Raw genomic sequence first — 922,746 nt, forward strand, 5'->3', positions numbered from 1 at the left:
GACTTCCCCCTCTATCTTCAAACATATGGGCATGGCAAGTCTAATTGTAATAATTTCGAAATAATGGCGGAATTTGTCGCTTTCTTGAGAAAAAACCTGTCCGTTTACCCAACTTCGAAACGGTCAAAAAGCACATAAATTGAACTATTTTTCAACGCCTCGGACCTTGCCCCATTGGCGTGCCACCGTATAGCCCAGATATCCGGTGCCAAACAGGGCATAGAGCGGTTCGGGAATGCCAGCCAGATAGCTGTTCATGCCCCTGGCAATATCTGCCGCGGCCTCTGGTCGAAATGCTGCGAGCAATCCCATTGGAATTGACCAGAGCAACAAAATGTACATCACATATAGAAATGAGGGCCGCGCTCTGCTCGTCCACGGGTCTGCAGACTGTGCTTCTGCCAGAACTGCGGACATCTGGAGTCGAATTTCATCCAGCTCGCGAGACCCTTCCAGTTTAATGAGTTCGAGCTTGGCCCGATCCCGGGCGGTTTTGTCAGGGATGATCTTGTCGATTATTTTTGCGAGAGGTTCGATCAGAGTTGCAAGAATGGGCATGGGGGCGGTCCTTTTAATGGGTTTGTGTTTGAAAATTGGAGCAGGTTTCAATTTCGCAACCTGTCGCTGAGAGGGAGATCGGAGTTCAGCCGATCCGGTTGGCAAGCCAGCCGTAAAGGAAGGCTTCATTGGCAGGGCGTTTCTCGGCGAGGTGGATATAGCGTTCACCTTGCAGCGCTTCGACTGCTTTTAGCAGCACGGCTTCTCCTGATTTTCCGCGTTTGCCCAGAAACCGGGACAATGCGTCGATAGTCTTCTTGCCGATTATGCGATCTGCAGAAATGTCATCATAGTCTCCGCCATTTCGGTTGAGCGCATTCAAGGCTCGTTGAAGAAAACCGGCGGCAATGGCTGGTCCCATATTGATGCCCGTATCAAAAAGTTCTGCAGCCAGGCGCGGCGCAAATTCACCCACTCTGTCGAAACCGGGGCGATGCCAATATCGACGCGTGTAAATCGCAACTGCTTCGGACCTCGGAAAATGGCGCATATCGCCGGTATAACCATGCTTGCGTGCCGTATCTTCAGTCACACCCCAGCGGGTTGGCCCGCCGCGATCGGCGGGGTGGTTGGAATAACCCCCCTCAACCTCGATGACTTTGTCAATAATCTGATCGATATTCATCTTCTTCTCCATCTTCTTTTGCAGAATTTGGAGAAAATAACCTATTTGGTTATTTGTAGGAAAGGACGCTTTGCATAAACTGCCGCTCCAGCGAGTACGGCACGTAATCCTGGCGCGAATTTGAATGGTTTGAAAATTGGTCGGGACGAGAGGATTCGAACCTCCGACCCCCACACCCCCAGTGTGATGCGCTACCAGGCTGCGCTACGTCCCGACCGTTTGGTTGGCTCTTGGCCATCCGAGAAGCGGCATATATGGTGGCGGGCAAAACTTGGCAAGCGGTTTGGAACAATGTTGTCACTGGCGCGACGGGACAGTCTTGATCTGCAGGCTTCGTGCCACCATCTAGACTGGACAGCAGCCAGGCTGCCTAATGGATTGCTTTCCTTCGGGCTGCATGATAGGCGCGCGCAGCATGAACCCGGTGTCAGGCAATGCCTTGCAAACGGGCGTTTGATCGGGAAATTCGAGACCGTATTTTTGGGGATATTTGAATGACTATACTTCTTGTTTCAGCATCGGCCGCAACTGGCGGGGCGGGTGGCTTTCTGATTTCGGTTATGCCGCTGGTGCTGATTTTTGCCGTATTCTATTTTCTGCTGATACGTCCGCAGCAAAAAAGAATGAAAGAGCATCAGGCCAAAATTACTGCCGTACAAAAAAACGATGAAGTCATCACAGGTGGTGGTCTGGTTGGAAAAGCCATGAAGGTCGATGATGAATTTGTTGAAGTCGAGCTTGCCAAGGGACTTCGCGTTAAAGCAGTCAAGTCAACTCTTTCGGATGTTGTCCCCCGGGGCAGCGGCAAACCGGCTAACGATTAAGTTCCGGAAATCAAAGGACGACCGGACCAGGCCCGCAATTTTGGGATTATAGTTTTACCATGTTAGATTTCCCGCGCTGGAAAGTTTTTTCCATCTCCTTGCTACTGGCTTTTGGCGTGATGATGTCACTGCCAAGCCTGTTCTTTGGTGAGAATCATAAATACTGGCCGACCTTTCTGCCGGACGAGACGATAAATCTCGGACTGGACCTTTCCGGCGGAAGTCACATTCTGCTGGAAGCAGATCCCGCTGATGTCGCCAGCACACGGCTGGAAACCATGGAAGAATCTGTGCGGGCCGTGATGCGCCGCGCCGACCCGCGCATTAACATTGGTGATATATCGCGCAAAGACGGCGTATTGTCGTTCATGGTACGGGATTCAACGCAGGTAGATGCCGCGCGCGAAGAATTGCTGCCATTGACAACCGGTGCAAATCTGACCGGTCAGCGCGACTGGGATATTGAAGTGCGCGACGATACCCGCTTTGTGTTGACGCCGACATCGGCTGGACTGGAGACCGCTGTCGATAATGCCATGGACACGGCGACAGACGTGATCCGCCGCCGGATCGACGAAATGGGAACGCGAGAACCCACCATTATTCGTCAGGGAGACGAGCGAATTGTGGTTCAGGTACCGGGCCTTGAAGATCCGGAAGCGCTAAAAGAGTTGTTGGGCAAGACCGCCAAGCTGGAATTCAAGCTCGTCGATTTTGAAGCTGATCCTAATGCAGTGGCAGCTGGCCGTGCTCCGGTTGGCAGTCAGATTTTCCCCTATCCTGACAACCCCAATGGTATTCCCAACATTGCGGTCAAACGTCTTGGCGGCATCTCGGGTGATAAACTGACCGATGCCGGGCAAGGCTTTGATCAGGATTCCAATGCACCGGTTGTGAACATTACCTTTGATACCGAAGGCGGCGGAAAATTTGCACGACTGACCCAGAATAATGTCGGCCGTCCTTTTGCAATCATTCTCGATGGCGAGGTCCTTTCAGCACCGAATATCAATGAACCGATCCTTGGCGGGTCTGCTCAGATTTCCGGTAACTTCACTGTGGACAGCGCCAACCAGTTGTCCATTGCCTTGCGCTCCGGTGCGCTTCCCGTGGAACTCAAGGTGGTCGAGGAACGAACCGTCGGTCCCGATCTTGGCAAGGATTCTATTGAAAAGGGCATGCTTGCAGCGATTATCGGAACCGCAGCGGTGCTGACGTTCATGATTGTTACTTATGGCCGCTTTGGTTTTTACGCCAACATGGCACTGACACTGAACCTGTTCCTTATTCTAGGGGTCATGGCTATCTTCAATGCGACGCTGACCTTACCGGGGATTGCCGGATTTATTCTTACGGTTGGTTCTGCGGTGGATGCCAATGTGCTGATAAACGAGCGCATCCGAGAAGAGCGACGACGTGGGCGCCGAATTATTCAGGCCGTTGAAGTGGGATATAAAGAAGCATCGCGGGCAATTTTCGATGCGAATATTACGAACGTTATCGCCGGTCTGTTGCTCTTTATATTCGGTTCCGGACCTGTGCGGGGTTTCGCAGTGGTTTTGATAATCGGTATTTGTACATCAGTCTTTACGGCAGTTGTAGTGACCCGCATGTGGGTTGCGCTTTGGCTTCGCAGGAAGCGTCCGCAAGAGCTGGTGATATAGGAGGGAATGGCTATGAAACTTCTCAAACTCGTTCCCGACGACACAAATATTGCATTTCTGAAGTGGCGGAATATTGCTGTCGGTATCAGTGTTCTCATGATCATTGGATCATTTGCCCTTGTCGCGATGAAGGGCCTGAATTTCGGTGTGGACTTCGTCGGTGGACAGATGATCCAGGTGACTTTTGAAGATCGCACGGAAGCACCGGTTCAGGAGCTGCGTGAGAGCATTGGCGGCCTGGGCTATGGCGACGCGACCATTCAGCGCTTTGGTGAACCCAATCAGGTATCGATCCGGATGCGACTGCCGGATGAGGCCGTCGAACGTCCGGAAGCGGCCAATGAAATGACCGCCGAAATCGTGCAGTTGTTGAAGAGCGAATATAATATCGAGAAGCCGGACTCGGTGGATTCTGTATCCGGCAAGGTCTCTGAAGAGCTGCTGTCCAAAGGGGTGTGGTCGTTGGTCGGCGCGATGGTCGCTATTTCGCTTTATATCTGGATCCGCTTTGAGTGGCAGTTCGGGGTTGGCGCGTTGTTTGCCCTGTTCCACGATGTCGCACTGACATTCGGATTTTTTGCGCTCACACAGCTGGAATTCAACCTCAATATCGTAGCGGCTTTGCTGACCATTATCGGTTATTCGCTGAACGACACGATCGTGGTCTATGACCGGATTCGGGAGAATCTCAAAAAATATCGCAAGATGGATATCATTGCCTTGCTCGATCTCTCGGTCAACGAGACGCTTGCACGGACGGTGATGACCAGCTTGACCATGCTGATTGCGCTGCTTGCTCTGATCATTTGGGGGCCGGATGTGATTTTCGGTTTCTCGATTGCGATGTTCCTTGGCGTCTTCATTGGTACCTACTCCTCGGTCTACATGGCTGCGCCGGTATTGATCTGGCTGAAAGTCGGACCGGACAGCTTCATTCCTGCTGAAGATTCAGGAAACAAGACGGAAAAGGTTGGCGGTCCTGAACAGGTAGGATGATCAGGGTTAGCGATCAGATCTGAGATGGTTGAACTTCGCAAAGATGTGGATTTCGAGGGGCCGGTTGTTACCGGCCTCACGCCAGACGGATTCAAGGTCGGCACTCAGCGGTTCGATCAAGGGCTGCTTCTGTCACCTTTTCAGGTATTGGCATGGAATGCACCTCAGAGGGAAAACCTCAGCCTTGTCGGAATATTGAAACCATTGGATCTGGATCCAGGGCCTGAGTTTCTGCTGTTCGGATCGGGTCCGGTGATGTTGCAGCCACCCGCTGCATTTCGCCGGGAAGCGGAATCCCTCAATATGGGAATCGAAGTAATGGACAGCCGTGCAGCGGCCCGTGTCTGGGGTGTTCTGCGTGCCGAAGAGCGCTGGATTGTCGGCGCATTTATGCCCCTTGGCGTTTAAAAACCGGCGTTTTATTTCGCCAGATTTGTGAACAACCGGATCAGCTGATCGCCGTTGGTTTGCCAGCTAAAGCCGGCCACAGCCGAGCGTACGGTTTCCTGCGCTGGAGGATTGGCGAGAATGGACATGATTGCTTCGGAGATTTCTTCCGGGCTTTCTCCAACAATTCTCCCGGCCGCAGGCGAGCGCAGCAATTCCCGGGCTCCTCCTGCTTCGCTGATTATGATTGGCGTCCCGCATGACAAGGCTTCCACCCAGGCATTGGCCAAGCCTTCGGATTTGGAAACCAATATCGAGATATCAGCTGCAGCGACCAGTCCGGCCAGCGCGTCATGCGACAAACTGCCCAGGAAACGTATGCGTTCGGCCACTCCCAGTCTGGCAGCAAGCTTGCGATAGCTGGCTTCTTTTTCACCATGTCCGGCAAGCAGCAAAGTTGCCTCCGGAAATGACGTCATGGCTTCAATCACCAAAGCCTGATTTTTGCGCGCAATAAGAGCGCCGGTTGTGATGAACAGAGGCCCCGAAACGCCGATTTTCGATTTGACGGCCGCCCGATCGACGGGTCGAAACTTGTTCTGATCAAGGCCGGTATAATGCACCTCGATTCTGCTGCGATCCATGCCGAGTTTGACCATGTCATCCCGCAAAGCTTCGGAAACGGCAAGCAGGCCAGCAGCTTGTTCAGCAGCCTTGGTTATTTGCTCTTTGCACCCTGACTGGGCACCCCAATAGTGAATGTCCGCACCGCGCGCTTTCACTGTGAAAGGGATGTCCAACATTTCGGAAATGCGCATTGCGACCGGTCCGTCGGGATAAAAAAACTCCGCGTCAACAAGATCAAATCCGCTTTCTGCGTGCAATTGCCGGACCAGGGGGAGGATCGCGTGAAAGATTCGATCAGGATTTCGAGATCCGCCCAGACCCGGTATCAGGGAGAATTGAGGTCGAAAAACCTTCAGACCATTCCAGATTTCGTGGCTGGGCAGGACCTTGAGCTGGCGATATCGGGGCAAAAGGTTGAGTGGCCAGGGTGGCAGGCCAACGGGATTGATCACCGTAACATTGGCTTCCGGACGGCCATTTAATTCCGCAGTCTGGCGTTCCACAAATATCCCAAATCCGGGTGTCTGGGCATTGGGAAACAATGTTGATAGCGTCAGGATGTTAAGCGGGCGTGTCATTATATTATCCGGAGTACCGAGCCTAAAGTGCCCGGACCAATCGCACAGCTACCCCGATCCATTCCGGATCCTTGACGATTTGCTGCCGGGCGCCGGCCTCGAGCGGCAGGATTTGCAGTTTGTCACCTTCCCGACCGATCAGCCGCCCGAACAGAAATCGGCCCGCGGGGCGCGGCACCAGGATGTCGCGATTCAGCGCTGCGACATAGTCATCTGGTGTGCGACGGGACAGCCAGATATCATCACCCGCGCGATAGTCGCCAACACTGCTTTTGATGCGCAGCGCAACCATGCCGAGTTCAATCGTAGGCTGCAGGATGGTCTGGGTTTTTTCAAGGGCGTGCGCGCCCCTGTGGTCGAGCATCGCCGCGACAGGAAGTTCGTCCTGGTCGGGAAGAGCAAGAAGTGCTGCACTGTCTACGGCTAGAGCATCGGCGATTTTGTTTAGCCAACCCAGCGACAACGTCCGGGTTCCCGTTTCAAGTCGTCCAATAGTCTGTGCAGTGGTCACTGGCTCGCAACGTTTTGCTACGTCTTCCAATGTCAGGCCCATGGCTTTCCGGACGTCACGGATGTGGTTAATCATCGAATTCTCCAACCTATATGGTTTTAACTTTCCTACAATATTACCAAAATGGCAAGGCAATTGTCACACTCAATTGAATGGGAGAGAAAAGATGACGCTTCGCAACGTCCAGACGGCAGATCCGCGAATACTTGTTGAAAAGCCTGTGCCGCAAGATGGCAGAGACCGTGCAGGATCAAATCGTGACTCCCGTCCGGCGCGCAGCGTTACCGTAAACCTTGCCGAATCTCCGCTCGGCTGGCTGCATGCCCGAGGTCACTTGTCCGATCGCCAGCTTGACGGTGGAGAAAAATTGCGCAGTGACTGGGATCGCGCCAATCTTGAGCCCAGCATTACGATGAGCTGGAACTTGACGCCGATGAGCGGGGGCAAGCGATCGGCTTCCGATCATCTCAATCAAACTGAAGCGCGATTGGCAGCCAAGCAACGCTTTGATGATGCAATCTTCTGTTTGGGCAAGGATCTGTCAGACATTGCCTGGCGTGTCATCTGCGCAGGAGAGGGGGTTCCTGTGGCGGAGAAGAGTCTCGGATGGCCGGCGCGATCCGGAAAAATCGTATTGAGAATTGCACTTGATCGGTTGGCCGATCATTATCGATTACCCGGCTAGATCAGCTCTTAGCATTCTCCAATGCTTCTACTTGCTCCGCCAGATCCAGCCAGCGCATTTCCGCTCTGTCTTTCTCTTCGATCATTTCGGTATTTTCTGCGGTAAGCTTTTCGAACTTTTCAAAATCACGACTGTACAGATCCGGATCCGAGAGCGCATTGCTCAATTCGCCCATGCGCCGTTCGATCGCCTCGATGCGCCCAGGGAGCATATCATAGTCTCGCTGATCCTTGTAACTCAGCTTTTTTGCGGGACTGCTGCCAGAGGATTTTTTGCCAGGTTTTGCGGTCGCGGAGTTTTTTGTGCCACTATTTCCCGATTTCCCGGAAATTCCATCCTTTCGCTTGGCTTCCCATTCCGCGTAGCCGCCTGCGACAATGTCAACCTTGCCGCTGCCATCCAGTCCAAGGGTGACCGTGACTGTGCGATCCAGAAAATCCCGATCATGACTGACGAGCAATACAGTACCTTCATAGTCCGCGATCACTTCCTGCAACAGGTCCAGAGTTTCCAGATCGAGGTCATTGGTGGGTTCGTCCAGCACTAGCAAGTTTGACATGCGTGCAAATTCCCGGGCGAGCAACAGGCGTGATTGTTCGCCTCCGGACAATGTACCGATTTTTGCATCGATCAGGCTCGGCGCAAACAGAAATTCTTTCAAATAACCTTGCACGTGCTTCTTGTTCCCGCGCACGTCTATCCAGTCGCTTCCATCTGCGAGAACTTCACGCACTGATTTGTTGTTTTCCAGTAATTTGCGTTGTTGATCGATAAAGACACCGTTGAGCGTCTTGGCGAGGGTGACAGTGCCGGTGTCCGGGCTCAACTCACCCGTCAGCATTTTCAGCAAAGTGGTTTTTCCTGCACCATTGGCACCCACAAGCCCGATGCGATCTCCCCGCTGAATGCGAAGTGAAAAGTTGCGGATGATATGGCGAGTTTCTTCACCTTCGCCGAACGATTTGGAGATGTTTTCGGCGGTGATGACAGATTTGGTTCGAGTGTCATCACTTTGCACCTTGAGATTGGCAGTGCCGGCGGGGCCAATCATGGAGGCACGTTGGGCACGCATTTCATAAAGTTTGTGCAGCCGGCCCTGATTGCGCTTGCGGCGCGCGGTGACACCTCGCTCAAGCCAGTGGGCCTCCAGTTTCAAACGCGCATCAAGCTTGTTGGCTGCCTGTGCTTCGTCGGCATGAATTTTCTCCATCCATGCATCATAGCCGCCAAAGCCGACTTCCTGTCGTCGCAAGGCACCCCGATCGAGCCAGATTGTCTGTTTGGTTAAGCGGGTAAGGAAGGTTCGATCATGGGAAATCGTGATAGAGGCTCCCTTGTAACGGCCCAGCCACTGTTCAAGCCAGTCAATGGCGCCGAGATCGAGATGGTTGGTTGGCTCGTCGAGCAAAAGCAGATCCGGTTGTGATGCGAGCGCCCGGCAAATCGCAGCTCTGCGTTTTTCACCGCCACTTGCCTTGTCCGCGCGGATCGAAAGATCGGTAGATAGCTGGTCGGCAATCGCTTCAACTTCATGTCCATCGGGACCGTGCTCGCCGGCAACAGCGAAATCGAACAGGGTTTCAAAGGGATCGAAATCAGGCTCCTGCTCCAACATGACGACATTGGTGCCCGGCTGGATCATGCGTTCGCCTTTGTCCGATTCAATCTGATCGACGATGAGGCGAAGCAATGTCGTTTTGCCGGCTCCGTTGCGCCCAATCAAGGCAAGCCGATCGCGCGGTCCCACATGCAAGTCCAGATCCTTGAACAGCCATCCTTCGCCCTGATGGAGCGACAGATTCTCATAAGACAGGATCGGTGGTTGGGACATAATAGTGGCGGTTAGGGGCAAGAACGCCGAGGCTCAAGCTTTGTCTTGCGAAAATGATCATTGAGGGTGTTTAAATGCCCATGTCCATTTAGCTCTGGTTCAGATGTCCATGGGTAGCTAAACCTGATTGAAAGGGAGGTTGCCGAAATGAGATACCGGATTTTGATGAACGCTGGCCTGGCATTTTTTGGATCGCTGGCATTGATATCGTCTGCCAGTGCCGCAGATGTTCAAATTGTCGCTCAAAACCCCGTAGTTGAACTAAGCGTGACCGAGACGGTAGAAACTGTCCCGGATACGGCGGCTTTCAGTACGGGCGTGGAAACAAAGGCCGCCACCGCAACCCAGGCGCTGCGCGAGAATTCCCGGCAGACCAGAATCCTGATCGACAAGTTGAAATCGGCAGGCATCGCGGAAAAGGATATCCAGACAACCGGGATCAGTCTGAATGCTGACTATGAATATGACCGGGAAAACAAAGGAAACCGTTTTGTCGGATACCGTGTATCCAATCAGGTACGCGCGAAAGTGCGCAAGCTGAACAAGTTGGGCTCGATTCTTGATATGCTGGTGAGCGAAGGCGGTGCAACAAACTTGAATGGTCCCTATTTCAGTGTTTCGAATGACGCACCATTAAAGAAGCTGGCTCGGGAAAGAGCGTTATCCAACGCCAGAGCCCAGGCTGAAGAATATGCGCGGGCTTCGGGATATGGAGGGGTAAAAGTGCTGTCCGTTTCAGAGGTATTGCGCAGCGTTTCTCCTGCTCAAATGCCGGTCATGCGATCTATGGCCAGTGCCGCCGCGGAAAGCGTGCCGGTTTCAGTTGGGCAGGTTGGGACTGGTGTAACGCTGAATATCAGTTATGAAATGATTCCTTAATAAATATCGCTATGCTCTGAACCATCCATTCACCTGTTGTTAAAAGCGGTTCACCTAAACAAAAGGCACGATGATGAGCGGAAACTATCTTTTGCCCCTGATGGCGGTTTGCGGACTAGCCGTTGCTGCAGTGCCCGCTGACGCTGCTCAGCGGCGGGACGAGCAGAATGACGCTCGCGCGCAGATGATGGCAGGAAAAGTGAAATCTCTGCGTTCGATCGAGAACCGGATATTGCCAAAAATGGCGGGCAGTCAGTATCTTGGCCCCGAATTTGATCCGTCAGCTCAGGTTTACCGGCTGAAGTTTATTCGTGATGGCCGCGTGATTTTTGTCGATGTTGATGGCAGAACGGGAGCCATACTTCGCCGAGGACGCTAGATCACTCTGTCACACGACATCCTTTCCCTCAGTCCATTTGATCATTGTGAGTTTCTATCATGATGATATACCGTTTTTGAAATAAAACAGGTTTTCCGGAGATAATGCATGCGCGTCTTGATCGTCGAAGATGAGCCCACTTTAGGCCAGCAGCTGAAAGCAACACTTGAAGCCAACGGCTATGCGATTGATTTGTCCACAGATGGCGAAGATGGACATTTCATGGGATCTACGGAAGATTATGATGCCGTAATCCTGGATCTTGGCCTCCCCGAGATAGATGGCCTGACGGTTCTTGACCGCTGGCGCAAAGAAGAGCGGAATTTTCCGGTACTGGTCCTGACCGCGCGCGACAGCTGGTCGGACAAGGTTGCCGGTCTCGATGCCGGTGCAGATGATTATCTGGCAAAACCATTTCAGACAGAAGAACTGATTGCACGTCTTCGGGCGCTTATCCGCCGTGCATCTGGTAATGCTTCTTCCGAACTCACCGCCGGTGATGTTCGTCTGGACACGCGTTCCGGCAAGGTGACACTGGACGGCGGTCCGGTCAAACTGACTGCGCAAGAATATAAATTGCTGTCCTATCTGATGCATCACAAGGGGAAAGTGGTGTCTCGTACGGAACTGATCGAACATATTTATGATCAGGATTTTGATCGTGATTCCAATACGATCGAAGTTTTTGTCACCCGTATCCGAAAGAAACTGGGTGCGGATGTTATTTCGACTATCAGGGGGCTGGGCTATAGTCTGGAGGATCCCGAGGCCTGAATGAAACGAGCAAAATAGATCTGCCGGCGGACGAGGCAGCACCAAAACGCTCCCGTCACCTGGGCACCCAAACCACCGGCTCGCTAAGCCGCCGGATGATCGGCATTGCCGCAGCATGGATCGTGATCCTGTTGCTGGGCGGCGGCGTAGCCCTTGATCGCGTTCTGGTTACCGCTGTTACGCGCAATTTTGACAACCAGCTGGAATATGTTCTGACGGCGATGATTGCGTCCGCCGAAATCGGTCCGGATGGCGAGATATTCCTGAATCGACCGCTTGGTGACCAACGTTTCCTCGAACCCAATAGTGGCCTTTACTGGCAAATCAGCGGTGAAGGGCATGCTGATTTCCCGTCGCGATCATTATGGGATCGCACACTGGAAGGCATCCAGACTCATCGGGATACGGAAACACATATTTACGACAGCGAACAATTCCGTGATGAACCGCTGCGGATATTGGAGCGGACAATCATCCTGCCGGATTCAGAAGTCGACTGGCTGTTCCAGGTTGCCCAAAGCCGCGATGGTCTCGATGCCCAAACGTCGGAAATCAGGTCGATACTGGTGAACAGTTTTCTTCTGCTTGCGCTTGGGCTGATAGGAATGGCGGCGTTACAGACATTATATGGTCTTTGGCCACTGCGCAAAATTCGCAAGGCAATCGCTGAAATGCGCACTGGGCAGCAAACGCGGGTGAGCGAGCCCATGCCGAATGAAGTCACACCAATGGTGGACGAACTGAACCAGCTGCTCGATCATAACGAGAAGCAGGCTGAAGAAGCTCGGCGCCATGCCGGAAATCTTGCCCATGCTTTGAAGACCCCGTTGACGGTGATCATGAATAGCGCAACGGCAAAAGCGGAGGACCTGGCCGACACCGTCATCCGCGAATCAGGCGTCATGCGCCGGCAAGTCGATCATCACCTTGCTCGCGCCAGGGCTGTCGGACGGCGCGGGAATGCGCATAGCCGGACCCGCGTCTGGCCCAGCCTGCAGGCTGTGGAACGCGCGGTTGGCCGATTGTACAAGCATGTTCGGATCGACATTGATGGTGACAATGAAGCTGTTGTTTCAGTGGAGCGGCAGGATCTTGATGAAATGATCGGCAATCTGGTTGAGAATGCCGCGAAATACGGTGGTGGCAGCGTGTTTGTCACTGTGGAAACGGGCGATATCTTTGTTGATCTGCTCATTGAAGATGACGGGCGCGGCATTCCGGAAGAAGAGCGTCAAAGGATATTCGATCGCGGCGTGCGCCTGGACACGGGCAAACCTGGCACCGGGCTCGGTCTAGCGATTGTCCGCGATGTCGCGGAAATTTATCAGGGATCCGTTTCACTCGAAAGCAGTGAGGATCTGGGCGGTTTGTTGGTGCGGCTCCGTCTACCCAGATCTCTGACCGTACCCCAGGCATAAAAAAACCTCCGCGAAATGGATCGCAGAGGTCTTTTTTTGTCCAGGAATGCCCTGAAACTATTATGCCATGCTGGCGCTAAGTTTCGCTTTCCGACGGCGGCTGCGCATCGCGCCGCCTACCAGGCCAAATCCGCCAATCATCATCGCCCAGGTGCTGGGCTCAGGAACGGCTGGTGGTGGGGTTGTGAAGGAAGCCTTGATCAAACCCAGTTTGAAGGAGTCATTTGAACTGCCGAATTTCGGACCGACCAGCCAGAAATTACCGGAGTTATCAGCATCATTGATCGAACGTACCGAGCTTCGGTCACCGCCGCCATTGCCGCCGTTATAATCAATCAACGAAGGGAGCAGTGCATTAAGTGCAGAAACATTCTGACCATTCAGATTAGGTACCGCTGCATCCCAATCGAAATCAACATTGCCAAATCCGGCAACGATATCGCTGTCGTCGCCAATGAAATTCAGGCGCACCCGGTTGAGATCAACAGACTGATCAAACTGAAAGAGAATAAAATCCTTGCTGCCGCCATTGTCCGCGACATGTCCGCTACTTCCTTCATTGCGGTTGGTGACGCCCAGTCCGCTACCATAGTGGCCCAGATAGCCATTGCGAACCGTATCACCCTGCAGCGACCATGCCGAAGCACGGACCTGGATGGTCATGCCATCGTCGGTTGCGGAGAAAACGCGGCTATTGCCGTTGGACCCGGTCAACGAACTGTTGCCGGACTCGAAGTTGAAAACAAACGCCGCTTGAGCAGGTGCAACGGTGGCAACAGCCATCGTGCCAGCCAAAGCAATTTTCAGAATACTATTCATTTGTAGCCCCTTAGAACATTGCTGGCCAATACTCGCCAGATGTTCCGTAATAACGTTACGCGCCCTGTTTCGACGAAACTATTCGAATCATCGAGGTTAATTTATAGTAAATTTTTCCTGTTTGCACAACCTGTTTGTCCAGCTTGTCAATATAGCAACTGTCTCAAATTGGGCCAGTTTTTTGTGTGTTGCCAGAGAGCTTGAAAAAATCTTCAACCTTTTGATTTATCGCGTATTTTCTCGTGGTGCCGAATGACTTCATCGATAATGAACCGCAAAAACTTCTCCGAAAATTCGGGGTCGAGATTGGCATCGCTAGCCAGCTGTCGCAAACGCTCGATTTGCTCCTGTTCGCGACTTGGGTCGGCAGGAGGCAACTTGTTTAGGGCTTTATATTCTCCCACAGCCTGAGTGACCTTGAACCGTTCGGCCAACATAAAGACCAGCGCGGCATCAATATTGTTGATGCTTTCGCGATATTGTCTGAGGGTATCATCCATGGATCATTGCCTGACTGAGTTGACTGAAATTGTTGTTCCGGATTCTTTCCATAAACCGGCCTGCGAGTTTTGCAAACCACACCTTGGATTGCATCGAATTGACTTGCGTTCTTTGCGATCCCTTGCCACATCCGGCGGAACATGACTGCAACAATTCATCATCTTGAGCGAGAACGCGCACCATCGCTGGAACCCCTTATGGCGCTGGTGGCCAGCGACATGAATCAGGTCAACAGCGTCATTCTTGACCGCATGCAATCCGAGATACCCTTGATCCCGGAACTGGCTGGTCATCTGATTGCTGGCGGCGGCAAACGCATGCGTCCGATGCTGACTTTGGCATCGGCCAAACTGATCGGATATGAAGGCGAACGCCATTTCAAGCTCGCCGCGGCAGTCGAGTTTATTCACACCGCGACATTGCTCCATGATGACGTCGTTGACGGTTCCGATCTGCGGCGCGGCAAAACTGCTGCCAATCTCGTTTTCGGTAACCCGGCTACAGTGCTTGTGGGTGATTTTCTGTTTAGCCGGGCTTTCGAGTTAATGGTGGAAGACGGATCACTCAAAGTGCTTAAAATTCTCTCCAGTGCTTCTGCGATCATCGCCGAAGGAGAGGTGAACCAGCTTACCGCTCAGCGGAAAATAGATACCAGTGAAGATCGATATCTCGACATTATCGGTTCAAAAACAGCTGCCTTGTTCGCGGCGGCCAGCCGCATATCTGCCGTTGTTGCCGAGCGCGATGAAGAAACCGAACTGGCTCTCGATGCCTTCGGCCGCAACCTGGGGATTGCGTTTCAGCTGGTCGATGACGTGATTGATTATTCTTCCAACAGCGCAACTATGGGGAAAGACACCGGCGATGATTTTCGGGAAGGTAAAGTCACTCTGCCAGTGATCCTCGCTTATGCGCGCGGCAGTGACGAAGAGCGGGCGTTCTGGAAAGATGCCATAATCGGTCACAAGACTTCCGCAGAGGATCTCGAGCACGCAACTGCATTGCTTCGTAGCACCGGTGCCATTGACGACACGATCACTAGAGCCAGACACTATGGGCAACGTGCTGTTGATGCATTGGGCACATTCCCGTCCGGGACTGCCAGGGCGGCGATGACAGAAGCCGTTGAATTTGCAATTTCTCGCGCCTATTGACGTGGTTGTCGGACAAGGAATCCAATAATGCCTGCCAGAATTTTTCAAAACCCCATGAACGCGATGCAATCAGGGCGCGCGCTCACCAGCAAATGGATATTGCAGTTCGAACCTGCCGAGGCCCGCAAAGCGGATCCACTGACGGGTTGGGCAGGATCAGGTGATACACAGCGCCAGGTTGAACTGGAGTTTTCGGACATGGAGTCTGCAAAGGCTTATGCCGACAAACATGGAATCCGCTACTCCGTGACGGAGACACCCCACAAGACATTGAAAATTCAGGCTTACGCGGACAATTTTCACTAATCTCTCGATACCGTTCCAAATTTTGACAATTCAGGCAATCGCATGATTTATGCGGGTGCTTCAGCTATGGAATCATCTCTGTCAATTGGAACGAGCATATCTCAATGAATCAAATCACTGTCGTCGATCATCCACTGGTTCAGCATAAACTGAGTCACCTGCGTGACAACAAAACCCCGTCTCATCTGTTTCGTCAATTGCTGCGCGAGATCAGCCAGCTGCTGGCATATGAAGTGACCCGCGATTTGCCCATTGAAACACGGTCCATAGAAACGCCCATGCAGGCCATGGAAGCACCGGTTCTGGCCGGCAAGAAACTGGCGCTGATCTCGGTTTTGCGCGCTGGCAACGGTTTTCTGGATGGTTTTCTGGATCTGCTGCCCCTGGCCCGTGTCGGTTTTGTCGGACTGTACCGGGACGAAGAAACTCTGAAGCCGGTGCAATATTATTTCAAGGTGCCTCAGCATTTGGACAAGCGCCAGACCATTGTGCTGGATCCCATGCTGGCGACGGGAAACACGGCCATTGCGGCGATATCGCTGCTTAAAAAGGCCGGTGCACGGAATATTCGTTTCCTGTGCCTTGTTGCAGCGCCGGAAGGTGTGGCGTCAATGAACGCGGCCCACCCGGATGTGGCGATCGTGACGGCTGCGCTCGACGAAGGTTTGAATAAAAACGGATATATCTATCCAGGGTTAGGAGATGCGGGTGACCGGATTTTCGGAACAGATTGAACTCAGCGCGGTTGCAGAAGGAGCAATAGCCTCACATCAATGCCCGCATCTTGCGCACGTTTTTCTTCGATGAACTTGTCCAGTTTGTCGAGCGCAACACGGTGGACCGCGATATCTTCTCCATCCACGCCGCCACCTTCGCCGGTTTTGGTCAGCCCATCCGCCTTGAATAGCGAAAAGCTCTCGGAGACCATGCCGGGGGATGAATAAAACTCTCCGCAATCTTCCATGTGATCGGCATGATATCCGGTTTCCTCTTCCAACTCCCGGATCGCGGCCGTCGCTGCGTCCTCATCGGCGCTGGCGTCATGATCACCAACCAGGCCTGCAGGCAATTCTATGCAGTTTTTGCCCAGGGGTACACGAAACTGTTCGACCAATATGACATGCTGACCATCGTCGGGATCGTCATCAATCGCAAGAATGACAGCGGCCCTGATGCCTCGGCTACGGGAAACATATTCCCATTTTCCCTTGCGCTTTGCCGTTACGAAACGGCCTTCCCACATGGTTTCTACGGGGGAGTCGTCATCATAATGGCTCAAAGTTCGATCAACCGATCAGGCAGCTCGTTGGGATTATTGTCAGTCTTGGGAAAATGTTCGGACAAGACAACACCCATTTGCTTCACTGCTTCTGCCATTCCTTCACCCGGCCTGCCGCTGCGCACCAGATCAATCAGCGCAACCATGGCATCGCCCCAAACAGCGGGTTCCACTTTCTCGACGATCGCATCATCGGCAACGATTTCAGCGCGATGTTCGCGCATCGAAAGATACAGCAATATACCCGTCCGGCCGACGGTTCTGTGATCTGTAGAAACTGTGAACAGGGAAACGGCTCTTTTGCGGACGCGCGCATTCTTGATGGGCGGAGGAATGAGCAGGAACAGTAACGGCTTCCAGATCAGTATCAGTCTCGTCCCGAAGAACTTCAGTGCCGCAAAAGCAAACAGCATCCAGTAAGGCAGGGCGGTCATTCCGCTCCATCCGCCCGACATCCAGTCGAGTATATTCAGATAGATTTCAGGGAACAGGCTGATCACAAGCAGTGCGGTCAGCGCGACCAGTCCTGAAATTGCCCAGGCCACGTCGCCATAGTGATCCGATTGCTCCGTGACGATCGTGACGATTTCACCATTGGTCTCTTTTTCCGCTTCGGAGACAGCAGAGGTTACGACGTTGTGATCATCGGCAGTGAACTGACTGACTTTTCTCATCACCAGCCTCCCGAGGCGCCGCCGCCACCGAAGCTTCCTCCGCCGCCACTGAATCCGCCTCCCCCAAAGCCGCCTCCGCCGCCCCAGCTGGAACCACTGCTGCCGCTGCTACCCCAGCCGGAACCGCCGCCGCCCCAGATGACAACTGGACCAGCTCCGCGGCGATATCGCTTTCCCTTTCTGTTCGAGAACATCGGAATAATGACAAAGAAGATGAGCACAAAGGCCCAGAAAACCATCAGACCGACATTTTCCCGGTCGCCGCTATTCGACCGTTGTCCGGCCTGTTGCGCCAGCAGACGGGCCTCTTCTTCGGGCAAGGCAAGCTGGACTGAAATTCGGTCCACACCGGCGATGATGCCGGCTGGCATGTTCCCATCCCGGAACCGCGGAAGGATGTCGTTCTGGATGATGATGCTGGACAGGGCATCAGTCATGATACCTTCCAGCCCATAGCCGACCTCTATTCGAACTTTCCGCTCGTTGGGCGCAACCAGCAAGATGATACCATTGTCTTTTTCCGTCTCGCCATCGCCATCCTGACCAATCGCCCAGGCCCGGCCCAGTTGATAGCCATAGTCGGCAATGTCATAGCCTTCGAGACTATTGACCGTCGCAACCACAAACTGGCGATTGGATTGCGCCTCTACATCCGCCAATCGGGTAGTCAGATCGGCTTCCTGCGCAGGATCCAGCAAGTCTGCCTGATCCACGACACGGCCGGTAAGCTCGGGAAAGTTTTGGGCTGCGGCGGGTAAGGAAAAAATGGTGAAGGCAATCGCAATTGATGCCAAGAGCGCCTTCACCGATTGAGTCAATCTATGCTGCATCAGCTACCGAAACTTACGTTTGGAGCTTCTTCGGCACCTTCGCTGACAGCTTCGAACGGTGCCATCGGTTCAGCACCGTGGATGATCTTGGCACCAATAATATCTGGAAAGGTCCGGATGGTGGTATTATACTGCCGGACCGCTTCATTGTAGTCACGCCTAGCGATCGCAATACGATTCTCCGCACCTTCGATCTGACTTTGTAGCGCTATGTAATTCTGATTGGATTTGATATCCGGATACGCTTCGACGGTGGCAAGTAACCTGCCGATATTTTGACTTAGGGCACCTTGAGCTGCCGCATATTCAGCCATCTTTGAGACATCTCCCAGCTCACTGGCGTTCACTTGGATAGAAGTTGCTTTCGCTCGCGCTTCAACCACGCCAGTCAAAATCGCCTGTTCACTTGCTGCGGCTCCTTTGACGGTTTCCACCAGATTAGGGATCAAGTCAGCGCGGCGTTGATAATATGTTTGCACATCCGCCCATTTGGCTTTTGCCTGTTCTTCAGCAGTCGGAACACTGTTGATTCCGCAAGCACTCAGCGCGAGGGCCATTACTGGTACCGCAATAAATTTGGTTAGTTTGCCAAGCATTTTAAAATCTCCCACTTTTCGGCACAGCAAGTTCCTGCACCCCATCCACTGTAAAAATAGGTATTTTGAGACGCAAATGCAATGACTTCACTCGACAAGTGCCATGTTATCGGGCAATAAATCCGGTGTCTCAGGGGAAGAGGAGAATATTATGTTGGAAGAATTCAAGGCGTTTATATTGAAGGGGAATGTGCTGGATCTGGCCGTCGCCGTTATCATCGGAGCCGCGTTTGCCACGATCACCACATCATTGACGGAAGATGTGATCATGCCGGTTGTCAGTGCGGTTTTCGGCACACCGGATTTTACAACCATGTTCATATTGCTGGGTTCACCACCTGCAGACTATGCCGGTGCGATGAATGACTATGCCGCTCTTAAAGAAGCAGGCGTTCCCATGCTCGGCTGGGGCCAGTTTTTGACTGTTGTCATTAACTTCATCATTCTGGCGTTCATCATCTTCATGATTGTTCGCTATGCAAACAAGGTGATGAAAAAGGCAGAAGACGAGGCTCCGGATCCGGGTCCAAGCGAAATTGACCTGTTGACGGAAATTCGCGACAATTTGAAAAAATAATCGCAGAATCAAACGTTTGTCAGTAACAGTTATGGGCGTGGATAGTGATATCCACGCCCATTTTCGTTCCGTTATCCCCGGCATTCTCTTTTCATTCAGATTTAAGCGCCTATATAGGCCCTGTCGGCTTCGGCTGACTATGGTGATAAATTGTGATGTGCAATAGGCACAGCGGACCCGGGGGCAGTACCCGGCGGCTCCACCATTTGCAGCGATTTCTGTTTTGCGGAAATCGCTTTGATTGACGGGGCCGAACCAGGATCGACGTGTGTTGAAAAGCATTATTTTTACCCGGCCTGAGTATGCCGTGATTGCTCATAACTATAAGTGCAAACGATAACGAAGCACTCGCAGTAGCGGCTTAAGCCAACGACCTCACGGTTGTAACTTAAGAAGTTAAAGCGCGGTTGAACCCACCGGGCAACAGAAGGGAATTCAGCGGTTTGGTGAGCACCGGGCAACAGAAGCTCACCACCTTCTTCCAGACAGATCACCGGGCAACACCGATCCTCGCCATGTTCTCACTGACATTGGGTTGACCGGACTAGTAGTCCTCGCCGTAAGCCTTGTGCAATTCAATGGCTTCGAGCATCTTCGCACCCGCCAAAAATACAGCGCCGGTTGTGGCCAGAAAAAGCAGTTTTCCCCCAAAGCCCGGATATTCAATCAGGTAAGCCTGACCGCGTGCGACGGCACCTGTAGCAAGGGCATATGTGATCAGGAACGCCTCAAATTTCGTCTTGATAACAAAGAGACGTTTGAATTTTTTCCACATGCCTATTTCTTAGCAAGTGCTGTGCCACCTGCAGAATACTGCCGTTTTTTGAGTATCCGACTAGTTAACTGTAAATTAATTCGACAGTTGAAGGACAATTATCCCCTGTCCAGTTGAGCCAGTCCGCAAGATTTCAGCAACGCACTGCGCGCCGTCCGGATTTTATCCTTCAATCCCGTTTCAGCCAGTTGGGCCGGGACAATATTCTCCGGCCAATATTGTTCAACTACAGCAGCGATCTGGTCGAGTTTTTCAGGGGAAGCGATGAACCGCTGATCGACGGTTTCGGGGTCGGCGACAACGCGCAAGCGCAGACATGCTGGTCCGCCGCCATTGGCCATCGACTGTCGAACGTCGACCGGACAAAGTTTTCTGATCGGTCCGTTGCCCGCAATCAGCTCTTCCAGATAGCTCCAGACTGCCAGATTTTCCCTGGCTTCCGTAGGCAGAATCAAAGCCATGCCCGCATTGCCGGGCAGCGTCACCAATTGTGCGTTGAACAGATAGGACTTGATGGCGTCATTCAGACTGACCTTGTCGGCCGGAACGGTCACGATTTCGACTTCGGGAAATTTCTGCTCCAGTTCGGCATAAAATTGATCGCGATGTTCGAAGGCCTGCTCATGTGCGAACAACACCGGACCATTTGCGACCGCGACGACGTCATTGTGGAACGCGCCCGCAGCAATGGCCTCGTTCGATTGTTGTGTGAAAAGCACCTTGTCATCAGACAAGTCATGGGTGCGCGAAATTGCCTTGCCAGCTTCAATATGCTGACGCGCCGGGTAGGGACCGCCACTTTCTCCGTAGACGAAAACTTCCACTCCCGGACTGTCATGTGAAACACATAGCCGCATATGATTGGCGGCGCCTTCATCACCAAAGGCCGGCGGAACCGGATTATGAACCGCGAAGCAGGACTTATCGCCAAAAGCGATTTGCAACTGCGCCAGCGTTCCTGGCCATTCATGACTGCGATGCGGCATCGTTCGAAGATTGGCGACAGTCAGATGGCATCTACTATCATTGCTGTCCGGGGCAGGGGAGATTGTGGCCGCATTGGCAGCCCACATCGCGGAGGCAGAATAGCTGGCTGCCCTGATATGAGGTTCGGCATTGTCGCTGTCGGTCCCCAGAGAATCGAGCCAATCGTCATTGGGTCGGTCAAGCGGCATGAAAAAGCCTTGCGTCAGACCAAGGTCCAGATTGTGTCGCATCTTCGCGAGGCCCTGCAATGCCGCCTGGCGCGGATAGGACATTTCACCAGCATTGGATGACGAGGCGATGTTTCCAAGACTCAGCCCAGCATAATTGTGACTTGGTCCGATAATTCCGTCGAAATTGATTTCCTGTATCCTGTTCATGACTCACTCATCGGGGGATGTGGCGGACCTGATCGCCCACGGAAAGGCCCAATATGTCAGCCCCTTCCTGATCGATAGTGACGCCGTCACCGTCCTGATGGACCAGTGCATAAGTCGCCTGAAAATCATGAAGTCTGCCGCGGGAGACTATTGATTTTGTGCCCCGTTCACTAATTGCCGTGATGGTCGACTTCCTGGAATTTCTGATGCTGGTAACATCATCGGTTTTGGCAATCATCGTTGGGCCGCCATCGAAAATATCGACATAGCCGTCATAGGAGAAATTTTCGTTCTCCAGCATCCGCATTGCTGCGCGCCCATTGGGATGAGGTATGCCAATCGCCGCCCGCGCTGTCTCGCTGAGCATCGCAGTATAGATGGGATGTTTGGGCATCAGATCGGCGATAAACTGGTTGCCGTGAATGGCGTTGAAATAATCCGCCTCCTGAAAATTCATCCCGAAAAACCGACCCGCCAGACCATCCCAGAACGGCGAGCCGCCAGCCTCGTCGATGACGCCCCTTAACTCGGCAAACAAACGATCACCAAAACGGCTGCGATGCTCCTTGATGAAAAGATAGCGGCTGCGTGCCAGAAGCATGCCCAAACCGCCGGCGCGTTCGCCGGGATGCAGAAAAAGCCCGCCCACTTCGCTCGATCCTTCCAGATCGGTAACCAGACTGAGCATCTGCGCCGTAAATGTGCGGTCTAGCTCTTTGCTGGTCTGAGAGAGATTGCTGAGCCGGTAGGAATAGAACGGCCAGCTTTGACCGACCATTGTGAACAGTTGTGAGGTCCCCCGCACGACACCGGTCTCGACATTTTCGAGAACCATGACAAACAGATCGTTGCCATGCTCGTCATCCGCTCGGTCATAGGCATTGGCAGAGCGTTCGAGCTTTGCGGTCAGGCTGTCCTTGTCAGCTGGCAGGTTGGTAAAACCGCCACCAGTCAATTTTGCCATTTCATAGAGATGCTGCAGATCATCCATCTGCGCGGCACGTATCCGAAAACTCATAAGCCTCCCTTTTCGGCAATCCGCATGATTGTCAGTGCCGATAACTGTGTGCGTTCGACCAGACTGTCGGTGATCAAAAACTCATCCGAACTATGTATGGCCCCGCCCCGTACGCCCATAGTATCGACCACCGGTATGCCGCAAGCGGCGATATTGTTTCCGTCGCAAACGCCTCCGGTTGCGCGCCAGGCAATATCCAGTCCGAGATCCGATCCGCATCGTTTGACCAGATCGAACAGCTTCTGCGCTTGCCCATCAATTGGTTTCGGGGGGCGTCCGAAACCGCCATGACAATGCACATCAAGGTCATGTTCCGTAGCAATGGATTGCACCAACCTGTCCAGTGCGGCTTGAGCATCAGCCTGATCTTCAAGCGATTTCGGACGGAAGTTGACGCGCAATATGGCATGTTCAGGAACTGCGTTGTTCGGGCCGCCACCATCGATTTTCGCGGGATTCACGCTTAGGCCTTCGCGGTGCAACGCCTTTAGCTTTAGCGCCATATCTGCCGCGGCAATCAGCGCATTGCGACCTTCATCCGGATTGCGTCCGGCATGTGCACTTTTGCCGGTGAAAATGATCGAGAAATTGCCGCTGCCACCGCGCTCTCCGGCGAGCGTGCCGTCGGGCAGGGCCGGTTCGTAGGTGAGCGCTGCGAGTTTGCCTTCCGCACATTGTGTAATCAGTTTGGCAGAGGATGCGGATCCCGTTTCTTCATCGCTGTTGATCATGATGTCATAACCGATTTTGCTGGCCACGTCGCTTTGTTCGAGCAATTGCAGGGCGCCGAGCATCACGGACAGCCCGCCCTTCATGTCCGCCACACCGGGGCCTCCGAGCACGCCGTCTTCCAGCCATGTCAGCTTTTGAAAGCTGTGATCGGCGGGGAACACAGTATCCATATGACCGGTCAAAAGAATGCGGTGCGCGGCATCGGGGCGGATTTTGGCGACGAGATGCTGGCCGCGCTGAACCTGATCTATGGTGCCATCTTGTCGAACCGCATCTACAGGCGCTGGATCTACGAGTTCCACAGTTCCGGGCAGTACTGAAAACGCGTCAGCAAGCAGCCCGCTTACCGTTTTTAATCCTTCCAGATTAGTTGATCCACTGTTGATTTTGGCCCAGTTTTCCGTCCGTTCAAGCAATGGCAAGCCATTTGCATTTTCGAGACAGCGGCGTTCCGGGAGAGATTCAATCGTCATCCCAAACTGATAGCAATTGCAATCAGTTGTGACCACCTGATTCCGGCGACAAGGCCAGATTGGCTCTGTTCAGTTTTGCGCGTCCCGGATCAACTCTGTCAGTTCGCCATGGATGCCGGTCCAGAGATCACGCTCGTCAAGCCTGGACTCGGGGATGGTTTCCATGATGATTTGAACCGCGGCGTCGACCAGTCCGCCAAACCAGTCAATATGCACATGCAAGGTTTCTTCGTGATGGGGGACGGTACTGCCGAACATGATTCTGATCTCTTCGGGTCGGTCAACCCAGTTCATCAAACAATAGAGTACCGAATCCACCATTTCCGTTTCGAGCTGCACAGCATTGCCCAGCCCATGTTCGTTAAATGATGCCCGGGCATCAGGATGCAATGCGTAATAACGTTCGATTACGGGTTTGGTGATATCGCCGAGCTGATCAGCTGTGCGTTCCAGGCTGGTTTCAACCAGTGCCAGTTTCTGTGTGCGGTCCATTATCGTGATGTGTGAACGATCCTCCGAAGGTCGGCAATGATTCAATATGATTTTCGATTTCCGTCATTTACAAAAACCTCGCTGCCCGGCATAGGTTCCAGCCGATTCCTCCCCGGGCTTAAATCATCAGTGTGCCTTCGCGGATATTCGCGAAAGTCTCGCGGAACGTTATATTAAAGGGAATCAACAATGTCCGAATATGTCAAACAGAATGGCGTGCAGATCGCTACGGAACTGTTTCGTTTTGTGAACGAAAGGGCATTGCCCGGAACCGGCGTCGATCAGGAAAAATTCTGGGCAGGTTTTGCCGATCTGCTTGGCCGTTTTGCGCCCGTAAACGCGGAACTGCTGGCGAAACGGGAGACGATTCAGGCGCAGATTGATCAGTGGCATCGTGATCAGCAAGGCCAGCCGGTTGATCAGGACCAGTACCAGGCTTTTCTGCAGGAGATTGGCTATCTGGTCGATGAACCGGCCCCATTTTCAATCACGACTGAAAATGTTGACCCTGAAATTGCTACAATGGCCGGCCCGCAATTGGTGGTGCCGTCGCTGAATGACAGGTTTGTTCTGAACGCAGCCAATGCGCGCTGGGGCAGTCTTTACGACGCCTTTTACGGGACGGATGCTCTCGATGCCGCGCCGGCACAGCCGGGCGGCTATGATCCCGTACGCGGCGCGGCGGTGATCAAGGCGGCAAAGGCGTTTCTGGATGAAACCTTCCCGCTAAGCTCGGGGTCCTGGACGGAATATACCGGCGGTGAACCTGCTTTGGCAGACGCGACTCAATTGGTTGGTCGCAATGGCGATTCACTGTTGCTCAAGCATAACGGACTGCACGTTGAAATTGCGATTAATGCCAATCACCCCATCGGCAAAGACGATCCGGCTCATATTGCCGATGTCCTTATGGAAGCAGCGCTGACCACGATTATCGATATGGAAGATTCGGTCGCTGCGGTGGATGCAGAAGACAAGGTGCTTGCCTATACCAACTGGCTGGGCCTGATGCGCGGTGATCTTGCCGCGAAATTCATGAAAGGCGGCCAAGAAGCGGAGCGCCGGGCAAATCCGGATCGCGAATATGTCGATCAGGAAGGTAACGCCATTGCGCTCGCAGGTCGCAGCCTGATGTTCGTCCGCAACGTCGGCCATCTGATGACCAATCCGGCCGTGTTGCTGGCGGATGGTTCAGAAGCTCCGGAAGGATTGCTCGACGGTGTGTTTACCAGCCTGATTTCCATGCATGATCTGAAGGCGCTTGGCACCTATCGCAACAGCAAAGCCGGCTCGATCTATATCGTGAAACCAAAAATGCACGGGCCGGAAGAATGTGCATTCACCAACGATCAGTTTGATGCGGTTGAAGATCTGCTTGGACTGGTGCGCAACACGATCAAAGTTGGCGTGATGGACGAAGAACGCCGGACATCTGCCAATCTTGCGGCCTGTATTCATGCTGTGAAAGACCGGATCGTGTTTATCAACACCGGTTTTCTGGATCGCACCGGCGATGAAATTCACACCAGCATGCAGGGCGGTGCGATGGTTGCCAAAGCGGATATGAAATCCAGTGACTGGATCCAGTCCTATGAAGATCGCAACGTGGCCATTGGCCTGGCTTGCGGCATGTCCGGCAAGGCGCAGATTGGCAAAGGCATGTGGGCCGCTCCGGATATGATGGCGGACATGATGGAGCAAAAAATCGGCCACCCTATGACGGGTGCAAATACCGCCTGGGTGCCCAGCCCGACTGCGGCCACATTGCATGCGATCCACTATCACAGACTGGATGTGTTTGCGCGCCAACAAGAAATCACCGGTCAGGAAATACCTGCATTGGGCAAATTGCTGACCATTCCTTTGGCAGATGGCCACAATTGGTCTGATGATGAAATTGAACGCGAACTGGACAATAACGCACAGGGCATATTGGGATATGTGGTGCGCTGGGTTGATCAAGGCATCGGCTGTTCAAAGGTTCCGGATATCAATGATGTCGGGCTGATGGAAGATCGCGCAACCTTGCGGATATCATCGCAGCATATGGCCAACTGGATGCTGCACGGGGTTTGCAGCGCCGAACAGGTTGACGCCGCATTGTTGCGGATGGCAGCGAAGGTCGATGGACAGAATGCGGGTGATCCGCTCTATCGTCCGATGGCGGACAATCCCGATAGCAGCCTGGCGTTTCAGGCGGCGCGCGATCTGGTCTTCAAGGGCGTGGAACAGCCAAGCGGATATACCGAACCGCTGCTGCATGCCTATCGCCGCAAGTTAAAGGGTAGCTAGACCTTTTGTGAAAGCTGGCGAGCAAGCGCCGTAAATTCAGCAACGCTGACGGTATCTGGTCGGCGCGTGCCCTCAATGCTGACCGCTTCCAGAGCCTCGAGGCCGCCGCGCAGTCCTTTCAGACTTTGTCGAAGCATCTTGCGGCGCTGGCTGAACGCCGCCTGCGTCAGATTCTCAAGGACGCTCGGGATCACGCCATCGGGTTGCGCCTTGGGAGTCAGGTGCACGACAGCTGACATGACTTTTGGCGGCGGGGTGAAAGCTGATCGATGCACCGGCATGGCCAGTCTGGCCTCGCTTCTCCACTGCGCCAATATCGATAGACGCCCATATGTTGATGAGCCTTCACGCGCGACGATACGTTCGGCCACTTCGCGTTGAAACATGAGTGTCAGCGATTTCCACGCCGGCGGCCAGTCGCCCCGGGATAGCCAGTTCACCAGCAATGCAGAACCAATATTGTACGGTAGGTTCGAAATGATGTGAAAGGGTTGCCGGAACAGTTCCGACGCATCAATCTTCATCGCATCATCGCTGATGACATTCAGCTGATTGGGGAACACATCGCCCAGTTCATCAAGCGCGGGGAGACACCGTTCGTCTCGCTCCACCGCGGTGACTACAGCACCTGCCTGAAGCAATGCCCGGGTCAATCCGCCCGGTCCGGGGCCGACTTCAAACACCGACTCCCCGTCCAGATCGCCCGGAATAGCGGCGATGCGGGCAAGCAATTGGGAATCCAACAGGAAATTCTGACCCAGCGATTTGCTGGCAATCAACCCGTGTTTCCGGATGACATCGCGGAGGGGAGGGAGATTGTCTTTTGGGTTCGGGCTATCGTTCAATGGTCATATTTCTGACGATTGGACACGGCCATCGCAGCCATTTCAATGGCGGCAATCATCGAGCGCGGGTCTGCCATGTTCTTGCCGGCAATCTCGAATGCCGTTCCGTGGTCGGGAGAAGTTCGGACAATGGGCAGGCCCAGCGTCATGTTCACGCCGTCAAAAAAGTGAAGCGTCTTCAAGGGAACCAGCGCCTGGTCGTGATAGGGGCATAGCGCGACATCATATTTTGCCCGAGCGTCGTCGTGAAACATCGTGTCGGCTGGCAGGGGGCCGATAACATTCATGCCCGCGGAACGCAGTTCCTCGATCGCTGGAATCATGATTGTTTTCTCCTCGGTTCCCAGACTGCCGTCTTCGCCGGCATGCGGGTTCAGACCAGCCACGGCGATGCGTGGCTGGAGAATACCGAAATTGCGGATCATGGCTTTTACTGCAGCTTCTGCACGCGCAACAATCAGCTGCCGAGTGAGCTGCGCGGGAACCTCCTTCAATGCAATATGCGTCGTCATCGGAATAACCCGCAGGGAGGGGCCAGCGAGCATCATGACCGCATTTTCTCTGGCAATTCCGCATCTTTCCGACACGAATTCCGTTTGCCCGGGATATCGAAAGCCGACCTTGTAAAGCTGAGATTTTGACACAGGAGCGGTAATGATCGCCCCCGCATCTCCCGAGCGGGCGAGGCCGCAGGCAATTTCGAGCGCATGGGATGCACATTGCGCACCGTCCAGCGTGGGGGTGCCGGGCGTAGCGGCATCTCCGTCGTGAATATGAAAAACCGGCAAGGCATGAACGAACGCGTCTCTGGCCTGCGCGGGTTCTCCGATTTTCACGATGGGAATATCAACCTGCTTTTCGAAATCGGCAACATTTCCGATTGCAAAAAATGGCTCCAGACTGTGCTCCTGGCGCAACGACCAGCTTTTACCGATAATTTCAATGCCGATACCGGAGGGGTCGCCGCAGGAAATGGCGAAGGGTTTGCTCACCCCATCGGCTCTCAGTTATATTCGATGATGGCGTCACGTCTCAAGTCGCGCAGATAGATTTGAGCGCGCTTGTTTACCCGTTCATTTTCGAGCTGCGACATGATCTGGTCAAAAGAAGGTGCAGATGCACTTTGGGGATCATCACGACCGCACAGGATCAAAACCCGCACGCCTTCTTCAACAGAACCGAATGGCGGACTGGCCTGGCCAATTTGCAGTTGGGCAATTGTGCCTTGCAGCGGTCCCGGCAGATCTCTCAGCCGGACCTGATCATTGTCGACGATCGAAGCACCGATCTGGTTGGCCATTTCATTGGCAGCGCCGCAGCCCTTGATGTTCTGTGTTGCCTCGGCAAAAGCTGCTGCATTGGCAGTCGCCTCCGCCTCAGAGACACCTTCCGGGAAGGAAATCGCGAGCTGTTTCAGGCTCAAAAGTGCATTGCGCGGATCGGCGGTCAAAATCTGGCGTTGATCAATCAGGTACAGGATAGAAAAGCCTCCGGGAACCTGTACCGGGCCTACAACTTGCCCGATCTGCATCTGAACCGCTGTTTCGGCTAGTGATTGCGGTAGCTGTGCGGGGCGAACCCAGCCCAGGTCTCCCCCAGTTGCTGCCGTCGATGCTTCTGAAAACTGACGAGCATAGGCAACAAAGGAACCGCCGCCGCGAATTTGTTCCAGAATTTTGCGCATATTGACTGCGACCTGTTCAGCGGTCTCCTGATTAGCAGACATGTATATTTCGCCGATGCGATATTCGGTGGTGCCTTTTGATGCATTAAGACGTTCGATAATCGTGTTGACCTCTTCATCGCCAACATTGATGAACGGCTGGATGTTGCGACGCAGCAGTCTGCTCCACGCCAGCTCTCCCTTGATCTGCCGTTTCAGCGTATCACTGGAGGAACCGCGTGATCGCAAATATTGGTCAAATGCATCAAGGTCCTGCTTGAAATTCTGTCGTGCCACCTGATCGAAGGTCGAATTGATTTCTTCCGATGCAATGACGATCTCGTTGGCTTCGGCTTCCTGAATCTGCAGCGTTTCATCTATCAGATTCCGAAGGACCTGCAGGCGCAGTCGGTTGCGTTCTTCATCTGACACTTCACCGCCATTTGCAGCCACGATCAACGCCAGACGATGGCCAACATCCGTCCCCGTGATGATGTCGCCATTCACAACCGCAGTAGCACGTCGGACATTGGGATCGTTTTCGCCAAAAATTGTCAGCTTTTCAGGAATATTCAGGCCGGCTTGTGGCACGCTCTCATCTGCGACGGTCTGGCCGGACAAGCTTGAAGCACCAAAAAGCAAGGCGCCGGTAAGTATCGCCATTTTCGATGCATTTTTCATTTTCAACTTCGACGTAAAAATCATTTCTGTTTCTTTTCAATAATTCAAAGCAATATTAGCGCAGGTTATACCAAGAGGGCGCTGAACCCAATATGACCGTGAGCCGTCTTTGGTTAAGGCTTTACACACCAAGGTTGCGCAAGGCCAGTCGGAATAGGAAAGTGCTGCCTCGTGCGGCATCACCGGTATCCTCATAGTCATATCTCCACGTCACACCGAGCGACAGGCAGCCGTCATCATAGGCTACGCCCAGCCGATGACGAACGGGTTCAAAACCATCTGCAGATGATGTGGGATCTTCTCTCTGATCGGTAAGGTCGACAATGGCGGACCCAAATACCGACCAGTATTTGTCGACCTGAAATCTGCCACCAATCCGGACTTCCTCGCGATCCCGAAGGTCTTCCACTTGAGGGCCTATATCCCGGTTCAGACGGAGATAGCCAATTTGTGCATAGGTGCTTTTGGACCCCACAGTTGCATCAATTTCATTTCGCCGAACTGCAAAGCTATCTTTGTCGAGCCGGAAACGATGGGTGAATTTTACGATATCCTTGAACCGGACGTTGGTTCGTCCCACCACATCAGAAAACCGCTCTGACAGCCCTGTTCCGTTTGGAACAATGTCCGTATTATTCTCCAGCCGATAGCTCTGACCCAAAATTGTGTTGACGCTCAAATTAGGCCGGATGAGGTTCCATTCTATTCCATAGCTGGCTCTGACATTATCTTCATATCGGTCATATCCGGGAAAGCGGTTCAGCGAGAAGAGATTGGTGTCTTCCAGATCAACGGCGCGCGAATCTTCGTTTGGCAGAGTGGGATTGGAAATATTGGGGGTCGCCACGATTTGAAAGCGCGGTGTGATCGTTTGCGTGCCGCCAAAAGCCTTGCCGATAAAGGGCCATTTGACATCGAGAGCAGCACTGACAATGCCTCGGCCCTGCCAACCGCCATTGCCCCGGTAAACGGCAACAGTGTTCAAATCATTGTCATCGCTGTGATAGACATCGCCACGCGCAAACCCGGTCAATGTGATTTCCTGACCCATTTTGGTCAGCTTACGCAAATCCCATCGGGCGGAGGCAAACGCTCTTTGTGTGTCTTGTCCGGCTGTGCGCTCGATTGCGAGGCTGTTTATCTGGATCTGGGTTTGACCGCCCAAAATAGGATCACTCAGGCGTTTGCGATAATCCAGCATGGGCAGCGCGATGGGAACCTGACTTTGCGGATCGTTTGTCCGCAATGTCTGAAAAGCCCATCCTGCGAGTGAAAAATAGCTGCTGTCATCAATGCGTTCCAGATTGATCGTCGATCGCAGGCTGTCATCATCACTAATGTCGTAGCGGCGCAGAAATGTGCGATCAGACACGATCCGGGCCGATTGGGTCACCGTCCAGTTCTCGTTCAGTTTAAATCGGCCGCTGGTTTCAAAATAGCCGCGGAAATCCTTCTGGGCATTCGGTACCGGGCCGGTTGCCGCAGTCGGAATTCGCGATCCGTAGGTCGCGTAGCCAGTGATCTGGAATGCACCCTTGTCATCCAGATGACGAAAATTCCCGCTGATCAATGGCGCGACCTCGGTGAACACCTGTGTTGTAACCGTTGCATCCTGATTGGGCGCGATGTTGAAATAATAGGGGACAGATATCGCGACGCCGTTGGTTGAATCGATTCTCAGATTGGGAACCAGCAGGCCGCTGCGATGTTCGTTGCTGATCGGATGCGACAATCCCGGCAACGGGATAACAGGCAGCCCGAATATTTCAATTCGCGCTCCTTCATAGCTTACCCTTTTATTGTCCGGATCATAGCGGACCCGGACGGCTTTGATCTGCCAGCTTGGCTGTTTTGGGCATCCTTCTTCAGTTGTCACCGCACACGCGGTATATGCTGCAACATCCAGGGCCATGGACCCATCTGCAAATCGTTCGCCCTTGCGCGCTGCGAGACGCCCCCCGTCATCCAGCACGAGCAGCAGATTTTCGACCATTCCGTCACGAAGCGTATCGGTCAGGACAATTTTTTCGCTGTAAACGATATCGCCGTCCGGGCTGGTGGAGCGCACATCACCATCAGCCGTGACCAGACCTGTCTTGCGATTCCAGACCACACGTTCCGCCAGAACGCGGTATCCGTCCCTGTTCAGTATGACATTGCCTTTGGCGCTTACAACGTCGTTCTCGAAATCATATTCCAGAGTATCAGCGCTAAATTCGATTTCTTCTGAATTCTGCTTTTCCGCTTGCACATTCCCGGCCGGAACCTGCGCGGTGGCATGTACCGGGATAGCGCAGAAAGCAGCCAAAGCAACAAGTGCAATTGAAGATTTCATCGACTGGCTCAACTCACCTTGGGTTCCGAAACAAACTCGCAAAATACGAAATTTTGTTGGGCATTTAGCTCATAATCAGCTTTGTTCAACGCCTATTGCACCTGATTGCGCGCGCTGCAAATATTTTGGGTTCAAATGTCATCATTCCGCTATCCAGTTCCCTTCCGGTTGCAATATCAGGTGACAATCTGATTTTGCAGCCGATCTTCTCAAATGATCGTTGCATTGACTGACCCAATCTTTCATTGATTGTCCCTGAACGGAGCATGAGGACTCCGCAAATGACCAGAATGATACGACATATAAGGAAGCCCGTTTGATGAAATTTACCTTTGCTGCCCGCCCCGACGGAACACCAGACGCAATGGCATTTGCGGTTGGCAAGGATGGACTGAGTGCCCTGCAATTGCCGCTGGAACAATCTGTATTGATCACGACAGCAGCGGCCGCTGCGCGGTTTGAGGGAAAGACCGGACAGACGTTCCAGACGTTCGTCAGCGAGGGCGACGATGTTGTCCAGATCATCCTCACGGGTATCGGTAGCGGCAAACGGCAGGACATGGAAACTGCCGGAGGAGCGATTATCGCCAAACTGATGACGTCGGGTGCCAGGCATCTGGCCATTTCGGGACAGGGTCTGAAGGCAGATCAGACTGCGCGCCTGGCATTCGGCGCAAAATTGCGCACCTGGCGAATCGACAAATACCGCACGACAATGCCCGAGAATCAAAAGCCTACTCTCGAAGCGATAACGGTGCTTGATGATGATCTCGGTTCTTCCAAGGGCTGGCAGGATCTCTCGGCCGTTGCTGACGGCGTGTCGCTGACGCGGGAACTCGTGTCCGAACCGGCTAATGTCATCTATCCAGAGAGCTTTGTTGCGCGCTGCGAGGAACTAAAGGATCTGGGCGTCGAGATTTCGGTACTGGGTCAGGACGAGATGGAAAAGCTCGGCATGGGCGCATTGCTGGGTGTTTCACAGGGATCTGTGAGGCCTCCGCGGATGCTCGCCATGCGCTGGGACGGCACGGGCGGTGCTCAGAAAAAACCGCTGGCTCTGGTTGGCAAAGGTGTCACATTTGATACCGGCGGCATTTCCCTGAAACCGCCCGGCGGCATGGAAGACATGAAATGGGACATGGGCGGAGCCGGTGCGGTCGCCGGAACCATGAAAGCTTTGGCCGGACGCAAGGCCAAGGCGCATGTCGTGGGTATTTGCGGACTGGTCGAGAACATGCCGGACGGTAACGCGCAACGACCAGGTGACGTGGTGACCAGCATGAGCGGTCAGACCATTGAAGTTATCAACACCGATGCTGAAGGGCGTCTGGTCCTGTGTGACGCACTGCACTGGACGCAGGAAACCTTCGAACCGGAAGTGGTGATCAACCTCGCGACATTGACCGGTGCGATCATCGTTTCGTTGGGGAACGAGCATGCGGGTTGTTTCAGCAATGATGACAGCTTGTCCGAGAAATTGCTTGATGCCGGTAAAAATGCAGGCGACCCGTTGTGGCGTTTTCCGTTGACCGCGGCTTATGACAAGCAGATCAACTCACCGATTGCCGATATGAAAAATGTGGGCGGAAAAGGTGCCGGTTCAATCACCGCTGCACAGTTCCTCCAGCGTTACATTCAGGATGGTGTCAAATGGGCTCATCTGGATATTGCCGGAATGGTCTGGGCGGATAAACCCGGTCCGGTCTGGGACAAGGGGGCAACCGGCTTTGGCGTGCGGCTTCTGGATCAATATGTAGCGGACAATTTCGAATAGCAGGATATGCTGATCCGTGTCATCTGAGCAGAAACAGGTTGATTTCTATTATCTGACCCGTGATCCGGTGGAAAAACTGGTGGCTGTTCTGGCGCAAAAGACGCTGGATGGCGGCGATAAACTGTTGCTGGTTTCCAGTGATTTTGAACAGATTGAAAAAATGTCCGCAGCGCTATGGGATTCAGGTCCTGCCAGTTTTCTGGCGCACGGAATTGTCGGATGCCCGGAGGACAAACTGCAGCCTGTTCTCATTTCGGATGAGTGTGATCCGGTCAATCAGGCCAGGTTCGTTGCACTGTCAGACGGACAATGGCGTGATGAAGCACTGGATTTTGACCGGACATTCTACCTGTTCACACAAAAGGAAGTTGATGCCGCCCGTCAGGCCTGGCGCGATCTGTCGACACGAGAGAATGTGACACCGCGCTATTGGAAACAGGATGGTGGTCGCTGGGTTCAGGGACCCTGACAGAATCAAAGTTTGCGCTTTTTTGTCTTTGCGCATAATTTCGTCCGTGGTCGTGCCATATTGAATGATGGAGCTTTTCGCATGAACAAAATTCTGATTCTTCCCGCCATATTTCTGGTTTCCGCCTGTGGCGGCAATGATGAAGTTGCGTCGGGAACATTTGACGATGGTGAAGGCGGTAAAGGAAGCTACTCAATTAGCGGTGACGACGACGCCAGCGAGACGGTGATCAAGTCGGAAGACGGAGAGATACGGATCGCCACAGGCTCGAAAGCGGCCAAAGACCTTCCCATGGGGATTGAGCTCTATCCGGGAGCGACGGTCGAAAGCAGCATGACCGGCATGGGGGATGGCAAATCTGGCGCGATGATTGTGTTTTCCACGACGGATGATCAGGATGATGTCGTCGAGTTCTACAAGGATCAGCTGAAGGCCAAGGGGATCAAGATAGGCACAGAGGTGAAGGCCGGAGACATGCAGATGATCGGCGGCGAGCGGGATGATGGCGAAGGTGTCAATATTTCGATCACCAAAGATGGCAAGGGCGGCGTTACAGGAACTCTGATTGCCGGTGGCAATAACTGAGGATTGAGACGGGCCTGATCTGATTGACAGGGCCTTATCGCTAAAGCTTGCCTTGCCTGCCGTCAGCGGCTAGGGGCTGCGCAACTTTACAGATATTCCCAAAAATATGGAGCATAACATGGCCGGCACACGGACATTTTCGATCATCAAACCAGATGCAACCCGCCGCAATCTTACAGGCGCAGTTACAAAAATGCTTGAAGAAGCCGGGTTGCGCGTGGTTGCTTCCAAGCGCATTCACATGACCCAGGCCCAGGCGGAAGGCTTTTACGCCGTTCACAAGGAACGCCCGTTTTTCGGCGAACTGGTGGCATTCATGACCAGTGGTCCTTGCGTTGTGCAGGTTCTTGAAGGTGAAAATGCCATGCAGCGCAACCGCGACATCATGGGTGCGACCAATCCTGCAGATGCCGCGCCCGGCACTATTCGCGCGGAACATGCCGAAAGCATCGAAGCCAATAGCGTTCACGGATCAGACAGCGACGAGAATGCTGCGATCGAGATCGCCTATTTCTTCAACGACGACGAAATCGTCGGATAAGCAAATCACGAAATTGCGATAGATTGGCCCGGCGAAAGCCGGGCTAATTGATTCTGAGCCATTTGAATTTGAGCCATTTGAATTTGGGCCTGACCAGCCCTAACTGCCCTGCGGTTCATTTGCCTCATCATAGCGTTCCCAGTCATGAAACGCTTCGCGCCGGACAATGATCCAGCTGCCATCCCGTTTTTCAAGGTGATCGCAATAGCGGCCCGCCACAATCCAGTCGGTAGTCTTGCCGCCGGTTGGCACCGGTCCAAATTCTGGCACTCCGGCTTCGATATAGTGATAGGCCACAAAATTGGCTTCGGTTGTCGCTTTTGTTCCATCATCCGACAGATCGATATGCACGTTCGAAATACTGTGATGTGTTGCGGGAACCTTTTTCAGGATCTCACTGGCGAAACCGATAAATTCATCGGCCGGACCTTCAAATTCACCGTGCTTGTGGACGTGGTCATCGGCAAAGCACGCGCGCACGAGGTCCCAATCACGGCGATCAATACCTTTGCAGTAGCGATGTAAAATGTCCCGAATTTCTTCGCGTGCCCATAGTTTGTCGGCAATGTCCATTCTGAACCTCTCTCATTTTATCAGTGCCCAATCGGCGCGGTGCCAACTAGGAATGGCTGAACGATTGGGAGATTAGACATGGGCAGGCTTCAAGGAAAAGTGGCAATAATAACAGGAGCGGCAAAAGGGCTCGGAGAAGCGGATGCACGCATGTTCGCTCGGGAAGGCGCTACGGTGGTGCTGACGGACATGGATACCGAAAATGGAAAGCGGGTTGCCGACGAGATTGGTGCCGAAGCCGAGTTTCACGTGCATGACGTCCGCGACGAAGCTCAGTGGGAAAATTTGATCGCGGATGTTGTGTCGCGGCACGGCAAGCTGGATATTCTGGTCAACAATGCCGGCGTTGTTGAGCCCGGTACCATAGAAACCCAAACCACCGACGAATATCGGTTCGTCATGGCGGTGAGTGCAGACGGGACGTTTTTCGGTTGCAAACATGCCGTACCGGCCATGAAAAATTCCGGTGGCGGTTCAATCATCAACATGTGTTCGATTGCTTCTGTTCAGGGCGAACCGATCGTAGTCGCATATGCCGCTGCCAAGGGTGCCGTCGAGAGCCTGACCCGCAGTGTCGCCGTACATTGTGCGAATAATCAGTATGATATCCGCTGCAACAGCGTGCATCCGGCCGGTATTCTGACCCCGATGGTGGAAGAGATTGGTCCGAAAGTGATGGGACGGGATGATTTGCGCCCCGCCAGTGAAGGTCCGGCTCCAAGTGCGCTGGGTGAACCGGATGATATTGCACATACCGTCCTGTTTCTGGCTTCTGACGAATCCAAATTTATCAACGGTGCTGCAATTCGTGTCGACAATGCCAAATCTGTCGTGGAAGGGGTCGTCCCGTAGAGAATATGGGGCACCATGATGATTGCATGACCTGATCATGTTCCCAAGCATTGCGCTTGCTATGCCCGGTGCGGATGGACTAAACTCACCGCCATGACCAAGGAGGGAAAAAAGGAAGCTGTTGAACCACAGCCGGTTCAGAAAGTGCCGGCTCCTCCGGCATCCATAAGTTCGCTTATCGATCGCAGCCCGATTGCTTCGGTGATCAGTAATCCCCGGTTGCCCGACAATCCGATCGTGGCATCCAATCAGGCGTTTACCGACCTCACAGGCTATGATTCGAACTATATTATCGGCAGAAACTGCCGCTTTCTCGCGGGACCTGCTACTGAACCCTGGCTGTCTGAGGAAATTCGACGGGGTGTTCGGGATAACAAGTCGGTTCTCGTTGAAATACTAAACTACAAGAGAGACGGAACACCTTTTCAGAATGCCGTACTGGTTGCACCGTTATTTGATGAACATGGCGAACTGGAATATTTTCTGGGATCGCAGGTCGAGATTGAAAGCAACGAACCCAGTCTGTCCAAGGCGCGAAAGATGCGGGCAATTGAAATCGTGAAAGATCTGTCCAAGCGTCAACGGGAGGTGCTGGGATATATTGCCAAGGGCCTTCTGAACAAGCAGATCGCGCACGAGCTGAGTTTGAGTGAGCGCACGATTAAAATGCACCGCGCCATTCTCATGAAGCGACTGGAAGCACCGAGCGCAGCGGACATGGTCAGGCTGGCGGTTGAGGCAGGAATGTAGGTCAAAAGCCTCTACGTCCCAATTACCGTATCGATCGAATCCGATCGGACAGCCATAAGCAACAAGCATCGTGGACGGAGACGATCTCCCAAAGTTCTCGATATCCGGTCGACACTCCTCCCTCCTCCGTGTCGCCAAAATATCTCTCCGGTCTACGATGCAATTACCTTGAAAATATTTTAAAACTCGTCAGCAATCTGTTGGAGTTTAACCAATTTTTTGGGCGCGACCATGCGCCAGCTTTTGGCCAGCCAGTCTGCAATATGGTCCCAGTCGGTGCGGCCGGTATCAAGGCGAACTGCAATCCAGCCGCTTTTTCCGTAAAATTTCGGCAGGTAGTAAAGCTCGGGATCGGCTTCGAGCAATGCCGATTGTTCATCTAAGCCAGTGGTTTTGACCAGCAGTCCAATGCCAGCTTCTCCATGCAGCCGATGTGTAAAATAGGCAAAATATTTGCCGGTCTTTTCACTTCCAACCCGCCAGCCTGGCGAACCGAAGCTGGCCCGTTCGTGCGTTTCGTCCAGTTCCAATGCGTGTTGCCTTACCTGTGCGAGTATCCACTCCGGGTCGGCTTCGCGCGTGACGTAACGGGAGAGGCTGTCGGGATATAACTGATGTTCGGCAATCAAAATCCGCTCGGCAAGACTGTCGGCGGTGTCATCCGGTAATATCGCGACTTCGGTCTGCGCGAGGACAGGGCCGTCATCCAGTTCCGGAGTGACCAGATGGACGCTGCATCCGCTATGGCTGTCTCCGGCATCGATCGCGCGCTGGTAAGTGTTCAGTCCCTTGTATTTGGGGAGCAGGCTGGGATGGATGTTCAGCATCCGCTCTGCCCATTTCCTGACAAAGCTATCGGACAATATCCGCATATATCCGGCCAGGACGATATAGTCAGCGCCTGCATCGACGACCGCTTCGTGCATGATCTGGTCATGTTCTTCTCGCGAACGGCCTTTGTGCGGTTCTGCGAAGGTCGGAATATTCTCCGCTTTGGCGAGTTTCAATCCGGCTGCATCAGGATCGTTGGAAGCCACAAGCATGATTTCATAAGGGCAGTCGTCAGATTTCGCGGCATAGATGAGGGCCCCCATATTGGACCCCCGTCCCGAGATCAAAATAGCGATTCGCGCCTTTTCAGCCATGGTAGGTTGCCGACCAGTCCTTCATCGCTGACCAGGTATCGGACGTGCCGGATACCGTGCAGCCTTTTTTGCCTTCCCGCACGGTTCCGACTCGGCGCACATTTTCACCGGCCGATTCCAGATCGGAAGTTACAGATTCCACGTCACCCGGCGCCACAGCGAGGATCATGCCAAGGCCGCAATTGAACGTGCGCGCCATTTCCTCGGGTTCGATATTCCCCTGGGCCTGAAGAAAAGCCATCAACCTGGGTTGTTCCCAACTTGTTGCATCGACATCGGCATGCAGTCCATCCGGCAGCACACGCGGGATATTTTCAAGCAATCCGCCCCCGGTAATGTGAGCCAGAGCCCGGATTCTACCGGACTGCATCACGGGAAGCAGGGATCGGACATAGATTCGCGTCGGAGCAATCAGCGCTTCAATCAAGAGGATTTCCGGATCAAACAGGGCAGGGCGGTCCAACTTCCAGCCCTTGTCGGCGGCGAGGCGGCGCACAAGCGAAAAACCGTTTGAATGGACGCCGGATGATTCGAGTCCCAGCAGAACGTCACCCGGTTCGATTTGTGCCCCCGTCACGGCCTTTTCACGCTCGACCGCGCCGACGCAGAATCCGGCCAGGTCATAGTCGCCATCGGCATACATGCCCGGCATTTCAGCCGTTTCTCCGCCGATCAACGCACAGCCTGACATTTTGCACCCGTCAGCAATGCCCGCAACAACACGTTCGGCCACGCCGTTTTCCAATTTTCCTGTTGCGAAATAATCCAGAAAGAAAAGCGGTTCGGCTCCCTGGACGATCAGGTCATTCACACACATGGCCACCAGATCAATACCGACCTTGTCGTGCCGATCATAATCGATAGCAAGCTTCAGTTTGGTGCCGACTCCATCATTGGCTGCTACCAGCAGAGGGTCATCGTAACCCGCTGCTTTCAAATCAAAAAATCCGCCAAATCCGCCGAGTTCGGCATTGGCTCCCGGTCGGGCAGTTGCTTTCGCGAGCGGTGCGATGGCCTTGACCAGAGCATTACCTGCCGCAATTGATACACCTGCTTTCGCATAGGTATAGGATTCCGACTCGTTTCGTTGCTGATCAGGCGTCATGTTTTGTTTGTCACTCATGCAATAGGCGATTAGACAACTCCCCGCTGGATTTCCATGTCATAATCGTCAAAAGAGCGGAAATGAGATTTTTGACTGACTTTAAGTTCAAAATTGCGGCCGCAGTCGCAGTGCTTGCCTTTCTGGCAACGGGAATTGTCTATGCCCAGCTCGAGGGCACGGAACGCGGCGTTGCGCCACTGGCCAGTACCGGCGATTTTGAAGTCATGGGTGTCGAAGTCGATGTCCGCGGGAAAAATGCTTTCGAGGCCCGCCAAAAGGGCTGGGAAGAGGCGCAGCGGAAAGCCTGGAAATTACTCTACAAGCGCACACAAGGCAGCGATACGACCGGTTTGTCGGATGGTTCACTCAACAATATCGTGTCAGCGATCATTGTGCAGGAAGAGAATATCGGTCCCCGGAGATATATTGCGACTCTGGGCGTGATGTTTGACCGGGCCAGAGCCGGGCAGATTTTGGGCGTCCGGGGAAAACGATTGCGATCACCGCCATTGCTGGTCCTGCCGATCATGTGGAGCGGCGGATCACCGCAAGTATTCGAAAACCGCACGGAATGGCAAAAAGCCTGGGCGCGCTATCGTTCTGGCGACAGCGCAATTGATTATGTCCGGCCTTTTGGATCAGACAGCGAATCGCTGGTGCTCACCGCCGGGCAGGCCGATCGTCGCAACCGGGTCTGGTGGCGCACAATATTGGATCAGTTCGGGGCCGCGGATGTGATCATCCCGATCGCGCGAATTCAACATGACTATCCCGGCGGGCCGGTGACCGGCCAGTTTACGGCACGTTACGGGCCCGACAATAAATTCATTGAAACCTTCACCCTGAAATCGAGAAACAGCGAAGGTGTTGCTGGGATGATGGATCAGGCGATCACGCGCCTTGATTCGATCTACTCCAGTGCACTGTCCCGCGGCATTTTGAAAACCGACCAGTCGCTGAAAATCGAAGATCCGTTTGATCTCGATGCACTGGAAGCGGCACTGGAAGCAGAATTGGGGGCTGAAAGCGCGACTGATTCCGTCGATTCCGTGGAAAGCGGAACCTCTTCTGCTGCAAATGAAGGCAGCGGCACCAGCGTCGAGGTTGAACCAGCCAGCACGGCAATCAATGTATCAATCCAGTTTGATACGCCAGATGTCGGCGCGGTCGGACAGGGAGAATCTTCTTTGCGATCCGTTCCGGGCGTGTCTTCTGCTGCCACCTCCAGTCTCGCTCTGGGCGGTGTATCGGTGATGCGTGTGACTTATTCTGGCGAACTGTCAGCACTGGCAAGCGCGCTCCGTTCACGGGGCTGGCAAGTGCAACAGGGCTCTGGCGCATTGCGGATCAGTCGGGGATCTGCCGGAGGAAACGGGTCGGAACAGTGAGCCAGTTTGCGCTTCCTCTGGAGACCACTCCATCACGCGGCAATGACGGCTATATTGTAACCGATGCAAATGCGAATGTGGACGCGCAATTGCTCGACTGGGAAAACTGGCCGAATAATGTTGGGATATTGATCGGACCGGCTGCGTCCGGCAAAACTGCCATGGCTGAACAGTTTCTCAGAATGAGTGGCGGGCGCTGTTTTGAAGTTTCGGAACGCGAAGTCGGTGAAGAGCTGTTCCACCTTTGGAATCTGGTGCAAGAGGATCAAAAGCCTCTTCTGATCGTATCAAGTCTTCCGGTATCCGCGTGGAATGTGGAATTGCCTGATTTGAGATCGAGGCTGGCTGCGTCCCTTCTCATCGAAATCGGACCACCTGATGAGGCTATGTTGAAAGGCCTGTTTCACAAGTTTTTTGCAGCGCGCGGTCTGGCGATTTCGGAAGATGCGTCATCCTATCTCGCCAGAAGAATGGACCGCAATTATCTGGATGTTCAGATTTTGGCGCAAAAGATGGATAATCTCGCGACCGAACAGAAGAAATCGATTACCAGAAGAGTGGCACAAGATATTCTCTTTGCCTTTCAAAACCACCGACAGAGTGATGACGCGCAAGGAATAGCAGGCAGTTAAATGGACAATCTGATGCCAGAAGACGCCAATATTGACGACCTTGGCCAGATGCTGCCGGAATTAACCGGTGACGACGGCGGTGCGCGCTATTTCAATCGCGAATTGAGCTGGCTGGGATTTAACGAGCGGGTCATTGAAGAAGCGCAGAACAATTCTCATCCGCTGCTGGAGCGCGTCAGGTTTCTATCGATATCGGGAAGCAATCTCGATGAATTCTTCATGGTGCGCTTCGCAGGTCTCGTCGGTCAATATCGCCAGAATATCGAAGAACGGTCAGCTGATGGCTTGACAGCATCGCAGCAGTTAAACGCTATCGCCAAACATGCCGACCGCATAATGCAGCATCAGCAGGAGGTCTGGAACCAGTTGCTGAATAAATTGAGCTGCGAAGATATTTCCGTCTTGCCGGTCGAGGAGCTGGATGAAGCTGGAAAAGCATGGCTCGAGCAGCATTTTCTCGATCAGATTTTTCCGGTGCTGACACCGCAGGCGCTGGATCCTGCGCATCCGTTTCCATTCATTCCCAACAAGGGGATGAGCCTGGTTTTTGACCTCGTGCGAAAGTCCGACCAGCAGCGCATCCGGGAACTGGTGATGATTCCTTCGGGGCTGCCCCGATTCATTCGGATACCGCGCGAGAACGCGGTTTACGTATCTGTTGAATCTGCCATCCGCTATTATTCCTCACTGCTGTTTCCGGGTTATGACGTGACCAATAGCGGCCTGTTCCGGATCATCCGCGACAGCGACATTGAAGTGGAAGAAGAAGCGGAAGATCTGGTGCGTTATTTCCGCAGCGCCATAAAACGACGCCGCCGCGGGGATGTGATCCGGCTGGAAATGGGCCCCGGCCTGTCCGATTCAGTGGTTGCGATGTTGCGCGAAAATCTGTTGACGGACGGAGCAACGGAAAGCCGTATCGAAGGCCTGATAGGTCTGAACGATCTTGATTTGCTGGTCGACGAAGATCGCCCCGATCTCAAGTTTTCACCATATAGCCCGCGCTTTCCGGAACGGATCAGGGAACATGGCGGGGATTGCTTTGCAGCAATCCGGGACAAGGACATACTGGTTCATCATCCTTATGAGTCATTTGAAGTGGTCATCGAATTTCTGCGTCAGGCCGCTGCTGATCCGGAAGTCGTGGCGATCAAGCAGACGCTATACCGTGCTGGGAAGCAATCTGCTGTTATTCGTGCGCTGATCGATGCCGCTGAAGCCGGAAAATCGGTAACTGCTGTTGTCGAACTCAAGGCCAGATTTGATGAAGAGCAAAACCTGCTGTGGGCCAGTGCTCTGGAACGCGCCGGCGTCCAGGTTGTCTATGGGTTTATCGAGTGGAAGACCCATGCGAAAATATCAATGGTCGTTCGCAAGGAACAGGAAGGGTATCGCACCTATTGCCACTTCGGCACCGGAAACTACCACCCGGTGACGGCAAAGATTTACACGGATCTGAGCTTTTTCACAGCCGACCCAAAGGCTGCGCGAGATGCGGCCCAGCTGTTCAACTATATTACCGGCTATGTCGAACCCGAAAAGCTTGAACTCATATCCATGTCACCGCGCTATATGCGTGATGATCTGATGGCGTTGATCGACCGAGAAATTGCCAATGAACGGGCCGGCATACCTGGCATGATCTGGGCCAAAATGAATTCCCTAGTTGATCCCGCGCTGATTGAAAAACTCTATGCGGCAAGCAATGCTGGCGTCGAAATTGACCTGGTCATTCGCGGGATATGCTGCCTGCGTCCCGGTGTTCCGGGAATGTCAGACCATATCCGCGTCAAATCTGTAGTCGGACGCTTTCTGGAACATAGCCGGATATGGGCCTTTGGAAACGGTGATGATTTGCCGAACGACAAGGCAAAATTATATATCAGCTCGGCGGACTGGATGCCCCGGAATCTTGATCGGCGGGTGGAATATATGATTCCGATCACCAACAAGACCGTCCACGACCAGATCCTCGACCAGGTCATGGTGGCCAATCTGATTGATGACGAACAAAGCTGGGAATTGAATTCGGATGGCAGTTACGAACGGATTGCGCAGTCGTCAAAACCGTTTAATCTCCATCGCTATTTCATGACCAACCCTTCATTGTCAGGGCGAGGCAAGGCACTCAAGAAAAGCAACGCCGTGCCGAGGCTGTCCTTGCGCCGCCGCAAAAACAAAGCGTGATTGCGGAGATATGAAGGTCGGGGCCCTGCAAATCACGAGAGCGAAAAAGCCATCACGGAAAAACCGTCGCACGGCAATTATCGACATTGGATCCAATTCCATTCGGCTCGTTGTGTATCAAGGTCCTGCCCGCGTTCCGGCGATACTTTTTAATGAAAAAATGATGGCCGGTCTGGGCAGGGAATTGTCGGCAACCGGCGCCATATCCGACGATTCCTTCAAATTGGGAATCGGTGCATTGAAACGCTTCCACCGTCTGTGTGTGCAGATGGAGGTCGATGCGATTGAAAGTTTCGCAACGGCGGCCGTTCGGGATGCTTCCAACGGGCAGGATTTTCTGGCCGCCGCACTTAAAATCGGAATTGATACGAAGATATTGCAGGGTGAAGAAGAAGCAGAGCTTGCCGGACTTGGCGTTATTTCAGCGATACCGGAAGCGAATGGCATCGTCGGTGATCTGGGCGGTGGTAGCCTGGAGCTGGCCCGCGTTGAAAACGGGCAGGTCACGGATAGATACTCCTTCCCGCTTGGGGTCCTTCGAATTGCCGAGTTGCGAGCCAAGGGGAAAGACAAGCTGAAACGGCAGGTTCGCAAGATGCTGAAAACGACGGGTTGGCCGAAAGGTGTGGAAGATCTGCCATTTTATCTGGTTGGCGGTTCGTGGCGCTCGCTTGCCCGGCTGGATATGCATGACAGCGGTTATCCACTGCCGGTTATCCATCATTATCAAATGGAACCAAGTCGGGCGCGGAGGTTGGTGAGCCGGCTTGCCAGACTCGACAAAGCCAAGCTGAAGGCTGTCCCGGGACTTTCGACGTCTCGTATTCCCACGCTCGATGATGCGGCCTGGCTGCTTTCGTTTATCGTGCGCTATCTGGGCAGTAGTCGCATGATTGTCTCAGCCTACGGGGTTCGCGAAGGCATGCTGTACCAGGGCATTGGCAAGCAGGAGAGCAAACGCGATCCGTTGCTGATGGCGACAGAAGATTCCGGAGCTTCACAAGCTCGTTTCCCGGCAAACAGCAAGTTGCTGGGCAAATGGATTGCAGAAATTTTCTCGAATGATCCGGTCGAATGGCAACGGATCAGACAGGCCGCATGCAATCTGGGAGACGTGGCTTGGCGCGCCAACCCGAATTTTCGCGCCGAACGCGGATTGGTCATGGGGCTGCACGGAAACTGGATCGGGATAATGGGGCCAGAGCGAGAAATGCTCGGCCAGACCCTGTTCACAAGTTTTGGTGGGGGCGCCAAGGTGTTTCCGGGCGGCGGCAAGCTTGCTGACGAAAAGGCTACGGAAAGAGCAATCTGCTGGGGCCTTGCCATGCGACTGGCGCAACGGCTGAGCGGAGGGACACGCAATCCTCTGGAGCAAACGAAACTTCGGAAAGTGGACGGCCGCCTGGAACTTTCGATGGCCGCAGACCTGCAGGATTTATATGGTGAAGCGGTGGCCAAGCGACATGAGCAATTGGCAAACATGATGAACCTCGAAGCGGTTCTGGTTACGGTATAGTAATTTCCGAGACAGGTCTCCCGGGTGACGGCGAGGAGTTCAGGCTTCGCTCGATTCTTCTTCTTGCTGATGGGTCATTTTCAATCGGCCATCCTTGACAGTGAAGCTCATCCTGCCTTCGATCAAATCCAGGGCATCCTTGCCGAATTCTTCGTAACGCCAGCCTTCCAGCAGCGCTACTCCTTCTCGTTCCCCGCCGACGATCTTCTCGAGATCATCCGCTCGCGCCAGCAATTTGGATGCGACATTCATTTCTGCAGATCGTATCTTGAGCAGCAGCTTGAGCAAATCCGCAACAAGGGCGTTTTCTTTTCCGAACTTTGGGCGACGTCCTTTTCGATCGGGTAATTCTTCTTGCGGCAGCGGCTCGGCATTGGAGAGCACATCCATCAGACGTTCGCCAATATCATTGTTTTTCCAGCCGTTCGAAAGTCCGCGAACCTGACCGAGTCTGGATTGATCCTTTGGCGGATGGCCGGCAATGTCCGCGAGAGTTTCATCGCGCATGATTCTGCCTCTCGGCAGGTCTTTCGACTGGGCTTCCTTTTCACGCCAGCCAGCCAGCGCTTTGAGCCGTCCCAGCGATTCCAGATTTCGGCCTTGAAACTTGACCCGCCGCCAGGCGGCATCCGGATCATTTACATAATTGTCAGGATCGGCGAGCTTTTCCATTTCGCCATTTATCCATATGCCGCGACCACTTTCCTTGAGTTTCTCCAGCATCATCGGGAATATTTCGGAAAGATGTGTGACGTCGCCAATCGCATATTCAATTTGCCGATTGTTGAGCGGACGCCGCGACCAGTCCGTAAAACGGGCGCCCTTGTCCAATGTGATACCGAGCCAGCTGTCGACCAGATTGGCATAGCCAATTTGTTCGCTCGGCCCCAACGCCATGGCTGCAACCTGCGTGTCGAAAATGGGGTGAGGGGTCTTGCCGGTCATGTTGTGAATAATCTCGACATCCTGCCCGCCGGCGTGGAATATTTTCAGAACCTCTTCGTTATTCACCAGCAGATCGAGCAACGGCTCCAGATCCACATTCTCGGCCAGAGGATCAATGGCGGCCGCTTCCTTGCCATCCGAGATCTGAATGAGGCACAGGATAGGCCAATATGTGTTTTCCCGCATGAACTCGGTGTCCACTGCGACAAAGTCGGCGGTCGAAAAGCGTTGGCAAATATCGGCAATATCCTGACTGTCCGTCAGCAGAGGATGAATTTTCATGGATGTTCTATACAAGCTGAACCGAGAGCCGCAAACATTTCCGATAGAGATTGTCTATTATCAATTACTCCCGTCCGTGCTTTGCTACAGGCAGTTTATGGCCCTCAATTGCACCTTCTTCCTTGACAAACAGGGTCCCGGCCTGTGTTACGCGCAGTCATATAAAAACTAGCAACTGAATTTTTCTGCTGAACTTCTGATAGGGCTCATCATGCACGCATTTCGCTCCCACAACTGCTCCCAGCTTCGTACCGCCAATGTTGGCGAAGAAGTCCGCCTGTCGGGCTGGATTCACAACGTCCGTGATCATGGCAATTTGATGTTTGTCGATCTGCGCGATCATTTCGGTCTGACCCAGATCGTCAGTGAAGAAGGCAGCGAAGCGTTCAAGATGCTGGATGCCGCACGCAAGGAGTCTGTGATTACGGTTACCGGCAAGGTTGCGGCGCGCTCTGATGAAACAGTGAACCCGAACTTGCCAACCGGTGAAGTCGAGCTGGTCGCTGAAGCCGTGGAAATGCAGGGGCCAGCGGAAGAGCTGCCGATGCCAGTCTTTGGCGAACAGGAATATCCGGAAGATATTCGCCTGCGCTATCGATTCCTCGATTTGCGGCGCGAGAAAGTCCACGCCAACATGATGCTGCGCTCGCAGGTGATCACTTCTTTGCGCAATCGCATGACAGAGCAAGGGTTTACCGAGTTCCAGACACCGATCCTGACGGCGTCGTCACCCGAAGGCGCGCGCGATTATCTGGTGCCAAGCCGGGTCCATCCCGGGAAATTCTATGCATTGCCGCAGGCGCCGCAAATGTTCAAACAGATGCTGATGGTGGCGGGTTTTGACCGCTATTTCCAGATCGCACCCTGTTTCCGCGACGAAGATGCTCGGGCAGACCGTTCTCCCGGCGAATTTTACCAGCTCGATCTCGAGATGAGCTTTGTCACGCAGGAAGATGTGTTTCAGGCACTGGAACCTGTCCTCGCAGGCGTGTTTGAAGAATTTGCCAATGGCAAAAGCGTCACACCTGCGGGCGAGTTTCCACGTATTCCATACAAGGAAGCGATGCTGAAATATGGGTCTGACAAACCCGATCTGCGCAATCCGATCATCATTCAGGATGTCAGCGAGCATTTCAAAGGTTCCGGGTTCGGACTGTTTGACAAGATTACATCCGGTGGCGGCACCGTACGTGCGTTTGTCGCGCCGGAAGCCGGCAAGAACAGCCGCAAGTTTTTTGACGACATGAATAACTGGGCGCGCGGCGAAGGTTTTGCCGGTCTCGGCTACATCAATATGAAAGAGGGTGCCGCGGGCGGTCCGATTGCCAAAAATCATGGCGAAGAGGGTACCGCAAAATTGCTCGCCGATCTCGGTTGCGGCCCCGATGACGGTGTGTTCTTTGCGGCTGGCAAGGAAGCGGAAGCGGCACGACTGGCCGGTGTCGCGCGTACCCGCGCTGCTGAAAAACTGGACCTGATCAACGAAAATGAATTCAAATTCTGCTGGGTCGTTGACTATCCGATGTACGAATATGACGAAGAACTGAAAAAGCTCGATTTCTCGCATAACCCGTTCTCCATGCCGCAAGGTGAAATGGAAGCACTGGAGAACAAGGACCCGCTCGATATCCTCGCCTGGCAATATGACATTGTCTGTAACGGCATTGAGCTGTCTTCTGGCGCGATTCGAAACCATCGTCCGGACATCATGTACAAGGCGTTCGAGATTGCCGGCTATGACAAGGCCGCAGTCGACAGCGAGTTTTCCGGCATGATCAATGCGCTCAAATATGGCGCACCGCCACATGGTGGGTCTGCGCCGGGCGTGGACCGGATTGTCATGCTGCTGGCCGACGAACCGAATATCCGTGAAGTTGTTCTGTTCCCGATGAACCAGAAAGCGGAAGACCTAATGATGAGCGCGCCAAGCGGCGTGTCGCAAAAGCAGTTGCGCGAATTGCATATCCGCGTTGTCGAGCCTCCAAAGGAATAATTGCAAGGTATGGCAGGCAGGCAAGTGACGACTGAACCGATCGAGAATTACTTCAAATCGAGTCATGGTGACATATGCTGGTTCGAGTGGGGGCAACCCGGAGCGGGCACGTCGATCCTGCTGCTGCATGCAACCGGATTTCATGCGCGGTGCTGGGACAAGGTTATTGCTGCTTTTCCGGCTGGCACCCATGTCGTTGCCGTGGACCAGCTCGGTCATGGTCGCAGTGCCCGCCCTGAAATCTCCGATTGGGCGATGATCGCTGATGCCACGGCTGAACTGACAGAATCGCTGAATATCAATTTCGATATTGGTGTCGGACACAGCATGGGTGGCCATTGTCTGGTGCAAGTCACCGCCCGGAATACTGGACGCATTGGACGGTTGATACTGGTAGATCCGGTGATCATGGAGCGTGAAGTCTATCTCGATCCGCCAGACTATAGCGCCACCAATCACATGGTTGCCAAGCGGCGCAACAGCTGGTCTGGGCCCGATGAAATGTTCGAACGATTCAAGGATCGTCACCCCTATCGGTTATGGGATCCGGACGTGCTGAAGGACTATTGTGTTCATGGCATGCTGACAGATGGTCAGGGCGGTTTTGAACTGGCTTGCCCGCCACAGTCGGAAGCATCGGTCTATGCGACCAGTGCATCGGTTGACCCCTGGCCGCTCATGGATCGCATTGCTCAACCGGTCACGATATTGCGGGCCCCCCAGATCAAACAGGAAGGCATGTTTGATTTCGCATCATCTCCTACACCGCCTGAGCTTGCCAGTAATTTCCTAAACGGAACAGATGTTTATCTTTCGGACCTTACACATTTTATGGCCATGCAGGATCCGGAGCGCATCGCAGACCTCATTCTGGAAATTCACAGTTAACCCATTGGCTTTGGGATGGAATGTCGTTTAGTCTGGTGCGATGGCTATAAAATTATCTGACTATGAATCCGGCGACAAGTTTGATGGCGATTATTCTGACGCACTGAAGGAAGTGCAGGAGCGGCTCGCTGATGTGCATTTCAAACACATCATTCACGGCAATCGGACTATCCTGGTCTTTGAAGGCTGGGACGCGGCCGGCAAGGGCGGTTGTATCCGCCGGATGACCGCGGAATGGGATCCACGCTATTTTGAAGTTTATCCCGTCGGCGCTCCGACAAAGGAAGCAAAAGACCGCCATTTCCTGTGGCGCTTTTGGCAGAAACTGCCGGGATCTCGGGAAATCGCGGTTTTCGACCGCAGCTGGTATGGCCGGGTGCTCGTTGAACGGGTGGAAGGCTTTTGCAGCGAGGCCGACTGGACGCGCGGCTATGACGAGATAAACGAGTTTGAAGCCCAGCAAATCGATGGTGGCACCCATATGATCAAACTGTTTTTTCACACAACGCAGGACAAGCAGGACGAACGTTTTGCCCGCCGACTGGACACGCCCCACAAGCGCTGGAAAATCACCGAAGAAGATTTTCGCAACCGGTCAAAGCGGGATGCGTATCTCGACGCCATGCACGATATGTTCAAACATACCGATACCCGCTGGGCTCCGTGGAAAGTCATTGACGGCAATGACAAGAAAGCAGCCCGCATTGCAGCGATGACCCATGTTGTGGAAACACTGGAAGCGGCGCTACCGGATGATTTGCCGGAAGCCGATCCGGAGCTGGTGAAGATGGCTGCGGAAGCCTTTGGGTATGAAGCTGAAGATTAGGCTATTATCGGGACAGCCTGTTTCGACCAGAGGTTTGCGCGTCAGCGACTTTTAATCACCCTGTTAAACTTGACGGTTTCCGGTGTTTTCTGAATAACATAGAGACAGAGCGTCACAGAGACGACGGGAGAGACAATTTGATCGAAGCTATCGCTTGACCGCCGCGACCGGAAAACCGTCCTTCTGGACGAAGACAGCATATGGTTTTGGCTCCGTGGCTTATGGCGCCAAAGATGCGGGGCTGAAATATTTTCTGCTGCTATTCTATGCCCAGGTCATTGGCCTCGACGCGCGTCTGGTCAGTCTCGCTATTTTCATCGCACTGATTTTTGATGCGATCAGCGATCCGATTGTCGGATATTGGTCAGACAATTTCCGCTCCAAATGGGGGCGCCGGCATCCCTTCATGTATGCCGCAGCAATCCCGGTGGCTGTCAGCTACTATTTTATCTGGAATCCGCCAGAAGGGTGGAGTGATCAGGCGCTGTTCTGGTATATCGTTATTCTGGCAATCACGATCAGGACGTTCATTACCATCTACGAAACGCCCAGCACTGCGCTCGCGCCGGAACTCACCAGCGATTATGATGAACGCAGCAGCATTTTGAGCTTTCGCTATTTCTTTGGCTGGACCGGCGGAAACGCGATGTCGGTTATCGCTTTTGTGTTGATTTTTCCTGCTTTTGCGACAGCAGCCATTGCCAATGGTCAATTTAATCGGGATGCATATTCTTTTTACGGCATGGTCGGTTCGCTGGTCATGTTTGCCGCAATCATGATCTCGGCGCTGGGAACGCATCACTACATACCCAGGCTGCGCCAGGCGCCGCCCAAGCGCGACTTGACGTTAAAGAAAATATTCAAGGACATTTATCTGACGGTTGCAAGCCCATCATTTTTTGCGCTGTTTGCGGCATCGCTGATCGCGTTTTCGGCCAGCGGCCTGGCTGCGGGTCTGGTATTTTACTTCACAACCTATTTTTGGGGATTCTCACCCGAACAAATCGGCGCGATTACAATCGGTGTGTTTTTCTCGGCCTTTATCGGGGGGGCATTGGCGCCATTTGTCACGAAAAAACTGGGCAAGAAACGCGGTGCGCTGATCGTCGGGCTGATTGCATTTGTCGGAATGCCGTTGCCGATATTTTTGCGGTTGATTGACGTGCTTCCGGAAAATGGAACGCCCGAAATCTTCTGGCTGGTGCTGATCACCAATACAATCGATACCGCGCTGATCGTCTGTTATCAGATTCTGGCTGCTTCGATGATGGCAGATCTCGTCGAGCAGGGCGAAGTCAAAACCGGTCGTCGGTCTGAAGGCCTGTTCTTTGCCGCTGCCACGTTCATGCGGAAATTCGGCGAGGGTTTTGGCATCGTGATTGCCGGCCTTGTTCTGTCGATCGCCGGGGTAGCTGCCGGATCGACGCAGGGCGAACTATCTGAAGATACATTATGGCGACTGGGCGCGATCTACGTCCCAGTAATATTGGGCCTTTTCCTGACCGTAATCACGATAATCAGTTTTTACAAAATTGACCGTAACAAGCATGAACAAGCCCTGAGAGAACTGGCAACGCGCAAAACCAACTGATCATCGCGCGTGCGGAAGCGCAGAGATGTCGTGTCCGCCATGGACGCAAAAAACAGATTTTGGAACTGTGCCATATTGGAACACATTGTTTTTCGCCAAAAACGCGATGAGTTGCAAATTGCCTAACAGATTGTTAATTCTTTGCGCGGGTCAGCAAAATTTAGCGCGCATATAGTGCGCCCGGCCACTTTGGGTCGGCTAGACTACGGGGTATCATATGAAAAAGTTTCTTCTCACCGCTGCGGCTGCGATCGGCACCACAACAATGGCGATGCCCGCGCAGGCCGTCGTCATCGATTTCGAGGGCACTGGGGCATCATGTTGCTTCGGAGCTGCTCCCCTGACCGATCTCTATTCCGGTCTGGGTGTGACTTTTGACGGTGTCGGCGGCGACCCTGGCACAATACTCAATCAAACCGGCAATTTCGGCGTCGACGCGCGGAGCGGCACTGACTTTCTGGCGTATAATGACGGTGTAGGCACGAATGACGGGCGGCTGATTTTTTCGAGCGCCGTATCTGATTTCAGCATCTATGCTGGCGGCGGTCGTGGCGACGGTGTGTTCTCGGCAGACTTTTTTGACAGTGCCAACAACCTGCTTGGCAGTCAGACGGTGAATGTTACGCTCGGCAACTATGGTCTTCTGTCCTATGCCGGTCCGGTTTCCTTCGTGAACATCTCATCCGACCAGGCTTTCTGGGTTCTCGATGATCTCTCGTTTAATGCAGCTGCAGTTCCAGAACCAGCGACATGGGCATTCATGATCTTTGGCTTTGGTGCCATCGGCGGAGCGATGCGTCGTCAGCGCAAAGCGAATGTGAAAGTCAGCTACGCTTAAACGCGAGAAACAAGTTATATCAAAGCCCCGTCAAAGCAATTTGGCGGGGCTTTTTTGCGTCGGTGGTCAATGTCCGCTTTGGGCGCAAAAGCAGACACCGGGACTGTACCAAAACGGTACATAAGATGATGTAGCAGAAGTCCAATTGCGCGGGATACGGATATCTGTTAATTTCCTGTTAGGGTTTGCATATTTTTGACCGATTGACTGTCAACGGCAGGCAATTGGAAATTGGGGGAAATCATGAAAAAACTTCTAGTTGCTTCAGCGGCGTTGTCATTTGCGTTTGTTGCTACACCAGCGTCTGCGGCCGCTCTTCTCACTTCCGATGCAGGCTATGCGGGTCCAAGCCTCAACATCGGTAGCTTTGCGGATATGGGATTTAACTTTACCGATGGGCCTTTGGCTCTTCCCGGCGGCATTACCTACTCATCCACGTCAACCAGTTCAGTAATTGGCAATGGTAGCTATGGCCTTCAGGAAAATGGCGAATCGACGACCAATATCATAGGTACGAATAGCCCGACTGCAACTGTCACGCTAACCTTTGACGACGCTGTGTCATCGTTCGGAGCGTTCATGAATTACAGCGTTCAGTTTTCTGATGGTTTGCCAGATGGTGATAATCCCGTCATTTCAGCATTCGACATTAATGATAATCTTATCGGTTCATATGACCTTTTTGCACTAGCACCGATTGTCACGCCAGGCGGTGTCGATGCGTTTGAGTTTCGCGGTATTGATGGTGAAGGCGTTGGTATCAAGTCATTCACACTGGCTGGTGGATTTCTGATCGCGCGTTCTGAAGCTGCGATGGGCGCAATTCCAGAGCCTGCTACATGGGCATTCATGATCTTTGGCTTTGGTGCCATCGGCGGAGCGATGCGTCGTCAGCGCAAAGCGAATGTGAAAGTCAGCTACGCTTAAACGCAAAAAACAAGTTATACCAAAGCCCCGTCAAAGCAATTTGGCGGGGCTTTTGTTTGTTCGGTGAAATGTGGGCTTTCGGGATGAAGCCGCCGCTAACCTTGGGGCCGCCATGGGCGCAAAGAGACCAGTGGCATATTCGAGAAGGTTGATGAGATTGCGCATCCAAAATCACAGTCCCTGTTTGGAACAATCTTATCAAATGTCGCAATTTCTGCCCAAAATGCTTGTCAGCTCGCCGAGATTCCTTTAAATTCCTGTTAACTACTCGCTGAGGAGTGTCTTTGGACATTGCGAGCAGCGAAAGTCATTTGCATCTTCCATGGTTGAATACGGGTCGACTATTGAGGGACTATCATGAAAAAACTGATTCTGGCGGCGGCACTGTGCACAACAGGATTGTCTGCGACTTCCGCCTCTGCGGCATTGTTCGTATCGGGCGATAGCAACATCCTGAATGTGATCGGCAGCAATTCGGCCAATCAAGCCTTTTTTAGCAACATTGTCGAAGGTACGAATGTTGTTGTTCAAAACAGCACGCGCACGTTTTTGAACACTCAGGCGACGAACACCGTAAACTTTTACAATGGCAATGGTTTCGCCGCGTCACTATTCGGTGCCAATGACGAGATTACCGCTGGTGATCTGGCAGGTGTTGATCTGTACATCGCTTTTGCAAGGAACAATGCGTTTACAACCGACGAAACAACGGTACTTGCAAACTATCTTGCGGGTGGAGGCAATGTTCTTCTGACCGGAGAAAACTCGGATCCGGATTTCAACGACCTCAACGCATTGTTAAACGTCGTATTGACCGATTTGGGCAGCGGTATGCAGATTGCTCCCGCCACGCTTGATGGCGGTGGTTTTGCGACTGCAAACTTGCTTGGACCCAGCCTGTTTCTGACCGGTACGACCGGATTTGAATATGCGGCGACATCCGGAGTAACCGGCGGCACGGCGCTGTTTGGAACAGAGAGCTCCAACACTGCATTCCTTTCATTTGAAGGCATGTTGAACAGCGCAGTTCCAGAGCCTGCGACATGGGCATTCATGATATTTGGCTTTGGTGCCATTGGCAGCGCGATGCGGAAGCAGAAAAAAGCGAATGTGAAAGTCAGCTACGCTTAAGCGCCAAACAGAGAAATTACACAAAGGCCCCGCCAGAATATTCTGGCGGGGCCTTTTTTTGCAAGCCAATGCGTGCGGGATCAAGCCGACCGTGCAGCTCTCAGCCTTTATAATTCTTTCCGATGTAGCGAGTGAGCGGTGTATCGCTCTTCAACTTTGGTCCGCGTGGGTTTTTGGTGTCGTAGACAACCGCATTTTCCAGCACGCGTTTCACGTAATTGCGGGTTTCAGAAATGGGTATCTCTTCGATCCAGATCAGCCAGTCAATTCCGCCCATGCGGGGATCGCCGTTGCGGCGGAGCCATTTGTTCACATTGCCCGGGCCGGCGTTATAGGCCGCGACAGCCAGCGGATAGGATCCGCCATAATAAGACAGCATCCGCTCGAAATAGCCGCTGCCCAGCCGCACATTATACTGCGGATCGGTGGTCAGCGCCGACATGTTGTAGCGCAGACCGGATTTGCCGGACTGCTCGCGGGCGGTGCCAGGCATGAGCTGCATCAGGCCCCGTGCTCCTGCATGACTGATCGCGCCAAGGGCGAACTGGCTTTCCTGACGGGTAATGGCATGAATGCTGGTCCAGCTATTTTCATAACCAAAGGGCACTTTCAGGGTCGGGAAGAAGGTGTTGTCGGTCACACCGGCATTTTCGCCAACGCTGCTGATGCCTGCAATCACGCCAAGATCTTTCTGGCCGATCCGTGTGGAGAGGTCGCTTAGCAACGCATAGTCTTTGGCGGTTTCCGCCTTGTAGGCCAGCGCCCGGTAAAAGCGGATCTGTTCGCGCCAGGGGCCGGTGCGCGCAGATGAAATGGCAGCTTGCACAAGCGTTTCCTGGCTAAAGGCCGCGCGGTCTTCGGGCAGAATATTAGCCGCATGGGTGCGGTTAAAGGCGGGCAGGGCGCGGCCGAGCCGTTCATGGGCCAGCTGCCCATAGAAATAGGCCGGATATTGCGCCGCTTTCTCGAAATAGGCGATTGCCTTGTCCGTTTGTCCTGCTTCACCGGCCGCCCGGCCCGCCCAGTAATAGCCTTTTGAACGGATGTTCGGCGAGTTATAGGAACGCGCATAGCGATCGAACATCGCAACCGCCTTGGCGGGTTGGCGCTGTTTTTGCAGTGCGACCGTGCCGGCCAGCCACGTCAGGTCGGAATATTTGTCGCGGATGCGGCTGCTCTGTTCGGCAATATTGACCGGACCGGTCCACGCGTCATCCACATTGGAGGCGATGTCATAAGCCAGCTTCCATTGCCGGTCATTGGCCGCCGCCCGGGCGTTAATCAGATTGGACTCATACCAGGTATCAACATTGGCCGGTTTAACCCGCAAGGGTGGACGGGATGCCAGTAACTGGCGCGATGCAAAGCTCTGGCCCCTGTTTCGCAAATAGCGCGATCGGTCTGCCAGATATCCGGCATCATCGCGCGCCATGGCGCCAACGGCAGTGGCCTGGCTGTTGGCATTCGCCGCTTCGGTCAACTGGGCCAGTCTGGCTGCGAAAACCGGGCGCAAACCAGCGGAAGTAAAACCGAGTTGCCTTCGGGCCGCTTTGGTTGCCCGCGCCCAAAGCAGGGCGTTCATCCGGGCATCATGATCTGCCGGTGTAAATATCGAACTGAAACGACGGAGCAATACGGTTTCGTCTGCTTCCGCCATCGTGCCGCCGCGCCACGCCTGACGTGCCTTTGCGTTTGCCTTGTCCCGTTGCCCCGTGCTTTGCAAGGCAACTGCATGTTTTGCCGCTCCGCCATTGGTGACGGACGCCACGCTGTCAAAATATTGCAGGACAGGGCGGGGAGAGAAGCTTTCAATGTTGATCGCCTGTTCGGCATTGCGCTTCATGCGTTCGCCATCGGGCCAGTCCGGATAGGTGATGACAAAACCCGCATAGTCCTCGAACGAATAATTGTCTGACTGGGTCAGCACGCGCCAACGCTGCAACGCCAGCACGGCATTTCCCCTGGTTGGATCAGAAAGTGTCTGATCACCGCCACTTTGCCACGCGGATTGTTCAGCCGCCATGCACGTGGCGGGGGTCAAAAGAAGGGCGGACAGAATAATTCTTGATACCATACTGGACATTTTGGGGGTAGGCTCCTTATCAGGCGCTGAACGGCAAACTATATCATTGTTAAGCTTGTATTAGCTGTGGCAATTTCTAAGCCAAATTTAAAGGAGTAATTCCATGTTTTCCGGCTCAATTCCGGCTCTGGTGACTCCCTTTCGCGACGGATCGTTTGCGGAAGAGGAATTTCGGGCTCTGGTAGACTGGCAGATCGAACAAGGCAGCAGTGGTCTGGTTCCCTGCGGAACCACTGGTGAATCCTCGACTTTGTCAAATGCAGAACATCATCGGGTCATCGAAGTCTGCATCGAACAGGCGGCGGGACGCGTGCCAGTCATTGCAGGCTGCGGATCAAATGATACGACCAATGCGCTTTTGCATCTGAACTTTTCGAAAAAATGCGGGGCGGCGGCCGGACTTGTTGTGGCGCCCTATTATAATCGCCCCAACCAGCAGGGAATATATGCCCATTTCGAAACGCTGACCAAAGAAAACGATTTGCCACTGGTGCTGTACAATGTTCCGGCGCGAACCGTGACCGACATTTTGCCGGACACGGTTGCGGAACTTTCCAAACTCCCCACTGTGGCGGCCATAAAGGATGCCAGCGGCGAGATTGACCGGGTGACCGATCACCGGCTTGCCTGTGCGAAAGATTTCTGCCTTTTGTCTGGTGTGGACGAATTGTCACTTGCCTTTAACGCATCCGGAGGTGCGGGCTGCATTTCCGTGACGGCAAATGTTGCCCCGAAACTATGTGCAGAATTTCAGGCTGCCTGCCAGGCGGGCGACTATGAAAAGGCACGTGAATTGAACGATATTCTGTATCCGGTCCACAAGGCGATGTTCTCGGATGCGTCTCCCGGTCCGATTAAATATGCTTTGTCCCGGGTCATCGCTGACTTTCCGACCGAGCTTCGGCTTCCTATGACGCCACCGTCGGAATCCAGCAAAAAAGCAGTGGATGCCGCGCTCGAAGGAGCCGGGTTGATCTGATGGCCAAGCCGCGTCCTCTGGAATTTGACAAGCAGAAGGTTGTCGCCGAGAATCGGCGCGCGCGTTATGACTATCATCTGGATGACAAGTTTGAAGCCGGCATCATGCTCACCGGAACCGAAGTGAAGTCGCTGCGGTTCGGAGCGGGAACGATTGCGGAAAGCTATGCCGAGGTGAAGGATGATGAAGTCTGGCTGATCAACGCCAATATTCCGGAATGGAGTCACGGCAACCGGCATAACCACGAACCCAAGCGGCCCAGAAAGCTGCTGCTCAATCGCAGGGAAATCAACAAATTCTATGGTGCTGTCATGCGCAAGGGCATGACGATCGTACCGTTGTCCATCTATTTTAACAGCAAGGGCAAGGCAAAGATCGAACTTGCTCTCGCCAAAGGCAAAAAAGCTCCCGACAAACGCGCGACCGAAAAAGATCGCGACTGGAAACGGCAACAGGGCCGCTTGTTGCGTGAACATGGCTGATCAGGACAAGGATTGGGGTGCGCGCACGATCCGGCGGTTCACTGCGTGGCTTGAACGCAATATGCCAACCCGGGACGGGATGGAGAAAAACAAATATCTCAAACCCATCGCCCACCGTTTTTTGAGATCTGATCTTTGGCGGTTTAACCGGCGATCGGTTCCGCGCGGCGTTGCGCTTGGCATGTTGACCGGGTTCATCGTGCCTCTGGGCGGTCAGACATTTGTTGCGTTATTCCTTGCGCTGCCGATCAGAGCAAACGTCCCGATTGCAGCGATCACGACGTTTATCACGAACCCGTTTACCTATCCGTTCTGGCTCGCTATCGCGAATCAGTTCGGCCGATTTGTCTTGCGCATGGATGCCATAACCGGGGGTGCCGGGGGCGGTGAGCGTAACGGGATTGGTGAATGGTTGACGTGGATCGTCCGGGAAGTGGGCGTCACCTTTTTCGGCTTTGTATTGCTCGGCATTGTTTTTGGCTCGATTGGTTATCTGGTCAGTTCGTTTGGCTGGCGCTGGTGGATTGGCAAAAAACGCCGCAAACGGTTGAATGAGCTGACTGCTGAGAAACGGCCCAATGATTCGGAAAGCAGCTATGGCGAGTGAAGCAAAAGACAGTATTGGACTGCTCAATCCGAGCACCCGGCAGACGACAATGGACGCCCGGCTAAGGTTTGGCATTCTTGTCGTGGTGGTTCTGGCCTCAGTGGGATTGCTCTACTGGCAGGTCCCCAATACCGCGCTTATTCTCGCGTTTCTGGCATTGACCTCAAGTGCCGCAGCGATGTTTTACTTTGTCAGGCCGCAAACAAGTCCGGTGGATGAGGGTCTGGCGGAATCGGCCGATTGGGTTGTCACCCGACTGATCGCCGATCAGTCGGATATGGGGCTGGCGGTTACCGATCGGGCCGGGCGGCTGGTCTGCGCAAATGAGCTGTTTACAAAATGGTTTAACGGTCCGGCTGTTCCGCCGGACTTGCCGTTGCAATCGGGCGGCAATGAACTGCTGGCCACAGCAGGGCGCAATGCCTGGCGCGATGGCCGGGGCTATGCCGAAGGATTGAAGCGCGGCGTCGCAGAATATGCGGCCAAGGTTTTGCGAACCGGGCAGGGCGATGAATATTTGATGTGGCAGTTCAAGCCGGAGATTCGGGCGGACATTCTGGATGATACTGTTCGCATGGTCGGCGGGGCAGTCGGCCGTGCGCTGTCAGAAGCCGGCGTGCTGGCAACTGTTATTGGCGGGGAAGGGCGGATCCGGGCATCCAACCCTGTATTTGCGCTGCGTGCAACAGGTAGCAGCGATGCCAATATTTCTGGCCGGAATTTCATCAATTTCCTGCGCGCAGATGACAAGGGCACAATTTTCTTTGAACGTGAAGGTCGCCACGGCACGCCGGTTCGCATGTTTCATGTTCCACTGGACCGGGAGCAGGAGAAAGGCCCGGCGTTGATCCTGCTGATTGACGATGATGGCGGCATGTTTGAGCGCGGCAAGGCCCTCGAGCAGGTCGAATCAATGTTGTCGCTGCTACCGCTGGGTCTCGCATTGACCGACCGGGATGGACGCTTCCTGTTTCTCAACAAGGCATTCACGCGAACCGCGGGCATTCCTGAGGGTGAGAAACCGCTTTATCCCGGTGATCTGATGATCCGCGATGACAAGTCTGCCGTGGCTGATGCGGTGCGTCGATACGCCAGCGGTCCGCCGATGTCAGGAGATCTTGCCGTCCGTCTGCGTTCCGGTGGCGACGATCCGGTCGCTTTGGGAATGGCCGGTGTGCGCGGGCTGGGTGATGCCGCCGTGCTGCTGTCGATCAAGGACAATAGCGAGGAAACAAAGCTGAAAAGTCAGGTTGCCCAGGCAACCAAGATGCAGGCCGTCGGGCAACTGGCGGGCGGTGTCGCCCATGACTTCAACAATATCCTGACCGCGATTATCGGTCATTGTGACCTGATGCTGCTCCGTCACGCGCCGGGTGACAGTGATTATGATGATATCCAGCAAGTCCGCAATAACAGCAACCGGGCAGCCGGACTGACGCGCCAGCTACTGGCCTTTTCACGGCAACAGACCTTGCGTCCGCAAGTTCTGCAATTGCCCGATGTGGTGGCTGATGTGTCCAATCTGCTGAAACGCCTGCTTGATGACAATATCGAGCTGGAGGTCAAGCATGGCCGCAATCTGGGGCTCGTCCGTGCAGACCCCGGTCAGCTCGAGCAGGTCATTATCAATCTCGGCGTCAATGCCCGGGACGCGATCAACGCCCGCGGGAATGGCAGCGGCAAGATTTCGGTGACAACGCGAATGGTCTCGCCATCAGATGTGCGGGCGCTGAAGAGCGAGATTTTACCGGTTGGTGATTACACAGCGCTGATAGTGGAAGACACGGGCAACGGAATTCCACCACAGCTTATCGGCAAGATTTTCGAACCGTTTTTCACGACCAAGGACGTCGGCAAGGGCACTGGACTGGGGCTTTCGACCGTGTACGGCATCGTCAAGCAGTCGGGCGGCTATATATTTGCCGATTCCGAACCGGGGAAAGGCGCGACGTTCTCGATCTATTTTCCGGTTCACAAAATGTCTGAAGAAGAACAGGCGCAGTCCAGCGAGCCGCTCAAGGCCGCTGCCAAAAAGGAACTGTGGGGAAGCGGACACATATTGCTGGTCGAAGACGAAGACATGGTCCGCGCCGTGGCGGAACGGGCGCTGACGCGTCAGGGCTATACGGTGGTGACGGCAAGCGACGGAGAGGAGGGACTTGCCCATCTTTCCGCGCAAAGCGATTCAGGGGAGGGCATTTTCGATATGATCGTATCGGACGTGGTCATGCCCAACATGGATGGTCCGGCCATGGCTCGGGAAGTGCGGGTCCTGCATCCTGACATGCCAATCCTGTTCATGTCAGGCTATGCCGAAGAACAGCTGCGCAAATCCATTGATCTCGACAATGTCGCCTTTCTGCCCAAGCCGTTTTCGGTTGCCCAAATTGCAGAAGCGGTTGGAGAAATATTGACCGAAGATGACAAAAACAAACCAAAAAACTAATATTGTTCTTATTTAACAAAGGCTTTGTCCAAATATAAAAAATATATGTTCCCCTCTTGTTCTGGTAGAACAAATACGGTACATCATATCCATCATTGATTGATATCGTACAAGCATTTAGCGAAGGGGACAGGCAAATGGCCGGCAATTTAAAAGTCGTAGAATCGGAAAATCAATTGAATTCATCAGACAGGCAAAAGGCGCTCGACGCCGCACTGGCACAGATTGATCGTGCCTTTGGTAAAGGTTCGGCAATGAAGCTGGGCTCTCGCGAAGCACTGGAGGTGGAAGCCATCTCTACTGGTTCGCTGGGACTGGATATCGCCCTTGGTATTGGCGGTTTGCCAAAAGGCCGGGTGATCGAAGTTTACGGGCCCGAAAGCTCAGGCAAAACAACGCTGGCTCTGCATGTCATCGCCGAAGCACAAAAGGCGGGCGGTACTGCTGCTTTTGTTGACGCGGAGCACGCGCTCGATCCGGTCTATGCCAAGGCGCTGGGCGTGAATACGGATGAACTGATTATCTCGCAGCCTGATACCGGAGAACAGGCACTGGAGATTACAGATACGCTGGTGCGCTCCAACGCAATTGACATATTGGTTGTCGATTCAGTTGCGGCTTTGGTCCCGCGGGCTGAAATTGAGGGCGAGATGGGCGATACCCATGTCGGACTGCAGGCTCGTCTGATGAGTCAGGCCCTGCGCAAGCTGACCGGTTCGATCAGCCGATCCAAATGCATGGTGATTTTCATCAACCAGATCCGCATGAAAATTGGCGTGATGTACGGCAGCCCGGAAACCACGTCGGGCGGTAATGCGCTTAAATTCTATGCGTCGGTACGTCTTGATATCCGCCGGACCGGTCAGATCAAGGAACGTGATGACATTGTCGGAAACTCGACGCGGGTCAAAGTGGTCAAGAACAAGGTCGCGCCGCCGTTCAAACAAGTCGAGTTCGACATCATGTATGGTCTCGGCATTTCCAAGGTCGGAGAGATTATCGATCTGGGCGTGAAAGCCGGTGTCGTGGAAAAATCCGGTTCATGGTTCTCCTATGACTCGATCCGCATCGGACAGGGCCGGGAGAACTCCAAGCGCTACCTGCTTGAAAATCCCGAAATCATGGCCAAGCTCGAAAAGCAGATCCGCGGTGAACAGGAAGCCGTTGCCGAAGAAATGATGGATGGCCCGATTGGCAAGGCGGATGACGCTGGTGACGATGCCAATAGCTGAATGATAACCGGGCAATAAAAAGGGCGGAACGGTTTCGGTCCACCCCGAGCCCATCAGAAAATTGTAATACTGTCGGCCTGATCTTCTCCGAGATCGCGTCTGGCATGCGGGCCGTCCTTCTGTCCCCCGACATTGAGGACGGCCCTTTTTTTGTCCGGGATTGTGGGCATCAGGCGACGGGATGTCAGAAAAAGTGACACGTCAGCCCATGCTGGCATGAGAACGCACAGGCCGGGCACAAAAGCAGCCGTCAGTGATCGTGCGGGATTGTAAACTACAATCGCCTCGCCTAAGTCCGGATTATGAACACAACCAATGACATAAGACGATCTTTTCTCGAATATTTTGGCGAACAGGGACATGAGATTGTGCCGTCGTCACCGCTCATTCCGCACAATGATCCGACGTTGATGTTCGTTAATGCCGGGATGGTGCCGTTCAAGAATATTTTTACCGGTACCGAGAAGAGCAAATTTTCAACCGCGACGTCCAGCCAGAAATGCGTCCGTGCCGGGGGCAAGCATAATGACCTCGACAATGTCGGCTATACCGCACGTCATCACACGTTTTTTGAAATGCTCGGCAATTTTTCATTCGGTGATTATTTCAAGGAGCAGGCCATTCACAATGCCTGGGATTTGATCACGCGAGTCTGGGGCATAGCTGCTGACCGGCTGACCGTGACCGTCTATCACACCGATGATGAAGCCTTTGATCTGTGGCGCAAAATATCCGGTCTGCCGGAAGAGCGTATCATTCGTATCGCGACCAATGATAATTTCTGGTCGATGGGCGACACCGGACCCTGCGGCCCGTGCAGCGAGATTTTCTATGATCATGGCGACCATATCGCGGGCGGTCCGCCCGGCAGTCCGGATGAAGACGGCGATCGCTTTGTAGAGATCTGGAACCTGGTGTTCATGCAATATGACCAGCATGCAGGCGGTGATCGTGTGGATTTGCCGCACCCTTCGATCGATACGGGAATGGGACTGGAACGCGTTGCGGCAGTTATGCAGGGTACCCACGACAATTATGATATCGACCTGTTCAAGGCATTGATAGCTGAATCCGGCTCGTTGACTGGAACCAGCACAACTGGCGAGAATCAGGCCAGTCACCGAGTCATTGCGGATCACCTTCGTGCAGCAAGTTTTCTGGTTGCCGATGGTGTGCTTCCGGCCAATGAAGGTCGCGGCTATGTGCTCCGCCGGATCATGCGCCGGGCCATGCGCCACGCACATATTCTGGGTGCAAAGGACCCGTTGATGCACCGCATGGTGGGCTCGCTGACCGGAGAAATGGGAAATGCGTTTCCCGAACTCATTCGGGCCAAGCCTCTGATCGAAGAAACGCTCCTGCGTGAGGAGACCAGTTTCAGAAGGACGCTGGCAAATGGTCTGAAGCTCCTCGACGCAGAAATCGCGGATATGTCCGAGGGCGACACGCTGTCTGGCGAGACCGCGTTCAAGCTCTACGACACCTATGGTTTCCCCTATGATTTGACCGAAGACGCATTGCGTAACCGATCGCTCAACGTCGACCGTGCCGGTTTCGACACCGCCATGGAACAACAGAAAGCGGCTGCCCGCGCCGCGTGGAAGGGGTCTGGCGATCAGGCATCTGACACCGTGTGGTTTGATATTGCAGAACAGCATGGCAGCACGGAATTCACCGGCTATTCTTCGGAAGAAGGTGAAGGCGTCGTCATCGCCATGGTGAAGGATGGTGCGGAAATCACGCAGGCCAAGGCGGGCGAAGACGTCCTTATCCTGACAAACCAGACTCCGTTTTACGGAGAAAGCGGCGGCCAGATGGGGGATGCGGGAACGGCAGCGGGATCTGATGATTTTCGGGCCACCATAACCGATACGTCCAAGCCATTGGGCCGCTTGCATGCGCAACATGCCAGGATTGACTCTGGAACGCTTTCAACCGGTGATTCCATCCATTTGGTGGTTGATGGCACCCGGCGGACAGAATTGCGCGCCAATCACAGTGCAACCCATCTGCTCCACAAGGCCCTCCGCCATCATCTCGGTGATCATGTCACCCAGAAAGGCAGCCTTGTTGCACCTGACCGTCTGCGATTCGACTTCTCGCATGTCGCTGCATTGACCGATGAGGAGATCGCGAAAGTCGAAGCGGATGTGAACGCCCAGATACGCGGGAACAGTGACGTCGTTACCAGATTGATGAGTCCTGACGATGCGGTTGCTGCGGGTGCTCTTGCACTATTTGGCGAAAAATATGGCGATGAAGTGCGCGTCCTGTCGATGGGAACCGAAGATGATACAGATTATTCCGTTGAGCTATGTGGCGGCACCCATGTGCGCGCATTGGGTGATATTGGTTTGATGGTGATCGTGTCTGAATCCGCCGTATCGAGCGGTGTACGAAGGATTGAGGCGTTGACGGGAGAAGCGGCCCGCTTGTGGCTGGCGGAACGGGATCGCAAATTGAAGTCTATTGCATCTGTTTTGAAATCATCTCCGGAAGAAGCGGCTGACCGCGTGTCCACTCTGGTGGAAGAACGCAAGAAACTTGACCGTGAGTTGACCGAAGCCAAAAAGGCGCTCGCGCTCGCAGGTGATGGCGGTAGCAACAGTGCAGCTGAAGTGGAAACGATCGGAGACGTTGCATTCAGCGGTCAGGTCATCAACGGACTCAATCCCAAAGAATTGCGCGGTTTGATCGATGAAGCGAAGAAAAGCCTGTCGAGCGGTATAGCCGCGCTGATCGCCGTTAATGACGGCCGTGCTACTGTTGCGGTCGGGGTTACCGAAGATTTGACGGATCGCCATAATGCCGTGGAGCTGGTTCAGGCCGGCGTTGCCGCCGTGGGCGGTAAAGGCGGGGGCGGTCGACCGGATATGGCGCAAGGCGGCGGTCCGGATGGTGCGACTGCTGATCAGGCGATTGCGGCTATCAAGGCTATGATTGCGGGCTGAGTTTTTCGCTCGACGCTTCGTCGTCCTGATCTGCCCGTGATTTAAGTACCGGCTCTTCCTCCAGATTGCCATCGGCTTTGATCTGTTGCCGCAACTGATCGCGCTTTTCATGAATGGATGCAATGACCGGCCCCATGGCCACGCCATTGCCAACCAAAATGGCTTCGGAAAGTTGCAGGGATCCCTCCAGTGCCTCCGGAACGGCGTCGGTTGCACCGGCTTGATAGAGTTCCGCTGCATGTTCCGTGTCGCGTGCGCGCGCAATGATTGGTAAATCAGGCACCCAGGCTCTGACTTTTTTGACAATCTGCACCGACAAGACCGGTTCGTCCATTGTCAGAACCAGCGCCTGTGCATGGCCCAACCGGAGCTTGTCGAGCATTTCATTGCGAGAGACATTGCCAAAGATAATAGGGTAACCCTCGCGGCGTGCAGATGCGACAACGTCGATATTGGATTCGATTAGCAGGAATGCCTGGTCATGCGTTTTTAACATGTCAGCAACGAGCTTCCCGACCCGGCCAAAGCCAATGATGATCGTTTGCTGGGCTTCGATCGTCTTTTCTTCATCCAGACTGACATTGTCGCCGCGCAGTTCGATGCGCCGGGCCATGTCGTGCCCGAAACGCGCGAGCAGAGGGGTTATCGTCAGTCCGATGGCGGTGACGATCTGCCAGAAAGCCGCAGTTTGTGGCTGGATCAGCTGGGCGGTCGAGGCTGCAGCCAGAACGATCAATGTCGTTTCGGACGGACTTGCCATCAGCACACCGGCTTCGGTTGCTGTTCCGATTCGTGCGCCGGCAAAGCGCAACAAACTGCCGGTGACGATTGCTTTCACAACGACTACGCCAACTACTGCGAGAACCAGACTTGCCCAGTTTTCGAGGATGACAAGAATGTCGATCTGCATGCCGACGGTGATCAGGAAAACACCCAGGGCCAGCCCTTTGAAAGGCTGTGTTATGACTTCAACTTCACCATGATACTCGGTTTCGGCAATCAGGAGGCCCGCCAGCAATGCGCCGACGATGGGAGACAGGCCGGTCGCCGCGGTCGCCAGACTTGCCAGAATAATTACCAACAAGCTGACAGCGAGGAAAAGTTCCGGGCTTTTGGTCCGGGCCGCTTGTGCGAAGATGCGCGGGAGCAGCAACCGGCCGAGTACCAGCATGCCAAAGATGACGGCACCGCTGATCAATAATGTGCGGCCAAGATCACCCCATCCGGAACCGGCCGCCATAGCAGGTGAAATGGCGCCGAGCAGGAAAATGATCGGGACAATCGCGACATCCTCAAACAGCAACATGGCCAGTGCAGCCTTCCCAACTGGGCTCTTCGTACCGGACATCGGCAATACCAGTGCGGTCGAGGACAGGGCGAGTGCCAGCCCCAGTCCCACTGCACCTTCCCAGCTTTGCGCGGGGAATCCATAAAGAAACAGTGCGCCACCTATGAGGGTTGCCGAGATCGTCAATTCCGCAGCACCTACACCGAAAACAAGGCGCCTTAGAGACCAGAGGCGTTTGAAGGACAGTTCCAGTCCAATGGAAAACAGCAACAGGATGATGCCAAATTCGGCAAACGGTTCTATGGCCTCGCGGTCATTTATCGTGAGATATTGCAGCCAGTCATATTGCCCCTGAAGGGAGCCCAGTCCGGAAGGGCCCAATAAAATGCCCACCAGAATGAAGCCGATGATCGGCGTGATGCGAAAGCGCGCGAAAGCGGGAATAACAATCCCCGCCGCGCCCAATATGACAATTGCATCAACAAAGGCCGGGCTATCAAGGGGTGAGCTCATGGCTAACTCCTATACGCGAACCAGTTTGTTTGTCAGCACATCAAAGTGCCTCGGCCTTATTTCCAGCTTGCCATCTCGGTTTCGAGATTGGAGCGAATGGCTTCGAAAAACTGTTCCGTTGTCATCCACGCCTGATCCGGACCGATCAGAATTGCAAGATCCTTGGTCATGTTGCCGTTCTCGACTGTCTGAATGCAAACCCGCTCCAGCGTTTCCGCAAATTTCGTAACTTCCGGTGTGTTGTCGAATTTGCCGCGATAGATCAGACCGCGCGTCCATGCGAAGATCGAGGCAATCGGGTTGGTCGAAGTCGCCTTGCCTTGCTGATGCTGGCGATAATGCCGGGTCACGGTACCATGTGCCGCTTCTGCTTCAACGCAATCACCGCTTGGCGTCATCAGGACTGATGTCATCAAGCCCAGGGAACCAAAGCCCTGAGCGACGGTATCGGACTGCACGTCGCCATCATAGTTTTTGCATGCCCAGACAAATTTTCCGGACCATTTCATCGCTGCTGCAACCATGTCGTCGATCAGGCGGTGCTCATAGCTGATGCCCGCTTTGTCAAAATCAGCTTTGAATTCGGCTTCAAACACTTCTTCAAACAGGTCTTTGAAACGCCCGTCATATTTTTTCATGATGGTGTTCTTGGTCGAGAGATAGACCGGCCAGGCGCGTTGCAGGCCATAGTTCATGCTGGCACGAGCGAAATCACGGATCGAATCGTCCAGATTGTACATCGACATCGCCACACCGGCTGACGGGAACTGAAAAACTTCCTCATCCTGCACGCTGCCATCATCCCCTTCGAAAATCATGCGGAGTTTGCCAGGGCCGGGGATCAGCATGTCAGTCGCGCGATACTGGTCGCCAAAAGCGTGACGTCCGATCACAATCGGATCGGTCCAGCCGGGTACGAGGCGAGGTACATTGTCAATCACAATAGGTTCCCGAAAGACAACGCCGCCCAGAATGTTGCGAATGGTGCCATTGGGCGATTTCCACATCCGCTTCAGGTCAAATTCTTCAACACGTGCTTCGTCGGGTGTAATGGTTGCACATTTTACACCGACGCCATGTTTCTTGATCGCATTGGCAGCATCAACCGTAATCTTGTCGTTCGTTGCATCACGCTTTTCGACAGACAGATCATAATAGTGCAGATCAATATCGAGATAAGGTTCAATCAGCTTTTCGCGAATCCATTGCCAGATGATGCGTGTCATTTCGTCACCATCAAGTTCGACGACCGGGTTTTTGACCTTAATTTTCGACATATTAGAGAGCTCTTTCCTGAATTGGACTAGGCGGGAGGAATGTTGTTGGCCAATCTCTTAGCAAAGATCGCCATATGTTCAACCATCTGTTCCCGCAGGCCGATGAATATGCACAGCAAATCAACGGAAAAGTTCAAAGCGGAGGTCAGGAGTGTTGTCAGAACAGGTCACTCTCCCTAAGTAGCGGTTATGGCGATAGAGAAATATTCCAACAAGGGTCTTGGTGAAGCCAAGTGGTCCTTTCCCCCCGTTCACCCCGAAGGCCGCAAATTTGCAGTGATCTCCGGTCTGATTACGGCCGCTTTTGCGTTTCTGGCATGGGAAACACTTGCCTGGCCAATGGCCGGCGTCACCATCTGGGTTCTCGCATTTTTCCGCGATCCCAAGCGGGTTACTCCGCTGGATGACAAATATATTGTCGCACCTGCCGATGGCCTGGTGAATTTGATCATGCCGGTTGTACCTCCGGTTGAATTACAGGGCGAAGGCGGCCTTGGTGATGAGGAGCTGTTGCGGGTTTCCATTTTCATGAGCGTGTTTGATGTCCACATCAACCGGACGCCGATTGAGGGTACGGTCAAGCGTCAGGCCTATATATCCGGCAAGTTTCTGAATGCCGATCTCGACAAGGCGAGCGAAGAGAATGAACGCCAGCACTTCATGGTCGAGCGCAATGATGGTCTGAAAATCGGTTTTACGCAGATTGCCGGACTGGTCGCGCGGCGGATCATGTCCTTTGTCAAGGAAGGTGATTTTGTCGCTGCGGGTCAGCGGATCGGATTGATTCGGTTTGGCAGCCGGGTAGATGTGTATCTGCCCAAGGGAACGACGCCAAATGTCGTGCTCGGGCAAAGAACAATCGCCGGTGAGACAGTGATCGCCGAAGTCGGTGCCATGAAAGAGATTGAAGGCGTCGGCCAGTGAAAACCGATATTGGCCTTCTGATTATCTGGTCCAGCCTGTGACGGGATCGAACGGAAACAGTCGGCCAGAGCGCGGTATCTCTCTGCGGCAGTTTATTCCGAATGCTGTAACAGCTCTCGCACTCAGCATTGGTTTGAGCGGGGTTCGCTTTGCTTATCTGGAAAACTGGGTGCTGGCCGCCGGGGCGATTGTTCTGGCTGGCATATTGGACGGACTGGACGGCCGGATCGCGCGGCTACTTAATGCACAGAGTCGTTTTGGTGCGGAGCTGGATTCGTTGTCGGACGTTATTGCTTTCGGTGTTGCTCCGGCGCTGATCATGTTTTTATGGTCCACTCAGCACATGCCGCAATTTGGCTGGGTACTGACACTGACCATGGCCGTGGGATGTGCATTGCGTCTGGCTCGCTTCAATGCGCAAATTGATGACGAAGACCAGCCGCATAAATCAGCCGGGTTTCTGACCGGCATTCCGGCTCCGGTCGCGGCAGGGCTCGCAATGCTTCCTCTTTATCTGTGGATGATCACGGGACAGGAAATCTTCCGTCACTATGCGATCGTGGCGCCGTGGATTGTCATCATTGCCTTCCTGATGATTTCCAACACCGCAACATATAGCTGGTCATCATTGCGGCTGAGAAAGAATATCAGGCTGGAAGCTCTGGCTCTGTTCGCGTTGGTCGGGGTGGCGCTGCTCAACAATCCGTGGATCACACTTTGCGCGATCAGTATCGGATATGTCGTGCTGATCCCGTTCAGCGTCCGAAGCTATGCCAAAGTCAAGCGGCAACGGCGAATGGAGCAGACCGAACCGGCTGACGACATATTGCGGTCGGACGCACCGGAGTAATCCGGCGAACCCGCGTCTTGCAGGATGTGATCGCAGGCGTACCATTGTCTTCCAACTGATAGCGAATCACTGCTTCGATTTTCTCGCGATAAGACACGAACATATAGGCAATCACGGAAATAGCCCCGAAGAAGGCGAAGGCAAAAATGGCGGTTGTTACGATTGTCAGCATTGAAAATTCCCACATGTTCTTTGTATGAACGCATAATGTTCTATTAATGTTCTCATTGTCAAGATTTATTTGTTCTGCCCTTAAATTACGCTGAGAATGCAAAAAGGTTACATGATGCGGTGCTTAGGGCTTGCAAAATGCTCCGCACCGCTTTAACGGCACGCTCATTCCACATGGAAAGCACTCATACCGGTGCCAAAGCCGTCCTTTCAGGGCGACCGAGGTTCTCAGCTTTCCAGAGGCATAACCGGATAAGGAGAAATATTATGGCGGCCCCTGTCGTCACCCTACAGCAATTGATTGAAGCCGGATCTCATTTCGGCCACCAGACCCACCGCTGGAACCCGAAGATGAAACCATATATCTTCGGTGCCCGTAATGGCGTTCATATTCTTGATCTCTCGCAGAGTGTTCCATTGTTCGCTCGCGCACTTGATTTTATCGCCAATGCGGTTTCATCAGGCGGCAAGGTATTGTTCGTTGGTACGAAGCGTCAGGCACAAGAGCCGATCGCAGAAGCCGCCCGTGCAAGTGGCCAGCATTTCGTAAACCATCGCTGGCTCGGCGGAATGCTGACCAACTGGAAAACCATTTCCAATTCCATCCGCCGGATGAAGACGCTCGAAGAGCAGCTTTCCGGTGACATGGCAGGCTTCACCAAGAAAGAAGCCCTTCAGATGACCCGCGAACGCGACAAGCTGGAACTGTCTCTTGGTGGTATTCGCGACATGGGCGGTATCCCCGACGTAATGTTCGTGATCGACGCCAACAAGGAAGAGCTCGCAATCAAGGAAGCCAATGTTCTGGGTATTCCGGTTGTGGCGATCCTCGATTCGAACGTTGATCCCAGCAACATCGCATTCCCGGTTCCGGGCAATGACGATGCGGCGCGTGCCATTCGTCTATATTGTGAATCTGTCGCTGCTGCCGCAACCAAGGGCGGCCAGGAAGCGGCTGCCGCATCCGGTAAGGATCTGGGAGCAGAAATTGCACCACCTGTTGAACAGATTGTTTCCAGCGAAGCCAATGCCAGTGCAATGGCAACCGGCGAAAAAGCCGCTGCGGCTGATATTGCTGAAATAGCTGCCGAGGCCCCGAAAGCGGAAGCTGCTCCGGCAGAAGAAGCAAAAACGGAAGCGGTTGCTGAAGAAGTGAAAGCTGAAGAAGCTGCTCCTGCAGAAGAAGCGCCGGCCGAAAAGGAACCTGCAAAAAAGGCTCCAGCCAAAAAAGCTGCCGCGAAAAAAGCTCCTGCAAAGAAGCCTGCAGCCAAAAAGCCAGCAGCAAAAAAGGCTCCGGCTAAAAAGGCTCCTGCAAAAAAAGCAGCAGCCAAAAAAGATGACGACAAGAAAGCCGACGAAAAGGCATAAGCTTGAAGCGTCCCCGTTCAGTAATATATTGAACGCACAAGAACAGGAAGGGGCGGCACGGTTGCCGCCCTTTCGTTTTCATCCCCAAACCGAAATTGAGGAAACATAGACATGGCTATTACAGCAGCAGCAGTGAAAGAACTGCGTGAGCGCACCGGCGCAGGCATGATGGATTGCAAAAAGGCATTGAGCGAAACCAACGGCGACGTTGAGGCCGCTGTTGATTTGCTGCGCACCAAAGGGCTGGCCGCCGCACAGAAGAAATCAAGCCGTACTGCAGCAGAAGGCCTGGTTGGCGTTGCTGTTGCCGGTACGAAGGGTGTCGCAGTTGAAGTGAACAGCGAAACCGACTTTGTTGCCAAGAACGAACAGTTCCAGGGTTTTGTCAGCGCTGTAACCGATGTCGCTCTGGAACTCGGGAGTGACGATGTTGAAGCTTTGGCAGCTGCCGGTTATCCGGATGGCGGCACGGTCCAGGAAAAACTGACCAATAACATTGCAACCATCGGTGAGAACCAGGCGATTCGCCGGATGAAAACCGTTGCCGTGAGCAGCGGTCTGGTTGTGCCATACATTCACAATGCCGTAACGCCCACCATGGGCAAGATTGGCGTTCTGGTCGCGCTCGAAAGCACCGCAGGCGCAGATGTTCTGGAGCCTTTGGGCAAGCAGATCGCGATGCATATTGCTGCGGCATTCCCGCTGGCGCTGAATGCAGATGGTCTTGATCAGGACATGCTGGAGCGTGAACGCACCATCGCAACCGAGAAAGCGGCTGAATCTGGCAAGCCGGAAAACATCGTCGAAAAAATGGTTGATGGCGCGATGGCAAAATTTGCCAAGGAAAACGCTTTGCTCAGCCAGATTTTCGTCATGGACAACAAAACGCCCATCGCTCAGGTTGTTGAGCAGGCTGGCAAAGACGCCGGTGCGGAAATCAAGCTGACCGAATATGTTCGGTATCAGCTGGGCGAAGGCATTGAGAAGAAAGAAGAAGATTTCGCTGCAGAAGTTGCAGCCGTTGCCGGAAACTGATTGTTTCCCGGTTAAAATAAATTCGGGCGGTAACGCTTGGCACAGTGGCGCGGACTAACTATGGTCTGCGCCATTGTCATATTTGGGATTGGCGGATCGTGCCAACGGGATGGAAGCCTGTATGAATAAACCGGTGAAACGGCCAGCGTTCAAGCGCATTTTGCTGAAGCTTTCGGGCGAAGCTCTGATGGGATCGGGGGAGTTCGGAATCGATCCTGAAACGGTCAGCCGTGTTGCAGCGGAAGTGAAAGCTGCAAAGGAAGCCGGCTTTGAACTCTGTCTGGTCATCGGCGGCGGAAATATTTTTCGCGGTGTGGCCGGCGCAGCGGGCGGCATGGACCGGGCGCAGGCAGACTATATGGGTATGCTCGCAACCGTGATGAACGCGCTGGCGATGCAGAACGCGCTTGAGCAACTGGGTGTTACAACCCGGGTACAGTCGGCGATTGAAATGGATCAGGTTTGCGAGCCGGTCATCCGGCGCCGGGCTCTGCGCCATCTGGAAAAGGGCAGGGTGGTGATATTTGCTGCCGGCGTGGGCAGTCCTTATTTTACCACGGATAGCGGCGCAGCCTTGCGCGCAGCGGAAATGCAGTGCGATGCGTTGCTCAAGGGGACCAGCGTAGACGGCGTTTACGACAGCGATCCCAAGAGCAACACGGATGCCGTGCGCTATGAGCAGGTGAGCTATGATACCGTTCTCAGTGACAATCTGAAAGTCATGGATGCCAGCGCAATCGCTTTGTGCCGGGACAATGATATTCCGATCGTGGTATTTTCTATCCGCGAACAAGGCAATCTGGCAGATGTGCTTGGCGGAGGCGGAACAGCAACAATCGTAAATGCGGGCAAATAACCGTTGGACAATTGAATTTTAGAGGAAATCAGAATGGCGAAATATAACAAGGCCGAATTGAGCAAGCGCATGAGTGCATCGCTCGAAGCATTGAAGCATGACTTGAGCGGATTGCGGACAGGTCGGGCCAATACAGCGCTTCTGGATTCGATAACCGTCGAGGTTTATGGATCAAAAATGCCGCTCAATCAGGTGGCAACGGTTTCTGTGCCGGAGCCGCGCATGCTGTCGATCCAGGTCTGGGACAAGGGTAATATTCAACCGGTAGAAAAAGCAGTGCGATCGGCCGGACTTGGCCTCAACCCGATGATCGATGGTCCCAATATTCGCCTGCCAATTCCGGACCTGACCGAAGAACGCCGGAAAGAACTTGCAAAAATGACCGGTCAGTTTGCCGAGAAAGCCAGAATTGCCATCCGCAATGTGCGGCGGGATGGCATGGATGACATCAAGGCGGATGAAAGCAAAAAAGAAATTGGCGAAGACGACAAAAAACGCCTCGAAACGGAAGTCCAGAAACTGACGGACGAGATGATCGCAGAGGCCGACACACTTGCGGATGCGAAAGAGAAAGAAATCCTGACACAGTGAACCTGCGACCTGCCAGAAAGGAATCGCAAGATTCATCAGCAGCAGCCAGCGCTGTGAAAGATTCGACTTTCGGTGCGCGCCACGTTGCGATCATCATGGATGGCAATGGTCGCTGGGCCAAGAAGAAGCATCTGCCGCGCGCGCTTGGTCACAAAAAAGGTGTTGAGGCGGTGCGCAACATTGTGCGGGTGGCGGGCGAGACTGGTATCGAGGTGCTGACGCTTTACGCATTTTCTTCCGAGAACTGGAACCGGCCACGGGATGAAATTAGCGACCTCATGGGGCTTTTGCGCCAATATATCCAATCGGATATCGAAGAGTTTGTCGAAAATGGCATCAAGCTGAAAGTTATTGGTAATTACAAGGGCTTGGAACCCGATATTGTAAGGCTTATTGAAGGCGCGCTCGATCGAACCGCGGGCAATGACAGGATGACTTTGGCGATTGCGCTCAACTACGGCGCACAGGATGAAATCATCCGGGCGGTGCAGACGATCGCGGGAGCCGTTCAACAAGGTGATGTCGAGCCGGACAAGATCAATGCCGGTCATATTGCCGATGCTCTCGACACCGCAGACTTGCCGCCGCTGGATCTCTTGATCCGTACATCTGGAGAGTTACGACTGTCCAATTTTCTGCTCTGGCAGGCTGCATATTCGGAACTCTATTTCACCGATGTGCTCTGGCCGGACTTTGACAAGCGAGAGCTGCAAAAGGCTTTGCGATCCTTTGGTGATCGCCAGCGCCGGTTTGGCGGCAGATAGCAAATGAACAATTCTGAAACGCCGGCTGTGCAAAACGAGTTGCGAACGCGGGTTGTCGTCGGCGTCGCGCTGGTTGCCGTTACCGTGTTCACCCTTGTTGTGGGAAACCATCCGATTGGCCAGCATGCACTCTGGTTGTTGGTGACTCTCATGGCGATGGGAATTTTGTCCGAATGGTCGGCACTTGTCGGGCGCCAGGAAAATAAAAAACTGGCTATCTACGCGCTGTTCATCCCACTGGCGTTGATGTCACCGCTGGCGGCGGGACCGTCCTTTCTGGCACTGGGCATGATCTTTGGAGCCGCGCTTTTCGTCTCGGTCTTCGATAAGTCATTACGTCTGGCATATGGCGTGATCTACGCCGGTCTTCCCGCGCTTGCGGTGTTGTATTTGCGAGGCATAGACAATGGACTTCTGATTCTGTTCTGGACCCTGGCACTGGTCTGGGCGACCGATATTGGTGCCTATTTTGCGGGACGGGCCATCGGCGGACCGAAGCTGGCGCCGAAATTCAGTCCGAACAAAACATGGGCAGGGCTTGTTGGCGGCGTTTTGGTCACTGCGTTGTTCAGCTTTGTATTGCATGCCTACTGGCAACTTCCGTTCCGTCTGGTTCTGCTCAGCATGCCTCTGGCTGTGGTTGCGCAAATGGGCGATCTGTTTGAAAGCTGGCTGAAACGCCAGGCTGGTGCAAAGGATAGCGGGACGATCTTTCCGGGTCATGGCGGGGTAATGGATCGGCTTGATGGACTCATTCCGGTTGCCCCTCTGGTGGCTGTATTCATGTTGGTAACCAATAGTTGATGGCCGGGTCTGTCCGAACCGTATCGATATTCGGGGCTACCGGATCCGTTGGCACTTCGACGCTGGATCTGATCAGGCTCGAGCCGGAAAAATATCGCGTTATCGCACTGACCGCGAATGGAAATGCGCTGGAACTGGCCAGACTCGCAAAGGAGTTTGATGCCGAAATCGCAGTCATTGCAGATGCTGCGCAATATCAGATTTTGAAGGAAGCCCTTGGCGGGAGTTCGGTTGAAGCGGCCTGCGGTGCCGAAAGCCTCGTCGAAGCAGCAGCCCGCGGTGCGGATTGGACAATGGCGGCAATCGTTGGTTGCGCCGGACTTCCCCCGACTCTGGCTGCTCTTGCGTGCGGGAAGACCGTAGCCCTGGCCAACAAGGAAGCTTTGGTGTCAGCTGGCGAATTGATGATCGCAGAAGCCACGCGGAGCGGTGCGACTCTTCTCCCGGTGGACTCAGAACATAATGCAATTTTCCAGTGCCTGCAGGGTGGGCATATTGACCAGGTCCGCAAGATCACATTGACCGCAAGTGGCGGACCTTTCCGGACATGGTCTCTTGATCGGATGGCTGCAGTCACTCCGGAACAGGCCGTTGCCCATCCCAACTGGGATATGGGAGCGAAGATATCCGTCGACAGCGCGACATTGATGAACAAGGGGCTGGAGTTGATCGAAGCCTTCCACCTTTTTCCGGTTGGGTTGGCGAATATCGACATATTGGTGCATCCCCAATCGGTCATTCATTCCATGGTGGAATATCGTGATCGCTCGACTCTGGCACAGCTGGGTTCTCCTGACATGCGCATTCCCATCGCCAGTAGTCTTGCATGGCCGGACCGGATGGAAACCGAGTGCAAACCTCTTGATTTAGCCGAAATTGGCAATCTCGATTTTGAAGCGCCGGACTATGACCGTTTTCCGGCATTGCAGCTTGCGCGTTCGGCGATTGAGGACGGAGGTGTCAAGCCGGCGATACTCAATGCCGCAAACGAAGTTGCTGTGGCTGCGTTTCTCAAAGGCGCCGTTCAGTTTCTGGACATAACGGAGATTGTATCGCGGGTGCTTAGTAGTTATAGCCCGCCGCAACCTGTCAGTCTTGCGGATATTTTCGCAGCCGACGAAGAAGCGCGCTGCAGGGCTGATTTGGTAGTTGAGGAAATGAAAGTTTGACTGAAAACCCTGGATTATTGCTGACTTTGTTCGCATTTCTGATCACCATCGGATTGCTGGTGTTCGTGCATGAAATGGGCCATTATCTCGTGGGCCGCTGGTGCGGGGTCAAGGCTGAAACTTTTGCGATTGGATTTGGCAAGGAAATTACCGGCTGGACCGACAAGCGCGGGACACGCTGGAAAGTGTGCATGCTGCCACTGGGCGGTTATGTCCAGTTTGCAGGCGACATGGACCCGGCGAGCACGCCGAGTGATGAATGGCTGGCTCTCCCGCCGGAAGAACGCAACCGAACTTTTCAATCCAAATCTCTCTGGAAACGGGCAGCGATTGTGTTCGCCGGCCCTGCCATAAATTTCCTGTTTGCGGCTTTGATTCTTGCCGGATTTGCACTGGCTTATGGCGAGCCCTATCGCCCGCCGGTTGTCATGGACGTTGCTGCCGATTCTGCCGCAGAAAAAATGGGTCTCCAAAAAGGAGATATCATCACCTCCTTCGCCGATCGCGATATTGGAACCTTTGAACAATTTGCGCAGCAGGTAGCCATACGTCCGGACGAAAAGGTGACGGTAGAAATCGAGCGCAATAATCAAGAAATGACTGTTTCGGGCGTTGTCGGTTTTCGGATCGAAGAAGACAGATTCGGCAACCAGTACAAGGTTGGCCTGATGGGGTTGCCCTTTCCGGCCAAAAACATCCGGGACGTGTCACTGGCCGAAGCACCGGTTGTTGCCGTTCGGCAAACCGGTGAGATTGTTGATCTGATTGTGACAACCCTCGGGCAGGTTATCAGCGGGCGGCGTTCAATTGCCGAACTTGGCGGGCCATTGAAAATTGCTCAGGTTTCAGGCGAGCAATTTGCTGCCGGGCTCAACCAGTTCATATTCTTCATTGCCCTGATCTCAATTAACTTGGGGTTCATCAACCTGCTGCCAATCCCCATGCTCGATGGGGGGCATTTGATGCTCTACGCGATTGAAGCAGTGAGGAGGAAACCTGCTAATCCGAAGGTACAGGAATGGGCATTCCGTTCGGGCTTTGCGCTCGTAATGATGTTCATGCTGGTCGTGACATTTAATGATTTGTCGTCGTTTGGACTGTTCCGGGCATTTGGCGGTTAGCCGGTCTGGTTATTGCCTATTGATTGCCCATTGATTGATGGGCCTGGTTGGGGCAGGGGGTTCGCAAAGTTAATGCAGTTTTTGCCATTAACTGGAAATTTTGAATTTAAGGCGTGAAAGCGAGTTAGTCTGTGAAGCAAAAGAAACGGCTCCTGCCCATCCTGATGTGCGGTACGATTTTGACAGGAATTGCAGCACCGGCAACGGCGCAGGAAACAGTTGCAACGCCAGAAGTGACGCCACCCGAGGTGGCACCCATAGACAATTCGATTCGGTCTATCGTGGTCAATGGCTCCCAGCGGCTCGAACCCAGTACCGTACTTTCGTACATGCAGCTTCGTATCGGCCAGACATATACCCAGGAAAATGCCGATCAGGCGCTGAAGGATCTGTTTGAGACCGAATTGTTCAAGGATGTGAGCATCCGGAATAACGGCGGCGCTGTGGTGATCGAAGTGGTTGAAAACCCGGTGATCAACCGGATTTTGCTCGAGGGCAATAAACGGATCAAGGAAGACAAGATATATCCTGAAATTCGCCTTGCACCCCGGCAGATTTTCACCCGGTCCAAAGTGCGGGCAGATGTTGCGCGCATCGTTGAACTCTACAAACGCAAAGGTCGCTTTGCGGCGAGCGTCGAACCGAAAATGGTCCAGCTTGACCAAAACAGGGTCGATATTGTCTTCGAAATCAACGAGGGTCCGAAATCCAAGGTCCAGCAGATAAACATTATCGGCAACCAGAAATTCTCTGACGGCAAGCTGCGCGGCGAAATGGCGACGAAGCAGGCACGCTTTTACAGATTCTTCAGTTCCAGCGATACTTATGATCCGGATCGTCTCGCATTTGACCAGCAGAAATTGCGGCAATTTTATCTGACCGAAGGCTATGCCGATTTTCGGGTCATTTCCGCTGTAGCTGAACTGACGCCTGACAAAAAAGACTTCATCATCACCTATGTGGTGGAAGAGGGCGAACAGTATAAGTTCGGTGAAGTGTCGGTAGAAAGTGAAATCCGGGATTTTACGGCTGATACACTGACCCCCCTTCTGCCGATGAAAACCGGTGATGAATATAATGCCAAGCAAGTTGAGGACACGGTTGAATCGCTGTCTGAAACCGCGGGTCTATTTGGATATGCTTTCGCCGACGTCCGACCACAGTTCGATCGGAATAAAGAAGACCTGACGATGAGTATCGTCTTCCGGGTGGCCGAAACTCCCCGTGTATATGTCGAGCGGATTGACATTAACGGGAATACGCTGACCGTGGACAAGGTTGTTCGCCGTGAATTCCGGTTGAATGAAGGCGATGCGTTTAACAGCTTCCAGGTCAAACGCTCTGCTAACCGGATCAAGTCTCTGGGTTTTTTCCAGGAAGAACTGGAAATTGAACAAAAACAGGGAAGTGCGCCTGACCGCATTATTCTGGAGGCGAATGTTGAAGAACGGGCGACCGGCGAGTTGCAGCTTTCGGCCGGCTTCTCCAGCGTCGAGAATTTTATTCTCCAGGCTTCTGTCCGTCAGCGAAATTTCCGCGGCAAAGGACAGGAATTGCGGGCAAGTGTCAGCTATTCCAGTTTTTCTCAGGCCATCGAGCTTGGATTTACCGAACCCTATCTGTTTGACCGCAACATCGCGGTCGGGGTGGACTTGTTCCGCCGTGATTTGAACAGTTTCGGTTTCGGCAGTACTGGCGATCGGCGAACCACATTTGAACAGCTGACGACAGGTTTCCAGATACGTGCAGGTGTTCCGATCACTGAATATCTCTCCGCGTCACTGCGATACGGCCTGAGTTTTGACGATGTTACTCTGGACGAGGACCTGTTCTTCTCGCAAAATGCGAATGGCGTTTTGGCCTGCGATCCCATTCGGGCTGGACGTTTTCTGTGCGATGCCATCGGCAAGCGAACGACCTCGTCGCTTGGTACCTCGTTGATTTATGATGATCGTGACAGTCGCGTTCGACCAACCCGTGGTCAGACAATTGTTGGAAGCCTCGACTTTGCAGGCCTTGGCGGTAGCGTCAAATATCTTCGCGGTGTCGTAAATGCATCCAAGCACTGGCGCGTATTGGGAGATTTCATCTTCACGGTAAGCGGTGAGGGTGGTTATATCCACCCCCTGGAAAACCGCGGCAGCGCTCTCGATGGCATTGATGATGTCCGACTGACGGACCGGTTTTTCCTCGGTGAACCGCAAATTCGCGGATTTGATATTCGCGGCGTCGGCCCCCGAGTGGTTCGCAGTGGAACGGTTCCAGCCATTGATGACAATGGGAACCTGGTGAACATGCCCATCATCGAAAATAACCAGGGCCAGCAATCAGACGATGCGATCGGTGGACGGGCTTATTATCTCGGCCGGGCCGAACTGGAAATTCCTCTCGGTTCCGGCGCGCGTGAACTGGGCCTGCGTCCGTCGATCTTTGTGGATGTTGGCGCGGTATTTAACGTGACCCAGCCATTGCTGCTCACCGACGCGCAGACGCAGACCACGGGAACAGTTGCCGTCAGGGATGCGACCGGTGCAATTGTGACAATGGATGATGGCACAGGTACTCAAGTGGCGGTAACCGCGACTGGACCGCTATTCCTCGCTCGAGATGACATGGGAGCTGTCGTTCGGGTCATCGATGCAGTCGACGCCAATGGCGTTGCAAACCCGATCGCCACTAATTTTGTAGAGCAATTCTTTGGTGATAGTCCAAAGCCTCGACTATCAGTCGGTATCGGGGTAAACTGGAATTCACCATTTGGTCCATTCCGGATCGATGTCGCCAAAGCGCTTCTCAAGGAACCGGGCGATGACACCAAATTATTTACATTTAACGTAGGAACACAATTCTGATGACCAATTTTTCCAAAACCCTTTTGAAATCTGCGGCTCTCGCGATGACCGCTATTGCGGTTCCGGCAATTGTTGCAGCGCCCGCCTCGGCACAGTCGCGCACAGGTATCGCTACGGCCAATTACGAAGCCGCCGTTGTGCGATCGCAGGCGTATCAGACTGCCGTGACCCAGATGAAAACAACCTACAAAGCTGATATTGACGCGACCAACGCGCGTGCCGCGGCGTTGCAGACTGAAATTCAGCCACTGGTCGCAGCTTATAATGCTGCTGTTCAGCAGCCGGGTGCCAATGCGCAGACGGTGCAGCCTCAGGCACAGGCATTGCAAGCGAAGCGGACGTCCGGACAGCAAGAACTGGCGCGTTTGCAGCAGCGTGTCACGCTCGCCACATCTTATGTACAAGAACAGGTTAGCCTGCAATTGACCGCTGCCATCCAGACAGCAATGAAAGCCAAGAATGTTGATTTGGTGATTTCGCCGCAAGCGACTGTCGCGCGTGAGCCATATGTGGATATCACCGACGATATCGTAGCTGAATTGAACAAACTTGTTCCTTCGGCTTCGATCACACCGCCTGCAGGCTGGCAACCAGGCCAATCGCAGCAAAACGCACAGCAGCAGCCAGCTGCCGCTCAGCCAACCGGACGGTAATCGCGGCGATGGCTGAACTGTTGGACTATGACGTCACCAAGGTGATGGCGGTGCTTCCACACCGTTACCCCATGTTGCTCGTCGACCGGGTTGAAGAACTGGTCAAGGATGAATCCATTCGCGCGGTGAAAGCCGTGACAATGAACGAAGGGTTTTTCCAGGGACATTTCCCGGGTCGTCCAATCATGCCGGGCGTTATGATCGTGGAAGCGCTGGCGCAGGCCGCTGGCGTTCTGGCGATGGAAAGTTTTGATTTGGTTGGGTCCGGAAAATTGGTCTATTTCATGGCCATTGACGGCGCCAAGTTCCGTCAGCCCGTCGAGCCAGGCTGTCTGCTTTCACTCAACGTTGAATTTGTGCAGAAGCGGCCGAGAGTTTGTAAATTCGCCGGAAAAGCAATGATTGGCGACAAACTGGCCGCAGAGGCGAGTTTTACGGCGATGATTGCCGATCCGCCTGCGGCCTGACCGGAACAAAAGAATCTTGCACTTTGTAGCGGCGGCGGTTAATGCGCCGCTTCTCAACAAATTATTCGCTTGGGGATCTGGTCGGAAACCAGCCCGCTATGGAGCAGAAAATGAAAAAAGATACACATCCCGATTATCACATGATCAAGGTTCAAATGACGGACGGAACCGTGTTTGAAACGCGCTCGACCTGGGGCAAAGAAGGCGAGACGCTGCAGCTGGATATCGATCCAACATCACACCCTGCATGGACCGGCGGAAACCAGCGTTTGCTGGATGCTGGCGGACAAGTTGCACGCTTCAACAAGCGCTTCGGCGGATTGTCGCTCAAGAAAAGCTAATATTGGTCCTGTGCCGGGCGCCGCGGGCGCTTACCACAGGCTGATATCGCCAAGCCACGGCTTCAGGAGCACTAGCTTCTGACGATAGATCTGTGCGGCTTGCTCTGTCGTGATGAGCAAAAGCTGTACTTCTGCATTTGAACGTAGCTGGCCGATGAGATGTCGGTCTGCACGGATCACTTGTGCAATTCTGGGATATCCGCCGGTTGTCTGCGCGTCAGATCCCAGCAAAATCGGCTCTCCATTAGGTGGGCACTGGATCGTGCCAGGGAACACCGCGGCGCTGGCCATGGAAGACATTTCCTCGGTGTGAAGGTTCACGCCTGTGAGTCCCAGACCCATACGATTGGCACGCATGCTGACGCGATGCCTGACATGTTCCAGAGATTGTCGGGATTGTTCGTTCAAAACCGAATATTCTGGTCCCGCAATGATCCGAAGCAGATATTTGTCGCCGTGAACCGGTCGCAGGTTCTCGGGTGTCCGAACAATCGGGACAGATTGATCTGAATTTGAACAATCCAGACGATCACCTGCTTTTAATGCACGGCCCTGAAAGCCGCCAAGCCTTGCACCCAGATATGTGGACTGGCTGCCCAGTACGGCTTCAGATTGAAGTTTTCCCGAAACCGCCAGATAGGACCGGCAACCGCTCCGTGCGGCATCGATGACAAGCCTATCTCCTTTCCGGATTGGTGTGGTTTGATGCAGAGCCGCCGGTTTGTCGTTGATCCGCAATTGGCTGGCGGCCCCCGTGACTGCGATTGCACATGGCTCGTCCGCAACAAATTCGGCCCTGTCCAGCGTGACTTCGACCGCGGCTTCTGAACGATCCTTGCCAACCAGGCGATTGGCCAGCGCGAATGACAGACAGTCCGCAGCCCCCGCCGCTGGCATGCCGAGATGGCGATAGCCCGTAAACGGCATGGCTTGCAGCGTGGTCTGCATTCCCGGTCGGATAACAGTAAAGGTCATGAATTATGATCCTTGGCGATCCGATCAAACTGGTGGTGGTCAATCCGGGTAAACCGGATCGCCTGATCAGGTTGCAGGATATTCGGCGGGCTTTTTCCGGGCTCAAACAGAGAAAGCGGCGTTCGGCCAACAATGGGCCAGCCACCCGGGCTGTCAAACGGGTAAATGCAGCCCTGAACTCCGATCATGCCAATGGAACCGGCCGCGACTTTTTGGCGCGGACTGTCGAGCCGCCCTATGTCAGGAATCGTCTGGTTGCAGGCCAGATAAGCAAAGCCGGGCATGAACCCCAACATTGTCACTGTGAACGAGAGGCTGCTGTGCCATGCCATAAACTCGTCGGACGAGCGTTTCAGTAGCTCCGAAACTCTCTCAATATCATAGCCAAATTCCTCGTCATAGCAGATTGGAATTTCGATCAAAGATGGTGGCGGCGGTGCACTTTTTGGTGATTGTTGCAGCAAATTTGCAAAAAGGTTCCGAGCCTCTTCCGGCGTATATCTGGCGGGATCAAACTGTACGGCAATGCTGTCCAGACCGGGTATGATATCCTGCCAGCATCCCGATTCCTGCAATATCCTGCCAAACGCATGAATATCTGACCGATTGCGGACTTCACAGTTAACCCAGTCATCGCAGACATAAATTTCCGGGTTCGCTTCCATCACGACTGCGGGCTGGCAATCTCGACGCCACTGCGCTCTATTCCCCGGCGAATGACACGCGCTGTTTCCAGCGCACCCTTGCTATCGGAATGCAGACACAATGTTTCGGTGGGGACGGTGATGAGGCCTCCGGATGCGGTCGTGATATGGGCCGCATTTGTCAGCGCCAGAGCCTGTTCCAGTCTTGGCTCTTCACCGGCAATCACGGCTCCCTCGATATTGCGCGAAACGAGACGGGCGTGGTCATCATAGCGACGATCGACAAAGGCTTCTGCAATGAACCGTATTCCGCTGCGTCTGGCGGTGTCTGCCAGCACCGTATCCGCCATGCCGACCAGGGCTAGTTGCTCCTTTTTGGCGAGAGCAACAAGAAGATCACTGAGCTGCGGATCATCCTGAGCGTCATTATAGAGTGCACCGTGCGGCTTGAGATGAAAAAGCTTCACAGCAGTCTGTTGGGCAATGGCAGTAATATCTCTCAACTGGCCCTGCAAACTGACGGTCAGGTCTTCCGCAGAAATTTCCATGGTTGACCGGCCAAAATTGTCTCGATCCGGATAGGATGGATGCGCTCCGGCAGATACATTGTGCCGCTTTGCCGCCCGCAGCATCGTTTCCATGCTGCGCGCTGAACCGGCATGCCCTCCACAGGCAATATTGCAGCTGGAAATCACTTGCATGATGGTGAGGTCCCGGGCGATTCCATCCGGGCTCTCGTCTTCACCCAGATCTGCATTGAGGTCGATTGTCTTGATCATGGCCAGTAGCCCAGTGCCCGTGCGATCAGGCGAATGCCTAACAGACTGGTCACGATCAGAACCGTGCCTCCGGCGATATTCGCCTTCCAGCTGTTCACATGTTCGCCAAGTATCGCCTTGTTGTTTGCCAGCTTCAGAAGAAATGCAGCGATAACAGGCAATAACAGGCCATTGGCGATTTGCGCGATGAAGATGATCTCGACCGGACTATAGCTCAACAGCGCTCCAAAAGTGCCCGATAAAATCACCAGAAGTGCCGCCAGATTAAACGGTAAACGCGAACCGTCTTCTGCCGATTTTCCAAATATTTCCTGCACGATATAGCCCGTGGCCAGAGGCGCCGTTATGGCGGATGTCAGGCCGGCAGCAAACAGTCCGATTCCCAGCATGACAGATGCAAAATTGCCGAAGACCGGGCTGAGCTGTGCTGCCATATCCGCAGCATTGGCAATTTCACGGTCTGTTCCGAACATGCTGGCGGCGGCGGTTGCCAATATGGTGATCGAAATCAATCCGCCCAATCCGATGGATATGACATTGTCTGCCTGTGCTTCCGGCAATCCCGTCGGGGATTCCCACCGATTTCTGGCACTGGCGGCGTGGAGGAACAGATTATACGGCACGATGGTTGTCCCGATCAACGCGATCGCTGTCAGCAAACCGTCCTCCGGAACATGCGGGATAAAGCCTGCGAGAATTGCGCCAATATCCGGTTTGGTAAGAACGAATGTCACCAGGAACGCTGCGCTCATCAGGAGTACCAGGGATATCAGCACCCGTTCGACCCATTTGGGCTTGGAGAATAGCAGCAGCGCACCGGCGAGCAATGCTATGGCGATGATGACCAGCGGGCGAGCATCTCCGATATCGGCACCTGAAAGGGCCTCGACACCCAGTACGGCGCCAGAGATATTCCCCGCTTCATATGCCGCATTCCCCAAAACCAGCGCCGCAATCAGCAACAGCGCCGCAAGAAGGCGAAAAATGGGCGTGCTGACGGATTGCATCATGGCTTCCGCCAGTCCCATACGGGATACCAGTGCTATCCGAACCGCAAAACCCTGCAGCAGGATGGTGGTCGCAGTTGCAAATACCAGTGCCCAGATGAGGGCAAATCCAAAATTCGCACCTGCCAGTGTGCAGGCAGTAACCGTTCCTGGACCGATAAACGCAGCAGATACCATCATGCCCGGTCCAGGGCGGTAAGCGGATAGTTTCATTGGCTATTCCCTGGTTTATTCCGGCGACCATGGCCATGGGCGCTCGCGATACCATTTGGTGATGACATATTTGGTCCCGCTGCGCACCTTCATTCCGTGATGCATGGTTCGGTCATTGACTGTGCCATCCGCTCGCATGTTATTCCAGCAGAGAAGAGTTCCGGTTTTTGGAACAAATTTCTTGTTCAAATGCGTGAAGCTGGTAGCGCCGCCCGCGCCGGGTTCGTTGAGGTAGATCATGAAGGTCCAGGTCCGCTGCCCGGATATCGTACAGAATTTTTTGAAATCGAGGCCGTCGGGGTCAAAATAGTCGGTATGGGCCTTGAACTCCTGACCAACTGCATATCGCTGTCCCTGGAGCGGTTCACCATATTTTGGATGAATGTCCGCAAAATTACAGATTTTCTGGTCGATTTCAGTCACGAACGGATCGTGATGATCGAGATCACAGGTTTCGCTGGTCCGAAAATAATCATCACCATTTGCATCTGCAATTGTCGATGGTCGGCGTTTTTCGTCGATGAGCTGGATCAGACTTTCACATTCTACCGGTCTGAGGAAGTTCTTGATGATGCACAATTCTATATCTTTGTGGGGATAGCGCTGCACTCCGCCCAGAGCGACCAGAAATTCTGCAGATGTCGTGCTGGTTTCGAGCATCGGGCTATCCAGAAATATTGCTTGTCGTGCTGCGCAGACTAAATGAATTCGGTGCCATCGCAACTGCTGTTTGCGCATGGGATGGATGCGGTTATAGAAATATTTGATATGACAACCGAAAATCTCTTTGATAGTCGGCGCTCCGGCTTCACGCTGGTGGAGATGATGGTCGCGCTGCTGATCTTCTCTCTGCTCGCGGTGGCGGGCGTTGGACTGCTGCGTTCCGCGGTTGATTCCAATGAAGTCACGGATCAGAATTTGCGCGGCATGGCGGAAATGCAAAGACTGGTCTCGCTCATGGAAGCGGATCTCAGTCAGGCGATAGCGCGCACATACCGGGATGAGGAGGGTAACAGAAACCCTGCCTTTGCCGCCGATGAGAGAGCTTCGGATGATGATATATTGACGTTTACCCGGAGCGGTCAGAGCAATGTCAACGATGAGCCCCGGTCCAATTTGCAGCGCGTATCCTATCGATTGATAGATGGAAGTCTGCAGCGCTATCAATATGCGATGACGGACGGGGGTGCGATAAGTGATCCCGCTATATTGATCGACAGTCTGGAAAATGTGCAGATGCGCTATCGTGACAAACGCGGCCGTTGGCTCGACCAATGGCAATCCGAACGGATGAATGACATGCCTCGAGCGTTGGAGATACAGTTTGAACAATCCGGTCGAACCTATCGGCACCTGTTCCTGATCGGCACAGGCTATTTATGAGCAAGACCAGTTTTACTTCCCCAAAAAGGGAGCGCGGAGCGGCCTTGCTTACGGTTTTGTTGCTGGTTGCGGTGCTGGCGATACTGGCGGCCCACGGTATCGATCGATTGGCTGGCGCGGCCAAGCTGACGTCGAACTCGCGCGAGTTGAGTCAGGCCAAAGCCTATGTGGTGGCGGCGGAATCCATGGGTATGGAAACGGCACGTCAGATCGTATCCATCTCTCCCGACCGGACCACGAATTTCGGAGGCTGGAATGGCGAGGAAAATATAGTGCCGGTTCCTGGCGGTGTCATAACCGCTGTTATCTCGGACGGAGGGAACTGCTTCAATATCAACAGCCTCGTGGAACAGCGAGGCGCTGTTCTTGCTGCGCGGCAAACCGGATTTGACCAGTTTGTCCGGTTGATGATCCGGCTGGATGTGCCGGATGGGGATGCCAGTGATATCGCCGAGTCAGTTACCGACTGGCTGGACAGCAACAATGTAGCAACGCCGCGCGGGGCCGAAGATGATTATTATCTGCAACTCGACAATCCTTATCGGACGGCCAACGGTCTGCTTGTCGACATCAGTGAATTGCGCGCTATCAAAGGGTTCGATGCCGCGATTTATGCCCGTCTTGCGCCCTGGATATGCGCCTTGCCGGTCACGGACCTGTCTCCCATAAACGTCAATACATTGCGCCCGGAACGCTCCCTGCTTCTTGAAATCCTCTCGAGTTCTCCGACCAACAGCGTCCAGGTTCGGCAGTTTCTGGGCAACCGTCCCGAGGTTGGTTTTGCCAGTGCTGCCGAATTCTGGTCTCAATCGGTACCGGCAAGCTTTAATGTAACGTCAGACACAGAATCTCAGGTCAGGGTCACGACGCGCTGGTTCCGGCTGGCGCTTGCGGTCGAGATGCAAAGTGCTTTGGTCGAGGAAGATGCATTGGTCGATGCTGCGCGGCAACCTGCACGTCTTGTTCACCGGCGGCGAGGCGATGCATTGTAAGGTGATAAATTTGCATTGTGCAGCGCTGTAAATACTTGACCTTCCCCCCTCGGCATCCCTATGCAGCGTCGCGCATCAGACGGATCTGTATGCAGCAAGGTTGTGGCGATCGTAGCTCAGTTGGTTAGAGCGCCGGTTTGTGGTACCGGAGGTCGGGGGTTCGAGACCCCTCGATCGCCCCAGTTTTGGAAACAGCATTTTCGAAATATTGTTATAGCTTGCTTCCACCGGAAACTCTTTTGGTGACAAGTGAAGTTTGTAATATTATTATACCACGTTCAAATATTATTGCGTTCTAACCAAAGGTTTTTTGAAATGTCGGTGATGTGGGATTTGCCTGATTTTGATGGACATGAAGCTGTCCACTTTTTTCATGATCACGAAACTGGCCTGAGCGCGATTATTGCGCTGCATTCAACCCATCTTGGGCCGGGTGCAGGGGGAACGCGCTTCTGGCACTATGAAAACCGGGAAACTGCGGTGACCGACGCGCTGCGACTGTCACGCGGAATGAGTTTCAAAAATGCCTTGGCTGGCCTGCCGCTGGGCGGCGGAAAAGCTGTCATTCTGGCTGATCAAAATCGCACGAAAACTCCCGACATGATGGCTGCGTTTGGCCGGATGATTGATTCTCTGGCGGGCCGCTATGTCACCGCGGAGGATGTTGGAATCAGTACCGCAGACATGGTCGAAGTTGCCAAACAAACCGCCTTTGTATCGGGCCTCCCGGTCAGCAACAGCGGTCATGCCGGCGGCGATCCGGGACCATTTACGGCCAAAGGTGTGTATCTGGGCGTAAAAGCCGCTGTGGCCCACAAACTGGGACGCAAAGACATGGACGGCGTTCACGTCGCCATCCAGGGTGTCGGCAGTGTTGGCGGCGGTCTGGCTCGACTGCTCGCGAAAGATGGTGCAAAGCTTAGCATAGCAGATATCAACAAGGATCATGCCCAGACGCTTGCCGATGAAATTGGCGCGGAGGTTGTCGGGCTTGACGATGTCATGCGTCTCGAAGCTGATGTGTTCAGTCCCAATGCACTCGGAGCCATTCTGGACACAGTTTCGATTGCGCATCTGAATGTGCCTATCGTCGCAGGCGGTGCCAATAACCAGCTCGCCACGCCCGAAGATGGCCAGCGACTTTTCGACCGTGAAATTTTGTTTGCGCCGGATTATGTCATCAACTCTGGCGGGATTATCAGTGTCGGACTGGAGTATCTGGGGGACAGCGATGTGACCGAGGTTAACAGCCGGGTCGATCGTATCCCCGATCGATTGACCGAAATCTGGGATCAGAGTGCGAGCTTGAAACTGCCTTCCGCAGTTGTCGCGGACAAAATGGCTCGAAGCCTGATCGGTCGCCCGTAAACCTGTAGAAACTATATAAAAATATGTAGGTCCGACCGTGTTTTGTCACGTGATTGGCCGCGTTCGTTGGTCAAGACCGCCCGCAGAACAATTTTGAACCTGGTTTCATGGTAAACATTATTTTGTCCAATCCGTTATTGGACTCATGTTTGCAATCCTCGAATTCCCATGCGTTACGTGATCGAAACCGATGCGTGAACAAGGAATATTGATCCTGTTGATTCTCGGCTTGACCCTGCCGATATTCTTGCTCGTCTTGAAACGGAAGGATGGGCAATCACAATTGTCACGCAGTCTGTCCACCCAGAGTGCCATGGCTCAATCGTTCAGCCCCGCTGCATTGGAACGGTCGCATCAACCCGGCGGCGAAATCGAAATCACAAATGACACGGGCTTGGTCAAGATGGACAGTGTCTTGCTGGCAGATGGCATCCGCAAGCCGGAAGATGATCAGAAATTTCAAACGCTGGCTGATATGTCTCCGGCCGGAATATTTCTTACCGACAGCAATGGCGACTGCATTTACGTCAATCAGTCTTGGTTGAATTTAAGTGGTCTGCAATGGGAACAGGCAATCGGACCAGGCTGGGCGGATGCCATCCATCCGGATGATCGCGAACAGGTTTGGGCAGAATGGGATTTGGCGGTCACACATGAACGCATGTTCAAAATGGATTTCCGTTTTCAACAGCCCTCGGGAAAAACCATCTGGATTGCAGTGCTTTGCAGCCCGTATCGAGATCAGAATGGCGAAATTGCCGGCTATGTTGGAGTGAATTTTGACATTACCGAACAAAAGGCCCTGCAAATGAAACTGGACATGGCGAACCGCCAGTTTCGTCATGCGGAAAATATTGCTAAAATTGGGTCATGGCGCCTGACTTTGGAAAATTTCAAACTGGAGTGGTCGGAACAGATATTCAAAATGCATCAACTTCCAATCGGCGCTGTTCCGGACTTTGACAGAATATTGAGCTATTATCCCGGCGAGGCCGCGACAGAACTCTACAGCGCGCTTCAACTGGCGATCGGGGAATGCGAGCTATTTGATATTGAAACCGACTTTATAACTGAGAATGGCGTGCGCAAACGTGTCCGAAATATCGGGGAACCGGAATTTAAAAATGGAGAGATTATTGGATTGGTCGGTGTGGTGCAAGACGTGACTGATCAGTCACGGCTGCGCGAGAAGTTGCGAAACGTCGCACGGCTGGATGAACTGACAGAAATCGCAAACAGAAAAGAACATAATGAAACGCTCGAGACTCTTTTGGGTCAGGAATCATGCCCGGTCGACCCTGTCGCCCTGTTTCTGATCGACCTCGATAACTTCAAAACCATAAATGACAATCTCGGTCATCCGGCCGGGGACGAATTGCTGATCCAGGTGGCGCAGAGACTTGCAAATATTCCGGATATCAACCTGGTATCCAGAATCGGTGGTGACGAGTTTGCGATTATCAAACAGCAACGTCTCAACGACCCCGATTTTCAGAAAACGGCACGACAGCTGGAAGGCTGCTTTGACGACGATTTCCTGATCGAAGGTCAAAGGATTGATGCCAGTGCAAGTTTCGGTGCTGCCATATCGTCGGACCAGGCGCCTTGCTCGGAGACGCTGGTAAAAAGTGCGGACATTGCCCTGTACGTGGCAAAGGACAGTGGTTCGAAAGACTGTCGTTTCTATGATCAGAAACTCGGCGAACTTTATCACAGATCGGGAAAATTGCGGCTCGATTTGAAAACGGCGCTGAAGAATGATCAGTTGCGCCTGTGCTATCAGCCAATCGTCAGTCTCGAACGCCAGAAGGTTGTTTCATTTGAAGCTTTGCTCCGCTGGAATCATCCCGAGTTGGGCGAAATTGCGCCGGATGAATTTATCCCGCTCATGGAACAGGCAAATCTGATCGTTTCGATTGGGGACTGGGTGATATTGGAGGCTTGTCGTCAGGCATCCAAATGGCCCGAGGATATCCGGATCGCAGTCAATGTTTCTGCCATTCAACTCAAGGATTCTGCATTCAGCACTAAAATACTCCGCGCCCTGGCTGCCTATCAGCTGAAGCCAAGCCGCCTCGAACTGGAGATCACCGAAACGGTGTTGATCGACAATGTTCAAGAAGCACGTAAAACGCTGACAACACTGCAGAAAATGGGAGTCCGTATCGCACTTGATGACTTTGGTACTGGTTATTCTTCGCTGAGCTATTTGCGGTCTTTCGCATTTAACGATGTCAAAATCGATCAAAGCTTTATTCGGGATGCCGGGAGTTCCGAAGGCACGGGGTCGATTATTTCGGCTGTTATCAATCTTGGGCACGCGTTGAATTTTCAAACCGTTGCCGAAGGTATTGAAAATGTTGATCAGCTTGAATTCCTGAAAGCAGAAGGATGTGATCAGGTGCAGGGGTATTTCCTCAGCAAACCTGTGCCGCCCGAGGAAATATATACCGTCATCGCAGGATTGACGAACGATCTCGCGCGGGTTGAGGCAGCCTAAACATCTATCCGAGTCTGGATCAGCGAGAAAAACACTTGTCGCTTAGCGGGTCTTCTGCCATCGAATTGCTCGATTATGCTTGCCACACAGCAGACAAAGGCAATGACCGGTTTCCAAATGCACGCTTATGCAAATCCTGCCCGTTTCCTGTCGATCGCCAGACCGCTGACGCCATGGCTTTTGGTTGCCGGCGTGATCCTGATCGCGATTGGTTCCGGATATGGCCTGTTCTATGCACCGGCAGATCGCTTGATGGGCGACAGCGTGCGTATTCTGTATATTCATGTTCCTACGGTTTGGCTGGCCATGGGCGGATGGACCGCCATCGCGATTGCCAGCATTGTACAGATTGCCTGGCGACATCCGCTGGCATCGGTCGCAGCCCGGGCTGTTGCAGTTCCCGGCGCGCTGTTTACTGCTCTCGGGCTGATTACCGGTGCGATCTGGGCCAAACCAACCTGGGGGGCATGGTGGGTCTGGGATGGCCGGGTAACATCGGTTCTGGTCCTGTTTTTCCTCTATCTCGCCTATATCGCACTGGCGAGCGCCAGTAGCGAAAAGGGCGGTGTCTCTAAAGTGACTGCCATTTTCGGGATCGTCGGCGCGATCAATATTCCCATTATCAACCGTTCGGTCGTCTGGTGGAATACGCTGCATCAAAAAGCCAGTATCACAACGTCAGGTTCGACAATCGATAGTGCTTTTCTATGGCCGCTGGCTGTAAATGTAATTGGATTCAGCCTCTTATTCGGTGCAATCGTTCTGATGCGCATGCGCGGAATACTGGCGGAAACCAAAGTGGAAGCGCGACTGAAAAGGATGGCTGCAGAATGAATCACTGGCCTTTCGTCATTGCATCTTATGTGATCGTGATATTCGGCACCGCCATTGTGGTTGCGATGAGCTATGCGGCAATGCGCAAGTCGGAACAGCAAGTTCAAGCCATGACGACTGCGGCAAGAGAAAAGAAGACCGGAACATGAAAGCAAAACATCAGCGACTGACACTGGCGGTCATGGCCGTGCTGGCTCTTGTTGGTGCAGGATTGTTGGCGGCCTTTGCACTGCGTGATCAGGCCAGTTATTTCTATACGCCTTCCGATCTTGCTGCGAAGAAGCCAGCGGCCGGCCAAGCCATTCGGCTCGGAGGCATGGTGGAGACCGGATCAATACAACGTGAAACAGATGGTGTGACTGTCAATTTCATCGTTCATGATGGCGATGCCAGGCAAGCGGTCACCTATACCGGGATCACGCCCGACCTGTTCGTCGAAGGATCCGGTGTCGTGGCAGATGGAAAGCTGTTGGCTGACGGGAGTTTTGAAGCGGAAACTCTCCTTGCAAAACATGATGAGAATTACATTCCGCGGGAACTGGATGGCATTGACATGACCGGTACACCCACAGCTACGGGAACATTGGTGGAATGATTGCGGAGGCAGGTCTGATCGCATTGTGGCTGGCGGCGGGTCTCGCACTGTTGCAATTTGCACTGGGTGCGGTCGGCCTGAGGACTGACCGTGCCGATTTCAGCGCTGCCATTCGTCCGGTCGCGGTGGCCCAGGGCGTTCTTGTGGCACTGTCTTTTGTGCTGCTGATATGGCTGTTCCTGAGGTCTGATCTGTCGGTCTCACTGGTTGCCAAAAACAGCGCCTCGGTAAAGCCGTTCCTCTATAAATTCGCCGGAACCTGGGGCAATCATGAAGGCTCGATGCTCCTTTGGGTGACCGTCATGGGGCTGGCCGGCGCGCTTATCGCCCTGTTCGAGCGCAATCTGAAAACAGCCACGCTGATCACCACGCTGGCCGCTCAGGCATTCATTAGCCTGGGTTTCTATGCGTTTTTGCTCGTTTCCTCCAATCCGTTCGAGCGACTGAGTCCGGTGCCGGCTGAAGGGCAGGGGTTGAACCCGCTGCTGCAGGATCCGGGCCTCGCCTTTCACCCTCCCACGCTTTATTTCGGATATGTCGGGCTTTCGGTCGCCTTTTCCTTTGCCGTCGGAGCCATGATAACGCGAGATGTCGGTCCGGCCTTTGCAAAGGCAATGCGTCCCTGGGTTTTGGGCGCCTGGATTTTCCTGACTCTGGGAATAACCGCTGGCAGCTACTGGGCCTATTATGAACTGGGTTGGGGCGGCTGGTGGTTCTGGGATCCGGTTGAAAACGCTTCACTGATGCCCTGGCTCGCTGCGACGGCATTGCTGCATTCCGTGACCGTGCTTGCAACACGTGACGGACTGCGTGCCTGGACAGTCATGCTGGCGGTTGTGGCTTTCTCGATGTCGATGATCGGGACATTTCTGGTACGGTCCGGGATTTTGACCAGCGTCCATGCGTTTGCTGTTGATCCGGAGCGAGGAAGTTTCATTCTGGCCTTGCTGGCAATATATATTGGCGGGGCCATGGCGCTGTTTGCGCTGCGCATCGGAACGGTCAAGGAAGGTTCGAAATTCGAGCTCGTCAGCCGGGAAGGTTCGCTGGTCGCAAACAATCTTTTGCTGTCGGTCATTCTGGCACTGGTGTTTATCGGTACGCTCTATCCGCTGGTTACGGAGGCTTTTGGAACGCAGGTTTCGATTGGACCACCCTATTTCAATCTCGTCACCGGACCCTTCGCGTTGCTGCTTGTGGCGATCATGGCCGCAGGACCATTGATGAAATGGCGTCGGGACAATGCAGCGACTTTGCTTAACCGGGTTGCCGTGCCAATCCTGATTGCTGCTGGCATGCTCTTCATTCTTGTCCTGATGACCACTTCGATGTCGATATTGTCGCTTCTCGGGCTCGCTTTGGCGGCGGGTGTCGGTGTTGCCAGTTTTGCGCCGCTGTGGAAGCGCAATTTGCGCAGGACGCCGCTTCACACATATGGGATGGTTATCGCGCATTTTGGCATTGCCGTCGCGTTGGTCGGCATGGCGTCGGAGAGCAGTTTCACGCAGGAAAAACTGGTTGCGGCGAAACCGGGTGACGAGACCCAGCTCGACAAATGGAAAATGAAGTTTGAAGCGATTGAACCTTTGGCAGGCCCAAACTGGACCGCGCTCGAAGCTCGCATAACTGTACAATATGATGATGGCGAGAAAGTAGAGATCGCACCGCAAAACCGGATGTTTGCTGCAGCACAGACGCAAACCAGCGAAGCTGCTCTGCTGACGCGCTGGAATGGCCAGCTTTATGTCGTGCTAGGTGATGGTGACAGCACCGGGCGCTGGCAGATCAGAACATGGTGGAAGCCGTTTGTGACCCTGATCTGGTTTGGAGGGTTGCTGGTCGCGTTTGGCGGATTGCTGGCAGTAGTCGGCAGGCTGTTGCGCAGCCGCAGGCAGCGTCTTCAGAAAGAACATGCGGAACTGGTGCTATGAAACGTGGACTGCTCTGGCTGCCGCTCGCCCTGTTCGGACTTTTCTTCATCGCCGTCGCAACCGGATTGATGATGCCGAAGGACAATATCATAGAGTCCCGGATGGTGGGCAAAAAGATGCCCGACTTTTCTCTTCCGGCGGCTATCGATCAGCGACCGGCTCTGGCAAGCAAGGATCTCGCAACCGGCAAACCGCAATTGCTGAATATATTCGCGAGCTGGTGTCTGCCCTGCATCGCCGAGGCACCGCAGCTCCTGGAACTGCAAAGCGCTGGCGTCGAGATCAACGCCATTGCCATTCGCGACCGACCCGAAGATATTGCCAATTTTCTGGGCCGCTGGGGCAATCCCTATAACCGCATTGGATCCGACGAAACCAGTTCTGTGCAGCTGGAACTGGGGTCATCCGGTGTCCCGGAGACTTTTGTGATCGATGGAAATGGTGTCATCGTGCATCAGCATATCGGCGACATACGCAAAGAACATGTTGCGGAACTGATCAAAATATTGCGAGATGCGGAATGAGATTTTTGCTCGTCCTCTTGAGCGTCCTGATCACGATGCCCCTGTCTGCCCAGACTGGTCTGCCGCCCGCACCTTATGCAGATCGTCAACTGGAAAATCCCGAACAGGAAGCCAAGGCACGCGACCTGATGGATGAATTGCGCTGCCTGAAATGCCAGAGCCAGTCGATTGCCGACAGTAACGCACCGATGGCCGGAGACATGCGCAGTCAGGTCCGCGAGCGTATTGCGGCTGGCGAAACACCGGATCAGGTGCGCAACTGGCTGGTCGATCGCTATGGTAGCTGGGTGACATATGATCCGCCGGTAACGGCTGTAACCTGGCCGCTGTGGGTCGCACCGATCTTTCTGTTCCTGGCAGCAGTCTGGCTGGCGCGCGGACGATTCCGCAAGACAAAGGACAAGGAATGATGGGGTGGCTGATTCTCCTGGGTTTTTTGGTGTTGTTGTTTGGCAGCCTGTTGGTCATCGGCAAATTGCCAAGGGCAGCTTATGAACTAACAGGTGCCGCGCTGCTGCTCAGCGTCGCCGGATATGCATGGCAGGGACATCCGGGAATGGCGGGCGTTTCGGTTGAGCCCGCAGAAAAACCCAATAGTTTTGATGATTCCAGCATTGATGCCCGCAATGAAATGGGCGAACGTTTTGGAAGCGCCAAGGAATGGCTGGTCTTCTCCGACGCGCTCAATCGCGGGGGCAAACACGGAGCCGCAGCCAATTATCTGCGCAATGGCGTCAAGGAGCATCCGAATGATCCTGACCTCTGGGTCGGGCTGGGCAATGCGCTGGTCGTGCATGCCGATGGCATTATCACACCGGCAGCCCAGTTTGCGTTTCAACGCGCCTCCGAAATCTCTCCGGAGCACCCTGGTCCGCCATTTTTTCTGGGTCTGGCATATGCACAGTCAGGCAATATTGATCAGGCCAAAGCGATATGGACCGAATTGCTGGCGCGCAGTACGGACGATGCCCCCTGGCGAAAGGATCTCGAGTCGCGCCTGGCTGCCATGGAGCGCGCGCAACCATCCTTGCCGGTGGAACCAAAGCCAGCCAACTAAATTCAGAAAAGCCAATCTTTCCAGTATTTTGGTTAACGCATTCAGAGCTTTGTTGCGCGCCTGCATGGCCCATGGTAATCGCGCCCGCTCGCTGAAACCCGCCAGCTATGTTAGCAAACGGGTTTCAAATCACACAGGGGAACACCGCACCGGTCTGTTCAATGTCAGAAACTCCCGCACCATCGGGCCGTAAACCCGGCCGCGGCATTCGACCGCATGGTTCCCGTCAGGAGGGAAGCGCTGTTGCCAAGCTGGCCGCAGGTGCGATCGGCATTGTATTTGGTGATATCGGAACGAGCCCGCTTTACGCGTTTCGCGAAACATTCGTCGGTGCACATCCGCTGGCGCTCGACAAGATCCATGTTTTTGGTGTTGTCAGCCTGATTTTCTGGTCGATGACGCTGGTGGTCGCCATTCAATATGTCACCATATTGATGCGGGCGGACAATAAAGGGCAGGGCGGAAGCCTCGCCGTGGTTGCGCTTTTGTCCGGAGCCTTGCGACGATCGAAATTCGGCTGGGTGGCAATCCTGCTGGGCGTATTTGCGACTTCGCTCTTCTACGGGGACAGCATGATTACCCCGGCAATATCGGTTTTGTCTGCGGTTGAAGGTCTTACGGTTGTAGAGGCCGGACTTCAGCCGGTCGTGATCCCGATCGCGGTTGGTCTGCTGGTATTTCTCTTCATGATCCAATCGCGGGGAACGGCGAAAATCGGCGCTTTGTTTGCGCCGATCATGTTCATTTACTTTACGGTCATAGCCATATTGGGGCTGAGTCAAATCGTCCAGAACCCCGAAATTCTGTTGGCATTAAATCCCTATTACGCACTGCAATTTTTTCTGATTGACGGATTTCAGGCGTTTCTTGCCCTGGGCTCGGTCGTGCTGGCGGTCACTGGTTCTGCGGCTTTGTTTGCCGATATGGGGCATTTCGGGCGCCGTCCGATGCGGATTGCGTGGTTCGGGTTTGTCATGCCCGCCTTGCTTTGCAATTATTTTGGACAGGGCGCGATGATTATCGGGCTGGATCAGGCCGGAGCGCAGGAAGCCATCCAGAATCCCTTCTTCCTGCTCGCACCGGAGATGCTGCGACTGCCCCTGGTGATACTGGCAACCATGGCTACTTTCATTGCCAGTCAGGCCGTGATTTCCGGGGCGTTCTCGGTCACTCATCAGGCGATACAGCTGGGCTTTATTCCGCGATTGACGGTCAAACATACCAGCGCATCGGAAGCCGGGCAGATATATATTCCTGTGATCAACTGGACGATCATGATTGCCGTTTTGATCCTTGTACTGACGTTCCAGAGTTCCAGTGCCCTCGCATCCGCATATGGTATTGCCGTCACCGGCGCGATGCTGATCGATACCTGTCTGCTCGCGGTTCTGGTCTTCACCATGTGGAAATGGAAATGGTGGTATGCCGCGCCGTTGATCATTCTGTTCTTCGTTGTCGACGGGGCTTATTTTGCAGCGAACCTGACCAAGGTTCCGCAAGGTGGCTGGTTCCCGCTGATGGTTGGCGGTTTTGCGTTCATGCTGCTTACGACCTGGGCAAAGGGTCGCAAAATCATGCGCGAGCATATGGCTGAAGCTGCCATGCCGATCGAGATTTTCACCAAGTCCGCCAAAAACAGTGCGACCCGGGTTCCCGGGACGGCGATCTTTATGGCGTCTGCTTCCGTCGGCGTGCCTTCGGCCCTGCTGCACAATATCAAGCATAACAAGGTTGTGCACGAGCGTGTGGTTATCCTGACGGTGAACATCCAGGATGTACCCTATGTTGAGGCGGACAAGCGCGTGAAGGTTAACGATCTTGGCGACGGGTTCTACAGATTGATTTTGAATTACGGCTTCATGCAGGAGACCGACGTTCCGGCTGCTCTGAAAAAGGTCAAGGAATGCGGCATGGAATTCAACATGATGCAGACCAGCTTCTTCCTGTCGCGTCAGACGTTGTTGCCATCTGAAAAGCCGCAAATGATGATCTGGCGAGAGAAGATATTCGCCTGGATGCTCCGTAACGCAGCGACCGCGATGGAGTTTTTCAAGCTTCCCAGCAACCGGGTTGTGGAACTTGGTAGCCAGATGGAAATCTGATTCCGCCGCCCAGACGGACAAAAGTGAATTTCTTGATCAAATCCGCAATATTTTGTGGCCTATCCAATTTCTCTCTACTACATAGCGGGCATTGATTCCCTTGCGCGAGACAAGGTGAACCACCGGGCCGAAACGGGATAAACAGCCTATGCATATCGCCATTGCTTCAGATCACGCCGCACTCGAATTGAAAGCCGCGCTTGTCGCCTGGCTGGAAGAAAACGGACATGATGTAAATGATCTTGGTCCGGCTACTGCAGATAGCGTCGACTATCCGGATTATGGATACAAGCTTGCCGATGCCGTGGCTTCCGGTTCTGCCGAACGCGGGATCGCATTATGTGGTTCCGGAATTGGCATTTCCATAGCGGTCAATCGCAATCCGGCCTGCCGCTGTGCACTTGTGTCTGAAGGTCTTTCGGCCCGACTGTCGCGCGAACATAATGATGCCAATGTCATCGCTATGGGCGCCCGGCTGGTAGGTATCGAGATCGCAAAAGATTGCATCACCCAGTTTCTGAACACCGAATTTGGCGGTGACCGGCATCAACGTCGTGTCGACAAGCTGTCCGCCCCGAACACCGAAGGAGTAGCATGATGAGCAATGTGGCAGATATTCAAGATGTCCGGCCGACCGGTTTTTTCGATTTTTCGGTTGATGAGAGCGATCCTGCGGTTGCCGGGGCGATCAATGCCGAAATGTCTCGCCAGCAGAACCAGATTGAGCTGATTGCATCGGAAAATATTGTGTCCAGAGCGGTCCTGCAGGCACAGGGCTCGGTTTTCACCAACAAATATGCCGAAGGTTATCCCGGTCGCCGCTATTATCAGGGTTGCGCACCATCGGATGATGTCGAAACGCTGGCGATTGACCGCGCCAAACAACTGTTCAATTGCGGTTTTGCAAATGTGCAGCCGCATAGCGGAGCGCAAGCCAATGGCGCAGTGATGCTGGCGCTGACCAAACCCGGCGATACGATTTTGGGAATGTCACTGGATGCAGGTGGTCACCTGACTCATGGTGCCAAACCCGCGCAGTCCGGCAAATGGTTTAACGCGGTACAATATGGCGTCAACGAAGACGATCATCTGATCAATTATGACGAAGTCGAAGCGCTGGCCAAAGAGCATCAACCAAAGCTGATCATCGCCGGTGGTTCCGCTTATCCCCGCCAGATTGATTTTGCGAAATTCCGGGCGATCGCTGATGAAGTCGGAGCGATCTTCATGGTCGACATGGCGCATTTCGCCGGCCTGGTAGCGGCCGGCTACCATCCCAGCCCGCTGGAATTTGCCGATGTTGTAACGACCACGACCCATAAAACGTTACGCGGTCCGCGAGGCGGCATGGTGCTGACCAATGATGAAGCGATTGCCAAGAAGATCAATTCTGCGGTGTTCCCCGGATTGCAAGGTGGCCCGTTGATGCACGTCATTGCTGCCAAGGCTGTTGCTTTTGGCGAGGCGCTGCGCCCCGAGTTCGCGAGCTATAGCGCAGCAGTCATCGAAAATGCCAAGATACTGGCCGCGCGATTGAAGGAACGCGGCGCTGATCTTGTCGCGGGCGGGACTGATACGCATCTTGCACTGGTCGATCTGTCTCCGCTCGGGATTACCGGACGCGATGCAGATGAAGCTCTCGAGCGGGCAGGCATTACATGCAACAAAAACAGTGTGCCCAACGATCCGCAACCGCCGATGAAAACCAGCGGGATACGAGTGGGATCACCCGCTGGTACGACCCGCGGATTTGGGCCAGCCGAATTTCAGATGATTGGCGACATGGTTGCTGATGTTCTTGACGGTTTGCGAGACAAAGGAGAAGCCGGTGATCCGGCTGTAGAAGCCGATGTGAAGGCACGCGTCGAAGAATTATGTGCCCGTTTTCCGATCTATCCCGAGTAAGCGAGTAGATATCCGATGCGTTGCCCGTTTTGTGCATATGATGACAGTCAGGTGAAGGACAGCCGTCCGACCGAGGATGGGACAACCATTCGGCGGAGACGGCAATGTGAGGGATGCGGCGCACGTTTTACGACGTTCGAGCGGATTCAGCTGCGCGAGATTACGGTCGTCAAAAGCGAAGACCGCAAGGAACCGTTTGACCGATCCAAGATTGATCTGTCCGTTTCTCTGGCCTGCCGCAAGCGCGGGATTGCACAGGAACAGATGGATCAGTTGGTTTCGGGAATTCAACGGCAACTGGAAACCAGCGGCGAGAATGAGATTCCTTCGAAGCGCATTGGTGAAATGGTTATGGATGGCCTCAAAGGGCTGGACAGCGTGGCCTATATCCGGTTTGCATCGGTCTACAAGGATTTCACGGAAGCCCGGGATTTTGAAGAATTTGCGGGTAGTGTGAAAGATATTGGCGCAACCGATTTGAACGATAAGTGAGTAATCGCGCGCCGGTTTTCGTGCTGGTCAAGCCGCAGCTTGGAGAAAATATCGGCAAGGCCGCGCGGGCCATGCTCAATTTCGGATTTAGCGAGATGCGGATTGTTGATCCGCGCGATGGTTGGCCCAATCCTTCCGCTGGACCAACTGCAGCCGGGGCAGATATCGTGCTCGAAAAGGCAGAGGTTTTCGCAACGACCGCCGAAGCCGTAGCCGATTGTTCGCATATTTATGCGACGACGGTGCGCAAACGCGGGATGACAAAGGAAGTGCTAGCACCCGCTGCTGCGGCGCAAGATATGCAGGCATCCAACGGAAAATGCGCCATTCTTTTTGGCCCGGAACGTTCGGGACTTGAGGTCATGGATGTCGAACTGGCACGCAAAATCATCACGGTTCCGATCAATCAGGAATTCGGCTCGCTGAATTTGGCGCAGGCGGTGATTCTTGTGGCTTATGAATTGTCCAAAATGGACGAACGGAACGTTCAGCCGACGCTGGAAAAACAACCTTCACAGCCGGCGCCCCAGATCGAGCTGGACCGGCTCTACGCGCATATGGAAGCTGCTCTGGAGAAAACCGGGTATTTCTATCCGCCGGATCGCGCCGCGGCGACGAAAATCACGTTGCGCAACATGCTGACCAAACCTGGCTGGACCGAAGAGGAAGTGAAGACCTGGCGCGGGGTACTCAGTTCGTTTGAAAATCCGCACCCCAAATAAAACGGCGTCAGACGTCTCTGATCTGGTCCCATTTTTCAAATTCATAACCGATCGAGGTTTCAACCAGCATTTCCCAGATCGCTGCCATGGTGGGAACCGGAATAGCTGCTTCGGCCGCGAGCTGCTTCACATGCTCCAGAACCTGGGCTTTGCGAACTTCGTCACGCACGGCGGCGCGATCCTGTTTGATCCTTGCAGCCGCGTCCATGCACGCGAAGCGCTGGGCGAATAATGCAATTAATTCGGCATCGATCCGGTCCACTTGCTGGCGGACATCGGTCATAGTTTCCATGGGGGGGAGCGAAGTGCTGTTTGTCATGCGAGCGCGTTTAGTCACTGGCGATCGTGAAGTCGAGCATTCATGGCGATTTCCATGCGTTTTCTGAGAGCAAATGCTGTTGACAATATTCGGATTGATCGTCATAGGCCGCGTCTTGCAATTGGCTCCGCACCCCGGTGAAGCGGTAGCCGCGGTTTTCCTGTTGGAATTCCGGTGCATTCCGGGACGAATTGAAACAGCAAATTAGGAGTCATCTGATGACCAAACGTACCAGCTCGAAATATAAACTTGATCGCCGCATGGGCGAAAATATCTGGGGTCGTCCCAAATCACCCGTCAACCGGCGTGATTACGGACCTGGCCAGCACGGACAACGTCGCAAAGGCAAATTGTCCGACTATGGTCTGCAGCTACGCGCCAAGCAAAAGCTGAAAGGCTATTATGGCGACGTGACCGAAAAACAGTTCAAGCGTGCGTATAGCGAAGCTGCTGCGATGAAAGGCGATACCAGCCAGAATCTGATCGGCCTGCTTGAGCAACGCCTCGATATGGTTGTGTATCGCGCAAAATTCACACCCACGATTTTTGCTGCCCGTCAGCTGGTCAGCCACGGACATATTCGTGTGAATGGTGTGAAATGTAACGTTGCTTCGCGCAAAGTGCAGCCAGGTGACGAAGTGTCCCTGAGCGACAAGGCAAAAGAAATGCTGCTGGTGATCGAAGCGCAGAGCCTTCCAGAGCGTGAAATTCCGGAATATGTCACACCGGACGGAACCGACAAGGTCACCTATGTTCGCGTACCTACGCTGGACGAAGTACCTTATCCCGTGACCATGGAACCCAATCTGGTCGTCGAATTTTATTCACGCTGATTGTTTCCAGACCTGACAAAAAAAGGGCGGCCCTTTGGAGCCGCCCTTTTTTTTGTCCGGAATCCCCTCTTACTTTGGCAGGAATTCAATCGATTTTTGAAGCATGTCTGCTCGAATAGAAGAATTCCGGAGGCTATGTTCCCACTTGTCGTAGCGAACAAAGGTCACCGGTTTCCCCGCTGCTTTGAGTTTGTTTTCCATTAATTTGGAATGTTGAATTCTCACATTCTGGTCATAGTCACCATGAAACAGCAGCACAGGTGCTTTGATTGCATCCACATTCTGTGCTGGAGAGCCTTGTTTGACGTGCGGACCGCTGCCTACATATTCGCGCGTCACCGCGCCGCTGTAATAGCGCCTGGAATTCTGTTTCAGTGTCTGCAGATCCGTCACTGGTGCTATAGCCACAACGGATTTGAAGAGATCAGGTGCAATCACAGCCGACTGCAGGGCAGCATAACCGCCATAAGACCAGCCAACGATCGAAAGGGCTGATGGTTTGGCTATGCCTTCCGAAATCAACCACTTTCCGCCATCGCTTACGTCCCCGACAGATGTACGCCACGATTGAAACCCGTTTTTCTTGTACCACTCGTCGCCATAGCCGGACGAGCCTCTGAAATTGGGTTGTAGTACCGCAAACCCCTGACTCACAAAGAACTGGGAAAGCCAGTCGAAACCCCATTCGTCGCGGCTTTCCGGGCCTCCATGAGGCATGACAATTGCGGGCAGGTTTTTACCTGATGACCCTACCGGAAGTGTAAGATATGCAGGTATCATCGTGCCGTCGGCAGCAGGATAGGATACCGGTTTCACAGTCGCCAATGTGTTGTTTTCAACATTTGGACGGACACCCAAAAGTGGGCGCAACTGCTTGCTGGTTTTATCAAACAGAAAATATTGCCCCGGATCAACATCTGATCCAGCCCAGATCAGCAGTTTTGTTTCGTCCAGACTGGCATCGGCAAAATGGATGGAATAACCTGCTCCCAGGGCTTTCCCCAACGCGGACGCCAATTTTGACAGTTCGGGGTCGAAATAGACCGCCCGGCGTTTCTCTGTGGCATAGCTGGCGCCCACGATCCGCTGGTTTTTGCCGATCCTAATAAGACCATCAACGTCCACTTCATCATGTGAATAAATAACGTCCTGATCCATGGTTCCATCCAGAGCTATCGAAACCAGTGCTTTCCTTCCTTGATAAGGAGCAAATCCGAAGGCCCGATTGGATTTGGAATCCACCGCGTAGGGATTGAAACCGGTACGGTTTGCGTAATCCAGTTCACCCAGGGGCAGCCAGTCTTTGCCAGACGAATAATAGTATTTTATTTGTCCGCTATCGAGTTCGGTACTTCCTCTTTCGACCCGCATTCCCTTGATTCGGACATTGCCCTGACCATCAGTGATATATTCGACCGCTTCATCTTCGGGTCTTTCGACCATTTTGGATCTGCCGGTCAATGTATCGATTCGTTCAACCGCCAGCCCTTTTTTCGTCTTGCGTATACGGGTTCTGGCGGCCCCTTCTTTCACATGATACCGCGTCATGAGTACCGCGCTTTCTTCGCTGGGCAACCAATCGATGATTGAACCCCCACCCAGACTGACACCGATTGCATTGGGTGGTTGCCGCTTGCTCAGTAACTTGGGATTACTGCCGTCTGAATTTATCGCAAACACGCTGGTTGAGGTGTAAATATCACCAGCATAGTCTTCCATGGCTCCGATTTTGCAAGCCAATCGCTCATTCGATACCCAGCGGCACCACCAGAAATCCTCGGGGTCGCCCGAGGAGCTTGTAAGGCGTTGGGGTGTATTCCCTTTCGTCAGATCGATTGAATATAGATCGGTTTGATTGCCCGGTCCGGGAGACAGGAACGCGATCTTCGTACCATCTGGAGAAAGGCTGATATCCTCTATTGACGGCATTGCTCCAAAAATCTTTGCCTGGTCATTTGCCAGCGCAGGTTGACTGGCTACCATCGATGCCAGCAAAGTAATCAACACAGTTGATCCAGCTAAATTTTGCACTTTTACGCCCCCTATTCAATCAGAATACTTTTCAAGCTAACTCGGGGAAGGCTATGGTATTTGTGCGTTGATAACAAGAGCGCTGTCGCAGGTTTCTGCACGGCCCCTTGTCATCGAGCAAAACCTTGCAACGCCCCTGCTGCTCTGCCAAATGGGAACGATTGAAACCGGATTGGTAGAGGATCTCCGAATGAACATGAAAATGGTGGCAGCTTTAACGCTGCCTGTGCTGCTTGTTTCTGCTTGCAAGGACATGAGTGAGGGCGAGAGCTCCATTCCTCTTCCGGAAGTTTCCGCACCGGAACTGTCTGTTGATACGATGACCTCGATCACCGAAGAACTGTCTTCGGACGCTTATGAAGGGCGCGCGCCCGGAACGGCTGGCGAAGAAAAAACAATCAAGCTGATTTCGGAACGATTTGCCGCGGCCGGTCTCGAGCCGGGCAATGGTGACAGCTGGTATCAGGACGTCCCGCTCGTTTCTATCGAAGCGGAAAAAGTGACGCCTCTGGCCATTACAGGCGGCTCAGAAGACATGAGCTTCGCCTATGGTCCGGAAATGGTTGTCACTTCCTATCAGGAGCAGGACAGCATCGAGATTGCTGACAGCGAAATGGTCTTTGTCGGTTATGGCATCAACGCGCCAGAGCGCGGCTGGAATGATTATGACGGTGTTGACGTAAAAGGCAAAACCGTCGTCATACTGGTCAATGATCCGGATTTCGGCACCGAAAGCCTCGAAGGCGAATTTGGTGGTCGCGCCATGACTTATTATGGACGCTGGACATATAAGTATGAGGAAGCGGCTCGTCAGGGAGCCGCAGCCGCATTGATCATTCACGACACCGCACCAGCAGCTTATGGCTGGAACGTGGTCGAATCGAGCTGGAGCGGGCCTCAATTCTATGCGCAAACAGCCAATGGCGGTTCTGACCAGACGAAAGCAAATGGCTGGATCCAGAAATCGGTAGCTGAGAAAATATTTGCCAGCGCCGGTCAGGATCTGGCGGAGCAGATGGCAGCGGCCCGGGAGAAAGGGTTCAAAGCCGTTCCGCTGAACACAAAGGCATCGGTTTCTTTCGACAATGCGATCGGAAAGATGGACAGCAAGAATGTTATCGGTCTGCTGAAAGGCAAGACACGCCCGGATGAATATGTTGTCTATACCGCACACTGGGATCACCTCGGACGCTGCAAGCCGGCCCCCGATGGAGATGATATCTGCAATGGCGCAGTTGATAATGCGACGGGCACTGCGGCGCTGGTTGCTCTTGCCGAAGCCCATGCCAAAGCGGGTGCCGCGGATCGCAGCATCATATTCCTGGCGGTGACCGCCGAGGAATCTGGCCTGCTCGGATCCGAATATTATGCCGCCAATCCAATCTATCCGCTCAGCCAGACCGTTGGCGGGGTGAACATGGATGCGTTCGGTATGGCGGGGCCTGCGAAGAACGTGGTTGTTGTTGGTAAAGGCAAGTCGCAGCTGGATCGTTATCTTGAAGGTGCTCTCACGGTAGATGGCCGTGTTGCCGAAGCGGAACCCACACCGGAAAAGGGGTTCTATTATCGGTCTGACCATTTCAGCTTTGCGAAGCTGGGTGTGCCCATGATTTATTTCGAAGGCGGTGAAGATTTGATCGAAGGCGGCCGCGAAGCTGGCGAGGCGCTGAGCAAGGATTATACCGAGAATCGCTATCATGGTCCCAAGGATGAATATGATCCGAACTGGAACTGGGACGGTGTAATGGGGGACCTGAAAGTCTATTATACGGTTGCCCGGATGCTGGCGATGACGGAAGACTGGCCCAACTGGAATGAAGGTGATGAATTCCGGGAAGCCCGCGACAAAAGCCGCGCCGGAAACTAGCTCGGCACTATCCTGTGCGCTGGCCCGCTGAATGGGAGCCGCATCAAGCGGTCTGGATCGGCTTCCCCGGTGACGTTACCGAATGGCCCGATCGCCTGCTCGATGCCCAGCGCGAAGTAGCTGCATTTGCCAATGCCGTTTTTGACCAGGGCAGGGGCGAGCATGTCATTCTCACATGCCGAACCGCTGCCGACGGGGGCATTGCCAAAACGCTCGTCGATGAACGGATCTCGATCATTGTCGAACCATTTGGTGATATCTGGTTGCGGGATACCGGACCGATTATCACATGCGAGAACGGGACTGTTTTCGGCAATGATTTTGGTTTTAATGGCTGGGGCGGAAAGTTTGATATGCCCGGGGATCAGGATATTGGCCGCCGTCTCGCGGAAAGCCGCAATATTGAAACCAGGCAATGGGATATTGTTCTGGAAGGGGGAGCGATCGACGGTGACGGCACCGGCAGGTTGATCACAACCCGGCAATGTCTGCTGAACTGCAACAGGAACAATGACTTCACCGTGGGTGCGGCGGAAGCATTGCTGCAATCCGCATTGGGAGCCGAAACGCTCTGCTGGCTGGAGGATGGCTTGGCGGCGGATCATACCGATGGTCATGTCGATAATCTGGCGCGTTTCGTGGGGAACGCAAAGGTCGCAATACCGCAAGCTTCGGAAGCCGACGATCCCAATGCCGCGGTGTTTGAGGATGCCGCCGGGCGAGCCGCAGGATCGGGGCTGACTGTTGTCCGGCTTCCATCGGTTGGCCGATACCTGATTGATCAAGAAATTGCCCCGGCGAGCTATATGAATTTTTATGTCGGCAACAGTGTTGTTGCCGTCCCTCAATATGGGATGAAAAATGATCAGCGGGCGGTGGAGCAAATCGGAGCACTGTTTCCGGATCGCCGGGCAGTTGGTGTGTCGAGCGAGGCGTTACTGCGCGGCGGTGGAAGCTTTCACTGTATTTCCCAGCAGATACCCGCATAGCCTGCCAGGACGAAACAGTGCCGGAGTAACTTATGCAAAAGCTGCGACGAACCTTTGTGAGAGGCATTGCATGATGCTAGTCTCACTTTGCCTGGACAGGGGATCATGATGGCCGACGGAATTCTCAATATACTCAGCACACTGACCTATATCTTCATTTTTACACTCGGGCTCGGACTGGCCGGGGTGATCATCTTGTTTTTCGTGGACATCACGCAAAAGCAGGATGCCGTCCGGCGCAACTATCCGGTGATCGGACGTTTCCGGCATCTGTTCAGCTCGTTGGGTGAATTTTTCCGGCAATATTTCTTTGCGATGGATCGCGAAGAAATGCCTTTCAATCGGGCGGAAAGAGAATGGGTTCTCCGCGCCGCAAAGGGCAAGGGCAACACCATTGCTTTTGGCTCGACCAAGAATCTCGATCCTGCGGGCACCCCGATCTTTGTTAATTGTCCGTTCCCGACGCTGGAGAGGGATGCCGCTGAGACTGCAACTTGCGTGATAGGCCCGAATTGTGAAAAGCCCTATGAAGCCCATTCGCTGTTCAATGTTTCGGCTATGAGTTTTGGTGCATTGTCTGTCCCGGCAGTTCGCGCCTTGTCGCACGGGGCGAAGACTGCCGGCTGCTGGATGAATACCGGGGAAGGGGGATTGTCACCCTATCATCTCGAAGGCGGCTGTGACATTGTGTTCCAGATCGGCACCGCCAAATATGGCGTGCGGAATGAAGATGGCAGCCTGAACGATGACAAGCTGAAGGAGATTGCGGACCATGAGCAGGTCCGTATGTTCGAAATCAAGTTATCGCAGGGCGCCAAGCCTGGAAAAGGCGGAATCCTGCCGGGTGAGAAAGTCACAGATACCATATCGAAAGTGCGCGGGATTCCCGCGGGTCAGGCATCAATCTCCCCCAATCGTCATCCCGAGATCAATAGTGTCGAGGACATGCTAGATTTCATCAACCACGTCCGAAATGTCACCGGCAAGCCGACCGGGATCAAGGCCGTGGTCGGCGCCTATGGCTGGCTGGAACAACTATGTCAGGAAATTCACCGGCGCGGGATCGAGAGCGCCCCTGATTTCTTTACGCTCGACGGTGGTGATGGCGGAACGGGCGCGGCACCGATGCCATTGATGGACAATGTTGGTCTGCAACTGGACGAAAGCCTGCCGATGCTTTCCGACATATTCCACAAATACGGATTGCGCCAACGCATCCGGATCATTGCTGCGGGGAAACGGGTCACCCCGATTGATGTGGCCTGGGCGCTTTGTGCGGGCGCAGATTTCGTCAACAGTGCGCGCGGGTTCATGTTCTCGCTCGGCTGCATTCAGGCGATGAAGTGCAACAAGAACACCTGCCCGACCGGAATAACCACGCACGATCCGCGCCTGCAACGCGGGCTCGATCCTTCCGACAAAAAGGTGAAGGTGGCGAATTACTGCAAGAACCTCGTGCATGAAGTGGAAGTAATCGCGCATAGTTGCGGCGTCGATGAACCAAGGCAGCTCGGCCGCAAGCATGTCAGGATCGTACAGGCCGATGGAAAGTCTGTGCCACTGGATGAACTTTATCCGCGACCGGAAGCGATCGATCCGGTTTCGTCATCGACATGATCAATCGGGAAAGCGCTTTAATTGTGCAGGTCGCTGAATTATAGAGAATAACAGAGAGGTAGTCCCTCGAAACGAAAGGCAAGAATGTGAAAAACAAATTGTTTCTGATCGGTATGGCCGGCGCAATACTGACAACTCCAACAATGTCCGCGATGGCCAAACATCACGAAGATGGTGGCGCAGAAAGTCATCAACGTGATCTGAAGTCGGTATTGGCGGATGATCGGCGCGCGGGCGACAATGCACGGGACAAATACAGAAAGCCGATTGAAACGCTGAAGTTTTTCCAGATTAAGCCGTCACAGACTGTTGCAGAATATGGTCCCGGCGGAGGTTGGTATACCCGGATTTTGCTGCCCTATGTCAGCGGATCGGGAAAATATGTCGCGATTAATGGCGATAGCAGCATTATCAAATTCAGCACGCGTGCGCGGGAAGCCCGCTTCAAAAGCTGGCCCGAGCGTTTCCCTGAGACTGCTTCGGGATGGACCGGTGTTGACGCGGATAAAATTTCGGCATTTGAATCCGACGAGTTGCCTGATGAAATGAAGGGCAAGATTGATCGGATCGTGATTTTCCGTTCGCTGCACGGACTGCTGAATGGCAACCGTGCGGATGCGGAATTGCGTTCGATGCGTGAAATGCTTGCCGACGATGGCATGATAGGCGTTGTACAGCATCGTGCCAAAGCCGATGCCTCTTATGCCATGTCGAACGGCACCAAAGGTTATTTGAAACAGTCTTCTGTCGTCGCATTGTTTGAATTGAACGGATTTGAGCTGGTCGGGTCATCCGAGATCAATGCCAATCCCAAAGACACTGCCAACTATGAAGGTGGCGTGTGGACTTTGCCTCCGATTTTGCGCAAGGGCGACGAAGACAAGGCAAAATATCAGGCTATCGGGGAATCCGACCGCATGACATTGTTGTTCAGGAAGCGCGCCTAAAGACCCTCAAGGAAAGTTTTCGGAACAGGAGTGAAGACGATGAAGAACATTTTGATGACCACAGGCCTGGCAACTGCAATTGCCATGGTCTCAGCAACGCCTGTTTTGGCAAAGCATCACGCAAAGGATGGCATGAGCCACGATGACGCTGGTCTGGCTGCGATTGTCGCACATGAGCGGCGCGGAGAAGACAAGGCCCGGGATAAATACCGGAATCCGTCGGAAACGCTTTCATTCTTCGGACTGAAACCGGATCACACGGTTGTGGAATATGTTCCTGGCGGTGGATGGTATTCGAAAATCATTGCGCCCTATGTTGCCGAAAAGGGCAAGTTTATCGGTCTGACCTTTGCACCCGATTCCGTGCCATTTGGAGATGAAGCCAAACAACGCTTGCGTGGCTTCCCGGCAAAATTTCCCAACGACGTCGCCGGATGGACCGGCATGCCGGCCGACACCTTTTCGGCCTATACCGCCGATGCTGTGCCGGACGAAGTTAATGGGACGGCAGATTTCGTCATAATTCCGCGGATGATGCACAATTTGCTGCGCTGGAACATAGCTGACAGTGAAATAAAAGCGATGCGCAATATGCTCAAAGCCGGCGGGATGGTGGGTATTATTCAGCACCGGGCCAAAGATGGTACGCCGTTCAGCTATGCCGACGGCAACAAAGGCTATCTGCGCACCGATACGGTTATCAAATTTATGGAAGTGAACGGTTTCGAACTGGTCAAACAATCAGAGATCAACGCAAATCCCAAAGACACAGCTGACTATCCCGGCGGGGTCTGGACTTTGCCTCCGCGCTATGGAGCCGGCGAAACGGACAAGGCGCGCTACACGGCAATCGGCGAATCTGACCGGATGACATTGCTGTTCAGAAAACTTCCTTAGGAACAAGGCAGGGCGGCCATGTCAGATCTTGCCGTAGCGGCCCTGCAGCTGTCTCTGGATGGCGACGAAGCGAGTAATATCGCAGCGGTCAGTGACAAGGTGAATGAAGCAGCAAAACAGGGCGCGCAGATCATATTGCCGCCCGAATTGTTTGCCGGACCCTATTTTTGCAAGATCGAGGATGAAGCACTTTTCGCACTGGCAAGTGCAGTGGATGAAAGTGCGCCGGTTGCCGCGATGCAAAAGCTGGCGAAACAACTGGGCGTTGCGATTCCTGCCAGTTTTTTTGAACGCGATGGACAGCATTTCTACAATAGCGTGGCGATGATCGGACCGGACGGCGATATTCTGGGTGTCTATCGCAAATCCCATATTCCCGATGGCCCCGGATACGAGGAAAAATTCTATTTTCGACCGGGTAACAGCGGGTTTAAAGTGTGGAAGGTTTTTGGCGCAACAATTGGTGTCGGCATCTGTTGGGACCAGTGGTATCCCGAAACCGCGCGGGCGATGGCGTTGATGGGAGCAGAGATATTACTCTATCCCACTGCGATCGGATCAGAACCATATGATGCTGATCTCGACACCAGCCGGATGTGGCGACGCGCAATGCAAGGTCACGCGGTATCGAATTGCATGCCGGTGGTTGCGAGCAATCGTATCGGTCAGGAAGGCGATCAGAGCTTCTACGGCCATAGCTTCATCGCCAATGAATGGGGTGATCTGGTGCTGGAATACGGCGCGGAAGACAGCGGCGTACTCGTCGCCACGTTCGATCTTGAACAGGCCCGCAAACATCGCGCCGGAATGGGGTTTTTCAGAGACCGCAGACCCGAGCTTTACGGGCGACTGGTTGAGGATATCTAATCGGTCGCGATGACTTGCCGGAACACCAGTTCAAACATTTCCGCCGTGAGCCTTTTGGTGTTCACATTATACCGGCTGCAATGATAGCTGTCGACCAGCAGGACACCATCAGGCAATTGATGCTCTGCACCATGGGCAAACTTGTGGTCGGCCAGTTTGCCACCGGTCATGCGAATGATGCTGTCATGCGCGATCTTTCCCAATGCCAACATGACCCGAAGATTGGGCAGGGCGTTCAGGCTTTTCTTCAAATATGACCGACAGTTGTTGATCTCGGCTCCGTTAGGCTTGTTCTCTGGCGGCAGGCATTTGACTGCATTCAGAATCATCACACCGTTCAGTGTCACACCGTCATCGGCTCGCGATTGAAACTGACCATTGCTCAGGCCGACTTTGTCGAGCGTGGCAAAGAGCAAATCGCCCGACGCATCGCCGGTAAAAGCTCTACCGGTGCGATTGGCACCCTCTCTTCCGGGCGCAAGTCCGACAATCGCCAGCCACGCATCCGGATCGCCGAAGGCAGGCACAGGTGCGTTCCACCAGTCCGGTTCGATTTTTTGCAGCTGTTTGCGAAGTCCGACCAGGCGCGGACAACGGCGACAGCCTTTCGGGGCTTCGGCAAAAGGAAGGGGACCATGATCGCTCATGGCCCCCGCCTAGATATATTCGGACTTTACGTCCACAAAGGACTGAAAAATCAGTCTTTCAATTCTGCCGGTACGATACCGCCGTTGGCCGCGATCTCGCTCATCACGCGCTTGTGCAACGCGATATTGTCTTCCGCGGATCCACTATAATCAGCATTGCCCAGTTCCCCGGCCAGCTCCTTGCGATTGGCATAGCTGGCATCGATCTGCACCAGCTTCATCAGGTCAACAATTGATGTCCGCCAGTTAAGCTTGTCCGATCCGGGAATGCTGTCGAGCCGCGCCGTGACGTCGACTTCGCTAATCGCTGCGCGTTCCGGCGCCGCTTCTTCCATCGGAATGGCTGTTGGTTCAGCTGCTTTTGCTTCTCCGCCGAAAATGGCGCTTTTGATTTTTCCAAAAATGCTCATGATTTTGCTCCTCTATCAGTTTGTTCGGGTTATCAGTCTTTGCCCTTATGCTCTTTTTCGGTGGAATGGGCTTTGGAGTCAAACGCCGTCTCATCATTGCACCGCTTCGTCCCGCGTTTGCGTGTGTAAACATATGTAAAGCCTGTGAGATGGCGGTTTTTGAGCTAAAAATATGCTAGAGAGATCGAGATAAGAGAATCAAAATCAACGGTTTAGCGGGTAAGGAGACCAGAAATGAATATCATGGACGTGCTACAGCAATCAGGCGGCATCGGAACAATGGCCAAGGAACTTGGTATCAACGAGAGCGTTGCGCAAGCCGGGGCGGCTGCCCTGCTGCCGGCGATTTTAGGCGGATTCAAGAAAACCACACAGGCACAGCCATCGGGTCTTGACGGTCTGGGTGGACTTCTCGGTCAAATGGGCGGCGGCGGACTGCTCGACAGCGTGTTGGGCACGCAGCCAACCCCGGTTAACCAGGGCAATGAAGTTCTTGGGCAGATTTTCGGATCAAAGGAAGTCAGTCGGACCGTGGCGGCCGGAGCTGAACAACAGACCGGCATCAGCAGCGACTTGCTGAAGAAGATGTTGCCTGTCGTTGCGATGATGGTCGCGGGCTATATGGCCAAGCAAGGCGGCGATAATTCCGGTAGCGGCGGCGGACTGGGCGGCTTGATTGGCGGCCTGCTCGGCGGTGGATCACAAAACGCATCAGGTGGACTGGGCGGACTGGGCTCGCTTCTCGATCTGGATGGCGATGGAAATCCGCTGGATGATATTATCGGAATGGCCGGAAAACTGGTCCGCTGAACCTATTGATCAATCAAGGAGACGGAATATGGCATTGCTCGACAACATAATTGATATGCTCCCCGACAATGTAAATCTGGATACGCTTTCAGAAAAAGTTGGCATGACAACCGACGAGCTTAAAAATGGTGGTGAAGCACTGTTCACAAAGTTGCGTGAAGACGGTGTCGATAAAATGACGGCGATCAAGGAAGCGGCTGCAGAATCAGGCGTGGATGCCGAAAAGCTCAAGGGATTGCTTCCTGCCATGGCGGAAAAAGCAGGGCTTGATGGCGAAGGCGGTCTGATGGACAAGCTGACCGGCGAAGACGGCCTGCTCGGCAAGATGGGTGGTTTTCTGGATCGTGATGGTGACGGCAATCCGCTGAATGACATCAGCGACATGGCCAAGGGTTTCTTCAAGAAGTAACTCCCGCATCGCCGGAAATTGACTGACTTATTCTTTCAGCATCTCCAGCTGGAGGACGCCGCCATTGACGGCAGTGACCCGTGCAACAGACCCCTTTTTCATGTCGGGGCCCTGTGCGGGCCATTCGCCATCGGCAACTTTCACGCGCCCGCTTGTCGCACTTACTGCCTCGACCACCGTCACGGTCTGACCGACCAGTCGCGCGGAACGATCATTGAGTAGCGGATCTTCGCTTTCGATCACGTTCGACAGATACCAGCGGCGTCCGAAAAACACCGATGCGAGGGCCAGTATCCCGAACAAGGTGAACTGCCCGGCGACGGTAATGTCGATAAACATGGCGACAAAGCCGGTGACGGCAGCAGCTGCCGCGAGCCAGATCAGAAATACTCCGGGGACGAATATTTCTGCGATACCCAATATCAAGGCGATAATCAGCCAGTGATAATGGGGCTCAAGTGACATCACTTGTTCCAGCATATCCATGATCAGTCTTCCTTCTGGTCAAACGGATTGCGGCGGCGGGGTGGCGGTGTAATTGCGCCGCCGGCTTCACCCAGAGCTTCCTTGGCCAGCTCGCCAATTCCGCCGAGGGTTCCAATAAGCTGAGTTGCTTCTACTGGGAACAATATGGTTTTGGCATTGGGTGAAGTTGCAAATTTCTCTACAGCTTTGACGTAATCCTGAGCGATGAAATAGTTGATCGCCTGGGCATTGCCTCCGGAAATAGCCTGGGAAACGGCCTGGGTCGCACTGGCTTCTGCTTCGGCTTCCCGTTCCCGCGCTTCGGCATCGCGAAATGCAGCTTCCTTGCGGCCTTCCGCCTGGAGAATCTGGCCCTGCTTCTCACCTTCGGCCCGCAAAATTTCGGAAGCCCGCGCGCCTTCTGCATCCAGGATGTTGGCACGTTTTTCGCGCTCCGCCTTCATTTGCCGGGCCATGGCGTTGATGATGTCCTGTGGCGGACGGATATCCTTGATTTCCACCCGTGTGATCTTGATCCCCCACGGTGTGGTTGCATCGTCAATAACCGTAAGCAAACGGCCGTTAATCTCGTCCCGTTTGGACAAGGTTTCATCGAGGTCCATCGAACCCATCACCGTACGCAGGTTGGTGGTTACCAGATTGAGGATCGCGTTATAAAGATCATTGACTTCATAGGCCGCTTTGGGTGCGTCGAGCACCTGAAAAAATACCACGCCATCGGTTGAGATCATCGCGTTGTCTTTGGTAATAATTTCCTGACCGGGAATATCGAGAACCTGCTCCATCATGTTGACCTTGCGACCTACCCGATAGAAAAATGCCGGGAAAAAATTGAACCCGGGCTTTGCTATGCTTGTAAAGCGGCCAAAATATTCGATCGTGTATTGATAGCCCTGGCGAACAATCTTGATGCTTGCTCCCAGATAGACGATGATCAAAATGAAGAAGAAAAATGCTGCGGTGAATTCCATGGGTGAAGCCCTCCTGCGTTATACGCGTTTATCTTTGATGATTTGCGGTATAATGCCAAGAAAAAAGCGAAGATTTCCCTCAACAACAAGGTTATCACCCCATATGCGTTTCGTTCTCGTTCCCATCGTCATCCTGTTTTGGTCAATATCTCCTGCGCAGGCAGAGGATATTACCGAGAAGGATCTTCTCGAACATATCGACATTCTTGCCAGTGACGCGTTCGGTGGCCGTAAACCCGGGACAACCGGGGAAAACAAAACGGTCAACTATATCGCAACCAGCTGGGCAAAGGCAGGATTGACCCCCGGCGTGGACAACAAGAACTGGTACATGCCGGTGACATTGGTCGAGCGCACACCACTGACACAAGACATCCGCTTCAGCCGAGCCGCTGGCAACAAACGGAAAAACATTTCCATCGGGGATGACCAGATTGTCTTGCGGGGCGCTGAAAAAGATATTCGGTTTGAACAGGTTGAACTTGTCCATGCCGGTTATGGCCTCGGGGATCCCGAAAGCTTGCGCGCGCGTGTATCCGGTAAAATGGCGTTTCTGTATTTGTCCGGCCGCCCGGCGGTTCCGGATTTTCCGAGCTATCAGAAGCGGAAAAAGAATCTCCTGGCAGCCGGTGCCCGAGGGGTCATTGCCATCGTGAAAGGCGAGGCACGGTGGTCTCGTTTTGCACGGAGATATAAACGGACCGGAACAAATCTTGATCAAGCCGGTTTGCATGCAGAAATCGAAGGATTGATTTCCGCCAAAGCGATCCGGAAAATCATGCGGAAAGCCGGTCTCGATGCAGACATGATAGCGGCTGGTTCTGCGGAAAAGGATTATCTGCCCGCAATAATGAATGCCGCTGTCACACTTTCGGTCAACACGCGGGTCCACAAATTCAAATCCCACAATGTCATAGGGAAGATAGCGGGCAAGGAACCCAAAAGCGGTGTGCTTTTGTTTCTGGGGCACTGGGATCATTTTGGTACCTGTCTGCCCAAAACTGCAGAAGACCGAATTTGCAACGGGGCGGTCGACAATGCCAGCGGGATATCGTTGCTGATCGAAACAGCCGAACGGCTCGCTTTGGCAAAGCTTGATCGCGACATTTATTTTCTGGCAACCACTGCCGAGGAAAGCGGACTGCTGGGAGCACGTGCATTTGCGTCAGATCCAGCCTTTCCTCTGGATAGACTGGTTGTGGCGTTCAATGCAGATTCCGTTGCACTGACGCCCGATGGCAAGAAAATCGCCGTGATCGGCCTGGGGCAGACTGCACTAGACCCGCAGATTGAGAAAGTTGCCGAAATGCAAGGGCGGGAAATTGATATGTCCGGCAAGCCTGACGTTTTTCTGGCCCGCCAGGACGGCTATGTTTTTACCGACAAAGGCTATCCGGCCTTCATGATAACCAGTGCTTTCGCTGATGAAGAACGCCTCAACGCCTTTCTGGCGGGCCGCTATCATGATGTCAGTGATGAATCAGACAGCGGTCTGGAGCTTGGCGGGGCCAGGGATGATGCCAATTTCCATGTCGCTTTGGGGCAATATTTTGGTTCGTTGGCCACTTATCCGAAAAAGCCTACTAGCGGAGCGACGCAGAACTGATTACATGGGCCGCCACAGAATCAAATTTAGACATTGGAAAGTGGCCGACCATGAGCAGCAGAGATATTCGCACCGGACTCACTTTTGATGACGTTCTGCTGCAGCCTGCAGCTTCCGATATCGTGCCCAGCCAGGCGAATACGCAAACCCGCATAACCCGCGATATCGGATTGAATATCCCGATTCTGTCTTCGGCCATGGATACGGTTACCGAAGCCGATATGGCCATTGTCATGGCGCAGCTCGGCGGGATTGGTGTCCTGCACCGCAATCTGACGCTTGAACAGCAGATCGCTGCGGTCCGACAGGTCAAACGGTTTGAATCGGGGATGGTTGTCAATCCAATCACGATCGCCCCTGATGCGACTCTGGCCGATGCCGAAGCAACCATGGCGCAGAACAAGATATCCGGTATCCCGGTTGTGGAAGCGAGCGGCAAGCTGGTCGGCATATTGACCAACCGGGATGTGCGTTTTGCCGAAAATCCCCGGCAGCCGGTTTCCGAATTGATGACAAAAGATAATCTGGTGACCGTACCGATCGGTGTCAGCCAGGAAGAAGCCCGCCGGATGCTGCATCAGCGCCGGATTGAAAAACTGCTGGTTGTGGACAATAACTTTCATTGTGTCGGCCTGATTACCGTTAAAGACATTGAAAAAGCAGTGAATTACCCCAGCGCGACCAAGGATGACAGCGGTCGTCTCAGGGTTGCAGCAGCGTCTACGGTTGGAGATTCCGGTCTGGAACGTACGGAAGCGTTGATTGATGCCGAATGTGATCTGGTTGTCGTGGATACCGCGCATGGTCACAGCGCGATGGTGAGCAAGGCCGTTTCCGAGATCAAAAAGCGGTCCAATAAAACCCAGATCGTGGCCGGGAATGTCGCAACAGCAGCAGCCACAAAAGCCCTGATTGATGCCGGTGCCGACGGTATCAAAGTGGGGATTGGCCCCGGATCCATATGTACCACACGCGTTGTGGCAGGTGTCGGTGTGCCGCAATTGACCGCGATTATGGATTGTGCGGAAGAAGCCGAAAAAGCTGGTGTACCGGTAATTGCCGATGGCGGACTGCGCACATCAGGCGATGTTGCGAAAGCACTCGCCGCAGGTGCATCGTCAGTCATGATCGGCTCGCTACTGGCCGGTACAGGCGAAGCGCCGGGCGAAACGTTTCTTTATCAGGGACGGGCATATAAGAGTTATCGCGGCATGGGATCGGTCGGCGCCATGGCGCGCGGTTCGGCGGATCGCTATTTTCAGCAGGATATCTCGGATCAGATGAAGCTGGTTCCAGAGGGTATTGAGGGACAGGTCCCGTTCAAGGGACCGGCTGGTGACGTGATTCACCAACTTGTTGGCGGCGTGAAAGCGGCCATGGGCTATACCGGCTCGGCAACTCTGAAAGATCTGCGTGAACGCGCTGAATTTGTGCGTATTACCAATGCGGGGCTGCAGGAAAGTCACGTGCATGACGTCTCGATCACGCGCGAAGCCCCCAATTACCCAACGCGGTAACTGGGACTCAGGTGGATATAGACAAACATGGTTGAGATATTCACCCCTTATCTGCTGATCATTCTGGGCTGGAACGATTTGTCACCGGACAGCACCATGGCGATGTCGCATGAACTCCACATCAGTGAAGAAATTTGCATGGAGGCAGGCGCCGAGCGGTTGGCCCAGATTGAAGCAGATCGCGCCAAAAACCTAGAAAAGTTCAAGGTTGAGCGTCTGAAAACAGAGACAGCGAAGTTTTTTTGTGTACCGCAGCCTCGAGCAATCCAGAAATATCGTCCCTTGCAGGATGATCAGTGACTCCATCCGCCCGTCTGCAGGCAGCCATAGAGTTGCTGGATGAGATAATAGTGGCCGCTCGGGACAATGGCGCGTCGGCAGACAATCTCATCAAGAAGTTCTTCAAAGCGCGGCGATATGCCGGTTCCAAGGATCGCCGGGCCGTGCGCGAGCTGGTTTATGCCGTGATCCGCCGTTTTGGCGAGCGGCCGCAAAATGGCAGGGCTGCAATGGCAGGGCTGGCCGAAGAGCAGCCGGAATTGCAGGAGTTGTTTGACGGTACAACTTATGGGCCTGCAGCCCTGACGGAAAATGAAGCCAGGACTGACGGCGGATCACTGCCCACTTGGCTGGAAAGCCGGTTCGCGACACCCATTGATGCACCGGAACGCGAAGCTTTGCTGAACAGGGCATCACTGGATGTACGGTTGAACCCGCGGGCGGGGTCTGCCGCAGACATTGTTAATTTCTGGCCCGAAGCGGAAAAATTGCCGTTGCCCGGCGCCTTTCGACTGGAATCGGGCACGAATGTGGATGCCAGTGACCCGGGCCGCAAAGGCCTTGTCGAAATTCAGGATATGGGCAGTCAGGCGATTGTCGCCGCATGTTTGCCGACCAGACCCAAACTGATGCTGGACATGTGTGCCGGTGCAGGCGGCAAAACACTGGGGCTTGCTGCGCAATTGCCCGATGATACGCGAATTATCGCCTCAGACACGGATCGGGGACGTCTCAGCCGGATCGAACCCCGTTTGCGGCGTTCCGGAAATCAAAACGTTGAAACAATATTGCTGTCTCCCAAATTCGAAATGGAAGCTCTTGCGGCTCTTGAAGGTCAGTGTGATCTGGTTTTGATCGATGCACCGTGTTCCGGCACTGGTACCTGGCGGCGCAATCCGGAGCTGCGCTGGCGCATGACGCCGGAACGACTCTCCCGAACGACAGAGTTGCAAGCCCGGTTACTGGAAATCGCGAGCGATATTGTCAAGCCGGGCGGGAGGCTGGTTTACGCTGTTTGCTCGTTACTCGACGAAGAAGGTGGCGACCAAACCGACAGATTCCTTGAAAAACAGCCAAATTGGCGGATTATTGAGGTTGATTTGCCGATTGGGCGGTCATATCGTAAAGGAATTCTTCTCTCACCGTATCAAGACGGAACGGATGGCTTTTATTTCACCTGTCTCGAAAAATTGTGATAGCAAATCATGTTAAGCGCTGGTGCAGGTGATTCTGCTAAACAGCGGGAAACTCTATTGGAGCTGATTATGCGTTTTTCACCTGCTGTTCTGGCCGTTTCTCTGGTTTTTGCGACCGTTTCAAGTGCCAGCTTTGGCCAGTCGGCCGATATCGAGATCAAACCGCGCTCGGTCCAGTTGCTTCAGCAGGGTGAAGCTGCGCAGAACAAGGGTAATCTGCAGCTTGCAACAGATCTCTATGAAACTGCGCTGGTTGTGGATCCGCGCAATGGTTCCGCTTTCGTCGCTCTGGCACAAATTGCGAGGGTCCAGAAATTACCGGGCAAGGCCATTCGCCTTTATCGTGAAGCACTGATCCTTGATCCCAATAATCTGGACGCACTTTCGGGGCAGGGCGAAGCTCTCGTCCAGAGAGGTGCTGTTGAAAAAGCGAAGCTTAATCTCTCCCGGCTGGAAACCGTATGTCGCGGGAGATGTGACCAATCGCAGAAACTTGCGACGGTCATCAAGGCCTCGGAGAAAAAGCCGGTAATGTCGGCGCAGGCCGTCAAGCCGGTACCTCAGGTTGGTGATGATGTTCCAGAGACGGAAACGCCGTAAACCGTCAGAAATCGTAAATGAGGGTGGCGCGGCTTTGGGTGCTCGTTTTCACGCGTCCATCCGGAGGGTCGGTTTCATGCTCGATGGTATAAGCAAAACGGGCTGACAATTTTCCGTTCAGTTTCGCGGTCAAGCCGGTTGTTCCGGTAAAACTGTTTGTAGCCGAAGAGAAAATGGCGGTGGCGGCTGTAAAGCCATCTGCGTCAGCCAGCACCGTCGCTCCGGCATCCTGCGTTAGTTTCAAATTTTTCGAGATCCGCCAGTCAAAGTCAATTCCAAGTAAGCCAGCCAGGCTGCTGTCGGAACCACCATCGGTGAATTCCGTGAATCGCCAGGCCGGACCGGCCTTGATGTTCAACGTGACGTCCTTGTTTTTGATGACAGAATAGCCGAGCCCGCCCGAAATCGTATACCGGCTGTCAAAACCCTGAATCTGATCACGCTCGAACAATCCCAGTCCATAAGCATAAAAACGATCATCAAATTTATACTCGGGTTCGAGGCTGGCTTGAAACCGTTCTCGAGTGGTTACGCCGTTACTCCGTTGATAATCGGCTTTGGCCCGAAATTTGAGCCGCCAGTTCACGGCATCCTTGTCCAGTTTCAAGCCGCCACTGACACCCGTATTGCTGGTGTTGCCGGTTGTCCGAAATCCCCCGATTTCACCTTCGCCATCCCAGTTTTCGAAAAAGCCGGCTTGCTTCTTCTTCATTTGGGCTGCTGCAGCCAATTCCTGACGCGCCTTGCGGTGTTCCGCAACCATTGCATCGATTTCCGCAACATCATCCGGGTTCGTTGCTTTCGCTAGTTTCGCTATGGCTTGGACATCGGAATCAATACCGGATTTGATCGCTGTCTCGATCATGATACGGACAGGTTCGGGCAATGCTGCCTGGGCAGGAGCGGCCAGTGCCGCCGTGCCGATCGCGGATATCAGGTAATATTTGGGGGACATGCCAGCAGGTTTCAGCCTTTCATATTATTGGAGCACTGTTGCCTAAATCAGAGCCTCAAATTCTTTGATAACTGCGCGATAAAGGTCCTTTTTGAATGGTACGATCATGTCTGCAAGATCATCTGGCCTTGCCCATTTCCAATCCGAAAACTCGGCATGAGCGGTCGCAATATTGACGTCATTATCTACACCGTTAAATCGCATCAGATACCAGGTTTGCCGCTGACCACGATATCTGCCCTTCCAGATTTTCCCCATAAGTTGATCTGGCAGGTCATAAAAATGTTCATCGGCGCTACGTGCGATAATCTGGACATTTTGTTGTTTTATGCCGGTCTCCTCTTCCAGCTCCCGCAACGCTGCTGTCTGGGAATTCTCTCCATCATCAATGCCGCCCTGGGGCATTTGCCAGGCATCGGGGAAGTCGCTGCCTTTCGCATCCAGTCGCTGACCGACGAAGATCATTCCTTCCCGGTTGGCAAGCATAATCCCGGCGCACGGGCGATATGGCAATTTGTCAAAGCTCATTATTCTATTGCCTGTCACAGGCTGGCGAGAAGCGACTTGAGAGCGTTGCAGATATTGTCGACATCCTGCTGTGCCGACGGGATTCCCTTGCGGAGGCAAATCAGACCGTGGATATTACCCGCAGCTTCAAAAAAAGTCACCGCGACACCTGCTTCGATGAGTTTGCCCGCATATAGACGCCCCTGATCTCGCAGTGGATCGAGACTCGCAGTCATCAGCACCGTGGGCGGGCTTTGTGCAAGGTCACCATGTATGGGATCGCAGCGGGGGTCTTCCGCTGTTCCGGCATAATGGCCTTGAAAATAGTCCATACTGGCTTTGGTCAGCAAAAACCCGTCCGCAAACTCCTGCATCGAACCACTGGCGGCGGTGCTGTCGACGACGGGATAAAGCGGAACTTGAGCGATCACGGGAACAGAGGCAGGCTTTTTGATCAGGTCCTGTGCAACGACAATTGCGAGATTGCCGCCGGCGCTGTCACCGCAGGTGATAATGCCATCAATCTCCAGGCCCAGTGTATCCATATTCTCGACGACCCAGCGGGTCGCCGCTTCACAATCGTCCGGGGCTGCAGGAAAGGGAGCCTCTGGTGCCAGGCGATAATCAACGGCAATTACGGGCAGGTCCATTTGTGCAGCCATTTCGGTGCAATAGGGATGATGGCTTTCCAGATCGCCAATGACAAAACCACCGCCATGATAAAACATGATCACCGGCCCTTTCTCGCGATTTTCTCGGGAATCATAGTAGCGCAGCTTTATATCACCTGCCGGACCGGGGCAGGTGAGGTCTTTGACCATCGCCAGCTCGGTTGGTTCGGCATCAACCAGAAACCGCATGGCCACATAGGCTTCCCGTGCCTCGGCAGGTTCCATTTCGTTCATCGGCACGGCCATGGCGGTCTCCAGCATTGCCAGCAATGCCTCGGTATCGGGTCGAACAAATGCAGTCGTCATCCAGAATCTCCGTTGGTTTTTATGCCGACTAGATCAGTCAGGGTTCCGTAGGCAAGCGCTATCGGGTTTCTGCTGGTTCAAACAAATACTTTATCCCTAGTAGTTTTTATGGTTTGAAGCAGACAGGAGAAGTGCTTTACCACGCACATCCCAGACTTATGAGTACGGAAAAATTTTATGGCGACTGCGGTGAAGCAAGACGATAACGGCAATAGCCCTGACGAAAATGCAGAAAATGTAGTCGTCAGGTTCGCTGGTGACAGCGGGGATGGCATGCAATTGACCGGGGGGCAGTTCACCTTGTCGACCGCTCTTGCCGGCAATGATCTCGCCACATTCCCTGATTTTCCGGCGGAAATCAGGGCTCCGCAGGGTACGCTTTTCGGTGTGTCCGCGTTCCAGATTAATTTCGGCAGTCGGACTATCCAGACCGCTGGTGATCAGCCTGATGTTCTGGTTGCGATGAACCCGGCGGCCCTGAAAACCAATGTCGAGGCAGTGCGTCCCGGCGGACTGGTTATTGCCGATGAAGGCGAGTTCGGAAAACGTAATCTCGACAAGGCCCATTATGACAGCAACCCGCTCGAAGACGGGTCATTAGCCAAGTGGAGATTGCTCAAGCTGAATATCTCCCAGTTGACGCTTGATGCGGTGAAGCCCTTTGGACTCGGGAACAAGGAAGCTTTGCGCTGCAAGAATATGTGGACGCTGGGTCTTTCGCTCTGGATGTTCGAGCGGGATCGCGAACCGATTATTGACTGGCTGAAGCAAAAATTTGCCAAATTGCCGGATGTTGCCAACGCCAATATCGCTGCGCTGAATGCGGGCCATGCTTACGGAGAAACTGCAGAGATTTCCGGAGACGGGCTCGGCGGAGGACATTTGCCGCACCACCGGATCAAGGCGGCACCCGCGACACCAGGTGTTTATCGCACGGTCACCGGGGCAGAGGCGATTTCTCATGGTCTTGTTGCCGGTGCGCAGCTCGCAGGCCTACCGATGTTCTTCGGTGGTTATCCGATCACACCAGCATCGGCTATTTTGCATCATCTGTCCCGGCTGAAAGAATTTGGCGTCACCACTTTTCAGGCTGAAGACGAAATAGCGGCAATCACCGCTGCCATAGGGGCCAGCTATGCAGGTAACCTGGGGATTACATCGTCATCCGGTCCCGGCATCGCATTGAAGGGCGAAGCGATGGGCCTCGCGATCATGACTGAATTGCCTCTGGTAATCGTCAATTCCCAGCGTGGAGGACCCTCGACCGGACTGCCAACCAAGACCGAGCAATCTGATCTTTATCAGGCCGTGTTCGGACGCAATGGCGATGCACCGATGCCGGTTATCTCGGCGCGATCACCCGGTGATGCGTTTGATTGTGCGATCGAAGCCGTGCGCATAGCGGTTCAGTACATGACACCGGTGATGCTGTTGACGGACGGCTATATTGCCAATGCAGCGGAGCCATGGAAAATTCCCGATGTCAGTACACTGGAGCCATTTCCGGTTCAGTTTCTGGAAAAAATGCCAGAAGGTGGCCTGATGCCTTATAGCCGCGATGACAAACTTGCGCGGCCCTGGATCAAACCAGGCACACCCGAATTGATGCACAGGATTGGCGGGATCGAAAAAGGTCTGAACACCGGCCATATCGATTATGGACCGGCCAATCACCAGACCATGACCGAAATCCGCAGGGACAAAGTGCTGGGTGTGGCTGACAGCATCCCGGATCAGGACATCGCGCACGGCAAGGCAGGCGGGAAGCTTGCGGTTGTCGGCTGGGGATCAACTTTTGGTCCCATTCATCAGGGGGTCTTGCGCGCCAGTACGGCAGGCAAAGACGTCAGTCATATTCACATTCGAAATATCTGGCCGCTGCCCAAAAATCTCGGCGAGTTGCTGAAGAGCTATGATCGGGTGATTGTTCCGGAAATGAATACCGGGCAGCTCAAGACCATTTTGCGCGATCAGTATCTGATTGATGCGCAGCCGGTGAACAAGGTGTCCGGCCAGCCATTCACCATTACCGAAATTGAAGTCGCGATTGAGGAGGCCTTGTCATGACCGAGATGACCAAAGTGGAAACAACCCTGAAAGACTGGGAAACCGATCAGGAAGTACGCTGGTGCCCGGGTTGTGGGGATTATGCCATTCTCAAGGCCGTGCAGCGCACAATGCCGCAACTGGGTGCAGACCCTTCAAATACCGCGTTCATCAGTGGTATCGGCTGTTCATCCCGCTTTCCCTATTATATGGAAACCTATGGCTTTCACACGATCCACGGCCGTGCGCCAGCGGTTGCAACCGGCGTAAAACTGGCCAATCCCGACCTGGATGTCTGGATCATTACCGGTGACGGCGACGCACTTTCGATCGGCGGAAACCACACCATGCACTTGTTGCGCCGTAATCTGGATGTGCAGTTCATGCTGTTCAACAACGAGATTTACGGTCTGACCAAAGGGCAATATTCACCGACCAGCCGGCAGGGCACACACAGCCCGTCGACGCCTTATGGATCGGTCGACCGTCCTGCATCACCGTGCGCATTTGCTCTGGGTGCCGGTGCCCGGTTTGTGGCGCGCGGTATCGACGTTCACAAAGGGCTGCCCGACGTTCTCAAAGCGGCTCATGCCCACAAAGGCACGTCGTTTATCGAGATTTTCCAGAATTGTATCGTCTACAACAAGGATGTGTTCGACGAATTCGCCGCCAAGAAAACGGCTGCGGACACGCAATTGCATCTGGTTGATGGAGAACCCATGCTGTTTGCCAAAGGCGAGAAGGGTATTATCCTCGATCACAAGACGCTTGAGCTTGGGGTGGTTGACGTTGTCGACGGCGATTGGGAAGCGGCTGGCGTCATCGTCCATGACGTGAAGAACCGATCCGTCGCACATATGCTGGTCGAAATGCAGTTCGGAGAATTCCCGATGGCACTGGGTGTCCTTTATGATGATCCCCGTCCCACCTTCGAAGCAGCCGTTGTTGCGCAGAACGAGGCCTCCTCGATGGGTAAAAAACCGGATTTGCAGGCGCTTCTCAACAAAGGACAAACCTGGACAGTGGAAGAAGGCGGGCCGGACCTATAGTCCTCCATGGATAATCTGACACACAGCCTGGCAGGCGCTGTTCTCGGGCAGCTGGGCCTCAAGAAAAAGACTGGTCTGGGCATGGCGACCCTGATCATTGCAGCCAATATTCCCGATATCGATGCTTTTGCCACCCTGCTCGGGGGGCAACAGCATCTGGCCCTTCGTCGCGGTATTACGCACGGCCCGATTGCGATGCTGGTACTGCCAATCCTGCTGACCGGTCTGATGATCTGGTTTGATCGCTGGCAAAGTCGGCGCGGCAAACGGCCGGATGATCGCTTGCCCATACACCGGGGCTGGCTGCTTGCGCTGGCGTTTATCGGAACGCTGAGTCATCCGGCTCTCGACTGGCTTAATAGTTATGGCGTCCGGTTGCTCGAACCGTTCTCGAGCCAGTGGTATTATGGCGACAGCATTTTTATCATCGACATCTGGATCTGGGCCGCGCTGATTGCCGGGGTCTGGATATCACGGAGGCGCGAGAAAAAGGGCAGGACAGATTGGCAACGACCCGCCTGGGTAAGCTTTGCTGTGATCTGTGCTTATATTTTTGCCAATGGCCTGATTACCGGAAAGGCGGAGGCAGATACTGCGCTGGCGGTAGAGGAGAGAACGGGTATTGCGCCCGAACTGGTGGTTGCGAATCCTGTGCCGGTGACATTCTGGCGACGAGAAATGATCTGGCAAATGGTTGGGGATACCGGTGCCAGTTATGGTGAGACTGATTTTGATTTGTTCAGCATCGAACCTTTCAACTGGAAGGGCGAGGTGATTCAGAATGATGCGTCGCCAGAACTGGTAAGGGCTGCGCGCAAAATCGATGTGAATGCCGATGCCTTCCTGTTCTGGTCACGCATGCCGGTTTTGCAAAATGAAAGTGAAGCCGATGGTGGCAATATCCTCAAGATGGGCGATATGCGTTTTCGCGATCCGCTTGTTCAGGGTCGTTTCGGGGTCCTGACCAAAATACCGCCAACCGCGATACAATATCCGGATGCCCCGAAGGACAGGTTTGAAACTGCGGAAGATTCCGCAAATTAGCAACCATGACTGAACCCAAAATCGTCTGGTTTCGCCGGGACCTTCGCCTTTCTGACCAGGCAGCTTTAACCGCAGCTGCGCAAGTCGGACCGATTATTCCCGTTTATATTCTCGATGATGAAACGCCTAAACATCGCAAAATGGGCGCAGCTTCGCGCTGGTGGTTGCATCAATCGCTGGACAGGCTGGACGCTCAACTGCGGCAGAAAGGCGCGCGTTTGGTTTTGCGAAGGGGCGAGATCGCGACGGTACTGACCGAAATTGTCAAATCTACCGGCGCGCGAGAAATTCATGCGCTGCATCATTATGAACCGTGGTGGCGCAATGCTGAAAAGGGCGTGCGCAAAGCCATTGGACAGGACGCGGATCTGATACTGCACGACGGCAACTACCTGTTGCCGCCGGGCACGTTGAAAACCGGTAGTGGCGGCGAATACAAGATATACACGCCGTTCTGGAAATCCCTACGTGAGCGGATGCCGCCTGCTGCATCTGTCCCCGCGCCCGAGTTACTCGAGCCACCGACCGACTGGCCAGAAAGCGATGAACTGGATGGCTGGAACCTGCTTCCGGCGCAACCAAACTGGGCGACAGGTTTTGAAACAGACTGGACGCCGGGAGAACAGGGCGCTCACGACAATCTCGATGATTTCATCAGCAAGGCGACCCAATATGATGAAGGCCGCAATTTGCCGTCAGAAGAGCTCGTGTCTCGTCTGTCGCCACATCTGCATTTTGGCGAGATCAGCCCGGCCGCCATCTGGAACCGTCTTGCAGGAGAGGGGAGTAAAGTCGAAATCTACCTGAAGGAACTGGTCTGGCGGGATTATGCGCAAAATGTCATTCACCAGTTCCCGCAATATGGCAGCGAGAGTTACCGCGAGAAGTTCCGTCAATTTCCCTGGCGGGAGATCGCATCGGATGAAGTGCGAAGGGACTTTGACGCCTGGTGCCACGGCAGAACCGGTTATCCGATTGTAGATGCGGGCATGCGCGAGCTTTGGGCGACGGGCTGGATGCACAATCGGGTGCGGATGATTGCGGCGAGTTTTCTGATCAAGCATCTGCTGATCGACTGGCGTGAAGGTGAGCAGTGGTTCTGGGATACGCTGGTCGATGCTGATTACGCATCCAACACGGTCAACTGGCAGTGGGTTTCCGGCACGGGAGTGGACTCCAACATGTTTGTGCGAATCATGGCGCCGCTTACCCAGTCCGAGAAGTTCAACGCAGGTGACTATATCCGCAAATGGGTTCCGGAACTGGCTGAACTCGATGACCCCTATGTTCACGATCCGGAGGAACATGGCTGCAAACCAGCAAATTATCCTTCCAAAATTATCGGTCACAAAGCGGCGCGCGCACGGGCGCTGGACGCTTATGCTGTAGTAAAGTGAGTGGCCTGTTTGCGGCGCTGCCCAAATTGAGATATCAGCATCTGAGTTCGACAGAAGGAACAGGACCGATGAACAAGTAAACCGCCAAATGGCCAACTCAATTGTGTCACGTGCGGGCCGCAGCCTGCGGGGTTCCAACTTACGTATCTGAGGTTTACATGCAGAGATTATCCAACAAGAAATGCGTCATTACAGGCGCCGCACGAGGTATTGGCAAAGCCATTGCCAAGGCCTTTGCCGATGAAGGCGGAACGGTGCTTCTGACCGATTGCGATACCACGACACTGGCAAAGACAGGCGAGGAACTTTGTGCCGAAACTTTCCCGCTGGATGTCCGCCGGGAAGGCGATTGGGAACGGCTGGCCGCGCATTGGCCAAGCGTCGATGTGGTTGTCAACAATGCTGGCATCACGGGCTTTGAAGACAGCACAGCGCCGCAAGATCCGGAAAATGCTTCTCTGGATAGCTGGCGTTCAGTTCATGAGGTCAATCTCGATGGAACATTTCTGGGTTGCCGATATTCGATCCAGGCGATGAAGGCGCAGGGGACAGGCTCGATCATCAATATCTCGTCGCGATCCGGCATGGTCGGTATCCCGGGTGCAGCAGCTTATGCGTCTTCCAAGGCAGCAATCCGCAATCACAGCAAGTCGGTTGCATTGTACTGCGCACAGCAAGGGTGGAAAATCCGCTGCAATTCGATCCATCCCGCTGCGGTGATGACGCCAATGTGGGAGCCGATGCTGGGCGAAGGAGCCGCGCGCGAAACGGCTATGGCGGCGCTGGTCAGGGATACACCCCTCCAGCGTTTTGGAGAAGCTTCGGAGGTTGCCGCCATGGCATTACTCCTGGCATCCGACGAAGCCACTTATATAACCGGAACTGAAATGACGATTGATGGTGGAATATTGGCGGGATCCGCTGCTGCGCCGGGTTCATGAACTTATCACCCTGATTACGGATAGTTCCGCATTGCCAACTGGTTACAGCTCGTCCATATTTAAGCGATGAATGCAGAGGCACCAAAGCGTGGGCAACATTTGCTGGAATCGCGCAAACGTTTCGGGACAGGCGGCGGCTTGTTCTCTCGCCTCACCGCGCCTGGATTCCACCGGATTATTGACCGTATTGATGCCGGCATGGATCACGGTACATTTGAAGGTAAATTGCCGGATGGGACAACGCGGATCACGGGCGGTCGCGGCGAAGGCCCGATGGCCGAGATCACGATCCACAGCTGGAATGCCTTGCTGCGCCTCGTAAACAGCGGTTCGGTGGGCTGGTATCGGGCCTGGGAACTGGGCGAGTGGGAAAGCCCCGACCTGGTGTCGGTATTTGATCTGTTCACTCGCAATCGTGCGGGGTTGCAGAATACCGGGCGTGCCTCTGGACTGTTCCGCCTGATCGCAAAGCTGCGTCACTCCCTGCGGAATAATGACAAGGTTCGGGCGCGTCAGAATATTCAATATCACTATGATCTCGGCAATGATTTCTATGCGCTGTGGCTGGATGAAAGCATGAGCTACTCCAGCGCTATTTTCGAAGATGCGGCTGGAAAGGCGAGCTCGCTGGAAGAGGCGCAGGTCAAGAAAGTTGCCGCCATTGCGCAGCGACTAAACGCGCAGCCCGGTCAGGATGTGCTGGAGATTGGTGCGGGTTGGGGGTTTCTGTCTGGCACCCTCGTACGGGACCATGGTCTCAATCTCACTGGAATTTCTCTTTCCGATGAGCAGACAGAATGGGCTCGAGCACATCATCCCCAAGCTGAATTTCGTATTCAGGATTATCGGGATGTGGACGAACAATATGACGCCATTGCCAGTGTGGAAATGGTCGAGGCAGTGGGGCAAAAATATTGGCCCGAGTTTCTGGACTGCATCGCGCGCAACTTGAAGCAGGGCGGACGTGCAGCGCTGCAATATATCACGATTGCCGACGATATTTTCGAACAATATGCCGCCAGCGCAGATTTCATACAGACATATATTTTTCCCGGTGGAATGCTGCTCTCCGAAAGCCGTTTCCGGGCGCTTGCCGAGGAGCGCGGTCTGAAATGGCATGATCAACAGAATTTCGGACCGGACTATGCACATACGCTGCAGCTGTGGCGCGAGCGCTTTGATGCGGTTGTAGAGGCTGGCCAGCTTCCGCAGGGGTTTGACGAACATTTTGTTCGGCTCTGGCGTTACTATTTCGCCTATTGTGAAGGGGGCTTCCGTGGCGGCGGCATCAATGTTGCACAAGTCACTCTGATAAAAGAATAAAATTCGGGAGATGGAAATGGGTTTAGGTAAGAAAATGACGTTGGCGATGACCGGAATCGGACTGTGTCTCGCCTTGCCGGCATGTCAGAAAGCCAAGGAAGTGGCGGCCGATGCGGCGGGCCTGCCTACCGACAACAATATCTTGTTCTGGACCGATGAACAGCGCAACAAGGCGTTCCGCATGATGGACACGCTGGTTCCTTCCAACACGATCAGCGCAGGTGAGAATATCAAGTCGCTTGAAACCGGCGCTCCGTTGCCGATGGAATATGAAATGGGCGGCAATGTGATCAGCGTTGATGACTATATGGCCCAGCAGCGCGCTGCCGGTATTGTCATCTTGCAGGATGGTAAAATCCGTCTGGAAGAATATCGCATGGATTTCGAGGCGGATGATCGCTGGACTTCTTTCTCGGTTGCGAAGTCCCTTGTTTCGACTTTGGTTGGTGCTGCCATCAAGGACGGTTCCATCAAGTCCATCGACGACCCATTGACGGACTATATTCCTGAACTTGCGGGCAGCGGATATGATGGTGTGACTGTCCAGCAGCTGCTGACGATGACATCAGGTGTTCGATGGAACGAGGATTATGGTGATCCGGAATCGGATGTTGCGCAATTCAACAACACCAAGCCGGTGGATGGCATGGATCCCATCATCGTTTATATGAAAACACTGGAGAACGAAGCCGAACCGGGAACGCGCTGGCAATATAATACGGGCGAAACCAACCTGATCGGCGTGCTGGTCGCAAAGGCTACCGGCAAAACAATCTCCGACTATCTGTCTGAAAAAGTCTGGGCGCCTTATGGCATGTCACAGGATGCCGAATGGCTGTTGAACGAGGGTGGCAAGGAAATCGGCGGTTGCTGTATCTCCGCCACGATCCGTGATTATGCCTTGTTCGGCCAGTTTGCCATGAATGGCGGCAAAATCGGGGAAGAGAGCATCGTCCCCGATGGCTGGTTTGAAAAAGCCGGAACGAAGCAGGCAGATATCGACATGCCTGGTCGCGGTTATGGCTATCAGTGGTGGACCTTTGATGATGGCAGCTATGCCGGGCAGGGGATTTTTGGTCAGGGTATCTTCATCGATCCCGCGCGCAAGCTGGTGATTGCCAGCAATGGCAACTGGCCAAGCGCAACGCCGGATGCACAGAAAGATCAGCGGATTGAATTTTATCGTGCGGTGCAGGCAGCCGTCGACACAGAAAGCGCGAACTAACCCAGATCGAAACGTTTGCCGGTCTCGAAATCACTGGCAAGAATTTCAATCATCCGGTCTGCGACTACCTGTGGTTGCTTGACGCTGGCAGGATCTTCGCCGGGATAGGCGCGGGCGCGCATGTCGGTGCGGGTCTTGCCGGGATTGATAATGGCCGTCCGGAACTTTCCGATGTTGCGCATTTCCTCGCCATAGCTCAGCACCAGCGTTTCAAGCGCTGCTTTGGAGGCGCCATAAGCACCCCAGAATGCACGCGGTGATGCACCAACACTGCTGGTGATCGCGAGCAAGCGTGCATCGTCACTTTTGCGCATCATCCCGTCAAAAGCTGCGATCAAGGCCTGTTGTGCGATGAAGTTCAACGTCATCACATTGTTCAGTTCCTTGCCATCAATGGCGGGAACGGGGCCAAGCGTACCCAGCATCGCAGCGTTGAGTATCATGATGTCGAGACTGTCCCACCGGTCGGATATCGCTTTGGCCAGGCGGCCAATGCTGTCGCCGTCGGTCAGATCGAGAGGGGCGATGGTTGCGCTGCCGCCATCGGCATGGATCTGCTCTTCTACTTCTTCGAGAGCCGCAGAATCTCTGGCAGTCAAAATGACATGCGCGCCTTGTTTGGCCAGTGCGAGCGCGGTGGCCGCACCAATGCCGCGACTGGCTCCGGTTACCAGTGCCAGTTGATCCTTGAACTGCATATTAGCCGACATTCTCTGCCAGGACTGAAACGTCCCGCGGCGCGACCTGTTCATTGAGCATGCTCAACTGGTCAGGCGGTTCCTGTCCCTCCTGATCAGTCAGGGCTGTCGGATAGGCACCTGTGAAACAGGCATCGCAATATTGCGGTTTGATATCTTGCCGGGCTTCTTCGCCAACCGCCCGATACAGACCATCAATGGAAATGAACGCCAGACTGTCGGCCTGGATATATTCACACATCTGTTCGACCGACTTCATGGCGGCCAGCAGTTTTTCGCGTTTCGGTGTGTTTACTCCATAAAAACAGCTGTGCATCGTGGGCGGGCTGGCAATCCGCATATGGACTTCTGCAGCGCCCGCTTCGCGCATCATCTGGACGATTTTCAGGCTGGTGGTACCGCGAACGATACTGTCGTCGATGAGGACAATCTTCTTGCCATTAACCAGTGGTCGGTTGGCATTATGTTTCAGCTTCACCCCCAGATGGCGAACACCGTCACCGGGCTGAATGAAGGTTCTGCCGACATAATGCGACCGTATTATGCCCAGTTCGAACGGGATGCCGGATTTTTCGGCATAGCCGATTGCTGCCGGTGTTCCGCTGTCCGGAACCGGAATGACATAGTCGCAATCCACCGGATTCTCGATGGCCAGCTGCGCACCAATTTCCTTGCGTACGCTGTAGACAGACGATCCATCGACAATCGAATCCGGACGGGAAAAATAGACATGTTCAAATATGCACGGCCTTGCGCTTGTCTCTCCGAACGGACGGTGCGAACGCAATTCACCATTCGAGACAATGACCAGTTCACCGGCATCGACGCTGCGGACATATTCGGCCCCGACCAGGTCAAGTGCCACGGTTTCGGAAGCGAATACATAGGCTTCACCGACTTTTCCGATGACCAGCGGCCTTATTCCCAGCGGATCACGACAGGCAATCATGCCATCCGGGGTCATGCATATCAGTGAATAGGCGCCTTCCACCTTGCGCAGGGCATCGATAAATTTATCGAGCAATGTGCGATATTGTGATGTGGCGACGAGATGGATGATCACTTCCGTGTCACTGGTAGACTGGAAGATCGAACCGCTGCGCACCAGTTCAGCACGCAATTTCAGGGCATTGGAAATATTGCCGTTGTGGGCAATAGCAAAACCGCCAGAGGCAAGATCTGCTTCCAGCGGTTGAATATTCCGTAATGTACCGGCTCCGGTCGTCGAATAGCGGACATGCCCGCAGGCATAGTCACCGCGCATTTTGTCCATGACTTCGACACTGTCGAAATTTCCGGCGACCGGCCCAAGTGCGCGATGGCTGTAGAATTCGCGGCCATCACGTGCAGTAATGCCTGCCGCTTCTTGTCCGCGATGCTGCAGGGCGTGAAGTCCCAGCGCAACCATGGCCGCTGCATCATCTGCACCAGCCACACCAAATACGCCGCATTCTTCTCTTAATTTGTCATCGTCAAACGGGTGGGTTGTAAGCATATCTCACCTTGTTTGCTGCCCAAATAATTGACGCTGTCATCACGCCGCGCAGGGGATGGCTGGCATATAGATTTGATTCAAGCGTTTGTCTTCCCCCTTTGGTCATAAAAACATCATATTCTTTTCCTTTTTCGGGATTGACCGGAACAACCGCAGGTTTTGCGTTGCGCTGGGACGATCTCAGCCCTAATTTGCCGCCATGACGGATGAAAATGAAATGGATCGCGAGACCGGATCGCAATTAAACCCTAAATTTGATTCGGCTGGTCTGGTGACGGCAGTGGTTACGGATGATTCGTCGGGTGCAGTGCTGATGGTCGCGCATATGAATGGGGAAGCACTGGAAAAAACAATAGAGACGGATGTTGTGCATTTCTATTCTCGCAGCCGGCAGGCGCTGTGGAAGAAGGGCGAAACATCCGGCAACATCTTGACGCTGACCGAAATGCGGCTCGATTGTGATCAGGATGCGGTCTGGATCAAGGCCCGCCCCGCCGGACCTGTCTGCCATACCGGGGAAACCAGCTGTTTCTATCGGACGTATAAAGACGGAAAACTGGAACGTATCGCGTGAAACCCGCTTCTGTTTTGCTTCTGGGCCTGTTTCTGAGCGGCTGCGGCCAGGGCCCCGGTGCGTCTGCAGAGCAAAATGAGCCGGAACCCGCTCCGACATCCAGACTCGAACAGGCTGCGATAGAGGCAGGGGTCATTCCCGATATAAGAAACGTGACACTGTCAGGTGCGTTTGAAAGACAGAGTGAACTGGGTATCGATCGGTTTTGCGCTGTCGGCAACGATGAGCGCGGTTATCAGGTGGGCATGCTCGCCGTATTCGGCCCGGAGAGCAAATGTGAAGGTCTGGGGGAAGCGCAACGCACGGGAGAAACCATCAGCATCACATTGGACAGCAAGGAAACTTGCCGCTTCGACGCAAGCTTTGATGGAGTTGAACTTCAGCTGCCGGGTGATCTTCCCGAAGCCTGTTTGAGCTATTGCTCCCCGCGCGCCACGCTCAACGGGGTAAGTTTTTTTCTGGTCGGAGAAGGGGACGCCGTTGCGCGTTCGACCCAGGGTCGGGAAATCGAGAGCCTTTGTCCGGGTGGATGACCTTGACGTTTACGTTAGCGTAAGATATATGGTGGCCATGTCGAAGTCGCCAAATCATGCAGAAATTGACACGCCGGATGTTCAGAATCGCGAAACTTTCTCGATTTCGGATTTGTCGGGCGAGTTTGGGGTCACGGCCCGGGCGCTGCGATTCTATGAAGACGAAGGTCTGATTGCACCGCAGCGCAAAGGTCTGTCCCGGATTTACGGGAAACGGGATCGCGCACGTCTGGCGTGGATCATGCGCGCCAAAAATGTCGGTTTCTCACTGTCCGAAATTCGCGAGATGATCGATCTCTATGATATTGGCGATGGCCGAGCGACGCAAAAGCAGGTCACGCTGGAAAAATGTCAGGCGAAAGTGGACCTGCTGAAGAAACAACGCAATGACATCGACAGTTCAATCAAGGAACTGACAGAATTTATCAAGGTTGTGCGAGATACGGTCATCGAAGCCAAAGCACAGCAGTAACCAAAAGTTAAGGCCAGCATTTTTGGCCCTTCATTGAAAATATAGAGAGAATTTAACATGCCTAGTTATACCGCCCCCATCGGTGAAGTCCGTTTCATACTGAATGAAGTATTGAACCTCGAAAAATATTCCAATGTGTCGGGATTTGAAAATGCGACCCCCGATATGGTCGATGCGATCCTGACCGAAGCCGGCAAATTTTCCAGCGAAATATTGCATCCGCTGAATCTGAGCGGTGATGAAGAAGGCTGCACCCGGCACGAAGACGGATCTGTCACCACACCGGAAGGGTTTAAAGATGCCTATACCCAGCTGATCGAAGCGGGCTGGACAACCTTGTCCGCGCCAGAAGAAGTGGGCGGGCAAGGCCTGCCAAGGGTAGTCGGCAATGCCGTGATGGAATTCATGATCTCCGCCAATCAGGCGCTGGAAATGTACACCGGCCTGACGCAGGGCGCGATTGCGTCCATTCTGGTTGAAGGCAGTGAAGAGCAGAAACAGAAGTATGTTCCCAACATGGTCTCCGGCAAATGGACCGGCACCATGAACCTGACCGAAGCCCATTGCGGCACGGATCTGGGTTTGATCCGCACCAAGGCGGAACCGCAGCCGGGCGGGAGCTATGGCATTACCGGCCAGAAAATCTTTATTTCGGCTGGCGAACATGATCTGACCGAAAATATTATCCATCTCGTCCTGGCAAAAACACCGGATGCACCAGATAGTTCCAAAGGTATCTCGCTGTTCATCGTACCCAAATTTCTGGTCAATGATGATGGCACGCTGGGCGAGCGCAATTCGGTTAGCTGCGGTTCTATCGAGGAAAAAATGGGCATTCACGGCAACGCGACTTGCGTGATGAACTATGATGGCGCCACCGGCTATCTGGTTGGTGAAGAAAACAAGGGCCTGCGCGCTATGTTCATCATGATGAACGCAGCGCGTCTCGGTGTTGGATTGCAAGGTCTTGCTCAAGGTGAAATCGCTTATCAGAACGCGGTTATCTATGCAGGTGATCGGCGGCAGGGACGGGCGTTAACCGGCGCTCAGGACCCCAATGAAAAAGCTGACACATTATTTGTGCACCCCGATGTCCGCCGGATGTTGATGGATGGCAAAGCCTTTACCGAATCGATGCGGGCGCTTGTTTTGTGGGGCGCGCTGCAAGTTGACCTGGCGGCGAAGGCGGAAACTGAAGAAGATCGCCAGGCTGCGGATGACCTGATCAGCCTTCTGACACCTGTTATCAAAGGATATGGCACTGCCAAGGGCTATGACATCTGCACGGAATCCCAGCAGGTTTACGGCGGTCACGGCTATATTACCGAATGGGGCATGGAACAATTTGTCCGCGATGCTCGGATTGCGATGATCTACGAAGGCACAAACGGTATTCAGGCAATGGATCTGGTTGGCCGCAAGCTGGGACAAAATGGTGGCCGCGCGGTACAGGCGCTATTCAAGCTTATTTCCGATGAAGTCGCCGGAGCAAAGGAAAATGATCGTCTGAAAGCTTTTGCCGAGGCGCTCGAAAAGGCCAATGGCGAGCTTCAGAAAGCGACCATGTGGTTCATGCAAAATGCGATGGCCAATCCCAATAATGCCGGTGCCGGCGCCTATCACTATATGCACATCATGGGCATTGTATCGCTTGGCCTGATGTGGCTGAGAATGGCCAGTGCCGCATCGGATGCACTGGATGCCGGTTCGGACAATGCAAAATATTACGAAGCCAAACTCGTGACCGCACAGTATTTTGCGGAGCGCTTCTTCCCGGACACAGGTTCCCTGCGCCGCAAGATTGAAGGCGGCAGTGATGCGATCATGGGTCTGGACCCGGAAATGTTTGCCGTTGCCTGAATCGAAGCTCAGGCAGCCTGATTATTCTCGGCTTGCTTGAACGCTTCTTCCCAATGATCCAGATTTCGCCGGGCACTCTGTACAAAGGGTGACTGGCGAATTCCCCACAGGGCCAGGTCATTGGCGACTTTGCCGAGCAGCCGCATCGGGCGTTTTACCTGTACGAGCAGGATTACCCGGGTCTGATCGGTTTCGTTGGCTACTTCGTGGAAATAACTGTCATCGAATATCAGCCATTTGCCGTTTTCCCAGTGTACCGTGTCTTCGTTGACCTGCATCCAGCAGTTTTCCCGGGGTGTGGGAATATCAAGGCCGAGATGGCAAGTCACAAGTCCCCGTGTGACACCGCGATGTCGCGGGATCACTGCACCTGGTTCCAGAATGGAGAAAAAGGCGGAATTGAGATCCGGGATAGTTTTGACCAAAGCAGCGGTCTTCGGCGCGCGGGCACAATTACCGGGCACGTCATATCCGTATCCGACCAGAAAGAAGGATTTCCAGTTGCCGTCTCCGGCAATACGGGCATGATCCGGGGAGATATCTTTGAGCGGGGGAACGGCATCACGATGGTCCAATATCTCTGAAGCTTCCCGAGCTATATCTGCCCAGGAATCTTTCAGTCGATCGGTCCAGTCGAAAATATCCGGCTGTTGTAGCGGTGTCGTTGGTATGAGGGATTGAGATGAGCTGATCCGGTTTGCGCTGTTGCGGAGTTTTTTGCCGATCTTGATGATCAAGGGCTGGGAAACTCTATCTTTTGCGCTTGTAGCTCCTGTCATCTGCGATTTCTGTGCCATGGTTGAACTTTCCGAAGATATTTGACCCCCCAACCCGTTGATAGTCTTTTGCAGGCCGAATGTGACCAAAGTTCGACGAATTTGAGCCATTTATCGGCCAATGGCATTGGCGCGATATTTCGGGAAGATCCTGTGACCAAAGTGAAATCCCGGGTTTTGACCGTATCGCGAACGATCGGAAATGCGGCGAAGGCGGCGAGGCGTTACAAATAACGGATGGAAAACCGACCGGTTCCTGTCCGCCGCCGATTCAACCCGCAACATCGCCTTTGGCTGGATTTTTCGGGGCCATTTTGCGACACAAAATCTGACAGGGGAATGATCTGCATAAGGAGTATGCAAAATGCATTCCACCAAACGCTCAAAGCCCGAAAAGTCTGGATTGAGACTCACACCCTACATGATCACGGTTGGGTTCGGTATCTCGATGGCAACCGGCGCTCTTGCCGCTTCGCCGGAAATGGAAAAAACCGCTCAGGAAGCACCGGAAGAATCGGAAGTGCCTGCACCCACGATTGATACGGATGGCGATGGAACAGCCGACGCCTGGGATCGCAGCGGTGATGGAAAGCCGGATGCCTGGGATACGGATGGCGATGGCAAACCTGATCTGCTCGATGACGACGGTGATGGAAAGCCGGACTAGCTCCAAACTGTCGTCCGGGTCGCAATGCAAGGGACCGGGTTCGGGTTTGAGATTGTTACCCGAATCCGGGACTTGCTAGAAAAGTTCTTCAAACATGCTGAGCATGGCCGCTTTGCTTTGCCGGTCGGCGGATTCGTTATATTTGACGACGTCCATCGGGCTGGTGTCACTGCCGGGATCGGTGAACCCGTGAACCACGCCTGAGTAGATGTGCATGTGGCAATCAGCGCCGGCAATATCCATTTCTTCCAGAAATGCCCGAACCTGCTTTGGTGAAACCAACGGATCCGCTCTTCCATGGCACACCAGTATCCGTGATTTTATCGTGCCCCTTTTGGCAGGTAACGGTGTCGCCAGCAATCCGTGAAAGCTTACCACAAGGGCGATGTCTTCCCCGCTTCGTGCCATTTCCAGGACAATTTCGCCGCCCATACAATATCCGATGGCTGCGATCCGTTCGTTGGCAAGCTTTGATCTTGTCCGCAGCTCATCCAGTGCGCAACGAAAACGATCGCGATAATATTCTGCATCTTCCCGTAGAGCGCTCGCCATCTGGCGGGCGACTTGGGTGTCATCGATCTGACCCTGGCCATAAATATCACAGACCATTGCGGCATAACCGAGTGAAGCCAACCAGCGTGCACGATCATACATGATCTTGGTTGGCCCGGCGATTGTAGGGACAATCAAAATACCTGCACGGGGATAACGGCTGGGTTGCGCCATATATCCCTGCAGCTCCACCTCATCATGATGATAGGTGAAATTATTGATCTCGATCGAACTCATTCTTCGGGCAAAAACTCGGGAACGGAGAGATATCGTTCTCCGGTATCATAATTGAATCCAAGAACCTTGGCGCCAGCACCAAGTTCGGGCAATTTCTGCGCGATAGCAGCGAGTGTTGCGCCCGAACTGATTCCAACCAGCATCCCTTCTTCCTTGGCCGCACGCAAGGCCATTGCCTTTGCATCGGCCGGATCCACCTGAATCGCTCCATCGATGCTTTGCGTATGAAGATTGCCGGGAATGAAACCCGCGCCAATGCCCTGGATCGGATGCGGACCGGGTTGTCCGCCGCCAATAACTGGTGACAGGGTGGGTTCGACGGCAAAGACCTTCAGACCGCTCCATTCCTTTTTCAAAACTTCCGCGACACCCGTAATATGTCCGCCCGTACCAACGCCTGTAATAATCGCGTCGAGCGGGTTGTCCCGGAAGTCCGCCAGAATTTCCTGAGCGGTCGTCCGGACGTGGGCATCGACATTGGCAGGGTTATCAAATTGCTGGGGCATCCACGCACCCGGGTTTTGATCTACCAGTTCAGTCGCACGTTCAATTGCGCCTTTCATCCCCTTTTCCTTGGGAGTCAAATCGAAGCTGGCGCCATAGGCCAGCATCAGGCGGCGCCGTTCAATCGACATGGACTCGGGCATCACCAAAATCAGTTTATAGCCTTTGACCGCAGCCACCATTGCCAGACCCACACCGGTGTTTCCGGACGTTGGCTCAATGATTGTCCCGCCAGATTTGAGGGCGCCGGATTTTTCAGCATCTTCGATCATCGCCAATGCAATGCGATCCTTGATCGAGCCGCCGGGGTTGGAACGCTCGGACTTCACCCACACATTTGCGCCGCTAAACAGGCGTTGAACCCTGATATGCGGTGTATTGCCGATCGTTTCTAGGATGTTGCTGGCAATCATTATGTAATTCTCCTGTCAAATTTCATGGCACATCAGATCGGGTTTTTTGTTCCGCTTTCAAATCCGTTTCCAGATCTTTTGGTGGATCAAAAGTTTTCGCCGCTCCCAGCTGAGGAAACAGACGTGACCATATTCCTGTTACCGCTATAGCACCTGCACCGCCCGCGACAATGGCCACAATAGGTCCGAACAAAACCGCCAGACCGCCAGACAAGGCGTCTCCCAGCTCGTTCGATGCGCTGATCGTCATTTGACTGACCGCATTCACCCTTCCGCGCTTTTCGTCTGGTGTATGTAGTTGAATAAGTGAGCTTCTGACATATACTCCGAACATATCCGCTGCACCGCAGAGCGCAAGAAAGAACATCGAAAGAGGCAAGGAACGGCTCAACCCGAAGCCGATTGTACCAATTCCAAAAACCAACATGGCAATGAGCATCATGTTGCCGACATTCCGGGACAGCGGTGCGAACGAGAAAATTCCGGCGACAATCACGGCACCAACTGCCGGGGATGCAGCCAAAAGGGACAGTCCGATTTCGCCCGAATTCAAAATATCCTTTGCGAATACCGGAATCATTGCTGTTGCACCGGCCAGAAACATGACCAGCAAATCCAGGGTTATCGCGCCAAGAACCAGCTTGTTGGTCCAGACATATGACATGCCATCCATGATCTGACGCAACGGGCCCTTGGTCCGGTCGATAGCGCTTCGTGTCACTGGCCCGATCATGAAAACCGATAAGGTTGCCAGTCCATAGAGGGCCGCGCAGACAAAATAGGGCAGGGCCGGATCGATTTTGTACAGCGGACCTGCCATGCCCGGTCCGGCGATGACACCAACTTGCCATGCAATGGTCGACAGGGCGATTGCGCGCGGAAGCGATCCCTTGGGTACGAGATTGGGTGCCAATGAAGTAATCGCCGGTCCCAGGAATGCCCGGCATATTCCGAGCAGCACGGAGATGATGTAGATCGACCAGAGCGTGATCTGGCCACTGGATGTCAGCAAAGCCAGGAACAGGGCAATGGCGGCCTGCGCGCTAAGCACTGCACGGGCAATCCAGCGGCGATCGAGATGATCTGCAACCCACCCGACCAGCGGCGTGAGAATGAACAGGGGTACAAACTGGAGCAGTCCCAACAGCCCCAATATTCCGGCAGATGCCCCCACGCCCATATCTTCACGGGCCAGATTATAGGCCTGCCAGCCCAAAATCAGCATCATCGCATAAAGAGCAAACATCGACGTCAGTCGAGAAAGCCAGAGGAATCGATAATTGGGTATCGTAAAGGGATGCGGTGCAGGACTGTTCACGCCTGATCTGCTAACGGTTGGAAGGACTTGCTGCAATCTCTTCGTAAGATAGGGGCATATCGGGTGGACATGCTTTGTCCGCAAGTGACAGAACAACAGCCCTTCCAAAGCACCAAGCAGCGCATATTTTTGCGAGTTAACGGTTCTCTTTAAGATGTTTCATCGAGCCGTACCGCAACGGGACGCGCCAAACGAAGTGCTGGTTTTGCGAGTCTGATTGGTAAATATTCCATTAACAGCCTGGGAGTTTACCATTGTGAAGCAGATATCGGCCAAAGAGATTGCGATGCGTATCAGTGCAGGGATCATGATTCTTGCAGCGCTATGTATAGTGGGGCTTCTGGTCCTGGGGTTGACCCGTGCCATTGCATCCTCAACGTCTGAGAGTGCTGACGGGGTTTCTGCGAATATTGCTGCCATCAATGCAGCAAATACAACCGAAACAGTGATCAAACCAAAACCGACAGAACCCAAAGCGCTCTCCGCCAATCCTGTTGAACAACCTGCGAATTCGGTATTTTCCATGATTCCCGATAACTCGCCTTTTGTCGTTCGCCGTGTGCTGCAGATTGATGAGCCATTTGTGCATGGTTTCTATGCCTGGGATGATGAAGGCGTGCCGGACGGTCCATTGATAATTACCGTGGACCTCAAGGCCGAGTCTCTCTCTGTTTTTCGCGGTGGATATGAAATCGGAGCTGCGGCCATTTTGTTCGGTGCGGATGAAAAGCCGACGCCGACAGGCGTTTTTCCGATCACGCAGAAGAGCAAGGATCACGTGTCCAACCTCTATGGATCGCCAATGCCGTACATGTTGCGGATGACCAATGACGGGATTTCAATTCACGGCAGTGAAGTGGAATGGGGCTATGCTACCCATGGGTGCATCGGGATCCCAACGGCTTTTGCCAAACTGCTGTTCGCACAAGTGAAGCTTGGTGATCGTGTGATCGTCACAGACGGCAAGATGCTGCAACTGGGACAGACCATCGCGCCACCAGAAGGCAAATTGCCCAAAAGCTAGATATCGATGGGCTTCTGATATTCATTAATGGCTTCGAATATCGTTGTCAGAGCGGTTTGTTCATCGCTGGAAATTTCCGGCCGCCAGACTTCGAACAACAGGATCACGCGCCGCAAAGCACTGCGGTTCCAGGCTTCATGCTCGAAGGAATCATCAAATATAAGCGCTTCGCCATTTTTCCATGGCCGCGTTTCGCTGCCCACTCGCAGGGCGCAGTCGGAGGGAATGACCAGCGGTATGTGACAGATAAGACGCGTGTTGAGCAGGCCGAAATGCGGGGCAATATGCGTACCGGGTTCCAGCACCGAATAGAGCGCCATGGGTGATCTTTCACGAATGACCGGGATTGGCGCGGCTTCCAGAGCCGCAACAGTTTTCGGACATTGTGCGATATTCTCTGAAATAGCCTCTCCGCTCTTCCAGAAATAGAAGGCGCCCCAGCTGGAATCATCAAGAAGCGGGTTGTTGGGGCGCGGCCGGTCAGGATGGGATTCCACATAAGGTGAAAATTGCTGGTGCTGTGCCATTACGCCCTGCAATTCTTCCTGCATGTCGGAAATGCCGGCTTCAACCTGTTCCAGCCAGGGAAATTCATGCCGCTCGTAAAATTCGCGCTGCGGCATGCCGGGATAATAGAACATGGACGGTTTCTGGTAGAAAATTTCTTTCCGGCCCATCAGCAATTCAATCGCATTGCGCACGGGCAAGGGCGTGTCGCTGCCTTCCAGCCCGGTTTCTTTCAGTTTTTGCAGCAAATAGCTTTCAAACCGACCATGAGCACCAGACAGAAACTGCTCTGCCTGTTGCAATTTTGATTTCAGATCTTCGGGGACGTTTGCGCCAGCACCAACCATGTTCAGCGCCGCTTTGTAAAAGGCATTTGCGCCGCGATCATCATTGTGACGTTCTTTGAGGTCACCCATCAAAAGCAGGGCGGCGAGATGTCTTTTGTCGATCGCCAGCAGCTTTTGCAGCGCAGCCTCTTCAGCGACATCGTCTCCTTGCATCCGGCAGGCATGCGCCAGCAGCAGCCATTGGGGTTCGATGTCGCCGCCAGCCGTACACAGCTCTTCCAGTTTTACCCGCGCTTCACCGGGCTTGTTCGCGCGCAGATCAGCTACGCCGTCGTTGAGCAAATATCGCGCCTGTTCGGGAGTCAATGTCATCCCGCGCCTATATCCGATCTGCCCCGCCACGCAAACAGGGTGGCGTTTTGGCATCGTGAATGCCATGGTTTTGGAATTCTTGGGAGAGTTGAAGCAAGATGCTTGGAATTCAAAAGCACTTTTGGTGTCAGCACAAATCTAAAAGGAAATCTGATAATGCAAGTCCTCCGCACGCCCGATAGCCGTTTCGAAAAATTGTCCGACTATGATTTTGAACCGCATTATGCTGAGGTCGATGGGGCTGATGGTACGGCAATGCGCCTTCATTATCTCGACGAAGGTCCGCGCGATGGCGCAGTCATTTTGTGTATGCATGGTCAGCCGTCATGGTCCTATCTCTACCGTAAAATGATTCCCATCCTGGTGAACGCCGGATTCCGGGTCATTGCGCCGGATCTCATCGGTTTCGGCAAGTCGGACAAGCCATCGCACATTGATGACTATAGCTATCAAAGCCATGTCGACTGGATGAACCAGTGGTTCCGGGCGCTGGATATTTCGGATGTAACGTTAATGTGCCAGGATTGGGGCGGCCTTATCGGCCTTCGGGTTGTGGCCGATAATGTGGATCGTTTTGCGCGGCTGGTCATCGCCAATACGGGCTTGCCTTCTTCGAAAACCATCACACCTGAAATGTCCGAGATGCTGGGCAATCTTTATCCGACAATCCCGGTTCCCAACGCTGCAATGGTGCAAGAACAGTTTGCGAGCGGTTCTCCCGGCGCGTTTCTGTTCTGGGTCAAATATGCGGCGGAGAGTCCCGACTTTTCCGTTGGTGAAGTTTTCGGAATCCTGTCGGGCATAAAGGATCAGGCGGTGCTCGATGGCTATACCGCCCCGCATCCGGATGACACATTTATAGCGGGCGCGCGCAAATTTCCTTCTCTGGTACCGATCCTGCCGCAACACCAACCCGATCGGGATGCGAATGACAAAGCCTGGGAAGTTCTCGAAAAGTTCGAGAAACCGGTGCTCACTGCATTCAGCGACAGCGATCCGGTAACCAAAGGCGGTGAAACCGCTTTTCAGGAGCGCATCCCCGGTGCGAAAGGCGTGGATCATGTGACAATCAAGGGCGGTGGTCATTTTCTGCAGGAAGACTGTCCCGAGCAACTGTCCGAAGCCATCATCAACTTTGTCAACGCATAGGAAAAATGCTCATGCAGGTCATCAATCAAGTTCATCCTGACCCAAAAACGGCCGAGGAATTTTTTACCGACGAGGAAGACGGGCCGTTTGTCATGGTCAATCTGTTGAAGTTTAAAGAAAAAGCGGAATATCCGGATGGATCGGACGCAAGTCTCAGCGGTATTGAAGCTTATGCGCGATACGGAGCGGCGGTTACAAAATGCATCGCAGATGTCGGTGCCAAATCGGTCTATTCCGGATCTGTAACAGGCTTGATGCTGGGTGAGATCGAAGAAAATTGGGACATGGTCGCATTGGTCGAATATCCCTCGCTCGAAGCGTTCCGCAATATGGTGACTTCACCGGAATATCAGAAAATTACCATTCACCGGACCGCCGGGCTGGCAGGACAGTTGAATATCAAGACCAAGCCGAATTTTTCTTAGCCACAGGCTGCTACTATTTGGGGGGGGCAGCGACAGGACCAGCATCGTGAACCGGATCCCCAAAACATTGAAGTCATTGCGATACTCCGTGCACTTCAATCTTCGAGAATATAATGCCGGATCCGCCAGGGCGCGATGGTCTGGCCCGGAAAATCGTTGCCGAAGGCGGCGATAAATCATCTATCAACCATCGTAAAACTAAAGATCCGAGATTTGTGTGAAAGCAGATTTCAATGACATCAAGTCAGGCTGGAGCACGGACTGTTCAACGACTTGATCATGACGCGTATCTGGATGGTACAAAAGCTTAATATTCGGCCGAACTGACCGTTAATAATGGAGAGAACAACGAATAACTCGGCAATCCACTTCGTAACGGTTTAATATTATGAGAACGGGTACCAGATATTTGCACAGATTTTGGCCGAACCTGGCCTCGCTTCTTTTACTGCTGGTTTGGACGGCAGGAAGTGTGAATTCAGCCGCGGCTGCTGGCCTTGTCGTGAATGAAGCGTCGAATGGAACCTCTGGTGCCAAAGAATTCTACGAGTTTATTGTTGTTGGAGATGCTGGCAACCCGACGGCCAACGTGGATCTGGATGGCTGGATACTGGATGACAATAACGGAGATTGGGAGGGCAGCAGCAGCGGCGTAGGCATCGCTCCTGGTTATGCCCGATTCGATGCTACTACGAGCCCCGGGACATGCTCCGCTCTCTCCTCTGTTGCTCCCGGATCAATTGTCGTTGTCTATAATGATGGTGATCCCAATTCCAATATGCCACCCGATGATGTCAGTGATGCGAACGGTGACGGAGTCTATATTTTGCAAGCGCGCGGCGCGTGCATAAAAACCTGTGCAGGCCCGCCCACAACCTCAAGTGCAGCATATTCTGTGTGCAACTCAGCGGCGACACCGTCCTATTCCCCGCTGGCTCTTCGCAACGCAGGAGATGTGGCACAATCCCGTGATTCCGGTGGGTCACTATTTCACGGTTTTACGTACGGAGATGTAACAACACCTTATCCCTCGGGATCGTTCCGGATCGGTTCGTCCAGCGGGTCTGCAACGAGCTTTGTATTCTCTTGTGGCAACTGGCAAGATGTTGGTAATTTTTCAAGAGTTTCGGCAAGTGTTGATACCCCTGGTCAGACAAACAACGCGGCAAATGAAGTATTTAGGCAACGGATATCAGCAGGCAACTTCAACTATCTGGATTTGGAAGATAGTGCCAATTGCATGTCACTGCCAATTTTGACCGTTCAGAAGTTATCCACCGCATTGAACGACCCAGTAAATGGAGGAAGCAACTCAAAAGCAATTCCCGGCTCCACCATGAGATATTGTATTCTCGTGTCCAATATTGGGGCCACTTCTGCAGAATCACTTGTAGCAACTGACATATTGCCGTTGAACCTGACTTATTTTGCCGAAACGATGTTTTCAGGAGCAGATTGCAGTTCTGCCGCCACTCCGGAAGATGACAACAGCAGCGGGGCGGACGAGAGTGATCCCTGGGGCGCTTCGATCAGCGGGTCAACCATTACAATAATCGCTTCATCATTGGCGCCAACCAGCTCCTTTGCCCTGACATTCCAGGCATCAATTGACTAGCAACCAATTCCGGTGCGTCCAGGCAACTTTAAGCCCTGGTCGGCGTGCTCAAGGTCCGGTTTGTGGTGAGGATTCCGGGAGCGGTCGGTCCGACAGGTCGAGCCAGTCAATCAACGGCTCGTCGGTTGGGGGCAGGCCATAAAAACTGTCCAGTGCTGCAAAGGGTATCCGGAATGGCAATCCCCAGCCGCTATTCCACATTGCGACCACTCCGGTACGGGCCGCCGGGTCGAATATAATCGTTGCCCGGTACCCGTCGACTGCACCGCTATGCCCAACCAATCGGCGATCGCGATAGCTGAAATTGCGCCATCCAAGCCCATAGGATGGATCGGTTAGCGCACGGGCAAGATCACCGCCATATACGCGCCCTGTATCCACTAATGGGGTGTGGGAGGTTGATAGCATTTCACTGGAAAGCGCATTTCCGTCCCTGCGCATTTGTGCTTGAAGCCAGCGAGCAAGGTCCTCGATATTGCTGCTGACACCAGCGGCAGCGGGCAAAAGCCAATAGGATTCTACCAGTGTACGCACTTCTTCACCGCGATGTGGCCGGGCCCAGCTGTCGGCGCCGGTCAGGCCAATCATGCCAAATTTTGCACTTTCCATTTCGAGTGGTTCAAATAGCTGTTTGCGCGCGGCGTCTTCATACAAGGTGCCCGCAACCTGTCCCAAAATCTCGCTGACCGCATCAAAGGCAATATTCTGATAACTATGACAGCTGCCAGGTTCGCATTGCAGTGGCGCGTTTTCCAGCTGTTTGCGCAGCAGGTCCGGGCGTTCTCCGGCCTCGAGTTTGCGGTCATAGGCATTTTTTGTGAGGCCGGTCTGGTGTGACAGGAGTTGGGCCACCGTGATTTGCGACAGTCCGTCTTCCGGAAGGATGAGAGAAGTTGGCCAGCGGTTCAATCGCGCATCTAGATCAATTTGCCCTTCAGCCGATAATTTTGAAGCAAGTGACCCGGCGACGCTTTTTGACAATGAAGCCCATCGGAAAACCGTCTTTGGAGTTACCGGCTCGCCGCTGCGCTTGTCCGTCACACCATAGCTGTTCAAAAACCGAATCTCGCCATCTTCGATGATCGCGACAGCCAGGCCGGCCATTTCAGGGCGTGCAGCAATTTCGGAGATTTGGCGATCAAGACCGAGATAATCAATCTTGCCTTTCCAGTCATCGGGCTCAGTTGGTAACCGACCTTCCGTCATGGCTTCAGCGGTCTCGGTGAACGGAAGTCCGGGCTTGTCCAGAACAAATGCGCGGTAGCCGTAAAGGCCGACGAGCAGCAACGCTGCGATTGCAAACAGAGGCGTGAGGTACTTACTCATGAGATTGCCCGTTAGGCGATCTCGACAAAGCTGTCCAACACGCGCTTGCTGCCGCTTTTCTCAAACTCGATTTCCAGTTTGTTACCTTCGATTTCCATGACTTCGCCATAGCCGAATTTAGTATGGAAGATGCGCTGCCCGATGGCAATATCGTCGCGACCCTTATTGCCCATCGATACCGCACTGCGCCGGGCTTCCTTGATCTTTTGCGGCTTTGTGGAAAAGCTTCCGCTGGCGCTGGCCCGTTTCCAGCCGGGTCCACGCTGACCGGCGCGAGTGGCATTGGCCGCTGCGAGATGGGCGAACGGATCGCTGTTTTCGGTCCAGTTCGCGCGCCACAGGCTTTCCCCGCCACTCATGCTGCTTTCCTGTTCAATATGATCTTCGGGAAGCTCGCCAATGAAACGAGAGGGAATCGAACTGTTCCACTGGCCATAAATACGCCGATTTGCGGCGTGAAAAATCGTACATTTCTTTTTCGCACGGGTGATCGCGACATAGGCGAGGCGGCGCTCTTCCTCAAGGCTGGCAATCCCGCCCTCGTCCAGCGATCTCTGCGACGGGAACACGCCTTCTTCCCACCCGACGCAGAAGACGTGATCATATTCCAGACCCTTCGCGCCGTGCATTGTCATGATGGTGACTTTTTCGGCATCATCTGACGCATCATTGTCCATCACCAGCGAAACATGCTCCAGAAAATCGCCGAGCGTTTCATAGTCTTCCATCGCACGCGTGAGTTCGGTCAGGTTTTCCAGACGCCCGGCTGCTTCTGTGGATCGATCAGCCTGCAACATGGTCGTATAGCCGCATTCATCCAGCACGATGCGCGCCAGTTCGGCATGGGACAGCTCGTCAGCGTTTGTGCGCCAGCGCCCGAAGTTCCGCATTAATTCACTCAAAGTGGACCGCGCTCTGGCGGCCAGCTCATCCGTGTCGCAGATGGCTAGTGCGGCCGCGGCCAGAGGAATACCTTGCGAACGGGCCAATCGATGGACTTTTTCCACAGTTTTATCCCCAAGGCCGCGCTTGGGAACATTGATGATCCGCTCAAATGCCAGATCATCGGATGGCTGGGCAATGACGCGTAAATAGGCGAGGGCGTCGCGAATTTCAGCGCGTTCGTAAAAGCGGAAGCCACCGATAATCTTGTACGGCATGCCGATGGAGATAAATCTGTCTTCAAATTCCCGGGTCTGGAACTGCGCCCGCACCAATATCGCAACATCGTTGAGAGAGACCTGTTTGATCTGCTGCAGTGCCTCAATTTCATCGCCGGTGCGGCGAGCTTCCTCGGGACCATCCCAGACGCCGACAATCTGAACCTTGTCGCCGTCTTCCTCTTCGGTCCACAATGTTTTGCCCAGACGGCCGCTGTTGTGATTGATCAGGCCCGATGCGGCCGCCAATATATGCGGCGTGGAGCGATAATTTTGTTCCAGCTTGACCACCTTGGCGTCAGGAAAATCCTTTTCAAACCGCAAGATATTGGCAACTTCTGCCCCGCGCCATGAATAAATCGACTGATCGTCATCACCGACACAGCAGATATTCTTCCGCTCTTGTGCAAGCAGACGCAGCCAGAGATACTGGCTGCTGTTGGTATCCTGATACTCGTCGACGAGGATGTATTTGAACCGATCCTGATAGTGCTTCAATATGCCACGGTCATTCTTCAGCAGGTTGAGAATGTGCAGCAGCAAGTCCCCAAAATCGCAGGCATTGAGCGCCTTTAGTCGCGCCTGATATTGTGCGTAAAATTCTTGCCCGCGACCATTGGCATAGCGTTCATTCTCGCTGGTATCGAGATCTCCGGGGTTCAGGCCGCGGTTTTTCCACTGGTCAATCAATCCGGCGAGCATGCGCGGCGGCCAACGTTTTTCATCCAGCTCAGCGGCCTGAACAAGCTGTTTGAGCAGGCGTAACTGGTCATCCGTGTCGAGAATGGTGAAATTGCTTTGCAACCCTACCAGTTCGGCATGGCGGCGCAGCATTTTCGCACCGATGCTGTGAAACGTACCCAGCCAAGGCATGCCTTCAAAAGCTTCGCCAACAATTGTAGCGATCCGCTCTTTCATCTCGCGTGCGGCCTTGTTGGTGAACGTGACGGCGAGAATTTCGCTCGGCCAGGCCTGTTTGGAATAGACAATATGTGCCAGTCGGCGGGTGAGCGCGGCGGTCTTGCCGGTACCCGCACCAGCCAAAACCAAAACCGGACCATCAGTCGTCAGCACGGCATCCCGCTGCGGTGTATTGAGGCCCCTTACATAAGGCGGATCTTCTTCTGATGGAACGTTGACAGGTTCGGACATGGGTGAACAGTTAGGGAACATGGCAGCGTGCGGCAAGACCAATATCGCGTTGATATGTCCTAAAGGGCAGGTTGTTTTTCGTGTTGCAACGCACCATTTGTTAATCAACGGGCGTCAAAGAGATCCCAACGGAGTAGAAAATGAGCAAGAGACTGGCAACCAGCGCGATCATCGCAACGTTTTTGATGGCATCAACAGCCGCCTATAGCGCGATCCAGAGCAATCACATCGAGACTGCCGCGATTATGACCATGATGGGCGGTTGAAAAAACGGCTTCGCGGCTTAACTGTCCTGATGAGGACGCAATAACGTAATTCGCGCCTTGCCGCTATCTCGCACGCAATCAATATCAAATCCTTTGACATCAATATTTTCGCGGCGCGATGTTTCGATCGCAATCCAGCTTGATGGCGCGAACCATCCCAGCCTGCCCAGTTTGGACAAGGCAACAGAGCCCGCCCCTGTTTCATAGGGCGGATCCATCAATATAAGATCATAGGTCCGGCGGGCGGGACCCAGACCCAGTACTGATCCGATCCGGACATCGGCATCAGCGGTCAGTGTGGTGATGTTTTTCTCGAGCGCGACAATGGCATCGCGATCCTGCTCGACAAATGTGCAATGGGCCGCCCCCCGGGAAAGCGCCTCCAGTCCCAGAGCCCCCGAACCGGAAAACAGATCCAGTACCTGCAGCTCTGCAAAATCTCCCAGCCGGCTGGTCAGCATCGAAAACAGACGCTCGCGCGTACGGTCTGCTGTCGGCCGGGTCGTATCCCCCTTGGGCGCAACAATTTTTCGTCCCCGCCACTCTCCTGCGATTATCCGCATTATTTCAGCGACTTTCGAAATTTCACAAGATCATGTCGGCGCACGGCTTCAATCTCGCCCTTGGCAAGGTCGCCCAAAGCAAACGGACCGTAACTGATCCGGATCAGGCGAGACACCTCGAGGCCAAAATGCTCCAGAACACGTCGAACTTCGCGGTTTTTTCCTTCCGTCAGCGTCATCTCGATCCACTGATTGCGTCCGGTCCGGCGCTCCAGATTGGCGGTAATCGGTCCGTAATGCATCCCTTCGATGGTGATGCCCTTGTATAATTCTTCGAGCTGGTTTTGCGAAACCTCGCCAAATGTGCGCGCCCGATAGGTGCGTTCTATGCCGTTTTTCGGCAACTCCATCTCGCGTTTGAATTCGCCATCCGTGGTCATCAGCAGCAGACCTTCGGTATTCATGTCGAGCCGGCCAATCGGCATCACCCGTTCCATCGGCGGCAGCACATCATAAATGGTTCTCTTGCCGGATGCGTCCCGTTCTGCCGTGATCACACCATTGGGTTTGTGAAACCGGAACAGCTTGGCAGGGGATGGTTCCGCAACCGGCTTGCCATCGACGGTAATTCCCGTCAGGTTTTTCAACAGCAGTGACGGATGTTCAACCAGATCGCCGTTAAGGGAAATACGGCCCGCTTCGATCATCCTTTCAATTTCGCGACGCGAGGCGACCCCGGCGCGGGCCAGCAATTTGGCAATACGCTGCCCTTCACGCACTGCTGGTTCCTTGGCGCGTGCTGGCGCTTTCGAAGGATCCGTTCCGGGGGTTGGCTTTGCGCTATATTTCTTGTCTGGTATCTTGTCGGTCATGATGTGCGCATGGCGCAATTTTTTTTACACCGCAATCGTAACCTTTCTCCGCGAAGGCGCGAATGCCTTGATAGTTACCCCCGTTGGAGACCATGAATGCGTGAACTCATATTGCCCATATTGATAGCAGGCACTGCATTTGCAGGCTTTGCCGGATTTCAGGCGAGTCAATCTGCCGCTCAGGTAGAACGCAGCGTTTCTGCGGATGTAACGACACCCGCGAACCCGTCCGACACAACGTTCCAATCCCCCAATCCCGTTGTTGTCGAACTTTTCACCAGTCAGGGATGCTCGTCCTGTCCCCCTGCAGATATGCTGGCTTCCCGCCTTGCTAAAGACAGCTCCCTGCTGGTGATCTCGCGGCCCGTAACCTATTGGGATCGCCTCGGCTGGAAAGACACGCTCGCGAGCGAAGACAATACGCGGTTGCAGCGGGCTTATGCTGCCAAAGGCAATGCCGGGTCCGGCGTATATACGCCCCAGATCGTCATCAATGGCGGTGGCGGGGCAGTAGGATCACGCGAAAGCGATGTGCGCTCGCTGGTGCGGTTGGCCAAAGGGCGTCCCGGACCGATTATTGAAACAGAGATTGGCGAGACCGGCGGTATTACCGTCACCATTGATGGTCAGTCGCAATATATGGCGCGCGTATCTCTGCTTGCGCTGAGTTCATCGGAAACCGTGCAGATCGGCCGCGGTGAAAATGGTGGCCGCAAACTGCATTATACAAATGTTGTCAAGGATGAATGGAGCCTCGGTAGCTGGACCGGACGACCGGTCAGCTTCTCCATTCCCGCAGAAAATCTGAGCATTGCGGGTGCCGACAAATATGCGATTATCGTCCAGCGTCCGGGTGCTGGTACAATCGTTGGCGCGCAGCTGCTCGATATTTGAGCCGGTTCGCGGCCGCTGGCCAAAATCCCGCTGGCTTTCAGGATTTTTAGCGCTAGAGTTTCTTTCGTGAGTTCGGGAGGAATTTTGTGTGAGTGAAGCAGCAGAAAATGCAGGAAAACCTGGTTGGCGCAAAGTTATTGCCGCCCTGGGTCAACGGAAAACACTCTACATGGCGATCTTTGGTTTTGCGGCCGGGCTGCCTTACGCGCTGTTGCTCGGAACGCTTTACGCTTGGTTATCTGATGCCGAAGTTGATCTCGAAACCATGGGCGTATTTTCGCTTATAGGCTTGGCTTACGCGTTTAAGTTTCTTTGGTCGCCGGCACTGGATCGCCTTGATGTACCTATCCTGCGAAAATTGGGCAAACGAAAGCAGTGGATCGTTACTGCACAACTGATGTTGGGCGCGATACTGGTTGTGCTGTCGATGCTGGATCCCGTCAGTTCCCTTGGTTGGTTTTCTTTGCTTGCGGGCATTGGAGCCTTTGCATCTGCTACTCAAGACGTGGTCATAGATGCGTGGCGTGTTGATGTGGCGGATGAAGTCGCAACTATTGATATGCTTTCAACGGTTTATCAAATGGGCTACCGGATCGCGGCGCTGGTAGGCGGGGCGCTCGCTTTGTTTCTCGCTGAACGAACGGATTGGCCAACTGTTTATCTCACGATGGGCGGTATCATGCTTTTTGTGGGCTTCTGTGGTCTGTGGGCGCCAGATGCTGAAGTATCGAATTTGACGGAAGCCGAGGCGGCTGATGAGCACGGCCTCCGAAAAGCAGGGCAAATTCATCCCAGGATTCGCGCATGGGCCTTGGGCGTGGTTGGAGTCTTGTGGGGTTGGGCGCTGATTACCGTTGGTGTATTTATGGTGCGTTCGCTCGGTAGCGACCCGGAAACCAGGCCGGATTCTGTCGAGTTTATCTCCACAATGGGGCCGTTGGTTGTGATCGCGACAGTTGTCATTCCGTCGCTAATTGCAGCGTGGCTAGTTCGCCAGGAACGATCAGGAAAACATTTGCTAGCCGAAGACTTGCCAGCAGAAAGTTCAGCTGGGCGTTTGTTAGATCACGGGTATCGAGCCCTGGTGTTGCCACTAACGGATTTTGTAGGTCGTCTTGGTTGGGCATTGATCATAATTTTAGGCCTGGTTTTGACTTATCGCATTACCGATTCAATCTGGGGTAGCTTTGCTTATCCATTTTATCTGGGAGAGCTTGAATATACCAAAGATGAAGTAGCTGTGGCTTCAAAGTTCTTTGGGGTGGGAGCGCTGATGATTGGTCTCGCAGTTGGCGGTTATATGCTGACCACTTTGGGTCGAATGTTGACGCTAACTTTGGGAGGTGTGCTGGCAGCTGCCACCAATCTGCTTTATGCTGATCTGGCGCGTGGTGGTGATATCGTGCAGGCCGTGAGCAATAACACCGGGTTTACCTGGTTGGTTGCCAATCTTGGCGGCGATGATCGTTTGGCTAAATTGATGATGGCGATTGCCGGAGAGAATATTGCGGTCGGCATCGCCGGAGCTGCTTTTGTCGCATATCTTTCGTCGATTGTTGCCAAGGGATATAGTGCGGTTCAATATGCCTTATTATCATCTTTGACCTTACTCGTTGGAACTTTGGGGCGCGGAGCGCTGGGACAGATGATAGAAGAACAGGGATATTTTACAGTTTTCCTGCTGACAACCGCGATGGGCGGGGTTGCTGTTATCTTGTGCGTGATTGAGTGGATCCGGATTTCTCGTCAAGGTCGAGAATCGGGCGTTGATCAGACGGCGTTGGAAGGCGCCTGAAAAACATGAGATTCTAACCCCATGCCCTATTTCATTCTGACAATATTGGTGCAGATCCTGTGCGTTGTTCACCTGATGAAGTCCGGGCGCAACAAGCTGTGGCTGACTGCGATTGTTTTTCTGCCGATCGCTGGCAGCGCAGCTTATTTTCTGCTGGAAATCCTGCCTGATCTGACCGGCAATCGGCATATGCGATACGCGAAGAAAAAAGCGGTCCGGAAAATCGATCCGGAGCGGGGGATCAGACTGGCGAAGGAACAGCTGGAACTTACCCATAGCCTGACCAATCGCGTGCGGTTGGCGGATGCTTATGCCGAGAGCGGCCAGCATGCAGAAGCGGTGCAGCAATATGCGGAGATTATTGCGGAACCCCATGGCAACGATGCGCGCACCCTCGTCAAATATGCACGCGCACTTTTTGAAACGGGAGACGCTGCCGGGGCTCTTGAAATTATCAAGCCGATTGAACCGGTCGCCGTCGCTTCCGAACATGGTCAGCGGGAAATCTTGAAGGCACGGATCTATGCAGAGCTCGATCAATATGACGAAGCTGACCGCATATTTGCAGAAGTGATCGACAAGGTTTCAGGGGTTGAAGCGAGAGGCCACTATGCAGCGCTGCTGCTGGAAATGAATGAACCCACCCGGGCCCGCGAACAACTGGAAGAGCTGTGCAGCCTCGCCAAGCGGATGTCGCATGCGCAGCTCGATGAAAATCGCGTGATTTATGACTGGGCCAAAAAAGAGCTGCAAAAGCTATAGAAGCCTAGTCAGGTAGTTGTTCGTTCGCTTCAAGCACCGATCCAGCCAGATAGAGCGAGCCGCTGATCAATATTGTTTGCGGCCTGTCAGAGACCAGTTTGGCCAAGGCTTCGCTGACATTAGTGGCACTGGATATCGCTCGACTCTCCAAAGAAAAACTGTCCATCCCATGCGCTTCATGTCCTTCGACCGGCACAACGGTAACTGTCGCGATCTTGCTGCTGAGCGGGCCGATTATTGCCGCAGGATCCTTGTTGGACAGCATGCCGATAATCAAATGAATCGAATTATCAGCCTCGCCGGAAAAATGTGCGGCCAGCGCTTCTCCGGCATTGAGATTATGTCCGCCATCCAGCCAGATATCGCCATCGGGGTGAAGGGAAGTTAGTGGCCCGGGTGCGAGCAATTGCAGGCGACCCGGCCATTTGACCCAGCCCATGGCGGCGCGATAGGCGCTTTCGGAAATCGTGATCTTGTCTTGATGCCGCAACATGGCGATGGCCAGCGCCGCATTGTCGGCCTGATGCGGGCCGGGCAGGGCGTGCAGGGGCAAAGCCAGCTTCCCGGAGACGTCGCGATAGTGCAATTGATTGTCATATATCGCCATGTCCCAGGTTTCTCCGCGCGGGAGATGCACGGCACCGGCCTTGTCCGCATGATCTGCAATCACCTGTGCCATATCGTCCGCATATTTCTGGGTGAGCAATGGAGCATCCGGTTTGGCGATCCCCGCTTTTTCCCAGGCAATGCGCACCAGCGGATTATCGGGCGTACCTGGTTCCGGAGACAGCAGAAAGGCCTCATGATCAATTCCCAAAGCTGCGATTCCGGTCGCGGCGGGGTGCGTAACAATGTTTGTCGCATCAAGCCGCCCGCCCAGACCGACTTCCAGAATACAGGCATCCGCCGGTGTTTCAGCAAAGGCGAGCATCGCGGCGGCGGTTGTCGCTTCAAAAAAGCTTGGGTTGATGTCTTCGCTATTGTCCAGAACCCGGGCAAGCATGTCCGCCAGCGGTGCGTCTTCAATCAGCGTTCCGGCGAGGCGTATCCGTTCGTTGAACCGCACCAGATGGGGGCTGGAATAGACATGGGCCGTGAGACCATTGGCTTCCATCGCCGCGCGCAAGAAGGCGCAGGTGGAGCCTTTACCATTGGTACCCGCCACATGAAATACCGGCGGCAGCTTGTCCTGCGGATTGCCGAGACGGTCCATGACGGCCCGGATGCGATCCAGGCCAAGCACATCGCGGCCCGGAGACAACAGGGAGAGCCGATCGAGCTGTTTCTGGACTGCCGGATGATCCGATCGTGCACCGTCTGCCATCAGGCTGTTACCCCGGTTTTCACTGCTTTTGGTCTGCGCTCAGGCAGCCGTTTTCCACGCCATCAGATAAGTCATGACCCTGGCCAGTTCGCTCCGCAATTCCTTGCGATGAACAACCATGTCGATCATGCCGTGCTCCAGCAGATATTCTGCTGTCTGGAAATTGTCGGGTAATTTCTCGCGGATGGTATTTTCAATGACACGCTGTCCTGCGAAACCGATCAAGGCTCCGGGCTCGGATATCTGGACGTCACCCAGCATCGCATAGCTTGCTGTTACGCCGCCGGTTGTGGGGTCGGTCAACACCACTATGAACGGCAAGCCCGCTTCGCGCAGCATCGAAATTGCGACGGTGGTTTTTGGCATTTGCATCAGGGACAGTATCCCTTCCTGCATCCGTGCGCCGCCAGCTGCGGTAAAAATCACATAAGGGCATTGCTGTTCCAGCGCGCGATTGGCGCCATCGACAAATGCCTGGCCCACGGCCAAACCCATGGACCCACCCATGAAGGCGAAATCTTGCACACCCACAACACAAGGCTGCTCTTCGATCGTGCCAAAAGCGGTAATCAGCGCGTCCTGTTCTTCGGTTTTGGCGCGTGCGGCTTTCAGGCGGTCGGTATACTTCTTTTGATCCTTAAATTTGAGCGGATCTTCCTTGACCGCGGTAAACGGAATAATCTTCCAGCTATTCTCGTCCATGATCTGTTCGAACCGCAGCATAGGTCCAATCCGCCCGTGATGGTCACATTTCGGGCAGATATGCATGTTCTCTTCATATTCTTTGAGGAATACCATCGATTCACATTTCTTGCACTTGTGCCAGAGATTGTCCGGGGTTTCTTTCTTGGTGATCGAAGCGATCTTGTTGCGGACATTGCTTAGCCAGGACATGGTTTAGTTCCCCAAAATTTCAGCGTGCTGCTTTGATAGCATCAGAAAGTGATTTGACATAGTCCCGCACATAAGGCGCGGCGTCTTTGCCATGCTTGCCGACTATCTCGACAATCGCAGAACCGACGACGACGCCATCGGCCACTTTGGCAATATCGGCGGCCTGTTCGGGTGTGCGGACGCCAAAACCAACGGCGACTGGCAAATCGGTGCCGGCTTTTAATCGCGTCACGGCTTCCTCGATGCTTGCCTGTGCCGCTTGCTGAAGGCCGGTAATGCCAGCGACCGACACATAGTAGAGAAAGCCGGAGGCATTGTTGAGGATGGACGGGAGCCGCTCTGCATCCGTTGTCGGCGTGGCAAGGCGAACCACCGCGACATCCTTCGCGCGCAGGGCATCGCCGAGACTGTCGTCTTCCTCGACAGGAATATCGACACAGATCACACCATCGATGCCGTTATCGACACACGCGTCGGCAAACCAGTCACTGCCGCGGATCGTCATCGGATTGGCATAGCCCATCAGGATAAGCGGCGTATCGGGATGGCGTGCGCGGAACTCTTTGGCGATGTTCAGGATGTCTGCCGTTTTGGTGCCCGCACTAAGGCTGCGGATATTGGCTTCCTGAATCGAGGGGCCATCCGCCATCGGATCGGTAAACGGCATGCCAAGCTCGATAATATCCGCTCCGCCTTCGACGAGAGCATCGAGAATGGAGCCGGTGTCCGCAGGCGAGGGATCACCACCGGTGACAAAGGCGACCAGCGCTGCGCGATCTTGCGGGAAGGATTGGGAGAGGCGGGTCATGTTAGTTTGGCATCCTTCCGAGAAAAATACACTCGAATTCCGAAGCTAAAAATTGGAAGCAAGACGAGAACGATACCGGCTGTATTCTCTGCATAATATGCCCTTTCGCACGCCCAAGATATATCAAACTCCAGCCTTCTGGGCTCACCACTTCGGCAGAATATGCTTTCGTTCAAATAGTCCTGATTAATTTTCTCGAATGTCATAAAAAGAAATCCGGCGAAAAAGAACAAAAGGGCGGTGTTCGCTTGTCGGATTTTCAAAAAACCATCTCGACAAAATAATGTAGCCAGAAACCAATAAACTACAAAAGAAAGGGAAAGAACTACACCAAAATCAATCATTCCCTGGTTGCTAATAAAGAACATGGGTATGGGCACCAGGTCAGGTAATCCGTTCGCATATTCTGTGCGATAATGACCGATAACAGGATGCATTATCAATATGATAGCCCAAATTACCGCTATTGAACATCCAAGGCCAATGGAACCAGATTTCCACCGGCCAGCATTCATATCTCCGTCCCCAACGCCTCAGCCACGGTGAAAATATCTTTGTCACCGCGCCCGCACAGGTTTGCCAATATGATCTGATCGCGATCCATCTTCACCGCTTCTCGCGTTACGGCGGCGATGGCGTGGCTGGGTTCCAGCGCGGGGATAATGCCTTCGGTGCGGCAGAGCAGCTGGAATGAGTTCAGCGCTTCAGTGTCCGTTGCACTGTGATAATCGACGCGGCCGGATTCTTTCAGCCAGCTATGTTCCGGACCGATGCCGGGATAATCGAGGCCTGCACTGATCGAATGGGCTTCGTCAATCTGGCCGTCTTCGTCCTGCAGCAAATAGGTCTTGTTGCCATGCAAGATGCCGGGTTCTCCGCCCGCGAGGCTGGCCGCATGTTCCTTGTCGAGACCGCGCCCGGCCGCTTCCACGCCCAGCATCTTTACGTCCGGATCGTCGAGAAACGGGTGGAACAGGCCAATCGCATTGGATCCGCCCCCAATCGCCGCGACCAGCAAGTCAGGTAGTTTCCCTGTGCGATCGAGCAATTGCGCACGCGCTTCCTTGCCGATCACGCTCTGAAAATCGCGCACCAGTTCGGGATAGGGATGGGGACCGGCAGCTGTGCCGATAATGTAAAACGTGTCATGCACATTGGCGACCCAATGGCGCAGCGCTTCGTTCATCGCGTCTTTTAGCGTCGCGGAGCCACTCGTCACGGGCACGACTTCCGCACCGAGCAATTTCATCCGGAACAGATTGGGTTTCTGGCGTTCGACGTCCGTGGCACCCATGAAAATGGTGCAGGGCAGGCCAAAACGCGCGCAGACGGTGGCTGTTGCGACACCATGTTGTCCGGCGCCAGTCTCAGCGATAATCCGGGTCTTGCCCATGCGCATCGCCAGCAATATCTGACCAATGCAATTATTGATCTTGTGCGCGCCGGTATGGTTGAGTTCATCGCGCTTGAACCAGATTTGCGCGCCTTTTCCTTCCGGCGCGTCCTTGCGGACTTCTTCCGTCAGGCGCTCTGCATAATAGAGCGGGCTGGGCCGTCCGACATAATGTTCGAGCAGGTCATCAAATTGGTCCTGAAATGCAGGATCAGCTTGCGCGGCGCGATAATGCTTCTCCAAATCGAGGATCAGCGGCATCAGCGTTTCGGCGACATAGCGTCCGCCAAACTCGCCAAAATGGCCGCGGTCATCAGGCTGGTTGCGGAAGCTGTTCGGTTGGTCGTTCATGGTTTTATATCACATCCGCTCGTGCTGAGCTTGTCGAAGCATTTTTCCAGAACGCAACCTGTTCATCCTTCGACAGGCTCAGGACAAGCGGGAGGCGTCATATTCCCGAACCGCTTGGCAAAAGCGTGCGATTCTGTCCACATCTTTGACGCCCGGCGCGGATTCCACACCCGAGGACACATCGGTCAGCGGTGCGCCGGTGGCTTCCAGTGCGTCGATGACATTGTCGGGATCAAGCCCGCCGGCCAGACCCCAGGGTAGCTGATGATCATGATCGGCCAGCAACGACCAGTCAAAGCTGGTACCGGTTCCGCCGGGCAGCGATGGTTCCTTTTTTTGGGCAGGCGCATCAAACAGCAAGCGATCCGCCGCACCGACGTAACGCGCCGATTTCGCCAGCGTCGGCTTGTCCCGCACGCCTAGCGCGCGCCAGATTTCGAGCCCGCTATTGTCACCCACAATCGTCAGCCAGTCCGGCGTTTCACTGCCATGAAACTGAATGATATCGGGGCGTATCCTGTCGATTGCCTGACCGGTTAGCTTGGGATCCGCATTGACGAGCAGCAATACCGCCTTGATCCTGTCACCTGCATAAGCGCGCAATTCCGCCGCACGTTCCAGCGTGACATGGCGCGGACTCTTCCCGAAATGGACGAGCCCGAAATAGTCCGCACCTGCGTCTATCGCAGCGTCAATGGTCGTTTCGGTGGACAGTCCGCATATTTTGATTTGGGTTTTTTGCATTGTCAAAAAAATCTCGCTCTTTGGACCGGCGGCGTTATACCCACTTTGTAAACTCGCTGAAGGGCGTCCACAATGTATAAGTCTGTTATAGTCGGAATTTTTCTGATTTTCTTTTCGAGCTGTTCCGGTGTTGCGGAATCAACCGAGAAAGCAGAGCTGGTCGTCGAGCGATTACACAAAGATTACAATCTCGAGAGGTTCGATCGAATATATAAGACCAGTGCCTCGGACTACAAAAAGGTAGTTAAGCCCGAAATGAACAGGCGCTTGTTTAAGACGATCCGAAGAAAATTGGGAAAGGTCAAAGAGGCTAAACGCGTTGGCTGGAATGTGAATGCAACCACCGGTGGAACATTTGTAACATTAAACTATGAAACAGAATTTGAGTTGGACAAAGGTGTGGAAACATTCACCATTGTAGTGAGTGATGGCAAAGCAGCAATGTTAAACTTTAATGTCAATTCACCGGCGCTGATGGTTGAACTCGACGAATAATACTAAAGCGTCGCCTCAATCGCCCTTGCTGCCGTGTTTGGATCATCCGCACCGGTGATCGGGCGCCCAATCACCAGCACACTTGCGCCATTGTCGCGCGCTTGCCGGGGGGTAACCGCCCGTTTTTGGTCGCCCATCGCGCCGCCTTTGGGGCGCAGTCCCGGGACTACGAAAAAACCGTCTTTCCAGGCTTTGTGCGCTGCGCCGACTTCGTTGCCGGAACAGACAATGCCATCTAGTCCTGCTTCCTGTGCAAGACCGGCAAGCCGTTCGACCTGGTCGTGCGGAGAGCCGCTATAGCCGATCTGGCTCATGTCGCGGTCGTCGAGGGACGTCAGCAATGTCACGCCGACGACCTTGGTGTGACTGCCGGCGGCGGCTTTGGCATCTTCCATCATCGCTCGGCCACCAGAGGCATGGATGGTGACAATTGCCGGTTCCAGCACATTGATCGCCTGCATCGCCTTGGCCACGGTATTCGGAATATCGTGCAGTTTGAGATCGAGAAAGATCGGCAATCCGATTTTCTGGATTTCATGCACACCGTGATGGCCATTTGCACAGAAGAATTCGAGACCCAGTTTCAGGCCGCCGACATGTCCTTTGACTGCCTTGGCGATACGGGTTGCCCGATCCAGATCGGGTGTGTCGAGCGCGACATAGACAGGATTGGTCATGCGTCGGTTGCTTTCTTGCCTGTTGCTGGATTGTTTTCCACCGGAGAAACAGCGGGCGTTGCTTTGGAAATCTGATCCTTGCTCAGATCAAGCGGGGCGGCAGCGGGCTCGGCTTTTGGCGTGGCTGCTGCGGTAGGAGCAGGCGCAGGAGACGGCGATGGAGCGGGGCGTGCTGCCGCTTCCAATGTCTTGATGCGCCGGGTCATGCGCCAGCGCGCGGTGCGGTGGACGATCCACAGCGGGAAAAACCCCAGCAGAAAAGCGCCGATGACCAACACCGGCAATTTCGTGTCAATCCGCACATCCTGCCAGATCAGAACGGATGTCGGCGACCAGTTGTTGACGGCGAAGACAACCAGAATGACGGCCAATATCACCCAGAAAAGTGTTTTTATAAATTGCATGTGCACCCTTGCATGATCGTCGATTGCGCTATCCTAGGCGCAAATTCGGTCAGTGACCAGACCTCTGTCAGGCGGCTGCCGATCAAAGCAGGCAGGTAGTCTCCTATTCCCCGAAGACCCGCGCAAAGATCGTGTCGACATGCTTGAAATGATAGTCGAGGTTGAACCGTTCTTCGAGTTCTTCGTCGGACATTTTCGCAGACACATCGGGATCTGCTTTCAGCAGGTCCAGCAATGCAATCTCCCCGTCCGATTCCCAGACCTTCATCGCGTTGCGCTGGACAATCCGGTAGCTGTCTTCGCGGCTGATGCCGGACTGGGTCAGCGCCAGCAATACGCGCTGCGAGTGGACGAGACCGCCCATGCGATCGAGATTTTTCTGCATGCGTTCCGGATAGACCAGCAGCTTCTCGACCACGCCCGTCAGTCTTGCGAGAGCAAAATCCAGCGTAATTGTTGCATCGGGACCAATCATCCGTTCAACCGAGCTGTGTGAAATATCCCGTTCGTGCCAAAGCGCCACATTTTCCATGGCGGGCAGGGCATAGCTGCGAACCATGCGGGCCAGGCCGGTCAGATTTTCTGTCAAGATCGGGTTGCGTTTGTGCGGCATCGCGCTGGAGCCTTTCTGGCCCGGCGAGAAATATTCTTCCGCCTCCAGCACTTCGGTGCGTTGCAAATGGCGAACCTCGACTGCAAGCCGTTCCACCGATGAAGCGATGACCGCAAGAGTTGCAAAATATTGTGCATGGCGGTCGCGCGGTATCACCTGGGTCGAAACCGGTTCAATTTCCAGCCCCATTTTCTCTGCGACATGCGCTTCGACTTTGGGATCGATATTGGCGAAGGTGCCAACCGCACCGGAAATCGCGCAGGTTGCGATTTCCTTGCGCGCCAGAACCAGACGCTCGCGGTTACGCTCAAACTCGGCATAGGCTTGGGCCAGCTTCAGTCCGAAAGTCACCGGCTCGCCGTGAATGCCGTGGCTGCGGCCAATGGTCGGGGTCAGCTTGTGCTCATATGCACGGGTCTTGATGGCCGCGAGTAGCTTGTCCATGTCGTCGAGCAGGATATCGGTTGCGCGGGTCAGCTGGACGGCCACGCAGGTATCAAGGACATCGCTTGATGTCATGCCCTGGTGCATGAACCGTGCTTCATCGCCGACATTTTCGGCAACATTGGTCAGAAATGCGATGACGTCATGTTTCACTTCACGCTCGATTTCATCGATCCGCGCTACGTCAAACTTGCCGCGTGCCCAGATTGCTTCTGCCGCTTCTTTGGGCACAACGCCCAGTTCAGCCAATGCATCCGTTGCATGAGCCTCGATTTCGAACCAGATCTGGAATTTGGATTCAGGCTCCCAGATGGCAACCATGTCAGGACGGGAATAGCGCGGGATCATTTTTTCTTTCCTTGAACTTGGAAAAACTGGTTTAACCGGTTTTGTCTGCGGATCTGATTTGCGGCTCCGCTAGCAGCAAGATGATGAGTCGGCAATGCATCCGATCATGGTGGTTGCAGGAAATGTAAGGGAGAATGAAATGCGTCTGGCAGTTTTAACCGGCGGCGGCGATGTCCCGGGGCTAAATCCCTGCATCAGGTCGATCACCATGTCGGCCTGGCAGCGGGGGTGGGACGTGATCGGACTGCGGCGCGGTTGGGAAGGGGTGTTGGCGGTCGATATCAATGACCCCTGGTCCCTCGAAAATTCTGCGATGGTGCTGGACAAGGAACGGGTGCGCGGCATTGACCGTCAGGGCGGGACGATATTGCACAGTTCGCGCTGTGACCCGCGCAACACAGACGAAGGCGATCAGACACAGAAAGTACTCGATACCCTCGATGCCCTGAAAGTCGACGCCCTGATCACCATGGGCGGCGATGGGACATTGCGGTTTTCGGCGTATCTTGCGAGCCTCGGTCGCAATGTCATTTCGATCCCCAAAACGATGGACAATGATGTGTACGGGACTGATTATTGTATCGGTTTCTCGACCGCCGTGACCCGGTCGGTTGAAGCAATAAACGCGCTGCGTACAACCGCAGCAAGCCATGAACGAATTGCGGTGATTGAGCTCTTCGGGCGTCGCTCCGGCGAAACTGCTTTGCTTTCGGGTTTTCTCTCGCAGGCGGATCGTACGGTCATTGCTGAAGTCCCCGCAGATATGGACAAGCTGTTGCCGCTGTTGCTGGCGGACAAGGAAAATAATCCTGAATCCTATGCGCTGTGTATTGTTTCGGAGGGTGCAAAACTGGCCAATGACGCTGTGCAGGAAGACGAGATCAGCAAATCCAATACGCACCGTGATAATGTCAATATCGGGACGCGGCTTGCGCGCGAAATTGAAACACGTTCGCCAGAGCGCACCATTGTTCAGGAACTGGCGTATTTGATGCGGGCAGGGGAGCCCGACGCGATGGACCGGATGGTTGGTTTTGCCTTTGGTGCGCTGGCGGTTCAGCTGATTGAGGAAAAGCGTACGTCCAACATGGTTTGCCTGACTGATGGGAATTACGGCGCGGTGCCAATCGGGACGTTGCTGGAGGATACAAAGGGCGTCAACGTCTCTGGACTCTATGACGCCCGGCAATATCGGGCCAATCTGCTGCAGGTCGAGAATATGCCGATGTTTCTCTATTAACAGAACTGCCAACTGTAACTTGCGGGCATTTTCTGCGAACAAGGGTTGAGGGGAATGCGATATGACCAACGACACGCCGGTTTTGCAGGAAGAGAAACTTTCACCATTTGTCCGGGTGACCCTGCGTATCTGGGTCAAGACCTATCGGTCGATATTGTCGCTGATCAGTCCGTTTTTCGATTTGCTGGTGCGATTTCTGGTGGCGCAGGCGATTTTTCGTTCCGGGATCGTCAAGTTGTCCGATTGGGATACCGCGCTCAGTCTTTCCCGGTTTGAATATCCCGTTTCATGGATGGCTCCGGATACCGCTGCTGTTGTCGGTGTACTGGTCGAAGTCCTCGCACCTATTTTGCTTCTGTTTGGTCTGTTCACGCGCGCCGCGGCGCTGGCGATTTTACTGCTGCTGGCGATCAGCCAGACTGTTTACATCCCGATCGACCTCAACCTCTGGCTGATCGCCATTCTGGGCTGGTATATTTTTCGTGGAGCCGGAGGGTTTTCATTTGATCGTGCACTGGCTGGTGGATTGGGGCAAAGCGCCTTGCCGCTGGCACAGCCAATCATGCGGACATGCAATTTTCTGACAGAAAAACTGGCACCGGTCTGGCTGCTGTTTGTCCGCCTTTGGCTGGCCGTCACCTTGTTCGTTGTTGCGGAACTGGTCCAAGCTGAAGCAAGCGCAATCTGGTTGCCCCTTGCGAGTTTTGAAGGTGTCGGATCGGCACTTGCAATCGGGCTGGGCGTTTTTCTTCTGATCGGCCTGGTGATGCCGCTGGTGAGCCTTGCCCTTATTTTGGTGCTCAGCACGCTGGCGGTTATGGGGCTGCATCCCGATCTTACGCTTTATCCGATGCTGCTTTTCGGGCTGCTGATCATCTTTGGTGCCGGGCTTCTTTCTATCGACAGGGCAGTGTCTGGCTGGCTGGAAGCCAATATCCTCTTTGACCGCAAATATGAGGACGTTCCGGAACACTGGCCGCATATCGTTGTGGTTGGTGCCGGATTTGGAGGATTGGCCTGTGTCAGCAAACTCAAGAACCTGCCGGTTCGGATAACCCTGATCGACCGTCACAATTACCACCTGTTCCAGCCTTTGCTGTATCAAATTGCCACGGCTGCCTTGTCGCCAGCTGACGTCGCGACGCCGATCCGGGGCTTGTTCCGCAGTGATGGCAATGTGCGCGTTTTGCTGGGCGAAGTTTCGGGAATTGACAGCAATGCCAAGCGGCTGACCTACGGGGACAGCCAGCTCGAATATGACCATCTCGTGCTCGCGACCGGTGCATCTCACAGCTATTTCGGCAAGGATGAATGGGCACCATTTGCACCGGGGTTAAAAACGATTGAAGACGGGGTGTCCGTTCGCGGCCATGTCTTGCGCGCCTTTGAAAGAGCGGAGGCATCCAGTGATCCGGTTCGCATCGATCGCTTGCTGACATTTGTGATTGTCGGCGCCGGGCCAACGGGTGTGGAACTCGCCGGAGCCATTGCCGAACTGGCGCATCAGGGATTGAAAGATGAGTATCGCCGGATCGATCCGGCCAAAGCCCGAATCATTTTGGTGCAATCGGGTGAACGAATCTTGCCGGCATTTCCGGAAGATCTGTCGGCTCATGCCGCAGCTTCACTGGAAAATCTGGGGGTTGAGATCCGGTTGAAGTCGCGCGTGACCAATATCGAAGCGGAGCGCGTGCAGATTGGGGAAGATACCGGGATTGCAACCGAAACCGTGTTGTGGGCTGCCGGAGTTGTCGCCTCTCCGGCCGGGAAGTGGCTGGGGTCGGAAACTGATCGCGCGGGCCGGGTGATTGTCGATCAACATTTACGCGTGACCGGACATGACAATGTTTATGCAATTGGAGACACCGCAGGCAGTAACGGCTGGGATGGAAACCCTGTGCCGGGTCTGGCGCCCGCTGCCAAGCAAGCCGGTGCCTATGTCGCATCCAGCATCCAGAAACAGCTGCTCGATGATCGGCAGATTGCTCCATTTGCCTACAAGCATCAGGGAAGTCTTGCGACGATCGGGCGGAAAAGCGCTGTCGCGGATTTTGGATTTGTGAAACTGCACGGTGCTCTCGCCTGGTGGTTGTGGGGCGCGGTTCACGTCGGATTCCTGTCGGGAATGCGCAATCGTATTTCGGTGCTGGTGAACTGGATTTGGTCTTATTTCACTCTGCAACAGGGTATCCGGTTGATTACCGGCAACAATAGCGGGGAATGATCGCAGCCTAGATCAATCCTTTCGTTCGAAGGGATATATGCCCGTCCCGGCCGATGATGATATGATCGTGGACTGACAGGCCCAATTTGCTGCCGACATCGATAATGTCCCGGGTGGTGGCTATGTCCTGACGGCTGGGCGAGGGGTCGCCGCTGGGGTGATTATGGACCAGGATGATGGCAGTTGATCCCAGTGCAAGCGCGCGTTTTATGACTTCACGGGGATAGATTGCAACCTCGTCGATGGAACCTTCGCTCATGATCTCGTCCCGGATCAATCGGTTCTTGCTGTTCAGATGGAGAATTCGGACACGCTCCACGGTCAAATGCACCATGTCCGCCCGGAGATAGTCCAGCAAAGCTTGCCAGCTCGACAACACAGGTTCGTTCACCAGTGGGTCTGCCAGCAACCGAACGGCGGCGATGCGGGCGAATTTGAGAACCGCCACGCTCGAGCGTCCCATTCCGGACATTTTCTGCAAAAGTGCGCTGTCCGCATTGGCGAGAGCTGCAAAACTACCGAACTCGGCCAGCAATCTGCGCGCCAAGGGGGCGGTGTTCCGGCGGGGCGTGACCAATGCCAGCACATATTCCACCAGTTGCTGATCTGACAGCGCGTCGCCATTGTTTTCCGCCAGCAATTTCCGCAGATACCCGCGATTGGTATTGCTGTCTTCCGACTGGTGACTGTCGTTGCTATCTGATGAGAACATAAAAGGAACATATATTTTTTGGAAGCAGTTGGAAAAACTAACTGCAAAATATCAGGTGAAAGTCCGAATCTGTCCAATCCCGATTATCTGTCTGATCGCATCATTGTACATTGCAACTTAAGGAAGACTTCTGCATTTCAGAGGGGATGGACGAAGAAACCGAAAACCTTCCGATCGGGCGGCGACTGAGGCTCAGGCTTTTCCTGTTCCTGATCGCTTTTCTGCTGGTTGTCGGCTTTCTCGTCATCTGGTTCAGCCGGATTGATCTGGCCAATAATCTGGTTCGTTCCGAGCTGGATCAACTGGATGTTCAGGCAAGTTACGAAATTTCCGATATCGGATTCAACAAACAGGTTATCCGCAATCTGGTGTTGGGCGACCCCGCGAGTCCGGATTTGACGGCTGAATTGGTCGAGGTAGGCAGCAGTGTCTCGTCCAGCGGTGCCGGGATAAACTGGGTGCGAGCCAAAGGAGTCAAACTGTTTGCCAGTTACCGGGGCGGCAAACTGTCGCTGGGCGAGCTTGATAAATTTCTGGACCCGAATGATGAAAGCCCCCTGGCTTTGCCGGATATCTGGCTCGGTGTGGATCGCGGACAGATGCGTATCGACAGCGATTATGGCATTATTGGTATCTCGTTAAATGGGGAAGGTAATCTTCAGGATGGGTTCGACGGAGAAATCGCTGCGATCAGCGAACGATTGACATTCGGTGATTGCAGGACCTCTGATCCGACGTTTTTTGGCAATGTGTCCATCAGCCTTGGCGAGCCTCGCATAAGAGGCCCATTGCGGCTTCCCGCCAGTTCTTGCGAGAATCTGTCTGTGTCAGCGGAAGATATGGCGGCGCAGACCAGTCTTCGACTGACAAAAGATCTTGCGAGCTGGGAAGGCAGTATCGGAGTTGTCGGAGGGCCGCTGCGATACCCAGATTTTGATACCAGCGAGATTAAATCATCAATCAGTTTTTCCGGAAATGCCGAAGAAAGCAAGGGTGTGATCAGCCTGACGGCCAGTGAACTGGAAGCGCCCTTTGCTACGGCCACCGTCGCACAAGTGGAAGGGCCGTTCGCCATTGGATATGGTGCTGAACAGGTCACCGCCAGTTTTCGCGGAGACCCTGCCTTTGAATCGGTGCGAATAGGGCGCAGGTTTCTGACGCAGATTAATTCAGCGGCGCAAAGTGCTTCGGGTACTCCGATTGGACCTGTTCTCAAACGATTTGCAATTGCCACTGCAGCTGCTGGTCAGTCTATCGATGTTGAAAGCAGCGTGCGTTTTACGATGGGCGATCGTGGTTCACGTGTCGCGCTCAATAGTCTTGATATGAAATCACGATCGGGTGCGAGCATCGCGCTGGATGATCCGCTTTTGCTCACATTTGCCCAGGACGGGCTGGCGATACTGGCTGATAGCCATATTGTGTTGAACGGTGGCGGGATGCCAGACATGCGCGTCACCATCAACGATGGAAGTGTATCGCAAGGGTTTTCGGGGCAGATTGAAATGGCCGCCTATGATGCCGGAACAGCCAAGCTGAATATTCCGGCCTTGTTGTTTTCGCCATCCCGAAACGGCGGGACGGATATCGATGGACGGGTCATTCTGAGCGGGCCATTACCGGATGGCCAGTTGACCGGTCTGCAAGTGCCGGTCCGCGGGAATGTTTCGTCCAGCGGCCGAATCTCGCTGTTTCGCGAATGTGTCGAGGTAAAATGGACGAGTGTGCAGGCGTCAACCCTGGTGGCAGGCCCAGCTGGTGCGACAATCTGTCCGGAATCGCGTAGTGCGATTGTGTCGGGCAACGGTTCAAACCTGACCATCACAGGGCGGACGTCGGGGATTGAGCTGGTTGCCGCCGTCGATGGAACCCCTCTGACGCTGTCGACCGGAAATCTCAGCTACTCTTCAACGGCCGGCGTGACCGGTCAGAATCTTGCGTTTCGCTATGGCGAGACCGACAGCCTGACAAGTTTTGCGATTGAAAATTTTTCGGTCGCTCTGGGTCAGATTATTTCCGGGCAGATATCCGGAGCCAGCGGGCAGATTGCCAGCATACCGCTGTTGATGAAAGATGTGCAGGGCGACTGGCGGCTGGACGACGGAATGCTTCTGGCAGAAGCTGCTCTGCGGGTGCGGGACGAGCAGCAGGTAGAGCGATTTTGGCCGATGATCAGCAAGAACATGAAGCTTGCGTTCGTCGATGGTAAAATTACGGCAGAAGGCACATTGCTTGAACCCACAACGGAAAGACAGGTCGCCTCGGTAGATCTCAACCACACACTGGAAAACAACGCCGGGGAGGCCATTCTGGACGTTGGCTGGCTCACTTTTGACGAGCAGTTGCAGCCCGGAATGCTAACCCCGCTGACGCTTGGTGTGATCGCAAATGTAAATGGGACCGTAACGGGTAGCGGACGTATTAACTGGGATAATAGTGGTGATGGCGTGGTCAGCGTCGGCAAGTTCAAGACCGAAGGCATAAACCTAGCGGCCGCGTTTGGGCCAGTTACCGGACTAACCGGCGAAATTGAATTTTCCGATCTGCTCGGACTGGAAACCGCACCGGGGCAGTGGGTGCGCATGGCGGAAGTCAATCCCGGGGTTCCCGCGTTTAACGGTATGCTCAGCTATCGATTGCTCCCGGACTATAAAATGCAGGTAGAAGGCGGCCAGTGGCCATTTTCAGGCGGCATGTTATATCTGGAGCCCACGGTTCTGGACCTCGGAGAAGATGCTGAACGCAGGCTCGAATTTTCGGTGGTCGGTGTCGATGCCGCACAGTTTTTGACCAAATTTGAATTTGAGAATTTGAGCGCGACCGGCATTTTCGATGGCAAGCTCCCCATGGTGTTCGATCAGGACGGGGGCAGGATCGCCGGTGGTTATCTGGTTGCCCGAAAAGGCGGCGGATCGCTCGCCTATATCGGCGAATTGACTTATGAGGACATGGGAACATTCGCCAATTTTGCGTTCAACGCCTTGAAGTCTCTGAAATATCAGGAGCTGACCATTGGCATGGATGGTGCGATCGACGGCGAAATCATCACGGAGGTAAAATTTGCCGGTCTCCAGCAAGGCGACACAGCGAGCAAAAACTTTGTCACGAAACAACTGGCCAGAATACCTCTGGAATTCAACGTGCGCATACAGGCACCCTTCATGCAGCTGATGAGCAGCGCAAAGTCCTTTTATGAACCCGAATTGCTGGTTGGACAAAATTTGCCGGCACTTTTGCGGGCACGAGAAGAACGCGCAGAAGAAGCGACCAAAATATTGAAAGAACAAGATGAATAGTCCGTTCAGGGAGGGGCAAGCGATGTCCGGCTATGACCGACAGCAAGATAGAAGCAGATTGACGGATCGTCTCAACAATGCGATTCGTCAGTGCATGAAGAGTTATTCGAAGGCTGGCCTGATACTGGGCGTTTTGGGGCTGAATGCGGTTTTGGCAGGATGTGTGCAGGTTTCTGCACCGGACAAACCGATCGTGATCAATCTCAACATCAATATCAAGCAGGAAGTGGTGTATCGCCTTAACGACGATGCACAGGAGTTGATCAATAGTGACGCGGAGATTTTCTGATGTTTGAGTTTATACGGAAAAACAGCAAACTGACGGCTTTGGCCGGCGGTGTGACACTGGCTGCAATTGTCGCCACACCCGTTCTCGCACAGCGAGATCCTGCTTATTCAGCGGCGCGTTCTTCGGGCGCAATTGGTGAAAAACCCGATGGGTATCTGGGGTTTGTTTCCTCCCCCTCTGCGCGGACAAAAGCGCTGGTTGAGGATCTGAACATCAAGCGCAAGGCGGCCTATACCCGCAAGGCGCAGGAAACCAATTCCACGGTTGAGCAGTTTGCATTTACGTCAGGCTGCAATCTGATCATGCGAACCGTGGCAGGCGAGAAATATCAGGCTCCGGATGGCAGCTGGCAAACCAGGACATCCGCCGATCCGGTTCGCGATTCACGCTGCCCCTGATCGACAGGTAACAGGAATATTCTGAAAGGCGCTCCGTTAGTTCGGGGCGCCTTTTTTCGTGGGCGGTTGCGGGCGCTTCAATCCGCGGGGCGCGGTATGCGTTTGCCTTTGGTCCGACTGGTCAAATGAAACTTCCGGCACCGGTCGCAAAAATAGGGCCGAAGAGGGAGATCGGCACGCTGAGCCGCCACCAGCGCGTCTTGCTCGGACAGGTAACGCACTTTCCGCCTGCAAATGCTCTGCCGTGTACGCATTTGTTTCTGGTTCTCCGCATTGCCGGTTTCGACGCATGGACTGCCTTAACCTTGTGGAAAAAGCTGGATCACCATTACCAAGGCTATCCACTAGGTCTATTGTTCATAAGCATTTTGTTCGTCTGATTCTGCAAGACTTATTTCGGTTTTGGTGGTGGTGCTGACCACGATTTTAACTCTGTCCTTGACCAAGCCATTGGGCATGTTTTTTCCAAATTTCCATTTGGCTTGTTCGCATAGTGCCTTCCCTTGTTCTTCGGTTACGAAATGTTCAAATTTGCACGAAGAAATTGAACCATCTTTCTCTCTCACCAATGTGATTTTACTGGTGGTTGAGACTCCGTGGGGCAAAGGCAGGCTAAACGCTTGACGAGTCAAGCTCAGGTTGGGCGCTTGAGCAGGAATTTGCCACCGAACCGCGCTTTTCCAACTCCCTTTAGCCAGATGCGTCCAACGCGGGATGAAAGCGTGCGCGTTGTGTGACCCCGGTGCAGGTTGTGTAATCCAATGCGGCTGACCCGCTCGAAGATGTGATTTCATAAATTTGCGGCGCTAATACAAATGTGCATCGTCAATATGATCTTGTACTTTTTGGAGGAGAGCTAAGGCAAAATTCAAACCTCACTTCTCTTCTTTTTTTTCTTCTTCTTCTTCGGGTGTCGTTGCCTCAATTTTTAGATCGTCGGCTTGCGGATCACTATTGATTGCGGAAGGGTTGTGTTTAGCGAGAAACTGTAGCGACTTTTTCAAGAAGTTTGTTGAATCGGCACTGTTGGCAAAGTCATGACCAGATTTGGGAAAGTATATTTTTTCAAGCTTATCGAAACCAACTTTGTTTAGTGCTTTTACGAAATCATAAGCCTGTTCTTTGGGTACATTTGTGTCTCGCAGTCCCTGCGCCACAAGCACGGGCACCTCCATTCTGGCGGCCTGTTGAACCGGAGATATGGCTTCGAGGTCTTTCTTTTCTTCACCCGCGACTTTTTCTTCCCATTTTCGGGCATAGCGTCGTGCCGCAAACTGCTTTCTGTCATATTTCAGCATCGCCCGAACATCAGTCACGCCATTCAGACTGATAGCACATTTATATTTTTCAGGCTGCCGGATCGAGCTCCAAAGCGCGGCATAACCGCCATAGCTGGCACCCATTATGCAAACCTTGTTCTTGTCGGTAATACCTTGTGCGATCAACCATTCCGTTCCGTCATCAATGTCATCAATCATACCTGTGCCCCATTGGTCATAGCCTTTTTCGACATAGTCCCGACCATAGCCAGTCGAGCCCCTGAAATTGGGTTGAAGTACAACATATCCGCGATTGGCTAGCAACTGCGCCCAAGGGTCAAATCTCCAACTGGTGCGCATGAACGGACCGCCATGCGGCAGGATCACCGTCGGTAGATTTTTCTTTTTCGATCCGTTTGGCATTGTCAAATATCCAGGGACCATATGGCCATCGCGTGATTGGTATTTGACGGGTTCCATTGCCACCATTTTTTCAGGATCAATCTTGTTATACGGGATCAGGACTTGCTCAATTTTTTTTAACTGGGGATAGTAGAGATAATATGAGCCCGGATCTGATCCTGATCCCGACCAAAATAAAGTCACCGTGCGATCGTCACTGGTTCCCAATATCTTGTTCTGCTTGGTTTTGAAAACCCGGCCAATCCGCTGGTAAAGGTCTTCCAGTTCTGGAACCAGCCACTTTTGCCCCGGTTTGTCTGCATCATATTCTACGCCGATCAGATTTTTGGCGGAGTCCATCACTAGATTGGTTACGTCGGCGGTCGGATGTTCGTAGATAGCTTCACCAATAATATCCTCACGAATATTGTAATTATAGGCACCGAACCGTCCGTTTTTTCCGTTTGTCAATATGATCGCCTGACCGGTTTCCGGCAAAAACTGTAGATCTTCTACGACACCATCTTCAAAAGAATCATAGCGCCGGTTTTCGATCTTCACCAATTCGCCACCGGGTTGCTCACGATAATATAGCCGCCATCGCTTCTTGCTATAGTTTATGCCAGCGCGGATATTTCCTTTGTTGTCAGAGATCCATTGATCAATCTGGTGACGGGGTTTTTCCAAGACCACTTCACTAGCATCCGATAGATCGATGCGAACAGCATAGGGCTTCCCACGCCGATATTGGTACGCAATGATGTAACGCCCATAGGGGTCTCGAAAAATGATATTGTCTTTGATAAACTCTGATTTTTCATTCAGCGAAGTAATCTTGGACGTTTCCAAATCAATGGTTTTGAGGGTATTGGTCGAATAGACGAAAAAAATTAGATTTCGTGCACTGCCGAAACTAACAAGCAGTTGTTTGTTCCCAGCCCAATGGAACCAGTTGAGTTTGGTATCGCCAATGGAATAATATTTGGGTCCGCTTTCCTTTGGAGCAGATAGATCAATTATTCCAACATGCTTTGCGTCTCCTTTGGTGACCAATACGGCCAGTTTCGTTCCGTCTGGAGACAGGGATGGCGAATGCAAAAAGGGTAGGGCAGCATAACTCTCAACTGGAACGGGTTCTGGACTAAGTTGGTCCTTGCCTTCAACGGATTGCGGTACAACCAAAAGGTTCGTCAACAGTATCAGGATCAAAACCTGAACCAGCTTTTCTTTCTTGTTAAGAACCGGCGTTTGTAGACTGGAGATAGTACACCTCGATATAAAAGAGACCAATCATCTCAATGAAACGAAATTCATTCAATAGGAAATTTGCCAACTAGCGTTCAACACTATCTTTTTACTCACAATTTGTAATTGTGATTGTGACCGCTTCATCCCGAACGCAGACATTGGGAATTCTGTTCTCCGACAGGCTTTTAGATTGAACCAACTGCCGATACTCCGCGGCGGGGAAAGATTCGCATTCATGATTGCCTGTCTTTTCGATCGATAAACTGTCGGGATTGCAAACCTATGTAAAACAATACTAATGCTAGATCATCCAACCGGTCAAAGTTGGGAATTCGAGAAACAGCAAATCCAGATGACCTACGGTTTCTGCATTTTCGATTTGACCGGTTCATATTTTGGATCGAGGCTTACATTATGCAGGAATTGTTTGTCCCTTTGGCTTTGTCGGCAGTGCTGATCGGGGTGTGCCTGTATCTGCACTTCAAGGTTTTGCGAAGCGTTGGCAGTCAAATGACGGCAATAAACGAGAGATTCCGCTATCCCATGCTGGTCGTGATGATGGTGATATTCTTGACTCATTTGGCGGAGATCATAATTTTCACCGTCGCGTTTTGGGTGATGACGATGACAGGGATTGGCAGCTTGGCAGGTGCGCATTCTTCGACCCCGGCAGATTTCTTTTACTTTTCGATAGCATCCTATACCACATTGGGGATGGGAGATATTGCTCCAGAAGGAGCCGTCAGGATTGTTGCCGGGCTTGAAGCGCTAACCGGGCTTTTGCTGATTGCATGGAGCGCGTCATTCACTTATTTGACGATGGAAAGTGTTTGGGCACCGGAAAAGGACTAAGGTCATGGTAAAGCGGGGATTCAAGCCATTTCATACATAAGAATATATTCCGATCATGAAGGTTGAAGCGCCGCCCTCACCAAAGGTTCGGGTGAGCGTCGGTGTGACCGGTCATCGTCAGTCGCATCCCGGCTATGCCGCCAATGCAGATCGCATCGAAACGGTGATAGGCGCTATCATGACGGCGATCGATACGACGGCCAAAAATGCACCCTTGCTGCTCGGCCCGGACTCGTTGGCGCCAATCCGGTTGCATACGCTGCTCGTCGACGGAACGGACCAGGTCGCCGCCAATCTGGCGAATGATCGGGAATGGGAAGTTATCAGTCCGCTGCCCTTTGGAGAGAATCTCAACCTAGCGATCAATGCGGAGCCTGGAAATGCGGGTGATGCAAGAGCGTTGCTTGCCGGTCGGCCAGCTGAAGACGACACGGTCAATCGCCGGGTTGAAGCCATCAGGGCGATATCAGATCAGGCTCATGTGTTTGAATTGGCTGATCAGGATACGAAGATTACTGACCTGTATCTGGCAATGCTGGATCAGCCCGACAGTTTTTCGCGGGCACAGGATTTCGCGCATGAAAGTGCGCAACGGGCCTTTTTGGCGGGACGGATACTGATAGAGCAATCCGACCTCCTGATCGCAATATGGGATGGGAAAAGTACCGCCAATATCGGTGGAGCGGGTCATCTTGTCGCTGCCGCCCTCGAACTCGGTTCACCGGTTATCTGGATCAACCCGGAAAGTCCCGATGACTGGAAATTGTTGCGCGTACCGGAATCGCTCGCCAATATCTCGAACGTAGACGGCATCGAAGATCGCGATACCGGGCTGAATCAGATCATCGCGACGGTAATTTGTCCTGACCGCGAGGAAGGATTGGACCAGGCCAGCAAACATCAAGGGCTGGGGACCCTTCTTTCGGCAAAATGGCATGATCGCAGCGCGCGGCTGACCCATGGATACCGCAGAATCGAAGCGCTTTTCGACAATGAAAAAAAGCCGTTGAGAAGCCTGGTGCAGCACTATGAAACACCAACAGACATTGCCCAGGGAAGCGGAGCAAAATTGCTTGCAGAAGCACGAAATCTCAAAAACGCAGATCCGGAAATTACTGACAAAATCGAAACCGTGGCGATGCGGAATTTCGGGTGGGCTGATGGAATATCCGACCGATTGTCAGATCACTATCGTGGCGGGATGATTATCAACTTCCTGCTATCATCTTTCGCCATCGTGGGCGGTATATTATATCTGCCGTTGGTTCCAGCCGAACAGAAATGGATATTTGCACTCTTTGAATTTGTCCTGCTGATCGGGATTGTTGTCATCACATTTCGGGGCCGGAAATATCGCTGGCATGGCCGGTGGTTTGAAACGAGACGGGTTGCCGAATATTTTCGGCATAGCCCGGTGTTATTGATGTTGGGCATAGCGCGCGCGCCCGGAAGGTGGCCGTGCGGAACCGAAACGTCTTGGCCAGAATGGTATGTCAGGCAGGCTTTGCGGGGCATTGGACTGCCTCGCACGAAAGTCACGGCAGATTATTTGCGATCAACCCTTTGTGCGTTGCTGGATCATCATGTCGTTCCGCAACGAGACTATCATCACAAAAAGGCACGGCGATTGAAGCATGTTCATCATCGTCTCGATCGGTTCTCAGAATTTCTGTTCGGCTTGGCAATCTTGTCAGTCGCGACCTATTTGATGTTGAAAGGTCTTTCTGAGGTTAACCTGATCAACGCCGATGGTGTCGGCAAACTTTCGAAGACATTCACGGTATTGGGCGTCTTGTTTCCGACTTTTGGTGCAGCGATAGCCGGTATCCGCTATTTCGGTGATTTTGAGAGATTTGCAGCCATCTCGGAAGTGACTGCTGAAAAACTCGATGCGATCAACGACCGCTCAAAACTTTTGCTGGAGGCCCCGGATAGCGAAATCGATTATAGCCGCGTTGCTGCGTTAGCCCAGGCCACCGATGATATCGTGGTTTCCGAAATTGAAAACTGGCAAGCCGTATTTGGTGGCAAGAACATCACCGTTCCCGTTTGACTTAATGGCTAGCGGCGTTCCTGCAATCAACCGTTGTGGCCGCTAAAGGAAGCGCGTTGATTGCGTTTTGAACGATATTTTATCTTGCGATGCCCGCGTGATGAAAATGCAAATGAAAAAAGGCCTCAAAGATGAGGCCTTTTTCACATGCATTTTGGACTGGCTACTGGTCCGTTGATCCCTGATCCGTCGAACCCTGGTCCGTTGATCCCTGATCCGTCGATCCTTGATCTGTTGACCCCTGATCTGTCGATCCTCCATCGGTCGCTCCGCCATCATCAGAAGGCAGCTCCTCAGATGCCATTGCACCATCATCGGGCGCGGCTTCGTCAACAGTAGCCGCGTCGTCTGATGTCCCGCTACAGGCGGCAGTGCCGGCGATTAACAGCGCCGCGGACGATGCCAATAGAATTTTACGCATTTTTTTCTCTCCCTCTTGAGCCCAAAAACTATATGAAATTCAGCTTTGATAGCAAGGTCTTATATTTTTCCTCTGATCTCAGTGTCTCCAGGAACGGGTCATTGAGAAGATAAACCAGTCCGGAGTCTCCTTCCGCTCGAGCGCGATCCAATGTGGCAAACGCAGCATCCTTCTCGCCCCACTGAGCCAATATCTGCGCCTGCTGATAAAGACCATTATCCCCATATTCCCGAACCAGTTCGTCAAACAGTATCTGAGCTTCTTTGTCTTGTCTTTCGCGTCGCGCAATCATGGCGCGACCCGGCAAGGAGATGAGGTTGTTTTTCTCCTTTGCATAGGCGATTTTGGCATCATCCAGACGGTTCTGCACTAAATAGGCGTTGCCAATATCGCCGTTTACGCTGTTGCGTTCGGGATTTATCTCGAGGGCCTTAAGCGCATATTCTATGGCTTCATCATATCGTGTTTCGGCGTATTTTATCACGCCTGCAGATTTGAATATCGACGCATTAAGTGGATCCAGTTGAGACGCCCGTTCGATAGCCGCGTTCGCTTTATCAAACTCCCCGACCCTTGCCCAATAAATGGCACAGCTACTGAACACGTCGACATTATCTTGTGCCAGCTCGTAAGCTCTTTCAAACGGTGCGCGGGCGCCACCGACATCCAGGCGACCATAAAATAGCGCATATCCGAGTGCCGAGAACCCCGCCGCAAATTCCGGGGCGATCCTGGTTGCTTGTGTCGCCTCTTCAACCGCTTCGCCATATAATCTTTCTCGTTCTTCACGATCCGCATATTGATTGGCTATGACCGCCAGGGATCGCGAACGGCCGGCTCGGGCTGCGGCATAACTCGAATCAATAGCAATAGCCCGTTCAAACATCGCAAGCGCCTTGCGTTCGCTGACTTCATCAATATGGCTCGCAAAAATATCCTGACCACGCAGGAACACATCAAAAGCGACAACACTTTCGGTGCCACCAACGTGCATCTTTTCATTGTCAACGGAATCGCCATCGATCTGAAGAGACAGGGCCGACGCGACCGCTGTTGCAATTTCTGTCTGAAGGGCGAAAATATCGACTATCGGACGCTCAAATGTCTCGGCCCACTGGCTGAGCCCGGTTTCTCCATTCGTCAAATCAATTGCGATTTTGACACGATCACGGGACCGTTGCACATTGCCATCCAGCAGAAATGTTACGCCCAGCCTCGCCGCGATACTGCGCACATCGCCTTCATGGTTGCGGAAACTGTTGGATGATGCTTGTCCCATGACCTGCAATAGCGGATTCCGCGAAAGCTCAGATCGAATTTCCGAAGCCATCCCGTCTGAAAAATAGGTCTGTTCCGGATCACCCGTCAGATTGACGAAAGGCAAAACCGCGATGCGCCGTTCCGTTGACATGTCGGAAAAAATACCGCTGCCCCAAAGGGCTACACCACCGCCGACAGCGACAAGCGCCGCCCCGCCGGCCAGCAGGTGACGACGATCAATTTGCCGCCGAACTGAAACGCCTGTTTCCGGCAAAATAGCAGGTTTGTGTACAAGCGCGCCTATGGCTTGAAGCATTTTCTGCATTTCGGGCGAACCGGGTTTGGCTCCCGCACGCGATAGGTCGATAAACTGAAACTGCCGGAAACCGAGCGGTGGCTCGCTACCGTCGATCGACAAAGGCACAAGGCAGCGGCGATCGCGGCCGCGCGTAGCTTCGTCATGAACCCAATGAGAGGCCACGGATGTTTTTGACCACAGCACCACGACGGCACTCGCATTTTCAAGTGCTTCTTCGGTGACGCGATTAAATCGGACGCCTCCCTCCAGCAACTCATCCCACCAAACGTCGAATCCCGCATTCTTGATCGCGTCGATAATCGGCCTGACGGCTTTGATGTCGTCGCGCGAATAGCTGATAAAAACTTCGGGGCCGAAATTTTCTTGAGCCACCATGTCTTCCGGTTCAGACATTGATAATTTACCCCCCAAATTATAGCGGAATGACCCGGCCAGATTTAAATTTCGTTTTGGCAACCGCAATCCATCTCAGATATGGATAGACATAAGCTGATACCGATGGATTGTCATTTGCGCCGCATCCGACAGCCCAGGAGATTATGCCGACTTGTACCTTTTTTCCACCCTCGTAGCCGATAATCGGTCCGCCGCTATCGCCCAGACAAGTAAAAATCCGCCGTCCCTCTCTGGCTGCGCTCGAGTTTTTCGGTGTTACTGCGCACAACATGTATTTTGTTACTTTTCTGCCATAGCCGGGTCGTTTCTGGCACAGCCTGCGGGTGAGGATATCCATTTCTCCAAACCGCAGCGCGGCGGGGTTTCGCTGTGCTCCTCCAGCGCTTGTCAAGCGGGTGTTCGAACCGGTAACTTCCTCCATCACACCCCATCCGTACCAGCTCACCCTGCTGTTACTTCGAACCCGTTCAGTCGGCAATCCAATCGACTTTGCTTTTTTCATGATTTTCGAGACAGTGCTGTGATCCGGTTTGATCCTGATCAGCGCGATGTCATTGGTGTGTCCGCCCGGCTTGTAGTTTTTATGCACAACAATCGAATCGATCGCCATTGTCGTTCCGCCATATTTCAAATTCTGGGTTCCCAGTTTTATTCGACGAAATTTGAGGACACTCTGCCGTGCTGCAGTCGATCCCGAAAACGGTTTGTTGGCAATACAATGTGCGGCCGTCAGTACCACATTTTTGGCGATCAACGTTCCTCCGCAACGGTGGGTTTTTTCATATAGCTTCCAATCGGTTCTGCTTAAGATTGTATTGGCACGCAGCGATCCGGGGGTCTGATTAATCGTTGAATAGAGTTGGACTTGCCAGGGCGCTGTCAGTGGCGGGGCGACGTACCCGCCACCGCCACTTTCAACAGACAAACCAGGAGAATGCGCCGATACTCTCCAGTTGTCAGGAATTCGTGGCATTATTCCATCTGTCGGAACCAACATATCGGGATCAATGGGCCGGTCGGATGATATGGTGATGTACACATAGGTTTTGGATGGGTCCGGCCTCAGATCGGTGCCCGTCGCACTGCTGATCCCATCACGAATTTCGATTGCACCCGGGCGCAGTGCGCGCTGTTGGTTCCGGTTGAGAGGCCGCAATATGCTGCTGCCATTCTCGTTATCAAAGCGGACAATGGCTACATATCGCTCGCTATCTCCTGTGTTTTCTGCCGCAAGTGAATAGCGGCCCCAACAATCATGGCCAGCATCGGGAGAGCAGATCTGGCCCAAATTGCTTATCGAGGTCTTGATCTTTGGCAATGGATTCTGGTTGGCTTTTTCCAGCAACTGCCGCAGCCACAGAATCTTCTGCGCCTCTGTTTGCAAACTCTTTTCAAAACTGCCGTCGTCGAGATTGCCGACAATAAGCGGCACTTGCGAGACCCATGGCGTCGGAAATGTCAATGCATACTGATAATATAACTCGGCAATATATTCTTCCGCACGGTCAAACCGTTGAGGAGATCCGGTATCGGGAAAATGGAAATCTATATCAACCAAAAGCAAGGTGTCGGGAAAATCGGGATAGCGTGCGAGCAAATATTTCGCGTCGCTTTTCGATGTCGCAATGCGAATATTGGGGTTGCGGTCGAGAGCGGTCTCGATCTTCGGCTTAACTTCGATCAGCGAATCTGCCAGCGCGATGGTGACAAATTCAGATGACAATTTCGAACGCATGGTAGCAATGTCTTTGCATTCCGAAGAAATACAATTTTCAAGATTGATCGACTTTGGCTCCTGGGCACTTGCAGCCATTGGCACAGCCAATGCGGACAGTGCCGCCAGGAAAAAAGTCCAAAATCCAGACATCATCGCCCCCCTCTTTGCTTGGCAAAAACGTCTTATCTTTGCGGCCCCTTTTCAGACAGCTTATCCTTTTTCGGAAAAATGTAAAATCCTACGTTCCAATTCGGTCAAGCCGCGGTTTTTGGTGAACCTGTTAGCCGGTTTTTGTTCTGCTAAATGGGCTTTCTGCAGTTTTCTGTACAGCGGCGGCACCGGAAATTGTCCCTCAGACCACGGCGTTCATCATTTTCTTACTTATCGTCGGTATGGTGCGGGAGAAGGCAGCAACAAGAAGTCGAAATGAAGCAAGATCATTCCCAGTTTGAAAATTTGGACGGGACGGAGTCATCCGTTGATGATCCGAAGAATTTTTTCGAGCGGATGACTTCCCGGCTAACTAAACAGACCGATGTGGAAACTCCGGCTCCGCCCAGCATCAAAACCAAGGAAGCCCTGCTTTTACTGCAGAATTACGAGGAAACACGGCAAGGCTGGTTCTGGTCAACTGACCCGGATGGAAATCTGACCTATCTGACCGAATCCGTTGCGCAGGTTCTGGACAAGACCGCCAAGGAGCTGGTCGGCACGCCATTTACCCAGCTTTTTGTGGGTGTTGAGCAAAATGCGGATAATCAGAGGACATTGCCGTTCCTGCTGACCAAACAGACAAAATTCATGGAGCTGCAATTGCAGGCAGCGACAAAGAAAGACGAAAAATGCTGGTGGGCTGTTTCAGGTAGTCCCCAGTTTGACAAGGCCGGTGAGTTTACGGGTTTTCGCGGCAGCGGCACCAACGTAACGGCTCAGCGTCAGTCCGTGGAAGACACAGCGCGCATGGCGATGTTCGATTCATTGACCGGACTTTCGAACCGGGCGTCCATGTCGAAGAAGCTGGAGTCAACTCTGACAGCCTTTACCCAGCAAAAGCGGACATGTTCGGTCATGCTGCTGGACCTGGACCGGTTCAAGATCGTCAACGATACTCTCGGACATCCCGCCGGCGATCAGTTACTTAAACATGTCGCCAAGCGTCTGACACGGGCAGTTGGCGAATTTGGTGAAGTAAGCCGCCTAGGGGGAGATGAATTCCAGATCTTGTTGCCGGACTGGGAAGATCGCGGAAATCTGGGCGAGCTCGCCAATACGATTATTTCTTCCCTTTCCCAGCCTTACACCATTGAAGGCAGTCGGTGCATTATTGGCGCATCGGTGGGTGTTGCAATTGCCCCGTTCGATGGCATGAATTCAGAGGAACTGGTCCGGAGCGCAGATCTTGCACTTTATGCTGCAAAAGGGGCCGGACGTGGCCGATTCCAGTTTTTCTCACAAGACCTTCAGCAGGCTGCAGAAGACCGCAGAATGCTGGAAGAGGATCTTCGGGATGCCTTGTCGAAAGACGAGTTGACCTTGTTCTACCAACCAATCGTAAACGCGAAAAATAACACGGTCACGGGCTTTGAAGCCCTGATGCGATGGAATCACGGGGAGCGCGGTCCGATTTCGCCAGGGCTGTTTATTCCGATAGCAGAGGATGCAAATCTCATCGGTCCGCTGGGAGAATGGGCTCTTCGAAAAGCGTGTGATGATGCGGCGCAATGGCCAGGTGATATTCGTGTTGCAGTTAATGTGTCGCCGATACAGTTTGCGGATGATCAGCTACCAAATCTGGTGAAGCAGGCATTGAAAACATCGGGGCTTCGTCCAGACCGTCTGGAGCTCGAGATTACGGAAAGTGTATTTCTGGGCGAATCTCAGGAAACCGAAGAAATGTTCTGCGCGCTGAAGGAAATCGGCGTCAGATTGGCACTCGACGATTTTGGCACGGGCTATTCATCGCTCAGCTATTTGCAAACCGCCCCATTTGACAAGATCAAGATCGACCAAAGTTTCGTCCGGGGCGCAACCGAACCCGGTTCTCGTAACGGCGCGATTATTGCCGCGATCGTAGCGCTGGCCGAGGCGCTGGATATGGAAACCACCGCAGAAGGAATTGAAGCGCTGGACGAACTGGACTGGATCCGCGAATTGAAGGTCAGCCATGTTCAGGGCTATGTTTACAGCATGCCTGTGCAAAATGAAGATCTGTGCGAACGGATTCAGGCTGGTGACTGGGTGCTTGTGCCAACCGGACCTGCCAAGCACCGGAGCGACAGGCATTCGATGTTCCGCAAGGTCAATATCGTGCACGAGAATAGTTGTTATCCAGCCATGGTTCGCAATATTTCGAAAACCGGAGCCCTGATCGAAGGAATTGTTGATGTTCCGGTGGGGACGCGATTTGTGGTCGACTTTGGTGATGGCCAGATTGCCGTTTCCACGGTCCGGCGATCAATGGGGCAGCAGCAAGGGCTCGAGTTTGACCAGCGGTTGGTTGATGACGGAAACGGCGGCTTATGCACCAGAACGCGTGTATCGCCCTATTTGGTCGCAGCCGCGGGAATGCCTGTTCCCAATTTGCCGAATGATTTCTATCCGGAAAACAACCAGACTCAGGCAATTGCTGCAGTCCCGGCCTTTTACACCACGGATTCCTGGAAGGCCGCCTAGCTTCGGACTTACGATCCGTTGTTGTTCATTCCGACCTGCAGATCTTCAACCATCTCTCTTGAACGCTTGCTGCCTTCACGGTTTGCGACTTTCCATTCCTGATTTGTCATGCAAACACGCGTCTTTTTCGCCAAGGACCCAATGACAGGTCTCGAGCGGCATCTCACATAGTCGGGATGCCTTTTGTCGGTTATCTTTTTCTTTTCCTTGACTTTGAATTCAACGACAACAGGGACTGCAATTTCCTGTTCGGCTGCGGGTCGGGTGTTTTCTGGAGATGTTTCGGGCTGAATTATTGCGGTCGAAGCTAGCAGGACAAGGGAAAAATGCATCAATATCTCCAGTGGTCATTTCTTTGCCGACGCGGACGGCCAGCATGTTTCATTTCTGTTTTATATCGGTTTTTCGTCGATTTGCAACAAACAGGCTCGGGCAAATTTATGCGCAGGAAACCGATATCGACGAATATCGTCGGGTTTCTCCGCAACTCTGTGGAAAAGCTCCTGTTTGTGATGAGACGGGTCCCTGAAAATGTCCCGCCGTTGAACCGCCCGTGCGGCGTTCATTTGGCTTGAATGTCCTGCTCAAAAACCATGGTTTTTCTGCAATGCAGCATGACTGTTGACTTGACGCGCGCGCTTTCCTAAACGGACCGCGCCTTGGCGGGTCGGCCTGCTGTGATTTATGGCTCTTTCTTGCACTCTACGGGGATTTGAAAGGTTGAAAATGGCAGCAAGCGAATCTGATCAGGATCCACTCGAAGAAGATGTGCGAGTTTCGTCGCTGGAAGAGCGGTTGGAAAAAGCACAAAACAGAGAGCGGATTAAAGCTAAGCAACGCAGTCGCAGCCCTGATGAAAATCAGCAGCTCGGATTGCGGGTGCTAAGTTATTTGATCGGAGGTGTGGTCGTCGGTTTTGGAATAGGTTGGATTTTAGACAATCTGTTTGGAACATCGCCATTGTTCCTCTTGTCGTTCTTTTTCCTGGGGATTGGAACGGCGTTCTGGAGGATCTACAAGATTTCGAGCCTGCCGGTAAAAGATATCGGTACGGCAATAACCGATGAAGATGATTGAAGATCAGGGGTTATATCAGTGGCTGAAGAAGGCAAAATTGATCCAATGAGCCAATTTGAAATCGAGCCGATTATCGGCGGTTTCGAATTGTTTGGGCAACAGATCAGTTTCACCAATAGCGCGCTTTGGATGTTTATTGTCCTTGGCTTGATCTATCTTTTCATGATGGGCGGAATGAAGCGCGAGCTTGTTCCCGGTCGCTGGCAGATAATGGTCGAAGGTGTTGTCGGTTTTGTTGATAATATCATCGCGACAAGCATTGGCCCTGCGGGCAAAAAATATACACCCTGGGTGTTCACGCTGTTTATGTTCATCCTGTTCGCGAACCTGCTCGGTATGATGCCACTGGGAATTATTCCCGGAATTCACCCGTTTACGGTGACCAGCCAGTTTACGGTGACCGGACTGCTGGCGGTAATCAGCTTCTCGATCGTTCTGATTGTTGGTTTCTGGAAGCATAAACTCAAGTTTTTCAGCCTCTTCATCCCGCACGGTACGCCGTTGCCGATGATCCCCTTGATCTTCATGGTCGAACTGCTTTCCTTCATGGTGCGCCCGTTCAGCCTTGCGCTACGTTTGTTCGTTGCGATGATCGCCGGTCACATCCTGATCAAGGTGTTCGCCAATTTCGTTATTCAGGCGATTGATGCTGGCGGGGCCAGTATATTGGTCGCCATTCTCAGCATCGTTTTCATCGCTTTTGTCAGCGCGCTGGAATTGCTGGTTTGCGCCATTCAGGCCTATGTTTTCGCTCTTCTCACATCGCTGTACATCAACGATGCGGAAAACCTTCACTAAGTCACTTTCAATAACTATATTTACAATACGGAGTTAAAAAATGGATCTCTCTTCTGCACAAGTAATCGGCGCTGGCCTTGCTGCAATCGGTGTTGGAGCCGCTGCAACCGGTGTTGGTAATGTTTTCGGTTCCTTCCTTGAAGGCGCTTTGCGTAATCCATCTGCGGCAGACGGCCAGCAGGGACGTCTCTTCATCGGCTTCGCGGCTGCTGAATTGCTCGGTCTGATCGCTTTTGCTGTTGCGATGATCATTCTTTACGCACCACCAGCTGCCTGAATCTAGATTTTGTCCGGGGCGGTGCCACCACCATGGTGGCCGCCTCGACAAACTGCCGGTTTCGCGTTTTGAACTAACGGGTGAATAATGCCTCAAATTGCTCAACTTATGGAAGTTTATGGTAGCCAGTTTTTCTGGCTGCTGATCGTTATCGGAATCATCTATTTCTTCATTGCGAAGAATATGGTGCCCAAGATCAGCAAGACCGTGGATGATCGCCAAAAGCGTATTACGGACGATCTGGCTGCGGCGCAGTCTGCGCAGGATCGTGCCGAGCAAATTGAGGAAGATTATCGCACGTCGATCAACAATGCGAAATCGGATGCTGTAAGCAAAGTCAACGAGGCGAAGGCCGGGGCCGCGAAGAAGAACGAAGCTGCGGTCAAGCGCGCGGACACTTCAATCGCGAAGAAAGCCGAAGAGGCAGACGCGGCGTTGAAGGCTGCGACGGCGACGGCATTGACGGAAATTGAATCGGTTGCAGCCGAAGCGGCGAAAGATATCGTCGCAACGGTTTCGGGCACCAAGGTGACTGCAGCTCAGGCTAAAAAGGCGGTCAAGGCCGCTTTCTAGGCGCCTGCTGAAGGAGATAGACCATGCTATTATCGATCCTGGCAGAAGGCACAGAAGCTACCGCTCTGGGTTTGAATGCGACCGCCTGGGTAGCCGTGGGCATGCTGATCGTGTTCGGTATCCTGCTCTGGGCAAAAGTGCCGTCTATCGTTGGCGGCATGCTCGACAAGCAGATTGCCGAAATCAAGAAGACGCTGGATGAGGCTGCGAACCTTCGCAAGGAAGCGGAAGCGCTCAAAGCTGAATATGAAGCAAAAACCGCCGGAGCACAGGCGGAAGCAGAAGCTTTGATGGCAAGCGCAGAAAAAGAAGCTGAAGCGCTCGTTGAACAGGCAACCGTCGATACCAAGGCACTTGTTGCCCGGCGCAAGAAAATGGCTGAAGAAAAAATTGCCGCAGCGGAGCGCTCGGCAATTGCATCTGTCCGTGCGAAAGCCGCCAGCGCAGCGACGATCGCAGCTGAGGCGCTGATCGTGGCGCAACATGATGCCGCAGCCGACAAGGAACAGGTCGACAAGGCCATTGGCGATATCGGCAACGCGCTGAACTGAACCTGATTTCATCCGTTTTATCGAAGGCGCTGGTCAAACCCGGCGCCTTTTTTTATGACCAACAGCATGTCCAAAGCCGACCGCCCCGATCAGCCCAATGCGGCCTCTCGCTTTAACGAGGAAAAAGCGACGCATGTCGTGCGCGGCGATGGAGAAACGCCGGACCTGGAAGCCGGTATGGCCGCAATTAGCGAGACACTGAAAACACTGCCCAATCGACCCGGCGTATACCGCATGCAGGACAAGCGCGGCGATGTGCTTTACGTCGGCAAGGCAAAATCCCTGAAGAACCGCGTTGGCAGCTATGTCCAGATGGCACGCCTGCCGCAACGTCTGCTCCGGATGGTCGCTCAAACCCGCTCAATGACGATCGTCACGACGGGCAGTGAGGCAGAGGCGCTGTTGCTGGAGGCACAGCTGATCAAGAAATTCCGGCCAGCCTATAATGTGCTGCTGCGCGACGATAAGAGTTTCCCGTTCATCCTGTTACGCGAAGACCATGATTTTCCGCGGATAATGAAGCATCGCGGTGCGCAACGCTTCAAGGGAAAATATTTCGGTCCCTTTGCCAGTGCCGGATCGGTGAATGAAACTCTCAATGCGTTGCAAAAACTGTTTCTTTTGCGGTCCTGCACTGACAGTTTCTTCAACAATCGTTCGCGGCCCTGTTTATTGTATCAAATCAAGCGTTGCTCGGCCCCTTGTGTCAATCGGATCAGTAAGGATGATTATGCCGAATTGGTCGAGGACAGCCGCAACTTTCTCTCCGGAAAGTCCACTGAAGTGCAGGGCAAGCTTGGCGAACAGATGCAAAAGGCATCCGACGGCATGGATTTCGAGATGGCCGCCGTTTACCGCGATCGTTTGAAAGCGCTGACCTTCATACAAGGTAATCAGGCAGTAAATGCGGCAGGGTTGCCGGATGCAGATATCTTTGCGTTGGCGTCGAAAGGATCCACGGTTTGCATTCAGGCTTTCTTTATCAGAGGCGGCCAAAATTGGGGCCATCGCAGCTTCTTTCCAGCCCATACGAGCAATGTGGAAATTGAAGAGGTTTTCTCCAGCTTTCTGATGCAATTTTATGATCGCATGCCACCACCCAAACTGGTGCTGCTTGACCGTGAACTGCCCGATGACGCGTTGCTGGCCGAAGCGCTGAGCACAAAGGCGGAATATAAAGTTGGCGTGTCGAGACCCCAGCGCGGTGACCGCCGCAAACTGCTGGAACAGGCGAGCAGGAATGCCACCGAGGCGCTGGATCGCAGGCTTGCTGAATCATCGACCCAAGCCAAAATCATGCGGGAAATGGTTGATTTGCTGGAATTGGACGGGGTTCCGGATCGTATTGAAATATACGATAACAGCCATATTCAGGGCACCAATATGGTCGGGGGTATGGTGGTTGCGGGACCAGAAGGTTTCCGCAAAAATGCCTATCGAAAATTCAACATCAAAAACCCGGATATCGAACCAGGCGATGACTTTGCCATGATGCGCGAAGTGCTGGAGCGGCGCTTTTCGCGCGCTCAGAAAGAAGACCCGGGGCGTGAAAAAGGCGAATGGCCAGATCTGGTGCTGATCGATGGCGGCAAGGGGCAGATGACTGCGGCCAAACAAGCCCTGGCAGAAATCGGTGTTGAGGATGTGGTGATGATCGGGGTCTCAAAAGGCCCGGATCGCAATGCCGGACGTGAAACTTTCCACTTGCCCGATGGGCGTGAAATCAATCTGCCCTTGAATAGCCCGGTGCTGTTCTATCTCCAACGCCTCCGCGATGAGGCGCACAGATTTGCCATCGGCGCCCACAGAACCCGCCGTGCGAAAGCGATAGGGCATAGTTCGCTCGACGATGTACCGGGGATAGGGCCGGCACGTAAGCGCGCAATGCTGCTGCATTTCGGTACCGCATCCGCGGTGAAAAGTGCATCACTGGATGATTTGCAAAATGCTCCGGGTGTATCTGCAACGGTTGCACAAAAAGTCTACGACTATTTTCATGGGTGAAGGCCTTGGTTATCCTCCCTGTTTGCGGGGAGGTGGCCGGCGCAGCCGGTCGGAGAGGCGGGCGCGCAGCGCTCGTTGCACTCACGTCCCCACCGTCACGCCTGCGGCGTGCCACCTCTCCATGAAATGGGGAGAATGAAGTAACATGCCCAACCTGCGTACCACCGCCATCATCTGTTCCGTCCGCACGCACGGAGAACATGGTGCGGTCGTGCGTTCTCTGACTCCTGAAAACGGGTTGATGGCGGGATATGTGCGCGGCGCACGTTCGCGGACAATGCGGCCCGTGTTGATCCCTTCCAACCTCGTGCAGGCTGACTATCGCGCGCGCACCGAGGATCAGCTGGCATCGATGACGGCGGAGTTGCTGCAAAGCCGGGGGGCGTATCTTGGCGAACCCTTGCCCAGCGCGGGTCTCGATTGGGCAACCGCGCTGACCGCAGCAGTCCTGCCCGAGGAACAGAGTTATCCGCAGTTATATGCGGCATTGTCAGCTTTGCTGCAGGCAATTGGCAGCGCGCCGTCTGCCAAGGGGTGGGCCGTTGCTCTGGCGCGATATGAGTTGCTGCTGCTGTCTGAACTGGGTTTTGGACTAGATCTGGATAAATGCACGGTCACTGGTTCCGAGGATGATCTGATCTATGTCAGTCCCCGAAGTGCGACTGCGGTCAGCGCTGCTGCCGGGCAAATCTACAAGGACCGCTTGCTGCCGCTTCCGGAATTTCTCCGAAGAGCAGATCAGCCGGACTGGCCCGATATTTTCAATGGGTTGAAAGTCACCGGCTTCTTTCTGAAACGACATTTTTTCGACGATCGCAGAAATGACGTCATGGCGGCGCGTTCGGTTTTGATCGACCGGCTGAAAAGGGTGGTTGCCTAAACGGTTTTCTCACGGCAGGACGTGGCCGAAGAATCGAGGTAGTTTCATGCATATTGCGGTATTGGCCGGGGACGGCATTGGTCAGGAAATTATGACGGAAGCACTCCGGGCTCTGGATGCGCTTGGACTTGGTGATGTGCGCTATGATCATGCGGATGTCGGCGGCATCGCATACAAGAACCATAGCCACCCCTTGCCCGGCACCACGCTGGAGCTGGTGAAATCGGCAGATGCCATCTTGTTTGGCGCGGTTGGTGATCCGGACTGTGACAATCTGGATGCTCATTTGCGACCCGAACAGGCGGTATTGGGTCTGCGCAAGGAATTGGAATTATTCGCTAATCTGCGTCCTGCGAAAGCTTTTGCCGGCCTGGAGCATATTTCCGGTCTCAAGCCTGAAATAGCCGGTGCAATCGATCTGCTGATCCTGCGCGAACTGACCGGTGACGTTTATTTTGGTGAAAAGGGCCAACGCACCAATGATGCCGGGCGCCGAGAAGGTTATGACATCATGGCCTATGATGAAGATGAAATCAGCCGGATCGCGCATGTCGCTTTCAAGGCGGCCCAGGGGCGTAAGGGCAGGCTCTGTTCGGTCGACAAGGCGAATGTCCTGCAAACATCGGTGCTCTGGCGACAGGTGGTCAATGAAGTGGCGGCGGATTATCCGGACGTGGAACTGAGTCACATGTATGTCGACAATGCTGCGATGCAGCTGGTGCGCGAACCTGGGCAGTTTGATGTCATGCTGACCGGTAATATTTTCGGCGACATCCTGTCTGATCAGGCCAGCATGTGTGTCGGTTCCATTGGCTTGCTGGCATCGGCGTCTCTCGGCACCGGAACACGGGGCTTGTACGAACCGATCCATGGCAGCGCTCCGGACATTGCAGGGCAGGGGATTGCAAACCCGTCGGCGATGATATTGTCTGCGGCCATGATGCTGCGGCACAGCTTTGGAATGGAGCAGGAAGCACTGCGCCTTGAGCAGGCGGTCGCGGCGGTTTTGGCGCAGGGAGTCCTCGGATTTGATCTGGGCGGTCAAGCGACCACAACGGAAATTGGTGACGCGGTTGTTGCGCAGCTTGCCAGCTAAGCCCCAAAGGCATTAGGAATACAGACATGAAACGAGATACCGGGCGCAATCGCGACATTTCAAAAAACTGGAGATCCGCTACCCAGGCCGTGCGCAGCGGAACCATGCGGACTGAATTTGGCGAGACATCGGAGGCCTTGTTCCTGACTTCGGGCTATACTTATGATTGTGCCGAAGATGCAGCGGCGCGTTTTGCGGGCGAACAGGACGGGATGACCTATAGCCGTTTGCAGAATCCGACGGTGCAAATGCTCGAAGAACGGATCGCCGTCATGGAGGGATCAGAGGCCTGCCGGGCGACAGCTTCCGGCATGGCAGCCATGACCGCAGCCTTGCTGTGCCAGCTTGAAGCCGGGGATCATGTTGTAGCCAGCCGTGCGCTGTTCGGATCATGTCGCTGGCTGACAGATACGTTGCTCCCGAAATTCGGTATTGAAACCACCGTTGTTGACGGGCGCGAAATTGAGTTGTGGGAACAGGCGATTACGCCGAAAACCAAAGTGTTCTTTTTTGAAACGCCGGCCAATCCGACAATGGATGTTATTGACCTGCGTGCTGTTTGTGATCTCGCCAAAAGCAAAGGCATCACAACGGTTGTCGACAATGCATTCGCCACGAACGTGCTGCAGCGGCCAATCGAATTTGGAGCCGATGTTGTGGCATATAGCGCCACTAAAATGATGGACGGCCAGGGAAGGGTTCTGGCCGGCGCGGTGTGCGGGACCGAAGAATTTATCGAAGAAACCCTGCTGGCGTTTACCCGCAACACCGGGCCGACGTTGAGTGCGTTCAATGCATGGGTGGTACTCAAGGGGCTTGAGACACTCGACCTTAGAATTCGCCGACAGACATTGAATGCGCTTGAAGTCGGAAAATTCCTGGAACAACGCGTTGCCAAAATCATGTATCCGGGATTGCCGAGCCATCCGCAGCACAATCTGGCGATGAGCCAGATGGAAGCAGCAGGTCCGATATTTTCTCTCTATGTCGGCGGTGGTCGCAAGGAAGCTCATGGACTACTTAACGGATTGAAACTTATAGATATTTCGAACAATATCGGCGATAGTAGGTCACTAATGTGCCACCCGGCATCGACCACACATTACGGCCTGGCAGAGGAAGCGAGATTGGAAGTTGGCATCACGGAAGACATGTTGAGGATCAATGTCGGGCTGGAAGACCCGACCGATTTGATTGATGACCTTGATCAGGCTCTTTCGTCGATCGGACTTTGACGCTATCGTCCGATCATGGAGTCTTTTTTTCCTTTTGCAGAAACTACCGACGGCATTACCGTTCGCGTGTCCGTTACCTTTCTTCCCGAGCAGTCCGACATTGATGGATTGCGCTGGTTCTGGGCCTATCACATCCGTATCGAAAATCACCAGGACACGGCCGTGCAATTGCTAACCCGGCACTGGCGGATCAGCGATGCGCGCGGTGGCTTGCACAAGGTTGACGGCGAAGGCGTGATCGGAGAACAGCCGATTATTCAGCCCGGAAAATCGCATGATTATGTATCCGGTTGTCCGCTCAATACGCCCAGCGGCGCAATGGAAGGACATTTCATGTTCGTGGGGGCCGACCCGGAAGCATTTGAAGTACGTATTCCCCAATTTCCGTTGGTTACGCCAACGGTAGAGTCGTGATTTCGATCCGATGAAACGGACACATCTACCTTTGAACGGGCTTCGCGTGCTCGATGCCGCGGCGCGCCATCTCAGCTTCACCCGTGCAGCAGACGAACTGGCTGTGACACCCGCAGCGGTCGGACAACAGATTCGCGCGCTGGAAGATATGCTGGGTGTGGTGATGTTCCGGCGGACACCCAAGGGACTGGAACTGACGGACGAAGCGGCGGCCGGTCTTGACGCCTTGCGGTCCGGTTTCCTGCAATTTGAAGAAGCTGTCCGGGCGATGCAGGCAGGGCAGTCGTCACATATGCTGACCATCGCGGCTTCGCGCGATTTTACCCAGAAGTGGCTGAATGAAAGGCTTTCGGGCTTCGCAGCTGCCAATCCGGATACCAGCTTTGCGCTGGTTGCGGCGGACAACGAGATTGATTTTACGGAAGCCAATCTGGATGTCGCGATCTGGCTGGGGGATGGCCCGGGTGACCATGAAGGCAAGATGCTGGGTGATACGGTGTTCGTCAAAGTGGCAGCCCCGGGAAATGGTGAAGGCAAGAAAATTGACTGGCCGGGCTGTCCGATTTCGGAAGGCGAAGAAACGTTGATGCGCGTCGCCGATGGTGGCCTTGCTATCGAAGCCGCGGCAAATGGATTTGGCTACGCCTGGGTTCCCAAAATGCTGGTTCAACGCGATTTGTCACAGGGCAGGGTCGAGATTACCGGCGAAGACAGTGTTTCTTCCCGCGGCTACTGGCTGATGGCTCCAACCCCGCAATGGCGCCAGAAAAAGGTCAAGGCGCTGGTGGAGTATCTGGAATCTGCTGACTAACGCGTTGCCAGCAAATTCACCACTCGCGTCATCAAGGCAACAAACCGGGCTTCATTGAGCGGGTCTGCGCTATTATTCCAGTGAGAAGAAACAGCATAATCATCGCCGCTGCGCGATTTGATCAGGAAATTCATTGACATAACGCCGGCTTCGGACCCGCCTTTGTAACCCAGATAGCTGTGCAAACCGGCAATCGCCGGATCGATGCCGGGGTTTATCGCCAGAATTGCGCGGGTTTCGGGGCTGGCGTTCAAGCGAATCCAATCCAGCAGATTGACGATGTCCGCCGGACTGGCAAACCAACCGATAGTGTCGATGTAACCGGGCTTGCTCGTCAGTCTTACCGGATCAATATCTGACAGTTTCAGCTCGCTGTCTTTCTGGCGTAGCAGGTCAGCTCGTGCGGAGGCACCGCTCGTCTCGAAACTCTCCCGCGCGGCGCGATGTTGCGGCATTTTCAGCGCCGACGACTGGCGTGTCATAAGCATCGGAGAAATCCAGTCAGGCTGCCTGTGTCCGGTTGCTCGCACAATGTCGGCAAGTTTTTCCTGTCCGATAACCCGGATCAACGTGTCGGTTGCGCTGTTATCGCTGCGCGAGATCATCAACGTGGCCAGCGTATGCAAAGTGACAGGCGACGCGTCCGGCCAATCTTGACTGATGCCGGACGGATGCGATTTTGGGCCGAGCGCAACAACATCGGTCCATTTGCGTTCACCAGACCGGACAGATTTGTCCAATTCTGCCAGAATGTAGAGTTTGAACGTCGATGCGATCGAGAACCGGTCATCGGCGTTCAACTCGACAAGTGTTTCGGCATCGCCATTCAGTCTTTTGATTAGCAGGCCCTGCTGACCCGGCAATGCTGCAATCTGCGACGAAGTTTCGGTTAGTGAACCGCCGCGCGACTGAAATCCGGTAATCCGCAACCCGGCGACAAAATGGGGCGGTGCCGGTTCCACATCGATCAGTCCGGATGCAATGCTGTCCCGAAAAACAATGCGCAAGCGCGCTGCATGAGGGGACAGAAGCTGCTCAATTTCCACTTTCTCAACCGGACCGTGCTGTTCGCGCATCTGCCGGGTAAAACCCCGAAACTGAGCCGGTGGCACGGCGTTCAGGAAATTCGCGTTGAAAACGTCATTCTCGATTGTGTCCCCATCCAGTAGAGACCGGATATCACCAATGCGGGTTTTGACCGGGGTGTAGTCCTGCGCAAAGGATTGGGCTGGAGAATTTTCCTGGGCGACAGCGACCGTCGAAAAGACAAGCGCCAGAAATGCGCCAAGAGCTGCTTTAAGCGTCAATGGCTTCCTCATCCAGTGATGCGGCATTGGCTTGAATAAAGTTGAATCTGTGTTCGGGTTGCTTGCCCATCAGGCGGTTGACCAGATCTTTTACACCAGCGCGGTCTTCATATTCCTGCGGCAGTGTAACCCGGAACAAGGAGCGCGTCTCGGGATCCATTGTCGTTTCTTTCAACTGACCGGGGTTCATTTCGCCCAGACCCTTGAATCGACTGACTTCGACTTTCTTGCCTTTGAAGGGGCCGGACTCAATCTTGGCGCGCGCTTCGTCGTCTTGCGCATAGAGGTTCTTTCCGCCTGCACCCAGTCGATAGAGTGGGGGGCGGGCCAAGTATAAATGACCCTGGCGTACCAGCTCAGGCATTTCCTGAAAAAAGAAAGTCATCAGCAGTGTCGCGATATGCGCACCATCGACATCGGCATCGGTCATGATGATCACCCGCTCGTAGCGCAGATTGTCCGGATCACAGTCTTTGCGTGTTCCGCAACCCAGCGCGAGAATGAGATCCGCGATTTCCGAATTGGCGAAAATCTTGGCGCTATTGGCTGAGGCGACGTTGAGAATCTTTCCCCGGATCGGTAGAATTGCTTGTGTTTTCCGGTTGCGCGCCTGTTTGGCTGATCCGCCGGCGCTGTCGCCTTCGACGATGAAAATCTCTGTACCCTCGGGGTCATTTCCGGAACAGTCGGTCAGCTTGCCGGGCAGGCGGACCTTGCGCCCGGAAGTCGCGGTCTTGCGCTTTACTTCGCGTTCGGCCTTGCGCTTTAGCCGTTCTTCCATCCGGTCCATGACAAAACCAAGCAGCGCCTTGCCGCGATCCATATTGTCCGTGAGGAAGTGATCAAAATGATCGCGTACTGCACTTTCAACCAGTTTTGCTGCTTCCGGAGACGTCAGTCGATCCTTCGTCTGACTCTGGAATTGCGGTTCCCGGATAAACACGGACAACATCATTTCGCCGCCGGAAATAATATCATCCGCCGTCAGTTGCGAAGCTTTCTTCAGCTGGACAAGCTCGCCAAATGCACGCATCCCTTTAACGAGAGCATTGCGAAGCCCGGTTTCATGCGTGCCGCCATTGGGAGTCGGGATGGTGTTGCAATACCAGCTATAGCTGCCTTCGCTCCAGATCGGCCAGGTAATTGCCCATTCCACGCGACCTGCACTGTCGGGGAAATCCTGATTGCCGGAGAAAAAGTCGGTGGTGACACATTCACGGCCACTCAGTTGTTCGCGAAGATGGTCAGACAGGCCGCCGGGAAACTGGAACACGGCTTCGGCGGGTACGTCTTCGCTCGCCTGTTCCGCATCACATTTCCAGCGAATCTCTACACCGGCGTACAGATAGGCTTTTGAACGGGCGAGCTTGAACAGCCGCGCGGGTTTGAACTTATTGCCGGCCCCAAAAATCTCTGTGTCCGGTATGAACGAGATCGTGGTTCCGCGGCGATTGGGTGTACTACCGACTTCTTCCAGTTTTCCGGTTGCGTTGCCCTGCGAAAAAGCCTGACGATAGATCGTCTTGTTGCGTGCCACTTCCACGATGGTGCTGGATGACAATGCGTTCACCACCGACACACCAACACCATGCAAGCCGCCCGATGTCGCATAGGCCTTGTCAGAAAATTTACCGCCCGAGTGGAGGGTGGTCATGATTACTTCCAGTGCCGACTTTTCCGGAAATTTTGGATGCGGATCGACCGGTATGCCGCGTCCGTTGTCGGTCACGGTCAGGCGATTTTCGCGGTCGAGCGTAATTTCTATGCGACTGGCATGTCCGGCGACGGCCTCATCCATGCTGTTGTCAATGACTTCGGCGGCAAGATGGTGCAGGGCGCGCTCATCGATTCCGCCAATATACATGCCGGGTCGTTTGCGGACCGGTTCCAGTCCCTCCAGCACCTCAATGGCAGAGGCGTCGTAATCGCCGGATTTGGATTGTTTTGGCGGCTCGTCACCGAAAAGATCATCGCTCATGAATGATCCTATAAGAGGGTGCGAGTCACGCTGGCAAGAGGCTTGTTGGGCCTCTTGCCAAACTGTTTGAAAAAACGGCTTCTTTGACCGATTCTAGCGGACGCGCGGGCCGCCAAATGGCAGTGGCGGAGGCGGACGCCGGGTGCCCCGTGGCAATTGCGCCTGGAATGCCCGGCCGCAATGTTCCACGCAATATGGGAAGCCTGGATTGACTTCTTCACCGCAGAAATGAAAGTCCGGTTCGCCGGGGTGATTCATCGGCCAGCGGCAAATCTTGTCGTTCAGATCCAGCAGGCTCGTCTTGTCTGCAATGTCATCACTCGGCTTGGCTGGAACCAGACGCCGGGGCGGTGCGGGCGGAATCGGAGCCTGCTGATCGCCAGGACCCTGACGCAGGAAGCCACCAGGACCGACCGACACGATTTTCGGGCCATCGGTTTTGGGTACTTTGGATTGCTGTGCCGCGTGGGTACGGGCAGCCGGGGTTGGCGGCGGCATCGCACGGCGCGCAACATGTTCAACTTTGGGCTTGCCGGTCTTCTTCGACTTGGCCGGCGGTTTTTTGGGCTTGGTCGCGGGCTTTGCTGTTTTGGACGTTTTGGCTTTTGCTTTCACTGGCGAAGGACGGGATTTCAGGCCCAGACGATGCGCTTTTCCGATCACAGCGTTGCGGCTGACGCCGCCAAGTTCTTCGGCGATCTGACTGGCGGTCAGACCTTTTTCCCACATTCTTTTCAGATGATCGATACGTTCGTCGGTCCAAGCCATAAATTTCCTGCTCTCGTTCTCTAATCCGTCCAATATAAGCGCAATTGGACGCAGATCAATGCCGCACAAATCCGCTCTGTCTGAATTTTGACCTGATCAATTCGGGTCTGTTCATTCGGGCCGGTTCATTAGGGCTTGTGCTGGTTCGCCAGAGCCGATAGGCGAAAAGCCTATGTTAGACCAGCCCAAAAATGAAAAATCGCCCTCTGCAGAATTTGCCGCGCAGACGTTCTCGGAGCCCGGCGTCGCGGTCATTCGCGGTGTCAACTGGGGCGGGTTTCTGGCACTGTACTGGAAAGAAGTCCGGCGGTTCTTCAAAGTCCAGCTGCAAACCGTATGGGCGCCTTCCATCACGACATTGCTGTTTCTGGTCATATTCACCGTGGCATTGGGGCGTGGCGATCGCACCGTTCTGGGCGTACCCTTTGCGGACTTTATTGCACCGGGGCTTATCTGCATGGGCATGATCCAGAACGCGTTTGCAAACAGCAGTTTTTCGCTGTTGGTCGGTAAAATTCAAGGCACGATTGTCGATTATCTGATGCCACCACTCTCAGTCGGCGAGTTGCTGGCCGGACTGGTTTCTGCCGCAGTCACGCGGGCTGCTCTGGTGGGCTTTGCCGTGTGGCTCGCCATGTCGCTATGGCCCGGGGTTAGCGTATCAGTTGTGCATTGGTGGGCCGTAATCTGGTTTGGTCTGATGGGATCGGCAATGCTGGCATTGCTCGGCGTGCTCACATCAATCTGGGCAGAAAAATTTGATCATGCTGCTGCTGTGACCAACTTTGTGGTGGCACCTCTGGCGCTCTTGTCCGGGACATTTTACTCGATTGACCGATTGTCTCCCACTTTTCAGGCCTTCAGCCATGCCAATCCGTTCTTTTATGCGATTTCAGGATTTCGCTATGGTTTCCTGGGAGAATCCGATTCTCCCGTCCTCATCGGATCAGTGGTTTTGCTGGCAATCAATATATTGCTGGCGGCAATTTGCTATATGCTGTTGAAATCCGGCTGGAAAATCAAAAGCTGATCAATCGGGCAGTTGCGCCTGTCAGTGGCGATGAATGCTGTGCAATTTATATTTGCCGTCGGCATCAGACCGGAACATTTTTCCAACTTCAGGGTGCATGACCGGTTCACCGCTATCATCCTCGAGCAAGTTCTGCTGGCTGACATAAGCGACATAGCTGCTGTCTGCATTCTCGGCCAAAAGGTGATAAAAAGGCTGGTCTCGGGCCGGTTGCAAGTCCTTCGGGATGGCCTCGTACCATTCTTCACTATTGGCGAATACCGGATCAATATCGTAAATCACGCCGCGAAAATCAAACAGGCGATGACGTACAACATCCCCAATTGCAAATCGTGCATCGAGAACCGCAGGGGTGCCTTTGGGAAGGGGATTTGTCGAAACCATGTGTTTTGTGGTGTTCATGTTATCAATCTAAGCAGATAATGAATAGATGCAAGCGCCGGGATGTATCAGGGTGCCGGAAACTGTCCGGGACGGGCCGCTGTTAGATGGAGGTGCGTGAGGGATTCGAACCCTCGGTACGCGTGAACGTACTTCGCATTTCGAGTGCGACGCCTTCGACCAACTCAGCCAACGCACCTCACTAACAGCGCGACCCATTACCGGGCGCACGGCAGTTCTGCAAGCCGTAATCATGGGCCTGTTTTTCTCGTCAATGCCATTGGGCCGGCGGTTGAAGCAGCCCGGTCTTTTTTGGAATCCGGAACAAGTTGGAAAACGGTCCGTTCAATTATCGAAAAATTTCTTCTTTTCTGAGGTTTTTTCATCAAAACTGAACCATTTCCGGACAGATGGGCTGTTCTGACCCTTTAATCGGCCGCTAACCGAATAAAGGGTGGGAAAAGCGGCATTTTTTTGCCAAACAGGTAACAGGCCTGATAGGCTAGAGAGACCAAAGGACAATTATGGCTGATCGCGAATCTCATCTGGACGACGTGCTGAATGCACCCGAGGGTCCGCATATTGGCGCTTTGTTTGATTTCGACGGTACGATAATCGCCGGATATTCGGCTACAGCGATGCTTTGGGAAAAAATCAAGCGACGTGAAATGTCTGCGGAGGAACTTGTCGAAACTGCCAATGTGATGGCGCAATATTCGATGGGCAATATGGGATTTTCCGGGCTGATGTCGTCAGCATCCCGACTCATGAAGGGTGTAACCGAAGAAAGCTATTTTGAATTTGGCGAAGAGCTTTACGAAAAACATATCGCGCGGAAAGTATATCCTGAATCGCGTGCTTTGATCGAAGCCCATATTGCCAAGGGTCACACGGTCGCGATTGTTTCGTCCGCCACCATCTATCAAATAGAACCGACCGCCCGCGATCTAAACATCGAACATGTGCTCTGTTCGCAATATGAGGTCGAAAATGGCGAGTTTACAGGCGAAATCGTCCGACCGCTTTGTTTCGGTGAAGGCAAGGTGATGGCCGCCGAAAAACTGGCCAGGGAAAAGAATCTCGATCTCGACAAGAGCTATTTCTATTCAGATAGCTATGATGATATCGAGCTTCTGGAACATGTCGGCAAGCCGCGACCGCTGAATCCCAACAGCAAATTGACGGCAGTTGCCAAAGAGCGCGGCTGGCCACTGCAGAAATTTGACAGTCGCGGGCAGGGCAAGCCGGTTGATTATTTGCGCACGATATATGCAACCGGTTCGCTGATCGGATCGGCTGTGGCCTCGCTGCCAATATGGGCGCTGACCGGATCGCAGCGCGAAGCAATGAACTTTTCAACCGGGTTGTTCGGTGATTTTGCAACGGCACTGACGGGTTGCGAGCTGGAAGTGCATGGCGAAGGCAATCTCTGGAATGCGCGGCCCTGTATTTTTGTGTTCAATCACCAGAGCAAGGCAGATGTCATGATCCTTGCGAAGCTGATCCGCAAGGATATGGGCGGCGTCGGCAAGAAGGAGATCAGGGATACCCCGATTATCGGCAAATTGATGGAACTGGCAGGCACGGTATTCATTGATCGCGCCAACGCCAAAAGCGCCATCAAGGCTATGGAGCCTCTGATTGAGGCAATCGAGGTCGACGGGAAATCTATTGTCATTTCACCGGAAGGTACCAGGACTTTGTCGCCAAAACTTGGACCCTTTAAAAAGGGTGCATTTCACATGGCGATGCAGGCCGGAGTGCCTATTGTCCCCATCGTCATCCACAATGCCGGTGACGTTGCACCGAAAAATGAATTTGTAATGCGTCCCGCGAAAGTGCGCGTGGATGTTCTGCCCGCAGTGGACACCAGCAAGTGGTCGGTAAGAACCATTAACAGTCATGTCGCCGAAGTGAGGGGCATGTTCCTTGAAGCTCTCGGGCAAGATGATGAAGAAGCCGCACTGGAGGAATTGACGAGTAAAGCTGCCAAAAAATCCCGACCCGCGAAGGCGGTCAAGGAAACCAATCCCGCGACCAGGGCTGGTGCGACCACTCGTATGGCGAAGAAGAAACCCGCCACGCGGAAAAAGCCCGCAACAGGCCGGAAAAAAGCGGCAGCAAAGTCGGCAGCTACGAAAAAGCCGGTGAAGAAACCGGCTGCAAAACGAGTGACAGCAAGCAGAACGACCAAGAAAAAAGCGGTGAAAAAGACTGCGACGCGGAAGACAGGAGCTGCAAAAGCCTAGTGAAACACAATGGATGAAGCAGCGGTAATAGCCAAGACCTTGCCTCTCGTGAAGCCGGGGCTCAAGCTGTTTGTCATTGATGCACGCAATCGCGTCGAACGCCGCTATTTGCTGGATTGGTTACACACATCGCTGGCCGAGGGCGGTCCGGACCAAGAAATAAACTGGGTAAGCCTGCCTATTTCCGATGAACGGGCAAAATTGCGGCTAAAAGAGCTGCAGGAGAAGCTCGACGGGGATCCGGGCACCATGGTCATTCCGGTACGTATCGCCTGGCGGATTCCGAATTTTGAGAAAAATCGCGCGCTCAAAAAGCGGCATATCATCTTTGGTGATCCCCGTTCTCCTGGCAGCTTTCGCGCGCGTACGATCTTGCTGCGCAACAAGCGGCGGGCCCACTGCCTGACCGGCCAGCCGGCGACGATTGCAGAACTCAGGCAACGTTTCGAAGAGCTCAACGAGAACGCAAAACCCGGTGATGCGGAAGAATTTGCGGGATTTGTTGTGCGTCAGGCCGGTCTGGTTCTCGATATCGAAGAACGTGGCCTGCGGGGCAGGCGGTACAAGGTCCCCAAATTTGTTGCCGATGGTTTGCGGGCCAGCCCGAAATTCCGAACCGCGATGACAGAACTGTCTTCTGACCTGGGCAAATCCGAAACCGCGCTTTACGAAGAAGCAGCCAAATATATGAAAGAACTGATTGCGCGTCCCAGCGCTCTGTTCATTGACATGAAGGCGCGGCTGGACCGGTTCATGCTGTCGCAGGGCTATGAAGACGAAGTGGTTTTCAACAAGAATGAACTGGCGCGTCTGCGTCGGACAATGCGTGATCATCCGACGTTGCTGCTATTTACCCACAAGACATATATTGACGGCGTGACGCCGACCGATCTGGCCTACCAGAATGATCTTCCCATGGTTCACGTTTTTGGCGGAATTAACTTGGATTTTTTCGGACTGGGATTTGTCCTGCGGCGTGCCGGGACGATCTTCATTCGGCGCAGTTTTGAGAATAACCCGGTCTACAAGCTCGTGTTGCGCCACTATGTCAGCTATTTACTGGAAAAACGTTTTCCGATGACATGGGCGTTTGAAGGTACACGCTCGCGGCTCGGCAAACTGATGCCGCCGCGCTATGGGCTGCTGAAATATGTGATGGACAGCGCCAATGCGAATGACATCAAGAATGTCCATATCATTCCAGTAGTTACCAGCTTTGACCTGATCCGCGATGTCGAAGAATATGCCAGCGAACAGACCGGACGAGTCAAAAAGGCTGAGTCTTTGAGCTGGTTTTTTGGTTATCTGCGCAGCCTCCGGGAGCCGATGGGCAAAGTCTATGTCGATTTTGGGGCGCCTGTGGTTGTGGGTGATGCGCCCGAACCTGATGACCGGCTGGGTCTGTCAAAAATCGCGTTTGAAGTCGCGGTCGAGGCCAATCGCGCAACGCCGCTTACGCTGACCTCTCTGATGTGTCTGTGCTTGCTGGGCACAGCGCCAAGAGCAATGACGGCTGAAGAATTGCGTGCAGCCATTTCCTTCTTTGTCAATTGGGCCCAGAAACGAGACATCCGGATCAGTGATGACCTGAAACCGGATAATCTGAAAACCGTTCAGGGCGTGGTGGATACGCTGGTCAATAGCGGCCTGTTTGTAAGGTATGACAAGGGATCGACGACCGTCTATACCATTGAACCGGAGAAGCATCCGCTTGCCAGCTATTACCGCAATTCGATCATTCACCATTTTCTCGACAAGGCGATCATCGAGCTTTCGTTGCTGAAAGCGCGGGAAGATCGTGAAAATGTGGCTGCAGATGTGTTCTGGGCTGAAACGGATCGTTTGCGGGATTTGTTCAAGTTTGAGTTTTTCTATCCTTCGAAGGAAGAGTTTCGTGAAAATCTGAAAGCGGAACTGACCCGTGCGTGCCCGGACTGGGAAGAGAAACTGAACACGGGTGGCGTCATGCTGAAAAGCCTGACCAACCGTTTTCAGCCTCTGATCGGACATGCTGTTTTTATGCCGTTTGTAGAATCCTACACGGTCGTGCTGGACATCCTGTCCCGGCTCGACCGCGGCCAGGTGATCGACAAGAAGTCCTGTGTGGAAGAGGCGCTGAGCGAGGGTCGGCAGGCCTATTTGCTGCGCCGGATCACCAGCGAAGCTTCGATCGGCAAAATCCTGTTTGAGAACGGTTTCAAAATGGCCGCTAGCCAGGGTTTGACGGGCGAAACAACAGAAGAGACCATAGTCGCGCGCAAGGCACTGCTCCGAAAATTCCGGGCGCTGTCAAGGCGCATGGAAAAATCCCGGCTCGAAGTCCTGCAACTTGCTGATAAAGTTTTTGACTGATGCACCCCCGCGAGAGGAAATATTGATGACCGAGACAAGCGACGACCGGAATATCAATCAACTGAGTGCCCAGGATGCTCAGTTCTTGTATATTCAGTCCGCGACAAACCTGACCCACGTCATGGCGGTTTATATATATGATCCTTCCACTGCACCTGGGGGGAAAGTGCGGTTCAAGGATATTATCGAACATATGCGCAAACGCATGGCCGTCTCACCCATGTTCAAGCGGAAACTCTATCGTCTGCCGATGGATATCGATCATCCCTACTGGGTGGAAGACGAGCATTTTGATCTGGAAGCCCATATTTCGCACAGTCGGTTGCCGGAGCCGGGTGACTGGCGGCAATTTTGTATTCAGGTGGCGCGGCATCACAGCAAGCCGCTGGATATGAATCGGCCGCTCTGGGACATGTACGTTGTTGAAGGTCTGGACAATATTCCGGGCTATGCAAAAGGCAGCTATGCCATTTTGACCCGCATTCACCACTCTACGATTGATGGCGTATCCGGTGCCCATTTCTTCGCCGCAATCTCTGACAAGGACAACAAGGGCACGCCGGCAATTCCACTGCCAAAAGGCGAACCGGAAGCAAGCAGCCTGCCGACTGCAACCGAAATCCTGAACCGTGCCGTCAACAGTACCGTTACTTCGCCGGTGAAATTGGCGCAGGCGCTGATGAAATTTGCTCCTGCAATGCTGTCATCGGCACAGAAGAACATAACCAGTCGTTCGGACGAGAAGACCAGCGGCGTTCCCGAGACACGTTTCAATGGGCCGGTCACCCCGCACAAGATGTTTGATGCCGTGACTTTTGATCTGAATGAACTCAAGAAAATGCGGTTGAAGGTCGCGGATGCGACGATCAATGATGTCGTCCTTGCCATTTGCAGCGGCGCGTTGCGTCTCTATCTGACCAAACACAAGGAACTTCCAGCAGAGTCTCTGGTTGCGGTTGCACCGGTCAACGCGCGCAGCCGATCCGGCGAAGAATCGCAGCCCGGCAACAATATTTCCGCAATGACGATCAAGATATGGTCCGACATCGCCGATCCGATCGATCGACTGGAGGCGATAAGGGATACGACAAGAGATACAAAGGCTGCAAAATCGGGCCTGAGCGCGCGAATTATGACAGATCTCACCAAACATATTCCAGGTGTGACAATGGCTGGCGTCGCACGAATTCTGACCGATGAACGTTTCGCGCCCAAAATGAGCAACCTCATGGTTTCCAATGTGCCGGGGCCGCAAATTCCCTTGTTCATGAATGGTGCCAAGCTGACGCATCAATATGGTCTCGCGCCGCTCGCGCATGGAATGGGGCTGTTTATTGCGACCCCCAGCTATAATGGAACGATATCGTTCAGCATCATTTCTGACCGAAAGATCATGCCGGATATTGAGTTTTTCCGGGAATGTCTGCAAAAGAGTTTCGAAGAGCTACGTAACACGAAGCCGAAAAAGGGGGCAAAGGCGGCTAAGCCATTAAAACCGAAGGCCAAAAAGGCCGCGGAATCAGGCGATGCGGGAATAATGTACCGGCGTGTATCGAAAACACGGCGGACACCGAAACCGGGCAAAGCGAAATAAGGAGCGGAATAGTAACTGGTATCCCTCTTGCGGGTACTGCAGCAGGTCGCGTTTTGTCGACCGCAGATTGAGTGAGTAAAACATGATTTTGAACACAAGCCTGAAAATGGAAAAAGCAATGGGTCAGGCCCAGAGCTATTCCGAATGGTCTGATGCCGCAAAGGCTCATGATCGTTCAACTGGCGTTGATATTTGGCAAAAGTCAGATGAGAGCAAGCATTTCGACCATAAATCAATTCGTCGGCGATTGAAGCGACTTTCAAAATTATGGAAATCCCAGGATAATGCTGGCCTGCTTTATGCTCTGAACGAAGGCATACACGGCAATATGGATGGCATGGGTAATGTCCGTCTTCATCAAAAGGCCAAATTCGGTACCAAGCAGCTCATTCAGGACTATGTCGACGCGATTGTAAATTCGCTCGAATATCTGGCGAGCGACAAGGTCACTGACATCCCGTTTGAAGAGAAACTGGATTTCTTCCGCAGAGCGCAGCATTGTTATGGGCGCTCCGCTTTTTTGATGAGTGGTTCTGGCGCATTTCTCTATTTTCACATGGGTGTCGCCAAGGCGCTGTGGTCTGAAGGACTCCTGCCGCACATCATGTCGGGCTCAAGCGGTGGATCCGTGGTTGGCGCGTTGATCAGCACACATGTTGACGAAGATATCGAACCCTATTTTGAACCGGAAAATCTGGTTCTGGCAGAAGATCCTCCCGAAGCGGACGAGGGCGGCTTTGATCTGTTTGGCAGTTCCGGACGAATGAAAGCCTCGGAAATTGAAGCTCGGTTATCGGAAATGCTGCCCGATCTGACTTTCCAGGAAGCCTATGAGCTGACCGGTCGTCATCTCAACGTCTCCGTTGCACCGGCTGAAAAACATCAAACCTCGAGATTGCTCAATGCCATTGCGTCTCCGAATGTCTATATCCGGGAAGCGGTTATGGCATCCTGTGCGGTGCCGGGCGTTTATCCGCCCGTGACGCTGGCAGCGAAAGATCATACCGGCGCACGCGTTCCCTATTTGCCAAACCGCAAGTGGGTTGATGGCTCGGTGACCCATGATCTGCCGGCCAAGCGATTGGCGCGGCTTTACGGGGTCAATCATCATATTGTGAGTCAGGCTAACCCGCTGGTGACGCCCTTTGCGAGTGATGTCAGCCAGCAAAAGACCCCGATTGCGGCCATTCGCAATGCTTCAACGGCAACGATGAAGGCCTGGTTGAACGCCAATGTGTCGATCATGCAGAAACCATTGTCCTATTTCCCACGGTTGAACAGTCTCGCCAACATGACCTTGTCAGTGATCAACCAGGATTATACCGGTGATATCAATATCATTCGCCCGACAATGTTCTGGAGTCCCGCAAAATTACTGAGCAATTTGCCGATTGAGGACATCAGCGAGTTGATCGATCTCGGCGAACGGACGACCTGGCCAAAACTCGAAATGGTGCGGACACAGACGAAGATCAGCCAGACGCTCGATCGCATTTTGTTCGAGTATGAAACGGAACTGGCACATGACCACAATACGGCGATGAAGAGGAAGATCGCTTGATTCACAATGAAGGGACGCTGACTTTAACGGCGCCGTCCAAGGTCGCCGGGGCTCAGTTATACCGGCAGGACTGGCGACCCGAGGAGACGCCCAAAGCGGTCATATTGCTGGTCCATGGCTATGATGAGCATAGCGGCCGCTATCAGTATTTTGCCGAACATTGCGTGAAGCAAGGATTTGCAGTCTTTGCGCTGGACCATTGGGGGCACGGACAATCGGCTGGAACCAATGGCTTTGTTCCAAAATTCTCGGTCTATCACGACGGCCTCGAAACTCTTTTGCAGAGCATGCCGGATGATCTGGCCAGACTCCCGTTGTTTCTGGTTGGGCATAGCCTTGGTGGGTTGATCGCAAGCAGCTATCTCCTGAACAATCAGTCCCGGTTTGCTGGAGCGATATTGTCCGGACCTGCCATAAAGGCAGTCGAAGAACCTTCGGCTGTTTTGGTGGCGCTGAGCAAGACTCTTTCCGTGATCACGCCGAAAATGGGCGTCATCGGTCTTGATGCCAATGCCGTCAGCCGTGATCCTGAAGTGGTGGCAGACTATTTGGCAGATCCGCTGGTTTCCGGAAAAAAGATCAGCGCGCGTCTTGGTCTGGAAATGATGAAGACGATGGATATGGTACAACAAAATGCTGCGAAAATCAGTATTCCGATGTTGTTGCTGCATGGCGGTAAAGACAGTCTGGCGGCGCCCGAGGGATCTGTTTTTCTGGAACAGAATATTTCGTCCACCGAGAAACAATTGAAGATTTATCCAGAGCTTTTTCACGAGATTTTCAATGAACCGGAAAAAGACGCCGTGCTTTCGGACATGACAATCTGGATGGACAAGATATTGAAGCTGTAAATCAAGCAGCCGCGAATAGGGGAATTTCGAAATGATGACAGTGCTTTATCTGTTGGTGGCAGTGATCGCTGCTTTGATGATTTTCTATTTCGCGTTTCCGCAGGTGCTATACGATTTCTTGCGCAATCAATTGCGTCGTCGCGGCGGCATGGTGCAAAAATCTGTGCAGGTCGGCGAGCATGTCTGGCCTTATCTCGAGGGCGGGCCAGCGGATGGTGTTCCTGTGGTCCTATTGCACGGCTTTGGCGGTGACAAGGATAACTGGTCGATCTATGCGCCGCAGATTACCAGGAAGCACCGGCTGATCTCACCGGATTTACCCGGTTTTGGTGAAAATGACCGGTCGCTTGATCGCGACTATGACGTTGCAACACAGTCCCATCGCCTCGCACAGTTTCTGGAGGCGCTGGGCATTACGAAATGTCATTTGGGCGGGAACAGCATGGGCGGCTTTATTGCGTTGCAATTTGCCCTTGAATATCCCGATATGCTGGCATCCATGACCCTGTTCAACAATGCCGGTGTCGTCGGGGATGACAAGAGCGAGTTGCAGGTTGCTGCTGAAAAAGGCGAGAATGTTCTGGCTTTGCAGACACTGGACGATGCCGAACGCCTTATGAAGTTTGTCGCCTACAAGCCGGTCGTGATGCCGGGGCAGTTCCGCAAAATATTCTTTGAAGAAGCGAATGCACACAAGGAATTGCTCGACAAGATATTCTGGCAGATTGCAGGGTCTGGAATTGAACATCCGCTCAACGACCGCTTGAACGAGGTTCAGGCACCGACATTGATCATATGGGGGCGTCATGACAGGCTCATTGATGTTAGCTGTGTCGCGGTTATGGAGAATGGCATTGGCAACAGTGAAGCGGTGATATTTGAAGAAACCGGCCACATTCCCATGATCGAAAAGCCCAAAGAATCTGCCGCCGTGCATCTGGCTTTTCTTGCCAAACACTGAAAACCTCTTCAGTCTGAAGTCTTGAAGTTCCGCAAAGGAACCAGATTGAGGGGAATTCAAGATGAAACTGCGCGTGGGATTACTGGGTGGAGGTTCCTGGGGGACGACTGTTGCTTCGCTCGTTTCGCGAAATGCGCCGATCAAAATATGGGCCCGCGATGCGGAAACTGTTGCCGATATCAACGACAATCACCGCAACAGCAAATATCTGCCGGACAGTGAATTGCCGGAAGCATTGCAGGCGACCTCCGATCTCGGCGAGGCGGTTGCTGATGCAGATGTGCTGGTCATGGGTATTCCGTCCAGCAATTTCCGGTCTGTTCTCGAAGATGCCCGGCAATATTTGCGCCCGTGGGTTCCGGTGATCAGCCTGACAAAAGGCCTGGAACTCTCCACCGGAAAGCGGATGACCGAAGTTATTGAAGATGTCCTTCCGGGACACCCGGTCGGTGTCCTGACCGGCCCCAATCTCGCACGGGAAATCATGGCGGGGCAGGCTGCTGCCAGTGTAATTTCCATGGAAGATGAGATTATCGTCAAGCAGTTGCAGCAACTTTTCCATTCGGGATTGTTCCGGGTTTATACCAATACGGATCTGCTCGGTTGCGAGCTTGGCGGGGTGCTGAAGAACATCATCGCAATTGCGGTTGGCATGGGCGATGGACTGGGAGCGGGTGACAATACCCGGTCAGCGCTGATTACCCGCGGCCTTGCCGAAATCACGCGTCTGGGTGTCGCCATTGGCGGCAAGCCAGAGACCTTTGCCGGTTTGACCGGGATGGGCGATATGATCGCAACCTGCACTAGTCCGCTCAGCCGGAACCGGCATGTGGGTGTCGAACTCGGCAAGGGTCGGAAGATTGATGATATTATCGATGAAATGCTGATGGTCGCCGAAGGCGTCAAAAGTGCGCCGACAGTGATGGCGCTGGCGAAAAAATACGATGTCGCCATGCCCATCGCAGAGGATGTATTTGAAGTGACCAAAGGCAACAGATCGGCCGTTCGCGCCTATCGCGGATTGATCAGCGCATCTGCCGGCGCCGAATCCGAAGCGGGATAAAAACTGGAAACATCTGATACCGGTTGCTCCCTATGTGACCGCTAAAGCCAAGATCAATGGCGCAAAGCAATGGCCCATTCTGGGCTTTTTAACCTTTTTGAGCGGGTATTTTTTTGCCTAACTGACGAAAAGATAAGAATATTATCGAGTCAATTAAGCACATTAGTTAAAACTTGCGGTTTTCCTTGCTTCTTTACGGGGCACTCCATAAAATTCTCTTCCAAGCATACCGGGAAATGTTACGCCGAAGTACAGGTAAACATCCCATCATGTGGAGAGTTAGTATGGAATTTCGTAGTCGGGCGGCGAATGATGCAGAACGGGACCTGGTTCTCGGTGCAGCGGATCCATTGATCCAGTCAGATCCCGTTTACGGTTCCGATATTCTCGACAAAAAATTCAAGGAAATCGAACTGCGTTTTGATCGCTCGGATCAAATCTTCTGGTGTTTCATGAACCAGAAATCACGTCCGAGCTACACCTATGAACTCGGCGACGAGATCCAGTCGGTTCAAGACTGGATCAATACAAATTACGGTTTTGATGTCACCAACCGGCACGACCCGTTGCGGTATTTTGTCTGTGGTTCGCGCACACCGGGAATTTATAACCTGGGCGGAGACCTGAAACATTTCGCCGATTGTATCCGTCGTCGCGATCTGGGTGCATTAAAAAAATATGCGCGAACCTGCGTGCACATGCAACATGCCAACAGCACCGGTTTTGGTGCACCGATTATCACCATGGCGCTGGTTCAGGGCGATGCGCTCGGCGGCGGTTTCGAACACGCCTTGGCTTTTGATATTATCGTTGCCGAAAAAAGCGCACGTCTCGGATTGCCCGAGATTTTGTTTAATCTGTTCCCCGGCATGGGTGCCTATAGTTTCTTGAGACAGCGGCTTGGACGGCAGGACACGGAACGCTTTATTCTGGAAGGCAAGCTGTTTTCCGCAGAAGAACTGCATGAGATGGGTGTAGTCGATATTCTCACCGAAGACGGGATGGGTGAAGCTGCGATAATCGATTACACCAGACAGAATCAGAAACGTTTCCACGCGGAGCGAGCGGTGTATCGTGCCCGCAAAATTTCAGACCCGGTCAGCCTCGATGAACTTCTGGAAGTGACGGATATGTGGGCTGAAACAGCTTTGTATCTCGAAGAGGCGGATGTCAGAAAGATGGAGCGCCTCGCGCTCGCTCAGGAACGTCGGATTCAGCGGTCACTCAAGCTCGTTTAGTTTGGATTTCACCCGAACTGTTGGCTGAAGGCTGGTCAGTTCCCGACTTGATATTTGACGCATTTGCAAAATAAGCGGTGATCTGATCCACTTCCGTTTTTACGCGATCAAGATGTTCCACAGCATATCCAGCAAAATCAGGTTCGGAAATAACTTCCAGTCGTCCGCAGATTTTGGACAATGCGACGGCTCCGACATTATTTGCGCCGCTCTTGAATGCATGGGCGTGGAACCGGAATTCCTCAATATTGCGGGTCGTCACCGACTGTTCCAGTGCTGCCATGATCGACGCTGCATCTTCCAGATATGCATCGATAATGGATTGTACGAAATCATCATCACCGATCGACCGCAGATATTCCAGCTGGGTGGGATCAATCGATGATTCCGCCATCTTGTTCGAAATGCCGCTGATGTTGGTGACCGTGCTGAATGGATCGATACCCTGTTCGGCCACGGGAACCGGCATGTTGCTTTTTGTCAGTTTGGATATTGTATCGAGCAACGGACCGGCTTCAACCGGTTTCGTCAGACGCAGATCCATTCCGGCGTCGAGACATTTTTTCTCGGTTTCATCGGTCGAATCCGCGGTCAAGCCGATCATCGGCAGATGCGCGCGCGATCCTTCTATCTGACGCCAAAGCTTGCAGCATTCGATACCGCCGATTTTCGGCATGTTGACATCAAGGAACACGATATCAAAGCTGCCGTTTTCAAGTTCCTCGAGCGCCCGTTCGCCATCAGGGACGACCGACACGATATGTCCTGCATTGGTCAGAATGGTTTCCAGAACCATCTGGTTGGTGCGATTGTCGTCAGCCACAAGAATGCGCTGCGGGGGAGACTCAACAAACGGACTGTCGGGAACGCCTTCGTTTTTCAGGCTCTTGTTGAACGAACAGCCGATTTGGATGACACTTCTGATGGCATCGAAATCAGGGCTCGACGGCAGAGCTGATGCAAATGCCGCCCGTAACTCCAGTTCTCCCAGGCTCTTCGCGTCATTGCCGGACAGAAGGACCGGCGGAAGTTTTGCCTGTTGAAACACGGACCAGAGCGGAGAATCTTCTTCATTCTGCTCTGCGAGCTGGTCATCGATGATGGCCAGATCATAGACCGAGAGATCCTGAGCGCTCGCCAATTGGTCGACCTTGTCTTCGGATGTGCACCGGATGTGATCGATTGATATGTCTGTGTTCTGAGTATCACTGATAACCGGAGGCTGGTCTGCAAAGCCCAATGACAAAATCCTGACGTGATCATCGCCGGTTTCCTGTGCAGTATCTTCTTCCGCAAAGTCAATCGGGCAGGAGAGGGTGAAGGTGCTGCCCGCGCCCAATTCGCTCGCCAGGGTGACATCGCCGCCCATTTGCTGGGCAAGCTGGCGACAAATTGCCAGTCCCAGTCCCGTTCCTCCAAATTTACTGACAACAGAATCGTCGGCTTGCTGGAAGACTCCAAAAATCTTTTCCTGCGATTCCTTGGCAATACCAGGTCCGGTGTCAGTGACCGAGCACCACAAGTTCGTGCCTTCCCTGTCATCTTCATATCCGCATTTCAGCAGGATATGACCGCTTTCCGTAAACTTCACTGCATTGCTGGTGAGGTTGATCAATATGTTGCGGATATGGTCGACCTGGCCTGATGCGATACGGTCGCTCATGGCTTCGGCCTGCAGATGAATTTTGAGATCTTTTTCTTCCGCCGCGATTTGCATGATATCCCGGACATCACTCATCACATTGACGATCGAGAAATCGACCGGTTCAGGCATTTCCTCTTGTGATTCCGATTTGGCAAAGCTCAGCAGCTGGTTGATCAGGTGCAGCAGATGCCGTCCAGCGGAGACGCTGGTTCCGATCATTTGTTGCTGATTTTCAGGCATTTTCATGCCGAGCAAGTGCGTTCCGTAGCCAATGATGGCGTTAAGCGGCGTCCGCAACTCGTGACTTATGCTGGCCAGGAACAGGCTTTTGGCCTTGTTCGCCGCTTCAGCTTCTTCCTTGGCCTGAGACAGTTTTGTAATCAGCGTCGAGCAATAAGACGGGATGACCGCGAGGCCGATGAGCAAGCCAATCGCAAGGGAACTGTTTTCCTGCCAGTAAGTGACATTATATATGGTCCAGCCAAAGGAGACGGTGGCGAGAGCGGTTGCGACAAAAAGCCAGCGGATACCGAACCGGAAACCATAGCCGAGAATGACCCAAAGATAGATGGGATAGAGCGCGGCCACACTGGCGCCGCCAATGTGAAACAGATAGGTGCCCGCGCCGAAATCATTGACAATGCCCGCCAGGCGCCGGACGGTGCTGGGACGCCGGTCAAACCGATAGGCAATTGCAATCATCAAACTGACCATGAAATGCATTTGCAACGCAAACATGATTTGCGGGCCGCCCTCCATATACCAGGCAATGGCCGAGGTGATAATGATCAGAACGATCCGGTTGAGAATCATCTCATGCTCGCGATCCTGGGCATGTCCGATCGCGCCGTGATGATGGCCATGACCCTTGTGGCCCTTATGACCCTTGTGGCGATGTGAATGATGTTTGCCGCTTTTCCCCGAACCGGCATGTTTGTTGGTCAACATGATGATCAGCTTCCAGCTGTCCGTGTCGAGCCAATGGCCTTGTTCTGGAAAAGCTTTGGCAAGTCTTCAGCGCGCTGAGGGCGTGCGATTTTGAAGCCCTGGATTTCATCGCAACCGGAAACACGCAGAAGATCGAGCTGGGCGTCATTTTCAACACCTTCCGCAATAACCCGCATATCCAATGCGTGGGCAAGGTGGGCAATGGTTCCGATTATCGCGCGGTCGGCAGCAGAATGCTCAATGCGGGAAATAAAAGTCCGGTCAATTTTCAGGCAATTGGCCGGCAAGTCTCTCAAATATTGCAAGGAAGAATAGCCGGTGCCGAAATCGTCAATTGAAATTCCAACGCCCGCTTTCCGCAATCTGTTGAGCGTCCGGCTGACGCGCGCGTTATTGTCGAGCAGCAGTTCTTCCGTGATCTCGACAACGATTTTGGAAGGATCAATGCCGTTTGCTTTGATATTCTTGAGCAATTCCTCGCAGACATTCTGGTTCTGGAACTGGCGTGGTGATACGTTAATGGCCACACGCGGCAAGATCACGCCTTGCTCGGCAGAGGTTCTGATTTGGCGACATACTTCTGCAATGACCCATTTGCCCAAAATGTCCATCAGCCCGGTGTCATCCGCAACCTGAATGAAATCTGCGGGAAGCAGCCGTCCCTTGGTGGGATGATCCCACCTGATCAATGCTTCGAGACCGGCATAATCCAGTGTTTTGGCATCGACAATTGGCTGATATTCCAAAGCAAATTGTTTTTGGCTGATCGCGTCGCGCAGTTCATTTTCCAGTGCGGCATTGGCCTGGGCGATCTGATTCATGCCTTCAGAGAAGAAGCGATGACAGTTGCGACCATTTGCCTTGGCGTCATACATGGCAAGATCAGCCATTCTCAGCAATTCTTCATATTCATCGCCGTCGCCTGGTATCAGGCTGACACCAATAGATGCCCCGATGACCTGATCGACACCGCTGATTGAATAGGGTTCGTTGATCGCTGTCAGAATTTTGGTGCAACGCGAGTTAATCGATTCTGCACCGCTGATATTGTTGAGGATGATGGCAAATTCGTCACCGCCAATGCGCGCGGCAAAATCATTCGGACCGATGATCTGGGTGAGGCGCTCGGCGACTTCCCGCAACAGCGTATCTCCGGTATGATGGCCGCGTGTGTCGTTAATGACCTTGAACCGATCCAGATCGAGCAGAAGCAGAGCGGCTTCTTCTTCACCGCTGCTGCAGGTTTTGACCGCCTTTCGCACTTTTTCTGCGAGCAGGACACGATTGGGCAGGCCGGTCAGCATGTCATGCAGTGCAAGATGCGTGCGATGTTCTTCTGCGAATTTGCGGGCCGTAATATCAACGGCTGTCGTCAAAACGCCTATCGTCTCGCCGTTATGATTGAGAAGGGGAGACTTGTTGCAATGGAAGATCAGATCGACCCCGTCGCTGGTAAATTTTTCTTCGTAATGCGGAATGGCCTGACTGGATTTCAGAACTATCCCGTTGCGACGATCTGAATTCCGCTTGAGTTGCGGTTCCAGAAACGCGCTGAATTCGCGGCCAACCATTTCGTCCGGTGTCTTGTCGAACAGGGCAGACTGATAAGCGTTGGTAAACAGACATTTTCCCGAACGATCAGTCGCGTTGATCATGATGGGGATCGTATCAATAATCTGTTCCAGCATGCTTTTGCCCGCAACCGGATCCTGGCTCTGTTCTTCGGATACTGCGGCATGCTTGCGTTCGATCTGTGAGGCACGTTGTCTCAGATTGACGCTTTTTTCGCTCTTGGAGAGCAAGGACATGGCGCGATTGCAAAATTCGACATGTGAAACCGGGCTTTGCAGAAAGTCGGTTGCTCCGGCGTCAAGCGCCGAAAGGCGGCATTCCCGGTCCTGATGTGCGGTGATCACGATCGCCGGAACGTCGCCGCCCGTGGCCATGGACCTCACTTTTTTAATGAATTCCGCACCGTTCATTTGCGGCATGCGATAGTCGACAATCAGCAGATCTGCACTGTTGTGATGCAGCCATTCCAGCGCCTCCACAGGGTTCGCAAACGTAACGGCAGAGTATTTCTCTCCCATTATCGTCACAAACTGGGCATAAATCCGCAGATTTGTAGGCCGGTCATCGACAATCAGAACGCGCGTGGTCATATATCCGCACTACAAGCTGATAATCAAAATAAGGTTAACATCATCTTGGCAATATTCGGCATCGTTTTTGGCAGTTTACCAACGATTTCGAGACTTTTGGAAAATTGTCATGCATTCAGCAGGGTCACATCTCCACCCGCGGCAGCGATATTGTCGGTGATCGTTTTCTCGTGAACATACCGATCCCAGGAGGCGGTGGAGCTAAGTATCGGGATGATCGCGCCCGCCCTTTTTGCCAAAATGTTTCCCGCTTCGGGAAGCGTGATATCATCCTCATCCATGACGACTGCGCTTGCTTCCGGCAAGTTGAGGACATCGGATAACTGCTGGTTTTTCGGGATTTTCATGGCCTGTACCAGATTGGAAACACCCGTGATCCTGGTCAGTGTCGCATTGATGCGCGCGACATCCAGCATTTGATCATCGCGTGAGAGCTGAATGACGCTGTTTCCGGTAATGACTGCACGAACACAGGCGCGCAGCGCGGTTTCAGAATTGCCGAGCAACAACAGAATGATTCCGCGCCCCTCAAGCGTATATGCGTTGGTTTCGCCGGCTGGAGAGGGAAGCGCGCATTCTGTCGCAATAAAAGCTTGAAATGGTTCCAGCTCTTCCCGGATGATCGCGGCCAGTTGTGTGTCAGGATCCGCAGCCGCAGCCGTGAGCATCTTGCGGACTGAAAATGACTGTTTCAGCTTTTTTTGCGCCTTTTCAGCGATGATCAGGTCGGGCGACCCAGGTTGGGAAGCCTTAGCCGGCGCGCTGTCTGCCTGATCAGGGGGTTCCAGAGAGTCAGTCTGTTTGGGCAGATTTAATTTGCTGAGCCGGTTGAGATAAAGCGGTCCGCCTGCTTTTGGCCCGGTGCCCGACAATCCGTTTCCACCAAAAGGCTGTACACCGACAACAGCGCCAATTTGATTGCGGTTGATATAGATGTTCCCGACATTTGCTTCATGGGCCATGGTGTTACAACTATTGTCGATACGACTTTGTATTCCCATCGTCAGCCCATAGCCGCTGGCATTGATCTGTTCGACCAACATGTCCCTGTCGCGCGCCTTGAACCGGACAACATGCAAGACGGGCCCAAAAATTTCCCGATCGAGGTCGCTGAATTCGTTCAACTCGAACGCTGCAGGTGCAACGTAAAATCCGTCGGGAATATTGCCGGACGGGGTCGATCCGATCCGTTTTGCTATCTGGTCCAGTCGATCCACGTGATCTTGAATATTCTGACGCGCAGTCTGATCAATAACTGGGCCGACATCAATATCAAGACGATTGGGGTCCCCCATCGTCAGCGCATCCATCGCCCCGCTCAGCAGGTCGATCATGTTATCCGCAATATCGTCCTGCACGCATAATATGCGCAACGCCGAACATCGCTGACCTGCGCTTTGGAAAGCAGATGAAATCACCGCATCAACCGTCTGTTCCAGCAGAGCGGACGAATCAACTATCATGGCATTAATGCCGCCGGTCTCGGCGATTAACGGTGCCATCGAACGGCCGGTCTCGGCCAGTCTGGACGCAATTCGCTTTGCGGTGGCTGTGGACCCGGTGAAGCAAACAGAAGCAGTCAACGGATCAGCAACCAGCGTTTCGCCGATTGATTTTCCATCTCCGGGTACGAACGCAATAGCCCCGCCATCTACTCCGGCATCAAGCAGAAGTCTGATCGCTTCCGCCGCGATCAACGGCGTCTGCTCGGCAGGTTTGGCCACGACGCTGTTCCCGGCAGCCAAAGCCGCAACCACCTGGCCGAGGAATATCGCCAGCGGAAAATTCCACGGAGAAATACAGGCAACCACACCGAGGCCGGTTCGATCCGAAAAACTGTCAGTCAGGATCCGGCCGGCATAGTAACGACAGAAATCGACTGCCTCACGTACTTCGTCTACCGCGTCGCTCCAGGTTTTTCCGGCTTCCTTAATCGCGAGAAAGTGAAAAATGGCCGCGCGTTCTTCGAGCAGGTCGGCAGCATGATTGAGAATGTCAGCGCGTTCCTTGACTGATCTTCCGGACCAGACCGGAAATGTATGATGCGCAACTCTTATCGCCTTTTGTGCGGTCGCGACATCTGCGGGCACAATTTGTCCGATGATTTGTGACAATTCTGCCGGATTGCAAATATTGCTTGCGATTCCATCCTGATCAATCCCGTCGATAATCGGACCGGCGCGATGCTGTTTGCCTGCAGCTTTCGCGAGGCCACGTTCAAAACTGCGGCATTTTAACGGGTTGGATAAGTCCCAGCCTTCAGCACCAGACCGTTTTTTGCCAAGATAGTCCCGAGGTGCGGGGATATTGGCATTCTGTTTTGCGGGCAGCCGGGCAAGCGTCGAGACCGGACCCTGGGACAGGGTTGACGCTTGATAAGCGGGATCCGCCAGTTTGTTCACAAAAGAACTGTTCGCGCCATTTTCCAGCAGCCTGCGGATCAAATAGGACAACAAGTCCTTTTGTGTGCCGACCGGGGCATATATCCGGCTGGTTGTTTCCGGATCAGACAATATCGTATCGTGCAGCTGCTGGCCCATGCCGAACAATCGTTGAAATTCCATCGGTCGATCATCGCCGACCAATTCCCGAATTGCGGAGACGCTATGGGCGTTATGGGTCGCAAATTGCGGGCTGAACCGGTCGGGATGGGCAAGCAATTTTCTCGCGCATGCCAGGTAGCTCAGGTCGGTCATTTCCTTGCGTGTGTAAACGGGATAGCTTTCCAGTCCCAATTCTTGGGCCCGTTTGATTTCGCTGTCCCAATAGGCGCCTTTGACCAGCCTGACAAACAGCGGGGCGCCGAGCCTCGCAGCCTGATGCTCCAGCCAGTTCAGCAAGGGCAGGGCGCGGCGTTGATAAGCCTGCACAACAAAGCCCAGTCCATGCCAGCCTTGCAACTCCGGTTGTGCAATCAGGGAGGCAAGCACGTCCATCGAGATGTCCAGTCGTTCGCATTCTTCAGCGTCAATTGTGATCTGGACATTGGCTTGCCGCGCTTTGACCGCGAGCGGCACAAGCATCTCGACAATCTTCGTTACAACATGGCTTGCCTGGGCGAATTCATAGCGAGGATGAAGGGCGGAAAGCTTGATCGAGATACCGTGATTTTGGCGCGGATTTTCTGATCGGGCATTGACAGCAACTTTGTCGAGCGCAGCCACATAAGCGGCATAATAGGCTTGTGCATCGGATTGCGTTCGCGCAGCTTCTCCAAGCATGTCGAACGAAAACAGATAACCATTCTTTCCGTATTGTTCTGCACGTTTCAGCGCCTGATTAAGGCTTTCTGCAAATACAAACTGGGAAGATAATGCGCGCACAGCAATCCGGGTGCCGATGCGTATGGCGCTGTTTCCCAGTCGGGCAATCCCGCGTGTGAGGGGTGATCTGGCCTGGTGTGACCAGCGCAGCCATTTGTCTGTCGCATGCAATGCACGACCGGCCAGGCTCATTGTCAGGGAGTGTCCTGCACCGCTGTGTGACAACCAGTCGCGCCCCGAAATCTTGTCCCGAATCAAATCATCTGCAGTGTCTGAATCGATTGTTCGGGACAGCGCTTCTGCCAGTCGCATCAACTGGACGCCTTCTTCGTTGGACAACCCGTATTCAGTCAAAAACTGATCGATCAGCAACCGGCCATGATCCGCCCGTAGTTTTTCAATCAACACGGTGCTCTTGTCGGAGATTCGGCTCCAGCCAATGTCGCTCAAAGCAAGAGTATCGGAGAGGATTTCGAACAACTCGTTTTCTGCGCGCCAGGTTGCTGCGGCAACAAGGTCTCTGAGTTTCGCGTCTTGCGAATCTATGTTGCGATGCTCGTTCATTGTCCAAAATTATCAGAAACAATCGGGCTGATCATATCATATACTGGTAATTTACAGGAAAATGTCCTAATTGATGAGTATAAAATGGCTTTAATGGACTATATTATGACAGAAGACAGGATTTTGGACAAGTTTGACTGGCGCATACTGGATGCGGTGCAGGCCAATGGCAAAATGTCGCTGGCGGAGCTTTCCGAGCATATCGGCCTGTCGAAAACCCCGTGCCAGATCCGGCTTAAACGATTGGAAGAAGAAGGGTATATTACCGGTTATCATGCGCGCTTGAACATGCGGTTGATCCGCAAAAACTATGTCGTGTTCATTCAGGTGAAGCTCGAGGCGACGAGCCGCCATCACCTTGACAAGTTCAATCAGGCCGTCCGGAAAATGGATGCCATTCAGGCCTGCCACATGATGGCTGGCGGGTTTGACTATCTGCTCAAAGTACGGTGCCGAAACATGGAGGAATATCGGGTCATACTGACCGATGATATCAATGATCTGCCCGGCGTGTATCAGACCACCACGTTTCCCGTGATGGAAGAAGTGAAGCGGGCAGTGGGGGTCGACTTGTCTGCCCAGGTTTGAGGATATTAGATCACAGCGAACAACATTGCGAGCATGAAGGCAGTCAGCGTCGTCGCGACTATCGGTCCAAAACAACGCCAGCCATGCGCCAGCAGGCCGCTCATGTTCGATTTTACGGCAGCCGCCACGACAGCGAACAACAGGCACGCCTGAGCCGCAGTCGAACCAATGGATGTGACAGGTTCCGGAATTTGAACAAAGGTGTTCACACCGACAAGGATCAGGAAGCCGACAATGAACCAGGGGATGGCTTGACGAAAGGTGATGCCGCTGCCTTGTGAACCGGCATCCCGAACATTGGACCTCGACAGGACGATCGACACGATGATGAGAATGGGTGCGAGCATCGCCACCCGCGACAGTTTGACGATCGTCGCAACTTCACCCGCATCGTTCGAATAGGAGAAACCTCCGCCAATGGCCTGTGCGACATCATGGATGGATGCGCCGATCAGAAATCCGGCTTGAACGTCAGTAAACCCGAGAAACGCAGCAATGGTTGGATAGAACGACATTGCGAAAGCACTGGCCAGGGTAATACCCAGCAAAACGATGGTGAATTGCGACTGATCCAGCCGGCGCGTGCCGATAATGCTCCACAGCGCAAGGGCGGCGGATGCGCCGCAAATGGCGGTGGCGCCGCCGGCCAGCAGTCCGAACATGACATCCTGCCGGAACAGTTTTGCAGAAACCACGCCGACCAGAATGACAGCGGCCATTATCACGATCAGCGAGATAAAGGGCGTGATGCCGAGGCCGGCAATCTGCGAGAATGTGATGCGCAGCCCGATCAGGACAATCCCGCATCGCAGCAATGTCTGTGAAGCAAAATCCAGTCCCGGCAACAGTTTCTCGTTGGCATTGACGAAATTGAGGGCGAGCCCGATCAGCAATCCCATCAGGATAACCGGCGGGCCATAATGTTCGCTGAGCCAGAGCGCGGCCAGAGCAATGACGCCGACCAGAGCCAGTCCGGGCACAATCGAGAATAATCCTCGCTTGGGATCAGGTTCGGAAAGCTGCAGCTCGCCATATAGGTCGGCTGCCATTGGTAACTTGCGTTGTGGCTCAGTCAATTTCCATCACTTTCCCCATCGCAATGGAATTGTGCTTGAGCGACCTTATCTTTTGAATCATGCTTTTCCAATAGCATAAAGCTGCAAATATGGTCGGGAAGAGAGGATTCGAACCTCCGGCCCCTGACTCCCGAAGGCAGTACTCTACCAGGCTGAGCTACTTCCCGAATATGTTCCGGTGTAAAATGCGTGGCAACAGTAATTGGCTGGGCTTTTGCGATCAAGTGCAAGAAAATTGAATTGCCCGGTTGAGGATCAGCAGGCGGCGGTATAGCGTTGCCCGAATTGAACCGGAGACTGCATTTTGATTCCCCAACCGCATTATGAGCAGCAATATCTCGATTTGATGCGTCATATCTGGACGCATGGAGACGAACGGGTTGATCGAACCGGTGTCGGTACGCGGGCCGTGTTCGGGGCGACGATGCGCTTTGATCTGGCGAACAATGCGATTCCTCTGCTGACGACCAAGCGCGTGTACTGGAAAACCGCGACACGGGAAATGCTGTGGTTTTTGACCGGCGATACCAATATTCGCGAATTGGTGAAGCAGAAGGTCCATATCTGGACCGACTGGCCGCTCGACAAATATCGCCGGGAAACCGGAGAGGACATCGACCGGGATGTTTTTGAGCAACGGATTATCGACGATGAAGTCTTCGCCCGGAAATGGGGTGATCTCGGGCCGGTCTATGGAAAACAATGGGTGGACTGGCCGCGTTATACTCCCGTCGACAATGGCACGGGTGAGGGGCTCTATCGTCGGGAAGAGCAGGGGATTAATCAGATCAAGCTGCTGATCGACGGCTTGAAAAACAACCCCGGATCCCGGCGTCATATTTTCACGGGCTGGAACGTTGCCGAACTGGATCAGATGGCGTTGCCGCCCTGTCACAAGACGTATCAGTTTTACGTTTCGAACGGCAAGCTTTCGGGATGTCTCTATCAGCGCAGTTGTGATCTGGGTCTGGGCTTTGCGTTCAATGTCTATTCGGCTGCGCTGTTGATCCGCATGATTGCGCAACAATGCGATCTTGAACCGGGCGAACTGGTCTGGAATGGCGGGGATGTTCATCTGTATTTAAATCATGAGGAACTTGTTGAAGCACAGCTGGAACGGACACCGTCAGGTGCACCGACATTGAATATCAATCGCAAGCCGGATTCGGTTTTTGGCTACGATATCAGTGATTTCGAAGTGCGCGACTATGCTCCGCAATCCCATATTTCTGCGCCTGTGGCCGTGTAAGCAAAACCCAAAAGCACCTGTTTTTGTGCTTTACAAAATGTCGGGTTTTGGACGTAAATACCCATTGTGGAGCAATTTTCTGTCGCGAGTGGATGTAAATTTGCGTTGAAAAGTGGTATCTGGAGTAACCAGAGCGAGTCGCTCTAATTCTTAGTAGCAGTAAATGTGGGGCAACCAATCCAACCTCCGGGAGGGGTCTGATGTCGTTCACCCATATCAATCGTTTTCTGTTTCTCACTGTTTCATCCACCGCATGCGTTGCCGCGCTCGCTGCGCCGGCTTGGGCGCAAGCCATGCCGGACATTTCCGATCAACCAGCTGCCACGACAGTCACCGCCGGGCCGCCGCGTCAGGCCTCAGCACCCATCATGGTGGAAGACATTTCGCAGATTGTCGTTCGGGACGATCTGTCGCCGGATGAATCCCCGCCTACTGGCGTTCTGGATGATGCCGTCGATATTACCGGAGTGGGTCAAATGGCTACACGGCCGGACCAGGACAGTTTCGGTCTGGGTCTGTGCACGGGCAGTCTGATCAATCCGCGGACGGTCATTTTTGCAGCGCATTGCGTAAATGGCCAGGCTGCCGAAAGTTACGGGTTTGACGCAGGCGGAACGGCCATCAGCTTTGGTTTCGGCACTGACAATCGGCCCGGTGTACGACGCTGGGTCGGCCTGGACGGCGGGACAGCCAATGCGACCGATGAAGCCTTTGCAATCTATAATGTCGAACAGGTCTGGTATGACGCGCGTTCGATACCAAATGGTTTTCTGGAAGCTGATGTGGCGCTGGCTACCCTCGACACACATGCTGGCGGAATCCCAACCTGGACATTGCTGTTTACGCCGTTGTCTGGCGAAACGCATGGCGTTGTGAATGGCTATGGTTCGCGCGGTATTGGCTCGGAAGGGCCGATCGGGATAGATTTCCGCCGACGCGTTGCCGAAAACATGATTTCCTCGCTCAGTTCGCTCAACGACCGGAACAACTTTCTGTTCGGCCCGGATGACTATGGCTTGCCGCAAACTCTGTACAATCTGGATTTTGACAGTCCGGCAGGCGAGGCGGTGTTCGATTCTGACAATGGCTTGTTTGATTTTGACCTGTTTGACGGTGCTGCTCTTCCGCGTGAAGGAAGCACGGCCGGCGGAGATTCAGGCGGGCCGTTGATTGCCGACGAGGCGTTTGACACGCCGGTCGTGGTCGGAGTGCTGTCCGGGGGATCACGATTTTTTGGCAATGATCCTGATGATCCGATTACCTTTCAGCCGTTTTCTTCCTATGGAACCCAGAGCTTTTATCAGCCGCTGTTTCTGTATTGGGAACAGATCGTCGCGAACAACAGCTACGTCTATAGTTCGGCCAAGGCGGGTATTCGCAATTGGGAGAATCCGAACCACTGGGAACAGGACATGGACCCGGCCTATGCGATTGAAGTGGACGGTGAACTGGTCAACGCACTGCCCGGTTTCGCGGAGCCGGGACTAACGGGTGACACGCCGAAATTCGGCAATGTCTGTTTCCTCGACGATTGTCTGGATCTGTCCGGCGCCAGTGTGGCGCTGCCCGAAGGGGACCCGAACAGCGTCTTCGTGCCAGGTGGTCCGGGCAGCACCAATTTCGTACCGAACAATGTTATCGCTGATCCATCTGCCGGAATTCGTGCACGCTATTTTGAAGTGACCCTCGATGCCATCGGACAGACCCGGCTAAACAGTGATGTGACGATAGACAGGTTGAATGTCGAAGGCCTGGCGAGCCTTAAAGTCCGTGCCGGCGGTGCGCTGAATGTCTGGGGAGACTATACCCAGACAGGCGGCTGGGTGGATGTTGATGGTTCCCTGACCACCGGCGAGGCGTTTTTGGGCGCCGGACTTTTGTCGGGATCAGGCCTTTTCGATCCCACTTTCCTGACATCGGTGCAAGGTGCCATTGCGCCGGGCGGCCTGTTCGGTGAGGTTGGAACGCTGACAGTTGCTGGCGATGTGATACTGGCCTCCGGATCCATCACCTATTTCGATGTCGGACGTCGGGGCGGTGATCTGCTCTCTGTGATCGCGGATGATGACAATTCCGGCATTATCTCGCTGGGCGGAACGGCAGCTGTGATCAACAAATTCGGTCGAAGAGGGGCCAGATTTGGACAGACATTCGAGATTGTCACGGCCGAGGGTGGTGTCGAAAACGTCTTTGACGATGTCGTTGGCCGCATTGGTGTGCTTTATCCGGAGCTGGAATATGACCCCAATGTAGTTGTGGCACGGATGCGGGCGATACGCTTTTCCGATTTCTTCAGCCGGAACGGTGTGACCAACCCGTTCTCGCTCGCGTTCGGAAGCGCACTGGATGCCGCACGGATCAGTTCCTACACCGATCTTGCCAATGTTTATGGTCTGATCGACGTCATGGAGGCGAGTGAACTAGATGCCACATTCCAGGGCCTGTCCGCCGCACGGGCCGGTCGGACGACGACGCTCGACGAACGCCAGAATTCGGCCATGCGAACGCTGATCGCCGATCGCCTGTCGTTTATGGGGACGCGTCAGGGTGGTGCCGGAAAAATCAGGATCATTGGTTCTGCCAGAACTATTGGGGGAGGCAGGGGACTGACGGAAACTGCAGCCTCGCAGATCAGTTTTGCAGCGAATTACAGATCATCAGACTGGAGTGCCGTGCAGTTGCCGGAATATATGTCCGGTTTCATGTCCTCGGGATATGACAGATCTTCACTGGCCTTTTCCGATCCTGGGAGCGGAGCGGATCAGGGAAGCTGGCATATGGCGATGGGATTGGAATTCGCGCTTGATGACCGGGCGACGTTGGGAACGGCCTTTGGCTATGCCAACGGAATCCAGGAGATCAGCGGCACCCGGGCCAGTGTCGAAACCAATCAGGCATCGGTTTATGGCAACTATCGGCTTGGCGGTAACTTCTATGTCGGCGGACAGGCGAACATGGCCCATTCCCGGATCAATTCCGAGAGTCGTGTGACGGATATTGTTTCAGTTAGCAATCTCGATACCAGCTCTCTGGGGTTTTCGGGTGAGATTGAGGCAGGATATAATGTCGATGTGGACGGTCTGCTGCTGACTCCTCGTGCCAGTATCGGTTACTCTTCATACCGGGTGAACGGATTCCGAAGCACGGGCGGAAATCTTGCAATGGTGGTTGACGAGATCAGGCGGGCGGGCGTTGATGCGCGGATAGGCCTGAAGCTGTCAGGGGCCAGTCCGGTGCGCTTTGCTTCCGTCTGGTCGTTCCGACCGGAAATGAAGCTCGATTATGTCAGTCGCCTGTCGGGCAATGATACCAACTTTCTGGTTCGGTTTCTGGATGCGGCAGACCTGCCCTTTGCGCTGCCCATCGGATTGCAGGATTCGTCTTATGGAGAAATGAAAGGCGGATTCAGTTTTACCAACGGCAAACTCAGTTTCGGGGCGGTGGTCGAAACCCGTCTGGGCGCACAGCTGTATCGCGATGATCGAGCTGTTGTGAACATGTCCGTGCTGTTTTGAGATATCGCAGGGAATAGAAGTAAAAAGGGGAGCGTGGTATCGCTCCCTTTTTTACATGTCGATTTTTAGGACAGCTATATTGACCTTTCATTCGTTCTAGAATAATATTATAACGCATTGAAATAATAATTGCCGTGGTGAAGAGCGGTCCAACGGGAGAAGTCAGATGGCTGACGGAAAATCGAAGAGCAATTTGCCGCCATTGTCCCTGCACGTTCCCGAACCGAAATTCCGCCCCGGCGATGAGGTGGATTACAGCGATATTGAAATACAGAAAGCCGGCGAGCAGGCGCGACCGGACATTTCTGCCAAACCCGCCGAGATGCATGATCTGGCCTATGATCTGATCCGTGTGCTGGATGATGATCACAAGGCAGTCGGCCCGTGGAACCCGAATCTGGACGATGACACGTTGCTTCGCATGTTGAAAACCATGGCGCAGGTCCGCGCTTTTGATGATCGTCTTCATCGGCAGCAACGTCAGGGTAAAACCAGCTTTTACATGAAGTCGACCGGCGAAGAAGCGACATCGGTTGCTGCCGCCATGGCTCTCGACAAGGAAGACATGTGTTTCCCCAGCTATCGCCAGCAGGGCATATTATTTGCCCGCGGCTATCCTATGGTGGAGATGGTCAACCAGATATTCTCCAATCGCGAGGACAAGCTGAAGGGACGTCAGCTGCCAATCATGTACAGCTCACGGGAACTGAACTTCTTCACGGTATCCGGCAATCTGACAACACAATATCCGCAGGCGGTGGGTTGGGCCATGGCTAGTGCTTCCAAAGGTGACAGCCGGATTGCAGCGGTCTGGTGCGGTGAAGGATCCACCGCAGAAGGTGACTTTCACGCAGCAATGACATTTGCGACCGTCTATAATGCGCCGGTGATCATGAATATTGTCAACAATCAGTGGGCAATCTCTTCTTTTTCCGGTTTCGCCGGTGCCGAACGGACGACTTTTGCGGCGCGCGGAGTAGGATATGGCATTGCTTCGCTACGCGTGGATGGCAATGATCCGCTGGCCGTTTATGCCGCGACCCAGTGGGCGGCGGAACGAGCGCGGACCAATCAGGGCCCGACCGTGATCGAACATTTCACCTATCGTGCTGACGCGCATAGTACGTCGGATGATCCGACCGCCTATCGCAGTGCGCAGGAACGCGAGGAATGGCCATTGGGCGACCCTATCATGCGGTTGAAGCGCCATCTCATTCAGCGCGGTGTCTGGAGCATCGAGCAACAGGAAGAGATGGATCAGCAATGTCTGGAAGCGGTAAAAGTTGCGGTCAAGGAAGCCGCCAAAAATGGCATATTGGGCCACGGGCTGCATCAGCCTTTTGAAACGATGTTCCAGGATGTGTTTGAAGAAATGCCCTGGCATCTCAGAGAACAGGCGGATCAGGCCAATAAAGAGCGGGAAATCAAATGGCCCGATGCGGAGGCACCCAAATAGTGACTGTCATGAACATGATAGAGGCGATTAACTCCGGCCTCGACAATATGATGGAACGCGACGAAAATGTCGTGATCATGGGCGAAGATGTCGGGTTTTTCGGCGGCGTTTTTCGTGCGACTGCGGGATTGCAGGAAAAATATGGCAAGACGCGGTGTTTTGATTCGCCTATCAGCGAATGCGGGATTATTGGCGCAGCGGTCGGCATGGGGGCATATGGCTTGCGTCCGGTCCCCGAAATACAGTTTGCTGACTATATTTATCCCGGCATGGACCAGCTGATCTCGGAAGCAGCGCGTTTGCGTTATCGGTCGGCGGGCGAATTTATCGCCCCGCTGACTGTGCGCTCTCCTTTTGGTGGCGGCATTTTTGGTGGCCAGACCCACAGTCAGTCGCCGGAAGCCATGTTTACGCATGTCTCCGGTCTGAAAACGGTTATCCCTTCGACGCCTTACGATGCCAAAGGCCTGCTCATTGCGTCGATTGAAGATAATGACCCTGTCCTGTTTTTTGAACCCAAGCGTATCTATAACGGGCCGTTCACGGGCTATTATGACAAACCGGTGGAGCCCTGGTCCAAATTTGAAGAGGCCGAGGTGCCGGACGGCCATTATCGGGTCGAGCTGGGCAAGGCGAATATTGTCCGTGCGGGAACAGAAGTCACGGTGCTGGCTTATGGTACAATGGTGCACGTTGCGAAGGCGGTTGTTGAAGAACATGATATCGATGCCGAAGTGATCGATTTGCGCACATTGGTGCCGCTGGATATTGAAACGATCGAGGCTTCGGTCCAAAAAACCGGCCGATGCCTGATCGTCCACGAGGCAACACGGACCAGTGGATTTGGTGCCGAGCTCTCGGCACTGGTACAGGAACGTTGCTTCTATCATCTCGAAGCACCAATCGAGCGCGTCACCGGATTTGACACGCCTTATCCACATAGTCTCGAATGGGCGTATTTCCCGGGACCGGTCCGGATTGGGGAAGCGCTGGAGAAAATTGTCGGGGAACTGAAATCATGAGCACCTACACTTTCAACCTGCCTGACATAGGCGAGGGCATTGCCGAAGCAGAGATTGTCGCGTGGCACGTCAAGATCGGCGATATGGTCGAAGAAGATGATCAGCTGGCAGACGTCATGACCGACAAGGCAACGGTCGAAATGGAAGCCCCTGTATCCGGAAAAGTTACAGCCGTGGCAGGTGAAGCAGGCGACATTATTGCGATTGGTTCGATGCTCGTCGAAATCGAAGTCGAAGGCGACGTGGATCTGGAAGAAATTGCCACAAAAGTTGAAGAACAAGGCGAATCCGAACCTGAGTCTGCTGCCATGGCGTCAGTAGAGGGCGTTGAAAAAGAAGCGAAAAACCTCGAAACATCCAAATCTTCATCAGTTAAGACAAAGTCTGAGGAGAAGGTTGTAAATGTACAGCCCACTGATCCGATAACGGACGGTATCGCGTCTACTTCCAAACCTTCAGCCAAGGTCCTGGCAACGCCAGCGGTGCGTAAACGGGCGGCTGATCTCGGTGTAGATCTGACACAGGTGAAAGCGCAGGGTGAGCACATCCGTCACAGCGATCTGGATAGCTATCTGAGCTATGGTGCGGGGCAGGGCTATCAACCCGCCGGTGCGTCACGAAAGCGCGATGACGAAACGATCAAGGTCATCGGGATGCGCCGCAAGATTGCGCAAAACATGGCGGAATCGAAACGCAATATCCCGCATTTTTCCTATGTGGATGAATTTGACATGACGGCGCTGGAGGACATGCGCGCGGATCTAAACACCAATCGCGGCGATCGGCCAAAGCTGACCATGTTGCCGCTGATGATCGTGGCGATATGCAAGGCATTGCCTGAATTTCCGATGCTGAACGCGATATATGACGATGAGGCGGGTCTGGTGACCCGTCATGGCGCGGTGCATCTGGGAATGGCCACACAGACGGCTCAGGGGCTTATGGTGCCCGTGATCCGCAATGCCCAGGACAAGAATATCTGGCAATTGGCGACAGAAATTGGCCGGTTGGCCGCTGCCGCACGCGATGGGACAGCGAAAGCTGATGAATTGTCCGGTTCCACGCTGACATTGACGTCTCTGGGACCTTTGGGCGGTATTGCAACGACGCCCGTGATCAATCGCCCTGAAGTGGCTATTATCGGTCCCAACAAGATCGTCGAACGCCCCATGATCATTGACGGCGAGATTCAGGCGCGCAAGCTTATGAATCTGTCGATCTCGTGTGATCACAGGGTCGTGGACGGCTATGATGCCGCCAGTTATGTGCAAGCGCTCAAGCATTTGCTCGAGACGCCCGTTTTGCTCTTCGCCGACTGAAAGTCAGCGAAGATTTGACCGAATATCCTGCTACAGCCCCAAACTGCTGAAGGTTTCCTGGTCGAATTTCAGGCGGAAGGTGATGAACGGACCATTTCTGGTGTAGCGACTTTCTTCAAAGTCCCGATCTTCAAATCCCACCACATTATAGCCAAGCGAGATATAGCCATTTTTAAATGGTGTAATCCCGACACTTGGTCCCCCGCTATAGGCAACACTGTCAAAGTTGTTGCCAATACGCGCGGTCGCCTGGGCGCCGATATCAATGGTATCGGATAGATCGAACTTGACGTCCGCCCCGATCACATTGCTCCAGCCTTTGACATCGTCTTCACCGAAACGATCGAAAACATAGCGGCTTCCCCAAAAGAAACTATATTCCCCCGCCTCGGTAAAAATTCCGTCATCTTCGTCAATCGGCGTGTAATTGACGCTTAAACTGTTGATAATTCTGCGCGATGTCACGTCGCCGTTGACGAGCAGAGGTGCGCCGCCAATCGGTCCGGACTGGCCGGCTGTCGCACCGCGAACCTTGTCTTCGCGGAATTCCAGCTTTTCAAGCCAGGACCACTGACTGTCCGCCGGGCGATGCGCCCAGCTGGCTTCTGCTTCGATCACTTGCGTGCTCGTGCCATTATTGTCGCTGGCATGGAAAATACTGCCGACGGCACCAAGCGCGCTGCCTTCGCCAATCTGCTTGAGAGCAGCTGTCGTGAATCCATAGCGTTCGGTTGTATCTCCATCCCGATATTCTGCGCGACTGACCCAGCTCCAGTCGTCCGACCGGAACGTAGTGCCAGCCGTAACCGCTACGAAATCTTCGGTGAGCGAGCCATCGCTGCCCAGAAAGCCGCCCGATGCCACGGGTTGTGCTGGGTTGATCACGTCGCTGCGATCAAATCCGCCAATTGTCTCATTACCATCCAGCGAGAAGTCGACGGTCCATTTTTCGTCCAGAGGAATGCTCTGGGTCAATCCATAAGCCGCAAAAGTCCTCGGCCCGAATTCGGTGATCTCCTGCTGATTGGCACTCGCTACAACGCGGGCTCCATCCCAGGGAGAGACATCCACGCCAATTCTGGCTGTTCGGGCATCGATATTCTCGCCATCAGCGATTTCATATGTGCCGACCAGCTTGATATTGTCGGTAATTGCGTAACGCGCCGTAAAGCTGTGCCGGGCCGGGAAATCGACGCTTTCGTCTTGTCCGCCGAGCGCAAACTCTGTCTGCGCATCGAGTTCAAGCTTGCCATCCATCAACTTTTGGGTGGCTCCGAGCCGTGCCAGTGTCGAGCGATTGACAGAGCCATCGGCCAACCGGTCTTCCGCGTGGGTCAAACCTGCCCGGAATGCAGTTTTGTTGCTGCGATACTCGACCTCGGCCGTACCGGCGCGTCTCCGTGCCCCGCTGGTCAGGAAGTTTTCCTGGTAGCCGGTTGTGGCAACTGAAAGATCATCAGTGATCCGCACGCGCGTGTCGATTCCGAATTTGCGGGTCCCGCTCTCAGCTGAATTCAGCTGTCCGAGGCCAAATCCGTTGGATTGACGCCGGACATAAGCCAGAACGTCAAAATTGGACCCGTGATGTTCCGCTTCAACCAGCCAAGCCATGGCGGAATCGCCGGCACTGGGCGTGCCGTCGAGTGCGCCGAGTGTTTTCGCCTGATTGTCGGTCGCTGCCAATTCTGCGCGGAATTCCGTTTTCAGGTTTGGTCGATAGCGCGCATCAATACCCAACAGGTCGGTTTTAACCGATTCATTCTCGTCATGCACAAAGGTTGCGCCCAGTTTGAATTTCTTGTCTTCGCTCTGATAGGTTGCGCGGCCGCCGGCGTTCAGATCCCGGCCACCCACGCCCAGAACTTCATATTCGGCTATGATGAATTGCGGATCAAAGCCACTGCCGCGACTGAGAATAGGCTGGCTGAAACGCAGGGTTCCGGCCAGATAATCGATATCATAGTCTATATGGCGCGTCAGTTCACGGCGTTCGATAATCCGGTCCGAACGCAAGCGATCCCGGGTTTCCAGGGTAATCCGCTCGCTGTTCGACAATATGTCGCGGCTTGCCAGCGCATAAGGACCCGACAGGCCGTTACCCTGGATCTCTTCGCGCCGGAAGCGGTTGGCAGCATCTGCACCAAAGGCGAGGGCGCTGATCTGCTCATTGCGATATTCCGCCTTGATGCCGTTGAATGTCCGCTGATAGCGTGCCAGTTCGGGCTCATTGATACCGGTTTCATAGTCACCGAACAGCGCATAAAACTGCGGACGCTCGAGTTTCAGATATAAACGGCGAACCGACGCCGCATCGTAGCGCTGTTCCGCGCGATCCGCATAAACTGTGTAATATTGGCGGGGATCGATGATGCCGGTGAAATCGGTTTCATCCTCTTCCTTGTCGGTATCATAGGCGAGTGTCATCAGCCATTTGCCGGTCACACGTCCCTTGGCATATAGCGCAACACGGCCGTCGACGTTGATATTGTCATCGTCATCGACCAGGTCTTCCAGACGCTCGTCGAGAGTGTTGAAACCCACGGTTCCTGCGGCAAAGCCGACGACCGTCCATGGCCGATCACCGGGATCGAGCCAGGTTTCAATACGCTGTTCGCGCGTCACTTCGCCATCCCTGAGCGGAAATGTGATGCTGAGAGATCCGGAGGCCGTGGTTGGCGCCAGTTCGATATATGCAATGCCTTCATCGCCCTCGACGCGCCATACCGGGCGACCACGCTCGAGGCCTGACAACTGGTTGGCTTGCTGTGCATCGACTTCAATAGCCGGCAAATAGGGCGAAGGAACGCTGAAATCGCCTACTGCACCGTGATGTGCCGGACGACCGTCGCGATCTGTCATGCGGACCGCGATAACCGGCCGTGTCACGCCATCAGCGACGAGCACGGACTTGTCTTTCAGCAGCTCTGCGTTGAGCGGGCTGGCCGAATAATGGACTTCGCGGCGCAATTCCTTGATGAACTTGCCGGATTTGTCCGAAACCCGCGCAACAAGCGTGTTTTTCCGCATGCCGATATCCAGCCCGCGCCAGACGCTGACTTGAATTTTGCCATCCGCGCTCTTGTCCTTGCCATCAAAATTCAGCGGATTGACCGCTTCTCCGTTGACGGTCAGCTCGACACTCTGGTCGGGACCGTGTTTCACGGCCACACGCAGCGATCTGACGCGCGGATTATAGTTTTCAGCCGGGAATACCCAGTCAATACCTGCAGACTGGCCTGCAAGCCACTCGGTTTCGGCTCCTGCGGCCTGTGGGTCAGTCAGAATCTTGGGTTTTTGATAGACCATCTTCTTGTGTTCTTCGCGCGCTTCGACCTTGTGAGCACGGAAATCGGCACGTTTCAGCGCTCCGCCGCGGCCTTCGACAAAGCGGGAAATCTCGCTGCCGGCAGAACGGGTGTTCCGGGCGCAATCAATCGGTGCCATATCGGCAGGGAATGTCGAAGGATCAACCTGGACCACGTGCAATCCAGGACGAATGCCCTCAAAATGATAGCGCCCATCGGGATCGGTAACCGTGTAGGTCCCATCCTGCAGCATTACGCGAATTCCACCTATTCCTGCGGCTTTGCGAGGGTCAACTTCGCATCCGCCGTCGGTAATCCGGCCGATTATCGTGAAGCGTTCCGAGATTCCGTCTCGTTCGATACGCACGGCAGCATCGGTAACCGGACTGACAGCGCCGCGATTATCGCGCGCCTGAGCGGTATTTATGGCATCTCCGGGCTGCGCATCCTGGCGGACTTCTGCCAGATATGTCAGAAGTCCGCTGCTGGCAGGGGCCAGCGCGGGCACGGCGACTGAAAAGTCTTGTCCATTGGCTTGCACGACGGGCGTCACAAGCGCGCCATTGTAGCGCATCGTGTCTACCTGCAAGCGCATCGCGCGGGGTAACTGGTCTTCGATCGTGATTGTGCCGGTGTTACGCGCCGGATCCGTATTCTGCACGGTAATGCGATATTGCACCGCATCGCCCGGGACCGATACAGCGCTTGATGCGTTCTTGGTGATCAGTAACGGCACACCCGGTCGATCCAGCGGGACGTCCACACGCACAGGAGCCGGGTCATCAAGCGTGATAATCCCGCCATAGGATCCGTCTACGATGGTGAACGGTTCTCCGTCGGTCCTTCTGAATGCCTCCAGCTGCGCCGGAGTGGCCGCAGACGGCGCCGTATAAGGCGCTGGAGGCTCGATGATCAGACGATATTGTCCGGGACGTGCAAACGGAAAGCGATAGAAGCCTTCCGAGAAATCGTACACGTTTCCGCCACTATCCGTGACGGTTCCGCCGGATATGACCGTGCTGGGGAACACAGACACTCCGTCATCACCGAACACGTCGGCAGGCAATCCCGTGGATATGTCGATCAGTGTGACACGGGTACCGGAAACGGGCGCACCGTCTCCGCTGTCAAAGGTTTCACCAAAGGGATCGATGAGAATCCCCAGTTCTACCGTACCGAGCGGGTTGCCGCCGATCTCGTCAATCCCGACATTCAGCGTATCCCCCGGGCGCACCGACAGGATACAATCACCCTGTACAGGCGCAGGCGGGATCGCTGCGGTATTGATCATGCCGACGAAACGCGCGCTATTGACCTCGGTTTCAACGATATTGATGGTCTCACTGTCACCGGCAGGCGTGGTGAGCAAAATATCGAAATTATCGATAGCGGCGGAGCTCAGATTTTCGTTTGGGGCAAAAATCGAGATAATAAGGGGCTCTCCGGCCCGAATGCTTGAGGTTGGAGCCAGCGAAGCCGGGTCGGTGCTTGTACCGGCAAATACGCCTGCGAGCTCAACGGGGACGCTGCCACCGGAGCCTCGACAGATTGTACCTGGCAGACGGAGCTGTTCGGCGCCTGGCGGATCATCAAAATGGTAAATGGTAATCTCGGGCGGTACGACAGGGGGCGGCAAGACCTGAATATCCACGCGATTTGAGGGTGTTTGCAGACGCTGGCTGCCGACATCCCATTCCGCCTGAGCGATGTTGCTGATGACGGGCAAAGCGCCGGTTTGCGCGGAAACCATAGAGGCAGGAGCGAAAAGTGCCCCTGCAGCAAGTGTCAGACTGACTGACTTAAGGAATTTGGTTAACCGCTTCATCGAAAAAGGGGGTGCGGCGGCTGTCCGGTCGCCCGGACAGCCGCCGCAATCCTCTATTCTAGTCTACAGTTACGCGGAAAAGCAGTGTTTCGGTGCTGCTGGCAGCAACATCACCAAGGCTACCACTTATGGTTCCGCCGGATTCACCGAGACCGGATGCATCAGCATTCGTTCCCGTTCCATCACAGGCTGTAGCCGATACAACGCCATTTGCTGTCGGGATCGTTGCCGGTCCTGAAGGAATGGTTGTGCTGTAAAAGGTTACATCCAGAGCAGAAATATCATCCGTAATTCCGACATTGGTAGCAGCAGTTGTCGTAGAGCTGTTGGTCACAGCGATACAATATTCAACCACGGCGCCAGGAATGGATTTCGGATTGGTGCTTCCGTTAATGGGGTCCCAGAGGACTGTGCTGGTTTTCGCAACAGCAATACTCGCGGAATCAATCACGAAGTTATCAGTCGCAGAACCACTGATGTTGACAAACACGTTGTCGATATTTGCAACGTTCACGGTACCGTCTTCAGTGTTCGCGCTGCCGCTGTCGTCGGAATATGCACCGCCGATGGCGCCACCGGTTGTACCGTTGTTACCCTGACGAATGGCGGCTGTCAGCGTGATACCGGCTGCATCGCCGTTGACGGGTGTCGTTGGAATATCACCTACGATAAAGACCGCAACGGAAGCGTCTTCGCCGAGCTCATCGATGAAGGTCGCCGTATCAACACCGGCGTCATAAGTGCCGTTGCCATTGCTATCCACAAAGATCTGCAACGAAGATACATCAAAGTCATCTGTTCCGCTGAATGGCGTTGCTGCACCGGTTGTCAGCTGCGTAGCGGACAAGGCAAAGTCAACTTCATCATTGGAATCGTTGGTGACGGTGAATGTCAGATAAGCCGGGGGGTTGCCCGCGGTATCTGCTGCGGTCTGACCCGGGAAGACGTCGCGTGCGGCACCATCGGCCTCAACGATTGTCATGTCGAGCTTACGGTCAACCGTAAATGTGTCTGAATCGGTTTCAGCCGTCTGGCTGACGCCACCGACCTGGTAAGCAACGCTTACATTATTCGTAATCGTGTCACCGGCACTGGTCCCTGCTGCAAAAGCCGGGTTTGCACCCAGCATAACTGCAGAAACTGTACCTGTGGCGACGAGAAGTTTCAGTTTACTGGTCATAACTGTTCTCCTGTTTCCTCAAAAATTGAACTGCCAATACCCGCGGCAGTTCGTTACGGTTTGTGGTCACTTTACAGTGCCACGGAAAACCAACTTCCCTTCAGATCCCACCGAAAGTGATTGATTAAATTTCCATTTTACATGGGTGACGTCACTCATGAGGGCTGGCCGAATTTCGCCATTCTCACGGGTGTATTTCAGGGCCGATAGCGGGCCCCAGTTTCTGCCTCCGTCAACGGAGACAATTTCGGTGCCATCGGACGTTCCATTAAACGCCACCGCTTTGGGGAGCGGATTGGTGACAGAGAAATCGGTGGCCGGCGTAGTGCCGACATTCTTGTATTTGACGACGAATACCAACTTGTCGCCCGGGACGACTGTGGTTGGCTGCTCAAGCACGACGGCGGTCTTGCCATCAGCTTTTTCAACGCTGCGTTCAACAAACACATCGCTGGACAATGCAACGTTATTTGCAGCGATCGCCATCGCTGGCATGGCCAGCGCAATACAAAAGGAAATATGCTTCAAGATATTGAATTTCATGAATAATTCCTAGTCTATGGTCACTTGAAAGGTTATCGTGCGGGTCTGCCCGCTGGCGATGGTGCCGAGGGCAACCGCGATTTGCGTTCCGTCAAAAGATCCTTCGTCGGCATCGGCATTGCTATCGGTAAGCGCCGCGCTTTCGAGGGTGATGCTTTCGTTGACATAAGTTGTGTCGCCCGGGACATCATCGGCGATCGTCAGGTTGACGAGGCTGCCTGATCCAGATGTCGTGGCGACAATCTGATAGGTTATAGTCGCGCCAGGAACGGCTTCAGTCCCGCCGAATGGATCGACAATGGTTGCACTTTTGACGAGAGCAACATCAGCGACCTGAACGACAAAAAATCCGCTATCTGCGCCGTCGGCACCGGTAGAGCCGACCACAGCATCGCCGCCGCCATCACCCTGACCGGCGAAAGTTGTGCCCGGCGTTCCGCTTCCGGTCACGGCGGTTGCCGAGAGCTCGACTTCCGCCCGTTCAGCGTCATTTGCGGTTGCAGGGATGGTCGACAGGATGAAAACCGTTACGCTTTCATCCGCAGCAAGCACCGGATCATTTGTGCCAGCGGCATAAACTGTATCTACACCGACGTCATAAACACCGTTATTATTGGTATCGAGAACGATTTGTTCGAAAGTGGTGTCAAAGTCATCACCGGTTTTGGCAGTATCTGCGGCGAGTGTGAACGCTTCCGAGCCGTTGCCGGTATTGGTTACCTGATAGGTGGTTACCTGTGCTGAAACACCGGGCGTTGTTGCGACGTCACCCGGGTCTCCCGAAACGACGGTCACATCCAGAAGCTCGTCTACTGTGATGGTTACAGGATTAGAGTCGACTGTAACCGTGCCGCTTGGACCATCATAAGAGGCCTGGGCGATGTTCACGATGTCCGTGCCAGCCAGTGTACCCGCAGCATGCGCGCTCGACGCACCCATGAAGAGTGCGGAAGCCGCAGCGAGATACGCCATGTTCCGGCGTGCAAAAAAATGTTTTGCGCGCAGGATTCGTCCTTTGGTCACAGATGCCTCCATCAAATTCATGACCGATCTATGGCCGATAAAGGCAAATATTTAGTAAAGATGACGTCACTAAAATGCCGGTTGCAGTCCGGCAGAAATCCGCGGAAAACAGCGGCTTTATTCTCAAAATGGGTATGATTTTCGCGTTTTGCTTAACGTTATTTTAACTGTAACTATAAGTAACGCATGCAAACTTGTGCAAAAAGTGACGTCTCCTGCGCGCGCGGTCGCCGGTCCGATGCAGGTACGCGCAAAAAACCGGATTCTGACGTCATAATATCAGCTTCACCCGGCACTATTCGGTCATGAACCCATTTTTCTTGCGATCTTGGCAAGAGTGTTGTTGACAGTCAGGCAGCGCTCTTATACTTGCGCTGCTCTAATGCATATCCCGGCGGTCACGCCGGTGCATACGCGGGTGTAGCTCAGTTGGTTAGAGCGCCGGCCTGTCACGCCGGAGGTCGCGAGTTCAAGTCTCGTCACTCGCGCCATTTTCTGAAATCGGGAAATGGCGCCTCAGGACCGAAATTTTCCGGTATTCATCCACAAAAGCAGCGGTTTTACTGGAAATATCCAGACGATTCCGGCGAACACGTATATGGGCAGCTGCGCCCAGAAGTTCAGCGTATCAATCCAGTCCATCAGGCTGACAACGATCCCGCACCAGATCAAGATGATTAACAATATCAGAATCATGCCCACCGGTTTGCGCCAACTGGGCGGTTCGGGCGGATTATGCGGGGGAGGAATGTCAGGTTTTGCTGTCATGACGTCATGTTAACGCTTTGAATTATTTCATATTCTGTAATAATCATGTCCAGGGGCACGTCATGCTCTTCGATCGGGATGGAATCCAGCTCCTGTACCGACCAGGCCAGTCCAATGCGCTTGGCATGGGTGTATTTTTCAAAGGTGCGATCATAATGGCCCTGACCCTGGCCCAGTCTTCCGAGCCTTCTGTCAAAGGCGATCAACGGGGCGATAATCAGGTCGGGGGTTACGACCGGGCAGCTTTCGCTGGGTTCGGGAATATTTTGATATCCGGCCTCCAGCAGCTCGATATCTGAGACGGCCCGGAATTCAAGCGGTGCCTGGCCAGTTACAACCGGAAAAGCGACGGTTTTGCCGATTTCGGAAAGATATTCCATCAACCGCATGGTCGGGGCTTCGGATCCCACTGCCTGATATAGGGCGATGACTTCGGTTTGTTCGAAAAGCTGGTTGAGCGGGGTAGGGGGGCGACGAAAGGCGAGGGTTCTGGTGGCCGTGTCCAGCTGGCTGACAAACGCGTCGCGCCGCCGCCGGTATTCTTCACGTAAATTCTTCTTATTCTCTACTAAATCACTCAAAAACATATCTTTCTAGAGTAGTGACGGGACCATCAGAGTCGTTTGCCGGAAAATCCTCTGACGCCTATTACGTCAGGTGGGCGCCATATGCTTCGAACCCGATTTCCGAAGAAATCCGCAATTCGGGCAGGGACAGCTCCCTATGTTGTTATATCGCCTCAGGGATGTTCGCTTTCTAGCTCGTACAAGACAGTACCCGTCACCGCCTATCTAGGCATGATTGGCAGCTTGCTCAAGGTTATTTGCAAAGGATTCTGCACGGTCTGCGAGTTTCTCAAGCGCGGTCACGGTTTTTTCATCAGCCAGTCCGGATGCCGCCGCAGCCTCTTCTGACGCTTCGGATTGGGCGGATTCGGCTGCATTGCGATTGGCATGCAGCTCATCTGCCAGCAACAGCGAGGTGAAAAGCAGCATGCGGCTTTCCGTCAAACCTGCAGGATCTCCAGCTTCTCCGGCTTTTTCGCTGACCATGGCGGCCAGTTTTCCGAGATGAGATTCCTCGCCATCCTGGCAGGTTACCATGAACGACCGGCCGCCTATCTCAAGTTTGACCTGACCCATTTCAATTCTCCTGCCGGGCAATCAGCCCATCGATCGTACGAATTGCTTCCTGCATCTCGCCGCGAAGTGCCGCATGTCGCTGCTCAAGGGCTTCGTCCTGGCGAACCGCAGGTGAATTGTTCCGCGCCGTTTCAATCCGGGTAAGTGCCCGTTCAATACGGCCAATGGCAAGGATCACACGTTCATTTTCCATGACTTGTTTCCGACTTATCAGTTGATCTGTATCATCCGTAACAAGGGAATGTCCCGGCGTAAACAGAAGATCGGCAGAGCCCTCCTGTGGTCCGTCAAATCACGCATGATATGTCCCGCTACTTGACGCCGCGAGGATAGGCCATCAAAGGAGGTGGCAAATTGGCGAATCGAAGGAAAATTTTTAGCGCTCGCCATGGTTTTTGCTGTCAGGGGACCCAAGAAATTATGACCGTTTCCGAAAAAATGATGGCAAACGCCATTCGTGCGTTGTCCATGGACGCGGTACAAGCAGCCAATAGCGGGCATCCCGGTATGCCAATGGGTATGGCGGATGTTGCGACGGTCCTGTTCAGCGATTTCCTGAAATTTGATCCAAAGGCGCCAAAATGGGCGGATCGCGACCGGTTTGTCCTGTCTGCCGGCCACGGCTCGATGCTGATTTATTCGCTGTTGCACCTGACCGGTTATGATCGGCCAACGATGCAGGACATCAAGGATTTCCGGCAGTTATCCTCACCTTGTGCGGGGCATCCCGAAAATTTCAAGCTGGACGGCGTAGAGGCGACCACCGGTCCGCTGGGGCAGGGTTTTGCGATGGCGGTGGGCATGGCGATCGCAGAACGGCATTTGAACGCGCATTTCGGCAATGATCTGGTGGACCACAAGACCTGGGTCATAGCCGGTGATGGCTGCCTGATGGAAGCAATCAACCATGAAGCGGTCGGTTTGGCCGGTCATCTCCAGCTCGGACGCCTGAACGTCCTTTGGGATGACAATGACATTACCATCGATGGCGGTACGGACTTGTCCACAAGCGAGGATATTCCTGCAAGATACCGGGCTTCGGGCTGGCACGTGGTGTCTTGTGACGGGCATGATTTCGATGATATTCGCCGGGCGCTGAAAGAAGCCGAAGCTGATCCGCGGCCCTCGCTGGTCGCCTGTAAAACCATTATTGGCTACGGTGCACCGACCAAACAGGGCACATCCGCTACGCACGGCGCGCCTCTTGGCGACGAAGAAATCGCCGGAACCCGCGGCGCACTGGGCTGGGATCATGCACCATTTGTCGTTCCTGATGATGTCAGCGCGGCATGGCGGGCATTGGGCGACAAAGGCGGTGAGGCGCATGCTGACTGGGCCGGGCGACTGGCTGGTCACAGCGACAAGGCTGAGTTTGAACGGCGCATGGCCGGGGCATTGCCGGATGGCAACGCGATGCAGGACTATCTGGAAAAACTCGCAAAAGACCCGCCGAAGGTCGCAACCCGCAAAGCTTCCGAGATGGCATTGGGCGCGATTACCGCAGCCTTGCCCGACATGATCGGTGGCAGTGCGGATCTGACAGGTTCAAACAATACCAAAACTCCTTCCACTAAACCACTGACAAAAGACGATTATTCAGGTCGCTATATCTATTATGGCATCCGCGAATTCGGTATGGCGGCGGCGATGAACGGCATGGCGCTGCACGGCGGGATCATCCCCTATGGCGGGACTTTCCTGGTCTTTACCGACTATTGCCGCGGAGCCATGCGGCTTTCCGCCATTCAGAACACGCGATCCATATATGTCATGACACATGACAGCATCGGATTGGGCGAAGACGGCCCGACCCACCAGCCAATCGAGCATATCCAGAGCTTGCGTGCGATGCCCAACATGCACGTGTTCCGACCTGCAGATGCGATCGAGACAGCCGAGTGCTGGGCGCTGGCGATCAAGCGGGCAAACGGGCCATCGACACTGGCACTCACCCGTCAGGGCCTCCCCCCGATCCGTCATGACGTCAGTGTAAATCATTGTGAAAAAGGCGCTTATCGTGTGAAAGCCGCGGAAGCGGAAAAACGGGTGGTCATCGTTGCCACCGGTTCTGAAGTGTCGCTGGCGATGGACGTTGCCGCGCAACTGGAGGCTGCCGGACATGGCGCAGACGTTGTTTCCATGCCTTGCACTGAGCTGTTTGATGAGCAGTCTGAAGACTACAGGAATGATCTGTTAGGCTCCGCGGGACTTTTGCGAATATCCATTGAAGCGGGCACAACATTCGGTTGGGAGCGGTATACAGGTCTCGACGGCTTGCGTTTCGGGATCGACAGTTTCGGGGCATCTGCACCGATTGACGACTTGTTCGCGCATTTCGGCTTGACCGCAGATGCCATAACGCCACAGATTATCGAAAAGATTGGCTAACAGCCCAAATATACTGATCAAAGGAGCACTATTTCCATGACAAAAGTAGCAATTAACGGATTTGGCCGCATCGGCCGCCTCGTCGCTCGCGCCATTCTCGAGCGCAATGACGATAACCTGGAACTGGTCGCGATCAACGATCTGGCAGATGCCGACGCCAATGCGCTGCTGTTTGCCTATGACAGTGTCCATGGCCGTTTTCCCGGCGAAGTGAGCGCACATGGTGATCACATCATGGTAGATGGCAAGAAAATCGCTGTGACTTCCGAACGCAATCCTGGCGATCTCCCGCATGGTGAAATGGGTGTGGACATCGTTTTGGAATGTACCGGCTTCTTCCAGTCCAAAGAAGCATCGCAGCCTCATATTGATGCGGGCGCGAAACGTGTTCTCATCTCCGCTCCGGCGAAAAATGTCGATCAAACGGTGGTCTATGGCGTTAATCACGATGTCTTGACGTCATCGGATGTCATTGTTTCCAATGCATCTTGTACGACAAACTGCCTTGCACCGGTTGCCAAGGTCATGAACGACACGGTCGGCATTGAACGCGGTTTTATGACCACGATTCACAGCTACACCAACGACCAGCGGATGCTGGATCAGATGCACAGCGACATGCGCCGTGCGCGCGCTGGTGCGGTTAACATGATCCCGACAACAACCGGCGCTGCCCGGGCGGTTGGTCTGGTCCTGCCGGAATTGAACGGCAAACTCGATGGTTCGTCCGTTCGCGTGCCAACTCCAAATGTCAGTCTGGTTGACCTGGTGTTCACGCCGGGCCGCGATACGACGGCTGAAGAACTTAACGCGGCGCTGAAAGCGGCGGCAGAAGGTCCGATGAAGGGCGTACTGGTATTTGAAGACAAGCCGCTGGTTTCCAGTGACTTCAACCATCAACCTGCAAGTAGCTCGGTAGACAGCCTTGAAACCTCGGTGATGGACGGAAAACTGGCCCGTGTTGTCAGCTGGTATGACAATGAATGGGGTTTCTCCAACCGCATGATCGATACTGCAAAGGTAATGGCTGGATTGCTTTAGGTCGGAAGGATTCAAGCAATGGCCGGCAATCAGTTTCACACTCTGGACGACATCAAGGATATTGAAGGCAAGGCGGGCCTCGTTCGCGTTGACCTCAATGTCCCGATGGCCGATGGGCAAGTCACTGATGACACCCGTCTGCAGGCGATTGTCCCTACGGTAACAGAATTGGCGGACAAAGGCGCAAAAGTGCTACTTCTGGCGCATTTTGGTCGACCGAAAGGTGAGTATAAGCCTGAGTTTTCACTGGAACCCGTAGTTGCGCCACTCGCAAAGGTTTTGGAGCGGGAAGTCAGCTTCATGCAGCGACCCGGTGCAGATGCGATCGCAGAGCTTGCCAATGGCAGCATTGTTGTTGTGGAAAACAGCCGGTTTGCCGCGGGAGAAGAGAAAAACGATCCGGGTATGGCAAAAATGATTGCGTCATTTGGCGACTTTTACGTCAATGACGCTTTTTCAGCCGCGCATAGAGCCCATGTGACTACCGCCGGAATCGCGGAACATCTGCCATCCTATGCAGGCCGTTCGATGGAACGTGAACTAAATGCCCTCGACAAGGCGCTGGGCGATCCGGAACACCCGGTCGCTGCTGTTGTCGGAGGTGCTAAAGTTTCCAGCAAATTGGACGTATTGCGGCAAATGGTCGAGAAAGTGGATCACCTGATCATCGGCGGCGGAATGGCGAATACTTTCCTCGCCGCGCGCGGTGTCGATGTCGGGAAATCGCTATGCGAGCATGATCTTGCCGATACTGCCAACGAAATATTGGAAGCTGCCGACAGGGCCGATTGCACAGTGCATCTGCCCTATGATGTCGTCGTGGCGAAAGAATTTGCGCCCAATCCGCCAACACGGACGGTAAATGTCCACGAAGTCGCAAATGATGAAATGATACTCGACGTCGGACCAGCCGCTGTTGAAGCCCTGTCCGACGTTCTGAAAACCTGTCGAACGCTGGTCTGGAACGGGCCGATGGGCGCTTTTGAAACCCCACCATTCGATGCAGCCACCGTGGCATTGGCTCAGACTGCTGCCGCGCTGACCAAAGAAGGCTCGCTGCTTTCCGTTGCCGGCGGCGGAGATACCGTAGCCGCGCTCAATCATGCCGGCGTTGCGGACAATTTCAGTTTCGTGTCCACCGCAGGTGGCGCTTTTCTCGAATGGATGGAAGGCAAGACGCTGCCTGGTGTTGCAGCCCTCCAGAAACCCTGAACCCAGATTTTGAACTCATTCAACCAAGGATCAAACTCATGCCCAACCCGGAAATGATGGAAAAAATTGAAAATGGCGCAGGCTTTATTGCTGCGCTCGACCAAAGCGGCGGGTCCACGCCCAAGGCACTGGCCGGTTATGGAATTGGCGAAGACGCATTTTCCAACGATGACGAGATGTTCGGTCTCATTCATCAGATGCGCAGCCGGATTATTACGGCTCCGTCCTTCGGCAATGGCAAGGTTGTTGGTGCGATTTTGTTTGAAAAGACCATGAACGGCGAAGCCGATGGCAAACCGGTGCCGACTTTGTTGTGGGAACGCGGAGTGGTGCCTTTCCTCAAGGTCGACAAGGGGCTGGCGGATGAAGAGAATGGCGTACAGTTGATGAAGCCGATTCCCGATCTCGATGATCAGTGCCAGAAAGCCGTTGCCAAGGGCATGTTCGGCACAAAAATGCGTTCGGTTATCAACAAGGCCAATGTCGCGGGTATTGCCGCAAATGTCGCGCAACAATTTGAATTCGGCAAACAGATACTGGGTCACGGTCTGGTTCCCATGATCGAACCTGAAGTGAATATCAAAAGTGACGAGCGCGCGGATTGCGATCAAATTCTTCTGGGCGAGTTGTTGAAACAGTTGGATGCGCTATCTGATGACCAGCGGGTAATGCTCAAACTTTCAATCCCGGTTGAAGCCAATTTGTACGCGCCGCTGATCAATCATCCAAAAGTCATTCGCCTGGTCGCCTTGTCCGGTGGTTATTCGACCGATGACGCCTGCGAACAGCTAGCCAAAAACAGCGGCATGATCGCAAGTTTCAGCCGCGGACTGCTGCAGGATTTGCGGCACGGGCAATCTGATGAAGAATTTGACAGCGTTCTTGGCGGAGCGATTGACCAGATCTGTCAGGCATCGATCGCCTGAGGGGGACGCGTGGACGATACGCCTTCCTGTCAGCTCTATCTGATTTCTCCACCAGATGTTGGCGGATCATTTCCCGGTCAACTGCAGTCTGCGCTTGACGCGGGACCGGTCGCCGCGTTCCAGTTCCGGGTAAAAGATCTGGAAACGGACCAGGCCATATCACTGGCTGAACCGCTAAAAGCGATTTGCGATGCACATGATGTCGCATTTGTCGTGAATGACAATGTTGTCCTGGCCAAAGAGCTTGGTGCCAGTGGATTGCACCTGGGACAGGGGGATATGCCGTTAAAGCAGGCGCGCGCCGAACTGGGTGATGACGTCCAGATTGGCATTACCTGTCATGACAGCCGCCACCTGGCGATGGAAGCTGGCGAAGGCGGCGCCAATTATGTGGCTTTTGGAGCTTTTTTTGCGACCCAGACCAAGGAAACGTTATATCGGCCTGATCCCGATATTCTCAAGTGGTGGTCGACCATGATGGAAATTCCTTGTGTGGCAATTGGCGGTATTACCCCGGAAAACTGCCCGCCGCTGGTCAAGTCAGGAGCAGATTTTCTGGCGGTAAGCAGTGCGGTCTGGAATGACCCAAGGGGACCGGGACGTGCTGTCAGAGATTTTTACGAGCAATTGAACAAGGCCTGATTCTCAGGTGCTCAGGATTCGAGAAGCAGCGCGTTGGATTGTAAATAGTTGCGCATAAATTTTTCGATAGTCGGAAACGCAAAATTTGGCATTTGCTCAAGTTCCCTGATGTAACCGTTTGTCGGATTAAAAGCCCGTATTCGCCGGCTCAGTGCTGCCCGTCCAAAAAGACCGGCTGCCAACGTTCCATGATAACCTGTGCTTCCAGGACTGATTATTTCAGCCGGAACGCCCCACACTATTTCTTCCATGTTTGGTTAATCGGGGAATATGCACAAGCGGTATTGTATAAAAATGACACACGCGTTCAGAACGCGGTGTCGGAGAAGCTGTCAGCGCTTGTCGATATTGGATTCGATATATTGGGCGACGAACCGGTTGCTGGGTGGTGGTGAGAAATGGCGAAACTGCTCGATTTCCCTTAAATAGCCCGCTGCCGGCTTGAACGAGCATCTCTCACCCTTTTGGATGGAATAGCCGAACAGCCCGGCCGCGATGCTGCTGATTTCACCAGCGTCATCGCTGTCTTCGGCTGCGTGCCTGTTTGACGGCGCTGGTCTTGAAAGTTCTGCCTGATCCATACCCTCTGAATATGCTGTGGTATTCGCGGCGTATTGTACGGATCGGACTCAGGGGAGGGGATATGTGAGTTTTTCGCTTTCTCTTTGTCTCGCCTATTGTCTTGCCTATTTCGGGGCATCGTTATACAGCGCCGCTCAATCAACCATTCGTTCAAGAGAGACAGCTCATGAAAATTAGCGGTGTGGATATTCGTCCCGGCAACATTCTGGATTATGAAAACGGTCTCTGGAAGGTCGCCAAGATTCAGCATACGCAGCCCGGTAAAGGCGGAGCGTACATGCAGGTCGAGATGAAGAATCTCGTCGATGGACGTAAAACCAATGTTCGGTTCCGTTCCGCTGACACCGTTGAAAAAGTGCGCCTCGACACAAAGACATTTCAATATCTTTTTGCCGACGATGACATGCTGACCTTCATGGACAAAGAAAATTACGAACAGATCACATTACCGGCCGACTTGCTGGGTGAAGCTGTCGAATTTCTGCAAGACGGCATGGATGTTCAGCTGGAGCTATATGAAGAAAAGCCGATTTCGGTGCAGTTGCCCGATCAGATCGAAGCTGAAATTGTGGAAGCAGACGGCGTCGTCAAAGGCCAGACAGCATCTTCAAGTTACAAGCCTGCGGTTCTCGACAATGGCGTGCGGGTGATGGTGCCTCCGTTTATTTCGGCAGGAACACGGATCATTGTTGATGTGTATGCCCGGGAATATGTTGGCAAGGTATAGTTGAATCCCCCTCCCGCGAGTGGGAGGTACAGGGCTGGAGAGTTGTTGTTTCTCCCACCCGCTCTTTGAAATTTTATAGACCCACCCCCGGCCCCTCCCGTAAACAGGAGGGGGGAGACAAGAAAAAATGCCAGCACATTCCGCATTGATCACAGTTATGGAGCGCGCCGCTCGCAAGGCCGGTGCCCGATTGCGCCGGGATTTTGGCGAGGTCGAGCATTTGCAGGTTTCGAAAAAGGGACCCGCCGATTTTGTTTTCAAAGCGGATATGCGATCCGAGCGCATTCTCTATGATGAGCTGCTGAAAGTTCGTCCGGGGTGGGGGTTCGTGCTCGAAGAAGGTGGCATGATCGAAGGCGAGGAAGGTAAGCCCCGCTGGATCGTCGATCCGCTCGATGGCACTACCAATTTTTTGCACGGCATGCCGCATTTTGCGATTTCCATCGCGGTACAGGAGCGGGCTCTGGATGGCATTGGCTGGGGCAAGATTACCAGCGGTTTGATTTATGAACCGGTGTCGGATCAAACTTGGTGGGCAGAAATGGACAAAGGCGCCTGGTTGGGCGAAAAGCGCTTGCGTGTCTCGGCCCGTCGCGATCTTTCGGAAGCGATCATTGCTACTGGCATACCCTTTCATGGACATGGTGATCTCGCAGAATGGTCGCGTATCTTTGGTGCACTGGCTCCCAAAGTTGCCGGTGTCCGCCGTTTCGGTGCCGCTTCGCTCGATCTCGCCTGGTTGGCTGCCGGACGTTATGACGGCTTTTTCGAAGCAGATCTGCAGGTTTGGGATGTCGCAGCCGGCATATTGATGGTGCGGGAAGCCGGCGGTTTCGTGACCGATTATACCGGCGGAAACGAGCCCATCGGACAGCGCGAAATCCTGGCATCCAATGATGCCCTGCACAGCAAATTGCACAAGATTTTGGCCAAGTCCCTGCTCTGATTCCGCAACGGCCTCAAAATGGCTCGAAAATAGGCCATTTCATCCTTGCGGCATGACCAGCCTGTCCCTAAAAGCGGCGCATATTCCTAGCGAAGCGAGTCTGTTTTGGTCGATCTATCCGAATATGCGCCGATACTGCTTTTTCTGGCGGTTGCCCTTGTTCTTTCCTGTGTCTTCGTTTTTCTGCCGATGGGTGTTTCGCGGCTCACGGGAACACACAACCCCAATGCAGAAAAACTGTCCGAATATGAATGTGGTTTTCCGGCGTTCGAAGATTCAAGAAGCCAGTTTGACGTACGCTTTTATCTCGTAGCGATCCTATTTATCATTTTTGATCTGGAAGCTGCCTATCTCTTTCCTTGGGCCGTTTCGCTGGATCAAACCGGATGGACCGGCTGGATCAGCATGATGGTCTTCCTGTTCATCCTGACGGTTGGTTTCATCTACGAATGGAAAATGGGAGCGCTGGAATGGGAATAGAGGCAAACACGCCCGGTTCGGCAATTCTCAATGCGGATGGTACGCCCATGCGCGGCGATACGCCTCCGGATGAGGGCTTTTTCAAGGACCTGAACAGTGAAGTAAATGACAAGGGTTTCCTCGTCACGTCGACGGAAGAATTGTTCCAGTGGGCTCGCACTGGCTCATTGTGGTGGATGACATTCGGCCTGGCTTGCTGCGCTGTTGAAATGATTCACGTCAACATGCCGCGCTATGACATGGAGCGTTTTGGTGCCGCACCGCGGGCCAGTCCGCGTCAGTCGGACGTGATGATCGTGGCAGGAACATTGTGCAACAAAATGGCGCCGGCCTTGCGCAAGGTTTATGACCAGATGTCTGATCCGAAATATGTGATCTCGATGGGCAGCTGTGCCAATGGTGGCGGTTATTATCATTACAGCTATTCCGTTGTGCGCGGATGTGATCGCATCGTGCCGGTGGACATTTATGTTCCCGGATGCCCTCCCACCGCCGAAGCCTTGCTTTACGGTGTTATGCAGTTGCAGCGGAAAATCCGCCGCATCGGGACGTTAGAGCGCTAGGATGGGACACGGAGCACCTGCTATTTCCAGCAACGAAGGCGTTGCTGATGCGCTGGCCAAATCGATTGGCGCAGCTGTACTGGACACGGTCGAAGCTTTTGACGAAATCAGTTTTACAGTTGATCGCAAAAAATTGCCGGCCGTGCTGACCAAATTGCGCGACAAGCATGAATATCAGCAGCTGGTTGAAATTGCCGGCGTGGACTATCCGGAGCGACCAGAGCGGTTCGAGGTTTGTTATCATCTGCTGAGCCTGACCAAAAATCACCGCATTCGCGTCAAGGTTACAACGAACGAAGACACGCCGCTGCCGACGGTCACTCATATCTGGGAAGTGGCAGGCTGGCTCGAGCGCGAAGTGTTCGACATGTACGGCGTGCTGTTCGATGGCAATACCGACTTGCGCCGCATATTGACCGACTATGGTTTCCAGGGGCATCCGTTCCGCAAGGATTTTCCGCTCACCGGCTATGTCGAGATGCGCTATTCCGAGGAAGCCAAACGGGTTGTCTATGAGCCGGTCAAGCTGGCGCAGGACTTTCGGAGCTTTGATTTCATGTCACCCTGGGAAGGGGCGGATTACATTCTTCCTGGTGACGAGAAGAGTGAAGAGTCCGAAGATAAGCCCGATGCAAAGGGGGCCAAATAATGGCTGATTATCTTGACGAAGTCGCGGGTATTACGGACGCCGCCGATCCCACGGTGGGCGATACCGCGATTGAGAATTTCACGATTAACTTTGGCCCCCAGCATCCTGCGGCGCACGGCGTCTTGCGGATGGTCATGGAGCTCGATGGTGAGATTGTCGAACGCGTTGATCCGCATGTCGGCTTGTTGCACCGCGGCACCGAAAAGCTGATTGAGCACAAGACTTATTTGCAGGCTTTGCCCTATTTCGACCGGCTGGATTACTGTTCGCCGCTGGCAATGGAATATAGCTATGTGCTGGCAATCGAGAAGCTGCTCGATCTGGAAGTGCCACTTCGCGGGCAATATCTGCGGGTATTGTTTGCCGAGCTGACGCGCATCTGCAATCATATGCTCAATATCGGCGCGCACGTCATGGATGTTGGTGCGATGACACCCAATATCTGGGTATTTGAAATTCGCGAACAATGTCTGGAATTTTTTGAGCGGGCGAGCGGCGCCCGGATGCACAGCGCGTGGTTCCGACCCGGCGGCGTCCATCAGGATGTGCCGCTCAAGTTGCTGACCGATATTGCAGACTGGCTGGATGAGTTTCCGAAGCTGTTTAACGATGCCATGAGCCTCGTGATCGACAACCGGATTTTCAAGCAACGCAATGTCGATATCGCGACAGTGTCGAAAGACGATGCTGTGCGCTGGGGCTTTTCCGGCCCGGTATTGCGCGGCAGCGGTGTTGCCTGGGATCTCCGGAAATCTCAACCCTATGATGTTTATGACCGGATGGAATTTGATGTTCCGGTTGGTACGCGGGGTGATTGCTATGACCGGTTCATGGTGCGGGTTGAGGAAGTGCGTCAAAGCGCGCGGATCATGCGGCAATGTCTGAATGAAATGCCCGATGGTCCTGTCGCCAGCACCGACCGCAAAATCGTTCCGCCCAAGCGCGGCGAGATGAAGCAGTCGATGGAAGCGCTGATCCATCACTTCAAGCTCTACACCGAAGGCTTCCACGTGCCCGCCGGTGAAGTCTATGTCGCGACCGAAAGTCCCAAGGGCGAATTTGGCGTTTTTCTGGTGAGTGATGGTTCGAACAAACCCTATCGCTGCAAAATCCGGCCCACGGCCTTTAGCCACCTTCAGGCCATGGATTTCATGACCAAAGGCCACATGCTGCCCGATGCCACAGCTATTTTGGGCGCGATCGACATTGTGTTCGGGGAGTGCGATAGATAATGGCTGATACTCCAACCCCACCAGACGAAACCGAAACGCGCGCCAAATGGGGTGATTTCAAATTCACGCCTGCGAACGAAAAGCTCGCCAAGTGGCAGATTGCGAAATATCCTGATGGTCGCCAGAAATCGGCGGTGATGGCATTGCTTGATCTGGCGCAGCGACAGGTCGGTGCGGACACGAAAACCCAAGGCTGGCTGCCGGTTCCGGTGATCGAATATGTCGCAGCCTATCTCGATATGCCCTATATGCGGGCTTACGAAGTGGCGACATTCTACACCATGTATAATCTGGTGCCGGTTGGCCGCTATCATGTGCAGGTTTGCGGTACGACGCCCTGTATGCTGCGCGGTTCGGATGACGTCATGGCGGCGTGCAAGAACAAGGGCATGGCCAAGGGCAAAACCACGCCGGATGGGCTGTTCACGCTGACTGAGGTCGAATGCATGGGCAATTGCTCCAACGCGCCGATGGTTCAGATCAACGACGATAATTACGAAGATCTCGATTACGATATCATGACCCGCATTCTGGAAGACCTTGCGGCAGACAAAACTGTTCCGGTCGGTTCGCAAATTGGCCGCAAGACCAGCGAAGCAGAGGGCGGTCCGACCAACCTCAAGGAAATGGTCGACGCCAATCACGATTACCGGAAGGAGTGGTGATGCCATGTTTCTTGACGGATATGCAGGTTGGGTTGCTGTCGCCGTGGTCGCCATTGGTGTCATTGGCGGTATCTGGGGCCGCGGGAGGAAAAAGTAATGGGCTTTGATTTCCTGCAGGACAAAGATCGCATCTTCACCAATGTCTATGGTTTTCAGTCTTATGACCTGAAGGCGTCGCAACAGCGCGGCGACTGGGACAAGACCGCTGATATTCTCAAGCTGGGCAATGACAAGATTATCGAAGAGATAAAGGCGTCTGGTTTGCGCGGTCGCGGCGGTGCAGGATTTCCAACCGGCCTGAAATGGTCGTTCATGCCCAAAGAATCTCCCGATGGTCGTCCGAGTTTTCTGGTGATCAATGCCGATGAATCCGAGCCGGGTAGCTGCAAAGACCGTGAAATCCTGCGTAATGACCCGCACAAGCTGATCGAAGGCGCGCTGATTGCCGGTTTTGCGATGAGAGCCCGCGCGGCTTACATTTACATACGCGGCGAATATATCATGGAAGCCAAGGTCATGGAGGCTGCCGTTGCAGAAGCCTATGACGCAGGACTTATTGGCAAGAACGCAGCCAAATCCGGATATGATTTCGACGTCTTCGTCCACCGCGGTGCGGGCGCTTATATTTGCGGCGAAGAAACCGCGATGATTGAAAGTCTCGAAGGCAAGAAGGGTCAGCCGCGTCTGAAACCACCATTTCCTGCCGGTGCGGGCCTCTATGGCTGTCCGACGACAGTGAATAATGTCGAGTCAATTGCAGTGATTCCAACCATCATGCGACGCGGTGCGAGCTGGTTTGCCGGTTTTGGACGCGAAGGCAATCACGGTACGAAGCTGTTTCAGGTTTCCGGCCATGTCGACAAGCCAGCGGTGTTTGAAGAAGCGATGTCGATCCCGTTCAAAGATATGATCGAAAAGCATTGCGGCGGGATAACCGGTGGCTGGGATAATCTGCTGGCGGTTATTCCTGGCGGGTCTTCGGTTCCGCTGGTGCCGGCCGAGCAGATCATGGATGCGCCGATGGACTTTGACGGTCTGAAGGATCTGGGCTCTGGTCTTGGAACCGCAGCCGTGATCGTGATGGATAAATCCACCGACATTGTCCGCGCGATTTCAAGACTCGCCTATTTCTACAAACATGAAAGCTGCGGCCAGTGTACACCTTGCCGTGAAGGCACGGGCTGGATGTGGCGTGTCATGGAAAAAATGCGTGATGGCAATGCTGAAATTGCAGATATTGATACGCTCTACGAAGTCACCAAGCAGGTGGAAGGTCACACCATCTGCGCGCTCGGCGATGCCGCTGCCTGGCCAATCCAGGGCCTGATCCGCCATTTCCGTCCCGAGATGGAGCGGCGGATTAATGAGAATAAAGGCGCGGAAGTGCTGGAGGCTGCGGAATGAAAATTTTTGATGCATTGATTGTTTCTTTGGCGGTGCTTGTGTTTGCATCGTCATCCGCGGCTTTTGCGCAGCCGGAAATCGGATCTCGTATTGATCGATCGCGCGAAGGCATGACTGGTTTCCATGACCCTTTGCGTCAAAAATCCGCTCGCGCCGGATTGAATGCGATGATGCGGTGTAAAGCTGAAAGTCATCGCGCGCGCGCGATGAAGACGCTTGAGCTCCGGTACATGAGTGCCGAACAAACAAAGTCACTCGATAAAATCTTCAATAAAGTCGAATATGATGATCGATGCAGTCTGGCTAAGGATATTGAGTATCGTATTTCCACCGGCCCGACCGTTGGTGCATTCGCAGAATTTTTTCTGCTCAGAAAATATAATGAAAAGAATGTTGCGGCTTTGTCCAAATTGACTGAACTTGATTGGCAACAAGACGTAATGAAGCCGCGCAATGCTAATGAAATGTTCGGAAGGTGTCTCTCTCAGTCAGGACGCAATGAAGTATATAATCTTGTGAAGACTGTGCCTGATACTTCCGCTGAATCTGACGCGATAAAGTCAATTGTGCGGCTATTGGGTCCGTGTGTTACGGATGGGCTCGAGGTCAAATTTGACAAGACCTCATTGCGCGCCATTCTGGCCTATGGCTTGTTCCGCTCGATCCATCAGCATCAAGAAATGTTGGAGGCGCGAAACTAATGCCTAAAGTCACCGTAGATGGCGTTGAACTCGAAGTTCCACAGGGCGCAACCGTGCTGCAGGCCGCCGAGCTTGCGGGCAAGGAAATCCCGCGTTTTTGTTATCACGAACGCCTGAGTATCGCCGGCAATTGCCGGATGTGTCTTGTCGAGGTCAAGCCCGGCCCGCCCAAGCCACAGGCGAGCTGTGCGCTACCCGCTGCCGAGGGTCAGGAAATTCGTACCGATAGCGAAATGGTCAAAAAGGCCCGTGAAGGGGTGATGGAGTTTCTCCTCATCAACCATCCGCTGGATTGTCCGATTTGTGATCAGGGCGGCGAATGCGACTTGCAGGATCAGGCGATGGCCTATGGCAAAGGTGGTTCGCGCTACGAAGAAAACAAGCGTGCGGTCACCGAAAAATATATGGGACCTGTGGTCAAGACACAGATGACCCGCTGTATTCACTGCACACGCTGCGTTCGCTTTTCCGAAGAAGTGGCTGGTGTCGAGGAAATTGGCGCGATTGGTCGGGGCGAGGGGATGCAGATCACATCCTATCTCGAACAGGCGGTGCACAGTGAGCTTTCCGGGAATGTTGTCGATCTGTGTCCCGTCGGTGCACTGACCAGCAAGCCTTATGCGTTTGAAGCGCGGCCATGGGAACTGACCAAGACGCTGGGCATTGACGTAATGGACGGTGTCGGCACCAATATCCGCATCGACAGCCGTGGCCGTGAAGTGCTGCGCGCTTTGCCACGGGTCAATGATGACGTGAATGAAGAATGGGCAACGGACAAGACCCGTCATGCAGTGGATGGCCTGATGAAGCGCCGCCTCGACAAGCCATATATTCGCCGGAACGGCAAGCTCGAAGCGGTGGGTTGGAACGAAGCATTCGAAGCCATCGCAGCCGTCAAGGCCGGTAGCTCGGTAGCGGCGATCGCCGGAGACCTGGTCGATTGCGAAACCATGTATGCCACCAAGAAGCTGCTGAAAACGATGAAATCGGAAATGCTGGAAGGACGTCAGACCGGACTGTCCTACGATGTTTCCAGTCTGGCTGCAGTGAATTTCAACTCCACGATTGCCGGCATTGAAGATGCGGATGTGATCCTGCTGGTGTCGACCAACCCGCGCTGGGAAGCATCACTGGTCAATACCCGGATCCGCAAGGCGGTGCGCAAGGGCGGCGCAAAAGTGTTCGGCATTGGTCCGGAAGCAGACCAAACATATCCGGTCGAGTGGCTGGGTAATGACATGAGCCTGCTCAACGATTTGCCGAATGCAGTGAAAGACGCACTGGAGCAGGCGAAAAAGCCTGCGCTTGTTCTGGGTGGTGGAGCGCTAAGCGTCGAAGGCGCACATGGCGCAGCACTGAAACTGGCCAAGCAATTCAAGCTGGTGCGCGATGACTGGAATGGCTTCAACGTGCTGCATATTGGTGCGTCGCGAACGGGCGGTCTGATGCTCGGCTATGCCTATGACGGCGGTATCAAGGCGATTGCGGCGAAAAAACCCAAACTGCTCTTTGCGCTGGGTGCGGACGAAATGGATTATTCTGCATTCGAAAACAGCTTCAAGGTTTATGTCGGTCATCATGGTGATGCCGGGGCCCATGCAGCCGATGTGATCCTTCCCGCAGCGGCCTATACCGAAAAAGACGGGACTTACGTGAACCTGGAAGGCCGCGTTCAGCGTTCGAACAAGGCAATTTTTGCACCGGGTGATGCACGTGAAGACTGGAGCATCTTTCGGGCGCTTTCCGAAGTTGTGGGCAAGAAGCTGCCATTTGACAGTTTTGCCGACCTGCGCGCGAAAATGGGCAAGGATCATCCGGAACTTGCCAATGAAGGTCTGGTTGCGTTTGATTGGGCGCCGCCAACCGGTTTGCCAGACAAACCCAAGGGGCAGGGCGTTCATCCGGTTAAGGATTTCTACCTGACCAACAGCATCGCCCGCGCGAGCGCGACAATGCAGCGCTGTTCCGCGGAACTGTTGCATGCCGATGATGAAGTGATGGAGGCTGCGGAATGACCGAATGGTTCCAGTCACTTATCGGGTTTGAAGCGGGCTGGCTTGTCGCCACGCTTGCTCTCATCCTGCTTATCGCGCTGCCGCTATTACTCGCAGTGGCGATGATTATTTATTTTGATCGCAAGGTTATCGCTGCCGTTGCGCTGCGTCGTGGTCCCAATGTCGTGGGTCCGTTTGGATTGCTGCAGAGCTTTGCGGATGGACTGAAAGTATTCCTGCAGGAAACCATCATTCCTTCAAGCGCCAACAAGGGATTGTTCCTGCTTGCGCCCATCATCACGTTCACGGCGGCGTTGCTGGCCTGGGCGGTATTCCCGTTTGACGAAAATATGGTGCTGGCGAACATCAACGTCGGGCTTCTGTATATTCTCGGCATCAGTTCGCTGGGCATTTACGGTGTGATTATCTCTGGCTGGGCCAGTAACTCCAAATATCCGTTTTTCTCGGCGATGCGCGCAGCGGCACAAATGATCAGCTACGAAGTCTCGATCGGCTTCATCCTGATTTGCGTCGTTCTGATGGCCGGTACGTTTAATTTGCAGGATATCATCACCAGTCAGCAGGGGCATATTTTCGGCGTTGTGAACGCCTATGGCCTGAACCCGCTGCTGTTCCCGATGGCCGTCATGTTCCTGATCAGCACAATGGCAGAAACCGCACGTGCGCCGTTCGATTTGACCGAAGCAGAAAGCGAACTGGTTGCCGGTTACCAGACAGAATATTCGTCGATGAGCTTCGCGCTTTTCTGGCTGGGCGAATATGCGAACATTCTTTTGATGTGCGGTCTGAACGTCGTGCTGTTCTGGGGTGGCTGGTTGCCGCCGCTGGACGTCGACTGGATCCCGTGGTTCGATATTCCGGGTATCGTCTGGATGTTCGGCAAGATGTTCCTGTTCTTCTTTATCTTCAGCCTCGCCTGGGCCACCGTGCCGCGTTACCGCTATGACCAACTGATGCGTCTGGGTTGGAAAATATTCCTGCCGATCAGCCTGCTGTGGGTCGTTCTGGTGAGCGGATATGTCATGATCGAAAAATTTGGACTTCCACTATGACCGTAACTCAAGTCATAAAAGCCTTCACCTTGTGGGAGATATTGAAAGCGCATGCGTTGACGCTGAAATATTTTTTCAAGGCGAAGAAGACGATCAACTATCCCTACGAGAAAAACCCGATTTCGCCGCGTTTCCGAGGTGAGCATGCGCTGCGCCGCTATCCCAATGGCGAAGAGCGCTGCATCGCCTGCAAGCTGTGTGAAGCGGTTTGTCCGGCGCAAGCGATTACGATTGAAGCCGAACCGCGCGATGATGGCTCACGCCGCACCACGCGCTACGATATCGATATGACAAAATGCATTTACTGCGGTTTCTGTCAGGAAGCCTGCCCGGTAGATGCGATCGTGGAAGGGCCGAATTTCGAATATTCGACCGAAACACGGGAAGAACTGATTTACGACAAATCGAAGCTGTTGGAAAATGGCGACAAATGGGAGAGGGCGATCGCAGCAAATCTTGCTGCTGATGCGCCTTATCGCTAGAGCGCTGACCGGATCAATCGGGGGTTAAAACGAAACAGATGCAGATTTTTGCTTTCTATCTCTTCGCATCGATTGTGATCGCCAGTGCTGCGTTTTGCATCTTTGCGCGCAACCCTGTGCACAGCGTCTTGTGGCTTATCCTCGCGTTTTTCAATGCTGCGGGTTTGATGTTGCTGGTCGGCGCAGAGTTTATCGCGGCCTTGCTGATCATCGTCTATGTCGGCGCTGTCGCCGTACTGTTCCTGTTTGTAGTGATGATGCTCGATATCGATTTTGCCGAGTTACGTGCGGGTTTCATGAAAAACTTGCCACTTGGTTTGTTGCTGGCCCTGGTGTTGCTGGCAGAAATCATCTTCGGCGTAGGAGCATGGAGCTCAGCGGGAACCGGCGACGCCAATGCTGTTATCGGCCTGCCCGCAGGCGGCCCTTCGAATATCGAAGCGCTCGGGACACTGCTCTATACCAAATATGTATTTTTGTTTGAAGCAGCCGGGCTTGTCCTGCTGGTTGCCATGGTGGGGGCCATTGTCCTCACCCATCGTCAGCGAGGCGGCGTACGGAAACAGGTTATCAGCGCCCAGGTGAACCGTCGCCCGGAAGATGCCACGCGGAATACACAGCCTGAAATCGGCAAGGGGGTCGAGCTATGATCGGCATAGAACATTATCTGGTGGTCAGTTCCATCCTGTTCGTCATGGGCATGCTGGGCATTTTCCTGAACCGGAAAAACATCATCATCATTCTGATGGCGATTGAGTTGATCCTGCTTGCGGTGAACCTCAATCTGGTGGCGTTCAGTGCCTTTCTGGGTGACATGACCGGCCAGGTTTTTGCCATGTTCGTGCTGACCGTAGCCGCTGGAGAGGCGGCAATCGGTCTGGCCATTCTCGTTATATATTTCCGTCAGCGCGGCACGATTGCCGTTGATGACGTCAACCAGATGAAGGGTTAGGGACTTGACGATCCAGCTTATCGTTTTCCTGCCTTTGCTGGCAGCAATTGTTGCAGGTTTTGGCAACCGGATTATCGGCAATGTGCCAGCGAAACTGGTCACAACCGGCGCGCTTTTCCTTTCCTGTGCGCTCAGCTGGCCGATATTCATCAGCTATGTCGCAGGAACCGCCACGCCGGAAGTTGTTCCCGTGTTGCAATGGATACAGTCGGGAGATCTGACTTTCGATTGGGCATTGCGGGTAGATACGCTAACCGCAGTCATGCTGGTTGTGGTGACGACAGTATCGGCTCTGGTCCATCTCTATAGCTGGGGCTATATGGATGAAGACCCCGATCAACCGCGCTTTTTCGCCTATTTGTCGCTGTTTACCTTTGCGATGTTGATGCTCGTCACGGCGGACAATCTGGTCCAGATGTTCTTTGGCTGGGAAGGGGTGGGGCTGGCGTCCTATCTGCTCATCGGCTTCTGGTTCAAGAAACCATCAGCCAATGCCGCCGCGATCAAAGCCTTTGTCGTCAACCGGGTGGGTGATCTCGGCTTCATGCTCGGCATTTTCGGTACGTATCTGGTGTTTGGCACTGTTTCCATCAACGAGATTCTGGAAGCAGCGCCAGCCATGGCCGGGTCAACAATCACCTTTGCCGGCATGCGCTGGGACACAATGACGATCCTTTGCCTGCTGCTCTTCATTGGTGCGATGGGCAAGTCTGCGCAACTGGGCCTGCACACCTGGCTGCCAGACGCGATGGAAGGCCCGACGCCGGTTTCTGCACTTATTCACGCCGCGACGATGGTCACCGCAGGCGTATTCATGGTCTGCCGTTTGTCTCCCATGTTTGAGACCAGTGATGTTGCCCTGACGGTTGTCACGGTTGTTGGAGCCTGTACCGCTATATTTGCTGCGACAGTTGGTCTGGTTCAGACCGATATCAAGCGCGTGATTGCCTATTCTACCTGTTCACAACTCGGCTACATGTTCTTTGCTGCAGGGGTCGGCGCCTATAACGTTGCTATGTTCCACCTGTTCACGCACGCCTTCTTCAAGGCGTTGTTGTTCCTCGGTGCCGGTTCGGTCATCCACGCAATGCACCATGAACAGGACATGCGTTATTATGGCGGCCTGCGAAAAGAAATTCCGATTACATTCTGGGCCATGATGGCGGGAACGCTGGCGATTACCGGGGTAGGGATTTACTGGCTCCATGCAGGTTTTGCCGGTTTCCATTCCAAGGATGCTATTATCGAGGCGGCATTTGCGTCAGGCAGCCAGGTCGGGCAGTTTGCCTTCTTCATTGGCGTGCTCGCGGCGCTGCTGACCAGCTTTTACAGCTGGCGGCTTATGTTTCTCACGTTCTGGGGCAAGCCGCGCTGGATCGAGAGCGAGCATATTCAGCACAGCGTTCACAAAACACCCGAACAGGCTGGTGAAGATACAACCGGTGGTTATCACCCCCATGAAAGTCCGTATTCGATGCTGATTCCACTCGGACTATTGTCCATCGGCGCAGTTTTTGCAGGCTTTGTGTTCAGTCACGCGTTCATTGATGACGGCAATTTCTGGAATGGCGCGATCGCCTATGATGCCGGATTGATGCACGCGATGCACGAAGTGCCGCTTTGGGTGAAACTCTCTGCGACTGCTGCGATGCTGACAGGCCTCGCCACAGCTTATTTCATGTACTTCCGCGGAACCGAACGCCCCGCACGTCTGGCCGCGACATTCCAGCCATTATATCAGTTCTTCTTCAACAAATGGTATTTTGACGAGCTTTATGATCTGATCTTTGTTCGGCCCGCATTCTGGTTCGGACGGCTGTTCTGGAAAAAAGGCGATGAAGGCACGATTGACCGCTTTGGACCCAATGGCATTGCCGGACTGGTCGCAAGCGGGGCCGGCGTCGCCAAACGCTTCCAGAGCGGTTTCCTATATACCTATGCGCTCGTCATGCTGCTGGGACTGGCCGCTGCGGCGACCTGGGTTATCGTGAAGGGAGCCGGCGCATGAATCAGCTAGATTTCCCGATCCTGTCTCTGATGATGGGACTGCCCATGATGGCAGCGATTATCTGTCTGTTCCTGAACGCCCAGGCCGCGCGGTTGCTGGCTTTGGCTACAACGTTGGTGTTGTTCGTGTTGGGCGCATTGCTGTGGATCAATTACGACATTGGCGGCCCGCAATGGCAATATGTCGAACGTGCCGAGTTGTTTGGCAATTTCGCCTGGGCGCTTGGCATTGATGGCATTTCGATGATGCTGATCATGCTCACGGTCTTCCTGATGCCCATCTGTATTGGCGCAAGCTGGGAAGCGATACAGGAGCGTGTCGGCGAATATATGGCGGCTTTCCTGTTCATGGAAGTGCTGATGATCGGCGTGTTTGCCGCTCAGGATCTGTTCCTGTTCTACATTTTGTTCGAGGCAGGCCTGATCCCGATGTATCTGATTATCGGTATCTGGGGCGGGGCCAACCGGATTTACGCGAGTTACAAGTTCTTCCTCTATACGTTGCTGGGTTCGGTTGTGATGCTGATTGCCATGCTGTGGATGGTCCAGGAAGCAGGAACTTCGGACATTCCGACGTTGCTCAACTATGACTTCGATCCTTCCGCGCAAACATGGTTGTGGCTCGCCTTCTTTGCCAGCTTTGCCGTCAAGATGCCGATGTGGCCGGTTCACACTTGGCTGCCCGATGCGCACGTTCAGGCGCCGACCGCCGGATCTGTGATCCTCGCCGGTGTTCTATTGAAAATGGGTGGCTACGGCTTCCTGCGTTTCTCGTTACCCATGTTCCCGGAAGCCTCGGAACAGTTTATCTGGCTGATCTTCGGCTTGTCGATGGTCGCGGTGGTGTATACCTCGCTGGTGGCACTGGTGCAGCAGGACATGAAAAAGCTGATCGCCTATTCGTCAGTCGCCCATATGGCGATTGTGACCCTCGGCTTGTTTGCGTTCAATCGGCAAGGGATTGAAGGCGCGATTATCGTTATGCTGAGCCATGGGCTGGTATCGGGTGCATTGTTCCTGTGTGTCGGCGTGATTTATGACCGGCTGCATACACGGGAAATCTCGCGATATGGCGGTCTTTCGATAAACATGCCGAAATATGCGCTCCTGTTCATGCTGTTCACCATGGCTTCTGTCGGATTGCCCGGCACAAGCGGATTTGTGGGTGAATTCCTGTCGCTGGTCGGACTTTACAAGGTCAACAGCTGGGTCACCCTGGTGGCGACGACCGGGATTATTTTGGGTGCCGGTTACATGCTGTATCTCTATCGCCGGGTCGCTTTTGGTGAACTTGTGCATGAAGATGTCAAGGCCATGCCCGATCTGTCGAAACGCGAAATGGCGTTGTTGGCTCCAATTGCTGCCGCAGTGTTGTGGATGGGCGTGTATCCGGAAAGTTTCCTTGCTCCCATTCGCGGCGACGTCGGAACACTGGTGGCCAGGATTGATCGCGCTGCACCGGAAGGCGACGCGCATCTGAAGATGACCGCAGAGAAAGCAGCAACGGGACAACAAGAAACCGGTCACGGGGAAGCACACTGATGGACTATAAACTTTCCCTGATATTCACTTTGCCCGAGATTATTCTATCGGTCAGCAGCATGATTTTGCTTTTGATCGCAGCATGGGGCGGCAACAAATCTGCACGTTTGATCACTATATTGGCCGTTTCGGCTCTGGTCGGCTCTTCTTTGGTAGCTCTGAATTTCCTGCTCAATCCTTCGTATGAATTTGGCGCAGACGCATTTGAAGGCCTGTACCGGATGGATGCCTTTGGCAGTTTTGCGAAACTTCTCATCTATTTTTCAGCGATTGTTTCGCTGATGGTTGCGCCGCGCTTTTTCAAGGCAGGCGGGGAATATCGCCCGGAATATCCGGTACTGATCCTGTTTGCAGCCATTGGCATGGGCATCATGGTCTCTGCTGTGGATATGCTCACGCTGTATATTGGCCTGGAGCTTAACAGTCTGGCGGCTTATGTATTGGCCAGTTTCATTCGCACCGAGGTGCGCTCGGCAGAAGCCGGACTGAAATATTTTGCACTTGGCGCACTGGCCAGCGGGATGTTGTTGTTCGGGATTTCTCTGGTCTACGGTTTCGCAGGATCGACGAGCTTCTCGGTTATCAGCGACACCCTCACCGGCGACCTGGCTACTGGCCCGCTGATTGGTGTGGTTCTGGTACTCGCCGGACTCGCGTTCAAGATCAGTGCGGTACCCTTCCACATGTGGACGCCCGATGTTTATGAAGGCGCGCCGACACCGGTTACCGCGTTCTTTGCCAGCGCGCCTAAAGTTGCCGCAATCGCTTTGACCGTCCGCGTGATTATCGATGCATTTGGTGGACAGACTTCGACTTGGCAGCAGATCATCGTGTTCGTTGCACTGGCCTCGATCGTGCTTGGGGCAGTTGCGGCCATCGGCCAACAGAATATCAAGCGACTTCTCGCGTACAGTTCGATCAACAATGTTGGTTTTCTGCTGATTGGTCTGGCGGCGGGAACCGCACAGGGCATCTCCGCGATGCTCTTTTACCTCGTGATCTACGTGCTGATGACATTGGGCAGCTTTATCTGCGTAATGGAAATGCGTGATGCAGATGGCAAGCCTCTGGAAAGTCTCTCCAGTCTGGCCGGCCTTTCCCGAACGCGCCCCGGACTGGCTGCAGCCTTTGCCGTCTTCATGTTTTCTTTGGCAGGCATTCCGCCGCTGTTCGGCTTCTGGGGCAAGTTTCTGGTATTTGATGCAGCGGTCGCCGCCGGCATGCTGCCGCTGGCGGTCATTGGTATTGCCGCTTCGGTCATCGGCGCCTTTTATTACATCAAAGTGGTCAAGATCATCTATTTCGATGATCCGGCCAACGAGATTGCGCAAACCGGACACAAGACCGAGAATGGTCTTATCGCTTTTATGGCTGTGGCTGTTTCACCGCTGGGCTATCTTGCGATACCGGCTCTGGCTCCTGTGACGGCTGCTGCGGCGCAGGCCTTATTCTGACCACCCGGATCGAAACAGTCGCTGAAACCGCATCGACCAATGCGGACCTGAAAGCACGCGTTTTAAACGGCGACGGACAGGCAGGTCTGTGGCTGCGCGCGGAAAAACAGAGTGGCGGTGTGGGGCGTCTGGGACGCAAATGGGAAAGCCCGAAAGGCAATCTCTATTGCAGTACCATGATTGAAATCGCACCAGATGATCCGCCTCCGCACACATTGAGTTTCGTGGTCTCGCTGGCAGTGCATGAAATGCTGAAATCACAATTGATGGGGGATACTCCAATCCTCCTGAAATGGCCCAATGATGTGCTGGTCGAAAACGCCAAAATCTGTGGAATTTTACTGGAGCGTGTGGGAAATTTCATTGTGGTGGGAATAGGAGTAAATGTCGTGTTTGCTCCGAACATTGGTGAACGCGCAACCATTTCGATCCAGGATGTGAACGATCAGAACGCCAATGATGCGGCGGCGGTGCTTGGGTTTCTGGTGGAACCGATGGAAAACTGGTTGCAGCAATGGCGGTCAAAAGGACTAGCCCATATTCTGGAGCAGTGGACAAAGCGCGCTCATCCCGTTGGAAGCATCGTCACAACATCAACTGCCGACGGATCAAAACTGTCTGGCCAGTTTAGCGGTTTGAAAGACGACGGTGCGCTATGCTTGAGAAAGCCTGACGGAGCGCTTATCGAGATACATGCCGGTGATATCGAGATCGGTTAGAGGAAAGGTGCAAGCATGTTGCTAGCGATAGATGCCGGGAATACCAATGTCGTGTTCGCATTGTTTGAAGGCGATACGATAAAAGCGCGCTGGCGCATTGCGACGGATGCCCGGCGGACTGCCGATGAATATGTCGTCTGGCTGCGACAGCTGCTGGAACTTGAAGGACTGGCTCTGTCCGCGATTGACGCTGTGATTATTGGAACGGTTGTCCCGCGGGCGCTGCATAATCTGACGGTATTGTCTGAAAAATATTTTGGTGTTTCGCCGATGGTGGCGGGGCGTGGTGATGCTTCGTGGGGCGTAGCGCTCGATGTTGCACAGCCTGATACCGTTGGCGCTGATCGCGTGCTTAACGTGATTGCCGCCCACGAAAAATACAAGCAGGACATTGTGATTATTGATTTCGGGACTGCAACCACTTTTGACGTCGCAGACTATGACGGAGCCTATAAAGGCGGTGTCATCGCTCCCGGGATCAATCTTTCACTTGATGCTCTGGTCGGAAAAACCGCACAACTCCCGCGCATTGCGCTGGAAGCGCCAGAAGATAACAGTGTCATTGGCACGACAACCGAAAGCCAGATGCTGATCGGCATATTCTGGGGCTATGTAGCGATGATAGAAGGCTTGGTGGAGCGCACGAAAAAGCAGATTGGCCGCCCAACAAAGGTTGTCGCTACCGGCGGGCTTTCGATATTATTTGACGAACATACGGACGCTTTTGACATTCTAGAGTCCGATTTGACACTCCAGGGTCTTTTGATCCTCTACCAGCGAGCAACTCACGCTTCATGACAAAATCAAAGAACGAACTTCTCTTCCTGGCCCTTGGCGGGTCGGCGGAGATAGGAATGAACGTCAACCTTTATGGCTGTGATGGCAAATGGGTAATGGTCGATCTCGGCATGACCTTTGCCGATTCCGGCTATCCCGGAATCGACCTTATCTTACCCGATCTCGAATTTATCGAAAAGCGCAGCGATGATCTGCTGGGCATCGTTCTTACTCATGGCCATGAAGACCATATCGGCGCGATTCCGTATCTTGCCAATGATCTGGATGTTCCGCTTTATGCTACTCCTTTCACGGCAGGCCTGATCCGGCGCAAGCTCGAAGAGGCGGGACTGGAACATGATGTAAAACTGAACATCATCCCCAATGAAGGCAGTTTCGAACTGGGGCCATTTGGTTTCCGCTATTTGCCGATCGCGCACAGTATTGCGGAAGGAAACGCACTGCTTATCGAAACGCCGCACGGTGACATATTTCATACCGGTGACTGGAAGCTGGATGACGAACCATTGCTGGGCACACCGGCTACTCCTGCCGAATTAACGGCAGTCGGAGATGCTGGTGTGTTGGCGATGGTTTGCGATTCCACCAATGTATTCAACAACGAAGCTTCCGGATCGGAAGGGGACGTCTTGCGCAATCTTGTGCGGGTTGTGAAAGGCATAGACACGCGCGTCCTGGTCACGACCTTCGCATCCAATGCCGCGCGATTGCAGACTTTGGGCGAGGTGGCGAAGCAGGCAGGTCGCACATTATGTGTCGCCGGTCGTTCACTGGACCGGATCATCGAAAACTCTCGAGAAACCGGCTATCTCAAAGACTTCCCGCCGGTTGTCGATTTCGAAGAGGCGATGAATATGCCGCGCGATCAGATTATGATTGTCGCAACGGGCGGGCAGGGGGAATCGCGCGCGGCGCTTGGCCGGATTGCGGGTGATACGCACAAGATCAAGCTGACGGCAGGGGACCATGTCCTTTTCTCCTCCAAGCAGATCCCTGGCAATGAAATCGCAATTGGCCGTATTCAAAACCAACTGGCTGCCAAGGGCATTGTGATGGTGACTGATCGTCAGGAGCATATTCATGTATCCGGCCATCCAGGTCGTCCCGAGCTGGCGCAAATGTATGACTGGATCCGTCCCGAAATACTGGTGCCGGTTCACGGAGAAATCCGGCATATGAAGGAACAGGCGCGCTTTGGCGAAGCGCATGGAATTCCGCATAATGTGTTTCAACAAAATGGTGATGTCGTGAGGCTTGCGCCGGGCAAACCTGAAGTCATCGGCCAGGAACGGACAGGCCGTCTGGTGGTTGATGGTGACGTGATTGTAACCGCAGACGGCAAAACGCTGAACGAACGCCGGAAAATCGCTTATAATGGCACCATATCGATCGCGGTGGCGTTGAATGAAAAAGGAAAACTGTCCGGGCAGCCGGTCATGCGCCTTATAGGTGTTCCGCTCGAAGAGGATGAAGAAGATTTCCTGGATGAGATTTATGATGAAATCTCGAAGAAATTTTCAAAGCCGGTCGGGGATATAAATCGCTTTTCAGAAGAATTGCGGTTGCTTGTGCGTCGTACAGCGACCGAATGGACCGGGAAAAAGCCGATAGTTTCGGTATTGGTTCTGGAGGCATAGTCAGATGCAGCTGACTTCCATTATCGCGATTTATGTCCTGTTCTGGGTAATTTCGGCATTCATTATTTTGCCTATCGGGATACGCAATCATCACGAGACAGATACCGCGATGGTCAAAGGCCAGTCAGACGGTGCGCCAGTCAATTTTCGACCGGGCAGGGTCATCATGTTGACCACATTGCTGGCGACCGCGGCATTTGGGCTATTTTATCTGAATTATGCCAATCAATGGATAACCATGGACGACATCGACCTGTTCAACAGTGAAGAGCGTTTGCAGCAGGAATGAAGTCAGCGACCTGTTAGCCGCGAAGGCGTTCTATTGCCTGCGCCAGCGCGACATAGAGCTTGCCGATATCAGATGAGAGAAGTGTGACACTGATCGCACTGCCGTCTCTCGTAGCGAGGACACCGCGAAGCATCGCTTCGAAGTCGTGAATATAACGATTTACATGCTCTCTGAATTCGGTGTTACCTTCATATTCAGCCAGAATCTCGCGAACTTCACCGGAATCGAGCAATCGAACTGCACGCCGTGCGAAAATTCCACGATCCCCTTTTAGGTAGGCTGCCCATTCGGTATCGGTGACTTCGTTGGACAATAATTTGGTTACATCAATGGCTGTCGAATTCAGGGATTCCGTCAGCAAGGCCACTCGTCTGGTGAAATTCTCATCACTGCTCTGTTCGGCTTTTTCTTTCGCAAACAGAATGCGCTGCTCCAGATTGGTGGTCATGTCTTCGATTGCTTTGAGCTGATCGGTCAGATGACCTGCCGTGGACTGGGTGGTTTCAACGGCGCTGGATACTGCGGTTTCGAGCTTGGGCGCGATCGAGGCAATCTTCTCGTCAATGATCCGATTAAGTGCTTCTTCGCTGACCTTCTCGAAGGAATCTGTTGAACCAGCGATCGAATTTTCCAACGCGTTGCGTGAAAATTCGGATGCCTGATTGGCTGTTTCCTTAACTCGCAACAGCGCGCTGATCAGTTTTTCACCGGCGCTTTCGGCCAGCGCTTCATTCTGTTCGCGTACCTCCCGGAGCGAGGCAGACATGGCGTCGATGCGCGACAGAACTTCTTCGGTCGATTCGTTGCTGGTATCGCGCAAGGCTTTGAGTTTGTCGCTTTGCGCCTCAATTGCGATATCCGCGCGTTCAATCTTCGACGTTATGGCTTCCGCCTGCTGACCAATTTTTCCAGCCTCTTCCGTCATTTTTCCAAAGAGGAATATGCTATTGTCAGATTTTTGGTTCATCCGATCGAAGGCAGCGGGCAGCGTTTCGTCCAGTTCGCGGGCTCCGCTGTCCAGAGCGATCAAGAGTTTTTCAACCCGTTCGATCATACCATCAGCGACTCCATAACCGCCTTCCAAAGATTGTTTCAGAGCGTCGTTATTCTGTTGCAGAGCGGTCATTGCAAACGCCAGCTTGGCCGTTTTGTCACCGCCAGTATTGTCAAGCTGAGCCACATTTTCTGATATCTCAACGACATTGCGATTCAGTTCTGCGATGAGCTGTTTTAAACGGATATCTTCATCATCGGCCGCAGATCGCACAGTCTCAAGCGTGGCTCCCAGCTCTTCCAGATCAGACCGAATGGCCTGTGACGATTGAGACGTTTCGGTTGCCAGCTCGCTTCTGGTCTTGTGCAGAGCCCCGATGACTTCTTCCGATGTCTCCTTCAAAATCGAAGCAATTCGGGTAGAGCCGGTTTCTGTTTGTTCCAGTTGATGGACAAAATTTGTCTTGATGTCTTCGGCTGTTTTGGAAAGACCTGCCAGTGAAGCGGCCGATTTTTCATTGAGCTCGTCAAGGCTTTGCTTGGAAGCAGACCCGACTTCACCCACTCTTTTCAAAGTGTTGATCATCGCAGCCATTTCGTTCTGGGCTGAGCGTCCTGTGTTGCCGATCTGATTTGTGACATCCTTGGCTGTGTTGATCACAACCGGCAGATGCTCCCGCAATTGTTCCAGATTCTGGTAAGCAGCAGCACCGACCTTATCGAGTTTTGTCATTTTTTCGAGGCCGTCGCTCAATGCTGATTTGATGCTGCTGGCCGCAGTCGTCAGCTTTTCAGTCGACTGGGTGCCGAGCGTTTCCAGTTCTCTCGTTTCGCCGGCCAGGAATTCACGCGCCATGGACAGCTCGTTGTTCACAGTCTTGAGGCGGGTTTGCAGTTGCTCGGACTCGCTGCGCAACGATGAGGCTACATCGGAAAAACGATTGGCCTCCCTGCTGCTGTTCCGCATGTAAAGCAGATAGGCGAGAGTGAAGATGATGACTGGGAGGCTCCAGTCCGAAACAAGATCAATTCCCGCCTTGGGTGTCGGAATTGAAACAAAAATCTCGCGATTCGCCCAGGCAAAAAAAGCTGTCCATCCCGCTATTGCCGCGACCAGAAGAACTGGTGGCCAGATAGCAGGACCTGATAGTGCTATTGCTTCGTCATCGGCATAATGAGACCAGGTTTCTTCGTCATCTCTGATCGCATCATCTTCGTTTTCCAGAGAAAAATCAGATGGATCTTCCGAAGCGTCAGTCGGTGCGTCGGCTTCTGCCCCTGTATCTGTATCTTCAAACTCGACATGATCGTGAGGATCCTGATCCCGATCACGCCGTATCCCCACTATTTTCGATCCATTTGTCATGCTTCCTGTTTACCATAAATCTCGCCGAGAGAAACCTTAAGTTAACCACCACAACCTAAACGTGGGGCATGTCATTTGATTATGGAGCTTTGGACGCCGCTTTGGCAGCAGCAGTTGGTGATGATCAGTCACTGATTGAAGAACTGCGTGGTGCGTTTCTGGAGAGTGCAAATCGCCAGGTCGATTTGCTGGGTCGGGCCCGCTGTGATGCCAATTGGCAATATGCAGCATGGCGCCTGAAAGGTCTCGCCGCCAGCTTCGGTGCATCGCAGGTTATCGAACTGGCGGATGAAGCTGCCAATTCGGCGCCTGGAGACCCCGTGATCTTGCGCAAACTGGAAAAGGCTGTCTCCACAATTGGCGATGATCGCGACTGATTTTGCGTCGGGGCTAACCCGAGTTTCAACGGATAACGCCCCCATTCTTTGACTATACCGGAATATCGCTTTGCATGCCCGTAGGTTGCATCCTATGAGTTTAGCAGAATGACCAATTGTCCCATCGGAAAAAGATCGTGAAACTGGCGCTTATTTCGTTACTCGATGACGGGCAGGATAACAGTGGTCCGCCCGGTCTTCAGAATATTTTTGATGGAAGTGTGCTCGAACAACAAGTGCAATTTGTTCGGGAATTGGGCGCAGAAACAATCTTGTTGATAAGCGCGGCTATTCCCGGAGCGTTGATGCAACGGGTCGATGCTTTCAGACAGCAGGATATTGATGTCAAAATTTTGCGAAACGGCGCAGATCTCGCCAAATATGGCTCGGAGGAGGGCCAGTTCCTGTTTTTGGGAGATGGTGTGCTTCCGGGCAATGAAGTGAGAAATGCACTTTGTGGTGATGGTCCTGAATCAGTTTTTGTGGTCGACAACGCCGAACAATATAGCGACTATGAACGTGTCGATCTGACGCATCGCTGGCTGGGCGTAGCGGTATTAGATACTTCTCGATTGCAGGAACTGGAAGCCATCCCCGAAGATTGGGATGTTGGCTCGGCTTTGCTGCGGACTGCAGTTCAGTCAGGGTGTCAACGGGAAGTGATGACCGATGATCAGATCGAGAGCGGCGCAATATACGCATTGCGCAATTCCGATGCCATTTCCGAATATGTCCAGCATAAACTGCACGATCATGATCGACTGCGCGGCAATTTTCTGGAACGCTTCGTAACATGGCCTCTCGCACGGATCGGCGTCCGCACGCTCGGTGCGATGAAAAATGCAGGACAATATCTGGGTGTGGCAACCACGATATTGGGCGTATTTGCTTGTGTCACGGCCTGGTTTGCCTGGCCGGTGCCAACGCTCGTTCTGCTCATAATTGCTCAATTGGTGCGCAAACAACGGGAAGCATTCGACATTTTTTCCACAGATGTGGACCGGCATCAAAGCTTCAGCAGCGTGGCTGTCTCCATCTGGTCGGCAGCGTTGTTGATCTTGACTGTAAAGATTTCAATACCGACTGTTGTCATACCCAATGCTGTCATCATGGCCGGTTTGCTGCTCAATATCCTGGCAGCCAATAAACTTAGTAACAACAATAAGTTAGAGATGTTCCGGCCAGATTTAATGCTGGTTCTCCTGCTTGCATTGACGGGCGGGTTTTTTGGGCAGGTTTTCACCGGTTTTTACGCTGGATTTTTGATTTCGGCCCTATATCTCGGCTTGGACACGTATTTCGCAAAGCCAAAAAGTTGAACAATTGTAACATTTCGGATGAAGTCGCTTTTTCGCGCTTAGCGGGATATTAACCACATTAACCTATGGCCAATCCTATGGCGGAACAGGATTTTTCCAACGATCGCGGCGCGAATCAAAGCCTCTTGCAACGTGCAACCCACGCGGCGGGAACCAGTGCATTTGCAGCAGATGATCTGGCAGCAGCATTATTCCCTAAATCGGATGTCCGGTTTTCAGACCGTATGCTGTCTTTCAGCCGTCAATATCTCAAGTCTCTCGTCTTCAAAATCGAAAAACAACTCTGTCTTGTCGCAACTCAGAGATTTGACGTCGCGGATGAGACAATAGCTGCCGTTGCAGCGAGCGACCAGGGGCATAGCCTTCCGTTGCTTGAGCAGGCCGGCATTATCAATTCGAGCGAAATCCTCGGTCATGTTTTTGTTCAGGCTCAGAAAGCGGAGCTGTCTTTGCGACTTGTTCAGAAAATATCTCAGGCAGAGCTGGAGCGGATTTTGACCAGGCATCTGGATCACGCTGATCCGGCCATTGCTGAAGCAGCGATGGGATTGCTGGTGGCGCAAAGCAGGGAAGGCGGCAATTCCGACAACAGCAATGCACCGATATCCGGGCTACCCGCCGAAATTATGCACGCACTCGTCTGGCCAATAACAGCAGCAGTTGCAAAGCTCGCCGGATCTACCGGTTCCGAACTTGTTGCTGCGGCCGAGTCAGTCTTGTCCGAACATGATGAAAGCGATTCTGCGCAGAGCCGCGCAGATCGTTTGGCCAGATTGATCGATGGGTCCGCCGACAGCGCTGCGCAAAACTTGCACCCGTTGCGCGATGGCCTGGAGTTGTTTGTCGCGCGCCTGTCGCTGCGCACTCATTTACCGGCCAGCCAGATTTACGCCTTCACTGCTGATCGGAACATGGCCCGTCTGGTCGTCCTGCTGAAATCCATGAACCTGCCTGCCGAAGAGGCACTTTCCATTCACGCGTCTCTTGACGGCAATGGCGAGAGCATGACCGCCGCGTCCTATCATGAAATTGATATTCATCTGGCTTCGAGGCTTGTTTCGACCTGGTCTGCAAACCGGGATTATCAAGCGGCTGTCCGGATGCTCGATGCCCAAGATGCCGGTGCCCTACGCAGATGACTGACTCGCGCAGCCTCGCGGAACCCGTGCGCGCCGAACTGGATGCGGATGGATTGCTGGTATCTGCTGACCCTCCGTTGATGCGATTGCACCGACAATCTGGCGGCGTCGACGGTGGGCCGCTGGCAGTACCACAATTGGCGGATTTATGCCGGCTCAGCAAACGTTTGGGAATGAATCTGTCGCGTTCGGTGACCGCTGCAAATGAAGATTCCATCGTGAGCATGTGGGTTGAAACCCAGATTGGTCGGGATAAAAATTATGGCAGGTTGGCTATTGCCATAACCGAATGGCGTGAGAGCGAAGCACCGGTAGTGGATGCCGATTCCGTTCAGCGTCAGAGAGATTTTGACCGGTTAAACGGAAGAGGTTCAATCCGGACCGACGCGTCGCTTCGGATCATGTCGATTTTCCTGCCCGGCGAACCGGGGATCGCGGCGGATACTGTAGGGCGTCTGTTTTGGGACAGTTTTGAACTTTTGGGTAGAACGACCAGTTCAAGCATGTCGGAACTGATTGCCGAACGCCAGCCCATTCGCAGTCAAAAGGTCAGGCATGTGGCCGGTTCTCGGGCGACTTACATGATCACGGGACAGCCACTTATCGATGGCTCCGGTCTCTATTCCGGATATCAGTTTACGCTGGAACGCGAGGTTGCAGCAGTTAGTGACCCAGCTTCCATCCCGTCTTCATCTACATCTTCTTCGCCGGCAAAAACGGGCTCCGGTCTTATCGGTGATTCCCTTTTTGGATCGCAACTCGGTCCTGCCTTGCGTCAGCCACTGGACAAGATAATTGCCAATGCGGAAACGATCAGCAATCAGCTGGTCGGGCCCTTGCGCGGAAATTATTCGGACTATGCGAATGATATTGCCGCAGCAGGGCGACATCTCCTTTCGCTGGTAGACGATCTTTCAGACCTGGAAGCAATTGAGCGATCGAACTTTTCAGTTGCTTCTGACGATATAGACCTCGTGGATCTAGCGCACCGGACAGCTGGTCTGCTGGCGGTCAAATCGGCAGATCATCAGATCCGGATTGATTTGCCGTCTGAAGACAAGACCGCTCCTGCAAAAGGAGAATTCCGGCGCGTTTTACAGATTTTGGTGAATCTTGTCGGCAATGCCATTCGCTATTCTCCGGATGGATCGGTTATTAAAATACAGGTCAAAGCCGAAAGCGATGAAGTCGCGATCACTGTCTCGGATCAGGGGGATGGAATTGCGATTGAAGATCAGTCCAAGATATTCGAGAAATTTGAAAGACTTGGCCGGTCTGGCGATGGCGGGAGCGGGCTGGGCCTGTTTATCTCCCGGCGCCTTGCCGAAGCGATGGATGGCAGTCTTTCCGTTGAGAGCAGTCCCGGCAAGGGAACAGCTTTCACTTTGAAACTGCCCGCGCGCGACGCATAAAAAAGGGAGCGAATTTCGCTCCCTTTTTCAATATATCCAGTTGATCTGACTATAGTCTAGCGATCACCAATCGCGACAAAGTCGCGTTGCTTTGGTCCCGTGTAAAGCTGGCGCGGACGGCCAATGCGCTGACCGGGATCAGAAATCATTTCATTCCATTGTGCAACCCAGCCAACGGTACGGGCAAGTGCGAACAGGGCGGTAAACATGGATGTCGGGAACCCGATCGCCGACAGGATTATGCCGGAATAGAAATCCACGTTCGGGAACAGTTTCTTGTCGATGAAATACGGATCGTTCAGTGCCATTTCTTCCAGCTGCAATGCAACGTCGAACACGGGATCGCTGACTTTCAGTGCATCAAAGACTTCACGAACGGTTTTTTGCATGACCGAAGCGCGCGGATCATAGTTTTTGTAAACGCGGTGACCGAAGCCCATCAGGCGGAACGGATCATCCTTGTCTTTCGCACGCGCAATATACTCGGGAATACGGTCGGGATGACCGATTTCGTGGAGCATGTTGAGCGCCGCTTCATTGGCGCCGCCATGCGCAGGGCCCCAAAGACAGGCAATGCCGGCTGCGATGCAGGCAAATGGGTTTGCGCCCGATGAACCGGCCAGTCGCACGGTTGAAGTGGAAGCATTTTGCTCATGATCGGCATGAAGAATAAAAATCCGGTCCATCGCTTTTTCGATAACCGGGTTGACTTCATATTCTTCCGCAGGAACCCCGAAGGTCATGCGCAGGAAATTGCCGGTATAGCTGAGATTATTGTCCGGATACATCGGCGGTTGTCCGACAGCATATTTATACGCCATCGCAGCAATTGTCGGCATTTTTGCAATCAGTCGGTGACTTGCAATCATCCGTTGCTGCGGATCATTAATATCCGTGCTGTCGTGATAAAATGCAGAGAGAGCACCAACAACACCGCACATGATCGCCATTGGGTGGGCGTCGCGGCGGAAGCCATGATAGAAGCCGCTCAATTGATCATGGAGCATCGTGTGACGCGTGATCGTATTGGTGAACTCCGAATATTCATCGGTCGTCGGCAATTCACCGCGGAGCAAGAGATGAGCGACTTCCATAAAGTTGCTGTGTTCGGCCAGTTGTTCGATGGAATAGCCGCGATGCAACAATATGCCTTCGCCGCCATCAATGAACGTCAAGTCAGACTCGCAGCTCGCGGTTGAGGTGAAGCCGGGATCGTAGGTAAATGCACCTGTTTGCGCATAAAGCTTGCGGATATCGATAACATCCGGTCCTTCGCTACCCTGCATGACTTCGAAGTCATAGTTATTGCCGTTAAGGCCGAATGATGCGCTATTATTGCCCACAATAGTGTCCTTTCTGCTCCTGAAATTTTCAGGCTATTTTATTTGATCTTCGAGACGCGCCAGTGACTCTTCCTTGCCCAAGAGTATCAGTACGTCAAAAATTCCGGGTGAACTGGTACTTCCCGTCAAAGCGGCGCGCATGGGTTGTGCGAGCTTCCCTAACCCCAATTCGGCAGCTTCTGCTATCGCTTTCACACAGTCTTCAGTCGCCTCGATCGTCCAGTCTTCGAGTTTGGCCAAAGCAGCATGAATCGATTCAAGCAAATGCCTTGCGTCGGCGTCTAGCAGAGTTTGTGCCTTCTCGTCGAGGCCAAGTGGTCGATTTTTATAGAGAAAAACGCTACTTTCTGCCAATTCCAGCAGGTTTTTCGCACGGCTTTTCAAAACCGGCATCGCCTGCGCCAGCAAATCGATATTTGCGAGCGTCAACTTGCCGTCCAGCAAGCGCTCAATTCCGGGTGTAATCAAGCTGACCAGTTCGGTGTTAGCGGCCTCGCGAATATATTGCCCGTTCAGATTCTGCAGTTTCTTGGCATCGAAACGTGATGGTGATTTTCCAACACCGGACAATTCAAACCACTCCGTCGCCTGGTCCCGCGAAATAATCTCGTCATCGCCATGGCCCCAACCGAGGCGGAGAAGATAGTTGAACATGGCATCCGCCATGATCCCCATATCGCGATAAGCTTCCACACCCAGCGCGCCATGGCGCTTTGACAGCTTGGCACCATCATTGCCGTGGATCAGAGGAATATGCGCGTAGACCGGTTCTTTCCAATCCATGGCACGAACAAGTTCCAGCTGCCGAAACGCGTTGTTCAGGTGATCATCGCCGCGGATTAGATGGGTGACGCCCATGTCATGGTCATCAACCACGACCGCCAGCATATAAGTTGGTGTCCCGTCCGACCGCAGAAGAATGAAATCATCGATTTCGCTGTTCTGTACGGATACCTCGCCCTGAACAGCGTCGGTGATTGTGGTTTTGCCGCGCTGTTCGGTTTTCAGTCGGATCGCATAAGGTGCACCTTCTGATGCCTCTGCAGGATCGCGATCACGCCAGCGGCCATCATAGCGCATTGGCTTTTTCTCAGCCCGTTGCTGTTCACGCATTGCCGCCAATTCATCTGGCGTGGCGAAACATTTATATGCCTTGCCCGAAGCGAGCAATTCTTGAGCCACCTCAGCGTGGCGTTCGGCGCGCTGTGACTGGAACACGGGCTCTTCATCCCAGTCCAGTCCGAGCCAGTCCAGTCCTTCCATTATGGCATCAATCGCCTCCTGAGTGGACCGCGCCTTGTCGGTATCCTCAATACGGAGGAGGGCTTTGCCGCCATGATGGCGAGCGTAAAGCCAGTTGAACATGGCCGTTCTGGCTCCGCCAATATGAAGGAATCCGGTCGGGGAGGGCGCAAAGCGCGTTACGACCTGGTCACTGCTAATATCATTCACGCTTGTCGTTCCCCTGTGATAATCCATCGCGATGCACAGCGATGCATATTCATCCGGCTCTGCCGCGATTGGCGGAAATCCCGAAGAAGAGACGCCGCAATCCATCATTGCCGGTTCGAATTCCAGCGCCCTTAGCATGGTGTTTAGCTGCCGACAATTGCCAGAATTTGTTGCACGATCCAATGTAGTTCGATGGGTTGAAAAACAATTGGAAAAAGAGCGGGATCAATTGCCGCTATGGAGCCCGGTCGCCTTTGGATCAGGGATCGCATTCTGGTTTTTGCTGGCCGATCCGCTTGCATGGCTGGCGTTGATTCTTCTCTGCGTGGCGACAATGCTTATTGTCGCCAGAACGGCCCGAAAACGCCGACTGGCGGGCGTGATATTCTGGATTGCCTTGCTGACAGCAGCAGGATGTCTGACAATCTGGCTGCGATCCTGGGCTGTTGCCACTCCCGTGCTGGAACGACCGGTCGTCACCACCTTCTATGCAGAAATTGAAAGGTCGGAATTCATTTTGTCGCGGGATCAAGTCAGACTGGTTCTCGATACCAGAGGCAAGGCGGGCCTGCCTCCTCGTGTTCGGGTCAATGTTCCGGCAAACGCTGCATTGGACGGGCTTCAGCCCGGTGCTATCATAGAATTGCGCGCACGGCTGATGCCTCCTGCCATTTCTTCTTTGCCAGGCGCCTATAACTTCGCCGAACGCGCCTGGTTTCAAGGACTGGGAGCAACCGGACAACTTCTTGGTGAAGCGAGAATAGTCGAGTCAGCTTCCGGTTCGTTTGATATTTCCAACTACCGGCAACGACTATCCGAACATGTGCAGTCCCGAATGTCCGGCGGCGCGGCAGCGATTGGCGCTACTCTGGCAACCGGTGATCGTGGCGCAATAACCGATGAGGATGCCGAAGCCATGCGGAACAGCGGGTTGGCACATCTGCTGTCAATCAGCGGTCTGCATGTGACGGCCATTGTCGGGGCAGTCTATCTGATTGTGCTCAAGTTTCTGGCAGCGTTTCCACCCCTGGCCCTGCGCTGGCGCCTGCCTTTGTTTGCAGCGGGTTGTGCGGCCATTGCTGCGCTCGCATACACGCTGATGACAGGTGCCCAGGTTCCGACTGTTCGCGCGTGTATCGCGGCGTTGCTGGTCCTGGCAGCTCTCATGCTGGGACGGAGTGCGCTGACATTACGCATGGTAGCAGCGGGCGCGCTTTTCGTTCTGATAATCTGGCCTGAAGTGCTGATTGGCCCGAGTTTCCAGCTGAGTTTTGCCGCGGTAACATCGATAATTGCATTGCATGAACATCCCCGCATGCGCGCGCTGCTTGCGCCGCGGGAGGAGGGATACTTTCGTCGGATTCGTCGGGTAATCATCTCGTTATTCCTGACCGGACTGGCAGTGGAAATCGCGTTGATGCCGATCGCCCTGTATCATTTTCACAAGGCGGGACTTTATGGAGCATTTGCCAATATTATCGCCATTCCGCTGACGACTTTTGTCATCATGCCGATGGAAGCTTTGGCGCTGTTTCTTGATAGTTTCGGCCTTGGGGCCCCGGCATGGTGGATTTGCGAAAAAGCCTTGCAAGGGTTGATCGCTCTGGCGCATTTCGTTTCGTCCAGCCCGGGCGCTGTAACCTTGTTTCCGACAATGCCGATCGTCAGCTTTGGCCTGATCCTCGCGGGTGGACTCTGGATATTTTTGTGGAAGGACAAATGGCGGTTATGGGGCGGAGTTCCTTTGACGCTGGGATTGCTGATCATGGCTCTCACACGTCCGGCGGATATTCTTGTCACCGGAGATGGCCGCCATGTCGGTATTCGCAACGCCGACAATGAATTCGCGATGTTGCGCACGCGCAGTGGTGATTTTATCCGAAGCATGCTTTTGGAAAGCGCAGGAGTGAAAGGCGAACCCGCGAATCTGGACGATTGGCCTGGTGCAAACTGCAACAGGGATAGTTGCACGGTGGTTTTGTTTGATGAGGGGCCCAAAGGCGGCAGAAAATGGACGTTACTGGCGATGCGCAGCACATATTATTTGCCTGCACTTGCCCTGTCCGCCGCGTGTCAGCGTGCCGATATCGTTGTGAGTGAGCGCCGTTTGCCTGAAAGTTGCAAGCCCCGCTGGATCAAGGCTGACCGGACGCTATTGCGACAGACCGGTGGACTGACTATCCATCTTGCCAGCGGCAAAATAGAGACCGTTCGTGAACGATCAGGCGATCATATATGGATGCGCTTCAAATCGGTCATGGATCAACGGTTCCAGACGGACTAGCCTGGTTAGCTTAGCCATAGTGGCCTAGTTATAACGCCTCAGCAATCCGGCCATTTTACCCTGAATGCGTACTTCACCGGGGCCGTATAATTGCGGTTCATAGGCCGAATTGGCAGGATCCAGCCGAACATTGCCATCTTCCTTGAACACATATTTCAAAGTGGCTTCCTCTTCATGCACCAGCGCAACGACAATCTCTCCGTTACGCGCGGTTTCGGTCCTCTGGATCAATGCGTAGTCGCCATCGAGAATGCCCGCATCAATCATCGAATCGCCCGAAACTTCCAGGGCATAATGTTCGCCGGAACCGAGGAGCGCCGCTGGAACACTGAGCGAAGATTGCCCCTCCAGCGCTTCAATCGGAACGCCTGCAGCGATGCGACCGTGGAGCGGAATTTCAATAATGTCATTCGCGGCAATCGGTAATTCTCTTGTTGGCGCAGCGGCAGGAGCCGGTCTTGCTTCAGCCATGCTGACCACCGTTGAAGGTGCTGATGCGACGATTCCGCCTTCCGGCAGTTTGAGCACTTCCAGTGCGCGCGCACGATTGGGAAGCCGCCGAATAAAGTCGCGTTCTTCCAGAGCGCTGATCAAACGGTGAATGCCAGATTTGGACTTCAGTCCCAAAGCCTCTTTCATTTCTTCAAACGATGGAGAAACGCCGGTTTCCTTCAGCCTCTCATCGACAAAACACAAAAGCTCATGTTGTTTGGTAGTCAGCATAATCGCGGTCCCATATCAAGAACGAATAAAGAACAATTATGAAACAAAAGAGGTTAAGTCAAGCCTTAAGTGATTATCCCCGGCGCCTCAAATCGTGATGTAGGGAACACTGGTGCCTGCTTTTTGCTCCGGTGAATGGGCCGGGCGGCAGAGCAGGGCGTTGGCTGCGGTCAGAACGGACAGTTTGGCGCTGTCCTGACTGTCATAGGCGGTTATTCCGCTGGCATCGACCTTCGCGCGGAGGAACTGGGCGCGTCTGGTCGTTGCCGGCAGGCTGGTGGTTGTGAAGGCTTGCTGCTGTCGAGGCATATAGTCGGTCGCTCCGGCACAAAATCTGATCAGAGGAAGCAGAAACAAAGTGGCGGTTACAAAAGCAGAGCCAGGATTGCCGGGGAGCGCCAACACTATGGAATCTCCAAGTTTTCCAGCCATTAAAGGCTTGCCCGGTTTCATGGCTATCTTCCAGAAATCGATATTTCCGCCGAGTTTTTCGAAGGCCGGACCGACAAGATCATGATCGCCAACCGATGCGCCGCCAATTGTCACGATGATATCGCAATCCCTTGCGCTGTCGAGCGCATTACACAGCATGTCCATATTATCCGCAATGCGGCTGATATTGCGAGCCTCTGCAGGAAAAGCGGACAACATCGCAGAGATCATCACGTCGTTGCTGGCGGGAATTTGGTGTAGCGCCGTTTTCTGGCCGGGTTCGACCAGTTCATCGCCAGTGGACAAAATCGCGATTTTGGGCAAGCTGAACACCGGAAGTTCGCCATGACCGGCGATAACGGCCTGTCCCAGCGCGCGTGCGTCCAGACAGGTGCCTGTGGTCAGGACAATGTCCCCAACATCAAAGTCGCCGCCTTTGTGGCGGACGTGACGCCCTTTGACCGGTGATGCTTCGGTCATCAGGTGGACGGTTTCGCCTTCAGCGTTCACATTTTCCTGCATCACCACAGTGTCTGCGCCCTCGGGTAGCAATGCGCCGGTAAAAATTCTCGCAGTTTCTCCGGGCTTTAGGGGCGGGCAGGGCGGGCTACCGGCCTTGCATTCACCAACCCGGGTCCATGGGCCCTCCCGATCTTCAAAACATATCGCATATCCGTCCATCGCAGACATGTCGCCTGCGGGTTGGCTGCGTTTGGCAGGAAGATCTTCGGCCAGATATCGACCGGTTGCCTTAGCGATTGGAAGTGTCTCGGGCGGGAGCCGCTGTGCCAGATGAATAACCCGCTTCTGGGCTTCTTCCAGAGGCATGAGCGCACCCATCAAGCGCTCCAGTCTCCGGATTTTCCGCCCGATTTTGCCAGCAGTCTGATATCGCTGATGATCATGTCCTTTTGCATTGCTTTTGACATGTCATAGATTGTAAGCAATGTCACAGAAGTAGCCGTTAATGCTTCCATTTCTACGCCCGTCTTACCCGTCAGTCGAGCCATGGATTCAACCCGTATTCCATCCTCCAGAAAGGTAAAATCTACGGCGACCTTGCTCAAGGCCAGCGGATGACAAAGCGGGATCAGATCGCTGGTCTTTTTTGCCGCCATGATCCCGGCAATACGGGCAGTGGCCAGCACATCACCTTTCTTCATTGCATTGGCCTTTATAGCGTCCAATGTGTCCAATTCCATGTGGATTTCACCCTCGGCGCGTGCCTCCCGGACGGTATCGGATTTGTGGGCAATATCGACCATGTGCGCCGCGCCATCGCCATCAATATGGGTGAGTTTGCTCATGTGACTTCCTCTGTGCCGGTCAGCAGCAATCGTGTGGCTGTTTCGACATTGTCCTGCCGCATCAGGGATTCGCCCACGAGGAATGACCGCGCCCCGCATTCGGACAGGCGCAAACAGTCCGCATGAGAGAATATACCGCTTTCGGACACCATGATCCGATCATCCGGGACGTTTCGTGACAATGTTTCCGTTTGGGTGAGACTGGTCTCGAACGTCTTGAGATTGCGGTTGTTTATGCCCAGCAGAGGGGATTGCAATTTGAGCGCGCGTTCCAGCTCTTCGGTGTCATGGACCTCGATGAGCGCATCCATGCCGAGTTCCTTCGCCGCGTCCTCAATTTCGGCTGCCAGACTGTCTTCAAGCGCCGCCATGATGATCAGGATAGCATCTGCGCCCAATGCCCGGGACTCCATGACCTGCCAGGGATCAACCATGAAGTCCTTGCGCAGACAAGGCAGAGACGCTGCCGTCCGCGCAGCGACCAGATATTCGTCAGCCCCCTGAAAATAAGGAATGTCCGTCAGAACCGAAAGGCAGGCTGCTCCCGCTGCTTCATAGGCCCGCGCATGGGCCGGCGGGTCAAAATCCTCCCGGATCAGGCCTTTGGATGGACTGGCTTTTTTTATTTCCGCAATCAATGCAAATCCGGCTTTTGATTTCTCTTCAATCGCGCTGATAAATCCTCTGGGCGCGGTTTGCTGCCGAATCTGATCGTGCAATGCAGCCGCGGAGATCTGGGCTTTGCGTTCCGCGACATGTCGGCCTTTGGTCTGGCAGATTTCGGTAAGCTTATTCATGGCTGCGCTTCATAGATCGCCCGGTCACTGGTTTGCAATCCAGCATTTGAGCAGGGCGTTGGCGAGCCCTTTGTCAATTGCCTCGGCGGCTTCTTCGACACCAGCTTCCCAGCTTTCAACTTCGCCAGCGACCAGCAAGCCGGCGGCGCTGTTAAGCAGCACGGCATCACGATAAGCAGAAGCTTCGCCGAGCAACAGCTTCTCAAGCGCGGCCGCATTATAGGCGGGGTCTCCGCCTTTTATGGCATCGGCAGGATGGGAGGGCAGGCCGACGTCTTTCGGACAAATGCGGCTCTCGGTTATTTGTCCACGTTCGACTATTGCGACCTTGGAGGGGCCGGAAATACTCAGTTCGTCAAGCCCTTCTTCCCCCGAAACAATCATCGCCTTTTCATAGCCGAGCTGGAGAGCGGCATCAGCATAGGTGCGAACAAGATCCGGCGTTGCGACTCCGATAAGCTGGCGTTTGACCCGCGCCGGATTGCATAACGGGCCCAGCAGATTGAAGATCGTACGTCGTCCGATTGCTTTGCGAACGGGGACAAGCGGCCCAAGAGCCGGATGATGATTGGGCGCAAAAAAGAAACCGATGCCAACATCCCGAAGAGATTCTTCTCCGCCAGTTGCCGCTTTTGCAAGATCGAGACCCAGCGCTTCCAAAGTATCAGCAGCGCCGGATTTGCTCGATGCGGCACGGTTACCATGTTTGGCCATCGGGACATCGCAAGCTGCAACAACCAGGGCAGCAGCTGTAGATATATTCAAACTATGGCTGCCATCTCCACCAGTTCCGCAGACATCAATCGCGTTTTCCGGCGCATCAGCGGTAACCATGCGTTTGCGCATCTCACTTGCGGCCACTGCGATTTCCGTGGCCGTTTCGCCGCGGTCTGCGAGCGCTACAAGAAATGCAGACACCTCATCTGCAGGACATTCACCATCCAGAATCTTCGAAAAGGCGCTTTGCGCCTGCTGTGTATTCAATGGATGTGAAGGGTCAGCTAATGTCATGATGTACCTTGTTGGGCAGTCTCGGTTCCAGTCCGGCAATCGTCATGAAATTGGCGAGTAGCTGGTGGCCGTGCTCGGTTGCAATGCTTTCGGGGTGAAACTGAACGCCGTGCATGGGAAGGCTGTCGTGGCGGAATCCCATTACTGATCCGTCATCTGCAGTGGCGTTGATCACCAGATAGTCTGGAATATCTTCAACGATGAGGGAATGATATCGCGTAGCGGTGTAGGGTGTGGGGATATCCGCAAACACGCCGCTATTGTCATGAACGACCGGGGATGTTTTTCCGTGCATCAGTCCTCCCCGGACGACCTTGCCCCCAAAATGCTGCCCGATGCTTTGATGGCCCAGGCACACGCCTAACAACGGCCGTTCTGCATCTGCACAAGCCGCGACCAGATCAAGTGAAATGCCCGCTTCATTTGGCGTGCAGGGCCCCGGCGATATCAGAAAAGCATCGGCGCCGGTGGCGAGCGCTTCACGAGCGTTTAAGGCGTCATTGCGCTCAACCCGCACTTCTGCGCCCAGTTCCATCAGATAGTGGACCAGATTGAAGGTGAAGCTGTCATAATTGTCGATAACCAGGATCATGTCGCCGTGCCTAATCGCAAATTCCGCTCACGCCAAGTAATTCCGGGGAGAATTGACCTTCACTCACAGCGTGTTAGGGAAGTGCGACAGGGAGACACAGTTATGGGCGTACCGGTTACCGTCAATATTCCGCACAAACTGGGGGTGGCAGATGCCAAGACCCGAATGGGTAATGGCGTTCACACGCTAAGTGAATCCGTTCCCGGTGCGACGGTGTCGGATCACCACTGGGAGGGCGATACGCTGCATTGCACCCTTGAAGCCATGGGCCAGAAAATCGATAGCGAGATGCAGGTGCGTGATGACGAAGTCTACGCGATTTTCGATCTGCCGCCCTTGCTCGGTATGTTCGCCAACAAGATCAAGGAAAAGCTTCAAAAGGAAGCTCCGAAAATGCTGGAGTAGCAATTTGGAACGGATTGCTGGTTTGATTTGGATCAGCTGATCGGAACCAGTTGCACTGGCATTGACGTAAATCCGTGAAGGAACGGACTAGCCAGTCGTTCCGGCTGCTCTACTTCCTTGACCCGGACATTGAGAGCCAGAATTTCCTCAAACAGTATCGCCAGCTGAATTTCCGCAAGTCGCGCCCCTACGCAGCGATGCACGCCGTGTCCGAATGCCACGTGACGCCGCGCATTTTCTCTGGTCACATCAAAAGCATCTGGATTTTCAAAGATGGTCTCATCGCGATTGCCTGAAATATACCAGAGGATGACTTTGTCGCCTTTTGACAGATGCTGGCCGTTCAGCTCCGTGTCTTCCGTGCAGGTTCGGCGCATGTGCGTGACCGGAGATTGCCAGCGGATAATTTCCTGCGCTGCATTGGGGATGAGGGAAGGATCGGCTCTCAAAAGCTCAAACTGATCGGGATACTGCTGGCAAGCGTGGATAAAGCCGCTCATCGAATTGCGAGTGGTGTCGTTGCCGCCGACTATCAGCAATGCGATGTTCGCAAGGCGCTCCAGTTCAGGCATGTTGCCCATGGCTTCACTGTGCACGATTCGGGAAAACAGATCATCCGCCGGAGGCGCGCTGCGCCGGGCTTCGAATAGCTGATCAAATCGGGAAAGCATCTGAAACATCTGTTCAAAGAATAATTGTCTGCGTTCTTCGCTTTGATCAGGTGTGACTTCGCTGGCCCAGTCCGACCAGCGCTTCATGTCGTGGCGTTCTGCCCATGGAAAATCGAACAATATGCACAGCATGCCGATCGTTAACTTGATCGAGACTTCCTCTACCCAGTCAAATGTTTCACCAACGGGCAATTCATGGAGCAGTTGCCGCGTTCGATCGCGGATTTCTTTTTCTCTGCGGGCCATTTCGCTGGGGTTGAAAGCGGGCTGTACAACCTTGCGCTGTGCCGTATGCTTGGGTTTGTCCATCGCAATGAAATTGGGAAACTCAGCTTCACCGATACCTTCCGTGATCGTGATTCCGCCCAGATGTGACGCAGATGAAAAAACATCCGGATCGAGTTCGACTTTTTGAATCAAGTCGAGAGTGACCACTGACCAATAAGGGCCATAAGGACTTTCCGGACAATAGCTGACCGGCATGTCCCGCCTCAACGCGGCAAACGGAGCCTGCCATCGATCTTCCACATATAGATCCGCTTCGCTGACATCTGCTGAGCTGATCATGCGTTCTTTTCCGGCCGCACTGGTCGCCATGGCTGATTTCCTCTCCTGATGGCAGGTGGGCTTACTGGCCAAATCCCACATCTTGCGCGCGTCTTATGGCCTCTCTTGCGGCTGCGAGCAACGCACCTGCTTTTGCCTCGCATTCAGCCTGTTCGTAAGCAGGGTCGCTGTCAGCAACGATGCCCGCACCGGCCTGCACATGAAGCGTTCCGTCCTTGACGATACCCGTGCGCAAAACAATACAGCTATCCATGCTGCCATCGGGAGAAAAGTATCCGACGCCGCCGGCGTAAGCACCTCGTGTTTCAGGCTCGAGTTCAGCGATAATTTCACATGCCCGGACTTTGGGTGCGCCGCTGACCGTTCCGGCCGGAAAACCGGCGAACAAGGCATCGATCGCATCCTTGTCCGGGGCAAGGTTGCCGACAACATTTGAAACGATGTGCATCACGTGACTGTAATATTCGACATTGTAGCTGTCCGTGACTTCGACACTGTTGGCGGTACTTACGCGGCCGATATCATTTCGGCCAAGATCGAGAAGCATAAGATGTTCGGCTCGTTCTTTTGGGTCGGCCAGCAGACTGTCCCGGTTTGCCTTGTCTTCCGTCACGTTGCTTCCACGCGGCCTTGTTCCGGCAATAGGTCTTATTGTCACTTCGCCTTCCCGAGCGCGAACAAGTATTTCCGGGCTAGACCCGATCAGAGAAAATCCCGGAAGATCAAGAAAGAACAGAAATGGCGAGGGGTTAACCCTCCGAAGGGCGCGGTAAAGCTCGATGGGTGGCAAGGCAAATGGTGTTGTGAAGCGTTGCGCCAGCACGACCTGAAAGATATCACCCGCCTCGATATAGTCTTTGGCGCGCAGCACCATGTCCTGATAGTCTGCAGGTTTGCACTGGTGTTGATAGGCAAGACTTTCCGGATCCACATCATGCCGCGTATCCGACAAATCGCTGTCAATCGAACTGGCAATTTGTCGCTCGGTTTCGTCCAGTCGTTCTTCGGCCTGTTTTATTTTTTCTTCCGGCGAAACTTCACCTTCAGGCCAAACCGGGGATACCAGGTACATCTCGTCTGCAAGTCGGTCGAAAATCACGATAACAGTCGGGCGTACAAACAGCATGTCAGCCAATTCGAGTTCGGATTGCGGGGCACGGGGCATTTTTTCGACCAGGCCAATTGTCTCGTAGCCAAAATAGCCGACCAGACATGCCAACGCGCCGGGTAGTCCCTCAGGGACATCCATCTGACACCGTTCAACAAGAGCCCGCAAGGCATCCAGGCTGTTTGATGTTTCAGGACGGAAAGCGGATTTGTCTGCAAGCCAGTTTGCATTGATTTCCGCATCGGTTCCGTTGGCACGGAACACGAGGTCGGGAGCCAGGCCGATCAGACTGTGTCGCCCGCGCGTTTCGCCTCCTTCAACAGATTCGAGGAGGAAGTCGCCGCGGTCCGGAGACATGAGTTTTAGCGCGGCGGATACCGGTGTTTCTGTATCTGCCACTTGCTTTCGCCAGATAAGAGCTGGCTTACCCGCATCAAGAGAAGTGAGTGCAGTGCTGGTTCCGAGGCTGCCAGACATCACTCGCCCGGATATCTTTGTTTGGGCATGTTAATTGCGTCCGGAGAGCTGGCTCTTCAGCGCAGAGATTGCGCCTTGATTACGCTCGACGCCAATATCCGCTTTCATCGCGTTGATAAACTGCTCGGTATATTCATTTCCGAACACTTGTTTGAATTGCTGTTTTGTGGCTTCGAGAAGATCGGTGCGAGCGGCGGCATCCCCAGGGATTATCTTGTCCAACTGAACAATGAACCAACCCCGGTTTTGGGGAGCTCTCAGAGTTTTTGCGGTGCCTTCCGCCATGCTGAACATCAAAGTGAGTGGCGGTGGAACCTGACCCTGCTGACTTTGGCGAGCGAGGTCTGCGCGCGTTGAACTTACCGTTTCGGCGGCCGGCAACTGCGCGTTTGCCTCTGACATCGCTTTTGACAGCGCCATGCCGTCCGCAACTTTCTTTGCGATGGTATCTGCAACGGCTTTGGCCTTTTTGGAACCTTCATCGAGCATATAGTCTCGTCCAACTCGCTCTTCTATGGATTTGAGCGGAGGAGGCGCTGCAGCGTTGATTTCGGTTACATGGAGAATCGCATATTGTTGCCCGGGAAGAATTTCGATTACTTGCGGATCGGAATCTTCATCCATCGAAAACGCAACCGGCAATATGCGCTGCATTTCAGCTATCGGACGAAAGTCTGGATCATCTGGATTTTGTCCATTGGCCAGCAATTTCGGTGTAGCCTCGATATTCAGTTCTTCAGCAGCTGCAACGTCAGCCAGTGATGATCCAGCGGCGAATTCGTCTTCCATCTTGACCGTAAGTTCAGCGAGTGCCTCATCTATTTGTTCGGCTTTCAGAACCGCAACGATCTCCGCTCGGGCTTCCTCAAGCGAACGGCCCGCGATCTGGTCAACGCTGTTCACCTTTACGATGTGCCAGCCCAGTGCGCTTTGTGAAGGGGGTGAAAGTCCCCCGGCATCGGTCCGGAATGCTGCATCAGCGACAGCTTGCGATGCCATTCCCACAAAATCGACTTTGCTGACCGATCCGACTTCAGCAGCAGAAAGGCCTACTGACTGTGCGGCAGCAGCAAGTGTCATGCCCCCAGTGATCTTGTCCGCCATTGCCTGGGCGGCTTCTTTTGTCGGAAGAACAACCTGTTCCAGATTGCGTGTCTGGCTCGCTGAATAGCGCGCCTTGTTGAGATTATAATATCCCTGAATTTCCTCTGCAGTCGGATTGATTTTGTCGTTGAACCGATCTTTGGAAAAAAGAGCGTAGCTGACGGTTCGGCGCTCGGGAATTGTATAATTTGAGCTGTTTTCACTGTAAAATGCGGCCAAAGCAGCATCTGCGGGCTTGCTGGTATCAACAAATATCGCCGACGGGATAACCGCGACTTTGCCTTCACGTGCTTCCAATAACAATGAGGTATATGGCACGACCAGTTTTTGCGGCACTGCAGTTCCGAATCCGGAAACGGGGAGCAATTGTTCTGCAAGCAAGTTGCGACTGAAGTCTGCGCGCAACTGTTTCTCATTGAGGCCCTGTTGCTGCAGTGCGCGGCGGAAATTTTCTTCGTTAAACTGGCCGTCGGCACCCTGGAATGCCTGAATGCCTGCAATCTCGCTATCAACGAGCCGTTTCCCGGCAATAATGCCGTGCTGGTTTCCAAAATCGGCAATGGCGAAACTGTTGATCATGCGTTCCAGCACACTGTCGAAACCGCCGCCATCAATATATGTCTTCAAGTCGAGGCTCGTGTTTTCTCGTTGTTCACTCCGAAACGCATTGTTCACTGAGCTGCCGAGCTCTGCCGTTGTCAATTCTGTCTTTCCGACCTGCGCTGCGGTGCCAGAGCCGGTCACGCCACCAAATGCGCCCGATCCCGAAACATCAGCGGTCGCAAACGCAATTGCGATCAACCCTACAAAGCAAAAGGTAAGGAAGAGACCGATTTTGGAAGAAAAAATTCTGCGAAAGAAACTGATCATGAAATATTGCAACTCTATTGGCTGAAACGGATATCGTGATGCTTTAGGCCGCTTGCGTGACCGGTTCAAGCAAAAGGAAAACAATCAACATCGCAGGCTCGGGTAAAGCAAATTGGCACATCGTCCAGAATTTGTTAGCAGCGATCAAAACCGCAATCACAGAGGGAAAAATTAATGGCCAATCGCAAATATATCGTTGGGAACTGGAAAATGAACGGCCTGCGCTCGGAATTGGCCGATATTAGCGCAATTGCTGCGGCCTCGGCGTCGCATCCGGGGGTTGATGCCGGGATATGTCCTCCTGTCACCCTGATTGCTGAAGCTGCTAAATCCAATCCGGGCTTTGGAATCGGAGCCCAAGATTGTCATTTCAATGCCAAAGGCGCTCACACCGGATGTGTTTCAGCTGCGATGATAAAAGAGGCTGGTGCTGGTTTTTCCATATTGGGCCATAGCGAACGGCGAGCGGATCAGCACGAGACCGATGCAGAAATCAAAGCCAAGGCGGAAGCTGTTCATGCTGCCGGTCTGGGAGCGATAATCTGTGTGGGCGAAACCGAGGAAGAGCGTGATGCAGGCAAAGCGATTGCAATTGTGTGTGGTCAGCTATCCGGATCATTCCCGGATGGTGCAGATGCGAGCTGGCTGACCATTGCTTATGAACCGGTCTGGGCAATTGGCACCGGAAGGGTGCCAGAAGCCTCGGATGTTGAAGAAATGCACGCTGCCATTCGTCACAAACTGGCGGAATTGATGGGGCAGGGTAGCGATGCCATTCGGATCCTCTATGGCGGCTCAATGAACGGCAGTAACGCCGCAGAATTGCTCGCTGTGCCCAATGTTGATGGCGGGCTGGTCGGCGGGGCGAGTCTGACTGCCGAGAAATTCGGACCAATTATCGAAGCTGCTGCAAAAGCTTAGGGATATCCTCGCCGGTCTGCGCATTTGCTTTGTGCAGATTGCGTGGATGTATTTTGCAGGATTTGAGACCATAACCTTAATCAGGTGACTGGCTTTCCCTTCTTGAATCTCGCAGACTCAGTCGCTATGTGCGCTGCACAAACAGTTCACTCATTGATCAGGTTCGGAAAATCCATGTTTCTATTTCTCACCGTTGTTCAGGCCATAATCGCCGCCATGCTGGTTGGCGTGATCTTGATGCAGAAATCCGAGGGTGGTGGATTGGGTGTTGGCGGATCGCCATCCGGCATGATGTCTGCACGCGGCGCAGCTGACCTCCTTACGCGATCGACGACCGTTCTCGCGGTTCTTTTCGTCAGCCTGTCTGTCGCGCTCGCGGTTCTGGCCGCTGCCGAAGGCAAACCGGCGACGATTGATCAGACATTACAGCGCGACAACGGGGCATTAAATGCTCCTGCACAACCTGCGGATGCTGTTCCTCTCGCCGGAGATGATCCACTTGCAGCTGCAGCTGCTGGCGTGAGCGAATCTGGTGAAGATGCTGCTACCGACGATGCCGGTGTTCCTCTCGATCAGTAGTCGGTTGGGAAATATTTTCGAATGCCGACGCTAATCTGCGGCTTTTGGAAATCATTTCAAAAATATTTTGTTTTTTCGGATTCGCACGCTTGTCATTTGGGCGAGATAGGTCTTAAGCCTCTCCTCCCATGGCGCGATATATTTTTATTACCGGCGGTGTGGTCTCCTCACTAGGCAAAGGTCTGATGGCAGCGAGCCTTGGCGCGCTCTTGCAAGCTCGTGGATATTCAGTTCGAATCCGCAAATTGGATCCCTATTTAAATGTCGATCCAGGCACCATGTCGCCCTATCAACATGGTGAAGTCTATGTGACTGACGATGGAGCGGAAACCGATCTCGATCTGGGTCATTATGAACGGTTTACCGGCGTTCCGTCACTGCAATCTGACAATGTGACCTCTGGGCGAATCTATCAGTCGATTATCACCAAGGAGCGTCGAGGAGACTATCTGGGTGCCACCGTGCAGGTCATACCGCATGTCACCGACGCCATTCAGGAATTTGCCGAAGACAAGCTCGATGGCATCGACTTTGTTCTTTGTGAAATTGGCGGAACAGTCGGCGATATTGAAAGTCTGCCGTTCATTGAAGCGATTCGGCAATTGCGCAATAAAGTGGGCCGCGAAAATGCGATTTCGGTGCACGTCACGCTCGTACCCTATATTGCGGCCGCCGGAGAATTGAAAACCAAACCGACGCAACATAGCGTAAGGGAATTGACATCGCTGGGTATTCAGCCGGATATCCTGCTGTGTCGCTGTGAGCATGATTTGCCGGATGGTGAAAGAGCGAAAATTGCACAGTTCTGCAATGTTCGCAAAGAAGCTGTGATTCCGGCTCTGGACGCCAGCAGTATCTACAACGTTCCTCTGCAATATCATGAAGAAGGGCTCGATGCCGAGGTTTTGCATGCCTTTGGGATAGATGATGCACCAGAACCGGATTTGGCGCGCTGGAATGACGTGATGGAGCGCATCGAAAATCCGGAAGGCGAAGTCATTGTTGGCGTGGTTGGAAAATATGTGGGCTTGCAGGATGCTTATAAATCTCTTCAGGAAGCGCTTTTCCATGGCGGGCTAGCGAATCGGGTAAAGGTTCAAGTGCGATGGCTGGATGCGGAACTTTTTGAAGATGACACGGCGCTTGCGGCCAAGTTAGAGCCCTTGCACGCCATTCTGGTGCCGGGTGGTTTCGGCGAACGTGGCAGTGAAGGCAAAATCGGATCCGTCAAATTTGCGCGCGAACATGATGTACCGTTTTTCGGTATCTGCCTTGGCATGCAGATGGCGTGTGTCGAAGCTGCCCGCAATATGGCCGGGATCGACGCTGCTTCGACTACTGAATTTGGCGAAACCAAGGATCCCGTTGTGGGACTGATTACAGAGTGGATGACCGAAGAAGGCCTGCAAAAGCGTGAAGCGGGCGGCGATCTTGGCGGCACGATGCGGTTGGGCGCGTATGATGCGCGCCTGCAACAGGGGTCGAAAATCAGCGAGATATATGGATCGTCAGAAATCAGCGAACGTCATCGGCACCGCTATGAAGTCAACAAGACCTATGTCGAGCAACTGGAAGAAACCGGCTTGATCTTCGCCGGTATGTCTCCGGACGGTGAGTTGCCGGAAACAGTTGAGCGCCCCGATCACAGCTGGTTTGTCGGCGTACAATATCACCCTGAACTCAAAAGCAAGCCATTTGAGCCCCATCCGCTCTTCGCTTCGTTTATTGCTGCAGCGGTAAAACAAAGCCGACTTGTCTAATTTGTCCAATCTATTTTACCTGAAGTGACTATTGTCACATTCAAGTAGTGAGAAATGGTTATCCGTTTATTTACTGATTGCAGGAACCAGGGTTGGAGCAGAAAACGTGAAAGCCGAAGAACTTGCGAACATATTGGCGGAGCACAGCTTGTTCGCCGATTGTGATGAAGCGGAATTGGCCGATATCATATTGCGCGGACATTTTGTGCAATATGAACGGGGAGATGAAATGATCATGCAGGGAGATCCGGGTAACTCGCTACTGATATTGCTATCAGGCAATGCGCGTACCAGCATGATCGCCAGCAATGGCCATGAAATCGTACTGGATTATGCCGAACCCGGCCAGGTTCTGGGTGAAATTGCGCTTTTAGACGGGGGAGAAAGAACCGCCAGCGTAACCGCAATTGAACCAACAACCGCTTTGACCATCACGCGAGCAGCTTTTGAAGAAATTTTGAAAAAGCACAAAAATATGGCATTACGGTTACTTAAGGTCATGGCGACACGCATAAGAACTGCCAATACCATGATCGAGGGAGATCGTGCCTACACGTCTGGTCCTAGATTGGCGCGGTATCTCCTGAGGCTTTCAGTGGTTGGTGCGGAAGAGGGGCGCCTTAAACTGGATTTGAGTCAGAGCGAACTCGGCAACTTTGCCGGAATGTCGCGGGAACATATTAATCGGCAACTTTCAGCCTGGTCGGAAGACGGCATTGTATCGGTTGAAAGCGGGAAAGTGCGGATTTTGAATCACGCGACACTTTCCAACATTGCCAATGCGGATTCTTGATTGAAGTTGGCCATTTGCGACCCGGGCTAATTTCGTCAAGAGTGACACCAAGCGGGTGTCAGGGGCAGTCAGATCCTCATCTGGCTGCCCCATTTTTTTGCATGATCCTCAAAAAAGGCAACCTGAGTAAACGGCTGCCTTTTCCAGATAATTTTGGCGGTGCCTAAGCCGCTTTGCCTTCGGATTCAGCGCGCTTGTCGACGATTTTTGTGACGTTGCTTTCCTGGTTAATCGCGATTTTTTGCGGCTTCATGGCATCAGGAATTTCTCGTACCAGGTCGATGACAAGCAAGCCATCTGCCAGTGCCGCGTTGTCGACGCGGACAAAATCAGCAAGTTCAAAACGGCGTTCGAAATTGCGGTTGGCTATCCCCATGTGAAGGAATTGCTTCGCTTCGCCATCTTCGACGTTCTTGTTGCCGGCAACCAGCAGCAAATTTTGCTGGGCGGTTATCTCAATTTCGGCATCCTTGAATCCAGCGACGGCAAGCGTAATCCGATAGTGATCTTCACCGCTGCGTTCGATGTTGAACGGCGGGTAGTTTTCAGATTGCTGCGCGCGGGCATTATTCTCAAGAAGATCGAAAAGCCGGTCAAAGCCTACGGTTGAGCGGCGATAGGGGGTAAAATCAAAACGGTTCATATCTTTATCCTCATGTTGAGCAATTAAAGTGATGGATCCGATAATCGGCATCCGGGACAATTCACGACACCCAAATGGCGTGTCGCCCAACCAAGATATGATTAAGTTCAAAAATTTCAAGACCGACGGGAATGCAGGCAGCGTGACAACAAAAACGCCCGGAATCATTACTGATCCCGGGCGGTAATGGTGACGAAAAATCGTCCCCCTGTTTTCCTTTCCTATTCGCTTCTGCTTGTCCCCCAACATGCAGTGGAACCAGAAAGGATCCCTGAACCATGACCTTTTGACGGCATTTGATTCTCGACGTGTTTGGTCATGATTGTTCGTCTTGTCATGCGAATTTTCATATATTTGAAATATTCGTTCAGGCTTGTGTCATATCAGCAACAGCATTTTAACCAGTTACATACTTGTTTGTATCGCTTTGCGACCCTAAAGCCACATAAGATTTCCTGAGGAAGAACACACCAACATGCTCCTTTCCCGATATGAATGGGTTATCGCGAAACGCTACCTTTTGCCCGGAAAAGGCGAGGGGTTCATATTTCTGGTTGCGAGTATCAGTCTGGTGGCCGTGATGCTGGGCGTAGCTGCCCTGATCGTTGTCATGAGCGTGATGAACGGGTTTCGTGCAGAGCTTTTTGATAAAATTGTCGGGTTGAACGGTCACGCTGTTGTGCAGGGCTATGGCGGGCGCTTGCCTGATTGGCGCGATTTGCTGGAAGATACGCGAAACACGGAGGGTGTGGTTTCGGCATCCCCGCTGATTGAACAGCCTTTATTGACCACATTTAACGGCCGGGTTGAGGCGGTTCTGGTTCGCGGAATGCTTGTACCGGATATCATCGACAACGATACGCTCGACGGAAAGACGATTGCCGGAGATCTCGGCGCTCTTGAGCCAGGTGCAGGGCGGGTCGGAATTGGCAGCAGGCTGGCAACCACTTTGGGAGCACAGGTCGGTAGCAGGATAACAGTCATAAACCCGCAAGGGCGTTCCACACCCTTCGGTACTGTTCCGAGAGAGATATCCTACGAAGTGGCAGCGATATTTGAAGTGGGTGTCTATGATTATGACAAGGCTTTTGTCATCATGCCCATGGAGGATGCGCAGACGTTGCTCCTGCTCGGCGATCAGATAGGCATGATAGAAATCAAGACGGTAGATGCAGACAATGTTGGTGAAATTTTGAGCCCATTGCTTCCGAAAGTAGCGGATCGCGGGGTCGTAACGGACTGGCAATCGATGAACGCATCATTGTTTGAAACGTTGCAAGTCGAACGTGTGGTGATGTTTGTGATTCTGTCCATCATCATATTGGTGGCGGTGTTCAATATTCTCTCTTCCCTGATCATGCTGGTACGAGCAAAAACCAGAGATATCGCAATTTTACGCACGATGGGTGCAACGCGAAGTTCGCTGACGAGAATTTTTGTTGTTGTCGGAACGACGATCGGCACGCTCGGCATTGCGGCAGGAATCGTCCTCGGACTGATCGCGATATATTTTCGTCAGAGCGTGATCAATTTTGTGCAGATGATCACCGGCCAGAATTTGTGGGATCCCTCGATCCGGTTTCTGACAGAGTTGCCGGCAAAAACAGATCCGATGGAAGTTTTCGGGATCGCTATGCTGGCTCTGCTGTTCAGTTTTCTGGCAACGCTCTATCCGGCCTATAAGGCGGCGAGTACCGATCCAGTGCAGGTGCTTCGCTATGAGTGAGAACAGCAACGACAAAGTAGTTAAATTGCGCGATGTCAGACGCAGTTTTTCGCAAGGAGATGTTCAAATCGACGTTCTGAAAGGCGTTGACCTGGACATCCGGCCGAACGAAATTGTGGCGCTGCTGGGTCCTTCGGGGTCGGGAAAGTCTACACTGCTTCAGGCAGTTGGATTACTGGAAGGTGGCTTCGAAGGGTCGATCAAACTCGCCGGTGAAGAAACGGCACAGATGTCCGCGAATGGCCACACAAGGATTAGGCGGGAGTTACTGGGTTTTGTGTATCAATTCCATCATCTGCTTCCGGATTTTAGCGCCAAGGAGAATGTGGTGATGCCGCAACTCATTGCCGGAGTATCGCAAGAACAGGCCGATGAGCGCGCCGATATATTGCTATCGAGTCTGGGACTGGAAAAGCGTCTTGATCACAAGCCAAGCAAATTGTCTGGCGGTGAGCAGCAGCGCGTTGCAGTGGCGCGGGCGTTGGCCAATGCTCCAAAGCTCGTTCTCGCTGATGAACCTACCGGCAATCTCGATGAAGCGACTGCAGATATTGTTCTGATGGAGTTGATGGCGCTTGTCCGGGACGAAGGCAGCGCGGCGTTGATTGCGACGCACAATGAGCGTTTGGCCGCAAAAATGGACCGCGTGGTTCGCCTGCATGATGGAGTTTTAGCTTAGCGTTTTCAACGCGCAAGTCAGATTGTCTTTGACTTTTGGCTGGTGAATATCGATCTGGTTACCAGAGAAAGCAAATTAATTGCAAAAAATGGGGCGCATTGATGCAAATTACAGAGTTTGAAGTGAAGCAGGCCGATGGATCGGATATCGATCTTGCCAAATACAAGGGCAAGGTTCTGTTGATCGTGAACACAGCTTCAAAATGCGGATTCACGCCGCAATATGAAGGACTGGAAAAATTGCATCAGGAATATGCAGGCAAGGGCCTCGAGATACTGGCGTTTCCATGCAATCAGTTCGGCAATCAGGAGCCAGGCGATGCAGAAGAGATCAAGAATTTCTGTAGCCTCAACTATGACGTCAGCTTCCCTCTCATGGCGAAGATTGATGTAAATGGCGGCGATGCGGATCCACTTTGGAAATTTCTGAAGTCAGAGAAATCAGGCCTGCTGGGCTCCCGGATCAAATGGAATTTCACAAAATTTCTGGTCGACCGGGATGGAAATGTCGTGGCGCGGCATGGACCGGCGGTGAAGCCCGAGCAGTTAAAAAGCGAAATTGAAGCACTACTTTAGCAAATTACCAAACTTGCTGTGGAAAACTGGTCGATAGTTCTCGATCGTCGCTCAATAAATTGGCAATATTCCAGAGTTCGTCTTAGGCTGGGCCTATGTCACAGATTCCGTTCGTCCATCTACGCGCTTTTTCAGCCTACACGATCCTTGATGGCGCGATGGAGCCAAAAGCTATTGGCGCGATTGCAAAGGAGCGGGAGTTTCCGGCAGTAGCGCTGACCGACAGAATCGGGTTGTTCGCATCCATGGCATTTGATGATGGCTGTCGTGCCAATGGCGTGCAGCCGATAACCGGCTGTATGCTGCGCGTGTCGCGGCCAAATCAATCCGGAAGTGACAAGCCTGTGCTGGATTGGCTCGCTCTCTTTGCACAAAACGAGCAGGGTTATCAGAATCTCTGCCGGCTGGTCTCTGCCTCTCATCTCGAGCGACCTGTTGAGCTGGATGCACATATTCCCCTGGAAATGCTGGAGACCCATAATGCAGGGTTACTCGCGCTGACTGCTGGAGGAGAAGGCGCCGTGGCCCGTCTGGTTGCCGAAGAACAGCAATCGGAGGCCGAAAGCTATCTTTCCATCTTGCAGGATTACTTTCCTGACCGTCTCTACATCGAACTTTCGCGCCGAGAAGACCCGGTTGAAATGGCCGCGGAGGCGGGCCTTATACGTCTTGCTTTGGATAGGGACATCCCGATGGTCGCAACCAATCCAAGCTGTTTCGCAGACCCCGGATTTCATGAAGCACATGATGCAATGACTTGTATTGCCGGATCTGCCTATGTCGAGAATGATGATCGGGACAAGCCTTCGCCCCATCTCTGGATGAAAAGTGCCCTCGTCATGGAGGAGCTTTTTGCTGACATTCCAGAGGCGCTCGAAAATACGGTCACAATCGCGCGGCGATGCGCATTTTCACCGCCACGCCGCGACCCCATTTTACCCAGTCTGGCCGGTGACTTGTCTGGTGAAGCCGCGCAACTGCGAACCGATGCAATCGCCGGTCTCGAGGCAAGACTGAAGCATGCCGAAATCCTCGATGACGACGAAAGAAAAGCCTATTTTGACCGACTGGATTTCGAGTTGGACGTGATTATCAACATGGGATTTCCGGGTTATTTTCTGATTGTTGCAGATTTCATTAAATGGGCCAAGGATCAGGACATTCCAGTGGGTCCGGGCCGTGGATCAGGGGCTGGTTCAGTTGTCGCCTGGTCGCTTACTATTACCGATCTCGATCCGATCAAACTCGGCCTGCTGTTCGAACGCTTTTTGAACCCGGAACGTGTTTCCATGCCGGATTTTGATATCGATTTTTGTGAAACCCGTCGTGGTGAAGTGATCCGGTATGTTCAGGACAAATACGGAAAAGGCCAGGTTGCCCAGATAATTACGTTCGGAAAACTCAAGGCTCGCGCGGTTTTGCGGGACGTGGGGCGCGTGCTGCAGATGCCATATGGTCAGGTTGACCGGCTCACAAAACTTGTCCCCAACCATCCGACAGATCCCTGGGATTTGCAACGTGCATTGAATGGCATTTCCGAGTTGGCACAAGATTACAAACAGGCAGATGTAAAGCGTCTGTTTGATCTTGCGATGAAGCTTGAAGGGCTGCCGCGACATAGTTCCACCCATGCCGCCGGCGTGGTAATCGGCGATCGGCCGCTGGACGAGCTGGTGCCGCTTTACCGTGATCCGCGATCTGATCTTCCGGTCACGCAATTTGACATGAAGTTTGTTGAGCAAGCAGGGCTTGTGAAGTTCGACTTTCTCGGACTCAAAACCCTGTCTGTTCTGAAAAAGGCCATAGAATTACTGGCAGAACGCGACATCGAAGTCGATCTCGAGACTCTGGATTGGGATGATCCCAAAGTGTTCGAGTTACTTCAGCGCGGCGACACTGTTGGGGTTTTTCAGCTTGAGTCGGAAGGTATGCGGCGCACTCTGGCGGCAGTTAAACCGACAAACTTTGGCGACATTATCGCACTCGTTTCCTTGTATCGACCGGGGCCGATGGACAATATCCCGCTGTTTGGGGACCGCAAGAACGGACGGGCAGAAATTGCTTATCCCCACCCGCTTCTCGAGGATATTCTCAAGGAAACCTATGGAATCATTGTCTACCAGGAGCAGGTGATGCAGGCCGCTCAGGTGATCGCCGGATACTCCCTAGGTGAAGCGGATCTGTTGCGTCGGGCAATGGGCAAAAAGATTCAGGCGGAGATGGATGCACAGCGCACCCGGTTTGTGGAGGGGGCAGCCGCCAATGATGTCGGTCCTCAGCAAGCCAATGAATTATTTGATCTGATTGATAAATTTGCTGGATATGGCTTCAATAAAAGCCACGCAGCTGCTTATGCATTGCTCGCCTATCAGACCGCCTGGCTCAAAGCGCACTATCCCCATGAATTCTATGCGGCCTCGATGTGTTTTGATATGCACCAGAGCGAAAAGCTCAGTATATTTGTCGATGACATGAAGCGACTGGAGGTAACTATTCTTCCACCTTCAATCAACCGGAGCCGGCCGTATTTTGCTGTGGAAGAGCAGGAAGGCTCTTTGCTCGCCGTTCGATATGCGCTGGCCGGCCTCAAGAATGTTGGTGAAAAGGCCATGCAAGGTCTGGTTGCAGAGCGATCGGAAAATGGAATTTTCCAATCGATTGATGATTTTGCCAATCGCATAGATCCGGCGGGCATGAACAAACGCCAGATAGAAAGCCTAGCCGCAGCCGGAGCGTTTGACGATATGGAACCTGATCGAGCCATAGTGCACGGTGGTGCGGACATGATATTATCGGTTGCGAACAGTGCCGCAGAATCCCGAACCAGCGGGCAGGGAGGGCTGTTTGGTGACGGTGGTGCCGGGGATATGCAGGCAATCCGATTGCCCGAGACTGATAGCTGGAACCTGAATGATATCATGGTCCGGGAACGCGATGCTTTCGGGTTCTATTTTGCATCACACCCTGTTTCGCAATATGCTGCGGTGACATCCTCTCACGGGGCGTTGACTTTTGCAGCGCTATGCGATGAGGGGCCGATCACCGAAGGCCAGCGTAAACCTGCAGTAATGGCGGCATTGATAGAGGGTGTACGTTGGCGAGAAAGCAAAAGGGGGAAGCGTTTTTTGCTGGCTGATCTCTCCGATAGCAGCGGGCAGTTTTCGGCCAGTTGTTTTGAAGAAGACCAATGTGAACTGTTAGCTGATCTCGCCAAAGAAGGCGGCTGCGGGCTGCTGAATGTCGAACTGGATCAACGTTCGGAAGATGAAGATCCCCGGGTGGCCATTCGACGCGTGCAAGCACTTAATCTTCTTGAAAAAACCACGCGCACGAGAATGGATCTCGATATTGTTGATCTGGACGGTTTGCATGAACTGGCCAATTTGCTGGCGCCGTTTGAGGGTGGTAAAAGTGAATTGGTCGTCCGTGTACCGGGAAACAATGGCAACGCCATTGCGGTGAGTCTGGGCAGGTCTTTCCATCTCGATGCCAAGGTCGAAGAGATGCTGGGTCATGTCGAGGGTCTGGAAAATATCCGATTGGGGCCCGCCGGACTTTCAAGACAAACGACAAGAACCAGAGCGAATTTAAGACTTGTAAGCTGAACAAAATCCGGCAAACATTCAAAAAAACAAGTTTATGGAGAATCCTATGGCCGGTGCAATGCAAGCCAGTGCGCTCAAAATCACCAATTTGATAGATCATGCGGCGCGCGAACATGGCACGCGCGAAATTGTCAGCTACTGGGCGGACGGATCAATCGGCCGGACAGACTGGGCTGGAATAGGTCTGGAGGCGCGGAAATTTGCACAGGCTTTGAAACGATTGGGAATAACCAAAGGTGACCGGATCGCGACGATTGCAATGAACCATGCCCATCATCTGATCAGCTGGTATGGTTCCGCCGGCATAGGCGGCATTTTGCACACCGTGAATCCACGCCTGTTTGAAGAACAGCTTGTCTACATCATCAATCATGCAGAAGACCGCGTGCTGCTGTTTGACAAGATGTTCACCCCGATTATCGAAATGTTGAAGCCTCAATTGAAGACGGTTGAACATTATATTCAGTTTGACGGAGAAAAAGGAAACTATCCAACCTTCCGTGAACTGGTCGATGCCGAAGATGGAAAGTTTGACTGGGTGGATGTGGATGAAAACGACCCTTGCGGGCTTTGTTACACCAGCGGCACAACCGGCAATCCGAAAGGGGTGTTGTACGAACATCGTTCCAACGTGATTCATGCCATAACCGAGGTTCAGCCCGACATCATGAATCTTGCGACGCGGTCGGTTATGCTACCGGTGGTCCCCATGTTTCACGCCAACGCCTGGGGATTGCCCTTCGCCTGTGCAGCTGTGGGCGCAAAAATGGTCTTTTCAGCGAGCAATGAAGCGCCTGTCCTTTGGAAACTGATCCGCGAAGAGGGCGTGACGCACAGCGCTGGTGTACCAACTGTCTGGCTATCCATGTTTGCGGACATGGACGAGAATGGCGGCGATTATGGCGATCTGCAAGTCATTACAATAGGTGGCTCTGCCTGTCCGCGGTCGATGATCGAGCGTTTCATGAAGAATGGCATGCGCGTGGCCCATGCATGGGGAATGACTGAAACATCTCCGATCGGAACCGCCGGTTCTCTTCCCGCCAATTGGGATGAACTGGATTTCGATGCGCAAGTTGATGTGATCTGTAAGCAGGGACGTCCGCCATTTGGAGTGGAATTGCGGGTTGTCGATGACGAGGGCAATATATTGCCCCGCGACGGCGAATCCAGCGGGACTCTGGAGATCCGCGGGCCATGGATAATCCAGCGCTACTATCGCGCCGATGAAGATGCCGTGGAAGATGATTTGTGGTTCGATACCGGAGATGTTGCAGTGCTCCATCCCGATGGCACGATGCAGATTACCGATCGCGCAAAGGACGTGATCAAATCTGGAGGCGAATGGATCAGTTCGATCGAACTGGAGAATGCGGCGGTAGGCTGCCCGGGAGTTGCAGAAGCGGCGGCCGTAGGAGTTTATCATCCGAAATGGGATGAACGGCCCATGCTTCTTATTGTGAAAAAACCAAATGCTGAAGTCACTCAGGATGACGTGATAGCCTATCTGACAGACAAGGTAGCAAAATGGTGGTTGCCCGATGAAGTCAAATTCATCGACGAACTACCGCATACGGCAACCGGCAAGATCTTGAAACGCGAGCTCCGCCTGGAATACAAGGATTATAAACTAGCTAGTCTGGCGGATGCTTAGGCTAGAATAGTTCCATTTGACTGCCTGGCATGACGGGCCTGATGAAAAGGTCTGTTCGCAGTTTGAATTTGCCTTTTGAGAGCCCGTTTTTGCGCGCAGCCAACGCAGTACGTTTGTGAAGCAATGCGGCCCAAGGTCCTGACCCTTTCATGCGGCTATGGAAATTCGGGTCGTTTTTCCTGCCATTGCGCATTGAAGCGACAATGTTCATCACCTTTGCTTTCCGGTCGGCAAAATGTGCATCCAGCCACTCTTCGAACAGGGGCGCCACTTCATGTGGCAATCGTAGTGGTATGGTCGAGATGCTTGTCGCTCCGTTCCGGGCAGTGGCCGCTGCAATAGCCTCAATTTCGTGATCGGTCAGACCGGGAATGACCGGGGCGATGTTCACATGGACATAAATGCCGGCATCGCTCAACATTTTGACGGCAGCCAATCGTTTGAAAGGAGACGGCGCGCGTGGTTCCAGTGATCGCGCGATTCTCTTGTCCAGGGTTGTGATTGACAATGCGACAGCGACCAGTTGTTGACTGGCGAGCTCGGCCAAAAAGTCGATATCATCCAATATTCTGTCAGACTTGGTTGTGATGCCAATGGGATGACTGGTCTCCAGCATGACTTCCAGTATTGATCGCGTGATGAGATAGCGTTTTTCGACGGGCTGATACGGATCCGTATTGGTTCCGATTGCTATCGGTGCGGGCCGATATTTAGGTTTTGCCAGTGTTCTCCTCAACAACATGGCCGCATCTGGTTTGGCAAACAATTGCGTCTCAAAATCCTGTCCGGGGGAAAGATCATGATAGGCGTGGGTAGGGCGGGCATAACAATAGACGCATCCATGCTCACAACCTCTGTAAGCATTTATCGAGCGGTCGAACGGCAAGTCGGGCGAATTGTTAAAACTCAGAATCGATTTGGGATACTCGATAGTGACTTCGGTTCGAAGCTTTTGAAGCTTTCCATCGATTGCTTCTCGCGCGTCGAGCCAATCTCCATCCGGCGTTCTGCCCGGTACGTTGAATCTGGCGCTGTCATCGTTACTAACGGCGCCGCGTCCCTTGGTTGCAGGGCGCGACGGAGAGGGGGAAGGCTCGGTCATTCCCCTCTTGTATCAGAAGAACATTAAGAGAACAAACAATCTGTTTTGGCTTGAGAGGTTTACTTCTCCAGCAAACGCGGCATCAGTTCGACAAAGTTGCAAGGTCGGTGCCTGCTATCCAGTTGCGTATCCAATATTCCATCCCACCCATCCTTGACGGCGCCGTTTGATCCCGGCAGGGCAAAAATATAGGTGCCCCGTGAAACAACCGCGCAAGCGCGGGACTGAACAGTCGAAGTCCCGATGCTCTTCATGCTGAGCCAGCGGAACAGCTCACCAAATCCGGGAATATCCTTTTCTTTCACGGCATCCAGAGCTTCGGGAGTGATATCGCGCCCGGTAAGACCTGTCCCGCCAGTGGTGATTACTGCATCAACTTGCGGATCATTAATCCATTGATCCAGTTGTTCGACTATTTTGCTTTTCTCATCACGGATCAACGCGCGGTGGGAGAGTTGATGGCCTTTGGCTGCAATGCGATCGGCAAGAATATCACCGGATGTATCTTCTTTGAGCGACCGTGTGTCTGACACTGTCAGAAGAGCAATATTTATGGGCTTGAACGTCCGGCTTTCGTCGATTGGCATGGAAGGGCTCCGTTTTTTAAGCTGTCTCTATAACGCATATTGGCCAAGTTTTTGAAACCATAAAGAATAGGGGCTTTTCGCAGGCGAAGTTACAGTCTAGTCGCTTTGGTTAATGACGAATGTGCCCGATCTTACCGCTGTCATTCTGGGACTAATTCTGGCCGCTTGGTTGGCTGCTGCCGCATGGGCGGTCTGGACCGGATTGTCGATGAAGAACAAGGCGCAGGCAACAATGCGCCAATCTGGCCGGCTGGGGCGGCTTCTCGAGACATCACCTGCCTTGCCATTGCTGGTGCGATCGGACGGAAAGCTTGAAGCATCGCAGCGGCTGATGCATTGGCTGGGGATTGATCACCTGCCGGCCCATATATCCGAATTGAGTGCACCAGATGCCGGGATGAGCCGGGAAGATCTTGAAGCCTTGTCTCAAGACGTAAATCTTGCCCAGAAATCAGGTAAAAGTTTTGTTCGGGCCATCAAGGTAGCTGGGTCAGACAAGGCGCTGCTTGTCAAAGGAGGGTTGGCCGATCAGAAAATTGCTCCCAATGGGAGCGCCTTGCTGTGGATTTTTGACGCGACAGACAGCGAAGGTCAGATTGAAACTCTCCGTATCGAGAACGAAACGGCACGAGCAGCTTTTGATGCGCTGTCGGCGCTGATTGAATCCGCACCGGTGCCGATGTGGCACAGGGACAAGGAATATAAACTTACGCTGGTAAATAGCGCATATGTGTCGGCGGTTGATGCAAGAGACGGTGCGGAAGTTGTTGCCGAAGGCATAGAGCTTATCGAAACAATTGACGGAATCAGTCCGACAGATGCTGCCGCGGAGGCAATGCAGCGGGGCGAACCCCATGAGCGGGTTGTGGCGACCACCGTTGGCGGCCAGAGACGAATGACGCATGTCGTCGATGTTCCGCTTGGCACTTCCGGGATTGCCGGTTACGCCATCGATATTCAAGAACTGGAGGATGCCCGAAAAGAACAGCTGCGATTCAGTGAATCCCAACGCGACATGCTCGACAAGATTTCAGCTGGTGTTGTCCAGTTCGATGCCGACAAATCTCTGAAATTCTGCAATCTGCCCTTTCAGCGCATCTTTTCCATGCGGCAACAATGGATATCCGAACGACCGGAATTTCCGCGCGTTCTCGACCGGATGCGAGAGATGAACCGGATCCCGGAAGTGCGCGACTTCCCCGAATGGCGGGAAGAAAGAACACACTGGTTCCAGTCCAAGGACTCGATTGAGGAAAACTGGCTGCTGGCCGATGGTACCCATCTGCGTGTGTTGGCAAACCCGACACCGGACCGGGGGCTGCTGGTTATTTTTGAAGATCGTACCGAACAGGCGCAACTGGCCAGTGCGCGAGATATTCTGCTGCGTGTCCGGACGGCAACTTTTGACAATCTCTTCGAATCGATTGCGGTTTTTGCAGCAGATGGAAAACTCAACATCTGGAACCATCAATTCGCGAATAACTGGCAACTGGAAGAGGAAGATCTGGCGAAACATCCGCGGGTCGATTCCCTGATGCAGAAAATGGCAGGACAATTGCGGCAACCCGCGCGTATTTCCGAAGTGCGTGAAATGGTGCGCACAGCGACTTCTGACAGGGTTCAACAAATTGGGCGAATTGCATTTGAGGACGGGCGAAAATTTCAGTTTGCCGCAATCCCCCTGCCTGATGGAAACGCCCTTTTTACAATGCTGGATATTTCGGACAGCAACAAAATCGAGCAAGCATTGCGCGAACGAAATGAAGCGCTGGTGGAAGCGGATTCGATCAAGGCCAGTTTCCTTGCCAACATGAGTTACGAATTCCGCACACCGCTTACTTCGATCGGAGGATTTGCGGAGCTTCTCGACAATGATGTTGCCGGACCCTTGACGGATCAAGGGCATGAATATGCACGGGCGATCCTCCAGTCAGTCAAGCGTCTGGGCATGCAGATCGACAATGTCCTGGACCTCAGCCAAAGCGAAGCAGGCGCCTTGCCGATCGCCAAAGAGAAGGTCAATCTGAACAAGCTGGTGGAACAAGCAACCGGGCAGTTCACCGATGAGTTTAATGCGATGAACATTGAAGTCGAACTTCAATTGGACGAAACACTCGGGTCGGCCCTGGCCGATAAAAAACGCCTCGGTCAGGCACTCTCGCAGATTATTGACAACGCCGTTCGCTACACCGGTGAGAACGGACGGATACTGATCAACGGCAGCGGCAACGTGAAACAAGCCGTCATTCATATTTCTGATGATGGTCCGGGGATGACCGCAGGACAGCAATCCAAAGCTTTTGACAGTTTTGCCCGCTCTCGCAAACAGAAGACCGAAGACAATCCCGGAGGGCTTGGTCTTCCATTGGCGCGTCAGCTGGTTTTGGCGCATGGCGGGGATCTGACTTTAACTTCCGAGCCCGATCAGGGCACACTGGTATCCATCTATCTTCCGAGGCAATAGCGTTCGCAGTGATTGAATTGACAGACACCGCAGCGACTATCGCTCTCGGACACAGCCTCGGCGAGATAATCGGGGTGGGTGACAAGGTTGCTCTGAGCGGAACTCTGGGTTCCGGGAAAACAACTTTTGCACGGGGAATTTTGCAAGGGCTCGGATTTCAGGAAGAAGTACCCAGTCCGAGTTTTCCTATCGTCCAGCAATATGATCCGCCGGAAACCCTGTTGCCGATCGCCCATGTTGATTTATATCGCATTGAGGACTGGACCGAAATTCAGGAGTTGGGACTGGAGGATGTTTTGACAGATGGAGCGATGGTGCTTGAATGGCCAGACCGCTTGCCAGCGTCCTATTGGGCAGATGCCCTTCAAATTGAACTGAAAATACAGCCTGATGATACTCGCCATTTGACTTGGCAGGCAGGCCCCTCATGGAAAGACAGATGGCCGATAACATGAAACCTCCTGCAACAGCGGATCAATTTCTCAGTGAAAATGGCTGGCCGGATTCAGAGCTTTCCGCCGTCGCGGGAGATGCATCTTTCCGCCGATATTTTCGCGTCAGCAACGATCGCGGAAAGGCCATTCTAATGGATGCGCCGCCGCCGCACGAGGACCCGCGACCGTTTATCGAAATCGCAAGACATCTCGTCGGTCAGGGATTTGCCGCGCCTGAAATACTGGCTCAGGACCTGAAACATGGTCTGGTACTGATCGAAGATTTTGGAGATCAACGCATGCGGGAGCATCTTGATCATTATCCCGAGGACGAACACAATATCTACCGACAAGTGATAGATCTTGCTGGAGATCTGCACCAGAAACCTGCTGCTGATCTGCCACCTTATGACTGGAATGAATATCTGCGCGAACTCAAACTGCTGACGGAATGGTATTGTCCGGCGCAGTCACTGACCGTGGATGAGGAAGGCTTTGAGCAAGTCTGGCTCGCAGCGCTAAAACCTGTTCTCGCCGCGCAAAACCAGCCGGTCACGGTCTTGAGAGATTATCATGCAGAGAATATCATGCTGCTGGACGATGGCCGTCTGGGATTGCTTGATTTTCAAGACGCGCTGGCCGGCCACAGGGCTTATGATCTGGTCTCCATGCTTCAGGATGCCCGCCGGGATGTGTCTGATGATCTCGAAGAGGCGATGCTTCAACATTATCTGAAAATTTCTGGCGAACCATCCGCTGACTCGTTTCGCAGTCACTATGCAATTCTAGGCGCACAAAGGAATACGAAAATCATAGGGATTTTTACCCGGCTGTTCGTGCGTGACGGCAAATCAAGATATCTTGATTTCTTGCCGAGGATGTGGCGGCTTCTGGAAAAAGATCTGCAGCACCCGGATTTGAAACCGGTTTCCGACTGGTTCGACAATAATATTCCGGCATCAGTTCGCAGCAGTCCGGTTCCCCAGGATGGAGCGGAGTCATGAGCAAAGTCGAAACTGCGATGATCATGGCAGCGGGCCTCGGGAAACGGATGCGGCCATTGACGGCAACCCGGCCCAAACCGCTGATCAAGGTGGCAGGCAAAGCAATGATTGATCATTGCCTCGACAAGCTCTGGGAAGCCGGCGTGATGAAGGTGGTGGTGAACGCCCACTATCTACCGGATGCACTGGAAGCGCATTTGGAAGGGGTCAATTTTCCCTTTGATATCAAAATTTCGGACGAACGGTCGCAACTGATGGAAACCGGCGGTGGACTGGTACAGGCTCAATCTTTGATCGACGAAGACACATTCTTTTGTATCAACAGTGACAATTTATGGTCCGACGGGCCGGCCAACAGCTTGAACCGTCTGGCAGCGCGCTGGGATGATAATGCGATGGATGCATTATTGCTTCTTGTACCCCAGACATCTGCACGCAATTACAAGGGTGCGGGTGATTTCCTGCTGGACGAGCATGGCAGAGTGACCCGGCGGCTGGCGAACCGACAAGCGCCGTTTATTTATACCGGCATTCAACTGGTATCCAAACGTTTGTTGCGTGACGCGCCAGAGGGCCCGTTCTCAACCAACATCCTATGGAACCGCGCAATCGAAGAGGAGCGGCTGTTCGGACTGGTCCATGAAGGCAACTGGTTTGAAGTGGGAACCCCGGAAGCGATTGCTCCAACCGAAGCTGCGTTGGCTGGTGGATAAATCCGCGCGCCCGAATATCTACAATATTGCCGCGCATGGCGGTTTTGCCGATGCGCTGGCGCAAGGCCTGATTGATCGGCATGCGAAAGATGAATTTGGACTGGCTCGCGGGCTGATCATTCTTCCGAACAACCGAGCTCGCAAAGCGGTTCACGACGCTTTTGTCCGGCTGAGCGAGAGTGGTTTGCTGTTACCGCAAATGGCGGTGATCGGAGACCTCGAACTCGATGAATCTGTCGGAGTGGCCCTGGATTCTGGCCAGTTAAATCTTGATGTCCTTCCAGCTGTTGATTCAATGGATCGCTTGTTGATGCTGGCTCAGCTTGTTCAGCAAGGCAGTCGCGACAGAGGCCAGCAGTTGCTGGCCAAGGATGCGTTGCGGCTTGCGCGAGAATTTGCACGCACTCTGGACCAATTGACCGTTGAAGAAATCGAACTGCGCCAATTGTTTGACATTGCCGTCGAACCCGAACTTTCGGAACACTGGCGAAACTCACTGGCGTTTTTCAGGAAAATTGCCGAACAGTGGCAAGTTAAACTGAACGAGCTGGGTCGGGTAGATCAAGCAACCCGGCGTAACACGCTGTTCAATGAAATCTCCCGCACCTGGCAAAAAAGCTCGTCGCAGCAGTTTATTGTCGCGGCCGGTATCACCACTTCCGCCCCGGCAATTGCCCGGTTTTTGCGCTCGGTTGCCTTTTTGCCGCATGGCATGGTTGTTCTGCCCGATCTCGACATGATAATGCCGGATGACGAATGGGCAATGCTGGGATCCTCCGGAACGGAGCGGGACGGGGCTCCGCGACGACGCGGACATGAAACCCACCCGCAATATCATATGAAGCTCCTGCTGGAACGCATGTCCATTGCACGGGGAGAAATATTGCGTTGGCCTCGCACGGGTGAAAGCGGAGCTGCGGCAAAACGAAGCCGGGCGTTAAGCCATGCTTTTGCTATTCCGGAACTGACATCCCGTTGGCAGAGCCTGCAAAGCGCAGAGCGGAGTCTGGCGGGCGTGCAGTTGATTGAAGCGCGCAATAGCGGAGAAGAAGCGCAGACGATTGCAACATTGGTCAGAGAGGCATTGGAACAACCAGAGCGCCGGGTCTCGATAATTACACCAGATCGCTCTCTGGCAGTACGTATTTCGGCACATCTGAAAAGATGGGAAATAAATGCAGATGATACTGCCGGGCAACCGCTGTCCAAGTTACCGGAAGGGATATTTTTTCTCCATTTGTTGTCGGTAATTGCAGATGACTTTCCCCCGGCAGAGTTTCTCGCGCTACTCAAGCATCCGTTGGTGCATGCCGGAGAAAACAGGCTGGATTGGCTTGAAAATGTGCGGAATCTGGACCTGCTGCTGCGTGGGCCTCGACCCGCGCCAGGTCTTTCCGGTATCGACACCTTGTTTGGTTCCGACAACAAACGCACGGCATCTTTGCGTGAGGCATTGCAGTCCTGGTGGAACGAAACGCGTCAGCAATTCAAGGCGATCACTAGCGCGCTGCACGGTGAAGTGGATTGGGCGGATCTGCTGGATGAAGTCAGAAGGCTCGCTGACGTGCTCACCCATGGCAGTATCTGGGTCGGTCCGGGGGGCAGGGGGCTAGCCGATTTCCTTTCGGATATGGAGATGCGTGAGGAGTTGGGGCCATCTCAAATTCAACGCACTGAGCTTGCTGGATATTTTGAAACTTTTTTATCGGATGTTCGCATACGTCCCGCGTACGGTGGTCATCCACGTGTTGCTATTTACGGCTTGTTGGAAGCGCGTCTCCAACAGGCCGATCTTGTGATTTGCTGTGGTTTGAATGAAGGAAGCTGGCCGCAGGCGATTACCCCCGATCCCTGGCTCGCTCCGATGGTTCGCAAATCACTTCATCTGCCGGAGCAGGAAAGACAAATTGGTCTTTCTGCGCATGATCTGGTCGGGGCAATGGGTGCCCACGATGTTATTTTGTCCCGAGCGCGACGCGACAGTTCAGGCCCCGCATTGGCATCGCGCTTTTTACTGCGATTGAAGGCGATGACCGGAGGGAGCTTGAAACCTCATCCTGATGCGTTGAAATGGGGGCAGTTTATCGACCAGCCTGCCGAAAGGATCGCGCATCCTCGTCCGGCTCCAGAGCCTGACGCTCAGCAAAGGGATGTCTCTTTATCTGTTACTCAGGTCGATCGTCTCAATGCCGATCCCTATGCATTTTACGCCAGCAAGATCATGAATCTATCCAGTCTTGAAATGATTGATGCCGAACCCGGTGCGGCGTGGCGGGGCACGATCATTCATGAAATACTGGAGAAATGGGCGAAGCAGGACGAATATGATTCCGAAAAGCTGGTTCAGCGGGCAGAGGCATTTTTGAATGACCGTTCATCCCATCCCTTGATGCGAAGCTTGTGGGCGCCGCGATTGATCGAAGGGCTCAAATGGATAGCGGAAACCGTCGCCCGAAATAGAGAAGCAGGCCGGGTCCCCATTTTGTCGGAACAATACGGAATTGCGGAGATTGCAGGCGTTCAGCTATCCGGTATTCCGGATCGTATTGACCGGATGCCGGATGGAAGCCTCGCCATTGTGGATTATAAAACCGGCGGTGCTCCCAGCAATCGTGCAGTCAAAGAAGGGTTTAATCTGCAACTTGGCTTGCTTGGTGCGCTCGCTGAATTGCAGGCCTTCAAGGGGGCTTCCGGACAAGCGACGGAATTTGAATACTGGTCGATGGCCAAAAAGAATGACAAATTTGGCCACGTGCAGTCTCCGACAAAAGGCAGAGGGGATAATTTTGTCGCCTCTGACGCCATGGTTGATCATGCCACCGCGCAGTTCAACGAAGCCGTGAATTTCTATATACGCGGAACAGAGCCGATGACAGCCAAACTGCATCCGGAACATTGCTATGATGATTATGATCAACTGATGCGTCTGGAAGAATGGTATGGACAGGCGGACATGGATGAGGAACCGGCTGAATGAGCGAGCTGCATGTCCTCGCCGAAGAGCAGGCCAGCGCGGTCGAGCCAGCTGACAACATATGGCTGAGTGCGTCAGCAGGGACGGGAAAGACGCAGGTCCTGACCGCCCGGGTTTTTCGCTTGTTACTCCGTGAAAATGTTGATCCCGAACATTTGCTCTGCCTGACTTTTACCAAGGCGGGTGCGGCCGAGATGGCGGAGCGCATCCATCGGCAGCTCGCCGCATGGGTGCGAATGCCGCAGAAGAATTTGCGTCAGGATCTCTATGCAATCGGCGCGAGCAATGATCCCGAAACCCAGGAACGCGCCCGGACGCTTTTTGCAAAAGTGCTTGATGCCCGCGGCGGTGGTTTGCGCATCATGACGATTCACAGTTTCTGTCAGACGCTGCTGGCGTCTTTTCCGGAAGAAGCCGGGATTTCTGCCATGTTCAAACCGATAGAGGAACGTGATCAGAAAATATTGGCCCGCGAAGCTTTGTCAGACTTGTTGCAGGAAGAAGAAAGGGCAGGGCGTCAGGACATAATCAAAGCTGTTCAATCGCTGAGTATCCGTATGGGAGAAGAGGCGGCCGAACAATATCTCATGACCTGTGCGTCAGAGGCGGAGGCCATGGAAGCGTTGCCTGCCGGAATTCTGCCCTTTGTGCGGCAGCTTCTCGAATTGCCAACCGATGGCGAGGCCGGAAGCTGGATAGCGGAACAATGTACGGATACTGCGTTTGATATCACCAAGCTCGACCAGATGGTTGCGGCTTTGCAGCAATGGTCGACGAAAACGGCTGACGGTCATATTTTGTCAATCCGGAACTGGATTGCTTCGGATCCGGAAACCCGCGCGCAAAACCTGCCAGATTTGCACAAGGTCTGGGCAAAGGTTGATGGAGACTGGCGTTCCGTACCGAAGGGCCTGGTCAAAGTTGCTCCAGAATATGAGCGGCTGTCCGTTGAGGTTTATGAACATTGCAAGGATATATTGGCAACGGCCAGTCTGTTTGATTATGCAGACATGTTCGCTGGCGCACTTGAAGCAGGACGGGCATTTTTTCACAAATATGATGCCGCCAAGAAGCTGCATGGTGTGGTGGACTTTGATGACATGATCCGCAAGACCGCCCAGTTGCTGCAACAAGGTGATATGGCTGCGTGGATCCGTTACAAGCTTGATCAGCGGACCGACCACATCCTGATCGACGAAGCGCAAGATACCAACATGGCGCAGTGGGATATCGTCCATGCGTTGGCTGATGAGTTTTTTGCGGGAATGGGCGCGCATCCCGACAGGCTGAGAACCGTGTTTACGGTCGGAGATTTCAAACAGGCAATTTTTGGATTTCAGGGGACAAGCCCGCATAACTATACAAAGGCGCGCGAGCGATTTTTTGATCTCGCGAAAGCTTCGGATCGGCCTTTTGTAGATCTGCCGCTTAATCGCAGTTTTCGGACCACACCCCCGGTTCTTCAAGTGGTGGATTCCACGTTGGACCAACTTCGTCATGATCAACTTGGCATGGATCAGTCGATCAAGCCGCACCGTAGTCATTTTCAGGGCAATGGCGGAAGCGTAAGCCTTTGGCGGCCTGTTGCAAACGGAGCAAATGGCGATCCAGACGATGAGGAAAGCTGGATAAATGATGAGAAACGGGTTTTTGCCCACCGACTGGCATTGCAGATCAAGGCGTGGCTGACCCCGGAAACCGGACTATGGCTGGATCGGGAAGGGCGCTGGCTGGAAGCTGGCGATGTCATGATCCTGGTGAGCAAGCGAGATGAGCTAAGTGCGCTGATCGTGGCTCGGTTGTTCGCCGAAAATGTTCCCGTTGCCGGAATCGACCGAATCAGATTGAATCAGCCTCTGGTCGTACAGGACATGCTTGCAGCCGTGCGGTTTGTGCTGCAGCCACATGATGATTTAAATCTGGCGAGTCTGCTAGTCTCACCGCTGATTGGCTGGTCGCAGGAAAAGCTGCTTGAACGCGCTTATCGCGACGATGACCATGTCCAGAAAAGCCTGTGGGATTTCCTGAAGCATCAAGATGATTCTGAAAAATCCCTTCAGCCATTGCAGGACCTCCTGAAAATGGCTGATTTCAATACTCCGTATCAATTCCTCGAAACGATATTGTCGGGAACGATGCAGGGGCGGATGAAACTGACCGCGCGATTGGGGCATGCAGCGCTGGATCCCATGGAAGAGCTTCTGACAACGGCACTTGCCTTCGAACAGGATCATGTTCCCGGTTTGCAGGGCTTTCTCGACTGGTTCGATCGCGGCGACGTCGAGATCAAACGCGAACAGGACGAGGGAGGCAATGAAGTCCGGTTGATGACGGTCCATGGCGCCAAAGGATTGCAGGCCCCTCTGGTCATTTTGGCGAATGCAACTTTTGATCCCGCAAGCAAGCAGAATAGAGGATTTGGTCTGAAAGATCCCATGCGCCCCGATGAAACTTTCGAATATCCGGTTGTACCGGTTCGCAAACAGGAGCGGACGGGATTGCTCGATGCCTACGCAACGGTTGCGGATGCCAAAGAGCTGCAAGAACATTGGCGGCTACTCTACGTGGCGATGACGCGTGCGGAAGAACATTTGGTTGTCGCTGGAACTTTGGGACCGCGTGCCAAGGGTGAAGTGCCCGAACTCAGCTGGCATTCTGCTGTAGAACGTGGCCTGATGGCTCTTGGATGCGACTGGGAAGCGAATGTCAGATGGGTCTCTGCCCGCACCTTCGGGACAACCGGGGTTGCACCGATCCAATCCCGAAACGCAATCGCGGGCAAAAAGGCAAATGAAGCGGCCATATTCAAACCACCCGGATGGCTTTTCGAAGCAGCTCCGGAAGAAGCGCGTCCGCCAAGACCATTGACGCCCTCGGATATGGGGCCCGATGACGCAGGCAGTCCGCCGGCTGGTAAATCAATGCGCGAGGCAGCAGAGCGCGGTAACCTTCTGCATAGTCTGTTTCAACGATTGCCCGATATTGGCGTTGAAAAGCGCAGAGAAGTTGCAGATCGCTGGCTGGAGAAACAAAAAGGCATTGCTGATCTGACCAGACGAACAGAGCTTGTCGATACTGTGCTCAATGTTCTGGCAACTTCGCAGTGGTCTGACCTTTTCTCCGATATAGCTCTGGCTGAAGCGCCGATTGCGGCTGTCTCCGATGGATTTGTGATATCGGGTACCGTAGACCGATTGCTTGTGACCGACGATTACATATTCGTGGTCGATTTCAAGACCGGTCGTCAGATTCCTGCTGATCCGCGAAAAGCCCCCAAGGCCTATTTGCGCCAGATGGCGGCATATGTTGCCGCTCTCGAACAGATATTTCCTGGCCGTCAGATACGCGCAGCGCTTCTTTATACACATGATCCGGTGATGCTGGAGCTTCCGCAAGAACTTGTTGATCGGCACAAGCCAGGCTTTGAGCCAGGATGAAAATCCTTTGCGAGGCAGAGCTTGAGCAATGGGATCACTGCGCCTAAATATAGATTAAACAAGCGAAGGAGATTCCGCATGGCGACGAAAGCAGTAAGTGATGAGAGTTTTGAACAGGATGTCTTGAAAGCCGATGGTCCGGTGCTCGTGGACTTTTGGGCAGAATGGTGTGGCCCTTGTAAAATGATCGGTCCTGCGCTGGAAGAAATCAGCGACGAGATGGGTGAACAGGTTACGATCGCAAAGCTCAATATCGACGACAGCCCTGACGCACCCGGCAAATATGGAGTCCGCGGGATTCCAACGATGATTTTGTTTAACAACGGTGAACCGGTTGAAACCAAAGTCGGTGCAGCTCCCAAGAGCCAGCTGAAATCCTGGCTGGAAGGTGCTTTGCCAGCTTAACCGACGAAAATATCCCCGAGAAGCTCGGCGGCTTCATCCCACAATTTGGGGGATGAGGCGCCGAGCAATCCGGTTTTCTGATCTGCTGGTCGATAGGGCGAGCCATCCCAACGCGCGGCTTTCCCGTCCGCTTCGTTCAGAAATAAAATTCCGGCAGCATGATCCCATGGCAGAGATCGCTCGAATATTGAGACATGATTGGTGCCAAGTGCCAGGCGCGGATATTGTTCTGCTGCACAGCGGGGTATATCGACTATCTGGTAATGTGCCTCGGCACGGGCATGCAGCGCATCCCGTTGCTCTTCAGTCATGAAGCTGGTCGCCAAAGCTGCAACCGGTTTGTCATCAGGATCATCGGTGCTGTCCAGCTTTTCTCCGTTTATGTGCGCTCCCCAGCCTTTTGCAGCAAAGCAAACACGATCGGTCAGCGGGTCATAGAGCCAGCCGGCAACGGTCTCATTGTCTTCACTCAGGGCAATGATGATTCCAAATGGTGATTTGCCCGCTGCGAAGTTTCCGGTGCCGTCGATGGGATCAATGATCCACGCCTGTTGGTCAGACAGCCTGGAAAGCACCGTTTGATCCGCAGCAGCAGCTTCTTCTCCGACGATGGCGGCATCCGGAAGCAGCTGGGCCAGTTCCTCGCTGAGCATTTCTTCGCTGCGTTTGTCAGCGATGGTAACCAGATCGCCGGGAGACTTTTCTTCGATATCGGATGAACGCAGGTTTTGAAAATGCGGCAAGATAATCCGTTCGGATACTTCCCGCAATATTGCTTGCACAGACAGGTTGAGTTGAACTCCGATCATGCCGGCATCAATATTTGGCCCAATCGCGGAAAATGTACGTGCACCTGGCCGGCGCGATCATCTTCCCGGGCGATGACTATCTTGCGATCGTCCAGTCCAACGAGCGTGCCGCTGACTGCTGCCGGATCCGGCGTCTCGGTTTTTACCGCCACGATGTCTCCTGCTGCGAAGCCGAAGCCTTCTGCGACCACATGCTGACCAGCAGGCTCGTTTTCTTGCGCATGGGCGATTGCCTGCGCACCGGTCCATTCTTCAAATTCTCCGTAGCCCAAGGCATCTACCCGTTCATACCAGGCCGCAACCTTGTTTCCGAAATCTGCAGGTTTCCGGCCGGCAAAGCCAACAAATCTAATGTTCATATAAAGCATGATGTCCGCGTGTCCCGGCTGTGATCCGCTGACAAAATCGCGTCCATCCTCCAAAGCCTCTGCCACCAATGCGGCACCAGCGGAAAATTGTCCGACCAGATGTGGCACGGCTGGCAAGAATTTTTGCCGATCCATGCCAAATCTTTTGGCGCGATCTTCCCAGAATTCTTCGCTGACAATAGTTGGGTCCGTACCAAGCGCGGTGCCCACTGCGGGCATGAACCAGGATGACCCAGACCACAGAGCGATCAGGCGTCCGGCAAAACCAAGGGGGTCGGGATAAAGGCTGGGCTCCGGTTTATGTGCCTCGAGCGTGTCTACGATGATCGCAGTATCGCAATATATATCCGATCCGATCTGCAGGACGGGTATTCTTTCATAGCCGCCGGTCAGAGCGCTCAGCTTCGGTTTCGGGGCGATGTCAGGTTGCAGCACGGATTTCCAGGCGATGCCTTTCAGTCCGAGAGCCAGCCTCATGGCTTGCCCGAAGGGAGAGTTTTCATAGTGATGCAAGATAATTTCGACCATGTTAACTCCTGTAATCGGCGTTGATACTGATATAGCCATGCGTCAGATCGCAGGTCCAGACCGTGGCATTACCGGCACCAATGCCCAGATCGACATCAATTTCAATTACCTCGCCTTTCAGATGATCGGTCACCGGCGCTTCATCATAATCCGGGACAACCAGACCGTCTTTCGCGACAGTGATTCCACCAAAGCCAATCGCCAATTTGTCCCGGTCTGCGGGTTCACCGGCTTTGCCAACTGCCATGACAATTCGGCCCCAATTGGCATCTTCGCCGGCAATGGCGGTCTTGACCAGCGGTGAATTGGCTATGCAAAGCGCAATCCGTTTCGCGCTGGCATCTGTGTCGGCGTTGCGGACTGCAATTTCGATAAATTTGCTCGCCCCTTCACCATCCCGCACAACAAGATGTGCCATTTGCATGCACAGGTCGCTCAAGGCTGCCTGGAACGCATCTGCACCCCCGTCATCAAAGCTACGCAGGGCAGGAGCTTCCGATTGTCCCGTAGCAAAGGCAAGGACGGTATCGCTTGTCGACGTGTCGCTGTCCACGGTGATGCAGTTAAAGCTCTTAGCTGTCGCCCTGTTCAGCATGTCTTGCAGGAACACGGCATCAATTGTTGCATCGGTGAAAATATATCCCAGCATTGTCGCCATATCGGGTGCGATCATGCCGGAACCTTTGATAATGCCGTTCAACATGACCCGTGTTCCACCGACAATTGCGCTGGTCGTTGCCATTTTGGGAAACGTATCCGTCGTCATGATCGTTGCCGCTGCATCTTCCCAGCTACAGGGGGCAGCTTTAAACGCCCCGTTCAATCCAGCCTCTGCGCGATCTTTTGGCAACGGTTCGCCAATAACACCGGTTGATGACACAAAAATTTCCTGTTCGCTGCAGCCAAGATGATCGCTTGCGAGTGCCAATATGCGTTGCACTGCTTCCATGCCTCGCGCTCCGGTAAATGCGTTGGCATTGCCTGCGTTGACCACAAGGCCGCGCGCCTTCCTGTTGGGCAGAGCCTTGCGGCACCATTCGACTTCCGTGGACGGACATTTGCTTTGGGTTAATACGCCAGCCACGGACGTGCCTTCTGCCAATTCCACAAAGGTCAGATCGCAGCGATCCCAGTCCTTATATTGCGCGCGGGCAATTCGGCAGGTTACCCCTCTGATCGGGGGCAATGATGGTTGTTCGGTCGGCGCGAGTGGAGATTTGGTCATAATAGCTCTGCGATAGCCGATCTTTGCGGTTCGTCAATTGACTATCGTGCCCTTCAACCCTACATCGCGTGCTAACGGTAACGGCTCATAAAATCTCCGGTCTGGAGCTTTGACGGGTTGAGCAAATACAGGACAACATCATGATCGGCGGCTTTGCCAAATCCTTATTCGGGTCTTCCAACGACCGCTATGTGAAAACGATGATGAAAGTAGTTGATCAAATCAACGCTTTCGAACCCGAAATCGAAGCATTGAGCGATGAAGATCTAAAGGCGAAAACGCCGTATTTCCGCGAGCGTGTCGCCAATGGTGAAACGCTTGATGACATCCTGCCCGAAGCGTTTGCAGTCGTGCGTGAAGCGGCAAAACGTACGCTGGGTCAACGACACTATGATGTCCAGATGGTCGGCGGAATTGTTTTGCATCGCGGAGAGATCTCCGAAATGCGGACCGGTGAAGGTAAAACCCTGGTTGCGACGCTTGCCTGCTATCTTAACGCGATCGAAGGCAAGGGCGTGCACGTTGTTACGGTCAATGACTATCTGGCACGCCGTGACGGCGAATGGATGAGCCAGGTCTATAGTTTCCTTGGCATGTCGCTTGGTGTCATCATTCCCAATCTGGGGGAAGAGCAGCGTCGTGAAGCTTATCAGGCCGATATTACCTACGGCACCAACAATGAATTTGGTTTCGATTATCTGCGCGACAATATGAAACATGACCGCAGGCAAATGGTCCAGCGACCTTTCAACTTTGCGATTGTCGATGAAGTTGACTCCATTCTTATCGATGAAGCCCGGACGCCACTGATCATTTCCGGCCCAACCGATGACAAGTCAGACCTTTATATTTCGGTCAACAAGATTGTTCAGTCCATCACTGAAGAAGATTACGAAAAAGACGAGAAAACAAGGAATATTTCTCTTACCGAAGAAGGTACAGAGAAAGCCGAGAGGCTGCTTGAAGAAGCCGGATTGCTGGAAGGCAGCAATCTGTATGACTATGAAAATACCCAGGTCGTGCACCATCTTAATCAGGCGTTGATGGCCAATGTCATGCGCAAGCGCGACACTGACTATATCGTCAAGGATGGCAAGGTCATCATCATCGATGAATTTACCGGTCGGATGATGGACGGTAGGCGCTGGTCCAACGGCTTGCATCAGGCTGTGGAAGCCAAAGAAGGCGTGCAGATCGAACCTGAGAACCAGACAATGGCTTCAATTACATTCCAGAATTACTTCCGGATGTATCCCAAATTGTCGGGGATGACCGGCACGGCGGAAACTGAAGCGGCCGAATTCTTCGAAATTTACAAAATGAATGTCGTCACCATTCCCACAAACAAGCCGGTTCTGCGGATTGACGAGAATGATGAATTCTACAAAAATACCCTGGATAAGTTTGCCGCGATTGCAAAGACGATCAAGGAGCATAGCGAAAAAGGGCAGCCGGTACTGGTCGGCACGGTTTCCATCGAGAAATCAGAGCTTTTGTCAGAGTTTCTCGAGAAGGAAGATGTCAAACATAGCGTCCTGAATGCCCGTTTCCATGAGCAGGAAGCCCATATTGTAGCCCAGGCCGGTAGTCCTGGCGCGGTGACCATTGCGACCAATATGGCAGGGCGCGGCACCGATATTCAGCTCGGTGGCAATATCGATTTCCGTATCGACGACGAATTGGGCGACATGGAAGACGGTCCGGAAAAAGAAAAGGCTATCGCCAAGATCAAAGACGAAGTCGGTGCTCTTCGTGAGGAAGTTCGTGCGGCCGGCGGTCTATTTGTGCTGGGAACCGAGCGTCACGAGAGCCGGCGCATTGATAATCAGTTGCGCGGCCGCTCCGGTCGTCAGGGTGACCCGGGTTTGAGCCGTTTCTATCTTTGCCTCGAGGATGATTTACTCCGCATTTTCGGTACGGAATCGATGTTCGCGAAAATGATGAACAAGAACCTCGAAGATGGCGAGGCAATTGGCGGAAAATGGCTGTCCAAGGCAATTGAAACGGCTCAGAAAAAGGTAGAAGCCCGCAATTACGAAGCGCGGAAACAGGTCGTTGAATATGATGACGTCATGAATGACCAACGGAAAGTCATTTATGAGCAACGCTCCGAGATCATGGATGCGGAGACTGTCGGTGATGTTGTGGAAGACATGCGGCACGAAACGGTCAACGCCATGGTCGCGGATAGCTGCCCGCCTGGAAGCTATCCCGAGCAATGGGACATCGAACTGCTGAAAACCCGGACAGAAGAGGTTCTGGGCCTCAAGCCCGATATCGACGCCTGGATGACAGAGGAAACTCTCGAGCCCGAGATTATTGAAACCCGCATCTCCGAATTGGCCGACGAGGACTTCAACAAGAAAGTGGATCAGATTGAACCAGAAGTCTGGGTTCAGATCGAAAAATCCATATTGCTGGAATCACTGGATCATCACTGGAAAGAGCATCTTGCGACGCTTGATGCCCTGCGTCAGGTGGTTTTCCTGCGCGCCTATGCCCAAAAGAAACCTCTCGATGAATATAAACAGGAAGCATTTGGTCTGTTCGAACGCATGCTGGAAGTTATTCGCGAAGGTGTCACGCGAACAATAGCAGTCAGCCAGTTCCATCGTCAGGATGAGATCGAAATACCCGAACTGCCTGAGTTGCCGGACTTTTTGACGACACATATCGATCCGTTGACCGGTGAGGATAACAGCGCGGATATTGACGGAGGGACACGCGGTACGGTGTCAAGTTCGCTGCCTCCGCGTCAATCAGGCGTGATTAATAATCCCAACCCGTCTGCCGGTGGCGAGAAAGTTAGCCGCAATGCACCTTGTCCCTGTGGTTCAGGTCGCAAATACAAGCATTGTCACGGCAAAAACTGATCATGACATTTGGCCGATAGGAATATGCTGAATTGACCCTTGGCATATCCGGGCTGACACTTTTCTTTCTGCTGACCGCGGGACTTTATGCGTCAGTAGGTTTTGGCGGTGGCTCGACCTATATCGCTTTGTTGGCGCTCGCTGATCTGGATTATCGTCTGATCCCGATCGTCGCGCTCCTTTGCAACATCATTGTTGTCACAGGGGGGACGTATCGCTTTCACATTCGCGGCTTGATTGAATGGCGACGTATTTGGCCGATACTGGTCCTGTCTCTGCCGGCGGCCTGGCTGGGCGGCATGGTACAGATCAACCGTGAACTGTTCTTGCTTCTCCTGGGTCTGTCGCTTGTTGTTGCTGCCGGGTTGATTCTGGTTGAACCGATGCTGCGCAAGGTGAATTTTGACCAGTCCGCAGAACGCGAACAGAACCGGTGGTTCATTCCTGTGACTGGAGCTGGTATCGGATTTCTGTCGGGCATGGTCGGCATTGGAGGCGGTATTTTCCTCGCACCGATCCTGCTGTTGAGCAATTGGATGGACAGCCGGCGTGTCGCCGCGACGGCAAGTTTATTCATTCTCGTCAACTCGCTGAGCGGCCTTGCAGGACAATTGTCCAAGTCCGGTTGGGATCAGGGGAGCGAGGCCATCATCTCGTATTGGCCGCTATTCGTTGCGGTTTTGATTGGCGGTCAGATGGGTAGTTTTCTGGCCAGTAAAACGCTGCCGGAAATCTGGATCAAACGCCTGACGGCGCTACTGATCCTCTACGTGGCCCTGCGCATTCTGGTGCAGCAACTCACGTAACAGGGTGCGCCTGAGCAAATTGCTCACCGGGCCAATTACACTTTTTAGAAAATGGCTCCCCGGGACGGATTCGAACCATCGGCCAATCGATTAACAGTCGATTGCTCTACCACTGAGCTACCGGGGAACAGCCATCATTTGCATGACAACGAGCGCGGCTATAGCAACGTGTTTCGCACCCGGCAAGCCATCAAACGACAAATTGTTCCATTGCTATGCGATCGTCCAGTGCATGCTCCGGATCAAACAGCATTGTCAGGGCCTGGTTGCGGTCGATAGCAACCGTAACCCGGCTGATATCGCGGATTTCTTGCTGATCTCCAACCGCGCTGACGGGGCGTTTTTCTGCATTCAGGACGCGAATGCCGATTTGCATTTTATCAGGCAGGATTGCCCCTTTCCAGCGGCGAGGCCGAAAAGGACTGATCGGAGTGAGGGCCAGCAAATTGCAGGCAAGCGGCAATATCGGACCGTTCGCGGACAGGTTATAGGCGGTTGAACCGGCAGGTGTTGCAATCAATACGCCGTCGCACACCAGCTCTTCCATCATGATCCGACCATTGACTTCTATCTCAAGCTTGGCGGTCTGGCGCGTCTCACGCAGCAACGATACCTCGTTGATCGCCGGCAATGAGAAGCTCGCACCGGAGATGGTTTCGACCTCCATTTTCAGCGGCTTGACCTTGAACGCCCGGGCTGCCGACAGGCGCTGGGCGAGATCGGTTTCATGCCAATTGTTCATCAGAAAACCGACGGTCCCCAGATTCATGCCGTAAACGGGCATAATCTTGCGCCGGTTCAGCATCTGGTGGAGGGTCTGCAACATAAAACCGTCACCGCCGAGAACAACCGCTTGTTCGGCGGTTTCCAAGGGTTCCCAGTCCATAACCGATTCCAGCTTCTTGCCCGCTTCCTGGGCTTGCGGGGTAGGGGACACGATCAGTGCCCATTTGGTTTCGCTCATCCGCCTGTGACGTTCATGTGACGCTCCAATTTTTCTGCGGACCCGTCCAGTTGTGCATTAAACTCATGTCGTAGCGGTTTTAACTTCAGAGCTTTCTGGAGCAACCGATCGACAGCCTCGATACCTTCATTACGTACCGCACCGCGTAAATCAACATGCGCATTATGCCCCAGGCACATGAATATCTTGCCATCTGTGGTCAGACGCAATCTGTTGCATCCATCGCAGAAATTGTTGCTTAGCGGTGTTATCATTCCAAGACGCAGGCCAAGGGGGTCAACCGCTGCATATTTGGCCGGGCCAGAGCTGCGATGCGCAATCGGTTTGATTTCATAATTGTTCGCCAGCGGCGCGATAAATTCTTCCGCAGAAATATGTTCCAGTTTCCGGTCGGACCCGGTGTCGCCCAATGGCATTGTTTCGATCACGGTCAGATCATGGCCTTGCTCAGCGCAATATTCCGCCATTGGCAGAAGATCTGCCTGGTTGAAATCTCGCAAGGCAACCATGTTGATCTTGACCTGAATACCAGCCTCTTTCGCCGCAGATATGCCATCCAGCACCTGCTCAACACGGGCACCGCGGGTGATTTCACTGAAGCGATCGGGATCGAGCGTATCCATGCTGACGTTGATCCGGGCCACGTGATGCTGTGCAAGATGATCCGCATATTCCCGCAGCAGGGAACCGTTCGTCGTCAAAGTCAATTCTTCCAGATCACCTGATTCCACTTTTCTGCCAAGACGTTGGATGACATCGCTCATATCCCGTCTTACCAATGGTTCTCCGCCTGTGAGTCGGATTTTCCTGATACCGTGACCGATGAAACGTTCTGCAATCAGTGTTATTTCTTCGAGTGTCAAAAGCTCTGATTTTGGCATGAATGTCATGTTCTCAGACATGCAATATTGGCAGCGAAAATTACATCGGTCGGTAACCGAAATACGAAGATAGTCGATTTTACGGCCAAACCCGTCCTGCATTTCGCAACTTTCATGATCAGAAGAGCAAAAATCTTAGCGATTTGTTGAGATGCAGGCAATGGTTGTGAAAGATTTGGATGCTATACAAAAGAATAGGCAAAATGTGCCCTGTGAAGCCCGGATTTCCAAGTTCGAAGGAATTTTCAAGTTATTCAATCGTCGCATATTTCTGATGGTGAACCCAAAGCGAAGCAGCTGTTTCTCTTGTCCTTTGGGGAGCGTGATCCCCTGGCGGCCGAAATATCGTCTTTTGGCTGGAGTGTCAGTTCGGCCCGGCGGGACGACAATTTGCGCAATCGATTGGCTTCTTCGCGTGCTTTGATCGCCGTAATTGATATCAGAGGTTCTGAACCGGACGGTTTGTCGGCAATCGAGGAGGTTTCCGGGTTCGATCCGCTTAGCGGTCTGGCAGTCCTGGCATTGATCAACTCGTCGGATGAGCCGGATATCGCAGAGAAGTGCTATCACGCGGGTGCCACGCACTTTCTGGATTATGCCAGTGCAAGCGCAAATTTGGCTCAGGCCCTGAAATTCGCATATCGCTATGCCGAGAACATGAGGGGCGGGACGGATGCAACCAATCATTTTCACGAGATGCTGGCCAAATCCGCAGAAGAATGGTCTTTTTCGAAATCTGATCTGACTGATTTCCAGATCAGCAATCAGTTGTCCCGGAATCGGGGAGAGACAGAGGTTTCGACTTATCCTGTCACAGGATTCTATCGGAACATGTCGCCCGAAGAACGGCTTCGGACGCGAGGGGCCATGGGGCGATTGCGATCCGGTTCAGCTCAGGCGGCGATACCTCATGAGCTTAATGGCGAGAAAGTGATTCATCACCTCCACGATTCCGGAGACCGCATTCAAGGCCGGGTGGAACGGATTTCCAAAGACCTGACCGTGGAAAGCTGGATCGAGCGCGATTTGTTGTCAGGTTTGCGCAACGGCGCTGCAGCCAGGACGTGGATGCGCAACGGCTTTGCCGAAGGGCAGGACCTGGGTTTCATTGCCATGGGATTGAAGAATTTCGGAACCATCAATGCAGCCTATGGCCGGGAGGTGGGAGACGAAGTCATGCGCCGGGTTGGCCAGCGCCTGATCAACGAGACTGCTGAATATTCCCACAAAGATTGTTTGATCGCGCGGATGGATGGTCAAAACTTTGTCGTTGCGATGAACATTAGCAAGGCGCCCGATGATTTTTCCGCTTTTGCTGATCAATTGCTGGCAGCTTTGTTCCAGCCAATCTCGATCGATGGCCGGAACATAAGGCTGGTCGCCCGCGCCGGTGTCGCATTGAGTCAAAACTCATCCGACGAATCGGTGCTGATCCGTCGCGGTGTTCTTGCGCTTGCAGAAGCAATGGCGTCGGATTCCGTGGTGACAAGAACAAGCGGGTCTTCTGACAAAAACTTCTTGCTGGAACAGCAGCTTGAAGGCGAGTTGGCCCACGCACTGGAACGCGGAGAAATCGCGATAGCCTTTCAGCCGCAGATCAAGATCGAAACCGGGCAGCTTGTTGGCGCGGAAGCCCTGGCACGGTGGAACCACCCAAAGTTTGGATTTTTGGGAGCAGCAACCCTGTTCGCTGTGGCGGAACGTGCCGGATTAATGAACGTGCTTTCGTCTCATATCCACGCGTTGGCACTGAATTTGGCAGCGCAATGGCCGAGCAGCCTCTCTTTTCTGAGGCTTTCGATAAATGTCACTGCAGGTGATCTGGCAGCCAGACAGTTTGTATCCAAGATTTCCGGTGCGATAGAAGAATCAGGATTTCCAGTGGACCGCGTCACGCTGGAAATCACGGAATCCGAACTTATCGATGACTTGAAAATCGCCTCCAGCCGGCTGACAAAATTGCGGGAACTGGGCATGCGGATTGCTATTGATGATTTTGGGACCGGTTACAGCAGCCTTGCCTATCTCAAAAATCTGCCATTGGATTATCTGAAAATGGACAGCGGACTGACAGGCGACATCAGCGGATCCGAGAAAGATCAGGTGGTTGTGAAATCCATTATCGATATGGCCCATAGCCTCGATCTGTCCGTTGTTGCAGAAGGCGTGGAAACCGAGGAGCAACTGGAACTGCTGACTGCGCAAGGCTGCAACTATTTTCAGGGATTCCTTCGCTCTGGCCCGTTGGTACCTGAGCAATTTGAGGTGTTCGCGCTGCGCAGCAACTGACCTGAAAGGCTCAGCCAGATATTTTCTGAGCCAGTTTCGACAACCCGGTGGTGAGCTGTGCCAGCCCGTGCAGCCGTGAGCGGGGATCGCGCCAGCGTCGCTCGATAAACAGCTTGTTGTCTGGCCGAATTTTCGCCGTACCTTTGAGCCGTTCTGCATAGGCCAGCAATCCGGGCACGTTTGGAAACTGATCATTGTGGAAGCTGACCAGAGCGCCGCGTGGACCCATTTCAATCTTGATTATATGCGCCGCAACACAGTTCATCTTGATTTCCATCAGTTTGAGCAGATTTTCAGTTTCGACCGGAAGATCGCCGAAGCGGTCGATCATCTCCGCTGCAAAGGCCTGAATCTCCTGATGGGTCTCAAGTCCGTTCATTCTGCGATACAGACCCATGCGCAAAGATAGATCGGGGACATAATTGTCGGGGATGAGAATGGGTGCGTCGACCGTAATTTGCGGCGAAAAGCTTTTTGCATCCCGTTCGAGGCCAGCGCCTTGGGCTTTGGCGTCGAGTATCGCATCTTCGAGCATCGACTGGTATAGCTCAAAGCCGACCTCGCGAATTTGACCCGATTGTTCGTCGCCCAGTAAGTTACCGGCTCCGCGAATATCCAGATCATGGCTGGCAAGCTCAAATCCCGCACCAAGGCTGTCGAGATCACCCAGGATTTTGAGTCGCTTTTCCGCCTTTTCGGAGATGATCCGGTCTTTCGGGGTTACCATGTAAGCATAGGCCCGGGTTTTCGAGCGTCCAACACGACCACGAAGCTGATAGAGTTGGGCAAGTCCAAAACGATCTGCCCGATGAATGATCAGCGTATTTGCACTCGGGATATCCAGGCCGCTTTCGACGATAGTCGTAGATAACAGAACGTCATATTTTCGATCATAGAAGGCCGACATCCGTTCTTCGACCTGTGCGGGAGGCATTTGGCCATGTGCGACGACATAGGTGATTTCTGGCGCATATTCCTTGAGAAAATCTTGAATTTCCGCCAGGTCTGCAATTCTGGGTACCACGAGAAATGACTGCCCTCCGCGAAAATGTTCACGCATGAGCGCTTCGCGCAGAGGGATGGGATCCCAAGGCATTACATATGTGCGAACTGCCAATCGGTCGACAGGTGGAGTCTGGATTACGGACAGTTCACGCAGGCCTGTCATCGCCATTTGCAATGTCCGCGGGATCGGCGTGGCGGTCAAAGTCAGAACATGGACATCGGCCTTGATCGATTTCAGACGTTCCTTGTGGGTGACACCAAATCTTTGTTCTTCATCAACGATGATCAGTCCCAGTCGCTGAAACTCAATTGATTTTGCCAGCAGCGCGTGGGTTCCGATGACAATATCGATCTTGCCATTGGTGAGGCCCTCTTTGGTTTTCTTGGCCTCTGCGGCGGGAACCAGCCGGGACAGCCGTCCGATGTTGATCGGAAACGGGCGAAACCGTTCTTCGAAATTTGAAAAATGCTGCCGTGCGAGCAGCGTAGTCGGCGCAATGATGGCTACTTGCATGCCCGCCATAGCTGCCGCGAATGCAGCCCGCATTGCGACTTCTGTTTTGCCAAAGCCCACATCACCGCAAACCAGCCTGTCCATCGCCTTGCCGGATGCCATGTCGCCAAGAACTTCTTCAATTGCCTGCTGTTGATCATCGGTTTCCTGATAGGGAAACCGGTCAACAAAACCGGCCATGTCACTGGCTTCAAATCGCGCGGGTGTCGCAGGTTGCAAGGCGCGAGCAGCCGCTGTTTTCAGCAGTTCATGTGCGATCGCTCTGATACGCTCCTTGAGCTTGGATTTGCGCCTCTGCCAGCCTTCTCCACCAAGCTTGTCCAGAACAACGCTGTCACCGCCTTCACCATAGCGGCTCAGGACATCAATATTTTCCACGGGAACAAAAAGCTTGTCGCCGCCAGCATATTTCAGCGCCACACAATCATGCGGGCTTTCGCCGACGGGGATGGAAACAATGCCTTCATACAGGCCGATTCCGTGCTCCAGATGGACCACCAGATCCCCCTGACCCAAAGCGGACAATTCCTCGATAAACGCATCGCCGCTTTTGCGCCGTTTGGATTTGCGAACGAGTCGGTCGCCGAATATGTCCTGCTCTGTAAGGACGGCGAGGTTATCTGTCCGAAAACCGGACGACATCGGAAGCACCGTCAAAGCTATGGAAACATCGTCTGAAACGCAGGCATTCCAGTCATCACAGAGCGTTGCCGCCTTGACGTCATTGTCAGACAGAAGATCGAAAAGCCGCGCGCGGGACCCTTTGCTATAACTCGCCAGAACAACTTTGGTGCCGGCGTTTTTCAGACTGTTCACATGGGTTGTCAGCGCCTTGTAGATATTCTCGTTGCGTGCCCGTTCCGGAGAAAAGTCGCGAGGTGACGAAACCGATAGCGATATGACATTTGCAGATTCAGGTTCGTCAAATTCACTGAGAACATGCAAGGGGCTGGCAAGCTGTTGCTCTGCCCATTCTGTCGGCTCGAGGTACAACGAGCCCGGTGTCAGCGGTCGATAGCTGGACAGGTTTGCCTTGTCTGCTTCCAGTCTGTTTTTGTAATAGTCCTGTATTGATGAAAAATGCGATTCTGCTGCGCTGTTCGATACGGCGTCCGCCAAGACAATCGCGTCATCATTCAGATACTCGAAGAAACTGACCAGCTTGTCTTCCAACAGCGGTAGCCAGTGTTCCATCCCGGACAATCGCCGTCCATCGGAAATAGACTGGTACAGCGGATCGCCGGTCGCAACGGCCCCGAATAAATCGCGGTAACGGGTACGAAAACGGGTGATACTCTCTTCGTCCAGCAGGAATTCCGAAACCGGAAGCAAGTCTATTCCGTCGATATTCCCGATGGTTCTTTGATCACTGGGATCAAATTCGCGGACGGTCTCGATTTCATCTCCGAAAAGATCAATACGAATAGGATTCTCGGCACCTGGCGGAAAAAGATCGATCAGACCACCTCTTGCCGCAAACTCGCCGCTGTCGGCCACTGTATCCACGCGAACAAAACCATTGGCGTATAAAAACGCAATCAGTTTTTCCTGTTCGATCACGGTTCCGGGAGCGAGCCGGGTGACCATTTGCCTGATTCGTTCGGGCTGGAGAACCTTTTGCAGAACAGCGTTGATGGTCGTTACAACAAGTTGTCCCGCAGTTGATGGGGCCGCCAAACGGGATAAAGCTGCCAGTCGATCTGCACTGGTGTGTAAAGCAGGAGATGCGCGATCATAAGGAAGACAATCCCAAGCAGGAAATTCCACGATCTCAAGTCCTGGCTCAAAAAACCGGGCGGCTTCGACAATTGCGCTCATGGCGGCATCGTCGGTAGCAATAAAAACCGTCTGCTGTTTGGATGTTGCGGCAATATGCGCAAGACAAAAGGGCTTGTACCCGCCTGCAACACCAGCCAGAGTCATGCCGCTATCAGCGGAGAAAACAGGTTTCAATGGAGTCATCAGGGTCTAGTTTTTAAGAAAAGTTATGAAGAAGGTCATTTTGCGAAATCAATAAAATCAAGTCTTTTGAAAGCCGTCATCTGGTCCCCCGCAAAAGATTCCGGAACCGGTAAAGTTCCAATCGCCCAGGCCATGACATCGACGTCTTCTTCCTCAAGCAATCGCTCGAACCAGTCCAGCTCCTTGTCGTTCCATTGCTCGCGATATTTGTCAAAGAACCCGCCGATCATGTTGTCGGCTTCGCGCGTACCGCGGTGCCAGGCGCGGAAATAGAGTCTTTTAAGTCTGATCTCCCGTTCCATATTTGCTCCTGAATTCCGATTGTTCGAGTGCATTTTTCAGCCGAGGCCATGGCTGGTATATTATTGCAGCACGCGTATAAAGCCGGATAGACATGCGACCCGAGATTCTCAATCCATTATTTGCGGAAACCCAATCCCTGAAGGGGATTGGCAAGGCACTGACCAAACCTCTTGAAAAACTAAGACTGACGCGGATCAAGGACCTGCTTTATCACGAGCCCAGCTACTGGATGCACCGGAAACGCGTCGAAACTCTCAACGAACTGGATGTCGACGAAACGATCATCGCCGAGGTTACACCGGTTGACTATCGGTCGGGAGGCCCGCGCAGTCCGTTTCGAGTGCATGCAACAGATGGGGAAGGCAATGCGGTCAGCCTGACATTTTTTGGACGCAATACCGGTTGGCCCAAAAAACTATTGCCTTTGAACGAAGCCAAAATCGTGTCGGGCAAGCTGGAACGTTACGGGGATGAACTGCAGATATTGCATCCCGACGTTCTTGAACTGGCGGAAGAAGATCAAATTTCATTGGTCGAACCCATCTACCCCTTGTCAGACGGTTTGGGGAATAAACGGATGTTCCAGTTGGTCGAACAGGCGATCGGCCTTGCACCCGAGCTGCCGGAATGGATCGAACCCAGCTTGCTGGAATCCAAGGGCTGGCAAAACTGGCATGACAGCGTTGTTGCTATCCATCAGCCTGCTGAAACCGCAAAAGAGGCAGCAGATCGATTGGCATATGACGAGATATTTGCGAATCAGCTGGCTTTCATGCTGGTCCGTAACAGCAATCGAAAGAAAAAGGGCTTCGCAATCGAAGGTGACCGCCATTTGCGAAACCGGATAAAACTTCCGTTTGAGCTAACCGGTGCGCAAAAAAGATGCATTCAGGAAATTGATGGAGATCTGGCACAATCGTCGCCCATGTTGCGCTTGCTCCAGGGGGATGTCGGGTCGGGTAAGACTCTGGTTGCGCTGATGGCGCTGCTCAATGCCGTCGAGGCGGGGTATCAGGCAGCTTTTCTGGCGCCAACTGAAATTCTGGCACGCCAGCATTTCGCCGGCTTGCAAGAATTGATGACCGGCCTTCCCGCCAATCTTGAAATCCTGACTGGCAGAGAAAAAGGAAAGGTTCGCGAATCAACTCTGATGGGGCTTGCGGACGGCTCGATTGATATATTGGTGGGCACACACGCGATATTTCAGGAGAAAGTGCAGTATAAAAACCTCGCGGTTGCGATAGTGGATGAGCAACATAAATTCGGGGTGTCGCAGCGATTGATGCTGTCGCAAAAAGCCGAACGAACGCCGCACCTGCTGGCGATGACTGCGACGCCTATCCCTCGTACTTTGACGCTTAGCCAATATGGCGAAATGGATGTCTCACGGATCGATGAATTGCCGCCCGGTCGACAGGCCATCGAGACGCGGGTCATTGCGGACAGCAGATTGAATGAAGTGGTAGATGGCCTTGCACGGCACCTGTCAGGAGGCGGTCAGGCCTATTGGGTTTGTCCACTGGTGGAAGAAAGCGAGAAAAGCGATCTCGCTGCTGCGGAAGAACGGGCTGCCATGTTGCGCCAGCGTTTCGGGGATCAAGTAGGCCTTGTGCATGGCCGGATGAAAGGTCCGGACAAGGACGCGGTCATGGAGCGTTTTCAACGGGCCGAGATCAAGTTACTGGTCGCTACGACCGTGATTGAAGTCGGGGTCGATGTTCCCAATGCCAGTCTGATGATTATCGATGCCGCGGACCGGTTCGGACTGGCACAACTCCATCAGCTTCGCGGAAGAGTGGGCCGGGGAGACGTAAAGTCAAATTGCCTGCTTTTGCGTGGGGACAATCTGAGTGAGACTGCCAGAGCGCGCCTCACATTGCTGAGAGAGACCAATGACGGTTTCAAGATTGCCGAAGAAGATTTGCGACTTCGCGGAGCCGGCGAGTTGATGGGGACGCGGCAATCAGGCGATGCCGGTTTCAATATTGCCAAGCCCGAACAGATTACGGAATTTATTGCTGCCGCCACAGATGATGCGCGATTGCTTCTCGATCGTGATGGCGGATTAGATAGCCGGCGCGGAGCAGCCGCTCGGGTGGCCTTGTATCTTTTTGAAAGAGACTGGGGCGTCAGCTTGCTCAGGAGCGGATAATCAGCTTCGCTGGCTATGTCCCATTTTGTCGAGCATCGCCATAAAATCAGATTCACGAATAACCCGTTCAAATTCAAATCCGGATCGTCCGCCATGTGTCCAGACCAGAAAGGCCTCAATGCGTCCCGCCACCGGCAAGCGAACGATGACCCGGTCGCCCTTGTTCAGGGTTACATCATGCACAATCTGACAACCATGCGCAGAAACATTGCTGATATTGGCTGAAACTTCACCGTCTTTACGGGTTTCGCAAATTGTCTTGAAATCGACCGGAAACCGCGTTGCACGGCGCATGTCTGGCACAGGTTCGTTCGGCATGCTTGGCATTGGAAGGCTCCGTCATTTCTTGGAAATATGTCTTAACAGAGCTTTCCCAATAAATGGTAAACCAGCGATGTATGGAGCAATCATGATGCGCGCTGGATAATCCCGTGTTTCTTTTTCCCGGCAGAAATCTTGATTTCTCCATCTGCGAGGGAAATCTGCGTTCCCGCATCCTTGATTTGTGCGTCATTAATGCGCGCGCCGCCGCCGCTCACCATCCGCTTCGCTTCGCCTTTGGACGCGCAAAACCCGATATCAACCAGTGCATTCAAGATGGATATTGTGTCGTCCGCCACTTCGAGTGTCGGCAAATCGCCGCCGGCGTTTCCCTGTTCGAATGTTTGCTGGGCTGTCTGAGCAGCATTGGTTGCCGCTGCTTCTCCGTGTGCAAGTGTCGTTGCTGCATCCGCCAGCACTTTTTTGGCGTCGTTGATTTCCGAACCCTCGAGAGTTTCCAGGCGCTTGATCTCATCCAGATCAATATCGGTGAACAGACGCATGAATTTTCCGACATCACGGTCGTCGGTGTTTCGCCAGAACTGCCAATAGTCATATGCGCTCAATCGATCCGCGTTCAACCAGATCGCACCATCGACAGACTTGCCCATTTTTGACCCATCAGCCTTGGTGATCAGAGGGGTCGTCAGACCGAAAAGCTCTGCGCCATCAATCCTGCGTCCGAGTTCAATGCCATTGACAATATTGCCCCATTGATCGGACCCGCCCAGTTGCAATTTGCACGCATGCAAACGTGAGAGTTCAAGAAAATCGTAAGCCTGCAGGATCATGTAGTTGAATTCGAGAAAGGTGAGGGGTTGCTCCCGGTCCAGCCGCAGCTTCACAGAATCAAAAGTCAGCATTCTGTTGATAGTGAAATGACGTCCCACATCGCGCAGAAACGGGATATATTCGAGGCTGTCCAGCCAATCAGCATTGTTGACCAATATTGCGTCTGTAGGTCCGTCACCAAATGTCAGGAAACGTTCGAAACAAGTTCGAATGGATGCAATATTGGCTTCGATACCCTCATTATCCAGCAGTTTGCGCACTTCGTCTTTGCCGGAAGGGTCTCCGACTTTGGTGGTACCACCACCCATAACCACGATCGGCTTGTGACCAGCCTGCTGCAGGCGCCGCAACAGCATGATGGAGACCAGATTGCCGACATGCAGAGAGTCAGCCGTTGCATCAAACCCGATATATCCGGGGATGACGGAGCGTGATGCCAAAGCATCAAGTCCCGCTTCGTCTGTTAACTGGTGGATATAGCCGCGATCATTCAGTAGACGCAGGAGATCGGATTGATATTGTGTCATGAAGTGCTCGTTACATGGGCTTAGGGAAACTCGCAATATGCGTTTGAATCTGCAATGTCATCCCGATACACCCAGCTCCGTTGCGCGAGCGATCGAAGTGCAGCTCTGCTTTCCTGAACCCCGGAAACTGCGTTTGAGTTATGAGGTTTATGGCGATCCTTGGGAACTGGTGATCCCATCGACCAAAGAAGCGGTTCGTACGGACAGTCTCTGGGAATCGACATGCTTCGAATTATTTGTGTTGCAGGGGGATGGTGATGCCTATTGTGAATATAACTTCTCGCCCTCTTCACAATGGGCGGCTTATACTTTTTTGGACTACAGATCGGGAATGGCCGAGCTGCCGTTGGGCAGGGGACCTGCCATTCAATTGCAAACGACGAAGGATGGGATCGCAATGGACGTGACCATTGATGCAGATAAAAACTGGATAGCCACTGGCAATTATTCTGGAATATCAGTTGTTGTTAAAGCGTTGGATGGGAGTACGTCCTATTGGGCGCTGGCACATCCCGAAGGATCTCCGGATTTTCATCATCGAGATTGTTTTGTTCACGAATTAAAGGCACGATAGACATATGAAATTTGGCATTGATCGTCTTTTGACCGAACCGGAGCTTCGCGCGCCGCTGCAAGGCAAACGAGTGGCCCTGCTCGCTCATCCTGCATCGGTAACCGAAAACCTGACCCATTCGCTGGATGCTCTGGCGCAATGTGATGACGTGAACCTGACTGCCGCATTTGGTCCCCAGCACGGCTTGCGGGGCGACAAGCAGGACAACATGATCGAAACCGCGGATTACAATGATCCAGTCCTCGGGATACCTGTGTTCAGCCTTTATGGCGAAGTGCGTAAACCAACTCCGGCCATGCTCGACAGCTTTGACGTGATCCTGATAGATCTGCAGGATCTGGGTTGCCGCATATATACTTTCATTACGACGCTCCTCTACATTCTCGAAGCCGCGGCAGCCAATGGCAAGACGGTCTGGGTTCTGGATCGCCCAAATCCCGCAGGCCGTCCGATCGAGGGTTCGATTCTGGAGCCAGGTTGGGAAAGTTTTGTGGGGGCAGGGCCTTTGCCCATGCGCCATGGCTTAACTTTGGGAGAGCTAGGTAACTGGTTCATTGCACAAGGGAATCTAAACTTGGATTACCAGGTCATTGGCATGCAAGGCTGGAATCCCGGACAAGGGCCGGGCTTTGGATGGCCTGCTGATCGTATCTGGGTCAATCCCAGTCCGAACGCACCAAATGTAGCAATGGCGCGAGCCTATGCCGGGACTGTTATGCTCGAAGGAACAACATTGTCGGAGGGACGCGGAACAACCCGCCCGCTGGAATTATTTGGTGCGCCGGATATTGATGCACGAGCTATCATCACCGAGATGCACAAGCGGGCGCCCCAGTGGCTGCAGGGTTGCGTTTTGCGTGAATGCTGGTTCGAGCCAACTTTTCACAAACACGCGGGGCTTTTGTGCCACGGTGTACAGATCCATGCCGAGGGTCCCGGCTATGATCATGTTGCGTTCCGGCCGTGGCGAATCCAGGCTTTGGCGTTCAAGGCCATTCGCAAGCTGTATTTCGGGTATGAACTCTGGCGCGATTTCGCTTATGAATATGAAGAAGGCAAGCTCGCCATCGATGTCATCAATGGCGGAACAATTCTCAAGGACTGGGTCGATAGTCCGTCGACAATAGCCAATGATCTCGACGGGATAGTAGCACCTGATGAGCGATCCTGGGCACAGGAGCGGGAAGAGTTTCTGTTGTACTAGGCGGGTTCCGGCAGGCAATCTTCCAATTATGCTGCAATGCAACATAATTCTTGCATCGATCAGAATATCTGATATTTTGGGGGCATGTTACCGAACAAGGAATTTTTCGAAGGTGTCGCGCTGAAAAAATGCGTGAAGGCAACCTATAACCGAACCAGCTTCAAACTGGCTCCGCATATTGTCTATACGCGCCATGATGAAATGTATGTGGATGCCGTTGCGATCGAGCATGAAGGTCAGCCGCCAAAGGAGGCCAAGCTCGGGACTTTCAAGCTTGCAGGGCTGAAGGAAGTCTCGGTCGAGGATCAATCCTTTGAATTGTTCGACATGTTTGATCCCGCAGCAGAAAAATATCAGGGGACAACGCTTCTGGCGGTCGAATCTTGATTTTCAGACGCGGGTTTCGCGAACCAGCTCATCCACCATGTTTCGCAGTCTCTGGTTTTCAGCCAACAGATCACCCATCATGTCGGTTGTCTGGATCAGCATGAAAGACTTTCCGGGTTGAGGAACTATCAACCCCGAACTTTTCCTGGGCTTTGGTTTCTGACTTTCGGTTGAAATTTGCCTCCTGGGAACTTTGAGCCAGTTGTTAACTGACTTCACCATTCGGTTTTGGTTCCAGTGCCGGATCGCGCCGGTTTTGATTTTGCCAAAAATAACAGATGGATGAGAAGCGTTATAAATGACCAATTGACGGTTGGTTTTCATTGGTCGCGGTATAGAAAAAGCCATATATGCCTCCGCATTGCAGTAACAACTACAACATCTGGTATATGCGGGATTTCATATTCGCCAAGGCTTATTAGGGCCGATTTGGGTCTAATCTGTCAGGTTAGCCGTGTTTACGGGTCAATTCCTTCATCGCGTCACCTAATCCTTCGAGCGTCAGCGGGTACATGCGGTCGTTCATCAATTCCTTGATAATCTTGACGCTTTGCGAATAGCCCCATTGCTTTTCCGGCACCGGATTGAGCCAGGCTGTCGCAGGATAGGTGTTGGTCATGCGCTGCAGCCAGGTCACGCCCGCTTCCTCGTTGAAATGTTCCACTGAACCGCCCGGATGTGTGATTTCATAAGGACTCATCGATGCATCACCTACGAATATCAGCTTATAATCATGCCCGTATTTGTGGAGAATGTCCCACATTTGCGTGCGTTCGGAAAAACGTCTGCGATTGTCCTTCCACACCCCTTCATAAGGGCAGTTGTGAAAATAGAAAAATTCCAGATTTTTGAATTCAGAGGTGGCCGCGCTGAACAGTTCCTCGCACAATTTTACAAACGGATCCATCGAGCCGCCGACGTCAAGGAACAGCAATAATTTTACCGCATTGTGCCTTTCGGCCCGCATGTGAATATCGAGCCAGCCCTTTTTGGCGGTGCCATCAATTGTGCTTTTGATATCGAGCTCATCTTGCGCGCCTTCACGCGCAAATTTGCGCAGACGGCGCAAAGCAACCTTGATGTTCCGTGTCCCGAGCATTTTGGTATTGTCGAGATTGGCAAATTCCCGCTTGTCCCAGACTTTCACCGCCTTTTTTTGACCGCCTTCACCACCAATGCGAACGCCTTCGGGATTATATCCGGAGTTTCCATAGGGTGAGGTGCCACCGGTTCCGATCCACTTGCTGCCGCCTTCGTGACGCTTTTCCTGCTCTTCAAGACGCTCTTTCAGAGTATCCATCAGTTCTTCCCAGGTTCCCAGCTTCTCGATTTCCGCCATTTCTTCTTCGGAAAGATATTTTTCGGCAACCGCCTTGAGCCACTCCAGCGGAATTTCTTCTTCCTGCATACCGTAGCTGGTTTCGATCCCCTTGAAGACTTTCGAGAAGACCTGATCAAAACGATCCAGCAATCCTTCATCCTTCACCACTGTGGCACGGGACAAGTAATAGAATTCCTCCGGGCTCCGACGAATAACTTCCTTGTCCAGTGCTTCCAGAAGCACCAGATGTTCCTTGAGCGAGGCGTTAATTCCTGCGGCTCTCAGTTCGTCCATGAAGTTAAAGAACATACTTGGGCCCCCGGTCTAACGTGCTTCCCGCTTGGCCATGAACGCGAGCCGTTCAAACAGCATCACGTCCTGCTCGTTTTTCAGCAACGCACCATGAAGCGGCGGAATCGCCTTGCTTGGGTCCTTGGACTGCAGAACTTCCAGTGGCATGTCTTCAGAAAGAAGCAGTTTCAGCCAGTCGAGCAATTCGCTGGTGCTGGGCTTCTTTTTCAGACCCGGAACGTCGCGGACATCGTAGAAAATATCCATGGCCTTTTTGACCAGAACGCCCTGAATGTCAGGAAAATGGACGTTGATGATTTCCTGCATCGTCTCGCGATCCGGGAATTTGATGTAGTGGAAGAAACAGCGGCGCAGGAAGGCATCCGGCAGTTCTTTTTCATTATTGGACGTGATGACCACAATCGGGCGGTCTGCCGCCTTGATTGTCTCTTTGGTCTCGTAAACATGAAACTCCATTCGATCGAGTTCCTGCAGCAGATCGTTTGGAAACTCGATATCCGCCTTGTCGATTTCGTCGATCAGCAGAACCGGCAATTCGGGTGACGTAAAGGCCTCCCACAATTTTCCCTTGCGGATGTAGTTGGAAATGTCGTGCACCCGCTCGTCACCGAGCTGGCCATCGCGCAGCCGTGCAACTGCATCATATTCGTACAGACCCTGATGGGCTTTGGTGGTTGATTTGACATTCCACTCGATCAGAGGGGCTCCGGTGGCCTTGGCAATTTCGTGGGCCAGAACGGTTTTACCGGTCCCGGGCTCTCCCTTTACCAATAGAGGGCGACGCAATGTTACCGCTGCGTTGACCGCAACTTTCAGGTCGTCAGTTGCAACATAGTCCTTGGTACCGTCAAAACGCATATTCCATTTTCCCTTGCCGTAAACGTCAATGGCATAGCGATAGGGAAAAGGCCGGATGCAGGCAAGTTAATCATTTAGTTAAGATGCCGGATTGCGGTGGATCGGTTCAGGATGCCTGACGGGATCTGCGACGAGCTTCAAGCAGTTGCCAGAGTCCGCGGTGTTGCGCCAGAATCTGGTCGGCTCCAAAATTTACTGCCCGTTCAATGCCAAGATTTTCATTCAAGGCGGTGCTGAGCTGCAGGGTGGAATCGACAGTGGGCATGTTTTGATCCCGTGGCTCGATTCCAAATTTGATCGCGGCATTCTCGAGGAGCGGTCTCACCGCATACCAATCCAGCACCAGCGCAAATGACGCACCCAGTGCACAGCCGTCGCGATCGGACTGCGACAGCATTTCGAGTGCCTTGCGTTGCGCCAGCACGGTTGCATTGCTCTGATCGCTGCCACCGACTCCTGAAATAGGACCGGCTGCAACCGTCAATTTGGTCAAAAACGCGCGTTCAGCAGAAAAAGCTTCCATCGCGTGAACAAGCCACTTTCTGGCGGAAACATCAGCGGTTTTCGTCGCGGCGTGATCGACCACACCTGGGTGTCGTCCATGCAAGATACATAGGTAATGGGCCAGATCCGCAATATCTGCGCCGCTCAATGAACCGAAATCATCCGTCATCGTGCGGACATAGGCGACTGAAAAGCTGCCATGCTCCCGGACATAGTCGACCAAATTATGTTGTATCGACGGAATTGGATTGATTTCTGGCATCTGACTCACATTATCCTAGAGGTTCTGGAACCGCATCGTTGCAATTCCGCTTTCCCCAGCATAATAGCCAGAATTCCTAAAGAGCCCGTTTATCTGTCGTTAGGAAACTGCAAACCATGATTAGGCGCGCAGATTACCGAAAATCCTACTGATCCAGGAAACTCCGCATCTTGCGACTGCGGCTTGGATGCTTGAGTTTACGTAGCGCCTTGGCTTCGATCTGACGGATACGTTCGCGCGTCACGCTGAACTGCTGGCCGACTTCTTCCAGCGTGTGATCCGTATTCATGCCAATCCCGAAACGCATCCGTAACACGCGTTCTTCGCGTGGTGTCAGACTCGCCAATACGCGGGTGACCGTTTCCTTCAGATTGGACTGAATGGCCGCATCGACCGGAATGATCGCGTTTTTGTCTTCAATAAAGTCACCGAGATGCGAATCTTCCTCGTCCCCAATCGGAGTTTCGAGGGAAATTGGCTCTTTGGCGATCTTCATCACCTTGCGCACTTTTTCAAGCGGCATGGAGAGGCGTTCCGCCATTTCTTCCGGTGTTGGTTCACGGCCCTGCTCGTGCAGGAACTGGCGAGATGTCCGGACCAGCTTGTTGATTGTTTCAATCATGTGCACCGGAATACGGATGGTTCGCGCCTGATCCGCAATCGAGCGGGTAATGGCCTGACGAATCCACCAGGTTGCATAAGTCGAGAATTTGTACCCGCGGCGATATTCAAATTTGTCGACCGCTTTCATCAGACCGATATTGCCTTCCTGAATCAGATCCAGAAACTGCAGGCCGCGGTTGGTATATTTTTTGGCGATGGAAATGACGAGGCGCAAATTGGCTTCAACCATCTCCTTTTTGGCAATACGCGCTTCCCGTTCGCCCTTTTGCACCATGTTCACGATACGGCGGAACTCGTCCAGAGATGTCCCGGTTGCGCCGGCGATATCTGAAATTTCAGACCGAATGCGTTCAACCGCATTGGCTTCTTTCTCTGCAAAAGCCGCCCATTTCTTGTCTGCTTTGGACATGCTGGCCAACCAGCCATCGTCCAGTTCATTGCCAATATAGCTTTCCAGAAATGCCCGGCGCGGAACCTTGTGGCGTTCGGCGAGACGCAGCATTTGACCACCCAGTGCCGTGAGGCGCCGGTTAAACGAATAGAGCTGATCGACGAGAAATTCGATCTTGTTGGCGTGGAACTGCACGCTTTCCACCAAAGCGGTGAGCTGTTCGCGCAGGCTGTGATATTTCTTTTCGGAATTGGCAGGAAAATCATCACCCACCGCAAAAGCTTCCATGCGGGTATTTTGCAGTTTCGAGAATTTCTTGAAAACAGAGGTTATTTCAGCAAATTTTTCAAGCGCTTCCGGTTTCAGCGCTTCTTCCATCTGGGCGAGAGAAAGCGTGTTGTCTTCCTCTTCTTCTTCGACAACGCGCTTGGTGCGGCGTTCGGTCAGTTGATCCTCATCGTCGCCTTCGCCTTCTTCAGCTTCCGGCTCGTCCTCGACTTCATCATCATCTTTGAACGAAGGTCCGGCGGTCTTTTCGCTGATTTCTCCATCGTCATCATCTTCCTCTTCCAGATTTTCCGGAACAGGATCTTTCGACAACATTGCATCGAGATCCAGAATCTCGCGCAATTGCATTTCGCCATCATTCAGCGCGGTGGACCATTCGATAATCGCGTTAAACGTGGTCGGACTTTCGCACAATCCCCAGATCATCGTATCGCGGCCAGCTTCAATACGCTTGGCAATCGCAATCTCGCCTTCACGGCTAAGCAACTCGACGGCGCCCATTTCGCGCAGATACATGCGAACCGGATCATCGGTACGATCTCCGGCAGCTTTTTTAACCGGCGCTGCAGCTGCTTTTTTGTCCTTGTCCTTGCCGTCGATGGATTCGACTTCATCGCCCGGCATTTCTTCAGCTGCTTCGTCATCATTCTCGACAACGCGCACACCCATTTCCGAGATGGAGGACATGATATCTTCAATTTGTTCGTTCTGGTCCTGGGGAAGCGCTTCGTTCAGCTCATCAATCGTGATGTAACCGCGCTTTTTGGCCTTGGTGATCAGTTTTTTTATCGCTGAGCCGTTCAGGTCGATAAGCGGCGCGTCATCTGCTGCCGTTGATTTCTTTGCTTTGCTTGCCAATGCTTGAAGTCCCTAACTTAAAAAACCAAACCCGATAATCAGGCCCAAATATCAAACAACATCGTCAATCTGGGTGAGTTCGACCAATCGTTCATGAAATTCCTGCTTTGCCTGTCGCAGCCTTTGCTGCTCTGCAAAACTGTCTTCATCAAGATTATCCTGCACCCGTCTTGTTGCTTCTGCCAAAGCTGCCTCCAGACCGGGACGCGCCGTTATTACTTTTATCGCTTCTCCCAAATCCGCATAGGCCCGTTCGATTGTTTCCGAAGGAGCAGGATCTGGCATTTTGCGGTTGAAAGTGAAATTCAGCGCATCGGCCCGTAACAGCCCTTTTGCGACATTATAACAATCTGTCTGTTCCAATATGGTAAGAAGGCCCTGCATATCAAGCGTTTCTTTGCGCATTGCCTGCCTTACCAGCTCCGAAAGCAGGTCCTGAAGCTGCGAATCGGCGAGTTTGAGCAATGTGAGTTCCTCAAAATGCTTGGAAATCTGCGACGGATGACGGATCAAGCCACCCAAAATGCCCTTCGCGATGCGCAAATCATATCCTGAAACTAAAACTGATTTTGTGTCCGGCATCGCGTTCAATGATCGATAATCTGATTTGAAACGTGCATTCTGCCGCTGATATTGCGGGCGTTGCGTCGTAGAATCATGTTTCGGGAAAAACGTCTGCTGATAACGCTCCTGAAAATCCTGGCGATAATGCTGGGCTATATCCTGATCGGCAATATCCCGAACATGGTCAGATAGCCGTTTTTTCAAACCCGCTTTGCTTTCGGGGCTGTTTAGCGGTTCTGCGGCATATTCATGGTCCCAGATGCGGTCTCCCAGCATTTGGGGTTTGTCGATCAACGCCCCAAAAGCCTGTGGACCTTCGGCCCGGATCAAATCATCAGGATCCTGTCCCGCTGGCAGTGATATGAAATTCAGGCTGTGTGACGGCTTTAACAGCGGCAGGGAGCGTACAGCCGCCCGCATGGCCGCTTTCTGGCCTGCATTGTCCCCGTCAAAACAGAGAATGGGGGCTTCCACCATTTTCCAGATTCGCTCGATCTGATGTTCGGTAAGCGCGGTGCCGAGCGGCGCTACAACGTCTTCAAAGCCTGCCTGGGCCAGTGCAATTGCATCCATATAACCCTCGACGACCAATATGCGCCCTGTCTGGCGGGAAGCAGGGGATGCCTTGTCGAGATTGTAAAGCGTCCGCCCCTTGTCAAATAGCGGTGTATCAGGGGAATTCAGGTATTTGGGTTCGCCGTCACCCAATATGCGTCCGCCAAAAGCGATGACCCGGCCACGCGGATCGCGGATCGGAATCATCAGCCGCCCCCGGAAGCGGTCATAGGGATCCCTGTCATCCACTTTGATCAGCAATCCCGCTTCGACCAGTCGATCGACGCCTTGAGACGATAGTGCTTCTTTCAACTGTCCCCGGGAATTGGGCGCAAAGCCAAAGCCGAACTCGCGGATCGTTTTCTCCGTAATGCCCCGGTTTTTCAGATATTCCCGGGCCTGGGCACCGGCGATCCCGTTAAACTGGGTCACGAACCAGTCCTGTGCCGCCGCCATGACGTCATGTAGTGTTGCGCGCTGTTCCTGACGCTGTGCGGCTCGGGGATCGGGGGCAGGGACTTCCATTTGCGCTTCGGCAGCGAGATCCTTGACCGCGTCCATAAATCCCAGCCCGCGCTGGTCTGTCATCCAGCGGATTGCATCCCCATGCGCACCGCAACCGAAGCAATGGTAGAAGCCCTTTTCGTCATTAATCGTGAAACTGGGCGTTTTTTCATTATGGAACGGGCAGCAAGCCTTATATTCCCGCCCCGCCTTCTGGACCTTCACCGTACGGCCGATCAACGTCGACAATGTCGTCCGGCTACGCAGTTCATCCAGCCATTGCGGGGAAAGGGTCATAGATCGTTGTTCAGCTGAGCGCTGCCTTTACCAGGCCGCTGGCCTTGCCCATGTCGATTTCGGTGCCGTGGCGCTTTTTCAGTTCACCCATGACCCGGCCCATGTCTTTCATGGAATCGGCGCCCAGTTCTGCCTTGATTCCATCGATCAGGGCAGCCGTGTCTGATTCGCTCAATTGGGCCGGCAGGAACTCCTCGATCACGCCGAGTTCCATTTTCTCGCCCTTGGCCAGTTCTTCGCGGCCGCCGCTTTCAAACATCTCTATCGATTCGCGACGTTGCTTGGCCATTTTTTGCAGGACATCCGTGATCATGGCATCGTCATCCGGCGCGCTGTCCTTGGTGCGCAGTTCGATGTCCTTGTCTTTGATCTTGGCCAAAATGGCGCGTGTGGCCGCTGTCCGATCCTTGTCGCCGGCTTTCATAGCGCTAATCTGCGCTGCTTTTACATCATCGCGAATCATAGCGCCCTCATGTTTTTTGGAATAAGCTACCAACATAGCGGCAAGATAATTTTTTTCATAGATTGCGACGCGAAAAAACTGCACCTAGTCACGGCGAAATTTGCCAAAGCGCGGTGAAATCGCAAAACCTCCGGAGTCGCCCGGAAATAAAGGGATAGAGACCATGACAGAACCCAGCATCCCCGCCGCACCTCAGGGCGCAACCGGGATATTGGTTCTGGCCGATGGCACAATCGTCTGGGGTAGGGGATTCGGCGCAACCGGGTCGGCGGTTGGCGAAGTCTGTTTCAACACCTCGATGACGGGTTATCAGGAAGTGATGACCGACCCGAGCTATGCCGGGCAGATTGTCACCTTTACTTTCCCCCATATCGGCAATGTCGGAACCAATGACGAGGATGTCGAGGCGGATAGCCCGCACGCGCTGGGCTGTATTGTCCGCGAGGATGTCACGGCGCCCAGCAATTTCCGGGATCAGAAACCTTTTGATCAGTGGATGGCGGAACAGGGCCGGATTGGCCTGTCTGGTGTCGATACAAGGGCGCTGACCCGGCGGATACGCGAAGCCGGCGCACCCAATGCCGTGATTGCGCATGATCCGGATGGCAATTTCGATATTGATGAGTTGCTCGCCAAGGCGCGCGACTGGGCCGGACTGGAAGGCATGGATCTGGCGATCGAGGTGACGGGCCATCAGACGAAAATCTGGGACGGCGACATCTGGCGTCTGGGTCATGGCTATGCGCCGCTGGACAATATGGACAGTCAAACGGGGGGGAATGGAAAACGCCCTCATGTCGTGGCGATCGACTTTGGCGCCAAGCGGAATATCTTCAGAAACCTTGTGAAAGCTGGCGCAAAAGTGACCGTAGTTCCTGCTGAAACCAGCTTTAGCGAGATTATGGAATTGCAGCCGGAAGGCGTGTTTTTGTCCAACGGGCCCGGCGATCCGGCAGCAACCGGGCAATATGCCGTGAAGGTTATCCAACAATTGTTGGAAACGGACATGCCATTATTCGGCATCTGCCTCGGCCATCAGATGCTGGCCCTGGCTGCAGGCGCGAAAACGGTCAAAATGCACCAGGGCCATCGCGGCGCCAATCACCCGGTCCAGCGCGTGGGTGGTGACTGGGATGCGAGTGAAGGATTGGTCGAGATAACCAGCATGAACCACGGCTTTGCAGTGGACGGCGATACATTGCCGGACACGGTGGTCGAAACCCATAAAAGCCTGTTCGACGGCAGCAATTGCGGTATCCGCATCACCGGCAAACGCGCCTTTGGCGTACAATATCACCCCGAAGCGAGCCCCGGCCCGCAGGACAGTTTCTATCTGTTCGAAAAATTTGTCAGCGGGCTTGGTTGATGAGCGCGATTGATCCTGCACATCTGGCCGAAGAATGGGCCACAGATGATGAAATCCTGCAAAACATGGCAGCAGGGGGCGATCTGGCACATGTGGTGCGCGAGATTAATGTGCAATTTGTCGGGGCGGTCTCTGATCTGAACAAACTCAAGAACGACGCCAGTAAATGGGGCTTCCGATCCGCCCTGGTCGCCAAGGAAGAGGGCGAGTGGGAAATCGAACTGCAAATTGATCTGGATACCAGGCGGGAGACGATCCACGAACTGACGCGCAAGTCTCTGGAGATTGAGTCGGAATATGACATCGATCACGAAGGCTGGGGCTGTTTTGCCTGTAACGAGAATGGCCCGATTTCTGATGAGAATCCGGCGTGATTGAGGTACGGCTTCATCTTGATAGGAGCCCTTGGGCTCAGAACAAACCTTACTTGTTTGAGAAGTTTTTAGGGGGATCGTGTTGAGAATTTCCGCAATCCTCGCGTTCCTGTTTCTGTATGCCTGCGATGCTCCAGACGGTATAATCGAGCAGCTTCCTTTGGCTGAAGAAGAGCATGCCAGAGTAGCGGCGAACGATTGCAGTATTGAGGAATGGGGATGGACGACTGCTTATGCACTTAGCGAGCCACCAATTCCTCCTCAAAAGAGTTTTTCATATGAACTTGAACCTACTCCTGATGAAGCAATCGAACCCCAACATCTTAACGGTCAAACTTGGGATATGACAGATCGAGTGAAGTTGTCTGAAGCATGTGTTCGTTCTTCTTTTGAAAGACAGGGAGTTTATTCGGACATCTCTCCTCCGGGTTTGGTTTTGACGATTGTAGAATGAAGTATGATTTTGGAAGAGATTGAAACTTAATGCCCAAAAGAACTGACATAGAATCCATCCTTATCATTGGCGCTGGCCCGATCATTATCGGTCAGGCTTGCGAATTTGACTATTCCGGCACCCAGGCGTGCAAGGCGTTGAAGGAAGAGGGATACCGGATCATTCTGGTCAACTCCAACCCGGCGACGATCATGACCGATCCGGAAATGGCGGATGCGACCTATATCGAACCGATTACGCCGGAAATTGTCGCGAAGATTATCGAGAAAGAACGCCCCGATGTGATCCTGCCGACCATGGGTGGGCAAACCGCGCTCAATACCGCGCTGACGCTCAACAAAATGGGTGTGCTTGAGAAATTTGGCGTGCAGATGATTGGCGCCGATGCCGAAGCCATCGACAAGGCCGAGGATCGCGAAAAGTTCAAGGCCGCGATGGACAAAATTGGCCTGGAAAGCCCGCGTTCCGCCGTCGCGCATAGCGAAGAGCAGGCGCTGGAGATATTGGAAGACATCGGACTGCCGGCGATCATGCGGCCCAGCTTCACCATGGGCGGCACCGGTGGCGGCGTGGCTTACAACCGCGAAGAGTTCATCCATTATGTCCGGACATCGCTGGAAGCTTCGCCGACCAATGAAGTGTTGATCGATGAATCGCTGATTGGCTGGAAAGAATATGAGATGGAAGTTGTTCGCGATAAGGCGGATAACTGTATCATCATCTGTTCGATCGAGAATGTCGACCCGATGGGCGTGCATACGGGTGATTCGATCACGGTCGCACCGGCGCTGACTTTGACGGACAAGGAATATCAGATCATGCGCAACGCCTCGCTGGCGGTGCTGCGTGAAATCGGAGTCGAAACAGGGGGTTCGAACGTACAGTTCGCAGTGAATCCCAAAGACGGTCGCCTCGTTGTCATCGAAATGAACCCGCGCGTCTCACGCTCTTCGGCTCTGGCGTCCAAGGCCACCGGCTTCCCGATTGCCAAGGTCGCGGCCAAGCTGGCAGTGGGCTATACGCTCGACGAAATCGACAACGACATTACCGGCGCAACACCGGCATCGTTTGAACCAACGATCGATTATGTCGTCACCAAAATCCCGCGCTTTGCGTTTGAGAAGTTCAAGGGCGCAGAACCCTTGCTCTCTACCGCCATGAAGTCGGTTGGCGAAGTGATGGCAATTGGCCGGAATATTCACGAATCCATGCAGAAAGCACTGCGCGGGCTGGAAACCGGGCTCGACGGTTTTAACCGGGTGGTCGAGCTGGAAGGTGCGGAACGCGATGACATTATTGCGGAATTGGCCAAGGCGACACCGGACCGGCTTTTGGTTGTGGCTCAGGCGATGCGCGAGGGTTTCACCAATCAGGAAATTTTCGATATCGCTTTTTATGATCCCTGGTTTCTCGATCGGATCCGTGAGATTATCGATGCAGAGCAGGATATTATCGACAATGGCCTGCCCAACGGCCCGGAAGCGCTGCGCAAGCTGAAATCCATGGGATTTTCGGACGAACGGCTCGCCAAGCTGGCGGTCGATGCGGTGCATGTCGCTGGCGGGGCAGGGCGTGCGGTTGCCGGTGGCGGTCTGATCGGCGAAGCCGTTCACGCCATGGCGGGCGCAACGACCGAGAAAGAAGTGCGCGAATTGCGGCACAAGCTCGGCGTACGACCCGTTTTCAAGCGGATTGATACCTGCGCGGCGGAGTTTGAGGCGAAGACACCCTATATGTATTCGACCTATGAGGCGCCTATTTTCGGGGAGCCGGAAAACGAGGCACAGCCTTCGGATCGCCGGAAAGTCGTGATTTTGGGCGGTGGACCGAACCGGATCGGGCAGGGGATCGAGTTTGATTATTGCTGCTGTCACGCCTGTTTCGCGCTGTCAGACGCGGGCTTCGAAACCATCATGGTCAATTGCAACCCGGAAACAGTGTCGACGGATTATGACACGTCCGACCGGCTGTATTTCGAACCACTGACTGCGGAAGATGTGCTGGAAATCCTGGCTGTCGAACAAAGCAAAGGCGATCTGGTCGGCGTGATCGTGCAATTTGGCGGACAAACACCGCTGAAACTGGCCGCAGCGCTGGAAGATGCCGGAATACCGATCCTCGGCACCACGCCGGACGCCATTGACCTCGCGGAAGATCGCGAACGCTTTGCCAAGCTGGTCAATGATCTCAAACTGAAGCAGCCTGAAAATGGCATGGCCCGGACCCGCGATGAAGCGGTAACCATTGCCGAACGTATCGGATATCCGGTTCTGATCCGTCCCAGTTTCGTTCTCGGCGGCCGCGCGATGGAGATTGTTGACGGACCGGCTCAGCTGGAAAATTACATCAATACGGCCGTGCAGGTTTCCGGCGATCAACCCGTGCTGGTTGACCAATATTTGCGCGACGCGATTGAGGTCGATGTCGATGCAATATGCGACGGCGATGATGTTGTGGTTTGCGGCGTGTTGCAGCATATTGAAGAGGCCGGTGTACACAGCGGCGATAGCGCCTGCACCATTCCGCCCTATAATCTCAGCGATGAAATTATAACCGAAATGGAACGGCAGGCAGAAGCACTGGCTTTCGGCCTCAAAGTCCGCGGTCTGATGAATATCCAGTTCGCGGTGAAAGATGGCGAAGTCTATCTGATCGAAGTCAATCCGCGCGCCAGCCGGACGGTACCCTTTGTGGCCAAGGCAATCGGAACGCCCATTGCCAAGATCGCATCTCGCGTAATGGCAGGTGAAAAGCTCAAAGACTTGCCAGTGATTGACAGGAATATTGAATATATTGCTGTGAAAGAAGCGGTCTTTCCGTTCAGCAGATTCCCTGGAATTGACCCGGTCTTGTCACCGGAGATGAAGTCGACCGGCGAAGTCATGGGTATTGATCAGAGCTTCGCCATTGCATTTGGCAAGGCGCAATTGGGGGCGAACAACCATCTGCCTGATGGTGGAACATTGTTTGTTTCGGTCAAGGAAACCGACAAGAAGGTGATCGAACCGGCGGCAAGACTTGCCGAAAAGCTCGGATTCAAAATTATTGCGACAAGCGGCACAGCCAATTATTTGACAGAAAAGGGCATCGCGGTTGAAAAGGTCAATAAAGTGGCGGAAGGCCGTCCGCATATTGTCGATCGGATCAAGGATGGCGAAGTTGCGCTGATTTTCAATACGACGGAAGGCTGGCAATCGCTGAAGGACTCCAAATCGATCCGTGCTTCGGCTCTGACCGGCAAGGTTCCTTACTATACAACGGCAACCGCGAGCGTAGCTGCAATGGAAGCGATTGGGGCCATGCGTGACGAGACTCTTGAAGTTCGGGCACTTCAGTCTTATTATAAGGCTTCGCAGACGTAATTCCCCGACAAATTGTACACTGCGGGCGAACTTCAGCAAAGAAGGGCGCCGGGAAACTGTTTTGACGCTGCGGCCTTGAAAACTGCGGCGACCAGGAAGAAGAAAGGCCAAAAATGGCTGTAGAAAAAGTACCGATGTTGCAGGAAGGCCATGACAAGCTGGAAGCAGAATTGAAAGAACTCAAAGAGGAACGCCCCCGGATCGTGGATGCGATCGAGGAAGCGCGCGCGCATGGCGATCTCTCTGAAAATGCGGAATATCACGCGGCGAAAGAGCGGCAAGGGCAGGTCGAAGCCACGATTGGCGATCTGGAAGACAAGTTGAGCCGTGCTCAGGTGATCGATCCCACGACATTGTCCGGAGACAAGGCCGTGTTCGGCGCAACTCTGACATTGCTCGACGAGGACGACAAACCACTGAAATATCAGTTGGTTGGCCAGGCCGAAGCCGATGCGAAAGTCGGCAAGATCAGCTATAACAGCCCGATCGGCCGCGCGTTTATTGGCCGCAGCGTCGGTGAGGAAATCGAAGTCACCGTGCCATCGGGCGACAAATATTACCTTCTCGAAAAGATCGAGTTTATCTGATCCAGCCATGAACCTGCCCCAGGGAAAATTCACAAACGGACTGGTCATCACAAATGTGGTGATTTTTCTGGTTATCTGGATTTTCGGACTGGACCAGCTCGCCGTTCTCAAAGGTGCGTTCTTCCCGATCCGTCTGAACGGAGAGGCGATTGTCGACGCGTCCTTTGGCTGGATGGTGCCGGCCTGGCTCACGCCGCTATCCTCCGCGTTTCTGCATGGCGGTGCGATGCACATTGGTTTCAACATGATCATGCTGATATTTTGTGGCCGATTTGTGGAACAGGCACTGGGCGCGCGGCTTATGGCACTGCTATATGTCGCGGGCGCCTATGGTGCAGCGTTGGCGGAATTTGCAATGAATTCGGAATCGACAATTCCGGTCGTCGGTGCAAGCGGCGCCATATCGGCAGTTATCGGCGCTTATGCGCTGTTGTTCGCGCGTAACAAGGTTGAGCCGGTCGGGCCAATACCCGGACATATTGTCCGTATAATCTGGCTAACACTGGCCTGGGTTGGAATCCAGTTGATGATCGGCATTGCCTCCAGGGGCGATATTAACGGCGTGGCGATCTACGCCCATATCGGAGGTTTTGTCACCGGGCTGCTGCTCACCCGGCCGCTGCTGGGCTGGCGCTTTCGGGACGCCTGAGCGGGTTCAGGTTTAGCCTTGAGCGGCTTTAGTCTTCTTCCGGTAACTCGGGTTCCAGCAATTTGTGCAGATGCACGACAACATATTTCATTTCTGCATCATCGACCGTGCGCTGGGCATAACCACGCCACACTTCTTCGGCCTCTTCATAGTCCTGATAAACGCCGACCAGGTCTACGTTCTCCAGATTCTCAAAATCGAGTCCGCGGGGGTCTTTTACCCGTCCGCCCATGACCAGATGGATTTTGCTGCGTTCACTCATTTGTTCGCCCCGTTCGTGGAATTTTATTTGGATCCGTCAGATTTTACTGCTTCAGTTGCAGCTTCGGCGGCGCTCTTAGCAGCCTCACCGGCTTTGCCAAGCAGATCTTTGATCTGGCCCTGTACGCTGTCCTTGCTGAGGCCGAGATTCTCGATCTGATCCTGACCGGCTTCCTTTGCCGCATCATAAGCCTTTTTGGCCGTATCATTGATCTTTTTGCCAGCACCGCCAACATATTTGGTTTCGGCTTTGCTTTTGGGCAGTAACGCGCCAATCAACGCCCCCAGTGCGATGCCGCCGGCCACGACGGCCAATGGGCTTTTCGTAATCGCTTCCTCTGACTTGTCTGCGGCTTTCCTTGCCGCATCCTTCGTCGCCGTTACGCTTTGAGCGGCCTTGGCTTTGCCTTCACCCAGCAAGGCGGCGGCGCGCTGTTTGCTTTCAGACATTTTTTCCAGTGCAATCTCGCGACCTTCGTCGGCCATGCCCTTGGCACTTTCTAGACGTTCGCGGGATGCGGTGCGGGCCTTCTCAATATTGTCGGACAATCTACTCATGGTCTATTCCTTGACGTCAATGTTCGGGGAATCTGTATTCTGGGCGGCCTTGAACTGGCCGGAAACAAGTCGAGTTAGCGGTTTGCGCAAGGCAACAAGAGCTGCGGCTGCCACGACCGATGCCGTGATGCCCGGGTTTGACTTTACTGTATCAACCGCGGTTTTTCCTGTCTTTTGCATCTGATCAACGGCTTTGCTCTTCGCATCCTGGACCAGGTTTCCGGGGCGAATTCGCTCTTTCGTTTCAACGATATTGCCTTTCAGATTCTCACGTGCCTGGTCCCGCTCAATGGCGAGTTCGCGCAAGTTGAAAATGTCATCATTATTTGCGGTCATTGCTCTTCTTCATCCAGTGGCAGTTTGCGCGCCCGTTTTATCGCCATTGCAATCAATATGGTAGTCAAAAGCAATGCGCCCCCGGTTACCAGCCCGGTTGCGGCGATAGGGCCATAATAATGGGCTGCAATCATTATGAGACCCAAAACCAGCGCAATCACCGTCATTAAACCGAACGCCGACCCAAGAGCGAACAGTGTCAGCACCGTTTTGGTCGCCGCCATGTTCACCGAGAGTTTCGTGCGATAATATTCCAGTTCGACATTGGCCAGTGTCCGCACGTCCTTGACCAGTTCTGAAAACTGGTCGCTCAGGGATTTGCGGTTCGCATTTTCACTGACCGATTCCGAGGACGCATCGGTACCACCGTCCTGTTCGACGGGCACCGATATTTCCTCAGCCGGGCTGGTATGACTGTCTTTCAACACGAAGTCCGATCTCGCAATATATTATATTATCCGTACAGGACTTAGCTGCGATCATCCATGCCTGATTTGATCAAGCGAGATACGAGAAATCCAACCACCGCAGCGGCTCCGATCGCGACAGCCGGGCTTTTGCGTACAAACTGACGCGCGTCTTCGACCATTTCATCGACGTCCTTCTCATCGATCTTTTCGGCAAATGTAGAAACCGCATCGGCCGCCGAACGCGCATAATCACCATATTTTTCACCGACATTTTCATCCAGTGTCTGGGCGCTGTCATCAATCAGCTTGCCAAGATTGCCAATGGCACCACCAGTGCGTTCCTTGCCTTGATTGGCTGCTGCACGGGCTTTTTCAATGGCCTTGTCTTTCAATCCATCCGTATCCACAATCTTGGACTTCGATGACGCGGCTCGCGTTGCGCCAGTCTTGAGCGGCGCTGATGGTTTGGCAGCTGCTTTTTTCCGTGTCGTGGTCTTCTTGGCGGCAGATGCTTTCCTCGCTGGCTTTTTTGCAGCGGTTTTGCGTGCTGCCGGTTTTTTCGCTGCTGGTTTTTTGTCCTGGTCTGTGGCCATCTGTATATTCCTCTTAAAATCCCTCGCCAATATCTTTCAATCGACATCTTTGTCTCTTGAACTTCCCTTATCAGGGAAATGGTGTCTAATCATTAGAATTCAAGGGTAAATGGCCCAGATCCGGTTGCCACGGAAGGAACTCGGCATTAAGGGCTGTGGTTCGATTACTTGTTCTGCAGGAGCCAGATTTATGACTGCCATTCTAGATATTCACGCACGCCAGATTCTGGACAGCCGGGGTAATCCAACGGTTGAGGTAGATATTTTGTTGGAAGACGGCAGCTTTGGTCGTGCAGCCGTTCCTTCCGGAGCGTCGACCGGTGCTTATGAAGCGGTCGAACTGCGGGATGGCGACAAGGACAAATATCTCGGCAAAGGGGTTTTGAAAGCCGTCGAGGCGGTCAACGGGGAAGTCGCAGACTTGCTTCGCGGTTTCGATGCGGAAGATCAGGAAGAGCTGGACGGTGCGATGATTGCGCTGGACGGGACTGAAAACAAGGCGCGCCTGGGTGCCAATGCGATTTTGGGTGTCAGTCTTGCTGCGGCAAAGGCGGCTGCCGACGCGCGGGGTTTGCCGCTGTATCGCTACGTCGGAGGCGTATCTGCCCGTGTACTCCCGGTGCCAATGATGAATATCATCAACGGCGGTGAGCATGCCGACAATCCTATCGACTTTCAGGAATTCATGGTCATGCCGGTCGGCGCTGACAGTCTTTCGGAAGCCGTGCGTTGGGGGTCCGAAATTTTCCACACATTGAAAAAGGGCCTGTCGGAAAAGGGACTGGCTACGGCGGTTGGCGATGAGGGTGGTTTCGCGCCCAATCTGGGATCAACGCGCGATGCGCTCGACTTTGTCATGGCATCGATTGAAAAAGCCGGCTTCAAGGTTGGCGACGAAGTTGTGCTGGCGCTGGACTGCGCGGCAACCGAGTTTTACCGGGACGGCCAATATCATATCTCCGGCGAAGGAAAGGTGCTGTCCCCGGCTCAGATGTCAGATTATCTCGCTGACCTGTGCAAGGATTATCCGATCAAATCTGTCGAAGACGGAATGGCGGAAGACGACTTTGAAGGCTGGAAACTTTTGACAGAAGCGGTCGGCGATTCTGTTCAGCTCGTTGGCGATGATCTGTTCGTCACCAATCCCGTACGATTGTCCCAGGGTATAACCGATGGGCTGGCCAACAGCTTGCTGGTCAAGGTCAACCAGATCGGAACTTTGTCTGAAACCATGGAAGCGGTGCGAATGGCGCATAACGCGTCCTATACTGCGGTCATGTCTCATCGTTCCGGGGAAACCGAGGATGCGACGATCGCTGATCTGGCGGTCGCCACGAATTGCGGTCAGATCAAGACCGGGAGTCTGGCGCGTTCCGATCGGCTCGCCAAATATAACCAGTTGATCAGGATCGAAGAGGAACTGGGCAGCGTCGCGCATTATGCGGGCCGCTCCATCTTTTCGTAAGTTCTGTTGCAAGGCAGAGCGCTCGTGCTGGACGACAAAAAAATAAAAGCGCTTGCCAGCGAATCAATAATCTGATTCAAGGATGTCCATGGCAAAAAAGGAAAAAATCGGCAGTTTGATAAAGGCGGCTCTCGGGCCTGGCTTTGCGCTGCTGACACTTCTGGCCATTGCCGGATATGCGGTTCTCGGACCCACTGGAATTTTGGCGTGGGGCGAATACCAGCGAACGCTGGACGACAGATCAGCGCAATTGACATCTTTGGAAATTGAGCGGGATAGCCTGATGAACCGCGTAAATCTTTTGGACCCCGAAGGTGCCGATCCTGATCTCACCGGAGAGCTTATTCGCAAGGAATTGAATGTGGCTCATCCCGACGAAGTTATCATTCCGCTCAAATAATCGGGTCCTTCCAGAATTTTCGTCGCATTGTTTTCCGGAATTCATTGTTTTGGCTGTCTAAAGACTTGGGAAATTCGATTGACCCGCTTATGGTAGCGCGAAACCAAAAACAGGAATTCGAACGCGTGGCAAAAACTCCCCGGAAAACCTCCCCAAAAACGAAACCACCTGCAAAATCAGCAGTAAAATCTCGACGCAAGCCTGCGGCGAAAACTGCAGCAAAGGCACCAGCAAAAGCGACCGCCAAAGCGACGGCCAAAGCTCCGGCAAAGAAAACGACTAAAGTCGCTCCGGCGAAACGCGCTCCTGCAAAGGCAAGTCCTGCGAAACAAGCGAGTAGGATTCCAGTTCTGAAGACACCGTCCTACAAGGCGACCAAGGCTGAATTGATGGCATTTTATGAGCAGATGCTGCTGATCCGCCGGTTTGAGGAAAAGGCAGGTCAGCTTTACGGCCTGGGTCTGATTGGCGGGTTCTGCCATCTTTACATCGGACAGGAAGCCGTTGTCACGGGTTTGCAGTCTGCGATTGAACCCGGCAAGGACAGCGTCATTACAGGTTATCGCGATCACGGTCACATGCTCGCTTGCGGTATCGATCCAAATATTGTGATGGCCGAGCTTACAGGCCGGGCATCCGGAATCTCCAAAGGCAAGGGCGGTTCAATGCACATGTTCTCCGTTGAACATGGCTTCTATGGCGGCCATGGCATTGTGGGCGCTCAAGTGTCGCTTGGCACAGGATTGGCATTTGGCCATAAATACAAGGAAGACGGCGGTGTCTGCCTTGCATATTTTGGCGATGGCGCGTCCAATCAGGGGCAAGTCTACGAGAGCTTCAACATGGCCGAGCTCTGGAAATTGCCGGTGATTTTCGTAATCGAGAATAACCAATATGCCATGGGTACAAGCGTCAATCGCTCGTCTTCCGAAGATCAGCTTTATCGGCGGGGCGAGAGCTTCCGGATCCCGGGAATGCAAGTCGATGGCATGGATGTGCTGGCCGTCCGCGGGGCAGTTGAAGAAGCTCTTGAATATGTTCGGGCAGGCAAGGGGCCGGTGCTGATGGAATTGAAAACCTATCGATATCGCGGTCACAGCATGTCCGATCCCGCCAAATATCGCAGTCGTGATGAAGTTCAGGGAGTCAGGGAAAAATCTGATCCAATTGAACGGCTTAAAGCGATGCTGATAAAGCAGGGCGTGAAGGAAGAAGATTTGAAAACTCTGGACAAGGCGGTACGCAAAACCGTGATGGAGGCAGCCGATTTTGCTGAAGAATCGCCCGAACCGGAGATGTCAGAACTATATACCGACATTCTGGTGGAGCAGTATTGATGACTATTTCACTCAAAATGCCCGCCCTGTCTCCAACGATGGAAGAAGGAACCCTGGCCAAATGGTTCGTCAAGGAAGGCGACGAAGTCACATCTGGTGACATTTTGGCAGAGATTGAAACCGACAAGGCAACCATGGAATTTGAAGCGGTCGACGAAGGAACCATTTCGAAAATTCTGGTGGCTGAAGGAACGGACAATGTGGCGGTGGGCGCGGTCATTGCGGAAATGGCCGGGGAGGATGAAGGCGAGGACGAAGGCGAGGTTTCTGCATCGCAAGCTCCCGAACCCAAGGCACAGCCAGTTGAAGTTGCTGCCGAAGAATCCGAACAAGAAGTTTTCGCCGCGCCGGTACCTGCTGTGCGCGCCAATGACCCGGATATTCCGGAGGGAACGAATATGGTTTCTATTACTGTGCGTGAAGCGCTTCGCGATGCGATGGCGGAAGAAATGCGGACAGATGAAACTGTTTTTGTCATGGGCGAAGAAGTCGCTGAATATCAAGGCGCATACAAGGTCACTCAAGGACTGCTGGATGAATTTGGCGGTAAACGTGTGATCGATACTCCGATTACCGAACACGGATTCGCCGGCATTGGCGCAGGCGCCGCGATGGGCGGATTAAAGCCGGTGGTTGAGTTTATGACCTTCAATTTCGCGATGCAGGCGATTGACCACATCATCAACTCGGCAGCCAAGACAAATTACATGTCAGGTGGCCAGATGCGTTGCCCGATCGTATTCCGTGGGCCCAATGGCGCGGCTTCTCGGGTGGGCGCTCAACACAGCCAGAACTATGGTCCCTGGTATGCTGGCGTGCCGGGCCTTATTGTGATTGCGCCTTATGATGCATCGGATGCGAAGGGGCTGCTCAAAGCCGCCATCCGCTGCCCGGATCCCGTAGTTTTCCTGGAAAACGAGCTGCTCTATGGCCGCTCTTTCGAAATTCCTGAACTGGAAGACCATGTTTTACCGATCGGCAAGGCGCGGATCATGCGGGAAGGGTCTGATGTTACTATCGTGAGCTATTCAATTGGAGTCGGACTGGCACTTGAAGCTGCTGACCAGCTTGCGGAAGAAGGCATCGATGCGGAAATTATCGATCTAAGAACGCTTCGGCCGCTGGATACGGAAACTGTCCTCAAAAGTCTTGCGAAGACAAACCGCCTGGTGGTGGCAGAAGAAGGATGGCCGACCTGTTCAATTTCCTCGGAAATTGTTGCTGTCTGCATGGAAGAGGGTTTTGACGATCTGGATGCACCGGTGGTGCGCGTAACCAACGAAGATGTGCCGCTGCCTTATGCGGCCAATCTCGAGAAAGCAGCGCTGATCGACAGCGCGCGGATCATCGATGCCGTGCGGAAAGTCTGTTATCGCTAGGTTGTTGCTGACCAGCCAGCGGTCTTTTAGATATCTGTGTATAGATTACAGGTCGCTGATGGATCACCGTCATCATCTACGCCAGCTGTCAGGTTCCGGTTGTCGCGGATATTAAACACGGCTTCGTGGCGAATAATCTTGTTCTGGTAGAACAGATCACCAAATAGCGGCTCATGTTCGTAGACAATTTCGACGTACATGACACCGGTTCCGGATGTTGCTGTAACTTCGTTTCCGGTTTCGCCCATGCCGGGGAATGCAGTCCCCGTGGCGCCGACCCCTTCGACACCATAGGCGGATTGATAGTTTGCAAGCCCCTTGCATCTTTGCCAGTGAATCCATTGTCCGTCATCGGCATTACGCTCAAGACTGGACAAGATTACACGGCCTCTTTGCAATATCCCAATATCGCCAGTCTGCAGGTTCAAACCAGTCATAACCTGATTGACATCACTTTCAAAAACCGTGCGAGATGTCGTATTTACAACAGCCTGACCCATGCGTGATGCGTTGTCTGACAGGTTCAAAGCTGCCTGACTCACCCGCAAGCTCGTCAATGTGAGATTGGCGGTCTCCAACCCGTACATTCCAAGTCCGGTAAAAATCGGCAAAGCATAAGCAAATTCGGTCAGAGCAAGCCCGGACTGGTTGCGCGCAAGCCGTGATAATATTCCGGCTTTCTTTTTGCCGGTCAGAGCATTTTTCAAGAACGCTGGGTGTGTCATGTACAAATAACCTCAACTGTAGCGCTAAATTGATCACCGTAAGGCTGGTTTTTCAAAACGGTTGTGGCCGATAGTGTCTGTCGTTTGTCGGCCCCGATCATGTTCCAGAACGGGAACAGTCGATCATAGCTGACGGTGACGGTGTAGAGGACAACATCATTGGGGCCGCCGATGCCGTCATCGCCGATATCGGCATCCCAGGAATCGTTGGCATTCATGTCTTCAAAACACTCGCCGCTATCATAGCTCCCGTTGCCATTCGTATCGGTATAGCTTTCCGGTTGACTGACATTATTGTAGTCAAAATAGCTAAGCCTCTCGAATTTGAGATCGTTCTCGTCGTCAGGATCGATTTCGGAATTGAGACTTATAATCTGGTCACTCACCGATTTGTCGATTGCCGTCAGAGCAGCCGGACCTGTCTCCAATGCCGAATCGCGAGCTGCATTCTGGATAACACCGGTTAATGCGGAGCGCATGTAGACCGAATAACCCAGATCAAACAGACCCATGAGCATTAGCAGGAAAGTGGGTGCCACAAATGCAAATTCAATTAGCGTGGCACCGCTTTCATCCTGCGAGAGGCGTTTTTTTCGAAACAGTCCGATCATTTTGACAACCTCAGGTCTGCAACTGAATTCGCGATCGTTTCAAACGCGTCTTCCAGCTGGGCAGCGTTGGTAGAGGTGAACGAGCTGTTGGCTGATGCACAGTCGATCATTTCCTGAGTGAGGGATGTCGCGAATGCGATAACCCACACGCGGATTCCCTTGGCCCTGGTGGCTTCGCAAATGGCGTTAAATCGCGTGGTATGATTCGTCGATGCCTGTGTTTCGTTGCCGGTACCAACAAACATATCGTGACGTTCAATGCCGTAGGCACTGTGATAGGTATCACCGATATCCAGAACGCCATCGGTCATGAAGATGAGGTGCCGATTCACAAAACCACTATTGGTTGGCGTGGCGGTGACATTGGCAGAAAACACACCTTCTGGAGAGCTGATCCGAGCGCCCCAAAGCATTCCGACATCATGATATGTCCCGCCGTCGGCTGCGAGCGCATCAACATAGTTGTCAAACTGCGTTTCGGTCAGCTCAGACAAGAGGTTTACTTCCTGAGGACAGGCTGTCTGCGATTTTCTTGTGGTATAGGTGTAGGTTTCACTTCCGGCCCCAATATTGTCCCTGTAATAAGTTACTTCTGGCCAGTAAGGACGCCAGCGCGTTGCATCACTAGTCGGAACAGAATCGATATCCAGATCGAATGCTCCGGAAGGCGTGATTGCATCGGTTACGCCGTCATAGGCAACTACGTCGCTGTCGACAGTATCCCGTTCCTGTATGCAACCTTCCCAGCGCGTCGTAGAACTGCTCGTGAGCGTTGGAATCGCAACAGCGGAATTGACATATGACCCGCCAGAGTCCTTGTCGACCGAACGGACGAAGTCATAGACTTCATGGCCAATTTGCGTGTGTTCCCAATAAGAGAATGTCGCGCCAGGAACTGTGGGATCAAGAGTATACTTGGTTACAGTCTGCGTTTCAGTGGTGTCGGTCGTTGTCGTGCGCGTGACTGCTCGTCTGCAGATATACGGACCGTAAAATGCATCTCTCGAAAACGTGTAAGTTGCACCGGAGTCGCCGCTCAGAGTAGCCGGTTCCCCATAGGAATAACCCCAGTCACTTGGTTCCCATTCATACCAGTAGTAATAACTACTGCCGCTCCTGTAATAGACGTCGACATCATCTTGGTTGTTGCCAAAACGCGTACAGTCTCCATCAGAGATATAATACTGGCTCTCATAGAAAGTGCTGGTCGTGCCGGCAGGAACGATAACTTCTTCACTTTCCTGGTATTCATACCACGCCTGTCGGGACTGATAATTATATACATCGCCCGAGGTTCCGCCAATCAAGTAGGTCGGATCCAGATCATAGAGTTGTTCACCTATGTTGACTGTCCCCGTGTAAGGCACGAGACCGTACCGGATACGAGAGCCCGATCCCTGAGATGCGGTATAAACTATGTCATAGAAGCTTTTGGTTGCGTTCTGCAGTGCCAAGAGACGGGTGATGGTTCCCCCGCTACCATCATCAATGGAATATGCCATTGAACCGGTGGTATCCAGAACCATGGTGATGTCACTATTTGCAATTTCCAAAATCGCAGTGCAGTCAACCTCGACGTCAATTTCGTCATTGCCGAACAACTTCATCACGATGGTGGGAAGTTCAACCGAAGCCGTAGCGTTTACTGAACTCGTACCGGATGGACTGACCGGAGTGAAAGTTCGATTGGTGCTGTCAAGATAACCAGTCGGGAAGTTCGCGTTAAAAAAGCTCTCTGTCTGAGCCCGTGCCTGGGTGTCATATGAACCATCGCCCATTGCTTTACGACCGGCAAGAACGCCGGCGTCACAAGCTTGCTGCAACCGTGTCTTGACCATATAGGCGCGGCTGAGGTCAACGCCGCTACCGATCATGCCTGCAAGAGGGACTAGACCGCCGGCAACCATTGCCAGCGTGTTACCTCTGACGTCGGAACGCAGTCTGCTAAAGAATGTTCTCGCAGTGTTTCTATCAGTCATTTGCCTTTGGCCCCTCGTGATGCGCATGCGAACGTCGCGCGGTTGGATTTCAATTCAACCTGTCAAATAAGGAGAAAAGGGTTAGCGGTCGGCCAAAGGACTTGGTTAAAGCGATCTTTACCTTGATTTTTCCCGGAAAACCGGCAACCGCAGCGCAATGAATTCTGTTCATTCCGAGCTTGACCCTTTGCGTAGACTGATATTGGCATATGCCCGATCAGAAGATCGCGATCATTACTCGCTGTCATTTGGCCTGGATTTCAGGCTGGCCGAGATTATCCGCTCGACCTCTGAACTTTTGATAGGGCAAATGCGGTTAACATGGTGGCGAGATAATTTAACCAAGGAAAATGTTGCAAAACCCGCCGGTGAACCGCTGATTGAATTGCTTCAGTCTTTGGAAAACGAAGATGACGTCTCCAGTGGACTGGTTAAACTGGTCGACGGATGGGAGATGTTGCTCGCAGATTTCCCATGGGATGATCGGCAGTTTGAACAATATTCAAGTCTTAGAGGGGGAGGGGCTTTTCGTTCTGCTCTGGGAGGTGTCACCGAACTCAGCCAGGATCAGCTGAGAGCTGCGCAAGGTTGGGCTTTATGGGATTTTGCGCGCCATTGTTCAGATGAAAACATGCGAACCGAAGCGTTCTCCAGATCCTGTGAAATCTTCGACAAGTTGAGTCAGCTGAAATTTGATAGAAACGGACGACCACTGTCTATTCTCTGTAAATTGGCCGCACGGGATGTCAAAAAGCGAGAACTGTCGGTTGATTTGTATCGACCCGCTGTGGCTGCTGTCATCATCTGGCACGGTCTGACGGGACTGTAACGGCCGAAGAATTTGGATTGATCAGGACGCAGAGGAGCGATGGACCATGAACAAATTCATGACCGGAGCTACTGCCATGATGCTGATCATGCTGGCTGGTTTGCTTCTCTGGTTTAGTGCTCAAGGGCAAGAAACCGTCATTCCTGATGCACCGCCTGCGCCAGAAACAGATGAACCGCTGATGTTGCCCGAGGCGCAACCTGACGAACCGCTCGAAGGTCCCGAACCCCCAGATCCACCCAAGGCATATAAAGCATCGCGGGAAGAATTGCGCTTCAATAGATATGATCGCGATCGCGATGAGGTGATCACCCGGCTGGAAATGATGAGCAGCAGGACCAAATCATTCCGGGAATTGGACAAGGACGGCAATAATCTGTTGTCCTTTGAAGAATGGGCAGCGGCAACGGCTACCCGGTTTGCGGGTGCTGACGCGGATAACAACAATCAATTGACCCGGGCGGAATTTCGAACAACACGACCAAAGCGCGCAGCAAAGCGGCGCTGTCGCTGTTAGGCTGTTGCGCTGTTGTTGAGTAATCTGCTCTGCCACCCGGCGAAATCTTCCCGCGCGCGGTTGGTATAGGCTTCTTTCCGGAACTTCTTTTTGACCCGAACTTCAGTGGGCGGGAACAGACCAAAATTGACGTTCATCGGTTGATAGTCGCTTGCATCCGCACCGCCGGTAATGTGGGATAAAAGTGCTCCGAAAGCCGTTGTTTGCGGAAGTTCGGGAAACGCCTCATCCCTGATTTCCGCAGCGACCATGCGTCCAACCATCAATCCGACAGCAGCGCTTTCGACATAGCCTTCGCAGCCCGTTATCTGACCGGCGAACCGGATATGGGGCGCCTTTTGCAGGCGCAACTGGCTATCCAGTAATTTGGGTGCGTTGATAAACGTATTGCGATGCAGGCCGCCCATCCGCGCAAATTCGGCCTTTTCCAGGCCGGGAATGGATCGCAACAGATCAGATTGTGCGCCATATTTCAGTTTGGTCTGAAACCCGACCATGTTCCACAGTGTACCGAGTGCATTGTCCTGGCGGAGCTGGACCACGGCATATGCGCTTTCGCCAGTATGTGCATTGGTCAGACCAACCGGCTTCATTGGCCCGAAACGCAAAGTCTCCGGACCACGTGACGCCATGACTTCAATAGGCATGCAGCCTTCGAAATAGGGCGTGTTTTTCTCCCATTCCTTGAAGTCGGTCTTCTCGCCGTCGAGTAATCCTTGAATGAATGCCTCATATTGCTCTTGGTCCATCGGGCAGTTGATATAATCTTTGCCGTCGCCTTCGGGACCGACCTTGTCCCAGCGCGATTGCATCCAGGCAATGTCCATGTCGATGCTGTCTTTATACACGATAGGCGCAATGGCATCGAAAAAGGCCAGCGAATCTTCTCCGGTTGCGGCGCCAATGCTTTCAGCCAGTGTCATTGCGGTGAGGGGACCGGTGGCGACGATGGTCAGCCCGCTTTCGGGGAGCCGATCAATCCGTTCCCGAACCAGCTCAATATTAGGGTGTTCGGACAGTGCCTTGGTCACTCCGTCCGAAAAATGATCGCGATCAACGGCCAGCGCGGATCCCGCAGGCAGGCGGTTCTTGTCGCCTTGTCCCATGATGATCGAATTCAGCGCGCGCATTTCCTGATGCAGCAGGCCAACTGCATTTTTTTCTGCGTCGTCAGACCGGAAACTGTTGGAACATACGAGCTCTGCCAGCCCATCTGTCTGATGAGCCGGTGTCATATCACCACTGCCGCGCATTTCTGAAAGACGCACCTTTATGCCCGCTTCGGCCAATTGCCATGCCGCTTCCGAACCGGCGAGCCCGCCTCCGATAATATGTACCTGTGTCATGCGGGTCTTAGTGTTGTGGTAATCAATCAATGTCAATCTGGCAGTTGAGCCGAGGGCATGTTATTTGCCAAATCGAAGCCAAAGGGTCCTGATCTGTCAGGGCTTTGATCTTATGGGGAATGACAAGTGAAACGAGCGATTATCGAATCCCGGCCTTATTTGTTGTTGAGTCTGGTTTTTGCGATCAGCTACTTCTTCGTCATGGACGGCAATGTGCCGGGCACGTTCCTCATTCTCTGGAAGGGTGCCGGGGTCGGCTTTCTGGCGGTCTATGCGTTGCGACGGGTTCGTGGATTTGACGGGAAACTGATCGCCGGTGTGATGGGCTTTGGATCCCTCGGCGACATGCTGATTGAACTTGATCTGATATTGGGTGCCGCGGCGTTTATCGGTGGGCACATCCTTGCGATTATCCTTTACGCCAGACATCGCCGCGCGGAAACGGCATTCAGTCAGAAGTTGCTCGCAATCCTGTTGATCCCAATCACCGTTTTCATTGCTTGGTCATTGCCGTTTGACCGGGCAGAAGCACCAGGAATTGCCGCCTATACCCTGATCCTTGCAGCAATGGCTGCGATGGCATGGACGAGCAGTTTTTCGCGCTATCGCGTGGGGATTGGCGCTATACTATTTGTGATCTCTGATCTGTTTATCTTTTCGCGCATGGGTTTTTTGCAGAATTCCACAATTCCGGACTGGACTGTCTGGCCGTTATATTATGTCGGGCAATTTATGATTGTCACCGGCGTTGTCCGGAACTTGCGCGAGCGGGCGCATATTCCCAACCCGTGAACGCAGTTTCTATGAAACGCCGTGCGCTGCGATAGTGGTGCGGTGGAGCAATCGATCGTGCCCTTCATAGCCCCCGGTGGCACAATGAAGTACTGATCGGTTGTCCCACATGACCAGCATATTTGGTTGCCATTTGTGCCGATAGACAAACTCGTCCTGGCTTTGCCAGGCATAGAGTTCGGTCAGCAAGGGCAGGGCGTCCTGCTGATCCACTCCTTCAAAACCAATAATATAACCCATGCAGCTGAACAGACCGGGCTGGCCGGTTTCGGGATGCGTTCTGACAAGAGGGTGGAGCTGCGTTTCCCGCGCGGACTCATCCGGGCGGATGGCCATGCTGCGTTCGACATCCTTGTCGCCATAGGCACCGTCAGGCGCATAGGCCATTTGCGCGCTATGGATGGCGGTCAGTTCTTCATATTTTGCACGCATGTCGGGTGGCATGGCATCCAGCGCGGCATGCTGATTTGCAAATAATGTGTCCCCACCCGTTGGCGGGATTGTGATACCCAACAGGCACGTGCCTGCAGGTGGATGTTTCTGAAAACTCCAGTCACTGTGCCAGTTTTCGGCAAAGAGCGGGGATTTTTCGTCTGCTTCGCGTTTGATCGCTGCAATATGTTGCCGGCCCGGAATCGGATCAAAGAACGGATCATGTCCGAATCCCCCGAAACAACCGGTGAACCGCTCCAGATCATCATCGGTCATATCCTGGTCCGGAAAGGAAAGAACATGATGTTCCAGCCACGCGCCACGAATTTCAGCCGATTGCGACGCGTCCAACGCCGCAGACAGATCGACTCCGGTGACTTCTGCACCGCAAGCCTGTCCTGATGGACGGACTCTAATCTGGGGATCCTTCAGATGGCGTTTCCGAAGATTCGTTGTCGCCAGCGGAACCTTCCGTTGCTTCCAATTCCGATTCTACGGCCTCTTCAGCTTCGTTTTCGGCTTCATCCTCTTCGTCAATTTTAGCCGCGCCGACGACGGTTTCACCATCAGCAACGTCAAACAGGCGAACACCGGAACTGTTCCGACCAATTACCCGCATGTCAGCGACTTTCATCCGGATCAGTTTCGCCTGATCCGTTACCAGCATGATCTGCTCTTCGTTTTTCGCCTCGAAGCTGGCGATAACCGTCCCATTGCGCTTGATATTGTCGATATTGAGAATGCCCTGGCCACCACGACCGGACTGGCGATATTCAAAGGCGCTCGAACGCTTGCCATAGCCATTGGCGCAAACCGTCAGAATGAAATCTTCGCTTTCCTCAAATTCAGCCATGCGTTCTGCGGAAAGTTCCGACGCATTTTCATTGTCTTTCCAGGGTGCAGCCTTGAGATACTGGTCCCGTTCTTCTGTCGAAGCGTCGAAACCACGCAGAACGGAAAGCGAGATTACCTCGTCATCGCCTTTCAATGCGATACCGCGAACACCCGTTGACGTCCGGCTCTGGAAGGAGCGCACGGCATCTCCGGCAAAGCGAATGGCTTTACCATTGCGGGTAGCGAGCAATACATCATCGCTATCGGTCAGCAATTCTACGCCGATAAGGTGATCATCACTGTCGTCGTCGAACTTCATGGCAAATTTGCCGTTGGACGGCACATTGGTGAAGCTGTCCATGCTGTTGCGCCGGACACCCCCTCTGGCTGTCGCAAACATCACGGATAATGCGCCCCACTCGTCTTCATCTTCGGGGAGGGGCAATACGGTGGAAATCGCTTCGCCTTCCGCGAGGGGAAGCAGGTTGACCATCGGGCGACCTTTGGTCTGCGGAGCGCCTTCCGGCAGTTTCCAGACTTTCAGGCGATAGACCTTGCCATGATTTGAGAAAAACAGAACCGGTGTGTGCGTGGACGTCACGAACAGTTCCGTAATCGCGTCCTCATCCTTCGTCGCCATGCCGGCCCGGCCCTTGCCGCCACGCCGCTGCGCACGGAATGTATCGAGCGGTGTCCGCTTGATATAGCCTCCGTGGGTCACAGTCACGACCATTTCTGATCGCTCCATCAGGTCTTCGTCTTCCAGGCCGTCCCAGGCGGCAGTTATCTCGCTGACTCGCGGTGTCGCAAATTCATCGCGCACCTGCTCCAGTTCTTCGCGCATAACCGCATAGAGTTTCGCCCGGTCGGCCAATATCGCGAGATATTCTTCGATTGCGACCGCGAGTTCCTTGAGTTCGTCGCCAATCTCTTCGCGTCCCAAAGCGGTCAGTTTTTGCAGGCGCAGATCCAGAATCGCTTTCACTTGCACAGCGGATAGCTTGTAGGTGTCGCCTTCCACGTCCGCATCGGTCGCTTCCACCAGTTTGATATAACCGGCAATCTCCGCGATCGGCCATTCACGGGCAAGCAACGATTCCCGCGCTTCCACAGGTGTCGATGACGCCCGGATGATGCGGACGACTTCATCCATGTTGGTGACGGCGACAACCAGGCCAAGCAAGATATGGGCGCGTTCACGGGCCTTGTTCAGCTCGAATTTCGTGCGCCGCGTGATGACTTCCTCGCGGAATTTCACAAATGCTTCGATAATATCGCGCAAGTTGAGAACTTCCGGACGACCACCACGAATGGCGAGCATATTGGCCGGGAAGCTCGATTGGGCAGGGGTAAACCGCCAAAGCTGGTTCAGAACAACTTCAGGCGTTGCATCGCGTTTAAGGTCAATTACAACCCGCACACCTTGGCGGCTTGATTCATCGCGAATGTCGGAAACACCTTCAATCCGCTTGTCTTTTGCTGCTTCCGCAATTTTTTCGACCAGACCGGATTTGCCGACCTGGAACGGAATGGACGTGAGAACGATAGAGCGTTTGTCACCGCGGCCTTCTTCAATCTCATGGCGAGACCGCATCATGATCGACCCGCGTCCCTCGCGGTAGGCCGCGCGCGCACCGGACTGGCCAAGAATAAGTGGAGCAGTCGGAAAATCAGGTCCCGGAACAATGTCGATGAGCTCATCCACTGTAATCGCGGAATTTTCCATATAGGCCAGGGAAGCATTGATCACCTCTCCGAGATTATGTGGCGGAATGTTGGTCGCCATACCCACCGCAATACCGCCAGCACCGTTGACCAGCAGGTTGGGAAAACGGGCAGGGAGAACATGGGGCTCCTGTCTGCTGCCATCATAATTGGGAACAAAATCGACGGTATCCTTGTCGAGATCATTGAGCAGAAAGTTGGAAACCTTGTTCAGGCGCGCTTCGGTATAGCGCATGGAAGCCGGCATATCAGGATCCATTGACCCGAAATTGCCTTGTCCGTCGATGAGCGGAACGCGCATCGACCAGTCTTGCGTCATCCGCGCCAGAGCCATGTAGATCGCACTGTCGCCATGCGGGTGATAATTGCCCATCACGTCGCCCACGATCTTGGCGCATTTGCGATACGGCCGACCCGCTACAAAACCGCCTTCCTGAGACGAGAATAATATGCGCCGATGAACTGGTTTCAGGCCGTCACGAACATCAGGCAACGCGCGGCTGACAATGACCGACATGGCATAATCCATGTAACTGGATTTCATCTCGTCAACGATATCAATCGGCTGGATATCAGACGGTTCTGGCGAAGTGGTTTGTTCGTTCACAAACGGACCTTTTTCTTATGTTTTTCTATTGTGATTCTTGTAGAGCACCGGGCAGTGAAAAGCCAGCATTTCACAGTCTGGAAAAGCGAATATATGCCGGGGTTTTCTAGGGCGCGATTTCTTCACCATCCCAGGCGAAAATTTTGCCGCTATCGGCCGGTTTCAGGCCGTCCAGAACATCAAGCAATTGGACGGCTGCCCGGCCCGGATCAAACAATTTCCCGGCTGGAACATTTGACTGAAATGGCAGGCTCAGGCCGGTATCGACGGTTCCCGGGTGCAAAGCCACGATAATTGATCTCTTGTCCTTCCGGCGCCACTCAATGGCGAGGTTCCGAATCATCATGTTCAAAGCCGCCTTGGCCGCCCGATACCCGTACCAGCCGCCCAACCGATTATCCGAAATGCTGCCCACGCGCGCAGAAAGGACCGCAAATATTGCGGCATTATCGCGGACCATCTTGGGCAGAAGGTGTTTGGCGATCAATGCGGGGCCAATGGTATTGATCCGATAATTTTCAGCCAGCCATTCGCTATCGAGGTCGTTCAAGTTTTTTTCGGGTCCGTTCATGCTGCTATGAAGAAGGCCAGTGGCAACGAAAATCAAATCAGGCTCGATCGCCTGCTCGCCTAACCAGTTTGCGGCCGCAACGATGCTGGCCTCCTGTTCGATATCAAGCATAACCGGGCTTTCGCTTGATCGCGAAAATCTGATGACCCGATCATAGATATCTTCTTCTTCAAGCGCATCTGCCATCGCACAGCCAATGCCGCCGCTGGCACCGATGATAACAGCTGTTTTTCCGGTCATGTGCGAACGAAGCGCAAACTGTCTTCCGTGCTGGACTCAGAATCAAATCGATAGCCGTCACTGTCAAAATCACGCAATCCGACGGCATCCTGAATGTGATGATCGCATATATAGCGCGCCATCATTCCGCGTGCGCGCTTGGCTTCGAAACTGATGAATTTGGGACCGTCGGGGCTGTCTTTCCGGAAATCGACTTCGATAACCCGCGCATCAAGTTTCGACATATGTGGCTTTATCGCCGCCCAGTATTCGTTGCTGGCAAGGTTTACGATGATGCGCTGCTGTTTGTCATCAAGATCGCTTGCGAGCGCCTTGGCAATGCGGTCCTGCCAGAAATCAGTCAGTTTTTTGTAACGCGGCGCCCATCTTGTTCCCATTTCCAGCCTGTGCGGCCGAATCGGATCGAACGGGCGAAGCAGGCCGTAAAGACCGGAAAGAATGCGGATATGGTTCTGGGTGAACCGCAATCCATCATCATCAAGACTATGTGCTTCAAACCCGCTGTAAACATCTCCGTTATAAGCAAAAATGGCAGGGCGTTCGGCCTGATCGAAAAATTGACTGTATCTGTTCCGATTCAGTTCGATCAGATTGTCAGAAACAGGCATGATCGCCTTGAGCTTCTTCTTTGTGAGATTGGAGATCGCTCCGGCCAGCCGTCTGGTCTCGTCAGGAAACCTGTTATCGGTGGGCTGAACGTCAGGAATGGAACTTTCAAAGTCGAGTGATTTTGCGGGGGAAATAACAGCGATCACGATATAGGTGCCTCAATTTTTTGTCTTTTACATCAATATACAAAATGCGGGAAAATTCGGTCGGTCGGGTTAATTTTGTTCAACCGTTATTCAGCGGATTTACCCTATAATTTGTTGTGAAGCTTGGTAATAAAGCCAAGACAGTTTATGGTGCAACCATATTCGGGCTGGTCGGGAATTCCCGCTTGTCCAGAAAGTTTTTATCTGGAGGAATTTTATGCGCTTTCTATCACATTTTTCTATGGGCATTGCCTTGGCCACAGCGGGGGCGTTGACGGTAACTGCCTTTCCCGCCGAAGTGCAGGCACAAAAGAAGAAGAAGCAAAAGAAGCAGAAGCCACCCAAAGTGAGCAAGGAATTCTCTGCACAGGCCGGTCCAGTTCAGAAGGCGATCGAAGGTGAGGATCTCGCTTCGGCAAAACCTATGGTAGAGTCATTGGTAGCCCAACCCTGGACGGGTTATGACAAGTTCGTGGCTGGCCAATTCGCCGTGAATCTTGGTGGAAAGCTAAAAGATACTTCCCTTCAAGAACTCGGCTTGGGCGCTATGGTCGACAGCGGCTTTACTCCTGCAGAACAACTTGGCCAGTTTAACTTCTACCTTGGCAATTTTGCATATGGTGCTGGTCGCTGGGCCGATGCGCAGCAGAAATTCCAGACCGCGTTTGATCTGGGTTATCGGAGCAACAATATCGGCGCGTTGATGGCGGAAGCGTTTTTCAAGGAGAATAAATTCCAACAGGGACTGTCGGCTCTTGATGCCGCGATTGCAGCGGCATCTGCGACAAATGGCCGCGCATCCGAAGACTGGTATCTCCGCGGTGCAGGCATAGCTATGAAAAGCAACGTGCCGGCTCTGGCAGCTGAGTGGACCTACAAGCTGGCAGAAGCATATCCAACCGGGAAAAACTGGCGGGCAGCCTTGTCTGTTTATCGGGACAGTGCAAAGCTGGATGATCAGCAAAATCTCGAACTGATGCGATTGATGCGCAAAGCCGACGCAATGGAAAGCGAGCGCGACTATTTTGAATATGCCGATGCAGCAGGACCGAGGAAACTTCCGGGCGAAGTTGTATCCGTGCTTGAAGAGGGTATCGCAAAAGGATCTGTCCGCGGAAATACGGCTTATACCAAGGAAACTCTGTCGCTGGCGCGCGGAGCCATCAGCGCCGACAAAGCCAGCCTTCCGGCTTCGGAACGGGATGCTGCGCGATCGGCCAATGGTAAAATTGCATTGGCGACGGCGGATGCCTATCTCGCTTATGCTGACTATCAAAAGGCGGCCACCATGTACCAGACCGCTGTCTCCAAGGGCGGTATTGATACGGCGCGCGCGCAAATGGGAGTAGGAATCGCACAGGCAGGCCAAGGAAATTGGGATGCAGCGAAACAGGCTTTTTCAGGTGTAACGGGAACACGCAAAAGCGTTGCTGACTTCTGGAACCTCTGGATCGCACAGCAAGCAGCGCCTGCTGCTGCAGCGGCTCCAGTTGCGCCTTCTGCCAGCTAGTCAGACCAGTCACACTATTTTGGAAAAGGGCGCCTTGTGCGCCCTTTTTTGTGTGCCCGGAGAATCAGGTCCGCTGAATCAGGGCAAGAGAATCAGGTGAGGTCGGAAATGGGAACGCCGGGCAGATTCTTTGCCGAACGAATCGTAAGTGATGTTTTGACGCTGGCCACATTGGGGGCAGAAGTCAGTTCGCTCGTCAGGAATGTCTGGAATTGTTGCAAATCTCGCGCCACGACTTTGAGCATGAAATCAATTTCGCCGTTCAGCATGTAACATTCGCGCACTTCAGGAAGCCTTTGAACATGATCTTCAAACGCTTGCAAATCGGACTCGGCCTGGCTTTTCAGGCTGACCATGGCAAAGACCGTAATTGTGTAGCCCATTTTGGATGGATCAACTGCCGCATGATAGTCGGTTATGACTCCGCTATCTTCCAGAGCACGCATTCGGCGCAGGCAGGGCGGGGCGGTCAGTCCGACGCTCTGAGCAAGCTCTACGTTGGTGATACGGCCGTCGTCCTGAAGCCGTTTTAGAATCTGGATATCGATTTCATCGAGACTAGTTTCAGTCATTCTGCGGTAATTTCCATTCACGAATCATATGACATCTATAATATAATTAGCGAACCAAGCAATGCTTGTTGGGCTGTCCCACATTGTGACGCGAGATATTCTTGACTACCGAAGCTTGTGCAAAGCGGTTATCGAAAGGTTAACAATTCAAACCCGCTAGATAATCGGAACTTCCATTTGCGCTTCGATGACCGTCTTGAAACCGTTCTAAAAGGAACGCTGCCCGATGGGGCGGCGGCCGCCGCGCAATGGCGTCAGGTTGTAGATTTGCTCGCCCAGAAACCTGGCCGACTGGTCAATGAAGATGTGCAGCTTGGCCTGACGCGGTTGCGCGACCTGCATGAGCGGGTTGATGAAGCTGATCGTGTCGTTGCGGTGAAGACTTTGGCCGGTCGTCTGCGGTCGGCTCCTCTTCTCGTTTATTTGTGTGCAGACAGCAGAGTTGTCGTAGAAGCTGCAATGGAAGCTGCGGACCTGCCGGAGGAAACCTGGTTGGACATCGCGCCGCAATTGCCCGATTTTGCCATCGGAAAACTGCGTGGCCGGATTAATATCGAATCCGTCGAGAGTCCGACAGAAACGGACGCACAAGCAGACCAGCCGTCAGATAGCTTGCCCGAGCCTCAAACGGAAACGGGGCATAATGACAATTCCCAGATCAGCAGTCTGGTTGAAAAAATAGAAAACTATCAGCGTCAGCGCGGCGAAGAACAACATGCCGTTCCGGTTTCGGAGGTTTCTGATCGCAGCTATTTCGTTGAGAATCTTGATAAACTCGAATTTGAAACAGACGATAGTGGAACGATTGTCTGGGCCAAGGGGCCACCCCGCGGTGCGATTGTTGGGGTCACGATTTCCGAACCCACATTTGATGATGGTCCAGGGCCGGATGCTTATGGAGCAGCTGCATTTCGGCAAAGGATGCCATTAGAAAATGCGCGGATGCGGCTCTGTGGAGCACCGGTTCTTGCTGGCGACTGGCGGATGACTGCAATTCCCTATTTTGCGTCTGAAACAGGCCGTTTCAAAGGGTATCGAGGCGTGATGCGACGCCCCAATGCAGCGGAAGAAGTCAGTACGCAGGCCAGTGTAGACATTGCGCGCAGGGAACAGCTGCAGCAGCTGATCCACGAGTTGCGGACGCCGCTAAACGCGATTATTGGTTTTAGCGAGATTATCGAACAGCAGCTATTTGGACCGGCTTCTTCGGAATATCGCAACCTGTCCCGGAATATCATGGATGAAGCGCAACGAATGCTTGCCGGGTTTGAAGATCTCGACATGGCGGCGAAAATCGATGCGGGGCAAATGGATGCTACTCCCGGTGAAACCCAGCCAGACTGGCTTCTCGAACGTCTTACGCAGCGGTTGCAGAGTCTGGCGCACAGCAAGTCGGTTGATCTGAGGATCAACAAGGCCGAACCGGTCCGCGCTTTCGCACTGGATGGTGATACGGTTGAGCGGATTTTCGCGCGACTGTTATCTGCTGCCATAATTGCATGCGAGGAGGGGGAAGAGCTGATCGCGGATCTTCGAACCCATATCGGACCGCAACCAGTCAACTATTTCAGCTTGTCACGACCAACACGAATTCGCGGTATTCCAGAGCAACAAATGCTTGATCCATCTCAGGGCATAGAGGGCGATGCAACGGATACACCCTTGCTTGGTCTTGGATTTTCCCTTCGGTTGGTGCGTAATTTGACCCATTCTGCTTCCGGAACGCTGAGTTTTGACGAAGACAAGATTGGCTTGACGCTTCCTGCGGTCGCGACTAGCCAAATCGGTGTTCGTGAAACGGAAAATGAATAGGGTCCATCATCGGGTCTGATTTCTTCGCAACCGTAATGAAAGCGGAACCGCAATGCTCTCAGATTCGAAATTGTCGATGGTTCGGGCCGCAACGGCGAACAGGCTGAAGCTTTCTCCCGAATTTGGTCGACGCTTTCTGGTGACGGTCGATACAGAAGAAGAATTTGACTGGAACGGTCCTTTCGAACGCCAAGGCCATACGACGGTTTCCGTACCCAAATTGAAACGTTTTCAAGAATTTTCCGGCAAACTTGGCATTAGGCCGGTCTATTTTGTCGATTACTCCATCGTCCAGAATGATGAAGCGAGGGCATTCCTGAAGTCGGTATGTGATGATGGTAGTGCGGCGGTTGGAGTTCATCTCCATCCGTGGGTAAACCCTCCGTTTGAAGAGGAAGTCGGTCCGGCAAACAGTTTTTCGGGAAATTTGCCCAAAGAACTGGAAGAGGCAAAAATTGTTCATTTGAGCGATGCGATCGAACAAGCCACCGGAAAGCGTCCGATATGCTACCGGGCCGGACGATATGGCATCGGTCCCAACACCTTCGAGATACTGACAAAGCTCGGTTTTGTACTGGATAGCAGCGTACGCTCGCATTTTGACTATAGCCAGGAGGGCGGGCCTGATTTCTCGGAGTTTGGACCCGAACCGTTCTGGTTGGGCGATAACCGCGAGATGGTTGAGTTGCCTCTGACTACCGTTTTATCGGGTATGTTGCGAAAACAGCATGGTTATCTGCTCAGGATGATGAATCGTTCGTCGTTGTCGGCGGCATTGCTTTCAAATCTGAAAGTTCTGGAACGTATCCCGCTGACTCCAGAGGGAATTACAGCACGTGAAGCGATGGAAGCAATTGATGTTGCTCTTGATGATGGCTTGAAATTACTGGTGTTCTCATTCCATTCGCCTTCTTTGTCTCCGGGCCATACTCCATATGTCCGTACTGATGACGATCTGGACCGATTCTACGACTGGTGGCGGGAAGTTTTTGAGCATCTTCGTGCACAGGATGTTGCGCCTGCCGGTATGGATGATCTGCTGCAAAATTCCGGATTGGCAGGAAAATGACTCCAGCCGATTATTGCCAGGATAATTTATTTGCATAGCCGCTTGCCAAATCGGCGTTGCTTCCGCTATCGGAGCGATCCTCGAACGGCGTATTTCCAACAAAAAGTGGATTTGGAGGCGCGTTGTTCCGGGGCCTGTAGCTCAGTTGGTTAGAGCTGGCCGCTCATAACGGCTAGGTCGGGGGTTCGAATCCCTCCGGGCCCACCATTTTTTCTTTGCTTTTCCCTAAATCACCGCTTAGGGGAAGCGCGCGTCGGGGAGTGGCGCAGGCTGGTAGCGCACCTGGTTTGGGACCAGGGGGTCGCAGGTTCGAATCCTGTCTCCCCGACCATTTTTCTGAAAATGGCGTATTTTTGGGCGGTTATGAACAGTGGAACTCTGTGGTTCTGCCTGAAATTCAGATATGTCACCCGCATTTGCCCCGTAAACCCGTTGCAGTAAAATTAATTTTTGAAGTGATACCTAGATCGAATAATGAATTTGCAACTCCATCTTGGCCGTGATCGGGCCTGTTTGACATGAATGATCCAATCGCAGCCTTGCCAGATTGTGAAACGCCGCGCGCGCTTTGGTCTCATTGTCTGCGGACAGTGAATGAATTTGGTTTTAGTGCTGCAATTTATGCAGCTCCACCACCCAATAAAAAGCCAACTCATCCAGATACTATAGTGCGACTGCATGGCATAAGCTTGGTAGATTTCAGCAGGTTCGCTTTGCAGGGGCTTATTGCCGAAGGGCATCTTACAACAACCAACAGCCTGTTCAGAGCGACGCCATTTCGATTTTCGGAAATCGGTGGCTTAACGGCCAATCTCAATGATTTTACCAACCTCAAGAAGGAGGCTGACGAACTTGGGCTGACCGATGGCTGGATTGTTCCCGTATTTGGGCCGAAAGGGCGCACCGGACTGGTATCTTATGCACTTCCGCGAGATCAGAAAATGATGGCGGAATCAGCCAAACATAAACTGCAACATTTTGCCCAACTCGCGCATATTCGGCTGTGCCAGATCACTCCGTATATGTATGAATTGAACAAGGCTCTGTCGAAGCGTGAAACGCAAATTGTTGCGTGGGCGGCGAAAGGCAAGTCGAATTCTGAAATTGCAACGATATTGGAGGTCTCCGAGGCCACCATAGACAGCTATCTGCGACGCGCTTTTGCAAAGCTGGGGGTTCATGATCGGACTTCCGCCGCCGTGAAAGCTATCAGCATGGATATCATACGTATCTGAAAAATTCGGATAGCTGCTGTTGTCCAGTCTACGCAAGTCGATGAAATGTAATGCCGAATATTGTCTTGTAACGGATGTTCGTGGCAATACAGTTGCGAAACTTCCAGTTACTGTTGCGTCATGACTTCTACTAATCTGGTTGAACGAGACAGAGCAGAATGAGCGTCAGGAACATACGTCCTGTTCATCCAGCAGATGTTGTGGCAGCCAATTCCGAAATTGAGAATGATCCGGGGAACAGAAAATCCAGTACCCTGAAATCAGCACAAGTGGCGACCTTGCTGTTGAGCATCCGGAATTTGAGAAGCATTGAACTGGGCGATATTCTGGGCGATGTAGATGAGATATCATGGAACATGATGCTGGATATCTATATTTCGGAAGAATTGGGGAGGCCGGTGGTAACATCCGATCTGGCAATAACCTATTCGATTCCCAAAACCACTCTGGCGAGATATTTCGATTTCCTATGTGATGCTGACTTGATTGTGAGAACCCGTGACCGGTCCAACCGGGTTCGTGTGTTGCTCAATCTTACAGAAAAAGCCCGCACGCTCGTTACGGGCACGCTTGAAAAAATTGCGGTGGAAATCAAAACGGTTCAGCGATTTTCGGAATAGCAGGTTCCGAAAGTTGGCAGCGGCATTCCGCCGCCAACTCCGGGGGCCAGAAACCAGGTCATTAGTGCCGCAAAGATCGACCTGGGTTACGGGCAGTGTGATTTGCGGGTCGGCCGGGCGCGATTGCAAAAATATGTTCGGTTGTCTTGCAAAAGGCACAAAGCCATCACACGTTTCCAAGGCTGTCATCAGCTGCCAGCGAAGTCAACGCCGGCCAGGCAATCAATAGGCCCAAAATGGGTCTATTCAGCTTTGTTCAGATCCACCGCAGGTCGCACAGGTGTCTCGTAGACGGCGGTATCGAGAACGTGATTCAACTTGCTGATTGCCGATTTTGTGAGCTGCACATGGCTTTTTTCTGCGCTGGCAGCATCGTCTTCCCGGTAGATAAATCCGTGCTTCATGAGGATATCAAAATATCTTAGCATGGTGGTTTCAGAGATATTGGTGGCCTGCCCGATAGCTGACATTGATAGTTTCTTGGAAGCCAGATGAGCCGCGTAGAGCTCAAGCAATATGTCCCACGCGTTGGTTGAAAATAACTGACTTGGAAAACTTGAATTTTTCACCTGTCTGAGATTGAGTGCAAAGCTCAGCATTTGCAATCGATCAACGGAAGGATTTCCGAGGTTGTTTTCAATACGATCCAGGCGTTGTTCAATTCTTTCGAGAATGACAAGCTGGTCTGTTGTCTGTGTAAGCAATTGACTGTCCTCATGCGGGTGGACCAATCCTGCAGGAATTTGTTCGGTCAAATTATTAGGGGAGGGCGCCAATAGCCGGATAAAAAGAAACGTACGTCACCAGATTGGGGGACAAGTTGAAAAAAAGTGCAAAATCTGCTTGATTGGGAACCGCATCGAAAAGTTGGGGGCAATGTGTCAGTTCCGACCGAAACCAATGTTGATATCGCCAGTGTGCTGGCAGATATTACCTTGCAGACTGATGTTGTTGCTGTCCTTCATCTGATTAGAGCCACTTGCATTGACCTGGGAGCTATTCGCACGAGCTATCACATCACACCGAAACTCCATTCGCAAACGGGTGGATCGATTCAGCTACTTGCGCACGGTTTTCCCAAGAAATGGATGGAGCTATACCAGGACCCTGAATTCAGAAAGCATGACCCCATTCCGGATATCGTGATGATGCAGGGGGAACCGATGCGGTGGAGAGATGCTCTGATGTTGCGGAAGCTGACGACGGATGAACGTCGTTTTGCAACGGAGCTCGAAGCTCATGGCTTGATAGACGGCATAGGGATTCCGCTATACGGACAGAATGTTCGCCACGCCTATTCATCCTTCGCATTTGAAAATCCTGAAATTCTGGATGATGCACGCCGGATATCGACTATCGCGGCACTTTCTCTCGCGGCACACACAAAAATATGCTCGCTTGTGGAAAAGAACAAGGCATCGAACCTGCAACTTTCGGAGCGTGAAGGACAAGTGATCCGGCGGATAGCTAACGGGCGATCAAACAAGGCGATAGCATATGATCTGGACATAAGTCCCTCGACGGCTGACACCTATGTGAAGCGGGTTTTTGCCAAGCTTGAAGTCAATGAACGTACTGGAGCGACGATCAAAGCGCTGGAATTGGGGATATTGAAGCTATAGCCTTGGTTTGATCAAAGCCGGATGCAACAAAACGGTGTTGCTTCTCAAACGGCCACGGCTCTTTTGCGATCGAGCCGTTCCATCATCGCTTTGATCACAGCCGGATGGAAAGTGTAATCAATTTGACATCCATATTCGTCCTTTTTCTTCCACAGAAGATTGGCTGTCAGGATATTCATGCCCGGGATTTTGAGCGTCAGTGACATGTCCGGATTCAATTGTGCATTACAATGAATTTTTATGATGGTATCGGAAATTGTCGTTACAACACAGGGAATTCCGACGGAATTGCTCTGTTTTACCTGCGCGTCAATCTGTAGCGAATCACCGTAAATCATTTCATGCTCCCCTGTTGACAATTTCAACCCGTTGCCAAGCTAACACTCACTATTTGATATCCGGGATATACGGGGTCACATCTAATCACGCATGGCCAGACAAGGTTAACAAAATTCACCAAATTTTAAGCATGGCACCGGATCTGACAGACTAGATTTGGGGATCAACTCCAGTCATTTCGATCGACGTCTCCCACAATTTCTGGGCCAAACCTTCGTCTCTTGCACGCAAGGAACGTGATACTTCTGTCACCGGCCCGGTCCACCCACCGAACCGGCTGGGTCCGAAATATTCACCGCCTTTTACACCCTTGCCGGTTGCGGCGGCCAGAGTTGCCCAAGCGCCTTCCGCCGGCGTACTTAAAAACAGCCGGGCGAGGGGGAGAATGGCTTGTGCAAATCCGGGCAGATGTCGCGCCAGCTCGGTATCGGCAACACCAGGATGACAACATAGTGCGATCGTGGATGAACCATTGGCCCGCAATCGGCGATCCAGTTCACCGGCATGCAGAATATTCGCGAGTTTGCTCATCGCATAACGTTCCATTGCACTATAGCGTTGCTCGGCATTGATATCTTCAAAGTTTATTCGCCCGCTGCGATGCGCAAGGCTGCTGGTGATAACGATCCGGGATTTTTTGGCCTGCTCCAGTTTTGGCAGTAACAGGCTTGTAAGCGCAAATGTCCCGAGATGATTAACCCCGAATTGGGATTCAAAGCCGTCTGACGTCAATTCATATGGAGGCATCATGATGCCTGCATTGTTGACCAGAACATCCAGTCGCTTTTCCTTGCCAACAATCTTTGCCGCCGCCCGGACGCTTTTCAAGTCTGACTGGTCCAGTGGAACGAAGGCCATATCTGCATCGGGAGTCTCGGACTGAATATTGTCCATCGCGGCTTTGGCTCGATCTTCGGAGCGGCAACCCAGCAAGACTCGCGCACCTTTCGCCGCGAGAACTTTACTCGCCTCAAAACCCAGTCCGGTATTCGCGCCGGTCACCAATATCGTCCGGCCGCTTTGATCAGGTACGGTTGCCGCGGTAAAATCCTTGATCATGTCAAACTTCCTTTGCCGGTTTCACCTTCCGGAGATGGGGCCTGGAGCGCTAGTTTTCAGGAATGGGCTCTGGCTGTTCTGTGGTAATTCCTTCTGCCGCAAGGTCATCGGCAATATCTTCTTCCAGGATTTTTACGGCTTCATCTGCTGCCTGTTCCAGTGAAAGTGCATCGCTCTCAATCTGTTTTTCCATTTCGGCAATGGCTTCCGGGCCTTGCTCTTCGATCGGTGTCTCCGAACAGGCCGTGATCGCTATAGCCAGCAGACAGACAGGAAAACGCCTCTGCATGTTATTTCTTTGGCGGCATTGTGAAGTCAGCATCGCTGTTTGCGATGATCGCGAGAACGGTGCTCCAGGCTGCAACGTTTTGACGAAGCTGTTCAGGATCGATTTTATCAAGCGTATCGTCCGGTGTGTGGTGCAGGTCGAAATAGCGAGTGCCGTTTTGTTGCAAATCAATCACCGCAAGATTGTTACTTGCGATGATATCCCGGATATCAGCGCCGCCACTGGCCGGCGGGCCCAATGTGCTGATGCCCAGAGGCAGGAGAGACTTGTTGATTTGCTGTTTGACGCTATTCGCTCCCTCCGGCAGTTTATGTTCTACACGCCAGACATTGTCCGCTCCGAAATCCGATTCCATTGCAATTGCGTGTTTTTCGCCAGAATGTGCCTTGGCATAGGCCTTCCCGCCCCAGATGCCGACTTCTTCCGCACCTGCCCAGAGAATGCGAATTGTCCGCAGCGGTTGTCCGTTGTCCATGACATATTTTGCCGCGGCGGAGATAATACCGCAGCCTGCGGCATCGTCAAAAGCGCCCGTTGCAAGATCCCAGCTGTCCAGGTGACAGGCGACCAGGATCATGCCTTTCGACGGGTCACGCCCCGGGACTTCGGCGATAACGTTGCCGGATTCCTGCTGACCGATATTCTGCGGCGTGAGGACCAGCTTCATACGTACGGGCTTTCCCAACTTGACCATTCGTTCCAGATTGTCCGCATCAGGCAGCGACAGGGCGGCGGCAGGTATTGGAGTTATCCCTTCGGGAAATCCCGTTCCCCCGGTGTGGGGGTTGCGGTGATAATCTGTGCCTATCGATTTGATCACATAGGCCGCAGCGCCCTTTTTGGAGGCTGTAGCCGGGCCAACCCAGCGAATAGGACCATAGGTTCCATATCCAGAACCGTCTTGTGTGCGATGCATGTTATGGGTCACAAATGCAATCTTGCCGGCAAGGCTGCCATCGGGAACCGCTTGCAATGCTGCAAGAGAGCTAAAATACACGATCTCTGCTTCGACGCCATCTGCGCCAGTGCTGGCACTATTACCAAGGGCAGTGATGTGCATTTTCTGTGGGTAAGGTGAAACAATTTCGGCCGTTTCCGCACCGCGCACCCATGTCGGCATCATAAAAGGTTCGTTCCGGACGTTTTTAAACCCGAGTGCCTTGAGTTTTTTGAGCGACCATGCACGCGCGCGCGCTTCCGCCTCTGTTCCTGCTTGTCGCGGGCCAATCTCGGTCGTCAGACCTTCGGTTATGTCATAAGCAATTTCGTCGTCCAGCGCCTTTGCCTGAATGGCTGCCGGATCATGTGATGCGGCGATGGCGGAAGAAGCGACGAAGAGGGCTGTTGCGCCAGCGAGCGTGTTGATCATTTTTTTCATGACACGCTGCCTAACCCGGCTTTACCGCTTTGCCAATGCTCTCTTGCGACTTGTCCACAGTTTCGCTAGTCGGAGCGCAAATCCTGCTACATCAAAATCGAGGAATCACGCCAAATGGCCGCACAATATAGTTTTGTCATGAAGGGTCTCAGCAAGACCTACCAGAACAAGCAAAAGCCGGTTCTTGAGAACATCAATTTGCAATTCTATCCCGACGCCAAAATTGGTATTGTCGGCCCCAATGGCGTGGGTAAATCTACGCTGATGAAAATTATGGCGGGCCGAGACACCGATTTTACCGGTGAAGCCTGGGCAGGTGAAAACATCACCGTGGGTTATCTTGAGCAAGAACCGGAGCTCGATAACAGCAAAACCGTCAAAGAAAACGTTATGGAAGGGGTTGGCGAGATTGCTGTGCATATCGCGCGTTTTAATGAAATCACCGAGCTCATGGGAGACCCGCCCGAAGATGCTGACTTTGATGCGCTGATGGAAGAAATGGGCGTATTGCAAGAGAAAATTGACGCGGTAGATGGCTGGACGCTTGATAACCAACTCGAAATTGCGATGGAAGCGCTGCGCTGTCCTCCCGGCGATAGCGGGGTGGAAAGTCTCTCAGGTGGTGAAAAGCGGCGCGTGGCACTCTGTCGGCTGTTGCTAGAGAAGCCCAGTATTTTGCTCCTCGATGAGCCTACCAACCACCTTGATGCGGAATCAGTTTCCTGGTTGGAAAATCACCTGCGGGAATATGCCGGAAACGTGATCATGGTGACCCATGATCGCTATTTCCTCGATAATGTTGTGAACTGGATGCTCGAACTCGATCGCGGGCGCTACTATGTCTATGAAGGCAACTACTCGCTCTATCTGGAAAAGAAAGCAAAGCGGCTTGAACAGGAAGCGCGCGAAGACAAGGGCAAGCAAAAGGCGATTACTGATGAACTCGCCTGGATGCGGCAAAACCCCAAGGGGCGTCAAACCAAGTCCAAGGCCCGTATCAAAAGCTTTGATCAATTGGTGGAAGCGCAGGAAAAGCGCGATCCCGGCAAAGCTCAGATTTTGATTCAGACACCGGAGCGGCTTGGCGGCAAGGTGATCGAAGTCGAAAATCTGTCCAAAGCCTATGGCGACAAACTGCTCTTCGAAGATTTAAGCTTCACACTTCCGCCTGGCGGGATTGTGGGCGTGATCGGACCCAATGGCGCGGGCAAGACGACGTTGTTCAAGATGCTGATTGGCAAGGAAGAACCCGATTCCGGCAAGGTTGAAATCGGAGATACGGTCAAACTTGGCTATGTCGACCAAAGCCGCGACGCGCTGGACCCGTCCAAAAACGTTTGGGAAGCAATTTCCGATGGCGCAGATTACATGACGCTGGGCAAACACGAATTGTCGACCAGAGCATATGTTGGCGCATTCAACTTCAAGGGCACGGATCAGCAGAAAAATGTTGGCCAGCTTTCCGGAGGCGAGCGCAACCGTGTCCATATGGCGCGGATGCTGAAAGAGGGCGGCAATGTTTTGCTGCTCGATGAGCCGACTAATGACCTCGACGTCGAAACCCTGTCTGCACTAGAAGAAGCGCTCGAAAGTTTTGCCGGCTGCGCAGTGGTGATTTCCCATGACCGCTTCTTCCTCGATCGCCTGGCGACGCATATTTTGGCTTTTGAAGGCGATAGCCATGTGGAATGGTTTGAAGGCAATTTCGAAAGCTATGAAGAGGACAAGCGCAGGAGATTGGGCGATGCAGCCGATCGACCGACTCGAGTGGCTTACAAGAAGCTGACGCGTTAAACCGGTTTTACCAATCCTGCCCCTGATACGCGTGACAATCGCGCTATCGGAGGTTGTGTATAGTGTGTATATTGAGTCGTACCGCTCGTCGGAACGTTCAGGGTTCGCACCAACTTGCAGGCTTTAAATGCTTGCCGAATATCGCATCACGTTGATGGGATAGCTATTGGGATGGGAACAAATTTCGAAACTGGATCCAGCTAACCGTTTTCAGGCAAGTAAAACCGGTTCTTCTATTGCAGAAATGCCAGAATCGCCGTTTGGCGTGGCGAGGATGCTGCTGCGATCCTCGAGGGCCATGGGCAGTATCACGTTCAACTATCACTTCGCACCCGCATATACTTCGTTGTCATCGAGCCCCGTCCATCTGTTTTTTCCTGATAAAGCCGCATTTACCGCGGCATTTGCGAATCAAGCTGTTGATATGGATTTGACCAAAGTAATCGGCAAAGCCCATGACTATGTGCTGTCGATAGGGCGACCCGCGACCTTAGGTGAAATTATTCAGGAACTTTCAGACAAATACCCGCGTGAAACCAAAATAATTGTCGACAACGTTCGAAAATTTGGACTCCGCGATGAGTATATGATCCCTGTTTACGGACCAAACAAGATTGAGGCGTGCATTTGCTATGGCTTTGACGTGCCGATTACGGATTTGCCAAAACCAATTTTGAATGAGCTGGAAGCCATTTCGATGATGGGACATCGCCGGTTGGTGCATTATTTCAACAAGCGTGGACAGCAAACGCCACTATCCAGAAGGGAATCAGAAGTTCTGCACTGGATGGCTCAAGGGAAAAGCTCTTCGGTGATAGCAACCATAATGGGCATTAGCCCGGCAACGGTTGATTCCTATACGCGACGTCTGTTCGGCAAGTTTGGAGTGCATGATCGCATTGCTGCTGTTCTCGCTGGAATGGCTGCGGGAATGGTGCGTCTGGACTGATACATTCTGCAGGAAGTTGGCGGCAACTTTTCTAGCGCAGACGTTTGACGAAGATTTGCCCGTTGTCATTCCGTTTCGTTTGAAAGTTCGGTACTTTTTCAAACATTTCCGAAAGCCGAGAAAAGCCGTAATTGCGGACATCAAAGCTTGACCGGTTTCCCGCAATTTTTCCGACTTCGCTCAGACTGGCGTAACCTTCGGCATCCCGCTTGCTCGCCTGATAGGCGTCCACTAGCAAGTGCAACAGATCGTCATCCATCTTGCCGCTTTCAACTGCAGGATCGTTACCTGATTCTGCTTTATCGCCTCGTTTGTGGGCTTTCATCAGTGCATCAACGTCGATAAAACGACTGCAAGCCTGTTTGAACGCTTCAGGTGTCTTGGCACTGCCAAATCCATATACCGGCATGCCTTCCTGACGAATTCGCATGGCCAGGGGCATGAAATCACTGTCGCTGCTCATGATGCCGAAACCGCTAACCTTGCCCCCGAAAAGCAAGTCCATGGCATCGATGGTCATCTTCATATCCGTCGCATTTTTACCGCGGGTCAGGTCAAATTGCTGCTGCGGTTCAATCCCGTATTTGTGCAAAATGTCGACCCAGCCCTTGAGCGCCTGCTTGCGCCAGTTACCATAGGCTCGTCTTATGTTGACCGTGCCCAGTTCAGCCAGGGCAGTCAGAACCGGATCTATCCCGTTGTGACTGGCATTGTCAGAGTCGATCAGGAGCGCAATATTGTTATTATGGTTGTTCATGTGTCTGTGATGGACCGAGGTGAGGAGCGGTACAAGCCGAAATCCTGTTTGCCTGCAACGCGAACAATTTTTCGTGTTCGAGAATTAGGGCACCAGCCATCCGGAATCCCAGTCTCGGGATTGCGAATTCCACCGAAATTCAGCTCGGCGATGACCGGTATGAGCCAGGTAGAGCCAATCTATCTGATTGATTTCGGCTATCAGGATTCCGAAATTTTTTCGAGCGGGCAACACTTCCTCTGCTTCCGGTTTGCGTCCCTCCATGAGAGGATCCAGGCCGGAAGTCGGCCTGCTTACCGGGCTGCCCGGAGCTGGCTGGGCAAGGTAACAACGCTTTCCATACAGAGAGGCCTGGTCCCATGCTGTGTCGGCGGCTTCGCTTGTGGTCTCGATCCTCGCCAAGCCGGAAAGCCGCATCTGGATTTTCATTTCCGGATGATAGGCCAGAACCGAAATGGGTTGCGATAGCGAAATGTCACTGACTTTTGACGTCCGCATGTCAGTATTGAAACGCAGAATACGTTTGTCTGGATTAACTTCGCGAAGAATCATTATCCTTTGGCTGGGCAATTTGCCGGAAATTGTAGCGACGCTGAGGGAATGGAAGGGAGACTTCCGGTTGAGTGCACCTTCAGCCAGCAAGGACCAGCCTTTGCCAAGCGACAAGATCAAATCGTCGAGGAAAGCTTCTTTTGTAGGTTGGTTCATTCGACCGTATTAAACTTGCCATGTTCTTCGTTCAGAACATGTAATTTTCCCTCGGAAATGGCAAACCACGCCCCGATCAACTTTATCGAACCATTGGCTTCCTTCTCTTGAATACATGGGAAGGTGCGTAAATTTGATAGACTCGTTTTCACACCTTCGTGCTCCATCGCCAACTGTGCCGCATCATGATCAAGGTCGCTATGGTCTTGAACCACTTTAGCTCTCGCATCGTCAAGCAATGTAATCCAGTCGGCGATAAAACCTCCCTCACCTGGGGGCATGTCCTTCATCTGTTGTGAGAGGGCAGCTGCACAACCTCCGCAACTGCCATGTCCCATAACTATGACTTCTTCGACTTTTAGGAACTGGACAGCAAATTCCAGTGCGGCAGAAACACCGTGTTGTCCCGGTGTTGTTTCAAATGGCGGTACCAAGGCAGCAACATTTCGAACAATGAACGTTTCACCGGGATTGGTGTCGAAAATTTGCGTCGGATCAACGCGACTATCGCTACAAGCAATAATCATCACTTTCGGACTCTGCCCTTCTTTTAGTTCAGTCCAGCGCTCGCGCTGATTTCTCCAATGATTGGAACGGAAGCGGCGATAACCATCTAGTAGGTCTGTAAACTTTGTCATACGCAAGTCATTAACACCCATGAAAGGGGTGGCAAGAGTGGTTATGCGTCGCTATTTGATAGAAATGAACGAAATCACGAAAATCACGTCTTCGGAATCCGGATCGCCAGACAAACCGGCGCGTCAGCGCAAGCCTGACTGGATCAGGGTCAAGGCCCCCATGGGCAAGGGTTTTGAAGAAACCCGCAAGTTGATGCGGGAGCACAAATTGAATACGGTGTGCGAGGAAGCGGCTTGTCCGAATATCGGTGAGTGCTGGACCAAGAAGCATGCAACGGTCATGATTCTGGGCGATGTCTGCACGAGAGCCTGCGCTTTTTGCAATGTCAAAACGGGCATGCCGATGAAAGTTGATGCTCTCGAACCTCAACATACAGCTGATGCAGCCGCCAAACTCGGGCTGGAACATATCGTTATTACATCTGTCGATCGCGATGATTTACCGGATGGCGGCGCGAGCCAGTTTGTGAAGGTGATCGAAGCATTGCGACGCACCACTCCAGATACCACAATTGAAATTCTGACACCGGATTTCAGGAACAAGGCAGATGCTGCGATTGAGGCGATCGTCGCGGCAAAGCCAGATGTCTATAATCACAATCTGGAAACAGTTCCGCGCCTATACCCGACAATCCGTCCCGGAGCCCGTTACTATGCGTCCATCCGCCTGCTCGAAAAAGTCAAGCGGCTGGATCCCGGGATTTTCACCAAATCCGGAATCATGCTGGGATTGAGTGAAGAACGGCTGGAAGTTCATCAGGTCATGGACGACATGCGATCCGCGGATATCGATTTCCTGACGATGGGGCAATATCTTCAACCAACGCCGAAACATGTGAAAGTCAGTGAGTTTGTGACGCCGCAAGCGTTTGATGCCTATGCTTCAATCGCACGTGCAAAAGGATTTCTGCTCGTTGCATCCAGTCCATTGACCCGTTCCAGCTATCATGCGGGTGATGATTTTGCGAAAATGCGGGTTGCGCGTGATGAAAAACTGGCAAAAGAAGAAAAGAATGCCGGCACATAAAGAGACTCGTGAACTGCCGCATAGTGCGGCCCAAATGTATGCGCTGGTCGCAGATGTTGGGCGTTATCAGGAGTTTCTGCCTTGGGTTGTCGGGACTCGGATTCGTTCAGATAGCGACACGGAAATGACTGCGGATGTCCTCGTTGGATTCAAGGGGTTACGCGAACAGTTTACTTCCAGGGTGCTCAAGAAGCCGCATCATTCCATCACCGTGGATTATCTCGATGGGCCGCTGAAAATGCTCCACAATGAATGGCATTTTCGACCACGCGCAGACGGTGGCAGTTATGTTGATTTTCACGTTGAGTTTACGTTCAAGAACCGAATGTTTGAAAAACTGGCCGGGCAGATGTTTTCGAAAGCCCTGCATAAAATGACCAGTGCATTTGTCGAACGCGCCGAAGAAATTTACGGAAAAAACTATTCCGACGTTTCTGGAAGCAGCAATTCCAGCGCGACCAGCGCGGCCTGAAGGCGGATTTCAGCCCGCGACTTGTCATCCCCGAAATTATGCCGGTCAGCGACGACGTCTTCGAGGCTTTTGTCTTTTTCCGCTTTGGCAAATACCACAGTTCCGACAGGCTTCTTCTCGGTTCCACCGCCGGGGCCAGCAACTCCGGTAATAGCTACTGCGACGTCACATTCCGAACGCTCAAGCGCACCTTGTGCCATGCCCCAGGCAACAGCAATGGACACGGCACCAAAAGTTTCAAGCAGATCATCACTAACGCCGAGCATCTTTTGCTTCGCCGAATTTGAATAGGTGTTGAAGCCACATTCAAAAACATCACTGCTGCCGGCAATTTCAGTGAGTGCTGCTGCCACTAGGCCGCCTGTGCAGCTTTCGGCGACAGAGACGCGTCGCCCAGCTGCACGATTGAGGGTTACGACTTTTTGCGCAAGGTCGACGAGCTGTGAAGGGAGAAGATTATCCATAAGAGCGCGGCGTTAGCTCATTCTTCCTTCATTTTGCAAATGTTCAATGGATCCTTGTCTTTTTTGTCGGTAGCCTGCTGAATTATCAATACGGTGAGGCTCGCCAGATTGGCTGAAGGCAGGGGCTCGAGCAATGTATAGAACTGATCGATTGTCTCGCAATCGCCCGGTTTTATTTCTTGGGCAATCATCGTCGGGATCATGGCATCGATCATCGGACGCACAGCATCAAGGTCCATGTCTTTTGGAAATTTGTCCCCGGCCAGAACGCCGATAACCAGTTTTGCGCCAGGCCAGGCTTGCTCTGCGGAATGCCGGTATTTGGCATATTGAGCAGAATCGGTTTGAAGCATGGCTGCGGACGGCGGCAGGTTGGTTGCACATTTTGTCCCTGCTGCGTCCAAAGCGGCAGGCAAAAGATAAGTCACAAGATCTTCCGCCTGCTCCGGCGGAATGCACGGTGCAGTCTCGGCAGCCTGAAGTGCGGTTCCGTTGATCAGCGCGGTCATCGCCAACGCCATTGCCAGTTTTTTCATGTCATCACTCCGTACTGATTGTTACGATTGCCTGTGCAGCAATTCCTTCGCCGCGTCCTGTGAAACCGAGCCCCTCCGTAGTCGTCGCCTTCAAACTGATGAGATCCACAGGAATTTCGAGTATCCCTGCGATATTTTTCCGCATTGCATCCCGATGCGGTTTGATTTTTGGTGCTTCGCAAATCAATGTCATGTCTGCACTATTGATGCGGGCACCTTTCTGTTTGATGAGCGAGACTGCGTGTTTCACGAATTTTGTCGAAGCTGCGCCTTGCCATTGCGGATCGGATGGCGGGAAATGATCGCCAATATCGCCTGCCGCAATCGCGCCGAGCAGAGCATCGGTCAAAGCGTGCAGCAACACATCGGCATCGCTGTGGCCTGCGAGTCCTTTTTCATGATCGATCTTCAGTCCGCCGAGCCACAGCTCTTCATCGGCCACAAGGCGATGGACGTCAAAGCCGCTGCCTGTTCTAACATCAATCATGCGTTGTCCCGCCGTTTCTGAAAAGTCCCGGGCTGTCGTAAATTTGCGCAAGATTTCATCGCCGGGAACGACTGCCACCTTGTGTCCGGCGGCCTGAAAAATCTGCGCATCATCGCTTGCATTATCGTTGCCGTCCAGTTCGACATGAGCCTCCAGCAAATCGCCGAAGCGAAATGCCTGCGGCGTTTGTACCCGCCAGATACTGTCGCGGTCGACCAGCTCACTCGCATGGTCATTTTCGACTCGAATGGTTGTATCGGTCGTCGGCAAAACCGGAATTGCGCCAGCGGCATGGTCCAATGCCTTTATCAGTTGGTCGATTTGCTCGTGTGGCAAAAAGGGCCGCGCGGCATCGTGTATCAGAACAATATCCGCACCACCGTTGTCAGCAATGGCAGAAAGGCCGTTGAACACGCTTTGCTGCCGCGTGGCCCCGCCGGTCACGAGCTTGTAACCCTGCAGGCCTTCAAGGGCAGCGTCGGCCATTTTTTCCTGATCTTCCCCGATCACAACCCAGATTTCGGAAACCCCGGGATGCGAAGAGAAACTCTCGACACTATGTCGTATCATTGGGCGGCCACGGATGGGTTGATATTGTTTCGGGCGGTCGAGACCGGAGCGCTCACCGCGACCGGCTGCGACAATAATTGCCTTTATCGTGGACGAATGGGGCGAAGAATCGGTCATCGGCGTTCATCTAGCGCAAGCATAACTTGCCTGCCAGTCGCTTTGACGGTAAGGGCTGCTTAAAATTTAGGCATATGAAATGACACTGACCCCGATTTCCATTGGTGATATCCAGATTGATAGCCCGGTGCTGCTTGCGCCGATGACAGGCGTGACGGACTTGCCGTTCCGCAAACTGGTGCGCCGATTTGGTTCCGGACTAAACGTAACCGAGATGATTGCCAGCCAGGCGATGATCCGGGAGACCCGTCAATCCTTGCAGAAATGCGCATGGGATCCGATCGAGGAACCGGTATCCATGCAACTAGCTGGCTGTTGTCCCGATGCCATGTCCGAAGCCGCCAGATTGAACGAAGATCGCGGCGCTCAGATTATCGACATCAACATGGGCTGTCCCGTGAAAAAAGTGGTCAATGGCGATGCCGGATCAGCGTTGATGCGCGATCTGCCGCTTGCCGCTTCGCTGATCGAGGCGACCGTCAAGGCGGTCAACGTGCCGGTTACCGTCAAAATGCGGATGGGCTGGGATCATGATAGTCTCAATGCTCCGGAACTGGCCCGGATTGCCGAAGATCTCGGCGCAAAAATGATCACCGTCCATGGCCGGACGCGCTGCCAGATGTACAAGGGAAGTGCTGACTGGACTTTTGTCCGTCAGGTCAAGGATGCAGTGTCTCTGCCCGTGATTGTGAACGGCGATATTTGCACGCTGGCAGATTGCGAGCAGGCCCTGGCGGAAAGCGGCGCAGATGGCCTGATGATCGGCCGCGGCGCCTACGGCAAGCCATGGCTGCTGGGACAGGTCATGCACTGGTTTGATAAAGGTGAAGCGCTTCCGGATCCGTCTTTGCTCACCCAGTTTACCGTTCTGGACGAACATTATCGCGATATGTTGACCCACTATGGCGAGGAAGTTGGCGTCAAAATCGCGCGAAAACATATTGGCTGGTATACCAAGGGAATGCCGGGATCGGCGGAATTCCGCAACCTCGCAAACAAGGAGATCGACGCAACCAAAGTGCTGACCATGCTCCGGGATTTTTATACACCCTGGCTCGACAAAGCAGCGGCTTGATGAACGATCTTCCGGCAACGGAACTGATTTTTTCGGGCTTGCCCGATGCGCTTATTCTGATTGATTCAAATCACCACATTGCAAAAGTAAATCCTGCTGCAGAGAATTTTCTTGGGACAAGTTCAAAACATCTGCTCGGACAGTCGGTCGATAAGCATATTCAATTTGGCGATAGACGTCTCGAACAGGCACTGATTGACAGTGATGCAAATCTGGCGGCGCGGCGAATGGCCGTAAAGGTACGCGGCAACCGAGCCGGTTTCGTTGATTTCAGCATTCAGGCCTTGCCGTCCAACGCGCTTTGGAGAATTATTTCGCTATCCCCGTTGCCCAGCGATGGTCCGGAATTGGCTGCGGAACAGAAGGGTGCGAACGAATTTTCTGTTCGTGCTCCTGATATTCTTGGTCATGAGATAAAAAACCCGCTTGCGGCGATCAAGGGTGCGGCCCAACTGCTCGAAAGATCGCTGGAAGACGAACAAAAAACGCTAACCAGCATGATCAAATCCGAAGTGCAGCGGATAGCCAGCTTGCTCGACCGGATGCAGAGTCTGTCCACCACTCAGCCGGCAAAACTTGAACCGGTCAATGTTCATACCCTGATTGACCAGGCACGCAAATCGGTCGAGACCGGCGCGCGCAGACAGCTTGCGGTTTCTGACGAGTTCGATCCGTCTTTGCCGGATGTACTTGTCGATCCAGATGCCATGATGCAGATATTGACTAACCTTCTGTCGAACGCGGTCGATGCTACTGACAAGCTTGAAAATCCCATGGTTCAAGTGATCACAAGATACAGTTTTGGAGCCTCTTTCACAGCACAAGGATCGGTTGAGCCGGTCCGGCTGCCGGTTGAAATTATCATCAGGGATAATGGCCCCGGCGTGCCCGATGACATGGAGCAGGATATATTCTCTCCATTTGTTTCCACCAAGGCTGAGGGGCAGGGGCTGGGCCTTGCCCTCGTTCGAAAGTTGATGAGCGATATGAACGGAAGGATCCGCTACGAAAGGCCGGAAGGCTCGAATTTAACGCAATTTGTTCTGTTTCTTCCAATTGCGCCGCGGGATTAGTTTTATGACAAAACAGACTGTATTGCTGGTTGAAGACGATAGTTCGGTCAGTCACATCATTGTTACCGCGCTGAAGGCAGAGGGCATGGCAGTGGAAAGTTGCAAGTCCGTCGCGGAGCGCGATGATCTTCTTGCGGGCGGCAAATATGATTTGCTGATTACCGATGTTGGTTTGGGCGAAGCAGATGGAATTTCGACACTTGATGCAGTCAGGGCCGAAGACCCTGATCTTCCCGTCATTGTAATCTCGGCGCAGAATACCCTGAACACGGCGGTCCGTGCTTCCGAAACCGGAGCTTTCGAGTATTTTCCAAAACCGTTCGATCTGGACGAACTGGTCGAAGTTGTACGTCAGGCGATGAAGCCGCGCAGCACCGAACTGACTGTCGAAAACCTGGATGACGAAAGTTTGCCGCTTGTCGGACGAAGCCCGGCGATGCAGGATGTTTACCGCATGATTGCGCGTTTGTTGCGCAACGACCTGTCTGTGCTGATCCTCGGAGAATCCGGGACGGGCAAGGAGCTTGTTGCCGAAGCAATTCATACCTTGGGTCATCGCAAAGCGGGGCCATTTATTGCCGTAAACATGGCTGCCATTCCAACAGATCTGATTGAAGCGGAATTGTTTGGGCATGAAAAAGGCGCATTTACCGGAGCCGTGAACAGTGCTGCCGGCAAGTTTGAACAGGCGAGGGGAGGGACGCTTTTCCTCGATGAAATCGGTGATATGCCGATGCATGCCCAAACGCGGCTTCTTCGCGCACTCCAGTCCGGTGAAATTAGCCGGGTTGGAGGAAAAGGGCTGGTCAAGCTTGATGTACGGATCATCGCGGCGACCAATCAGGATTTTGAAAAACTGATCGCAGCAGGCAAATTCAGGGAAGATCTTTATTACCGGATCAATGTTGTTCCCATTGAACTTCCTCCCCTGCGAGAACGATCCAGTGATATCCCGGGACTGGCCGTGCACTTTCTCAACCTCGCCGTGACCGAGGGTTTGCCGCGTAAAGTGATGACCGAAGCTGCAATGAAAATCCTGTCGCGGCATGTGTGGCGCGGAAATGTCAGAGAATTGAAAAACGTCATCTACCGCGCGGTTGTGACAGCTAGAGAAGAAGAATTGTCTGATGTTGTCATTCGTCAGATTTTGCAATCCCAGCAACAGGATGACCAGGACAAGGAATTTGCGGCGAATTTTGATCATCAGGTGCGATCAATCGTTTCCGAAATTATACTGGATCCCAATCAATCTGCTTCGGTCTATGTCCGCGCGCTTGAAAAATTCGAGCGGCCCTTGCTCGAAGAAATACTGGATCAGGCACAGGGCAATCAGATCAAGGCTGCCAAAATGCTGGGAATAAACCGCAACACGCTGCGCAAGAAACTGACAGAATATGAGATTGACCCCAGTCAGCGAAAGTGATTTTCGGAGACAAACCGACTTCTGACTCGGTCAAACCGTGACATATATGCCGAATAGTGCTTTTTTTACCACGATTCTGTTGTAATGATAGCACAATGAATGCGCAGCAGCCCCTTTCAGAAAAACGAGCTCCGGCGTGGGTCAGGCGGTTGTCGATCCTTGCCGAAAAAGATGCGGTGATGAAGCGCGTCGAGTGGTTTGTCATCATCGTATTCGGTGCGATGCTGATCAGCACGTATTTCATGCTCAGTGCCCAGTCTGACCGGGCGGAGCTCATCGCGCCTCCCATTGCGGCTTCCCTGCTGGTTGCCAATCTCGTTCCTGCCATTGTCTTGCTGGTTCTTTTTGGACGACGGATGGCCAAGGGGAGGGCAGCCAAGTCAGCCATTGGAAGCAACGGACGACTGCATGTCAGGCTCGTTGCCCTATTCTCGCTGGTCGCCAGCATCCCGATGTTACTGGTGGTCATTTTCGCGTCTTTTCTGTTCCAATATGGCGTCGAATTCTGGTTTTCCGACCGTGCGCGGGGAATGCTCGAAAATGCCAATGGCCTGGCTCAGGGCTATTATGAAGAAAACCAGCGGGATGTCGGTGAAGAAACCATCACCATGGCGAATGACCTGCGCGATTATCTGCGTCAGGCCCGCCTTGAGAGCCCTGAATTTGCAGAGGGCTATGTTTTCCAGGTCTTGTCGAGAAAGCTGAACGAGTCTGCGATCGTGGAATATGGCGCAGACGGAGTCATCCGGACCGCGGCTGCTGTTGACCCCGACAATCGGGAGACCAGCAACAAGATATCCGCCGATGTGATCCAAAAGCTGATCGAGGGCGAAACATATGTCGTCACCGCACGCGACAACAAGATTGAGGCGGTCACCGCACTGGATCTGGAATCGCGAATCTTTCTGTACGCGGCCCGAGATACCGATATGGATGCATTGAGCCAGTGGGAAAGAGCGCAAGCGGTTCTGAAGGATTATGACGATCTTTTCGTACGATCCCGCAGTCTGCAGCTTCAATTCAACATCGCGCTGTTTGTTGTTTCGCTGTTCATCGTCGGACTGGCATTGTGGATCGCTCTGGCACTGGCTGACCGGATGGTGCGCCCGGTGAGCGAACTCGTCCATGCGGCCAAACGGGTCACTGAGGGCGACCTGGCTTCCCGGGTTCCATCGCCGGTTGAAAAAGATGAAATTGGAACATTGGGCCGCGCTTTTAATCGGATGACCGAGCGGCTCGAAACGCAAACGACAGCTCTGCTCGCGGCCAATGACCAATTGGGGAGCCGTCGGGCATTTATTGAAACCGTACTGGAATCGGTGACCGCCGGAATTATGAGTTTGAATGAAGCCGGCCAGATCCGGCTTACAAATTCCCGTGCGCAAGCCTTGCTGGCGCAGAAGGGCGGCGATCTGCATGATCGGGATATTGCGGACGTTGCTCCGCAATTTGCAGAATTGATTGCTGACGGTGTTGAAAATACGATTATCCAGTTCTCATCTGGCGGGGAAGTCAAAACGCTTGAAGTGAAAATCGTCGCGGGAACCGCAGGCCACGTGATTACGTTTGAAGATATTACGCAGCGACTTCTCGACCAGCGTCGTGCTGCCTGGTCAGACGTTGCGCGCCGAATTGCGCATGAAATCAAAAATCCACTGACACCAATCCAGCTTGCTGCCGAGCGTCTGCAGCGGCGATTTGGCAAGAATATTGAAGATGGCGGGCCGATATTCTCTCAACTGACCGGGACTATCGTCCGTCAGGTCGGCGATCTGCGGAATATTGTAGATGAATTTTCTTCTTTTGCCCGCATGCCAAAGCCTGTTTTCAGGGAAGAAAACCTGGTTGATATTCTGAAGCAGGCGATGTTCCTGCAGGATGTTTCCAACCCCGATATTGAATTTGAATTTTTAACCGAAGCCAACGAAATCGAACTGGTTTGCGATCGCCGACAACTTGGACAGGCGCTCACCAATGTGATCAAAAACGCGGTTGAAGCGATCGAGCAGAAAAAGGATATCGATGGCGACGAGGCTGGATCCGCCGGTCAGATTTGCTTGCGTATTCTTGACGGTGACGATGGTGAAGAAGCGATTGTGGTGCAACTGGATGACAACGGCATCGGTTTACCGGCTGATCGCGAACGGATTGTCGAACCATATATGACGACGCGCGAAAAGGGCACCGGTCTGGGCCTCGCGATCGTCAAAAAGATCATTGAAGAACATTTCGGAGAGATTGCATTCGATGATGCGCCGGATGGAGGAACACGCGTGACGATCAGATTCAATCCCGCGAAATTACAGAGGCTGGGGCAAAATACGACAGTGGATGGGGACATTGTCGGTCAGGAAGTTGGTGCTGGAGTAGATCTGGCCCAAAATATTGAAGATCAGCGAAAGTAGAGGTTCAGCAAAATGGCGTTGGATATTTTAATTGTAGATGACGAACCGGACATTCGGGAATTGATTTCCGGAGTGCTGGAAGATGACGGTTACGAAACTCGGACCGCTGCAGACAGCGATGCCGCGATGGCAGCGGTTAACGAACGCAAGCCATCACTTGTCCTTTTGGACGTGTGGTTGCGGGGATCGCGGCTTGACGGTCTCGAACTTCTGACTGAAATCAAGAAGATCGATGCGAAACTTCCGGTGATTGTGATTTCCGGGCACGGCAATATCGATACGGCTGTTGCCGCGATTTCAGAAGGTGCTGTCGATTTTATTGAAAAACCGTTTGAAGCCGAACACCTCATGCATCTGGTTGCACGCGCGACGGAGACGGAAAGTTTGCGCCGGGAAAATGAAGACCTCAAGGCCAGGGTTGGCTTTGCAGATGAACTGACCGGAAATTCTGCAGCTGTGAATGCGGTCAGAGCCACGCTCAAGCGTGTGGCTGGGACAGGCAGCCGATTGCTGATATCGGGTCCTGCAGGCGTGGGCAAAGAAGTTGCGGCACGTTTAATGCACAACTGGAGTACCCGGACCAATGCCCCGTTTGTCACCATCAGTGCAGCGCGTCTGTCACCGGAAAGTGTCGAGGAAGAGCTGTTCGGAACGGAAAAGTCCGGCAAAGTTGACAAAACCGGCCTGCTGGAAGAGGCCCATGGCGGTACACTGTTCATCGATGAAGTTGCTGACATGCCGCTGGATACACAGGGTAAAATATTGCGAGTGCTGACCGAACAGAGTTTCACACGTCTCGGAGGCAAGCAACGCGTAAAGGTGGATGTTCGAGTCGTTTCCGCGACATCGCGCAATCTCGACGAAGAGATCCAGGAGAAGCGTTTTCGCGAGGATCTGTTCTATCGGCTAAATGTCGTGCCCGTGGAACTTCCACCGCTCAATCAACGTCGGGAAGATATTCCTTCACTGGTCGAGCATTATTCCGCGAGATTTGCTTCCGATCAACGGTTGAACCCGCCGGAGATTTCGGCAGAAGCCATGGCTGCACTGCAGGCATGCGACTGGCCTGGCAATGTCCGTCAGTTGCGAAATGTCATCGAGCGGACGATCATTCTGGCTCCCAAGGAGAATTTCAAGCGAATTGAGATCGAAATGCTGCCGGCTGAAGTTCTGGGTCATGATGATGATCTGGATCAGGGCGTGGCATCATTAATGGGCTCACCCTTGCGCGAGGCCCGCGAAAGTTTTGAGCGGGAATATCTCAAAGTGCAAATTCGCCGTTTCTCCGGAAACATCTCAAAAACCGCGAATTTCATCGGAATGGAGCGTTCTGCATTGCACCGGAAACTGAAAATGCTGGGTTTGGTGACACGGAAAAAGGCTGGAGCCGATCCCGCATCCGGTTAATTGAGGTTGTAGCGTCAACAGGAAACCCATATATTCTTCTGGACGATCCCCCGGAACAGATTCCGTCGTCAAAAGAAAAATATAACCTGTAGCTATAAATGCTGCCAAAAAGCGGATGTCAAAAATGACCGATAAATCAAATAACCTTCAGGATCTTTTCCTGAACTCCCTGAGAAAATCCAAAACGCCGGTCACCATGTTTCTGGTGAAAGGCGTGAAGCTGCAAGGCATCGTGACGTGGTTTGACAATTTTTCCGTCTTGCTGCGGCGAGATGGCCAGTCACAGCTCGTATACAAGCATGCGATATCCACGGTCATGCCATCTGACAGCATCGACATGCAGCCGTTTTCTGATCTGATGGAAAACACCAAGGCCCGTAACGGTGCGTTGCAGGAAGTCTTTCTGACCGCGGTACGTGACAGCAACGACTCGGTGACGATGTTTCTTGTCAACGGCGTGATGTTGCAAGGTGAAGTTGCGGCCTATGATCTGTTCTGCATCTTGCTGGAGCGGGATGGCATGTCGCAGCTGGTGTACAAGCACGCCATTTCAACCGTGCAGCCCGGTGGTCCGATCAATCTCGCAGACTATAACAATAGCGAAGACGCGTAGCATTGATTCCATTTGAAAAAGACGGTTTGGACAGCACGACGGATCGAGCGGTAATCGTTCATCCCGATCTGGGTTCGCTCGACCAGAATACACTGGAGTACCGATTGGAAGAGGCAGAAGGATTAGCCTTGGCGATCGGACTGGTTGCGGTTTCCAAGCGCTATTTTTCGGTTCGAGCGCCCAAGCCAGGGACCCTGTTCGGTTCCGGTCAGGTGGGACAGATCAAGACCATATTGGCTCAGAATGACGCGACCATTTTGATTGTGGACGGGACGCTCAGTGCGATTCAACAGCGCAATCTGGAGGAAGAGCTCAAGGTCAAAGTCATCGACCGGACGGGCTTGATTCTTGAAATTTTTGGCGCTCGGGCAGCGACTGCAGAGGGCCGACTTCAGGTTGAGCTGGCGCATTTGGACTATCAAGCCGGCCGCCTTGTGCGCAGCTGGACTCACCTTGAGCGGCAACGCGGTGGCTTCGGGTTTCTCGGTGGACCGGGTGAAACCCAGATCGAATCCGATCGCCGCATGATTCGTGACCGGATGGCGAAACTGCGAAAAGATCTTTCTCATCTCAGGAAAACACGCAGCCTGCATCGATCGCGCCGACAAAAAGCTCCTTGGCCGGTTGTCGCGCTTGTGGGTTATACCAACGCGGGCAAATCCACATTGTTCAATCGATTGACCGGGGCAGAGGTATTCGCGGAGGATTTACTGTTTGCAACGCTCGATCCAACGATGCGGGAATTCCCACTTTCGGGTTATGACAAGGCGATTATTTCAGACACGGTAGGCTTTGTGTCTGATCTTCCGACACAGCTGGTCGCAGCGTTTCGGGCTACTCTGGAAGAAGTGACGGCCGCCGACATCATTGTACATGTTCGGGATATTTCTCATGTGACGAGTGATTCCCAGGCGCGCGATGTCGAGCAGATATTGCGGGAACTGGGCGTTGACCTTGAAGGCGGGGAAGGTGCTCCAATCATTGAGGCATGGAACAAGATCGACCTCATCGACAAGGAGGGGGGCGAGCATGTACATATTCCCGAAGTCATTCCTGACAATGTTGTACCGATTTCGGCAGTTACAGGTGAGGGGATTGATGAGCTGCTTCAGATGATATCGACGAACCTTTCTTTAAATCACGATACAGACACGGTGACTTTATCTGTGTCTGATGGGAAGCGACTGGCATGGTTGCACGAGAATGGTCGCGTTCTGGAAACGGAGCAGGATCAAGATGATCTGGTTCTGGCTGTCAAAATGTCGAAACGAAACTGGGGACGTTTCCGGCAACTGCAAATGTGATTCAATCATTGGCGAGCTTTGCTTTGGCGCGCTGCCATTCTTCTTCAAGCACATCAATCGACATATCTTTCATGTCTTTCTCAACAGCTGACTCGACCTGATTGAAACGCTTCGAGAATTTCCGCGTCGCACGGCTGAGCGCCTGTTCGGCATCCACGCCATAATGCCGGGCCAGGTTCACAGCCGAGAATAGCAAGTCACCGATTTCTTCTTCGATTTCGTCCGCTCCATTCGCTTGCTCCACTTCTTCCAGTTCTTCGAGAAGCTTGGCTTTCACAGGTGCGATATCGGGCCAGTCAAAACCGACGCGGGCCGCACGTTTCTGGATCTTTTGGGCGCGGAGTAATGCGGGCAGCGCCAGCGCGACGCCGTCCAGTGCGCTGGTTTCTCCGGCCTGAGCACGTTCACCAGCCTTTATCTGCTCCCATCCCGGTGAATTGTTTGCCGTTCCAAAAATATGTGGGTGCCGCCGCTGCATCTTGTCGCAAATCGATTCTACAACATCCTGAAACCCAAAATGGCCTTCATCCGTGGCAATCTGGCTGTGAAAAACGACTTGCAACAACAAATCGCCCAACTCATCTTTCAGTGCCGCCATGTCGTCACGTTCAATGGCATCCGCCACTTCATAGGCTTCTTCCACGGTATAGGGCGCAATTGTCGAGAATGTTTGCACTTTGTCCCAATCACATCCGTCTGATGGGTCCCGGAGTTGACGCATTATATCGAGCAGGGGGCTGATCATTTTTTTCTCCAAAGGAAAATCAGTCAATTGGAATCGTAAACGGCGAATTCGACATTTTCGTATCGTGCCTTGAGCTGCAAAGCCAGATAGTGAGAATAAAACCGTGATTGCTGCAGATTGCCGCCATGAAACCAGAGACCGTCCTGAGCAGTTGGTTTCCACATATTCCGCAATTCGCCTTCCCAGGGTCCAGGATCGCCCGCAGCGCCGGAACCATATCCCCAACAGGGGCCAATTTTCTCCGCAACAGACAGGGATATCAGCCGTTTTACCCATTCTTCCATCGATCCAAAACCGGTGGCAAAGACGATCATATCGGCGGGTAATTCTTCCCCGTCGCTTAACAGAACACCATTTTCGGTTAGCTGTTCGATTTCAACCTGAGAACGCAATCCGATTCTGCCATCTGCGACCATTTCTGAAGCCCCTACATCGATGTAATAGCCTGATGCAGTCCGCAGATATTTCATGAATAAACCAGTGCCATCTTCACCGAAATCCAGCTGAAATCCTGCATCTGCAAGTTTTTGATAGAATTCCGCATCGGATATCGCGATTTGCGCCCAGGCTTCTTTCTGGGCGTGTTCCGCCATTCGCAGGGGCAGGGAGGCGTTGAGAAAATCAGCTCTCTCGGTCGTCAGGCCCTGTTCAACGGCTTCTTCCGAATATAGTGCTCGTGCCATTTTGCTATTGGTTTCACCCTTCAGAACCAATGTTGAAGAACGCTGTATCATCACTGGTTTTGCACCGTTTTCGACCAGATCTGCACAAATATCATGTGCACTGTTATTGGCACCTATAACAACGACCTGCTGGCCTTGCCGGCCTTCACCGCTGGTATATTCACTGGAATGGACTTGATCTCCCTGAAATATATCCTTTCCCGTGAAATTGGGTTTGCGGGGAAATCCGGCGTTGCCAACAGCCATAACGACGTGTGCCGGGTGCAAATGGATCGCCTTTCCATCGCGTTCGACGATTACGTCCCATTCCCCGGAATTTTCATCATGTGCCGCTGAAACAAATTCGGTGCTGTTCCAGATATTCAATTCCATGATCATCGCGTAAGCTTCGAGAAAGTCGCCTAACTTGTCTTTGGGCGTGTAGATCGGCCAGTTATCGGGGAAGGGGACATAGGGCATGTGATCATACCATACCGGATCATGCAAGGTGAGGGAGTTGTACCGGGAACGCCACTCGTCACCTGACTTGGCATGTCGATCCACGATCAGTGTCGGAACACCCTGCACCTTCAGACGCGCACCAAGCGCCAAGCCACCTTGTCCGCCACCGACAATCAGCACATAGGGTTGGCTGTCGGTTCCCAGACTGTTTTGTTCAGCCTGTTTGCGATCGAGCCAGGTGCCTTCATCCAAATCATCGTAAAGTCCCGTTGGACGCTGTTTGCCGGTTTTTGTCTGGTGCTCCTCAAGGTCCTGAAGCGCCGTGAAAACTGTTAACGCTTTTCCAGATCCATCGAGCCGGACATAGCCTTTGCAAGATCCTTGTTGCGTTTTGAACAGCAACCATCCTTCGCAAGCGCCTGGTTCGGCTTCGACTGCAAAGTCATGGGGCAACGTCGAACGCAATGTCGATTCCAGCATGGCCGCAATACCGCCACGGTTTTCGAAAGTTTTGATTGTCCAGGTCAACGCCAGCACATCACGCCACGCACCATGTTCGGCGAACATCTCGCAGACATTTACGATGTTGCCGGATGCGAGAGAATCTGAAAATTGCTGAACCCAAAGGTTAACGTCAGTAGATGCTGCTTCAATATCTGCCACAGTTTTGTTCCCGGTTTGCGATCACATCAATCAAGGAAGCTGGATATTACATATCCGTCTGATCGCGGAAACAATCAATTAGGGGAGCATCGGAACCACAACATAATAAGGTTGATAATATATATTATGTTAAATAAAATATCTTACTGTTCTGTAGGGGGCTCCAGCACCATTTCCTGTCCCTCTACTCTCCAGCTTTGCATTGCTGACAGAAAGTTCATTCCCAGCACGTTGGTATCACCGAATTCCTCGGCGACGATGACCGGGAAATCAGTTGTGGCCATTAGGTCCAGATCCAGTGACTGAATGCGACCACGGCGCACCTCAACCTCGCCATTTGCAGTGGACACATAGGACGGAAATCCATCTTCATCAACTTCCACACCGGTTGCCCGCGCGGTTTTCAGGTTCATCGCGGTCGTTGTCGCGCCACTGTCGATCAGAAACAGCACCGGATTGCCGTTGACCGATGCATTGACCCAGAAATGACCGTCAGCGGATTGTTTGATCCGTAATGTGCTGCCAACGATGGTTTGCTGGCTGGTTCCGGTTAGTTCGCCGGCGACACGATACCAGACGCCCAGCAGTTCATCCTTGTACGTAAACGCAACAATGAACACCGCAAATATGGCAACCCATGCCAGTGCAGATCGTACCTTTTCGCCAAGGCCAATGCGTCTCGAAAACAGCGCGCTGCCTACCAATACCAAGGCACCGATTGCAAATATCAGGTTTATGTTCTGATCTTCTGTCACACTATATCTCTACTACACATCCATCATGGGCTGGTGCCACACCAGTTGGAAGAATAGCCGAAAGCCGTTTATAATCCATCGATTTATCCATATGGGTGAGCAAGCTGATGCCAGGTTCAACGCTTTGGATGAAATCCAGCGTCATTTCCAGATGGGCATGTGTGGGGTGCGGTGTTTCGCGCAACGCATCGACAATAAACAGATCGCAGCCACTGAAAAGCTGCCGCATTTCATCCGTGACTTCCCCGAAATCAGTCGCATAGCAGACGGATTTGCCATTTAGTTCAAAGCGAAGGCCAGCTGACGTTATGCTGCCATGAGGCATGTCCACGCATTGCACTGCAACATCACCGATCATCTGATCGATGTCGAGCAGTCGGGGTTCGCATATTGAGGGATAATATTTGTGGCCGTCAAATGCGTAGGAAAAGCGCTGCTTCAAACTTTCAAGAGTGTCTGATCTGGCATAGCCTGGAATAGCTTCTCTCGATCTTTGAAATATCTGACGTAAATCATCAATACCGTGGCAATGATCCGCATGATCATGAGTCCAGATAACCTGATCCACACTCTCAATTTCACAATTCAGAAGCTGAGTCCGCAAGTCGGGCGATGTGTCGACCAACAGGCGATTATTCTCGCTTTCCACGGCAATCGACACCCTGCTCCGCCGGTTTTTCGGCTCGTCCGGATCGCAATCACCCCAATCATTGCCGATGCGCGGAACTCCCGAAGACGTGCCGCAGCCTAAAATGGTCACTTTCACGGTTTGGCTTTACTGAACAAACGATAGAAATTGTCAGCAGTTACGGCGCAAAGCTCGTCATAGTCCTGCCCCCGAAGTTCCGCCAGAAATCGCGCGGTATCTGCAACAAACGCCGGTTCGCCGGTCTTGCCGCGATGCGGTACTGGCGCCAGAAACGGAGCATCTGTTTCCACCAGCAAACGATCCAGAGGCAGCCTGACTGCTGTCGCTTGCAGATCTTTGGCATTTTTGAAAGTTACAATTCCGGATATCGAAATAAACAACCCCAGTTCCAAAGCCTTATGGGCAAAAGCTTCGCTGGCCGTGAAGCAGTGAATAACGCCGCTATACGCACCCTGCTCCATTTCCTCTGCCATGATGCTGGCCGTATCTTCTTCGGCATCCCTGGTGTGCACGATAATCGGCAATCCTGTTTCCCGGGCGGCGTGAATATGTGTGCGAAAGCTTTGTTTTTGGCGTTCCCGGTCGCTGTGATCATAATAATAATCCAGCCCCGTTTCACCGATCGCAATCACCCGTTCATGCCGGGATTCTTTCACCAGCTTGGCAAGATCAATATCGGGATGCGCATCGGCCTCGTGCGGATGAATGCCGATGCTGGACCAGACGTCGATTTCCCGTTCGGCGGTTGCGACAATATCGCGCCATTCGCTTTCGCGGGTAGAGATATTGAGCATGGCCGTTACGCCGCTGGCCCGGGCGCGGTCCAGAACCGCTCCCTGCTCCTCGATCAGGCCTTTATAATTCAGGTGACAATGGCTGTCGACGAGCATGACCTATGCTTCCCCTTCCCCGGCAGGCATTTCCAATCGCGGGAATATCGGGCTTGGGGGTGGAATTTCAAGGCCGGATTCGATCATGTTCTGGAGAGCACTGAAATCGCGCAATTCTGCTGGTTGATTAAGCAAATCCAGCATTTTGTCGCAGCTTTCCGGGATCACCCAGCGCAGCATGATCGCCAGTCTGCGAATGGCGTCTGCCGTATAATATAGCACCGTATCCGCGCGGGCCGGATCAGTTTTGCGCAGCGCCCAGGGCGCCTGATCCGCAAAATACTGATTGGTTGCACTCAATCGATCGCGGAGCAGGTCAATCGCTGCATGAATTGGAAAGTCACCGGAATTCATAAGTGTTTCGATTGATGCGAAGCAATCTTCAAGAGTTGCCATAAGCTGTTCTTCAGAATCGGTTTTTTCTCCCGCTGCCGGGATTTTTCCGTCGCAATTTTTGGCAATCATTGACAGGCTGCGTTGTGCGAGATTTCCGAAGTTATTGGCAAGATCCGCATTGGTTTTCGTGACGATCATTTCCGCGGAGTAGCTGCCATCTTTGCCGAAAACGACTTCGGACAAGAGGAAATAGCGCAACTGATCGACGCCGAAAATATCGGCCAGAGACAATGGATCAACGACATTACCAACCGATTTTGACATTTTCTGACCGCGGTTCAGCAGGAATCCGTGACCGAAAACCTGCTTCGGCAATGGTAATTTGGCGCTCATCAGAAAGGCCGGCCAGTAAATGCTGTGAAACCGGACAATATCCTTGCCGATAATATGGGCGATATCTCCGCCTTCGCTCCAGTATTTAGGAAAATTTTCGGTCGTTTCAGGATAGCCCAACCCGGTTAGATAGTTGGTCAGGGCATCGACCCAGACATACATCACGTGCTTGTCCGCGCCCGGCACTTTGACGCCCCAGTCAAAGCTGGTGCGTGATATGGACAGATCTTTCAGTCCGCCTTCGACGAATTTGATCATCTCGTTGCGGCGGCTGTCGGGTTTCAGAAATTCCGGGTTTTCCGAGAATAACCGCAGGAGCGGCTCCTGATATTTTGACAAGCGGAAGAACCAGCTTTCCTCTACCGTCCATTCGACCGGTGTGCCCTGGGGAGACAGTTTTTCAGCGGTACCCCCCTCTCCTTCAGCGGTGATCAGTTCACTTTCATCATAATAGGCCTCGTCGCGTACCGAGTACCAGCCTTCGTATTTGTCGAGATAGAGATCATCATTGGCTTCCATTGCCTGCCAGATTGCAGCACTGGCCTTGTGGTGATCTGCTTCCGTGGTGCGAATGAAACGATCATGCGAAATATTCAATTTTTCGGTCATCACGATGAAAAAATTGGCCATTTCATCGGCCAGTTCACCAGGAGATACGCCTTGGGCAGCGGCTGCCTGCGCCATTTTCAGACCATGTTCGTCGGTTCCGGTCTGAAACCGGACGTCGCGGCCCATCATGCGCTGAAAACGGGCAATTGCGTCTGTTGCAATCGCTTCATAGGCGTGGCCGATATGTGGCGGGCCATTGGGGTAACTGATTGCAGTCGTAATATAATATGGCTTGGACATGGATGGCTTTCTTGAATCCGGGCGCGAACGGCGATTTAGGGAACCTCTTTATGCTTGCTGCTGATGTAGGGCAAGCGATCCCATGAGGCTACCGAGCTGAAAGACCACGGCTTGATTGTCCAGCGCTTTCGGAACGGCCATGGCGGCGAGATCACTGGCCTTGCGCCATATCTCGATAGAACGGATATTCTTCGGTCCTTGCCGGTTTTTAACTTCATTTGCGATCAGACTGGGCACCCTGTCCAGAAAGGCATGATAGCGCGGCGTAGCTGCTTTGAGCGACAGTTTGCGGGCCAGACCATTTTTGATTTTGTTGTCGCGATCACCTGTCCGCATGATTTCCTGCGCGTCCTGTTCGAGTTCCGCCAGTCCTGCACTGACATATTGCAAGGCCCGTCCGGGAGACCCCTCGCCTGCCCGCACAAGTGCTTCCAGATCCGCTTCACCCAGCTTTGGATCAAAATTTGACAGTATCTGTCGCATCTCATCATCGTTCAGCGGATCAAATCGCAGAATCTGGCAACGTGACCTGATGGTTGGCAGCAGCCGCTCCGGTGCATGGCTGACCAGTAGAAAGATCGTGTTTTCAGGCGGTTCCTCGAGATTTTTCAGTAGCGCATTTGCGCCACCGCGTTCGAGATCATCAATCGCATCGATAATAACCAGACGAAAGGTCGAGATCGAAGACTGGGTATTGAACAGTGATTGCAGGCTGCGCACTTGTGCGATGCTGATATTGCGCTTCAGTTCATGCTCGTCCAGAGATTCCACCCCATTTTCCCGCGCTTTTTTCTCTTCTTTGTCCGATTTGCCGCCGCGTTGGAGCATGCGAAAATCAGGATGGGAGCGTGCAGCGAGCAGTTTTGCCGCCTGGCTCGACGGGTCGACTTCCAGATCAGGGCGAGTCAGTGGTGAGAGAGGGTCCGATTCAAGAAGATATTGCGCTGCCCGTTTGGCGAAACTGGCTTTCCCCAAACCCTTGGGGCCCGCCAAAACCCAAGCATGATGCAACGTTCCTCTGGCGCAGGATTGGGTAAATATCTGACTGGCTTGTTTATGTCCCAGCAGCATTGATGAGTGAGATGACGTCATGGCGTCAGCTTAGCCATTCAGACAGGTTTTGCATCAGTTTTGATGTAATTTCCTCTACCGACGAGGATGCGTCCACCAAGTGAACGCGCTCCGGTTCGTTAGTCGCGTAGCTGCGGAAACTGGCCATGACCTTCTGGTGATATTCGCTGTCGCGTCCGCCAATCCGGTCGCTGTCCCCGCGATCACGGGCGTTGGCGCGCTGAGCCGCGATTTTCTCCGGAATATCCAGTATGAAGGTGCGATCCGGCATGAGGCCGCCGCTACCGACCTGATGCAGGGACATGATCTGTACGTCATCAAGTTCGCCGCTTACACTCTGATAAGCTCGGCTGCTGTCAATGAAACGATCGCTGATAACCCATTCACCCCGTTCCAGTGCTGGCTTGATCAGTGATTGACAATGCTCGGACCGGGCCGCGGCAAACAGGAGTGCTTCGGTACGCATGTTCCATTTTTCATCATTCCCGGTGAGCAGCAGTTCGCGGATGGTTTCTGCGCCGGGAGTTCCGCCGGGTTCGCGCGTCAAATGGACTTTGAGCCCTTTTGTTTCCAGCAAACGCGAGAGTGCTTTGGCTTGTGTGGACTTGCCAGTCCCCTCCCCGCCCTCGAGGCTGATGAAACGGCCAGGCAGAATATCAGACATGATATGCCTCAGGCCAGTCCGAGCAGGGATTTCAATCCCGCCCAGACCCTGTCAAAAAAACCGGCTTCTTCTACCGCTTCTTCAGCGACCAAAGGCATGGATTGCGGGCTTGCACCATCGAAGCTGACGACCAAAGTCGCAATCTCCTGTCCAGCGGCAATTGGTGCCTTGATCGGACCGTTATATCTGACTTTCATGGTAAGCGACGCATCAGATCCCTTTGGCAAGGTCGCAAAAAGGTCTTTCGGTGCGATCAGGTTCACAGAACTGGCATCTCCCAACTGGACATCCGCAGATTGTACTTTGGCGCCTTTCTCAAACAGGGCCTTGGGTTCCCACGCGTTAAACCCCCAGTTCATGAATTTGACGGATTCTGATACCCGTCCGCCATAGCTGTTCAGTCCGGCCAGTACGGATACGATCCGCCGGCCTTTTTGCTGGGCAGATCCGGTGAATCCATAGCCAGCTTCTTCCGTATGACCGGTTTTCAGCCCATCTGCGCCAGCGATTTTTCCAAGCAACGGGTTGCGATTGGGCTGGGTGATCGGATCGCCACTATTTGTTTTGCCCCATGTAAACTCGGTGAGTCCGAAAAAATCGGTGTAAAGCTCTGGAAAATCGTTGGAAAGTCGCGCACCCAAAATCCCGAGATCTCGTGCGGTAACCAGGGTCTTTCCTTCGTCTGGCCAGCCGGTGCTATTGCCGAAACGGCTGTTCTTCATGCCGATTTTGGCCGCTGTTTTGGTCATCATCTCGGCGAAATTTTCTTCAGTGCCGCCAATCGCTTCCGCCAGCACTACGCTGGCATCGTTGCCGGACAGCGTGATAACCCCGTGGAGCAGGTCTTTGATGGTCGGTTTGTCATTCGCCGCCAGGAACATGGTTGATCCCTGCCCTTGCCATTTTTGCCAGGTTGCGCGCTGGATGGTGATTTCCTGATCCAGCGCGATTTTACCGTTTTTCAGCTGATCAAACGCAACATAGACCGTCATCATCTTGGCCATCGATGCCGGCGGGATTTGTCGGTCCGCATCTTTTTCGAACAATACGGCGCCGGATGACAGGTCGGTCATGTAGGCAATGGGAGCTTCAGTCTCATATTTCGGAGCGGCCAACAGCGTCGAATGCGTCAGGGCAAGGGGCAAAACGGCCCAGTAGATTTTGTTCATTATGTTTCCGGTTTCAGATCAAAATTATAATTTGCCGCCTATCGGCCTGCGCGAAGTATCCGCGCGTTGCCATAGCCGCGTTGTCGTGCCTGGGCCAGACCGGCGCCGGCATCACGTTCGTTTGCATATGGTCCGTAGCGTACGCGCCAGATATTACCTGCTGGGCTGCGCATGACCTTGGCACCAATTTTTCGGGCAAGCGCGTCTGCGCGACTTTTGCTGCTGAAAGCGGCAACTTGAACGACGAAACCGCCGGACGAGCTTACAGCAGGCCTGGTCGAAGCGCCGCTACGTGCCGGGTTCCGTGTGGGACGGCCCGATTCTTCGACGATAAACCTGCCGTTTCTGGCACCGGCCGCGGGTGTCGCGCTTCCGGATGGCGGAACGTAGGAGGCCCCGACACCGGTTGTGTTCACTGCTGGCTGTGCAGCGCGAGGAGCAGGCGCGGCCACGCGTCTTGCCGGTGCTGCTGGTTGCGGAAGTTTTCGAAGATTTTTGCGTAATATTGCCAATAATGAGTCCGGGGTCGCAATCCTTTCGGTCGCTGGCGCGCCGCTGCGCAGAACCGCGCGTTCCTGCTCATTTGGGTTGACCTTGCGAACCCGCACACCGGCAATGCCCTGCGCATCTATGCCCAATTGTTTCGCCGCGCCATGCGACAGGTCGATCAGACGATCGTTTGCAAATGGTCCGCGATCATTGATCCGGACCAATATCGTGCGCCCGGTGTCAAGTGCGGTGACTTCGACATAGGTGGGCAAAGGCAGTGTTTTGTGAGCAGCTGAAACTCCGTCCGGATTGAAGCGCTCGCCATTGGCAGTCGGATTGCCTGCCAGTTCGTCACCATACCAGCTGGCATAACCGACCTCGTCATAGCTAGCGACATCTTCGGGCGTGTAGGTTTTGCCGGCAATCTTGTAAGGCTCGCCTAACTTGGACGGATAGTCTGAAACCGCTCCGGCATAACTACCTGCAGACCCTTTTGGAGCGGGCGCATATCCGCCTTCTACATTGTCATTCACGCCGTCGATCGAACCGCAGCCCGCGAGTGCAGCGATCAGCGCACTTGCGCCGATAAGTCTAACTTTGGATAGCATCTGCCAGTAACCCCACTGATAATCCGTAAAAATTCGAACAGTTATAATCCAGTATCACCCGGTAATTTCCCGTCAGCAAATAGGCGGTTCTCCCCTGCCCGTCCGGTTCCAGCAATGTCGCGAGAGTGTTGTTGGGCAAGGTGCGTCCGGACGCCGGGCTTATTCCAAGCGCGCGCCATTCCGCCATTGTTTTCCACTGACTGTGACGCTCATGTACCCGCGGACATCGCGGTGCGGTTGTCCGGTTGCGAATGGCTACACGGTTCAAAGATGCCGGAATGCGAACCGCGATCCCCCATGGTTCACCGCGGCGCCAGCCTGAATTGACAAAATAATTGGCGATTGATGCCACGGCATCGGCTTCGCTCTTCCAGATATCGGCATAGCCGTCCCCATTTCCGTCTTTCGCCAGCCGGAGATATACGGACGGCAGAAACTGGGGTTTACCCATGGCTCCGGCCCAGCTGCCTTTCAATGCAGATTGCGGAACGCCGCCGTCAATGATTTTGAGAACAGCAATAAGTTCCGCTTCGAAAAGCGCACGGCGCCTTCCCTCATAAGCCAATGTTGCCAGAGACCGCGGAATGTCAAAATTGCCGGTATAGGAACCATAGTTGGTTTCCTTGCCATAGATCGACATGATGATATGTCCGGGAACGCCCGTTTCCCGTTCGACATCAACCAGATTGGTGACCAGCCGTTGATAGGCTTTTTTGCCATTGGCAATGCGCTGCGACGTTATATGCCGGCGCTGATAAGGAGCAAAAGGCGGAATGGCACTATTGGGCCGGCCGCCAGGTTGAGACTGGTCCAGCGAAATAACCCTGGGATTATAGGTCAGGCCCGATAACACCCGATTCACCGTTTGCCGACTGACCCCGTCGCGCACGGCCTTGTTCCCGACCTGTGTGAGATAGCCCCGGAAACCCGAGTTCTGGGTTGCCACCGAAGGCGCGCCGGTCTGTGCCAGCGCTGTGGGGCCGTGAGTTGAAGTGGGTAAATTTAATAGAGCAAGTGCACTGCCGGCAATTGCCAAGGATAAACGCATGTACAAAATCCCTTCCGGCAACGTTCTTGCACAAACTGAGTCGCAGGGGAATCCCTAATTATCGCACTCCAGCAACTATTCGACCGATATGTGTGAAATCGTCTGTTGCTGCCGTAAGTGATAAAAACTTTGCTCTTTCAAATAGAGGCCGCTAGGAGGCGTTCGATCAATGCGGACAGGTGGCAGAGTGGTCGAATGCACCGGTCTTGAAAACCGGCGTGGGTGCAAGCTCACCGTGGGTTCGAATCCCACCCTGTCCGCCAATATTGCCTAGCAATATACTGATATTGAACAATATTTATGAAAAGAATAAAATTTGTTCCCACAGTTATTACATATTTTTGACTAGTTTTTAGGGGAATAACTCAGTCCAATTTGAAAAGAAGGAAGATTTGAAGGGAGCCGCTCTGAGTTTTCCCTGCATTTCACGAATCTTAGTTTTAGAGATGCGGCGTCACGGGCATAGCGGTGGCATGGTTTGAGTGGCTAATGGATCAGTCTTGAGTTTTATTTGCTCAAACCTCACCATTGCGCTCGGCATTGGGTTCCCAAATTGCATAAATTGGTTAGAACAGGTAAACGAATGTGAGGAGAGGGCGCATGAGAACTGAGTTTACTGGCAAAGAGCTCGAGAAAAGCTTGAATGAGGGTGTTTTTTCGAATGACGCGAGTCAATCCATAGTTGCAATGGTCGCGCCATCCGGAAGGGCGAAATACATAAAATTATCGCTGTCAAATTGCAAATCGTGGGTCGAAACCCCCACTGCAATAATAAAGCAAGCTAAGATGATTCGCCGACAATCATGCGGTGACCACAACCACCCCATCATGGAAATAGAATTAGAAAAGCCCTCGGATGATATAGGTAAAACTGTAGTAGAGCTGCTGCGATCACTATCGATGAGAATGCCCGAAGCCGAACAAAAGATTCCAAATGAACAAAGCGACGATCTTCCGCCGCCCATTGCAGCAGCATTGTCGCCTGGATTGCATTCGTCCAGCCCATTTGACTCTTTTGGTCCGGGCGGAGGCGGTGTCAATATTGGTGATGGAATGCGTTGCTGGCAAGAGCAGAGAACTACAACGTGTTATACCGGAAACTGGTGGGACTATTTTCGACTACCCTATCCGTGTACGCAAACTCGCGTTTGTTGCCAAGGATTTATGGGGCTGACATTCTGTCATCCATGGAGATAGCTCAGGTTCCTCCTTCGCATATCTCATCTAAAGCTTTTTCAAATTTATCTTCAAAGCCGGCATCCAACACGTAGCTGATATATTGTTCTGGAATGTGCCCAAGGTCGGCTAGCATTTGAGGTGCGAGCGAGTCTGAAGACTGCAAATGTTGACGTAAATGGAGTCGATACGCTTTGGGAACCGCGCATGCCAACGCCAAGGTGAAGCCATTTCTGTCGGCAACGACGTTCGCCGGAGTTTCATCGTCGTTTGGTTGGTCGATTGCTCCCATGTCCAGCATGTCGCCAAGTTGTTGTTCATTGGTGGTAAGTGCCTGGTCACCGTCGAGTGCCTGAAGCATTTCCTTAGTCCACGTTATATTTTGCCATCCCATCGATTGATTGCCAGCAATAATACACCAGAAAATGTGCGGATCTTGTGCGGAATGAGCCCTAGTTGGAGGAATGCGAACCATATAACCCCTAATGTGCTCGGGATCCAATTCGAGGTCCACTTTGTACAAGCTCATCCAAGCGAATTGATGTCGGATTTTGTGGGATATTTCGTTAGGCCAAAGAGGTTTGTTTTCGTCTTGCAATTGCAAGATAAAGTCAGCTTTTATCTGAGACATATCGATACCAAACCGTTTGACCGGGTTAGTATATCACAATTAACCCCTTGAAATATATGGGTATTAACTGTTGTTGACGTCCAAAAGCTCACCATCTCTGGTAATCCCAACCCTCGCCATCGATTCTAATAGCTCTTTTGCCATCGATTCACGATTCGTGTCAGGGTGGAAACCGCCCAGAGTTTTGAAATCAGCAGCTTTAACGGTCCCGCCGAATAGCGTCTCGTTTAGCTTTTCAAAGTACTTCTCTGTAGACATTTTCGTTTTAATCCCGGTACTTGCCAGTGATTTGCACATGGCACCATGTACACCGAAATACGCATCAAAACGTTAACGCCCGCTTAAAGCAGTCTCAACGTTACTAACGAAATACCCCGATGACTTGACCCCTGTAGCACCAACCTAACCCACACACCATACGGAAAATCACCCAATTTTACGCAAAATCAGCGTTTTTTGACTCTTATTGACATCATTCTCGACGAACCGACGATATTTTACTTCCAATTCCATCTTTGACGAAACACCGACGACGGAACGAACAGTCCGACGTTGCGCCGTCTGGACCAACTCTCTCCGGCCCCCGGCTATCACCTATGTTCGATCCAATACTTCGGCCACTTCGCAGCATTTCCGTTTTTAACCATCACAGGACAAATCGACCGATTTTTGAGAATGCACCAAGGTGCGCTTGCCGTCAGCACCACCAACGGAAACACAGCACAGCTTTGCCCCTCGAACTAGCGCATGACCGTGCCCTCTCCTGCCAATCTGTTTGCCAACGAGTTGTACAGTTTATCTCCAGCCTGCTTTGCGCTGGCCTTCGGGCACGGATGGCCGGGAGAGTACGTTCCATCCATTTCACGCACAGCTATGCTAGACAGACGGACCCTTGGGCCTTTTCTGTGCACCAAATTGGCCCATCGTCATCCCACACTCTCTTTGGTGTGCAAGCAAATGTCTGGCCAGCGGTTACCCTGCATTGCTTTGGGATGGATCGGCTTGACCAACGGGCAATTGAGCTGAGATGCGCCCTAGCGCCCGGCCTATTTGTGACTATTCTTCAGAATCAGGGGCCATTTCAACAGGTAAGGCTGCGTCAGCTGGAATCGGCATAGGCGGTGCAGGAGCAGATATTTGCATTGGAACAGGTGTGCTCTGCGCTATAGCAAGCTCAACGTCCTCGTCGATAAACCCCTTTACAGGGCCGCCCATTGGCAAGACTGCACTCGTTCCCGTTGTGAAGAAGCCCGCAATAGGTATCACTGCGATAGCCCCAACAACGGCTGCTGTTCCCGTGACGCCCTTGTCGTCAAAAGTTCCAGTAAGACGAATTTGCCGTCCATTCACGCGAGCATAGAGAAGTTTGGCTTCCAATTTTCCAGACTTACCCCACATGCCTTTATTTCGAACGCTTACAAGCTCTCCCCAGGCAGGGGTGCCGGCCGGAATAACCACCACACCATTCACCTCTATAGGTGCGGAAACTTCGAGTTGGAAACGCTGGCCGACCTTAGCGGCCTTTTTCTTTGTCGTGATTTCCTCAGCCATGGTTAGCGAAATTGGCGTTCCTGCACGGAGTACAGCATTTGCTGTTACCGGTTGCGGTATTGGTAAAGGCTGAGAATCGGACGGCGCAGTAGGTACTGTAGTCGTTGTTTCTTGCGCGTACACACTTGTAGCTACCAGCGCCACACTGGCAGCAACCATTATTGGTCGTTTCATAAAACCCCCTCTTCTAAAGCCCAACCTTCCCACAGACCAGGCATGAAGAAACAATCCCCTCGCTTTCACTAGCAGAAGCACTGTGACAGAGTCGATGAGTATTACACCCAAAGCGGATTGATAATTTCGGCCAATTCTAAACGATACGCTACTTCTGCTGCGCCCCAAATATGAACATTGGGGTTAAGTAATATTGCTGCGATCTTTCCTTTTCCCGAGTTGGAACAATACTGGTTCGCAAACTATTCCCATTCAGGCGCCGGCAGAGAAATGCTACATCTTCCAGCGCATCGAGCATCATCAAAGGCCATCGGTTTCGGACAGTCAAAAGGATGTTCTACGAATCAGAACGTTCCCGACGATCCAATGAAATCGGAAAGATCAGATTGGGCAAAGGGCGTTTAGATAGTTCAGCGTTCCAAAGTCAAAACGGTCAAGTAGGATCAATGACCGTATCATTGATTACTGCTTGGATGAAATTGCCATGCGAGGCCTTAAAGTCTGGGCCATACATGATGTTCTTTTTGTTTGATCTGATGAAAGAGTTAACGCTGCCAATGAGCGGCGCGTAGAGTCTGGCTCCGCGAAGTCCCGGTAAAAGAACCTTGCCGATACGAGAGCTCGGCGCACTGTTATTGGATATCCAAGGCCCCCCGCTAGCTCCACCCGTCAGATCAGCGCGGCTCCATGCCACAAACCCATTTCTGAAATATAGATTTCTCGGATATTGAAAAGCGCGTTTGCTTTTTGGACCTCCGTCCACAATCATATCAACGCAGTTATTACATGTGGGCAAGCTTGCTGGATAGCCTACCGCCGTCCAACCGTGGTGGTTTTTGGCCTTTTCATATGGAGAATTGATTACAACACCGTGGAACCCATCGGTTGCGATCGGCTCATCCAAGTAAATCATGGCAAGATCAAAACTCAATTCACTCTTCTGAACCCATTTTGGCATCACGTAGATTCGGCTCGCATCAATCGCTTGGCGATTAAATGGATAGTTAGCGGTGAAGTCCACAGATACCGCTGCGCCGCCATCCTCTGATGAAAAGACTACATGCCCGGCAGTCAATACGATTCTTGGAGTTATAAGACACCCTGAGCCTCGGTAGTAACGACCGTTTCGAGCCTTCATTAGAACGTAGCCGTTGTTTGAGTACCAATATCTTCCCTGTCCAATAGGGGGCAGGCTGTTGTTGGTTACGGTGGTGTATTTTCCGTTGAACTGGCTCTGTTCGGGACGATACTGCCCGTTTTCATAACTGCTTTGTCCAATCGGGTCATGGATTGATTCATCTACAATTCTCAACTCATCTTTGGTCCGAATTATCCGTGCAGGTTTAACAGTTGCTCTGTCTGGGGATTGGCCGTTTCGCGGACCAAGATCATACCGAACGAACCGATTTGACATCCAAAACTCCTTTAACCAAACTTAAAAGCGCAGATTGCGCTTCACAAGATTTCAACATTTAGCCGGATTTTCATTCAAGCCTAGTCGAAGTACATCCAAGCCAACAGTAGATTTTTTGGATAAGCCCCCGCCACAATCGATAAAACCTACAAAACCTCAAGAAACGGCAGTTTTGCGTTAAAGGATCGCGGAAACGCCCCGTGTTGTTAGCACCAATAGTTTTAGTTTAACCGCGCACCTGCAGGAATGGGCGGCAGGTCATCCGGATCGTTCAACACAGCGTCCGGAGGTATTGCAAATAAACCGCCGCCCATCGCGCCCTTCGCTTCTTTGCGACTTTTCCGAATAATATCTTTGATGGCATCGTTTTTTTCTTCATCTGTCAAATCCCAATATGGGGCCGAATCCATCAAGTTGCTGATCCGCTCTTTTGCCAACGTACCAGCCCCTTCCTGAAATTCACCATATTCATGGCCCATCATATCTTTTTGATGTGGTGGACCAGAGCTAACACCGACCCGGATTAGTTCATTTGTGACCGCATCGTTTTGCCTAGTCGATTGCCAGATCGGCGAAATAAAGTCCGGACCTACGCTGCGGCCGAAGGATATCGAAGCCGAGGAGTTTAGGGTTCATCCAAAAACGCCGGAATATCGTTCCCTTGTTGAGTAATGGGAAAAAGAGAAAGCTTAGTCTGGAGCCATCCGAACAAACCGCCCGCTGCGTTAAATCGTGGCGGAGTTTTCCTTCCCAACGCCAAAGGTGACAAATCTTTCACAATGACTGTTTCAACCGGTCGTTGGCCTTCTTCCGCTTTATCACTTGCATAAACGGGCTTCGTGCTGGCACCCATGAGTTAGACCCGGCCCAGAGGGTTCGTTCTATCCAATACCTGCGAGAAATTTATGATGGTTTATCTCGACGGCTTCACAACCACCATTACCTTGATTTTCTCAGTGTTTTCCTCCGAAGGGTTTCGACCAGAATCATTTGGCTCAAGTATCACTGGAAGCTGTTCGATGGAAACATGATACGTCTGAGGCGCATCGAGTTTTAGTCCAAGCCATTGCAATCTTACTACTTGACTAACTCCAGTTGAAAGAACGCCCTGGGGTGGAAACACAAGAAAATCTTCATCAGCGGGGTTTATAGTTTCTTCGCCTTGATCATTCAATTCTATCCGGTAAACACGGGTTTCATAAAGTAGGTCTTTAGGGCCTATATTTTGCACCTCAAATCTAGCTGTGGCTCCCGATCCGGTCGATTCCAATTCCAGGGTCATCGGAGAAACTCGCATAGCAGAAGGCACTAGATAGAAAATGGCCCCAGGTGCGAGGGCGGACGCATCTTTGCCGTCTTCCGAGGACAACTCGGTAATTACACAATTGCCTAAGCTACCAGGGCTGTCATTGGCTGGTTCATTTGCGATCACACATCTACCAACACCATGTACAACTTGCGCACCAGATGTGCTTGGCATGGCAAGTGCAATGGTAGTCAATATTCCAACTGCGATACTCATCTTGTCACTCCCTCAAAGAAACTATCCATCAACGCTCGGTAATTGCCACCGCGTCTTTGTCTGATGAAAGTCTACACGAACCTATCTGAGGCGCAATCAGCTCTCTTGGGAGCGTCTCCTGAGGGTGCAAAAGCGGACACATGGAGTTTAATAGTAACCGATCTCCCAGGCACCCAATTATGAACGTTTAACGAGTCAAATAGGCACCAATCTGCGAGAGCACATATCTCGCTTCCGATTGGAGGTTTAGGACACGCGCATCATTCGACAAGACACCATCGAAGAAAGTCGCCATCGCTGCTATGTTCACATCAACGATATCGTTGACAATCTTTTCGGGTTTTTTGGCCATTTGCTTACCCTCACTAACCCAGTGTGAGAACAAAAGCGTTACGCATAAAGAATATCGGAAGGCGAACGTGTTCGTGGCTTCGGTGAAGGTTTTTGGCCAATACCGTTCTTCTACACCGCCATTCTGATAAGTTACTCTGGTTTGGTTGAACATCAGGTCCATCAGTTTGGATTGGGTAGAAATCGAACGCGGGGAACAGTCTCGTAATTCAACTAGCTCATCCCGTGTGAACAGCTTAGTGAGCATATTGAAAATATGAGGGAACTGCTTCGCATTCTCTAGCAGAAATTCCATATTTGTTTCGGCTTCTTTCTGGCTATTTTTTAAATATTTCCGTTCAATCCCATCTAATTTTGCATTGGTAAGGAATTTGCTGAAACTCTGAAAAGCAGTTGTCTGTTTTACGTCGATCATTCGTCGGCCCAGTCCGCTGGTTCGAAGGTTGACCCTTAGTATTTTGTCTGGCCGCTTCAAGATGATCGTTTGGCGCGAGTAGCGCCGAAGCGTCGCGGTAGCCATTTCCGCTGACCTTAACGCGTTCTTTTTGAATGTTTCCATCATCACAGCATCTGGGATGACAGCAATATTTTGATGATCTCGCGCTAGATAACGTGCAAGTTTATCGTCTTGGAGAGCGTTGGTGTCGATTACAGTGCGCATCGCCGGACGATATCGAGCGAACAGCAATTTGACCAGCGATACACCGCCTGAAGGATATTTATGCATGTGGGCAAATTTCTTTTAATAGAAGAATCTGCTACGCCACTTTGCACTAAGAACCTCATTGAGCACGGGCTCGCGAGGTAGCTTTTGATTGAACGGAGCATCAGAAGGTTAACCTGTACGCGTTACCTCCGCTTTTGCGATAAACCGGAAGCTCTCACTGCACACCTTTGCTTCGCTTCATCCCTGCACGATCAGACAATACCCCCATAATGGGTCTATCTCTCGCGCTCATGGTTTGACAGTTCCAGCCGCAGATGTTGTTCTAAACACATAATAAAATAGGGTCGCATCGAGTCCATTCTAAAATGGAGAGATGCAGATGAGGATTGTATGGAGGCTATTGAGCGGTGCAGCTCTGATAAGCCTCGCCAGCGTTTCACAGGCTCAAGAAACCCAAACATATAGTTATGATGCAAAAGGTCGGCTGATCAAGGTCGAGCGCACTGGCGGGCCGCAAGACGGTGCTGATAACGACTATGCATATGACGCGGCCAACAACCGCACCAGCGTCGCAACGGCAGGCGCAAAACCTATATCCAATGCTTATATTTTGCCGGTTGGCGGGAAGATTCTGGTTGTTCCGGAAGTGGAATGATCCGCGCCCGAATATGATTTTCAGCTTTTGATTGATGACAAGGGGATAGCAATATGAACAGTTTGATAGGTGTTGCCACAATGGTCTTGGCTTTGGGGTTTTCATCGACCGCGTTGGCACAGGATGCCGATCGAAACAGGTCAACGAAAGGGGCTGTGGTTGTTGAACTGGAAGCTCCCAAATTTGCCGATGTTGCACGGGGCAGAGCTGCTCAGGATTCGACCTACTATCAATCCGGAAACAGGCGCAATGGCGCTGAGCGGGGAGTAGATGCCACCAAGTTCTGCAACAGCATCAACTACACATATGGATCGGTGCTCGAATACAAAACCCTTCCGACCGAAACCGCAGAATATGACTATCTTAAGCGCGTCATTTGCTTCGAATGAATGCGCATTATGCCTGCGCTGGTGAGCGCGAAACAAACAACAGGGGAAATCACATGAAAAAGACGATAGCCACATTGATGCTGATAGGCGCGCTTTCAATATCCGGCCCTGCATTTGCAGCAGCCAGCTGTTTTGGTACCATCAGTCAGGTTAAAACCGAAGATGACGGAGCCGTGTTGATCTATTCAAGCTGGCGCACGGCATACACGCAGGTCTGTAATCTCAAGGATAACTGGAAAGGGATTGATCCGCAGACTTGCTGGGGATGGTTCGCGCATTCCAGCACTGCTCTGACCGAAAATCTGGCTGTTAGAGTATATTACGCGGCATTGGCCTCAGGTGACTGTCCGACATTAGATACAGGCTCCTTGTCGCCCGCCCCCACGTACATCATTTTGCATTGATCGCATCCGCTCATGGGCAATTACTATAACCTGCCGCGGCTTCTCAACAAGGGAAAGAACATGAGGCATTTGACCAGCCGTCTGGTTGTGCTGCTGACAAGCATTGGACTGGCTTCTACTGCCGCATCCGCCCAGCAGATCAAACCGCTTGAGATCGAGCCGGACGGCAACGGTGTTAATATGCTGTCAGGACAGGTGTCGCCGGAACTGCCGCCAGTCTCGGCCCCTGCTGCGGGAAGACTTAGCCTCAGTAAAATCTCCAACCTGCAACCGTTCATGGTCGGACAAGATCCGCCAGGCAATACGGCCAGTGTTCAAGTCAACAATGGCGGTGCAACTTCCGACAGCCTGACTTGCCTCGATGATGAGTGTACCGCATCACAGCGCAATGGTTCAGAAATGACCATTGGCATCGCCTCTCAAAATGCGACCTATATGCAAGGCGGTTCGGGCAAGAAAATCTTCTTCGACAAAGTGTCTGCCTGGGTTAATTCTGGAGGAACTCTTACCTACATACTCTATCCATCCTACGTGCAATATGCCGATGGCGAGCGGCATACGTTTACCTATCACAGCGAAACGCCCACTGGAGATCCGCGCACTTATTATCGCCCCACAACGATCACAAGCAACCTCGGCTATCAGCTCCAACTCACTTACCAGGCCGGTACTGTTTATCAGGCAGGCTGGTCCGAAGTTGCAACGGCAACGCTCAACGGTCCAAGCAGTCCCAATCCTGTCGCCAAGAACACTTATGTTACAACTACTGTCTCCCCCGGCTTAACCGAGACGACCGTTACAGATTTGGCAAGCCGCACATGGACCTGCAGAAACTGCGCTAATTCTCTCAACACACCGAACAATGTCACCAATACCACAATGGAACTGCCGACCGACACCAGCGACAGCTATGCGGTCGAAGCTGGCAGTTTCTCTAGTGCAACACAAACGTACAGCTTGTCCGACAAAGTCACCAAAGATGGCACTGAGTGGAATTATGATTATGTCGTAACCGGAGTCACTATTGGTGCTCCCAAGATTACCAAAGTTACAGTCACCGGTCCCGAAAGCTTCTCTCGCATCGTGAATATCACACAGCCGGTTTCGGGCTCTCCCACGATCAACTCCATCACCAATGGCCTTAATCAGACCACCAGCTATGTACATGACAATTTTGCGCGCCTGACCAAGATTACGATGCCGGAAGGCGATAGCGTTGAAATCACTTATGATACTTTTGGCAACATCACAGAGAAGCGTTCCAAGGCCAGCGGTCTTGCAGATATTGTGGAGACTGCGACCTATCTGCCCGGCACGACCTGCACTTTTGGCGTCAATGATAACATCAAATGTTTTCGGCCCGTCTCCACAACCGATCCGGCAGGTAACGTAACCGACTATACGTGGCACAGTAGCGGACAACTGCTCACCCAGCTCGAACCAGCGGACGCGAACGGCAATCGCCGTAAGACAATCAATGAATATTCGTCTGCCGGAGGTTTGGCGCGCAAGACCAAGGAAACCACCTGCTGGCAATCTTCCGGTGGCAGCGACAATTGCAGCTCGGTCACCGCGCTCGTCAAAACCTATACTTATTGGGGGAACACACTGCTTCCCGCCACAGAAACCATGACCAATGGCACGGCGTCTCTGTCGGCCACAACAACCTATGCCTATGACAATGCGGGTCGCTTGCTCTCAGCTGATGGCCCGCTCGCAGGCAATGGCGATGCGACCTATAACCGTTATGATGTGATTGGCCGCAAGACATGGGAAATAGGCGCACAGGGAGCCAATGGAACGCTCCGCACAGCCACGCGTACAACTTACCGTGCATCGGACAGCAAGCCGACGCTGGTGGAAACCGGCACGGTCACCAGTCCAACCGACACGGTGCTGGTCGTCTCACAATCCCTGACCAATGATTATGATGCAAACCGCAATCTGGCGCGCAGCGATGTCAATGAAGTCAACGGTGCAACAACCACCACGGAAACCGTATCACAATTTTCATATGACGGCCGCAATCAACTGGAATGCTCTGCAACCCGAATGAACAAGGCGGTGTTCGGCTCCCTTTCTTCCACCTCCGCCTGCGATCTTGGCACGACTGGCACGTTGGGAACCGACCGTATCAGCAAAAACAGCTATGATGTGCTGGGCCGGGTCACAAAGACCGTCTCTGGATATCGTGTTCTCGGAACCAGCGGCGCTGGGGAGATAGATATTGAGTTGGGCTACACCACCAATGGTCAAGTCGCATGGCGCAAAGATGGCAATGGCAACCAGACCAGCTACGCTTATGATGGTTTTGACCGACTCTTGACCACCACTTTCCCGGATAGCAGCACAGAAGTGGCAACCTATGACAATCGCAGCAATGTGATTACCTTTAAAAAACGCGCTGGTCAGACCATCACCAACAGCTATGACAACACGAGCCGCCTCACGCAAAGCAGCTATTCCAACAGCGATCCCACGGTAACCTATGTTTATGATGGCCTGGGACGTGAGACCAGTGTGACCCGCACCGGCATATCGACGCTCAGCTACACATATGACGGCCTCGGGAGGCAGAATAGCGAGAACCAGGACGGCAGAACGGTTTCTTACACCTACGACATTGCCGGACGCCGGACGCGGCTCGATCATCCCGACAGCTTTTATCTAACTTATGAGTACTCGCCTGCTGCTCAGGTCACTGCAATCAAGGAAAACGGTTCGCTCGCGCTGGTCACATATGCCTATGACGGTCTGGGCCGCGCGACATCGCTGACCCGAGCCAATGGCATCACCACCAGCCTGACCTATGACCCAATCTCGCGGCTGGCTTCTTATGACCACAGCACACTGGTCACCGGCAGCTTCACCTATAACCCGGCTTCGCAGCTAACCACGCGAGAAGTCTCGAACACCGCGTTCACCTACAAGGCGTTAGTAGATCGCAATCTCGGCTATGTGGTCAACAACCTGAACCAATATACCAGCGCCACTGGCACGACCCCTGCCACCTTCACCCATGATCTCAATGGCAATATGACCGGTGATGGCACGAACACCTATGCCTATGATGCACTCAATCGACTGACCAGCTCATCTGGAGGCGCAGCGGCAACGCTGGTCTATGGCCCCAAGGGGCGGCTGATCAGCACCACGGCAGGCGGAACGACCACAGAGTTCCTCTATGACGGGAGCGCCCTGATCGCAGAATATGTGAGCAGCGCGATCACCAATCGCTATGCCCATGGCGGCGGGGTCGATGATCCGATTGTGTGGTATGAAGGCAGCGGTACGGCCAGCAAAAACTATCTCACCACAGACGAGCGCGGCAGTATTATCGGCCTGACAGACAGCAGCGGGGCCAACACCCGGATCAACGCTTATGATGAATGGGGCGTGCCAGCAGCCAGCAATGTTGGACGGTTCCAGTACACCGGTCAGGTTTGGCTCTCCGAGATCGGCAAATATTACTACAAGGCACGGATCTATGATCCTGTGCTGGGCAGGTTCCTGCAGAGCGATCCTATTGGATACGACGATGGCATGAACATGTATGCCTATGTGGGCGGCGATCCGATCAATGGACGAGACTCGACTGGATTGTATGACTGTGAAACGGAAGCAGATTGCGAAGCAGCTGAAGAAGGGCGAAAAGAAATTGCAGAATCTGAGCAAAATATGAGGCGCGCGGCCAGAAGAGCAGTATCCACCAGAAGTTTCGGGCGGGCGAACGCACTCCGAAACGGCGCGAACCGATTGTCAGCTATCCAAGAGACTTTGGGTACAAAAAATGATGATAACGGTTTGAATGTTGGAACGGGAATTGTCACTGATAGTGAAGGACGAGAAGCGAATGCAAACTTCGATAAGACAACAAATACTATAACGTTAAACACAAAACGGATCAATCAAGAAGCAGGCAGTCACGTTTCATCAGTGTTGGCGCATGAAGTCCAACATGCTCGAGACTACAAAAAAAACAAGTTTCAGGGTTTTACGAATGAATGGAAGCTGGTCAGAGAGATAAGAGGCTTCACGGCCGCCGCAATTGTTGATAGTGGGTTGGGGCGAGCTGGCAGATTTGGCAACCCTGCAAGCACGGACCCTAGAGGTCTTCTGCAGCGCACCATGAGACGGGCTTTGCGTGCTTATTGTCCATCACGCATATGCGTTCCGCTTATAAATCGCCTGACAGAATAGGATTGCAATCGATGCGACTGATTTTTTTCTTTTTGTTTTGCATGATGCTAAGTGGATGTGACCAGCAGAGAGTCGACAATGAAGAAAAAATATTGGACTCATCAGGCCGGCCCAATCCGAATTCGACAGTTTTCGATATAAAGAGTTGCTGGGCAGCTCCGAACAAAAAAGACTCGAACATCATTGCCGGCTTGGTATCTTATTCCAAATCCATCGAGACCGGCTCAGATGAACCGGTTTTATATTCTTTTGGTTCATTGTATTCTGCTAGGTGTGAAATCGCCTTTGTTTCGGAGGTTGATAACAAATCTGACTTGTTTGTTTTCGGTCTAAATGATCCACAAAATCTTATCCCACCTGGGAACTGTTATTTTGAAGGCGATTGCAACTACAATCCTATGTCGTTTGAACATCAACCACAAATAGACAGTTCAAGCGGCATCTACATGCTAGATGCTGAAATAAGCGCAGAAAGAAACTTTGATGGTCCTGGTCCAGCAATGATATTTCATCTAAAGAAGTTAAATGGAATCAAGAAGTTGGATGTTGCCCCACAACGCTTTTTTGATTTATCACCGCAAGAAAGAATGAAACTTCTAGAAAAATCAATTGTAGATGTTGATGAATAGAAACCTAAAAATGTGAATATAGCGGTGACAGTTCACTAAGCCGGCAGAAGAGAGGCATTTTGGACCAATTGGTCGATTTATTCATAACTGAGTTGGAAACATGAAGTTGGTATTAATTCGAGCAATACCGGCTTTGTATGGGTTATGCTTATTGGTGCCTTTCGCACTATTTTTTGCAAGTCCCTTTCGCGAAATTGCGCTATCCGTTTGTTTGATTTCTGCAATTGCAGCGACTTTGTTGAGTTTGTCAAAACGGCCTTGCGGTCATTGGTTTGTTACGAAGGGTAGGTACTGGTTTTTTTATCCTTGGCCAATTCGTGATTGCCCGAAATGTGGCAAACCTCTTTGGTAACAAGTTGAACAAATTGCGGTTACCATCCTCTTTTCGGGACTTCTATGAACGATTCAGCGATACAATATCATAGCTCTGCAAAGATGACGCTACCACGAGTTTAAACCTAGTGTTGATCTATTGAATTGAGCAAGTGTTTGAACATATATTAACCTACCCAATCTGATCGGATTGAGCTATAATCCCCCCTGTTGTGGCGACAGAAACGGGACCAACCCCATGCCACAAAACTCGCAAGTCTTCCCCATCCACATCCGCGCCGAATATCGTGATGACCAGCAAGCCTTCACGAGGTTTCAGGCTGATGTTGGCAAGGCAACCACGCATGGAACAGGAGATTGAGCAGAGGTGCTCTGCAAATGTTTCCTATGTTCCGCATTTGAGGTATTTTGGTCATCGATCATGAAGCCTTTGCACAGGCTAATGCCATCAAATCCGTCAGATGGTCGAAGCGACCGGTAGACTCGGACCCAACAAATTACTCGGCAATGCTGAGAACTTCCGCTCCCTGCCCCAGTAGTTCTTCAATGGCTTTGATCCTGTCCTGCACATCTCGGCTGTAAAGGCCATGCCGAAGCGCGTTCTTATTTCCCTTTGGCGCGCCCGGACTTTTGCCTCCGTGGAGACGACACCTTTTCTTTCCTCGCATTGCCGGGGATTGGCATTCCGTTCCCTTCCGTGTTTTCGCTAAGCATCTTGGAGCATTGTATGCCGCCTTCATCACGTTGTTCATGGGGTTGACCCTTCATTTTTTCGTTTTGTCCCCCGTTATGGTGGAAATGATCGGCAACAATCGCTTGTCCGCCTTCGTTGACATGGACATGTCGCACCACTTGTTCTCCACCGCGATTTATCCGCTCAAGCGCTTCGATTGTGGTCCTGCATTGCGATTGTGCCTTCAGCGCCAGTTTGAAATATTTGTCTGTCGCGGTCATGTGCTGCCCCATGTTCATCATGCCCCGTCGGGACATTTCCACAAATACTGCATCGAGCGTCATAGCCTGAGCAACCAGCGTCTCTTTCATGTTTGACAAGTCGCCATTTTTCACGGCGTCACAATTGTCCCGCACAACCTGGACAGACTGGTCAAACTCCAAACCGTCCTTACCGCTACCGAAAGTTTCAGCGGCCAGGTCACGCGCAATGGAAGCGTTGCGGGGTATAGGAGAATGAACTGAATTTGCCGCCAGATATTCATCGGACACGCCTTCGACCTTCTTCAGGGTCAATGTGTTCTGAGTTGCTTTTGTCACTCGATTTGTCCCTTTCATCTAAGCCGCCAACTCAAATGGGTCCAAGCCTATCGCGAGCATCCGAACCTCGATCTGACTGCGACATCCGGTGGAGGTGGTAACAGCTGTATGTTGGGGCGATTCGCCCTGTACGATTTCGGCCACAAACGGCGGTTTCTCGTTGTGAGTTCCATTCGTATGAGGCGATTCGCTCTTTACGGTTCTGCATTTCACGATCGTATGGGGCGAATCACCCCCCGTGTTTTGTTTTTCCGCCAGCTCTTTTCTGTAGTCAGCCAGAGCTCGTAATCCTCGATCCATGCGCCGTGAAGATAGTTTATCTCGAGGCTCAAAATCTCTCCATTCATTTGATGCCGGTAACCGTTCGAAACAGTTGTACAAAAAGGTGAGCTGCCAACAGCGAGCTCGTCCTAATCCCGTCTTGACGTTAAAGTGCGAGTCCTTGGTCATTGCAACCAAACCAGCTTCGGTCAGTTCACTAAACGCTCTCCGCGCTATTTTTGTGCAAGAAACGCCCATCCTTCTCGCGGCATCTGCCTCAGACAGCCAAAACTCGCCATTGTTCTGACCGTTCTCCATCATCACCAATTCCAAAAGAAGAGATCGCGCATTGGGAGATAAGGATCGGTAAGCAGAGGAGCGCAACAAATCATGGCCTATTCGGGCAAACCGACCAACCTTGTTTTTGTTGCGCCCACGCTGATTAACTCTGGAACGGTTACGTGCCATCAAGCTGCATCATCCAGCGCTAAGGGCTTGATCACACTATAAACCGTTACTTTATGGCCCATCTGCCCCATTCGTTTTTCTGGCAGCGCATACAGCTTGCCAAGCTTTTCAAGTCCAGTGGCACGAGGACGGATTAGATAAGGTGGTAGGTTCAGATCCGGTGAAATGTCGTCACAAGTTGCTCCAGAGCGTCCGTGAGGGGCAAAAGCCTCCCGCACCTGCCTTATCCGCCCTGTGATGTCTTTGGCCACTGCTAAGGCTGCATTGCGCCCGGTAGACTTGTTGCCTTTCCATCCAGGCATGTTTGGATATTTATCTGTCATGTTTGTTCTCCTGAAGCTGCGGTAAGTCAGCTTTCTCAAGAAGCTTATTGAGCCAGTTAGATTGTCTTTCGGTCATCGGTGTTTCGGCGGCCACCAACTGGCCAAGGAATGAACCAGCTTTTCTGGTCAGTTTACCGCCGTCAGTTAGCAGCGCTATCGCAGCGTCTCTTTGTGTATGGAGTGGTTCAGTCACCTCATTTCTCCCAGATGAGTTGAGAGAACGGGAAAAGTTTGAGCATAGATTACGGATCGCACTTGCAGGCTTTCGACAAACCGAGCTGCGTAGTCCCCGTTTTCAAATTCGAGAGGTAATTGAATGTTGGTCAGAGCTCTGTCTATTCGGTGGTAATCGTAGTGCGTTGGAATTGTGAGTTTGTGATATTGCATGTTGAGATTCCTTTGACTGGAATCCATACAGCACAGACAGCAAGGCACACTTGATCGCTGAACACGGGTGCCTTATAATGGTGAAGTTTGTTGTAGCGCCTGTCACTGTAAAGAAATTTGGAGAGGTCGCGTTTTGCCACGCGCTCTTTTCGCTTTCGGGTATTGTGGGAATGGCGGAGGTCATCAGGCGGCTTCAAGCTGATCAATATCAAGCAGCGCGTCGATACTGGCAGTCACTATCAGTGTGCGTCGCCCTACTTTCCGTGTTTCAAGTCGTTGCGCGTTAATGAGGTTATAAATCATTGAGGAAGACAAACCTGTGTACTCACAAGCCATTTGTATCGTCATTGTAGCTGGTTTCATCATATGTTCTCCGTTAGTGGAGACACATGGATAACCGTGGAGCCTATTGCTTTGATACGGAAAGCTATTGCTCAATATTTCCGGAAAGATAGGCCCTAACTTTTCCGGATTTAACTCGCCTGTTTTCTCAGTTCTTTGTGATAAGCCGAAGCAGTTTTTTTGATCATTTCTTCAACGTCATCACCATTTTTGTAACTCACAAGAAGGATAGATTTTCCACTACTTGCGCGGGATAAAACGCTATCGACGAACTTCGTGCCAAGTAACACTTTTACCGGCGATTTCCACTTTCGGACTGCATCCCATGATGTGCCATAGTGACTGGCAACAGTTGACTGCACCTCACCTGCTTTATTGCCATAGAAAACAAGTAGTTTGGCCCATTCAAGAGCCTCGAGTTGGTATTTTGCAAGTCGGTAAGCGTTTGTTCTTTTGTTGCCTTCTCGATCAGCCGGAAACAAGAATTGTGGTCCGTCACCTTTAGACATTGCTACAATATCCTCGATCGCTCTTTTCACATCAGCGGGGATGTTCTGACCACACAGGGTGTCCAGCCGATTAGCTAGCTGTTCCAGTTTTTCGCTTTGCGGTGCATTGTCAGGGAGCGGCTCTCCCATAGCCAGATCAAGTAACTCTGGCCCCCAAAGGGAAGGGAAGGTTGAAACTATGTGGCTGTAAGTAAATCTATACGAGCGAGTGTCACGGCGATCATCGCCCATTTCAACAACACGCTTGGTTAGATCGAGTGCGTCAGCTAGTTGACTCGGTATGGGTTCCTCATAAATCACTAATGATTTCAATTTCGGATTATCAATCAAACTACCAACCTCACAATGTTATCGCAGCGCGATGTAGCGAATATTGCCCAATTGGCCATCAATTCCCGGCGCATTATTTCAAACTTCCCTCGGCTGTATGCCGCAATCACGGCGTCTGTTTGTTTGTGGGCTAGACTCAATTCCGCTACAGGTTCCGGAACGGTGGGGCACTGCTCCTGAACCCAAGTTCTAAACGTCGCACGATTGCCGTGAACCGTTGCCCTTCGCTCACTGTCTTTTCCATCATCAACCCGGAGTCCTTTTGAATGTGTGCGAAGTACTTTCGCCATCGTGGCATCTGAAAGCGGACTGCTTTTCTGTCCCACAAATATAAGATTATCCAGCGACCCAATTTTTAGAGTTTTGACAATTTCAAGAATCTCGAGAGCTGCATCTGAGAGATAGACAATATGTTCCATATCACCTTTCATCCGCTCCGCAGGAATAACCCACTTCGCACCATCAATTTCAGACCAGCGAGCGAAACGAACTTCCCCCGACCGGCCAGCGGTGAGGATCTGAAACATGAGCGAAAGACGCCCCATTGTAATCTCGCCAGCACGAAGGCGGCTAAAGCACTCCGGCAGGTCTTCATAGGCAAGTGATGGATGGTGGCCGTAGTTCTTTGCCTTGCGTGCCTGCGTCTGGCTTCCTAAAAGTTTGCCGATCTTGCGTACCGGTAGTTCTGTTGTGCGCTGTCGCTGCAAATGGGCCATATCCATTACATCGGCTATGCGTTGTTTCACTCTTGCGGCAGTTTCCGGCTTATCAAACCAAATTGGCCGCAGGGCATCCGCGACATGTTCTATCTCTATATCGCTAACCAACATATCGCCCAAGGACGGAAAGGCGTATGTTTGCAATGTCGATAACCATTGTGCCGCGTGCTTCGGATTGCGAAACGTGTCCTTTATCTGACCATGCCGAGCAATCGCAGCAGTTCTAAATGCTGGAACAGGGTTTTCTTTTAGTTTCGCCAATTCAACTTTGGGTGATTTGCCTTGGGCAATCCATTGTCGGTATCGCGTAGCGGTGTCTCTGACAGCAGACAGCCCAATTTTGTTGGCTGAACCAAGGCCAAAGTCTTGGCGCTTCCTTTCGTGTTGAATGCGAAGAACCCACGATTTGGAACCGGACGGTTTTACTAGCAGGTAAAGCCCTGCCCCATCAGCATGTCGGCCTGGCTTCGCCTTTTCTACGAAAGTATGGGTGAGCTTGTTGATTCCGGCCATAATATTCTCTGATTGAACGCCATTTATTCCCACACTTAACAGTGGTTTTGGGTGGCCGTCAATGGTGGGCGGTGGAAAAGTCTTCAATAAAATGCCGGTATCATGTGGTTATTGTGCTAAACTGTGGAAGCTTATGGAGTAAGGTTCGGCGGTCACCCTGTCCGCCAGATCATTTCCGGCTATCAAACCATAATCATATTGTTGCGGGCAATAATTCGCGCTGATTCACGACGACTGGCGATGAAGTTTGTTGTCCGGGGTGATGAAGCATATCATTTTCAAACCAGAACATTACTGTTTGAAGCGGCAATTTCGCTTTTTGAACAATGGCCTCACTGTCATCGAACAATAATCACATTGTTTCGCACGCGAAAAATCGGCGATATTCCAGATATTTTGTCGAACAATAACGTTCTTTTGTGCCCTCACCTCCTTTTTTGTGCGAAAAAGCTCAAAAGAATATCATTCCTGCCGTTCCCTAGATTGTGGTTAACGAAAAAGGGGTTTTGGAAAATGTTGCAGCAGCAAAAAGAACATCAGAGTTATGATGAATGCCGGTCGAGTGTCCGCGAACAGGTTCATGCTGAAATCCTGGTGCACCAGTCCGGCGGGAAATCCTTCCGCGGCATTTTGTCTGATCTGTCGACTACGGGTTTCAAAATGTCCAGCATTTCCGGCGTTGACGCGTCAAGACCGGTTTTTATCCGCATGCCGGGATTGCCTATTTTAAGCGCCAATGTGCGCTGGGAAGGCTTTAGCGACTATGGCTGTCAGTTTAATGTCCCGCTGGCACCACATGTGATGCAACACTTGCTCACCCGGCTACAAATCGCCGGATAAACAGTTAATTTCGAACAGCAATGATATTGTTACGCGGATCTATTCCTTGACCGGCCGCGTATTTGAGCTCGCATAACTCGCATATCCGTCCGAAAAAGCGAACGCAACGCCATCTGCTTCTTCCAGAGCGTAGTTGGAAGCTTCCTTTTGGGTGCTTCCAAACTCTAATTCATCTTTTGTCATCGCTGCGATCATCGCATTGCGCTCGGTTTCGCAAGCAGACTTGATCGCTTTCTTGAATGCCGAGGTCGAGGTTTTGAGATCGAGTTGCTCGACCGTGTAATCCGTCAGGCAGTTACTATAGGCTACCCGGGAAACTTCTGCGTCGGCAAGATTTGTGGTTGCAGTGGCTAGAAGCGCGATACTGAACATAGCAAACATGATGATTTCCTTTGATCAACTGGTCTGTCACTATCACAAAATGCCCGTGTAAATCAATATATTCCGAATCTGGTTGTACAGGATTTTACAGCTCTAAGTTTGAGTATTAGATCTTTTATATCAATAATTAGAAGGCTATATCTAATAGTTTATTATAATATGGTTTGCATTGTTCTGCGACAATCTGCTCTGCCTTGTTCAATTCTTGTCCCGATTTTTCGGGAATTCCAAAGCCAGTTGTTTTTATCACCCTGTTGTACCAGTGATTTCCCCATATGCCGTCCGTATTCCTTCGACCAGTCGGCCACGACAGCATGGCGGGATCCCAGCTTATGCCCAATGCCTTGCACAGCTTCTGCAGGCTTTGGTCCGGGTTTCGGGCGATATCTGCACTATCCATCACTATTGGCGGTTCTCCGGACATTTGTGCAGCCTGATCGACATATTCCAGTTGCCGCGCATAACCGAGATCATCCGGTGTGACCTTGACTCTCTTGGCGGCATAGCTGGCGACAACCCGAACCGGATCGCGAATGAGGAAAGCATGGCGATGATCGGGGAAATCACTGATCGATATTCCGCCCACCATATGGTGCGGCATGTGTTTTTGATACCAGATGGGTTTTTGATCCGGAACCGGACCGCGCATGGCATTTGCAACGGAATCCCATTCACAATCCATGTCTGCGATAACCTGACCTGCCATCGGTTGCGGTTCGCCTGTATCTTTCAGGTAGGCACCATAAAACGGCTCATCGGTGACCGCACAATCCCTGCGGCTCCCAAAGCTGCGCATCATGGCTGTGGAGATATTGCGCGGACCTGACCACATGGCGATGCGCACAGGTTCTTGGGAGGACGCTGACGTCATGACGTGGTGTCGCTCTCGATCATGTCTTTGTAGAGTTTTTGCAGGCGCTCGACCATCGGCCCCCTGCCCTTGGTCAATATTCGGCCATCGACCTCTGTCGCCGGGACAACTCCCGCAAATGTACCGGTTACAAAGGCTTCATCCGCTCCGTAAACGTCGGTCAGGGAGAAGTTTTTCTCACGTACCGGGATGTCATTCTCCCGGCACAAGGTGATGACATTGCTTCTCGTGATCCCGCCCAGGCAATAATCACCGGACGAAGTCCACACCTCGCCTTTGCGAACAATGAAGAAATGCGTGCTGTTGCACGTTGCCACAAAGCCATGCGGATCGAGCATCAGGGCCTCGTCGGCACCAGCCTGCGTTGCCTGAATACAGGCGGTGATGCAGTTGAGCTTGCTGTGGGAATTGAGTTTCTGATCCTGCACAGCCGGATCACCGCGCCGGACATGCACGGTGAACAGGCGGATACCATTTTCGACCGTGCTGGGCAGCGCTTCCTTATACTCGGGAATGATGACGATTGTCGCCGGTGAGATGACCACCCTCGGGTCTTGATAGGGGGTTGAACGAATGCCCCGTGTCACCATCAAGCGGATATGAACACCCTGCTCGCCAGCCATTTCATTAGCTGTGAGTGTTTCATAAAGGCGACTCGTAAGTGACTCTCTTGAAAGGCCTATATCCATCGCAATGGCTTTTGCGCCTTCAAACAATCGATCAAGATGGGCGTCGAGAAACGCGATTCTGCCCTTGTGGACCCTAAGGCCTTCCCAAACCCCGTCGCCGAGCATGAAGCCGCTGTCAAACACGGAAACCACTGCTTTTGCACGCGGGGTCATGACACCGTTGACGTTGATCAAGATATTCTGATTGCGCGGGTCCTCCGCATAGTCATGTGTGCCTTTGGCCATAATTCAGAATCCTCTTCGAATCGGATTTTTCCGATTTCATCCAAGAATCGCTTTAGAGGAAGAATTCCCAGAAACAAGCTTTGTGAAAAACGCGGCGAACGATCACATGTGCAAAACGCGGTCGTAAGCGTCGAGTACGCTTTCATGCATCATTTCGCTGAGCGTCGGATGCGGGAAGACCGTGTTCATCAATTCCGCTTCGGTGGTTTCCAGCGTTTTGCCGACCGTATATCCTTGGATGAGTTCTGTCACTTCCGCGCCAATCATGTGTGCACCCAGTAATTCTCCGCTTTTCGCGTCAAATATGGTTTTAATGAAACCTTCGGTTTCGCCCAGTGCAATCGCCTTGCCATTGCCGATAAACGGAAATTTGCCGACTTTCACGTCATGGCCCGCTTCCTTGGCCCTGGCTTCAGTCATGCCGACGCTGGCAATCTGGGGATGGCAGTAGGTGCAGCCGGGGATATTATTGGTGTCCATGGCGTGAGGATGCCCACCTGCGATGGTTTCCGCCGCGATAACGCCTTCGTGACTGGCCTTGTGCGCCAGCCATGGCCCGCCGGTGCAGTCGCCAATCGCATAGATGCCGTCGATGTTGGTCCGGCAATTGGCATCGGTCTTGATGTGGAAGCGCTCGTCGGGTTCGATACCCAGCTGATCCAGACCAATCGTCTCGACATTGGGCTGGATGCCGACGGCGACAATTACATGGGTAAAGTCGTGGCTTGCCTTCTTGCCCTTGCTGTCCTCGATCTCCGCTTTCACGCCCTTGGCACTCGCATCGATGCTCTTCACACCGGCACCGGTCATGATTGTCATGCCCTGCTTCTTCAGTGACTTGAGCAGGAAAGCCGAGATTTCTTCATCTTCAACCGGCACAATCCGGTCCATCATCTCGACAACCGTCACGTCTGCGCCCATGTCATTGTAGAAGCTTGCAAATTCTATCCCGATCGCACCCGATCCGATGACCAGCAATTTTTTCGGCATTTCCGGCGGTGTCATGGCGGTGCGATAGGTCCAGATGCGCTTGCCGTCTGCCTTGGCAAAAGGCAGATCGCGGGCGCGGGCACCGGTCGCGATGATGATGTTTTTCGCTTCCAGCTCTTCGTCGCCCTTGTCAGTTTTCACAGTCAGCTTGCCCGGCGCGGTAATCGTGCCGTCGCCCATGACCACGTCGATCTTGTTTTTCTTCATCAGGCCGGTGACGCCCTGATTGAGCTGCTTCGCCACCCCGCGCGAACGTTTGACCACCGCATCCAGATCGGCGCTGATCTTCTCCGCATGCAGACCATAGTCGGCAGCATGTTTCATATTGTGAAAGATTTCCGCCGACCGCAGCATCGCCTTTGTTGGAATACAACCCCAGTTGAGGCAGATCCCGCCCAGATTTTCGCGCTCGACAATCGCGGTTTTCAGGCCGAGTTGCGAGGCGCGGATAGCGGCCACATAGCCACCAGGGCCGGAACCGAGAACGATAAGGTCGTAGGATTTAGGCATTATTTTCCTTCGAGTAAGAATTAGTTGTTCTGAAATATCACAGCTATCGCTGTCACGAAAAAGAGCAATAGCCAGATTTTTCCGATCGCCATCCAAGGCTGAACCGCCGCCCGGCGAGTTTTGATCGCCAAAAAGATTGCAGCAATACCCCAGACCGTAATACCGATGGAGGTCAGCCAGAACTCTTTAAAAAAGGATTCTATCCCTAAGAATAAAAAGTTCGAAAGGAGCGCAATTCCACCGAGTATGAGCAATAAAAAACTCGTCTTGAAGTCCGCATTTTCTTCAAGTGGCACATTGAGAGTGTCGTATTTTTCCGTCAAGCTAGCATCCCCAGCGGGTTCTCCACCAGTTCCTTGAACACTTTCATAAATTGCGCGCCATCGGCTCCGTCAATTGCCCGGTGATCGAATGATCCTGTCGCGCTCATGATTGTGGCGATCTGCAAGCTGTCATCGATAACATGTGGCCGTTTCTGTCCAGCGCCAATCGCCAGGATCATCGCTTGCGGCGGGTTGATGACCGCATCGAAATTCTTGATGCCGAACATGCCCATATTGGAGATGCTGGCGGTCCCGCCCTGATATTCGTGCATTTTCAGCTTGCCAGCCTTGGCGCGCTCGGCAAGGTCTTTCATCTCTGTCGATATCGTGCTGAGCACCTTTGAATCTGCGCCGGTAATAATCGGCGTGATCAGGCCGCCTTCAATGCTGACAGCTACCGAAATATCGGCGCGTTCGAAGGTTTTGAGCTGGTCTCCATCAATCGAGACATTGCACTTGGGCACCTGCATCAGGGCGACCGCCTGTGCCTTGATCAGCAGGTCATTGACCGACAGCTTCACGCCGCGTGATTCCAGCGAAGCGTTCAGTTCACCGCGCAGTTTCAGCAGCTTGTCGAGCTCTATATCCACGGTGAGATAGATATGCGGAATGGTCTGCTTCGCTTCGGTCAGGCGGCGCGCGATGGTCTTGCGCATGCCGGAAAGTTTTGCAGACGTATGCGGGATATCGAAGTCATTGGCAGCAGGCGCGGGTGCGACAGCAGGAGTCGCGCCGGGCGCGGAAGCTGCAGCCGATTTGACCGGAGCCGTGCCGCCTTCTGCTGCGTCAATATCTGCCTTGATAATTCGGCCACCCGGACCCGATCCGCTCAGTGCGGATAGATCGACGCCTTTCTGTTCCGCCAGACGGCGAGCCAGCGGACTGGCTTTCACACGATCCGAACCGGATGAAGCCGGTGTCGGCGCGGGTGCAGGAGCCGGAGCAGGTTTGGCCGCCACTGGCGCTGTCTTGCGATTGTCATCGCCAATAGCATTGGAACCTTCATCCACAGCACGGCGCTCTTCTTTGGGCGCTGGTGCGGGATCGGCACTCGCTGCCGCCCCGGCGTCCTCGCCTTCTTCCGCCATAATCGCTATCACTTCGCCAACAGGCACATTGTCGGTACCCTCGGCAACGACGATCTTCGCAATCGTTCCTTCGTCGACAGCTTCGAATTCCATGGTCGCCTTGTCAGTTTCAATCTCCGCGAGCAAATCGCCCGATGCGACCTCGTCACCTTCCTTGACCAGCCATTTGGCGAGTGTCCCCTCTTCCATCGTCGGAGACAAGGCTGGCATCTGAAGATTGATCGGCATGGAGAGGAACCCTTGTAAATGATCTTGTATCTGAATCGGCGTTACATTGTATTTGCGCAATCGGCAGCAAAGAGCAAGCCGCCTAAATCTTGCATATCATAGGCTTTTATCGCAAGCAGGGCATTAGTAAATTAAATACGCGGATATATGGGGATAAATGATGCGTACTTACCTAGTGGTTATTGACGAGACGGACGAAGCCGGTGTGGCTTTGCGTTTCGCATCCCGGCGCGCCATGAAGACCAACGGTGCGCTGCACATATTGGCGCTGGTTGAAAGCGAAGGATTTGTCGCCTGGGGCGGTGTTCAGGCGACTTTGGAAGAAGAAGCCAAAAATCGCGCAGAAGCTCTGGTGTCCGGTGCCGCAGGAACATTATTCGATGAAACCGGCATTCGTCCGTCAATCACTGTCAAGGAAGGCAAAGGGCCAAAAGGCGTTCGCAAGGTCATGGACAAGATTGACGGCCTCGCCGCACTTGTGCTCGGAGCTGCAGCTAACGGCGCGCCCGGTCCGCTCGTCACGCATTTTGCCGCGAACGAAGCAGGGACGTTGCCCTGCCCCGTCATGGTTGTTCCCGGGTCCCTGACCAAGGAAGAGATTGATCGCCTCAGCTAGCGGGCGGCATCAATCCTGTTCGCCGCGCGCCGGATAGTCATTGGCCAGTGCATAATCGATACCCATCATCAGTTGATCGAGCGGCGGTCGCGTGAAAGGCATGCTCTGCACACTTGCGAAATAGAGCGTCTGATCCGGGCGAACGAGAAACAGCGCCGGTTCGGAAAACAGTTCTGGTTCGCTGCTGTCCGGTCGTCCGGCAGACAAATATAACCCAAGGTCCCGGGCGGTGGCTTCGGTCAGGCCGTAACCCAGCATCAATTCGTCAATGCCCCAATTGGATGCGGATTGCTCTGCACGTTTTTGATCGTCCATGCTGATCGCGACACATGTCACACCGCGTTCTGCAAAATCGTTCAATTTCTTCTGCAAGTCACGCAATTGTCCTTTACAGATGGGACAATGCAGACCGCGATAAAATAGCAGCAGAGTGAAATTGTCTCCGGCGCGCTGGCTCAGTTGAAACTGGCCGCCATCGGTCATCGGGACCGTAAAATCGGGTATGGACTGGGTTGGAATGAGTTTGCTCATGATGCGCCACCTTTTTGTTGTTTTACAGGGCGCTATTCAATCCCGATGAACAAAAGGTTACAATCGCAAATTAAGATGGGCACATATAAGGCAGGTCGCCCTTTTCTATCGGCTGCGGTGCTTGATATTGCCCGGGCGACCCCGTTTGCCGGTCGTGTGTTTTTTGCGCTTGCCGCCTTTACTGCCCTTCCCGCCTTTGGGCCCTTTTCGGGGTCCCGATCGCGGTGCATACCGGGATGGCATGTGGTTGGCACCTTCGGGTAGCTCGAACAGCAGACTGCCGGTTGCCGGATTGGCATCTACCAGACGCAATTCCAGTTTTTGACCGATGGAATAGCTGGTGCCACTATCCATCCCGGTCAGCACCTGCTTCTGTTCGTCATAATCAAATCGTTCGACGCCCAGCGTTCGAACCGGCACCAGGCCATCGCCGCCTAATTCTTCAACCGTGGCAAAGAATCCGAAATTCTGAACCCCCGTGATCCGGCATTTCAACACCTGCCCGACATGGCTGGACAGATGCGCGGAAATATAGCGATCCACGGTTTCCCGCTCGGCCATCATTGCGCGGCGTTCAAGCTGGCTGATTTTTTCCGAAATACGATCCAATCGGCCTGCGCTGTCCGGATCCAGGCCGCTAAGCGCCGGAATGCCATCATTGTCTGGCTTGGGCTGTTCCAGCTTGCATGCAGATACCAATGCCCGGTGCACAACAAGATCGGCATAACGGCGGATCGGGCTGGTAAAATGCGCATAACTGGCCAGTGACAGGCCAAAATGACCCATGTTCTGATGACCATAATAAGCCTGGGTCTGGCTGCGCAGGATCTGCTCCATCACCAGTGGTAACAGCTCCTCTTCACCGACCTGTGAAATCAGGCGGTTAAACACGGCAGGTTTCACAACCTGTCCCATCGCAAAGCTGATGTCGAAGCTCTTCAGATAGTCTTTCAGTGCGATCAGTTTTTCCCGTGAAGGTACTTCGTGGACGCGATATATCAGGGGTGATTTCTTCGATTCCAGCACTTTTGCTGCCGCGACATTGGCGGCGATCATGAAATCTTCAACCAGTCTGTGGGCTTCCAGACGTTCCCGTACTGCAATTTCAGCGATCCTGCCTTTTTCATCCAGCACGACACGTTTTTCGGGCAAATCGAGATTCAGCGGCTCCCGTGCATTGCGCGCTTTCGCCAGCAATTTCCAGCACGCCCAGAGCGGCTCCAGCGCGGTCGCGCCAAGTTCATGGCTGATGGTACCGTCGATCGCCGCTTGTGCGTCTTCATAAGCGATATTGCCGGCCAGTCGGACAATCGCACGGGTAAACCGCGAACGCGTCACATGGCCTTTGCCGTCGATTGTCAGATGACAAACCAGCGCAGCCCGATCAACATCCTGTTTCAGCGAGCAAACGTCTGTCGACAAGGCTTCGGGTAGCATCGGTACAACCCGGTCTGGAAAATAGACGCTGTTGCCGCGTTTGAACGCCTCGCGGTCCAGCTGACTGCCGGGACGTACGTAATATGAGACATCGGCTATCGCGACTATCGCTTTGAAACCGCCTGGATTGGACGCGTCCGTATCTGGTTCGGCCCAGATTGCGTCATCGTGATCCCGCGCATCTGCTGGATCAATGGCAACGATCGGCAGGTGACGGAGGTCTTCACGTTTCTCTTCATCAAGCGGCAGTCCCGTTGCCAGTTTGGCTTCATTTTTGACCCGCGCAGGAAAGGAATTGGGAATATCAAATTTGTGGATCGCAATCAGGCTGAACGATTTTGGGGCGAATGGATCTCCCAGAACATCCTTGACCTGCGCCTTGATATATTGGCCCCGACCGGTCGGCTCGGCCAACACGAGATTACCAGGCTCCGCATCTCCCAAATCCGAAATCAGCGTACTGCGTCTGATCTTGCGATCCACGGGTTTCAACCAAACGCGATCCCGTTCATCCTTTTCGACAATGCCCAGCAGCATATCGCTACTTTGGGCCAGCTTCTTCATCAGATAGCCAATATAGCCCTGCCCGCGTTCTTCGGTTCTTGCGAGGATGCGATCTCCCACCGCGAGCGCCGCTCGCCTGCCCTTTTCGCGGATACGAATTTTCGGTGCAGGCTTGCCTTCCGCCTGCCAGTTGTCGGGGATACCGACAGCTTCATTGCCATCGATTTCAACAATCTTCAGAACGGTGACTTTCGGCACGCCGCCCATTTTGTGAAATGCCCGCCCCGGACTGCTGTCGAGCAACCCTTCATCAGCCATATCTTTCAGCAAGGCCTTCAGCGCAATCTTGTCCGACCCACGCAATCCAAAGGCTTTTGCAATCTCGCGCTTGCCCGCAGGCTGCGACGATTGCTCGATAAATTCCAGTATCTGCTTGCGGGTGGGAACCTGACGCGGTTTGTGCGGTCTGGAAGACTTCGCCATTAATAGGCTTTGCCAATCAGGATCCGCTCGACCGCCGGTTTGCCGGTGAATATGCAGTCGCCGTCTACCGGCGCTGCGTCCTGCGGAACGTTACGGAATGTCAGTTTCAGTTTCTTGAGACGATCCTCAATCTGATCCAGTTCGTCTCCGGTTGCCTTGCACCATTGTACTTCCAGCCAGCCCGGATATTTCTTGTTTTCCTTGTAGAAAGTCTGAACTTCGGAATACTCCGCAAAACCGCGGGTAATGTTGGAATCGAGCCGAACCCTGGCTTCAGAGTGCAGGCCGCTTTGAATTTCTTCCAGCAGACTGGCTGCCTGTGCGACAAAATCACCTTTTGACTGAATGTGAGAATCCAGCTTGCCATTTTCCTTGTAAAGGGCGTCCCGACGGATCATTGATACATTGCCTTCTGCAACATCCCGCGGACCAATTTCCAGAATCAACGGCGCGCCCTTTTTCACCCAGGACCAGCGCTTGTTTGACGCCTTGGCGCCGGTTTTGTCGAATTTCACACGAACATTCTCACCAAATGCCTTCAGTTGTGAAAGGTCCTTTGTCAGGCTCTGGCAAAATTCCAGAACAGCCTCATCTTCGGGCTTGTCTCGCAGCATCGGAATGATCACGACCTGATAAGGTGCAATCAAGGGGGGGACGCGCAGTCCGTCATCGTCGCCATGGGTCATGATCACGCCGCCAATCAGACGCGTCGATGTGCCCCAACTGGTGGTATAAGCAAACTGGAACTGGCCTTCCTTGTCCTGAAAACGGATATTCTGTGCCTTGCTGAACGTCTGGCCCAGAAAATGTGATGTACCCGCCTGCAACGCTTTGCCATCCTGCATCATTGCTTCAATGGAATAGGTGGCATCCGCGCCGGGAAAACGTTCATTTTCCGGTTTTTCTCCAGCAACGACCGGCATCGCCAGTACTTCCTCGGAAAAGCTGCGATACAGCTCCAGAATGTCGAGGGTTTCTTCCATCGCCTCGTCCCGGGTGGCGTGAGCGGTGTGCCCTTCCTGCCAGAGAAACTCGCTCGTCCGCAGGAACATTCGTGTCCGCATTTCCCAGCGTACGACATTGGCCCACTGGTTGATCATCACCGGCAAATCGCGCCAGCTCTGTACCCACCGCGCAAAGGCGGTGCCAATGACCGTTTCGGAAGTTGGCCTGACAACAAGCGGTTCTTCCAGTTTGGCTTCGGGATCAACAACAAGTCCATCCTCGTCATTCTTCATCAGCCGGTGGTGGGTGACGACAGCCATTTCCTTGGCAAAGCCGTCAACATGTTCGGCTTCCTTGGCAAAATAGCTGAGCGGAATGAACAGCGGGAAATAGCAGTTTTCGTGCCCGGCCTGTTTGATCCTCTGATCCATCAGAAACTGGACCCGTTCCCAGATACCGTAACCCCATGGCCGCATCACCATACAGCCGCGTACACCGGATTCCTCAGCCAGATCGGCTTCCGAAATCAGTTGCTGATACCAGCCCGCAAAATCATCTTCGCGAGTCACCGAAAGGGCGTTTTTCTTCACTATTCCATTATCCTGCTGAAGCGTTTCGGACTAACTGTCCAGGGTATCGATTTTGGATTGAATGTCAGCCAGCTGCTGCTTCAGTTCCATGATTTCACGATCTTTTTCGGACATCTCTTCTTCTTCCGGTTCATCGTCATTTGACCCCGCTTTTAAGGGCGCGAGCGCTTTTTCCACAACTCCGGCCAGCGGACTTGATTTCAGGGCATTTTCGACGGCTTCCTGAAATTGCTTCTGGTTCTTCACTGCCATTTGACCCAACGGGTTTTTGTTAAGGGCACCTTCAACCGCTTCCTGAAACTGTTTCTGGTTCTTGCGGAAATTGTCCATTGATGCCTCAAGATAGGATGGCATCAGGGATTGCATGGAATTGCCATACATCGAAATCAATTGACGCAGAAAGGTCACCGGCAACATGTTCTGGCCGCTGCTTTCCTCGTCGACAATGATCTGGGTCAGCACGGTGTGGGTGATATCTTCACCGGATTTTGCGTCAACGACAACAAAATCTATATCGTCGCGGGTCATTTCCGCCAGAAAATCCAGTGTGATGTAATTGGATGTCTGGGTGTTGTACAATCGACGGTTTGCGTATTTCTTGATTGTAATGGGACCGTCTGCGTTCCCTTTTTTCGATTTGGCCATGAATTCTCCTGCCGAACTGGTCTGTGGATGGTCTTTGCCTCTCACATAAGTTCGAAACATTTCTATATTGTCTCTTCAATAGACAATATTGTGCATTGCCGCAACAAAAGCCGTTTTGGGTCAAAGTTGCCTCAATAAATCCTGGATTTCAGCCAGTTAATATTTGCGGTTGCAGCATAGCGTGTGCACAAAACTGCTGCTTTATATCCAGTTTTCATCAAAACGCTGACCGAGATTGGTCAGCAGTTCATATTGCGACAGACCGGTGTCTCGTGAAGCTTGCAGAAGATCATAAGAGCAATCGAGCCAGCCTCCTTCGCGCAGGCTGTCATCTGCTGAAAGATCGACAGCGATCAGGTCCATGGAAACCCGTCCGAGTACCGGTAGAGCATTGCCCTGATGAGAAAATTGCCCGTTATTCGAGAATGCTCTGAGATAACCATCTGCATAGCCCATCGCCAGAATGGCAATGCGATGAATCCGCTGCGCAGTATATTGCGCATTATAGCCGAGCTTGTCGCCGGGCTGGAGTTCCCGAACCTGCAATATCTGCGCTTGCGGGGTGGCGACCTGCTGGATCAGGCTTTCCAGTTCCGGCCTTGGCTTCCCGCCGTAAATGGACAATCCTGGCCGGGTGCAATCAAAGTGATAGTCGGAACCCAGCGCAATGGCTGCGCTATTTGCAAGGCTGACCCGTTGCCCGTTGATCGACTCAAGAGCGGATCTGAATTGTGCGAGTTGATCTGCATTTTGCGAAACATCTTCGTCCGCGGAGGCCATGTGACTCATCACCTGATCGATGGCAAGCGTACCCAAATCGGCCTGTTCGAGATCGTCGCGATTTATGCCGAGGCGGTTCATGCCGCTGTTGATCATAATATCACACGGACGTCCGGTCGGCGCCCAACGTCGGACTTGTTCGATGCTGTTGAGCACGGGCTTGGCGGACATGTTCAGGGCAAAGGCCATATCCTCGTCTCGAATTCCGTTCAGCACTGACAGGCACGCATTGTCGACCATGAGCTCGGAAATTTCTGCGGCCTCGCGCCAGTTTGCGACGTAGAAATCATGACACCCTGCTTCGATCAGAAACCGTGTGACGTTTCGCGCACCCAGGCCATAGGCATTGGCCTTGACGGCCGCGCCGGCGCTGGCAGTTCCGCTCAACCGGTCAAGTGTCTGCCAGTTTTGTACAAGGGCATCTTTGTCGAGACGCAAGCGAGCCGTTGCGGGAATGGATTCCATTTCCGCGCTCATGATGCGCCAATACTGGTGTTATGGAGCTTCATTGAGAGATGCTTCCGGGTCATCCGGTATACCCCACCAGGCGACGATCACACCAAAAGCAACGACCACCCAAGTATACCACAGCCCTGCGTAGATATCTCCTGACCGCGCGACGATATAGCCTGCGATAAGTGGCAGGAAGCCGCCGAGATAACCGGCGCCGATATGATACGGTATCGACATCGAGCTATACCGGATTTTGGGTGGAAACATTTCCGAAAGCAGCGCAGCGACGGAGCCATAGGTCAGCGCGCTGAGTACACCCAATATCAGTAAAATCGCGACAATTCCCAATATGCTTCCGACGCCGAGCTGCTGTTTGGAAAAGTCATATCCGTAATTGCCGAGCGCTTCGCGAACCCCGGTGCTGCGTGCGCCGCCATCTACCAGCCACTTCGGATCAACCGCGATCTCATTCTCGCCTGCCGAAAGTTTCAGTATGTTGCTATCAGTGATATCATAAGCCACGCCTGCCGAAGTCAGCGTTTCCAGTATCTTCCCGCAATCACTCTGTTCACGACTGAAGAGTTCAGCAAATGGATCGGTACTGCATTGGTTCCCCTCAACTCTGACGGGGTTGGCTTCGGCTGCCTGCGCAAGGCCGGGATTGGCGAAGTGGCCCAGTCCCCAAAAAGCCGGGAACAACAGGAGCAACGCAGCCAAGGCACCGACAATGATTGGTTTTTTGCGCCCCACCTTGTCGGACCATTTACCAACCATCAGATAAAATATCATCGAAATCATGCCTGAGAAGAACAGGATCAGCTCAACGGTCAGCGCATCGACATTCATCGGGCCGCGCAGAAATGACATTCCGGAGAAAAACGCAGTGTACCAGATCGTGGTCAGGACTCCTGTCACACCAAAGAGCACGACGAAAATCCGCTTCTTGTTACCGGGATAGGTGAAGCTCTCGACAAAGGGGTTTTTGGAAGTCTGTCCTTCAGCTTTCATCGCTTGAAACACGGGACTTTCATTGAGCTTGAGTCGCATCCAAAGCGATATAACAAGCAGGATAATCGAAAGCAGAAATGGCACACGCCATCCCCAGGCATTAAATTCTTCTTCCGGGATCAGGAATCGGCACGACAGTACGACCGCAATCGATAGTACAAATCCGCCGACGACGCTGGCCTGGATGAAACTGGTAAAGAAGCCGCGCTTTTCGGTGGGGGCATGTTCCGCGACATAGATTGCCGCGCCGCCATACTCACCGCCGAGCGCCAGGCCCTGCAATATGCGCAGCAATATCACGATTGCGGGAGCCCACAATCCAATAGACTGTGCACTTGGAATAAATCCTACACCCGCGGTCGCAATGCCCATGAGTGTCACAGTAGCGATAAACGTGTATTTCCGGCCCAACTGGTCGCCCAGATAGCCAAAAAGAATTGCGCCAAGGGGGCGGAAGCCAAAGCCGATTGCAAAACCTGCCCAGACCAGGAGGATTTGGAGCGTTTCATTCCCCGCCGGAAAAAAGGCTGCCCCGATCAAACCCGCAAGCGTTCCGTATATGAAGAAATCATACCATTCGAACACGGTCCCGGCCGATGATGCGCCGATGACCAGACGGATTTCCTTTTCCGTCGGTTCGCGTTGTCCTGCAATTGCTGCTTCACTCGCCATTTACGCCCTCCCCAAGGCTTTTCGTCATTCCAGTTCGAGAATGATTGCGTCAACCGCCAGACTGTCGCCCTGCGCGGCTTCTATCGATTTGACTACCCCGTTTTTCTCGGCGCGCAGGATGTTTTCCATTTTCATGGCTTCGACGACGGCGAGCGGTTGCCCTTCCTCGACGGTATCGCCCTCCCCGACATGCAATGCCACGAGCAATCCCGGCATTGGGCAAAGCAGATATTTGGACAGATCCGGCGGGATCTTCTCAATCATGTGTACCGCGTGTTGCGCGATGCTTTGCGGCAGGACGCGCACTTCGAACCTGGCCCCGCGCGTATTCATCGCAAAACCTGACGTTGTTTTCTTGATTTTCACGATCAAGGGTTCGTCGCCAATGGTCGCTTCTATCAGGCCATCGCCAGGCGTATATTCGGCGGAAAGTTCAACTTCCTTGCCATCGACCGAAATCGCTTCTTCTGACAATATGACCGACTGAATGCTGTCGCCAATCTTGACTTGCCATTCCGCTGGCGGATCGAGGCGATCACCGAGCTGATTGTCGATACGCCGTGCACGATCGGCATGGGCGGCGCCGGCAAAGGCACCAATTGCAGCCAGGTTCCTAAGCAATTCTTTCGAGGCTGGTGCGCCTTGAAAACCTTCCGGATATTCCTCTGCGATAAAGCCGGTTGTGATATCCCCGGAACGGAAGCGCTTGTGTTGCATCAGTGCCGACAGAAAGTCGATATTGTGACCCAGCCCTTCCAGTTCAAACCGGTCCAGCGCCTCTATCTGCTTGTCCGCAGCCTCATCCCGGGTCTTGCCCCAGGTGATCAGCTTGGCGATCATCGGATCATAATAGATGCTTACCTCGCCGCCATGATAAACGCCGTCGTCAACGCGCACGCCGTCAACACCGCGGCGACCGTTCGCCTGACCATCATCGGTCCAGCCCTCGAGCGGGGGATGATATTCCACCAGACGCCCCGTGGATGGCAGGAAGCCGCGATAGGGGTCTTCCGCATAGACACGATTCTCAATCGCCCAGCCATCAATGCCGATATCATCCTGCTTCATCGGCAGTTTTTCGCCAGCCGCGACGCGGATCATCTGTTCGACCAGATCAATGCCGGTAATGGCTTCTGTCACCGGATGCTCGACCTGCAGACGGGTGTTCATTTCAAGAAAATAGAAACTCTCGCCGGTCTTGTCCGCGCCGGAGACGATCAATTCCACCGTACCCGCGCTGTGATAGTCGACCGCTGCGGACAGGGCTACACATTGCTCGCCCATTGCCTTGCGCATTTTCGGGGTCACGAAGGGCGATGGCGCTTCTTCGACAACCTTCTGGTGGCGACGCTGGATCGAGCATTCGCGTTCATTCAGATACAGCACATTTCCATGCTTGTCGCCGAGGATCTGGATCTCGATATGGCGCGGGTCTTCGATAAATTTCTCGATAAACACGCGATCATCGCCGAAGGAGTTCAGGCCTTCGCGCTTGGTCGCTTCAAAGCCCTCGCGGACGTCTTTCTCGGAATAGGCCAGCCGCATGCCCTTGCCGCCGCCGCCCGCCGAGGCTTTCATCATCACCGGATAGCCAATGTCGTTGGAGATTTTTACGGCATGTTCGGTATCGTCAATCTCTCCGACAAAGCCCGGAACGACGTTGACGCCGGCTTCCATCGCAAGTTTTTTGGACTCGATCTTGTCACCCATGGCCGCGATGGCATTGGGTGGCGGCCCGATAAAGGCGATATTGTTCTTTTCCAGCTCCTCAACAAACGAGGCGCGCTCTGAAAGGAAACCATAGCCGGGGTGTACCGCTTCTGCGCCGGTTTCTTTGCAGGCAGCGATAATCTTGTCCGCAATCAGATAGGATTCCGCTGCGGGTGGCGGGCCGATGTGCACCGCTTCATCCGCCATCCGCACAAATGGCGCACGCGCATCGGCGTCTGAATAGACAGCGACGGTGGCGATGCCCATCTTTTTGGCGGTTTTGATAACACGACAGGCGATTTCACCACGGTTTGCGATTAGTATTTTTTTGAACATCAGTAGTTTTCACTCTCGAGATCTGGATAATATATGTTTTGATATTTACCGGATTTATGTCGTTTCAAAAAAAACGTGCCAGTATGCTTTTCTTTTTCCGGAATCCACAAGCCGTTTGGCGGACAAGAAATCATATTCTCTTTTTCCATCCATTCTCGGTACTGCTTTTCTTCCTCATAGGGAATGTAGATAGAAAGCTTGTTTGAACTGACATGGCGCAGGTGTTTTTGCTTTAGCGTTTTTGTAAATCTGATGTGACATTGCTGAATATTTGAATCACAATGCATATTGCCGTTCACGACCATATCGCTGTTTTTGAATTTCCAGTTTTCCGTAATTGTGCCGCACCCCATTGCTGGTGTTGCAAAAGCAGAAATTAGAATCGGTGGAAGCATTTTCAAATATGTTTTCACCCAACCGCCTCCAGCGCCTTTTCAGCCCGCAGTGGCTCTTCACCTTCCAGCGCCTTCAGCCCCAACCGCTCAAACAAGGCCGCATCGCTATCATCGCCGGCATTGGGGGCGGTCAGCAGCTTGTCTCCGGTAAAGATCGAATTCGCGCCTGCCATGAAGCACAGCGCCTGTGTAGCTTCGCTCATGCTCTCGCGGCCAGCGCTCAACCGCACCATCGATTTCGGCATCGTAATTCGCGATACCGCAACCGTGCGGACAAATTCGATATCGTCGATTTTCGCCATTGGGGTATCAGCGAGCATGTCGCCCAGGATCGTGCCTTTGACCGGCACCAGCGCATTTACGGGTACGCTTTCCGGATGTTTCTCCAGTGTCGCCAGCGTATGGACAAAGCCCACGCGATCTTCCCGCGTTTCGCCCATGCCGATAATCCCGCCGGAGCAGACATGGATGCCGCTATCGCGTACATTTTGCAGTGTATCTAGGCGATCTTCCATCTTGCGCGTGGAAATCGCCTTTTCGTAATATTCCGGACTGCTGTCGATATTGTGATTATAATAATCCAACCCTGCATCGGCGAGCATATCCGCCTGTTTTGGCGTCAGCATACCCAGCGTCATGCAGGTTTCCAGACCCATGTTGCGCACGCCTTTCACAATCTCGACAATCGCCGGCATGTCGCGGTCCTTGGGATTGCGCCAGGCCGCACCCATGCAGAAACGCTGTGATCCGGCGTCCTTGGCCTGCGCCGCTGATTGCAGCACTTGCCGAACGTCCATCAGTTTCGTCGCTTCGACACCGCTGTCGGCATGGACGGACTGGCTGCAATAGCCGCAATCTTCCGGGCATCCGCCGGTTTTGATCGATAGCAAGGTGCACAGCTGCACTTCATCCGGCTTGTGATAGGCCCGATGCGCCGTGGCCGCCTGAAACAGCAGTTCGGTGAAAGGCAGGTCGAACAGCGCGGCGATATCTTCGCGTTGCCAGTCGTTACGAATTACACTCATTCGGCAGCTTCCTCTTGTGGGGGCATATTGTGACCGAGCAGCCGCAATATGTCGGCTGCACATTCCACAATATTGCTGCCGGGTCCATAAATTCCGACGACACCGGAGTTTCTAAGAAATTCATAGTCCTGCGGCGGGATCACACCGCCGGCAAAAACCTTGATATCCCCGCGACCACTGTCTTTCAGCATGTTGATAAGTTCGGGGATAAGCGTCTTGTGTCCGGCTGCCAGACTGGATGCGCCCACCGCATCTACATCTTCGGACAGGGCAAGATCGCGGGTTTCGCCGGGTGTCTGGAACAATGGTCCGGAAATCACGTCAAATCCCATGTCGGTAAATGCGCTGGAGACGACATTGGCGCCGCGGTCATGACCATCCTGCCCCATTTTCGCCACAAGAATCTTCGGTTTGCGGCCAAGCCGCTGGGATACGGAATCGACGCCGTCGACAACCATCGCATATCGGGCATCGCCTTCATAAGCCGCTCCATATATGCCTTTGACTGGCGTCGGGCGTGTCTCATAGCGCCCAAAAACCTCTTCCATAGCGTCGGATATTTCACCCAATGAGGCACGCTGACGAGCCGCATCCACGGCGAGTGCCAGCATGTTGCCGTCACCCTCGGCACCGTCGGTAATCGCTTGCAAAGCCGCCTGACAGGCATCTTCGTCGCGTTCGGCCCGCATCTTGTCGAGGCGAGCTATCTGTCCCTGACGGACTTTCGCGTTGTCGATATCCAGCGTTTCCAGCTGATCTTCGTCTTCCAGCGTATATTTGTTGACGCCGACGATGACGTCCTCGCCCTTGTCCACGCGCGCCTGGCGGCCCGCTGCGGCTTCTTCGATCATGCCCTTGGGCCAGCCATCGGCCACCGCCTTGGCCATGCCGCCCTCTTTCTCCACGCGGGCGATGATTTCACTTGCTTTCTCAACAAGTTCGTCCGTCAGCGCTTCGATATAATAGCTACCACCCAAAGGATCGACGACCTTGGTAATGCCCGCTTCTTCCTGCAGCACAATCTGCGTGTTCCGGGCGATCCGGGCTGAAAAGTCCGTTGGCAGCGCAATCGCTTCGTCCAGCGCGTTGGTATGGAGGGATTGGGTCCCGCCGAGCGTCGCCGCCATGGCTTCAATGGTCGTACGGATCACATTATTGTAGGGATCCTGCTCGGTGAGCGAGACACCCGACGTCTGACAGTGGGTCCGGAGCATTTTCGAACGCTCCGCTTTCGCACCAAGATCGTCCATGACTTTGTACCAAAGTGTTCGTGCTGCGCGAAGCTTGGCAACTTCCATGAAAAAGTTCATGCCAATGCCGAAAAAGAAGCTCAAACGTCCGGCAAATGCGTCGATGTCCAGCCCTGTTGCCATGGCCTGCTTGGCATATTCGCGGCCATCTGCAATGGTGAAGGCCAGTTCCTGCACCGCGGTCGCTCCCGCTTCGTGCATGTGATAGCCGCTGATCGAAATACTGTTGAATTTCGGCATGTTTGCGGAAGTATATCCGATAATGTCTGAAATGATCCGCATGCTTGGTGCCGGCGGATAAATATAGGTATTGCGGACCATAAACTCTTTCAGAATGTCATTCTGGATGGTTCCGGCCAGCTTGTCCTGGGAAACCCCCTGCTCTTCCGCCGCGATAATATAAAAGGCCAGACACGGGATAACCGCGCCATTCATCGTCATCGATACCGACATCTGATCGAGCGGGATCTGGTCGAACAGGATTTTCATGTCTTCGACACTGTCAATCGCAACCCCGGCCTTGCCGACATCACCCACAACGCGCGGATGATCACTGTCATAGCCGCGGTGTGTCGCGAGATCGAAAGCTACTGACAGGCCTTTTTGACCAGCCGCCAGATTTCGACGGTAAAAGGCGTTGGATTCCTCCGCTGTTGAAAAACCTGCATATTGCCGGATCGTCCAGGGACGTCCTGCATACATGCTGGCCTTCACACCGCGTGTAAACGGTCCGAAGCCGGGCAGACCCGGGTCAATGCCCCTCTCGGCAGCATCTTCCGCTGTATAAAGCGGTTTTACAGCGATGCCTTCGGGTGTTTCCCAAGTCAGATCGCGCCCTTTGACTTCCTTGTCAGCCAGCGCTTTCCAGTCTTCGGTCGTCGGTTTGTCGGTCATTACTCGCCCTTAAATTCGGCTTTTCGCTTTTGCAGGAAGGCAATCGCGCCTTCGCGTGCATCGTTGCTGTCACCGGCTTTGCGCTGTCCCTCTGCCTCACGCAACAAAGCGGATGCATAGTCGCTGTCGAGCGCCGTTGTGATGTTCTGGCGCATGACACCCAGCGCTACCGTCGGACCATCGGCCAGTCGGCGTGCCAAGGCATTTGCCTCGCTGATCAGATCAGCGTCTTCCACGCATTTGTGTACTAAACCCCACTCTGCGGCTTTTTCGCCGTGAATCTTCTCACCGAGCATCATCATTTCGGTGGCTCGCGCCTTGCCGATCAGGCGTGGCAGCATCCAGCTGGCACCGCCATCCGGCACCAGGCCGATGTTCACAAATGCTTGCAGAAAATAGCCGGATTTGCCCGCAATGGCGAAATCGCTGGCCAATGCAATCGAGCAGCCAACGCCTGCCGCTGCGCCGTTGACGGCGGTAATTGTCGGTATTTCCAGTTTCGACAATTTCAGCATCAGCGGGTTGTAGCTCTTGTTGAGCGCCATGAACGATGCCCTGCCGCCGGAAACTGCGCTTTTGTTGGCGGACTGGAGATCAGCGCCAGCACAAAATGCCCGCCCTTCCCCGGTTATGACCACCGCGCGGGCGTCTTCGAGCAAGTCCAGAGCGGTAAACAGCTCATCCGCCATGTCCAGTGAACAGGCATTGAGCCGTTCAGGCTTGTTAAGCGTGATCGTTGCAATCTGATCCGCAATTTCCAGTTTGATATTTTCGAATTCCATTATGTGTCCCTCTATATGATGCAGTCCCGGACTGTCGCCGGGTGTGCGTTATCTGAAGATGATCGGATCAGTGATCCTTTGGTGTTTCCATAATCTCGGTTAGCATCCCGCCCATATCCTTGGGATGCACAAAAAAGATAAGCGTGCCATGCGCGCCAATGCGCGGTTCGCCCAGCACGCGCTTGCCCATGGCTTCGAATTCGGCTTTGGCGGCGTGTATATCGGGTACTTCAAAACAGATATGATGTTGTCCGCCCAGCGGGTTTTTAGACAGAAAACCGTGGATCGGGCTGTCTTCACCCAGCGGTTCGATCAATTCGATCTGCGTGCCATTGGTTGGTCCTTCTGCCGGTGTATCCACGAAGCACACTTTTACGCCTTGTGCAGGCAAGTCAAATGGCTCGCAGATCGATGTAGCCCCCATGACATCCCGCCAATGGGCAATACTGTCCGGAATGGAAGGCGTAACAACGCCGATATGGTTCAATCTGCCAAGCTTCAATGTGCTTCTCCGTGCGGTATGAATTTGTGAACCAATGGTGCGATTACGGCCCCGATGGCAACGCCCATAAGGCCGGATAGTACCGCAAAACTGATCCCGCCAGCAAATGTCTGGGCGGTTTCGGGAAACAGGCCGACCAACGGGTGCGAAACAACGTCAATCAGATGCTCCGGCCCATGCCAGCCCACCGCGGCGATATTGTGGACCAGCAAACCGCCGCCGACCCAGGCCATGGCCAGCGTCCCGATGATCGAGATGGTGGTCAGCAATTTTGGCATGAACGCAACCAGACCACGGCCAAAGGAAGCGACAAATCCTTCATTTTCGGTGGCGAGATGGAGCCCGACATCGTCCATCTTCACGATCAGGGCGACCACGCCATAGACTCCGACCGTGATCACGATTCCGATGAGGGCCAATATGATCCCCTGTTGCCACCAGACTTCCTCGGTGACTTCGGACAAGGCGATGGCCATGATTTCGGCGGAGAGAATAAAATCCGTGCGGATCGCTCCGGCGGTCATTTCTTCTTCGCGACCTTCGCCTTCGATGATCGCGGGTTGGTCATGTTTGGTGCTCTCGTCGACATGCAGCCACTCGAGCACCTTTTCCGCCGCTTCATAACAGAGGAACAAACCGCCCATAATGAGAATAAAGGGTATCAAAAACGGCGCAAACTGGCCAAGCAGAACGGCTGCGGGCAACAAGAACAGGAGCTTGTTCTTGATCGACCCCTTGGCGATCTTCCAGATCATCGGTAACTCGCGCGCCGGGCTGAAGCCGGTCACATATTGCGGAGTAACGGCGGCATCATCGATCACCACGCCGGCCGATTTGGTACCAGCCCGCGCTGCGGCGGCACCGATGTCGTCAATAGATGCGGCAGCAACTTTTGCAATCGCTGCGACGTCGTCGAGAAGGGCTACTATTCCTGTTGGCATTATTTAGATTTTGCGCTTTCTAACCTGAATCTTCATTTTCCATCTTTTCCAATTTGCGTACAATTTTTCTCTCTGCGTGTTGGTGTTTTCAAGAAATTGTCGATCAGGTCATCCGAGTTAAGTCTCCAATTGTAGTACTTCGAATATAAAAAGTATCCTGCTGTCCAGTGGAAACCACTCCAATCATAACCCTGTTCCCGAATGACTGAACTTGCGAAAACTCTTGCTAACCCACCTTTTGATGGCAGTTGTTCGCAAGACCAATAAGGAGTTTTCGTGGTCAAGTTTTGCGTCCGTTGGGATAAATCTCTTTCCATCACCCACAAAAGATAGCCAGCACCAACAGCAAATAGGACAATCAATAGAACTGTGGTCTTTTTGAGCATCCACTACAACGGAATATTATCATGCTTCTTCCACGGATTCTCCAGCTCCTTATTCCGCAGCTTTCGTAGTCCCAAAGCTACCCGACGCCGTGTGGAATGCGGCATGATCACTTCATCCACAAATCCCTTTTGCGCCGCGATAAACGGGTTGGCGAAGCGGTCCTCATATTCTTGGGTGTGCTCCGCAATTTCCTCCTCGGTCTTGCCGCGGAAGATGATCTCGACCGCCCCTTTCGCGCCCATGACCGCGATTTCTGCAGTCGGCCAGGCGTAATTCAGATCGCCGCGCAAATGCTTGGACGCCATGACGTCATAGGCCCCGCCATAGGCTTTGCGGGTGATGATCGTGATTTTGGGCACGGTCGCTTCGGCATAGGCAAAGAGCAGTTTTGCGCCATGTTTGATGATGCCATTATGCTCTTGCGAGGTGCCGGGCAGGAAGCCGGGAACGTCGACAAGTGTTACGATCGGAATGTTGAACGCATCGCAATAGCGGACAAAACGCGCTGCTTTCTTGGACGCGTTGATATCGAGGCAACCGGCCAGCACCATGGGCTGGTTGGCGACAACGCCGACTGTCGCGCCTTCCATCCGGCCAAACCCGCAGATGATATTCCCGGCATGGGCGGGCTGGATTTCAAAGAAATCGCCCTCATCGACCATTTTGCGGATGACTTCGTGCATGTCATAAGGCTGATTGGCATTGTCGGGAATCAGCGTATCGAGGCTCTCTTCGAGACGATCCCAGGGATCAGCGGTCGGGCGTTCCGGTACTTCTTCCCTGTTGCTCAGCGGCATGTAATCGATGAAATCGCGGGCAGCGAGCAAGGCTTCGATATCATTTTCATAAGCCACATCAGCCACACTGGTTTTTGTGCTGTGCGTAACTGCTCCACCCAGTTCTTCCTGCGTGACCACCTCGTTGGTGACGGTCTTGACCACATCGGGGCCGGTGACGAACATATAGCTGCTGTCTTTCACCATGAAAATGAAGTCCGTCATCGCCGGTGAATAGACCGCGCCGCCTGCACATGGTCCCATGATCAGGGAAAGCTGCGGGATGACACCGCTGGCAAGCACGTTCTTCTGGAAAACATCGGCATAGCCGCCAAGCGATGCCACACCTTCCTGAATACGGGCGCCGCCGCTGTCATTAATGCCGATTACCGGCGCGCCCACTTTCATGGCGTTGTCCAGCACCTTGCAAATCTTTTCGGCATGACGTTCGGACAAGGAGCCGCCGAATACCGTGAAATCCTGACTGAAGACATAGACCAATCGGCCATTGATCGTGCCTGATCCTGTGACCACACCGTCACCGGGGATTTTCGTCTTCTCCATTCCGAAGTCGACGCAATTATGTTCGACATACATGTCAATTTCTTCGAACGAACCTTCGTCGAGCAATATTTCGATACGCTCGCGCGCTGTCAGCTTGCCCTTGGCGTGCTGAGAATCAATTCGCTTTTGCCCGCCCCCAAGATGCGCCTCTGCGCGCTTGGCTTCCAGTCGATCAAGAATGTTCTGCATGAATGTCCCCAATATATGAACCGCGCTTTCAGCGATCCGGAATATTCAAAAGTCCATGCAATGCTCGATAGCCGGGGTCAATAGCCAGCGGCTAATCAATTTGGTATCTTTGGAAACAGCCATGCCGTTACGGCTTTCAGGGCGCTCAAGACCTATTTGAACAGAACCAGTTCTTCGGCCATGCTGGGATGGATCGCGACGACGTCATCAAATACCTGTTTTGGCATTTTTCCGACAATCGCAATGGCTGCCCCTTGCAAGATTTCCGAACTTTCCGGACCGATCATGTGGAGGCCGATAACAATCTCTTCGGGCCCCTGCGTGATCATCTTGTAAAGCCCGCGTTCTTCGCGGCCTGACAGGACGTTCTTCATCGGACGGAAGTCGCTTTTATAGACTTTGATATCGTCGCCATGTTGCGCGCGCGCTGCATCTTCGGTCAGGCCTACAGAAGCAATGGGCGGGGCCGAGAATACCGCTGACGGGATATTCTCATAAGAAATGGTCCGCGGATTGCCGCCGAATACCGAATCGGCAAACGCATGGCCTTCGCGGATTGCAACCGGCGTGAGCTGAACCCGGTTGGTGACATCACCCACAGCGTAAACGCTGTCGATGCTGGACTTGTTGTCATCTCCAACAACGACTGCACCCGATTTGTCGAGTTCTACCCCGATTTCCGCCAGACCCATATTGGCGCTGTTTGGAACGCGGCCCGTGGCCACCATCACGACATCTGCGGTTTGTGGTTCACCGCCGTCATCAAAATGAACGGTGACTGTCCCGTCATCATTCTTGTCGATCTTGGTGAGCGGAGCGCTCAGGCGGTATTTAATACCCTTGGCCTCGCCCATTTCCTGTAACTTGCCGACAATTTCCTGATCATAGGGGCGCAAGATTTTTTCGGACCGGTTGGCGACAGTTACATCGCTGCCAAAGGCATGGAATATGCCGGCAAATTCATTGGCGATATATCCGCCGCCGACAATGATGATGCTTTTCGGTTTCTCTTCCAGATGGAATATCTCGTTGGATGTGAGTGCATGTTCCTCACCTGGACAACCGGCATTGGCGGGCCATCCGCCCGTGGCGATCAGGATATATTTGGCGGTGATGACTTTGCCGCTGGCCAGTTTGATCTCATTTGGTCCGGTGAGGACAGCACGTTCCTTGTAAATTTCAACATCCGCATTGCCCAGAGTTCCAGCATAAAGACCTTCCAGCCGGGAAACATCGTCCTGAATGATGTCACGCAGACGTGTCCAGTTAAACTCGGCGCCTGATATGTCCCAGCCATAGCGGTCTGCTTCGTGCAGATCTTCGGCGAAATGCGCGCCATAGACGAGCATCTTTTTCGGCACGCATCCGCGGATTACGCAGGTACCGCCCATTCTATACTCTTCGGCGATCGCTACTTTTGCACCGTGGGTTGAGGAAATTCGGGCAGCACGGACGCCGCCGGAACCGCCGCCTATTACAAAGAGATCATAATCAAATTCTGACATGGTAATTCCTAAAATATCAGGCGGGGAACGCCCGTTTCCTCAATTGTTCGGTCGAGCTGTCCATTTCGTTACTTTCCCCCGACATCAATGCATTCGCCATTTGTTTGCCGAGCTCTACTCCGAACTGATCAAACGGGTTAATCCCGAGCAATGCCGCGTTCACGAACGTCCGGTGCTCGTAGAAAGCAATGAGCGCGCCCAGTGTTTTAGCGTCCAGCGTGTCCAGTAAAATGGTCACCGAGGGTCTGTCACCTGGATAATTTCGATTGGGGTCATCGGATTTCTGACCCGCCATCAACGCTGCGCTTTGTCCAAAGCAATTGAGAAGCAGGCCATGATGATGATCCGGTCCCAGTGAATGGCCGGGTTCGATCACTGCTAGAAACTCGACCGGTACAATATGGGTTCCCTGATGCAGAAGCTGGAACACCGCGTGCTGCGCATCCGTTCCGACCCCGCCCCAGACAATAGCACTGCTGTGTCGTCCAAGTGCACGGCCATCGGACGTTACGGACTTCCCGTTGCTTTCCATCTCCAGTTGCTGGAGATAGTCGGGCAACAGGGTCAAACGCTCGTCATAGGCGAATACCGCCCGGGTCTGGCACTGTCTGGCCTGCGCATAATATTGATCCGACCAGGCGGCGATGACCGGGATATTCTGATCCAACGGTGCGGTGGCGAAATGTGTATCCATTTCCGCAGCGCCGGCCAGCAGGTCTTCAAAAGACTGAAGTCCAAGCGTCAGGGCAACGCTGAACCCAATAGACGACCACAGAGAGTAACGCCCGCCAATTGTCTCCGAGAAAGGCAATATCCGGCTTTCGTCCACACCCCATTCAACGGCCTTGTCCGGGGCAGCGGTCAAGGCAACGATGCGGCCATAGGGGTCCGTTTCGCCCTGCTCACGCATCCAGTCGATGACCGATTGAGCATTGAGCAGAGTTTCCGAAGTGGTGAAGCTTTTGGAAGCGACAACCAGCAAGGTCTTGTCCGCTTCAAAACGTTCCAGGGCGGGTTCCAATGCGGTTCCGTCAATATTTGAAATGACGACTGTCTCATATTGTTCGTCGCCGATGGCGAGAGAATTCAACAGCAGTTCCGGCCCAAGCGCTGAGCCGCCAATTCCGAGATGAATGATGTGTTTGATGGTCCCAAGCGCGCCGGACTCGATCGCCAGTACCAGGCTTTCCATGCGTTTTCTGAGCATCGCTGCCAGCTCGACGCTTTGTTCATTGCCTCTGCCCCGTTCCGCAGAGTGCTCGGCCGCACGGCCTTCGCTGATGTTGATTGCCTCGCCCGCGAACAGCGCCTTGATCTTGTCAGCAACATGCAGCCCGCAGGAGAGCGTTTCAAATTTCCGTATCAGGTCATCATTCAGATGTGTTTTCGAAAAATCGAAATAAATACCCGATTGTTCCATCGTGAAACCAGAAACACGATCAGGATCATTTTCAAACAGTTCGGACAATGTGGATCGCGGATGCGTTTCTATGCTTTGCCAGTCTGCCAAAATCTTTCCTTCTTTTCCGGACCCTGAAGCATATTGTTTCCTTCGCACTATCCCGCAGACCGGGTTCTCACAAGTCCAAATTACATAGTCCTGTCGAGATCGTGGTTGCTTGACCAGACTTGACCGCGCGCATCATTATCAGCAAAGGGACGCGATGCAAAAAGCCACCAAAAACAGATCAGAAACCGGCGATTTTATTGCGTTTCTCATCAAGCTTGGACTGTTCGTACTGATTTTACGCAGTTTCATCGTATCTCCGTTTAACATTCCATCGGAATCGATGCAGCCTCGCTTGATGGTCGGAGACTTCCTGCTGGTGGCGAAATGGCCTTATGGATATTCGAAATACAGCATGCCGTTCAGCGCACCGGTCATTCCCGGTCGAATCCTTCCAAACCGCCCGGAGCCCGGCGATGTCGTGGTTTTTAAAGCGCCGCCAAGTGCCCGTGATGACTATATCAAGCGGGTGATCGGTCTGTCCGGAGACATTATCCAGGTTACGGATGGTCTGGTCACCATCAATGGCGTGTCGGTCAAACGTACCAAGGTCGATCCCCTGATCCACAAGGTTTCGCCAAACAGCCCATGCTACAAACCGGAATTTGAAACGATCAACGCGGACCAAGAGGCTGTGTGCCGCTATCCGCAATTTGAAGAAACCCTGCCCAATGGCAAGAGCTACAAAATTCTCGATCTTGAACCCAATTCCGCCGGAGACACCAGAGGGCCGTTTGTCGTGCCGGACGGACACATGTTCCTGATGGGCGATAATCGCGACCGGAGCGCCGACAGCCGCTGGCCGGCAGAAGATGGTCAGGCAATCGGGATGGTACCCCAGGAAAACCTGGTTGGCCGCGCGCTGGTATCGGTGTTTTCGACCGATGGTTCTGCTGAATGGATCAATCCGGTATCCTGGTTCACCGCCTCCCGGTGGGAACGGATTGGGGAAGGGTTTTGAACAAGGTCGAACTTGAAAAATGGCTGACCGGCCTCATCGGTCAGAAACCCGTTGATCTGGAGCTCTATGTCCGCGCGTTTACGCATGGCAGCTTTGGTGAAAAAGACTATCAGCGGCTCGAGTTTCTGGGTGACCGGGTGCTGGGTCTGACAATTTCTTCACAGCTTTACGAGCAGTTTCCGAATGAACCTGAGGGAAAGTTGTCGCAGCGGCTCAACGGCCTGGTGTCGGGAAAAGTGTGCGGCGAAGTCGCGCGTACGCTGGATGTATCGGTTCACTTGCGGCTCGGCAAGCAAGCACGAGATGACGGAGCCCGGCAAAGTATCAAGGTGCTTGGCGACGTTATGGAATCCCTGATCGGAGCGATTTATCTTGATCTGGGTATGGAAACAGCGGGCGCGTTCATTCTTCAGCACTGGAAAGATCGAATTTCGGGCATGGCCAAGAATATTCAGCATCCCAAATCAGCGCTGCAGGAATGGACCGCGTCCAGTAACCGGAAAATGCCCTTCTACGAGCTTGTAGAAAAATCCGGTCCGCATCATGATTTGAGATTTACCGTTCGGGTCAGCGTCAACAATGTCGGTGATGTCGAGGCGACAAGTTCCTCCATTCAAACTGCTGAAACTGCAGCTGCAAAACTGTTTCTGGAAACCTACACATGACCGAGAAATGCGGAGTTGTTGCTCTTATTGGCGCGCCGAACGCCGGGAAATCGACGATCATCAATGCGCTGATCGGGCAAAAGGTGGCGATTACCAGTTCCAAACCGCAAACAACGCGGACCCGTTTGCTGGGCATTGCGATTGAGGACAAGACACAATTGCTGCTGGTCGACACGCCGGGGATATTCGAACCGCGGCGCCGGCTGGACCGGGCGATGGTATCCGCAGCCTGGGAAGGCGCAGAAGATGCCGACGTGATTGTTCTGCTGGTCGATGCCCGCGCGGGTCTGGGCCCCAAGGTCACATCGATTGTCGACCGGATTCAGCACCGCAAGGAAAAGAAGATACTGGTGCTAAACAAGGTTGATATCGCGGCCAAGGACAAGCTGCTCAACCACGCATCCAAGCTCAACGAGCTTGCGGAATTTGATGAAACTTTTTTCGTCAGCGCCAAGACCGGCGATGGCCTGCCCGAATTGCTGGAATATCTGGTTGCTGCGATGCCTGAAGGGCCATGGCATTTCCCGGAAGACCAGGTTTCAGATGTCAGCGAACGGCTACTGGCGGCGGAAATTACGCGGGAGCAAGTGTTTCGCCAGCTGCATGCCGAGCTGCCCTATGCGATCGCGATTGCGATGGAGCAGTATAAAGACCGGCCGGACGGTTCGCTCGAAATTCATCAACAAATATTGGTTGAAAAGCCCACCCAGCGCGCGATTGTTCTTGGCAAGGGCGGACATCAGATCAAGGAAATCGGCGCCAAAGCCCGGGCCGAACTGTCAGAGATTCTGGGACGAAAGGTGCATCTCTACCTGCACGTCAAAGTCAGCGCCAACTGGGATGAGGACAAGAGCCTGTATCAGGATATGGGGCTGGATTGGGTGAAGTAGAGGCGGCGGCTGTCTCTAGTGTCTGCTTTATCCCGAAAGCGGACACTAACGTCCAGCATATCAGGTGTTCGCTTGCAACCGGCCCCGATGCAATTGAAAATATACAAAAATGAACAAAGCAAACCGACCAAACAACAAACATATGAAAACTGCTTCGCTATTGGACAATTCTATTTGAGGGACATAGATCAAGAAAAACAACGATGCCAATAAGTATAAAACGTAGTGAATATGGTAGATTGCCATCAGTAAAAATTTTTGCTGAAATTCGATTAAAAGGATCGCTATTCCAATTGAGCAGTACACTATGTCGAAGAAGTTTTGCTCAATTTGATACTTGTGTGCATCGAGAATCCCGTCGAAACAAAAATAGTCAATTACGCTGTATGTTGTAGAGATCAGAGCCACAGTCAGTAACAACAGATCGACAACGACTATTTTCTGTATTCTGCTCTTAAACATCGTAAGAAAATACACATCGATTCAGCTTTTTACAACGTCCGCTTTTGCGACCATAGCAGACATGAGTGTTATGTCTCCTTCATCCCGAAAGCGGACACTAGCCCGCAATCAATCCTTTATTCTTGCAGGAGTTTAGTTACTTGGAGCCAAGACCGCTCGCGAGCCAGTTCAATCAGTGTTTTTCCTTCTTCTGACTTGAGCGAAGTGTCGGCTCCTTGTTCAATTGCCAATTTTGCGATCACCTCATCTTCGGTGATGTAAAGGATGGAAGAACTCGTATTTTCGATATCGTTCAATGGGTCTATGCTTCCAGCGTTCACATCAGCTCCGGCGTCCAACAGCATCTTTACAATCTCAACTTTCTCATCATAAGCATGTTGAAGGGCAGTATATCCAATCCCGTTTTTAGCTTCTAAGTTCACGCCCGCAGCAAGCAGTATTCGAACTACTTCTTGCCGATCTTTGTCAGTGGATGTTTGGAAAAAGTCATTGTCCAATGCCGCAACCAACGGTGATGAATTATTGTAACCAAATCCAGCACCTCGATCTAGCAATTGTCGAACCAGATTAGGGTTGTTGGATTTTGCTGCCAACCACAACAGTTCATCCTTTTGGGCCTGATTGAGTTTTGTTGTCCAACCATCTTTATCGAGACGATGGAACAACCGTTCCCTATTACGATGAACTGCCGACTTTAAGGCCCTCGCATAGGTTTTTGGATTTGGTCCACACTCATCGCAATCGGGGTATTCCGCGTACTCAGTGTCCAACGGAACCTTTTGGTTCAGCAACTCCACCGCGATTTCTTCCGAGGAATATTCTATTGCTCCAATCACGGCTTTTTGGCTTTCCACGGAGCTGAAATCAAAACCGTTGGATTTAAGCGATGCAACAGTTTCGCGATTACCGCGTACCCATCGCGCCGTCTTCGAAACGGCATCAATTCGTTCCTGTAGCTCGCGAACAGCATATGGCATACCTACTGGTAAACCGACGTAATCAACTACAGTCTTACTGTAGCTTCCGGTTGTAAAAGAGATAACATACGTCGGATTGTCGGTGACCGTTTGGCGGTATTCATCTTCTAAATTCCAAAAGTTTGCTTGATCAAATTCATCAACTAGTCCTGCGATTGCATCCTTGGAAATTGTGTAATTTTGCGCCCCTTCAATAACAACAAAGCCATGTCCATGATAGTTGACATCACCTGTTCCGGTTATTTCCACCTCGTAGGCCGGACAAGTTCCAAAGCACCCACTTCTTGAGAGAGTAACAGAAAGATCATTCCAATCGATGGGTGGCTTTGTATTTGAGGTTTTGCTGGTTCGCTCCGGAGGATAGGCGTTTACATAAACTGAAGTTTGAAATTTTATGGGTTTTCCATTTCGAATAACCGGATCGAATATGGCCTGTTCAACTTTTAGATCGGTATATCGTTTCAAATGACTTCGGATCAAACTGTCTGGAAAATCGTAAATGTAATCGCGCATCTCGAATGAGATTACACGGCCTTCTTCATTGACGATCACTTCATACGCGATTTGTTCGCGCTGGCCGTTACTGATAAGCATTGACCTGATGTAATTTTCGCCAGAAATGGCTTCGGCATTTATGACAGGGTAATCATCGCCGAGAGTTTCTCGCCCTAAATTGCTCGAACAACCCGCAACAAATAGTGCAATTAACAGAACTTGGATTAGCTTGTCCATGCCGACTGGCTAGCAGACATTCCAGACCATCAAAAGCTATTCCAATTGATTTTGAGGGCACTCAACATGGCAATGTCCGCTTTTGCGCCCATAGCGGACGCTAGCGCTCTGACCGCTATATCCCGAAAGCGGACATTAGAGCTTACGGTTTGTCCGATCCAATATCGGTATGTTATCTAGGACATTCTCCAGATCCTGAATATATTGGAATGTCTTTCACCGCGCAGTTTGACTTATCGATGAATGCAGACTTAGGCTGCACCGGTCCATCAAACGGGGGAGATATATGTCAAGCAATCGAATTGTAACGGGCCATGATGCCGATGGAAAGTCGGTGTTTCTTGATGATCAGGCAGTTGAACCTGTCCAGATGAATGCGATGCCGGGCTTCAAAACGTTTGAACTCTGGTCAATGGGCAGTGACAAATCCGTTCCGCACAAAGGCGCGTTCCCGGGCGTGCCAACATACTTTCCCGGCGAAGACGGAACCGTGTTCCGAATGATCGATTTTCCGCCAACCGAAGAGGGCGAGTCCGGCATTGATCTGTCACCGGAGGGTGTTGAAGAAATATCAGGAAAAATGCCGGGCGCGCTTGCTCATTTTGAGCTGGATGCGCCGGGCATGCACACAACGGACTCCATCGATTTTGGCATATTGGTCAAAGGGGAGTTACTGCTTGAGCTAGACGACGGCGCGACGCGAACTTTGAAAGCGGGAGATTGCGTCGTCCAGAACGGAACCCGCCACGCTTGGCGCAACCATAGTGGCACAGTGGCGACCATGTTCTTCATTTTACAAGGAGCGAAACGCGATGGAAGCTGACACTCTTGGCCGCCAGACAGATGAAACGCCTGTAATGAATGACATAGTCGGTTATCGCTCTTTCCATGCCGATCCGAATTTCAATTATCAGTTCAACCGCTGGCTTCCTTATTTACCAGAAGATGAATTGATCGAGGCAGCGCGGCGCGTCAACAGCTTACCAACTTTCCAACAGGTGATGTTTGAACTGGCGCAAAAGGCAGAGGCCGAGAATCGCACGAGCAAGGCAGCCTTCTACTATCGAGGTGCAGAATTTTTCACTCACACTTCCGATCCGGAAAAACCAATAGCCTATCAGAAGTTTCAGGAACTCTTTGCTGCATCCACTGCCGGGGAGACCTATGAATCAGACCGCATTCCTTTTGACGACGGTTTTCTCCCGATGATCTCCATTCCGGCCAAGGGTGAGGAAATTGACACACTGGTCGTTCACGGCGGATTCGATTCCTTCATCGAGGAATTTTACTGGATGATGAAGGAGCATGCAGAAGCAGGTTATCGCGTCATCCTGTTCGAAGGTCCGGGACAAGGTGGCGCGTTGCACAAATACGGCTTGAAAATGACGCATGATTGGGCGCGGGTCGTTGGCGCGGTGCTCGACCATATGAAGGTAGAAAGCTGCACCCTGATGGGCATATCATTGGGCGGGTGTCTCGCAATGCGAGCGGCAGCAAAGGAAAAACGCATCGAGCGGGTTGTTGCTAATGACGCGATGGTCAGCTTCTATGGATGTCTCGCCAATCGGTTGGGTGAGAGCAAAGCAAAACTACTTGGCTTCCTGTTAAGAAATAATCTTGCCGCAATTGTCAATCGCGTGATGGGTAAAGCAGTCGCGGCAGATTCCACTACGGCATGGGCGGTGGCGCACGGCCTGAATGTCACCGGCACGAAAACGCCGTTCGAATATCTGAAATGGGCGCAAGCCATGACGACCGGGGAAATATCTGCCAAAGTCACGCAGGATGTCCTTCTGCTGGGCGCTAAAGATGATCATTTAGTGCCTCTGAATCAATTTTTCTCCCAGCAAGCAAGCTTGACCAACGCACGATCAGTCACAGCGCGACTGTTTACCGCTGAGGAAGAAGCAAGCTCCCATTGTCATGTTGGAAATCAAATTCTGGTACAAAAGTTGATAGCTAGCTGGATCATGGAGCGGTTGGAATCTTGAAGGAAAGCAAGTGCTGGTTCCTTCCTCACAGTTTCCTTGGGAAAAATAGTGTCCGCTTTTTGCGCCCATAGCGGACAGTAGATGCTTAATCGCTAACACCTTTCGAGTCTTTTTCCGTGGGTGTTTCAATCGGCAGAAGGATGCAAGTTACGGTCCAGAAATTGAACCAGCCTATCAATGACGGATACTTTGTCGAACTGCGATGATAAGCTCGGGGCCTCTTTCGGATAGAAATGGCCAAAGCCGGGTACCCATGCTTGTGAAGTTGGAACATTTCTAGAAACAAACAGTTTTGTGATACCGGCGCTGCCCTCTCTGATTCCGGCTAAATCCCATTGACCGGCAACAATCAGAAGCGGAGGTGCCTTGTCTGTAACGGTTTTGCCAAGATCATAACCCCAGCTCGTTCCTGACAAGGAAACCACAGCTTGAACATCGACCCCTTTGCCATAGGCCAGATTGATCGCCGTAATGGCACCCGCTGAAAACCCACCAACAGCAATACGATCAGGGTCAATCCCATAGCTATCAGCATTTTTGCGAATGAAATTGAGCGCGGTTTCCAAATCTTCAACTGCTGCAAAAGTGGCATTCCACAACTGTTCACGAGATCGGTCATCTAACGGGGGCAAACTCATCCGCTTGCGAACTATTTCTACCCGTCCGGTAACAATTGGACTGCTGAGAAGTTCCTTTGACATAAGATTGGCCTGTTCCAGTCCTTCCGGAAAGGCAGGGTCTTCCGGGGTCAATCGATAGTCAATGGAGAAACAGGCGATCCCGCGATCGGCTAGTGCCTGACAATAATCAGCCATTGATGAATCACTCGCCCCGTCTTCCGAAAATTGATAGTCTCCCTTTCCTCCGCGATGAAATGCACCACCAAAGGCAAGGATGATTGCGGGATGAGGCTTTTCGTTCGCGGCAGTTTGTTTTGGTAGGTAGGCGTCGAGAAGCAGAGGCCGCAAGCGACGTTCGGTCGAAACATCTACCGCACCTTGTCCATAAACAACTTGCTTTTGGACGTTAGCCACTGGCGTTTCTGCATTGGAAATACCCGACCAACCGATCAATGAGATCGCGAGCGCCCACAGCAGCTTAGGTATTTTGTATGAGACGGGCATAGCAATCTGTTCCTCCACCGATTGCCGCAAGTTAACGCACGGCCTTACGCCTGTCTAACCCGTATTCCTAATGTCTGCTTTTGCGCCCAAAGCGGACATTAGAACAGAGCCTTACTCGCCACACTCCGTAGACAGAACAATTCGTAACTACTCCGCCTTAGCCTTTGCCGGTGCCTTTTTGGCCGCCGGTTTCTTCTTCGCCGCAGGCTTTTTCTTGGCTGCGGGTTTTTTCTTTTTCGGAGCCGCTTTCTTTTTCCTGCGCTTCTTCGCTGGACCTTTGGCTGCGCGGTCGTCAATGAGCTGCGCTGCTTCTTCCAGCGTCAGTTCATCCTTGTCGACAGTTTTAGGCAGCGATGCGTTGGTTGTGCCATCGGTGACATAGGGGCCGTAGCGGCCATCCATCAGCTTGATTTCTTCTTCCGTCCGCGGATGCTTGCCCATGATTTTGAGCGGTTCCTGACGTCCCCTGCCCCGCCCCTTGCCATTTTTCGCGGCATCAGCGAGTTTGGCGACAGCGGCATTCATGCCGATTTCGAATACTTCGGCGGTGTTCTCAAGACTGGCGGATGAACCGTTATGGCTCAGATAGGGGCCGTAGCGGCCAATCTGTGCGTTGACGGCTTCACCTGACTCCGGATGTTTGCCGACTTCGCGCGGCAGAGAGAGAAGCTTCAGCGCCCATTCGAGCCCGAAATCCTCGGCAGGTACGTCTTTTGGAATGGAAGAACGTTTGGCTTCCTTGCCTTCGCCGCGCTGTACATAGGGGCCGAAACGACCGATCATCTTTGTGACTTTTTCGTCCGTATCCGGATCGATACCAAGATCCTGCGGGCCTTCATCTTCACCGGCATTGGCGCCGCCGCCCTGGGCAAAGCGTCTGGTAAACTTGCATTCTGGATAATTGGAACAGGCGACAAACGCTCCGAACCGACCGCCGCGCAAAGCTAGCTTGCCTTCGTTGCAACGGGGGCACAGCCGTGGATCGCTGCCATCTTCCTTTTCCGGGAACAGATAGTCACCGAGAAATTTGTCGAGTTCTGCCGTGACTTCTGACGGCAGTTTTTCCATGACTTCTGCCGTCTTGGGCTTGAAATCATGCCAGAAGGCTTCGAGAATTTTCTGCCATTCCGCTCGGCCACCACTGACGTCATCCAGCTCTTCTTCCAGGCCGGCGGTATATTCGTAAGCCACGTAGCGTTCGAAAAACCGTTCCAGAAATCCGGTCAACAGTCGTCCGCTCTCTTCTGCAAAGAACCGGTTGCCTTCCGTGCGAACATAAGCGCGGTCTTTGAGGGTCTTGATGATCGAAGCGTAGGTCGAAGGACGGCCAATGCCGAGCTCTTCCATTTTCTTGACGAGGCTCGCTTCACTGTACCGCGGCGGCGGCTGCGTGAAGTGTTGATTGGCTTCGACCGATTTCTTGGCCGGGCTGTCACCTTTGACCATAGCCGGCAACAAGCCGCCATCTTCGTCTTTGCTGTCGTCGCGGCCTTCTTCGTAAAGTGCCAGAAAGCCTGGGAATTTCACGACTTGACCATTGGCGCGCAAACCGGTTTGCCCGGTGCCATCGAGCATGTCGATTGTCGTGCGTTCGAGGCGTGCCGCTGCCATCTGGCTTGCCATGGCGCGTTTCAGGATCAGGCTGTAGAGTTTCGCGTGATCGCCGCTGCCCATTTTGTCACGGGTAAAACTGGTAGGCCGGATCGCCTCATGGGCTTCCTGCGCGTTTTTGGCTTTGGATTTGTAAATGCGCGGGCTGTCGGGAACATAGCTGGCGTCATACCGATCGGCGATCGCCTTGCGCGCAGCGGAAATGGCGCTGCCGTCCATCTGCACACCATCGGTACGCATGTAGGTAATCGCGCCATCTTCATAGAGTTGCTGCGCGATCCGCATCGTGTGACTGGCCGAATAGCCCAGTTTGCGCGCCGCTTCCTGTTGCAGGGTCGATGTTGTGAACGGCGGCGGCGGATTGCGGGTGAGAGGCTTGGTCTCCACCGCTTCAATCGTGAACAGGCCGTTTTCGACCCCGGTTTTCGCAGCTGTTGCTTCGGCTTCGTTGGATAAATCCCGCTTGCCGAGTTTTTTGCCTTGATGAACGGTGAGACGCGCTTCAAATGCCTGTCCGCCCTGCTCCATCTGAGCGATAACAGACCAATATTCCTGCGGATCAAAAACTTCAATTTCGCGCTCGCGTTCAACGATCAGACGCAGGGAAACAGATTGCACACGGCCAGCGGATTTTGCGCCGGGAAGTTTCCGCCACAGCACGGGCGACAGCGTAAAGCCAACCAGATAATCCAGCGCACGACGGGCCCGATAAGCATCGATCAGGTCATCATCGAGCGCCCGTGGTTGCGCCATGGCTTCGGTGACCGCCGCCTTTGTAATCGCATTGAACGTGACACGGTCGACCTTTTCGGGGAGCGCTTTCTTTTTCCGCAAGACTTCCTGCACGTGCCAGCTAATCGCTTCGCCTTCCCTATCAGGGTCGGTTGCAAGAACAAGGCGTGTGGCTTTTTTTGACAAGTCCGTAATTGCCTTGAGTTGCTTGGACTTGTCGGCATAGGGCTGCCAGATCATCGCAAAACCGTCATCAGGATCCACCGACCCGTCTTTCGGGGGCAAATCGCGAATATGGCCATAGGAAGCGAGAACCTTGAAATCCGATCCCAAGTATTTCTCGATTGTTTTGGCTTTGGCTGGTGATTCGACAATGACTAGTTGCATAGGATCCGTTTCGTTTCTCTCACGTATACGCGCGAGGCTGTGACAGGGAATTGGATTTCGTCAAGACATTCATGGTTTATCCGGCAAATTTTTTTCAAATTGTTCAGTTTAAGGGCGCCAGACTTACTCTCGCTCCGGCGCTTCGCGTGAGGCGTCCGGACAATTCGAGCTCTAGAAGAGCGAGTTGCAGGTCCGAAAGGGGCATGCGTGTTTGCCGCACGAGTTCATCGATCGCGACGGGTGTAGAACTCAGCAAGGCTTCAACGGTGTGTCGATCTCCCTTTGCAACTGCAGGAACCCGAACTGGTTCCCCTTTGTCATTAGAGCGGGCTGGGGTTTTTACATGGAGAGATTGGCGTGCTTCTTCGATCCGTTCATCAAACGGGCGAACGAGCTCCATTACATCTTCCGCGCACTGAATGAGTACCGCGCCATCGCGTATCAGGCTGTTACAGCCGCGGGAACGGGGATCGATAGGCGAACCAGGTATCGCCATCACCTGCCGTCCTGCCTCTCCGGCAAGTCGCGCCGTGATCAGTGAACCCGATTTCGGAGCTGCCTCAACCACCACCGTTCCGCGCGCCAACCCTGCAATAATCCTGTTCCGATAAGGGAAATGCCGTGCACGGGGTTCGGTTCCGGGAGGTTGCTCGCTCAGCAGCAAACCTCGATCTGCAATCGCTTCCTGAAGTTTTTGATTCTCAGGCGGGAAATAGATATCCGTCCCACCTGCAATCACGCCAATGGTTCCCTGATTGATCGACCCGTCATGCGCAGCCGTGTCGATACCGCGGGCCAATCCCGAAACGACAGCGACACCTTTCTGGCCGAGATCATTGGCCAGATCACGCGCAAACCGGCAAGATGCTGCGGAGGCGTTGCGCGCCCCCACAATCGCTACCGTTGGTCGTTCAAGCAGCGACAAGTCGCCGCGACAAATTAATACAGGCGGCGCATCGTCCAGCTCAGAAAGCAAAACGGGATAGGCCGGATCGTCCCGGAACAAATATTGGGCACCAAGCTTGGCCACCATCGCCATCTCGTCGAGCACAGATTGCCGATCGGCAATTCGGGGCGCTCTGGGTCCTCCCCGACGGGCCAGCTCCGGCAGAGCCTTCAGGGCGCTGCTCGCGCTGCCGTGACTTTTTAGCAGCCGTGCATAGCTGACCGGACCGATATTTGCCGAACGGATCAGCTGCAGTCGATCCACACGATCTGCATGTGCCGCATCATCCATTATCTTTTGATGCTCCCACTCGCGGTTCTTCGCCCGCAAGAAGTCGTTCGATATTGGAACGATGTTTCCAGAAGACCAGCAGGGTCAGGCCAACGAAAATCGGAATCCATTGATATTCACCCAGGACAAAGGCAGATACGGGAACCGAGGCTGATGCCAGCATTCCCCCGAGTGAAGAATATCTCCAGATCATCAGCGTTCCGATCCAGATTACGGCAAACACGGCCCCCAATATGGGCTGCAGTGCAGTGATGATCCCGAGCAGTGTAGCAACGCCTTTTCCACCGTTGAATCGAAGCCAGACCGGATAGAGATGTCCCAGAAATGCGCCCATTCCTGCCAGGATTTCAAAACCGGGGAATAGCTGGCCAACGACTATTACCGCGAGGGCGCCCTTTCCCATGTCGAGAAGCAGGGTCAGGGCTGCAACTGCCTTGTTACCCGTTCTCAGCACATTGGTTGCGCCGATATTGCCTGATCCGATGTCGCGAAGATCACCGCCGCCGGTCAAGCGGGTCAGCAACAACCCGAATGGAATGGAGCCCAGCGCATAACCCAGCAAAACAGCCAGAACAGGTTCCATCCACATGGGCAGCATTGCAACTCTTCCCCTTCTTTTGACCGGCGCTATCGATAACAGCTTGAACGGGCAAGTGTTTTGCTGTGTAAAAAAAGGTAAGATCGGTCGATGATCGGATGAACAGATTGAATAGACGATCCGGTTTTCAGCGCATAAGGGGTTTTAATGACATTCGATCGACCAACTGACACGCGACCGCTATTGTTTTTTGACACCGGTGTGGGCGGTTTGTCCGTGCTGGCCGAATCTCGGAAACTCCTACCCAATGCGCCGGTCGTTTATGCAGCGGACTATGCCGGTCTGCCTTACGGCGTAAAATCGGAACAGGAACTGGCATCACGGGTTCCCGCTTTGCTGGGTCGACTTGTAGAACGTTATCAACCGCAATTGGTTACAATTGCTTGCAATACAGCATCGACCATTACTCTGGATTATGTACGATCGGCCCTGGATGTTCCCGTTGTGGGGACGGTTCCGGCGATCAAACCGGCCAGTGAAATGACCAGGAGTGGCGTAATTGGTTTACTGGGAACCCAGGCGACAATCCGTCAGCCCTATGTTGATCGTTTGGCGCAGGAATTTGCCTCTGACAGAAAGCTGATCCGTTTTGCCGCACCGGAATTGGTCCACGCGGCCGAAGCAAAGCTGCGTAATGAACCAGTTGATCCGATGGTCATTAATCAGGCGCTGAAAGGCCTGATTGAGCAGGCGGATGGCGACAAGATTGATACCATCATTCTGGCGTGCACGCACTTTCCACTTGTCGTTGACGAGTTACGCAAATCTTCAACCAGAGATATTCAGTTTGTCGATGGTTCTTCCGGTATCGCGAGGCGGATTGCGTTTCTGACAAAATCTCGGCAATGGCCTGAAAGCTCCGGAAGCGGGGTTTTCGTCACTACCGGCGACCTGTCACTGATCGCGCCTTATCGACCGGCGCTAAAGGCTTATGGGTTGCATGATTTCGAGTCACTTTGATTTTACCGCTTATTGAGAACCGTTCTCGCTGGAAATTGGGGAAAAAGGTCGTTAAAGCATTTTTTCTGGAAGTCGCTGAACAGAAGAAACGACGCAGGGAATTGTTACACGTGGACTATGACAAGGTTTTTTCGCAGGCGATAGATCGCCTCCATACCGAAGGTCGTTACCGGGTCTTTATCGATATTTTGCGCAACAAGGGAACGTTCCCCAATGCGCGTTGTTTTGCCCACCACAATGGACCAAAGCCGGTCACCGTCTGGTGTTCGAATGACTATCTTGCAATGGGACAACATCCCGATGTGATAGCAGCGATGGAAGAAGCTCTGCATGATGTGGGTGCAGGGTCCGGCGGAACCCGGAACATTGGCGGCAATACCCATTATCACGTCGAGCTTGAGAATGAACTGGCTGACCTTCACGGCAAGTCGGGTGCTTTGCTGTTTACGTCCGGCTATGTTTCCAACGAAGCAACACTTTCGACTCTCACAAAGATTCTGCCTGGCTGCATTATTTTTTCGGATGAACTCAATCACGCATCAATGATTGCAGGTATCAAGAATAGCGGCTGTGAAAAGCGCGTGTTCAATCACAATGACCTTGACCATCTCGAGGAACTGCTTGCGGCAGAAGATCCCGACGTGCCCAAACTCATTGCCTTTGAAAGCATTTACTCGATGGATGGCGATGTCGCGCCGCTCCATGCAATTTGCGATCTGGCAGACAAATATAACGCGCTGACCTATTGCGACGAAGTCCACGCAGTGGGCATGTACGGCGAACATGGCGGTGGTATCTCGGAACGAGACGGAGCTGCCGACCGCATCACCATAATCGAAGGCACACTGGCAAAGGCCGTCGGTGTAATGGGCGGTTATATTACTGCTGACCAGAAAATCGTGGATGTGATCCGGTCCTACGCTCCGGGTTTCATATTCACGACAAGCCTATCTCCCGTTCTTGTTGCCGGAGCTTTGGCAAGCGTGCGCCATTTGAAGCAATCCGGCGCTGAACGCGAAGGACAGCAACGCGCTGCGCAGAAGCTGAAAACCTTGTTCGCGGATCACGGCCTACCGGTTATGGATAGCTCAACGCATATCGTTCCCCTGCAAGTCGGCGATCCGGTAAAAGCCAAGAAAGTCAGTGACATCTTGTTGGCGGAATATGGCGTTTACGTACAGCCAATAAACTATCCCACGGTCCCGCGCGGTACCGAACGGCTGCGATTCACACCGGGTCCAGTACATACGGAAGAGATGATGGTCGAATTGACCAAAGCTCTGGTCGAAATTTGGGATCGCATGGAACTCAGGCTGGCTGCTTGACAAGCTCCAGTGAGTTCTTGCTATCTGGCGAGAATCTCAGCGAATAGTTGACGGTCCACATTGCCTCCAGACAGTGTTACCGCAGTTTGCGAACTTGCTTTCGCCTTTCCTGAAATCACGGCAGCCAGCGCGACCGCACCACCCGGTTCGACACACAAATGTAGCTTTTCAAACGCCAGACGCATCGCCTGTTCCACTTCACCGGAAGTCACAGCTATGCCTTTGGCGCCGCGCTCTTTCAAAATTTCGAACGTGATCGGTGCAACTTTCAGAGTCTGAAGCGCATCACATTTTGTGGGTGGTGGATTGTCTTCTACCGGAACAATTCTCCCCAGTTCGAGAGATCGTCTCATATCGTCCCATCCTTCTGGTTCGGCGACAGTAATCCTGGCGTCCGGGTTTGACAGGGCAATTCCCGATGCCAGACCTCCGCCGCCGCAACAGGCCACAATATGATCCGCTTCCAGACCTGTTTGCGCGATAATCTGTTCGCGCAGTTCAAGGCCGCAGCTCCCTTGTCCTTCAACTACCCAAGGATCATCAAAACTCGGGACAACAGTCGCGCCGGTTTCGGCTGCCAGTTCTTGTGCAAGTTCCTCGCGAGAACCGTTCATGCGGTCATAGGTGACCAGTTTTGCGCCGAGTGCCCGGGTGTTTTCCATTTTGGATTGCGGAGCATCTTCGGGCATCACTATGGTCGCGTGCATGCCCAAACGCTTTGCTGCCCATGCAACACCCTGCGCGTGATTGCCGCTGGAAAAAGCGACTACACCCCGTTTGCGTTGTTCGTCATCCAGGTCGGAAAGCCGATGCCAACCACCGCGAATTTTAAATGCTCCGATCGGTTGCAGACATTCGGCCTTGCACCAGATCGTCACTCCATCCACTTCAAGAGGAAGCAGAGGTGTTCTGGGTAGTATCTCAGCAACTTTCGCTGCAGCTCGTTCGATGCCTGCGAGACTGGGCTCGCGTTTCGGGTTCAAAAGGGATTGCTCTGTCATGGGGTCTTTCTATATGCGGTCTGGACATTTCTCCAGCAGTTTGAGGAAATTTGATGAGCAAAGTTCTGGTTATTGGTGCGGGCGGTGTCAGCTCGGTGGCTGTGCATAAAATGGCTCAGTTGATTGCGAGTGGTCAGGGTCCTTTTTCAGAAATCCTGCTGGCGAGCCGAACGCTGGGAAAATGTGTCGCTATTGCAGAATCCGTGAAGCATCGCACCGGGATTGAAATCGCCACAGCCCGGATTGATGCAGATAATGTCCCGGCGACAATTGCGTTGCTGGAAAGTTGCACGCCTGATCTCGTCGTCAATCTGGCCCTGCCCTATCAGGATCTTCCCATAATGGATGCGTGCCTGGCTACAGGGGTGAATTACCTCGATACCGCCAATTACGAACCACGCGATGAGGCGAAGTTTGAATATAAGTGGCAGTGGGACTATCACGAGCGTTTCAAGGAAGCGGGCATTATGGCTTTGTTGGGATCAGGCTTTGATCCTGGCGTAACTTCCGTCTTTACATGCTGGCTAAAGCAACATCATTTTGACCGGATCGGCACGCTGGACATTCTGGATTGCAATGGGGGCGACCATGGCCAGCATTTTGCCACCAACTTTAATCCAGAAATCAATATTCGCGAGGTAACAGCACCTGCGCGACACTGGGAAAACGGAGACTGGGTCGAAACACCAGCCCTTTCCACCAAACAGACATTCGATTTCGAACAGGTTGGTTCGCGTAATATGTACTTGATGTATCATGAGGAGATTGAGTCGATTAAGACGCATATTCCCGAGATTGAGAGAGTGCGTTTCTGGATGACATTTGGGGATGCCTATCTGACACATCTGGAAGTGTTGCAAAATGTAGGAATGACCGCGATCGAACCGATTGAGTATGAGGGGCAGAAAATTGTACCGCTGCAATTCCTGAAAGCTGTATTGCCCGAACCGGCAAGCCTGGGAGAAACGACCAAGGGCAAGACCAATATCGGAGTAATCGCCACGGGGGAGAAAGACGGCGCCAAAAAAACGCTGTACGTCAAGAATATTTGCAGCCACGAGGCCGCTTTTGAAGAAACAGGCAATCAGGGTGTCAGCTACACCACCGGGGTACCTGCAATGATCGGTGCGGCGTTGATGCTGTCCGAGCAATGGGCTGGTGCGGGGGTGTTCAATATAGAACAATTTGATCCCGATCCGTTTATGGATATGCTTGGCGAGCATGGCTTGCCCTGGACAGTAGAAGAGCTTGATGGGCCTTTGGCGTTCTGAAATGGACACCAAAGCCGGAGATCCTGGAGCATTTTCTGACTTTGATCTGAGCCGGGTGCCCTCGCCTGCCTTTGTTATCGATGAAGTGGCTGTACGGAAAAATCTGGATATACTGGATGATGTTCGCAAGCGATCGGATGTCAAAATCCTCCTGGCGTTGAAAGCGTTCTCGATGTGGTCATTGGCGCCGGTGCTGATGGAACACCTTGATGGTTGCTGTGCTTCTGGCCTTTGGGAAGCCCGCCTTGCCAAGGAACAGTTTCCAGGATTAGTGAGCACCTATTCCCCTGCATTCAAAAAAACGGAATTGAAGCAAATCCTCGAGCTCTCGGATGACGTGATTTGCAATAACCCGGCACAGGCAGACATGCTTGCGAACGCGCTCGCTGGGGGATCGGACTCATTCAAAAGCAGGATCGGAATGCGCCTTAATCCCGAACTTCCGGTCGGAGAGGTTGGCAAATATGATCCGAGTAGTCCGCACAGTCGATTGGGATTTCCGGTCAGCCAGTTACAGCCAGAGCATTTTGACAAGATAACAGGAATTCACATTCACAACTTGTGCGAACAGGGTTTTGACGCTCTGGAAGCGACGTGGCACAAGATTGAACCGTTGATTAAACCGCATTTTGAGCAACTTAGCTGGATAAATCTGGGCGGTGGTCACCATATCACCCGAGAGGACTATGACCGCGACGCTCTAGTGGAATTCTTATCGTCTCTCAAAGCCGAATCGAATTGCGAAATCTATCTCGAGCCGGGTGAAGCCGTCGCGCTGGACGCGGGGATTCTTGTGGGTGAGATACTGGATGTTTTTGAAAATGGCATGCCAATCGGAATTACCGATATCTCGGCGACCTGTCACATGCCGGATGTGATTGAGGCTCCCTATCGCCCGGCCATGTTGCACGAAAAAGCGACTGGTCAACTGATAAGGCTGGGTGGCCCGAGTTGTCTGGCTGGCGATGTTATCGGAGATTATTGTCTGCCCGAACCGGCTTATGCTGGACAACGTGTCGCATTTCTGGACCAGGCGCATTATTCGATGGTGAAGACCAACAGCTTTAATGGAGTTCCACTGCCATCAATTTGGTTGTGGAACAGCGATGATGATGAATTGCGCTGTGTGAAGAGCTTCGATTGGACAGAATTCAAAAACCGGTTGAGCTGATATAAAATGACTGTCAGCCCCGGTAATTAGGGCTTTACAGAACAGAATGCCGGGCATATAGGCGCTTTCTGCTGCCCCATGGCATCGCCCGATGCAGGGCAAATCCGCAAGGCAGCTCAATCGATCTTAAATCCAGGGGGTCCCTTGAGTTGCACAATTTCCATGATGCGCAGGAGCTGACTGAGGCTCTTCGTCCAGATATCCCGGTGTTGCTAAACCGTCCGCATGCTGCGCGTCGCGCAGCCCGATATTTCGTGGATCAGTTCCCCGGAAAGTCTCTATATGCAGTCAAGGCGAATCCTTCTCCAGAGCTCTTGAAGTTGCTGTTCGAAGAAGGTGTGACGCATTATGATGTTGCATCTATCGAAGAAGTGCGACTGGTCCGCGAGATACTGCCCGAAGCAACGATCTGCTTCATGCATCCGATTAAATCTGAATCCGTAGTAGAGGAAGCCTATCATCAGCACGACGTGCGGATTTTCTCGCTCGACAGCATGGAAGAACTGGAAAAGATCGAACGCGCGACCAAGGGCGCGGAAGATCTGATCCTGTGTGTCCGGATAAAGGTCGCATCCGAATTTGCGCAAATCAGTCTCGCATCCAAATTCGGTATGGATGTTGATGACAGTGCACAGTTGTTGATGCGGACACGCCAAATTGCTGACCAGTTGGGCATCTGTTTCCATGTTGGAAGTCAAGCCATGACCCCCTTGGCCTATGTGTATGCGCTTGAAAAAGTGCGGACAGCGATTGTTGAAGCGTCGGTGACTGTGGATATTGTCAATGTAGGCGGTGGTTTTCCTTCAATTTATCCAGATATGAGCCCGCCTTCACTCAATCACTATTTCAGTGCAATCGACCGTACATTTGAAGATTTGCCGATCAGCTATTCGGCAGAACTCTGGTGTGAACCCGGCCGTGCGCTGTCAGCCGAATACAATTCTCTCGTCGTTAAAGTAGAACAACGGCGGGGCAATGAACTTTACATCAACGATGGTGCCTACGGGACTCTGTTTGATGCGGCGCATATTGGCTGGCGCTTTCCGGTAAAATTGCGGGAGCGAGACCGGGAACCGTCTGCGCTGCTCGATTACAGCTTCTATGGGCCGACTTGTGACGATATGGACTATATGGCCGGACCTTTCATGCTTCCTGATAATGTTCAGGCGGGCGACTATATTGAAATAGGAATGCTGGGCGCATATGGGTCAGCGATGCGGACGAGATTTAACGGTTATGGTTCAATTACGGATCATGACGTTAGCGATGAACCAATGGCCAGCCTGTATGTTGGCGAGAATCTGGATCGAACCGACCGCGAGAATGTTGTTTCTTTCCCCGCCGGTTAAGCCGTCAATTGAGTTGCGTTTGACAATTTACACGCAGTAACGCAGTCTTGCCGAGAAATCGGGGAGATCGTCATGAGCACAGCAATCCTGGCGCCAGCTGCACTGCTGGTTATCTGGTCATTGATCATGTTATTCTGGATGGCCGGAACACGTCTACCGGCGGCAAAGAGAATGGGCATCGATATCACCGAAAAGCCCGGCGGACGAGGGCCGGATATTGATCCGGACATGCCCGACAAGGTTGCCTGGAAGTCCCACAATTATACCCACTTGATGGAGCAACCGACGCTGTTTTATGCGACTGTTGTTATACTTGCGATCGCTGGGGCTGGAACGGGTCTCAATCTGTGGCTGGCCTGGGGCTATGTGGTGCTTCGGATCATTCACAGCATTTGGCAGGCAACAGTGAATCTGGTGAACGTCAGGTTCTTGCTGTTTCTGGCTTCAACAATCTGCTTGTTGATTATGGCCATGAACGCGTTTTTCACTACAGTAATCTGAATTTTTTGGGGGGAAAATAAAAATGGAAAATAGTCCTATATTACAGCCTGTTGTTGCACTGATATTGTGGACCATGCTGATGTGGCTATGGATGTACGTCACGCGGATTCCGGCAATGAACAAGGCCAAGGTTGATCCCGAAAAGCTCAGCCGGGAATCGACTGCCGGAGGCCTGGATGCCCTGTTACCGCCAGAGGTACAATGGAAGGCCCACAACTATAACCATCTGCTGACCGAACCAACCTTGTTTTATGCGGTATGTTTCGTGTTGGTGCTGACTGGACAAGGCGACGGATTGAACCTGAGCATCGCCTGGATTTATGTCGGATTGCGTGTCCTGCACAGCTTGATTCAGACTACCATCAACAAAATTATTTATCGCTTTTTGGTCTTTATACTGTCCAGCCTGTGCATTATCGCATTGGCCATTCATGCAGCGATTGCGGTATTTCATTAGGATCTGAATGACTAACAAACTCTTGGTTGCCATTGTTCAATCTGCACCTGTTCCGCTGGCCATTGATCACGGGATAAAGCAGGTCTGTGCCCTGATCGAAAAAGCGGCTGCTCGCGGTGCAGATGTGATTGCCTTTGGCGAAACCTTTCTGGGTGGCTATCCGATCTGGCTGGATGAGGCGCCGGGTGCTGCGCTTTGGGACCATCCGGGTTCAAAGGCCTTGCATGGCATATTGATGGAGCAGGCAATCACGGTTGGCGACAGTCGATTGGTTCCGTTGCAAAAACTGGTGGATCAAACCAAAGCCTGTGTTTCCATTGGGGCACATGAGCGTGTTCGCTCCAGTCTGTACAATAACCAGATTTTGTTTCGACCAAATTCAGAACCGCTGAACCATCGCAAGCTGGTACCAACGCATGGAGAGCGTTTGATCTGGAATCGCGGGGATGGATCGACCTTGAATGTCCATCAAGCGCAATGGGGCACCGTCGGCAATTTGATCTGTTGGGAGCACTGGATGCCACTGGCGCGTGCCGCGATGCATAATCTCGGGGAGGATGTTCATGTGTCGGCTTGGCCCACCGTGCGCGAGACATATGCGATTGCATCACGGCATTACGCTTTCGAAGGTGGCTGTCATGTTCTGGCCGCTGGGACGCTGTTGCACCGTGACGACTTGCTGGACGGGCTGGAGCTGGCCGGAGGAAATGCTGAGGCTCTGGCACTTTTTCACGAGATCCCGGATCAACAACTGCAGTTTGGTGGCAGCATGATAATTGCCCCGGATGGCGAGATACTTGCTGAAGCCAGTGATCGAGACGAGATATTGCTCGCCGAGATTGATCTTCAGGCGGGATTGGAGGCAAAAGCCGCGCTGGATACAGACGGGCATTATTCACGTGCAGACGTATTTGAACTGAACGTCAACACTTCTGAAAATCTCGGAGTTAACTGGCGAGACTAGTCGGGTCTGGAAAAGCTCGACACGAGTTCAACATGGGTTGACCACAGGAATTGTCCGACGGGCCAGACCTCATCGAGCTGATAGCCTGCTTCGGACAGCATCTTGGCATCGCGCGCAAAACTCGCGGGATTGCAACTGATGTAACAAATTTTGGGAACCTGCGATTGCGCCAGTTGCAAGACCTGGTCTCGTGCTCCTGCTCGCGGTGGATCAAGTATCACTGAATGGAAACGATTAAGCTCATCCGCGCTCAGAGGGCGCCGATAGAGATCACGATGCTCGGGAAATATCGCCCGCTTGTTCAAATTGGCTGCCGTTTTTAGTGCCATGATGGCATCGCGAGACCCCTCTGCAGCATAAATCTTTCGACCATTGGAAAGGGACAATGCAAATGTGCCGAGGCCAGAGAACAGATCTGCGACCAAAGTTGCTTTCCCGACAACCTTTTCGGCTGCAGCGACAAGAGCATCCCTGCCCTCATAAGTGGGCTGGAGAAAGCTGTTATGGGGGAGCGGGACCGCGACGCCTCCAAATGTTACCGTAACCGGTTCCGGCTCCCACTGCGTTTCGGGGCCGTAGCCGCCATCGACGGTCAATCGGGCCAATCCGCAGGATTGTGCGAATGCAGCCAGTTCTTCCCGTTGGGTCAGGTTTTCAGGTTCAAAATTTTTGATCGAGAGATCAACGCCCTGTTCTGCCAGCGCCAACTCTATGTTAAAGTCATGTTTTCGGCGTGCTACCGATTGCAAGTAAGTGCGCAGGGGGGTTAGCAATTCAAACAGTTCTGGGCGCAATATTTCGCATTGCTGCAAGTCGATTATTCTGTGACTTCCGGCCCCGCTGAAACCGAGTTTTAGGGTGTTCCCAATCTTGGAAGCACGCAAGCTCGCGCGAATCCTGCTCCTAGGATTAGAAATGTGCGGTTTGTGCAATTTGCCAGCCGTAAGCCCCTGCCCTTCTAGCGCGTAGTTTACGCGATCCGTGACAAACTGCTCATAACTTTGGGCGTCCAGATGCTGCAGGCTGCAGCCCCCGCATTCCCTGAAATGCCGGCACGGGGCGTCGACATGATGCGGTCCTTTGATCAATCCGCCTTCCGCGCCGATCCTGTCCATAGGGGCCGAAAAAGCAACATGGCGACCATCGCCGGTTACGCCATCGCCTTTCGCGGCAACTCGCACGATTTCGTCGGGATTGGCAGTTTCTGTCACAGGCACTCCTGAATCGCTGCGGGGATATGATCCACGAGTTGTTCCGGTGAGAATGCCGGGCCCGCAAGCTGTGCTGCACGGGTGTGAAGCCATTGCGCTTGTTCGGCTGCGTGAATTGGTTCCGTGCCTGCACTGAGACGCGTTCCAATGATACCGGAAAGAACGTCTCCTGTTCCGGCGGTCGAAAGCCATCGACAGTTTGCTGCTGCCAGACTGGCATGACCAACCGAATCCGCAACTACCGTGTCCGAGCCCTTGAGCAAAATTGTGGAATAGGATTCTCGAGCCAGAAGCCGAACCCGTTCAATTTTCGATTCCGCATCACTCGCAGACATTTCTGCGAACTCACCGGAATGAGGGGTCGCGACAGTAGGGCTCGCTCGCGCACTCACGGCCCGGGCCATGCCTTTACCGAGCAATACCAATGCATCTGCGTCCAGGAGCAGGGGTTTGGGAATATCGATAACTGTTTCCAGAATATGTTCTGCGGATTTATCCCGCCCGAGACCGGGCCCGAGAACGACCGCAGAAATTCTGCTGTCTGTCAGCAGATTTTTCAACTGTTCGGAATCTTCAAAAATTTCAACAACAATGCTGTTGTTCGGAGCAGTACAGCCGCCATTTGCAAATATCTTCACATAGCCAGCGCCTGATTTCTGAGCACCGAGCGCAGCCAGTTGCGCGGCTCCCTTCATTTTGCCGGCTACAATCACAACCAGCCCGCGCGTATATTTGTGACTAGTTGAAGCCGGTGCTTCTATCTCCGGTCTTGTTATCGACCTTGTTCTGGATTTTGAACGAATGCCGATATCCACAGCAATCAGATCACCCTGCAAGGACCTGGCTGGCTCAAGATAGTGCGCAGGCTTGTAAGCTCCCAGAGCAATGGTTTGATGGAACTGAGGAACATCGCTGAGTGTCAGGCCATTGTCACTGTGAATTCCGCTGGGCATGTCAACCGCAATATTTCTGGTCGCCGCTGCAGCAAGAGTTAAAAATTGTCGGGTGGTTTCGTTATCAATCGGCCGTGTGAGGCCGGTTCCGAAGAGACAATCAACAAGCTGTGGAGCCGGACTTGCTTCCGCAAACGGAACAATTGTGCCCTTCCATGCCAATTTCGCTTTTTGGGCAACTTCGGTAGTTGGTTCACCCATCGCGGCGACGACAGTTTCAACTCCCTTTTCCAGCAACCATTGCGCGATGACATAACCATCTCCGCCATTGTTCCCAGGTCCGCAAGCCACAATTGTGGGCATGCGTCCGGATATTCTCCAGATGTGCTGAGCGGCTCCCGAACCAGCTCGTTTCATCAGTTCCTCGATCGAAATGCCCGCGTCCATAACGTCTTGTTCTGCTCTACGCATCTCTTCGGCAGTCAGAATATGCCCGTTGTTGAGCATGATGATCTAATCTCCAGTTTGAACTGAAGGTTCTGCAGCGGGTTTCATACGTGCAGGCATGATGTATGTGTCAGGACCAATGCTGACCTGGATTTTATTGTCTTCGAGAATAGAAATATTTGCGGGTTCGGATCCATCGGCTGCTTCCAGTCCGCGGCCATCTGTAAGCACTCTGAACCGGCGAAAACCTCCATCCGGATGCCGGACGATCAGGGTCACTCCGTCTTCTCCTTCAAGCCGTTCGGTCTCGCAATTCCGCGAAAAACTGACGCTACCATTGATCGCGCATTCTATTCGGCCATCGTCCGGTTTTTGGGCAGCGGCGCGTTCCTCGGCCTCCGCCAGCACGTCATTGTCCGGACGACCGCAAGCTGAAACAGCCAGCATCAAAATGCAAATGCTAGATATCCGCATATACATGTTTTTCTGCCTTTGCGCCGGGATGAGTGACAGCGCCCTGAAAAGCCGGGCCGACATTTTGCGCATAGCGCCAAAGCGACCCAGAGCCATAATCGTTGACCTGGGGTTGAAAATTCGCTCTCCGGCTTTCCAGCACGGATTCGTCAACTTCCAGATCGATAATACCCGCTTCTGCGTCAATATTGACCATGTCGCCTTCTTCCATCAGTCCGATTGGTCCGCCGTCCGCCGCTTCCGGACCGACATGTCCGATGCAGAAACCGCGGGTTGCGCCGGAGAACCTTCCATCAGTGATCAGTGCGACTTTCTCGCCCATGCCTTGTCCGTAAAGAGCTGCGGTGGTGGCAAGCATTTCGCGCATGCCGGGGCCGCCCTTTGGACCTTCATTGCGAATGACAACAACAGAGCCTTCTTGAATTTTGCGTTGCTCGACCGCGGTGAAAGCATCTTCTTCACATTCGAAAATTTGAGCGGGCCCCCGAAACTGCAAACGCTCCATACCGGCAACTTTCACAATTGCACCTTCCGGAGCCAGTGATCCTTTCAGCCCCACAACTCCCCCGGTTTTGGTAATTGCATGCTCCACATCATAAATTACTTTTTGATCAGGATTCCATGTGATCTGTTCAATATTTTCGCCCAGTGTCTTGCCTGTGACGGTCATGCAATCGCCGTTCAACAAACCGTTTGCCATCATTGTTTTCATCAGCATGTAAACGCCGCCAGCGGCATGCATGTCTTTGGCAACATATTTCCCGCCAGGTTTCAAATCTGCCAGATATGGTGTGGTTTTAAATACTTCTGCGACATCAAAAAGATCAAATTCAATACCGGCTTCATTGGCCATGGCTGGCAAATGCAGTGCGGCGTTTGTCGATCCGCCTGTCGCCGCGACGACGCGGGCCGCGTTCATAAAAGCCTCGCGTGTACAAATATCACGGGGACGCAGATTCCATTCGATCAGGTCCATAACCTGACGACCCGCTGCCACGGCCATGTCATCGCGGCTTTCATAAGGTGCCGGCGCCATGTTGCTGTTAGGTAGTGACAAACCAATCGCTTCAGCGACGCACGCCATGGTGTTGGCCGTAAACTGACCGCCGCAGGCGCCATGTCCCGGGCAAGCCACTTTTTCAAGTTCAATCAATTCCTGAAGCGGACAATTTCCTGCACTGTGCTGCCCGACGGCTTCAAACACATCCACAACCGTTACATCTTCTTCATGGAAGCGGCCGGGCAATATGGATCCACCATATACAAAAATTGACGGAACGTTGAGCCGCAGCATGGCCATCATCATGCCGGGCAGGCTCTTGTCACATCCGGCATATCCAATCACGGCATCATAACAATGCCCCCGAACGCTTAACTCGACGGAATCGGCAATGACCTCGCGCGAAACGAGAGATGACTTCATGCCCTGATGCCCCATGGCGATTCCATCGGTGACCGTGATTGTATTGAACCGCCGGGGTGTTCCGCCAGCTTCGATAACACCTGCGCGCGCCATGTCCGCCTGACTGTCCAGCAACGTATTGCACGGCGCGCTGTCATTTCCCGCTGATGCAATGCCGACAAAAGGTTTCGCGATATCCTCTTCGGTCATCCCCATGGCATAGTAATAGCTGCGCTGCGGTGCGCGCTCCGGTCCAACGCTTACGTGACGGCTTGGCAGATTGGCTTTGTCAAATTTCCGGGTCATGATGTTTCCTGCTGGAGAGGGCCTGATTTCAGCCTCTCCTTCCAAAATCAGTCGCCGGACGCAAGCCCTGTTCGTATTTTGTCGCAAGTTCGCAATAAAATGTCGGCAAAATGCTTCTGACCCAACGCGTCGCCAATCAAATCCTGCCGGATCTCAACACCAGTGTAGGGCACGTTAAACGCTTCGGCCTGACGGTTCATTGTCGCATTGAGCTCTTTGCCCGAATAGGGTTTTTGATCGCCCGCTATCAAACCTTCTTGTTCGAAATATTGAACTGCGAGTTTTGCGGCTGTTTCAAAGTAATTATACATCACGCCGATCTCCCACGGGCGATCAATATTGCGGTTTGAACGCAGGGTTGGCGTGAAGCTATGCAGTGCCAGGATCAGCGCCGGTTTTAAATCGGAAACAAGTTTTTTGACTTCCGCGTGATAGGGATGAAAATACTCGTCCAGCCGTTTCTGACGCTCGATTTGGGATATCTGGTTACCGGTGATATGCACGCCATCGCTGATTGCCGGAATGACCTTTTCTTCATCCGGATACCGGTTAAGGTCGACAACCAAGCGCGACACACCTCCCAAAATGGCAATGTTGGAATTTCCCTGAGTCATCAGGGCGGCAATTTTTGCCACCCCGATGTCATAGGCAATGTGATCACCCAAAAAATCGTGTGAGATACCAAGATCAATTTTGTCAGGCACATGATTTGATGCGTGATCAACCACGATTAAAACCTGGCCCTCTTTGGGGGTTCCCAGTATCTCGAAAGCTTTGGTCATATAATTGATCCTGATGTGATCCATGCTGCCGGCAGTTGGTGTTGTACCATATCCCGAGCGGTCGCCAGCTGCTCTTCATTTTTATATAATGCGAAACATGTGGCTCCTGAGCCTGACATCCTGCTCAAAATGGAATTCGTGTCTTCCAGCGTATTCAAAGTTTCACGAATTGACGGCTCCAGTTTGATGGCAGGCAGCGTGAGATCATTGCGGCCAGACAATGCCATGTTCAACGCGGTATCGCCGTGCAGTGGGCCAAGATCATTCCCATCCCATGCAGCAAAAACACTTCCGGTCGAGACCGGGGCGAGCGGATTGACCAGCAGAAGATAATATCCGTTCAAAGATTGATCCTCGAGATGCGTCAGGTCCTGGCCAATGCCCCTGCCCATGCAGGTTTGACTGAGGACGCAAGCAGGGACGTCTGCTCCGAGCGGAGTGGATATCTCGACAAGTTCTTCCAACGGAATATCCAGCTCCCAGAACCGGTTCAGAAGTCTTAATGTGGCAGCAGCGTCGGCGGACCCGCCTCCAATTCCCGAGGCTACCGGCAATTTCTTGTCGAGGTTGATGACAGCACCCTTCTCGGTGCTGCTATGTTCTCTGAGCAATGTGGCTGCATCAAGAACCAGATTGTCCGAAGCATTTAGGGTGCTGCTGAACGGTCCCGAAAGGTTCAGCTTCAACGCTGTGTCACTTTCTACCGAAACATCATCGCCGCTATCAAGAAATGCAAAGATCGTTTCCAGCTCATGATATCCGTCTGAATTTCGTGTTCGTACATGCAATGCGAGATTAATCTTTGCATATGCAGTTTCAGTCCATTCAACACCGCTTTCTTGCTTGGACATCAAGGAGAAACAAGCTCGGATAGAAGGCCCAGGTCTATTTTTTTGGAAAGCCGGTCATGATCATCATCCTCGGCAAAAAGCTTTGCCGATTTCCAGGCGTAGCGGGCTTCATATTTTCGTCCCACAGTCCAGTAAGCGTCGCCAAGATGCTCGTTGATCGTCGGATCCTGCGGTTCTCCGGCCAGTGCCCGTTCGAGATATTGGACCGCTTTGTCATGCTGACCTGTCAAAAAATATGCCCAACCCAGAGAATCCGTAATCGCGGGCGATGTTGAGCGGAGCTCAAAAGCTTCCTTGATTGCCGCCACTGCTTCCTGGGTATTCTCACGGCGTTCCAGTTGCGCATAGCCCAGATAGTTTAAAATACTCGGCGATTGCGGGGAAAGTCGATTGGCAGTTTTGAGGGATTGAAGCCCTTCGGGCCAGATGCCGGCTTGCTCTTGTGCACCGCCCAATGACAGCCAGTAATTGGCCAGAACCCGGTCGGGAATGTCCTTTGCTTCGGCAAGCGATATCGCGTGTTTGAAGGCTTGAGCTGCTTCTCCGTGGAATGATTGAAGTTGCAGAACCTGACCTTTGAGCAAATAAAGCTGAGGAGAATCCGGCTCCGCTGTAATGACTGCTCCCAGTTGTTGTAGCGCACGGTCAAATTGATCTTTTTGGACCAGGTTGGCCAGCAAAGCATTTAACGCCACCAAGAGGTAGGGACTGCCGGTATCAACGCGCGTAAACTCCTTGAGTGCGGAATCCATGATGTCTGCGTCAGCGTAGCGGCGCGCCAGTATCAGGTGACCATAGCTCGATTTGGGTGCGATATGCGCTGACATTTGTGCGCTGACCAATGCTAGAAACGGCGCTTGTTGTGTGCCCAAATCAGCAGCGAGGCGCTGAAATACAAATGCCAGGCCTGTTTGTGCAGTAACTTTTTCAGACATCTTTTTAAAATCGCCAGTGTCAATGGTCTGAAGCAACCGGGCTTCCGGTGCGGTGCCTTTGTTCTTCAATGTGTTTTTGGCATCCTCCACTCTGCCCAGCGCCAGATAATGTCGCGCAACCATTATCCGTATCGGCGACATGCGTGCGTCATTCTGCTGCACAATCTTTTTGATCAGCGGGTTTGCCAATGCGGGTTTGCCGCGCGCCAACTGATAGAGGATTTCCTGTTCCTGATAGTAATAGCGCGCTGTCTTGTTCTCTTGAATCAAAGACAGGCTGAGATACCCGTTCTGTTTGGTCGCGACGTCCAACCACATTTGCAATATGGGCGAAAGGAAAGCGAAGTTTTTTCCGGTTTCGAGCTCGAGAACTGCATTGCTTGCGGCTCGCCAATCCCTTTTTGCAAAGGCATCAGTAAACAGAACCAACGGCATTTCGGCGTCCAGTTCGCCATTTTCTTTCAGCAGTCGCACAGCTGTGCGAGCAAGCTCGAAATCACCGATTTCCATGGCTTTTACGAAAGACTTTTGGGCTATCAGGGTGTTTTGGGGTTGAGCCTTGAGACGTTCCCGATAGATTTCCGCGGCAGCAACATGATCGTCAGACAATTCTGCCAGCCGCGCTTCTGCATATCGCGAAAGCGCGACCGCCCCGTCTGTGCGTTTTGCCTGCGCGGTTCCCGCAATACCGACAGCTAAAACTATACCTGCGAGAAATTTACATATTCGGGTAATTTGGACCTCCGCCGCCTTCAGGGACAACCCAGTTAATGTTCTGGGACGGATCCTTGATATCACAGGTCTTGCAATGCACACAATTTTGAGCGTTAATCTGAAATTTGGGATTACCGGCTTCATCCTCCACAAACTCATAAACTCCAGCCGGGCAATAACGCTGGGACGGTCCTGCGAACGTCGGTAAGTTGACATCAACCGGAATAGAAGCGTCTTTTAACTGCAAGTGGACAGGCTGATCTTCTTCATGGTTGGTATTTGACAAAAATACGGAAGACAGCCGGTCAAAGCTGATGACGCCATCCGGCTTCGGGTATTCGATCGGGCTACAGTGTTCTGCCCGTTTCAGGCGGCTATGATCCGTGTGGTGTTTCATGGTGAAAGGCATTTTGATTTTGAAATTCTCTGCCCACATGTTGATGCCCGCGATAATGGATCCCAGAAAATCACCATATTTTTCGGCCGCGGGCAGTACGTTGCGGACCACGCGCAATTCTTCCCGAACCCAACTGTTTTCATAGGCAGTGCCATAGCTGGCGAGTTCGTCGCTCGTGCGGTCAGCCACAATTGCCTCGAATGCAGATTCTGCCGCCATCATGCCAGTTTTCATGGCTGTATGCGTTCCTTTGATCCGCGGGACGTTCACAAATCCGGCAGAACAGCCGATGAGTGCGCCGCCCGGGAAATAGAGTTTGGGAACAGATTGGAAACCGCCATCGTTAATTGCACGGGCGCCGTATGAGATGCGTTTTCCACCTTCCAGAATCTTGCGGATTTCCGGATGTTGCTTCCAGCGCTGCATTTCTTCAAATGGAGACAAATAGGGATTTTCGTAATTCAGCCAGGTCACAAAGCCCAGTGCAACCTGATTGTCAGCTTGATGATACAGGAAGCCTCCGCCATTCGCACCTTCTCCAAGCGGCCAGCCCTGACTGTGTATCACACGGCCAGGCACATGTTTGTCTGGATCAATATCCCACAGTTCTTTGATACCCAGTCCGTATATCTGAGGTTCGCTGTCGGCATCGAGGGAAAATTTCTCCTTGAGGATTTTGGTAAGATGTCCCCGGACGCCTTCTGCGAAAAACGTGTATTTGGCATGCAGTTCCAGCCCGGGCTCGTAATCTGGCTTGTGACTTCCATCGCGGGCAATGCCCATATCTCCGGTAGCAACGCCTTTTACGGAACCGTCGTCGTTGTACAGTATTTCGGCGGCCGCAAATCCGGGAAATATCTCAACGCCCATATTTTCGGCTCGTTCACCCAACCAGCGGCACAGATTGCCCAGTGATCCGGTGTAGGTGCCCTTGTTGTGCATGAAGGACGGCGTCATGATATGAGGCAAGGAAAATTTCTTCTTTTTCGTCAGGACCCAATGATGGTTTTCGGTAACAGGAGTTGCTGCCATTGGGCAATCTTCCTCGCGCCAATTGGGAAGCAACTCATCCAGAGCTTTGGGATCGACAACTGCACCGGAAAGAATATGCGCTCCGATTTCTGATCCTTTTTCCAGGATGCAAACCGAAAGATCTTTGCCCGCTTCTTCGGCGAGCTGCTTGAACCGGATTGCTGCGCTCAATCCTGCTGGTCCGCCGCCAACAATGACGACATCATAGGGCATTGACTCACGTTCACTCATTTCAATCTTCCTGTATTCATTGTTCTAAAATCCGCTTACAGTCGCTCTACCGCAAACCGCAACCTTTTGGACACAAACATGCTTGCCCGCCAATTGACCAATTCGTCAACTCATGACTCTGTGTACTGATGATTTTATCTGGTTCCAATCCCTCTGATCAAGTTTCCCTGGAAATGATCGAAAGCCTCCAGCAATGGTGGAAAGACGCTGGTGTGGATCAGCACTTTGATGATGAACCACATGCGCTTTTGAACGACAGAGATGATAAAGAACCGACAAAGAAACCGGAAATCGAAAAAATCGTCGCTTCGAAAACAGTTGAGACACAAGAATCCGTAGGGGCACCCGTGCCGTCACCGGACATGCCCGTTGACTATGAAGATTTTCTGGTCTGGCTGTCAGAAAGATCCCATCTGGTAGAAAACGGGTGTCCGGGAAAGGTTGTGCTGCCATTCGGAAAACTCAATCCTGCCATGATGGTAGTAACCGCCATGCCGGACAGGGCAGAAAACGAAAATTCGACAATTTTCTCACATCAAAGTCAAATGTTGGTGAAAAATATGCTCGCAGCGATGGGTATCGATTCGGAAAATGCCTATTTCGCCACGATATCTGTAATGCGGCCGATGGATAGTCGCATCCCGTCTAAACTCATATCTCCCTTGAAAGCCCGGTTTGAGCATCTTTTGAAGCTTGTCCAGCCCGAGAAAATTATTCTGTTCGGGAATAGTTGTTCTCAGATATTTTTTGAGCAGGAACTGCTCTCGGCCCGCCAAAAGAAACTTTTTATTAACCATCACACATCAAAAACAGAAGCAATCGTAACGTTTCACCCGAGAACTCTGCTCGAACGACCGGAAATCAAGGCTGAAGCGTGGAATGACCTGCAATTGCTAATGGGAACCAACAAATCGTGAAAACAAAAATCATTCTTGCCGCGTCGCTTTGTTCAATTGTGACGGTACCGGCTTATGCCGATGATGGGGGAGCGGTGCTGTTGAACAGCTCGGCAATCGCGAAACACGTTCCTTCGCAGCTGAAAAAAAGTCAGTCTGAACATTTCCGTGCCGTATTCAAGGCAATGGATCAAAATCATTGGGACGCCGCACAAGCTCTCATTGAAAAGGCTCCCGACAGTCCTCTCAAATCCATCGCTCAGGCCGAATTTTTCCTCGCTGCGAACTCTCCAAGAGCAGAATTGGGTCCATTGCTGATACTGGTGAACGAGGCCCCACATATCCCCCAGGCGGCACAATTGGGGCGACTGGCCAAAAAGCGGGGCGCACAACTGCTCCCTGATTTGCCACAACGGCAACAACTATCTTACGTACCCGGTCCTCCTATTCGTTCAAAGCCAAGGACAGATAGTTCGGACCTGACGGCCAAGTCGGTTCGCGAAAAAATCCAGAATTTTATCAAGAAAGATGAACCTGCTGCTGCTGAAATTCTGCTTTCCGAAATACAGGAAAACCTGTCTGCAGAAGTGCAAACGGAAATGCGGCAGCGTATTGCCTGGTCATATTATATCGAGAATGATGATCGATCGGCTCTTCGCATGGCGCAGCTTGCCCAGAACGGCAGCGGCGCATGGGTCGTTCATGCCGATTGGGTAGCAGGACTGGCTGCCTGGAGACTGAATGATTGTGTTTCCGCCGGTTCCGCGTTCGACAAAGTCGGTGCTCGCGCTTCCAATGCAGACTTGAAGGCTGCGGGCCTATACTGGGGTTCCCGCGCCGATATGGCATGTGGCCATCCCGAAAAAGTACAGGCGAAGCTACAGTCTGCGGTTAAATATACGGACAGTTTTTATGGCTTGCTGGCGGCTCAGGCTTTGAACATGGATGTCGGAAAGATAAATTCTACTCATGATTTTGCGAAAAGTGACTGGAAGTCGCTAAGAAGCCACGAGAATGTCAAGGCAGCTATTGCGCTTGTGGAAATTGGTGAGGAAGCGCTGGCGGATGAAGTCATGCGTCATCAAGCACGTATCGGCAAGAAAGAAGACCATCAGGCCTTGTTGAAGCTGTCGCGTGAACTGAACCTGCCGCGCACGCAATTGTGGCTGGCTCACCACGCCCCCCGAGGAGTGAAGCCGGACAATCAAGCAAGATTTCCTGCTCCAAAGTGGAAACCAGATGGTGGCTGGCGCGTCGACCCGGCACTGGTCTACGCGCACACACTTCAGGAATCAGCATTTCGTACCAAAGCTGTAAGTCCTGCGAACGCAATTGGCCTGATGCAGGTTCGACCCGGAACAGCGGGTGACATTGCCCGTGCCAGAGGCGAAAGATTCGACAAGGCCGGTTTGTTCAAAGCGTCAACCAACCTGGAATATGGCCAATCTTATTTGGAATATCTCAGCGATTCTTCAATTACCGAAGGCAAGCTCCCCAAAATCGCGGCGGCCTATAATGCAGGGCCCGGTTCCATGCAGCGCTGGAATACCGAAATCAGGGACAATGATGATCCGTTGCTGTTTATGGAGAGCATTCCCTACGTGGAAACGCGCGGTTATGTATCAATAATTCTCAGGAATTACTGGATGTACGAGCAGCAAGCCGGACTTCAGTCTGCAAGCCGAAAAGCGATGGCGCAGAATCAATGGCCGAAATTTCCCAAAAAACCTGACAGTCGCAAGACCCAGTTTACACGGCGCTAACAAAAAAGCCGGACAAACCCACTCTGGATTATCCGGCTTCTTTGTTAGTTTCCCGAGATGGATCAGTAACGATAATGATCTGGCTTGAATGGCCCTTCGGTCGTTACACCAATATATTCAGCTTGCTCATCGGTTAACTTCGTGAGCGTTACACCCAGTTTTTCAAGGTGAAGTTCCGCGACTTTCTCATCGAGATGTTTGGGCAATACATAGACGTCGTTTTTATATTGCTCAGGGCGCAACCACAGTTCGATTTGCGCCATCACCTGATTGGTGAAGCTGGCTGACATCACAAAACTGGGATGTCCGGTTGCACAGCCGAGATTGACCAGGCGTCCCTGCGCCAGAATGATCAGTTTCTTGCCATCAGGAAATTCAACTTCATCGACCTGAGGTTTGATTTCGGTCCATTTCATGTTCTGCAGTCCGGCAATCTGAATTTCGCTGTCGAAATGACCGATGTTGCAGACAATCGCGCGATCTTTCATTTCACGCATGTGATCTACCGTAATAACATCTTTGTTGCCGGTGGTGGTTACGAAAATATCAGCACGTTTCGTTGCCTCTTCCATGGAAACGACCTCAAAGCCCTCCATTGAAGCTTGAAGAGCACAAATCGGATCTATTTCAGTGACAAGGACACGTGCACCCCCATTGCGGAGCGATTGGGCAGAGCCTTTGCCGACATCGCCAAAGCCAGCCACGCAAGCCACCTTCCCTGCGAGCATCACATCGGTTGCACGGCGAATGGCATCAACCAGTGATTCCTTGCAACCGTACAGATTGTCGAATTTCGACTTGGTAACGCTGTCATTCACGTTGATCGCCGGGAACGGCAATTTGCCTTTTTTCGCCAGCTCATACAGGCGATGAACACCCGTTGTCGTCTCTTCTGATACGCCTTTGATATTTTTGACTGTCTCAGTGAGATACCCCGGACGTTCTGCAAGAAACCGATTCAATGTCGCACAGAAGACTTCTTCTTCTTCGTTTTCAGGCGTGAACAATTCCTCACCAGCCTCGACCCGGGCCCCCCAGAGTGCAAACATCGTGGCATCGCCGCCGTCATCAAGAATGAGATTACAGGTTTGCTCCTGTCCCCAGTCAAAAATGCGTTCGACATAAGCCCAGTATTCTTCAAGTGTTTCGCCCTTGATTGCAAATACCGGAGTGCCGCCGGCCGCTATGGCCGCTGCAGCATGGTCCTGTGTCGAGAAGATATTGCAAGAGGCCCAGCGCACATCCGCGCCCAGTGCCAGCAATGTTTCAATTAATACCGCCGTCTGAATGGTCATATGGAGCGAGCCGGTGATCCGGGCGCCTTTCAATGGCTGTTCTGCACCAAATTCAGTACGAAGTGCCATAAGACCGGGCATTTCGGTTTCCGCGATTTCAATTTCCTTGCGACCAAAATCAGCAAGTGAAATGTCCTTGATCACGTAATCCTGAGTTGCGCTGTTCGCTGCTGTAGCCACATTAAATCTCCTTGAAATACGAATTGCCGCACTGTTTGACCAGTGCGGCAGTTTCGTTATTCCTTAGCGATCTGCGGCCTTGGAAGCAAATATAAAGATCTCTTTATATTTGCAATTATGTTACGGTTGACCTTTGGATGCCATAACAATCCCACAACGCCCACCGGGCAGTTCCGGTGACAAGGCATGTTGTTGCGCGATATCAACAAGTGAGGTCAGTCTGGAATCACTTTGTACCGCTGCAGTCACCAGCAGCTTCATGTGTTTGCATTCGGAAAGATCTCCGGAACCGGCGCCATAGCGATTGGCCAGCGAGACTGCATAGCGATCATAGGCTCGCAATGCCTGTTTTGCATTTCGGCCCTTGGCGAAATGGCTGCGCAGAACACCGTTGCCCAATTTCAGTACCGACCGTTTCTCGCGCACAAACTTGTTATATTCCGGCAACAAATCATGACCCGATTTCGCACAGCGGAGTGCTGCGACCATCATTCTTGATTGCAAATCCCGGACTTTTGCTGCGTCAACTTCCGCTGGTGTCCAGCATGCTGCTTGCGCAGTTCCGGATAGGGCGACGCTTCCTAATGCGGCAGACATAACCATTTTTCTAAACTTGTTCATTCCCCTGTATCCCCTTTGTATCGAGGATGACGACACTGTTCTTTTGGGATTAGTGAAACAATAATGACGCTGGTTAAGCGAAATTCAGCACGGAAGGTTCGAAAATTGCATGGAAATTAGCCAACCCGAATGCCGTCAGGCGCTTCCGAATTGTCCTGACAGTCGACCCGGATCAATTCCTTGTGCCTGCCAGGCCATTTCCCATTTGTCCCGCGCATCGGTTTCGAACAGCCAATCCGTCTCACCGGGTGTGATCGACCATCCGTTCTGGGTAAGCTCTTGTTCAAGCTGACCAGCCCCCCAGCCGGCATAGCCAATTGCGATGATCCAGGACTCTGGACCTCCATCCGTTGCTATGGCCGTCAAAATATCAAGCGAACTGCTCAATCCCCAGCGGTCTCCAACTTGCAATGTTTCAGATTGATTGAAATCAAGGCTGTGCAAGACGAACCCGCGATGAGCCTCAACCGGTCCTCCGACATAGACTTCCTTGTCGGCAGAGCCTTCTGCAGGAATATCAAATTGATCCAGAATTCCATGAAAGCTGATGTCGTCAGACGTTTGACCTATGTTGATTCCCAAAGCGCCATGCTCGTCATGAGAGCAAAGCGCGACGATGGAACGCGCGAATCTGGGATCGGCCATGCCCGGTGTTGCCAACAGAAACTGGCCAGAGAAATAGATTGGGCTTTCCATGGCTCGATAATAGGCACATTCACTTGATCTGCCCATGGCAAAATTTCCGAACGGCAAGAAACCATCTCACCGCTTGCTATTTCACAATCCAGTCACCACAATCATATATGGAAAACACAGATTTGAAACGAAAATGAAAAGGAAACTGAAATGATAAACAAGGGCGACAATATTCCCGAGGTCAATCTGGTCAAGGCTACCGAAAATGGTCCTGAACAAGTCAGCTCATCCGAATATTTTGCGGGCAAGAAAGTGGCATTGTTTTCGGTTCCCGGCGCTTACACGCCAACCTGTTCTGCCAAGCATCTTCCCGGATACGCGGAAAAAGCCGCAGATCTGAAAGCGAAGGGTGTGGATGAAATTGCCTGCACTGCCGTGAATGATGCGTTTGTCATGGGGGCGTGGAACAAGGATAGCGGTTCTGAAGACGTGACAATGCTTGCGGATGGCAATGGCGATTTTGCGAAAGCATGTGGCCTGGAAATGGATGGCTCCGGTTTCGGAATGGGTACCAGAGGCCAGCGCTTTTCCATGATCGTCAACAACGGCGTTGTCGAAGAGCTGAACGTCGAAGCTCCGGGCGATTTCAAGGTCAGCGCAGCTGAATATATGCTCGACCAGCTTTAATCCAAAAAAGAAATGGCTAGAGAATTAGCTCAAGAATTCTCTGGCCATTTTTTCTCTCAAAGCCTGATCTGGCACAGGCTTGTGCAGGACTGAGATATTCTCGCGCATATGATCGACCCTGCTTGTCGCCGGAATGGTTACCGTGACCGCGGGATGCGACGCTATATATTGCAGCATATATTGTGCCCAACTATCGCTTTCTATATCCTTGGCAGAGGATGGCATCGACCTGGTTCTGGTTTTCTCTATCAATCTGCCTTCCTGAAAAGGCCGATTTGCGATTACCGAAATTCCCCGTTCCAAAGCGAGAGGTAACAGACGGTTCTCTGCGCGGCGATCTGAAATGTTGTAACTAAGCTGCACAAAATCGATCGGATGCTCGGTCATAATTTTCTCGAGCATGTCATACTGCAAGCCGTCGTAGCTGGTTATCCCAACGTAGCGAAGCCGCCCTGATGCTTTAAGCTGAAACAATGTTTCCAATTGGGTTTCCCAATCAAGGAGGTTGTGGACCTGCAGCAGGTCCAGTTTTGGAATCTGCCAACGGGATGTGGTTTGCTCAATCTGCTCTCGGCCTTGTCTTTCCCCTGATGTCCAGACCTTGTCCGCGGCGAACAGGCTGGATGGGTTGCCAATCTTTTGCAGGGCTTCGCCAATGACAGCCTGAGACCGCCCATACATGGGAGAAGAGTCAATCATCCTGCCACCACAAGCAAAAAAGACACGCAGTATTTCTGCGCGCACTTTTCGGGCTTCCGGATCAGGACCTACGTCGAACGTCCGCCAGCTACCCATTCCAATGGGTGGAATGACTTTCTTCGAAGAACGAACCGATTTGGCAGGAGGAGAATTTGACGACAGGACAAACGCGCTGGCTGCAGTACCTGCAACAAACAGCCGTCTGCTCATCCTGACCATCTTGACTTATCTCCCGACCATGCGGTTTTCTACCATCCGCAGGATTTGCCCTCATTTTCTTTCTTCAACCAGTCCATTAACGGAGCAAAATAGCTGATCATCGCCGATCCATCCATTTCGCGGGTTCCGGTAAAGGCTTCCAGAGCATCCGGCCACGGTTTGCTCGCTCCCATTTCAAGCATCGCGTTCAAGTTCGCGCCAACTTCCTTGTTGCCGTAGAACGAACAACGATGAAGCGGGCCGTCCCAGCCGGCTTGATCGCAAGCAGCCTTGTAGAATTGAAACTGCAATATGCGTGCGAGGAAATAGCGCGAATAAGGAGTGTTCCCGGGAATATGATATTTGGCGCCGGGATCGAATGCTGCGTCAGACCGGTCCGAAGGAGGTGTAATCCCCTGATATTGCAACTTCAGGCCATGCCATGCGGCGGTATAGTTTTCTGGTTTAATATCGCCGGAGAACACTTGCCAGCGCCACTTGTCGACCAGCAAACCAAATGGCAGGAACGCAACCTTGTCCATGGCCTGACGCAACAGCAAGCCTACATCCTTGTCTGCGCTTGGAACCTTGTCGGCGTCAAGAAGCCCAACCTGGACCAGATAGTCCGGTGTGATAGATAGGGCTATTGCATCGCCAATCGCTTCGTGAAAACCGTCATTGGCGCCGTCCTGATGCAGGAAGCTCTGGTCCTTATATGCCCTTTGATAATAATTATGCCCAAGTTCATGATGGATAGTGGTGAAATCATCGCCATTTACCTTGATGCACATTTTGATGCGAATATCATCCTTGGCATCAATATCCCACGCACTGGCATGGCAAACAACTTCACGATCCGCTGGCTTGATAAATTGTGAGCGCTGATAAAATGTGTCGGGGAGCGGTTTCATACCAAGAGACGAAAAGAAATTCTCTCCGGTTTTCACCATCTTCAGTGCGTCATAGTTTTTCGATGTCAGCAGTTCGGTGGTATCAAAGCCCAAGTCCCCTGCCCCTTCCGGTGCGACGATTTCATAGATATTGCCCCATTCCTGTGCCCACATATTGCCCAGCAGGTCGGCGCGGATCGGGCCCGAAGCAGGTTGCACCTCATCGCCATATTTTTCGTTGAGCTTCTCTCGCGTATAGCAGTGGAGCTCGTCATAAAGCGGCTTCACCTGGCTCCACAATTTATCGGTCAACTTGGCGAAATCATCAGCCGGCATGTCATAACCGCTGCGCCACATCGCACCGACATCGGCAAAACCAAGCTCTTTCGCACCCTGATTGGCTATTGCAACCATGCGCGTATAGTCGTCCTTCATCGGACCGCCAACCCGGCTATGCCAACTCGTCCACATTTCCTCGAGTTCATCGGGATTGCGGTTGGTGCCCATTGCAGCTTCAATATCTGACCCGTTGATTTCATTGCCCTTCAGCGTGCCTTTGCCTTTGCCGTAGGATGAATTGAGTTTGGTCGCGATTGTATTCAGTTCCGTCGACGCTCCTTCGGTTGTTGGTGCCGGCAGTACAATCCCGCCTCGAAGTTTATCGAGCTTGCGCCGATCAACCGCCGACAGCCCGGTAACGTCATTATATTTTGCGGAGGCAATTGCTGCATCAACTGCCATCGTGGTGCCTTGCGCACCATATTTGGCCGCCAATGCATCGGTATCGTCATTGATATAGGTGGAGTTGATCCAGAAAATCCGTGCCGCATCGACGTTGAATTCAGCAGCTTCCTGTTCAGTTTTAGCTATAAATTTTCTCGCTTCTTCTGCGTCTGGTGCTTTGGTCCCATCCTCTTCATGGTTCTTGGCATGCGCGGGAAATGTCAGCGCCATTGAGGCCAGCGCAATAATTGAAACTGCAGTTTTCATCGGGTCATCCTCTGTTTTGATATTTGGTTTGAAATGAAACTTTATCCGCTGGCGGTCAAGAGTGACGTTCTGATCTTCGCCAGATCAGCGCAACAACCATGAGGAGTGTTCCGGCAATCCAGGTTACAATCTTGATCGGTCGCGCGGTGGCGGCTGTTCCCGCGAGCAAATCGCTGCCCGCATTCCGGATCAATTGCGTAATCTGACTGATTGTCTCGATATAGTCGGACAAGCCGAAAACAAAGTAGATCAGAATGATCGCCAGTCCCAGTTTCTTGAGCGATGGGGAGCGTGCTTCCTGCCAGATCAGCCGACCCCCGATAATACCGCCGCTCATATAGAGGCCGATAAAAACCAGATCGCCAATCATCGACCAACGCGCTTCATTCAGTAGCCCCAGGGATGTCCAACTTTGCTGGATTTCATTGACCCGATCTGCAGTTGCTGCGCTTTGATGATCCAGTATTCCGCTTGGCGCGACTTCGGTCATTAACGAGCTGCCGGTGGCGACCAGGATCGAAAAAACAATTAAACCGCCCAGCCAAAAAAACCAGAAACTGCGCCAGCTAAATATCCCCGTCATTGTCTGTTCCTTCATGAAGTCAAAAATCGCATCATCTCGGTGCCCAGTTCCGGCTTTGTCACGCTGCTCATATGCGTTCCCGGTATTTCCGCATACGTTCCGTCAGTGAGCAAGTCTGCCAGCTTTTCCGGATCGCCATTGTCCCGGTCTTCCGTCCCACACAAAACCTGAACGGGCGTATCAATGCCTGAAATTTGACCCTGTTCCAGATCTGAAAATGTCCGCAACAGATGAGCAGCGGCAACCGGATCAATCTTCTGACTTTTCATAAATTGAATTGCGAGCCAATGGGGGTCTCCGCGCTTGGCCGTGTCCTTTCTGGCGATCGCCTCGAGGAAAAAGTCCTGACGTCTGGCCCAGCCCGCAAGGCCTTCCAGTCCCATTCCCGCGAGAATGGCTTTGCTCGGCTTTGCGCCCTCGACAAGCAATTTCGCCGTCGTCCTGGCACCCAGCGAAAAGCCGCCGAGGTCATATGAACCCAGTTCCAGATGTTCGATCAGTGCGAAGGCGTCGCGCACCAGAACGTCATCGGGATAGGCCTCCGGCTCGTGCGGAGCTTCGCTTTCTCCATGCGCTCTTAAATCCGGCATGATGACGCGGAAATCCGCATCGACCAGCTTTTGAGCATGGCCGAACTTGATCCAGTTCATGTCGGCATTGGAGAACAGGCCGTGCAACAATATTATCGGGTTACCATCACCCATCTCATGAACTTTTAGATTTACGCCATCAAATGACGAGAAGGTCCAGCTATGTGTGGTCATGAATTCTGTCCCAGATTGCCTCGCCATTCGGTCACATCGTCCGGCTGTGTGTCAAATTGCTCGATTGCTTGATCAAGTTTGATTCCCGCCTGTTTCTTGGAAACCCAGAGATGTCCTTGCGGCGCAATTCCTGACGAGTCATCGAGACTGCCTACCTTCAAGGTGATGCTGTCGGGAGGAATGGACCCGGAGTGCCAGAGCCGTGTTCCGCAATTTGCGCAGAAAAAATTATGTTTGGCGCGGCCGCTAAACGCGGTTGTTGTGAAGCTGATTGGCGTTCCCTCCACCTGTAACTGGTCATAGTCCAATGGAATCGACATTGAAAATGCACTGGCTGACTGTTTTTTGCATTCACCGCAATGACATGCATAGGCAGGCGGTAACGGGCCTGCGAGGGAATATCGGATCGCGCCGCACTGGCATCCACCTGCAATCATGTCATCCATGCCGATCCTCGAAAGCCGTTTTGATGGACACATTGGACAGTGAAACGGGGGTATCGCTGAGCCGGTCCGGGGAACAGGAATGGAAAACTGCCATAGCCCTGAGCGTAGAAGCATTCTTTCCAGTAGGAAAGATGGAATTCCGAAGCGCCCTAACCTCTTGCGGTCAAACCCTTTTGCTTCATCCGCCAAACCGCAAGCTCGATACGGTCCTGACCGAAAAACGGTTCACCATCGAACACCAGTGTCGGCACACCCCAGTGGCCAGCGGCTTCGAGCGCTTCCTGATTTGCGGCGATTTCGGCATCGAGCGTTTCAGCGTCGCTTTCGACTTCCGCCTCCAGCTCCGCGAAATCCAGGCCAGCGCGTCGGGCAGCACCAGCCAGATGATCACCTTCGTGCCAATCATCGACCTCACCGGAGAAAATCAACTTCGAAGCCTCATATGCAAATGCCAATCCCTTGGCGCGCCGGGATGCCGCCTGCCCCAATCGGACAATCCGATAGATATAGGGTTGATCCTCAGCAATCGCGCGCGTCGACATATCCTGCACCACTGGATCCGGGCGCGGCCAACGGAACGGAATGTCCAACATTTGGGCGACACGGAAGGAATCCATAAAAATATAACGCGGAGCGGCAGGATTCCCGGTAAACAAAATGTCGGGATCACGAATGGCAATCGGCCATACGGTTCGAAGAGAAATATCGAGATCATAAGTCTCGACCATTTCCCGATAGCGCCCAATTGCCAGATAGGAATAGGGCGAACGAAAGGAGAAATAGAGGTCAGCTGTCAAGGTCATGAGGTGATATTGAACCAGCATGGCCCGAAAAGGCAAGTCGAATGTCCGCTATGGGGATAAAGACGGGCGTTACGGCAAGCCTCAGAACAAGCGATTTCGTTTGTTAAAGCCCAGCGTACTTATTCGTTGCAACTGCAAAAACCCGATCAATGAATGCCTTCATCAACTGCAGGACAGAAATCGACTGGCTTCGGAGCATCCATTGTTGTCGATGACGTTGTCCAGCATTTTTCAAACACCGAACAATAACAGATATTAAGCGAGGCATCGGCAAAGGCATCTTCGATAGTGACAGACTGAATCTTGGCGCTTTCAATATCGTTCCAAATCAACCCGAATGGTGTAACTCTATCACCGGGAGCAAGCGCACGGCTGCGAAGCGAAGCGCCGAAACTTTGACGAGCGCGCGGAATCGAAGCGGGAATGCGAGTTTGCAAAGCTTCCCAAGACTTCAATTTTTCTTTTCCATCGGTCAGCTGCGCGGAATGCAATATTGCTGGACCAACTCCGGAGTTTTTTACGGTAAATTCAAAAATAAAACTGCTATCTGTCGACCGCGTATTCTGATCAATCGTTAATATCGGCCAGACGGAAGCGTGCTGTTGCTTGCTAGTCGCATCTGCCTGAGAAAGCGCCGCATATAAAGCGATACCACCCATACTAACTCCGACGAACGACAATATCGCGTGCATGATCGAAATTCGGAACAGGGTGAGCTTGATCCAGCTTTTATCTTCTCCGCTCAATTGCAAGCCAGAGTCACTATCTTCCTCAAACTCCATATTATTCCTCGGCTTTCGTGCATGCAAAAAGCGTGGAATTCAAGAATACGGATGCATGGATTTTTTAGCAACCCTGTTGGTACCAACGTCCGCTTTCGGGATAAAGCAGTCACAAACCAGCTCACCCCTTCTGCAAATGCTTGCGTCCCAATAGTTCGGCAATCTGGACGGCGTTCAATGCCGCGCCTTTGCGCAGGTTATCACTGACACACCAGATGTTCAGGCCGTTTTCGACTGTCGGATCTTCGCGAACGCGGCTGATGTACGTGGCGCTGTCGCCGACGCATTCGACCGGCGTGACATAGCCCTCGTCTTCCCGTTTATCGACGAGCATGATGCCTGGTGCATCGCGCAAGAGTTTTTGAGCATCTTTGGCGGACAGTTCTTTTTCAAGCTCGACATTGATTGATTCACTGTGGCCAACAAATACCGGCACCCGGACACAGGTCGCGGTGACCTTGATCTTGGGGTCGAGGATCTTCTTGGTCTCGACGACCATTTTCCATTCTTCCTTGGTCGATCCATCGTCGAGGAAGACATCGATATGGGGAATGACGTTGAAGGCAATCTGCTTTGTGAAAACCTCGTTGTCTTTTGGATCACCGACAAAAATGGCGCGGGATTGTTCAAATAGCTCGTCCATTCCGCCTTTGCCGGCTCCGGAAACGGACTGATAGGTTGAAACCACCACACGTTTGATAACAGCCGCTTCATGAAGGGGCTTCAGGGCCACCATCATTTGCGCGGTCGAGCAATTGGGATTGGCGATGATATTGCGCGCGGTATAGCCGCTTATTGCTTCCGGGTTCACTTCCGGCACGATCAGAGGCACATCAGGGTCCATCCGGTACAGTGAACTATTGTCGATCACCACACAGCCGGCCGCGGCTGCTTTTGGGGCAAATTCCTTGGTTGGCCCGGAACCCGCAGCAAATAGTGCGATGTCCCAGCCTGCAAAATCGAAATGCTCGATATTCTGGACTTTGAGCATCTTGCCGGTGTCGCCCATTTCGATCTCGGTACCCTGCGACCTCGACGAGGCAACGGCAGCTATTTCATCAATTGGAAATTCGCGCTCGGCAAGGATGGTCAGCATCTCCCGACCGACATTGCCGGTAGCGCCTACAACTGCAACTTTGTAACCCATGAAACTTTTCCTGTACTGGATATGAAAACAGCCGGTTTTCCGTTTAAGGAGAACCGGCTGCCTGGAATTCTTAAGAAGCTTTATTTACTTTGCTTCGGTGCCCTTGGCTGGCTGGTTCAAGCGACGTTCCGCGATACGGGCCCGTTTACCTGTACGGCCGCGCAGATAGTAAAGTTTGGCGCGACGCACGATACCACGGCGAACCACGGTAATGCTTTCAATATTGGGTGAATATAGCGGGAATACGCGCTCAACACCTTCGCCGAAGGAGATTTTCCGTACGGTGAAGTTGGAGCCCATGCCGCGATTGGTACGTGCGATGCACACACCTTCAAAATTCTGTGTCCGGACGCGTTCGCCTTCAACAACGCGCACACCGATTTTCAGTGTATCGCCTGCGCGAAAATCCGGGATGTCTTTAGAGGCTGCAAATGCTTCTACAGCTTCTTTCTCAAGTGTCTGGATCAGGTTCATGACCGATCTTCCTTTTTCTGTCCTCGCGCACCAGAGGGCGACTGATCCGGAGCATCCCTGTGATGCTCCCATAAATCGGGCCGCCTTAGCCGTGTATCATCTTCAGCGCGTTGTTGCCGCCACGCATCGATTTTCGCATGATCCCCCGATCGCAAGACTTCAGGGATTACACGCCCTTCCCATTTCTGAGGTCGGGTAAACTGCGGATATTCAAGGAGTCCGGTTTCGAAACTCTCGTCATCTCCGCTAGAAGAGGCGCCCATTACCCCGGGAAGCAGCCGAATGCAAGCGTCTAAAAGCACCAAAGCGCCCATTTCTCCGCCGGACAGGATATAATCGCCGATCGAGACCTCCTCAATCGGACGCGCATCGAAAATGCGTTCGTCAAATCCTTCGAAACGCCCACAGAGAATTGTGGCACCTGGACCGGAAGAAATTTCGCGTACACGCGCCTGAGTTAAGGTTTTTCCGCGCGGTGTCATTGCCAGAACCGGCGCGTCAGGCTGCTGAGCGAGCGCATGATCAACCGCCGACGCCATGACGTCAGCCCGCAAAACCATGCCTGACCCCCCGCCTGCTGGAGTATCATCGACGGATTTATGTTTGTCTGTCGCGAAATCGCGCATCTGGATCGGATTACAGGACCATTTGCCCTCGTCCAATGCCCTGCCCGCCAGCGATATGCCCAGCGGTCCCGGGAACATTTCCGGGTAAAGGGTGAGGATTTGGGCCGTGAAGGTCATCCGAAGATATCGTCAATTGTTTTGGATGTTTTCCACTTGGTTTGCTTTAGGATAAACCAGCTTGTTGGAATTCCAATCAATCCACCCACAAAAGGAAGTGTAATCGCTAATACGATCACAGGAACGAAAAACTCGAAACCGCCCTCACCGTCCATGGCTCCCGAAAATAACAACACAGACGTCACGAGCAGCCAAATCCCAAATGGTGGCAGCATACTGGACCACAAAATATGTTTTCTACGGTTCCAATTGGGCCGCAGCGTTTGCATCAGGAAATTTGAACCCACCGTACCGATAAATAGCATAATCGCCGTGGTCAAAAATCCGCTTAAAAACTCCATCACTCCACAAACTCCGCCTTCACAATTGCCGGATCATTGCGCATATCAATTGCGCCCACCGGGACCATGAATTTCTTGCCGCTGGCGCGTTCTATTTCGATGACATCTCCTGCGCCAAATTCATAAATCGCGAAGATTTTGCCTAAATCCTCACCTGCATCCGAAACGCAGCGCAGGCCGATTATGTCGATATGATAAAACTCGTCCTCGTCCAAATCCGGCAACGCCGAGCGCGGGACGGTGAGTTCTGTGCCGCGGGCGGCTTCGGCGCCATTGCGGTCAGTAATTTCTGCAATCCGCGCAATCGCGCCCATCTTGTGGGGTTTGACGGATTTCAGGGTGAGCTTGCCATCAGCAAAGCTTTTGTGCGGCCTGAGACTGTCGAGGCTCTCGCAATAAAGTTTGAGCCGAACCTCGCCCGTCACCCCGTGCGCGCCAATGATGACGGCCAGGGGGACGGACAGGTCCGGATCAATATCAGCCAAGGATTAGCCCTCGGACTTTTCTTCAGCGGCCTTTTCTTCAGTAGGCGCTTCTTCAGCTTTTGCTTCTTCAGCAGGTGCTTCAGGTGCTGCTTCTTCAGCCGCAGGTGTTTCTTCTGCAGGTGTTTCCGCAGCAGCTTCCTCAGCAGGTGCTTCTTCTGCGGGAGCGGCAGCCGCTTCCTTCGCGGCTTCTTCAGCGGCAGCAGCTTTTTCAGCTTTTTCTTCGAGGCGTTCGTTGGCTTTCTCGCCCGGTTTCGCCTTGTTGGGGTTGTTCCGTGCTTCGCGCTTCATCAATCCGGCAGCGTCCAGAAAGCGGGCAACACGGTCAGAAGGCTTGGCACCAACGCTGAGCCAGTGCTTGGCACGATCAACGTCGAGCACAACACGCTTTTCGTCATCCTTGGCAAGCAGCGGGTTATAGCTGCCGATACGCTCGATAAACTTGCCATCACGTGGTGCACGGATATCGGCGATGACAATCTTGTAATATGGGCGTTTCTTGGAACCGCCGCGGGACATTCTCATTGCTACTGACATAATAAACCTTTCTCAAAATACGTAAAAACCTAAAACTCAAATCACTTTTTCTTGTTCAGTAAATCTGCCAAATCAGGAGGCAATCCTCCAGGTGTCATATCCGGTAGCCCGGGCATTCCGCCCATACCGCCCGCCTGGCCACCCATGCCGGCTTCCGCCGCACCGCCAGCACCGCCAAACATGGACATCAGTCCCTTCATGCCGCCCATCTTCTTGATACGCTTCATCGCCTTGGACATTTCCTGATGCATTTTCAGCAGCTTGTTGACGTCCTGAACAGTTGTTCCGGAGCCCATGGCAACCCGGCGTTTGCGTTTTGCATTGAGCAAGCCTGGACGGACACGTTCCTGTTTGGTCATCGAACCGATTATGGCATCCATGCGAAGCAGGATCTTGTCGTCCATCGCCCCGCCAGCCATCGCCGCCTTGGCTTTCTTCATGCCCGGCATCATGTTGGCCAGTGCACCCAGGCCGCCCATTTTCGTCATCTGACGCAATTGCGAGCGCAGATCGTTGAGGTCGAACTGACCTTTGGCCATTTTCTCGGCAAGCGCTTCAGACTCTTCCTTGTCGACAACCTGGGCTGCTTTTTCGACCAGGCTGACAACATCGCCCATGCCCAATATGCGGCCAGCGACACGTTCAGGATGGAATTCTTCCAGGGCATCGATTTTTTCGCCGACACCGACGAACTTGATCGGCTTGCCTGTAACCGATCGCATTGAAAGCGCTGCACCGCCGCGTGCATCACCGTCCATCCGGGTAAGAACCACACCGCTCAGATCAACCTGATCCGAGAAGTTTTGTGCGACGTTCACGGCATCCTGACCCGTCAGGGAGTCGACGACCAGCAGAATTTCCTGTGGTTCGGAGACATCGGCAACCGCTTTCATCTCGTCCATCAATTGCTGGTCAACGTGCAGACGGCCTGCCGTATCGAGCATGAGGACGTCGAAACCTTGCAGTTTGGAAGCCTGGAGGGCGCGTTTGGCGATCTCAACAGGCTGCTGGCCTTCCATGATCGGAAGCGTCGCGGCATCGATTTGTTCGCCCAGCACAGCCAGTTGTTCTTGTGCCGCCGGGCGATTGACATCAAGCGAGGCCATCAGGACCTTTTTATTCTCTTTGTCTTTCAGCCGTTTCGCAATTTTCGCGGTTGTTGTGGTTTTACCGGAACCCTGCAAGCCGACCATCATGATGATGGCGGGCGGTGCAACAGCCAGTTCGAGCTCGCTGACTTCGGAACCAAGCATCTCCGTCAGGCCGTCATTGACGATCTTGACGACTTGCTGACCCGGTGTGACGGACTTCAGTACCGACTGGCCAACTGCCTTTTCAGTTACCTTGCCAATAAACTCTTTCACAACCGGAAGGGCAACATCGGCTTCCAGAAGCGCTATGCGTACTTCCCGCATGGCTGCGCGGACATCTTCTTCCTTCAGCGCACCACGGCCGCGCAGCTTGTCAAAAACTCCGCCGAGGCGGTCACTTAACTTGTCAAACATTATACCGCCCTTTCCAACTCCAAATGTGATGCATAACCTGCAAAATAGTCCAACGCAAAAAACGCCGGTGGGCGAAACCTCGCTAACCGACGTGTGAGCTTCTCACTCAAAAACTGACTGTAAACCGCGAAAACGCGATTAATCTGCAGGGCCCTAGTCGAAGCGGCCTGTCTCTGCAACCCCAGAAATGCATGGCGTAATCTGTTCTTAACCAGAAATTGAGGAATATTGGCGCATAAAGAGTGCGCAATCACAGTGGGAATAATCACGTCATGGGTCAACAGATCTCAGCGTCGCCTAAGTCTACCCAATCCAGTAATCACGCGGCCAATGCGCGTCGTGATGTCGCGACTGGTGCAATTGTTATTATTGCGATCGTAATGTTTGTCGGAACCGGGGGAACCGTGCTCTCCGATGCGGTGTCATCGATTTTGGGCTATGGCGGTTCCAGCGACAAGATGTTGGTATCGGCATTTTTGCTGAATATCGCTCTGATCCTGTTTGGCTGGCGGCGATACCGTGACCTCACAACTGAGGTGTCCGAACGGAAAGCCGCAGAAGAACGCGCCCAATCGCTTGCTGCGACTGATCCCCTGACCGGTTTTCTCAATAGACGCAGTCTTTCAGACCGCTCGGTTCAACTGATCAGAACGGCACAGCGCAAAAACAAGAGCGTCGCATTTCTGATGCTTGATCTCGATAACTTCAAAACTGTCAACGATGTTCACGGCCACAGTGCCGGTGACCTGGTGTTGAAACAGGTTGCCCAGCGCGTGTCACAGAAACTGCCATCGAACAATCTGATGGCGAGGCTGGGCGGAGATGAATTTGCCTGCGCATTTCTGTTTGACCCCGATCAACCTGAAATGGTCGACCGCATTGCCGATGATCTGATTGAAAGCATTGCATCTCCGATCGTTGAAAACGGTAATCACCTTGTGGTGACCACATCTATCGGAATGTCGCGATTTGATTTCGAATGCGAAGATGTTGATGTTCTGATGCGCCGTGCGGATATCGCAATGTACAGCGCCAAAAAGCAGGGCCGGAACCGGTTCTGCTGGTTTGACAGCTCGATGGAACAGGAGCTGCAAACGCGCAACACGATAGAATCCGGTATGCGCAAAGGGATACCAGCGGGCGAGTTTGTCCCCTATTATGAACAGCAAGTTGACCTCGCGACGGGCAAGTTAACCGGTTTTGAGATGCTTGCGCGCTGGGAATCTCCCACGCAAGGTCTGGTATCACCGGAAATCTTCATTCCGATTGCGGAAGAAACCGGGATGATTGGTGAACTGTCTCTCAATATCATGAGAGAAGCCTTTGAAGACGCGAAGCTGTGGGACCCAAGTCTGACAATCTCGGTAAATATTTCGCCAGTCCAGTTGCTTGATCCATGGCTGGCGCAAAAAATCGTCAAATTGTTGGTTGAAACCGGGTTTCCGCCCAGCAGGCTGGAAATTGAAATCACCGAGAGCTCTCTATTCGAGAATCTCAGCCTGGCGCAATCGATCGTCGGCAGTCTGAAAAACCAGGGCATTCGCATTTCGCTGGATGATTTCGGTACGGGTTACAGTTCGCTGGCTCACCTTCGCGCCCTGCCCTTTGACCGGATCAAGATTGATCGCAGTTTTGTAACGTCCATTCTCGAGAATCCGGAAAGTGCAGCAATCGTCAAGGCGATAACGGGGCTGGGAGAAAGTCTTGGCATGCCAATTACTGCTGAAGGCATTGAAGACAAGCAGATCGAGAACGAACTGCGCAATATTGGCTGTGCCAAAGGGCAAGGCTGGTATTATGGCCGCCCATTGTCGATGCTGCAGACGCGCAAATTGCTGGCAGAGCGCAATCTGTTACCGGCGGATCCCGAACAGGCACCGACCGAAACACCGGAAGATGGGCAAACTCCTTCCCTGGATCAACGAAAAGCCGGATAAACTTCCACTTCGCGAGATACGGCTGATCCATTCTATGGCTGGACTTGCGGCGTTGACGTCCCTAAATCGCCATCCATGAACAATGGCCAGTTTCACAAAATGCACGGTTTGGGCAATGATTTTGTCATTGTTGATGCGCGTCACGAGGACTGGTCCGTTTCCACAGAAAAAGCGGCAGCTATCGCAAATCGTCGGTCGGGCATAGGCTGTGATCAGCTGATTGTTTTGCGACCATCCACGACAGCCGATGTCAGAATGCAGATTTTCAATGCGGATGGCGGTGAAGTAGAGGCATGCGGCAACGCGTCGCGCTGTGTTGCCAAGCTGCTCGGCGAGAATATCTCAATCGAGACTGATGGTGGTTTGCTATCAGGCGCCGCGACCAGTGATGGCGCCGTTGTCGATATGGGTCATCCTCGCTTTGACTGGAACGAAATTCCGCTTTCTTACGCAATGGACACACTCGCCATGCCTGTGGGATGGGAAGAGCTCGACGAGCCATCCGCGGTCAACGTGGGTAACCCTCATGTGATTTTCTTCGTTGAGAACACAGATAGTGTGGAGCTGGATCGGCTCGGAGCAATGATTGAGATTGATCCGTTGTTTCCCGATCGCGTGAACGTGAACGCTTCGCATATTGAAGGCAATGATCTGCATTTGCGGGTTTGGGAGCGCGGTGTCGGATTGACCCGGGCCTGCGGGACGGGTGCCTGCGCATCGGCAGTGGCTGCCATTCGGCGGGGTTTGGTCCAAAGCCCGGTATCCGTGCATTTGCCAGGTGGAAAACTGACGATTACATGGACCGAAGGCGAAACGATCAAGATGCAGGGGCCGGCAACCTATGTATATTCCGGGGAAACAGACTGGGATGCGTTTGAATGAGCGGGCCCGAACTTATCTCGATGGGCTGCCGGCTGAATATAGCTGAAAGCGAAACGATACGACAGAGCCTGAAGGCAGGACATGTTCCAGTCGATGATCTTGTCATTATCAACAGCTGCGCGGTTACTAACGAAGCCGTGCGCCAATCTCGCCAGGCTGTCAGGCGAGCGAAACGGGACAATCCTGACAAAAAAGTCATCGTAACCGGATGCGCCGCTCAGGTTGATCCTGACATGTTTGCAGAAATGCCAGAAACAGCAGGCGTCGTTGGCAATTTTGACAAATATGAGCCGGATAACTTCAAATTCGGACTGGAATCCAACCAGCCGGATATTCGGGTTTCTGATATCATGAAAGTCCGTGAAACTGCGCCTCACATGATCAGCGCATTCACAGAAAGATCTCGGGCCTTTGTGGAAATTCAAAATGGTTGTGATCATCGTTGCACGTTTTGCATCATCCCCTATGGTCGAGGAAACAGCCGTTCCGTGCCTGCGGGTCAGGTCGTTTCGCAGATACAGGCGCTCGTTGACCAGGGCTTTCAGGAAGTTGTCCTGACCGGCGTGGATGTTACGAGCTATGGTCCGGACCTTCCTGGCAAACCGACTCTGGGTCAGCTTGTAGAACGTATACTGACACATGTTCCGGACTTGCCGCGGTTGCGTCTGTCTTCGCTGGATGGTGTGGAAATTGACGAAAGGCTGTTCGACCTTCTCACAGGAGAAGCGCGCGTCATGCCACATGTTCATATTTCCTTGCAGTCCGGAGACAATCTGATCCTTAAGCGCATGAAAAGGAGGCATAGCCGGGAACAGGCTATTGAACTGGTCGCGGATTTGAAATCAGCACGGCCAGAAATCACAATTGGTGCAGATCTGATTGCCGGCTTCCCGACGGAAACGGATGCAGCATTTGCCAACAGCCTGGACATCATCGATCAATGCCAGGTGGTTCACGGTCATATCTTCCCCTATTCGCCTAAAAAGGGGACGCCTGCCGCCCTTATGCCGCAAGTGAACGGTAACATCATCAAGCAGCGCGCACAGCATTTGCGCGCGAAAATCTCCGAAAAACAGCGAATATTCAAAGCCGATTTGATAGGTTCTGCTCAAAAAATTCTGGCAGAGCGCGGGGGCAAGGCTGGATATGCAGAAAATTTCGCCCATATCGAGTTTGATAGAACTGTTCCGGAAGGTCAGATTATTCCGGTGATGGTCGCGGCAAATGAAGGCGGTACGATAATTGGGAAACCTCTCTGATGAATGATAAACCGGGCTGGAAAGATCGTCTGTTTGGCGGTTTCAGCAAGACATCGTCGCGCCTGAGCGAAAATCTTACTGGATTGGTGACCAAGGCGAAGCTTGATGAGGAGACGCTGGACGAAATCGAAGAGGCTTTGATTATATCCGATCTTGGCCCGGCAACCGCGGCAGCGATCCGCGAGAAACTCTCCCAGGAGCGATTTGAAAAAGGCTTGAGCGAACACGCCGTACGCGAAATTATCCAGAGCGAGATAGCCGGCATTCTCGAGCCGGTAGCGATTCCTCTCGAAATTGACGCCTTCCCTCGCCCGCAGGTCATTCTGGTGATCGGCGTTAATGGATCAGGCAAAACCACGACGATTGCCAAGCTCGCGCATCTGTTTCTGGAGCAGGACTATGGTGTCATGCTCGCTGCCGGCGATACGTTCAGGGCGGCTGCGATCGGGCAACTGAAAGTCTGGGCAGAACGTCTGGATGTACCGATTATCAGTGGCAAGGAAGGCGGCGACAGCGCCAGCATCGTTTATGAAGGTGTGAAGCAGGCAACGGCAACCGGCATTGATGTCCTGATCGTTGATACTGCCGGGCGTCTGCAAAATCGAACGGAATTGATGGACGAACTGGACAAAATTCGACGCGTGCTCGGTCGACTTAATCCAGAGGCGCCGCACGACGTGGTCCTGGTTCTCGACGCCACAACCGGCCAGAATGCCCTGTCTCAAATTGAAGTGTTCCAGGAAGTTGCGAAGGTAACAGGTCTTGTAATGACAAAACTCGACGGAACGGCCCGCGGCGGTGTGCTCGTGGCTGCGGCGGAACAGTTTAAAATGCCGATCCATGCCATTGGTGTGGGCGAAACAATTGAAGATTTGCGACCATTTGATGCGAATGATCTCGCGGCCGCTATTGCAGGAATTGAAAAATGAATCAGCCGGTACCCGAAAGTTCTGATGATCTTGAGAAGTCTGAAAACAAGGGATTGAGTTTCGCCCTGGATTTTGGGCCCTTGCTTGTTTTCTTTCTGGTCAACTGGTTCACGCCAGAACCCAAATTACTGAAAATCATGGCGGCTACGTCCGCGTTCATGGTCGCCATGATCGTTGCGATCATAATATCCTATGTGAAGCTCGGAAAAATTAGCCCGATGCTTTGGGTTTCGGGCGGGTTGGTTACATTTTTTGGGGCCGCAACCCTATGGTTTCAGGACGAGACGTTCATTCAGATCAAACCGACCATCGTCTATATGATATTCGCGACCGTGCTCATATTCGGAATGTGGACAGGCCGGTCACTGCTCAAGGCCTTGCTCGGCACGGCCTATCCCGGTTTGTCCGATGAGGGATATCGCAAACTCACAATCAGCTGGACGATGTTCTTCGTGGCTGCGGCGATCCTGAATGAACTTGTCTGGAGAAACCAATCCTGGGATTTCTGGGTCGGTTTCAAGCTTTGGGGCATGCTTCCCCTCACCTTTGCATTTGCCATTGCCAATGTACCCATGTTGATGCGCCATGGTCTCGACCTGGGGCAAGAAGAAGATGCGGCGGATCAAAGCGACAAGCAGAGCGATTCCGGCAAATAGAAAGCCGCGCCTGATCTTGGCACGGCTTCCCAAAGATTTTTGAGCACTTATCCCTGATCGGCGCGTGAGACACCTTCTCCGTCCAGATTGGATGCCACAAAGTCCCAGTCAATGGCATTGTCGAGCAAGGCTTTGACATAGTCTGGTCTGCCGTTTTGATAATCAATATAATAGGCATGTTCCCAGACATCGAGTGTCAGCAAGGGCTTTACGCCGTGGGCTACTGGTGAATCTGCATCATGATAAGATGTAATTTCCAGTTTGCCCTCATTGAGTACCAGCCAGGCCCAACCGCTTCCAAAATGACCATTGGCTTCCTGGGCAAACCGTGTCTTGAATTCTTCCACTGAATCAAATTCACTGACGATCATATTCTCAAGATCGGCGGGGATCGCTTTCTTTTCGGGGCTCAGGCAAAGCCAGTAGAAACTGTGATTCCAGATCTGTGCGGCATTGTTAAACAAACCGCCTTCTGCCGTTCGGATGAGTTTCGATAGCGTTTTTCCTTCATGCGCCGTACCTTTAATGGCTGCATTTGTCTTGGTGACATATGCATTGTGATGTTTGCCATGATGATAATCAAACGTTGCTTCTGAAAGCAGATTGCCAAATGCGGCTTTGGAATAGGGAAGCGAGGGAAGTTCGAAAGACATTTACTGTTACTCCGGAATTTGGGGGTGGATTTCTTGCTTGTGGCGGGCCTGGGATAGACCCTTCGTTGTCAGACCGTGCCGAGAATACGGCATTTTCGCGTGACATTCTCGTGCTGTGCGCATAATGTTACATCATTGTTACAAGCTGCATTCAGGGGGAAGAAATATGGCTAAGTTTTTTGGAAATTTACATTTGGTGATGATTGTCAGTTTGATTCTGACAGTTTTGGTCATGGTCGGGCTTCATCCCGGTGAGGTTACCGCGAATTCAGTTGCTCGCTGGGCTCATCTGTTCTTCGGGGTTCTCTGGATTGGTTTGCTCTACTATTTCAACTTCGTTCAGGTCCCGCAAATGCCGAATATTCCGGATGAAGCAAAACCCGCAGTATCCAAGCATATCGCGCCATCAGCTTTGTTCTACTTTCGCTGGGCAGCGCTGTTCACGGTAATCACCGGGCTGCTGGTTGCTTATCTTACGGGGTATTTGCATCAGTCGATGACATTGCAAGGACCATATATGATGATTGGTGTCGGTATGTGGATTGCGATCATCATGGCGGCCAATGTCTGGTTCATCATCTGGCCCAATCAGAAGAAAGTACTTGGCATTGTAGACGCTGATGCGGATGCCAAAGCCGCTGCCGGAAAAATGGCAATGATGGCGTCAAGGACCAACACGTTGCTGTCCCTGCCGATGTTCTACACAATGGTCAGCTTTAACGGCGGCTAATACGGTGCTTCGATAGATTGAAAGAAAAAGGGGCTTCGCGGCCCCTTTTTTTATGACCCCAAAAGGTCGTGGCGTTTGAGGGAGTGCCGCAACTGATCATAGGTCAGGTTCAGTGCCTTGGCTGTTTGTCGCTGGTTGTAGCGGGACTTGGCCAGCGCATTTTCCAGAATCCGTTTCTCAAATGCTTCGACAGCTTCTTTCATATCATCCACAGCCGCATAGGATGGTTGCGATACTTCCGGCTCCGCCGGTTTCTCATTGCTCGCTGCTGGCGTAGCGAAAGCAGCGGGCTCCGGGCTAACTTTGGGTTTTGCAGCTACCGGTTTCCAAGGCGATTCAAAAGGATCAAAGACAATGTGATCGACCGGCCGCTCAGAATCGTTCCACTGATATACTGCGCGCTCTATAACGTTACGGAGTTCCCGAACGTTGCCGGGCCAGCTGTGTCTCTCCAGAGCTTCAGATGCCAGTCGACCAAAGCCGGGCCAGGAATTCCATTCCAGTTCGGCAGCCATTCGGCGTCCGAAATAATCGGCGAGCACGGGAACGTCACCGTCCCTGTATCTCAGAGGTGGCAATGTCACGACTTCGAAAGACAGGCGATCGAGCAGATCTGCCCTGAATTTGCCCTCATCCGCCATCTGCGGCAAATCTGCGTTGGTTGCTGCAACAATCCGGACGTCCACCCGGGTGGGGCGGGATGATCCGATGCGGGTGATTTCACCATATTCTACGGCCCGCAGCAGTCGTTCCTGCGCAGCTGAGGACAGCGTACCCAATTCGTCCAGAAACAGAGTTCCGCCATCTGCTTCTTCAAACCGCCCTACCCGACTTTTTGTTGCTCCCGTAAACGCGCCCGCTTCATGACCGAATAATTCTGCTTCGATCAGGGTTTCAGGCATGGCGGCGCAGTTAAGTGTAATCAGCGGGCCGTCCCAACGAGAGCTAAGGCGATGCAGGCGTTCTGCGATAAGTTCCTTGCCGGTTCCACGTTCGCCAATTACAAGTACGGGTCGGTCCAGCGGGGCTGCCCGACTGGCCTTTTCAACGGAATCCAGAAATGCTCCAGATTCGCCAATAAACTGACTCTCGCGTTCCATGGCCAACATATAGTGTATAATCCTATTAAATAGCAATTGATACTATATTCAGATTCTTGCTTTTCTTATAATATCACTATTATTCAATAGGTTAAGTAAACTGGCACGGCTCCTGCAATGTTGTTTTCGAACCCGCAAGGGACACAGATTAAACCGAAAACGACTATTGGAGGACAATATGACCGCATTCTCGAAAATGAGTAAAACCGATGTTTCCGCAGTCATTTCAGTCCTGCTTTTCGGTATGACGATTTTGATCAGCGCCGTTGGGCCCGCCGAAGCGCAAGGCACCACGGTGATTGACGGTAACACGCCTTCCCCATCTGTCAGCTACAAAGCATGACAGGCGAAATGGCCGGGACCACTTCATTCCCCCTTGCCGAAGTGAAGTCCCGGCCACCTTTCCAAGTTGAGCCAGATATCGTAGAAGGATCAGGCGAATTCAGGCAAGAAACACCACGACCCTACCGGAGTAATTACATGGGCATTTTTTCAAGAACCCGCGATATCATCGCTGCCAACGTGACCGATATGCTCGACAAGGCAGAAGATCCGTCAAAGATGATCCGCATGATCATCCTGGAGATGGAAGAAACGCTGGTCGAGGTTCGCGCATCTGCTGCCCGGACGATTGCAGATCAGAAAGAAATGCAGCGCCACATCACGAAACTTAATCAGCTGACCGAAGACTGGAACGAGAAAGCCCAACTCGCACTGTCCAAGGATCGGGAAGATCTGGCAAAGGCAGCCCTGATGGAAAAACGCAAGGCCTCCGATATGGCCGAGCAACTGACTGTTGAAATTCAGGTTCTCGATGATGCGCTCCGCGCTTCGGAGGAAGATATCTCGAAACTGCAGAAGAAACTGCAGGAAGCCCGCTCTCGTCAGAGCAGTCTGGTCAATCGCCTTGAAAGTGCGGAAAACCGGGTCAAACTTCGCGAAATGTATAATGGCGACAAGGTTCAGGACGCGTTCTCGCGATTTGAATATCTCGAACGCCAGGTCGACTTTGCCGAAGGTCGCGCAGACTCACTCGCCATGGGCAACGAACCACAGACCCTCGAAAATCAGATCGCCGCACTGGAAAGCAGCGACAAGGTTGATGACGAACTGGAGGCCATGAAAGCGGCCTTGAACAAGCCAAGCCCGAAAGGTGATGAATAATGAATTCCAGCGATTTCATTCCGTTTTTTGCAATAATTGCCCTGTTCATTGCATTCCCATGGATCATTTTTCACTACGTCACTAAATGGAAAACGGCTGCCAGTATTACAAACGAAGATGAGCAATTGCTCGACGATCTTCACTCAATGGCCCGCCGGTTAGACGAACGGATGGAAACCATCGAACGGATTATGGCCGCGGACAATCCGGATTGGAAACAGTCGGCTGCGTTGCCAAAACCGCCGAGCGTTGGAAGTCCTACTCTCGAAAACATTGACAAAATCCTCAAAGAAAGGCGCTGATATGACCAGCACGCGAACCAGATTTTACCTCGATAAACAACGGTCAAAGTGGAGTGGCGTTTGTGCAGGTATAGCAGATTATACCGGAATCAACGTGATGTGGGTTCGTCTCGCTGCTGTGGTCTCTTTTCTGACCTGGGCCTTTCCTTGGGCATTGATCGCATACTGGGTTGCTGCGAAATTTGCAGACCCGAAACCAAATGAACTTTATCTAAGTGATCCGGATGACACAAAGTTTTGGCAGGGTGTCCGCCAATCTCCTCGCAGAACAGTCCGTGATGTCAAATCTCGATTTCGCGAAATGGATCGCCGCCTTGCTGACATGGAGCTGTACTACACCAGCAACAACACACAGCTTTCAAACGAAATCGAGAACCTCCGCTAAGCGCGGACTGAGGGAGAACAGACATGGATTGGGGAAGCCCGGAATCTATCATCGCCATTATCGCAGTCTGCGCAATTGGCACAGCTATCAACAACTGGATCAAGGCCCGTCACGGGTATCCCGTAGAAAATGAATGGGGCGGCACGGTTGAGAAGTCCGATCCGGAATCAGGGCGCAAAATCGAATTGCTTTCCAATGAAAACGCAGAGCTGATCGGCAAGATTGATCGCTTGCAGGAACGCCTTTCGGTGCTGGAGCGGATCGCGACGGACCCGGCCAAACGGACCGCTGAAGAAATCGAAGCCTTGAGAGACTGAGGGAAAACAATGGAACCGGATAAAATAGCATTTCTCGCAGACATCGCCCCTATGTTGGCGGTGGGTTGTATCGCGATTACCATTGGTTGGGTGGCGACAACCTGGATGCGGATCAAGAACGGTTATCCTTTGGAAAACCAGTGGGGAAAATCGGTCTATCCCAAGCATGATCAGGAAGCCGTGGAACGGGTCAAGTTACTCACCAACGAGAATGCTGAATTGCGGGCCGAGGTGGGATCGATGAAAGATCGCCTGGCCAATGTTGAACGCATCGTAACCGATGACAGTCATCGCCTGACCCAAGAAATTGATCAACTGCGCGATAGCCGCACGAACTGAGGAAGTAATAATGGATATTGCCTATATCGCTATGGTTCTCCCTTTTCTAGGAATCGGGATAGGGTTTTTCGCAATCTGGTCCAATCATCAACAAAAGATGATGAGGTACCAATCCAAGATTTCGGCAGAAAAAGCCGCTCAATATGCGAATAGTAACATGGAATTGGAACAACGTGTTCGTGTGCTGGAACGGATCATTACTGACAAGGGTTTTGACGTCTCGGTCCAGATTGACGATCTTCGCGACACCTCTGACATGAAGGAACTGAATTAATGGAAGGTATTATAGCTCTCCTCATCCCGTTTGGCGCCTTTGCCGTAGCCGGTTTTGCGATCTGGACACGCCATCAACGCAAACTGATCCAAATGCGCGGCGAATTTCCTGACACGGGAAGTCCTGACGCTGAACGCATGCGGGAAGAAATGAAATATCTGAAAGAACGTGTCGCGGTATTGGAGCAGATCACGACCGACGGCCATGGTGCCAAGCAACTGGAAAATGAAATTGAACAGTTACGGGACCGGTAGACTGGCTCCGAAGAAGAGAGGGAGATTGAAATGGGTTGGGAAGAAGTTGTCATCGTTGCCATTATCGCGATCACAATTGGACGAGTTTTGCGCAGCAGATATCGTGCACAGAACGGAATTCTGGAAGATCGCAAAGGCAATTCAATTGCGGTGACCCAGGCGCCCCATAACCCTGATTCAGATCGCCTTCGCGAAGAAGTTACATATTTGAAGGAACGGGTTGCCGTTCTGGAAAAGATCGCAACCGACGATCGCGGTGCCCGCGATCTGGACAATGAAATTGAGAAACTCCGGGACCGGTAGACGGCTCCGAAACCAACTTACGAAGAAGAAGGAAAAGCATCATGCCTGAACCGACTTTTTATCTGCTGACCGCCGCGTTTGCCGTTATTGGCGTGACCGCAGTATCGCTTGTTGTCTTGCGCGGATGGCGGGACTGGATCACCCTGAAAACCAGGGAGCTTGAGCAACGCCGCGATGAGTCTCCACCGAGCACAACGTCGCGAATTGAAGTGGCGGATCTTAAGGAACGTATCCGTAAACTGGAAGCCATTGCTGCTGGCGTGGAACTTTAGATTAATTGATGACGCGCTGTCCCTGCCCTGCTAGCGGGCGTGGATGAGCAAAATAGACGACCTGATTGAAGAATATGAATTTCTTGAAGCTGATGACAGATACCGGCTTCTGATTGATCTCGGCAAATCTCTCGAGGATATGCCGGATGCCCTGAAAACTGATGCAACACTGGTCCGCGGTTGTTCCGCGTCGGTATGGGTTTATCCCACCCAGGTTGAAGATGGAAGACTGCATTTTCTGGCGGACAGTAATGCCGCAATCACAAAGGGTATCATTGCGCTGGTGCTCGAAACTGTTCAGGATCAATCGGTGGAAGCAGTGCTGCAAACCAGCATTGCCGAGATATTGGAACCCTTTGATCTCAAAAACCAGCTGAGTTCCAATCGAACCCAAGGCATTCCCAACATGATTGCACTGATTGAGGAAACGGCGAAACGCTATCAGAACGCCTAAACGGGTTTCCAGACCCGTCGTTCTTCTGCAATTTTCAGCACATCAAAAGCGGCCTGTGCCGCCTGGAATTTTTTGGCTGCTTCTTCATCGCCTGGATTTACGTCCGGATGAAATTCCTTCGCCATGGCGCGCCAGGCTTTCTTGACGGCTTCAAAGTCGACGTCTGGCGTCAGATCAAAAATCTCCAACGCGGTCATCTCGTCGCGTGAGCGGCTTCCGTCACCCGAACCCATCCAGCTATAATGCTTGGCTTCCTGATAAGCGTTGGCATCACGCTGCTCATCCGCTTCACGCTTTTTCCGTTCTTCCTTGTCGAGACCTTCAAAATAGTCCCATCCCCGATTATACTCTGCCGCATGCTTCTCGCAGAACTGCCAGCGTTCGGGGCTATTGGGAGACTTTGGCGCCGGGCAAATACCGGCTTCGTCGCAACCATGGCGATCGCACACTTGCATCTTTTCCGTTTCGCGGGAGCTTTCATAGCTGCCCCAGCGAGGAAAACCCCAATTGTCTGATCGTTTTGCTTTTGGCATATTCGCGTCTCTATCAAAGGATTTACACCGGTTCCAGCGCAAATATAATACCAGAGGGCCTGTAAGCCGGGTTCTGTCCATCCGCTAATGCGGAATAGCCAGTCATTCATCTCGGCGATACATTACTGCATCACTCCAGCAACCAACCCGGGCAGCAAGCCGAAAAAGCCATATGCCGCCCCTATTTGGTTTTGCTCCAGGTGGGGTTTACCGTGCCAGATCTGTTGCCAGATCCGCGGTGCGCTCTTACCGCACCCTTTCATTGTCACGTGATCGAAACCGGCGCGACCTGCTTTCTGTTGCACTGTCCCTCAAGTTACCCTGGCCGGACGTTATCCGGCACCTTTTAATCGTGGAGCCCGGACTTTCCTCGCGAATATTTGCATATCCCCGCGACTGGCCGACCCTCTGGTGTGCCCTATTTAGTGATTCCGCGCTCTCTGTCCAACATTAAAGAGAGCAATATGGCTCGTGTCTCTCCATCAATGATACCGTCGATATTCTCCTGACGAAACCGCCTTTGAAACGCGACGACGGCATCTTTTTTGGCAGTTATGTCATATCCGAACCGTTCCAGAGCGAGCATGAAACCGCCATCGGTCCAGATTGGATCGAACAGGTTTTTGGTCGGACGTTCCAGAGCAAGGCCATGTCTGGCCAGTCGGCCCCAGTCAAACAGTTCACCGGGATCCTGTTTGCGGGCGGGTGCCAGGTCACTATGTCCGATAATGTTGGACTTGACGATATTGTGTCGCCCGACGATCTCCGATGCCAATCGGGTTACCGAATCCATCTGTTCTTCCGGGAATGGGACGTAACCCCATTCATGACCCGGGTTCACTATCTCGATCCCGATGCTTGCGCTGTTGACGTCTTCTATCCCGCGCCAATATCCTCTGCCGGCGTGCCAAGCCCGGTTTTCTTCGTTGACCATTTGAACGATCTGGCCATCTTCCGTAACGACATAATGCGCAGAAACCTTGGCGTCCGGATTGGCCAGCCAGTTAATCGCCGATGCCGCATCCTTCATTCCGGTATAGTGCATAACGAGTATCGTGACCGGCAGTTTGCGTTGGTCGAAATTCGGCGATGGCGTCCAGATCGTTTCCACTAGCGCATCCCCCTTTTTTTAACGGCTTAGCCGGTGACAATTGCACCCAGCAGCAGCTCGGTTTCTGAAGCCGGCGATATCCTGAGATCGCCATTATTATGCAATGTCAGTTCACGAGACATCCAGGCTGCTGCGGTTCTTGCACTCAGATCCGCTTCTGGCAATGTGCCTTCCAGAGCCGCCCGAATACCTTCATCCAGTGCGATCTTGGTACCTTCGGCGCGAACGACAACTTCAATTCCCTGATCGCCAGCTTCTGCGCCGATATCCAGGCGCCCGCCTCGAACCAGTGCTTCGCGCGCAATCAACGCCAGATTGAGCAATATCTTGATGGCTTTTTTTGGCAATGTTGCGGACTGAACGGCCCAGCCCAATGCGATCTTTTCCTGATTGCCGACCAGACTCTCCACCAGTTGTTTGGCTTCTGCCGGATCGACATCTTCACCAAACCCGCCGGCAGCGCCAAAAGCCAGCCGAAAATATTTCAGTTTGTTTGCCGAAGCCGCCGCGCTGTCGGCCAGCAATTCCATACAACGATCCTGCATTTCCGGATCGGTTTCGTCTTCTAGCAACTCAAGGCCATTGTTGATCGCACCCACCGGACTGAGCAAATCATGGCACAGTTTGGAGCAAAGTAGAGCGGCAATATCCAGGCCGGATTGTGTCATTCAGTTACACCTTATACGCTTGAAATCGGGTTCAGTCGCTATCTGGCCTGTTGTGCCCGATCAATCAAGTGGGCAATCCAGTTTGACCGGGTTAAAGCGGTTGAAAATCTCGCCGGAAGCTGTGGCCTGCCACGCTGCTACTTGTTCCCCGTTTAGAATGACCCAAATACGATCATCCGGGAACGCCATTTCCGCATCAGTAACTGAAGGTTCAATGTTTCCGCCCGGATGGGAGTGAAAATAACCGATTATATCCGCCCCGCTATCGCGCATGGATCGTTCTGCTGCAATGAGAGCTGCCGGATCAATTTCAAAGTGACGTTCCGGATTTTCGGCAACATTTCTGGTCCGCTGAGCTTGCGAAACATGACCGTTCCTGCCGAACAGCAGGCCACATATTTCCGATGGCGCCTCTTCTCGCGCAATCTCCTGCAATTCCTCGATTATCCGGCTTGATATGATAAGCTTCATGCCCCAAGTCTAGGCGATGAGCAGCGGCCAATCCATCAAAATCGGTATCATACCTGAAACAGTCGGGAAGCAGCGTCTGGACGCCGCACTGGCTTCGTTGCTGACCGATCTTTCCCGCGAGCGGATAAAATCGCTAATCTCAAGCGGCAATCTTCTGATCGATGGTGTGGCAGTAACCAACCCGTCGTCCAAAAAATGCGCGGGCATGGCATTCGCACTGACCGTTCCGGCGCCAATTGAGGGGCCGGCCCAACCTCAGGATATCAGCCTCGACGTGATATTTGAGGACGAGCACTTGATCGTCGTCAACAAACCTGCAGGATTGGTTGTGCATCCTGCCGCCGGACATGCGGATGGAACGCTGGTCAACGCGCTGTTGCACCACTGCAAGGGCGAATTGTCCGGAATTGGCGGAGTAACCCGCCCCGGAATAGTGCATCGGATCGACAAGGACACCTCTGGCTTGATGGTTGCGGCCAAATCCGACAAGGCGCACCAAGGGCTAAGCTCCCTGTTTGAAAAGCATGATATTGAAAGGCGGTATCTGGCCATTGTTCATGGCAGACCCAACCCGCCTTCCGGAACAATTGAAGGAAATATTGGCCGGAGCAATGCCAATCGCAAGAAAATGGCGGTTGTGGGCGATGACAAAGGCAAGACGGCCGTCACTCATTTTATCACCAAAGAACCCCTTCAGGGATCGACTTTGGTGGAATGCCAACTGGAGACAGGTCGGACCCACCAAGTCCGTGTTCACATGGCGCATATCGGCCATAGCCTTGTTGGCGATCCATTATATGGCGTTCGTCGAAAACGATTGCTTTCCAGTGGAAAAGATATTCGATTTTGTCGCCAGGCGCTGCATGCTGCTATTCTTGGATTTGTTCACCCCATAACGGCGGAAAAATTGATGTTTTCTATCGATTTTCCCGAAGATATGCAGGAACTATTCAGCAAGTTGCATATATAGGTAATACACCCTATATATGTAGGCGACCAAAGGGTGCTTGATGAGGCCCGGCGGCAAACAGAGAATGAAGGAACAAAAATGGCTAATAATAGCAATGTTCCGGCAAAAATCCCTGCCTTAGGGGGGGACGCGAGCCTGAACCGTTATCTTTCGGAAGTTCGTAAATTTCCGTTATTGAAACCCGAACAAGAATATATGCTGGCAAAACGCTATTCTGAACACAAGGATCAGGAAGCCGCAGCCCAGCTTGTGACCTCGCACCTGCGACTCGTGGCAAAAATCGCCATGGGCTTTCGCGGTTACGGTCTGCCTGTCTCGGATCTGATTTCCGAAGGCAATGTCGGCCTGATGCAAGGCGTAAAGAAATTTGAACCGGAAAGAGGGTTCCGCCTCGCAACCTATGCGATGTGGTGGATCCGCGCGTCTATTCAGGAATATATCCTGCGCAGCTGGAGCCTCGTAAAAATGGGCACAACCGCAGCGCAGAAGAAACTGTTCTTCAACCTGCGGCGTATGAAGAACAACCTTGAAGCCTTTGAAGACGGTGATCTCAAGCCGGAGGATGTGCAGAAAATATCAACCGACCTTGGTGTTGCTGAACATGAAGTGGTCAATATGAACCGCCGCATGTCGATGGGTGGTGATGCATCGCTGAACGTTCCATTGTCGGAAGACGGCGAGAGTGGTCAGTGGCAGGATACGCTGGAAGATGACGGCCCCCTGCATGATCAGCAGATTGCCGATGCGCAGGAAGCCGATTTTCGCCATGATATGCTGAACGAAGCGATGGGATCGCTGAATGACCGCGAAAAGCACATATTGGCCGAACGGCGCTTGTCCGAAGATCCGAAAACGCTGGAAGACCTGAGCAAGGTCTATTCTGTGAGCCGGGAACGGATCCGGCAAATTGAAGTTCGTGCATTTGAAAAGCTGCAAAAAGCGATGCTGCGCATTGCCGGCGAAAAGCAGCTTCTTACAGCTGGTTGATTCCGCAACTTCAAATCAAAACTGAATGACATGACGCCTTGAAACATCAATTGTTTTCAGGGCGTCACTTGTTTAACTATCGGACATGGCCAGGAAGAAGCAGAACCCTATTGCGCGTTTCATCAGGTGGCTATTCCGCATCATCGTTTACTTTTTGCTGATTACTGTCGCGTGGGTTGGGGTCACGGCATTCATACCCCCGCCGATAACTGCGACCATGCTTATGGACGAGAATAGCATTTCCAAGGATTGGGAGCCGCTGGAGTCGATCTCCCCCAACCTTGCCAGAGCCGTTATCGCGGCTGAAGATGGCAAATTCTGCAGTCATGACGGCTTTGATCGGGAAGCTATTCGCAAGGCGATGGAACGCAATCGCGAGGGCGGCCGAATTCGCGGTGGTTCCACCATATCCCAGCAAACCGCGAAGAACGTGTTCCTGTGGCAAGGAGGCGGGTATTTTCGCAAGGGACTAGAGGCTTATTTCACGTTCCTGATAGAGAAAATCTGGGGTAAAAAACGTATCATGGAGGTCTATCTCAATGTCGCGGAAACCGGCATAGGAACTTATGGTGCGCAAGCTGGTGCGCAGCGCTATTTCAAGAAAGATGCTTCCGATCTGACGAAAATGGAAGCGGCGCGAATGGCCGCAGCCCTGCCTTTGCCGAAGAAAAGAGCCGTGAACGGTGCGAGCGGCTTTACAGCGCGATATGGCAATACGATCGCGGCCAGGATTAACGTCGTGAAGCGCGAAGGCCTTGATAGTTGTATCTATGATTAGTTTAACGGTGACCGATATAGGCGCAAAAGCGGATTCAGAATCGCCTGTCATTACGAAATGACGCAGAGGTAGTCGTCGTTCAGTGAGCTACAATCACGCGGCCAGCTTCCCTGATACTTTCGAGAGCAACTTTCCTCATGGCTTGCACCCGCGAAGGTTCGAGACCCCACTCGCCCATATTCCGGTTTCCCGCTGCAGCCACATTTGCCTGCCATAGCGCAAACCTTAGAGGATCGACTTCGCATCGTACCGAATAGACATCCAGAAAGAGCTGTGCGCCTGAGTTCCCGTGGATGTACCGAAGTTCCAAACATGCACAGGCGACATCGGATAGCGGATCGCCTATTGCGGAATCCTCCCAATCGATTACGCCGACAATTGTGCCGTCTTCCCAAATGATGTTTGAAGGCCAGTAGTCACCGTGCAGCAAGACACTTTTCCCAGTGAACGCCGTCGAATTCATTCTCGACAGGCTTGATCGAAGCTCGTCCCACTCCGCTTCATCTGGAAGGAAGTCTAGCAATTCGGGGAGGGGATCAAATCTCTGCGGCAATTCTGGAAGCGAGTCCGTCGGAAGATCATGGATTGAGATCAGTTTGTCTGCCGCGGCGGTAATGCATGATTCTAATGCAGACGACGGCATATCCGTTGTTCCATCGATGTATTCCAGCAAAACATATGGGTGTTGCCCTGTTCCTTCATTGCTGTTGAAACCTAGAGGTTTTGGGACTTTCACGCCAAGCGAATATAGACATTCAAGCAGGCGGAATTCGAGCTCTGCCTCGTGTCCAAAATGGTTCTCGCCATGCTCCCTTAGAACGAGCTTGCGAGTACCATCACCAGGGAGTTGGATGTCAATTAGCATCGCATCGGCAGAAACACCCCCTATCATCGATTCAGCGTCTTTGATTACCGCACCCGGAATATGCGCCGACACCAACTTTCTAATTTTTTCACTAGGTTTCAAAAGGTATCCTCTGGAGTAGTTCGAAGAGAGCATTGCGGCGATAACAAATACCACGGGAACGGCAGGTTTGATAAAGCTCGTGCCAATTGCTGACATTCCGCTTCCCACTCCAGTTTCGGTAGTTCGACAGGGTGAAACCTAACATCCGCTTTCGGGATATTACGGAGGCAACAAGTACGCCGAAAAACGACGGGAAGCTAAATTTCAATATACGGAACGCTTAAGCAGCATCTTCTTTCTTGGTTTTGCTGCTCTTCGCAATCACCTTTACAGGGTCTTTCGTTCCAGCGACCACATCCTTGTCGATCACTATCTCGTCAACGCCTACCAGGTCGGGAAGGTCAAACATCGTGTCGAGCAGGATATTCTCGACAATGGAACGCAATCCACGCGCACCTGTTTTGCGTTCGATCGCCTTTTTGCCAATTGCTACCAATGCGTCATCGGTAAACGTCAGACCAACATCTTCCAGTTCAAACAGCTTGCGATATTGTTTGACCAAAGCGTTTTTCGGTTCCTGCAAAATCGTCACCAGCGCATCAATATCCAGATCTTCCAGAGTCGCGATAACAGGCAAACGACCAACAAATTCAGGTATCAGCCCGAATTTAAGCAGATCTTCCGGTTCGCCTTCTGCCAGCAATGCACCGACCTTGCGTTCTTCGGGGGCGGCAACATGTGCGCCAAAGCCGATAGACTTGGCTTCCAGACGATCCCCAATGATCTTTTCAAGACCGGCGAATGCTCCGCCGCAAATGAAAAGGATGTTCGTTGTGTCAACCTGCAGAAACTCCTGCTGGGGATGCTTGCGGCCGCCTTGAGGTGGCACACTGGCCGTTGTGCCCTCCATAAGCTTCAGCAGAGCCTGCTGAACGCCTTCACCCGAAACGTCGCGGGTGATGGAGGGATTTTCCGCCTTCCGGCTGATTTTGTCAATTTCATCGATGTAGACGATACCGCGCTGCGCTTTTTCGACATTATAGTCAGAAGATTGCAGCAGCTTGAGGATGATATTCTCTACATCTTCACCCACATAGCCCGCTTCGGTCAATGTCGTGGCATCCGCCATGGTGAATGGAACGTCGAATGTCTTGGCCAGCGTCTGGGCAAGCAGCGTCTTGCCGCAGCCGGTCGGTCCGACCAACAGAATATTTGATTTGGCGAGTTCTATATCGCCAGATTTTGCAGCGTGATTGAGGCGTTTATAGTGATTATGTACCGCAACCGACAGTACGCGCTTGGCACGATCCTGACCGATGACATAATCATTCAAAACGTCACAAATTTCTTGAGGTGTTGGAACTTCACCGTCTTTTTTGCCCGTCGCCGTTCCTTTGGTTTCTTCGCGAATGATGTCGTTGCAAAGTTCAACACATTCGTCACAAATGAAAACCGTTGGGCCGGCAATCAGTTTCCGGACTTCATGCTGGGATTTTCCACAAAAAGAGCAATAAAGCGTGCTCTTCGAATCGGATCCCGTCAATTTCGTCATAAAAAGTCCTCAAAAATAGGCTAGAAACAGTAATCTAACCGGCAAACTGCAAAATGCTACCGCTTTTTTTGTACGCGATAAGCGTGATGCGATAAGTCTATCAAATCCGGCTTAATTTTCGTTTAGTGCAGAGATAACGTCTTATTTATCATCTTCTGCCGGTTTCGGCCGTTTGTCATATACTTCGTCCACGATCCCGAAAGCCTTGGCTTCGTCGGCTTCGAGGAAGGTATCGCGGTCCATGGCTTTTTCAATGTCACCAATCGGCTTGCCGGTATATTTGGCGTAAAGCTCGTTCATTCGGCTACGAATCCGCAGGATTTCCTTTGCCTGGATCTCGATATCGCTGGCCATGCCCTGCGCTCCGCCAGAAGGTTGATGCACCATGATTCGGGCATTTGTGGTTGCCATCCGCATTCCAGGTTCACCCGATGCCAGCAGAAAGCTCCCCATGGATGCCGCCTGGCCAACACACACAGTGCCGACGCGCGGGCGAATATACTGCATTGTATCGTGGATCGCCATTCCCGCTGTCACTACGCCGCCTGGAGAGTTGATGTAGAGATAAATATCCTTTTTCGGGTTTTCCGATTCAAGGAACAGAAGCTGTGCCGTAATGATTGAAGCCATATTGTCTTCAACCTGGCCGGTTACAAATACAATCCGCTCCCGCAGCAGACGGGAGAAAATGTCAAAACTACGCTCACCGCGATTGGATTGTTCAATTACGACAGGAACTAGGGCATCAACGATCGGATCATGCATGGTGTAATTTAGCCTTCTGTGAAAAACAGGTTTGATAACAGATAATCCATATATGGATCATCCCTTCGCTCTTACATCGGAGCATCTGTTCCAATGTTCAAGTCGATTAAGGAAGTTTTTCCTTAGCCTTCATGCAGCAAATTGCATGCCAGCTTTGATGGCCTGGTTAGAAAAGGCGTGAGACCCCTGCCCCACGCCAAATACAATTCTATTTTTTTGCGGTGGGTTTCTTCGCGACCGCCTTTTTAGCCGGTGCCTTCTTCGCAGCGGATTTCTTGGCTGGAGCCTTCTTCGCCGGTGCTGCTTTGGCGGCGGGTTTCTTTGTTGCCGGTTTTGCGGCTGCCTTTTTCGCAGCAGGCTTTTTGGCTGCCGGCTTCTTTGCAGCCGTTTTTTTGGCTGGAGCTTTTTTGGCAGGCTTGGTTTCCGCTTCATCTTCGGCTTCAATTGCCGCTTCTAGCTCGTCGCGTGTAACCTTTTTGTCCGTTATCTCCGCTTTATCGAACAGGAAATCTACAACTTTGTCTTCGTACATTGGCGCGCGAAGCTGAGCCGCAGCCATGGCGTCCTGCTGGATATACTCAACGAAGCGATCCCGGTCTTCCGGACGATATTGCTGAGCTGCCTGCTGAACCAGCATCGACATTTCCTGCTGGCTGACTTCCACGCCATTGGCCTGACCAATTTCGGAGAGGAGCAGACCAAGACGCACCCGCCGGACAGCTATGTCGCGATATTCGTCTTTTTCATCTTCCATTTCTTTTTTGGCAGCTTCAGGATCTTCTTCCTGTGCAGCTTCCTGCTCCAGCTGCTGCCAGATTTGGTTGAATTCTGCTTCTACCATTGTTGGCGGAACATCGAAATCATGATCCGAGGCCAGTTGATCCAGCAATTTGCGCTTCATGTGCGTGCGGGTCAGACCGTTCAATTCCTGCTCGATTTGCCCCTTCAGCAATTCACGCAACTGATCCAGACCCTCGAGGCCCATGGATTTCGCCATTTCGTCGTCGGCTTTTGCGACCTTTGGTTTTTGTACTTCACCGACAACAACATCAAACGTCGCGTCTTTGCCCTTCAGATCCTCAACATTATAGTCATCCGGGAACGTCACTTTGACCAAAACTTCGTCATTGGCTTTTTTGCCGACAAGTTGATCTTCAAAACCTGGAATCAGACGACCTGATCCGAGCTCGATTGCCATGCCTTCGCCTTTGCCGCCGTCAAACGGAACACCATCCACTTTACCTTCAAAGTCGATCAGACATTGATCTCCCAATTTGGCTTTGTAGCTTTTAGCGGCGGTTTCGAACTGCTTTTGACTTTCGGCGAATTTTTCGAGCGACTCTGCAACCGTTTTCTCGTCGGCTTCGACCTGCAGGCGTTGCAGTTTGAGATTGTCGACCGAAGGTGTCGGTATCTCGGGCAAAATTTCGAGTTGGACTTTGACTTCTGCATCCTTGCCGGGCTCATAGCCCTCGGCAAGGTCTACGGTAGGCTGCATGGCCGGGCGCAGGCTGTTATCTGAAATCGCCTTATCAACGCATTCTTGAACGCTGCTGCTCAGTGCATCCTGCATCAGGGCATCATTGTGCATTTTGCGGACCAGATTAGCTGGTACCTTGCCTTTGCGAAAACCAGGCATGTTTACCTGTGGCGCGAGTTTTTTGACTTCATTGTCTACGCGCGATTCGATATCCTGCGCGGTGATTTTGATGTCATAAGCCCGTTTAAGACCTTCGTTCAGCGTTTCAACAATCTGCATGATTACCCTTCAATGCCTTCATAATTTCTATTTCGATCAGCTTTTCTGATGCTTTGGTGCGGGCGAAGGGACTCGAACCCCCACACCCGAAGATACCAGAACCTAAATCTGGCGCGTCTACCAATTCCGCCACGCCCGCACGATTAGCATCGTCAAATCCGTATCGAATTTTGATTGACGCGTGCGCCTAGCTGAAAGGCGCGGAAAGGGCAAGGGTCGCTTATGTGTTTTGCGAAAGCGACAATGATTTTGCGGAATCTATTTTCCCGAGAACCTGACACTCTCGACCAATTGAACAAAATCAGCCCGATTGTGGTCGAAGAAATGAATCTCCGGCGCCGCGTAGTTTATGAGATATAATTTGCCATCCACCATCGCTCCCATCGCTTCTCCTTTGCGAACCAGTTCGTCACCGGTTGCAACATAGTGATACGTGAAACGAAAGCCCTGGTGATCAGCAAATTGCACCGGCTCAATGGAATCGATTTCGAAAAGAGCAGTGTCCAGCACGATGCGGTTGTTCGCTTCGAACCATTGCACGATATCCGGTATCAACATGGTGGAATCAAATTTGGGCAGAGGTTTTGTTTTCTTGTTTCTGTCTTTTAACAAGGTGTCGCCGGTCTCAATTCCACCATAAAATGTAATTTCGTTGAGGTTCAGGCCATCAAGAGTCCAGGCCTCGGCCTTTTTCCCGGGACGCCTGGTCCAGCGGTTCCACTCCTTTTTTGGCGTAACGGTCATGCCGCTTTTCTTTAATCGCACTTCTTCGTTTGCCGGAATGAGTTTCCAACCCGCCTGGGCAGGAACCGTTAGAGACAAGGCAATTGCGCCAGTCATTATCGGACCAAAAAATCGTTTCATTGAGCAACTCCTGCAATCATTGAAATCATAAGTTTATCCTTCGCATCCGGAGCGAGTTCCAGATATTTCTTCAAATTGGTTTGTCCTGCTTCTATCGACCCGCTGCGCATTTGTGCCAGACCCAACCCGCGATATATTTCCGGATAATCGCCCCCGGCGTCGATGGACTGTTGAAAGAAATTTGATGCCTCTTCAAAATCGCCTGCTTTCCCGCGTGCGCGATGGAGTTCTCCTTTTGCGTAAAGTAAATCGGCGCTCCACCCTCCCACCGCCAGCTGATTGAGCAAAAAGTCTGTTGCGCCGAAATCGTTCAGTTTGATCTGATCATCAATCAGGCTCGGCCACCAGGGTGCGATTGCGGATCTGAAAGCTTCGACATTGTTGGTAGCAGTATCAGGCACGTTGGCGGCCAGCGCTTTGGCTTTCAGTGTTTCCATACGCTCTCCGGTATTGGGGTGCGTAGCGAACAATCCACCGGTCTTGTCTTTGCGGCTTTTCCGCTTGCGCTCTGCAGCCGTCGCATCCTGTTCATCGCGAAGCTGTTGCCAGATCTCGGAGGCAGAAATTGGCGTGTAGCCAGCTTTCACCAGATAATCGAGGGAAATGGAATCCGCTTCCCGCTCCATATCGCGCGTGAATGAAAAGATTGAGTCAATCATAAAGAGGCCAGCGAAGGGAATGACAAAGCTCAAAAAGAAGCCGGACCCGGTTTTACTCTTTATGTCGCGGAAAGACTGGAGGCTGTGCCGGCGTTCATAGTGGCCATATTCATGGGCGAGAACAGTAGCCAACTGGGCTTCGTCCTGGACCCGAAGCAGCAATCCCGACCAAACCTGCATCATGCCATTGGGGGCCATGGACGCGTTGAAATACGGCGTGCGTAACAAATATAACCGAATTTCACCGCACTCTGCTTCGCCTACAGCTTTGCAAAGCACAGACCGCACATATTCATTGAGAGCCGGGTCATCGATAATGAAATTGGAATTTTTGAGCTCTCGCTCCACTTCGTTCACCTGCATCCACAGGCCTTTTTCATCATCATCTATTGGTTGATAGCCGGGTTCGATGGATTCGCTGAAATCCTTTATCTGTTTCTCGTTTTTGGCCTGAGCTGAACTGAATACGAGCGAAGAGGCCAGAACCCCCGTTGCAACAATATCGAAAACGCCTCGTTTCATTTGATTACTCGGTCGGCTCAGCAGCTGGTTCCTTTGGATCAACTTCATCAACAGTGTCCGAAGGTTGATTTTCAATCAACTCTTCAGCCTTTTCGCTCACGTCAGCCTCTTGCGGCGTTCCTTCTTCAAGTGAAGATTCACTTTCCAAAACAGCTGTTTTGATCACCGCACCTCCGACAGTACCCTCTGCAGGAAGCGGAAATTCTTCAAGCAATTGCGAAACCCGTTTCTGGGCGCCCTCTTCTTCACGAACATCACCGCCCATAGATCCATCTGCATTGACCCAAACCAAATCACCGGTTTGCAGATCTACAAGTCCGGCATATCCAATATGAACACCGGAAGGTACAATCACGCAAGCGCCGATAATACAGCCCAGCATGCCTACCGCCTGAGCAGCCTTTCGCCCGGCGGAACCGTAACTGTCATATGTGTAGAAGAACAGTCCATATTGCCCCCCACCAAGGTCTGCCAGTTTTTGGGTCCCACTTCCCATATTATATTCCAGGGACTCAACCTGCTTTTTGGTCGGTAGTCGGTTGCCGACGAAGAGCTTGTGGGTCAGCACGGCATTAGTCACCGCCTTGAACAGATTTCGGTAGTCCGAGACCAGTTTGCCATCTTCGCCCTCATATTCCGGCAGAAAAACAAAACGATGCTGATTGGTAACGTCTGCTTTGGTCAACTCGTCGGTCAACAGCGTGCGCGCTGTTTCCGTCCACTCGACATTGGGTTCATTCAAACCACCCGTTGATTGTTCACCGACACTGATGTCCGGCCGAAAGACCAATATTGTTGCACTCCCGTCAGATGGAAACGCAAAGCTTTCCTTGACCGCTGATTTTTCCTGAGCAGAAACCGGACCAGTCAAAATGACGGAAAATACTATTGCGACAAGCGCAAATAATCGTTGCATGGTAAGACCCCCTCGAATTCCCCATGCACTATCAAATGGAAGTTCAGCTATTTATCAAGTATTTTCTTCAACAGTTCATTCACAACCTGAGGATTCGCTTTGCCTTGCATGGCTTTCATTGTCTGTCCGACAAAAAAGCCGAACAATTTTTCTTTGCCACCGCGATATTCGGCAACTTTATCTTCATTTGCCGTCATGACGTCAGAGATAACTTTCTCGATTGCTCCGGTGTCAGATTCCTGTTTCAACCCTTTCTCTTCTACGATTTTTGCAGCACCATCACCGGTATCGAGCATGATTTCGAATACCTGTTTGGCGATTTTGCCAGAAATTGTGCCATCTGCAATGAGACCAAGAAGTTCCGATGCCTGATCCGGCGAAACCGGACTCTCATTTATCGAAAGTCCCTTTTTGTTAAGTGCGCCAAACAGCTCTGATGTCATCCAGTTTGCAGCGGAACTGGCAATTTTTTCTGGTTCATCGGCAGTATCGAGCAGCTTCTCGAACCATAAAGCCGTTTCATGTTCAGCAGTGAGAACCGCTGCATTATACGCGCTCAGGCCCAGAACATTTTTGTATCGTGCGCGTTTTTCGTCGGGCAATTCCGGCAAACTGGCCTTGCAGTCGAAAATATAATCGTCTTCGAGTTCCAGCGGGAGCAAATCCGGGTCGGGGAAATAGCGATAGTCATGCGCGTCTTCCTTGGAGCGCATGGACCGCGTTTCATTCTTGTCCGGATCGAAAAGGCGCGTTTCCTGCACAACTTCTCCGCCACCTTCCAGAACATCAACCTGGCGCTGGGCTTCATATTCGATGACCATCTGGACGAAGCGGACACTGTTGACGTTTTTGGTTTCTGTCCGAATACCGAGCTCATCACCCGGTTTGCGAACGCTGACATTGACATCAGCCCGCATCGAGCCCTGTTCCATATTACCGTCGCAACTGCCGACATAGCGCAAAATTGATCTCAGTTTCTTGACATAGGCCCCTGCTTCCTTGGGCGAAGTCATGTCGGGCTTCGATACGATTTCCATCAAGGCAACGCCGCAACGGTTGAGATCGACATAGCTCATCGTCGGATGCTGATCATGCATCAACTTGCCGGCGTCCTGCTCGATATGGATGCGCTCAATACCAATGGTCTTGCCGTGGGCATCAGGATCTTTTTCATCTAGAGAAATTTCGATCTCTCCTTCGCCGACAATTGGGTGATAGAGTTGCGAAATCTGATATCCCTGCGGCAAATCGGCATAGAAATAGTTTTTGCGGTCAAAACGCGAATATTTGTTGATCTGCGCATTGATCGCAAGGCCGGTCCGGACCGCCTGACGAACACATTCGCCGTTCAAAACGGGAAGCATTCCCGGCATGGCAGCATCCACCAGACTGACCTGTGTATTGGGCTCTGCCCCAAATTCCGTCGCAGCACCGGAAAACAGCTTCGCATTTGATGAAATCTGGGCATGGACTTCAAGGCCGATAACGACCTCCCACTCGCCGGTAGCACCCTGGATACGATATGTTGATTCAGTCATGCTCACCACCATTGCTCCGGTTTGGCCACAAAGCCGGCACGTTCTTCCAATGCCAGTCCGGCGTTAAATACATTTTGTTCGTCCAGTGCCTTTCCGATAATCTGCAATCCCAGAGGAAGTCCCTTCCCATCCAGTCCCGCAGGAACTGACATGGCAGGCAATCCCGCCAGCGAGCTCGGCACGGTGAACACGTCGTTCAGGTACATGGCCAGCGGATCATCGCTTTTTTCGCCGAGGCCAAAGGCGGCACTAGGGGCCGTGGGCGTCAGCAACAGATCACAGCTGTTCCATGCTTTCTCAAAATCTTGCGAGATCAGCGTTCGCACCTTTTGTGCCTGAGTATAATAGGCATCGTAATAACCTGCGCTCAGAACATATGTTCCGATCATGATCCGCCGCTTTACTTCGGGTCCAAAGCCAGATTCGCGCGTGGCTGCATACATGTCCTGCAATCCAGCTCCGTCCGGAAGGTCGCGCATCCCGTAACGCACACCATCATAGCGCGCCAGATTCGAAGAGGCCTCCGCTGGAGCAATGATATAATAGGCTGGCAGTGCATATTTGGTGTGAGGCAGGGATATGTCGACAATGGTCGCACCCGCATCTTTCAGCCATTCCACGCCCTTTTGCCAAAGCGCATCAATCTCAGGTGGCATGTTGTCCACGCGATATTCTTTGGGAATTCCAATGCGTTTGCCAGCAAGATTGCTGTTTAACCCAGCCTCCCATTGCGGAACCGGCAGGTCCAGCGAGGTGGAGTCTTTGGGATCAAAGCCGGACATGGCTTCCAGCATGATCGCGCAATCCCGGACATCTTGTGCCATGGGTCCCGCCTGATCCAGCGAACTTGCAAAAGCAATCGTCCCCCAGCGGGAACATCGGCCGTAAGTCGGTTTGAATCCCGAAATGCCTACAAAAGCTGCAGGTTGGCGAATAGATCCGCCTGTATCGGTTCCTGTCGCTGCCGGCGCAATCCGTCCGGATACAACCGCGGCACTACCACCGGAAGACCCACCGGGAGCCAGATCCACATTGCCGCCATCCTGACGACGCCAGGGCGAAATTACATTGCCAAACGCGCTGGTTTCATTGGACGAACCCATGGCGAACTGATCCATGTTGAGTTTGCCCAGCATGCCGGCGCCGGCCTTGAACAAATTTGCCGATACAGTTGATTCATATTGCGGGGTAAAGCCCTTCAATATGTTGCTGCCAGCTGTGGTTTCCACGCCCTCGGTACAAAACAGATCCTTCATCCCGATCGGGACACCGGCCATAAGGCCGAGGGACTCTCCATCGGATCTGGCCTTGTCTGCCGCATCTGCCGCGGCAAATGCATGATCTGGGGTTTCGACAAGAAACGCATTTAATTGTTTGGCCGCACTGACGCGGGAAACAAATGTTTCAGCGACTTCTCGAGCAGAAAAATCTCCATTTGCAAATCCGGACCGGATTCCGGCAATGCCCAGTTCAAATATCTCGGTCACTATTCAATCACCTTCGGTACGCCGAAAAATCCGTGTTCTGCGGCAGGCGCATTTGCCAAAACCTTGTCGTGAATGTCACCATCCGTCACCTTGTCTTCCCGCAAACGCAATTTGTTGGGGATGACTGCGGTCATCGGTTCAACGCCTTTGCAATCGACTTCGGAGAGCTGTTCCACCCATCCTAAAATATTGTTGAGCTCCGGCACCAGAGCATCGGCTTCGGCCTCGCTTATCGCGATCCGCGAGAGGCTGGCGATCTTTTGAACGGTCTGTTTATCGACGGACATGTGGGAATTCCGGGTTGATTGGTTGTGACATTCTATTGTGGTTCATCTTTTTGCGGGTATTTCAATTCAGAATTGTGTACTCCGCGCCGCTAGCATCGGTGCGTTGCAGCATCAAGTTGAATGAGCCAATATCAGTCGAACAGGAGTAATTATTTGGCGCGCAAGTTTCTCTATCTGGTTGCCGGTATCACGGTTTTGATCATCGCAGGTGCGTTTGTGTTTCGCATCTATGGAGAAGATCTGGCCGACTTTGTCTTCGTTCCGGACAAGGAATTTCAAGAACAAGAACTGCTCGAGAGCAATGTTTATTCCAATGTTTCCATGTGGTTTGCAAGGCCAGAGATCGGAAAGGGAAATCCGGCTTTGTGGCTCCCCAAAGGTTTTGAAGAGGCCGAGGCAACCAGGTCGAAATCAAAAGCCGCTATTTTCTTCATTCATCCGACTTCATTCATGAAGAAAAATATGTGGAACGCGCCTCTGGATGACAAAGAATCACAAGCGCTTGCGAGAATATTCCTGCGCGGGCAGGCTAGCGCATTCAATGTCGCCGGCGATGTCTGGGCACCGAGATATCGACAGGCTACACTCGGAGCATTCCTCACGGAAAAGAAGGAAGGGCAGCAAGCCCTGGATGCGGCCTACCAGGATGTTCTGGTAGCCTTTGATCATTTTATGCGCGAGATTCGTGCGGATCAGCCCATCATATTGGCAGGTCACAGTCAGGGCAGCTTGCATCTCACAAACCTGCTTAAAGACCGGGTCGCGGGCACACCGCTGTCTAATCGCGTGGTTGCTGCTTATGTCGTTGGTTGGCCAGTGTCGGTCGATGCAGACGTCCCGGCGCTGGGACTGGCCATTTGCGAAGAGCCTGAGCAGTATAACTGCCTGTTGAGCTGGGAAAGTTTTGCAGAGCCGGCTGATTATGGTCGCATCGTCGAAGTCTATGACACCACGATCGGCTTCGCGGGCATTCCCCGAAAAGACACACAGTTATTGTGCACAAACCCGGTCAACGGAGACGTCAATACAGCGGCAGATGCGGCGGCCAATCTTGGAACCCTGGTTCCCAACGACGAGCTCAGCGATGCAACACTGGTCGCCGGGGCCGTTCCTGCGCGCTGCGATGACCGCGGGTTCCTTCTGATCGGTGATCCGCCTGATCTGGGTCCTTATGCCCTGCCCGGCAATAATTATCATGTTTATGATTATAGTCTGTTTTGGCAGAACATAAGAGATGACGTAGCGCGAAGGATGCAATCATTCCTGAATCGATAATGACAGACGAAGTCGCGACTTTCCGGGCGATGCTACCGGAGGGAGGGCGCCTCCTGGGTCTGGACGTTGGCTCCAAAACCATCGGCATGGCATATTGTGATGCCCAGTGGTCCATCGCGACAGGAGCAGAAACCATCAATCGGCGGAAATTTGCCAAGGATCTGGATCGAATCAGGACCGCCGTTTCCGGTCAGCAGATTGTCGGATTTGTCGTTGGTTTACCGCTCAATCTGGATGGCAGTCAAAGCAAACAAACGCAGGCTTCCCGGTCTTTTGCCCAGAATCTGCAGCAGCTCGATCTGCCGATTTTGCTCTGGGATGAGCGGTGGAGCACGCAGGCGGTCACACGTGATTTGATCGCTGTCGATGTCAGCAGAAAACGGCGCGCAGAGATTGTCGACAAGATGGCCGCCGCCTATATTCTGCAAGGGGCAATTGATGGGCTTGCCGCGATAGCCTGACCGCTCTATAGGGCTGGCTTTAATGACATCGGAACCCAAAAGCTCGACGCATCGTTTTCCTGACGGATCTGATGCCTTTCCTCATCAACATCTATTGGGCATCGCCGGCCTGCAACCGTGGGAGATATTGTTTCTCCTGCACGAAGCGGAGCAATGGGTGGATTTGAACCGCAAATCCAGCAAACATGCCAATCGACTAGATGGTTTGACTGTAATCAATGCCTTTTTCGAAAATAGCACCCGGACCTTGCTGTCGTTTGAAATCGCGGGAAAGCGGATGGGAGCAGATGTCGTCAACATGCATGCTGCGCAATCCAGCGTCAAAAAGGGTGAAACGCTGATTGACACCGCGGTGACGCTGAATGCCATGAGAGCCGACGCGATTGTAATTCGCCATGGCAGCTCTGGCGCGGTGCAATTGATCGCGGACAAGGTAGACTGCCCGGTGTTAAATGCGGGTGACGGTAGCCATGAGCACCCCACGCAAGCCTTGCTGGATGCGCTCACGATACAGCGGCGCAAAGGTGACATAAGCGGCCTGACGGTAACCATTTGCGGTGACATCATGCACAGCCGTGTTGCACGATCCAATATCTATTGTCTGACAACATTGGGCGCAAAAGTAAGGGTTTGCTCCCCTCCTGCCCTGTTGCCGGCAGCACTGGACAGGCTGAACGTGGAAACATTCACCGATTTTGACGCCGCCCTGCGGGGAGCGGATGTGGTTATGATGCTGCGACTCCAGAACGAACGGATGAGCGGAGATTATATTCCCAGTCCGCGCGAATATAACCATCTTTACGGGCTGACCCCGGCGCGATTGCGTGGTGCTGCGGATGATGCGCTGGTCATGCATCCAGGACCAATGAACCGCGGTATTGAAATCACCAGCGATGTTGCGGACGATACAGACCGGTCCGCGATAACCGAACAGGTAGAAATGGGTGTGGCTGTCCGCATGGCCTGTCTTGACGTTCTCACGCGCCGATCCCGCAATGTGGAGGGCTGGTCATGAGACAGGAATTCTCCAGCGCCCAGGTCATATTGCCTTCAGAGCAGAAGACGGTCGCCGCAAACATCATCACCGATGGTGACAAGATTGTCGAGCTTGGTGACAAAAGCGATTCGCAAGATGCACGATCTGTGGATTGCAGCGACTATGTTCTTGCACCGGGAATCATAGATCTTGGCGTATTCGCAATCGACAAACCGGCGTTTCATTTTGGCGGGATCACCCGCGCAGCCCTGATGCCCGATCAAACCCCCGTGCTCGATCTGCCAGCGATGGTCAAACATAATGCTGCCGAAGGAAAACCCGATCTTTGGTCTCATCCGCTTGCTTCGGCCACAAAGGGTCTTGATGGCCTGGAGCTGGCCGAAATCGGACTAATGAAGCAAGCTGGTGCGAGAGCCGTTGCAACCGGGCGTCACTGGATATCTGACAGTGGTGTCATGTTGAAGCTTCTGCAATATTGTGCCTCACTGGAATTGCCGGTCATTGTCCATAGCGAAGATAGCGGGCTGGCCGGGAATGCCGTCGCCACAGCAGGAGAAACGGCTACCAGACTTGGACTGTCCAGCGCGCCCGCTGCTGCCGAAGCACTATCGATTGCGCGAGATATCGCCCTGGTCCGCGAATGCAGCGCGCCGATTCACTTCAGGCAGGTCACTACCGCAAGCGGACTTGACCTGGTGCGCAAAGCCAAGGTCGAGGGATTACCGGTAACCTGCGGTATCACCCCGGCACACCTGTTTCTCTCTGACATTGCAATCAGTGATTTCCGCACATTTGCTCGGCTCTCGCCACCGTTGCGCTGTGAAGATGACCGTCAAGCCTGTCTCGCAGCGATCAAGGATGGAACGATTGACGTTATTTCATCCGGACATGATCCCAGAGGCGCAGAAGATAAACGGCTTCCGTTCGCGGAAGCCGAACCGGGAATGGCCGGAGCAGAATCCCTGCTGGCATTATCGTTGAACCTTGTGCGGGATGGTTTGATTACCCTGAACCGCCTGTTTGATTTGCTTTCCGCAAATCCCGGAAAGATACTTGGCGTATCCGCTGGTCAAATCAAGCCAGGCTATGATGCGGACTTTATCTGTATCGAACCGGATGCGGCTTGGCAGATAGATACGCGGAAAATGACTGCGGCCGCCGGAAACACGCCGTTCGACAAGTTGCCGGTTCAAGGCCGCGTGCGGGCAATATATAAGGGCGGAAAAGCACTTTAGCTTTCCCGCCCCAAAATATCATGGTTTGAACCTGGTTTAGCGCGATGCCAGTTTGCGTGGTTTCGTGCTTACCATTTGCCGCGGATTGACCGTTTCTGTTTCGCGAACGATGCACGCGCCGCCTTTGGCCTTGATACCGTCACACATGGCTTTGGCAGCTTCAGCAGTACCAAATCCAGTCGCTGCAAGACGATACAAGGTCCGCCCCTTGGCCTTCACTGGAGAGCTGGCGTGATCAAAATAGGAAAGTTCGCTGTTTCTGGCTGAAAGAATTTTCCAGGCGTTTTTCACGTTTTGCTCTGATGAGAACACACCAAGCTGTACCAGGTGCTTGCCTTCGGAGATCGCCCGCGAACGTGGTTTGAAAGCAATTTTCTGCAATACCGGTTTCACGGCTGCGATCGATTGTACGGCAGCAGTTTTCACTGGAACCGGCTCAACAGCAGGTGCAACCCGAACAGGCTCCGCGGCTGCTTTGATCAACGGAGCCACTTTTTCTTCGGTTTTCGCTTCAGCAACTTCGCTTGCCGGCAGCTCAATCTTTGCGATTTTGACGTCGACTTCTTTTGCAGCAACCAGCGGTTTTACTTCCGCCAGAGGTGCAGAACCTGTTGCCGGAAGAGGAACTTCGCTGTCAAAGCTGGCAACCTGCTGATCATAATCTTCTGCGGGAGTTGCGGTTGCAACAACGGTTGGTGCAGCATTCAGCGCCAGTCTGATAGGCTGACCAGGATCATTTTTGACCGGTGACACGTTAAGCAGGGACGCGACACGCGTTTCATAGGCACCTGGGCGGGCCATCTGAGCCCACTGCATGATCCGTTGATCAACCGCTGCAGGCTTGATGTCTTGCGAAGCCATAAGCTTGGCTTCTTTCCAGCGACCATCCAGCGCGTACGCCAGGCCAAGATTTTGACGGGTACGGCCATTTACATTGGCATCACGAATGGCTTGTTCCAGAACCGTAATCGCAGTTTTGGTGTCGCCGGCCAATGCCATTGCCAGACCATAGTCAGCCGTTGGCAAGGATTCGCGGTTGTTTTCGATCATGCGTTTTGCTTTGTCGACTTTTCCCTGGCCCAGTTGGGCGAGACTGAGGCTCAATACCGTGCGGGCATCGCTGGCACCGAGATCCATCGCGTCAAGAAAGCTGCGTTCTGCAGAACTGAAACGGCCTGCAGCAAGATAGGACTGACCAAGAAGAACACGCGTCTCCGGGTCGGTACCAATGCCGGCAACTGAACGTTCTGCATAGATTATGGCCTTGTCGACCTGACCTTTTGCAAGAGCTTTCTCAGCTTTCTTGGCATATTTTGCTCCGTCTTTGACAGTAGCGGGTTTGCTCGATGAGGAAGCAACCGATCCGCCAAAAGGTCCACAACCGGTCAGGGTGGTGCTGATGACCATGGTCGAAGCAGCTATTTTCAATATCAAATCGCGTTTCATTATAATGCCCTCGCAAATTAATCAGGTTATTCAGTTAAGCGGCGCCGCGTGATGGAATCTGCGCTGCCAAATCATCTAGTTCCGGGATATTCTTCAAATAATCGTCCACAGCTTTGGTTACCAATTGCTGCGCAGAAACGTTTTTGACCGCCGTAGCCAATCGCAGTTTCAGGTGACGATCTGCATCCAGACGCAGTGTAAATGCTGCCTTGGCTTTCTTTGTCCGTGAGCGTTTTGCAGCCGCCGGTGTCCGCGCTTTGCGTTTGTTCACACGCGCCGCTTCTACAACCGCTGAATGTTCTTCAAGTGGCGCAACTTCGCGGGAAATCGACAATGGGACAGGAGCAGGAGCTGGCTGTTCGGGTGCCGTTTCGGCTTCAGGCACAGGCAAAGAATCCTCGCTCAATTTTGCGGCGATTTCTTCCTGCTGTTTCTTTACCGCAGGTACTGCCTGCGGAATCGCACCGGCCAAAGGATTAAGGTTAAAATGTTCAGGAGATTCAGCACCGTTTTGCGGGTCAGAAGTATCTCCGTGATCGGGATCGACATCATAACCCATGTCGTTCCAGCCAAGATCTTCCTGCTGTTCATGTGTCTGATCCGGAAATGCCGCGCCTTGACGTCGCATTGCAGGTTTAGCGCCGCCTTTGCGGGCCAGCAGTCCGGAAGAAAGAGAAGCTAGTGGTTTCATTGTTCAAGCCTCCCTATTCAAGATCCAACAACCCGGCGGCCAAAATTGCCTCCGGAGCGTTGCAGTCCAGGAGTGGCTGCAGGTGCCATTGCTGGTGATGTAAAAACGGTACGACGGAAGTTCTTTTCCAGACGATCTGAAATGTAGTTCCACAATTGCACAACTTCCTGGGCCGAACGTCCTTTTGGATCAGTTTCCATGACAGTTCGCCCGTCGATCATTGATCCGGCAAAGTCCGTACGATGATGAACCGTAACCGGAGCGACGGTACCGTGCTGAGAGAGTGCAACAGCTGCTTCAGAAGTGATTTTTGCTTTCGGCGTCGCGCCGTTTACTACAAACAGCAGTGGTTTCCCTGCGCGTTCACACAAATCGACGGTGGCACCAACAGCGCGCAAATCATGCGGACTTGGACGAGTCGGTATTACAATTAGTTCCGCGACAGAAATGACACTCTGAATGGCCATGGTGATGGCAGGTGGTGTGTCGATTACAGCAAGCTTAAAGCCCTGCTGACGTAAAATCTGTAGGTCAGCTGCCAGACGCGATACGGTGGTTTGCGCGAATGCCGGTAAGTCGGCTTCCCGTTCATTCCACCAGTCAGCCAGGGATCCCTGGGGATCGATATCGATCAAAACCACAGGACCTGCGCCGGCCAGTTGCGCTTGAACAGCCAGATGTCCTGACAAGGTTGTTTTGCCAGACCCACCTTTTTGCGATGCCATTGCTAGAACTCGCACTCTAATTCCCTTCGACTGTCACAGGTCATTTCAATTGACCAAATAAAATTTCGTGAAGCCGGTTTGGCAGAACAGGGCTAAAATAGAGTTAACGAGACGGGGAAGTTTTTTATGCGCTCGCTCACTTCCGTTTCGGGTGGTCTGCATATTTTTCGATTTCAGTCGAATGACACCGAATAACCAAATATTTGCAAATTACTGTTAAGGGGTCATTAGTTATATATTCGTTTAGCTGTTTGACGATCAAAGGAACCTGCAATGAAATACCTCCCGACAATTAGTCGCGCTGTACTCACTCCCGCCATAATCGGTTCGGTGATTATGTTGTCAGCGCCAGCAATGGCTGATGTGAAGGATGGCGTCGATGCCTGGGGGCGGGGTGATTACAAGACCGCTGTCGCAGAATGGCAGGGGCCGGCAGCCGCTGGCGATGCGGATGCGCAGTTTAATCTGGCGCAAGCATATAAACTGGGCCGCGGTGTTCCAATGAGTCTTGCTGAAGCTGAAAGATGGTACAAGCGAGCCGCAGATCAGGGACATTTGCAGGCCAATGACAATTACGGGTTGATATTGTTTCAGGCGCAGCGGCGTTCCGAAGCCCTGCCCTATTTGCAGACATCGGCAAATCGCGGAGAACCGCGGGCGCAATATGTATTGGGTACCGGGCATTTTAACGGTGACTTTGTCGAGAAAGACTGGATCAAGGCTTATGCGTTGATGAACAGAGCATCGGCACAAGGACTGCCGCAGGCTACGTCCAACCTCGCTCAGATGGATAAATATATCCCGCTGGATGATCGCCGTCGTGCACTCGAGCTCGCCGGGCAGATGGAACAAAATGAAAAGCGCGTGCGGACCGCTCAGGTTGGAGGATTGCGGCCTGCCCCTACCACCGGTGCGGTGCAGACAGCGCAATTGCCTCCGTCGCGCGCCGTCACTCCGGTTCCACAGCCAGTTACCCCGGCGTCGGCCCCGGTGCGCGCACCTGCACCCGTTGCGGTTACGGCTCCCGCCCCAGTCGCTGTTGCCGCTCCAGTTCGCTCCGCTAAGGGCGATTGGCGCGTACAACTGGGAGCATTTAGTAACCAGAACAAGGCCAAAAACCTCTGGTCATCACTGGAAAACCGGATTTCCGCACTGCGTCAGTTGCAACCCTATCTCGTAACGAGTGGCAACATTACGCGCTTGCAGGCTGGTCCGTTCGCGACACGTCAGCAAGCTGACAGAATGTGCGGCACTGTGAAATCCACTGGGAACGCCTGCATCGTCAAAAAGCGCTGATTTAGCTAACCGCCCATTGATCGGTCGCAATGCCTTGCGCGTATAGCAAGGCGGTCAGATCATTGTGTCTGATTGCAGCGTCGGCAGCCTCTTCGGCTTTTGGTTTTGCGTGATAGGCAATACCCAATCCGGCTTTCTGGATCATCGGAATATCATTGGCGCCATCCCCGACAGCAATGCAATCTTGCATGGAAAGGTCAAACTCGGCTCCAGCCTTGCTCAATATTTCAGCTTTCCGCGCGGCATCCACGATTGCGCCGGTTAACCCACCCGTCATGACGCCGTCGGATTCTTCAAGAATATTGGCTTCCATCCGATCAAATCCGATCGCTTTGGCTACGGGATCCGCAAATCGGGTAAAGCCTCCGGAAACAAGTATTGTCCGGGCACCCTTTTTGGCCATTGTCTGGACCAGAGTTCGGGCCCCGGGCATGATTTCCACCTTCTCGTCCAGACAGCGCTGGATGGCAGATAGATCAAGATTTTTGAGAAGTTCCACCCTGCCCCGCAAGGCCTGTTCGAAATCAAGTTCGCCCTGCATTGCGCGTTCTGTAATTTCGGCAATCTGATCCTTGATCCCGGCATAGCTGGCCAGTTCATCAATACATTCAACTGTGATCATCGTGCTGTCCATGTCAGAAATAAGCAGCTTTTTCACCCTGTTCCCGCTGGATTGCACGATGACATCTATGGGTTGATTTTGATCTTCCAGCGCAGCTCGTGCGTCGGCGATGTCACCGGTAAAAAATATATCGGCGACCCTCTCGTCTGTGATTGTTCCAATCTCCGTTATCTGGCAACCCGCTGCTAACAATCTGTCAGCTGCAGAACTTAACTCTCCCTTTTCGAGTTGATCTGCTGCTATGAGCGTGGCGATGAGCATGGTTTCTCCGGATAATCACAATAAAAAGGTCGCGCTGATCAATGGTCCAACTGCCAGCGGCAAGTCGGCATTGGCACTGGAGCTGGCCAAAAAGCAACCCTCGATCATCATCAATGCCGACAGCGCGCAAGTCTATCGTGATTTGCAGATTCTGAGTGCACGCCCAACTGAGGCGGAAATGGGAGGCGTTCCGAATCGGCTATACGGTTATATTGATGGTGCTAAAGCCTGCTCTGCTGCGCGCTGGGCGCGCGATGCAAAAGCCGAGATCGAAGCTGCCCACGAGGCAAGCAAACTTCCGATACTGGTTGGAGGAACCGGCCTCTATGTTCGCGTGTTGCTGGATGGCATCGCTCCCATCCCCGAAATTGATCCGGATATCCGAAACGAAGTAAGGAAACTGGACACTCTGGACGCTCACACGGCCCTTTTAAACGAGGACCCTGCGTCGGCCCGGCGACTAAATGCGACCGATTCCAGTCGCGTAAAAAGGGCGCTTGAGGTTATCCGGTCGTCCGGCAAGCCGATGGAGCACTGGCACCAGAATATGCAGGGCGGGATCGCAGACGACATCTTGTTGAAACCGCTCCTGTTACTGCCGCCGCGAGAATGGCTTTATGCCAGGTGTGATCTCCGGTTTGAATTGATGATGCAGACCGGGGCAAAAGCTGAAGTGGAAGCACTATTAGAGCGAGGACTTCCTGATGATCGCCCGGTTATGAGAGCAATTGGTGTTCCTGATATCCGTGCGTTTCTTGAAGGAAAAATCGATGAAGCAACGGCGATAGAGCAGTCCCAGATGGCTACCAGGCGCTATGCCAAACGACAGTTTACCTGGTTCCGCAATCAGTCCCCGTCCGATTGGGCTCGCGCCGAAAGCAATATTGATAATGATAATATCAATGATATTGTAAGATTATTACAGTAATTGCTGTTGACATAACATTATAAGATATGTAGCGCCGCCGGGTTCGAACGGTTTTTAAGCCTCGAACGCGGTTGCGTTGCGATGCAGCATAGACTATCAAACGCCCGCCTTGCGGCGGGTTTGGCGAAGAATTGGAGCATGATGTGGCCGAGAAAAGCGGTGCAGATATACTGGTCGAGACATTGTTGGACCTCGGCGTAGATACCGTATTCGGATATCCTGGCGGCGCTGTCTTGCCGATTTACGATGCGCTTTATCAGCATTCCAAAATCAATCATGTGCTTGTTCGGCATGAGCAGGCTGCGACACACGCCGCTGAAGGCTATGCCCGTTCGACGGGGAAACCCGGCGTTGTTTTGGTTACATCGGGGCCTGGCGCCACCAATGCGGTAACAGGCATCACCGACGCCCTTATGGATTCAATCCCGATGGTTGTCATAACCGGTCAAGTGGCAACCAATCTGATCGGGACAGATGCTTTTCAGGAAGCAGACACTGTTGGAATCACCCGGCATTGTACCAAGCATAATTATCTGGTGAAAAAGCCATCTGAACTGGCTCAGGTGGTTCAGGAAGCTTTTCATATTGCGACTGAAGGACGTCCGGGCCCTGTTGTCATCGACATTCCCAAAAATGTTCAGGTTGCGGAAGCCGAGTTCCAGCGTCATGGCGGCACAAGAAACAACCGTTATCAACCCCAGACCGATGGGGATTTCAAGGCGATAAACGAAGCTGTTGAAATGATCATGAACGCGCGTTCGCCTATATTCTATACTGGCGGCGGCATTATCAACAGCGGACCAAAAGCCAGTGAAACTCTTGGAGAACTTGCAGAACTGACAGGCGCGCCAGTTACTTCAACCCTGATGGGTTTGGGTGCTTTTCCCGCATCGTCCGAGCAATGGCTTGGTATGTTGGGGATGCACGGTACATTTGAAGCCAATATGGCGATGAACCGGGCAGATCTGATCATCTGCCTCGGGGCACGGTTTGATGATCGTATCACCGGGCGAATTGACGCCTTTTCTCCCGACAGCAAGAAAATTCATGTCGATATTGACCGATCGTCGATCAACAAGACCATCCGCGTTGATTTGCCGGTTGTTGGCGATGTAGGCCGGGTCATGGAACAAATGCTGGCGGTCATGAAAGGGCGCAAATTTGCTGCCCCTGATTATGAGGAATGGTGGGCACGCATCAAGGGATGGCGGGCGCGCAATTGTCTGGAATATCCTGAAAACAAAACAGAAATCATGCCGCAACTGGCCATTCAGAAATTGTGGGAAGCGACGCATGAGCGCAATCCCATAATCACGACCGAGGTTGGTCAGCATCAGATGTGGGCTGCACAGCATTTTGATTTTGAGCAGCCCAATAAATGGCTGACAAGCGGCGGTCTTGGGACGATGGGCTATGGCCTGCCTGCTGCTATTGGCGCACAATTGGGTAATCCGGATGCCCTGGTCGTGGATATTGCCGGCGAGGCCTCCATCCAGATGAATATCCAGGAACTGGGTACTGCAACCCAATATAATTTGCCTGTGAAGATATTCATTCTGAACAACGAATATATGGGCATGGTTCGGCAGTGGCAGGAACTGACCTATGAAAGTCGCTATTCCAACAGCTATTCGGACAGTCTTCCTGATTTTGTGAAATTGGCCGAAAGCTATGACTGGACAGGTATCCTGATCGAAGATCAGGCTGATCTCGAAGCTGGCATAACCAAAATGATCGAAACCGATGGTCCGGTGCTGGTCGACTGTCGTGTCGCCAAGCTGGCAAATTGCTTCCCGATGATCCCGTCCGGTGCAGCGCATACGGATATGCTGCTTTCCGCAGAGGATATCAAAGGGACAATGGATGACAGCGCCAAAGCGCTGGTTTGATGGGAATAGTGTAATGCATATCGCAGAAGAAGCAGTTGAACGCCACGTTCTAGCGGTGATGGTTGACAACGAGGCCGGAATTCTGGCGCGCATTGCGGGCATGTTTACGGCTCGCGGCTATAATATCGAAAGTCTGACGGTTGCCGACATCAGTGAAGATCACGCGATCAGCCGGATTACCATTGCAACCAACGGTCCTCCGCATGTCATTGAACAGATTATTGCTCAGCTCGATCGTCTGGTACCAGTGCACAGTGTTCGGGATCTGACTGAATCCGGACCTCATGTTCAACGTGAACTTGCTCTGGTAAAAGTAGCAGGCAAAGGAGAAAACCGGATAGAGGCGATGCGGCTTGCGGATGTATATCGCGCGCGCGTCGTCGATGCTTCTACGGAAAGCTTCGTATTTGAAATTACCGGTGCGCCGGACAAAATTCAGACCTTTGTCGCCTTGATGCGAGAAGTCGGTCTGGTTGAAGTCGGTCGAACTGGCGTTGTCGCAATTGCGCGCGGTCCGGGCGCGTGAACGAAATTCTGTTATATATTGCTGCAGGCCTCGCGCTGGTCACGATCCTGGTGCACTCGATCGTTGGTGAAAAGCGTCTGATTACCCCTCTCGTGAATTCTGATCACGGCGTAATGGAAGCAGACCTTGCAAAACAGGTTGTCCGGTTCGCCTGGCATTTTACGAGCATCATTGGTCTGATTGCCGTTTATATTCTGTTCGATGCCGCTCGGGATTTTGCAGCGGCCGACACAGCGTTGCTGAGCATCACTGGCGGAGCATTTTTGATTGCAGGTATCTACGATGCCATTGCAACGCGCGGAAAACACATTGGATGGCCGCTGCTCGCCGCAGCCGGGTTTCTCACAATATTAACTCTATATATCTGAATATAAGGAAGAAAAATGAAAGTCTATTATGACGCCGATGCTGATCTGAACTTGATCACCGACAAGAAGATCGCGATTGTGGGCTATGGTAGCCAGGGGCATGCGCACGCGCAAAACCTGCGCGACAGTGGTGTAAAAGAAGTAGCGATTGCGCTTCGTGAAGGTTCTGCAACGGCTACGAAAGCAGAGTCCGCTGGCTTTAAAGTGCTCTCCAATGCTGATGCCGCTGCATGGGCCGATATTGTGATGATCCTCGCACCAGACGAACATCAGGCGGCTATCTACGCAGCGGACTATCATGAGAATATGAAATCCGGTGCCGCCCTCGCCTTCGCCCACGGATTGAACGTGCATTTCGGGCTCATCGAGCCGCGCGATGATCTCGACGTCATCATGATCGCGCCCAAAGGGCCCGGCCATACAGTGCGCAGTGAATATCAACGTGGCGGCGGAGTACCTTGCCTCGTAGCCATTCATGCTGACAAGAGCGGCAATGCGCTGGATGTTGCGCTTGCATATGCTTCTGGTGTTGGTGGCGGGCGCTCCGGCATCATTGAAACGAATTTCCGCGAAGAATGTGAAACCGATCTATTTGGTGAACAAGCCGTATTATGTGGCGGTATTACCCATCTTATCCAGGCTGGCTTCGAAACATTGACCGAAGCGGGATATGCTCCGGAAATGGCGTATTTTGAATGCCTGCACGAAACCAAATTGATCGTTGATCTGCTCTATGAAGGCGGAATTGCCAATATGCGCTATTCGATCTCCAACACGGCAGAATATGGCGATATCACAACCGGTCCGCGGATCATCACCGCCGAAACCAAGGCCGAAATGAAGCGCGTACTGGCGGATATCCAGTCTGGTCGCTTTGTCAAAGACTTTGTACTCGACAATCGTGCCGGCCAACCGGAACTGAAAGCCGCCCGCAAGGCTGCTGAAGCTCATCCGATCGAAGAAACCGGTGCCCAGCTTCGTGCGATGATGCCGTGGATCGGCGCAAATCAGCTGGTGGACAAAGAAAAGAACTAAGGCAAAATATTCGTGATCGCGTCCTTGCCAGCCAATTTGTCGGCTATGCGGCGCGGTCACGTGCCTTGGCGAAATCCAGCAACTCGATTGCGACGTCGTGATCGCAATTTTTCACCAGTTCAGCGACCGTGTTTTCAAGGCTGTTATTAATACCAACCAGCCTTGAAGCCATAGCCCAGTCCGGAAACTGCCTGCGACCGATCAAACCCATTTTCAACGGGATGATCGCCAAATGTCGATTGTCACATGAAATGCGTGCAAAGGTCGTTTCCACAGCGTCCTGCTCGCCTTCCAGATATTGCAGAAAGCGGCGGCTGTCCTGAACAAGAAGACCGGTAATTTCATTGCGGATATTATTCTTTCGACCCGTCTCCAGAATACCGGCGACATCTGCCGGACCGATATCCGGTTTTGGTGTGCTGATATAAACGATACGATACATGTTTCAGCCCTTGGATATGCGAGAAATCCAAGCCTAACCCATTTCTGTTAATTTCTGACTAGCTTGGACAAAAAAAGGGCGACGGATCATCTCCGCCGCCCCCCGTTTCGCCATACTTTAAATATGGACGCTTAGCTTGTGTAATGTTCGCTGGGATCATGCGTTGGATAATTTTCATCTCCGGTTTCGATAAAACCGGGAATATCCTTGTTCCAGCGTACGGCTACATCTTCACTGAAGTTCAGATATAATTTCCCGTCGACAATCTTGTAAACATTGGGGTTACCCGGTGCGAGCGCATTGTTGGCACCAATGGCCCATGCACAATATCCGCCATATTGAGGCGCATATTTCGCCGGGTCAGCCTGAAATGTGCTGGCATTTTCAGCGTTGGCAAACTGATAGTCAAAGCCTTGGTAACGAACACGAAATTCGTCACTGCCTTCAACTGGCGCATCGCCGCTGAAATAGCTGACGGCATCATAGCCGGAGAGCGCAAGGGTTTCGCCTTGGTTTTTGGTATAGACGGGGCCTTGCGGATCTCCGCCAAGATCAGCGAATACACCAGCGGCAGCGGGGGCTTCCGTAGATTCAGCATTGTCTGAAGAAGGTGCGGTGCAAGCGATTGGCAATGTGGCCATCATTATCGCTGCGAAAAAAGTCTTGTTCATTTTGAGTTCCTTGTTTTCGAAAATTAGCCGTCGGGGGAGCTTTTGTCTAACATGCCCTGGCTCCCCCGGGGCATATGTCTTTTATTAGGTAGGCGCACATGCCGCGGCACAAGCTCCGCAAGATGCGGCGCAAGCTCCAGCAGCACAGGAAGCGGCGGCACAGGCACCGGTTTCAGTAGCGGCACAGGCTCCCGCCGCGCAGGTCGCGGCACATTGTGCTGCGCAAGCTGCTGCTTTTTGTTTTTTGGCCTTGTACGTTTTGGTTGGTGCTGCGTAGCAGCGTGCCATCGCTGTCGTTGGTGCGGTGGCCAGGGTCAGTCCACCAGCGACGGCAAGCATTGCGGCAAGTTTGCGTTGAGTAGTCATAATAAATTCCTTTGGGTTAAAGTGGTTTGGTCCATGTGTGACGAACACGTGTCAGACAGTTAGCCGCCAAATTTGGCGTCATCCGGGAAATCAGGCCACTTGATATCAGCCTTGCTGATGAAACCGGCAATGTCACCGAGCCAGGTTGTCTGAACGTTTTTGTTGAAGTTCAGGTAGAGCTTGCCATCGACAACCTTGTAGATTGTCGGGTCACCCGGTGCGAGCGATCCACGCGACAATGCCCATGCACAATGTCCGCCATATTGGGGAGCGAATGCGGCAGGGTTCTTCTTGAATTTTGCTGCATTGGCTGCGTTGCTGAAGTGATAGTCGACGCCTTTATATTTGATGCGGTGCGCCTTGGTGCCTTTGACCGGAACGCCGGATCCGGTGAAGTAGGAAGTAACATCGTAACCGCTGACCGCGATATTCTGACCTTCAACACCAACAAAAGTCGGGCCGGCAATGGCCGCTGTCGGCACGAATGCAAAGCTGCCTGCAGTTGCTGCGAGAGCAAGAGCAAGAGGCATAACGAATGATTTCATTTTGTAATTCCTTGATTGATAAATCTGCTATTCGGTTGGGGGTAATTAAAATCCGTTTGAGACGATGTGCTCATCGACTGTTTCGCAAAGAGGATGAAAAAGGTTTCACCTGTTTGAAAATAAATGCACCGACCAGGTTGATTTTTGCACGGGCATGGATATTAGTTTGCTTATGGTTCAAGCCGGGAACAACCAGCTACTACGACTTATGCGCCCTTAGGCGTACCCATGCTGCTGCGCGAAGCAGTGGCTGGCGTCTAAGGGAAAATTTTCCAAAATTTATTTAGAAACAGCGATTTCCGCCTTGCGTGAAATGGCTCGCAGCATAAGAGTAAAGACCATGCATCCTGTACCATCCAATAAATATCGCGCATTTGGGCAAGTGGACTTGCCTGACCGCCAATGGCCCTCTCAAACCATCGACAAGGCTCCGCGCTGGCTGTCGACAGATTTGCGCGACGGCAATCAGGCGCTCATCGATCCCATGGACGCCCAAAAGAAGCAGCGCTTTTTTGACCTGCTGGTGAAAATGGGGATCAAGGAAATTGAAGTAGGATTCCCCTCAGCCGGGGCAACGGACTTTGATTTTATCAGCGGTCTGGTGAAATCCGGCAGCATTCCTGACGATGTTTTTGTGCAGGTTTTGACACAGTCGCGGCGAGACTTGATCGAAACCAGCTTTGCCAGCCTTGAAGGTGCAAAACAGGCGATTGTCCATCTGTACAATGCCGTGTCACCGGCCTGGCGAGATGTTGTGTTCAAGCTCGGCAAGGAAGGCGTCAAGGATATTGCCAAAGAAGGTGCAACTATCTTGCGCGAACAGGCTGAGAAATATCCCGACACAGACTGGCACTTCGAATATTCACCGGAAACATTCTCCACAGCTGAACTGGATTTCAGTCTGGAAGTTTGTGAAGTGGTGATGGATATTATCGAACCGACTGCAGACAAACCGCTTATCCTCAATCTGCCCGCTACAGTCGAAGCCGCAACTCCCAATATATATGCCGATCAAGTCGAATGGATGTGCCGAAACATCAGCAAGCGCGAGCATGTTGTGATTAGCCTGCATACTCACAATGATCGCGGATCCGGGATCGCTGCGTCTGAACTGGGCATGATGGCAGGGGCCGATCGGGTAGAAGGTTGTTTGTTCGGTAATGGGGAGCGTACCGGAAATGTTGATCTGGTGACACTTGGTTTGAACATGTACACCCAAGGTGTTGATCCCGGAATCGATTTTTCCAACATGGATGAAATCGTTAACACCGTGGAATATTGTAATCAATTGCCGGTTCCGGCTCGGCACCCTTATGCCGGGGAACTGGTATTCACTGCATTTTCGGGGTCACATCAAGATGCGATCAAGAAGGGCTTCGCCGCCCAGGAACAGCGCAATGACGAACTGTGGAACGTCCCCTATCTTCCGATTGATCCAAGGGATATCGGGCGCGACTACGAAGCGGTCATTCGGGTCAACAGTCAGTCCGGCAAGGGCGGAATTGCCTGGATACTCGAGCAGGATTATGGTCTGAAACTGCCAAAGCGCTTGCAAGCCAATTTTAGCCGGACCGTGCAGGAGCTGGCGGACGAAACCAGCCGCGAGCTATCTGGTACAGATATCTGGGGCGCCTTCCAGAAACGCTATCACCTTGATGGCAGCGGGCAATACAGCCTCAGCGACTATCAGGAAAGCAAGACAGGAAACGAACGGATTTTCGTTGGCAAGGTTGTCGGGCCGGACGGAGAGGTTTCCGTCAGTGGCCGGGGTAACGGATTGATATCTAGTGTTGTCGATGGTTTGTCTTCGGCTCTCAATGTTTCGCTTGAGATTATTGATTATCAGGAACATGCACTGGGATCCGGCAAGGATGCACAGGCAGCGGCCTATGTGGAATGCAGGACAAATGACGGTAAAGAATTCTATGGTGTCGGTATAAACAGCGATGTCGCCAGAGCCTCGGTGGAAGCTCTGCTCAGCGCCGTAAACCGGATTTAAGTGATCAATTAAAATAACAGTGGAATCCTGCAATACATAAGCTATTGCGGGTTATCACTATCATCCAACGGGGAATTTATGGCTTTACCAGCAATATTTGACAGTCTGCGCCTGCCGCTGATCGGTTCACCACTTTTCATTGTGTCCGGACCGGAACTGGTCATAGCCCAATGCAAGGCCGGAATCGTTGGTTCCTTCCCTGCCCTCAATGCGCGTCCACAGACAATGCTCGACGAGTGGATGCATCAGATTACCGAGGAACTTGCGGCCTGGAACCGTGACAATCCTGATAAGCCTGCGGCTCCGTTCGCCGTAAACCAGATTGTTCACAAATCCAACGACCGGCTCGATCAGGACATGGAAACCTGTGCGAAATGGAAAGTTCCCATCATCATTACGTCACTGGGCGCGATTGAAGACCTCAACAAGGCTGTTCATGGCTGGGGCGGAATAACGTTGCACGATATTATCAATAATCGCTTTGCACACAAGGCGATCGAAAAAGGCGCTGATGGCCTGATTCCGGTAGCTGCTGGTGCTGGCGGACACGCGGGGGTTCTCTCCCCATTCGCGCTGATGCAGGAAATTCGTCAATGGTTTGAAGGTCCGATTGCATTGTCTGGCTCCATCGGCAGCGGCGCTTCAATTTTGGCGGCACAGGCTCTCGGCGCAGATCTGGGCTATGCGGGCTCCGCGTTTATCGCGACCAAGGAAGCCAATGCGGATCAGGGCTACAAGGATGGCATAGTTGAGGGCAAGGCCGCTGACATTGTCTATTCTGACCTGTTTACCGGCGTGAAGGGCAATTATCTGCGCCAGTCTATCGAAAATGCAGGCCTTGATCCGGATGATCTTCCCGAAGGCGACTACAAGACCATGAACTTTGGTTCTGGTGGCAACACGGAGAAAAAGGCGTGGAAGGACATTTGGGGCTGCGGTCAGGGTGTCGGCCTGATCGATGAAGTGATGAGTGTTCAGGAAATGGTTGATCAGTTCACTGCCGAATATCGTGCAGCGCGCGACAGTCTCCAGACTCGGTTCAACTACTAAGATCTCCGCACATATCCGGGATGACCGCTTTGGATCGTTCCGAAACATGGGCTCGGTTCAGTAACTGCTTCCCGAGACCAGTTCAGGCTATTCGTCGATCCTTTTTCGGGTCGTTCATGGACCGTTGCGCTACCAGAAATTTCAACATTTCATCGGGCGACAGCGGATAGGAAAAATAATAACCCTGATACGTCGTGCAACCCAATTTGCTCATTTCTTCCAAAGCCTGCTCTGTTTCAATGCCTTCAGCCACCGTTTCCAGATTGAGATCTTTAGCCAGACTGACAATGCCGCGGACTATTTTTCGGCTGCGATCATTTTTGCTGACTTTTTGTACATAGGATTTGTCCAGCTTTAATCCGGTGATTGGAAGATGATCCAAATGGCTGATGGATGAAAAACCGGTTCCAAAATCATCGAGCACAATCTTTATCCCCATGTCCCGGATACCGTTCATGCTCTGCAAAAGAGCCTGATTGTCGACATTGAGTATCGAGTTTTCGGTAATCTCGAGACCAAAATATGCTGGAGACAGATCGCCGGATGTCGAACAGGTTAGCAGATTTGCCATGAATGCGGGATCCAGCAGATCGCTGGCTTCGATATTCAAATTTACGGTGGTGACCGGAAGATTCTGATTGAGCCATTCGGTCATCAGCGACGTCACCGACTTGAGCATGTGCTGACTCAATTTCAGACTATAGTCTCGATCTTTGAAGATTTTTTGAAACTCCATCGGAGTAAGCAGGCCGCGATCACTATGCTGCCATCGCACCAACGCTTCAATCGCTCTCAATTCACCCGACATAATGTCTATGATGGGTTGAAAATAAGGGATAATCTGGTGATTTCGAAGAGCATCCTCAAATTCTGTCATCAAGCTAAGCCGTTCAACATGCCGTCTGCCAAGATGTGAGTCGTAAAAATCAATCCTTCTGCCGGGACGCTTTTTGGAGCGAAGCAATGCAAGGTCAGCGCATTTCAACAAGTCTTTGTAGGTTTCGGAATCTGCAGGGAAACTGGCAGCACCGCAGCTGAATTCTATGCCGATCACCTGATCACCGACTTTGATTTCAAACTGGTTTTCATTAATCGCTTTCTCGAGGCGATGTCGTTCCCATCGGTCGGGTCCTTGATCACAGACAAATACGGCAAACTCGTCTCCACCCAATCTGGAAACGATGACAGACTGACCGAGCGACGATTTGATGTGCTCGGCGAATTCCATGATCACCTTGTCTCCAATGTCATGGCCATACACGTCATTGACCAGCTTGAACTTGTCGACATCGCACATCAGAAGCCAGAATGACCGTTGGTCATCTTCGTTGATCTTGATCTCAACGATTTCCTTGAAAGTTGATCGATTGGGAAGTGATGTCAATGAATCGTGAGCAGCCTTGAATTCTGCCAGTTCTCTGGCCTTGTGGACCTCCAGTTTTTTGGAATGAAGTTCGGTGATATCGACTCCAATCCCTGCGATGGCAATATCACCAATATGATGATGGGTTACCCTGCACAATCTGTTGCCTTCGCCATATAACTGGGTCGGTTCCTGGTGATCAAAGCCCTCCATCACAATATCAATGACCTTGTTGAGCTTATCATCCGAGAAATTGGGGTATAAGTCCTTGATCTGAAGTTTTGATGCTTCTTTGCGGGTCATGCCGTTTTCTATTGCAGCTATCGTGATCGGCCAGAAGGATCGGGCCGCAGCATTGGCATAGATAAGCGTTTCATTCTTTCCATAGAGCGTCAGTGGAGACTCGGCGAGATCGAGCGAAACGCCGAGCAGGCGCAATTCGGCGATGGATAAATCCTCGCTGGTTTTCGCCCTGGTTTTTCGACTTTTTTTGGTCATCCGCTTCATTGGAAGCCTGGCATTGGTTCACATGCTTTCAAGCATGCCGAAGATTTATCGTCTCCGCTTCCCAATTCCGGTTGTTCCAGAATATCTCCTTGATATCTAGAAACGGATATTATCGTACAGTTTTTACCGAACTATAAACCCATGGCCATGTAGTAAGGTGTTGCCGGATTATCTCCAGCATAAGGCAATGACTACATCTCACCACGTTCGCGCCGAATTGCGAACCATTTTTCAACGTTTTTTTCATGTTCGGCATAGGTGTTGGCAAAGATATGCCCGCCTTGGCCGTCGGCGACAAAGAACAGATAATCACTTTTTGCAGGGTTCAACACTGCTTCGATGGATGCCCTTCCCGGATTGGCAATCGGGCCCTTGGGCAAACCTACCATCGCGTAGGTATTATAGTCATTGACCGCAGCGATCTCGGATTGTCTGATACGCCTGCCCAACGGCTTGCCCTTTGTGATCGGATAGATAATTGTTGGATCCGCTTGCAACATCATATTGCGGTTCACGCGGTTGCTATACACTGCAGCTACGGTACGCCGCTCCCGCGCCAGCGCCGTCTCTTTTTCGACAATGGACGCAAGGATCACTGCTTCTTCAGGTGTTTTAACGACGCTTGCGGCAGTTTTCTGAGGCCAGAGTTCGGTCATCGTGTCCTGCATGGCCGACTGCATGCGTGCCAATACCGCACTACGCTTTTCACCGCGCTCAAAACTGTAACTGTCTGGCAAAACAGAGCCTTCCAGCGGAACCTGTATTTCACCGGTCAGCAGTGGCTCGGCCATTAGCTTCTCATGCACAATTATCGAAGGTGTGCCCTCTGGAATTGTCACCAGACGCTGTACCGTCTGACCGCCTTGCAAGATGTTCAATATTTGCGAATTGCTGGCGCCGGCAGGAATCATGAATTCCCCGGCCTTGATCGGTTCCGAGCCGCCGAAAATCTTGGCACGGTTTAAAAATGCATCTGCGGACTCCAGAACGCCTTTCTCTTCCAGGACCCGTGCCGCGGAAGCCAGGCTGGAATCGGACGTGATAATGACTTGTTGTTCCTGTTGATGCGGACCGCTGGAATTCCATCCATAGATGAAATTTCCAGCCAAAAGAGCAACGATAATTGCGGCCCCGACCAGAATGATGCAACCGAAACGCCGCATATCTACATCAGACCGATTTCATGATCAGACTGGCATTGGTACCACCAAATCCGAAACTGTTGCTGAGAACGGCATTAACTTTTCGTTTCTTCGCAACATGTGGAACGAGATCCATGCCTTCACACGTATCTTCAGGATCATCCAGATTGAGAGTTGGCGGGACTGTCTGATCGCGTAGTGCCAATATACAGAAAATTGCTTCCACGGCTCCAGCTCCTCCGAGCAAGTGGCCAATCGCTGATTTTGTCGAACTCATTGACATTGAGCTGGCATCGTCACCGAAAAGACGCCGGACAGCAGCCAATTCAAGGACATCGGCCATGGTCGACGTGCCATGCGCATTCACATAGTCGATATCCGCAGTTGTCAGCCCCGAACGTTTCAAAGCCATTTCCATGGAACGATAAGCCCCGACACCATCGGGATGCGGTGCGGTAACATGATGGGCATCACCGGACAGCCCATAGCCAACCACTTCTGCATAGATAGTCGCTCCACGCGCTTTCGCTTTTTCATATTCTTCAAGAACGACAACACCGGCGCCCTCGCCCATGACAAATCCGTCGCGATTCTTGTCATAGGGACGTGAAGCGGCTTGTGGATCGTCATTTCGGGTGGATAGCGCTTTTGCCTGGGCAAATCCGGCAATACCGATCGGGCATATCGTTGCCTCTGCACCGCCGGCCAACATGACGTCGGCATCATCCAGCGCGATCATCCGTGCAGCATCGCCAATACTGTGTGCGCCAGTTGAACAGGCCGTAACGACAGCATGATTGGGTCCCATCAAGCCATATTTGATAGAAACCTGTCCGGATATCAGATTGATCAACCGGCCGTGAACAAAATGCGGACTAACCCGGCCCGGGCCCCGTTCATTCAAAACCAGTGATTCTTTTTCGATCCCTGGCAAACCACCGATACCAGAGCCTATCGAGCAACCGGTGCGCAGTTTTTCTTCATCACTCATTTCGGTAAGACCAGCATCTTCCAAAGCCTGGCCTGCAGCATCAATGCCGTAAACAATGAAGGGATCAACTTGTCGTTGCACTTTGTGATCCACCCGCAGATTGGGATCGAACCCAAACTCATGGTCCACAGATTTGACTTCGCATGCGATATTGCATTTCTGATCCGATGCATCGAAGCGCGTGATCGTTCCGGCTCCGGACTTGGAAGCAAGAATATTGCTCCAGGTCGTTTCGACATCAGCGCCCAAAGGCGTTACCAAACCCAGTCCGGTCACTACAACACGACGCATGCTATGCTCCTTGCGATGGGCTCCCCAAAGCCCTCAAATTGAAAAGCGGCCACCGGTGCGGAATCAAAATTCCGGGCCGGTGAGCCGCTTTTGCGATATCTAGCGATCATTGGCCCCGGAATGCTTTCGCACTCCAAAATCAATTAGCCCTTGTTTTTGTCGATAAAATCGATTGCGTCTTTGACGGTTGCAATTTTTTCAGCCGCATCATCCGGAATCTCGACGCTGAATTCTTCTTCAAAAGCCATCACAAGCTCAACAATGTCTAGGCTGTCAGCGCCAAGATCATCGATGAACGCAGCTTCTTCAGTTACTTTGTCAGCTTCGACTCCAAGATGTTCAACAACAATCTTTTTTACGCGGTCTGCAGTCTCACTCATGGGAGTTCCTTCTTCGTTAGGAATGAATATCAATTTTTGTCCTAGAGACATGGTGCGCGGCTTGCAAGAGGGCAAGAGCGGGTTTGTGAAAGTGATTATGCTATTTCCGCAAACGTCCAGCCAGAAAGTCCTCTTCCACATCCATTAAGGTGTATCGCCATTCCCAATATGCGAACGCCAATTCCATCATTTGCGAGCTTTCAGGATATCCAAGTTTGGCCAAGTCGACGTTAAGTTTGCCCTCTGCGAGCCTTCGGTCCAGAATATGTCTGTCTCCGCCTCCGGCATGTTTATCGAAATAGACATCCAGCAACGGTCGGTAGTCACCATGTTGCTTTATTTGTTTGACGGTCTCAGCAATCCATCCGTTCAATATCGCAATACGAAAAGCATTTTTCGTCTGAAATTCGGTCCAAGCATGGCGCTTTTGACAGCCGGTTGCAATCTCGTCGATTTCGTTGAAAGCTTCGGATTCCATGCCTTGACGCACAATATCGTATAAGGCCTTGGCCTTTTCGACGGGAATTTGATTGCTGATGCAGTCAATATTATCGACCCTCAGCAACCCCGCTGTCGAATTTGCAGGAAGCGCAGATGCCAGGGCCGCACTGGCCAGTAAAATAGCAAACATTTGCGGAGCTAGCTGATCATGGCCATGCCGCCGTTGACGTGCAAGGTTTGTCCGGTAACGTATGAAGCTTCGTCACTGGCAAGATATGTCACGGCTGCGCCAATGTCTTCCCCGGCGCCCATTTTCCCTGCCGGAATTTTCCGGTTGATGTCTTCTTTCTGCGCATCGGTCAGTTCATCAGTCATCGGCGTTGCGATGAAGCCTGGGGCCACGCAGTTGACCGTGATGCCGCGCGACGCCAATTCCTGGGCCAGTGCTTTTGACATGCCTACCAGACCTGCTTTTGAGGCAACATAATTCACCTGCCCCGGATTTCCGGTCGCGCCGACAACGGACGTGATGGAAATGATCCGGCCATGTCTTGCTTTCATCATCGGGCGCGCGGCTGCGCGGGCAAGGCGGAACGCAGATTCCAGATTGACTTGCAGAACATCTGACCAGTCTTCATCGGACATCCGCATTGCCAGCCCATCTCGGGTAATTCCCGCATTGTTGATCAGAATATCAATTTTACCCAGTTTTTGGACAACCTCGGGAACCAGTCCATTGACTTCTTCAGGTTCAGACAGATTGCAAGGAATTACAATATGCCCTTCCCCGCCAAGCTCCGGGATCAAGTCCATCAGTGTCAACTTGCGCGTTCCCGATAGTGCGATCGTAGCACCTCGGCTAGCGAGAGCTTTTGCGATGGCAGAACCAATGCCGCCAGAGGCGCCGGTTACGAGTGCGGTTTTTCCTGTAAGATCGAACATGTGCGTCTCCCTGGATGCAATTAATATTCTAGATAATAGAGCAAGAATTCTTCGGCTTTTGCGCCGTTGGATTCGTACAGCTTGCGCGCTGCTATATTGTCATTTTCGGTTCCGAGCCAGCATTCTTCGCAGTCTCGCTCATCAGCGAGCTTCAGAACATGATCGAGGATCTTTTTTGCGATTCCCTGTCGGCGAAATTCGGGAATAACGTCAATCTCGTCCAAATAGAGTTCATCTTCCTTGTCCGGTCGTCGATGGACCATAGCGGTGCATTTTCCGATCACTCTTTTGTCGAGAACAGCAACAATCAGCCAATGCGTGGGTTCGGCAAGAAAAGCAGACAACAAGGATTGTTTGACCGGAGCATCAAAAAGGTCAGTAGCGACATTGTCCATCACGGACATATTGGTTTTGGTCACTTCAAATATTTTGAGATGCTCAAGTTGCGGCAATCTAGTCTCCGCTCGCAAAGTCGGTAATATCGTCCATTGACACCAGGCTGGTTATGCCGACTTCTTTGGTGATACGCTTGACCATTCCGCCAAGTACTTTTCCGCCAAATTCAACAAAACCTTCGACACCGGCTTCGGACATGGCAAGTACGGATTCGCGCCAGCGCACGGTTCCGGTCACCTGTTCAACCAGAAGACCGCGGATTTCATCGACATTATCGGTTGCACTGGCCGTTACATTGGCAAATACTGGAACAACGGGTGGTAAAATCGTTGTTTCTGCCAAAGCCTCTTCCATCGCTTCCGCCGCAGGCTTCATCAAGGAACAGTGAAACGGGGCAGAAACCGGGAGTTTCACCGCCCGCTTGATGTCATGTTCTTTGGCAATCTCGATTGCTCGATCAATCGCTGTCATATGTCCAGATATGACAACTTGCGTCGGATCATTGTCATTTGCAATTGTACAAATGTCACCCTGCGCCGCAGCTTTTGCGAGATTTGATGCCTTTTTTGTGTCGGCACCGAGCAATGCGGCCATGCCCCCCTGCCCGACCGGCACTGCCTTTTGCATCGATTCCCCGCGCAGCTTCAACAGCTTTGCCGTCGCAGTCAGATTTAGTGCGCCAGCCGCACATAGCGCCGTATATTCGCCCAGGCTGTGGCCAGCCACATAGTTGCAAAGCTCAGCGATTGTCCGGCCAGTTTCCTTCTCCATGACCCGCAGAGTGGCTATGGCATTGGCCATGATTGCGGGTTGGGCATTTTCTGTGAGTGTCAGTTGATCCTCAGGGCCATCACACATCAGTTGGAACAGATTCTGTTCCAGCGCATGATCAACCTCCTGAAACACTTCTTTGGCCGTTGTGCTGGCTGCGGCCAGATCTTTGCCCATGCCAACAGCCTGACTGCCCTGCCCCGGAAATATAAACGCTCTCATAAAAGCCCCTTGATTTTGGATATCTTGCGATTTCAATTCGTATACACCCGGAAGTAAGGGGGAATGCCCTCGCGTGCAAGTTCAGTAGATTGTTTTGATCCACTGACAGAAAGTGCGATTGCCAAAATTTAATTGACCTATTAGTTCGATTATATGGATCAGGTTGAGTTTGAAAATAAACTGGAAAAATTCTGTAAAGCGACGCTGGACGTAGATGGAATATTTTCGGATCTCGCCCGATTGTCCGGTGGAGCCAGCATGGAAAGCTGGGCCTTTACTTTCAACGATGAACAGTTTGTGCTCCGCAGGCTTCCTTCCGGGATATCGCGAGATGACGAAGGGCTCCGCGGCATAACTCTGGCGATGCAAGCTGATGTTATCGACCTCGCGGTCAAAGCTGGTGTAACGGCGCCGATTGTTCGCGGAAGATTACGGCCCGAACATGGTCTTGGCGAAGGTTTCATCATGGAGCGGGCCGAGGGTGAAACCCTTCCACACAAAATTCTTGGTAATGCCAAATTTGCAGAAGCCGAAAGATTGCTAACCTCCGACTGCGCGCGTGAACTCGCAAAAATACATCAAATGGATGTCAGCAGCCTCGCCAATTCACTGGAATATTTTGAACCCGAACAATTGATACAGCTTCAAAAAGACAAATATGACGAGATTGGCGGTGCGATTCCCATTTATGAGTTTGCGTTTCGCTGGTTGTTTGAAAATGCGCCTGAATCGTCGGTCAAACGGCCTGTCCATGGCGACTTCCGAATGGGAAACCTCATGATCATGCCCGAGGGCTTGTCAGCGGTTCTGGATTGGGAGCTAGCGCGACTGGGAGATCCGGTTCAGGACTTGGCATATCTTTGTACCCCCAGCTGGCGTTTCGGTCGCTACGAAAAAGTCGCGGGCGGATTTGATACTGCGGACAGTTTTTTGTCTGCTTATTCGGCCGAAACCGAAGAAAATGTTGATCCGGAACGCTTTCGATTCTGGCTCGTTTATTCAACCCTGTGGTGGGGCGTAGCTTGTATGGTGATGGGGGAAATCTGGAGAAGCGGAGGAGATCGATCGCTGGAACGCACAGTCATCGGACGCCGCGTTTCAGAGGTTGAGATTGATCTGGCGCTGCAATTTGAAGATATGCTCGCTTCGGAATTGTGCACAACCCTGAACTGGACTCCACCGGAAGACGCGTCACAAACGGGCGAAACCGGTTACGGCGAGGTCCTCACAGCATTATCCGAATGGAATACGGAAACGGTTCAGCCTGATTTGAAGGGACATGACAAATTTCAATCGAGAGTGGCTGGCAATGCACTTGGCATAATCCAGCGGCAACAGGATTGGGGCGGTCAGTTCTCGGCTGCCAGTGAACGTCGACTGGCCCTTCTTGGGTATGATCATGGCCAACTTTGCACTGCCCTTTCCGAAGGCGCGCTGGATATTGGTACACCGGGCCTGTGGAATCATCTCCGATTGTCGGCCCTGGAGAGACTGTCGATCGATCAACCAAAATATGCTGGCCTCAAAGTGGCCTTGAATAGATGGAGCAACTGATATGAGTTTCGAAATACCGCAAGAAATTGAAGATTATCTGGTCATTCTTGACGATTTCATCGAAGCTGAAATCAAACCCATAGAACAGCGCGATGACAATATTCGCTTTTTCGATCATCGTCGCGAAAACTCCCGGACAAACTGGGAGGATCAAGGCTTGCCGACAAAAGAATGGGAAGATCTGATCAAGGAGATGCAGCGAGCAGCCGATGCCGCCGGACATTTGCGCTATGCGCTGCCAAAGGAATTTGGCGGGCAAGACGGAACCAATCTGGGCATGGCAAGAATCAGGGAACATCTGGCCCATAAGGGGCTTGGCTTGCATAACGATTTGCAGAACGAGAATTCGATTGTCGGAAATCTTGTGCAACCTCTGATGCTCAGGGATTTTGGTACTGAAGCACAAAAGCAGGAATATATTCCCTCCATGCTGCGCGGCGAAGCGAAATGGTGCTTTGGCTTGACCGAAGAGCATCATGGATCAGACGCGACGTGGATGGACACAACAGCGGTTGCAGAAACCAGAGACGGTGTCGATGGCTGGTTGATCAACGGCAACAAGATGTGGACCACCGGTCTGCACGTCGCGACCCATGTCATGACGTTTGCCCGGCATAGCGGCAAGGATGGTGACGCTCGGGGAATTGGCTGTTTTCTTGTTCCGGTGGATGCGCCTGGTTTTGAGATTGGCGAATATATGTGGACGTTCAATATGCCCACGGACCATCCCAAATGCTCATACACCGATGTCTGGATTCCAGCAGATGCTGTGTTGGGTGATCTCGACATGGGTCTCGCCTGTGCGCAGCATTTCGTGCATGAAAACCGTATCAGACAAGCCGCATCATCCCTTGGTGCTGCCCAGTATTGCATCGATGAATCGGTCAAATATGCTGGTGAACGCAAGCCGTTCGGAAAACCGCTTTCGATCAATCAGGGAATTCAATTTCCACTGGTTGAACTTCACACGGAAGCAGCAATGTTGCGTCAGCTCATATACGCAACAGCAGCGAAAATGGACACTATGCCAAAGCCCGATGTTGCCAAATATCTCTCGGCTCAGGTGTCAATGTGTAACTATCGCGCCAACCGCCTGTGCTGCGACGCGGCCGATCGCGCGATGCAGGTGCATGGTGGGATGGGCTATTCACGGCACAAGCCGTTCGAGCATATTTATCGTCATCATCGCCGTTACCGGATTACGGAAGGCGCCGAAGAAATCCAGATGCGCAAGATTGGCGGAGACATGTTTGGATTTTTGAACCGCAAGAAATAGCACTCTGCGCCAATTGCTCTCGCTAAAACGGTACATTGCAGTGTCAAAGACTGATCTAGCACGTTATTCAAGAAAATCGGGCGACATTGTCTTGCATTCCTCATCAAACTTGGCCATATGCGCCGCTTCCACTGGATTTGAGTGATCAAATCAGGCTTGGAAAATGAAAGAAAGCCGGAGGGGCGTGTCTGCATGGTGCGGCGTCAGCGATCGGTAACATGAAGGAATATCTGCATGCCATATTATGAGCATGTCTTCCTCGCGCGTCAGGATTTGAGCCAGTCTCAGGTCGATAGCCTCGCACAGGAAGCCACCAAAATTGTAGAAGACAATCAGGGTAAAGTCGTTTTGACCGAAACCTGGGGCCTGCGTACGCTGGCTTATAAAGTTCAAAAGAATCGCAAGGCTCATTATGTGATGCTGCGCCTGGATGCACCTGGCAATGTGATCGAAGAACTCGAACGCCAGACCCGCATCAACGAAGACGTGATCCGCTTCCTGACCATCCGTGTTGATGAACATGAAGAAGGTCCATCCGTCATGATGCGCAAGCAGGAACGTGACACTCGCCGTGGTGGTAACGATCGGGGCGGTGACCGCCCTCGTCGCGACCGTGACGACAGTTAAGCCAGACAAGGAGTAAGAACATGGGACGTCCATTTTTCCGTCGCCGCAAAAGCTGCCCCTTTTCCGGTAAAAACGCACAACCAATCGATTACAAAGATGTACGCATGCTGCAGGGATATATTTCCGAACGCGGCAAGATCGTACCTAGTCGTATAACCGCAGTATCCGCCAAGAAGCAGCGCGAATTGTCAAAAGCAATCAAACGTGCCCGCCATCTCGGTCTGCTGCCTTACCTCGTGAAATAGGAGCGAAACGATGGATATTATTTTGCTCGAAAAAGTCGAGAAACTGGGTGGCATCGGAGACGTTGTTACAGTGAAGAACGGATATGCCCGTAACTTCCTGTTGCCGAACAAGAAAGCTCTGCGTGCCAACGAAGCCAACAAAAAGGTTTTCGAAGCCAATCGCAAGCAGATTGAAGCGGATAACGAAGAGAAACGCAAAGAAGCCGAAACCGCTTCTGGCAATGTGGATGGCAAGCAGATCATTCTCATCCGTGCGTCCTCTGCCAGTGGTCAGCTATACGGATCAGTGACTGTACGCGACATTGTGGAAGCCTTGAATGCGGATGGCGCTGCTGTTGAAAAAAGCATGGTCATTCTTGAAAAGCCAATCAAGACACTTGGTGTTTTTGATGTCCGCATTCGTCTGCACCCTGAAGTGAACGTTACAATTCAAGCCAATGTGGCTCGTTCTGATGACGAAGCGGATCTTCAGAAAGACGGTATCGACGTTATCGCCCAGATGTTCGAAGAAGAGCAGGCCGAACTGGCTGCAGCTGCTTTGGCACCTGAAAGCGAAGATGACGGTAGCGAAGAAGATGAAGCCAATGAGGCTGCTTCTGATGATGATGCTGATGATTCAGCAGAAACACCAGCGACTGGAGAAGAAGCTGCTGCTGAAGAAGAAGGCGCTGAAGAAGAGAAATAGTCTTTTTCAAAGCAATAGATTGAAAAGCCCGGAGCGGGTAGGTTAAAAGCTAACCGTCCGCTTCCGGGCTTTTTCATTTTCACGAGGCCTCATTGAGCAGCAATTGGCAAGATCAGTTCGGTTCCAATCCAGGGCTTTTTCCGCACCTGATGGATCTTGCGACAGATCAGGTGTTGATCTCCCAGATCACTGAGGAAGGATTTCGTCAGGCGAGCTTCCTCGATCAACGTATCGTCACCCCGCAATTGCCGCGACAGCTTGTGCAGTGGGATGAGTTGTCCGCGCTGGATTGCCCTGCCCAATCCCAGCCTCAATATATTTTTCACATCGGCCATGTCGGATCTACTTTGATCTCCCGCCTTTTGGGCGAGATTGATGCCATATTTGCCTTGCGAGAGCCGCAGTTGTTGAGAAACTTGAGTGAACTTGCGCAAGCCTTTGCCCGGGAGAACAGCTCCTGGACGGTAGAGACTTACGAGGCGCGTTTGAGCGAGGTTGTTTGCTGGCTGTCACGTTCCTTTCACGCGCATCAGCGAGTGATGATCAAGACAAGCAGCTTCGTCAGCGAGATTGCAGACCGGTTGTTGCAAAACGGCGCGAGTGCACTTTTCCTCTATGTACCGCTACATCGTTATCTGCCCACAATTCTCGCCGGCGAAAATTCGATCAAGGAAACCGGAGCCCTGCTGGAAAGCCGATTACAACGCCTTGAACGTCGCATTGGTTCCATGCCTGGTGAAGCCAGGGACCTGACTGTGGCCCAACAGGTTGCGGCGAGTTGGCTCTGCGAGATCGTAACTTTGTTTGAAGCCAAGAATACCTCAGCTACCAACGACATAAAATGGCTGAATTTTGATGATTTCCTCGCCGCGCCAAAGGAACAGCTCTTGGCAATTGCCGGACATTTTGGGCATGACCTGGAGGATGGTCAGGCTGCATCACTGGTAGCAGGGCCTATCATGTCATCCTATTCCAAAGCACCTGAACATGACTATAGCCCCAATCTGCGGGAAGAGCTTTTGGTCGAAGCATCTCAGATTCATGCTGCAGAAATTGAAAATGCAATGCTATGGATCAATGAACTCGCTGATAGATTCCCGCTAATTGCGAGCGCAATGCAATGGATTGAAACGGAAAGATAATGTTCAAACAACTCAAGCTGCTCGATGTAGATCAGGTCAAGGCGCTCAGAGAAATTGCAGCAAACGGCAAATTTGTCGATGGCAAGATCAGCAATCCTCATTCGAAGATCAAGAATAATCTGCAATTGCATGACGTGAAGGCTTATGAGGAATCATCCAGGATTCTCAATGACGCCTTGATGTCAAACTCGGAATTCCTGGAATTTGCGTTCCCGGATATTGTCGCCCCGCCGCTGATAACGCTCCACAGGCCGGGCATGAACTATGGATTGCACGCCGACAATGCCATCATTCCGCTGCCCGAGGGTCCAATTCGTTCTGACATAAGTTGCACCATTTTTCTGAACGATGCGGACGAATATGAAGGAGGTGCTCTGCGGGTGACCCATGGCGAAGCCAGCATGCGGTTCAAGGGAACACCCGGATCCGCGATTGTCTATCCTTCCTACACTCTCCACGAAGTCGAGAAAGTGACCAAGGGTGAACGTATGGTCGCCATCACCTTCATTCAAAGCAAGGTGCGGGACGTGATGAAGCGCAACTTGTTATATGAGTTCAATGAAGTCGCTGCTCTGGAAGGTCTGAACATGAGACATGAAAATTACACCCGCCTGCAAGCGGCGCAATATAATCTCATGCGCATGTGGATGGAATGAAGCGGATTCAATAGCCCATAAGGCTCATGACTTCCTTCCGGCTACGGGCATCTTCGAGAAAACAGCCCAGCAAGCGACTGGTCGTCATACCAACACCTGGTGTCCGCACGCCGCGCGCCGTCATGCAACTGTGACTCGCCTCGACCACCACGGCCACGCCATGTGGTTTCAAATTGTCCCAGATACATTCAGCCACTTCCGCCGTGAGACGCTCTTGCACCTGCAGACGCCGGGCAAAACCGTGCAGCACGCGCGCGAGCTTGGAAATCCCAACCACACGGTCCGTCGGCATATAGGCGATACTGGCCTTGCCGATAATCGGAGCCATATGATGCTCGCAATGTGAATGAAATGGAATGTCCTTGAGCAAAACGAGCTCATCATAACCCCCCACTTCTTCGAAAGTGCGGGCAAGATGGAGCGCCGGGTTTTCCTGATAACCTTCGCAATATTCTTTCCAGGCGCGGGCCACGCGTTTTGGCGTGTCCAGCAGGCCTTCGCGATCAGGATCTTCACCTGACCAGCGCAGCAGTGTCTTCACTGCTTCCTGAACATCTTCTGGTACCGGGAGTTTTGCAGCTTCCCTGCGGGCAAGCGCGTCTTCAATCGTGTCGGAATAGTCAGCCAAGGTGGCGTTTCCTTCTCTATCTGGTCCAAATGCAATGCCAATTGATTAGGCTTCCGCGCAACCCAGCGCAAGTGCACCATGGGCCGTATATCAAAGGAAATGTGGAAAATGGCGCGCCCAGGAAGATTCGAACTCCCGACCCCTTGATTCGTAGTCAAGTACTCTATCCAGCTGAGCTATGGGCGCGCGCTGAGGTGCAGATAGGGCGAGAAGTGCGGTCTGGCAACTCATTTTTTGTCATTTTCTCGAAGCGATTGCCTGCTGTTCCGTCTCCATCTCTCCGGCGCTGTCGAGCGTTTCCTGGATGAGAGTGTATTTGATCGGGAACGGAAAGGTTTTCGCTGAAATATTTATATTTCCATCGGATCGCAATGACATCTCTGCCCTTGCGGTCAACGGCAGGTCATAGCCCTCATACTGACCGGCAGCTGTTCGTTTGATATTCTGTAAAACGACCATTTCAGGCAGGACTTTCAGGATCAGGGCATGCGTCCAGCCATCAATTGCATAGGCGCGGCCTTTCTCGATCCTGATACGTTTTTTGATCGTCGAAATCGTCCAGATGCCATCGATCGGAAGAGCTTCGCCCTGTTCAACTTCATATCGGTTCGGCAGGAAAGCATTTATCAAACCGCCTGTCTTTTCGGGCTTTGGGACTGAGTCTGGGGCCGCGTTTTCCGACTTGGTATTTTCGATGGCCAGTCCCGCAAATTTGCCGCCCGGAAACTCGTCAAGATATGAACGATAAGCAGACGGGGTGTTTGCATTTACTGCTCCCTGCCATGCAAGGGCATCCAATGCGGCCTCATCCAGAACAGCAATAGCAGACGTCTCCGGTGCGTTGCTCGATTCCGCACCAGATGCGGCATCAACCAGATAAACCGGCGTTCCCGTAATGCTTGCGCTGATAAACGGACGCTGCATTCCGCCGGTGGCGGCAAGGACGTCATCCCGCACCATTCCGCCGAGCAACTGCACAGGAAGGCCGGCTTGCGGAAGACGCCGGGCGAATGATTTTGCAAAGGGCGAGTTTTGATCTTCTCCGTCCATCGCTGTCTGTCCAGGAGCAGCGGCATAAATGACAAGGACATCGTCAGCTTCGACACCTGCAAGACCGCGCGTCAGAGATCGCGTGCCGGATTTCCATGATCGGGCAAAGGGATTATTGCGACAGGCATCCAGAACCACCATCCGGATTTGTGCGCCGGAAAGGGATTCCATGACCCGATCCAGATTTATCGCTTCATAGGGCAAGTCCAGACTGGATTTCAGCTCTGCATCAACCGGTATAAGCCAGTTTTTGCCCTGGCTTTCGATTCCGTGCCCGGCGAAATAGACCATGGCCACATCCGCACCAATCGCCTGTTTCCGAAAATCACGCAGGGCTAGCTGAAACTTGCTGTTCGAAAGGTCGGTCGCAATCGTGACATTGTCAAAGTCGGCGAGCTGAGCTGCATCTGCGATTATTTTCGCGTCATTGGCTGGATTCGCCAGCGAACTGCTGCTTTGATAGTCACTATTGCCAATAATCAGCGCCACGCGCTTGGCATGGGCTGTCTGTGCCGATGCAAATAGCAGCAAGCCGATGATAAATCCGAATAATCTAGCCAATACCCATCCCCAAACATGACGAGTTTGCCAGACCATGTTGGCTTACTCAACCCGCTATTCGACCAACCCAAAAAATTGGCCACGGTCGGAATTGTTTAACGTTCGTGTGAGAAAAGACATTCACACGATACAGGCAAACGATGCAGGAGTGTTGGAAATGGGGACCTGGGGCGCAGCGAGTTTTGAGAATGACATCGCCATGGATTGGGCGGCAGATGTCTCTGAAATCGCAGATATCGAGCAAAGACTCGATCATTTGTCTGCGCTGGATGAGGATGGGGATACGATCGAAGCGCCGGTCGTTGATGTTGATCTGGCATGCGAAGTCATTGCTGCTGCCGAATCTGTAGCGGTACTTATGGGCAGAATTGCCAAAGACGTGCCGGAGGAATTGCTCAAACGATTGAACAAATTCGACGGGGCGGATGCAAAACTGATTGAAAAGGCAAAATTTGCGGTTTCCCGGGTGCTGATGGACTCAGAACTTGTCGAACTATGGGCAGAAGGTGGCGAATATCCTAACGAATGGAATGTCGCCATCACCGGCCTGATCGATCGCCTGAACGCTGATGTGCCGTTTGAAACACCTACCCGGGAACAAGTTGTTGGCATTTCCGGAGACCTGACACCCTGTGCTTTTTGCGGAGAAGGAATTGACGCAAAGGAACTGGCCAGCATCGAATTTCGCGATCTGTCGGACAAGGATGCCCTGTACATGTCACGCGGGATCTATTGTCATCTGGCCTGCCTAAATGGCAAACTGCATCCCAAACATCTGATTCAGAATTGGAAATTCGCCGTCGATGATGCCGAAGTTGACCGCATACTGGGCAAAGATGCCGACTAACGCTGCTTTAAAGCCGCCTGTGCCGCTGCAAGTCTCGCAATCGGAACACGATATGGCGAAGCGCTGACATAATCCAGGCCGGTTTGTTCGCAGAAAGCAATTGAGGCTGGATCTCCCCCATGTTCGCCGCAAATACCCAGTTTGATGTCAGGGCGGACTGTTCTGCCCCGTTCCGCTGCCAATTCGATCAATTGACCGACGCCTTCAATATCGAGACTGACAAACGGGTCACGCGGGAAAATGCCCTTGTCGACATATTGGGTCAGGAAACGCCCGGCATCGTCGCGTGACACGCCCAAGGTGGTTTGGGTCAAGTCATTGGTCCCGAAGCTGAAAAACTCTCCATGCTCAGCGATTTTTGCGGCCATGAGCGCTGCACGTGGCAATTCAATCATCGTTCCAACGAGATATTCGATACGCCGTCCCTTTTCGGCGAATACGGCCTCGGCCATATGATCAACTGCATCCTTCATCAATTCCAGTTCGCGTGCCGTGGCTACCAGCGGAATCATGACTTCGGGTATCGGCGCTTCGTCGCTGGCTTCCGCCACTTCACAGGCGGCTTCGAAGATAGCCCGTGCCTGCATTTCGTAGATTTCCGGATAAGTCACGCCCAGTCGGCAACCCCGATGACCCAGCATCGGATTGAACTCGTGTAATTCGCTGGCTCGCTGTTTCAGCGTTTCCACACCGACATCTGCTGCTTTGGCGACTTCCTCGAATTCCGACTGATGGTGCGGCAAAAACTCGTGCAGCGGCGGGTCGAGCAGTCTTATCGTCACGGGCAATCCGGCCATGACTTCAAATATCTGGCGGAAATCCTCGCGTTGTTCGGGCAGTAACTTGTCCAGCGCTTCGCGGCGACCTTTCTCGTCATGTGCCAGGATCATCTGGCGCACGGCAGTGATCCGGCTCGCTTCGAAGAACATATGTTCGGTTCGGCACAATCCGATACCCTCAGCGCCAAAGTCGCGGGCGACCTGACAATCCAGAGGCGTTTCGGCATTTGTGCGGACACCCAGACGACGGACCTTGTCCGCCCATTCCATCAGAACACCGAAATCCCCGACCAGTTCAGGCTGGATGGTCTCGACGCGGCCAGCCATGACCTGCCCCATGCTGCCGTCAATGGTCAGCACATCGCCTTCTTTCAACTCGCGCTCGCCAACTTTCAAAGTCTTGGCTTCGGTATTGATAGAAATGCTGCCTGCGCCGGAAACGCAAGGTCTTCCCATACCTCTGGCGACTACTGCGGCATGTGACGTCATGCCGCCACGGGCTGTCAATATGCCCTTGGCCGCATGCATGCCGTGAATATCTTCCGGTGAGGTTTCAATTCGAACGAGAATAACATCCTCGCCCATTTCCGTGCGGCGCTCTGCGGTATCGGAGTCAAAAACCACCAATCCGCAGGCCGCTCCTGGTGAAGCTGGCAGACCAGTCGTCAGAATATCGCGCTTGGCGTCGGGATCCAGTGTCGGATGGAGCAATTGATCCAGCGCCATGGGGTCGACCCGGGCGACCGCCTCTTCCTGCGTGATCAGGCCATCATTGGCCATATCAACAGCAATCTTCAATGCCGCTTTGGCAGTGCGCTTGCCGGAACGAGTCTGCAACATCCACAGTTTTCCGCGCTCTACCGTGAATTCAATATCCTGCATGTCGCGATAATGGCGCTCAAGCAGGTCAAAGACATCGGTCAACTCGCCATAAGTTTCCGTCATGGCTTCTTCCATCGAAAGCGGCTTGGCATTGGCCTCTTCGCGGGCGGCTTTGGACAGATATTGCGGGGTACGAATACCGGCCACAACATCCTCGCCCTGCGCGTTTATCAACCATTCGCCATAATAAGCCGCATCGCCGGTCGAAGGGTTGCGGGTAAATGCCACGCCGGTGGCCGATGTCTCGCCCATATTGCCGAAAACCATCGCCTGAACATTAACGGCCGTGCCCCATTCGGAGGGGATATCATTCAACCGGCGATAAACCTTCGCCCGCTCGGCCTGCCAGCTGCCGAAAACAGCGCTGACTGCGCCCCAGAGCTGGTCATTGACATCTTGCGGAAAAGGCTTGCCCCATTGTTCCTCAACAAGGCCCTTATATTCTGCAACCAGCGCCTTCCAATGCTGAGACTCCATCTCAGTATCCGTAAAGAATCCGTTGTCTTCCTTGGCAATTTCAAGCGCTTCTTCAAAGCTGTCATGATCCAGCTCGAGCACCACATCGCTATACATCTGAATGAAGCGGCGATAGCTGTCCCAGGCAAATCGCTCATCACCGGAGGTCTTTGCCAGACCTTCCACAGTTTCATCATTCAAACCAAGGTTCAAAACCGTATCCATCATGCCCGGCATAGATGCACGGGCGCCGGAACGGACGGAAACCAGCAACGGATCAGCCGCATCGCCGAATGTTTTGCCGGTAATCGCTGCGATATGTTCCACACCTTGCGTCACTTCGGCGGTCAGGCTTTCGGGATATTGCCCGTCATTATTCATATATTCGGTGCACATTTCCGTAGAAATCGTGAAACCAGGAGGCACTGGCAGGCCGATATTGGCCATTTCCGCCAGATTTGCACCCTTGCCGCCAAGAAGATTGCGGGCATCGGTTGCATCGGACGGCGCTCCATCTGCATCGATACCACCACCAAAACGATATACATATTGGGTCATTTTGCTGTTTGTCCCATCCATTCCATGAAAAACCCGCGACCCGGTTTTGCAAATTGTACAGTATATTGAATCAAACTGACGTTACCCCTCGATCTTCGAGAAATCAGCGACGACATATGCCTGCTTGGTAAACCGCAACAAAAGGGTCATACGATAGAGCCTTTTTAGGGGGTCTTCATCATTCACCATGACATTTTCCAGAAAACTATCGACTGGTTCACGAAGGCCAGACATCAATGACAATACTTTTTCGTAATTTTCAGATGCAAATGCAGTTACAGCTTTCTCCTGAGCCCTATTCAAAGCCTTCTCTAGTGCCACTTCTTCGCCCTGCTTTGAGTAGTTGAAAAAGGCTTCTGTTAAACCCTCAATGTGTTTATCCGTTTCGATAATTCCCATGAAACGCTTTTCTAGTTCCGCGGTTTCAAGGTCCGGTTTCGATTGCCATTTTTTTACTACGTTGGCCGCCCTCTTGTAACCTGCAAGGAGGTTTTTACCATCTTCAGTCTCAACAAAATTTTGAAGGACTTTAATCCGTTCCAATAGATGAATGAGATTATCTTCGTTTCCTCGAGCAACAGCTGCATCTATCAAATCATGACGGACGCCAGCTTCCTTTTGCTGTACTCGCAAGCGATCAAAAAGGAAATCTATCAGCGTATCTATCTGTTTACGCATTAGCCCGGCCAAAGATCGTTTAGACTCAGAATATCCTTGCTGTTCTGAATAATAAGAGAGGGAACTAATACCGGGGCCACTAGTGTCGTATAAATCGTCGAGCAATTCGTCGAATATCTCAATTTGCGTATTATCTTCTTTCTGGCAGAAATGAAAATATGATGACATTAGAAGCAACGAAGATAGCCCTATGCGAATGTCATTCTCGACTATCAGTCGAATTACAGCCAGCGCTGCACGTCTTAACGCAAAAGGATCCTTCGAACCCGTAGGTTTCTCATCTATCGCGAAAAACCCCACCAACGTATCCAGCTTATCCGCCAGACTCACGCACACCGTCACCGGATCAGTCGGCACGTCATCGCCCTGCCCAACCGGCTTGTAGTGATCGCGAATTGCATTGCTTACCGCTTCCGGTAAGCCCTGTTTCTCTGCATAATAGCCGCCCATCAAACCTTGCAGGTCCGGAAACTCGCCCACCATTTCGGTGACGAGATCGGCTTTGCAGAGACGTGCGGCCTCAGACACTTCACCATGAAGTGTATCGCCGGGGCTGGACTGGTAAAAACCATTCCCTTCTAAAGAAACCAACCACTCGGCCAACTTGGCCACACGCTCTACCTTGTCGGCAACCGTTCCCAGTTTTTCATGGAAAACAATGTTGCTCAATTTCTTGGAATGCTCTTCCAGCGACGTCTTCTGGTCCAGTTCCCAGAAGAATTTGGCGTCGGACAGCCTTGCCGCCAGCACTTTCTCGTTACCCGCAGCAATCGCCTTGCCGCCGTCTGTCGCCTCGATATTGGCAGTACAGACAAAATTCGGAGCCAGTTTGCCGGATTGATCCCGGCAGATAAAATATTTCTGGTTCACACGCGCAGTCAATTGGATTACCTCTTCCGGAACATCCAGAAACGCAGGGTCAAAGCTGCCCAGCAACGGTACCGGCCATTCTGTCAGGCCGGCATTTTCAATCACCAGGCCTTCATCTTCGACCAGCACAAGTCCGCCATCACTGGCTGCCTTTTTCGCGCCGTCGCGTACAATATCCTGCCGTTTTTCGTGATCGACCAGCACATGCCCGGCGCGCAGTTTCGCGGCATAATCTGCAGCATTGCCGATGGTAATCATGCCTTCATGATGGAAACGATGGCCGACGGTTTCAAAGCCTGAAATCACGCCGTCAATTTCACATTCGATCAAATCATCACCCAACAAGGCGACAATCCCGCTCAACGGACGCACCCAGCGCAGACTTTCGGTGGACTGACTGGCATCGCCCCAGCGCATTGATTTCGGCCATGGAAAGGCCTTGATGATCGCCGGTATTGCTGCCGCCAGGACGTCCATGGTGTCACGCCCCGGCTTGTTGATCACGGCGAACAAGGTCGGACGCCCCTTGACGTCACGCACTTCCAGCTGGTCGCGGGTCACGCCATTTTTGCGGCAAAACCCGTCCACCGCCTGATCGGGTGCGCTTTCAGGTGGCCCCTTGGCTTCTTCGCTAATCGCTTCCGTCTGTTCCGGCAGATTCTTCGCAATCAGTGCGAGGCGGCGCGGGGTGGAATACACCGTAATATCCGACGCTTTCAGACCGGCCTCGTCCATCTGCCCGACAAACAGCCGCTCCAGATCAACACGGGCTTTCGCCTGCATCCGCGCGGGGATTTCTTCGGAGAGGAGTTCAAGCAGGAAGTCAGCCATCACGCTGCCCACCCGTTCTTGGCCATATAGGATTCGCAACTGCCCTTCGCGAGATCACGTACCCGGCCCATATAGCTGGCGCGTTCCTGAACCGAGATCACACCGCGCGCTTGCAGCAAGTTGAACACATGACTGGCCTTGATCGCTTGTTCATAGGCCGGGATCGGCAATTTCGCTTCCAGGCAATTCTCGCACTCGCTTGCAGCCTTGTTAAACAAATCAAACAGGGTTTCGGTATTCGCGATCTCGAAGTTCCACTCTGACATTTCCTTCTCATTGTTCAGGAAGATGTCTCCATAAGTGACTCGCTTTTCTGGATCTTCAGCGCCGTTGAAGTTCAGATCATAAACGCTGTCGACGCCCTGGATGTACATGGCGAGGCGTTCGAGACCATAGGTCAGTTCTCCGGCCACTGGCTTGCAGTCAAATCCGCCCATCTGCTGGAAATAGGTGAATTGCGTGACTTCCATACCGTCGCACCAGACTTCCCAGCCCAGTCCCCAGGCACCCAGTGTCGGACTTTCCCAGTCATCCTCGACAAAACGGATATCGTGTAACATCGGATCGATTCCGATCGCAGTCAGGCTATCGAGATAGAGCTGCTGGATATCCGGCGGTGATGGCTTGAGTACCACCTGATACTGGTAATAATGCTGGAGCCGGTTCGGGTTTTCGCCGTAACGGCCATCGGTCGGGCGACGGCATGGCTGCGCGAATGCGGCATTCCAGGGATCCGGACCCAGTGCCCGCAACGTGGTAGCGCTGTGGAACGTCCCTGCCCCCATTTCCATGTCATATGGCTGCAAGATTACACAGCCCTTGTCGCTCCAGTATTCGTGGAGTTTCAGGATGATCTGCTGGAAGCCCAAAGGTTTTCCGGATGGCTTCGGATCGGTCAAGGAAACAGCTTTCTTCGCTAGTGCAACATGTTTGCAGACGCTTTGGCGAAACCATGCCGGAGGGTCAAGCCGTCATTGCGGTTTTTCAGCTACTCCGCCGCGACAAGTTCCGCCATGCGAGCAACAGTTACAGGAGTTGCGTTGAGCACGGCATTGCCAGACAGCCGATCATAGCTCTCGGGATCCGTCAGATCATTGATCGAAACATTTGGATTCTCGCGCGCCACAGATAGTTCAACACCTTCGCGTTGATGCCCGAATCCGTGCGGGATCGAGACAACTCCCTTCATGACGTCGTCGGTGATCTCAACAATGATATCGACACTGTTCACCCGGCTCTCGACGGTCGCCATGTCGCCATCTGCAAGCCCGCGTGCTTCTGCATCAGCGGGATTGATCATCAAAGTGCATCTGTTCGGTCCCTTTTGCAGACGCTTCGAATTGGCGAGCCAACTGTTATTCTGGCGCACGTGGCGGCGCCCGATCAGGCGCAATGTATCAGGTTGCTCTTCGTTGAGAGAATTTGCAAACCTGCCCAGTTCTTCCATAAAATCGGGATGCGCTGCCTGGATTTTCTTGTCTTCGGTTAGCAACCGGTCTTCCAGATGAGGCATAAGTGGCCCCAGATCAATGCCATTGGGTTCCGCTTCGATTTCTGCCAGTGTCATCCCCCTGGGCGAGCTTTGCAGCATGTTATCCAGGACGTCCCTCGGTTCCCGAATATTGGGGATGTCTTGCCCGGAAGCTGCGAAAATCTCGCGCGCCAGTTCTGCAACAATCTCCCAATCGGCTTTTTCACCTTCGGGCATGTCGAAAATGGCTGGCGAGTAACAAGCGTAGTTGCGCACGGCCAGAGGTCCGAAAAAGAACGGATAGTGGTCTTTCTCCATCGGCCCGCATGGCGGAAGGATATAGTCGGCGTGGCGACTGGTTGCCGTAACATACATGTCAAAGGAAACCATCAGATCAAGCTTCTCGAGTGCCCGATCCAGACGTGCACCATCTGGAGCAGAAAGCACCGGATTGCCGGTCATCACGAACAATGCTCTGATCCGCTCTTCGTCCTCGCGCAACATCTCCTCGGCAAAAGTGATTGTCGGCAATTCGCCCATGATATTGGGCATTTCGCCGCGCGCGGTATCGATCGTCTCGACGGAGCCACGACCAACAATGTTAATCGTGTCCAGTGCGGGTTCCGGAACCAGCGTCCCTCCTTCGCGATTGAGGTTGCCCGACGCGATATTGATCGCCTGAATCAGCCATTGGTTGAGTGTCCCGTATTCCGTGACAGAAACACCCATCCGTCCATAAATGGCACCTGGTTTGTCATCGCAGAGATTTTGCGCAATATCTTCAATCACTTCAGTGGATACCCCGCAAAAGGCTGATAATTGGGGCAAGTCAAAATTGGCGATGGCAGGACGAATATTCTCCCAGCTTTCGTCTACGAGTGCAGCCAGCACATCATTAAGTTCAGGGCTCAACTGCAGGACGGTTTTCAATATGGCTACGAACAAAGCCGTATCAGTGCCCGGTTTTACAAAATGATGAGCATCGGCAAGTTTCGCTGTCTCGGTTCGCCGCGGATCAATCACAACCAACTGGCCATCCCGCGCCTGCATTTCTTTCACCCGTTTCTTGAAGTCGGGAACCGTCCAGATACTGCCATTGGAAGCGGCGGGATTGCCACCGACAATGACGAGATACTGGGATCGATCAATGTCCGGCACAGGACAGAGCGAGACATGGCCAAACATGTGATATTGCACGACATGATGCGGGATTTGATCGAGCGTCGATGCGGAATAGAGGTTTTTCAGCCCAATTGCGCGACGCAATTGCCCGACCTGCGTTGTAATCCCGTAATCATGCGCGCTTGGATTTCCCAGATACATGGCGGGCTTTCCGCCCTGCCCCTTGATATCGGTCAGCCGGGCTGCAATCTCCGAGAATGCCTGCTCCCAGCCAATCTCCTGCCAGTCTCCATCGACCCGCTTGACCGGTTTGTGCAAGCGATCGGGATCATCTTGCAGATCTGCAATGGCCGTCGCTTTTGGGCAGATATGACCTCGGCTCAGGACATGATCGGGATTGCCCTTGATCGAGAGAATTTCTCGGCCTTCAACTTCCACCAGAACACCGCAATTGGCTTCGCAAATATGACAAGTACGGGCATGGATCTGGCTCATTCACTCTCTCCTGATTTAACTGACTGATTAGCAGATCAATTTTGGTCTGGCCACAGGTTCCGGAAGCTGAATGTCTCTGTCTAAAAATTCACTATGCATTTCCCTGTAAATGGGCAATTAACCCAGCACGCCTAAATGAACTGCCGTTCTGTATTATATGACATGGAAACACCGCCTTATGAAACGCACCTGGCTCTCCGTTCTTGCACTTCTCCCCTTCATGGCCGGAATGTCCGCCTGCGCTGCGCAAACTGTCTCACCGGAACCGATAAAAGCAGTCGAGAATTCGGTACCATCCATCGCGACACTGCCTGACGATGCCGATCCGGCACTTTGGGTGCTGAAGGATGAAGACACGACCATCTACATGTTTGGAACCGTCCATATCCTGAAGCCGGGCCTGACATGGTTTGATGAAGCCGTGAAAGAAGCTTTTGACGAGTCTGATGAGCTGGTGATCGAAATGATTTCGCCAGATCCGGCAGAAATGATCAGGATCGTCAACGAGATGGCGATCAACACGACCGGCAAGTCCTTACGGGACAAGTTATCGGCAGAAGATCGCACAAAATTTGAAGCCGCAATGACGAGCCTCAATCTTCCTGTCGCGTCATTTGATCCGCTCGATCCCTGGTTTGCCAGCGTCAGCATGTCGATGATTCCTCTGACTCAAAACGGCTATGAAATTGGAAGCGGCGTCGAAAAAGATCTGAAGGCCGCAGCGGATCTCCGCAAAATGACTGTTATTGGTCTGGAAACTCCGGAACAACAGCTGGGGTTTTTCGATAACCTGCCCGAAGAGGTACAGATATCTTTCCTGAACTTCACAGTCGAAACGCTGGACGAGATGACCGATGGCATGGAGAATATGGTTGCACACTGGGCAAACGCCAATGTTGATGCGCTGGGCGAATTGATGAATGCAGGTCTTGAAGACAAGATATTGTACGACACATTGCTCGCCAACCGGAATGCGAACTGGGCGGAATGGGTGGATGACAGAATGAACAAACCTGGAACCTTGTTTTTGGCCGTCGGCGCCGGACATCTTGCAGGGGAAAGCAGTTTGCAGAAAATGCTCAAAGCCCGGGGTTTTGAGGTAAAACGCCTCAAATACTAAATTATTGAACGCGAACGCCTTTCTTTTTGGGCGTTCCGCCCCCAGATACATCCGATGCACTATGTAAAACTGATACTGAGCATTATCGCCGCTACCTGTCTTGCTTCCTGCGGGAACGCGGGGGAAACTGTCCAGCTTAATACCGAAGCCGAAGGCAAGCCGGCAATCTGGAAAGTCACCGGTCCGAAGGCTGACGACCCGAAATCGGAAAAGTCAGAATCGGTAGCTTCAGGAACGGCCTATCTGTTCGGGACAATTCATACACTGCCCAAGAATATTGAATGGAGCACACCGATTCTGGAAGCCGCGATCAAGGACTCTGATGAACTGATCATTGAAGTGGTCGGACTGGAAGACAAGAAAAACTCCGCGAAAATATTTTCAGAGCTCGCACTCTCGCCAGACCTTCCCACGGTTGAAGCACGGATAAAGCCGTCGCTGCATGATGAACTCGATCGGGTACTGGATGAATCCAATATCGCTGAAATCACGTTAAATCGCATGGAGAGTTGGGCAGCCGCACTTTCTCTGGCAACCGCGCAAACCGGCAAGCTGGGTTTGAGTTCCGATGAAGGTGTGGAAAAAAAGCTGATAGCGAAGTTTGATGCCCTAAAGAAACCCGTCAGCGGACTGGAAACAATAGAACAACAACTGGGGTATTTTGACAAATTGCCGGAATCGGACCAGCGGGAAATGCTGACCAGCGTGTTGGAAGAATCTGGCGATACCAGGGAAGCTTTTCAGGAATTGTTTGACGCCTGGTATACTGGAGACATCATTAAGCTGGAAAAGCTTACCGAAGGCGGAATTCTGGAAAAACCGGAGATACGGGAAAGAATTCTTGTTGCGCGGAACAAGGACTGGGATGAGCAGCTGCACAAAAAACTGAAAAAGCCGGGCACATTATTCGTTGCGGTTGGCGCAGCGCATCTTGTTGGGCTGGATGCCGTACAACTTATGCTGGAAAAGCGCGGCTACTCGGTTCAAAAAATTCAATAAAATTATCGGGGCTTTGACATGACCTTTTTGTTCGACCGGGAAACGGCGCTTATTCCACTTGCAGACAATCGATACACGATCGAAGCCAGCGACGTTTATCGCAATCCGACCGGATCGGCCTTTGGTGGCTGGGTTGCGGGCATCTGCGCGCGGGCGATCGACATGCATCCACAAAGAACTGGCCCAATCGTGTCGCAACAGACCAATTTTCTGTCGGGTGTCGGACCTGGCGAGGTTGAAGTTGTTGTCCGCTTGCTCAAATCAGGCGCCACAACACAATTTTGGCGAGTGGAGCTCTTTCAGAACGAAACAATTGTAATTGTCGCCGATATTGTATCCAGCAGCCGAAAACCGACGGATATCGACTATCAAGTCGAGCTACCGACAAGCCGGACGCCCGAAGACTCCATCGCCTTGCCATCGGTCAATCCGATGGCCCCGCAATGGGTAACTTCCTATGATCAGCGAATTGCCAAGGGCATACCGTTCAAGGTCAATGATACGCCCGAGGCTCTCGTCTGGATTAAAGAAGCGGATGGACGTCCGGTGGACCGGGTCAGTCTGTTTTCGATCTGCGACACGCCCATGCCGCGGACATTTTTCATTACCGATCAGTTCCGCCCCGGATCTACGGTTTCTATGGCAACATATATTTATGCAAGCGAAGAAGATCTCGCCGAGGCGGGAGCAGATTATCTATTGCTCCGTGTCAACGGTGCAACGGTGAGAAACAGCGCCTGCGATTCCCGTGTGGAACTCTGGTCCCGTAAGGGAATATTGCTTGCAACCAGCAATCAGATCGGATTTTTTCGCTAAAGCGGGAGAAGGCTCAATTTGCCTTGCTTTTCCGTGATCTCCTGCCTATAGCGCCTGCTTTCCGGTCAAGAGCCCCCTGGAGGCGTGACGGAAATCTGTAAAACTATTTTTGGAGCAACATTATGAGTGATCAGCTGACACTATCAGCCGAACCTCGCGAACGGGCTGGCAAGGGAGCCTCCCGTGCACTACGTCGCGAAGGTCGCATACCTGCCGTTATCTATGGCGATAAAAAAGACGCACAACCTATTCATGTAGAAGAAAAAGCGCTGAACAAGCTGCTTGGCACAGGCCACTTCATGAACTCGCTCGTCCAGGTTGAAGTAGGCGGAGAAAAGACCCGTACGCTTCCCAAAGATGTTGCTTTTGATCCGGTTTCGGATCGCCCGCTCCATGTTGACTTTTTCCGCCTGGCAAAAGGTGCGAAAGTTCAGGTCAACATTCCTGTTGTTTTCGTCAACGAAGAAGAATCACCTGGTCTGAAACGTGGCGGCGTTCTGAACGTTGTTCGTTTTGAACTTGATCTTATGTGTGATGCCGACTTGATCCCGGATCAAATTGAAATCGACGTAACCGGTCTTGAAATCGGCGATTCCATTCACTTCTCTGACGTGACATTGCCCGATGGCTCGGAAAGCTCAATTACGGATCGTGACTTTACGATTGCCGGTGTTGCCGCACCATCTGCTCTCAAATCCTCTGAAGACGAAGCCGAAGACGGTGAAGGCGAAGAAGGTGAAGAAGGCGAAGAAGGTGCCGAAGGCGAAGCAGCTGAAGGCGAAGGCGGCGAAGAAGGCGGTTCAGACGACTAGACCTCTTCCCACAAAACGATGTAACGAAAAACCGTTCATGCTAAACATAGTGCAGCATGGGCGGTTTTTTATTGGGCGAACAAATGCAGCGCCGCAGATCAGGAGTAGATGGACAGATGCAATTATGGGTCGGTCTTGGCAATCCGGGAGCAGAATATGCGCTCCATCGCCACAATGTCGGCTACATGGTGCTGGACGCCATGGAAGAAGTGCATGGTTTTCCGCCACCGAAACAAAAGTTTCAGGGGTGGGTCGTGGAAGGGCGTCTGGGTTCTGAAAAACTGCTTTTGCTGAAACCGGCAACTTTTATGAATGAAAGCGGGCGTGCGGTACGTGCTGTTCTCGACTTTTACAAACTTGCACCTTCAGATGTGACTGTTTTTCACGATGAACTGGATCTTGAGCCCTTCAAGGTGAAGGTCAAAGTCGGCGGTGGGCATGCCGGTCACAATGGCTTGCGATCCGTAGACGCGCATATCGGACCCGATTTCCGGCGTGTGCGGATTGGCATTGGTCACCCCGGTCACAAGTCGCGGGTCCATGGCCACGTACTGGGAAACTACACCAAAGCGGAAATCGATGATTTAGCCCATATGCTGGGCGCAATTGCATCTGAGGCCGATTGGCTGGCCGCAGGCGACAATGCGCGGTTCATGAGCGAACTGGCGTTGAGGATGCAGGTCGATTGATACCGCTTTAAATCGGGTCGCAAACTTCCCGTGCGGGATGTTCAGCCATAGCTAACCCGAATTTTTTGGCGCCGGCGGAGTGCTGTCCCCGTGATAAAGAATCCAAAGATCATCATCGCCCAGGTGGCAGGCTCTGGCACAGAAGCAGTCAGGTTGAATTGACTATTGATATCATCAAACAAGGCCTGATGAATCGGTGCAGTCGGGTGGACGCCATCAAAGGAGAAAATCCCGACACATCCTCCCGCAACTGCTGCCGGGCCAGCCTCCAGACAGGTCTGTGTCAGATCTTGAGGTGGTAATCCAAATGCACCCGGATCAGTTCCGAGTCGGGTAAAGAAATCAAGATAGCTGAAGTGGAAAAGACTTGTATCGTCCATCAGGTTAAGTGCCGCCAGTTCTTGAGTTAGATAAAACTCGGCCAAAAAACTGAGGGAGTCATCAAGAACAGGGAAGCCTGTGAGCAGCAGGTTTCTCGCCCCGATATCATTTAGGGCCTGAACACCTGCAGCATAATCCTGCGCGGCCTGGCGGACAAAAACGTCGGCTTCAACAGGATCATCAGGCGCGTTAAAAATATCATTGCCCCCGAAGTTCAGAATGAACAATCCGTTCTCGTCCACTTCATTTCCGGGAACAGTCAAATAGGCCGCATAGGCTCCCAATTGCTCGCCGAGATCAGGTACGCCAGAGGTTTCAGAAGCACGCGCACCACCAAAAGCAAAGTTTGTTCCACCTTGCAACGACGCTACCGTCGGTGCACCGAATAATTCAATGCTGAGAAGGTCGGTATAATCAAAACCATTGGTAAACCGCCCATTGAAGTATCCCAAATTGGGGTCCGGAATCGCGCCACCGGTGGCGGTAAAAATATTGCCGGCATCCACCAGACTGTCACCAAATACCGTCAGGGACGTGAATTGCGCCGTATCTCGTTCGGCTTGTGCCGGAACTGCCGCCAAAACAAGGCCGCCTATGGTCGCTCCTGTCAAAAATACCTTCATAACAATCCATCCCCTCTTTTTATCGTTAATTTTCCGTAGTCTGTACCCATTATCTTCTGAAAGCAATATCCATTGCATGTTGCCGCTGGTAATCGACCCGGAGGATCGCTATCGAGCACGCTTAATTCCATGGAGTGACAAAATGGGTTTTAAATGTGGTATCGTTGGCCTTCCCAACGTCGGAAAATCAACATTGTTCAATGCGCTCACCGAAACCCAGGCTGCGCAGGCCGCGAACTATCCGTTTTGCACAATCGAGCCGAACGTTGGCCAGGTGGCGGTTCCTGATCCTCGGCTCAACCAGATTGCCGAAATCGCGAGCAGCGCAAAAATCATTTATACGCAGCTGGCATTCGTCGACATTGCGGGTCTCGTAAAAGGTGCATCGCAGGGTGAGGGTCTGGGCAATCAGTTTCTCGGTAATATTCGGGAAGTTGACGCTATTGTACATGTGTTGCGTTGCTTTGAAGATGATGACATCCAGCACGTCTCCAACAAAGTTGACCCGCTTTCCGATGCCGAAGTTGTCGAAACAGAATTGCTGCTGTCAGACCTGGAAAGCCTGGAAAAACGCGTGCCGGCTTTTGAGAAAAAGGCAACCAGCGGAGACAAGGAAGCCAGGATTGCCGCTGCCGTACTTGGTCAGACACTCGAGCTGTTGCGTGAAGGCAAGCCTGCACGTTTGACTCAGCCCAATGATGAGGAAGAGCAACGCATTTTTGACCAGTCTCAGTTGCTGACAGCCAAACCGGTTCTTTATGTTTGCAATGTTGACGAAGCAGATGCTGCAACCGGCAACGCACTCAGCGCGCAAGTTTTTGAAAAGGCCAAGGCCGAGGGTGCAGAGGTTGTGATCGTATCTGCTGCCATCGAATCCGAATTGGTAGGCATGGAAGCAGACGATCGCGCGGAGTATCTCGCGGAGCTGGGGCTGGAGGAATCCGGTTTGGCTCGCGTTATTCGCGCGGGTTACCAGCTACTTGACCTGCAAACATTTTTTACATGTGGACCCAAGGAAGCCCGCGCCTGGACAGTTCACAAAGGTGCCAAGGCTCCTGAAGCTGCCGGAGAAATTCATACCGATTTCGAACGCGGCTTCATTCGGGCTGAAACAATTGCGTTTGATGACTACGTTATTCTCGGTGGTGAAAGTGCCGCACGGGATGCCGGAAAACTGCGCCAGGAAGGCAAGGACTATGTGGCGCAAGACGGCGATATCATGAATTTTAAATTCAACGTCTGATTTGATACAGAAACCGTTTACAGTTTCCCGGACAACGGGAGGCACCGACGTGATTCGCAACTTATTCCAGATATTTCTCGCCAGCATATTGCTGATTGGCTGCAACGGCTCCGCCGCCGAGACGTCTTCTGCTGCGGCAGTGCCTGCAAAAGAAGTGCGTGAACCGGTTACGATCTTGATTTCAATCGACGGGTTTCGGCCAGACTATCTCGATCGCGGTCTGACTCCGAACCTGAGCGCGCTGGCCGCAACCGGAATACATGCTGCAATGTTTTCCAGCTTTCCTACGAAAACATTCCCCAATCATTGGACACTTGTGACCGGACAGACGCCGGACCAGCATGGTATTGTCGGCAACACAATGGAAGATAGCGCCCGCCCCGGAGAACGCTTCACTATGGCGAGCAAAGACCCCTTCTGGTGGGGCGTCGCAGAACCCATCTGGGTCACCGCTGAAAAACAGGGCATCAAAACAGCGACGATGTTTTGGCCCGGTTCGGAAGTGGAGTTTGACGGGGTGCGGCCCAGCAACTGGTGGCCTTTTTCACAACAACTATCAAACGATCGGCGGATCGATGCGGTGATGGACTGGATGCGCAGGCCGACTGCTATCCGCCCGCAACTCGTCACGCTTTATTTCGATACCGTCGATACAGCGGGGCACTTCTATGGCCCTGCCCCCAATGAAAGATTGCATACTGTTATCCGTGCCGTGGATGAAAATATCGGGCAACTGATGAACGGACTCGCCGCACTGGAACAGCCCGCAAATTTCGTGATTGTATCGGATCACGGGATGGCAGAGACGTCGCCAGATCGCGTCATATATCTCGATGACATATTGCCGCGTGATCAATATCGATTGATCGTCAGTGGCAATTATGCCGGTTTTGAACCGTTGGAAGGTGAAGATTTATCGACCCTTCGAACTGCCTTCATCAAAAAACACAAGAATATGATGTGTTGGGAAAAGGATGATATTCCCGACAGCTACGGCTATGGTAAAAACGCGCGCGTTCCATCGATAATCTGTCTGCCTGATTCCGGTTGGGTCGCTTATCAGGACAAGCCGGAATGGATGACCGGTATCGGTGGTGGTCATGGCTATGACCAGATGCACCCCGATATGGCCGCTTTTTTTATGGCGAACGGCCCTGACATTAGCGGCAGGGGAAAAATCGCCAAATTTCATAATGTTGCGATCTATTCTCTGCTGTCACACCTGGCCGGGATTGAAGCCAATGCCAGCGCGGGTAGTCTCGCTCCGTTCAGTGGCACTCTCACACCTTAGTTATTGCCATGGATTGCGACATACACAGCAGCGCTCCAGGATTGTTCGCAATCGCAATTTATGGTATCTGACTGAAGAACCACTTTTTAGTCGGAGTGTCGATCGATGCTGCCCGAGCCAGATTCTGGATTATGAAACGGAGGTCAATTGTGAACAAAATTTTCTACACAGCCGTTGCAGCTTTTACCGTGATTGCCACCCCCGCCAACGCGGCCGTGTTCTTCAGTGATTTGACCAACTTCCAGATTGCAGCTCCGGGAGCAGGCTTGATTGAAGACTTCGAGGGAGTGTCAGGAGCCGAACTCAATACCCCGTTGCCATCACTTTCTCTGGCGAGTGGTACCTATACCGGCCTTGCGGGCACTCCGTTTCCCAATGTTTTTGTATCGGCGCCCGGCTTTACGAACTTTGGTGCAGGGAATAACCCGACGTCGAGTCAGATTCTGACAGCAAATGGCGACGAGAGTTTTGACGTGATGCTTGCGGCCCCGACAACAGCATTGGGAATGAACCTGTTTCTGAACGATCTGGGTGATGCGACAATTACATTTTATGATTCAGCAGATAATGTTCTTGGAACAACCACTTATTTTGCGTCAGCAGATAATCTCCAGTTTGTGGGACTGGTCGGAGATCCAGGTGAATCAATCGCCCGGTTCACATTTGAATCAACCTTGGGCAGAAGCATAAATACGGGCATTGACAATCTCTATGCCGTTACTGCCGTACCTGAACCTGCGACATGGTCATTCATGATCCTGGGTTTCGGATTGGTTGGCGGTGCGATGCGAATGCAACGAAAGGCGCTTGCAAAGTCCAGTTTCGCCTAATCCACCACACACGCATCTGAACCGCCCTGTCAGATATTCTGGCGGGGCTTTTCGTTTGGGTGCCGGTTGCAAGCGCTTCAAATCCTGGATCATCAATATCGGGGTTTGCACTTAGACTTTTATGCGCTAGCGACCGGCGATCATTTTCTTCCGGAGTATTACATGCAGTTTGATGAAGTCATTATGGGCCGCCGCAGCATTCGCGGGTACAAAGCCGAACCGGTTGAACAATCATTGATCGAAGAAATTCTGACACTGGCGATACGCGCACCATCCTCGATGAATACGCAGCCCTGGAATTTTTATGTGATTACCGGTGAACCGCTGGAAAAGATCCGCAACGGCAATACCGAAAGAATGCTGGCGGGTGTTCCGCAATCTCGTGAGTTCCGGACCGGAGAAGCCTTTGCCGGCACACATAGGGATCGACAAATCGGTGTAGCCAAACAGCTCTTTTCAGCGATGAACATTGAACGCCATGACAAAGAAGCTCGTCAGGATTGGGTGATGCGCGGATTCCGGCAGTTTGACGCACCTGTTTGCGTTATCATTACATATGATCGCGAGCTTAATGGAAGTGACGACACACCATTTGATTGCGGCGCAGTTGCAACCGCCCTGGTCAACGCCGCCTGGTCACGCGGGCTTGGTACTGTCATCAACAGTCAGGGCATCATGCAATCTCCCGTTGTGAGAGAGCATGCAGGCATTGCCGATGACCAAGTGATCATGAAGAGCATCGCTTTGGGATGGCCAGATGAAAGTTTCCCGGCAAATGCTGTTGTTTCAACGCGGAAATCTGTTGAGGAAGCAGCTACTTTTGTGGGATTCACGGACTAGCGTTCGATGGACCGGATATTGCGGAGCCTGGTTTCCAACCGAGTTTCATTTTCGACCAAAAAGCTTCTCAATATCACCATGGGCGAGCTTGACCCATGTCGGGCGCCCATGATTGCATTGACCGGAATGCGGCGTGACTTCCATTTCACGCAGCAGCGCATTCATTTCTTGTATGTTGAGAACCCGCCCTGCCCTGACAGATCCGTGACAGGCCATGGTCGAGGCGACATGGTCAATACGCTCTTTTAGGCTTAACGCCTGGTCATATGCCCCCAGTTCGTCAGCGAGATCGGTAATCAGACCTTTGACATCGCCTGCTCCCAGCATTGCGGGTGTTGACCGAACAAGGATGGCCGAAGGTCCAAAGCGCTCCAGTTCCAATCCAAATTCTGAAAGTTCGGCGCTTCGGGATTCCAGTCTGTCACAGGCATTTTCATCCAGTTCCACCACTTCCGGCATCAACATCGCCTGAGAAGCGACACTCCCTCCCTCGACAGCTTTGCGCATGCGCTCGAGGACCAGACGCTCATGCGCGGCGTGCTGATCCACGATCACCAGACCATCGTCTGCTTCGGCTACAATATAGGTTTTGGCCACTTGTCCTCTTGCAATTCCAAGAGGATGGCTCACACCATCGGGAACAGGCTCCACTGCTTCTGCGGCCCTGCCCATTAGCGGCGCCAGGTCTTCCGGTCGATCGAAGCCGCCAAATGCGCGGGCATCATCTGCAAGCGTTGCACCATGATTGGGCGGCGTTACGAAAGTGGAACGTTGCCCTGGTCTGCTCTGGGTTGAAAAAATACTGGTTTGCGGATCGGGCGCAACCGGTTCGGATTGCCAATTAGCAAGAGCGGAATCCGCCGGACGCTGAACTGCCCTAAAGCCACCTTCATCAAGCGCGCGACGCAAACCGCTCACGATCATGCCGCGGATCATCGCAGGTTCACGGAACCGTACTTCTGTTTTTGCCGGATGGACATTCACGTCGACCAACTCGGGCGGCATATCAATAAACAAAGCCACCACCGGATGGCGATCACGTGCCAGCATTTCTGCATAGGCCCCGCGCACAGCACCGACGAGCAACCTGTCTTTTACCGGACGGCCGTTCACGAATAGAAATTGATGATCCGCAACACCGCGATTGTAGGTCGGAAGACCCGCAACACCGGTTAGTCGTACATCTTCCCGCATCAAATCCACAGCAACGCTATTTGCACGTAATTCCCTGTTGGTCAGCGCGGCAACGCGGTCCGGTCCGGTTTCATCGGCTTGCACGGCAATCGGTTTGCGTTTTTCATGTTCCAGCACAAAACCGATGTCAGGCCTTGCCATTGCAAGGCGGCGGACAACATCGACACAGGCTGCATATTCGCTTCGTGCGGTGCGCAGAAATTTTCGGCGGGCGGGAATTTTTGCAAAAAGCTGTTCGACGCGGACACGCGTACCGGGCGGAACGGCTGCTGGACTATCCTCGATGAGTTCGCCGTGATCAATAATACGGCACCACCCATCCTGATCTTTGATCCTGCTTTCAATTGTCAGCTTTGCCACGCTGGCAATTGAGGGCAGCGCTTCTCCGCGAAAACCCATTGTCGTGACCAGTTCGATCGATTCATCGGGCAACTTGGACGTCGCATGGCGTTCGAGCGCCAGCGCAATGTCATCGCGACTCATTCCGCATCCATTGTCCGTCACTTCGACGAGCGATAACCCACCCTGTTCCAGGCGAATGTTGATCTGGGTCGATCCCGCATCAATGGCGTTTTCAACCAGTTCTTTTAACGCACTGGCAGGTCGCTCGACCACTTCACCGGCGGCGATGCGATTGATAAGGCTGTTCGGGAGTCTTCTTATTGACATGTTCGCATTCCTAGCCCAAGCGACTTTGCCAAGCGAGCCTTGATTTTCGGGGCAAAATGCTGAATGACAATCCGGCATCTTTCAGCCCCTGTTCAGCAAAAGAAGCGCTCTAGTTTGAAGCCGCAGCATCTGCTGCAACTATAAGAAAATACGGATAAAAATATGGTATTTGGAAATCTGTTCAAGTTCAGGTCTCAGGACATGGCCATTGATCTCGGCACGGCAAACACAGTTGTCTATGTTCGCGGACAGGGAATCGTACTGAACGAACCCTCTGTTGTGGCGATTGAAACGATAAATGGTGTGAAGAAGGTCAAGGCTGTCGGGAATGACGCCAAGATGATGATGGGCAAGACTCCGGACAGCATTGAAGCCATTCGTCCGCTGCGCGACGGCGTCATCGCTGACATCGATGTGGCCGAGCAGATGATCAAGCATTTTATTCAAAAGGTCCATGGCAAGCGCAAGCTCTTCAGCTATCCTGAAATCGTGATTTGCGTGCCCAGCGGCTCGACCTCGGTAGAGCGTCGCGCCATTCGTGATGCTGCTTCCAATGCCGGAGCCAGTCAGGTGTTCCTGATTGAAGAGCCCATGGCTGCAGCAATTGGAGCAGACATGCCGGTGACCGAACCAATCGGTTCGATGGTCGTCGATGTCGGCGGTGGAACAACCGAAGTTGCGGTTCTTTCATTGCGCGGACTGGCTTATACCACATCTGTGCGAACCGGCGGAGACAAGATGGATGAAGCCATTGTGTCCTATGTTCGGCGACACCATAATCTGTTGATCGGTGAAACCACGGCGGAACGCATCAAAAAAGATTTTGGTGTAGCGATGGCACCTGCAGATGGAATTGGTCATACCATTCACATCAAGGGCCGGGATCTCGTCAACGGGGTTCCCAAAGAGATATCTATCAATCAGGGACAAATAGCAGAAGCGCTAAGCGAACCAATTGGTACAATTATCGAAGGCGTCCGCATTGCTCTTGAAAATACTGCACCCGAACTGGCCGCAGATATTGTTGATCAAGGCATTGTCCTGACCGGCGGTGGCGCCTTGATTTCAGGCCTGGATGAAGCGCTGAGCGAAGAAACTGGCCTCCCGGTTACAGTAGCAGAAGATCCGCTGGCATGTGTCGCGATCGGTACAGGTCGTGCCATGGAGGATGAAATTTTCCGCGGCGTGCTAACGACTGCATAAACGGTAAATTCATGATTTTCGGTAACATTCAGACGGAAATGGAAGGATAAGCAGGGATGGCGCCGCCAAAACACCGGCGCCCAGGATTTTCCAAGCGAGCGCAATACAGCATTTTCGCGAGCTATTTACTGGGCATTTTAGGCGCTGTTATCGGGCTTCTTCTGCTGGCCATATCGATCATTGATCCGCGTGGATTTTCAATATTACGGACGATCGGTGCGGAGGCAACTGCACCGGTCAGCAAATCGCTGACGGAAGTTGGCGGTGCGACCGGAAGTATTGGGGAAGAAATTGCGGCTTATTTTGCTGCTGCTTCAAAAAATGCTGACATGAAGCGTGAACTTGAGAAAAACCGAATTGAAATCCTTGAAGCGCGCGCACTGAAGCAGGAAAATGAACGACTGAAGAGATTGTTGGAGCTGAATGAAGACGTTCCTGATTCGATAGCGATGGCACGATTGATCAGCTCTACAGCGGCGAGTTCCCGCCGTATGGCAACTCTGGGAGTTGGTAGCACCAGTGAGGTGCAATCGGGCCAACCCGTACGTGCTCCGGAAGGTCTTGTCGGTCGTGTTCTTGAAACTGGCCCAACGACGGCGCGTATCTTGCTGGTCTCGGATGGACAAAACGTCACTCCGGTGAAACGCGCCAGCGATGAATTGCCTGCTTTTGCAACCGGATTGGGAGATGGAACCGTTGATATTCGTCCCATCAATCTCGGCACAAATCCGTTCAAAGGTGGTGACTTGTTGATCACCTCTGGAAGCGGCGGTCTTTACAGTCCCGGCATTCCCGTTGCGGTCGTCATCCGCAAAACCGAAACAGGTGCCATTGCACGTATTTTGGCAAATCCGGCCAAGGTCAGTCATGTCATTGTTCAACCGATTTTTCAGGCTGAAACCGTAAGGCAGATTGAACAGGATGAAATAAACAGGCCGATTAACGAGCTCGAGGGTGGGGAATAGTGGCGAAACCATATCGCTCGCGACTGAACCGTCAGCCTTCCCAATTCCGGATAAAATTCATTCCGGCAACTACGGTCATTATCGGTTCAATGGTGACGACCCTACCGATCATTACCGATTACCCCATTCTTCCTCCGATCGGTCTTTTGGTGCTTCTGGCCTGGCGTTTGATCAGGCCTGGTTACTGGCCGGTCTGGGCCGGTTTCCCGCTGGGGCTGATCGATGATATGTTTAGCGGCCAGCCATTCGGTTGCGCTGCATTTTTATGGTCACTCGTATTTATCGCGCTGGAGACATTGGATCGCCGGGGTGCGGGACGGGATTATTGGCAAGACTGGCTGATAGCCTCCCTTTCCATCATTTTTGTGGTAGTAAGCGGTATGCTGATCATCAATTTCCAAAGCAATCTGCTACGCCTGGAAATTCTTGTACCGCAATTATTGCTGTCGATATTGCTCTATCCCTTTATCACCAGGTTGATTGGCGCAATTGATAACTGGCGGGTTTCAAGATGAGTCTGGGTGGCGGCAAAAATATTACGAGTGCTGTGCAGGCTCTGACCTTTTCACGCCGCGCGACAATCATCGGCGGCTTGCAGGCCGGTATCGGCGTTCTGCTTGCCGGACGCATGGCCTATATTTCCGTTGCCGAGAATGAACGCTATCAGCTCCTGTCCGAGAGCAATCGCGTCAATCTGACTCTGGTACCACCCCGGAGAGGCTGGTTGATTGATCGGAATGGCAAACCGGTTGCAAATAACAAGACCGATTTTCGTGTTGATATCATTCCCGATCGCATGCGTGACAAAGAACAGACAGTCGCCACACTGGCGGAATTGCTGGCACTTGATGCGGAAGCCATTGCAAGGATCAACAAGGAACTCGAACAAGCGACCAGTTTTCAGCCCGTGCAGGTTGCAACCGGACTGGACTGGGAGAGCTTTGCAGCCGTTAGCGTGCGCCTGCCCGATTTGCCAGGAGTATCCCCAAGGCAGGGCTTTTCGCGCTTTTATCCCACAGGTGCCGCAGTAGGCCATCTGGCCGGCTATGTCGGGATCGCATCAGCAGAAGACTATGCGGAAAATCCCGATCCGATTTTGGTGACCCCCGGGTACAAGATCGGCAAAGATGGTCTGGAAAAACTGTTTGAAGACCGCCTTCAGGGAAAACCGGGAGCAAAACGCGTAGAAGTGACCGCACGCGGGAAAATTGTCCGTGAGCTGGATACGCGGCCAGACATTCCGGGCAAAGCATTGCAATTGACGCTTGATATAGAGCTCCAGGAATATGCGGCGCGAAGACTTGGCCCGGAATCCGGAGCGGTCGTAGTCATGGACTGTGAAACCGGCGATCTCCTCACAATGACCTCAATGCCTTCATTTGATCCCAATAGTTTTTCCGATGGGATCGGACAGACCGAATATGGCATGCTGCGGGCAGATGATCATGTGCCGCTCAGAGACAAGGCGCTCAAGGGATTATTCCCGCCGGGCTCTACGATCAAGCCGATGGTGTCACTCGCGTTTCTGGAAGCGGGAATAAAGCCAGACGAAACGGTCATATGCAACGGCGGTCTGCGTGTCGGCAATCGTCGGTTCGGGTGCTGGAATCGAAGAGGTCATGGCCGCGTTGATATGGCCAAGGGCATTTATCAGAGCTGTGATGTCTATTTCTATCATTTCGCGCAAAAGATCGGGATGAACCCGATCGCCCTAATGGCCAATCGCCTGGGTCTGGGACAACAGTTTCCGCTTCCTGTGGTCAGCCAGTTTTACGGGACCGTCCCTGACCCTCAGTGGAAATTAAAAAAATATAATCAGGAATGGCAAGCCTATGACACTGTCAATTCTTCGATTGGCCAAGGCTACACACTCTCCACTCCTCTGCAACTTGCTGTCATGTCAGCCCGGATTGCAACCGGCAAAAAGTTGATGCCGCAATTGTTGCTGGACGGAAAACGGAGCAAAGTGGAAACTTTGAATATCGATCCGGAACATATTGCCTATGTCCAGGAAGCGATGAACCAGGTTGTAAATGGTGCCGGAACCGCCGGGCGGGCGCGTTTGCCGATCAAAGATGTAGAAATGGCTGGCAAGACCGGAACAGCGCAGGTCGTCAATCTCGATTTCGGTCGCGGTGGTAAAGATGTGGCATGGAAATATCGGGATCATGGTCTGTTTGTCTGCTTCGCTCCCTATGACAATCCTAGATATGCTGCAGCTGTGGTTATCCAACATGGTGGTGGTTCAGGAGCGGCCTATCCCGTTGCACGCGACGTCATGACATTTCTTTATGATCGCGAAAAAGCGATGAACATCCTGACCGACCTGGAGAAGGCCTGGGGTGGTAATATTGAACAAAGAATGGACAAAAAACTAACGGCCTATCGTGCGCAAGTTGCGTTGGAAAAAGCCATCGCAGCGGGGCAGCGGCAGCCAACTGTCGGCGAAGACGGAACAGATACCGCTAGAGCAGAGCCGGAGCAGTAAGCGTTGAACGACTTTATTCCAGCGCCGATTGCCCAATTGCCGTGGCGAACCATTTTGCTGCTGTTGGTGATGGCATCATTTGGGTTTGTGGTTCTGTATTCAGCAGCTGGTGGCAGTGTTACACCATGGGCTGGACTGCATATGATCCGTTTCATGGTTTTCCTGAGCATGGCTATCGTTCTTTCTCGCTTCAAGGAGCAATTCTGGAAAACGATCGCATTTCCGGTCTATATTGTTGTTGTCGTGATGCTGTTGGGAGTGGAACTTATCGGTGCAGTAGGCGGCGGAAGCCAGCGCTGGCTCAATTTTGGCTTTATCCGAATACAGCCATCCGAGCTGATGAAACCGGCGATTATCCTCGCGGTCGCACGCTTTTACGACCTTCTTCCAGCGGGACAAATCCGTTCCTGGGGCGCGATCTGGCCGTTGTTGCTACTACTGGGATTTCCTTGCGCACTCATCCTTCTGCAGCCTGATCTTGGAACGACGATAACAGTGTTTGCAGGCGCAATGACCGTGGCATTTTTGGCAGGCTTGCCAATGCGCCTGTTCGTCGGCGGTGCTGCGGCAATTGCAGTTCTCGCTCCCATTGCCTTCTTCTTCGGATTGGAAGACTATCAGCAGCGTCGAGTGACGACTTTTCTCAATCCTGAAAATGACCCGCTCGGAGCAGGATATCATATCAGCCAGTCAAAAATTGCGATCGGTTCCGGCGGAATTTTCGGCAAGGGCTTTTTGAACGGGACGCAGAGTCACCTCGACTATCTTCCCGAAGGCCATACCGATTTTGTTTTCGCAACCATGGCCGAAGAATGGGGATTGATGGGCGGAGTCGCTGTGTTGTTCGGTTTCTTCCTTTTGTTCCGATGGGGATTGGGTGTCGCAATCAGAGCGAAAACCCGTTTCTCCCAACTTGCCGCGGCAGGCCTGACCACGACAATCTTCTTTTATGTCGCAATCAATCTGATGATGGTCATGGGACTGGCACCCGTTGTGGGGATTCCCCTGCCTTTTCTCAGCCATGGTGGTTCCTCGATGATGACAATCATGATCTGCGTCGGGATCCTTATGTCGATCGATCGTCATCCTGGCCGTCGCGGTGGTACATTCGATTAAATGTCCATTCCGATAAATTTGTCCATCTCCATTGCACTGGGCGGTGAGCACCCTATATGCAGCTAATCAAATGGAAATGGACGCTTAGCTCAGTTGGTAGAGCAGCTGACTCTTAATCAGCGGGTCACAGGTTCGAACCCTGTAGCGTCTACCATTTCTCCAACGATCTACACCAGAATCAAACACCGTTGAGCGCGACCTGCATGAATTTGGGCTTTGATGTCGGGTTCGAAGCATCATTTGCCAATGGATAATTTCCCGGCGGCAGAGATGCCAATGGCATGCCGGCTGCTGCCAGATCATAGGGCGAGACCCGGTGTCTTGTGCACAGGCCGCCAGCGCCATCGCTAACAAGCGGGGTCTCAAATTCCACTGCTACCATTGCTTCTTTTGATCTATTGACTTTACAGATTACCAATTGACCAGCTCCGAGATCAAGAACCAGCTTGGTATCAATCGGGACCCCAAGCATTCCTTCAAATCTTGCCCCGGTTTTGGAAAGATCACGCATCATGACATCATATCGATGATCTTCATGGATCGCGCCGATACGACGTAATACGGTACGGCGATCCGGGCGATAGAGCTCGGGTCCGTCCGGTTCGATCTTGAATCCGCCATCACCCAGTTTTTGTTCGATCTCGTCGAGCTTGAGAGCCTTGGAATAGATCCAGCCCTGAATGAATTTGGCGCCTTTGGAACAAACCAGTGTGAACTGATCAAACGCTTCAACGCCCTCGACCGTGGTTTCCATTCCCAGCGCATCCGAAAGTCCAACGATCGCAGCGATGATCTTGGCGCTGTTCTTGTCTTTCTGCGTGCAGGAATCGACAAAGCTTTTGTCGACCTTGATTTTGTCAAATGGTGCGGATCTCAAATAGCTGAGAGAAGAATAACCCGTACCAAAATCATCAAGTGCCAACCTGACACCCAGTTCCTTCAGTATTTTGAAAGTGTTATCGATGGTTTCGCTGTCGCCCATGAACACGCTTTCGGTCAGCTCAAGCTCCAGTCTTTCCGGTTCCAGGCCGCTAGCGGCCAGCGCATTCATGACAATTTCCGGGAAGCCGCTATTGGCAAATTGCACGGCCGAAACGTTGACGGCAATCCTGATCGATTTTGGCCAGTTCAGGGCATCAGTGCATGCGCGACGCAAGGCCCATTCGCCGAGTTGGTTTATCAGGTTCAACTCTTCTGCAATCGGCACAAAAACACCTGGACTGACGACCCCGCGTTCGGGGTGAACCCAGCGCATCAAAGCTTCAAACCCGACGACCATATGATCATCTGTCCGAACCACCGGCTGATAGTGAAGATCGAGTTGATCATTGGTCAACGCATCTCGCAAGTCATCAACCAGCTGCCGGCGCTCTTCTTCCTCATCCTTCAAATCTGCGGAATAGAAGCGAAATTGACCGCGGCCAGAATTTTTGGCCGCATAGAGCGCAAGATCCGAACTGCGGATCAACTCTTCCTTGTCGACTCCATCATAAGGCGCAATCGCTATTCCGATGGAAGTTCCGATCAATGCGCTTTTGTCATCAATCGGGTACGGCTGAGATACAATCTTTACGATCTTGTCCGCAATTTCACCCAATTTGCCACGATCATCTATATCGGGAAGGATGATCTGAAACTCGTCCCCGCCCAGTCGACCAATCTCGCCGCGTTCACCAATAATATTCCGCATACGGGTTGCAACCTGCTTCAGCAGTTCATCGCCCGCTGGATGGCCCATGGTATCATTCACTTGCTTGAACCGATCAAGGTCCAGCATCATGATCGCGCAACTTCGATTCGCTGCCTTGAAGGAACTGAGGAGAGAATTGAGTTGATTGTTCATGCGGTGGCGGTTTGCAAGCCCGGTGAGCGAATCAAACTCGGCCAAACGGGAATCTTCCAGCTTGCGCTGATATTCAAGCGTCACGTCTTTGGCATTGCCGCGATATCCCAGAAAATTTCCGGCCTCATCAAATTTGGGATGTGCGGAAATTGTCCACCATGTCGGGCGGTCATCCGACAACATGGTTTTAGGGATGCGGCGTACCACCAGATCATGAATTTTGCTGCGTTTGCTTAACTGGAATTGAAGCGGACGATCCGATTTTTCATCGGGATTATCCGGATCATTCTCAAAAAATGCAGTCAATGGCTGAGACAGCAGCTCATCTATCGGTCGATCGAGATTTTCGGCGGCTTTTTCGGACAGATAGATCAGCCGGCCTTCCGCATCAGTTGCCCACAGCCAGTTAATACCGGCCTGTTCAAAATCATCCAGAATTTCGATACGCTGTGCGTGATCGTGAGTTGTGACAACTTTGAGTTCCCCAGCGCCGACTTCTTCAGCCGTATTGCTGGACAGAGCCTTCAGGAAATTTTTGACAGCCATATCTATTTTAAACCCTGGTCCAATTTCGCGAACAAATCGTCAAATCTTGGATTCAGGAATAACGGCACATGGTTTAAATTGGGCTAACGTTGGTTAACGGAAATTCATATTTCAAGCCAAAAGAAAAAGGCGGGCCCCGAAGGTGCCCGCCTGAATATCCAGAACAAAGTGCGATAAAAAAAGGGGAGTGCCCAAACACTCCCCTTGTAACAGTTTATTTGTTGACGGCGTCCTTCAAGCCCTTGCCGGCTTTGAATTTTGCTTGTGTCGATGCAGGAATCTGCATTGGTTCACCGGTACGTGGATTACGGCCGGTTGAAGCTTTACGCTTGGAAGTTGAAAAAGTACCAAATCCGACGAGACGGCATTCGCCGCCGCCAGCTAGTGAAGATGTAATGGAGTCAAATACTGCGTCCACGGCTTTGCCGGCATCGCTTTTGCTGAGACCACTGTGATCTGCAACGCTACTGATAAGATCCTGTTTATTCATAATGGGTATCCCCCCTTCTCTATGTGCAACTCTTCATTGAATCGCGCTTTGTCTGTGAGGCAGTAACACCAAGATTAACCCCTGAGTCAAAGGAAAACCGCCAGATTTTGGGCGAGTACCCGAATTTTTACGTCAAATTACCCAAAAAAACACAAATCCGTGCTTTTTCCGATGAAATGCGTTGGATCAACAGCTCATGAGCGGCGGATTACTGCGCAAAAAACGACTCGCACAGCCTTGCAGATTAGTGACGTGAAACCGATCCCGGATCATCAGACAACGGGGCCGCCGCGTGGCTGGCCAGTTCATCCGCATCGCTCCATTCTATCGATTCAACTTTTTCGGTCAAAGCTTCTGCCAATACTTCATCGACATGCTTGACCGGTATGATCTTTAGCGACGACGTGATGTTCTTTGGAATTTCTACCAGATCTTTTTCGTTCTCGGCTGGAATGAGAACCGTTTTGATTCCACCACGAAGAGCGGCGAGTAATTTTTCCTTCAGACCACCAATCGGCAGCACCCGACCACGCAAAGTAACTTCACCGGTCATCGCAACGTCACGGCGAACTGCTATCCCGGTCAACGTAGATACAATCGCAGTCACAATCCCGACTCCGGCTGACGGCCCATCCTTGGGCACTGCACCTTCGGGAAGATGGATATGGATATCCTTCCGGCTGAACACGCTGGGTTTAATGCCGTAAGAAGGTGCTCTTGCTTTTACAAAGGACAATGCAGCTTGAACGGATTCAGTCATGACTTCGCCGAGCTTGCCAGTGGTTTTGATCTGGCCTTTTCCGGAAACGGTAACGGATTCGATCGTCAGCAGTTCACCGCCAACTTCCGTCCATGCCAATCCAGTCACAGCGCCGACCTGATTTTCCTCTTCGCTGATTCCATGGCGGAACTTGCGAACACCAGCATACTCAGCGAGGTTTTCAGCAGTTATCACAACGCTTTTATACTCGCCTTCAAGTATCCGGCGCAGCGCTTTTCGAGCCAGTTTTGCGATCTCCCGCTCGAGTGTCCGTACTCCAGCTTCGCGCGTATAGTATCGAATGAGATCGCGCAGCCCTTCGTCACTCAAGGCAAATTCGCCTTTTTTGAGACCATGGGCGTCAATCTGTTTCTCAATCAAATGCCGCTTGGCAATTTCCAGCTTTTCATCTTCGGTATATCCTTCCAGACGAATAATTTCCATTCGATCGAGAAGGGGTTGTGGAAGGTTAAGCGAGTTGGCCGTTGTGACAAACATGACATCCGAAAGATCAATATCGATTTCAAGATAATGATCCTGGAATTTGTCATTCTGTTCCGGATCCAGCACTTCAAGCAACGCAGAAGCCGGGTCACCACGAAAATCCTGACCCAGTTTGTCAATTTCATCCAGCAAGAACAAGGGATTGGAAGTTCCTGCCTTTTTCAAGTTCGAAACGATTTTCCCGGGAAGTGATCCGATATATGTTCTTCTGTGGCCACGAATCTCTGCTTCATCGCGAACGCCGCCCAAAGACTGACGAACGAATTCACGTCCGGTAGCGCGCGCGATCGAACGCCCCAATGACGTTTTACCGACACCTGGAGGACCAACCAGACACAGAATTGGACCCTTCAGTTTGTTTGTACGCGTCTGAACTGCAAGATATTCGATAATCCGCTCTTTGACTTTCTCGAGAGCAAAATGATCATCATCGAGAACTGTTTCCGCTTGCTTGATATCCTTCTTCAGCCGGGATTTCTTGCCCCATGGCAATCCCAACAAGACATCGAGATAATTGCGAACAACTGTTGCTTCGGCAGACATGGGCTGCATGCCCTTGAGCTTCTTATATTCAGCTTTGGCTTTGGTTTTGGCTTCCTTGGAGAGTTTCATCTCCTCGATCTTCTTGCCGAGAGCTGACATTTCGTCCCCCTCGCCATCTTCGCCATCACCCAATTCGCGTTGAATGGCTTTCATCTGCTCATTCAGATAATATTCGCGCTGCGTCTTTTCCATTTGGCGTTTTACGCGTCCACGAATCTTCTTCTCCACCTGGAGAACCCCCAGCTCGCCTTCCATAAAGGCAAACGCCATTTCCAGGCGTTTCACCGGATCACCTTCGATCAACAGACTTTGTTTGTCTGAAACTTTAACGTTGATGTTCGCCGCTACAGCATCGGCAAGCCGCGATGCTTCTTCAATTTCTCCCAGCTGAACAACCGTTTCAGCCGGCATCTTCTTGTTGAGTTTCGAGTAGTTTTCAAATTGTTCAACCACAGACCGCATGAGCGCTGTTGTTTCGTGACCTTTGGCTGCTTGCTCCGTGATCAACTCGACATTGGCCTGAACATAGCCGTCTTTCTGATCATCCAGTGATACGTGTTTGGCTCGCTGTTTGCCTTCAACCAGAACTCGCACCGTACCATCAGGCAATTTCAGCAATTGCAGAACTGTCGCCACGACACCGAGGTCATATAGTTGGTCGCGAACCGGGTCATCTTCGGCCGGGTCCAGCTGGGCAACCAGAAAAATATCCTTGTCGCTGTCCATCGCCTTTTCCAGAGCGACCACTGATTTGTCGCGGCCGACAAACAACGGTACGATCATGTTGGGAAAGACCACGATGTCACGCAAAGGCAATAACGGCAGAGAACGGGTTTCCGGGCTGGATTCAGGCTGAGACATTAATACTCCAAGATACTGCGCCTAAGAAGCGCTTCGCCACGATATATGGGGTGCCAAGCAACTACTTCAAGCGAATTGCGTTGATCCGTCCAAACAATTAAAATGGCAGCTTGAATCCACCGGGCAGTGGCAATCCGCTTGTCATTTTTCCCATTTCTTCGTTGCTAACAGCGTCCGCTTTATCGCGCGCATCATTGAAGGCTGCCGCCACAAGATCCTCCAAAATACCCTTTTCATCAGCCTTGAGCAGACTATCATCTATTTTCACGCCCAAAATACGGCCTTTGGCAGTGGCCTTTACCGTGACCAGTCCGCCACCGGAATTGCCTTCCACTTCGATACTGTCGAGCTTTTTCTGGGCTTCTTCCATTTGGGTCTGAACGGTCTGTGCAGCATCTTGTGCCGCCTGAATCATTTCTTCCATTGATTTCATGCCAATGAACTCCTTGTCTGGTGCGGTTCCTGCAAATTCTTGGTTAGTTCGGAATCACTGGTGGTTTCAACCAGTCTGGCGTCAGGAAAAGCGTCAAAAGCCGCCTTGACCATTGGCATATCGAGTATTTTCTGGCGTTCGGCCCGTTTCTGGATCTCGGCCTGCTCATCGAGGCTCGGGGCCGTTTCACCCTCACCTTCCTGAAACGACCAGGTAGTTCCGGTACTGTCTTTCAGTATCGCTTCAATCTTTCTGAGATCGGCCGATGCAATAGGCCTAACCGATTCATAAGTGATTTCTGGCGGCGCAAACTCAATCAAACGAATATCCGCTTTTAAAATGCTCTGCATTACAACAGAAGTTTCTCCCACCAGATCGACGATCCCGGAGAATGACGCCGGATTGGCACCGGCAACTTGTTCAGCCGGTTCCGGTTGTTTCAGAACATCTGGTTCTGTCGGCACTGTTGGCTCGGTCGCGGCTGCTTCGCCCTGTATTTCCGTTGAATTCTCGATTTGGGGCAACTCTGCAAAAGCAGGTTCCGCATTCGCCGCTTTTGGAACGCTGGCTCGCTCACTCGCGGCATCCGGGGCCATATTGTCGCCCAGCATTTTTTTCAATTTTCCTGGGTCTGGCATCTCGGCCGCACATAAAACGCGCAAGAGCGCCATATCACAGGCCTCTCGGGGAAGATGTGCTTGCTGTACCTCTTCGTACCCCTTCAGAAGAAGTTGCCATAACCTATGGAGAACCGGGTAGGATAGCTGCTTCGCCCAACCTCTCAGTTGGTTTTTGGCCTCATCAGACAATGTCGGATCATTGGCCCTACCTACTTTGAACAATGTAACCTGATGCGATAACGACAGTAGGCCGTTCATCAGTGACAGAGGCTCAACCCCGACACGATATTGCTCGTCAATGGCGTCAAGCAAGGATTCCGATTCACCTTCCAGAAGCTGGCCGAACAGGCGCCGGATTGCACTTCGATCGGATAATCCCAGCATTTCGCGTATCTGGACAGCTTTGACGCTGCTATGGCCCTCCCCGCCATCCATGTCAGCATGAGCAATCGCCTGGTCCAGAATGGACAAACCATCCCGGACGGATCCCTCGGCAGCCTGTGCGATAAGATCCAGCGCTTCCTGTTCTGCCTGAACACCCTCTTTCTCGACAATGGACAAAAAGTGTGCGGCAAGCTGCTCTGCTTTGATGCGTTTTAGATCAAATCGCTGACAGCGGGACAAAACTGTAATCGGAACCTTGTTCACTTCCGTGGTAGCGAATATGAACTTCACATGCGCCGGGGGCTCCTCCAGCGTCTTCAAAAGTGCATTAAACGCGTTTTTCGACAACATGTGAACTTCGTCAATAATGTAGATTTTATAACGTGCCGATACAGACGAATAGCGAACGGCCTCAATGATCTCGCGGACGTCATCGACGCCGGTATGACTGGCGGCATCCATCTCGATCACATCGATAAAACTGCCTTCTGCAATCGCCCGGCACGGCTCGCATTTTCCGCAAGGATCAATTGTTGGGCCGCCCTGGCCGTCTTCGCCAATACAGTTCAGTGCTTTGGCGATCAGCCGCGCCGTGGTTGTCTTGCCCACACCGCGCACACCAGTCATCAAAAAAGCGTGCGCCAGACGATCGCGTTTGATCGCATTTCCCAGCGTCTGAACCATCGCGTCCTGCCCGATCAGTTCCGCGAAGCTCGCAGGCCGGTATTTTCGCGCTAATACGCGATAGGGCTGGGCTGCAGATGGCGTCGGAACAACCGGTGCCTCTACGCCTCCAGCGGCAAATATGTCGGGTGAATCGGACATGCAGTCAGTCTAGGCGCTGACGAACGGATTGTCGAAGCCTTATGCGGCTTTGCACGATACAAATTTCGATTTTTAGTAAGTAGGAGCCGGGCGACCCGTAGAAAAATCGTTACGGCTGCTTCCTTCCGGATCTGACCGGGTTGGCGAACACTACGTCCACCCGACTCCCAAGCCGCATATGGCGAGGGTCGGCTGGAATTGCAAGTATCCGATTTCAGTGGACCACTACGCTTAGATTGCGTTGTCCCTGCTTCCCCTTCAAAAGGTTCGGCCGGTCAGACGCCCTGCATATTATGGCTTTCGGTTGGAATTCGGACCGTTAAACCATCTAGTTCGGACGTCAGTGTGATCTGACAGGCAAGACGGCTGGTTCGCCGGGCTCCTGCCGCGAGATCCAGCATGTCTTCTTCCATTTCGGACGCCTCAGGCAATCTATCGAAATCGGCCGCATCGACAATGACATGACAAGTGGAGCAGGCCATTTGCCCTTCGCAAGTCCCTTCCAGAGCCTGATCGTTAATCTGTGCAATTGTTAGCAGGCAGTCTCCTTCCTTGGCGGTAGCGGTGACCGTTCGGGTTCCGTTGGGGCTAACGAAGTTTACCGTGATATCACTCATGACTATTGAGCCTCCGCTGCCCGATTGATCAATTTTGCCGCCATCTCGATGTCCTGCAGACTGTTATATCGACCAAATCCAAGCCGGATCGATGATTTGACCTGAGCAGGCTTTAATCCAATCGCGGTCAATACATGACTGGGTCGCCCTGATCCGCTTGCGCAGGCGGACCCTGCCGAGAAAGCAACTTCCCGGACATCTGACACAAGCCGCGCCACGTCGAGGCCTTCACGTCTTATGTTAAGGTTACCGCGATACCGTTGCGTCTCGTCGCCGTTTATTGTCCAGTCCGAGAACAAACGCTTCGCATGCATCGCCAAAGCTTCGATATGTTCCGCATCTTGCTGAGCCCGCAAGATGCACAACGAAGCTGCAGATCCCATACCGACACAAAGCGCGGGCGATAACGTGCCCGAACGCACGCCATGCTCTTGTCCCCCGCCATGAACAAGGGGCGGAATATCGATATCATCACGAACCCACAGCGCACCTATCCCTTTTGGGCCATAGATCTTATGTGCTGAAACAGCCGCCATATCTATGTTGCCGGGAATTTCGACGCGTCCGTAGCCTTGCACCGCATCGCAGAGCATCAACGCGCCTTTGGCATGAGCCAGCTCAGCAATAGCCTCTATCGGCTGAATGACTCCGATTTCGTTGTTGACCAGCATCGCACCAACCAGTGCCGTCTTTCGGTCTATGGCAGCCGCCAATGCATCCAGATCAATCAGGCCATCTGATTCCACCGGATGTAAAAGGACATCAAATCCCTTCCGTTCACAAGCGATTGCCGTATCTCGTACCGCGGCATGTTCAGTTGCGAGAACAATGATCTTGTTCCGACCTTGTTCCTGCAATTCCAGCACGGCCCCCATGGCCAGATTAATCGCTTCGGTCGCTGTACCGGTGAACAAGACGTGCCCCGCGTCGGGAAACGGGGCCGCCACTTGCTCTCTTGCAATTTCGACTGCTGCTGCCGCTTTGCGACCAAATACATGGGTACTGTGCGGGTTTCCGTAGTTATCGCGCAGCCACGGAACCATCGCCTCAAACACTTCCGGCGCCAGCGGTGTGGTTGCCTGATTGTCGAGATATATCGGTTCAGTCACGGTGCTCAGGTCCGGTTTGCGTCATCAAATATCATCTGCCACTTTTCGACAAATTCATAAACCTGCGACCGTGTCGTATCACGGCCAATACTGACCCGGATCACCTCACCTGCGGTTTTTTCGTCAATACCCATTGCTTCCAGAACATGGCTTGGCTTCAGGGTACCCGACGAGCAGGCACTTCCGGCCGAAATTGAAAATCCGGCCATATCAAATTTTATCAGCTGGGTATGCGCTGCCACGCCAGGCATTTGATAGCTGGCAATGGTGGCAATACGCGCAGCTTTCTCCGCAATTACTACCCCGCCCTTGTTCTTTATGGCATTGTCGAGATGGGTCCGTAACTCAGTGGCCCGCCCCGCCCAGTTTGCCGGTGCTTCGAGTGCGGCCACCATGGCCATTATAAACGGCAAATTCTGGGTACCAGAGCGATAACCGTGCTCTTGACCGCCTTTAGGCTCCAACATCCTCAGATCCTTGACCAGCAACGCGCCAACCCCTGGAGGACCACCAAATTTATGAGCGGCTATGGCGATCATGTCTGCATCTGGTAGCGGCATTTTTCCGGCAGACTGGGAGCAATCTGCAAACAACACGCCGCCCCGATCAGCCACAATTTTGGAAATCGCGGCCATGTCCTGCATTACGCCCGTTTCATTGTTTACCGATTGCACAACAATCAAAGCTGGCGCTTCTGCCCCTTTGAGCATGTGGTTGAGTTTCATCGGTACAACCAATCCGTTCAGATCCACCGCGATGGGCGATGCATTGCCAGCGTGACGCAGGACAACATCATGTTCGACTGGAGAAACAAACTGAATTGCCGGTTTGGAATGTCCCAGAGCGATCGCTATGGATTCACTCGCACCACTGGTGAAAATGACATCCCCGTCCCAGTCCAGCACTGTTTTCAATCGCGATCGCGCATTTTCGAGCATGCGCTGCGCCGCTCTGCCATCGGCGTGCGGTGATGACGGATTGGCCCAGTGCGCAAAGCCTTCCAGACAGGCGTTTCTTGCGACATCAAGCAACGGCGAGGTTGCTGCATAATCAAGATAGATTCTTTTTTGTTCGGACATGTAGTGTGACGAAAACCCTGTGCGATGAAGGGATAGAGTTGCGGATTTATTCACTCTCTCTATATAAGCGCTTCATCCAGCGCAAAAGCTATTCCGTTTTTTTGCCGCCAATCTATTCATACCCATATCACAGAATTGAAAAACACATGCCTGACGTAATTTTTACCGGACCTGAAGGACGCCTCGAAGGACGCTTCAGCCCTCCGCCTCGCGAACGCGCTCCTGTGGCGATGATTCTTCACCCCCATCCGCAAGCAGGCGGAACCATGAATGACCGCATAACCCAGGAAATGTACAAAACATTTGTACGACGCGGTTTTGCGACCTTGCGCTTCAATTTCCGCGGAGTTGGCCGTTCGCAGGGGACATTCGACAATGGTATCGGCGAGTTGTCAGATGCCGCTGCGGCTTTGGACTGGGTACAAAGCTTTCATCCCGAAGCACAGACAACTTGGATTGCGGGCTATAGTTTTGGTGCATGGATAGGGATGCAACTGCTGATGCGTCGTCCTGAAGTTCGCGGATTCATTTCGGTTTCACCCCCCGCGAACATGTATGATTTCAACTTTCTGGCCCCCTGCCCCTCTTCCGGCATCATCATTCAAGGTGTGAATGATGAGGTGGTCACTCCGAGCGCCGTTCAAAAGCTGGTCGACAAGCTGAGAACGCAAAAGCACATCACCATACATCATGATGAAATTCCGCGAGCCAACCATTTTTATGAAAATGAAATGGAGTTGTTGATGGGTTCCGTCGACAACTATCTCGATATGCGGCTCGCTCCGGACTCCCCGATTAAGTAACAAAACCTAGATTAGCGCCTCTATCCCGTACTGTCAGTCACAACAGCGCCATTTTCGGGTGTTGGAATCGTCCAGATCGCGACGTTCATGAACATGACCGCTGCCGCAATCAGCATTAGCCAGCCCTGCTTCCGGTTTTTGCCCGTGCGGATCAGATAGATACTGCCTGCCACCAATGCGGCTCCGGACAGCATCAGTATCGATAGAATCCAGTTTTCCACTCCATGTTCCCTTTGTTCGAGGCATCAAGGCCGCAAAATTGAGTATCGACATCCCGGCACGACAATATGCAGATAATATGCATTTGTGAATATCAACTCATCAACATACATTCCCGCTATGAACGACCTCATCAGTGGAAATTTAGATACAGCATATTTCGACCATCCTGTAATGATAATTGTTCATCCTGATCAAGGCAGGATGGATCTTGATGATCCCAAAATTATCGATGGCAACTCCGATATATTCCTGATAGCCGAGGCGCAAAAAACACCGATAAACTGCCTGAATATCGTCGCCAACGGCATGACCTTCAAACTGACAAGGGAATGTCTGCCCGGCATTGTAGACCGTTCACAGGTTGAAAACCTGTTTGCAACACCGATCGGCCTCAATAGCGCGGCTATCGGTTTCACACTCGGCGACCATTTGGTAACCGGACGGCATTTGATGCCCATTAATCTGATGCTGCTCAAGATCGCGCAGTCCATTGGACAAAACCTGTCTGCCACCGGGATTATCTGGCGTCCTGCCGGTATCCATATAGGCTTCGACTATTTTTCAGAAGCTTCATATCACTACGGGCGTCAAGGAATTTTCCCGTTGTTAAGTCAAATCGCGGTCGTGGAGCCTTCCCGGAAACAAATTCAAACCCGCGGCCTGAACTATTTCTGTGGTTACGAAATTCGGATAAATTTTCCATCCAAAGGGAGGCGACACGACTGGATCGTGCATCTGCTCAAGCTTGCACAGTCTGCAATTCGAAGAGAAAAGCTGGCGGAAACAAATCCGTTATTGAATGCATCACCGGAAAAATCGAAATTGGCCAGCATCCAAAATGTTGGACGATGTCTGGAAATCAATTATTCCGGCGGGCATTCAAACAGATTGAAATGCCCTGCCCTTGCCTGGAAAAATTTTAATCAGGCGGCGTTTGGAGCAGCCTCACGAACATTCTGATCCACATGCTCTGCAAATTGTTCAAAATTGTTGATGAACAGATTGACCAGTTTCTGAGCGGTCTCATCATAGGCATTCGAATCCGACCAGGTTGACCGCGGATCGAGAATGGCCGTGTCTACGCCAGGCACCGATACGGGCACTTCGAAACCAAAATTATCATCCAGGCGGAATTCACCGTCATTCAGGCTGCCATCGAGTGCAGCGTTCAGCAAAGCCCGAGTAGCCTTGATCGGCATGCGGCTGCCTTCGCCATATTTACCGCCGGTCCAACCGGTGTTGACCAGCCAGCATTTCACGCCGCCTTTCGCGATCCGTTCTTTTAGCAGATTTCCGTAAACCGAAGGATGGCGTGGCATGAAAGGTGCGCCAAAGCATGTTGAGAATGTCGCTTCAGGTTCCGTAACACCGATTTCTGTCCCGGCCACTTTCGCAGTATAACCCGAAAGGAAGTGATACATGGCCTGCTCGGGTGTCAGCCGCGAGATCGGAGGCAAGACGCCAAATGCATCGGCCGTCAGCATGATGATGTTCTTTGGTACGGGCCCCATATTCTTTTCAGACGTATTGGGAATGAAATCGATCGGATAGGCACCGCGTGTATTTTCAGCCTTGCTCCCGTCGTCAAGGTCCAGTTCCCGGGTCTCTGGATCCATCACCACATTTTCCAGAACGGTACCAAACCGGCGGGTTGTAGCAAAAATCTCGGGTTCTGCTTCTTCCGACAGACGGATCATTTTCGCGTAACAACCGCCCTCAAAATTAAAGACAGCTGTATCTGACCAGCCATGCTCGTCATCACCAATCAATGTCCGGCTGGCATCAGCTGACAAAGTGGTTTTTCCGGTTCCTGACAAGCCAAAGAACACGGCTGTATCGCCTTCCGGACCCATGTTTGCCGAACAGTGCATTGGCATCACTGAGTCGAGCGGCAGAAGATAGTTCAAGAGGCCGAAAACGGATTTCTTCATCTCGCCAGCATAAGCCGTTCCGCCAATCAAAATCAGCTTTTCTGTCAAGTTGACCGCAACTACGGTTTCGCTGCGCGTACCATGTCGTTCCGGATCGGCCTGAAAGCTGGGCAGATCAATAATCGTATATTCAGGTTCAAATGCTCCCTGTTCATCAGCTGTTGGGCGAACCAGCATCGTGCGAATAAACAGGTTGTGCCAGGCCTTTTCATTGATCACCCGGACATTGACGCGATGCTCCGGTTGGGATCCGCCAAAAAGATCCTGCACAAACAGAGTTTTCTTGTCGGACAATGCTGCGAGGAAATCTTCCTTCAGCGCGGCAAAATGCTCTGGCGTCATGCCTTTGTTGGTCTTGCCCCACCAGACAGAATTTTCTGTTTCGTCATCACGGACTATGAATTTGTCATTGGCCGACCGACCGGTATGAGCACCGGTTTCGACAACCAGCGGTCCGTCTTTGGCGAGATGTCCTTCCCCGCGCGAAATAGCGGCTTCAACAAGCGAAGACGTGCCCAGATTCCAATGCTGATCAGCAGACGTTTTGAATCCCTGATCATTTAAAGTAACAGACGAAACTTGTGGCACGGTTATTCCCCTAGGTTGAATTGGGTATGAACTATTGTCGTTTTCGGCAGATTTGGAGTGGCGCTTATCGAACCAGATCGAGTCGGTCAAATGTCTATGACCGGTACCGCCCCAAAATATGACATATTTGTTATTTTTTGTCCAAAAAAGTTGAATTTACTGCGCCATATCCTGTCTTGTAAGCGGCTGATCCAGCAGCTAGGGATTTCTTGCCTGTTCCAAAGGAAAGAGCATCCATGGCTGCCAGTATCGCCCTCGTAGATGATGACCGCAATATTTTGACTTCGGTTTCTATTGCCATGCAGGCCGAAGGCTTCGTTACACGTGTGTATTCTGATAGCGAGGCCGCCTTGCAGGCCATATTGGACAATCCCCCCGATCTAGGGATTTTTGATATCAAAATGCCGAAAATGGATGGACTGGAGCTATTGCGGCGAGTGCGGGAGAAAAGCAATCTCCCGATCATTTTCCTGACGTCCAAGGATGAAGAGCTCGATGAAGCCCTGGGTCTCGCCATGGGAGCCGACGACTATATCAAGAAACCGTTTTCCCAGCGGCTGTTGATCGCCCGTGTGAAATCGATCTTGCGAAGGCTGGATTTGGCAAAGGCTACAGATCAGGAACTTGATGCAGAAGGCATGGAGCCACTCATTCGAGGTGCGCTGGAGATGGACCCTGCCCGTCATATCGTCAAATGGGACGGCAACAACGTGACACTGACTGTGACCGAGTTTATGATTCTTGAAACGCTCGCTAACCGGCCCGGTGTTGTAAAAAGCAGAAATCAGCTGATGGATGCAGCATATCAAGATGATGTCTATGTTGATGACCGGACCATCGACAGTCACATCAAGCGCCTTCGGCGGAAATTCCGGGAAGTCGATCCGGAATTTGATGCAATAGATACACTCTATGGAGCTGGCTATCGCTACACCGAATAGCCCGAAAATCGGATCTGATGTTTCGGATCTGTCGCTCCGTTGGTCGGCGCGGTTGTCGCTCACATCCCGAATATTGGCGGTCAATATTTTCGCACTGGCGTTGCTCGCAGGCAGCCTGTTTTATCTGAACAACTATCGTGATCGTCTGACCGAAGAACGTCTGGCGCAGGCGGAATTGCAGGTCCTAGTCATTGGCGAAGCTCTCGTCGACCAGCCAGAAGATGTGCGTCGGGATTTGATTCCACGTCTTACAAATCATCTGGGCAATCGAGTTCGGATATATGGCGGGACAGGCGAGAAACTGATCGACAGCTTTGAACTGGCAAAACCGAGCTATGAGCTGATAGATCCTGAAACACAGCCATGGCGCAAGGATGTTGCACGATCGCTGGACAGAGCCATTGAGTATGTTGTTCTGAGCAAACCTATCGAGGCCTTTGAAGAACCGGCTGATGACATTGCGGATAGTTGGCCGGTTTTGCTGGATATAACGCCCAAAAATGCCACCACGAGTCAAGTTCGTCTCGCGCCGGAGCGCACTCCCATGATAATTGCAGCAGGGCTGCTCCCGGGGGCAACATCAAAGAGTCCGGACAAAATCCTTCTGACCAGCAATGCACGGGATATCACCAGGATAGTCAGGGCGGAGCGCAGCAGCGTTGTTCTCGTAATATTTTTCGCTGCGACCGTTTCTGTCTTGCTCTCACTGTTTCTCGCCCGCACGATTATTCGTCCGATCCGAAAACTGGCCCGGGCGGCGGTAAGGGTGCGGTTGGGCAGAGAACAGGAAATAACAATTCCCAAAATGCCGGGACGGCGCGATGAGATTGGTCAACTCTCGAGGGCATTGGCAGACATGAGCGGCGCATTACGGCACCGCATCGATGCGACAGAAGATTTTGCTGCGGATGTGAGCCACGAAATCAAGAACCCGCTGGCTTCGCTCAGATCGGCTCTTGAAGGGATTGATCGTGTTGAAGATCCAGATTTGCGCCGACAGTTACTGGATGTTGCAAATGACGACGTTCGCAGGATTGACCGACTGATCAGCGATATTTCAGATGCCTCCAGAGTCGACGCCGAACTGGCACGCACAAAATTTGAACCCGTAGATATTGGAAAGATGCTGGAACAGCTCCTCGCATCCATGGAACAGCGCGAATCCGCAGACATTTTCAATATTGCATACGCCCGCCCGGGAAGAGGCGTGGCTACGGTGATGGGGGATGGTGGACGATTGGAAAGAGTTTTTTCCAATATTCTCGACAATGCGATTTCTTTTTCGCCAAAAGAAGGGCTGATCGAAATCATGGCGACACCGGATGGCGATCAAGTGGTCATTCATATCGCTGATGAAGGTCCCGGAATTCCGATCGATCAGCGGGAAAAGATATTCACGCGTTTTCATTCCGATCGCCCGGTTGATGAAGCGTTTGGACGCCATAGCGGGTTGGGACTGGCGATCGCCAAGACCATCATCGAAGGCCATGAAGGCCAGATCAACGTGAAGGACAAGCTCGACAAATCGCAAGGAGCCTGTTTTGAAATTCGCCTGCCAAAAGCAGAATCTGATCAGCCCTCATGAATCCCGACCAACAAAATTTTACACATGCTACCGGTGTGGCAATCGGTGGCCATGGGCTGATGATCTGTGGCCCGTCGGGATCCGGCAAATCCGATCTGGCGCTGCGCCTCATTGACAGGGGCGCAATTCTGGTCAGTGACGATATCGTGTCGCTTTCTGTCCACGATAGAACCATCCTCATGGATTCTCCGGCTGCGATACGGGGTAAAATCGAATTGCGATCTCTTGGAATTCTTGAAATGCCGTGTGTCCGCCAAGTGCCATTATCGTTAAAAATTGACTTAAAGGCCAAGCCGGAACGCTTTCCAGTCGACAACCAGAAGGAAACAATATTGGGCCTGTCTGTCCGCCGGGTCGCCCTTTGTGCGTTCGAACCAAGCACCCCGATAAAAGTTGAGATGGCACTTGAGCAACTTATCAGGCTAAAAGACCCCTCATGACTGCTACCCATGCAAAACGCGTTCTTCTGGTCACCGGCCTATCCGGTGCCGGAAAGACGACTGCGCTGAAGACGTTGGAGGATATTGGATGGGAAACTGTGGATAATTTTCCAATCCGTCTTGTTGAAGGATTGCTAAAAACTCCCCCTCCCAGTTCTCGCGGCGATCAGGATCCTCCCCTCGCTCTGGGTTTCGACAGTCGAACCCGCGGCTTTGAACCGAACAATCTGATTGAACGGATCAAAAAACTGCAAGACAATGACGACTTGCTTATTTCAACCCTCTATCTTGATTGTACGGAAGGCGAACTGGAGCGGCGATATGCAGAAACCAGGCGCCGGCATCCTCTGGCACTTGATCGCCCCGCGAAGGATGGAATTGACCTTGAACGCGCGCAGCTCGAACCTATTCGACGGTGGGCGGATCATGTAATCGATACAAGTAATTTGGCTGCAAACGAGCTGCAGCAGCAGATTCGGACCGAATTTGACCTGGCCGGGAGTGCAGACACCACCATAACCATTACCAGCTTTGGATTCTCGCGCGGATTGCCAACTAATATTGATCTGCTTTTCGACGTCCGATTCCTGTCGAACCCCTTTTGGGATTCCAACCTGAAATCGAAGACCGGACAGGATCAGGAGGTTGCAGCCTATATTGCAAAGGATCCTGCTTATCCTGAAGCAATTGAGAAAATTCTGGAAATGCTGAAGTTTCTCCTTCCCAAATATCAAGCCGCGGGAAAGGCATATGTGAATATCGGCATAGGCTGCACTGGCGGGCGTCACAGATCGGTACATGTTGCGGAAACACTCAGCAAACACTTGCGCAAGGCAGGATTTTCGCTCAGTGTCGCGCATCGCAATCTGGCATCACGCCCCATGGAAGCGCTCGAATCAATGCAAAAAACGAACGGGAAAAAGGGAATTTAATCGCAATGATCGGTTTGGTTCTCGTAACGCATGGGCAGCTCGCTGTGGAATTTATTACAGCAATGGAGCATGTCGTTGGTCCGCAAAAGGCGATATTGCCCGTATGCATCGGGCCACATGACGATATGGAAGAGCGCCGACAAGAAATCGCGGACTCTATTGAAAAAATTGGGACGAGCGAGGGTGTTATCATCCTGACTGACCTGTTTGGTGGCACGCCTTCCAATCTTGCCATTTCACTCATGAGCAAGGGCAAGATCGAAGTCATAGCGGGTGTGAATTTGCCGATGCTGATTCGACTGGACGGCGCACGCAAATGCATGTCGGTCGAAGACGCTGTCGCGGCAGCCAAGGAAGCGGGGCAAAAATATATCAGTGTTGCTTCGGAAATTCTGGGAATAGAAGGGTGAACGAATATCGCCGGACCGTGACCATCACGAACAGTCGCGGATTGCATGCAAGGGCAAGCGCAAAATTCGTAACCTATGTCAGCAAATTGCCGGGAGATCTCTCGGTCAAGGTGGGGAAAGACGGGACAGAAGTAACCGGCACATCGATCATGGGATTGATGATGCTGGGAGCAGCAAAGGGTGACTCCGTTGATATTATTGTGGCAGGACAGAATGCAGAGACCGCACTGGACAAGTTAACCGGCCTGATCGTTGACGGCTTTGGCGAGGATTGAAAACCGGTGTCAGATTCGCAGCGGCGACAAATATCAGGGTTTTCCAATCCAACGATAAAGAGACTGAAGAGCCTCCGGGAAAAAAAACATCGGAAGCGCGAAGGTCATTTTCTGGCTGAAGGACTGCGCATCCTGACGGAAGCCCTTGATGCCGGCAAGACACCAAAATTGCTGGTTGTGGTGGAAGAAACCGAATTGCACCCGCTTGCACAAAAACTTGAAACCGAGACGCTCGCTGCAGGCGGCGAAGTCATCGAGACCAGTGAAGCGATCATCGCCAAGCTTTCCGGCAAAACAAACCCGCAATCGATCATCGGAATATATGAAGATCACCCTGCCCCTCTTGCGGAACTGGACCGCAGTTCCTCAGGGATATGGCTCGTCGCGCAGGCACTACGGGATCCAGGTAATCTCGGAACGATATTGCGCACTGGTGATGCAGTCGGAGCCGGCGGATTGATCTTGATTGACGACTGTGTGGATCCGTTTTCTGTCGAAGCGGTAAGGGCCAGCATGGGAGCGATCTTTACACAGCAGATTGTCATGTCGCCCTGGTCTGAATTTCTCGACTGGCTGCGTTCCGGTCCAGGCCAGCTCGTAGGAACAAGCCTGAACACCGACACTGATTATCAATCCGCGACATACGCACCGCCGACGTTCCTGCTGGTCGGGAATGAAGCCCGGGGATTGCCGGAAGACTATGAAGAAGCCTGTGATATGCTGGTTAAAATGCCAATGATGGGAAAAGCCGACAGTCTTAATGCTGCAGTCGCCACGGCTGTCATGGCTTATGAGGTTTTGAATCAGCGACGAAAATAAACAACAGAGATTTTGCACATTCTGGCAGTGCTATGCTAACCAATGCTTCGGGGGAAAACAATGAAACCGACTATACTGCTGCTGCCGATGGTATCGCTTTTCATGGGGGGCTGTGGAGAAACAGTCGAAAAACCCGCCGAGACAGTCGAAAAACTGGGTGACTATACTGCGTTGGGTACCGAACCGGGCTGGCTAGTCGAGGTCAAGGATGATCAGATTGTCCATACGACTCAATCCGGAGAAAATGAGTTTACCCTTCCCGTGAGCCGAATGAAAAAAACCGCGACCGGCTGGGAAATCAAAGGTTTCAGTGATCGCCATAATATTACATTGACGGTCACATCAGAAAAAGCTTGCAACGACGGGATGAGCGATCGTGAATATGCCGATACGGTACGTGTAGCGGTTAGCGAGGGAGGCTATCTCGATGGTTGTGGCGGTGACATTATTTCGGGTTCGGAAGCGCCTTAGGCCTGCAAATCCGACGAAATCGGCAATGTTACTCAGCGGCCTCGTCATTCAAAGCCCGCTCATCTTCAATCAAAGCGGCCTCGACATCATTTGAATAGCGCGGAAGAGCCTCAATCTCGGCTACTGGCTCAAGATCCTTCTTTCCGGTTTCAACATTGAGTTCCGCAAATTTGCGTCCTGTTGCCATGACGTTGCGCTCAAAACTCCCGACAAACTTGTTGTAATTGCCAACTGCGCTGCCGAGCCCGGATCCCATGCGCTTGAGATGTTCTCCGGCAACGGCGAGCCGGTCGTACATTTCTTTGCCCAATTGCCCGATCTGTTTCGCTTCCGCCGCCATTTTCTCTTGGCGCCAGACACCGGCAACTGTTCGGGCGATAGCCACCAGGTTAGTAGGTGTTGCCAAGAGAACCTTCTTTTCGAAAGCGTGGTCCCAGAGCGTGGGTTCGTGCTCGAGAGCCGCGGAAAGAAAGTGCTCGCCGGGTACAAACATGATCACATAATCCGGCGCATCTTCAAACTGGTCCCAATATGCCTTTTTGGACAAACCATCGATATGCGTTTTCATCGACGCACAGTGTCGGGCCATGGCGAAGCTGCGCGCGTCTTCGTCGTCAGCTTCAAAGGCATCCTGATAAGCATTGAGCGAGACTTTGGCGTCGATGACCAGCTTCCGCCCACCTGGTACGCTTATTACAGCGTCAGGTCTCAACCGGCCTTCGTCGGTTTCGACACTCTGTTCGGTTACAAAATCGGTATGTTCCGCCAGACCGCATGTTTCGAGTACATTTTTGAGTTGCTGTTCACCCCATCGGCCACGAGATTTAGGAGCATTTCGAAGACTGTTGACCAATCGGGCAGCTTCCTGCTGCACCCGGTCCTGTCCCTGCCGGACCTGTTCGACGGTTGCTTTGATATCCGCGTAAGATTCGCTGCGGTTTTTCTCGACCCGCGCTATCCCGTCTTCATATGCTTTCAGGCGATCATTGACTGGTTGAAGGAGCTTCGCAATCTTCTCTCCGCCTTTTTCGTTGGCCTGCTCAAACCTCTGATCCGCGCGTTCAAGAAACTGGCGTTGCGCTGTCTCCAGCATTTTTGCACCGACTTCTGAAAACTGAGCCGAGAGCGAGTCTTTGGCTTCTTTCAGTTGGGTGAGCTGCTTCTCATGATTACGGGCATCTGCTTGGAGAGATGCCAAAAGCTGCCGTGCCTGATCACGTTCTTCACGGATCCCGTCGCGTTCATTTCGCGCCGTTTCGCGTTCTTCCGTTACACCATCGAGCATGATTCTAAGCGATGCAGATGTTTCTTTCGCTGCTTTAGTACTGGAACCAGCAGACTTCTGGCCCACAAACCAGCCTGCTGCCAGTCCAAGAACGAGTGTGACTATCGCGATGATCAGCGCAATTATGGGATCCAAGTGAGGTTCCTTTAACTAGAACGAAACAAGAACCTAGGCGGGAAGCAGAAGGAACGCAAGTACGTCAGGCGGCGACGCCCTGTTCTTTGCGCAACTTGTTGAGTTTCTTCAGTACCATTTGCCGTTTCAGCCGGGAAAGATGATCGATGAACAATATACCCTCAAGATGATCCATCTCGTGTTGCAGGCAGGTGGCCAGCAAGCCTTCAATCCGCTCTTCGTGATTCTCGCCATTCTCGTCCTGCCAACGTGCCGTAACTGTTGCCGGACGTTCGACGTCAGCATATTGATCCGGCACCGACAGACAGCCTTCGCTATATACGTTGAGATCATCGGATGGATCCAGGAATTCCGGATTGATGAAAACTCTGGGATCCTTGATCACTTCATGATCGTGATCACAATGCTCGCCATGTTCGTGGTCATGCTCCACCGGCTCTTGCAGATCGATGACCAGTATCCGTTTGGGAACACCGATCTGAATGGCTGCCAAACCAATTCCGGGAGCATCATACATGGTTTCAAACATGTCCGCGATCAGCGTTTTCAGTTCATCGTCAAATTCGGTGACCGGTTCTGAAACGGTTTTCAGACGCGGATCGGGGACTTCAAGAATTGGTAAAATGGCCATGTCCCAAATTTAGGGATTGTGCATGGGTCCGTCAAGCATTCCGATGGCGCTGCGCTATTCTATCGGTCGGCGGGAACGCAAGGCCTGGGCCAGCGTTCCTTCGTCCAGATAGTCCAGTTCACCCCCTACCGGGATACCGTGCGACAACTGGCTGAGGCGCACGGGATATTGTTCCATGCGTTCCGCGATATAATGGGCCGTGGCCTGTCCTTCGAGCGTGGCGTTCATGGCCAGAACCACTTCATCAATTCCGCCCGCCTCCACACGTTTCAGCAATTTGTCGATCGCGATATCTTCAGGTCGGACCCCGTCCAGTGCCGAGAGCTTGCCTCCCAACACATGAAATTTTCCGGGAAACAGACGTGATTTATCCAGCGCCCAAAGATCGGATACCTCTTCAACAACACAAAGCGCTTTGTCATCCCGCCGCGGATCGGAACATATCTGGCATGGATCGCGAGTATCGACATTGCCACAAATCGTACATGTGACGAGATTCGCTTCAACCTGCTCCATGGCCGCCAATATGGGTTTCATTGTTGTTTCGGGGCGTTTCAGCAAATGCAATACGGCGCGGCGAGCGGATCTCGGCCCGAGACCGGGAAGACGGGAAAGGGCCTGAACCAGATTTTCGATCTCTTGCGATGCCATGCACCAGTCTTTAGGGACATATTCTTTGCTCTGCCAAGGGTTAGCAACACACAAAGTGAGATTTTATGCGTTTAGCGTTTATGGGAACCCCTGATTTTGCGGTCCCTGCCCTGAAAGCTCTGCATTCAGCCGGACATGAAATCGTCGCGGTTTACTCCCAGCCACCGCGACCTGCGGGGCGCGGAAAGAAACTGACACTTTCGCCCGTTCAAAAAGTTGCGGAGGAACTGGGACTGGAAGTTCGTGTTCCTGTGTCACTGAAAACTGACGAAGCACAGCAGGAATTTGCTGCACTGGAACTCGATGCAGCAGTTGTGGCGGCTTATGGACTAATCTTGCCGCAAACCATTCTCGACGCACCCAAATCGGGTTGCCTTAATATTCACGGTTCGTTGTTGCCGCGCTGGCGCGGAGCTGCTCCGGTCCAGCGCGCCATACTTGCCGGTGATGCGACGACCGGCATAACCATCATGCAGATGGAAGCCGGACTGGATACAGGCCCTATGCTGCTGAAAGCGGAAACACCAACAAACGGAAAGACTTCAGGAGAATTGACCTGTGAGCTTGCGGAAACGGGCGCAATGCTCATGGTCCGCTATCTTAAAGCACCTGACAGTTGTCCGCCCGAAGTTCAGGACGATAGTCTCGCAACATATGCAAAGAAGATAACGAAAGACGAAGCCAAACTGAAATTTGGCCAACCGGCTGAACAGGTCGAGCGCCAGGTTCGGGCCTTCAATCCGATGCCCGGAGCCTTTTTTGAACATGAAGGTCAGAGATACCGCGTTCATTCGGCTGATATTGTCGATATGGAGGGCCCAGCAGGAATCATATTGGACGGCAGGTTGGCAATAGGATGCGATCAGATGGCAATCCGTCCGGCAGTCATTCAAAAAGCAGGCAAGCCCAAAATGGAGCTGGATGACTTCCTCAATGGTACCCAGATCCCGGCGGGAACCAGCCTCCGATGACGCGATTTGCAATAACTATTGAATATGACGGCAGCCCATTCATGGGATGGCAGCATCAGGATCACGGCCCGAGTGTTCAGCAAGCAATTGAACAGGCGATCAAGAGAATAACCCAGCAGGACATTCGGGTTTTCGCCGCCGGACGGACGGATGCCGGTGTGCATGCACTCGGCATGCGTGCGCATTTTGATCTCGAAACCCGGTTGACACCTTTTCGTTTAATGGAAGGGCTCAATGCTGGTTTGCGCCCCCATCCCGTAGCTATCCTCGCCTGCGATATTGTCGATGATGACTGGCATGCCCGATTTTCCTGCCTTGGCCGCAGATATGTCTACAAGATCATCAATCGCCGCGCACCTCTGACACTGGACAAAGGCCAGGCGTGGTTGATAGTCCGGCCTTTGGATACAACTGCGATGCATGATGCTGCGCAATGTCTCGTCGGACAGCATGATTTTACCACGTTCCGGTCCACGCATTGTCAGGCGAAAAGTCCGGTCAAAACACTCGACAGTATCTCGGTTACGCGATTTGGTGAAGAAATCGAGGTAGAAGTAGCGGCCCGTTCGTTCTTACATCATCAGGTGCGTTCGATTGTCGGGAGTCTCGCCATGGTCGGTGAAGGTAAATGGTCTGCCAAAGATCTTAAAAACGCGCTGGAAGCCAAAGATCGAAAAGCTCTCGGCTACAACGCGCCGCCGGACGGTCTGTATTTTGTCGATGCAATCTATCCACCTTCAGAGGCTGAATAGGTTTTTCACAGATTTGTCGAGCATCAGCAATTGCCAGAGCAAACGGCTGTTGTCCGATTTCCCCGAAATGTGATCTTCAGCGACCTTCGCAAGAGCCGTGGTATCAAACCACCCCATGCGAGCCAGAGATCCGGTGGAAGCAATATTGCGCGCCTGTTCCGCCAGCGGTCCCCGAAACCATTGCGCCAAAGGTGTGACAAATCCCATTTTCGGGCGGTAGAGAATATCCTGCGGCAAATAGCGCTCCATAGACTTTTTCAGCAGATATTTCCCTGTTCCGCCCCGAACGCGAAGACGTGAAGGCAATCTGGCTGCAAATTCCATGAGCTTGTAGTCGAGCAAAGGCTCGCGGGCTTCCAGAGCGACGGCCATGCTTGTGCGATCAACTTTGGTGAGAATATCTCCGGGAAGCCACATTTTCATGTCTGCATATTGCGCCTGATCAAGACCGTCGCGTGCCGGCGCATTGTCCATAAGATCAATCATACTCTGTTCACCGCGATAGCCATCAAGCTGACGGATCATGCTGTCTGAGTAGATCGAAGATCGCCCATTTGGCCCAGTTACACCAACGGCTTCCGCATAGCCTTCCGCTCCGGAACGGGACAAGGAAAGCAACGTTGATTTGGCCCGGAAGATTTGCGGCGCCCAGTCGGCTTTGGGATACATCCGTCCGAGCCAGCCCAATGCCGGACCGCGGATAGATTGCGGAACCAGTCCCCTCACCCGCTCTTCAGCGTTGTGAAAAACGTGACGGCGATAGCCTGCAAACGCCTCGTCAGCTCCGTCACCCGACAAGGCTACGGTGACATTTTCCCGCGCCAGTTCGCAAACCCTATAAGTCGGAAGCGCAGAACCATCTGCAAATGGTTCGTCAAAATGGGCAGCCAAAGTATCGATCAAGCCAAAATCATCGGCCGCCACCGTTCGGCTGCGGTGATCCGTCCTGAACCGATCTGCTACGGTTTGCGCATAGCTGGTCTCATCAAGCGACGCCTGATCGAATCCGACAGAACAGGTGTTTACAGGATGGCGCGATTTCTCCGCCATCAATGCCACAACCGCGCTGCTATCGACGCCTCCGGACAGAAAGGCCCCAAACGGGACGTCGGATATCATCCGTGAACCAACCGCATCCTGCATCAGCGAAACGAGTTCGTTTTCAAGATCCGCTGCCGATGTCTTGTGCCGTTTGCTAAAATCAATGTCCCAATATTGAATCTGGCTGGGCGCTGGCCTGCCTTGCTCGAGAAGCAGGTAATGGCCCGCCTGCAATTTTTTGACACCTTTCAAAATCGCAGTCTGATCCGGAACATATCCAAAAGCCAGATAATCGTCGACCGCGCGCATGTTAGGTTCACGGCGGAGTAACGGATTGGCCAATAATGCCTTGAGTTCCGATCCAAAAATAATGCTGCCGTCAGATACTGGGGCATAGAAGAGCGGTTTTACGCCCAAACGATCTCGTGCAAGAAAAAGCTGCTTCTTCCGTTGATCAAAAACTGCAAAAGCGAACATTCCGTTCAGTCGTTTCAGGCAATCCACGCCCCATTGCCGCCAGGAACAGAGAATGACTTCGGTATCGGATTCCGTTTCAAACTGATGCCCCAGGGCTTCCAGTTCTTCTCGCACCTCCTGGAAATTGTAAATCATCCCGTTAAAGCTGATTACCTGCGCTTCGTCTGCCGTAAGCATCGGCTGTGCCCCGCCGTCGAGATCGATGATCGCAAGTCGGCGATGTCCCAAGCCGACTCCCGGTGCTGTCCAGATACCGCTCCCATCCGGGCCCCTGTGAGCAACGCTGTCGGTCATTTTCCGCAGGCGCTCTGGGTCGACCGGCTTGGCCGTCTCCAGATGAAATATTCCCGCAATACCGCACATAGGGATGCGCCCTAGCGCAGACCGGCCATTTCGTCAGCCAGTTTATCGATCGAACCCAGCGATCCAATAAATTCATCCATTGTCTCGCGAACACCTCCATCCACGGTGTGCTCTGCTGAAACAATGATAGCGACGGCATGCTGATCTCCGCCGAAAAGTCTGCCCTTAAGCGTTTCGAGTTTCACTTTTGAAGAACTCCCGGTCACTATTCCTCCGATTCCGTAGAATGTAATGGCATCCCGCGTAACGGGGCCAGGTGCTATAATCTGTATCGCTCTTGCTGCTGGGGGAGCAGAAAGCTCGCGGCTCCAGGCCCATTCCGTATTCGGATCAAACGCCCCCTGACCGTAACCCACGATCTCGCGCCCGTCTTCCTGACGATCATAAACCGCTACGGCAAGATCAACTGTCTCGCCGCTGGTCCTGTTGCGATATCGACCAAGCAGCTGGTGATTGGCCCCGTCAAAACGTGGTTTCCAGGCATAAGCAGGATGGTATTTCACGATATCCCAACCGCTTACTTCAGGTAAAGAAATGGACTCCGGAAGGTTGGACGTTTGGGCGGCCAGGCTGGATATCCACAAAACGGGAGCGGCGATCAGTACAGAAATTGCAACAGCGGCATGACTCATCCTCATCTTACCGGACTTGGACTGCTCGCTTGTTTCAATATGGTTTCCATCAATAAGCCGATCATCAATCTTTCGATCAAAGAACGGCCAACCAATCGCCATAACCAGCACCAACACAAAAGCGAAAAAGAACCAGCCATAAAAAATATGATCAAAACCCGTGGCAAAATCGGTGCTTGTATGATGTGCGATGTAGATCGTTCCGAAGGCACGAATGCCGTTGGCGATAACCGGCACAACAACCGCCATGGCCATGAACAGCGCGCGCCGTGGCCAGCTTTGGAAACATATATTGCAGACCAACGCACCGTAGGCGATCATCGCAATCAGGAATTTGACCCCGGAACAGGCCTCGGCAACCTCGAAATAGCCGGTTGGTGTTGATATGAACACGCCGTCAATAAATGCAGGGATATTTGCCCAGGACAGAAACAGCATCGACATATCGGCTGTAATTGTCTGCAAGAACGGAACAATTTCCTCTCCAAACGGAACAAGGAAAAAGCTGTAGAAAAGGACGAAAATCAGTCCTTTCGCTACCTTCTGGCCAAGAATGGCAAGGACCGAACCTTGCAACATCATGATCAGGGCAAGATGTCTTGCGAAAGACACTCCGGCAGCTTCACCCAGCAGCCAAGCGATTGATCCCAAGCCGACCCAAATCAACCCTGGTGCCCAGATCTCTGGTGTTATTTTTTGTAGCTCTGACCAGCGTTGCTGGATCTGCCATCCCAGGATAGGCAATATCAGGAGACAATGATTATAGGTTGAGATATTCCACCACGTTGAAACCACATCGCCCACATCGCGCCAGAACAGCCCGATGATGATAACCGTCATCATCAAAAGCAATCGGAGATGTTGTGACCAAAGCGTGGCTGGAGCCCTCTTTACCGGATCACCGGTTTTTACAGAAAATGTTGCATCAGTCATTCTGCTGCCTCGGACATGGTGATGCGCGTCAATCCGCAATATTCTTCCAGTGATTCTAGCTGATCTGTCCAGCGATACCTCGTCCGCATCAGTTTTCCAGCAGCTCCGCCAAGCGTATCTGCCCTGACTGAATCGTTCAGCAAATCCGCTACCGCGCGGGCTTCGTCCTGCACAGTCTCTGCGACAATGAAATGTTCATCATGGCTTGCTTGAATACCCTGTGCGGCGGCGGATGACGCAACTACGGGTTTATTCATCGCCATGGCTTCCAGCACCTTGTTTTGAATGCCGCGCGCAATCCGCAAAGGTGCGACAACTACGTCCGCCGCTGCCAGCCACTGCCGGATATCATCGACCCTACCGACTATTTTTGTTCCGTTTCGTCCATCAAGTTTCATTACTTCGGCGGTTGGTGCCCGGCCAACGATCACAAATTCTGCGTGCGGATGAGTTTTCCGAATAATCGGCATGGCATCATTGGAAAAGCTGCGGACTGCTTCAACATTCGGAAGATAATCCATCTGACCGGTAAACAGCAGCATCGGTGTATCTGCATTCCGCTCGACTGCATGCACCGCTTCGGGATCATAATAAGCGAAATCGATGCCATTGCCCAGGCTTCGAATATTCTCCGGTTTTTGCCCCAACCTGTTCCGGAACAACTCAGCCTCCGCATCGCTGACAAACAGGGAAAAATCGGCATCCATTGCAACATCATGTTCAAATTTGCGCAACAACCGGCCTTCGCGGTGATGGATCCACTTCATCGGGCCGGAACCAGACGCAGCATAGTTTTCAAACTTGGCGCTATCTACGTCCACAAAGTCCATCACGACCCGGCCCGCGAAGGAAGCAGGAATATATTGCGCCATTTGTCCCGAAAAAACAAAAATGCAGCTGATATTTCGGTCGCGAACAGTCTTGTCTACAAACGCTTGAATCTGGTCGCTTGCAAATGATGTCAGTGATACCGGAAGGCCTCGCACCAGCGCCTCGATACCGGCCATCCAGACGGGTTTTTCACGAATAACGATCGCACGCGATGCCAATTTACCCCTGACTTCATGAAGTTCCTCTGCTTCAGCAGCATCATCGGCAAAGCATGCCAGATGCACCGGAGCCATTCTGCTCAAATGGCGCAGTATATGATGCGATCGAATCTTGTCCCCACGGTCTGGTGGCCATGGAACCCGATGTGCGAGAAACAAAATTTCAGACACTAGCCAAGGCCTCTGGCAATCAATGGCCCCAGACGATTGGCGATTGGCAATGGCAATCTCTGCCACAATGCAACTTGCAAACGATATTTGGGACTCATCGGATTGACATCCCTGGCTTCTTCGCCGCTTGCCGTACGGACGACATATGACAAAGGTTGAGGTTCAAAACCCCAATTTTTCTTGAACGACCAGGCACCGGTTCCAACTTTGGATCGGCCAAAATCAAAAGCTTGGCATCCGCGTTCGCGCGCATGGTTCATCAACGCATAATACATCACGTCATTGGCGCGCAACCGGCGCGCGTTCCAGGTGCCTCCACCCCAATAGGGGAGCACGACATTGCGATAATACAGGCTCAGCACGCTCGCTACGGGTTTGTCGCCATCCAGAACCGTCAGAATATCTGCCTTGTTTCCAAAACCGTCCAGCACAGCATCGAACAAAGCTCTGGGAAAAACCGGCGTTCCCAGATTCCGAACGCTTTCAGCATATACCGCATAATGGTCTGAGCGATCTTGCTCTTCCGATCCCACACGAACCGTCAGATCATTCTTCAATCCCTTGCGAACTTCGGCGCGCTGTTTGCGGGGAATGGCCAAAAGCTGCGCTTCACCATCTTCGGCAAGTGGCCGAACGAAACCAGCATATACGTCTTTCTTTTCCTGCCATGCGCTGCCAGGCGACTTTCCGCCGCGCAACTCAACGCTCGGAAAACTGTTACACTCGGCAAATGCCCAGGCTGCATCAGCGAGAGATCGCGCCGCCAGGTCGTTGAGGCTCAAAATCCCGCCACCGACGGCAAAGCCGGATGAAACCAGGGCCCTGCCAAAAAGCGCAGAATGTATAAGATGCAAAGGCAATATTCCCTGCAAACTTCCGTCTTTTGCTTCTGCCAGAAGATATCGCCACTCGTGACCACATCCTTCAGATATTGCTGACACCCAGTCAGGCAGGTGAAAAACGGTGCCCTCCTCATGTGCCTCAACAAACGCCTTGATACGGGCGAATTCGTTGGAATCAGGCTGTTCCAATATTCTGATGGCATTGGTCGCAGGCGAAAATGGTGCATTCATGGGAGAAGTTCCAGTTCGAGTTCTGCCAACTCATCCACCCTGCCCCATTGATAATCACCGAGCGCGCGTGCCAATTTGGCTTCCATGGCTCCAAGGCGAGCATAATGCCGCAATTTCGATTTGACGGGAGCATTGTGTACCCGGGGCTGAGCTGCATCAATTTCCCAAGGGTGAAAATAGAAGATCGCACCGCGCCCTTCATCTCGATGCATCTTGTTTATCGCCCACTTGTACAAAGCATATGGCAGCAATCTGAAAAAGCCGCCGCCACCCGCCGCCAATGTCCGACCTGCCGCCCGGACAGTTGTGACAGGCAACTCGACGAAATCCGTATTTGGTAGAGGTTTCCATGCAAATCGGGGAGATCCTGCCCAGCCATAGTGATCATGGTGGATAGGAGCGACGCTCGAACTGTAGCGATAGCCCTCTTCAACCAGAATTTCATGTGCCCATGGGGTTCGTTGATCAATCGAAAAACTGGGCGCGCGATAGCCCGTGACTGCCTGCCCTGATGCATCCTGCAGCAGCTTGTGGCTTCGCTCAAGATCAGATCTGAATTGATCGGGAGTCATCGAAAAAACGCGTGCATGATCATAGCCGTGACTGGCAACTTCATGACCAGCATCAGCAATTCGTCGCATCAGTTGAGGATAGCGTTCCGCAACCCATCCCAGCGTAAAGAAGGTCGCATTAACACCTGCCTCTGCGAAAAGAGCAAGCACGGCGTCACTGTTCCGCTCCACCCGGTGGTCGAGCCGATCCCAGTCGGATCTATCAATTACAGTCTCAAAGGCTCCCACCTGAAACCAGTCCTCGATGTCCACAGACATGGCATTGAGCAAAGCACGGGAATCACCGGCTTTGGCGAACCTGTCAGGCTGCGCGTCCTGTATTGACATAGCTTTCCTTGCTTCGGATATCGCTTTCGACCCAATCAACGAGCATCGTCAAGACACGGTGCAGATTTTCTTCCTGGCCATCCATTCGCGATTCCAGTTCGGCGAGACGTCCAGCGAGCTGTTTCATCTGGACCTCCTGTTCCCGCGTCTCTGATGCATTTTCCAAATCCAGCGCTTGTGGCTTCGGTTCTGGAACCGGGGTTTCCGTCAACTCTGGGGCTGGCTGAACTTCTTCGTTCACCACGGATTTGAGCGGCACAACTTCCTTTTCTTCCATCAGCGGTTTCTCGGCCAATATCGGCTTCTCTACCGGAACCGGAGCAGGTTCAGCATCTGCTTTGGGAACGGATGCCAATGGCGGCATTTCAGGCATGGTTGCCTTCACAGGTTTTTCCCGCAATGGGCTTTGCGCCACAATATCGCTGGGTTCGCCGCCCATTTGAGGTTGCGAAATCTCAACTTCTTCGCCGCTCAAATCGGCCAAGACGCGGCCGACCAGCGCTTGATCTATCAATTCTGCCTGTTCCACCGAACCCATAAGCAGAACCCTACTCATCAGTGTGTTTATTTTTCGCGGGACACCGCCTGTTTCACTGTAAAGAATCCTGAAAACGTCAGAAGTAATCTTCGGACGCCCTGACCATCCGCTTTTGGAAAGACGGTGCGTGATATAGGGTTCGATTTCCTCGGAACCCATCGGATCAAGATGGTGATGTGCGATAACACGTTGCCGCAATTGCTCCAGTCTGTCGGAGTTTTGAAGCTTGTCCCGGAACTCGGGTTGACCGAGCAAGAATATCTGCAGCAAAGCCTGGCCGCCCAGCTGAAAATTTGACAACATCCGCAATTCTTCGAGAGCACTTGTTTGCAAGTTTTGCGATTCATCCACGATCAACAAACAACGACGGCCGGCTCTGGCTTCGCTGTGCAGAAATTCTTCGAACGCGCTCAAGAGCTGCGCCTTGTCCATATCATCTGTATCGATATCAAAGTTATTCGCTGCGATCCGTACAATATCACGGCTGTCAATCTTGGTCGTGACAATGTTCGCTGCGGTCAGGCGTTCTTTGTCGATTGTCGCCATCAAATGACTTACAAGAGTGGTTTTGCCGGCACCGACATCACCGGTGATGACAATAAAACCTTCGCCCTGTGCCAGCCCATATCCAAGATAGGACAGTGCTTTGCGATGAGTCACGCTTTCGAAATAATAATGCGGATCCGGGGTCAGCTGAAACGGCCGACTGGTCAGTCCATAAAATGTTTCATACATCCGGGTTTCTCCCACCAAGGTTGTTCAAATGTGGATTAAAAGTCATAGCGCAGCCCCAAAAGAGCCGAAGCGGTCAGTTCACTGTCGAAACCATCCTGATGGAAACTGTCCAGTCCTGCGGCTACAGTGCCCTTCAAACCAGGAAGGAACTGATAGTAATAAGCAGCATTGGTACCGAGGCTAAGGACATTGCCCGCACCAGCAAAACCGCTATCCAGCAAGTTTGCATATACGTTGGCATCAAAGCTGGAACGCGCATCGATCTGCTTGCCGATGAAGAAATTCGCGTAGTAATTTTCATCAACCAGTCCATCGACACTCGCCAGGCTACCCAATTGCGAAGCGAAGAACCTCCGACGCGAATAACCGACACCCACACCGGTGCTCCAACCCGCATGAGCGTAAGTTAATTGCCCATTGACCCCGCGTGCGCGGAATGAAGAGGAAGACGCCGACTGCAAGGCATCGTTGAAGCAGAAGCTGCTCGTCTGGCCGAATGCACAACCGTTAAACTCCCCGCTGAGCGGATTGCGGTTGCTGATAAAGCTGGTTCCGAGAGTAGACAGGCTATCGTTCAGCAGTCCGCCAAATCCGGACACGGTATCATAAACCGCTATTCCCAGTGATGTGTTTTCATTCGGTTGATATCCCAGACTCCCGGCGTAAGTCGTGCTGCCATATCGACGGCCAACTCTTGCCTCCAGCGATGTGCGGCGACTTGGGCGCCATAACACGCCAGCGTCCCAGATGATGCCGTCCTGGTCATAGGACAGCAACCGAGGTGATGTTTCGTCAGTAACCAGACGGCCGTCATTGTCGACAACGGGTACGCCGTTTACGTCCCGAACAGCATCCCGTTCGGAAATCTCGATATCTTCGTATCCGACACCACCGACAAGTGCCAGGGTGGGCGACACCGGAACAGTCAAATCTGCCCGTGCATATTTTTCTTCAAAACGCTGATCAAGCTGATCGGCATCTTCCCGTTCGTATCCGCCACTGACGTTCCAGCCAAATGGCAATTCACCGGGATTCATCCCGACGCTGACATTGGCCGAATGGGTCACACTTTCATCGAATACATCAATCGGCAGCTGACCGGGCGCAAGTACGATCGCATCATCCGCCTCGACTTTGGTATAGCCGACCCGATAATTTGCAGCGACATTTAGAGCCCCGACATTTGTCGCCAGAGAAGGCCCTGCATAGACAGAATAGACCTGCGTCAAATTGTCAAAGTCGCCCACGGTGTTGGAAGGAGCCGCGCCGCGCAAATCAGTACGACTGCGCGTTGCAATTCCGCCAGCTTCAAGCGAAAGAACATTGGGTACGATCTGGACACTCCCGCGAGCCAGCCCGCTGATAATATCGTCATCACCTATATTGTCCTGATAGAAAAACCGGCGCTCGTAGCGGAGGCTGACCTGCGCTTCAGCCTGCCGGGTTTGCAATGAACTATCAACCCCAGCGGCAACGGACGTGTATGTCAGAACATCTGTGCCGTTGTTCAGGTCAGCGACAAGCACCTGCTGGACTTCCAGATAGGGCGTCACTTCAAGGTTTTTGTCTCTGGCCTGAGCTGGATGAAAAGCAGCGATCATCATCGGTGGAATCAGCACACCATATTTCAGCACATTCAAACTTTTACGCGCGGTCATGGTTATTCTCCATATCCATAATATGATCCGAACCGCCGTCCCGTCGGGGAGAATTTGGTCCCGTTCAGCAGCAGCTGGATGTGATCACAGCCCGCCAGAAGACTGAGAGCGTCTCTCAAGGCTGTTTCAGTTGTTTCGTCCGCTTTCACGACCATCAACACCTGCCCGACGTGTGTTGCGAGCACTGACGCGGGTGAAGCGGATAGCGCAGGCGGAGAGTCAAAAATCACAATCCGGTTGGGATTGTGTTGTGTCAGGCGATTGAGAACCTCAGCCGTTCTGGATGATGCCAGATACTCCGTATCCGCATTGGTCTGGTCGCCGGCTGGCAATATGGCCAGCCCCGGGATATCCGTTCGGATGATACAGTTTTCAACCGGTAATGCCGGATCTGCGAGTGCGTCCATCAGCCCTTTATTGCCCTCCAGTCCAAGACTGGACAAAATGCTCGGCTTCGCGAAATCCGCATCCACAAGCAGCACTTCATTGTCTTTTTCTGCTGCAATCGACAGGGCCAGATTCATTGCGCAAAAAGTTTTGCCTTCATCGGGATGAGCCGAACAGATTAAAATTCTCTCGCCATGGGGCAATGGCCCTTGCCTCGAGTTTCCTTTTGCCGACAGCAGCAGTTGCCGCTTGATGATCCGGAATTCCTCGGAAATGCCGGTAACTGGTCCATTCGGGACGATAAACCCAGCTTCCCGAAGTTTGTCCCGGTCCACAATGACCGTTGGACCATCATATCTCGTTGCCGGAACCGGCATACCCGGCGCGGCTGGCGCTGTTGCATTTTCTGGCGGCAGCAATTCCGGTGCCGGATTTGGAACCGGCGGAGCAGCGTTTGACGGCATATAGTCATAGACCTGCGCTGCGCGCTCAAGGAGCGATCCGGATTTGCTGAGAGGATTATGTTTGTTCATGTTATTTCCTCAAGCCACCATGCCGCGCTGGACAAATTCAACCACCATGAGCAGGGCAAAAATCCCGAACAATGCGCTACCCGCACCGTAGAATAGGCGCATTTTCTTTTTCCGCAGCACACGCTGTGCGCTGGTCAATACTTGTGAAACGGAGCCAATGACCGGCAATCCGCTGGCTTTTTCCAGCTTCGACGCCGTCGGGTAGCTGGTCTGGAGCTGACCCATTGCAAAAGCTGATCCGACACCGCTGCCGATTCCGACAAACAGCACCAGAGCAAGCAACAGCGGACGATTGGGCGCCGCTGGAGATCGTGGGCTTGATGGGGGATCAATAACCTTGAATTTGACGGAATCCGTTTCGGTTTCGACCTGTCCGCGCAATTTGATCTGCTCGCGGTCCGCCAGCAGCTTGTCATATTGCTCTTTCAAGACATCATAATTCCGGCTTATCCGCGCCATTTCAGCGGCAACACCGGGCTCAAGAGACTGTTTCGAGGCCAATTGGGCCATGTCGGCCTGTATGGCGTTCTTGCGGGCTTGCAGAGCAGCGACAGAAGCCTGGCGTTCTGCTCTCATGCTTTGAAGCGAGCTATAGGCCGGATTTGGCGTTCGATAGCCTGCAGTAGATCCGCCTCCGCCTTGTGCACGAAGAGCTGCAATTTCTTTCTTCATCGCGATAATATCCGGATGACTGTCTGTCCAGCCGCGTGCCCGCGCAGAAGCCAGCTTGCCCTGGGCTTGCGAAAGCGCGCTGCCGCCTGAACCGCCGAAACCGGGAGTTGCAATCGTTGCAGGTGTCCCTGCCAACTGACCGTTCAGTGCGGCCAGCGATGCAGAAGACTGGCTCAGTTGTGAATCGAGCTGGCTCAGCTCTGCCCGAGCAGCTTCCATGCGCTGACTGATTGATCCAATCCCGGGCAACAACCCCAAATTTTCGGTTTCAAACGTAACGCGCTTCTGCTCCGCTTCCTGCAAAGCCTTTTCCCGGTTTGCCAACTGGGCATCGAGGAATTTTAATGTCTGGCTGGTTTCATCGCGATCACCCGACAAATTTTCCTCGACAAAAATGTCGATCATTTTCTGGACGATTTCGCGAGAGAGTTTCGCATTTTCTGCATCAGACAGATTGCTGGCGGACGAATTGGCTGTGATTTCGAAGAGATTATCCTTCTCCGACTTGATCACGATATTCTTGCGCAGCATTTCAACCTTGCCGGCAAGCTCTCTGTCGCTGGCAACAGTCAGGTTCAGATCAGTACCCCGAACCACTTTTTCGAGATTGATTGTCGATGCCAGTGTTTCCTGAACGCGTTCCATGTTCTTTTTGCGTTCGCGCGACTCAATTCCCACCTTTTCGGTCAGGATCGATTGCATCTCCACGAAAACCCGTGCTTTGGATTCGTAACTATTGGGGATCAAGGCAACCACCAGCCAGCCCAGCAGGCAAATGCCCCAGGCAACGGCCAGCGCCATCCAGCGTCTGTTCCAGACACTGTGAATTGCTATTCTGATTTCATCGTAAAGGCCGTTCATCGATCTTGTAGATCCTTTTGAATGCGAAAATTCAGTGGATTAAAACATGCTTTCAGGAATGATGATCACGTCTCCGGGACGCAGCATGACATTCGCTTTGGTCTCGCCGCGCTTCAGCAAGTCACCGATACGCAACGCATATTCCTGCTGTTGACCGGTGCCGCGGTTAAACCGCACGAGGCGGGCCTTGTTGCCGGACGCAAATTCAGAAAGTCCGCCAACCGCAATCATGGCATCAAGCAAGGTCATGTTGGCCCGATAGGGAATTGATGCCGGCTTTTCGGTCGCGCCAACCACGCGAATCTGCTGGGAAAAGGTCCCTGAAAAATTGTTGACGATAACCGACACAATCGGTTCGTTTATATATTCGGACAGTTGCAGTTTGAGGTCTTCGGCCAGCATCGCCGGTGTTTTACCCACGGCAGGCATATCAGTGATCAGCGGAGTCGTGATCCGTCCATCCGGACGAACCTGTACTTTCGCCCCAAGTTCCGGGTTGCGCCAGACAAAAATTGTCAACTCGTCGAGCGGACCAATCACATATTCTTCGCCCGGGCCTTCCTGCATCGAAACAAAGGAAGCGGGTGGAAGCTGCGCTCCAGAGGAACCGCCCGCACAACCGGTAACCGCCAGCGAAGCCAGTCCCGCGGCTACAAAGCAGTTCGGCAAACGTTTGTTTTTTAATACAAAACTCATCATCAATACCTCGCGTTCAGCCTGCCACGACCATCTATTCCCCGCTGGAAACAGCTGCGTCGCGCAAAGTCTCAAGAAAGCTATGTGAGAAAATAGTGAAAATAGCGTTAGGATTAGCTGATTAACGGCGAAGCTCGGCCCAGCGCATGTGTCACATCAATATTTTGTTAATCGAGAAATATCTCCGTCGCCGGCCCCTGCCCCAGAAAATTGGCAGGACTTGCGGTGGCACCATAGGCTCCCGCACAGAACATCGCGACAATATCACCAACATTGGCAGTTGGCATATTGGCATTGTCGCTTAGCCGGTCCAGAGGCGTGCACAAGCACCCCACAATCGAAACGACCTCTTCGGGTTCTATGCCGAACTTGTTGGCGATAGCCGCCGGATAATTGCGTTTTACCACCGTTCCGAAATTGCCGCTGGCCGCCAATTGATGATGTAGTCCACCATCGGTTATCAGAAACGTTTCTCCGCAACTGATCTTGCGATCAACAATCTGCGTGAGATAAACTCCTGCTTCTCCAACCAGATAGCGTCCGAGTTCGACGGCGAATTGCGTGTCTTTCAAAATATCGGGCAAGGATTCCAGCTCTTTCGACAGTGCTGCACCCACGGCGACGATATCGACAGACTCGTCACCGGGAAAATAGGGTATTCCGATTCCGCCCCCCAGATTTACATGGGCAGGAGCCACGCCAATCTCCCCCGCCAGTCTGGCAGCCAATGCCAGAGTTTGCGCCTGTGTTTCGATAATGGCGTCGGCCTTCAATGCCTGAGAACCTGCAAAAATATGAAACCCGCGCCAGTTTCCGTCGGCTTCCAGTATCTTGGCAACAACGGGCGCCACCAGGTCGATGTCCATACCAAATTGCTTGGCGCCCCCGCCCATTTTCATACCGGAGCCCTTGAGATCAAAATCCGGATTCACGCGAATAGCGAGTATCGGCGTTTTTCCTGCTTTGGCAGCGATATCCAGCGCCCGGTCACACTCGGTCGGTGACTCGATATTGATCGTTACACCGGCTTCAATCGCCGCGATTAACTCCTTATCCCGCTTCCCAGGCCCTGCAAAACTGATATGATCTGCACCAGCGGCAAGCGCCATCGAGAGTTCTCCTCCCGAAGCGATATCGATTCCATCAACCAATGAGACCATATGTTCCAGCAAAGGCCCGAAAGGATTGGCCTTCATGGCATAATGTATATCCAGCCCGTCCGGCATTGCCTGACGCAAATCAGCCAAACGTTTGGTGAGAAGTTCTTTCGAATAGACGAAAACAGGAGAACCATGCTGTTCAACCAGAGCAGTCGCCGTTTTCCCGCCAATGATCAAATCTCCATCGCGCGCCTCAAATCCTGCAGGGATGGGGCCAACCGGCTTTATTTTCGTCATGACGTAACGACCTTTATCAACGCAGTACGATCAAGTTTTCCGTTTGGATTCTTTGGAAACTCATCCAGCCAGGCAATAGCATGGGGTTGCATAAAATTCGGTAAAGCGCGTTTTAGATATTGCGCCAGCTGCTTTTGTTGGTCTTCCCCGGCGGCCGCATTAGAGCTGCGCACAAACAAGTGGATTGCATGCCCCAGACGTTCATCCGGGATACCAAGAGCAACGGTTTCAGCTACCAGCCCGCTGGCGATTGCAGCCTCTTCGATTTCCGACGGGCTGATGCGGTTACCCGAGCTCTTGATCATACTGTCGGTGCGGCCAACAAAATATAACAGCCCGTCTTTCCCGCGTTTGACCGTGTCTCCGGACCAAACTGCAAGTCCTCCATATCTTGACATATCCGGTGCACGTTTAAACCGTTCGGCGGTGCGTTTGGGATCCTGCCAGTAGCCTTGCGCAACCAGCGGTCCGGCGTGGACCAGCTCGCCTTCTTCCTCTGGCTCGGCAAGTTCGCCATTGGAATTGATCACCATGATCTCGGCGTGCGGGATTGCAGTCCCCATGCTAGTGGGGTTCTCATCGATCAGTTCTGGAGCGAGATAAGTGGAACGGAACGCTTCGGTCAGTCCGTACATCGCGAATATATCCGTTTTGTCGCCAAATATGGATCGCAATTGCGTGACCAGAGTTGACGTCAAGGCGCCACCACTATTTGTCAGTCTTTGCATCGCACTTGTGGCCTCTGCGGGCCACTCCTGCTCCACAAGCTGAACCCAAAGCGGCGGAACTGCGGCAAGAGTCGTGATTTTTTCCCTGGCACAAGCTTTGAGAACATCCCGCGATGTCAAATAATCCAGGGGGACTGCACATCCGCCTGCGATCCAGGTTGAAAGCAGCTGGTTCTGACCATAGTCAAAGCTGAGTGGCAGCACACATAACGTCTTGTCATCTGCAGTCAGGTTTAGATATTCTGCTACGCTGACCGCGCCGATACTGAGATTGGCATGGCTAAGCATCACGCCTTTTGGTCGACCGGTCGATCCGCTGGTATAAAGCAGCGCCGCCAATGCATCGGTATCAAATCCTTCGTCATTGCAGGGCAAGGGATCATTCACCGCATCCAAAGCGGCAACAACTTCACCATCACTCAGGACGGAACACTGATCATTGATCGATGAACCATCGAGTGACTTTAATCTGGGTGCGTTCGTCACCAGCATCCGCGCACCACTATCCTCGATAATATGCCCGACTTGCGCGGGTTTCAGCAATGGATTCACCGGAACGTAGACAAGCCCTGCCCTGACCACCGCGAGTGGCATCAGACAGGCCAGCTCGGTTTTCGGCAACCAGCTCGCAATGCGATCACCCTCGTCGAGATTTTGATTCGATAACCAGCGCGCCATTGCGCCGACACGATGATTTAACATCTTGTAGTTAAGAGTACCGGAACGCGTGATAAGCGCGATCGCTTCCGGATCACCTGCCAGTGCGAGCCGATCCAGTGCGAAAGCAGGGTTATCCGATTGAGTATTCAAATGCTTGAGCCTATGGGAAAAGAACGATTTTGTGACGAACATGACAGTAGCAATGAACAGTGAATATCACGATAACTTTCAGTCAGTGCAAGCGGTTGCTGGTAAAAAGCTCGATCGCAGCGTCCAGAAATCGCTGTTTGATCGCCTCGACTGGGTGCAGCAACTGCATGAATATTGTGTTTCGGACCATCAGCCGATTCTAGCAAACAGTTCCGAGAATGGTGCTCAGGCATGGATGTACCTGATGAAAACAGGTCTCGGACGCTATGAAGGACTCGCCAATTGGTATAATTTTACCTTCCGTCCGGTGTTTACCGGAACCTTTGATGAAGTCACAAAGCTGGCGCTACTGGCCAAAATCGCGTCAGACCTTCGCAAGACGTCTCATCACATAGAGATTTATCCGGTTCCAGAGGAAGATCAATCTGCGAGCCTGACCGAACGAGCCTTTGAGCAGGCAGGCTGGGTGGTATTCAAATCCAAAGCAGACGATAATCATATTCTCAATGTCAAAGGACAAACCTTCGATAAATATTGGGCAGAAAGACCCGGGCAACTCCGCAATACGGTGCGCCGGAAGGCAAAGAAGAATATCGTCACAACTCGCATCGAAACCCAGTTCTCAGACGAACACTGGAATGACTATCTGCACGTTTACGAGAATAGCTGGAAACCGGAAGAAGGCAGTCCGGAGTTTCTCAAAAGTCTCGCGCAACGTGAAGCAGAAGCGGGGTGTCTTCGCCTTGGTCTCGCTTATATTGACGGACAACCGGTTGCGGCACAATTCTGGACGGTCGAGAACGGCGAAGCGCTTATTCACAAGCTGGCTCATATCGAAGATGCGACCAAATCTTCACCGGGAACACTACTCACCGTGGCAATGTTTCAGCACGCGATTGACGTGGATAGAGTAAATCTGGTCGATTTCGGGACCGGGAACGATCCGTATAAACGGGACTGGATGGAAATGTCGCGGCCACGTTACCGGCTGGAAATGTTCTGGCCAAACAATCCATTGTCCTGGCTACCCATTTTGAAACATTATGCCTCGGGTCTTGTCGGGCGGCGCAGTTCACTCTAGGGATGCGCCGTTGTCCGGGAATCGGGGGTTGTAGATGTCGGAAAATATGGATTTGTCTCCGGACGCGGCCGTCCGCTCTGTCATGCAGGATATTTTGGGTCTGAGCGAAGAGCAAGTGGCCGGGTTCACGCCGGAAACCGAGCTTTTCGGAGCCCTTCCGGAATTGGACAGCATGGCAGTCGCCGGCCTCCTGACGGAACTGGAAGATCGTCTCGACATCATGATCGAGGATGATGAGGTAGACGGCGAACTGTTCGAAACCTTCGGAAACCTTGTTGCCTTCGCCGAAATGAAGGTTGCTGAGTGAGTACAACACTCGACTTTTCGAGTTACCCATTTCGCGAGAATAGTGAATATTGCCTTCGGGCTGGCAGCGAGCACGACCGCTGGATACTTCTCATCCCTCCCCTGTTCGACGAAATGAACCGGACCCGGCGAATGTTGGCCGACCTCATGAGAAATCTCGACTTACAAAACATCGGTTCGATCCTCCCGGATTTGCCAGGTACCAATGAAAGCAGATTCCCTCCTGCACAGGCAAATTTTGAGATTTGGCGCGACGCATTGCGATCTTGTGTGGATCAATTTGGCGAACCTGTCGCAGTCGCATCATTTCGAGGCAGCTGTTTGATCGATGACATTGATAAATCAGTCAAAAACTGGAGATTGGCGCCGGTAAAAGGTCAAAATCTGTTGCGGACCCTGATGCGCACGCGGGTGGCTTCTGACAAGGAAGAGGGAAAACAAACAACATTGGCGGAGCTAACGGAACAAGCGCAGAGCCAGTCAATAAATCTTGCAGGCAATCAAATCGGCCCCGCACTGTTTTCCAATCTTCAGGCAGCTCAACCTCCCGAGTTGGAGAATATCCGCACGGTCCGTCTTGAAGGCGATTCCAAACCGGCTGATACGCAGATTTCTGGCTCTCCTCTCTGGCTCAGAGCCGAGCCTGACAGTGATGAAGCGCTTTCCGCCGCCATTGCTGGCGATCTTGTGTCGTGGACAGCGCAATGACTCGCACCTTTCACCGTTTTTCATGCGAAGGCGCCCAATTGGCAGCCACACTGGATTCCGGAGAGCAACCGGTCGGACTGCTGATCGTCAGCGGCGGCAACGAGATCAGGGCGGGTGCACATGCCGGAATGGCACGATTGGGCCAGGCCATTTCCTCTGCAGGCTATTCAGTCTTTCGTTATGATCGGCGCGGTATCGGTGACAGTGACGGAACAAACGCAGAATTCGAGGGTGCGGAGTCTGACTATGCGGCCGCGATCCGACACTTTCGGACCATTTGCCCGCATGTAACCAAGATAGTGGCATTTGGAAATTGCGACGCTGCGACAAGCATTGCTCTGTTTCAGAACATTGTGAACGTGGACATGCTCGTTCTCGCCAATCCCTGGGTATATGAATCGGCAGATTTACCGGATAGCAGTCCATCCTCCCCTCCCCCTTCCGCCATCCGCGCCAGATACTGGGATCGCCTCAAGAATCCTCGCACGATACTGGATGTTCTCGGGGGCAAGATAAACTTCAGAAAGCTATTTAAAGGTCTCAAACAAGCCACACAAAAACAAGAAAATGGTGAGCTGGCAATTAAGTTGCATAAGGCACTGCTCGGAATCGACAAGAAGACCGAAGTTCTGATCTCAAGCCGAGATACAACTGCAAGAGTTTTCCTCGCGGCATGGCAAAGTAGTGATTTTTCCCGCGCCCGCAAAAACAGCAACATAACCGTGCAAACTATCGATAGCGCATCCCACAGCTTCGCCGATGAAAAGTCGAAAGCCTGGTTGGAAAAAAGGCTTTTGGCCGCCCTGAAGAGCTTCTGATTACTCCGCTGCGATCAATGCAAATTCCTCTTCAGCAAGGAAACGTTCTGCATCAAGTGCGGCCATACAACCGGTTCCTGCGGCTGTCACTGCCTGACGGTAGACATGATCCATAACGTCTCCGCAAGCGAACAAGCCGGGAATTTTTGTCTTTGGGGTTCCGGGCTCTACCTCAATATAACCGCCGTCAATCAGGTCCAGATGATCCTTGAACACTTCCGTTGCCGGTGCGTGCCCTATTGCAACAAATGCTCCATCGGTTGCCAGATGCGATTTCTCGCCTGACTGCGTATCAACCAGATCGACGCCAACCAGTCCTTCCGGATCACCACCGCCAACGAATTTCTCGACCGTCTTGTTCCACAAAACATTGATTTTGGGATTGGCGAACAGCCTGTCCTGCAGAATCTTTTCCGAACGCAGGCTGTCCCGGCGATGGATAAGTGTCACATCATCACTATGATTGGTCATATATAGCGCTTCTTCAACCGCAGTGTTTCCGCCACCGATCACGACAACCTTCTTGCCCCGATAGAAAAAACCGTCGCAGGTCGCGCAAGCCGACACACCTTTGCCGCCCAATTGTTCTTCACCTTCTACGCCAAGCCATTTCGCCTGAGCTCCGGTTGCGATGACAAGCGTATCGCCTTCATAGACATCCCCGCCATCGCCAATGAGCCGAAACGGACGTTTGGAAAAATCAACATCGACTATTGTATCAAATATCGTGCGCGTTCCGACCTTCTCAGCCTGTGCATGCATCTCGTCCATCAACCAGGGGCCCTGGATCACATCCCTGTAACCGGGATAGTTTTCCACATCCGTCGTGATCGTCAGCTGACCGCCGGGCTGAAGGCCCTGGACAACAATCGGTTCCAGGCCTGCGCGTGCGCCGTATATTGCCGCCGATAGACCTGCGGGGCCCGAACCCATGATCAACATCTTGGTACGATATGTTTCTGCCATCTGCTTTTCCGTTCTGTATCTGAAGCGAATCTTTGTTCATTCCAGATAGGGACTGAAACAGGGGTCAGGCAAGAGGCAAACAGCCAAGAATTGCTATGGTTTACAAAAGCGATAATTTGGCAGCGGAGTCTGGCTTGAACCCTTTAGACTTTGATCTAAGCACGATCAGTTTCTGATAGACGGCGCAGCCAATCAATTTGCATCCAGGGCCAATATTGCCTTTGTCACTCCGCGTATCTCGGCAAGACCCTTCATCCTGCCAATGGCTGAATAACCGGGATTGGATGCGCGGCTGACATCACTCATCATCAGATGGCCGTGATCAGGGCGAATGTAGATCTCACGTTGCAATGTCACTTCATTCTCCAGCAGATTGCGTATCACCTTGACCATGTCGATATCGCTATCCAGATGGCTGGCTTCATAGAAAGAACGCTGTTCCCCGGGATCTCGGGTTACACCGCGCAGATGCGCAAAATGAATGCGTTCGGCAAAATCTTTCGCCATTTGCGGCAAGTCATTATCCGGCCTGCTGCCATATGTGCCGACACATAATGTTATACCATTCGCTGGACTGGGAAGCGCATCAAATAGTTTGTTGAGATCCTCGGCGGTACAAATGACACGGGGCAAGCCAAACATATCCCACGGTGGATCGTCGGGATGAATGGCAAGTACAACGCTGACCTTTTCTGCATGTGGCAAGACCTGACCCAGAAAACCAAACAGATTCTGGCGCAACCGGGCGTGATCGACAAGGGCATAGTGCTCCAGGGCACGACGGAAATCGTCGAGCGTATAAGCATCCGTCATTTTGCCCGGAAGGCCAGCGATTATTGTCTGAGTCAAACCGGTAACGTCTTCATCAGTCATTGCGTCAAACACACGTTCGGCACGAACAAATTCATCTTGCGAATAATCATTCTTCGCATTGTCACGTTGTAATATGAACAGGTCAAAAGCTGCAAACTGATCCTGATCGAACCTGAGAGCAAAAGCTCCATTGGGCAGTTGATATTTCAAATCCGTGCGCGTCCAGTCAATGACCGGCATAAAGTTATAGCATATGGTTTTTATGCCCTCCGCTGCAAGATTGTTGAGTGTTTCAATCCAGTTATCAATATATCTTTCATAGCCGGGCGCAGCCAGTTTGATATCTTCATGAACAGGAATGCTCTCAACTACCGTCCAGCGCAAAGGCGTCATCGTGGAGTTGTGCTCTTCAATCAGATTTTTGTGGGATTTGATGGCTTCACGAGACCATATCTCCCCTATGGGAACATCGTGCAAAGCGCTGACGATATCTGTCGCACCGGTCTGACGAATATCTGCCAGACTTACGGGATCGTTCGGCCCAAACCATCTCCACGATTCACGCATGATTGTTTCCTTCTCCGGACATCAGCTAGCCCGCTATCATAGCTAGCAAACCCTGAAAGCCCATATAGCTGGTCACAAGGGAAAACAGGAATATCAAAACCAGGCAAAAATTCATGAACAGACCATGGCGATATTCGCCCATCAATTCGGTCTTGTTACCCAGATAGGCTATACAGGCTACTGTCGCTGGCAATACGGCCACATTCAAGGCTTGAGAAGCAATCATGACGAATAGCGGACGCGCTTCAAACAAGGGCACAACCAGTCCCAGCAGCGAGATGAGAAATACCATGACCCGATATTTCGGCAATGTCATTTCTCGTGCGGAATTTTGATAGTCACAAAGCAGCCATGGCAGCATCAGGACATTGGGAAATTGCGAAGAAACACCCGCCGCGATGATACCTATCGCAAAGATCGAAGCTGCCAGAGGTCCGGCCAACGGTTCCAGCAGGCCAATCATCTGGGCCGGACGATCCAGACCGACACCTTCTGCAAACAGCGATCCGGCTGCAGCAGCCATGATGGCGGTGCTAATCACAAACATCATGATGACCGCAAATAACGCATCGCGGCGCTGCTGCTTGTCATCCTTGATCGTCCAGCCAGCTTCTTTGACCAAGGTGGTGCGAATGATGAAAAGCCCGGAGAATAAAGTGGTACCGACCATCGAAGCAATTAGCAGCAATGGCCCCTGGCCCGCAGCCTGTCCGTTTGGCTGGGCTTCAGGAATGGCGGGAACGGAAGGCACAAAGCCTTTCAAAATATCCACCGGAGGCGGCATCATCAGGAAAAAATTCAGAACAAAACTCGCAGCCATGATCGCGACAATGACGGCAAGCGCACGTTCGAAAACCTGGGTTCGCCCGTTCCAGAAAATGATAAAAACAAGGCTCACAAAAAATGCGGCCCAGTAGATCGGAGCTAGACCGCCCGGGATAAACGTTCGCGACCATTCGTAGCTGATCTCGGCGACAATGCCCATCACGCCCATCACGCTTCCCGCGACCCCAACCGTAAGGGCGACGATGAAAAATATGCCCACAAAAGGGTGTATGTGTTTGCGAAATGCCTGAAGCGCGGTCTCACCGGTGACTAGCGTATACCTGCCATAGGCACCAATCATGATATAGGTTGCCGCGCAGGAAATCAGCACCGTCCACAATAGCGACATGCCATAAGTTGCACCGGCCTTGGCCATTGTCGTGACGCTACCTGTCCCGATGTTAAAACCCAAAAGGAAGATACCGGGCAGAAACAGAGCAAGTTTTTGCTTGATTCCTGTGCCTGATGACGATGTCATTTGCTCTTCTCCCCTGAATTCCCGATGCCAAACTCAACACACCGCACTTATTCCCCATAAGCTGCGGGTGTATTTTGGACTTATATCGGACCAGCGGTTGAAACGACCTGGGCCAGGATCGATACATTATTTTCTGGTAGCGGAGGAGGGACTCGAACCCCCGACACATGGATTATGATTCCACTGCTCTAACCACCTGAGCTACTCCGCCACAATATCCGGAAGCAATGCATGATGCTTCAAAATTTCATGGATCGCGGCGCTATAGTCATAGCGTCTTGATCGGTCAACAAGTTGCCGCTGATTTTCTGCTTAAGCTTGCAACGAGACCATCTTCCGCGCTAACGCTCTAGCCCGCGCCAGATTTGGTGCAAAGGGGCGTGAAATGAACAAGCATTACGACATATTGATCGTCGGAGCCGGCCATGCCGGTGCACAGGCCGCCATTGCGCTGCGGCAACAGAAATTTACCGGTACGATAGGACTGATGGGTAACGAAAAATACGCGCCCTATGAACGGCCCCCGCTATCCAAGGAATATCTCGCCGGAGACAAGCCGTTTGAACGCATCATGCTCCGCCCGGAAAGCTTCTGGGGTGAACGTGATATCGAACTGCTAACCGGACACAGAGTGGCGAAAGTCGATCCGATGGGTCAGCAGGTCACGCTGACATCCGATGAAGAGGTCGGATTTGGAAAATTGATCTGGGCAACCGGCGGGTCTCCCCGCATGCTGGATTGTCCCGGCAATCAGGCTCGGAACATTCATGCCGTTCGCTCGCGTGCCGATGTGGACAAGATCATGGCCGCCCTGCCCACCACTGAAAACGTCATTGTCGTCGGAGGCGGATATATCGGGCTGGAAGCGGCAGCTGTCCTCACAAAATTGAACAAAAAAGTGACAATAGTGGAAACACTCGACCGCGTGCTTTCCCGAGTGGCGGGGGAAACGCTATCCCGTTTCTACGAAAACGAGCATCGTGCACAGGGTGTAACGATTGAACTGGAGGCCATGGTCGAATCGTTCGAGACCAATGATGAAGGAATGGCGACAGCTGCCAAATTGACTGATGGCCGCATGCTGGCTGGAGACATGTTCATCATCGGTATCGGTATTATCCCGGAAACCGGCCCTCTGGTGGCTGCAGGCGCAGCCGGAGGCAACGGCGTCGACGTGGATCAGCATTGTCGCACCAGTCTTGAAAATGTCTACGCCATTGGCGACTGCGCACTACATAGCAATCCGTTTGCCGGAGGAGCACTTATCCGCGTTGAGTCTGTCCAGAATGCCAACGATCAGGCCAAGGTTGCCGCTCTCGATATCATGGGCGAGGAATGCGAATATAATGCCGTTCCGTGGTTTTGGTCGAACCAGTATGACCTGAAGCTTCAAACGGTCGGGATTTCGGCCGGATTTGATGATTGCGTCGTCAGGGGAGATCCCGAGAACCGCCAGTTTTCGGTGGTGTATTTCAAAGATGACAAGGTTATCGCTCTCGACTGTGTCAACAGCACCAAAGACTATGTGCAGGGACGCAAGGCTGTCGTTGAGGGACTGGAGCTCGATCGTAAAGAACTCGCGAATCCGGAAATACCGATCAAGGAAGTTGGTCTGGTCTAACGCCAGGGTTTAGCGGCCCCGGAACGTCCATTCGCCGATTTCCTGCCAGGGTCCATCCATATAGTAGTGCAAGCCCAGGCCCGTAATTTCAAACGGTCGCGGTTCGAATTCTGCAGATAAGCTTTGCAGCAGGCTCTTTGCTTCTTTCGGGGTTACCTTGTTTTGTACCGTTACATGCAAACGAGGGGTCTGCTGATCTTGTGCGACAAGCAAGCCATGAAACATTTCGGCAAGGTTCATGCGCATTGCCAGTAATTGAGGTGACTCGATCTGATAGGCGACCCCGCGGCCGAGATGTAGGAGGCCTCGTAAATGCGCATCCGGCGGGCGGTGTTCCCTGCACAATTCTTTGACAGCCTCCCGGATCTCCGAGAAAGCCTGCGGCGGCAAGTGATGGAACAGGGTAACATGCGCCGCAATCACATTGCGTTCGACTGGAAAATGGCGGCGACGCATGCGATCTGCCCACGCAAAATCAGCCTTCCCCATCACAGCCGTCATGATAATCGGCTTGTTCAATTCCTTCATCCGCTCTGTCTATCGCAAAGCGTAGAAACCGCGAACGAAATTTTCGCTCGCGGTTTCCAGGGGGATTATTGTGAGAGATTTATGCAGCTTTTTGGATAGCTCCATTTACATCCAGCCACGCCAGCAGATTTTCAGGTGCGGTTTCCCCATAGGGATCATTGTCAACGCCATCGTCGTTGATACCAGGTTCTTCAAACCATGCATTGATCACCCCATCATCGGCAATCATCGCATAGCGCCAGCTGCGATCTCCAAAGCCGAGATGGTTTTTCTTGATGAGCATGCCCATCCGCCGCGTGAAATCACCAGAACCGTCGGGCAGTAGCTTTACGTTGTCGAGATTGAGCGACTTGCCCCATTGGTACATGACGAACGCGTCATTGACCGAGATGCAATAGACTTCGTCCACGCCTCTGGCCTTGAAGTCGTCGAAAAGCCGTTCGAACGCCGGGCACTGTTCGTTGGAACATGTAGGGGTGAAAGCTCCGGGCAGCGAGAAAACCGCGATCCGCTTTCCGTTGAACAGTTCCTGTGTATCCACATCCTGCCAGCGGAAAGGGTTTGGACCTTCAACATTTTCGTCACGAACACGGGTACGCAAAGTGACTTGAGGAATATTTCTACCGATCATTATTTAACTCCATCCATTTGATGCGAGGCTGCTAGGCGAAACCTTCTAATCTATAAAACAGATTAAATTCATTTTAGATATTCAACAAACCGATCAAATTGGGAGTTCTCTTGAAACTATCCTGATCACGGTGCAAAACACCGTGATCGACAATGACTTTGGGGGAGGCAATATGGAAAACTCGACAAAAGCACCCATGTGGTTCTGGGCACTGGCGATTATCGCCCTGATCTGGAATGGACTCGGCGTAGGAGCCTATTTTCAACAGATGCTGATGAGCGCAGAAGATTTTGCCGCACTGCCTGAGCTTCAGCGAAACCTGCTGATTTCGCAACCATTCTGGGCAACCGCAGCTTTTGCAATTGCGGTTTTTGCCGGTTTTGCCGGCGCGATCACCATGCTTATGCGAAAACGGATTACTGTTCGGATCTTCATCCTGTCATTTGTGGCTGTGCTCGTTCAGATCAGCAGCTATTTCATACTGGATGGCTATCTCGAATTTATCAGTTCGCAAGGCTGGACAATGCCGATCCTCATTCCGGTTTTTGCGCTGGCATTTATCTTGTTCGCCCGAAAATTCGAGAAAGACGGCATACTGTCCTGATCAGACGATCCTGATCCGAATTCCAGCTATGTCGAGGTGCTAAATGGCGTGAAGTTTGTCTTTTCGTCATAGATATCGACGCCCTCACGCTTTTTGAGCCAACCGACAACCGCATAGGTTACCGGTGTGAGAACTGCTTCCCACAAGACTTTCAGCAGCCAGTTTGTGGCCATTACTGTCAACACAGCGGAAGTTTCCCATACACCCCAAAAGGCGAGTGGATAAAAGATCAAGCTGTCGACACCCTGCCCTACCACGGTTGAACCAATCGTTCGCGACCACAACATCTTGCCCTGGGTCCAGACCTTCATCCGGGCCATGACATAGCTGTTCACAAACTCGCCTGCCCAAAATGCAACGATCGAAGCGGCCACAATACGGGGCACCTGACCAAATACGCTTTCATAGGCGGCCTGCCCTTCCCAGCCATCAGCAGGCGGCAGCGAGACGACGACCCAACTCATGAAAGCCATGAACAGCATCGCCGCAAAACCGGCCCAGATCACTCGCCTGGCGCGGGCATAGCCATATACTTCCGTCAATATGTCGCCAATCACATAGCCCAGCGGGAAAAACAGGATTCCCGCACCGTAGATCCATTGTTCGCCGCTTATCGTGATGAAAGTTGGTTTGGCCGCTCCAATGATATTGGACAGCAGCAAAACCGTGACGAACGCCGCCATGATAAAATCGAAATAGCGGAATTGATGGCCAGTCTGACTGGCGGCTGTGGTGCGTTTGACGGGTTCATTGCTCATCACACGAAGACTAGAGCGTTCGCATATATTATCAACATTATATGCTATTCGTCACTTCGCGGTTTGCAGTGGTCTTGCCCCGAATAACTCTCAAAAATCTCGCACGCCTCTTTGTGATCAATTAACTCGAATGATGAAACGGTTTGCACTTCGAGCGAAAGGCCTTTTTCCGATTGGCCTGTAACTCTCACATCAACTGAAACATCAAATACAAATTGCCCCATTTTATCGGTCGACTGCTGCTGGAGTTGAACCTTATACATTTTTCCCAAAGTCTCAGCGTCAGGTGAAATATCAAGGCCAATGAGAGACAATTTGCAGTCAGTCTGACAGCGCGGTTCCCGCAGATGTCTTGAATAGAAGTGTCTTGTCTACATTGCCACGCGTATAGGCGTGATAGCTGCTCCGTGTTTCAGCATAGATACGCTGAGCGATCGGCTTGCCCCACTCAGTTTCGTTGAGTGCTGTGAACAAGGGGCTGACGAACTTGTTGCGCCCCACTTTCGCCAAAAAGCGTTCAGCCTGCTGAACGGCCGGGCCGTATTCATTGCGTAGCGCCACCTCCAGCCACAAAAACAACACTTCATTGTTGCCAGTTTGCGAAAGCTCCAGGGTCGCGTTTAGTGCTGCCAGTTGCTCGTTGGACAAGTCCTGAGGGAGTTCCTCAAGGAAACGTCGCTGCTCTGCCGCCGTCCAGTCACGCCAGACCTCGATATCGGGCAACGTTCCCACATTCGCATAAGCTGCAACCGCGCTGTCTACTTCGGCAAAAGCCTTGCTGTCAGGCTTCCAGGCGTTTTCCGGCAGGCCGGTGCCATAGACCCATGCGTCCAGCATCAATCGTTTTTCCAGTTCAGCATCGTCACCGATCAGCTTCTTGCGCAGATCAGCCAGGAACATTTCGGATGTCACTGGCTCGAATGCGTGACTGTCAAACCATTGGGTCAGCCAGGTATCAAACTTTTTGCGGCCGATGATATTCTCCACTGTGCGCAGGAATACTGTCCCTTTGTCGTAAATCGCGAATCCCTTCGTATCGAATGGGCTTGTTGCATCCGGTGTGCGCATGGCTGTGACGGGACTGTCTGAGCCGACTTCCTGGATACCGTCGACCAGGCCGGCATAGCTGAGTGCATATTCCTGCTCGGCGCGTTCTTTGCCATAGACTTCCTCAACGATACGGTTTTCGAAATAGGATGTGACCCCCTCGTTCAACCATCCATCGCGCCAGCTCGAATAGGTGGTCAAATTTCCGGACCAGCTATGTGCCAATTCATGAGCAACCAACCCGTTGTTAGAGCGATCACCTGCAATGAACGTCGGTGTGAGAAAGGTCATCACGGGGTTTTCCATACCGCCATAGGGAAAGGCTGGCGGCAGGATGATCATGTCATAGCGGCCCCAGCGATAGTCACCGAACAATGCAATACCGGCGTCGATCATCTCTTCTGTATCGCCCACTTCTTGCGCGGCAGCTTCGATGACTTCGGGCTCTGCCCATACACCTGAACGCGGGCCAAGCTCGCTAAACTGGATGTTGCCCGCTGCAATAGCGATCAAATAGGGAGGGACCGGATTGTTCATCACGAAGCGAAAGTTATGACGGTTCTCGCCCTCTGGTTCGGGATCGCCCTGAATCACACCGCTCATGACGACATTCAACGGCTCGGGTGCCGAGATGACCGCTTGCCATGTCTGACGGATTCCAGGGCTGTCCTGGGTGGGAATCCAGGCACGGTTATTGATCGCCTGCCCTTGGCTGAAGACGAAAGGATGCGTGCCGCCAGCTGTCTGCTCCGGACTTAACCACTGCAAGGCCTCGGCTTGGGGAGCAGACATATATTCGACCACGATCCGGTGTGTTGCGGCAAATTCGCCCTCTGCCAGTTCGGCGCCTCGCTCCAGCTTCTGTGCCGGAAGCTGGATGGTAAAGGGTTCGCCCTTGCCTTCGACAGTCTCTCCAAGATCAAACTTCAGTGCATTGCCTGCCTCATCGGTGACCGCAGAGACGCGAAGGCCATTGGAGTCGAGTATAATCTCGCTTGCCAGATCCGCCGCCAGCACATCTAGAGTGGCCGTTCCCCCGATAGTCTTCTCATCGAAATCCAACGCCAGATCCATGTCGATATGTGTCACGCGTGCCTCTTGCGGCTTCGCAAAAGTCTGATCATCAAACGCTTCTTCACTTGTCAGAATCGGCGCGATTTCACCCTGTTTAGCCGTGTCCTGCGAGACCAGACCACCGCAGCCGGCGAGGAGGAACAGAAACGGTGCTAGAAGAAATGAGACGTTAAAGCGCATAGGGATATCCTGATTAGCGAGAATTTTGAGGTGATTTACATGATACGGGGCCGCTTGCCAGCCCCCGATCTAACAATCTGTTCCCCGTGAGCATTTGATAGACGGGTCTTGCGAGGAGCAAACGTCCGGATCGTTTTGGCTTTTCCAAATTATTCTTGTCCGCTTTTGCGCCCATAACGTACACTAGCGGTATGACCGCGATATCCCGAAAGCGGACATTAGCGCCTTTGGTTTAGCTTATGCTCTACGGCTTACTCTTTTTGCCGTGCGAGCTTTCGAATACGCTTTTCTCGCCTTCTGATCCACTTCGGATCATCCGTATTCATGGGGTCATCTAGTCTGCCCAGATATTCATCCGCGATTTCATCCAGTTCTTCAACGGTGTAGGTGCTCATGCCATACACGCCGTCCATTCGTCCCTGACCAATTTTTGGAACTTATGCTCTCCGTTCGATCACAATGAGATCATTTTTGTGCCGATAATAGTTCCAACGAACATCGATCGCTACTTTAGTCATCGTCACGTTTCCCGGAAAACCGCATTTTGACGAAGTAAAAGCCTAGCACCGGAATAGGCCAAAGTAGTGCCAAGTAGAGGATGAAAACCGTGGGTTCGGAGAAGTAAGTCCAATACTCATCTGACGTTATGGGCGATTGGGGATCTGTGCAGATGAGGCAGCCTGCGTCAATCGCAAGAACTGTTACCCAAATGAATAAAAGCAAATAGAGCAATCCATACCCCTTCACTACTCGCATTAGCCAATCAGGAAACTTGTTCATAAATCAGAAGTACCCTGTTTTGCATCGATAGCAAACGTCAGCGAAGTGTCCGCTATATCCCGAAAGTGGACACTAGGATTAGCGGTTGTTGATGACGACAAGTGGCCTACTGACCTAGAACCTAGCCCTGTAGTAAACGCGAGAGGCTCTTGTTTGGCGGTCCTTTAATTTGAACGTTTGATCCGAAGGCACCCGGTGGCCGCAAATTTCTAAAAGCTTTGATTTCGAAGCGAGTGGTAGCAAATATTTGGACGCTCCGCCAACATCAAGATTGGATGCTTTCTCCCGCAATTCCTCAAGCTCCTTGTAATAGCGATTGTTGTCGTAGATCGCCAGTTGAAGCTTGCAGAAAAGCGAAACATAGGTCTCGTTTGGACTCAATAGCTCGGGCAATACAGCTAAGCATTCTGTATAACGGTCCCGGGCTTCTTCATGTCGGCCTTCCTGAGTCATCAAACTCGCATCAAAAGCCATGAGATCATGGGGCGGTTCGTCCTCTAACGAGAGTGCTATATCCAAACACACTCTTGCCTTTTCGTACCGTCGGCTGCGACCCTTATAGTAACGGGCAAGATATACGTTTAACACGTACTTTAGTCCCTCAAAAAGCGTCTGAATTCGCATCTCAACATTATGATAGCTATCGAGGTAGTTGGCAACCTAGCAGGAATGTCTGCAATTGGAGTGATAGCCGACCGACAGCTTCTACTTTTCTAGTGTCCGCTTTTGCGCCCATAGCGGCCCCTGCGGTTGGAAAAATTTCTTTTGTATAGGTTAAAAAGGGCGCGAGATCTTTTTTGGAATTATTTGCATCGAAATTTGCCCGCATTTTGACAAAACAACCGTGTCGAGATCATATCGAGGTTGACGCTTATCAAGCTCGGTGACAAAGGATTTCTGGCGCGCGCCCGTAGCTCAGCTGGATAGAGCGCGAGACTTCTAATCTTGAGGCCACAGGTTCGACTCCTGTCGGGCGCGCCAACTTTTCGTTCTCTCTATTTGCTGAAACCGCGTTGTACGGCATCCATGGCTTCCGAAGTCACCGGATATCCAATTCCCTCCGGGATACACAGGTGCATTGTCTCTCCGCGCTTTTCCAGTGTCGGGGAAACCATGGTCACCGGGTATTTCGCAGCATGTTGAGTCGCTTCGTCGAAAGACTGAAACTGTGCGAGCCGTTCCAGATTGCGCTTTGTCGGGAAAATGATTTTGACTTTTCCGGCGTCAGCACGTTCCAAAACGGTTTGGGCGCTGCCCCAGAACAGATTGTAATTTTCAGTTTCATCAACCGTGGCTTCCGCACCGTGATCATCATGCGAAATCATGTAGAAGCGGGTATCAAACACTCTTTTTTCTGCAAACGGCGGACACCAGCGCGTGAATGGGACAAGTTTATCCAGTTCGAGATGCCAGTCCATTTGATTGCAGATGTCCGACAAGATCGTTCCGTCATGCAGCGCGGCACGTGCTTCAATAACGCGCTTAGCGGCAAGATCGCCATCTACCGCAACGGCTATTCCCGTTTCTTCAATGGATTCTCTGATCGCCGCAATACGCGCACCAAATTCATCGGCATCGTCATGTCCCAATGTCCGCGCATAATCAAAATCTGCATCATCTATGCGCCCGCCCGGAAATACGGCGGCTCCGGCGGCAAATGCCATTTTGGATGATCGTTCGACCATCAGAAGATCCGGAGCGACGCCATCTGCCTGGTCACGAAAAATAATCAGCGTCGATGCAGGAATGGGTTTCGGCATCGGCTTTCCGGTCAGCGCATCAGTTTCCGGAGCTTTGAGATGATCAGTTTTTTCGGTCATAACTTTATATGAAGAGCAAATGCAGTCTTTGCAAAGGTTTCATCGCCTATGTTCATCAAAACCATATCTTCAGATTTGCGTTCCGGAACCTTTCATGCCAGTTCTGGTGCATGGGAATTGTAGAACTGCTTGGACTTGCGGGAAGCGTAAGCTTGTTATCGGGCTGGCGCTTGTACCTGACGGTTTTCGTCACCGGACTGGCGATGAAATTGCAGTGGATCAACCTGCCGGAAAATCTGCAAATGCTGGATGCGCTCGCAAATCCGTGGGTGCTTGGCATTAGCGCTATTGGCGCATTGGCAGAATTTTTTGCCGACAAGGTCCTCTGGCTCGATAGTGTCTGGGACACCATTCATACCGTCATTCGGCCGTTGGGCGGAGCATTGCTGGCGCTGGCAGTTGTTGATGCGAGTGATCCGTCATGGCAGGTGATCACTTTTCTGTTGGGTGGCGGGGCAGCGTTGATGAGCCATGGGGCCAAGGCCGGTGCCCGCGCCATCGTCAACACCAGCCCGGAACCGGTCAGCAACGCGGTTGTGTCAACCGGCGAAGATATCGCGACCGGAGGACTCTTGATACTTGCCTTTGCGAACCCGGTGGTGGCACTGGGGATCGCCACAGTCCTGCTCCTGCTTTGCATGTTCCTGGTCTACAAGGGCTATCGGCTCTGGCGAAAGATTGTTTCGAGCGGCAGCTAGATCAAACTGAAAGCCAGCCTCAATCCCCTGCCTGTATGTCAGGAAGAATGAGCTTTGCGCGCAATCCGCCTTCAGGCCTGTTTTGCATAGTTACGTCACCGCCATGATCTCTTGCAATGGCGCGCGCGAGTGTCAGTCCAAGCCCGGACCCACCTGTAGATTTGTTGCGGGAGTGTTCAGCGCGAACAAATGGCTCAAACATGGACGGGATTTCCTGTTCGGGGATACCAGGCCCCGTATCATCCACATTGATACACAAATTATCCTCGGTTTTATCCACAGATATGGATGCATTTTCGCCGTATTTTATCGCGTTGCCGATCAGGTTACGCAGCGCCCGGCGGAGCAATACAGCGCGCACATTTACAATATTTCGGTCACCACGGACATAGGTCGCCGGAAGTCCCTGATCCACAAATTCGTCGACCACTGTTTCAATCAACGCGCGAATATCGGTAGCTTCGCTGGATTCTCCGGACCTGCCCAGACGCGCTAGTGAGAGAATATCATCAAGCGTCCGGTCCATATCCTCGATAACCGCGATCATGCGTTCGCGCTCGGCATCATCATCTACCGTTTCTACCCGAACACGCAGGGCCGCCAGCGGAGTCCGCAAATCATGCCCGATTGCGCCCAGCATCACATCTTTCTCATCAAGCATCGATCCAACACGATCATTCATTTTGTTAAACGCCACAATCAACCGGCGAGTATCGGGCGGACCACTCTCCTCAACGCGGTCGCGGCGGCCGGGTTGAAAATTATCGGCAACACCGGTCAGTTCCCTTAATGGACGCGAGATATATTTTCCGATCCAGATCAGCGGAATCAGCAAGATCAGATACAGCACCACGGTCTGGACAAGCAACGACCGCAGCACGCGCGGATTATTATCTCTCAAAGCGGATGCAATGCTGATCCAGCGCCCATCAGACAGCTCGACGGAGAGCACCACATATCCGCTGATTGAAGGGGGTTTCCGCTCCCGCCCCATCGGCCTGCCAATTTCGGATGCAAGGCTGCGGCCGCGCCGGTCTCCGATCACGCTGCGTGTCAGTGCTTCGGGAATTCGCAAAGTCTGCATCGCCCGAATTGATTTCACGTCGGCACCAAGATTCTGGAATGCAAGAACAGCGCGTTCTTCAATCCGTGGTAATCGGATGGCTTCCGGCAGAACCGGCGGACCGTCCGATACCAGCGGCAAAGCCCCTCTGTTCCGTCGCCGGTTTTCGCGGCGCGTTCTTCGTTCTTCATACCGGGCATTGTCCATCCGCTCCAGTTCGCCGGCAATGCGCGCCGCAGCTGCAACAGATGCGCCAAACAACCTCTGATCCTGTGCACCTCGGTAGAGAAGGAATATGTTGACCGACTGCGCAATCAGCAACGTGAATGCAACAAGCAACAGCAGCTGGCCAACAAGGCTTTTGGGCATCAGCCGTTTCATAAGGTCCGGACCGTTCCGGCCAGAACATAACCGCCACCCCAGACTGTTTTGATGATTTCCGGGTTTTTCGGATCTGCTTCAATCTTGCGCCGCAAACGGCTGATCTGATTGTCGACCGCGCGGTCAAAGGCGTGCGCTTCGCGACCCTGGGTGATATCGAGCAGTTGATCCCGGTTCAGCACCTGCCCTGCCCTTGACAGCAAGGCGAGCAGCAGCAGATATTCACCGCTGGACAGCGGGACACTTGCTCCCGCTTCATCGATCAGGTTGCGCTGGTCCGTCTTGAAGGTCCAGCCACTAAACTGAAACACGGCGCCTGCATCGGTTGAGACTTTCGATCCATTGCCCTGTACCCGGCGGAGCACAACCTTGATGCGCGCAACCAGTTCACGCGGGCTAAACGGCTTGCTGATATAGTCATCTGCTCCTAGCTCGAGGCCGATGATGCGTTCGGTTTCTTCCGTTTTGGCACTGATAAATATGACCGGAATGTCGGTTCGCTCGCGTACATATCGGCAAAAACTCAATCCATCTTCTCCGGGCATCATGATATCGGACAAGACGATGTTGAATTCAAAGGCATTCAATAATGACCGGGCAGCGCTTGCATCTGCGGCTTGCTGAACCCGAAAGCCCTGTTTCGAGAGATATTGAGCCAAAGGCTCACGAAGCGATGCTTCGTCATCAACCAGCAAAATGTGCGCTTCATCAGACATGCGTTCTGCCTATCACAGGTTGAAAAAAAAGGAACGGATCGTCGGTCCATTAAAGGGAGGGGATAAACCGACGACCCGTTCGCTCAAAAAGAGTGGTTCAGGGATTAACCGCCTCTCTTGTTCCGATTGGCCTTGCGCGCATCGCGGGCTGCCTTGCGCTCCGCTTTGGTCACAACACCGTCGCCATTTGCATCGGCCTTGTCAAAGCGCGCCATGGCCGCAGCCGTGAATTCGGCCTTGCTGATCATCTGATCACCATTGGTATCCGCACGTCTCATCATGCCGCGACCGCCTTTGCCGCCGCGTTTGCCGCGCATACCCTTGCCACCGCGTTTTCCACGCATGCTCTGCATTTCTTCCTGGCTCAAAGTGCCATTGCCATCAGCATCGGCACGTGCAAACCGGGCCGCCTTGCGTTCAGCACGGGCCTGTTCCATCTCTTGCTGTGATACTTCACCATCGCCATTGGCATCCATTTTTGCAAAGCGCGCTGCCTTGCGGGCAGCACGATCAGCTTTGGAAAGCTGGCCATCGTTATTCGCATCCATTTTAGCGAACCGCTTGTCGGCAGCGGCGGTAACTTCGGCGCGGGTCAATTGACCGTCACCATTCGTATCTGCCCGCATCATTCCGTGGCCACCGCCAGCAGCAATTGCTGCGCCGCTGACCAGAAGAAGGGCTGCTGCACTGGAAAATAATACTGTCTTTTTCATGTTTCTCATCCTTGGTACTTAAGGGGAAGTGATCGTGTTCAATCACCATGAATCATGTTCTAGGACCCATATGTCCCGCAAATTTGTCAGAATAGAAGTTAATTGTCGCAATTTGTAACAGGTGACGCGGGTTGTTCATGTAATTGCAAGATCGTCGTGCGGTGTCTTTAGTTTTGCCGATGTCGGCTGAGGGCGCAACAGGGGAGATTCAGCAATAGGAGGCGGTCACCTCACTTTCGAACAGTTCCGTGGCGACTGTGGCACGAGCAACCTATTGGACAATGCGTTGTCCGAGATGGTAAGTTGGCTTCGACCGAGGCGAATGCCATCACCCGCATGGATTGATCGGAGGGAAATTCATTGCGTTCAAGAAGATCTTACCTGTTCTTTGCAATCATGGGCGTGTTGTTCCTGGCGATAGCGGTAGCGGGGTTCGGTCCATCTTTTCTCTTGCCGCTCTTGGATGGAAATTTTGAATTTCCGTTCGCCGTTTTTGTTCATGCTGGCATTATGTTTGGCTGGCTGGGGTTGTTTATAGCACAGGCTGTGCTCGCCAGCGTTGGACCGAGACGGCTGCACAAACATTTCGGGACAGCATCCCTCATATTGTTCCTAATGATCATGGCTTCCGGCGTTACGCTTTCCATTGCCAACTTTCTGGAAGACTTACCACAGCCGATAGAAGCGCGTCTGGATAGCATCTTTTTCCTGCAGTTGTGGACGTTCGTTTTGGTACCACTATTCTTTTGGCTTGGTTACCGGGAACGGAGGCGTTCTCCAGAAAAGCATATGCGCTATATGCTGCTGCTTACGTTTTTCCTCATCGAAGCAGCGGCCAGCCGGATAACTTTCCTGCCGGGAATGGCGGACGATGAGACCTTTATCTACGCGCAATATATATATCTTGACGCGATCTTGATCCCGCTTTTTGTCTACGACTGGAAGCAATTGGGGAGAATATCTCCAGCCACCTTTACCGGGTGCGGCATTTTATTCTTCTATCAATGCACCGCCATGGCAATGTGGGGCAATGAGCAATGGCTCAAAGTAGCCGATACCCTAGACAACTGGCTTAGCGTTCACTGGCCGATATAGACCTATGGCTTGGAGCTAGGTTATCTCTCCGAATTCGCGTTTCTGAAGATCTGACACACAACAGTCGCTATCAAACGAACAGCTGCCAATGTCCGCTTTGGGCGCAAAAGCGGATATTAGAACTTGTAGGTGAGGTCAATCGCGGGAATTGCTCAATACAATGGACATCAATACCAGTAAGGACCCCAAAAGAGCGAGGCCGGCGCTTCCCAAAAAGGCTTGAGCTCGGAACATTTGCGATAACCACCCAAAACTTGTTAACGCACAAATCGCTATCGCCGATTGTAACACAACGAAGAAACTCTGAGCTTCTGCCGCAATCTCTTCATCTGTCCAATCAGCGATAAAATTTGTGCACGCTAGAAAGCCGAGTGCATAAGTGAAAGCATGCAAGATTTGGGCAACAACAAGTGCCTCAAATCCAGGTTCCAGTGAAAGAAGCGTCCATCGAAACACCGCAACCAAACAAGATACGAAGATCAGCAGACGCGCAGAAAAACGGCGTGCAAATTGTTTGAACCCAAGAAACATTAGTGTTTCAGCCAAAGCGCTTACACCAACCAGAACACCTATCGAAAATTCAGACAAGCCTTGCTGATGCCAGAATAGTCCGACAAACCCGCTCAACAAAAAATGCGTACAATGTACCAATGACCAGGCGACCAAAGGTAAAACGAACCACGTTTGTCGAATGTTGAAGCTAGGTTGCCGTATTTTTGGAGATACAGTTTCTGAAATGGACGCTCTAAACTTTGGGAGCCCGAGAGCAGCAGTGCCCCGCAAAATCGAAAAACCTATAAATAGCGGTAAAAATGCCCGAACGCCGTATTCGGACAACAACAAGCCCGATAGGATGACCACTAAAAGATAGCCGACAGTTTTCCACGCATAATACAGACCAAAATCATTTCCCCTTCGGCGGCTCATCCGAAGAGCCGCGGCATCGGTAACCGGCAATAATGCCATTTGCGATGTGACCGCCAACGTCCAGATAATGAGAACACTCCAGAAGCCTTGAGCAGCAACAAGCAGGACTGGCAGTAACGCTGAAATGATGGCTCCGCGTACAATCACTGTTCGCCAGTCAGTTGCTCGGTCAGCCAAGCGGCCAACATATGCTCCAACAATGAGAATTAGCGCCACCGGTGCAGCGAATATAATACCGGTTTGGCCGGGAGTTATGCCTATCGAGTTTAGCCATATTCCAGCGAAGGCATTCACTACGCCAACGCTCATAGCTTGAATAAAGTAGAAGAAGCTTACGCGCATTTCTGGCGTAAGTGAACGAGATTTATTTTTGAAGAACATGCTGAGCACCAGAAATAATCGACGAGCGTCGAAGCGTCTGTAGATCACCGAAACTCTAGCGCCATAAATTGCGCCAGTGAGTTGATCCGGTGGGTTAATCTATTTCTGAATCATTCATTTCGCATGATTTTGCGTAACAAATACACAAACAACTGGCAAGCGATCATCAGGTTCCGATGTTTCAGTGCGGTACCGTTCGAATTTGGGCTTCCGGCTGTTTTCTAATGTCCGCTTTCGGGATAAAGCCGTCATTGCAAATTTGGATCCCAAGGCCTTCTGCCATGGTTACACCGCACAACTTCGCGACCATATACAGTCCACAAGGGCACAACTTCATCGGTTCGCGAAAAATTTCAGGGGATTGGAGCGGGTGAAGGGAATCGAACCCTCGTCGTAAGCTTGGAAGGCTTCTGCTCTACCATTGAGCTACACCCGCCCATCTTCCTGAAGATGCGCCTCCATCGGAAGCAGCGCCGCTATTGCCACCGACAATGGCGCACGTCAATCAGGAAACCGTCTCGGATCGTTCTGATCGCGCGTTTCTGTCAACAAACCAGCTGGCCAATGCGGCTTTTTCTGATTCAGTCATATGCAGCCCCAGTTTCGATCGTCGCCACAGCACGTCATCTGCCGCCACCGCGAATTCATGTTGAACAAGCCACAGGATTTCCGCCTCAAACAAACCGGCGCCAAAATTCTGTCCGAGATCCTGTTCCGTTTGGGCCTCGCCCAGTATTTTTCTGGCATCCGTTCCATAGGCCCGAACCAGTCTGATCATCATTGCCTCGGAAACAAACGGCCATTGCGCCCGATAATTCTTGACCAGCTCGTCAAACTCATCCGGTGCGAAATCTCCACCGGGAAGCGACGCGCCTTTTGTCCAATCGTCTGTTTCGATGTGCAAAGCTGATTTCAACGTTTTCATCGCCTGCCGTGCGAGCACGCGATATGTTGTGATTTTTCCGCCGAAAACAGACAGAACGGGTGCCCCGCCAATGTCGTTATAGTCAAACACATAATCACGCGTGACCGTCGACGCAGACTGACTGTGATCGTCAAACAAAGGTCGAACGCCGGAATAGGTCCATAATATATCATCGCGGACCACAGGTTCACTAAAATATTCACTGGCTGCGGCGCACAGATAATCTGTCTCGCTATCACTGATCTCGGCTGGCCCTTCATCATAGCTCCAGGGCTGGTCCGTGGTTCCGATCAAGGTGTGTTTGCCTTCATAGGGAATAGCGAAGATAATCCGCCCATCCTTGTTCTGGAAGATGTAGCTGTGGTCGCCTTCAAACTTGCGCGCGATAACGATATGACTGCCTTTGACGAGGCGCAGCTTCGCCGCGTTGCTGCTCTGATCATAAAGTGCAGTCACCGGATCAACCCATGGCCCTGCCGCATTGATCAATACCTTCGCCTGCTCTTCACGCACTTGCTCGCCCGATTGCAGCGTCAGTGTCCAGCAGTCGCCTTCGCGTTCCAGACCGGTACATTCTGTCCGTGTCCGAATATCTGCTCCTCGTTCCACAGCGTCGCGCGCGGTCAGGGAGACAAGTCTTGCGTCTTCCACCCAGCAGTCTGAATAGGCGAAGGCCTTCTTCAACCGCTTCTGAAGCGTTTTTCCACGAGAATCATTGTGCAGATTGATACTCTTGGTTCCCGGCAGCAAAGACCGTGATCCAAGATTATCATACAGAAACAATCCCAGGCGCAGAAACCAGGCCGGTCGCATGCCTTCATCAACGGGAAGAACAAATCGCATTGGCCAGATAATATGTGGTGCCGCGCGGAGCAGAACTTCACGCTCCTGCAGAGCTTTGCGAACCAGGCTGAATTCATAGTGCTCGAGGTAGCGAAGGCCACCGTGCACCAGCTTGGTGCTGGCGGATGACGTATGCGACGCCAGATCATCACGTTCCACCAAAAGCACATTCAGTCCGCGGCCCGCTGCATCACGTGCTATTCCGACACCGTTTATGCCGCCGCCAATTATTGCCAGATCATACATAATGGCTGTCATATAGCTTCTTTCGGGATGTTCAATGTTGCAGTGCAATATTTCTCGAAGCACCTGCTTTCGCTTGCCTTTTTGACCCGGCAAACTAGCCTGAATGCGGACCACAGGAGTAGATATATGGCCATCGGACAAATCTTGGTGATCGACGAGGGAACCACTTCAACCCGTGCCATGTTATTTGGGGTGGATGGCAAGTTGCATGGCTCTCAGCAGGAGGAGCTTCAGCAATATTACCCTGCCCCCGGCCTGGTCGAACATGACGCCGAAGAAATCTGGACCAAAACTTTGAGATGCTGTCAGAAGATGGTTGAACAGGCAGGCGGCGCAGACAAAATCAAGGCCATAGGCATCACAAATCAGAGGGAAACTGTTGTTGCCTGGGACAAACGCACGGGCGCGCCGCTCTGCAAGGCCATTGTCTGGCAGGACCGGCGCACGGCAAGCATGTGCGATGATTTGAAAAAACGAGGCCTTGAAAATGAAATTCAGGAAAAGACCGGTCTGCTTCTCGATCCCTATTTTTCCGGCAGTAAAATTGCATGGATGCTGCAGAATTGCCCGGAAGTTTCGGCTGCCGGAGACAATCTCGCATTCGGCACAATCGAATCCTATCTGATCTATCGCCTGACCGGCGGAAAACATATCACCGACGCAAGCAATGCGAGTCGCACGCTGTTGATGCCCCTCGACAATCTCGATTGGGATGATGATCTTCTCGCGCTGTTTGATATTCCTAGGAAGTCATTGCCTGATATTGTCGATTGTGCGGGAGATTTGGGCACGACCTCACCTGATCTGTTTGGAAGCGCGATCGCGATTTGCGGTTCCGCAGGCGATCAGCAATCCGCGACGATCGGACAGGCCTGTTTTGAAAAAGGAAACACAAAGGCAACCTTTGGCACCGGTGCATTCATTTTGACCAACAGCGGAACGATGATCCCGCGATCCAGCAATCGGCTCTTGTCGACAGTGCTGTTCCAGCTGAACGGCAAACGGACTTACGCGCTGGAGGGCTCAGTTTTTGTTGCCGGAAGCCTGATGCAATGGCTGCGGGATGATATCGGTTTGATCAAATTTGCAGGTGAAAGCGAAGAGCTCGCCCGTTCTGTGGTCGACAATGCCGGAGTATATGTTGTTCCTGCGTTATCCGGGCTGGGTGCCCCACACTGGAAGGCAGACGCAACTGCAGCCATTACCGGGCTCAGCTTTGCAGCAACGAAAGCCCATATTGTGCGCGCAGCACTCGAAGCCATGGCCTATCAGTGTCATGATTTGAAAACTGCATTTTCCGCTGACGGAGCAGATTGGGAGAGCCTCAGGATCGATGGCGGAATGGTTGCGAATGACTGGATGGTGCAGGATCTCGCCGACATGTTGAATATCACGGTGGAAAAGCCGGAATTTTTTGAAACCACCGCCCTGGGAGCTGCCATGCTGGCCGCTATAGGGTGTGGTGAATATAAAACTCTGGAAGATGCCGCCCAGATGATTTCCGGCTTTACGACCTGCAAACCGGCTCTCGACACCGAAACGCGGCAGGCCCGTTTGGCGGGTTGGCAAAACGCGGTTTCAACAGTTCTTTCGCACTAGCCAGATATAAAAAGACCCGCCAGCGGCGGGTCTTTCAAATATTCCAGAAAAATGGAAATCAGTCCTTTTTCTTCTTTTCCGCTTTCACATCTGCCCAGATGTTCCGGTAGGACAGATATCCAAGTAGCGTTGCAATCAACAGGAATGCCAGAACGGCCCAACCTGTTTGATGACGTTTTTCCAACGTCGGTTCTGCAGTCCAGATCAGGAACGCGGATACGTCTTTCGACATCTGATCGACAGTAGCTTTAGTACCATCGGAATAGCTCACCTGATCGTCACCGATAATCGGAGGAGTCATCGCCAGGTTCAAATTGGCGAAATAAGGATTGTGGTTCAGCCCAGGTCCTGGAGCCGCTTCAGGTGGAAGCTTTGCCAGTTCGGCCGGATCGGTCACATAGCCAGTCAACAATGAATAAATATATGGCGCGCCGCCGGTCCGAGCCTTGGTGATCAAAGAAAGATCAGGCGGAACTGCATTGTTGTTTGCGGCAGCAGCGGCAACATCATTGGGAAAAGGCTTGGGAAATTTGTCTGCAGCCAATGAAGGCCGGGTCGTAGCTTCACCGGTTGCCGGATCGATCGATGGCGTTTCAATCGGCCAGGTCGCAGCAATGGCTTTCACTTCCGCTTCAGTATAGCCAAGCTCTGCGAGATTGCGGAACGCAACCAGACGGAGTGAATGGCATGCTGCGCAGACTTCCTTGTAAACTTGAAAACCGCGTTGAAGCTGCTGCCTATCAAATTTGCCCAGCGGCCCATCGCTTGTGAATGACACATCTTTGGGCGCCAGATGATATTCATACTCGACCGACTTTACAGGCGGTTCACTGATATAGGCGATCGCGCCCATCACAAAAGATACAAGCAGCCAGCCAGAAAAGAACAGGCCCACTAGAATTCCGAAAAATCTTACCATTGCTTCAGGTCCCTAATTCTTAGCTGGCTTTTTCAAGAGGCTTGCCGGTGACAGATTCGGTGATTGAATTCGGAAGTGGTTCCGGTTTCTCAATCCGCGAAAGCAACGGCAAAATGATGAGGAAATATGCAAAATAATAAGCTGATGCGACTTGGCTTATCATCACGAACGGTTCTTCTGCCGGAGCACCACCGCAATAGAAAAGAACAGCAGTGAAAAACAGCAGAATGTAGAAGGCCATCCGCATTTTGGGACGATAATGTCCGGAACGCACAGGGCTGGTGTCGAGCCAGGGCAGGAAGAACCAGACCAGGATCGCCGAGAACATGGCGCCAACACCCAGCAGCTTCGCTGGAATGAACAGGAAGTCAAACGTGAAGGCGCGCAGGATCGCATACCAGGGCCAGAAATACCATTCCGGAACGATATGAGCTGGCGTTGAAAGCGGATTGGCGGGGATATAGTTATCTGCGTGACCCAATGCATTGGGCAGGAAGAACATCATCGCCGTAAACAGGATCAGGAAGAAACCGATCGTCCAACCATCTTTCGCCGTATAGAAAGGATGGAATGGAACCGTGTCCTGAGGTCCCTTTACGTCCACGCCCGTAGGATTATTCGAACCCGGAATATGCAGAGCCCAGATGTGCATGATGATCACACCGACCATCACAAAGGGCAGCAAATAGTGGAGGGAGAAGAAGCGGTTCAGTGCCGCATTGTCCGGAGCGAAACCGCCGAGCAGCAGTTCCTGAATGGGCTTGCCGACCAGCGGAATTGCTTCAAACAACCCGGTAATCACTTTTGCACCCCAAAAGCTCATTTGTCCCCACGGCAGCACATAACCCAGAAAACCGGTAGCCATGGCGAGCAAATAGATAACAACACCCAACAACCAGATCATTTCACGTGGTGCTTTGTATGAACCGTAGAAAAGCCCGCGGCCAATATGGAGATATAGCGCAATAAAGAAGAAGCTCGCCCCGTTGGCATGAGCGTAGCGGATCATCCAGCCACTGTTGACGTCGCGCATGATATGTTCGACCGAATCAAACGCGATATCGGCATTGGCTGCATAGTGCATCGCCAGAATGATACCTGTAACGATCTGAACAACCAGAAAAACGCCGGCCAGGGAACCAAAGTTCCACATATAATTCAAATTACGCGGAGTTGGATATCCTGCTCCGACGCTGTTGTACATCAAACGACCAATTGGCAGTTTTTCATCCATCCACTGCCCGAAAGCGGTTGTAGGTGTATATTGGTTTGCCCAAGGAAAGCTCATTTTCTTCTGCCCCTTAGCCGATTTTCACGACAGTGTCTGATAGGAATTCATGCTCTGGCACCTCGAGGTTGGTCGGTGCCGGGCCTTTGCGAATACGTGCTGCAGTATCGTAGTGTGATCCATGGCAAGGACAGAAATACCCGCCATACTCGCCTTTGACTTCACCTTGAGCCGCACCCAGCGGAACACAACCAAGGTGGGTACAAACCCCCAGGGTGATCAGCCAGTTTTCTTTGCCTGATGTTGTGCGGTCAGCGAGGGTTTCAGGATCGCGCAAGTCATCTGCACTGACACTGTTAGCCTCTTCAATTTCGGCTGCAGTCAGATTTCGAATGAAAACGGGCTGCTTGCGCCAGCTGGTCTTGATTGACTGGCCGGTTTCGATTGCGGAGATATCCACTTCGACAGATGCCAGAGCCAGCACGTCGGCGCTCGGGTTCATCTGATTTACGAGCGGGAATACCGTAGCGACGGCCCCTGCCCCTGCAAAACTAACCGCAGCGATATTGATGAAATCGCGACGGCGTACACCATCGTCACCTTCATCAGAACCTGCAGAATCCAATGTTTCAACCCCAGTATCAACCGCTGCCATGCAAACGCGCCTCTAGTTTGTTTCAGTCCCCATCTGCCAGATCAGGTAGCAACGCTCAATGAGTTTTGAATCGGTGCTGCGAACGAGCAGTAATTTGCGCGCCTGATAGCCGTCCAAACCATGGTTTGCCAACAGTCAATTTTTGATTGACCACACATTATAAACTGCGACAAGCTATGTCCATCATGAGAGTGGCCCTTTACCAACCCGACATCGCAGGAAATTTAGGAACAATTTTAAGGACTTGTGCATGTATGGATGTGTCAGTCGACATCATCGAACCTTGTGGTTTTCCGTTCAGTGACCGAAGTTTAAAACGTGCCGGAATGGACTATTTCGAACATGTTGAATTTGTACGTCACGTTGATTGGTCTGCGTTTCTCGAATTTGTTGATTCACAAAAGGCAAGAATTGTGCTGCTGACGAGCAAATCAGAAAACCCGTTCCACACATTCTCTTATTGCGACAACGATATCTTGCTGTTCGGCTCTGAAAGCAGCGGGGTTCCCGTTGATGTACATCAACGTGCAGATGAACGAATCACCATAAGGATGAAGGACGGCATGCGATCATTGAATCTTGCCGTTTCTGCAGGCATGGCATTGGGCGAAGCCTTGAGACAAACAGGACAATTTCCGGAATGACATCACCGACACTCGACGCACAACAATTGACAGCACAATCGTGGTTTGCAGAACTGCGCGATTCGATCTGTGCCGAATTTGAAAAAATTGAATCAGAGGCCGGAAGCAATGCCAGTTTTGACTATATTCCCTGGGATCGGAGCAACCCGGACGGTTCGCCCGGTGGAGGCGGTGTGCAGGGACTGATGAAAGGCCAAGTCTTCGAAAAGGTCGGAGTCAATATCTCCACTGTCGACGGAAAATTCAGCGAGGAGTTTGCGAAATCGATCCACGGTGCCGGAGATGATCCTCAATTTTTTGCAACCGGAATCAGCCTTGTTGGCCATATGAAAAATCCCCACGTCCCCGCCGTTCATATGAATACGCGGTTTCTTTGTACCACAAAGAGGTGGTTTGGCGGCGGAGCTGATCTAAACCCGCCTCTGGAATATGAAGAAGATACATCAGAATTCCATACGCGTTTCAAACAGGCATGTGATGCCCATGATCCGGAATATTATCCAAAATACAAAAAATGGGCCGACGACTATTTCTACATTCCCCACAGGAAGGTTCATCGCGGTGTCGGAGGAATTTTCTTCGATCATCTGGAATTGGATTCTGAAGAAGATTTTCAGCAAAATTTCGCATTCACTCAAGATGTCGGTCGCGCGTTTCTCGATATTTTCCCAAAACTCGTGCGCAAACGGATGAACATGTCTTGGACTGCCGAGGAAAAAGAACAGCAACTTGTCTGGCGAGGGCGATATGCAGAATTTAATCTGGTCTATGATCGCGGGACGACTTTCGGATTGAAGACCGGCGGCAATGTGGATGCCATTCTGATGAGCCTTCCGCCGGAAGCGAAGTGGACCTAGACCCGCGATCATGACTGTAGCGCAGATTCCAGATGGGCATATTCCGACAATCATTACCTATCTGGAAATGAATGAGCCCCGGGATCCGGTATCATTACATTGCCCGCTGGAAATCATGCGCTGGAAGAAACCCGTTCCTGCAGAATATCTCGATCTTTTTCGTGCCGTCGGCGAACGCTGGATGTGGACATCCCGTCTGCTGATGGATGAAGCAGCCTTGTGCCAGATCATTCATCACGACGCTGTAGAGTTATATGCCGTCATGGACGAGGAATCCCGGGTTGGCATAATGGAACTGGACTTCCGCCAAGCCGGACAATGTGAAATTGGTTTTTTCGGTTTGGTCCCAGAGCTCGCCGGCAAAGGCTATGGCCGCTGGTTGATGAGCGAAACCCTGCGCCGGGCCTGGAAACCGGATGTCAGCAGAGTGTGGTTGCACACGTGCACCGCGGATTCTCCCAGCGCAGTTCCATTCTATCTGAAATCCGGATTCAGTGCCTACAAGAGAGAATTTGATACCATGGCCGACCCTCGGCTCTCAGGCCATTTGCCCCGTAACGCGGGACCTCATATTCCGATTATCAGCTAAAAACTTCGCTGACATTCACGTCTTTCCGGGTAAGCTGCCGGTAAAGCGAAGCGACCACGGCAAGGATCAATATCTGAAAACCGGTTCCGATCAGATTGGTCACGATATTTTCAAGCAAAGGCAAACCTTCGCCGCCGGACACCAAGGTGATTATCAGGCCTGCAACGAGACTAAATACAATCAGTGTAATCATTCCCACCAATAAAATGATGAGCAGAAACAGAAATATCGCCCAGCCATTATTTTTCGTATTTTTCCAACTTTCCTTGATCGCATTTACGGGATTGCGCTGCTGTTGATCCGCAACGATCATGGGCACGACTGCCAGCCTTCCAATTAAATAGAGGCCTGGAATAATGAACAGAAAAAATCCGACAGCCATCAGAATGGCAACGACAAGGTTCGTGACAATGAAAAAGAACAACAGTCCAAGCGATCGAACAAGAGCGTCACTCACCGTTCCCTTGAAGGACGGACTGAACAGGGTATAAATCGAGAGACTGCCGATCGCGGTGACCACCAGCATCAACACATATGAAAACCAGTTCTCACTGAAAAAGGCGACATTGGCCGCCTGAATCGCGGCACTGTCCGTCAATCCTTCAACATCTGGCTGACCGACAAATTGTGTCAGCAAAACCGATGGAAGGAACAGAAACACCCCGGCAATAGCCAGAATGGCTTCCTTATGCTCGCTCAAAATCGCTATCGCGCCATTCCAGCAATCCATATAGTTCAATTTCATGGCAACAGCTTCCAGATGATTTTTCCTGCTCTATACCCTTGCCACCACCGTGCAGAGAGTGCACGAAAAATTTATGAGCAACCTGTCCCGAATTGAGTGGCGCACAAGCGAACATCAAATAGGTTATCCCGAGTCTTTGAAAGACCAGGAAGCCAGAAACATTGCCATCCAGAATGGTGAACAGCCTGAACTGATCTGGCTGCTCGAACATCCTCCTCTCTATACTGCCGGTACAAGTTCCGATCCTTCGGAACTGCTGAGCAATGAGTTTCCCGTGTTTGAAACAGGTCGCGGCGGGCGTCATACCTATCATGGACCTGGCCAGCGAGTGGGTTACATTCTTCTGGATCTCAAACGCCGGCAAGCGGACGTTCGCAATTTCGTCCATGCCTTGGAAAACTGGATCATCGCGACTCTTGCCGAGTTTGGCGTTAGCGCGCGGGCTGTGGAAGGTCGGGTTGGCATCTGGTGCGATACCCCTGACGGACAGGAAGCCAAGATAGGCGCAATTGGTATCCGGATCCGCAAATGGGTGACCATGCACGGATTTTCGGTAAATATTGATCCGGACCTTGATCATTTCACGGGAATTATTCCCTGCGGTATCAGCGAATATCCTGTCACCAGCCTCAGGCAACTCGGGATTACTGCCTCGATGTCGAATTTCGATGCTGCCCTCAAAAAATCAGCACCTTCCTTTTTTGCAGCAATTGAATAAGAGTCTTCCTCATTCCAAAGCAAATCAGTGAAAGCCGAATCATGAGAACATTTTCAGTACTTCCCTTCGCCTTGACCGCTCTTCTTCTCACGTCATGCTCTGACGACGCAGAGTTGCCGGAAACAGATAATGTCACGGAAACGACGATGGATGAAGTCGACGTAATCGATGGCACGATCAGCGATGAAATGACCGATGTCGATGCTGAAGAAACTGCAGATGGCCTAGCGGATGACGAAGGTTCTGCCGCTGAAGATACGCCATCCGATGACACGGAAGAATCAAGCGAATAACGTCAGGCAAGTCCCAGAATTTTGTGGGTTTGCAGAGATAGTCGCCAGTTGGGGTGATCCTGCACAAATGAAATGGCAGCCTCAAGGTTTTGCGCGCTTTCATCGTCGTCTCTCCGCGCATCCATGGGCTGGACCAGCAAATTGGGAAAATCCCAGTTTTCCATTTCCTGCCAAGCGCTATTGGGTTGCGGCCAGACCAGTTTGAGCTCATCGCCGGAGCGCTGAACGGTTTCGCTACCCGCTTTCGGACTGATGCATATCCAGTCAATTGTCCGGGGAACGGGCAGCGTTCCATTCGACTCGATGGCAATTTCAAAACCGGCGTCATGCAGGGCATTGATAAGATCATCGTCGACCTGCAACATGGGTTCTCCGCCGGTCAAAACGATGAAGCGATTATTCGTGTCTGCTCCCCATTCGGCAACGGCTGCTGAAGTCAGTTCTTGCGCGGTCTGAAAGCGGCCACCGCCTTCGCCATCCAATCCGACGAAGTCCGTATCGCAAAACTGACAGATTGCCGTGGCCCGATCTTTTTCAAGACCCGACCATAGATTACAGCCTGCAAATCTTGTGAACACTGCCCGTCGACCACTTTTCACGCCCTCCCCTTGCAAAGTCAGGAACATTTCCTTGACCGCATAGCTCATGGTTTTTCCAGATATCTGGTCGGATCGGTCATTCCTGCTTCTTCAAACCCCTTTTGTCGCAACCGGCAACTGTCACACAGGCCGCAATGCAGATTTCCATCTGCGGGATCATAGCAGGACCAGCTCAGCGCCGGGTCGATATTCAAACGCGCTGCTTCTTTGGCAATATCTGCCTTTGTCATAAACTGCAGAGGCGTTTGAATGGTAAATCCATTCCCCTCGTCTCCCGCCTTGGTCGCCAGATCGGCGAGACGTTCAAACCCTTCAATAAATTCCGGTCGGCAATCCGGATAGCCCGAATAATCCAGAGCGTTCACACCAATGAAAATGTCCCGGGCATTGCGAGCCTCGGCCAGTCCCAATGTGAGAGACAGGAAAATCAGATTGCGTGCCGGAACATAAGTTACCGGAATATCATTGCCACCATCGCTCACACCTGATTTCGGAACGGCAATATCATCCGTCAGCGCAGAACCACCGAAGCGGCTAAGGTCGAGCGGCAATATGATATGCTCGCCAACATCCAGTCTGGATGCAATCTGCTTTGCGGACTGCAATTCAATCTTGTGGCGCTGGTTATAGTCCACCGTGAGGGCGACAATCTCGAAACCCCGTTCACGCGCAATTGCTGCTGCGACCATGGAGTCCAGGCCGCCCGACAAAAGAACGATTGCTGTTTTTTCACCGTGTTTCATTGTCGGTCCCGCTAATGATCTTCCGGGTGACAAGCAAGTATTACAGCTGATTTGCAAAAAAATAGGGTCGCGTTTCTGAAGAAAGGCGACCCAGTCAGGCTTCTAGTTCAAGCCGTTTAGAGAGGAATCATGCCGGAGCACGATGATTACCAATTAGCAGAAACAGGGCTAAAAATTTCTTAATGCCGGAAAATCAGCAGGAACCCGTGCGACGCGCTTCGACCGAAAATGAAAAAGGCGCATTTCCTTTGATACCCTGTGACTGAATCTGCACCAGCTGGCTTGATTCGCGCCTTATCGTCGTCACGCCATGGTCAGCACCGCCGCATTTATAGCTGACACGGATACTTCCCGGAGTGTCCTGAATGACATAGCGCGAACAGCTTTCTTCACGATGCCGGATTTGCAAGAGAACCTTGGGGTCTCCCAGACAGACTTTCTGGCCTTCCCCCGCAGAACCGCGAGGTTTCAGGGTCCATTGACCTTTTTGTAATCCATCCAGCAGACCCAGTTCCGGCGCCTGAGCCGGGGCACTGACAGCAAAAGTCAGGAGAACGGCAGCGGTGCTGCTGATCGTCTTTAACAGTGTTACGCCTTTCATGTGCCGGGTCTCCTTGGTTTCGTTGCTACTCAATTCTTGTTTCAAAAAGATGATAATCGAAGAATGTGGCCGTTATCGCGCTCAATTGCGGCTTTTGATTGGACAGATTGGACAGTCAAATCGATCTTTGCACCATTTTATTCGCCGAATCCTAGTTATTCAGGCTTGCCGCCGAAATACTGAACTTCTTGCTGCAAAATGCACAATCAATCGATATCGCGCCGTCTTCCCCTATCATTTCCTCTTTATCTTCCTTGGGAAATCTTGCGATTACCTCCCGAATATGATCATCACTACAACGACAAGCCTTAATGCACGGTTTACCGCTCATAACTCTCACTTCATCGCTCTCGCTGAACAAGCGCCATAGCAAATCTTCCAGCGGCAGTAGCTTGTCGGTCAGTTCGGCAGATTTGACACTTCCGCCCATGACTTCAACATGTTCCCATTCCGGATGATCCATCCGCACATGCAATCTTTCCCGACCTTCTTCGCCTTCAGGGAGATGCTGAACCAGCAGTCCGCCCGCCGTCACATTTTCACCATCATCTGATATCGCAACGCGCACCAGGGTTGGCAGTTGCTCGGACTGGGTAAAGTAATTCTGTACCGCAGCGGTCAGGCTCTCGCCCTCCAGCGGGACAATGCCCTGACTGCGCCCCTGTGGCTCCGGCAAATCAAATGTAATCGCCAGATATCCTTTACCAAACAATGCCATCAAGCTGGGCTCCAGAGGCTGCTGGACCAGGCGCTCGGAATCAAACTGAACATAGCCCCGCAAACCGCCGTCCCGATAGTCGCAAGCCAGCAGACTGATTACGCCGCTTTCCGTTTGAGCCTGCAACGTTAGCTTCGCATCTTCATGCTTCAGCAACGCGCCCAGCAAAGCTGTCAGACAAACAGCTTCAGCCAATATCGTCCGGATTTGTGGCGGGTAGTTATGTGCGATCAATATGTCATCGAGCACAGGCCCCAGTCGGACCGCCCTGCCCCGACAATGTTTGGCGGGAATGGAGAAGGAAAGGTTCCGGTCAATAAGCGAAACTTCTGCCATCAGATCTGTTCGAATACCCAGCGCAGGATCGACTTCTGTGCATGAATCCGGTTTTCCGCCTCGTCCCAGACCACCGATTGCGGCCCGTCAATCACAGAGGGCATGACTTCTTCCCCGCGATGAGCAGGCAGGCAGTGGAGGAAAAGTGCATCTGGTTTCGCGTGCTCCATCAACACGTCATTGACTTGATAAGGCATCATCGCCGCCATCTTGTTGTGCACGTGCTCCTGACCCATTGACACCCAGGTATCGGTGACGACAATGTCCGCGCCCGCAACCGCTTCCTTTTCATCACGGCAGGTCGTGATATTCACGCCCGCGGCCTGCGCATCCGCAATAAATGAAGAGCCTGGATCATAACCTTCCGGGCAACCTATCCGGACGTTGAACTTCATCAGGCCGGCAGCTTCGATCAGGCTATTCGTCACATTGTTTCCGTCTCCCAGATAAGCAAGCTCGAGGCCCGGCAATGCTTTCCCGTGCTCCACCAGCGTCAACAGATCGGCGACAATCTGGCACGGGTGCGACAGGTCAGTCAGACCGTTGATCACCGGAACGGTCGCATTGGCAGCAAGTTCCTCGATTTTGGCATGATCGTCGGTTCGGATCATGATTGCATCACACATGCGCGACAGAACCCTGGCCGTGTCTGCGACGGTTTCGCCACGCCCCAATTGCATCGAACCACTGTCCATGACGATACTGGTACCGCCCAGTTGCCGGATCGCAACATCGAAGGATACACGGGTCCGGGTGCTGCTTTTTTCAAAGATCATCGCCAGCACGTGGCCAGCCAGCGGAGCATCTGCATCGGATTTGCCCTTGGGCCATTCCTTGCGTGCTTCCTTGCGATCGATCGCGTCGTTGATCATGGCCGCAACAGCATTACCACCCGCGTCGGTGAGGTTCAGAAAATGCCGGGTCATGACGCAGGTGCCTGATAGTCGGCTGCGCCAGCGGACAGTTTTTCGATGAAAGTCGCAATATGGCTTTCGTCAATGTTGAGCGGCGGCAATATCCGCAATGTGTTGTCTCCCGCAGCCACCGTCAGCAGACCATGATTATCGCGCAAATGCGCCACGAAGGAACGGGTTTCCTGGGTCATGGTGATGCCCAGCATCAGACCTTTGCCTCTGATACCCGTGAACAGGTTGGGATAATTGCCGATAAACTGCTCGATCGCAGCGCGTAGCTTGTCGCCCGTATTACGCACATTTTCCAAAAACTCGTCATTGGCGACGACATCCCAGACAGCGTTGCCGGCGGCCATCGCCAGCGGGTTGCCGCCATAAGTCGAACCATGCGTGCCGACTACCATGCCGCGAGCGGCTTCTTCTGTGGCCAGACATGCCCCAAACGGAAAACCTCCGCCAATGCCCTTGGCGCTCGCCATGATGTCCGGCGTAATGTCGTAGAGCTCATGCGCATAGAGTTGGCCGGTTCGAGCCACGCCGCACTGCACTTCGTCAAGAACCAGCAAAATGCCATGTTCATCGGCCAGCGCGCGCAGACCTTTCATAAATTCGTCAGAAGCCGGACGCACACCGCCTTCACCCTGGATCGGTTCAACCAGAAATGCTGCGGTCTTGTCGCTGATCGCCGCTTTCGCACCTTCGAGATCGTCGAAATCGACATATTTAAAACCGTTCAGCAGCGGCGAGAAACCGTGATGCATCTTTTCCTGATTGGACGCGGAAATGGTCGCCATGGTCCGACCGTGAAATGCGTTTTTGAACGTGATTATCTCGAACCGGTCACTGCCTTGTGACTGGTGATAAACACGCGCCGCCTTGATCGCGCATTCAACGGCTTCGGCACCGGAATTGGTAAAGAACACCGTGTCGGCAAAAGTTGTATCAACAAGCCGTTGGGCAAACACTTCACCTTGCGGGCTGCCGTAGAGATTGGACACGTGCATCAGCGTTGCCGCCTGCTCCTGAATGGCCTTGGTCAGATGGGGATGGCCGTGACCCAGCAGATTCACGGCGATGCCACTGGCGAAATCGAGCGCACGACTGCCATCTTCGGAAATGAGCCAGGCGCCCTCACCTCGCACGGGACGAAAACCACACCGGGGATAAACGGGCATAAGCGGTGTAATCGTCATCATCTTGTTCCTTGAGTTTGCCAAAGTCTGGCAGTGTTTCGCAAACAGAAAAGGCGACCCGATTGGCCGCCCTTCTCTAGCAGTCATGCCTATACGCCTCGCTGCGATGGTCCGTCAATCGTAGCATTGAGATGCGCTTTTGCCTTTTCCCAATTCTGCCCGTCAAACCGGGTGATGACGGGTTCCAGCCCATGACCGGCATCGAGGCAGTTATAGTTGACGCTCCAGCTGTCCGGATGCGAGCGCGGTTGGTAGAAGCTTTTGACCCCGCACTGAGCGCAAAACAGATGATCTGCCTGCTTGCTGCCAAATTGATAGCTGGTCTGCGTGTCGCGCCCGGAGAGCAAAGTAAACTTTTCGTGCGGGACGATCAGATGCAAAAATCCGGTTCGGGCGCAGATGGAGCAGTTACAGTCGAACAATTCCGGCGACTTCTCTGCGCTAATTGAGAAGCGCACAGCACCGCAGTGACACCCACCCGATACAGAAATCGCTTCGCTCACCGGACTTCGGTGCTGTGAATGTCGATCCTGTTTTCCAGTGTTCGGTGAACAGGGCATTTATCGGCAATTTCCATCAGCTTGCCACGCTGTTCATCCGAAAGGTCTCCTGTCAGCGTGATTGCGCGATCGATAACATCAATCCGGTTATCGTCATTGCTGCAGGTGCTGCAATCCTCCACGTGATCGCGTGAATGCTCGAGCTCAATGTGGACCGCCTCCAGGGGAATACCCTTGCGATCCGCATACATCTTGATCGTCATCGACGTGCAACTGCCCAGAGATGCCAGCAGGAAATCATAAGGCGAAGGCCCGCTGTCCATGCCCCCGAACGAGATGGGTTCATCACCCAGAAATTCGTGATTTCCAACTTTGATCGTCTGCTGGAATTTTCCATCGGCGGTTTCGACAGAAACAAAGGGGGTGTTATTGCTCATTGCTATCCTGATCTCCTGTTGGTTCCTCATCGACAACAGGGTGAAAACTGATGTCGATTGGTATCATGAAATTGCTGTTATTGATTCGAATTCGGGCAGAAGCCTGAAGCTTTTGATTGGTCAGCTTCTTTTGATATTCGGCAGCTTTCTGCTGCGACAGAAAGAGCCTGTCATTGTTCAAACCGTCCGTGCCTTCTTCGCTCCACGGGTTATATTTGACAATAGCATCGCAAGACGAAACCTGTTTCTCGTAATCCTCGGCATATTCATCCAGTTTTGTAACACGGGCAATGGTCGGCGCCTTGCCATGGATACAAATTTGCGAGCCATTATAGCGCGAGACTAAACCATCCTCTTCTTCATCCAGACCCGGCCAGTCATATCTAAATTGCACATAATGTCCGCGCAACAGGTCTCGCGGATCATAGCCTGCAATGGGGACATCCCATTCAACACCCTGATGCGATTCAATCTCAGTCGTGATCCAGCTATACCCGAGGCCGGCTATCGGCAGCACCAGCAATGCCGGCACCAGGAAGGCTTTGTAACTCGTCATCCTTCATCTCCCGATTGTTCCGCATTGCTTGTCGGTGCAAAGGCCCTGGAGAAACGATAGGCAGCGACTGCCACGCCAATGGTAATTACGCCTGCCATAATCAATCCGACGCCGCTCGCCAGCAAATCTGTTGCCAATTCAAAGCTGAGTATGATGAGCCGCAACGCGACAATGGCAACCGCAGCCTGGAAAACTTTGCGCCAGCCTGCATAGATGGAAATCCCGCCAATGGCGGCCCAGAAAGTTATGAATATTATCCCGGCCAGCAAGCTGCTTGATGACGGCAACAGGCTGCTCATAAAACTTGCCAGCCCGCCAATAACCAATATTCCTGCAATGCCCTGTTCGCGGCGCGCTCTACTGAACCATATCACGGCCCCTGCACCGATGCCCCATATCGCCGCATGTACGGCCGCAATGTGGCCATCACTATCGCCCGAGGAAAAGAACGACGAAGTTCCAAACCCTTCAACAATCAACTTGAACGTTACTCCCGCTGTAAACAGGAGCAGAGAAATCTGTGCAATCTGCTTCCAGAACGCATCCCGCTCTTGATTAAGGTTGCGCATAAATATCGCCGCAACCATGGCGAAGACCGGGATACTGGTAACAAGCGCAATGACAAGTGCAGATGGACTGTCCATTTGCCGGGTGTACCAGTTTAGATACTCCAGTCCGGTGCCAACGAGCCCCGCCATTATCATCAGCGATACCAGCCAGCCACGGCCGATCAGCAATACTATCGGACCGAACAGAAGAAGCCAGGCAAGCAAGGGCTGCCAGAGGGGTGAACTGGTTTGATAAACCTGCCCAAGATGTCCGAAAAAGGTCAGTCCCAATACTGCCCAAACAAACAAAGCGACGTCCTTGAGGTAGAGCCCGAAAGTGTCAGGCCGGGGCGGCTGCAAGTAAATCCAGACAGCCAGCCCGACGATCAGCAGCGAATGAATACCTAAACGTACATAAGCGGGGATATCATCCCAGTTCGCCGCAACGACAGAAATTACGCCCAATCCAATCGCCAGCGCACCGAGTCCGATGATCGCCCACAACCCGAGCGGCCGCGCATGCTCGGTTTCATAGTCCGATATCTTTTGATGGGTTGTCGCGTCGATCAGGCCAGCATCAAGCCATTGCTTTAACTTTCGCTCGGACAAATTCGTTCCCCTTTGCAAGGGGCGACGCTACTCGACCGTAACACTCTTCGCAAGATTGCGCGGCTGATCGACATCTGTCCCCTTGGCGACCGCAACATGATAGGCGAGCAATTGCACGGGGACCGCATAAACCAGGGGAGCGATCAGCGGATGAACCTTTGGCATTTCAATGGTTGCCATGCAACCTTCACCCGCTTCGGCCAGTCCGTCCGCGTCAGAGATCAGAACGATTTTCCCGCCGCGTGCGCGCACTTCCTGCATGTTGGATACCGTCTTTTCGAATAACGGTCCGGATGGTGCCAGAACAATCACGGGAACCGCTTCGTCAATCAAGGCAATCGGCCCGTGCTTCATTTCGCCCGAAGCATAGCCTTCGGCATGAATATAGCTGATTTCCTTAAGCTTCAGCGCGCCTTCGAGCGCCAGCGGATAGTCAGGACCGCGGCCGAGATAGAGTACGTCGCGGGCCGGTGCGACCAGATGCGCCATGTCAGCAATATCGTCATCATGTGCGAGCGCGGCATTGAGTGCAGCCGGTGCTTCGGTCAGATGTTCAACCACATCCCGTTCTTCATCCCGGGTCATTTGTCCTTTGACAACCGCGAGATGTGCAGCAAGCGCGGCCAGAACAGCTAGCTGACAAGAGAAAGCCTTGGTCGATGCCACGCCAATTTCCGGTCCTGCATGGGTGGGCAGCAGCAGGTCCGCTTCGCGGGCCATGGAACTGGTCGGGACGTTGACCACCACAGCGATTTTCTGCTCGTTTTCCTTGCAATGCCGCAACGCCGCCAAAGTGTCTGCAGTCTCGCCGGATTGCGAAATGAAAAGGGCCAGCCCGCCCGGTTCGAACACGGGTTCCCGGTAACGAAATTCAGAGGCAAAATCGAGATCAACAGGCACGCGGGCAAATGTCTCACACCAGTATTTGGCAACCATTCCTGCATAATAGCTGGTGCCGCAAGCGACGATGGTGATCCGCTTGATATCCTTCAGATCAAAATCCATTTGCGGCAATGCTATTTGCTGTTCGAGCGGACGGATATAACTCTGCAGGGTTTGGGCAACCACGGTGGGTTGTTCAAAAATCTCTTTCTGCATGTAGTGGCGATATTGCCCTTTTTCGATTGTGGCTGCGGATACACCGGACGTCGTAACTTCCCGCTCGACCCGGCTGTTATCCTTATCGAATATTCGCGCATCTTCACGGGTAATGACAACCCAGTCGCCTTCTTCGAGATAGGCAATCTGCTGGGTCAGCGGCGCCAGCGCCAGCGCGTCTGAGCCCAGAAAAGTTTCACCTTCGCCATAACCAACCACCAAAGGCGATCCCAGGCGCGCACCGATCAGCAAGCCGGGATGAGACCTAAAAGCAATCGCCAGCGCAAATGCGCCGCGGAGTTGGGGCAGCACCGTTTTCACGGCTTCTTCGGGAGATTGGCCGGATTCCACCTGCTCGCTAATCAAATGCGCTACAACTTCAGTATCGGTTTCGCTCTCGAATGTGCGCCCGCGCTTGACCAGCCCATCACGCAGCGGCTTGAAATTCTCGATAATGCCGTTGTGGACCAGCGCCACTTCGCCCGTCGCGTGCGGATGCGCATTGGAAGTTGTCGGCGCGCCATGGGTTGCCCAGCGGGTATGGGCAATTCCAATATTGCCCGCTGCATCATCGGTCTTCAGCACATTGACGAGATTGACCAGCTTTCCTTCCGCCCGGCGGCGGATCAGCTGGCCATTTTCTACCGTACACACGCCTGCACTGTCATAGCCGCGATATTCCATGCGCTTCAGGCCATCCACGAGACGATCCGACACGGCTTCCTTGCCAACAATTCCAATAATTCCGCACATAGGTTCGAGGCTTTCTTCTAAAGGGTATAGGGTATGCGTATGCCCGGCATTTCCGCCGGAAAATCACGTGTATTTCGGGTTATCAGGATACGTCCGGTCAATTGGGCAGACGCCAGTATCACGGCATCCATTGTCTTGAGCCGCCGACGATCACTGCGCAACAAAGCCGCGCGCCGGCCAATTTCCTCGTTCACTTCAATGACGTTGAAATAGGACAGAAAATCCTCGGCGCGGTCGCCATCATCGGGCAGCGCCTTGGTCAAAACTTCCACCCAGGTCAGCCGGCTGATATAGCGGCGGTCATAGCGCTGCAGCTCGACACTGGCGCGGCCAATATCGTTGAGCGCATCAAACAGGATGTTGGAATCGAAGACTGCCTCGTTCATCAGGCATCTTTCCGGCGATATCGCTCGGCCTCGCGGTCGTCATTGGCGTCAAACAGATCGGGAAATTCCTTGCGGACGTCCCAATAGTCGGGATCCCAGGGCCGTGTCCACGACGCGCGTTCCCGGCGCTGCCACTCGACCGGATCATTTTTATCCCGCCGGTCGCGCCAGATACCGAAATATTTCTCGATGCCCTGCCTGGATGCATCCGCCTTGAATGCCGCCACCGCCTCCCGCAAAAGCTGCGCCCGCGACTTGCCCTGCTCCACCGCTTGCGCGTCGAGCCATTGCACATCTTCTTCGGACAGGTCTGCAAGTATGCGAGTCATGATATGGTGATATCATATCATGATATCATGTCAAGCGTAGCGCCTATAGCAATTGAATGTATTCGCCTATGCCATCGACAGTTTCGCGTGTCGCATTCAGGTCGACTTCATCGGACTCAAGACCCATTTGCTCAGTAATGATGTTCTGCAAATAGTTTGCGGCATTTTCTCTCGAATCCCCGTTGATCAACATCCCGGCCGCCTTGAGGAGGTAAGTATCATATTCGCCAACCGGAGGATTAACTAACTCATGATCCAAAAAATGCTTCAAATCGAGAGGATCCCAACACGCCCATCCGATTTTGCGAAGCTCGTTAAGGCTAGGCACGTTTTTCCGTTTCACTTCCCGGCCTTCTTCTTCGCACTCACCTTGTTAAACCGGTCTGCCCAGCCCTCTTTCGCTGTCTGCTCGGGTCGCACCAAAGCCAGATCACCGGCGGCCACATCTTTTGTCACCGTCGCTCCAGCGCCCACAATCGCGCCATCGCCAATCGTTACCGGGGCCACCAGCGCGCTGTTGCTGCCGATGAAGGCACCTTTGCCGATCTTCGTCTTGTACTTGAAGTAGCCATCATAATTGCAGGTGATCGTGCCCGCACCGATATTGGCGCCCTCACCCACTTCGGCATCGCCGAGATAAGTCAGATGGCTGGCCTTTGCGCCCCTGCCCAGGGTCGCTTTCTTCATTTCGACAAAATTGCCGATCTTCGCGCCTTCTTCGAGCACGGCGCCAGGGCGCAGACGTGCGAATGGGCCGACGCTGGTGTCGGGCCCGATGCTCGCGCCTTCAATATGGCTATGCCCTTTGATCAACGCCCCGCTGGCGATGGAGACACCCGAGCCAAATATCACGTTCGGTTCTATCACAACATCTGAAGAAACGGCTGTATCACTAGAAAACCATACGGTTTCAGGCGCGATCAGGGTCACGCCGTCAGCCATGGCCTGTGCACGGCGACGTTGCTGCCATTCGCCTTCGACAGCTGCCAATTCGGCGCGGCTGTTTACGCCGGCCACTTCCGCCGGGTCATCGACTTCGATCACGGCGCTCTTCTGCCCGTCCAGCATCACGATATCCGGCAGATAATATTCGCCCGCAGCATTATCGTTGCTGATCTGGTCGAGCAGGATGAACAGGTCTGTGGAGCGCACCGCCATGAGGCCACTATTGCACAGGTTTACTGCGCGTTCTGCGTCACTGGCGTCCTTGAACTCCACCATTTTTTCAATTTCACCCTGATCATCAGCAATGATCCGGCCATAGGCCCCCGCGTCATCGGGACGAAAGCCCAGCACAACCGCACGCGGTTCGGTTCCATTGTTCAGGCGATAGATCATCGCCTGCATGGTTTCGGCGCTGACCATCGGAACATCGCCGTAAAGAATCAGAACATCGCCCGCAAAGCCCTTTAGCGCATCAAGTGCCTGCGCCACCGCATGCCCTGTACCCAGTTGATCTTCCTGCACGGCGATATCGACATTTCGGTCCGCGACACTCGCTTCAATCTGCTCACGCCGCGCGCCCACGACGACCACGGTCCGCTCGACACCAATGGAATCAACCGTATCCAGCAAGTGATGCAGCATCGGTTTTCCGGCTATCGGATGCAGAACCTTGTGCAATTCCGATTTCATCCGTGTGCCTTGTCCTGCGGCGAGAATTATCGCGGCCAAAGGGCGGTCAGTCATAGTTGAATCCCGATTCCAAATTTCCCTTGCCCCATGCCATGGGCAGATAAGTTATTCCAGCACGTTTCCCGGCTCATCGCGGACCCGCGCCGCCTTTGCGCCATTTCGTCCACAGATGGTTTGCAAGCATCAGCGGCGGCATCCGCAGCCAGTGTGAGCGAATGTAGAATGCCTGCCGCGTGATCTTGCGCGTTTCCCGACCATAGCCATCGCGGGCCAACAGGCGGCGGGCATAGAGATTGTCAGAAAGCCGACTCTGCCCTGCATGATTTTTAGAGACCGGCGTATCATATAACAGTTCCGCCAATCGCAACGCACGAGCCAGATGCGGCAGCAGTCCATGGATTTTCGCGCGCATCCCCAGATTGACCCAGAATTCCTGCTCTGCATCTGCAAATTCGCGAACGAGGCGATCAATATCCCACAGGTTCCTGAGACCACCTGCAAGATCACCATCCGCGAAAAGATGCGCGATGCTGTGCAGAAGCATGTCAGCCGGGGACATCACATAAAGGCCGTTATCCAGCTTCACCGCGTCATCCAGCATCGCCTGCGCATCCGGCGTTGGCCGCGCGGTCAGTGGCAAGGTCGTATGATGCACATCAATCATTCGGTCGCGATCGCGGTGGATCAGCGGCGGCAGCTCGTGCATGTGCTCGCGATAATAGTGATCGTCATAAGGGTCTGGCTTTACCCATTCCCATCCCGCATCCAGCAGCGCATTTTCAACTTGCGGCAGTTTGTCGCGTGCCACCATGATATCCAGATCACCAATACTGCGTCCGACTCCCGCTTGCAGATCAGCCGCGACATAGGCAGTGCCCTTCATCAGGACGGTCCTGCAATCCAGCCCCGCCAGCGCCCGCCGCGCACAATCCGCTTCCCACAATGCTTGCTGGCGGGCCAGCTCATGCGCCTCAATTGCGTCTTTCAAAACAGGATTTACCTGCTCGGGGACGTCGACATCCTGCAATCTGTGCGCCAGACTTCCGATCAGAGATTCTGCTCGCGCAATGCTGATCAGATCGGTCCAGCCAGCGCTATCCAGGGCATGCACTGTTTCCGGGTTGCGCAAGGCTTCCACCAGAGGCATCGCATTTCGCATCATGAGGTTTCATCCCATAACTGCGTAATCAATGCCTCGGCCTCTTCACCGGACTGATAGTCCATCGCTTTGGTTGGAACAGTATCAACAAAATTCGTCAGCGCTCGAAAGCCCCGCTCTCCCAGTGCGACATAGTTGGTGGATGCTTGGGTAAGACGGACGAAAATCTCGCTCTTGCCCATATCTCTGATGGCGGAATCATATCCGAAACGCGGAAAAAGCAGCAATTTCGGTTTTGCAGTTTCCATCATGCCCTTGATTGCGTTCTTGGGCGGTACAAGATGACGTATGTCGCCTTTTGGCGTTTCTTTCAGCAGCGGTCCGAACCGTTCCGAAGAAACGATATTTTCCATCGCCGGAATGGCTGCATTCTTGAGGCTAATCAGACGTGGGAACGGATGCACCATGCCGGTTTCCGGGCACAAGAGCGCGAATTCATCTCCCATGAATCGCCATCCTTTTTCCCCCAGCATTGCTGAAAGTGTCGATTTTCCAGAGCCTGACAATCCGGTCATCAGCAATACACGACCATCTTTCTCAACGCTGCTCGCGTGCAACAGCAAATGATGACGCCAGCCCAGTGCCATTTGCAGGTTCATTCCCATTTCTGCAGCCAGCAGGCCCTGGTTCAGCGGCAGCGGAGCCGCATCCGGCAGCCAGTAGTCGCCAGAAATATGCACGGAAGGACGGATAAATTGTCGCCACGGTCTGGATGGTTCCAGCCTGACCGTAAAATCAGCGTAATGATCCGAATGTTCCGGATAATCCCGATAGAGATGCTGCAGCTCGCCGAGCAACTCTTTCCAGGCCGAAACAATTCGATAGCGCGCCGGTCCGACGGAAATATGGATTTGGTGCAGTTTACTCACGTCACTGACACGCGATCCGCAAGCCCCAGCTGGCACAATTCTTCCAATCGGGCAGCAACGATATTTTCGGCATCATCACCATCTTCAATATCATATTGATCAGTCAGTCTTCCCACGACCTGGGATATTTCGAGGGCGTCGTCCGCCATGACGTCAACAATTGCCGGAACAGGATCCGCGACAATATGCGTCATGCCCGATGATTTCTGAAAGATGGCGGTCATGCTGTCGAGCGGCCGTACGATCAACGCATCCGGGGTCGTTATCCTGTAAATTGCGCGCATTTTGGTGATATTCCGCCCCGATCAAGTCGCGTCATTTCTGACCGGCTAGACCGTTAGCACGAGAATCTTAACTTTCGCTAGAGAAACGGGTATTTTTCGAGCAGGCCTAGCGCGGCATTTGCAAGGAAGCGTAGCAGGTAAACCCGCTCTGCCCCGACTGTAACCGGCGAACATAGTTCACATAGGCTTTTGATTGCTCAGATGACGTGCCTGGAAGACGGCGACCGTTCATAGCGCGTTTGACTTCTTCTCCGGTGAAACTGTCATAAGCCGGCGGAAACGCGCCCGGTGTGTCTGGAGAAACGACTTTGCCATCTGGAGCAATATAGCCGCCTGCGGCATGATTTCCCGGAATTGGTATCTCACAGTTCAAAACAGATCCGGCGGTCTGCGCCAGTGCGGGTTTGATGCTGACAATGGCAGATGCAGTCACCGCCCCCATCATCAATGCGCGGCGACGGGTCACAATAGCAGCATCGCTCGCCGTGTTTTCAACGGCGGTCTCACGTGCAGAATCTGTCTTTTTGTCGGCCATCTTGCTTCAAAGTCCTCTTTAACCAGCGATATAAATGCAAAATTCTGAAATTGCGAGAAAACACTGCAATCCAAAAACCGGCGTCCACAATCGGGACAAATGCCCGAAAACCGTTAACATCTGGCCCGGGATATCGCGTGCCTTGAAAAGGTGATTGCCGAAGCCATCCTTTCGGGCGTAAAAGCAACGCAGAAATATCCTATTTTCCCGAATTTCAGGCGGACAAAATTTCTCCTTTTCGATTTTTTCTCGCGTTATCGCTGATTATGGCCGGGGCGGTGCTGGCAAGCCGGACATCAGGGACTTTGGCCGAAATCCTGGTGATGACCGTCATGGGCGGCGTGGCGCTCGCCATTATCGCATTGCAACCAACCAAAGAACCTGTTCCGGATCCATCTCAAATTGAACGGCAAAAACGCCAGATTCTCTATCAAGGCCGTGCGGAAGCCTATCAGGACATAATCAATCCGATTACCGACCCGATATTGCTTGTTCGGAACGCCAAGGTGGCTGCCGCCAATCCCGCCGCCGAGGCCGTACTGGGCAATCACATCATTGGAGAGGACGTCAGAGTTGCGATCCGTCATCCTGCCGCCGCCGACCGGCTGGCCAATCCCAATGCCCAGCATAGCGGCGAACCGATTTTGCTCGTCGGTGTCGGGAGTGCCGATCAACGATGGGAATTGCGGATTCATGGCCTTGACGATGGCCTGAAGCTGGTTCAGCTTTCCGATCAGAGCAGTCGCTACGCTGCGGATCGCATGCGGACGGATTTCGTGGCAAATGCAAGCCATGAACTGCGCACTCCGCTGGCGGCGATAAAGGGGTTTCTGGAAACGCTGGAAGATCCGGCAGCCGGTAAAGATGACGACACTCGCAGCCGATTTCTCAAGATCATGTATGATGAAGCCGATCGCATGCAGAGGCTTGTCGAAGATTTAATGTCACTGTCCCGCATCGAAGCGGAAAAATATCAATTGCCCGAGGAACCTGTAGATCTGGAAAAATTGATCACGGATGTGAAGGATTTTTACCTTGATAGCCGGGGTCGAACGGAAAAGGATTTTCAGGTCTTGTTGCCTGCGAATATGCCGATGATCAAAGGCGACAGTTCGCAATTGTCCCAGCTGCTCCATAATCTGGTCAGCAATGCTTATAAATATGGTGGCAAGGGAGAAGCTGTCACAGTGCGTGTAGAGTTGAGTCGATCGGGATCGATGTTGCGGCTCAACGTCATCGACAAGGGTGACGGGATTCCCGCTGATCACATTCCCCGATTGACCGAGCGATTTTACCGGGTGGACAAGGGCAGAAGCAAAGCCATCGGCGGAACAGGTCTTGGACTGGCGATTGTCAAACATATCACCGAAAGACACGGGGGCAGGATGGAGATCACAAGCGAACAGGGCATCGGCACCCGAGTTTGTATCTTCCTGCCGGTGATCAAGTCTGAAACTCTTGCGCAACCGGGAAAATCCAGTTCGGATTCAGGCGTAACAAATCTGTAACAAATCTGTAATCGTCCAGACATTGCGAAGGCCTATTCAAAGCTCCGAAACGGCGAGCAAGCAGCAATGATTCTTCGTCGGGAGTTTTCTCTTTCCATATTTTACGGGGACTTGATTATGTTTAAGAAAATCGCACTTTTGGCGGTATCAACACTCGCACTTGCAGCCTGTCAGGATCAGGCATCTGGCGGCCAGGGCGGCAGCCGCGGTGAAATCCGCATTGTTGGATCCTCAACCGTCTTTCCTTTTGCCAAGGCCGTTGCGGAACAGTTTAGTTCAGACGGCACGAACAGTTCACCCATATTGGAATCGACCGGCACGGGCGGCGGCATGAAACTTTTTTGTGCCGGCGTTGGCGCCGAAACCCCTGACATATCGAACGCGTCCCGCCGGATGAAGGCGAGCGAATTTGAAATGTGCAAAACCAATGGCGTCACCGAAGTTGTAGAATTGCAGATCGGCATCGACGGAATTGCGATTGCGCAGGCCAACGATGGACCGTCAATCACACTTACGCCCAAACAGGTTTACGAAGCCATCGCGGAAAATCCTTATGGCAAGAAAAACGAAACCAAAAACTGGTCCGACATTGACAGCGCCCTGCCCTCCGTCGCGATCAGCGTCTATGGACCGCCATCCACGTCAGGCACACGAGATGCGTTGACCGAGCTCATCATGGAAGTTGGCTGCAAAACCGATGCTGCTACCAAGGCGCTGAAAGAAACGGACGAGGATGGCTATGACGCAATTTGCCATGATGTTCGTGCCGATGGTGCGTATATCGATGCCGGTGAAAACGACAATCTGATCGTTCAGAAACTGAAAGCCAACCCAAATAGTGTTGGCATTTTCGGATACAGCTTCCTGGAAGAAAATCTCGACAGCGTTCGCGGTATTTCAGTTTCCGGTACCGAGCCAACATATGACGCCATCGCATCTGGTGATTATCCCGGTGCCCGGCCTCTTTATATCTACGCCAAAAAGCAGCATGTTGGCGTAATTCCGGGGCTACAGGAATATCTTGCCGAATTTATCAATGCCGGTGGCAAGGACGGATATCTGATTAAAGCGGGCCTGATCTCGTCGCCGGATGATGTTCGCGCAACGATGACAGAAGCGACTGCGAATCTTCCAGTTCTGACTGGCACAGAATTGAAATAGATATTAGATAGGCCGGAATCATTCTCTAGGATGATTCCGGCCTATCAGATTCTTCAAAGGTATTTTATTCAATCGTGACTGGCACCATTCTCATCCTGCTCATCGCAATCCTGGGAGCCGTCGGGTGGTTTTTTGGCAAAGCCAAAGCTGCCAGTTTTGTAAAAGCCGACAGTTCCAAAAATGCTGTGCACTCCCTCCCCGGCTATCATGGGTGGTATGTAGCACTGTGGGCTGTGCTTCCGGCTACCATCTTCATGATCATTTGGAACGTGGTTACCCCTGGAATGATAACCGATGCCGCGTTGTCCAGCCCTGCAGCGGCGCAACTGCCAACAGACAGTTTTGCCCGAGGTTCCATTCTCTCTGAAGCCAGATCCATAGCACAGGGTAGTCAGACAGCTGCGTTCAACCCTCTGTCAAAGACAATGGTCGAACCATATCGCACCGCAATTTCCTATTATCAGACGCTCGGGATGATCGCCGCTTTGTTGCTCGTGTTCTCATGTGGAGCCTTTGCCTGGTTGCGTTTGAAGCCCGATTTGCGGGCCCGAACGAAAATCGAGCGCGTCACCATGATGGCGCTGTTGCTGGCCTCGTTGATCGCGACGATCACCACGGTCGGTATTTTTGTTTCGCTGATTTTCGAATCGGCCCGCTTCTTTTCCATGGTTTCGCCGATCGACTTTTTATTTGGTACAGAGTGGAACCCGAAAGCAGTCGCGGGACCAAGGGGTGAGACAGGCTTTGGTGCAATTCCCTTGTTCTGGGGCACGGTTTTCATCGGAGCGATCATTGCCATGATCGTGGCTATCCCGCTGGGCCTGATGAGCGCGATCTATCTCACCCAATATGCACCGGCGAAATTCCGGCTCTGGATGAAACCGATTCTGGAAATTCTGGCGGGTGTTCCGACGGTTGTTTACGGCTATTTCGCAGCTCTCACCGTCGCTCCCGCCCTCCGCGATTTTGCCGTGTCAATTGGCATCACCAGTGCGTCTTCAGAATCCGCACTGGCAGCCGGCGTCGTCATGGGCATCATGATAATTCCGTTTGTATCATCGATGGCTGATGACAGCATTGCAGCGGTTCCAAGCGCCATGCGCGACGGGTCACTGGCAATGGGCGCAACCAAAAGTGAAACAATCAAGAAGGTTCTCATCCCCGCGGCACTGCCCGGGGTTGTTGGTGGTGTCCTGCTCGCGGTAAGCCGCGCGATTGGCGAAACCATGATTGTTGTGATGGCCGCTGGCCTGGCTGCAAACATGACCGCCAACCCGTTTTCCAGCGTTACCACCGTCACAACACAAATTGTCCAGTTACTTACCGGTGATCAGGAATTTGACAGTCCCAAAACACTGGCTGCATTTGCTCTGGGTCTGGTGCTGTTCATTGTTACGTTGTTGCTCAACCTGATCGCGCTCAGGGTCGTTAAAAAATATCGGGAAGCTTATGAATAATCTGACTGCCCCGACGGAGAAACGTCAGCCAACTGATTGGCAAGGCGAGGCCATGCAAAAACGCATCAAGAAGCGCTATGCAGCGGAAAGCCGGTTCAAGGCTCTCGGTCTTGGAGCGATAATATTGTCTGCCGGCTTTCTGGCATTTTTGCTGTTCGTCATGGTCGGCAATGGTTTGCGCGGATTTACCCAGACCGAATTGCCTGTGGAAATGGACTTTCCGGCACTGACGGGCGGCGTTTCGGCGAGCCAGTTCGAAGGCCCCAATGCCGTTGCCAATTTACGAACCCTAGCCGTTCGGGATCTGGTTACCGCCAGCATCGAGATACAATACGGCAATGAAGGGACAGAATTATTCTCTGGCGGCGCCTGGCAAACCGTCAACTCCGCTATTCTAAGCAATCCAGAGATTGTTGAGGGAAAAGTCACCTTGTCGCTGCCCGTCGAATCCGAACTGGATGTCGCTTACAAGGGCGACGGCAATCCGCAGGCAGAAGGCATGGTTGCCGAGCTGGGCGATCAGCTGAGCACTGGTTTCAACAGCAATTTTCTTGTGAATTCGGATGCAACGGATCCGATGCAGGTCGGCATCTGGGGTGCCCTGAAGGGCTCCCTGATCACGATGATGATTACCTTGGCGCTGGCCTTCCCGGTTGGCGTTCTGGCGGCGCTGTATCTCGAGGAATACGCACCGAAAAACCGTTATACAGATATGATCGAAGTATCGATCAACAACCTCGCGGCAGTTCCTTCCATCATTTTCGGATTGCTCGGACTTGCGGTATTTCTCAATCTGTTCGGCCTACCCAGATCAGCGGCGCTAGTGGGCGGACTGACACTCGCCCTGATGACGATGCCTGTCATTGTCATCTCAGGTCGTAACGCCGTGAAATCTGTTCCTCCTTCAATCCGCGAAGCCGCTCTCGGCATTGGCGCCAGCCCGGTACAGGTGGTCTTCCATCATGTCCTGCCACTTGCTTTGCCCGGGATATTGACCGGTACAATTATCGGAATGGCGCGTGCGCTCGGCGAAACCGCCCCGCTTTTGATGATCGGTATGCGCGCATTTATCGCCACCCCGCCAAGCGGCATTGCCGATCCGGCAACGGTCCTTCCCGTGCAGATTTTCCTGTGGTCCGATGAAGTAAATCGCGGATTTGTGGAAAAAACATCTGCAGCAATAATTATGCTACTTGTGTTCCTGCTGACAATGAACGCCGTAGCGATATATCTGCGCAACCGATTTGAAACACGGTGGTAGAAGACGATATGAACGATGTGCAAACCAGTGAACCTCCGATTGAAAGCGCGACAATGAACGACAGCAACCTTCCTTCGATCAGTGCCGGTGAAGGGCCGCCCAAAATGACGACACGCAATGTTGATGTGTTTTACGGCGAAAAACAGGCAATCAACGGTGTTTCCATTGATGTGAACATGGATAATGTCACGGCGTTTATCGGGCCTTCCGGATGCGGAAAATCGACTTTCCTGCGTTGCTTGAATCGCATGAATGATACCATTCCGATCGCGAAAGTGACCGGTGACATCACCCTGGAAGGCGAAGATATTTACGCCCCGCAAATGGATGTAGTGCAATTGCGTGCCCGGGTCGGCATGGTCTTCCAGAAACCAAATCCGTTTCCGAAATCCATCTATGACAATATTGCCTATGGCCCGAAAATTCACGGCCTTGCATCGGGCAAGGACGAGCTGGACGGTATAGTTGAAAGTTCATTACAGCGCGCCGGCTTATGGGGCGAGGTCAAAGACCGGCTGCAAGATAGCGGGACGGCCCTGTCAGGCGGCCAGCAACAACGTCTTTGCATCGCCCGTGCAATTGCTGTTGATCCAGAAGTCATCCTTATGGACGAACCCTGCTCGGCACTCGATCCGATCGCAACGGCAAAGATCGAAGAGCTTATTCATGAAATTCGCGGCAAATATGCGATTGTCATTGTGACGCACAACATGCAGCAAGCCGCGCGCGTTTCGCAAAGAACCGCCTTTTTCCATCTGGGAACCCTGGTTGAATATGGCGTAACTTCAGACATTTTCACCAACCCGACACAAGACAAGACAAGAGACTATATTACAGGGCGTTACGGCTAACCGCATCTGTCAGAGAAGGAACTCGAAAAAATGTCCAATACCGGCACGGAACATACCGTCAAAGCGTTTGATACCGACATTAACGAATTGCGGGGCATGGTCGCAGAGATTGGCGGCCGCAGCGAGCAGGCCATCGCAAAGGCAATGCAAGCGTTGCAAAAGCATGATCTCGCTCTTGCCGCAGAAGTTGTCGCGGAAGACAAGATCATCGATGATCTCGAGCAGAAAATTGACGATCTGACATTCCAGACAATTGCACTGCGCGCGCCGATGGCGGATGATTTGCGGGAATTGATCGCCACATTCAAGATTTCAGGTGTGGTTGAACGAATTGGCGATTACGCCAAAAACATTGCCAAGCGCGTGCCGTTGATAACCGGCGGCAAAAAACTGGGTCCAATTTCCCTTTTGCCATCCATGTCAAAAATCGCCTCGGAACTGGTTCGCGATTCGCTGGAGGCATTTGCCCGCCGTGATGCGGAGTTGGCTCTGGAAGTGAGCGAGCGCGATCAGGTCGTAGATGATTTCTACACCAGCATTTTCCGTGCCGTCATCACCCACATGATTGAAAATCCAAAAGATATTGGCGAAGCGGCACATTTGCTGTTCATTGCCAAGAACCTGGAACGGATCGGCGATCATGCCACAAATGTAGCAGAAATGGTTTATTTTGCTGCGGAAGGCGAACCGATGCCGGAGCGTGATCGCGGAGACAATCCCACGGATCTGCTTGAAGAGCCCCAGGACAATCCGACAGACTGATGCAAAACGCAAAACTTCTCCTGGTTGAAGATGATGCGGCTCTTGCAGAGCTATTGTCGTGGAACTTCAAAAAAGAAGAATATGATGTCATCCAGACGGCGGACGGTGAAGAAGCCCTGCTCCTTGTGCAGGAACACCGTCCTGATGTTATTCTATTGGACTGGATGATCGAAAATCTCTCCGGCATAGAAGTTTGCAGAAGACTCCGCAGGTCTCCGGAAACAGCCAATATTCCAATTATCATGCTGACTGCACGCGGCGAAGAAGAAGACAAAATTCGCGGGCTGGAGACCGGAGCAGATGATTATATCACCAAACCGTTTAGTCCCCGCGAGCTTATCGCACGGGTCAAGGCTGTTTTACGGCGCGTGCGCCCTGCCCTTGCAGGAGAAAAACTGAATTTTGGTGATCTGGAAATGGATACGGTTGGCCACAAAGTGAAGCGGGATGGAAATATCATTCCCCTTGGTCCCACCGAGTTTCGTTTGTTGCGGCATTTTCTGGAACATCCCAATTGGGTTTTTTCACGCGAACGTTTGCTGGACAGTGTTTGGGGTCAGGACAGTGATATCGAGTTACGAACGGTTGACGTCCATATCAGACGTTTGCGCAAGGCGCTGAACGCCGAAGGCCGTCTGGATATTATTCGAACCGTCCGTTCCGCCGGATATGCACTGGATACAGACGCTGCCTGATCATTCGAACTGATCTGAAGAAGACAAAAAAAGGGCCGCTAAACACGGCCCTTTATTCGTTTTTTGGTTGAAATAGTGCTGGCGTCAGAAAGACACCTGAGCACGTGCGCCAAACACATCCACGGAATAGTTATTTGGCGCGCCAGGAACGATACCCAGTGCATCACCATATACCAGATGGCCATAGTTCAGCAGAAAACGAACCTGATTGACCGGTGTCCAGATCAACGAAGCCATGTAACCATCTTGAGTCCCGCCGATAATTCCGGCATCGACAAGATCCAGACGATCATAACGGACATTGAACTGGACCGCACCGATCCCGCCGCTGCCGACCGGGTTCTTGACTTTGACGCCCTTGAACACACCGCCTTTATATTCCCTTTTGTCATCCGTCAGAAACAGGCCTGCTTCCACGGAACCACCAAAGAAAGTCGGGTTTGGCATCGCCATGCGATTGACTTTTGCCCAATGTGTTTCCGCACTGGCATGGAAGCGACCGGAAATAACCGCTGCTTCCAGTCCGTAGCTGGTTTCGCTGGTCGCACCGGCGATGTTGCCGGTGTTGATGAAGCGGGTGCTGACGCTGTGGATCAATGGCCGCTGGCGATATCGCACCGTCGTAATATTGTCGCCGAGATCCCGCCAGTGCCCTGATGCACCAAGGTGCAGCTGAGCATTGCCGATCTTTGGCGCGAACACGATCCGGCCATCCAAGCCAATACTGTCATTTGCGGCGCCGAGATCGGAAATATTATCCGTAAACACGCCGCCCTGCAGAAGCACATCACCCGCTTTATATTCAGCCGAAATACCCACCTTGCGCTCAAAACCAAAGGCATCAGTAAAGGCAGATCGTTCAATGAAACTCGTGTCATTGCTGCTGGATAGCTCTTCCAGTGACTGGAAATTATTGTGCTGGCCAACGGTCAGCTTCAGATTGCCCGATTTATATTCAATCAAGGCATCGGTCAGCTCAACGCCATCAGCGAAATCGGCTTCAATCTTGTAACCGAAGCCGCCCGGCACCGTACCCTGCACGCCCAGTCGCACACGGCGGGCCTCATTGGAGAAACCTTCGCCCGGAACGCTGATGCTGTCTGGTGCAGAAAGATTGGCGAAATCAAACAACGCACGGCCACGCGGCTTGAAGCTCCATCCGTCTTCGCTTTTAATCTCCGGAGCGCCTTTCCAGTTGATCACGGTTTTGTCTTTTGCTGCAACTTCCTTTTGGACGCTGGCGACCTGCTCGACTTGCTCGACCTGGGTCTGCTGTACTGTTTCAACAGTGCTCAGCTTCGATCGCAGGCTAGCGACCTCCTGTTCGAGCTGATTGAGCCGATCGAGCAATGCCGCGGCCTCTTCACTGGAAATCGGAGCGGCTGAAAGCTGGCTGGGTGTTATCGCGGAAAAAGCGATGCCAGCGACGAGAAGTGACTTGCATTTCATGAAAGGAATCCCTGTTCAGATTGGTAACTGTCTGGGACGGCTCTATGATGTTTTGATTGCGGTTGTTTGTCAGTTTTGTTTCACTTTTTTTACGTGCGCTCAGCCGGTGTTGCAGGGCGAGAGAATGAGCTCGTCTTAAATCAAGTCAGGATTTAGCCCTCGACAGCCTTCAGCAAGCGTCGCTCCATCGGCGCCAGAACACCCGCCAGATCGTGACCGCGTTTCAATATCTGACCATGTTCTCCGTGCAGCGACCACATGCCCTGCCGGTTCCGATCTGCAGGTCGCTTTTCAATCCGCATCTGCGGCCGCTCTGCAGCCCGTCGGAATGCGGCAAATATCGCCACATCCTTGCCCATGTCGATTGCATAGTCTCGCCAGTGTCCGGCAGCGACCATACGGCCATAAAGGTTCAGGATGCGGTCGATTTCCTTACGTTCGAAACAGACCTGCTGGATGGAGTTTTTTTGTCCCGGAAATTCCGCGACGTTCGATGCATCAGTGCGCTTCAAGCAGAATCTCTCTTGCTGTCCGAAGCCTTCTTCTTACCTTTTTCGCGCTCTTCTGCATAAATGGCAATGCGCTTTTGCAACTGCTCCATCTCGCATTGCAAAATCTCGAGCTTCTGGGTGGCAGGATCAAAAACCTCGCTGCAGGGTGTGCCATATGGCGTAAATTCTTCCTGATATTGCTCGACCTCCACCAATGTTGGCCTGGCCCGCACGCCGACCATTGTGGCTCCCGGTTGAACGTCTTGGGTTACAACAGCATTGGCGCCAATTCTGGCCCGTTTGCCGACCGTGAGAGGCCCCAATATCTGCGCACCGGAGCCAATGATTGCATCATCCTCAATAGTCGGATGCCGTTTTCCGCCGACACCGTTGGCCGGATTGGTACCGCCCAGAGTTACGCATTGATAAATGGTGACATTGTCACCGATTTCCGCAGTTTCGCCGATGACCGAAAAACCGTGATCGATGAAGAGATGACGACCAATTTTCGCCCCCGGATGTATATCGATACCGGTGAAAAAACGTGCAATGTGATTGATCAAGCGTGCAAAGAAATAAAGCTCGCCCTTGAATAGCCAGTGGGCAAGGCGATGCATCCCAACCGCTACAATTCCGGGATAAAGCAGGACTTCCCAACGAGATCTGGGCGCAGGGTCCCGTGCTTTGATTGAGTCCAGATATTCGCCCAGGTCCCGAAACATGATATTCTCCGGATTTGTTTCAATGCGTAAAACTAAGCTTCCCGCTAATGTTTTTCCAGTTCTTTTTTGCAACTGATCTGAAACAATTTCTATTGGCGCTAAAACTGATGAACGTTATAGATCAATCATGCTCTATTAATTCAGGAATTGAATGGTGTCATCTTATCTACCCACGCTGAAACAGTTGCAATATCTAGTGGCTTTGAAGGAACACGGCCATTTCGGGCGCGCTGCAGAAGCGTGCTATGTCACGCAATCCACGCTTTCTGCTGGCATAAAGGAACTCGAAACCCTGCTTGATGTCATGCTGGTCGAACGAACAAGACGCGTGGTTCGGTTTACGGAACTCGGCAATCAGATGGTCGAGAAATCCCACCGGATTTTGCGTGAAGCCGAGGAACTTTCCGAAATGGCCCGATCCGCCGGAAAGCCTCTGGCCGGTGATATCAGGATGAGTGTCATCCCCACAATCGCCCCTTTCCTCTTGCCTAAATTATTGCCGCAACTTCGCAGAGATCGACCGGAACTCAAACTTTATCTGAAAGAGGAAACCAGTCAGGCAGCCTGCGATTCCTTGCATCATGGGCATGTCGATTGCGTCCTCTTGGCGCAGCCCTTTCCCTGCGGTGACGTTGAATCGGAAATTTTGTTCGAGGATGAAATTTTTGTCGCTTTTCCAAAGGATGATCCGCGAGATCCTCCCAAAACAGTGGACCCTGCGTTGATTGACGAAGACCGGTTGCTGCTGCTCGAAGATGGCCATTGCCTAAAGGATCACGCGCTCGCCGCTTGCAATCGACCGGAATTGCGCGCTTCGGCAAGGATGATGGGGACGTCGCTGCACACACTTGTACAGATGGTGGACAATGGCCTTGGACTGACATTGCTTCCAAAAATGGCCGTCGACAGCGGAATATTAAGGCATACCGACATAATCGCGCGGCCGATCAAATCGGATCGTGCCTATCGCAAAATTGCTCTTGTCTGGCGGCGGAACAGTCCGCGCAAGGACGAATTCAAGCTGCTGGCGGAGATAATGCGCGAAGGTCAAAACTGGATGAATACGGAGCAGACCGACCAGGCTGCCTGAAACTATTTGGCCCAATTCCGGGCCGCATCCACATCCGACTGGCGTTCTTCCACCCAGGTTTCCGAACCATCCTGCCAAATTTCCTTTTTCCAGAACGGCGCGACAGTTTTGAGCTGATCCATGATGTAGGAACAGGCCTCAATCGCTGCCTGACGATGATCAGATCCTGTACAGACCAGTACAATCTGTGCGCCAATGTCCAGCCTGCCGACCCGGTGATAAATTAAAATACCGTGCAAAGACCATTTGTCAGCAGCTTGCTCTGCAATCGCGCGCAACGCCTGTTCCGTCATCGCCGGATAATGTTCCAGTTCCAAGGCGGTCAACGGGCCAGTACCGCGAACCTGCCCGACGAAACTGGAGACGGCCCCTCCGCCGATGAGGGCGATTTTCTGTATTTCAGCGCCAGCGTCAAAATCACGTTCAGAGACCGTAACCGAAATCATCCACCGGTTACCGGTGGAAAAATCGCCAGTTCGTCTGCGCCGTCAATGCTTGCGTTCAGGTCAACAAAGTTCTGATCAAGAGCAAATCGCAATTTTCCGGTATCCTTTAAGACCGTTTCAAACGCAGGATCACGTGAAGACATTCTGCCGATCAAATCTCCGACTGTCCGCACGTCATTGTCTAGTTCTACGAATTCTCCATCCCGGCCAAGCCGTTCTTTAACCCAGGCGAAATAGACGATTTTCAGAGTGTGAGCCATAGCGCCGGATCAATCCATATGTTTCAAGCCGACCCGAAGATAGTCCCAGCCCGTGATCAGCGTCAAAATCGCCGCGGCCCACAGCGTCCATATTCCAACCGTCAGGATCAGTTCGAATTGAGGGAGCCCCGCCGCCAGGATGAGGGCACCCAACGATATCAACTGGAAAGCTGTTTTCCATTTTGCGAGTTGGGAAACCGGGACGCTCACCTGCAAACCCGCCAGAAACTCTCTGAGGCCCGAAACCGCTATTTCCCGCAGCAATATGATCAGCGCCGCAATCACATGCGGCCCCTCTATCAGCTCTTTAGAACACAGAATCAGGATGACCGACGCAACCATGATTTTGTCCGCAATCGGGTCAAGAAAGATGCCGAGCTTGGATACCGTGCCCTGGGCGCGGGCCAGATAGCCGTCAAAATAGTCGGTAATGGCCATCAGGGAATAAAGGCCAAAAGCCATCAGATAACCCAATTCCCAGCGCGGCCACCAAAGCAGCGCCACCAGAAACGGTACCGTGAAGATACGTGACAAGGTCAGAATATTGGGAAGGTTCAGCATATTGAAACGGCCATAAACTGATTCGCCCAAAAGTGAAATCCAATCGTTGCGCAATCGTTCGGATAGCTTAACGACCGTCGCCGGCTTGTAGCGGAAAATTTGGAAATTCAATGCCTTGCTCTTCACAAAGACATCGCTACGGTGACAACGCGAGCCCCTGTCTATCATTGTTCAATAACAGGAAGTTTCAAAAGTGACATCTACCCTCAGACTATTGGCAAAGCGCCGTTTTTTGCCATTGTTCATCACGCAACTCCTGGGTGCGTTCAATGACAATCTGTTCAAATTTTCGATGGTTATTCTGGTCACCTATGGAATTTACAAAGATCCGGCACAGGATTTCCAGTTCAACGCCCTGGCTTCGGGTATTTTTATTTTGCCATTCTTCCTGTTCTCATCGCTCGCAGGTCAGTTGGCAGACAATTACGACAAGGCGCGGATCACCCGGCTCGTAAAAACCCTCGAAATCGTGATAGCCGTTATTGGCGGAATCGGATTGTGGATCCAGTCGATCCCGATCATGTTGACGGCATTGTTCCTTCTCGGCCTGCAATCTACCTTCTTCGGCCCGATCAAATATGCCGTTCTTCCGCAACATCTTGAAAAAGATGAGGTGCTGGCGGGAACGGGCCTGGTCGAAGCAGGGACCTATATTGCGATCCTAGCAGGAACCATATTGGGCGGTATCATTATCGATCAAAATGGAAATGGCGTCGAACTGGCAGTGATAGCGGTATTTTTTGTGGCACTGATTGGGCGAGCCGGCGCCCAGTTCATGCCCGCAGCTCCACCACAAAAAGATGTTGAAAAAATCGATTTTAACTTCATTCGATCCTCGATCAGGCTGATCTCCGCGACAATGCATGTCCGGCGACTTTATCTCGCTATTGTTGCGATCAGTTTTTTCTGGACGATCGGATCTGTTCTGATTGTTCAATTCCCTCCGATTGTTGAAAATGTGCTGACTGCAACACCCGCCGTCGCCAGCCTTTTCCTGGGCGTATTCTCTATCGGGATTGCCGTTGGATCGGTTTTGATCAACCGCCTTCTCAAAAGTCAGGTCTCGGCGCGCTATGCACCGGTCAGTGTGATCATGATGGGCGTATTTGTAATCCTCCTGTTTTTCATCACCCAAAGCTGGGAAGGATTGCCAAACGGTCAGCTCTACACATTCAGCACTTTCATGATGCACGATGGAGCATGGGCTTTGCTTGGCACCTTGGCGGGCGTTTCGATTTTCGGCGGGATGTTCGTAGTACCACTTTATGCATTTCTAACGACCACTGTTGATATCAGCGAAACTGCGCGCACGATCGCTGCAAACAATGTCGTCAATTCAGGATGCATGGTACTGGGTGCCCTCGCCGCCTTGGGATTGAGTCTGCTGGGCGTGACGGCGACGGAACAGTTGTTACTGGTGGCTGCAATGTGCGTTGTGGCGGCCTGGCTCGGGCTGCAACTGCACCGTGCTTGCGACTAGAGCCTGCAAAATTTTCAGGAGCGCTAGGCCATAACTCAGAAGATAAACAGGTAGAATGCCGTAAAGAACGCCGCAAAACTGAGAAGAAACAGATGAACATCTTCGTTCAGCCAGTATCTTTTCGGCGAGCCCTGCTCTTGCGGTTGCTCCTCAGTTGCTACCGCAAGGACTTCCCTCGGTAAATTCAGTCGAAACGGGTGCCTTGCCCCTTCGTTGCGCAATGCCAGCGCGCGCGTCCTCAAATTGCTCATGGAAGTTTGTTAACAATTTGTTAGCCATTTAATCCAGCGGAAAAACAGCAACTGGATTCATTGTTCCAATGCGGCACAGTGATAATAAACGCGGCAAATTGCGTTTTGAGTGGGCATGAAAGTCCGGCCCGTCGAAACGCAATCCACATCATCCACTTTTTGGAATTTAAACAACTTTACAGGATTAGATTCTGTTCATCCGGTATCAGGTCGATCACAATAGCTTTCTGTGTCCGCTCGGACACAAGCGCACTATTAGCCAAAATAACTGAATTTTCAGCCATTTTCAGAGCATGAGCTTTTCATTCATATTCCCCAGCGAGCAGCAGATTGTGTGATCTTTGCCACAGCATTTGAAAAACGGGCGTCGAGCATGAATCCGGTTGATTTTAAAGCATTGTTGTGGCAGTTGGCAGATCGTATTAAGTGGAATGCGAAACCTTGAAGGAGCAAATTATGCGTTTCGGTAAATTAGGCATGGCGGCTGTTGCAGCTGCATCACTGGTAAGTGCCCCTGTGCTCGCACAGGCTGTTCAGCCAGTTTCATCGCAAGTTGAGCGCACGAGTGCCTTGGCTGCTGACGAGAGCAATCTCGAAGGTGGATCCGGGATCATTATCGCTGTTCTTGCTGCTGCTGCGGTTATCGCGGGTATCATTATTGCTGCTGATGGTAGCGACGATACACCAACCAGCCCTTGAGCTGATTGATAGCATGAATTTAAAAGTGGCGGCCTTTTGGTCGCCATTTTTTTTGCCTGCGATATATGAATGGTTCGCGCATCAAATCACAAGGAATAGCTGATGATATTTGTACAAGGAACAATACGACTTGGTTCTCCCGACATTCAGGATATCGCTCCAGCAATCAAGATGATGACCACCAAATCCAGCGAAGAATCTGGATGCATCCACTATAGCTTTGCCCAGGATGTCACTGACCCCCGGCTTCTTCACATTTGTGAACGCTGGAAATCCGAAGAAGATCTCAATGCACATTTTCAGACCGAGCACATGGCGAAGTTCAACGCGCTTGTCGCTACCATTGAAATAGCTCAGATAGATGTCCGGATGTATGCAGGAGACGAAGTCAAGGTAATGATGCAAAGCTGACAGCTGGCGGTTGCACTTCTCCAACGCATTTCCCATATGCGGTTTCATGACAGAAAATCAGCAACATGGCCTGCAGCAGTGGCACGGCACCACAATATTATCCGCGCGCAAAAACGGTAAGGTCGTCGTAATTGGCGACGGACAGGTTTCAATGGGTCAAACCGTCATGAAACCCAATGCTCGCAAGGTCCGCCAACTCCATGATGGATCCGTGATCGGTGGCTTCGCAGGTGCAACTGCAGATGCCTTCACGTTGTTTGAGCGTCTCGAAGCGAAGCTCGAACGCCACAACGGGCAACTCATGCGCGCCGCCGTTGAGCTTGCCAAGGATTGGCGAACAGACAAGTATCTTCGCAATCTCGAAGCTATGATGATCGTAGCCGACAAGGATGTGACATTGATTCTCACCGGAAACGGAGATGTCCTCGAACCCACGCATGGTATAGCCGCAATTGGGTCGGGCGGAAACTTCGCGTTGTCAGCCGCGCGTGCGCTGATGGATTACGAAAAAGACGCCGAAAAACTGGCTAGCAAGGCCATGGCGATTGCAGCTGAGATCTGTGTCTACACGAATGATCAGACAACGATCGAAGTCCTTGATAGCAAGACCTGATTCGCGCGTTGTGCCCCTCAACTTCCTCAAAATACCGAAGAAAGCCAAATATGCTGGATGATCTCACACCCAAAGCCATCGTCAAGGCATTGGACGAACATATTGTCGGACAGAAAGACGCAAAGCGTGCGGTTGCCGTTGCGCTGCGCAATCGCTGGCGCCGGCAAAAACTCCCTGCCGAGCTGCGGGAAGAAGTCACACCCAAGAATATCCTGATGATCGGACCCACTGGCTGCGGCAAGACCGAAATTTCGCGCAGACTGGCGAAACTTGCGGATGCTCCGTTTATCAAAATCGAAGCGACCAAGTTTACAGAAGTCGGTTATGTTGGTCGCGACGTGGAACAGATTGCACGCGATCTTGCCGAAGAGGCAGTACGTCTGGAACGCGAGCGCAGGCGCCTCGCCGTCCGTGAAGCCGCATCAGAAGCAGCAATGAAGCGTCTTCTGGACGTATTGTGTGGCGAGAATGCAAGTGAAGCCACGCGGGAAAGCTTTCGCCAACGTGTCGTCGACAATCACATGAATGACACCGAAATTGAAATTGAGGTGGAAGACACGCCCAGCAGTCCCATGGAAATCCCGGGAATGTCAGGTCAGGTCGGTATGATCAATCTGTCTGACATGATGGGAAAGGCGATGGGACAGAATAATCTCAAACGGCGTAAAATGCGTGTTGCAGATGCGTGGGACAAGCTTGTCGAAGAAGAATCGGACAAACGCCTGGATGATGATGACATAGCCCGCGCGGCTGTTACAGACGCGGAATCGAATGGCATCGTTTTCCTCGATGAAATCGACAAAATCGCAGTCAGCGATGTCCGTGGCGGTTCCGTCAGTCGTGAAGGTGTGCAACGCGATTTATTGCCTCTGATCGAAGGTACGACAGTCGCCACGAAATACGGCCCGATGAAAACAGACCATATCCTGTTCGTCGCTTCGGGCGCATTTCACATTGCGAAGCCCAGTGATATGCTCCCCGAATTGCAAGGCCGCTTGCCAATCCGGGTTGAATTGAGAGCTCTTACCGAGAAAGATTTCGTTCGCATTCTGAAGGAAACCAAAGCAAATCTTCCGGAACAATATACGGCTTTGCTGGGAACCGAGGACGTCACCATTGAAATAGATGATGGTGCGATCGAAAAACTCGCCCAGATAGCCGCAAATGTGAATGAAACAGTAGAGAATATCGGGGCAAGGCGACTGCAGACAGTCATGGAGAAACTACTGGAAGATATCAGCTTTGATGCCGAAGACAGAAAAGGTGAAACCATCGTGATCGATGAAGCCTATGTTGATAGTCAGCTCTCAAATGTTGCGAAAGACACGGACTTGTCCAAATATGTTCTTTAGTTCAAAACGGAACTGAAACATCGGGAGACAATTCATGGCAGAGGGTGGATGCTATTGCGGCAAGATACGATTCAAATTGTCCGGAGAACCTGTCGGTCAATCGATCTGTCACTGCCGGGATTGTCAAAAGTCCAGCGGCGCTGCTTCAGTCGCCTGGATAATGCTTGAGCAAGCCGGGTTCTCAGTCACTCGGGGAACACTGAAAACAGTTTCTGGCGCCGGATCAGCCGTGCGCCATTTCTGCCCGGATTGCGGAACAGGGATTGCATATTACAATGCAGAAATCCTGCCCGGAATGGTCGATATTCAAATCGCAACCATGGATGAACCAGACAAATTTATGCCAGAAGTAAATATTCAGACGGCAGAACAGATTGACTGGGAAAAATCGGCTCACCAGCTGCCAGGCTTTGATCGTTACCCGCCGCAGAATTAATTTTGAGACAAAGTGTAACCTTCATATTGCTATTGCCGAATACCAACAGATTATTTGAGGAACCTCCAAGATGAAACGCACATTTACCTGTATCGCAATGACATCAGCCTTTGCTCTGGCATCCTGCGGTGCCCCTTCATCTGATACAACAGAAACTGATACTGTTGTTTCAGAAGAGCCTGTAGCCGAAAAGCTCAGCCTGTCTGATCTGCCAACGATTGAAGCCGGCCTTGCGGTTGGGGAAACGGCACCGCTAGCATCCACATTCAAGACCGGTGAAGGTGACGTTGCGCTGTCTGCCATTGTCGAAAAAGGCCCTGCAGTTCTGGTGTTCACACGTTCCGTTGAATGGTGTCCCTTTTGCCAGACACAGCTCAAAGGCATTAACGGAATAGTCGAAGATCTCGAAACGCGTGGCTACAAGCTATACGGCGTCAGCTACGACAGTATTGAAAGTCAGGACCGGTTTTCCAAAAACCAGATGCTGAAATATGACATGCTCTCGGATGAAAGCTCGGCTGCCATAGATGCCTTTGGATTGCGCGACCCTCAATATACTGAAGGAAAAGCCGTCGGCGTGCCTTATGCCACGGTGATCGTTCTGGACAAGGAAGGCAAGATTACAGCCAAATCCGTTTCAGGAAACTACCGTAAACGGCCGACCAATGAACAGGTGCTGGCGATCGTCGATTCAATTTCCTGAACTCAGCAAGTCAATCTGGTTGCCCCGCGCCGCGTCCTGCTTGCCTTCGGGCAGGACAACCAGTTTCCATTTTCGGGAATCAATCAGATATTTCCTGGCGAGCGTCTGAATTTCTTCCGGGGTTGTGACGGTGTAATCTCTCAGCAACGTCCGTAACACTTTGAACTTCTGTTCGTTGAAGCTCGCGCCTTCGAGCTGGCTCATCCAGAAACTGTTGCCGCTGCTGGCCCGGGCAATCAGCTGTCTGAGAGGTTCGACAATTCTCTTGAGCTCATCCGCATCAACGGGATTTTCCCGCAAGTCCTTTGCGATCAATTCGGCCACAGAGTAAAAACGGTCTATATTATCGGGGGTCAATTGGCTGGAGGCGCTGATGTACCCGCCGCTATCAAACTCAACTGGCCAGTTATTGATCACTTGCGGGCTGTAACTTGCGCCCTCTTTTGATCGCAAAATCTCGAACATGCGATCATTGAATATCGAAACCAGAACTTCCAGCTTGCGGCTCTCTCTGACATTGTCGAGCCCACCACCGGTTGGCCAGGCGATCAATGCCGCTGCCCGTTCCTGATCTCCACGGTGAACAAGAATTTCAGGTCCCGCTTTTGCGGTCGGGAATTCCGGTGATACAGCGTTTTCCGCAATGCGGGTTGAGCGGCGCTTTCGCAACGCACCGAACGTTTTGAGTACCGATTCCACAGCCTCATCCCGATCAAAGTCCCCGAACAGCATCAATTCAACCGGACCGCTGCCCAATATCGGTTTCCAGAATTTTTTAAACTGCCTGGCGGTTAATGCGTCAAAGTCATCCTTGTCCGGTGTTTTCCAGCGTGGGTCCTTTCCGCGGACCAGCCATTCCAGATCCCGGCGCAAAACGGCCTGCGGAGAAGCAGAGAAGCTGTCATAACCTATGATCGAGGCGGCGCGGGCGCGAACAACCGGTGCTTCGTCCCAACGCGGATACTTCAATTTTGCTGCAATCAGGTGAAGCTGATCCTCGAGATCTGCAGCGCGTGTATCTGCGGTGATTTCAAAAGCGTCATTGTCAATCCCGAACCCAAGCGCGATGCGCCGGCCCGTTGTAATCTTGTCAAGTTCTTCTTGTCCCAGATTTCCTACCCCACTGGCCATCAATGCCAGTGCACCGGACCAGGCGAGCCCTTCTTCTTCCGATGAGAGACCCGAATAGCCTTTGCCAAAGCGGGCATTGACCATGATCTTGTTGCGCTCGGACTTATTGGGAAACAACAATACCCGTACACCGTTTTTCAAGATGATCTTCTCAACGTCGAACCGGTCGATAATTTCCGACGATTTGATTTTTCCTTTTCTGCCTATTCTGGGCAGTGCATCAAAACCGAGTTTCGCTTGCTCAACTCTGATATTGCTGGCCGCTTCGACTTTTTCATTCAGGCTGGAAGCGAGTTCGGCCTTGCCGTCATCAACGACATTAGGCGACGTCAGCAGCGCCCGCGTTGCCACGCCTTCAAACAATTTGCGTGTGGAGTCCAAAAGGCGCTCCGGCGTATATAGACCTCGCATTTCCCGGAACACATCCAGCGCTGTTTGCGGGGTCGCAACGGTTTCCCGAATGTCCACGGCGTTGACAATATCATCCGCCTGTTTTCGTGCTGCTTCCGTCGCATAGCTTTCAGCACCGATGACGAGCGCAGCATCAAATTCCGCGATCTCGCGTGCAATGTCAGCTTCCGAAGGCGCATGCGTTGTCGCATCGGCGATTACCCCGCGCACATCTCGAAGCGCCGATTGCCAGTCTTCGGTCAGCGGAATGATACTCACAAATGTACCGTCAATCGATCGACTGACATCTTCCTGGCTAACGCTTGCCTGCAGGTAACTCCCACCTGCCCTGGCGCGCGCTTCCAGACGACGATTGATCAGCTGCAACGCCAGCAGATCAATCAATATCTGCTGGTTATAGACAATCGTGTCCTCGACCTGGCGCCAGGGGCGGACAATTGCCATCGAGATAAAGCGCGGCAAAGTAGGCTCGATTACCAATCGGCTTGTGTCGGCTTTGACACTTGGGTCTCCGAAGACAGGAGCTACGCCGGCATCGCCCTTCCCTTTCCAGTCGGAGAAATGCTTTGCGATCAAGGCTTCAAAAACTTCCGGCTCGCCATCGCCAGCGATTACGATGACCGTGTTTTCCGGGCGGTACCAGCGCTGATGAAAGAGCTGCAGGTCTCTTGGGTTGGCCGAGCGCAATGTCTCGGGTGTACCAATTGGCGAACGGTTTGCGAGCCGTTGTCCCGCAAAAAACAACGCACGTGTTGCGTCCTGCACCTTGGTTTGTGGTCCCTGACGCTCGTTCAGTTCAGCCAAAACAACCGGACGCTCTGCATTCACGGCTGTTGCTGATAGCCCCGGAGATGCGACCATGCCGGAAATGATCTTGATGCTCTCGTCCAGGCTTTCCTTGCTGGCATTAGGCAAATCCAGTTTGTACACCGTCTGGGTGGGTGTTGTTTCTGCATTGCTGTCACTGCCAAAAGTTGCACCAAGCCTCTGCCAGACCCGTTTCGCCTCGCCATCCGGAACATAGGTCGATCCCCGAAAGGAAAGGTGCTCCATGAAATGGGCATAACCTTGCTCATGGTCCAGTTCCATCAATGATCCAACATCGAGCCGCACGCGAATGGAAACTTGCCCCGGAGGAACACCGTTCCGTTTCACGGCATAGCGCAATCCATTGTCCAGTGATCCAAATGTCCAGCTTTTGTCGACCGGGACATCGCTTCCCTTGTACAGCCAGGGCAATTCCTCCACCGCTGCAACTTGCGTTTTGGCGACAGACGGTCTGGCTGCCGGAGCATCAGCCTCTTGCGCAAGGAGCGGCTGGGCAAAAAATGAAAAAGGCGCGACAGCAATGGCAAATGCCGCAAAGCGCAGGTTTTTGGAGAGGGAGAAGTTCATGGGTAGAGATATAAGCAGTGCAATTCTGACTGACCAGTGAATATTGACACGGTTTCGCCGTGAAATATATCTCCAAGCGCAATTTTAACCTTGATAGCCCGCAAAAATGCCACCACATAACAAGCATGTTGATAGAAACCGAAAAAACACCAAACCCGTCCACGCTGAAATTTCTGATGGGCCAGACCGTGATGGCAGATGGCACCCGTGATTTCGCGTCACCAGAAGATGCGGAAATATCTCCTCTGGCAGAGGCGCTTTTTACTCTGGGTGATGTGACCGGTGTATTCTTCGGTTCGGATTTTATTTCGGTCACCGGAGGACCGGGTTCAAACTGGACGGATCTCAAACCGCAAGTGCTGAGCATTCTGCTCGATCATTTTACAGCTGCCCTCCCCTTGTTCAAACCCGGATCAGCCGGAGAAATTCAGGTGCCCGCAGAAGAAGAAGTGCATGATGATCCCGAAGACGCAGATATTGTTGCACAGATTCGTGAACTGATCGAAACGCGGGTGCGGCCAGCGGTCGCCAATGACGGCGGAGACATAATTTATCGCGGTTTCAATCAGGGCGTTGTTTTTCTGAAGATGCAAGGCGCCTGTGCGGGATGCCCGTCATCGACGGCTACACTCAAACACGGAATTGAATCACTGCTCAAACATTATGTGCCGGAAGTGGTGGAAGTCAGGGCTGCGTGACCGCCTCCCCCTCCGCAGACAGCTATCGGGAACAACATGACCAATCCTATTGACGACAAAGCTCTTGATCAGCTGTTTCTGAAAGGTCGAACCTATAACGGTTATCACGACAAACCGGTAACAACCGAACAATTGCAGGCGATCTGGGACCTTATGAAAATGGGTCCGACTAGCGCCAACATGTTGCCGGCCCGACTTGTCTGGTGTCACAGCCAGGAAGCAAAAGACCGTCTGGCGACCTGTTCTGCTGAAGGCAACAAGGAAAAGATTGCAACTGCACCCGCCGCAGTCGTCATCGGCATGGATCAGAATTTTCATGAGCATTTGCCAGAACTTTTTCCGCATGCGGACGCCAGGAGCTGGTTTGCCGATGATGCCGAAGGCCGCAAAGTACACGCAATGCGAAATAGCTCGTTGCAAGGTGGATATTTCATTCTCGCCGCGCGAGCGCTGGGTCTGGACACCGGACCAATGTCGGGCTTTGACAACGACGCAGTCGATGCCGAGTTTTTCGCTGATCAGCCCAATGTGAAATCGAACTTCATTTCGACCTTGGGTTATGGAGATCCGGCAACGATCTTTGACCGCAGTCCTCGACCCGAGTTTTCCAAGTTCAACCACATTATCTGACGATCGATTGCGAACGTCATGAGCCGCCGGATCCTAGCGATAGACACCGCAACCACGGCATGTTCGGTGGCACTTTTTGCAGATGATCAACTTGTCGCCAGCGCGTTTGAGGAAATTGGTCGCGGTCACGCCGAAAAACTCGTTCCGATGATTGCAAGATTGCCCGACAAGGGCGCAGCTGACGAGATTATCGTCAATGGTGGACCGGGAAGCTTTACCGGAATCCGTATCGGACTTTCGGCCGGTAAGGCGCTTGCACTGGCCTGGGACGCATCAGTTTCGGCTTATCAATGCCTCCATCTGGTCGCGGCGCAAGCCCGACGGAGCATCGGTACCGATCAACCTGTCTGCGTGACCATGTCTGGTGGGCATGGGGAATATTTCGTCCAGAATTTCGACGGCGCAGGAAATTCGGTCGACGAATTGCAATCGCTTGCGCCCACAGATGCCCTGCAGAACGCCAAAAGCGCCTTGCTCGCAGGATCAGGAGCAGAAACGCTTGCTGCGCTTTCCGAAAATTGTTCCGCGTTGCCCATTCTGCCGGATGCAGCAAAAGTCTTGCTGTTGCCGGAACAGCAGCGCAGTCTGGCGCCCCAACCGATATATGGGCGAGTTCCTGACGCCCAAATCAAGCAGAAGACATAAATCGTGCCAATTCTCAATCCTTCACAAGGCGCCATCAACTCCCGCATTCGACTGCGCAAAGCCGGAATTGAGAAATTGGCGGCCGTCATGAGAATCATGGATCGCTCCTTTCCGAGCCAGTTTGGCGAATCATGGAATGAACGTCAGTGTCTTTCGATGCTGTCCCTTCCGGGAACCCGGTTAATGATTGCAGTCGATGAACAGGAACAGAATGAGCCCGTGTGCGGTTTTTCCATGACCAGGACGATAGCTGGTGAAGAAGAATTGCTGATGATTGCGGTAGACCCAGACTACCAGAATGCCGGAGTTGGCCGGGTGATGCTCGATCAATTGATCAGCGATGCGGAAAGCGAGCAAATTGCTGCCATTTTTCTGGAAGTCCGAGCAGAAAATCCTGCACAACATTTGTATCGCAAGCTCGGTTTTGAAAAAATAGGAAAACGGAGCGGCTATTATACCGGCAGTCAAAATGAGAAATTTGACGCGATTACCTACAGGAAAAAACTCTAGTCTCAATTTCGTCAGTCGTCCGGGAAAGCGACGATTGGTACGGTTGCGACCTGCCTACAATTGTGTAAATAGGCGGGAGGCATAATATAAAAAATATATAAAAGTCGCATAAAGAGGGATATTATGACAGACACCGAGATGGCTCTTAACGAGACCCTGATCACACTGACGTCGGACATTGTAGCAGCCCATGTCAGTAACAACAGCGTTGCAGTTTCAGACCTGCCGCTGATCATTAACAACGTACATGGTGCACTTGCAGGACTTTCTGACAAAGCTGCGGAAAGCGCACGTCCAGAACCGGCTGTTCCGATAAAATCATCGATCAAGCCAGATTATGTCGTCTGTCTGGAAGACGGCAAAAAGCTGAAGATGCTCAAGCGTCACTTGATGACCCATTATGGTCTGACACCTGACGAGTATCGCACAAAATGGGGACTTCCGGGTGATTATCCGATGGTTGCACCCAATTATGCGGAGCAACGCCGGCAACTGGCAAAAGCTATTGGGCTCGGCAAAAAACGGGGCAAGCGCTAAACCCGCTTTTCATGTGTAGAGACTGGGCGTTCAATGCGTCTGTTTTTCAAATTTGTCCTTTGCTTTATCGGCCCTGCATAATAGAGTCGGTTGCGAATGATAGGACAAGTACATGCCCGATAAAATTGATCTCGAGAAATTATGCGCCGAGAAAGGTCTGCGGATAACAGACCAGCGGCGCGTGATTGCTCGTGTCATTTCCGATGCAGAAGATCATCCGGACGTCGAAACCCTGCACGAACGTGCATCTGCGGTTGATTCCAGGATTTCCATCGCAACGGTCTACCGGACCGTCCGGCTGTTTGAAGAGGCCGGGATTCTTGATCGTCATGATTTTGGCGACGGCCGGGCGCGCTATGAAGCGGTTCCCGAAGCGCATCATGACCATTTGATCGATGTTGAAACCGGGAAAGTGATTGAATTCGTGGATCCGGAACTGGAAGCGCTTCAGAAACAGATCGCAGAGAAGCTGGGTTACCGATTGGTCGATCACCGCATGGAACTATATGGCGTATCCTCTGACCGCAAAAACTGACGGGCCGGAAAAGTCTATTTCGGTAATGGGCATCTTGCTTATCGGACTGCGGGTCATTGCCATTGCGCTGAGTCTGCTGATTTGCTTGCCATTTCATTACGCCTTGCGACTGTTTCGGATACCATCGCCTTTCCCACGCTTCTTTCTCTGGCTTGTAGCGACAAATTGCGGAGCTGTCATCAGGACGAACGGGAACCGTCTGAAGCAGAATGTCTTCTATGTTTCCAATCATGTCAGCTGGTTCGACATCCCGGTGATCGCAGGGGTAACTGGCTGTACATTCGTGGCCCAGGACGGAATTGCCAGTTGGCCGATCATCGGCTGGTTATGCCGAATAAACAAAACTATCTTTGTATCCCGCACCAATCGAATGAACGTTGGCGGCCAGATCGAAGTAATCCGGGAAGCGATTGAAGAGAAATATCCGATTACCGTTTTCCCTGAAGGAACAACGACGGACGGACTTGGTCTTCTTCCCTTCAAACCGTCTCTTTTCCAGGCCATGGCACCTCCGCCAAAACCCACTATGGTGCAACCGATGTTGCTGGATTATAGCCCGGTTAGCAAAGACATAGCGTGGGTTGGAGAAGAATCTGCTGCGGACAATGCAATGCGCCTTTTCTCCAGATGGGGCTTCATTCCTGCTACCCTGCATTTTCTGGATCCCTTTGATCCCGCGGAATATGGAGATCGCAAAGCTATTTGCGCCGAAGCCGAACGACGGATCACAGAAGCGCTTTCCGCTTCCCAGTCCGGTAGACGCGTTGTATAGGCGCGCGCTATGAATCGAGAGAATCCCAAGAAATTCCGGGTCAAATCCTTTGGCTGTCAGATGAACGTCTATGATGGCGATCGCATGACAGAAATGCTGACCGATCAAGGCATGACCAGTGCCGATGACGGTGAGGAAGCAGACCTTGTTGTCCTGAACACCTGTCACATCAGGGAGAAGGCTGCCGAAAAAGTCTATTCGGATATTGGCCGTCTGCGCGGGAAGGATGGCAAAAGTCCCCTCATCGCCGTCGCAGGCTGCGTCGCCCAGGCTGAGGGCAAGGAGATTTCACGGCGAGCACCGAGCGTGGATATTGTCGTGGGTCCACAGGCTTATCACCGACTGCCAGAGCTTCTGGAAAAGGCCAAATCTGGTAAGAAAGCACTGGATACGGACATGCCGATCCAGTCCAAATTTGATGTTTTGCCGACCCGCAAGAAACAGGCTCGTCCCAACGCGTTCCTCACGGTTCAGGAGGGTTGCGACAAGTTTTGTACATATTGCGTGGTTCCCTACACCCGAGGTGCAGAAATCTCTCGTCCTTGGTCCGATCTGATCGACGAGGCGAAAGCTCTGGTAGATGGTGGATCCAAAGAAATCACATTGCTCGGTCAGAATGTGAATGCCTGGTCCAGCGAGGATGACAAGGGACGCCGGCAGGGACTGGATGGTCTGATCCGGGCGCTGGACAAGGTCGATGGTCTCGGACGGATTCGCTACACAACCAGCCATCCCAATGACATGACCCAGGAATTAATTGACGCGCATGGCGATGTGCCCAAGCTAATGCCCTATCTGCATCTGCCGGTTCAATCTGGCAGCGATCCCATATTGAAGGCAATGAACCGCTCACATACGACAGAAAGCTATCTGGATATCTTGCGCCGTATCCGTGAAGTTCGGCCTGACATCGCAATTTCCGGTGACTTTATCGTCGGGTTTCCGGGCGAGACAGACGAAGATTTCGAAAAAACGCTCGCCGTGGTGAGCGAAGCAAATTACGCGCAGGCCTATTCGTTCAAATATTCGCCGCGACCCGGAACGCCGGCAGCGACAATGGAATCGCAAATCGCTCCGGAGATCATGAACGAACGTCTCCAGCGTCTGCAAGCTTTGCTCAATGAGCAACAGCATGAGTTTAACCGGCAAGCCGTAGGAAGAACCACCACCATATTGCTGGAACGAAACGGCAAGCTGGATGGCCAGCTTGTGGGTAAAACGCCATGGCTTCAATCTGTTCACATCATTGCGCCGGGATTGGCCATTGGCGATCTCGTCGAGGTGGAAATCGAAACTGCCGGCCCAAATAGTCTGCAAGGTCGAATGATACGGAGCGAAGCTGCCTGATGTCGAGAAAGCCCAATACCGATAATTCCGCAGACATCGTAACGCTCGACATTGAATTTGATGATCCCCAACTGCTCGGTGATCTTTTTGGCGAATATGACCGCAATATTGTCGCCATAGAAAACCGGTTGGGGGTCTATATCGCCGCCCGCGGAACGAAACTCAAAATTGAAGGCGAAGAAGACGCCGCAACCCGTGCGCGCGATGTTCTGACCGGAATCTACAACCGACTTGAAAAAGGTCAGGAAATAGACGCTGGCGCGGTGGAAGCAATTATTGCGATGGCTGCAGACCCGCGAATGGCAAAAGCTGCGAAAGGCAAAGACATCTCAGCAGAAACGAAGAAGAACGACATATCCGAACCACCCAAGGTAATGATCCGGACGCGCAAGAAAACTATTGTTCCACGTTCCATCGGCCAGGCCCATTACATGGAAGCACTGGCGAGGGATGACATGATTTTTGCGCTTGGACCTGCGGGAACCGGCAAGACATATCTTGCGGTCGCCCAGGCAGTCGCCATGTTGATCACGGGTGCGGTGCAACGGTTGATACTGTCTCGCCCCGCCGTTGAAGCCGGTGAGCATCTCGGCTTCCTTCCCGGTGATATGAAAGACAAGGTCGACCCCTATCTGCGACCGATCTATGATGCACTGTTTGACTGTCTGCCTGCGGAACAGGTCGAACGCCGCATAGAATCTGGTGAAATTGAGATTGCACCACTTGCGTTCATGCGCGGGCGTACGCTTGGTGACGCCTTCATCATTCTGGATGAGGCGCAGAATACGACAGCTGCGCAGATGAAAATGTTTCTGACCCGTTTCGGGATGAGCAGCCGAATGGTTGTATGCGGAGACCCGCGTCAGGTAGACATTCCCGGTGGAGATAGTCGATCCGGATTGAACGATGCCGTTGGTCGTCTCGAAGGCATTGATGGTATCTCGACCATAAGATTTACAAGCGCCGACGTTGTACGTCACCCTCTCGTCGGTCGAATTGTAGACGCATATGAAGGTCCGGACGCTGACTGATTTACACCCTCAGAACCGTCTCGATGGTGATCTTGAATATCAGCCTGAACCGGCCATTCCCTTGTCATGCTAGAGGTTGCGACCATAAACGAAGGCTGGGACGAGAGCGTTGACTGGCCGGTGCTGGCAGAATTGGCAGTAACCAATGCACTGAAGCTCACGCCCCATCAGTCGCTGATATCCATAACGCCAATGGTCGAGATTGCCGTCAGGCTGACGTCAGATGCCGACGTTCGCACACTCAACGCAAATTACCGGTCCATCGACAAAGCAACCAATGTTCTCTCCTTTCCGCTTGTCCCGCAAGACATGCTGGGCAGCTTGTCAAACACCGATGACGGAGAGATTCTACTCGGCGATATCATCCTCGCCCGGGAAACCTGCGAACGCGAAGCGGAAGACAAACAAATTTCAGTTCCGGACCATGCATCACATTTGATTGTGCACGGGCTACTCCATTTGCTAGGCTATGATCATCAGAATGACGCGGAAGCGTTGACAATGGAAACACTGGAAATCAAAGCGCTCGAAAACCTTGGGATTGCGCCCCCATATGCCGATCAACATATTTAGTGAGTGACCAAAACCAACGACATGTCGGACGATAATATAATCAGCGGGACGAACGGAACCGCTACTCCTGCAAGGAGCGAAGACGAAGAACCAGGGCGAATATGGCGCAACCTGAAAGCAATGCTTTTTGGGGCGACGGAAGATAACTCGCTGCGTGCGCAACTCGAAGAAGTCATCGACGAACACGAAAATGAGAATGAGACCGACAGCACCAGTGACAAGGACCTGTCACCGGTTGAACTTGAAATGCTCCGTAACCTGCTGCACTTCAGCGACCACAGGGTTGATGACATTGCGGTACCCCGTGCGGACATCATAGCAATTGAGGAAAGCGCTCCATTCAGTGACTATGTCGACATATTTTCCGAACATGGCCACAGCCGGATACCGGTGTATCGGGACAATCTCGATACAATCATAGGCATGATCCATATCAAGGACATCTTTGCAATCGTCGCAAAAGACGGAACTCCCCCGACCGACATTACACCGTTTTTGCGTCAGCCCCGATTTGTGCCTGAATCAATGGGTGTTCTGGACTTGCTGGCAGAGATGCGAGCCACACGGATCCATCTTGCGATAATCTTTGACGAATATAACGGTACCGAGGGATTGGTCACGATCGAAGATATTGTTGAGGAAATCGTCGGCGAGATCGAAGACGAGCATGACGACGAACCCGTCCCAATGCTCAATCAGCTGGAAAACGGAATCTGGGAGGTGGATGCTCGCGCCGAGCTCGATGATGTCGGTGAAGAGATCCACTCGGCCCTGGCTGAAATCGACGAAGATGTTGATACGATCGGCGGACTTTCCTTTGTTTTGGCAGGCCATATTCCGGAAGCTGGCGAAATACTCGATCACCCAAGCGGATGGCGACTGGAAATTGTAGAAGCTGACGATCGGCGCGTGACTCGCCTGAAATTGTTGCCGCCGGATGAGACCGACAAAAAGCCAGACTGAATCAGGCGCTATTTGCCAGATTTGCAGCGCGGGTTCGCCAAGTTTCGGCCAATAGCTCAGTTTCTGCCAGAAAACACAATTCTGCACCCTGCCCTTTGTGTTTTCCGCCAATCAGCATCATGAACAACCGGTCCAGCGGCCATTCCGGCAGCGGCTGCTCGCATTGAATCATTTGATCACCCGCTCGCACGCTACCTGGCTCCAATACGCGAAAATAACTGCCTGACTTCGCGGTCTGAACAACCGTTTTCATCACATCCTTATGTCCAAAATAATGATTCAATTTCCAGCATGGCTGTCGTGCATGGCTGCATGCGATCAGCGCGTCTCCGACACGAAACCGGTCGCCCAGACAGAGTCTGTCTTCGGTTAATCCTGAGCAACTGAAATTTTCACCAAATGCGCCCGGTTGATCGAGCAATTCCAGATCCGGATATCTTTGGCGCCAGAAGTCATAGTGATCTGCGGGATACAAGTGAACGGCCTTGTCCAGTCCACCGTGATGAACAGGATCGGCAACCTGATTACCCTCCAAACCCATGGCGCCCAACCATATTTTGTCCGAGACGGGTGTTTTTTTTATCGCGCTAAGCTCTCCATCGACCTTGAATGGCTGAGGAACACCGATGAGCAGGCTGTCAAGAATTGTGGTGATCATTTTGCATCGCTAAACCAGCAAGTTCACAATGGCAATTTCCCTGTGATTATGCTTGAAGCAACCAATGGAAATCAATGACCTTCGCATTGCTCTGTATAGCGGCAATTACAATTTTGTCCGCGACGGAGCCAATCAGGCACTCAACCGGCTTGCCGGCTATCTACTTCAACAAGGTGCCGCCGTCCGCGTCTATTCTCCTACTACCGAGTCTCCGGCCTTTGAACCTACGGGTGATCTGATCAGTGTACCGTCATTTGCGTTCCCCGGGCGCGGAGAATATCGGTTTCCAACCCATATTTCCGCACAGGGAAAGCGCGATCTCAAGGAATTCAATCCCAATATCATGCAGATTTCCAGCCCGGATCCGGTCGGTCATCGCATGGTGAGCTGGGCCCGAAAACAGAATATTCCGGTCCTGGCTTCGGTTCACACGCGATTTGAAACATATCCTCGCTACTATAATCTCGCGTTTCTGGAACCGGTCATCGAAGCTATTTTGCGGAGGATATACAGGCGCTGCGATGCCATTGTAGCACCATCCGAATCGATGGCGCAGCTTTTGCGAGAACAGCGAATGAACTATGACGTCGGCATCTGGTCGCGGGGCGTGGACAAGGACATCTTTAACCCATCTCGCCGCGATATTGCTTGGCGGCAATCATTTGGAATAGACGATGACACACCTGTGATCGGGTTTCTTGGGCGCCTGGTCATGGAAAAAGGCCTCGACGTCTTCTCGGACAGCATCGACGAGCTAAAACGACGCAAGATCAAGCACCGGGTTCTCGTCATTGGTGAAGGGCCTGCTCAACAATGGTTCGAAGATCGTATTCCCGACGCAGTCTTTGCCGGTTTTCAGCAAGGATCAGACCTGGGGAAAGCCGTTGCCAGCATGGACATGCTTTTTAATCCGTCCGTGACCGAGACATTTGGCAATGTTACGCTGGAGGCAATGGCTTGCGGAATTCCCGTTGTCGCCGCCAAAGCGACTGGAAGTCAGAGCCTAGTCAGAGACAAGGAATCCGGGCGGCTCATCACCCCCGGTGCGATACGTGAATTTGCTGATGCCTTGCAGCTCTATTGCGAGAACATCGAAGTTCGCAACACACATGGCATGGCGGGGAGCCTCCGGTCTGATGAATTCAGCTGGGATCAGATCAACAACACCGTGGCGCAGACCTATCTGCGTCTGATCCGTCAGCGGGAACAAGGTCACAGCCCGATCACCCAGGACACGATCCGGTAATGCCGGCTCTGAAACCATGAACGGCCTGTTCGCTGACGATAGCGATCCTGCGGAAAATACAGAAACCCTGGTTCACAAGCCGCTGGCCGACCGATTGCGGCCAGCCAACCTGTCTGAAATTGTTGGCCAGGATCATCTTGTCGGAGAGAGTGGCACTATTTCACGCATGACTGCGGCAGGGAAGCTGTCGTCGATGATCCTCTGGGGACCACCCGGAACCGGAAAGACCAGCATTGCACGCTTGCTCGCGGATCATTCTGATCTGCATTACATCTCGATTTCTGCCGTTTTTTCGGGCGTCGCCGACCTTAAAAAGGTTTTTGCACAGGCGGAACAGCGGCAGATTGATGGCAAGGCGACATTGTTGTTCGTCGATGAAATTCACAGATTTAACCGATCACAGCAAGATAGTTTCCTGCCCTATGTCGAGAAAGGCACGGTTGTTCTGATCGGCGCGACCACGGAAAACCCGTCATTTGAACTGAACGCCGCGCTGCTCAGCAGAACGCAAGTTCTCATCCTGAACCGGCTGGACTCCGACGCGCTGGATCTGTTGTTGCAAAAAGCAGAGGCTCTGGAAAACACCTCCTTGCCGATCACAGCCGACGCACGCGAAGCCTTGATTGCCAGCGCCGATGGGGACGGCCGCTTTCTGCTTAATCAGGCGGAAACACTGATTTCGCTGAATATCCGCAATCCGATGGGACCGGGTGACCTGGCAAAGTTGCTGCACCGGCGCATGGCGGTTTACGACAAGGATCGGGACGGTCACTATAATCTGATATCCGCCTTGCACAAAGCCATGCGAGGATCAGACCCCCAGGCAGCCCTATACTATCTCGCGCGAATGCTGGTTGCCGGAGAACAGCCACTTTATGTTTTGCGGCGGATTGTCCGGTTTGCCAGCGAAGACATAGGGATGGCGGACCCCCAGGCCCTCGTACAGGCACTTGCGGCCAAAGATGCATATGACTTTCTCGGCAGTCCCGAAGGCGAGCTCGCTATCGTACAGGCCTGCCTCTATTGCGCGACTGCTCCCAAATCAAACGCCGCCTACAAAGCTCAAAAAGCCGCATGGAAATCGGCCAGAAAAACGGGGTCGCTAGTCCCTCCGCAAATTATCCTCAATGCGCCGACCAGTTTGATGAAGGATATCGGATATGGCGAGGGTTATAGCTATGACCATGAAACCGACAATGGCTTTTCGGGCGACAATTACTGGCCCGAAGAAATGCAACCAGAACAATTCTACAATCCTGTGGATCGGGGATTCGAGCACAAGATTCGAGAAAGACTGACTTATTGGAGCAAGTTGCGGGACAACAAGAGTGGGTAATTTTCTGGCGTTCACGATATGCACGACACTCCCACTGGCCGCGATGCAAGCGTCTTTCAGCCAGTTATCTCGTGCAGTATCTGAATGGTATCTGGTCGCAGAAACAATAGAAGACACGCATCCTGACTATCGCAGCGACATATATTTTGCCGACAAAACCAGTATCATGAAAAACGGCAACCAGAGCAGTGTTGCAATCTCTCATCTGATTTTGTCTCAAGAACCCGAAGAAGGCGACAAGTCCGAAACCCGGATCAGAGATATCCGGTCAAATCTCGCCATCAACTGCGATGAACAAACCTATTCCATTGTGGAATCTGCAGAATATGATCAGGACAATATGCTGGTGTCGCAGACCAAAACAGAACCAGCTCTTCGCGAATGGCATTTGCCGGGCGATGGTTCCGGTCATGCCAATATTGTTCAATTTGCTTGTGATTCAGAACTGAAACTTGGCGAACAAAAATTTAAAGAAGATATACTGCCGCTGGTTTGGCTTATGGCCTTTTTAAGCGCGGATTGGAGAAACTGAATGATGAAACTGAAACCCGCAGCGCTGATATTCGCTCTGATTGCGTCCATGATATTATCTCCCCTCGCGTTTGCGCAGTCAGAAGAAAAGCCTGACCACTATGTGCGGGCGCTTGCCGCTGGCTATAAAGCACAATTTATTTGCTCCGGCCTTTGGAATGGCTGGAAAAATATCTCCGACATCGAAGCAGATGAACTCACAGGCATTTATGATCGCATCGCTGCGATCGTTCCGACTTTGAAAGTCGATATCGATGAAACGGAACGACAAGTCCATGTTGCTTATCGTGAAAATCACTCGCCAAGAACCGCGATCTGGAATCGCCAGACCGGATGTACCGCGATGCCGATCAACTTCGGAGGCCTGAAAACTGGCGCACCAGTCAAGCTTCGTGAATTTTCCGACGATCTGGCCTGGCCAATGGGTGACCGCGACGCAATGGGTGTTCCGGGCAGCTCCCCTCCTCAATTGAGCCAGATTGTCGAGGCGGCGAGCAATAACACAAGATATGGCGGTAAAACGAGTGCCGTTCTTGTCATCAGCGACGACAAAATTCTCATCGAAGCCTATAAAAGCGGGCATGACCTCCATACCGCGCAGCGTACCTGGTCGGTTGCCAAATCCATCGCAGGGACTTTGATTGGTCACAGTGTCCAGGAGGGTTTTTCGGACGTAAATGCGCCTGCAAAAATTCTCCAGTGGATGAAATTCGGTGATCCGCGCAAACATATCACGCTCGATAACCTGATGCGCATGTCCAGCGGGTTGACCAGCGATACCGCCGGCAACCGAACGGACCCAATCTATATGGGCGGCGCCAGTGTTACCGAGCGCGCAACAAGTTGGCCTTTACTCCACAAGCCTGGCTCTCGTTTTCGCTATGCCAATAACGATACATTGCTGGCAGTTCATGCTGCACGTTCCGGACGGTTTGAACCATATTCCCTGTTTCAGAAGCTGGGAATGACCCGCACATATGCAGAGACAGACTGGCAGGACAATTATATCCTCTCAAGCCAGGTCTGGACCACTGCTCGCGATCTCGGTCGGTTGGGCATGCTCTATCTCAACAACGGCATGTGGCCATATGGAGCGGAGGGCGATGAGAGGCTTCTCCCGGAAAACTGGCTCGCCTATGTCAGCGATCCTGCAGGCCCCCAACCCGATCGTGAATTTGGGTATGGCGCAACATTTTGGTTGATGAACAACACGCCCGGTGTACCAAAGGATACAATCGGCGCCTTTGGAAATCGCGGGCAATATCTGATCATCATTCCTTCGATGGATGTTGTCATCGTCCGGCGCGGCTATGATAGCCGGGCAACCCGCTTCGATATTGCTGCTTTTACCATAGACGTTGTGAAAGCACTTGGCTCGTGAACGCACCCTATCTTGCGGCTGTCTGTACTGCGCTGTCAGGGCCTGCATCGCTGAAGATAGAGGAACGCACTCCGGAACCGCTGGGCAAAGGAGAAATCCGTGTGGCTGTCAAGGCAGCGGGGCTGAACTTCCCGGACCTGTTGATGACTTACGGAAAATATCAGTTCCGCCCTGACCCTCCCTTCGTTCCCGGTCTGGAAGTAGCGGGAGAAATTATCGAGACCGGGGATCAGACCGCGGGCTTCGCTGTTGGCGACCGGGTGATGACGGGAAGCAAGGGGGGCGGATTTGCCGAACAGATTGTGGTGCCTGCCGGAGCTATCAAAATTCTGCCGCCTGCCCTGTCTTTTGCAGAAGGCGCCTGCTGGCAAACTGCCGCAGTTACGGCCTGGCATGCTCTGAACGACAAAGCGGAACTGGAGCCGGGACAAAGCATCCTTGTACTTGGTGCAAGCGGAGGCGTAGGCATGTCAGCGGTCAAGCTGGGCAAGCATAAGGGTGCGCTGGTCATTGGAACCGCTTCGACAGAAGAAAAACGGGAAGTTGTTCTGAATGCGGGCGCTGATTATGTGCTTGATCCGGCTGATCCCGATCTTGCCCGCAAAGTTAAAGACCTGACACAGGGCAATGGCGCTGACGCCGTTTTTGATCCAGTAGGTGGCGAACTCGCAAAAACAGCGACCCGGGCCATTGCCTGGGGCGGACGATATTTGATCGTGGGATTTGCGAGCGGTGAAATTCCCTCTTTTACGGCCAACCATGCCCTGATCAAGGGATATAGCTTGATGGGCCTGCGCGCCGGTGAAAGCGCGCGACGCAATCCGGCTCTTGCTGCACGAAACCAAGCCGCCCTGCATGATCTCGCTGAGGCCGGCGTAATGCGCCCACATATCTCTCACCGGTATCCACTGGCCGATGCTGCAGAGGCATTGCGCATACTGGAAAGACGCGAAGCAGTTGGCCGTGTTGCCATTGAAATGTAAAACGGATTAAAATTGATACATCTGATTACATTTTGACGCCCGTCCACGCCGACTAGTACCTGTTTATTTGCATCCATCCGTGGTAACCCGTTGCCATTGAAATTGATTTCGAAAGGGGAACAAAAATGGACGGACTTCAATTGGGCAATTATGCGCTCGATATGGATATCGCCAGCGACTGGGGGCTGAAAATCCTATATGCTGTGCTGATCTGGGGGGTTACCTGGCTGGTTGCCAAAGGCAGCAAGTGGGCTTTTGCAAAGCTGGTAGACAATATCTCCTTCTTGCAGCGTGATTTGGGCGGAAGCGGCGAATCCATCGGCATGTCGCTTGGCCGAATTGTCAGCCTGCTTATCTGGTTGTTTGGCTGGATCGCCATCCTCACTGTTTTCGAACTGGATGCGGTAACCGAACCTCTGCAACAGCTTCTCGACACGGTGATGGGCTTTATTCCCAACATCGTCGGTGCGGGGATCATCTTCTTTATCGGCTCGATCGTGGCAAAAATAGTTAAGGATCTGGTGGTCACCTTCATGACGACGATCAATCTCGACAAATGGGCCAATCGCGCTGGTGCCGAGGAGGTTACCGGAAATTCTGCGATCAGCAATACAATCGGTACGATTGTCTACGTTCTGATCATCGTTCCGGTATCCATCGCTGCTTTGCAGGCATTGCAGATTTCCGCAATCAGCGATCCCGCAGTCACTTTGCTTGAAACGATCCTGGGCGCTATTCCGCTGATCATCGGAGCAGCACTGGTACTAGGCGTGGCATATCTTATCGCACGCTGGGTTGCAGGACTTGTGGAAGAACTTCTCCCGGGTCTGGGTGTTGACCAGTCAGTTGGCGCTTTGGGAATATTGCCGGAAGGAAGCAATGTTTCGTCGCTGGTGTCGAAAATCGTGATGATCGCCATCATGTTGTTCGCTGCGATCGCTGCGACACGTCTGCTCAACTTCCCTGAATTGACCACGATATTGGACAATGTTCTGGATCTCGGTGGTCGTGTGATCTTCGGCGGTGTTGTAATTGCGCTCGGCTTTTTCATTGCAAACATGCTGGCGAAGTTGATGGGTCAGAATGCAATGGCCGCATCGGTTGTCCGATATGCTGCCTTGCTGCTCTTTGCCTTCATGGGCCTGCAGTTCATGGGCGTGGGTGAAGAGATTGTCCAAACCGCTTTCACTGCAATCGTTGCAGCAATTGCGGTAGCCGGTGCCCTGGCCTTTGGCCTCGGTGGTCGGGATGCGGCAGCAAAAACACTGGAAGACATGCGCAAAAAATAATTGCGATTTCCATCACGAAAAGGGCGGGTCCGGCGGGCCTGCCCTTTTCTTTTGTGTGTGTGACAGGCAATAAGGAACAATGCACCATTTCAAGCATTTTGCGTGCGTCGACTGGTCTGGAGCCAAAATCGAACGCCCTCCCGGTATTGCGGTGGCGACAATCGGACAGGACGGCCCGCCCGCCCTGCTAAACCCCGAACCGACCTGGTCGCGGGAAGATATCAAAGACTGGTTATTGCGGCTAGCCGGGACAGAGAAAGATATACTTGTAGGTTTTGATCTGTCGATGGGATTACCATTTCACGATCTTGGAAGCTATTTTCCCGAATGGACAGACAGTCCGGGAGATGCCCGAGAACTGTGGCGGTTAGTTGACCAGCTCTCAGCTGATGATCCGTGGTTAAGCGTTCCCCAATTCCTCCAGCATCCGCAAGTGAGACGTCATTTTCGGCATGGAAAGGGTCAGACTGGTGACCTGTTCACGGGCGGCGTTGGCAGACTGCGGGTAGTCGAGGCCCATCAGCGTGTAACCGGACAGGCCAACAGCGCGAGCTGCTTCAATCTTGTCGGAGCCGCCCAGGTCGGGAAATCGAGCCTGACCGGAATGCGGCTGCTACACCAGCTGGGCGGTGTTATTCCAATCTGGCCTTTTGATCCGATACCGTCAAAGGGACCGGTTATCGTCGAAATATACACAACTATCGCTGCGTTAGCAGCCGGCGTCCCGCGCGGACGCAGTAAAATACGGGATCGGGACAGTCTGGAACGGGCGTTGCACAGTTTGAACAGTCCCTGCCCCGCAAGACTGGCACACTATGATGATCACAGCACGGATGCCTTGATCACTGCAGCTTGGATGAAGAATGCAAGCAAAGACAAGATGCTCTGGTCACCGCCAAAAATGTCTTCTGATATTGCAATAAAAGAGGGCTGGACCTTTGGCGTAATTTAAGCCAAAGAGCGCTCGTTACGGGCGATAGCCCTTCAACCAGCGCCGAATTAGCTCAGCTGGTAGAGCAACCGCCTTGTAAGCGGTAGGTCATCCGTTCGAGTCGGATATTCGGCACCATTTTTGCGGAAAAAAGTCGATCCGGGGGATCGACGCCCGCAAAAATCCCGCAGCGCAAGCAAGGGTGATTATCGCTGCCACTTACAGAGTTTGCTCCATAACCTTGCCACATTTTTGCGCTGCACCCGGACGAAACTCGGACAACCTAAAAAAAAGCCCCGCCAGTTTCCCGGCAGGGCTTCTTTCCAATCGTGACGATTATCCTAGAACTTGATGCCAGCTCCGATGCCGTAGCGGCGTGGATCCAGCGTAAAGATATTTGTGAACAGGCCCGATGACGCATCGGTCAGATACAGACCCGTCGTTGAGTTGCTGTCGAAAATGTTCTGGATGAAGGCTTTGACAAACCATTTGCCTTCGTTTCCGTTCAACTGGATCTGAGCATTAGCTTGCGTAAAGCCTTTGATCTTGTTGACATTTCCGTTGAAAACACTGCCATATTGGTCACCCGTATACGCCACATCGAGACGTGGGACCAAGGTCCAGCCACTATCGAAGTTATGCGTATATTGCGCGCCGATGGAAACCTTCGCAACCGGAGCCTGAGGCAGTTCATTGCCACGGATGTTAAACTGAACACCCGGACTGATCACGGTAATGCCCGCAGGATCGAAACCGGCACCAATGGCAGCTGCCTGTCCCGTAAGAACTGCACAGATACCGAAAGCACCAGTGGAAGCGATGCCACCATCCGACGGGAATGCGGTTGTTCCCTGCAAACCAAGACCAGGATTGATCGCGTTTACAAAGGCATTCGCTCCGGCAGCATTACCGGCGGTTCCAGGAACAACAGCACAGTTTGAACCATTGGTGATATCTTTGATAATCACCGTATCGGCCCGTCCGCCACCTGGATCGCGCGGGTTACTGAACAACTGATCGCCTACAACCTTGGTTTTCAGATAACTGAAGCCAATGTTGAAGAGCCAGTCCGGATCAGGCCGGACAACGGCCTCGATTTCTGCACCATAAACATCTGCATCAATCGTATCGTTGACCGATGTCCGGGCAATAATACGGCTGAGCTGAAGACCCTTGTACTTGTAGTAGAAGGCCGTCGCATTCAGAACAAGCGCGCCGCCTGCGAAGACGTTTTTCGAACCAAGTTCGAAGGAATCGATCTGCTCTGGTCCAAATGATTCAGGCACCGCGAAAATAGGTTGCAACGGCGGGTTGATACCACCGGATTTATATCCGCGAGCATAAGAAGCATAGATCAGATTATCGTCAGTAAACTGCCAATCTACAACAAAACGTCCAGTCACTTCGTCAAATGCAACGCTGCGCGCTTGAACAAGTTGATTTCCCGCAGTTCCCGGATCAGCATCAAAACCACCAACAAATGGCGAGTCAAATGCATCGCCGGTCTGGCCGAAAGGAACCAGGAAGCTAGCCAATGTAGACCTTGCAACCACTGATTTCTTGTCATTATTGTAGCGAAGGCCTGCCGTGATTTTCAAAGTATCGGAGAGATCAAGATAGGCTTCCCCGAAAATGCCATATGATTTCAAACGGAAATCCTGAGTATTGTTCCGGAAGAACGGCGTACCAAGATAACCTGCTCCGCCACCCAAAACGCCAGCAATATAGTCAATCGCAAACGCGTTCACATAATAGCTGTTCTCGGTAAGATGAGTTTCGGCGTAAATTCCACCCAACAGGAAGTTGAAAGGACCATCCAGATCGGTTGAAATAATTCCTTCAACTGACCAGGCGCTGTTGTCCGAATTCGATCTGTCAAAGGAAAGCGGTGTATCCGCACAAAGGCGGTTTCCGCCAAAGCTGCCCAGTCCGGTTTCATCCGTATCCGAGGTACAAAGCTGCGTTCCGGAAGTAACCGCGTCGAGAACAGGTTGAAAAGCACCCAATGGCCCCGCTCCACCCGCGGAAAGCGCGTTGAATGTTCCAATTGCCGCGTCATATGTCGTGCGATCCACAATGGAAGTATTGTAATCCTGACGAGAGTCTACGCTCGTTTCCTGATAAGTACCTGTCACTGCGACATTTACCGCACCAAAATTGTGCTCAATATGCCCCTGCAATTGCAGTTCGTCGGTAAAATATTCCGGTGTGAAATCCGTCCGAACCTGACGAACATCTGTAGGTTCGACAAAATTTGCATGCCCATCTGGTCCATAAAGACTGTTCAGTCCCAGTGCTCCGGGAAGACCATTAATGGCGAAGAACTCGGAAGATCCCAACGTACCGGTAAAGGTCGCATTGGTATTGACCTTGCCGAAATCACGACGCGCGGCGAGACAACCCAGCACACCTGTTGGATCGCGTTGACAGAGTTGCTTCTGGATACGCGCGCGATTGTCGTCCTCGCGGAAATAATAAGCCATCAGGTCCACAGTGGTGTCGGGAGTGGGCTCCCATTTGATCGATCCGCGAACAGCGTACATGTCGCGGCCATCAATACGTGAATTGTCAAACAGGTTTTCAGTATAACCATCACGGTTCAAATAAAAGCCTGCGACGCGCACACCCAGAGTATCTCCAAGCGGTACATTGACCATGCCCTTGACCTTGACGGAATTGAAATTGCCATACTCGCCTTCGACAGCGGCACCAAATTCCCCGAGATCAGGTTTTGCGGTCACAACATTGACCACGCCTGATGTCGCATTACGTCCAAACAGCGTGCCCTGTGGTCCGCGAAGAACTTCGATCCGTTCGAGATCAAAATATTCCGTTTCGAACAAACGGGTTCCAAACAGCGGCGAATCATTCAGATGGATTGCGGTTGCAGTGTCGCATGAAACGCCAACGCAAAGATCGCCGATTCCGCGAATGGTGAAACTGGAGGCAGTAAAGTTGCTTTTCGTAAACGAGACGTTCGGCAGTGTCAGCTGCAAGTCACTGGCGTTTTCAATCTGCTGCGCTTCCAGTGCCTTTGCATCAAAAGCGGAAACGGCGATTGGCACTTCTTGCAGACTTTGCGCCTGACGTTGTGCGGTCACGATGATAATATTGTCGTCAGCAGCATTATCCTGGTCCTGTGCCAGTGCCGGTGTCGATATTGCAGTTATAGCTGTAGCGGCTAACAGTAGCGATTTACGCATCTCTCTCTCCCAATCCCAAACTTACATACGAAGAGTGATGCTTTTGCTCATCCCCCCGATTCCACAACCTTCAACTAATCGATCAGTTAAGTCCAGATGAAATCGACTGATCAGGAAGTTTGAGTATTATATTGTATCCAGATTGACACAGATTGCGCAATTTTTGGACATTTTACGTGGGCTCTTCATTGAGACAATGCACAAAAAAGCCCCGCCAGTTTCCTGACGGGGCTCTATTTTTGGCTTGAGATAGCTTAGAATTTGAACTTTACAGCACCACCATAAGTCCGCGGCTGATTGCGATAGCCGGATAGCGAACCGCCCTGTGCCACGCTCGGAAACACCGTGGTCGTATATACATCATTGGTCAGATTTCGACCCCATGCTGTGACCGAAACGCCGTTACCCATCGCGAACGTCAGAGACGCGTTGAGAGCTTCTACCGCACGACGAATTGTAGGCAAGCCTTCTGCAACTTGAGTGTTGCTCTCCATCAGATAATCCGCGTGAAAGATCAGCTCGTTATCATTGCCAAACTCATGGGTATAAGTACCACCAACAGTTACCGCATATTCGGGAACACCAGCAACCTGGCCGCCGGAAAGGTCGGTAGGTGTCACACCAAATCCAGCGTTGATCGCCGAACCACCAGGGAAACTATCATATTTTGAATCAAGATAGGTTAAAGCCGCGGTGAATACCAAATTCGGTACCGGAGTAATGGTCGAGTCGATCTCAATACCGAATGTTGAGCGTTCATCCGCATTGCCAAGAACAAATCCTGTGCCGGTGAAGATATTGCCCTGGAAGTCCGTCAATATCTGATCGAATACAGCAATGTTGAAAGCAAGACCTTCAAACTGCCCTTTGATCCCGACTTCATAGACTTCTGCATTTTCCGGGTCCGCAAAACGGGTTCCGATCGAGAGATTGTTTACCGCCAGGCCAGCATCGCGAATTGGGGATGCGGCAGGTGGAGGGCTCTGGAACGGTGACCCGGGAATGAAATCAGCCGGGAATGGCCGACTATCTGTACCCAAGTTAAACGAGGACGCTTTGAAACCTGTCGAATAGCTCGCATAAGCACTGATATTTTCGCTAAAGTTATATGCCAAACGAAGTGTGTATGAAAAGTCCTTATCCCGAGTCCGCCCATCTTCGACGGCGTTGGGGAAATTCAGATATGGTGGGATGAATTGCAATGCCTGCAATCCCAGAAACGGGTTAAAGTTCGGGTCAGCCGCGACAACTGCAGGGACGCCTGCAAGAACGCCTGCCTGAACCAGGTCAATCCCGGAAAACACATCCGTACTCACATTATTCTGCGCAACATTCTTGCGATCCTGCGTGTAGTTACCGCCAGCTGTAAAGATCAAATCTTCGGTGATTTCGAAGTCCAGCTGACCAAAAATGGAAAACGCCGTGTTACCATAGTCGTAGCTGGTGAAGCGACCTTGCCCTTCGGCGCCAAACGCACCCGCAGGGATTGTCGGAATCAAAGCCCGCAGCGTTGGCTCAAGTCCGGTGTAGTTGCCGCCGCTGAGCAGATCTGCATAGCCTTGGAAATCCGCACCAAAAAGAAGTGAGCCGTTGGTCTGGATATCTTCTTTGAAATAAAGACCGCCAAGCAGAAAGTTGAGCGGACCGTCAAAATCTGAAGTAAGCCGCAGTTCCGCAGTATATGTATCAATAGCCTGCTCACCACGATTCACACCGATCAAATCCGCACTGGTAAAATCAGAATCCTGATTGCCGGAGCTGCGAACTGCGCGATAAGCCGTGATTGCCGTGATATCAAATGGCCCAGTGCTATAATCAGTCTGCAAGGACACGCCGTAGTTCTCAATCTCGTTCGTCGAGTTAAAATTGAGGAAACTTATCCGAGAAAACGGGTTGTTGGAATCTATTTGACCGCCAAGAAAACGAACCGCTCCGCCTGTAGGTCCGTCCACGATGTTCACAACAGAACAGCAATCTTCGTCAATCTTGTCATAGTCACCGATAAAGCGGAAACTCAAATCATCATCCGGTTCGAACAAAAGCTGGCCGCGAACTCCCCAACGGTTACGTTCATTTGCATCTTCATTCAAGGCAAGGTCCCGAACATAGCCATCTCGTTTGTTGAAGTTACCCGAAAGACTGAATGCCAAAGAGTCGTTGATTGGTCCTGTGATATCCGCCTTGGCGACGATTGCGTTGAAGTTGCCGTAAGATAATTCAGCGCTTCCACCAAATTCAAATTGCGGTTTTCTGGTAACAATACTGATGATCCCAGCGGACGCGTTTTTACCAAATAGAGTGGATTGCGGTCCGCGCAACACTTCTACACGTTGCAAATTGGGAAGGTCTCCAATTTGGGCGGCAGAACGCGAGCGATATACACCATCAATGAAAACACCGACTGAAGGCTCAATGCCCGGGTTGTTTGCGCCATTACCAAAACCACGAATGCTGAAGTTGGTATTGGCTGATGTTTGCAACTGGTTCACACGCAACGATGGAACAAGAGTTTGCAGATCGAGAAGGTCGCGAACCTGCGCTTCTTCGATTTGCGCAGCACTGGTTACAGAAACGGCAATTGGTGTTTCTTGCAAAGTGCTTTCGCGCTTCGACGCCGTAACGATGATTATATTGTCATTGACAACTTCATCATCTTGCACGCCCTGAGCGATTGCCGGTGCAACTGAAATGACGCTACCAAGCGCGGTAGCAGCCAAAAATTTCGTAATTCTCATGATGTTCTCCTGCGTCCCCTTGAGTTGGGTAACTTTTCCTCTAAGTTGCCCCTCCATCTAACTTTGATTGTGAGAGATGTTGGAACCACAGTCCATTAAAACCGGCCAACTTGGGGCCTCAGAGCAACACTATTGTAACTTTCGTCAAAAAGCGTTGCAACAAAGTCACAAAAGTAACAGTTAACGAGAAGTTGGTGCCCCTGGCCCGACTCGAACGGGCACTCCTTGCGGAACTGCATTTCAATTCTCCTTCATCGTCACTTGGTTAGGTGATTGGCCCTGCTCCCTTTGCATACGGGGGTGGCGGTGGAAGCAGGGCCGGTGTTCCCGCGCAGCGGGATTGCTGCGCGAGGGTCTGCCGCGCCTTGACCGGAGGGGCGGGCAAGACGTCGGAAGGGGGCAAAGTTCGCAAAAAAGCCATTTCAGAACATCTCGATCTGGTTGCGGCTATTGGTGTCAAACAAGCCGTGATCGGCCGGGCGCTGGGCCTTTTTGGGTTCCATCGGAGCGTTGGCGCGAATCGCCAGCCTTTGCGCTGGCGTGATGGGCGCAACACCCGACACCAAGGTCTGAACGCCAATAGCCGTGACCTCGGCATCAAGCTGCGGGATGCTATTATCTGGCGCTGCCCTGCTCATGCCACGCACTCCGAGCGCAGCGGCACCTGATCGGTAAACGCCAACAGATAATCCGCAGCCTTGCTGGCCTGACTGGCCGCTTTGAAAATGGCGCGATTATCCTGCCGCAAGACGGCAAGCCAAGAACCAAGATAATCGGCATGGCGGACGGTGGGCACGATACCGAGCGCTGCGCAGAGAAAAGCCGAGGCCAGTTCGGCGCAAAGTTCCTCCCGCGCATAATGCGCGGTCCCGAAACTGCCCGACTGATCGCGGCCAAGACGGGACTTGTGGCCCGTCCAGTGGCCAAGTTCATGCAGGGCCGTGCGGTAATAGTCGATCTGGTGAGTGAAAGCGGGTTGCGGGGGAACCTGCACATAATCCGCGCCGACATTGTAAAAAGCCTTGGTTCCGCCTGTCCGAAAATCCGCCCCTGTCGCTGCAATCAAACCCTCGGCCTGCTCGTGCAACTCGCGTTCGGGCAAGGGCGCGGGTTCGGCGGTCAGCTTCTCCGGCAAGCCATCGCACTGCGCCGCATTGAACACGGTAAAGCGTTTGAGGAAGGGAATGGAACGCGGCTTGTCGCCCTCCCCTTGCTCCTGCCCATCATCATCGGGCGTAAAGCGGTTAGCGTAAAAAACCGTCCGGCCCTTCTCGCCTTTGCGGACGCATCCGCCAGCGGCCAAGGCTTGCCGGAATGTCAGCCAATCCTGCGAGGGATAGCCGCCGTCTATCACGGCTCCCCAAAGAATGAGTATATTGATGCCAGAATAATGCCGCCCCGAAATCGCATTGCACGGCAAGCCAGTTACGGCGTTGCCAGCATTCCAAGGTTGCACCCAAGGAAACACGCCTTCCTCAAGCTGGGCGACAATCTTCGCCGTTATCTCGTCATAAAGCGACACCTTCGGCGCGGCCCTGCCGCTCCGACGCGATTTACGCGCCGTGCGCGAAGCGCGCTTTGCCCTTGCTGTCCTGCCCTTGCCGCTATCACTTACTGTAGAATTTTCATGCAACATAACCGCCTCCATCACCCCAAAACTGCCGCACCCGGCCCCGGAGAGGCGGGGTGGGCGGCAAGAGCGACCAGAAAGGCCCGCATCAAGCGGTCAGGCGCATCTGTAAGACTGAAACGAAGTGGAAGACCCTGCCCCGCAGGGTTGCGCTTGAGCGCGGCGGGCCTAGCCGGGAGCGCCGTCCACACCGTCTCTCTGGTGCCGGAAAACAACGCCGGCGCACCCGCGCCGTCCGTATAAATCGCTCATCATCGCGATAATCCGCCGCGCAGCGGCCCAACAAAGACGGCACCCTTGCACGGCGCGACGCCGCCCGGTGGTGTGCGCGCGCAAAGTACGCCAGCGCCCACCGAGCAAGGAGAGAGGCAAGAGTGCCAGCGGGTCAGAACAAAAAGCCGCACCCTCAAGGAGCGCAGCGGGAAAGAGTGCGTCCTTAAAAAACCCCGCTCATTATCCGGGGCGTTGCGGGGTGTCCCCGCAGAAGGGGTAGACGGAGACAGCGCAGCGGCTCCGGCTCAGGGGAAGGCTTTCCCCCCATCGCCTATCAAAATGAAACGAGTTTACCTGTTTAGCATTCTCAAAAATCACAAACCGCTTGAGAATTTGGGAGATCGTTTGCAATTAGCATTGGGCGGCCTTCGCTTTCGAGCAAGCTACGAACCGGTTCCAGAACAATTTTCTGCTATTATTCCCTAACTGCTATCTTCGATTTGGAGTTTGAATATGAGACCGGCCTCCCGCAGCTTGTTACCCAGAGCCTCCGCAAACTCTTCACTCTCCACTATTGTACCGATCTTATCAGTCTTCGGCTTTCGACCGTCTGTGTCGGGCTGCTCTTCTCCGGGCTTGAGCAAACCGGCAGCGCGGCTTACATTTAGCGGCAAGTCAATCCCTTGTAACCCAGATCTGAATAGCTGCCGCGATCTGTTTTGCTCCTTCAGTCGCTGAAACATAGGTCTGCTCTTTGGCGCTATGGTCGTCAGATCCAGGTCAAGTAGCAATGCGGTCAGTTCAGCTTCGCAGTTGGAGTCTATGACCAATGTAGCGAAGCTACCGCTTCTTGGAATTAGCACATTCCCTGTAACAGCTACACCAGCAGGCATAACAATTTGTTCTGTTTCGCCATCGACGAGTGGAACGTGAAGATCAGCTTGAAATTTCAAAGACCGAGGCAGTGGAGCAAGCTCTCCCACCCGCCCAACGTTGCTAAGCAATTGTTGCCGTAGCGCAAGCGCAGAGCCTTCCCGGAGCCTTCCAATTACAGCTAGATCGCCGCTATCGACTTCAAGCAGTCGCTTCGCTTGCGCGAGATTGATGGTCCGCAGATTGCCAAAGTCCCAATCGACCTGAAATCGTTCGTCACCATCTAGTTTTATCACTGGCGTTGTCTTGGCCGTTACCGCGAGTCCCGGCTTGGTCATGTCGATCTGTTTCAATGTGCCCACCACGAGCAATGCTGTTGTCAGTCCATCTTTCCTAATGAGATCGCATTCTGGAGACGCGACGAAAAAGACTAGATCGGTTCGACCCGTCAAGAAGCCGCGCGGTTTGATTGCTGCACCTGGCCGCGAACCGAGAATATCACCGAATGTAATCGGCCACACAGCACCAGTCGCATGTGATCGACGGTTTGGGTTGACGAAAAGAGTTCGCTCGATCACGGCGTAGGTGTCGCGATCATTCGAAATCATCAAAGGCGCTGGATCCTCGGCCATTTCGTCGAGCCGGATGGCGGCTTCCAACACTTCACTATGGGCTTCTATCTCGTGCTGCAACACGCGATCAAAGACGTCGAGCACATAACTCGATGTATTAACCCCCTCGAACCGCAGCAACATGCTACGAATGTGCTGCAGGTCATCAATATCTATTTTCCTTAAAAACCCGGAAGCCTCGCGAACGGCTTCAACAGCTTTCGTTTCCCAAGTATCTACAAAGGTTGCCAGCGCCTGGCTATCCGACCGTTGCGATGCAAGGGTAAGAATCAATCCTTCCATTCTTCCTGGCTTTGAAAGATCTGGCTTTCGCAAGTGACGGAAAGCAGAGGCATGGAGCTTCACATCTTTACGGAAGTCTTTCGCAAGCTGCTCTATGGTCGGAACCTGCGACATCAGCACAATCGAAGGAAGAGGGCGATCTCCCCTTCGCGCGATCGCTTCCCTAAGTCGATCAACAGTGAGTTCTCTATCCTCGGCACCCTGCTGAATACCAAGGAACAGGTCGATGATGATTAGTTCTGCATCGACAGCGGCTGCAACAAAATCGCGGCCACAGGTCTGGAATGGCACACCCAATGTCGTGAGGGCAGCTTCAGCAGCATCCAAAAATGGTCGATTGTCTTGAGCCTTTTGCTCATACACATCAAACAACCCACTAAGCAGATCACGAATCTGTTCACGTCCGTTCCACAAAGCATCGACAAATGCCTGTGTAGACTTCAATATTTCTCGATCATCGGAGTCGAAGTCGGGAAACAGGGCAACAATTCTATCCCCGGCTGCTCCTTGCGCATCATCGAACAGACTATCCCACGCGTCTTCGCCGAGAAGCTCGGCCACTTGAGGCACTTCATCATAGCCATCATCGACGACAATGGCAGAGCTGATACCCGACTCGAGTACTGAAACCTGATCGCTCAAGAATCGTCACCCACAACCAGGTAGTCAAAAGTTGTGAACCTTCTTTCGTCGTTCGTTACATCCGTATCCAACGTCAAAGAACCGCCTTTGTGCTCAGCTGCTTCTTTAGCAATGAACAGGCCGAGTCCACGCCGACGGTTTTTATCTTTGAGTGAGAAAAACAGGTCGAAAATGCGATCCTTGTATTGCTTAGGGATACCGGGCCCATTGTCTGAAAACCGTATCCTTGGAGGATCACTTTCTACCAGTATGGTCAGTTCGGGCGCAAAAATCATTTTGCGATCTTTCTCGATCGCCATCCAATAAAGTGAGTTGGAAATCAGATTTTCCAGAACTTGTACAACCATACCTTTAACCGCCAAGATTTTGACCGGGCGTTCGGGACAATGCAGTTGCACCGCTACTTTATGTCGAGTGAACTGTGCTTCATGAGCATCCACCAAATCAGTCACAAGTTCATTTAAATCGAAGCGTTCAGAGCGCTGCCTTCCGGTTACGCTAAGCGGATCCAAAATTCGAAGACGCTTGCTGATGCTAGTCATGGATGCTCGCAAACTTTCAAGGCGACGCCGAACATCCTCAGGAACCGTTTTACGTTTGAGATTATTTAAAACATCCAAAGCATCTTCTGCTGAACGTGTGAGTTCATGAGCTACTACCTCAACCATGAGGCCGATACCTGCCATTGCTAGCATCTGATCAGCGTCTTTTTCCATATCTGCAACGCGATCGCGCGCTCTAGACGCGTATCGCGCAAACTCTTCACGCATTAACTCGAGTTCTTCAACTGCATCACGGTGCTCTTTCGGGACCACTTTGCCGATTGAACGGATCGCCGATTTCATCCTTTTTTCAAGGGCTATCGTTTGGGTCTCATCGGATACGAATATCTCTTTCGCACCCTTCTGTTCAGCCGTGATACGATTCATTTCATCTCGGAGACGTTCTACGGCAAATTCAACGGTTTCCTTCAAAATCGCTTCTTCTGGCGTTTGTCGCAAACCCTCTCGATTGGTCTGATCAACCAATTTAGGATTCTTCAGTCGGCCTATTTCCACTTGACCAACCAGCTGTAGACGATTGAGAGCATAACCTTTCGATTGAAGTGCAGTCTTATCGAGCTCGAGCCAATCGTTATCCTCTGAGCCATAAGGATAAACCCGAAAGTTATCACGATAGAGCCGCACGCCCTTCCATTGATCCAGCAAATTGCGGAGCGCGTCATATTCTCCTGTCGACTTACCCTTCCGCAAAATTGATCGATTGAACCAATGCAGTTCGAAATCAAAAGGTCCAATCCGTTTAAGCGCAGAATAATCTAAGTCCCTCTTATTCATGCGTCGACGCTTCGCTTTAAGCCCAACCAAAGCACCATGTAAGACATCAGAAGTCGCAGTTTCTATGCTAATTTCTTTGGGATGATCAAAACCGAGGTTAACCAGTTCAATCCTCAGCTCCAGTTCCGGATTTCCATCCTTTACACGGTAGCTGCCCCGTATCAGCGCATTTGCATGGGACAGAAAACTCTTTTCCAGTCGCCGAAAATGCACACGCTTCTTATTCCAAAAAACAGCAATGGGCTGTTTTGACTTTTTTGCGAGTGGGTTGGCGAGCAACGAGAAATCATCGATTGCCAAGCGATCAACACGCTTCTCGCTCCAATCCGCGTTCAGCTTTTGGATTCTGATATCTGTTCCGCTGTAATCCCCTTTGGATTTTTTTTTGCCTTTCCGAGGCTCAATCTTGATATCTTCAATCATTTTCGATGCATCGTCAAAATCGGCCCAATCGATATCGATGCGGTTGTAATGACTTTCGTCTTCTGTAGCGGTCCTTACCGAAAGTTTCTCGCCTAGCCTCATCGCAGAGAGGCGGCCAATGCCCTTTTCGCCCAAATAAGGCGTATCATTGTCCCCGCGTTCTATCGCAGAATCGATGTCTTTTTTTCTTGATCCAGTTCCAATGACAAGAAAGACATCGCTAAGCTGTTCCAAAGACATGCCAGACCCGGTGTCCGAGATTGTAATTGAATTTAGGGCGTCAATATCTTCAAGCGCGTCGAGAAGCTCTTCATAATCGTCAGCATCGGCGATGAGGCCATCTGCCTCTTCCCATAGCTTGTTAGCTTCCGTATTTAATTTGCCAATTAGCAAATCTTTGATGTCATCAAGAGTTGGCTCTTCGTCTTCGTCTGCCAAAACACCCTGAAGAAGAGATTTCGTTTCCTGATAATCGCGGCGCGCAAGGACAATATCGAACTTAATTTTAACTCCATCTTGCGTGCGCGCATCGATGCCATTCTTAACAAGTTCATAAAAAGCGATGGGATCGGAGCTGATTAATTCCGACCCTAATTCCAATATTGTACGAGCGGTCACTTTAAACATGTACAATCCTTAGAACGAATTTCTTTATATTTCACGCAATTACTTATGGCAGGTAAGACAGGCTTTCGCAGCACCGCCATAAACATCATCCAGGTCCAGCATAGCATCGGGTCTCAATGGGTTAGCCTGAAGCCGCTTGCGGGCCCGTTGAAGACGCTTCTCATGCTCAATTTTGATCTGCTCCTGGCGTTCGGGCTGCTCAAGTTCGACAAGAGACTCTCCATGGCTCCATGTGAAGGGCGAACCATGCTCAAGTGCTGTCTTCTCATACTGCTTTGCCTCTTCAAACGCCTCAGGGTGCCGTTCTTGGAGTCTTACCCATTCGATCTTCTGCTGGAAAAAGCAGAAGGTGCAACCGCTCCGCGTTCGCCAATCATAATAGTCAGGCAGCCCCAATCCAGAGCCTTCTAGTATCTCAATAACACCGGCCTTATCAATGCTTGCTTCCTTGAATGGCAGCCTCACTAAAAGCTTGTCTTTGTTCGACTGGTAGCCTTCGCGATATTCTTCGTCGCTGCGGATGGCGACATAGGAAATTACTGTTTCACCTGCTTCAAGAAAATCCCTTACCCAAGTTTCGAATGGCCGAAGCTTTAGCTGACGTGTACACCATCTTGATTGCGCTGATGGCAAATAGCTTTTGTAACTCTTCAACCAAAAATCAAAATCTCGATCCGGATTCAGTCGACTGATCGGCTTCCCCAAATACCCTTCTAACTGTGTGAGGTACTTGTAGACTTCCGGCAACTCCTTTCCGGTGTCCGTAAAAAAATATTGAATATCAATGTCCGGGTGACGTTGCCGCATAAAGATAGCCAAAGCAGCACTATCGCGGCCCCCTGAAAGCCCAAGAACATGGCGTGTTTGGCTCATGCTTTTTCTCCTACGCGTTGCGGTGCGCCGGTCGTCAAGTATCGTGATGTTACTTCAATTAAAGCTGCCAATATGATTTCGCGCTTTTTTTGATCAGCCTGATCAAGGGCGCGGCCAAGCGTGGCGGCGAGATGTTCAACATCATGCTGATCGACATCAGAAACCTCAAATTCTTGGAAAAGTGACCGTGGCATATCCTCTTTGCCTAAGACCACCGCCAAAGCGTGACGGCGATCCTTACGTCCTTTCACTCGGGCCATAGACTCCATCTTCAAAAACGTAGTCGCGAGTTCCACAACGCCAACGGCCGCCCGCTCGCGATCACCGTCATTCCAATCACGGGGCAGCTTGTTCACGGCCACACCGGCCAATCCTTCCATATCTTCTCGAGTACCGTAAAATTGGGTCAGCCTTCCTACGAACGCCTCAAGCCGCAAATCTCCGCCGATCTGGCGGATATTATCTGCTCGATTGCGCAGATCCTTAAACGCCGCCTCACTTTGGCTTCTTACGTCAAGTTCACGCAACATAAGATTCTGAAGTTCATCCAACACTTTGGGATACGATGCCCGCATCTCTCCGAGAGCATCTCTGAGCAAGATAGCCGTGGCATCGGGATCAAAACTGCCATCGGGCAGCGGCTCTGTGAGGCCCGGCAGGTCATCAAACAGCAATTTGTTTGGGTCACTGGCGCGTTTGAGTATCTCACGAACTTGCAGTGTTTGCGGCGACAAAGACTGGGTTTTCACTGTCCAAGGGACCAGTGAATCAAATTCGCCTATGATATTGCGGGCGACAGCCAAAGGTTCAACTGCTCCTTTCACTTCCAATAGGCCGCCCAAAACTTCGAGCGTGTCTCCAATAAAACCTTCCATTTCAACACGTCGCAACCCAATTTCGCGGGCGTCGCGAGCCAAAAACTCTACACAAAGTTCATTGAAATTACTCTGAAATACGCCTTGCCCATAAACTGCAACCCGTTCCCGGCGCGAAAGCAGGTAAGCGGCAATAAAAATTGGGCCAAGACCCGCTTTCAATCCAATAGGGCTTTCACCCCAAATGCGAATGATCTCGGATGCAGTAACGATGCCTTTGTCAGAGGCTGCCAAGGCTTTATCCGCTTCCCGCCAAATTGGATAAAGTGTTTCGGATTTGCCGGGTGCCCTGAATTCACCGTCAACGTAGACACCCGCCTCATACAAAAGGGAAATATATAGTCCACGCTCAGCCGGATAGTTTTTGCCATCAAATCCCAAGCCTGGATCGCCAACCCTCATTGCCATTCGCTTCATGAGCTTGGTGCGAGCACTAACTGCATTTGAAGATGGTTCCGAGCAGTTAAGCAGCTCATTGGAAATCAGGGGAGCATCGCTGAATAGCGAATCGGCGAGCGCTGAGAGGCGTTCATTTAGCATACGCTTGGTGAACCGCTGCGGAGTATTGTCCGCCTCAAACCAAAGGCATTCGCCAATGAGCCCATTTAACCCATCCTCGAGCTTCTGACGCACTTCTGCCACCCGGGCATCAATTTCGCGGCGAGCAACTGGATCCGCTCGTAATTCCGGGAACCTTCCCTCAAGGCTACTGAGGCCAGAGAGTTCTCGCGCGAGTTCAAGCAAGGAACCGGCATCGGGATGGTGACCAATGATCAAGGGGAAGGAAGTGCACACCTTGACTGCGCGCTTATACACCGCCTGTATTTCGTCGGCCCCTTCCCCTTCGGTCGGTAATGCAAAAACGATACGGCCAATAACATCTTGCGTGTGTTTCGGAGGCGATAAAGCTTCTAGTTCGCAGATTGGTTCGATCGACATTTCAAACCAACGCATCGCCCCCGTGGCTTCATGGTGGCGCTTCGCAAGCATTGGCTGAAGTTCAGCCAACTTGCGGACTAAGCTAAGGTCTATCACTTGGGTTTCGCTTAGAACTTCCGCCAACCTTGCTTCAACATCAAAATCCGAACCTGCATAGAGGACAAAAATCCCGGCATGTTTTCGGAAAACAATTTCAGACTGTTGCTCGAGCCGTTCCAGCGCGGTTTCAATTTTCGAGACCTCAAGCTCATGAAGAGCTACGGTGATTGTTTTCAGATCCGCCGCTAAGCCAGACCGGTCTTTAAGAAGCTCGAGAACTGCAATCGTCTTCAACACCAACAATTCAATGTCACTGGCGCCGCGAGCAGAGCATCTTTCGAGCACATCATGCCCCATCGCCCATCGGCGCGCATCCGGAGACGAGAGAATCGCGGATTCAAAATTAGCTTGCAGATAGTTCCAAAGAAGGTGCGGAGGATAGAATCCATCCATAGCCTCTTTGGTTAGTGCGTCCTGAAGACCAAATGGTTCCGCCGAATTCAGAAACGAAAAAACACTGCGTTGGTTTTGACCAAAACGCCTCCGAGACAAAGGGCCTATCAGACATGCCGTCAGAGGGTGCAGCGGTGCGGTGCGCGCCAGCTTACCTGCCATGCGTTTAGCTTCTGTCTTCTTACGCGCTGGGCGCAATTGGGAGACGCAGTCTTCAGAAAGAGGAATGGCTTTACGTACGGCTCGTTGGTGACCAAGCGCTTCACCTATGAGTTCGATTGTCTCTTCAAGAGAGACCGAAATCGAAATGTCGACGAAGCGGCCCTGAATTTTAGCCCATGAATCGCGAACCTTGCGCCCTAGTCGTTCTGCATATTCCTCAAACGATTGATGCAAAATACCCAGGAAAATGAATTTCCCTTGGCTACGTGCCGCCAGCTCAGCGATGTCCTGCAGAAGATGGGCATCGCCATCACCGTCCGCCGCTGCTTCCAAACCCCGGCCAAGTTCGTCCATGACAAGCAGCAATCCGCGATCACTTGTGCGATCCGAAAGATCGGCGAGAATAGCAGAAGATGAAGAATCTTCCGGCAGATCGAGCAGCGCCGCTAACTGAGCCGATATCGAACGCCGCTCTGTAACCAGCGGCAAAACATCCCACCTTGCGGGGAAATAAGGCAAAGCACTTTTCAATGCCTCGACAACCGGCCCGCCAAACAATGATGCAGCTTGCTCCCTGACTGCCTTCGGTGCACCAAATAGACATGCCAGTGCAAGAGCAAGGCTTGATTTTCCTCCCCCATAGGGACCGGTCCATGTGAAAGCACCTTGCTCAGTATCCGCCATATGGCTGGCCATAAATGTTGCGGCGGCTTGGAATGAGGCGGGGCAATGGAACCCATCTATCGCAGTCAACGATGCAAAATCGGAATCGATGCGAACTGAACGTCGAAATCTTGGCATAATGGTGATGGGGTCAGTCATGCCGCCGTCCTCCGCCCATCAATCAAGAGAGCTTCAAGAAGGTCGCCTCTGCGCTGTCTTACAGACGGCCTTTTGTTGCGAATAATTTGCCGCAAACCGGCAGTTTCAGACCATATCAGCGCTCCGCTTGAGAGGTCTTCAAGCCGCTCTAGTCGTTCGACAACATCATCTTCGCTTAACAAAAATACCCGGCCCGGGGATCCAGGAGCATAAGCGGCATTCTCAAAGGACATGGTGTTTTGTCCAGATGCAAAATTGTCCCAGAACTCATTGAAACAAAACAGAAAAACAGCATCAGGTAGATTTGACTTACGTCCACGCGACAAGCGTGAGCGCTGCTTGTCCATGGGTCTGACTAGACCAAGCTCGGCAAGTATCGATTCTCCAGCTTCACTTGAACCACGCCCTCCGATATAAGTTCTGAGGAGACACTGCAGATCTCTATCGACAGTTGTCGATGCAACTCTGCTCCACCCTGATTCCTCTGATAGCTTTAGCAAGGCAGACACAATATCCTGCCGGACGAAGCTCCCTCCCCGAAATTCGTTGAAGAGCCAGTAGACGGAAGTCAGCTTCGCCCTTCCGGCTAAGTGCCAATGAAGAAGCCATAAAGATGCATCTTCTTCGAGATAGAGATCTGTGCCGCCTACACCAAACAGCATGTGGCCAAACCAAGTTGGTTGGAGCCCCCCATTTACATCTTCAACAATGCCCGCTGCGGTCGCCCAATACCGTATTGCGCTCACCATATTTCTACCCACGCCGAAACGGGCGATAGAATCCGGATCCCGAAACATATGCATAGCTTCTTTTGCCGAGGCCGCGGAGCCAACCGCTCTATAAGCCTTTTGCAACCATCCGTAACGTAGAGGGAACGTTTCATGCCCTGAGAAACACGGACGATAGTTATTTTCTCTCAATTCATTTGCGCTCACTTGTCCTCCTGGGCATATCATCCAGTACGTAGGTGGGTTTCTAGTGGAAACTGGATCGTACGTCCAGTATTGAACTACTATGCAAGTTGGCGATTCTATCTATCTCGATTATCAGGCCTCGACGCCTATTGATGAACGTGTCCTGCAAACAATCTATGCGGCATCTTCGACTCTTTTTGCAAACCCGCACGCCGCCGATCATGCGCTTGGATGGCGCGCAGCAGATGCCATCGAATCGGCAGCCAAGAAAGTGGCAAATCTCTTTGAACTTCAAGGAGATGACGTAATTTTCACCTCATGCGCGAGTGAAGCGAATGCGATGGTCGTTCGCACAGCAGAAGCGATGGCATTGCGCTCTTCTCGTACAGATATTCTAATTGGTGCGGCAGATCACAGCTCTATTCAAAAAGAAGCTGAACGAGGTAGCCTTTCCCTGCGCCATATACCACTTGATGAGCGCGGCGCACCCGATCCTTATCAACTTAAGGCCATTATAAACGATGCTACGGCTTTGGTATCAGTCATAGGAGTGAACAATGAAAACGGTGCCATAGCGGATCTCGAGACCATTTCGAATATCTGTGAGTCAAGCAATGTTCCGCTTCATGTCGATCTAGCGCAGGCCCCAGTAGCTTTGGATGTTGACCTGCTTGAGCTCAACATCGCCTTCGCAACAATCTCCGCGCACAAGCTTTATGGGCCGAAAGGAGTAGGAGCTTTATTAGCTGCTCCAGGCATGTATCAACACATAGAGCCTGTCATATTTGGTGCGGGCCAGCAAAATGGCTTGCGTGGTGGCACCCTGCCAACAGAACTCATTATCGGCTTTGGTGAGGCTTGTCAGATCGTGATGGATACCGGAACAGAAGAGCGCATAACAATTGCCAAAATCCGCAATCATTTTGTCAAGACGCTCGAAGAAAAGCAGATTGCCCATTTAGTCGGCACACTCGAAAATCGACACCCCGGGAATGCTCTTATGCAGTTTCCAGGTCAAGACGCATCAGACCTTCTAGCTCGATTACAACCCCAAATTGCTGCTTCAACTCAGTCAGCGTGCGCTTCAGGCTCAATCGAACCATCCCATGTTCTGCGAGCCATGGGGTATGATCGCCAGTTTGCCTCAGAGTGTATTCGGTTCAGCTTCGGTAGGTTTTCGAACCACGCACAAGCAAATAAAGCGATCAGCAGCCTGATTGCTGCATTGAGCAAACAGGCTTGAGCGCTATGCGAATTTATCGCACTTATTCTTGAAATAGTTGGGCATCTCTCGGAGAGTTTAAGCAGATAGCAGCGATGGCCAAATCCCGTCCGGGATTTCCAAGGCCAACATGACAATACCGTTCGATTGTCATTTCGCGAAAGCGGAGCGTGGGACGTGCGTCCCCATGCGATCCGCTAATGCAGGCTCCTGCCCACCGTGCGGTGGGCTTATCGGAGCCTGCTAATTTAGATGGTGCGGGCGGTGGGAATCGAACCCACACTCCTTGCGGAACGGGATTTTGAATCCCGCGCGTCTACCAATTCCACCACGCCCGCGTTGTGAGAGGCATATAACGCCGCCGTCGTGAGACGCAACGAAAAATATTAAGAACGCAAATTATGCCTTTGGCTTCATAGACTTCTTTGAGGCAGCAACTGCCTTAGGCCGAGCTTTGCGAACATTGACTGCCGAAGCATCGATGTTGTTCTTCAAATGCCGTCCATAATATTTCTCAATCATTTCGACGCTGGTGCGGCAGTTTTTGGCGACCTGATAAATATCTGCTCCTTCGAGCAGTCGAAGGCAGATGTAGGTATGCCGCAAACTGTAACAGGTGCGGACATGCCCATCACGGTCGAATTTCATATTGAGCTCGTCCAGCACGGTATTCATCAGTTCGCGGGGCGTCTTCCCGAATATCGGGTCTGTCGGTTTGAGCTCCTTGCGATCGCGGACGCGCTCGAAGGGCAGAATTGCGCCGGGCATCGATTTGCAGAAACCGACACCCCGTTTTCCGCGCACCTCGATCTCCAGTATGCGCTCGCCGGTCGATTCATCATCGACGATCTTAACGTCGCGCAGCTGAATCCGTGCCGACTCATCGGGGCGAAGCCCCGTGTTTCCCATGAACAGAACATAGTCGTGAAAAGTCTCACAGACTTCGCGCCAGCGCGGCTTGGGAGGATTCTTGGCCCGTTCGCGTGTAGCTTCGTAAAGTAATCTATATTCCTCGGGCGAAAACCAAGCGCGATGCTCCAGCTTGCCCGATGTCTTATATGGCGCAGACATATCCGGGATTGCGGAAATCCAGCCCTTACGATTGGCGGTTTTCAATACCTGACGGAGCGTGACAATCTCGCCGTGTAAGGTCGCGCGGGCCGGTTTCTTCGGCTTGCCGGTTTTAGCGTCGAGGCGGGATGTCTGGCGGTGAACGCGATAGTCCTGCACCTTGCCCGCGTTAATGTCTTCAAGCGCTGTGTCGCCAAAGAATGGCAAAAGGTGAACGCGAACATGGATAGACTTTGATTCTACATACCCCTCATTGCGTTCGCCTTGGGTAATAACCTCGAACTCATCGAGAAAAGCTTTGGTGGCATCCTCGAAAGTAGGACCCTTTGACTTTTGGCGTAATCGACCATCGGCCACTGGTATAGGTTCGGGGATGTGTGGCTGGACAGGATTGGCCAACAAGGGAAGTCCGCCGCGTCTGCGTTGGCGATCCTCTACGCATTTTTCCATATACCAGTCGCGCGCGAAATCCTTGGCCGCAGCGAGGCTCATCTCTTTAGTTGTCTGCCGGTGATTGCGACTGCCCAGATAGGTTGAGCATTGCCAGAAGCGACTATTCTCACGTCGATAAACGTGAAGCGCGCCATCCATCAGAGCGTAGCTTTCAGCTGTCATAACGAAACTCCAAAATGTGTAAGACATGTGTAAGTCTTTTTGGAAGTCTCGTCCTTGCTCAAACCGTTGGTATTAAAGGGTTTTTGGCTAATTTTTTAAGGTAGAACTCAATTTTGAGTGCAGCGCGTCTACCAATTCCACCACAGGGGCCAAATCGCATCGCCGCAGACTGGCGATTGCAAAATCGACGCTCTTTTAGCGAAGACTAATCTGCCATGCAATGGCTTTTACCAGACCAGACCCTGAATAACCCTCTCCACGGGCATGGCGTTGCCCAAAACCCATATCGGAAAAGCAGCAATCGCAAGGTAACTCCCGAACGGAAGTGCCGTGTCCGCCAGCACTTTCCTCTGCCGCATAAGCAAAAGTGTGGCAGCGACAATTCCGACAAGGCTGGCCATCAACACCACCAGGGGCAGAACCATCCAGCCAAGCCAGCAACCGATACCGGCAAGCAGTTTTGCGTCACCTGCACCCAGGCCATCTCTTTTCCGGATATATTTGTAAGTAACAGCAATCACGAACAGAGAGCCAAAACCCGCGACCCCTCCGATTATCCGGTCTCCAAAATCCGGGACATCAAGGGCCAATGCCGCCAGAACACCGGAAATGATCAGCATGTATGTCAGCTTGTCGGGGAGCCAATGATGTTTGACGTCCAGGACAGCCAACAGGAGCAATTGCCATCCAAATATTGCACCAACCACACCAGTCAGGCTCGGCGCTACAAATAAAGCGACCCCGCCAATGACAGCGGCGGCCAGTTCAATCGCCGGATGTTCGGGATTAATCGGGCTTTCACATTCCCTGCATTTGCCCGACTGAAAAACATAGCTGAGCAAGGGAATTAGTTCGAAATACCGTAACTCGCGATCACAAATATCACAGTGGGATCTCCCGTTTACAACGGAGATGCCTTGCGGCCATCGCACCGAAATTGTCGCCATAAAGCTGCCGATGATCAAACCGGCCACGATACCGGCAAGTGGAAATGCGAATGGTGGCAAGTCTGACTCCGATCATGTGAAACACATTCCGATTGGCACGACGGAGCGTGATGTTCAATGCAATGATTGAAATGGCTCTCCATGGAGCTTATGTGACAGCCACAACAGCGGAAGCAGAACACCCGCCCTGCAAAAATTGAAAGGCCCAGCCATGACTACACCGGATCCTATTGTCATTCTTTCCTACGCCAGAACACCAATGGGAGGAATGCTGGGAGCACTCGGAGAAGTCAGTGCGCCGGACCTGGGCGCAGTCGCCGTCCGAGCAGCAGTTGAGCGTGCCGGAATTGATGGAGCGGATGTTGAGCGCATCTATATGGGCAATGTCCTGTCGGCCGGTCAGGGCCAGGCCCCTGCCCGGCAAGCAGCGATATTGGGCGGACTGCCAGAATCCGTGGAAGCCACGACGGTCAACAAAATGTGTGGCTCGGGCATGCAGACCGCGATCATGGGCGCGGAAGCTCTGGCAGCGGGATCGGTCGACATGATCGTCACCGGCGGGATGGAAAGCATGACAAACGCTCCCTATCTGTTGCCCAAACACCGCGGCGGTGCCCGGCTTGGCCATGACCGGGTTATTGATCACATGTTTTTCGATGGTCTCGAGGATGCCTATGAATCAGGACGTGCAATGGGAAGTTTTGCGGAAGAGACCGCTACCGAATATCAGCTGACACGCGAAGCGCAGGATGAATATGCGATCGAATCACTGGCGCGCGCGAAAGCCGCTGTCGAGGGTGACGAGTTCGATGCGGAAGTCGTTCCTGTGGAATATAAAACGCGCAAGGGCAGCGTCGTCGTCGACAAGGACGAACAGCCTCTGAAAGGCAATCCTGACAAAATACCGCAATTGCGCCCTGCATTTGCAAAGGACGGAACCATTACCGCAGCCAATGCATCCTCAATCTCGGACGGCGCGGCTGCGATGGTGCTGACACGCGCGAGCGTCGCCGAAGCCAAGGGATTGAAATCAGAAGCCCGTATCGTCGCTCACTCCGCACATGCCCATGCTCCGGCAAAATTCACTACGGCGCCCGTCAGTGCAATCCAGAAGGTTCTCGAAAAAGCCGGTTGGGAAGTCAGTGAAGTCGATCTTTGGGAAGTCAACGAGGCATTTGCCTGTGTTGCGATGTTTGCGATGCAGGATATCGGCATTACGCGCGACAAATTGAACGTGAACGGCGGCGCCACCGCACTGGGTCACCCGATCGGTGCCAGCGGTGCACGGATCATGGTCACGCTGGTTGCGGCTTTGAAAAAGCGGGGCCTGAAAAAAGGCGTTGCGGCTCTTTGTATAGGCGGCGGCGAAGCCACTGCGGTTGCGATTGAAATGATCGACTAGCTGTAAGTCCGGCGCCGGGACCGCTATTTGAGCGGTTCATCGCCCCAGATATCATCAAACGCGACATAACCTAGCCGTCCGCGCACATCGAAAAGACACCATCCGTTTTCGCATTGCGAGATCTTTCCAACGACGCCCGGTTGCACGCGCCACGTCACCCGGGCGTCGGCTTTCGGCTTGGAACGAAGTGCCTGTGGCTGTTCACCAATAATCAAAGCAGTTCGTGACGCACTCAGCAAGCGCGCATGCATCCATCCTTGAGCACCATCGTGGTCCTCTACTTTTCGCCATGCCTTGTACCGTGCCAGGATCTTGATCGGCAGACGTTCACGCTTGTATATCCACATTGTCGGATATTCCGTGCTGGGGCCGGTTCGCATGCGGGCTTCGGGTTCATCTATCGACGCCCAATAGGGAGGTTGTTGCTGCGCCAAAGCCGGGCTGGCCAACGCTGCAAGCAATATTGAGACTGATAGGATAATGATACGCATTACAAACCGTAGAAGCTGTTTCCCCGCAGATATTGTCTCTAGACCGAAATCACTGCATTCTTCAAGCGTCGCCTGCTTGACCTGATGTAAAATTCAGGCATAGCAAAATCCATATGCCAGATTCTGCTCGCCCGTTGAAACCCCGCGTCATCATTACCCGTGAATTGGCCGATGCCGTTCACGACCGGATGGCAGAGCTTTTCGATGTCGTTCCCAATCTGACTGACAAAGAGTTTTCCCGCGACGATCTGATCGCGGCGATGGCGGACTGCGATGTCCTGGTTCCTACTGTTACGGACCGGATCGATGCTGAAATGATCCAGAATGCACCGGACCGATTGAAGCTCATTGCCAGCTTTGGCGCTGGTGTGGATCATATCGACCTCGCAGCCGCACGAGCGCGCAAGATCATGGTCACCAATACGCCGGGTGTGTTTACCGAAGATACAGCCGATATGACAATGGCCCTCATCCTGTCAGTTCCTCGCCGTCTCGCAGAGGGTGAAAAACTGATGCGGTCCGGAAAATGGGAAGGATGGAAACCATCCGGAATGCTTGGCCATTGCATTGGCGGCAAGAAACTTGGAATCATCGGCATGGGCCGCATCGGTCAGGCTGTTGCACGCAGAGCCTCGGGCTTTGGCATGTCGATCATCTATCACAATCGCCGCCAGTTGCCGCCAGCGGTCGAGGAATCCGTAAACGCCACTTTTGTCAGCGACCTCGAGGAGTTGATCGGCGGCAGTGACATCATTTCACTTCATTGCCCCCATACCGATGAAACGCACGAGATGATCAATGCGAAGCGTATCGCGATGATGAAACCATCTACCTATCTGATCAATACCGCGCGCGGAGACCTCATTGAAGAGGACGCGCTGATCAAGGCCCTGCAAGCAGAAACTATCAGCGGCGCAGGTCTTGATGTTTACACACAAGAACCAAAAGTCGATGATCGATTGCTCGATCTCAAAAATGTTGTCCTGCTTCCGCATATGGGCAGCGCGACCTTTGAAGGCCGCGAAGCATCGGGAGAACGGGTCACGGCAAATATCAGAGTGTGGGCTGATGGACACCGACCGCCGGATCAGGTGCTCGACGGCTGGATCTGACTACCCTCCCCGCTTGACGGTTGAGTCCGTTGACGCACTCGACTAGACATTCGACAAATAATGATTCGATTGTGCCAAATGGCGTAACAAGATTGTGACGGCAGGGATTTTCATGAAATATCTGAGTAAATTTTTTATCGCATTGCCCGCAATGCTTGCAACCGCGATACCTGCGAGAGCTCAGGAAACTTTCGATCCTGCCGCAGCGGCTGGCGACAGCGGAGATACCGCCTGGATTTTGACAGCCACAGCTCTCGTATTGCTGATGACTTTACCCGGATTGGCCTTGTTTTACGGCGGTCTTGTGCGCTCCAAAAACTTCCTGTCGGTTCTGGTGCAATGCATGGCGGTGGCCGCGATCTGCTCAGTATTGTGGGTTGTGGTTGGATACACATTGGCATTCGGGCCCGTTTCGAATGGCATTTTGGGCGGCGGATTGAACTGGATGCTAATGGGTCTCGGCAATGTCCGCGAAGGGCTGTCTATTCCCGAGTCCAGTTTCGCGATGTTCCAGATGACTTTTGCTGTCATCACCCCTGCCCTGATGGTCGGCGCATGGGTTGAACGCGCGCGTTTCGGCTGGGTAGTCGCCTTTTCTGCTCTTTGGCTGCTGGTCGTCTATGCGCCTGTAACCCACTGGGTATGGGGTGGTGGCTGGCTCAGTGGACTGGGCGTTATGGATTTTGCCGGCGGCATTGTCGTACACACAACTGCAGGCGTGTCTGCGCTGGTGGCTGCGATCATGATCGGAAAAAGGATCGGCTGGCCAAAAACTCTCATGCTGCCGCATAGTCCTGCGTTGACGGTAGCTGGTGCTGGTTTGCTTTGGGTCGGCTGGTTTGGCTTTAACGGCGGTTCGGCGCTGACCGCTACAGATGACGCATCCACAGCGATCATCAACACGCATGTTGCCGCGTCTGTTGCCGCATTGATGTGGATATTGATCGAACGCATCAAAGTAGGCAAATCGACGGCTGTTGGCGTTGCCACCGGAGCTATTGCGGGATTGGCAACCATTACACCTGCTGCCGGATTTGTGGGCCCGGGCGCTTCCATCATCATTGGCGCAGCAGCCGGAATGGTCTGCTTCTTCGCTGTTGGACTGGTGAAAAACAGCTTCAAGATCGATGACAGCCTGGATGTCTTTGCGGTTCATGGTGTCGGCGGAATTCTTGGAAGTCTTCTCCTGGCGCTATTCGTCAGCGAAAGCTTCGGCGGCGTGGGCTATGCGGATGACATGGCGTTCGGAAGCCAGTTTGTCGCACAGTTGATCGGCGTTGGGGTCGTTGCGATCTGGTCGGCTGTTGCCACATTGATCCTCGGCTATGGTATCTCGTTTGTCCTGCCGATGCGGGTGAACGAAGATGACGAGCGCGATGGACTGGATATCTCCAGCCATGGTGAGCGGGCATGGGATCTCGACTGAGTTCAGGTTTTCGTCAAAACAAACTAGAGTTTCAGATGCAGAAACTGGTTGAACCTTGTTTCGGTGTAACCGCCAAACGCAATCCCGTTTGCAAAACCATGCTTGCGATATAGCGCCAGCGCAGGCTCAAATTCGGTACCCGACCCGGTTTCAAGACTAAGGCACCGATATCCCCGGTCCATTGCGACTGAGATTATGTGCAACAAAAGTGTCCCGGCAACACCCTTGCGCACATGCGCTGGATCCGTGCGCATGGATTTGATCTCGCCGACAGAAGATGAAAGTTCTTTTAGCGCCCCGATGCCCATAAGTGCCTGGTTCTCCCAGACAGACCAAACAGTGATGTCCGGAGCCTTCAGGCCGCCCGCATCCAAGGCATTGACGCTTTCCGGAGGCGAATTGCTTTGCATTCCCGCCAAATGTGCTGACAGCAAGTTTTGAACGCTGCGCCCCGAAAGATCATCCACACGAATATCCATGATCAGGCAAAAAAGGCTTTCCAGCCAACATAAGCGAGGGCGGGCAAGCCGATGCCGTCGGCGATTGCTATTGTCTTCAACGATGGCGGCTGTCCGTAAACAACGTAGATAATCAGGAAACTGATCATCGACAGCGCGGTCAAAACAAAGGCCAACCGGCGTGCTCCGGGATCAAATGCTGCCCAGACACAAGCGATCATGACAACGCCAAACAGGGCCGCACGGTGATGCAACAGCGCAAAATTCGGATCTTCGGCTGCAACCGAGTATAAACTTGTGAGTAGCGATGGCCGGAAAAACGCGATGAAAGGCGGAAGATGGATAACCAGTCCCAGTATCAGCCAGCAAATCCGTTCCAGCATCGCTCCGCCTCCATCTCGATCGCATGATGGCTTGTTCTAGGCGTGCAGAACCGGAATTGATACCGGATTTTGGATGGATTAGCTGACCAGAGTCAATCGGCGCAATATTTCCGGATCCAGTGCATCGGTGAAGCGACAACCGGCCTGCTTGACCTTTTGCCAGACAACTATCGCTTTCACGGCATCAAAGGCGGCCACATTCACTTGAATTTCTTCACCTTCGCTGAACACGGCGTCGGCTTCCAGCCGGCATCCGTATACGGAAATATCTACCAAATCTGCGGAAATTGCATTTTTATTGGGTCGATTGAGAGAAGCCCTGCGGATTTTGACATTGTGACGCGGTACGGCCCTGCGATTTAACGCCGCCGGCTCAACTTTCCTGTACCGTGTGGATTTTAATGCCATTTGCCTGTCCAACCCCGATTGGCGACCTTTCTTCTGGATAAACCAAAATGGGTACCGAGAGGTTAACAACAGCAAATAAAGTTAGTCTCCGGTTAAAATCCGGTCCACCAACTGTTTGACCGTGGGCACAAAGCCGTTGGAATAGAATGGGTCTTTCCCAAAATTATAGGCCCCGTGACCGGCGAACATCAAATGTTCCTCCACCGGTGCGCCGTGAACGATCTCCTGGAGGCTCTTCTGGATACAGAAGCTACGCGGATCGGCCAGACGTCCCGTGCTGTTATTGTCCGTATCTTTCCATGACGAGAATCCGCAATGGGACAGGCAACCCATGCAGTCTGCCTGATCCTTGCGGATCATTTTCGCTTCCGCAGGGGTTGTAAATATAATCGTGTTGTCTGGCGTTTTCAGAGCCATTGTAAACCCGAGACCATCCCATTCCCGTGCCCGCAGCAGATCATTGCGAGTAACCCAGAAATTCTTGCCTTTCACTCCCACATCAAGTTGATGTGTATGTTCACCCGCCTTTTCGGTGGAATAGGGAATCTGACGTTCCGACCGTGATTCCAGACTGCGCAGGAATTCGTTGCGAACCGCCGAAGAATAGAACCCGGTAGGTGAAAACTTGTGGAGAAGTACATCGCCTTCCTTGATCTTGGTCAGTTCACCTTTCCACGATTCCGGAATGGGGCTTTCCCGTGTCAGCAAAGGACGGGTACCAAACTGAAAGGCAATCTGTCCCAGTTCATCATTATCGATCCAGTTGTCCCAGTCTTTTAGAGCCCATACACCGCCCGCCATGATGATCGGTACACTGTCAGCAATACCTTCGCCGCGCATCACATCGCGCAAGGCCTTCACACGGGGATATGGATCTTCGGGTTTACGAGGATCTTCGGCGTTGGACAGACCATTATGTCCGCCAGCCAGCCAAGGATCTTCGTACACCACGGCTGCCATCAGATCAGACACCTTGTGATAGGCGCGCTTCCAAAGTGCCCGAAAGGCGCGGCCGGAACTGATGATCGGCAGGTAGTTTACACCATATTGCTGGGCAATTTCTGACAGCTTGTAGGGCATGCCTGCACCGCAAGTCACACCGGCAACCATGCCCTTGGTTTGTTCCAGCACACCGTGCAGAACTTGCTGCGCGCCGCCCATTTCCCAGAGAACATTGATATTGATGGCGCCCTTGCCATCGGAAATTTCGAAAGCCCTTTTGACTTGCGCCACGGCACCATCAATGGCGTATTTAACCAACTCGTCGTGACGTGCACCGCGTGTTTTGCCATGATATATTTGCGGGATAACATTGCCGTCATCATCATAACTGTCCGCATTGACTGCAGAAACCGTACCGATTCCACCAGCGGCGGCCCAGGCACCAGAACTTGCATGATTTGTGGCTGCGACACCTTTTCCACCCTCAATCAACGGCCAAACTTCGCGACCGTTATACTGGATGGGCTTTACCCCTTTAAACAATATCGTCTCCTGTGTTCCCCGACTGCCGATATAGACAGTGCCTCTCCAAAATGCTCGTAAAAACGCTCAATTCTCAAATTCAATTCCGGGCGTCATAATTTTGGCCCGAAATTCCTTCGTCCAAGCGCGTGTCCGTAAAGAATAGCGTAACGAGCCAACATCTTGGTTTCGTTATATTCCGCCTGCGCCTTCAGGCGGTTTTGCTGCCCCGTATCCTCGCGCAACTGGGCGTGCTGGACCAGAGTGGTCAAGGCTTCGGCAAACTGTTTCTCGTCAGTCGCTGGTTTGATAAATCCCTTATTGGCCTGCGAAACCATCGTGCTGATGTCACCAACATCGGTTGCCACGACCGGGCAACCAGCGGACATTGCCTCGATCAGGGAAATCGGAAACTGCTCGCTGTCCGAAGACAGGGCGAAGATATCAAACAACCCAACATATCGCGCCGGATCGGGGAGAAAACCGGGCATGAGCAGTCTGTCTTCCATATTGCAGCGCCGCGCTTCCGCCTGAATGGCATCCTTTTCCGGTCCCTCGCCAACAATGATCAACCGGACATTGTCTCCCGCCGCTGCACATGCCCTGACCAAACGTGGCAAATTCTTGACCGATCGCAAACCGGCCAGGGTTCCGACAACAATTTCATCCTTGGACTTTTTGAACCCAGGCAAAGCGCCGCGCTGGGGCTTTTTAGCGAAACGTTTCACGTCAATGCCGTTGGGAATTCGCTGAACCTTTTGTATCGGCTGTTTCCAGATATCGGTCGCGATCTTCTCCAGTCGTTCAGACGGTACCACTATGGCCTGACTGCTTCCAAGCGCGAATTTGCGGAACAGATTGCGTTTCCAGTTCAGTTTTTTGTGTTCGTCTTCGTTAAATCCGTCCTCATGATGGATAAGCGGCGGAAGCCCCTCAATGCGGGTGAACAGCGTTCTTGCCATAACGCCGTCCATCGATCCCCAATTATAGGACAGGATGAGGTCAAACTGGCGATAATAGGACACCAACTCGCGATATCGCGGGAGAGAAGGCTTGCCGGCCAGTGATGGCGCATCCTTCGGAAAGGACACTTTTACATCTGCGTCAATGGCATCGCGGGCGCTGAGGCTGTCGGGTTCCGCAGACAGGATCACATGTTCGGCATGTCGTCCAAAATGATTCATCAACCGAACGGCGCGTGCTTCTTTGCCACCCAGATTGAAGGTGCTATGCAAATGCAGGATTTTCGCTGGTCTCATGAGGTGATGAAGTTGCTTTTTCGGGTGGAGAAATCAATCAGTGCGTTGGAGCAATCCGACTATGGCGTCAAGAGCAGCCGGCTCTTCCAACGTGGGAGCATGTCCGACTCTGGGAACAGTCACCAGTTCCGCTTTCTCGAGCCTGTCGATCATCTTGCGAGCCGTAATGTCGCTGAATAAATCAGATAATTCACCACGCAGAATCAACGTAGGAATTTCTTTCATGGCATCCAGTGCTTTCCACAACGGAGCACTGCCCCCACCTTTCGATTCAAACGGTTCCGAAATTTTCATGTCATAGTCGAGTTTGATCCGCCCCGAGCTGTTCATGCGGTAGACTCTTTTGACGAACGCGATCCAGTCATTCAGTTCATAATCAGGAAAAATATCGCCACTCGTTGCAGCCATGTCCCGCGCGGCATGAGCCCAGGTATCAAAGCTCCGCCCCTGCCCCACATAGCTGCCAATCCGATCCAGTCCTTCCTGATCGACATCTGGTCCGATATCGTTCAACAAGGCGCCCTTGATGCACTCGGGGTGCCGCGCAGCGATCAGCATTGTGACGATACCGCCAAGCGATGTTCCAAAGAAAATCGCGTCTGGCAGATCAAGTTTATCCATCATCTTTATGATATCTGCGACATAGGTTCCGGGATGATAGGTGGCGCTGTCCTTGGCGTATTCACTTTCACCGCGACCACGCAGGTCAGCCATGATCATCCGGCGGCTCTCGTTTCGCTGGTTCAGCAACGCTGGCAAATTCGCGAAATCTCGCGCATTTCTGGTCAAACCGGGCACGCAGACAATCGGCGTCAACCTGTCGTCACCCGGATAGTCGCGACAATGCAGCTTCAGGCCATCACTGGACTCCCAGAACCTGTCTTCAAATGTTGCAGCTTCATTCATATGCAAAACCATCCCCGTTCTCGCTTGCCGTGCCCGTGTTTAACGGTCACAGATACTGTATGTCCTATAAACCTCAGGCCGACCCGGCAACTTCTTCTTCCTATCGAGCCGATGTCCAGATTACCACTCTGGGCGCGGAAATTGGTGATCCGGTAAAAGCTGCTGAATTTCCGGCACATAAACTGCGCTTTCGCAATGATGTGTGGGATGCTTCTGTAGGTCTGGAAAAACTGGATAAAAAAAACTGGGTCGATCATTTCGGACGTTTTGATCCATTACCCGACAATCTCGATCCGCCGCTGGCGCTGCGTTACCACGGCCACCAGTTTCGCAATTATAATCCCGAGATCGGTGATGGCCGGGGCTTTCTGTTTGCACAGCTTCGCGATCATGAAAACCGATTGATGGACCTTGCCACCAAAGGGACGGGTACAACCCCCTGGAGTCGCTCCGGAGATGGCAAGCTTACTTTGAAAGGCGGTGTACGCGAAATTCTTGCCACCGAGATGTTGGAAGCTCTTGGTGTCGACACTTCCAAGACCTTTTCCCTCGTTGAAACCGGCGAAGAATTATTTCGAAGTGACGAACCTTCCCCGACCCGTTCTGCGGTCATGACCCGGCTGAGTCACAGCCACATAAGATATGGCACATTTCAAAGGATCGCCTTTGAACGCAACGAGGACCTGATGAAAAAGCTGGTCGTCTATTGCCTGACCCACTATTTCGGCGGACAGCAATCCGACAATCCGGCGATTGAATTGTTCGAGAAAGTGACCGCGCAGGCTGCGAGACTGGTTGCGGGTTACATGACTTCGGGTTTTGTGCACGGTGTACTTAACACCGACAATATAAATATTACCGGTGAAAGCTTCGATTACGGGCCATGGCGCTTCACTCCATATTGGGAGCCTGGATTCACTGCCGCCTATTTTGACCATGAAGGACTTTACTGTTTCGGACGGCAGCCCGAAGCCCTGCATTGGAACCTGGCACAATTGGCGAGCGCGTTGCGACTGATCTGCGAAAGCGATCCGCTGGTTGCGATTCTGGAGAAATTCCCGCGACTCTATGGCGAGGCTTTTGCTTCACATTTCTGTTGGCGTCTTGGGCTGGAAAGCCGCAGTTTTGAACAGGACAAGCCACTTGTCATTGCGGCCGAAAAAGCGCTCTCTGCAAAAACCGTCTCAATCGACCGGTTTTTCTTTGATTGGGGTAGTGGCGTGACGGAGGGAAATGACGCATATCAAGGCGATGAATTCACCGAGTTCAAGGACATTATCTCCGGTCATCCTCGATCTCGAGTTGTCTCCAGTGACTATTGGACCGGTAGCTCGCCCTGTTCTATGCGTATCGAGGAAGTGGAAGCCATCTGGAGCGCCATCGCCGGGGATGACGACTGGGAACCACTCAATCGAAAAATCGCCGCGATCCGGGATATGGGGAAGGCATTGCGGTCTGGCTAGACAGTTGCGCAGACGAGAACGCCGCTTGAACAATCACTGGAGTTGTTACAGGGAGACGTACACGATAAGGAAGAAAGTCCGTTTAAGTATAGAGTATGTTCCGTCCCGCAAATCAGAATGAGTCACCCTTTAATTGACCAAACTTGTTTCTATCGAACCCGCCACCGGAGCGACATTGTGGGAAGGCCAGGACGGTGACGCTGACGCAGTTGTAGCCACGGCACGTGAGGCCTGGCCACAATGGGCCGCTCTGCCTCTAACCAAACGCATTGAATCAGTCCGCCGCTATGCCAATCGGATCCGGAGCAACTCGGATGAACTCGCCGAGCTCATTGCGCGCGAGACCGGCAAACCGGTCTGGGAAGCCCGAACAGAAGTCGAAGCTGTCATCAAGAAAGTGGATATTTCGGTCAATGCCTATGCGGAACGCACCTCACAACGAAAACTGTCCGGCCAACCGGGAATGCGGACGGCTTTGCGCCACAAGCCCCATGGTGTGCTCGCGGTACTTGGCCCATATAACTTCCCTGCCCATCTCCCCAATGGACATATTGTTCCCGCGCTGATTGCCGGCAATACGATAATATTCAAACCATCCGAAAAAACGCCCGCTGTCGGGCAATTTCTGATCGATGCCTTTTCCGCAGTCGGAATACCCGACGGTGTAGTCAACATATTGCATGGCGGTCCGGAAACCGGGAAGAAACTGACCAACAACGATGATATCGATGGCGTGTTGTTTACCGGATCAGCCCAAACGGGTGTGGCATTGAATCGCCAGTTCGCTTCGCGGCCAGACAAGATACTTGCGCTAGAAATGGGTGGAAACAATCCAATTGTTGTCTGGGATACTGACGATATTCACAGCGCAGCGGTGCTCGTTGTGCAATCCGCATTTCTGAGCGCAGGTCAACGCTGTTCGGCCGCCAGCAGGCTGATTGTCAAAGACGAACTTTACGACCGTGTCGTCAAAGAAGTAAAACGCATTTCCGATCGCCTTATCATTGACGAACCTTTCAGTACCCCGGCGCCGTTCATGGGGCCTGTTATTGACAATGACGCAGCGGACGGCTTGACCGAAAGCTTCTTGGCATTGATGAGTGCGGGTGGACGACCAATCAAGCATATGGCACGGCCCGTGTCGGACCGCCCTTTTCTCACTCCCGGAATTATTGACGTCACAAGCCTGGAAGAGCGCCCGGATATTGAGTTATTTGGTCCGATATTGCAGGTCGTGCGCGTCGCGGATCTGGATATGGCCATCGCAGAGGCAAATAATACGCGTTACGGGCTGTCTGCTGCACTTATCGGCGGAAGTGCAACCGAATATGATCAATTCTGGTCGCAAAGCCGGGCCGGAATCGTTAACTGGAACAAAATGACCGTTGGCGCTTCATCCGAAGCTCCGTTTGGAGGCATTGGCCTGTCCGGGAACCATCGTCCAAGTGCCTATTACGCAGCAGACTACTGCGCTTACCCGGTAGTTTCAATGGAGGCGGAGCAAACCAGAGCCTCGATTGGGGTTGGCCTGAAAGACGAAGATATCGTCAATGCTGCCGAAGTCGACGACCCGGCTCAATAGTTTAGCTTAGGCTGCTGAAAAAACTTCTGCTTTGTAAAAAAACCGGTGCCCCAGCATATCAGCAGCATGAAACAGCAGCCAAAACTATCGCAAACACGATCCGGACGGGACAATTCCCGACAGGGCATCGTTTATCTTGTCGGAGCCGGCCCCGGCGATCCAGAGTTGCTCACCTTAAAGGCAGCACGGCTTTTGGCCGATGCAGATGTGATAGTGCACGACGGCCTCGTCAGTCGCGAAATTCTGGATCTCGCCCCTCCGGAAACACGCCGGATTTCAGTCGCAAAGCAACGTTCCAAACATAGCGTGGCGCAGGGTGACATTAACGCGCTTCTCGTCGCGGAAGCCCGCAAGGGTCATGTGGTGGTGCGCCTCAAGGGCGGTGACCCTTTTATTTTTGGTCGCGGCGGCGAAGAAGCTGATGACTGCAGAGAATGCGGCATTTCCGTGGAAATCGTTCCAGGCATCAGCGCCGCCATGGGGTGCGCAGCTCAAGCCAAAATGCCCCTTACCCATCGCGATGCTTCGAGCGCGGTCTCGTTTGTTGCCGGGCAATGCAAGGGACTGTCTGATCAAAACTGGTCAGGTCTTGCCGGAAAAGGCCGAACGCTGGTCATCTACATGGGTGTTGCGAACGCCGGCGCGATTGTCGAAAAACTGATCGCGGACGGCGCTTCACCCGACCTGCCCGTGGCGGTTCTGGAAAATGGAACGCGCGAAGACTTTCGGGCTCTTCGCACTTTGCTGACAGATCTTGGTGATCTGGTTCAACGGGAGCAAGTGAAAAGCCCCGCCCTTTTGATCGTGGGCGAAGTCGCACGTTATGGCGATGCAGAGAATAAATTTCAGGAATATGCCCAATTGGCAGGAGTAATCGCGTGAAGATATTGACTGGCAACGATCTTAAAACAGGTGATGTCACCTGGTGGACTGGCACCGGCTGGTCGCGGCATGTCGAACAGGCTGCGGACGTGGGTGAACATGGTGAGCGGATATTGCACGAAGAAGAAGCCGCCCGCCGGGTTAACGCACCTTATATTATCGACGCGGAAAACACGGAGGATGGCCCCCGCCCCGCACATATCAAAGACCGCGTCCGCGCCTTGGGCCCGACCGTACGTCCTGACCTTACATTAAAACCGGCTGATCCTGATGCCGGAAACTGGGTGATCTGAACATGTATCAATATGACCAATATGACCAAGAAATGGTCGATACCCGCGTAGAAGAGTTTCGCGACCAGGTGAAACGACGCCTCGCGGGAGACCTGACTGAAGATCAATTCAAGCCGCTGCGCCTGATGAACGGCCTGTATTTGCAGCTGCACGCCTATATGTTGCGCGTTGCCATCCCGTACGGAACGCTAAATGGCAAACAGATGCGGATGCTGGGTCATATCGCTCGCAAATATGATCGGGATTACGGCCATTTCACCACTCGCCAGAATATCCAGTATAACTGGATAAAGCTTGAAGATGCCCCCGATCTTCTGGCTGATCTGGCGAGTGTTGAAATGCATGCCATACAGACCAGCGGCAATTGCATCAGAAACATCTCTTCCGATCAATATGCCGGTGCCGCCAAGGATGAAATTGCCGATCCGCGCCCGTGGGCAGAGATTTTGCGCCAATGGTCGAGTTTCCACCCGGAATTCTCCTATCTGCCGCGCAAGTTCAAAATTGCGGTGATCGCCAGTGAAGAAGACCGGGCCGCCATGCGCCTGCATGACATCGGCATCCAGCTCGTCCGCAGGGATGGTGAACTGGGCGGAAAATTCTTTGTCGGTGGCGGAATGGGACGCACCCCCATGATCGCGCCTGAAATCCGGGACTTTGTTCCGGCGGACGAATTGATCAGCTACACCGAAGCCTGCTTGCGGGTTTATAATCGCTATGGTCGTCGCGACAACAAGTACAAGGCGCGGATAAAAATACTCGTCCATGAACTCGGCGCAGAAGAATATACCCGCCAGGTCGAAGAAGAATTCGCTCATATGAAAACACTGGGCATCGATCCGCCGGTTGCTGAACTGGCGCGGATAACCGAATTTTTTGCAGACCCTGAATTTGACACCAATGCTTCGGATGAACTGGATTTGTCTGATCCTGATTTCAATCTCTGGGTTGACCAGAATACGGTCGCGCACAAGCAGGATGGATATGCAATTGCAACAATCAGTCTGAAACCCAAAAGCGGTATCCCCGGAGACGCTTCGTCAGACCAGATTGATTTGATGGCTGATCTGGCGGAACAGTATAGCTTTGACGAATTGCGGGTGACACACAGTCAGAATATCGTCCTGCCCCACGTCAAGAAAAGCGATCTCTATGCGCTTTGGCAGAAGCTGGATGAAGCTGGACTGGCACCGGCCAATCTCGACTTGATCACCGACAGTATCGCCTGCCCCGGCCTCGATTACTGCAGCCTGGCAAATGCCCGTTCGATCCCTCTTGCCCAGAAAATCAGCGAACGCTTTGCTGATCTGGGTCGGCAGCGGGAATTGGGCGAATTGAAGCTCAAAATATCTGGCTGCATCAATGCCTGTGGCCACCACCATGCCGGACATATCGGAATTCTCGGCGTCGATCGAAAAGGCACGGAAAACTATCAGCTTCTGCTTGGTGGTTCCGCGGCGGAAGATACCAGTCTGGCGAAGATCACCGGACCGGGATTTGATGAGGATGGCGTCATCAATGCCATTGAAACTGTGACTGATCTCTATCTCGCCGAGCGCGAAGGAGAAGAGCGTTTTATTGACACGTATCGCCGTGTCGGCATGGCACGGTTCAAGGAGGCTATCTATGGTTGAAGCAATCAGATTTCGCGACGATATCCATGAAGAGCCGGCAGTTTCGCTGGACGCCTTTCTCGATCAGTCCAATGCGACAGCAGTTCGGATAGAGGCCGGTGAAGACGCGCGGTTACTGCTCCCTCTCCTGGACCGGATTTCCCTCGTTGAAATAGATTTTCCGGTGTTCGGTGATGGTCGTGGCTATTCTGCAGCACAGATCCTGCGCGAAGCCGGTTACAAAGGAGAACTGCGGGCCAGCGGAGATGTTCTGGTTGACCAGATAGGCTATATGCGCCGTTGCGGATTTGACGCATTCCTGCCTGACAGCCCAATTGATCCCAATGTCATGGAAGAGGCGCTCGCGCGCTATGACAATGTCTACCAGGGTACGACGGACCAACGTGCACCGATCTGGAAGTTGCGTCATGGGTGAGGCTGCGAGAAAAATTGACATTATCGATGCACGGCCGGACTTTACCCAAGCTGACGCCGACATGTTCAATGCGCGCTTTAAAGATGTGCATGCGTCCGAAATGCTGAAGACATTGTTCGCCGAAGATCAACTGGGAGAAGTAGCCGTCGTTTCATCTTTCGGGACAGAAAGCGCGGTACTCCTGCATTTGGTGTCCACCGCAGATCCCAATATCCCGGTAACGTTCGTTGATACGTTAAAGATGTTTCCCGAAACCCTGGAATATCGAGAAACACTGATTCAAAAACTCGGATTGAACAACACCCGGATTGTCCAACCTGATGCCGAGGTTCTGGCAAAAAAGGATGAAAATGGGCTGAGATGGTCGTTTGATCCGGACGGTTGTTGCGATATTCGCAAAGTGGAGCCGCTCGCGCGCGCCAAAGAGAATCTGAATAGCTGGATTTCGGGGCGCAAGGCATTTCAGTCATCAACCAGGCAAAACCTTCCACGGTTTGAAGTTGAGGATGGGCGACTGAAAATCAATCCGCTTGGGGACTGGATCAAGGAAGATCTCGAGGCCTGGTTTGAAGAACATGACTTGCCTCGCCACCCGCTCGAGGCGCAAGGCTACCTTTCCGTCGGCTGCGCACCCTGCACATCCAAAGTGCTGCCTGGTGAAGACCCGCGGGCTGGCCGTTGGCGCGGATGGGACAAGACCGAATGCGGAATCCATGAAGAGGTTACGCCGTTACCCGTTGCCGGGGACGATAACGGAGCCAACGACCCAATCTTCTGACCGGCGGCCAATTACTATTGCCAAAAAAATAGCGGCCAGTCCGGGAGGAGGACTGACCGCATATCTTGGGGGCTGGATCAAACAGTCTTGCTGTTTGACTTATTTCGGATCAGGAGCTCCGTCACCGTCCTGATCGAAGGTATCCGGGGCGCCATCGCCATCCGTATCCCAACTGTCCGCTTTTCCATCACCGCGTTGATCCCAGGCGTCCATGGTGCCGTCGCCATCCGTGTCGATGGTGGCTGGTGCCGGTGCGGCCTCCGGTGCAGCTTCAGTTGCATCTGCCGGCGGTGTTTCCTGAGCGATGGCAGGCGCTGCAACAAAACCTGTCGCGGCAAGTGCTGCAGCCAATAGGGGTAATTTTCTCATTTACTTAACTCCGTCATTAATCCCCTGCCGACACCGAAAATGGCGGCAAATAGCAGATTTTCTAGACCCAATCGATCAGCAGAACAATCGACACGCCCAAGTGAAAAACACCGGAAACTGGTCGTTTTTCTCGCGCGGCTCATCTTGTCGACGAGGATGCGAATTGATTTTGACCTACGAATCGATTCGGACAAATATCTGAATTTTCTTGGCATGGTGTTTGCATAATTCACTGGGAGAAAACTGGATTTCTGTGTCTGCTGCCCGTGGCATCGGACCATTGAACGCCTAATGCCGAAGGGAAGTTAAACAGATGAAACTGGACATTGTTGCAAGCGAGATAAAATCTCTTCTGAGTGATATTGACGAGCCGATAGAGATACTGTCACTGGATTGTTTTGACACCCTGATCTGGCGAAACGTCAATATGCCGGTCGATGTTTTCCATGATCTCGATATTCCCGAAGCCGACATGGAAAAGCGCGTGCGGGCCGAAAACAGGGCACGAAAAGCACTGGTCCTGAAATCCCGCAAGAACGAAGTCACAATCGAGGATATCTATACCAGCATGTTTCTGGAAGCCGATGACGCGTATGTTGCAGAGTGTATTGAAAAGGAAATGCAGGCCGAGGCAATGCACTGCTTTGCATTCAAGCCGGTCAGCGACCTCATTGCCGATGCGAAGCAACGCGGATTAAAGGTGATGATTGTATCGGACACCTATCTTCCGGAACCTCTTTTGCGCAGACTCATCACCGATGCAGCAGGCAAGGAAACCGCAGAACGCATCGATCGCATTTTCTGCTCCTGTGACTACGGAGCCAGCAAGGCGGGCGGGCTGTTCAAACATGTCCTGGCTGATCTTGGCGTTTCACCAAAAACAATCCTGCATCTTGGTGACAACAAGATTGCCGACCAGGAATCACCGGACAAACTCGGTATCTGTGGTGTCCATTTCGAGCAATTTGACGATGAAGCCGGCGAGCGTCTGCGTCTCGAAGCCATGGCGTCAACGATATTGGAGCATGATACCCGCCGCGGCGCCCCTGCCCTGCAGCCGCATCGCGCACAGATATCGATCCGTGAAGGCGATGAACCGGTTTTTCAGTTTGGACATGACGTGCTCGGACCTGTTTTTCAGGGGTTTTCCCGCTGGATCGCCGATGAAGCGGACGAAATAAAGGAACGCACAGGTAAATCACCAAAACTCCTGTTCTTGCTGCGTGATGGCTATTTGCCCGCCCAGGCCTTTCTCAAGGCCTATCCCGATCGGGCCGAAGATGTAGCGATGGTCGAACTCAGCCGGTTCACCGCCAATGCCGCCAGTTTCAACAGCAAGGAAGCGATCAAGTCATATTTGATGTCCGAAGCGACCGGCAACAAGGAAGATGCCTATTCCAAACAACGTCAGGCGGCCTATTGCCGTCAGTTGCTGTTTTTCAAAAATGAAACGGCAAAACTGGCCAAAGTCAGTACTGCTAAAGCCTTTGTCCAGGAAATCCTCAAACCCGGAAACGTAAAAAAGATTGTGGAACGTTCGCGCAAGTTTGCAACCCGCTTGTGCGCGCATCTTCAGCGCGCGGGAGTGGAATCGGGCGATACCGTGATGTTTGTGGACCTTGGCTATAATGGATCGGTTCAGAATGTGATTGAACCGATACTCGCTGAACAGATGAACCTGACGGTTTCCGGTCGCTATTTGTTGCTCCGGGAACTGATGGTTACAGGCCTTGATAAAACGGGTCTGATCGATCTCCGCCACTATGACAACAGCGCCCTGAACTCGCTGTGTGAATCCATCGCCGTGCTGGAACAGTTATGTACGCAGGCGCAGGGGTCGGTTCTCGATTATCATGATAATGGCGAGCCCAAACGGGACAGCGCAGACGTCAAGGGCCAGCAAAGCGAAGCCCGTGAAGAAGCGCAGGCCGCCTGCCTGAAATATATGAGTGATCTCGGTTCGGGCTGGGACACGGTTCCCGCTTCTTGGGATGGTGAATGTGCCCGCCGTATGGCCGCCGCCAGTCTGACTCGATTGCTGTTCCTGCCGGTGGATCGGGAAGTTGCGATCTTTGAGGCGTTTCATCATGACGTGAACCTTGGCACCAAGGACAAGATCAAACTCATCGACACGGAAGCGGCAGCGACCGGTATCCGTCGTCGCGGACTTTTTTATACCAAGAACGTAACGCGTATCTATTTGCCCGGAGAGTTGAGACAACAGGGCATGCAGGCGCTATTGCCGGTCTTCGCCAGCAACAGGTTTGCGCTGGATCTTCGTCAAAACGACTTTCAGACGAGCGCGATTACCCTTCCCACGGTACTGGCAGACGATTCCGAGCATGTGCAGGTGGAGATTAATGCATATCCGACCAATGACGGATATTATCAGGCACTTATTCCGATCGGAACCGGACAGTATAATATCGCGATCATGGTCGGACAGGTTTTCGACTGGATGCAGATTGAGGATATCAGTTTCCATGAAGTCGACAGCTTCATGAGCCAGAAAATCGATGATGATTCCATACCGGCCTTCCCGGTGTGCGAGGCGATGGAAGAACAGGCTCCCGGTTTGCATCATTGCATGAACGAGAATTCCTTCATCCTGATCCCGCCCCCTTCAATCTCAACTGGCGAACCGATCATGCTCAGCATGGTTTTCCGGCCCACGGTGCTTCGCCAGACTGATGTCGTAAATCTGAGAGAGGTCGCCTGAACATGCCAAATTTACTGATCCATTCCATGTCCGAATTTGCTCAGATTATTGTGGAAGCCCTGCATCACTCGGGGGCTTCTCGCATCGCTGAAATCGGCGCAGAATATGGCGGAATGTCAAGCGTTCTGGCTGACTTTGCGGACAACAAAGATGATGGACATCTGTACAGTATCGATCCTGCACCCAAGCAAGAATTTCTCGAATGGGTAAATGATAATGATCATGTCACCCATATCGCAAAACCCAGCCTCGATGCGTTTGATCAGTTGCAGAATATTGATGCCTGGCTGGTTGATGGTGATCATAACTGGTTCACGGTTTTCAATGAACTCAAGGCCATTGATGCGGCTTGCCAACGCGACGACAAGCCTCTTTTGGTGGTACTCCACGACGTTTGCTGGCCGTCAGCCTATCGTGATTCCTATTATTCTCCGGACACTATTCCTGCCGAGTTTCGGCACAATTACAGCATGGATGGCGGCGCGAAACCCGGTAATCCGGGCTTGCTCCCTGACGAAGGATTTCGCGGCATGGGACAGTTTGGCATGGCGATGCATGAAGGCGGAGAACGCAACGGCGTAAAACGTGCGGTGCTTGATTTTATCGACGAAACCGAGTCCGAAGATCGTCCGTTATCCTATGCCGAAATACCGGCTGTTTTTGGTTTGGGAGTATTGTTTGACACGAACGTGCCATGGGCCGGGCCATTGAGTGATCTGCTCGTCCCGCTGCACCAAAACCCCTTAATCGCAAAGCTTGAGGAAAATCGACTGGCCAATTTCCTGACAGTGCTCGACTGGCAGGATGGACATATCAGCCGTTAGGGCAAACTGCCGCTAATAGTCTTCCGGAGCGTCTCCATAAGCCAGATCACCAAATTTGGTGAACTCACTGAGGAAGCTAAGCTGGATATTGCCGGTTGAACCTTGCCGGTTTTTGGCGACGATCACAGTTGCTTTGCCTACCTTGCTCTGGTGATCGGTTTCCCATGCCAGATATTTGGCCTTCTGTTCTTCCGTCGAGTTTTCATCCGGATCGTCGGGCTTGACCGCGAGATGATAATATTCGTCGCGGAAAATGAACATCACGATATCGGCATCCTGCTCGATTGAGCCGGATTCCCTGAGATCTGACAATTGCGGTCGTTTGTCTTCGCGGCTTTCCACCTGACGACTGAGCTGAGAAAGCGCCACCACGGGACAATTCAGTTCTTTGGCAAGAGTTTTGAGACCTCGGCTGATTTCCGAAATCTCATTCACCCGGTTGTCATTTGCACGGCCAGAGCCCTGGAGCAGCTGGAGATAATCGACGACGATAAGATTGATGCCGCTACGCCGCTGCAGACGCCGTGCACGGGTACGCAAGGCAGCTATGGTCAGTCCGGGCGTATCGTCAATAAACAGCGGCAGATCCTGCAACTCTCGTGATGCCAGTGCCAGACGGTGCATTTCGTCGCGGCTGATCGCGCCCATGCGCAGCTTTTCAGAGCTTATCTCTGCCTGTTCGGACAAAATCCTTGTCGCCAGCTGATCCGCTGACATCTCGAGGCTGAAAAAGGCGGTTTTCGCTCCCAGCGAATCTTCCGGCTCGATCCCGTCAGCTATATCTCTGCGAAACCGGTTTGCAGCGTTGAATGCGATATTGGTCGCAAGCGATGTCTTGCCCATACCGGGGCGACCGGCAAGGATGAGCAAATCAGATTTGTGCAAGCCACCCATTTTGGCATTGAGGTCAGTCAGGCCGGTTGTGATGCCCGATACTTTGCCGCCGCTGTTAAAGGCGCGCTCGACATTGTTCAGAGCTACGGTCGATGCCGCCAGGAAGCTTTTCACGCCGCCTTCCTGCGCTTCACCTTCAGAAACGCGGTAGAGTGATGTTTCGGCTTCTTCGATCTGTGTCTTGGGATCAACTGCCTCGCTGGTGTCCAGCGCGCTCTCTACCAGCGTTCGCCCCACGCTGACCAATTCTCGCAGCAAAGCCAGATCATATATTTGATCAGCAAAGTCACGGGCCCCGATCAGTCCTGCCCCATCGCCGGTGAGTTTGGCAAGATAGGATGGGCCGCCCAATTCTTTCATGACCTCGTCGGCTTCGAAATAGGGCTTCAACGTCACGGGAGTAACCACCATATTCCGATCCAGAAGCTTCAGCGCCTGTTCGTAAATTCGTCCGTGCAGCGATTCGTAAAAATGTTCTGGCCTCAATTTGATCTGCACGTCTTCGGCCACGCGATTGTCGATCAGCAAAGCGCCTAAAAAGGTCGCCTCTGCCTCTACATTGCGTGGAAGGCGCTGGTTGCCTTCTTCATCATTATCAAAACGCATTAGTTCAGCCATGTGCCCTTCATCCACGTTCAAGCGATTCACGGCAAGGGCGTTCCGCGATAATTCCGATTCAGCGGGGGACAGTATTGTGGATAAATGAGGATGATTTTGTGCTGCACTGCAAAAACTCTTGTCCAATCCCCTGCGCTGCGGCAACAGGGCCAGAATGTCCGATCCACGTATCATTGATGTCGAGCTTGATGAAGCGACGATCATTTGGCGCAATGCCGATATCGAACAGGAACGGCGCATTGCGATTTTCGATCTTATCGAAGAAAATCATTTTAAACCATTGCGGGAACATCCGGACGGTTATGCAGGGCCGTTCAAGCTTAAACTCAGCGTCCAGGAGGGACGCCTGGTCCTTTCAATGGCGCGCGAGGATGACGAGCCGCTGGAAACGCTGATCCTGGCTCTGGGACGGTTTCGTAGACCCATCCGCGATTATTTCGCCATCTGCGACAGCTATTATCAGGCCATCCGCAAAGCAACGGCACAGGAAATCGAAACCATCGATATGGCGCGACGCGGTGTGCATGATCACGGTGCGGAACTGCTGATGGAACGCCTCGACGGAAAAATTGACGTCGACTTCAAAACGGCGCGTCGCCTCTTCACATTGATCTGTGTATTACATATCAAGAATTGAGCGATTCTCTTTTCAGAGAATGGCTCCAAATATCTGAATTCCGGGAAGTTGCGTGGCAGATCAAAACAGAAAAACGAGATTGCTGCGCTTTGGGTTGATTGTGCTGGCATTGCTCGTCGTCGCATTGATATTACGGAATATTGCAATCAGTTGGGCTCCGGCCCGCGATCAGTATCCAGTTCAGGGGATCTCGGTTGATGCCAGTCATGGTAACATTATCTGGCACGTGGCCGGCGCCACCGGTGTGGATTTCGCATATGTCCGTGCCACCTACGGAGCAGAAGATCGCGATCCGACCTTTGCCGTGAACATCAAGGGAGCAAGCGATGCCGGTATTCGCTACGGTGCCATGCACGAATATACGCTGTGCCGGCTCGCCACGGATCAGGCGACCAATTTTGTCACGACCGTCCCGCGCGGCGACAATATGTTGCCGCCGGCCATCCGGCTGGCCTTTGACAATGGATGCAATGATCGTCCGGGCCGGGCACTGGTACTCAGCGAGCTCAACACCTTTCTCAATCAGGTCGAAGGACATAGCAACAAACCGGCAATAATCGTCGTTTCAAAGGAGTTTGAAGAAGACTATGCCATCAGCAGCGCCATAAACCGGACATTCTGGCTTGAAGGAAACTTCTTTCCACCGGACTACGCGACCAAACCATGGGTTATGTGGCGCGCCTCGGACATGCGTCGGATTAGCGGAATCGATGGACCGGTAAACTGGAATGTTGTGCGGCCATAGTCAAACTGGCATGTGATGCACAAAAGCGAACAGAAGGACGAATATGAGCATACTTTCCGACAAGTGGATCCGTGAATCGGCGCAATCAACCGGCATGATCGAGCCATTTGTCGAGGCCCAGAAGCGTGATGGCTGCATCAGTTACGGTCTTTCATCCTACGGCTATGATGCGCGCGTGTCGGACGAGTTCAAAATCTTCACCAACGTGGACAGCGCGGTGGTTGATCCAAAAAACTTCGACGCGCAAAGTCTCGTCGATCGCAAGACAGATTGCTGTATCATTCCGCCCAACAGCTTTGCCCTGGCGCGCACTGTAGAATATTTCAGGATACCAAGAGACGTTCTGGTAATTTGTCTCGGCAAATCCACCTATGCGCGCTGCGGAATCATCGTCAATGTCACGCCGCTGGAGCCGGGCTGGGAAGGACATGTTACACTGGAGTTTTCGAACACCACTCCCCTGCCCGCCAAAATTTACGCCAACGAAGGCGCCTGTCAGTTTCTGTTCTTGAAGGGCAATGAGCCTTGTGAAACAAGTTATGCGGATCGAGCAGGCAAATATATGGGCCAAAAAGGTGTGACTCTGCCGAAACTCTAGGCCATAAGCAGGTTTCGAAAAACAACTTAACCAGAAAAATGGGAGCATATCCATGTCCGACGCACGCGAATTTGATGTCATCATCTACGGCTCAACCGGCTATACAGGCCGTCTGGTTGCCGAATATATGGTGCAGGAATATGGAGTTGGCGGAGACGCTCCCAAATGGGCCATGGCCGGCCGCTCGCAGGAGAAGCTTGAAGAAGTACGCGACCTGATTGGTGCGCCTGCAGAAACACCCCTTGTTGTTGCAGATTCCGACGATGCTGGTTCCCTGGACATGATGACGAGCCGGACAAAAGTACTTCTGACCACGGTCGGCCCGTATCAGCTTTATGGCAACGAAGTCGTAGCCTCCTGCGTGAAGAACGGCACCCATTATGTAGACCTGTGCGGAGAACCGGGCTGGATGCGCGAAATGATTGACAAACATCAGGACGCTGCGGAGAAATCCGGAGCGCAGATTTGCTTTTCTTGTGGCTTTGACTCCATTCCCTTCGATCTCGGCGTTCTCATGCTTCAAAAGGACATGCAGAAACGTTTTGACAAGCCGGCAAGCCGTGTCAAAGGACGGGTACGCGCAATGGAAGGTACGTTCTCGGGCGGTACAGCAGCCAGTCTGACAGAAACCATGAAGGCCATTGCCAAAAACCCGTCACTGGTAAAGATTCTGGCAAGCAGTTTCGGCCTCACACCGGGCTTCGAGGGACCTGATCAGCCAAATATGGTGATCCCGAAGCATGACAAAACCATAGATAGCTGGGTGGCTCCATTCGTGATGGCGCCAATCAATACCAAGAATGTTCACCGCACCAATTTTCTTGCCGACTTTCCGTATGGTGAGGAATTCAAATATGATGAGATGGTTGTCACCAGCGCGGGTGACATAGGCAAGCAGGCCGCTGAAATGCTGGCCAAAGCCAACCCGTTTGGCGACAATCCACCGAAACCCGGAGAAGGACCAACCAAGGAACAGCGCGATAACGGATTTTATGATGTCCTGTTCCTCGGCGAAACGGTCGATGGTGACACGGCAAGCCTTTGCGTCAAAGGCGACAAGGACCCCGGTTACGGCTCAACATCCAAAATGATCGCTGAAAGCGCCCTTTGCCTTGCACAGGACAAAATCAAGCATGGCGGCGGCGTGTGGACGCCCGGCGCGCTGATGGGCAAGAAACTCGTAAAACGGCTCGAAGCCAAAGCCGGACTGAGCTTTACCGTCGAGAGTTGATTGGTTAAGTGGCCCGCTCCGCGGGATCAGAAACACCAAAGGGAGGCAGATATCGCGCTTGCGGTTCTGCCTCTTGATTTTTCCGCCATGCAATACAAAGTTTGATGTCATGTTGAAGCGTCTGTTTGGAAAAAAAGCCGAGAAAACCTACCTGGATCATGCCGTGATTCCAGAAGGACGCCGTGTCTATGCCATCGGTGATATTCATGGCCGAAATGATCTGCTGAAACAATTACTCGACCAGATATCCGAAGATGACAAGGCTCGCGGACAGGCGGAAAGTGAAATCATCTTTCTCGGTGACCTGGTGGATCGCGGGCCGGACAGCGCCGGAGTCATCGAAACGGCGATGCAGTTAAAGGACCAGAAAACCAATGTCCGCTTCCTGATGGGAAATCACGAGGAAGTCTATCTGGCGGCTGCGCGGGGCAGTGAGAAGGCAACGCGCTTTTTCACCCGTATTGGCGGCAAGGAAACTATCCTCAGTTACGAAATCTCGATGAAGGAATATATGGACCTGGATAACGAGATGCTGGCAATCCGTCTGCCAGACCTTTTCCCGAAGAGCCATGTGGCATTCGTGAGCGGCTTTGAAGACCAGATCATCATTGGCGACTATGCCTTCGTACATGCCGGCATCCGGCCTGAAGTTCCTTTGGCAGAACAGAAATCCAAAGATCTGCGCTGGATTCGCGAAGAATTTTTGTCAGCAACCCAACTTCACGAGAAAATGATCGTATATGGACACACGATCAACGAAGAGGTTGTCGAGCAGAACAACCGCATCGGCATCGATACCGGAGCTTATTACTCAGAAAAACTCACGGCGCTGGCTTTGGAAGGCAGCAAGCGCTGGTATCTCGATACCGCCCGCACATAAAAAGATCGACGAAACGTGAAGTTCCGTCGATCTTGTTTGATCAGATACGCAGATCAAATCTGAAGGGTAGTGATTGTAATCCTTAGGCGACTTGCGCTTCCGGACCGCTATCTTCTTCGATATCACGAAGGACATAGCCGCGTCCCCACACCGTTTCGATGTAGTTTTCGCCGCCGCATGCCAGCGCAAGTTTTTTACGAAGCTTGCAAATAAACACGTCAATAATCTTGAGTTCGGGCTCATCCATTCCGCCATAAAGGTGGTTGAGGAACATTTCCTTGGTCAGCGTCGTACCTTTGCGCAACGAGAGCAATTCGAGCATTGCATATTCCTTGCCGGTCAGATGAACGCGGTTGCTGTCGACTTCTACCGTTTTGGCGTCGAGGTTCACAGCGAGCTTGCCGGTGCGGATAACTGATTGTGAGTGGCCTTTGGAGCGACGTACAACAGCGTGAATGCGGGCTACCAGTTCTTCCCGGTGGAAAGGCTTGGTCACATAATCGTCGGCACCAAATCCGAATGAACGCACTTTGCTGTCCATTTCGCTGATACCTGAAAGAATGAGAACTGGCGTTTGCACCTTGGCGACACGCAGTTTCTTGAGAACATCATAACCATGCATGTCAGGAAGGTTCAGGTCGAGACATATAATGTCATAGTCATAGAGCTTACCAAGATCGAGGCCCTCTTCGCCCAGATCTGTAGTGTAAACATTAAAGCCTTCAGTTGCCAGCATCAGCTCAATCGCTTTTGCGGTCGTTGGCTCATCTTCAATCAACAATACACGCATCGGGTAACCCCTTTTCCTATTTTACGCACAGCTATCGGGTGTCATCCCGAAGCCCCCAGATCATTTATTAACCATAAGATAGATGAACGTAAAAGGTTAATTTTGAATTAAAGCAGGAGTCAGCACGAGTCGCAGAGTATCTGACGACTCTGTAACCCGCAGAATAGAGTCGTTTCATGACTCAAGCCGGTCCCCAAAAAAAAATTAACTTTTGAGCATTTCGCACGCCCAAAAAGAGGTTATCTGACTGGCTTGGCTACCAATTGATACTTTCCTGCCACACAGAAGAGCCAGTTCCGAACAACTAATATAACGCGCGAGGAGGCCTGTTCAGTCGCCCACATTCAGACTACATTCTATATCATGACTTTCGATATTCCCGCTCATGCAATTCAGGAAACCTTTCTTGCTGCGTCTGGTCCCGGTGGGCAGAACGTGAACAAGGTTGAGACTGCAGTGCAGATGCGGGTTAATGTTTATGCGCTGCGTCTGCCTCCATTTGCTTTTAGAAAATTGAAAGAACTTGCCGGTCGCAAAATGACCAGCAATGGCGAACTGATGATCACTGCCCGGGATCATCGAACCCGGGAAGCCAATCGAACCGAAGCCAGGCGAAAATTGGAAGATCTTCTCAGCCGGGCTCATCACAGAGAAGCACGGCGCATCAAGACACGCCCAAGCAGGGCAGCCAAAGCCCGGCGGATCGATTCCAAAAAGAAGAAATCCTCGGTGAAAAAGATGCGCGGAAAACCGAGAATTGATTGAGCCCGCACGGCCAGTTCAAGCGAATTTTGTAAATATGTAAAATCCTGTCACCAACTGGTCGCGCGCAGCGTCCGTTGCGTCGCTATGCTTAATATCTGTTAACCACAGGTCAACAGTCGGGATTAAAAGTGTGTCGTCTAATTCCCCCGAATGACACAAGAAAAACGATCGCTGACCATGAAGCCAACCCAATCCATCGTTCTAACGCTGGCGGCAATCTCTTTGCTGTCCGGTTGCGGCAAGGAAGCTGCCACTGGCGCACAGCCAGCGGTACAATTGCCGGCCACACCGACACCGACACCGACGCCAACTCCGACGCCGACACCAACTCCGACGCCAACTCCAACGCCCACACCGACGCCAACGCCCACACCAACTCCGACGCCAACTCCGACGCCAACTCCGACGCCCACACCGCAAGGTGGACCAATTGAAGGTTTACCCAAAATTCCGAGCAATTTTGATACTTCGGAGTGGCTTGTTCCAACCTGGGGTCATGGTAACCCGGCGCCAAGTGCCGAACCGGATGTCGTCGGCGCATTCCGTTTCATCTGCAATCCAAGCCACAACGCTTATGATGATCCGATTGTTTATCCCGGTCAGCCAGGAAGATCACACCTTCACACGTTTTTTGGTAACACCGGTGCCAATGCAAATTCAACATATGAGTCGCTCCGTACGACCGGCGAAAGCACATGCAACAACATGCTGAACCGTTCAGCATACTGGATTCCGTCGATGATGACCGGCGATGGCAAAGTAGTCATGCCCGATTTTGTATCAATCTACTACAAGCGGCGGCCTGAATCGGACCCTGCATGCCAAGATCAAGGCACCGCGTGTGTCGCACTGCCTCGCGGCCTGCGTTACGTGTTTGGATATAATATGCAGGATCCAGCGAACAGTTCGCCTTTCTATCTGAACTGTCAGGGAGCAGGTGCGACACCGGGCAAATATCGTAATATTCCCGAAGCCGCAGTAAATTGCCCGTCAGGAGCGCAGTTGGGAGCGGTTGTAGAGGCGCTGGATTGCTGGGATGGAACAAATCTCGACAGTACCGATCACAGATCACACATGGCCCAACGCGTCCGTCACAATGATGGTGTGGCACGATGCCCGAACACGCATCCTTACATCATCCCCACTTTCACATTGGGAGCATGGTATACGACGGATGACTCACTGGATCGCACTGGCGCGACTGATCCAATGACCAATACCTGGCATTTTTCATCTGATCGGATGGCTGGCATGGCGCCGCACGTACCCGGCTCGACGTTCCATTCTGACTGGTTTGGAGCCTGGGATGATGACGTAATGGACAAATGGACTGCGCATTGCGTAGACCGGCTACTCAACTGTTCTGGTGGCGATCTTGGAAATGGCGAACAGCTTAGACAGTTTGCCGGTTACACCGAGAAAGCCAACCCGCGCATCGTTGATGCTCCAGTCCGTCCCTAGCCTTGGTTTCAGTATCGGACACGAGGTCCTGAAAGACCATCGGGAGCGACCATGGCGCGGCAAGCAACTTGTCTTTCAGCCGGGCAAATATTCGACTGTCTGCACGTGATCAGACTGGAAGGTCGAACCTGGACCAGATACGTGCGGAAAACAGGTAACGTTATTGTGTGTCATCATTGACAGGTTCCGCTTGATCCGGTCTGCTCAATCCTGATACGAGCTGGCATGCACGAATTCGCAATCTCATCATCCGGTCCAACCGATACACTTTACAAAGATCTGGCTTCCGCTGCCGAGGCTCTCGTTGCGGACGAACCGGACCATATTGCCAATATGGCCAATATTTCCGCGCTGATCTGGCAATATTTGCCAGACCTGAACTGGGCCGGCTTCTACAGAGTGATCGAAGATGAACTCGTGCTCGGCCCGTTTCAGGGAAAAACCGCCTGCATCCGCATCGCGATCGGAAAGGGTGTCTGCGGAACTGCTGCTGTGACAGGTGAGGCTCAACGCGTGGCCGATGTGCATGCTTTTCCTGGTCATATCGCCTGCGATGCCGATAGCCGGTCAGAGCTCGTGCTCCCGGTCAAACATGATGGAAAAGTAGTCGCAGTCCTGGATCTCGACAGCCCGTCTCCCGATCGATTTTCAATGGACGATCAAACGGGTTTGGAAACTCTGATCAACTCTATCACACCGGCATTGATGTCGAAGGCAGAATAAAGCTGCTCATTCTCCCGGTTTTCAGAACCGACCCATTTCGAGACAGTTCATCAAAACAACTCTATTTTACAACTGCATAATGGCTTTAACCCCCGGAAAATGGTAACTATTGGTTAACCATTATCTCGGTGGGCATCGATTGTCTTTGCCCGCAATGAAGGAGCTGTTAACCATGAGAACCCTTGCGATTGCTGGCTTGGCCAGCGTTTTTGCATTCATTCCGGGCGGTGCTGATGCCGCAGTCGAATCGACTGTCGAAGCGGGTGTTTCCTCCTCCGCAAAGCAACCTGTAGCTGCCGATCCAGCTAATATGGATTTGACGGTACAAGGTGCAAAACGGTCCATGCAAAAAATGGGCAGTCACCGCATGGGCAATATGCGCAGACAGGGTATGCGGCGCGTGGGCGGAATGCAAAAACGCGGAATGCAGCGCATGCGCGGCGGAAACCAGTTTCGTAACGGTCGCAATGTCCGAATGGGACGACTGGGACACCGGCGCGGCTACCGCATTCCCGGGCGTGGTTTCCAATTGCCCAGACATTACATCAATCCAAGCTATTTCATTGGAAATTTTGGATATTACGGGCTGAGCCAACCCGCTCACGGATATGGCTGGTCGCGTTACTACAATGATGCTGTGCTGACTGATCGTCGCGGCGTTGTTCATGACTCTGTCCGGGACCTGGATTGGGACCGCTACAATCAGGGCTATAACGATGGCTACCGGGATGGCCGTGCAACTTACGACAGCAGTGTGCTTTTGGAAGACGATCGTGTTGTCGCAACTCCTTCTGGCACGATAGGCGGCAGCGCTACCACCTATCGGGGCGACTGGGATGGTGCGTATCGGGAAGATGGAAGCTATCAAGGCGAATGGCGCGGAACCTATCAAGATGCGCAAGGTCGCGTCTATGAAGGCAATTATGAAGGTACGTTCATCGGCGAAGGTGACGCAAATCAGGTTGGTGCAAGCTATACAGACGCACCTCACTCAAACGCGCCTCACTGGGGCTCACAGGCACCGGTAACACGTGACTATCGCCACACAGACCGTGGATATGATGTGCGCGATGATGAGCTCGCCTATCTGCAACGATGCAAAAAGAGCAGTGGTATCGGCGGTGCAGTTGTCGGAGGTGCCATTGGCGCATTCGCCGGCAACAGGATTGCGGGACGCGGAAACCGCCTTGGCGGATCGCTGATTGGCGGTGGCCTGGGTGCTGTCGCTGGTGCAGCCATTGACCAGGGAACAGACCGGTGCCGGAAGCTGCAAAAGAAATACAGAAACTATGGCCACCATGCGCAACGACCGCATGTCCAACGGCCACATGTGCAGCAAACATATCCGAGTGGATGGCATGGCGGTTATTACTATCCCGCCTATTATTATCAGGCCCAACCTACAGTGACCACCATTGTGATTGAATCACAGCCCGTCACAACAACCACGACGACAACTTATATCGATGAGGAAGTCGTCTATACGCAGGCAAAACCGGCTGCAAAACGGCGCTGGAAAAAGGCGGCTCCCCGTAAAACGTGGAAACCGAAGCCTGTGTTGAAAGGATGCCAGCAAGAACGCTGCCTTTACAACGACTGAAGATATACACATCAAAGATAATGAGCCCGCCGGTCCATGTGATCAGGCGGGCTTTTTATAAGGTGATGACTATTCGCAGCACGAACTTGACACCATAGCGATAGCAAATGTTGTTACTCGGGATTTTGTGTGGCGCGTTTGGACGGCGAACGCTCCCACCCTTCGGGGCCAAGCTTCTCGATTGGCTGGAAACGAATTTTGTAGTCCATGCGCTTTGAGCCATCGACCCAATAACCCAAATACACGTAGGGCAATCGCGCCGCCCTCGCCCGCAATATATGATCCATGATAATGAAGTTGCCCAGACCTGCGCGGCCGGAATGTTCTGCATCGAAAAAGCTGTAGATCATCGAAAGGCCATCGCCCTGCTGATCTGTCAGACAGGCGCCGACAAGCCTTCCTTTTGAACCATCAGTGGTCGGTTCACGATATTCGATCACGAAACTCTTGACAGGAGACTGCTCGACCATGTCGGAATAGTCCATCTCATCCATCTCGGTCATGCCGCCGCCGGGATGCCTTTTGGACAAATATTTCTGTAACAGGGAAAACTGTTCATCCGTTGCCCAGGGCTCACAAGCTTCTACGACCAGATCCTGATTCCGCCGAAGCAATTTGCGTTGGGTGGAATTCGGAGCGAATTCATCCACCACCACCCGAACCGAAACGCAGGCCTTGCAATCGAGACAGCTGGGTCGATAGGCGACATTCTGGCTGCGGCGAAAGCCAATACGTCCAAGAGCGTCATTGAGCTCGTCCGTGTGCGGACCATTTAATTCCGTGAACACTTTCCGTTCGCTTTTGCCCGGCAGATAGGGACAAGGGCTCGGATTAGTCACAAAAAATCGCGGAAAGCGAACGGGTGCGGTCACGTATGCAGGCCTCTCAGGTCCAGGTAGAAGAATCGCGTACAGGGACTATGCCCCTTGCGCGGCCTGATGAAAAGCCAATTTACCAACAATGACCACACCCGCGATGACGCAAAAAAAACGGGCCGATATACGGCCCGTTTTTCAAATCAAAATTCCGGATGGCTCAAGGGCTACCAGGATCAGATGATTCAGCAATCAAAAATACGCCGCCAACGACTGCCGCAAATGCGAGCACGCCGATCAATGCGCCATTTTCTCCGCCAAGTTTACTTGCACTATCAAGCTTTTCGTCAGCGTTTACACGTTCGACTTGAGCTTTCTGAGCTTGAACAGGCTGAGAAACAGACTGAGCGAGTACAGGTGTAGCAACCAACGATGCGGCTGCTGCAAATACTACCAATTTATTCAACTTCATTATTTAATCCTCCAAAATCGAATTAACTAAGATGCCCCTAGCACCGGATTTTTTTATCGTAAAGGCCAAGATTCCTAATTCCGAATCTAATATGGCATTAACGAGAAAAAGCGGGGCGAAACTCGCCCCGCTTCCTAAGTGTCTAAAAGCTCAAACCTCAGGGGCTCGTCGGGTCATCATCATCATCAGCGATGATGATAATGCCTGCAATCACGGCCGCAGCTGCAAGAACACCAATAATAATTCCGGTGCTACCTTCCAGTTTTTCGCCATTTTCGTCCACCGCACCTGTACGCTCAACAGCGGGGGTCAGGCTTTGTACGGCCTGCGCTGTTACGGGTGCGGAAATCAATGATGCAGCTGCAATAGCAGCCGCGAATTTCGTGAATTTCATTCTGTACTCCATTTTTTATGTTTAGTTGAACAAAACCGAAAATCGGTTTATTCCCCCCAACACATTAACACCGTTGCACGACCTATTATTCTCTTTTTGCATCCGCTGCGTCGAAAAGTCATACATAGTGCTTGTTCTAAACGCAAGATTTCAAAGGGATAAACTCGGCGGCTCACCTAGAAATTGCGTCGCTTTGACGAAATAGGACAACATAAATTTACTTTGCCTGAAAAACTGCGCGGCCATTGATCCAGGTTTGCTCCACTTTGATGTTTCGAATTGTCGATGGCGAAGCCAGCATGAGATCTTCTGCAATAATGACAAAATCTGCTCGTTTTCCGGGCTCCAGACTGCCAATCTGTTTTTCTGCAAATGCAGCATATGCCGAACCAAGCGTGTATGCGCGCCAAGCCTCCCGGCGTGTCACGCGTTCACGGGGCAACCAGCCGCCAAAAGGCTCACCAGTTTCGTCTTCACGCGTCATCGCTGCTGCCAAACCCGGGAACGGGTTCACATTTTCTACCGGTACGTCGGTCCCGAAGGCCAGTTTCGCTCCCGAATCAAGAATGGATCGCCAAGCATATGCTCCATCGAGGCGATTCGTTCCCAATCGCGCTTCCGCCATCAGACGATCCGATGTCTGATGGACGGGTTGCATGGAAGCAATCGTTCCAGTGGCTGCAATTCGTGGCAGATCTGCAGGATCCAGAATCTGGGCATGCTCGATGCGCCAGCGTCGATCTCCTGTATAGCTGGTCTGCATTTCTTCAATTGCGGACAATAGTTCTTCGTTTGCCTTGTCACCGATCGCGTGCACCGCGGTCTGGAACCCGTCCATCGCAGCGCGGCTCATCTTGTTTTTAAGCTGTGCGGGTGTCAGCAACGCGAGACCGCTTTGATTGGGGCTGTCAGCATAAGGTTGTTTGAGCAACGCCCCGCGCGATCCTAGCGCGCCATCAACATATAGTTTCACTCCCGCCATTTTCAGACGGTTATCATATAACCAGGGTGAAGGGCCGGGTCCCCCGATGGCTATCATGTTGTCAATTTCAGCCGCATAGGCAATGATCCGGACGTTCAACTGGCCAGCGTCCCCTGCCCTCCGGAAACTCTGCCAGTCCTGCATCGTTGTCCCCATGTCTGCGATTGCGGTCACGCCATTCGACAGCAATATTTCCTGTGCTTTCATCAGCGCGAGATCACGTTCCACCGGCCGTGGCTCCGGGATCGCCTTGCTGAAAAGATCCTGCGCCCGGTCGATAAATATCCCGGTCAACTTCCCGGATTTTTTTTCGATCGCTCCGCCACTTGGCGATTTTGTGGTCTTGCCAATTCCTGCGGCACGCATTGCCGCGCTGTTCGTCCAGGCAGCGTGGCCGTCCACGCGAGAAAGGAAGACCGGTCGATCGGGTATTACCGCATCGAGCTCATCTGCGTTCGGGAAACGGCCAAGTCCCCAGAGTTCCTGATTCCAGCCATTTCCGATAATCCATTGCCGGTTGGGATATCGCGCCGCATATACGCTGATTTTCTGAAGAGCTTCTTCGAGTGATCGCGTTCCCGACAGGTCCAGCGTTAACGCGGCAAAGCCCATGCCCATGACATGACCATGTGCATCGACAAATCCTGGAATCAACGTCTTGCCATTGCCGTCAAACTGGAAATCCAGATCGGATGGACGCTTGTCCCGGCGATCCAGCAGCTCTTTCACACGACCTTCGTCGTCAATGACCATGGCCGAAAATCGCACGACATCACCGCTTTTGTTCAGCGTAATGCCGTTTACATTTTCAATCAGGCCATCGGCATGCGCCGGCACCGAACCAAACCCTAACAAACATGTGCAGAACGCAAGTCCGCCATTCCGAATTTTCGTAATCAGTTTCATCATTTGCCCCGTTTATGGTCTGTTTTTTGGCAGGCGCGAAACCAGCGAACTGGTATCCTTGCGCCCGCCTCCGGCCGCCTGCACTTCCGCGTAGAGTTGATCAACCAGCGAAGCCACAGGCAATGCTGCGCCATTGGTGCGCGCCTCTTCGATCGCCAGTCCAAGATCCTTGCGCATCCAGTCTACCGCAAATCCGAAATCAAATTCATCTTTCGCCATTGTTGCCCAGCGGTTGTCCATTTGCCAGCTTTGAGCCGCGCCACCCGAGATCGCTTCATAGACCTTGTCTACATCCAATCGGCTTGCCTGGGCAAAACGCAGCGCTTCGGAGAGACCTTCCAGAACCCCGGCAATGGCAATCTGGTTGCACATTTTTGTTGTTTGACCCGCGCCAGTGCGTCCGACATGGACGATCCGCGCAGCATAAACAGACATAATGATCTCCGCCGCTGCGAAGGCTTCTGCGCTGCCGCCGCACATAATTGATAGCTTGCCGTTTTCAGCACCAGCCTGCCCACCGGACACTGGTGCATCCACAACATGAATGCCCCTGCCTTCTGCTTCGACCGACAACTGGCGAGCGATCCGCGCCGAAACCGTTGTGTGATCGATGAACAGGGCGCCCTTTTGCATGGTGCCAAAAGCGCCATCCCGGCCCATGGTCACTGCGCGCAGGTCATCGTCATTGCCCACGCAGGTAATCACGATCTGCGCGCCCTTTGCCGCGTCAGCCGGATTATCGGCCAGCCTCCCGCCATTGTCGGTGACCCATTTTTCAGCCTTGTTTCGACTGCGGTTGTAGACGGTCAATTCGTGTCCGGCCCTGGCCAGATGGCCCGCCATTGGCCCACCCATGATCCCGATCCCGATGAATGCAATTTTTGCCATGATTCAATATCCTTGCCCACCGCATAATCATTGTTTCCCTGAATGACCAGATGCGTTAAGGGCGATGCCGCTATGACTGATCAAAACAACGCTTCGCTCCCATCATTTGACTTTGCTGATGTTCAGGCAGCTCATGCCCGCATTCGTGATCGGATCGTGCATACGCCGACATTGAAAAGCATTACACTGTCCGAACTGTCGGGCGCGGACGTTTACCTGAAATTTGAGAATCTTCAGTTTACCGCCGCTTACAAAGAGCGCGGGGCGCTGAATGCCCTGCTGCTGATGGATGAAAGCAAACGCAAAGCAGGTGTCATAGCAGCATCAGCGGGCAACCATGCCCAGGGTCTGGCTTATAACGCGCGAAATCTGGACATCCCGGCAACCATCGTCATGCCGAACACCACACCCATGGTCAAAGTCGAGCAGACCCGCGGCCATGGTGCCGAGATTGTGATCCACGGGACCAATTATGACGAATCCTACGCCCACGCCCTTGAACTCGCCGAACAGCGTGGATTGACGTATATTCACGCTTTCGATGATCCCCATGTCGCTGCCGGTCAGGGTACGGTCGCTATCGAAATGCTGGAAACCGTTCCCGGTCTTGATCGCTTGATCATTCCGATTGGCGGAGGCGGATTATTTTCCGGCATGGCGACGGCAGCGCGAGCCATCAACCCGGGCATTAAACTGACCGGGGTACAGGCAGCCCTGTATCCGAGCATGTACGGCAAGCTTTCCGGTAAAACCGTGACCGCTGGAGGGGATACGCTGGCCGAAGGCATTGCCGTCCGCAATCCTGCGGAATTCACTGCTGCAGTGATAAAAAAATATGTCGACGAGATACTGCTTGTCGGAGAGGCGCAGCTGGAACGCGCCGTCAGCCTGTTGCTTCAGATTGAAAAAACCGTCGTCGAGGGTGCAGGAGCCGCCGGTCTCGCCGCTCTCTTGGCCAATCAAGACAAATTTGCCGGAGAAAAAGTCGGCCTGGTGCTGTGTGGCGGCAATATTGATACCCGATTGCTGGCCAATGTCCTGCTCCGCGACCTCGCACGTTCCGGACGCCTGGCTCGCCTACGCCTCCACCTGCGCGACCAGCCTGGCGCTCTCTACAATGTCGTGCGGGAGTTTGCCGATCACGAAGTCAATATCATCGAAGTCTATCACCAGCGCGTGTTCACCAATCTGCCTGCCAAGGGCCTGATCACCGACATCGAATGCGAAGCAAAAGACCGCGATCAACTGGAAGCCCTGATCGCGGCGCTAAACAAGTCTGGCTATGATGTGCGGCAGGTTGAGCTGGCGGACTAGAGATTGGATTGAGCAAGATTTACGGCAATGGATGGATATTGCTGGCTGTCTTGATCCGGGACAGGGAAGATATTTGTTGGATAAACATTTGATACTCGCCCATATTCTGTTAACTAATTATTAGGGATCGCAAGTTTTTGGCACCTCGGTGCTGAGTTGCTCACGGGCAAATACCAATATGAGGGTTTTATGAAAAAATTTGTTTTAACGGTTGTCGCGGCAACTTTGCCGTTCGCAGCATCGCAGGCTTCCGCTGCCGTCGTAGCTTCGCTTCCGGGCGGCACAGCTCTACCTATTCCGGCAGATGAGCTGTTGGGTGTTAGTGGCCCGCTTTCTCCGGCTCCGGGTGTCACGTTCACTTCAACTGCTGGCTCAGCATATGGCTTTACGGGAAACTACAGTTTTGTATCCAATGGCGTCTGGTCTGGCACGCCAATGATCGGCCTTGATGAAGGTACAGGTTATTTCGAGTTGACTTTCGATACTGCGATTGCCGGTTTTTTGGGTGAATTGAACTGGACCACTGATTTTGGTGGCGATGCTTCGATCGAGATCTATGATTCGGCAAATAACCTTCTTGAATCACTGCTTCTGGAAACAGGTGGGGTCAATCAGGTCGCACCCGGTTTCTATGGCTTCTCTCGTGCCAGTGCAGATATTAGCCGCGTGCGATTCAACGAAGAGTTTATCGGCGTTCGCAACATTAGTACCCTAACCGATGCAATGGGCGCGGTGCCCGAACCGGCAACATGGGCATTCATGATCTTTGGATTTGGTGCCGTAGGCGGCGCGATGCGTCGTCAGCGCAAAGCGAACGTGAAAGTCAGCTACGCGTAAGTATAACAAGAGTTACCCAAAAGCCCCGCCGGAGCAATCTGGCGGGGCTTTTTTGTTTGTGAGCTAACGTGCACTTTCACGATAGAGTAACCTCCGCAGCGAATGTCCGCATTGGGCGCAAAAGCGGATTACAACTTCTATGAGCTATCCTTAACTCGATCCATTGCGTGATCAAGACATGCTTTGCGGTTTCTTTGTCGATCCAAAAAGACTGAAAAGATAATGGAGAGCCACATAGGCGATCATCGAGACGACCAGTCCTACCAACGCTTTTGCTATCCAGTCCGGCGCCAGAAAACTGCTGCCTGCGCCGATCGCATAAGCGAGAAAAGCGGCAGGATTCCATTTGGAAATATGCTCGAAGCCAGAATTGTATTTCTGTTTGTTGATAAGATAATAATCAATCAGCAATGGTCCCGCGATTGGCGGTGCAATGCTCGCCAGCAAATCAATCCACGCAATAAAGCTCTGGTAGATACCAAGACCCAATATTGTTCCCAGCACACCGCAAATCACGGTCATTGCTTTGGTTGGGCGCTTGAACGTACTCGATGTTTGAACCGCTGGCAGATAAAGATTGGCATCGCCCGTAGTCCAAAGTGCAAAACTCATCGCGATCAGTCCGATGCCGCCAATCAAGGCGCCCTGAGCCATCATATATGTCGTGAAATCATAGGTGCCCGACACGATCCCGCCCATGGCTCCAATGATCTGCAAAAACCATTGCGCTATGATCAAAGCCACAAACGGGATGGCAATGGCAACCCACGCCTTTTTGGCGAAACGGGTATATTCGGGCATTACAATGGCCCCGACAATCCACGAGCCAATAACCAGATTTATCGCCTGAACCATGGTCAGCGGGCTTTTGGTTGCGCTGGTCTCGGACAGGGCGAGAAAATCATTCCAGCCACCGGCAGCATTCACGTTCATGTAACCCGCATATATGCCGACAAGAATGAGGATAATCGTGGCGGGAATGCTGACTTTTTCCATGCCTGCGACACCGCGATAAGTTGTCGCAGTGAATAACAGACCACCGAATATCGCGACGACGTAAAATGTGGCACTGTCGAAAGTTTGCGCCCAGGCAAACCCAAAAGCACCCACAATAATGCCCTGCCAGCCTATTGTGAGCGCGGCGATAAGCAGAGCCGGTGCGCGTGAGCCCATTGTTCCATAAGTATAGCGGTAAAGCAGCCCGCTGTTACACGCTGTGCGATAACCTATATAACCGACACAGGCCCCGATAACGAAGTTTACCAAATTCCCCAGGAACGAAGCCTTGATGACATCTGCCATGGGCAGGCCGTTTCCCAATGCTCCGCCAACAATCAGGCCAGTAATCAAAAACCCCCAACCAAAAGCGAGCGTCAAAAGCGGGATGGCATTGCGTTTCTGGCTTTCAACCAAAGGTCCATGAGGATTGTCAGGACTCGCTTGTTCAAGTTCGCTATCAAATAGCCACCATTTTTTAAGCGCATCCAACATCGAAGCTTCTCTCCCAGAAAAGACGGTCCGCATGCTAGCGTTGGATGGAGCTCCGAGACGAATATTCTGGATTCTAATCACCAAGCGACCAATGCTACGTGATTGGAAATTGCATGTATCGGCATGCTCCCGGGTGGCCAACTCGTGTCTGCTGTCGGAGGTTTGCAGCCATAACGCTAGCGTCCGCTTCGGGCGCAAAAACGGACGTTCCGTATAGAGGTTTTGGTGATTTCCTTCCGGAGTGCAGTTACTCCAGAACCTGACAATATGGTCAATCGATGTGTTTTTGTAAAATGATGTAAATATCTGAAATATATACATTTTGTTTACCCCCGCTGGTTAGATGCAGACTAGGAAATGATGGTGGTGGGAGCATCTGAAAATGTCCGATCGGGTAGAAGCTGCGAGTTCGCGTTTTGTGGCTCCTGTCGAGCGAGAAAAACGCTTGTGGAAGCCTATTGCAGCGAGAATATTTGGCAAAAACGGTGATCAGCAAATTCTGATTCGAAATTTGTCGGTTAATGGACTTCAAGCTACCTGTGAGTCAGCGCTGACTCCTGGAGAAACCTTAACTGTAACATTCCTTGATGGCCAGATTTTGGAATGTGAGGTTAGATGGTTTCGCAGTGGAATGTTCGGGGCCAGAACTAACAAGTCTATCGACCTGAAATCGCTCCTATCATGAACAAGTATGTCCTACACACAGAAATTCTTGGTTCAGATAAAATGCAGAACAAGAAACAGAGATTCAGCGGTTCTCAGATGTTTGTGACTAGGGACGGTCGCTTCCAATTAAGGATTGGCGGTCGAGTGTTTGGCCAATTTTTATGACTTCAAAAGACTCATCAAGCACGCTCGATGCAAATGCAGTCATTGCCGAAACGTATCGCCCGATCGTTCGGGGCTATTTCGCAGTAGCCTTCGCCTATTATGCAATCATGACGGTGTTGCATTGCATAACAATGAGCGGTGTTGCGCTTGGCATCATGACTGTTGCTTCCGTATCCGCCTCGCTGTTGTTATTTGCTGCATGGTATTGGCTCCACAGGCCCCTTACCATCGGAAAACTTGAAATACTCACAAGCGTTGTGAATCTGATGGTAATGGCAAATGTGCAGGTCGCGCTGCACATAGAATATGCTGAACCCAAACTTGCATATTTCATCATGATGGCAATGATTTTCGCCTTTGCCAGCGTCAGCATGAGGCAGGCGATTGTTTCAGTTGTGTTTGTCTTGGGCGGGTTGTTTGTTGAACTAGTTCGCAACGATTCAAGTCAACTAAGCTTGTACGGCTTTGTAGCCTTCGCCGCGGCCCTTAGCGCGTTGGCCATTACCTATTTTCTTCGCAGAGCCGTCGGGTTAGCTGCGGTGGCGAGACACAAGGCCGAAATTCGGCTGAGCCAAGCGGAAAGCGTTGGAGAAACCATGCGTAAACGCTCATTGTCCGACAGTTTGACTGGATTGCCTAACCGACGAGCCTTTTTTGAAACGTTTGAGTGGAACCCAATCCGAGCAGACTTAGAAAAGTACAAGTGGTTGATTCTTCTGGACCTTGATGGCTTCAAGGCAGTGAATGACTTGTACGGTCACATCATGGGTGACGAGTTGTTGAAAGCGGTCTCAGTTCGACTTTCGGAATTCGCCGGCGATGAAGCGCATGTCAGCCGAATGGGAGGAGATGAATTCAATCTCATCCTTCATCACAATGGGGGTCCAAGTGATGTAGAATCCTGGTGTCAAAATCTGCTAGATCATGTTGCAAAAGTATATTTCATTGATGACAGGCTGATTCAGATATCTGCGTCTATTGGCTGTATTGAGGTATCCGATGCTGAAGCTGTTTCCGAGTTGGTTCGCAACGCCGACTATGCGCTGTTGCATGCCAAGAATAACGGCAAGAACAGGGTGACGGTGTTTCGCGAGGAACATGCGAGAGATGCCGCTGAACGTTTCAGGATCGAACAGGCACTACGTATCGCTAATTTCGATGCCGAAATCAAACTGCTGTTCCAACCCCAATATGATCTGAAACAGGAGAAGATCATCCGGGCGGAAGCTTTAGCACGATGGGACAGCCCCTCCATCGGGAAAATCGAACCTGATATCTTCATAAAAATCGCAGAATCTAGCGGTCTGATTGCCAAAATCTCATTGACGGTACTTTCAAAAGCAATGTGCACTATCGAAAACTGGGATGATCCCATTCCGATTTCAATCAACCTGTCCGGGCATGACTTGATCTCTGACGAGATCATGGATCAGATCATCAGCCTATTAGCCAAGTCGAACATTGACCCTGCGCTTATCGAGTTCGAAGTTACAGAAACGGCGATGATGGCAGACATGGAAAAAGCCAGTACCAACTTAAACCGACTTGCTGAACTTGGGCACCCTTTAGCGCTGGATGATTTCGGGACAGGCTATTCAAATTTCAACTATTTGCGGACACTACCCATAGACAGGCTGAAAATTGATCGCTCTTTCATGGAAAATATTGGAGATCCGATGACGGAGAAAGTGCTGCATTCTCTTGTCGGAATGGCCGCAACACTGGAAGTTGACTGTCTGTTGGAGGGTATTGAAAACGAACTTCAACTGATCATGGCCAAGCGCGCTGGAGCTCAGTCAGTGCAGGGGTTCCTGTTCGGCATGCCGATGACAGCAGGCGAACTTGTTGATTCTCTGTTAAACGAGCGTTCTCAACCAACTATATCTGCAGCCCCTCATTCTGCTGCTGTCGGCAATGTATAGAGCGTATGTCCGCTTTCGGGATAAAGCGGCCGCCACAAAAACAACCGCCCCGACACCGCTAGACCCGCGCTGTTACTCCGGCATCCCGCATTCCGCGCCAGACCTGGACGGCTTGCACGGTTTCCGGGACATCATGAACACGAACGATCTGGGCTCCTTGCTGAACGGCATGATGCGCAAATGCGATGGAGCCGCCCAGGCGCTGATCTACCGGAGCTTCTTTTGACAGAGCACCGATCATGCGTTTGCGGCTGGCACCGATGAGCAGTGGCTGGCCGAGCGCGTGAAACATGGTGATATTGTTCATCAGCGCCAGATTATCTGCCAGCGACTTGCCAAAACCCAATCCTGGATCAACGATTATCTTGTCGCGTTCAAAACCGGCATCCACAACATCGGCTATGCGTTGCTCCAGCCAGTCGAACGTATCGGTCACAACATCGCCATAGCCATTGCCTTCATGCGGGTTTTTCCCGCTCGACGGTGCGTGCATGAGTACCACCGGTCGGCCAGACACTCCGGCCACTTCCAGCGATCTTTTGTCGTGCAGCAACGCTGAAACATCGTTGATCAGATGCGCGCCGGCGGCAATGGCTGCCTCCATGACGGCGGCCTTGCGCGTGTCGATCGATAGCGCTGCGCCGCAATGGACCAGTTTTTCAATGACCGGAACAACACGCTTGATCTCGTCGCCCTCCCAGACCGTTTCCGCGCCGGGTCGGGTCGATTCTCCGCCAATATCAATGATTGAAGCGCCGCTGGTCGCCATTGCAAATCCCGCATCGGCGGCGAGTTGCGGGTCACCTTCATGCTTGCCGCCATCGGAGAAACTGTCCGGCGTCATGTTCAAAATGCCCATGACGTGCGGTTGATCAAAGCGGAGAACCCGTTCTCCACATTTAAGCGGAGTGTGCGTTCTTGAAAGATTGGCAAATAACCCGGATGCGCGCTTTTGTAGATGTTCCGGCAATTGTTGCACTGTTGCAGACCAGTTTTCCACAGGAATAAGGCCCCGCAAGACCGGCTTGCCTTCCTCAAAGATCGAATATTCGATCTGAGAAAACCAAATCAAACTATTGTTTAATTTGGTATTTTTATCATCAAAATATTGCGGACTATCCAGAAATCCAACTGGCTTCAGATAGAGCTTCGCAGAGGCCCCGTAACCGTCCAGCCTGTCCAGTTCTATCGTCATTTAAGGTTCGGTTGCCAGCAAATAGGTCTGCCGGAGATCATCCACCGGCTTCAACTGTTTGCCGTCATCATAATACCAGTAAGTCCAGCCATTGCAGCTGGGTGCATTCTGAACCGCAGCGCCGATTTTGTGAATCGAACCTTCCTGCCCGTTCCAGACCAGCGAACCATCCGCCCGCACTTTCGCTTTGAATTTACGGTTTTTACTGCACAATTCGGTCCCTGGCTTGAGATAGCCGGTTTCGACCAAAGTGCCAAAGGCGACACGGGGCTTGGCTTTGGGCGATTGCATGGTTTTCAGATCACTCTCGTCCAGCGGCAGAGCAGCTTCGATACGTTCTTCTGCGACTTCGCAATAATTATCTTCTTTTTCACACCCTATCCAGTGACGCCCAAGCCGCTTGGCGACCGCGCCGGTGGTTCCGGTTCCGAAAAACGGGTCCAGTACGACATCGCCCTTGTTGGTGGTTGCCAGCATCACCCGATATAGCAATGCTTCGGGTTTCTGCGTTGGGTGCGCCTTCACACCATTGCGTTTCAGCCGTTCCTGGCCGCCACAAATTGGCATGACCCAGTCACTGCGCATCTGAAGTTCATCATTGAGATTTTTCATCGCGCGATAGTTGAACGTATATTTCGCCTTTTCCGATTTGGATGCCCAGATCAACGTCTCGTGTGCGTTGGTAAAACGCGTGCCTTTAAAATTCGGCATCGGATTGGCTTTGCGCCAGATAATATCATTGAGGATCCAGTAGCCGAGATCTTGCAGTGAAGCGCCGACCCGGAATATATTGTGATAGCTTCCAATCACCCACAGCGAACCGTCGGGCTTCAGGATACGCCGCGCTTCCTTGAGCCATGCTCTTGTAAAGGCATCATAAACGGCGAAGCTGTCAAACTGGTCCCATGCATCGTCCACGGCATCAACCTGACCGCCTTCAGGCCGGTAAAGATCACCGCCAAGCTGCAGGTTATAGGGAGGATCAGCGAAGATCATGTCGACGCTTTCATCTGGCAGAGACGCCATGGCCTCGACACAATCCATCTTCAATATCTGATCGAGCGGCAGTTTTGCGCGCTTGGTTGCTGGCTTTGTTGCCGTTTTCGTCGCTCGTTTCTGAGTGGTTTTGGGCGCTTTTATACGCTCTGCAATGCCCATGAATTTTGCCCTTTTCGGTTTGTGCTGCGACGACGGTGAGTCCATCACGGCCAACGGTCAAGGCCATTAACTTAGGTTAAAGGCGTATCTTTATGGTTAACAGAATATTGAAAAGGAGAACGAAACGAGTCCCCCACCAGATGTGGAGTCTGGAACGCGTCGCGGGACTCAATCCCTAGTGGTGTGGCCAAAAGGACTCGATTATCGACTGATTTCACTTTTATCGATTTAAATGAGATTTAGCTGCGAAACCGGGGCAAAACTCTTTCGGTGGAGCGGTGTCGGACCGTATTTTCGAAGCGCCGCCAGATGTTCGGCCGTGCCATAGCCCTTGTTTCGCTCCCACGCATATTCAGGATATAATTCTGCAGCCTGGATCATGATCCGGTCGCGATATTCCTTGGCCAGTATCGAAGCCGCTGAAATACACGGATGGATAGCATCGCCGCCGACCACCGCTTCTGCGTGATAAGCCCAGTCTGGCAGCCGGTTCCCGTCAACCAGGACATGTTCGGGCTGCGTTGTCAGACCTTCGACAGCACGGGACATTGCCTGCATCGTCGCCTGCAAAATATTGATCGAATCAATCTCTTCTTCGGTGCAAAAGCCTATGGAACCAATCGCTTTTTCGAGAATTTCCGATTCCAGAGCCGCGCGCTTTTTCCCGCTCAGTTTTTTGCTGTCGTTGAGACCGGCTATACCGTGATTTTCAGGTAGAATCACCGCAGCGGCGACTACTGGTCCGGCCAGGGGCCCCCTGCCCGCTTCGTCGACACCGGCAGTGTTCGGCAGCATCATCGTTTGGGGACACCCATCGGGCCACGGCCTTCGCCAAGTCCGGGTGCTGCCCTCAGACTGTCCCGAACATAGTCGCGCGCCACGGATATTGCTTGCTGCAAATCACGTCCAAGCGCCAGATATGTGGCAATCGCCGCCGACAACGTGCATCCCGTCCCGTGATCATGGCGGGTATCGATACGCTCGGCTTGCCACCTCGCCTGCTCTCCATCACTATCGATCAGCCGGTCCGTCAGAATGTCGCCCTGATCATGGCCACCTTTGAGCAGAAACGGCACATTATACCCGGAAATCGCGGAAACACCGCCAAGCCGCTCCATCTCATCCAGATTTGGGGTCACCAGCGTGACATTGGGAATGATTTTGGCAAAAGAAGCGATAGTACGGTCATCGGCCAGAGACGCCCCGCTGGTGGCAACCATGACGGGATCGAGTATTATCGGAATCGATCCAACCGATTTCAGAAATCCCGCGACCGCGTTGATGATTTCGGGAGATCCCAGCATACCGATCTTGATGGCATCAGCCCCAAAATCATCCATTACGGCCCATATTTGAGCCAAAACCAGGTCTGGCGTCATGACGTCAACAGCGGATACACCGGCGCTATTTTGTGCCGTTACCGCCGTAATCGCGGTCATCGCATGACCGCCCAGATTGGTGATTGTCCGGATATCGGCCTGAATCCCGGCCCCGCCCCCGCTGTCGGAACCGGCAATTGACAATATGCGAGGCGAACTGGTCACGATCCAGTGGATTTTTCACGATCTATGCGAAGGCCTGCCATTAGCTGGCGACCTCTTCGACACAGGCACAGATACGGTCCACGACAATATTGACCTGATCGGCGTCATCCCCCTCGGCCATCACCCGGATCAGCGGTTCCGTACCAGAAGCCCGGATAACCAGACGTCCGGTACCCTCAAGCTCTTTTTCCGCTTCGGCGATTACCGCTTGCACTTTCGCATCTTCCAGCGGTTTTCCTTCGGAATAACGTACATTTTTTAACAGTTGCGGTACGGGATCAAAGAGATGGAGCAATTCGCTCGCGGGCTTTCCGCTTTCGACCAGTTCGCCCATCACCTGCAATGCGGCCACTGTGCCATCACCCGTCGTGCCATGGTCGAGCATGATCATATGTCCCGATTGCTCTCCCCCAATATTATACCCGCCCTTTTTCATTTCTTCGAGCACATAGCGATCGCCTACCTTGGACCGTATCAGCTCCAGATTTTGAGATGCGAGAAAGCGTTCCAGGCCGAGATTTGACATCACAGTGGCAACAATACCGTCTCCGGTCAGCAAGCCATTCCGGCTCCAGCTGCTGCCAATCAACGCCATGATCTGATCGCCATCAACAATCTGCCCCTTGTCATCAACGACGATCAACCGATCCGCGTCACCATCCAGTGCGATACCGATGTGCGAACCGCTGGCGACAACGGCTTCCTGCAAGGCAGCCACATCTGTTGAGCCGCATTTTTCATTGATGTTCTTTCCGTCGGGGCTAACTCCGATTGTCACGACCTCCGCACCCAGTTCCCAGAACGCAGACGGCGCAACCTGGTAAGCTGCACCATTGGCGCAATCGACCACAACCTTCAGGCCATCCAGGCGGATATGGTCCGGCAATGCCATTTTTACGGCATGAATATAACGGCCTCTGGCATCTTCAAATCGCCGCGCCCGTCCAATATCTTCGGCCTTTGCGAGTTGTACAGGTTGTTCCAGATAGGATTCAATTTTCAACTCGTCGGCATCGGACAGTTTGAAACCATCTGGCCCGAACAGCTTGATCCCATTGTCATAATATGGATTGTGACTGGCCGAGATCATCACCCCCAAATCTGCCCGCATCGAACGCGTCAAAAGAGCAACAGCCGGTGTCGGCATGGGGCCGACCTGCACAACGTCCATTCCTACGCTGGTAAACCCGGCGACCAGCGCGTTTTCCATCATGTAACCCGACAATCGCGTGTCTTTGCCGATCACCACACGATGCCGATAATCCCCGCGCAGGAAATGACGCCCGGCAGCCTGACCGACCTTCATCGCAATTTCTGCGGTCATCGGGTGCGTGTTGGTCAGCCCGCGAATGCCGTCCGTACCGAAAAATTCCTTAGTCATATTCCTGTGCATCCTGACCCGGTTGGTAACTGCTATGAAATGTCTCTAGCCGAAGCAGACTATCGAGACCAAGCGCGAAAACGGACAATGGGAAATTTTACACCCAATCAGGGCTTGCCAGACCTAACCCGGCCTGTATCACTGGTTATTGAAGGAAAATAAGGGGATCCGGGGAAAATGTTAAAAGCCATGATCATTCTCGTGGCACTTGTTTCCGGTGTTTTCGTCGGCCTGCTCTTCGGTTCCGATGCGGAATGGCTGGTAGATGGCGCAGATGTCATCGGCAGCATGTGGCTCAACGCGTTGCGGATGACGGTCATACCGCTTGTATTCACATTGCTTGTCGTCGGTATCGCCAAAGCCGCTTCGATGGCCCGGGCAGGACGAATGACCGCCCGGGCAATCGGCTTTATGATATTCATTTTGTGGTGCTCTGCGGCAATGGCTGCCATCGTGACACCAGCTTTGCTGGAGCTGTTTCCGCTCAATTCGGACGCGGCGGCGGCGTTGCGATCCGCATTGGGCGATGCTGCGGCACCCGGCGAAGTACCGCCATTCACTGAATTTCTACGTGCACTCATTCCTACCAACGTCATTTCAGCAGCAGCAGAGGATGCGGTCTTGCCGCTGATGATCTTTGCTCTGGTGTTCGCCTTTGCGATTACAAAATTGCCCGACGATCAGCGGATCATGCTCGACCGCCTGTTCAACGCGCTCGCCGATACGTTGCTGATCATCATCAAGTGGGTTCTGGTGCTGGCCCCGCTTGGAGTATTTGCCCTCGCGCTTGGCGTCGGAGCGAAAGCCGGTGTTGCTGCCTTTGGCGCGCTGCTGCATTATGTTTTGATTGTCAGCGCGGTCGGAGCAGTGATCTGGATTTTCAGCTACGTGCTGACATTTGTCGGAGCCAAGCGCGGACCAATCGCGTTTTTTCGCGCATCGGCGCCCGCCCAGGCGGTTGCAATCTCAACCCAAAGTTCGCTCGCATCGCTGCCCGCAATGGTCAACGGTGTGAAGACAATGGGCGTCGGCGAACGTTCAGCCGATGTTGTGCTCCCCATTTCTGTTGCGTTGTTCCGCGCCACCGGGCCGTGCATGAATCTGGCCGTCGCAATTTATGTTGCGCACTTGCTGGGCATTGAATTGTCGATGAGTGCGCTATCGATCGGCGTTGTCGTCGCGGCGATCACCACAATGGGCGCTGTCAGCCTTCCCGGCTCGATCAGCTTTATTACTTCAATAGCACCAATCAACATCGCCATGGGCTTGCCGATAGAACCGCTCGTGCTACTTTTGGCGATTGAAACATTCCCTGATATCATGCGCACGGTAGCTAATGTCAGCATGGACATGAGCGTGACGGCAACCATTGCCAGTCGCGAAGGAGATATCGAATGAAATATCGCAAGCTGGGACATGAACTGGAGGTTTCCGCGCTTGGTCTAGGCTGTATGCCGATGGGCGGTATCGGGCGGGCCATGTATGGCGAAGCGACCACTGCCGAAAGCCTCGCAACCATCGATCGTGCCATAGAACTGGGCGTGACGTTTTTCGATACAGCAGAAGTCTATGGCCCTCACATCAATGAAGAGTTGCTGGGCCAGGCGATCAGAGGCCGGCGAGACAGGCTGGTGATCGCAACCAAATTCGGATTTGCGCTGGAGGATGGCAAGGTAACGGGTGTCAATTCCCGACCGGACAATGTTCGGCGCGCATGTGAAGGTTCACTGCTGCGTCTGGGCATCGACACGATCGACCTGTTTTACCAACACCGGGTTGACCCGGATGTACCAATTGAAGAGACCGTTGGAGCGATGGCGAACCTCGTGCAAGAAGGCAAAGTCCGGTATCTGGGTTTGTCAGAAGCCGGTGCAGAAACAATCCAGCGCGCGCACAAGACCCACCCGATTGCCGCGCTGCAGTCAGAATATTCGCTCTGGGAGCGCAGTATCGAAGAAGAAATCCTTCCCATCTGTCAGGATCTGGATATTGGGTTTGTCCCTTACAGCCCACTTGGTCGCGGATTTCTGACCGGACAGATTACCAGTCGCGACAACCTTGATCCGGAAGACTACCGTCTGCGCGACCCGCGTTATTCCGAAAAAAACTTCAATTCCAACCTCAAGCTTGTCGACGTCGTCAAAGCTGTGGCTGACAGGCATGGATGTTCTGCGGCTCAGATCGCTTTGGCCTGGCTGATGGCGCAGGGAGACTTTGTCGTACCCATTCCGGGATCAAAGCGTCGAGCGACACTGGAAGACAGCATGGCAGCGGTCGATGTCAGCCTGACCAGCAATGATCTTGACGAGCTGGAGAAAGCGGCTCCTGTTGGCGGTACATCCGGTCCGCGTTACGGCGAAGCAATGATGTCGATGGTGCGCCTCTAGAGGCTATCGATCGTACGCTTTTGGCAACGCACCCGGCGTGGGATTGCGATAGCGTTCGCGCAGTCGTTCCTGGCGATTGGACAGCGACTGTTCCACACCATCAATGATCACCGCTTCGACCTGCGTGGACAATTCCAGCGGATCTCCGGACCAGATGACAACATCTGCCTTGCGACCAGCCTTTAGTGATCCAAGTTGACTACCCATTCCCATAATCTCTGCCGGCTTGGAGCTGATCGCTGCAAAAGCCTCATCCCAGCTCAAACCGCTGGCCCGGGGAATTTTGTTCAGTGCGACCAGATTGCCTGCATATTGCGGTGAGTAACGCAGCTGATGCGCATCCCGATCGTTGATCATGCCAATGGCAACCTGCACGCCGGCATCCTGCATCCGTCCGATGTTGGATTGTGTGGCTGCGAGATTCTCAAAGCGTTCAGGCAAATCAACCAGCGCGGAAGCCAGAACCGGAACCCGGGCAGCCGCGATCTCGCTGGCCACGCGCCAGCCTTCATTCGCGCCGACAAGCACCAGTTTCAAAGCCGGATATTCCTTGCGAAGATCGAGCACTTTCAAAATATCATTAGCGCTTTCGACATGCACGAGCAGTCGGGTGGAACCATTGATCACCGGTAAAAGCGCCTGTGCGTCGGATGCCTTCATCAGGTCCGTGTCCAGTGACGATGGATTACGGGCAAATTTGCGCGCTTCGTTCAGCATCGCCCGGAACAGGATATGGGTGGCTGCACGGCTGCCCCCTGCCCGGCTATGCCCGGTCTCACCCAGTTCAACAAACTGAAAGGCCTTCGCTTTGGTGATCGGCTGGCTGTCCTGGCCAAGATCCACAATCGCTCCGTATCCGCCAAATATCGAGGAAGCTGTGCTCGGTGAGACAACAGCACGCGTGATGCCTGCTGCACGATTTACTGACATCGGTGAAGCAAACGGGTTCACCGCATATTGAATATCAAGTGCGGCTGAGAAAACAGAGTTTCGCGCATTCACGTCATTGGTCTGCGAGACCGCACCAACTTCAACGAGACCGACCCGGCTAAAGCCCGCAAAAATTCCGGGAGTCACCCATTTACCGTTCGCGTCTATCTGTCGTGCGTTCGCGGGAATGGTCACATTTCTTCCCGCTGCGACGACCTTGTCATTGCGGATCACGACTGTAGCGCCTTCAATTGGCGGGCTGCCATCGCCAATCACCAGCTTGCCACCGGTAATGGCGATCGTTTCCGCCGCAGCAGGCGCAGCGAGCAGTGCAAATGCGGATATAAGCGTTGTTGCAAGATGCTTCATTTCACATCTCCTTCACCAGGCTGTCCGAGCTCGAAATCGCTCACCGGACGCCGGGCAGGATCCATGCTGTCATACAACATCGCGCCATCGACCCAGACTTTCTCGGGCCGGGAATAGACACTTAGCGGGTTGCCGTTCCACAAGACGACATCCGCCATTTTGCCAACTTTGATACTGCCGGTTTGGTCGGCAATTCCCATTGCTTTCGCCGGATTGTAGGTGATCCAGCTGATCGCCGTGGCGTCGCTGATATCAATACCCATCGCGCGACCGTCAGACATGGCTTTTGCTGCTTCCTGATTGAGACGCTGGATCTGGTTTTCGTCATCCGAATGGATGATCGTGCAAGCTCCCGCCTGATGCAGCAGAGCCGCGTTTTCAGGGATGGCGTCATAGGCTTCCATCTTGAACCCCCACCAGTCGGCCCAGATTGCCGAACAAATGCCCTCTTCGGCCAGGATATCGGCAATCTTGTAGCTTTCGACAGCGTGATGAAAAGCGGTTACCTTGTAACCAAATTCTTTCGACATATCGATGATCTGATTGAGTTCATCCGCGCGGTAGCAATGGTTATGCACGAGTATTTCACCGTCCAGCACGCCAACCAGCGTTTCCATCGCCAGATCGCGTTTGGGCGGCTTCGACCCGTTCATTTTCTTGCGATAGTCCTGCGCATTGATCCAGGTTTGCCGATTGAGCGCAAGATTGCCCATGCGGGTCGAAGGCAAACGGTTACGACCGCCATATACGCGTTTGGGGTTTTCGCCGCAGGCCATTTTCATCCCATAAGGCGCACCTGGAAATTTCATCCGCTGCACCGTTCGCGCCGGCACATTTTTCAAGGTCACGGACCGCCCGCCAAAAAGGTTGGCTGATCCCGGCAAAATTTGCAGGGACGTAATTCCGCCATTGGCCATCGCCCGGGAAAAGCCCGGATCCTGAGGCCAGACGCTATGCTCAGCCCAGACCTGCGGAGTCACCGGAGAAGTGGCTTCATTGCCGTCACTATGCGCCGCAACGCTGGGCGTCGGGTAATCGCCCAGGTGGCTGTGGATATCGATAATACCGGGCGTCACAAACTTGCCGGTTCCATCGACCACGACCGCCGAATCCGGGACCGCGACGTCGGGGCCACCAACCGACTTGATCTTGCCGCCCGACATAAACAGGGTCGCGTTGTCGATCCGCTGCCCCTCGCCGTCATAAAGGGTCACCCCGGTGATTGCTGTATCAGCAGAAGGGTAAGCGAGATAAGTTGAAGGGAAAGCGGTCTCGACCGATTTGGCTTTCGTCGAACTGGCATCCGAAGCACTGGCCGTTTTCTTCTCCGCCGCCGTGGCTGCACATCCTGTCGCCAGTGTTCCGGCAATTGCAATTGCCAGCAAACCCTTCAACTTCATATTAAACCCCTGATCTATAGATTTCCGCTTATGGTTTTGTGGTTGGATGAATACCGGCCGCCTGCGGCTCGCCAATCTCACTCTGACCTTCAAGATCATCATCAATCGTGTCATCGGCCAGCGTATCAAGATGCATGAGCTTCTTGATGAGCGGTGATATCGCGATGACCCCAACGCCAACGCCAACCGCGACCCAACCAACAGTTGAGTAGACATCCAAAACTCGTTCCGGTCCTGCACCCTCAGCGCCCACTGCCGCAGCAATCAGTCCCGCAGCAAAGTTACCGGTTGCAGAAGCAAAGAACCACGTACCCATGATAAGGCTGGCCATATGCGCCGGTGCCAATCGGTTCATTGCGCTGAGACCCACAGGCGACAAGCAAAGCTCTCCAGTCGTGTGAAGCAGATAAATCAGGAAGATGAAAATAACCGGCGTCATGTTGCCCGTTCCCGCAGCCAGTGCACCAGCAACCAGAACCAAAAATCCGGCTCCCAATTGCATCAAACCCAATCCAAATTTTGCCGGAGCCGAAGGTTCGAGACCTCGGCGTCCCAACCATGTCCACAAAATCGCGAAGACAGGTGCGAGCAAGACTATATAGATCGCATTGATCGACTGGAATACAGACGCAGGAACCTCGATACCGAAGATATTCCGGTCTACGCTCCTGTCCGTGAACAGATTAAGCGACGAACCAGCTTGTTCAAACAGCGCCCAGAAAAGGATCGATCCGAAGATCAGGAACATCGCAGCAAATATGCGGTCTCTGTCTTCGGAATCGAGTTTTGCAACCGCAGTGTAAAGTACATAGATGACCAGTATCGCCCCCGCTATTCCGAGTAACGAGCCTACCAGGGCTTGATATTGGATCAGAACCCAGATCAAACCGACCGTCGCAAAGCTCAGCAGATAAAGCAGCCATTCGAACTTGATACCGAATACTTTGCTTTCCAGTCGCGCCGGATCCGAAGATTCTCCGCGGCCCACCAGAAGCGGCTTGCCCCATACGAAAACAATCAAGCCAAGGAGCATGCCAATACCTGCAGCTCCAAATCCGTATGACCAGCCATAGGTCTGACCAAGCCAACCGGCGATAATCGCACCAAGAGCCGCGCCAAGATTAATGCCCATATAGAAAATCGTATAGGCCGGATCCCGGCGGATATCCGTGCGGGAATAGAGTTGTCCGACGATCACCGAAATATTGGCCTTCAAGAAACCTGAACCGACAATGATGAACGCCAGAGCAAGCCAGAAGATATTGATTGCGGGGTCTGCCTGACCGCCGCCATCTCCTTCAAAAGCCATGAAGAAGTGACCAAGAGTCAGCAACAATGCGCCAAAGGCAACTGCTTTTCTTTGCCCCAGATATCGGTCGGCAAGATAGCCGCCGACGACCGGCGTAATATAAACAAGCGCAGTATATGCACCATAGATGATTCCAGCTTCACTGTCGGAATACATCCAGTGCTGAACGAGATAGAATATAAGAAGAGCTCGCATGCCATAGTAGGAAAAACGTTCCCACATTTCTGCAAAAAACAGAACAAACAAACCTTTGGGATGTCCGAGGAATGTTCCCCGTGCATCTCCCGACTCTTCATACGCACTTGCCATAACGCTGGCTCCCCTAGAAATGAATTTGGACTGTCTATCGCAGCCCAGTTGAACGGCACCCTAATCAAAAAATGGCGCAAGTGAAGCAGATTGTTGCATATGAGACCAAAAAGCAGCTTGCAATTGCCCCCGTGTCACACAAAATGCAGCTCTATGACGAACAAAACATTCAATAATCTCGATACTTTAGATAACTATTTTGCCAGTCGCCGGTCCAGTCGCCCGCGCAACATGATCGCACCGGGGCCGACCAATGATCAGTTAGGCGACATTGTCGAAACCGCTCTACGCACCCCGGATCACGGCAAGTTGTCTCCTTGGCGGGTCCTGCGCGTAGATGCCCGGCAGAGGGACAAGCTGGCTGCGGGTTTTGTGGAAGCATATCGCAAGGAAAAGCCCGGAGCCAGACGAGTGGAGCTCGAAGGTCTTGAAACGATCGCACATGAGGCCCCTGCATTGTTGGTTGTTCTGTTCTCTCCGGTTTCTTCCAGCAAGATACCTGTTTGGGAACAGGAACTGAGCGCTGGTGCTTTTTGCATGAACCTGGTGCATGCCATACACGCACGCGGTTTTGTTGGGGGCTGGATCACGGGATGGCCGGCCTACAATGATGATGTCCGGGATATGTTCGGCAATGCACCAGAACGAATTGCGGGCTTTATTTTTTCGGGAACCCCCAAAAACCTGCTGGAAGAACGCCCGCGCCCGAATTTGAAAGATATCTATTCATCCTGGGATGACAGCGACGCATGATAGTGGTTTCAGTCGTAACAAACTGGCAGAAAATGTCGAAATTCTGCTTGCCTGCCTCGGTGTATTATGGCAGTGATGCAGTATGAACAATGCAAGCAAGCCAGTATATCTGAAATTGCGGGATATTATTTCCGACTCAATTCTCGATAATGAATATGCAGAGGGTGATATGTTGCCATCTGTACGTGCCTTTGCCGCTGAACAGGGGGCCAACCCCCTCACCGTCGCAAAAGCCTATCAGGGTTTTCAGGAAGACGGGCTGGTCACGGTCAAACGCGGCGTCGGCATGTTTGTCGCGCGCGGTGCCCGGGCGAAACTGATGGATGCACAGCGCGATGATTTTGTGAAAAATGTCTGGCCACCAGTAGAACGCCAGATGCGCCGTCTGGATATTCGTCTTACCGAGCTACTGGAGAAAGACGCGTAGTCGCCCCCTTGGGTTTAGACCTCGTCTGATTCGCCTTCACGTTTCAATTCAGCATAAGCCTGCGCGAGACTTTTGCGATAAACCGCATTGTCCGGAGCCAGCGTTACCGCTTTACTGATCAGATCAATTGCGTCCTTCTTGCGGGTTCCTTCGCCGAGTAGTGCCAGGCCGTAAACATGCGAAACAACCGGGCTTGAAGGTTGTACATAATAGGCTATACGCCCTGTCCTGACGGCATCCGCATGTCGGCCCAATCCGGTATAAGCTTGCGCCAGACCGGCCATGATCAGAGCATCATTGGGTCCAATTCGCGCTCGAAGGTTTTCCAGAATGCGCCGGGCAACGTCCCAGTTTTCGGTTTCAAGATGTGCATAGGCCATCCATCGCAGCGCAGCCGTGCTGCGCGGATTGTAACTGAGGTACTCGGCAAGAAGCTCGCCGGATTTCTGCAGATCACCATCGGCACGCAAAGATTCAACCATGCGCAACAATACAGGTTCGGAAAACCGGATAGTCTTTGCCTTTTCCAGAGCTGACAATGCTGTCCGGTAATCCCCTCGGGCCATGGCAACATCTGCGACCAATATGTGAGCATCGCTGACGCCTGGGTTTGCATTCTGTAATTTGCGAGCCTGAGTAAAAGCCTCTGCATTGTTTCCGGCATTGGTCAACGCCCTGATATAGGGAATGACCGTTCTCGCATCACCGGGATCACGTTGCACTTGAGCGCGAAGTAAATCCAAAGACATGGAAGTGGCAAAAGCAACTTCCTTCCCCACATCATGGGCCGCGGCACGATTTAACAGCCCCGTTGCCTGATCCCGCTCTCCGCTGGCCTCTCTTGCGCGCGCCGCCAGCCACAATACATAGGGCTCCGTACCGCTCCGCATGACCTGCGGTTCCAGAAAAGCCCACGCTTCTTTCGCGTCTCCAGCAAGATATAATGATCGGGCCAGCAGATTCCGTACCTTCCGGTTATTGGGTTGCATCGAAATCAGGCGACGAAAACGATCAATGGCAGCGTTAAAATTGCCTTCCTCATGCTCAATAATACCCTGCGTCAATATCACCGCCGGAACATCGTCCAGTCGGCCCTCTGTTTTTTGCATCAACGTTCGGGCCAGGTCATATTTACCGGCCCGGGCAGCAAGAACGGATTGCAGAAAGAAGGCTCGCGGGTTTTTCCCGTCGAGCGAAATGATCTTGCGCGCGACGACCAGCATGTCTTTCATCCGACCCATATCACCCAGTGTCGCTGCATATTCGGTCAGCACCGCGACATTGTTCGGATCAATCTGCAACGCCCTTTCAAACCATGGCAGTGCGGCGCGAAGGCCAAACTGAGACCGCACCAACTCTCCGCGATACTGCAATGCTGCGATATTTTCGTTGTTCAGCTTCACGGCTTCGTCCACCGCAGCAATCGCGCCCGCCTGATTGCCGGAGGCTGCGCGGAATTTCGCAACATCAACCCACAGATCGGAATTTTCCGGCTCCAGTCGGATGGCACGATCAAATGATTGACCAGCCAGTGCATTGTCACCGCTCAGCATTGCAACACGGCCCAGAATGCGTGTGGCATAGGCAATATGGTCGGGCGCGATGTCGACCGCCTGCAGCTGTTCTTTCGCTTTGTTCAAATTGCCTTGCAGCTGCAATGCGTGACCATAAAGATGGCGCACGGACGAAGATGCAGTTCCAAGCTCAATCGCGCGATCGAGCTCCGATTGTGCGCCGATACCGTCACCCAGTCGCAACAGGGTTTCAGACTGCAGCAATCGTGCTTCTATCCAAAGAGGATCTGATTTTATCGCATTCATCAGCGCGATCCGTGCTGACCGGGGATCACCCTGGGCATTATGCTGCTGCGCGCGCACCAATGCAGCTCGCGCATCAGCGTTGCCATCACTGGCAACTGCTGTGGATTGTGCTGCAATTCCCGTCGCTATCAGCAACGCAGTCAGGACAAGAGTCGCGGCGCCCTGTTTTTGAAAGGATCGCAAAACGGACATAGTGCCCTAGCTTGCCTGCTGCAGCTGATATTGCTTGAGCAAGTCATAGAGCGTCGGCCTGCTAATCCCCAGCAACTTGGCCGCGTTGGAGATATTGCCATCGGTCTGCGAGATCGCCCGGATAATGGCTACCCGATCAGCAGCCTCTCTGGCCGCTTTGAGATTGAGCAGTTCACCGGCTTCGTCGTCACTCGATTCCAGATCCAGATCGTCGGCAGCAATCAGCTTGCCATCCGCCATGATTACGGCCCGCTTGATACGATTTTCCAACTCGCGGACGTTGCCCGGCCAGTTCCACGCTTCCAGTGCTGCCAGCGCGTCAGGTGCAATACCCTTGACGGCCGGATTAATCTCTTCGGAAAACTTCTTCTGGAAATGCCGGGCGAGAAGACTTGCATCACCGGAGCGATCCGCCAGTGCGGGGATTTTGACAACGATCTCGGCTAACCGATAGTAGAGATCTTCCCGGAAGCTGTTTTCCGCGATCATTTCCTCGAGATTCTGATGGGTTGCACATACAATGCGGGTATCGACCGCAATTGCCTTGCGGCCGCCGATACGTTCGATCACCCGCTCCTGAATGAAACGCAGCAATTTAACCTGAAGCGGCAAGGGAATGTCACCAACCTCATCCAGAAACAATGTTCCGCCATTCGCTTGTTCGATTTTGCCTTCGGTTGTTTTTATCGCGCCGGTAAAAGCGCCTTTTTCATGCCCGAACAATTCGGCTTCAAGCAGGTTCTCGGGAATGGCCGCACAGTTTATGGCCACAAAGGCTCCTTCACGCCGGTCGCTGGCGTCGTGCAGGCCTTTTGCAAGCAATTCCTTGCCTGTTCCGCTGGCGCCCAGAAGCATGATCGAAGCATTGGTATTTGCAACACGCTCAATCATTTGCGCTACTTTGAGCATTTCGGGCGCACCGGTGACGATCTGCCCCAGAACCCGGTTGCTGCCGTCCTGCTGAGAAGACAACTGGATATTTTCCAGTTCCAGTTTCCGGACATGAAATGCCCGCCGGACAATCAGTCCCAGTTCGTCAATATCAACCGGTTTCTGATAGAAATCCCAGGCTCCGTTGGCAATCGCACGCAGAGCGCTGTCTTTTTCACCATGGCCCGAGGCAACGATGATTTTCGTATCTGGTTTCAGACTGAGTATTGCGTCCATCGTCGCAAATCCCTCGGTCGTTCCATCCGGATCCGGCGGGAGTCCAAGATCCAGCGTCACCACATCAGGTTCTTCGGATCGCAACATGTTGATGGCCGATTCCCGATCTCCCGCAACAAGCACATCAAAATCCTCATAGGCCCATTTCAATTGCTTTTGCAGTCCCGGATCATCCTCGACGATCAACAGTTTCTCTTTTTGATTCTGACTATTACCAGTCATATCAAGCGGCCCTTTCATTCATGGATGGAGTTTCTTTATCCGGATTTTCTGTGAGTTTTTTGGCGATCGGCAGGATCAGGGTGAACTGGCTTCCGACACCTTCCTTGCTTTCGACTTCGAGGCGCCCCCCCATGGCCATGGCCATTGTGCGAGCCTCATAGGCGCCGATCCCAAAGCCTCCGTTCTTGCTCGATGCAAATGGCTTGAACAACTGGCTCCGGACAAACTCGCTGGACATGCCCGCACCCTGATCGTGAACTTCAATTGCAACACTCAGACCACGGCGTTTGGCGCTCAGGGAAATGGGTTGCCCATTATCGCTGGCATCAATTGCATTCTGGATAAGGTGGCCCAAAATCTGATCAACACGCACCGGATCTGCCACCATCGTAAGGTCGTCGAGTTGTGTAGCCTCAATCGGGTGTATCGGCCGCTTTTTATCGATAATGGACTGGAGAAGCGGTACAATTTTCACCGCCTTTGGTTCTTCGGTCTTTGCGTTGTTATGCTGAGACAAACGTGCCAGCAATCCGTTCAACTTGTCTGCGGAATCCTGCAGCGTTGAAATCATGTCCTTGCGAAATTCAGGATTATCAGCATGCCGTTTGGCATTGCGCGACAAAAGGCTGAGCTGGCTGACAAGATTTTTAATGTCATGCATGATGAAAGCCATACGCCGGTTGAACTCATCAAACCGTTGTGCTTCGGACAAGGTCTCCTGACTGCGCGCTTCCGCCAGGTAGCTCGCGACCTGACGACCAACAACCCGCAACATGTCGAGGTCTTCCCAATCCAGTGTGCGATTTATCCGCGGCCGCGCCAGCAAAATAATCCCTGCCAAACGTTCAAAATGCACCAGTGGAACTGCTGCCCAGGTCTGCATGTCAGCCTTCATCCATTCAGGAATTGCCGTATTGTCGCATTTGTCGTCCTGATTGGATCGCAGCGCATCAAATTCCACAATATGCCCGGTTTCTTCAAAGAAAGAGACAGTACGCGACGTGCAGGCGCGTGATGGCACCTCTATGGTTGGCCAGTTCCACCGCGATTGCAGAACCAGACAGCCAGCCTCATCCGGCATAAGCAATATGCCGGCGGGAGAATCCGTAATATCTGCGATCGCCTTCACAACCCTTTCGTGGAAGGGTGCACTGGCATCTCCGGGGCGACCAATGGTGTCGGTGAAGCGAATCCATTCCGCACGATAATCATACCGGTGCTGGAAAAAATTCTTGGCCAGTTTGACCTTGAACCAGGAACGAAACTTTCCGGATGGCAGAAGAAGCAGCGCCGCGACCGATGTGCCGAAAAGAAAGCTGATCTGAGCCAGACGTGCATAGTCGCCCCCGATAATTTGCAGCGCGGTGGCGATGATCACCATCATCATCAGGTAACCGCCGATGGCCACCAGCGACAATGAACGGAAGGCAACACTGCGCGACAGTTTCAATTCCCACTCCGTATTGCGAAGGGAAGCCAGCGCAAGGATCGGGGCAATACAGGCAAGCGCCGGTCCGCGCATTGCATGCAACTCCGTCGGAAATTCCTGGGTCAGATAGGTGATCGTGAACAGATTCAGATCGAATGTCCAAATTGCCGCGAGCGAAGCCATCGGCAACCTGATGCCCCAACGGGTTTCGGGCGCAGAAATCGAATAGAGATTGTGCACGAGCACCAACGCACCCACTGAGAAGATCATCCGCAAGACCAGCGAGGTATAGACTCCCATGCCTGTGAGTCTGGGGCTTCCCTCGAAAAGCGGAACCATTAAATCGATCACAATCTGACAACATAAAATCAGTGCCAGAGCGGCATAGATATACATGACCGTGCGCGGTTCATCACGCCCCTTGCCGGTGCGCAACAATACCCACATGAAAGCGAGCCAACCTGAATTTCTCAATGTTTCTGCAAAGCTCGCCATCGGCGAGAAGGATCCTTCTACGGCGATAGTGAGCGCCCAGAAGCTGGTCAGCGCAATTGCACTTATCAACCAGATTTGCGTCGAGTTTTGTTGCGTTTTCCGTTGAAAAAGCCAGATAGCCAGTGCGCCGAACAAAACGGCGGCAAGCCCATGGCCAAAAATGCTGATCTGTTCGAGGATAGCGGTCATGTCAGCGCGCACCTTCCGGCCACAACACAACCCGGATTGTTTGCAGCAGGATCAATATGTCGAGAAACGGCGTATAGTTTTTGGCGTAGTAGAGATCATATTCCAGCTTGTGACGACTGTCTTCAATCGACGCACCATAGGGATAGTTGATTTGTGCCCAGCCCGTAATGCCCGGTTTCACCATATGTCGTTCAGCATAGAAGGGCATTTTGGTCTGCAGATCATCGACGAATTGTGGCCGCTCCGGGCGCGGTCCGACGAAGCTCATTTCACCTTTCAGCACACTCCACGCTTGCGGAAGCTCGTCAATCCGGACTTTCCGGATAAAGTTGCCGATCCGGGTTATGCGTGGATCATTTTTGCTGGCCCAGACCGCTCGGCCCTCTACTTCAGCATCCGCCCGCATAGAACGGAGTTTGGGTATATAGAATTTTTGTCCATAGAGACCGACACGCTCTTGATGAAAAAATGCCCCACCCCTGCTCTCAATCTTGATCAGGATCGCAAAAATCAGGATTATTGGCCCGGTCAGCAATAGCAGCGCGAGGCTGAGGAAAATATCGAAGCTGCGTTTGAAGGCCGTTGAAATACGCCGTCCTGATGAAAAACCATCGGAGAAAATAAACCAGCTGGGGTTCACCGTATCAAGATCAACCCGGCCTGTCTCCCGTTCCAGAAAGCTCGACATGTCATTTACATGGACGCCCGTAGTCTTGATCGTGAGCAAGTCAGCGACGGGGAGAGAGTTGCGGCGTTCTTCGAGCGCAAGCACCACCTCGCTGACTTCAAGGTCGATAACATGTTGCGGTAAATTGCGGATATCGCCCCGCTTGATTGCTTCGCGGACGATTGCCGGCCCTTCGTTCATGTTGACGTAGCCGGCGACAATGAACCCACTTTCCTGTTTTGCTGCCAGCTTTGCGACACGGTTCGCGCGTTCGCCGGCTCCAAGAATGAGCAGACGTCGCTTGAAAACGTCGCTGTCCAGCATCGTACCGAGCAATATTCTGACGCCCATGAGCAACAATATTGAAATCACCATGGCGTAGAGAGAATTTGATCGCCACAGGGTTATGCCGGGCATCACAAATGCCATGATCGACAGAAATATCACGCCTAGCGATATCGCCACGAGAATGCGAGCTGCCGCAAATTTAAGCGATTGCAAGGCATCGGCGCTGTAAACACCGACGGCGATCAGCGCAAATTCGAGTGCGATGGCAAAGCTGAGGATAGGCGCTGGTCGGTCATAGATCGATCCGACATCCATGCCGATCTGGCCAGCCCGCACAATCCAGCTCAATTCTGCCGCTACCGTCAGCAGGGCAAAGTCGAGCAACCCCAGCAGAAGCAAGGGATAGGGGATGTAATGTTTGAACAGTCGGATCATCTGACGCGCAGTCTTTCGCTATTGCACCGCCCTGATATCCAAAAAATGTAAGCTGTCGGTTAATTTTACACCGAAATCACGAATTTTTCCTGCAATTTGCTGGTATTTGTATAATTTGCCGACAGTAAAAAGGCTAGTCTTCAACGAAATGATAGGGAGCAAAGCCCCGTGCCCGTTCATCAAATTTCAGCGCCCGGCTTTTTGGCGGCGCAGATCGTTGAGAACATTGCTGACGCGTGCAAGCAGGACAACCCAGACCAATGGGAATAGCGCTTTCCGGGACAAGGTCTTTACCTCGGGCATAGACTAGCGACGTCGCGAGTTCAGCCGAAAGCCCCAGGCCGATCGCAAATTGCGGTGCATAACCGCCTGCCCCGGAGCCGATGCCTTGCACAGACCGCGACAAGGTGAACCAGCTCGATCCGTCTTCCAGAGCGACCAACTGGGTCTGAACTTCTGCTGGCTGTTCGAACACGCGATGAATATTCCAAAGCGGGCAGCGAAACTGACTTTCAACAAGTGGCGCATTGCTGGCCCCGGAATAGCGTTTCGAAATCAATCCCGACCTGTCGATCCGCAACATGAAAAACGGGAGCCCGCGCGCGCCGACCCGTTGCAAGGTTGTCAATCGATGTGCAACCTGCTCAAAGCCCGCGCCAAACCTGCGCTGCAGAACCTGAATGTGATAGCCAGTCTGCTCACATGCTTTCAGAAACCGGGCGTAAGGCATCATCAAAGCCGCTGCAAAATAACTGGTCAAATGACGGCGATGCAGGCGTTCCGCAGAACGATCGGCAAACCCGCCGCCGGCAACCAGCGCTTCAATCTCTGCTTTGGCTTCGATCTGACCCAGCACCAGCGCCGCCTGAAATGTCCTGGATGCAGGATCCAGCATTTCGGACAGCTGAAGTTGGCGAGCATGCAGATCAAGACGCCGAAGTTTGTCTGGCAACACGGTTTCCGGCAATATTCTGATTGTAAGTTGATGCTTGACGCGCAATCTTTCGGCAATTGCGCCATAGAGATCACCTGCCCCCAAACGCAGCTCATCTGCCAGTTCTTCGGCCATTGAATCCAGATCAGCAAAATGATTGCGCCAGCGTTCAATCTCACGACGCACCAGTTGGATGGGATCGGAGACACTTTGCGTTTCATCTGTCTGCGTGTTTCGATTGTCGAACAAACGCACGAATGCCTCTGCTGTATTGGGCGCCGCACTGAGCCATTCCTCCAGTTCGGTTCGATCGACCGTCAGATCGTCAAACACCGGATCGGCCAGTCGCCGTCTCAGCCCGTCAATGCCGCCACCAGGTTCCGCCGCGACAAGCTGCCTGGGATCAAAATCAAATCGTTCGGCCAGCAACAACATCAACCGCGCGCTGAGCGGTCGCTGGTTGCGTTCAATCAAATTCAGGTAGCTCGGCGAAATATCAAGTGCGCTCGCCAGAGCTACTTGTGTCATTCCAGCACCCCGGCGCAACCGTTTGATTGCGGCGCCGGCAAATAGTTTTCTCTCTGCCATGCTTCGCTATATGTAAATATATTTACAAAATTACAAGATACGAATCCAAAACTTTGGAAATTTACAATGAATCATATCGACATTGTTCGCAGTAACCTGCAATTGCCTCTATCTTCTTGGCGCATCAAACGACTTTTCCTGGGGAGGAAAAACTGTCCGTCGGAGCGCCACTTGCCTGGACTGTTCCGACGGACTTATTGATGAATTCCACGTAATCAATTGTTAAGCCTCGGCCTGTATCATTTGCATGACGCTGTTGTGAGGTATAAAAATGTTCAAGCAAGTACTGATACTGGCCGGCTCTGTTGTCGCGATTGCCATGGTCGTTGCATCCGCAGCGGGAGATAGCCCGGAAAATTCGAACAACACGGATCCTGAAGTATCGGAACAGAAACCGCCTGCACCGCAGCAGCAACCGGAATCAGACGAGAGCTATTATGCGGATGAAGAGGATTTTACCTTCGGCGAACCGGTTACCTATAGCGAGGATACGGAATCTGCTCCAAAAAACGAAGAACCTTCAGAATATCGTCCGGCACAAGAAGACAGGCAACAAGTTTATGCCAAACCCGTTCCAAAACCCCGCACCACTCCCAAAAAAGGAGAGCCGGGCAGTAAATCGAATCCGATAGAGTATCGCCCCAATATTCCTTTGCCGGATTTGTCACCAGACAAAGCAGTCAGTGAACCCATCCAGTAGGCACCATCAGTTAGAATTGATCCAAACTAGTCCAGATCCCTGGTCATATCGCGGCGGCATTCCTCACTGATGATTGCTGCATGGCCATAATTGGGGTGATCAATCTGGATCATCATCTGCGCTTCGCCGCTTTTCCAGATTTCGACCTGCTCTTCCGTGAGTTCAAAATGCAGAAACTGAACGGCACTTGCTTTGCCGTCAGCACGTGTGCGATCGATATCCTGTTCGGGTTCTGCCGTGACCTTGTGATCCCCGATAACCAGATGGATATGCTGGTCAACGCCGCCCAGGGTCTTCAGAAAGGCCGTGCGCCGCTCTTCTTCATCAATTTCGAACATCAATGTACCGGTAAATTCTGATCCGTTCGGGATCATCGGATTATAGGCAGCCAGTTCGTCGACCAGCTGCTCGTCGCCTCCTTTTTCGATACGGAGCATTTCCTGTATCTGCAGCCACATGCTTTCCCAGCTTTCAAACTGAATTGTGGCGTAAGGGCCAATTGCGAGGCGGCGGAACTTTTTCCGCAATATGCTCTCCTGCCGCTTTTCCTTGCGGATCAGTTCATAGTCGGCAAGCGAAATAATATCATCTTTGGTGATGACATGTGAATCACGGGGCATTTTGTTTTTCCTTAAAAGCCGTAAGCTTTGGCAAGCAGTTCGATGGGATGGCCGATGCGTTCCGGGGCTTTGGCCTGATTGCCTGATTCGATGACCTGCTTGAGATGCGGTCCGGCCAGGGGGCATTCGCTGACCATGTAATCAGGATCATTTTTTGCTAGCGCACGTGCTGCCGGTCGACCAACCTTTACCGCGGTATCAAAATTCTCTTTGAATATGCCCCATTTTCCGCCGTGACCCGAACAGCGTTCTGTAATGGCGGGCTTGGCATCCGGAATCAGCTTCAGCATTTCCATCGCTTTGGGGCCCATGTTCTGGGCGCGACTGTGACAGGCAAAATGAATACCGATGCTGGCATTCATTGGCTCAATTGGCATCAGCCCCTCACCTTTTGACAACTGAACGACATATTCGCTTAGATCGCGCGTTGCCGCTGCGAGTTTTTGAACCAGTTCGTTATCAGGTAATATCAGCGGCCATTCGAATTTCATCATCAGTGCACAGCTTGGTGTCAGAGCAACCACATCGTAGCCTTCATCGATAATCGGGCTAAAATGAGAGGCTACCTGCTCCGCAGTAGATGCAACGGCTGGGAGGTCGCCATTTTCAAGTTTCGGCATCCCGCAGCACATTGGATATTCAACCCGTGTCTGCACGCCGTTATGGGCCAGCACATCCAAAGCGGCCTTGCCTGATGTCTGATCATTAAAGTTGCCGTAGCAGGTAGCGTAAATCGCAGCCTTTGTCCCGAAGGCAGGAGCGGAGGCGTTGGGTGCCGGTCCGCTTCCGGGATGCTTGTGGGTCAGCGGCACGTCCTCAAATTTGGGGAGATGGGCCCGCTTGTCGATCCCGCCAACAGATTCCAGCACACCGCGGGTAAATTCGTTTTCCTTCTTGGAGGCCCAGTTGGCCGCGCCTGCCACCGTTCCGGCAATCACAGCGTTGCGATCAATTTCCGCCAGCTGCTTGTCCACGAACGATGTCTGACCCTTACGATTTTCGACAGCGCGGTAACGCAGCATCAAGTGCGGGAAATCCAGATCAAATTCATGGGGCGGGACATAAGGGCATTTGACCATGAAGCACATGTCACACAATGTGCAGGCATCAACGACCTTCTTCATGTCGCCTGCTGTCAAATCTTCGACTTCCTCATTCTCGCTTTCATCGATCATATCGAACATCTGCGGGAAGCTGTCGCACAGATTGAAACAACGTCTGCATCCATGACAAATGTCAAACACGCGGCGCATTTCTTTATCCAGCGCCTCTTCGTCGTAAAACGACTCATCCTGCCATGCAATTGGATGCCGCGTTGGCGCTCCCAGGCTGCCTTCTTTCATGATCTGTCCAATCCTGTCCGAACCTGTCAGGCAAGTTTCAAAATTAGCGGGAAAAAAGCGACCCCGCCGGCATCGGGAAATTATTCCTTACGGCAGAGTCGCTTTTCAGACGAAGTCAAGCGTCCATGGTATCCAGAGTTTTCTGGAATTTACCGGCGTGACTTTTTTCAGCTTTTGCCAGCGTTTCAAACCAGTCTGCGATTTCATCAAAACCTTCTTCACGGGCTGATTTGGCCATACCGGGATACATGTCGGTATATTCGTGGGTTTCACCGGCAATTGCCGATTTCAGATTAGATGCAGTGTCGCCGATAGGCTCCCCTGTCGCTGGGTCACCGGTTTCTTCAAGAAACTCAAGATGGCCATGCGCGTGTCCGGTTTCGCCTTCTGCGGTTGACCGGAAAACAGCTGCTACGTCGTTATATCCTTCGATGTCGGCTTTCTGAGCGAAATATAGATACCGACGGTTCGCCTGGCTCTCGCCCGCGAATGCGTCTTTCAGATTCTGTTCGGTTTTACTGCCTGCGAGTCCCATGATGTTCTCCTTTGATGGGTTGCGGTTGAATTTCGTTCCGACACGCCGTCGGCCCGCGCATGCGGATACGCTTAAAAGCGATCGGTCTCCATCCAATTTTTTGATGAACTATAATCGATTTTAACGATTATAGTTATGCAAATAATTCGCAATAGCGATCTTTCAGATTCAAGGGCATCTTTTCATGACATAGATATCCGGCTCGATGGTCAGCGTGAACTCATCCGGCCCGTTTGTTGCTGTGGGGCCCACCATTTGAAAGCGCCCTCCGGCCTCGCCGGTTTCTTCATCTGTCGCCAGATCAGTCAGGCTGAGCGTCAGTTCGCCATCGGCCCATTCCCATGTTCCTGTCAGGTCTTCTGAAACAAAATTTCCGCCTGCAATCATAGTCCAGTTGGAAGGCTGATCACAATCCTCTTCGGCAAAAGCCCATCGCCCTTCAAACCAGGAGGAAGTGACGATCTGATCCTGCTCTGCCATCGGTTGCGTGAACCCGGACAGGAAAAACGCAACAACAGCAATACCAGCTGGTTGTGCGCAGGTCATGACTAGCCGCCCTTTTTCATCAGATTCAATGCCGCGGCGGTCAACGCTTCAGCGCCGGTTGCCACCACTTTCTCAGCATCGGGCGCCCATAAAGGACTATGCAGCGACGGCAATTTGCCGCCTTCCTTCTGCGCCGCCTCATATTGATCGATTGGCACACCTCCAACCCAGAAAATCATGCTGTTGATCGAGGTATCCTCGCGCCGAAAACGGCTAAAGTCCTCACCGCCCATGACAGGTTTTGTCTGATGCACACGATCGGCACCAAAGCGGGCTTCGAACAAGCTGGCCATTTCCATGCTGAATTCGGGGCTGTTATATGTGGAAGGCGTGAACTCATCATCGCGGATGCTGACCACTGGCATTTTTTCTTCAGGCATACCCGCGACCAGCGCTTCGGCCTCTACAATCCGCCTGATACCGTCGAGCAGTTTGGCGCGCGTTTCATCCGAATAGCTGCGTACCGTAAGTAGCAGGTTTGCCTTGTCGGGAATGATGTTGTGCTTGAAGCCAGCCTGGAAACTCCCAACAGTTACAACCGCTGGATTTTGCGGATCGACTTCCCGACTGACCAGCGTTTGCAGTGCACCGACAATGCGCGAAGCCAGCACAATCGGATCTTTGGTTGTATGAGGATAAGCACCGTGGCCGCCGACACCTTTGACTTCAATATCGACGCTATCGACATTGGCCAGTGCATAGCCGGGCGCATAACCAATATGCCCTGCTGGCGCTCCGGCAGCATCGTGAAAGGCAAGAACATATTCTGGTTTGGGGAAGCGAGTGTAGAGCCCATCTTCGAGCATCGCCTTGGCACCCTCGCCTGTTTCTTCAGCGGGCTGCAATATCATTACGAGGGTTCCTGACCATTCGTCCTTCCGTGCCGACAGTTGGCGGGCAGCCCCGACCCAGCCCGTCATGTGCGTGTCGTGACCACAGGCATGCATCACACCGGTGTCATTTCCTTCACGGGTTTTGGCCATCACTTTAGAGGCGTAGGGCAGACCGGTTTTTTCAATCAGCGGCAAACCATCCATGTCTGCGCGCAGCATGACCGTGGGGCCCTCGCCATTTTCCATCACAGCAACCACGCCGGTTCCGCCGACTTTCTCGGTCACCGTAAACCCGAGGCGGCGAGCTTCTGCTGCCAGTTTCGCAGCGGTCCTGACTTCCTCGCCGCTTAATTCGGGGTTTGCGTGTAAGTCGCGGTAAATTTCCATCAACGACGGCAGGTCAGCTGCAATGGCATCGTTCAGAGGATCCGCATGGGCTTGCGTGCTGAACAGCAAAGCGGTTGTGATGGTCAAAGCGGTTCTGGTAAAATTTTTCATGAGAATCCCCGAATAAATATCTATCGAACCTAAACAGAAGGTCCGCAAAAGTCAGCCCGATTATTGAAAGGCAGTGTTCACTGTGCCGTCCATCCGCCATCAATGGAAATATTGGCACCCGTAATCGCGCTTGCTTCATCTTTGCACAAAAAGACTGCCAGGGCAGCAATCTGATCGATCTGGACAAATTGCTTGGTGGGTTGTCCGGCCAGCAACACATCATTCATGACCTGCTCGCGCGTCATGTTCCTCGCCTTCATTGTGTCTGGAATCTGGTTCTCAACCAGAGGAGTCCAGGCATAACCAGGCGAAATTGTGTTCACCGTTATCCCTTGCTGCGCCACTTCCAGAGCCACGGTCTTGCTGAACCCGGCAATCGCATGTTTGGCGGCATTATAAGCAGACTTAAAGGGGCTAGCGACCTTGCTGTGCATCGATCCGGTGTTGATTATTCGCCCCCAACCCCTCTCCTTCATTCCCGGAAGCGCAGCCTTTGTTGTATGAAAAGCGCTGTTCATGATGATATCCATGATTGCATTCCACTTGTCTTCCGGAAACTCATCCACGGGGGCGACATGCTGGATGCCTGCATTGTTGACGAGAATATCGACGGGACCAAGTTCGTCGGCACATTTTTCCATCATTGCCCGGATCTGCTCCGGCTTCGTCATATCTGCATCGCTATAGGCCGCCCGCGAACCACTCAGCTTTTCCAGTTCGGTCCGCAAGGCTTCGATTTCACCCGCGTCACCAAAACCATTGAGCATGACCGCCGCGCCTTCGGCAGCCAAAGCCTTCGCATAACCGCCACCAATTCCGGATGTCGAACCGGTGATCAATGCCGTTTTACCCTTCAAAAACATAGAGAATCTCCTTGGCTTGACCTTAAATCAGTCCGCTCCAACTGCAATGGATAATTGTAAAACCTGTTCGCAAGGCGCTTGCGCTTTGCCGCGAATCAGGCAAACTACCCGGTAGCAAGGAGACCCAAAATGCGCCTCGACGACCTCGACCCCAGTAAAAATGCCCGTGACCATGGACGAGGCAGCGGCGGAAGAATGGGCGGCGGAGGCGGCGGCCTGGGCATGCTGCTCAGTTTTCTCCCGATGTTGCTCGGTCGGAAAATGGGTTGTGGAACAATATTGCTGATTGGCGGCGCAATCGCGGTCTTCATGTTTTTTGGTGGCGGCGCCAGCATGCTTGGTGGAGGTGGCGGATCACAGACAGCTGGCACTGTTTATGACACGGCTGAAGAACAATTTGCAGGCCGGGTGCTGACATCGACAGAGCAAACCTGGTCGAAACTTTTTCAACAAAATGGGTCGCGATACCGGCCACCTTTGCTCAATTTTTACGAGGGAGGCGTCTCGTCGCAGGGTTGTGGTTCTGCCAGTTCGTCGGCGGGGCCATTTTACTGTCCCGCAGATCAAGGCATCTATCTGGACACCTCTTTCTTCAAGGAACTCGAGACACGAATGGGCGCGCGCGGTGATTTCGCCAAAGCATATGTGATCGCCCATGAAGTTGGGCATCATATCCAGAATCTTTCCGGAATTGCAGATCAGGTTCGTCAAAATCAGGGCCGGGTCAGCAAAGCAGAAGGCAATGCCCTTCAGGTGAGGATGGAACTACAGGCAGATTGTTACGCCGGTGTCTGGGCGGCGCAAAATGCGAGTCGGATGGAGCCTGGCGATGTCGAGGAAGGGTTGAATGCTGCCCACGCCATTGGCGACGATACTTTGATGAGAAATGCCGGTCAAAGGCCAATTGAGAGCATGTTTACCCATGGCAGTTCCGAGCAGCGCATGGCCTGGTTGCGCAAAGGCATGCAGACCGGCGATCCGGCCACGTGCGATACGTTCGCACGTGGCGCGGTCCGCTAGTTTGGACTAAGTCGTCATACCGTTCTTGCGCAAACTGCTTGACCAGTCGAGCCGTCGGGTAACGAACATGACACCGGCCAGTGCTGCAAAAATCAACAGCGATCCGATCAGCAATGAGTAAGCCTCGAGGCTGAGCAGGATATAGATCGCGCCATACAGGCCTGCGAGCAATCCGCCGACCAGAGAAGCCCTTCGCCAGCTGGACAGGACCGAAGCCGAGTAAGCCGTGATCAATCCGATTGTCGCCGCCGACGCCGCGATAAATGCCAGTGCAAATCCGATGATTTCGGCAAAAGCCAGCAACAGTACGAAGAACAGCACGAGAGCCGCTCCAACCAATATGTATTGCACCGAAGAAATCCGGACCCCTGCTATCAGATCAAACAGCAGGAATGCCACGAACGTAAAGCCAATGATGAGAAAGCCATATTTGGTCGCCCGATCCACTTGCCCGTATAGGTCTACTGGCTGAATCAAATTCACAGTAGCGCTGGCACTGACACCGCTATTCCCCGGACCGTAATATGACACCTGGTCTGCCCTGACCGGAGAAACCTGGGTCCCTTGATCAGTGGAAAGCAGCGAAGCTCCCAATGCCAAATTGGTGATCACATATTTGGCTTTGAAACCGTCTGCACTAATCGTCCGGCTTTCGGGCAGAAAACTTCCCGAGAAGCTGGGATGAGGCCAAGCTGACTGTACCGTCCATTCTGTCTGGCCAGCGTGGGGCGCGATGGTGACACCCTGATTGCCCTTGAAACGCACATCAAATTTTGTGTCTATCTGACCATCGGCCAGCGCACTGGCATCAACCCATGCAAAGAACCCGCTATTGCCGGTTTCGCCCAAACCCTTTCCGGGTTGCAGTACCGATGCTTCGTCGTTTATCGAGACCGTATTGTCCCCTGCCAGGCCGCGCGCATCGGACAGACCGAACCGCAGCTCGGCACGGGTAAAGTCTATGTCTTCAAGAGAAACCCCGTAACGATCAAGATCATCGGGCAATGCAAAATTGGCTGCACCGGTAATATTCGTATCATAGACCACCACTTCATAAATCGCGCGGCTCTTGACCTGGGTATTGAGGGTCGTGTCCATCTTTATCGTTTCAGGAGCGAGAAACAATTCTCTTTGTACGGTGTTGGTTCGTGTCACGGTTTTGCCGTTCTGTTCGACCGTTTCTTGTACACGTGTCGTATATGGCAGGACCAGTTTGGGTCCTGCAAAGACCTGCTCCCCTCCCCAACCGGTCACAATTGATTGCTGGGCTGTCTCGCTTTGTGACTGACGATCATAGACCAGCAACCATGTTGCGAAGAGCGGGATCGTCAAAAGGAAACCGGTCAGCAGCACGAGCAAAAATTTTGCCCCTGGTGATCGCTCCTTTCGCGGCTCGTCAAACGTTTGTTCCGTGTTTTCAGTCATATCAATTCCCTCCAAACTACAATAATGGTGACTTGCTCACGACGTCCGTTCGTCTAAACTCGTGGAAACACAATTTTTGTCTGCGACGAATCGAGCCTCACGTGCGTCGAGTTGAAAGGCCCTTATGAGAATCTCCGATTGCCACAATGTGAACGACTTTCGGACCATGGCGCAACAGCGACTTCCTTTTCCGATTTTTGACTATATCGACGGGGCAGCGGATGACGAGGTCACCCGGCGCCGCAATACCGCAGCCTATGAGGCCTGCGATCTGGTTCCCAATGTACTTGCGGGCGTTGAAGAGATTGACATGAGCGTTACGGTCATGGGTAAAAAACTGGCCATGCCGCTCTTTCTCTCACCGACCGCACTTCAACGTCTGTTTCATTGGCAAGGCGAACGCGGTGTCGCCCGGGCTGCTGAAAAATATGGGACGTTTTTCGGCATCAGTTCGCTGGCCACGGTCAGTATCGAGGAAATCGGAGAGTCGATTTCCACCCCAAAAATGTTCCAATTCTATGTCCACAAGGACAAAGGATTGAACCAGTCGATGATAGAACGGTGCAAGGCGGCGCGTTTTGACGCGCTGACCCTTACGGTCGACACGATCGTCGGAGGCAATCGCGAACGTTGTCTGCGCTCCGGCTTTACCAGTCCGCCTAAAATCACGCCGACCAGTTTTCTGAGCTATGCCGCGAAACCGGCATGGGGTCTGAATTATATGCTGCGGGAGAAATTTGAACTCTCCAATCTCAAGGATCATGTCGGAGAAGGCACTAATTTCGCGCTGTCAGTGGCAGATTATTTCAACACAATGCTCGATCAATCGCTGAACTGGGACATGGCCGAAGCCATACGGAAGGACTGGGACGGAGAATTTTGTCTGAAAGGCATTATGTCCGTCGAAGATGCACGGCGCGCTGTGGATATCGGTGCGACCGCCATCATGGTATCCAATCATGGCGGACGTCAGCTGGACGGATCGCGTGCACCGTTTGATCAACTTGCCGAAATTTGCGATGCTGTAGGCGACAAGCTGGACGTCATTTGTGACGGCGGAATTACGAGGGGCAGCCATGTGCTCAAAGCTCTGAGCGTAGGCGCAAAAGCTTGCTCCGGAGGACGCCTCTATCTCTATGCGCTTGCAGCATCCGGACAAGCCGGGGTTGAGAGAATCCTCGGATTGCTGCAAACAGAGATTGAACGTGATATGAAATTAATGGGTGTCACGTCCGTTGATCAGCTCAGTCGGGACAATCTGCGCTGGCGTTAACCGGGCCGCATACAAGGGGATAAAACATGATCAGCAACCGACTGCTTCTCGCAATGGGTGTCATCGCGATGGCCGGTTTCACTCCGGCCATGGCTCAACAAGGCGCGCCCAAGGATTCGACCATCAAGGACACGGGCAACAAGGTGGCAGAGCCGTTTGACGGCAAGGAAATTCCGGCAAAACTCAAGTCTATTCAGGACAATCCTTATTCACTGCGAGGTCTGCGCAGCTGCTCGGCCATTATCGCGGAAGTTCGTGAATTGAACAACGTCCTGGGCCCGGACGTCAATGAACGTGTCAACAAATCTAAAGCAAAGAAACGCGAAGAAACGGCTGGGCGCGTGGCCGGCAGCGCGGTCGGTTCGATCATTCCATTCCGCGGTCTGATTGGCGAGGTAACCGGTGCCAATGCCGAACGCCGTCGATATAATAAAGCGATCTATGCAGGAACGGTTCGGCGCGGTTTTCTGAAGGGCGTTGGGCGTGAACGTGGGTGCAAGGCGCCTGCCCGACCCTGAATCAACCTTGGGGGCAACAAGGAGATCATGTCATGGCCTTTGCCAGGGCGATCGTTGCCACATTGATTTTTTTCGGACTCCCTGTGGCACAGGCGCGTTCCGAAACACCCAATACCGAAAAACCCATGGTGAACCACATGGAAGATGCAGTGACTCAACCTGCGAAAGACGTAAATCTCAAGAAAGTCAAAATTCCCGCACAATTGTTGGCGGTCCAAAAAGATCCTTATGACCTCACCGGGCTGGATGCCTGTGTCGCGATCAATGCTGAAATTGACAATCTTTATCCATTGCTGGGGCCCGACGTTGATGACATTGCCGAATTTTCCAAAGCAGAAAAGCGGGAACGCGGCGTGAGCCGCATCGCCGGTGGAATATTGGGTAGCCTCATTCCATTTCGCGGTGTGGTTCGCGAAATTACCGGTGCCAACAAATCAGAACGCCTTTATCTGCGCGCACTGTCGGCGGGAAATGCCAGGCGCAGTTTTCTCAAAGGATATGGATTGAGCAGAGGATGCACGCCGGTTCCGCTCAAATCGAGCTAGTTCGCTGCGCTGGCCTTGACCAGCCATATCCCGCCAGGCAGCGTGACGCGCCCATCCTTGTCATGCGGAGCAAGACCTTCTTTCAAAGCAGCCAGCAGCTTCGGCCGCAACGTTTCATCAACTTCGCCAAGAGCTCTCGATGCGGGACCAATTTGCGATGAAAAATCAACAGCGCCATCCACGCCGCCCGATTGCGTCAGGCAGACATCAACAACATGCGCGGTAATCTCGATATTTTCAAATCCGGCTGTCTGCAATATTCCATCGAGCCTTTCAGAATCCGCAAATGCAAACGGCCCCGGAGCATACGGATCAGTTTCAGGAGCCTCCGGCATCAACGGCTTGATCGCCTTCATCGGCACCATGACCCAATCATTCACTTTCGGCGATTGCCAGCAGGCAAAAACCATTCTTCCGTCCGGTTTCAGGTTTTTCCGGATATTGGCAAAGGCCGCGGCGGGATCTTCAAAAAACATCACACCAAAGCGCGACATGATCAGATCGAAAACCGTATCAGATTGATATTCCGACGCATCGGCAAGTAACAGTTGCGCCCGCCCATCCGCACGTGAGCGAGCCAATTCCAGCATCGGTTCCGAGACATCAACACCCGTCACCTGCGCCCCTGCTTCAACCGCAATCAAGCTGGTTTCGCCAGTTCCACAACCAATATCAAGAACACGTTCTCCAGGCTGTATCGCAGCGGCTTCAATCAAGACCGAAGTCGCAGGGGCCAACATCGCATCGAGCGCAGCTTGATGCTCTGCCCATTTTTCACCGGCATTATCGTTCCAATATTCGATCTGTTCTTCGTTGGACATGGATTCTCCTTCGTACTGGCTGGAACCCACTGAGCAACATTCGAAGCCAAGGGCTTGCTCATCTAGTTTAGCTCGCTCAAAAAATCGAATTCATCATCTTTTCGCGGATCCCGGTTGAACAATTTTTTTAGGCGCGCGGGTGACGCATCAATCGGTTGACTGGGATCAACAAAAGATAGCTTAACCGCGGTATGCGAAAACGAAGCACTCAACTTAGACCAGTATTTTTCATCTATGGCGATCAATACGCGACCCCAGCGAAAATCTTTCGGTCTGGCCTTTACAGCGATAGCAGACAGTAGCTGAAAAAGATTTTCTTGATCAGAGGATGCAATACTAATGTCCGAATAAATCCAATCATCTTCACCAGAATATTCAGCCAAATCAGCGAATTCATCCTCAATCCAGTTAACAGATTTCTGATACTCCTTGTGTTCCCGCCGGCGTAAATACTTGGTGGCAGTACTTCCGCCGCCATCCACTTTACGGTAATAGGCTTCTCGCAAATAATAATGCCAATCTCGCTCCGTCATTTCTGAGGAGGCTACGATCGGTTCGACTAGCCGCTTTATGCGTAAAGTTTCGTTTTCCATCTGAACCTTCGTAACTTCCAACGCAGATACAAGAGCCTCAATCCACTTTGTTGTGCTGGCCTTTGACAAGTGGCCGTTTTTTAGATCAATTAAAAACCCCACTGTTCCCATTTGTCTACGATCGTTCCGCGTTTTCATATTCGGCGCGAGCATATCAAAGCGCAAAATCGTATCATCAAAAACTGCATCACCTTTGCGCCATGATCGGGAACTTACAGATCTGGGCAACGCTTTTAGATAATAATCCGGTAGAAACTCGTTGAGGTCATATTGACGTTTTAAGCCAGCTCCACGTTCATAATAAACGATCGTGGATGGGCCGTAACCAATACTATGCCAGTTATCAAATGTGACGAGATACTTCGTATCATTTGAAAGATACACACTTACTGGCGCGATTTCATTTACCAAATCTACCTGCCAGCTCATTTCCCACTTACCGGCATCAGATAAAACTTCAATGATGGCGGATGCTTTGGAGTTCTTCGCATTTGCAGGAAGGCCGGGATTTTCCTGATCCTTGATCTTATCTTTGAAATATTCCAGCTGGCTTTCCAAATCTCGTGGCGAAACAGTAACGCGACTCTTGCCATCTTGCGACTGAAACACCTTGGTCGATGGCGGTGACCAAGAATCAGCTCGCGCGGGGGATACGAGAAATGCCGTTGTCATCACAATGAGCAACAGCTTCAGCAGCATCCACAGATTCGTTTCGCGAGCTGCACATTCCTGCACAACCCGCATCATGAGATCAGTAAACCCGCTTCTTCGGTTTGATATATTCCGCCTCATCGGTCAGCGTGAAGTCATGAACCGGACGTCCCGAGATATCGACTTTGTTCGATTTTCCGCCCCAGCCTTCAAAGGTACCGAGTGAATGGTGCATCCAGTTCTTGTCATCACGATCAGGATAGTCATCACGAGCATGCGCTCCGCGACTTTCCGTACGATTGAGCGCGCTTTTGATCGTGACCATCGCCTGACCCATCAGATTGTCGAGCTCGAGCGTTTCAATCAGATCGGTGTTCCAGATCATCGAACGATCGGTCACACCTACATCCTGCATTTTCTTGTTGATGTCTTCCAGCACCGTGACGCCTTCACTCATCAACTCGTCTGTCCGGAAAACGGCGCAGTGTTTCTGCATCGTTTTCTGCATATCCAGACGCAAATCAGCAGTTGGAATTTTGCCTTTGGCGTTGCGGAAATGGTCGATCCGCGCCAGCGACATCTCTTCACTACCTTTGGGCAGCGGCTTATGTGCGGTACCCGGCTTCAGCGTGTCTTTTAGACGCAATCCGGTGGCTCGTCCGAATACGACGAGATCAATCAGGGAATTGGAGCCCAGACGATTGGCACCATGCACCGACACACAGGCGGCTTCGCCAACGGCAAACAGGCCTGGAACCACATGGTCCGGATCATCCTTGGTCGGCATCACAACTTCACCATGATAGTTACATGGTATGCCGCCCATATTGTAATGGACGGTCGGTGTCACGGGCAGCGGTTCGCGGGTCAGGTCCACGCCAGCGAAAATCTTGCCGCTTTCGGTAATCCCGGGCAGACGTTCTGCCAGGACATTGGGGTCGATATGATCCAGATGCAGAAAGATATGGTCCTTGTCCTTGCCAACACCGCGGCCTTCTTTCATCTCGCTCGCCATCGAGCGGGAAACGACGTCGCGACTGGCGAGGTCCTTGGCACTCGGCGCATAGCGTTCCATGAAGCGTTCGCCTTCGCTGTTGGTCAGATAACCGCCCTCACCGCGCGCACCTTCCGTAATTAACACGCCTGCGCCGTAAATACCGGTCGGGTGGAACTGGACAAACTCCATGTCCTGCAATCCGAGACCAGCCCGCAACGCCATCCCGCCGCCGTCTCCGGTACAGGTATGAGCGGATGTGCAGCTATAGTAGGTCCGGCCGCTGCCGCCCGTTGCCAGGACAACACTATGGCTGCGGAACCGGTGTATGGAACCGTCTTCCATGCAGATCGCGATAACTCCGCGACATTCCGGTCCGTCGGCACCGTCTTCCATGATCAGGTCGACTGCGAAATACTCAATGAAGAAGTCCGCGTCATATTTCAGGCTCTGCTGATAGAGCGCATGCAACATCGCGTGACCCGTCCGGTCAGCCGCAGCACAGGTGCGTTGGACTGGAGGACCTTCTCCCATATTCTGCATGTGACCGCCGAAAGGCCGCTGATAAATCGTGCCATCTTCGTTGCGCGAGAATGGCACGCCGGCATGTTCGAGTTCGTAAACCGCCTGAGGCGCTTCGCGGACGAGATATTCAATCGCATCCTGATCACCGAGCCAGTCACTGCCCTTGACCGTGTCATACATATGCCAGGACCAGTGATCCGGGCTGTTATTGCCGAGAGACGCGGCGATACCGCCCTGCGCTGCAACCGTATGTGACCGGGTCGGGAAAACCTTTGTTATGCAGGCCGTTTTCAAACCGGCTTCTGCGGCACCCATTGTGGCCCGCAGACCAGATCCGCCCGCGCCGACGACCACACAATCAAACGTGTGATCAATAATCTTGTAAGCAGGCTGTGAATTGCTGTTGTCTGTGTCATTCGGCATTATGCAGCCACTCCGGTAAAGGCGACCTTGGCGACAGCGAAAATTCCCAGCGCTGCACCACCAATGGCAAAAAAGTTGAGCAAAAGGATCACGCCAAATTTCAGGCCATGGTCCTGGATATAATCTTCAATCAAAACCTGAAGTCCCAATCGCAAGTGCCAGAAAATGCTGACCAGCATCAGGATCATCGGAACCGCGACCAGCGGCGAAGACAACCATCCGATCATCAACTCGTGTCCGTAATTGGGCAGACGCAACAGCGAAAAAATCAACCAGCTGATCAGTGCCAGATTTCCAACTGCGGTTACACGTTGCAAAATCCAGTGATGCGCGCCTTCCTTGGCTGAACCCAGGCCGCGAACCCGGCCGATATTTGTTCCTGAACCCATATTCTATCCCATCAACTTGGAAGTGAGAAACAGCCAAAGTGCAGCCGTCGAAGTCAGCGCCAGCAACGGCACAGCAGCAGACCACATCTTGTTTGATTGCAATTCATAACCCGCCCCTGCATCCATCACAAAATGGCGCAGGCCGGAATATGTATGTTCGAACAGGGCAAAGGTCATTCCGATCAGTACGACGAGGCCCACGGGATGAGTCATCACTGCCGTAAAAGTCTCATACGCTTCCGGGCCAGCCGATATGCTGTACAGCCACCAAACGAGAAGCGGCGCTCCAGCAAGTGCGAGCGCATCACCGGTTGCCCGGTGAAGAATGGAAACCAGCATGTGCGGGCCCCATTTGTAGATACCCAGATGCGGCGATAATGGCCTGTTTTTTGGCGAAACCAATTTCTGTCCCCTGATCCTGAAGACCCGGCAAGGCCGGAGTCTCTCTAAACGAACCAATGCCTTAGCGAAAAGCGCGACGCATGCAAACAGGATGGCACTGTTTTTCCAGAAAATGCAGGCGAATTTTCTTTGGAAAACCCGTGATTGCCATTGATCGGGCTTCACGGACTGACACAATTATCAGTCCGGATGCATCTCTTGTTGGACCTTTGCGCTCGAGCCAACTATTCAGCGCACCATGACAGATCACAAAACACATATTTTGGTGACCGGTTCCAGTCGCGGGATTGGCCAGGCCATCGCGCAATCATTTGATCCGGCCACGATCCGGGTTGTTGGTCATGGCACCAAAGAACAGGAACAACAGCTCGCGAGCGACTTTTCGAGGCCAGCTGCGGCAAAGGGCCTTTGGCAACAGGCTCTGGATCATCTCGATGGCCGGATCGATGTATTGATCAACAATGCCGGGATATTCGAAGCGAATCCCATTTCTTCAAATGATGACGACTGGCTGCTTGGCTGGGAGCAGACCTTGCGGATCAACCTGACCGCTTCTGCTGAATTATGCCGCTTTGCCGTTCGGCATTTTCAAGAGCGCGCAGCAGAAGGAAGAATTGTCAATATCGCCAGCCGTGCGGCCTATCGCGGGGACAGTCCCGATCATTGGCATTACGCCGCATCAAAGGGCGGCATGGTTGCGATGACCAAGACCATCGCCCGCGCCTATGCCAAAGACGGCATATTGGCATTTGCCATCTGCCCCGGATTTACGATGACGGGAATGGCCGAAGATTATCTGGAAAGTCGCGGAGGCGACAAGCTGCTTGCAGATATTCCCCTCGGCCGTGTCGCGCAGCCAGAAGAAATCGCGTCCATGGCAAAATATTGCGCGCTGGACGCGCCGCCATCGATGACGGGCGCGGTTCTGGATGCCAACGGCGCCAGTTTCGTCAGATGATCGCTCGTGAGTTGCTTGGAACGGCCAACATTCCAAATGAGGGCGGAGAGCTGAAACTTTATTCCCGCACTCTGAAAGGCGGCAATGAATATTCGATCATGCTTGGGCGGATTGAATTGATGAACAGCCGACTTAGTTTTTCCGAGGAAGCTTTGGCTACGCTGACGCACGAGAGGATTCTGCCCCGGCCAGAGCCTCATATTCTGATCGGCGGGCTCGGGATGGGATTTACATTGCGAACCGCGCTGTCCGGGATGCCGGCCGATGCAAAAATATCTGTAGCAGAGCTGGTGCCGGCAGTCGTGGACTGGGCCCGAGGCCCCATGGCAAGTCTCCACGAGGGCAGTCTGGACGATCCTCGGGTCGACATTCAAATCAAAGACGTGTCACATATCATCAGGAACAGTCCGGCAAAATATGATGCAATATTGCTCGATGTCGACAATGGTCCGGATGGCCTGACCCATGACAGCAACGAAGCAATTTACAGCATAGCCGGACTCAAAGCCGCGCATGCGGCCCTGAAAGCAGACGGCATCCTGGCGATCTGGTCCTGTGCACCGGATGATGCTTTCGCCAGAAGACTGGGCAAATGCCGCTTTGACGTTGAAGAAATCAAAGTCCGCGCCAGAGGTGATCGCGGCGCGCACCATGTCATCTGGCTGGCCCGCAAACGTTAGGCAACTGAATCAGCTTCCGGCTGTCTCCACAATATTGTCATCACTTTTGCGATCAATATATTTGTTATAGGGATCAACACCTACAAAATCGGGGCGTTCTTTCGTAACAACCCGAATGGTCTGCTTGCCCGTTTTGATTGGATGGCGTTTCATATACAGAACATCGTTGCGATCAAACGCGCCGCGCCCCGGCCGGGAAGTAAACAGTCCAATATCGATACTGTCCTGCAGATCGACTTCGCTCTCCTTGCCAAGACCTTCCGCGTAATATTTCGATGCTTCGACCGTCAGTTCCGTCACATATTCACCGTTCTCGGACTTGGTGATTTTGGCTTCCGTCGCGTTCAGATCGTATAATGTGATCTTTTCAAGCAGATCACTGACCAGCTGACGCTCGTCATCATTGCGGGCGAGCGACTTAAAGCCGTCGACCAGATCTGTCGAAATCGCATAAGGAGGGCCTTTGAACTTATAGCGATCCAGCAATGTGGACAGCATCGCATTGACCCGATCTTCGCCCAGTCGATCCTGCAACAGATACATGACCACAGCACCCTTGCGGTAGTGGATATATCCCTGGTTCTCGACCCGATTCAACGGCAGTTCTTCAATCGCCTCACCACCCCGTGCACTCAAATAGCGATCCAGCTCATATTTGAGAAACCGCCGGATTTTGTCTTCGCCATGCACCTGCTTCATTACCATCAAAGCGGAATATTGGGCCATGGTTTCTACCAGCAAAGTGCCGCCCTGCATATTGGCGCTGATCAACTGATGTGCCCAATATTGGTGACCAAACTCATGCGCCGTAACATAGGTGACATAGTCGATTGCATCGATATCAGTATTGTTGGAAATGAACCCGATTGTCTCGGAGAACGGTACCGTACCCGCAAAAGCCTGGGCGAATGTGGCATATCCGGGAAATTCGATAATCCGGGCATAGTCAAACTGATAAGGTCCAAAATTTTTCCGGTAATAGGCCAGAGAAGTCTCGGTTGCATCCAGCATGATATCGACATTGAAATCGTGGCTCGGGTGATAATATACCGCCATGTCCACACCGGCTGCTGTGCGTTCTTTGACCGCATAGTCGGCGGACTGGATCGACAGGAAGGCCAATATTGGTTCGCGCGACACAAAGCGTGCGATGCGGCGGTCTCCGTCCACTTCATCCGAAATCCTGTTGCCCGGTGCAATCGGTGTCTGACCGCTTTCGGTGGTTACGGTTATGTCCGACATAACCCAATCGGTATTGCCCACATAGTTGCGCATGCGTGCTGTTTCGTCTTCCAGCTTGGCGGGTCGAAGTTCGGCAGGCAGATCATATTTTCTGCGCGTTTGCCGGTCACTGAGCAAACCATTGCGATCCATCCCGATGAACGGCGAAAATTCGCTATTGTTAAGGAATGTCCCGTTCCTGACCAGCCGGATATCCTGAGCCCCTGCCCTAAAGCCCTTTTGCTCCCGGCGTGTTTTGAACGTCAGGCTGCGTTTCTCACCTACCGCCATCGGTTCGTCAAACCGGTATATTTGATAATCCATCTCGGGATCGTCATGTTCCAGCCTGGCGGCCGCAACGCTGATCTCTTCAATTTCCAGATTGGGTTCATTAAACCGGACGTGCAATGTGTCGATCGGTTTTTCCGTGTCGTTCACCAGTTCATAGCTGCCTTCAAACTCGGCGCGATGCTCGCTCGGGAACAGATCCACCATCAGCGTGATCTTGCTGATCGCCGGTTGTTCGACATTTTCATATTTCAGATATTTTTTCTCATAATCCGCCAGCTGTTTCTCGGCCTGATCGGTTGTGCGATACTCGTTCAAAACATTTGTATTATAGAAAATATACGCGCCGCTTCCGCCTGCAACCGCAACGGCCAGTAACATCAATATCCCGGGCGTACCCATCATCCGGCGCGGCAGTTGGCGCAGGCGCGGCATCAGGCTGACCTCGGTCCCCCGGCGCCAGAGCAAATGCGCCAGCACCGCGAGGGCAAGAGCAAACCCGCCCCAATATAGCCGCAGCCACCAGTTGCGGGCGCGTTCGACATTGTCGGCGTTCAGGTCCGAAACCGGATTATCACCAGTGATTCCATATTGATAAAGAGGATGTTCAAATCCCAGATTGTTGATGGTGATCGTGCCGACAAAGTAGATCAGCATGATGCCCCAACCGACATATTTATTGGGGCTCAGAGCTTGCACAAAAACGGCCAGTATCGCGATCAGGATCAGATCCACTGTGACCGGCAGCAAATACCAGTTGAAATATTTGAGCAGTTCATAGTCGAAATAGCCTCGAATGGACTGGATGATGATCGCCGCTACGGTCGATATAAAAAGCGCCGAAAATAGAACCGCCGACACAGCGAGGGTTTTCGGCATCATGTAGGCCCAGTTCGGCAAGGGTGTGGAATCCACAATCTCGTGCATCTTCCGATCGCGATCGCGCCAGACCAGTTCACCGGAATAATAGATCGCGATGATGTAGGGAATGATTGCGAACGTCCCGGCCAGCATGCTCATCAGTGAGAACGTCACGGGAATTGCAGGTGTGCCGTAAATGTCGTTGGAGTTCAGCAAACCCGCACTTGCGTTGAACAGCCCGATCAGCATCAATACGAAAAAGGCCGGGCTGAACAAAACCATCCGCATTTCGAGTTTCATTTGCGTCCAGAACTGCGCCCAGCGTGCGGAACCGGTATTGGTAGCAGGAAGCTGGTCTGCAATTAGCGGTTGCGCCTGTGCGAGTTTCGCGGCTTGCTTCGCCTGCTTTTTCAACTTGCGTTTGGAAACCCCGCGCTCGGCAAAGCTGAAGCGCTGATAGGCAAAGAACAAGGCGAGCAATGAAAGTCCGAGCGCAATCAGACGGTTGTTCAGTAGCATGCCTTCCAGCGGAGGCAGCAGGGTGTTGCGCTCCGTCACCGTCCAATATTCCGTGATCACGGCCAAAGCACCCAGCCCGAATGGTTCCAGCAGACCGCCGGTATCCTGCCATTCCGGGGTATTGCCCACCACCGTCAGAAACGTGAGATAGAGCACCAGGAACGCAACGACCGCCACATAGGTGTACATCATCGATCGGGTCACGGTTGCAATGGCGAAAAAGATTGACGACGTCAGCAAAATCCCGGGGATCGCCAGTATGAAGTAAGAGAACAGATAGTAGCTGATCCGGTTGGGTCCGATTGTTTCGGGATCAATCCATGGCATGTAGCTCCCGATCAATATCGCCAGAGGTACAGTCAGAAACGCGACTGCGGCGATCAGAAATGCACCGGCAAACCGGCCGATCAGATAGTCAAATTTGCTTATCTGAGTGGCACGCACCAGCGGGCCGAAACCACTCTCATCGTCACGGACAATGACGTTGGCGACAAAGGCTGTGGTCACAAACATGAAAAAGAGCGTCAGTATCTGACTGGTCTGCATGATGGCAGCCGGGCTGTTCACATTGACATTTCCGCCGCCGCCAATCGTGATGTTTTCAGCCGTAACCGCGCCAAATGTCAGCAGGAAGAACAATATGCTGACAACCCAGAAAACGGGATTGCGGAACTGATAGCGGAATTCAAAGGCTGCAATTTTTGCGAACATGCTGACTATCCCCGCTTACGCTGCTGCTTGTGAAGTAGCTTTGCGACGGACATCCGCCAGACAAGAGAAATAGACATCCTCCAATCCACCATCGACCAGTGCAAATCCTTTGCCAGGATCCTGATCCGAAAGAACGTGCACGATCGTGTGACCGGCAAACAGGCGTGTCGAGATGACGTGATATTGCGCCCTTGTCGCCTCCAGCTGATCCCGCTCGATGGTTTTCGCCCAGACGGTCCCTTTGGCCTGCTCGATCAGATCCAGCGGCGCACCGGTCATGCGGATCTGGCCTTCGGAGATTATCGCCATATTCGGACAGAGGTCGGAAACATCTTCGACAATGTGCGTGGACAGGATAACCACAACATTTTCGCCAATTTCTGCCAGTAAATTCAGAAAGCGATTGCGTTCTTCGGGATCGAGGCCAGCCGTTGGTTCGTCGACGATGATCAAATCCGGATTACCGATCAAAGCCTGCGCAATCCCGAACCGTTGCCGCATGCCGCCTGAAAAACCAGCGATTGCTTTCTTGCGCACGTCCCACAAATTCGTTTGGTTCAGCAAGGTTTCCACTGTGGCTTTGCGGTCGGCCGCCGAAGCCACGCCTTTGAGCACCGCCATATGGTCCAACATGTCATAGGCCGATACACGGGGATAAACGCCAAAATCCTGCGGGAGATAGCCCAGTTTTTCGCGCAGGGCTTCCGGTTCCGCCAAAATATCAAGATCGCCAAAACGGATTTCCCCCTCGGATGGCGTCTGCAATGTGGCCACGGTGCGCATCAGAGTGGATTTACCTGCGCCGTTGGGGCCCAGAAGTCCGAACATTCCCTTCGGAATTGACAGGCTGACATTGTCGAGGGCCTTCGTGCCGTTAGAATAGATATGCGTTACGTTCTTGAGCTCCAGCATGTGGCTTCATCCTCTGATTCAACAATATATTGACAGGTGTGTTATACACATAAGTCACGTATTGCAATCTACAAGTGCTTGATCCCGTTTCCCTGCAGTTCCGCAGCAACTCGCTCTAGCCAAATCTGCAAAGCTCCGCTAACGGCAGCCCATGCTTAACTTCAGCAACATCACGGTGCGTTTGGGCGGCACGGTCATTCTGGACGGCGCGACCGCAGCCCTGCCTCCGGGCGCGCGAGTGGGGCTGATCGGACGCAATGGCGCCGGTAAATCGACATTGATGAAAGTCGTTGCGGGAATGCTGGAAGCGGATGATGGCAGTATTGATCTGCCCAAGGATGCCAGGCTTGGCTATATCGCACAGGAAGCACCTGCCGGTTCGGCAAACCCGCTCGAAACTGTGTTGTCCGCCGATATCGAACGCTCGGAATTATTGGCGGAAGCGGAAACTGCTGACGACCCGCATCGTATTGCGGAAATCCATGAGCGTCTGAACGTCATTGAGGCCCATAGTGCACCGGCACGTGCCGCTCGGATCCTCGTTGGTCTGGGATTTGACGAAGAAGCTCAGCAACAGCCTATGGACAGCTTCTCGGGTGGCTGGCGGATGCGTGTTGCTCTTGCGGCGCTGCTTTTTTCGCAGCCCGACATGCTCCTCCTCGACGAACCTTCAAACCATCTCGACCTCGAAGCAACCTTGTGGCTGGAGAATTTCCTGACCAGCTATCGGGCGACAATTCTCGTCGTCAGCCACGAGCGCGACCTGCTGAACAATGTCGTTGATCACATCTTGCACCTGCAACACGGCAAAACCACGCTCTATCCAGGTGGCTATGACGCGTTTGAAAAACAGCGGGCCGAACGACAGGCGCAGATGGCATCCGCACGGGAAAAACAGGTGGCAGAGCGCGACAAGCTTCAAGCCTTTGTGGATCGCTGGCGCACCAAGGCCCATAGCGCGAAACAGGCGCAAAGCCGGATCAAGGCGCTCGCGCGCATGGAACCGATTGCGGCAACTATCGAAGACCCCTCACTCAGCTTTCATTTTCCAAGCCCGGCTGAACTGAAACCACCGCTGATCACACTGGATGATACTTCGGTTGGCTATGAGGACAACATCGTCCTCTCACATCTTAATTTGCGACTGGATCCCGATGATCGGACCGCGCTGCTGGGACGCAACGGCAACGGAAAAACAACCCTAGCGCGCCTGATTGCCAGTCAGCTGGCGCCAAAGGCCGGGGCAATCAACAAATCGGGCAAGCTGACGGTCGGTTATTTCACCCAGTATCAGGTTGAGGAGCTGGATACTGAAGATACGCCGCTCGAACATATGACGCGGTTGATGAAGGATGCGAAGCCGGGAGCGGTCCGCGCGCAACTGGGGCGTTTTGGTTTTTCCGGAGACAAGGCAACAATCAAGGTTGGCAAACTTTCCGGCGGAGAACGTGCTCGGCTTGCACTGGCATTGATCACGCGAGATGCGCCGCATCTGCTGATCCTCGATGAACCCACCAATCACCTCGACGTGGATGCACGCGAAGCACTGGTCCATGCGCTCAACGAATATCAGGGTGCGGTGGTGATGGTCAGCCATGATCGCCACATGCTGGAGCTGACTGCAGATCGGTTGATCATGGTCGATTCCGGAAGTGCCGCTGAATTTTCGGGGTCGCTTCGGGATTATACCGATTTTGTACTTGGCCGAAATCAGGAGAGCAAACTGGTTACCGGCAGCGGCGGTGGCGGCAATCGGAAAGAAGAACGACGCCTGGCGGCAGAACGGCGCAAGCAACAATCCGAACTTCGCAAAACTGCTTCGCGAGCCGAGAAACAGATTGAAATTCTCGGCAAGAAACTGTCGGCACTGGATCGCGCCATGTTTGACCCGGACAATGCTGCCGACGAATTGGCCGGCCAGACGATGACCGAGCTTATGAAAACGCGGGCTCAGGTGCAGGAGGATCTCGAGAAAGCCGAAGCCGAATGGCTGGAAGCCAATGAGGCACTGGAACTGGCAGATGCCTGAAAGCTGGAAAACCACCCTGCCCTGCACCCGGGCAGAGGCGGAATCACTGGCTGACCAGGAACTTTACGATGCAAACCCGGATGCAGAGTTATCGATCGTCACCCGCGAAATCGAAGCGCGGTATCCCGACAAATGGGCAGTTGATATTTACTCCAGCGCACGACCAACCAAAGAGTTACTGAAAAAAATTACGCAACTTTCGCCATCCGGTCTCCGCCAAAAAATCAAACCCCAAGTGGAGCGGCTCGGCGATGAGGACTGGGTTACGATCAGCCAAACAGGGCTCGAACCGCTTCGGGCGGGCCGATTCCATGTACATACCGGCAATGATGAACCTTCCGATGATCCAGAAGCGGTGAACTTGCGTATTGATGCCAGTCAGGCCTTTGGCACCGGTCATCATGAAACAACCCTGGGATGTCTGGAAACGCTGGATCTGCTGAAACGGCGCGGTGGGCATTTTCGCAACATTATTGACGTCGGAACGGGAACCGGACTGCTGGCATTGGCTGCACGGCACCTCTGGCCAACGGCGCGCCTGATCGCGAGTGACCTTGACCCGGTCGCGGTCGACATCAGCAAATATAATGCGGATCTAAACAACGTCCCGTCGGGATCAGGCAGAAATGCGCTTGCCCTCGTTGCGAGCAACGGGATGGACCATCGCATGATCAGGATGCGTGCGCCCTATGATCTGATCATTGCCAACATATTGGCGCGTCCCCTGATCGCCCTTGCCCCGCAAATTGCCGCTGCAGCAGCGCCTGGCGCAAGCCTTGTTCTCGCGGGCCTCCTTGCAGATCAACAAGTCGAGCTGCTGACCGTTTTCCGCAAGCATGGTTTTCGTTTGACTGAAAGCCGGGTCAATGGAGACTGGCCGTGTCTCTTGCTCAAAAAGCGGGCGCGATATCGCCAGATATCATCTCGTCGACCAATTTATTCTCCTCTCCCCGAAGGATCATTCGGCGAATGGTGACTAACAGACATGCGCGACCATTACCGCCCCTGTTCTGACGACACAAATTTCAGCATTATCGGTTGTGTCCTGACGTTGAGTGTGTATTACTTTAACAATACACTTGAAAGAGGAAAGCAGCTTGTCGTCCAGGATTATAGAGAAAACCGGCGATAGCAAAAATGGCCGCCACCTCCACTATGGAGCATTGTTTGATCTCGCAGTGATCATGGCCACCCTGGTTATCGTCAAACAATCTCTCCTCCCGATTTCCTTCCTCTACGCCGGACCCGCATCCACATTTACCGCCATGCTTGTTGGCACGATATTACTCCGCCGACGCGGATTGAGCTGGCAACATCTAGGACTGCGCTGGCCGGAAAACTGGCTTAAAACCGCTGGCCTGACGCTCCTGACCATGTTCCTGTTCATTCTCGCGATGCAAGCCGTGGGGCTTGTTGCCGACATGTTTTTTGACGACGTTGGCGCGAGTGGACGATTTGATCATGTCGAAGGAAATCTTGTTGCTTATCTGACCATGATGTTTCTGACCTGGACACACGCTTCCTTTTTCGAGGAATTGCTGTTTCGCGCGTTCATTATCAACCGTGCCAGCGGTTTTCTCGGTGGCGGGCTCTATGCCGATCTGGCCGCCGCGATATTCTCTGCCGTGTTTTTCGGATACCGGCATTACTACTATCAAGGGATGAACGGCGCCCTCACCACCGGCGCTGCGGGTCTGGCTTTCGCGCTTCTTTATCTGTGGTTTGGGCGGCGCAACATCATGCCGCTGGTTTTTGCCCACGGCATCATGAATTCACTCAGCATGACGATGCGATATCTTGGGATTCACGATTCAACCGACTAGCCCGATACGCCAAAGGCCTCAGATGATTGTCGCCTGACCTGTTTTGGAATTGGCATATTCTTGAGTACCCATATTCAAGACAACATCGCCTTTCACAATTTCAGCTATGGAGATTTCCGGCATGTCCGAAATGTGGTCATATACGGGTTTGAAATCAGTCTCGACTGTCACCCGCAGCAGTTCGTCGAGGCTGGGTATGACAAAATAATTCTGCTGATAGTCGTCAATCCGGTACTGTGTCCGCAATACCCTCTCAAGATCAAACATGATCCGGTTCGGACTGTCGTCATCAAGGGCAAACACGCTTTCCCCATAGCTCGAGACGATACCTGCGCCATATATTCGCAGGCCTTCGGATTCCTGGATCAAACCAAATTCAACCGTGTACCAATAGAGTCTGGCAAGCTGTTCGAGCGTTCCGAACTTCAACGCCCGCAATCCGCCGCGCCCATATGCTGCCATATAGTCCGCAAATCTCTGATCTGCGAGCATCGGTACATGACCAAAGACGTCATGAAAAATGTCGGGTTCCTGCAGATAATCGAGCTGGTCAGGCTTGCGGATGAAATTGCCGGACACAAACCGCCGATTTGCCAGATGTTCAAAAAATATATCATCCGGTACAAGCCCGGGCACGGCGACCACTTCCCAACCAGTGGCATCCATCAGGATTTGATTAAGCTCGGCAAAATCAGGAATACCCGGTTTCGAAAGCTGCAGAATATCAAGACCGTTCAAAAAGGCGCTGGAGGCCCGACCCGGCAGCATTTCACTTTGCCGCGCAAAAAGCGTGTCCCAGACATCATGTTCCGAGTCAGAATATGCAGCCCAGTCCTGATCGATCGTCCAGTCCGCATTTGCATGCGCAGGAGGAGATGAATACACATGGCTTTCGGGGTCGGGCGATGTCAGCATGCAGGCATGATAGAGCAGAAAAGGTTTCAATGGCAACTTTGCGATTCAGTTCTTTAAAAACATGGATACAGCGCAGCCTGTTGACCGTTACGACCGTCACCTCGATCTATCTGCTGGCGGCACTGGCAGGTAGCCTATTGCCCGCAAATCAGTCATGGCAACAACCCGAGCACGGCATTCAGCTGTTTGTTGAAACCAATGGATTGCATACGGGAATCATTATGCCGCTGCAAAGCGATGCGCATGACTGGACCAATCTGATCCGACCCGAACATCTGGCGGACCCCACGCAATATGGCAGCCACATCCTGGTCGGCTGGGGTCATGCTGGTGTGTATCGCAATGCACAGCATTGGCGGGATCTGCGGTTTGCAGATGCAGCAAGTGCGATTATCGGCAGCGATTCGGTGCTTTTGCATGTTTATCACCTGAAATATCCACAGCCTTATCCCCACTACCGACGCAGCATCGAAGTGACCGAAGCGGAATATCGCAAGATTGTTGCAGCAATTCAAAAGCGGTTTGTGCTGGATGACAAAGGAAACCCCACCCCCTCGCCCGGCTATGGTGACGATGATCTGTTTTATGAAGCCAGCGGCCACTATAATGCGTTCCATACCTGCAATAACTGGACGAACGAAGTTCTCGCAAATGCTGGTATAAGAGCCGGGCTCTGGACTCCGTTTTCCGGGGGTGTGATGCGATGGTTTCCGGAACCACAAGAAAATACCGACTAACGTCAGTCAGTGGCGTGCGTGATTGCCGGTCAGACGGTCAGACGGTCAGACGGTCAATGCTTCGATTCCCGCCCGATCTGAAACCCGGATATTATTGTAACCGCATTCCAGACATCCTTGCCGTTCCATCTGTTTCAATGCTTTGCCCAACGAGACGCGAGACACACCGACAAGATTAGCCAGTTCCTGCTGGGTGATCCGGATGTCCGCACCATCATCCCGATTCCCGTGCAGTTGCAGCAGAACCAGCGCGAGGCGCTGCGGGACAGACTGACTCCGTCCGGCTTCGACAAGATCAAATGCCTGCTGAATCGTATGAGCCATGGTTTGCAACAGCAAGCGAGCTGCCGAGGCATCCGCATCAATCAGACTCTGAAACTCCGCCTGTCCAATCCGAAACAATTCGGCGTCGCTGCCTGCAATCGCGTCGACCGTGCGATCAAAATTTCCGAGGAACGCGAGCTCACCAAATGTCTCGGTCGGCCCAAGCAGGGCAAATAGTGTCAACTGTCCGTCAACTCCATAACGGCCAATCTGCACATAGCCGCTTTTCACATACCAGAACTCCCTCGCCTTATCACCGCGTTGCTGGATGAGTTGTCCTTTGGCAAATCTCTGCAACTGCCCGCGTTCCAGCAGCTTGTTGCGAACGTCCGCGGGCAGGCCTTTGATAAAGCCGGTGGCACCAATTGGAGTGGTCATATTCAAGGGAATTCTCCCAAATGCTAATTAGTTTGCATTTAACCGGGTTGAGATGCTGTAATACAGGGTCAAATGCAAGAGGCAGCGTGGGACTGCCGGAAGCTTTGGAGATACGTAATGCGACCGGAAATCTTTGCAATCGTGAGTGTTTTTCTGTTTTTCGGAATACTCGAATTTGTTCGTACCAACCTGTTCAGCAAAGCGGATCAAACACGCGATGATGCGATGGTCGAAATATTCGGCTCGGCGATATTGCTGGTCTTCACCCAACCCTTCATCATTCTGATGGCGCAATATGCGATGGGAGCAGCTGTCCCCCAATGGGCAGGCGCTTTAGCCGGTATTCCGCTGATTGCCGCAATCGCGCTTTTCCTGATCTTTGACGACATGATGCAATATTGGTGGCACCGGCTATCCCACAGCGTTCCGTTACTCTACAATCTCCACCGCGCGCACCATAATGCTAAGTATATGAGCATCCGCCTCGTCTACCGGAACAATATTTTCTACTATCTCACCATGCCCAGTATCTGGTTCTCCGGCGCGCTGATATATCTCGGCCTGGGCTGGGTTTATGTCGGATATATCATCGTCAAAATGACCGTGATTATTGGTGCCCATAGCGACGTTGCCTGGGACAAGCCGCTCTATCAGATCAAATGGCTGTCGCCGGTCATGTGGGTCGTCGAGCGTACTATTTCGACGCCCGCAACGCACCATGCACATCACGGACGCCATCTCGAAGACGGGGCCACGAACTACAAGGGAAACTACGGAAACCTGCTGTTCTTCTGGGACGTGTTGTTCGGAACTGCGAAAATCACGCGACGTTATCCGGACAGCTATGGTGTCGAAAACCTCGCTCCAGCGACATTGGGACAGCAATTGGCCTGGCCGCTTTTTCCGGAGAACAAGAAAGGCGGATACGGCGTCAAAGAACTCGCTGCAAAAGAGGCAGCTGCGAAAGCCTGAACAGTTTGGAGAGAATGAGATGGTCGCAGGAGTATAGTGGCTGCGATCATCTCATATTTGCCAATTCACCGACATGGGATTAAGCTCCCCAATATGTCTTTGTTCACCCCCCCCCAAATTCTGTCATCGCTTGCGCTTGCGACCGCTTCGTTGCTCACCATCAACAGTCCCGCGCACGCCAATCAGGAGACAGCGCAATCCTCAAAGCAAAAAGAGGAAATCCTCGTTGTTGGCCAAAAAAGACAAATGGCCGAGTTTAGAAATCTGATCGTGAATCATTTCAACGTTTCGAACGGCGGCAGGCATAACGGCCAATATGCTCGCTTTGCAGCACCAATCTGTCCATCCGTTTCCGGTCTTTCGGAAAGACAAGCCATCGCAATTGAGAATAGAATGCGGGACATTGCTAAAATGACCGGAGTTCCGGTGGCTCCGGAAGGGTGCCGGCCGAATGTGTTCCTTGCGATCGTCGACGATGGAACTTCCGAAATCAAACAACTCCGCCGGAAAAAGCCCCGACTCTTCAATTCCCTCACGCACCAAAAGCGGGACAAGATCGAACAAGGAAACGGCCCGGTCTATATCTGGAAAGCCACTGAAACGATGGCTAGCGATTCCAGGAAAAGTGCGAGAGCCGGCAGCATGAACTTGATGGCTGGCGGGAATGGCCCTGGTCTGGGAGCAGCTCTTGGCGGAGCATCCGGAACGGGTCAGCGAACTCACGTCAAATCCAAAATCAAACGATCGACGATGGAGGGGATAATCTATTCTTACATGTTGATCGAGAGCCAGTCATTGAAAGGCGTTTCTGCGGCACAACTGGCTGACTATGTAACCATGATGTCCTTGATTGACATTGATTTTAACGCGGAAACGGAAGTACCTGCAGGATCCATGTTGTCGCTGTTTTCTGATATCGAAGATAAATCGCTACGACCCAATTCGCTTAGTGGAGGCGATCTGCTGCTATTGCGCGGTCTCTACAAGGTTGCCGCCAACGTTAAAGCTCCGCTGCAGCGGTCTGCAATTATTCACACCATGCGGGAAGGATTGAAAAATCCGGAGCGGATCAAAGAATAGAGTTGATTTCCGGCCGCGGCACAGCGTTTTTTTACACGTTCTCGCGAACCCTTCCCCTGTCGGCGCTTGAACCACAAACATTTACGTTTCGGTTCCAGCATGTTAGCCTTGCTGCATGATCAATAATCCAAAACCATCAACGACCCTGGCCAAATCTATTCTGGGCTGCGCCATGATATTGTCGCTTTCCAGTCCGGCCTTGGCGACGAAGGATACGAAAGAAAAAAATCCTGATGCCAACGAGATAGTCGTTGTCGGACAGCAAACCAGAACCGAGGTTATTCAGGAACTGATCGTAAATCAGTTCAAGGTTTCGGCGGGTGGTCGCAATACCGGACAATATGCGCGCTTTGCTGCCCCGATCTGCCCTTCGGTTGGCGGTTTGTCCAATGAAGATGCCGACAAGATTGAAAACCGGATTCGGGACATTGCCGAGCTTGGTGGACTGCTGGTGGCTGCCGACAATTGCAGTCCGAACCTGATTGTCGTCGCTGTCGAGAATGGAGCGCACGAGATAGAGTCGCTGCGGAAGAAGCAACACCGCGTATTCAATACAATGACCCACAGAGAGCGTGACAAACTGATTGAAGATGGCGGCCCGGTATTTAGCTGGAAAGCAACCCAGCAGATGGCGAGCGATTCCATTCACGCCGCAAGAACCGGTACGATCGACATGAAATCAGAGGGCACGGGGCCGATCACCGCCAGAGGTCAGCGCAGTCATGTGAAGTCACTGATCAAAAAGCCTGAATTTGCCGGCATAGTCTATTCGTATCTTTTGATTGAAAACAAAGCATTGTCAGGAGTATCTCTCAATCAGCTAGCGGATTATGCCGCGATTGTTTCGCTGATCGATATCAACGTCAAATTCGAGACAACACCGCCTCCGCCCGGCTCGATTTTATCGCTGTTTACTGAAATACAAACCGATCAACCTCCACCGCAATCTATCAGTGAAGGGGATCTGTTGATGGTTCGGGGTCTGTACAAGGCGGCCCCCAATGTGAAGGCGCCGTTGCAGCGTTCTGCCATGTTGCATACAATTAACGAAGCGCTGGAGCGGCCAGCTCCGGAAGAATAGCGTTTTTCGACAAAGTCCGGAGCGTCAGCAACTGCTGTCAATTTGCAGCTGCGACAATCTCCGCCCAGGCAACCTCATCAATCACTTCAATCCCGAGATCCGCCGCCTTTTTCATTTTTGACCCTGCGCCAGGCCCGGCCACTAGCAAATCGGTTTTTGCACTGACTGAACCCGAAGCCTTTGCGCCAAGAGATTCCGCCTGTGCTTTGGCTTCATCGCGGCTCATGGTTTCGAGCTTGCCGGTGAAGACGACAGTTTTGCCTGCGACAGCGCTATCGCGGGTTTCGACGATGTAATCTGGTGGAGATATCTCGCTTGAAAGATCGTCCCAGACCGCCTGATTGTGGGGTTCGTGAAAGAAATCCGCCAGCGCTTGCGCTACGGTGGGGCCAACTCCGTCGATCGCGGTAATTTCTTCCCGCACGGCTTCGTCCTCGCGCGCCGCTTTTCCAACTTCCGCCAGTTTTGACAGCGTTGTGAAGTTTTTCAGCAAATCCTTGGCCGTCACCGTGCCAATATGCCGGATACCCAAACCAAACAGAAAACGCGCCGCATCCGCCGTGCGCTTGTTTTCCACAGCTGCCAACAAATTATCCACAGACTTTTCCTGCCAGCCATCGCGTGCAAGAATAGCATCCCGGTGCTGGTGCAGACGGAAAATGTCGGCCGGGCTTTCGATGAAACCTGCTTCAATAAACTCCGCGATACTTTTCTCGCCCAGTCCATCAATGTCGAGCGCCACGCGTGAAACGAAATGGACAAGCCGCTGGAAACGCTGGGCCGGACAGATTAATCCTCCTGTGCAGCGAACATCAACCTCACCCTCCTCGGCAACGGCTTCGCTATTGCACTCGGGACAATGATCCGGAAAATCAAACGGATCGCGCTTTTCATCGCGGGTCAGGTTTTCGACAACCTGAGGAATGACATCCCCTGCCCGCTGGATCACGACCCGATCACCCGGACGGACGCCAAGTCGCTCAATTTCGTCGCGGTTGTGGAGCGTGACGTTCGAAACCACCACACCGCCGACGGTAACCGGTTTCAGGCGGCCTACAGGGGTCAGCTTGCCGGTGCGACCCACTTGAATGTCAATCGCTTCCAGCGTCGTCTGTGCCTGCTCTGCCGGGAATTTATGCGCCAGTGCCCAGCGCGGGGCCTTGGCGACAAAACCAAGCCGTTGCTGCCAGTCGAGCCGGTCCACTTTGTAGACCACACCGTCAATATCATAAGGCAGATCCGCGCGTTCCGTCTCGATATGCCGGTAATGCGTCAGAATTTCGTCCAGTGTCTCAAAGCGTTTCACCAAAGGGGATAATGGCAGCCCCCAGCTGGCCACTGCCGTCATGACGTCAAAAGCCGTTTCACCAGGAACATCGCTCGCTACGCCCCAGCCATGCGCCCAGAAACGCAATGGACGCTTTGCCGTGATTTGTGCATCTTTCTGCCGCAAGGAACCGGCGGCTGCATTGCGCGGATTGGCGAACTGGCGGATTTTCTCGGGATCAAAATCGACATTCTTTGCCGCAGCATCCGCCTTGCCCTCATCCATCAGGCGAGAATTGAGGCCATCAAAGTCTGCCTTCGCCATGTAGACTTCTCCGCGGACCTCAAACACGTCCGGGGCGTTTCCAGCCAGTTTTTGCGGAATATCTGCAATCATCCGCACATTGGCGGTCACATCCTCGCCAATCTGCCCGTCGCCGCGAGTTGCCGCGAGAACCAGCTCGCCCTTTTCATAGCGTAGTGCACAGGACAATCCGTCAATCTTGTCTTCGGCCGTCACCGTCACCGGCTCATCTTCCGGCAAATTCAAAAATCGCCGCACCCGCGCGAGCCATTCGGCAATATCTTCATCGGAAAAGCCGTTGTCGAGGCTCATCATCCGCTGTTCGTGGGTGACTTTCGACAGTGGGCTATTGGCCACTGCGGCACCAACCAGCTTGTTCGGGCTGTTATCGCGCACCAGATGCGGAAAAGCCTCTTCCAGCTGATTGTTCCGCCGCAACAGCGCATCATATTCCGCATCGGCAATTTCCGGCGTATCTTCCGCATGATAAAGCTTGTTATGCTTCGCAATAGTGCGCGCGAGGCGCATCAGCTCATTGGCAGCATCGGCTTCTGAGATGTTAGAATGCGTCAACACCTGTCCTTTCTTCTATCACCATGCACCGATTATCTTCTATCGTTAGGGTGTATTGAAGGTATCCTGGTTCGTCCGAAACATTGATTTTACAGATGTACTCATCTTCATCCACAATCAAAAAAATGCCGGTCGCGAAATTCTGTTGAAAGGCCTTGATCGCACCAAAAGAGCTTTCATACTTAGTTGTCTCCACTCGACCGTGTGGAAACTCTAGATAAACACTATTTGGCTGTCTGCCTTCAACAATAACAACATATTCGGTCACATTTTCGCTTAGAAAATTACAGGCGGAAAGTGGTAGGCTCAAAAAAATAATCGGTCCCCACCGCATCAAACCCCCTCCAGCAATCGATCCGCTTGCGCCCTTGCCTCGTCGGTAACATCCGCACCGGACAGCATCCGGGCGATTTCCTGGCGGCGGGCGTCCTGATCCAGCGCGTTCACGTCGGTCCGGGATACGGTGCCGTCGGAGCTTTTGTTGATGAGGAAATGCGCATCGCCCTGGGACGCCACCTGGGGACTGTGGGTTACAACCAGCAACTGCGCGCCATCTGATAGCCGCGACAAACGGTGGCCAATAGCCGCAGCCACCGCCCCGCCGACACCGCGATCCACTTCATCAAAGATAATTGTTTTCGCTCCGCCTTCTTCGGCCAGCGCGACCTTCAAAGCGAGGATAAAACGCGATAGCTCACCGCCGGATGCAATCTTGCCAAGCGGAGCCAGCGGCGCGCCGGGATTGGTTGATATCAAAAACTCAATCCGGTCCATTCCATTGTTATTCCAACGCTCTTCAGGCATTTCTTCAAGTAAAGTCTCAAATCGGGCGGCATCCAATTTTAATGGCACAAGTTCGCCAGCTACCGCTTTGTCCAGTGCCTTCGCTGCCTTTGTGCGTTTTGAACGCAATGCCTCAGCAGCGGTGATATAAGCTGCACGCGATTTGGCCATTCTAGTGTCCAATGCGTCCAGTGACTGGCCACCGTCACTGATTGCCGTAAGCCGCTTTTCAAGGTCAATCAGCAACTCTTGCAGCTTGTCCGGTTCCACCCGATGTTTCCGTGCCAGCGCGCGCAAATCAAACAATCGCGTTTCCATGTCATCGAGCCGCTGGGGATCGAATATCAGGGCATGAGCTGCATCATTGAGCTTTTCTTCCGCATCACTCGCCTCGATCACGGCGCGATCAATCGCTGCCAGCGCTTCTGACAACAGGGGATGATCCTGCGAAATACGGTCGAGGCGCCGCGCTGCGGCTCGCAGCGAAGCCAGTCCGCCCTCCGACCCGTCAAAGGTCGAACGAATGGCTTCAAGATCGCCGGTGAGCTTTTCACCTTTCATCATTGTAGCGCGTTCCAGCGCCAATTCCTGCTCTTCGCCCTCTTGCGGAGCAAATTTCGAGAGTTCCGCAACACTATGTTCAAGATATTCGCGGTCTTTTTCCGCCGCATCCTGATCTTCAATTGCCTTTGCCAGCGCTTCCTTTGCCGCCTGCCAGGCTTCAAATGCCCGCCCAACCGGTTCTGCATCCGCGCCTGCAAAAATATCCAGCAAGGCCCGGTGGCCGCGGGGATTGATCAGACCGCGATCATCATGCTGCCCATGAATTTCGATCAGTCGCCCCCCGACCTCGCGCAACAATGCCGCAGAACAGGGCTGGTCGTTAATAAAGGCACGGCTGCCGCCATCCGCTTTGACGCTGCGTTTGATGATGAGCGGCTCACCCGGTTCGAGATCAATGTCATTTTCTTCGAGGATCGCGAACAGCTTGCTGTCCTTTGACGGCGCATCAAAACTGGCCGTAACCTGGGCTTTCTGCGTCCCCCGTCGAACCAGACCGCTATCTGCGCGATTGCCCAGCGCCAGTCCCAGTGAATCGAGCAGAATCGATTTTCCGGCTCCGGTTTCACCCGTCAAAACCGACAGGCCCGAACCGAATTCGAGATCAAGCGCCTCTATCAGAACAATGTCACGGATGGAAAGGAACTGCAGCACAGACCTTCCTTAAATCACGTTATTGCAGGCTGCAACGTCCGATGAAAATTAGCGATTGCCGATCAGGTCGCGCCGTGCTTGTTCACCAGTTTAAAAGCGCGCTCGTACCATTTGGAGCCCGGGTAGTTGGCACCCAGAACAGCCGCAGTCCGTTTTGCCTCTACGGGAATTCCCAGAGCCAGATAGGATTCGGTCAAACGCAACAGCGCTTCGGGCGTATGAGTCGTGGTATCATATTTTTCAATCACCGTCTGAAAACGGATCGTCGCCGCCAGCCATTTTCCACGACGCTGATAGAAACGACCGATTTCCATTTCCTTGCCGGCCAGATGATCGTTGACCAGATCCATTTTGAGCAGCGCATCGGCAGCATATCGGCTGTTGGGATAGCGCCGCGCCACTTCACCGAGAGCCGATAAAGCCTGTTCCGTGATTTTCTGATCCCGGGTCACGTCACTAATCTGCTCGTAATAGCTAAGAGAGATCAGATAATAGGCATAAGGTGCATCCTTGTTGCCAGGATGGATCGAAAGAAAGCGACGTGATGATTCGATCGCCTTGTTATAGTCCCCGGCCACATAATAGCTGAATGCGCTCATCTGCTGCGCGCGCCTTGCCCACGGTGAATAGGGATGTTGCCGCTCGACTTCATCAAACAGAGCTGCAGCAAGTTTGTGCTGCCCGCGATCAAGTCGCTCTTTGGCGGCGCTGTACAATGTATCCACATCGCGTGCGACATAGCGCGTATCAGCACCCTTGTTGCCTCCTCCAAGAGCCGCACAGGCAGAGAGCGTTGTCAAACACAGGGCGGACGCACATATCGCGGTAATTTTTCTGTTCATGACAAATCCTTTAGCCACTAAATTCGGGCAGGCCAATAGTTGTTTGCCAGCATCAGCCCGATCCACTCCATGCCGGTCATAGCGGCGGGTTGCTATCTGCAGGATGAATGATGCAGACAAAAAAAGGGCCCCGTTTTCACGAAGCCCTTTTCCGATATTTTTGGAGAAGACCTAGTCTTCGGTGATTGAGCTTGGCAGAGGAATATCTGCACCGCCATCATTGTTGCCGCCATCGTTATTATTGTTGCGACCACGACCGCGTCCACCGCCATCACGACCACGACCTCGGCCACCACCGCCATCACGGCGCGGACCTTTGGAACGAGGCTCGCGCGGAGGACGGGTATCTTCCAGCTCTTCACCGGTTTCCTGATCTACAACCCGCATCGACAGACGGACCTTGCCGCGCTGATCGATTTCGAGGACCTTGACCTTGACTTCCTGACCTTCGCTGAGTTCGTCTGCAACTTTCTCGACGCGCTCATTTTTGATCTCGGAGACGTGCACCAGGCCGTCTTTGCCGCCCATGAAGTTCACGAACGCACCAAAGTCGACCAGATTGACGACTTTACCGTCGTAGATTTTGCCAACTTCAGCTTCTTCAACAATGCCTTCGATCCATTTGATCGCAGCATCAATCTGAGATTTGTCGGAAGACGAAACCTTGATCAGGCCTTCATCATCAATATCCACTTTCGCGCCGGTTTCAGCAACGATTTCGCGGATAACCTTGCCGCCGGTACCGATGATATCGCGGATCTTCTCTTTGTTGATCTGCATCGTTTCGATACGCGGAGCATGTTCACTCATTTCAGTACGGGTGCTGCTCAGAGCCTTGGACATTTCGCCAAGGATGTGGGCACGGCCGCCGCTGGCCTGTTCCAGCGCAGATTTCATGATTTCCTGCGTAATGCCGGCAACCTTGATATCCATCTGCAACGAGGTGATGCCGCGTTCGGAACCGGCAACCTTGAAGTCCATGTCGCCGAGATGATCTTCGTCGCCGAGAATGTCGGAGAGAACGGCAAAATCATCACCTTCGAGGATCAAGCCCATGGCAATACCCGAAACCGGAGCAGCCAAAGGCACACCGGCATCCATCATCGCCAGAGAGCCACCGCAAACGGTTGCCATCGAGGATGAACCGTTGGACTCGGTAATGTCGGAAAGAACACGGATGGTATAAGGGAAGTCCTCAACCGTCGGCAATACCGGGCGAAGCGCGCGGAAAGCGAGCTTGCCGTGACCGGTTTCGCGGCGGCTGGTAAATCCGAAACGACCAACTTCACCGACCGAATAGGGCGGGAAGTTATAGTGCAGCATGAAGTTGCTGTAACTAAGCCCGTCCAGACCATCGATCATCTGCTCGGCATCTTTGGTGCCCAACGTAGTTGTCACAATCGCCTGCGTTTCACCGCGGGTGAAGAGCGACGAACCGTGGGTCCGTGGCAACAGGCCAACCATGGCTTCAATCGGGCGAACCTGATCGAGCTTACGTCCATCGATACGGGTGCCGTCCTTGATGATAGCGCCGCGAACTATTTCGGCTTCCAGTTTCTTGACCATCTTGCCGGCAGTCATCTGGGTCTGGCCATCTTCTTCGGCGTATTTCTCTTTGGCTTTGTCACGCATTGCGTTCAACGCATCAGAGCGCTCGGACTTGTCGGTCAGCTTGTAAGCCGCGGCGATATCATCACCAACCAGCTTGCGAAGATCGTCCTTCATGCCGCTATTGTCTTCGGTTGGAGCAAGCTCCCAGGGCGCTTTTGCAGCCTGTTCAGCCAGATCGATGATCAGGCCAGCAACGTCTTTACACGCGTTATGCGCGAAATCGACAGCGCCAAGCATGACTTCTTCGGAAAGCTCTTTTGCTTCCGATTCCACCATCATCACTGCGCCCTGTGTACCGGCAACGACCAGATCAAGCTCGCCTTCGCCAACTTCTTCCATGCTTGGGTTCAGTTGATAGTCACCGTCTTTGTAACCCACACGTGCCGCCCCGATTGGGCCCATGAAAGGCACACCGGAGATCGTCAGCGCAGCAGAAGCTGCAACCATGGCGAGAATGTCAGGCTCGTTAACGCCATCATAGCTCATCACCTGGCAAATTACGTTGATTTCATTGTAGAAACCTTCGGGGAACAGCGGACGACAAGGACGGTCAATCAAACGGCAAGTCAGCGTTTCTTTTTCCGTCGCGCGGCCTTCGCGCTTGAAGAAACCGCCTGGAATACGTCCAGCGGCTGAGAATTTTTCCTGATAGTGTACGGTGAGCGGGAAGAAATCCTGTCCTTCACGTACCGATTTGGCTGCGGTCACTGCGCACAGTACAACCGTTTCGCCGAGGGTCGCGAGAACCGCGCCATCAGCCTGACGGGCGATACGGCCCGTTTCGAGGGTGAGGGTCTGTCCGCCCCACTCCATTTCAACTTTTTTTACATCAAACATTCTAGTTTTCCTTTGTCCCGCCTGCCCTATGCAGTGCGGGGGCTTTCATTTGTTCAGCAATCCGGCTGAACAGCGGTTCGGGGTCATTTGTGCCCCTTGTGTGGAGCATTGCCGCCTTATTGCTGCAATGCCCAATAAGAAAACGGCCCCGCATGGAGGCCGTCTTCGAAACTCTTATTTCCGGAGACCAAGGTCTTTAATCAACTTGGAATAGCGTCCGGCATCTTTCTTGCGGAGATAGTCCAGCAAGCTGCGGCGCTTGTTCACCATCATCAGCAATCCACGACGAGAGTGATTGTCTTTGTGATGGCCTTTAAAATGGTCGGTAAGGTTCACAATGCGCTCGGTGAGGATTGCAACCTGCACTTCAGGGGAACCGGTATCGCCTTTTGTCTGAGCGAATTTTGTAATCAGTTCCTGCTTTTTTTCTGCGGTAATCGTCATAGTCTTATTTTTCCTTCGAACATCTTTACAAGTTAAACCCGCGAACAACCTTTACGGTTCCATCAACTAACTCTGCCAGGGCAACCGGAGAATCATCCTCGGTTGCCAGAAAAGTCCCGTTTATGGCGGGGTTCCTGACCATTTCCTTTGGCAAATCCTGTGCGTCTAACACTTGGCCTTGCCGAAGCATTCTTGCCTGATCAGGAGTGAGGTCAAAAGCCGGGATGTCGTCCAGCCCTGCCTCAAGCGGCAAGAGATAATCTTTAATGTCCGCGCCCTTACCAATTTCATTGAGTTTGTCCAGAGAAATCGCGTGTTTCAGGGCAAATGGGCCGGCTTTTGTGCGACGAAGCATCGTGACATGGCCAACGGTACCGAGCGCGCACGCAACATCGCGGGCCAGAGAGCGGATGTAGGTGCCTTTGGAGACTTCGGCCCTGAGGGCGATTTCTTCCAGTTTTTCCTCCCCAGAGTTTCGCTTCAGAGAGCAAGCGGAAAGTGCCAACACCGTCACTCCCCTCACCTTCATCTCCACATCCTCGCCGGCCCGAGCAAGGTCGTAGGCGCGTTTGCCGTCAATCTTCAGCGCCGAATATTTAGGAGGTATTTGCTCAATCTCGCCGGTAAATTGCGGCAAAACCCCCTCTACCTCCGTCAGCGTCGGCCGGTGGTCGGAATTTTCGGTCACCTTCCCTTCAACATCCAATGTATCGGTTTCGCTCCCGAATTTGATGGTGAACTCATATTTCTTGGTAGCATCCAGCATCCGTCCACACAGCTTTGTCGCCTCGCCAATTGCTATAGGCAAAACCCCGGTCGCCAGCGGATCCAGCGTTCCGCCATGACCGACCTTGGTCTTGCTCTTGCCCTTGCCGAGCAGCCCAGCCTCGCGCAAATTGCGTTTGACTGCCCCGACAGCCTGAGTCGAGCCCAGTTCCAGCGGTTTATCAAGTATGATCCAGCCGTGCGGTTTCAAATCTATTTCCTGAAATATAGAATCACGAGTTAGGCCAAGCGAGACCGATGGCATGATCGCGGACTGAAACCGACCATTGTTCGGAAAGCAACTCAAAGCGCTCCCGGTCATCCGCATATAACGCCCGTATGGCTTCCTCAAATTGCGGCCAGTCCCCGGCAATGACCGTCAGAAAATGATAAGCGGCATCTTGTCCGGACCGCTTGTCTGCTCCGGTTTTTCGAGCCTGATCAACCAAACGGCGCAGTGTCGCCGATGCCCCGCCGGATTGCTTGCCAAGCCAGTCCCAATGCCGTGGTAGCAAAGTAACCTCTTTGGAAATCACTCCAAGCTTGGGACGACCCCGCTTTGCAGGTGCTTCGGTTTCGCCGGAGGCACGCAAGTCAAAGTCTATCTGACTGCCAGTCTCGTCGTCAAAAACCAGTATGTCGGAACTGCGCTTAACCTCGGGCAAGGCCCGCAATGTGTCAATAATTTCGGAGCGGGACCCCGTCGCCAGCCAATTAGCCTCTGAGAATGCTGTATAAGTAGACATAGCCAATCCTTTCGGACGCGCATTTATACCCTGATAATATTGGAGTCAATATACCCGGGTATAATTATTTCCACATACCGCTCAAAGCGTTTTTTTCCACTCCATCACCAGAAAACCTGGCACTCGCGCGTAACGGTCATGCTTTGGATCGTCGAAAGGCGGTGGTGTTGGTTCCGAAAAATGGGTGAGCTCCAATCCGTTGCCTAGAAAGGCTTCAAAATAGGCACTTAGGGGGCGATGCCAGTTTAGGATATCAATGCCGGCCCATTTTTCGCGCGTCGCGCGCTCCTCGGAATAGTTATCCATCTCAAAGCTTTTTGCGGTACCGGTCAGACTGCGGTTCCATTTACCAGCAGTAAAAAAGCTGGTCAGATTAGCGATCAGCAAGAAACCACCGGGTTTTGTGACGCGGGCCATTTCTGCAATCGCCGCACGAAAATCTTCAATATCAATCAGGGACAAATAAGCGATAGTCAGGTCGAAACTGGCATCATCGAATACCAGTTTCTCACCAAACCCAACGGCGTAGTCTCCCCGTGAATCGCGCTCTTGCGCTGTTTCAATCAGACTGGGCACAGGATCAATGCCTGATCCCGACATGCCGCGATCTTGCAGCATGCGGACAAAGCGTCCTTCCCCGCATCCCACGTCAAGAAAACGCCCACCAACGGCAGTGGCACGGTCGAGCATGACAGCATCCAGAAAGGTACGCCGCGTCCAGTCGCCTTGCTCGCCCATCGACGCTATCCACGCATCGGCCGACTTCACCCAGCCGTTCACATCATCTGTCATTACCGGTTCGCCCACTCCTCTTGGAGCAAGCCAAATACAGCTGTGTCGCGAATAAAGCCAGTCCAGGTGATCCGGTTCTTACGCAAGGTTCCTTCATGCTTGGCACCCAGTTTCAGCACCGCCGCCATAGAGCGCTTGTTACGGGTATCGACGCGAAATTCGATGCGGGTAAAACCACAGTCAAATGCATGATCAATCATCAGTTTTTTCATCACATCATTAAAACCGCTGCCACGCACAGATGGCGCAATGTAGGTTCCGCCAATTTCGGTGACTTTGGTGTTCTGATCCGGATTGATATAGTTGCTCATGCCCACCAGCTTGCCGGCTGTCGCGTCAATCACCGCGAACTGAACCCAGCTGTCGATGCTGTGAAAAGCCTTCATTGCCTTGTCAAAATCATCACCCAGCATGTTCACCGGGTAAATGTCCCAAATCTGCTGATCCTCGGCGCATGCGCTTCGCAGCGGCTCTATATGATGCTCTGCCAGCGGTTCCAGACGCACCGCCCCATGCCCGAGTATGGTCGACAATTCAGCCATTGAGCTTTTCCATGAAGTGTTTCCGGCACAGCGCGACGTAGAGCTCATTGCCGCCAATCGCCGTCTGTTGTCCGGCGAGAACCGGATTTCCATCCTGATCCACGCGCATGTTCATTGTCGATTTGCTGCCGCACTCACAAACAGCCTTGAGCTCGACCAGTTCATCCGCAATCGCCAGTAACTGCGCACTTCCCTGGAACAAAGCCGCCTGGAAATCGGTCCGTAGCCCGTAAGCCAGCACCGGAATTTTCAACTGATCAGCGACCAGTGCCAGCTGGAACACCTGATCCTTCGAAAGAAACTGCGCCTCATCGATCATAACACAATCCAGTGCGCCCGTCTCATGTTCTGCACTAATCTCCGAAAGCATATCTGTCGCATCGTCAAACACATGTGCCTTTTTCTTCAGCCCGATACGCGAACTGATCCAGCCGGCATCTTCCCGATCATCAAGCGCAGCGGTCCACAACATGGTCTGCATCCCGCGTTCACGATAGTTGAAGTCCGCTTGCAAAAGAGTGGTGGATTTGCCCGCATTCATCGAGCTGTAGTAGAAATAGAGTTTGGCCATGGGTGGCTATGTCCCAACTTAGCCGTCAGGGATCAAGCTATTTGTTGTCCGCCTCTTCGTTCAAATCTTGAGCGACTTTGGGATTACTCAGCAAATCCTCGATATGCGCAGCCTCGTCAAAGCTTTCATCTGCCAGAAATTTCAGTTTCGCCGCATATTTCATCTTCACCCGGCTCGCGACTTCCTTTTGAAACCAGGCGGTGTTGGTTTTCAAAGCCTTGAGAACATCAGCTTCATTGGCACCCAGCAAGGGCTTCACGAACACTGTGGCATGGCGCAAATCGGGTGACATGCGAACTTCGGTAACGCTGACGCTTGTTGACGTCAGCAACTCGTCATGCACCTCCCCGCGCATCAGCAATTCGGACAATATATGCCGCACTTGCTCGCCCACGCGGAGCAATCGCACGGAACGGCCTTCGGGAGATGTGTCGTTATATTTTGCCATTACTTGATTGCTGGTCCGATCTTGGCCGTTGACGTCGCCTTCACCAAAAGCACGCCCGCTTCATCATATAGTTGCGCTTCCAGAAATGCGATAGAACGCCCCGAACGAATAATTTGTCCTTCTCCAAACACCCGCCCTGGCAGCACCGGCTGGATGTAAGTCACGCTTAGATCCAACGTCAGCGGCGCATTTTCGCCGCCGGATTTCACCAGCACGGGAATGCCAATCACTTCATCGACCATAGCGGCAACAAAACCGCCCTGAATCGTGCCGCGCGGACTGGTGAAAGCCTGCGGAGCATCAAAGCGCATACGAACCGCACCGCTTTGCTTGTCCGCATCCAGGATCACGGCATTGACCGCTTCAGAACAAGGAGGGCGTTTAAAGCCCAAAATGTCCTCTTGCTTCAAAGCCTCAACCAATTCCGTTCCCCAGAATGACTGATCCGCTGTCAAAGAACCCGCTCTTTCTCGGTAACTTCAAATACCTCGAGCATGTCACCCGGCTGGATATCATTGGTATCTTCGAGAACCGCACCACATTCCATGCCGGCACGGACTTCATCGACATCATCCTTGAACCGTCGCAACGATGCAATTGTCGTTGCACTGATGATGACATCGTCGCGGGTAAGACGGGCGAACAGGCCTTTCTTGAGCGAGCCTTCGGTGACCAGCAAACCAGCGGCCTTGTCTTTCTTGCCGGATTTGAACACTTCTTTGACTTCGGCCCGGCCCATGACGTTTTCGATCTTCTCCGGACCAAGTTCACCGGCCATTTCAGCGCGGATTTCATCGGTCAGATCATAGATGATGTCGAAATATTTCAGGCGAACACCATCGCGCTTTGCGATCTCGCGCGCTTTGGCATTGGGACGTACGTTGAAGCCGATAATCGGTGCGTTGCTGGCACTGGCCAGCGTAACATCCGATTCCGTGATCGCGCCAACACCGCTGTGCAAAATGCGCACTTTGATATCGTCATTCGAGATCTTGTTAAGCGCCTGAACAATGGCTTCCGAGCTTCCCTGCACGTCAGCCTTGACCAGCAGCGGGAATTCAACCGCACTGTCCGCAGCCGCAGAGAACATGTTCTCGAGACTGGTTGGAGCCTGTGTGGTGCGTTGTAGTTTTTCCTGCTCGGCACGATATGAGGCAACTTCGCGGGCACGGCTTTCATTTTCAACCACGGTCAGCTTGTCGCCAGCAGATGGAACACCGGACAGACCCAATACTTCAACCGGCACAGATGGTCCGGCTTCCTTGGTTTGTGCCCCCTTGTCATCAATCATCGCCCGAACTTTACCGGTTTGCGAACCAACAACGAAGATATCGCCGCGTTTCAGCGTTCCGCGCTGGACCAGAACGGTGGCAACCGGACCACGGCCCTTGTCGAGTTTCGCTTCCACAACTATGCCTTCTGCAGAGCGGTCAGGGCGTGCCTTAAGTTCCAGCAACTCCGATTGCAGGTGAATCTTCTCGATCAGCTCGTCCAGATTGGTTTTCTTGAGAGCAGAAACTTCGACATCCTGCACATCACCGGACATCGCTTCCACGATCACTTCATGTTCCAGCAAACGAGTACGGACCGATGTCGGGTCTGCCCCTTCCTTGTCGATTTTGTTGATCGCGACAATCATCGGCACTTCGGCTGCCTTGGTGTGATTAATCGCTTCAATGGTCTGCGGCATCAAACCGTCATCCGCTGCAACAACCAGGATCACAATGTCTGTGACATTGGCACCGCGGGATCGCATGCTCGTAAAGGCTTCATGGCCGGGTGTGTCAAGGAACGTGATCTTGTCACCGTTTTTCATCTTCACCTGATAGGCGCCGATATGCTGAGTAATACCGCCAGCTTCTCCGGCGACAACATCGGTTCCGCGCAATGCGTCAAGCAATGACGTCTTGCCGTGATCCACATGTCCCATGATGGTCACAACCGGTGGGCGCGGTTTCTGTGTTTCTTCGGGATCGACGTCTTCTTCAGCTTTGATTTCCACATCTGCTGCAGAAACACGTTGAATATTATGGCCAAATTCCTCGACCAGCAATTCTGCGGTATCTTGGTCGATTGTCTGGTTGACGGTGACCATGGAACCCATGTTGAACAGGGATTTAACCAGATCGGCCCCCTTTTCGCCCATACGCTTGGACAATTCCTGCACCGTAATTGCTTCCGGCACAATAACGTCGCGGACCTGCTTTTCGCGCGGTTCGCGAGGCTGTCCGGCCATCAAAGCGCGTTTTTCTTTTTCCCGCGCCCGTTTCAGAGCAGCAAGCGAGCGTGCGCGTGCCGCACCGTCATCGCCTGCCAACGCACGGTTTACCGTAAGCTTGCCGGACTGACGACGGTCACCACGATCCGAACGACCGGTTTTCGCTTTTTCAGGCTTTGGTCGTTTCGGTGCCTCGACGGGTGTAAATTTACGTGCCGGCGGATGTGCTGAAGTTTTCGGCGCAGGTTTCTCTTCTTCTTTCGGTGCTTCTGGTTCAGCGGCGGCCTCTGCAGCAGCTTTTTCGGCCGCAGCGATTTCTTCAGCCGCTTTCTTGGCTGCTTCTTCTTCAGCCTTGCGGTTTTCTTCTGCGCGCTTTTTCTCTTCAGCCGTCTGATCTTTCTTGGCCTTGGTGTCGCGTTTCCGCGCTTCTTCCATGGCTTGCAAACGTGCCTCTTCAGCTTCACGCAGCAATTGAGCCTGTTTCTCCTGACGCGTCAGAGTGTCTTCTTTCCTTGGCGCAGGGGCAGGTGCGGGAGCTGGCTTTTCCTCCACCGCCGGTGCCGGTGCAGGCACCGGAGTTTCCGGCACAATATCCTTGGCGGCTTCTTGTGCGCCCGGTTTTCCGACCAGTTTCCGCCGTTTGACTTCCACTACGACCTTGTTTGTACGGCCGTGGCTGAACGTCTGTTTGACTTCGCCAGGTTCAACTGAACGCTTCAGCCCCAAGGGCTTGCGTGCAGGTTTTGGCGTATCTTTTGTATCTTCACTCATCGAACAGACTTAATCCTTAAAAAATAAATTACTTCAATATGATATCTGACTTTTGCAAATCAGATCACGCAACTTTTCGCGGCACCTCGTCATCGGTCCCGTTTGAACCGATAAAGCTACACCATCGGTTGAGCATATGCGATATCCGCCCCGCTGCGCGCTTGTCGGTTATCCCGATATGCACCACATTCTGACGGCCCAATGCCACAGAAAGCACCTCTCGGTCCACCGGCAATATTATACCGCGAACGTCCTGACCTTCCCGGTCCGAACCGACCCGCCAGGCCTGATCGAGCTTCCCGCAACCATCCTGACCTGCATCAGACGCATGCAAAAGCATCGTGAGATCGCCCTGACGGGCAGCAGTCTGGATTTTTTCCGAACCGGACAACAATGTACCGCCGCGCGCTTCGAGCCCCAGACGATCCAATGTGGCCCGTTGCAGGCCTTGTTCGACCTGCTCTGCCAGATTTTCCGCTATGTTGAGAGAACCCGTTTTGAATGCACGCGACAATGCCGCCTTTAACTGGCCCTTGTCATGCGCGATTTCAAGCGCGGAACGATCTACGCCGATCCACGCGCCCCGACCGGGAGCTTTCGCCCGAACGTCAGGAGCAACCTGATTATCTGGCCCCAAAGCAAGACGCACCAATTGCGACTGGGGAAGACTTTCTCCAGTCAGAATGCATTTTCGGTGGGGTACGCGATCTAAAGGATTAGAAGGCGTCTCATTGGGGAGCTTCCGCATTTGCGTCCTCCCCTTTTTCCGCAGTAGCGTCGGAAGCATCCGCAGCAGGTGCCGCTTCCTCTTCATCATCAAACCAGTGCGCGCGCGCGGCCATGATGATTTCATTGCCCTGCTCTTCGCTCAGACCATAGCTCGCGAGAACACCATCGGGTTCCGGCTTGCGATTGTCATTGCGCCGGCGCGGCTCTGCCTTGCGTTTCAGTACCAATTCGTCGGTTGCAAGGTCAGCAACGTCATCGAGAGTCTTGAGGCCTGCCTGTCCCAAAGTGACGAGCATCGCTTCAGTCATGTGCGGAAGTTCGGCGATGGCATCTTCCACGCCCAGCTCAACACGCTCTGCGCGCGCAGCCTGTTCACGACGTTCCAGCGCTTCCAGTGCACGGCTTTGCAGCTCGGCAGCCAGTTCCTCATCAAAACCTTCGATATTGGAAAGTTCTTCGGGCGCGACATAGGCAACTTCTTCCATCTCGCTAAAGCCTTCTGCAACCAGCAGCTGCGAAAGCGTTTCATCAACATCCAGATCTTCCTGGAACATCGCGGTGCGCAAGGCGAATTCAGCCTGGCGCTTCTCGCTGCTGTCTGCTTCGGTCATGATGTCAATTGCCAGTCCGGTCAGCTGAGAAGCCAGACGTACATTCTGACCACGGCGGCCAATGGCGAGGCTTAGCTGATCGTCGGGAACGACGACTTCGATGCGGCCTTCTTCTTCGTCAATCAGAACGCGGCTGACGGTGGCGGGTTGCAACGCATTGACAACAAAGGTCGCAATATCATCTGACCATGGAATAATGTCGATCTTCTCGCCCTGCATTTCCTGCACGACGGCCTGAACGCGGCTACCCTTCATGCCGACACAGGCCCCAACCGGATCAATCGAGCTGTCCTGACTGATAACGCCAATCTTCGCGCGGCTTCCGGGATCACGTGCAGCGGCCCGAATTTCGATGATGCCATCATAAATTTCGGGGACTTCCTGCGCGAACAGCAATTTCATGAAATCAGGATGCGCGCGGGAAAGGAAAATTTGTGGTCCGCGATTTTCGCGACGTACATTCATGATCAGCGAACGGACACGATCCCCAACGCGGGCAGCTTCACGCGGAATTTGCTGATCCCGGCGGATCACGCCTTCTGCACGGCCAAGGTCAACAACAACATGACCAAATTCAACCGATTTCACAACACCCGTAATAATTTCACCGGCACGATCCTTAAATTCTTCAAACTGCCGCTCACGCTCGGCATCACGGACTTTCTGGAAGATCACCTGCTTTGCGGACTGCGCATCAATTCGGCCCAGATCAACAGCCGGAAGCGGATCGACAATGAAGTCGCCCAGCTTGGAGCCTTTTTCCAGTTTCTCTGCCTGCTTCAGATCGACCTGCTTGAAATAGTCTTCGACTTCTTCGACCACCTCAACGACCCGCCACAACCGTAAATCACCGGTCTGCAAATCTAGCTTTGCACGAATATCATTCTCCGCACCGTAGCGCGCACGTGCGGCCTTTTGAATTGCTTCTTCCATCGCCTCGACAACGATTTCCTTGTCGATCATTTTTTCCGATGCAACCGCGTTGGCAATTGCGAGCAGTTCAGCCTTGTTTGCAGAAATGGCACTGGCCATGATTAGTCTTCCTGTTCTTCTGTTAAAGTGTCTTCCTCAATTTCTTCCGCGCCCTCTGAAGAAACCGGAATGGTTGCCGCGATCAGAGCGTCGGTCAAAATCAATTTTGCGCTATGCACGTTTGACAGGGCCGTCTCCTGACGCCCTGACTTGCGATCGTCAATCGATATTATCTCATCTTCGATGCCAATGAGCAAGCCGCGCAGCTGTTTCTTGTCCGCGACAGCCTCGACCAAGTTGATCCGGGCCTCATGTCCTGCCCAATTGGCATAGTCTTTCGCTCGGGTCAGCGGTCGATCTATTCCGGGGGAACTGACTTCAAGCCGATAGGCTTCTTCAATCGGGTCCACTTCATCAAATTTCTCGGAAATCCGCCGGGAAAGAGCCGCGCAATCATCTATGCCCAACTGACCGGTTTCCGGACGTTCAGCCATGACCTGCAAGGTTGGTTCATCCGCGCCAGACACAAACTGCACGCGCACCATTTCAAAACCCAAAGCTTTCGCTTCCGGTTCGATCAGGTTCACTAGGGCAGTCATATCCGTCAATTTTTAGACCAGTTCTATACGCAAAACCTTCCAGCGCCGGCCCCGTTTGGCGCCAGCCCCTTCAAATCTCACAATGTTGGGATGGCTGCTATTTAGGAGCTGATTCCCCAATTTGCAATGATTCAATTGCCATTATGCAATTTCCTGTTGTCCAGCCACTTGGCAAATACGACAAACAGGATCGCTTTAAATTTTTTTCGCTACAGACAGCTTGAAAAATTATACGGCGACAACGTTGTAGATCAGCTGTCCGAAATAGGCCGCGAGCAAGATAGCCCCTTCCCAACGCGTTATCCTGCGGCCCGAGGCGGCAAATATCATCAGCAATACTGAAGTAGCTATGAGAAGCGGCAATCCGTAATTGGTTATCTCGGTGGGGATTGATCCCGGCGCGATGACCGCGGTGACACCGCCAATCAAAAGCAGATTGAAAATATTGGAACCCAATACGTTACCGAGCGCGACTGCGCTGGCACCCTTATAAGCCGCGATTACCGAGGTTACCATTTCCGGCAACGACGTACCAATGGCGATGACAGTCAATCCGATAACCGCCTCGCTCATCCCGATCAGTCGAGCAAGATCGACCGCGCCCTCGACGAGCCAGCGACCGCCCAAAACGATCATTATTATCCCAGCCAGCAGTATAAGTGCCGACCGCCAAACAGGCTCCTGATCATGCAAATGCGTATCGGTCTCTTCGAGCGACTCCGCTTTTTCATGCAATGCCGTTGCACCAACCGGCTGGGTCCGTTCCGCCCAGTAGGCATATCCAAGATAACCCAGCAAAACGACAAGCAGAGCCGAACCGAACAGCATCGTGGCGCCACTCGTTGATGCGACATACCAAAGAACGATGGTTGCAATCAGGGCCAACCCGCCATCTCGCCACAGCGGGCCGCGCGGCACAACCATTGGCAAAATCAGCGATGCAGCTCCCAGAATCAGCAAGCTGTTGGCCAGATTGGAACCTACCACATTACCCCATGCGATACCCGGAGATCCGGCTCGCGCCGCCTCGACGCTTGCAACCAGTTCCGGTGCGGAAGTTCCAAAGCCGACAATGGTGAGCCCGATCAGCAATTGGGACATGCCTGCACGTTCAGCGATCCGAACCGCACCGCGCACCAAAAGTTCCCCGCCCGCAATCAGGACAACGAAGCCCAGAAGCAAAGTGAAGATCGAAATGAGCATTTAGTTTTTTGCTAACCGTTGCGCTTGCCGAGCAGTCGCAGACGCAAAGCGTTGAGCTTGATAAACCCTTCCGCATCTTTCTGATCATAGGCTCCGGCATCATCTTCAAATGTCACAACATCTTCGCTGTAGAGATTGAAATCGACATCTGCCTTGCGGCCAACAACATTTACGGAACCCTTATAAAGTTTAAGGCGAACCGTGCCCGTAACCCGTTCCTGACTCTTGTCGATCGCTGCTTGCAGCATTTCGCGCTCTGGCGCAAACCAGAAGCCGTTATAGACGAGTTCGGAATAGCGCGGCGCCAATTCATCCTTCATGTGCATGGCACCGCTGTCCAGCGTCAATTGTTCGATGCCGCGATGAGCCGCATGATAGATTGTTCCACCAGGCGTTTCGTACATGCCGCGCGATTTCATGCCGACAAAGCGGTTTTCAACCAGATCGAGACGTCCGATACCGTGCTCTCGCCCATAGTCGTTCAGTTTTTCAAGCAATGTCGCGGGGCTCATCCCTTCGCCGTTGATCGCAACGCCGTCTCCATGCTCAAAATCGATGGTGATATATTCGGGGGTGTCAGGCGCATCTTCCGGATTGTTGGTCCGCGAATAGACATAATCCGGAACCTCTTCCCAGGGGTCTTCCAGAATTTTACCCTCGGAAGATGTATGCAACATATTGGCGTCGGTTGAGAAAGGTGCCTCGCCTCGTTTGTCTTTGGGAACCGGAATTTGATGCTTCTCGGCAAATTCGATCAGGCGTGTCCGGCTGGTCAGATCCCATTCGCGCCAGGGAGCGATCACTTTGACGTCCGGGTTAAGTCCGTAATAGCCGAGCTCAAACCGGATCTGGTCATTGCCTTTTCCTGTTGCGCCATGAGAAACAGCATCCGCATCGGTGAGCTTTGCAATCTCTATCTGACGTTTGGAAATCAACGGGCGAGCAATCGACGTGCCGAGCAGATAGAGCCCTTCGTAAAGCGCATTGGCGCGCATCATCGGAAATACAAAATCACGCACGAATTCTTCGCGCAGGTCATCAATGAAAATATGCTCTGGTTTGACGCCAAGCGTTTCGGCCACACGGCGCGCAGGACCCAGTTCTTCTCCCTGCCCCAGATCGGCAGTAAAGGTTACAACCTCGCACTGATATTCCTGCTGGAGCCATTTCAAGATAACACTGGTGTCCAGTCCTCCGGAAAAGGCCAGAACCACACGCTTGACGGATTCGCTCATTTGCTGTTCTTTCTAAACTGATGAACCGCGCGCCTAACAGGGTCCAAAATCTAGCGCAATATGATATGGCAGCAAATGGGAGAGGAATATGGCAAAAGCAGAGATGAAGACCAAACCGACTGGCTCGGATGTCGAAGATTTTATCGCCCACGCCCAGCCAGAGCGACGACAAGATGAAGCGCGTCAATTGATCGCCATGTTTAAGCGCATAACGGGGGAAGAGCCCAAAATGTGGGGACCGAGTATCATTGGCTTTGGCAGCTATGACTATAAATATGAAAGCGGACGAGAAGGCACTTCCCTGCGTTCGGGCTTCTCTCCTCGCAAAGCAGCCCTGAGCCTGTATCTCATGGGTGCCTATTGCACTCCTGAAGCGCAGGCTGAGCAAGAGCGGTTGTTCGGACTACTCGGCAAGCACAAGGTCGGAAAATCCTGCCTCTACATTAATCGCCTAGAACAGATTGATATGGAAGTTCTTGAAAAGCTCGTCCGCAACAACTGGGATTTGATGAACGAGCGCTATCCGCAATAATCAACCTGCCAGGTTTTTCTCCGTCTCACCAATATAGTCACGTGTCAGCGGCAAACTATGCCGGTTTCGGCTGAACTGGATCTGATAGTTGCACATTCCGCCGCTTTCGAAGGCCGCAGTCGCCCCTGACAGGTAAAATGTCCACATTCGGTAGAAACGCTCGTCATACATCTCCACAATCTTGTCGCGGTTGGCCAACGTGCGCTTGTACCATTCCCGCAACGTCAAAGCGTAATGAAGCCGCAATGTTTCAATATCGGTCGCCATTAAACGATAGGGCTCGCTGGCCTCCAGTGTTTCGCTGAGCGCCGGGATATACCCGCCCGGGAATATGTATTTGCGCGTGAAAGCATCGGTCGTTCCTGGCCCGCCCATTCGTCCGATCGTGTGAAGCAGCATGACCCCTTCATCCGTCATCAGGTTGGCAGCGCAACGAAAAAAGGTTTTGAAATGGGCTGATCCCACATGTTCGAACATGCCAATCGAGACAATCCTGTCAAACTTCCCGGCATCTCGTTCGGCCAGATCACGATAATCGATCAATTCGAACCTGACCTTGTCAGCCACACCTGCCTTGTCGGCCCGTTCCCGTGCAACCTTCAACTGTTCTTCCGAAAGCGTGATACCCAGAACATCAACATCAAATTTCCGGTTGAGGTACAATGCGGTCCCTCCCCAGCCACAGCCAATATCCAGAACCTTTTGACCGGCCTCCAGCTTTAGCTTCGCGGCGATATGTTCTTTCTTTGCCAGCTGTGCGGCTTCCAGCGTCATTTCCGGGCGCGGCCAATAGGCGCAGCTATATTGCATGTCGTCATCCAGAAACAGCTCATAGAGATCCCGGCTCAGATCATAGTGATGTGCAACATTGGCTTTGGATCGCGTCTGAAAATTAATGCCGTCGAGCGAACTGGCGACAAAATCTTTAAAACGCTTGAACGCGCCCGGGTCATTCAATTTGCCCCCGCGCTCCCAACGTCGATTGGCCCGCAGCAATTGAATAAGCTGCATGATATCGCCTTGCTCGACAATCAGACGGCCATCCATAAATGCCTCTGCGGCCCCCAACCGGGGATCAAGCAAAATCTGGCGCATCACGCCCTTGTCTGCAATTCGAACGACAACATCTGGAAAGCCCTGCTCTGGCGCTCCGAAACTCTCTTCCGAACCATCAGGATGAATGACACCAATTGTACCTTGCTTCACAACACTGCCCAAAAACTGGCCGATAATCGACATGTCTAAATTCCTTCAATAGCAGTGATTTCCTGCCCCAAATTCAAATGCTCCGGGATATTTCAAATACCAGCATACCATTCGTAGTTTGCGACATCTTCCCAATATCCACCCTTGCCTTCGCCGATGCTATCCAGAGATTGCACCGCTTCAATCTCGGTAACATATTTTGCATGTTTGTAACCCAGTTGGCGCTCTACGCGCAGGCGCAGCGGAGCACCATGCTCAATTCGCAAGGTCTCGTCGTTCAGCCGATGCGCGATTATCGTTTGCGGGTGAAAGGCATCCAGTAAATCTATGCTCTCATAATAAGGACGCCCACCAAGTCGATCGGCACAATGAAAGACGAGATATTTCGCCTGATCTTTTAACTGCGCAAGATCGAGCAGCAATTTCAAGGGCACACCGGTCCATTGACCAATTGCACTCCAGCCTTCGACGCAGTCATGCCGGGTTATCTGCGTGCGCTGCGGCATGGATTGCATGACAGCCAGTGAGAAGCTCTGGGGCTTTGTGAACAAACCTGTCAGATTCAGTCGCCAATCCGCAAATCCCTGCGCCGCACTTTTGTTATAATCCGCTGTGTCCGGATTGCGCGTGCCGTTAGAACGAAAATTTGGAGACAAATCTGCGACTGTATATTCGCTTGCCAGCTCCATCCGACCTCCAAGCGCTCGCTGGACTGCAAAATTCGCTGTTTCCGCGCCGGAAAGCAGGCTTTGAAAGCTCGCGCTTCGATTAAGTGCGTCACAACCGCTGAGCAAGCCGCCGGCCCCCAGCGCGGCACTGGAGAGGATTGTACGCCGCGAAATCAGTTTACTCATCGACTGAAACTCCTGATTTACCGCCGGTAATCATCGACATTGTGCGTTTTAAAGGTCCGGAAAACAGCAGCATGACCATGTGAATGAGAAAGAAGAGGATCAGCAACGCCATTCCGATGAAATGTACAGATCGTGCAGATTGGCGTCCACCGAACAAATCAGTAAGTATCGGCCAGTTGGCATCCATCGCAGGTGACATGGCGAGGCCGGTCATGATCATGATCGGAAGCAAAACAAATATCACCCCGATGTAACTGAGCTTCTGAATGATATTGTAGGACATCACATCGTCGGATCTACGCATTTTCAATCGGGCATGACTTTTCAGGTCCTGCCAGATTTTGACCGGAGACCACTCGCCCCGCGCCATATGAAGGTCGTTCTGAATATGACGGTTCCAAAGTGATCGGGCCATGAAAAATGCCAGCCCGAAACTCATTATCCATGCGAAAAACAAATGCCAGCGCCTACCATCCGCCAGACTGTAGGATGATGGGATCGTAGCCCAGCCCGGAAACGCCCAGGTCTGAATTTTCCCGTCTGCATCACGCCAGTTTCCGATATATCCTGTGGTGTCGATCTTTGTGTTTCCAAACCGGACATAACCGACAGTTTGGGATGACCCTACTGCTGCCCAGGCATAATCATCATTGGCACCATATTCTCCCCAGTACAGCCGGGGGTGCGCGTTGAAGATGGTCAACCCGCTCATGATCATTACCAGCAAGCACAGTGCGTTGAACCAGTGCCACAACCGCGTTGTCAACCGGTGTCCGGCCGGTATATCGATTTTATCAGTCTTGCGCATGTTGCTCATCTTAAGTGATAATTCGGAGTTTGTCTCGGCAAGGTTACATGCTTCGATCGGCTAAATTCCAAACTCAGTCAGATCGCAGTTTTGTGCGGTTTTACAGTAACGGACAAATATACTTATTCACTATATTCCACCCATTTTCCAAACTACCAAATTCTGGCGACCCATATTTCGATATTGTGTTTTTGTTTTAGAACACGGAGTTTACGAATGAATAAAATTTCTTTTACTGTAATCACTACTGCCGTTACGGTCTCTTCGCCTGCTATTGCTCAGGCAAATGAAAATTTCTCCGGCGCAAAAGGAACCGTTGTCGTCGGTATCGACCGGGTGAGTACCCCGTTTGACGTTGAAATCGAGCACCCCAATGGCGTCGTGTTTGGTGCGGCCCTGGGTTACGATCTCCAAACAGGAAATCTTGTCTATGGTGTGGAGGTCGAGCTCACGGAAGCAACCGGAAACCAGGAAGTAGGCAATAGTGAAATTGCAACGGGCCGAGACATTTACGGTGGAATCCGATTGGGAGTAGCAGTGAGTAAAAGGGCGCTTTTGTACATAAAGGGGGGATATTCCAACTTTCAGATTACAGCGGGCTCAAGCGGTGCAGATAATTTTCATGGTGCGCGGGTCGGGGGCGGACTGGAATTCAATGTCAGTGAGAACATCTATGTGCGCGGCGAGTATCGCTACAACAATTATGAGGTATTTTTATCCCGACATCAGGGAATGATTGGCGTGGGTTTGAAATTCTAGCGCCCACGCCAACCAAATCTATCGGGGGCGGGCGGCAATGCTCGCCTTTTTTATGAGTCAAGCCATTGACTGAAACATGAATCTGGTGATCAATGTGGGTCCGAGACAATCATCAAGGGAGATGTTCTTGAACATGAAGTCTGAAGTCATCCAGATTGATCCAGACCCTTTGGCGCCTTTTGCGATCGCGCCGGGCTGGCGTGTTGGCGATTTGCTGTTTCTGTCCGGTCAAGCTGCAATTGACGAAGCCGGTGCCATTATCGGCGCAAATGATTTTGACGAACAAGTCAAACAAACCTTCATCAATATTGATCGTGTCTTGGCGGCCGGTGGAAGCAATCGTGACAATATTGTCAAAGTGACGATCTATCTGACTGACATGGGGAACTTCCCGAAAATTGTCGAGGCGCGCAAGACATATTTCTCGCCGCCCTACCCCGCTGACACGATTGTCGAAGTGAAGGCGCTGGCTTTGCCGGAATTGATGGTCGAAATCGACGTTATCGCAGCCGTGTAGAGCCTTCTCAGCCCAGCGCGGCCTGCTTTTCTTCCGCCAGTCGATCCAGTTCGGCCCTGCTCTTTTTTTCACTCGCTGACTTGAGCTGACCGCAGGCAGCCATGATATCCCGCCCACGAGGCGTTCGAACCGGCGCACTGATTCCGGCATCGAATATTATCTTGGAAAAAGCCTTGATCCTTTCGGGTTCAGAGCATTCATAATCCGAACCAGGCCATGGATTAAAGGGGATCAGATTTACTTTTGCCGGCAAATCATACTGTCGCAACAGGTTGACCAGTTCACGGGCATCCTGATCACTGTCATTCTTGTCTTTCAACATCACATATTCAAACGTGATCCGCCGGGAGTTACTCGCACCTGGATAATCTGCGCAGGCCTGCAACAGCTCTTCGATCGAATATTTGCGGTTGAGCGGAACTATTTCGTCCCTCGTTTCCTTGTTAACTGCATGTAGGGAAATCGCAAGATTGACGTTAATCTCCTCCCCGACACGCGCGATCATCGGAACCACTCCGCTGGTCGATAACGTAATTCGTCTGCGAGACAGTGCAAGGCCAGAACTGTCCATGACCACTTTCATCGCATCACGGACATTTTCAAAATTATAAAGCGGTTCGCCCATGCCCATCAGAACAATGTTGGTCAGCAATCGACCGTCGCTCTCGTAGGACGTAACGCTTTCATTTTCCTCGAGCGCATCCATCGCACCCTTCGGCCATTCACCCAATGCATCACGTGCGAGCATTACCTGCCCCACAATCTCGCCCGGCGTCAGATTACGCACCAAACGCATCGTACCGGTATGGCAGAATCGACAATTAAGCGTGCAACCTACCTGGCTCGAAATGCACAAGGTGCCGCGATCTGCATCGGGAATGAAGACCATTTCATAGTCCTGACCATCGGCCGAACGCAGTAGCCACTTTCGGGTACCATCGTTGGAGACATGTGCCTCCACGATCTCGGGACGGCCTACAACGAACCGCTCATCCATCCAGCTGCGCAACTGTTTGCCCAAATCTGTCATTTCCGCAAAATCGGTCACACCGCGGTGGTACAGCCAGTGAAAAACTTGCTTGGATCGCAATTTGGCCTGTTTCTCATCCTGACCGGCTGCAGAGAATATGTCTCTTATTTCAAGCTGGCTCAAACCGGTAAGATCAGCGCGCCCGTCTTCACGAGGCGTGATTTTCGCGGGAAGCGGAACGGGATCGATATGGCCGGGAATCTGCATGGCTGGGCATATAGGTCCGGTTGAGCCCAATTGCCAGCCCAAGTGATGATCAGCTTGAGCGATCACCGATATGCGCAGTTACTCGGTCTATCGGGATTTCAGTCCGGGCCTCTTGGTCGAAACTTTATGATCGAAGCCCGTCCAGACATGGCCGTTGTCAATTTTTTGCACGAAATGACCGTCCTGGTTCAAATTCCCGAAGTTGAACTGCTCCACATCTATCCGTTCAGCAAACTTGACGCCAAATTCCCTTGCATTGGCCCAGCGAACGGTTGCTTGCACCTCGCCAAAACCTTCCTTTCTGATCAATATTTTTTCACCAGGCTTTGGAATGGATTCAGTCCTTGCACATAATCCGAGTGATGACAGGTTGCGCACAAATGCATCAAAAATCTTTGCCCCGTCCGGAATTATCTGAATTTTGATCAGCAGACGTGCGCGATGCTCCCGATCCATTTCCTGTGAATCAGGGGCAGCTGGTGACGATTCATTTCGTTCAATCCCGTTCATCCGGCTCCGCCAATAACGAATTTTCTACCATGAAGAACGGCTTCTGGCCGGGCTTTTTTAGAAAAAGGCGTGTTGCGGCAATGCCACGAATGGCACTTTCGATACTTTGTTCAACAATCCAGAGGTTTACGTGCATTCACGGCAAAAACAGCAAGCTTTGCATTCTGGAATCACGTTCAGTTTTTGTAGCGGCTAAACAGACCGGGTCGTCTGTATGAGATTGAAGGGCCCACCTGTGTCCGTCGTCCAACAGTTTCATCTTTGGGAATGAGTTGGCCTTCCACGTTTTGGTCACTGAAATCAAATTTCTCGATACTCAGCGCTTCGTTTAGTTGCACGCCAAACTCGTCATTTTCCACCCAGCGAACCATGCCACTTATCGGTTTGAACTTTTCTTTTCGAATAGATATCAACTGACCGACACGCGGTTTTCTGGTTGCTTTCATGCATAATCCGAAAATGGAAATATTGCGCACAATTGCATCAAATTCACATCCGTCATCCGTAACAATTTCAACCTTGAACAGCCGTCGCTGTCTCAACTCTCGAGGGTTCTTTTTGTCCACCCAAAATTACCTTGCCCAAATTCCTGTCTGCTCGCACACGACCATTTCGAACAGACAGGATTACACGCATATTGGGACAGAAACTTGCAGACGGTCTTCAGATTAGCTCTAAATTTGCAGTTGCCCTGCACCTGCAAGCATCGCTATTTCGGGCTTCCGATCATGTCGCTATTCAGGCGTCAGGAAGTCGCGAACATCCGAGTGATGCCGCATCTATAGCTGTTGCAGCGCCGCGCAGCAAATAGGCGTCGACGATCGGTTTCCCATCGCGTCCGACGCTTTCCACGCTCATGCTATTGGCGGAACGAAGGGCGGCAATAATAGCCGCGTCCATGCGCCGATCCTGCGACCAGCCATCCGATCTGGTGGCCGTTAGCTGAAAGCGACGTCCGGAAATGCTCACGATCACGCGGCTGTTGGTCGAGCGATCGCGACTGAGACGCACATGAAATTGGGCCCGCACCCCCCGCCGGGGCCAGAAACCTACCGACGCGTAAGATTTGCGATCTGCTTTGCCCGTGATTTCCTCTGATTCGGCAATGGCATAGCAGCGCGGTACATCAGAATCCCGAAACGCCCCCCAGCTATTGTATATTCCCAGTGATTCCTTCGCCCCTGCCTGTGCGGGCAAAAGCAAAAGAAAACCAGCCAGGAAGGACGTGACATTTTTCACGCTTTCTCGCCCGCTCCACCGCCGCGATGGATGACAGTTTCGGCCCCGTCTGATATCTGAACCATGGATCCTTGGGGCAGGCCTTCCGCGATTGGCACGCCAAAACGGGAATGCGGCGGCAATCCACTGAGCAGACCGCGCAGCACACGACTGGTCATCCCGTGACTGATGAGGATTGTATCGCGCTGCAGATTTTGCTCGGCAATCCACGTTCTTAAACGATCAGCAATGTCTTCATAACTTTCGCCACCCGGGGCGACGGTGACAAACAACATTTCCTGAGAGTCGATTTCCAGCTTTCCCTCGAGATCACGATAATAGACACCGCCCCAATCACCCATGTCGATTTCGCGCAAACGCGCATCTGACCTGGTCTGGTGCCAATCCGCCCCGACATGCTCCGAAATAATGGACAATGTCTGCAATGCCCGGTCGGTATCCGATGCAATCAGGTCAACAGCGGGTTCTTCCCCCAGATACAGTGCAAGAGCCCTGCCCATTTCGTCAGCCTGGGCAAAACCCGTCACGGTTAACGGCGTATGCGCATGTTCACCCTGAATTCGGCCCGCGAGATTGAAGATTGTTTCGCCGTGCCGGGCGATAAACAAGCGATTTCCGTTATGGTTTAAACTATTCGTCATCTGGTTTTCACGTACCCTGCAACTGGAGTTGAGAAGCATCTATGCATTCGCTTTAACCGGCTCACCGGTTTTTTCCACAGATTTTCACCGCCATATGCTGCATCAGCGCTCTATCAGGCTTGCCCTATCGGATGATATTGTTAATGAAGCCATGAACTCTCTGAGATTTGGGCGGAGTCTTTCCGATACGCCCGGTCAGACAGATATCGGATTAGATCGAAGGACGGTACATGAAAGCCACCATTGAACGCGCAGCATTGCTAAAGAGCCTGGGCCATGTCCAGTCCGTGGTTGAGCGACGCAACACCATTCCCATCCTTTCCAACGTCCTGATCGAAGCGAGCGATTCAGGCAGCATAAAATTAATGGCTACCGACCTTGATCTGCAGGTTGTGGAAACCGTGGAAGCACAGGTCGAAACCGCTGGATCGATTACTGTTTCGGCGCATACGTTGTTCGATATTGCGCGCAAATTGCCGGACGGTTCGCAGGTCGAACTGGACGCTGCGGATGGCAAGATGAAAGTCAACGCCGGACGAGCGCGCTTTAATCTGCAAACCCTGCCTCGGGATGATTTTCCGATCATCGCGGAAGGCGACCTGCCGACCAGTTTTGAATTGCCCGCCGCTTCGCTTGTGCAAATTATCGACAAGACGAAATTTGCAATTTCCACAGAAGAAACACGCTATTATCTGAACGGCATATTCCTGCACGTGCAGGATGAAGAATCTCCAGTGCTGAAAGCAGCTGCCACGGACGGCCACCGCCTTGCCCGTGTCACTTTGCCTCGTCCAGCGGGTGCGGAAGGCATGCCCGACGTTATCGTTCCCCGCAAATGCGTGAACGAGCTGCGCAAACTGCTTGATGAAAATGGCGAATCTGCCGTGCAAATTGACCTCTCCGCCAGCAAGATTCGTTTCACCCTGGGAGCCGCGATCCTGACCAGCAAATTGATCGACGGTACTTTCCCGGATTACACACGGGTCATTCCGACCGGCAATGACAAAATCCTGAAAATTGATCCCAAGAGTTTTGCCCAGGGCGTGGATCGCGTGTCCACGATTGCTACCGAAAAAACCCGCGCCGTGAAAATGGCGCTTGGTGACGACAAGATCACGCTGTCCGTAACTTCTCCCGAAAACGGCACAGCATCGGAAGATGTTCCCGGTGCCTATAAGGAAGACACGTTCGAAATCGGTTTTAACTCCCGGTATCTGCTCGATATCCTGAGCGAAATCGAAGGTGACAATGTTGAATTGCATCTTGCCGATGCGAGCGCACCGACATTGATCCGCGAAAATGACAAGTCGCCCGCGCTCTATGTGCTGATGCCGATGCGGGTTTGATTGCTGCTCCAAAACAGGCGGTGACGAGGGAGTTTCCGGACTATGTCATCTCAAACCATATTATTGCCGACTATATTGCTCGTTCTCTGGTCGCTGATCATGCTGTTATGGACCGTAATTACGCGGTTTCCTTCCATTGCAAAAAATATTGAAAAACTAAGGGACTTTCCTGTCGGTGGCCGCGGGGACTTGCTCGACAAAGCTTTACCGCCTCACGTGATGTGGAAAGCGCACAATTACGATCACCTGTTGCAACAGCCGACACTCTTTTATGCAACTGTATTTGTCTTGGTTGCTCTGGAACAGGGCACGGGGATCAATACCTTGCTGGCCTGGGCCTATCTGGCCTCGCGGATCGTGCACAGCTTGTGGCAGGCAATGATTAACATCGTCATGCCAGTGCGCGTCGCGCTGTTTGGAATCTCTTCAACCATTCTTATTATTTTGGCGGTTCGAACCGGTTGGGTGACTTGGACCATGCTTCTTTAGACTGTACCATGCCGCGCCAAGCTATTCTTTTCCGGTTTCTGAAAACCAACCTGATTATTCAAACGCTTGCCATGTTTGCATTACTGATTGGCGCGCTGAGTCCTGCCGGTTTCATGCCGATGCAGACGGCACAAGGTTTCGCAATCGTGCTATGCTCCGGATATGAGATGAACATGTCCAGCGAGAGCCCGGACCACGCTGAACATGATGCGGCCATGGACCACTCCGCTCATCATGGAGATCAGGATCAGTCAGAAATGGAGAGCAATATTTGCGCATATGCTGGCGGCGCCGGCGTAGGCCTGGATTCATCTCCGCTCCCGACAAATGGTACTCCGCTCGTTGCTTCATCCCCCAAACCCGGGGAACCCCGGCAATATGCGGTTCGCAACCGGGTCAATATTCCGCCCGCAACCGGCCCACCTGCGATCATCTGACGTTTCTATTCGGTAGATGTGTTTCGTGTCTGCCTACTTCAGATAATTACAGGAAAATTCCATGAAAAAACTTGCCTCCGCGAGTGTGCTTGTTGCCGCTTGCTCGTTAGCCGCTCCGACCCTTGCCCATGATGTGAAGGCCGATGACCATGCACCGATTGGTGTTATGGCCGACCACGCCCACAAAAAGGGAGAAATCATGTTCTCCGTCCGTCACATGCATATGGAAATGTCGGGCGCGCAAATCGGAACGGATCAAATATCACCCGACGATATTGTCACAACCATTCCCAATCGCTTTTTTGGCGCGCCAGGCCAGCCGCCGACCCTGCGGATCGTCCCGACTTCAATGCGCACCGATATGACAATGGTTGGCGCGATGTATGCGCCAACCGATTGGGTAACACTTGTCGCCATGGGCAGTTATATCCAGAAGGAAATGGACCACACCACGTTCATGGGCGGCATGGGGACAACCCAATTGGGCGAGTTTCGGACCAGTCCCGAAGGGTTTGGAGACATTACCGCAGGTGGTATATTCCCGGTCTTGGGCGTCGCTGATCGCATCGCTGAAAATCAGCAGGAACTCAATATCCGCGCTGCTGTTTCCATTCCAACGGGATCAACCACCAAAACCGATGACATTTTGACTCCCATGGGCAGCAATCCCACGGTTCGTGTTCCGTATATGATGCAGATTGGATCCGGTACCTGGGACCTGAAACCGGCGATCACATTTAAAGGCTGGGCCGACAAACTGGGATATGGCGTTCAGTATAATGGAACGATCCGGACAGGAAGCAATGATCAGGGATATCGTTTTGGTGACGTTCATGAAGCTACCGCCTGGGTCAGCTATCTCGCAGCTCAGGGTGTCAGCCTGTCAGGTCGTGTGAAGGCGCGGACTACAGGACGGGTAGATGGGATTGATCCGATGATTATGGGGCCCGTCCAGACGGCCAATCCCGATTTTCAGGGCGGCGACCGTGTCGACCTGATTGCCGGCATCAATACGGTGGTGACCCATGGTGCACTCGCCGGCCACAGATTTGCACTCGAAATCGGAGCGCCGATCTATCAGGATCTCAACGGTCCCCAAATGGCAGGCGACTGGATACTAACCGTGGGTTGGCAAAAGGCATTTTAGCAAAGTGAAGTCCCTTCTCCGTTGAGGAGGGGCTTCATATCTGAATTGCCGAAGAGCTCCACTCAAGAGCTTGCCGTTCAAAGCGGCCGCGCGTCACCCCGTGGTCCGGGTGTGACGTGAACGATGCGGGTTGCCTTTTCAGCGGAGACCTTGTGCCATTCCCCTTTTCTTACAATGCAAGCCTGTCCTTCCGCGATACGCAAAGGCTCATCCAGTCGATCCGCATGGAGTATCAACTCGCCTGAAATGATATAGAGTATTTCGTCACCATCCGGATGACGTTCACCTCCATGAGGTCCGTCCCCGTCTATGGTGACGATCCCCATCGACAATCCGTCGATACGCTCCGGTGGCCCGGGTTTACGCTGCCTGAAGGAAACAGACAGGTCACGATCGATATCGATAATTGCCTCATCAACGTCGACTAACCGGATCGGAAGCTCGCTCTGACCATCGGGTTCCATCATGTTTCATGTCACTCCGCAGCTTCGAGCATCTCCACAGCCTGCGGACCGCGGATCAAACCGCCCGGCCGCTTGTCGGTAACAGCACCGCCCTTGAAAGTAATCTCACCCGATTTCACGGTGTAATCGTAACCCTCTGCTTTTTGCAGCAAGCGCTTGCCTCCGGCAGGCAGATCAAAGGCGAGCCAGGGTTTGCCCAGTTTGATCTGATCCATATTGATCACGTTTACATCGGCCAAATATCCGGGTTTCAGCACACCACGATCATTCAGACCATAAAGCCGAGCCGTATCAAGACACTGCCGTTTGATGGCATGCTCCATACTCAACGTGCCACGCTTGCGGTTTTTGACCCAGTGTTCCAGCATGAATGTCGGGCTCGCAGCATCGCAAATGGTTCCGCAATGTGCCCCGCCATCTGACAGGCTGTTCACGGTGTCATCCGCCTGCTGCAGATCTTCGAGGAAATCGAGATTGCCATCAATATAATTGAGCAGTGGTAGATAGATAAAACCCTTGCCTTCATCCTGCATCATCAGATCATAGGCATATTCAGCGCCAGATTTTCCGGCAGCTTCCGCTCGCATTGCGATGCTTTCTTCAGCTTGCGGCTCATAGTTAAAATCTTCATCCATCTCGAACTGCATGGCCCAGCCATTTGTGATCACCATGAAGACGGGCACCATGTCGATCTCTTCCGGAGGTTCGGCAGCTTCACTCAGCAACTTTGCCTTGAAAGCGGGATCCTTGAGCCGGGCATATTTTTCATCCCAGCTCAGTTCTTCCATCGCCATCCAGCTTGGATGTCGGACAAACGGGTTTACGGTTCCCTGCCAGGCCATCACGATGCCATTGCCGCGCAACGCTATCTGCGCGACGATATTGGCGCCATTGTCATTCTCGGCGCGCATATTGGCAATTTGCTCGTCGAGCGAAATATCTTTCGCAATCGATTGAAGTGCTGCGAATGTCACCGGCAATCCCGTTTCCCGGCTCATGTCGCCCATCCAGCCAAACTCATCCCACTCCTTGTTGAGATCACTGGCCATTTCGAAGACACCATTGCCAACCTTGCCCATCGCGCGACCGATTTCGATCAACTCTTCCTTGGTCGCGGTTGTACCTGGAACCAGTTCACCATCGATGGACCGGTGCAGAATTGTGCGCGACGTCGAGAAACCCAGCGCGCCGGCTTTGACACCATCTGCGACAATGTCCGCCATCTGTTTCACTTCTTCATCTGTTGGAACTGCGCCCGGTTTCTCGCGATCGCCAAGCACATATGCGCGCACGGCTCCGTGCGGCACATGAGTTGCAACGTCAACGGTACGCGGCATTTTTTCCAGCTCATCAAGATATTCCGGAAAGGTTTCCCAGTTCCAGGACATGCCTTCGGCCAGTGCCGTTCCAGGAATATCCTCTACGCCTTCCATCAGGCCAATCAACCACTCGCGCCGGTCTGGTTTTGCAGGCGCAAAACCGACACCGCAATTGCCCATCACTACCGTTGTAATTCCGTGCCAACTGGAGGGCGCCATTTCGTCATCCCAAGTCGCCTGCCCATCATAATGTGTATGAACGTCGACAAATCCCGGAGTCACGAACTTGCCGGTCGCATCGATCTCTTCTCGCCCCTTTGCCTCTACAGTACCGACCAGCGAAACACGATCACCGTCAATCGCCACATCGGCCATAAACGGCTCGCCTCCGGTCCCATCGACAACGGTTCCACCACGAATTACCAGATCATGCATTGAGTCTCTCCTGATTATTTTCAGGTGGAATAGCAGATTTAACTGGCTGATTAAAGCTCGCACCTGCTAACACTAGCAATATGACTACTGAATTTTCCTGGCCTGCGCATTTTGAAAGTGGAATCAGCCTGCGCTGGGTCGAAGCAAACGGGCAGCGATTTGAGGTTGCCGAGGCCGGAAATGGCAAAAAGCTGGCGCTTTTTCTGCATGGTTTTCCGGAACTCCATTATTCCTGGCGGTTTCAGATGCCGTTGCTCGCGGACATGGGATATCGCGTCTGGGCACCGAACATGCGCGGCTATGGCGGAAACAGCAAACCGGATACCGTCCGGGATTATGCACTGGATCATTTATGCGCTGACATTGCCGGCCTGATTGACGCTAGCGGCGCGGATGAAGTCACGTTTTTTGCCCATGACTGGGGTGCTATTGTGGCGTGGGCCTTTGCAATTCAAAAAATACGCCCGCTGAAAAAACTCATCATCATGAATGTTCCGCACCCCATGGTCGGGCAACGCGAAATCCGGCATTGGCGTCAATTACGGCGCAGCTGGTACATATTCTTTTTCCAAATTCCCTGGCTTCCGGAAAAACTGCTGTCACGGAACAATGGCGAACCGATACGGCAAGCCTTTTCAAACATGGCCTGCGATCAGACCAATTTCACACCAGAAGCGCTGGATGTCTACGCGCGCGCTGCGACCCGTCCAGGATCTCTCAAATCCATGGTGAACTATTACCGGGCATTGTTGCGTCATCGTGACACAATCGACATTGGCGACGGCACGATCGATATTCCCACGTTGATGGTCTGGGGCGAGGAAGACAGCGCACTCAACATCCATTGCACAGAAGGCACGGAAGAATGGGTTGGTGATTTTACCCTGCGCCGGTTGCCCGGTGTCTCGCACTGGGTGCAGCAGGAAGCGCCGGATAAAGTAAATGCTATTTTGAAAGAGTGGCTCGCCTAGTTGCTTCGTGCAGCAATCATGTCCGCGACATCCGTAAACTTCTCACGGGGCGCACCGTCCCGCGCATTGGCAATTTCAGCTTCCTCAATTTTCTTCCAGTCCCGGAACGTGACAGCTTCAACATTGCGCCGATCCAGCAAGCGGTCCAGTCCCATGCGACCTTCACGATTGTCCCCTGAACCAATATCATCGGCCACCGTTTCGATAATTGCAAAACCATCCGGCTTGTTTGTACCAATCGTCCCGCTGGGTCCGCGACGTGCCCAGCCGACACAGTAAAGCCCCGGCAATATGCGGCCATCCACATTGGCAAATCGGCCACGACCATGCTCGTACGGCACGCCTTCGATCGGCGGAGTCCGGTAACCGATGCAACTGATCACCATCGAACAATCAAGCTCATACCGTTGACCCGTTCCGATCGAACGCATGTCTTTGTCGAGCTCGGTCTTCTCGATGATCAGCTTTTCAACCTTGCCATCTCCCTCAATCGCGACCGGCATCGCATAAAAGTCGAAGTCAATTGTGACGGGTTTTTCACGCAACTCTCCCGCACGGGTAAAAAAGCTTCTGAGATGGGTGACCGACTTTCGCATGCCGGGTTCCAGCATGGCGTCATCACCTTCCTCAGGAAAATCGCGCATGTCTATCACTGGCCGCGCGCGATCGAGATGTCCCAATTCTCCTAGTTCCTTGGGTGTCATCGCAATCTGATGGGGCCCTCTCCTGCCGAGAAGACTGATCTTTTCGACATTACTCTGTTTCAATTTATCCAGAGCGTGCGCCACGATGTCACTGCCTGAAAATTCACTTTCGGTTTTCGCGATAATCCGTGCAACATCCAGTGCGACATTCCCGTTTCCGATTATCGCAACCGACTTTCCGTCCAGCGGTGGATCAAGATCGGCAAAATCCGGATGACCGTTATACCAGCCCACAAACGCAGCACTGCCGATAACGCCGTCCAGATCACCGCCCTTGATATCGAGTGTTCGATCATTGGGTGCGCCCGTGGCCAAAATGACCGCGTCGTAGAGTCCCTGCAATTCTTCCACACTGACATCTTCACCCACGGTGATGTTTCCCACAAAACGGACATTGTCTGTGAGCGCGGTTTTTTCGTATCTTCGGGATACGGCTTTTATCGACTGATGATCCGGTGCGACCCCTGTTCGAATAAGCCCGAAGGGGACCGGAAGCCTGTCGATAATATCAACCTGGACATCATCTCCATATTTCTTTTGCGCGGCTTCAGCCGAATAATATCCCGCAGGACCCGATCCAATAATCGCGATATGCCGCATAGATAGTCACCTCCCCGATCGCCATATTCATGGTTCAGTGCATGCTAACGTGATATTTTCAAAAGAAAAGCAAAACGGTTTGGAAAGCAGATTTCATCCCCACGATGCAGGCACCGTGATCGGTCAGCCTTGCGGGTCCTCTTCGATATTTGCGACGTTATAGAGCAGCGTTTCTTCCCTGGTCAGACATCGGCGGGTGCTATTGTCTCCGTCGCTCGTTTTGACCGCCTTCTGACGATACATGATGTCTGTCAGCAATTTTCTCGACAAACCCATCCGAATAAGAAAGTCATTGTCTTCCGATGCAAGCAGCGCGCTGTCCTGTTCCACTTCACCGATAAGCTCGGCCGTGGATTCCGTACCCATTTCGACACTGAAACTTATCGCATCGCGGTCCCCGGTCATGGTGAACATGTGAACCATGAACAATCCGCCTTCATCTATGATCCTCGCACGGCCGCCCATAAAAACAAAGTTACAGGCACTGAAGCAGGCCCAATTCGAAGGAATACGAGTGAGAACGCCCGGCTTGTCACCGATTTTCTTTCCGTTTGCGTCTCGGATCATCCAGGTTTCGCGAATTATCCTGCCGGCTTCATTGCCGGCACGTGCATCGCCACCCGGAGAACGCAACCATATCTCTGCAATATCGGGTTCCGAAGCCAGTCTCTGCTTCAATCGATTGGGCAGATCTCTGTCGATCCTCCCCTCTGCAAGAAGTACCTTGATTCCGTTTTTCACGATCGGCGTCAAAGTCATCGCCGTCAGGGCGCTCCAATTAGGATCGGCCGGGCAAGTGGGATTATCGGGATCCATCTTGACATCAGTTGCACCTGCAAGCGCAATGGATGCCAAAATTGCCAAACCGGAACGTGATAAACTGTTTTTCATCAATTGAATCGCTTTTTGAAATTTCTGCTTCAATACGCCTTGCAGCCGAAAATACTAATTGGCTTTGAAGCCTGTGTCTTCGCTTTTCCTTGGTCGCTGCAAATATTTTGTCCAAATTATGCTATCGATCACAGGCAAGCGTGACTATACGGTTTACACATTGATTTGTAAATTTCGGGGTCGCAAGCCATCCAGTCACGTCTCAAAATCAATTTTGGTTGTGAACAGAGGCAATTTCTGGAAATTTCAACCGGAGGGAACAACATGTTAAAGACACTGGTATCAGCTTTGGCAATATCAACACTCGCCCTGTCAGGCGGGACAGCCCTGGCAGCTGGTAAGTCCAAAGGCCAAAAGGCACAGGATCGCGGAGTTGCTGAAATTCCAACCTGCTACAAACGGCTCGGCACAATCGCAATTGTCGAACCTGATGTACAATGGTGGCGGAGCTACAAGATCGGCTCTCCAGAAGCACTGATCAAAACTTTTGTTTCACGCTCGGGATGCTTCGGTCTTGTAGACCGCGGTCGCGGACTCGCCAGCCGGGCGGTCGAACGGGCTCTGGCTGACTCCGGTGAGCTTCAACGCGGTTCCAACGTGGGCAAACGGCAAGTCAAAGCCGCTGACTATGTGATTATTCCTGATATTATTTCTGCAAATAACCGTTCTGGCGGCGGCGGAGCACTGGGTGCTATCGGCGGCGCATTGGGTGGCCGCACATTTGGCGGACTGTTCGGCGGAATAAAGGTCAACAAGAAGGAAGCCAATGTGACGCTCGCGCTTGTCAACGTGCGGACAACGGAAATTGAACGTACGGTTGAAGGCTATGCCCGGAAATCAGACGTCAGGTTTGGCGGCGGTGGCGGCGGCTTCTTCGGAGGCGCGATTGCCGGAGCGGCAGGTGGCGGATATACCGACACCCAAATCGGCCGTGTAATGGCCCTCGCCTATCTTGATGCATATACACAGCTGGTTACCCAGCTCGGTGGATTGCCGGAAGATCCCAGTTTGGCAGCGCCTCAAGCTGAATGATTTTGCAGTATATGGACCTTGATTAATCTGAACCCGGCCGGCGCGATAGCATCGGCCGGGTTTTTTATGGAGACCGCAATGGCGACAAAACCCTATCTTAGTGCCCTTTTGATGCTGGCCCTGTCGGCTTCTCTGTCGGCTTGTACGGCGGCAGCTGAAAATCCGGAACTTAGATTGTCGGACCAGCGCGGAACATTGCTGATCGGAAACAAAGGTGAAGATACATTGAGTTTCGTTGATCTGCGCACCGGGAAGGAGTTGGCGAAAAAAGATACTGGTCACCAACCACATGAAATTGCGATTTCTCCAGATTCGCGTCTCGCGGCAGTGGTATCCTATGGCGGCGAATCGATTGATATATTTGATATTGCCGCCCGGGAAAAAGTGGAGACCATAGATTTGACACCGAACAAGCGCCCGCATGGAGTCATCTGGCTGAACGACGGCAGGATCATGGCTACGACGGAAGGTAGCGACAGCGTCACTATCGTTTCTCCTCCAACCGGAGAGGCTCAAACACGCACGGTCTCGAGCATATCGACCGGCCAGAAAGGTAGCCATATGCTAGCCATCTCCCCGGACAAGGAAAGGGGCTATGTCAGCAACATGCAATCCGGAACCGTTAGCGTTCTGAACCTCAAAACCGGTCAAAAAATTATCGACCTCCCCGCCGGCAAAGAGCCGGAAGGCCTGGCGCTTACACCAGACGGCAAGAGGCTGCTGGTTGCAGATCGTCAAAACAATATGCTGTTTGTTTTTGATACCAAAACGCTGGCTGAAATTGCGGCGGTGGAAACCGGGAATTTCCCTATCCGTGTCGCGGTCAGCCCCGATGGCCAGACCGCTGTAACCTCAGATCTCGGAGATGGGGCACTTGGACTGTTCGACCTGGAAACCCTAGCATTCACGCGAACAATTTCCGTGAGCGGAGATAAAAGATCCGGTCAGGTCACAATCCTGTTTTCGACAAATGGAGACAAGATTTACGCTGCGGAGACTGGCACAAACAGAATTGCCGAAATCGACCTCGAGAGTGGCCAGGTTGAACGCCGGCTGCCGGCGGGCACCAATGGCGACGGACTTGGCATTGCGCTTCCCATGTAGAAACGCGAGCCAGTAACTATCTGATAATCCCCCGGGTCGCACAACGGGAGACGACAAATGCAAAAGCCATTTAACTGGCTTCAGGCCCGCATGATCAAGGCCCTGGCTGAAGCCTTGTTCCACGAGACGCCTATGGCAATCTCGCCTGCACAAATAGTGGAGAATCTGCAGGAACATTTCTCTCATATGACTGGCGACAAGCCGAGGGAAATCGGCATGGCATTTACCGGCCTGTTTTTCATTCTGGGCGGTCCGTTCTTCCTTTGGGGAAGCAAGAAATTCCGCCGCGCCCGAATTCGCAGGCGCCTGCAAAATTCACGGATTGATCTGTTCCAGGATATCGCACGAACAAAAGGCGTGATCCTGGCCGGCTATTACGGCCATTGGGAACATGGTGATGAAGAAGCCAATTTCGAAAATCCGATATATCAGAGGCTCAAATATCAACTGCCCGGACAGCGTGATCGATCTGCCCCCGGAGAAGTCAAGGTCGAGCGGCAGACGGAACGCGATCTCAAGCCCGAAGTTTTTATCGGGCACGACGCGATTCCCAACGAAGTGGATGTGGTCGTGATTGGCTCGGGAGCTGGCGGAGCTGTGGCGGCGGCGGCGGTGGTCGATGAAGGGCATGAAGTGCTTATCCTTGAAGCCGGATCCAATTACCCCTCTTCGAGAATTACGCATGAAGAAGCGCGAATGACTGCGCGCCTTTTCAAGGATGGCGGACTACAGACAACCAAAGATCGGGATATCATAGTGTTTCAGGGACGGGTGGTCGGCGGATCGACCGTCATCAACAACGGAATCTGCCTGCGGATGAAGCAGGATGGCCTCGTTCACCCGCAAGCGGAAAATGTCTATGCAACCTGGGCTGCTCTGGGTGCGCCTGTCACGGAAACGGAATTGGCGGTTAGTTATCAAGCCGTAGAAGATCGACTGGAAGTCTCAGAAATATCGCAAATTTCAGGCCGCTATAACGGTCCGCATCTCATCGATGGATGGAATAGCTATGCCGCGCAATCGGATGACCCGATGGATCAGCAAGCGATCACGGCATGGTTCCGGAAAAATTACGGTCCCAAATCCCCGACGAGCGAATGCGTCTATTGCGGATATTGCAATACCGGCTGTCCCTATGGCCGCAAAAAAGCGATGCCTGAGAGCTTCCTGGCGCATGCAACTGATTCCAGTCACGCCACCCCTGCCCGGATTCTTGATGGCGCAACAGCAAACGAAATTATCTGGGACGACCATAGCGGAGATGTACAAAAGGCATCAGCAGTAGAAGTAACTCTTCGTGACGGGCGAACGCGAACCATCCGGACCCGAAAGGGTGTTGTAGTGGCCGCGGGCGCTTTGGCTTCCAGTAATATTTTAACGGACAGCGGTATCGAAAAAGCAGGCGAAGGGATTTCCCTCAACATCGCCTGTCCGGTGGTCGCGTTGATGCCGATTGGAACAAAAGCTGAGGTGTGGAATGAAGATCAAATGGCGACATATGTCGATCGCGGAGATTTTCTGATCGAAAGCCACTTTCAGCCACCTATGAGCATGGCGGCCATGGTGCCTGGCTGGTTTGACGAACATTTTCGTCGGATGCTGCATTACAACCGACTGGTATCGGCGGGAGTGCTGTTTCCAGCGGACCGGCTTGGAAAAATGGACGGCGGACAACTCAAACTGAAAATCGGTGAATCCGAGCTCGACTTGCTGCGCAGCGCGCTCGCCACGATGACAAAAGTGCATTTTTTGAATGGCGCGATCGAGGTCTACCCGGCCCTGCTGAAAGGCCAGACATTGCGCAAGGGTATGGCCAATGCCGAAATTGATGCCTTTTATCGTGACGCCATACAGGAACCGGATGACGTAGTTCTTTCGAGTTCACACCCTCATGGCGGCAATGCGATCAATCAGGATCCTGCCAAAGGCGTTGTCGACCTCGATCAGAAAGTACACGGTACGTCGAACGTTTTCGTGACTGATGCCAGCGTGATGCCAAGCTGTATTCGCGTAAACGCACAACTTACGACAATGGCCATGGCACACAGAGCAATGGCAGGCAAAAATCGCTTCGGCTGAAAATGCTCTGGCCAGATACACAGGCCAGAGCATCATTCGGGGAAGAGATTGAGCGTTTATTCCGGAGCAACAACCAGGCGGTTGTTGAGAGCACGAACCGGGCGGGCGCTGTCGCCCATCAGTTTTTCAAATGCTGCAATCTGACTTGCGCTCGCCGTGATCGGATCGCGCAACACGTGCCAGTTCACGCCTTCACTGCAAGGCGGCGTCGTCAACGAACCCATGTAACGATAAACTGCACGATTTGCAGGCAGCATTGCATTTGGGTCGATGGACTGACCGGTAATGGTCTTTGGCTCGGACTTTGATGCCGGAACAGCGGCCAGAATTTTAGCCAGTTCGGAATTGGCGGCACCTTCTTCAAACATGACGCCGAGAACACCCAGCTTGCCACCTTCGGTTGCGTGGACAAAATGCCCGGTTAGCGGATAACGCTTGCCCGAAATCGCATGCTCGGATGGTGTGTGAAAGTGAATTTGAATGAGATTGAAAGTTGTATCCGCGCTTGTCATCGTCGATCCGACCGCGAAATCGGCCTGCACCGTCAACCCTTTGTTGGACACTGTAAGTGGTCCTGCAGAATAGTTGACAGAAAGAGCGACGTTGCCTTTGGCGTTGGCACCGGCGAGGTCAATTGGTGATTGCATGTCACCGCTTTCGCAGATCGCATATTCATCGGCGATTTGCCCCCATTTCTCCGGGCCGTTTTCCACCCCATATCCATACGCACCCTTATGATGAGCGGATTGAGCGGGTCCCGTTGCAACCAGAGCTGCCAATGCCGCTCCTGAAACCAGACGCATTTTCATAATCTTGTACCTTTCCAAGTCGTTATGAAGCGAAAATCGTTTTTTGCTTCGAAACATGCCCGCTGATTAATCGCGCCAACCGACTGTCGCAATCACAACAAAAGCAATTAATCAATAGACGTTCTCTATCGAAATCGTCAATTCTACAAAGCATGTTCACTCGACAATCTAATCTGGTTTACTTAATTGCCCAATCGTCTAATCGCTGCATCCAGTACCTTAATACGGAGAACCGGAAATGCGTGCCGAAGCGCAAGCTTTTGTGGATCGGATCAATGCCGCTCTTGAATTGCTCAGAACATCACTGAACTGGGACGTCGCCTTGCGCCGTCTGGACGAGCTGAATGCACGCGTCGAAGATCCGACGCTGTGGGATGATCCGACGGCCGCGCAGGCTGTGATGACCGAAAGGCGCCGGCTCGACGAATCGATAACCGCTGCAAGGGAAATCCAGCAAGAGATGGAAGACGCCTTAGAGTTTATCGAAATGGCGGAGGAAGAAGGCGATAACGAAATGGTCGATGAAGGCGTAGCGACGCTGGAATCCCTGGCCAATCGCGCCGATCGCGACAAGGTTCAAGCCTTGCTGTCAGGTGAAGCCGATAATCTGGACACATATCTCGAAATTCATGCAGGAGCTGGCGGAACCGAGAGTCAGGACTGGGCCGAAATGCTGCTGCGCATGTATCAAAGATGGGCAGAATCCCGAGGATATAAAGTCAGCATGGTCGATTATCAGGCCGGCGATCAGGCCGGGATCAAGTCCGCGACGCTCGAAATCAAAGGCGACAATGCCTACGGATTTGCGAAGACGGAAAGCGGTGTTCACAGGCTCGTTCGCATCTCTCCATTTGACAGCGCGGCAAAACGGCACACAAGCTTTTCCAGCGTCTGGGTCTATCCGGTCATCGATGATAGTTTTGAAGTCGAGATCAATGACGGTGACCTCAAAATTGATACCTATCGCGCTTCCGGATCAGGTGGCCAACATGTCAATACGACTGACAGCGCGGTCCGCATCACCCATCAGCCATCGGGTATTGTTGTGGCTTCCCAGAACGACCGAAGCCAGCACAAGAACCGTGCCACCGCGATGGGCATGTTAAAGGCACGGTTGTTTGAAGCCGAGTTGCAGCGCCGTGAAGCAGAAGCAACCGGCGAATATGAAGCAAAAACCGAAATCGGCTGGGGCCATCAAATCCGATCCTATGTGCTGCAGCCCTATCAGATGGTCAAGGATCTGCGCACGGGATTGACCAGCAGTGCGCCGAGTGATGTTCTGGACGGCGCTCTCGATGATTTTATAGCCGCCGCGCTCTCCCAGCGCGTCACCGGTGAAAAAGTCGACGTGGACGACGTCGACTAAACGGTAAACTTTCCGATTTGTGCCTCCGGTATTGCATCAGACGTGCGAAACCGAGACAGGAAAGCCATTGAATCGCATGTTCACGTGGCCTAATCAGGTCGCATGATGTTTATTGCCAAAGGCTTTCAAAAAACTGCGATTGTCGCTGTTGCACTTCCCATGCTTCTCGGGGCACCGCTAACCGGTTGCAAGAGAGTTGAAGACCCCGATGCAAATCGCCCCGAAACATCCAGGGCCTATCCACCGGCATCGCGCCCGGTCTCTCAGCTGGCTGGAAATCAGTGGTCGACTGAAACGGCTCGCGACAAGGTTGGCGAAGCGGAAGAGATCATGAAGGCTGCGAGCCTTGATCCTGGCATGACCGTCGCGGATATCGGGGCCGGTGAAGGCTATTACACGGTTCGCCTGGCCGAACGGGTCGGCGAAAATGGACGCGTGCTGGCGCAAGATATTGATGAAGGTGCGATCAAGCGACTGGCAGACCGTGTCGCGCGCGATCGCCTGAACAATGTATCGATCAAACTGGGCGCAGGCGATGACCCGCGGCTTCCCGAAGACAGCTTCGACAGGATTTTCATGGTTCACATGTACCACGAAATCCGTGAACCCTATGCTTTTCTGTCCCGTCTGCGGCCGGCCATCAAGCGCAATATGGATTCTCCGGGCGAAGTGATTGTTGTCGATGTAAATCGGCCCATTGAGCAACATGGAATAGCGCCCAAGCAGCTATTCTGTGAGTTTGAGGCCGTCGGCTATCAACTTCTTGGTTTCATGGAGCGGCCGGAATTGGGCGGTTATTTTGCGCGCTTTCGCCCGGTTGGCAAAGCCCCTCTGCCCGGCAAGATCAAACCTTGTACTGCAAAAAAATAGCAGAGCCTGTCCGACCGGCGCAATTTACACCAGTTCAAGCCCAAATTTTTCGCTTTTGCAATCTGGCTTTCTTGAGAATGCGTTTCCAGTGCCGCCGGTCCCGCTCTGTCATCGAATGATCACAGGATCGCTTTTCGAGCAGAGCAATGGTTCTGTCGCCATGTTTTTGGAACAGATATCGGACTTCGGTGGCATCTTTGGTCCGCCGAGCATCCGATTCAAACAGGGAAAGCATCAATAATATCCGAAACTATGATGCGACCCTGACGGCGTAGCTATCAAAAGGGTAATGATTCTAAAAGGTTGTTAACATTGATTTTACCCAAAGTTACTTAGCCTTCATCTCCCATTTTCAAAGCTGCGATAAAGGCTTCCTGCGGAATGCTGACATTTCCATATTCCCGCATTTTGGCCTTACCTTTTTTCTGCTTGTCGAGCAGCTTCTTCTTGCGGCTGATATCCCCGCCATAGCATTTCGCAGTCACATCCTTGCGCATCGCCGCAATTGTTTCACGCGCGATGACCTTGCCGCCAATCGCTGCCTGAACCGGGATTTTGAACAAGTGACGCGGAATCAAATCCTTGAGCCGTTCGCACATATGACGTCCGCGACTTTCTGCAGCAGCGCGGTGCACGATCATGCTCAGCGCATCTACAGGATCCCCATTGACCAGAATGTTCATTTTGACAAGATCCCCGCTTTGCAGGCCGATCTGATGATAGTCAAAACTCGCATAACCGCGGGAAATACTCTTGAGGCGATCATAGAAATCAAACACGACTTCGTTGAGCGGCAGTTCATAGACCACTTGCGCGCGGTCGCCGACATAGGTCAGGTTCTTTTGCACGCCCCTGCGGTCCTGACACAGCTTCAATATGCCGCCGAGATAATCGTCGGGGCAATAAATTGTCGCTTCGATCCATGGCTCTTCAATATCCGCAATTTTTACTACGTCTGGCATATCGGCCGGATTGTGCAAAAATTGTTCGGACCCATCGTTCATCACCATACGATAGACGACCGACGGTGCCGTGGTGATCAGATCCAGGTCATATTCGCGGGTTAACCGCTCCTGGATAATTTCCAAATGAAGCAAGCCGAGGAACCCGCACCGGAACCCCTGCCCCAGTGCCGCACTGGTTTCCATCTCAAACGTGAAACTAGCGTCATTCAAACGGAGTTTGCCGATACTCTCACGCAGTTTTTCAAAATCAGCTGCGTCCACCGGAAACAGCCCGCAGAACACAACTGACTGCACTTCCTTGAACCCCGGCAAAGCCTCGGCAGCGGCGCCTTTGACGGTCGTTATGGTATCACCCACAGCGGTTTGCGAGACTTCCTTGATCTGCGCGGTGATAAAGCCAATCTCGCCTGCCGCCAATTCCGGCAATTGTTCGATTTTTGGACGCATGCAGCCAACCCGGTCCACCAGATGTTCCGTTCCTTGCGCCATGAACTTGATGCGCTGGCCTTTGGTCAGTACCCCGTCAATCACGCGCACCAGAATAACGACACCCAGATAGGGGTCATACCAGCTGTCCACCAGCATTGCCTTCAGCGGCGCATCCCTGTCACCACCGGGCGCTGGAATTTTTTCAACAATCTGCTCCAGAATGTCCGGAATTCCGATGCCTGATTTTGCCGATGCCAAAACCGCTTCGGAAGCATCAATACCGATGATTTCTTCAATTTCGTTCCGTACCCGTTCCGGTTCGGCGGCAGGCAAATCGACTTTGTTGAGAACCGGCACAATTTCGTGATCATGTTCGATCGACTGATAGACATTAGCGAGTGTCTGGGCCTCCACACCCTGCGCAGCATCGACTACCAGCAGCGCGCCCTCGCAAGCGGCCAGACTTCGGGATACTTCATACGCGAAATCCACGTGGCCAGGCGTGTCCATCAAGTTGAGTTCGTAGCTCTCTCCATTTTTTGCAGTATAGCTTAGGCGGACAGTCTGCGCTTTGATGGTTATCCCGCGCTCTCTCTCGATATCCATATTATCGAGAACCTGTTCGCTCATCTCGCGCTCGGTCAGACCCCCGGTAAACTGGATCAATCGATCGGCCAGCGTCGATTTGCCATGATCAATATGCGCAATGATCGAAAAATTTCTTATGTGGGAACGGTCTGTCATGCGGCGCAGTTAGCAGGGGTTATCGTGGATGTCAGCAGGGAAACGCGCAAAACGCACTTATGTCCGGCCACAGCCATCGATCAGAAGGTATAGCCGATACCAATCGCACCAAACCATTGATTTGCATCACCGCGGATGGAGGTCACAGGTGAACGTTCGGCATCTTCAAGCATATGAGAATAGCTGCCCAGCAGAAACAGCCCCAAACCGCCATTGGTTACGTCACCATCAAGATCAATGCCGCCAAAGACCGTAACACCCGCGTTTTTCCATCCCGAACCGGCCGTAAACGTCGGCAAGCCGCTAGCTGCCGATCCCGCGGGTGAAATCGAAAAATAATAATCGGCATAGTCATCATCAACATATTCAGCGCTCAGCGCCAAGCTGACGGCGACACCCCGGCTCAACGGTGTGAAGTAAGTCAGACTGGGAAAAACCACCATTCCATTGTGCGCTCCCGCGACATCCCAGCGCAGATCAACCGTTGCAGTCAGGGAATCAAAGGGATGCAGTACCCGGTTAACTTGCAGGCCAGCTGCCGCTCCAACCTCAATCGCAACATCCAGTTCACCCAGGCTACGAACAACATCATCTTCGATCGAGTTGTTCCGATCAAAGCGGGCCCGAAAAACAGGCCCTGCGATAATATCAATCTTCGCGCCTTTGGCATCTGGCACAAAGTCCAGTGCAAGGCCCGGCCCGCGGGGCTGGAATTCTACGCCGGCAAAACTACCAATAATCACCGGTAGCGGTGAAATTGTATAGTTATCCGAGCCTTCGTAACTGGATCCGACAACGGCTCCAACTCCGATCGTCACGTAGTCACCATCGAACACCGTCTCCGTTGGCGGCCCCTGCTGCTCGGCTTGAGCTGCAGCGTGTCCGACCAGCAAACAGCCAGCTGCAAGAATGTAAGTTCCGACAGAATAAACGGCTCTCTTGGTTTTGGTCATTCTTCAATAGTTCCACATAGGGTGCATGACATCCGACAGGGTCGCCGGTTGGTCAGAGTATATATTTCATTTTCACTGCATAGTTCGCGTCAGTGACTCCGACTTCAAATTGTGCAGATTTAAACTTCGGCGGTCCCATTCCAATTTTTGGATTGCGGGAAAAACCAAAACCTTCACGCGGAAGAAACAGCCGCATGTCCATTTTCCCGTTAGCATTTTCGTCATGTATGAGAGCAACTGCGTAGGTACCCGGAACGACATCGGAGATTTGAAACGTTGCAGCATCAGCGGCTGCTACCTTGATTTTGCGGGCATCCTTGTCTTTCCGACAATCCGGAAAATATTTGGGATTGCTGCTCAGGCAGACCAGAACGTCCCCTTTTTGCGAGCGCAGACCCGACACTGCAATTCCCAAAGTGGCCGCAACCGCAGGCGCTACCGCTGATTGATCACTTTCCGCGCTGTTCGCGGGAACTGCTGTCGAAAGAGCCAAGCCCGATATCAGTACCGCAGACTTTGTCCCAAAACCGGAAATACAAACCATAATTACCCCTATACAACTCGTGATGCTTTTCGTGATGGGTTGCTGTTATCAGCCCCTGTCCTAACTTTCCCTGAACCATCCAGCGGGGAAACAGTTCCCAGCCCATGTGATTAGTTACTCCCATAACGGTCATTATCAGCAGCACAATGGCCAAGACGCCGACATGAATCGGAATAGCGATGACCAGAGCAGGTATAACAACCGCACCGCTGATCGCTTCTACCGGATGGAAGCTCATCGCCGCCCATGCAGTCGGAGGTCTGCTTTCATGGTGCACTGCATGTGCAATCTGAAACCAGGCCGGTCGATGAAACAGTCGATGCGTCCAGTAAAACCAGGTGTCGTGGAGAGCAAGATAGACCAACAGCGAAATCGGCATATACCAGAATGGGTACATATTGATGTCCGTATAAATCTTCGTCCACCCGGCGTTCTGCCACCCCCAGGCCATGATGCCTGCCGGGATGCCGTAGATGGCAGCAGAAGCAAGAGACCATCGGATCTCCTTTGAAATCTGCGGTTGCAAACTGTCATATTGTCTCGGCCGTACACGATTGGTGAGCCATGCGAAAAAGCCGCTGCTCAGCAAATAACGCCCCCCAATGATCAGCGTCATGGCAAGCGCGGAAAGCAAAAGAGGAACGACAGGTACCATGACGCCGGGATATGCGGCTGATCACCAGCGGGCAAGGTCTAAAGCAATTCATTGTCTACATGCTTTCAGACAGGCTTTCCCCTGCATGCCCCTTCCGCTAAGGCTGCCTCATGTCAGGCAGGAGTTCCCATCAGAATCAATTTGATCTCGCAATTGCGGGCGGTGGGCTGGCGGGCGGTCTCGTTGCTTTGGCTCTCAACAAACTGCGCCCCGAGCTCGATATCGCGCTGATCGAAGCCGAAGAAAAATTTGGTGGCAACCACATCTGGTCTTTTTTTGAAAGCGATATTGAGCCCGAGCATCGCTGGCTTGTTGATCCGATCATTTCGCGAAAATGGGAAAGCTATGATGTCCACTTCCCGAAATATAGTCGTCGCATCGGCAACGGGTATTTTTCGATAGAATCAGTGAAACTCGACCTTGAATTGAGGGCACGTCTGCCCAAAAAAAGCTTGATAATCGGCAAAAAAATCAAAAAACTTCAAGGAAGCATCCTTCAGCTTGATGATGACGAAGAGATAAGCGCAAAAGCGGTTGTTGATGCTCGCGGCGGGGGCAATATAGAGGCACTCGAAAATGGGTGGCAAAAATTCTACGGCCAGATGCTCAGACTGAAAAAACCGCATGGGCTGGATCGTCCGGTCATCATGGATGCCAGGGTGAAACAAATTGACGGCTATCGATTTGTTTACTGTCTGCCATTCGGGGAAAATGAGCTGTTCGTTGAAGATACCTATTATGCGGACACCAAAGATTTCGATCCAGCCATGTTAAGCAAAAGGATTTCCGAATATGTCGCTGAACAAGGTTGGGAAATCGACAAGGTGTTGAGCGATGAGACGGGTCAGTTGCCGGTTTTTTATGGTGGCGATTTTCAAGCTTTCTGGAACAGCAACCCCGGCCCGGATGCCCGCGCGGGATCTCGCGCAGCACTGATCCAGCCGATTACCAGCTATTCCCTGCCTCTCGCTGTACGAACCGCCATTCTGATCGCCGGGACACCATCGATCACCCAGGAAAATCTGGACAAATCACTCAAGGATATGGCGACAGAACACTGGAAAAACGGGAAATTCTACAGGATGCTCTGTGCATTTCTGTTCAAGGGAGCTGACCCGGAAAAGCGCTATCTAACCTTGCAACACACCTACACCAAAGATGAAAATCTGCTGGCAAGATTCTATGCAGGCAAGACAACCAAGATAGATCAGGTGAAGTTGCTCACGGGCAAACCCCCAATCCCGATCCGTCGCGCCGTTCCCCTGTTGTTAAAATATCGATGAGTATCAATTCATGAACGAAGTTACCAAATCCCAACCTGGCCTGTTCAAAAAGGCAGCGGTGATCGGCTCCGGCTTTGGAGGACTAGCGCTGGCAATCCGGCTGCAGTCTGCCGGTGTTCATACCACCATATTGGAAGGTCGCGACAAGCCCGGTGGCCGCGCCTATTACTGGGAGAAAGAGGGCTTTATTTTTGACGGTGGTCCGACCGTCATTACCGACCCGGACTGTCTCAGTCAGCTTTGGGATCTGACCGGCCACGATATGGCCAAGGACATCGAGCTTATGCCCGTTTCTCCATTTTACCGACTGAACTGGCCCGATGGTACCAACTTTGACTATGTGAATGATCCCGATCAGCTGCGGGAAGAAATTGCCAAGATCGAACCCGATGATGTTGAAGGATATGAACGTTTTCTGGACTATAGCGGGGGGCTTTATGAAGAGGGCTATGTCAAGCTTGGCACGACAGCTTTTCTGGACTTCAAATCGATGATCAGTGCGGCCCCTGCCCTGATGAAATTCCAAGCCTATCGTTCGGTTTATGCCAAAGTCTCGACCTTCGTGAAGAACGAAAAACTCCGGGAATTCCTGTCTTTCCAGTCTCTGCTGGTAGGCGGAAATCCGATGACCACCAGCGCAATCTATGGCCTCATCCACAAACTGGAACGATTGGGAGGCGTCTGGTTTGCAAAGGGCGGAACCAACATGCTGGTCGCCGCGATGGTCAAGCATTTTGAACGGATTGGCGGCTCCATCAGGCTTGCCGACCCTGTCACCAGCATCGACACTTTGGGTGATCGGGCGACGGGAATAACCTGCAAATCCGGATGGTCCGAAAATTTCGATGCGGTCGCATCCAATGCCGATGTGATGCACAGCTATCGCGACTTGCTGAGTCATCAGCACCGCAGCCAGAAAGTGACTTCATCCTTGAAAAGGAAGAAATACTCGCCTTCGCTCTTTGTCGTTCATTTTGGAATAAAGGGAAGCTGGCCAGGCATCCCCCACCACATGATCCTGTTCGGACCGCGATATAAGGGCCTGCTCGAAGACATTTATGAAAATGGCGTTTTACCGCAGGATTTCTCGCTATATTTACATCACCCAACTATTACTGACCCCGAAATGGCACCTGAAGGCCACAGCACTTTCTATGTTCTTGCGCCGGTTCCGCACCAGGGCAAGCTCCCGATCGACTGGGATGAAATGGGACCCATTTACGAAAAACGAATTCTGGAAGAGATTGGCAAACGTCTGATCCCCGACATCCATGACCGGATAATTACAAGCTTCCACTATACACCCCAGGATTTTGGCACGGACCTGAATGCCCATCTGGGCAGCGCATTCAGCCTTGAACCCCTACTCACCCAAAGTGCCTGGTTCCGGGTTCACAATCGCGATGATGTCATCGACAATCTCTATTTTGTGGGTGCCGGAACGCACCCGGGCGCGGGGATTCCGGGTGTTGTTGGCAGCGCCAAGGCTACCGCTGAACTGATGCTGGAAGATCTGGGATAAACCTGGTCATGAATCGCGCAAATCTCGTCCGGCACGCGAAGGCCAGTATAGAACGCGGTTCCAGATCCTTTGCGCTCGCATCGAAACTCTTTTCAGCGAAAACCAGAGAACGGGCCTGGCTTCTCTATTTCTGGTGCCGAGCTTGCGATGATCTCGCAGATGGACAGGATCATGGGCACGGCATGTCTGTTGTCCCCAATCCGGAAAAAACCGTCGCAGCGATGCGGATGATGACTGCCAGAGCATATGGTGGAGAGCAGACGGGCAAACCGCCATTTGATGCATTTGGCGTCGTCGCCAAAGAATGCGGCATACCCAAAATGTTCTCTGACGACATGATCGATGGCTTCCAGTTGGATGCCAGAGGCTGGACACCGCAAACCGAAGATGACCTGTATCAATATTGTTATCATGTCGCGGGAGCTGTCGGCTGCATGATGGCGATCGTCATGGGCGTATCTTCTGCAGATGAAGACACTCTGGACCGTGCCTGTGATCTGGGTCTGGCCTTCCAGCTCTCGAATATTGCCCGCGATGTCGCAGAGGATGATGCAGCCGGACGCTGCTACCTCCCCTCCGAGTGGTTGCGGCAGGAAGGTCTCAAAACTCGGGACATGCTCGAAACGGAAAACCGTACAAAAACCGCTATGCTTGTCGCGAGGCTTTGCGAGCGCGCCGAACATTATGCCCGATCCGCCCGTGTAGGAGCTGCGCAGCTGCCATTCCGCTCTCGCTGGGCGGTACTCGCTGCCGCAGACATCTATCTGAATATCGCGCGATCGGTGGGTCAAAATCCTGAAGCGTCACTCGATCAGCGGGTCGTGACCGGAAGTCTGTCCAAAATCACATCCGTATCCCGTGCTCTGATACAGGCGATGATCAAGCCGGGTTACAGTGATCGTGACGATTTGTGGAAAAGAAAGAAGCCAGTCTGAAGCGCTCAAGGCTGCCCATCTGCATTGGCGGCATATTTCGCAATTCTGGCGACCGCAGTTTCATAAATCCCGGCAGAGCAGCACAACACGCCCAGGGCCTTGCCATGCGTTCCATTATAAGCCAGTTTCTGCCCCAGGGCGTCGGTCACGCGAGCTCCGGCCTGTTCGGCGATAACATGGGCTGCGGCAATATCCCACTCATGCCCCCAGCGCGTGGATGCGACCATATCGGCGCGATCATCCGCGACCATCGCCATGCGAAGAGCAATGCTGTTGGGTTTCGGTACCGCGGTCAGATTGATTTCCGCAGGCAGATTTTCCGCAGGAATACGGCAACCGTCATATGCTGTTTGAACGCTGGCTGAAAGCGGCTTTCCGTTGACTTCCGTATGACTACCCGCCTTTGCGACCCAAAGTTCCTCCATCGCCGGGGCATTGAGAATGCCAAAAACCGGCGCTCCGTTCTGGACAAGTGCAACAGAAACACACCAACCCGGTCTGCCGGCGACGAAATCCTTTGTGCCATCAATCGGATCGACAACCCAGGTGAGATCATCCCCTGCACCGCTGTGGTCGATATGCGTCTCTTCGGAAAGCCAGCCTGCAGAAGGCACAAGATCTTCCAGGCGTTCGCGCAGGAAATGATCCACCGCAATATCCGCATCGCTTACCACTTGTCCCGGCGATTTCTCCCAGGTCTTTTTGGCTTTTTCGCCCGCCTGCCAATCCCGCATTGCGAGATCGCCGGCTTCGTGGGCAATTGCTACCAGTTTGTCGAAATCAACTTCAGCCACCGGCAACCGTCATGCTGTCTGTGCGCAGGGTTGGCGCATTAATTGCGTGACGATAAACCAGATCATCAGCTGGCACCAGGCTCGCAAACATGTCCTTCAAGTTTCCGGCTATCGTAATTTCGGAAACCGGCGCACCAATCTGACCATCAGTAATCAAGAACCCGCCAGCTCCGCGGCTATAATCGCCGGTCACGGGATTAACCCCCTGTCCGATCAATTCCGTGATCAAAACGCCGTTTCCGATATCCTTGATCAGATCATCACGGCTAACCGATCCGTTGCTCATGTGCAGATTGGTGACGCTGACGCCAGGCGCTCCCCCAACCCCGCGCGAAGCATGTCCGGTGGGCTGCAATCCCAATTGGCGCGCTGATGCGCTCTCCATGATCCATTGAGTAAGTCGGCCGTTATCAATCAATTTTGTCTTGGCGGTCGGCAAGCCTTCACCATCAAACGCCTTGGAACGCAGTCCGCGTTTGCGATGGGGACAGTCGATGATATTGATCGCGCTGTCAAAAACCTGCGTTTCCAACGCGTCCTGCAAGAAACTTGTTTTGCGCGCAATGCTGCTTCCCGCGATCGCGCCGACAAAATGACCCAGCAGGCTGCTGCTGACCCGCGGATCAAAAACCACCGGCATTGCACCAGACTTGAATTCTACAGGGCCCAGCCTCGAAACTGCGCGGTTGCCGGCCTTCTGGCCAATTTCTTTCGGACTATCGAGGTCTTCAAAATGCCGGGTACTATGATAGGCATAATCCCGTTCCATGCCGTCACCTTCACCTGCGATCACGCTGGCTGAGACGCCGTATCCACTGGTGGAATAAGCGCCCGAAAAACCATGGCTTGTGGCCAGGGCAACAATTGATCGTCCGGCGCTCGCTCCGCCGCCTTCACTGTTGGTTACGCCGGAGACAGCGCGCGCAGCATCTTCCGCTTCGAGTGCCATTTCCCGGAGAATGGCGGGTTCTGGATTGGCGTGGTCTTCACCATCAATAGGTTGCAGATCAGATTTCGAGATCAATTCCTCCGGAGCCAGTCCGGCATAGTCATCTTCCGGTGCTTCACGAGCCATGTCCATCGCTCTGCCAACCAGATCGGATAAAATGTCGGTATCCATGTTTGATGAAGAGACGGTAGCCGAACGCTTGCCTGCGAACACCCGCAGACCAATTTCTTCACCTTCAGACCGTTCGACATCTTCCAGATTGCCGAGGCGTATCTGGACCTGCGTCGATGCATCGCAGACGTAAATCGCATCCGCAGCATCGGCTCCTGCTTTTTTGGCTTGGGAGATCAGGGCGTCCGCGCGGCTTTGCGCTTCTTCAGGTTTTAACATGCAAAGCACATAGGTGCGCGGCCTGTACCCGTCAATGACTGGCGGCAATCTGCAGCGCGGATTTTACGCCCGATGACTAGAAAATTGTGCTTCCGAGCATGATGAGCCCGATGAAGACGAATGGAAGCCCCAACGCAAGAATCCACAGGGTTATCTGGTCACGGCGATAGCGGAGCGCCATATTGCTGTCGGGAAGATTTGCACTGGCAAGCTTTTCCCAGCGCTTTTCGTATTTGCGGCAAAAAGGAATGATGATCGCGACCAGCAAGACAAGTCCAAAATAAGGGGCAATCGACATGCCTTTGGTCTCAATGAAACTGATAACCACAAAAATCTGCAACATCGTGTAGACAAGCAACGCCCCAGCACAATTGTTGCTCATTTTTTTGTCCCAGAGCACCACGCCTGCGGAGCCGTGGCTATTTTCACGTCCAGTCATCGCCACCGATTTCGATGTCGATTTCCGTGAGGTCGCTGCAACCATTTTCTTTTCCCCTCATGTATCCAGTCCTTGCCGCCCAATGTAAATCCCGGGCTGGCAGGCCTGCAATATACCAAAAATTAAGCAAAAGCCAAATTTACACTAATTCAGTGTTTTAGAGGGTTAAATTCTGGAATTGCTTGCAAATTTTTCCAAAATGATCAGAATCAGTTTTCATTCGCAATTTAAATAAGGGCTGTCTGACATGACAACAACTCTCGATGCTTCGCTCACTCTTCCCTGCGGCGCGGTACTGCCCAATCGAATTGGCAAAGGCGCGATGACAGAAGGCATAGCGACGCCAGATGGTTTCCCGACGAAAGAACTCGAACAGCTTTATGGTATCTGGTCAGATGGCGGTGCCGGCATGCTGCTCAGCGGCAATATCCAGATTGATCGAGATCATCTCGAACGCCCTGGCAATGTTGTAATCGACAAACCGGCCAGCGACGAGATGATGAAGGCGCTGAAAAGCTGGGCCGCGATCGCGACCCGGAATGGCAATCATTTCTGGGCCCAAATTAGCCATGCGGGCCGGCAAACGCCGGCGAATGTAAACCCCAATCCGAAAGCGCCTTCAGCCGTCAAATTGGGCCTTCCAGGTGGACAGTTTGGCGAACCGGTAGAGTTGACCATATCCGAAATTGAAACCCTGATAGAGCGATTTTCACTGGCGGCCAAAACAGTTCAAGAGGCCGGATTTACCGGCGTGCAAATTCACGCCGCCCACGGTTATCTTCTCAGCAGTTTTTTAAGCCCGCGTGCAAATCAACGCACCGACGACTATGGCGGCAGTCTTGAAAACAGAGCGCGATTTCTGCTGGCAGTCATCGCCAAAACTCGGGCAGCTGTCGGACCGGACTTCCCGATCTCGGTCAAACTAAACAGCGCGGATTTTCAAAAAGGCGGATTTGCATTTGAAGACAGTTTGCAAGTCGTACAATGGCTCGAAGCTGCCAGTGTCGACCTGATCGAAATATCCGGCGGCACATATGAACAACCCGCCCTGATGGGATCGGAGGGGATGGAAGAACGCGAAGAGCAGAATGTCGCGCCCTCAACCCAGGCACGGGAAGCCTATTTTGTGGATTTTGCCAAAGCCATGCAGGCATCGGTTTCGGTTCCGCTGATGGTCACCGGAGGGTTTCGGACACGCGCGGCAATGGACCAGGCACTTGCAGATGGCGCGGCTGATCTAATCGGATTGGGCCGGCCTATGTGCGTCATGACCGACGCCCCGAAACAGCTATTGGCAGGCCGTGATGAGTTGCCCCGTTTCGAAAACACATTGCAGCTTATTCCCGATTGGCTTGGATTTTTGCGCCGGTTTCAGGTCGTCAAAGCGGTTGACGGCTTTGCGACAATCTACTGGTTTTACGAGCAACTTTTCAACCTAGGAAAATCCGGTCGAACAGATCCCGATCTGAGCGTATTCAAAGGTTTCCGGGCTGTCGAAGCGCGCAACAAGAAAATCCTTGCTGCGCGCAGTTGATCAGGGGCGAGAAATCATCCCGCCATCCAGCACGATTGTCTGGCCAATAACCCAGGCTGACGCGCGCGAGCACAGGTAGAGTGCGGTTCCGGCAATGTCCTCCGGAGACCCCATCCGGCCCCGCGGAATCTGAGATATCGCCATTTTTGTCATCCCGTCATTCTCGACAATCTGTTTGGTCATGTTGCTGGGGAAAAAGCCCGGAGCAATAGCGTTCACATTGATGTGATATGACGCCAGATCGGTTGCGAGATGTTCCGTGAGATGGATCACTCCGGACTTGCTGGCAGAATAGGCATAGGTGGGCATGCCTGAATTTCGGATACCGTTAATCGAAGCAATATTGATCACCCGCGCAGGATCTTCGGCGTTACCGGATGCCTTGAGCAATGGCAGAAACTTTTGCGTTGCGAAGAATATCGACTTGATGTTGATATCCATAACCTTGTCCCAGCCAGCTTCCGGGAAATCTTCGATCGGAGCGGCCCAGTTGGCGCCGGCATTGTTGATCAATATGTCGATATGGTCTTCTTTTGCGGTTATCGCTGCGACAAGTTCTTCAATAGCATCAACATTTGAAAGGTCAGCGGGAATGGCGGTGCAATCGCCGAGTTTCGATAGCTCTTCCGCCATCTCGATCAGTCGCTCTACCTTGCGAGCCGTAATGTAAACCTTCGCGCCATTCTCAACCAGGCCGCGCGCCATCATTGCGCCAATCCCGCTCGACCCGCCCGTGACCACAGCCACTTTTCCGCTCACATCAAATAACGCTTTCATTTTCAATCTCACTTCATTCTTTTCTGATGCGCCTCCCCTTTCACAGCCCCGACCGATTGTCCACGACCGATTGCCCGGGAGAGATTTGCTATCGACATACACAATTGGATTTTCCATAGGGTGCCAGAATTTAAAGGACCCGAAATCATGGTTTCAAACTCATCCCGTTTTTCACTCGCCCTTCACGGGGGCGCGGGTGCCAAAACTGGCGAAGACTACACGGTTGTAGAACAGCATTTGGCTATTCTCGCTGCTGAGGGCGAAGAGATGCTGAAAGGCGGCGCGACGAGTCTTGATACGGTTGAAAAAATGGTGGCGGAAATGGAGGCTTCCGGGCTCTATGTCGCTGGCAAGGGATCAGCACCCAATCTTGCCGGAGCCGTCGAGCTGGATGCCAGTATCATGGATGGCGCGACCAGAAATGCCGGTGCAGTTGCCGCGATCACCGATGTTGTCCGTCCGATATCGGTCGCACGTAGGGTCCTCGATCATTCTCCCAGTGTGATGCTGGCGGGCAATGGTGCGAGAAGTTTCGCGGAAGTGCACGGCGCAGAGCTGATTGCCGATCCGGAGAATTATTACGTCCTGCCGGTGGGGGTGAGCGAAGACGACATCAATGTCAGCGACATGCAACATGGAACGGTCGGCGCCGTTGCGCTCGATATCAAAGGCAATCTGGCGGCAGCGACATCGACCGGCGGCGTGTTCGGCAAGCCGGAAGGTCGGGTTGGTGACACACCGATAATCGGGATCGGAACCTGGGCGGATGAGGAAATCGCGATTTCCTGCACCGGCACGGGTGAATATTTTATCCGGACCGGCGGTGCCCTGACAATTGCCAATCGCTTTGCCTTGGCGGGCGATACGCTCAGCGAAGCCTTGCAATATATGTTGAAAGATGTGCAATCGCTCGGCGGCGACGGCGGTGTCATCGCGATATCCAGATCAGGTGAAATCGCCATGCAATATAATTCTGACGGCATGAAGCGCGCGGCGGTTGGTTCGGATCAATCTTTGATCGCCACCACATTCGCTTCCTGCGATTAGCTTAATCCTGCGTAGCGGCAATCAGTTCGAATATCCGGTCACGATCTGACAGCGCCAGCAGCAAGGCGACATCCCCGGCTTCCAGGCTCCCCAGAATATGCTCGACGCCTTTGCCGGGCGAACGCATCCTGGTGATGCCTGAAGGGTCTATCCCTCGCCGTCCGCACTCTTTTGCGATCAAATCGGGCACTTCACCCAATTCTCGTCCGCGCAGATAATCCTCCAGTTCGGCAATCACCACCTCATCCGGCTGAAACCCGAGAGCCCCGCTGGTAAGTTCTGTGATTTCCTCATCGGTCCGGTCTCCGGCATGGCTGATCAGCAGATATTTCTTCCTGGCTGGCAAATTTTCAAGCAATTGTGACATCGCAGCGATAGCATGGGGGTTATGCGCAAAATCGACAAACACCCTGGCCCCATGAACTATGAATTCATTGCATCGGCCAGGATTGTCATCTGGCGAAGCGGTAAATTCGGTAAGCCCTTTGACAATCGCTTCATTGCCAAGCCCCATTGCCTTGCCCAGACCAATCACACCCATCGCGTTCTGGACGTTGAAAAGCGCCGCGCCATTCATCGTAATCGGAATATCGGCAACCAGCAAAACCAGTTCTTCACCCGATCCGCCATGATATCGGATATGCTCGCCATCCAGCCAGCAACACGCAGTCTTTTGCGCGAGAGATTCCCGAACCAGTTTGTTGTCAGCAGATAATGAAAACCAACAGATCGCCCGCTGGAAACGCAAACCATTCTCCACGACCAGCGGATCGTCAGCATTCAAAACCAGCACGCCATCCTCGGCCACAGCCCTCGCAACTGCAAATTTTGCCTGCGCAAGAGCGTCCACCGTATTGACGCCATATTGTCCAAGATGATCCGCAGCGATATTTGTGACCAATGCAGCACGGGCCTGAAACAGCGGCAATCCGCGCCGCAATATCCCGCCCCGCGCAACTTCAAGAAAGGCAAGTTCGAGCCGCTTGTCCCGCAGCAACATCCGCGCGCCGCCGGGGCCGGAATAGTCGCCATAATCCAGTATGTCCTTGCCCAGCTTCACATAATCCGTTGATGTCGACCCGCTGACCAGTCCTGCAGCTTCACCCACCGCTGTAGCCAAACGGACACTGGTTGATTTTCCGTTGGTTCCGGTAATCAGAGCGACCGGTAAATTATGCAGTCGATCCCAATTGACTGCTTCGGGAACCGGAAGTTCATTGACACCCCAGGTCTGTGACCCTTCCCCATGCCCCAGCGAGACAAGATCATCGTCGCTCAATATGTCGATGTTGCGATTGTCTGCCGCCTGCAAGAGCTGGATCAGCGCGGGGTTGGATTCCATCTCGATCACTTCGCGTAAATCAGCGAGCAATACATCATAATCACGCGGCGATTGATCGAGAAGCTGGTTTGCGGTCAGATGCCAGCTGGTTTCTATGACGAACACCGCCGAGTACAGAAGATCAGCGGGCGCGGAGATAACCAGCGTCACACCATCTTCAAAAACGCGTGACGTGATTTCGCTGGCCTGCCAATTCAAATCAGACAGAAGCTTTTGAACTATCGGACGCCACGTTTCAACAACGGCTCCTTTTTCAAATCCACTGACGAATATGTCGATTAGTGCGCCCCGTTTATCCCAGATCATTCCCGGCCCCGTAATCCGCCTGCTGCTGTCCATTTGCAACAGCTCGGATTCGGGTATGGCTATATCCAGAAAATTCTCGATTTGCTCGATATCGACAGGCATGGGTCAGACGCTCCTAATCGCCGTCTTCATCATCATCACGCGCCAGTCGAACCCCGCGATCATCGCTGATCACAGCCTGATTGTCATCCACGATATTTTCGTAATCAGGGTCTTCAGCAATGGCCTTGCTATCTGCAGAGGATGCGGCTGCAGCTTCGTCGCCAAAATGCACAATCTGTTTCCAGGATCGGGTTACATTATCGCCGATAACGATCAGCAGATCCTTCTCAGCGGCCATATTCAACGCAAAATCAATGGCTTTCTGCTCATCCGGAACAATCGTGATCGCAGATTCCACGACCCCATGCTTCATCAACCCCTGCTTCATCAATTGCGGTATTTCGTCATCGCCTCGCCCCCTGCGATTATCATCTGCTTTCAAAACATAATGATCGTAATGGCCGGCCAGTATCTCGCTTGAATCGAACACATCTTCATCTCGCCGATCGCCGGGACAGGAAACGGCAATGATCTTGCGATTGTGATTGTCCAGCTTGTCGACCAGATTGGTCAGACCTTCAAAGGCTGCCGGGTTGTGAGCGTAATCAAGGATGACACGGAAGGGAAGCTCGTCAAACACATTCATCCGCCCAGGTGCCTGGAAGAACGTTGTGTTGAAGGTTTTCAGACCGTGCCGTATCTGCTCGATATCCTTGTCGAAGCTATAGGCTATCGCCGCCGCGAACATCGCATTCTGGACATTATGCGTGGCCTTGCCCTCAATCGTTGCCGGGATAAGATGTGTCCACAACAGCGAGATATGGGTGCAGTTGTCATAAATGGTGATCATTTCACCGTTCATGCCTTTTTCAAGCACGGCTGCTTTGCCGCCCGCATCAATATGCTGTTTGACGAGCTGATGCTCAGCATTCATAGTCACATAGAAGATATTGTCCGCATCGCAGTAATCCGCCATTCGCAGGCAGTTAATATCATCGGCGTTGAGCACGACCGTATCCGTTGCTGCCTCGACAACGATCCGCTTGATCTTCGCCAGTTCTTCCAGCGTGTCGACACCGCCCAACCCGAGATGATCAGATGCGACATTCAAACAGGCAGAGACATTTGTACTGTCATACCCCAATCCGCTTCGCACCAGACCGCCGCGAGCCGTTTCCATGACAGCAAAATCAACCACCGGATCGCGCAATACCATCTGTGCGGATTTGGGCCCGGTTGTATCGCCTTTAACCGTTTGCTTGCCATCCACATAAATCCCGTCTGTGGTTGTCAAACCAACGGTATCACCGCAGGTTTTCATGATGTGCGCCAGCATGCGGGACGTGGTGGTCTTGCCATTGGTTCCGGTGATTGCCGCAATCGGGATCCGGCTGGGCGTGCCGGGTGGGAACAGCATGTCGATGACTTTGCCAGCCACGTCCCTTGGTTCCCCTTCGCTCGGCGCTACATGCATCCGGAATCCCGGTGCTGCGTTTACTTCGACAATAGCGCCGCCAATATCCTTGTAGGATTGCGATATGTCGTCGGTCAAAAAGTCGACACCGCCAACGTCCAGACCTACCGCCTGGATCGATCGGACCGCCATTTCGCGATTATCGGGATGCACGCTATCGGTAAGATCAATCGCCGTCCCGCCAGTGGACAGGTTCGCGGTATCGCGCAGGTAGAATATCTCTCCTTCCGGAAGTACCGTTTCGGGCGTGTGGCCGGCATTTTCCATCAGTCGTTTTGCCTGACTGTCGATCTCGAGAATTGTCAGAACTTTCTCGTGCCCAACACCGCGACGCGGGTCGTCATTCACGTGTGCGATCAACTGTTCGATTGTCTGTTTGCCATCACCCACAACATGTCCCGGAACGCGTTTCGCAACCGCAACCAGTTCATTGCCAACGACGAGCATTCGATGATCAAATCCGGTAATAAAGCTTTCGACCAGCACTGCCTTGCTTGTCCCCTGCTCGCGCGCGACATCAAATGCGGTTACAACTTCTTCGTCGGATGTCAGATTGATCGAAACGCCGCGGCCGTGGTTTGCATTCAATGGCTTGAGGACCACCGGATAACCGATCCGGCGCGCTCCGCGCACGGCTTCCCGCGCGCTGTAGACCATGAACTGGTGTGGAACCGGCAGGCCGAGATCATTGAGCAGATTATGCGTGTCTTCCTTGTCGCAGGAAATTTCGACCGCGATATGCCTGGTTTCGCTGGTGATGGTCGCCTGAATGCGTTGCTGATGTTTGCCATGGCCAAATTGCACAAGGCTGTATTTGTTCAATCGCAGCCAGGGAACGTTGCGTTCCTCAGCAGCAGCCACAAGCGAGGCGGTACTTGGTCCGAACGCATGCCGTTGGGCGCGCTTGATGAAGCTCCTTAGCTCGTCATCCCAGTCAAAATCTTCGTCGAGTTCATAATCGCATTGTTTTTGCACTTCTGCAGGCAGCAGATGCATCAACAACCTGATCGCCAGTTCGCAGGCCGCCAGTCCAACGTCCCGGTGAATATAGGCATAAACCATATTATACTGGCCCGTTTCTCCTGTTGAACGGGTGCGACCGAATGTCACTTCATTGCCGGCCACACATTGCAGCTCCAACGCGACATGCTCAGTAATATGCGCCATCCAGGTGCCATCATCTTCACGCAATCTGCGAACAAATCCACCCGGCTTGCGATAGGAACAGCCATGTTCTTCAAGTCCAGGCAAAGCGGTAATCAGGCCATCGATAAACTCAGCCCCAAGCCTGACAGAGGGCCAGTCTTCAAGAACACCGATATCCAGAACATGCCGGATCACCCGGAATCGGGCATATTGGTTGGGGCCGACATAAAGATTTGTTTTCAAAATTCTCATAGTAAGCCCCTGGTTCTATTCCGTTGAGATTATCTGTGTGCTTTCATGCTTACAGATTACACACATTATAGTCATCTTCCACCGGCGGGAATGCCTGCCGAAGATTGAGGTCATAGCTGCATCCTTCATGCAATATGTCCATTTTCAATCCCAACATCCCCAATCCCTGGTTGCGATCGGCGGAATGGGCAGATGAATATCGCATTCCGGCACCATCAACAACGGTCACCGTCCCGCTTCCCACAATATCCATCGTGTCTTCCGGGCCGATAAAGGCGGCGGTGTCTTCATCAATTCCGATACCGAGCAAAAACGGGTTGAGCGCAATCGCAGATAGCAAGCGACCCAGTCGGTTTCGTTCGGAAAAATGCTGATCTATGACACCAACATTGGTCAGACCCAGTCCCGGTGCCAGAACCGCTCCGCCTTCCGAAGGGCTTTGATCTGCGCTACCACCAGCCATCATGTGCTCGGACATAATCGAAGCACCCGCAGATGTTCCCGCGATGGGTACACCCCTGGCATTCACCGTTCGGATCGTGCGCGCAACAATCGTCCCGCCCAATATTGTGCTGAGCCGCAGCTGATTGCCTCCGGTCATGAAAATTCCGGTCGCGTTTTGACATCGCTCCGCAAATTCAGGATTATTGCAGTCTTCCCTGCTCGAAATCGGTATTGAACTCGCGTTCGCCGCTCCGAGTTTCAGAAATATCTCTTCGTAAATTGAACCGGTCTCTTCCAACTGGGATGCAGTCGGCAATATCACGATATCCGCGTTTCTGCCTCCCGAAACTTCGAGAAAACGCCTCAAAACCGTTGGATTGGCATCTTTGTCTTCACCGCCGCCGATTGGAATAATATATCCCCGACGGTCCCCATCACTTACTGCCGCAGGGCACATTTCGGAATCCTAGCTTGTCAAATCACTGCACGGCGATATCGCCGTATTTCGCTTTTCACAGAGCAGCGCATGGAGGATTGAGTCAACTTAAAAACCCCAGTGGAATGCTGTTTTGTACCGAATGCCTCGAGGGCGATTATCGCAGCGAAGCTATTCTTCTGCCTCTGCGCTCTTGTCATATTTCAATTCTAGATACCGGCCGCGGATGGAAAGATTGTCAATGTCACCCTTTGCAATCTGCTGCGTAACACCGGCAATTTCCTTTTCTATCAGCGACAAACCGCCGATTAACTGCTCGTCCGGCGTTTTGCCGTTATCAGTATTCTCTTTGCGCATCGGGGCTGGAATAGCGCGATAGCCGGAGATCAGCTCGGGCAAATGCTCACCCATCAATTTGCGAATTTCATAGGCCGCAGCATCGCCTTCATTGAGCTTTTGCAGCTGCGGAGACAGCATATCCAGTTGCGCACCGATATCATTGACGATCTTGATCGCCGGTTTTGGCAAGGCGGGCCGCTGGGCTTCCAGCCATATCTCGGTCTTTCCGGCCAGTGATTTGAGATCCGACTGAACCAGCGTTTCCGGAGTCGGGATTTTCAATTTCGGAAACTTCATCGCGGCCCATATCCCGCCAGCGATCAAACCCGCTGAAATCATCACGCCCCAAAAACCTATCCCGTTCAAAATGCCGCCGACAATGCTGGCACCGACCAGAACGCCAGCCGTCAGCATCGCTGCGCGGCCAATTTTCTTCCAGAAATACCCGCGCTTCATGGCCGCGGATCGATGGCCTATTGACCTGCGGAATTGTGAATCCCGCAATGCCCGATTTGCGTCGGACATGATCTGATCGGAAGTCTCGCCGATGGCCACTGATTATTCCTCCAGCGCGCTCAGCGGGTTTTCAGACGGGGCTTCCAGCTGTGCTTTCGCCTGCCCCTCGGATCGCGCAATATAGCCTTTGGACTTTTCAATCTCGCCAGACAGCGAATTGACGGTTGTCTTCATGTTTTCCAGAGCCTTGATCTTGAACGTGTCGATATTGTCCATCGTATCGTAGACATTCTGGAACGCACGCTGCAGCGTTTCGAGCGGAATGGTTGATGATGCAGCCTGTTCGTGAATCTGGCCAGTCTGGTTTTTCAACATTTCGCTGGTGGAATCGATGACACCGGCGGTTGTCGTGTTGAGCGCACTGATCTGATCGAGAACCAGCTTCTGGTTGGTCAGTGCCTGTGCAACCGTCACACCGGTGCGCAAGGCACCAACAGTCGTCGTGCTGGCACGATCAACGCCTTTGACCAGCTCAACATTGTTTTTTTTCACCAAATCAAGCGCCAGGTAACCCTGAACCGTTACCGCCATCTGGGTCATCAGGTCCTGCGTCCGCTGCCGGACATAGAATAGCGCGCTTTCTCTCAGCGCCTTGGCCTTTGCGGGATCCGTGGCGTCCAGTTCGGCGGCCTTGTCTTCGAGACGCTGATCCATGACTTTGGAAACGTGGATCATCTGTTCCAGACGGCCCATGGCAGCCCACAGATTTTTGCGTTCCACATCGATCGCTGCATTGTCCATGAGCAATTCGTCTTTACCCGAACGCAACCGGTCCAGAATGGATCCGATATGCCCCTGTGCGCTTTTATAGCCATCAAAATAATTGCGGAGCTTGTTGCCGAACGGGATGATGCCAAACAGTTTCTTCTTGGTCGTCAGATTTCCGCGTTTGCCCGGATCCAGATCTTCGACCGTCCGCCGCAATTCGGCCAGATCTGCCCCAATTCCGGCTTCCTCGTCCATCGACCGTATCGGACGATCGAGAAAGCGGTTGGATTGTCCGGCAGCATCGGCAATCTCCTTGCGGCCCATATTGGTAATCTGATCTACTTTTTTGCCAAATTCCGGGCTGTTTTCATCTTGGGCGATCAAATCGGTGATGAAGCCATCAACCTTTTCTTCCAGTTTGGACTTCACCTCGTCCCCAACCGGCACCAGGCCCGCGGCCTTGGTCGGTGCTACGGCTACAACAGGCTCTGGGGGAGTCAGTGTCAGGTCATCGGTCGCGGTAATTGTTTCGGTCGCCATAAGGTCAAATCTCCATGTCGCCGTCTATGTTGCGGCTATCCTGCCATAAATGGATATAAATGCAGCAATATTCAAGCGTTTCAACAACTGTGTTATAATATTAATACAGTCAAGGCAATAGGGGCGTTCGACTGTCCAGTCTGTCCAAACTACATTGCAGATGCCACCTACCTATCCGCTCAGGGCAGAATCAACAGCAGGAGCAATGCGTTCAACGATGACGTCAATACCTTCGGCACTGGGATGCAAACCGTCGGGTAAAAGCAGGGCTGGTTTCCCGACAAGACCATCGAGAAAGAACGGATAAAGGGCGGCATCATATTTCCTGGCCACCGCCGGATAGACGATATTGAACTCATCCGTAAATTCAGGGCCAAGATTTGGCGGCGCCAGCATGCCGGTCAGCATCACCGGGATATCTCGTTCCTTCAGCTTTTGCACCATGGCTTCCATATTCGCCCTGGTATCAGACGGTTTCAATCCGCGCAGAACGTCATTTCCTCCCAATCCCAAAATTAACAGGTCGGGCTTTTTTGACAGGCTATCGAGCACAAAATCCATACGGCGCAGTCCCGCAGCTGTCGTGTCACCGGAGACCCCTGCATTGTGAACGCGGACATCCCTGCCCATTAGCTTTAACGCTTTTTCCAGTTCCGGAGCAAAACCTTCATCCTGATTCAATCCGTATCCGGCATAAAGGCTGTCACCGAATGCTACGATCAGCAAATCCGCCTCAACCGCCAGATCCGCTTCCTTCTCCGCAGCCGTCTCGCCGTTCGGAATGACGCGTGTTTCTTCATCGGGGGCAGGCCCGCACGCAAACAAAAGTTGAAGAACCGCAATGCAGAACCCATATGATAAAAACGTTTTCAACATCGGATACCCTTTCCCGCCATGCCACAAATTTCCGCCGCAACCAGCGACGTCGCAAATACTGAATCCCATATTGCGATTGAAGCCAGCAATGTCACCCTTTCTTTGGGAGAAGGCGATGCCAGGGTCGATATACTTGGCGGGATAGACCTGTCTATTCAATCGGGGAAGACGGTCGCGCTACTCGGCCCATCCGGCTCGGGAAAATCCTCGCTGATGGCGATATTGTCAGGGCTGGAACGCGCCACGGGCGGAAAGGTCCACATTGCCGGCACCGATTTTGGTCAGATGAATGAGGATCAGCTCGCGATTGCACGCCGCGGCCGCGTCGGCATAGTCTTGCAGGCATTCCACTTGCTCCCCACGATGACCGCGCTCGAAAATGTTGCCGTGCCGCTGGAACTGGATGGCCAGTCCAGTCCGTTTGCCATTGCCGCAGAAGAACTTGCAGCCGTCGGACTGGCCGATCGTCTGGGTCACTATCCGACGCAATTATCCGGCGGAGAGCAGCAACGTGTCGCAATCGCGAGGGCCATGGCTTCACGACCATCGATTATATTCGCTGATGAACCCACAGGCAATCTCGACGGAGCTACGGGTGAAAAAATTATCGAGCTTCTTTTCGAACGCCAGAAAGCGACCAACGCAACGCTTTTGATCATCACCCATGATCCGGAACTCGCCAAACGCTGTGATCGCATAATCGAACTCCGCGATGGCATGATCGAAAAAGACAGCGCGGCATGAGTTCCAACGCTAATGAAACCGGCAGTTGGGGCCGGGCATGGACCATTGCACGCCGTGATCTGCGCGGTCGCTTTGTCGGTTTGCGCCTGCTCATCATATGCTTGTTCCTCGGCGTCGCCACGCTGGCTGCAATCGGCAGTCTCACCAGTTCGATTACCGATGAACTGGCCAATCGCGGGCAAGCGATCTTGGGCGGTGATCTGGAAGTTTCGATCGCCCAGCGCGAGGCTACAACAGAAGAAATCGAGACCCTGAACCAGGCTGGTACTTTGTCCCAGACCCTTCGCATGCAGGCAATGGCGCGCTTGCCGGATGGCAGCGATACCCAATTGGTGGAATTGAAAGGCGTGGATGCGCCCTACCCTCTTTACGGGTCATTCACGCTGGAAGATGGCAGTGAAGCACCGGCTCTTGAAGCGGATGGAATTTATGTCACACCCGCATTGATGCAGCGCTTGTCGCTGGAAATCGGTGACCAAATCGACTTCGGTGAAACCAGTTTCACTCTCATGGGCGTAATCGGAGATGAACCTGACCGTCTTAGCGAAGGCCTGTCGCTCGGACCGGTGGCAATTACGTCGCTGGACGGTTTGCGCCAGACCGGCCTTATCCAGCCTGGCAGCCTTTTCGAAGGCAAGTACCGTTTAAAGCTTCCCGCTGAAATAGATCCCCGTGAACTGGGTGACACGTTGGAACAGCAATATAAAAACGCCGCATGGGAAGTGAAGACCCGCGACAATGGTGCGCCAAGCACACGTCGGTTCATAGAGCGGATGGGTCAGTTTCTGACATTGGTTGGACTGGCCTCGCTGGTTATTGCCGGAATCGGTGTGGGCAATGGTGTTGCGTCCTATCTCCGTGGCAAGCAAGGTGCGATTGCCACTCTCAAAATCCTCGGCGCAGACAGTCGCATGATCTTTCAAATCTATCTGTTTCAGATATTTACGGTCGCCCTGATTGCGATCAGTGCAGGCCTCATCGTTGGCGCATTTGTTCCGCTGCTGATCATACAAGTCGCTGGTGACGTTCTGCCCATCCAGCCGGAATTCGCTCTCTATCCGCTGCCACTCGTCATTAGTGCAGCATATGGACTGTTGATTGCCATGATATTTGCATTGCCCCCTCTCGCACGCGCAAAAATGATCCCGGCTGCAGGCCTGTTTCGGGGCGAAACCAGTTCATGGAAGCAGTTTGACCGGCCAACATGGATTGCCGTCGGAACAGCGATCCTCGCCATTATCTTGCTGGCGGTTGGCGGTACAAGAGAGCCGTTATTTTCCATCTGGTTCATCATCGCGGCACTGGGCGTGCTTTTGCTGCTGAGTTTGCTGGGAATGGCCATAAGGTGGCTTGCCAGCAAAGCCCCTCGACCCAGGCAACCCTTGATGCGGCTTGCTCTGACAAACCTTCATCGCCCCGGTGCACAGACCGGTCAGCTGGTCGTCGCACTGGGACTGGGGCTGACGTTGTTCGCGACCCTGGCTGCTATTCAGACCAGTCTGACCAACGAGATTCGGCTCAGCGTCCCGCGCGAAGCCCCCAGCTTCTTTGTCCTCGACATACCGGTGGAACGCACAGACGAATTTACCGCCAAGGTGGTAGAAAATTCGCCCGAAGCCGAGATAAACATCGTACCCACTTTACGCGGGATCATCACGGAGTATGGCGGACAAGTTGTTTCGGAGCTCGATCAGATACCCGAAGGGGCCTGGGTTTTGCGAGGAGACCGCGGCCTGACCTACAGCTCGTCCATACCGGAAGGCAGCGAAATTGTTTCCGGCGAATGGTGGCCGGAAGACTATGACGGCCCTCCCCTCGTTTCGGTTGATGCCGAACAAGCCGGCGCATTGGGTCTCAAGGTTGGCGACAGCCTGACGATCAGTCTGCTTGGAGTTGAGATCAAATCAACGGTTGCTTCACTTCGCGAAGTGAACTGGCGGAACTTCGGGTTCAACTATGTACTCGTGTTTCCGCCAAGCGTCCTCGCTGGAACGCCGCATAACGTGGCCGCAACGATTCAGATCGACGAATCCCGCGAGAACGGCTTGCTGGGTATCCTGCCGCAAGCCTTCCCCTCCATTTCGATGGTGAAGGTCAAGGAGATTGCTTCTCAAATCGGAACAATACTCGACCAGATGGCCACCGCCATCGGATCCGCTGCCTCGATTGCCATATTCTCGGGCATTGCCGTCCTGATCGGTGCGGTTGCTGCATCCCGGCAGGCACGGATTTATGATAGCGTGATCTTGAAACTGCTCGGCGCGACCCGTCGGCAGATCCTGTCTGCACAAGCTATAGAATATGCGATACTGGCATTGCTGCTTTCTGCCGTTGCGCTGGGTCTTGGCCTGTTGTCGGGATGGTTTGTGATTACGCAAATATTCGAATTTACCTGGCAACCCGACTGGCTCGTTGTCTTTCTGACTTTGGGTGTAGGCGCCATAGTGACCTTGGGCATAGGCCTGTTGGGTTCGATTCCGGTTCTTTCTGCAAAACCTGCGCGCGCTTTGCGCGAGCTTTAGTCCATCGCCAGTTTCACCGCCAGCGGCGCCGACAGGGTCAAGCTGCACAGGTGATAGAATAGCAGAGGCACAAGCAGTAAACCTGCTGCATCTGCCGGGAATAGTATTGCGGCCAGCGGAGCGCCCACGGCTATGCTCTTTTGCGCCCCTCCGAACAGGAGGGCCTTGCGGTCGTTTCGAACAAAACCCGCCCATCCGCCAAGCAGCCACGTTCCGCCGAAAGAGAACACAAGCAAGACTGCTACGCCGAGACCGACGATCAGAAATTCCTGTGCCGGAACTTGCTGCCAGATTCCGCCAACCACTGCGCCGGAAAAGGCGACATAAACAGCCAGACTAATTGCCAGACGGTCTGCCCAGCCGGTGATCCCCTTATACTTCACGATCCACGGACGCGCCCATTTTTGGATAAACTGGCCGATTGCAAATGGCAGCAGCAACATCGTCACAATTTTGATGAAAGAAGCGCCAGTGATGATGATCCCGACACTGCTCGCCAACAGGGCGAAAAGCACGGGGGTAATGATGATCGATGACAAGTTTACCGCTGCCGCAGCCACAACAGATGCGCCCACATTGCCTTTTGCGATGGCTGTATAGCTGGCGGCGGATTGCACAGTGGACGGCAAACAGCCCAGATAGAGAAAACCGATGGCAATCATCGATGTGATAAAACTATCGAGGATCATCGACAGAGCCAGGCCGGCCAGCGTCATGGCGCCAAACACGAAAACAAAAATTGCCGATTGCAACCGCCAGTTTCGGATTCCTTCAACAACCTCTTTCCGTTCCAGACGAATGCCGTGCAACAGAAAGATCCAGAAAATCGCAGCTGATACGGCGAACGAAGCATAGGGCACGGCGGCGCCGCTGACCGGCAGCAAAGTCGCCAGCAATACAGCGATGCTGAGCAACCAGATAAACTTGTCGGAAAGGATCAAACGGATTGTTTGCATCACGAGCCTGTAACCGAAACGCCTGGTTTTGCGAACAAAGAAATGTAGCGGCATTTCCCGGAAGGAAGGAATCTGCTATCGTAGAACAAATTGAGGAGATGGATGTGCGATATTCAATCAAGTTACTGGCAGCAGGAACCGCCCTTGCCCTGTCTTTCAACGCAACCGCAATTCAGGCAGCTGGCGGTGGTGGTGGCGGCGGCTCATCTCCCAGTGCAAGCGCACCCCGCTATGATGCAACGGCCGAATATCAAAAGGGCGTCGCCGAATTACGAGCAAAAAACTACAAAGCAGCCGTCAGAGCATTCAAACGATCCCTCAGCGTGGCACCGAAAAATGCGAACGGACAATATTTGCTCGGCCTTAGCTACATGAAAATGGATAGCTACAAAAAGGCCCGCAGGCCTCTCGAGAAAGCGTTAAAATATGACGCGAAGCTCCTCGAGGCGCAGCGTGATCTTGCCATTACCTATCATAAACTCGGTCAGGCCGAAAAAGCAGCCGATGCTCTTGGCGCATTACAACAACGCCAGACTGCGTGCGGTGCTTGCGCTCAAAAAGCGGAACTCGGCGCAGCGGTCAGCGCGGTCAAAAAGGCAATGAACGGTCAGGACCAGGCGTTTCTGGCACCGCTGACGGGCTTTGGATTGGCGGCAGGAACCACTGATGACGCAGTATATCTGAGTGCCGTGGCCCAGATCAACGCAGGTCAATATGAAACAGCACTGGCAGAGCTCCAAGAAGCAGGAAAGAATTTCGGACCACATCCTGATATCTTGACCTATATGGGCTTTGCCAACCGCAAGCTTAAACGCTTCGAAACTGCAGAATATTACTACAAGCAGGCTCTGGCAGTCGCCCCCAATCATCTAGGCGCCATTGAATATTACGGAGAGCTGAAAATCGAGCGCGGTGATATTGCCGGTGCGAAACAGCACCTGGCGCGTCTGGACGGTCTCTGTGCATTTGGTTGCTATGAAGCAGAGGAGCTGCGTCGTTGGATTGTCGAGGCTCAAAGCTCCTAGGCTTTCTGTTCATCATCGCCGGTAGTTCGGCACTGTTTGCGCAGTCGGCCAAGGACCATTCTATTGGTGCGACCAAATGGCTTGCTCCGGATGGACGGGTTGCGGCGTTGACAACTTCACCGATTGTACGGCTTTCGATCAAGAATATCACACCGGCAAAAGTCACCAAGTACGCCGCTGGGGAATCCCTGTTTCACACACCAACATTGTTGGGTGGCCAGGCGGCCAAAGCAGGAATTTCTTGCGCAAGTTGCCATACCAGCGGACGTACCAACATCCATTTTCAGTTCCCCGGCGTTTCCGGTGCTCCTGGCACTGCTGATGTGACACACAGTTTTTTCAGTTCAGTTCGAGGCAATGAGACATTGGATCCGGTTCCGATTCCAGATTTGACCCAACCGGGGAAAATCTCTCACGATCCAGGAGATGCGCAACTTGAGAAATTTGTTCGCGATCTCATTGTTGAAGAGTTTGACGGAGTGGAACCCGGGCAAGCTGTACTCGACGCCATCAGTTTTTATATCCGCTCCCTTGCTGCGCCAACGGACGAAAACGGCGAGATGCAAATCGCACCGCTGACAATTGTCGTGCATTTCGATCGTGCAGAAGAAGCGTTTGAATCCGCAATTTCCTATTGGCAGGACGGAGACCGAAATATGGCATCATTGCTGTTTGCGGGAGCCAGGCACCAGTTGAGGTTGATGCACGAACGGTTTGATCTGGAAGACTTGCGCAAAGAACAGAAGGCGCTCGAGAAACTTGGTCAGAAACTGGGTGTTATACAGCGCGCAACGCTCACCAGCGAACCTCTGCCCTACAATTTGCTGCAGGAATGGACCGACGGATTTTCCAGAGCACGTGACACCTTGGGCGAAACAGCCGATCAGTCTTTATACAACCCTGAAATATTGGCCGCATCGCTGCAGAACTGATTGGTGAGACATTACAAAGTCGTTCTGATGTTGCGGTGCAGCAGGAATCAGGCTAAGGGCGCGGCAACACAGGGGCCGGTCCAGTTTGATCCCCCTCCCTCTCTTACGGCAGAACCAACATGTCTCTTCGCAATATTGCAATCATTGCCCACGTCGATCATGGCAAAACCACGCTCGTAGACCAGCTTTTCCGCCAGTCTGGCACATTCCGTGAAAATGAACGCGTGGAAGAACGGGCCATGGACAGCAATGATCTTGAAAAAGAACGCGGCATCACGATTCTTGCAAAATGTACCAGCGTCGAGTGGAAAGGCACGCGGATCAATATTGTTGATACGCCGGGTCATGCTGACTTCGGCGGCGAAGTCGAACGTATTCTTTCCATGGTCGATGGCGTAATCCTGCTCGTTGACAGCGCTGAAGGCGCCATGCCGCAGACCAAGTTTGTAACAGGTAAAGCGCTAGCATTGGGTCTGAAGCCGATCGTCGTCGTGAACAAGATCGATCGTCCTGACGGACGCGCGGAAGAAGTCCTTGATGAAGTGTTTGATCTGTTTGTGAATCTCGATGCCAATGATGAGCAGCTTGATTTCCCGTCCATGTTCGCAAGTGGCCGCAATGGCTATGCTGGTGCAACGCCTGAGGTACGCGAAGGTGATCTGGCCCCATTGTTCGATACAATTATCGACCATGTTCCCGAGCCAGATGTTGATCCCGATGCAGACTTCAAATTTCTCGTCACCCTGCTCGACCGCGATAATTTTGTCGGGCGTATTTTGACCGGAAAGGTCGAAAGCGGCAAGATTGACCTGAACATGCCGATCCATGCGATTGATATGGACGGCACTGTTGTGGAAACCGGTCGCGCCACCAAAATCATGTCCTTCGACGGACTGGAACGCGTGGCAGTTGATAGCGCAAAAGCGGGAGATATTATTTCACTCGCCGGTCTGACCGATGCCACGGTTTCAAATACCATATGCGATCCCTCGGTTACCGAACCTATCGCTGCACAGCCGATTGATCCGCCGACATTGTCGATGAACTTTGCGGTGAATGACAGCCCTATGGCCGGCCGTGAAGGCGACAAGGTCACCAGCCGGGTTATCCGCGACCGCCTGCTCCGCGAAGCAGAATCCAATGTTGCCATCAGAGTAACCGAAAGCGATGACAAGGACAGCTTCGAAGTTGCCGGCCGCGGTGAACTGCAGTTGGGCGTGCTGATTGAAACCATGCGCCGCGAAGGGTTTGAACTGGGCATCTCCCGACCTCGCGTTCTCTACCGGGAGGAAGATGGCAAGCGCCAGGAACCTTATGAAACCGTCGTTATCGATGTGGATGATGAATATTCCAGCACGGTTGTTTCCAAAATGCAGCGCCGCAAGGCAGAATTGACCGAACAACGCCCATCGGGCGCCGGCAAAACCCGTATTACTTTCTCCGCACCTTCACGTGGTCTCATTGGCTATCATGGAGAATTTCTGTCCGATACACGCGGTACCGGCCTGATGAACCGTCTGTTCGAAAAATATGGCGAATATAAAGGTGTCATTGATGGACGACCAGTGGGCGTGCTCGTATCCAACGGAACCGGAACCACCGCGGCTTATGCGCTAAATGCTCTTGAAGACCGCGGCATTTTGTTCATCGGTGCGCAAACACCGGTTTATGAAGGCATGGTTATCGGTGAGAACGCAAAGCCGGGTGACCTTGATGTCAATCCGATGAAATCAAAGCAGCTCACCAACTTCCGCGTTTCTGGAAAGGAAGATGCCATTCGATTGACGACACCAAAGATCATGACGCTGGAACAAGCCATCGCCTATATCGACAATGACGAACTGGTGGAAGTCACACCGAAAAACATTCGGTTGCGCAAACGCTATCTCGATCCCAATGATCGCAAGAAAGCGGCACGACGAGCGGAAGCGGCTTAAGCGATGGATCATGATCTATAAGTTAAGACCTTTCGTTCGCCGGAAACCTTAAGAATGTATAAGGTTTGTAGCTAAACCAATTGCTGGCTGGCGTTTCTCAATATTCATCAAGCGAGAAAATTATCCGGTTTCAAATCAGGTTTCTTGGGCCTAGTCTGATAACAACTTCAATTGTGATCAGGGGGTCCAATGAGAAAATTTGACATGACAAAAGCATGGTCGAGCAGTTTCACCATGTTCAAAAGCCATGGACTATTAGTCATTTTGTCTCAGGTCATCGTGTACGTAATGATGGGCGTTGTTGGGGTGCTCCTGTTTTCCGGAATGACCGACTTCACTACAGCAACAAGGATCGATGATCCGGGTGCGCTTCCGGGGTTGTTTGCGGGTAGATTTGGATTGATGTTCTTAGGAATGCTGGTGATATTTGCTCTCTCACTGGCGGGGTATTTTATTGCCTGGCGGATTGTGCTTTCGCCCGAAAAGGAAACCTTCGCTGAATCAGTAATTTACGGCCTGATAGCGTCTCTCCCGGCTCTATTTGCGTTTATCGCGGTATATTTGGTCTTCATAGTCGGAATTGGTTTAGTTAGCCTGCTGTTTGGTTTTGGCTTTGGTGGATTCGCCGACATATCAGATTCAACGGACGGCGGTGGCGCGCTAGGTGGCCTGCTCAATATCATATTTTTATGCGTATTCCTGTTTCTCACAGCACGATTTGGGACAACAGGCCCGGTCATGGCATCCGAGAAAAGCTTCAATCCGTTCAGCGCAATGGTCACGTCGTGGAAGATCACGGCAAACAACAGCTTGATGCTGATGCTTTACCTGTTTTTGAATTCGATTGCATTTCTGGTCATTTACTTTGTTCTGGCGGCGATCGCGGTTGCCGTCGGTGCGGCATCGATGATTGCAGGAATTGCGATTGGTGCGGTTTTTTTGATAAGTTTGGCTACTTTCTTTCTTCTGATTCCAGCCGGTATTTTCGTATCACTTGCCAAAGAAGATTTAGATATTGAAGATGTCTTCAATTGAGCTAAATAGCTCAAAAGAAGCGAAATTGGTTTCCTGGCATAACCAGAATTTCCGGAGAAGATTATCTAATGAACGATTCAACTGAGCAGAATGAAAACAAATCCGGACCTGACCTTCCGCCCGACAGGCTCGCAATCAACCCGCGCAGCGCGCATTATGGCGGAGACTTGTTGACACGCGGGATTGGCATTAATTTTCGCGGCGTTCGCAAGCACAGCATTGAAGAATATTGCATCTCCGAATCCTGGGTCAAAGTACAAGCCGGCAAGACGCTTGATCGCAAAGGCAATCCCTTGCTGATCAAACTGAACGGTGAGGTTGAAGCCTGGTTTGAAGATCTCGGAGATGATGCCCCCAAAGCCAGCAAGTGAATCTTACGGGAATTGAACCGTGATGACCCCGCAACGCATTCAGTGGTTCATCGCTCTCGTTTTCTTCATCCTCGGCGGCTGGGCCACGTTTTTCCCTCAGCACGTCATTGATACCGTGTTCCTTCCTGAATACCGGATGGAAGGCCGTATCTTACCATTCATGATGGCCTGCTTTGGCGCTCAAGCATTACTCGCGGGGCTTTTCGCCGCTTTCTCGAAATTCACTTCAACGACTTTTCTGGTCTACGGAATTGCGCTGTTGCCATTTTTTGGATTCAACTACTATTTCACGATCCATGATCCCGTGTTCACCACCATGGGCTTGATTGACGCTTTAGGTAATATCATCATGCTGGCACTCTGCTACGCTGGCTGGAAGAAATCGAGAATAGCAGAATAGGGGAAAAAATTATGGGCTTTGAAGGCAAGACTGTCTGGATAACGGGAGCGTCATCCGGAATCGGCGAAGCTCTGGCACAGGCATTTTCAGCCGCGGGCGCCGACATCATATTGTCCGGACGGCGCGTCGATGCCCTGAATACGGTTGCAAGCGGTATTGCCACCGATACTCTGGTGCTTCCGTTTGAAACAACAGACTATGACGCTTTGCCGGAAAAAGTCGCCGATGCAGTTGCCTGGAAAGGCAGAGTCGACATTCTCGTCAACAATGCCGGTATCAGCCAGCGCAGTCTCGCGATCGATACGCACCCTGACGTCCATCACAAAATCATCAATGTCGACCTGCTCGCGCCAATCTGGCTTACGCAGCTTCTGCTGCCAGAGATGATAAAATCCGGCGGCGGAAATATCGTGGGGATCAGTTCTGTGGCCGGCCGTATTGGTGTGCCTCTAAGAACAGCCTATTGTGCCGCCAAGCATGGCCTGATCGGCTATATGGACGCCCTGCGCGCAGAAACCGAACAACTGCATAATATCCATGTCACCAACATCCTGCCCGGCTCGATACGCACCGATGTGTCGCGTAATGCGCTTACAAAGGATGGCTCCAAACGTGAAAAATCCGATTCCGTGATCGACAACGGGATGGAGCCGGCAGAATGCGCACGTCAAATACTCGAAGCCGTGGCCGCCAATGTCCCCGAATTGATCGTTGCAGAAGGGCCGGAGCTGATGCTCGCCAAACTGCGGCAATCCGATCCGGAGAAACTTTTTGAGATGACGGCTGGCCTCGGCGCTCAAATTGCTGAAAAATATCAATCCGGAGACGATGATTAATGGCGCTTGTCCTGCTTGATAAAAGTGATGGCATAGCGACCATCACATTGAACCGGCCCGACGCCATGAACGCCCTCTCTCGCGATCTGCGCAGCGCGATTTCCGATGCCTGCCGGGACATTGATTCCGATTCCAGCATCCGTGCAGTCATCGTCACTGGTGCGGGAGAACGTGCTTTTACCGCAGGCCTTGATCTTAAAGAACTCGGCGCTGATGGATTGGGCGCGGCAACGGATCAGAATCCGGCCAGTAATCCCTGCCGGGCCATTGAATCATTGTCGGTTCCGGTTATTGGAGCGATCAATGGCGTCGCGATAACCGGAGGATTTGAACTGGCCATGTCTTGTGACATCCGGATCGCCTCCACCAACGCAAGATTTGCGGATACACATGCGCGCGTGGGCATCATTCCCGGATGGGGATTGTCCCAAAAACTGTCCCGGACAATTGGCCTGTCTCGTGCCTGTGAGCTGAGCTTTACCGGAAATTTCCTTGATGCGGAAACGGCTTGCAAATGGGGACTGGTCAATCAAGTCCACGCGCCGGAAGACCTGATGTCAGCGGCGCACGAACTGGCCGCTGACATGGCAACAATCGACAGCCATTTTCTGCAAACCTACAAGAAACTGATCCTGGATGGCTATGACCGGAATTTTGAAGATGCCCTGGCCCTGGAGAAGCAGGTCACAAATGCGTATAACAACGGGGTTTCCGCTGCGGAAGTCGAGCGGCGCAGACTGGCTGTGATGGAACGAGGAAGAACTCTCAATGACTGAATGCGTGAAAGGTTCGACATGAAAGTCAATGCATTGGATCACGTGAATATTATCACCGATGATCTGGCCGGAACTGCGCAGTTTTTCTCCGATATTTTTGTTCTGGATTTGCGCGATGGACCTGCCCCCCTGCCTCGCGAACATGTGCAATGGCTATATGATGACAATGAACGGGCGATTTTTCACATTAACTCCCGCGAAATGACGCAGGCATTTGTCCGTGAAACACCGTCAGGGGCGACAACGGGCGCAATTCATCATGTTGCACTGGACTGCAGTGACCACCATGGCTTCATGAAACGACTGGAGGCGCATTCCATCGATTTTCGGATAAATGACATCCCGTCAATTGCGTTAAAACAATTGTTTTTTACCGAACCAAATGGCGTCTTGCTTGAGCTCAATTTTCGCGGAGAATAGTCGGATAGGCAAGCCTCATCGGAAAAAACAATTGGTTCCGCCATACATCGACTCAATGGCACCATTGCTATCACTTGCGGACAGGAACCCGCCGATAGAACCTTGCCCTCCGCGATCGGACTGAAATTCAATGCCAAGAGTGCTGTCGGCCTGAATCACGATCGGCATCCGCGCCACAATCGTCTCTTTTATTGCCCCCACTCCCACGCCCTCCGGCGTTTTCAGATCCGGTTCGTACCCGTCAAGTAACCAACCGACAAATTTGTCGCCCTGAAAATTCAATGTCAGATCACCAATGGTCACAAACTCCATCGGTCCGGCCCCACATTCTTCATTCTTGCCATTTATACCGGTCTGTTCAAGATGTGCCGTGATTGCTGCCAATGCCGGTTTGCGCGCAGTCCCAAACTCGACCAACTGACCGGTCTTGTCATCAACAGACGGCAACCGAATCCCCGCCGGGTCAATCACGGCATTAGGCTTGGCAATATCTGCCGGCCCGGCTTCTTCCGCTACCTGCGGGCTGTCACAAGACGTCAGCGCCAGTGCAACGCAAAAGACCAGACCCGGATAAAAACTATTCCTCATGCGTTATTCCCTCGTTCCTTAAACTCTAATGTTATGAGAATGCTCTGGCTCAAAAAGATCACGATTTGATATGCGCAATAATCCGTGCCCGAGCAGCAATCGCTTCCCGAATTGGTAGCAGCATCCACACATGTTGCATCTGCTCTCCCGTTATCAATTCAACCCGGACACCGGCTTTTTCTGATTCTGTAACCAGGCGCTGGGCATCCGTATATAACAGGTCATGGGACCCCGCAAACGTAAGGATTTTCGGTAAGTTGCGCAGTGATGCAAATAGAGGACTTGCAGGAAATGCCGCAGGATCATTCCCTTCCCCTGCCCAGAATTGTCCTGCTGTTTTAGTACCTTCCACAGACAACAGCACGTCATGTTTCTCCAGATCCTGTTGCCGGGGATCAGAAGCTGTCGCGTCCAGCCATGGAGAAAGCAGTATGATCTTCCCCGGGGGGTCCTTGCCCTGATCGCGGAGCATCTGCGCCAGGCCCAGACTGTATCCACCCCCTGCACTGTCACCCATGACAGTGATGTTCTCTGCACCATATTTCGCAGCCGCCCGTTCATATGCATCCAAGACAATCGGGTAACTCGTGGCCCAATTATGTTCTGGTGCCAGCGGATAGAGCGGAACGGTGACGCTGGCTCCGGTTCCCTTGATCAGTTTCCGGATAAATCGCCAATGGATGGATGTGATGTTGAACGCATAACCTCCGCCATGCAGATAGAAAATATGCCTGGCACCAGAGCGTTCTCGCGGTTCGTATTCATACACGCGATGACCATTGATATCATGCGTCTTGATGTCCCCGTGTTTGCGAAACCAGCCGATCGGTCCAGCTGGGCCGTTTTTGCGATCACGGGCCAGGAACCGCATGCCGGTGTCGAAGTCCGCAAGCCGTTGCTGAACCTTCAACAGCCTCAGAACGAAGTTTATCAATCGTGCGCGTTTGCTGATCTTCATCAGGACAGAATTTGCGCGTTGATGAATTCGGAAATGTCTTTTCTGGCGCCGATTGCCTCCGGAATGGGAAACAACATCCAGACATGCTGCATTGCCGGGTATTCATGATAGCTGAGACTCACACCAGCCGTATCAGCCTTTTCCTTCAGCTTGCGCGCATCCGGCCACAGCAAATCAAATGTCCCCGAGAACACGGCGATCGGGGGAAGTCCTTCAACATCTCCAAACAGAGGGCTGACCGGCGCACTGGTCACGGCGCCATCATTTCCGGCCCACCATTCACCGGCAGCCCGCAGGCCGTTAATGCCCAAAATACTATCCTTCCGATCGAGTGTCGGTTGCATCGGGTCGGTCATTGTTACGTCCAGCCACGGGGACAGCAGCACCAGTTTACCAGGCAAAGGTTTTTTTGCATCCCGCAGCAACTGTGTCAGTCCCAGAGCAAAGCCCGCACCGGCGCTATCTCCCATGATGGTGATATTCTTGGCACCGACCTTCTCTACCAGGTCGTCATAGACTTCGGTCATCCAAGCGTAGCTGGCTTCCCAACTGCTTTCGGGAGCAAGCGGATAGCACGGAACCACAACATGGGATCCCGTCTGGTCAACCATAGCTCCGAGAAACTTCCAGTATACCGACTGGATATCAAGTACATAAGCACCGCCATGAATATAGAGTATATGGTGATCGCTTTTCGTTTTCGGGGACATGCCAAAAATTGGAACTCCATCACGGTCCATCCTTGTCACGTTAAACTTGCGCGCCATGGCCTTGCCCGGTGCAGCGAGCTTCTTTTTTCGGGCCTTGACCAGATGCGCTTTCAATTTGACCGGATCGGAGAACATCGCTTTTGTTCTCGCCAGCTTGAGGGCTTTACCGAGCAGCCAGGCTCTTTTGCTGGTCAACTGCTTTAACCCGGATTGCCAGGAATCTGTGGGACATCTGCATCGATCTCGACCCAGTTTTGCGCACTTTTCGTCCAGAAATGCATTTGCGGATCAAGATGGCTGGTATCATCCAGCGTACCGGCTTTGACAAATGTCACCCCCGGTTGTGTCGGCAAGGTCGACAGCAGCGGAGATCCGCATTTACCGCAGAAATGTCTCTCCACCGTGTTTCCGGTGTCACTCGTATCTTCGTATGTCGTCAGATCACCCTCAAGGTTCAACTGATCATCGGCGACCGCGAACAGGACGGAATAGGCGCTCCCAGATTGTCGCTGGCAGTTTTTGCAATGACAAACACCAGACATCTGCGGTTCGCCGCTGACACTGTAACTCACCGAACCACACAGACATTTACCCGTCATCGCCATCATATATCCCCTTTTTTACGCTACTTTGCGAACGAACACAGTTCCCGCAGAATAACCTGCACCGAACGAACAGATGAGTCCAATATCGCCATCCTTCAGATCTGAATTATGCTTGTGAAACGCAATGATCGAACCCGCAGATGAAGTGTTGGCATATGTATCCAGCACCGTCGGACTTTCGTCGTCATTGGCTTCATGGCCCAGAACACGTTGTGCAATCATCCGGTTCATGCCGGCATTGGCCTGATGCAACCACAACCGCCTCAAGTCGCCTCCATCAATCTCCATTTTTTCCGCCTGATCGACAATCATTTGTGCAACCATCGGGACAACTTCCTTGAAGACCTTGCGCCCTTCCTGAACAAATAACTTGTCGGGATCATCCCGACTCTCTGCATGAGTGCGATTGAGAAACCCGAAGTTATTCCTGATATTATTGGAAAATTGCGTCTTGAGTTTGGTGCTCATGATTTCCCAGTGGCTTTCGGGTGCAATATCTTTCGCTTCCACCAGTATCGCGGTTGCGACATCTCCGAAAATGAAATGACTGTCGCGATCCCGCCAATTAAGATGCCCGGAACAGATCTCGGGATTGATGACCAGCACCGACCGTGCGCTTCCCGACCGAATATAGTCCGCGGCAGTTTGAATTCCGAACGTGGCGGAAGAACAAGCCACGTTCATATCAAAACCAAAGCCGTCACCCATTCCCAGAGCATCCTGGATTTCCACCGCAATAGCGGGATAGGCCCGTTGCAGATTGGAACAGGCACAAAGCACAGCGTCGACATCTTCCGGTTTGCGTCCGGCATTTGCAAGAGCCTGCTGTGCAGCCTTCACACCTATTTCCGCCAGAACTGAAATCTCTTCATTCGGGCGCTCAGGCAGCTGCGGGCACATGACCTCCGGATCAAGAATGGGTTCTTTGGAGAGCACGAAACGCGACTTGATGCCAGAGGCTTTTTCGATGAATTCGACCGAGCTGGGCTGCAGTTCCTCAAGTTCGCCGGCAGTGATGGCATCGGCATTATCGCGATTATATAACTCAACATAAGCATTGTAACTGGCGACCAGCTCTTCGTTGCTGATACTGTTTTCCGGCGTGAACAAGCCGGTTGCCGAGATGACGGGAGTTTGGGTATCGATCATGAAAAAATTCTCTCAACTTTTTGTTGTCCGCCACGATAAACCTTTGTCCGCCGTGGTAAAGACCCATTTTCGACATCGGAACTTGTCTTCGGGAGCAATTGCCAATCCCCATTGTTTTGCTATCAAAGGCGCATGACTGAACAGGCACAAATCAAATTGCACGAAAGCTGGAAAGAGCCCCTTCTCGCAGAATTTGAGAAGCCCTATATGCAAAGCCTGCGGACATTCTTGCTGTCCGAGAAATCAGCCGGAAGACAAGTCTATCCCAACGGGTCACAATATTTTGCAGCGCTGGATTTAACTCCACTCAGCGAAGTTCGCGTCGTAATTTTGGGACAGGACCCCTATCATGGACCGGGTCAGGCGCATGGTTTGTGCTTCAGCGTCCAGCCCGGAGTTCGTCCACCACCTTCGCTCGTCAATATCTTCAAAGAGCTGGAATCCGACCTTCAATTACCGCGCCCCGCACATGGCTATCTGGACGCATGGGCCAGACAAGGTGTGCTGCTGCTTAACAGCGTTCTGACCGTGCGCATGGCCGAAGCGGCTTCACACCGAAAAAAGGGATGGGAACAGTTTACCGATGCCGTGATTCAATTGATCGCCGCAAAGGAAGAGCCTGTCGTTTTTCTTCTGTGGGGCAATTATGCACAGAAAAAAGCAGGTTTTGTTCAAAGCATCGAAGACGGAGGTCGGCATCTGGTGCTTCATGCGCCTCACCCCTCTCCCCTTTCCGCCCATAATGGCTTTTTCGGATGCCGTCATTTTAGCGAAACCAATGCTTTTCTTGAGAGTAACAACACGGCGCCGATTGACTGGTCCCTGCCCGAAATTTGACACCGCTCGGCAAGTTCACATAGATTGTTGTTCAGGAGAGAAATCATGACCGGGAACCGTTTGAAAGAACATCAAAGCTTTGAGACTTTTTGGCCCTATTATCTTCAGGAACACGCCAAACCCGCTACGCGTACGATGCACTATATTGGCACCAGTCTTGTTGTTGCCATTGCTGCCTACGCGGTTGTGACGGCGAGTTGGCCATGGTTATTAGCGATGCCACTGGCAGGATATTTTTTCGCCTGGCTGGCGCATTGGCGGATCGAGAAAAACCGCCCGGCCACGTTTACCTACCCGCTATGGTCTCTTTTTGCAGATTTCAAGATGTGGGGGTTGTGGCTAACCGGAAAGCTCAAGCCCGAATTGCAGAAAGCTGGAATAGTCGACCCCTAATTCGCAACGTCACTCTCGGTCTGTTGATCGCGCACAGCTTCCAGCTCTCCAATCCAGTTCCCGATGTCACGCGCGACCGGTTCTGGTGTTTCTTCCA

872 protein-coding genes, 17 tRNA genes, 3 other RNA genes and 2 pseudogenes (1 of these 894 cut by a window edge) are annotated in these 922,746 nt (G+C 52.8%); 444 read left to right on the plus strand and 450 right to left on the minus strand.

Annotation, left to right across the window (positions count from 1 at the left end; translation table 11 throughout):
• Positions 1-144: 144 nt before the first annotated feature.
• The 3 genes from ABJI30_RS10960 to ABJI30_RS10970 all read right to left on the minus strand — a co-directional run bounded on the left by ABJI30_RS10960 (position 145) and on the right by ABJI30_RS10970 (position 1,397).
• Entirely contained in the window at positions 145-558 is a 414-nt protein-coding gene (locus ABJI30_RS10960) for a holin family protein (RefSeq protein WP_348016735.1), read from the minus strand.
• Positions 559-643: 85 nt separating this feature from the next.
• Positions 644-1,183, minus strand: a complete 540-nt coding sequence (locus ABJI30_RS10965) for a glycosyl hydrolase 108 family protein (RefSeq protein WP_348017806.1) — start codon at positions 1,181-1,183, stop codon at positions 644-646.
• Between the two features lie 137 nt (positions 1,184-1,320).
• A tRNA-Pro gene (locus ABJI30_RS10970) sits at positions 1,321-1,397 on the minus strand.
• Between the two features lie 280 nt (positions 1,398-1,677).
• Here ABJI30_RS10970 and yajC point away from each other — a divergent pair.
• Genes yajC through ABJI30_RS10990 form a run of 4 tightly spaced genes read left to right on the plus strand, consistent with a single transcriptional unit; the run spans position 1,678 to position 5,075 of the window.
• Positions 1,678-2,007: a preprotein translocase subunit YajC gene (yajC, locus tag ABJI30_RS10975; protein ID WP_348016736.1), complete on the plus strand. Its 330-nt coding sequence runs from the start codon at positions 1,678-1,680 to the stop codon at positions 2,005-2,007.
• Positions 2,008-2,066: 59 nt separating this feature from the next.
• Positions 2,067-3,671: a protein translocase subunit SecD gene (gene secD / locus ABJI30_RS10980; protein ID WP_348016737.1), complete on the plus strand. Its 1,605-nt coding sequence runs from the start codon at positions 2,067-2,069 to the stop codon at positions 3,669-3,671.
• Positions 3,672-3,683: 12 nt separating this feature from the next.
• Positions 3,684-4,667 (plus strand): protein translocase subunit SecF, encoded by a 984-nt coding sequence (gene secF / locus ABJI30_RS10985; protein WP_348016738.1) that lies wholly within the window; start codon positions 3,684-3,686, stop codon positions 4,665-4,667.
• A gap of 24 nt (positions 4,668-4,691) precedes the next feature.
• Complete coding sequence (locus tag ABJI30_RS10990; protein ID WP_348016739.1) at positions 4,692-5,075, plus strand: Mth938-like domain-containing protein; 384 nt, start codon at positions 4,692-4,694, stop codon at positions 5,073-5,075.
• Positions 5,076-5,086: 11 nt separating this feature from the next.
• Here the strand turns inward: ABJI30_RS10990 and ABJI30_RS10995 are convergent, their stop codons facing one another.
• Both ABJI30_RS10995 and ABJI30_RS11000 read right to left on the minus strand, forming a co-directional pair.
• Positions 5,087-6,259 carry a glycosyltransferase gene (locus tag ABJI30_RS10995; protein WP_348016740.1) on the minus strand — a complete coding sequence of 391 codons (1,173 nt, stop codon included), beginning with the start codon at positions 6,257-6,259 and terminating at the stop codon, positions 5,087-5,089.
• 22 nt (positions 6,260-6,281) lie between these two features.
• Positions 6,282-6,845 (minus strand): helix-turn-helix transcriptional regulator, encoded by a 564-nt coding sequence (locus tag ABJI30_RS11000; protein ID WP_348016741.1) that lies wholly within the window; start codon positions 6,843-6,845, stop codon positions 6,282-6,284.
• A gap of 91 nt (positions 6,846-6,936) precedes the next feature.
• Here ABJI30_RS11000 and ABJI30_RS11005 point away from each other — a divergent pair, with 91 nt between their 5' ends.
• Positions 6,937-7,455 carry a DUF6456 domain-containing protein gene (locus ABJI30_RS11005; RefSeq protein ID WP_348016742.1) on the plus strand — a complete coding sequence of 173 codons (519 nt, stop codon included), beginning with the start codon at positions 6,937-6,939 and terminating at the stop codon, positions 7,453-7,455.
• Between the two features lies 1 nt (position 7,456).
• Here ABJI30_RS11005 and ABJI30_RS11010 read toward each other — a convergent pair whose 3' ends face one another.
• Complete coding sequence (locus ABJI30_RS11010; protein WP_348016743.1) at positions 7,457-9,286, minus strand: ABC-F family ATP-binding cassette domain-containing protein; 1,830 nt, start codon at positions 9,284-9,286, stop codon at positions 7,457-7,459.
• 147 nt (positions 9,287-9,433) lie between these two features.
• On the opposite strand from ABJI30_RS11010, the gene ABJI30_RS11015 reads away from it, so the two are divergent.
• The 4 genes from ABJI30_RS11015 to ABJI30_RS11030 all read left to right on the plus strand — a co-directional run bounded on the left by ABJI30_RS11015 (position 9,434) and on the right by ABJI30_RS11030 (position 12,736).
• Positions 9,434-10,165, plus strand: coding sequence for an SIMPL domain-containing protein (locus ABJI30_RS11015; protein WP_348016744.1), 732 nt, complete (start codon positions 9,434-9,436; stop codon positions 10,163-10,165).
• A 70-nt stretch (positions 10,166-10,235) separates the two neighbouring features.
• Positions 10,236-10,544, plus strand: a complete 309-nt coding sequence (locus ABJI30_RS11020) for a hypothetical protein (protein ID WP_348016745.1) — start codon at positions 10,236-10,238, stop codon at positions 10,542-10,544.
• 108 nt (positions 10,545-10,652) lie between these two features.
• The gene (locus ABJI30_RS11025; RefSeq protein WP_348016746.1) at positions 10,653-11,318 is read left to right on the plus strand and encodes a response regulator transcription factor; all 666 of its coding nucleotides are present in this window, start codon (positions 10,653-10,655) and stop codon (positions 11,316-11,318) included.
• A gap of 95 nt (positions 11,319-11,413) precedes the next feature.
• Positions 11,414-12,736 carry a HAMP domain-containing sensor histidine kinase gene (locus ABJI30_RS11030; protein WP_348016747.1) on the plus strand — a complete coding sequence of 441 codons (1,323 nt, stop codon included), beginning with the start codon at positions 11,414-11,416 and terminating at the stop codon, positions 12,734-12,736.
• 60 nt (positions 12,737-12,796) lie between these two features.
• Here ABJI30_RS11030 and ABJI30_RS11035 read toward each other — a convergent pair whose 3' ends face one another.
• Positions 12,797-13,555, minus strand: coding sequence for a PEPxxWA-CTERM sorting domain-containing protein (locus ABJI30_RS11035; RefSeq protein WP_348016748.1), 759 nt, complete (start codon positions 13,553-13,555; stop codon positions 12,797-12,799).
• A 212-nt stretch (positions 13,556-13,767) separates the two neighbouring features.
• Positions 13,768-14,055: a chorismate mutase gene (locus ABJI30_RS11040; RefSeq protein ID WP_348016749.1), complete on the minus strand. Its 288-nt coding sequence runs from the start codon at positions 14,053-14,055 to the stop codon at positions 13,768-13,770.
• Positions 14,056-14,196: 141 nt separating this feature from the next.
• Here ABJI30_RS11040 and ABJI30_RS11045 point away from each other — a divergent pair, with 141 nt between their 5' ends.
• From ABJI30_RS11045 to upp, 3 genes are all read left to right on the plus strand, one after another.
• A complete protein-coding gene (locus ABJI30_RS11045; protein ID WP_348016750.1) occupies positions 14,197-15,210 on the plus strand; it encodes a polyprenyl synthetase family protein in 1,014 nt (337 codons plus the stop codon).
• Between the two features lie 27 nt (positions 15,211-15,237).
• The gene (locus tag ABJI30_RS11050) at positions 15,238-15,516 is read left to right on the plus strand and encodes an ETC complex I subunit (RefSeq protein WP_348016751.1); all 279 of its coding nucleotides are present in this window, start codon (positions 15,238-15,240) and stop codon (positions 15,514-15,516) included.
• Positions 15,517-15,620: 104 nt separating this feature from the next.
• Complete coding sequence (gene upp, locus ABJI30_RS11055; protein ID WP_348016752.1) at positions 15,621-16,250, plus strand: uracil phosphoribosyltransferase; 630 nt, start codon at positions 15,621-15,623, stop codon at positions 16,248-16,250.
• A gap of 2 nt (positions 16,251-16,252) precedes the next feature.
• On the opposite strand, the gene ABJI30_RS11060 is transcribed toward upp, so the two are convergent.
• From ABJI30_RS11060 to ABJI30_RS11075, 4 genes are read right to left on the minus strand one after another with little or no spacing between them, the layout of a single operon-like run.
• Positions 16,253-16,795 (minus strand): NUDIX hydrolase, encoded by a 543-nt coding sequence (locus ABJI30_RS11060; RefSeq protein WP_348016753.1) that lies wholly within the window; start codon positions 16,793-16,795, stop codon positions 16,253-16,255.
• On the minus strand, positions 16,792-17,469 hold the full coding sequence (locus ABJI30_RS11065) for a hypothetical protein (RefSeq protein ID WP_348016754.1): 678 nt from the start codon (positions 17,467-17,469) through the stop codon (positions 16,792-16,794). Before ABJI30_RS11065 ends, ABJI30_RS11060 begins: the two co-directional genes overlap by 4 nt.
• Positions 17,469-18,275: a TPM domain-containing protein gene (locus ABJI30_RS11070; protein WP_348016755.1), complete on the minus strand. Its 807-nt coding sequence runs from the start codon at positions 18,273-18,275 to the stop codon at positions 17,469-17,471. Before ABJI30_RS11070 ends, ABJI30_RS11065 begins: the two co-directional genes overlap by 1 nt.
• Before the next feature lie 23 nt (positions 18,276-18,298).
• The gene (locus ABJI30_RS11075) at positions 18,299-18,895 is read right to left on the minus strand and encodes a LemA family protein (protein WP_348016756.1); all 597 of its coding nucleotides are present in this window, start codon (positions 18,893-18,895) and stop codon (positions 18,299-18,301) included.
• 151 nt (positions 18,896-19,046) lie between these two features.
• Between ABJI30_RS11075 and mscL the strand changes: the two genes are divergently transcribed.
• Positions 19,047-19,472: a large conductance mechanosensitive channel protein MscL gene (gene mscL, locus ABJI30_RS11080; RefSeq protein WP_348016757.1), complete on the plus strand. Its 426-nt coding sequence runs from the start codon at positions 19,047-19,049 to the stop codon at positions 19,470-19,472.
• 84 nt (positions 19,473-19,556) lie between these two features.
• Positions 19,557-19,948: a transfer-messenger RNA gene (gene ssrA, locus ABJI30_RS11085) on the plus strand.
• Positions 19,949-20,016: 68 nt separating this feature from the next.
• Here ssrA and ABJI30_RS11090 read toward each other — a convergent pair.
• From ABJI30_RS11090 to ABJI30_RS11110, 5 genes are all read right to left on the minus strand, one after another.
• A complete protein-coding gene (locus ABJI30_RS11090) occupies positions 20,017-20,247 on the minus strand; it encodes a hypothetical protein (protein ID WP_348016758.1) in 231 nt (76 codons plus the stop codon).
• 98 nt (positions 20,248-20,345) lie between these two features.
• A complete protein-coding gene (locus ABJI30_RS11095) occupies positions 20,346-21,611 on the minus strand; it encodes an N-succinylarginine dihydrolase (protein ID WP_348016759.1) in 1,266 nt (421 codons plus the stop codon).
• A 7-nt stretch (positions 21,612-21,618) separates the two neighbouring features.
• Positions 21,619-22,629 carry an arginine N-succinyltransferase gene (locus tag ABJI30_RS11100; RefSeq protein WP_348016760.1) on the minus strand — a complete coding sequence of 337 codons (1,011 nt, stop codon included), beginning with the start codon at positions 22,627-22,629 and terminating at the stop codon, positions 21,619-21,621.
• A complete protein-coding gene (locus tag ABJI30_RS11105; RefSeq protein ID WP_348016761.1) occupies positions 22,626-23,834 on the minus strand; it encodes a hydrolase in 1,209 nt (402 codons plus the stop codon). The genes ABJI30_RS11100 and ABJI30_RS11105 overlap by 4 nt, the downstream gene beginning before the upstream one ends.
• A 69-nt stretch (positions 23,835-23,903) precedes the next feature.
• On the minus strand, positions 23,904-24,326 hold the full coding sequence (locus tag ABJI30_RS11110; protein WP_348016762.1) for a hypothetical protein: 423 nt from the start codon (positions 24,324-24,326) through the stop codon (positions 23,904-23,906).
• Between the two features lie 189 nt (positions 24,327-24,515).
• Here ABJI30_RS11110 and ABJI30_RS11115 point away from each other — a divergent pair, with 189 nt between their 5' ends.
• Positions 24,516-26,618: a malate synthase G gene (locus ABJI30_RS11115; RefSeq protein ID WP_348016763.1), complete on the plus strand. Its 2,103-nt coding sequence runs from the start codon at positions 24,516-24,518 to the stop codon at positions 26,616-26,618.
• On the opposite strand, the gene rsmA is transcribed toward ABJI30_RS11115, so the two are convergent.
• From rsmA to lptD, 4 genes are all read right to left on the minus strand, one after another.
• Positions 26,615-27,397, minus strand: a complete 783-nt coding sequence (rsmA, locus tag ABJI30_RS11120) for a 16S rRNA (adenine(1518)-N(6)/adenine(1519)-N(6))-dimethyltransferase RsmA (RefSeq protein WP_348016764.1) — start codon at positions 27,395-27,397, stop codon at positions 26,615-26,617. The two genes, ABJI30_RS11115 and rsmA, sit on opposite strands and share 4 nt — an antisense overlap.
• 62 nt (positions 27,398-27,459) lie before the next feature.
• A complete protein-coding gene (gene pdxA, locus ABJI30_RS11125) occupies positions 27,460-28,455 on the minus strand; it encodes a 4-hydroxythreonine-4-phosphate dehydrogenase PdxA (protein ID WP_348016765.1) in 996 nt (331 codons plus the stop codon).
• Positions 28,456-28,466: 11 nt separating this feature from the next.
• A complete protein-coding gene (locus ABJI30_RS11130; RefSeq protein WP_348016766.1) occupies positions 28,467-29,831 on the minus strand; it encodes a peptidylprolyl isomerase in 1,365 nt (454 codons plus the stop codon).
• Positions 29,832-29,928: 97 nt separating this feature from the next.
• A complete protein-coding gene (gene lptD / locus ABJI30_RS11135) occupies positions 29,929-32,142 on the minus strand; it encodes an LPS assembly protein LptD (protein WP_348016767.1) in 2,214 nt (737 codons plus the stop codon).
• A gap of 319 nt (positions 32,143-32,461) precedes the next feature.
• Between lptD and ABJI30_RS11140 the strand changes: the two genes are divergently transcribed.
• The 4 genes from ABJI30_RS11140 to ndk all read left to right on the plus strand — a co-directional run bounded on the left by ABJI30_RS11140 (position 32,462) and on the right by ndk (position 35,511).
• The gene (locus tag ABJI30_RS11140) at positions 32,462-33,916 is read left to right on the plus strand and encodes a leucyl aminopeptidase (RefSeq protein ID WP_348016768.1); all 1,455 of its coding nucleotides are present in this window, start codon (positions 32,462-32,464) and stop codon (positions 33,914-33,916) included.
• Between the two features lie 16 nt (positions 33,917-33,932).
• A complete protein-coding gene (locus tag ABJI30_RS11145) occupies positions 33,933-34,385 on the plus strand; it encodes a DNA polymerase III subunit chi (protein WP_348016769.1) in 453 nt (150 codons plus the stop codon).
• An 81-nt stretch (positions 34,386-34,466) separates the two neighbouring features.
• The gene (locus tag ABJI30_RS11150) at positions 34,467-34,970 is read left to right on the plus strand and encodes a hypothetical protein (RefSeq protein WP_348016770.1); all 504 of its coding nucleotides are present in this window, start codon (positions 34,467-34,469) and stop codon (positions 34,968-34,970) included.
• Between the two features lie 118 nt (positions 34,971-35,088).
• Positions 35,089-35,511: a nucleoside-diphosphate kinase gene (gene ndk / locus ABJI30_RS11155; RefSeq protein ID WP_348016771.1), complete on the plus strand. Its 423-nt coding sequence runs from the start codon at positions 35,089-35,091 to the stop codon at positions 35,509-35,511.
• Between the two features lie 99 nt (positions 35,512-35,610).
• Here ndk and ABJI30_RS11160 read toward each other — a convergent pair whose 3' ends face one another.
• The gene (locus tag ABJI30_RS11160; protein ID WP_348016772.1) at positions 35,611-36,084 is read right to left on the minus strand and encodes a nuclear transport factor 2 family protein; all 474 of its coding nucleotides are present in this window, start codon (positions 36,082-36,084) and stop codon (positions 35,611-35,613) included.
• A 78-nt stretch (positions 36,085-36,162) separates the two neighbouring features.
• On the opposite strand from ABJI30_RS11160, the gene ABJI30_RS11165 reads away from it, so the two are divergent.
• Together ABJI30_RS11165 and ABJI30_RS11170 are read left to right on the plus strand one after the other, a co-directional pair.
• Positions 36,163-36,936 carry a glucose 1-dehydrogenase gene (locus tag ABJI30_RS11165; protein ID WP_348016773.1) on the plus strand — a complete coding sequence of 258 codons (774 nt, stop codon included), beginning with the start codon at positions 36,163-36,165 and terminating at the stop codon, positions 36,934-36,936.
• Between the two features lie 93 nt (positions 36,937-37,029).
• Positions 37,030-37,686, plus strand: coding sequence for a LuxR C-terminal-related transcriptional regulator (locus ABJI30_RS11170; protein ID WP_348016774.1), 657 nt, complete (start codon positions 37,030-37,032; stop codon positions 37,684-37,686).
• A gap of 179 nt (positions 37,687-37,865) precedes the next feature.
• Here the strand turns inward: ABJI30_RS11170 and purN are convergent, their stop codons facing one another.
• Together purN and purM are read right to left on the minus strand one after the other, a co-directional pair.
• On the minus strand, positions 37,866-38,831 hold the full coding sequence (purN, locus tag ABJI30_RS11175; RefSeq protein WP_348016775.1) for a phosphoribosylglycinamide formyltransferase: 966 nt from the start codon (positions 38,829-38,831) through the stop codon (positions 37,866-37,868).
• On the minus strand, positions 38,824-39,936 hold the full coding sequence (purM, locus tag ABJI30_RS11180) for a phosphoribosylformylglycinamidine cyclo-ligase (RefSeq protein ID WP_348017807.1): 1,113 nt from the start codon (positions 39,934-39,936) through the stop codon (positions 38,824-38,826). Before purM ends, purN begins: the two co-directional genes overlap by 8 nt.
• 80 nt (positions 39,937-40,016) lie before the next feature.
• On the opposite strand from purM, the gene ABJI30_RS11185 reads away from it, so the two are divergent.
• The 4 genes from ABJI30_RS11185 to ABJI30_RS11200 are packed head-to-tail and all read left to right on the plus strand — an operon-like array spanning position 40,017 to position 45,659.
• Positions 40,017-41,324, plus strand: coding sequence for a heavy-metal-associated domain-containing protein (locus tag ABJI30_RS11185; protein ID WP_348016776.1), 1,308 nt, complete (start codon positions 40,017-40,019; stop codon positions 41,322-41,324).
• Positions 41,321-41,956 (plus strand): DnaA/Hda family protein, encoded by a 636-nt coding sequence (locus tag ABJI30_RS11190; RefSeq protein ID WP_348016777.1) that lies wholly within the window; start codon positions 41,321-41,323, stop codon positions 41,954-41,956. Before ABJI30_RS11185 ends, ABJI30_RS11190 begins: the two co-directional genes overlap by 4 nt.
• Positions 41,957-42,004: 48 nt before the next feature.
• Positions 42,005-44,143: an RNA degradosome polyphosphate kinase gene (locus ABJI30_RS11195; protein WP_348017808.1), complete on the plus strand. Its 2,139-nt coding sequence runs from the start codon at positions 42,005-42,007 to the stop codon at positions 44,141-44,143.
• 10 nt (positions 44,144-44,153) lie between these two features.
• Positions 44,154-45,659, plus strand: a complete 1,506-nt coding sequence (locus ABJI30_RS11200) for a Ppx/GppA family phosphatase (RefSeq protein WP_348016778.1) — start codon at positions 44,154-44,156, stop codon at positions 45,657-45,659.
• A 39-nt stretch (positions 45,660-45,698) separates the two neighbouring features.
• On the opposite strand, the gene rnd is transcribed toward ABJI30_RS11200, so the two are convergent.
• Positions 45,699-46,886, minus strand: a complete 1,188-nt coding sequence (gene rnd, locus ABJI30_RS11205) for a ribonuclease D (protein WP_348016779.1) — start codon at positions 46,884-46,886, stop codon at positions 45,699-45,701.
• A gap of 211 nt (positions 46,887-47,097) precedes the next feature.
• Here rnd and aspS point away from each other — a divergent pair, with 211 nt between their 5' ends.
• The 7 genes from aspS (at position 47,098) to ABJI30_RS11240 (ending at position 55,080) form a co-directional block, all read left to right on the plus strand.
• Complete coding sequence (gene aspS, locus ABJI30_RS11210) at positions 47,098-48,879, plus strand: aspartate--tRNA ligase (protein ID WP_348016780.1); 1,782 nt, start codon at positions 47,098-47,100, stop codon at positions 48,877-48,879.
• A gap of 9 nt (positions 48,880-48,888) precedes the next feature.
• Positions 48,889-49,767, plus strand: coding sequence for an alpha/beta hydrolase (locus tag ABJI30_RS11215; RefSeq protein WP_348025432.1), 879 nt, complete (start codon positions 48,889-48,891; stop codon positions 49,765-49,767).
• A 40-nt stretch (positions 49,768-49,807) separates the two neighbouring features.
• Positions 49,808-50,593, plus strand: a complete 786-nt coding sequence (locus ABJI30_RS11220; protein WP_348016782.1) for a polyphosphate kinase — start codon at positions 49,808-49,810, stop codon at positions 50,591-50,593.
• A gap of 154 nt (positions 50,594-50,747) precedes the next feature.
• Entirely contained in the window at positions 50,748-52,184 is a 1,437-nt protein-coding gene (locus ABJI30_RS11225) for an MFS transporter (RefSeq protein ID WP_348016783.1), read from the plus strand.
• A gap of 217 nt (positions 52,185-52,401) precedes the next feature.
• Entirely contained in the window at positions 52,402-53,022 is a 621-nt protein-coding gene (locus ABJI30_RS11230; protein WP_348016784.1) for a PEPxxWA-CTERM sorting domain-containing protein, read from the plus strand.
• A 243-nt stretch (positions 53,023-53,265) separates the two neighbouring features.
• A complete protein-coding gene (locus ABJI30_RS11235; RefSeq protein WP_348016785.1) occupies positions 53,266-53,949 on the plus strand; it encodes a PEPxxWA-CTERM sorting domain-containing protein in 684 nt (227 codons plus the stop codon).
• Positions 53,950-54,306: 357 nt separating this feature from the next.
• The gene (locus ABJI30_RS11240) at positions 54,307-55,080 is read left to right on the plus strand and encodes a PEPxxWA-CTERM sorting domain-containing protein (RefSeq protein ID WP_348016786.1); all 774 of its coding nucleotides are present in this window, start codon (positions 54,307-54,309) and stop codon (positions 55,078-55,080) included.
• A 100-nt stretch (positions 55,081-55,180) separates the two neighbouring features.
• On the opposite strand, the gene ABJI30_RS11245 is transcribed toward ABJI30_RS11240, so the two are convergent.
• A complete protein-coding gene (locus ABJI30_RS11245) occupies positions 55,181-57,163 on the minus strand; it encodes a lytic transglycosylase domain-containing protein (protein ID WP_348025433.1) in 1,983 nt (660 codons plus the stop codon).
• A 103-nt stretch (positions 57,164-57,266) separates the two neighbouring features.
• On the opposite strand from ABJI30_RS11245, the gene dapA reads away from it, so the two are divergent.
• From dapA to alaS, 6 genes are all read left to right on the plus strand, one after another.
• Positions 57,267-58,142, plus strand: coding sequence for a 4-hydroxy-tetrahydrodipicolinate synthase (dapA, locus tag ABJI30_RS11250; protein ID WP_348016788.1), 876 nt, complete (start codon positions 57,267-57,269; stop codon positions 58,140-58,142).
• A complete protein-coding gene (smpB, locus tag ABJI30_RS11255; RefSeq protein WP_348016789.1) occupies positions 58,142-58,624 on the plus strand; it encodes an SsrA-binding protein SmpB in 483 nt (160 codons plus the stop codon). The genes dapA and smpB overlap by 1 nt, the downstream gene beginning before the upstream one ends.
• Positions 58,617-59,231: a DUF2062 domain-containing protein gene (locus ABJI30_RS11260; RefSeq protein WP_348016790.1), complete on the plus strand. Its 615-nt coding sequence runs from the start codon at positions 58,617-58,619 to the stop codon at positions 59,229-59,231. Before smpB ends, ABJI30_RS11260 begins: the two co-directional genes overlap by 8 nt.
• Positions 59,221-61,677, plus strand: coding sequence for a response regulator (locus tag ABJI30_RS11265; RefSeq protein ID WP_348016791.1), 2,457 nt, complete (start codon positions 59,221-59,223; stop codon positions 61,675-61,677). Before ABJI30_RS11260 ends, ABJI30_RS11265 begins: the two co-directional genes overlap by 11 nt.
• Positions 61,678-61,814: 137 nt before the next feature.
• Positions 61,815-62,909 (plus strand): recombinase RecA, encoded by a 1,095-nt coding sequence (gene recA, locus ABJI30_RS11270; RefSeq protein ID WP_348016792.1) that lies wholly within the window; start codon positions 61,815-61,817, stop codon positions 62,907-62,909.
• Between the two features lie 302 nt (positions 62,910-63,211).
• Positions 63,212-65,860: an alanine--tRNA ligase gene (gene alaS / locus ABJI30_RS11275; RefSeq protein WP_348016794.1), complete on the plus strand. Its 2,649-nt coding sequence runs from the start codon at positions 63,212-63,214 to the stop codon at positions 65,858-65,860.
• Here the strand turns inward: alaS and ABJI30_RS11280 are convergent.
• Together ABJI30_RS11280 and ABJI30_RS11285 are read right to left on the minus strand one after the other, a co-directional pair.
• Positions 65,844-67,661 carry a cation:proton antiporter gene (locus tag ABJI30_RS11280; protein WP_348016795.1) on the minus strand — a complete coding sequence of 606 codons (1,818 nt, stop codon included), beginning with the start codon at positions 67,659-67,661 and terminating at the stop codon, positions 65,844-65,846. The genes alaS and ABJI30_RS11280 overlap by 17 nt on opposite strands.
• Positions 67,662-67,717: 56 nt before the next feature.
• Complete coding sequence (locus tag ABJI30_RS11285; protein WP_348016796.1) at positions 67,718-68,938, minus strand: NADP-dependent isocitrate dehydrogenase; 1,221 nt, start codon at positions 68,936-68,938, stop codon at positions 67,718-67,720.
• Between the two features lie 189 nt (positions 68,939-69,127).
• On the opposite strand from ABJI30_RS11285, the gene ABJI30_RS11290 reads away from it, so the two are divergent.
• The 14 genes and pseudogenes from ABJI30_RS11290 to rpmE all read left to right on the plus strand — a co-directional run bounded on the left by ABJI30_RS11290 (position 69,128) and on the right by rpmE (position 82,904).
• Positions 69,128-69,862: a phosphatidylserine decarboxylase gene (locus ABJI30_RS11290; RefSeq protein WP_348016797.1), complete on the plus strand. Its 735-nt coding sequence runs from the start codon at positions 69,128-69,130 to the stop codon at positions 69,860-69,862.
• Positions 69,863-69,899: 37 nt separating this feature from the next.
• Positions 69,900-70,712, plus strand: a complete 813-nt coding sequence (locus ABJI30_RS11295) for a phosphatidylcholine/phosphatidylserine synthase (RefSeq protein WP_348016798.1) — start codon at positions 69,900-69,902, stop codon at positions 70,710-70,712.
• Positions 70,713-71,150: 438 nt separating this feature from the next.
• Positions 71,151-71,897: pseudogene (rpsB, locus tag ABJI30_RS11300) on the plus strand (30S ribosomal protein S2); the annotation flags it as partial.
• Positions 71,898-72,362: 465 nt separating this feature from the next.
• Entirely contained in the window at positions 72,363-73,286 is a 924-nt protein-coding gene (gene tsf / locus ABJI30_RS11305; RefSeq protein WP_348016799.1) for a translation elongation factor Ts, read from the plus strand.
• 121 nt (positions 73,287-73,407) lie between these two features.
• Positions 73,408-74,142: a UMP kinase gene (gene pyrH, locus ABJI30_RS11310; protein ID WP_348016800.1), complete on the plus strand. Its 735-nt coding sequence runs from the start codon at positions 73,408-73,410 to the stop codon at positions 74,140-74,142.
• Between the two features lie 33 nt (positions 74,143-74,175).
• Positions 74,176-74,733 carry a ribosome recycling factor gene (gene frr, locus ABJI30_RS11315; protein ID WP_348016801.1) on the plus strand — a complete coding sequence of 186 codons (558 nt, stop codon included), beginning with the start codon at positions 74,176-74,178 and terminating at the stop codon, positions 74,731-74,733.
• Positions 74,734-74,735: 2 nt separating this feature from the next.
• Entirely contained in the window at positions 74,736-75,497 is a 762-nt protein-coding gene (locus ABJI30_RS11320; protein WP_348017809.1) for an isoprenyl transferase, read from the plus strand.
• Positions 75,498-75,500: 3 nt separating this feature from the next.
• Positions 75,501-76,301, plus strand: coding sequence for a phosphatidate cytidylyltransferase (locus ABJI30_RS11325; RefSeq protein WP_348016802.1), 801 nt, complete (start codon positions 75,501-75,503; stop codon positions 76,299-76,301).
• A complete protein-coding gene (locus ABJI30_RS11330; RefSeq protein WP_348016803.1) occupies positions 76,301-77,470 on the plus strand; it encodes a 1-deoxy-D-xylulose-5-phosphate reductoisomerase in 1,170 nt (389 codons plus the stop codon). The genes ABJI30_RS11325 and ABJI30_RS11330 overlap by 1 nt, the downstream gene beginning before the upstream one ends.
• Positions 77,467-78,591 (plus strand): RIP metalloprotease RseP, encoded by a 1,125-nt coding sequence (gene rseP / locus ABJI30_RS11335; RefSeq protein WP_348016804.1) that lies wholly within the window; start codon positions 77,467-77,469, stop codon positions 78,589-78,591. Before ABJI30_RS11330 ends, rseP begins: the two co-directional genes overlap by 4 nt.
• 164 nt (positions 78,592-78,755) lie before the next feature.
• On the plus strand, positions 78,756-81,443 hold the full coding sequence (bamA, locus tag ABJI30_RS11340) for an outer membrane protein assembly factor BamA (RefSeq protein WP_348017810.1): 2,688 nt from the start codon (positions 78,756-78,758) through the stop codon (positions 81,441-81,443).
• Positions 81,443-82,096 carry an OmpH family outer membrane protein gene (locus ABJI30_RS11345; protein WP_348016805.1) on the plus strand — a complete coding sequence of 218 codons (654 nt, stop codon included), beginning with the start codon at positions 81,443-81,445 and terminating at the stop codon, positions 82,094-82,096. The genes bamA and ABJI30_RS11345 overlap by 1 nt, the downstream gene beginning before the upstream one ends.
• A gap of 8 nt (positions 82,097-82,104) precedes the next feature.
• Positions 82,105-82,563, plus strand: a complete 459-nt coding sequence (gene fabZ, locus ABJI30_RS11350; protein WP_348016806.1) for a 3-hydroxyacyl-ACP dehydratase FabZ — start codon at positions 82,105-82,107, stop codon at positions 82,561-82,563.
• Positions 82,564-82,673: 110 nt separating this feature from the next.
• The gene (gene rpmE / locus ABJI30_RS11355; protein ID WP_348016807.1) at positions 82,674-82,904 is read left to right on the plus strand and encodes a 50S ribosomal protein L31; all 231 of its coding nucleotides are present in this window, start codon (positions 82,674-82,676) and stop codon (positions 82,902-82,904) included.
• Positions 82,905-82,934: 30 nt separating this feature from the next.
• Here the strand turns inward: rpmE and ABJI30_RS11360 are convergent, their stop codons facing one another.
• Genes ABJI30_RS11360 through ABJI30_RS11380 form a run of 5 tightly spaced genes read right to left on the minus strand, consistent with a single transcriptional unit; the run spans position 82,935 to position 87,182 of the window.
• Complete coding sequence (locus tag ABJI30_RS11360; RefSeq protein WP_348016808.1) at positions 82,935-83,879, minus strand: biotin-dependent carboxyltransferase family protein; 945 nt, start codon at positions 83,877-83,879, stop codon at positions 82,935-82,937.
• Positions 83,876-84,544 (minus strand): carboxyltransferase domain-containing protein, encoded by a 669-nt coding sequence (locus ABJI30_RS11365; protein WP_348017811.1) that lies wholly within the window; start codon positions 84,542-84,544, stop codon positions 83,876-83,878. The genes ABJI30_RS11360 and ABJI30_RS11365 overlap by 4 nt, the downstream gene beginning before the upstream one ends.
• Positions 84,544-85,302, minus strand: a complete 759-nt coding sequence (gene pxpA / locus ABJI30_RS11370; RefSeq protein ID WP_348016809.1) for a 5-oxoprolinase subunit PxpA — start codon at positions 85,300-85,302, stop codon at positions 84,544-84,546. The genes ABJI30_RS11365 and pxpA overlap by 1 nt, the downstream gene beginning before the upstream one ends.
• Positions 85,299-86,522: an Nramp family divalent metal transporter gene (locus ABJI30_RS11375; RefSeq protein WP_348016810.1), complete on the minus strand. Its 1,224-nt coding sequence runs from the start codon at positions 86,520-86,522 to the stop codon at positions 85,299-85,301. Before ABJI30_RS11375 ends, pxpA begins: the two co-directional genes overlap by 4 nt.
• A 15-nt stretch (positions 86,523-86,537) precedes the next feature.
• On the minus strand, positions 86,538-87,182 hold the full coding sequence (locus ABJI30_RS11380; RefSeq protein ID WP_348016811.1) for a 2OG-Fe(II) oxygenase: 645 nt from the start codon (positions 87,180-87,182) through the stop codon (positions 86,538-86,540).
• Positions 87,183-87,290: 108 nt separating this feature from the next.
• On the opposite strand from ABJI30_RS11380, the gene gspJ reads away from it, so the two are divergent.
• The 17 genes from gspJ to ABJI30_RS11465 all read left to right on the plus strand — a co-directional run bounded on the left by gspJ (position 87,291) and on the right by ABJI30_RS11465 (position 102,927).
• On the plus strand, positions 87,291-87,905 hold the full coding sequence (gspJ, locus tag ABJI30_RS11385; protein WP_348016812.1) for a type II secretion system minor pseudopilin GspJ: 615 nt from the start codon (positions 87,291-87,293) through the stop codon (positions 87,903-87,905).
• Positions 87,902-88,897: a type II secretion system minor pseudopilin GspK gene (gspK, locus tag ABJI30_RS11390; protein WP_348016813.1), complete on the plus strand. Its 996-nt coding sequence runs from the start codon at positions 87,902-87,904 to the stop codon at positions 88,895-88,897. Before gspJ ends, gspK begins: the two co-directional genes overlap by 4 nt.
• Before the next feature lie 105 nt (positions 88,898-89,002).
• Positions 89,003-89,079: transfer RNA gene (locus tag ABJI30_RS11395), tRNA-His, on the plus strand.
• Between the two features lie 133 nt (positions 89,080-89,212).
• Positions 89,213-90,265, plus strand: coding sequence for a Glu/Leu/Phe/Val dehydrogenase dimerization domain-containing protein (locus ABJI30_RS11400; protein WP_348016814.1), 1,053 nt, complete (start codon positions 89,213-89,215; stop codon positions 90,263-90,265).
• Positions 90,266-90,455: 190 nt separating this feature from the next.
• Positions 90,456-92,765, plus strand: coding sequence for an EAL domain-containing protein (locus ABJI30_RS11405; protein ID WP_348016815.1), 2,310 nt, complete (start codon positions 90,456-90,458; stop codon positions 92,763-92,765).
• A gap of 117 nt (positions 92,766-92,882) precedes the next feature.
• Positions 92,883-93,599, plus strand: coding sequence for a heme ABC transporter permease CcmC (gene ccmC, locus ABJI30_RS11410; protein WP_348017812.1), 717 nt, complete (start codon positions 92,883-92,885; stop codon positions 93,597-93,599).
• Positions 93,596-93,748 (plus strand): hypothetical protein, encoded by a 153-nt coding sequence (locus ABJI30_RS11415; protein ID WP_348016816.1) that lies wholly within the window; start codon positions 93,596-93,598, stop codon positions 93,746-93,748. Before ccmC ends, ABJI30_RS11415 begins: the two co-directional genes overlap by 4 nt.
• A complete protein-coding gene (gene ccmE / locus ABJI30_RS11420; RefSeq protein ID WP_348016817.1) occupies positions 93,745-94,194 on the plus strand; it encodes a cytochrome c maturation protein CcmE in 450 nt (149 codons plus the stop codon). Before ABJI30_RS11415 ends, ccmE begins: the two co-directional genes overlap by 4 nt.
• Positions 94,191-96,125, plus strand: a complete 1,935-nt coding sequence (locus ABJI30_RS11425) for a heme lyase CcmF/NrfE family subunit (protein WP_348016818.1) — start codon at positions 94,191-94,193, stop codon at positions 96,123-96,125. Before ccmE ends, ABJI30_RS11425 begins: the two co-directional genes overlap by 4 nt.
• Positions 96,122-96,649, plus strand: a complete 528-nt coding sequence (locus ABJI30_RS11430) for a DsbE family thiol:disulfide interchange protein (protein WP_348016819.1) — start codon at positions 96,122-96,124, stop codon at positions 96,647-96,649. The genes ABJI30_RS11425 and ABJI30_RS11430 overlap by 4 nt, the downstream gene beginning before the upstream one ends.
• Entirely contained in the window at positions 96,646-97,059 is a 414-nt protein-coding gene (locus ABJI30_RS11435) for a cytochrome c-type biogenesis protein (RefSeq protein WP_348016820.1), read from the plus strand. Before ABJI30_RS11430 ends, ABJI30_RS11435 begins: the two co-directional genes overlap by 4 nt.
• Positions 97,056-97,706, plus strand: coding sequence for a tetratricopeptide repeat protein (locus ABJI30_RS11440; protein WP_348016821.1), 651 nt, complete (start codon positions 97,056-97,058; stop codon positions 97,704-97,706). Before ABJI30_RS11435 ends, ABJI30_RS11440 begins: the two co-directional genes overlap by 4 nt.
• Before the next feature lie 161 nt (positions 97,707-97,867).
• Positions 97,868-99,808 (plus strand): potassium transporter Kup, encoded by a 1,941-nt coding sequence (locus ABJI30_RS11445; RefSeq protein WP_348016822.1) that lies wholly within the window; start codon positions 97,868-97,870, stop codon positions 99,806-99,808.
• Positions 99,809-99,956: 148 nt separating this feature from the next.
• On the plus strand, positions 99,957-100,406 hold the full coding sequence (gene rpiB, locus ABJI30_RS11450; protein ID WP_348016823.1) for a ribose 5-phosphate isomerase B: 450 nt from the start codon (positions 99,957-99,959) through the stop codon (positions 100,404-100,406).
• Positions 100,403-101,713, plus strand: a complete 1,311-nt coding sequence (glyA, locus tag ABJI30_RS11455) for a serine hydroxymethyltransferase (protein ID WP_348016824.1) — start codon at positions 100,403-100,405, stop codon at positions 101,711-101,713. Before rpiB ends, glyA begins: the two co-directional genes overlap by 4 nt.
• Before the next feature lie 15 nt (positions 101,714-101,728).
• Positions 101,729-102,205, plus strand: a complete 477-nt coding sequence (gene nrdR, locus ABJI30_RS11460) for a transcriptional regulator NrdR (RefSeq protein WP_348016825.1) — start codon at positions 101,729-101,731, stop codon at positions 102,203-102,205.
• Positions 102,202-102,927, plus strand: a complete 726-nt coding sequence (locus ABJI30_RS11465) for an RNA methyltransferase (RefSeq protein WP_348016826.1) — start codon at positions 102,202-102,204, stop codon at positions 102,925-102,927. Before nrdR ends, ABJI30_RS11465 begins: the two co-directional genes overlap by 4 nt.
• A 7-nt stretch (positions 102,928-102,934) precedes the next feature.
• Here ABJI30_RS11465 and ABJI30_RS11470 read toward each other — a convergent pair whose 3' ends face one another.
• Positions 102,935-103,219: a chorismate mutase gene (locus ABJI30_RS11470; protein ID WP_348016827.1), complete on the minus strand. Its 285-nt coding sequence runs from the start codon at positions 103,217-103,219 to the stop codon at positions 102,935-102,937.
• 245 nt (positions 103,220-103,464) lie between these two features.
• On the opposite strand from ABJI30_RS11470, the gene rpsD reads away from it, so the two are divergent.
• Positions 103,465-104,079, plus strand: coding sequence for a 30S ribosomal protein S4 (gene rpsD / locus ABJI30_RS11475; RefSeq protein ID WP_348016828.1), 615 nt, complete (start codon positions 103,465-103,467; stop codon positions 104,077-104,079).
• A 69-nt stretch (positions 104,080-104,148) separates the two neighbouring features.
• Here rpsD and ABJI30_RS11480 read toward each other — a convergent pair whose 3' ends face one another.
• Positions 104,149-106,110 (minus strand): S9 family peptidase, encoded by a 1,962-nt coding sequence (locus tag ABJI30_RS11480; protein WP_348016829.1) that lies wholly within the window; start codon positions 106,108-106,110, stop codon positions 104,149-104,151.
• A 253-nt stretch (positions 106,111-106,363) separates the two neighbouring features.
• Here ABJI30_RS11480 and ABJI30_RS11485 point away from each other — a divergent pair, with 253 nt between their 5' ends.
• The 6 genes from ABJI30_RS11485 to aguB all read left to right on the plus strand — a co-directional run bounded on the left by ABJI30_RS11485 (position 106,364) and on the right by aguB (position 113,294).
• A complete protein-coding gene (locus ABJI30_RS11485; RefSeq protein WP_348017813.1) occupies positions 106,364-107,977 on the plus strand; it encodes a M28 family metallopeptidase in 1,614 nt (537 codons plus the stop codon).
• Positions 107,978-107,991: 14 nt separating this feature from the next.
• Complete coding sequence (locus tag ABJI30_RS11490; RefSeq protein ID WP_348016830.1) at positions 107,992-108,966, plus strand: agmatine deiminase family protein; 975 nt, start codon at positions 107,992-107,994, stop codon at positions 108,964-108,966.
• A gap of 108 nt (positions 108,967-109,074) precedes the next feature.
• A complete protein-coding gene (locus ABJI30_RS11495) occupies positions 109,075-110,583 on the plus strand; it encodes an FMN-binding glutamate synthase family protein (RefSeq protein WP_348016831.1) in 1,509 nt (502 codons plus the stop codon).
• Between the two features lie 86 nt (positions 110,584-110,669).
• On the plus strand, positions 110,670-111,530 hold the full coding sequence (locus ABJI30_RS11500) for a hypothetical protein (RefSeq protein ID WP_348016832.1): 861 nt from the start codon (positions 110,670-110,672) through the stop codon (positions 111,528-111,530).
• Between the two features lie 39 nt (positions 111,531-111,569).
• Positions 111,570-112,427: a methyltransferase gene (locus ABJI30_RS11505; protein WP_348016833.1), complete on the plus strand. Its 858-nt coding sequence runs from the start codon at positions 111,570-111,572 to the stop codon at positions 112,425-112,427.
• 18 nt (positions 112,428-112,445) lie between these two features.
• Positions 112,446-113,294, plus strand: a complete 849-nt coding sequence (gene aguB / locus ABJI30_RS11510; RefSeq protein ID WP_348016834.1) for an N-carbamoylputrescine amidase — start codon at positions 112,446-112,448, stop codon at positions 113,292-113,294.
• Here aguB and ABJI30_RS11515 read toward each other — a convergent pair.
• Positions 113,291-113,941 carry a uracil-DNA glycosylase gene (locus ABJI30_RS11515; RefSeq protein WP_348016835.1) on the minus strand — a complete coding sequence of 217 codons (651 nt, stop codon included), beginning with the start codon at positions 113,939-113,941 and terminating at the stop codon, positions 113,291-113,293. The genes aguB and ABJI30_RS11515 overlap by 4 nt on opposite strands.
• A gap of 50 nt (positions 113,942-113,991) precedes the next feature.
• Positions 113,992-114,351 (minus strand): DUF3597 domain-containing protein, encoded by a 360-nt coding sequence (locus ABJI30_RS11520; protein ID WP_348016836.1) that lies wholly within the window; start codon positions 114,349-114,351, stop codon positions 113,992-113,994.
• A 234-nt stretch (positions 114,352-114,585) separates the two neighbouring features.
• Here ABJI30_RS11520 and ABJI30_RS11525 point away from each other — a divergent pair, with 234 nt between their 5' ends.
• Both ABJI30_RS11525 and ABJI30_RS11530 read left to right on the plus strand, forming a co-directional pair.
• A complete protein-coding gene (locus ABJI30_RS11525; RefSeq protein ID WP_348016837.1) occupies positions 114,586-115,161 on the plus strand; it encodes a DUF937 domain-containing protein in 576 nt (191 codons plus the stop codon).
• A 28-nt stretch (positions 115,162-115,189) separates the two neighbouring features.
• Complete coding sequence (locus ABJI30_RS11530; protein ID WP_348016838.1) at positions 115,190-115,570, plus strand: hypothetical protein; 381 nt, start codon at positions 115,190-115,192, stop codon at positions 115,568-115,570.
• 27 nt (positions 115,571-115,597) lie between these two features.
• Here the strand turns inward: ABJI30_RS11530 and ABJI30_RS11535 are convergent, their stop codons facing one another.
• Positions 115,598-116,056, minus strand: coding sequence for an NfeD family protein (locus ABJI30_RS11535; RefSeq protein WP_348016839.1), 459 nt, complete (start codon positions 116,054-116,056; stop codon positions 115,598-115,600).
• Between the two features lie 2 nt (positions 116,057-116,058).
• Positions 116,059-117,027 carry an SPFH domain-containing protein gene (locus tag ABJI30_RS11540; protein ID WP_348016840.1) on the minus strand — a complete coding sequence of 323 codons (969 nt, stop codon included), beginning with the start codon at positions 117,025-117,027 and terminating at the stop codon, positions 116,059-116,061.
• A gap of 103 nt (positions 117,028-117,130) precedes the next feature.
• Between ABJI30_RS11540 and ABJI30_RS11545 the strand changes: the two genes are divergently transcribed.
• The 5 genes from ABJI30_RS11545 (at position 117,131) to ABJI30_RS11565 (ending at position 122,225) form a co-directional block, all read left to right on the plus strand.
• On the plus strand, positions 117,131-118,633 hold the full coding sequence (locus ABJI30_RS11545; RefSeq protein ID WP_348016841.1) for a M28 family peptidase: 1,503 nt from the start codon (positions 117,131-117,133) through the stop codon (positions 118,631-118,633).
• Positions 118,634-118,683: 50 nt separating this feature from the next.
• Complete coding sequence (guaB, locus tag ABJI30_RS11550; protein WP_348016842.1) at positions 118,684-120,150, plus strand: IMP dehydrogenase; 1,467 nt, start codon at positions 118,684-118,686, stop codon at positions 120,148-120,150.
• 27 nt (positions 120,151-120,177) lie between these two features.
• Entirely contained in the window at positions 120,178-120,450 is a 273-nt protein-coding gene (locus tag ABJI30_RS11555; RefSeq protein ID WP_348016843.1) for a hypothetical protein, read from the plus strand.
• Positions 120,447-121,625, plus strand: coding sequence for an RsmB/NOP family class I SAM-dependent RNA methyltransferase (locus ABJI30_RS11560; RefSeq protein WP_348016844.1), 1,179 nt, complete (start codon positions 120,447-120,449; stop codon positions 121,623-121,625). The genes ABJI30_RS11555 and ABJI30_RS11560 overlap by 4 nt, the downstream gene beginning before the upstream one ends.
• 69 nt (positions 121,626-121,694) lie before the next feature.
• The gene (locus tag ABJI30_RS11565; RefSeq protein WP_348016845.1) at positions 121,695-122,225 is read left to right on the plus strand and encodes a tetratricopeptide repeat protein; all 531 of its coding nucleotides are present in this window, start codon (positions 121,695-121,697) and stop codon (positions 122,223-122,225) included.
• 4 nt (positions 122,226-122,229) lie between these two features.
• On the opposite strand, the gene ABJI30_RS11570 is transcribed toward ABJI30_RS11565, so the two are convergent.
• The 3 genes from ABJI30_RS11570 to ABJI30_RS11580 are packed head-to-tail and all read right to left on the minus strand — an operon-like array spanning position 122,230 to position 124,664.
• Positions 122,230-123,180 carry a DUF481 domain-containing protein gene (locus tag ABJI30_RS11570; RefSeq protein WP_348016846.1) on the minus strand — a complete coding sequence of 317 codons (951 nt, stop codon included), beginning with the start codon at positions 123,178-123,180 and terminating at the stop codon, positions 122,230-122,232.
• 42 nt (positions 123,181-123,222) lie between these two features.
• The gene (locus ABJI30_RS11575) at positions 123,223-123,708 is read right to left on the minus strand and encodes an RNA pyrophosphohydrolase (RefSeq protein ID WP_348016847.1); all 486 of its coding nucleotides are present in this window, start codon (positions 123,706-123,708) and stop codon (positions 123,223-123,225) included.
• A gap of 14 nt (positions 123,709-123,722) precedes the next feature.
• Positions 123,723-124,664, minus strand: coding sequence for an alpha/beta hydrolase (locus ABJI30_RS11580; RefSeq protein WP_348016848.1), 942 nt, complete (start codon positions 124,662-124,664; stop codon positions 123,723-123,725).
• A gap of 177 nt (positions 124,665-124,841) precedes the next feature.
• On the opposite strand from ABJI30_RS11580, the gene ABJI30_RS11585 reads away from it, so the two are divergent.
• The 7 genes from ABJI30_RS11585 (at position 124,842) to ABJI30_RS11615 (ending at position 133,689) form a co-directional block, all read left to right on the plus strand.
• A complete protein-coding gene (locus ABJI30_RS11585) occupies positions 124,842-126,731 on the plus strand; it encodes a 2-oxoacid:acceptor oxidoreductase subunit alpha (RefSeq protein WP_348016849.1) in 1,890 nt (629 codons plus the stop codon).
• Entirely contained in the window at positions 126,728-127,759 is a 1,032-nt protein-coding gene (locus tag ABJI30_RS11590; RefSeq protein WP_348016850.1) for a 2-oxoacid:ferredoxin oxidoreductase subunit beta, read from the plus strand. Before ABJI30_RS11585 ends, ABJI30_RS11590 begins: the two co-directional genes overlap by 4 nt.
• Before the next feature lie 6 nt (positions 127,760-127,765).
• On the plus strand, positions 127,766-128,803 hold the full coding sequence (locus tag ABJI30_RS11595) for a metal-dependent hydrolase (RefSeq protein ID WP_348016851.1): 1,038 nt from the start codon (positions 127,766-127,768) through the stop codon (positions 128,801-128,803).
• Positions 128,804-128,808: 5 nt separating this feature from the next.
• Positions 128,809-130,200 carry a deoxyribodipyrimidine photo-lyase gene (locus ABJI30_RS11600; protein WP_348016852.1) on the plus strand — a complete coding sequence of 464 codons (1,392 nt, stop codon included), beginning with the start codon at positions 128,809-128,811 and terminating at the stop codon, positions 130,198-130,200.
• A 158-nt stretch (positions 130,201-130,358) separates the two neighbouring features.
• Positions 130,359-131,141 (plus strand): SDR family oxidoreductase, encoded by a 783-nt coding sequence (locus ABJI30_RS11605; RefSeq protein ID WP_348016853.1) that lies wholly within the window; start codon positions 130,359-130,361, stop codon positions 131,139-131,141.
• A gap of 99 nt (positions 131,142-131,240) precedes the next feature.
• Positions 131,241-132,464: a cyclopropane-fatty-acyl-phospholipid synthase family protein gene (locus tag ABJI30_RS11610; protein WP_348025434.1), complete on the plus strand. Its 1,224-nt coding sequence runs from the start codon at positions 131,241-131,243 to the stop codon at positions 132,462-132,464.
• Between the two features lie 16 nt (positions 132,465-132,480).
• On the plus strand, positions 132,481-133,689 hold the full coding sequence (locus ABJI30_RS11615) for a serine hydrolase (protein WP_348016855.1): 1,209 nt from the start codon (positions 132,481-132,483) through the stop codon (positions 133,687-133,689).
• On the opposite strand, the gene ABJI30_RS11620 is transcribed toward ABJI30_RS11615, so the two are convergent.
• Both ABJI30_RS11620 and purF read right to left on the minus strand, forming a co-directional pair.
• Positions 133,686-134,399, minus strand: a complete 714-nt coding sequence (locus ABJI30_RS11620; protein WP_348016856.1) for an SDR family NAD(P)-dependent oxidoreductase — start codon at positions 134,397-134,399, stop codon at positions 133,686-133,688. The two genes, ABJI30_RS11615 and ABJI30_RS11620, sit on opposite strands and share 4 nt — an antisense overlap.
• On the minus strand, positions 134,389-135,882 hold the full coding sequence (purF, locus tag ABJI30_RS11625; protein ID WP_348016857.1) for an amidophosphoribosyltransferase: 1,494 nt from the start codon (positions 135,880-135,882) through the stop codon (positions 134,389-134,391). Before purF ends, ABJI30_RS11620 begins: the two co-directional genes overlap by 11 nt.
• Before the next feature lie 199 nt (positions 135,883-136,081).
• On the opposite strand from purF, the gene hisI reads away from it, so the two are divergent.
• From hisI to ABJI30_RS11645, 4 genes are read left to right on the plus strand one after another with little or no spacing between them, the layout of a single operon-like run.
• Positions 136,082-136,456 (plus strand): phosphoribosyl-AMP cyclohydrolase, encoded by a 375-nt coding sequence (gene hisI / locus ABJI30_RS11630; RefSeq protein ID WP_348016858.1) that lies wholly within the window; start codon positions 136,082-136,084, stop codon positions 136,454-136,456.
• Positions 136,453-136,989: a hypothetical protein gene (locus tag ABJI30_RS11635; protein ID WP_348016859.1), complete on the plus strand. Its 537-nt coding sequence runs from the start codon at positions 136,453-136,455 to the stop codon at positions 136,987-136,989. The genes hisI and ABJI30_RS11635 overlap by 4 nt, the downstream gene beginning before the upstream one ends.
• 37 nt (positions 136,990-137,026) lie before the next feature.
• Positions 137,027-137,461, plus strand: coding sequence for a MerR family DNA-binding transcriptional regulator (locus tag ABJI30_RS11640; RefSeq protein WP_348016860.1), 435 nt, complete (start codon positions 137,027-137,029; stop codon positions 137,459-137,461).
• A gap of 57 nt (positions 137,462-137,518) precedes the next feature.
• Positions 137,519-139,321 (plus strand): acyl-CoA dehydrogenase C-terminal domain-containing protein, encoded by a 1,803-nt coding sequence (locus tag ABJI30_RS11645; RefSeq protein ID WP_348016861.1) that lies wholly within the window; start codon positions 137,519-137,521, stop codon positions 139,319-139,321.
• An 8-nt stretch (positions 139,322-139,329) separates the two neighbouring features.
• Here ABJI30_RS11645 and ABJI30_RS11650 read toward each other — a convergent pair whose 3' ends face one another.
• The gene (locus ABJI30_RS11650; protein ID WP_348016862.1) at positions 139,330-140,118 is read right to left on the minus strand and encodes an aspartyl/asparaginyl beta-hydroxylase domain-containing protein; all 789 of its coding nucleotides are present in this window, start codon (positions 140,116-140,118) and stop codon (positions 139,330-139,332) included.
• Positions 140,119-140,461: 343 nt separating this feature from the next.
• Here ABJI30_RS11650 and ABJI30_RS11655 point away from each other — a divergent pair, with 343 nt between their 5' ends.
• Positions 140,462-140,764, plus strand: a complete 303-nt coding sequence (locus ABJI30_RS11655; protein ID WP_348016864.1) for a hypothetical protein — start codon at positions 140,462-140,464, stop codon at positions 140,762-140,764.
• Positions 140,765-140,839: 75 nt separating this feature from the next.
• Here the strand turns inward: ABJI30_RS11655 and ABJI30_RS11660 are convergent, their stop codons facing one another.
• From ABJI30_RS11660 to ABJI30_RS11670, 3 genes are read right to left on the minus strand one after another with little or no spacing between them, the layout of a single operon-like run.
• The gene (locus ABJI30_RS11660; RefSeq protein ID WP_348016865.1) at positions 140,840-141,553 is read right to left on the minus strand and encodes a dienelactone hydrolase family protein; all 714 of its coding nucleotides are present in this window, start codon (positions 141,551-141,553) and stop codon (positions 140,840-140,842) included.
• The gene (gene cysK / locus ABJI30_RS11665) at positions 141,550-142,470 is read right to left on the minus strand and encodes a cysteine synthase A (RefSeq protein ID WP_348016866.1); all 921 of its coding nucleotides are present in this window, start codon (positions 142,468-142,470) and stop codon (positions 141,550-141,552) included. Before cysK ends, ABJI30_RS11660 begins: the two co-directional genes overlap by 4 nt.
• Positions 142,471-142,492: 22 nt before the next feature.
• Positions 142,493-143,788, minus strand: a complete 1,296-nt coding sequence (locus ABJI30_RS11670) for an MFS transporter (protein WP_348016867.1) — start codon at positions 143,786-143,788, stop codon at positions 142,493-142,495.
• Between the two features lie 256 nt (positions 143,789-144,044).
• Here ABJI30_RS11670 and ABJI30_RS11675 point away from each other — a divergent pair, with 256 nt between their 5' ends.
• Entirely contained in the window at positions 144,045-144,812 is a 768-nt protein-coding gene (locus ABJI30_RS11675; RefSeq protein WP_348016868.1) for a L,D-transpeptidase family protein, read from the plus strand.
• Here ABJI30_RS11675 and ABJI30_RS11680 read toward each other — a convergent pair.
• Positions 144,809-145,978 (minus strand): aspartyl/asparaginyl beta-hydroxylase domain-containing protein, encoded by a 1,170-nt coding sequence (locus ABJI30_RS11680; protein ID WP_348016869.1) that lies wholly within the window; start codon positions 145,976-145,978, stop codon positions 144,809-144,811. The genes ABJI30_RS11675 and ABJI30_RS11680 overlap by 4 nt on opposite strands.
• A 156-nt stretch (positions 145,979-146,134) precedes the next feature.
• Between ABJI30_RS11680 and ABJI30_RS11685 the strand changes: the two genes are divergently transcribed.
• The 3 genes from ABJI30_RS11685 (at position 146,135) to ABJI30_RS11695 (ending at position 149,167) form a co-directional block, all read left to right on the plus strand.
• On the plus strand, positions 146,135-147,127 hold the full coding sequence (locus ABJI30_RS11685) for a haloalkane dehalogenase (RefSeq protein WP_348016870.1): 993 nt from the start codon (positions 146,135-146,137) through the stop codon (positions 147,125-147,127).
• 11 nt (positions 147,128-147,138) lie between these two features.
• Entirely contained in the window at positions 147,139-147,552 is a 414-nt protein-coding gene (locus ABJI30_RS11690) for a DUF1330 domain-containing protein (protein WP_348016871.1), read from the plus strand.
• A gap of 472 nt (positions 147,553-148,024) precedes the next feature.
• Positions 148,025-149,167: a hypothetical protein gene (locus tag ABJI30_RS11695; RefSeq protein WP_348016872.1), complete on the plus strand. Its 1,143-nt coding sequence runs from the start codon at positions 148,025-148,027 to the stop codon at positions 149,165-149,167.
• A 48-nt stretch (positions 149,168-149,215) separates the two neighbouring features.
• Here the strand turns inward: ABJI30_RS11695 and ABJI30_RS11700 are convergent, their stop codons facing one another.
• Both ABJI30_RS11700 and ABJI30_RS11705 read right to left on the minus strand, forming a co-directional pair.
• Positions 149,216-150,493 carry a serine hydrolase domain-containing protein gene (locus tag ABJI30_RS11700; RefSeq protein WP_348016873.1) on the minus strand — a complete coding sequence of 426 codons (1,278 nt, stop codon included), beginning with the start codon at positions 150,491-150,493 and terminating at the stop codon, positions 149,216-149,218.
• Between the two features lie 11 nt (positions 150,494-150,504).
• Entirely contained in the window at positions 150,505-152,805 is a 2,301-nt protein-coding gene (locus ABJI30_RS11705; RefSeq protein ID WP_348016874.1) for a UvrD-helicase domain-containing protein, read from the minus strand.
• 140 nt (positions 152,806-152,945) lie between these two features.
• Between ABJI30_RS11705 and ABJI30_RS11710 the strand changes: the two genes are divergently transcribed.
• The gene (locus ABJI30_RS11710) at positions 152,946-153,071 is read left to right on the plus strand and encodes a hypothetical protein (RefSeq protein WP_348016875.1); all 126 of its coding nucleotides are present in this window, start codon (positions 152,946-152,948) and stop codon (positions 153,069-153,071) included.
• Positions 153,072-153,088: 17 nt separating this feature from the next.
• On the opposite strand, the gene rsmD is transcribed toward ABJI30_RS11710, so the two are convergent.
• Together rsmD and ABJI30_RS11720 are read right to left on the minus strand one after the other, a co-directional pair.
• Complete coding sequence (gene rsmD / locus ABJI30_RS11715) at positions 153,089-153,634, minus strand: 16S rRNA (guanine(966)-N(2))-methyltransferase RsmD (RefSeq protein ID WP_348016876.1); 546 nt, start codon at positions 153,632-153,634, stop codon at positions 153,089-153,091.
• Positions 153,634-154,446: a pseudouridine synthase gene (locus tag ABJI30_RS11720; RefSeq protein WP_348016877.1), complete on the minus strand. Its 813-nt coding sequence runs from the start codon at positions 154,444-154,446 to the stop codon at positions 153,634-153,636. Before ABJI30_RS11720 ends, rsmD begins: the two co-directional genes overlap by 1 nt.
• Before the next feature lie 96 nt (positions 154,447-154,542).
• On the opposite strand from ABJI30_RS11720, the gene ABJI30_RS11725 reads away from it, so the two are divergent.
• The 3 genes from ABJI30_RS11725 to ABJI30_RS11735 all read left to right on the plus strand — a co-directional run bounded on the left by ABJI30_RS11725 (position 154,543) and on the right by ABJI30_RS11735 (position 157,897).
• Positions 154,543-155,340: a DUF1223 domain-containing protein gene (locus tag ABJI30_RS11725; RefSeq protein ID WP_348016878.1), complete on the plus strand. Its 798-nt coding sequence runs from the start codon at positions 154,543-154,545 to the stop codon at positions 155,338-155,340.
• A gap of 169 nt (positions 155,341-155,509) precedes the next feature.
• Positions 155,510-157,135 (plus strand): MFS transporter, encoded by a 1,626-nt coding sequence (locus ABJI30_RS11730; protein ID WP_348017814.1) that lies wholly within the window; start codon positions 155,510-155,512, stop codon positions 157,133-157,135.
• A gap of 21 nt (positions 157,136-157,156) precedes the next feature.
• Positions 157,157-157,897 (plus strand): tetratricopeptide repeat protein, encoded by a 741-nt coding sequence (locus ABJI30_RS11735; RefSeq protein WP_348016879.1) that lies wholly within the window; start codon positions 157,157-157,159, stop codon positions 157,895-157,897.
• 4 nt (positions 157,898-157,901) lie between these two features.
• Here ABJI30_RS11735 and ABJI30_RS11740 read toward each other — a convergent pair whose 3' ends face one another.
• From ABJI30_RS11740 to ABJI30_RS11765, 6 genes are all read right to left on the minus strand, one after another.
• Complete coding sequence (locus tag ABJI30_RS11740) at positions 157,902-159,221, minus strand: folylpolyglutamate synthase/dihydrofolate synthase family protein (RefSeq protein ID WP_348016880.1); 1,320 nt, start codon at positions 159,219-159,221, stop codon at positions 157,902-157,904.
• A 39-nt stretch (positions 159,222-159,260) separates the two neighbouring features.
• The gene (accD, locus tag ABJI30_RS11745; protein ID WP_348016881.1) at positions 159,261-160,115 is read right to left on the minus strand and encodes an acetyl-CoA carboxylase, carboxyltransferase subunit beta; all 855 of its coding nucleotides are present in this window, start codon (positions 160,113-160,115) and stop codon (positions 159,261-159,263) included.
• A gap of 19 nt (positions 160,116-160,134) precedes the next feature.
• A complete protein-coding gene (gene trpA, locus ABJI30_RS11750; protein WP_348016882.1) occupies positions 160,135-160,923 on the minus strand; it encodes a tryptophan synthase subunit alpha in 789 nt (262 codons plus the stop codon).
• Positions 160,920-161,438, minus strand: coding sequence for a hypothetical protein (locus tag ABJI30_RS11755; protein ID WP_348016883.1), 519 nt, complete (start codon positions 161,436-161,438; stop codon positions 160,920-160,922). Before ABJI30_RS11755 ends, trpA begins: the two co-directional genes overlap by 4 nt.
• Positions 161,435-162,667, minus strand: coding sequence for a tryptophan synthase subunit beta (gene trpB, locus ABJI30_RS11760; RefSeq protein WP_348016884.1), 1,233 nt, complete (start codon positions 162,665-162,667; stop codon positions 161,435-161,437). Before trpB ends, ABJI30_RS11755 begins: the two co-directional genes overlap by 4 nt.
• A gap of 78 nt (positions 162,668-162,745) precedes the next feature.
• Complete coding sequence (locus tag ABJI30_RS11765; RefSeq protein WP_348016885.1) at positions 162,746-163,411, minus strand: phosphoribosylanthranilate isomerase; 666 nt, start codon at positions 163,409-163,411, stop codon at positions 162,746-162,748.
• Between the two features lie 72 nt (positions 163,412-163,483).
• Between ABJI30_RS11765 and ABJI30_RS11770 the strand changes: the two genes are divergently transcribed.
• Entirely contained in the window at positions 163,484-163,906 is a 423-nt protein-coding gene (locus tag ABJI30_RS11770; RefSeq protein ID WP_348016886.1) for a hypothetical protein, read from the plus strand.
• A gap of 2 nt (positions 163,907-163,908) precedes the next feature.
• Here the strand turns inward: ABJI30_RS11770 and pyrF are convergent, their stop codons facing one another.
• From pyrF to purB, 3 genes are all read right to left on the minus strand, one after another.
• Positions 163,909-164,583, minus strand: a complete 675-nt coding sequence (gene pyrF / locus ABJI30_RS11775) for an orotidine-5'-phosphate decarboxylase (protein WP_348016887.1) — start codon at positions 164,581-164,583, stop codon at positions 163,909-163,911.
• On the minus strand, positions 164,580-164,987 hold the full coding sequence (locus ABJI30_RS11780) for a hypothetical protein (RefSeq protein WP_348016888.1): 408 nt from the start codon (positions 164,985-164,987) through the stop codon (positions 164,580-164,582). The genes pyrF and ABJI30_RS11780 overlap by 4 nt, the downstream gene beginning before the upstream one ends.
• A 103-nt stretch (positions 164,988-165,090) precedes the next feature.
• Positions 165,091-166,392 carry an adenylosuccinate lyase gene (gene purB, locus ABJI30_RS11785; protein WP_348016889.1) on the minus strand — a complete coding sequence of 434 codons (1,302 nt, stop codon included), beginning with the start codon at positions 166,390-166,392 and terminating at the stop codon, positions 165,091-165,093.
• A gap of 94 nt (positions 166,393-166,486) precedes the next feature.
• Between purB and ABJI30_RS11790 the strand changes: the two genes are divergently transcribed.
• Together ABJI30_RS11790 and ABJI30_RS11795 are read left to right on the plus strand one after the other, a co-directional pair.
• Positions 166,487-167,632: an ATP-dependent 6-phosphofructokinase gene (locus tag ABJI30_RS11790; RefSeq protein ID WP_348016890.1), complete on the plus strand. Its 1,146-nt coding sequence runs from the start codon at positions 166,487-166,489 to the stop codon at positions 167,630-167,632.
• A 61-nt stretch (positions 167,633-167,693) separates the two neighbouring features.
• Positions 167,694-169,856 (plus strand): FAD-dependent oxidoreductase, encoded by a 2,163-nt coding sequence (locus ABJI30_RS11795; RefSeq protein ID WP_348016891.1) that lies wholly within the window; start codon positions 167,694-167,696, stop codon positions 169,854-169,856.
• A gap of 7 nt (positions 169,857-169,863) precedes the next feature.
• On the opposite strand, the gene radC is transcribed toward ABJI30_RS11795, so the two are convergent.
• The gene (gene radC / locus ABJI30_RS11800; protein ID WP_348016892.1) at positions 169,864-170,568 is read right to left on the minus strand and encodes a DNA repair protein RadC; all 705 of its coding nucleotides are present in this window, start codon (positions 170,566-170,568) and stop codon (positions 169,864-169,866) included.
• A gap of 146 nt (positions 170,569-170,714) precedes the next feature.
• On the opposite strand from radC, the gene ABJI30_RS11805 reads away from it, so the two are divergent.
• From ABJI30_RS11805 to ABJI30_RS11815, 3 genes are read left to right on the plus strand one after another with little or no spacing between them, the layout of a single operon-like run.
• A complete protein-coding gene (locus tag ABJI30_RS11805) occupies positions 170,715-173,864 on the plus strand; it encodes a YdbH domain-containing protein (protein WP_348016893.1) in 3,150 nt (1,049 codons plus the stop codon).
• Between the two features lie 22 nt (positions 173,865-173,886).
• Positions 173,887-174,153, plus strand: a complete 267-nt coding sequence (locus ABJI30_RS11810; protein WP_348025435.1) for a YnbE family lipoprotein — start codon at positions 173,887-173,889, stop codon at positions 174,151-174,153.
• Positions 174,153-174,551: a YdbL family protein gene (locus ABJI30_RS11815; RefSeq protein WP_348016895.1), complete on the plus strand. Its 399-nt coding sequence runs from the start codon at positions 174,153-174,155 to the stop codon at positions 174,549-174,551. Before ABJI30_RS11810 ends, ABJI30_RS11815 begins: the two co-directional genes overlap by 1 nt.
• 350 nt (positions 174,552-174,901) lie before the next feature.
• On the opposite strand, the gene ABJI30_RS11820 is transcribed toward ABJI30_RS11815, so the two are convergent.
• Together ABJI30_RS11820 and ABJI30_RS11825 are read right to left on the minus strand one after the other, a co-directional pair.
• The gene (locus ABJI30_RS11820; RefSeq protein WP_348016896.1) at positions 174,902-175,345 is read right to left on the minus strand and encodes a hypothetical protein; all 444 of its coding nucleotides are present in this window, start codon (positions 175,343-175,345) and stop codon (positions 174,902-174,904) included.
• A gap of 81 nt (positions 175,346-175,426) precedes the next feature.
• Positions 175,427-177,406 (minus strand): S9 family peptidase, encoded by a 1,980-nt coding sequence (locus ABJI30_RS11825; RefSeq protein ID WP_348016897.1) that lies wholly within the window; start codon positions 177,404-177,406, stop codon positions 175,427-175,429.
• A gap of 468 nt (positions 177,407-177,874) precedes the next feature.
• Between ABJI30_RS11825 and ABJI30_RS11830 the strand changes: the two genes are divergently transcribed.
• Both ABJI30_RS11830 and ABJI30_RS11835 read left to right on the plus strand, forming a co-directional pair.
• Entirely contained in the window at positions 177,875-178,312 is a 438-nt protein-coding gene (locus ABJI30_RS11830) for an ion channel (protein ID WP_348025436.1), read from the plus strand.
• A 55-nt stretch (positions 178,313-178,367) separates the two neighbouring features.
• Positions 178,368-180,365, plus strand: coding sequence for a hypothetical protein (locus ABJI30_RS11835; RefSeq protein ID WP_348016899.1), 1,998 nt, complete (start codon positions 178,368-178,370; stop codon positions 180,363-180,365).
• Between the two features lie 163 nt (positions 180,366-180,528).
• Here ABJI30_RS11835 and ABJI30_RS11840 read toward each other — a convergent pair whose 3' ends face one another.
• From ABJI30_RS11840 to ABJI30_RS11850, 3 genes are read right to left on the minus strand one after another with little or no spacing between them, the layout of a single operon-like run.
• Positions 180,529-180,786: a hypothetical protein gene (locus tag ABJI30_RS11840; protein ID WP_348016900.1), complete on the minus strand. Its 258-nt coding sequence runs from the start codon at positions 180,784-180,786 to the stop codon at positions 180,529-180,531.
• A 28-nt stretch (positions 180,787-180,814) separates the two neighbouring features.
• Positions 180,815-182,758, minus strand: coding sequence for a TIR domain-containing protein (locus tag ABJI30_RS11845; RefSeq protein WP_348016901.1), 1,944 nt, complete (start codon positions 182,756-182,758; stop codon positions 180,815-180,817).
• Positions 182,759-182,777: 19 nt separating this feature from the next.
• Positions 182,778-184,496 carry a serine protease gene (locus ABJI30_RS11850; protein WP_348025437.1) on the minus strand — a complete coding sequence of 573 codons (1,719 nt, stop codon included), beginning with the start codon at positions 184,494-184,496 and terminating at the stop codon, positions 182,778-182,780.
• Here ABJI30_RS11850 and ABJI30_RS11855 point away from each other — a divergent pair.
• Entirely contained in the window at positions 184,495-184,908 is a 414-nt protein-coding gene (locus ABJI30_RS11855) for a hypothetical protein (protein WP_348025438.1), read from the plus strand. The genes ABJI30_RS11850 and ABJI30_RS11855 overlap by 2 nt on opposite strands.
• The gene (locus ABJI30_RS11860; protein ID WP_348016904.1) at positions 184,905-187,151 is read left to right on the plus strand and encodes an EAL domain-containing protein; all 2,247 of its coding nucleotides are present in this window, start codon (positions 184,905-184,907) and stop codon (positions 187,149-187,151) included. Before ABJI30_RS11855 ends, ABJI30_RS11860 begins: the two co-directional genes overlap by 4 nt.
• 8 nt (positions 187,152-187,159) lie before the next feature.
• Here ABJI30_RS11860 and ABJI30_RS11865 read toward each other — a convergent pair whose 3' ends face one another.
• A complete protein-coding gene (locus tag ABJI30_RS11865) occupies positions 187,160-187,483 on the minus strand; it encodes a hypothetical protein (protein WP_348016905.1) in 324 nt (107 codons plus the stop codon).
• Positions 187,484-187,877: 394 nt separating this feature from the next.
• On the opposite strand from ABJI30_RS11865, the gene ABJI30_RS11870 reads away from it, so the two are divergent.
• The 11 genes from ABJI30_RS11870 (at position 187,878) to ABJI30_RS11920 (ending at position 196,867) form a co-directional block, all read left to right on the plus strand.
• Complete coding sequence (locus ABJI30_RS11870) at positions 187,878-188,228, plus strand: AtpZ/AtpI family protein (RefSeq protein WP_348016906.1); 351 nt, start codon at positions 187,878-187,880, stop codon at positions 188,226-188,228.
• Positions 188,229-188,273: 45 nt separating this feature from the next.
• Positions 188,274-189,026, plus strand: a complete 753-nt coding sequence (locus ABJI30_RS11875; RefSeq protein WP_348016907.1) for a F0F1 ATP synthase subunit A — start codon at positions 188,274-188,276, stop codon at positions 189,024-189,026.
• Positions 189,027-189,066: 40 nt separating this feature from the next.
• Positions 189,067-189,303 carry a F0F1 ATP synthase subunit C gene (locus tag ABJI30_RS11880; protein ID WP_074205680.1) on the plus strand — a complete coding sequence of 79 codons (237 nt, stop codon included), beginning with the start codon at positions 189,067-189,069 and terminating at the stop codon, positions 189,301-189,303.
• Positions 189,304-189,390: 87 nt separating this feature from the next.
• On the plus strand, positions 189,391-189,876 hold the full coding sequence (locus ABJI30_RS11885; RefSeq protein WP_348016908.1) for an ATPase: 486 nt from the start codon (positions 189,391-189,393) through the stop codon (positions 189,874-189,876).
• A 23-nt stretch (positions 189,877-189,899) separates the two neighbouring features.
• Positions 189,900-190,427 (plus strand): F0F1 ATP synthase subunit B, encoded by a 528-nt coding sequence (locus ABJI30_RS11890; protein ID WP_348016909.1) that lies wholly within the window; start codon positions 189,900-189,902, stop codon positions 190,425-190,427.
• A gap of 66 nt (positions 190,428-190,493) precedes the next feature.
• Complete coding sequence (uvrC, locus tag ABJI30_RS11895) at positions 190,494-192,431, plus strand: excinuclease ABC subunit UvrC (protein WP_348016910.1); 1,938 nt, start codon at positions 190,494-190,496, stop codon at positions 192,429-192,431.
• A gap of 145 nt (positions 192,432-192,576) precedes the next feature.
• Positions 192,577-193,311, plus strand: coding sequence for a DNA repair protein RecO (gene recO / locus ABJI30_RS11900; RefSeq protein WP_348016911.1), 735 nt, complete (start codon positions 192,577-192,579; stop codon positions 193,309-193,311).
• A gap of 46 nt (positions 193,312-193,357) precedes the next feature.
• The gene (gene leuB / locus ABJI30_RS11905; RefSeq protein WP_348016912.1) at positions 193,358-194,407 is read left to right on the plus strand and encodes a 3-isopropylmalate dehydrogenase; all 1,050 of its coding nucleotides are present in this window, start codon (positions 193,358-193,360) and stop codon (positions 194,405-194,407) included.
• 26 nt (positions 194,408-194,433) lie between these two features.
• Positions 194,434-195,642, plus strand: coding sequence for an aminotransferase class I/II-fold pyridoxal phosphate-dependent enzyme (locus ABJI30_RS11910; protein WP_348016913.1), 1,209 nt, complete (start codon positions 194,434-194,436; stop codon positions 195,640-195,642).
• A 15-nt stretch (positions 195,643-195,657) separates the two neighbouring features.
• Positions 195,658-196,056 carry a Co2+/Mg2+ efflux protein ApaG gene (gene apaG / locus ABJI30_RS11915; protein ID WP_348016914.1) on the plus strand — a complete coding sequence of 133 codons (399 nt, stop codon included), beginning with the start codon at positions 195,658-195,660 and terminating at the stop codon, positions 196,054-196,056.
• A gap of 10 nt (positions 196,057-196,066) precedes the next feature.
• Entirely contained in the window at positions 196,067-196,867 is an 801-nt protein-coding gene (locus ABJI30_RS11920; RefSeq protein WP_348016915.1) for a LysR family transcriptional regulator, read from the plus strand.
• On the opposite strand, the gene ABJI30_RS11925 is transcribed toward ABJI30_RS11920, so the two are convergent.
• The 3 genes from ABJI30_RS11925 to ABJI30_RS11935 form a co-directional block, all read right to left on the minus strand.
• Positions 196,864-198,174 carry a serine hydrolase gene (locus ABJI30_RS11925; protein WP_348016916.1) on the minus strand — a complete coding sequence of 437 codons (1,311 nt, stop codon included), beginning with the start codon at positions 198,172-198,174 and terminating at the stop codon, positions 196,864-196,866. The two genes, ABJI30_RS11920 and ABJI30_RS11925, sit on opposite strands and share 4 nt — an antisense overlap.
• A complete protein-coding gene (gene parE / locus ABJI30_RS11930) occupies positions 198,164-200,152 on the minus strand; it encodes a DNA topoisomerase IV subunit B (RefSeq protein ID WP_348016917.1) in 1,989 nt (662 codons plus the stop codon). The genes ABJI30_RS11925 and parE overlap by 11 nt, the downstream gene beginning before the upstream one ends.
• A 93-nt stretch (positions 200,153-200,245) precedes the next feature.
• A complete protein-coding gene (locus ABJI30_RS11935) occupies positions 200,246-200,920 on the minus strand; it encodes a GcrA family cell cycle regulator (RefSeq protein ID WP_348016918.1) in 675 nt (224 codons plus the stop codon).
• Between the two features lie 172 nt (positions 200,921-201,092).
• On the opposite strand from ABJI30_RS11935, the gene ABJI30_RS11940 reads away from it, so the two are divergent.
• Positions 201,093-201,950 carry an ABC transporter permease gene (locus ABJI30_RS11940; protein WP_348016919.1) on the plus strand — a complete coding sequence of 286 codons (858 nt, stop codon included), beginning with the start codon at positions 201,093-201,095 and terminating at the stop codon, positions 201,948-201,950.
• Between the two features lie 21 nt (positions 201,951-201,971).
• Here the strand turns inward: ABJI30_RS11940 and hspQ are convergent, their stop codons facing one another.
• Complete coding sequence (hspQ, locus tag ABJI30_RS11945) at positions 201,972-202,352, minus strand: heat shock protein HspQ (RefSeq protein ID WP_348016920.1); 381 nt, start codon at positions 202,350-202,352, stop codon at positions 201,972-201,974.
• An 87-nt stretch (positions 202,353-202,439) separates the two neighbouring features.
• A tRNA-Ser gene (locus ABJI30_RS11950) sits at positions 202,440-202,530 on the minus strand.
• A 325-nt stretch (positions 202,531-202,855) separates the two neighbouring features.
• On the opposite strand from ABJI30_RS11950, the gene ABJI30_RS11955 reads away from it, so the two are divergent.
• The 8 genes from ABJI30_RS11955 to ABJI30_RS11990 all read left to right on the plus strand — a co-directional run bounded on the left by ABJI30_RS11955 (position 202,856) and on the right by ABJI30_RS11990 (position 214,200).
• On the plus strand, positions 202,856-204,580 hold the full coding sequence (locus ABJI30_RS11955) for an HAD-IB family hydrolase (protein WP_348016921.1): 1,725 nt from the start codon (positions 202,856-202,858) through the stop codon (positions 204,578-204,580).
• 9 nt (positions 204,581-204,589) lie between these two features.
• Positions 204,590-206,932 (plus strand): glycerol-3-phosphate 1-O-acyltransferase, encoded by a 2,343-nt coding sequence (locus tag ABJI30_RS11960; protein ID WP_348016922.1) that lies wholly within the window; start codon positions 204,590-204,592, stop codon positions 206,930-206,932.
• A gap of 25 nt (positions 206,933-206,957) precedes the next feature.
• Positions 206,958-208,526, plus strand: coding sequence for a wax ester/triacylglycerol synthase family O-acyltransferase (locus tag ABJI30_RS11965; protein ID WP_348016923.1), 1,569 nt, complete (start codon positions 206,958-206,960; stop codon positions 208,524-208,526).
• Between the two features lie 82 nt (positions 208,527-208,608).
• A complete protein-coding gene (locus ABJI30_RS11970; RefSeq protein ID WP_348025440.1) occupies positions 208,609-210,087 on the plus strand; it encodes a DUF3336 domain-containing protein in 1,479 nt (492 codons plus the stop codon).
• A complete protein-coding gene (locus tag ABJI30_RS11975; protein WP_348016925.1) occupies positions 210,084-210,938 on the plus strand; it encodes a lysophospholipase in 855 nt (284 codons plus the stop codon). Before ABJI30_RS11970 ends, ABJI30_RS11975 begins: the two co-directional genes overlap by 4 nt.
• 31 nt (positions 210,939-210,969) lie before the next feature.
• Positions 210,970-211,899 (plus strand): alpha/beta fold hydrolase, encoded by a 930-nt coding sequence (locus tag ABJI30_RS11980; RefSeq protein ID WP_348016926.1) that lies wholly within the window; start codon positions 210,970-210,972, stop codon positions 211,897-211,899.
• Positions 211,900-211,960: 61 nt separating this feature from the next.
• Complete coding sequence (locus ABJI30_RS11985; protein ID WP_348016927.1) at positions 211,961-212,962, plus strand: NAD(P)H-dependent glycerol-3-phosphate dehydrogenase; 1,002 nt, start codon at positions 211,961-211,963, stop codon at positions 212,960-212,962.
• Positions 212,963-213,246: 284 nt separating this feature from the next.
• Positions 213,247-214,200, plus strand: a complete 954-nt coding sequence (locus ABJI30_RS11990; protein WP_348016928.1) for a crotonase/enoyl-CoA hydratase family protein — start codon at positions 213,247-213,249, stop codon at positions 214,198-214,200.
• Here ABJI30_RS11990 and ABJI30_RS11995 read toward each other — a convergent pair.
• From ABJI30_RS11995 to putA, 3 genes are all read right to left on the minus strand, one after another.
• Positions 214,187-216,793 (minus strand): ATP-binding protein, encoded by a 2,607-nt coding sequence (locus ABJI30_RS11995; protein ID WP_348016929.1) that lies wholly within the window; start codon positions 216,791-216,793, stop codon positions 214,187-214,189. The two genes, ABJI30_RS11990 and ABJI30_RS11995, sit on opposite strands and share 14 nt — an antisense overlap.
• Positions 216,794-216,798: 5 nt before the next feature.
• Entirely contained in the window at positions 216,799-218,955 is a 2,157-nt protein-coding gene (locus tag ABJI30_RS12000; RefSeq protein WP_348016930.1) for an EAL domain-containing protein, read from the minus strand.
• 107 nt (positions 218,956-219,062) lie between these two features.
• Positions 219,063-222,782 (minus strand): bifunctional proline dehydrogenase/L-glutamate gamma-semialdehyde dehydrogenase PutA, encoded by a 3,720-nt coding sequence (putA, locus tag ABJI30_RS12005; RefSeq protein ID WP_348016931.1) that lies wholly within the window; start codon positions 222,780-222,782, stop codon positions 219,063-219,065.
• A 105-nt stretch (positions 222,783-222,887) separates the two neighbouring features.
• Here putA and ABJI30_RS12010 point away from each other — a divergent pair, with 105 nt between their 5' ends.
• Positions 222,888-223,370, plus strand: coding sequence for an Lrp/AsnC ligand binding domain-containing protein (locus tag ABJI30_RS12010; RefSeq protein WP_348016932.1), 483 nt, complete (start codon positions 222,888-222,890; stop codon positions 223,368-223,370).
• Positions 223,371-223,375: 5 nt separating this feature from the next.
• On the opposite strand, the gene ABJI30_RS12015 is transcribed toward ABJI30_RS12010, so the two are convergent.
• Together ABJI30_RS12015 and ABJI30_RS12020 are read right to left on the minus strand one after the other, a co-directional pair.
• Entirely contained in the window at positions 223,376-224,446 is a 1,071-nt protein-coding gene (locus ABJI30_RS12015) for a putative sulfate exporter family transporter (protein WP_348016933.1), read from the minus strand.
• A gap of 90 nt (positions 224,447-224,536) precedes the next feature.
• Positions 224,537-224,613: transfer RNA gene (locus ABJI30_RS12020), tRNA-Pro, on the minus strand.
• Positions 224,614-224,750: 137 nt separating this feature from the next.
• Between ABJI30_RS12020 and thyA the strand changes: the two genes are divergently transcribed.
• The 5 genes from thyA (at position 224,751) to ABJI30_RS12045 (ending at position 233,007) form a co-directional block, all read left to right on the plus strand.
• Positions 224,751-225,695 (plus strand): thymidylate synthase, encoded by a 945-nt coding sequence (thyA, locus tag ABJI30_RS12025; RefSeq protein WP_348016934.1) that lies wholly within the window; start codon positions 224,751-224,753, stop codon positions 225,693-225,695.
• 200 nt (positions 225,696-225,895) lie between these two features.
• Positions 225,896-229,210, plus strand: a complete 3,315-nt coding sequence (locus ABJI30_RS12030) for an autotransporter domain-containing protein (RefSeq protein ID WP_348016935.1) — start codon at positions 225,896-225,898, stop codon at positions 229,208-229,210.
• Positions 229,211-229,376: 166 nt separating this feature from the next.
• Complete coding sequence (locus ABJI30_RS12035) at positions 229,377-230,666, plus strand: 3-methyl-2-oxobutanoate dehydrogenase (2-methylpropanoyl-transferring) subunit alpha (protein WP_348016936.1); 1,290 nt, start codon at positions 229,377-229,379, stop codon at positions 230,664-230,666.
• An 8-nt stretch (positions 230,667-230,674) separates the two neighbouring features.
• Entirely contained in the window at positions 230,675-231,688 is a 1,014-nt protein-coding gene (locus tag ABJI30_RS12040) for an alpha-ketoacid dehydrogenase subunit beta (protein ID WP_348016937.1), read from the plus strand.
• The gene (locus tag ABJI30_RS12045) at positions 231,685-233,007 is read left to right on the plus strand and encodes a dihydrolipoamide acetyltransferase family protein (RefSeq protein WP_348016938.1); all 1,323 of its coding nucleotides are present in this window, start codon (positions 231,685-231,687) and stop codon (positions 233,005-233,007) included. Before ABJI30_RS12040 ends, ABJI30_RS12045 begins: the two co-directional genes overlap by 4 nt.
• A 30-nt stretch (positions 233,008-233,037) precedes the next feature.
• Here the strand turns inward: ABJI30_RS12045 and ABJI30_RS12050 are convergent, their stop codons facing one another.
• The 4 genes from ABJI30_RS12050 to ABJI30_RS12065 all read right to left on the minus strand — a co-directional run bounded on the left by ABJI30_RS12050 (position 233,038) and on the right by ABJI30_RS12065 (position 240,883).
• Positions 233,038-238,137: a hypothetical protein gene (locus ABJI30_RS12050; RefSeq protein WP_348016939.1), complete on the minus strand. Its 5,100-nt coding sequence runs from the start codon at positions 238,135-238,137 to the stop codon at positions 233,038-233,040.
• 58 nt (positions 238,138-238,195) lie between these two features.
• Positions 238,196-239,317, minus strand: a complete 1,122-nt coding sequence (locus ABJI30_RS12055; protein WP_348016940.1) for a hypothetical protein — start codon at positions 239,315-239,317, stop codon at positions 238,196-238,198.
• Between the two features lie 66 nt (positions 239,318-239,383).
• A complete protein-coding gene (locus tag ABJI30_RS12060; protein ID WP_348016941.1) occupies positions 239,384-239,860 on the minus strand; it encodes a hypothetical protein in 477 nt (158 codons plus the stop codon).
• 9 nt (positions 239,861-239,869) lie between these two features.
• A complete protein-coding gene (locus tag ABJI30_RS12065) occupies positions 239,870-240,883 on the minus strand; it encodes a hypothetical protein (RefSeq protein ID WP_348025322.1) in 1,014 nt (337 codons plus the stop codon).
• 414 nt (positions 240,884-241,297) lie between these two features.
• Here ABJI30_RS12065 and ABJI30_RS12070 point away from each other — a divergent pair.
• Positions 241,298-241,374, plus strand: a tRNA-Asp gene (locus ABJI30_RS12070).
• Between the two features lie 25 nt (positions 241,375-241,399).
• Here the strand turns inward: ABJI30_RS12070 and ABJI30_RS12075 are convergent.
• The 4 genes from ABJI30_RS12075 to ABJI30_RS12090 all read right to left on the minus strand — a co-directional run bounded on the left by ABJI30_RS12075 (position 241,400) and on the right by ABJI30_RS12090 (position 242,986).
• Complete coding sequence (locus tag ABJI30_RS12075; protein ID WP_348016943.1) at positions 241,400-241,651, minus strand: DUF2842 domain-containing protein; 252 nt, start codon at positions 241,649-241,651, stop codon at positions 241,400-241,402.
• The gene (locus ABJI30_RS12080; protein ID WP_348016944.1) at positions 241,648-242,232 is read right to left on the minus strand and encodes a 5-formyltetrahydrofolate cyclo-ligase; all 585 of its coding nucleotides are present in this window, start codon (positions 242,230-242,232) and stop codon (positions 241,648-241,650) included. Before ABJI30_RS12080 ends, ABJI30_RS12075 begins: the two co-directional genes overlap by 4 nt.
• Positions 242,233-242,442: 210 nt before the next feature.
• Entirely contained in the window at positions 242,443-242,793 is a 351-nt protein-coding gene (locus ABJI30_RS12085; RefSeq protein WP_348016945.1) for a cell division protein ZapA, read from the minus strand.
• A 1-nt stretch (position 242,794) separates the two neighbouring features.
• On the minus strand, positions 242,795-242,986 hold the full coding sequence (locus tag ABJI30_RS12090) for a hypothetical protein (RefSeq protein WP_348016946.1): 192 nt from the start codon (positions 242,984-242,986) through the stop codon (positions 242,795-242,797).
• 227 nt (positions 242,987-243,213) lie between these two features.
• On the opposite strand from ABJI30_RS12090, the gene tkt reads away from it, so the two are divergent.
• The 5 genes from tkt to thiE are packed head-to-tail and all read left to right on the plus strand — an operon-like array spanning position 243,214 to position 249,002.
• Positions 243,214-245,181, plus strand: a complete 1,968-nt coding sequence (gene tkt / locus ABJI30_RS12095; RefSeq protein WP_348016947.1) for a transketolase — start codon at positions 243,214-243,216, stop codon at positions 245,179-245,181.
• Positions 245,182-245,217: 36 nt separating this feature from the next.
• Positions 245,218-246,222, plus strand: a complete 1,005-nt coding sequence (gene gap, locus ABJI30_RS12100; protein WP_348016948.1) for a type I glyceraldehyde-3-phosphate dehydrogenase — start codon at positions 245,218-245,220, stop codon at positions 246,220-246,222.
• A gap of 18 nt (positions 246,223-246,240) precedes the next feature.
• Positions 246,241-247,434, plus strand: a complete 1,194-nt coding sequence (locus tag ABJI30_RS12105) for a phosphoglycerate kinase (protein ID WP_348016949.1) — start codon at positions 246,241-246,243, stop codon at positions 247,432-247,434.
• Between the two features lie 38 nt (positions 247,435-247,472).
• Positions 247,473-248,360 (plus strand): fructose bisphosphate aldolase, encoded by an 888-nt coding sequence (locus ABJI30_RS12110; protein WP_348016950.1) that lies wholly within the window; start codon positions 247,473-247,475, stop codon positions 248,358-248,360.
• A 9-nt stretch (positions 248,361-248,369) separates the two neighbouring features.
• A complete protein-coding gene (thiE, locus tag ABJI30_RS12115; protein ID WP_348016951.1) occupies positions 248,370-249,002 on the plus strand; it encodes a thiamine phosphate synthase in 633 nt (210 codons plus the stop codon).
• 332 nt (positions 249,003-249,334) lie between these two features.
• Here the strand turns inward: thiE and ABJI30_RS12120 are convergent, their stop codons facing one another.
• Positions 249,335-249,583: a hypothetical protein gene (locus ABJI30_RS12120; protein WP_348016952.1), complete on the minus strand. Its 249-nt coding sequence runs from the start codon at positions 249,581-249,583 to the stop codon at positions 249,335-249,337.
• A gap of 167 nt (positions 249,584-249,750) precedes the next feature.
• On the opposite strand from ABJI30_RS12120, the gene efp reads away from it, so the two are divergent.
• The 21 genes and pseudogenes from efp (at position 249,751) to ABJI30_RS12225 (ending at position 269,898) form a co-directional block, all read left to right on the plus strand.
• Entirely contained in the window at positions 249,751-250,311 is a 561-nt protein-coding gene (gene efp / locus ABJI30_RS12125; protein WP_348016953.1) for an elongation factor P, read from the plus strand.
• Positions 250,312-250,438: 127 nt separating this feature from the next.
• Complete coding sequence (locus ABJI30_RS12130; RefSeq protein WP_348016954.1) at positions 250,439-251,257, plus strand: inositol monophosphatase family protein; 819 nt, start codon at positions 250,439-250,441, stop codon at positions 251,255-251,257.
• 105 nt (positions 251,258-251,362) lie between these two features.
• Positions 251,363-251,737 (plus strand): NADH-quinone oxidoreductase subunit A, encoded by a 375-nt coding sequence (gene ndhC / locus ABJI30_RS12135; protein WP_348016955.1) that lies wholly within the window; start codon positions 251,363-251,365, stop codon positions 251,735-251,737.
• 47 nt (positions 251,738-251,784) lie between these two features.
• Positions 251,785-252,300 carry an NADH-quinone oxidoreductase subunit B family protein gene (locus ABJI30_RS12140; protein ID WP_348017815.1) on the plus strand — a complete coding sequence of 172 codons (516 nt, stop codon included), beginning with the start codon at positions 251,785-251,787 and terminating at the stop codon, positions 252,298-252,300.
• 1 nt (position 252,301) lies between these two features.
• Positions 252,302-252,907 (plus strand): annotated as a pseudogene (locus ABJI30_RS12145) (NADH-quinone oxidoreductase subunit C); the annotation flags it as partial.
• Positions 252,908-252,948: 41 nt separating this feature from the next.
• A complete protein-coding gene (locus tag ABJI30_RS12150) occupies positions 252,949-254,181 on the plus strand; it encodes an NADH-quinone oxidoreductase subunit D (RefSeq protein WP_348016956.1) in 1,233 nt (410 codons plus the stop codon).
• Positions 254,181-254,846 carry an NAD(P)H-dependent oxidoreductase subunit E gene (locus tag ABJI30_RS12155; protein WP_348016957.1) on the plus strand — a complete coding sequence of 222 codons (666 nt, stop codon included), beginning with the start codon at positions 254,181-254,183 and terminating at the stop codon, positions 254,844-254,846. The genes ABJI30_RS12150 and ABJI30_RS12155 overlap by 1 nt, the downstream gene beginning before the upstream one ends.
• Before the next feature lie 96 nt (positions 254,847-254,942).
• Positions 254,943-256,250, plus strand: a complete 1,308-nt coding sequence (nuoF, locus tag ABJI30_RS12160) for an NADH-quinone oxidoreductase subunit NuoF (protein WP_348016958.1) — start codon at positions 254,943-254,945, stop codon at positions 256,248-256,250.
• Positions 256,247-256,951, plus strand: a complete 705-nt coding sequence (locus ABJI30_RS12165) for a hypothetical protein (protein ID WP_348016959.1) — start codon at positions 256,247-256,249, stop codon at positions 256,949-256,951. Before nuoF ends, ABJI30_RS12165 begins: the two co-directional genes overlap by 4 nt.
• Complete coding sequence (gene nuoG / locus ABJI30_RS12170; protein ID WP_348016960.1) at positions 256,951-258,966, plus strand: NADH-quinone oxidoreductase subunit NuoG; 2,016 nt, start codon at positions 256,951-256,953, stop codon at positions 258,964-258,966. The genes ABJI30_RS12165 and nuoG overlap by 1 nt, the downstream gene beginning before the upstream one ends.
• Positions 258,963-260,018, plus strand: a complete 1,056-nt coding sequence (gene nuoH / locus ABJI30_RS12175; protein ID WP_348016961.1) for an NADH-quinone oxidoreductase subunit NuoH — start codon at positions 258,963-258,965, stop codon at positions 260,016-260,018. The genes nuoG and nuoH overlap by 4 nt, the downstream gene beginning before the upstream one ends.
• The gene (nuoI, locus tag ABJI30_RS12180; protein ID WP_348016962.1) at positions 260,015-260,500 is read left to right on the plus strand and encodes an NADH-quinone oxidoreductase subunit NuoI; all 486 of its coding nucleotides are present in this window, start codon (positions 260,015-260,017) and stop codon (positions 260,498-260,500) included. Before nuoH ends, nuoI begins: the two co-directional genes overlap by 4 nt.
• Before the next feature lie 38 nt (positions 260,501-260,538).
• Positions 260,539-261,150, plus strand: a complete 612-nt coding sequence (locus ABJI30_RS12185; RefSeq protein ID WP_348016963.1) for an NADH-quinone oxidoreductase subunit J — start codon at positions 260,539-260,541, stop codon at positions 261,148-261,150.
• Positions 261,147-261,452, plus strand: coding sequence for an NADH-quinone oxidoreductase subunit NuoK (gene nuoK, locus ABJI30_RS12190; protein WP_348016964.1), 306 nt, complete (start codon positions 261,147-261,149; stop codon positions 261,450-261,452). The genes ABJI30_RS12185 and nuoK overlap by 4 nt, the downstream gene beginning before the upstream one ends.
• A gap of 4 nt (positions 261,453-261,456) precedes the next feature.
• A complete protein-coding gene (gene nuoL, locus ABJI30_RS12195) occupies positions 261,457-263,460 on the plus strand; it encodes an NADH-quinone oxidoreductase subunit L (protein WP_348016965.1) in 2,004 nt (667 codons plus the stop codon).
• Positions 263,457-265,001 (plus strand): NADH-quinone oxidoreductase subunit M, encoded by a 1,545-nt coding sequence (locus ABJI30_RS12200; protein WP_348016966.1) that lies wholly within the window; start codon positions 263,457-263,459, stop codon positions 264,999-265,001. Before nuoL ends, ABJI30_RS12200 begins: the two co-directional genes overlap by 4 nt.
• Entirely contained in the window at positions 265,001-266,455 is a 1,455-nt protein-coding gene (gene nuoN, locus ABJI30_RS12205; protein ID WP_348016967.1) for an NADH-quinone oxidoreductase subunit NuoN, read from the plus strand. The genes ABJI30_RS12200 and nuoN overlap by 1 nt, the downstream gene beginning before the upstream one ends.
• 8 nt (positions 266,456-266,463) lie before the next feature.
• On the plus strand, positions 266,464-267,174 hold the full coding sequence (locus ABJI30_RS12210; protein ID WP_348017816.1) for a biotin--[acetyl-CoA-carboxylase] ligase: 711 nt from the start codon (positions 266,464-266,466) through the stop codon (positions 267,172-267,174).
• A gap of 15 nt (positions 267,175-267,189) precedes the next feature.
• The gene (locus tag ABJI30_RS12215) at positions 267,190-267,972 is read left to right on the plus strand and encodes a type III pantothenate kinase (RefSeq protein WP_348016968.1); all 783 of its coding nucleotides are present in this window, start codon (positions 267,190-267,192) and stop codon (positions 267,970-267,972) included.
• A complete protein-coding gene (locus tag ABJI30_RS12220; protein WP_348016969.1) occupies positions 267,969-269,609 on the plus strand; it encodes a ribonuclease J in 1,641 nt (546 codons plus the stop codon). The genes ABJI30_RS12215 and ABJI30_RS12220 overlap by 4 nt, the downstream gene beginning before the upstream one ends.
• A 4-nt stretch (positions 269,610-269,613) precedes the next feature.
• Entirely contained in the window at positions 269,614-269,898 is a 285-nt protein-coding gene (locus tag ABJI30_RS12225; protein WP_348016970.1) for a DUF1467 family protein, read from the plus strand.
• Positions 269,899-269,911: 13 nt separating this feature from the next.
• Here ABJI30_RS12225 and ABJI30_RS12230 read toward each other — a convergent pair whose 3' ends face one another.
• Entirely contained in the window at positions 269,912-272,257 is a 2,346-nt protein-coding gene (locus tag ABJI30_RS12230; protein ID WP_348016971.1) for a hypothetical protein, read from the minus strand.
• Positions 272,258-272,325: 68 nt separating this feature from the next.
• Between ABJI30_RS12230 and ABJI30_RS12235 the strand changes: the two genes are divergently transcribed.
• The 4 genes from ABJI30_RS12235 to ABJI30_RS12250 all read left to right on the plus strand — a co-directional run bounded on the left by ABJI30_RS12235 (position 272,326) and on the right by ABJI30_RS12250 (position 276,504).
• Entirely contained in the window at positions 272,326-272,634 is a 309-nt protein-coding gene (locus ABJI30_RS12235) for an Hpt domain-containing protein (protein ID WP_348016972.1), read from the plus strand.
• Positions 272,635-272,771: 137 nt separating this feature from the next.
• Positions 272,772-273,953 (plus strand): hypothetical protein, encoded by a 1,182-nt coding sequence (locus tag ABJI30_RS12240; protein WP_348016973.1) that lies wholly within the window; start codon positions 272,772-272,774, stop codon positions 273,951-273,953.
• Positions 273,954-274,030: 77 nt separating this feature from the next.
• Positions 274,031-275,092, plus strand: a complete 1,062-nt coding sequence (locus ABJI30_RS12245; RefSeq protein WP_348016974.1) for a hypothetical protein — start codon at positions 274,031-274,033, stop codon at positions 275,090-275,092.
• Entirely contained in the window at positions 275,089-276,504 is a 1,416-nt protein-coding gene (locus ABJI30_RS12250; protein ID WP_348016975.1) for a HAMP domain-containing sensor histidine kinase, read from the plus strand. Before ABJI30_RS12245 ends, ABJI30_RS12250 begins: the two co-directional genes overlap by 4 nt.
• A 56-nt stretch (positions 276,505-276,560) precedes the next feature.
• Here the strand turns inward: ABJI30_RS12250 and ABJI30_RS12255 are convergent, their stop codons facing one another.
• Positions 276,561-277,847, minus strand: a complete 1,287-nt coding sequence (locus tag ABJI30_RS12255; protein ID WP_348016976.1) for a citrate synthase — start codon at positions 277,845-277,847, stop codon at positions 276,561-276,563.
• Positions 277,848-277,880: 33 nt separating this feature from the next.
• Entirely contained in the window at positions 277,881-279,299 is a 1,419-nt protein-coding gene (gene gltX, locus ABJI30_RS12260; RefSeq protein WP_348016977.1) for a glutamate--tRNA ligase, read from the minus strand.
• A gap of 31 nt (positions 279,300-279,330) precedes the next feature.
• On the opposite strand from gltX, the gene ABJI30_RS12265 reads away from it, so the two are divergent.
• On the plus strand, positions 279,331-281,583 hold the full coding sequence (locus ABJI30_RS12265; RefSeq protein WP_348016978.1) for a ComEC/Rec2 family competence protein: 2,253 nt from the start codon (positions 279,331-279,333) through the stop codon (positions 281,581-281,583).
• A 24-nt stretch (positions 281,584-281,607) separates the two neighbouring features.
• Here ABJI30_RS12265 and lexA read toward each other — a convergent pair whose 3' ends face one another.
• The 6 genes from lexA to ABJI30_RS12295 form a co-directional block, all read right to left on the minus strand.
• Positions 281,608-282,306, minus strand: coding sequence for a transcriptional repressor LexA (lexA, locus tag ABJI30_RS12270; RefSeq protein WP_348016979.1), 699 nt, complete (start codon positions 282,304-282,306; stop codon positions 281,608-281,610).
• An 87-nt stretch (positions 282,307-282,393) separates the two neighbouring features.
• Positions 282,394-283,578 (minus strand): gephyrin-like molybdotransferase Glp, encoded by a 1,185-nt coding sequence (gene glp, locus ABJI30_RS12275; protein WP_348016980.1) that lies wholly within the window; start codon positions 283,576-283,578, stop codon positions 282,394-282,396.
• Complete coding sequence (gene moaC, locus ABJI30_RS12280; RefSeq protein WP_348016981.1) at positions 283,578-284,045, minus strand: cyclic pyranopterin monophosphate synthase MoaC; 468 nt, start codon at positions 284,043-284,045, stop codon at positions 283,578-283,580. The genes glp and moaC overlap by 1 nt, the downstream gene beginning before the upstream one ends.
• Positions 284,042-284,842, minus strand: coding sequence for an indole-3-glycerol phosphate synthase TrpC (trpC, locus tag ABJI30_RS12285; RefSeq protein ID WP_348016982.1), 801 nt, complete (start codon positions 284,840-284,842; stop codon positions 284,042-284,044). The genes moaC and trpC overlap by 4 nt, the downstream gene beginning before the upstream one ends.
• A 24-nt stretch (positions 284,843-284,866) precedes the next feature.
• Positions 284,867-285,853: an anthranilate phosphoribosyltransferase gene (gene trpD, locus ABJI30_RS12290; RefSeq protein WP_348016983.1), complete on the minus strand. Its 987-nt coding sequence runs from the start codon at positions 285,851-285,853 to the stop codon at positions 284,867-284,869.
• Positions 285,840-286,445, minus strand: coding sequence for an aminodeoxychorismate/anthranilate synthase component II (locus ABJI30_RS12295; protein WP_348016984.1), 606 nt, complete (start codon positions 286,443-286,445; stop codon positions 285,840-285,842). Before ABJI30_RS12295 ends, trpD begins: the two co-directional genes overlap by 14 nt.
• A gap of 102 nt (positions 286,446-286,547) precedes the next feature.
• Between ABJI30_RS12295 and ABJI30_RS12300 the strand changes: the two genes are divergently transcribed.
• A complete protein-coding gene (locus tag ABJI30_RS12300) occupies positions 286,548-286,850 on the plus strand; it encodes a polyhydroxyalkanoic acid system family protein (protein ID WP_348016985.1) in 303 nt (100 codons plus the stop codon).
• A gap of 32 nt (positions 286,851-286,882) precedes the next feature.
• On the opposite strand, the gene ABJI30_RS12305 is transcribed toward ABJI30_RS12300, so the two are convergent.
• Genes ABJI30_RS12305 through ABJI30_RS12315 form a run of 3 tightly spaced genes read right to left on the minus strand, consistent with a single transcriptional unit; the run spans position 286,883 to position 291,647 of the window.
• Complete coding sequence (locus tag ABJI30_RS12305) at positions 286,883-288,118, minus strand: cytochrome P450 (protein ID WP_348016986.1); 1,236 nt, start codon at positions 288,116-288,118, stop codon at positions 286,883-286,885.
• Positions 288,119-288,149: 31 nt separating this feature from the next.
• Positions 288,150-289,673, minus strand: a complete 1,524-nt coding sequence (gene trpE, locus ABJI30_RS12310) for an anthranilate synthase component I (protein ID WP_348016987.1) — start codon at positions 289,671-289,673, stop codon at positions 288,150-288,152.
• Positions 289,674-289,703: 30 nt separating this feature from the next.
• Entirely contained in the window at positions 289,704-291,647 is a 1,944-nt protein-coding gene (locus tag ABJI30_RS12315) for a peptidyl-prolyl cis-trans isomerase (RefSeq protein ID WP_348016988.1), read from the minus strand.
• 174 nt (positions 291,648-291,821) lie between these two features.
• Here ABJI30_RS12315 and tpiA point away from each other — a divergent pair, with 174 nt between their 5' ends.
• The 4 genes from tpiA to ABJI30_RS12335 all read left to right on the plus strand — a co-directional run bounded on the left by tpiA (position 291,822) and on the right by ABJI30_RS12335 (position 295,700).
• Positions 291,822-292,568 carry a triose-phosphate isomerase gene (tpiA, locus tag ABJI30_RS12320; protein WP_348016989.1) on the plus strand — a complete coding sequence of 249 codons (747 nt, stop codon included), beginning with the start codon at positions 291,822-291,824 and terminating at the stop codon, positions 292,566-292,568.
• Positions 292,569-292,742: 174 nt separating this feature from the next.
• Positions 292,743-293,147 carry a preprotein translocase subunit SecG gene (gene secG, locus ABJI30_RS12325; RefSeq protein ID WP_348016990.1) on the plus strand — a complete coding sequence of 135 codons (405 nt, stop codon included), beginning with the start codon at positions 292,743-292,745 and terminating at the stop codon, positions 293,145-293,147.
• A 128-nt stretch (positions 293,148-293,275) separates the two neighbouring features.
• Positions 293,276-294,907, plus strand: a complete 1,632-nt coding sequence (locus ABJI30_RS12330) for a CTP synthase (RefSeq protein WP_348016991.1) — start codon at positions 293,276-293,278, stop codon at positions 294,905-294,907.
• Positions 294,908-295,013: 106 nt separating this feature from the next.
• Entirely contained in the window at positions 295,014-295,700 is a 687-nt protein-coding gene (locus ABJI30_RS12335) for a Crp/Fnr family transcriptional regulator (RefSeq protein ID WP_348016992.1), read from the plus strand.
• 163 nt (positions 295,701-295,863) lie between these two features.
• Here ABJI30_RS12335 and ABJI30_RS12340 read toward each other — a convergent pair whose 3' ends face one another.
• A complete protein-coding gene (locus tag ABJI30_RS12340) occupies positions 295,864-296,343 on the minus strand; it encodes an Hsp20 family protein (protein ID WP_348016993.1) in 480 nt (159 codons plus the stop codon).
• Between the two features lie 475 nt (positions 296,344-296,818).
• Here ABJI30_RS12340 and ABJI30_RS12345 point away from each other — a divergent pair, with 475 nt between their 5' ends.
• The 5 genes from ABJI30_RS12345 to ABJI30_RS12365 all read left to right on the plus strand — a co-directional run bounded on the left by ABJI30_RS12345 (position 296,819) and on the right by ABJI30_RS12365 (position 304,582).
• The gene (locus tag ABJI30_RS12345) at positions 296,819-298,069 is read left to right on the plus strand and encodes a lipoprotein-releasing ABC transporter permease subunit (protein ID WP_348016994.1); all 1,251 of its coding nucleotides are present in this window, start codon (positions 296,819-296,821) and stop codon (positions 298,067-298,069) included.
• Positions 298,062-298,748 (plus strand): ABC transporter ATP-binding protein, encoded by a 687-nt coding sequence (locus ABJI30_RS12350; protein ID WP_348016995.1) that lies wholly within the window; start codon positions 298,062-298,064, stop codon positions 298,746-298,748. The genes ABJI30_RS12345 and ABJI30_RS12350 overlap by 8 nt, the downstream gene beginning before the upstream one ends.
• 101 nt (positions 298,749-298,849) lie before the next feature.
• Complete coding sequence (locus ABJI30_RS12355) at positions 298,850-299,323, plus strand: glutathione peroxidase (RefSeq protein WP_348017817.1); 474 nt, start codon at positions 298,850-298,852, stop codon at positions 299,321-299,323.
• Positions 299,324-299,418: 95 nt separating this feature from the next.
• On the plus strand, positions 299,419-302,928 hold the full coding sequence (dnaE, locus tag ABJI30_RS12360) for a DNA polymerase III subunit alpha (protein ID WP_348016996.1): 3,510 nt from the start codon (positions 299,419-299,421) through the stop codon (positions 302,926-302,928).
• A gap of 46 nt (positions 302,929-302,974) precedes the next feature.
• On the plus strand, positions 302,975-304,582 hold the full coding sequence (locus ABJI30_RS12365) for a long-chain fatty acid--CoA ligase (protein ID WP_348016997.1): 1,608 nt from the start codon (positions 302,975-302,977) through the stop codon (positions 304,580-304,582).
• A 1-nt stretch (position 304,583) separates the two neighbouring features.
• On the opposite strand, the gene ABJI30_RS12370 is transcribed toward ABJI30_RS12365, so the two are convergent.
• Together ABJI30_RS12370 and moaB are read right to left on the minus strand one after the other, a co-directional pair.
• Positions 304,584-305,684, minus strand: coding sequence for a PA0069 family radical SAM protein (locus ABJI30_RS12370; RefSeq protein WP_348016998.1), 1,101 nt, complete (start codon positions 305,682-305,684; stop codon positions 304,584-304,586).
• A 59-nt stretch (positions 305,685-305,743) separates the two neighbouring features.
• A complete protein-coding gene (moaB, locus tag ABJI30_RS12375; protein ID WP_348016999.1) occupies positions 305,744-306,271 on the minus strand; it encodes a molybdenum cofactor biosynthesis protein B in 528 nt (175 codons plus the stop codon).
• Positions 306,272-306,383: 112 nt separating this feature from the next.
• On the opposite strand from moaB, the gene ABJI30_RS12380 reads away from it, so the two are divergent.
• The 7 genes from ABJI30_RS12380 to trxA all read left to right on the plus strand — a co-directional run bounded on the left by ABJI30_RS12380 (position 306,384) and on the right by trxA (position 317,702).
• The gene (locus ABJI30_RS12380; protein WP_348017000.1) at positions 306,384-308,735 is read left to right on the plus strand and encodes an ATP-binding protein; all 2,352 of its coding nucleotides are present in this window, start codon (positions 306,384-306,386) and stop codon (positions 308,733-308,735) included.
• Between the two features lie 8 nt (positions 308,736-308,743).
• On the plus strand, positions 308,744-309,190 hold the full coding sequence (gene tsaE / locus ABJI30_RS12385; RefSeq protein ID WP_348017001.1) for a tRNA (adenosine(37)-N6)-threonylcarbamoyltransferase complex ATPase subunit type 1 TsaE: 447 nt from the start codon (positions 308,744-308,746) through the stop codon (positions 309,188-309,190).
• The gene (locus ABJI30_RS12390; protein ID WP_348017818.1) at positions 309,187-310,173 is read left to right on the plus strand and encodes a phosphotransferase; all 987 of its coding nucleotides are present in this window, start codon (positions 309,187-309,189) and stop codon (positions 310,171-310,173) included. The genes tsaE and ABJI30_RS12390 overlap by 4 nt, the downstream gene beginning before the upstream one ends.
• Positions 310,170-310,886: a nucleotidyltransferase family protein gene (locus ABJI30_RS12395; RefSeq protein WP_348017002.1), complete on the plus strand. Its 717-nt coding sequence runs from the start codon at positions 310,170-310,172 to the stop codon at positions 310,884-310,886. The genes ABJI30_RS12390 and ABJI30_RS12395 overlap by 4 nt, the downstream gene beginning before the upstream one ends.
• On the plus strand, positions 310,879-313,863 hold the full coding sequence (gene addB / locus ABJI30_RS12400) for a double-strand break repair protein AddB (protein ID WP_348017003.1): 2,985 nt from the start codon (positions 310,879-310,881) through the stop codon (positions 313,861-313,863). The genes ABJI30_RS12395 and addB overlap by 8 nt, the downstream gene beginning before the upstream one ends.
• Positions 313,860-317,297 (plus strand): double-strand break repair helicase AddA, encoded by a 3,438-nt coding sequence (gene addA, locus ABJI30_RS12405; protein ID WP_348017004.1) that lies wholly within the window; start codon positions 313,860-313,862, stop codon positions 317,295-317,297. Before addB ends, addA begins: the two co-directional genes overlap by 4 nt.
• A 78-nt stretch (positions 317,298-317,375) precedes the next feature.
• The gene (trxA, locus tag ABJI30_RS12410) at positions 317,376-317,702 is read left to right on the plus strand and encodes a thioredoxin TrxA (RefSeq protein ID WP_348017005.1); all 327 of its coding nucleotides are present in this window, start codon (positions 317,376-317,378) and stop codon (positions 317,700-317,702) included.
• Here the strand turns inward: trxA and ABJI30_RS12415 are convergent.
• The 3 genes from ABJI30_RS12415 to argJ are packed head-to-tail and all read right to left on the minus strand — an operon-like array spanning position 317,699 to position 320,632.
• Entirely contained in the window at positions 317,699-318,511 is an 813-nt protein-coding gene (locus ABJI30_RS12415; protein WP_348017006.1) for an inositol monophosphatase family protein, read from the minus strand. The genes trxA and ABJI30_RS12415 overlap by 4 nt on opposite strands.
• Positions 318,508-319,407, minus strand: a complete 900-nt coding sequence (locus ABJI30_RS12420) for a glutathione S-transferase family protein (protein ID WP_348017007.1) — start codon at positions 319,405-319,407, stop codon at positions 318,508-318,510. The genes ABJI30_RS12415 and ABJI30_RS12420 overlap by 4 nt, the downstream gene beginning before the upstream one ends.
• Position 319,408: 1 nt before the next feature.
• Positions 319,409-320,632, minus strand: coding sequence for a bifunctional glutamate N-acetyltransferase/amino-acid acetyltransferase ArgJ (gene argJ / locus ABJI30_RS12425; RefSeq protein WP_348017008.1), 1,224 nt, complete (start codon positions 320,630-320,632; stop codon positions 319,409-319,411).
• A gap of 140 nt (positions 320,633-320,772) precedes the next feature.
• Between argJ and secA the strand changes: the two genes are divergently transcribed.
• Positions 320,773-323,505: a preprotein translocase subunit SecA gene (gene secA, locus ABJI30_RS12430; protein WP_348017009.1), complete on the plus strand. Its 2,733-nt coding sequence runs from the start codon at positions 320,773-320,775 to the stop codon at positions 323,503-323,505.
• 32 nt (positions 323,506-323,537) lie between these two features.
• Complete coding sequence (locus ABJI30_RS12435; protein WP_348017010.1) at positions 323,538-324,311, plus strand: sulfite exporter TauE/SafE family protein; 774 nt, start codon at positions 323,538-323,540, stop codon at positions 324,309-324,311.
• A 52-nt stretch (positions 324,312-324,363) separates the two neighbouring features.
• Here ABJI30_RS12435 and ABJI30_RS12440 read toward each other — a convergent pair.
• From ABJI30_RS12440 to moaA, 3 genes are all read right to left on the minus strand, one after another.
• Positions 324,364-324,438: transfer RNA gene (locus tag ABJI30_RS12440), tRNA-Asn, on the minus strand.
• Positions 324,439-324,501: 63 nt separating this feature from the next.
• A complete protein-coding gene (locus ABJI30_RS12445) occupies positions 324,502-325,275 on the minus strand; it encodes an NAD kinase (RefSeq protein WP_348017011.1) in 774 nt (257 codons plus the stop codon).
• Complete coding sequence (gene moaA / locus ABJI30_RS12450) at positions 325,272-326,258, minus strand: GTP 3',8-cyclase MoaA (RefSeq protein WP_348017012.1); 987 nt, start codon at positions 326,256-326,258, stop codon at positions 325,272-325,274. Before moaA ends, ABJI30_RS12445 begins: the two co-directional genes overlap by 4 nt.
• 204 nt (positions 326,259-326,462) lie before the next feature.
• Between moaA and ABJI30_RS12455 the strand changes: the two genes are divergently transcribed.
• Positions 326,463-328,445, plus strand: a complete 1,983-nt coding sequence (locus ABJI30_RS12455) for an EAL domain-containing protein (protein ID WP_348017013.1) — start codon at positions 326,463-326,465, stop codon at positions 328,443-328,445.
• A gap of 10 nt (positions 328,446-328,455) precedes the next feature.
• On the opposite strand, the gene mfd is transcribed toward ABJI30_RS12455, so the two are convergent.
• Together mfd and ABJI30_RS12465 are read right to left on the minus strand one after the other, a co-directional pair.
• A complete protein-coding gene (mfd, locus tag ABJI30_RS12460) occupies positions 328,456-331,926 on the minus strand; it encodes a transcription-repair coupling factor (protein ID WP_348017014.1) in 3,471 nt (1,156 codons plus the stop codon).
• 35 nt (positions 331,927-331,961) lie between these two features.
• Positions 331,962-332,228: a succinate dehydrogenase assembly factor 2 gene (locus ABJI30_RS12465; RefSeq protein WP_348017015.1), complete on the minus strand. Its 267-nt coding sequence runs from the start codon at positions 332,226-332,228 to the stop codon at positions 331,962-331,964.
• A gap of 92 nt (positions 332,229-332,320) precedes the next feature.
• Between ABJI30_RS12465 and recG the strand changes: the two genes are divergently transcribed.
• Positions 332,321-334,381 carry an ATP-dependent DNA helicase RecG gene (recG, locus tag ABJI30_RS12470; protein ID WP_348017016.1) on the plus strand — a complete coding sequence of 687 codons (2,061 nt, stop codon included), beginning with the start codon at positions 332,321-332,323 and terminating at the stop codon, positions 334,379-334,381.
• On the opposite strand, the gene ABJI30_RS12475 is transcribed toward recG, so the two are convergent.
• Both ABJI30_RS12475 and tyrS read right to left on the minus strand, forming a co-directional pair.
• On the minus strand, positions 334,382-334,708 hold the full coding sequence (locus tag ABJI30_RS12475; protein WP_348025441.1) for a PilZ domain-containing protein: 327 nt from the start codon (positions 334,706-334,708) through the stop codon (positions 334,382-334,384).
• 80 nt (positions 334,709-334,788) lie between these two features.
• On the minus strand, positions 334,789-336,021 hold the full coding sequence (gene tyrS, locus ABJI30_RS12480; RefSeq protein ID WP_348017018.1) for a tyrosine--tRNA ligase: 1,233 nt from the start codon (positions 336,019-336,021) through the stop codon (positions 334,789-334,791).
• Between the two features lie 37 nt (positions 336,022-336,058).
• On the opposite strand from tyrS, the gene ABJI30_RS12485 reads away from it, so the two are divergent.
• From ABJI30_RS12485 to ABJI30_RS12495, 3 genes are all read left to right on the plus strand, one after another.
• A complete protein-coding gene (locus ABJI30_RS12485; protein WP_348017019.1) occupies positions 336,059-336,595 on the plus strand; it encodes a DOMON-like domain-containing protein in 537 nt (178 codons plus the stop codon).
• Between the two features lie 4 nt (positions 336,596-336,599).
• Positions 336,600-337,799: a DUF1343 domain-containing protein gene (locus ABJI30_RS12490; RefSeq protein ID WP_348017020.1), complete on the plus strand. Its 1,200-nt coding sequence runs from the start codon at positions 336,600-336,602 to the stop codon at positions 337,797-337,799.
• 84 nt (positions 337,800-337,883) lie between these two features.
• Positions 337,884-338,186, plus strand: a complete 303-nt coding sequence (locus tag ABJI30_RS12495) for a hypothetical protein (protein WP_348017021.1) — start codon at positions 337,884-337,886, stop codon at positions 338,184-338,186.
• A gap of 448 nt (positions 338,187-338,634) precedes the next feature.
• Here the strand turns inward: ABJI30_RS12495 and ABJI30_RS12500 are convergent, their stop codons facing one another.
• The 6 genes from ABJI30_RS12500 to ABJI30_RS12525 all read right to left on the minus strand — a co-directional run bounded on the left by ABJI30_RS12500 (position 338,635) and on the right by ABJI30_RS12525 (position 345,987).
• Positions 338,635-339,816, minus strand: coding sequence for a VWA domain-containing protein (locus tag ABJI30_RS12500; RefSeq protein ID WP_348017022.1), 1,182 nt, complete (start codon positions 339,814-339,816; stop codon positions 338,635-338,637).
• A gap of 15 nt (positions 339,817-339,831) precedes the next feature.
• Entirely contained in the window at positions 339,832-340,677 is an 846-nt protein-coding gene (locus ABJI30_RS12505) for a MoxR family ATPase (RefSeq protein WP_348017023.1), read from the minus strand.
• Between the two features lie 106 nt (positions 340,678-340,783).
• Positions 340,784-341,443, minus strand: a complete 660-nt coding sequence (locus ABJI30_RS12510; RefSeq protein WP_348025442.1) for a hypothetical protein — start codon at positions 341,441-341,443, stop codon at positions 340,784-340,786.
• A gap of 145 nt (positions 341,444-341,588) precedes the next feature.
• On the minus strand, positions 341,589-343,604 hold the full coding sequence (rpoD, locus tag ABJI30_RS12515; protein ID WP_348017025.1) for an RNA polymerase sigma factor RpoD: 2,016 nt from the start codon (positions 343,602-343,604) through the stop codon (positions 341,589-341,591).
• Between the two features lie 51 nt (positions 343,605-343,655).
• On the minus strand, positions 343,656-345,524 hold the full coding sequence (dnaG, locus tag ABJI30_RS12520) for a DNA primase (protein ID WP_348017026.1): 1,869 nt from the start codon (positions 345,522-345,524) through the stop codon (positions 343,656-343,658).
• A gap of 10 nt (positions 345,525-345,534) precedes the next feature.
• On the minus strand, positions 345,535-345,987 hold the full coding sequence (locus ABJI30_RS12525; protein WP_348017027.1) for a GatB/YqeY domain-containing protein: 453 nt from the start codon (positions 345,985-345,987) through the stop codon (positions 345,535-345,537).
• Positions 345,988-346,150: 163 nt separating this feature from the next.
• On the opposite strand from ABJI30_RS12525, the gene carA reads away from it, so the two are divergent.
• The 6 genes from carA (at position 346,151) to ABJI30_RS12555 (ending at position 352,779) form a co-directional block, all read left to right on the plus strand.
• On the plus strand, positions 346,151-347,353 hold the full coding sequence (gene carA, locus ABJI30_RS12530; RefSeq protein ID WP_348017028.1) for a glutamine-hydrolyzing carbamoyl-phosphate synthase small subunit: 1,203 nt from the start codon (positions 346,151-346,153) through the stop codon (positions 347,351-347,353).
• Complete coding sequence (locus tag ABJI30_RS12535; protein ID WP_348017029.1) at positions 347,353-347,727, plus strand: ribonuclease E inhibitor RraB; 375 nt, start codon at positions 347,353-347,355, stop codon at positions 347,725-347,727. The genes carA and ABJI30_RS12535 overlap by 1 nt, the downstream gene beginning before the upstream one ends.
• Positions 347,728-347,809: 82 nt before the next feature.
• A complete protein-coding gene (locus ABJI30_RS12540) occupies positions 347,810-348,181 on the plus strand; it encodes a hypothetical protein (RefSeq protein ID WP_348017030.1) in 372 nt (123 codons plus the stop codon).
• Between the two features lie 29 nt (positions 348,182-348,210).
• Positions 348,211-351,543 (plus strand): carbamoyl-phosphate synthase large subunit, encoded by a 3,333-nt coding sequence (gene carB / locus ABJI30_RS12545; RefSeq protein ID WP_348017031.1) that lies wholly within the window; start codon positions 348,211-348,213, stop codon positions 351,541-351,543.
• Positions 351,544-351,656: 113 nt separating this feature from the next.
• On the plus strand, positions 351,657-352,130 hold the full coding sequence (gene greA, locus ABJI30_RS12550; protein ID WP_348017032.1) for a transcription elongation factor GreA: 474 nt from the start codon (positions 351,657-351,659) through the stop codon (positions 352,128-352,130).
• Between the two features lie 7 nt (positions 352,131-352,137).
• Positions 352,138-352,779 (plus strand): rhomboid family intramembrane serine protease, encoded by a 642-nt coding sequence (locus ABJI30_RS12555; RefSeq protein WP_348017033.1) that lies wholly within the window; start codon positions 352,138-352,140, stop codon positions 352,777-352,779.
• A 28-nt stretch (positions 352,780-352,807) separates the two neighbouring features.
• Here the strand turns inward: ABJI30_RS12555 and ABJI30_RS12560 are convergent, their stop codons facing one another.
• From ABJI30_RS12560 to ABJI30_RS12580, 5 genes are read right to left on the minus strand one after another with little or no spacing between them, the layout of a single operon-like run.
• Complete coding sequence (locus tag ABJI30_RS12560; protein ID WP_348017034.1) at positions 352,808-353,041, minus strand: DUF4170 domain-containing protein; 234 nt, start codon at positions 353,039-353,041, stop codon at positions 352,808-352,810.
• A gap of 23 nt (positions 353,042-353,064) precedes the next feature.
• Entirely contained in the window at positions 353,065-353,598 is a 534-nt protein-coding gene (locus tag ABJI30_RS12565) for a hypothetical protein (RefSeq protein WP_348017035.1), read from the minus strand.
• A 3-nt stretch (positions 353,599-353,601) separates the two neighbouring features.
• Positions 353,602-353,934, minus strand: a complete 333-nt coding sequence (locus ABJI30_RS12570) for a hypothetical protein (RefSeq protein WP_348017036.1) — start codon at positions 353,932-353,934, stop codon at positions 353,602-353,604.
• Positions 353,931-354,359 carry a phage holin family protein gene (locus ABJI30_RS12575; protein WP_348017037.1) on the minus strand — a complete coding sequence of 143 codons (429 nt, stop codon included), beginning with the start codon at positions 354,357-354,359 and terminating at the stop codon, positions 353,931-353,933. The genes ABJI30_RS12570 and ABJI30_RS12575 overlap by 4 nt, the downstream gene beginning before the upstream one ends.
• Before the next feature lie 44 nt (positions 354,360-354,403).
• The gene (locus tag ABJI30_RS12580) at positions 354,404-354,937 is read right to left on the minus strand and encodes a hypothetical protein (protein ID WP_348017038.1); all 534 of its coding nucleotides are present in this window, start codon (positions 354,935-354,937) and stop codon (positions 354,404-354,406) included.
• Positions 354,938-355,127: 190 nt separating this feature from the next.
• Here ABJI30_RS12580 and eno point away from each other — a divergent pair, with 190 nt between their 5' ends.
• The 4 genes from eno (at position 355,128) to ABJI30_RS12600 (ending at position 359,518) form a co-directional block, all read left to right on the plus strand.
• Positions 355,128-356,402 carry a phosphopyruvate hydratase gene (eno, locus tag ABJI30_RS12585; protein WP_348017039.1) on the plus strand — a complete coding sequence of 425 codons (1,275 nt, stop codon included), beginning with the start codon at positions 355,128-355,130 and terminating at the stop codon, positions 356,400-356,402.
• An 88-nt stretch (positions 356,403-356,490) separates the two neighbouring features.
• On the plus strand, positions 356,491-356,802 hold the full coding sequence (locus ABJI30_RS12590; RefSeq protein WP_348017040.1) for a septum formation initiator family protein: 312 nt from the start codon (positions 356,491-356,493) through the stop codon (positions 356,800-356,802).
• Positions 356,803-357,143: 341 nt separating this feature from the next.
• On the plus strand, positions 357,144-358,139 hold the full coding sequence (gene pdhA, locus ABJI30_RS12595) for a pyruvate dehydrogenase (acetyl-transferring) E1 component subunit alpha (RefSeq protein WP_348017819.1): 996 nt from the start codon (positions 357,144-357,146) through the stop codon (positions 358,137-358,139).
• Positions 358,139-359,518 (plus strand): pyruvate dehydrogenase complex E1 component subunit beta, encoded by a 1,380-nt coding sequence (locus tag ABJI30_RS12600; RefSeq protein WP_348017041.1) that lies wholly within the window; start codon positions 358,139-358,141, stop codon positions 359,516-359,518. The genes pdhA and ABJI30_RS12600 overlap by 1 nt, the downstream gene beginning before the upstream one ends.
• A 26-nt stretch (positions 359,519-359,544) precedes the next feature.
• Here ABJI30_RS12600 and ABJI30_RS12605 read toward each other — a convergent pair whose 3' ends face one another.
• The 3 genes from ABJI30_RS12605 to ABJI30_RS12615 are packed head-to-tail and all read right to left on the minus strand — an operon-like array spanning position 359,545 to position 362,833.
• The gene (locus ABJI30_RS12605; protein ID WP_348017042.1) at positions 359,545-360,243 is read right to left on the minus strand and encodes a hypothetical protein; all 699 of its coding nucleotides are present in this window, start codon (positions 360,241-360,243) and stop codon (positions 359,545-359,547) included.
• A complete protein-coding gene (locus tag ABJI30_RS12610) occupies positions 360,240-360,854 on the minus strand; it encodes a TadE/TadG family type IV pilus assembly protein (protein WP_348017043.1) in 615 nt (204 codons plus the stop codon). The genes ABJI30_RS12605 and ABJI30_RS12610 overlap by 4 nt, the downstream gene beginning before the upstream one ends.
• Positions 360,851-362,833, minus strand: a complete 1,983-nt coding sequence (locus ABJI30_RS12615; RefSeq protein ID WP_348017044.1) for a TadE/TadG family type IV pilus assembly protein — start codon at positions 362,831-362,833, stop codon at positions 360,851-360,853. Before ABJI30_RS12615 ends, ABJI30_RS12610 begins: the two co-directional genes overlap by 4 nt.
• Positions 362,834-362,990: 157 nt before the next feature.
• Between ABJI30_RS12615 and ABJI30_RS12620 the strand changes: the two genes are divergently transcribed.
• Positions 362,991-363,662, plus strand: a complete 672-nt coding sequence (locus ABJI30_RS12620; RefSeq protein ID WP_348017045.1) for a hypothetical protein — start codon at positions 362,991-362,993, stop codon at positions 363,660-363,662.
• A 46-nt stretch (positions 363,663-363,708) separates the two neighbouring features.
• Positions 363,709-364,179 (plus strand): hypothetical protein, encoded by a 471-nt coding sequence (locus ABJI30_RS12625; protein ID WP_348017046.1) that lies wholly within the window; start codon positions 363,709-363,711, stop codon positions 364,177-364,179.
• Here ABJI30_RS12625 and trmFO read toward each other — a convergent pair.
• Positions 364,176-365,525, minus strand: coding sequence for a methylenetetrahydrofolate--tRNA-(uracil(54)-C(5))-methyltransferase (FADH(2)-oxidizing) TrmFO (gene trmFO, locus ABJI30_RS12630; RefSeq protein ID WP_348017047.1), 1,350 nt, complete (start codon positions 365,523-365,525; stop codon positions 364,176-364,178). The two genes, ABJI30_RS12625 and trmFO, sit on opposite strands and share 4 nt — an antisense overlap.
• A gap of 126 nt (positions 365,526-365,651) precedes the next feature.
• Here trmFO and ABJI30_RS12635 point away from each other — a divergent pair, with 126 nt between their 5' ends.
• A complete protein-coding gene (locus ABJI30_RS12635) occupies positions 365,652-366,317 on the plus strand; it encodes a lysoplasmalogenase (protein ID WP_348017048.1) in 666 nt (221 codons plus the stop codon).
• A gap of 9 nt (positions 366,318-366,326) precedes the next feature.
• Here ABJI30_RS12635 and ABJI30_RS12640 read toward each other — a convergent pair whose 3' ends face one another.
• The 4 genes from ABJI30_RS12640 to yaaA all read right to left on the minus strand — a co-directional run bounded on the left by ABJI30_RS12640 (position 366,327) and on the right by yaaA (position 371,481).
• Entirely contained in the window at positions 366,327-367,211 is an 885-nt protein-coding gene (locus ABJI30_RS12640) for a TauD/TfdA family dioxygenase (RefSeq protein ID WP_348017820.1), read from the minus strand.
• Positions 367,162-369,915 (minus strand): DNA gyrase subunit A, encoded by a 2,754-nt coding sequence (gene gyrA, locus ABJI30_RS12645; RefSeq protein WP_348017049.1) that lies wholly within the window; start codon positions 369,913-369,915, stop codon positions 367,162-367,164. Before gyrA ends, ABJI30_RS12640 begins: the two co-directional genes overlap by 50 nt.
• Before the next feature lie 106 nt (positions 369,916-370,021).
• Positions 370,022-370,726: an SDR family NAD(P)-dependent oxidoreductase gene (locus ABJI30_RS12650; RefSeq protein WP_348017050.1), complete on the minus strand. Its 705-nt coding sequence runs from the start codon at positions 370,724-370,726 to the stop codon at positions 370,022-370,024.
• Entirely contained in the window at positions 370,723-371,481 is a 759-nt protein-coding gene (gene yaaA / locus ABJI30_RS12655) for a peroxide stress protein YaaA (protein ID WP_348017051.1), read from the minus strand. Before yaaA ends, ABJI30_RS12650 begins: the two co-directional genes overlap by 4 nt.
• 217 nt (positions 371,482-371,698) lie before the next feature.
• On the opposite strand from yaaA, the gene ABJI30_RS12660 reads away from it, so the two are divergent.
• Positions 371,699-372,991 carry a hypothetical protein gene (locus ABJI30_RS12660; protein WP_348017052.1) on the plus strand — a complete coding sequence of 431 codons (1,293 nt, stop codon included), beginning with the start codon at positions 371,699-371,701 and terminating at the stop codon, positions 372,989-372,991.
• 92 nt (positions 372,992-373,083) lie between these two features.
• On the opposite strand, the gene ABJI30_RS12665 is transcribed toward ABJI30_RS12660, so the two are convergent.
• Positions 373,084-373,563, minus strand: a complete 480-nt coding sequence (locus tag ABJI30_RS12665; protein WP_348017053.1) for an Lrp/AsnC family transcriptional regulator — start codon at positions 373,561-373,563, stop codon at positions 373,084-373,086.
• A 177-nt stretch (positions 373,564-373,740) separates the two neighbouring features.
• On the opposite strand from ABJI30_RS12665, the gene ABJI30_RS12670 reads away from it, so the two are divergent.
• The 6 genes from ABJI30_RS12670 (at position 373,741) to ABJI30_RS12695 (ending at position 378,299) form a co-directional block, all read left to right on the plus strand.
• Positions 373,741-375,375, plus strand: coding sequence for a HAMP domain-containing sensor histidine kinase (locus ABJI30_RS12670; protein WP_348017054.1), 1,635 nt, complete (start codon positions 373,741-373,743; stop codon positions 375,373-375,375).
• A 52-nt stretch (positions 375,376-375,427) separates the two neighbouring features.
• On the plus strand, positions 375,428-376,444 hold the full coding sequence (locus ABJI30_RS12675) for a polysaccharide deacetylase family protein (RefSeq protein WP_348017055.1): 1,017 nt from the start codon (positions 375,428-375,430) through the stop codon (positions 376,442-376,444).
• 130 nt (positions 376,445-376,574) lie between these two features.
• Positions 376,575-376,651: transfer RNA gene (locus ABJI30_RS12680), tRNA-Ile, on the plus strand.
• A gap of 47 nt (positions 376,652-376,698) precedes the next feature.
• Positions 376,699-376,775 (plus strand) — tRNA-Pro (locus ABJI30_RS12685).
• 259 nt (positions 376,776-377,034) lie between these two features.
• Positions 377,035-377,679: a LuxR C-terminal-related transcriptional regulator gene (locus ABJI30_RS12690; RefSeq protein WP_348017056.1), complete on the plus strand. Its 645-nt coding sequence runs from the start codon at positions 377,035-377,037 to the stop codon at positions 377,677-377,679.
• A gap of 158 nt (positions 377,680-377,837) precedes the next feature.
• Positions 377,838-378,299: a hypothetical protein gene (locus ABJI30_RS12695; protein WP_348017057.1), complete on the plus strand. Its 462-nt coding sequence runs from the start codon at positions 377,838-377,840 to the stop codon at positions 378,297-378,299.
• Positions 378,300-378,541: 242 nt separating this feature from the next.
• Here the strand turns inward: ABJI30_RS12695 and ABJI30_RS12700 are convergent, their stop codons facing one another.
• Positions 378,542-379,003, minus strand: a complete 462-nt coding sequence (locus tag ABJI30_RS12700; RefSeq protein WP_348025325.1) for a hypothetical protein — start codon at positions 379,001-379,003, stop codon at positions 378,542-378,544.
• A gap of 174 nt (positions 379,004-379,177) precedes the next feature.
• On the opposite strand from ABJI30_RS12700, the gene ABJI30_RS12705 reads away from it, so the two are divergent.
• Entirely contained in the window at positions 379,178-379,921 is a 744-nt protein-coding gene (locus ABJI30_RS12705; RefSeq protein ID WP_348017059.1) for an autoinducer binding domain-containing protein, read from the plus strand.
• A 44-nt stretch (positions 379,922-379,965) separates the two neighbouring features.
• On the opposite strand, the gene ABJI30_RS12710 is transcribed toward ABJI30_RS12705, so the two are convergent.
• The 4 genes from ABJI30_RS12710 to ABJI30_RS12725 form a co-directional block, all read right to left on the minus strand.
• On the minus strand, positions 379,966-380,259 hold the full coding sequence (locus ABJI30_RS12710; protein ID WP_348017060.1) for a hypothetical protein: 294 nt from the start codon (positions 380,257-380,259) through the stop codon (positions 379,966-379,968).
• A gap of 151 nt (positions 380,260-380,410) precedes the next feature.
• Positions 380,411-381,319 carry an oxidoreductase gene (locus ABJI30_RS12715; RefSeq protein WP_348017061.1) on the minus strand — a complete coding sequence of 303 codons (909 nt, stop codon included), beginning with the start codon at positions 381,317-381,319 and terminating at the stop codon, positions 380,411-380,413.
• Positions 381,320-381,368: 49 nt separating this feature from the next.
• On the minus strand, positions 381,369-381,608 hold the full coding sequence (locus ABJI30_RS12720; protein ID WP_348017062.1) for a hypothetical protein: 240 nt from the start codon (positions 381,606-381,608) through the stop codon (positions 381,369-381,371).
• A 1-nt stretch (position 381,609) separates the two neighbouring features.
• Positions 381,610-382,986, minus strand: coding sequence for a M28 family peptidase (locus tag ABJI30_RS12725; protein WP_348017064.1), 1,377 nt, complete (start codon positions 382,984-382,986; stop codon positions 381,610-381,612).
• Between the two features lie 114 nt (positions 382,987-383,100).
• On the opposite strand from ABJI30_RS12725, the gene ettA reads away from it, so the two are divergent.
• Both ettA and ABJI30_RS12735 read left to right on the plus strand, forming a co-directional pair.
• Complete coding sequence (gene ettA / locus ABJI30_RS12730; RefSeq protein ID WP_348017066.1) at positions 383,101-384,780, plus strand: energy-dependent translational throttle protein EttA; 1,680 nt, start codon at positions 383,101-383,103, stop codon at positions 384,778-384,780.
• A 244-nt stretch (positions 384,781-385,024) separates the two neighbouring features.
• Entirely contained in the window at positions 385,025-385,729 is a 705-nt protein-coding gene (locus tag ABJI30_RS12735) for a helix-turn-helix transcriptional regulator (protein ID WP_348017068.1), read from the plus strand.
• A gap of 31 nt (positions 385,730-385,760) precedes the next feature.
• On the opposite strand, the gene ABJI30_RS12740 is transcribed toward ABJI30_RS12735, so the two are convergent.
• The 3 genes from ABJI30_RS12740 to ABJI30_RS12750 all read right to left on the minus strand — a co-directional run bounded on the left by ABJI30_RS12740 (position 385,761) and on the right by ABJI30_RS12750 (position 387,832).
• The gene (locus ABJI30_RS12740; protein WP_348017069.1) at positions 385,761-386,486 is read right to left on the minus strand and encodes an NYN domain-containing protein; all 726 of its coding nucleotides are present in this window, start codon (positions 386,484-386,486) and stop codon (positions 385,761-385,763) included.
• A gap of 84 nt (positions 386,487-386,570) precedes the next feature.
• Positions 386,571-387,194 carry a flavin-binding protein gene (locus ABJI30_RS12745; RefSeq protein WP_348017070.1) on the minus strand — a complete coding sequence of 208 codons (624 nt, stop codon included), beginning with the start codon at positions 387,192-387,194 and terminating at the stop codon, positions 386,571-386,573.
• Positions 387,191-387,832 carry a carbonic anhydrase gene (locus ABJI30_RS12750; protein ID WP_348017071.1) on the minus strand — a complete coding sequence of 214 codons (642 nt, stop codon included), beginning with the start codon at positions 387,830-387,832 and terminating at the stop codon, positions 387,191-387,193. Before ABJI30_RS12750 ends, ABJI30_RS12745 begins: the two co-directional genes overlap by 4 nt.
• 43 nt (positions 387,833-387,875) lie before the next feature.
• On the opposite strand from ABJI30_RS12750, the gene lipA reads away from it, so the two are divergent.
• Both lipA and ABJI30_RS12760 read left to right on the plus strand, forming a co-directional pair.
• On the plus strand, positions 387,876-388,859 hold the full coding sequence (gene lipA, locus ABJI30_RS12755) for a lipoyl synthase (protein ID WP_348025443.1): 984 nt from the start codon (positions 387,876-387,878) through the stop codon (positions 388,857-388,859).
• Positions 388,846-389,331, plus strand: a complete 486-nt coding sequence (locus tag ABJI30_RS12760) for a type II toxin-antitoxin system RatA family toxin (protein ID WP_348017073.1) — start codon at positions 388,846-388,848, stop codon at positions 389,329-389,331. Before lipA ends, ABJI30_RS12760 begins: the two co-directional genes overlap by 14 nt.
• Here ABJI30_RS12760 and ABJI30_RS12765 read toward each other — a convergent pair.
• The 3 genes from ABJI30_RS12765 to ABJI30_RS12775 are packed head-to-tail and all read right to left on the minus strand — an operon-like array spanning position 389,280 to position 391,505.
• Complete coding sequence (locus tag ABJI30_RS12765; RefSeq protein ID WP_348017074.1) at positions 389,280-389,795, minus strand: CinA family protein; 516 nt, start codon at positions 389,793-389,795, stop codon at positions 389,280-389,282. The two genes, ABJI30_RS12760 and ABJI30_RS12765, sit on opposite strands and share 52 nt — an antisense overlap.
• A gap of 17 nt (positions 389,796-389,812) precedes the next feature.
• Complete coding sequence (locus ABJI30_RS12770; protein ID WP_348017075.1) at positions 389,813-390,331, minus strand: hypothetical protein; 519 nt, start codon at positions 390,329-390,331, stop codon at positions 389,813-389,815.
• 4 nt (positions 390,332-390,335) lie between these two features.
• Positions 390,336-391,505 carry a bifunctional 2-C-methyl-D-erythritol 4-phosphate cytidylyltransferase/2-C-methyl-D-erythritol 2,4-cyclodiphosphate synthase gene (locus tag ABJI30_RS12775; RefSeq protein WP_348017076.1) on the minus strand — a complete coding sequence of 390 codons (1,170 nt, stop codon included), beginning with the start codon at positions 391,503-391,505 and terminating at the stop codon, positions 390,336-390,338.
• A gap of 79 nt (positions 391,506-391,584) precedes the next feature.
• Between ABJI30_RS12775 and dusB the strand changes: the two genes are divergently transcribed.
• The 7 genes from dusB (at position 391,585) to hflX (ending at position 400,805) form a co-directional block, all read left to right on the plus strand.
• A complete protein-coding gene (gene dusB, locus ABJI30_RS12780; protein ID WP_348017077.1) occupies positions 391,585-392,580 on the plus strand; it encodes a tRNA dihydrouridine synthase DusB in 996 nt (331 codons plus the stop codon).
• Positions 392,580-393,653, plus strand: coding sequence for an ATP-binding protein (locus ABJI30_RS12785; RefSeq protein WP_348017078.1), 1,074 nt, complete (start codon positions 392,580-392,582; stop codon positions 393,651-393,653). The genes dusB and ABJI30_RS12785 overlap by 1 nt, the downstream gene beginning before the upstream one ends.
• 4 nt (positions 393,654-393,657) lie before the next feature.
• A complete protein-coding gene (gene ntrC / locus ABJI30_RS12790) occupies positions 393,658-395,076 on the plus strand; it encodes a nitrogen regulation protein NR(I) (RefSeq protein ID WP_348017079.1) in 1,419 nt (472 codons plus the stop codon).
• 179 nt (positions 395,077-395,255) lie between these two features.
• On the plus strand, positions 395,256-397,481 hold the full coding sequence (locus ABJI30_RS12795; protein WP_348017821.1) for an ATP-binding protein: 2,226 nt from the start codon (positions 395,256-395,258) through the stop codon (positions 397,479-397,481).
• 12 nt (positions 397,482-397,493) lie between these two features.
• Positions 397,494-398,888, plus strand: coding sequence for a sigma-54 dependent transcriptional regulator (locus ABJI30_RS12800; protein WP_348017080.1), 1,395 nt, complete (start codon positions 397,494-397,496; stop codon positions 398,886-398,888).
• A 115-nt stretch (positions 398,889-399,003) separates the two neighbouring features.
• Positions 399,004-399,501 carry an RNA chaperone Hfq gene (gene hfq / locus ABJI30_RS12805; protein ID WP_348017081.1) on the plus strand — a complete coding sequence of 166 codons (498 nt, stop codon included), beginning with the start codon at positions 399,004-399,006 and terminating at the stop codon, positions 399,499-399,501.
• Between the two features lie 2 nt (positions 399,502-399,503).
• Complete coding sequence (hflX, locus tag ABJI30_RS12810; protein ID WP_348025444.1) at positions 399,504-400,805, plus strand: GTPase HflX; 1,302 nt, start codon at positions 399,504-399,506, stop codon at positions 400,803-400,805.
• A gap of 1 nt (position 400,806) precedes the next feature.
• Here the strand turns inward: hflX and mazG are convergent, their stop codons facing one another.
• The 11 genes from mazG to ABJI30_RS12865 all read right to left on the minus strand — a co-directional run bounded on the left by mazG (position 400,807) and on the right by ABJI30_RS12865 (position 412,258).
• A complete protein-coding gene (gene mazG, locus ABJI30_RS12815; protein WP_348017083.1) occupies positions 400,807-401,550 on the minus strand; it encodes a nucleoside triphosphate pyrophosphohydrolase in 744 nt (247 codons plus the stop codon).
• Between the two features lie 23 nt (positions 401,551-401,573).
• A complete protein-coding gene (locus tag ABJI30_RS12820; protein ID WP_348017084.1) occupies positions 401,574-403,337 on the minus strand; it encodes an NAD(P)/FAD-dependent oxidoreductase in 1,764 nt (587 codons plus the stop codon).
• Between the two features lie 143 nt (positions 403,338-403,480).
• Positions 403,481-404,092 (minus strand): TIGR02281 family clan AA aspartic protease, encoded by a 612-nt coding sequence (locus ABJI30_RS12825; protein ID WP_348017085.1) that lies wholly within the window; start codon positions 404,090-404,092, stop codon positions 403,481-403,483.
• A gap of 1 nt (position 404,093) precedes the next feature.
• Positions 404,094-404,858, minus strand: coding sequence for an MBL fold metallo-hydrolase (locus ABJI30_RS12830; protein WP_348017086.1), 765 nt, complete (start codon positions 404,856-404,858; stop codon positions 404,094-404,096).
• Positions 404,855-405,631 carry a TatD family hydrolase gene (locus tag ABJI30_RS12835; protein ID WP_348017087.1) on the minus strand — a complete coding sequence of 259 codons (777 nt, stop codon included), beginning with the start codon at positions 405,629-405,631 and terminating at the stop codon, positions 404,855-404,857. The genes ABJI30_RS12830 and ABJI30_RS12835 overlap by 4 nt, the downstream gene beginning before the upstream one ends.
• Positions 405,632-405,634: 3 nt before the next feature.
• Positions 405,635-407,209 carry a methionine--tRNA ligase gene (gene metG / locus ABJI30_RS12840; RefSeq protein WP_348017088.1) on the minus strand — a complete coding sequence of 525 codons (1,575 nt, stop codon included), beginning with the start codon at positions 407,207-407,209 and terminating at the stop codon, positions 405,635-405,637.
• A 48-nt stretch (positions 407,210-407,257) separates the two neighbouring features.
• Positions 407,258-408,301: an AAA family ATPase gene (locus tag ABJI30_RS12845; protein ID WP_348017089.1), complete on the minus strand. Its 1,044-nt coding sequence runs from the start codon at positions 408,299-408,301 to the stop codon at positions 407,258-407,260.
• Positions 408,302-408,305: 4 nt separating this feature from the next.
• A complete protein-coding gene (tmk, locus tag ABJI30_RS12850; RefSeq protein ID WP_348017090.1) occupies positions 408,306-408,944 on the minus strand; it encodes a dTMP kinase in 639 nt (212 codons plus the stop codon).
• 8 nt (positions 408,945-408,952) lie between these two features.
• The gene (locus ABJI30_RS12855) at positions 408,953-410,113 is read right to left on the minus strand and encodes a D-alanyl-D-alanine carboxypeptidase family protein (RefSeq protein WP_348017091.1); all 1,161 of its coding nucleotides are present in this window, start codon (positions 410,111-410,113) and stop codon (positions 408,953-408,955) included.
• Positions 410,114-410,151: 38 nt separating this feature from the next.
• Positions 410,152-411,210 carry a septal ring lytic transglycosylase RlpA family protein gene (locus tag ABJI30_RS12860; RefSeq protein WP_348017092.1) on the minus strand — a complete coding sequence of 353 codons (1,059 nt, stop codon included), beginning with the start codon at positions 411,208-411,210 and terminating at the stop codon, positions 410,152-410,154.
• Positions 411,194-412,258, minus strand: a complete 1,065-nt coding sequence (locus ABJI30_RS12865) for a lytic murein transglycosylase (protein ID WP_348017093.1) — start codon at positions 412,256-412,258, stop codon at positions 411,194-411,196. The genes ABJI30_RS12860 and ABJI30_RS12865 overlap by 17 nt, the downstream gene beginning before the upstream one ends.
• 173 nt (positions 412,259-412,431) lie before the next feature.
• Between ABJI30_RS12865 and ABJI30_RS12870 the strand changes: the two genes are divergently transcribed.
• Together ABJI30_RS12870 and ABJI30_RS12875 are read left to right on the plus strand one after the other, a co-directional pair.
• Positions 412,432-412,521, plus strand: a tRNA-Ser gene (locus ABJI30_RS12870).
• A gap of 337 nt (positions 412,522-412,858) precedes the next feature.
• The gene (locus tag ABJI30_RS12875; protein ID WP_348017094.1) at positions 412,859-413,455 is read left to right on the plus strand and encodes a hypothetical protein; all 597 of its coding nucleotides are present in this window, start codon (positions 412,859-412,861) and stop codon (positions 413,453-413,455) included.
• A gap of 1 nt (position 413,456) precedes the next feature.
• On the opposite strand, the gene ABJI30_RS12880 is transcribed toward ABJI30_RS12875, so the two are convergent.
• The 7 genes from ABJI30_RS12880 to ABJI30_RS12910 form a co-directional block, all read right to left on the minus strand.
• Positions 413,457-414,065 carry a hypothetical protein gene (locus ABJI30_RS12880; RefSeq protein WP_348017095.1) on the minus strand — a complete coding sequence of 203 codons (609 nt, stop codon included), beginning with the start codon at positions 414,063-414,065 and terminating at the stop codon, positions 413,457-413,459.
• A gap of 1,056 nt (positions 414,066-415,121) precedes the next feature.
• Positions 415,122-415,790 carry a hypothetical protein gene (locus tag ABJI30_RS12885; protein WP_348017097.1) on the minus strand — a complete coding sequence of 223 codons (669 nt, stop codon included), beginning with the start codon at positions 415,788-415,790 and terminating at the stop codon, positions 415,122-415,124.
• Between the two features lie 433 nt (positions 415,791-416,223).
• A complete protein-coding gene (locus ABJI30_RS12890; protein ID WP_348017098.1) occupies positions 416,224-417,204 on the minus strand; it encodes a trypsin-like serine protease in 981 nt (326 codons plus the stop codon).
• A 221-nt stretch (positions 417,205-417,425) separates the two neighbouring features.
• Entirely contained in the window at positions 417,426-417,686 is a 261-nt protein-coding gene (locus ABJI30_RS12895; protein WP_348017099.1) for a hypothetical protein, read from the minus strand.
• A gap of 143 nt (positions 417,687-417,829) precedes the next feature.
• Entirely contained in the window at positions 417,830-418,057 is a 228-nt protein-coding gene (locus ABJI30_RS12900; RefSeq protein ID WP_348017100.1) for a hypothetical protein, read from the minus strand.
• Between the two features lie 60 nt (positions 418,058-418,117).
• Positions 418,118-418,726, minus strand: a complete 609-nt coding sequence (locus tag ABJI30_RS12905; protein ID WP_348017101.1) for a hypothetical protein — start codon at positions 418,724-418,726, stop codon at positions 418,118-418,120.
• Between the two features lie 187 nt (positions 418,727-418,913).
• The gene (locus tag ABJI30_RS12910) at positions 418,914-419,804 is read right to left on the minus strand and encodes a hypothetical protein (RefSeq protein WP_348017102.1); all 891 of its coding nucleotides are present in this window, start codon (positions 419,802-419,804) and stop codon (positions 418,914-418,916) included.
• 319 nt (positions 419,805-420,123) lie between these two features.
• Here ABJI30_RS12910 and ABJI30_RS12915 point away from each other — a divergent pair, with 319 nt between their 5' ends.
• From ABJI30_RS12915 to ABJI30_RS12940, 6 genes are all read left to right on the plus strand, one after another.
• Entirely contained in the window at positions 420,124-420,399 is a 276-nt protein-coding gene (locus ABJI30_RS12915) for an RHS repeat domain-containing protein (RefSeq protein ID WP_348017103.1), read from the plus strand.
• Between the two features lie 53 nt (positions 420,400-420,452).
• Positions 420,453-420,788, plus strand: a complete 336-nt coding sequence (locus ABJI30_RS12920; protein WP_348017104.1) for a hypothetical protein — start codon at positions 420,453-420,455, stop codon at positions 420,786-420,788.
• A 53-nt stretch (positions 420,789-420,841) separates the two neighbouring features.
• Entirely contained in the window at positions 420,842-421,192 is a 351-nt protein-coding gene (locus ABJI30_RS12925) for a hypothetical protein (RefSeq protein WP_348017105.1), read from the plus strand.
• Between the two features lie 60 nt (positions 421,193-421,252).
• Entirely contained in the window at positions 421,253-425,392 is a 4,140-nt protein-coding gene (locus ABJI30_RS12930; protein ID WP_348017106.1) for an RHS repeat-associated core domain-containing protein, read from the plus strand.
• An 11-nt stretch (positions 425,393-425,403) separates the two neighbouring features.
• The gene (locus ABJI30_RS12935) at positions 425,404-426,021 is read left to right on the plus strand and encodes a hypothetical protein (RefSeq protein ID WP_348017107.1); all 618 of its coding nucleotides are present in this window, start codon (positions 425,404-425,406) and stop codon (positions 426,019-426,021) included.
• A gap of 571 nt (positions 426,022-426,592) precedes the next feature.
• Positions 426,593-426,715 (plus strand): hypothetical protein, encoded by a 123-nt coding sequence (locus ABJI30_RS12940; protein WP_348017108.1) that lies wholly within the window; start codon positions 426,593-426,595, stop codon positions 426,713-426,715.
• Between the two features lie 242 nt (positions 426,716-426,957).
• On the opposite strand, the gene ABJI30_RS12945 is transcribed toward ABJI30_RS12940, so the two are convergent.
• From ABJI30_RS12945 to ABJI30_RS12975, 7 genes are all read right to left on the minus strand, one after another.
• The gene (locus tag ABJI30_RS12945) at positions 426,958-427,626 is read right to left on the minus strand and encodes a hypothetical protein (RefSeq protein ID WP_348017109.1); all 669 of its coding nucleotides are present in this window, start codon (positions 427,624-427,626) and stop codon (positions 426,958-426,960) included.
• An 18-nt stretch (positions 427,627-427,644) separates the two neighbouring features.
• Complete coding sequence (locus tag ABJI30_RS12950) at positions 427,645-428,355, minus strand: hypothetical protein (RefSeq protein WP_348017110.1); 711 nt, start codon at positions 428,353-428,355, stop codon at positions 427,645-427,647.
• Positions 428,355-428,678, minus strand: a complete 324-nt coding sequence (locus tag ABJI30_RS12955) for a hypothetical protein (RefSeq protein WP_348017111.1) — start codon at positions 428,676-428,678, stop codon at positions 428,355-428,357. Before ABJI30_RS12955 ends, ABJI30_RS12950 begins: the two co-directional genes overlap by 1 nt.
• On the minus strand, positions 428,668-428,871 hold the full coding sequence (locus tag ABJI30_RS12960; RefSeq protein ID WP_348017112.1) for a hypothetical protein: 204 nt from the start codon (positions 428,869-428,871) through the stop codon (positions 428,668-428,670). Before ABJI30_RS12960 ends, ABJI30_RS12955 begins: the two co-directional genes overlap by 11 nt.
• A gap of 377 nt (positions 428,872-429,248) precedes the next feature.
• Positions 429,249-429,431: a helix-turn-helix domain-containing protein gene (locus ABJI30_RS12965; protein ID WP_348017113.1), complete on the minus strand. Its 183-nt coding sequence runs from the start codon at positions 429,429-429,431 to the stop codon at positions 429,249-429,251.
• Positions 429,432-429,538: 107 nt separating this feature from the next.
• Positions 429,539-430,246: a hypothetical protein gene (locus ABJI30_RS12970; RefSeq protein ID WP_348017114.1), complete on the minus strand. Its 708-nt coding sequence runs from the start codon at positions 430,244-430,246 to the stop codon at positions 429,539-429,541.
• The gene (locus tag ABJI30_RS12975; protein WP_348017115.1) at positions 430,243-431,478 is read right to left on the minus strand and encodes an integrase arm-type DNA-binding domain-containing protein; all 1,236 of its coding nucleotides are present in this window, start codon (positions 431,476-431,478) and stop codon (positions 430,243-430,245) included. Before ABJI30_RS12975 ends, ABJI30_RS12970 begins: the two co-directional genes overlap by 4 nt.
• A 513-nt stretch (positions 431,479-431,991) precedes the next feature.
• Between ABJI30_RS12975 and ABJI30_RS12980 the strand changes: the two genes are divergently transcribed.
• Positions 431,992-432,318 (plus strand): PilZ domain-containing protein, encoded by a 327-nt coding sequence (locus ABJI30_RS12980; RefSeq protein ID WP_348017116.1) that lies wholly within the window; start codon positions 431,992-431,994, stop codon positions 432,316-432,318.
• Between the two features lie 39 nt (positions 432,319-432,357).
• On the opposite strand, the gene ABJI30_RS12985 is transcribed toward ABJI30_RS12980, so the two are convergent.
• The 6 genes from ABJI30_RS12985 to ABJI30_RS13010 form a co-directional block, all read right to left on the minus strand.
• On the minus strand, positions 432,358-432,699 hold the full coding sequence (locus ABJI30_RS12985) for a hypothetical protein (protein ID WP_348017117.1): 342 nt from the start codon (positions 432,697-432,699) through the stop codon (positions 432,358-432,360).
• A gap of 127 nt (positions 432,700-432,826) precedes the next feature.
• Entirely contained in the window at positions 432,827-433,570 is a 744-nt protein-coding gene (locus ABJI30_RS12990; protein ID WP_348017118.1) for an HAD family hydrolase, read from the minus strand.
• A complete protein-coding gene (locus ABJI30_RS12995; protein ID WP_348017119.1) occupies positions 433,567-434,484 on the minus strand; it encodes an aminotransferase class IV in 918 nt (305 codons plus the stop codon). The genes ABJI30_RS12990 and ABJI30_RS12995 overlap by 4 nt, the downstream gene beginning before the upstream one ends.
• Positions 434,485-434,586: 102 nt before the next feature.
• Positions 434,587-435,984, minus strand: a complete 1,398-nt coding sequence (gene lpdA, locus ABJI30_RS13000; protein WP_348017120.1) for a dihydrolipoyl dehydrogenase — start codon at positions 435,982-435,984, stop codon at positions 434,587-434,589.
• A gap of 20 nt (positions 435,985-436,004) precedes the next feature.
• Positions 436,005-436,307, minus strand: a complete 303-nt coding sequence (locus ABJI30_RS13005; RefSeq protein WP_348017121.1) for a hypothetical protein — start codon at positions 436,305-436,307, stop codon at positions 436,005-436,007.
• Positions 436,304-437,623 (minus strand): pyruvate dehydrogenase complex dihydrolipoamide acetyltransferase, encoded by a 1,320-nt coding sequence (locus ABJI30_RS13010; protein ID WP_348017122.1) that lies wholly within the window; start codon positions 437,621-437,623, stop codon positions 436,304-436,306. Before ABJI30_RS13010 ends, ABJI30_RS13005 begins: the two co-directional genes overlap by 4 nt.
• A gap of 160 nt (positions 437,624-437,783) precedes the next feature.
• Between ABJI30_RS13010 and ABJI30_RS13015 the strand changes: the two genes are divergently transcribed.
• The gene (locus ABJI30_RS13015; RefSeq protein ID WP_348017822.1) at positions 437,784-438,239 is read left to right on the plus strand and encodes a universal stress protein; all 456 of its coding nucleotides are present in this window, start codon (positions 437,784-437,786) and stop codon (positions 438,237-438,239) included.
• 9 nt (positions 438,240-438,248) lie between these two features.
• Here ABJI30_RS13015 and ABJI30_RS13020 read toward each other — a convergent pair whose 3' ends face one another.
• The 16 genes from ABJI30_RS13020 to pgi form a co-directional block, all read right to left on the minus strand.
• A complete protein-coding gene (locus ABJI30_RS13020) occupies positions 438,249-438,770 on the minus strand; it encodes a peroxiredoxin-like family protein (protein WP_348017123.1) in 522 nt (173 codons plus the stop codon).
• Between the two features lie 105 nt (positions 438,771-438,875).
• Positions 438,876-441,194, minus strand: a complete 2,319-nt coding sequence (rnr, locus tag ABJI30_RS13025) for a ribonuclease R (protein ID WP_348017124.1) — start codon at positions 441,192-441,194, stop codon at positions 438,876-438,878.
• Complete coding sequence (proS, locus tag ABJI30_RS13030) at positions 441,194-442,729, minus strand: proline--tRNA ligase (RefSeq protein WP_348017125.1); 1,536 nt, start codon at positions 442,727-442,729, stop codon at positions 441,194-441,196. Before proS ends, rnr begins: the two co-directional genes overlap by 1 nt.
• Positions 442,730-442,759: 30 nt before the next feature.
• Positions 442,760-443,374, minus strand: a complete 615-nt coding sequence (phaR, locus tag ABJI30_RS13035) for a polyhydroxyalkanoate synthesis repressor PhaR (RefSeq protein ID WP_348017126.1) — start codon at positions 443,372-443,374, stop codon at positions 442,760-442,762.
• A 201-nt stretch (positions 443,375-443,575) separates the two neighbouring features.
• Positions 443,576-444,619, minus strand: coding sequence for an alanine racemase (gene alr, locus ABJI30_RS13040; protein WP_348025327.1), 1,044 nt, complete (start codon positions 444,617-444,619; stop codon positions 443,576-443,578).
• A gap of 30 nt (positions 444,620-444,649) precedes the next feature.
• The gene (locus ABJI30_RS13045) at positions 444,650-446,287 is read right to left on the minus strand and encodes an MFS transporter (protein WP_348017128.1); all 1,638 of its coding nucleotides are present in this window, start codon (positions 446,285-446,287) and stop codon (positions 444,650-444,652) included.
• A gap of 24 nt (positions 446,288-446,311) precedes the next feature.
• Positions 446,312-448,333: an acetyl/propionyl/methylcrotonyl-CoA carboxylase subunit alpha gene (locus ABJI30_RS13050; protein ID WP_348017129.1), complete on the minus strand. Its 2,022-nt coding sequence runs from the start codon at positions 448,331-448,333 to the stop codon at positions 446,312-446,314.
• Positions 448,333-448,734, minus strand: coding sequence for a hypothetical protein (locus ABJI30_RS13055; RefSeq protein ID WP_348025445.1), 402 nt, complete (start codon positions 448,732-448,734; stop codon positions 448,333-448,335). Before ABJI30_RS13055 ends, ABJI30_RS13050 begins: the two co-directional genes overlap by 1 nt.
• A gap of 8 nt (positions 448,735-448,742) precedes the next feature.
• On the minus strand, positions 448,743-449,753 hold the full coding sequence (gene bioB, locus ABJI30_RS13060; RefSeq protein ID WP_348017131.1) for a biotin synthase BioB: 1,011 nt from the start codon (positions 449,751-449,753) through the stop codon (positions 448,743-448,745).
• Entirely contained in the window at positions 449,750-451,897 is a 2,148-nt protein-coding gene (gene scpA / locus ABJI30_RS13065) for a methylmalonyl-CoA mutase (RefSeq protein ID WP_348017132.1), read from the minus strand. The genes bioB and scpA overlap by 4 nt, the downstream gene beginning before the upstream one ends.
• Positions 451,897-452,679, minus strand: a complete 783-nt coding sequence (locus tag ABJI30_RS13070; protein WP_348017133.1) for an enoyl-CoA hydratase-related protein — start codon at positions 452,677-452,679, stop codon at positions 451,897-451,899. Before ABJI30_RS13070 ends, scpA begins: the two co-directional genes overlap by 1 nt.
• 67 nt (positions 452,680-452,746) lie before the next feature.
• On the minus strand, positions 452,747-453,181 hold the full coding sequence (gene mce, locus ABJI30_RS13075) for a methylmalonyl-CoA epimerase (protein ID WP_348017134.1): 435 nt from the start codon (positions 453,179-453,181) through the stop codon (positions 452,747-452,749).
• Positions 453,178-454,122, minus strand: a complete 945-nt coding sequence (locus ABJI30_RS13080; RefSeq protein WP_348017135.1) for a DUF808 domain-containing protein — start codon at positions 454,120-454,122, stop codon at positions 453,178-453,180. Before ABJI30_RS13080 ends, mce begins: the two co-directional genes overlap by 4 nt.
• A 389-nt stretch (positions 454,123-454,511) precedes the next feature.
• Positions 454,512-456,038 carry an acyl-CoA carboxylase subunit beta gene (locus ABJI30_RS13085; RefSeq protein WP_348017137.1) on the minus strand — a complete coding sequence of 509 codons (1,527 nt, stop codon included), beginning with the start codon at positions 456,036-456,038 and terminating at the stop codon, positions 454,512-454,514.
• A gap of 152 nt (positions 456,039-456,190) precedes the next feature.
• Positions 456,191-457,543, minus strand: a complete 1,353-nt coding sequence (gene gorA / locus ABJI30_RS13090; RefSeq protein WP_348017138.1) for a glutathione-disulfide reductase — start codon at positions 457,541-457,543, stop codon at positions 456,191-456,193.
• 16 nt (positions 457,544-457,559) lie between these two features.
• A complete protein-coding gene (pgi, locus tag ABJI30_RS13095) occupies positions 457,560-459,056 on the minus strand; it encodes a glucose-6-phosphate isomerase (protein WP_348017823.1) in 1,497 nt (498 codons plus the stop codon).
• 151 nt (positions 459,057-459,207) lie between these two features.
• On the opposite strand from pgi, the gene lepB reads away from it, so the two are divergent.
• From lepB to era, 3 genes are read left to right on the plus strand one after another with little or no spacing between them, the layout of a single operon-like run.
• Positions 459,208-460,011, plus strand: coding sequence for a signal peptidase I (lepB, locus tag ABJI30_RS13100; protein WP_348017139.1), 804 nt, complete (start codon positions 459,208-459,210; stop codon positions 460,009-460,011).
• Positions 460,008-460,676: a ribonuclease III gene (gene rnc / locus ABJI30_RS13105; RefSeq protein ID WP_348017140.1), complete on the plus strand. Its 669-nt coding sequence runs from the start codon at positions 460,008-460,010 to the stop codon at positions 460,674-460,676. The genes lepB and rnc overlap by 4 nt, the downstream gene beginning before the upstream one ends.
• The gene (gene era, locus ABJI30_RS13110) at positions 460,673-461,566 is read left to right on the plus strand and encodes a GTPase Era (RefSeq protein WP_348017141.1); all 894 of its coding nucleotides are present in this window, start codon (positions 460,673-460,675) and stop codon (positions 461,564-461,566) included. The genes rnc and era overlap by 4 nt, the downstream gene beginning before the upstream one ends.
• Positions 461,567-462,144: 578 nt before the next feature.
• On the opposite strand, the gene ABJI30_RS13115 is transcribed toward era, so the two are convergent.
• Positions 462,145-463,737 carry a DUF6438 domain-containing protein gene (locus tag ABJI30_RS13115; RefSeq protein ID WP_348017142.1) on the minus strand — a complete coding sequence of 531 codons (1,593 nt, stop codon included), beginning with the start codon at positions 463,735-463,737 and terminating at the stop codon, positions 462,145-462,147.
• 286 nt (positions 463,738-464,023) lie between these two features.
• Between ABJI30_RS13115 and ABJI30_RS13120 the strand changes: the two genes are divergently transcribed.
• Positions 464,024-464,560, plus strand: coding sequence for a cupin domain-containing protein (locus ABJI30_RS13120; RefSeq protein ID WP_348017143.1), 537 nt, complete (start codon positions 464,024-464,026; stop codon positions 464,558-464,560).
• Positions 464,550-465,728: an alpha/beta fold hydrolase gene (locus ABJI30_RS13125; protein ID WP_348017144.1), complete on the plus strand. Its 1,179-nt coding sequence runs from the start codon at positions 464,550-464,552 to the stop codon at positions 465,726-465,728. Before ABJI30_RS13120 ends, ABJI30_RS13125 begins: the two co-directional genes overlap by 11 nt.
• 125 nt (positions 465,729-465,853) lie before the next feature.
• Here ABJI30_RS13125 and ABJI30_RS13130 read toward each other — a convergent pair whose 3' ends face one another.
• From ABJI30_RS13130 to plsY, 4 genes are all read right to left on the minus strand, one after another.
• Positions 465,854-466,852, minus strand: a complete 999-nt coding sequence (locus ABJI30_RS13130) for an alpha/beta hydrolase fold domain-containing protein (RefSeq protein WP_348017145.1) — start codon at positions 466,850-466,852, stop codon at positions 465,854-465,856.
• Between the two features lie 147 nt (positions 466,853-466,999).
• The gene (topA, locus tag ABJI30_RS13135) at positions 467,000-469,582 is read right to left on the minus strand and encodes a type I DNA topoisomerase (protein ID WP_348017146.1); all 2,583 of its coding nucleotides are present in this window, start codon (positions 469,580-469,582) and stop codon (positions 467,000-467,002) included.
• A 103-nt stretch (positions 469,583-469,685) separates the two neighbouring features.
• The gene (dprA, locus tag ABJI30_RS13140; RefSeq protein ID WP_348017147.1) at positions 469,686-470,819 is read right to left on the minus strand and encodes a DNA-processing protein DprA; all 1,134 of its coding nucleotides are present in this window, start codon (positions 470,817-470,819) and stop codon (positions 469,686-469,688) included.
• Positions 470,812-471,417, minus strand: a complete 606-nt coding sequence (gene plsY / locus ABJI30_RS13145; RefSeq protein WP_348017148.1) for a glycerol-3-phosphate 1-O-acyltransferase PlsY — start codon at positions 471,415-471,417, stop codon at positions 470,812-470,814. The genes dprA and plsY overlap by 8 nt, the downstream gene beginning before the upstream one ends.
• A gap of 147 nt (positions 471,418-471,564) precedes the next feature.
• On the opposite strand from plsY, the gene murI reads away from it, so the two are divergent.
• The gene (gene murI, locus ABJI30_RS13150; protein ID WP_348017149.1) at positions 471,565-472,377 is read left to right on the plus strand and encodes a glutamate racemase; all 813 of its coding nucleotides are present in this window, start codon (positions 471,565-471,567) and stop codon (positions 472,375-472,377) included.
• A 110-nt stretch (positions 472,378-472,487) separates the two neighbouring features.
• Positions 472,488-473,702 (plus strand): 5-aminolevulinate synthase, encoded by a 1,215-nt coding sequence (gene hemA / locus ABJI30_RS13155; protein WP_348017824.1) that lies wholly within the window; start codon positions 472,488-472,490, stop codon positions 473,700-473,702.
• 20 nt (positions 473,703-473,722) lie between these two features.
• Here the strand turns inward: hemA and ABJI30_RS13160 are convergent, their stop codons facing one another.
• Positions 473,723-474,703: a threonine/serine dehydratase gene (locus ABJI30_RS13160; protein WP_348017150.1), complete on the minus strand. Its 981-nt coding sequence runs from the start codon at positions 474,701-474,703 to the stop codon at positions 473,723-473,725.
• A gap of 53 nt (positions 474,704-474,756) precedes the next feature.
• Between ABJI30_RS13160 and ABJI30_RS13165 the strand changes: the two genes are divergently transcribed.
• The 6 genes from ABJI30_RS13165 (at position 474,757) to ABJI30_RS13190 (ending at position 480,416) form a co-directional block, all read left to right on the plus strand.
• Positions 474,757-475,974, plus strand: a complete 1,218-nt coding sequence (locus ABJI30_RS13165) for a saccharopine dehydrogenase family protein (protein ID WP_348017151.1) — start codon at positions 474,757-474,759, stop codon at positions 475,972-475,974.
• Between the two features lies 1 nt (position 475,975).
• Positions 475,976-477,145: a carboxynorspermidine decarboxylase gene (locus ABJI30_RS13170; protein ID WP_348017152.1), complete on the plus strand. Its 1,170-nt coding sequence runs from the start codon at positions 475,976-475,978 to the stop codon at positions 477,143-477,145.
• 149 nt (positions 477,146-477,294) lie between these two features.
• Complete coding sequence (locus ABJI30_RS13175) at positions 477,295-478,494, plus strand: type III PLP-dependent enzyme (RefSeq protein WP_348017153.1); 1,200 nt, start codon at positions 477,295-477,297, stop codon at positions 478,492-478,494.
• 72 nt (positions 478,495-478,566) lie between these two features.
• Positions 478,567-478,995 (plus strand): MAPEG family protein, encoded by a 429-nt coding sequence (locus ABJI30_RS13180; protein WP_348017154.1) that lies wholly within the window; start codon positions 478,567-478,569, stop codon positions 478,993-478,995.
• A 22-nt stretch (positions 478,996-479,017) separates the two neighbouring features.
• On the plus strand, positions 479,018-479,452 hold the full coding sequence (locus ABJI30_RS13185) for an MAPEG family protein (protein ID WP_348017155.1): 435 nt from the start codon (positions 479,018-479,020) through the stop codon (positions 479,450-479,452).
• Between the two features lie 7 nt (positions 479,453-479,459).
• Positions 479,460-480,416 (plus strand): carbon-nitrogen hydrolase family protein, encoded by a 957-nt coding sequence (locus tag ABJI30_RS13190; protein ID WP_348017156.1) that lies wholly within the window; start codon positions 479,460-479,462, stop codon positions 480,414-480,416.
• Here the strand turns inward: ABJI30_RS13190 and ABJI30_RS13195 are convergent.
• From ABJI30_RS13195 to ABJI30_RS13230, 8 genes are read right to left on the minus strand one after another with little or no spacing between them, the layout of a single operon-like run.
• Positions 480,413-481,627 (minus strand): class I SAM-dependent RNA methyltransferase, encoded by a 1,215-nt coding sequence (locus tag ABJI30_RS13195; protein WP_348017157.1) that lies wholly within the window; start codon positions 481,625-481,627, stop codon positions 480,413-480,415. The genes ABJI30_RS13190 and ABJI30_RS13195 overlap by 4 nt on opposite strands.
• Entirely contained in the window at positions 481,624-483,027 is a 1,404-nt protein-coding gene (locus ABJI30_RS13200) for an NAD(P)H-hydrate dehydratase (RefSeq protein ID WP_348017158.1), read from the minus strand. Before ABJI30_RS13200 ends, ABJI30_RS13195 begins: the two co-directional genes overlap by 4 nt.
• Positions 483,028-483,033: 6 nt before the next feature.
• On the minus strand, positions 483,034-483,441 hold the full coding sequence (locus ABJI30_RS13205; RefSeq protein ID WP_348025446.1) for a hypothetical protein: 408 nt from the start codon (positions 483,439-483,441) through the stop codon (positions 483,034-483,036).
• Positions 483,428-485,149, minus strand: a complete 1,722-nt coding sequence (gene ilvD / locus ABJI30_RS13210) for a dihydroxy-acid dehydratase (RefSeq protein ID WP_348017160.1) — start codon at positions 485,147-485,149, stop codon at positions 483,428-483,430. The genes ABJI30_RS13205 and ilvD overlap by 14 nt, the downstream gene beginning before the upstream one ends.
• Positions 485,150-485,196: 47 nt before the next feature.
• Positions 485,197-485,931 carry an N-formylglutamate amidohydrolase gene (locus ABJI30_RS13215; RefSeq protein WP_348017161.1) on the minus strand — a complete coding sequence of 245 codons (735 nt, stop codon included), beginning with the start codon at positions 485,929-485,931 and terminating at the stop codon, positions 485,197-485,199.
• Positions 485,928-486,782: a 4-(cytidine 5'-diphospho)-2-C-methyl-D-erythritol kinase gene (locus ABJI30_RS13220; RefSeq protein ID WP_348017162.1), complete on the minus strand. Its 855-nt coding sequence runs from the start codon at positions 486,780-486,782 to the stop codon at positions 485,928-485,930. Before ABJI30_RS13220 ends, ABJI30_RS13215 begins: the two co-directional genes overlap by 4 nt.
• A complete protein-coding gene (locus tag ABJI30_RS13225) occupies positions 486,782-488,479 on the minus strand; it encodes a tetratricopeptide repeat protein (RefSeq protein ID WP_348017163.1) in 1,698 nt (565 codons plus the stop codon). Before ABJI30_RS13225 ends, ABJI30_RS13220 begins: the two co-directional genes overlap by 1 nt.
• Positions 488,436-490,091: an electron transfer flavoprotein-ubiquinone oxidoreductase gene (locus ABJI30_RS13230; protein WP_348017164.1), complete on the minus strand. Its 1,656-nt coding sequence runs from the start codon at positions 490,089-490,091 to the stop codon at positions 488,436-488,438. The genes ABJI30_RS13225 and ABJI30_RS13230 overlap by 44 nt, the downstream gene beginning before the upstream one ends.
• Before the next feature lie 173 nt (positions 490,092-490,264).
• Here ABJI30_RS13230 and ABJI30_RS13235 point away from each other — a divergent pair, with 173 nt between their 5' ends.
• Both ABJI30_RS13235 and ABJI30_RS13240 read left to right on the plus strand, forming a co-directional pair.
• The gene (locus ABJI30_RS13235; RefSeq protein ID WP_348025447.1) at positions 490,265-491,008 is read left to right on the plus strand and encodes a uracil-DNA glycosylase family protein; all 744 of its coding nucleotides are present in this window, start codon (positions 490,265-490,267) and stop codon (positions 491,006-491,008) included.
• Positions 491,005-492,750: a lytic transglycosylase domain-containing protein gene (locus ABJI30_RS13240; RefSeq protein WP_348017166.1), complete on the plus strand. Its 1,746-nt coding sequence runs from the start codon at positions 491,005-491,007 to the stop codon at positions 492,748-492,750. Before ABJI30_RS13235 ends, ABJI30_RS13240 begins: the two co-directional genes overlap by 4 nt.
• 62 nt (positions 492,751-492,812) lie before the next feature.
• Here the strand turns inward: ABJI30_RS13240 and ahcY are convergent, their stop codons facing one another.
• The 3 genes from ahcY to ABJI30_RS13255 all read right to left on the minus strand — a co-directional run bounded on the left by ahcY (position 492,813) and on the right by ABJI30_RS13255 (position 495,578).
• The gene (gene ahcY, locus ABJI30_RS13245) at positions 492,813-494,225 is read right to left on the minus strand and encodes an adenosylhomocysteinase (protein WP_348017167.1); all 1,413 of its coding nucleotides are present in this window, start codon (positions 494,223-494,225) and stop codon (positions 492,813-492,815) included.
• Between the two features lie 120 nt (positions 494,226-494,345).
• Positions 494,346-494,846 (minus strand): hypothetical protein, encoded by a 501-nt coding sequence (locus tag ABJI30_RS13250; RefSeq protein ID WP_348017168.1) that lies wholly within the window; start codon positions 494,844-494,846, stop codon positions 494,346-494,348.
• 135 nt (positions 494,847-494,981) lie between these two features.
• Positions 494,982-495,578, minus strand: a complete 597-nt coding sequence (locus ABJI30_RS13255; RefSeq protein ID WP_348017169.1) for a YqgE/AlgH family protein — start codon at positions 495,576-495,578, stop codon at positions 494,982-494,984.
• 114 nt (positions 495,579-495,692) lie between these two features.
• On the opposite strand from ABJI30_RS13255, the gene ABJI30_RS13260 reads away from it, so the two are divergent.
• Complete coding sequence (locus tag ABJI30_RS13260; protein WP_348017170.1) at positions 495,693-496,169, plus strand: peroxiredoxin; 477 nt, start codon at positions 495,693-495,695, stop codon at positions 496,167-496,169.
• Positions 496,170-496,193: 24 nt separating this feature from the next.
• Here the strand turns inward: ABJI30_RS13260 and ABJI30_RS13265 are convergent, their stop codons facing one another.
• The 14 genes from ABJI30_RS13265 to ffh form a co-directional block, all read right to left on the minus strand.
• Positions 496,194-497,078: an aldo/keto reductase gene (locus ABJI30_RS13265; protein ID WP_348017171.1), complete on the minus strand. Its 885-nt coding sequence runs from the start codon at positions 497,076-497,078 to the stop codon at positions 496,194-496,196.
• A gap of 38 nt (positions 497,079-497,116) precedes the next feature.
• Entirely contained in the window at positions 497,117-498,946 is a 1,830-nt protein-coding gene (locus ABJI30_RS13270; protein WP_348017172.1) for a M2 family metallopeptidase, read from the minus strand.
• A gap of 55 nt (positions 498,947-499,001) precedes the next feature.
• Positions 499,002-499,529, minus strand: a complete 528-nt coding sequence (locus ABJI30_RS13275; RefSeq protein ID WP_348017173.1) for a hypothetical protein — start codon at positions 499,527-499,529, stop codon at positions 499,002-499,004.
• A gap of 11 nt (positions 499,530-499,540) precedes the next feature.
• Positions 499,541-500,293 (minus strand): alpha/beta fold hydrolase, encoded by a 753-nt coding sequence (locus ABJI30_RS13280; protein ID WP_348017174.1) that lies wholly within the window; start codon positions 500,291-500,293, stop codon positions 499,541-499,543.
• Positions 500,290-500,739 carry a GFA family protein gene (locus ABJI30_RS13285; RefSeq protein ID WP_348017175.1) on the minus strand — a complete coding sequence of 150 codons (450 nt, stop codon included), beginning with the start codon at positions 500,737-500,739 and terminating at the stop codon, positions 500,290-500,292. Before ABJI30_RS13285 ends, ABJI30_RS13280 begins: the two co-directional genes overlap by 4 nt.
• Positions 500,740-500,888: 149 nt before the next feature.
• Positions 500,889-501,542, minus strand: coding sequence for a DsbA family protein (locus ABJI30_RS13290; protein WP_348017176.1), 654 nt, complete (start codon positions 501,540-501,542; stop codon positions 500,889-500,891).
• A gap of 146 nt (positions 501,543-501,688) precedes the next feature.
• Positions 501,689-502,324, minus strand: coding sequence for a hypothetical protein (locus ABJI30_RS13295; protein WP_348017177.1), 636 nt, complete (start codon positions 502,322-502,324; stop codon positions 501,689-501,691).
• Between the two features lie 121 nt (positions 502,325-502,445).
• Positions 502,446-503,471, minus strand: a complete 1,026-nt coding sequence (locus ABJI30_RS13300) for an aspartate-semialdehyde dehydrogenase (protein WP_348017178.1) — start codon at positions 503,469-503,471, stop codon at positions 502,446-502,448.
• 84 nt (positions 503,472-503,555) lie between these two features.
• The gene (rplS, locus tag ABJI30_RS13305) at positions 503,556-503,945 is read right to left on the minus strand and encodes a 50S ribosomal protein L19 (RefSeq protein WP_348017179.1); all 390 of its coding nucleotides are present in this window, start codon (positions 503,943-503,945) and stop codon (positions 503,556-503,558) included.
• Positions 503,942-504,688, minus strand: coding sequence for a tRNA (guanosine(37)-N1)-methyltransferase TrmD (gene trmD / locus ABJI30_RS13310; RefSeq protein WP_348017180.1), 747 nt, complete (start codon positions 504,686-504,688; stop codon positions 503,942-503,944). Before trmD ends, rplS begins: the two co-directional genes overlap by 4 nt.
• Positions 504,685-505,032, minus strand: coding sequence for a hypothetical protein (locus ABJI30_RS13315; RefSeq protein ID WP_348017181.1), 348 nt, complete (start codon positions 505,030-505,032; stop codon positions 504,685-504,687). Before ABJI30_RS13315 ends, trmD begins: the two co-directional genes overlap by 4 nt.
• Positions 505,029-505,505: a ribosome maturation factor RimM gene (rimM, locus tag ABJI30_RS13320; protein WP_348017825.1), complete on the minus strand. Its 477-nt coding sequence runs from the start codon at positions 505,503-505,505 to the stop codon at positions 505,029-505,031. The genes ABJI30_RS13315 and rimM overlap by 4 nt, the downstream gene beginning before the upstream one ends.
• A 12-nt stretch (positions 505,506-505,517) precedes the next feature.
• Positions 505,518-506,048, minus strand: coding sequence for a 30S ribosomal protein S16 (gene rpsP, locus ABJI30_RS13325; RefSeq protein ID WP_348017182.1), 531 nt, complete (start codon positions 506,046-506,048; stop codon positions 505,518-505,520).
• A gap of 41 nt (positions 506,049-506,089) precedes the next feature.
• Positions 506,090-507,553, minus strand: a complete 1,464-nt coding sequence (gene ffh, locus ABJI30_RS13330) for a signal recognition particle protein (RefSeq protein WP_348017183.1) — start codon at positions 507,551-507,553, stop codon at positions 506,090-506,092.
• Positions 507,554-507,825: 272 nt separating this feature from the next.
• Between ffh and ABJI30_RS13335 the strand changes: the two genes are divergently transcribed.
• The 5 genes from ABJI30_RS13335 (at position 507,826) to ABJI30_RS13355 (ending at position 513,216) form a co-directional block, all read left to right on the plus strand.
• Complete coding sequence (locus tag ABJI30_RS13335; protein ID WP_348017184.1) at positions 507,826-509,490, plus strand: EAL domain-containing protein; 1,665 nt, start codon at positions 507,826-507,828, stop codon at positions 509,488-509,490.
• A 75-nt stretch (positions 509,491-509,565) separates the two neighbouring features.
• On the plus strand, positions 509,566-510,372 hold the full coding sequence (gene dapF / locus ABJI30_RS13340) for a diaminopimelate epimerase (protein WP_348017185.1): 807 nt from the start codon (positions 509,566-509,568) through the stop codon (positions 510,370-510,372).
• Entirely contained in the window at positions 510,369-511,631 is a 1,263-nt protein-coding gene (mtaB, locus tag ABJI30_RS13345) for a tRNA (N(6)-L-threonylcarbamoyladenosine(37)-C(2))-methylthiotransferase MtaB (protein WP_348017186.1), read from the plus strand. The genes dapF and mtaB overlap by 4 nt, the downstream gene beginning before the upstream one ends.
• The gene (ftsY, locus tag ABJI30_RS13350; protein WP_348017187.1) at positions 511,631-512,560 is read left to right on the plus strand and encodes a signal recognition particle-docking protein FtsY; all 930 of its coding nucleotides are present in this window, start codon (positions 511,631-511,633) and stop codon (positions 512,558-512,560) included. Before mtaB ends, ftsY begins: the two co-directional genes overlap by 1 nt.
• Positions 512,557-513,216, plus strand: coding sequence for a septation protein A (locus tag ABJI30_RS13355; protein WP_348017188.1), 660 nt, complete (start codon positions 512,557-512,559; stop codon positions 513,214-513,216). The genes ftsY and ABJI30_RS13355 overlap by 4 nt, the downstream gene beginning before the upstream one ends.
• Positions 513,217-513,263: 47 nt before the next feature.
• On the opposite strand, the gene ABJI30_RS13360 is transcribed toward ABJI30_RS13355, so the two are convergent.
• Entirely contained in the window at positions 513,264-513,869 is a 606-nt protein-coding gene (locus tag ABJI30_RS13360; protein WP_348017189.1) for a superoxide dismutase, read from the minus strand.
• Between the two features lie 166 nt (positions 513,870-514,035).
• On the opposite strand from ABJI30_RS13360, the gene ABJI30_RS13365 reads away from it, so the two are divergent.
• Complete coding sequence (locus ABJI30_RS13365; protein WP_348017190.1) at positions 514,036-514,599, plus strand: urate hydroxylase PuuD; 564 nt, start codon at positions 514,036-514,038, stop codon at positions 514,597-514,599.
• Between the two features lie 50 nt (positions 514,600-514,649).
• Here the strand turns inward: ABJI30_RS13365 and pspF are convergent, their stop codons facing one another.
• Positions 514,650-515,699 carry a phage shock protein operon transcriptional activator gene (pspF, locus tag ABJI30_RS13370; protein WP_348017191.1) on the minus strand — a complete coding sequence of 350 codons (1,050 nt, stop codon included), beginning with the start codon at positions 515,697-515,699 and terminating at the stop codon, positions 514,650-514,652.
• A gap of 178 nt (positions 515,700-515,877) precedes the next feature.
• Between pspF and ABJI30_RS13375 the strand changes: the two genes are divergently transcribed.
• The 11 genes from ABJI30_RS13375 (at position 515,878) to ABJI30_RS13425 (ending at position 519,763) form a co-directional block, all read left to right on the plus strand.
• On the plus strand, positions 515,878-516,042 hold the full coding sequence (locus ABJI30_RS13375; protein ID WP_348017192.1) for a hypothetical protein: 165 nt from the start codon (positions 515,878-515,880) through the stop codon (positions 516,040-516,042).
• A gap of 137 nt (positions 516,043-516,179) precedes the next feature.
• The gene (gene pspA / locus ABJI30_RS13380; RefSeq protein ID WP_348017193.1) at positions 516,180-516,863 is read left to right on the plus strand and encodes a phage shock protein PspA; all 684 of its coding nucleotides are present in this window, start codon (positions 516,180-516,182) and stop codon (positions 516,861-516,863) included.
• Positions 516,863-517,165, plus strand: a complete 303-nt coding sequence (pspB, locus tag ABJI30_RS13385; RefSeq protein WP_348017194.1) for an envelope stress response membrane protein PspB — start codon at positions 516,863-516,865, stop codon at positions 517,163-517,165. The genes pspA and pspB overlap by 1 nt, the downstream gene beginning before the upstream one ends.
• 1 nt (position 517,166) lies before the next feature.
• Entirely contained in the window at positions 517,167-517,550 is a 384-nt protein-coding gene (gene pspC / locus ABJI30_RS13390) for an envelope stress response membrane protein PspC (protein WP_348017195.1), read from the plus strand.
• 23 nt (positions 517,551-517,573) lie between these two features.
• Positions 517,574-517,867 carry a hypothetical protein gene (locus ABJI30_RS13395; RefSeq protein WP_348017196.1) on the plus strand — a complete coding sequence of 98 codons (294 nt, stop codon included), beginning with the start codon at positions 517,574-517,576 and terminating at the stop codon, positions 517,865-517,867.
• 9 nt (positions 517,868-517,876) lie between these two features.
• Positions 517,877-518,206, plus strand: a complete 330-nt coding sequence (locus ABJI30_RS13400; RefSeq protein ID WP_348017197.1) for a hypothetical protein — start codon at positions 517,877-517,879, stop codon at positions 518,204-518,206.
• Positions 518,207-518,216: 10 nt separating this feature from the next.
• The gene (locus tag ABJI30_RS13405) at positions 518,217-518,480 is read left to right on the plus strand and encodes a hypothetical protein (RefSeq protein ID WP_348025448.1); all 264 of its coding nucleotides are present in this window, start codon (positions 518,217-518,219) and stop codon (positions 518,478-518,480) included.
• The gene (locus tag ABJI30_RS13410) at positions 518,480-518,734 is read left to right on the plus strand and encodes a hypothetical protein (RefSeq protein ID WP_348017198.1); all 255 of its coding nucleotides are present in this window, start codon (positions 518,480-518,482) and stop codon (positions 518,732-518,734) included. Before ABJI30_RS13405 ends, ABJI30_RS13410 begins: the two co-directional genes overlap by 1 nt.
• A gap of 30 nt (positions 518,735-518,764) precedes the next feature.
• Entirely contained in the window at positions 518,765-519,037 is a 273-nt protein-coding gene (locus ABJI30_RS13415) for a hypothetical protein (protein ID WP_348017199.1), read from the plus strand.
• A gap of 41 nt (positions 519,038-519,078) precedes the next feature.
• Positions 519,079-519,309: a hypothetical protein gene (locus ABJI30_RS13420; RefSeq protein WP_348017200.1), complete on the plus strand. Its 231-nt coding sequence runs from the start codon at positions 519,079-519,081 to the stop codon at positions 519,307-519,309.
• Positions 519,310-519,352: 43 nt separating this feature from the next.
• Positions 519,353-519,763 (plus strand): SufE family protein, encoded by a 411-nt coding sequence (locus ABJI30_RS13425; protein WP_348017201.1) that lies wholly within the window; start codon positions 519,353-519,355, stop codon positions 519,761-519,763.
• Here ABJI30_RS13425 and ABJI30_RS13430 read toward each other — a convergent pair.
• The 5 genes from ABJI30_RS13430 to ABJI30_RS13450 all read right to left on the minus strand — a co-directional run bounded on the left by ABJI30_RS13430 (position 519,760) and on the right by ABJI30_RS13450 (position 522,546).
• Positions 519,760-520,296: a DnaJ domain-containing protein gene (locus tag ABJI30_RS13430; RefSeq protein ID WP_348017202.1), complete on the minus strand. Its 537-nt coding sequence runs from the start codon at positions 520,294-520,296 to the stop codon at positions 519,760-519,762. The genes ABJI30_RS13425 and ABJI30_RS13430 overlap by 4 nt on opposite strands.
• Positions 520,297-520,342: 46 nt before the next feature.
• An RNA gene (rnpB, locus tag ABJI30_RS13435) (RNase P RNA component class A) lies at positions 520,343-520,708 on the minus strand.
• 6 nt (positions 520,709-520,714) lie between these two features.
• Entirely contained in the window at positions 520,715-521,407 is a 693-nt protein-coding gene (locus ABJI30_RS13440) for an N-acetylmuramoyl-L-alanine amidase (protein WP_348017203.1), read from the minus strand.
• Between the two features lie 26 nt (positions 521,408-521,433).
• Positions 521,434-522,075, minus strand: coding sequence for a histidine phosphotransferase family protein (locus ABJI30_RS13445; protein WP_348017204.1), 642 nt, complete (start codon positions 522,073-522,075; stop codon positions 521,434-521,436).
• A gap of 60 nt (positions 522,076-522,135) precedes the next feature.
• On the minus strand, positions 522,136-522,546 hold the full coding sequence (locus ABJI30_RS13450; protein ID WP_348017205.1) for a M67 family metallopeptidase: 411 nt from the start codon (positions 522,544-522,546) through the stop codon (positions 522,136-522,138).
• 16 nt (positions 522,547-522,562) lie between these two features.
• On the opposite strand from ABJI30_RS13450, the gene ABJI30_RS13455 reads away from it, so the two are divergent.
• From ABJI30_RS13455 to mtgA, 3 genes are all read left to right on the plus strand, one after another.
• A complete protein-coding gene (locus ABJI30_RS13455; protein ID WP_348017206.1) occupies positions 522,563-523,516 on the plus strand; it encodes an RluA family pseudouridine synthase in 954 nt (317 codons plus the stop codon).
• Between the two features lie 78 nt (positions 523,517-523,594).
• Positions 523,595-524,503 (plus strand): RNA polymerase sigma factor RpoH, encoded by a 909-nt coding sequence (gene rpoH, locus ABJI30_RS13460; RefSeq protein WP_348017207.1) that lies wholly within the window; start codon positions 523,595-523,597, stop codon positions 524,501-524,503.
• Positions 524,504-524,588: 85 nt separating this feature from the next.
• Positions 524,589-525,281 (plus strand): monofunctional biosynthetic peptidoglycan transglycosylase, encoded by a 693-nt coding sequence (gene mtgA, locus ABJI30_RS13465; protein WP_348017208.1) that lies wholly within the window; start codon positions 524,589-524,591, stop codon positions 525,279-525,281.
• Between the two features lie 79 nt (positions 525,282-525,360).
• On the opposite strand, the gene ABJI30_RS13470 is transcribed toward mtgA, so the two are convergent.
• The 11 genes from ABJI30_RS13470 to gatC form a co-directional block, all read right to left on the minus strand.
• Positions 525,361-526,344: a phosphotransferase gene (locus ABJI30_RS13470; protein WP_348017209.1), complete on the minus strand. Its 984-nt coding sequence runs from the start codon at positions 526,342-526,344 to the stop codon at positions 525,361-525,363.
• A gap of 124 nt (positions 526,345-526,468) precedes the next feature.
• On the minus strand, positions 526,469-527,740 hold the full coding sequence (clpX, locus tag ABJI30_RS13475; protein WP_348017210.1) for an ATP-dependent Clp protease ATP-binding subunit ClpX: 1,272 nt from the start codon (positions 527,738-527,740) through the stop codon (positions 526,469-526,471).
• A gap of 141 nt (positions 527,741-527,881) precedes the next feature.
• A complete protein-coding gene (locus ABJI30_RS13480; RefSeq protein ID WP_348017211.1) occupies positions 527,882-528,505 on the minus strand; it encodes an ATP-dependent Clp protease proteolytic subunit in 624 nt (207 codons plus the stop codon).
• Positions 528,506-528,713: 208 nt separating this feature from the next.
• Positions 528,714-530,264, minus strand: coding sequence for a trigger factor (gene tig / locus ABJI30_RS13485; protein WP_348017212.1), 1,551 nt, complete (start codon positions 530,262-530,264; stop codon positions 528,714-528,716).
• A gap of 54 nt (positions 530,265-530,318) precedes the next feature.
• Positions 530,319-530,403: transfer RNA gene (locus ABJI30_RS13490), tRNA-Leu, on the minus strand.
• Between the two features lie 119 nt (positions 530,404-530,522).
• Positions 530,523-531,128 carry a hypothetical protein gene (locus ABJI30_RS13495; RefSeq protein ID WP_348017213.1) on the minus strand — a complete coding sequence of 202 codons (606 nt, stop codon included), beginning with the start codon at positions 531,126-531,128 and terminating at the stop codon, positions 530,523-530,525.
• Entirely contained in the window at positions 531,125-532,309 is a 1,185-nt protein-coding gene (locus tag ABJI30_RS13500; RefSeq protein ID WP_348025449.1) for a M48 family metallopeptidase, read from the minus strand. Before ABJI30_RS13500 ends, ABJI30_RS13495 begins: the two co-directional genes overlap by 4 nt.
• 4 nt (positions 532,310-532,313) lie before the next feature.
• Complete coding sequence (locus ABJI30_RS13505; protein ID WP_348017215.1) at positions 532,314-533,225, minus strand: hypothetical protein; 912 nt, start codon at positions 533,223-533,225, stop codon at positions 532,314-532,316.
• 47 nt (positions 533,226-533,272) lie between these two features.
• Positions 533,273-534,763, minus strand: coding sequence for an Asp-tRNA(Asn)/Glu-tRNA(Gln) amidotransferase subunit GatB (gene gatB, locus ABJI30_RS13510; protein WP_348017216.1), 1,491 nt, complete (start codon positions 534,761-534,763; stop codon positions 533,273-533,275).
• Positions 534,764-534,765: 2 nt separating this feature from the next.
• Complete coding sequence (gatA, locus tag ABJI30_RS13515) at positions 534,766-536,250, minus strand: Asp-tRNA(Asn)/Glu-tRNA(Gln) amidotransferase subunit GatA (protein ID WP_348017217.1); 1,485 nt, start codon at positions 536,248-536,250, stop codon at positions 534,766-534,768.
• Complete coding sequence (gene gatC, locus ABJI30_RS13520; RefSeq protein ID WP_348017218.1) at positions 536,250-536,537, minus strand: Asp-tRNA(Asn)/Glu-tRNA(Gln) amidotransferase subunit GatC; 288 nt, start codon at positions 536,535-536,537, stop codon at positions 536,250-536,252. Before gatC ends, gatA begins: the two co-directional genes overlap by 1 nt.
• Before the next feature lie 153 nt (positions 536,538-536,690).
• Between gatC and ABJI30_RS13525 the strand changes: the two genes are divergently transcribed.
• Genes ABJI30_RS13525 through ABJI30_RS13540 form a run of 4 tightly spaced genes read left to right on the plus strand, consistent with a single transcriptional unit; the run spans position 536,691 to position 540,505 of the window.
• Positions 536,691-537,812, plus strand: coding sequence for a DUF3089 domain-containing protein (locus ABJI30_RS13525; RefSeq protein ID WP_348017219.1), 1,122 nt, complete (start codon positions 536,691-536,693; stop codon positions 537,810-537,812).
• On the plus strand, positions 537,812-538,273 hold the full coding sequence (gene ruvX, locus ABJI30_RS13530; protein ID WP_348017220.1) for a Holliday junction resolvase RuvX: 462 nt from the start codon (positions 537,812-537,814) through the stop codon (positions 538,271-538,273). Before ABJI30_RS13525 ends, ruvX begins: the two co-directional genes overlap by 1 nt.
• Positions 538,274-538,295: 22 nt before the next feature.
• Positions 538,296-539,288 (plus strand): aspartate carbamoyltransferase catalytic subunit, encoded by a 993-nt coding sequence (locus ABJI30_RS13535; RefSeq protein WP_348017221.1) that lies wholly within the window; start codon positions 538,296-538,298, stop codon positions 539,286-539,288.
• The gene (locus tag ABJI30_RS13540; RefSeq protein WP_348017222.1) at positions 539,285-540,505 is read left to right on the plus strand and encodes a dihydroorotase; all 1,221 of its coding nucleotides are present in this window, start codon (positions 539,285-539,287) and stop codon (positions 540,503-540,505) included. Before ABJI30_RS13535 ends, ABJI30_RS13540 begins: the two co-directional genes overlap by 4 nt.
• A gap of 36 nt (positions 540,506-540,541) precedes the next feature.
• On the opposite strand, the gene ABJI30_RS13545 is transcribed toward ABJI30_RS13540, so the two are convergent.
• From ABJI30_RS13545 to ABJI30_RS13555, 3 genes are read right to left on the minus strand one after another with little or no spacing between them, the layout of a single operon-like run.
• Entirely contained in the window at positions 540,542-541,951 is a 1,410-nt protein-coding gene (locus ABJI30_RS13545; protein WP_348017223.1) for an SPOR domain-containing protein, read from the minus strand.
• A 34-nt stretch (positions 541,952-541,985) separates the two neighbouring features.
• A complete protein-coding gene (locus ABJI30_RS13550) occupies positions 541,986-542,642 on the minus strand; it encodes a hypothetical protein (protein WP_348017224.1) in 657 nt (218 codons plus the stop codon).
• Between the two features lie 17 nt (positions 542,643-542,659).
• Positions 542,660-543,382, minus strand: coding sequence for a ParA family protein (locus ABJI30_RS13555; protein ID WP_348017225.1), 723 nt, complete (start codon positions 543,380-543,382; stop codon positions 542,660-542,662).
• Positions 543,383-543,640: 258 nt separating this feature from the next.
• On the opposite strand from ABJI30_RS13555, the gene ABJI30_RS13560 reads away from it, so the two are divergent.
• Positions 543,641-544,663, plus strand: a complete 1,023-nt coding sequence (locus ABJI30_RS13560) for an SPOR domain-containing protein (protein ID WP_348017226.1) — start codon at positions 543,641-543,643, stop codon at positions 544,661-544,663.
• A gap of 1 nt (position 544,664) precedes the next feature.
• Here ABJI30_RS13560 and serB read toward each other — a convergent pair whose 3' ends face one another.
• Positions 544,665-545,546, minus strand: coding sequence for a phosphoserine phosphatase SerB (gene serB / locus ABJI30_RS13565; RefSeq protein WP_348017227.1), 882 nt, complete (start codon positions 545,544-545,546; stop codon positions 544,665-544,667).
• Between serB and miaA the strand changes: the two genes are divergently transcribed.
• From miaA to ilvC, 5 genes are all read left to right on the plus strand, one after another.
• Entirely contained in the window at positions 545,539-546,474 is a 936-nt protein-coding gene (gene miaA, locus ABJI30_RS13570) for a tRNA (adenosine(37)-N6)-dimethylallyltransferase MiaA (RefSeq protein ID WP_348017228.1), read from the plus strand. The two genes, serB and miaA, sit on opposite strands and share 8 nt — an antisense overlap.
• A 143-nt stretch (positions 546,475-546,617) precedes the next feature.
• The gene (locus ABJI30_RS13575; protein WP_348017229.1) at positions 546,618-548,363 is read left to right on the plus strand and encodes an acetolactate synthase 3 large subunit; all 1,746 of its coding nucleotides are present in this window, start codon (positions 546,618-546,620) and stop codon (positions 548,361-548,363) included.
• 13 nt (positions 548,364-548,376) lie between these two features.
• Entirely contained in the window at positions 548,377-548,889 is a 513-nt protein-coding gene (ilvN, locus tag ABJI30_RS13580) for an acetolactate synthase small subunit (RefSeq protein ID WP_348017826.1), read from the plus strand.
• Positions 548,886-549,257, plus strand: coding sequence for a hypothetical protein (locus ABJI30_RS13585; protein WP_348017230.1), 372 nt, complete (start codon positions 548,886-548,888; stop codon positions 549,255-549,257). The genes ilvN and ABJI30_RS13585 overlap by 4 nt, the downstream gene beginning before the upstream one ends.
• Before the next feature lie 15 nt (positions 549,258-549,272).
• The gene (gene ilvC, locus ABJI30_RS13590) at positions 549,273-550,292 is read left to right on the plus strand and encodes a ketol-acid reductoisomerase (protein WP_348017231.1); all 1,020 of its coding nucleotides are present in this window, start codon (positions 549,273-549,275) and stop codon (positions 550,290-550,292) included.
• A 43-nt stretch (positions 550,293-550,335) separates the two neighbouring features.
• On the opposite strand, the gene ABJI30_RS13595 is transcribed toward ilvC, so the two are convergent.
• The 4 genes from ABJI30_RS13595 to ABJI30_RS13610 all read right to left on the minus strand — a co-directional run bounded on the left by ABJI30_RS13595 (position 550,336) and on the right by ABJI30_RS13610 (position 552,316).
• On the minus strand, positions 550,336-550,734 hold the full coding sequence (locus tag ABJI30_RS13595) for a BLUF domain-containing protein (RefSeq protein ID WP_348017232.1): 399 nt from the start codon (positions 550,732-550,734) through the stop codon (positions 550,336-550,338).
• A gap of 131 nt (positions 550,735-550,865) precedes the next feature.
• On the minus strand, positions 550,866-551,405 hold the full coding sequence (locus tag ABJI30_RS13600) for a YHS domain-containing (seleno)protein (protein ID WP_348017233.1): 540 nt from the start codon (positions 551,403-551,405) through the stop codon (positions 550,866-550,868).
• A gap of 84 nt (positions 551,406-551,489) precedes the next feature.
• Positions 551,490-551,771, minus strand: coding sequence for a hypothetical protein (locus ABJI30_RS13605; protein WP_348017234.1), 282 nt, complete (start codon positions 551,769-551,771; stop codon positions 551,490-551,492).
• Between the two features lie 59 nt (positions 551,772-551,830).
• A complete protein-coding gene (locus tag ABJI30_RS13610) occupies positions 551,831-552,316 on the minus strand; it encodes a YHS domain-containing (seleno)protein (RefSeq protein ID WP_348017235.1) in 486 nt (161 codons plus the stop codon).
• Positions 552,317-552,656: 340 nt separating this feature from the next.
• On the opposite strand from ABJI30_RS13610, the gene leuA reads away from it, so the two are divergent.
• Together leuA and ABJI30_RS13620 are read left to right on the plus strand one after the other, a co-directional pair.
• The gene (gene leuA / locus ABJI30_RS13615) at positions 552,657-554,315 is read left to right on the plus strand and encodes a 2-isopropylmalate synthase (protein ID WP_348017827.1); all 1,659 of its coding nucleotides are present in this window, start codon (positions 552,657-552,659) and stop codon (positions 554,313-554,315) included.
• Positions 554,316-554,393: 78 nt separating this feature from the next.
• A complete protein-coding gene (locus tag ABJI30_RS13620) occupies positions 554,394-555,365 on the plus strand; it encodes a nitronate monooxygenase family protein (protein WP_348017236.1) in 972 nt (323 codons plus the stop codon).
• A gap of 82 nt (positions 555,366-555,447) precedes the next feature.
• Here the strand turns inward: ABJI30_RS13620 and ABJI30_RS13625 are convergent, their stop codons facing one another.
• The 8 genes from ABJI30_RS13625 to fabD all read right to left on the minus strand — a co-directional run bounded on the left by ABJI30_RS13625 (position 555,448) and on the right by fabD (position 562,811).
• On the minus strand, positions 555,448-557,226 hold the full coding sequence (locus ABJI30_RS13625; RefSeq protein ID WP_348017237.1) for an EAL domain-containing protein: 1,779 nt from the start codon (positions 557,224-557,226) through the stop codon (positions 555,448-555,450).
• Positions 557,227-557,426: 200 nt separating this feature from the next.
• Positions 557,427-558,398, minus strand: a complete 972-nt coding sequence (mltG, locus tag ABJI30_RS13630; RefSeq protein ID WP_348017238.1) for an endolytic transglycosylase MltG — start codon at positions 558,396-558,398, stop codon at positions 557,427-557,429.
• 7 nt (positions 558,399-558,405) lie between these two features.
• On the minus strand, positions 558,406-559,659 hold the full coding sequence (gene fabF, locus ABJI30_RS13635) for a beta-ketoacyl-ACP synthase II (RefSeq protein WP_348017239.1): 1,254 nt from the start codon (positions 559,657-559,659) through the stop codon (positions 558,406-558,408).
• A gap of 143 nt (positions 559,660-559,802) precedes the next feature.
• The gene (locus ABJI30_RS13640; protein ID WP_207988207.1) at positions 559,803-560,039 is read right to left on the minus strand and encodes an acyl carrier protein; all 237 of its coding nucleotides are present in this window, start codon (positions 560,037-560,039) and stop codon (positions 559,803-559,805) included.
• 100 nt (positions 560,040-560,139) lie between these two features.
• Positions 560,140-560,670, minus strand: coding sequence for a hypothetical protein (locus ABJI30_RS13645; RefSeq protein WP_348017240.1), 531 nt, complete (start codon positions 560,668-560,670; stop codon positions 560,140-560,142).
• 8 nt (positions 560,671-560,678) lie between these two features.
• Positions 560,679-561,422, minus strand: a complete 744-nt coding sequence (fabG, locus tag ABJI30_RS13650; protein ID WP_348017241.1) for a 3-oxoacyl-[acyl-carrier-protein] reductase — start codon at positions 561,420-561,422, stop codon at positions 560,679-560,681.
• A 20-nt stretch (positions 561,423-561,442) separates the two neighbouring features.
• Positions 561,443-561,874: a GNAT family N-acetyltransferase gene (locus ABJI30_RS13655; RefSeq protein WP_348017242.1), complete on the minus strand. Its 432-nt coding sequence runs from the start codon at positions 561,872-561,874 to the stop codon at positions 561,443-561,445.
• A 1-nt stretch (position 561,875) separates the two neighbouring features.
• Positions 561,876-562,811, minus strand: a complete 936-nt coding sequence (fabD, locus tag ABJI30_RS13660) for an ACP S-malonyltransferase (RefSeq protein ID WP_348017243.1) — start codon at positions 562,809-562,811, stop codon at positions 561,876-561,878.
• Positions 562,812-562,964: 153 nt separating this feature from the next.
• Here fabD and ABJI30_RS13665 point away from each other — a divergent pair, with 153 nt between their 5' ends.
• The 7 genes from ABJI30_RS13665 (at position 562,965) to ABJI30_RS13695 (ending at position 568,996) form a co-directional block, all read left to right on the plus strand.
• Positions 562,965-564,365: a phosphotransferase family protein gene (locus ABJI30_RS13665; protein WP_348017244.1), complete on the plus strand. Its 1,401-nt coding sequence runs from the start codon at positions 562,965-562,967 to the stop codon at positions 564,363-564,365.
• A gap of 1 nt (position 564,366) precedes the next feature.
• On the plus strand, positions 564,367-565,641 hold the full coding sequence (locus ABJI30_RS13670; protein WP_348017245.1) for an acyl-CoA dehydrogenase family protein: 1,275 nt from the start codon (positions 564,367-564,369) through the stop codon (positions 565,639-565,641).
• Positions 565,642-565,875: 234 nt separating this feature from the next.
• The gene (gene rpsF, locus ABJI30_RS13675) at positions 565,876-566,268 is read left to right on the plus strand and encodes a 30S ribosomal protein S6 (protein WP_348017246.1); all 393 of its coding nucleotides are present in this window, start codon (positions 565,876-565,878) and stop codon (positions 566,266-566,268) included.
• Between the two features lie 20 nt (positions 566,269-566,288).
• Positions 566,289-566,513, plus strand: a complete 225-nt coding sequence (gene rpsR / locus ABJI30_RS13680) for a 30S ribosomal protein S18 (RefSeq protein WP_348017247.1) — start codon at positions 566,289-566,291, stop codon at positions 566,511-566,513.
• A 10-nt stretch (positions 566,514-566,523) separates the two neighbouring features.
• Positions 566,524-567,198, plus strand: coding sequence for a 50S ribosomal protein L9 (gene rplI / locus ABJI30_RS13685; RefSeq protein ID WP_348017248.1), 675 nt, complete (start codon positions 566,524-566,526; stop codon positions 567,196-567,198).
• Positions 567,199-567,347: 149 nt separating this feature from the next.
• Positions 567,348-568,340 carry a hypothetical protein gene (locus tag ABJI30_RS13690; protein ID WP_348017249.1) on the plus strand — a complete coding sequence of 331 codons (993 nt, stop codon included), beginning with the start codon at positions 567,348-567,350 and terminating at the stop codon, positions 568,338-568,340.
• Positions 568,340-568,996, plus strand: a complete 657-nt coding sequence (locus ABJI30_RS13695; protein ID WP_348017250.1) for a Fe2+-dependent dioxygenase — start codon at positions 568,340-568,342, stop codon at positions 568,994-568,996. Before ABJI30_RS13690 ends, ABJI30_RS13695 begins: the two co-directional genes overlap by 1 nt.
• A gap of 7 nt (positions 568,997-569,003) precedes the next feature.
• On the opposite strand, the gene folE is transcribed toward ABJI30_RS13695, so the two are convergent.
• The 3 genes from folE to ABJI30_RS13710 form a co-directional block, all read right to left on the minus strand.
• Positions 569,004-569,624, minus strand: a complete 621-nt coding sequence (gene folE / locus ABJI30_RS13700; RefSeq protein WP_348017251.1) for a GTP cyclohydrolase I FolE — start codon at positions 569,622-569,624, stop codon at positions 569,004-569,006.
• Positions 569,625-569,733: 109 nt separating this feature from the next.
• Positions 569,734-569,810, minus strand: a tRNA-Arg gene (locus ABJI30_RS13705).
• A gap of 51 nt (positions 569,811-569,861) precedes the next feature.
• On the minus strand, positions 569,862-571,235 hold the full coding sequence (locus tag ABJI30_RS13710; protein WP_348017252.1) for a caspase family protein: 1,374 nt from the start codon (positions 571,233-571,235) through the stop codon (positions 569,862-569,864).
• 157 nt (positions 571,236-571,392) lie between these two features.
• Here ABJI30_RS13710 and ABJI30_RS13715 point away from each other — a divergent pair, with 157 nt between their 5' ends.
• Entirely contained in the window at positions 571,393-572,082 is a 690-nt protein-coding gene (locus tag ABJI30_RS13715; protein WP_348017253.1) for a DUF4259 domain-containing protein, read from the plus strand.
• Here the strand turns inward: ABJI30_RS13715 and ppdK are convergent.
• The 4 genes from ppdK to ABJI30_RS13735 all read right to left on the minus strand — a co-directional run bounded on the left by ppdK (position 572,079) and on the right by ABJI30_RS13735 (position 580,224).
• Positions 572,079-574,757: a pyruvate, phosphate dikinase gene (ppdK, locus tag ABJI30_RS13720; RefSeq protein ID WP_348017254.1), complete on the minus strand. Its 2,679-nt coding sequence runs from the start codon at positions 574,755-574,757 to the stop codon at positions 572,079-572,081. The genes ABJI30_RS13715 and ppdK overlap by 4 nt on opposite strands.
• A gap of 81 nt (positions 574,758-574,838) precedes the next feature.
• Positions 574,839-577,136 (minus strand): glycine--tRNA ligase subunit beta, encoded by a 2,298-nt coding sequence (gene glyS / locus ABJI30_RS13725; protein ID WP_348017255.1) that lies wholly within the window; start codon positions 577,134-577,136, stop codon positions 574,839-574,841.
• Positions 577,136-577,990 (minus strand): glycine--tRNA ligase subunit alpha, encoded by an 855-nt coding sequence (locus ABJI30_RS13730; protein ID WP_348017828.1) that lies wholly within the window; start codon positions 577,988-577,990, stop codon positions 577,136-577,138. Before ABJI30_RS13730 ends, glyS begins: the two co-directional genes overlap by 1 nt.
• Positions 577,991-578,124: 134 nt before the next feature.
• The gene (locus ABJI30_RS13735; protein ID WP_348017256.1) at positions 578,125-580,224 is read right to left on the minus strand and encodes a molybdopterin oxidoreductase family protein; all 2,100 of its coding nucleotides are present in this window, start codon (positions 580,222-580,224) and stop codon (positions 578,125-578,127) included.
• 178 nt (positions 580,225-580,402) lie between these two features.
• Here ABJI30_RS13735 and ABJI30_RS13740 point away from each other — a divergent pair, with 178 nt between their 5' ends.
• The 5 genes from ABJI30_RS13740 (at position 580,403) to pth (ending at position 584,660) form a co-directional block, all read left to right on the plus strand.
• A complete protein-coding gene (locus tag ABJI30_RS13740; protein ID WP_348017257.1) occupies positions 580,403-581,344 on the plus strand; it encodes a TraB/GumN family protein in 942 nt (313 codons plus the stop codon).
• A 54-nt stretch (positions 581,345-581,398) separates the two neighbouring features.
• The gene (locus tag ABJI30_RS13745; RefSeq protein WP_348017258.1) at positions 581,399-582,343 is read left to right on the plus strand and encodes a TraB/GumN family protein; all 945 of its coding nucleotides are present in this window, start codon (positions 581,399-581,401) and stop codon (positions 582,341-582,343) included.
• 18 nt (positions 582,344-582,361) lie between these two features.
• The gene (locus ABJI30_RS13750) at positions 582,362-583,159 is read left to right on the plus strand and encodes a thioesterase family protein (RefSeq protein ID WP_348017259.1); all 798 of its coding nucleotides are present in this window, start codon (positions 582,362-582,364) and stop codon (positions 583,157-583,159) included.
• Positions 583,160-583,281: 122 nt separating this feature from the next.
• A complete protein-coding gene (locus ABJI30_RS13755; protein WP_348017260.1) occupies positions 583,282-583,971 on the plus strand; it encodes a 50S ribosomal protein L25/general stress protein Ctc in 690 nt (229 codons plus the stop codon).
• Positions 583,972-584,087: 116 nt separating this feature from the next.
• Positions 584,088-584,660 (plus strand): aminoacyl-tRNA hydrolase, encoded by a 573-nt coding sequence (gene pth, locus ABJI30_RS13760; RefSeq protein ID WP_348017261.1) that lies wholly within the window; start codon positions 584,088-584,090, stop codon positions 584,658-584,660.
• Between the two features lie 41 nt (positions 584,661-584,701).
• On the opposite strand, the gene ABJI30_RS13765 is transcribed toward pth, so the two are convergent.
• Positions 584,702-585,742 carry an SGNH/GDSL hydrolase family protein gene (locus tag ABJI30_RS13765; protein ID WP_348017262.1) on the minus strand — a complete coding sequence of 347 codons (1,041 nt, stop codon included), beginning with the start codon at positions 585,740-585,742 and terminating at the stop codon, positions 584,702-584,704.
• A gap of 64 nt (positions 585,743-585,806) precedes the next feature.
• On the opposite strand from ABJI30_RS13765, the gene ychF reads away from it, so the two are divergent.
• From ychF to ABJI30_RS13785, 4 genes are all read left to right on the plus strand, one after another.
• Complete coding sequence (gene ychF / locus ABJI30_RS13770; protein WP_348017263.1) at positions 585,807-586,907, plus strand: redox-regulated ATPase YchF; 1,101 nt, start codon at positions 585,807-585,809, stop codon at positions 586,905-586,907.
• Between the two features lie 49 nt (positions 586,908-586,956).
• Positions 586,957-588,198, plus strand: a complete 1,242-nt coding sequence (locus ABJI30_RS13775) for an ectonucleotide pyrophosphatase/phosphodiesterase (protein ID WP_348017264.1) — start codon at positions 586,957-586,959, stop codon at positions 588,196-588,198.
• Between the two features lie 149 nt (positions 588,199-588,347).
• Positions 588,348-589,028, plus strand: a complete 681-nt coding sequence (locus tag ABJI30_RS13780) for a PEPxxWA-CTERM sorting domain-containing protein (RefSeq protein WP_348017265.1) — start codon at positions 588,348-588,350, stop codon at positions 589,026-589,028.
• Positions 589,029-589,190: 162 nt separating this feature from the next.
• Positions 589,191-589,868, plus strand: coding sequence for a nitroreductase (locus tag ABJI30_RS13785; RefSeq protein ID WP_348017266.1), 678 nt, complete (start codon positions 589,191-589,193; stop codon positions 589,866-589,868).
• Between the two features lie 45 nt (positions 589,869-589,913).
• On the opposite strand, the gene mutL is transcribed toward ABJI30_RS13785, so the two are convergent.
• The gene (gene mutL / locus ABJI30_RS13790) at positions 589,914-591,731 is read right to left on the minus strand and encodes a DNA mismatch repair endonuclease MutL (protein ID WP_348017267.1); all 1,818 of its coding nucleotides are present in this window, start codon (positions 591,729-591,731) and stop codon (positions 589,914-589,916) included.
• Positions 591,732-591,893: 162 nt separating this feature from the next.
• On the opposite strand from mutL, the gene ABJI30_RS13795 reads away from it, so the two are divergent.
• The 6 genes from ABJI30_RS13795 (at position 591,894) to ABJI30_RS13820 (ending at position 597,657) form a co-directional block, all read left to right on the plus strand.
• Positions 591,894-592,934 carry a rod shape-determining protein gene (locus tag ABJI30_RS13795; protein ID WP_348017268.1) on the plus strand — a complete coding sequence of 347 codons (1,041 nt, stop codon included), beginning with the start codon at positions 591,894-591,896 and terminating at the stop codon, positions 592,932-592,934.
• A 56-nt stretch (positions 592,935-592,990) separates the two neighbouring features.
• Positions 592,991-593,899: a rod shape-determining protein MreC gene (gene mreC / locus ABJI30_RS13800; protein ID WP_348017269.1), complete on the plus strand. Its 909-nt coding sequence runs from the start codon at positions 592,991-592,993 to the stop codon at positions 593,897-593,899.
• Positions 593,899-594,414 carry a rod shape-determining protein MreD gene (gene mreD, locus ABJI30_RS13805; RefSeq protein WP_348017270.1) on the plus strand — a complete coding sequence of 172 codons (516 nt, stop codon included), beginning with the start codon at positions 593,899-593,901 and terminating at the stop codon, positions 594,412-594,414. The genes mreC and mreD overlap by 1 nt, the downstream gene beginning before the upstream one ends.
• Positions 594,411-596,387 carry a penicillin-binding protein 2 gene (mrdA, locus tag ABJI30_RS13810; RefSeq protein WP_348017271.1) on the plus strand — a complete coding sequence of 659 codons (1,977 nt, stop codon included), beginning with the start codon at positions 594,411-594,413 and terminating at the stop codon, positions 596,385-596,387. The genes mreD and mrdA overlap by 4 nt, the downstream gene beginning before the upstream one ends.
• A 3-nt stretch (positions 596,388-596,390) precedes the next feature.
• A complete protein-coding gene (rodA, locus tag ABJI30_RS13815) occupies positions 596,391-597,503 on the plus strand; it encodes a rod shape-determining protein RodA (RefSeq protein ID WP_348017272.1) in 1,113 nt (370 codons plus the stop codon).
• Positions 597,504-597,581: 78 nt separating this feature from the next.
• Positions 597,582-597,657, plus strand: a tRNA-Lys gene (locus ABJI30_RS13820).
• 24 nt (positions 597,658-597,681) lie between these two features.
• Here the strand turns inward: ABJI30_RS13820 and ABJI30_RS13825 are convergent.
• From ABJI30_RS13825 to ABJI30_RS13865, 9 genes are all read right to left on the minus strand, one after another.
• Positions 597,682-599,892: an EAL domain-containing protein gene (locus ABJI30_RS13825; protein WP_348017273.1), complete on the minus strand. Its 2,211-nt coding sequence runs from the start codon at positions 599,890-599,892 to the stop codon at positions 597,682-597,684.
• Positions 599,893-600,106: 214 nt separating this feature from the next.
• Positions 600,107-600,382 (minus strand): HU family DNA-binding protein, encoded by a 276-nt coding sequence (locus ABJI30_RS13830; protein ID WP_348017274.1) that lies wholly within the window; start codon positions 600,380-600,382, stop codon positions 600,107-600,109.
• 244 nt (positions 600,383-600,626) lie between these two features.
• Positions 600,627-603,050: an endopeptidase La gene (gene lon / locus ABJI30_RS13835; RefSeq protein WP_348017275.1), complete on the minus strand. Its 2,424-nt coding sequence runs from the start codon at positions 603,048-603,050 to the stop codon at positions 600,627-600,629.
• Between the two features lie 97 nt (positions 603,051-603,147).
• Complete coding sequence (locus ABJI30_RS13840) at positions 603,148-603,483, minus strand: YbaB/EbfC family nucleoid-associated protein (protein WP_348017276.1); 336 nt, start codon at positions 603,481-603,483, stop codon at positions 603,148-603,150.
• Positions 603,480-605,312: a DNA polymerase III subunit gamma/tau gene (locus ABJI30_RS13845; RefSeq protein ID WP_348017277.1), complete on the minus strand. Its 1,833-nt coding sequence runs from the start codon at positions 605,310-605,312 to the stop codon at positions 603,480-603,482. Before ABJI30_RS13845 ends, ABJI30_RS13840 begins: the two co-directional genes overlap by 4 nt.
• 76 nt (positions 605,313-605,388) lie before the next feature.
• Positions 605,389-605,483, minus strand: an RNA gene (gene ffs / locus ABJI30_RS13850) — signal recognition particle sRNA small type.
• Between the two features lie 104 nt (positions 605,484-605,587).
• The gene (locus ABJI30_RS13855; RefSeq protein WP_348017278.1) at positions 605,588-605,929 is read right to left on the minus strand and encodes a 2Fe-2S iron-sulfur cluster-binding protein; all 342 of its coding nucleotides are present in this window, start codon (positions 605,927-605,929) and stop codon (positions 605,588-605,590) included.
• 2 nt (positions 605,930-605,931) lie between these two features.
• Complete coding sequence (locus ABJI30_RS13860) at positions 605,932-607,038, minus strand: cysteine desulfurase family protein (protein ID WP_348017279.1); 1,107 nt, start codon at positions 607,036-607,038, stop codon at positions 605,932-605,934.
• A 5-nt stretch (positions 607,039-607,043) separates the two neighbouring features.
• Positions 607,044-608,117, minus strand: coding sequence for an aminotransferase class V-fold PLP-dependent enzyme (locus tag ABJI30_RS13865; protein ID WP_348017280.1), 1,074 nt, complete (start codon positions 608,115-608,117; stop codon positions 607,044-607,046).
• A gap of 146 nt (positions 608,118-608,263) precedes the next feature.
• Between ABJI30_RS13865 and ABJI30_RS13870 the strand changes: the two genes are divergently transcribed.
• On the plus strand, positions 608,264-608,920 hold the full coding sequence (locus ABJI30_RS13870; protein ID WP_348017281.1) for an alpha/beta hydrolase: 657 nt from the start codon (positions 608,264-608,266) through the stop codon (positions 608,918-608,920).
• Positions 608,921-608,940: 20 nt separating this feature from the next.
• On the opposite strand, the gene ABJI30_RS13875 is transcribed toward ABJI30_RS13870, so the two are convergent.
• Positions 608,941-609,141 carry a hypothetical protein gene (locus ABJI30_RS13875; protein WP_348017282.1) on the minus strand — a complete coding sequence of 67 codons (201 nt, stop codon included), beginning with the start codon at positions 609,139-609,141 and terminating at the stop codon, positions 608,941-608,943.
• A gap of 85 nt (positions 609,142-609,226) precedes the next feature.
• Between ABJI30_RS13875 and ABJI30_RS13880 the strand changes: the two genes are divergently transcribed.
• Positions 609,227-610,102, plus strand: coding sequence for a hypothetical protein (locus ABJI30_RS13880; protein ID WP_348017283.1), 876 nt, complete (start codon positions 609,227-609,229; stop codon positions 610,100-610,102).
• Here the strand turns inward: ABJI30_RS13880 and ABJI30_RS13885 are convergent.
• On the minus strand, positions 610,066-611,661 hold the full coding sequence (locus tag ABJI30_RS13885) for a phosphoenolpyruvate carboxykinase (RefSeq protein ID WP_348017284.1): 1,596 nt from the start codon (positions 611,659-611,661) through the stop codon (positions 610,066-610,068). The genes ABJI30_RS13880 and ABJI30_RS13885 overlap by 37 nt on opposite strands.
• A gap of 236 nt (positions 611,662-611,897) precedes the next feature.
• Here ABJI30_RS13885 and ABJI30_RS13890 point away from each other — a divergent pair, with 236 nt between their 5' ends.
• The 8 genes from ABJI30_RS13890 to ABJI30_RS13925 are packed head-to-tail and all read left to right on the plus strand — an operon-like array spanning position 611,898 to position 617,534.
• Positions 611,898-612,602 (plus strand): response regulator transcription factor, encoded by a 705-nt coding sequence (locus ABJI30_RS13890; RefSeq protein ID WP_348017285.1) that lies wholly within the window; start codon positions 611,898-611,900, stop codon positions 612,600-612,602.
• A complete protein-coding gene (locus ABJI30_RS13895; RefSeq protein ID WP_348017286.1) occupies positions 612,574-614,187 on the plus strand; it encodes an ATP-binding protein in 1,614 nt (537 codons plus the stop codon). Before ABJI30_RS13890 ends, ABJI30_RS13895 begins: the two co-directional genes overlap by 29 nt.
• Positions 614,184-614,627, plus strand: coding sequence for an HPr kinase/phosphatase C-terminal domain-containing protein (locus ABJI30_RS13900; RefSeq protein ID WP_348017287.1), 444 nt, complete (start codon positions 614,184-614,186; stop codon positions 614,625-614,627). The genes ABJI30_RS13895 and ABJI30_RS13900 overlap by 4 nt, the downstream gene beginning before the upstream one ends.
• Positions 614,624-615,559, plus strand: a complete 936-nt coding sequence (gene rapZ / locus ABJI30_RS13905; RefSeq protein WP_348017288.1) for an RNase adapter RapZ — start codon at positions 614,624-614,626, stop codon at positions 615,557-615,559. Before ABJI30_RS13900 ends, rapZ begins: the two co-directional genes overlap by 4 nt.
• A 5-nt stretch (positions 615,560-615,564) precedes the next feature.
• Positions 615,565-615,969: a PTS sugar transporter subunit IIA gene (locus tag ABJI30_RS13910; RefSeq protein WP_348017289.1), complete on the plus strand. Its 405-nt coding sequence runs from the start codon at positions 615,565-615,567 to the stop codon at positions 615,967-615,969.
• Positions 615,966-616,244, plus strand: coding sequence for an HPr family phosphocarrier protein (locus ABJI30_RS13915; protein WP_348017290.1), 279 nt, complete (start codon positions 615,966-615,968; stop codon positions 616,242-616,244). The genes ABJI30_RS13910 and ABJI30_RS13915 overlap by 4 nt, the downstream gene beginning before the upstream one ends.
• Before the next feature lie 6 nt (positions 616,245-616,250).
• Positions 616,251-617,063, plus strand: a complete 813-nt coding sequence (locus ABJI30_RS13920) for an RNA methyltransferase (RefSeq protein ID WP_348017291.1) — start codon at positions 616,251-616,253, stop codon at positions 617,061-617,063.
• Between the two features lie 60 nt (positions 617,064-617,123).
• Complete coding sequence (locus ABJI30_RS13925; protein WP_348017292.1) at positions 617,124-617,534, plus strand: hypothetical protein; 411 nt, start codon at positions 617,124-617,126, stop codon at positions 617,532-617,534.
• Positions 617,535-617,562: 28 nt separating this feature from the next.
• On the opposite strand, the gene rmuC is transcribed toward ABJI30_RS13925, so the two are convergent.
• The 3 genes from rmuC to recR form a co-directional block, all read right to left on the minus strand.
• Positions 617,563-618,954 (minus strand): DNA recombination protein RmuC, encoded by a 1,392-nt coding sequence (rmuC, locus tag ABJI30_RS13930; protein ID WP_348017293.1) that lies wholly within the window; start codon positions 618,952-618,954, stop codon positions 617,563-617,565.
• 64 nt (positions 618,955-619,018) lie between these two features.
• A complete protein-coding gene (gene def, locus ABJI30_RS13935) occupies positions 619,019-619,585 on the minus strand; it encodes a peptide deformylase (RefSeq protein ID WP_348017294.1) in 567 nt (188 codons plus the stop codon).
• Positions 619,586-619,639: 54 nt separating this feature from the next.
• On the minus strand, positions 619,640-620,236 hold the full coding sequence (recR, locus tag ABJI30_RS13940; protein WP_348017295.1) for a recombination mediator RecR: 597 nt from the start codon (positions 620,234-620,236) through the stop codon (positions 619,640-619,642).
• A gap of 65 nt (positions 620,237-620,301) precedes the next feature.
• Between recR and fmt the strand changes: the two genes are divergently transcribed.
• Together fmt and truA are read left to right on the plus strand one after the other, a co-directional pair.
• Complete coding sequence (gene fmt, locus ABJI30_RS13945; RefSeq protein ID WP_348017296.1) at positions 620,302-621,207, plus strand: methionyl-tRNA formyltransferase; 906 nt, start codon at positions 620,302-620,304, stop codon at positions 621,205-621,207.
• Complete coding sequence (gene truA, locus ABJI30_RS13950; protein WP_348017297.1) at positions 621,204-621,959, plus strand: tRNA pseudouridine(38-40) synthase TruA; 756 nt, start codon at positions 621,204-621,206, stop codon at positions 621,957-621,959. Before fmt ends, truA begins: the two co-directional genes overlap by 4 nt.
• Here the strand turns inward: truA and ABJI30_RS13955 are convergent.
• The 12 genes from ABJI30_RS13955 to ABJI30_RS14010 all read right to left on the minus strand — a co-directional run bounded on the left by ABJI30_RS13955 (position 621,945) and on the right by ABJI30_RS14010 (position 637,612).
• Positions 621,945-623,840, minus strand: coding sequence for an XrtA/PEP-CTERM system amidotransferase (locus ABJI30_RS13955; RefSeq protein ID WP_348017298.1), 1,896 nt, complete (start codon positions 623,838-623,840; stop codon positions 621,945-621,947). The genes truA and ABJI30_RS13955 overlap by 15 nt on opposite strands.
• An 11-nt stretch (positions 623,841-623,851) precedes the next feature.
• A complete protein-coding gene (xrtA, locus tag ABJI30_RS13960; RefSeq protein WP_348017299.1) occupies positions 623,852-625,405 on the minus strand; it encodes an exosortase A in 1,554 nt (517 codons plus the stop codon).
• The gene (locus ABJI30_RS13965) at positions 625,402-626,691 is read right to left on the minus strand and encodes a TIGR03087 family PEP-CTERM/XrtA system glycosyltransferase (RefSeq protein WP_348017300.1); all 1,290 of its coding nucleotides are present in this window, start codon (positions 626,689-626,691) and stop codon (positions 625,402-625,404) included. The genes xrtA and ABJI30_RS13965 overlap by 4 nt, the downstream gene beginning before the upstream one ends.
• Positions 626,625-627,698 (minus strand): FemAB family XrtA/PEP-CTERM system-associated protein, encoded by a 1,074-nt coding sequence (locus ABJI30_RS13970; RefSeq protein ID WP_348017301.1) that lies wholly within the window; start codon positions 627,696-627,698, stop codon positions 626,625-626,627. The genes ABJI30_RS13965 and ABJI30_RS13970 overlap by 67 nt, the downstream gene beginning before the upstream one ends.
• A complete protein-coding gene (locus tag ABJI30_RS13975) occupies positions 627,695-628,597 on the minus strand; it encodes an XrtA system polysaccharide deacetylase (protein WP_348017302.1) in 903 nt (300 codons plus the stop codon). Before ABJI30_RS13975 ends, ABJI30_RS13970 begins: the two co-directional genes overlap by 4 nt.
• Positions 628,572-629,870, minus strand: a complete 1,299-nt coding sequence (locus ABJI30_RS13980) for an XrtA/PEP-CTERM system-associated ATPase (RefSeq protein WP_348017303.1) — start codon at positions 629,868-629,870, stop codon at positions 628,572-628,574. Before ABJI30_RS13980 ends, ABJI30_RS13975 begins: the two co-directional genes overlap by 26 nt.
• A 35-nt stretch (positions 629,871-629,905) precedes the next feature.
• Positions 629,906-631,528: a hypothetical protein gene (locus ABJI30_RS13985; protein ID WP_348017304.1), complete on the minus strand. Its 1,623-nt coding sequence runs from the start codon at positions 631,526-631,528 to the stop codon at positions 629,906-629,908.
• Positions 631,529-631,530: 2 nt separating this feature from the next.
• Entirely contained in the window at positions 631,531-632,448 is a 918-nt protein-coding gene (locus tag ABJI30_RS13990) for an AAA family ATPase (protein WP_348017305.1), read from the minus strand.
• Between the two features lie 9 nt (positions 632,449-632,457).
• Positions 632,458-633,981, minus strand: a complete 1,524-nt coding sequence (locus tag ABJI30_RS13995; protein ID WP_348017306.1) for an XrtA system polysaccharide chain length determinant — start codon at positions 633,979-633,981, stop codon at positions 632,458-632,460.
• Between the two features lie 39 nt (positions 633,982-634,020).
• The gene (locus ABJI30_RS14000; RefSeq protein WP_348017307.1) at positions 634,021-634,677 is read right to left on the minus strand and encodes an XrtA/PEP-CTERM system exopolysaccharide export protein; all 657 of its coding nucleotides are present in this window, start codon (positions 634,675-634,677) and stop codon (positions 634,021-634,023) included.
• 167 nt (positions 634,678-634,844) lie between these two features.
• The gene (locus tag ABJI30_RS14005; protein ID WP_348017829.1) at positions 634,845-636,065 is read right to left on the minus strand and encodes a pyridoxal-dependent decarboxylase, exosortase A system-associated; all 1,221 of its coding nucleotides are present in this window, start codon (positions 636,063-636,065) and stop codon (positions 634,845-634,847) included.
• 5 nt (positions 636,066-636,070) lie between these two features.
• Positions 636,071-637,612 carry an acyl-CoA ligase (AMP-forming), exosortase A system-associated gene (locus ABJI30_RS14010; protein ID WP_348017308.1) on the minus strand — a complete coding sequence of 514 codons (1,542 nt, stop codon included), beginning with the start codon at positions 637,610-637,612 and terminating at the stop codon, positions 636,071-636,073.
• A 40-nt stretch (positions 637,613-637,652) separates the two neighbouring features.
• On the opposite strand from ABJI30_RS14010, the gene ABJI30_RS14015 reads away from it, so the two are divergent.
• The 4 genes from ABJI30_RS14015 to ABJI30_RS14030 are packed head-to-tail and all read left to right on the plus strand — an operon-like array spanning position 637,653 to position 640,525.
• Positions 637,653-638,693 (plus strand): GNAT family N-acetyltransferase, encoded by a 1,041-nt coding sequence (locus ABJI30_RS14015; protein ID WP_348017309.1) that lies wholly within the window; start codon positions 637,653-637,655, stop codon positions 638,691-638,693.
• Positions 638,694-638,727: 34 nt separating this feature from the next.
• Positions 638,728-639,000: an acyl carrier protein gene (locus ABJI30_RS14020; RefSeq protein WP_348017310.1), complete on the plus strand. Its 273-nt coding sequence runs from the start codon at positions 638,728-638,730 to the stop codon at positions 638,998-639,000.
• Positions 638,997-639,707 carry a hypothetical protein gene (locus tag ABJI30_RS14025; protein ID WP_348017311.1) on the plus strand — a complete coding sequence of 237 codons (711 nt, stop codon included), beginning with the start codon at positions 638,997-638,999 and terminating at the stop codon, positions 639,705-639,707. Before ABJI30_RS14020 ends, ABJI30_RS14025 begins: the two co-directional genes overlap by 4 nt.
• Entirely contained in the window at positions 639,704-640,525 is an 822-nt protein-coding gene (locus ABJI30_RS14030; RefSeq protein ID WP_348017312.1) for a hydrolase 1, exosortase A system-associated, read from the plus strand. The genes ABJI30_RS14025 and ABJI30_RS14030 overlap by 4 nt, the downstream gene beginning before the upstream one ends.
• Here the strand turns inward: ABJI30_RS14030 and trxB are convergent, their stop codons facing one another.
• The 4 genes from trxB to ABJI30_RS14050 form a co-directional block, all read right to left on the minus strand.
• Complete coding sequence (gene trxB, locus ABJI30_RS14035) at positions 640,526-641,491, minus strand: thioredoxin-disulfide reductase (RefSeq protein WP_348017313.1); 966 nt, start codon at positions 641,489-641,491, stop codon at positions 640,526-640,528.
• 192 nt (positions 641,492-641,683) lie between these two features.
• On the minus strand, positions 641,684-642,871 hold the full coding sequence (gene uxuA, locus ABJI30_RS14040; protein WP_348017314.1) for a mannonate dehydratase: 1,188 nt from the start codon (positions 642,869-642,871) through the stop codon (positions 641,684-641,686).
• Between the two features lie 25 nt (positions 642,872-642,896).
• On the minus strand, positions 642,897-644,174 hold the full coding sequence (locus ABJI30_RS14045) for an Nramp family divalent metal transporter (protein WP_348017315.1): 1,278 nt from the start codon (positions 644,172-644,174) through the stop codon (positions 642,897-642,899).
• A 134-nt stretch (positions 644,175-644,308) separates the two neighbouring features.
• Positions 644,309-644,385, minus strand: a tRNA-Met gene (locus ABJI30_RS14050).
• A 174-nt stretch (positions 644,386-644,559) separates the two neighbouring features.
• Here ABJI30_RS14050 and ABJI30_RS14055 point away from each other — a divergent pair.
• Positions 644,560-645,795, plus strand: a complete 1,236-nt coding sequence (locus tag ABJI30_RS14055) for an FAD-dependent oxidoreductase (RefSeq protein ID WP_348017316.1) — start codon at positions 644,560-644,562, stop codon at positions 645,793-645,795.
• Between the two features lie 9 nt (positions 645,796-645,804).
• On the opposite strand, the gene ABJI30_RS14060 is transcribed toward ABJI30_RS14055, so the two are convergent.
• Together ABJI30_RS14060 and ABJI30_RS14065 are read right to left on the minus strand one after the other, a co-directional pair.
• The gene (locus ABJI30_RS14060) at positions 645,805-646,323 is read right to left on the minus strand and encodes a 2'-5' RNA ligase family protein (RefSeq protein ID WP_348017317.1); all 519 of its coding nucleotides are present in this window, start codon (positions 646,321-646,323) and stop codon (positions 645,805-645,807) included.
• Between the two features lie 79 nt (positions 646,324-646,402).
• On the minus strand, positions 646,403-646,954 hold the full coding sequence (locus tag ABJI30_RS14065; protein WP_348017318.1) for a peroxiredoxin: 552 nt from the start codon (positions 646,952-646,954) through the stop codon (positions 646,403-646,405).
• Between the two features lie 172 nt (positions 646,955-647,126).
• Here ABJI30_RS14065 and ABJI30_RS14070 point away from each other — a divergent pair, with 172 nt between their 5' ends.
• Positions 647,127-647,558, plus strand: coding sequence for a hypothetical protein (locus ABJI30_RS14070; protein ID WP_348017319.1), 432 nt, complete (start codon positions 647,127-647,129; stop codon positions 647,556-647,558).
• 26 nt (positions 647,559-647,584) lie between these two features.
• On the opposite strand, the gene ABJI30_RS14075 is transcribed toward ABJI30_RS14070, so the two are convergent.
• The 4 genes from ABJI30_RS14075 to ABJI30_RS14090 all read right to left on the minus strand — a co-directional run bounded on the left by ABJI30_RS14075 (position 647,585) and on the right by ABJI30_RS14090 (position 651,916).
• A complete protein-coding gene (locus tag ABJI30_RS14075; RefSeq protein ID WP_348017320.1) occupies positions 647,585-648,316 on the minus strand; it encodes a queuosine precursor transporter in 732 nt (243 codons plus the stop codon).
• 321 nt (positions 648,317-648,637) lie between these two features.
• On the minus strand, positions 648,638-650,617 hold the full coding sequence (locus ABJI30_RS14080; RefSeq protein ID WP_348017322.1) for a M1 family metallopeptidase: 1,980 nt from the start codon (positions 650,615-650,617) through the stop codon (positions 648,638-648,640).
• 251 nt (positions 650,618-650,868) lie between these two features.
• Positions 650,869-651,012, minus strand: a complete 144-nt coding sequence (locus tag ABJI30_RS14085; protein WP_348025450.1) for a hypothetical protein — start codon at positions 651,010-651,012, stop codon at positions 650,869-650,871.
• A gap of 499 nt (positions 651,013-651,511) precedes the next feature.
• On the minus strand, positions 651,512-651,916 hold the full coding sequence (locus tag ABJI30_RS14090; RefSeq protein WP_348025451.1) for a hypothetical protein: 405 nt from the start codon (positions 651,914-651,916) through the stop codon (positions 651,512-651,514).
• 385 nt (positions 651,917-652,301) lie between these two features.
• On the opposite strand from ABJI30_RS14090, the gene ABJI30_RS14095 reads away from it, so the two are divergent.
• Positions 652,302-652,378: transfer RNA gene (locus tag ABJI30_RS14095), tRNA-Arg, on the plus strand.
• A gap of 14 nt (positions 652,379-652,392) precedes the next feature.
• Here ABJI30_RS14095 and ABJI30_RS14100 read toward each other — a convergent pair.
• The gene (locus ABJI30_RS14100) at positions 652,393-653,217 is read right to left on the minus strand and encodes an NUDIX domain-containing protein (protein WP_348017325.1); all 825 of its coding nucleotides are present in this window, start codon (positions 653,215-653,217) and stop codon (positions 652,393-652,395) included.
• Positions 653,218-653,327: 110 nt separating this feature from the next.
• Here ABJI30_RS14100 and ABJI30_RS14105 point away from each other — a divergent pair, with 110 nt between their 5' ends.
• Positions 653,328-653,915, plus strand: a complete 588-nt coding sequence (locus ABJI30_RS14105; RefSeq protein ID WP_348017326.1) for a DUF4126 domain-containing protein — start codon at positions 653,328-653,330, stop codon at positions 653,913-653,915.
• Positions 653,916-653,934: 19 nt separating this feature from the next.
• Here ABJI30_RS14105 and ABJI30_RS14110 read toward each other — a convergent pair whose 3' ends face one another.
• The 3 genes from ABJI30_RS14110 to ABJI30_RS14120 form a co-directional block, all read right to left on the minus strand.
• The gene (locus ABJI30_RS14110; protein ID WP_348025452.1) at positions 653,935-655,347 is read right to left on the minus strand and encodes a HAMP domain-containing sensor histidine kinase; all 1,413 of its coding nucleotides are present in this window, start codon (positions 655,345-655,347) and stop codon (positions 653,935-653,937) included.
• A gap of 8 nt (positions 655,348-655,355) precedes the next feature.
• Positions 655,356-656,075: a response regulator gene (locus tag ABJI30_RS14115; RefSeq protein ID WP_348017328.1), complete on the minus strand. Its 720-nt coding sequence runs from the start codon at positions 656,073-656,075 to the stop codon at positions 655,356-655,358.
• 104 nt (positions 656,076-656,179) lie between these two features.
• A complete protein-coding gene (locus ABJI30_RS14120; RefSeq protein WP_348017329.1) occupies positions 656,180-656,788 on the minus strand; it encodes a hypothetical protein in 609 nt (202 codons plus the stop codon).
• A 360-nt stretch (positions 656,789-657,148) separates the two neighbouring features.
• Here ABJI30_RS14120 and ABJI30_RS14125 point away from each other — a divergent pair, with 360 nt between their 5' ends.
• Positions 657,149-657,883 carry a hypothetical protein gene (locus tag ABJI30_RS14125; RefSeq protein ID WP_348025453.1) on the plus strand — a complete coding sequence of 245 codons (735 nt, stop codon included), beginning with the start codon at positions 657,149-657,151 and terminating at the stop codon, positions 657,881-657,883.
• A gap of 135 nt (positions 657,884-658,018) precedes the next feature.
• Here ABJI30_RS14125 and ABJI30_RS14130 read toward each other — a convergent pair whose 3' ends face one another.
• From ABJI30_RS14130 to glpD, 3 genes are all read right to left on the minus strand, one after another.
• Positions 658,019-659,191 (minus strand): MFS transporter, encoded by a 1,173-nt coding sequence (locus ABJI30_RS14130; RefSeq protein WP_348017331.1) that lies wholly within the window; start codon positions 659,189-659,191, stop codon positions 658,019-658,021.
• Positions 659,192-659,553: 362 nt separating this feature from the next.
• Positions 659,554-659,627: transfer RNA gene (locus ABJI30_RS14135), tRNA-Gly, on the minus strand.
• Positions 659,628-659,696: 69 nt separating this feature from the next.
• Positions 659,697-661,217: a glycerol-3-phosphate dehydrogenase gene (glpD, locus tag ABJI30_RS14140; RefSeq protein ID WP_348017332.1), complete on the minus strand. Its 1,521-nt coding sequence runs from the start codon at positions 661,215-661,217 to the stop codon at positions 659,697-659,699.
• A gap of 114 nt (positions 661,218-661,331) precedes the next feature.
• Between glpD and glpK the strand changes: the two genes are divergently transcribed.
• Positions 661,332-662,804 (plus strand): glycerol kinase GlpK, encoded by a 1,473-nt coding sequence (glpK, locus tag ABJI30_RS14145; protein WP_348017333.1) that lies wholly within the window; start codon positions 661,332-661,334, stop codon positions 662,802-662,804.
• Positions 662,805-662,862: 58 nt separating this feature from the next.
• Here the strand turns inward: glpK and ABJI30_RS14150 are convergent, their stop codons facing one another.
• Genes ABJI30_RS14150 through petA form a run of 3 tightly spaced genes read right to left on the minus strand, consistent with a single transcriptional unit; the run spans position 662,863 to position 665,606 of the window.
• On the minus strand, positions 662,863-663,723 hold the full coding sequence (locus ABJI30_RS14150; RefSeq protein ID WP_348017334.1) for a cytochrome c1: 861 nt from the start codon (positions 663,721-663,723) through the stop codon (positions 662,863-662,865).
• A 19-nt stretch (positions 663,724-663,742) separates the two neighbouring features.
• Positions 663,743-665,011 carry a cytochrome b N-terminal domain-containing protein gene (locus ABJI30_RS14155; RefSeq protein WP_348017335.1) on the minus strand — a complete coding sequence of 423 codons (1,269 nt, stop codon included), beginning with the start codon at positions 665,009-665,011 and terminating at the stop codon, positions 663,743-663,745.
• A 13-nt stretch (positions 665,012-665,024) separates the two neighbouring features.
• On the minus strand, positions 665,025-665,606 hold the full coding sequence (gene petA, locus ABJI30_RS14160; protein ID WP_348017336.1) for a ubiquinol-cytochrome c reductase iron-sulfur subunit: 582 nt from the start codon (positions 665,604-665,606) through the stop codon (positions 665,025-665,027).
• A gap of 185 nt (positions 665,607-665,791) precedes the next feature.
• Here petA and ABJI30_RS14165 point away from each other — a divergent pair, with 185 nt between their 5' ends.
• From ABJI30_RS14165 to ABJI30_RS14175, 3 genes are read left to right on the plus strand one after another with little or no spacing between them, the layout of a single operon-like run.
• Positions 665,792-666,250: a tRNA (cytidine(34)-2'-O)-methyltransferase gene (locus tag ABJI30_RS14165; protein WP_348017830.1), complete on the plus strand. Its 459-nt coding sequence runs from the start codon at positions 665,792-665,794 to the stop codon at positions 666,248-666,250.
• Positions 666,247-667,107 (plus strand): oxygen-dependent coproporphyrinogen oxidase, encoded by an 861-nt coding sequence (gene hemF, locus ABJI30_RS14170; RefSeq protein WP_348017337.1) that lies wholly within the window; start codon positions 666,247-666,249, stop codon positions 667,105-667,107. The genes ABJI30_RS14165 and hemF overlap by 4 nt, the downstream gene beginning before the upstream one ends.
• Before the next feature lie 10 nt (positions 667,108-667,117).
• Positions 667,118-667,696: a GNAT family N-acetyltransferase gene (locus tag ABJI30_RS14175; protein WP_348017338.1), complete on the plus strand. Its 579-nt coding sequence runs from the start codon at positions 667,118-667,120 to the stop codon at positions 667,694-667,696.
• Here the strand turns inward: ABJI30_RS14175 and ABJI30_RS14180 are convergent.
• Entirely contained in the window at positions 667,689-668,441 is a 753-nt protein-coding gene (locus ABJI30_RS14180) for a hypothetical protein (protein WP_348017339.1), read from the minus strand. The two genes, ABJI30_RS14175 and ABJI30_RS14180, sit on opposite strands and share 8 nt — an antisense overlap.
• A 73-nt stretch (positions 668,442-668,514) precedes the next feature.
• Between ABJI30_RS14180 and lipB the strand changes: the two genes are divergently transcribed.
• A complete protein-coding gene (lipB, locus tag ABJI30_RS14185; RefSeq protein ID WP_348017340.1) occupies positions 668,515-669,159 on the plus strand; it encodes a lipoyl(octanoyl) transferase LipB in 645 nt (214 codons plus the stop codon).
• Positions 669,160-669,200: 41 nt separating this feature from the next.
• A complete protein-coding gene (locus ABJI30_RS14190; protein WP_348017341.1) occupies positions 669,201-669,452 on the plus strand; it encodes a hypothetical protein in 252 nt (83 codons plus the stop codon).
• A 2-nt stretch (positions 669,453-669,454) separates the two neighbouring features.
• On the opposite strand, the gene queE is transcribed toward ABJI30_RS14190, so the two are convergent.
• The 19 genes from queE to ABJI30_RS14285 all read right to left on the minus strand — a co-directional run bounded on the left by queE (position 669,455) and on the right by ABJI30_RS14285 (position 684,254).
• The gene (gene queE / locus ABJI30_RS14195; protein ID WP_348017342.1) at positions 669,455-670,099 is read right to left on the minus strand and encodes a 7-carboxy-7-deazaguanine synthase; all 645 of its coding nucleotides are present in this window, start codon (positions 670,097-670,099) and stop codon (positions 669,455-669,457) included.
• Positions 670,096-670,794 (minus strand): 7-cyano-7-deazaguanine synthase QueC, encoded by a 699-nt coding sequence (queC, locus tag ABJI30_RS14200; RefSeq protein ID WP_348017343.1) that lies wholly within the window; start codon positions 670,792-670,794, stop codon positions 670,096-670,098. The genes queE and queC overlap by 4 nt, the downstream gene beginning before the upstream one ends.
• Before the next feature lie 193 nt (positions 670,795-670,987).
• Positions 670,988-671,395 (minus strand): hypothetical protein, encoded by a 408-nt coding sequence (locus tag ABJI30_RS14205; protein WP_348025454.1) that lies wholly within the window; start codon positions 671,393-671,395, stop codon positions 670,988-670,990.
• A 151-nt stretch (positions 671,396-671,546) separates the two neighbouring features.
• Positions 671,547-672,449, minus strand: a complete 903-nt coding sequence (locus tag ABJI30_RS14210; protein ID WP_348017345.1) for an Hsp33 family molecular chaperone HslO — start codon at positions 672,447-672,449, stop codon at positions 671,547-671,549.
• Positions 672,449-673,375, minus strand: coding sequence for an ornithine carbamoyltransferase (gene argF, locus ABJI30_RS14215; protein ID WP_348017346.1), 927 nt, complete (start codon positions 673,373-673,375; stop codon positions 672,449-672,451). The genes ABJI30_RS14210 and argF overlap by 1 nt, the downstream gene beginning before the upstream one ends.
• Positions 673,372-674,556, minus strand: coding sequence for an aspartate aminotransferase family protein (locus tag ABJI30_RS14220; RefSeq protein WP_348017831.1), 1,185 nt, complete (start codon positions 674,554-674,556; stop codon positions 673,372-673,374). Before ABJI30_RS14220 ends, argF begins: the two co-directional genes overlap by 4 nt.
• An 89-nt stretch (positions 674,557-674,645) precedes the next feature.
• The gene (locus ABJI30_RS14225; RefSeq protein WP_348017347.1) at positions 674,646-675,059 is read right to left on the minus strand and encodes a GFA family protein; all 414 of its coding nucleotides are present in this window, start codon (positions 675,057-675,059) and stop codon (positions 674,646-674,648) included.
• Positions 675,056-675,493: an OsmC family protein gene (locus ABJI30_RS14230; protein WP_348017348.1), complete on the minus strand. Its 438-nt coding sequence runs from the start codon at positions 675,491-675,493 to the stop codon at positions 675,056-675,058. Before ABJI30_RS14230 ends, ABJI30_RS14225 begins: the two co-directional genes overlap by 4 nt.
• Positions 675,483-676,049 carry a GDYXXLXY domain-containing protein gene (locus ABJI30_RS14235; protein WP_348017349.1) on the minus strand — a complete coding sequence of 189 codons (567 nt, stop codon included), beginning with the start codon at positions 676,047-676,049 and terminating at the stop codon, positions 675,483-675,485. Before ABJI30_RS14235 ends, ABJI30_RS14230 begins: the two co-directional genes overlap by 11 nt.
• Positions 676,046-677,206, minus strand: a complete 1,161-nt coding sequence (locus ABJI30_RS14240; RefSeq protein WP_348017350.1) for a DUF2157 domain-containing protein — start codon at positions 677,204-677,206, stop codon at positions 676,046-676,048. The genes ABJI30_RS14235 and ABJI30_RS14240 overlap by 4 nt, the downstream gene beginning before the upstream one ends.
• Positions 677,207-677,233: 27 nt before the next feature.
• Positions 677,234-679,057, minus strand: coding sequence for a glutamine--fructose-6-phosphate transaminase (isomerizing) (gene glmS, locus ABJI30_RS14245; RefSeq protein WP_348017351.1), 1,824 nt, complete (start codon positions 679,055-679,057; stop codon positions 677,234-677,236).
• A gap of 17 nt (positions 679,058-679,074) precedes the next feature.
• A complete protein-coding gene (locus ABJI30_RS14250) occupies positions 679,075-679,443 on the minus strand; it encodes a type II toxin-antitoxin system VapC family toxin (RefSeq protein ID WP_348017352.1) in 369 nt (122 codons plus the stop codon).
• Positions 679,443-679,772, minus strand: coding sequence for a CopG family transcriptional regulator (locus ABJI30_RS14255; protein WP_348017353.1), 330 nt, complete (start codon positions 679,770-679,772; stop codon positions 679,443-679,445). Before ABJI30_RS14255 ends, ABJI30_RS14250 begins: the two co-directional genes overlap by 1 nt.
• A gap of 43 nt (positions 679,773-679,815) precedes the next feature.
• On the minus strand, positions 679,816-680,115 hold the full coding sequence (locus tag ABJI30_RS14260) for a hypothetical protein (protein ID WP_348017354.1): 300 nt from the start codon (positions 680,113-680,115) through the stop codon (positions 679,816-679,818).
• Complete coding sequence (gene glmU, locus ABJI30_RS14265) at positions 680,112-681,461, minus strand: bifunctional UDP-N-acetylglucosamine diphosphorylase/glucosamine-1-phosphate N-acetyltransferase GlmU (protein ID WP_348017355.1); 1,350 nt, start codon at positions 681,459-681,461, stop codon at positions 680,112-680,114. The genes ABJI30_RS14260 and glmU overlap by 4 nt, the downstream gene beginning before the upstream one ends.
• A 73-nt stretch (positions 681,462-681,534) precedes the next feature.
• Positions 681,535-682,566 (minus strand): nucleotidyltransferase family protein, encoded by a 1,032-nt coding sequence (locus ABJI30_RS14270; RefSeq protein WP_348017832.1) that lies wholly within the window; start codon positions 682,564-682,566, stop codon positions 681,535-681,537.
• A complete protein-coding gene (locus ABJI30_RS14275; protein WP_348017356.1) occupies positions 682,566-683,435 on the minus strand; it encodes an HprK-related kinase A in 870 nt (289 codons plus the stop codon). The genes ABJI30_RS14270 and ABJI30_RS14275 overlap by 1 nt, the downstream gene beginning before the upstream one ends.
• Positions 683,432-683,719 (minus strand): HPr-rel-A system PqqD family peptide chaperone, encoded by a 288-nt coding sequence (locus ABJI30_RS14280; protein WP_348017357.1) that lies wholly within the window; start codon positions 683,717-683,719, stop codon positions 683,432-683,434. Before ABJI30_RS14280 ends, ABJI30_RS14275 begins: the two co-directional genes overlap by 4 nt.
• A 106-nt stretch (positions 683,720-683,825) precedes the next feature.
• The gene (locus ABJI30_RS14285; RefSeq protein ID WP_348017358.1) at positions 683,826-684,254 is read right to left on the minus strand and encodes a hypothetical protein; all 429 of its coding nucleotides are present in this window, start codon (positions 684,252-684,254) and stop codon (positions 683,826-683,828) included.
• Positions 684,255-684,559: 305 nt separating this feature from the next.
• On the opposite strand from ABJI30_RS14285, the gene ABJI30_RS14290 reads away from it, so the two are divergent.
• From ABJI30_RS14290 to phoB, 7 genes are all read left to right on the plus strand, one after another.
• Positions 684,560-685,762: an ATP-binding protein gene (locus tag ABJI30_RS14290; RefSeq protein WP_348017359.1), complete on the plus strand. Its 1,203-nt coding sequence runs from the start codon at positions 684,560-684,562 to the stop codon at positions 685,760-685,762.
• A 117-nt stretch (positions 685,763-685,879) separates the two neighbouring features.
• Complete coding sequence (locus ABJI30_RS14295) at positions 685,880-686,923, plus strand: substrate-binding domain-containing protein (protein WP_348017360.1); 1,044 nt, start codon at positions 685,880-685,882, stop codon at positions 686,921-686,923.
• Positions 686,924-686,997: 74 nt separating this feature from the next.
• Positions 686,998-688,380, plus strand: coding sequence for a phosphate ABC transporter permease subunit PstC (gene pstC, locus ABJI30_RS14300; protein WP_348017361.1), 1,383 nt, complete (start codon positions 686,998-687,000; stop codon positions 688,378-688,380).
• On the plus strand, positions 688,373-689,641 hold the full coding sequence (gene pstA, locus ABJI30_RS14305; RefSeq protein ID WP_348017362.1) for a phosphate ABC transporter permease PstA: 1,269 nt from the start codon (positions 688,373-688,375) through the stop codon (positions 689,639-689,641). The genes pstC and pstA overlap by 8 nt, the downstream gene beginning before the upstream one ends.
• A 53-nt stretch (positions 689,642-689,694) precedes the next feature.
• On the plus strand, positions 689,695-690,492 hold the full coding sequence (gene pstB, locus ABJI30_RS14310) for a phosphate ABC transporter ATP-binding protein PstB (RefSeq protein WP_348017833.1): 798 nt from the start codon (positions 689,695-689,697) through the stop codon (positions 690,490-690,492).
• A gap of 30 nt (positions 690,493-690,522) precedes the next feature.
• Entirely contained in the window at positions 690,523-691,254 is a 732-nt protein-coding gene (gene phoU / locus ABJI30_RS14315; protein WP_348017363.1) for a phosphate signaling complex protein PhoU, read from the plus strand.
• The gene (gene phoB / locus ABJI30_RS14320; RefSeq protein ID WP_348017364.1) at positions 691,254-691,949 is read left to right on the plus strand and encodes a phosphate regulon transcriptional regulator PhoB; all 696 of its coding nucleotides are present in this window, start codon (positions 691,254-691,256) and stop codon (positions 691,947-691,949) included. The genes phoU and phoB overlap by 1 nt, the downstream gene beginning before the upstream one ends.
• 84 nt (positions 691,950-692,033) lie before the next feature.
• Here the strand turns inward: phoB and ABJI30_RS14325 are convergent, their stop codons facing one another.
• The 3 genes from ABJI30_RS14325 to epsC form a co-directional block, all read right to left on the minus strand.
• The gene (locus ABJI30_RS14325; protein WP_348017365.1) at positions 692,034-693,398 is read right to left on the minus strand and encodes a porin; all 1,365 of its coding nucleotides are present in this window, start codon (positions 693,396-693,398) and stop codon (positions 692,034-692,036) included.
• A 152-nt stretch (positions 693,399-693,550) separates the two neighbouring features.
• Positions 693,551-693,910: a DUF2794 domain-containing protein gene (locus ABJI30_RS14330; protein WP_348017366.1), complete on the minus strand. Its 360-nt coding sequence runs from the start codon at positions 693,908-693,910 to the stop codon at positions 693,551-693,553.
• Positions 693,907-694,611 (minus strand): serine O-acetyltransferase EpsC, encoded by a 705-nt coding sequence (epsC, locus tag ABJI30_RS14335; RefSeq protein WP_348017367.1) that lies wholly within the window; start codon positions 694,609-694,611, stop codon positions 693,907-693,909. Before epsC ends, ABJI30_RS14330 begins: the two co-directional genes overlap by 4 nt.
• A gap of 154 nt (positions 694,612-694,765) precedes the next feature.
• Between epsC and ABJI30_RS14340 the strand changes: the two genes are divergently transcribed.
• Positions 694,766-695,701 carry a hydrogen peroxide-inducible genes activator gene (locus ABJI30_RS14340; protein ID WP_348017834.1) on the plus strand — a complete coding sequence of 312 codons (936 nt, stop codon included), beginning with the start codon at positions 694,766-694,768 and terminating at the stop codon, positions 695,699-695,701.
• A gap of 2 nt (positions 695,702-695,703) precedes the next feature.
• Here the strand turns inward: ABJI30_RS14340 and ABJI30_RS14345 are convergent, their stop codons facing one another.
• From ABJI30_RS14345 to pgsA, 3 genes are read right to left on the minus strand one after another with little or no spacing between them, the layout of a single operon-like run.
• Complete coding sequence (locus ABJI30_RS14345; RefSeq protein WP_348017368.1) at positions 695,704-696,147, minus strand: molybdenum cofactor biosynthesis protein MoaE; 444 nt, start codon at positions 696,145-696,147, stop codon at positions 695,704-695,706.
• Positions 696,144-696,407 (minus strand): molybdopterin converting factor subunit 1, encoded by a 264-nt coding sequence (gene moaD, locus ABJI30_RS14350; protein WP_348017369.1) that lies wholly within the window; start codon positions 696,405-696,407, stop codon positions 696,144-696,146. The genes ABJI30_RS14345 and moaD overlap by 4 nt, the downstream gene beginning before the upstream one ends.
• A 9-nt stretch (positions 696,408-696,416) precedes the next feature.
• Positions 696,417-696,968 carry a CDP-diacylglycerol--glycerol-3-phosphate 3-phosphatidyltransferase gene (pgsA, locus tag ABJI30_RS14355; protein WP_348017370.1) on the minus strand — a complete coding sequence of 184 codons (552 nt, stop codon included), beginning with the start codon at positions 696,966-696,968 and terminating at the stop codon, positions 696,417-696,419.
• Between the two features lie 193 nt (positions 696,969-697,161).
• Between pgsA and ABJI30_RS14360 the strand changes: the two genes are divergently transcribed.
• A complete protein-coding gene (locus ABJI30_RS14360) occupies positions 697,162-698,448 on the plus strand; it encodes an MFS transporter (protein WP_348017371.1) in 1,287 nt (428 codons plus the stop codon).
• Between the two features lie 35 nt (positions 698,449-698,483).
• On the opposite strand, the gene ABJI30_RS14365 is transcribed toward ABJI30_RS14360, so the two are convergent.
• Entirely contained in the window at positions 698,484-698,690 is a 207-nt protein-coding gene (locus ABJI30_RS14365; RefSeq protein ID WP_348017835.1) for a hypothetical protein, read from the minus strand.
• Between the two features lie 465 nt (positions 698,691-699,155).
• On the opposite strand from ABJI30_RS14365, the gene ABJI30_RS14370 reads away from it, so the two are divergent.
• From ABJI30_RS14370 to ABJI30_RS14395, 6 genes are all read left to right on the plus strand, one after another.
• Positions 699,156-699,398: a hypothetical protein gene (locus tag ABJI30_RS14370; RefSeq protein WP_348017372.1), complete on the plus strand. Its 243-nt coding sequence runs from the start codon at positions 699,156-699,158 to the stop codon at positions 699,396-699,398.
• Positions 699,399-699,500: 102 nt separating this feature from the next.
• Positions 699,501-699,809 carry a putative quinol monooxygenase gene (locus ABJI30_RS14375; protein ID WP_348017373.1) on the plus strand — a complete coding sequence of 103 codons (309 nt, stop codon included), beginning with the start codon at positions 699,501-699,503 and terminating at the stop codon, positions 699,807-699,809.
• Between the two features lie 46 nt (positions 699,810-699,855).
• Positions 699,856-700,422 carry an ATP-dependent protease subunit HslV gene (gene hslV, locus ABJI30_RS14380; protein WP_348017374.1) on the plus strand — a complete coding sequence of 189 codons (567 nt, stop codon included), beginning with the start codon at positions 699,856-699,858 and terminating at the stop codon, positions 700,420-700,422.
• Positions 700,423-700,472: 50 nt separating this feature from the next.
• Complete coding sequence (gene hslU, locus ABJI30_RS14385) at positions 700,473-701,774, plus strand: ATP-dependent protease ATPase subunit HslU (protein WP_348017375.1); 1,302 nt, start codon at positions 700,473-700,475, stop codon at positions 701,772-701,774.
• Positions 701,775-701,808: 34 nt separating this feature from the next.
• A complete protein-coding gene (locus tag ABJI30_RS14390) occupies positions 701,809-702,210 on the plus strand; it encodes a GFA family protein (protein ID WP_348017376.1) in 402 nt (133 codons plus the stop codon).
• Positions 702,211-702,280: 70 nt separating this feature from the next.
• The gene (locus tag ABJI30_RS14395) at positions 702,281-702,913 is read left to right on the plus strand and encodes a peroxiredoxin family protein (RefSeq protein WP_348017377.1); all 633 of its coding nucleotides are present in this window, start codon (positions 702,281-702,283) and stop codon (positions 702,911-702,913) included.
• Here ABJI30_RS14395 and ABJI30_RS14400 read toward each other — a convergent pair.
• Positions 702,902-705,850 (minus strand): insulinase family protein, encoded by a 2,949-nt coding sequence (locus tag ABJI30_RS14400; RefSeq protein WP_348017378.1) that lies wholly within the window; start codon positions 705,848-705,850, stop codon positions 702,902-702,904. The two genes, ABJI30_RS14395 and ABJI30_RS14400, sit on opposite strands and share 12 nt — an antisense overlap.
• 125 nt (positions 705,851-705,975) lie before the next feature.
• On the opposite strand from ABJI30_RS14400, the gene ABJI30_RS14405 reads away from it, so the two are divergent.
• The 11 genes from ABJI30_RS14405 to ABJI30_RS14455 all read left to right on the plus strand — a co-directional run bounded on the left by ABJI30_RS14405 (position 705,976) and on the right by ABJI30_RS14455 (position 714,091).
• Positions 705,976-706,548 (plus strand): NifU family protein, encoded by a 573-nt coding sequence (locus ABJI30_RS14405; protein ID WP_348017379.1) that lies wholly within the window; start codon positions 705,976-705,978, stop codon positions 706,546-706,548.
• Between the two features lie 36 nt (positions 706,549-706,584).
• Positions 706,585-707,178 carry a malonic semialdehyde reductase gene (locus ABJI30_RS14410; RefSeq protein ID WP_348017380.1) on the plus strand — a complete coding sequence of 198 codons (594 nt, stop codon included), beginning with the start codon at positions 706,585-706,587 and terminating at the stop codon, positions 707,176-707,178.
• Positions 707,179-707,196: 18 nt separating this feature from the next.
• On the plus strand, positions 707,197-707,823 hold the full coding sequence (gene tsaB / locus ABJI30_RS14415) for a tRNA (adenosine(37)-N6)-threonylcarbamoyltransferase complex dimerization subunit type 1 TsaB (protein WP_348017381.1): 627 nt from the start codon (positions 707,197-707,199) through the stop codon (positions 707,821-707,823).
• 3 nt (positions 707,824-707,826) lie between these two features.
• A complete protein-coding gene (gene rimI, locus ABJI30_RS14420; protein ID WP_348025455.1) occupies positions 707,827-708,333 on the plus strand; it encodes a ribosomal protein S18-alanine N-acetyltransferase in 507 nt (168 codons plus the stop codon).
• Positions 708,334-708,456: 123 nt separating this feature from the next.
• Positions 708,457-708,870: a MucR family transcriptional regulator gene (locus ABJI30_RS14425; RefSeq protein WP_348017383.1), complete on the plus strand. Its 414-nt coding sequence runs from the start codon at positions 708,457-708,459 to the stop codon at positions 708,868-708,870.
• 112 nt (positions 708,871-708,982) lie between these two features.
• Entirely contained in the window at positions 708,983-709,405 is a 423-nt protein-coding gene (locus ABJI30_RS14430; RefSeq protein WP_348017384.1) for a Fur family transcriptional regulator, read from the plus strand.
• Positions 709,377-710,177, plus strand: a complete 801-nt coding sequence (locus ABJI30_RS14435; RefSeq protein WP_348017385.1) for a lysophospholipid acyltransferase family protein — start codon at positions 709,377-709,379, stop codon at positions 710,175-710,177. The genes ABJI30_RS14430 and ABJI30_RS14435 overlap by 29 nt, the downstream gene beginning before the upstream one ends.
• A 9-nt stretch (positions 710,178-710,186) precedes the next feature.
• The gene (miaB, locus tag ABJI30_RS14440; protein ID WP_348017386.1) at positions 710,187-711,524 is read left to right on the plus strand and encodes a tRNA (N6-isopentenyl adenosine(37)-C2)-methylthiotransferase MiaB; all 1,338 of its coding nucleotides are present in this window, start codon (positions 710,187-710,189) and stop codon (positions 711,522-711,524) included.
• A complete protein-coding gene (locus ABJI30_RS14445) occupies positions 711,524-712,555 on the plus strand; it encodes a PhoH family protein (RefSeq protein ID WP_348017387.1) in 1,032 nt (343 codons plus the stop codon). The genes miaB and ABJI30_RS14445 overlap by 1 nt, the downstream gene beginning before the upstream one ends.
• A gap of 66 nt (positions 712,556-712,621) precedes the next feature.
• On the plus strand, positions 712,622-713,128 hold the full coding sequence (gene ybeY / locus ABJI30_RS14450) for an rRNA maturation RNase YbeY (RefSeq protein ID WP_348017388.1): 507 nt from the start codon (positions 712,622-712,624) through the stop codon (positions 713,126-713,128).
• Between the two features lie 21 nt (positions 713,129-713,149).
• Positions 713,150-714,091, plus strand: a complete 942-nt coding sequence (locus tag ABJI30_RS14455) for a hemolysin family protein (protein WP_348017836.1) — start codon at positions 713,150-713,152, stop codon at positions 714,089-714,091.
• A gap of 1 nt (position 714,092) precedes the next feature.
• Here ABJI30_RS14455 and ABJI30_RS14460 read toward each other — a convergent pair whose 3' ends face one another.
• Positions 714,093-714,749, minus strand: coding sequence for an MOSC domain-containing protein (locus ABJI30_RS14460; protein ID WP_348017389.1), 657 nt, complete (start codon positions 714,747-714,749; stop codon positions 714,093-714,095).
• Between the two features lie 64 nt (positions 714,750-714,813).
• Between ABJI30_RS14460 and ABJI30_RS14465 the strand changes: the two genes are divergently transcribed.
• The 8 genes from ABJI30_RS14465 (at position 714,814) to ABJI30_RS14500 (ending at position 722,584) form a co-directional block, all read left to right on the plus strand.
• Positions 714,814-715,995 (plus strand): glycosyltransferase family 1 protein, encoded by a 1,182-nt coding sequence (locus ABJI30_RS14465; protein WP_348017390.1) that lies wholly within the window; start codon positions 714,814-714,816, stop codon positions 715,993-715,995.
• A gap of 16 nt (positions 715,996-716,011) precedes the next feature.
• On the plus strand, positions 716,012-717,331 hold the full coding sequence (locus tag ABJI30_RS14470; protein WP_348017391.1) for a replication-associated recombination protein A: 1,320 nt from the start codon (positions 716,012-716,014) through the stop codon (positions 717,329-717,331).
• Entirely contained in the window at positions 717,324-717,863 is a 540-nt protein-coding gene (locus ABJI30_RS14475) for a surface-adhesin E family protein (protein ID WP_348017392.1), read from the plus strand. Before ABJI30_RS14470 ends, ABJI30_RS14475 begins: the two co-directional genes overlap by 8 nt.
• Positions 717,864-719,243: a serine hydrolase gene (locus ABJI30_RS14480; RefSeq protein ID WP_348017393.1), complete on the plus strand. Its 1,380-nt coding sequence runs from the start codon at positions 717,864-717,866 to the stop codon at positions 719,241-719,243.
• Complete coding sequence (locus ABJI30_RS14485) at positions 719,240-720,226, plus strand: NADPH:quinone oxidoreductase family protein (protein ID WP_348017394.1); 987 nt, start codon at positions 719,240-719,242, stop codon at positions 720,224-720,226. Before ABJI30_RS14480 ends, ABJI30_RS14485 begins: the two co-directional genes overlap by 4 nt.
• A gap of 125 nt (positions 720,227-720,351) precedes the next feature.
• Positions 720,352-721,515, plus strand: coding sequence for a mechanosensitive ion channel (locus tag ABJI30_RS14490; protein WP_348017395.1), 1,164 nt, complete (start codon positions 720,352-720,354; stop codon positions 721,513-721,515).
• Positions 721,516-721,594: 79 nt separating this feature from the next.
• Positions 721,595-722,467, plus strand: coding sequence for a hypothetical protein (locus ABJI30_RS14495; RefSeq protein WP_348017396.1), 873 nt, complete (start codon positions 721,595-721,597; stop codon positions 722,465-722,467).
• A 41-nt stretch (positions 722,468-722,508) separates the two neighbouring features.
• Positions 722,509-722,584 (plus strand) — tRNA-Thr (locus ABJI30_RS14500).
• A 203-nt stretch (positions 722,585-722,787) separates the two neighbouring features.
• Here ABJI30_RS14500 and ABJI30_RS14505 read toward each other — a convergent pair.
• The 9 genes from ABJI30_RS14505 to ABJI30_RS14545 all read right to left on the minus strand — a co-directional run bounded on the left by ABJI30_RS14505 (position 722,788) and on the right by ABJI30_RS14545 (position 740,141).
• Positions 722,788-725,649: a TonB-dependent receptor gene (locus ABJI30_RS14505; protein WP_348017397.1), complete on the minus strand. Its 2,862-nt coding sequence runs from the start codon at positions 725,647-725,649 to the stop codon at positions 722,788-722,790.
• A gap of 254 nt (positions 725,650-725,903) precedes the next feature.
• A complete protein-coding gene (locus tag ABJI30_RS14510) occupies positions 725,904-728,384 on the minus strand; it encodes a TonB-dependent receptor (RefSeq protein ID WP_348017398.1) in 2,481 nt (826 codons plus the stop codon).
• Positions 728,385-728,806: 422 nt separating this feature from the next.
• Positions 728,807-729,022 carry a hypothetical protein gene (locus ABJI30_RS14515; RefSeq protein WP_348017399.1) on the minus strand — a complete coding sequence of 72 codons (216 nt, stop codon included), beginning with the start codon at positions 729,020-729,022 and terminating at the stop codon, positions 728,807-728,809.
• The gene (locus ABJI30_RS14520) at positions 729,019-730,020 is read right to left on the minus strand and encodes a zincin-like metallopeptidase domain-containing protein (protein WP_348017400.1); all 1,002 of its coding nucleotides are present in this window, start codon (positions 730,018-730,020) and stop codon (positions 729,019-729,021) included. Before ABJI30_RS14520 ends, ABJI30_RS14515 begins: the two co-directional genes overlap by 4 nt.
• A 689-nt stretch (positions 730,021-730,709) precedes the next feature.
• On the minus strand, positions 730,710-732,656 hold the full coding sequence (locus ABJI30_RS14525) for a hypothetical protein (RefSeq protein WP_348017401.1): 1,947 nt from the start codon (positions 732,654-732,656) through the stop codon (positions 730,710-730,712).
• A complete protein-coding gene (locus tag ABJI30_RS14530) occupies positions 732,653-735,043 on the minus strand; it encodes a sensor histidine kinase (RefSeq protein WP_348017402.1) in 2,391 nt (796 codons plus the stop codon). Before ABJI30_RS14530 ends, ABJI30_RS14525 begins: the two co-directional genes overlap by 4 nt.
• A gap of 39 nt (positions 735,044-735,082) precedes the next feature.
• Entirely contained in the window at positions 735,083-735,916 is an 834-nt protein-coding gene (locus ABJI30_RS14535; RefSeq protein ID WP_348017403.1) for a phosphoadenosine phosphosulfate reductase family protein, read from the minus strand.
• Positions 735,913-739,206: a hypothetical protein gene (locus ABJI30_RS14540; protein WP_348017404.1), complete on the minus strand. Its 3,294-nt coding sequence runs from the start codon at positions 739,204-739,206 to the stop codon at positions 735,913-735,915. The genes ABJI30_RS14535 and ABJI30_RS14540 overlap by 4 nt, the downstream gene beginning before the upstream one ends.
• Positions 739,203-740,141, minus strand: a complete 939-nt coding sequence (locus tag ABJI30_RS14545) for a DUF4007 family protein (RefSeq protein WP_348017405.1) — start codon at positions 740,139-740,141, stop codon at positions 739,203-739,205. Before ABJI30_RS14545 ends, ABJI30_RS14540 begins: the two co-directional genes overlap by 4 nt.
• A gap of 79 nt (positions 740,142-740,220) precedes the next feature.
• Here ABJI30_RS14545 and ABJI30_RS14550 point away from each other — a divergent pair, with 79 nt between their 5' ends.
• Positions 740,221-741,363, plus strand: coding sequence for a cysteine desulfurase family protein (locus tag ABJI30_RS14550; RefSeq protein ID WP_348017406.1), 1,143 nt, complete (start codon positions 740,221-740,223; stop codon positions 741,361-741,363).
• Positions 741,364-741,595: 232 nt separating this feature from the next.
• On the opposite strand, the gene ABJI30_RS14555 is transcribed toward ABJI30_RS14550, so the two are convergent.
• The 3 genes from ABJI30_RS14555 to ABJI30_RS14565 all read right to left on the minus strand — a co-directional run bounded on the left by ABJI30_RS14555 (position 741,596) and on the right by ABJI30_RS14565 (position 744,035).
• A tRNA-Leu gene (locus ABJI30_RS14555) sits at positions 741,596-741,680 on the minus strand.
• Between the two features lie 61 nt (positions 741,681-741,741).
• Positions 741,742-743,004: a site-specific integrase gene (locus ABJI30_RS14560; protein WP_348017407.1), complete on the minus strand. Its 1,263-nt coding sequence runs from the start codon at positions 743,002-743,004 to the stop codon at positions 741,742-741,744.
• A 251-nt stretch (positions 743,005-743,255) separates the two neighbouring features.
• A complete protein-coding gene (locus tag ABJI30_RS14565; RefSeq protein WP_348017408.1) occupies positions 743,256-744,035 on the minus strand; it encodes an A24 family peptidase in 780 nt (259 codons plus the stop codon).
• Between the two features lie 151 nt (positions 744,036-744,186).
• Here ABJI30_RS14565 and ABJI30_RS14570 point away from each other — a divergent pair, with 151 nt between their 5' ends.
• Positions 744,187-745,377: an acetyl-CoA C-acyltransferase gene (locus tag ABJI30_RS14570; protein ID WP_348017409.1), complete on the plus strand. Its 1,191-nt coding sequence runs from the start codon at positions 744,187-744,189 to the stop codon at positions 745,375-745,377.
• A 23-nt stretch (positions 745,378-745,400) separates the two neighbouring features.
• On the opposite strand, the gene ABJI30_RS14575 is transcribed toward ABJI30_RS14570, so the two are convergent.
• Complete coding sequence (locus ABJI30_RS14575) at positions 745,401-745,868, minus strand: SH3 domain-containing protein (protein ID WP_348017410.1); 468 nt, start codon at positions 745,866-745,868, stop codon at positions 745,401-745,403.
• 113 nt (positions 745,869-745,981) lie between these two features.
• Here ABJI30_RS14575 and ABJI30_RS14580 point away from each other — a divergent pair, with 113 nt between their 5' ends.
• Together ABJI30_RS14580 and ABJI30_RS14585 are read left to right on the plus strand one after the other, a co-directional pair.
• Positions 745,982-746,980, plus strand: a complete 999-nt coding sequence (locus ABJI30_RS14580) for a D-glycerate dehydrogenase (protein WP_348017411.1) — start codon at positions 745,982-745,984, stop codon at positions 746,978-746,980.
• Positions 746,981-747,092: 112 nt separating this feature from the next.
• Positions 747,093-748,406 carry an ammonium transporter gene (locus ABJI30_RS14585; RefSeq protein WP_348017412.1) on the plus strand — a complete coding sequence of 438 codons (1,314 nt, stop codon included), beginning with the start codon at positions 747,093-747,095 and terminating at the stop codon, positions 748,404-748,406.
• 23 nt (positions 748,407-748,429) lie between these two features.
• Here ABJI30_RS14585 and ABJI30_RS14590 read toward each other — a convergent pair whose 3' ends face one another.
• The 6 genes from ABJI30_RS14590 to ABJI30_RS14615 all read right to left on the minus strand — a co-directional run bounded on the left by ABJI30_RS14590 (position 748,430) and on the right by ABJI30_RS14615 (position 753,284).
• Entirely contained in the window at positions 748,430-748,816 is a 387-nt protein-coding gene (locus ABJI30_RS14590) for a GNAT family N-acetyltransferase (protein ID WP_348074388.1), read from the minus strand.
• Between the two features lie 71 nt (positions 748,817-748,887).
• Positions 748,888-749,247: a hypothetical protein gene (locus ABJI30_RS14595; protein ID WP_348017414.1), complete on the minus strand. Its 360-nt coding sequence runs from the start codon at positions 749,245-749,247 to the stop codon at positions 748,888-748,890.
• A gap of 78 nt (positions 749,248-749,325) precedes the next feature.
• Positions 749,326-749,655: a PilZ domain-containing protein gene (locus ABJI30_RS14600; RefSeq protein WP_348017415.1), complete on the minus strand. Its 330-nt coding sequence runs from the start codon at positions 749,653-749,655 to the stop codon at positions 749,326-749,328.
• A gap of 81 nt (positions 749,656-749,736) precedes the next feature.
• Entirely contained in the window at positions 749,737-751,140 is a 1,404-nt protein-coding gene (locus ABJI30_RS14605) for a nitronate monooxygenase (RefSeq protein WP_348017416.1), read from the minus strand.
• Between the two features lie 92 nt (positions 751,141-751,232).
• Positions 751,233-752,378 (minus strand): glycosyltransferase family 4 protein, encoded by a 1,146-nt coding sequence (locus ABJI30_RS14610; protein ID WP_348017417.1) that lies wholly within the window; start codon positions 752,376-752,378, stop codon positions 751,233-751,235.
• Between the two features lie 33 nt (positions 752,379-752,411).
• The gene (locus ABJI30_RS14615; RefSeq protein WP_348017418.1) at positions 752,412-753,284 is read right to left on the minus strand and encodes an alpha/beta hydrolase; all 873 of its coding nucleotides are present in this window, start codon (positions 753,282-753,284) and stop codon (positions 752,412-752,414) included.
• Between the two features lie 59 nt (positions 753,285-753,343).
• Between ABJI30_RS14615 and ABJI30_RS14620 the strand changes: the two genes are divergently transcribed.
• The 7 genes from ABJI30_RS14620 to ABJI30_RS14650 all read left to right on the plus strand — a co-directional run bounded on the left by ABJI30_RS14620 (position 753,344) and on the right by ABJI30_RS14650 (position 760,331).
• Positions 753,344-754,747 (plus strand): protein adenylyltransferase SelO family protein, encoded by a 1,404-nt coding sequence (locus ABJI30_RS14620; protein ID WP_348017419.1) that lies wholly within the window; start codon positions 753,344-753,346, stop codon positions 754,745-754,747.
• Between the two features lie 133 nt (positions 754,748-754,880).
• Complete coding sequence (astD, locus tag ABJI30_RS14625; RefSeq protein ID WP_348017420.1) at positions 754,881-756,329, plus strand: succinylglutamate-semialdehyde dehydrogenase; 1,449 nt, start codon at positions 754,881-754,883, stop codon at positions 756,327-756,329.
• 66 nt (positions 756,330-756,395) lie between these two features.
• Positions 756,396-757,211 (plus strand): uroporphyrinogen-III C-methyltransferase, encoded by an 816-nt coding sequence (gene cobA / locus ABJI30_RS14630; protein ID WP_348017421.1) that lies wholly within the window; start codon positions 756,396-756,398, stop codon positions 757,209-757,211.
• Positions 757,208-757,504: a DUF2849 domain-containing protein gene (locus ABJI30_RS14635; RefSeq protein ID WP_348017422.1), complete on the plus strand. Its 297-nt coding sequence runs from the start codon at positions 757,208-757,210 to the stop codon at positions 757,502-757,504. The genes cobA and ABJI30_RS14635 overlap by 4 nt, the downstream gene beginning before the upstream one ends.
• 2 nt (positions 757,505-757,506) lie before the next feature.
• Positions 757,507-759,138: a nitrite/sulfite reductase gene (locus tag ABJI30_RS14640; RefSeq protein ID WP_348017423.1), complete on the plus strand. Its 1,632-nt coding sequence runs from the start codon at positions 757,507-757,509 to the stop codon at positions 759,136-759,138.
• Entirely contained in the window at positions 759,131-759,553 is a 423-nt protein-coding gene (locus ABJI30_RS14645) for a DUF934 domain-containing protein (RefSeq protein WP_348017424.1), read from the plus strand. The genes ABJI30_RS14640 and ABJI30_RS14645 overlap by 8 nt, the downstream gene beginning before the upstream one ends.
• Entirely contained in the window at positions 759,546-760,331 is a 786-nt protein-coding gene (locus ABJI30_RS14650; RefSeq protein WP_348017425.1) for a phosphoadenylyl-sulfate reductase, read from the plus strand. Before ABJI30_RS14645 ends, ABJI30_RS14650 begins: the two co-directional genes overlap by 8 nt.
• A gap of 99 nt (positions 760,332-760,430) precedes the next feature.
• Here the strand turns inward: ABJI30_RS14650 and ABJI30_RS14655 are convergent, their stop codons facing one another.
• A complete protein-coding gene (locus tag ABJI30_RS14655) occupies positions 760,431-760,700 on the minus strand; it encodes a hypothetical protein (RefSeq protein ID WP_348017426.1) in 270 nt (89 codons plus the stop codon).
• Between the two features lie 313 nt (positions 760,701-761,013).
• On the opposite strand from ABJI30_RS14655, the gene ABJI30_RS14660 reads away from it, so the two are divergent.
• Together ABJI30_RS14660 and ABJI30_RS14665 are read left to right on the plus strand one after the other, a co-directional pair.
• Positions 761,014-763,419, plus strand: a complete 2,406-nt coding sequence (locus ABJI30_RS14660) for a hydrolase (RefSeq protein ID WP_348017427.1) — start codon at positions 761,014-761,016, stop codon at positions 763,417-763,419.
• Positions 763,420-763,445: 26 nt separating this feature from the next.
• Positions 763,446-764,243 carry a class I SAM-dependent methyltransferase gene (locus tag ABJI30_RS14665; protein ID WP_348017428.1) on the plus strand — a complete coding sequence of 266 codons (798 nt, stop codon included), beginning with the start codon at positions 763,446-763,448 and terminating at the stop codon, positions 764,241-764,243.
• 12 nt (positions 764,244-764,255) lie between these two features.
• Here ABJI30_RS14665 and ABJI30_RS14670 read toward each other — a convergent pair whose 3' ends face one another.
• Positions 764,256-765,755, minus strand: a complete 1,500-nt coding sequence (locus ABJI30_RS14670) for a replicative DNA helicase (RefSeq protein ID WP_348017429.1) — start codon at positions 765,753-765,755, stop codon at positions 764,256-764,258.
• A 154-nt stretch (positions 765,756-765,909) separates the two neighbouring features.
• Between ABJI30_RS14670 and ABJI30_RS14675 the strand changes: the two genes are divergently transcribed.
• From ABJI30_RS14675 to ABJI30_RS14695, 5 genes are all read left to right on the plus strand, one after another.
• A complete protein-coding gene (locus ABJI30_RS14675) occupies positions 765,910-766,392 on the plus strand; it encodes a UPF0262 family protein (RefSeq protein ID WP_348017430.1) in 483 nt (160 codons plus the stop codon).
• 52 nt (positions 766,393-766,444) lie between these two features.
• Positions 766,445-767,137 carry a GH25 family lysozyme gene (locus ABJI30_RS14680; RefSeq protein ID WP_348017431.1) on the plus strand — a complete coding sequence of 231 codons (693 nt, stop codon included), beginning with the start codon at positions 766,445-766,447 and terminating at the stop codon, positions 767,135-767,137.
• Between the two features lie 43 nt (positions 767,138-767,180).
• Entirely contained in the window at positions 767,181-767,735 is a 555-nt protein-coding gene (gene dcd, locus ABJI30_RS14685; protein WP_348017432.1) for a dCTP deaminase, read from the plus strand.
• A gap of 52 nt (positions 767,736-767,787) precedes the next feature.
• Entirely contained in the window at positions 767,788-768,966 is a 1,179-nt protein-coding gene (locus ABJI30_RS14690; RefSeq protein WP_348017433.1) for a saccharopine dehydrogenase NADP-binding domain-containing protein, read from the plus strand.
• A gap of 109 nt (positions 768,967-769,075) precedes the next feature.
• On the plus strand, positions 769,076-769,846 hold the full coding sequence (locus ABJI30_RS14695) for a metallophosphoesterase family protein (protein ID WP_348017434.1): 771 nt from the start codon (positions 769,076-769,078) through the stop codon (positions 769,844-769,846).
• An 82-nt stretch (positions 769,847-769,928) separates the two neighbouring features.
• On the opposite strand, the gene ABJI30_RS14700 is transcribed toward ABJI30_RS14695, so the two are convergent.
• Complete coding sequence (locus tag ABJI30_RS14700; RefSeq protein WP_348017435.1) at positions 769,929-770,636, minus strand: response regulator transcription factor; 708 nt, start codon at positions 770,634-770,636, stop codon at positions 769,929-769,931.
• Positions 770,637-770,999: 363 nt separating this feature from the next.
• Between ABJI30_RS14700 and arfB the strand changes: the two genes are divergently transcribed.
• From arfB to ABJI30_RS14720, 4 genes are all read left to right on the plus strand, one after another.
• Positions 771,000-771,401 carry an alternative ribosome rescue aminoacyl-tRNA hydrolase ArfB gene (arfB, locus tag ABJI30_RS14705; protein WP_348017436.1) on the plus strand — a complete coding sequence of 134 codons (402 nt, stop codon included), beginning with the start codon at positions 771,000-771,002 and terminating at the stop codon, positions 771,399-771,401.
• A 177-nt stretch (positions 771,402-771,578) separates the two neighbouring features.
• The gene (locus ABJI30_RS14710) at positions 771,579-772,862 is read left to right on the plus strand and encodes a DUF1996 domain-containing protein (RefSeq protein WP_348025457.1); all 1,284 of its coding nucleotides are present in this window, start codon (positions 771,579-771,581) and stop codon (positions 772,860-772,862) included.
• Between the two features lie 225 nt (positions 772,863-773,087).
• Positions 773,088-773,585, plus strand: coding sequence for a GAF domain-containing protein (locus ABJI30_RS14715; protein WP_348017438.1), 498 nt, complete (start codon positions 773,088-773,090; stop codon positions 773,583-773,585).
• 172 nt (positions 773,586-773,757) lie between these two features.
• Positions 773,758-775,185: an RcnB family protein gene (locus ABJI30_RS14720; protein WP_348017439.1), complete on the plus strand. Its 1,428-nt coding sequence runs from the start codon at positions 773,758-773,760 to the stop codon at positions 775,183-775,185.
• Between the two features lie 113 nt (positions 775,186-775,298).
• Here ABJI30_RS14720 and ABJI30_RS14725 read toward each other — a convergent pair whose 3' ends face one another.
• From ABJI30_RS14725 to ABJI30_RS14745, 5 genes are all read right to left on the minus strand, one after another.
• Entirely contained in the window at positions 775,299-776,057 is a 759-nt protein-coding gene (locus tag ABJI30_RS14725; RefSeq protein ID WP_348017440.1) for an arginyltransferase, read from the minus strand.
• Between the two features lie 163 nt (positions 776,058-776,220).
• The gene (locus ABJI30_RS14730; protein WP_348017441.1) at positions 776,221-776,472 is read right to left on the minus strand and encodes a hypothetical protein; all 252 of its coding nucleotides are present in this window, start codon (positions 776,470-776,472) and stop codon (positions 776,221-776,223) included.
• A 157-nt stretch (positions 776,473-776,629) separates the two neighbouring features.
• Entirely contained in the window at positions 776,630-776,866 is a 237-nt protein-coding gene (locus ABJI30_RS14735; protein WP_348017442.1) for a hypothetical protein, read from the minus strand.
• Positions 776,867-777,083: 217 nt separating this feature from the next.
• Complete coding sequence (locus ABJI30_RS14740) at positions 777,084-778,757, minus strand: amidohydrolase (protein WP_348017443.1); 1,674 nt, start codon at positions 778,755-778,757, stop codon at positions 777,084-777,086.
• 9 nt (positions 778,758-778,766) lie between these two features.
• The gene (locus tag ABJI30_RS14745) at positions 778,767-779,642 is read right to left on the minus strand and encodes an NAD(P)-dependent oxidoreductase (protein WP_348017444.1); all 876 of its coding nucleotides are present in this window, start codon (positions 779,640-779,642) and stop codon (positions 778,767-778,769) included.
• A gap of 72 nt (positions 779,643-779,714) precedes the next feature.
• Here ABJI30_RS14745 and ABJI30_RS14750 point away from each other — a divergent pair, with 72 nt between their 5' ends.
• Together ABJI30_RS14750 and ABJI30_RS14755 are read left to right on the plus strand one after the other, a co-directional pair.
• The gene (locus ABJI30_RS14750) at positions 779,715-780,956 is read left to right on the plus strand and encodes a threonine ammonia-lyase (RefSeq protein ID WP_348017445.1); all 1,242 of its coding nucleotides are present in this window, start codon (positions 779,715-779,717) and stop codon (positions 780,954-780,956) included.
• Between the two features lie 189 nt (positions 780,957-781,145).
• Complete coding sequence (locus ABJI30_RS14755; RefSeq protein ID WP_348017446.1) at positions 781,146-781,793, plus strand: PEPxxWA-CTERM sorting domain-containing protein; 648 nt, start codon at positions 781,146-781,148, stop codon at positions 781,791-781,793.
• Between the two features lie 171 nt (positions 781,794-781,964).
• On the opposite strand, the gene ABJI30_RS14760 is transcribed toward ABJI30_RS14755, so the two are convergent.
• A complete protein-coding gene (locus ABJI30_RS14760) occupies positions 781,965-783,284 on the minus strand; it encodes a cytosine permease (protein ID WP_348017447.1) in 1,320 nt (439 codons plus the stop codon).
• A 382-nt stretch (positions 783,285-783,666) separates the two neighbouring features.
• On the opposite strand from ABJI30_RS14760, the gene ABJI30_RS14765 reads away from it, so the two are divergent.
• Together ABJI30_RS14765 and ABJI30_RS14770 are read left to right on the plus strand one after the other, a co-directional pair.
• Positions 783,667-783,969: a PilZ domain-containing protein gene (locus tag ABJI30_RS14765; protein ID WP_348017448.1), complete on the plus strand. Its 303-nt coding sequence runs from the start codon at positions 783,667-783,669 to the stop codon at positions 783,967-783,969.
• Positions 783,970-784,111: 142 nt separating this feature from the next.
• Positions 784,112-786,037 (plus strand): EAL domain-containing protein, encoded by a 1,926-nt coding sequence (locus ABJI30_RS14770; protein ID WP_348017449.1) that lies wholly within the window; start codon positions 784,112-784,114, stop codon positions 786,035-786,037.
• Positions 786,038-786,095: 58 nt separating this feature from the next.
• Here ABJI30_RS14770 and folP read toward each other — a convergent pair whose 3' ends face one another.
• From folP to glmM, 5 genes are all read right to left on the minus strand, one after another.
• Positions 786,096-787,232 carry a dihydropteroate synthase gene (gene folP / locus ABJI30_RS14775; RefSeq protein WP_348017450.1) on the minus strand — a complete coding sequence of 379 codons (1,137 nt, stop codon included), beginning with the start codon at positions 787,230-787,232 and terminating at the stop codon, positions 786,096-786,098.
• On the minus strand, positions 787,233-788,390 hold the full coding sequence (locus ABJI30_RS14780; RefSeq protein ID WP_348017837.1) for a DNA methyltransferase: 1,158 nt from the start codon (positions 788,388-788,390) through the stop codon (positions 787,233-787,235).
• Positions 788,391-788,618: 228 nt separating this feature from the next.
• Positions 788,619-789,188 carry a ribonuclease HII gene (locus tag ABJI30_RS14785; protein WP_348017451.1) on the minus strand — a complete coding sequence of 190 codons (570 nt, stop codon included), beginning with the start codon at positions 789,186-789,188 and terminating at the stop codon, positions 788,619-788,621.
• A complete protein-coding gene (gene thiD / locus ABJI30_RS14790) occupies positions 789,185-789,934 on the minus strand; it encodes a bifunctional hydroxymethylpyrimidine kinase/phosphomethylpyrimidine kinase (protein ID WP_348017452.1) in 750 nt (249 codons plus the stop codon). The genes ABJI30_RS14785 and thiD overlap by 4 nt, the downstream gene beginning before the upstream one ends.
• Before the next feature lie 40 nt (positions 789,935-789,974).
• Positions 789,975-791,315, minus strand: a complete 1,341-nt coding sequence (gene glmM, locus ABJI30_RS14795) for a phosphoglucosamine mutase (protein WP_348017453.1) — start codon at positions 791,313-791,315, stop codon at positions 789,975-789,977.
• Positions 791,316-791,492: 177 nt separating this feature from the next.
• Between glmM and ABJI30_RS14800 the strand changes: the two genes are divergently transcribed.
• Complete coding sequence (locus tag ABJI30_RS14800) at positions 791,493-792,713, plus strand: dicarboxylate/amino acid:cation symporter (RefSeq protein WP_348017454.1); 1,221 nt, start codon at positions 791,493-791,495, stop codon at positions 792,711-792,713.
• The gene (locus ABJI30_RS14805) at positions 792,710-793,702 is read left to right on the plus strand and encodes an aldo/keto reductase (RefSeq protein ID WP_348017455.1); all 993 of its coding nucleotides are present in this window, start codon (positions 792,710-792,712) and stop codon (positions 793,700-793,702) included. The genes ABJI30_RS14800 and ABJI30_RS14805 overlap by 4 nt, the downstream gene beginning before the upstream one ends.
• 3 nt (positions 793,703-793,705) lie before the next feature.
• On the opposite strand, the gene ABJI30_RS14810 is transcribed toward ABJI30_RS14805, so the two are convergent.
• The 3 genes from ABJI30_RS14810 to ABJI30_RS14820 are packed head-to-tail and all read right to left on the minus strand — an operon-like array spanning position 793,706 to position 798,019.
• Positions 793,706-795,001: an amidohydrolase family protein gene (locus ABJI30_RS14810; RefSeq protein WP_348017456.1), complete on the minus strand. Its 1,296-nt coding sequence runs from the start codon at positions 794,999-795,001 to the stop codon at positions 793,706-793,708.
• On the minus strand, positions 794,998-796,401 hold the full coding sequence (locus ABJI30_RS14815) for an amidohydrolase (RefSeq protein WP_348017457.1): 1,404 nt from the start codon (positions 796,399-796,401) through the stop codon (positions 794,998-795,000). The genes ABJI30_RS14810 and ABJI30_RS14815 overlap by 4 nt, the downstream gene beginning before the upstream one ends.
• Before the next feature lie 28 nt (positions 796,402-796,429).
• On the minus strand, positions 796,430-798,019 hold the full coding sequence (locus tag ABJI30_RS14820) for a peptide MFS transporter (RefSeq protein WP_348017458.1): 1,590 nt from the start codon (positions 798,017-798,019) through the stop codon (positions 796,430-796,432).
• Positions 798,020-798,172: 153 nt separating this feature from the next.
• Here ABJI30_RS14820 and ABJI30_RS14825 point away from each other — a divergent pair, with 153 nt between their 5' ends.
• Positions 798,173-798,772 carry a nitroreductase gene (locus ABJI30_RS14825; protein ID WP_348017459.1) on the plus strand — a complete coding sequence of 200 codons (600 nt, stop codon included), beginning with the start codon at positions 798,173-798,175 and terminating at the stop codon, positions 798,770-798,772.
• A gap of 82 nt (positions 798,773-798,854) precedes the next feature.
• Complete coding sequence (locus ABJI30_RS14830; protein ID WP_348017460.1) at positions 798,855-799,199, plus strand: GntR family transcriptional regulator; 345 nt, start codon at positions 798,855-798,857, stop codon at positions 799,197-799,199.
• Between the two features lie 14 nt (positions 799,200-799,213).
• Here the strand turns inward: ABJI30_RS14830 and ABJI30_RS14835 are convergent, their stop codons facing one another.
• The 5 genes from ABJI30_RS14835 to ABJI30_RS14855 all read right to left on the minus strand — a co-directional run bounded on the left by ABJI30_RS14835 (position 799,214) and on the right by ABJI30_RS14855 (position 807,625).
• Positions 799,214-801,211 carry a tetratricopeptide repeat protein gene (locus tag ABJI30_RS14835; RefSeq protein WP_348017461.1) on the minus strand — a complete coding sequence of 666 codons (1,998 nt, stop codon included), beginning with the start codon at positions 801,209-801,211 and terminating at the stop codon, positions 799,214-799,216.
• 6 nt (positions 801,212-801,217) lie between these two features.
• Positions 801,218-802,600: a PEP-CTERM-box response regulator transcription factor gene (gene prsR / locus ABJI30_RS14840; protein WP_348017462.1), complete on the minus strand. Its 1,383-nt coding sequence runs from the start codon at positions 802,598-802,600 to the stop codon at positions 801,218-801,220.
• A 1-nt stretch (position 802,601) separates the two neighbouring features.
• Complete coding sequence (prsK, locus tag ABJI30_RS14845) at positions 802,602-804,713, minus strand: XrtA/PEP-CTERM system histidine kinase PrsK (RefSeq protein WP_348017463.1); 2,112 nt, start codon at positions 804,711-804,713, stop codon at positions 802,602-802,604.
• Position 804,714: 1 nt separating this feature from the next.
• On the minus strand, positions 804,715-806,103 hold the full coding sequence (locus tag ABJI30_RS14850; protein WP_348017464.1) for a TIGR03013 family XrtA/PEP-CTERM system glycosyltransferase: 1,389 nt from the start codon (positions 806,101-806,103) through the stop codon (positions 804,715-804,717).
• 133 nt (positions 806,104-806,236) lie between these two features.
• On the minus strand, positions 806,237-807,625 hold the full coding sequence (locus ABJI30_RS14855; protein WP_348017465.1) for a short-chain fatty acyl-CoA regulator family protein: 1,389 nt from the start codon (positions 807,623-807,625) through the stop codon (positions 806,237-806,239).
• A 271-nt stretch (positions 807,626-807,896) separates the two neighbouring features.
• Between ABJI30_RS14855 and ABJI30_RS14860 the strand changes: the two genes are divergently transcribed.
• Positions 807,897-808,325 (plus strand): hypothetical protein, encoded by a 429-nt coding sequence (locus ABJI30_RS14860; RefSeq protein ID WP_348017466.1) that lies wholly within the window; start codon positions 807,897-807,899, stop codon positions 808,323-808,325.
• Between the two features lie 26 nt (positions 808,326-808,351).
• Here the strand turns inward: ABJI30_RS14860 and ABJI30_RS14865 are convergent, their stop codons facing one another.
• The 6 genes from ABJI30_RS14865 to ABJI30_RS14890 all read right to left on the minus strand — a co-directional run bounded on the left by ABJI30_RS14865 (position 808,352) and on the right by ABJI30_RS14890 (position 813,563).
• Positions 808,352-808,945 carry a DUF3501 family protein gene (locus ABJI30_RS14865; protein WP_348017467.1) on the minus strand — a complete coding sequence of 198 codons (594 nt, stop codon included), beginning with the start codon at positions 808,943-808,945 and terminating at the stop codon, positions 808,352-808,354.
• An 11-nt stretch (positions 808,946-808,956) separates the two neighbouring features.
• A complete protein-coding gene (locus ABJI30_RS14870) occupies positions 808,957-810,288 on the minus strand; it encodes a heterodisulfide reductase-related iron-sulfur binding cluster (RefSeq protein WP_348017468.1) in 1,332 nt (443 codons plus the stop codon).
• Positions 810,289-810,403: 115 nt separating this feature from the next.
• Entirely contained in the window at positions 810,404-810,823 is a 420-nt protein-coding gene (locus ABJI30_RS14875; protein WP_348017469.1) for a rubrerythrin family protein, read from the minus strand.
• A gap of 168 nt (positions 810,824-810,991) precedes the next feature.
• Positions 810,992-811,369: a hypothetical protein gene (locus tag ABJI30_RS14880; RefSeq protein ID WP_348017470.1), complete on the minus strand. Its 378-nt coding sequence runs from the start codon at positions 811,367-811,369 to the stop codon at positions 810,992-810,994.
• 2 nt (positions 811,370-811,371) lie between these two features.
• Positions 811,372-812,700, minus strand: a complete 1,329-nt coding sequence (locus ABJI30_RS14885) for an amidohydrolase (RefSeq protein WP_348017471.1) — start codon at positions 812,698-812,700, stop codon at positions 811,372-811,374.
• Positions 812,701-812,777: 77 nt separating this feature from the next.
• Complete coding sequence (locus ABJI30_RS14890) at positions 812,778-813,563, minus strand: 3-hydroxybutyrate dehydrogenase (RefSeq protein WP_348017472.1); 786 nt, start codon at positions 813,561-813,563, stop codon at positions 812,778-812,780.
• Between the two features lie 129 nt (positions 813,564-813,692).
• Here ABJI30_RS14890 and ABJI30_RS14895 point away from each other — a divergent pair, with 129 nt between their 5' ends.
• Positions 813,693-814,583, plus strand: a complete 891-nt coding sequence (locus ABJI30_RS14895) for a neutral zinc metallopeptidase (RefSeq protein WP_348017473.1) — start codon at positions 813,693-813,695, stop codon at positions 814,581-814,583.
• Between the two features lie 6 nt (positions 814,584-814,589).
• On the opposite strand, the gene creD is transcribed toward ABJI30_RS14895, so the two are convergent.
• Positions 814,590-816,008: a cell envelope integrity protein CreD gene (gene creD, locus ABJI30_RS14900; protein ID WP_348017474.1), complete on the minus strand. Its 1,419-nt coding sequence runs from the start codon at positions 816,006-816,008 to the stop codon at positions 814,590-814,592.
• A 124-nt stretch (positions 816,009-816,132) separates the two neighbouring features.
• On the opposite strand from creD, the gene ABJI30_RS14905 reads away from it, so the two are divergent.
• The 3 genes from ABJI30_RS14905 to ABJI30_RS14915 are packed head-to-tail and all read left to right on the plus strand — an operon-like array spanning position 816,133 to position 818,344.
• The gene (locus tag ABJI30_RS14905) at positions 816,133-817,281 is read left to right on the plus strand and encodes an alpha-hydroxy acid oxidase (RefSeq protein ID WP_348017475.1); all 1,149 of its coding nucleotides are present in this window, start codon (positions 816,133-816,135) and stop codon (positions 817,279-817,281) included.
• Positions 817,282-817,307: 26 nt separating this feature from the next.
• Entirely contained in the window at positions 817,308-817,799 is a 492-nt protein-coding gene (locus ABJI30_RS14910; protein WP_348017476.1) for a hypothetical protein, read from the plus strand.
• Positions 817,800-817,831: 32 nt separating this feature from the next.
• The gene (locus ABJI30_RS14915; RefSeq protein WP_348017477.1) at positions 817,832-818,344 is read left to right on the plus strand and encodes a hypothetical protein; all 513 of its coding nucleotides are present in this window, start codon (positions 817,832-817,834) and stop codon (positions 818,342-818,344) included.
• Here the strand turns inward: ABJI30_RS14915 and ABJI30_RS14920 are convergent.
• The 5 genes from ABJI30_RS14920 to sdhC form a co-directional block, all read right to left on the minus strand.
• Positions 818,341-819,165 carry a methyltransferase domain-containing protein gene (locus tag ABJI30_RS14920; protein ID WP_348017478.1) on the minus strand — a complete coding sequence of 275 codons (825 nt, stop codon included), beginning with the start codon at positions 819,163-819,165 and terminating at the stop codon, positions 818,341-818,343. The two genes, ABJI30_RS14915 and ABJI30_RS14920, sit on opposite strands and share 4 nt — an antisense overlap.
• A 62-nt stretch (positions 819,166-819,227) precedes the next feature.
• Positions 819,228-820,505, minus strand: coding sequence for a hypothetical protein (locus ABJI30_RS14925; protein WP_348017479.1), 1,278 nt, complete (start codon positions 820,503-820,505; stop codon positions 819,228-819,230).
• A gap of 4 nt (positions 820,506-820,509) precedes the next feature.
• Positions 820,510-822,351 (minus strand): succinate dehydrogenase flavoprotein subunit, encoded by a 1,842-nt coding sequence (gene sdhA, locus ABJI30_RS14930; RefSeq protein ID WP_348017480.1) that lies wholly within the window; start codon positions 822,349-822,351, stop codon positions 820,510-820,512.
• The gene (sdhD, locus tag ABJI30_RS14935; RefSeq protein ID WP_348017481.1) at positions 822,351-822,740 is read right to left on the minus strand and encodes a succinate dehydrogenase, hydrophobic membrane anchor protein; all 390 of its coding nucleotides are present in this window, start codon (positions 822,738-822,740) and stop codon (positions 822,351-822,353) included. The genes sdhA and sdhD overlap by 1 nt, the downstream gene beginning before the upstream one ends.
• A 3-nt stretch (positions 822,741-822,743) precedes the next feature.
• Positions 822,744-823,142, minus strand: a complete 399-nt coding sequence (gene sdhC, locus ABJI30_RS14940) for a succinate dehydrogenase, cytochrome b556 subunit (protein WP_348017482.1) — start codon at positions 823,140-823,142, stop codon at positions 822,744-822,746.
• Positions 823,143-823,380: 238 nt separating this feature from the next.
• Here sdhC and ABJI30_RS14945 point away from each other — a divergent pair, with 238 nt between their 5' ends.
• Both ABJI30_RS14945 and ABJI30_RS14950 read left to right on the plus strand, forming a co-directional pair.
• Complete coding sequence (locus tag ABJI30_RS14945) at positions 823,381-824,100, plus strand: SDR family oxidoreductase (protein WP_348017483.1); 720 nt, start codon at positions 823,381-823,383, stop codon at positions 824,098-824,100.
• Positions 824,097-824,780: a hypothetical protein gene (locus tag ABJI30_RS14950; RefSeq protein ID WP_348017838.1), complete on the plus strand. Its 684-nt coding sequence runs from the start codon at positions 824,097-824,099 to the stop codon at positions 824,778-824,780. Before ABJI30_RS14945 ends, ABJI30_RS14950 begins: the two co-directional genes overlap by 4 nt.
• Before the next feature lie 9 nt (positions 824,781-824,789).
• Here ABJI30_RS14950 and ABJI30_RS14955 read toward each other — a convergent pair whose 3' ends face one another.
• Positions 824,790-828,380, minus strand: coding sequence for a M1 family aminopeptidase (locus ABJI30_RS14955; RefSeq protein ID WP_348017484.1), 3,591 nt, complete (start codon positions 828,378-828,380; stop codon positions 824,790-824,792).
• Between the two features lie 15 nt (positions 828,381-828,395).
• A complete protein-coding gene (locus ABJI30_RS14960; RefSeq protein WP_348017485.1) occupies positions 828,396-829,292 on the minus strand; it encodes an ABC transporter ATP-binding protein in 897 nt (298 codons plus the stop codon).
• Positions 829,293-829,443: 151 nt separating this feature from the next.
• On the opposite strand from ABJI30_RS14960, the gene ABJI30_RS14965 reads away from it, so the two are divergent.
• The 3 genes from ABJI30_RS14965 (at position 829,444) to ABJI30_RS14975 (ending at position 833,144) form a co-directional block, all read left to right on the plus strand.
• Entirely contained in the window at positions 829,444-831,321 is a 1,878-nt protein-coding gene (locus tag ABJI30_RS14965) for an ABC-F family ATP-binding cassette domain-containing protein (RefSeq protein WP_348017486.1), read from the plus strand.
• Positions 831,314-832,297 carry a 50S ribosomal protein L11 methyltransferase gene (locus ABJI30_RS14970; protein ID WP_348025332.1) on the plus strand — a complete coding sequence of 328 codons (984 nt, stop codon included), beginning with the start codon at positions 831,314-831,316 and terminating at the stop codon, positions 832,295-832,297. The genes ABJI30_RS14965 and ABJI30_RS14970 overlap by 8 nt, the downstream gene beginning before the upstream one ends.
• A 121-nt stretch (positions 832,298-832,418) precedes the next feature.
• Entirely contained in the window at positions 832,419-833,144 is a 726-nt protein-coding gene (locus ABJI30_RS14975; protein WP_348017488.1) for a type II CAAX endopeptidase family protein, read from the plus strand.
• Between the two features lie 18 nt (positions 833,145-833,162).
• On the opposite strand, the gene phhA is transcribed toward ABJI30_RS14975, so the two are convergent.
• The gene (gene phhA / locus ABJI30_RS14980; RefSeq protein ID WP_348017489.1) at positions 833,163-834,059 is read right to left on the minus strand and encodes a phenylalanine 4-monooxygenase; all 897 of its coding nucleotides are present in this window, start codon (positions 834,057-834,059) and stop codon (positions 833,163-833,165) included.
• Between the two features lie 80 nt (positions 834,060-834,139).
• Between phhA and ABJI30_RS14985 the strand changes: the two genes are divergently transcribed.
• Positions 834,140-834,796 carry a TIGR02117 family protein gene (locus ABJI30_RS14985; RefSeq protein ID WP_348017490.1) on the plus strand — a complete coding sequence of 219 codons (657 nt, stop codon included), beginning with the start codon at positions 834,140-834,142 and terminating at the stop codon, positions 834,794-834,796.
• 45 nt (positions 834,797-834,841) lie between these two features.
• On the opposite strand, the gene ABJI30_RS14990 is transcribed toward ABJI30_RS14985, so the two are convergent.
• Positions 834,842-835,498, minus strand: a complete 657-nt coding sequence (locus ABJI30_RS14990) for a Crp/Fnr family transcriptional regulator (protein ID WP_348017491.1) — start codon at positions 835,496-835,498, stop codon at positions 834,842-834,844.
• Between the two features lie 117 nt (positions 835,499-835,615).
• Between ABJI30_RS14990 and ABJI30_RS14995 the strand changes: the two genes are divergently transcribed.
• The 3 genes from ABJI30_RS14995 (at position 835,616) to ABJI30_RS15005 (ending at position 838,631) form a co-directional block, all read left to right on the plus strand.
• Positions 835,616-836,470: a sterol desaturase family protein gene (locus tag ABJI30_RS14995; protein WP_348017492.1), complete on the plus strand. Its 855-nt coding sequence runs from the start codon at positions 835,616-835,618 to the stop codon at positions 836,468-836,470.
• A gap of 246 nt (positions 836,471-836,716) precedes the next feature.
• Positions 836,717-837,550 carry a hypothetical protein gene (locus tag ABJI30_RS15000; protein WP_348017493.1) on the plus strand — a complete coding sequence of 278 codons (834 nt, stop codon included), beginning with the start codon at positions 836,717-836,719 and terminating at the stop codon, positions 837,548-837,550.
• 115 nt (positions 837,551-837,665) lie between these two features.
• Positions 837,666-838,631, plus strand: coding sequence for a hypothetical protein (locus ABJI30_RS15005; RefSeq protein WP_348017494.1), 966 nt, complete (start codon positions 837,666-837,668; stop codon positions 838,629-838,631).
• A gap of 37 nt (positions 838,632-838,668) precedes the next feature.
• On the opposite strand, the gene ligA is transcribed toward ABJI30_RS15005, so the two are convergent.
• The 19 genes from ligA to ABJI30_RS15100 form a co-directional block, all read right to left on the minus strand.
• The gene (gene ligA, locus ABJI30_RS15010) at positions 838,669-840,729 is read right to left on the minus strand and encodes an NAD-dependent DNA ligase LigA (RefSeq protein ID WP_348017839.1); all 2,061 of its coding nucleotides are present in this window, start codon (positions 840,727-840,729) and stop codon (positions 838,669-838,671) included.
• Between the two features lie 31 nt (positions 840,730-840,760).
• On the minus strand, positions 840,761-841,084 hold the full coding sequence (locus ABJI30_RS15015) for a hypothetical protein (RefSeq protein ID WP_348017495.1): 324 nt from the start codon (positions 841,082-841,084) through the stop codon (positions 840,761-840,763).
• A gap of 23 nt (positions 841,085-841,107) precedes the next feature.
• Positions 841,108-842,772, minus strand: coding sequence for a DNA repair protein RecN (gene recN / locus ABJI30_RS15020; RefSeq protein ID WP_348017496.1), 1,665 nt, complete (start codon positions 842,770-842,772; stop codon positions 841,108-841,110).
• Positions 842,773-842,834: 62 nt separating this feature from the next.
• Complete coding sequence (locus ABJI30_RS15025; RefSeq protein WP_348017497.1) at positions 842,835-843,614, minus strand: outer membrane protein assembly factor BamD; 780 nt, start codon at positions 843,612-843,614, stop codon at positions 842,835-842,837.
• A 171-nt stretch (positions 843,615-843,785) separates the two neighbouring features.
• Positions 843,786-846,062 carry a polyribonucleotide nucleotidyltransferase gene (gene pnp / locus ABJI30_RS15030; protein WP_348017498.1) on the minus strand — a complete coding sequence of 759 codons (2,277 nt, stop codon included), beginning with the start codon at positions 846,060-846,062 and terminating at the stop codon, positions 843,786-843,788.
• Between the two features lie 174 nt (positions 846,063-846,236).
• Positions 846,237-846,506, minus strand: a complete 270-nt coding sequence (rpsO, locus tag ABJI30_RS15035; protein ID WP_348017499.1) for a 30S ribosomal protein S15 — start codon at positions 846,504-846,506, stop codon at positions 846,237-846,239.
• 25 nt (positions 846,507-846,531) lie between these two features.
• Complete coding sequence (truB, locus tag ABJI30_RS15040; protein WP_348017500.1) at positions 846,532-847,536, minus strand: tRNA pseudouridine(55) synthase TruB; 1,005 nt, start codon at positions 847,534-847,536, stop codon at positions 846,532-846,534.
• The gene (locus ABJI30_RS15045) at positions 847,505-848,017 is read right to left on the minus strand and encodes a DUF2239 family protein (RefSeq protein ID WP_348017501.1); all 513 of its coding nucleotides are present in this window, start codon (positions 848,015-848,017) and stop codon (positions 847,505-847,507) included. The genes truB and ABJI30_RS15045 overlap by 32 nt, the downstream gene beginning before the upstream one ends.
• Before the next feature lie 81 nt (positions 848,018-848,098).
• Positions 848,099-848,809, minus strand: coding sequence for a class I SAM-dependent methyltransferase (locus ABJI30_RS15050; RefSeq protein ID WP_348017502.1), 711 nt, complete (start codon positions 848,807-848,809; stop codon positions 848,099-848,101).
• Positions 848,809-849,351: a GNAT family protein gene (locus tag ABJI30_RS15055; RefSeq protein WP_348017503.1), complete on the minus strand. Its 543-nt coding sequence runs from the start codon at positions 849,349-849,351 to the stop codon at positions 848,809-848,811. The genes ABJI30_RS15050 and ABJI30_RS15055 overlap by 1 nt, the downstream gene beginning before the upstream one ends.
• Positions 849,344-849,922, minus strand: coding sequence for a thymidine kinase (locus ABJI30_RS15060; protein ID WP_348017504.1), 579 nt, complete (start codon positions 849,920-849,922; stop codon positions 849,344-849,346). The genes ABJI30_RS15055 and ABJI30_RS15060 overlap by 8 nt, the downstream gene beginning before the upstream one ends.
• Before the next feature lie 37 nt (positions 849,923-849,959).
• Positions 849,960-850,370, minus strand: a complete 411-nt coding sequence (rbfA, locus tag ABJI30_RS15065) for a 30S ribosome-binding factor RbfA (protein ID WP_348017505.1) — start codon at positions 850,368-850,370, stop codon at positions 849,960-849,962.
• The gene (locus ABJI30_RS15070; RefSeq protein WP_348017506.1) at positions 850,370-850,825 is read right to left on the minus strand and encodes a PaaI family thioesterase; all 456 of its coding nucleotides are present in this window, start codon (positions 850,823-850,825) and stop codon (positions 850,370-850,372) included. Before ABJI30_RS15070 ends, rbfA begins: the two co-directional genes overlap by 1 nt.
• The gene (gene infB / locus ABJI30_RS15075) at positions 850,822-853,359 is read right to left on the minus strand and encodes a translation initiation factor IF-2 (RefSeq protein WP_348017507.1); all 2,538 of its coding nucleotides are present in this window, start codon (positions 853,357-853,359) and stop codon (positions 850,822-850,824) included. The genes ABJI30_RS15070 and infB overlap by 4 nt, the downstream gene beginning before the upstream one ends.
• Before the next feature lie 64 nt (positions 853,360-853,423).
• Positions 853,424-854,107, minus strand: a complete 684-nt coding sequence (locus ABJI30_RS15080) for a DUF448 domain-containing protein (RefSeq protein ID WP_348017508.1) — start codon at positions 854,105-854,107, stop codon at positions 853,424-853,426.
• Positions 854,088-855,731, minus strand: a complete 1,644-nt coding sequence (nusA, locus tag ABJI30_RS15085) for a transcription termination factor NusA (protein ID WP_348017509.1) — start codon at positions 855,729-855,731, stop codon at positions 854,088-854,090. Before nusA ends, ABJI30_RS15080 begins: the two co-directional genes overlap by 20 nt.
• 2 nt (positions 855,732-855,733) lie before the next feature.
• Positions 855,734-856,279 carry a ribosome maturation protein RimP gene (rimP, locus tag ABJI30_RS15090; protein ID WP_348017510.1) on the minus strand — a complete coding sequence of 182 codons (546 nt, stop codon included), beginning with the start codon at positions 856,277-856,279 and terminating at the stop codon, positions 855,734-855,736.
• Positions 856,280-856,498: 219 nt separating this feature from the next.
• Complete coding sequence (locus tag ABJI30_RS15095; protein WP_348017511.1) at positions 856,499-857,473, minus strand: calcium/sodium antiporter; 975 nt, start codon at positions 857,471-857,473, stop codon at positions 856,499-856,501.
• Between the two features lie 11 nt (positions 857,474-857,484).
• Positions 857,485-858,708, minus strand: a complete 1,224-nt coding sequence (locus ABJI30_RS15100; RefSeq protein ID WP_348017512.1) for an argininosuccinate synthase — start codon at positions 858,706-858,708, stop codon at positions 857,485-857,487.
• A gap of 88 nt (positions 858,709-858,796) precedes the next feature.
• Here ABJI30_RS15100 and ABJI30_RS15105 point away from each other — a divergent pair, with 88 nt between their 5' ends.
• Positions 858,797-859,240 carry a DUF1801 domain-containing protein gene (locus ABJI30_RS15105; protein WP_348017513.1) on the plus strand — a complete coding sequence of 148 codons (444 nt, stop codon included), beginning with the start codon at positions 858,797-858,799 and terminating at the stop codon, positions 859,238-859,240.
• On the opposite strand, the gene ABJI30_RS15110 is transcribed toward ABJI30_RS15105, so the two are convergent.
• The 3 genes from ABJI30_RS15110 to ABJI30_RS15120 are packed head-to-tail and all read right to left on the minus strand — an operon-like array spanning position 859,241 to position 862,108.
• Positions 859,241-860,479 (minus strand): class I SAM-dependent methyltransferase, encoded by a 1,239-nt coding sequence (locus ABJI30_RS15110; RefSeq protein ID WP_348017514.1) that lies wholly within the window; start codon positions 860,477-860,479, stop codon positions 859,241-859,243.
• 59 nt (positions 860,480-860,538) lie between these two features.
• Positions 860,539-861,300 carry a molybdopterin-dependent oxidoreductase gene (locus ABJI30_RS15115; protein WP_348017515.1) on the minus strand — a complete coding sequence of 254 codons (762 nt, stop codon included), beginning with the start codon at positions 861,298-861,300 and terminating at the stop codon, positions 860,539-860,541.
• Complete coding sequence (locus tag ABJI30_RS15120; RefSeq protein ID WP_348017516.1) at positions 861,293-862,108, minus strand: cytochrome b/b6 domain-containing protein; 816 nt, start codon at positions 862,106-862,108, stop codon at positions 861,293-861,295. Before ABJI30_RS15120 ends, ABJI30_RS15115 begins: the two co-directional genes overlap by 8 nt.
• A gap of 216 nt (positions 862,109-862,324) precedes the next feature.
• Here ABJI30_RS15120 and ABJI30_RS15125 point away from each other — a divergent pair, with 216 nt between their 5' ends.
• Both ABJI30_RS15125 and ABJI30_RS15130 read left to right on the plus strand, forming a co-directional pair.
• Entirely contained in the window at positions 862,325-862,867 is a 543-nt protein-coding gene (locus ABJI30_RS15125) for an outer membrane beta-barrel protein (protein WP_348017517.1), read from the plus strand.
• Positions 862,868-863,000: 133 nt separating this feature from the next.
• Positions 863,001-863,384, plus strand: coding sequence for a RidA family protein (locus tag ABJI30_RS15130; RefSeq protein ID WP_348017840.1), 384 nt, complete (start codon positions 863,001-863,003; stop codon positions 863,382-863,384).
• 7 nt (positions 863,385-863,391) lie between these two features.
• Here ABJI30_RS15130 and rlmN read toward each other — a convergent pair whose 3' ends face one another.
• The 5 genes from rlmN to ABJI30_RS15155 form a co-directional block, all read right to left on the minus strand.
• A complete protein-coding gene (gene rlmN, locus ABJI30_RS15135) occupies positions 863,392-864,621 on the minus strand; it encodes a 23S rRNA (adenine(2503)-C(2))-methyltransferase RlmN (RefSeq protein WP_348017518.1) in 1,230 nt (409 codons plus the stop codon).
• 87 nt (positions 864,622-864,708) lie between these two features.
• The gene (locus tag ABJI30_RS15140; RefSeq protein ID WP_348017519.1) at positions 864,709-865,131 is read right to left on the minus strand and encodes a PilZ domain-containing protein; all 423 of its coding nucleotides are present in this window, start codon (positions 865,129-865,131) and stop codon (positions 864,709-864,711) included.
• A gap of 176 nt (positions 865,132-865,307) precedes the next feature.
• Positions 865,308-865,697: a PilZ domain-containing protein gene (locus ABJI30_RS15145; RefSeq protein ID WP_348017521.1), complete on the minus strand. Its 390-nt coding sequence runs from the start codon at positions 865,695-865,697 to the stop codon at positions 865,308-865,310.
• Positions 865,698-865,869: 172 nt separating this feature from the next.
• Positions 865,870-866,370: a hypothetical protein gene (locus tag ABJI30_RS15150; protein WP_348017522.1), complete on the minus strand. Its 501-nt coding sequence runs from the start codon at positions 866,368-866,370 to the stop codon at positions 865,870-865,872.
• Positions 866,367-867,011, minus strand: coding sequence for a histidine phosphatase family protein (locus tag ABJI30_RS15155; protein WP_348017523.1), 645 nt, complete (start codon positions 867,009-867,011; stop codon positions 866,367-866,369). Before ABJI30_RS15155 ends, ABJI30_RS15150 begins: the two co-directional genes overlap by 4 nt.
• Positions 867,012-867,241: 230 nt before the next feature.
• Between ABJI30_RS15155 and dnaN the strand changes: the two genes are divergently transcribed.
• The 4 genes from dnaN to ABJI30_RS15175 all read left to right on the plus strand — a co-directional run bounded on the left by dnaN (position 867,242) and on the right by ABJI30_RS15175 (position 870,430).
• Entirely contained in the window at positions 867,242-868,357 is a 1,116-nt protein-coding gene (dnaN, locus tag ABJI30_RS15160; protein ID WP_348017524.1) for a DNA polymerase III subunit beta, read from the plus strand.
• A 42-nt stretch (positions 868,358-868,399) separates the two neighbouring features.
• The gene (locus ABJI30_RS15165) at positions 868,400-868,846 is read left to right on the plus strand and encodes an MAPEG family protein (protein WP_348017525.1); all 447 of its coding nucleotides are present in this window, start codon (positions 868,400-868,402) and stop codon (positions 868,844-868,846) included.
• Positions 868,847-868,854: 8 nt separating this feature from the next.
• Positions 868,855-869,283 carry a DUF2946 family protein gene (locus tag ABJI30_RS15170; RefSeq protein ID WP_348017526.1) on the plus strand — a complete coding sequence of 143 codons (429 nt, stop codon included), beginning with the start codon at positions 868,855-868,857 and terminating at the stop codon, positions 869,281-869,283.
• Between the two features lie 61 nt (positions 869,284-869,344).
• Positions 869,345-870,430, plus strand: coding sequence for a transporter (locus tag ABJI30_RS15175; protein WP_348017527.1), 1,086 nt, complete (start codon positions 869,345-869,347; stop codon positions 870,428-870,430).
• A 77-nt stretch (positions 870,431-870,507) separates the two neighbouring features.
• On the opposite strand, the gene ABJI30_RS15180 is transcribed toward ABJI30_RS15175, so the two are convergent.
• A complete protein-coding gene (locus tag ABJI30_RS15180; RefSeq protein WP_348017528.1) occupies positions 870,508-870,897 on the minus strand; it encodes a cupin domain-containing protein in 390 nt (129 codons plus the stop codon).
• 8 nt (positions 870,898-870,905) lie between these two features.
• Positions 870,906-872,648, minus strand: a complete 1,743-nt coding sequence (locus tag ABJI30_RS15185) for a D-aminoacylase (protein WP_348017529.1) — start codon at positions 872,646-872,648, stop codon at positions 870,906-870,908.
• A gap of 80 nt (positions 872,649-872,728) precedes the next feature.
• Between ABJI30_RS15185 and ABJI30_RS15190 the strand changes: the two genes are divergently transcribed.
• Positions 872,729-873,619 (plus strand): alpha/beta hydrolase, encoded by an 891-nt coding sequence (locus tag ABJI30_RS15190; RefSeq protein ID WP_348017530.1) that lies wholly within the window; start codon positions 872,729-872,731, stop codon positions 873,617-873,619.
• Here ABJI30_RS15190 and ABJI30_RS15195 read toward each other — a convergent pair.
• The gene (locus ABJI30_RS15195) at positions 873,616-874,923 is read right to left on the minus strand and encodes an FAD-dependent oxidoreductase (protein WP_348017531.1); all 1,308 of its coding nucleotides are present in this window, start codon (positions 874,921-874,923) and stop codon (positions 873,616-873,618) included. The genes ABJI30_RS15190 and ABJI30_RS15195 overlap by 4 nt on opposite strands.
• Positions 874,924-875,046: 123 nt before the next feature.
• Positions 875,047-875,814: a hypothetical protein gene (locus tag ABJI30_RS15200; RefSeq protein WP_348017532.1), complete on the minus strand. Its 768-nt coding sequence runs from the start codon at positions 875,812-875,814 to the stop codon at positions 875,047-875,049.
• A 264-nt stretch (positions 875,815-876,078) separates the two neighbouring features.
• Here ABJI30_RS15200 and ABJI30_RS15205 point away from each other — a divergent pair, with 264 nt between their 5' ends.
• The 3 genes from ABJI30_RS15205 to ABJI30_RS15215 all read left to right on the plus strand — a co-directional run bounded on the left by ABJI30_RS15205 (position 876,079) and on the right by ABJI30_RS15215 (position 880,029).
• Entirely contained in the window at positions 876,079-876,846 is a 768-nt protein-coding gene (locus ABJI30_RS15205) for a CsgG/HfaB family protein (protein ID WP_348017533.1), read from the plus strand.
• A 78-nt stretch (positions 876,847-876,924) separates the two neighbouring features.
• The gene (locus tag ABJI30_RS15210) at positions 876,925-877,950 is read left to right on the plus strand and encodes a YncE family protein (protein ID WP_348017534.1); all 1,026 of its coding nucleotides are present in this window, start codon (positions 876,925-876,927) and stop codon (positions 877,948-877,950) included.
• Positions 877,951-878,007: 57 nt separating this feature from the next.
• Positions 878,008-880,029, plus strand: a complete 2,022-nt coding sequence (locus tag ABJI30_RS15215) for a GMC family oxidoreductase N-terminal domain-containing protein (RefSeq protein ID WP_348017535.1) — start codon at positions 878,008-878,010, stop codon at positions 880,027-880,029.
• Between the two features lie 56 nt (positions 880,030-880,085).
• Here the strand turns inward: ABJI30_RS15215 and ABJI30_RS15220 are convergent, their stop codons facing one another.
• Positions 880,086-880,838: a carbonic anhydrase family protein gene (locus ABJI30_RS15220; protein WP_348017536.1), complete on the minus strand. Its 753-nt coding sequence runs from the start codon at positions 880,836-880,838 to the stop codon at positions 880,086-880,088.
• Positions 880,839-881,076: 238 nt separating this feature from the next.
• On the opposite strand from ABJI30_RS15220, the gene prfB reads away from it, so the two are divergent.
• Positions 881,077-882,204 carry a peptide chain release factor 2 gene (prfB, locus tag ABJI30_RS15225; RefSeq protein ID WP_348017537.1) on the plus strand — a complete coding sequence of 376 codons (1,128 nt, stop codon included), beginning with the start codon at positions 881,077-881,079 and terminating at the stop codon, positions 882,202-882,204.
• Between the two features lie 159 nt (positions 882,205-882,363).
• Positions 882,364-883,074, plus strand: a complete 711-nt coding sequence (locus ABJI30_RS15230; protein ID WP_348017841.1) for a class I SAM-dependent methyltransferase — start codon at positions 882,364-882,366, stop codon at positions 883,072-883,074.
• Between the two features lie 332 nt (positions 883,075-883,406).
• On the opposite strand, the gene lepA is transcribed toward ABJI30_RS15230, so the two are convergent.
• From lepA to ABJI30_RS15250, 4 genes are all read right to left on the minus strand, one after another.
• A complete protein-coding gene (lepA, locus tag ABJI30_RS15235; RefSeq protein ID WP_348017538.1) occupies positions 883,407-885,212 on the minus strand; it encodes a translation elongation factor 4 in 1,806 nt (601 codons plus the stop codon).
• Between the two features lie 80 nt (positions 885,213-885,292).
• The gene (locus tag ABJI30_RS15240) at positions 885,293-886,165 is read right to left on the minus strand and encodes a MipA/OmpV family protein (protein ID WP_348017539.1); all 873 of its coding nucleotides are present in this window, start codon (positions 886,163-886,165) and stop codon (positions 885,293-885,295) included.
• Positions 886,166-886,217: 52 nt separating this feature from the next.
• Positions 886,218-886,658, minus strand: a complete 441-nt coding sequence (locus tag ABJI30_RS15245; RefSeq protein WP_348017540.1) for a DUF2141 domain-containing protein — start codon at positions 886,656-886,658, stop codon at positions 886,218-886,220.
• Positions 886,615-887,364, minus strand: a complete 750-nt coding sequence (locus ABJI30_RS15250; RefSeq protein ID WP_348025334.1) for a sterol desaturase family protein — start codon at positions 887,362-887,364, stop codon at positions 886,615-886,617. Before ABJI30_RS15250 ends, ABJI30_RS15245 begins: the two co-directional genes overlap by 44 nt.
• A 110-nt stretch (positions 887,365-887,474) precedes the next feature.
• On the opposite strand from ABJI30_RS15250, the gene crtY reads away from it, so the two are divergent.
• The 3 genes from crtY to ABJI30_RS15265 are packed head-to-tail and all read left to right on the plus strand — an operon-like array spanning position 887,475 to position 891,104.
• On the plus strand, positions 887,475-888,647 hold the full coding sequence (gene crtY / locus ABJI30_RS15255; protein WP_348017542.1) for a lycopene beta-cyclase CrtY: 1,173 nt from the start codon (positions 887,475-887,477) through the stop codon (positions 888,645-888,647).
• 10 nt (positions 888,648-888,657) lie between these two features.
• Entirely contained in the window at positions 888,658-890,169 is a 1,512-nt protein-coding gene (locus ABJI30_RS15260; protein WP_348017543.1) for a phytoene desaturase, read from the plus strand.
• Positions 890,170-890,177: 8 nt separating this feature from the next.
• Positions 890,178-891,104, plus strand: a complete 927-nt coding sequence (locus ABJI30_RS15265; RefSeq protein ID WP_348017544.1) for a phytoene/squalene synthase family protein — start codon at positions 890,178-890,180, stop codon at positions 891,102-891,104.
• Positions 891,105-891,109: 5 nt separating this feature from the next.
• Here the strand turns inward: ABJI30_RS15265 and ABJI30_RS15270 are convergent, their stop codons facing one another.
• The 3 genes from ABJI30_RS15270 to ABJI30_RS15280 form a co-directional block, all read right to left on the minus strand.
• Complete coding sequence (locus ABJI30_RS15270) at positions 891,110-891,898, minus strand: 3'(2'),5'-bisphosphate nucleotidase CysQ (protein WP_348017545.1); 789 nt, start codon at positions 891,896-891,898, stop codon at positions 891,110-891,112.
• A complete protein-coding gene (locus ABJI30_RS15275) occupies positions 891,891-893,237 on the minus strand; it encodes a metallopeptidase TldD-related protein (RefSeq protein ID WP_348017546.1) in 1,347 nt (448 codons plus the stop codon). Before ABJI30_RS15275 ends, ABJI30_RS15270 begins: the two co-directional genes overlap by 8 nt.
• Positions 893,238-893,313: 76 nt before the next feature.
• Complete coding sequence (locus ABJI30_RS15280; protein ID WP_348017547.1) at positions 893,314-893,721, minus strand: hypothetical protein; 408 nt, start codon at positions 893,719-893,721, stop codon at positions 893,314-893,316.
• A 202-nt stretch (positions 893,722-893,923) separates the two neighbouring features.
• Between ABJI30_RS15280 and ABJI30_RS15285 the strand changes: the two genes are divergently transcribed.
• Positions 893,924-895,210, plus strand: a complete 1,287-nt coding sequence (locus ABJI30_RS15285; RefSeq protein ID WP_348017548.1) for an NADH:flavin oxidoreductase/NADH oxidase family protein — start codon at positions 893,924-893,926, stop codon at positions 895,208-895,210.
• Here the strand turns inward: ABJI30_RS15285 and ABJI30_RS15290 are convergent, their stop codons facing one another.
• Positions 895,211-895,987 (minus strand): glucose 1-dehydrogenase, encoded by a 777-nt coding sequence (locus tag ABJI30_RS15290; RefSeq protein ID WP_348017549.1) that lies wholly within the window; start codon positions 895,985-895,987, stop codon positions 895,211-895,213.
• 147 nt (positions 895,988-896,134) lie between these two features.
• On the opposite strand from ABJI30_RS15290, the gene ABJI30_RS15295 reads away from it, so the two are divergent.
• Positions 896,135-897,034, plus strand: coding sequence for an isoaspartyl peptidase/L-asparaginase (locus ABJI30_RS15295; protein WP_348025458.1), 900 nt, complete (start codon positions 896,135-896,137; stop codon positions 897,032-897,034).
• Between the two features lies 1 nt (position 897,035).
• On the opposite strand, the gene ABJI30_RS15300 is transcribed toward ABJI30_RS15295, so the two are convergent.
• From ABJI30_RS15300 to ABJI30_RS15325, 6 genes are all read right to left on the minus strand, one after another.
• On the minus strand, positions 897,036-898,784 hold the full coding sequence (locus ABJI30_RS15300) for a Mur ligase family protein (RefSeq protein WP_348017551.1): 1,749 nt from the start codon (positions 898,782-898,784) through the stop codon (positions 897,036-897,038).
• Between the two features lie 13 nt (positions 898,785-898,797).
• A complete protein-coding gene (gene cphA / locus ABJI30_RS15305; RefSeq protein WP_348017552.1) occupies positions 898,798-901,596 on the minus strand; it encodes a cyanophycin synthetase in 2,799 nt (932 codons plus the stop codon).
• 49 nt (positions 901,597-901,645) lie between these two features.
• Positions 901,646-902,497, minus strand: coding sequence for a cyanophycinase (locus ABJI30_RS15310; protein ID WP_348017553.1), 852 nt, complete (start codon positions 902,495-902,497; stop codon positions 901,646-901,648).
• Positions 902,498-902,647: 150 nt separating this feature from the next.
• Positions 902,648-903,370, minus strand: coding sequence for a hypothetical protein (locus tag ABJI30_RS15315; RefSeq protein WP_348017554.1), 723 nt, complete (start codon positions 903,368-903,370; stop codon positions 902,648-902,650).
• 3 nt (positions 903,371-903,373) lie between these two features.
• The gene (locus tag ABJI30_RS15320; RefSeq protein ID WP_348017555.1) at positions 903,374-904,579 is read right to left on the minus strand and encodes a toxic anion resistance protein; all 1,206 of its coding nucleotides are present in this window, start codon (positions 904,577-904,579) and stop codon (positions 903,374-903,376) included.
• Between the two features lie 171 nt (positions 904,580-904,750).
• Positions 904,751-905,455, minus strand: coding sequence for an arylesterase (locus tag ABJI30_RS15325; RefSeq protein WP_348017556.1), 705 nt, complete (start codon positions 905,453-905,455; stop codon positions 904,751-904,753).
• An 18-nt stretch (positions 905,456-905,473) separates the two neighbouring features.
• Here ABJI30_RS15325 and ABJI30_RS15330 point away from each other — a divergent pair, with 18 nt between their 5' ends.
• Together ABJI30_RS15330 and ABJI30_RS15335 are read left to right on the plus strand one after the other, a co-directional pair.
• The gene (locus ABJI30_RS15330) at positions 905,474-906,199 is read left to right on the plus strand and encodes an ATP-binding cassette domain-containing protein (protein WP_348017557.1); all 726 of its coding nucleotides are present in this window, start codon (positions 905,474-905,476) and stop codon (positions 906,197-906,199) included.
• The gene (locus tag ABJI30_RS15335; protein WP_348017558.1) at positions 906,196-908,721 is read left to right on the plus strand and encodes an FtsX-like permease family protein; all 2,526 of its coding nucleotides are present in this window, start codon (positions 906,196-906,198) and stop codon (positions 908,719-908,721) included. Before ABJI30_RS15330 ends, ABJI30_RS15335 begins: the two co-directional genes overlap by 4 nt.
• On the opposite strand, the gene ABJI30_RS15340 is transcribed toward ABJI30_RS15335, so the two are convergent.
• Complete coding sequence (locus ABJI30_RS15340) at positions 908,718-909,677, minus strand: bile acid:sodium symporter family protein (RefSeq protein ID WP_348017559.1); 960 nt, start codon at positions 909,675-909,677, stop codon at positions 908,718-908,720. The genes ABJI30_RS15335 and ABJI30_RS15340 overlap by 4 nt on opposite strands.
• 104 nt (positions 909,678-909,781) lie before the next feature.
• On the opposite strand from ABJI30_RS15340, the gene ABJI30_RS15345 reads away from it, so the two are divergent.
• The 9 genes from ABJI30_RS15345 to ABJI30_RS15385 all read left to right on the plus strand — a co-directional run bounded on the left by ABJI30_RS15345 (position 909,782) and on the right by ABJI30_RS15385 (position 917,409).
• The gene (locus ABJI30_RS15345) at positions 909,782-910,702 is read left to right on the plus strand and encodes a tetratricopeptide repeat protein (RefSeq protein WP_348017560.1); all 921 of its coding nucleotides are present in this window, start codon (positions 909,782-909,784) and stop codon (positions 910,700-910,702) included.
• The gene (locus ABJI30_RS15350) at positions 910,675-911,634 is read left to right on the plus strand and encodes a hypothetical protein (RefSeq protein ID WP_348017561.1); all 960 of its coding nucleotides are present in this window, start codon (positions 910,675-910,677) and stop codon (positions 911,632-911,634) included. The genes ABJI30_RS15345 and ABJI30_RS15350 overlap by 28 nt, the downstream gene beginning before the upstream one ends.
• A gap of 119 nt (positions 911,635-911,753) precedes the next feature.
• A complete protein-coding gene (typA, locus tag ABJI30_RS15355; protein WP_348017562.1) occupies positions 911,754-913,571 on the plus strand; it encodes a translational GTPase TypA in 1,818 nt (605 codons plus the stop codon).
• 204 nt (positions 913,572-913,775) lie between these two features.
• Complete coding sequence (locus tag ABJI30_RS15360) at positions 913,776-914,606, plus strand: hypothetical protein (protein WP_348017563.1); 831 nt, start codon at positions 913,776-913,778, stop codon at positions 914,604-914,606.
• Positions 914,607-914,674: 68 nt separating this feature from the next.
• A complete protein-coding gene (locus ABJI30_RS15365) occupies positions 914,675-914,977 on the plus strand; it encodes a DUF3297 family protein (protein ID WP_348017564.1) in 303 nt (100 codons plus the stop codon).
• Positions 914,978-914,999: 22 nt separating this feature from the next.
• The gene (locus tag ABJI30_RS15370) at positions 915,000-915,377 is read left to right on the plus strand and encodes a hypothetical protein (RefSeq protein WP_348017565.1); all 378 of its coding nucleotides are present in this window, start codon (positions 915,000-915,002) and stop codon (positions 915,375-915,377) included.
• Positions 915,378-915,388: 11 nt separating this feature from the next.
• A complete protein-coding gene (locus ABJI30_RS15375; protein WP_348017566.1) occupies positions 915,389-916,213 on the plus strand; it encodes an SDR family NAD(P)-dependent oxidoreductase in 825 nt (274 codons plus the stop codon).
• On the plus strand, positions 916,213-916,989 hold the full coding sequence (locus tag ABJI30_RS15380; protein WP_348017567.1) for an enoyl-CoA hydratase: 777 nt from the start codon (positions 916,213-916,215) through the stop codon (positions 916,987-916,989). The genes ABJI30_RS15375 and ABJI30_RS15380 overlap by 1 nt, the downstream gene beginning before the upstream one ends.
• A complete protein-coding gene (locus ABJI30_RS15385; protein WP_348017568.1) occupies positions 916,990-917,409 on the plus strand; it encodes a VOC family protein in 420 nt (139 codons plus the stop codon).
• A gap of 15 nt (positions 917,410-917,424) precedes the next feature.
• On the opposite strand, the gene ABJI30_RS15390 is transcribed toward ABJI30_RS15385, so the two are convergent.
• Genes ABJI30_RS15390 through ABJI30_RS15410 form a run of 5 tightly spaced genes read right to left on the minus strand, consistent with a single transcriptional unit; the run spans position 917,425 to position 921,419 of the window.
• The gene (locus tag ABJI30_RS15390; protein ID WP_348017569.1) at positions 917,425-917,997 is read right to left on the minus strand and encodes a hypothetical protein; all 573 of its coding nucleotides are present in this window, start codon (positions 917,995-917,997) and stop codon (positions 917,425-917,427) included.
• A 58-nt stretch (positions 917,998-918,055) separates the two neighbouring features.
• Positions 918,056-918,955, minus strand: coding sequence for an alpha/beta hydrolase (locus tag ABJI30_RS15395; protein ID WP_348017570.1), 900 nt, complete (start codon positions 918,953-918,955; stop codon positions 918,056-918,058).
• A complete protein-coding gene (locus tag ABJI30_RS15400; protein ID WP_348017571.1) occupies positions 918,955-919,860 on the minus strand; it encodes an alpha/beta hydrolase in 906 nt (301 codons plus the stop codon). Before ABJI30_RS15400 ends, ABJI30_RS15395 begins: the two co-directional genes overlap by 1 nt.
• Positions 919,861-919,865: 5 nt before the next feature.
• A complete protein-coding gene (locus ABJI30_RS15405; RefSeq protein ID WP_348017572.1) occupies positions 919,866-920,273 on the minus strand; it encodes a GFA family protein in 408 nt (135 codons plus the stop codon).
• A gap of 12 nt (positions 920,274-920,285) precedes the next feature.
• Positions 920,286-921,419 (minus strand): beta-ketoacyl-ACP synthase III, encoded by a 1,134-nt coding sequence (locus tag ABJI30_RS15410; protein ID WP_348017573.1) that lies wholly within the window; start codon positions 921,417-921,419, stop codon positions 920,286-920,288.
• A 132-nt stretch (positions 921,420-921,551) separates the two neighbouring features.
• Here ABJI30_RS15410 and ung point away from each other — a divergent pair, with 132 nt between their 5' ends.
• Together ung and ABJI30_RS15420 are read left to right on the plus strand one after the other, a co-directional pair.
• Positions 921,552-922,256, plus strand: coding sequence for a uracil-DNA glycosylase (gene ung, locus ABJI30_RS15415; protein WP_348017574.1), 705 nt, complete (start codon positions 921,552-921,554; stop codon positions 922,254-922,256).
• 45 nt (positions 922,257-922,301) lie between these two features.
• Positions 922,302-922,649 (plus strand): DUF962 domain-containing protein, encoded by a 348-nt coding sequence (locus ABJI30_RS15420; RefSeq protein ID WP_348017575.1) that lies wholly within the window; start codon positions 922,302-922,304, stop codon positions 922,647-922,649.
• On the opposite strand, the gene ABJI30_RS15425 is transcribed toward ABJI30_RS15420, so the two are convergent.
• Positions 922,646-922,746 carry the 3' end of an alpha/beta hydrolase gene (locus ABJI30_RS15425; RefSeq protein WP_348017576.1) on the minus strand. It continues 883 nt past the right edge of the window, so only the last 101 of its 984 coding nucleotides appear in the window; its start codon lies beyond the right edge, outside the window; it ends in the stop codon at positions 922,646-922,648. The genes ABJI30_RS15420 and ABJI30_RS15425 overlap by 4 nt on opposite strands.

The organism is Parasphingorhabdus sp., assembly GCF_039968395.1.
Lineage (GTDB): Bacteria > Pseudomonadota > Alphaproteobacteria > Sphingomonadales > Sphingomonadaceae > Parasphingorhabdus.

Bases quoted from the DNA above. Each gene is read 5' to 3' on its own strand.
- ABJI30_RS13125 (WP_348017144.1), top strand. From the start codon at position 464,550: ATGGAAGCTGACACTCTTGGCCGCCAGACAGATGAAACGCCTGTAATG.
- guaB (WP_348016842.1), top strand. From the start codon at position 118,684: ATGAGCAGCAGAGATATTCGCACCGGACTCACTTTTGATGACGTTCTG.
- ABJI30_RS14235 (WP_348017349.1), bottom strand. From the start codon at position 676,049: ATGACGAGTTACAAAGCCTTCCTGGTGCCGGCATTGCTGGTGCTGCCG.
- pxpA (WP_348016809.1), bottom strand. From the start codon at position 85,302: ATGATCAAGACAATCGACCTCAATGCAGATCTGGGTGAAGACGAGAGC.
- scpA (WP_348017132.1), bottom strand. From the start codon at position 451,897: ATGACCGACAAACCGACGACCGAAGACTGGAAAGCGCTGGCTGACAAG.
- gatB (WP_348017216.1), bottom strand. From the start codon at position 534,763: ATGACTGAATCAACATATCGTATCCAGGGTGCTACCGGCGAGTGGGAG.
- lexA (WP_348016979.1), bottom strand. From the start codon at position 282,306: ATGCTGACTACCAAACAACATGAGCTTTTGTGTTTTGTCGATGAGAGG.
- murI (WP_348017149.1), top strand. From the start codon at position 471,565: ATGACATTCGATCGACCAACTGACACGCGACCGCTATTGTTTTTTGAC.
- ABJI30_RS12225 (WP_348016970.1), top strand. From the start codon at position 269,614: ATGCAGCTGACTTCCATTATCGCGATTTATGTCCTGTTCTGGGTAATT.
- upp (WP_348016752.1), top strand. From the start codon at position 15,621: ATGAATCAAATCACTGTCGTCGATCATCCACTGGTTCAGCATAAACTG.
- rlmN (WP_348017518.1), bottom strand. From the start codon at position 864,621: ATGCAGATTCCCGGCCATATCGATCCCGTTCCGCTTCCCGCGAAAATC.
- ABJI30_RS12500 (WP_348017022.1), bottom strand. From the start codon at position 339,816: ATGTTCTTTAACTTCATGGACGAACTGAGAGCCGCAGGAATTAACGCC.
- addA (WP_348017004.1), top strand. From the start codon at position 313,860: ATGAGCGAGCTGCATGTCCTCGCCGAAGAGCAGGCCAGCGCGGTCGAG.
- ABJI30_RS13750 (WP_348017259.1), top strand. From the start codon at position 582,362: ATGACCTTTTTGTTCGACCGGGAAACGGCGCTTATTCCACTTGCAGAC.
- phaR (WP_348017126.1), bottom strand. From the start codon at position 443,374: ATGGCCAAATCGAAAAAAGGGAACGCAGACGGTCCCATTACAATCAAG.
- ABJI30_RS13250 (WP_348017168.1), bottom strand. From the start codon at position 494,846: ATGAACAAGTTTAGAAAAATGGTTATGTCTGCCGCATTAGGAAGCGTC.
- ABJI30_RS14045 (WP_348017315.1), bottom strand. From the start codon at position 644,174: ATGACATCGTCATCAGGCACAGGAATCAAGCAAAAACTTGCTCTGTTT.
- ABJI30_RS15280 (WP_348017547.1), bottom strand. From the start codon at position 893,721: ATGGTTGCAGCGACCTCACGGAAATCGACATCGAAATCGGTGGCGATG.
- fmt (WP_348017296.1), top strand. From the start codon at position 620,302: ATGCGTTTAGCGTTTATGGGAACCCCTGATTTTGCGGTCCCTGCCCTG.
- ABJI30_RS11960 (WP_348016922.1), top strand. From the start codon at position 204,590: ATGGATGAAGCAGCGGTAATAGCCAAGACCTTGCCTCTCGTGAAGCCG.
- ABJI30_RS14270 (WP_348017832.1), bottom strand. From the start codon at position 682,566: ATGCGAAATGCGATGCCTCTGGTGGAAGCCTTGCGCAACCCGGAAACA.
- ABJI30_RS13070 (WP_348017133.1), bottom strand. From the start codon at position 452,679: ATGGAATTCGAAAATATCAAACTGGAAATTGCGGATCAGATTGCAACG.
- ABJI30_RS13165 (WP_348017151.1), top strand. From the start codon at position 474,757: ATGAGCAAAGTTCTGGTTATTGGTGCGGGCGGTGTCAGCTCGGTGGCT.
- ABJI30_RS14600 (WP_348017415.1), bottom strand. From the start codon at position 749,655: ATGGCATTAAAATCCACACGGTACAGGAAAGTTGAGCCGGCGGCGTTA.
- dusB (WP_348017077.1), top strand. From the start codon at position 391,585: ATGACACTGACCCCGATTTCCATTGGTGATATCCAGATTGATAGCCCG.
- ABJI30_RS14660 (WP_348017427.1), top strand. From the start codon at position 761,014: ATGAAACTGGACATTGTTGCAAGCGAGATAAAATCTCTTCTGAGTGAT.
- rnd (WP_348016779.1), bottom strand. From the start codon at position 46,886: ATGAAAATTCATCCTCTGCTGACGGACAGTCAGGATATTGCCGATATT.
- radC (WP_348016892.1), bottom strand. From the start codon at position 170,568: ATGTTCTCATCAGATAGCAACGACAGTCACCAGTCGGAAGACAGCAAT.
- lptD (WP_348016767.1), bottom strand. From the start codon at position 32,142: ATGAAATCTTCAATTGCACTTGTTGCTTTGGCTGCTTTCTGCGCTATC.
- ABJI30_RS14620 (WP_348017419.1), top strand. From the start codon at position 753,344: ATGTCCTATAAACCTCAGGCCGACCCGGCAACTTCTTCTTCCTATCGA.
- lipB (WP_348017340.1), top strand. From the start codon at position 668,515: ATGAGCAACCTGTCCCGAATTGAGTGGCGCACAAGCGAACATCAAATA.
- ABJI30_RS11575 (WP_348016847.1), bottom strand. From the start codon at position 123,708: ATGAGCTTTGACAAATTGCCATATCGCCCGTGCGCCGGGATTATGCTT.
- ABJI30_RS13765 (WP_348017262.1), bottom strand. From the start codon at position 585,742: ATGCAATGGATATTGCTTTCAGAAGATAATGGGTACAGACTACGGAAA.
- eno (WP_348017039.1), top strand. From the start codon at position 355,128: ATGACTGCCATTCTAGATATTCACGCACGCCAGATTCTGGACAGCCGG.
- ABJI30_RS13550 (WP_348017224.1), bottom strand. From the start codon at position 542,642: ATGAAACCACTAGCTTCTCTTTCTTCCGGACTGCTGGCCCGCAAAGGC.
- topA (WP_348017146.1), bottom strand. From the start codon at position 469,582: ATGCAACTAGTCATTGTCGAATCACCAGCCAAAGCCAAAACAATCGAG.
- crtY (WP_348017542.1), top strand. From the start codon at position 887,475: ATGTCAGGCAGGAGTTCCCATCAGAATCAATTTGATCTCGCAATTGCG.
- ABJI30_RS13980 (WP_348017303.1), bottom strand. From the start codon at position 629,870: ATGTATGAAACATTTTATGGACTGACCAGTCGGCCGTTTCAGCTGACC.
- ABJI30_RS14465 (WP_348017390.1), top strand. From the start codon at position 714,814: ATGGAAATCAATGACCTTCGCATTGCTCTGTATAGCGGCAATTACAAT.
- ccmE (WP_348016817.1), top strand. From the start codon at position 93,745: ATGAAAGCAAAACATCAGCGACTGACACTGGCGGTCATGGCCGTGCTG.
- trpC (WP_348016982.1), bottom strand. From the start codon at position 284,842: ATGAATAAGCTTACCGAAATCTGCCAGACCAAAGGCCGACATGTCGCG.
- secF (WP_348016738.1), top strand. From the start codon at position 3,684: ATGAAACTTCTCAAACTCGTTCCCGACGACACAAATATTGCATTTCTG.
- ABJI30_RS14700 (WP_348017435.1), bottom strand. From the start codon at position 770,636: ATGCGTGTATTGTTGATTGAAGATGAGCCAACGACCGCAAAAGCGATT.
- ABJI30_RS11440 (WP_348016821.1), top strand. From the start codon at position 97,056: ATGATGGGGTGGCTGATTCTCCTGGGTTTTTTGGTGTTGTTGTTTGGC.
- ABJI30_RS12925 (WP_348017105.1), top strand. From the start codon at position 420,842: ATGAAAAAGACGATAGCCACATTGATGCTGATAGGCGCGCTTTCAATA.
- frr (WP_348016801.1), top strand. From the start codon at position 74,176: ATGGCGAAATATAACAAGGCCGAATTGAGCAAGCGCATGAGTGCATCG.
- ABJI30_RS14070 (WP_348017319.1), top strand. From the start codon at position 647,127: ATGGAAAACTCGACAAAAGCACCCATGTGGTTCTGGGCACTGGCGATT.
- ABJI30_RS13280 (WP_348017174.1), bottom strand. From the start codon at position 500,293: ATGACCACACATAGCTGGACCTTCTCGTCATTTGATGGCGTAAATCTA.
- ABJI30_RS14020 (WP_348017310.1), top strand. From the start codon at position 638,728: ATGTCGGAAAATATGGATTTGTCTCCGGACGCGGCCGTCCGCTCTGTC.
- ABJI30_RS13400 (WP_348017197.1), top strand. From the start codon at position 517,877: ATGGAACCGGATAAAATAGCATTTCTCGCAGACATCGCCCCTATGTTG.
- ABJI30_RS13715 (WP_348017253.1), top strand. From the start codon at position 571,393: ATGGGGACCTGGGGCGCAGCGAGTTTTGAGAATGACATCGCCATGGAT.
- ABJI30_RS14860 (WP_348017466.1), top strand. From the start codon at position 807,897: ATGTTCAAGCAAGTACTGATACTGGCCGGCTCTGTTGTCGCGATTGCC.
- ABJI30_RS11810 (WP_348025435.1), top strand. From the start codon at position 173,887: ATGTCCGGCTATGACCGACAGCAAGATAGAAGCAGATTGACGGATCGT.
- ABJI30_RS15390 (WP_348017569.1), bottom strand. From the start codon at position 917,997: ATGAGGAATAGTTTTTATCCGGGTCTGGTCTTTTGCGTTGCACTGGCG.
- recG (WP_348017016.1), top strand. From the start codon at position 332,321: ATGCGACCCGAGATTCTCAATCCATTATTTGCGGAAACCCAATCCCTG.
- ABJI30_RS11555 (WP_348016843.1), top strand. From the start codon at position 120,178: ATGGTTGAGATATTCACCCCTTATCTGCTGATCATTCTGGGCTGGAAC.
- ABJI30_RS12200 (WP_348016966.1), top strand. From the start codon at position 263,457: ATGAATCAGCTAGATTTCCCGATCCTGTCTCTGATGATGGGACTGCCC.
- ABJI30_RS12305 (WP_348016986.1), bottom strand. From the start codon at position 288,118: ATGGCGACCAGTGCGGCCGGAAAAGAACGCATGATCAGCTCAGCAGAT.
- ppdK (WP_348017254.1), bottom strand. From the start codon at position 574,757: ATGACCCAATATGTATATCGTTTTGGTGGTGGTATCGATGCAGATGGA.
- mfd (WP_348017014.1), bottom strand. From the start codon at position 331,926: ATGACTCCATTGAAACCTGTTTTCTCCGCTGATAGCGGCATGACTCTG.
- secA (WP_348017009.1), top strand. From the start codon at position 320,773: ATGATCGGCGGCTTTGCCAAATCCTTATTCGGGTCTTCCAACGACCGC.
- ABJI30_RS11985 (WP_348016927.1), top strand. From the start codon at position 211,961: ATGAAACTGCGCGTGGGATTACTGGGTGGAGGTTCCTGGGGGACGACT.
- ABJI30_RS12315 (WP_348016988.1), bottom strand. From the start codon at position 291,647: ATGATCAGTTTCTTTCGCAGAATTTTTTCTTCCAAAATCGGTCTCTTC.
- ABJI30_RS14550 (WP_348017406.1), top strand. From the start codon at position 740,221: ATGCAAGTTGGCGATTCTATCTATCTCGATTATCAGGCCTCGACGCCT.
- ABJI30_RS14575 (WP_348017410.1), bottom strand. From the start codon at position 745,868: ATGCGTATCATTATCCTATCAGTCTCAATATTGCTTGCAGCGTTGGCC.
- ABJI30_RS13505 (WP_348017215.1), bottom strand. From the start codon at position 533,225: ATGCAACGATTATTTGCGCTTGTCGCAATAGTATTTTCCGTCATTTTG.
- cphA (WP_348017552.1), bottom strand. From the start codon at position 901,596: ATGAGAATTTTGAAAACAAATCTTTATGTCGGCCCCAACCAATATGCC.
- ABJI30_RS15115 (WP_348017515.1), bottom strand. From the start codon at position 861,300: ATGAGTAAACTGATTTCGCGGCGTACAATCCTCTCCAGTGCCGCGCTG.
- rpsR (WP_348017247.1), top strand. From the start codon at position 566,289: ATGGGACGTCCATTTTTCCGTCGCCGCAAAAGCTGCCCCTTTTCCGGT.
- ABJI30_RS14670 (WP_348017429.1), bottom strand. From the start codon at position 765,755: ATGGCTGAACTAATGCGTTTTGATAATGATGAAGAAGGCAACCAGCGC.
- ABJI30_RS14015 (WP_348017309.1), top strand. From the start codon at position 637,653: ATGACAGTAGCAATGAACAGTGAATATCACGATAACTTTCAGTCAGTG.
- ABJI30_RS11010 (WP_348016743.1), bottom strand. From the start codon at position 9,286: ATGTCCCAACCACCGATCCTGTCTTATGAGAATCTGTCGCTCCATCAG.
- moaC (WP_348016981.1), bottom strand. From the start codon at position 284,045: ATGAGCAAACTCACCCATATTGATGGCGATGGCGCGGCGCACATGGTC.
- ABJI30_RS11780 (WP_348016888.1), bottom strand. From the start codon at position 164,987: ATGCAATTTATAAAAACACTTTTCTGGGTGATATTGGCCGTCATTCTG.
- ABJI30_RS11600 (WP_348016852.1), top strand. From the start codon at position 128,809: ATGACTGAACCCAAAATCGTCTGGTTTCGCCGGGACCTTCGCCTTTCT.
- ABJI30_RS14785 (WP_348017451.1), bottom strand. From the start codon at position 789,188: ATGATGCTGCCGAACACTGCCGGTGTCGACGAAGCGGGCAGGGGGCCC.
- ABJI30_RS12085 (WP_348016945.1), bottom strand. From the start codon at position 242,793: ATGGGTCAGGTCAAACTTGAGATAGGCGGCCGGTCGTTCATGGTAACC.
- ABJI30_RS12855 (WP_348017091.1), bottom strand. From the start codon at position 410,113: ATGAACAAAATCTACTGGGCCGTTTTGCCCCTTGCCCTGACGCATTCG.
- ABJI30_RS12920 (WP_348017104.1), top strand. From the start codon at position 420,453: ATGAACAGTTTGATAGGTGTTGCCACAATGGTCTTGGCTTTGGGGTTT.
- aspS (WP_348016780.1), top strand. From the start codon at position 47,098: ATGCACGCATTTCGCTCCCACAACTGCTCCCAGCTTCGTACCGCCAAT.
- hisI (WP_348016858.1), top strand. From the start codon at position 136,082: ATGACGGATGAAAATGAAATGGATCGCGAGACCGGATCGCAATTAAAC.
- ABJI30_RS14690 (WP_348017433.1), top strand. From the start codon at position 767,788: ATGTCCGACGCACGCGAATTTGATGTCATCATCTACGGCTCAACCGGC.
- ABJI30_RS15290 (WP_348017549.1), bottom strand. From the start codon at position 895,987: ATGAAAGCGTTATTTGATGTGAGCGGAAAAGTGGCTGTGGTCACGGGC.
- moaB (WP_348016999.1), bottom strand. From the start codon at position 306,271: ATGCCAATCGACGAAAGCCGGACGTTCAAGCCCATAAATATTGCTCTT.
- trxB (WP_348017313.1), bottom strand. From the start codon at position 641,491: ATGGCAGAAACATATCGTACCAAGATGTTGATCATGGGTTCGGGCCCC.
- ABJI30_RS13785 (WP_348017266.1), top strand. From the start codon at position 589,191: ATGCAGTTTGATGAAGTCATTATGGGCCGCCGCAGCATTCGCGGGTAC.
- ABJI30_RS13260 (WP_348017170.1), top strand. From the start codon at position 495,693: ATGATAAACAAGGGCGACAATATTCCCGAGGTCAATCTGGTCAAGGCT.
- ABJI30_RS11030 (WP_348016747.1), top strand. From the start codon at position 11,414: ATGATCGGCATTGCCGCAGCATGGATCGTGATCCTGTTGCTGGGCGGC.
- fabZ (WP_348016806.1), top strand. From the start codon at position 82,105: ATGGCTGAACTGTTGGACTATGACGTCACCAAGGTGATGGCGGTGCTT.
- ABJI30_RS13470 (WP_348017209.1), bottom strand. From the start codon at position 526,344: ATGTCAGCAATTGGCACGAGCTTTATCAAACCTGCCGTTCCCGTGGTA.
- ABJI30_RS11740 (WP_348016880.1), bottom strand. From the start codon at position 159,221: ATGGCAGACGGTGCACGATCGGATCATCCGGCAGTCCAGAAACAGCTC.
- uvrC (WP_348016910.1), top strand. From the start codon at position 190,494: ATGTCCAAAGCCGACCGCCCCGATCAGCCCAATGCGGCCTCTCGCTTT.
- ABJI30_RS11245 (WP_348025433.1), bottom strand. From the start codon at position 57,163: ATGTCCAGTATGGTATCAAGAATTATTCTGTCCGCCCTTCTTTTGACC.
- ligA (WP_348017839.1), bottom strand. From the start codon at position 840,729: ATGCGCCTCGCGCGCACTATTGCGAAGCATAACAAGCTTTATCATGCG.
- ndk (WP_348016771.1), top strand. From the start codon at position 35,089: ATGGCCGGCACACGGACATTTTCGATCATCAAACCAGATGCAACCCGC.
- yajC (WP_348016736.1), top strand. From the start codon at position 1,678: ATGACTATACTTCTTGTTTCAGCATCGGCCGCAACTGGCGGGGCGGGT.
- ABJI30_RS12490 (WP_348017020.1), top strand. From the start codon at position 336,600: ATGAAATTTGGCATTGATCGTCTTTTGACCGAACCGGAGCTTCGCGCG.
- sdhA (WP_348017480.1), bottom strand. From the start codon at position 822,351: ATGCCGAATGACACAGACAACAGCAATTCACAGCCTGCTTACAAGATT.
- ABJI30_RS14130 (WP_348017331.1), bottom strand. From the start codon at position 659,191: ATGTTCTTCAAAAATAAATCTCGTTCACTTACGCCAGAAATGCGCGTA.
- ABJI30_RS12150 (WP_348016956.1), top strand. From the start codon at position 252,949: ATGGCTGATTATCTTGACGAAGTCGCGGGTATTACGGACGCCGCCGAT.
- glmU (WP_348017355.1), bottom strand. From the start codon at position 681,461: ATGACTGACCGCCCTTTGGCCGCGATAATTCTCGCCGCAGGACAAGGC.
- ABJI30_RS12880 (WP_348017095.1), bottom strand. From the start codon at position 414,065: ATGTCTCAGATAAAAGCTGACTTTATCTTGCAATTGCAAGACGAAAAC.
- ABJI30_RS11160 (WP_348016772.1), bottom strand. From the start codon at position 36,084: ATGGACATTGCCGACAAACTATGGGCACGCGAAGAAATTCGGGACATT.
- ABJI30_RS14770 (WP_348017449.1), top strand. From the start codon at position 784,112: ATGACTTCAAAAGACTCATCAAGCACGCTCGATGCAAATGCAGTCATT.
- ABJI30_RS15130 (WP_348017840.1), top strand. From the start codon at position 863,001: ATGAAGTCTGAAGTCATCCAGATTGATCCAGACCCTTTGGCGCCTTTT.
- ABJI30_RS12710 (WP_348017060.1), bottom strand. From the start codon at position 380,259: ATGATTTACGGTGATTCGCTACAGATTGACGCGCAGGTAAAACAGAGC.
- ABJI30_RS12875 (WP_348017094.1), top strand. From the start codon at position 412,859: ATGAGAACTGAGTTTACTGGCAAAGAGCTCGAGAAAAGCTTGAATGAG.
- ABJI30_RS15340 (WP_348017559.1), bottom strand. From the start codon at position 909,677: ATGCAAACAATCCGTTTGATCCTTTCCGACAAGTTTATCTGGTTGCTC.
- ABJI30_RS11855 (WP_348025438.1), top strand. From the start codon at position 184,495: ATGGTAGCAATGTCTTTGCATTCCGAAGAAATACAATTTTCAAGATTG.
- ABJI30_RS12265 (WP_348016978.1), top strand. From the start codon at position 279,331: ATGCACAGCGATGCATATTCATCCGGCTCTGCCGCGATTGGCGGAAAT.
- clpX (WP_348017210.1), bottom strand. From the start codon at position 527,740: ATGACGAAATTGACGGGATCCGATTCGAAGAGCACGCTTTATTGCTCT.
- era (WP_348017141.1), top strand. From the start codon at position 460,673: ATGACCGAGAAATGCGGAGTTGTTGCTCTTATTGGCGCGCCGAACGCC.
- ABJI30_RS14295 (WP_348017360.1), top strand. From the start codon at position 685,880: ATGTTTAAGAAAATCGCACTTTTGGCGGTATCAACACTCGCACTTGCA.
- ABJI30_RS13430 (WP_348017202.1), bottom strand. From the start codon at position 520,296: ATGCCAAAAGCAAAACGATCAGACAATTGGGGTTTTCCTCGCTGGGGC.
- ABJI30_RS11805 (WP_348016893.1), top strand. From the start codon at position 170,715: ATGGACGAAGAAACCGAAAACCTTCCGATCGGGCGGCGACTGAGGCTC.
- ftsY (WP_348017187.1), top strand. From the start codon at position 511,631: ATGAATGATAAACCGGGCTGGAAAGATCGTCTGTTTGGCGGTTTCAGC.
- ABJI30_RS13975 (WP_348017302.1), bottom strand. From the start codon at position 628,597: ATGTCAATACAGGACGCGCAGCCTGACAGGTTCGCCAAAGCCGGTGAT.
- ABJI30_RS12605 (WP_348017042.1), bottom strand. From the start codon at position 360,243: ATGACACACCCAGCGTTCTTGAAAAATGCTCTGACCGGCAAAAAGAAA.
- ABJI30_RS13695 (WP_348017250.1), top strand. From the start codon at position 568,340: ATGTTCAAACAACTCAAGCTGCTCGATGTAGATCAGGTCAAGGCGCTC.
- ABJI30_RS11795 (WP_348016891.1), top strand. From the start codon at position 167,694: ATGACCAACGACACGCCGGTTTTGCAGGAAGAGAAACTTTCACCATTT.
- rpoH (WP_348017207.1), top strand. From the start codon at position 523,595: ATGGCTAATAATAGCAATGTTCCGGCAAAAATCCCTGCCTTAGGGGGG.
- prfB (WP_348017537.1), top strand. From the start codon at position 881,077: ATGCGTGCCGAAGCGCAAGCTTTTGTGGATCGGATCAATGCCGCTCTT.
- ABJI30_RS11885 (WP_348016908.1), top strand. From the start codon at position 189,391: ATGCCTCAAATTGCTCAACTTATGGAAGTTTATGGTAGCCAGTTTTTC.
- ABJI30_RS11645 (WP_348016861.1), top strand. From the start codon at position 137,519: ATGCCTAGTTATACCGCCCCCATCGGTGAAGTCCGTTTCATACTGAAT.
- ABJI30_RS11265 (WP_348016791.1), top strand. From the start codon at position 59,221: ATGGCGAGTGAAGCAAAAGACAGTATTGGACTGCTCAATCCGAGCACC.
- ABJI30_RS12980 (WP_348017116.1), top strand. From the start codon at position 431,992: ATGTTGCAGCAGCAAAAAGAACATCAGAGTTATGATGAATGCCGGTCG.
- ABJI30_RS13190 (WP_348017156.1), top strand. From the start codon at position 479,460: ATGACTAACAAACTCTTGGTTGCCATTGTTCAATCTGCACCTGTTCCG.
- ABJI30_RS13205 (WP_348025446.1), bottom strand. From the start codon at position 483,441: ATGCGGATATCTAGCATTTGCATTTTGATGCTGGCTGTTTCAGCTTGC.
- ABJI30_RS12785 (WP_348017078.1), top strand. From the start codon at position 392,580: ATGAACGATCTTCCGGCAACGGAACTGATTTTTTCGGGCTTGCCCGAT.
- ABJI30_RS11520 (WP_348016836.1), bottom strand. From the start codon at position 114,351: ATGAGCATTTTTGGAAAAATCAAAAGCGCCATTTTCGGCGGAGAAGCA.
- ABJI30_RS11565 (WP_348016845.1), top strand. From the start codon at position 121,695: ATGCGTTTTTCACCTGCTGTTCTGGCCGTTTCTCTGGTTTTTGCGACC.
- ABJI30_RS11105 (WP_348016761.1), bottom strand. From the start codon at position 23,834: ATGACGATTGAATCTCTCCCGGAACGCCGCTGTCTCGAAAATGCAAAT.
- argJ (WP_348017008.1), bottom strand. From the start codon at position 320,632: ATGACCAAATCTCCACTCGCGCCGACCGAACAACCATCATTGCCCCCG.
- ABJI30_RS13300 (WP_348017178.1), bottom strand. From the start codon at position 503,471: ATGGGTTACAAAGTTGCAGTTGTAGGCGCTACCGGCAATGTCGGTCGG.
- bamA (WP_348017810.1), top strand. From the start codon at position 78,756: ATGTGCGGTACGATTTTGACAGGAATTGCAGCACCGGCAACGGCGCAG.
- nuoG (WP_348016960.1), top strand. From the start codon at position 256,951: ATGCCTAAAGTCACCGTAGATGGCGTTGAACTCGAAGTTCCACAGGGC.
- ychF (WP_348017263.1), top strand. From the start codon at position 585,807: ATGGGTTTTAAATGTGGTATCGTTGGCCTTCCCAACGTCGGAAAATCA.
- ABJI30_RS12235 (WP_348016972.1), top strand. From the start codon at position 272,326: ATGTCATTTGATTATGGAGCTTTGGACGCCGCTTTGGCAGCAGCAGTT.
- ABJI30_RS15080 (WP_348017508.1), bottom strand. From the start codon at position 854,107: ATGCGGAAGCTCCCCAATGAGACGCCTTCTAATCCTTTAGATCGCGTA.
- dnaE (WP_348016996.1), top strand. From the start codon at position 299,419: ATGTCACAGATTCCGTTCGTCCATCTACGCGCTTTTTCAGCCTACACG.
- arfB (WP_348017436.1), top strand. From the start codon at position 771,000: ATGACTTTCGATATTCCCGCTCATGCAATTCAGGAAACCTTTCTTGCT.
- ABJI30_RS11445 (WP_348016822.1), top strand. From the start codon at position 97,868: ATGTCAGAAACTCCCGCACCATCGGGCCGTAAACCCGGCCGCGGCATT.
- rpsF (WP_348017246.1), top strand. From the start codon at position 565,876: ATGCCATATTATGAGCATGTCTTCCTCGCGCGTCAGGATTTGAGCCAG.
- ABJI30_RS14250 (WP_348017352.1), bottom strand. From the start codon at position 679,443: ATGAACGAGGCAGTCTTCGATTCCAACATCCTGTTTGATGCGCTCAAC.
- ABJI30_RS11890 (WP_348016909.1), top strand. From the start codon at position 189,900: ATGCTATTATCGATCCTGGCAGAAGGCACAGAAGCTACCGCTCTGGGT.
- ABJI30_RS15195 (WP_348017531.1), bottom strand. From the start codon at position 874,923: ATGCGGCATATCGCGATTATTGGATCGGGTCCTGCGGGATATTATTCG.
- ABJI30_RS11705 (WP_348016874.1), bottom strand. From the start codon at position 152,805: ATGTCCGAACCTGTCAACGTTCCATCAGAAGAAGATCCGCCTTATGTA.
- ABJI30_RS11235 (WP_348016785.1), top strand. From the start codon at position 53,266: ATGAAAAAACTTCTAGTTGCTTCAGCGGCGTTGTCATTTGCGTTTGTT.
- ABJI30_RS15060 (WP_348017504.1), bottom strand. From the start codon at position 849,922: ATGGCCAAACTCTATTTCTACTACAGCTCGATGAATGCGGGCAAATCC.
- ABJI30_RS11590 (WP_348016850.1), top strand. From the start codon at position 126,728: ATGACCGAGATGACCAAAGTGGAAACAACCCTGAAAGACTGGGAAACC.
- glpD (WP_348017332.1), bottom strand. From the start codon at position 661,217: ATGACAGCCATTATGTATGATCTGGCAATAATTGGCGGCGGCATAAAC.
- trpD (WP_348016983.1), bottom strand. From the start codon at position 285,853: ATGACATTAGCTGACCCTTCACATCCATTGAATACACAGCAGGCGCAA.
- ABJI30_RS12955 (WP_348017111.1), bottom strand. From the start codon at position 428,678: ATGACAGATAAATATCCAAACATGCCTGGATGGAAAGGCAACAAGTCT.
- phhA (WP_348017489.1), bottom strand. From the start codon at position 834,059: ATGCTGACATCGCCCGACCCCGAAAGCCATGTGTATTCATCTCCTCCT.
- nuoK (WP_348016964.1), top strand. From the start codon at position 261,147: ATGATCGGCATAGAACATTATCTGGTGGTCAGTTCCATCCTGTTCGTC.
- ABJI30_RS11580 (WP_348016848.1), bottom strand. From the start codon at position 124,664: ATGACGACTGCATTTGTTCGACCCGATACCGAGGCATTGCTGGCAATG.
- ABJI30_RS13220 (WP_348017162.1), bottom strand. From the start codon at position 486,782: ATGTCCAAGCAAGAAAGCGGTGTTGAATGGACTGAAACTGCATATGCA.
- ABJI30_RS11075 (WP_348016756.1), bottom strand. From the start codon at position 18,895: ATGCTTGGCAAACTAACCAAATTTATTGCGGTACCAGTAATGGCCCTC.
- ABJI30_RS14825 (WP_348017459.1), top strand. From the start codon at position 798,173: ATGACGAACAAAACATTCAATAATCTCGATACTTTAGATAACTATTTT.
- tpiA (WP_348016989.1), top strand. From the start codon at position 291,822: ATGGCCAATCGCAAATATATCGTTGGGAACTGGAAAATGAACGGCCTG.
- ABJI30_RS12750 (WP_348017071.1), bottom strand. From the start codon at position 387,832: ATGACAAAGTTTACAGACCTACTAGATGGTTATCGCCGCTTCCGTTCC.
- nuoI (WP_348016962.1), top strand. From the start codon at position 260,015: ATGACCGTAACTCAAGTCATAAAAGCCTTCACCTTGTGGGAGATATTG.
- ABJI30_RS15005 (WP_348017494.1), top strand. From the start codon at position 837,666: ATGATCAATAATCCAAAACCATCAACGACCCTGGCCAAATCTATTCTG.
- ABJI30_RS12905 (WP_348017101.1), bottom strand. From the start codon at position 418,726: ATGAGTATCGCAGTTGGAATATTGACTACCATTGCACTTGCCATGCCA.
- ABJI30_RS13620 (WP_348017236.1), top strand. From the start codon at position 554,394: ATGGCTTTACCAGCAATATTTGACAGTCTGCGCCTGCCGCTGATCGGT.
- ABJI30_RS14995 (WP_348017492.1), top strand. From the start codon at position 835,616: ATGCGACCGGAAATCTTTGCAATCGTGAGTGTTTTTCTGTTTTTCGGA.
- glyS (WP_348017255.1), bottom strand. From the start codon at position 577,136: ATGGCTGACTTCCTGCTTGAACTCCTCTCCGAAGAAATCCCCGCGCGG.
- ABJI30_RS12355 (WP_348017817.1), top strand. From the start codon at position 298,850: ATGCAAATTACAGAGTTTGAAGTGAAGCAGGCCGATGGATCGGATATC.
- ABJI30_RS12990 (WP_348017118.1), bottom strand. From the start codon at position 433,570: ATGACGTCAGCGTCCTCCCAAGAACCTGTGCGCATCGCCATGTGGTCA.
- ABJI30_RS11605 (WP_348016853.1), top strand. From the start codon at position 130,359: ATGCAGAGATTATCCAACAAGAAATGCGTCATTACAGGCGCCGCACGA.
- nuoN (WP_348016967.1), top strand. From the start codon at position 265,001: ATGGACTATAAACTTTCCCTGATATTCACTTTGCCCGAGATTATTCTA.
- prsK (WP_348017463.1), bottom strand. From the start codon at position 804,713: ATGACCGCTATCCTCGAACAGATCAGCATTTTTGGCCATGGGCTTGCC.
- ABJI30_RS13605 (WP_348017234.1), bottom strand. From the start codon at position 551,771: ATGACTACTCAACGCAAACTTGCCGCAATGCTTGCCGTCGCTGGTGGA.
- ABJI30_RS14460 (WP_348017389.1), bottom strand. From the start codon at position 714,749: ATGATCACCACAATTCTTGACAGCCTGCTCATCGGTGTTCCTCAGCCA.
- ABJI30_RS14590 (WP_348074388.1), bottom strand. From the start codon at position 748,816: ATGCAAAGCAATTCGCCTCCGGAAAGCGTCAATGCCTTGGATGCGGGC.
- ABJI30_RS14180 (WP_348017339.1), bottom strand. From the start codon at position 668,441: ATGAAATTGAACTATATGGATTGCTGGAATGGCGCGATAGCGATTTTG.
- ABJI30_RS11195 (WP_348017808.1), top strand. From the start codon at position 42,005: ATGCTGCCGGAATTAACCGGTGACGACGGCGGTGCGCGCTATTTCAAT.
- accD (WP_348016881.1), bottom strand. From the start codon at position 160,115: ATGTCCTGGCTAAGCAATGTCCGCAACAAGATCGCTTCGATCACCAAG.
- ABJI30_RS14955 (WP_348017484.1), bottom strand. From the start codon at position 828,380: ATGTTCGCAAAAATTGCAGCCTTTGAATTCCGCTATCAGTTCCGCAAT.
- gspJ (WP_348016812.1), top strand. From the start codon at position 87,291: ATGACAACCGAAAATCTCTTTGATAGTCGGCGCTCCGGCTTCACGCTG.
- ABJI30_RS14115 (WP_348017328.1), bottom strand. From the start codon at position 656,075: ATGTCTGATGAAGCGCACATTTTGCTGGTTGATGACGAAGCATCGCTT.
- ABJI30_RS11185 (WP_348016776.1), top strand. From the start codon at position 40,017: ATGAGATTTTTGACTGACTTTAAGTTCAAAATTGCGGCCGCAGTCGCA.
- ABJI30_RS15100 (WP_348017512.1), bottom strand. From the start codon at position 858,708: ATGAGCGAATCCGTCAAGCGTGTGGTTCTGGCCTTTTCCGGAGGACTG.
- ABJI30_RS11955 (WP_348016921.1), top strand. From the start codon at position 202,856: ATGGCTGATCGCGAATCTCATCTGGACGACGTGCTGAATGCACCCGAG.
- ABJI30_RS14230 (WP_348017348.1), bottom strand. From the start codon at position 675,493: ATGAGCAATAACACCCCCTTTGTTTCTGTCGAAACCGCCGATGGAAAA.
- ABJI30_RS11470 (WP_348016827.1), bottom strand. From the start codon at position 103,219: ATGGAAACTATGACCGATGTCCGCCAGCAAGTGGACCGGATCGATGCC.
- ABJI30_RS15110 (WP_348017514.1), bottom strand. From the start codon at position 860,479: ATGTCGATTATCGGCCAGTTTTTGGGCAGTGTTGTGAAGCAAGGTACA.
- secD (WP_348016737.1), top strand. From the start codon at position 2,067: ATGTTAGATTTCCCGCGCTGGAAAGTTTTTTCCATCTCCTTGCTACTG.
- ABJI30_RS12110 (WP_348016950.1), top strand. From the start codon at position 247,473: ATGCCCAACCCGGAAATGATGGAAAAAATTGAAAATGGCGCAGGCTTT.
- ABJI30_RS11570 (WP_348016846.1), bottom strand. From the start codon at position 123,180: ATGTCCCCCAAATATTACCTGATATCCGCGATCGGCACGGCGGCACTG.
- ABJI30_RS14285 (WP_348017358.1), bottom strand. From the start codon at position 684,254: ATGGCCGACAAAAAGACAGATTCTGCACGTGAGACCGCCGTTGAAAAC.
- ABJI30_RS13990 (WP_348017305.1), bottom strand. From the start codon at position 632,448: ATGAACAAACATAATCCTCTCAGCAAATCCGGATCGCTCCTTGAGCGC.
- ABJI30_RS13745 (WP_348017258.1), top strand. From the start codon at position 581,399: ATGCACTATGTAAAACTGATACTGAGCATTATCGCCGCTACCTGTCTT.
- ABJI30_RS12045 (WP_348016938.1), top strand. From the start codon at position 231,685: ATGAGCACCTACACTTTCAACCTGCCTGACATAGGCGAGGGCATTGCC.
- rnr (WP_348017124.1), bottom strand. From the start codon at position 441,194: ATGGCGAAGTCTTCCAGACCGCACAAACCGCGTCAGGTTCCCACCCGC.
- nusA (WP_348017509.1), bottom strand. From the start codon at position 855,731: ATGGCCAGTGCCATTTCTGCAAACAAGGCTGAACTGCTCGCAATTGCC.
- ABJI30_RS15410 (WP_348017573.1), bottom strand. From the start codon at position 921,419: ATGATCGATACCCAAACTCCCGTCATCTCGGCAACCGGCTTGTTCACG.
- ABJI30_RS14560 (WP_348017407.1), bottom strand. From the start codon at position 743,004: ATGGATGGCGCGCTTCACGTTTATCGACGTGAGAATAGTCGCTTCTGG.
- ABJI30_RS11755 (WP_348016883.1), bottom strand. From the start codon at position 161,438: ATGAATGCTGGCCGGTGGAAATCTGGTTCCATTGGCCTTGGATGTTCA.
- ABJI30_RS14810 (WP_348017456.1), bottom strand. From the start codon at position 795,001: ATGAAGCATCTTGCAACAACGCTTATATCCGCATTTGCACTGCTCGCT.
- ABJI30_RS14915 (WP_348017477.1), top strand. From the start codon at position 817,832: ATGGCCTTTGCCAGGGCGATCGTTGCCACATTGATTTTTTTCGGACTC.
- ABJI30_RS14165 (WP_348017830.1), top strand. From the start codon at position 665,792: ATGAGAGTGGCCCTTTACCAACCCGACATCGCAGGAAATTTAGGAACA.
- ABJI30_RS12445 (WP_348017011.1), bottom strand. From the start codon at position 325,275: ATGAGCGAAACCAAATGGGCACTGATCGTGTCCCCTACCCCGCAAGCC.
- hslU (WP_348017375.1), top strand. From the start codon at position 700,473: ATGCTGGATGATCTCACACCCAAAGCCATCGTCAAGGCATTGGACGAA.
- ABJI30_RS14280 (WP_348017357.1), bottom strand. From the start codon at position 683,719: ATGCGCGCAATTTACAGGATAACGACCCCGGATGCGTTGATCGTACGG.
- ABJI30_RS12965 (WP_348017113.1), bottom strand. From the start codon at position 429,431: ATGATGAAACCAGCTACAATGACGATACAAATGGCTTGTGAGTACACA.
- ABJI30_RS12765 (WP_348017074.1), bottom strand. From the start codon at position 389,795: ATGGATAATCTTCTCCCTTCACAGCTCGTCGACCTTGCGCAAAAAGTC.
- ABJI30_RS14220 (WP_348017831.1), bottom strand. From the start codon at position 674,556: ATGACGATTACACCGCTTATGCCCGTTTATCCCCGGTGTGGTTTTCGT.
- ABJI30_RS11020 (WP_348016745.1), top strand. From the start codon at position 10,236: ATGATGAGCGGAAACTATCTTTTGCCCCTGATGGCGGTTTGCGGACTA.
- ABJI30_RS13080 (WP_348017135.1), bottom strand. From the start codon at position 454,122: ATGCCAACAGGAATAGTAGCCCTTCTCGACGACGTCGCAGCGATTGCA.
- ABJI30_RS12760 (WP_348017073.1), top strand. From the start codon at position 388,846: ATGCCGGCACATAAAGAGACTCGTGAACTGCCGCATAGTGCGGCCCAA.
- ABJI30_RS11330 (WP_348016803.1), top strand. From the start codon at position 76,301: ATGGCCGGGTCTGTCCGAACCGTATCGATATTCGGGGCTACCGGATCC.
- ABJI30_RS12165 (WP_348016959.1), top strand. From the start codon at position 256,247: ATGAAAATTTTTGATGCATTGATTGTTTCTTTGGCGGTGCTTGTGTTT.
- ABJI30_RS14740 (WP_348017443.1), bottom strand. From the start codon at position 778,757: ATGATGAAACTGATTACGAAAATTCGGAATGGCGGACTTGCGTTCTGC.
- ABJI30_RS14520 (WP_348017400.1), bottom strand. From the start codon at position 730,020: ATGTTGCATGAAAATTCTACAGTAAGTGATAGCGGCAAGGGCAGGACA.
- pnp (WP_348017498.1), bottom strand. From the start codon at position 846,062: ATGTTTGATGTAAAAAAAGTTGAAATGGAGTGGGGCGGACAGACCCTC.
- ABJI30_RS11065 (WP_348016754.1), bottom strand. From the start codon at position 17,469: ATGAGAAAAGTCAGTCAGTTCACTGCCGATGATCACAACGTCGTAACC.
- ABJI30_RS14870 (WP_348017468.1), bottom strand. From the start codon at position 810,288: ATGAAAGAAGGCAGCCTGGGAGCGCCAACGCGGCATCCAATTGCATGG.
- ABJI30_RS14750 (WP_348017445.1), top strand. From the start codon at position 779,715: ATGACTGATCAAAACAACGCTTCGCTCCCATCATTTGACTTTGCTGAT.
- ABJI30_RS12610 (WP_348017043.1), bottom strand. From the start codon at position 360,854: ATGATCGGACTGTTTCGAAAAAAACGCCTCTCGCAGGATGAAAGCGGT.
- ABJI30_RS12675 (WP_348017055.1), top strand. From the start codon at position 375,428: ATGCTCTCAGATTCGAAATTGTCGATGGTTCGGGCCGCAACGGCGAAC.
- ABJI30_RS13670 (WP_348017245.1), top strand. From the start codon at position 564,367: ATGAGTTTCGAAATACCGCAAGAAATTGAAGATTATCTGGTCATTCTT.
- ABJI30_RS12885 (WP_348017097.1), bottom strand. From the start codon at position 415,790: ATGAAACGACCAATAATGGTTGCTGCCAGTGTGGCGCTGGTAGCTACA.
- ABJI30_RS15330 (WP_348017557.1), top strand. From the start codon at position 905,474: ATGCCACAAATTTCCGCCGCAACCAGCGACGTCGCAAATACTGAATCC.
- ABJI30_RS14755 (WP_348017446.1), top strand. From the start codon at position 781,146: ATGAAAAAATTTGTTTTAACGGTTGTCGCGGCAACTTTGCCGTTCGCA.
- dapA (WP_348016788.1), top strand. From the start codon at position 57,267: ATGTTTTCCGGCTCAATTCCGGCTCTGGTGACTCCCTTTCGCGACGGA.
- rpsP (WP_348017182.1), bottom strand. From the start codon at position 506,048: ATGTCAGTAGCAATGAGAATGTCCCGCGGCGGTTCCAAGAAACGCCCA.
- ABJI30_RS11400 (WP_348016814.1), top strand. From the start codon at position 89,213: ATGTCGGTGATGTGGGATTTGCCTGATTTTGATGGACATGAAGCTGTC.
- ABJI30_RS11725 (WP_348016878.1), top strand. From the start codon at position 154,543: ATGCGTGAACTCATATTGCCCATATTGATAGCAGGCACTGCATTTGCA.
- ABJI30_RS12525 (WP_348017027.1), bottom strand. From the start codon at position 345,987: ATGATTCGCGATGATGTAAAAGCAGCGCAGATTAGCGCTATGAAAGCC.
- ABJI30_RS13795 (WP_348017268.1), top strand. From the start codon at position 591,894: ATGGTATTTGGAAATCTGTTCAAGTTCAGGTCTCAGGACATGGCCATT.
- ABJI30_RS13890 (WP_348017285.1), top strand. From the start codon at position 611,898: ATGGCTGCCAGTATCGCCCTCGTAGATGATGACCGCAATATTTTGACT.
- ABJI30_RS13120 (WP_348017143.1), top strand. From the start codon at position 464,024: ATGTCAAGCAATCGAATTGTAACGGGCCATGATGCCGATGGAAAGTCG.
- leuA (WP_348017827.1), top strand. From the start codon at position 552,657: ATGCATCCTGTACCATCCAATAAATATCGCGCATTTGGGCAAGTGGAC.
- ABJI30_RS14535 (WP_348017403.1), bottom strand. From the start codon at position 735,916: ATGAGCCAAACACGCCATGTTCTTGGGCTTTCAGGGGGCCGCGATAGT.
- dnaG (WP_348017026.1), bottom strand. From the start codon at position 345,524: ATGACCCTTTCCCCGCAATGGCTGGATGAACTGCGTAGCCGGACGACA.
- ABJI30_RS12140 (WP_348017815.1), top strand. From the start codon at position 251,785: ATGCGCGGCGATACGCCTCCGGATGAGGGCTTTTTCAAGGACCTGAAC.
- ABJI30_RS11970 (WP_348025440.1), top strand. From the start codon at position 208,609: ATGATTTTGAACACAAGCCTGAAAATGGAAAAAGCAATGGGTCAGGCC.
- fabD (WP_348017243.1), bottom strand. From the start codon at position 562,811: ATGAGAGCGTTTATATTTCCGGGGCAGGGCAGTCAGGCTGTTGGCATG.
- ABJI30_RS11170 (WP_348016774.1), top strand. From the start codon at position 37,030: ATGACCAAGGAGGGAAAAAAGGAAGCTGTTGAACCACAGCCGGTTCAG.
- hspQ (WP_348016920.1), bottom strand. From the start codon at position 202,352: ATGAACACCACAAAACACATGGTTTCGACAAATCCCCTTCCCAAAGGC.
- ABJI30_RS14490 (WP_348017395.1), top strand. From the start codon at position 720,352: ATGGACGGACTTCAATTGGGCAATTATGCGCTCGATATGGATATCGCC.
- ABJI30_RS14875 (WP_348017469.1), bottom strand. From the start codon at position 810,823: ATGGGACTCGCAGGCAGTAAAACCGAACAGAATCTGAAAGACGCATTC.
- ABJI30_RS14455 (WP_348017836.1), top strand. From the start codon at position 713,150: ATGTCGGACGATAATATAATCAGCGGGACGAACGGAACCGCTACTCCT.
- ABJI30_RS14445 (WP_348017387.1), top strand. From the start codon at position 711,524: ATGTCGAGAAAGCCCAATACCGATAATTCCGCAGACATCGTAACGCTC.
- ABJI30_RS11990 (WP_348016928.1), top strand. From the start codon at position 213,247: ATGGAATTTCGTAGTCGGGCGGCGAATGATGCAGAACGGGACCTGGTT.
- gspK (WP_348016813.1), top strand. From the start codon at position 87,902: ATGAGCAAGACCAGTTTTACTTCCCCAAAAAGGGAGCGCGGAGCGGCC.
- ABJI30_RS11545 (WP_348016841.1), top strand. From the start codon at position 117,131: ATGCGTTTCGTTCTCGTTCCCATCGTCATCCTGTTTTGGTCAATATCT.
- ABJI30_RS12090 (WP_348016946.1), bottom strand. From the start codon at position 242,986: ATGGAAAATGAACGTGTGATCCTTGCCATTGGCCGTATTGAACGGGCA.
- ABJI30_RS11215 (WP_348025432.1), top strand. From the start codon at position 48,889: ATGGCAGGCAGGCAAGTGACGACTGAACCGATCGAGAATTACTTCAAA.
- ABJI30_RS12340 (WP_348016993.1), bottom strand. From the start codon at position 296,343: ATGAACCGTTTTGATTTTACCCCCTATCGCCGCTCAACCGTAGGCTTT.
- ABJI30_RS11025 (WP_348016746.1), top strand. From the start codon at position 10,653: ATGCGCGTCTTGATCGTCGAAGATGAGCCCACTTTAGGCCAGCAGCTG.
- ABJI30_RS11540 (WP_348016840.1), bottom strand. From the start codon at position 117,027: ATGGAATTCACCGCAGCATTTTTCTTCTTCATTTTGATCATCGTCTAT.
- lon (WP_348017275.1), bottom strand. From the start codon at position 603,050: ATGTCTCAGCCTGAATCCAGCCCGGAAACCCGTTCTCTGCCGTTATTG.
- trpA (WP_348016882.1), bottom strand. From the start codon at position 160,923: ATGACCCGCCTCTCCCAATCCTTCCCGCAAGATCGCGCAGCGCTGGTC.
- ABJI30_RS13360 (WP_348017189.1), bottom strand. From the start codon at position 513,869: ATGTCTTTCGAACTTCCCTCGCTTCCCTATTCCAAAGCCGCATTTGGC.
- ABJI30_RS14400 (WP_348017378.1), bottom strand. From the start codon at position 705,850: ATGAACTTCTCCCTCTCCAAAAACCTGCGCTTTGCGGCATTTGCCATT.
- ABJI30_RS13450 (WP_348017205.1), bottom strand. From the start codon at position 522,546: ATGAAGCTTATCATATCAAGCCGGATAATCGAGGAATTGCAGGAGATT.
- lepB (WP_348017139.1), top strand. From the start codon at position 459,208: ATGCAAAAAGCCACCAAAAACAGATCAGAAACCGGCGATTTTATTGCG.
- ABJI30_RS12230 (WP_348016971.1), bottom strand. From the start codon at position 272,257: ATGACAAATGGATCGAAAATAGTGGGGATACGGCGTGATCGGGATCAG.
- ABJI30_RS14655 (WP_348017426.1), bottom strand. From the start codon at position 760,700: ATGAGAAAATTACCCCTATTGGCTGCAGCACTTGCCGCGACAGGTTTT.
- tmk (WP_348017090.1), bottom strand. From the start codon at position 408,944: ATGTCTGATATTCTGCCTGGCCGTTTCATCAGCCTCGAGGGCGGGGAG.
- ccmC (WP_348017812.1), top strand. From the start codon at position 92,883: ATGCACGCTTATGCAAATCCTGCCCGTTTCCTGTCGATCGCCAGACCG.
- ABJI30_RS12615 (WP_348017044.1), bottom strand. From the start codon at position 362,833: ATGACTGATAGAAACACTGCGAGAACATTCTTTAGCAGACTGCGTTCC.
- ABJI30_RS11980 (WP_348016926.1), top strand. From the start codon at position 210,970: ATGATGACAGTGCTTTATCTGTTGGTGGCAGTGATCGCTGCTTTGATG.
- ABJI30_RS11650 (WP_348016862.1), bottom strand. From the start codon at position 140,118: ATGGCACAGAAATCGCAGATGACAGGAGCTACAAGCGCAAAAGATAGA.
- pspF (WP_348017191.1), bottom strand. From the start codon at position 515,699: ATGGAACGCGAGAGTCAGTTTATTGGCGAATCTGGAGCATTTCTGGAT.
- ABJI30_RS13045 (WP_348017128.1), bottom strand. From the start codon at position 446,287: ATGGCGAGTGAAGCAGCAATTGCAGGACAACGCGAACCGACGGAAAAG.
- ABJI30_RS14735 (WP_348017442.1), bottom strand. From the start codon at position 776,866: ATGAAATTCACGAAATTCGCGGCTGCTATTGCAGCTGCATCATTGATT.
- ABJI30_RS12155 (WP_348016957.1), top strand. From the start codon at position 254,181: ATGGCTGATACTCCAACCCCACCAGACGAAACCGAAACGCGCGCCAAA.
- ABJI30_RS15395 (WP_348017570.1), bottom strand. From the start codon at position 918,955: ATGAAGATCAGCAAACGCGCACGATTGATAAACTTCGTTCTGAGGCTG.
- ABJI30_RS13265 (WP_348017171.1), bottom strand. From the start codon at position 497,078: ATGAGCAGACGGCTGTTTGTTGCAGGTACTGCAGCCAGCGCGTTTGTC.
- ABJI30_RS13445 (WP_348017204.1), bottom strand. From the start codon at position 522,075: ATGACACAATCCGGCCTGGATATTGCCGCTCTACTTTGCTCCAAACTG.
- ABJI30_RS11910 (WP_348016913.1), top strand. From the start codon at position 194,434: ATGAAACGAGATACCGGGCGCAATCGCGACATTTCAAAAAACTGGAGA.
- ABJI30_RS12745 (WP_348017070.1), bottom strand. From the start codon at position 387,194: ATGAACCAACCTACAAAAGAAGCTTTCCTCGACGATTTGATCTTGTCG.
- ABJI30_RS14580 (WP_348017411.1), top strand. From the start codon at position 745,982: ATGCCAGATTCTGCTCGCCCGTTGAAACCCCGCGTCATCATTACCCGT.
- ABJI30_RS12590 (WP_348017040.1), top strand. From the start codon at position 356,491: ATGGCAAAAAAGGAAAAAATCGGCAGTTTGATAAAGGCGGCTCTCGGG.
- ABJI30_RS12580 (WP_348017038.1), bottom strand. From the start codon at position 354,937: ATGGCCACAGACCAGGACAAAAAACCAGCAGCGAAAAAACCGGCAGCA.
- ffh (WP_348017183.1), bottom strand. From the start codon at position 507,553: ATGTTTGACAAGTTAAGTGACCGCCTCGGCGGAGTTTTTGACAAGCTG.
- ABJI30_RS13365 (WP_348017190.1), top strand. From the start codon at position 514,036: ATGGCTAAGTTTTTTGGAAATTTACATTTGGTGATGATTGTCAGTTTG.
- rpsO (WP_348017499.1), bottom strand. From the start codon at position 846,506: ATGACGATTACCGCAGAAAAAAAGCAGGAACTGATTACAAAATTCGCT.
- ABJI30_RS11710 (WP_348016875.1), top strand. From the start codon at position 152,946: ATGAGCAAGAGACTGGCAACCAGCGCGATCATCGCAACGTTTTTGATG.
- ABJI30_RS12860 (WP_348017092.1), bottom strand. From the start codon at position 411,210: ATGCTATCCAAAGTTAGACTTATCGGCGCAAGTGCGCTGATCGCTGCA.
- creD (WP_348017474.1), bottom strand. From the start codon at position 816,008: ATGACTGAAAACACGGAACAAACGTTTGACGAGCCGCGAAAGGAGCGA.
- ABJI30_RS12380 (WP_348017000.1), top strand. From the start codon at position 306,384: ATGACGAATGTGCCCGATCTTACCGCTGTCATTCTGGGACTAATTCTG.
- ABJI30_RS12395 (WP_348017002.1), top strand. From the start codon at position 310,170: ATGAGCAAAGTCGAAACTGCGATGATCATGGCAGCGGGCCTCGGGAAA.
- ABJI30_RS15200 (WP_348017532.1), bottom strand. From the start codon at position 875,814: ATGAAAAACAGTTTATCACGTTCCGGTTTGGCAATTTTGGCATCCATT.
- ABJI30_RS10965 (WP_348017806.1), bottom strand. From the start codon at position 1,183: ATGAATATCGATCAGATTATTGACAAAGTCATCGAGGTTGAGGGGGGT.
- ABJI30_RS14730 (WP_348017441.1), bottom strand. From the start codon at position 776,472: ATGAAGTTGAATAAATTGGTAGTATTTGCAGCAGCCGCATCGTTGGTT.
- ABJI30_RS12910 (WP_348017102.1), bottom strand. From the start codon at position 419,804: ATGCATAAATATCCTTCAGGCGGTGTATCGCTGGTCAAATTGCTGTTC.
- ABJI30_RS13545 (WP_348017223.1), bottom strand. From the start codon at position 541,951: ATGAAACGCGATTTGATATTGAAAATAGCTGCTTCGACCATGGTCATC.
- trmD (WP_348017180.1), bottom strand. From the start codon at position 504,688: ATGACCTTCACGGCCCAAATCCTCACCCTTTACCCGGAAATGTTCCCG.
- ABJI30_RS14925 (WP_348017479.1), bottom strand. From the start codon at position 820,505: ATGATGCGGGTTGTGCAGGAATGTGCAGCTCGCGAAACGAATCTGTGG.
- ABJI30_RS15285 (WP_348017548.1), top strand. From the start codon at position 893,924: ATGACAACAACTCTCGATGCTTCGCTCACTCTTCCCTGCGGCGCGGTA.
- ABJI30_RS12930 (WP_348017106.1), top strand. From the start codon at position 421,253: ATGAGGCATTTGACCAGCCGTCTGGTTGTGCTGCTGACAAGCATTGGA.
- ABJI30_RS13540 (WP_348017222.1), top strand. From the start codon at position 539,285: ATGAGACAGGAATTCTCCAGCGCCCAGGTCATATTGCCTTCAGAGCAG.
- ABJI30_RS15230 (WP_348017841.1), top strand. From the start codon at position 882,364: ATGCTTCTCGGGGCACCGCTAACCGGTTGCAAGAGAGTTGAAGACCCC.
- ABJI30_RS12000 (WP_348016930.1), bottom strand. From the start codon at position 218,955: ATGACCACGCGCGTTCTGATTGTCGATGACCGGCCTACAAATCTGCGG.
- ABJI30_RS13985 (WP_348017304.1), bottom strand. From the start codon at position 631,528: ATGACCGCGCGTAAAAGTTTGAATGTGCTGAAATATGGTGTGCTGATT.
- bioB (WP_348017131.1), bottom strand. From the start codon at position 449,753: ATGAGTGTAATTCGTAACGACTGGCAACGCGAAGATATCGCCGCGCTG.
- ABJI30_RS14945 (WP_348017483.1), top strand. From the start codon at position 823,381: ATGACAGATCACAAAACACATATTTTGGTGACCGGTTCCAGTCGCGGG.
- ABJI30_RS12390 (WP_348017818.1), top strand. From the start codon at position 309,187: ATGAAACCTCCTGCAACAGCGGATCAATTTCTCAGTGAAAATGGCTGG.
- ABJI30_RS12120 (WP_348016952.1), bottom strand. From the start codon at position 249,583: ATGGATCAGGCAGAACTTTCAAGACCAGCGCCGTCAAACAGGCACGCA.
- ABJI30_RS12895 (WP_348017099.1), bottom strand. From the start codon at position 417,686: ATGATGGGCCATGAATATGGTGAATTTCAGGAAGGGGCTGGTACGTTG.
- ABJI30_RS12995 (WP_348017119.1), bottom strand. From the start codon at position 434,484: ATGGCCAAAGGCACACATGACTATGCGGAGGACCCGCGCAATCAGAAT.
- ABJI30_RS11150 (WP_348016770.1), top strand. From the start codon at position 34,467: ATGAACAAAATTCTGATTCTTCCCGCCATATTTCTGGTTTCCGCCTGT.
- hslV (WP_348017374.1), top strand. From the start codon at position 699,856: ATGACAGAAAATCAGCAACATGGCCTGCAGCAGTGGCACGGCACCACA.
- ABJI30_RS11535 (WP_348016839.1), bottom strand. From the start codon at position 116,056: ATGGATATGCTGGAACAAGTGATGTCACTTGAGCCCCATTATCACTGG.
- ABJI30_RS12715 (WP_348017061.1), bottom strand. From the start codon at position 381,319: ATGATCAAGGATTTTACCGCGGCAACCGTACCTGATCAAAGCGGCCGG.
- ABJI30_RS15365 (WP_348017564.1), top strand. From the start codon at position 914,675: ATGAACGATTCAACTGAGCAGAATGAAAACAAATCCGGACCTGACCTT.
- ABJI30_RS11005 (WP_348016742.1), top strand. From the start codon at position 6,937: ATGACGCTTCGCAACGTCCAGACGGCAGATCCGCGAATACTTGTTGAA.
- ABJI30_RS13015 (WP_348017822.1), top strand. From the start codon at position 437,784: ATGCGTACTTACCTAGTGGTTATTGACGAGACGGACGAAGCCGGTGTG.
- ABJI30_RS10995 (WP_348016740.1), bottom strand. From the start codon at position 6,259: ATGACACGCCCGCTTAACATCCTGACGCTATCAACATTGTTTCCCAAT.
- ABJI30_RS14970 (WP_348025332.1), top strand. From the start codon at position 831,314: ATGCCTGAAAGCTGGAAAACCACCCTGCCCTGCACCCGGGCAGAGGCG.
- ABJI30_RS14430 (WP_348017384.1), top strand. From the start codon at position 708,983: ATGCCCGATAAAATTGATCTCGAGAAATTATGCGCCGAGAAAGGTCTG.
- ABJI30_RS14855 (WP_348017465.1), bottom strand. From the start codon at position 807,625: ATGGCAGAGAGAAAACTATTTGCCGGCGCCGCAATCAAACGGTTGCGC.
- mreC (WP_348017269.1), top strand. From the start codon at position 592,991: ATGGCGCCGCCAAAACACCGGCGCCCAGGATTTTCCAAGCGAGCGCAA.
- ABJI30_RS10990 (WP_348016739.1), top strand. From the start codon at position 4,692: ATGGTTGAACTTCGCAAAGATGTGGATTTCGAGGGGCCGGTTGTTACC.
- ABJI30_RS13895 (WP_348017286.1), top strand. From the start codon at position 612,574: ATGGAGCTGGCTATCGCTACACCGAATAGCCCGAAAATCGGATCTGAT.
- gorA (WP_348017138.1), bottom strand. From the start codon at position 457,543: ATGTCAGAATTTGATTATGATCTCTTTGTAATAGGCGGCGGTTCCGGC.
- ABJI30_RS12030 (WP_348016935.1), top strand. From the start codon at position 225,896: ATGTCGTTCACCCATATCAATCGTTTTCTGTTTCTCACTGTTTCATCC.
- gatC (WP_348017218.1), bottom strand. From the start codon at position 536,537: ATGTCCGTCGATAAACAGACCGTTCAAAAGATCGCCAGCCTCTCGCGG.
- ilvC (WP_348017231.1), top strand. From the start codon at position 549,273: ATGAAAGTCTATTATGACGCCGATGCTGATCTGAACTTGATCACCGAC.
- ABJI30_RS13610 (WP_348017235.1), bottom strand. From the start codon at position 552,316: ATGAAATCATTCGTTATGCCTCTTGCTCTTGCTCTCGCAGCAACTGCA.
- ABJI30_RS13600 (WP_348017233.1), bottom strand. From the start codon at position 551,405: ATGAACAAGACTTTTTTCGCAGCGATAATGATGGCCACATTGCCAATC.
- ABJI30_RS15260 (WP_348017543.1), top strand. From the start codon at position 888,658: ATGAACGAAGTTACCAAATCCCAACCTGGCCTGTTCAAAAAGGCAGCG.
- ABJI30_RS12555 (WP_348017033.1), top strand. From the start codon at position 352,138: ATGAACCTGCCCCAGGGAAAATTCACAAACGGACTGGTCATCACAAAT.
- ABJI30_RS13645 (WP_348017240.1), bottom strand. From the start codon at position 560,670: ATGTTTGCTATTTTACTGGCCAGTGCGGCCCTGGCATCTGCGCTTCCT.
- petA (WP_348017336.1), bottom strand. From the start codon at position 665,606: ATGGCAGCGGTTGATACTGGGGTTGAAACATTGGATTCTGCAGGTTCT.
- ABJI30_RS11280 (WP_348016795.1), bottom strand. From the start codon at position 67,661: ATGAGCTCACCCCTTGATAGCCCGGCCTTTGTTGATGCAATTGTCATA.
- ABJI30_RS11530 (WP_348016838.1), top strand. From the start codon at position 115,190: ATGGCATTGCTCGACAACATAATTGATATGCTCCCCGACAATGTAAAT.
- trxA (WP_348017005.1), top strand. From the start codon at position 317,376: ATGGCGACGAAAGCAGTAAGTGATGAGAGTTTTGAACAGGATGTCTTG.
- ABJI30_RS11935 (WP_348016918.1), bottom strand. From the start codon at position 200,920: ATGGCTTGGACCGACGAACGTATCGATCATCTGAAAAGAATGTGGGAA.
- ABJI30_RS15180 (WP_348017528.1), bottom strand. From the start codon at position 870,897: ATGATGGAACCCGATGGTCAGAGCGAGCTTCCGATCCGGTTAGTCGAC.
- ABJI30_RS15045 (WP_348017501.1), bottom strand. From the start codon at position 848,017: ATGTCTACTTATACAGCATTCTCAGAGGCTAATTGGCTGGCGACGGGG.
- ABJI30_RS14640 (WP_348017423.1), top strand. From the start codon at position 757,507: ATGTATCAATATGACCAATATGACCAAGAAATGGTCGATACCCGCGTA.
- ABJI30_RS13295 (WP_348017177.1), bottom strand. From the start codon at position 502,324: ATGGAGTTTGAGGAAGATAGTGACTCTGGCTTGCAATTGAGCGGAGAA.
- ABJI30_RS13425 (WP_348017201.1), top strand. From the start codon at position 519,353: ATGAGCAAAATAGACGACCTGATTGAAGAATATGAATTTCTTGAAGCT.
- ABJI30_RS12130 (WP_348016954.1), top strand. From the start codon at position 250,439: ATGCCAGCACATTCCGCATTGATCACAGTTATGGAGCGCGCCGCTCGC.
- ABJI30_RS12865 (WP_348017093.1), bottom strand. From the start codon at position 412,258: ATGCGTTTATCCTTGGCAATTGCCGGCAGTGCACTTGCTCTATTAAAT.
- ABJI30_RS14515 (WP_348017399.1), bottom strand. From the start codon at position 729,022: ATGAGCAGGGCAGCGCCAGATAATAGCATCCCGCAGCTTGATGCCGAG.
- ABJI30_RS11765 (WP_348016885.1), bottom strand. From the start codon at position 163,411: ATGCAAAAAACCCAAATCAAAATATGCGGACTGTCCACCGAAACGACC.
- uxuA (WP_348017314.1), bottom strand. From the start codon at position 642,871: ATGCGTGAATCGTGGAGATGGTTTGGGCCGAACGATCCCGTAAGTCTG.
- lpdA (WP_348017120.1), bottom strand. From the start codon at position 435,984: ATGCCTAAATCCTACGACCTTATCGTTCTCGGTTCCGGCCCTGGTGGC.
- ABJI30_RS11375 (WP_348016810.1), bottom strand. From the start codon at position 86,522: ATGAAACTATCCGCTTACCGCCCTGGACCGGGCATGATGGTATCTGCT.
- secG (WP_348016990.1), top strand. From the start codon at position 292,743: ATGTTTCTATTTCTCACCGTTGTTCAGGCCATAATCGCCGCCATGCTG.
- ABJI30_RS14990 (WP_348017491.1), bottom strand. From the start codon at position 835,498: ATGACCACTCCAATTGGTGCCACCGGCTTTATCAAAGGCCTGCCCGCG.
- ABJI30_RS14080 (WP_348017322.1), bottom strand. From the start codon at position 650,617: ATGCGCTTTAACGTCTCATTTCTTCTAGCACCGTTTCTGTTCCTCCTC.
- ABJI30_RS14585 (WP_348017412.1), top strand. From the start codon at position 747,093: ATGAAATATCTGAGTAAATTTTTTATCGCATTGCCCGCAATGCTTGCA.
- ABJI30_RS11640 (WP_348016860.1), top strand. From the start codon at position 137,027: ATGTCGAAGTCGCCAAATCATGCAGAAATTGACACGCCGGATGTTCAG.
- ABJI30_RS14880 (WP_348017470.1), bottom strand. From the start codon at position 811,369: ATGACCTGCGCACAACCAGCTGGTATTGCTGTTGTTGCGTTTTTCCTG.
- phoU (WP_348017363.1), top strand. From the start codon at position 690,523: ATGTCCAATACCGGCACGGAACATACCGTCAAAGCGTTTGATACCGAC.
- ABJI30_RS12420 (WP_348017007.1), bottom strand. From the start codon at position 319,407: ATGGTCGAAATTATCTTGCATCACTATGAAAACTCTCCCTTCGGGCAA.
- ABJI30_RS14650 (WP_348017425.1), top strand. From the start codon at position 759,546: ATGGGTGAGGCTGCGAGAAAAATTGACATTATCGATGCACGGCCGGAC.
- ABJI30_RS11435 (WP_348016820.1), top strand. From the start codon at position 96,646: ATGAGATTTTTGCTCGTCCTCTTGAGCGTCCTGATCACGATGCCCCTG.
- ABJI30_RS14910 (WP_348017476.1), top strand. From the start codon at position 817,308: ATGATCAGCAACCGACTGCTTCTCGCAATGGGTGTCATCGCGATGGCC.
- ABJI30_RS15295 (WP_348025458.1), top strand. From the start codon at position 896,135: ATGGTTTCAAACTCATCCCGTTTTTCACTCGCCCTTCACGGGGGCGCG.
- ABJI30_RS11130 (WP_348016766.1), bottom strand. From the start codon at position 29,831: ATGATTTTTACGTCGAAGTTGAAAATGAAAAATGCATCGAAAATGGCG.
- trpB (WP_348016884.1), bottom strand. From the start codon at position 162,667: ATGAACGACCAACCGAACAGCTTCCGCAACCAGCCTGATGACCGCGGC.
- ABJI30_RS12330 (WP_348016991.1), top strand. From the start codon at position 293,276: ATGGCGCGATATATTTTTATTACCGGCGGTGTGGTCTCCTCACTAGGC.
- ABJI30_RS14000 (WP_348017307.1), bottom strand. From the start codon at position 634,677: ATGAGTTTTGTATTAAAAAACAAACGTTTGCCGAACTGCTTTGTAGCC.
- ABJI30_RS13160 (WP_348017150.1), bottom strand. From the start codon at position 474,703: ATGACAGAGCAATCCCTTTTGAACCCGAAACGCGAGCCCAGTCTCGCA.
- ABJI30_RS11425 (WP_348016818.1), top strand. From the start codon at position 94,191: ATGATTGCGGAGGCAGGTCTGATCGCATTGTGGCTGGCGGCGGGTCTC.
- ABJI30_RS12940 (WP_348017108.1), top strand. From the start codon at position 426,593: ATGCCACAAAACTCGCAAGTCTTCCCCATCCACATCCGCGCCGAATAT.
- ABJI30_RS14765 (WP_348017448.1), top strand. From the start codon at position 783,667: ATGTCCGATCGGGTAGAAGCTGCGAGTTCGCGTTTTGTGGCTCCTGTC.
- truB (WP_348017500.1), bottom strand. From the start codon at position 847,536: ATGCCATCGGTCTCGCTTGGCCTAACTCGTGATTCTATATTTCAGGAA.
- ABJI30_RS14895 (WP_348017473.1), top strand. From the start codon at position 813,693: ATGCGCCTCGACGACCTCGACCCCAGTAAAAATGCCCGTGACCATGGA.
- ABJI30_RS12565 (WP_348017035.1), bottom strand. From the start codon at position 353,598: ATGAGTAGATTGTCCGACAATATTGAGAAGGCCCGCACCGCATCCCGC.
- fabF (WP_348017239.1), bottom strand. From the start codon at position 559,659: ATGCGTCGTGTTGTAGTGACCGGACTGGGTTTGGTAACGCCTTTGGGC.
- ABJI30_RS14435 (WP_348017385.1), top strand. From the start codon at position 709,377: ATGGCGTATCCTCTGACCGCAAAAACTGACGGGCCGGAAAAGTCTATT.
- ABJI30_RS13185 (WP_348017155.1), top strand. From the start codon at position 479,018: ATGGAAAATAGTCCTATATTACAGCCTGTTGTTGCACTGATATTGTGG.
- glmM (WP_348017453.1), bottom strand. From the start codon at position 791,315: ATGACTAAGGAATTTTTCGGTACGGACGGCATTCGCGGGCTGACCAAC.
- ABJI30_RS14405 (WP_348017379.1), top strand. From the start codon at position 705,976: ATGTTGATAGAAACCGAAAAAACACCAAACCCGTCCACGCTGAAATTT.
- pspB (WP_348017194.1), top strand. From the start codon at position 516,863: ATGAATTCCAGCGATTTCATTCCGTTTTTTGCAATAATTGCCCTGTTC.
- ABJI30_RS14965 (WP_348017486.1), top strand. From the start codon at position 829,444: ATGCTTAACTTCAGCAACATCACGGTGCGTTTGGGCGGCACGGTCATT.
- infB (WP_348017507.1), bottom strand. From the start codon at position 853,359: ATGAGTGAAGATACAAAAGATACGCCAAAACCTGCACGCAAGCCCTTG.
- ABJI30_RS14205 (WP_348025454.1), bottom strand. From the start codon at position 671,395: ATGAAAGGCGTAACACTGTTAAAGACGATCAGCAGCACCGCTGCCGTT.
- ABJI30_RS14570 (WP_348017409.1), top strand. From the start codon at position 744,187: ATGACTACACCGGATCCTATTGTCATTCTTTCCTACGCCAGAACACCA.
- ABJI30_RS11700 (WP_348016873.1), bottom strand. From the start codon at position 150,493: ATGAGTAAGTACCTCACGCCTCTGTTTGCAATCGCAGCGTTGCTGCTC.
- glmS (WP_348017351.1), bottom strand. From the start codon at position 679,057: ATGTGCGGAATTATTGGAATTGTTGGCAAGGAAGCCGTGTCGGATCGT.
- purM (WP_348017807.1), bottom strand. From the start codon at position 39,936: ATGACGCCTGATCAGCAACGAAACGAGTCGGAATCCTATACCTATGCG.
- ABJI30_RS11685 (WP_348016870.1), top strand. From the start codon at position 146,135: ATGCAAGTCCTCCGCACGCCCGATAGCCGTTTCGAAAAATTGTCCGAC.
- ABJI30_RS14800 (WP_348017454.1), top strand. From the start codon at position 791,493: ATGTTAAAAGCCATGATCATTCTCGTGGCACTTGTTTCCGGTGTTTTC.
- ABJI30_RS14960 (WP_348017485.1), bottom strand. From the start codon at position 829,292: ATGCTGGAGCTCAAGAACGTAACGCATATCTATTCTAACGGCACGAAG.
- ABJI30_RS14835 (WP_348017461.1), bottom strand. From the start codon at position 801,211: ATGTCCGTTTTGCGATCCTTTCAAAAACAGGGCGCCGCGACTCTTGTC.
- ABJI30_RS15165 (WP_348017525.1), top strand. From the start codon at position 868,400: ATGTCATCTCAAACCATATTATTGCCGACTATATTGCTCGTTCTCTGG.
- ABJI30_RS13270 (WP_348017172.1), bottom strand. From the start codon at position 498,946: ATGAAAACTGCAGTTTCAATTATTGCGCTGGCCTCAATGGCGCTGACA.
- ABJI30_RS12295 (WP_348016984.1), bottom strand. From the start codon at position 286,445: ATGATCCTGGTTATCGACAATTATGACAGCTTCACCTTCAATCTGGTC.
- tsaB (WP_348017381.1), top strand. From the start codon at position 707,197: ATGAGCCGCCGGATCCTAGCGATAGACACCGCAACCACGGCATGTTCG.
- ABJI30_RS14120 (WP_348017329.1), bottom strand. From the start codon at position 656,788: ATGAAAAAGACAGTATTATTTTCCAGTGCAGCAGCCCTTCTTCTGGTC.
- ABJI30_RS15205 (WP_348017533.1), top strand. From the start codon at position 876,079: ATGTTAAAGACACTGGTATCAGCTTTGGCAATATCAACACTCGCCCTG.
- ABJI30_RS11655 (WP_348016864.1), top strand. From the start codon at position 140,462: ATGCATTCCACCAAACGCTCAAAGCCCGAAAAGTCTGGATTGAGACTC.
- ABJI30_RS11325 (WP_348016802.1), top strand. From the start codon at position 75,501: ATGAACAATTCTGAAACGCCGGCTGTGCAAAACGAGTTGCGAACGCGG.
- ABJI30_RS11680 (WP_348016869.1), bottom strand. From the start codon at position 145,978: ATGACATTGACTCCCGAACAGGCGCGATATTTGCTCAACGACGGCGTA.
- ABJI30_RS11830 (WP_348025436.1), top strand. From the start codon at position 177,875: ATGCAGGAATTGTTTGTCCCTTTGGCTTTGTCGGCAGTGCTGATCGGG.
- ABJI30_RS14695 (WP_348017434.1), top strand. From the start codon at position 769,076: ATGTTGAAGCGTCTGTTTGGAAAAAAAGCCGAGAAAACCTACCTGGAT.
- ABJI30_RS13085 (WP_348017137.1), bottom strand. From the start codon at position 456,038: ATGCAGAACATTCTTGATCGACTGGAAGCCAAGCGCGCAGAGGCGCAT.
- ABJI30_RS11140 (WP_348016768.1), top strand. From the start codon at position 32,462: ATGAAATTTACCTTTGCTGCCCGCCCCGACGGAACACCAGACGCAATG.
- ABJI30_RS13970 (WP_348017301.1), bottom strand. From the start codon at position 627,698: ATGAATGCACCATTTTCGCCTGCGACCAATGCCATCAGAATATTGGAA.
- ABJI30_RS11920 (WP_348016915.1), top strand. From the start codon at position 196,067: ATGAAACGGACACATCTACCTTTGAACGGGCTTCGCGTGCTCGATGCC.
- ABJI30_RS11875 (WP_348016907.1), top strand. From the start codon at position 188,274: ATGAGCCAATTTGAAATCGAGCCGATTATCGGCGGTTTCGAATTGTTT.
- ABJI30_RS11000 (WP_348016741.1), bottom strand. From the start codon at position 6,845: ATGATTAACCACATCCGTGACGTCCGGAAAGCCATGGGCCTGACATTG.
- nuoF (WP_348016958.1), top strand. From the start codon at position 254,943: ATGGGCTTTGATTTCCTGCAGGACAAAGATCGCATCTTCACCAATGTC.
- ABJI30_RS14610 (WP_348017417.1), bottom strand. From the start codon at position 752,378: ATGAGACCAGCGAAAATCCTGCATTTGCATAGCACCTTCAATCTGGGT.
- efp (WP_348016953.1), top strand. From the start codon at position 249,751: ATGAAAATTAGCGGTGTGGATATTCGTCCCGGCAACATTCTGGATTAT.
- ABJI30_RS13115 (WP_348017142.1), bottom strand. From the start codon at position 463,737: ATGGACAAGCTAATCCAAGTTCTGTTAATTGCACTATTTGTTGCGGGT.
- ABJI30_RS12600 (WP_348017041.1), top strand. From the start codon at position 358,139: ATGACTATTTCACTCAAAATGCCCGCCCTGTCTCCAACGATGGAAGAA.
- mazG (WP_348017083.1), bottom strand. From the start codon at position 401,550: ATGATCAGCCCCCTGCTCGATATAATGCGTCAACTCCGGGACCCATCA.
- ABJI30_RS12695 (WP_348017057.1), top strand. From the start codon at position 377,838: ATGAGCGTCAGGAACATACGTCCTGTTCATCCAGCAGATGTTGTGGCA.
- ABJI30_RS13640 (WP_207988207.1), bottom strand. From the start codon at position 560,039: ATGAGTGAGACTGCAGACCGCGTAAAAAAGATTGTTGTTGAACATCTT.
- purN (WP_348016775.1), bottom strand. From the start codon at position 38,831: ATGGCTGAAAAGGCGCGAATCGCTATTTTGATCTCGGGACGGGGGTCC.
- ABJI30_RS13845 (WP_348017277.1), bottom strand. From the start codon at position 605,312: ATGTCCGATTCACCCGACATATTTGCCGCTGGAGGCGTAGAGGCACCG.
- ABJI30_RS13500 (WP_348025449.1), bottom strand. From the start codon at position 532,309: ATGAAACGAGGCGTTTTCGATATTGTTGCAACGGGGGTTCTGGCCTCT.
- ABJI30_RS12845 (WP_348017089.1), bottom strand. From the start codon at position 408,301: ATGACGTCATCTCACTCATCAATGCTGCTGGGACATAAACAAGCCAGT.
- ABJI30_RS12485 (WP_348017019.1), top strand. From the start codon at position 336,059: ATGCGTTTGAATCTGCAATGTCATCCCGATACACCCAGCTCCGTTGCG.
- ABJI30_RS11045 (WP_348016750.1), top strand. From the start codon at position 14,197: ATGACTGCAACAATTCATCATCTTGAGCGAGAACGCGCACCATCGCTG.
- folP (WP_348017450.1), bottom strand. From the start codon at position 787,232: ATGACGATAGAACTGGACAGGCTGGACGGTTACGGGGCCTCTGCGAAG.
- glpK (WP_348017333.1), top strand. From the start codon at position 661,332: ATGGCCATCGGACAAATCTTGGTGATCGACGAGGGAACCACTTCAACC.
- ABJI30_RS13415 (WP_348017199.1), top strand. From the start codon at position 518,765: ATGGGTTGGGAAGAAGTTGTCATCGTTGCCATTATCGCGATCACAATT.
- trpE (WP_348016987.1), bottom strand. From the start codon at position 289,673: ATGTCTGGCAGCCTCGGAACCAGCACTGCACTCACTTCTCTTGATGCG.
- ABJI30_RS11870 (WP_348016906.1), top strand. From the start codon at position 187,878: ATGGCAGCAAGCGAATCTGATCAGGATCCACTCGAAGAAGATGTGCGA.
- apaG (WP_348016914.1), top strand. From the start codon at position 195,658: ATGGAGTCTTTTTTTCCTTTTGCAGAAACTACCGACGGCATTACCGTT.
- ABJI30_RS14615 (WP_348017418.1), bottom strand. From the start codon at position 753,284: ATGAATGAAGCTGCAACATTTGAAGACAGGTTCTGGGAGTCCAGTGAT.
- ABJI30_RS13405 (WP_348025448.1), top strand. From the start codon at position 518,217: ATGGATATTGCCTATATCGCTATGGTTCTCCCTTTTCTAGGAATCGGG.
- ABJI30_RS12105 (WP_348016949.1), top strand. From the start codon at position 246,241: ATGGCCGGCAATCAGTTTCACACTCTGGACGACATCAAGGATATTGAA.
- rplS (WP_348017179.1), bottom strand. From the start codon at position 503,945: ATGAACCTGATCCAGACACTTGAGAAAGAAGCTGTAGAAGCATTTGCA.
- ABJI30_RS14055 (WP_348017316.1), top strand. From the start codon at position 644,560: ATGAACAAGCATTACGACATATTGATCGTCGGAGCCGGCCATGCCGGT.
- carA (WP_348017028.1), top strand. From the start codon at position 346,151: ATGACAGAACCCAGCATCCCCGCCGCACCTCAGGGCGCAACCGGGATA.
- ntrC (WP_348017079.1), top strand. From the start codon at position 393,658: ATGACAAAACAGACTGTATTGCTGGTTGAAGACGATAGTTCGGTCAGT.
- metG (WP_348017088.1), bottom strand. From the start codon at position 407,209: ATGTCCAAGCCATATTATATTACGACTGCAATCAGTTACCCCAATGGC.
- ABJI30_RS13215 (WP_348017161.1), bottom strand. From the start codon at position 485,931: ATGACCAAAGCTTTCGAGATACTGGGAACCCCCAAAGAGGGCCAGGTT.
- ABJI30_RS14675 (WP_348017430.1), top strand. From the start codon at position 765,910: ATGTCCGATCCACGTATCATTGATGTCGAGCTTGATGAAGCGACGATC.
- ABJI30_RS13290 (WP_348017176.1), bottom strand. From the start codon at position 501,542: ATGACCTTGACAGCTGACCTCTATTTCTCCTTTCGTTCGCCCTATTCC.
- def (WP_348017294.1), bottom strand. From the start codon at position 619,585: ATGGCCATTTTACCAATTCTTGAAGTCCCCGATCCGCGTCTGAAAACC.
- mscL (WP_348016757.1), top strand. From the start codon at position 19,047: ATGTTGGAAGAATTCAAGGCGTTTATATTGAAGGGGAATGTGCTGGAT.
- rsmD (WP_348016876.1), bottom strand. From the start codon at position 153,634: ATGCGGATAATCGCAGGAGAGTGGCGGGGACGAAAAATTGTTGCGCCC.
- ABJI30_RS11820 (WP_348016896.1), bottom strand. From the start codon at position 175,345: ATGAAATCACATCTTCGAGCGGGTCAGCCGCATTGGATTACACAACCT.
- ABJI30_RS12725 (WP_348017064.1), bottom strand. From the start codon at position 382,986: ATGAAAAAAATGATCAACACGCTCGCTGGCGCAACAGCCCTCTTCGTC.
- ABJI30_RS11660 (WP_348016865.1), bottom strand. From the start codon at position 141,553: ATGAGTTCGATCGAGATCAATAATTTCACCTATCATCATGATGAGGTG.
- glyA (WP_348016824.1), top strand. From the start codon at position 100,403: ATGATGAGCAATGTGGCAGATATTCAAGATGTCCGGCCGACCGGTTTT.
- ABJI30_RS13740 (WP_348017257.1), top strand. From the start codon at position 580,403: ATGAAACGCACCTGGCTCTCCGTTCTTGCACTTCTCCCCTTCATGGCC.
- ABJI30_RS11230 (WP_348016784.1), top strand. From the start codon at position 52,402: ATGAAAAAGTTTCTTCTCACCGCTGCGGCTGCGATCGGCACCACAACA.
- ABJI30_RS12040 (WP_348016937.1), top strand. From the start codon at position 230,675: ATGAACATGATAGAGGCGATTAACTCCGGCCTCGACAATATGATGGAA.
- glp (WP_348016980.1), bottom strand. From the start codon at position 283,578: ATGGGTGCGCTCATGCCTCTGGAAGAAGCCCAGAAGCGGGTTATTCAT.
- tig (WP_348017212.1), bottom strand. From the start codon at position 530,264: ATGCAGATTGTTGAAACGCTGAACGAAGGTCTTAAACGGGCTTATGAC.
- ruvX (WP_348017220.1), top strand. From the start codon at position 537,812: ATGACAGACGAAGTCGCGACTTTCCGGGCGATGCTACCGGAGGGAGGG.
- ABJI30_RS12350 (WP_348016995.1), top strand. From the start codon at position 298,062: ATGAGTGAGAACAGCAACGACAAAGTAGTTAAATTGCGCGATGTCAGA.
- tsf (WP_348016799.1), top strand. From the start codon at position 72,363: ATGGCTATTACAGCAGCAGCAGTGAAAGAACTGCGTGAGCGCACCGGC.
- ABJI30_RS11965 (WP_348016923.1), top strand. From the start codon at position 206,958: ATGACCGAGACAAGCGACGACCGGAATATCAATCAACTGAGTGCCCAG.
- ABJI30_RS15405 (WP_348017572.1), bottom strand. From the start codon at position 920,273: ATGATGGCGATGACGGGTAAATGTCTGTGTGGTTCGGTGAGTTACAGT.
- ABJI30_RS11345 (WP_348016805.1), top strand. From the start codon at position 81,443: ATGACCAATTTTTCCAAAACCCTTTTGAAATCTGCGGCTCTCGCGATG.
- ABJI30_RS12050 (WP_348016939.1), bottom strand. From the start codon at position 238,137: ATGAAGCGGTTAACCAAATTCCTTAAGTCAGTCAGTCTGACACTTGCT.
- ABJI30_RS14710 (WP_348025457.1), top strand. From the start codon at position 771,579: ATGAAGCCAACCCAATCCATCGTTCTAACGCTGGCGGCAATCTCTTTG.
- miaA (WP_348017228.1), top strand. From the start codon at position 545,539: ATGAGCATGGTTTCTCCGGATAATCACAATAAAAAGGTCGCGCTGATC.
- ABJI30_RS11050 (WP_348016751.1), top strand. From the start codon at position 15,238: ATGCCTGCCAGAATTTTTCAAAACCCCATGAACGCGATGCAATCAGGG.
- ABJI30_RS15120 (WP_348017516.1), bottom strand. From the start codon at position 862,108: ATGCGCAAGACTGATAAAATCGATATACCGGCCGGACACCGGTTGACA.
- ABJI30_RS15240 (WP_348017539.1), bottom strand. From the start codon at position 886,165: ATGACCAAAACCAAGAGAGCCGTTTATTCTGTCGGAACTTACATTCTT.
- ABJI30_RS15380 (WP_348017567.1), top strand. From the start codon at position 916,213: ATGGCGCTTGTCCTGCTTGATAAAAGTGATGGCATAGCGACCATCACA.
- ABJI30_RS14480 (WP_348017393.1), top strand. From the start codon at position 717,864: ATGATGAAACTGAAACCCGCAGCGCTGATATTCGCTCTGATTGCGTCC.
- ABJI30_RS11525 (WP_348016837.1), top strand. From the start codon at position 114,586: ATGAATATCATGGACGTGCTACAGCAATCAGGCGGCATCGGAACAATG.
- serB (WP_348017227.1), bottom strand. From the start codon at position 545,546: ATGCTCATCGCCACGCTCATAGCAGCAGATCAACTCGAAAAGGGAGAG.
- ABJI30_RS15050 (WP_348017502.1), bottom strand. From the start codon at position 848,809: ATGACAGATGATGTGAACGGCTGGGTGAAGTCGGCCGATGCGTGGATA.
- ABJI30_RS14850 (WP_348017464.1), bottom strand. From the start codon at position 806,103: ATGATCCGACTGTTCAAACATTACATCCCCTATCCCTTGCTTCTGCTG.
- ABJI30_RS11095 (WP_348016759.1), bottom strand. From the start codon at position 21,611: ATGAACAGGATACAGGAAATCAATTTCGACGGAATTATCGGACCAAGT.
- ABJI30_RS13275 (WP_348017173.1), bottom strand. From the start codon at position 499,529: ATGACGGGGATATTTAGCTGGCGCAGTTTCTGGTTTTTTTGGCTGGGC.
- mltG (WP_348017238.1), bottom strand. From the start codon at position 558,398: ATGCGGCGTTTCGGTTGCATCATTCTGGTCGGGGCCGCAATTATCGTT.
- ABJI30_RS15250 (WP_348025334.1), bottom strand. From the start codon at position 887,364: ATGGTACCTGTCGTTCCTCTTTTGCTTTCCGCGCTTGCCATGACGCTG.
- ABJI30_RS13995 (WP_348017306.1), bottom strand. From the start codon at position 633,981: ATGAACGGCCTTTACGATGAAATCAGAATAGCAATTCACAGTGTCTGG.
- hemF (WP_348017337.1), top strand. From the start codon at position 666,247: ATGACATCACCGACACTCGACGCACAACAATTGACAGCACAATCGTGG.
- pstA (WP_348017362.1), top strand. From the start codon at position 688,373: ATGAATAATCTGACTGCCCCGACGGAGAAACGTCAGCCAACTGATTGG.
- ABJI30_RS11035 (WP_348016748.1), bottom strand. From the start codon at position 13,555: ATGAATAGTATTCTGAAAATTGCTTTGGCTGGCACGATGGCTGTTGCC.
- pyrH (WP_348016800.1), top strand. From the start codon at position 73,408: ATGAATAAACCGGTGAAACGGCCAGCGTTCAAGCGCATTTTGCTGAAG.
- ABJI30_RS13855 (WP_348017278.1), bottom strand. From the start codon at position 605,929: ATGAGTGATATCACGGTAAACTTCGTTAGCCCCAACGGAACCCGAACG.
- ABJI30_RS13560 (WP_348017226.1), top strand. From the start codon at position 543,641: ATGAAATACCTCCCGACAATTAGTCGCGCTGTACTCACTCCCGCCATA.
- ABJI30_RS14920 (WP_348017478.1), bottom strand. From the start codon at position 819,165: ATGTCCAACGAAGAACAGATCGAATATTGGAACGATAATGCCGGTGAA.
- cobA (WP_348017421.1), top strand. From the start codon at position 756,396: ATGAAACAGCAGCCAAAACTATCGCAAACACGATCCGGACGGGACAAT.
- fabG (WP_348017241.1), bottom strand. From the start codon at position 561,422: ATGTTCGATCTTACAGGAAAAACCGCACTCGTAACCGGCGCCTCTGGC.
- ABJI30_RS14470 (WP_348017391.1), top strand. From the start codon at position 716,012: ATGAACGGCCTGTTCGCTGACGATAGCGATCCTGCGGAAAATACAGAA.
- ABJI30_RS15310 (WP_348017553.1), bottom strand. From the start codon at position 902,497: ATGTGCCCTGCGGCAGTAAGTGATGGGGACCGTCGGGGATATATTATT.
- miaB (WP_348017386.1), top strand. From the start codon at position 710,187: ATGAATCGAGAGAATCCCAAGAAATTCCGGGTCAAATCCTTTGGCTGT.
- ABJI30_RS11770 (WP_348016886.1), top strand. From the start codon at position 163,484: ATGTATAAGTCTGTTATAGTCGGAATTTTTCTGATTTTCTTTTCGAGC.
- ABJI30_RS12505 (WP_348017023.1), bottom strand. From the start codon at position 340,677: ATGCGTTTTGACGGTACCAAGGACTATGTTGCAACTGACGACCTGAAA.
- ung (WP_348017574.1), top strand. From the start codon at position 921,552: ATGACTGAACAGGCACAAATCAAATTGCACGAAAGCTGGAAAGAGCCC.
- dprA (WP_348017147.1), bottom strand. From the start codon at position 470,819: ATGGATGATGCGGCACATGCAGATCGTGTGGATCGACTGCAGCTGATC.
- ABJI30_RS12985 (WP_348017117.1), bottom strand. From the start codon at position 432,699: ATGTTTGCTATGTTCAGTATCGCGCTTCTAGCCACTGCAACCACAAAT.
- ABJI30_RS13955 (WP_348017298.1), bottom strand. From the start codon at position 623,840: ATGTGCGGTATTGCGGGAATATTTCATCTGGAGACGGCCAAGCCGGTC.
- ABJI30_RS13200 (WP_348017158.1), bottom strand. From the start codon at position 483,027: ATGCTCAACAACGGGCATATTCTGACTGCCGAAGAGATGCGTAGAGCA.
- aguB (WP_348016834.1), top strand. From the start codon at position 112,446: ATGTCAGATCTTGCCGTAGCGGCCCTGCAGCTGTCTCTGGATGGCGAC.
- ABJI30_RS14760 (WP_348017447.1), bottom strand. From the start codon at position 783,284: ATGTTGGATGCGCTTAAAAAATGGTGGCTATTTGATAGCGAACTTGAA.
- ABJI30_RS13180 (WP_348017154.1), top strand. From the start codon at position 478,567: ATGAGCACAGCAATCCTGGCGCCAGCTGCACTGCTGGTTATCTGGTCA.
- ABJI30_RS13910 (WP_348017289.1), top strand. From the start codon at position 615,565: ATGATCGGTTTGGTTCTCGTAACGCATGGGCAGCTCGCTGTGGAATTT.
- moaA (WP_348017012.1), bottom strand. From the start codon at position 326,258: ATGCAGGACGGGTTTGGCCGTAAAATCGACTATCTTCGTATTTCGGTT.
- ABJI30_RS11585 (WP_348016849.1), top strand. From the start codon at position 124,842: ATGGCGACTGCGGTGAAGCAAGACGATAACGGCAATAGCCCTGACGAA.
- mrdA (WP_348017271.1), top strand. From the start codon at position 594,411: ATGAGTCTGGGTGGCGGCAAAAATATTACGAGTGCTGTGCAGGCTCTG.
- ABJI30_RS12510 (WP_348025442.1), bottom strand. From the start codon at position 341,443: ATGCCAGAAATCAATCCAATTCCGTCGATACAACATAATTTGGTCGAC.
- ABJI30_RS12185 (WP_348016963.1), top strand. From the start codon at position 260,539: ATGCAGATTTTTGCTTTCTATCTCTTCGCATCGATTGTGATCGCCAGT.
- xrtA (WP_348017299.1), bottom strand. From the start codon at position 625,405: ATGACTGATGCAACATTTTCTGTAAAAACCGGTGATCCGGTAAAGAGG.
- ABJI30_RS14345 (WP_348017368.1), bottom strand. From the start codon at position 696,147: ATGATTTCGGTTACGGTCTCTGAACGTGATTTTGACGCTGGCGCTGAA.
- pgsA (WP_348017370.1), bottom strand. From the start codon at position 696,968: ATGCTGAACCTTCCCAATATTCTGACCTTGTCACGTATCTTCACGGTA.
- ABJI30_RS11365 (WP_348017811.1), bottom strand. From the start codon at position 84,544: ATGGAAGCGAACCCGGAAATTTATGTCTGCGATGACTGGGTTAACTGT.
- ABJI30_RS15265 (WP_348017544.1), top strand. From the start codon at position 890,178: ATGAATCGCGCAAATCTCGTCCGGCACGCGAAGGCCAGTATAGAACGC.
- ABJI30_RS14395 (WP_348017377.1), top strand. From the start codon at position 702,281: ATGAAACGCACATTTACCTGTATCGCAATGACATCAGCCTTTGCTCTG.
- cysK (WP_348016866.1), bottom strand. From the start codon at position 142,470: ATGATTGCCAGCAACATCCTAGAAACGATCGGCAATACACCGCATATC.
- ABJI30_RS11730 (WP_348017814.1), top strand. From the start codon at position 155,510: ATGGCGATCTTTGGTTTTGCGGCCGGGCTGCCTTACGCGCTGTTGCTC.
- ABJI30_RS14255 (WP_348017353.1), bottom strand. From the start codon at position 679,772: ATGACTCGCATACTTGCAGACCTGTCCGAAGAAGATGTGCAATGGCTC.
- ABJI30_RS11115 (WP_348016763.1), top strand. From the start codon at position 24,516: ATGTCCGAATATGTCAAACAGAATGGCGTGCAGATCGCTACGGAACTG.
- rpiB (WP_348016823.1), top strand. From the start codon at position 99,957: ATGCATATCGCCATTGCTTCAGATCACGCCGCACTCGAATTGAAAGCC.
- ABJI30_RS14780 (WP_348017837.1), bottom strand. From the start codon at position 788,390: ATGGGCATTGCAGAGCGTATAAAAGCGCCCAAAACCACTCAGAAACGA.
- purB (WP_348016889.1), bottom strand. From the start codon at position 166,392: ATGATCCCGCGCTATTCCCGTCCTGACATGGTTGCCATCTGGGAGCCT.
- ettA (WP_348017066.1), top strand. From the start codon at position 383,101: ATGGCCGCACAATATAGTTTTGTCATGAAGGGTCTCAGCAAGACCTAC.
- ABJI30_RS11165 (WP_348016773.1), top strand. From the start codon at position 36,163: ATGGGCAGGCTTCAAGGAAAAGTGGCAATAATAACAGGAGCGGCAAAA.
- ABJI30_RS14665 (WP_348017428.1), top strand. From the start codon at position 763,446: ATGTCCGAATTTGCTCAGATTATTGTGGAAGCCCTGCATCACTCGGGG.
- parE (WP_348016917.1), bottom strand. From the start codon at position 200,152: ATGAGCGATGATCTTTTCGGTGACGAGCCGCCAAAACAATCCAAATCC.
- ABJI30_RS11495 (WP_348016831.1), top strand. From the start codon at position 109,075: ATGGCCGACGGAATTCTCAATATACTCAGCACACTGACCTATATCTTC.
- ABJI30_RS12465 (WP_348017015.1), bottom strand. From the start codon at position 332,228: ATGGAACGGGAGATCAGACTTAAAAGACTCTATTTCCGCGCCTGGCAC.
- ABJI30_RS13255 (WP_348017169.1), bottom strand. From the start codon at position 495,578: ATGGGCAGATCAAGTGAATGTGCCTATTATCGAGCCATGGAAAGCCCA.
- ybeY (WP_348017388.1), top strand. From the start codon at position 712,622: ATGCTAGAGGTTGCGACCATAAACGAAGGCTGGGACGAGAGCGTTGAC.
- ABJI30_RS11505 (WP_348016833.1), top strand. From the start codon at position 111,570: ATGAAGAACATTTTGATGACCACAGGCCTGGCAACTGCAATTGCCATG.
- ABJI30_RS15155 (WP_348017523.1), bottom strand. From the start codon at position 867,011: ATGACGAATAGTTTAAACCATAACGGAAATCGCTTGTTTATCGCCCGG.
- ABJI30_RS14425 (WP_348017383.1), top strand. From the start codon at position 708,457: ATGACAGACACCGAGATGGCTCTTAACGAGACCCTGATCACACTGACG.
- alaS (WP_348016794.1), top strand. From the start codon at position 63,212: ATGAACACAACCAATGACATAAGACGATCTTTTCTCGAATATTTTGGC.
- ABJI30_RS12365 (WP_348016997.1), top strand. From the start codon at position 302,975: ATGGCCGGTGCAATGCAAGCCAGTGCGCTCAAAATCACCAATTTGATA.
- ABJI30_RS11995 (WP_348016929.1), bottom strand. From the start codon at position 216,793: ATGTTGACCAACAAACATGCCGGTTCGGGGAAAAGCGGCAAACATCAT.
- ABJI30_RS11240 (WP_348016786.1), top strand. From the start codon at position 54,307: ATGAAAAAACTGATTCTGGCGGCGGCACTGTGCACAACAGGATTGTCT.
- pth (WP_348017261.1), top strand. From the start codon at position 584,088: ATGCAATTATGGGTCGGTCTTGGCAATCCGGGAGCAGAATATGCGCTC.
- ABJI30_RS13625 (WP_348017237.1), bottom strand. From the start codon at position 557,226: ATGACCAAAAAAAGTCGAAAAACCAGGGCGAAAACCAGCGAGGATTTA.
- ABJI30_RS13870 (WP_348017281.1), top strand. From the start codon at position 608,264: ATGCCTGACGTAATTTTTACCGGACCTGAAGGACGCCTCGAAGGACGC.
- ABJI30_RS12935 (WP_348017107.1), top strand. From the start codon at position 425,404: ATGCGACTGATTTTTTTCTTTTTGTTTTGCATGATGCTAAGTGGATGT.
- ABJI30_RS12300 (WP_348016985.1), top strand. From the start codon at position 286,548: ATGGGCGTACCGGTTACCGTCAATATTCCGCACAAACTGGGGGTGGCA.
- ABJI30_RS11840 (WP_348016900.1), bottom strand. From the start codon at position 180,786: ATGCGTAAAATTCTATTGGCATCGTCCGCGGCGCTGTTAATCGCCGGC.
- dcd (WP_348017432.1), top strand. From the start codon at position 767,181: ATGAGCATACTTTCCGACAAGTGGATCCGTGAATCGGCGCAATCAACC.
- ABJI30_RS13335 (WP_348017184.1), top strand. From the start codon at position 507,826: ATGGGTCAACAGATCTCAGCGTCGCCTAAGTCTACCCAATCCAGTAAT.
- ABJI30_RS12660 (WP_348017052.1), top strand. From the start codon at position 371,699: ATGCGCTTTCTATCACATTTTTCTATGGGCATTGCCTTGGCCACAGCG.
- purF (WP_348016857.1), bottom strand. From the start codon at position 135,882: ATGCTTACAACCCACCCGTTTGACGATGACAAATTAAGAGAAGAATGC.
- ABJI30_RS11405 (WP_348016815.1), top strand. From the start codon at position 90,456: ATGCGTGAACAAGGAATATTGATCCTGTTGATTCTCGGCTTGACCCTG.
- ABJI30_RS14210 (WP_348017345.1), bottom strand. From the start codon at position 672,449: ATGGCAGAAGTTTCGCTTATTGACCGGAACCTTTCCTTCTCCATTCCC.
- ABJI30_RS11430 (WP_348016819.1), top strand. From the start codon at position 96,122: ATGAAACGTGGACTGCTCTGGCTGCCGCTCGCCCTGTTCGGACTTTTC.
- ABJI30_RS15140 (WP_348017519.1), bottom strand. From the start codon at position 865,131: ATGAACGGGATTGAACGAAATGAATCGTCACCAGCTGCCCCTGATTCA.
- ABJI30_RS10960 (WP_348016735.1), bottom strand. From the start codon at position 558: ATGCCCATTCTTGCAACTCTGATCGAACCTCTCGCAAAAATAATCGAC.
- queE (WP_348017342.1), bottom strand. From the start codon at position 670,099: ATGAGCTATGCGGTCAAGGAAATGTTCCTGACTTTGCAAGGGGAGGGC.
- ABJI30_RS11290 (WP_348016797.1), top strand. From the start codon at position 69,128: ATGGCGATAGAGAAATATTCCAACAAGGGTCTTGGTGAAGCCAAGTGG.
- ilvD (WP_348017160.1), bottom strand. From the start codon at position 485,149: ATGACCCGGAAATTTGACAAAGCCAATCTGCCAAGCCGTCACGTAAGC.
- recR (WP_348017295.1), bottom strand. From the start codon at position 620,236: ATGGCATCGCAAGAGATCGAAAATCTGGTTCAGGCCCTTTCCCGTCTT.
- mutL (WP_348017267.1), bottom strand. From the start codon at position 591,731: ATGTCAATAAGAAGACTCCCGAACAGCCTTATCAATCGCATCGCCGCC.
- ABJI30_RS14325 (WP_348017365.1), bottom strand. From the start codon at position 693,398: ATGAAATGCAAGTCACTTCTCGTCGCTGGCATCGCTTTTTCCGCGATA.
- ABJI30_RS14105 (WP_348017326.1), top strand. From the start codon at position 653,328: ATGGGAATTGTAGAACTGCTTGGACTTGCGGGAAGCGTAAGCTTGTTA.
- ABJI30_RS11615 (WP_348016855.1), top strand. From the start codon at position 132,481: ATGGGTTTAGGTAAGAAAATGACGTTGGCGATGACCGGAATCGGACTG.
- ABJI30_RS15360 (WP_348017563.1), top strand. From the start codon at position 913,776: ATGACAAAAGCATGGTCGAGCAGTTTCACCATGTTCAAAAGCCATGGA.
- tkt (WP_348016947.1), top strand. From the start codon at position 243,214: ATGACCGTTTCCGAAAAAATGATGGCAAACGCCATTCGTGCGTTGTCC.
- hfq (WP_348017081.1), top strand. From the start codon at position 399,004: ATGTCAAAAATGACCGATAAATCAAATAACCTTCAGGATCTTTTCCTG.
- ABJI30_RS12975 (WP_348017115.1), bottom strand. From the start codon at position 431,478: ATGGCCGGAATCAACAAGCTCACCCATACTTTCGTAGAAAAGGCGAAG.
- ABJI30_RS15025 (WP_348017497.1), bottom strand. From the start codon at position 843,614: ATGAACAGAAAAATTACCGCGATATGTGCGTCCGCCCTGTGTTTGACA.
- ABJI30_RS14065 (WP_348017318.1), bottom strand. From the start codon at position 646,954: ATGATCGGTAGAAATATTCCTCAAGTCACTTTGCGTACCCGTGTTCGT.
- greA (WP_348017032.1), top strand. From the start codon at position 351,657: ATGGCTGTAGAAAAAGTACCGATGTTGCAGGAAGGCCATGACAAGCTG.
- ABJI30_RS14075 (WP_348017320.1), bottom strand. From the start codon at position 648,316: ATGAGCAATGAACCCGTCAAACGCACCACAGCCGCCAGTCAGACTGGC.
- ABJI30_RS14175 (WP_348017338.1), top strand. From the start codon at position 667,118: ATGACTGTAGCGCAGATTCCAGATGGGCATATTCCGACAATCATTACC.
- sdhD (WP_348017481.1), bottom strand. From the start codon at position 822,740: ATGGGTTCAGGAACAAATATCGGCCGGGTTCGCGGCCTGGGTTCAGCC.
- ABJI30_RS14815 (WP_348017457.1), bottom strand. From the start codon at position 796,401: ATGAAGTTGAAGGGTTTGCTGGCAATTGCAATTGCCGGAACACTGGCG.
- ABJI30_RS12055 (WP_348016940.1), bottom strand. From the start codon at position 239,317: ATGACCAGTAAACTGAAACTTCTCGTCGCCACAGGTACAGTTTCTGCA.
- ABJI30_RS11110 (WP_348016762.1), bottom strand. From the start codon at position 24,326: ATGGACCGCACACAGAAACTGGCACTGGTTGAAACCAGCCTGGAACGC.
- ABJI30_RS11815 (WP_348016895.1), top strand. From the start codon at position 174,153: ATGTTTGAGTTTATACGGAAAAACAGCAAACTGACGGCTTTGGCCGGC.
- ABJI30_RS12570 (WP_348017036.1), bottom strand. From the start codon at position 353,934: ATGACCGCAAATAATGATGACATTTTCAACTTGCGCGAACTCGCCATT.
- mtgA (WP_348017208.1), top strand. From the start codon at position 524,589: ATGGCCAGGAAGAAGCAGAACCCTATTGCGCGTTTCATCAGGTGGCTA.
- putA (WP_348016931.1), bottom strand. From the start codon at position 222,782: ATGAACGAGCATCGCAACATAGATTCGCAAGACGCGAAACTCAGAGAC.
- ABJI30_RS12535 (WP_348017029.1), top strand. From the start codon at position 347,353: ATGAGCGCGATTGATCCTGCACATCTGGCCGAAGAATGGGCCACAGAT.
- ABJI30_RS15335 (WP_348017558.1), top strand. From the start codon at position 906,196: ATGAGTTCCAACGCTAATGAAACCGGCAGTTGGGGCCGGGCATGGACC.
- ABJI30_RS11835 (WP_348016899.1), top strand. From the start codon at position 178,368: ATGAAGGTTGAAGCGCCGCCCTCACCAAAGGTTCGGGTGAGCGTCGGT.
- ABJI30_RS14190 (WP_348017341.1), top strand. From the start codon at position 669,201: ATGAGAACATTTTCAGTACTTCCCTTCGCCTTGACCGCTCTTCTTCTC.
- ABJI30_RS12915 (WP_348017103.1), top strand. From the start codon at position 420,124: ATGAGGATTGTATGGAGGCTATTGAGCGGTGCAGCTCTGATAAGCCTC.
- ABJI30_RS12060 (WP_348016941.1), bottom strand. From the start codon at position 239,860: ATGAAATTCAATATCTTGAAGCATATTTCCTTTTGTATTGCGCTGGCC.
- ABJI30_RS15210 (WP_348017534.1), top strand. From the start codon at position 876,925: ATGGCGACAAAACCCTATCTTAGTGCCCTTTTGATGCTGGCCCTGTCG.
- ABJI30_RS11620 (WP_348016856.1), bottom strand. From the start codon at position 134,399: ATGTCGGCTAATATGCAGTTCAAGGATCAACTGGCACTGGTAACCGGA.
- ABJI30_RS11940 (WP_348016919.1), top strand. From the start codon at position 201,093: ATGTTAGACCAGCCCAAAAATGAAAAATCGCCCTCTGCAGAATTTGCC.
- ABJI30_RS15185 (WP_348017529.1), bottom strand. From the start codon at position 872,648: ATGCATGATCTGGTAATTCGTGGTGGAACCGTTGTCGATGGGACCGGA.
- ABJI30_RS13020 (WP_348017123.1), bottom strand. From the start codon at position 438,770: ATGAGCAAACTCATTCCAACCCAGTCCATACCCGATTTTACGGTCCCG.
- lipA (WP_348025443.1), top strand. From the start codon at position 387,876: ATGCGTCGCTATTTGATAGAAATGAACGAAATCACGAAAATCACGTCT.
- ABJI30_RS12215 (WP_348016968.1), top strand. From the start codon at position 267,190: ATGTTGCTAGCGATAGATGCCGGGAATACCAATGTCGTGTTCGCATTG.
- ABJI30_RS13830 (WP_348017274.1), bottom strand. From the start codon at position 600,382: ATGAATAAACAGGATCTTATCAGTAGCGTTGCAGATCACAGTGGTCTC.
- ABJI30_RS15095 (WP_348017511.1), bottom strand. From the start codon at position 857,473: ATGCTCATTTCGATCTTCACTTTGCTTCTGGGCTTCGTTGTCCTGATT.
- ABJI30_RS14830 (WP_348017460.1), top strand. From the start codon at position 798,855: ATGAACAATGCAAGCAAGCCAGTATATCTGAAATTGCGGGATATTATT.
- ABJI30_RS11690 (WP_348016871.1), top strand. From the start codon at position 147,139: ATGCAGGTCATCAATCAAGTTCATCCTGACCCAAAAACGGCCGAGGAA.
- ABJI30_RS12370 (WP_348016998.1), bottom strand. From the start codon at position 305,684: ATGACCGAGCCTTCCCCCTCTCCGTCGCGCCCTGCAACCAAGGGACGC.
- ABJI30_RS14540 (WP_348017404.1), bottom strand. From the start codon at position 739,206: ATGACTGACCCCATCACCATTATGCCAAGATTTCGACGTTCAGTTCGC.
- gap (WP_348016948.1), top strand. From the start codon at position 245,218: ATGACAAAAGTAGCAATTAACGGATTTGGCCGCATCGGCCGCCTCGTC.
- ABJI30_RS12740 (WP_348017069.1), bottom strand. From the start codon at position 386,486: ATGAACAACCATAATAACAATATTGCGCTCCTGATCGACTCTGACAAT.
- ABJI30_RS12035 (WP_348016936.1), top strand. From the start codon at position 229,377: ATGGCTGACGGAAAATCGAAGAGCAATTTGCCGCCATTGTCCCTGCAC.
- ABJI30_RS12735 (WP_348017068.1), top strand. From the start codon at position 385,025: ATGCCAGAATCGCCGTTTGGCGTGGCGAGGATGCTGCTGCGATCCTCG.
- ABJI30_RS11850 (WP_348025437.1), bottom strand. From the start codon at position 184,496: ATGCGTTCGAAATTGTCATCTGAATTTGTCACCATCGCGCTGGCAGAT.
- prsR (WP_348017462.1), bottom strand. From the start codon at position 802,600: ATGACTGGTAATAGTCAGAATCAAAAAGAGAAACTGTTGATCGTCGAG.
- ABJI30_RS12075 (WP_348016943.1), bottom strand. From the start codon at position 241,651: ATGACAGCAAAACCTGACATTCCTCCCCCGCATAATCCGCCCGAACCG.
- ABJI30_RS13535 (WP_348017221.1), top strand. From the start codon at position 538,296: ATGACATCGGAACCCAAAAGCTCGACGCATCGTTTTCCTGACGGATCT.
- ABJI30_RS12010 (WP_348016932.1), top strand. From the start codon at position 222,888: ATGACAGAAGACAGGATTTTGGACAAGTTTGACTGGCGCATACTGGAT.
- ABJI30_RS11415 (WP_348016816.1), top strand. From the start codon at position 93,596: ATGAATCACTGGCCTTTCGTCATTGCATCTTATGTGATCGTGATATTC.
- ABJI30_RS12900 (WP_348017100.1), bottom strand. From the start codon at position 418,057: ATGGGTGCCAGCACGAAGCCCGTTTATGCAAGTGATAAAGCGGAAGAA.
- ABJI30_RS13900 (WP_348017287.1), top strand. From the start codon at position 614,184: ATGAATCCCGACCAACAAAATTTTACACATGCTACCGGTGTGGCAATC.
- dapF (WP_348017185.1), top strand. From the start codon at position 509,566: ATGAACAATGGCCAGTTTCACAAAATGCACGGTTTGGGCAATGATTTT.
- ABJI30_RS11090 (WP_348016758.1), bottom strand. From the start codon at position 20,247: ATGTGGAAAAAATTCAAACGTCTCTTTGTTATCAAGACGAAATTTGAG.
- ABJI30_RS13410 (WP_348017198.1), top strand. From the start codon at position 518,480: ATGGAAGGTATTATAGCTCTCCTCATCCCGTTTGGCGCCTTTGCCGTA.
- ABJI30_RS14510 (WP_348017398.1), bottom strand. From the start codon at position 728,384: ATGAGAATTACGAAATTTTTGGCTGCTACCGCGCTTGGTAGCGTCATT.
- recA (WP_348016792.1), top strand. From the start codon at position 61,815: ATGGCCGGCAATTTAAAAGTCGTAGAATCGGAAAATCAATTGAATTCA.
- ABJI30_RS12720 (WP_348017062.1), bottom strand. From the start codon at position 381,608: ATGCAGAGGCGTTTTCCTGTCTGTCTGCTGGCTATAGCGATCACGGCC.
- ABJI30_RS14595 (WP_348017414.1), bottom strand. From the start codon at position 749,247: ATGCTGGAACGGATTTGCTGGCTGATACTGGGACTGGTTATCCATCTT.
- phoB (WP_348017364.1), top strand. From the start codon at position 691,254: ATGCAAAACGCAAAACTTCTCCTGGTTGAAGATGATGCGGCTCTTGCA.
- ABJI30_RS12495 (WP_348017021.1), top strand. From the start codon at position 337,884: ATGTTACCGAACAAGGAATTTTTCGAAGGTGTCGCGCTGAAAAAATGC.
- ABJI30_RS12345 (WP_348016994.1), top strand. From the start codon at position 296,819: ATGCTCCTTTCCCGATATGAATGGGTTATCGCGAAACGCTACCTTTTG.
- ABJI30_RS15055 (WP_348017503.1), bottom strand. From the start codon at position 849,351: ATGGCTGAATTGTCGACCATACTCGGGCATGGGGCGGTGCGTCTGGAA.
- ABJI30_RS12775 (WP_348017076.1), bottom strand. From the start codon at position 391,505: ATGACCGATTCTTCGCCCCATTCGTCCACGATAAAGGCAATTATTGTC.
- ABJI30_RS15320 (WP_348017555.1), bottom strand. From the start codon at position 904,579: ATGGCGACCGAAACAATTACCGCGACCGATGACCTGACACTGACTCCC.
- trmFO (WP_348017047.1), bottom strand. From the start codon at position 365,525: ATGACACAGGTACATATTATCGGAGGCGGGCTCGCCGGTTCGGAAGCG.
- ABJI30_RS12250 (WP_348016975.1), top strand. From the start codon at position 275,089: ATGACTGACTCGCGCAGCCTCGCGGAACCCGTGCGCGCCGAACTGGAT.
- ABJI30_RS14030 (WP_348017312.1), top strand. From the start codon at position 639,704: ATGACTCGCACCTTTCACCGTTTTTCATGCGAAGGCGCCCAATTGGCA.
- ABJI30_RS13665 (WP_348017244.1), top strand. From the start codon at position 562,965: ATGGATCAGGTTGAGTTTGAAAATAAACTGGAAAAATTCTGTAAAGCG.
- ABJI30_RS12770 (WP_348017075.1), bottom strand. From the start codon at position 390,331: ATGAAAAAACTGGCAATGGCGTTGGCGATGACCGCGCTGATCAACGGA.
- ABJI30_RS12415 (WP_348017006.1), bottom strand. From the start codon at position 318,511: ATGATCGGAGTTCAACTCAACCTGTCTGTGCAAGCAATATTGCGGGAA.
- ABJI30_RS12620 (WP_348017045.1), top strand. From the start codon at position 362,991: ATGAATTCTGTTCATTCCGAGCTTGACCCTTTGCGTAGACTGATATTG.
- ABJI30_RS15215 (WP_348017535.1), top strand. From the start codon at position 878,008: ATGCAAAAGCCATTTAACTGGCTTCAGGCCCGCATGATCAAGGCCCTG.
- truA (WP_348017297.1), top strand. From the start codon at position 621,204: ATGACGCGATTTGCAATAACTATTGAATATGACGGCAGCCCATTCATG.
- ABJI30_RS11860 (WP_348016904.1), top strand. From the start codon at position 184,905: ATGAAGCAAGATCATTCCCAGTTTGAAAATTTGGACGGGACGGAGTCA.
- ABJI30_RS13840 (WP_348017276.1), bottom strand. From the start codon at position 603,483: ATGAAATCAATGGAAGAAATGATTCAGGCGGCACAAGATGCTGCACAG.
- ABJI30_RS12835 (WP_348017087.1), bottom strand. From the start codon at position 405,631: ATGCTCGTCGACAGCCATTGTCACCTGAATTATAAAGGCCTGATCGAG.
- ABJI30_RS14805 (WP_348017455.1), top strand. From the start codon at position 792,710: ATGAAATATCGCAAGCTGGGACATGAACTGGAGGTTTCCGCGCTTGGT.
- ABJI30_RS14100 (WP_348017325.1), bottom strand. From the start codon at position 653,217: ATGACCGAAAAAACTGATCATCTCAAAGCTCCGGAAACTGATGCGCTG.
- ABJI30_RS15105 (WP_348017513.1), top strand. From the start codon at position 858,797: ATGGCAAAAGCAGAGATGAAGACCAAACCGACTGGCTCGGATGTCGAA.
- ABJI30_RS14060 (WP_348017317.1), bottom strand. From the start codon at position 646,323: ATGAAGGAATTGAACAAGCCGATTATCATGACGGCTGTGATGGGGAAG.
- moaD (WP_348017369.1), bottom strand. From the start codon at position 696,407: ATGGCTCACACTCTGAAAATCGTCTATTTCGCCTGGGTTAAAGAACGG.
- ABJI30_RS13375 (WP_348017192.1), top strand. From the start codon at position 515,878: ATGACCGCATTCTCGAAAATGAGTAAAACCGATGTTTCCGCAGTCATT.
- tyrS (WP_348017018.1), bottom strand. From the start codon at position 336,021: ATGACACAATATCAATCCGATCTCCTGCGTCTACTGAATGATCGCGGC.
- ABJI30_RS11720 (WP_348016877.1), bottom strand. From the start codon at position 154,446: ATGACCGACAAGATACCAGACAAGAAATATAGCGCAAAGCCAACCCCC.
- recO (WP_348016911.1), top strand. From the start codon at position 192,577: ATGCCCAACCTGCGTACCACCGCCATCATCTGTTCCGTCCGCACGCAC.
- ABJI30_RS14370 (WP_348017372.1), top strand. From the start codon at position 699,156: ATGCGTTTCGGTAAATTAGGCATGGCGGCTGTTGCAGCTGCATCACTG.
- pyrF (WP_348016887.1), bottom strand. From the start codon at position 164,583: ATGACCAATCCTGTCTATGTCGCGCTCGACACACCCGATCTGGATCGG.
- ABJI30_RS12890 (WP_348017098.1), bottom strand. From the start codon at position 417,204: ATGTCAAATCGGTTCGTTCGGTATGATCTTGGTCCGCGAAACGGCCAA.
- nrdR (WP_348016825.1), top strand. From the start codon at position 101,729: ATGCGTTGCCCGTTTTGTGCATATGATGACAGTCAGGTGAAGGACAGC.
- ABJI30_RS13825 (WP_348017273.1), bottom strand. From the start codon at position 599,892: ATGGCTGTCAAAAATTTCCTGAAGGCTCTGTCCAGCAATACGGCTGAA.
- ABJI30_RS13050 (WP_348017129.1), bottom strand. From the start codon at position 448,333: ATGTTCAAAAAAATACTAATCGCAAACCGTGGTGAAATCGCCTGTCGT.
- ABJI30_RS14085 (WP_348025450.1), bottom strand. From the start codon at position 651,012: ATGAGCACCTACACCGTTGAAGAACTGGATGAAATCGCGGATGAATAT.
- ABJI30_RS14905 (WP_348017475.1), top strand. From the start codon at position 816,133: ATGAGAATCTCCGATTGCCACAATGTGAACGACTTTCGGACCATGGCG.
- ABJI30_RS12245 (WP_348016974.1), top strand. From the start codon at position 274,031: ATGGCGGAACAGGATTTTTCCAACGATCGCGGCGCGAATCAAAGCCTC.
- ABJI30_RS13420 (WP_348017200.1), top strand. From the start codon at position 519,079: ATGCCTGAACCGACTTTTTATCTGCTGACCGCCGCGTTTGCCGTTATT.
- ABJI30_RS12800 (WP_348017080.1), top strand. From the start codon at position 397,494: ATGGCGTTGGATATTTTAATTGTAGATGACGAACCGGACATTCGGGAA.
- ABJI30_RS15275 (WP_348017546.1), bottom strand. From the start codon at position 893,237: ATGTTAAAACCTGAAGAAGCGCAAAGCCGCGCGGACGCCCTGATCTCC.
- ABJI30_RS15000 (WP_348017493.1), top strand. From the start codon at position 836,717: ATGGCCGAGTTTAGAAATCTGATCGTGAATCATTTCAACGTTTCGAAC.
- ABJI30_RS15175 (WP_348017527.1), top strand. From the start codon at position 869,345: ATGAAAAAACTTGCCTCCGCGAGTGTGCTTGTTGCCGCTTGCTCGTTA.
- ABJI30_RS14715 (WP_348017438.1), top strand. From the start codon at position 773,088: ATGCACGAATTCGCAATCTCATCATCCGGTCCAACCGATACACTTTAC.
- ABJI30_RS13285 (WP_348017175.1), bottom strand. From the start codon at position 500,739: ATGGATGACATGATTGCAGGTGGATGCCAGTGCGGCGCGATCCGATAT.
- nuoH (WP_348016961.1), top strand. From the start codon at position 258,963: ATGACCGAATGGTTCCAGTCACTTATCGGGTTTGAAGCGGGCTGGCTT.
- rpsD (WP_348016828.1), top strand. From the start codon at position 103,465: ATGACCAAACGTACCAGCTCGAAATATAAACTTGATCGCCGCATGGGC.
- ABJI30_RS12795 (WP_348017821.1), top strand. From the start codon at position 395,256: ATGAAGCGCGTCGAGTGGTTTGTCATCATCGTATTCGGTGCGATGCTG.
- ABJI30_RS13925 (WP_348017292.1), top strand. From the start codon at position 617,124: ATGAAACCGACTATACTGCTGCTGCCGATGGTATCGCTTTTCATGGGG.
- rpmE (WP_348016807.1), top strand. From the start codon at position 82,674: ATGAAAAAAGATACACATCCCGATTATCACATGATCAAGGTTCAAATG.
- ABJI30_RS14645 (WP_348017424.1), top strand. From the start codon at position 759,131: ATGGTTGAAGCAATCAGATTTCGCGACGATATCCATGAAGAGCCGGCA.
- ABJI30_RS14150 (WP_348017334.1), bottom strand. From the start codon at position 663,723: ATGGTAAGATTTTTCGGAATTCTAGTGGGCCTGTTCTTTTCTGGCTGG.
- ABJI30_RS15125 (WP_348017517.1), top strand. From the start codon at position 862,325: ATGAATAAAATTTCTTTTACTGTAATCACTACTGCCGTTACGGTCTCT.
- ABJI30_RS15170 (WP_348017526.1), top strand. From the start codon at position 868,855: ATGCCGCGCCAAGCTATTCTTTTCCGGTTTCTGAAAACCAACCTGATT.
- ABJI30_RS11360 (WP_348016808.1), bottom strand. From the start codon at position 83,879: ATGACCTTTACTGTTATCCGACCGGGAATGCAGACCACGCTGCAAGCC.
- ABJI30_RS15370 (WP_348017565.1), top strand. From the start codon at position 915,000: ATGACCCCGCAACGCATTCAGTGGTTCATCGCTCTCGTTTTCTTCATC.
- lepA (WP_348017538.1), bottom strand. From the start codon at position 885,212: ATGACAGACCGTTCCCACATAAGAAATTTTTCGATCATTGCGCATATT.
- ABJI30_RS14110 (WP_348025452.1), bottom strand. From the start codon at position 655,347: ATGCCCAAAAGCCTTGTTGGCCAGCTGCTGTTGCTTGTTGCATTCACG.
- ABJI30_RS11260 (WP_348016790.1), top strand. From the start codon at position 58,617: ATGGCTGATCAGGACAAGGATTGGGGTGCGCGCACGATCCGGCGGTTC.
- ABJI30_RS15385 (WP_348017568.1), top strand. From the start codon at position 916,990: ATGCGTGAAAGGTTCGACATGAAAGTCAATGCATTGGATCACGTGAAT.
- rbfA (WP_348017505.1), bottom strand. From the start codon at position 850,370: ATGGCAAAATATAACGACACATCTCCCGAAGGCCGTTCCGTGCGATTG.
- ABJI30_RS14530 (WP_348017402.1), bottom strand. From the start codon at position 735,043: ATGTTTAAAGTGACCGCTCGTACAATATTGGAATTAGGGTCGGAATTA.
- ABJI30_RS13130 (WP_348017145.1), bottom strand. From the start codon at position 466,852: ATGCCCGTCTCATACAAAATACCTAAGCTGCTGTGGGCGCTCGCGATC.
- ABJI30_RS13355 (WP_348017188.1), top strand. From the start codon at position 512,557: ATGAATCAGCCGGTACCCGAAAGTTCTGATGATCTTGAGAAGTCTGAA.
- ABJI30_RS13735 (WP_348017256.1), bottom strand. From the start codon at position 580,224: ATGAGCCAGATCCATGCCCGTACTTGTCATATTTGCGAAGCCAATTGC.
- ABJI30_RS11515 (WP_348016835.1), bottom strand. From the start codon at position 113,941: ATGAGCGATCATGGTCCCCTTCCTTTTGCCGAAGCCCCGAAAGGCTGT.
- ABJI30_RS11790 (WP_348016890.1), top strand. From the start codon at position 166,487: ATGCATCCGATCATGGTGGTTGCAGGAAATGTAAGGGAGAATGAAATG.
- typA (WP_348017562.1), top strand. From the start codon at position 911,754: ATGTCTCTTCGCAATATTGCAATCATTGCCCACGTCGATCATGGCAAA.
- ABJI30_RS12475 (WP_348025441.1), bottom strand. From the start codon at position 334,708: ATGCCAAGCATGCCGAACGAACCTGTGCCAGACATGCGCCGTGCAACG.
- ilvN (WP_348017826.1), top strand. From the start codon at position 548,377: ATGCATATCGCAGAAGAAGCAGTTGAACGCCACGTTCTAGCGGTGATG.
- ABJI30_RS13480 (WP_348017211.1), bottom strand. From the start codon at position 528,505: ATGCATGATCCGATCGTTGATGCCCTAGTTCCTGTCGTAATTGAACAA.
- rplI (WP_348017248.1), top strand. From the start codon at position 566,524: ATGGATATTATTTTGCTCGAAAAAGTCGAGAAACTGGGTGGCATCGGA.
- ABJI30_RS13755 (WP_348017260.1), top strand. From the start codon at position 583,282: ATGAGTGATCAGCTGACACTATCAGCCGAACCTCGCGAACGGGCTGGC.
- ABJI30_RS15220 (WP_348017536.1), bottom strand. From the start codon at position 880,838: ATGAAAATGCGTCTGGTTTCAGGAGCGGCATTGGCAGCTCTGGTTGCA.
- ABJI30_RS12650 (WP_348017050.1), bottom strand. From the start codon at position 370,726: ATGACCGGAAAAACAGCTGTTATCATCGGTGCCAGCGGCGGCATTGGC.
- ABJI30_RS13230 (WP_348017164.1), bottom strand. From the start codon at position 490,091: ATGAGTGAACGTGAGTCAATGCCCTATGATGTCGTCATTGTTGGCGGC.
- ABJI30_RS11485 (WP_348017813.1), top strand. From the start codon at position 106,364: ATGAGTGAGGGCGAGAGCTCCATTCCTCTTCCGGAAGTTTCCGCACCG.
- ABJI30_RS11015 (WP_348016744.1), top strand. From the start codon at position 9,434: ATGAGATACCGGATTTTGATGAACGCTGGCCTGGCATTTTTTGGATCG.
- ABJI30_RS13010 (WP_348017122.1), bottom strand. From the start codon at position 437,623: ATGCCGATCAATCTTCAGATGCCAGCCTTGTCTCCGACGATGGAAGAG.
- ABJI30_RS14495 (WP_348017396.1), top strand. From the start codon at position 721,595: ATGCACCATTTCAAGCATTTTGCGTGCGTCGACTGGTCTGGAGCCAAA.
- ABJI30_RS13455 (WP_348017206.1), top strand. From the start codon at position 522,563: ATGAGCAGCGGCCAATCCATCAAAATCGGTATCATACCTGAAACAGTC.
- argF (WP_348017346.1), bottom strand. From the start codon at position 673,375: ATGACCCGGCATTTTCTGAACCTCACCGACGCGGGTGGTAATGCTGTT.
- pspC (WP_348017195.1), top strand. From the start codon at position 517,167: ATGACCAGCACGCGAACCAGATTTTACCTCGATAAACAACGGTCAAAG.
- ABJI30_RS12560 (WP_348017034.1), bottom strand. From the start codon at position 353,041: ATGAGTGAACGCAGCAAAATCCATCTGGTCATGGGCGGACGGGTAAAA.
- carB (WP_348017031.1), top strand. From the start codon at position 348,211: ATGCCCAAAAGAACTGACATAGAATCCATCCTTATCATTGGCGCTGGC.
- ABJI30_RS14745 (WP_348017444.1), bottom strand. From the start codon at position 779,642: ATGGCAAAAATTGCATTCATCGGGATCGGGATCATGGGTGGGCCAATG.
- plsY (WP_348017148.1), bottom strand. From the start codon at position 471,417: ATGCTGCCCATGTGGATGGAACCTGTTCTGGCTGTTTTGCTGGGTTAT.
- ABJI30_RS13595 (WP_348017232.1), bottom strand. From the start codon at position 550,734: ATGTATCGTATCGTTTATATCAGCACACCAAAACCGGATATCGGTCCG.
- ABJI30_RS12625 (WP_348017046.1), top strand. From the start codon at position 363,709: ATGAACAAATTCATGACCGGAGCTACTGCCATGATGCTGATCATGCTG.
- ABJI30_RS14885 (WP_348017471.1), bottom strand. From the start codon at position 812,700: ATGAAAAATTTTACCAGAACCGCTTTGACCATCACAACCGCTTTGCTG.
- ABJI30_RS15375 (WP_348017566.1), top strand. From the start codon at position 915,389: ATGGGCTTTGAAGGCAAGACTGTCTGGATAACGGGAGCGTCATCCGGA.
- smpB (WP_348016789.1), top strand. From the start codon at position 58,142: ATGGCCAAGCCGCGTCCTCTGGAATTTGACAAGCAGAAGGTTGTCGCC.
- ABJI30_RS12665 (WP_348017053.1), bottom strand. From the start codon at position 373,563: ATGACTGAAACTAGTCTCGATGAAATCGATATCCAGATTCTAAAACGG.
- ABJI30_RS14890 (WP_348017472.1), bottom strand. From the start codon at position 813,563: ATGTTTTTGAAGGGTAAAACGGCATTGATCACCGGTTCGACATCCGGA.
- mtaB (WP_348017186.1), top strand. From the start codon at position 510,369: ATGAGCGGGCCCGAACTTATCTCGATGGGCTGCCGGCTGAATATAGCT.
- ABJI30_RS14720 (WP_348017439.1), top strand. From the start codon at position 773,758: ATGAGAACCCTTGCGATTGCTGGCTTGGCCAGCGTTTTTGCATTCATT.
- ABJI30_RS12220 (WP_348016969.1), top strand. From the start codon at position 267,969: ATGACAAAATCAAAGAACGAACTTCTCTTCCTGGCCCTTGGCGGGTCG.
- ABJI30_RS13170 (WP_348017152.1), top strand. From the start codon at position 475,976: ATGGACACCAAAGCCGGAGATCCTGGAGCATTTTCTGACTTTGATCTG.
- ABJI30_RS11380 (WP_348016811.1), bottom strand. From the start codon at position 87,182: ATGCTCGAAACCAGCACGACATCTGCAGAATTTCTGGTCGCTCTGGGC.
- rapZ (WP_348017288.1), top strand. From the start codon at position 614,624: ATGACTGCTACCCATGCAAAACGCGTTCTTCTGGTCACCGGCCTATCC.
- ABJI30_RS11735 (WP_348016879.1), top strand. From the start codon at position 157,157: ATGCCCTATTTCATTCTGACAATATTGGTGCAGATCCTGTGCGTTGTT.
- alr (WP_348025327.1), bottom strand. From the start codon at position 444,619: ATGGAATCCATTCCCGCAACGGCTCGCTTGCGTCTCGACAAAGATGCC.
- ABJI30_RS13690 (WP_348017249.1), top strand. From the start codon at position 567,348: ATGGATCTTGCGACAGATCAGGTGTTGATCTCCCAGATCACTGAGGAA.
- ABJI30_RS11595 (WP_348016851.1), top strand. From the start codon at position 127,766: ATGGATAATCTGACACACAGCCTGGCAGGCGCTGTTCTCGGGCAGCTG.
- ABJI30_RS14390 (WP_348017376.1), top strand. From the start codon at position 701,809: ATGGCAGAGGGTGGATGCTATTGCGGCAAGATACGATTCAAATTGTCC.
- queC (WP_348017343.1), bottom strand. From the start codon at position 670,794: ATGAAACACGGTGAAAAAACAGCAATCGTTCTTTTGTCGGGCGGCCTG.
- ABJI30_RS11200 (WP_348016778.1), top strand. From the start codon at position 44,154: ATGAAGGTCGGGGCCCTGCAAATCACGAGAGCGAAAAAGCCATCACGG.
- ABJI30_RS11220 (WP_348016782.1), top strand. From the start codon at position 49,808: ATGGCTATAAAATTATCTGACTATGAATCCGGCGACAAGTTTGATGGC.
- ABJI30_RS13235 (WP_348025447.1), top strand. From the start codon at position 490,265: ATGATCGAAAGCCTCCAGCAATGGTGGAAAGACGCTGGTGTGGATCAG.
- ABJI30_RS15420 (WP_348017575.1), top strand. From the start codon at position 922,302: ATGACCGGGAACCGTTTGAAAGAACATCAAAGCTTTGAGACTTTTTGG.
- ABJI30_RS14375 (WP_348017373.1), top strand. From the start codon at position 699,501: ATGATATTTGTACAAGGAACAATACGACTTGGTTCTCCCGACATTCAG.
- ABJI30_RS15190 (WP_348017530.1), top strand. From the start codon at position 872,729: ATGACTACTGAATTTTCCTGGCCTGCGCATTTTGAAAGTGGAATCAGC.
- ABJI30_RS14820 (WP_348017458.1), bottom strand. From the start codon at position 798,019: ATGGCAAGTGCGTATGAAGAGTCGGGAGATGCACGGGGAACATTCCTC.
- ABJI30_RS11845 (WP_348016901.1), bottom strand. From the start codon at position 182,758: ATGTCTGAACCGGAAGACATGGTGGCTCAAGAAAATTTCGGCCCCGAA.
- pstB (WP_348017833.1), top strand. From the start codon at position 689,695: ATGAACGACAGCAACCTTCCTTCGATCAGTGCCGGTGAAGGGCCGCCC.
- ABJI30_RS14505 (WP_348017397.1), bottom strand. From the start codon at position 725,649: ATGCGTAAATCGCTACTGTTAGCCGCTACAGCTATAACTGCAATATCG.
- epsC (WP_348017367.1), bottom strand. From the start codon at position 694,611: ATGTTTCGGGACCTGGGCGAATATCTGGACTCAATCAAAGCACGGGAC.
- ABJI30_RS14950 (WP_348017838.1), top strand. From the start codon at position 824,097: ATGATCGCTCGTGAGTTGCTTGGAACGGCCAACATTCCAAATGAGGGC.
- ABJI30_RS12950 (WP_348017110.1), bottom strand. From the start codon at position 428,355: ATGGCACGTAACCGTTCCAGAGTTAATCAGCGTGGGCGCAACAAAAAC.
- ABJI30_RS11040 (WP_348016749.1), bottom strand. From the start codon at position 14,055: ATGGATGATACCCTCAGACAATATCGCGAAAGCATCAACAATATTGAT.
- dnaN (WP_348017524.1), top strand. From the start codon at position 867,242: ATGAAAGCCACCATTGAACGCGCAGCATTGCTAAAGAGCCTGGGCCAT.
- ABJI30_RS15325 (WP_348017556.1), bottom strand. From the start codon at position 905,455: ATGTTGAAAACGTTTTTATCATATGGGTTCTGCATTGCGGTTCTTCAA.
- pspA (WP_348017193.1), top strand. From the start codon at position 516,180: ATGGGCATTTTTTCAAGAACCCGCGATATCATCGCTGCCAACGTGACC.
- leuB (WP_348016912.1), top strand. From the start codon at position 193,358: ATGCATATTGCGGTATTGGCCGGGGACGGCATTGGTCAGGAAATTATG.
- ABJI30_RS15300 (WP_348017551.1), bottom strand. From the start codon at position 898,784: ATGCCTGTCGATATCGAGCAAATCGAGAATTTTCTGGATATAGCCATA.
- ABJI30_RS11865 (WP_348016905.1), bottom strand. From the start codon at position 187,483: ATGCATTTTTCCCTTGTCCTGCTAGCTTCGACCGCAATAATTCAGCCC.
- ABJI30_RS11285 (WP_348016796.1), bottom strand. From the start codon at position 68,938: ATGTCGAAAATTAAGGTCAAAAACCCGGTCGTCGAACTTGATGGTGAC.
- ABJI30_RS13865 (WP_348017280.1), bottom strand. From the start codon at position 608,117: ATGTCCGAACAAAAAAGAATCTATCTTGATTATGCAGCAACCTCGCCG.
- ABJI30_RS14865 (WP_348017467.1), bottom strand. From the start codon at position 808,945: ATGCCCCGTGATTCACATGTCATCACCAAAGATGATATTATTTCGCTT.
- ABJI30_RS13395 (WP_348017196.1), top strand. From the start codon at position 517,574: ATGGATTGGGGAAGCCCGGAATCTATCATCGCCATTATCGCAGTCTGC.
- ABJI30_RS14410 (WP_348017380.1), top strand. From the start codon at position 706,585: ATGACCAATCCTATTGACGACAAAGCTCTTGATCAGCTGTTTCTGAAA.
- ABJI30_RS11100 (WP_348016760.1), bottom strand. From the start codon at position 22,629: ATGAGTTTTCGGATACGTGCCGCGCAGATGGATGATCTGCAGCATCTC.
- ABJI30_RS11880 (WP_074205680.1), top strand. From the start codon at position 189,067: ATGGATCTCTCTTCTGCACAAGTAATCGGCGCTGGCCTTGCTGCAATC.
- ABJI30_RS13495 (WP_348017213.1), bottom strand. From the start codon at position 531,128: ATGAAACGATTTTTTGGTCCGATAATGACTGGCGCAATTGCCTTGTCT.
- ABJI30_RS14155 (WP_348017335.1), bottom strand. From the start codon at position 665,011: ATGAGCTTTCCTTGGGCAAACCAATATACACCTACAACCGCTTTCGGG.